Here is a 920,227-nt window from a genome sequence, read left to right on the forward strand (position 1 = left end):
CACGGAATTCGTTGTCGCGAAAGAGCGAGTTCTGGATCAGGACGGCGCCGCGCGAGTCGGCTCTGAAGCTCATCGCGCCGCCCGAGTAACCAGCGCCGTTGGTTCCGACGTTCTCAAGCACACTGATTCGATTCATCGTGGTTTGAGCGTCTGCATTGTTGCGACCGAACGACAGCGCCGCGCCCGTACTTGCCGAGTTTCTCGCTATCGTCATGTCTTCGAGTAGCAGCTGCCCCGATCCGGATCCGCCGAGCACGACTGCGCTCGCGCCGAGGTCAGCGACTGTGATGCCGCTGAGCTCGACTGCGGCGCTGTCATTCTGAGTGACCTGGAGACCGCCGTTGGTCCCGTCAGCCCGAGGCGCGAGTTCAAGGTTTCGCAATGCAACGGAGCCGGCCCCGCCCACGGTGAGCTGAATGTGGCGGCCCACTGCTGGAGCGCTCAGAGAGTGATTGGTGCCGTCGATTTCGATTGCTATACCCGCACTATTTGTCAGAGACAGCGTGCCGGGGAGCTCATCGGGGAATGCAGCGCTCAGCTCGATCGCGGTATCGACGGAGGCGTCATTGAACGCGTCACGTAATTCGTCAGCTGTGTCGACCGAGACAGACTCGGCCGCATGTGCCGGGGCGGTGAGCAGCAGTGAGCCGAACACCATCGCCGCAACCGTCGAGAGGGCAGCCAGAGGCCGCAGCCGCGGCCGCGAGGGGCGATGGATTGCAGAATGACGTGTGTGTCGCACCATATTTGCAACCCTAAGAGTTCTCTGTCTAAAGTCAATGCACAGCGCAGAATCCTCACAATTGCAGCCAATCTGATGCTGCAATAGCGAAATCAAGTGCAGCTTGGCTGCACACATGCATATCATTCGTGCACAAAGCAGTTTGTCCTGGCCTCGCTGTCTCTCGTTGCCCAGCATCACCTGCTCTCAGACGAGGCACCTCGTGCCCGAGGCCTGCCCGCAGTGCAACTCATACCGGTATGACCCGAATCGCAGAGCGATCAGTCTTGGACAGACTGGTCGCCCGCGGCGACGATTGAACTTCATCCAGGGCAACGTCGCCTTCTCCCCCACACAGGCGTGCGGCACAGGCCAGACGCTCCCGTCGGCACGGCTGCCTTGAGCGCCGCCTCAGGCTTCTTACGCCCACGGCCCGCCACGTCATGCAGCCCACGAACAGACGCTTCGAGAACGGAGAACCGACATGACTCACGTAGCAGCACGCACGAGAGCACTTCGTGCAGCCGCCCTATGCTCCGCGGCTGGGCTTGCCCTCTCTCTGAGCGCCTGCGACTCGTCGATCGCAGACGAAGCGGGAGAAACGTACACCATCCGGCTCGCAGATTATATGCCCCCCACTCACTTCCTCGCGACTGATCTCATTGTGCCGTGGCAGGAGGAGGTTACCGAGCGAACGGGTGGGCGGGTGACATTTGACTACTATCCGGGCGGTCAGCTCGTTGAGACCTCAGAGCTCTACGCGGCGGTGCAGGGAGGGGTTGTCGACGCTGCCATCTTCCCTCCCACTGTCGCCGCACCCGTTGACCTGCCACTCTCTGGCGTCGTCGCGCTCCCGGGCATCCAAGCTCCGGCGGGGCTGCCCGAGGCATCAGCTGCGTACACGGGGCTCCTGCTTGGTTCACTTGCCGAACTGGAGTGGGAACCCAAGGGAGTGACGCCGATGTTGGGGCTCATCGTGGGCCAGAACCAGCTAGTCAACCGTGGTGCACCTGTGAGGGGCATCGATGATTGGCGCGGCCTGACTGTGCGTGGCTCGGGTGGAATGCTCGATATTGTCATCGTCGAGGCAGGTGGCGCCGCGGCGACTCTGGCCACGACCGAAATCTACGAGGCGCTCCAGCGGCGCACGATCGACACGTCGATCACGTCAGGCGAGACCGCCGCTCAGTACAAGCTTGAGGAAGTCGCTGAGTCAATTTCCGTGAACTCGCAGCTTGGCCTCGCCGCGGTCACACTCGCAATGTCGACGGCCACGTGGGACGGCTTTCCGCCAGACATCCAGCACGCAATCAGGGAGGCGTCTGCCGCCGCGCTTGAGCGCTTCGGCGAGGCGACGGCTGGTCTTTTCGATTCCATCAGGGAGCAACTCGGGGATCAGGTCGACTTCTACACGTTGACTGCTGAGGATGTCGAATCGCTCCACCCAGCCGTGACGGCGGCCCAGGCAGCGTGGATCTCGGAGCATGAGGCTCAGGGGCTTCCCGCCCAGGAAGTGTTCGACGAGTGGGTGCGGGCGGCGCGCGCTGCGGCGGGCGAGTAAGTTGCGCCCGCGGCCCGCTAGTTTCCGGCTTGGAGCGGCCCGGCAGTCGCAGGAGGCGGACCGATTTCGTCGACGTGGTGTCCGGTGCAGGCGTCGTTCGTTGTTCGCGCGCTGAGTACCCTGGACGTTCGAAACCAGCGGATTGCGCCGCGAAGCCGGCACCACCCGATCAGGTACCAGTGCCCACCTGTCGCCGCGAAAATCATGGGTTCGACATCGCGAGTGGTCTCCTCACCCTCCGCCGAGACGTATCTGATGCGCACGACCCGCTGGTCAGCGAGGCCCTGTTCCAAGGCAGAGCGAACGGTCCGGGGACCCGCTGCCTCGTTGTCTACCCAGATGCGTTGAGCGAGCTCGCCGGCGTGCACTCGGGTGGCAGGGTCGAGCACGTCGAGAATCTTCCGCACTCCGGCCGCCGCGAGGTCGGCAAACGGCGCATCCGCCGCTGCGGTCACCGCGGCGAGCAACGCAACGGCCTGCGCAGGGCTCAGGGTGATTGGCGGCAGGTTTCCCTGCACAAGCATTCCGTAGCCTCCACCGGGGCCAGGCCTCGCCCACACAGGTAGTCCGCTGTTCTCGAGCGCGTCGATGTCTCGCTTCACCGTGCGCAGCGACACGCCGAACTGCGCGGCCAGGCCGGCAGCGGTCACCCCTCGGGTTCCGCTCCGACGCAGCGCCTCAGACAGTGCGTGCAGCCGCTCCGAACGTTTCATCAAGCCCCCTTCAAGAGGTGTGTGGTGAAATCATGACAGAAATAGTGCCATCAAGTTGTCCGCCACCCGCGGGAAGATACGTTCATGACTTCACACGCACCCCACTCAGCATTCGTTCTCGTCCCCGGGCATTGGCTCGGCGCCTGGGCATGGGACGAGGTTGTCGCGCACCTGCAGGAAGCAGGTCACCGCGCCACCGCACTCACGCTGCCAGGCCGGGATCCAGCGGATCCGGATCGCGAACTGCGTAACCTCACCGACCAGGCGCGCGCGATTGAAGCCGCGATTCGCGAGCACCGCGGCGACGTCGTCCTCGTGGCACACAGCGGCGCGAACGGCCCGGTGACGGCGGTGCTCGACAGCTCCCCCGACATCGTCGCGCGCGTCGTGTGGGTCGACAGCGGGCCAGTCGGAGACGCCACTGCGTTCGCACCAGACTTCCCAGAGGACACAGCGAGCACAGCGGGCACAGCGAGCACAGCGGGCGAAGACGGTGCAGAGCACACAGACGCACTGCCACTGCCCGATTTCGCCGCGCTCGGGAAACAGGCGAGCCTTGCGGAGCTCAGCGAGGCATCCCTCGAGGAGTTCCGAGCGCGGGCCCTGCCAGAGCCGGCGGGCGTGCTCCGCGAGCGGGTGGCGCTTCGAAACAACGCACGCTACAACGTGCCAACGACGTTCGTGTGCTGTTCGCTCTCAAGTGCAGACGTAGCGGCCCTCGGCGCTGCGGGTCACCCCATGTTCGCAGAGGTGCCGCGATTCACGGACGTCACCTATGTCGACCTCCCGACAGGCCACTGGCCGATGTGGAGTCGACCGCGCGAGCTTGCATCGATCCTGATGGCCACGCTCGACCGATAGCCACCCACCGGAGCGCCGCACGCCATTGGCGAGCGCTGGCAGGCCGGGCGCCGCGGCGTGCAGGGCGAGCCCAAGCCGCGAACCATCGATGCGCTATACAGTGACCCCTGGCTGCGACTCCCGGCCACCTACCAGAGCCTCGCTCAGGAGGGCTCGGTGCGTGAGGTGCGGATGATGCCCGGCTCCGGGAATCGCGACGACGCCGATATTCGGGCGCGATGCAAGCTCGGCAACCAGCGCCGAGTCGAGCGGATCCTGTGCCCCGGTGATGATCGTGACCGGGCCTTCGAAACGTGCGAGGGCTACGCGAAGCTCGGCCCGCCACCGCAGCGATGCAGTCTGCCGCAGTTGCGCTGCGACGCGGCGAGAAGCCCCTCGGCGCAGGTCACTCACGCTGGATTCGAGCGCGTCGGCCTCCGCGTCCGTACCCGTCAGCAGCCGCGAGAGTCCGGTCCCGTTGAGCCCACGCATATAGGCGGCAATGAGCGGCCGCGGGAGATGCCTCGTGACTGAGCGCGACTGCAGAAAGAACGGAGATACGAGAGTCAGTGCGCTCACGCGCCCCGGGAACCTGTCCGCTGCAGTGACTGCGGCCGCGGCGCCGAGGGAGTGCCCGACGAGATGGACCGGGCTGGTCGGCAGAACCTCGGGAAGCCACCGCCCCCAGTCGGTGATGCCCGTTGCCCCGCTCAGCCCCAGCCCGGGAAGGTCAACAACCCGAGCGTCAATATCGCTCGCTACGTCGGCCCAGGTGTCTGCGTTGATCGGCAGTCCTGGCAGGATCAGACCCGACGCGTCGCCCGCACCAAGCGTGAATGTCCGAATGCCGCCCGCTTCCACGTAGCGACGATCATCGCCGGGCTGTGCCCCGAAACGATGCGCGGCAAGATAGTCGGCCCACCGTTCAAGCGAGACCCTGACGTCTGGCTGCAGTAGCCCGTGTCGCGCTGCAAGCTCGTTCGCGGCGTCGGTCGGATACCTGTCAGCGGACATGAACGTCAGCGTCTCGGGGTCGGCTTTGGTGATCCGCTGTGGCAGGCGTTTGATGACTGCGACGGGCACACGCACCCGCGGCACGGGCGCGCCGAGGTGCCTTCCGACGTGCGCAAGCATGTCGCCGAGCGGCGGCGTGCGGTCATCGAGCACCCAATATGCACGACCTGCTGCACCAGGATCGGTCGCGGCACGCTCCATGAATGCCGCAAAGTAGTCGACCGTGACGACGGGCAGGAAGACGTCGTCGCCGCCCGGGAGCGCGGCTGTCTCCCCGCGGTAGAGCTGCCCGACTGTTGTCGCAAGCCCAATGAGCTGGTCGGACTCGCCAGTGACGCTATCGCCGATCACGCTCGACGGGTTCACGACTGTCCAAGCCAGGCCGAGCTCGGTCGCCCGCGCTTGGAACACCGCGTCAGACTCCATCTTTGAGCCCTCGTAGGCGCCCGCTTCCCCGTACACCGCCGAGCGATGCGTATCGCTCCAGGGCACCAAGGACGGATCCTGTCCACCGACCCTGTAACCAGAGATGTGGAGCAGTCGCCCGAGTCTGGGAAGCTGCGACGCAAACTCAACCACCCGCTCGACGATCCCAACGTTTGCGTCCCGCGCCTCGTCGACAGACATCCCGAAGCGGTACAGTCCCGCACAATTGTGGATCTCGGTGACTGAGGCGAAGGCCGTTGGACCGCCAGCCAAGATCTCGGGCGCCGCGAAATCGACAACGGCTGTCTGTACCGATCCGAGGCCACCGTGCTCGCGTACCCACTGCACAACCTTCGCTCCGGACTCCTCTGACCGGACTGCCACGGTGACGTCTGCGCCGGCCCCGAGAAGCTTGAGCACCAGGTGCCTGCCGACAAGCCCGGACGCCCCGAACACAAGCGCGTGACGCGAATCCCCACCCGATGCGATCTCGCCCTCGGCCGTCAGGCCCCGGTTCCCACTCTCCCCCATCACGCGACGCTTCCGTGAGCGAGGCGAATCGCGATCAGCTCTGCCATTGCGTCAGCTGTCGCTTCAAGCGGCTGCGTGCTGCGCATCGCGCGAGACACAATCACCGAACCCTCAATCGCCGAGACGACTGCGGTTGCGAGGGACGCCGCGTCTGCGGCAGCGAGCCCCTCGGCTTCGAGCAGTCGCGCTGCCGGCGTAACCCAGGCGCGAAACGCCTGCTCACAGGCGCCGCGCAGGCGCTCACTTTCGGCCCCCATCTCGAGCGTGACAACAGACACCGGACAGCCCAGGCGGTAGTCGCTCTCGCCCACGATTGCCGCCACGGCCGCGATCACCGCCCGTACCGCGGCTGCCGCGCCACCCTCGCTGGCTGCTGCCTCGAGCACGAGAGTCTCGAACTGTTCCTGGGCAAGTTCGATGGCGGCGACACCAAGCCCTTCTTTCCCGTCTGGGAAGTGGAAGTACATTGAGCCCTTCGGCGCGTTCGCATGTTCGGTGACTGCGGCGAGTCCCGTTCCGCTGTACCCGTTCGACTGAATGAGTTCGAGCATGGCCGCCGCGAGGCGTGCCCGTGTCTGCGCACCCTTGGTGAGCGCGCCTGATGTCTGTGACCGCATACAGCAAGAATAGACCGGTCTACATATTTTGCGCAAGCCCGGGCTTTCCCCGCGATACCCAGCACTCATCGCCGGCACTCAGCGCCCAGCACCGACACTCAGCGCCCAACCCCCAGCCTGCGCGACCACCGCGATGTCGGTCGCACCACAATGGGCAAGGCCCGCCAGCCGAGGCCCTCAAGTGGCGCTGCAGTGGCGCTTCAGTCGCGCTTCAGTCGCGCTTCAGCTGAGTAGCGTGAACGCGGCCGACTGGGCCACCTGAGTGCGCACCGCCTGCGCGTTGAGCTCGTCGCACCAGTTCGGGTACACCCGAAATCCGCGCTTGCCGGGACTCCTATCAGTGCGCGTCACGCCCAAGTCCGTTAGGTGAGCAGGCGTGAACCTGAACACCCCAAAGCGCGTCCCATCGCGCACGAACACGAGCAGACCGTCGTGCACCTCGTCGGCCACAAACGGCCTCGTCACCCCGTCATCATCGCGCCGCCAGACGGCGACGAACGCCCCAGGCTTCGTAGGGGTGACCCGCGCCGTGCGAATCCGCCAGGTTTCTGCCCCGATGGCGACGAGGCCAGCCTCGTAGTCGGTGTTTTGTTCCTCAGCCCGCGGCGGCCCGAGCCGCTCGCCTGCGGCAGCGGGGAGGAGCTCGAAGTCGCGAAACGCAGTGAATGGCACATGTTCACCGTATCGCCCCACCTGCGCCGCCCCGCGAGCGATGGGCTAGCCGATCGCGTCCTCAAGTAACGTGAGCGGCCGCTTCCGAGTACCCGTGATCTCAACAACGCGTGCGCCCCGGTGAGATCCGGATCCTCCGCGAGTTCGAGAAGCGACACATCCATTGCCTGTTGCAGTTCGGGACCCTCGTCGGCGCCAATCCGGATCCCTGCCGCGGCGCTCAGCTGGAGCAGCACGAGCAGGTCTACGGCGAGCATCGCGCGCTGGGTTAGCGCCCAGCCTTCCTCCCACAGTGCGGGTGGCGTCTCGCCTCGCCCAAGTTCTTCGATGGCCTGAAGGTAGGCAAGGAAATCGAGCGACCCGCGCTCGGCAATCAAGTTACCAGCATGCGCATCCAACAGTCGTGCCGCAGCGAGCCGCAACTGCCAAGCAAACACTTCAGCCCCCGGCGCGGCCTCCGCGCCATCGAGGTACTCGTACGGGTCTGGCAGCGTCTCCCAGCCACTACGCGACGAAGCAAAGTCTGCAAGCAACGTGCTCTTTCCCGTCCCGTGGGTGCCAGAGATCACAACACGCAATGCGGCCTCCTCACCCCTCCAGACACCGGGAATGCTACCCCGAGGCGCAGGCGCGCACTACGCGGGGGCGGACAGAGACGCAGCGGCACGCAGAGGCAGGCTCAGCGGCACGCAGAGGCAGGCTCAGCGCCGAGTTACTTTCTCCGCTGGCAGCGCGGGCAGTAGTGGCTCGACCGCCCACCAAACGGAACCCGCTTGATCGCCGTGCCGCAGCGCGGGCAGGCCTCTCCCCCGCGCCCGTATGCATTGAGCGAGTGCGCAAAGTAACCCGCCTACCGCAGTTTCTAACGTTCATGTCCGCTATAGTCCGAGTATGACCGTTGCAGCTGTGTACCTCCGCGTCTCCAAGTCCGATGGGACCGACGACGAGTCTTTGAGTTTGGAGACCCAGCGGAGGCGGATCAGGGGCATGTGCACTGCGCGCGACTGGGAGTACGGCCCCGAGTACATCGACGAGGGAGTCTCCGCCACGAAGGCGCGCGACGGCAGCACCGAGTGGGCGCGGATGCTCTCACACCTCGACACCGGCAAGTTCGATGTCATTGCCGCCCGTGATCTCGACCGCCTGCTGCGCACGCTGCAGGACCTCGTGAAGCTGATCGACCTGGGCGCGAAGATCGCCACGGCCGACGGAGAGATCGACCTGACCTCGGCTGACGGCGAGTTCCGCGCGACGATGCTCGCGGCGGTCGCCCGGTTCGAGATACGCCGGAAGTCCGAGCGCGCCATCGGCGCGAACGAAACCCGGCGCAAGAAGGGCGTTCCGATCATGCGAGGCCGCATCCTCGGCTATGACGACGACGGCGTGACTCAGATCGACGACGAGGCAGCGGCGGTGAAGAAGGCGTTCGAAGACTTCCTTGCCGGAGTGAAGATCACGCACATCGCCCGCGATCTGACGGCGCAGGGGTTCACCACGACGAGGGGTCGCGAGTGGTCGAACGAGAACATCCGTTCGCTGCTGAGCAACACGCGTTACAAGGGCGTCATCACGAAGTGGGAGCCCGATTCCGAGAAGCGGAAAGTCTCGAAGATGTCGGCCGAGGAGTATCCCGGCGCGTTCGAGGCCATCGTGTCCGCCGATGTCTTCGACGCGGTGCAGGCGAAGCTGCACGCGCCTGAACGCCGCCGGAGCTGGGGCACCGAGCCGCGATACTTGCTGACCGGTCTCGCGCTGTGCGGCAGGTGTGACGACGGCCGGACGAAGGTGTACACCAACTACTACCAGCGCTCCCCCAGCACACTCAAGAACGGCGAGCGCCGCGAGTACGCACCGAAGCGTCTGTACGCCTGCCTCGCGCACAAACACCTCTCCCGCAACGCGGGGCCGGTGGAGGAGTTCGTCGAGGCTGCACTGCTGGAACGACTTATGCAGGACGACGCCCGAGATCTCTTCGCGCCGCCAGAGGAGCGAGGCATCGACCGTGACGCGCTGCGGATCGAGAGGATCGCGGCGCAGGAGCGCTTCAAGGGCCTGGCCAAACTGTACGCCGACGGCGTTCTCGACGCCGAGGCCGTGCGCGAGCAGTCCGCACGGCTCCAGGGCCGCCTGAACGAGCTCGACGGACTACTTGCCCCTGCGCCGTCGAACCCGGGCTTGCAGGTCGTGGATGCCCCCGATGTCGTGGCCGCATGGGGAGCGCTCGACATCCCGCGCCGTCGGCTGATCTTGGCCGAGGTGATGACGGTGACGCTGCTCCCATCCCGACGCGGCGCAAAGGGATTCGATCCGAGCCTCGTGAAGATCGAGATGAAAGGCTCGCAGACAAACCTGGACGCGATCGGATAGAATAGGCGGAGTAACAGAATAGAAATTGGCAGGGTGTCGTCCAGCCGGGGTTCGCAACTCGGTATCTTCGCCCATGACCGGATCGGCTCGCGGGCCGCTCAGTGCTCCGGGGAGATACGCACCTCGGGGACACCACATCATTCACACGTCCGGGATATCCGTCCCCCGGGCGGCTGAAGTCAGGACGGCGAACTTCTTCGGAAGGACGCCATCATGGCTACCCCTGTTTCTGACTTCACCATCCCACTGGCCGAGGCTTCGGCCAGCAGCGGCTACTCCGAGCGGCATCTGCGCCGCCTCGTAGAGACGAGCCGCCTCCCGGCCGCCAAGTTGCGCGGCAAGCTGCTGTTCGCGCCCGAGGATATCCGCGCGCTCACCGTGCCCCAGCCGGTCGAGCCCGACGCCGACAGGATCATCGCCGATCTCGTCGCCAACGCCCCGCGCTTCTCCGAGGCCCAGCGCTCTCGCATCGCCGCCGTGCTCGCCTCCGCTGACTCCGAGGAGGTGTCGGCATGAGCGCCGCCGAAAACCCCATCTCGGGAGATTCCGAAAAGGGGTCAGTCGATCGAGTCGTTTTAGTCGTTTCGCCGTCTGAAGCCTCCGAAAAACCGCATGATTCTGCGGCTGGGGCGGGGGACACTGGGCTTGTGTCCCCCGCCAGTAGCGCGAGTCGTTCCAGTCGTTTTTCGGGGGTGCAGCAGTCGTTTTCCGACTCCGAAGCACCTTCTGCGTCTTCGGATGACGACTCCGTGGCCCCTGTCTCGGGGAGCGAGCCGGAATCGCTGCGCCTGCTCGCTCTCGTCGGCACCGATGACGACCCCTACAAGGAGGGCGGCGATTGGCACTACGCGACAGACATGGGCGGTCGCGTGTTCTTCGTGACCCAGAACGAGACCTACACCAGTGGACGCCAGCTCATTTCGGAGTCGAAGATCGCTCAGGCGGTCGGCGCGAAGGGCATGACGCGCTGGGCGTGGATCAAGCATGACAAGGATGAGATCGGCACTGACGAAGTGAAGAAGAACCCGGCGCTGGTGCTGGGCGATCCGAAGGCCGATCACTTCCACATCGCCGTTGAGCGGAAGTCCTTTGCGAATCTCGACGTGATCGCCCGTGCTTTCGGCGTGCCGCCGAGCCAGGTCGAGGTGAAGCCGCAGAGCGCATTCCTCGATCTCGTCGAGTACCTGACGCACGAGCACCCGAACCAGGTCGCCAAGGGCAAGCACGTCTATGCCGACGACGAGGTGCACTCGAACATCGCCGACTGGCGGAGCGAGTTGGACGATCATAAGCTCGCCCGCTCGTTCAAGGCTGGTCAGCGTAAGAACACGAAGAAGCTCGAAGAGCTGATGCTCGCGGTCATGCACGGCGCGAAGTCGCTGCGCCAGGTGCGCGAGGAGGAGCCGGTGATCTACGGCCGGAACATCGACAGCTTCAAGAAGTGGCGCGCCGACTTCCTGCTGAGCCAGGAGCCGCCGCGCATGCGCACGAACCACTACATCGGCGGCAAGGTGGGCGAGATCGACCTCGGGCGCACGGGCAAGACCCAGCTCGCCCGCTTGCTCGCGCGGGCGCTGTATCCGCATCTGGATGCCGCCGAGTGCTACCACGAGGCCAAGGACAAGCGCGTGCCGCTGCAGAACTACCGCGGTCAGCCGGTCATCATCTGGGACGACTACGGCCCCGTAGACCTCATGGACGCGCTCGGTGGCCGCACGGGCGTCTGGCAGGTATTCGACGACCACCCCGGCAGCGATGACGTGAACATCAAGTACGGTTCCGTCCGGCTGGTGCACGAGGTGAACATCATCACCCGGGTCACGCCCTACCGGGAGTACCTGGACGGCTTGGCTGGTGAGTACACCGACCGCAGCGGCGTCTTCCATGCCGTCGAGGACAAGCGGCAGTCCTACGGCAGATTCCCGTTCGTCCACGAGGTCACCGCCGACGAGATCGGCGTCTACGTGAATCAGGGCTTCATCAGCGACACCCGGGAGTTCTACGAGTTCCAGAAGCTCGCCACGATGCGGGCCAGCATGGCGCAGATCGGCGCTGCTCTCGACCGTATCGAGAGCGACGAGGATCGCGAGGCCGCGCGCATCGAGATCGGCGACCGCCTGCTCGCGCCGGTGCTCCAGCAGCATCACGCGCTTCAGCCTGCCGCTGACCTCAGCAAGGAGGATGCCCTCGCGCTGGTCATGCCTGGGCTCGAAGTCCTCACCGGAGACGACCTCGCGGCGCACGAGACCGAGGTCGCTGTCGGTGCCGCCGAGCTCGCGGCAGCCGAGCGCACCGAGCGTGAGCTCGACCGGATCGCCCTGGCCGAAGCGCGCCAGCTCTGCAAGACGTTCTGCGGGCTCGACGGCAAGCCGCATGCCCCGTGGGGCGACCCTTGCCCGTACGGCGCGTGACCAGACCCCCGGCTCGCCGTCGGCGGGCCGATCCACAACAACGAGAGGAGCCACGCCGTGGCATCGAAAACCAGCAAGGATCTGTACGCCGAGGCCGCCTCGGTGCAGCAGGCCGCCAAGCTCGCAGAGGCTCGCGAGTATGAGGCCTTCGGGCGTGAGATCGCGAAGCGTTTCGCGCCCGGCGTGAAGGGTGCGACCGACGCTATTGCGGCGTCGCGGATCGCCCTGGACGGGGTGACCGTCCCCGACGATTCGGAGGAGACCGTCTCGAGCGATTCGCACGAGACGGTCTCCCCGGATTCGGACGACGAGACCGACGCCCGCGCGTCGTACGAGTCGGACGGCTGGGGTCGGCAGTGATGCTGCCGACCCACACGGAGAGCCCCCGACAGTCACCAGGCTGTCGGGGTGCTCGACGTGCCGAGCACGCCGCAGCGGGGAGCCCAGTGGGCCGCCCGCGTAGGGGTGCGTCGAGGCCCGCCAGGGCCGAGGAGCCCGCCGCAGGCGCCCCGTACAAATCGAGCGCAGCGAGATTTGTATTTACGGGGCTAAATACAACGCGGGCTCCTGAGGGCGAAGCCGAGGCTCAGGGGCACGGGTTGTATTGCGGCGGAGCGGCGTCGGGATGTACCCCGGCGACCGTGCAGACGCGGCGACAGCACGCACGACGAGGAGCGCAGCGGGAGGCTCGTTGCGCGGGATGGAGCAGGACATGAGCAACGCGACTGGCCGCACCGGCGGCAACATCCGCCACCTTCGGCACATGGGGTCGAAGGAGAAGGGGACGCCGGGAAACACGCGCGCGGATCGTCGCGATCTGCTGCGCGAGTCCATGCGCGATCTCGACCCGGCGGAGGCCGACTTCTTCGCGTCGAAGCCGGGGTCGAGCATCGTCCGCGACGACACGCATCTGAACGTCGCGATGGTCAACAACGGCGACGGCACGTTCCGTCGGCCAACGGGCATTCAGGAGGTCCTCGACTACGGCGACGCGCGCATCGGCCCCGGCCGCGACAGCGGCGTGCACAAGAGCAAGGAGGCCGCCGCCGATGAGGCGGAGGCCGACCGCGTCGGCGGCGACGGCCGCAAGTGGAACCCGAATAGCTTCGAGACCACGCTGATCGCCGCGCACCTGCCGAAGTCGATGTGCGTCGAGATCCCGAACTTCTACCCGATCATCGACGATAAGACGGGCGAGCCTGTTCTCGACGCCAACGACGAGCCGATGATGCGCTCGCGCTGGGTCGCCCGCGACCGTGACGAGGCGCTGCGCTACTTCGACGAGGTGGTGCGCTACTACGCCGAGGATGTCCTCAACGGGGGCGTCGATGCGATCCACGGGTACGACATCAACTTCGACGAGTCGACCCCGCACATCCAGATCATGGCGGACACGCTCGCGCCCGATCCGAAGCACGACGGCAAGCTCCGCTGCGAGTCCTCGCAGATGTGGGGATCGCACCGCGACGTCACCGAGCTGCGCGCCGACAAGGACGGCGTCGTGCGCGAGATGATGGAGCTGCCGCAGAACAAGATGAGCCGCTACCAGAAGGGTCTTCGCGACCGCATGGTGTCGCTCGGCTACCCCGTCGAGGCTGACTACGACCATGAGCGGCACCTCTCCGGCTCGGGCAAGGCCGAGTACGCCGCGACGATGGACGCGCGTCGGGTCGCCGACGAGATGGTCGACTACGTCGAGGAGCGGGGCGAGCAGCTCGACGCCCGAGAGGTAGATCTCGACGCCCAGGCCGCCGAGATCACCGCCGACCGCGCGCAGCTCGACCGCGACCTCGCAGACCTGCCGGGGCTGCGTCGTCGTGCCCGCGAGGAGGAGGTTGCCCGTGTGCGTGAGGAGACCGCCGAGGATCGCGCAGCAGCCGCTCGGGCGCGCCAGGAGGCCGAGCAGGCTGCCGAGGCCACCAAGGCCGCTCAGAGGGCCGCAGAGGGACGCATGGAGCAGGTCGACGACCTCGCCCGCGCGCTCGACAATGTGATCCCGAGGAGCGACACCAGGCTGCGGCCGATCCTCGACAAGGAGCTTGCTCGCCGGAAGACGCTGAAGGCGACGGTCGGAGCGGATCGCGAGCGCATCGCCGAAGAGCAGCGCGCCCCGCAGCCGCCCCGCCAGCAGACTCCCGCAGAGAGGTACGGGCTCGGATCGTGACCAGGCAGCCAGGGGCAACGGCACGCAGCACACACCCCGCGTCCACGAACGCGAGCACCTCACGGACGGACAACCCCTCGTCCTTCAGGTGCTCGCGTGAGATGGTTTCCGCTGGCACCGGGGGCAGAAGTGGCTTGACCGGTTGCCGAAGGCTATCCGTTTGATCGGGGTACCGCAGCGGTCGCACGGCTCCCCGGTTCGACCATATGAATGTAGATATCTGCTGAAGTAGCCAGCCTGCCCGTTCACGTTGACGTACTGCTCGTCGAAGCTGGTTCCGCCTTCTGAGAGCGCCTGCTCGAAGACTTCGCGGAGATGATGCAAAAGCGCAACGGCTCCACGCACCGACACCGCAGATCCGGGGGTGTCTGGGTGGATGCGCGCGCGCCAGAGCGTCTCGTCGGCGTAGATGTTTCCGACCCCGCTCACCATTCGCTGGTCGAGCAGGAGCTTCTTCGCGCCGACGCCACGCGACCTGAACTTCTCGACAAAGGCGGTGTCGTCGAAGTGGGGATCGAGCGGGTCGCGCGCAATGTGTGCTGCCTGCGCCGGAATAGAACCGATTGGCGCCGCTGGAGTCAGCGCGTCAAGTGCGAGGGAGCCAAAGAGCCGCTGGTCGGCGAAGTCGACCCTCAGTTCGCCGTGCTCGGGGTGTTCGATCCAGGTCCGGATCCGCACGTGCCGATCGTCCACCGCATCTGTCGCCCGCAGCAGCATCTGCCCGCTCATCCCGAGGTGGGCCAGAAGCGCAGTCTCGGGCTCCTCTGCCAGCTTCCCCGAGACGCTCGGCGCGGTCTCGACCGCGAGCGGGATCCACAGGAACTTCCCCCGCCGTTGAGGCGCCTGGAGCGTGCGCCCGGTGAGGCGGCGCTCGAAGTCAGCGGCGCGGCTACGCGCCGCCCCCTCAGGGAGGGTGCGGCCGTGCCCGCCAAGGCCGGGGTCCTCCCCCGCTGGCGTGTGGCGCTTGAGGGCGCGCGGATCCATCACCTCGACCGCGACAACTCGCGCACCGGTGACCGCAGGCGCGAGCCCGGCGCGCACAACTTCAACTTCGGGAAGCTCGGGCATTGCCTACCGGCCAGCGGCCTGCGCGCCGCCCTTGCTCCCGCGCCTCGCTTTGCGCCCCGCGCGTGCGGCGCGCAGCTGAGCAGCCGCGTCGCGGGCCGCCGCCAGTTCGGCAACCTTCTTACTCGTGCCCTCGCCCGTGCCGACGACATCGCCAAGTCGCACTGTCGAACTGAACACCCGAGCGTGGTCAGGGCCGGCGCCGATAGTGTCATACGTGGGGCCGGGGAGCCCGCGCGTCGACGCCTCCTTTTGGAGGGTAGTCTTCGGGTCGAGCACTTCCGTAAAGCGATCAGGGTCGTCGAGCAGCGGCTCGATGAGTCGCAGCACAAAACGTGCGGCTGTGTCAGCATCAGTCGAGAGGAACACCGCGCCGATCACGGCTTCGACGGTGTCGGCGAGGATCGAATCTTTGTCGCGACCGCCTGTTTGCTCCTCGCCCTTACCCAGGCGCAGCTCGTCGCCGAGGCGGAGCCCGCGAGCGACTTCCGCGAGTGCGAGCGTCGACACGAGCGCAGCACGGCGCTTCGCGAGCTCGCCTTCGGTGAGGTCTGGATGCTCACGGTAGAGCTTCACCGTGACAGCCTGGCCCAGAATTGAGTCGCCAAGAAACTCGAGTCGTTCGTTGTGCGGGGCCGCATCGTGCTCGTAGGCCCACGAGCGGTGGGTCAGTGCGAGTTCGAGAAGCTCCGGCTCAACCGCGACGTCGAACGCGTGAAGAAAGCCGCCTGGCACTCCCTGAGGGGTGCCCGACGGCTCTCCGTGTTCGTGTCGCGGGAGTGAGTGATCATTCCCCGTCACGGGTAAGTCTTACGCGTCAGCTACGCGGCGACCCTTGTACTCGAGGAACAGAGCGTTGCCCTGCGAGTCCTCGACCACGCGGGCGCGGTGCGGGAGGCTGTACACGGTCTTGCCGTTCTCGACAGTCTTGACGAGTGCGGGTACCGAAGCCTTCCACGCCGAACGGCGGTGACGGGTGTTCGAACGCGACATCTTGCGCTTGGGAACAGCCATGATGCTCTCTTTCCTAGTTACTCTCAGATTCGGGCACACCCGAACCTAATGATTCTACAGCCTTGAAGTCAGCCAGTGCCGCCCAACGCGGATCAATATCCACATTAGTCGCCATCACAGCCTCGGTATCGCGTGGCTCGCCGGACTCGGGATCGAGTCCCGGGCAGTCCGGGCGACACACAGGCTGGAACGGCAGTGCAAGCACTACCGCGTCTCGGAGCGGGGGTTCAAGATCCACGTGATCACCGTGAACCCCATACTCGTCGGCCTCCGTAGGAGTATACGCGAAAAGTTCCTGAAATTCGACTTCAAACGGCGCGGTGAAGTCGCGAAGGCAGCGACCGCACTCGGCGTGCATCGTCGAACGCGCCGTCGCCGACACCAGGATCCCTTCGTGCACCGACTCGAGACGCACGTCAAGCGAGAGCTTCTCGCCCTCAGGGATCCACGCGAGCGCCTCCCCAAAACGGTCGGGCACGACGATCTCAATCTCGCGCTCGCGCATCTCCCCTGGACGGTTGACGATGTCGCGGACGCTCTCCTCGTACAGCCGGGCCATTATGCTGGCCTCGTCGTCGCGAGAAAGCGCGCCACTGCCGCAGGCACGTACGGGCTGACGTCTCCCCCGAGGGAGGACACTTGGCGCACGAGCGTGCTCGACACGTGGGCGTGCGAGGGCTCAGGGAGCATGAATACGGTCTCGACATTCGCGAGGCTCCGATTCATCAACACCATCGGCGTTTCGTACGCAACGTCGAGCTGCGAACGGATGCCCTTCACAAGCACCGAGGCACCGACCTCCGTGCAGTAATCGACGAGCAGCCCGACCGACCACGATGCAACAATGACGTTGTCAGGCGTCTCTGGATCCTCGTCAAGCGACTGCTGGATCAGAGACATCCGCTCAGAGATCGGCAGCATCGCCGACTTTCCTGGATTGTGAACGACAAGTACGTGGACCTCGTCGAACACGGCAGCTGCGCGCCGGATCACGTCGAGGTGCCCGAGGGTGATCGGATCAAATGACCCGGGAACCACTGCGATTTTGCTCATACCTCTACAGTACGCGGTCGAGCCGCAAGATGCCCTAAAGCCCGTGCTGCTTTGCAAAGATTACGGCGTGAACGCGGTCACGAAGCTGAAGCTTCGACAGCACCCGCCCGACGTGCGTCTTCACCGTGGATTCAGACAGAAACAGCTCTGCTCCGATCTCCGAGTTGTTCTTGCCGTCTGAAATGAGCTTCAGAACGTCAAGCTCGCGCTCTGTCAGTTCGCTGAGTTCCGCAGCGACAGCGTCTCCCGCCCCAGGCGCGGGTGCTGCGAACAGGGCCGCTGGCGCTACGGCACCTGTGTCACGCATCCGCTCCATCATGCGTGCTGTCACTGCCGGGGCCATCGCGGCGTCACCGCTCGCGACGCGACGGATTGCATCGACGAGCTCAGTCGGGCGTGCATCCTTGAGGAGAAAACCGCTCGCACCCGCCTGAATCGCGCCGATCGCATACTCGTCAAGGTCGAAGGTCGTGAGCACGAGCACCCGTGTTGCTGGAAACTCAGCGACGATGCGCTTCGTCGCCTCGATGCCGTTCATTCCCGGCATACGTACGTCCATAAGCACGACGTCACAGCCGTTGCCCTCGCCCGACAACCGAGCGAGCTCTGCGAGCGCTTCGCCGCCATCACCAGCCTCGGCGACGACCTCCATGTCAGACTCAGACAGCAGCACGAGCCGAAACCCCGTGCGAATCAGCTCCTGGTCGTCGACAAGCATGATCCTGATGTGATGCGGATCGATCACACTCACCCTCTCTCACTCGGGTTCGTCCCCGCGCCCGCGGGGAAAAACGCACGTAACTGCCAGCCCTCGCCGAATGGCACCGGGCCCGAACTGATTGAGCCTCCGAACACGCGGACGCGCTCCGCGAGGCCCGCGAGGCCGCGGCCCGACCCGAGGCCAGTCGTCGGCCCAACTGTATTCGCGGGTCGTCCATGGTCACGCACAACAACCTCGAGGCCGTCCGCCGCGGCACGCAGCGTCACGTTGGCTTTGGCGCCAACGCCAGCGTAGCGGAGCACGTTCGTCAGGCCTTCCTGCACGATCCTGAATATTGCGAGGCCCTGCAGCCTGTCAGGCAGGGCCTCGACGTTCGTGTCGAGAGTCACGAAGAGGCCTGCGTCTTCGAAGCCTTGGACGAGTCCCGGGATGTCGTCAAGGCTCGGCTGCGGCGCCATGTCTGCGGCCTCGCTCATCTGCAGCGCGCCAAGGAGCCGCCGCATCTCTGTGAGGGCTGTGCGCCCGGTCTCAGCGCTGCGCTGCATCGCATTCGCTGCCTCGGTCGGCGCCTTCTCGACTGCGCGGGCCGCGCCCTCGGAGAGTGCGATCATGACCGACACTGAGTGGGCGACGATGTCATGGATTTCTCGGGCGATTCGAGAGCGTTCCTCTGCAACAGCGAGCTGCGCAAGCTGGTCACGCTCGCGGGCGAGCTGATGCGCCCTGTCAATAATGGCCTGGAGGTATCGCCGCCTGTTGCCAAGATTGATACCGATGAGCAGCACGGCGAGCGCCCAGATCGCGTCGAGCACGATCACACCGATCAGCCCTCGCCCCTGCGGATTCTCACCAAAAATCGTCGTCACGGTCGGGATCGACACTGCAAGGATGTTGCCGCCGACAGCGATAGCGTATGCGATCCATCCCGTCCGCACGTCGCGGTAGACAGGTACCGCGTAGAGCAGGAACCAGCCTGCGACGGCGTTCGCAATGACGAGCGGGCCGCCCTCACCGAAGAGCGCGACAATGACGATGATGAGGCCGATGAGTGGCGCACGACGACGGAGGATCAGCGCAATGGTGCCAGCTGCGAGCCGCAGCGACAGCACGAGCGTGTAGGCCGCGGTGGCGATAACGTTCTCGCCGGAGCGATCGTAGAACAGCGTGAAAATGTCGAGGAGCGCAAGCGGGATCGCCCCGATGAGATAACACACAAGGATCGCCATGTCGATCGCCCGCGGGTGCGCCGCCACCCACCGCCTGATCGCGCCAGGAGGGTTCGGCAGGAACGCCTCAGAGTTGGCTCGCGCGGCCTCACTCATCTGCGTCTCCCCCATCACACTCTTACCCTACTGGCGCGACCGGAAAACTCCCGGTGCTTCAGCCCCGCGACTACTTCGCATCGCGAGACTTCAGCACTGCCAGGCCGAGAGCCGATGGAACGGCCGCCCAGAGCGCAATCGCGAGCATCGCGACCCAGTACGTCGGGTCGGATCCCGTAGCAACGTCACCCATGCTGAGCGTGCTGCCGAGCGACATCGGCAGGTATTGGCTCACGGTGGGAACCCACTCCCAGCCCGTCATCGACAGGAACTGGAAACCGATGGGCAGCACGAAGATGAGGCCAGCGACGAGCGCGATCCCGCCAGCCGTTGAACGCAGCACCGCGGCGAAGCCGAAGCCAAGGAGCGCAACGGAGGCGAGATAGACGATGGCGCCGAGCGTTCCCGTCAGCACGGTGCCTGAGAAGACCTCGCCAGCTGCCGCCGGCAGGAAGGCGATACCGATCGCGAGACCCACGAGCACAAGGACGAGGGCGGTGACTGCGGCAATCGCGGCGAGCACGATGGCTTTTCCGAAGTACATGGGCGTCCGCCGGGGCACGGCCGCGAGACTCGACAGGATCATTCCGCTCGAATACTCGCTCGAGATGACGAATACCCCGAGCACGCCGAAAATGAGCGCGAGAAACGGCGAGGCAAACGTCGAGACAGTCAGCAGGTAGCTTTGGAGCGCGTCGACGGGCAACGCCGATACGTCGAGGCCCTCGTAGCTAAAGGAACTCTTCATCGCCCACGCGCTGAGCAGGCTGAGCCCAGCGCTCGCGAGCAGCGTGATGAGCAGGGTTGTGCGGATCGAGCGGAGCGAGCTCAGCTTGATCCGTTCAGATTTGAGCACGCCGCCGAAGCTGAGCTTGGGAGCACTGCCTGAGCCGGCGAAGGTCTGCCGCGTGGTAGGTGGAGTGTATGTTGAGGAAGTCATGAGTGGGTCCAGTTCGTCGAGAGTCGGTGGGGTCGCGTTCCGGGGCTCAGCCGGCAGCGTACTCGAGTTCGTCGCGAGTGAGCTGGAGGTAGGCGTCCTCGAGGCTGCCGGTCACCGGCGTGAGCTCGTGCAGCACGATGCTGTTCGACGCGGCAATCGTACCGATCTCGGCCGCGGTGAGGCCCGCCGCAGAAAACCCCTCGCCCTCGCCGCGGTCCAACGGCTGTAGGTCGATGTTGGGGCGCCCAGTCATCACGAGCGACGCAAGCTCGGCAGCCTGCGGGCTGCGGACCGTGACGCGAGCCGTGCCGTTGCCGACGAAGTCAGAGATCGGAGCGTCGGCGACAACGCGGCCGCGCCCGAGCACGATCACGTGGTCGGCCGTCTGCGCCATCTCACTCATCAAGTGGCTTGAGAGCAGCACCGTGCGGCCCTCGCTCGCCAGGTGGCGCAGCAGGTTTCGCACCCAGAGCACACCGTCAGGATCAAGGCCATTCACTGGCTCATCAAGGATCAGCACTTTGGGGTCTCCCAGGAGTGCGGCCGCGATCCCGAGACGCTGGCCCATTCCGAGCGAGAAGCCGCCGACCCGCTTGTTCGCGACTGACTCGAGCCCCGTGAGTTCGATGACTTCGTTCACTCGCTTGTCGGAGATGCTGTGCGTCGCTGCGAGAGCCCGCAGGTGACTCCGTGCGCTGCGGCCAGGGTGGACACCCTTCGCGTCGAGCAGGACGCCGATCTCGGCGAGCGGTGCGCGCAGCTCTGAGTAGCGCTCACCGTTCACAGTGACAGTACCGGCGCTTGGCTTGTCGAGACCGACCATGAGCCGCATGCTCGTCGACTTGCCTGCACCGTTCGGCCCCAGGAAGCCTGTCACCTGGCCAGGCTGGATCGTGAAGCTGACATTGTCGACAGCCTTCTTCGCACCGTAGTGCTTGGTGAGCCCGCGAGCCTCGATCATGATGTCTCCTATTCGAGAGAGGTTGAGCGTATAGCTTCAGCCTAGGAAAGGAGCCATTGGGCCGTATCCCACTTGAGTATCGGGGCCGTAGTACCCAGGTACCGTTTGCGTGTGCTTCCGGACTACTCAGGAAGTCGCATGGGCCGCAGTCGCGCGACGTGCGGCCTGCGCGTGCGCACGCATGCGCTTACGACTTCGCGAGGTTCTCGAGATGTTCTTCTTCGCGGGCGATCATCGCCGCGAGGCCCGGGTGTGTGATGAGTTCTGGATCGACGTCGAGCAGCGCGCCCGCAAGCTCCCGGGCGTGCGCGATGAGCTCCCCGTCGTGCGTGACGCGAAGCAGCTTCAACGTTGACTTGCCGCCCGACTGGGCAGTCCCGAGGATGTCCCCCTCGCGCCGCAGTTCGAGGTCAATCTCGGCGAGCGCGAACCCGTCGCTCGTCGCCGCAACTGCCTCAATGCGCTCGCGGGCTGTAGTGCCTTGCTCCGCGACACTCATGAGGAGGCAGAGCCCAGCATGGGCACCACGGCCGACGCGCCCGCGGAGCTGGTGCAACTGCGAGACACCGAAGCGATCGGCGTCGCGCACAATCATGATCGAAGCGTTCGGCACGTTCACACCGACCTCGATCACTGTTGTCGCGACGAGCACATCAATCGCACCAGCGGCGAACTCACTCATCACGCGGTCCTTCTCGGGGCCCGGCATGTCGCCGCTCAACGCCTCAACTCTGAGCGCGCTGAAATTCTCCATTGCCCGAATCTCCGCGACCGAGTCAATGACGTTCGCGAGCGGCCGCTTGGGCGGTTGGGCGCCAGGCCCTGCGACGCCGCCGCCCGTGGCCTCGTCGTCGGGCTCCCCTGCGAACTCGCCCTCTTCAAGATTCGGGGTCTTTCCACCTGAGATGGCCGGGCACACGACGTAGACCTGCCTGCCAGCGCGAATATCTTCTGCTGCGCGCTCCCACACGCGCGCGGCCCGGCGCGGCATCTCAAGTTCGGGGACGACGAACGTCTCGATCCCTTGCCTCCCTGGCGGCAACTCTCGAATCGTGAGTGTTTCAAGGTCGCCAAACGCGGTCAACGCGACAGTTCGCGGTATCGGGGTCGCGGTCATCGCGAGGACGTGCGGCTGGGCCCCCTTCTGCCGGAGCGCCTCGCGCTGTTCCACCCCGAAGCGGTGTTGTTCGTCAATCACAGTGAGGCCAAGGTCGTAAAACGTCACCCCCTCGCTCATGAGTGCGTGGGTACCGACAGCAACGAGCGCATTGCCCGAGGCGAGCGACAGCAGCGCGCGGCGCCGCTCGGCAGCGGGCATGCGCCCGGTAATGAGAACAGGATTCAGCGAGGCCGCGAGGTCAGGGCCGAGCGCCTCAACAACCGACCGGAAGTGTTGCGCCGCGAGCACCTCGGTCGGCGCGAGAAGGGCGCTCTGTCCGCCAGACTCGGCGACCTGCAGCATCGCCCGGAGCGCGACAAGCGTCTTACCGGAGCCAACCTCGCCCTGCAGCAGCCTGTGCATCGGGTGCGAGAGTGAGAGCTCGTCGGCAATGACAGCGCCAACCGCGACCTGGTCGCCGGTCAGCTCGAACTGCAGCGCTGAGTCGAAGCGCTCGAGCAACGCGCCGGGCGGCCGGGGTGTGCTCGCCTCGGCAGCATGCTGGCGGCGGCGATACAGCAGCGCCAACTGCAGGTCGAATGCCTCACGGAATTTCAGGCTGCGCTGCGCGGCCCGCCAGTCGCTGTCGTTGCGGGGCCTGTGCGCGCCTTCAAACGCGGCGCGAAGCGACAGGAGCCCCTCAGCACGAAGCATCTCGGTCGGCAATGGGTCTGGCACGTCGGCAAGAGCATCGAGCACCATCTCGACAGAGCGTTGGATCGTCCAGCTCGGCATCTGCGTCGTTGCCGGGTAGATCGGCACGGGCGTCTCAGCCCAGGCCTTCGCCGCGGCCTCCTCAAGCTGCGCACCCCCAGGAACCTCTGCGTCAGCATCAAAAAACTCGTAGTCGGGGTGTTGCAGCTGGTAGGCCCCTCGATACTCAGAGACCTTGCCCGCGAAAATGCCCTGACGGCCGGCACGAAGCTCGTTCGCCCGAAACGGCTGGTTGAAGAAGGTCAGCGTCAGCGTGCCGACGCCATCTGTGATCCGTGCCTCGACGATCTGGCCTGGGCGCCGCTGCATGCGCCGCACCCGCACATCAAGCACCTGCGCCACCACGGTGACCTGCTCACCCACCGGAAGGCCAACGAGCGGCGTCAGTTCACCACGCTTCGAGTACCGGCGCGGCAGGTGCTCGAGCAGGTCTTGCGCCGTGCGCATGCCGAACGCTTTCTCGAGAGCTTTCGCGCTCTTGCCACCGATGATCCCGCTCAGCGGAGACTCGAGGGTTACATGCGCCATACGCTAAGGCTAGCGTGGGGCCCCGACATTTTGCCTCGTGTGGCCACAGGAGTGGACAAGAAGGTGAACCGATTCTGGCCTCCCCCACGATCCCAACGGGTAGTGTGGAATTGTGACCGAATCAGTTGAACGCCGGATCCCGTTGGCAACAGTACCCAATCTGCGGACGCTCGGCGGGCTTCCCGTTGCAGGTGGCTCAGTCGCAGACGGCCTGATCTTTCGATCTGCGACGCTCGGTGCCGTTTCTGAGCCGGATGGGGAGGCGCTCGTCGGTCTCGGCATTCGGCGCGTCGTCGACTTCCGAACCGATGGCGAACGACGCAGCGCCCCAGACAAGCTTCCGCCCGGCGTCACAGGCGTGCACCTCGACGTGCTCGGCGACCACGCGCGAGACCTGTCGGCGAGCCTCGCCCACCTTGGCATGCCGGGGGCTGAAGGACGCGAAGTGAGCGCAGAACAGCTCGCCGCGATCAAGCAGCAGATGGCAGAGATGCTCGGCGACGGCAAGGGCGTGAAGATCCTCCAAGACTCGAACAGGCTGATCGTGTCGAGCCCCTCGGCGATCGCGGCGTTTAGGGAGTTTTACGAGGCCCTCACGGCGCCCGAGGTCTACGTCCCGACACTGTTTCATTGCACGACCGGTAAAGATCGCACCGGGTGGGCCGCCGCGTCTTTCCTGTTGCTCGTTGGCGCAGACGAGGAGACGGCAGTTGCTGATTATCTGCAAACGAACGTCGACATCCTTCCAATGATTGAGCCGATGCTTGAACGTGCCGAACGCAATGGCGTCGATTCATCGCTCATCAAGCCGGTGCTGACCGTGCACGAGAGCATGTTGCAGGCGGCCCTCGATGAAGTGCGCGAGCGCTTCGGTTCGATCGAGGGGTACTTCACCATGGGGCTCGGCTTGAGCGATGCGCAGCTCGAGACGCTCCACGATCGTTTCGTGACGGCTGGCTGAGTCGTGACACGTATCATCGCGGGCCGGGCAGGCTCGTTGCGGTTGGAGGTGCCGAAAGCGGGCACTCGCCCAACGAGCGACCGCGTTCGAGAGGCAATCTTCTCAGCACTCGAATCATGGGGCGTCGTCGCCGGGGCGAGGGTCGTCGACCTCTACGCGGGCTCAGGGGCTCTGGGGCTTGAAGCCGCGAGTCGTGGCGCTGCCTCGATCACCCTCGTCGAAAAGCACCCGCAGGCCGCGCAGGTGGCGAATCGCAACGCACAGACTGTCTTGCAGGCGTGGCAGCGCGGGGCAGCAAAGGCTGCAGGGACTGCAGGAACCGGTTCATCTGCTGGATTCGGGGCTCAGCCACCGACAATCGAGGTGGAGCGTCAGTCTGTTCAGGCGTTTCTCGACCGTGAGCTCGCACGCGGCATGAGCGCACGCTGGGACGTTGCGTTGATCGACCCGCCATACGACCTCGATGAGGAGTCGCTGACCGCGAACCTCACCGCCCTCCTGCCGCTACTCGCCCCTGAGGCTGTCGTCCTCGTCGAGCGGAGCAGCCGCTCCCCCGAGCCAACGCTACCCACAGGGCTCGAGCCGATCCGCAACCGCGCCTATGGTGAGACTGTGCTCTGGTGGTCTGAACCCGCCTAGCCTTGAACGCTTCGCCTGGCGTTGACTCACGCCTGCAGCGCCAACGCTGCGTGCAACGACTGGCACCGGCCAGCGATATCTCATGAGATCTGCACTCTGAATGCTAGGTGCTGTGCTGTCGGGGATATCTAGTGAAGATTCCAGTAGCCAACGCCGATAACAGGCTCGACAAGCCGACAACAGGCTCGACCAGCCGACATCAGGCTCAGCCAGCCGACAACAGGCTCAGCCAGCCGACAACAGGCTCAGCCAGCCGACAACAGCCTCAGCCAGCGACAACACGCTCGGCAAGCGGGGCAGCAGTACCGCCAGCCCCGCCATACGCAGACGGGGCCCGAGTCACTGACCCGAGCCCCGCAGCGTTTACCGCGTGTTAGCGCGGGATGAGGGTGTACTTCGTCGAGAGGAACTCGTGGATCCCCTCAAAACCGCCCTCGCGGCCGATGCCCGACTGCTTGAGGCCGCCGAAGGGAGCCGCAGCGTTTGATACGAGCCCGGTGTTCAGGCCCATCATGCCTGTCTCGAGCTTCTCGATCATACGGTGGCCACGTGCGACGTTCTCGGTGAACACGTAGCTCACGAGGCCGTACTCGGTGTTGTTTGCAAGCTCGACAGCCTCTTCCTCTGTCGAGAAGCGGATGATGCCGAGGACGGGTCCGAAGATTTCCTCGCGCATGATCGCCGACTGCGGGCTGAGCTTGTCGATGACTGTCGGCTGGAAGAAGTTGCCGGGTCCGTCGATAGCTTCGCCACCGGTGACGATTGTCGCGCCGGTCTCGACTGCGTCTGCGACGAGGCGAGCAGTGTTTGCAACTGCCTTCTCCTCGACGAGCGCGCCGATGTCGTTGCCTTCGTCCGCGCCGCGGCCGATTGTCATCGCGCTGACCTTCTCGCCAACGCGGCGGGCGAACTCGTCCGCGACCGATTCGTGCACGATGATGCGGTTCGCAGCGGTGCATGCCTGACCGATGTTGCGGAACTTGGCGAGCAGCACGCCTTCAACAGCCTTATCGAGGTCTGCGTCCTCGAATACGACGAACGGAGCGTTGCCGCCCAGCTCCATCGACGTCCGGAGCACGTTCTGGGCAGCAGCCTGCAGCAGCGTCACGCCGACCGGGGTAGAACCGGTGAACGAGAGCTTGCGGAGGCGAGTGTCGGAGAGCAGGGCGCTCGACTGAGCGCTCGACTTCGACGTCTGCACGACGTTCACGACGCCAGCTGGCAGGCCGGCATCCTCGAGCAGCTGCGCGAAGAACATCGTCGTGAGCGGTGTGAGGGCCGCCGGCTTGATGACGACGGTGCAACCAGCAGCGAGCGCCGGAGCGATCTTGCGGGTTGCCATGGCGAGCGGGAAGTTCCAGGGCGTGATGAAGTAGCACGGCCCGACGGGGATGTGTGAGACAACCATGTTGCCGGTTCCCTCGGGGTTCGGACGGTAGTCGCCGCGCACGCGCACAGCCTCCTCCGAGAACCAGCGGAGGAACTCGCCGCCGTAGTTCACCTCACCGCGAGCCTCAGCGATGGGCTTGCCCATCTCCATCGACATGAGCAGCGCGAACTCTTCCTTGCGCTCCATGAGCAGGTCGAACGCGCGGCGCAGGATGTTCGAGCGCTCGCGCGTCGAGGTTGCTGCCCACTCGTCCTGCACTGCGACTGCGGAGTCGAGTGCGCGCACGGCATCCTCGACCGTTGCGTCGGCGATCGTCTTAATGACGGCGCCAGTCGCGGGGTCCACAACATCAAACGTTGCGCCGGAGGTCGAGTCCTCCCACTTTCCACCGATCGCGAGCCCTGAAGGGACGCGGTCGAGGAGTTCTTGTTCGTTGGGCTTGAGAGCCATAACGGTTTCCTTTCAGCCTAATGGTGCTGCGAGAGCGTGGGTGCAGCGAGAACTAGTTTGCTGCCAGCGCGTCGGCGACGATCTGGAGGGCCTCACGGAGCAGCTCGTCGGAGATCGAGAGCGGCGGGAGGAAGCGGACAACGTTGCCGTAAGTTCCGCAGGTGAGGAGGATAACACCCTCATTCGCAGCGTGCTTTGCGATTGCGCCTGTCAGCGCAGCTGCGGGGGTCTTCGAGCCTGACTCGACGAACTCCACAGCCATCATCGCGCCGCGGCCACGGATGTCTCCGATGCGGTCGTCGCTCTTCTGGAGCTCCGCGAAGAACTCCGAGATGATTGCGCCGATCTCGCCTGCGCGGGCCGCGAGGTTTTCCTTCTCGTAGGTGTCGATCGTTGCGAGTGCTGCTGCACATGCGATCGGGCTGCCTGCGTAGGTGCCGCCGAGTCCGCCTGCGTGGGCCGAGTCCATGATGTCGGCGCGGCCTGTCACTGCCGACAGCGGGAGGCCGCCAGCGATGCCCTTCGCAGTAGTGACGAGATCAGGGACAACACCCTCGTGGTCTGCCGCGAAGAGGTTGCCGGTGCGGGCGAAGCCTGTCTGCACCTCGTCGAGGATGAAGACGACCTTGTTCGCGGTTGCCCAGGCCTGGAGCGCCGGGAGGAAGCCCTCGGCGGGAGCAATGAAGCCGCCCTCGCCCTGGATGGGCTCGATGATCATCGCGGCGAGGTTGTCAGCGCCGACCTGCTTCTCAATCTGAGTGATGGCAACCTGTGCAGCCTCTGCGCCGGTGAGGCCGTCGCGGTACGGGTACGAGGTCGGTACGCGGTAGACCTCTGGGGCGAACGGGCCGAAGCCGTCCTTGTAGGGCATGTTCTTTGCGGTCATGCCCATGGTGAGGTTCGTGCGGCCGTGGTAGGCGTGATCGAACACGACGACGCCGTTCTTCTTGGTGAAGTGACGCGCGATCTTGATTGCGTTCTCGACTGCTTCGGCGCCCGAGTTGAAGAGCGCTGAGCGCTTCTCGTGGTCGCCCGGGGTGAGCTCGTTGAGCTTCTCGGCGACGGCGATGTAGCCCTCGTACGGCGTGACAGTGAAGCAAGTGTGGGTGAACTGGTTTACCTGGTTGGTGACAGCTTCAACGACTGCGGGTGCCGAGTTGCCGACGCCTGTGACGGCGATACCTGAGCCCAGGTCGATGAGCGAGTTGCCGTCAACGTCGACCATGACGCCGCCGCCTGCGGCAACGATGGAGACGGGGAGCGCGACGCCAACACCGGCCGCGACGGCTGCGTTCTTGCGTGCGAGGATCTCCTGCGACTTCGGGCCGGGGATGCTGGTGACGAGCTTACGCTCCTGCGGAAGTGAAGGGCCGCCGGTGAGAGTCATGGATGTCTCCTTACGTTGTGTGGGGTGAGCGCCGCGGCGGTTCTGCACCACAGCGCCGGACACATCCAAGGATATGGCTGCACCCCCACAGCCCGAGGTGCCATAATGGCGATTGATGATGCAATTATTCGCCGAACCGGCAATCCACTCGTGGATCGACCTCGAGACACTGTTGCGCGATTACGAACTTGGCCTCGTCGTCGTCGCTGGCGGCGATGACACGACTGGGTCTCGCTCGGTCCAATGGGTCCACTCAACTGATCTCACCGACCCCACGCCATTCCTCACTCCCCGCACAGTGCTGTTGACGACTGGCGCCCAATTTAAGGGGACGCTTGGCATCCGGGCCGCAGAAGCGTATGTCTCACGCCTCGTCGCGGCGGGCACGACGGCGCTCGGCGTCGGGGTTGGCATTCGGTGGGACAGGATCCCGCCGACGCTCGTCGAGGCGTGCGAGCACTTGGGCCTCCCCCTCATTCGGGTGCCCTACGATACCCCGTTCATCGCGATCACACGAGCCGCCGCCCGCCTCATCGACGCAGCCGTGCACGCCCAGAACCTCGACAGGCTAAGCCAGGGGCACGGCCGGGGCAAGGGGGCACGGACTTCGAGCATCGCTCGCTCGGAGTCGGCGCTCGCAACTGCGACGCTGCGGCTACTCATGGCTGGTCGTAGAGATCTCGCCGATGAGGTTGCGGGGCCCCTTTTTCCGCGACTTCCCCGAGGCCAGGTTTCTGTCGTTGCACTTCCCGGCGTTCAGCCTGGCCTCGACCTCAGCGAGCTCGGCGACGGCACCGCGGCGGGTGTCGTCGACGGCAGGCTGCTCATCGTGTGTGAACCGTCCCAGATCCCCTCGGTCAAACGACTCGCCAGGGGCGTCCCTGGTGGGCTGTCTGAGCGCGGTTCGCTCGACGACCTGCTCGAACTTGTCGCGCAGGCAGACAGAGCGCTCGAGCACGCGATCGCCCAGGATCGGTCGGCGGAGCCGAGCGGCCGGGCAACACACACTGCCCCGGGCACCTCACAGGGCCGCCCCACAGCTGGCCCGGCAGCGGGCACGTTAGCAAGCGCTGCAGCGAGCTCCTCAGCGAGCACCCCGACAAGTACGGCAAACAGGATCGTCGAGTACCGTCCCGCCATGCATGCAGGGCTGCTGCAGCTCATCGGCGAGAGTCAAGACGCGCGGCGCCGGGCGTCGGGCTTCCTCTCCCCCGTCAGATCACACGACCGGAAGCACGGCGATGAGATCGAGCGGAGCCTAGAGGCATGGCTGCGCCACAACGGACAGCTGTCCCCGGCGGCCGGTGAGCTGGCAATCCACAGGCACACTTTGCGTGCACGGATCCGGACCGCGGCGAGCCTGCTGCAGCGCGACATCGATTCGCCCGACACACGCTCTGAATTGTGGACTGCGCTTCGTATTGCCGCCAACGCGCCGGGAGCGCAGCGGCCATAGCTTACTCAGCGTCGAACGTTGCCTCGACCTGCACGTTGACTGAGATCTGCCCGACAGTCACCTCGGGCGGCGCCGCCGCGGCCATCGCGAATCTGGCGTCACCGAGCGGCGAGGCACCGCCGCCTGAGCGGCCGTCTCGCAGCGTGAGGAGCGTGAGTGTCGGCGCGCCGATCGCCGCTGAGAAGTCCTCGGCCGCTGTTCGCGCGTCTTGCACCGCCGCGCTTCGCAAATTTCGGGTCCACTCGTCACGCAGGGCCGAGCTGAGCTCCCACTGCACTCGAACGTCTGCGCCGCTCTCGGTGAGCTCGGCTGCAACCTCTCCGACGCGATCGAGCGCACTCAAGACGATCTGCACGCTCGCGTGCGCCTGGTGCTCGACGACGTTGTTGCCGTGCTCGTCGCGCCACGAGTTCGAATAGGTCGAGACGGGGTCGGCAACGTACTGAATTGCGGAGCCCGCTGACACGAGCTCTTTGGCTCGTTCGACGAGCTTTGCATGCGCGGCGTTGGCGCCCTGGAGTGCGATCTCGCGGGACGCGTCGCGGCTTGAGACTGACGCGAAGATGTCGGCCTGATCGGCCGGAACGCGTGCCTCCGCGGCACCCATCACCGTAATGTTCGTCATCTCAGATCCTCCTCAACTGGCGCACTGTGCGTCGGGGCAGCCCACCGAGCTAGCTGCTCAGCGTCGTGAGCTTATTGTATGGATCCCACCCACCTGGCGCATAGGGTTCGCCGTTCACGCTCAGCGAACCCTGCGAGGGCTCACCGCGCGAGTCTCCAACCTCCGCGACCACGCCAATCGGTAAGAACCCCGCGGGCAACGCGACACCGGGTGGGAACGTCGCGAGCAGGCCGTGATCCTCACCGCCCTCAAGCATTGCGCGCAACGGCACGGTGACGCCCTGCTGCACACCGTACGCGGCGCTCAGTGACTCACCGCTGAGCCTCACCTCAACCTGCGAGGCGCGCGCCAGCCGCGCCGCGTCGAGCGCCAGACCGTCTGAAACGTCCATCATTGCCGTCGCGCCTGACTCGCTCGCGACACGCCCGGTCAGGATCGGCGCTCGCGGCGCGAACTGCGCGCGCAGCTCGGCGCTGTGCGCCTCCCGCAGCTCAGCGAGCCCCTCAGAGTGCGCAACACCCGAGCCGTCTGCGCATCTGTCGAAGAGCAACGCGAGGCCCAAGCCTGCGAGGCCGAGCGCCCCCGAGTACGCGACGGTGTCGCCGGGCCGCGCGTCCGAGCGCAGCACAGGCTCGCGCCCCTCAAGGTCCCCGAGCGCAGTCACCGCAGCGGTGAGCACAGGCGCTTGGCCGAGATCCCCACCTACAACTCCGCACCCCGGCGCGAGCTCGGCGCAGGCGGCGCTCAGCCCACGTGCGATCTCCGCGAGCAGCGAGACAGGCGTCGACTTCGGGCACGCGAGCGCAACGGTGAGTCCGGTCGGGGTCGCGCCCATCGCCGCGACGTCAGAGAGGTTGGTTGCGGCGAGCTTCCAGCCAAGATCGAATCCCGTGTGCCAGGCCAGGCGAAAATCTGGGCCCTCGATCATCGTGTCAGTTGTGACGACGATGTCACCCGAGGCTCTGAGCACCGCGCAGTCGTCGCCAGGACCAACCGATGCCGCCGCCGCCGGCTCGAGCCCGTCAAGAATTCGCGCGAGCACGCCCGCTTCTCCAAGATCTCCAACTGTCTGCACACCACAACGGTACCGCGCGCCGCCACGAGGCGCGCCCCACTCAGCCCGTTCCCCGACTCCCGCTTCCACCACCGGATATGGTTACAGTGTGAAAGCTCGCACCGTTCATACAACAGCCCTCGTCCTAGCCGCAGGAGCCGTTGCGACGGTACTCACTGGCTGTTCGGGAGACGTGCCGATGGTGCCCGCTGACGATGCGAACAACCCGGCGTGCGCCGACGTGATCGTGAGGCTCCCCGCAACTGTCGACGGCCTCGAGCGGCGCTACACGAACGCGCAATCAACGGGCGCTTGGGGTGACCCCGCGAGTGTGTTGCTTTACTGCGGCATTGAGCCAAGCGGCCCGACGACAGACAGCTGCGTCTCGGTGAACGGCGTGGATTGGATCATCGACGACTCACGCGCACCGATGTTCAGGTTCGAGGCTTACGGCCGCAGCCCGGGCCTCGAGGTCGTGGTGAACTTCGACAACGACGTATCGGGAACGAACGTCATCACCGAGCTGAGCGCCTCAGTGAAGAAGCTCCCCCAAGAACGCAAGTGCACGGCGATTGCCGACACGATCGACGATTCACAGTTTGGCGACGCGCCGCAGACGGACGCACCTGTTGACGATAAGTTGCCTGACGCCAGGTCGCCCGAGGCCGAGGCACCAGAGGCCGAGTCACCCTAGGCTGAGGCACCCGAGGCCGCGACACAAGACGCCGAATAACCCCCGCCTGATTCGCGGGGGCCGCGCCGATCCTGCGGCTAGTAGGCCGGGCGCTTTTCGAGCGCGAGCTCAATCAGTTCGGTGATGAGCTCCGAATAGCTCAGGCCCGAGGCCTCCCACAGCATCGGATACATCGACGCGGGCGTAAAGCCAGGAAGCGTGTTGAGCTCGTTGAGCACAGGCCCGTCTTCTGTGAGGAAGAAGTCGATGCGTGAGAGCGTGCGCGCCTGCGTTCCCTCGAACGCCCGAACCGCTGCGTCTCGAATCGCCTCGAACTCAGCGTCGGTGACCTTCGCGGGCAGCACAAGCTGCACGCCTGACGCACCCAGGTACTTCGCCTCAAAGTCGTAGAAGTCGCGCCCGGTCACGACGATCTCCCCGATCACGCTACTCGTGCGAGTCGGCTGCCCCTCGCGCCCCTCAAGCACGGCAATCTCGACCTCACGGCCGGTGATTCCGGATTCGATGAGTACGGTGCGATCCTCAGCAAACGCGATCTCAAGCGCGGCAGGAATCTCGCTCGCCTCGGTGACTCGGCTCACGCCAACCGACGACCCGGCGCGTGCGGGCTTCACGAACAGCGGGTAGGTGAGCCCCTCGTCGATCGTGCGAAGAAGTTCGGGGTTGCGGTCGAGGTCGCCCCGGGTGACCGTGCGCCACGGCGCGACAGGGATCCCCATGCTCTGCAGCACGACCTTCACAAGGTGCTTGTCCATGCACAGCGACGAGCCAAGCACGCCCGAACCGACGTAGGGCATGTCGATGAGGTCAAGCATCCCTTGGATGGTGCCGTCCTCTCCGTACGGGCCGTGCAGCATCGGCATCACAGCATCGATGTGCCCGAGCGAGCTCAGCGAGCCGTCACTCGATACGAGGGTGAGTGCGCGGGTGTCGACTGACGCGGGCCAGATCACTCGGGTGCCGTTGTCTCGCACCTCAGGAAGGGTGGGAGCGTCGAGGCGGTAGTCGGCGAGATCGTCTTCGCGCATGAGCACCATCGCACCGCGCTTGGTGATCCCGACGAGCGTCACGTCGAAGCGCTCGCGGTCGATCGCTTTGAGGATTCCTGCGGCGGTGACGCAGCTGATCCCGTGCTCGCTCGAACGCCCGCCGAAGACGAGAGCGACGCGGCGCTTCGCTCCTGCCTGAGTGACGTTTCCCTGTTCGTCGTGCGGTTCGGTCTGGACTACGCTCACTGTGTGCGCTCCTTCCGGCGCCCGAACAGGCGCCGCCAACTGGGCTTCGAGTCGCGCTTCAGCACGAGCTCTCGCCGCGGAATTCCATCTTCGGTTGCGAGATGGGGCCCGAGGTTTTTCGGTTCCATCTCACCGTCGAGCACCATCGACACCTGCTGCACAATCGGCATGACGATCCCGCGTGACTTCGCGAGCTCGAGCACTGGCGCGACCGAGGTGATTCCCTCGGCGACCTGCTGCATCTGCTCTCGGGTCTCCTCTTGCGAGTAGCCCTGTCCGATGAGCCTGCCTGCGGTGTTGTTTCGAGACAGGGGCGACTGACAGGTCGCGATGAGATCGCCGAGCCCTGCGAGCCCAGACAGGGTGATCGGGTCGCCGCCCTGCGACACAGCGAACTCGGTCATCTCCGCGAGCCCACGCGTAATAATCGAGGCCTTCGTGTTCTCGCCGTAGCCCACACCGTCGACGATACCGATCGCCAGAGCGATGAGGTTCTTCAGCACGCCACCGAGCTCAGTGCCGACAACGTCGTGATTCACGTAGGTGCGGAAGTATGGCGCGGAGCACGCCTGCGCGACTTCCTCGGCCACTGCGATCGACGCGCACGATGCGACCGCACCCGTCGGCTGTTCCTTCGCGATCTCGAGCGCGATGTTCGGCCCGGAGACTACGGCGATCCGATCTGGTTCGAGATCCAACGTGTCGTGGATGACCTCGCTCATTCGCATCGTCGTGCTGCGCTCGACGCCCTTCACGAGGCTGACGAGCACGCTCGTCGGGGCGAGGAACGGCTCGATGTCTTGCAGGTTTTGTCGCAGCGACTGGCTCGGAACCGCGAGGAATACGAGACGTGCCCCCCGCAGTGCATCTGCGAGGTTCGCCGTCGCTTTGAGGTTCTTCGGCAGGTTGATACCTGGCAGGTACTGGCTATTGCGCTTTGCGACTTGGATCTCGTCTGAGACCTCGCTGCGCCGTGCCCAGATCGTCACGTCCGAGCCTGCGTCACACAGCACCTTCGCGAAGGTCGTGCCCCAGCTCCCGGCGCCGATAACTGCGACCTTCGTGCCGCGATGTGCTCTCGTTGCTGCCGCGTTCAAAAACGCCCCGTCTCGTTCTGCTGGTGCTTTGCGGGATCCCAACGCTCTTCGGGCGCTTTTTCCTCGCGCAGGCCCTCAAGGAGCGCCGTGATCTCGTTCATGAGCTTCTTCGTCGCCTCGTTGATGAGCTTCTGGTCGATGTGCCGGCCCTCGAACTCGCTCATGTCGATCGGCTCGCCAATGGCAACCTCGATAGTCTTGCGCGGGAACGGCCGGATTGATTTTCCGTAGCGCGGCATCAGTTCTTGCGTGCCCCAGTGCGCAGCTGGAATGAGCGGAATTCCGCTCTCGAGCGCGAGCCGCACTGCCCCACTCTTGCCGCGCATCGGCCACAGATCAGGATCGCGGGTGAGCGTTCCCTCCGGGTACACGATGACGCCACCCTGGTTCTCAATAAGCTTGCTTGCCGAGCTCATCGGGTTGTCGAGGCCTGTCGATCGCGTCGCGCCCGCGCGCTCCACAGGAATTTGGCCGCTCTTGCGCATCATCCAGCCGAGAACGGGTACCTTAAACAGGCTCTCCTTCGCCATGAAGTGCGGCACGCGCCCAAGGTGCCAAATAGCCGCCCCCATCGCGATGGGATCGATCTCACTGAAGTGGTTCGGCGCGAGGATGAACGGGCCAGTCTTCGGAAGCTTCGATTGTGGCGTAAATCGGTAACGAACCATGAGCGACCACACAGGTAGGATGAGTCCCGCCAACAGCCAAAACATCGAGGGCCTGCGCTTCTCGGCCCCGGGCTGGCTGCGCAGCTTCACCGTTTTCGTCATGGTTCAATTATCCCCGAATCCCGCGCGCGCATCTGCATAAGCGCCAGTGCGGCGCGGGACTCACGAATTTTCGTACGCTTACGCCTCAAAGACGAAGTCAGCTCCGAGCAGGCGGAGCTTCTCGATGAAATTCTCGTACCCACGAGCAATGATGCCGATATTCGAGACCTTCGACTCTCCCTCAGCGATCATTGCGGCGATGAGGTGGCTGAAGCCACCGCGCAGGTCTGGCACGACGACGTCTGCGGCTGTCAGGTGTGTCGGGCCCGTGATGACCGCGGCCTGCTCGAACTCGCGACGCTTCACGCGGCGACCGACGTCACTGAGACCGTTCGGGTGCACGACGATGTTCGCGCCCATCGTGTTCAGAGCGTCGGTGAATCCGAACCGGTTCTCGTACACAGTCTCGTGGATCGTCGAGGTACCGGTCGCCTGTGTGAGCGCGACGACGAGTGGCTGCTGCCAGTCCGTCATGAATCCGGGGTGCACGTCGGTCTCGATTGTGACGGGTTTCAGGTCGCCACCCGGGTGCCAGAAACGGATCCCGTCGTCGTGCACGTCAAAATCGCCGCCGACCTTCCGGTAGGCGTTCAGGAAGGTCATCATCTCTTCCTGTCGCACTCCGCCAACGAAGATGTCGCCCTTGGTTGCGAGCGCGGCTGCCGCCCAGCTCGCGGCTTCGTTGCGATCGAAGATGGCCTTGTGATCGTAGCCACGAAGCTCGTCGACACCTTCGATGAGAATCACCCTGTTGGGCTCCATCGAAATGATCGCGCCCATCTTCTGCAGGATGCAGATGAGGTCAATGATCTCTGGCTCGATGGCTGCGTTGCGCAGCTCGGTCTGACCATCGGCGAGCACCGCCGTCAGCAGCACCTGCTCAGTCGCACCGACCGAGGGGTAGGGCAGCTCGATGTTCGCGCCCTTGAGGCCGTTCGGCGCGGTCAGGCTGATGCCGCTCGGGAGCTTCTCAACGACGGCGCCGAATTCGCGCAGCGCGTCGAGGTGAAAGTCGATCGGGCGATCGCCGATGCGGCAGCCGCCGAGATCGGGGATGAACGCCTCGCCAAGGCGGTGCAGCAGCGGCCCGCAGAACAGGATCGGGATACGCGACGAGCCCGCGTGCGCGTCGATGTCGGCTTTGTGAGCGACCTCCACGTTCGACGGGTCGAAGTGCCACTCGTCGGCGGCTTCACCCTTGGTGATGAGCACGCCGTGCAGCGCGAGCAGGCCCGCGACAACGCGAACGTCCGAGATATTGGGAACGTTGCGCAGCACGCTCGGCGTCTTGCCGAGGAGTGTCGCCACCATTGCCTTCGTCGCGAGGTTCTTCGCACCGCGGACCTCGATGCGCCCCTTCAGCGGCGTGCCGCCCTTGATGATGATCTCATCAGAGGTGAGGCCGACCTTCGCGCCCTGGTTTGCGGCGTCGTGTTGGAGAGCCTTGGATGCGGCCTCTTCCTCGTTCGGCTTCGTCAGACCCTCCGGGATCTCCGGTGCGTCCGTCTGCTCTGCGTTGCTCAACGTGGGTGCCTCCTAGGCGTTCGTGGCGGGCAGCGTCGTGGGCATCCAGCCCGGGCGACGCGCCTCAAACTCAGTAATCGCGGACTCGTTGCGAAGTGTCAGGGAGATGTCGTCAAGACCCTCCATGAGCCGCCACCGAGTGTAGTCGTCAATGTCGAATGAGACTGTCAGCTCCCCCGCAGTCACGGTGCGGTCGTCGAGGTTGACCGACACCTTGGTTGCGGGATCCGCCTCGATGATTGCCCACAGCTTCTCGACGTCTGTTTCGGCAACCTGGGCTGCGAGAAGCCCCTGCTTACCCGAGTTGCCGCGGAAGATATCGGCGAAGCGCGCCGAGATCACTACCTTGAATCCGTAATCGCGCAGCGCCCAAACGGCGTGCTCGCGGGACGAGCCAGTACCAAAGTCGGGGCCTGCGATCAGGATCTCGGCGCCCTTGTACACGGGCTGGTTGAGCACGAACTCGGAATCCTGACGCCAGTGGTAAAAGAGCGCGTCGTCAAAGCCTGTCTTCGTGACGCGCTTCAGAAACACCGCCGGGATGATCTGGTCGGTGTCGACGTTCGAGCGGCGCAGCGGGACTGCTGTCGCGTTCAACGTTGTGAACTTTTCCATGATTACGCCTCCACCTTCTCGTTCGCGCTGACTCCGGGCGCATCAGCCTGCAGGTCCCACGGGCTCGACAGCGTGCCGCGGATAGCTGTCGCCGCCGCAACGAGCGGCGAGACGAGGTGGGTCCGACCGCCCTTACCCTGGCGGCCCTCGAAGTTGCGGTTCGAGGTCGACGCGCAGCGCTCCCCCGGTTCAAGCTGGTCAGGGTTCATACCGAGACACATGGAGCAGCCTGCAAAGCGCCACTCGCCGCCAAACTCCTCGACGATCTTGTCGATTCCTTCGGCTTCAGCTTCGAGCCGTACGCGCGCCGAACCAGGCACGACCATCAACCTGACGCCCTCGGCCTTCTGCTTGCCCTTGATGATGCTCGCGAACTCGCGAAGGTCGTCGAGTCGGGCGTTCGTGCAGGAACCCATGAAGACCGCGTCAACCTTGATCTCCTTCATCGGGGTCCCGGCCTCGAGATCCATGTACTCGAGCGCACGCTCGGCGGCGGCGCGCTCGTTGGCGTCTGCGATATCTGCAGGGTTTGGTACAGTCTCGCTCAGGTGCACGCCCTGGCCGGGGTTGGTCCCCCAGGTCACGAACGGCTCCAGTGCGCCTGCGTCAATTGTGACTTCGGCGTCAAACACCGCGCCCTCGTCCGTCGGCAGGGTCTTCCAGTACTCAACGGCCGCGTCCCAGTCTGCGCCCGTCGGTGCGGCTTCGCGGCCCTTCACGTACTCGAAGGTCTTCTCGTCGGGCGCGATCATCCCCGCGCGGGCGCCGGCCTCGATCGACATGTTACAAATGGTCATGCGGCCGTCCATCGACAGGTTCCGGATCGCCGATCCCCGGTACTCGAGCACGTACCCCTGGCCACCGCCGGTACCGATCTTCGCAATCACCGCGAGAATGATGTCTTTCGCCGTAACGCCGGGCCGGAGCTCACCCTCGACGTTGATCGCCATGGTCTTGAACGGCTTCAGCGACAGCGTCTGCGTCGCCATGACGTGCTCGACCTCGCTCGTGCCGATCCCAAATGCGAGGGCACCAAACGCGCCGTGCGTAGAGGTGTGGCTGTCGCCGCACACTACCGTGATTCCTGGCATAGTCAGTCCGAGCTGCGGGCCGACGACGTGGACGATGCCCTGCTCCTTGTCACCGAGCGGGTGCGAACGCACACCGAACTCCTCGACGTTCTTGCGGAGCGTATCGATCTGCACGCGACTCGTCGGATCCTCGATCTGCCGGGTGATGTTCAGCGTCGGGGTGTTGTGATCCTCAGTCGCGATCATCAGGTCGACGCGACGCAACGGACGATTAGCGACGCGCAGGCCGTCAAACGCTTGCGGGCTCGTGACCTCGTGGATGAGGTGCAGGTCGATGTAGATGAGGTCGGGGTCCCCGGCCTCCCCCTTGACGACGACATGGTCGTCCCAGAGCTTTTCTGCAAGCGTACGGGGCTTCGAATCAGTCATTGCTTCTCTTCATTCTCTTGCTTTGCAACGCGCAAACAACGGTGGCGCGCGCTAGTGAATCGGCCGTGCAAGAACCCCGCGACGGGCGGCCGTTGGCTAGATCCCGTCGCGGCCACGAAGAAGAAGGTGCCGCTGACGCATGATGAAGAGTCTAACACTCGGCCGATGCAATCAATTCCCGCTGTCACATTCAGGTTTGTCGCCAGCGGCGATCACCGCATCTTATTCGTGTGACTGCATCACGAAGTGACCACACCACGAAGTGACCGCATCACGGAGTGACCGCACCACGAAGTGACCGCACCACGAAATGAAGCGAGAACTGCGAGGCCACCCGAGCCCCCATACTGGGGCTTCGAGCGGCCTCAATGCAGGCGTCACGGCTGCGGCGGCTACCGCACCCAATTCACTGAACTGCTTTGCTCTGAACAGCGCAGCTTTGCCCTGAACTGCTTTGCCCTGAACTGCTCTGCTCTGCTCTGCTCTGCTCTGCTCAGAACTGCCCTGAACTACTCTGAAGTGCTCTGCTTTATTCCGCTTTGCTCTGGCCGCCATCTGTTCCGGCGTCACGAGCCGAGCCCGCGCCCCCGTGAGGGTCGACGTGCGGCTCTGCCGCTCCGAGGTGAAGCGTTTCGCCGGTTGCCCGCGCGACCTGGCGTGCCTTCAGTACGCTGGCGACCGTCGAGATCACCATTGCGGCGAGGATGAAGAGGAGCGACATGCCTGTGCTGATCTCAGGCACCGGCACGTGATTGCCACCGTTGATAAACGGCAGCTCATTCTCGTGCAGCGCGTGAAGAATCAGCTTGACGCCGATGAACGCGAGGATCGCGGCGATGCCGTACTTGAGGTACGGAAGCTTCTCGAGGAGACCGCCGAGCAAGAAGTACAGCTGGCGCAGGCCCATCAGAGCGAACACGTTGGCAGTGAAGACGATGAACGGGCTCTGCGTAATGCCGAAGATCGCGGGGATCGAGTCAAGTGCGAACAGGAGGTCCGTCGCCCCGAGGGAAATAAGCACGAGCAGGAACGGCGTGAACATGCGCTTGCCGTCAACGGTTGTGCGGAGCTTGCCGCCGTCGTACTCGTCGCTGAATGGCATGACCTTTTTGACCTGGCGGATGAGCCAGCTGTCGCCTTGCTCCTCGTGCCCGCCGGGCTTCACTTGCTGCCACGCGGTCCAGATGAGCCACGCGCCGAAGATGAAGAAGACCGCGATGAAGCGCTCAATGATTGCGGCGCCAACGAGGATGAAGATTCCACGGAAGATGAGCGCAAGTACGATGCCGATCATGAGCGCCCGCTGCTGGTAGGCGCTCGGAACCTTGAATGCTCCAAGGATGAGCACGAACACGAACAGGTTGTCGATCGACAGACTGTACTCGGTAAGCCAACCTGCAACGAACTCCGTCGCGTGCTGGGCGTCGCCGAGCATATATATGGCGCCGGCGAAGAGTAGCGCGAGCAGCACATAAAAGCCGACCCAGAGGCTTGCCTCACGCATAGACGGCACGTGGGGTCGCTTGATGATCAGCAGCAGGTCGACGATCAGGATGGCGGTGAGCAACACCATCGATCCAATTTCGAACCAGAGAGGTAGGGCGGTTGTCACGGTAGAGACATTCTCCTTCGGGCTGGCGCAGGGTGCGCGAAACTCCGAAAGTCTCTTCCCGGCGCTGGCCCCAGCGGGCTGCTCCGCGCTCGCACCGGCCGCGCGGTCTTCGCGTGGCGTATTGACGATACGAGCGAGGTGGAATACTCCCCTTCGCAGTGATCAACTATAGCTCGCAACGACCGCGTCGCGCGCGCTTTCGCTTGGCGTGAGGAAAAGTCTCTGTTCCCCACAGGCTCACTTTCTGCTCCCCACAGGCTCACAGAGACGCCCTGGGATAACATATGACTCTATTTTTCTCTCTTCCAGCTTTTGCTCTGAGCCCCAATGGAGAACCACCGTGAACGATCGCTCGACGCCACCGATTCAGCGCAGCACTGCTCGTGGACCCGGCGCCGCATCGCGCACCCTCGCAGCGTTTATCTTTGCGAGCCGCTGGCTGCAGGCGCCGCTGTACCTGGGGCTTATCATCGCGCAGGGCGTCTACGTCGTACTGTTCTTCGTCGAGCTGTGGCATCTGTTCGAGAACGTGATCATTTCGGGGAAGATCACTGAGACCGACGTGATGCTCTCCGTACTCGCTCTCATCGACATCGTCATGATTGCGAACCTGCTCATCATGGTTATCATCGGCGGGTACGAAACGTTCGTGTCGAAGATCCGCGTGGAGGGCCACCACGACGAGCCCGAGTGGCTGTCCCACGTCAACACGAACCTCTTGAAGGTGAAGCTTGCCGTTTCGATCATTTCGATCTCGTCGATCCATCTACTGAAGACCTTTATCGAGGTCGGACGCATGGAGGATGGCCTCGTCATCGACGCCAAAGGCAAAGTCATCTATTCGAACGACGGCGTGTTCTGGGAGGTCGTGATCCACCTCGCCTTCATCGTGTCGGCCCTCGCGCTAGCTTGGATCGACAAGATGGCGCAGCACCACCCCGCAGTCCAGCGTGACGAAGTCACTGCCGGCGCGATTGAGGCGCAGCTCTCGGGGGCCGACCTCGCAACCCAGGCGCCCGATGGCGTTTCGGTTTCGGTTGCTGGGCAGGCTGCGACTCCAGCTGCAAGCTCGACTGCAGCCCAGACTGCAGCTCCGGCTCCCGTGGAGGCTTCGTTCGCGTCGGCCCATGAGGGCTTCGTGACTGTTCGCATCCCGGCTGGCACGGTGCTGCCTGCAGGCGCCGAGATCGTCGACGACAACCGCTCGTAGCCTCACTCTGGTACTTCAGCCCCGGCCGAAGAACGGTAGTAGCTCGACGCCAGTTGCAACGGGGAACTGGGGTGTGACTCCTCCCCGACCTGATGCCCGAGCACTACGCAGCGTCGGTGCCGCTTCGACGAAACCTCACCCGATTCGGGGGCCTATCCCGGTACTCCCGCCCGGTTGGACTCGTCCATCTGATCACGCCCTCCGGCTCCTGCTCCACCTTCCAGTCCGTATGGTGTTTGAGGGTGTGGTGCCCACGACAGAGGTGCGCAAGATTAGCGGTCGAGGTCGCGCCTCCAAGTGCCGCATCTACGGTGTGGTCTGTGTCACACCTGCTTGCGGGTACTCGGCAGCCCGGGGCTCGACAATGCAGATCGCGAGCTACCAGAAGTCGAGTCATTTCAGCGGACGGTCTATAGCGATCAACGGCGAGGACCCTGCCCGCGTCATCGACCGTTACGCGCTCCCAGGCTTTCGCACCAGCGGCGAGACTCGCCGCTGTCGCGCTGGCGATCGGCCCGTATCCGACGAGTTCAGGTACGCCGTGGGCAGGAATCACGACTTGCACGTGCGCTCGCACCTGATCCCACTCATGTAGGTTGGCGTCGCGCCCCGAACCTGATCCGCCCGCGTTGCCCTCTTCCAGGAGATCTAAGTCTCGCCCAAGCAAGAGGTCGCGTAGAACATCTGCTCGCACTTCATCGCACGACCGCCCCGACCTACCCGGCGCAGGGCCGTCCAGCCTCGGGCTATTTGCCGCGGGGAACACCCCTGCTGAGGTAAACGTCATGCCTGCAGGAGACAGTTCGGCCTCGCCTACGCCGGCTATCGCACGCTTCGCGATCGCCGCGATCCTATCTTTTATCGCGTATGCGTCTTCGGCCGACAGATGCGCGATCAGGTCAGCCATACCATCATCGAGCGCGACGACACGAATGCTTCGTCGCCTGAGCGCCGCCTCGTGCCGCTCCTCCAGCGAATCCTCGGAGTGAGCAGCGGCGAGTCGCCGCGCGATTGGACGCAGTCTGTTTGGCGTTTCCTCCTTCGCAAAGGAAAGGGCCTCGTCCTCATAGCGAAGCCTGCGCGCCTTGTCCCGTGACTCGTTTCCGGTCTCGAGCGGCGAGCCCTCTTCGGTGAGAACACGGAGATGTCCAAGCGATATTTCTCCGCTGCGCAACGCGTCGAGGGACATCGCGAAGTGTTCATGCGCAAGAAAGGCGGTTGAAAGCAATCGTTCTGCGTTGTGCTCGCTGTCGTTGAGCGCAGTCGCCACCTCAAGCCTGAGTGATCGGTACGCGAGCTCACGGTCAGGCGTCCCCTTCTTGGGATCTCCTCGCCCAAACACCTGCTGCAGGGCCCTCGCCAACGCGGCAAGTTGCTCCGCCTCGAGGCGGCGCTTCTCACCCTCGTGGGTTTCGAGCACCCGAACGGCGCTGTCGATGTCGGCGAGCTGCTGACTGGAGAACCGTCCACTTGAAGTCATGTGTACATTACTTCACACACCACCGACATTTAGTCGTCGCTGATCTCCCGCGGGGACTAACAATGCAAGGAAGGCGCACACAAAGTGGCAAATTCGCAGCGCGCGACCCGGTAGTCTAGACCGGTGCCGTTCTCGGCACCTGCGCGAGTGGCGGAATTGGCAGACGCGCTGGATTTAGGTTCCAGTGTCTTCGGACGTGGGGGTTCAAGTCCCCCCTCGCGCACAGATAGGGTTTTCCCGCGCCCGGCAACGCAAGGTCCGCGACCAAGCTACCTGACCGGGGCGCGCGGAAACCAATGAGCGACACCACGGCCGTGCAGCAAGGCTCCGGCGTCAACTCCACCCGAGCACTAGTTCCTGCAGCGAGAATGCCCTGAACGTGCGCTCGCTACAACACCGTTAAACCCCACGCCACGGCGGCAGCATACCGGGACGGCAGTACACCGGGACGGCAGTGCACCGGGACGGCAGCTCGCCGGGACAATAAGGCGCACCGGGACAATAAGGGCGCATCGCGACGGCAGCGCCCAGGATGACAGTTGACAACCGAGCAACACGGTGACTCACTGTAATACGGAGAGACACTACGTTTGATAGGCTATGCCCAGCCTTGCCTGAGGAGGAACAGTGGCCACAAAGGAACCCCTGCAGACGATCTCAGTCGCTGAAGCGGCTACAAATCGCCTGCGCGAAAGCCTCTTTGCCGGCGCCTACGAAGCCGGAGCCGAAGTCAAGGACACGCTCATCGCCGACGAATACGGCATTGCGCGCCCCACTGCGCGAATTGCCGTGCAGCAACTCATCGCCGAGGGAATGCTTGTCCGCGAGCCTGGCTACAGCGCCCGTGTCCGAACATTTGACCCCAACCAGGTTCGCGACATCTTTCGGGTGCGCAAGCTTATTGAAATCGATTCGGTGCGCGCTGCGAAGCGAACCAAAGCGCCGCTAGACAAGGTCGAACGAGCCCTCGAGCGCTTCTCAAACCTCGGCCCTTTGCCTGCATGGGCCGAAGTTGCGGAGGCAGATGCGGGGTTCCACCTGGCTGTCGTCGAAGCAGGCGGATCCGAACGCCTGTGCTCCTACTTTGCCGGAATCACCAACGAGATCAGACTCTTGCTCGCGCTCCCCGAGACGCACTTTGGGCGTGGCGGGTCACCTTACGAAGAGCACCAAGAGCTCTTCCAGCTCCTCGCGGGTGACGCAACGGTGGCCGAGGTAAAGCGCGCCTGGGTCTCCCATCTCGATGAGTCACGCGACTTCCTGATTCATCACCTGACGCGGGAGCTTAACACGACAAACTAAAATGCGATACTGTTATACAGATTTACGACAGTGTGTCGAATGTGTATTTGCAGACATCGAAGTTTGGGGCAGACGTGCACCGCAGCAGACAGAATCCAGTCGCTCTCATCACCGGGGCAACCTCGGGCATTGGGGCCGAGATAGCTAGAAAACTGCATCTCGACGGGTTCACAGTTGCGATCAGCGGCCGCTCGGAGGAACGCGGAAATGCCCTGGCGCGCGATCTCGGCGCCGGCGCAACCTTCTTCAACTGCGATCTGCGCGCGCCCAACGCTCCACTCGCCCTTGTCAAGCAGGTCACACAGCTGCTTGGGCCACTTGACGTACTCGTGAACAACGCAGCCGTGGACCACACTAATGACCTCCTCGCAGTCACTGATGAGGAGATCCGCGAGACGTTTGAGTCCAACACGTTTGCGCCAATGAATCTCCTCATCGCCGCGGCGCGCAGCATGTCAGAGCACGGCACCGGAGGCGCGATCATCAACGTCACTTCGCGACTTGCGAGCATCGGCGTACCTACAATGGGCATTTACAGTGCGTCGAAAGGGGCAATGCTAGCGTTCACCAAAGCTGCGGCCGTCGAGCTCGCCCGCCACGACATTAGGGTCAACGCAGTTGCCCCGGGCATGACCCGCACCCCGCTCTACGATGAGTGGCTTGCCGCGCTTCCCTCCCCCGAGGCGGAAGCCGCGAAAGTGTCCGCCGCAATTCCGCTCGGAAGGATCGCTGAGACACAAGACGTCGCCTCGACCGTTGCGTTCCTCGCGAGTCCTGCCGCCGCATACCTCACCGGAGTGTCGATCCCGGTCGATGGCGGCTACCTCGCCCAATAGGGGCCACTCCCGCGCGCTCACTCGGTCACGACGCAAGCAGCGCCGCGACCACGTACCGCCAGACGCTTCCAAGTCGTCGGCCAGCGCACTGCCACGCATGGAACGCGTCCCCCTCTAGCCGGGTACTCGCGAGGCGGTGCGCCCCGGCGGTTACCGGGAAGGCCCTGGCGGGCGGGCTCCGCTTCGACACCGGAGCGGCCCTTGAACGCGGACTGGCGAGCTGCTCAGCGAAGTAGCCCATATCCACCCGAGCTCGCGCCCAGTAAGCCCCACTGGCAATGCGCATCGCGCGCAGCACGCCAGACCCCGCGGGGCAGCAGCACTCCCCCGGTACTGGTGAGACGCACAACAACGCTGCTCCCCAGCATCAGCCTGTCGGGCTGGCTCTGGGGAGCAGCGTGTCTCGGGAATACGCGTTACTTCATCAATTGCGGCAAGAAGGTGCTGATCTGTGGCACAAAAGTGATCACGACAAGTACGCCAATGAGGGCAATGACGTACGGCAGCGCGGCCAGGCTGACTTTCTCAATCGACAGCCCGCTAATAGCGGAGGCGACGTTGAGGTTGTCGCCAACCGGTGGGGTGGCAAACCCAATCATTGAGGCCATGATCATGACGATGCCGAAATGGACCGGGTCCATTCCGAAACCGGTAACCACCGGAACCAGGATCGGCGCCATCAGGATGATGCCAGCAAGCGTTTCCATGAACATGCCCATAAAGAGCAACAGGACGAGGATCACGAGGAGAATGATCCAGAACGGAACGGAAAGCGATCCAAGCCATCCTGACACAAGCGTCGGCACGCGCTCGACGGTCAAAATGCGCGCGTAGGTCGACGCAGTTGCAATGATAACGAGGATCATGCCCGAGATGAGTAGCGTTGATTTGAACATCTGAGGGATGTCCGAGCGCTTCGCCTCGCGGTAGACGAGCGCTAGCACCACGCTGTAAGCAACAGCGATACCGGCAGCCTCAGTGGGCGTAAAGACGCCACCATAGATGCCGCCCAGCACGACGATCGGCATGAGAAGCGTCCACTTGGCATCCCAGATTGCGCGACCCCGCTGCTTCCAGCTGGCCTTGGGTACCCCCGTACCAAAGCCACCCTTCTTTGCGTAGTAGCGGCTCACGAAGTAGAGCACAACGACAATGATGAGGCCCGGGATGAAGCCGGCCATGAAGAGATCGCCGATGGACGTGTTCGTGGTGATGCCGTAGATGACGAGCGGGATGCTTGGGGGAATGACGATACCAACGCCACCCGCGGTCGCGAGCACGCCGGCGCTGTAGCCACGGCTGTATCCCTCGCGAATCATCGAAGGGATCATGATTCCGCCGATTGCTGCGACCGTCGCGGGGCCCGACCCAGACAACATGGCGAACACGGTCGTCGCGAGCAGCGCCACCGCAGCGAGACCGCCGGTGATGTGCCCGACAAACGCCTTCGCGACGTCAATGAGCCTGCGCGACAGCCCGCCGTACTCCATGATCACGCCCGAGAGCACGAACAGCGGCACCGCGAGCAGCGGGTAGGAGTCAACGGCACCAAACATGGTCTGCGTGAGGTAGCTCACCGGGATAACGCCCGTAGCAAGCACGGCAAGCACCGAGGAGATACCAAGCGCAAACGCGATCGGCATGCCGATCACAAGCAGGAGCGCAAAAACGAGGAAGAGAATTGCGAGACCCATAATCAGTCGACCTCCACCTGTGACTTAGGGATGGGCTCGTTGGGGTGCTTCACGATGTCGACAAACGCGAGCACCGTGTGTTGCGCGACCCGGAACGACATGAGCAGCATGCCGAGCGTGAGCCCGAAGTAGACAAATGACATGGGAATCCGGGCGGCAGGCGACACTTGGCCGCTCGCGACCTGCTGGAGTACCTGCTGCCACGAGAGCACGAGCATGAGCAGCAGGAACGCGAGCCAGAGCACGAACACGACGATCCGGATCACGCGCTGCGCGATCGGGACTCTGGAGCCGATGAGATCAACGATGACGTTGAACCGAACGTGCCGCAGGTACTTCACCGCATAACTACCGGCAATCCAGACGAACCAGACGAGCGCGAATCGAGCAATCTCTTCTGACCAGACGAGCGGGGAGCCGAACAGGTAGCGCATGATGACCTGTGCAACCACGAGCACCGTGAAGATCACGAGCGCCGCGGATGCGAGATAGACCTCGACGTAGTCGTCGAGGTGACGCAGGATGCGTTTGAGCATGTGGATGGCTTTCTATAACAAACCGATGGGCGCTGGTAAGCCCGATGGGCCGGAGCCGGCATCGCACTCGATGCCGGCTCCGGAAGCGAATCGCTTACTTGATGGCGTCAAGGAAGGTGGTGTTGCCTGCCGCTTCGAGGATTGCCTTCAACTTCTCGGTGTCGACGTTTGCGGCGTTCGACGCATAGAACGGCACTGCCGCATCGATCCAAGCCTGGCGCTCGGCCTCATCAAGGTCGGCCACTGTGCCGCCATCTGCCTCGATCTTGCCGCGCACCTCACTGTTGATGCCAGCCTTCAACTCCCTGAGCTTGACGATCATGTCGTCCGCCGCCGTGGTGATGATCTCCTGATCTGCCTCGGGGAGTCCTTCCAGGAAGGACGAGCCGATGAGGATAACCTCCGGGTCGTAGATCCAGCGCAGCTCGGTGAGCTTCGCTGCAGGCTCAGTGAACTTCGCGGAGTAGAGCAACTCGTACGGGTTCTCAACGCCGTCAACGACTCCCTGCTGCAGGGCAGTGAAGACCTCCGGGAATGCCATCGGCGTCGGCGAGGCTCCGAGACTCTCCCAGAACGCGATGTGCATGGGAACCTGCATCGTGCGCAGCTTCTTGCCCTTGACCTGCTCTGGCGCCGTGATGGTTTCCTTGGTCATGGCGAGATTACGGAACCCGTTCTCTCCCCAACCGAGAGCGGTGAGCCCGCTCTCCTCGATGCCCTCGAGCATCGAGTCACCAATCTCACTATCGAGCACTTTGTACGCTGTCTCAGCGTCTTCGAAAATGAATGGGAAGTCGAAGACCTGGAGCGAGTCGTCAAAGTTTGCAAGCACGCCGACCGACGGGGCGGTCATCTCGAGGTTGCCTGCCTGCACAGCCTCGATCATCTCGCGCTCGCCACCCAGCTGGCTGTCGGGATACACCTCGACCGTGATGCGCCCGTCAGAGCGCTCGCTGACAAGTTCGGCGAAGTACTCGTATGCCTGGTTCTGCGTGTCCCCGGCAGAGATGACGTTGCCGAACTTGATTGTGTAGCTCTCACCCTCGGCTTTGCCTGCGCCGCTGTCACCAGCTGGCGCGCACGCGGCCAGGCTGAGCGCCGCAACAATCCCGAGTGCCACTGCACCCTTGCGGTAGAACATTGTGGGGAACCTCCATTGGTCTCTGTGGCCGACTATCGGCCATCAGCGTTCGGGGCTCACAACATCAGTGAAGCCGCCCCGCTCGCAAGTTATACTGTAATACAGTCTTGCGATCATCGTGACCGTTTCTTCAAACTTTCACGAATTGTTACCAAACTCGCCGCACGTCGACCACCTTGAGCACCCGGGCTCGATGCACCGCGAGCCAGCGACAACGGCACAAACTCGCGCATCACAGGCCATTCACCCAAAGGGCATGTCGCGAATCCGGCGCCCTGTGTTACTGTAATACAGTTAGAGAGTCGCGACACAGAGTTGTTTCTCCCGACTTCTCAACGTCACGAGCACTACGACAGTGAAAGGCGGCTCACAGCGTGACCACGCAAGATCGCACGGTAAGGCAGTACCGCATCGCTAGCATCCCTGGCGACGGTATAGGCCCCGAGGTAGTGGACGTCTCTCGAGTCGTCCTCGACGAGGTCTCCCGGCAAGAGGGATTCAGTATCGACTGGGAAGAGCACCCCTGGGGTTCCGCGTTCTACCGCACTACCGGAGAGATGATGCCTGGAGATGGCCTTGACCTCCTCGGCGGCACCGACGCGATCTTCTTTGGAGCGGTTGGCGACCCGGGGCTCTCAGATGCGCTCACGTTGTGGGGCCTACTCATTCCGATTCGACGCGAGTTCGATCAGTACATCAATCTCCGGCCAGTGCGGTACGTACCCGGACTCCGCACTCCCCTGCACAACGCGGCCGGCATCGACCTGATGATTGTTCGTGAGAACTCAGAAGGAGAATACTCAGAGATCGGTGGCCGCTTCGCAGCCGGCACTCCCTTTGAATTCGCCACACAGGAGGCTATTTTTAGCCGCCGGGGCGTCTCACGGGTCGTTGAGTACGCAGCCGATCTCGCACACCGTAGAAGCGGAAAAGTCACCAGCGCGACCAAGTCCAACGGCATCATTCACACAATGACGTTTTGGGACGAGATCGCAGGCGAGGTCGCCGAACAGCACACGAATCTGGAGTGGCGCAGCGTGCTCATCGACGCGCTGTCAGCAGAGCTCGTGCTCCGACCGCAGTCACACGACGTGATCGTCTGCTCGAACCTATTCGGGGACATCCTGTCAGACCTGGCATCAGCAACGATCGGATCGCTCGGAATTGCGGCCTCGGGCAACATCAACCCCGCGGGAGATACGCCGTCGATGTTCGAGTCAGTGCACGGCTCGGCCCCCGACATCGCTGGTAAGGGTATTGCGAATCCGTTCGCCCAACTCGGCTCCGGCGTCATGATGCTTGAACACTTGGGCGAACACCACGCTGCCGAGCGCATTCGGACGGCCATGGACGCGCTCGTCGCATCTGGCGAAACCACGCCCGACATCGGCGGTTCGCTTCGCACCGGCGAGGTGCAGGACGCACTTCTCCGCGAACTCGGCATCTAACCACTTCACGCCACGACTCCCCCGTTTCACAAAGGAAGAACCAATGACACGCACCCCATCGCTGTGGAGCGCTCAAGCCCACATCCCCTCGATTGTCGGCAACCAGATTGTCGTGACTCACGCCGAGGGCTCGTATCTCACGACTGCCACCGGTCAGCGACTCTTCGACGGCACCGCAGGGCTGTGGCACACAAACATCGGCCACAGTCGCGAGGAGATGGCGCAGGTCGCCTACGACCAGATGCGCAAGCTCGAGACCTATCACGTCTTCGGCCGGTACGTGAACGACCGCGCGGTTGAACTCGCAGAAAAGCTCGTTGAGATCGGACCAATCGCCGATTCAAAGGTCATTCTCAACAGCGGCGGATCCGATTCGATCGATGTTGCGTGCAAGCTGGCGCGCCGATACTGGACGCTGACGGGCAAGCCCGAGAAGCGGGTCATCATTAGCCGCGAGCACGCATACCACGGCCTCCATGCCTACGGCACGAGCGTCGCAGGTCTCGATTTCAATCGGGATGGTTTCGGAGTTGATTCTCTCGTCCCGGACACCGTTCGTGTGCCGAAGCATGACATTGCTGCGCTCCAGGCAGAGATTGAGCGCATTGGCGCGAAAAACATCGCAGCGTACATCGCCGAGCCGGTAATGGGCACAGGCGGAGTCCACCCACCCCAGGATGGCTACTTCGAGGAAGTGGCTCGGCTCTGCAAGGCGCACGACATTCTCTTCATCGCAGACGAAGTCATCACCGGTTTCGGCCGAACTGGGTCGATGTTTGCGACTACTCGGTACGGCCTCGAACCCGACATCGTCACGTTCGCAAAGGGCGTGACCTCGGGCTACGCGGCACTCGGCGGCATCTACGTAGCACCTCGCTTGTGGGCCCCGTTCTTTGAGCGCGGTTCGGACAGCCCTATCTACAGGCACGGCACCACGTACTCCGGTCACGCTACCGCGTCTGCCATCGCGCTGAAGAACATCGAGATCCTGGAACGCGAGGAGCTCGTCGAGGCTGCGGGCTCGCTCGAAAGCACCCTGGAAACACTGCTCGCCGATCTCAACTCGCACGAGCTCGTCACCGAGACCCGCGTCGGCGGGTTCCTCGGAGGGGTCTCACTTGCAGAGTCGGTGAGCGCCGAAGCCGTGACCAACGCAGTTCTCGACCTGGGGTTCATCACCCGACCGCTCAACGGCAACACGATCCAGATTAGCCCGCCATTTATCGCGACACCGCAGGAGCTCACCGACCTCGTCGGCGCGATTCGCACAGTCCTCGACCGCAACTAACCCTCAGCACCACACCCCAAGGAGTCACCATGACCGTGCTACGCGCATCCGCAGAGCGCCTCGCAGCTTCAACCGCCGCACTCGAAACCCTCCCCGGTTTCGCAAACCATGAGCCCAGCGCAGATGAGTTTGCCGTGCTCGACCCGTCTACAGAGCAGCGAATTGCGACCCTCCCGAGCTACTCCGCCGAATACGCGGTCGAGCAGGTCGCGATCGCCGACGAGGCCGGGCGCGCATGGGCGGCAACCACGCCTCGCTACCGGTCCGACGTACTGCACAGCGTCTACGCTCATCTCATGGCCAACCGCGACAGGCTCGCATTCGTCATCAGTCGCGAGATGGGCAAGACGCTTGCCGAGGCGCAGGGCGAAGTCCAGTACGCATCTGACTACGTTCGCTGGTACGCAGACGAGTTGCTCCGACCCGCAGGCGGGTACCGCGAGAACCCGGCTGGCGGTTCGACGATCCTCACCAAGCGTGCTCCCGTCGGTCTCGCCTTGCTCATCGCCCCGTGGAACTTCCCCATGGCCATGATTACTCGCAAGATCGCCCCCGCGCTCGCTGCGGGCTGCGGGTCTGTGATCAAGCCTGCCGGACTCACCCCGCTCACCACGCTTCTCACCGTCGAGCTCATGGCGGAGGCTGGCGTGCCGCGAGAGCTCATGCGGATCGTCACAACGACGAACCCCGGGCCGTTCAGCGAGGCCGTTCTCGGTGACCCGCGAGTTCGCAAAATCTCATTCACTGGTTCCACCGAGGTCGGTTCGACGCTTATGGGCCTCGCCGCCAAGAACATCGTCAAGAGTTCGATGGAGCTCGGCGGCAACGCACCGGTGCTCGTGTTCGACGATGCCGACCTGGAGCGGGCTGTCGAGGGCGTGTTCCTCGCAAAGATGCGAAACGGTGGCCAGTCATGCGTAGCGGCGAACCGGATCTTCGTGCAGGACGGGATCGCCGACGCGTTCGCCGAAGCATTGGCTGAGAAGATGGCAAGCGTTCAGCTCGGAGACGCCGTCTCAGAAGGAGCCGACCTGGGACCTGTCATCGACCGCCGCGCAGTCGACCGTCTGACCGCGCTCGTCGCAGACGCGACCGATCGCGGCGCCGAGCTTCGCGCAGGTGGCGCAGCGCCCGACGAGCCGGGCTACTTCTTCGAGGCGACACTGCTTGACAGGGTGCCCGGCGACTCAGACATCGCGAACACTGAGATTTTCGGACCGGTCGCGGCAATGAGCCGCTTTGGCTCGGAGGACGAGGCAATCGCGCTCGCCAACGGAACGCCTTTCGGGCTTGCCGGATACGTCTTCACCGAAAGCCTCGACCGGGCTCTCAACGTCGCCGACAGGCTCGAGACCGGGCTTGTCGGCATCAACAACGGCGTGCCGTCAAACGTCGCCGCGCCCTTCGGCGGCATGAAGCAGTCGGGACTTGGCCGCGAGGGCAGCCACGAGGGGCTCGAAGAGTACCAGGAGATCCGTTTCTACAACATCGCACGCCGAGACACCGCTTAGTTCGGCAACGAAGCCATCTCAACACATCTCAGAACAGGAGAACCCACTATGTCCAACAGCTATCCCAATCGCGTGACGACGGCGGTCCCCGGGCCTCGGTCGCAGAGTGCTCACGCAGCGCGTCAGCAGCATGTCTCGGCCTCCGTCGGGTCGTACATGCCGATCTACATTGAACGGGCCGACGGATCGATCCTGACCGATCTCGACGGAAACGAGTTCATCGACTTCGGGTGCGGCATTGGTGTCACGTCGCTCGGCCACGCAAATGAGGCGGCAGTCGGCGCGATGCGCGAGCAGCTCGAGGCATTCACGCACACGCTGTTCACTGTCACCCCGTACGAGCTCTACACGGAGGTCGCGCGCCTCCTCGGCGAGATCACGCCGGGAGATTTCGCGAAGAAGTCGGTGCTCAGCACGACCGGCGCCGAGGCGATCGAGAACGCAGTAAAGATCGCGCGATCCTTCACCCGCCGCAACGGTATCGCGGTTGTCGAGCACGGCTACCACGGCCGCACAAATCTCACACTTGGCATGAACTACAAGGCACAGCCGTATTCGACCGGAGTCGGCCCGCGCGCCGGCGAGATCTACCGTGTACCGAACTCCTACCCGTTCCGCGATGGTGAACAGGACGGGTCGGTCATCGCGCGGAAGGCCATCAAGACGCTCGAGAAGATCTCAGGCGCAGACAACCTCGCCTGCCTCGTGATCGAGCCGATCCAGGGCGAGGGCGGCATCGTCGTACCCGCTCCTGGCTACCTCGAGACGCTGCAGGCGTGGTGCGCCGAAAACGGCATTGTTGTGATCGCCGACGAGATCCAGACCGGGCTCGGGCGCACAGGCAAGCTGTTTGCGAGCGAGCACTTCGGGTTTGTCCCCGACCTCGTCGTCACCGCAAAGGCGATTGGCGCTGGCATTCCGCTGTCGGCCGTGACCGGCCGGGCGGATGTCATGGACGCGATTCCCGCAGGCGGCCTGAGTGGTACCTACAGCGGCAACCCTGTCGCCTGCGCGGCCGCGATCGAGGTACTCTCGCAGCTCACCGCCCCGGGCGCAATGGACCGCACAACCGAGATCGGCGAGCGGCTGCGCGCGGGTCTCGCTCAGCTCCAGGAGAAGTACCCGGTGATCGGAGACGTCCGCGGCCACGGCGCCCTGTTTGGCATCGAGCTTGTCGACGCCGATGGCGAGCCCAACGTCCCGGCGTTTGCCACTGTCAGCCAGGCCGCGCTCGCGAACGGCCTGCTGGTGATGGCGGGTGGCAGCGACGGTCACGTCCTGCGCCTGCTCCCGCAGGTGAACATCAGCGACGAGCTCATCGACGAGGCTCTGAGCATTCTCGATACTGCGTTCTCTGCCCTGTAGCACCGCAATCACACGTTGGGGCGTTCACCGGGATCCCGGTGAACGCCCCAACGCGTTCGCAAGAGCATGGCGAGACACGCGTCGCGTCAGCTAGCTTCTCCCGGTGACGACGTCCGCGATCGTTGCGATGGGCGATGTAGTGCGTCGTCCGCGATCCTCCGCCGCGTCAGCGACCCCGTATGCCGCGTAGAGCCCCTTGGTGGCGATCCAGCGCAGCGGCTCAGGCTCCCACTTGCGCACCCGGTGCCCAACCCACGGCAGGTCTGTGAGCTCCGAGTCGTTGCCGAGGATGAGATCCGCGAGGGTCCGACCGGCGAGGTTGGTAGTCGTCACACCCGTTCCCACGTACCCTCCTCCCCAGGCGAGACCCGTCGCGCGATCGAGCCCGACTGTCGCTGCCCAGTCCCGAGGCACCCCGAGCACGCCAGACCAGAGGTGCTCGATCTCCGCCCCTGCAGTCGCGGGAAAGAACCGCTGCATGATCGCCGCCAGCGTCCGCGCAGTTTCGGGCGGCGTCTCACCATCAAGGTCAACGCCCGATCCCCACTTGTAGGGCACACCGCGACCTCCGATCGCGATGCGGTCGTCAGCGGTGCGCTGCGCATACATGTAGACGTGTGCGAAGTCGCCGAGCACCTCACCGTTGTCCCAGCCGAGCTCATCCCAGATGGCTGCGTCCAGCGGCTCGGTCGCGATGAGCGACGAGTTCATTGGCAGCCACAGGCGCTTGAGCCCCTTCAATCCTGCAGTGAACCCTTCGGTCGCGCGCACCACAATCTCGGCGGTGACCACTCCGTGAGTCGTACGCACGTTGCCCGGGGTGATCTCGACAGCGCGCGTGTTCTCGTAGATTTCGACGCCGAGCCGCTCAACCGCGTCAGCAAGGCCTTTCACGAGTTTCGCGGGCTGTATCCGTGCCGAGTGGGGATGCCAGACCGCCGCGCGAGTGTTCGCTACGTTGATCTTCGCCATGGCCTCGGGCGCTTCGAGTAGCTGCAAATCCGTCGAGCGCCACGTCTGCTCGGACGCTGCAAACGCACGGATCCTGGCTTCTTGCGCCGGGGTGTAGGCGACGTTGAACTCGCCACCCTTCTGAATGTCGGCGTCGATGCCTTCGTGCGCGGCGACGCGGATCACCTCGTCAACCGTCGCGTTCATCGCGAGCTGAAAGCGCTCGGCCGCATCACGCCCGTGGTCGGCGACGTACTGCTCGCGTCCACCGGTGATGGCGTTCGTGAGCCAGCCCCCGTTTCGGCCAGAGGCGCCGTAGCCAACGTGGCGCTGCTCAACGATGACGACCCGAAGGTCAGGGCGCTGCTGTTTGAGGTAGTACGCGGTCCACAGTCCGGTGTAGCCCGCTCCAACGATGGCGACGTCTGCGGCGAGCGCGCCGGGCAGTTCCGGCCGGGCCGCCGGCACCCCAACCTGCTGCCACCAGTGAGAAACCTTGCCGTTGATCATATGCTGTCCTGCTCGATTCGTTCCCCGCACGCCACTGTGCGACAGGCAACAGCGTAGCCTGGGGGTATGCCTACCCGCTACGAAGCCGCGATCCATCTTGATATTCCTTTGGAAATGGCAAAGCGCCACGGGATTCCCTCGCAGATCAGCAAGGTCGAGCTCGAGAAGATCGCCGCCGACCCGCCGGCCTGGCTCGTTCAGTCGCGGGCAAACCGCACCGGGAAGAAGCCGGTCTGGCAGACGCTCACGTGTGCCGTCTGCGGCGTGGAGGAGATCACCCGCCCGAAGAAGTGGTGGCCCGTCTTCTCGCTCCTCGCGTGCGACACCCACGAGGCAGGTGAACTGCCCCAGCCAGTCGTGGGAGCAGAGCGCTCATTCGTCTATGGTGTTGGTACTAGCTTCTTCGGTGTCGTTGACGCCGCCCCATCGGCAGGGAGCCATTCGGGAACGTGACACTCGCGAAGGACGCGCCCTAGGGTGTGGTCATGTACCCAGACATTATGTTCTTCGCCCGCACGTTGTTCGTGCAGCTCTTCATTTTTGCTCTCATCGGCGCCGCCCTCTGGGTGATTATCAGGACTGCCGTGCTTTCGGCCCTTCGAAAGCACGCAGCTGAGCAACACGCTCTACATGGCCCGACTCCTGGGCCGACTCCTGGACAGGAGCGTTCGAGCGCATAGCGCCGCTCACAGCAGCGCTGCCTCCAGCAGAATCGCTCGACCGTTGCTGCGGAGGGAGCGAGGCTTGAGGCATGAGCGAATCATCTCAGCCACCACTCTTCACCGACCCGTACCGACGCGAACTGTTCGAGCGCCGCGTGCTCGTACTCGACGGCGAACTCAACGATGACAACGGCGTGCTGCTCGCGACCCAGCTTGTCGCGCTCGCGGCCGCAGACCATTCCGCGGACATCGCGCTGTGGATTCACTCGCCGGGCGGCTCGGTGCCTGCGATGCTTGCGATCCGTGATCTGATCCGGATCATTCCAAACGACGTCTCTACCCTCGCGCTCGGGATCGCCTACAGCGCGGGTCAGTTCCTGCTCACGGCAGGCACCCGCGGAAAGCGCTTGGCGCTCCCCCATTCCCGCATTCTCATGCACCAGGGTTCGGCGGGAATCGGCGGCACCACTGTCGATGTCGAGCTTCAGGCTGCGCACCTTCGGCACACCCGCGACACAGTCCTCGGTCTCACGAGCGCCGACACCGGCCAGCCGCTTGACAGGATCTTCGAGGATTCCCTTCACGACCACTGGTACACGGCTGCGGAGGGAGTTGAGTATGGCTTCATCGACGGCATTGTTGCGTCGTTCGACGAGGTGATGCCGAGCACGACGGCGCATGCTGGATTCTCACCTGACAGAAGTGCACGCGCACACGAGACCCCGGAGGGCACACGATGAGCGAGAGCTACACGATTCCAAACGTTGTCTCGCAGAGCCCGCGTGGAGATCGCATAATGGACGTCTACTCGCACCTGCTCGGAGAACGAATCATCTACCTCGGCACCCCCATCGACGCCGGTGTGGCGAACGCAGTCATCGCCCAGCTCCTCTATCTTGACGCCGGTGGCGCCGAGTCAGACATCAACATCTACATCAATTGCGCGGGCGGTGACCCGAGCGCCATGCTCGCGATCTACGACACCATGCGTTACGTGCGGGCGCCCATCGCCACGACCTGCGTCGGCCAGGCGGTCGGGGTCGGAGCGGTACTGCTCGCTGCGGGAGCTGCCGGGAGGCGCATGGCGCTGCCTCACACCCGCGTGATCCTCCATCAGCCCAGTAATGAGGGCAGGCGCGGGACGATCCCTGACCTCATTTTGCACGCTGACGAGGCGGTGCGCCTGCGCGCAGACCTTGAGAGTGTGCTCGCGGCACACTCCGGGCAGTCGGCTGAAAGGCTGCGGCGCGACACCGACCATGACCGTGTCTTCACGGCGACCGAGGCGCTTGAGTATGGCCTCCTCGATCGGATCATCGTCGAGAGATAGTCTCAGCGCACGGGCACTGCGGGCACTGCGGGCACTGCGGGCACGACTGCGGCCTATGCGGCGAGCGCGAGCACGGAGCCCCGTGACGCTCCCGGGGCAGCATGCGCGACCGAACGTGGAGCGAGCGACCCACCGCTTGCAGGTGCGGCCGCAACTGATCCGGATCGGGATTCGCCGCCACGCAACGCTTCCGTGACGGCGAGCGTCAGATCGAGGAGGGTAACCTCGAGCGCGCCGGCGACGGCCTCGATCATCTCGCTCGAGGGATCCTTGCTCCCCCGCTCCATCTCTGAAAGATACTGGGGCGATACGCCGGCTCGCTTCGCAGTGTCGCTCAGCGTCTCTCCGCGACCGTGGCGGAGCCTGCGCATCTCCGCCCCAAGCATATGGCGCCACAAGGGCAGTGGACTCTTGGCGCCAGTAGCGGGGGCATCCCTCCCATGAACTGGGCGTCCGGTCACCAGCCGGCGCGGACTATGCCGCACCGTCTCGCGAGGCCCGCCAGACTCTCGAAGCTCGGCAGCCCTACGAAGCCCGGCAGCCCCTCGGTTCCAGGCCGTCTCTCGATGTCCGGCCATGTCTCGATGTCCGGCCATATCTCGATGCCCGGCCATATCTCGATGCCCGGCCATGTCTGTGGGAGCGCTCTCGGTCATACCTGATCGTAGTCACGGGCGCCGCTCGCACCGAGGCGTCTCCGCCCAGAGCAGAATCCTCGCGAGCCCGGGCTCGTTGCGCGCCGGGCGGCGCAACATGCCGCAAGCCGCCCAGTTGGGGCGGGCAGACTGGCAGACTGAAGCCATGGTGCAGACATTTACGGTCACAACGCGCGCCCGGGTCCCCCTCGAAGACCTCTTTGACGCCGCGCTCAGCGTCGACTCCCACGTTGCGTCGATGGCGGCGACAGGCGAGCGGGCGATCGCTGGGGTCACATCGGGTGTCATGCGGCTCGGCGACAGCGTCACCTGGCGAGGCCGCCACTTTGGGATCTGGTTCACAATGACCTCACGCATCACCCATCTCGACCGCCCGAACGTCTTCGTCGACGAGCAGCAGCGCGGGCCATTCAAACACTTCCGACACGTGCACCGGTTCGAGCGCGAAGGTGAGCTCGTAGTCATGCACGACACCATCACGGTCGCGTCGCCGGTGTTCGGGGCGTTCGCCGAGCGCCTCGTGCTCGTGCCGCACCTGCGCAGGCTTATTCGCGACCGGGGCGAGCATCTCGCAGGCTCGCTCACGATACGCCCATAGCCTCTCCCACGTCGCGTTACTCTATGAGGCATGGTGCACGCAGATCACACGTTCACGCACGGCGACTACACGATGAAGTTCTCGAGCTACCCTGGCCCGACTTCGCGTACGTTCGTACTGATCCACGGAATCGGCATGGGGCGCATCGTGTTCGACGAGGTGGCTGAGGTTCTGAGCGTTCAGGGCGGGGTGCTGGTGCCCGACTTGCCAGGATTTGGTGACTCGCCCGAGCCCGGGACTGAGGCAACGATCCAGGACAACGCCGAACTCATTGAGCGCTTCATCGCGAGCCAGGCGACTGGCGACGTCACGCTCGTCGGCCACTCAATGGGAACGCAGATCGTGGCCGAGGTCGCGAAGCAATTCCCTGAGAGCATCGACACGCTCGCGCTCATCGCCCCAACAATCAACAGGCACGAGCGAAGCGCCACCAAGCAGGCCGCACGCATGGTCCAAGACCTCTACGGAGAGTCGCCGAAGGTGCTCGTGGAGGGCGTTGTCGAGTACGCGAAAACGAGCCCACTTTGGTTCGCAAACAAGTTGCGGCTCATGCTCGACCACGAGATCGAGAACGTGTGCCCGGATATCGCCACGCCGACGCTCGTCATGCGCGGCGAAACTGATCACGTGTGTCCACGGGACTGGGTGCAGGAGGTAGCCGCCGCACTCCCCGATTCCGAGTACGAGGAGATTCCGGATCGCGGGCATGAGGCAGTCATCAAAAGCCCGGAACCCGTGGCGTCCATGATCCTCGAGTTTGTCGCGCGCCGCGCGCACCGCAGCCACCACACTAGTTAACCACCTAATAGTATGGTCCTTAATGAATGCCCTCATGGACCACAAGCACTCCCTCCTCCTTGAACATGCCGGCCTCGGCAGGCCTGGCGGCGACGACTCAGACGACGGCCCAGGCACCAACCCGGGCACCGGCTCAGGCGATAACAGCCCCGACGGCAACGGCCCCATCGACAAGGCCGCCCAGAACGCTGCACTCGTCATGTCGCTGCTGCACACAGCCGCCCGGATTGACAAGGCCTGCGCGGCCGAACTCGCATCGTTTGATCTCACGGAGGCGCGCCTCAGCGTGATGCTCGTCGTCGCGCGCGAGCCGAAAGCCACACCAGCTTTCATCGCCTCCTCCCTCGGAGTCACGCGGGCCGCAGTCACGGGTCTACTCGACGGCCTCGAACGCCAGGAGTACATCACGCGGCGCGACAGCGCGAACGATCGCCGCTCTTCCGCAATCACACTTACCTCGGCGGGGTCAGCCGCCCTCGATGACCTCGCCCCGCGCTACGGCGATTGGTTGACCGCGCTGTCGGCAGGGATCACGCAGGCAGACGCCCGGGCGACCTTCACGGCACTCGGCATCCTTCAGCAGAACCTTCAGGCGCTCGACGTTGAGGGCACACGATGACACGGGCAGGCGCTCAGCGCGGAGCGAGCCGCATGGCCGACGTCGCTGAGGAACATCTCGCGGCCCTCAATGCAGGCGAGGCCGAGGCCCGCACCCTCACGGAGGCGCTCGCAATCGACCACACAGCCCTCCTCGCCGTGACCCTCCCTGCTGCGAGCGAGGCGCTGCGAACAGCCATCGCGGAGGCGCAGCACCTCGGCATTCTCAGGCGCATGGCGACAATCGGGTCCGCGCTCGCTGCGCACCTTCCGGCGGATGAGCTTGCAGAACTCAGCGAACACCGCTCTGACACCGTGCGCGGCTGGTGGTGCTTTGCTATCGCCTCCCGCCGCGACGCCTCTCCCGCCGAGCTTGTCACCGCAGCGATCCCCCGCATCGACGACACGCGCTTCACCGTGCGCGAATGGGTGTGGATGGCACTGCGACCGCGACTGATCGAAGACCTCGCCGGCGCGATCGATCTCCTCGCCCCGCTCACGGCGGACGCCCGGCCGAACGTGCGGAGGTTCGCGAGCGAGGCACTCCGACCCCGAGGCGTATGGGCGACACACATCGCCGAGCTGAAACAACATCCCGAGCTCGGGGAACCCCTGTTGGAGCCACTCCGGGCAGATCCTGAGAAGTACGTCCAGGATTCTGTCGCGAACTGGATCAACGACGCTTCAAAGACCTCGCCCGACTGGGCGAAGAGCCGCTGCGCTCGGTGGCTCGCTGAGAGCGACACCCCAGAGACGAGGCGGATCGTTGCCCGGGCCCTCCGCAGCGTTCAGGCGCCCTCGACGGGCGGAGGCGCAAAACGGTAGCGTCGCGGTAAGCTTGGATCGCTCGAGCGCAAATGGGAGGTGCGACACATGCTGCTTTCACTGTGGATGATGACGCAGTTCGCACTCCTCACGGCTGCCGTCGCATTTGGCGCAGCCGGGCCGCAGTCCCCCGTGCAGCTCGCGCTCGTTGGCGCGGCTGGCATTCTTGCGCTCGCACCAATCGTCACGGTGTTCTTGCGGGGGCGCCGACCGACAGCCGTCTGCCCAGCCCAAGCTTCTCGCAGGCGCTCCCGGGCTGCTTCCTTTCGCACGTTCCGTGTGGCTGCCGACCCTGGCACGCCAGGCTCAGCGCTCGCCCGCGCACCCTCGTTGTTTGTCCACTCCTCGGTCGAACGACGCGCACGCCACACCCACGCCGCCTAGCGCGGCACAGACGTGGCGCCGTCTCGCGGCACGTTCGTCGCCGAGGGGTCTTGCCCGCACGCACGACGAATTGAAACGAGCTTTCCATGACCCCCTCACACACGCATACCCAAATCCAGGCGCGGCCTGACGACTTCGACCCCGCACGTCGCTCCGACAAGCATGGCGCTCGCGTCAGCGCTGCCCTCCTCCTGGTTGGAGGCGCGCGATGAACATCTATGAGTTCCTCCCAATCAAGCTACTCATCCGGGGCGCGTACTGGCTCGTAACGACCCTGAGCGACCTCATCGAGCCGCTCGCCGGGGCACAGAGCGCCGCCATCGCTATCATCCTGCTCACGCTCGCCGTGAGGCTCGCCCTTATACCAGTCGGCCGATCGCAGGTGAAGGCGACAGTTGCGCGCCAACACATCGCGCCGAAACTGGCCGAGCTGCAGCGCAAGTACAAGAACCCCGAGGTACTGCAGCGCAAGACAATGGAACTCTACGCGAGCGAGAAGGCGTCGCCTTTCGCCGGCTGCTTCCCCGTGCTCGCACAGATGCCGGTGCTCATGGCTGTATACGGGCTGTTCATTCTGCCGGAGGTTGACGGGCATCCAAATGAGCTGCTGACCAAAACGTTTCTCGGCATCCCGCTTGACGCGGGTCTCGCCGCGCAGGTGGCCGGCGGAACTGTCACCCCAACACACATCATCGTTGGCCTGGTGATCGTCGCACTCATTGGCGCCGTCACGCAGACTTCGAGGAAGCTCCTCACCCCGCCGATGCCCGAGCCGGCACCCAAACCCGCGAACCTCCCGGCAGGCATGCCAGACCTCAGCGGCATGACAAAGATGATGAGCTTCGTGCCGTTCATCACCGTCGTGATCGCGGCGATCGTGCCGCTAGCAGCCGCCCTATACTTGGCAACGACCACCACCTGGACACTTTGCGAGCGGCTCATCCTCGGCAAGATCTACGGCACCTTGCCGAGCGCACAGCGCGGCGCCACGGACGGCCGCGAGACAGGCGGGGCGCGGGGCCAGGAAGCCTAGCCCGGCCCGATCTGCCCTCGCCTGACGCGGGCAACCCACGCAGGTGCCCCACGCAGGTGCCCCACGCAGGTGCCCCACGCAGGTGGCACTTCTTGTCGCCTGAGGTAACGAGAAGCGACCACAAGTGCCAACTGCGCCTGGCCGGGTGACATGGCGGTCCAGCCGCGGACGTCGCTACAGTGCCGTTGCTGGTACTCGCATTTCCCGGCCCCAGGCCGCCCGCGTCGGTTTCAGGTTCGGCACGCTGAGCCCTGCAGGGGCCGCGCCGTGCACCGCACGGAACGCCCTCGAGAACGCCGGAAGATGCGCATACCCAAGCCCGCGCGAAATCTCAGAGGGGGTCTCGCCGTCGCCCAACTGGTTGCGCGCCCGCGTCATGCGCAACAGCCGCAACCAGGCCGAGAATTGAACACCTGCGCGCCGCTGCACGGCGGCTCCAAGCTCGCGTTCGTCGACACCGAGCCGTGCCGCAGCACCGGTCATGCGCAGGTATGGCTCTCGCGCGTAGAGGTTCGCGACCCGGCCGAGCAGTACGTCGTCCTTCGTCGTCGGCGCGCGAACCGAGCCTGAGAGCGCGGCGTGAAATCCACCGTCTGGGTCAACGTCGATAACGCCGACCTGGGTGTAGCTCGCGAGCACCGCTTCAAGCAGCCCTGCGGTTCCCAACGGCCCAATCGACGCCGGGCGCAGGGGCGCACCGATCTCGCCAGTGTGTGCGGAGCGAAACCCGAGCGGCAGAAGCATCGAGCCGCTCGGAATTCTGAACTCGTTCGGGGTTCCGGCCGGAACCACGACGGCGTCGCCCTCGGAGAGGTGAACATTCCTGCCTCCGACGACGAGATTTGCACTTCCGAGCGCTGCCCACACTGCGACGTGCGCACCGTTCACTCGGGTCCACGTGCGGCGCTCAGCCGCCTCCCACAGGTGCCCGAGCCCGATCTCTGCGGGGACGACACCCGCAGTCGCCGCAGCCGAACTGTGCCGCCACTGCCCCGGGGAGAGCCCCGTCGACTCTGAGAATGCCCGACTAAACGCTGGAACGCCGCTGTAGCCGACGGTGTGTGCGACCCATTGGAGGTCGCGGCCCTCGGCGAGCAGCTTGGCGGCCGCGCGGACGCGCTGCCGCCGCACCCAGGCTGCGACGCTCCAGCCGGTCTCGGCGAGGAAGCGGCGCTGCACGGTGCGCACGCTCCACCCGGGCACGGCTTCAGCCACCGCGTCGGCGAGACGCATCTCGGGGTGCTCAGTGAGCAGTTTTGCGAGCACCCCGAGAGCTTCGGAGGCGGGTGCAGGAGGGGGTGCGAGCCGCTCGGGGCCCCCGCCGGAGAGTTCGAGCTGAGCTGGGCCCGTAGCGCCGTCGACGTGTCCGAGCACGTTGGCGAATGCGTGCAGCAGGCTCGTGTGAGCGTGCTTTGGGACTGCAACCCTCGTCGCAAGAGCTCTGCCACCGCCTGCCACTGGGATCGGCAGCACAACCGCTCCGAGCGCCGGCCGAACGGCGACGACGTCGCCGGCGGGAACCCAGATTCCCGTGCAGGATTCGAGGCGCAGGGTCTCGCCGCCAGTTTCGACCTCGGCGGCCCCTCGCAGCACGGCGTAGAGCATCGACTCTGAGAGGCGAACCCCCGGCAGCTGAACAGCTGGTAACACGATGTCATTTCCAATCAACAGATGAAAGTAAGGCTTAGCTAACTTTGAGGATAGCGCGCACCGCTGTGCCGCCACACAACACCAGGAACACTCGGAGGTTTCCCGCATGGCTAGACGCCTGCCCGCCCTCGCTGCCCTCGCAGCAGCCGCACTGCTGCTCGCTGGCTGCAGCCCAGCCGCTTCTGGCTCGCAAACGCCCGCGACGGAAGCCGCCGACACCGGCGGCGACTGGCCCCGCACCATTGAGCACGCCGCGGGCTCCACCACGATCGACGCTCTTCCCCTCCGCATCGTGTCAGTCGCACCATCTATCACGGGCGGCCTGCTCTCGCTCGAGGCTCCGATCGTGGCGACCGGAGCAGCTCCGGTCACACCGCTCTCCGACGAGCACGGGTTCTTCACCCAGTGGGCAGACGTCGCGGTCGAGCGCGGCGTCGAAGTCGCGTACAAGGATCTCGAGCTCGATATCGATGCCGTCGATCAGTTCGAGCCCGACCTCATCATCGGCTCGGCGAACGGCGGCGACAGCACGTCAGACGCATACGATCAACTTTCGGAAATTGCCCCGACGGTGCTCCTCGATTATGGCGACGCGACGTGGCAGGAGCTCACCGAGCAGATCGCCGAGATCACGGGGCTCGAGTCGAAGGCGAAGGAGGTGCTCGCGGAGTATGACGAGTGGGTTGCGGGTCAGGCAACGAAGATCACGCTTCCACCGCAACCGACGACAGCGCTCGTCTACATGGGCCCTGAGGGGTCGTGGCCGTTTGACCCGGCGAGCCCGCAGGCGATGCTGCTTGAATCGCTCGGCTTCGACTACCAGCCGCCGCGCGAAGAATTCCTCACCGAGGGTCAGGGCGGCCGCGTGGGGATCCTCACGAGCGAGAACGCCCCAGACGGCCTCGCGGACGCTGAAACCATCATGATCGTTGCGATGCTCGGCGGCGACCCGGTCGCTGAGTTCGCGAAGGATCCGCTGCTGAAAAACCTTCCCGCGCTCACAAGCGACAACGTCTACACGATGGGCACGCAGGCCTTTCGTCTCGACTACTACAGCGCGAAGCTCACTGTAGATCTCATCGTCGACACCTTCTCGGGCTAACGCGTGGCCGCGCCCGTGACGGAGCTGAGCGCCGTGGACTCACCGCGGCGCTCAGCGGCGAGCCGCACCGCTGCTCTGGTTGCGGCGAGCGCACTCGCGCTCGCCGCAACCGCGATCCTCGGTATCGGTCTCGGTTCGAATCCGATCCCGCCGGCACGGGTCGTTGAGGCGCTCGTGGCTTACGACCCGACGCACAACGACCACCTCGTCGTCGTACTCTCGCGACTGCCGAGAATCGCGCTCGGCGTGATCGTTGGCGCCGCGCTTGGGCTTGCGGGCACGCTCATGCAGTCGGTCACACGAAACCCGCTCGCGGACCCGGGCATTCTGGGGGTGAACGCTGGCGCCTCGTTCGCTGTCGTCATCGCGATCGCGTTTCTCGGCATCACTGACGTGAGTGGGTACATCTGGTTCTCGTTCGTCGGCGCGGCGGCTGCAGCCGCTCTCGTGTATCTCCTCGGCAGTTCACGCGGCAACGTCGGTACCCCCGTTCGGATCGCCCTTGGGGGCACCGCGGTGAGCATTGTCATCGGCGCGCTCACTCAGATGGTGCTGCTGAGCAACGATGCTGCCTTCAATAGTTTCAGGTTCTGGGCGATCGGTTCGCTGCAGGGCCGCGACTTTGGTGTCGCGTTCACTGTGCTGCCGTTCGTCGCCGTCGGAATTGTGCTCAGTCTCGCCTTGATCTCCCCGCTCAACGCGATCACGCTCGGCGATGACGTCGCGACGGGGCTCGGGACGAGCGCTCTTGGCGCCAGGATCGGTGCGGCCGTCGCGGTCGTGCTTCTCGCTGGGGCTGCGACGGCCGCGGCTGGGCCGATCGGCTTCATCGGGCTCGGCTCCGCGCACGTCGCGAGGTTCTTTACCGGAAACGAGCATCGCCGTCTGCTCCCGACGGCGATGCTGCTCGGCGCGACCCTGCTCGTCATTGCTGACACGCTCGGCCGTGTCGTCGTCGCACCGGCCGAATTGCAGACAGGCGTCGCCGCCGCGCTCTTTGGCGGACCGTTGTTCGTCGCCCTCGTTCGTTCACGAAAGGTTGCTGCACTGTGACTGTAGTCTCGGGCCGCACGCTCCGAGTCGGCGACTTCTCGATCCGGATCCGGCCGCGCATTGTCACCGTCGGCCTCATCGCGGCCGCGGTGCTTGGTGCCGGGATCATTGCCTCTCTCATGATCGGAACGATTCCGCTCGACGCCGGCGACCTCGTCGCCGTCCTGTCAGGCGAGGCGAAGCCGTCGCTCACCCGCTCGGTGCTCGGCAGGCGCCTGCCTCGCGCGCTCACGGCGGCCGCTGTTGGCGCACTGCTCGGCATGAGCGGCGCCGTGTTCCAGTCGCTGTCTCGAAACCCGCTCGGTTCTCCCGACATCATCGGTTTCACGTCTGGTGCTGCCACAGGCGCGGTACTTCAAATCGTCGTGTTCGGCGGTGGCATGCTCGCGACGGCAGCGGCTGCGATCATCGGCGGGGTTATCACCGCCTTCGCTGTCTATTTCCTGGCCCGCCGCGACGGCGTGACCGGCGGGCTCAGGCTCGTACTTGTTGGCATCGGCGTTGGCGCTGTCGTGAGCGCGTTCTCGTCGCTGCTGATCGCGCGCGCAGACATCAACGACGCGATGGTCGCGCAGCTCTGGAGCGCCGGTTCACTGCTGGGCCGGGGTTGGCTTCATGCCGCTGTCGCGATCGCGGCGCTCGCGCTCGTCGCTCCCCTCCTGCTCACACTCGGGCGAAGCCTCGCCCTCATGGAGATGGGCGATGACGCTGCGCACAGCGTCGGCGTACGCGTCGAGCGAATCCGGTTCGTTGCCCTCATCGTCGGGGTCGTCGCCGCAGCCGCTGCCGTCGCCGTCGCCGGCCCGATCGCATTTATCGCGTTTGCGGCCGCCCACATCGCGCGTCACCTCGCGCCGGTGCCTGGCGTGCTTGTCGGACTCTCCGCGGTCGTTGGCGCGGTGCTTCTCACCGGCGCTGACCTGCTCGCGCAGAATCTCGACGTCGGCATGCGCACACCTGTCGGCCTCGTCACGAGCCTGCTCGGCGGCCTCTACCTGCTGTGGCTGCTTGCCCGGCGCATCTGAACGGAACCTCACTATGTCACGTAATCCCACTTCATCGTCCACCGCTCACGGCCTCGCTGCCACAGATCTCGAGCTCGGATACGGTCGCCACACCATCGTCAGGGGGCTCTCCCTCGAAGTGCCGCCCGAAGGCTTCACAGTCATCATCGGACCGAATGGCTGCGGCAAGTCGACGCTGCTTCGCGCCCTATCGCGGATGCTGAAGCCCCGAGGCGGGGCGGTCACCCTCGATGGTGCAGACCTCGCTGGAGTCCGCACCAAGCATGTCGCGCGGCGCATCAGCACCCTGGCGCAGGCCCCAGCATCCCCGACCGCGATCACTGTCTCAGACCTCGTCGCCCGCGGCCGAAATCCTTACCAGAGCATCCTTCGACAGTGGAGCACGGCCGACGACGATGCCGTCACGCGGGCACTCGCAGAGGTCGAGATGACAGCGCACGCTGAGCGTCTCGTCGAGGAGCTCAGCGGTGGCCAACGGCAGCGCGCTTGGCTCGCGATGGCACTCGCGCAGGAGACGCCGATCCTGCTGCTCGACGAGCCGACAACGTATCTTGACATCTCTCACCAGGTCGACGTGCTCGATCTCTGTTCGCGGCTGCATGCTGCGGGCCGCACGCTCGTCGCCGTGCTGCACGACCTGAACCTTGCCGCGCGCTACGCGACCCACATCGTCGCGATGCGCGCAGGCGAGATCGTCGCGCAGGGGCCGCCCGATTCACTCATCACGCCTGCACTTCTCAGGGATGTATTTGAGCTTGAGGCACTCGTCATCGAAGACCCAGAGACGGGCCGACCGCTCGTCGTGCCACGCGACACCCGCACGCACGCTCCTCGACCACAGACTTCCCGACCACAGACCTCCCGGCAACACACTTACCCACCACGCACTTTTCGACAATCACCACGCCGCGAGCCAATCGCGGCAGAACAGGAGCCAGCATGACCGACACCCATGACACGAGGGCCGCGACAGGCACGTCGCAGCTCGTCACCTCCCCAGCGACGCAGTCAGAGGACCACAACCGCGGCCTCCAGCTCGGCACAGCGACGATCGAATCGTTCGCCGACGTCACCCCCGAGCTTGCGCGAGTCGTCGTCAGTATCCCTGACCTAGCCGCCGAGCCGAACTGGGTACGCCCCAACGTCGCAATCCGCTTCTATCTCGACGAGCGCTTCGAGAGCGCAACGCGGGTCTACACGGTCCGCTCCGCCAATGTGGTGGCGGGCACCATTGAAGTCGATGTCGTGCGCCACGGCGCCACGAGCCCGATGATGCTGTGGCTCGACACGCTCAAGGTTGGTGACACCGTGAAGTTTGGCGGGCCGCGTCCGCACTTCGATATCCCAGAAACTGGCGGCCGCGATGTCGTCATCTTCGCCGACGCAACCTCGATCCCAGCGCTGTTCGCGATTCTGGATCAGGCCGACCAAGGGCTCACCGGGCGCGGGTGGGTCGCCACGAGCGATGAGCACGCGTTCTCCGAGCTCCCGGCGCTCCCGGGCCTCACCCTCACGCGGGTTGCGCCGGGTACGGGCTTCGCCGACGAGCTTGCGACGCTGCCACACCCAGACAAGGTCGTTGTCTGGGGCGCCGGTGAGCGTGACGAGATGAGAGCTGTCAGATCGTTCTTCCGCAACGACAACGGCCTCGCGAAAGATGATGTCGCGGTCTTTGGGTATTGGAGGCGTGGGACCACAAACACGCAGATTGATATGCAACGTCTGCAGGCATACGAGGCCGCGCTCGCCGAGGGGAGGTCTGTGCACGACCTCGACGATCTCGCGCTCGCAATCTAGCGCGGGCAGGCGGGCCCAACGGGATTCCAGTTCAGCGGGCTCAACGACGCGGGCCACCCGATGCTGCCGAGCTGCATTTGGGTGGCCCGCCGCTGCCCCAGCACCTCGGGACAGCCGCGACAAGCATCATCCTTTTGGATGACACAGAGTTCAGCCTCGCCCCCGATGCCTGAACCCGCGCGCACTGGTGAAGTTGGGGGTATGGATGACAGCTCACCTCGCAGACGGTTTTCAGACGCCCTCACCTCACGCCGTGGGGCGTGGATCTCGCTCAGTGTGGTGCTGCTCGTTCTCGTAGCACTTTTCGGCGTGTTCGGGAGCGCGAAGGCCCCCGCGCGAAACGCGCAGGCCCCAGACGACTCGGAATCGACTCGCGTGAGCGAACTGCTCGCCGAGTTCCCGGGCGCCGATCAGCAGTCAGTGCTCGTCGTCGCGGAACGTGGCGACGGCGGCGCACTCACGGCAGCCGACACTCAAGCGCTGTCAGCGCTGTTGCCTGTGCTGCAGATTCATGCCTCCGCCGAACCGACAGGGCCGATGGTGAGCGATGACGGCAAGGCGGCTCTACTCGTCACGCCCATCACCGTCGGTGAGACGAATACCGACACCGCCAAGGTGATCAGCGATATTCGGGCCGAGCTCGCAGGCAACGCGATCTCCGGCGTCACGCTGCAGGTCACCGGGGGCCCGGCCTTCGGCGCCGACATCGCCGCCGCGTTCGAGGGTGCCGACTTCACGCTCCTGCTCGTCACGATCCTGATCGTCGCGGTGCTGCTCATCGTGACATATCGCTCTCCAGTGCTGTGGCTCGTGCCGCTCATCGTCGTCGCGCTCGCCGACGGACTTGCCGGTCGCGTTACCGCAGCCGCAGGCGCCGCGTGGAACTTGCAGTTTGATGCTGGCATCATCAGTGTGCTTGTCTTCGGCGCAGGCACGAACTACGCCCTACTGCTCATCTCGCGCTACCGTGAGGAGCTGCTGCGAATCGACGATCACCGGGCCGCCCTCAGCACTGCGTGGCGGAAGACGCTGCCCGCGATCCTCGCCTCGAACGTCACAGTCGTTGCTGCGCTCGCGACCCTCATTCTCGCCGTCATTCCTGGCAACCACGGCCTCGGGGTGTCCTCGGCTATCGGACTCGTTATCGCACTCGGCGCCGTCCTCTTCCTGTTGCCGCCGCTCCTCGCAATCTTCGGACCGAAGGTGTTCTGGCCGTTCGTTCCCCGGCCCGCAGCTCCCGGCAGCGAGACCCGTCAGGCCCGCCAGGGCGTGTGGCGCGGGATCGCGACGAGGGTCTCCCGGCGCCCGATCGCGAGTTTGCTTGCTGGCCTTGCTCTTCTCGCGGTGATGGCCGCCGGTCTCTTCGGCACCACCGTCGGACTCGACCAGGTCGACAAGTTCCGAGGTGGCTCAGAATCCGCGAGCGGCCTCGAAACGCTCTCAGCGCACTTCCCCGCAGGCGAGGCGCAACCGATCTTCATCGTGACGCATACGGCGACAGCCCCAGAAACCGTTGCGGCAGTAAGCGCCGTTGATGGTGTGGTGCGCGCCCACCCGATCGGCGGAAGTACCGACGGCACGCTCTCGAAGATCATGGTGACAAGCGAGTACACGCCAAGCAGCGAAGAGAGCCTCGCCCAGATCGTCGACCTTCGCGAAGCGGTGTCTGACATTCCAGACACGCTCGTCGGCGGAGCCGTTGCCACCGACGTCGATGCACGCGCAGGCGGCCAGCAGGATCTCCTGCTCGTCGCACCACTCGTCCTTGCAATCAGCTTCCTCGTGCTCGCGTTCCTCCTGCGTTCGCTCGTGGCGCCCGCGATCCTGCTCGTCGTGAATCTCGCGAGCGCGCTCGCCGCAATCGGTGCCGGCGCGTGGCTGAGCCGGGTCGTGTTCGGCCAGCAGGCGCTCGACCTGCAGGTGCCGCTGCTTGCCTTCCTATTCCTTGTCGCGCTTGGGATCGACTACACGATCTTCCTTGTGCACCGTGCCCGATCAGAAGCGAAGGTTCATGGCACCCGCGACGGCATGATCGAGGCAGTCGCGCACACAGGAAGCGTCATCACGAGCGCCGGCATCGTGCTCGCGGCCGTCTTCGCGGCGCTCGGAGTGCTGCCGCTCGTGACGCTCGGGCAGCTCGGGCTCATCGTCGGCGTCGGCGTGCTCGTCGACACCCTCGTCGTGCGTACAGTCATCGTGCCGGCGCTCTTCACCCTCGTCGGCGATCGGATCTGGTTGCCCGGAAAACCAGCGACACGCGAGACAATGAAGCCATGAGTCTCGTAGACGCACCGCTACCCCGTGGGCACGCGCCGAGCGGCCGACCGTCCGAGCCGACGGTGCGGGCGATGGAGGTTGGCCAGCACCTCATTGCCCTCGCGCTCACGATCATCGGCGCGATCCGCGCAGTCGGAGACGGTGTCCCGGCCGCGGCGGCGATCACCGCCGGGCTCGCGATACTCGCCTGGCACACCGCCGGCACGTTCTTGCCGCGCAAGACGCTGAGCCCAAACGCCGTCGTGTGGTGGCTCGTCGGGTTCGCAGCGGTCTGGATCGCCGCCGTCGCGGTCTCCCCCGAATTTGTCTGGCTCGCATTCCTGCTGTGGCTCCTCGCCGGGCATCTGCTTCCGCTGCGTTGGGGCGTCGCATTCTCAGTGTTCGTGTTCGCGGTTGTCGCGATCGCGCCGATCCTGCACCACGGAACAACGAGCTATGCGAACCTGTTCGGTCCACTGATCGGCGGCATCTTCGCCTTTGGGATCTCGCGAGGCTATCTCCAGCTGCTGCACGAGGCGGCCGAGCGGGAGCGGCTCGTGACGTCGCTGAAACTCGCTCAGGCCGAGATGTCTGAGCTGCAAGACGAGCTCGCCGTCGCCCAGCGGGAGGCCGGGGCGATCGCCGAACGGACGCGTATCTCCAGGGACATCCACGACACTATCGCGCAGGCACTCTCGTCGATCCGCCTCATCGCTCACGCCGCAAACAGCCGCACCGAAGATCCCGCCGCTGCGCTCTCCCTCAGACAGGTCGAGAGCCTCGCGGGCGATAGTCTCGCCGATGTTCGCAGGATCGTCGCAGAGTTGCTGCCAGCAGAGCTCGAAGACGGCGCGCTCGCGGCTGCACTCGAACGCATCCTCGACAGGGCCCGCGATGAGGCCGGCATAGCGGTTGAACTCCACGTGGACGAGACGCTGCCACTGCTACCAACGGAAGTCGAGGTCGGCCTGTTGCGTAGCGCGCAGTCCGCCCTCGCCAATGTGCGGCTCCACGCGGCCGCCACCCGCGTCGTGGTGAGCCTCATTGACGCCGGCGATACGGTCCGCATGGATATCATCGACGACGGCCGCGGCTTCGACGTCGCTGAATGGGATCAGAGTTCCACCATCGGGGCATCGAGCTACGGGCTGCGCTTCATGCGCAATCGGCTTCGCGAGCTCGGCGGCGGCCTCGACGTCGAAAGCGGCCCGGGCGAGGGCACGGCACTTTCGGCCTACCTCCCAATCCGCGCCGCCGATACAGGCGCCACCGCAGGCACTCACCCAGGAGACGAGGAACCCGCATGACCATCACAGTGCTTCTTGTCGACGACCACCCAGTCGTTCGCAGCGGGCTGCGCGCTGTACTCGACAGCAGCGTCACAACAGCTGGCGTCACAACAGCTGGCGTCACGACAGCTGGCGTCACGACAGCTGGCGTCACGACAACCGGCGGCGGCGTCGTGGTCGTCGGAGAGGCGGCGACAGGCGAGGCAGCGGTGGCGCTCGCTTCCCAGCTTCGCCCCCAGGTCGTGCTTTGCGACCTGCGGCTTGGCGACGGGATCGACGGGATCCAGACCACGGCGGCGCTCCGCGCGCTGGACCCCGCACCCGCGGTGCTGATGCTCACCACGTTCGACCGCGACGCCGAAATTCTCGGAGCCATCGAAGCTGGCGCTGCAGGGTACCTACTGAAAGACGTCGCACCCGAGGTCATCGTCGAAGGAATCGAACGCGCCGCGGCCGGCGACATGTTCCTCACCCCAGACATCGCCTCGCGCGTGATCAAAGGCATGCGAGATCCGCTTCCGAAGCTCACCGACCGCGAGGTCGAGGTGCTGCGGCTGCTCGCGACAGGCGCCGCAAACAAGGAAATCGCGCGGGCGCTGTTCGTGACCGAGGCGACAGTCAAAAGTCACGTCGCCCACATCTTCACGAAGCTCGACGTCGATAGCAGAGCCCGCGCAATTCACCTCGCGCAAGAAACCGGCCTGATCTAGCCGCGATATCCCTCGCCCTCCCTGGTGCACGGGAGGGATGTGCGAGCGCGCCCGAAACCGTCCGCACCAACTCTTTTCCCAGCCAATCGATCACCAACAGTTGAAAGGTCACCACCATGAAGAAACTCCTCAATGCTGCGTTCATCTACATGCTTATCGGAGTCACCTCCGGCCTGTTTTACCGCGAGTTCACCAAGTTGAATGACTTCCCAGAGGGGCAGTTCACTCAGCTTGGACTCGCGCACACCCACCTGCTCACGCTCGGGTTCATCGTGCTGCTCATCGCGCTAGCTCTCGAGAAGACTTTCGCGCTCAGCGCGACACCAAAGCTGTTCGCCTGGTTCTTCTGGCTCTACAACGCTGGCGTCGTGCTCACGTCAGCAATGCTCATCTGGCATGGCAGCCTCACCGTGCTCGGTGAGGAGTCCTCGAAGATGATCTCCGGTATCGCGGGTCTTGGCCACATGCTCCTCACCGCCGGCATGATCGTGTTCTTCGTTGCGCTTCACAAGGCCGTCGCGCGCTCGCACGCGGGCGCCGGAGCGGCGGGGGTCGCGGCATAGGTAGCACGCGATCGCGGCCGTATCGACACCGCCCCACCCCGACAGTCGTCGCGGCGGGGCGCTGTCGCTTCCGCAGCCCAGGGCAGCTACGCTTGACAGCACCACGACGTTACGGAGGCCACCGTGAACTCACCCGAGGCTAACGGGCCAGAGGCGGACCCGGCCGGTCCAGAGCTCGCCGCGCCATGGTTCGCACACCTACAGGGGAAACAGGGGAAGCAATGAGCGCCACATCTCGAATCGTTGTCACAGGGTCGTCGGGTCTCGTGGGCTCCGCACTCGTCGACGCGCTGCGCGCCGACGGCGTCGCCGTCACGCGGCTCGTCCGGCGTGAGCCCGCACACGCTGGAGAGGTGCAGTGGCACCCCGGTGAGCGCCAGCTTGATCCCGCGGTCCTCGCCGGTGCCGGAGCAGTGGTGAACCTCAACGGCGCAAGCATCGGGCGGTTGCCCTGGGGGCGCCGCTACCGCGAGGTACTGCGCAGCTCACGACTCACTCCGACGGCCACAATTGCCGCCGCAGTCGCGCAGCTTGGCGCCGACGCGCCGCTCTTCGTCTCGGCTTCGGCGGTCGGGTTCTACGGAGATAGGCCCCGCGAAGTGCTCACCGAGCATGCTGAACGCGGCGACACGTTTCTCGCCGACCTCAGTGCCGAATGGGAGTCGGCTGCCCTGGAGGCTGGCCCCGGCGCACGGGTGGCGCTGCTCCGCACCGCCCCAATCATCCACCGGAAAGGTGTCCTGAAACCGCTCGTGCTCCTCACTCGGCTCGGTCTCAGTGGGCCGCTCGGTGGCGGCGGGCAGATTTGGCCATGGATATCGCTCGCCGACGAAGTGCGCGCGATCCGCCACATCATCGACAACCAGCTGACGGGCCCTGTTAACCTCACCGGCCCCACGCCCGCGAGCGCGAACGTTATCGGAGAGGCGATCGCTGCCGAGTTGCGCCGCCCCTACGTGCTCCCCGCGCCCGCCTGGGCTTTGCGGCTTGGTCTCGGGCGTGACGCCGCAGACTCGCTGCTGCTTAGTGACGCAGACGTTCGGCCGGAGGCACTGCTCAGCTCAGGATTCGAGTTCACGCACGCACACGCAGCGGACGCCGTCCGCGCCGCGCTTGCGGACTGACGGGCTAACGGGCTGACGCCCTGACACCCTGACGATCAGCTCACCGCTCCCGCGACGCACCCCGTATCGACTCGTATGCCGCGAGCGCGCGCAGTCTGGTCTCGCGCAGGTCGACGAGTTCGGGCAGCATAATACTTTCAGGCGCCCAGCGATCCACGTACTCCCCCGAGGCGTCAAACTTCTTCTGCTGCGTCGCGGGGTTGAAAATGCGAAAGTACGGCGCAGCGTCGACACCACAGCCCGCAACCCACTGCCAGTTGAATGGGTTGCTCGCTGCGTCTGCGTCGACAAGTGTGTCCCAGAACCAGGCTTCTCCAACTCGCCAGTCCGTGAGGAGATTCTTCGTGAGAAACGAGGCCGCCACCATTCGAACCCGGTTGTGCATGAACCCCGTCTGCCACAGTTCACGCATCCCGGCGTCGACGAGCCCGAACCCGGTCTCGCCGCGCCGCCACGCCCCCACTGCATGTGAGTCGTATGCACGCCACGGGAAACCGTCGTACTGCGCATTGAGTCCGCGCTCGTGCAGCCGCCCGTTGTGAAAGGCAGTGTACGAGGCGAACTCTCGCCACCCGAGCTCCGACAAGAAACCGCCGGCGCTGACGCCCGATTCAAGCGTCCGATGCCAGACCGTGCGGGGGCTGATCTCGCCCCAGCGGAGGTGCGGTGAGAGCTCGGACCCGACGTCGAGGGCAGGGGTGTCACGACCCGCCTCGTACCCGGCAGCTCGTTCAGTGAGAAATCGATCGAGCTTAGCGAGTGCGGCCTCTTCCCCCGGTTCCCAACGCTCCGCGAGGCCACCAGCCCAGTCTGGAGAGGTTGGCTGGAGCTCCCAATGCTCAAGTACATCGCTGACCAGTGTCGCGTCGCTCGCGCGAAGGCGTTCGGGCGCAGGCTCGGGCGGCGCCGGGGAGGGCGCCGCAAGGCAGGCCCGCCAGAACGGCGTGTACACGCGGTATGGGCCGCCACTTCCGGTGAGCACTGTCCATGGTTCAAACAGGATCCCACCTTGGAACGACTGAGCTGCGACCCCGCGTTCCCGGAGGGCAGTTTTAAGCCGAGCGTCGAGGGCTCGCTCGTCACCGTAGCGCCGGTTCCAGTAGACACGATCGGCCTGTGCCTGCTCGACGACTTCCTGGACGACACGCTCGGCCGGGCCTCGCCTGAGCACAAGCGGCACACCGTGCACCGCGAGACTCTCTCGCAGTCTGCTCAACGACTCGTGCAGCCACCACCGTGCGGCGCCCCCAAGCGGCCGCATCTCGGGGCTCTCCTCGTCAAGCACGTACAGGGCGACGATTCCACCCGAATCGGCGCTGCCTGCCCGCAACGCGGCGTTGTCGGTGAGCCGAAGATCGTCGCGAAACCAGATGAGTGCCGTCACGGAACCAGGATAGCGGCGGCCAAGCCGATCCTGTGCGGGACGTTCCCAAAGCACTGCGCACGGCTGTGCATACCGCACGCATCGACGCGAGCCGAGCCACGCTCACGCGTGTGCTCAGGCACAAACATCCACCGCATCCGACGAAATTCGTGTTGGCTAGAGGAAACCGCCCAGGTGGCGCAATCACAGACGAAGGAGTCACAATGAGCCGCATAGATCTCAACGGCCAGAACGCAGCAGCGCACCGCGAGGGGTTCAACAGCTGGCCGACGCTCAAGACGCAGGGTGTCACTGTCGTTGAGCTCGCCGATGATTTCACCCGCGCGGAGCTCAGAATGGACGTCACCGAAGAGAACGCCAACTACATGGGCACGGCTTTCGGCGGCTCGCTGTTCTCGATGCTCGACCCGTTTCTCGTCATCATGACGATCAATCAGCTCGGCCCTGGGTACGTGGTGTGGGACAAGGCTGCCGAGATCGAGTTCGTCTCCCCCGGGCGTGGCTCAGTCTACGCAACAGTCGAGATGCCAGCGGCCACGGTCACTGAGCTGCGAGAGGCCGCCGCTGGGGGCGCGAAGGTGTTGCGCTGGTTCGAGATTCCAATCATTGGCGAGGATGGCGCGCTTGTCGCATCCGTGCGCCGTCAGCTCTACGTGCGCGAGAGGCGCACTGACGCGTAGCTGACAGAACTTCAGCGACGCCAGCATCTCGCCTTGTGGACGGGGCCGTCCGCTGATAGGGTTCGTGCGGGCAGCCTCAAGCTCCCCACATGAAGTCTTCGACCGAAGTGAGGTGATATTCCGTGACAAGTGACAGTTGCAGTCCTCGGCCGGATATCGCGTTCGCTCGCTTCGCGCTTCTTACTGCGTAGCTGCATTCTCGCCGTCCGGCTCCATCACGGGTGCCGCCACAGTGTACGGCGCCCGCATTCTCATTCGCGCGCGCTGAGTTGGCGCGCGTGCGCTCGCAGCCAAGGAGCTACGCCATGACGACCACACAGCAGACCCCACAGCAGACCCCGCAGCCCAAGACGCAGGACGAGCTCGTCGACAGCATCACCCAGCTGTACGCGGCACGCGATCTCAGCGCGATTACTCGCGAGCTCGAACCGCTGCACGCCCAAGACATCATTCCGGTGTTCGAGCGACTGAGCGACAAACAGCGTGCCGTCGTGTACCGCCTGCTACCGAAGGACAAGGCGGCTGAGGTCTTCGAGATCCTCGATCCGGCGCTGCAGAGCGACCTGCTACACGGACTCCAAGACGCCGAGGTCGCCCAGCTCTTCGTCGACCTCGACCACGACGACAGGCTGTGGCTACTGGACGAGGTACCTGCTGCCCTCGCGACGAGGCTTCTGCGTGGCCTCCCCGAGGAAGAACGCGTGCTCACCTCTGCGCTCCTGGGCTACCCGCAAGGCAGCGTCGGTCGGCGCATGTCGCTCGAATACGTGTCGACGCGCGCGTCGTTCACCGTGGCCGAGACGCTTGAGCGCGTGCGTGGACGCCTTGACGACGCAGAGACTGTCTACACAATTCCTGTGCTCGACGACTCGCGGCACGTCGTTGGAGTCGTGAGCCTGCGGGAGTTGCTCGCCGCAGACGGTCCGACTGTTGTCTCTGACATGATGAGCCAGGTACACACCGCCGAAGCGGTTGAGAAAGCCGAGCAGGCCGCGAGGCGCTGCGCCGACCGCGGGCTGCTCGCCCTGCCGATCGTCGACCTCGAGAATCGTCTCGTCGGAATGCTGACAATCGATGATGCGATCCGGATCCTCGAACTCGAGGAGAGCGAGGACGCCGCGCGCCAGGGCGGCACCGAACCACTGCGTCGCCCCTATCTCTCAACCCCTGTCGGCGCGCTCGTGCGGTCACGCGTTATTTGGCTGCTTGTGCTCGCGGTCGGCGCGACGCTCACCGTGCAAGTACTGTCGGTGTTTGAGGCGACGATTGAGCAGGTGACAGTGCTCGCGCTGTTCGTCCCCCTGCTCATCGGGACAGGCGGCAACACAGGCAACCAGGCCGCCACCACAGTCACCCGTGCGCTCGCGCTTGGCGACGTCGGGTCGCGCGACTTCTGGCGGGTACTCACCCGCGAGCTGCGCACTGGTGCGATGCTTGGCCTGCTGCTTGGAGCGCTCGGCTTTGCCATTGCCGCGGTCGCCTTCTCGCCCCAGATCGGGCTCGTTATCGGCCTCACCCTGCTCGCGGTCTGCACGCTCGCGGCCGCCGTCGGCGGGTGCATGCCGCTCCTCGCCCGCGCGGTGAAGGTCGACCCAGCTGTGTTCTCCAACCCGTTCATTTCGACGTTTGTTGACGCACTCGGCCTCATCATCTACTTCCTCATCGCACGCACTGTGCTCGGGCTGTAGCCGCCGCTGTCGGCGAGGTTTGCCATGACAGACTCTCCCTCCTCGCTCCCGATGGGGCCGTTTGATCGCGTGCTCATCGCTGGCCTCACTGGCTCCGGCAAGACGACACTCGCCAGGCGTCTTGCCGGAGCATGGGACCTCACCCACGTCGAGCTCGATAGCCTCTACCACGGCCCCGATTGGGTGCCGAGAGAGACGTTTCTCGACGACGTCGCCAAGTTTGCTTCGACCGAGCGGTGGGTCACCGAGTGGCAATACACGAGCAAAGGAGCAGGCGGCATTCTTGAACCGCGCGCGCAGCTCGCCGTGTGGCTCGACTATCCATGGCGGGTGGCGCGCAGGAGGCTCATTCGGCGCACCGTCTCACGGAGCGTCACGCGCGCGGAACTGTGGAACGGCAACCGCGAGGGATCTCTTCTCCGCCTTTTCGACCGCGACCCCGAAAAGAACATCCTCGCCTGGCAGCGCAAGACGCGCAACAACTGGCGTGAGCGAATGCCCGCTGCACTGGAGCGAAACCCTCACTTGACCCTCGTGAGGCTTAAGTCGCCGGCACAGACTGACGCCTGGGTCGAAGGGCTGCGCGGCCGCTCCCCTACCAGCCCTCGGTGAGCACCCTGTCGAGCTGCGCAACCATGAAGTCCGCACTCTCCGTGCTGAGGGTCAAAGGCGGCTTCACCTTCAACACATTTGATCGTTCAGACGTCGTGAGCACGACGACGCCGAGTTCCCTCAGGCGCTCGCAAATGGCCGCGGCCTCAGCGGTCGCGGGCTCCATCGTGGCGCGGTCGCGCACAAGCTCGACGCCAAGGTACAGGCCCTCTCCGTGAACCGGGCCGACGATGTCATGGCGGTCGGCAAGCTCGCGGAAGCCGGATGCGAGCCGTTCGCCGACAGTCGCCGCGTTCTGCTGCAGCTGCTCGTCGCGCATTGCGTCGAGCACTGCGATGCCGACGCGGCACGACAGCGGGTTGCCGCCAGCCGACGAGAAGAACTGCCCCTGACTCGCAAGCGCGTCGGCGATCTTCTTTGAGGTGATGACGCCACCGATCGGGAAGCCGTTGCCCATGGGCTTGGCGATCGTCACAATGTCTGGGGTGACGCCTGACTGCTCGAAGCCCCAGAACGATGAGCCCATTCGGCCAAAGCCAACCTGCACTTCATCCGCAATGCAGAGCCCGCCCGCCGCACGCACTCGCGCGTACGCGTCGCGCAGGTAACCGTCTGGCAGCAGCACGCCGCCGGCATTGCCAAGCACTGACTCGCAGATGAAGGCTGCGACCTCTCGCCCGTCACGCGCGAGCTCGTCGAGGTCGTTCCCGAGGTCAGCGGCGTACCGAGCCCCGACCGTAGCGTCCCCGGCCTCGCCGCGGTACGTGCCGCGGAAACGATTCGGCACGTCGGCGACGTGCACCCAGTCAGGGCGGTTTTCAAGCGCGTATGGGTTGTCGTAGGCGCTCGTGGTGACCGCGTCGCTCGCCATAGTCCAGCCGTGGTAGGCCTCGCGCAGCGCAACAACGGTCTTGCGGCCTGTCGCGGCTTGGGCGAGGCGGAGCGCCAGGTCGACCGCCTCGGAGCCGCTGTTCACGAGCAGCACAGTGTCGAGTTCCGAGTCCGCTGGGAGGAGCGCAAGGAGTCGCTCGCTGTACTCGGCGAGCTCGCGGTACAGGAAGCGGGAGTTCGTGTTCAGGATCCTGATTTGACGGCTCATCGCGTCGGCCACGCCCGGGTGGCCGTGGCCGAGACCGGTCACGTTGTTCACCATGTCGACGTATGTGCGCCCGGTCGTGTCGACAAGGTGATGCCGCCAACCGCGCTCGATCTGCATCGGGCTCTCGTAGTAGCGCTCCTGCGCGCTCGCGAAGATCTGCGCCCGGCGAGCCAGTTCGTCGCCTGCCTCATCGCGCTGCGAAAGGGGCGCGAGCGAGAGCAGCGGGGCAGGATCCTGCGTGAGGCGCCGCCAAGCAGCGACACGCTCCGGCGCGACGAACTGTGCGCGGCCAGGCGCTGGCCCGTCAATATCGAGGATCGCGGGGGCGAGCCCCGACACCGCGTCTGCACGGCACAGCATCACCGCGATGGCACGCGGGTCGTCAGATGCGCCGAGCTCGCCAACGGTGTCGCCCGTGCCGACCTTCGAACCCGCAGCAACCGTCGGAACCGCGCCGTCGATAGAGAGGAACCAGCCATCGCCGGCGTCGATGAGGAGCCCGCGAGTGGTCGCCGTCACGACGGTGCCTGCGACAGGTGCGGCAACTGTCGTTGCGACGCCCGGTGCAATCCACGCCTCGGTGCCGATCGGCCAAGTCGGAGCGCCATCGACGGCGTCGATCGCTGCCCGGGTGAGCCTGTAGACACCGTATGGAAACACAGCGGCTGCCGCCCCGGTGACGAACGCATCGTCAACGAGATCTTGCTCAATCTCAGTGGCGAGCCACTTCCCGGCGTCGAGGGCGTCGGATTCCACACCGGGGTCGAGCACGACGACCTCGCCTGACAGGTCAGGCAACAGCGCACGCAGCGGTGGCTGTGGTTCGCCCGCCGCCGGAGGCGCTACCGCGACGGCCGCCTGCAGCTGGAGGCCGCCGCCGCCAGGCTGTCCGATAAAGCCGAGAAGCGCGAGCACCTGCTCAGTCATCTCGGTCTGCGGAAAGCGGGTCGCAGCGTCGAAGATCGCCTGCTCGCCCGCGATACGATCCCGGGCGTAATCGTTGTCTCCGTCGATCTCAAGCTGGCGCCAGCCGCTCGCGACGAGCAGCGCCGAGCGAAGCACAACGAGCGGCCAGAGGGCGCGCGCCTCGGGCTCGGCGATCGGCGCCGATTCGTTGAAAACGCTCACGGCATCGAGCACACGGACTGGGCGGGCGGCGTCGTGGTGCAACAGCGACGAGAGTGTGACTGCAAGCTCTGCGATGCGCCAGCCGTACGAGAGGTCGCCAAGATCGAGCACTGTCTCGGGGTGAACGCGTGAGTCGTCGCCCACCACACCGACGACGTTGTCGTCGGTAAGGTCCCCGTGGATCGCCTGCACAGGGAGTTCGGCTGCGACGAGATCAAGCGATGCCTGCGCCTCGGTGGCTGCTGCGAGCACTCGCTCGCGGAGCCCCTCGTCAGTGATTGCCGTCGCGAGCTTCAACGTGTGCTCGTGAGCTACACGCATGTCCCACATGTGCGAACGCTCAAGCCCTTCGTGCGAGAGCCCAGCGAGGGCGTTCACCGATGCAGCGGCGAGCGCCCCGAACTCGCGGATCACTACTGGCGCGAGGTACCCGCAGTCGACAAGCGACCCGCCCGCGACAAACTCGCTGCGGCGCACGGCAAACTCGCCCCAGCGCTGGACGAGGTCGCCGTTGAGGCCTGGGAGCACGCTGGGAACGGCAACACCAGCTGCACGGTATGCGTCGAGCGCGAGGTGCTGAGCCTCACGTGCCGACTCCTCGAATACTGGGTGGTCGACACGCAGCACAGTGCGCGATCCGTCCGCTGCCTCGAGAACGAAGTTTCGGTCTTGGTTACTCCCGAGCTCACGAGCCACGACGTCAACGCCGTAGTGATCGCTCGCTATCGCGGTTGCGTCAGCCTCGGAAACGTCAGGCCGAACGAGGCCACCACTCGGTTGCACCACAGGAAACCACCTTTGCACTTGCGCTTGGCGCGCTCAAACGATTCTGAGCAGAGTGTATCGCTTGGCTAGGGCCTCAGTCATACTGCGCCCCGATTGCGGTGTGAGAACCTCAGCCGTCAGCGACGAATTACTCGGTGTCAGCGAAAAGCGCAGCAATTGCAGGCGCAAGCTGCGTAAACGCTCGAGTTCGATGCGACACGAGGTTCTTCTCCTCGGGCCGCATCTCTGCTGCCGAGCGGCGCTCTCCCTCCGGCATGAAGATCGGATCGTAGCCAAAGCCGTTCTCACCGACCGGCGCGGTGAGCAGCGACCCCTGCCAGACGCCAAGCTCGCACACCTCTGACCCGTCAGGGGTCACCAGTGCTGCGGCACACACGAAGCCGGCTCCGCGGTGCTCCTCTGCGATATCGGAGAGTTGCTCGAGCAGCAGGGTGACGTTCGCCTTGTCGTTTCGGGCGTGCCCGCCCCAACGCGCGGAAAAGATTCCGGGGCTGCCGCCGAGCACCTCGACAGCGATGCCAGAATCGTCCGCGAGCGCGGGCAAGCCCGTGTGCGCTGCCGCGGCACGGGCTTTCAATAGTGCGTTCGCCTCGAAACTCAGCCCGTCCTCAACTGGCTCGGGTCCGTCGTAGCCGACGAGCTCGATCCCTGGGATCAGTGGCTCAAGGACCGCCCGCAGCTCGATGAGCTTGTTGGCGTTGTGTGATGCGAGAACAAGGGTACGTGACATTGGTAGCTCCAAACATTACTTCCGCGCGCTGTTCCCCGGCAGCGCACGGCCATCAAAATGGTTCGCCGTACGACGAGACCTACTCGGCGAGCGCGCCCTGCTGCAGTGCGGCGAGCTCAGACGTGCTCAGGAGTGCGAGGTCGAGCAGCGAATTCAGCTCGGCCCGGTTAAAGGGCGAACCCTCTGCCGTGCCCTGGACCTCGACGAAGTCCCCTGCGCCCGTGACAACAACGTTCATGTCGGTCTCGGCCCCCGAGTCTTCGATGTAGTTCAGGTCGCTCACAGGTACGCCGTCGACGATGCCGACGGAGACTGCCGCGACTGTGTCGATGAGCGGCTTCGCGTTGCGGGCGATGTGCCCGTTCGCGCGAGCCCACTCAACGGCGTCGGCGAGGGCGACGTATGCGCCCGTAATCGATGCGGTCCGGGTACCACCGTCAGCCTGCAGCACGTCGCAGTCGATGACGACTGTGTTCTCGCCGAGCGCCTTCGTGTCGATGATCGCGCGCAGGCTCCTCCCGATGAGACGGGAGATCTCGTGCGTGCGCCCGCCGATCTTGCCACGGACAGACTCGCGCTGCATGCGCTCGTTTGTCGACCGTGGCAGCATCGAGTACTCGGCTGTGACCCAGCCGGTGCCCTTGCCCATGAGCCAACGTGGAACGCCCGGTGTAAACGAGGCGGTGCAGAGTACCTTCGTGTTTCCGAAAGAAATCAACGCGGATCCCTCGGCCTGCGCGCTCCAGCCGCGCTCAATCGAGACTGGGCGCATCTGGCCCGGGGTGCGTCCATCAACGCGGGTAATCTCGGTCATGTTTCCTCCGAACAGTTGGTTCTATCGTGGCGAGTGGCGACCACATGGCAACGTGGCTGCCTGTCGAGGCATGTCATGCGCGGCCGGTGCGCCGCAGCAGCGCTCATCGGTTAGGGCGAATCGTCCACCTGCGGTCGCTGGGCAACGACAGGAGCCGTGCCGTGAACGATCGGGCCAAGCGAGTCACCGCCGATGCCAAGCATCCGCTTCGCGAGCCGAACGAACTCGCTCGTGTCGCCGCCAGTCGTCTCGTACCGAATAGTAGGCGGCCCGCCCTTCGGATCCCGCAGCAGGTGGTGCTCGGTAAGCTTCTCGAAGACAAGATTCGCGGTCTCGATGTCGCTCGACACGAGTGCAACTCCCGGCCCAACCACCTGCCGAAGCGCTCCGCGCAAGAACGGGTAGTGAGTGCATCCAAGCACGAGGGTATCGATATTGTTCGCAATCAGTGGCGCAAGGTACTGCTCGGCGACGCGCAGGGTCTCCGGGCCACTCGTCTGCCCGGCTTCCACGAGCTCGACGAAACGGGGGCACGCCTGCGAGCTGAGCGTCACCTCGGGGCTCGCCGCAAAATGCTCGTTGTAGGCGCCCGACTCGATCGTCGCAGTCGTGCCGATCAATCCAATCTTGCCGTTGCGGGTAATCGAGAGCGCACTCCGCGCTGTCGGCCCGATGACCTCAACGACTGGTACGTCGTACCTTTCGTATGCGTCGCGAAGCACGGCGGCGGAGGCCGTATTGCACGCGATCACAAGCATCTTCACCCCCGACTCAACGAGACCGTCGAGGATGCCGAGCGCGAGCTCGCGAACCTCGGCAATGGGCCGCGGCCCGTAGGGGGTGTGCGCGGTGTCGGCTGCGTACAGGATCGACTCGTTCGGCAGCTGATCTCGAATCGCTCGTGCGACCGTGAGGCCCCCAACGCCCGAGTCGAATACGCCGATGGGAGCATCAGCCGAAATGGTGCGTGTACTCACGGGTTCAAGCTTACCCGCTGGCCGCGGGCAACAATGCTCCGACGGGGCGAGCGGTGCAGTCGAGACGCGCTACTTGATCCATGTCTTGCGGTGAAAGCCTGTGAGCCCGTGCTCAGCTATCCCTGCGTAGTGCGCTGCAGCGCCATAGCCCTTGTTCGAAGCCCACCCGTAGTGCGGGTGATCCTCGTGTGCGGCGCGCATCACCGCATCGCGGGCCACTTTTGCACGTACCGACGCCGCGGCGACGCTCGCACACGCGCGGTCCGCACCGACCCGGGTGACGACATTCAGCGGGGCACGCAGTACCGGGCTCAGCCAATCATGTGATCCATCAAGCACGATGAGGGCTCGGTCGACTGACACCCCAGCCGTATGCAATTCAAGCAGCGCACGGCGGGCCGATTCACCGAGCATCGCGGTGATCCCGTGCTCGTCAATCTCGTCGGCGGTCGCGAAGCCGACAGCCCCGGGCCCCCACTCGCTCACGAGCGGAGCAATCGCCTCGCGCTTCTTTTCGCTGAGCAGCTTCGAATCCCGGAGCCCCTCGGGAAACGCCTCGACACCCAGGGGCACGGCGTGCGCCCCCACTGCGACAGGCCCCGCGATCGCGCCACGGCCAACCTCGTCGAGTCCGATGACGAGTTCGGCCCCCGCCGCAAAGGCGGCGAGTTCGACCTCGAGCGTCGGATCCTTACTGGGCGAGGCAGCGCTACTCGGCACGGGCCTCGTCAACCCCGGTGAACGTTGCATCCGGTCGCGTCATCCAGCTAAACCTGTCGAGCGGCCAGTTCAACAGAAACGCCCGACCAACGATCTCCGACTCAGAGACGAAGCCCTTCCCTGGCTGATCCTGGTTGTAGCGTGAGTCCTTGCTCGCGTAACGGTTATCGCCGAGCACCCACACCGACCCTTCAGGCACCGTCACATCAAAATCAATGTCTGACGCGCGCGTCTTTCCCTCAGGGATCACAATGTACGGTTCATCCAGAGGCACACCGTTGACCTCGACGCGGCCGTTCGCGTCACAGCAGGTCACGCGGTCCCCGCCGACGCCAATCACTCGCTTCACGACATAGTCGTGGGACGTGTCGGCAGCGAGCCCGACTGCCTGCAGCAGCTGCTCGAACGGGCTCGGCGTCGTCGCCATAGCCTTCGGATACAGCCAACCGCCCGGATCCTGGAAGACGACAACATCGCCCCGTTGCACGTCGACGACATTGGGAACGAGCTGGTTCACAAGGATCCGGTCGTTCACCTGCAGCGTCTGTTCCATCGAACCCGACGGAATGTAGAAGCTTCGCACGAGGAAGGTCTTCAGCAGGAAGGAGATCAAGAACGCGACAATCAAAATGATGACAAGATCTCGGAGGAAGCCGAGCAGGCCTCCCCGCCGTCGTTCCGCAGTCTCACTCATACGTGCTCACATTCTTCGTCGCAGACCGCATGCGGAACGCGCACGGCAAAATCAACAGTACCGACAGTTCAGGCCCCCAGCCTGTGAAGGGGCGGAGGGCCTGAACCAAAAAAGCGTTGCGCTTACGCGTCGCGCTTCTCCTTGATCTTCGCCTTCTTGCCGGTGAGGCCACGGAGGTAGTAGAGCTTCGCACGGCGAACATCACCGCGCGAAACAACCTCGATCTGCTCAATCGTCGGCGAGTGCACGGGGAACTTACGCTCAACGCCCACCTGGAAGCTGATCTTACGAACAGTGAAGGTCTCACGAACGCCCTCACCGTGGCGCGAGATAACGACGCCCTGGAACACCTGAACACGCGAGCGGTTACCCTCGATAATGTTCACGTGAACCTTGACGGTGTCACCCGCGCGGAACTCGGGGATGTCGCTCTTGAGCGACGGGGCATCGACGTGGTCGAGCTTCTGCATGATGATCTCTCTCTGCGCCCGCCGCAAGTCGGTACGCGGAATAAATGTTCAAAGAATTTGCGTGCGTTCACGGTGAGTGCGAAACCCTTGCGGCAGAGTCGCACCGTGGCACAAGGATCTATTATGCCACATCATCGGCAGACGAGGCATTACCTGCTGCGCGAAGAGTCCCCTCTGCGCCGCACGCTGTGGCGGGCCGTAAGAAAGGCTCCGTTCGTGCCATGCTCGATGAGATCGAGGTCGAGGCGGCGCGGAAGCAACGGTCGCCCGCTTCCGAGCGTCACAGGTGCGATTGAAATATGAACCTCGTCGAGGAGGCCAGCGTCCGAGAATTGACCCGCAAGGTCGCCGCCACCCACCACCCAGAGATCTTTGCCGCCGGCGGCGTCTCGCATCGCGTCGTGGACCTCCCGAACATCCCCGCGAGCAAAACGCACGTCCGCGGCACCACCTGCGCCTGGCGATGCCGGCGCGGTGAGGCCGCGTGTTGTGAGCACCCAGGCCGGCATGTCGTACGACCACCCGCCATGCGCGAGCACCCATTCGTAGGTGGTTGACCCCATTGCGATCGCGCCGACGTTCGCAATGAACGCTTCGTAGTCGTTTCCCCCACCAGGCGTCTGTTCTTGCGACAGCAGCCAGTCGAGCGAATCGTGCTCGTCGGCGATGAAACCGTCGAGCGAAGAGGCGACGTAGTAGATCAGGCGAGACATATGTGTTCCCTTCGAGGTGGTGACTGGGTCTAGGCTTCGCCGCGCCGGGCGCGCAGCCAGAGGATCGGATCACCGGCGTCGCGTTCGAGACCGTGTTCGGCGAGCATGCCGCGCGCGAGCTCCCGTCGGTGTGCTGCGTAGTGCAAGACGTGGGCGACGACGCCGCTGAGCTGAAAGCTCTCCGGCGGGACGCACAGCGCGTCGATCACCCTGGCTTGCCAGTCCCCTGTGCGGCTGATCTGGCGCACCCTTGCGATCCATGCCTCCGACGCGACGTCGTGCCGAGCGACAAGCTCAGCGAGCACGCGCGGCGAATCGAGCTCAACAGGTGCCGGAGCAGTGCGCCCGTCGAGCACTGCAAGCCACGTCTCCTTCGCGAAGACAAGCCCGGCGAGCACCGCCGCGATGCTCGTTTCGTCGCCTGCCCAGTCGAGCACACGCTGGCCCGGGCGTTGCGGCCGAGTCGTGACTTCTGGGGGCAGTGCGGCCGCGAAGGCGAGGAGCGCGGCCGAGTCGTCGACGTCATGCAGCAGTTGCTGTTCAAGGAGCGGATTTGTCTGGCCTCCGTGCCCCTCGATCCAGATCGCCATCGGCGGGTGGAAATGGATCCCGTTCGCGCTTGGGAGCCAGTGGCCAGCCCCCTGCGCGCTCGGCGGGTGGCCGAAGGCTTTGGAGTACGCGCGACTGAAGCCCTCGGCTGAGTCGTATCCTGCGGTGATCGCCGCGTCGATCACGCTCGCTCCACCCCGCAACTGCCAGGCTGCCCGTTCGAGAAGCACGCGCCGGCGAAGTGCCGCGGGCGACTCACCGGCGGCCTCAGAAACCGTTCGGGCGAAGTGAAACCGGGATGCGTGTGCGGCGCCGGCCATGTCGTCGAGTGTCGGGTTCGACTCATCGAGGACGGCGTCGAGGAGCTCGCGGAGGCGGTCGGGCTCGGAAGTCGTCATGCCTCTAGTCTGACTCCCGCTGGGCCACTGCGCATGACCGATCTTGCGCAACGCTACGCGGCAGGCCCCGGTCAGGTTGTGCACTGACCGCCCGTGCGTGGGTGCGGGCGCCTGCTGCGGGCGTCGGCTCCGAGTGTCTGCTGCGAGTGTCTGTGGCGCCTGAGAGGATCGAGGTATGGCACATCTCGACAACACCACCCTGGCCAGGGCGCTCACGGTGCTGCGACAGCTCACGGGCGCCGTCGACGCCGAGTTTCATCCCGGCCAGTTCGAGGCGATCAGCGCCCTCGTTGATGACGGTCGACGCGCCCTTGTCGTGCAGCGAACGGGGTGGGGAAAGTCCGCGGTGTACTTCGTCGCGACAGCGCTACTCCGCGCTCGCGGAGCCGGGCCGACACTGCTCGTCTCACCGCTCCTCGCACTCATGCGCGACCAGGTCGAGGCTGCGGAGCGAGCGGGGGTGCGGGCAGCCGCAATCAACTCAGCGACGTCAGAGGAGTGGGAGGATATTGAAGATCGCCTCGCACGCGACGAAATCGACGTGCTGCTTGTCTCGCCGGAGCGACTCAATAACCCCCGATTCCGCGAAACTCAGTTGCCCAAAATACTCACTCGCATGGGTCTCATGGTGATCGACGAGGCGCACTGCATCTCAGACTGGGGCCATGATTTCCGCCCGGACTACCGGCGAATCGCAACGCTGCTGGCTGGCCTTGAGCACCACGTGCCTGTACTCGCAACCACAGCGACGGCCAACGCCCGCGTCGTCGCCGATGTATCCGAGCAGCTCGGCACCGACGTGCTCACCCTGCGCGGCACGCTCGCGCGAGACTCATTGCGGCTTGGCTGCCTGCGCCTGCCTTCGGCGGAGGCTCGGCTCGCTTGGCTCGTGCAGCATCTCGGAGGCTTCTCGGGCAGCGGGATCGTCTACGCGCTCACCGTGTCTGCCGCTGAAGACACCGCTCTCCTGCTGCGCGACGCAGGGTACGAGGTCGCAGCGTATACGGGCCGCACTGACCCTGAGGAACGGGCGCGGCTTGAATCCGCCCTCAAGAACAACGAGGTGAAAGCGCTCATCGCTACGAGTGCACTCGGCATGGGGTTCGACAAGCCAGACCTCGGTTTCGTACTCCACCTTGGCGCCCCTTCCTCCCCCGTCGCCTACTACCAGCAGGTCGGGCGCGCAGGTCGTGGCACGGCGCACGCTGACGTGCTCCTCCTGCCGGGCGCGGAAGACGCCGCAATCTGGCGGTACTTCGCGACGGCTTCGATGCCTGATCCTGAGCGTGCGCGGGCAGTCATCGAGGCGCTCGGTGCCCCTGACTCGCCACCGCTCTCGACACCGGCTCTTGAGGCCAGGGTTGACCTGCGACGCACACAGCTCGACCTTCTGTTGAAGGTGCTCGATGTTGATGGCTCCGTGAACCGGGTCTCCGGTGGGTGGACGGCGACAGGCGCCGAATGGACGTACGACGCCGAACGCTACGCGCGCATCGCGGCGGCTCGAGACGCCGAACAGTCGGCAATGCTCCGCTACGAGCGCGGCGAGACGTGTCGCATGGCCGAACTGCAGCGCGAACTCGACGACCCGACGGCGACTGACTGCGGGCGCTGCGACGTCTGCGCTGGCCCCTGGTATCCGACCGAGGTGACGGGCGACGCGGCGGCGCGAGCGACGACTCGACTCCGACAGGCCGGCGTGCCAATCGAGCCGCGCGGCCAGTGGCCGACTGGAGCGGACCGTCGCGGAGTCAACGTGCGCGGGCGCATCGCGCAGAACGAGCGCGCAGAGCCCGGACGTGTGGTCGCGCGCCTCACCGATCTCGGCTGGGGTGGCGCGCTGCGGGAGCTCTTCGCGGCCGGAGCCGCCGACCAGGCAATTCCGGAGCCGCTGCTTGGCGCGGTGCTCACGACTCTTCGTGACTGGCCGCGGGAGACGCGCCCAGTCGGAGTCGTCGCGATGCCGTCCCTCACTCGCCCGACGCTCATCAGCAGCACCGCTGCAGCGATCGCAGAGCGTGGCAAGCTACCGTTTCTCGGCACCCTCGACTTCGCAGACGACCGCCCCGTGACAGCTCCCGGCGGCAACAGCGCATTTCGATTGGCCTCGGTGTGGGGCCGGTGGTCGCTGGGCCCCGAACTCGCAAGTGTCGTCGCACGTGCTCCCGGCCCGCTTTTACTCGTCGACGACCTCGTTGACAGCCGCTGGTCGTTCACCGTCGCTGCGCGCGAGCTCCGACTTGCCGGTGCTCCGCAAGTGTTGCCGTTCGCCCTCGCATCGGTGGGATAGCGCCGACCCAGGGTCGTCGCGCGGGCCCACGCATGGCCGTGGAGTGTGCCTGCCTGGGGTCGCCGGGCGGGCCCACCCAGGGCCGTCGCGCGGGCCCACCCGGGGTCATCGGGCGGGCCTACCCAGTGATCGCCGGGCGGGCACTTCACGGATCGCTTCGTGAGTCGCGCGATTGCCTGGCTCAAATCTGCCAGGCGACTATTGGTCGCGATCGCCGCCGAGCCGAATCAGTCCGTGACTTGCCCGGGGCACAGGCGTTATGCTGCAGCCATGGACAGCACAGCTGCACAGAGTTTCACCGATCCAGGTTTGCACGAGCTCGGGATCGACGTTCCGCTCGCCGGTGACACCGACCCCGTGGAAGGGCGCACGAAGCTCGCCGCGTGGGGGCTTGGCGTCGCAGGCACCCTCGCGTTCGCGACACTCGTCGTCGGCGCGATCGCGGTGGTGAACTGGGCGCTCCCCTACGTGCACTACATCTACCTTGCGCTCGTCGGCGGGGGCCAAAGCCTGTAACGCTGGCGTGTCGCTCCCGGGCGGCCCGGGGCTTTCCCGGGAGTGAGCCGGGCACGCCGCGAGAGGTGACCCCGGCTCGAACCTCGCGCGGATGTACACGGTTCCTGCAAGTGCACACGATTCTGACCCGAAGCAAGCGTGTACACCCGCGGGTTTCGTGTGCAGTCGCGGGGCCGGCAGTCGATCTGAGGTCAGGGCCGGCAGTCGAGCAGAGGTCGCGGGCCCGGCAGTCAGCCAGAGGTCAGGCCTGGCAGTCGGCCTGAGGTCGGGCCCGGCAGTCAGCCAGAGGTCAGGCCTGGCAGTCGGCCTGAGGTCGGGCCCGGCGGTCAGCCAGGGGTCAGGTCTGGCAGCCAGGGCACCAGTACAGCTTGCGGTTGCCCATTTCCTCAAGTTTGATATTCGCACCGCAGCGTTTGCACGGCGTCCCCTCAAGCTTGTACACCCAGTGCCGCTCGTCGCGGTCGACAAGCGCCTTCTGGTACGCGGCACCGGCAAGCCCGTCAATGGTGATCATCTGGCCAACAGTGATGCCGATCTCGAGCAGGTGAGCCCAGTCGTCCCAGAGCTCCTCGAGTACTGCACGGTCAAGAGTGTTCGCTGGGGTGTGCGGATCAAGCTCAGCACGGAACAACATCTCGGCGCGGTACACGTTCCCGATGCCCGCGACCACCGATTGATCCATGAGGACGAGCCCGATCGCGGTCTTCTTCTTACCCGCACGCTCCACAAACCGTTGACGCTCAGCCGGCCCGTCAGCGTTCGCCGGGTCTGGCCCGAGCCGCTGGATCACCCTCTCGACCTCCGCTGGACTCAGCACCTCGCAGGCGGTCGGCCCGCGGAGGTCAGCGCAGACAGTGTCGTTGAGTAGCCGAACCCTCACAGCGCCGACAGGCTCCGGCGGAAACGATTCGAGCAGGTCGCCCTCTTTGTCTGCCTCGGCCATGCGAACCCGCGTGCGCCGGGGCGCACCGATTGACGTCACCGAATCCTCGCCGAGGCTGTCAACAGGCGTGTCTCCCACGGTCCGCTCGGCGGCGCGCAACGCATCGCTTCCTCTGGTGCCGCTGCCGACGTGCTCACCGGTTTGGCCAAGCTTCGAATGGCCCGGCGTCTGGCCATGAATCTGAATCGACGGATCGACCTTTACTTCACCCGAGAAGTCCCACGCGCCGTAGATACCGAGGTGGATCCGTAGCCACAGGTCGCCCTCGAACTCGAGGAACATCTGTTTGCCGACCGCTCGGGCGTCAAGCATCTTGCGCCCGTCAAGCTCGGCTGCACCCTCGACGAAACGCCCTTGTGGGCTCGACACCTCGGGCGTCGTGCCCACAAAGTTCGCCGAAAACTGCCGCGCGATTCGGTGTACGGAGTGACCCTCAGGCATCGTTAGAGGCTGTCAACCTGCTTGCCGGCGATCGCCCCGGTCTGCTCGTACTCGCCGAGCTGACCGATGCGACGCACGTGGCGCTCGTCCCCCGGGAACGGGGTGTCGATAAACAGGTCGATGAACTTGATCGCATCGGCGACGTCGTGCTGGCGCGCACCGATAGAGATCACGTTCGCGTTATTGTGCTCGCGCGCGAGCGTCGCAGTTGACTCGTTCCACACGAGGGCTGCGCGGATGCCCTGAACCTTGTTCGCCGCCATCTGCTCACCGTTGCCAGAACCGCCGAACACGACACCGAGCGCCGCAACACCGTCGCGCTCATCCCGCGCGACCCCAAGGGCGGCGTTGATGCAGAACGACGGGTAGTCGTCGAGCGCGTCATATTCTGCGGGCCCGTGGTCGATCACCTCAAATCCGCGATCGCGCAGGTGCTGCTGCAGCTGCTGACTGAACTCGAGGCCGGCATGGTCCGTGGCAACGTGAATACGCATAAGGCTAAGCCTAGCCAAACTGCGGGCCGACGGTGCGCCCACGCTTGAGCTCGTAGAACCCGGGCACGCTGGCGGCCGCCGCAATCCCGTCCCAGAGCCGCAACGCCATCTCGCCCGTCGGGGCAGGTGAGACAACCGGCCCGAAGAAGGCGACTCCGTCAATCGAGATAATCGGCACCCCAACGTCGGGGCCCGCGATGTCGAGCGCATGCGTCGTATTTGCGCGCAGTTTCTCGTCACTTGCCTCCGAGTCGGCGGCGGCTGCGAGGCTCACGTCGAGCCCAACTGCTTCGAGAGCCTCGGCAAGAATTGCGTCGGAATCCGTGCGTCCCCCTGGGTGCACACGAGTACCGATCTCGGTGTAGAGCCTGCCGACAACGGCGTCGCCCTCGGCCCCTTCCCCCACCGCAACGCGGGCCGCCTCGACGACGCGGCCGAACCGATGCCCCGTCGCGTGATGCTCAGCGTGCGAGTCATTGGCCTTGCCTTCGTTGATAATCTTCAGGCTGATCGGGTTCCAGACAATGTTGAAGCCGCGGGCCTCTGAGACTTCATGTGCCCAGCGGCTGGTCATCCAGCACCAGGGGCAGATCGGATCGAAGTAGAACTCAATTCTCGGCGAATTTCCCATGTCCTGATTCTAGGCTGTCTGGAGGAGCTAGCACTCCAATCACTATCCGAACAGCCAGAGGGGGCCGTGTGGAAATTTGGGACTGGGTGACGAACGCTATCGAGGCCTTCGCGCTCGCCACCGTGGAGTCCCCATGGGTTCTGCTCGTCGTTTTGGCGCTGTGCATAATCGACGCAATATTCCCTCCGGTTCCCTCGGAATCGGTGATCATCGCTGTCGCAACCGTCGTTGTCACGGATCATCCGCAGACGCTCTGGCTGCTCGGCGTCATTGCAGCGGTCGGGGCGTTCGCTGGCGACCAGATGGTGTATTGGATTGGGCGGAAGGTTGGAGCACGAAACCCGAAGTGGCTGAGCGGTAAGCGTGCACAACGCACTCTCGGCTGGGCGCGGCGCGCGATCCGCCGCAGCGGACCGATCCTCATCATGACGGGCCGATTTATTCCCGTCGGGCGCACAGCGGTCAACTTGGCGGCAGGCACGACAAGGTACCCGGCGTGGAAGTTCACGATCGCGGCGGCGTTTGCCGCGGTCTTCTGGGCGGCCTATTCGATCGCGATCGGCGCCATCTTCGGAAACATTTTCGGAAGCCACCCGATCCTCGCGCTGCTGCTCGGGCTCGTCACCGCGTTCGTCATTGGGCTGCTCGTTGAATTCATCTCGACACGGATCGGGCGCCGGATCCAAACCCGGCGCATGGCGGCCTTCCGTGCGTCGTGGGCCGAGAACAGGGAGTCGGCACACACAGGAGGCTAGCCGTGGCGTCTCGGGTGCGGCTCGGGGCTACGGTGCCTCCCCGAGGTGGCAGTTGTGGTCGCCTCAGCCAGCGCCAACCGACCACAACTGCCAACTCAAGCGGGAGTGCAGGCGTCGACCAGGGCCCAGCTTGAGGTCCGGTTCGGGGCAGCGATTCCTCAGCTGCCTGGCCTCCTGACCGGTGCTAAAGCTAGGCGCCCGCTGCGGGCGCTGGGAAGAGCGCCTCGATCTGCGCGATCTGCTCGGGAGTCGGCCTGAACGCCTCCCCCGCGGCAGCGTTCTGTCGCACCTGATCCGGCGTCGTCGCCCCAGCGATGACACTCGAGATTGGCTCGTGAGTGAGCAGCCAGCCAAAGGTTGCCTCGAGCATTGACACATTCCATTCGTCGCAGAGCGCACGGTAGGCGTCGAGCGCATCCCAATTGGCGCCCTCAGCAACATGTGCCCGCTGGCGCATAATTCGGGAGTCTGCCGGGAAGTGGTCGCGTGTGAACTTGCCAGTGAGCAGGCCGTTCGCGAGCGGGAAGAACGGGAGCAGCCCGAGGCCCAGCCTGCGGGCCGCCGGCGTGACCGAAATGTCGGCATCCCGGTTCACGAGGCTGAGCTCGTTCTGAGCGGTGACAAACGCTGTCACCCCGAGCTCGGCCGCGACCCGCGCGGCCTCGTCCATCTGCTCGGCAGAAAAGTTCGAGTGTCCGATAGCGAGCACCTTACCTTTGCGCACGAGTTCGTCGAGAGCGCTCAGTGTCTCAGCGATGGGCGTGGATTCGTCGGGCATATGCAGCTGGTACAGGTCGATCCGATCGGTCTGCAAGCGCGACAGCGAACCCTCGATTGACGCCCGAATAAACTCCCGCGAGCCCCGCGATCCGGCATACGGCGCGCCCGACTCCGGGTACCCGAACTTCGTCGCGAGCACAATCTCGTCGCGGCGACCTGCGAGCGCGTGCCCCATCATCTCCTCGCTCCTACCAAACGAATAGCCGTAGAGGTCGGCCGTGTCGAACAGCGTGATTCCTGCGTCGATGGCGGCGTGAATGACGGCGTCGGTGCCCTCCTGATGTTCGGTCTGGGAGCCGGGGCGACCAAAGTTGTTGCAGCCGAGGCCTGTCGCAGAGACGACTATTGACGAGCTTCCGAGTTCACGAGTCATGGACCCACCATATTTCGTCAGCTGTCTCATTGGCTACGGGATTAGGCTTAAGCCATTCACTGATAGTTCTTACTTTGCACAAGGAGTACCGTGCCAGGAACAAACCTCACCCGCGTCGAAGCTCAGGAGCGGGCAAGCATTGTCACGAGCCACAGCTACGAGGTCGCGCTCGACCTCACGACGGGCCCCGAGACCTTCGCAGCCGACACCACCGTACGCTTCGATGCGACCGCTGGAGCAGCGACCTTCATCGACGTCATCGCTGACTCGGTCGAGTCGATCGAGCTGAACGGGGCCGCGCTTGACCCGGCCGAGCTGTTCGCCGACTCACGCATTCAGCTGCCCGGCCTCGCGGCGGAGAATACGCTGCGCATCCGCTCGACGATGCGCTACATGAACACTGGCGAGGGCCTGCACCGCTTCGAGGATCCGGCTGACGGCGAGGTCTACCTGTACTCGCAGTTCGAGGTGCCCGACTCGCGCCGCATGTTCCCGGTCTTCGAGCAGCCTGACCTCAAGGCAACGTTCCAGTTCACGATCACCGCGCCAGCGCGCTGGAAGGTCGTCTCGAACCAGCCGACGCCCGAGCCCACCCCTGCGGGCACGAAAGCGCAGGCGCAGGGCGCCGACTGGGTCGAGCAGGACATCGCGACCTGGACGTTCGGCAAGACCCCGGTCATGTCGAGCTACATCACGGCGCTCATCGCGGGCCCGTACCGCGAGGTCCGCGGCGAGCTTACGAGCACCGATGGCCGCATCATTCCCCTCGGCGTGTTCTGCCGCGAGTCGCTCGCACCGTACCTCGACGCGGAGTACATCTTCGACAAGACCCGCGAGGGCTTCAAGTTCTTCGAGACCGAGTTCGACTACCCGTACCCGTTCGACAAGTACGACCAGCTCTTCGTGCCCGAGTACAACATGGGCGCGATGGAGAACATTGGCGCGGTGACCTTCACCGAGGCGTATGTCTTCCGCAGCCAGGTGACCGACGCGATGCGTGAGCGCCGCGTCGTCACGATCCTGCACGAGCTCGCCCACATGTGGTTCGGTGACCTCGTGACGATGCGCTGGTGGAACGACCTGTGGCTCAACGAGTCCTTCGCCGAGTACATGTCTGTGCTCGCGACCGCGGAGGCGACCGAGTGGACAGGGAGCTGGACGACGTTCGTTGGTTCCGAGAAGTCGTGGGCGTACCGTCAGGATCAGCTCCCGTCGACGCACCCGATCGTCGCCCCCATTCGTGACCTCGAAGATGTGCTCGTGAACTTCGACGGCATCACCTACGCGAAGGGTGCCTCGGTGCTCAAGCAGCTCGTCGCTTGGGTTGGCCGCGAGCCGTTCATGCAGGGCGTGCACGACTACTTCGTGAAGCACAACCACTCGAACACCGAGCTGCCCGACCTCATGGTTGAGCTTGAGGCGCGCAGCGGCCGCGACCTGAGCGACTGGACGAAGAAGTGGCTCGAGACCGCGGGCGTGAACACGCTCACCCCTGAGTTCACTGTTGACGCGGACGGAAAGTTCGCTTCGTTTGCGATCAAGCAGACCGCAGCCGCCGATTACCCGACGATCCGCCCGCACCGCATCGCCGTGGGCCTCTACGCGGAGCAGAGCGGCAAGCTCGTGCGCGTCAAGCGTCTGGAGCTCGACGTCGACGGCCCCGCGACCGAGGTGCCCGAGCTCGTGGGCACACAGCAGCCAGCGCTCGTGCTGCTGAACGACGAGGATCTCTCATACGCGAAGATCCGCTTCGACGAACGCTCACTCGAGACTGTCAGCACGCAGCTTGGCCAGATCGAGGATTCGCTCGCGCGCTCGCTCGTCTGGGGATCGCTCTGGGATGCTACCCGCGACGGCGAGTTCCCCGCGAGCCGCTTCGTCGACATCGTGCTCGAGCATGTCGCAGGTGAGACAAACTCGACAGTGCTGCGCACAGTGATCCAGCAGCTCGTGCTCTCGGCGTCGAGCTACGTCGCTCCAGCGAAGCGGGAGGCAACCCTCACGAAGGTTGCCGATGCCCTCTGGCAGCTCGCGCTCGAAGCCGAAGCCGGCTCTGACAACCAGTTCCAGTTTGTGAAGGCGTTCGCGAGCCTCGCTGGCACCGACGCACAGCTGGATCAGGTGCTCGCCCTACTCGAGGAGCGCACCCCGCTCACCGGGCTCGACATCGACACTGACCTCGGCTGGGAACTCCTCATCTCGCTCGCTGCAGGAGGTCGCGCGACAGGCGCGGAGATCGACGCAGCGCTCGCTGACGACCGGACGGCGACTGGCAACCAGTCGGCAGCACACGCGCGCGCCGCGCTTCCGACAGCCGACGACAAGGCCGCAGCTTGGGCGTCGGTGTGGACAGAAGCTGGCAAGCCGAACGCGATCGTCCGCGCGACGGGCCTCGGGTTCCTGCGCGCGCAGGATCGTGGGCTGCTCGCACCGTACGTCGAGCGCTTCTTCGCAGAGCTTCTTCCCGTGTGGGAATCACGCAGCTACGCGATCGCCGAGGAGCTCATCGACGGCTTCTACCCCTCGCCCCTCGCGAACGAGGAGTTGCGCGCAGCGACTGCGGCCTGGCTTGAGGCAAACCCAGAAGCACCCGCAGCGCTTCGCCGCCTCATTGTCGAGCACCTTGCAGGCGTCGAGCGGGCACTCGTTGCCCAGGCGGCCGACGCGAGGGCCTAATGTTCGCTCTGACGACGGATGGCGGAGACGTCACCGAGGAAGTCACGGAGGCCGTTAGCTCGGCCTTCGTGACCTTCCTGGAGACGTGGCAGACGCCACTCTGGATCGCCCTCATAGTCGTGCTCGCGGTTCTCGCGAACTGGCTGCTACGGCGTCTCCTGAACCGGACTGTCACGCAGATCGTCCGCGGCGTCAAACGCTCGCAAAACGTCGATACAACGTCTGAGATGCGCGCAGCGCCCTACATTCATGCGAGGGCAGTGCAGCGCACCAGGACGCTCGGATCCGTCGGGCGCGCGATCCTGACGTGGACGATCTCCGTCATCGCTATCATCCTGATCCTTGGCCGGCTCGGCGTCGATCTCGGCGCCGTGCTCACCTCGGCTGGTATCGTCGCCGCTGGTTTGGCGTTTGGTGCGCAAAACGTCGTCAAAGACGTGCTCAACGGCATCTTCATGGTGTTCGAGGACCAGCTTGGTGTTGGCGACCTCATCACCGTCGGGGAGATCACCGGCACCGTTGAGGAAGTTGGAATCCGTGTAACGCAGGTGCGCGCACTCGACGGAACGCTCTGGTTCATTCGCAATGGCGAAGTACTCACCCTCGGCAACTCATCGCAGGGCTGGGGGCGCGCCCTCATCGATGTCACCGTCGATGCGAACCAGGATCTCGCGCACGTCTCAGACGTGGCCCTCGACGCTGCACGAGAGCTCCTCACATCGGAGCGGTTCGCTCGTAAGGTGACCGGGGATCCTGAAGTATGGGGTCTCGAGAGCGTGTTCGGGGATCGCGCGACGCTCCGCATGGCGGTGCGCACTCGCCCGGAGGCGCAGTGGGAAGTTCAGCGCGGTATTCGCGCTGCTCTCCGCCGGAAGTTCGCAGACGAGGGAATTAAGCTGGCTGACGAACTGCCACGCCTACAGCAGGGAGAGATGTGACACACGACAACTCGGCCTCAGACTCGACGCCGACAGGCGCTGCCGGATCCGGCAGCGAGCCGCCGGCACCGCGGCTGACGCTCCGCGCTGGCGAGACTGGCCACGCGGTCACCGACACCGTGTGGGCGCAGGTCGGCGGAACCGAGACGTTTGAGCGCATCGCCACCGCCTTTTACCGGGGCATTCGTGAGGACGAGGTGCTCGCGCCAATGTACCCGCAGGACGACTGGGAGGGAGCGACCTGGCGCATTCAGGCGTTCCTGGAACAGTATTGGGGCGGGCCATCCGCGTACCAAGAGGAGCGCGGGCACCCTCGCCTGCGCATGCGGCACGCGCCATTTCCCGTCACTCCTGACGCGAAGGAGCGCTGGCTCACGCACATGCACGCTGCGCTCGACGAGGTCCAGCTCCCACCGATGCATGACGCGGCGTTCCGCGACTACATTGAGCGCGCCGCGCTCGCCATGGTAAACCGCTTCGAGTAGCGGCGGCCGCCCTACGCGCCCTCTGCTCCCCTAGGCGCCCGCCGCTATCTCCCGCAGCGCGGCGACGTGATCTGCGAATGCTTTCGTGCCCTTCTTGCTCGCGGCAACCCACGTCCGGGGGCGGTTCGCGACGTATCCCTTCGTGACGCGGAGGTACCCCTCGCCATCGAGGTGGGCGATCGCTTTACTGAGCTGCGAGTCTCCAACGTCGAGCAGCGCGCTGAGGGTCGAGAAATCAGCTTCAGTCGTTGAGCCCAGGGCGGCCATAAGGGAGAACCGCACCGGGGTCTGAAACGCCGGATTCAACCGGTGCAGGGGGTGCGTCATCGCCGAGTGCTCGTCGGCAGGAACGCGGCAATCCCCATGACGAGCACCACGGAAGCAGCTGCAGCAATGGCCAACGGCCAACCCCAACTTGTTCCGCCGACGACTGCCACGCTGGAGCAGTATGCAACTGCGATCGCGCCAATGAAGCACCCCCACTGCCCGGTGCCCCATTCGAGCCCGACTGCGGGGAGGCCGAAGCGCGTGCGCCAAGCGATCAGCATCGGGACGAACGCGGCAAAGACGATAAGGCCGATGACGGCAGCAGCGAATTCCAGCGAGCTCGAGAGGAGCAGCGCGGCGAGCACGACGCCGATCAACACAGTGGTGACTCGAGCTGGGGCACCAAGCCGCGCCGGTTGCCAGTCCTCGTTGGTCCTGGTTCCACCGAAGAGCAGCTGCCGAAGCGAGCGCAGCCCCATCAGCAGGAAGACGCAGATCGGCATGACGATGTTCAGCCAGTCTGGGTAACCAACACCGGCGGCCTTCAGCACCCCGATTGTCAGAAATCCGGCAAAGAACAGGCCCCAGAGGCCGACAGCTGTCCGTGACTCCCGGACACGCACGCCGAAACGTTCCCGCGCGCCGTTGGACAGGCCCGCCATACACATCACGGGCACAAGCAGCAACATGCTCGCTAGGTACGTGTTGTTGACGACCCCAGGCTCAAACCCAGCAGACGCAAACAGGAATAGCGCGACGTAGGCCGCCATGACAGTCGCGATCACGAGCATGAGCGCGGAGTAGCCGCGGCTCGGGGCTAACCCCGTCTCTGATCGCCGCAGGCGATTGAGCTGATTCAGTTGCTCTGCAGCCTCAGGCGCCAGAGCTGCACGCTCGCCGCCCACGGTTGGACTGCCCGAGGAGCTGCCCCCGGCGGGAGCGTAGCGAATCCCATCGATTTCACTTTCCATATGGAAAGTATGTGCCGCATCGATACCTAAAGTCAACCGGAAGTGGCAGCCGCTGGGGCGGCACTACTCGAATGGACATTCCCTCGGACACGCCCCGACAACCGCGAACTGACCTTGCGGCTTCGCAGCTTTGGCGCTCGCCCCCGCCCGCAGTGTACGATTTCATGAGTCGCCTCCTTAGCTCAGTGGATAGAGCAACAGCCTTCTAATCTGTCGGTCGCTGGTTCGAGTCCAGCAGGGGGCACCAAACACACAAAGGGCAGTCGGGCCGACCGATTGCCCTCGCGGGCGCGTCGTGCAGCGTATTGTGCAGCTACGCATCTGACAGGCAGAGCGCTCTGCCTTGGTCCGCGGAAAGTGCCTCGCAGGCAAGGTCACCGAGATCGGCGAAGCACGCAGAGGCACGCTCGAGAGCCGTTTTCGCTTCGTCGCGAGTCATCACCCCAAGCGAGTTGTCACCGTGCGAAAAAATGCGCTGCACGAACCTCATCGGCATCGCGAACCTTGAACTACCCCGCCATACTCGGCGGGACGGGCTGCTCTTGCTTATTGACTCACTCCCGGCGGGAATACGGGACCTATCCTGACGCAATGGAGATCCAGGCTGCTGTGCTCAGGGTGCGGGAGACACTAGCTCCTCATCTGTCCGACTTCTCACTTGAGGTGTTGGATGTCGCAATGATGGACAACGTATGGTACGTCGCGCACGCCATGTGCCTTGAACCCGCCGGCTATCACAACATCGAATTTGACGACACGCTTACAGTCGGCGACTAGCCCCGACTGCCGCTCACCATCCTGCGAATGACACGTGCGGCGCATAGCGTTTTTCGAAGAGCATCTTCGCGTTGAAACCCGAGCGACCCTCAGCTGCCGCCAGGGTTCAAGTCTTCCTTGCTCGACCTATTGCCAAGCATTGCCGCGGCGCCCAGGATTGCTCCAGCGATGACAGTGCTTCCGACAACGACCGCGCCAAAGATAGTGCGTCCCAGACGCGCTGGTTCACACAGATCGGTTGACACGATATCTCCGGCACACACTCGGTAGCTATATGGAAGATCCGCAAGCAACAGTCCAACAGCTACAACTAGCAACAGCCCTAGAGCAGAAAAGACAATTGCCGCCTGACGAGTGACCATAGTTCTCCTCCATCGATATTGGACAACACTACTGGTACAGGCGCCTGCTCATGAGGCTAGAGTCGCCGCTAACCAGCCTCCCGGGCAGCCAACCTCGATCCCCAGGTACTACGCTCACGGCACCCTGGTGCGACGCCAGCCAGGCGCGCCGCTGCAAGAGTAGAAGGCATGAAGCATACGACCCCACTCTCACTCCGCATCTCAGCAGCCCTCGCCGCCACCGCGCTACTCGGCATCACATTGACAGGATGCGGCGCGATCGACAAGCTTCAGAAGTCCACTGCCGATGCCTGGGCGGTCACCTACGAGCTGTCCGTAGCCGGCAGCGACGACGCCGAGAACGCGACGCTCACCGACGTCTCCTACCTCGATCAGCCTTCGCGAACTGAGGAGCGCACAACGGTTGATGCCGGCACTGTCACCACCGCGGGCACCAATGGTGGCCGCGCGACGTGGTCGGTCGATTCAATCGTTGTCGTCGGGGATACGGCAGAGCTCACAGCGACCGCGGCCGAGGGGCAGCGCGCGACGTGCAGGATCCTGCTCGACGGCGAGAGAGAACTCGCCAGCGAGACCGGCGAACCTGGCGGAGCGGTGACATGCAGCGCAACCGCTCCCCCGTTTGACAGCTGACCCGCAGCCGCGAACCTCTAGTTTGCGTCGATCGTCGGGAACGTCCAGGTGCCGTCAAGAACTTCGGGCCGCGGCCGGTACAGCCGCACAAGGTAGTTCCAACCTTCTGGGAGCGGCAGGTAGTTCGGCGCGCTCGAGTCGCCCCCGAAGTGCACAGTGATAACCCCGTCGGCATCTCGCACACCAGTGACACTGTTCACCGAATATGCGCCGAGCTCGTTCGGTTCGAAGAAGCCCTCGGCGTTGTAGAGCGAGATCGACCAGAACCCGTCGACAGGGACATCGGCCACTCGCAGCGTGTACGCGCCGACCGGCAGCCGCGGTTCAACGTTCGCGTAACTCGCTTCTGCCGCGGGCAGGCCGCCCCACCCCGCGACTGTTCCCAACAGGTGGTGGACAGGATCGACGTCCTCGCGGCGTCCGAAGCACTTCTCAAGGCTTCCCAGCCCACGAGATAGCGTGAGCAGCGCCTCACGAGTCTCGGTGAAAGTAGTCTCGTCGATGGGGGCCGGCGCAAACTGGCGTCCTCCGTTTGACGTGAGGGCCAGTCCGTCCTGGAGCCGGTTCACCTCGGCGACATCTGCTGCGTTCTCCGGGTCCACAAGGATTCGTCCCGCAGCACACACGAAATCAGTGCCGAGCTCCTCCGCCGTGAGCTCGTAGGTCCCCGGATCGTGCAGCACACGGTTGATGTAGTGATCCTGGTTAACGAGCATCACCGAGATGTACCTGCCGCCAGCCTCGGGGATGGTGATCGTGGCACCGTCAGACACGTCGATGATCGCCGCGCTATAGAGCGTGTCGCGATTCATGCGAATCACAGTCTGCTGATCGATCGGGGTGGGAACCCTGAAGTGATTCCAGACGTTTGACGAGCCGGCTGACGCAGCGATACCGGCGAACATTCGCTCGCTTTCGGCTCGCGCAAAGTTCTCGAAAGTGACGATTGCAGGAGTAGAGACCATACGGCAATCCTCTCGCTTGAACAGTGCGCTCCGCATCATCCATTATTGATGAACCGCGCTTGCGTTGGCGAGAATTCATGGGCACGCTTGTGCGCCGGAGAGGGAAACATGACTGCACTACAGATTGGCGAGGTGTCTGGCATCCCGGGCACCCCAGCACTACTTGACGCGAGCAAGTTCAACCGCCACACATTCTGGTGCGGTCAGAGCGGGAGTGGTAAGACATACGCGCTCGGCGTTGTTCTCGAGCAACTGCTCCTCGAAACGGAACTCCCGACACTCATTCTTGATCCAAACGCAGATTTTGTCCGCCTTCACGAATCGCGAGCAAGCGTGGCACCGGACGCAGCCCAGCGCTGGCGAGAGATCGACACCCGGGTCTTCCGGTCCGGTGCCAGCAGCGACGCGCCGCTGCATGTGCGCTACCTTGACCTGTCGCCCGCGGCCAAGGCGGCGGTGCTCAGGATCGACCCTATCGCGGACGCTGAAGAATACAACGCGCTGTTGCACTTTGAGGGTGACGCTGGAACCTTCGATGGCGCACGAATGGTCGCTGCGCTCAGGTCGAGCGGAGATGCGGCGCGTATGCGGCTCGCGAACCGGATCGAGAACCTGCAGGTCCTTGAGTGGGATCTATGGTCGCGCGGGGACGCTTCTGTCACGGATGTGATCGCTGAACGCCCGCGTGCCACCGTCCTCGACATCGGCGGCTTTGATCATCCCGACGAGTCTCGCGTAGCAGCTCTGGCGGTGATCGAGCGGCTCTGGGCAGAACGTGAGTCGCGACGGCCGCTCCTTATCGTGATCGACGAGGCTCACAATCTCGCCTCGCCAGAACCGCGAACCGCGGTGGAGCGGGAGCTGCTTGCTAGACTCACGCAGATCGCCGCTGAGGGTCGAAAGTTTGGGCTGTGGTTGTTCCTCTCAACGCAGCGGCCCACAAAGATCCACCCGAACATTCTGTCGCAGTGCGACAACCTCGGGCTCATGCGTGTCAACGCTCCGCGAGACCTCGCCGAGATTGCCGCCGTGTTTGGATTCGCGCCAGAGGAACTCGTCGCGAGAGCGCAAGAGTTCCGTCAGGGGCAGGCTCTGTTTGCCGGAGGGTTCATCGACCAGGCAACGATCGTCCAGATGGGTGAGCGGCTTTCAGAGGAGGCGGGCGGAGACGTCAGGGTTCCGCTGAAAGCTTCCGCTTAGGAACGTTGCCCTGAGTCTGCTGCGGTGGACCGGGGCCGCGAATCGGGCGCAGTTTTCTCGCACTCATCTCGCTCAAGCACCCGGGCAGCCTCAAGCGCTTCCTTGGCGACCCTCAGATCTTGTTCGGCGAACACGACCTTGCGCTTCTTGAACGTCGTTACCTGACCTCCCCGTTCAGGCCCTTCCTCCGCTTCTTCGATGGTCATTACGATATATGCGCACGCGACAAGGGTGACCTGAGCCGAAAGGTTGAACCAGAGCAGCAGCGCGACGAGTGACGAGAACGTCGCAAGCAGTGGGTTGTTGTCGACGCCTCCGAGGAAGAGGCCAGAGAGCTGTTGCAGCACGACAAGCCCTGCACCGCCGAGCAGCGCGCCGGGTGCGATCTGGGAGACTGCAGCTTTGCGGCCCGAGAGCAGCCAAAACAGCCACGCGATGATCACTGCGTCGAGCAGGAACGTGACGGCGACGGTGCCCAGTCGGGTGAGAATCTCTGCGCTACCTCCTGCCGAAGTGCCGAACCAACCGAGCACGGAGTCCACAAAGGTCGACCCAAGAAATGAGACGACTGCCGACACCAGGATCAGCACCCCGAGCGAGAGAGCGAACAGTAGGTCGACGGCACGCGTCAGAGCCACATTCGAACGCTCGTGACGGGTACCGGCTATCGACCGGATCGACATCCGTACGTTCGCAACGCCCCCGAGCAGTGCCCACAGCAGCACGGCGGTCGAGAGTATCGGCGCGGCAAAACTCGATCGAATGTCAGGCAGGTGAGACACGTCGACGAGCGCGCTGCCGTCCATGGCCACAAGCCCGGGGATGACTGCGTCCACGGTCTCTACGAGGACCACCCAGAAGTCGTCTCTCGACAAGACGTAGTTTGAGACGAACGAGAACCCGAGATAGACGCCCGCGAAGACCGCGAACAGCATACGAAAGGTAATCGCGGCTGACAGGAGTCCGCCTCGATGGTGGCTGTACGCAAGAAACGCGCGCACAATGCGAAACCGCAGGAGGGTCGATTCGGTTCGCCTGCGCGCCAGCGCGAGCCTCGAGGTGAGTGCCATCCGGCTGCCGTGTCCTCGCCTAGGCTGCGCCCTTCTTGCCCTGCTCGTGCTTCTGGAGAGTCCGCTTGAACACGAGGCCCATGAGGATCCAGCCGCCGAGCGCTGTCACAATCCATACGACGAGAGGAGCGAGCACCCAGCCAAGCCCGGTGATTGTCAGCCCGTCTGGGAACAGGGTTGCGACCCACAACGCCACGAGAGTTGAGACGAGCCCGATCCCGCCGAGAATGGCCGAGGCGTACTGCCTGGCGAGATTAAAGATGAACGGGCTCAGCACAGACTGCGCCAACGCGAAGACAAGCACCGCAACGACGAACCCCGCCGCATGAACTGTCACCTGCGGCAGGATCCAGTTCGCAATGAGGAGCGCCGCGGCGGCGCTAATCACATGCGAGACGAGGTTCAGCAGAAATCTAATCACAGCGCGGCCAATCCCTTTCCAATCACGGAGAAGCCCATGACAAGCAACAGTACCGCCATGATAGTTGAGTTGTTGTGCACGAGCCAGACTCGCAGGCTCTCGAGTGGCGCCGCGAGCTGTTTCGAGGCCACGAGGAATGCCACGACAGGAGCAACAACCGTTGAGGCCGCGATCACCACGAATACCGCCACGCCGGCGATCTGGGTTGCTGGCGTGGCGCCAGCCCCAATGATGAGCCCGGCAGACACCGCAAGCAGGAGGTTCTTCGGGTTCACCGCGGCGAGCGCGAACGCGAGGAGGCCCGCGCGAACTGGGGACATCGAATCAAGTGCAGACATCCACTTTGGCAGTTCAGGTTCGGAACCGTCTTTGGGGCGTCCCCGCCACTGCTTGACGGCGAGGAGCACGAGCAGCGCTCCAACGATCATTTTTACGATCGCTGCAACGGTTCCGCCGCCGCCCTCGCCACCGGCCGGAATAACTGAGCTCAGCAACGTAAAGGCGACGACTGCAACAACGATGCCCGCGAGCCAGCCCGTCATGAATCCGACGCTCGAAGCGCGCGCGTTCGGCGCGAGTAGCATCAGAATCGTCGCGATTATCGGCAGCGGACTAATTGCGATACCCAGTGCGAGCGGGAGGATGTCGCCGATCACCTGCCCCATAGGTTAGCCCTGCAGAGCGCGCTGCTTGAGCGCTTCGAAGTCGTCGGCGCTGATGGTGCCGTCGTCGAGCAGGGCCTTCGCCCGAGCGATCTCTTCGGCTGGGCTTGGCACGGCAACGCTGCGGATGTACTCGTCGGCAGCGTTCTTTGCGCCTTCCATCTCCTTGGCAGAGCGTTCAGCCATCCCCGAGCCACGCGCGATGATGTAGATGAGTGTGGTCAGGACCGGAACAAAGACGAGGAACACGAGCCACAGCGCCTTCCACCAGCCGCTGAGCTGCTTATCGCGGAAGAGGTCGCTGATCACGACAAAGAGGGCCCAGATCGAGGCGACGAAGACGAAGCCCCAGAAGAAGATGCGGACGATGTCCCACAGAGAGTCGAGAAGTTCCATCAGTCACTGTTCCTTTTGGCAAGCAGAGGGCGAAAGCCGTTGACGCATCACCCGCGACAAGCGGCGCAGCGCGAACGGGGGTGTCGCGACGTGCACCTGAAATCATCCTGCCTCGGGGCTACGATAACCAGCCAGACGCTGGCGTAGCGGCGAGAATTCATCAATCATTGGTGAACCTGCCGTGGAGCCCCTGCGCGTGCACACGGAGCTACTCGGATCCCTCCTGCTGTGTGGCCTGCCACTCTGAGGCGTAGCGTAGTGCGCGCTTGAGCGATTCGCCGAGCTGTTGGCTCTCAGTAAAGACGCGCTCGGCCCGCAATTGCTCTAGGACCTTCGTGTCACGTAGCTGTCTGTGGACTCGTTGATTCACCCCGGCGAGCACGAGCATTCCTCCGGCGCTTCGAAGTTCAGCCGCGTACTTCTCGAGCACCTTGATCACCGTGCTTCCCAGCTCGTCTTTCCCGCGCAACCGAAGAATCACGACGGTGCCTGTGCAGTCGCCCCTCGCTTCCGGGAGCTGCGAGCTAAAGACGGGCGCCGATGCGAAAAACAGGCTGCCGTAGGTCACGAGCACCACGACTTCCGACTTGGCCAGCACACGTGGTGGCTCAGACTCAAGCGGGAGCTGCGCATGCGGGCCGAACTCCCAACGTTTCACCACGACTCGATTGGATTGTCTGGCGACGTGCAGCACGATCGCAAGGCCAACCCCAACGATCACCGCGTACTGCAGCGGGATGATGAGGGTGAGCACAAACGTCACGGTGAGCACGGTGAGCTGGATCGGACCAGTGCGCATGACCATGGCGATGTCGCGTGGTTTCACGGTGCGAATACCGACGAGGATGAGCAGCCCGGCGAGCGCGGGCATCGCGATGAACCCGATGACTTGGCCAAGCAGGAGGATAACGAGCGCCATGACAATCGCAGCAACGAGGTTTGCGAGGGCAGAGCGGCCACCGGCGGACCGCACGAGGGCGGTGGCCGACATCGAGCCGCCGACAGGCATGCCCTGGAACAGTCCTGTGGCCAGATTCGCGAGGCCCTGCCCGCGGAAGTCTGCGGACGGGTCAGCGTACCTGCCGTCTGGGTTGGGAATCGAGCTGCTGATTGCGGCACCTTGGACGAGGCCGACGAGGGCAAGCGAGAGCGCGGGCACGACGAGCTCGAGGGTGAGCGAGAGGTCGGGAAGCGCGAGCCCAGGCAGGGTATTCGGTATCTCGGCGACGTCTGAGACGAGCGCGATGCGCCCGGGACCGAGAAGCGCCGCAGCCCCCGACCCCACCGCAACTGCGACGACCATCCCGAGCGCTCCGAGCGGGGTTCGCTCAAGCACAAGCACAAGCGCTATCGTGACAAGGCCGACAAGTACGGTGAGCCAGTCGAATTCGAAAAGGTGAAGCGCGGTGTCAAGCGCCCGAGCGACCCGGTTGTCCCCCGAACTCGTGTAGCCCGTGACAGTGTCCAGTTGCCCAAGCACAATACTTACCGCGACCGCGTTGATGAAACCGACGAGCACCGCTGTCGGGATGAACCGAACGAGTTTCCCCGCGCCGGCAAGCCCCAGCCCGAACATCGTGAGGCCCGTCAGAAACGCGAGCGTCGCGAGGGCGATGCCGGCCCCGTCTCCTGACTGCGTCTGGGGTACGTCCGAGATGATGACGGCCATGGCGCCGGTTGCCTGCACGGTCATCAACACGGAACCCGCGGCCAGCGCGCCGCCGATCGTACCGATCAGGTACCCATAGAGGCCGAAGACTGGGTTGACTCCAGCGAGAAGCCCTGCCGCAAGCCCGTCGGGCACGCTTTCGACACCGAGCACGAGCCCAGCCTTCACGTCGGAGGCGACAGTCGTCTTGTTCCCGAACCGTCGCAAGTAGCTTCGCACTGCCCGCCACGCGGCGCTGTTTACCCCGCGCATTCGGTGTCCGTACGCAACGTGTCGACGGCTTCGCGGTTTGTCGCGAACATCGCGGTTCGTTCGGTCAGCCCGAAGTGTGCAAGCCTGCCCCTCAGCTCGGAGCGAGCTCTCGAGTAGCTGAGAGAGAGGCCGCGACGCTCAAGCCACTCTCGAACTCCTGCCAGGGCTTCAGCGCCAGTGACGTCGATGTCGCTGACGCCTTCAAGGTCGAGTACGACGGCGGATACCTCAACGGGGGCCAGACGTACCCGATCTTTCACGCCCTCGGCGATCTCTACCCCATTTGCGAAGAACACGGGAGCTGCAAAACGCAGGATGACCACGCCCGGAGCCGTCTCACCAAGGTCGCTCCGCGCGGCGAACACAGTCTCAGCTCCCTCCGGCGAGCCGTCCGCTGGCCCCAACAGGTCGATGCGCGGGTGCGCGGCTCGACGCGCGAGGTTCACGAGTGAGAGCACAAACGCGAGCCCCAGCCCACCGAGCGGTCCCAGTACCAGAACACCGACGAAGCAGGACGCTCCGACGAGGCACTCGGACCGCGACTGCGCCCACAGTGCCTTCAGTTCTCCGAGACCGAGGAGCCGGACGACGGCAACCGCGACAACTGCCCCAATTGCGGGCGCGGGTATCGTTGCCAGGATCGACGTCCCAAAGAGCAAAAGCAGTAGCGCCCCCACGGCCGTCACAAGTGTCGGAAGCTGGGTGCGCGACGACGCGGCATCCATCGCCGCGGTGCGGGACGTTGATGATCCCACGGCGAAAGACGAAAACAGGCCAGCAAGGACGTTCGCGGTGCCGAATGCGAACAGGTCGCGATTGGGCTTCGTTCGATACACGTTCTTCTCAGCATACGAGCGTGACACGAGCAGCCCCTCGGCGATGGTCACCATCGTGAGAGCGAGCGCAGAGGGGATCAGGCTGAGCCATTCCGCAACGCTGATATGCGGCACCGCAAAAGTTGGTGGTCCGGCGGTAACCTCACCAAGCACTGCGACGCCGCGTGATTCAAGGTTGAGCCACCATGTTGCGAGGCTTCCCAGCACGAGCACGACGAGGGCCCACGGCGCTATTGGCGCCAAGCGCCTGCCGCCAAGCAGGATCGCGATCGCGAGCACGCTCATTCCGAGCGACCACGGGTTGACCTCTGCGAGCGAACCGAGGAGCTCTCCCGTCTTTTCAACGAACTCACCGCCGCGAGCAACGCTGATTCCCAGCATCTTGGCCGTTTGACTCACAAGGATGTCGAGCGCCAGACCACCGACGAAGCCGATCAAGATCGGCTTCGAGAGAAAGCCCAATTTGAGAAGCGAGGCGGCAATGAACATCGCTCCGCTCAAGATGGCCTGTGCTGCGGCCATCACGGCAAAGTTCTCTCCGGCCACCCCCAGCGCGGTGAGCGATGAGAAGACGAGTGCCGCCGCCGCCGCGTCGGGCGAGACGACGACCTGCCGGGAAGACACTACGAACGTGTACGCGATGGCCGGAAACACGAGTGCATAGAGCCCCGCAGTTGCAGGCAGCCCGGCCGTTTGGGCATAGCCGATGTTCAGCGGAATTGCGATCGCAAGAAGCGTCACTCCCGCGAGCATCTCTCGGCCGATATTCTCTCGGGTCACGCCGCGCAGGGGGCCGCGCCATCTGCTCATCGTGGGATCACTCACTTCACCGTCTGTCGTCAAGTCACCATTGGCGTCCGCCAAAGGTTCACACTGCTACGAGTCAACTCTGCCAAGTGGACCGCACCGGGCACACGAATCTGGCTGCGATTCACCTGAAATTGAGGATCTGTGCCTCTCCTCACGGTCGGCTGCAAGCTCTCATCAATTGCTAATGACGTTTCGTTCAAGAGGTGGCCGCCGGCGTCAGTCCAACGGACGATAGACGGGAGAAACCCCTCATTGTGTGATTAGAAAGTGACTTCAATGGCCACAACGTTCTCCCGTTCCGTCTCACTTCTCGCGTGTGGTGCGCTCGCACTCACCCTCGCCGCGTGCAGTTCCCCCGCCCCAGAGGAGAACGAGAGCGCGGCATGCGACGCATACACCGCATTCGTGACGACCGTTGATGATGCACGTGCGTCGCTTTCCGCCTCGTCCACGATCGAAGAGATCAATGTTGCCCGCGATGACGTTCGCGGGTCGTACGAGTCGCTGCAGAAGGCACTGGTTGAGGTGAACAAGGACAGGGACTCGGCGCTCGAGAGCGCTTGGGCCGACTTCGACAAGGCGGTCACAAACATCGATCCCAACATGACAATCCCTGATGCTGTTGCCTCGCTCCAGGAAGAAGTCGCTGGCATCGAGACAGCCAAGCAGGGGCTCGACAAGTCACTCGCCTGCAGCTAACCGCGACGCAATCGCCGAGGAGACGTAATGTTGAATGAAATGACGAGCGCGGAGATCTCTGCACGCGCCACAGACGCGGTCCGTTTTGGCTACGCGATGGTCGAAAGCTACAGGACCATGTACGCGCAGGCAATCGATGCGACCGATCCACGTTTCCTCGGCGGGTTCGGCGTGTACCGCCACTACCGTGAGCCCTCCACTCCGGAAAGTCGCGATGTCATTACCCCGAACAACGACACGCCGTACTCCTGGATCTGGCTCGACCTCCGGGCGGAGCCAGTCGTCGTGACTGTCCCCGAGATCGACAGGTACTACATCATCCCGATCGCCGACCTGTACACGATTTACTCGGGCTACATCGGCACGCGGCTGACCGGCTCGGGCGCCGGCTCATATCTCGTCGCCGGCCCGAACTGGCGCGGCGAAGTTCCAGCCGGCATTTCGGGAGTAATCAGAGTCACGACCGACTTTGCAATGTCAGCGACCCGCACGGAGCTCACGAACGACGGCATAGATAGCCTCGCCGCTGTTCAGTCGTCGTACGAGGTTCAACCGCTGAGCGCCTTCCTCGGCGAGCCGGCCCCGCCCGCAGCTCAGCAGCTTGAGTGGCCGGTCTGGGACGAGGAGGGCGCGGCCGGGCTGTGGTTCTTCGATACCCTTGACTTCCTGCTCGGGCTCTCGCCTGTGCTTCCAGAAGACGCCGAGATCCGCGCACGGATGGCGGAGATAGGTCTCGACGGTACTGGCACTTTTGCGGCGAAGCAACTCACCGCAGAAGCCGCGGCGGCATTCACCGCGGGCCAGGCACAGGCGCTCGCGGAGATGTCGGCGCGCGAGAAGACGATGCAGTCAAATCTTGGGCTCTTCGGCACTCGCGAGGAAATGTCTGGCAAGTATGACGACCGCAACCAGGGGGCAAAGATTGGGCTCTACGGGCTGCCGCCTGAGGAATCATGGTATGGCGGCTGGCTTGTCGAACCGACGGGAGAGTTCCTTCAGGGGTCGCCCGGATACACCGTGCGGTTTGATGCCGATGAGCTCCCGAAGGCGCGGTTCTTCTGGTCGGCGACGATGTACACGCTGCCAATCCGTTACTTGAGCCAGAACCCGATCTCGCGCTACTCGATCGGCGATCGAACCGACGGCCTCGTGTACGGCGAAGACGGAAGCCTGACGCTCGCTTTCACCCATTCCGAGCCCATTGATCCTGCGCTTCGCGCGAACTGGCTGCCTGCACCGGAGGGCCCGTTCACTGTGATCCTGCGGGCCTACGGTGCTGACGAGACGATGGTCCGCGGCGAGTACAGGGTCCCGCCCGTCGTGAAGTACGCCGGCTAGCGCCGGACGTCGCGCGCAGGGGCACTCCCCACGCGCGAGACTCCGGCGGGTTGCTCTCCCCCACCCCCAGCAACCCGCCGGATCCTGTGTCGTGACTGTGCACAGGCCGAGGTCTGTATAGAATTCCCAGCATGGGGGGTTCAGAGTCACAGGGGCGTTCGGCGACGGCCTGGTTTTTGGCGACGCCCCCGGACACCCGCAACGGGTGGATGATGCGCGAGCGTCTAAGCCTCACTCTCTCGCGCGACATTGCCGCGCATGCGGCGGTTATCGTCGAGGCTCCGTCTGGATATGGCAAGACAGTCGCACTGTCGCTGTGGGCGCGCACTCAAACCTCACCAACCGCGTGGTTGACTGTGTCTTCCCACGACACCGAGGCGGCGCAATTGCTATCTGGCGTGCTCACGGCGCTCGCGAGGGTGTCGCCAGAGGTACCGCCGCTGAGCACGCTGCTTCGCAGGCTGCAAGACGGTGACATCCTCGCACAGCCAGCGGTTGTGGAACTCCTCGAACTCGTGTTGAGCGATTTCCCCGACACCGTGCTCGTCATTGACGATGCGCACCTCACCTCCGCAACAGCTTTCGAAGCCGTGATCCTGCCGCTGATCGCGCACGGGAGAGGCCGCCTCCGGCTGATCGTCGCTGCCTCACGAGACATTCGTACCTGGTGTGCACGCGAACTCGCGCACGGTTCCGCTACCATCATTGACGCGCAGCGCCTCTCGTTTACAGCCGACGAACTCGAGGAGCTCGCGACTCAATTCGCGGGGCCCCAGGGAGAGAGCCTCCAGGCCGCAGATCTGTGGGACGAGACACAGGGGTGGCCAGTCGCAGTCCAGTTCGCGCTGCAGAGCGGGATCGCCTACCCGAAGCACGAATCGGCTGAAACCGAGACGATCACCCGCTACGTCGAGTCAGCAGTGCTCGGCGGGCTCGACGAGTCGCTGCGTGACTTCATTGTCGCGGCGACAACGTGCGGCCGGCTCACGGGCGACCTCGCGCAGCACCTCACTGGCCGCTCAGACGCCGCCGCGCTGCTTGAGGAATGCCACAGTCTCGGGCTCTTCCTCGACAGGTTCCAGCACGCCACATCCACCACCGTCTACCGATGGCACTCGGCTTTCGCACGCCACTGTCAAGCGATTCAGGCACGCAACAACCCGAGTGGGTATTCCAAGCTGCACCGACGTGCTGCCGAGTGGCTCTCAACTCGCTATCCGGCAGAGGCCGTCAACCACGCACTCGCATCTCACGATCCTGAGTATGGGCTTCAGATCGTCGAGCAAAACTGGCTGCAACTCATCACTGGCGGGCAGGCCGGCACGCTGAACTCCGCATGCGCACAGTTCCCCGCCCCGTGGGACAGCGTTCCTTCGTTACAGCTCATCCGCGCCTGCGTGCTGGACGTGTTCGGAGACCGGCACAGCGCCGAGATGCTTGCGGCCCAGGCCAGAAGTGCGCTCCGGCAAAACCCTCCCGACCCGCAAGCGCTCGCCCACTCAACAGCGGCCTTCGCAGACCTCTTCCTCATCCACGAGCAGACCGGACTGCAGACCGCGGTTGAACACGCGCACGCGCTCCTGACGAGCGCGCCAATGACAACAAGCCAGTATCTTCACGGAGTATTTCTCGTTGGCTGGTCGTCGATGCGGCTCCGCAGCAACCCCTCGCGGGCGATTAGCCTGCTCGCTTCGGCCGCGTCTGGCGCACGAGACGCGGGGCATGCGGTGCTCGCCGACCGCGCGACCGCGAACCTGTCGCTCGCACTCGCCGTTGGCGGGCGACTCGCCGAAGCACAGTCGACGTTAGAACAGTTGTTGAGCGTGCAGAACCTCATCGAATGGGAGTACTACGACGGCGGCATCGACGTGATGGCGGCGGTGCTCATCGCGTTCTGGAGAAATGATCTCGATGCTGTCGTGAGACTCGGGCGAGAACTCCACGCTCACGGCGGCCATGACAGCTCGTACGCCGCGCTCGCGCGCGTGCACTTTGCGTTCGCCGCTGCACGGCTACACGACAACAGCCTGATCGACGAGGCGGCCAAGATGCTGCGAGAGATCTCAAGCAGCGAGAAGCATGGGGTGCCGTGGCCTGCCTATCGTCGGATCGGTGCGGCCCACCTCGCTATGGCCCGCGGCGACGAGGAGGGCGCGCTCAGGGAACTCGAGAGCATCGTCGATTGGCAGAGCATTCCCACGACACTCGTGCTCGCGGCTGAGCTGTACCGGCGACTAGGGAAACACGATCAGGTGATGGCCATGCTCGGGGGCATCACCAAACAGGAAGTCGTCTCCTACACCTACGCAAGCGCGCAGTTCACCCAAGCTGCCGTCGCGTGGTCACGCCGTGACCGCGCGACTGCGCACCAACGTCTCGAGCGCAGTCTTGCTGTCGCCGCGCGAGAAGGGATCATTGCCCCGTTCGTTGACCTCGATGACATCGGGCGCGAGCTGCTGACAGAGCATTCTTCGTGGGGAACTGAGTTCGAGTCTTTCATCGCGGCCAGGCTCGCCTACCGCCCCTCGGGCGGGACGCAGGACTCCCCTGCACCCTCGCAGCTATCGCTTCGCGAACGAGAGATTTTCAGTTATCTGGCGACAACGATGACTGCGGAGGAGATCGCTGCAGAGCTGCATGTCTCAGTGAACACGGTTCGCTCGCATCAACGTTCGATCTATCGAAAGCTCGGGGTCAATACTCGACGTGAGGCCGTCCGGGCACACAAGCTGAACCGATAGCCGCTTTTGGCGGCTAGTGGTGCAGCAGGGCCTTTGCCAAAATGATCACGATCCCGAATGCCGCAGTTGACGCCGCACCGATCAAGCGAACATGAATCGCCGCGCCCTTCCGTGAGTAGGCAAGGTAGCCCAGGATGGCGAGCACTCCAACGATCGCCCACAGTGCGAGCCAATCCGCTGTACGCGCCTCGAACACGCCAAGCGCGCTGAGTACCAGCGGAATCGCGGGAGGTATGACAGCAGTGAGAAGCCCGCGGGAGCGGGTCAGGGAGTGCCTGAATGCGACCCCCAGTGACACGTGCGCAGCCGCGTTGCCGCTGTGCGCAGCAACTGTTCCAGCGTAGACGTGAGCCGCCCAGAAGACCCCGACAGTAATCGCGATGAACGCGAGCGTCTGGACTGGCCCTTGGCCAGTCGAACCTGCCACCGCGATGAGTCCCGCGACGAGAATGAGGCCGTACACCCCCTCCTCGGTCGACAGATGGACCTGCTGCAGGAGGTCAGGTTGCTCCGCCTCCTCGCGAGAGGGTTCCGACATGTCGCTCGCTTCCTTGTTCATGCTCAACACAATGATATCCGACAGACGTCGCGCCTCGAATTAGGCGGCGGTCGCCGCGACGCGGAGCCGCCACAGCGAAGTAACCTCGCGGGATCGCGCCGCATGCAGTACGTCAGTGGCGTCAGACGCGCGGCCGTGGGCAGGCGTCGTGTCGAGACGGTCGATCACTTCGAGCCCGGCGCGGGCAATTGCGTCTAGCAGCATCTCCCGCGTGCGCAATCCAAGGAGCTCTGCGAGATCGGAGATGACGAGCCAGCCCTCGCCCCCTTCCGACAGGTGATTCGGCAGGCCGGCAAGAAAGCTCAGCAGCATCTGGCTTCCGGGATCGTAGATCGCCGCGTCGAGCGAGGTGGCCGCGCTGCCCGGCAGCCACGGCGGGTTGCAGACGATGAGCGAGGACCGACCGTCGGGGAACATGTCGCACATTCGTGCCTCCGCGACCTCCTCGATACCGAGACGCTCGAAGTTCTCAGTCGCGCAGTGAACCGCCCGCTGCTGCACATCGGTGCCGATGACGCGACCGATCCCACGCTTCGCGAGTACTGCCGAGAGCACGCCAGTACCGGTACCAATGTCGAAGGCGAGATCGTGTGCCGGAAGTGGCGCGGTAGCAACGAGGTCGACATACTCGTGGCGCGTCGGCATGAACGTGCCATAGTGGGGGTGGATCTTCGCTCCGAGGCTCGGCACGTCGACCCCGTTCACGTACCACTGATGCGCGCTCAGCACGCCGACGAGTTCCTGGAGGCTGACAACTGCGCGATCCTGCTCGCCTAAGGCAAGCTCCCCGTAGGCGAACCGGATAGCCGCATCGACCTCGGGCGCGCGCGGCAGCGGGATGCTCACGACGCCACACTGCAGTTCAAGGGGAATCAGGATCAGTGACAGCACCCGAGAGCGCTGAGCACGCGTCTGCCGGATCCGGTAGAACTGCTCCGCCGCGGTCGCGGGCGCTGCGCCGCGCTTACCTGCCCTCGCGCCCTGCTTCGTGAGGCGACGGCCGATAGCGCTAAGAATCTGCTTTGCGCCCTGAAAGTCGCCCTTCCAGAGCATGGCCGTTCCCTGCGAGGCAAACCCGATGGCGCGGTCAGCAGTGAGCCTGTCGTCGACCAACACGACGTGCTTCGGCGCTGGCCGCTCGCTCGCGCTCAACCACTTCGCCGACGATTGCGCTCCACGCTCTTCCCAGGTCACTGCCGTTCGAGCGGGATGCTGTTGCATGATCGGGCGCCGCCTTCCGGTCGGATCTCTGTGGGGCCGTGAGCCGCGCAGGCGCGACACGACGAAAGACATCACCCAGTCTACCGGCGGACTGCCTCGGCCGGACCGCGGGCCCGAGGGGCTATCGATAAGATGGGGCGCACGCTGCGAGCCACCGCGGCTTTCGCCCGCGAGACGATATTGAGGTACAAATGCGTGCAACGACACAGGTCCCGCAACGCGCATTTCCTTCAACGGTTGGCGACCCGATCGACCTCAGCGCACTACCTGGCAGGAGCGTGCTCTTCGTCTACCCGCGCACCAGCCCACCCGAGGGAGCGCCATCAGGATGGGAGATGCTCCCCGGTGCGCGCGGCTGCACTGCCGAGACCTGCTCGTTCCGAGACCTGGCCAGCGAATTCGCTGCGCAGGAGACAGCGATCCTCGGCCTGTCGACGCAAGATCGCGCCTATCAGGCCGAGGCCGCTGCGCGCCTGCATCTTCCATACCCGCTCCTCTCCGACTCTGCGCTCGCGCTCGCGTCTCCACTGGGGCTCGCGACATTCTCGTTCCAGGGCGCACGGCTCTACCGCAGGGCCACCCTGGTACTCGAAGCCGGGGCAATCGTGCATCGCTTCACAGAGATCTCGGATCCGGGCGGGCACCCCGCCGAGGTGCTGAGCTGGCTCGCTGCGGCGGATTCATAGACCGTCGCGCGCAGCGTCCGGCGGTGCTACATTCAGAGCATGGCAGAGCAGCTTGGTTCACAGGGCGCAGCTGGCAGCGCCGTCGCACGGCGAATGGTGCGCGACGACTGGGAGTGGATTCACCAGTGGTTCGAGGACGAGACGCTCAACACCGAGCTCGGCCCGCTCGACGACGAGTGGCTCGAACACGTGCTCACTGAGAACGATGGCGTCGAGCTCGTCATCGAAGCCGCGCACCCCGCCACCGGCAAGCTCGCGCCCATTGCACTCGTCGGCGTCGTCTGGGGCGCGCCCGAAGCCGACCCGAGAGCCAGAGGAGGCGCCGAGGACGCGGTAACGGGCTACAGAGCGGACGAGACCGGCCACGCGATCACCGACCTCGCGATCGACCCCGCGCGGCGGGGCTTCGGACTCGGGCGTACAGCCATCGACGCGACAATGGCCTGGCCCGATCATCCCGCGACAGACTCATGGATCGCGTTCGTTGACCAGGAAAACGAGGGTGCGAGACGCTTCTTCGAAGCGATCGGATGGACGTACGAAGGCCTCGACGGCGAGGGTGATGACGCGATGCACCGCTTCGCGACCCACGCCCCGTAGCGGGCAGCAGCGAGCCAGCTGGTCAAGCCTCAAGCCTATCCCCCGCCCCTGAGAACGGATTGATCCGGCCTTCATAGTCTGGAGGTGTTCACACGACGCACCGCTCAGGAGGCATGGAATGCAAGCTGCACGCTACTACGGCAAGAATGACGTCCGCATTGAGGAGATCGAAGAGCCGGCGCTGCGCCCAGGCACCGTGAAGATCGCGCCTGCGTACAACGGGATCTGCGGCAGCGATCTGCACCTCTACCATGACGGCCCGATGCCGCCCGCCCCGACCGACACCGCCGCACACCCAATTTCAGGCGAGACCCTCCCAGTCGTGTTCGGCCACGAATTCTCGGGCGTCGTCGAAGAGGTCGGCGAGGGCGTCACCGGAATCGCAATCGGCGATCGCGTCGCCGTCGAACCGCTCATGGTGTGCGGCGTCTGCCACGCCTGCAAGGCTGGAAAGTACAACCTGTGCGAGAAGATGGGGTTCATCGGCATCTCGGGCCTTGGCGGTGGGCTGTCCGAGCACATCGTCGTTGAGAAACGCTGGGTACACAAGGTTGGCGATATGCCGCTCGACCAGGCCGCGCTGCTCGAGCCGCTCGCTGTAGCGCTGCACGCTGTCCGCCATGCCGGTGCCGACAACGCCGCGGGAAAGACAGCCGTCGTCGGCGGGGCGGGCCCGATCGGGCTGCTCACCGCAGCTGTGCTCCGTGCGTACGGCGTGAAGACAATTGTCAGCGAGGTCTCCCCTGAGCGGCGCGCGAAGGCGAAAGACACCGGTGTTGCCGACGTTGTCGTTGACCCCTCAGTTGAGGGGCTTGGCGATGTCGTGCGCGAACAGACAGGCGGCGCGATGGCTGACTTCGCGTTCGACGCTGCCGGTGTCGGCGTGGTACTCGATCAGTTGTTCGACGCTCTCGGGGCGGGCGGCCGACTTGAGGTGATCGCTCTGCACACGCGACCCTACGAGCTGGACGTCACAGGCAAGCTCACCATGCAGGATCGGGTGCTCGGCTCCGCAATCGGCTACGCGAACGACCACGCCGAGGCGATCAGGCTCGTCAACACGGGACTCGTCGACCTCGCCCCGTTCATCACGAGCAAGATCACCATCGACAACATCGTGAAGGACGGCTATGAGAAGCTGCTGCACGACCGCAGCGAAGTCAAGATCCTCGTATCGATGAGCTAGCGAGCTCCGGTCGTGCGGTGAACTCGGCGTTCTCCGCCGGGCCAACCGCACGACCACCGCAAGTAGGGGATCTACTAGAGCTGAGCGACGATCGCGCTCGCGCGATCCTGCTGTCCGGTTTCTTTAAGTAGCGCGATGAGTTCACCGGCCGCAAGCAACCGTTCCTTGCGTTTCTTCGCGGCACTGAACCCCTCGAACGCAGACTCGAGCCCCCAGACCGCTGCCTCGGTGTCGCCCCTGTCACGGTGGATTTTGCCTGCCAGCCAGAATGCGTGGGATGCGTCGGCGAGCATGCCGAGCTGCGCAAATTCTTCGCCGGCGCGGAGCGCCTCCGAGGCGGCCCGTTCGCTGTCGAGACCGTCACCGAACGAGCGGCCGCGGGTCGCTGCAAGCGACCGAGCGAGCGTGTCTCGAAGTGTCGCCCGTTCGACGCCCCACTCCTGTGCGCGCTTCTCAGCGAGTTCCTCGGTGAGCCCCGCCCTGTCGAGCTCTGGGTGCGCAGCAAGCGCGGCCGCAGTCGCGCGAATCTGCGCTTCGGCGTCGTTCATGCGATCAGCGACAGGAGCCCAGGCGGCGAGTATCGCAGCGAGGGTCCCCGCGTCGGCACCGCCCGAGCGGAGCAGCGGGAGTGCGCGGCCGAAAAGCGCGTGGGCGCGTTCCTCGTTCCGGTCGAGAGTCGCACACTGCGCCGCCTCCGCCGCGGCGAGTCCAGCTCGTTCGAGCCAGCCTGCCGTCTCAAGTGGGGTGATCGCCTCTGCATAATCGCGAGTGGCTGCCGAGTAGTCTTTTCGCGCTGCGGCTTCCTCTGCCCGGGCAAGCAGCGAGTCGGGGCCGATCGCTGCGTCCGGCGCCGCTTCCGGTTCGTGAACCGACGTGCCGCTATCTGTGAGCTTGCTCCACAGCCGAGCGAGCCCGGAGCGCTGTGGCGGCGCGTCGGGCGTTGCCACAGGAGCGACAGAGTTTGTCGGCACGGCCTGGACAGCGGGTTCGCCCGCACCCCCATATGCCGGGCCAAAGTCGAGCGGTGATGTGGCACGCTCCGCCGTAAGCGCCCGCTCAACGAGGTCAGCGTAATATGTTGTGCCTGAGCGTGCGTCAAACGCCGACGCGTATCCGCTCGACTTGCCGACTGCCCACGCGTGCAGCTCGGCAACTGTCATGTCGCGTCCCTGCTGCCCGACACCAGGCAACGAGATTCCTGTCGACTGCTCGCCGCTGTCGAGGTTCGCTGAGAGCCCGGCCAGCAGCCCGAGCAGAAACCGCAGGTGCTGCAGCGGTGATGGCGGGTCAGTCAGCATGTCCCTGTAGTCGCCCCGCAACTCCCTGAGCGCGCGTTCGAAGTGCCCGCCACGCGCGAGCAGTTCAAAGCTCTGACCGCGCGAGGAGGCGAGGTCGCGATTCGCTCGGGTATCACTCGCTGTCGCGCGATTGTAAAAGTTCAGCGACTCGGCTGGCTGCCCGAGGTTCAGTGCCGCAAGCGCGGTCGCGTGAAAGGTCTTCGCCGGCTCGATATTGCACTTGCCGTCCTGAGTCCTACCGAGTTCGAAGGCCTCGGCGAACCGCCCCTGCTCCATGAAGAAGTCGGTCTGCCTGCCAATCACGCACGCATGGCAGTCGTCGAAATCGTCGCGCGGGCTCGAGATCCAGGCGAGGCGCCGTTGCTCGGCATCGGTGGCGCCCGACTGCCACGCCCAGCCAAAGCGCGCGGCGAGCACCGCAGAGATCCCGCTGCCCTGCAGTTCGAAGCGCCGCTGCATGTCGTCGAGGAACGCCTCCGCTTGAGCCGCAGTAATCTGCGGGAAGTCGGGGAGGTCGCTTGCGACCCACTTGAACTCCCAGAACAGGTTGTGCTCGTCACTCGCGTCAAAGAGCTCAGGGCTCGCATCCCAGTGCCGCAGGGCTCGCGCGAACACGACGAAAGATTTCGCTCCTTCGCCGCCAAACGTGTACGCCTCAACGAGATCGAGAAGCGCCTCGGCGAGGTGTTCTTGTGGTCCGTCTGCCTCGATCTTGCGGGCTGCGGCCTCGGCTGCCGCGGTCCTGGCAGTACCGTAGGGCATGTGGCGGATGTTGTGCAGCTCTTGTGCGGCGTTCATTTCGCTCCTCAGGAGTTGGAGTCGGAGTTCGAGTCGGGGCCCGCGGTGGGGCCTTGAGCCGCGTCTGTGGCGGAGCTTGGAGCGGAAAGCGCTGCATCGAGGAGCACCCCGAGCGAATCAGACAGCGCCGCAGACTCAGCTGAGCGCAGCCCCTCGCCAGCAAGCATCACAGCTGACAGGTACAGCGAGCGCAACCCGGCGTCGAACACGTCGCCGCCAGAGGACGCAAGCAACCGGCGTGCGACAGGCGAGCGATCGTTGAGCACGAGAGTGCGCGTGCGCGCCTGGCTCTCCCCTGCGAACGAGTCGAGTAGGCCGTCCCACAGGTCGGGAGATTCGCCGCGTTCGCGATCCAGATCTCGCTGGTGTTCGCCCTCAGAGTCGCGCAGCAGCATCGCAGGCACGGTGTCTGGTTCGAATGCCCGAAGGATCGCGTCGCAGTCCTCATCGGCGAGCACGCCGCGAGCGAGGCTGAGCGCGCCCGCGACGGCCATCTCGCGTTCGACCCCGGGCATACCGAGCACCTGCACGAGGTCAGACGACGTGAGCTCTCGCACATTCCAGCCTGGCTTTGCCGCAAGTTTCGCGAGCAGATCAGAGTCGTAGACGTACCCGGCGTTGACGACGACGAGCCCCTGCGCGCGGGCGACGGCGGCAACGCGCTGAAATGCCTCTGTCGTCGACGTGTACACGAGTTCGCCCTGTGCGGCGACTGCCGCGAGCGTCATGGGGCCGTCGCTTGTTTCAAACGGCAACACCTCAGAGACGAGACTCAGCATGTCGCTGTCGGTAAGTGCGATCGCACGGAGTGCGAGATGGTGGGTCCGCAACACCTGCTGTGTGAGCTGGCTCGGAGTGCGCAGCGTGTCGAGCGCCCAGCGCTTCACCTGTTCGCCGAGCGCATCGCGCACGCCAAGCAGGATCTCGTCGTCATGCAGCTGCTCACGCGAAGCCGTCGGCGAGAGCGTGTCGCTGTCGATCACCGCGCGGATGAAGAACGCCCACTCCGGGAGCACGCGATCGGTTCGGGCACTGAGGAGCATTCTCTTCATGTAGACCCGGTGCTGGCCTGAACCAGGCGTCACCGCCTGCGGCAGGATGAAGGCGACGCCAGTCACGCCCGCGACAGGGAGGTCGAGGTCGATGTGGCCGAGCGGCGTGAACCCGAAGGTGCGCTCACAGTACTCGGTGAGCGCACGGGAGCGGGCGGAGCCGCTCGGGTGCTCGACGCGCCACGGCAGTTCGGGCTCCGTGACCCGCCTCCACACCGTCTCGGGTGTCTCGCTCTTCCCAACATCCTCGAACGGCACGCGGACGGCAACGTCGAAGGGAAGCAGCGACGCGTACTCGCGGGCGAGCCCGAGCACAGTTTCATTCGCAAGCCAGTGGCTGGTGTCGCGGCGGGCGGTGAGTCGCACAGTCGTGCCGATCTCGATCTCGGGGCCGGCGTCAGGCAGTTCGGTCACGTCGAAAGTGCCATCGGCGCGGCCCTGCCAGCGGATTGGCACCGTGCCAGGTTTCGCCGAACGCGAGGTGAACTCGATCTGTTCGGCGACCATGAACGCGGCGAGCATGCCGATCCCGAACTGGCCGATGAACTCTGCCCGGCCAGTGCCGAGAGCCGCATCGCGTTTCGACGAACGACCGATCGTGGCGAGCAGCTCAGTCGCCTCATCGGCTGTCAGGCCAATGCCCGTGTCTGACACTTCAAGCGTCGCGTTGCCGCCCGCATCGACGTCCGTTTGGAGCCGGATCCGCAGTAGCGCGGCCGGATCCATCGCCGCTCGCGCGGTCACCGCGTCAACCGCGTTCTGGATGAGTTCGCGGAGATACACCTGTGGCCCGGAATAGAGGTGCCTGGAGAGCAGGTCAACCATTCCGGAGAGGTCGACTTGAAAGCGTTCGGACACAGTATTCCTAGAGTTGGCGAGGTGGGGCGAAAACGGCGAGGGCGAGGGCGCTTAGTCCTGCGGCTTCGCTTTCTCCCACGCCTCGGGGAAGACCTCGTTCATGCGCTCGAACGCAGACATGCTCGTGTTGATGACGCAGAGCAGGTGCTGTGAGAGCTGCTCGTCGGTGAGGCCGTGCTCGTAGTCGACGTTCAGCTCAGTGTTCACGCGCACGTTGCCGGCGTCGTCACGCGCGATGTAGACCTTCGGCCACAGCTTCTCGCGGTTCCAGTCGTTCGCTGTCTCGAGTGCTTTCAGGTAGTCGGACTCGGCGAGTTCGCCGCGCCAGAAACCGCGCACGCAGAGTAGTTCGTCGTTGTCGCCGTTCACGAAGAAATAGAACGAGCCGTACTCCCAGCCGCCCCCGATGTCGCCGTCCGAGTCAACGTTGTAGGACCACCCTGCCTGCTCGAGCGAGTGCTTGATGCGGTCCTTCGACAGTGGCTTAAGCGCGCCACCTGCGGCGGGGACTGGAGCGTCCTTCGTAAAAAAACCCATGATTGGCGTTCCTTTCGGGTCGGTTTCTCCAGTTTAGGCAGTTTCAATGACAAACACGTCGAGCCTCCGGGTGGTGGCCGAAGATTCTTCAGCGCACTCCCGGAAGCGTCACCGAGCCAGCAGCCGCAAGCGTGTCGCGGGCGAGCGCTACTGGAACACCGTGAGCCCGTACAGCACGAACACAAAGAGGTGCGCGGCACCGTGCAACGCGGTCACCCGCTTGCCGAAGAACGTTGTCATCGTCAGCAGCAGCGACACCGCAAGCAACACAAGGTTCGTGGGCCCCTCGCCGAGCGTCACTGTCTGGCCGGTGAGGAGGCCGATAGTGAGCACCGCGGGGATTGTGAGCCCGACAGTCGAGACGAGGGCGCCGTGGCAGAGGTTGCTCACGCGCTGAATCTCCCCGGCGAGCGCCGCACGAATCGCGGTGATCGTTTCGGGGAGGAATACGATCATCGCGATCAGGATCCCGGAGAGCGCGACTGGCGCCCCGAGCCTGTCGAGCCCCTCGTCCAGAAGCGACGCCATGTCGTGCGAGAGCAGCACGATCGGAACGACCATCATGACGAGCAGGATCGCGCGTGCGACGAGCTCGGGCCGGTGTTTCGCGAGCGCTCCCGCGAGCTTGCTCTGGGCGCCGGCGTTGTCTGTCCGTGCGGCGCCCACGCCCTCGGCAGAAATCGTCTCCGCATGTTCGACGAGCACGACCTCTTGGAAGTCGGCGCGCTGCGCACCCATCTGGCGCACAAGGAAGAAGGCATAGAGCATCACGGTCAGCCCGATGATCGGGATCTCCTGGCCCGCGGTGTAAGAGCCGTTCACGCCGATGATTGCTGGAAGCGCGAACGCGACGGTGACGAGCACGACAAGCAACGAGAGGTATGCGGAGACACCGGACCTGTTAGGTCGCAAGTTGCTGTGTCGGAGCCCGCCGACAAGCAACGACACACCGATGACGAGGTTCAGAATGATCATCGACACCGCCATCACCGAGTCGCGAGCGATCGTTGCGTGCTCGCCGGGGCCGAGCATCACGGCGGAGATGAGGATCACCTCGATCAACACAATCGACAGCGTAAGCACAAGGGTTCCGTAGGGGTCGCCAAGTTTTTCAGCGAGGTGCTCAGCCTCGGTGACAACACCAGACGCTGCAACGAGGATGACGGCGACGATGAGTCCGAGGATCGTGAACAGGACGGGCGTCGGTAGGTCCCCGTCGAGCAACTTCCCGCCAAGCACAAGGGCGAGCACGCTCCCCCAGCCAAGCGCGAGCTTCGTTAGCGCCGCTGGAGTGAGCACTGCCCGAAAGACTGAAGGTGTAACTGTGGTGGTTGACATCGCGAGGCCTTCCCCGGTTCTGCGGGGCCGTCCCCATACAACACAGAACCGCCGGGTCGTCCCGACGGCATTGTACGTCCAAGTCTAGCCGCCGCAGGCGAGTTTGGCACGGCCGTCGCCACCATGCGCAGCCGGTGCACAGGGACGGCGATCGATAGACTCGTTCAATGCCCAAATCGCCCGCGAACACGCCGCCGAAAGTCCGGCTCCCCTTCGAGGTGTGGGCGCTCGTCGCCGGCGGGTTCACCGTCGCGCTGGGCTACGGCGTCGTTGCACCAGCGATCCCACAGTTCGCGCTCGAGTTCGGCGTGAGCACGTTCGCAGCATCCGCGATCGTGAGCGCCTTCGCGCTCATGCGTCTTGTGGGAGCGCCCCTCGGCGGCTGGTTCGTGAGCAGGTTCGGTGAGCGGGCGACGTACACGACCGGGATCCTGATCGTCGCCGCTTCCACGGGCGCCGCGGCGTTCGCAATGAACTATCCTCAGTTTCTCGTCTTGCGCGGCCTCGGCGGCCTCGGGTCAGCGATGTTCACCATCGCCGCGACAGCCCTCCTCGTCGAGGCGAGTCCACCGCAGGGCAGAGCCCGCGTGGCGAGCGTCAACGCGGCGGGCTTCCTCCTCGGAGGCCTGCTCGGCCCCGTGCTCGGCGGCGTCGTCGCAGGCTTCGGCATCCGCGCGCCATTCATCTTCTACTTCTTCACGCTCCTCGCTGCCGCGATCGTCGTCACCATCGCGCTTCGCAGCAAGCACGCGCTGCCGCGTACTGCCGACGGCCCCCGCCAAGCTGGCGAGGAGCTGCAATTGCGAGATGCCCTTGCCCTGCCGACGTACCGCTCACTCCTGCTCTCGGTATTTGCGTTCGGCTGGACTTCGTTCGGTGTTCGGGTGTCACTGATCCCGATCTTCGTCGCCGTTGTGTTCGCTGGCGACGCGACGACGGCGGCCTGGGTACTCGCGGCGTATGCAGCGGGCAACGCGATCTTCATCTTCCCCGCCGGTCGGTGGAGCGACTCGATCGGCCGCACGCCGCTCCTGTCGTTGGGGCTCGCCGTGCTCGCCGCGGCCTTCCTCGCGTTCCCGTCCGCGGGATCGCTCTGGGTCGCGATGGCGATCATGGTCGTCGCCGGCGCGGGCTCGGCGCTCGCGAACCCTGGCCACCAGGCGGTCCTCGCCGACATAATCGGGCAGCGCCGCGGTGGCATGGTTGTCTCGACGTTCTCCATGTCGAGCGACCTCGGCGGGGTCCTCGGGCCGCTCATCGCGGGGGCGATCGTCGACGTCGCCGGCTTCGACTGGGCATTCGGGCTCACCGCCGCGCTGCTCGCAGCGGCTGCCATCGGGTGGCTCGCCACGGCGAAGCACACCGCCGCGCTGACAAAGGGCTAGCCGGGCGGCGCGAACCGCGCCCGGCTACTCGCCTTCGCTACCCGCCTACTCGCCTTCGAGGTCGTCGAGCCCAGGCATCCAGGTCAAGCCGGGGACTCCCCAACCACGCTTGCGCTGGATCTTCTGCGCCGCACGATTCTCCGGGTGAACGAGCCTGTCGACATAGAGCAGGCCGTTCAGGTGATCGAACTCGTGCTGCATGATGCGCGCGAACCAGCCGCTCGCCTCGACCTCAAAAGGCTTCCCGTCGATGTCCTGCGCACGAAGCAGGGCACGCGAGGAGCGCCGCAGCGCGAACCGTTCGCCCGGGAACGAGAGGCACCCTTCAACCTCATCTTCTTCGGGGAGCCCCGGCTCGAGCGGCGCGATCCACAGCTCAGGGTTGATCGCGACGCCCTCGGCGGGCGCCTCGTCCTGATCCTCGTACATCCAGACAAAGATCCGCTGCCCCACGCCAACCTGCGGCGCCGCGAGGCCGACACCCGGCGCCGCGACAGTCGTTTCAAACATGTTGTCAACGAGGGTGCGCAGCTCGGCGTCGAACTCGGTCACGGGGGCCGCCGGGCGGTGCAGAACGGGCTCGCCGCAGATGGTGATTGGGAGAATAGCCATGAACTCAAGCCTACCGGCGCGGATAGACTGGAGACGACCGCATCCCCCGTTATTAGGAGTCACCTTGTCGAACGCCCCCGCAGAACAGATCGTCTGGATCGACTGCGAAATGACAGGGCTCGACACCGACAACGACGGACTGTGCGAAATCGCCGTCATCGTGACCGACTTCGAGCTCACGCCGCTCGACCCCGGCTTCGACATCGTTATCAACCCGGGCGAGGCCGCGCTCGCTCACATGAACGACTTCGTACGCAACATGCACGAGACGTCGGGGCTGCTCCCCCGCATCGAGGCTGGCGTGACGCCAGCCGAAGCGGAGAAGCAGGTCATCGAATACATCAACAGGTTCATTCCCGAGGGCAGGCGGCCACTCGTCGCTGGCAACACCATCGGCATGGACCGCCGGTTCGTCGCGAAGTACATGCCGACGCTCGAGGAGCGCTTGCACTACCGCTCGATCGACGTGTCGACGATCAAGGAACTGTCGCGCCGCTGGTACACGAGCGCCTATTACGCGGCCCCGGAGAAGCGTGGCGGCCACCGCGCACTCGCAGACATCGCGGAGTCAATCCAAGAACTCGCCTACTTCCGCGGAGCCGTCCTCGTTCCCGGCAGCGGTCCCGATTCGAAATCCGCGAAAAAGCTCGCGGGCGCCGTTTCACAGCAGTACGCCGCGCTCGTTGACGGCACCCCGGAGCAGCCGGAGGAGCCAGTCGAGCCCACCGCTTCACCCGCGAAGTAAGGGCTGGCGTTCCGCACCCTCACCGCCAGTGGCACCCGGGCACTCTGCCTCCACGCCTCCCCGGCGCTCTAGCGCGCGCTACCCGTCTGTCGACTCGGCGCTTGTTGGTTCGGGATCGTCGGCGCGGCCCGCGACGATCAGGATCAGTCTGCGCAGCACCCCCAGGTCGATGTCCTCGAGCTTGCGCACATACACGCACCCCGCACCCTCGGTGTACTTCCCGAGCGCGGGCAGGAGCGCAGCGCCCGCTGGCAGATCTTTCAGGCCGTAAAGCGACAGCTGCTGCGCCTTTCGCGGCGCTTTGCTGGCGCGACAGCATCAAGAAAGTCGGCGACATCGGCGTCGGTCGGCTTCGTTTTGAAATCAGACACGCCCCAAGTATCGCACCCGTTTTGGCAACGCACTATCCCCTGGGCTATGCTGGTCAGGTTGCCAAGTGAGCTCGCTCACTCGGACACATGGTGGCTATAGCTCAGTTGGTAGAGCACCGGCTTGTGGTGCCGGTGGTCGCGGGTTCAAGTCCCGTTAGCCACCCCACGCAGTATTGAGGCCCGTAGCTTGAGAAATCCTCTCAGGCTACGGGCCTCAGTCGTTTTCGTGGAGCTGTCGACGCCACCGCGCGCTGCGGCCGAGGTTCATCGGTCGCGCCCCAGACTGGCGGGGTAGGCTCAGGCCATGACTACCCTCGAGCGTTTCGACCCAACCGGCATTCAGCGCGTCCTCTGCATCGTCGCGCACCCCGACGATATGGAGTACGGCGGGTCCGCCGCCATCGCCGAATGGACGTCGCAGGGCATCGAGGTCTCCTACCTCCTCCTCACCGCCGGCGAGGCAGGGATGCGGGGCGTCTCCCCCGAGATCGCCGGCCCGCTGCGCGCCGCAGAACAGCGAGCCGCCTGCGACGTGGTCGGCGTAACCGACCTCACGATCTTGGACCTCCCGGACGGCCTCGTCGAACACTCGATCGAGACGCGCCGCCGCATCGCGCACGCGATCCGGAAGGCTAGGCCCGATGCGGTCTTCACGATGACCTGGGATCTTGAGGCAGGCTGGGGCCTCAACCACGCAGACCATCGCGCGACGGGCCTCGCCGTCGTTGACGCCATTCGCGACGCCGACAATCCGTGGCTCTTCCGCGAACAGCTGACCGGCGGCCTTACCGAGTGGAAGACGACCTGGCTCATCGCAACCGCGCACCGGCCAACTCACGCGATCGAGGTCTCAGAGCAAGCGCTTGAGCTCGGGATCGCGTCGCTCGCTGCGCATCGCGAGTACCTCGCAGCATTGCCGGATCACCCGACGCCACACGACCTTGTCACAGGCGTCCTCACTGGAGGCGGCGAGCAATCCGGCTTGCGCTACGCGCTCCCGGTGCACGCATACCGAATGGGATAGGCGCAGGCTTGCGTTCGTTCACCTCAAAGCGCCATGACGAATCCATATCTTGTTGAGGCGCAGTTCGAACTGAGCCGCTAGGGTGAGAATATGCTCGATGTGTCACGCGATGAGTTTGAGGCGCTAGTCTCAGACGGCCTTGACACGCTTCCTGACGAGATGCTCGACCATCTCGATAACGTCATTTTCTTGGTCGAGGATAAGCCCGAGGACGGAGCGGACACGCTGGGCGTCTACGAAGGGTTCTCGCTCGCAGAGCGCGAGGCATACGGCTTCGGCGAGGAACCCGATCGCATCACACTCTTCCGGCTAAACCTTCTCGCCCACTGCGAGGACCATGACCATCTCGTCAAGGAGATCAGAGTCACACTCGTCCACGAGGTCGCTCATTTCCTTGGTCTCTCCGAGGAGCGAATTCACGAGTTGGGGTGGGGATGATGACTGACCACGTGCCCGGAGCCAGGCAGAGCCCGCTCGACGAGGGCGCGGTCGCGGTCGCCCCGGCAAAGCCGTGGCGAACAGTCGTCTGGGACGACCCAGTGAATCTGATGTCGTACGTGAGTTTCGTCTTCCGATCCTACTTTGGGTTCACGCCGGAGCGAGCAGATGAACTCATGCTTCGCGTGCACAGCGTCGGGCGCGCAGTCGTTGCTGAGGGGTCGCGCGAAGCGATGGAGCTCCACGTTGAGGCCATGCACGGCTACGGCCTGTGGGCGACAGCGGAGCCGGAGGATCAGTCTTGAGGCTGCAGCCGGGCGACGGCGGCGTCGCGATCCTGTTCGCGCCAGAGGAGGCAGGCGTACTCAAGCAGCTCGTCACCCAGCTCATCATGCTGCTCCAGAGTCACAGTGGGACGCCGCTCGATCCTGACCCGCTGTTCGCGAGCCTCGAGATCGGCGGCTCCGATGAGCGGCCAACGGACCCGGCCCTCGCGCGCCTGTTCCCGAACGCGTTCGCAGATGAGGATGACGCGGCGCAGTTCCGCCAAGTCACCGAGCAGGGGCTCATTAACCGCAAGCTCCAGGACGCCCAGCTCGTCATCGGCGACCTGGATGACGGCTCCGGCGAAGCGGACAGCGGCCACAACACCGATCCGTTCGACGAACTCGTGGATGACGTCGACATCGACGGTGGCAACCCGATCTCTGTGAACATCACGCCAGACTCGTTTCTCGCGTGGGCGCGCACCATCACGGCGCTTCGTCTCGCCATGGCAGCGCGCATCGGACTCGAGCGCGAGGAAGACTACGATCGTCTCATCGACGAAGACGCGACGCGTGGCACCGTGCTGGTCTACGACTGGCTGGCAGCGCTGCTCGAGGCAGTGCTTGCGGTGTCAGCCGCGCAGAGTGAGGACTGAGCCGGCTCTGAGCAGGGGCTGGGTCAACGCTTGCGAAACCGGGCCAGTCTTCGAGCCGCGGCCTCCCCTACCCAGGGTCTTGGAGTGACCGGTGATCGACAACCTCTCCGCGACCTCCAAGGAGCCGCGCCGACGTGAGTCCCGCCGCCCCGAACTTCCCTCGAACTTCGTCGACCGCCGAGTCAAGCGCGCGCCACTGCTCATCATCGTCCCAGAGCGCTTGCCCCTCGCTACCTGCGGGGATCAGCTGCTCGGCGCGCACTCCGATGAGCCTGACAGCCCGAGGCAGCCTCCCCTCGGGTGAGAGCGCGGCGAACAGCTCCCGAGCGGTGCGATAGACCCGCTGCGTCGCGTTCGTCGGCTCCTGCAGCGTGCGCGAGCGGGTCACAGTTTCGAAGGTGTCCCACCGAACCTTAATCGCGATCGTGCGCGCTTCGAGACCGGCGTCTCGGAGACGCTCCGAGGTTCGCGTCGAGAGACGCAGCAGCTCTCGCTCAAGTTCACCTACATCAGCCACGTCCACCGCGAAGGTTTCTTCATGCCCGATACTCTTTTCGACTCGTGTCGTTTCGACGTCTCGGGCGTCGCGACCGTTTGCCAAATCGTGCAGGCGCTCAGCACTTGCGTTGCCAACGATCTGCCGGAGCGAGGCAAGGGGCTCCCGCGCGAGATCGCCAACTGAGTGAATCGCGCGCGTCTTCAATGCCCGCTCGGTTGCCGCTCCGACTCCCCACATCGCTTTGATCGGGAGCGGATGCAAAAACTCGAGGGTGCGCGCTGGCGGTATCTCGAGCATCCCTTCGGGCTTTGCGCGTTGCGACGCGAGCTTCGCGACGAACTTGGTGCCGGCGAGGCCGACTGAGAGCGGCAACTTCGTCTCTGCGAAGACGCGCTCCTTGATCTGCCTGGCGATCTCAATCGGCGGACCGAACAGGCCGACGGAGCCGGCGACGTCGAGGAATGCCTCGTCAATGCTCAACGGCTCAACGAGCGGGGTAAACTCCCTGAAAATCCCCATCACGGTGCGTGACGCGAGGCGGTACTTCTCGAACACCGGGGTCACGAACACGATCTGTGGGCAGAGCTGCCTGGCCCGCGCGATGGGCATTGCCGAGCGCACACCGAACTTCCGCGCCTCGTAGCTCGCGCTCGACACAACTGATCGCGAGGTGTCGTGAGCGGCGGCGACGGGAAGCCCGCGCAGCTCCGGGCGATCAAGCAGCTCGACTGACACGAAGAACGCGTCCATGTCGACGTGCAGAATCGAGGCCGTCTCCCTCAGTACTTCACTCACCCGTCCATCTCACCACACACCGCTGACATGCGACGCACCGCACCGCCCGCGGGTCGCGCTCCCCGTGTCGCGAGCTACGAGGCGCTGAGCACGAGCCGCGCGAGTGTCTCGTCGACGACAACATCGGTCAGTAGCCCCGCTGCGAGCGCGCCTCTCAGCGAATCACGCTTCGTTGTGCCGGAGACGACACAGATGCGCTGCGGCGCACGCCTGACAACCTCGAATGACGGCCCGCTCGATCTGTCGTTAATCGGGATGCCGTCGGTGCTGCCATCGAGCCTGTAGAACCGGCTCGCACAGTCACCGACAACGCCCTCGGCCGCGAGCTGATTCAGGTCTTCTGCCCCCAGGTATCCGCCCGAGTAAATGTGGGAGCGCGGGTCTCCGATGCGCGAGCCAAGCCCGAAGACGAAAAGGTTGGCTGCGGCTTGCATGTCAAGCACCCGCGACACCGAGCGTTCGCGCCACAGGGCTTCGCGCGTCAGCGGGTCGTCAAAGATTGCGGGCACCGGGAGTTGGAAGACTTCCGCGGAAAGCCGCTCGGCGAAGCCGCCGAGAAGTTCGGCGGTGTATTGAACGCCAGTCGAGTAGACGTTGGCTGCACCGTTCATCTGCACGAGCTGCACGCCGGGTTTCGCGCTCGCCGGGAGAAACCGTGCAACCTCACTCATCGTGGATCCCCAGGCAAGGCCGACGATTGAGCGGGGCTTCACGCGTGCGGAGATGATGTGGGCCGCGGCTTGCGCGGTGCGCTCAAGCTGTTCAGCTTCCGAGAGCTTCGCCGACACCGGTACGACGTGCGCGGCGACCCCGAACTCGTCCGAGAAGCGCTGCTCGACGCGTGATCGTGCTTCCTGGGGTGAGTGGATCCTGATCTCGACGAGCCCTGTCTCTTTCGCGTAAGAGAGCAGGCGCGATACCGAGGAGCGGGAGACACCGAGCTCGGTTGCGATCGCGCCCATCGTATAGTCCTGCCTGTAATACAGGTGCGCTGCTGCGAGCGCCTCGCGCATTTTCACAGCTTTTCGGTCTCCGGGCACGAGGATCCTTCCGTTCAGGCTCCAGTTTTGCACATATGTGCAGCAGCTTTGCAATTCAGTTCATCAGACGAGCATGCTGATGGGACACCCACAGAAAGGTCTCAGCCATGGACGCCAGCCAGGACTCGATCCGACCCGACGTAGCCCGTCTTCGCGACCGGCCACGCGCGGACGTCCTCATCATTGGCGCAGGCATCAACGGCATCGCGACATTCCGTGATCTCGCACTGCAGGGCGTCGACGTCGCGATCGTCGAGCGTGGAGACTTCGTCTCAGGCGCATCGTCGGCATCGAGCCACATGATCCACGGTGGGATCCGCTACCTCGAGAACGGCGAGTTTCGGCTCGTTCAGGAATCAGTCACCGAGCGCAATCGGCTCCTCAGGACCGCGCCGCACTACGTGCGCCCACTCGAAACCACGATCCCGATCTTCTCGACGTTCTCCGGAATCCTGTCAGCGCCGTTCAGGCTGCTCGTCACCCACGGGCGCGGGAAGCCGCGGGAACGCGGCGCCGCGCTCATCAAGATGGGCCTCATGATGTACGACACGTTCTCGCGCGACGGCGGGCAGGTGCCGAGGCACCGCTTCCACGGCAAGAAGAAGTCGCTCTCGGAGCTCCCGGCGATGAACCCAGACATCAAGTACACGGCGACCTACTACGACGCCTCAATGCACGACCCAGAGCGGCTCGCGCTCGACGTGCTCCGCGACGGCGAGCTCGCCGGCGGCGCCCATGCCCGCTCGGCGAACTACCTTAGCGCTACCGGCATGGGCGCATCCGGCGTCACCCTTCGCGACGAGACGACCGGCGACGAATTCGAGTTCTCCGCGAAGGTCGTGCTCAACACAAGCGGCCCCTGGACCGACCTCACGAACAGCGCACTCGGCGAGCGCACCCAGTTCATGGGTGGCACCAAGGGATCGCACGTCGTGCTCGACCACCCAGAACTCCTCGCTGCGACAGGTGGCAGGGAGATCTTCTTCGAGCACTCGGACGGTCGGATCGTGCTCATCTACCCGCTCAAGGGCCGCGTGCTCGTCGGGACAACAGACATCGACGCCGACCCGGCACAGCCCGTCGTCTGCACCGACGATGAGGTCGACTACTTCTTCGACCTCATCGGCCAGGTATTCCCCACCCTCACGGTCGACCGCTCCCATATCGTCTACTCATTCTCTGGCATTCGCCCCCTTCCGCACCACGACGACACCGCGCCAGGCTTTGTCTCCCGCGACTACAGGATCGTGCGTTCAGACGCACTCGGAGTACCGGTGCTCAGCCTGGTCGGCGGCAAGTGGACAACGTTCAGGGCCCTCGCCGAGCATCTCGCGAACGACACCCTCGAGGTGCTCGGTCGCGCGCGATCAGTGAGCACCACCTCACTCACAATCGGCGGCGGATCCGGGTTCCCGTCCGACGCAAACGCTCGCGTGCGGTGGATTACGGAGCACGCCGACGGACGCGACTCAGGTCGCGTCGAGCGCCTGCTCGAGCGCTACGGCACCCGCGCAACCCAGGTGCTCGAGGCGACGCCCGAGCACGAGGAAGACCTGTCGGGCCTCGCCGGCTACACCGCAGCCGAACTCGCACACCTCGCAGCTACCGAGCAGGTCGTGCACCTCGACGACCTGCTGCTGCGCCGCACGTCGATCGCGTTCACCGGCGCGCTCACGCTCGACAGCGTCACGGCGGCCGCCGACGCCATCGCACCGGCGCTCGGTTGGAGCGAGGCCCACACAGCTACGGAAGTAGAACGGTTCGTTGCGCTCATGCGTGACGCTCACCGGATCGATATCGCAAAGGGGGGAACCTTTACCGCCGGCTAACACGCAGCCGGATGCGCGGAACGCCCCACACGTGGCGTATCCGCACACCTTGTCACCGTCGGCGCGCACCCATGCGCGCTCTCGCGCTGGCGACACCCGCACCCGCGGGCCGCCAGCCTTTCGAAAGGTCAAAGAAGACAAATGAATGAGATCAATCTCGGGCTGTATTTCCTCTCCGAGTTCGTCGGTACGGGCCTACTCGTACTCCTCGGCTGCGGCGTTGTCGCAAACGTTGCGCTCGCCAAAACCAAGGGAAACGCTGGCGGATTCCTGATGGTGAACTGGGGCTGGGGCCTCGCAGTATTCATGGGGGTGCTTGTGTCGGCATACTCCGGCGCGATCCTGAACCCCGCCGTCGGCATCGGCCTGCTCGTCGCAGGCACGATCACCGCCCCGATGTTCTTCGTCGCGTTCGCCGCCGAAATGCTTGGCGCCATTGTCGGCGCGATCCTCTGCTGGGTGAGCTACAAGCAGCACTTCGACGATGAGCCCGAGCCCGCAAACAAGCTTGGTGTGTTCTCGACCGGCCCGGCGATGCGATCGTACGGCTGGAACTTCGCTACCGAGGTCATTGCGACCTTCGTGCTCGTGTTCGTCATCTTCGCATTCGCGGACTACGGCGACATCGAGGTCGGTGTGCCAGGAGGCCTTGGCCCGCTGGCAGCACTCCCAGTCGCCCTTGTCGTCGTCGGTATTGGCGCGTCGCTCGGTGGCCCAACGGGCTACGCCATCAACCCTGCCCGTGACCTTGGTCCGCGCATCGCACACGCAATTCTCCCGATCAAGGGCAAGGGATCGAGCGACTGGGGCTACGCTTGGGTTCCAGTCCTCGGCCCGCTCGTCGGCGGCGCCATTGCAGCTGTCGCAGCTCCCGCACTTCTCGGCCTCGCAGCGTAAGCTCACACGCGAAAGGAAGACACCATGTCACAGTACGTAGTCGCAATCGATCAGGGAACTACCTCGACTCGCGCGATCATCTTCGACAAGGCGGGGTCGATCATCTCCGTCGGGCAGAAGGAACACGAGCAGATCATGCCGCAGGCAGGCTGGGTCGAACACGACGCCGCCGAGATCTGGCAGAACACCCAGGAAGTCATCGGCATCGCGCTTGGCCGCGCCGACCTCACCCGGCACGACATTGCGTCAATCGGCATTACGAATCAGCGCGAGACGACTGTCGTGTGGAACAGGCACACAGGCGAGCCCGTCTACAACGCGATTGTTTGGCAGGACACGCGCACGCAAGACATCGTCGACCGCCTCGCGGCAGACGGTGGAACCGATAGGTTCAAGGACGTCGTTGGCCTCCCCCTCGCGACCTACTTCTCGGGCACGAAGATCGCGTGGATCCTCGAGAACGTCGAGGGCGCCCGCGAGGCGGCGGACGCAGGCGACCTGCTCTTCGGCACGACAGACTGCTGGGTCCTTTGGAACCTCACCGGCGGGCCCGAGGGTGGCGTGCACGCAACTGACGTCACGAACGCCTCGCGCACCCTGTTCATGGACCTCGCAACGCTCGAGTGGCGCGAGGACATCCTCGACGCGTTCGGCGTTCCGAAGTCGATGATGCCTGCAATCAAGTCATCCTCTGAGGTGTACGGCGTTGCCGAAGACTCGTCGCTGCTGCGCGAGACCCCCATCTCGGGCATCCTCGGCGACCAGCAGGCGGCAACCTTCGGCCAAGCCGCATTCGAGGCCGGCGAGTCAAAGAACACCTACGGCACAGGCTGCTTCCTCATCTTCAACACCGGGGAAGACATCGTCCACTCGAAGAACGGCCTGCTAACCACCGTCGGCTACAAGCTCGGCGACCGCCCGACACACTACGCACTCGAGGGCTCGATCGCTGTCACCGGATCGCTCATCCAGTGGCTCCGCGACCAGCTCGGCATCATCGAGTCAGCTCCCGACGTCGAGGAACTGTCTGCGAGCGTCCCCGACAATGGGGGCGTCTACATCGTCCCCGCCTTCTCAGGGCTGTACGCCCCGTATTGGCGCCCTGACGCGCGCGGCGCGATCGTCGGACTCACCCGCTACGCGAACAAGGGCCACATCGCCCGTGCGGCGCTTGAGGCAGTCGCGTTCCAGACCCGCGATGTGCTCGACGCGGTGAACGCCGACGCGGGCGTCGATCTCACCGAGCTGAAGGTCGACGGCGGCATGGTTGCGAACAACGCCCTCATGCAGTTCCAGGCCGACGTGCTCGGAGTGCCTGTCGTTCGCCCTGTCGTCGCTGAGACGACTGCGCTCGGCGCCGCATACGCTGCGGGGCTTGCAGTCGGGTTCTGGAGCGGCCTCGGCGAGCTCTCGGCAAACTGGCAGGAGGATCGCCGGTGGGAGCCGTCAATGGATCAGGCTGAGCAGGAGCGCCAGCTGCGCCTCTGGCGCAAGGCTGTCACCAAGTCGATGGACTGGGTGGACGACGACGTGCGCTAGCACCAGTTACAGCGAACGGGCGGGGTGAGGATCATATGATCCTCACCCCGCCCGTTCGTGTATAGCGGCTAGGCCTGAGCCCGCTCGAGCACGAGCTCGCGGACGCGGGCAGCGTCAGCCTGGCCCTTCATCGCTTTCATGACGGACCCGATGATCGCGCCGGCGGCCTGCACCTTCCCGCCTCGAATCTTCTCGAGGACGTCGGGCTGCTCGGCAAGCGCAGCGTCGACAGCCTCGATCAGGGCGCCATCGTCAGAAACGATCGCAAGCCCGCGGGCATCGACGATCTCCTGCGCGGTCCCCTCGCCATCAATGATGCCAGCGAGCACCTGGCGCGCAAGCTTGTCGTTGAGCGTTCCAGAGTCGACGAGCGCGACGACCGAGGCGATCTGCTCGGGGGTGATGAGGTCTGCGGGCACGGCCGAGCGCTCGTTCGCGATACGCGCGATCTCGCCTGTCCACCACTTGCGCGCGGTCTGGGCAGGGACCCCGGCCGCGACAGTCGCCTCGATGTCGTTCACGAGGCCGCCGTTGACGACGTCGCGGAACTCGAGCGGCGAGAAGCCCCACTCGGCGCGCAGCCGGCGGCGTCGCAGCGTCGGGTGCTCAGGCTGCATGGCCCGCAGCTCCTCAACGAGCTCGCGCGACGGCGTGAGCGGTGAGAGATCTGGCTCTGGGAAGTACCGGTAGTCATCGGCATCGCTCTTTGGGCGGCCGGGCGAGGTCTCACCCGTGTCTTCGTGCCAGTGGCGGGTCTCCTGGGTGATCGCGGTGCCCTCGGAGAGCAGCTGCGCCTGACGCTGAATCTCGAACCTCACGGCGCGTTCGATCGAGCGCAACGAGTTCACGTTCTTCGTCTCAGTGCGAGTGCCGAGCACGCTCATGCCTGCATCCTCATTGCCGCGGGGACGAAGCGACACGTTCGCATCGCAGCGGATGTTGCCGCGCTCCATGCGCGCGTCCGAAATGCCGAGTGACACGACGATGTCGCGGATCGTCGACACGTATGCCGCCGCGATCTCAGGGGTGTCTGCTTCGCCGCCGAAGATCGGACGGGTCACGATCTCGACGAGCGGTACGCCTGCGCGGTTGTAGTCAACGAGAGAGTACTCGGCGCCCTGGATTCGCCCGGTCGAGCCACCGACGTGGTTGAGCTTGCCTGCGTCTTCCTCCATGTGGGCGCGCTCGATCGGCACGTGGATCACGCGGCCCGACTCGAGCCCAATCTCGACCGAGCCGTCGTGCGCGATCGGATCGTCGTACTGCGAGATCTGGTAGTTCTTGCCCATGTCGGGGTAGAAGTAGTTCTTGCGCGCGAACCCTGACACCTCGGCGATTTCACAGCCGAGCGCAAGCCCCAGGCGAATCGAGTACTTGACTGCTTCCTCGTTCACGACGGGCAGCGAGCCCGGGAGGCCGAGGCAGACAGGTGCGAGGTTCGTGTTCGGCTCTGAGCCGAACACGTTCGGTGCAGACGAGAACATCTTCGTCTTGGTGTTGAGCTCGACGTGTACCTCGAGACCGATAACCGGTTCGAAGAGTTCGAGCGCCTTGTCGAAGTCCATGAGTTTTGTCTTCGCCATTACGCTGCTGCCTTTCCGGTCGATGCTGCCGCAAGGGAGGGTGCCTGCGCCCAGAAGGGCTTGCCGTCGCGGGCGGTGATGAGGCCCTCGATCGCAGACGCCGCGCGGTACAGGCGCGCGTCTTCAAATGCTGGCGCCATGAGCTGCAGGCCGACTGGCAGCCCGTCCTCACTCGCGGTACCAATCGGCAGGCTGAGCCCCGGGATGCCGGCAAGGTTCGCCGGGATCGTGGTCGCGTCGTTCAGGTAGTCCTGCATGGGGTCTTCGTTCACGTGGCCGATGTTCCAGGCAGTCGTCGGCGCCGTCGGCGAGGCGATGACGTCGACCTTGTCAAAGGCCGCTGCGAAGTCGCGCTGGATGAGCGTGCGAACCTTCTGCGCACTGCCGTAGTAGGCATCGTAGTATCCAGCCGAAAGCGCGTACGTGCCGAGGATGATGCGGCGCTTTACCTCGGGCCCGAAGCCTGCACCGCGTGTCGCGCTCATGACGCCCTCGATCGTTCCGCCGCCTTCTGGCTCGACCCGGAGACCGAAGCGCACGGAATCGTACTTTGCGAGGTTTGACGACGCTTCAGAGGGCAGGATCAGGTAGTAAGCGGCAACTGCGTACTCGAAGTGCGGCGCGTCGATCTCGACGACCTCTGCACCCTGAGCGGTGAGCAGCGCGACCGTCTCGTCGAAGCGTGCCTTCACACCAGCCTGCATCCCGGGGAGGGAGAGCTGCTTCACGACGCCGACGCGGAGTCCCTTGAGTGAGGCAGGATCGACACCGTCACGTGCCGCCGCGGCCATCGACGGCCACGCATGGTTCAGGGAGGTCGCGTCGTGCCGGTCATGCCCCGCAACGACGTCGTGCAGCAGCGCCGTGTCGAGCACGGTTCGCGCGCACGGCCCGACCTGATCAAGCGAGGAAGCAAGCGCGATCGCGCCGTAGCGGCTCACACCGCCATAGGTCGGCTTTGCGCCGACCGTGCCGGTGAGGGCGGCCGGCTGACGGATCGAGCCACCGGTGTCGCTGCCGAGCGCGAGCGGCGCCTCGAACGCGCTGACGGCAGCAGCGGAACCGCCGCCCGAACCGCCAGGAACGCGGTCGAGCGCCCACGGGTTGAACGTCGGGCCGTAGGCCGAGTTCTCAGTAGCGGAGCCCATGGCGAACTCGTCCATGTTTGTCTTGCCGATGTTGATGAGTCCCGCGGCGCGCGCCTTCGCGACGACAGTCGCGTCGAACGGCGAACGGTAGCCCTCAAGAATCTTCGAGCCAGAGGTAGACGGCATATCGGTCGTGACGAGCACGTCCTTGATCGCGAGCGGGACACCCGCGAGTTCTCCGAGTTCTTCGCCAGCGGCGCGACGCTCGTCAACTGCGCGCGCAGCGGCGAGTGATGCCTCGCTGTCTGTTGCGAGGAACGCGTGGATGTCGCCGTCGACAGCGGCGATCCTGTCGAGGTGAGCTTGGGTTGCTTCAACCGCCGAGACTTCGCCGGCGACGAGCTGTGCAGAGAGCTCTGCAGCGGTCAACGTAGTGATCTCGCTCATTACTGTTCCTCCCCCAAGATCGACGAAACGCGGAACATGCCGTCTGCGGTAGCAGGCGCGTTCGAAAGCGCCTGCTCGCGGGTGAGCACGTCGGAGACCTCGTCGACGCGGGTGACGTTGCTCAGCGGGATCGGGTGGCTCGTCGCGGGCACGTCTTCAGTCGCGACCTCGCTCACCTTGGCGATGTTCGCGAGGATCGAATCGAGCTCAGAAGTGAGCCCCTCGACCTCGGCGTCGGTTAGCGCGATGCGGGCGAGGCCGGCGAGGTGTTTCACGGTGTCAGCCGTGATCTCGGTGCCGGGCGCGGCGCTACTGGCCGCAGAAGTTTCAGGCATGCTGCTCCATCATAGATTGGGAGTTGATCTCAACCTGTCCAGTCTAGCGAGCGGCAGCTCGTCTGGCAGCCACGTTCGGAGCCGTGCACCACGAGTCGAGCACGTGGTGTCGGGGGCGAGGCTCGTCCGAGCCTGGTTCGGCCGCTGCCGCTAGGCTGCGGCGAACTCTTCGTTCACGAGCCCACTGGCAGCCATGGTTGCCTGCGGGTCGAACCTGAGTTCGGGCCCCTCCGAGAGGTCGACTTTGTCGAGCTTTACCCAGACCACGTTTGGACTGCTCGTCGACTCGAAGAAGAACCGGCTCGCGGTCATGTCGGCGACAGTGCGCCAGCGCGTCGTTGACACGTTCGGTCGCACAGGATCGGCAGTGCCAAACGGCGCTGATGCGTTTCGGATGACGCTGAACACGTATGCGGAGGCCTCCCGCTCATCTTCGGTGTTCGGCAGCCTGGCCGAATAGAACGCTGCGCGAGCGAAGCGGTCTGGTGAGTCGGTACCACCCGGAAGTGGCTCATTCCCACCGAGGCCCGCGAACCGCCGCTCGAGTTCAAGCTGCTCGGCGTAGACCGGCGAGTTCGCCATGACAGTGTAGGCGCTACCGTGGTGCACGGTGGTCTCGCCGTCAATGAACTCGATGATGGCTGAGTCCCCGCTGCGATCTGCAAGCGCGATGTGGCCGGTGCCGGGCTTGCCGCCAATGTCGAGCGGAATGATCTGCACATTGCTCTCGGTGAGCCACGTCATTGCAGTCGCGACGTCAGCGAAGCGGTCGAGCATGGACTGTATCGCGTGGGCAAGAGCGAGACCAGGTCGCGACGTGTCACGCTCGCCATAGTCGGACTCTGCGAGGTAGAGCCCACTCACCTGAAAGCCTGCCTCGTTGAGGCCGTCAACCGCGATCTCGCCGTACATTAGGCAGACGACACTGCCGTACTCTGACGTCCACTCAAACGAACCGGGATCGCCCGGCGCGCTCTCGCGAGTCGCCCCTCGCGGACGGATAGCGAGTATCGTTCGAGTGTCCTCGAACCAATCCATGCTGCGCCCGACGAGCACGTTACCGGCGCCAGGTGTACCTGCCGAGGACCACAGAAAGCGTGTGCACATGGTCACACACTAGCGCTGGACTTCACTGGAGTGCCATCGATATTCCACAATCCCGAGCAACCGCGCCTGTGACTTGATACCAGGTGCACATCGACGACACCAATCGCGCTCATCAGGGCGTACATCGTTGTCGGGCCGACGAAACGAAATCCCCGCTTCTTCAATGCCTTTGCAAGCGCCTCTGATTCAGGTGACGTCGTTGGCACCTCGGCGTCGGTCTCGGGAACAGGCGAGAGCGCTGGGGTGTGGCTCCACACGAGTTCACTCAGCGATTCACCCGCCGCATTCAGCGCGAGCACGGCTTTGGCGTTTGAGATCGTTGCTTCGATCTTTGCCCGGTTGCGAATGATGCCCTCATCGGCGAGCAGACGCTCAATATCTGCGTCGGAGTACTCGGCGATCGTCGCGAGGTCAAAGCCCTGAAAGGCCGCCCGGAAGTTCTCGCGCTTGCGCAGGATAGTCAGCCAGGAAAGCCCTGACTGGAACGCTTCGAGCGTGAGCCGCTCAAAGACTCCCCGTTCGTCGCGCACGGGCATCCCCCACTCGGTGTCGTAGTACTCGGTGAGCACGGGGGCCTGCAACGCCCAGGCAGCGCGACTAGGTGCGGCCTCGGTGTCTGTCATGTGTGTTCCTCTCTGTTCGGGACGCGCCGTTGTTGGGTGCACCAAGCGTAACCGCGCTGGGGTGATCAATTCGGGCCAGGGTCAAATATGTGGATAACTCGCCTGGGCGACCGCCACATCGCTGCCGATTCCCCCCGGGATTTGCAAAAGACATGCCTCTCACGCGTGTACACGTCATACGAATCGCAGATCCCATGGCTTGGTGCGAAATGCCTGCGGCGCAGGAGGGCGGCGGCGCCGTGCCGGGTGAAGTGGGCGCGCGGAGCAACCAGACAGCCAGCCCACCAGCGCCAGCCAGCCAGCCCACCAGCCCAGCCCAGCCCCGACGCCAGAGCACGCGCGCATCTTCCCAGCCCGCGCGGTCAATGATTCAGCAGGCCAAGCCCCACCCAGAAATGCGGCTTCGACCTACTCCGCGGTCTCGGGCAGCCCCGCGGGGCCCTGGGTCACGAGGATTGCGAAGCCTGCCGCGTCGAGCACCGGAATGCCGAGCTCCTCCGCTTTTGCGAGCTTCGAACCGGCGCCGGGCCCAGCTGCGACATAGTCTGTCTTCTTCGAAACGCTCGAGGCTGCCTTGCCCCCCGCCTGGATGATTGCTTCTTTCGCACCATCTCGGGTGAACCCGTCGAGCGAACCGGTCGCCACAACAGTCAGCCCTGAGAGCACGCCCTCCGCGCTCTGAGCGGCGCCGGGACCAGCGTGGCCTGGCGTCGACCACTGCACGCCCGCGGCGGCCCATCGATCGACGATGTCAACATGCCAGTCGACCTCGAACCAGGCGAGCAGTGACTCTGCGATGATCCCACCGACACCGTCAACCTCAGCGAGTTCCTCGGCGGAGGCTGCGCGGATTGCGTCGAGCGAGCCGAACCAGTCCGCAAGGGCGCGAGCAGCGACAGGGCCAACATGGCGAATGTTCAGCGACACGATTAGGCGCCAGAGAGGTTTCGTCTTTGCGCGCTCGAGCTCGGCGAGGAATGTCTCGGCGTCTTTCGACGGCAGGGTACGGTCGAAGTCCTTACGAATCCCAGCGGCACGCCGTTCTGCGGGGGTCTTGTCTTCCCAGCCGGGCGGGTACGTACGTTCGACCCTTTGGAAGGGCCTGCGGCGACGCGGCTCCCCTGTCTCGTCTTCAAGAACGGGCTCGCCAGTCTCTGCGTCTCGCACGATCACGACGATCGGCACGAGCTCCTCAAGGGTGAGATCAAAGAGGCCGGCCTCGGTTTCGAGTGGCGGCTCGGCGGGAATCTCCGGCTGCGTGAGAGCAGCTGCGGTGATCTCCCCGAGTACTTCAACATCGAGCGCGCCGCGTGATCCGATGTGTTCGACTCTGCCTCGCACCTGAGCTGGGCAGGCGCGGGCGTTCGGGCACCGCAAGTCAATGTCGCCCTCTTTCATCGCCCGCAACGTGGTGCCGCACTCCGGGCACGCTGTCGGCATCTGCCATTCGACCTCGCTGCCGTCGCGGCGTTCAATGACGGCCCCGAGGATCTCTGGGATCACGTCGCCCGCTTTTCGCAGGATGACCGTGTCGCCGATCAGCACACCTTTCGCGCGCACGACATCCTGGTTGTGAAGTGTCGCCTGGCTGACTGTCGAGCCCGCGACTTTCACGGGCTCCATCACCGCGTACGGCGTGGCTCGGCCTGTGCGGCCGACCCCGACCCGGATGTCGAGCAACTTCGTGTGCACCTCTTCCGGCGGGTACTTGTACGCGATTGCCCACCGCGGCGCCCGGCTCGTCTCCCCGAGCTCTGCGTGGAGCGCGAACTCGTCAATCTTCACGACGATGCCGTCAATCTCGTGATCGATGTCGTGGCGATGCACGCCGCGGTCCTCAATGAATTCCGCGACTTCGTCGACTGTTTCAAAGACACGCGAGTGCGGAGAGACTGGCAGCCCCCAACCAGCAAGGAGCGCGTACGCGTCAGACTGGCTTTCGAACGAGGGGTGCGCCCAGGCACCGATTCCGTGTACGTACAGGGAAAGCCGCCCCAGTCGCTCGCGCATGAGGTCGAGTTCGGCCGCTGTTTTCTTGTCGGCACGTTGTCTGAGGCTACCCGCCGCGGTGTTCCGGGCGTTCGCAAACTCGGGGTAGCGGATCGTGATCCGGTCTTCAGCGACGCCGCGGGCCCGCTGCTCGTCGGCGAAGGCGGCCTGCAACTGGTGCTGTCGTTCATTCAGCCACTCGAAGTCTTCCCGACGCAGGAATACTTCGCCGCGGGCCTCGAAGAACTCGGGGATGCCCTCGCCCGAAAGGGTTCGCGGAATCGCGGGGATGAAATCAACGTTTTCGGTGATGTTCTCGCCTACCCGGCCGTCGCCGCGCGTCGTCGCGGTCTCGAGCACACCATCCCGATAAGCGAGGCTGATCGCGAGCCCGTCAATCTTCAGCTCGGAGAGCCAGCGTATTTCGCGGCCTGCAGCCGCTCGCGCCTTCCCTGCCCACTCGCGAAATTCCTCGAGAGAGAACACATTGTCAAGGCTCAGCAACCGCTCGGCATGCTCGTGCTCGGGGAACCCGGCAGACACGAGCGCCGCGCCGACCTCTTGCGTTGGGCTGTCTTGCCCGGCGAGCTCAGGAAACGCGCGTTCAATGGCCTCAAGCCGACGAAACAGCACGTCGTACTCCGCGTCGGACACGAGGCTCACGCCCTGCGAATGGTACGCGGTGCGGTATCGCTCAATGTCGGCGGTGAGAGCCTCGCTCTCGGCGCGCGCGGCTTCAAAATCGCTCGGGATGGCAGGTGATTCAGTCACGCATCCAGTCTACGATTCACCGCAGACATTCACCGGAGCAATCGCACGGGCGAGCCGTCACGGAGCGCCCGCGCGCATGCTCGTGGGAGCGCCGCTCAGGATCGACTACGCCGCGACGTGCTGCCGCGCCGATACCGCTCGATCGACAGTGAACTGGCCGAGCACCCGAGTGCCGCGGTACAGCACCGCAGTCTGACCAGGGGCAACGCCAGAGAGCGGCTCGGTCTGCTCAAGGTTGATGTCGACGACGACCTCGTGGGTCGCGTCTGCGCGGTGATGTTCCGTCCGCTCCTCTTCAGCGATCGGCACGACGCGAGCCCTCGCGGGCACCGGATCAGCGTGGGCGCGGATCTGCACGTCGCAGTCAAACGTCTCAGTGAGGTCGAGACCTGGGTCGCCGGCCCACGTGAAGCGCCCGCCTGCGATCCGAGAGATGTCGAGCATCTCCTTCGGACCAACAACGACCTGGTTGGAGACCGGGCGGATCGACAGCACGTACCGCGGGTTTCCATCCGCCGCAGGCGCCCCGAGCTGGAGCCCCCTGCGCTGGCCAATCGTGTAGCCGTGTGCGCCATCGTGGGTGCCGACAACCGCACCCGATTCGTCAAGGATCTCGCCGGGTTCACGCTTGAGGTGCTCCGACAGCCACCCGCGAGTGTCGCCGTCCGGAATGAAGCAGATGTCGTGACTGTCAGGCTTCTGCGCGATCTGGATGCCTCGGTCTGCGGCTTCCTCGCGGATGAGCGCCTTCGACGGCGTGTCCCCGAGCGGGAAGTAGCACTTCTCGAGCTGCGGTCCGGTGAGCACGCCGAGCACGTAGGACTGATCCTTCGCCCAGGCGCTCGCGCGGTGCAGCTCGGGCCCGTCAGCGCCCGTGATCAGGGTCGCGTAGTGCCCTGTCGCGACTGCGTCGAATCCGAGCGCGATCGCCTTGTCGAGCAGCGCAGCAAACTTGATCTTCTCGTTGCAGCGCATGCACGGGTTCGGGGTGCGCCCCGCCGCATACTCAGCAACGAAATCGTCGACGACGTCGGCCTTAAAGCGTTCGCTGAAGTCCCACACGTAAAACGGAATATCAAGCAGGTTTGCGACGCGACGCGCGTCCATCGCGTCCTCGATCGTGCAGCACCCGCGCGAGCCAGTGCGCAGCGTTCCGGGCATCCTGCTCAGCGCCAGGTGCACACCAACGACCTCGTGCCCGGCATCCACCGCGCGCGCAGCGGCGACGGCGGAGTCGACCCCACCACTCATAGCTGCCAAAATCTTCACCAGAGCAGCTTAATCGTTTCTCGCCGCGCTCGCAGGTCGGCTGGAGGATTCACCCAACGCGGGGTCAGCTCAGACCCGCGGCGCGAGCCCGTTCGAGCGCCGCGGGCAGCGCCTCGAGGAGCGCGTCAATCTCGGCCTCGGTACTCGCGGCACCAAGGGTGAACCTGAGGGCTCCCGCGGCATCCGTCTCCGGCAGTCCAATCGCGAGCAGCACGTGCGATGTTTCTGCCACGCCAGCTCGACACGCAGACCCGACGGACACTGAGATTCCGGCAGCATCGAGCAGGAACACGAGAGAGTCACCCTGGCAACCTGGGAAGGTGAAATGCGCGTTCCCTGGGAGGCGCTCTGCCACCCCCTGCGCGCCACGGTACACAGCCGTCGGGTCAGCCGCAACAATGCCCGTGACGAGCTTGTCGCGCAAGCCTACGAGGTGCGCGACGTGATCCGGATCCGGTACGTTGCCGCCTGCCTCAAGTACCTCGTCGAGCGCCGCCGCGAACCCCACCGCCCCCGCGACGTCCTGAGTGCCGGAGCGGCTTCGCTGCTGCGAGCCGCCATGAAATAGCGGCTCGAGCGTCGAGCGCCTACCGACGACGAGTGCACCAACACCAACCGGGCCACCGATCTTGTGCGCAGAGACACTGAGGAAATCGGCGCCTACCGCAGAAAAGTCAAGTGCAACCTGGCCGAGAGCGGCGACGGCATCAACGTGAACCGGGACACCAGCCTCGCTCGCAACCGCGCACAGGGCAGCGACGTCCTGCACCGTGCCAATCTCGTTGTTCGCCCACAGGAAGGAGATGAGCGCGACTCGTTCCGCGCCGACAGCGCCGAGCGCGTCCCGGAGGGTTGCAGGGGCAAGCTTGCCTGAGGGATCGAGTGGGAGCCAACGCAGCTCGGCTCCCTGCGTGTCGCGCAGCCATTCCGCAGCCTCGATCGTCGCGTGATGCTCGCCGTCAGCGACGAGGATCACCGGCCGTGAACCGCCGCGCTGCCTGGCCCAGTAGGCCCCCTTCAGCGCGAGGTTGATCGACTCGGTTCCGCCGCCCGTCAGCACGAGCTCGGCAGTGTCGCAGCCGACCGCGGCAGCGATCCGCTCACGCGCGCCCTCGAGCACCTCGAGCGCCCGCTGCCCGTGGCCGTGCGTCGAAGCAGGGTTGCCGACCTCCCGCAGGGCGCGGGTGTAGGCGTCGAGCACGCTGACGCTCATCGGCGACGTCGCGGCGTGGTCGAGGTAGGCCAGACCAGTCACCACGTCGCCTAGTACAGCAGGTTGGCGAGACGGCCCCGCGCTGCGATGACGCGCGGGTCAGCAACCCCAACGACCTCAAAAAGCTCGAGCAGGCGGCCGCGGATGAGCGTGCGCGCATCGTCGTCTGCAGAGGAGAAGAGGTCGAGCAGTCTGAGGAACGAATCCTCGATGTGTCCGCCAGAAAGGTCAAGATCTGCGACGAGCATCTGCGCGTCGAGATCCCCAGGCTTTGCAGCCGCCTCTGCACGGATGTCTTCAAGCGTGTGCCCCTGCAAACGCTGCAGCAGCTTCGACTGCGCGAGCGCGGCCTTCGCGTCGGAGTCGGCTGGTGACTTCTGTAGCACCGCTTCCCACTCGCGAACAGCGGTGTCGAAGTCCCCGCGCTCCGCGGCCTCGAACGCAGCGAGGTGCGCCTCGGGAACCTGCGGCTCGGCAGGTCCCTCAGGCTGCTCACCCTCACTATCTGGGGCGTTCACGCGTCCGGCAACGCCGTTCTCCTCGGCGAGCTGAATCAAACGCACAAAGAACTCACGAACTTCCTGCTCGGGCACTGGTCCCTGAAACAGCGGCACCGGCCGCTCGGCAATCATCGCGACAACTGTCGGGATCGACTGCGCCTGGAATGCTTGCGCGAGGCCGGGATTCGCGTCGACGTCAACGCGAGCGAGCAGCACGCGGCCGTCAAGCTCGCGGGTCACCTTCTCGAGGATCGGGCTCAGCGCCTTGCTCGGTTCGCTCCACTCGGCCCACAGGTCAAAGACAATCGGTACGACGGCCGAGAGCGGCGCGACCTGCCCAAAGGCTGCATCGGTGACGTCGAGCACGAGCGCTGGCACGTCGACGGTTTGCGCCCCGCCTGGCTGGGCAGGCCCGCCAGGTACGGGTGCCTGAGCAGCAGCCTGAGCTGCTCCACGCTGTGCGAGGTGGCTGAGGTCGACTCCCCCGGCGGGGATCCGCTGTGGCATTTCGCTGGCCATGAGTTACTTCCCTGCTCCCACAAGCTCACTCGTCACGCCGAGGAGCTTGATCTGTGATCCGTCTTCCTTGCTCGGGACAAAGAAGAGTAGCTGGTGTGCGACACGACGCACGATCTTGTCCTGCTGCCCCTTCAGCCCAGAGAGAGCGCTCACGGCGCCCTCGGCCTGCGGCTTGTAGCGGCCACCGTCAGAATCAACAACTTGCGACTCGATGACTGTCGTCGCGATAAGCGCACCGCCGGCGCCTGTCGAGAAGCTGACGATCGGTTCCTCCCCCTGAGCGACGCTCACGGAGTACTTCTGAGTCTTGTCCTCCGCGTCGGACTTCGCCTTCGCGTCGTCGACCCATGCCTTGCCGTAGTGGCCGAGCAGCGGATCATCCGTGAGGTCGAACGGGGCGGCCTCGGCAACTTCGGCTCCGCCCTGCAGAATGGCCGCGTATGCGGTTCCGACATCGGCAGGCTTCAATACGAGACTCTCGATGTCATCTGACAGCAGCGCAGTGCCTTCTTCCGCGGGGGCGGCCTTCGGCATATCGATACCGCCTCGAAGCGAGATCACCCTCGAAACCCTGAAGTCGGCCTGCGGCACACGCTGGGTAAGGATGAGCGCGAGCGACGGCGCGTCGGTCACGTTGCCGTCTGCGTCGGTGCCGGCCTCAGAGGCAACGGTGACGAACATCGTGCGCGGCCACACCTCGGTGCTCTGCACGAGCCTGTAGCCGAGCATCTCGTTGGTGATCGTCGCCGGAACCGAGCCGTAGTCGCTCACCTCGCTGCGGATCTTGTAGTTCGCGGTGCGCTGGGCAAGCGCGTCGCCCTTGAACCGTGCCGCAATATCGTCAGGGTTCAGGCTCGCGTCGCCCTTCTCCGCGGCGCTCGCGACCCTGTCGATAATCTTCTGCGTCTGGGCTTCAGAGACCGGAACCGGCGCAAGACCGTTCTGCTCAGGGGTGTCGCTCTCCGCGGTCGCCTCGGGCGTTGGCTGAAAATCCGGCCAGTAGTTGGCTGAACATCCAGACACCGCCAGCGCTGCGGTCAGTCCGAGCCCGGCAAGCAGCACCCGAGTTGAGGCATGGCGTCGTGTCCTATTCCGCATCAGCGTCCCCCTTCAGTGCAGCGTCGTCTCCCCCGACGCTGTCGCCGCCCGTCCCCGTGTCTGCAAGTTCGTCGGCAGCGGCCTCGTCCGAATCGCTCACGTCGGCAGCGGCCTCGTCCGAACCGCTCACGTCGGCAGCGGGCTCGTCCGTGTCACTCGCGTCTCCGTCGAGATCGTCGGCATCGACCACATCGGCATCGACCACGTCAGCGTCGACCACGTCAGCGTCGATCACGTCCTCCTCGACGGCATCGGAGACATCGGCAGGCTCGGCGTCCTCGTTTGGCGCCTGATCCTGATCCTGATCCTCCGCGATGACCTCTGCCGTCACGATCTCCTCTGAATCCGTTGCGACGCCACCAGCGTCGAGGCTCTCGGTAGCCACAGTCGCGGCGTCGGCAGTCTCGTCGGCGCCAGCACCGGCTGCAACTACACCCGCAGCAACACCAGCTGCAGCGCCGGCAGCAAGCTCAGGAGTGTTCTCGTTGCTCCCGCGGCGCGGCGCGGCCTCAACCTCGCCCTTACCGCGCTTGCCTGAACCCGTAAACACATTGCGGACTCCGAGCAGCGGGCCCGAACGGCCACGGCGAGGGCCAAGCGCGCGCTTGTCGCGGTCAAACGCAATGAGGTACAGCACCGCACCAATGATTGCAAAGAGGCCGCCGGCAGCGAGCAGCGGGCCGGCCCACGGGGTCGCGCGATCCTGAACCCACACGAGCGCCGTTCCCTTCGGAAGCGGTTCTGCGCCCGAGCCGGCGATAATAATCGACTGCTGTCCGCCTGGCTCGACAGCCATACGCGAGACGCCTTCCTCGCCCGAACGCTCCTGCAGCCACAGGTCGCTGCCGCGCGGGTCGATTGGAACAGCGTTGCCCTCATCATCGACTGCGAGTGCGTCACCAGTCGGCGCCTTGCCAGCAACCGGGCTGCTGACGATCGCCTTCGTGGCTGGATCAACGGTGAGTTCCACGTGGTCGAACGGCTCGAGCCAGGCGTCTGCATCCCGCGTATTCGCGAGCGCGGAGAAGGCAGCGCTGCCTCGCATGACGACGTTCGCCTGGCCTTCGACCTTCGCAAGCTCAGAAACATCGAGCACCGCGTATGGCGCGTCGGTCTCGGCGGTGATCGGGTAGACGATCTCGGAAGGGCCCGCAAGGAACGTACGTTGGCCTATTCCAAGCAGCAACAACACCCCCGAAATCGCCAACGCCACGATGGCTAGGACATATCTCACCGAGTTCCTCCAGAGGTCTGTTCGGTTGCCGCGCAGGTTCGCGGCATGTATCAACCGTATAACGGTACCCGAGCTTCCGGGGTGAGCGCTGGGCAGGTCGCAAATAATGCACCACACGTGTGAGCGACTATCATGGAGATATCCGCTTACAGCCGGGCAGCGCCGACGCACAGTGGCGCTCGCCAGATCATCTCACCGGAGGCTTCGTGACCGACTCAGCTCAGCAGTTTACTCCTGCATTCCGCGGCTATAAGCGCGAGGAGGTCGACGAGCGTGTCCGGGCACTGAGCGGCCACATCGGCACGCTCCAGTCGCACCTTGAATCGCTGCAGGCCGCGCACCAGCAGTCGGTTCGCGCCGAGCAGGAGCAGCGTCAGCTCATCGCAGATCTCCAGGGCCAAGTCGCAGAGCTCGGGGCCTCCGGCTATTCAGGCCTCGGCCTCCGGGTGGAGAAGAGCCTGCAGTACGCCGAGCAGCACGCGCAGCGCCTCATGGCTCAGGCCGACCTTGACGCGGACAAGCTTCGCAAGTCGAGCGAAGCTGAGAGTTCGCGGTTGCTCGCCCAGGCACAGACCCGCGCAGATGAGCTGCTGAGCTCAGCCAACGAGCAGGCTGAGATCATGATCCAGAGCGCGCGCACCGACGCCGCGCGTCAGGGCCACGACCTTAACGCTGAGCGCGAACGCCTCATTACCGAGGCGCGCACCTCCGCCGAACAAACGCTCACAAACGCGAAGCTCCAGGTCGAGGCGCTCCTCGAAAGCTCAGACCGTGACGCTCGCGCCCGGATCGCGCAGGGCGAGGCCGAAGCGACGCGTCTCCTCACCGAAGCTCGTGAGGCCGCCGCCGCCCTCCGCGCTGAGACCGAGACTGCCGCCGCGAGCTTCGCGCGTCAGAAGGAGGAGTACGAGCGGGAGGCGCAGGCTGAGCGCGCGCGGCTCGAGCATGAAACAACCCGCAACCGCACCGAGTTCGAGGCGAAGCGCCAGGCCGACGAGGCGGCACTCGAATCAAACTACACAGAACTCGAACGCAAGCTCACGAGCGAGATCGACGCCCAGCGGCGGGCACACGCAACCGAGGTCGAGTCGCTCCGAGAGCGCATCGCCCAGGAGCGCGCCACCCACGACGCTGAGCTGCAAGAGGAACGCGAGCAGCACGAGCGGGCGATCGCCGGTGAACGCGCGCAGCACGACGCCCGCATCGCGCAGGAACGCGAAGAACTCGCCCAGCGTGTTGCACGCGAGCTCGAAGAACACCACGCCGAGATTTCCACGCTTGCCGCGCAGGCCGAACGAGAGCGCGAGCGTGCAGCCGCCCAGTTCGCGACGCTCCAAGGCCGTGAGCGCGAAACGTTCGATGCGCAGCTCGTAGCAGAGCGCGCCGACCACGACCAGAGCATCACCGAAGAGCGTTCGGCCCACGAGGAACGCATCGCACGCGAACGCGTCGAGCACGACACCCAGCTCGCCCGCGAGCTCGAGCAGCACACCGACGCACTCGCCGCAGAGCGCGCCACGCACGACGAGCGCATCACCTCCGAGGCACAGGCTCACGAGGAGCGCATTGCGACCGAGAGCACCGCGCACGCGGAGCGAATCAACGCTGAGAGCACCGCGCACGCGGAGCGAATCAACGCTGAGAGCGCGGCCCATGCCGAGCGACTCGAGGCCGAGCTGTCGGCACACGACGCGCGCATCGCGGAGGAGCAGGAGGCCCACGCCTCACAGCTCGCTGGCGAGCGCGAGGCCCACGACACCACCCTTGCCGCCGAGCGAGAGGCTCACGACAGGCAGCTGGCCGCCGAACGCGAGGCACAGCGCAGCGCGCTCGAGCAGGAGCTCGCTCAGCACACTGCCCAGATCACCAAAGAGCGAGAAAGCCACGACGCACGAATCCGTGCGGAGCGTGCAGCGCACGAGGAGCGAATCCAAAATGAGCTTGGCTCCCACCAGGATCGACTGATCGCCGAGTGGGAACAGCACCGCGCGCGGGTGGAAGCTGAGTCCCTCGAGCAGCAGGAACTGCTCGCTGCCGCACGCGCAGCCCACGACGACGAGCTTGCCGCGCTCCGTGCAGCCCACGAGCTCGCGCTGTCGGACGAGCGCGCAGCGCACGACGCGACCCTCGCAGACGAGGTGACTGTGCAGCAGGAACGCCTCCGTGCACAGCTCGCCGCACACGAGCAGCGGATCGCTGATGAGACTGCCGCCTTCGAGACGAAGCTGCAGATCAACCGTGACGACTCAGCCGAGAAGCTTGCAATCGAGCGCGAAGCGCTTGGCATGCGCATCGACCGCGAGCGCCAGGCACTCGACGCTGAGCTGCAGGCAGCACGCGATGAGCAGGCTCGTCAACTCGCGACCGCCGCGGAGCAACACGCAATCGACCTGCAGACCGAGCGCGAGGCGGCCGAGGCTGCGATCGCTCGTGAAGTTGCGGCCGAGCGCGCTGCAGTCGCTGAGGAGACAGCCCTTCTTCGCGCCGACACAATCGCTGAACTCGCCGAGCTTCGGGCTACGGAGACTGCAGAGCTCGCGAAGCTTCGCTCGGAGACCGATGACGAGGTTCGCGCCAAGCGTGAAGCGCTCGAAGCTGAAGTACTCGAAACGACAACGCTACTCGCGAACCAGCGCGAAACCACCGAGACCGAGCTGTCGACCAGACAGCGCGAGGCAGCCGAAACGACCCGCCAGCAGCTCGATGCAGCACGATCAGAGCTCTCCGCGCTGCAGTCCCAGCTCACCGATGCCCGCGAAGAGCACCAGCGGCTCGTCAGCGAGGCGAAGCAGGAAGCCGCGCAGATTCGCGCCGACGCCGAGAGCAAAGCCGGCCAGATTGTTGTCGAGGCCGAGCAGCGCGCCCAGACGACCTGGGTCGAGGCCGAGAACCGGGCAACGAAGGTACTCGCTGCCGCCGAGGATCGTATGACCCAGCTCAAGGTCGAGCGCGGTGCCGTCGCTCGCTACTTCGAGAGCCTCGGCGAGGTGCTCGGAAACGCGCAGAAGATGAACAACGTCGCAGAAAACTTCGTCGAGCGCCCAGTTACATCGGCAGGCGCTGACGAGCAGGGGCAGCAGCCAAGCGCGAACTAGCTCGCACTGAAACAGGTGAGTCCGATTGCTCGGGCTCACCTGTTTTGCATTGGGACAGGTGCGGCTTGCCTGCGGCTAGAACGTCTGCCAATCCGACCGCATGGGATCGGCACACGAAACGCTCGGCACACTGCAGGAGCGGCATCGATACTGCAGATCCCATTGGGTTGAAGTGCGATCTGGACCTGGGGCTGGGAGCCGAAAAACTACTCGTCCACGGCTCTCACCACTTCGGGCCGCCCCTCATTCACAACATCTGGCATCGGCAGATGCAACGCCACGCACGCAGCATTCCAGCCATAGCTACTGCAGATCCCATGGCTATGAGCCTGGCGTCAGGAGAGCTCCCCCGCCGACAAGCAAGGGTCTGGCGGGCATCACCCACCGTTCCCGCTAGCGCGAACCGCTCCTAACTCAAGCCCACCGCTCTCAGTTTGAGCCCACCACTCTCACCTCAAGCCCACCGCTCCCGCCGGCGCAAACCGCGCTCACGTCAAGCCCGCCCCCGCTCAAGCCCACAGCTCCAAACTCAAGCACTGCGTATGGGATCGGCCGAACATCTGCCGAAACCTTAACTTCTTGACAGTGCTACTGCCGATCGCATGGCTTGTGTAACGAAGGACTACGCCTCGCGGGCGTGCCGCACCTCTCCTGCGATCACAGTAAGGGTGCACGATCCTTCGCCGCGGGTCACCAGCGCAGCCCGGGGGTCTTCGCCCTCGGAGACGCGTACGTCAAACACAGCGAGGTCGGCCCGCATGCCCTCCCGAAGTGCGCCGACGTCGCTCCGGTCGAGCACCGCGGCACCGCCCGCGGTTGCAGCGTAGAGCACGCGCTCATAGAGGTCGGCGTCGGCGTAGCCCTGTGCAGTTGCGAGCTCGGCGAGGGCGGCGACATCCGCAAGCAGGTCAAGCGAGGGCGAAGACGACAGCGAGTCGGTTCCGACTGCAACCTCGTGCCCCTCGCGAAGGTAGTCGGCGACGGGCGCCGCGGCGAGGCCAATAACGCGGTTCGAGCGCGGGCAAAGCGCGACACGGGTGCCAGAATCACGCAGCAGGTCGCGATCGGCTCGGTCAAGGTAGATCCCATGGGCGAGGTGCGAGTCAGGGCCGAGCAGGTCGATGCTCGCCGCGTAGCTCGCCGTCGACAGCCCAGTACCACCGTTGCGGATCAGTGCGAACTCATCGCGCATGTCGCCGTAGATCTCGAGCACGTCACGGTTTCCGAAGTCGTAGAGGCTCGCCTCGACTGCTGATTCCCCGACGTGCGAGTGGATACGCATGCCGCGGGACCTGGCGAGCGCGGTGAGCTCACGGATCACTTCGCCGTCGAGGCTGTAGGGCGCGTGCGGTGAGACTCCGACGACGCCGGCGCTCGGTTGATCGAGCCAGGCGCTGAACGCCTCGCGCCCTCCAGCGTTCCAGCGGGTCTCGGTCTCGCCGATCGCCTCAAGGAACTCGATTCCCTGGAGCCCGAACTCAGCAAGGACACCACGGGCGGGCTCGTCAGTGACGATCTCGGCGAAAGCTGTCGTTCCGCTCGCGAGTGCGAGGGCCGCACCTTCCCTGGCAGCGCGCCCCCACTCGGCCGGATCCTTCACCGCGTCGTAGAAGACCTCGAACTCCTCAGACCAGTGCTCGAAGCTCGTGTACGAGCCGCGTCCAAGATCGGCGAAGCCTGTGTACTGCAGGTGCGTGTGGCCGTTCACGAGCCCCGGGGTGAGCACGCCCTGGTGCGTGTGTACGGGCCAGGCTGAGAACTCGTCTGGAAGCTTATCGATACTGCCAACCCAAGCGATCTTGCCGTCCTTGACCGCGACAGCTCCGTGGCGAATCGCGGCGCCTGCAATCGGCAGTACCCACTCCGCCCCAACGATCGAGTCGTTCACCGTCGGATTACTTTTCACTACCGCCCCCAAAACCCTGCTTCAGCGCCTTCTGCGCGACTGCGAATACGATCAGGGTCGGAAGCAGTGAGACGAGCGCCGCGGCTGCTTGACCCTGGAGATTGATATCTTCACGGGTCGTCAGCGTCGTTGCTGCGAGAGTCAGGGTGTAAGAATCGGTGTTGCTTTGCAAGAGCGTCGACGCGATCAGTAGGTCGCCAAAGCTCCAGACGAATGTCAGCGCGAGCACCGCTGAGAGTGCGGGCATCGCCATCGGAATTCCGACGTAGAAGAATGCGCGGAATACTCCAGCACCGTCGAGCGTCGTTGCCTCGATGACCTCGTCAGATAGCGACTGCTGCAGGAAGGTGTGTACGAAGTAGAACCCGAACGGTAGCGATGAGACGCCGCTGATGACGCCCGCGACGAACAGGTTCCCTGTCCAGCCAGCCTGCGCAGCGATGACGAACACTGGGATCAGCCATGCGACCATCGGGATCGCGTAGCCAGCCCCCAGCAGAAGCCTGAGCGGCCCGGTCCAGCGCTGCCGCGCTACGCGGAAGAAGTACCCGCCTGCGAGCGACGTCGTGCCGCAGACGATGCAGGCAACGATGCACATGATGAGGGTGTTGATGAGCGCACGTCCGAGGTCCGCTTCCTGCCAGGACTCGACGATGTGGTCGAGGGTGAAGCTCTTCGGCAGCCCGCCGGGAGAGCTGACATAGTCGCTCCGCTCGCGCACGGCGGTCGAGATGAGGAACACAAATGGGACGATGAACGGCACGGTGATGAGCGCCGCGACCGTCGTGCGGAAGCCTACTCCGCGATTGACTCGGCTACTCATGCCGCCACCTTTTTTCCACCGCGCGAACGGTCTCGGCCGAGCAGCCGCATTACAAGCGCGCCGGCACCGGCGCACGCAAGAATCAACAGGACAAGTACGACCGACTGCGCTGCGGCAGTGCCGAAGAACCCGAAGCGCATGAACTCCTGGTAGATCGCGAAGTCCATCGTCGCGCTTGACAACCCGGGGCCGCCACGCGTCAGCACGTACACCCACGAGAACATGAACAGGAAGATCGAGATCACCTGGAAAATCATCCACAATACGACGGCGTTGCGAATGCTGGGGACTGCGATGTGCCAGAACTCACCCCAGAAACCCACGCCGTCGAGGCGGGCGGCCTCAAACAGGTGCTTCGGGATCGCGCTGAGCGCAGACGAGAAGATGAGCACGCCGGTGCCGAATCCTGCCCACAGCACGAGCAGGATGATGACAGGTTTCACCATCGCTTCATCGCTCAGCCAGGGGCGCGCGAGCGAGTCAAGACCGACAGTGCGAAGCAGCGCGTTCACTGGCCCATCGACAGACAGGAGCGCGCGGAAGACGAGCGCGACAACTGCGGGCGACATGACCGCCGGCAGGAAGTAGACGGACCGGAAGAAGCCGGACCCCTTCACCTTCTCGCGGAGCATGAAGGCGACGAGCAGCGGCGCGATCACCCACAGTGGCAGCCCAAGCAAGTAGAAGAATTGGTTGCCGACGACCTGCCAGAAGGCTGGGTCTGAGAAGAGTTCAACGTAGTTGTCGACCCCGTTGAACTCGGAGACACCGCCTGGCTGCCAATTGAAGAACGATCGGTAGGCGATGTAGAGGAGAGGCGCGAAGAGGATCGCGGCTTCCAGCACAATCACGGGGAGCAGCAGCAGGAGCGCTGAGCGCCCGCCGCCGAGCCCCGCTTGTACGCGGGAGTGTTTCTTGGAGCGCCCGCGCCCCTTCGGGGCCGTGCTGGCCGTCGCAGTCATTCTCGCCTCTCCCCCGGTGAGCTTAGGCGCTCTTGTCGAAGGCGCGGATCGCCTGCTCAAGGAATTCGTCGCGGCTCAACTTGCCGCTGACCAGGGGGCCAGCGTTGCGCTCGATGACCGCGAGCACCTCAAGCGGGTACGAGGAGAAACCTGTGTGGTTCTCGTCGTTCACGATGAGCGGCACGAAGGCCTCCTGCATCGGGGTCTTGGCCTCAGCCTGTACTGCGTTGTTGTTCGGCACGACGTTCGCGACGTCCCAGAGGATCTGCTGCGCGGTCGCACCACCCATGAAGTTCACGAAGGCGTTCGCAGCTTCTGGGGACTTCGTCCACTTGGTCACTGACCAGCCCGCCTCGGCACCAGCGTCGATGAGCGAGTCGTACTTGGACTCGGGCACCTGCGGGAGCGGCATGACTGTCGTGCTCGGCTGATCGTTGTAGCCGGTCTCGGCGGTCGCGAGGCCACCAGTGGTGAACATTGCCGCGTCGCCAGCGTAGTACTGGTTGAAGGCGTCGTCGTACATTGCGCGACCGAGGCCTTCCTCGCCGCCGAAGCAGCCTGCCTCATTCATCTCGAGGATGCGGTCAACGGCCTGCCCGAACAGCGGGTCGTCCATCTTCAGCTCGCCCTGAGTCCACTTCACGAGAGTGTCAGCGTCCATCTGCTGGCTCGTGATCATGTACATGAGGGTCTCCATCAGGATCCCGTCCTGCCAACCCGTCGCGAACGGCAGAATGCCCTTCGAGTCGAGCGTCTTGCACGCGCCGATCAGGCCGTCCCAGGTCGCAATGCTCTGGGGGTCGACGCCACCCTTCGCGAACAGATCCTGGTTGACAAGCAAGGCATAGCCGTACGCGCCTGTCGGAAGAATGTAGAGGTTGCCGTCGCTCGAGTAGTTGTCCTCGAGGTAGCGAAGATCGCCCTCAATCTCGGGGTCGATCGCGTCTTGCAGCGGGAAGAGCGAATTACGGTAGCTGTACGCCTGCGCGCCGCCGTACATCGTCACGACGTCGGGGCCGCTCTTTGAGACGCCCGAGTTGCGCAGCTGATCCCAGTAGGTGCCATAGGGCATCGTGGTGAGCTCGATCTCCACCTGGGGGTACTGCTCATTGAACGCGTCAATGATCTGGTCGTAGGCCTTGTCGCCGTTCTCGTAGTTGTCGGGAAGGAACGTCCAAACCTTGAGGGTGGTATCGTCCTTCGGTACCTCCGAGAAGGTGAGGGTGTTTGCAGTGTCCGCGCCCCCGGTAGAGCAGCCGGTGAGCGCAATTGCCGCTGCAGCGAGGGCAGCGGCCCCGCCGAGCACGCGTGAACGAGTCGATGTCATGAGTGTGTGGTCCTTTGTCTTACCAGGCACGCGCGGCTTCGCGCTGCCGATCTGTGAGGGATTCGAGGCTGCCGCCTGCAGCCTCGAGACGAATACGGGCGACTTCCTGCTCGATGTCGGTTGGCAGGTCGTAGACTCCCGGTTTCCAGTCCTTCGCGCCGGCGGCGAGCCGCTCGACTGCGAGAGCCTGGAGCGAGAGCGAGAGATCCATCACTTCGATGGGGTTTCCCTCGGCGTCGGCGCAGTTCAGGCAGTCTCCTTCGGAGATGAGATTGACTGTCCGGCCCGCGCGCGACGTGTAGGCAGTGACCGCGTGGCGCACGTGACGTGCGTCCCCGAGGCCACGAAGGTAGTCCATCGGCATCTCGAAGTCGCCTCCGCCGGCGGTGCAGAGGAAGGCACCCTCTGGCAACGCTTCGACGTGTTCGGCTGTGACGGCGTCTGCGAGACCGGTGCAGCTGAACACCACCTCGGCCGTCACTGCTGCCTCACGGAAGGCTGTGACCTCATAGCCGTCGTGAAGTGCACGCAGAGCCCGGATTGGATCAATCTCGGAGACAATCACACGGGCTCCAAGCGCCGCAGCATACTTCGCAACTCCCATGCCAACCCAGCCGTAGCCAACAACCACGACTCGGCGGCCCGCGAGCTGCAGGTTCGTAATGTCAACGAACGCCATCACGCACGACTGACCAGTGCCGTAGATGTTGTCGAAGAGATATTTCGCTGCAGAGTCGTTGACGGCGATAACGGGGAGCTTCAGCTCGCCCTCCTCGTTCATCACGCGGAGGGGGCGAACCCCACTCGTGGTCTCCTCAGCTGCGCCGATCATCTTCGCAACAAGCTCTGGGTATTCGCGGTGCGCGAGTCGTGTCACTGAGGCGCCATCGTCGATAAGAATGTCGAGGCCAGTCTCGAGGAACTCCCGTGCAAGCTGGAGCTCCTCAGCTTCAGTTGCGCGGCTATCTGCGAAGACCTGGAAGCCCTGCTCACGCAAGGCCTCAACAACCTGCTGATCCGTCGATGACGCGTTGCAGTACACCACGACGTCGGCGCCGGCATCCCGGAGCGCGAGCGCAAGGTTCGCTGTCTTTGGCTCGAGCACGAGGCTCACACCAACGCGGACGCCCGCGAGCGTCCCGGCGCGCTTCACACGCTCCGCGATTGCGCGCAGCACCGGCATGCTGCGAGCCGCCCAAATAATGCGCTCTGCGCCAGACCCGGTGATGTCGATCATGCTGCGCCCCCCTCTTCCATGCGTGCGGTGTGATCGTCGCGCTGATCGGCGCGGAGCTCGTCCAGGGTGATCCCGTACGACGCGAGCTTTGCCGTTGCGATCGAATCGTCGAGTTCCTTCGGCAGGATGTGCACGCCCGGCTCGAGATCAGTCGATGCAAGGTGGTGCACGCCGAGGCCCTGCACCGCGAACGTCAGGTCCATGACCTCGACCGGGTGGCCACTGCCACCGGCAATATTGACGAGCGCGCCACCGGCGAGCACGTGAAGATCCCGATCCCCGACGGTGTAGCTTGTGATGCCCGGGCGCGATTCGAAGACGTGAGAAGATGCAGCTTCGAGGGCCTCGGTATCGACTTCAAGGTCGTGATGCCCTGCGTTGCCAAGCACGACGTCGTGCGCGAGGTACTGAATGTCTGCCTCGCCGATCGCGCGCATCCCGCCTGTGGCTGTGATGATGACTTCGGCCTCTGGGAACACCTCCGCGCGGGATCCGACTGTATGCCCATCGGTGTGAGCCTCAAGCGCGCGGACGGGGTCAACCTCCGTCACAAACGTTCGCGCACCCATTGCCTTGGCGTAGAGCGCGAGTCCCTTGCCGACGTAGCCGTAACCAACGACCGCGATGCGCGAGCCTGCAATCTGGCGGTTCGTGAGGCGCAGGAGCGCCTGCAGTGTCGTCTGGCCTGTCGCGTAGCGGTTATCGAACAGGTGCTTGCAGCGTGCGTCGTTCGCGGTGAGCGCCGGGAATGGAAGGTTGCCGGCGGCCGCCATTGCCTGCAGCCTCGCCGTACCGGTGGTTGTCTCTTCCGAAACGCCTTTGAGCTTCGCAAACACGTCGGGGCGATGCTCCGCGGTGCGCATCGTGAGCTCGGCCCCATCGTCGATGATGTAATCCGGTTCGCAGTCTGCTGCGGCCTTGAGCTCGAGCTCCCAGCTGTCGTAGTCTCCCCCGGCGTCTGCGACTACAGTCATGCCGCGTGCGCGGAGCGCAGCAACGACGGATGCGTCCGTCGTGCGCGGGTTGCTTCCGGCCGCGATGACCTCGGCACCCGCGTCAGCGAGCACCGTCGCGAGGAACGCAGTCTTCGCTTCGAGGTGTACAACGACAGCGACACGCTTGCCGCGCAGCGACCCGTCGTTCACCGCCTCGCGCACGTAGCCATCGAGAACGGGCGAGTGTGTGCGCACCCACTCAATCCGGGCGGCACCGTCGCGTGCGAGCGCAGCGGTCCTGTCCTCTGCGGCAGCTGTCTGATTCGCCTCTTGCGCCATACGTCCCCCAACCCTCCGGCCACCCGAAGTTCGTCAACGGAAATTATCTTAGCGCTTAGATCGGCGTCGTCAAAGGCAAGTGACGCCGCGTGACATGTGCTAGTCGGCGCTCCACGCAAGCGGCAAGCGGCAGAATCCCAAGGGCTACGGGCCCTCAGAGATCGCAAATAGGCAGCACTCAGGCTTCGCCGATAGCGGTCCCAGAAGTTGGGCAGCCGCACGTCTCCCCAACCACAAGTTCGCCGGCGAACACGAGATGCGCAGCCAGCGGGCCCGGCGAGTCACCGCCACTCTGCGCGGCCGCACCGATCTCTTCAAGCATGTCAAAGGCGCGCTCAGCAAGCTGCTCCATCGGCACCCGGACAGTGGTGAGCCGCACCCTGCCGAGGAGGGCCTCGCGGATTCCGTCAAAGCCCACAAGGGCAAGATCCTCAGGGATGCGAGCGCCGACAGCCGCTGCGGCCCGCAACACCGCGAGCGCCTGTTCATCGGTCGTCGCAAAGATCGCCTCAGGCCATTCTCCGCCCTCGAGAATCTCGCGCACGTCAGCCTCGACCTGCACCCTGTCGAAGGAGCTACGATACACGCGCCCCTCGGTCGGCAGGCCAGCCTCCGCCATTGCCTGTTCCCACCCCTGCACGCGGAGGCTCGCCGGGTCTCCGGCGTGCGTGCCTGCCAGACACAGGATGTCTGTGAAGCCGTGACCGATCAGGTGTTCCACCGCGAGTTTGGCTCCAGCGTGATCGTCAAATCGCACACTCGGAGCCGTGACGCCCTCGGGAACCGAATGGATGAAGACGAACGGCACGTCGGATGGGATCTCATCCCCCTGCGCAACACTCATCGTAAAGATTCCGCGCGCCCGCAGATCAGAGAAGCCCGAGATGTAGTGGGCAGAGATCTCACCGTCGTACCCCGTGTTGCCGAGCATCGTGAGGAAACCGCGCTTTCGTCCCTCAGCCTCGAAGCAACGCGACAGCTCACCAAAGAACCCATTCGCCGTGTCAGGCACAATCAGCCCAACAAGGTTAGACCGGCCAGCGCTCAACGCCCCAGCGATCGGGTTTCGCCGGTACCCCAGCTCCCCGATCGCCTTCTCAACGCGCTCACGCGTCGCCGGCGCCACCGCCCGTGGCCCGTTGTTCACGACATAGCTCACGACGGCAGTCGAAGTGCCAGCCTTCGCTGCAACATCGGCGAGCGTCGGGCGGCGTGAAGATGAACCCATGGTCATTCATTGTAGGGGTGGAGGCCGCCGCCACGCCCGCCTGCCCGGACACGCGGGCAGCGACCCGAATCTGCGGCAACCCCTGGCAAGATATTACGCATGACACTTACCGCGGCAGCAGATGGTTCGGCACTCGGCAACCCAGGCCCCGCAGGGTGGGCCTGGGTCATCGACGAAGACCGCTGGCGGGCAGGTGGTTGGCCGCGCGCAACAAACAACCAAGGCGAACTCATGGCCGTGCTCGATCTGCTGCATGCGACAGCCGACCTCGCTGAGCCCCTTCTCGTGCAGTGCGACAGCCAATACGTCATCAACTCAGTCACACAGTGGATGCCCGGCTGGAAACGCCGCGGTTGGCGTAAGGCAGACGGGAAGCCCGTGCTGAACCGGGAGCTGCTCGAAGCACTCGACAAGGCACTCGTCGGGCGCGACGTGAAATTCGAATGGGTGAAGGGGCACGCAGGGCACCCGCTCAACGAGGCCGCTGACGACCGAGCTCGCTGGGCAGCGGAGGCCTACCAGCGCGGAGTCGAGCCAAACCGTGGTCCCGGATTCGCCGGTGCGGGCCCCACTCCCGAGATGCAGGCGAACGGAGCTCACACGCAGCAGGCTCCCCCAACCTTGTTCTAGCGCGGTGACGCGGCTCGAGCCGGTCGCACCCTATGGGCCACTCCCTGGTGCAGCACGAACCTCTTCACATCCTCGCGTGCTCCCCAAGTACCCGGAGAATTGGGGTGCCACAGGAGAATTGCGGCCGCAAGGATGCCCGAGTAGTCAACGGACGAGCGAGCAGCGACCTGCAAGCTAGCGGCCGCGCCAGCAGTGCGCGTGGATGTGACGCCTGTCGCGCACAGCGGCCTCATCGCCAAACAGATGATCGGCGGGCCATGCGACAACGTGAGCCTGACCAGCGGGCACGTCCGTGCCACATTCCGGGCAGCGATACGCTTTCTCAGCCCGGTGTGCAGGGATATCCCGCACGAACCACTCGCGCCCACCAACGAATTCTTTACGGGCGCCGCCGTAGGCAAGCCGGGTCACATCGCGCTGAGGCGATTGGGCGGCTCGCTGGTACTTATTCGGTCCGCGACTGCGCGCCACCGGTTACCACCAGTGGTTCGCGGTCCAGAACTCGTACGCGCCTGCCCAGCTGCCATAGCGGTCAGTCGCGTAGCCGTTCGCCCAGCGGAGGTTGTCGACTGGGTTGTAGCCGCTTCCCGGGACCTTGCTGCAGGGCAGCGCCTGGATCAGGCCGCACGCGCCCGACGACGGGTTCGTGGCGTTCGGGTTCCAGCCGCTCTCCTTCTGCGCGATGAAATCGACATAGCTCCAGTCACTCTCGGCGATGCCAGCCGCAGCCATCCATTCCGCCGGCGACCCGCCACCCTCAAAGCGTGGAAGTGCGGCCGGAGCCTGCACTGCGTCCTGAGTTGCTTCGGTCCCGGTCTCTGTCTTCGCGGGTTCAGGCTTTGGCTCAGGCTTCGGGTCGGGAAGCTTCTCGATCGGAACCTCGGGCAGGACGAAATCGTCGGCCGGGTTCTCGTTCGGCACGAACTCCTGATACAGCCGCTCGTTGAGCGCGGCCGGAATCACATCGGCGTTCGCGTCAGTCAGAGTCATCGGCGCAACAGCGGCGCCGCCGAGGAGTACAGCGACGGCAGCGACCGCAAGCGGCGCTCGCATGCGCATCCAGGGACGGGTGGGACGTGTTGTCTGAGTACTCACAATGTAACGATCTTATATCAGGGCCGCTGGGAAGCCAAGGGCGAACAAATCAGGGATCAGCGTGTGGACAGAATGATGTCGACAAGCGAGTCGAGCAACGCGTCAACCTGCGCCTCGTCGTACCCGCGCCACTCGGGGTGGAACACGACCTCGCGCACCTCGCCAGGGGTCACCGAGATCTCGCGGTTCGCGAACATCGCACCGATCCGATCGAGGAAGGCGTCGACCTGCGAGCGCCGGTAGCCGAGAGCGAATACTCCACGCCGCCTGAACCGCTTGCCACGCGGCCGACCGATTCGACCACGAACGTCAGAGAGCAAGCCACGAGCTTCGCGCCACCACTCGTCCTCGCCCTGCTCTCGAACCACGGCCCGCCGTTCGCGCTCGAAGAAAACATCCTCGAGGCGGTCCAGAGCCGCGTCGACATGCCTGGGCGAATACCCCTTGCGCTGCATCTTAAACGCGAGGCTGCGCACGTCATCTGCGGTGAGACTCGGCGCACCCCCCTCCTCGTACGCAGACCGCGCGCGATCGAGGAACTCGTCGACCTGCTGCGGCTTGTAGCCGCGCTCGCGGCCAGAGGTCAGCGGGAACGGGCTTTCGTTTTCTGCACCGTGACTCACGACAAAACTCCCAACGCCAGTGCAAGGCCAAAGGCAACGACAGTGGATGGAAGCAACGAATCCAGCCTGTCAAGCAATCCGCCGTGGCCCGGGATCCAGTTGCTCATATCTTTCACGTTCAGGTCACGCTTGATGAGGGACTCAGTGAGGTCTCCCCCGGTCGCGGTCAGGAGCACGAGCGCGCCGAAGATCAACCCAACCCACCAGGGTTGGTCAAGCGCCGCAACAGTTATTCCGACGCCTGCAACCATGGCGGCGACTGCTGCTCCGGCAAAGCCCTCCCATGTCTTGTTGGGGCTGATGCGCGGCGTCATCTTGTGCTTGCCGAGTGTGACACCAGCAGCGTATGCGCCGATGTCGACCGAAACCGCGACGAGTACGAGCGCGAAGACCCACCACTGCCCGTTCGGCACTGCAAGCAAGAGCACCGCAAAGCTTCCGAGGAATGGCACGTAAACGAGTGTGAACAGCCCCGAGAAGATGTCGCGGATGAGTGTCTTCGGCTCGACAGGCGTGCGGGCTGCAAGGCCTTCAACGACACGCCAGATTGTGAGGAGAGCGGATGCGGCGAACAAGCTCAGCAAGAGCCCCTCAGCGCCGTAGAAGTACGCCGAGGCAACCATGCTGAGGCCGCTGACAACAACGCCAATTCGCGGAACGCGACGACCGGCTACGCGGAACGCAGTCGCGAGCTCGACGACGGCGACGCCAACGAGCAGCGCGATGAACCACACGAACAGGATGCCGTCAAAGAACAGCAGGCTCCCCAGGAACACCCCGGCGAGCAAGAGGCCGACGCCGATGGCGAGAAAGAGATTCCTGCCGGCTTTCTTCTCGATTCTCGCGTTCGTCGCCTCGAGCTGGGCCCGTGTCGCCTCGAGCTGGGCGCGAGTCGAGTCGAGATGTGCTCGAATCTCCTCGCGCCGCCCTCCCCCTGACATACGGATCAGACTTCCAGAAGCTCAGCTTCTTTACGCTTGAAGGCCTCATCCACCTGATCGGTGAACTGCTTGGTGAGCACTTCAAGCTCCTTTTCCGCGCGTGCGACGTCGTCCTCGCCGATCTCGCTCTTCAGGGCGTCGAGGTCATCCTTGGCGCTGCGGCGCACGTTGCGAACTGCCACGCGTGCGTCCTCTGCGCGGGTCTTCACGATCTTCACGAACTCCTTGCGGCGCTCCTGTGTCAGCTCGGGAAGCGTCACGCGGATCACGTTGCCGTCGTTCGTTGGGTTCGCTCCGAGGTTGTGCATGTCGCGGATACCCTGCTCGATCGCTTTCATCGCGCCCTTGTCGTAGGGCGTGATGATGAGGCTGCGCGCATCCTGGTTGGCGACAGACGCCAACTGCGGCAGCGGCGTTGGCGTCCCGTAGTAGTCGACCATCAGGTTCTGGAGCAGCGCGGGATTTGCACGCCCAGTACGCACGGTCGCGAACGACTCCTTTGCGGCTTCAACCGCCTTGGTCATTCGTTCCTTTGCGTCTGCAAAGACTTCTTCAATCACGCTGCATCTCCTCCACGACTCCTCACTGACCCGTACGGCCAGCAATCGGTTTTCTGCAATAGTTCGAGTTTAGCGGTGTACCAGCGTGCCGAGCTTCTCGCCACGGAGAGCGGCGGTGACATTCCCCGCTGGCTCCATGCCAAAAACGCGCATCGGCATGCCGTTATCCATGCACAGGCTAAAGGCTGTCGAGTCGACGACCTTGAGGCCCTTCACGAGCGCCTCGTTGTACGTAATGTCGGTGATGAGCGTCGCCTCGGGGTCCACTGCAGGATCCGCCGTGTAGACGCCGTCGACACCATTCTTCGCGACGAGTACCTCGTCCGCTTCAATTTCGAGCGCGCGCTGTGCCGAGACAGTGTCGGTGGAGAAGTATGGAAGGCCGGCGCCGGCGCCGAAGATCACGACGCGCCCCTTCTCCATGTGACGGATCGCGCGAAGCGGAATGTAGGTCTCTGCGACCTGCGTCATCGTGATCGCCGACTGCACTCGGGTCTCAACGCCTGCCTGCTCGAGGAAGTCCTGGAGCGCGAGCGCGTTCATGACGGTGCCAAGCATGCCCATGTAGTCGGCGCGGGCGCGATCCATACCGCGCTGCGACAGCTCCGCACCGCGGAAGAAGTTGCCTCCGCCGACGACAATCGCGACCTCGGTCTGGTCCATCGACGCAGCGATCTCGCGCGCGATCTGGCTGACGACGTCAGGATTCACGCCAAGCGTTCCCCCACCGAACGCCTCGCCCGACAGCTTCAGCAGTACCCTGCGCTTACGATTGCTCTGATCGGACATGCGTCTCCTTCATTAAATCTCTCGCCGGTCTCCCGGCACTCTCTTCCGGATCCATGATCCAGATTCGCGGCGCCAGCCTGCTCAACTCAACAGCCTACCGTCCGCACAGCACAAAACCCGGGCCTAAACGGCCCGGGTTTTGTGTTGATGATGCTAGGCGCCTACCTTGCAGCGGCTGAAGCCTGTCACCTTGATGCCGGCTGCCTCAGCAACCTTTGCGACGTCGCGCTTCTCAGCGTCGAGTGCGTGCACCTGCTCGTTGAGAACGACCTGCTTGAAGAACGCGTTCAGGCGGCCTTCAATGATCTTCGGGAGCGCGGCCTCGGGCTTGCCCTCGTTCTTCGAGATCTCAGTGACGATGTCGCGCTCCTTGTCGACGTCGGCCGCGGGGACCTCGTCACGGTTCACGAACAGCGGCTCTGCGAACGAGATGTGCTGAGCAATGCTGAGCGCAGCCTTCTCGTCGTCACCCTCGAAACCGACGACAACGCCAATCTGCGGGGGCAGATCCTTCGAGGTGCGGTGGAGGTACACGGCGGTGCCGGGAGCCTCGATACGCTCGACACGGCGAAGCTCGATGCGCTCGCCGATGATTGCGGCCTCATCGGTGATGAGGTCAGCAACGGTCTTGTCGCCTGCGGGGGCTGCGAGGCCCTCCTCGGCGTTCTTCGCGCCTGCGGCGACGAGCGCGTCAAGCACCTGCTCCGAGAGTGCGAGGAACTTCTCGTTCTTCGCGACGAAGTCGGTCTCGCAGACGAGCTCGATCATCGTTGCAGCGCCTTCGCTCTGCTTTGCAGCAACGAGGCCTTCGCTCGCCTCACGGTCGCCGCGCTTCGCGACGCCCTTGAGGCCCTTGAGACGAAGAATCTCGATCGCCTTCTCGATGTCGCCCTCGGCTTCAACGAGAGCGTTCTTGCTGTCGACCATGCCAGCGCCGAGGCGCTCGCGCAGCTCCTTCACAGCGGCCATGCTTACTGCAGCCATGTGTGACTCCTTGGGGTTTGGATCCGGGCCGGTGCTTCAGGCCCGACCCAGATCAATGACTATGAGAGAAAAATTACTCGGCTGCGGGAGCCTCAGCTGCGTCAGCAGCCGGGGTCTCGGTTGCCTCAGCTGCGGGAGCCTCGGTCGCCTCGGTCGCCTCGGCTGCGGGAGCCTCTGCCTTGTCAGCGTTGAGGAGCTCAACTTCCCACTCAGCGAGCGGCTCAGCAGCAGCCTCGCCCTCAGCTGGCTTCTGGTGGCGCTCCATGAGGCCCTCAGCAGCTGCGTCAGCGATCACGCGGGTGAGCAGTGCTACCGAGCGGATTGCGTCGTCGTTACCCGGGATCGGGTAGGTAACCTCGTCGGGGTCGCAGTTGGTGTCGAGGATGCCGATGACGGGGATGCCCAGCTTCTTCGCCTCGTCGATCGCGAGGTGCTCCTTCTTGGTGTCAACAACCCAGAGCGCCGACGGCGTCTTGGTCATGTTGCGGATACCACCGAGAGTCTTCTGCAGCTTCTCGAGCTCGCGCTTCTTGAGGAGGAGCTCCTTCTTGGTGAAACCGCTGGTGCCACCCTCGAAGTCGAGCTGCTCGAGCTCCTTCATGCGCTCCAGACGACCGGTGACGGTCTGGAAGTTAGTGAGGAGGCCACCGAGCCAGCGCTGGTTCACGTACGGCTGGTTCACGCGAGTCGACTGCTCAGCAATCGCCTCCTGTGCCTGCTTCTTGGTGCCAACGAAGAGGATGGTGCCGCCACGAGCAACAGTGTTCTTCACGAACTCGTACGCCGAGTCGATGTAGGTCAGCGACTGCTGGAGGTCGATGATGTAGATGCCCGAGCGCTCGGTGAAGATGAAGCGCTTCATCTTCGGGTTCCAGCGGCGGGTCTGGTGTCCGAAGTGGACGCCGCTGTCGAGCAGCTGGCGCATGGTTACAACGGCCATTGCCGTCTCCTGTTCTCGCGCGTAGCGCGCGATTGTTTGGTTTGTTCGGCCGCGGCTGCGACCTAGTCCTAGTGCCCCCGAGTTTCACCACCCCTTGCGGGGACCAATGGCAAACCTCCGGTGAGTGGGCACGCGAAGTCACCTCTTGCGAGGCGCAATAGAAGAGTCTAGCACTGGATCGGGTCCCATGTACGCCATCGCCAGCGTGTTTTCTGCTTCGCCCACACCCGGCGATTCGCCCGCCTCACGTGGGGTTCTTTCCACAGTTCCTGCCGGGGTCACCTCCCCCACGTTCCGACCAAGAAGACTGGAGCCCCAGCGACACGAACGGAGCAGCCAAATGGCACGCCAGCACTCCCCGAAACCCTTGCCAGACCCCTCTGACAGCGAACATGACCGCGCTACTACAATCGCGACCACCACCAGGCGCGATCTCGGTGCACGCGGCGAACTCATCGCAGCCGACTATCTTGTTTCCCGCGGCTTCACCCTCATCGCGCGCAACTGGCGATGCCGCTATGGCGAGCTTGATCTTGTGATGAGCGACGGCGACGTGTTCGTCGCCGTCGAGGTGAAGACGCGAAGCGGAACCGGCTACGGTGCACCGCTCGAGTCAATCACCGCGCGCAAGGCAGCGCGGCTTCGAAGGTTACTACTCGAATGGGGCCTCGCCACCGGAAACCGCGGCGCCCGCCTGCGCGTCGACGCTGTCGGGATCACACTCAGGCCTGGCGACGCTGCACCACAGATTGAGCACCTGCGGGCCGTCGCATGAGCCGCGGGGTGCGCCGGGCGGCCGCGATCGCGCTCACCGGCCTCGAAGGGACGCCGGTGATGGTTGAAGCTGCGGTCTCGCACCAGCTTCCAGGGATGACGATCATTGGTCTCCCCGATACTGCGCTCGCCGAGTCTAAGCAGCGCGTCCGCACGGCGTCGGCGCAGGTGGGGTTACCAATCTCTGACCGATTCGTCACAGTCAACCTTGCGCCCGCTTCCCTCCCCAAACAGGGTTCCGGGTTCGACCTCGCGATCGCCCTCGCAGTGCTCTCGGCGTCCAAGCACGTTCCGACGGCGAAGCTCGCAGAGACCGCGCACATTGGTGAACTCGGACTCGACGGAAGCCTGCGCCGCCCGGTGGGTCTACTCAGTGCTGTGATCGCCGCGCGCGAGCTCGGTTTTTCACGCGTCATGGTGCCGTTCGAAGCAGGCGCAGAGGCGAGGCTTGTGCCGGGCATCGAGGTGGTGACGGCCGACACGCTTCTCGACGCGATTGCTTGGCACAAGGGCGAAGCACCCGCACCAGATATTGATCGGGATGCCTCACGGCCCGCGCGACCGCCGACTCTGCAGCCACTCGAAACCGCAGACATGTCAGACGTGTTGGGACAGGAGGAGGCGGTCGAGGCAATGGTTGTCGCCGCCGCCGGGAGGCATCACGTGTCGCTCACGGGTCCGCCCGGTTCAGGCAAGACACTCCTCGCGACGCGACTCGCGGGCATCCTCCCGGACCTTTCGCCGCCTGAGTCGCTCGTCGCCAGCAGCATCGCCTCGCTGAGCGGCGTCTCACTTGACACGCTCGTCACCCGGCCGCCATTCGAGAGCCCGCACCACACTGCCTCGTCCGCTGCAATCATCGGCACGGGAGACTCGCGCGGCATCCGCCCCGGTTCCATCTCGCGGGCGAGCTACGGGGTGCTGTTCATGGACGAGGCCCCAGAGTTTGGGCGAGTCATTCTCGATGATCTCCGAGAACCGCTCGAGTCTGGAACCGTCACAATCTCACGAGCGCGCATCCACGCGAGCCTCCCCGCCAAACTCCAGCTCGTCCTCGCCGCGAATCCATGCCCCTGCGGCAACGCCGGTTCCCCCGAGACGGCGCTCTCATGTACGTGCACACCAAACACGCGCATGCGCTATCTTGGCAGGTTATCTGGGCCCCTTATCGATCGCATCGATCTCCGCCTCAACGTGCGCCGGGTGAGCAGCCTGAGCTCACCGCTTTCCGGAAGGGCACCGACAAGCAACGACATCCGCGGGCGGGTCATCGCGGCTCGAGCGCGAGCACAACGACGGCTCCGTGGCACCCCCTGGACTCTCAACGGAGAGGTGCCAGGCGAATGGCTACGTGGTGAGTCGATGCGACTCCCCAGCGCTGCCACCACGACAATCGACCGAGCGCTCGCCCTCGGCGCGCTCACAGTGCGAGGCTACGACCGAATCCTTCGGGTTCACAGGACAACGAAATAGCATAGGTGCATGAGCGGAGCACTGAAGGCGGGAGCGAAGGCCGGCCTGTACTGGCGGCAGAGCGTCGACGAGAAGGACGGCATCGAGCGCCAGCGAAAGAAGACCCGCATGATGGCGAAGGCCCGCGAGTACGTCGTCGTGGCGACTTACGAGGACAACGCGACCAGCGCGAGCAAGGGCCGCGGCACCGCGAAGTGGGCGCAGCTGCTCGACGACGCGGCCGCGAATCGGATCGACGTGGTGATCGCCGTGGACGTGGATCGGCTGCTGCGCTCGATCACCGACCTCGCCGACCTGATGCGCACCGGCGTGCGCGTGCTCACCGTCGACGGCGAGATCGACCTGACCAGCGCCGACGGCGAGCTGCGGGCGACGATGCTGGCGGCCGTGGCCCGGTTCGAGGTGCGCCGGAAGTCCGAACGCCAGAAGCGCGCGAATGAGCAGCGCGCGGCGAAGGGGCTGCGCGTCGGGGGCCGCAGGCCCTTCGGCTACGAGAAGGACGGTGTGACGGTGCGCCAGGCCGAGGCCGACGCGATCGTGCTGGGGTACCGCATGATCGCCAGGGGCGAGTCCCTCGGCGCCGTGGCACGGGCTTGGAACGACGCGGGCTTCACGACCGGCCAGAGCAAGCGCCTGAGCAAGACCGAGAAGGAGGCCGGGAAGACTCCCTCGCCCTCCGCTTGGACCCGCAGCGGCGTCCGCGACGTGATGCTGAACCGCCGCAACATCGGGCAGCTCGTCTACCTCGGCGAGGTGCAGAGCGCGCCGGCCCAGTGGGAGCCGATCCTGCAGGGCGACGACGCCGACCTCTTCGAGCAGGTGCAGTCGATACTGCTGGACCCGGGGCGGCGCAGGCCTGGTCGCAACCCTGTGGGGCTTCTCACCGGGGTCGCGCTGTGCGGCGTCTGCGGCGCGACGGCGCACGCCGGCGGCAGCGCGCGCAGGGGCGTGCGCGGGTACCGGTGTTCTGGGAGCACGGGGCACTTCTCTCGCATGGCCGAGCCCGTCGAGGACTTCGTGTCGCGCATCGTGGTGCGGCGCCTGGCCAGGAAGGACGCCATCCGCCTGCTGAGCCCCTCGAAGTCCATCGACGCCCGCAAGCTGCGTGCCGAGGAGCGCCGCCTGCGGGAGCGGCTCGACGCGCTCGCCGCCGAGTTCGCGAAGCCCGATTCGGCCCTGACCGCGTCGCAGCTCGGCATCGCGTCGAAGGGCATCAAGGACCAGCTCGCCGCCATCCAGGCGGAGCTGTCGGACGCGGGCCGGGTCGAGCTGCTCGGCGAGCTGGTCGGGCTCGGTGGGGACTCGGAGCAGTCGCGCGAGGCGGCCGTGCGCGCCGTGTGGGAGGCCCTCAGCGTCGAGCGCCAGCGCGAGGTCGTGCGGGAGCTGCTCACGGTGACCCTCCACCCGGTGGGCCGCGGCGTGCGCACGTTCAGGCCGGACACGGTCGGCATCGAGTGGGTCGAGGCGAAATAGCCTGCGCGCCGATTTGCGATCATATGATATAGTTGTAAGTGCGTAAGATATGCGCACCGACAATTCAATAGTGGCTGAAAGAACATGCACCACGTGCTGCCCAGGCAGGCGTGCGGTCGGGAGAGAGTGACGCGGGCTCCCGGCTGAACGAAGCGTCCCACAGACTCAACCTCAGCATCTCTCCATATCTCGGCACAAGCACGAAGCAGAACCACAACCCCTTGTCGGTGACAGCGACACGGGCAGCCCCGTCCGTCGGCAGACGGCCGAACCAGGCAGCACCAACTACGCCGGTGCCCTGGTTCGTCGTGTTCTCCGAAGGAGAGCTGCCGTGGGGAACCCCGCAATCATCGCTGAGCGATACAGCCACTATCTCGACATCCACCAGGCGATCGCCCTGGGCTACGGCACGGTGGCGACGATCCGTCGCCGCATCGCCTCAGGCGAGCTGCCGCGCGTCAAGATCATCCGTGACGGGAAGCGCAAGAACGTCTTCGACCCCGCCGACCTCGACCGCGTCCTCGGGGCGCGGCCGGAGCCCGTCGGCCCGGCCGCCGCGGAGGCGGCGCTCGACGCCGCCGTCGACGAGGTCGTCGCCAAGGCCCCCCGGCTGAGCGCCGCGCAGCTGGCGCGCCTCGGCTCGATCCTGGACGGGGGTGCTCGCTGATGGCATCCGAGACGGATCAGGCCCCGCCGCCAAATGAAGAAGCCCCCGACCGGGATCGAGGGGCTACCGAAGCGTTTGGCGGCGCTGAGATCAATACTACAGGAACCGAGGCGTTCCTGCCAGTGGAAGCTTCCGAGAATGACTCGTCTACGAGCGCATCCGGCGGCGCCCCCGCGAAGCTCAAGCCGAAGAGGGTCCATGACCCGAGCTTCAAGGCGACCTCCAAGGAGACGATCGTCGCGGAGCGGACCGCGACCTACCTCACGATGATCGCGGCCAACCCGGTGCTGACTCCCACTGCGATCCGCGACGGGCTGCTGCGCTTCATCAACGACGGTCTCTCGGCCGAGGCGCGCCTCCGGCACAAGGCCGTGGCGAAGGCCCCGGCCATCGGCAACATCGACACGCTCGACGAGGCGACGGTCGCGACCGTGGTGCTCGCGCGGAACCGCATTGTGCGCCTCGACTTCACCCGGGGCAGCGACAGCAAGGCCGCCCAGGTCGTCGCCATGTACCACGAGGCCGGCGACCACGCGGGGCTCTACGTGGAGGACGACAAGGCGATCGGGCTGCTTATCGGCGCGCTCGCGCCTTCGATGAGGCATCATGCGATCGAGTCCGCGTTCAAGCGGCTCGCGGACATGGCACCCGTGGTGCTGCCGACGCAGGAGAAGCACCTGGTGCCCGTGCGCAACGGGGTCTTCGACACCGCGCGCATGGAGCTGCGGCCCTTCTCCCCGGAGTGGGTGTTCCTCTCCAAGTGCGCGGTCGATTACGACCCGAATGCCGAGAGCCCTGTCATCACTCATCCTGTCGACGGTAGCGTCTGGGAGATCGAGCAGTGGATGACCGAGCTGAGCGACGACGAGGGTGTATCTGAGCTTCTCTGGGAGATCATCGGCGCCTCGCTCAGGCCGCACGAGAACTGGGACCGGGTGCCCTACCTCGTGGGGCCGAACGGCAACGGCGGTAAGGGCTCTGTCCTGGAGCTCATGCACAACATGGTCGGCCGCGAGGCGTACGTGTCGATCCCGCTCGCGCGGTTCGGCAAGCCCTTCGCCCTCACGGGCCTCCTGAGGTCGTCTCGCGTGCTGACCGACGAGAACGCCGTCGGCGCTCTCGCCCAGGACCTCGACGACTTCAAGGCTGTTGTCACCGGTGACCCCGTGATGGTCGACCGCAAGTACAAGGACCCCGTCATGCTGCATTGGAGCGGCTTCATGGTCCAGTGCATGAACACGATGGCGCCCAAGGTCAAGGACAAGTCGGCGTCGTTCATGAGGCGAGCACTCGTCGTCCCGATGACGAAGCGCTTCACCGGGATCGAGCGCAAGTACATCAAGAAGCAGTACCTCGCCCGCGAGGATGTGCTGCGGTATGCGCTCAAGCGCGCCCTCCACATGGACCACGTCGAGCTCTCGGAGCCCCTGGTGTGCCGTGTGGCGTGGGGGTCGTGGTTCAGCGCCAACAACTCCGTGCGCGGCTTCTGGGAGGAGTTCGAGCAGCAGTTCGCGTGGGACCTGCTTCCCTTGTCGTTCCTGTACGACCTCTACAAGGCGTGGTTCGCCGAGGTCGAGCCTGGCGGGCGGGCCGAGAGCTACAAGGACTTCCTGGAGGCGATCAGGTCGCATCTCGACGGCTCCGCCGATTGGCAGTGCCCGGCGGGTCCGGAGCGCATCAAGAAGCTGATGGCCGCGCCGGAGCCGCTGATCGCCGAGTACGACCTCGTCAAGTGGAAGAACTCGCTGGCCAATAGCTACGACCCGATCTCCGTCGGCTCGTTCGACAAGCCGAAGGCGAGCTACCGCTGCGTCTTGCGCACGGTTCCTGCTGTTGCTCAGGCTGCGTCCACGGATGACGAGGGCGCCGACGGCTGAGCGCCGGCACAGATCACGAGATCAGAGAGCAAGCGAAAGAGAGAAACACCATGAGTAACGCCTACAGCAACTTTGACGTCGTCGAGGCCGTCAACTCCCTCGAGAGCTACGCGGAGGACGCGCTTGAGACTTTGCCTTCTGAGGCGCAGCTCATGATGCAGCACGCGCAGTTCTGAGCATTGGGGTGACTGACCCCCGCATTCCAAGTCTTGATGAGCACCCGGGCTGCCCGTGAGTGGCGGCTATTGCGAATGTCCGACCGGCCGTTCGCAAGCAGAATATAGAAAAGGAGTTCCTTATGTTTAGGGACAACAAGTACAGCATCCCGCAGGCGTACCGCGACGGTGCTGCTGCCGTTCGTAAGCGCATTAACAGCGCTCGTCGTCGTCTTGAGCGGATCACGGTGTCTGATGGCCATAAGGAGCTGGCTGACGCCGCCATTGCTCATGCGGCCATCGCTCAGGCGGAGGCTACCTTGCTGCTCGCTGAGCAGCAGCAGGAGGCGAACGACCTCACTCGGGTCATCAATATGATCCGCATCTCTGTGTGGGTTACTGAGTACCAGGACAGCTTGAGGCTGCTGCTTGGTGACGCCACGATCATGAATCTGGTCCCGGAGGGTGATCTCACTCTCGAGCGCTGGGTCAGCGGGCTGCGGCCTGGTGTTCGTGAGCTGTTTGAGCGCACGCTCTTTCCCGAGGCGGGGTCTCCTGGCACCATGAACGTCCAGGATCCGCCTTCCCCCTGGGACGTTGAGCCGAAGTAGGGCTCACGCTTGAAGTTGAGGCCCTGCACGTCCGTGTGACGTGCAGGGCCTTTACTATGGTCAGTGCCAGAGAAGCAACACAGCTTTAGCTGTGGATAACCTCGCACTGTCTGTTACACGAGCGTAGCGAGAGTACGGCAGTGTGAGCACGGCTGCGCGGAGGGCAGGAGCACCCCCAGACAGCCCAGTGGGCTGTCGCAGGGGCGAGGGAGCGCAGCGACCGAAGTAAGGGCCCGGCGAGCGCAGCGAGACCGGGTGAGGAGACGGGGAGGGAGGAGCGAAGCGAGTCCCGAGACGTCGACGAAGGCGTGTTGGCTATGCCAACTCCGAAGCAAGTTTAGACAGGAGCGCAGCGAATGGATAAACGCAGCGAAGGACCACGCCCCCTTATGCTCTTTTCGTTACTTACCTCGTTTCGCCGCCTTAGCGGTGAAACAGGTATGGAATCTGCTGGAGAATCAACGAAGTTGCGGGGGGCCTCGGCCCTAGGCGCCTAGGGTAGCCCCGGAGGGGCCTCGGTAGAGCCTAGGCGCCTGACCCCCGCTACTTCGTTGGAAAGACGCGGAAGCACGGGCGCCTCACTTTTCGGGACCTCTGGTCCCGGGGCGCCTGTGTAGCGCGGAGCGCTGAGAAGCGGTGGTGCCCCCGGGGCGCCTCCGCTCATTCTTCCGTGTCGACCGCAGCCCCGAAGGCTGCGGCCATCGCTTCTCTCCAGCGCGAGACCGGGCTCTGCACGGTCTCCTCGTCGCACGCTTCATCGTCGCAACGCACCCGTCGCAGACGGGTCTCCTGGCACGCAACAGGCCTGCCTCCGGGGACGTCGCCGCCTCTGTCGCGGGGATGTCCCCGGGCCTGCAGCGGGACTGTCGCACGGCCTCTGCGACCCTGTCGCTGAGCCTGTGGATAACTCGGTGACGCATTGGCAATGTCTTGGACGTGTGTTGTGTTGGTACTGACCGGCGCGGTGAAAACGAATACCCCCGAGGCGTTAGCCTCGGGGGTATTCGTGTGGTGAAAAGATGAGCCCCTGCAGCGCTGTGCTGCAGGGGCTCTCTCGATGGGTAATTAGTAGTGATCCAGAATCGGTTGCGTGTGCATCTTTCCGTCGCGGATGGTGACCATCAGCTCTCGTGTTGCTTCTCGTGCGAGTGCGGGAAGCAGTTCACGCTCGATGTTGCTCTGGAGGTGGCGTGCACCGAGTGCGGGGTTTCTGCGGTGGCTGGCGAGCCACGGCGGGACCTCTGGCGCGTACTCGAGTCGCCATCCGCTGCCGGTGAGGCGGCCGCTCAGGCGTGCGAGCTCATCGTGCGCGAGTTGCTGCATAGCGTTCTCGTCGAGGGGGTCGAAGCAGATCGTCTCGGTGACCCTTCCGAGCAGCTCCGGTGGGAACACTCGTTCGATTTCTTGGAGTTGTCGGCTGCTGTCGAACGTGTGCGTGGAGCCGAACCCGGTGCCCGGTTTTGCTCCTTCCCTGACGCCGAGGTTTGACGTCATGATGATGATGGTCTCGGCGAACGAGGCGGTGTTTCCCCAGCCGTCGGTGAGGCGGCCTTCATCGAAGATCTGAAGGAATAGTGGCCAGATCATGGGGTTGGATTTCTCGAACTCGTCGAGCAGGAGGACGGTGCGGGGTTGCTGGATGATCCTCGTGGTGAGGAGCCCTTCAGTGCTGCTCTTCTTCCAGATCCGGTGCCCACCGATGAGTTTCATGACCGAGTCTTCGTGCGTACTGTACTCGCTCATGTCGAGGCGGATGAGGGCCTCGTCGGTGCCGTACACGGTTCGTGCGAGCTGTTTCGCAGCCTCGGTCTTGCCGACTCCGGATGGGCCAGCGAACAGGAACACCCCGTGGGGGCGCTCTGGCCGTAGAGTGAGACCGGACAGTGCGGGGGCGAGCCTATCGGCGACAGTGTGGATTGCTGCATCTTGCCCTCTGACGACTCCGGTGAGCCTGTCACGCAGCTCGGTCGCGGTTTTCGCGGCGGGGAGAGCCGCGAGCGCGAGGTGGTCTGGTGTCAGCTGCACTCGGGTGGTTCGCTGCTCGATCTGTGCGCGTGCGATCGCGGTGTCAATCCGCTCTAACGCGAGCCGCGGGTGCACGTAGGCATCTGTCGGCGTTGGCGGTGTGAGCGCGTGCTCGATGACGGCGGGGGTGATGTCCGTGTTGACGTGGGCGAGCTGTGGCAGCGCGAGTGATTCGGTGGCAACGATCCTTTTCAGCGCCTCGCTTGGGAGGGGCTCGAGTTGTACGCGATGCAGTTTGGAGATGCGCACGGGTTCAGCTTCGGCCAGTTCGGCGTATTTGCGTTCGTCGTACACCAGGATGCTGCGGAGGCCGTACTCTTTCGCGTAGCTGGTGAGTAGGCTGATGACCCCTAAATGTTTCGCGTCCGTGTGCATGTCGGGACGGAGGTCGATGTTATCGACCACGAGCACCGTCGAGTCGGAGAGGCCTTCCGCATGCAACACGTCGATCATGTCGGCGAGCTCGGTCCCAGAATCACCACCGGGCAGTTCCGCGACGCGCAAGCGAAGGGTGGAGTGTGCTGCGTGCACGACTGCAGCGACTTCAGCAAGAAATGCGGTGCGCCCAACACCGGGTCTTCCAGTGACTGCGACGATCTGGGGTTTTGTGCGGAGCAGTTGAGCAGCGGTTTCGTGAGCGAGGTCTGGGCGATGGAGCTGGTAGCTGGGTGCGAGCAGACGTGCGTTCGATGCTGACTCCACGGCACGCTCGTTGCGCACGGCTTCGTAGCCGATAGGCCGGGCGTGTGTGGTGTTGTCAAAGAGTTCGAACTCTTCGACGCTCGTGTTCATTGCATTAGTTATTGTGGTGGGCATGAGACCTCCAGAAACGGTGTATCCCGAACCACGCATGCAGCCTCACGTCCAGAGAGCTACAGGGAAGGCACTGATATCGAGGGTGGTCAGAATACAGGCGGAAGACGGGCCGAGAGCTACAGATAACGAGATACCTGCCAAGTGCGCGGGAAGCTAGGGTCCCAAGCAAAATCACATCGTGGAGCCGGATGTGAAGTCGGTGCGCGGGAGCCCAACAACCGTGTCAAATCAGCGCAATTCGTTTCCGGGCTATCGACGTGTCTCGGTAAGGGAAGATACCGGTTGGCATCCTCATGTTCCTCCCGTGACGCCTGTGGCGTCACAGTCTTTCGCGACTGTTTGTCGCGTGAGACAGCGCCGGCAGCGCGCGAAGCGACTTCTCGCACCGGGTGCAACGACGACCCCGAGGGATCTCTCCCTCGGGGGTCGTCATCGCTGTTGCGGGATGTTCTGGGTTTAGGAGCAGCCTTGTCCGTTCGGAGACTGGGACATGCCCGGAGGGCATCCGCCGCCACCGTTCGGGGGCACGATGATGGTCCCGCCCCCACCGCCGCCTCCGACTCCGCCACCGCCGGAGTTTCCGCCGCCGCCACCGTAGTAGTCCTCGTCGTAGCTGTTGTCCCAGCTGCTCTGCTCGGCTTCGCGAGCGGCTTCTTCCGCCGCCGCTTGCTCTGCCGCGATGCGTGCGGCTTCCGCTGCTGCAGCCTCTTCGGCAGCCTTCTTCTCCGCGGCGAGGCGAGCAGCCTCGTCAGCCTGGAAGAGGGCGAAGTCCTCGGTGAGCGCAGTGGACGCAGCGTCGAGCGTCTTCACGGCGTCGGCCACGGCCTTAGCCTGAGCGGTGACCTGCTCAGCGTCCTCGCGGGTGTCGCAGGTGTCTGCGAGGGCCTTCTCGGCCTTGGCGAGCTCCGCCTTGGCGTCGGTGACGTCCTTCACGAAGTCCGCGCCGCTCTGGCGAGCGGGCACCGCCTTGACCTCTTCGACGGCCTTGCGGTCGGCGTACTTGGTGCTGGTGCCAGCGCTCTCGGGGAGCGTGGTGCCCTCGGACGCGGCGAGCGCCGCGTCCGCGCCCTGCTGAGCGGTCTGTGCCGTCTTACGGGCTTGAGCCGCGCCCTCGGCAGCCGCCACGCAGAGAGCCTGCGTCTCGGTGTTGTAGTTGCTCAATGCAACGGCGGATGCGACTCCACCGCCGAGCACGAGCGCAATTGCTGCGGCGATCGCGATGATTGCTTTCTTATTCTTCTTTGCACCGGCACTCTTTTGTGTGTCGACTGCATTGATGTTCTTCTCAGACATGGCTGCCACCTCCTTCTTTGTCTGTGATGTTCTTGTGTCTTGCCGGGCTACTCAGCCCAGCAAGTCGCCCAGAGTCCGGAACCGGCCTGCTGAGCAATGGTCTGGTCTTCGGCGTACTGGCCGCCGGTGTCCTTGGCCCAGCCCGCGCGCACGAGCACGGGGCCGTAGCCCCAGTCACCCATCGCGATCTTCGCGACGTGCTGGCCCTCGGCGTTGACGGTGTCGGCGCCCTCCACGTAGGAGACGCGCCACTCGTCGACCTGCGGGGCGAGCTCCCGGATCTTCGCGGCCGCGCCTGCGCGGGCCTCGTCGAAGCCACACTCACCGGCCGCGGGGCCCTCGACGCCCCAGGGGACGACGACGACGCCGTCGTTGGCGGGGTGACCGCCAGCCCATGCGATGAGGTTCAGTCCGATGGACGTGCCTTCGGCGATCGGGTCGGCGGGGTCGGTCAGCTCCGCGGTCCAGTCGTCTGCAGGACCCTCGGGGATCCACGCCTCGGGGGCGGGCTCCTGGGTCTGCGTCTGCGTCTGCTCGGGCGCGACGGTCTCGTTGGGGGTCTTGGTGTTCTCGGTGGCGCAGCCGGTGAGCGCTGCGATCAGGGCGATCGCCGCGGCGACGGGCGCGATGGTCTTTTTCTTCGTTGGCACCAACATGGTGTGGCCTCTTTTCTGTTCTTGTGTGAAGTCGCCTGCAGTGCGGGCCGTTCGGGGCTGGAGTCTTCCGGCGCGGGCGAGACGCTCGGGCGGGGGCTCCCGTCTCTGCTGACGGGCGTCGTTCCCGCTCGTCTATCAGCAGATCCTATTGGAAACAGGAACGTATCCGTACCTGGCACGGTCACGTTCCTGTCGAAAATGTTGAAGGGTGGGAAAAACACTGAGGGGCCGGCTTGGCGAGGGGCTCCGTGCGCAACGGAACCATTGGGGCCTTACGCAGGAGCAGCTTGCCGAAAGGATCGGCGTGACCCCCCGTTATCTCGCGGCACTTGAGCGGGGCGAGCGGAATGTGACGCTAGACACCTTCGACGAGTACGCCGGCTTCTTGGGGCTCGACGCGGGCGCTCTGCTCTCTGGAGAGGTCCATGACGAGCTACCCGCTGTGCGAGTCAGGCCTGACGATGCAAACCCGAAGGGCCGGCGCGGCAGTAGACAGTAGAGGTTGCAGCCATCGCACCTGCTGTGATGACTGCAAGCAGAGCCCCCTGTGGCTAGCCTCGGGGTCTCTGCTTGTCTGCTTCTATGCCGCGGGGAACCGCGACACGAAGTCATTGACGTGGATCTTCAACATCCGCGCTACCTCCCTGTCGCTGTGACCCGTCGCGCGGGCTTCGCTCACTACCGCCTTTCTACAGGCGTGCACCTGGGCCTGGACGGCCCCCAGGAGGCGCAGCAGGTCCTCGACGGACACAGACAGCAGCGCAGCCCTCTCGGCCGCGGAGAGGAGCTCCTGGAGCTCGTGCTGCCTTTGGGAGGCGCACCTCTCCTGCACGATGAGCTCGTGTTCAAGCAGCGCGGTCATCGTTGCGCTGCCTCTGAGGTGCTGACCACGGTCTCCATGGCGCAGGCGCCGTGCTCGGGGCAGACCCTCACCCTGTACGCGCCGAGGTCCGGGAAGAACAGCAGTTCCCTCGCGCAGAGCCGGGGCGGGTGGCAGTCGAGGCAGAAGCGCTGCCACTTCTCATCGGCGATCTCACTGGCAGACATGGCTCAGCAGCTCCTGAACACGTACACGCCGGAGGCCGGAGCCTGAGCATCGAGCACAGCGTAGTCGTGCGCCAGCTCGCGGGCGTGGCTCCTCCAGTCGAAGTGCTGCGCCACCTCCTCAGGAACCCCGTTCAGCATCCCCGTACTGTCTACGAGATCAGCCGCGTACTCCTCGAAAGAGTCCCAGTGACCGCGGTATCGGTCCTCGAAGTCAGACAGCGACGGCACGTCGCTCCTGCCGTCGCCCTCGGCGACGTAGTCGCCGCTCGCGACCCAGGCCCGCAGGGCCGGGCGCAGGTGCTCGTCCACCGACAGCAGAGCCTCGGCCTGCTGCTGGGCCTCGTGAGGGCTCATCTCGCGGTCGACGAGCATGTATTCAGTGTCGTACGCCCAGATCTCCTCGCAGCCGGCAGGGCTCAGGCCCGTACCGCGGTGCAGCTCGGCGACGGTGACTGTGCCGGCCTCCGCAGCGTCGTACCAGTCGCCGACCAGGTAGCCGGCGTTGAAATGGGAGACACAGCCCAGCCAGACGCTCGGAGTCTGCGCTGTGTTGCTGGGTGTAGCGGCAGTAGGGGTAGAAGAAGAAACAGTAGTAACCATGGGAGCGTCCTCCGGTCTCGTGCGCGAGCAGCGGCGGAAGTGCCCTGCTCATCAGCAGAGAACCCGGCCCCGCGTTAGCGGGGCGGCCCCGCGTGATGTGCTGCTCCGCAGAGGAACAGAAGCGGTAACGATCCAGTAACGATAGAGGTCAGCTACGGAGTGTTCACATCTCTGTCACATTTTTGCTTACTAGACTTTAGCTTCACTATTCGATACCCGGGACGGGCATCATGACGATTCACGAGCTGTTTTTGCAGAGGTTACTCCGGCTCGTGTGTGGCAGTGCAGAGCACTGCCCGGGGGAAAATCTGAGAAGGGAATCCCGCTGAGGCAGAGGAGCTAAAGTCTAGTTCCTTCAGAAGCTGTCATTGGTGGTCGCCGGAAGCGGCCAGCTGAAGCCCTACCCCGACGCCGCAAGCGTCGGATCGGGTGGACGAGTCGCCGCGCAGTATGCGCGAGCGCGAGGAGCGCGGCCCGGGTGCCGCGCGAGATGCACAGAGCGCGGCACGGATGCCGCGCGGGAGGTACAGCACGCGCACACGCGTGCGACAGGCCCCTGACTGTGGTGATCGCAGCCAGGTAGCAGCGCAGAGAGCGTGGGTCGGCAACACTGCCGCCCCGAGAAGCTGGTGAGACAGGTGAGAAGCGCCTGCCTCTGCGAGCCCGGCGCCCCTGGCGGAGCCTGCGAAGCGAGCGCTGTGACGAACACAGCGGCCAGCAGAGCTTGGCGCGGCATGACGCCGCGCCCGGAAAAGCATGTGAGACGGGTGATACGCACTCGTCCAGACGAGCGCGCTGCGATGAGTGCTGCGCGCGGCAAATCGAGAAGAGGAAATGAACATGACTATTACGAACAAGCAGCTGAACCTCGCATTCGACAAGATGAAGATTCGCAAGGATCCGACGGGCAAGATGCCGCTGATCGTTGTCGTGCCTCGCGACGCGATCCCGATGGACACGCCCGGAACGATCACGATCGCGGAGGGCGGGACAAAGGCCATGCGCCTCGGCATGGAGGACCACTTCGCCGAGTTAGCGGCGGCCGAGGCCGGTGGCGACGCCCACGAGATCGACGAAGCGATGCGTGCTGCCTCCGAGATGCTGGAGATGTGGCTGGCGATCGAGCTCTCCTTTGCCGGAGTGCTGCTGAAGCACGGCAAGAAACTCAAGGGCCGCTCCATGATCGCGGTGAAGTAGCCCTCGCGTCGGAGAGCAAAGACAACCGGGGGCGGCACAGGACGCCGCCCTCGGTGAGAGAACACAGCCTCGGCGAAAGTCGCCGAGGCCCTCGCGCAAGAGCGCAAAGAACCAGAACGGAGCAAGACCATGACGAAGACAGCAGCGATGACACAGGCCGAGCAGATGCAGCTCGACGCAGTATTGCGCGCAATCCAGACGATGAGCGACAAGCACCGCGAGTTCGAGGCGGCGATGCACGCCGGCGACGAGCAGGCAGTGCGCGCAGCGCTGCAGGCCTGCTCCGAGGCGTCGCACGCCTGGATACGGACCCCGTCCTACTTCGAGGACGGCTCACCCGCTGATGTGGCGAGGTACGCAGCTCTTGACGAGCTCGACGCACTTCTGAGCACGCCGATCCCGTGGAACCCCGAGGACCGCGGCGCGACGGTGCTGGCGGCCGAGGTCGCCGAGATCGCTGCCGCGAGCGATGCCATGGGGGCAGCGTACGGGCTGGTCGCGGAAATTGATGAAGAACTGGAGTATCTGGACGGCGAGATCGAGTTGCTTCAAGACATGCTCGGACTCCTCGCAGATGAGGACGAGGACTGCGAGGACTACATGCGCGAACCCTACGAGCTGGACGAGGAAACGCGTGCCGAGTACGAGGAACGACTCTCTCGCGACAAGCGCCGGTTCGTGGAGCTGAACATGGAACGCGCAACGAAGCTAGGAGCAGGAGGCGAGGATCCGCTGAACTACTGGGGTGTGCTCGCGAAGCACGGGCTGATGATCCCTGAGTGGCACGCGATCCACAGCTACCAGCAGCGGATGCAGCAGGCGCCGGCATCGGTCTGAGCGACGACGGGCAAGTTGGCGGTGTCTGGCAACGCAGGTAGCCAGACACCACTGCTCCGGTTTGGTCGTCGTTGGTCACGCAAGTGCTAAGCCTGAGGAGCATTAGCCACCTCTGAGAGTTCTCCTATACACCTGGGGCCGGCGCGAGAGCTCGCCCCATCGTAAATCCTCGTGCTGGCGCCGTCGTGACGTGCCCTAACATGCCCGGAGCGGAATGCCCTTCGCGCTCTTGCTCGTGAATCAGTAGGATCGGAAAGAGTCCGTGTTGCGCACGCGCAATGTTGGGCTTCTTTGTTTTGCCAGAAAGGGGTGCCGATGTCGCGCTTGTCGGACCTGCTGCGCACGTTGGAACAGCTCGATCCAAAACTCGCGAAGGATCTCGATGAGGAGATCCGGCCGCTTCAGAAGCGGCTGCCGTTCGGTCTGAACTTCGAGCGCCATGCGCCCGAGGCCGTCGAGCTGGCGGGCCACCGCATCCGCAAGGGCAACAAGGTCCGGGTGCTCCCTGCCAGGGGCTCGACGGAACGGGGCGACCAGCGCCTCTGGCACGTCGACTCGATCAGCGGCGGCACCGCCGAGGTCTCGACGCCGAACGGCGAGGAACGTGAGACGCAGTCCGTGCCAGTTGAGGATCTGGTGCTCGTCGCGGAGTTCCGCGACCGCATCTACCCTGGCCTCAGGCCCGACGGCACTGTGGAACGAGGCGGCGACAAGCCGTTCCACACGGTGATCAACGGTGAGAACTTCCACGTGCTTGAGCTGCTCACGTTCACGCACGAGCACTCCGTCGACGCGATCTACATCGACCCGCCATACAACACGGGCTCCCGAGACTGGAAGTACAACAACGACTACGTCGAGGGGGACGACCTCTACCGGCACTCGAAGTGGCTGGCATTCATGGAGCGTCGCCTGAAGCTTGCGAAGCGGCTGCTGAAGCCCGAGGACTCCGTCCTGATCGTCACGATCGACGAGAAGGAGTATCTGCGGCTCGGTCTGCTGCTGGAGCAGACGTTTCCGGAGGCCCGCATCCAGATGGTATCCGCGGTCATCAATCCCGCAGGGGTTACTCGCCCCGGTAGCTTTTCAAGAACTGACGAGTACATCTACTTCGTGCAGCTTGGTGGATCCCGGGCGTCATCGCTTCCCTTAGCCGATGAATGGCGACTCAACCCCGACGATAAACGAACGACGAGAATGCTTTGGTCGATGCTCATACGCACCGGAACAAACGCTCGCCGGGTGGACAGGCCGAACCTCTTCTATCCAATCTTTGTTTCGACAGACGGAATGCAGTTGGTTGATACCGGTGCAGCACCCGCTGTCGAGGTAGACCGACACGCCGTGGCAGCCCCGCCTGGCACAGTCGCGGTGTGGCCAGTCCGTCGCGACGGCACTGAAGGCAATTGGCAGGTCTCTCAAGCCTCATTACTTGAGGCGTACTCGAAAGGGTATGTCCGTCTCGGCAAGTTTACGGAGCGCGGTATGACTCTGTCGTACTTGAAATCTGGAGAACAGCGGAAGGTGGAGAACGGAACGTACGAGGTTTCGGGACGGCGTGAAGACGGATCAATCATCTCTGAGACCGAGTTCCGGTCGTTTCTTCCTGGTTCGGCATGGAGAATCCCCGCACACGACTCGTCAAGGAATGGGTCGAATCTTTTGAAGTCCATGATGCCGGACCGCAAGTTCCCGTTCCCCAAGTCCCTCTATGCAGTGGAAGATGCGCTCCGCTTCTTTGTGTCGGACAAGCCAAACGCGGTCGTGCTCGATTTCTTCTCTGGTTCAGGCACTACAGCTCACGCGGTGATGCGCCTGAACAAGCAGGACGGCGGCAACCGCCAGTGCATCTCAGTGACGAACAACGAGGTCTCGGCAGAGGAACAGACGAAGCTGCGCAAGCAGGGACACCGTCCCGGCGACCCCGAGTGGGAGCAGTGGGGCATTTGCGACTACATCACGAAGCCGCGCATCCGCGCGGCACTCACGGGTCTCACGCCCGGCGGCGAGCCGATCAAGGGCGACTACAAGTTCGTCGACGAGTTCCCGATGGCCGACGGCTTCGATGAGAACGCTGCGTTCTTCACCCTGAGCTACGAGTCGCCGTGGATGATCGAGGCCGACAAGGCGTTCGCCGCCATCGCGCCGATGCTCTGGCTACGAGCCGGCGCCGTCGGAGAGCGGATCGACTCGATCGAGGGCGGCTGGGCCGTTGCCGACAGCTACGGCATACTCAAAGACCTCGATCTCGCCAGCGAGTTCGTCGCCGAGATCCAGCGCCGCGAGGGCATCCGTATCGCCTACGTTGTGACCGACGACGAAGGGCGTTACCAACAGGTCGCGAGCGAGATCCCCGGCATCGAGACCGTACGCCTCTACGAGGACTACCTGCGCAACTGCGAGAGCACAGGTGACATCTGATGCGCTTCACTCTGAAGGATTACCAGGCCGACGCCGTCGGCGACACCCTGCGCGAGCTGTCCGATGCGAGAGACATCTATCGAAGCGCGAGCAAGCGCGTCTCTTCCGTGGCCCTGACCGCGACGACCGGCGCGGGCAAGACCGTCATGGCCGCCGCCGTGATCGAGGCGATGTTCTGGGGCAGCGACGATTTCGACGTCGTGCCCGACGAGGGCGCCGTGGTGCTGTGGTTCAGCGACGACCCCGCGCTGAACCAGCAGACGCGCCACCGTCTTGAGCAGGCGTCGGACCGCCTGCGGAACAAGCTCGTGACCGTGGAGCACCCGTTCCGCTACCCGAAGCTGCTGCCGGGGCACGTGTACTTCCTGAACACGTCGAAGCTCTCGCGCAACAGCCTCCTGGTGCGCGGTCACGATGACTCGAACACGCTCGACGGCATACAGTCGCACCCCGACACTGTGCCGTTCACGTTCTGGGACACGCTGCGGAGCACGATCGAGGACGACGACCTCACGCTCTACATGGTCCTGGACGAGGCGCACCGGGGCATGGGCAAGCGCCCGTCGGACACGCCGACCATTGTGAAGCGCCTCATCAACGGCCACAGCGGCGTGCCGCCGGTGCCGATTGTGTGGGGCATCTCGGCGACGGTGCAGCGCTTCGAGGCGGCGATGACAGAGGCCGAGGTCCAGTCGAACCGCGTGCACCTCGGCACGGTCCAGGTCGACCCCGTGCGCATACAGGAGTCGGGCCTCCTGAAGGACGACATCGTTCTCGACTTCCCGGCGGAGACCGGCGACTTCAACACAGTGTTGCTGCGCCGCGGCGTGCGCAAAGTGAAGGCTCTCTCCGACGCATGGGCCGCCTATGCAGCCGAGCAGGGCACGGAGCCGATCAAGCCGCTGATGGTTCTCCAAGTGCCGAACAAGCCCGCTGCCGACGAGGTGGCCTCGGCCATCGACGTGATCCGCGACGAGTGGCCGGAGCTTGAGTCTGACGCGATCGCCCATGTGTTCGGCGATCACACTGCTCAGACGTTCGGCATGCACAGCGTGCCCTACATCTCGCCGGAGCGGGTGCAGGACGCCTCTTACATCCGCGTGCTGCTCGCCAAGGACGCGATCAGCACGGGCTGGGACTGCCCGCGCGCGGAGGTCATGGTGTCGTTCCGTCCTGCCAAGGACGAGACGCACATCACTCAGCTGCTCGGCCGCATGATCCGCACGCCCCTGGCGAGACGCGTCGAGGGCGACGACCTGCTCAACAGCGTCGAGTGCATACTGCCGAAGTTCAGCAAGGCCACGGCCAGCCTCGTGCTGGAGAAGATCATGGGCAACGACCTCACGGGAGGCGGCGACACGGGCCAGCGCGTGCTCGTCGACCCGCAGCTCATGACGCCGAACGACGCCGTGCCCGACGAGGTCTGGGAGCTGTTCCAGTCGCTGCCCGCAGAGACGCTGCCGCGCAAGCACGCGAACCCCATCAAGCGGGTCACGTCGCTCGCCCACGCCCTCGCCGCGGACGGGCTCGTGCAGGACGCCGGCAAGATCGCCCACGAGCGCCTGCATGGGGTGCTCAATGGGCTTGCGGCCCAGTACGCGAAGGACCTCGCGAAGGCGCGTGAGGACGTGCTCACGGTCGCTGGCGGAACCATGAGGGGTCAGGCCCGCCATGGCATGCGGCGCGACGACTCTTGGACCGAGGCCGCGGATGACCGCGCGATCCAGGACTCTTACCGCAGCGGCGCACGAACGATCACACCCGATGTGGCGCGCAGCTACATCGAGCACCTCACGGCGGACGCCGACGACGAGGACGATTATCGCGACGCGTACGTCCGGGTCGCCGCCCTCGCGATGCTGACGCAGACGCGCGCGAAGCTCGACGAGGAGGCGGACGCGATCTCGAAGGAGTGGCTCGACGAGCACCGCGTCGCGATCAAGGGCCTGCCCGAGTCGCGGCAGAGCCTCTACGCGGAGATCACCGCCATGAGCACTGACCCGCAGCTGATCTCGATGGCGTTGCCGAAGAACCGCCAGGAGGAGACCAAGCGCGCCGTCGGCGACAGCGAGCAGCTCCTCGAACGGCGATCCCTTCATCTGCTCTCCGACGAGGAGGGCATGTTCCCGGTCGGCAAGCTGAACCCCGACGAGATCGAGGTGCTCGACGCCGAGATGGCGCGCCCCGGGGCCCTCGCCTGGTACAGGAACCCGACGGGCGGGCGAGATTCGATGAGTATCGCCTACCGCGACTCGCACGGCGAGTGGCGCACCCTGCGGCCGGACTTCCTGTTCTTCGTCGACACCGAGGACGGCGTGCGCGCGAGCATCGTGGACCCGCACGGGCACTGGCTCCCGGATGCGGCCTGGAAGCTGCACGGCATGGCCCGGTTCGCCGAGGTCTACGGCGATCGGTTCCACAGGATCGAGGCGATCAGCCGGATCGACGGGAAGCTGCGAGTGCTCGACTTCAAGCTCGCCGAGGTGCGCGCGAAGGTGCTGGATCACTCGGACGCGCGGTTCGCGTATGACGATGCTGCTGTGGGGTATTAACCATGGGTAAGGCGAGAAGACTGAAAGCCGAACGGTTCGCTGCCCTTAAAGGGCATCGCGCAAACCAGCCAGTGCTCGCCCCAGAGTACCCCTCGCTGACAGCGGCAGAGACCACGGAGAGCGCATCAATGCGATTGGCGAAATCGAAGCGACGATTTGATAACTCTTCAGCTTGCACCCCCATACTCACGGACGACCTAGCCCATGTTCTGGGCGATCTAGACGGGCACGCGCACTCCTCATCGTCAGCCCTCAACCAATGGTTGCGCGGCTGGCGTATGCCGACGGACGCGTCTCGGCCAGAAATCGAAACGTCGAAGAGTATCTACGTGGGCATCGCAGAATCAGCTGAGATGCCTCACGTGAGCCCGTTGCACAAAGGCGCACCGTTTGTAACTTTGACGTCTAGCTTTATTGACCTCTGCTGGCGTCTAAGTGAGGTCTTCCCCGCGTTCTCGGTCATGGCAAAAGGAAACACTAATGAGCATGTTGGTGACGCTTCGCGGGCATGGCTCTTCGATCACTTGGGGTTTAGCGAGTCGCCGAGCCCTCTCTCAGCAGAGATGATTCAGACGACTAGAGACCGGGTTTTTTCGGAGCGCTCGACTGCCGCAGCCATTCGGTGGGCTCTAGGTCACGAGATGGCTCACGCCGTAGGGACGAAACAACAACGCACAGATGCATTCAAGCGAGCTGAACTTCTACTCCCAGATATTGTGGACACGCAGTGGTTGCCGAAGAATCGTCGAGGTGAAATTAAGGACCTTCGCGCCTCAGTACATCGTTACAAGGATGAGATCGCTTGCGATCTTCTTGCGAGCCAGTATGTCCTCGAATCTTCCTTCGCTACCGACGACCTTGTTACACAGATTTCCGGTTCTCTGCTGGCCCTGGAAGCGTTAATCTTCGATGGCTTCCGGCAGGACGGGTCCGCTGTCTCCCAGACACATCCATCACCGTCTCTTCGATTTCAGATTGTATTTATGGACTGGATGGAGACTATCCTCAACCAGTCGACATGGCATGACCGCGAACATCCGGGACTGTTTGGTCTGCAGGACATTGCATACTGGATGGCTTTTGAACGCTGGGCTGCCGGTCACTATCGCCCACATCGCTCCGGAGCACGTTGGCAACACGACATCGACCTAGCGATGGATGTAATGCTCGGGAAGATCCCGATTAGCGGTGTGGAACAAATTTATGTGCGCCAGTGTGGAGGCTTAGCGCGCGCACCACGACCCTCTTGATTTGAGCCGCCGTCCATCAGGGTCTACCTGGACAGACGTCGCAAAGCACGGGTCTCCGTGCGTCCAACGGACGCAGACCCCGCCTCAACGGACACAACTGTCGGATGGTCTTAGGTCAGGCCACCATGAAGTCGCGCGAACGCTAACCGCTTACTCGAAGTAGTCCTCGTCGACCTCGACAGCGCTGAACCGCTGCTTCTCCTGCACACCGACGCGGTAGGCGATCATCAGGTCCACGAGCTTCGCGCCGTCGATGAGGATGATGCGCGACTGCACCTTCTTGGCGTAGTCGATCGCGCCTGAGGTGAACGCGCTCGTCGTGAGGAAGACGCCGCGCGAGGCTCCGAAGCCGTGCAGTGCCCCGACGAAGGCCTGGATCGGCTCGCGGCCGACGTTGTTGCCTTCCTTGTAGCGCTTGGCCTGGATGTAGACCTGGTCGAGCCCGAGGGCGTCCTGGTCGATGAGCCCGTCGATGCCCTCGTCATTTGAGCCGCCGATGCGTCGGCCTCGCTGTGCTGCGCCACCGTATCCCATCTTGAGGAGCAGATCAACGACCGCCTGCTCGAAGAAGTCGGGGTGGCTGTTGCGAAGCCGGTCAAGCAGATCCTCACCGACGCTCGCCTCAATACGGGAGACGGCGTCCTCGATGACCTCGATCGGGTCGGAGATCTCATCGGATGGTGGCACAGGCACCGAAGCCGGCACGGCGCTCTTGGTTTTCTCCGGCCAGAACGGGGCGAAGACCTCGCGAGCGAGCGCGTAGTCGAAGCCCTGAGGATACTGCGCGAGGGCAGCCCTACCTGCGTCGGTGATCACGTAGTAGCCGCGCTCCGGCCGGTCGACCCACTTCGCCTTTCCGAGGTGGCTCAGCACCCAGCCCATGCGCTGCTCGTAGCGGGTGCCACCGGACTTGAGTGTCTCGGCACGTGCATCGTCGCTGACACCTGCGCGGTCGGCTACGGCGTCGAAGACTTCGCGCCGCTGGCGGCTTTGTCCGTCAGCGAGTACTTGGAGCGTGGGGATGACGTACTCGGGCCAGATTAAGACGAGTGAGGCTTCTTCGGGCATGGAGATCATTATCTCAGGTCACCTAGTACCTCTTCGATAGCGTTGGGGACATGGTCAGAACCGTGATTACACAGCTGGCTCTGCTCGGCGCGCTCATCCTGGGTGTAATTTTGGCGGGAGATCTTGATGAGATCTTTTCGTCAGCGCTGAATACAGGGCTGATACTTGGAACCCTTGCGCTCGCGATTGTCGCAGCTATATGGGAAATTGTGGGTGCGACACGAGGGCGTCCGCACAAGTACAAGGGCCGACGACGTGATGAGAAGATTCTCAAGTACATGACACGGCTACTGAGCTCGGAGGAACAATGTGTCATGTCGTCGAATGACCTGAGCTGGGTAAAGGGCAAAGCGCGTACTGCACTCTTCACCAAAGCGAAAAAAGAGTCACTAACGCTCCTTATGCCGAAGCCGACCCAGCTAAGCCAGGAACTGGAAAAGCAAGGGGCGACGGCCTTTTATTATGGCGACGATGACTATAAGTTCCGAAGTAGGTTCACCTTGGTGAATCCCGATAGATCAGACGCCCGCGTCGCAATTGGATACGGGACCTCCGACGCGCATGTAATTCGGGTCATCCAGACGAAAGACGATCCTGCCATACATCTCGTCGAAGACCTCTTCAGTCTCCTGAAGCGGTCTTCGCGATCAGAGGCCGCAAAATGAGCAATACAATCAGATTCCTCGCGCAGAAGAGCCAGAGCGAGATCACCCGTGAGTGGGATCAGATAGCTCCTATCCGAGACTCGCAGATAGGAGCCCATGCGGACCCTTCTTTCAGTGAGGTGCTCGAACCTTGGATCTTGAGGCATCTCGGGTCGGCTAGGTCAATTCTCGATGTTGGTTGCGGCACCGGTCGACTCACTGCGAGGCTTCGCGAAAGAGCATCGACAGTTGTGGGTATCGACCCAAGCTCTGCGAGTGTGGAGATCGCTCGGCGACACGATTCGTCTGGCAGCTATGAAGTATCGACAGTAGAGGAATGGGCGGCTTCCAAATCGGATTCACGCTTTGACATAGTGGTCGCGAACATGGTCCTGATGGACACTCTTCACCTTGACGACGTGTGTGCGTCAATTGCTAGGATCGCGCAGAAAGGACGCGTAGTTGCAACGATCACACACCCGGCGTTTTGGCCGATCTACTGGGGATACTCACAGGCTGCCGGCTTCAACTATTCGGAGGAGCTTGTAGTGGAGGCCCCGTTCAAGACGAGCGCGTTGGAGTACACACTGAACGCCACCCACATTCACAGACCGTTGGATATGTATCTCGAAACCTTCAGGCGGAACGGAATCCGAATCACACGACTTGAGGAACTCCGTGGACCAGAGCCAGCAGCTTCATTTCCATTCCCCCGTTTCATTGGGATAGTGGCAGAAGTGGATGAGGCTCAGTAGCTATATCCGTTCAATAAACGGCCGTTAGTCGAATCTGAACAGGAGTTGCGACGAGCTTCGCGACACGAGCAAGATTCGTTCAGAAACCCGTTCAAATACCTGTAGCGTGGAGTGCGGAGACTGAACAGGTTTGTTGAACGGAAGGAGTCGTCATGGCGCTCGTCGGGCTCGTGCGGGTCAGCACGAAGGGCCAGGAGACCGCGCGACAGCACGACGTGCTCGACCCGATCTGCGTGAAGGTATTCGAGGAGAAGGTCAGCGGCAAGCTCGCGGTGAAGGACCGCCCCGGGCTCACGGCGGCGCTGGACTACCTGCGCGACGGCGACATGCTCACCGTCCAGGAGGTCGACCGACTCGGCCGGAACCTGCTTGAAGGGCTGATCGTGCTCAACGACCTCTTCGAGCGCAGCATCGCGGTGAAAGTACTCGATGGCATCGCCGCGGGCGAGCACACCGAGCGGTCGCTGATCCTCGACCTGGCGCTCGCACTGGCGGAGGATCGCCGGCGCGACATCAGCCGCAAGACCAAGAACGGACTCGAAGCCGCGCGCAAGCGTGGCAAGGTCGGCGGGCGGCCTCGGGTGATCGACGACGACAAGCGCGCGATCATCCTCGCCAGACGCGCGAAGGGCGAGTCGATTAGGGTCATCGCCCGGGTGCTCGACGTCTCCGTGGGCAGCGTGCACGCCGTGCTCGCTGAGGAGTCCGCTGACTAGCACTACTGCAAATTGCTACTCCGAGCACCGGCCGGTGTTCGGTCGGAGATTTCGATGTCGTCGGGCTCTACTAAAGTGAAGGTAATTGGTGCATCTCGGCGTTCCTGGATGGGCCTATGAGTACACAGGAATCGAGGGTGATCAGTGGCGGGGAAGCGAGCGACGCTGGATGCGTTGAAAGTGTGGCGAGAGAGTCTGGTGGGTCTCGATCGCCGTAGTCGGTTGATCAGGTTCAATCCCCCGAAGAGGTCGTCACTCACCTTCGACACTCCGGGCCTGGACGAGCTGCAGGGCCTCGTTGCCTCCGGAAAACCGCTCGTGTTACAGGGCGACCAACTCGAAGTTGACGAGGACGGAGAGGAGCGACTCGTCAGACCTCCGCTCGGTCGCAATGCGCTCCATATCCCCAGACCGGACAGCGACATCGGAACTATTGCGCGCACTCTGATGCGCAAGGCGAATCAGGAGTTCCTCGACCGCGGACTTTCGGTTCTCTACATCGCATTCGGTATGCTCCGCTGGAAGGACGTCGACGGCTCGGACATGGCGAGCCCACTGTACCTGGTCCCTGTTGAGCTCATACCCGAGGGTCCGCGTGCGACTCCGAAGCTCGTGGGCAGCGATGACGATGCCGTTCTCAACTCGGCGCTGCCGTTGAGGCTAGCCGAGTTCGGGGTGGTCTGGCCTTTGCTCGAGGAAGTAGAGGATCTTCGAGTTTCGGAGATCCTCGAGTTGTTCAGGAAGCGTCTGTCAGCGGCTCCGGATCTCAAAGGCTGGGAGCTCCGTCCAGAGGCTCACCTCGCAACCTTTTCTTTCACTAAGGAGGCGATGTACAAAGACCTGCTTGACAATCAGGATGTCATCTCAGACCACCCGGTCGTGCAGGCACTCGCCAATGGTGACCCAACAAGCCAGACTGACGAGTTCCAGTTCGATCCGATCGATCCCGCGGACATCGACGAGAGCGCTCCACCGGAGAAGACGCCGTTCGTGCTCGACGCGGACTCTTCGCAGCGCGCAGCGGTGGCCGCGGCTCTCGCCGGGCGCAGCTTCGTCATGGACGGTCCTCCGGGCACGGGAAAGTCACAGACGATCGCGAACATGATCGGCGCGCTGATGCACTCGGGGAAGTCCGTGCTGTTCGTATCGGAGAAGATCGCCGCGCTCGACGTCGTGCGGAACAGGTTGAAAGATGCCGGGCTCGGAAGCTACCTTCTGGAGCTACACTCGCACAAGGCCAACAGGCGCGAGGTCGCGGTCGAACTGCTTCAGACGCTGGAGAACGTGGCGCAGCCGCCGAGCGGGATGTCGGCGCCGTCGCGGGCCTCGCTGGTCGACAAGCGAAAGCGGCTGAACGCTTACGCGTCAGCGATGAACGAGAACCGGTCGCCACTTGAACTGTCGTTGCACGACGTCCTTGGGCTACTTGCGGGTCTCGTCGATGTGCCTGCTGCTCCGGTCCCGGAGCGCTCGCCGCTGGGGCTCGACCAGGCCGGGCTTTCTGACCTCTACGATGCGCTCCGCAGGTTAGAACGAAACTGGAGGCCCGCAGCCCAGGGCAGGTCGTTCCTTTGGAGAGATATCGTCGACGAGACCTCGCTCGAGGCACGCCTGTGGGCCGCCGAACGGGCGCTACAGGAGCTCCGCGGCACGATGCAGGTCAACTTCGGGCTGGTTAGGTCCTTTGATCTGGACCGGCCGGACCGGGCTAGACAGCTGATTGAGTTGCTGGATTTGCAGCATTCCGAGCGCCCGGCATCGGCCGATGACCGTTGGCTGATTGCCGCCGACCTCGCCCCCATTGAGGCGAGCCGAGCCGAGCTTGGTTCCCTGCTCGACGATTACCGGGCAAAAACCACCGCGGTGAAGGCACTGAGTGGGGTTCCATACAGCTCTTTTCCTCAGAACGCGCCCTCCGAGGTTGTCCAGCCCGCTGTTGCAGGCAGCATCGTGCTCGGATCCCAGAATGCTGAGCAGCTACGTGCCTTCGGCAAATACTTGTCACACCATGCTGCGGGTCTGGCCTCGGCCATAACGTCGCTACGAGGGCTCGCACAGATAGCTGGCCTCCCTGAGCCGAGCTCGTACTCCGAGGCAGACCGCGTGGTGCGGATGATCGATCTGAGGGCTAATGGAGCTTTGCTGGAGACTACCTGGCTGACGCCTGCAGGCCTCCAAGCCGCGAGAAGCGCCGCTGCAGAGATTCGACTGAAGGCGATGGAGCTCGACAGGGCCGAAGGGCGCGCGCATTCGTTGTACAGGGCTGAGGCACTTGGTGCCCCGCTGCGGGAGCTTCAGGACAGATTCAGCAATCTGCATACTGGGCTGCGGAAGCTCTCAGGGGCATATCGCACCGACAAGAAGGCTGTGGCAGCTCTCCTGGCGGATGCTTCCCAAGTGAAGTCGGGTATCTCACGGCTCTCCGAGGCCATCGCGTGGTCGGAAGCGACTGAAGCATTTGAGAGCGTTGGCGTAGTGCACTCGCAGGCACTTGGCAGACACTGGCAAGGCCGCGACACCGATTGGGAAGGCCTGGACCGGTTGTTTGGTGTCGCCGACGAGGTGATCGCGTTGTCGGGCGGTACCGTGCAGCCGCAGACCGTGGAGTACTTCACTGCTGGGGTTCCTGAGCCCGCTCACCAGCAGATGGCCGCGACCGCTTCCGCGGCGCTCGGTTCCTGGCGGAGCTCTCTCGGACCTGCTCCGGCTCTCACGGGTCGGCAGGAGCTGCTTATGTTGCCGATGCAGGCATCGCTGGACTGGATCGAGGCGCACCAGGAACCCATCGCGGACGCGCTCTCGGTGGTCGAAGCGGTGAACGCGGTGACCGGCCGCGACCACACAGTCGACCACTCGGTCACGATCCTCCGCTCTTGCGAGGACGCCCGCGACGTCGCGGCGGGCCTGGACGCCTCCAGATTGGAGTACGAAGAACGCTTCGGGGCGCTGTTCCAGGGATCCGCGACGGACCTTGACCGCATCGATTCGGTGATCTCGTGGGCCAAGCGCATCCGGAGCGCGGCTCCGACGGGTGCACTGACGCCGGAGCAGCTGACCGCTTTAGTCTCGTCCACCCCTGTCTCAGCTCTGCCTGGGTCACTCGCGAAGTGGGAAGGCGATCGCGACGCAGTGATCGGAGCTTTCGCGCCCTCGCGCAGGGAGGAACTTCTCGAAGAGTTCGCTGAGTTCGACGGCGCCGCGGGTCTCATAGAGGAGCTCGGCTCTGACACGGTCGGGCAGCAGGAATGGTTCGACTACATGGAGATCCGCGAGTACCTGAGGATGCACGACCTGGACTCGACCATCGAGTTCTGCATCGAGATGCGGGTCCCGGCATCGGACGTGCCGCGGGTTGTGGAGCGGGCGCTCCTCAGGGCATGGGCCGACGCACAGATCCGGGACGACGAGCGGCTGCACCCGCTCCTGGCGACGGACAGGGAGGCGCTCGTCGACGAGTTCAAGGCACTGGACCTCGAGGTCATAGCTGCCGCCACCGGCGACATTGTCCGGGCGGCGAATGCGCGCCGTCCATCGAACACGTCGCTGGGAGAACCAGCTCTCCTCCGGAGGGAAGGGATGAAGCAGCGTCGGCACATGTCAGTGAAGTCCCTGATCTCGCAGGCCAGAAACGCTGTCCAGGCGATAAAGCCCGTATTCATGATGTCGCCGCTCGCTGTGTCTCAGTATCTGCCGTCCGACATGAAGTTTGACGTGGTGATCTTCGACGAAGCCTCGCAGGTTACCCCCGGGGACTCGATCAACTGCATCTACCGTGGACGCGCATTCATACTTGCAGGCGACGACAAGCAGCTGCCTCCGACGTCGTTCTTTGATCGTGCAACGGAGACAGACGAGGATGTGGAGCTCGACTCCGACGTGCAGGACTTCCAGTCCATCCTGGAGCTGGCGAAGTCGGCCGGTGCGTTCCGCAACCTCGGTCTGCGATGGCACTACAGGTCCCGCCACGAGGCGCTGATCGCATTCTCGAACTACCGTTTCTACGAGGGTAAGCTGGTAACTTACCCCTCGGCGCAAGAGGATGGCCCGGACCTCGGTGTGGAGTTCTTCCTGGCGGACGGCCTGTACAGGCGAGGCGGCGGCGCAGACAACCCGCGTGAGGCCAAAGTCGTCGCCGAGCGAGTAATCCATCACTATCGGACGAGGCCCGGAGCCTCGCTCGGGGTGGTCACGTTCTCTGTGGCGCAGGCCTCGGCGGTGACCGCGGCCGTCGACGAGCTCAGGGAGTCGCACCGCGACCTCGACGAGCACTTCGACAAGAGCGACCGCCTCGACGGCTTCTTCGTCCGGTCGCTTGAGTCAGTGCAAGGCGACGAGCGTGACGTGATCATTTTCTCGGTGGGCTACGGCCCCGACGAGGCAGGAAAGGTCTCGACAAACTTCGGCGTACTCAACAAGGAGAAAGGATGGCGGCGACTGAACGTCGGCATCACGCGAGCGAGGCAGCGCATCGAGGTCGTGTCTTCGATGGAGGCGCACGACATCCCCGCCTCGCAGAACGAGAACGTCGAGGCGCTGCGGGCCTACCTCGACTTTGCGAAGCGCGGCATCGAGGTGCTTGGGACCCAGTCCTCAGCGACGGGGCTCATGCCGGAGTCGCCGTTCGAAGAGTCGGTGATCCGCACGATCGAATCGTGGGGGTACAAAGTGGAGCCCCAGGTCGGCGCTGCGGGCTTCCGTATCGACCTCGCCGTTCGGCACCCCGCGAAGTCCGGCGTATTCGCGATCGGGGTCGAGTGCGACGGCTACCAGTACCACTCTTCGCCCACAGCGCGCGACCGTGACCGCCTGCGCGACCAAGTACTCGAGGGGCTCGGATGGACCTTACACCGGATCTGGGGCACATCCTGGTATCGGGATAGGGCCTCGGAGGAGCAGCGTCTCCGGACCGCGATCGAGGACGCCATCGTAGGCAGGACCTCAGCAATGAGGCGGAGCCGTCCCGAGCTGGTGCGCCCGGACGTCGAGACTGTGCCCGCGCAGTCGGAGGCGTCCCAGGACTGGGCCGTGAGTTACAAGAAGGTTGCGGAACAGGACCTGCCGCTATGGGCCGACGCGGGCGAGCCCGGCAGCCACGTGTACCTGATCGAGCCGCTGTCCAACCTCGCGAGGACCGAAGGGCCGGTCCACATGGCGCTGGTCCTTGAGCGGATCAGAGATTGGTGGTACATCGGCAGGATCTCCCAGAGGATGAAGGAGAACATCGACCTGGCGATCGAGATGGCCGATGTCGTACGCGAGGGCGACTTCATCGACCTCCCGGGCCGACCGGTCACGAAGGTCCGGAGCAACGGCAATCAGCGCAAGCCGGAGCAAGTCCATATCGACGAGTTCGCGAGGGCCGTCGAGCTCCTCGTCCAAGACGTCGGCGGGGCCTCCCGCTCGGAGGTCGCGGTGCAGATCGCGAGGCTTTACGGCTGGAACAGGAACGGCTCGATTCTCGATGCGCGCCTGAACCAGGCGATCGACCGAGCTGTCAAGAATGGTCGGGTGGTAGACCAGGACGGGAGGCTCACTCGGCACTTGGGTTAGACCGTGAGCCACTCGGATGCATCGGGCGTGGGCAGCTCCTGTCGGAAACGGCGAAGGTTTGCCGGCTTCGATGCGATGGTCGTGGCCTTCCTCGTGCTGGGGCGCGGTTCATACCTACGGATGCAGCACGCTCAGATGCTCGGTTGCCCACACCCGGGAGGAAGCAGCGCCATTCGTTTAGTGATTTCTCACCAGCGGGAGATACGAGTTTCCCGATGACCCGGTATCTTCCACCTGGGCAGCATCACCGATGCAGCAGGTGATGCCCTCAGCGGAGGACACTCTCCGCGAGGTGTGGAACGATGCTTAAAGCAAAGACCCCGAGGCGTCACGCCTTGGGGTCTTTGCTTTCGCGTGTGCGCCTGCTGGGGCTCAGACGATCACCCTCATCCTCACCACGCGCGAGCCGAATGGCCCGATGCTGATTTCCTCGACTTCCTCGCAGATGCCAGCGGCCACGAGAGCCGCCGGCAGGCCGAAGTGCTCGCTGTAGTCGCGGACGAATATCTCGCCGGGGAACGCGACATAGCCGTCCCGGAGCAAGCTCACTGTGAGGACTTCATCCTCGCCAGTTTCGGGGTCTACCAAACACAGGCTGCTCTTTACCGAGTCGTAGTGGAGCTCTCCCTCCAGCTCGATCTCGCTGAGCCGGAGAGATACCGCTTCGCGGTGCATTGCCCATGTCATCGTCGGTTCACTTCTTTCTCTAGTCGGTACACGGCGTGCCCAAGCTGGTTGAACCCGGCGAAGCGAACTGCGCCGCCGAGAGCGAGCTCAGCTGCCCTCGTCGCGAGGTCAGGAGCCGTGTGGAGCGGGATCACGACCAAGTTCCCACGGTCGATCACCAGGCTGCGCGCCCTGACGTGGACGGCGAGGCTGTCATCCTGGGACCTCATGCTGTGTCCTGCTTCTTTGCGCCTCGTCCAAGTAACCCCAGTACGTCAGCACCGTCTGCCACGAGCCGCGCTGTGCCCTGCTGCACGAGCATGTGGCAGCCCGCACTCGCCGCGCTTGTGACAGGCCCCGGCACTGCACCAACAGGCCGAGCCATGCCGTGCGCGAGCTGCGCGACCGAGAGCGCGCCGGAGCGCACTCCGGCTTCAGGGATGACCACTGCGCTCGCGAGCGCGGCGATGATCCTGCCGCGCATGATGAAGCGCCATCGGGTCGGCGCCGTGCCCGGGAGCGTCTCGCTGACTACACAGCCGTCGACGGCGATCCGCTCGATGAGCTCTCGGTGGCCTGCGGGATAGGCTCTGTCCACTCCGCTCGCGAGCACCGCGACGGTCTTGCCGCCGGCCGTCAGGGCAGCCCTGTGGGCTGCCCCATCAACACCGTAGGAGGCGCCAGCGAGCACAGCGAACTCTTGGCCGGCCAGCTCTGCTGCGATCTCGGTGGTTATGCGCTCGCCATAGGCTGTGCTCGCTCGTGCGCCGGTGATAGCAACGCTCTGCGCGCTCAGCAGAGACACGTCCCCGCGCGCCCACAGCATGAGGGGCTGAGACGGCGCGAGCGGGTCTGCACTCTCGATGTCCGCGAGCTGTGCTGGCCAGGCTGTGTCACCGGGAATGATCGGGGTGATGCCCGCAGCGAGGGCCTGATCCAGCACACGAGAGGCGCTGCTTGCCGTCATGTAGCGGTGCAGCTCGTTCTCGAATAACCAGGTCTCCGGGCGCTCAATGAGCTCAGCAGCCGAGGTCTCCGCGAGGAGCGCCGCGAGCCGGCGATCGCCAGGCTCCACTGCCCGGGAGATCGCGATGCGGGCCAGGAGGTCTTCGTGTCTGACATTCATGCTCTGTTCTCCTTACTGCCGGCGGCGCGCATCTGCGCAGTCATGCCGGCGATTTCTTCGGGGTCCTCGGTGGTCCGTCCGGGGTGCTGAGCGCGCCACTCGTCGACCGTGAGCAGCTCGTGCTCTGGATCGTGCAGGGTGCTGCCGGTGATCTCGTCGAGGCTGTGCAGCTCCGGGAAGCTCGTGCCGACGAAGCTCGCCCAGCCGTTCGAGGCAACGACGAGCGCGTCGCGCACAGAGCAGCCTGCTGCGCGTAGCGAGTTGGCCAGGGCGCCGGTGAGCGCTCCATAGGTGCTCGACATAGGGCTCTCCGGCAGCGCAACATCTGTCTGCACTACGACGGCTACCGCGTCGCTCTTTTGAGCGATCTCGATGACAGTGCGAACCCAAGCTGAGATCTCCGGGCCGGGGTCGACCATCTGCTCTGCTGGCGGTAGGTCGATGCGGGCTGAGCCCAGTGTCCTGGAGCCGTCGAACAGCACGAGGAACAGGCTCTCAGAGGCACGCATGCCCGCAAGCCGGGGCAGCGCGGCGAGGAAGTCGGCGCTGCTCTTGGCTTTGAGGACGGTGGGCTGTGCGTTCATGGTCGGGCTCCTTGAATCTTCTTGATGGTTCTTTGAACGAGGCGCCAGGCGTCGGCGTCGACGGCAGTACCCTGCTCGGCGAGCTCGACGAGAGTGTTGAGGCCCGCGAGGGTGTCCTCGTCGAGAACGAGGACTCTGTCTCCGTCGATCTCGACGGCTGAATCGTCGCCGTAGGTGCTGATGCTCAGCAGGTACCCCGGCGAGCCGTCGGCTGTGTTGTCGGGGCGCTTGCCGACGATCGTGAACACAGTGGCGCTCTCATCGTTGTCGAGATCGACGTAGCCGTAGTGGTCGCGGTCGATTGCGCTGCCGCCGGGCTCGGTGTGGACGATTGGCCAGGGGTGCGGCTCCAGACGGTCGCCGGTGTCGTAGGGAGTGAGCCGGGTAGTCATGGTGTTGTCTTCTCTCTCTGCTCTCTTCTCTGGGCGTCCCGGACGCGGCCGATCGCCAGGAGCGCTGCGCCGATCGCGGCGAACAGACCAGCGCGCCCCACGAGGCTCGTGCCGTCGGCGATCACGAGGCCGTTGAAGGCGAGGCCGATGATGCTGCTCACGACGACGGTGACGCCGAGGATCGTGAGCGTGGACGTGGCGGGCTTTGAAGCAGTCATTTCGGGTCCCTTCGTGCTCATGCCTGAGCCTTGTCTGTGCTTTCCTCTGCGTTCTCCGTGCCGCGCGTGAACTCGCTGGTGCCCCAGAACAGGTCGTGTCCCATGCGCTCGGCGTTGATGGTGTGCTTCGCGATGGAGCCGCCCCGGTTCCAGAGCAGCACCTCCTTAGCGGTGCCGGTCACGAGCAGACGGTCGCCCGGCTTGATGCTCTGCGATGCGTTCACGGCGAGCTGCCGGAACGCGTTCACTGTGTAGTACACGGTGCGCTTCGCGCCGCGACGTGGCCCCTCCTGGACCGCCATCTCGAATGAGACGTAGGGCTGGCCCAGCTTCGTGGTGCTGTACTTGACCGTGTCCCCGACGACGCCGGACACTGTGATCTGCTTCTGTGCTTGCTTTTGCTCAGACATGGCTGTGCTCATTTCTGTTGTTCCGTGATGCCAACAGAGCCACAGCCCGCAGGGCTGCACCTCTCAAAGTTCTTCCCGGGACGGGCTATGCCCGGCCCCAACACTCGCTTCCTCGCTCGCGCAGGCGAGCGGAATAGACGCAAGAACCCCGAGGCATCACGCCTCGGGGTTCTTGCTTTTCACGCAGTGTCCGCCATTGACAGCAGATAGCTCAGTGCGCGTAGAGTCGCAGGATGAGCGACGACGGTGTTGAAGTCCCCGACGACCTGGAGATCCGTGTCGGTGACGGCACGGGTAACGAGCAGTACCGCATGTGCCAGGAGTGCGGCCGCGACTGCGTGCCGGAGCCCTTCGACGCCGGCACGGGCGACGGCATTAGGGTGGCGTTCTCGTGCCCTGAGCACGGCGTGCACGCTGTGGTTGACCCGTTCGAGCACTTGCGTTAACGGGGACATGAAAAGCAAGAACCGCCACGGTCGCCCGTGACGGCTCCAGGTGCGGTCTGTGCGCGTGGCACAGCCGCTATTGTCGTGCCTCAGCCGGAATCCAACCGGCCTCGTCTGCAGACTGTCCACTCGTCCTCGTGGGCGCACGCGCTCACTGCGAGGAATCGAACCTCGCGTCCCTTAGGGCGACTCAGAGTACCGAGCCACGACTCGCAGCAGAGTGCTCCCGCTCTATAGCGGAAGAGAACTCCTGTCACTCACTCACCCGGGCGCGGCTGTGCCGCGCCCCAGCGCCTGACGTCGTCAGGCGCATCATGACTTGTTCAGACCCGTCCGCCGCTCATCTGGCGGTCGTACGTGCTCAGCATGAGCTCGGCGACGTGGACGGCCTCCCGGACGACGTAGATCGCCGTCTCCTCGCGCAGCGCGGTCGGCAGCGTCCTTCCGTGGCCGGTGCCGTGGTCGTTGCGGAGATCGTTCACGGACTCGATGACCGTCTTGGCCGACTGGTAGATCGCCCTCACGGCCGTCGCTCCGGGGACCGAGTCGTCGACGACCTTGAACTCGAAGTTGAGGCGGTCGAACGACAGGTGGATGAGCATCGGCCACTTGGGGTTCTTGGGCAGCGGCATCCCGCTGCCCTCGATCACGAACTTCATGACCGCTTCGAGGAGTTCCTTGGCGAAGCCGAGCGCCGCGGCAGGATCGTCGATGTTCCTGCGCAGCCGTGCGAGCTGCTCGTCGAGTGCGGCGCGACCGCCAGTCTCCAGGTCGATCGCGCCGAGCCGCTCCAGTCGACCCTCCTCGGTGAGCGACCAGCCGACGTGAGCGAAAGCCGACCGGAGAGTCGCGATGTCAGCCGCGTTGTCGTCGTCGTTGAACGAGCCTTTGCGGCGAAGCGCGTCGAGGATGCCGTCTGCGAGCTTCTTCGCATTATCAGGCTTCTTCTCAGCCACCCGGCAGATCGTGATGACGCGCTGCTGCTTGCTCGGGCCCTGTACGTTCGGGTCGTACTTGTAGTCGTCGAAGGAGCCGAGGCCGGCGGCGCCGAACGCGCGTGAAAGCTCTCCGTGCGAGGGGCCGGCCCCGCCGAAGAAGAACTGCGCGAGCGCGGCGCCGGTCTCGCCGTTGATCGGGTTGTTGCTCATGCCTCACCATTCTGCCGCAACCTGGGAGACGCGAGTGCTCGCCCTGCCGAAGCGAGCAAGATGAGCAGTGGGCTCAGCCCCTGTACGTCGACTCCGGCCCGTACGCGCTCCACCCGCCCATGAACGGCTGCAGTGCTTTCTCCGTGGCTTTCGGCGTCTCCGGCAGGCGCAGCCGCTGCCGGAGCGGGTCGACGCGGTCGGCGTATTCGCGGGCCCACTGGGCCCATTCGAGGGCCTCGCGGCGCGCGTCGTCGTCAGGCTCGGCGAGGGCGCGCTGCTCGACAGCGTCGGCGTACTCGCGGATGTCGGCTGCCCTCTTCCACCTCTTCGCCTGCTCGGCGAGCTCCTTGGCCCGGTGGCTGTCCGTGAGCTCCTGCACGGCCTGCTCGCGGGCGATCTCCCACCTACGCTGGCGCTCGATGCGGGCGCGCTCCGCAGCCTCCCTGCTGCGCTCTTCGGCCTCGTGCCGGAGCTCCAGCTCCTGCAGCACCTGCGCGAGGGAGTCCTCAAGGGGGCGGTCGGCGGTGTCCTTCCACTCCGAGCCCCAGAAGCTGACGCCGTGGGTCTCGACGCGGATGCCCAGCCTCTCTGTCGGCACGACGTCCCACTTCTGGACCCAGTGACCCTGCTCGGCGCGCTTGGCCTCGGTCTTCGAGAGGACGTGCTCGACGTTCTTGCTGATCTGGAAGAGGCTCAGCCGGTATTCATCGGGCCCGAGCACAAGCATGAGGTGCCCCTGATTCCGGTCGTGCTTCTGCACGTAACCCCAGCGATCCTTCGGCGGAGGCTTGATGAACTTCGCCTTGTGGCCTCGCAGCTCCGCCTCGGCGACGAGCGCCTGCGCGAGGCGAAGGGCACGGTTCTTCTCACTGGCGCTGATCTCGAAGTCCTCCCGGTCGCGGAGATTCTTGACCACTTCGGAGGCCCCGCGAAGGGACGCCGGCACGGGCACCGGGTCGAGCACGCGCATGCGCCACTCGGGCAGCGGGTGCAGCCGCACGCAGACGGTCCTCTTGCGCCAGTCACTCTCAACCGTGACCTGCATGCCCTCCGGGACCTTCTTGAAGCGCTCGGCGGTCTTCGCGAGCTGCTCGTACCGGTGATGCTCGTCGTAGTCGATCTCGATCCGGTTGTCCGGGGCCGCGAGCAGCGCTGTCATCATTGCTGCGGTGGGGCCCTGCTTGCGGACTGCCGGCTTGCGGGGAGCCGGAGCAGGGGCCGAGTCGCGGCTGGGTCGTTCCGCCGGTGACGGGGCCTTCTCGTCTGCGGCGGGTCGCTCGCTGTCTTCTTGGGGCGGGTAGTCGCCATGATCGGCGTAGTAGGCGCCGTCTTCCGTGATGGACGCCTGCCATTGCTTGCCGTGCCCCTTCACCTCGACCAGGCCGCGGTTGTGCAGCGCGCGGGCGACGATCCGGTGCTCGTAGCCCTCGTACACCCCGTCCGGCGCGCCGTCCCGCACCCAGGTCAGGACTTCGAGCTGCGCGGTGTTGAGCGGGAGGCGAGGCATGCTGCCATTCTCCTCCTGGGTCAGGCTGGGCCCAGGGAACTGCCGGAGGCGGAAGAAAAGGCGAAGGCCGCTCCGTGGAGTCCGAGTTCTTGGAGCGGCCTTCTGAAAAGGTAGTCGCAGTATGAGTCCCAACGACTGCCCCTCACGTTAGACGAGTCGATCTACATCGCGAAGCGACGGCCGGCACGGCGTGTCGCGCATCGTGCCGAGCGCCCGGAGGGGCCTCGGGTCGCAGCCATTCCGCTCCCGCTGCGTGGCCGCTGCGTCTCAGGGGGCCTCGGCTCCGCTCCCGCTGCGCCCCGGAGAGGCCGTCGAGGGGGTCTGCAACGCCTCGTGGCCCGCGGCTGCGCTCCCGCTGCGCCTCGGCCGGGCTGGGGAGGGAGAGCCCCTCGGGCATGAGGTTGCTCGGGCAGACGGGCTGCATTGGGCGTGCTGCCGGGCGGCTGCGTAACGCTGCTTCCGGCCGTGTAACGCTGGCCCCGCGGCTCGTGAGGTGTGCGTTTCTGCTCGTTTACCAGGGGTTTCTTCGTGCAGGGAGTCTGCTCGCCGGGGCGGGGAAGCCGGTTTTGTAACGCCGGGCCTCCTGGCGTTACAGCAGAGTTACAATAGAACCCGTCTCTGACCAGGGTTTTCTCTTGAGTGTAACGGTGTAACGCTCTTTCTGAGGAATTGGTATAGAGAAGAAGTTAAATATCAAGACCAACCACCATGCCATGTGTGTACTTACGTGCTCTGTATATAATAGGTTTCGCCTTTTCAGCGTTACAGCGTTACGCACCCCGTTCTGCCGCATGATTCCGCGGATCTCGCCGTTTCGCGGCCGTGACGCTACTATCCGGCCGCACCGCCGCTCGCGTGCTCCGACGCCCTGTTTTGCCGCATGATTCCGCGGTTTCTCGACGCGTCGGGAAGCGTAACGCTCGTTCCGTTACGCTCGGCGGCTTCCGCCCGCTCCGCCGAGCGCAGCCGCGGACGCCTTCCCGCTCACGCCGAGCACCTCCTGGAGGAGGGGAGCCCTCCCTGCCCGGCAGTAGCCGAGCATCTGCGAGCGGCAGGAACCACGCGCTGAACTGGGGTTTCCCCGCCGTTGCTCACATACGCAAAAATGTCGTATTGTGCCTGGTGTGCTGGTGGTCATGCCGGGGCTCGCTGTCCTCTGGGCGCGGGCAGGCCGGATCGCCTGTCCTGTCAGAGGAACCCCCGCACCGGCTGTGCCGGTGCTATGCGCGCTTCAGCACCCGAGCTACTCCTCGTGCCTTGGTATCGTCGAGTAGTTTTCGAGCGCCGCCTGCACCCGCTCCAGTGCGAGATCGTCGATGCCGTCCGATGGAGCCACCTGCTGCCATGCGGTGAGCACGACGTCTCCGTAGTTGTGGCCATAGGAGGCGGGTACGGCTTCACCGACCAGCATGTCCACCGTCACCTGTAGTCCGGTGACGATCGGGATCCAGCGCATCGCCGTGCTGATGTCCGGGCTGCGCTGCCCTGCGTCGAGCCACTCCGGTGAACTCCACAGCAGTTCTGATGAGAGCCAGGTGACGGGATCGGTCGCGTGCTGCAGATACAAGACCCGTGGATTCTCCCACGGACCGGAAAGCTGCTCCTCGTCACCGGCGCGTGAGATCCAGCGCACTTCGCGCCCGTCATCGAGTACCGGCTGCCATTCTGGGCTGCCGTCATCACGTGCCGCTTGCAGGGTACGCCACAAGGAGGATCCGTTCGGGCTCCCCACGAATAGTGCGCCGTCGGTGCGCTCCCGAAGGTCGGTGATGTCCGCGAACACAGCTTGGCTGCCGTGCGCGCCGAGGCTGAGGCCATATGAGATGAGCTGTGGCCTCTTGTCAGCGGGGAGAGTGTCCACCTTGGCCTCGATCGCATCGAAGAGGGCTCGCGCAGCCTCGACGGGGGCATCCGGGTCGAAGATGAACGACACCCAGCTTGGGGTGTATGCGTACTGCATCGCGGCGATGGCAGTGTCACCGCCGTGGAGGTACTCGACGGCGTCCACGGTCTGTGGTTCCAGCCAACCGGAACCTGTGGTCGTCGCAACAACCAATACCTCGCGGTCGAACGCGCCGGTGCGTTCAAGTTCGTCGACGACGAGCGCCGTGCGCTCTGCGAGCGTGGGTGCGGATTTGAGTCCGGCATAAACGCGGATCGGTTCGATCGCCTCAACACCGGTGACCTCAGTGATCTCAGCCGCGCTCGGGCCGCCACCGACGAACTCCGCCCCATGCCTGCCGAGCGATTCCCAGGCGATGGCTGATTCGGGTCCGGCGGAGCGGAACTCTGAGTCGGGCTCTTCCACACTCTCTTCTGGCAGATGGTTGCGATCAAAGTAGATGCGATCCACGGTCGCGAGTGCAGCGAACACTAGTCCGGCCGCGACACCACCGACGATGATCGCCGTCGCGGCGGTCGCGAGCACCGTGTGCATGCGTCGACGGAGGCGCGTGCGCATCAAGCGAACTGTTTTCCCGAGCAGAAGAAGCAGAACCGCCACAGGGATGAATGCGATCGCGAAACCTGCAATGTCTGCTCTGTCGAGGGGCGGCATGCTCACGAGGCTTCGCACTTCGTTCTGCCACACCGTCGACAGCACTGAAAGCGCGACCACCGCCAGGATCCAGGCTCCCGCATATACGAACCACCAGATCCTCCGGAAGTGCGGAACCGCACCGTCCTTCCATAGAAGCTTCCGGATGATCGCCCAGATCACGGCACCTAACAGGTACCCGATACCGAAGGCAAGGGCCGCGAGAACGCCCTGCAGGATCGCGGGACGCGGCAGTAGCGATGGGGTGACGGAGAGGATCGCGAACACGAACCCGACCACAGACCCGATCGAGTCAAGCGTCCACCATGCCGTCCGGCGCGTGGTGCGGCGAGCATGATCGTCTCCGGAGTTCTGATGGTACATGGGCAGGTGCGTCTCTTCTTTCAGTATCGGGTGCGGTCCGGTCAGTGGATGAGGGCTTTGAGAGCGATGATAAGACCACCGAACCCGGCAGTGATCAGCGCTCCGCCAAGCCTTGCCCAGGTGCTGTGGATGCGGGCCGCAGTGATGGCCCATCCGAGGAAGCCGAGCAGGAGCACGTCGATCAGGAGCGCCAACCAGACAGCATCGGCGGGCCGCAACAAGCCGGTCACGCCGAGGAGCAGCACGAGCACCGGGATGAGACCGATCAACAGCATGCCGAGCGACTCAGCGATACCAGCGCGCAGTGCCGCGGCGAAGGCGATCCGGTTGTGGCTCATCTCCGCCAATGTCGCCGCGTAGGCGTGCGCGGCGAAGAACACGAGCAGAGTACCCACGACTGCGAGCAGCGCCTCCCAGGAGCTGCCGGTGAGGTTGCGGGTCACGACGATGACGCCGGACACCACGATCAGCCCGTAGATCCCGCCAGCGGAGGAGACGAGTTCGAGGAAGCGCGAGCCTGCGCGAGGCCCAGAAGACTCCGTAAGGTCGGGTGTCGTCACTGCCGGGCGGTCTTTGCGAGCGACCCGATCTCCGCGCCGGACGCATCGCTGACGAGCAGCGCGTCGCCGTCGATGCGTGCAGTGTCGAGATCCATCAGCCAGGTGTCGACGTCGGGGCACGCCATCAGGGTCATCGCGACCTCCCCGAAGATGATCACCTCGCCGTCCTGCTCCCATCCGCCGCTGAGCCGGTTGCACCCGTCCGTGCCGGAGAGCTTGCCGCCCTCTTCCAGCACGAGGTGGGGCTGCCCGTCGGCTTCCTCGCCCCAAGTTCCGGTCGCGTCCGCGGATGACGCCGAGCACGAGGTCAGTGCGAAGAGGGCGATGCCCGCAACGACCAAGGCCTTGATTCGGTGGTTCGTGAAGATCATGTCGGCACTCCTGCGTGTTCGGCGTTCGAGATCTGCTGCCCATCTTATCGGCGCCCGTTTCTTGTCATATAAGGCGACCGAGCTCATGATCCACGACACGCCGCCGATATGATCGCTCATAGACGAACCTGTCGCATGCGAATACGAGCGAGAACACGAGGAACCCGATGACCACAACAACCACCACAGCACCTGCGAAGGGGGCACGCCTCGCGCTCCTGATCGGCGGCCTTGCCGCCGTCGGCTTCGGCATCGCCGTGCTCGCCTGGCCCACCAAGGCCGCTGTCGCGCTGACCGGCGTCATCGCGCTCTATGCGATCATTGCGGGCATCGTCTACGCAGCGCTCGGCATCTTCTCCAAGGGCCTCGGCGCAGGTGGCAGGATCGGGCATGTGCTCCTCGGCGTGCTCTACGTCGTCGCAGGCGTGTACGCGTTCTCGTCGCTGCAGCAGTCCGCTGCGTTCCTGGCACTGTTCCTGACGATCATGGTCGGCGTCATGTGGGTCATCGAGGGTTTCACCGCGCTGTTCACGCTCGGCCAGTCCGGTTCCAAGGTCCTCACGATCGTGTTCGCGATCCTCTCCGTCATTGCCGGGTTCACGCTCTTGAGCAGCCCGCTCTGGGGGGCCATGTTCCTGTGGTGGTTCCTCGCCATCGCCCTCATCGTGCTCGGCGGTCTGAACGTGATCCGCGCGATCGCGGGGAAGAAGGCCTGACCATGGCGACTGAGCAGTTCGCAGGCCCCGTTGACTACCTCGTGTTCGCCTTCGACGAGCACGCCGACCTCGGCCCCGGCCTCTCCGCGGTGCTGGACCGCGTCGAGCAGGGCATCGTCGAGATCCTCGACATAGAGCTTATCGGCCGCGACGAGACGGGTGCGCCCGTCAAGCGCGTCCTCGCCGACCTCGACGGCGTGACCGGCATCGACCTCGCAGCGTTCGACGGAGCGGAGAGCGCCATCCTCGATGCCGATGACCTCACCGGCATCGCCGCAGAGCTCGGCGAGGGCCAGATGGCGCTCGCCGTCGTCTACGAGGACCGCTCGTTCGCGGCCGCTGCAGGCGCTTGGTCGACAGCAGGCGGCGTGGAGCTGTTCTCCGGCGGAGTCGACATCGCAGAGCTTGATCAGATGCTCAACGAAGGGAACCAGTCATGAGCCTCCTCCGCACCGCCGTACGGGCATCAGTCGCGACCCGCGTGATCGGGAGCACCCACCGCCGCCAGCAGCAGCGCTGGGCCACGCAGGACGCGGCTGCTGCTCCCGCAGCTCCCGTCGCACCGCCTGTGCCCGAGGCCGCACCCGCCGCGGGCGGAGCCTCGGTCCTCGATCAGCTCGCGCAGCTCGGGCAGCTCCGAGACGCGGGCGTGCTCACGGAAGCCGAGTTCGAGGCGCAGAAGCAGCGCATCCTCTCCGGTTCCTAGGCGGGTCGTCGCGTCCGACAGGGTGCTCGATCTATCGATCGGGCACCCTGTCCGCGTTCGTGAGCAACTCATGGCGGGACTGCAAAGCACCCGCCCGCAAGCCGACGGGCCGGTGGGAGCAGTGGTCGCGGAGGGGTGCTTGACAGCGTTCAGTGCGGTGCGCGTAGGGTCGTCAGGATGAGCGACGAGGACGTGCCCGAGTCCAGCTGGGAAGACGCAGAGATCCCCGGCGACGTGCCGGTGCGCTTCGGCGACGGGTCCGGGGACGAGCAGTACCGCACGTGCAGCGAGTGAGGCGGCGACTGCGCGTCGGAGCCGGTGGTCGGGGGCAGCGCCGAGGGGCTCGGTATTAGGATCGTGTTCGTCTGCCCGGAGCGCGGCGTGCACTCCGTCGTCGACCTCTTCGAGGGCTCGCGCTAGAGCGCTGCGGCTCCGCTCCCACTGCGCCTCGCGGCGGGGTCCGCGGGCTGCGTCCAGACTGATCATCAGCCCCGGCAGTGCAGCACAGCCCCGGCGGCGCGCCGACGCGGTCAGGACGGCCAGAACGAGCAAGAAGCGACGTCTGACCAGGGGTTCTTCCGAAGCCGATCAGGTACGAGAAAATGTAGCCCTGCGCCTGGCATGGTCGATCTCCGACCTCGCCGGCGAGTCGCGGCCGGGACGTAGCGAGGTTGCGCAGGCGCTCGCGCTGCGAGGCGGTTCGACATGAGTGACTCTGACGACTGGTTGGCTGCGAGAGAACCGCGACCGCGCAGGGGCAGCACCAGTTCGCACCAGCAAGGCATCATCCGTCCCGACGCAGAGACAGCTCCGCTGCTCGCTGCGGTCTGCACCCTCGACTCAGGCTCGGAAACCGACGCAGAGGATCTTCTCGCGCGCGTTGTGTGGTCCCGGGTCACGGAGCCAGGCGATGCCACCGCCGGAGCGCTGATCGCTGCGCTCGGTCCCCTCGCCGCTCTCGATCTGCTCACAGATCGCGACCCCGCCCGTGCATGTGCCCGAATGCTGCGAGATGCACGCCAGAGCGACATGTTAGGCGGAGGCGGCGCCCACTGGAGTGACACCGATGCCGTCTCTTCACGACGCCTTCGAGCCGGCGTGAAAAGATGGCTGCCACGGCTCAGCCGGGCCGACTCCCTCAGAGACTTGTCCACTGCCGTCGCACTGCATATGAAGGTTGTCACACCCGAATCGCGCGCATGGCCATCACAACTCAACGACCTCGGCGTACACACTCCGCACGCGCTCTGGGTACGTGGCGATCCCGCTGTGCTCGCTGCACCGTCGTTGGCAGTGGTGGGTGCCCGAGCGAGCACAACCTACGGCAGCCAGGCAACAGTAGATCTCGCCGGTGAGGCCTGCGAGGCCGGCTACTCAATCGTCTCCGGCGCAGCGTACGGGATCGACGCGGTCGCCCATCGCACCGCCCTCGCTGCGGGAACCCCCACGGTGGCAGTGCTCGCGGGCGGTGCCGACCGCCCCTATCCCGCAGCCCATGACAGGTTATTGAGCCGCATCGCAGACAACGGCGCCATCTGTGCAGAGCTACCCCCGGGAGCTGCCCCCACGCGGTGGCGGTTCTTACAGCGCAACCGAATCATTGCTGCGCTCTCACAAGGCGTCCTTGTTACAGAGGCCGGGGTGCGGTCGGGCACTCTCAACACTGCGGGCCACGCTGCCGAGCTCGGGCGCGCGCTCGGCGCAGTTCCAGGCCCAATCACTTCCCCGGCCTCTGCTGGGTGCCACAGACTGGTTCGCGAATACGGCGCGCTGCTCGTCACCACCCGAGCCGAGGTGCGAGAGCTACTCGGAACACCGGAGGCTGCGGCGAGCGCCGACCGCGATACGGCCTCCGTTTCGCCGTCGCCCGCTGAAACTGTCGGGGATCAGGCAGACCACGACGGTCCGCCCTCGGGTGCCGGAGGAAGTTGGCGGGAGCCCCCGCTTCACAGGCGAGTCCTCGACGCGCTGCCCCTCTCAGGGGGTCGGTCGGCTGCAGACGCTGCACGGGCAGCCGGGCTGAGCTTTGAAGAAGCCCGTGATGCGCTTGCCGAGCTCGAACTGCTTGGCAGGGTCTCAACCGTTCCCAGCTCCGACGGCAGTCAACGACTCTGGCGGCTCGTGAGAAGCGGCCGCCAGGCAACGCGGTGAAAGCACTTCATCACAGACATTTGCGCGAATCACCGCCGAACACATCTCTCTTCGGGCCTACTCGGCCAAGATAGGTGTCATGAAGCTCGAGGCCGCCACATCAGCATTCCTCGATGCGGCGCGCCTCGAATTCGGCTATTCCGAGCACACGATCCGGTCGTACAAACGGGACCTGTTGAGCTTCACCGAGTTCGCGGCAGAGCAGGGCGTGACGGCTCTCATCGATGCTGACCTCGAGCTCATGCGTTCGTGGTTGTGGGAGCGGCAACAGGCCGGTCTTGCCGCGTCAACAATCGCGCGAAACGTCGCCACGCTCAAGTCGTTCGGTTCTTGGCTTGAGACCCGCAACTTACTTCCGGGCAACCCTGCTTCTCGCCTGAGAACGCCGCGCGCTCCGAAGGCGCTCCCGAGAGTGCTCACGCAGGAGCAGATGGCCCGAGTGCTCGCGCGGGCCGAGGACAGGGCTGCGAGCGGTGATCCCGAAGCGGTGCGCAATAGCGCGATCCTAGAACTTCTGTACTCCTCCGCTTTGCGAGTCTCCGAACTCGTGTCGCTCTCAGTTGACGGATTCGATAGACGAGAGCGCAGCGTCCGAGTCATCGGCAAGGGCGACAAAGAACGCGTTGTTCCGCTTGGCGTCCCGGCCGCCCGCGCGCTCGAACGCTACCTCGCCACCGCTCGACATGCGTTGCTGGCGCGCGGCGCCGACGGTCACCCCAACGGAGTACCGGCGCGGCTCGCTGAGCACGCACTGTTTATCGGCAACCGGCGCGGCGAGCCGATCAACACAGGGGCCATCTACAGGCTGGTCTCGCGAGAGCTTGAACAGGAGCCGGGCGGTGGCCCAAGCGGTCCGCACACCTTCAGGCACACTGCCGCGACCCATCTACTGGATGGCGGTGCTGATCTCCGAGTGGTGCAGGAGATGCTTGGCCATTCAAGCCTGTCGAGCACGCAGGTCTACACTCACGTGTCGATGGAGCGGCTAGCTGCAACGTACAGGCAGGCCCACCCGCGAGCGTAGTGCAACTTACCAGGGCAACAGCACTGGTTTGGCGAGAAAGTACTGCAACGGATTCACGTATTCGTCGTGCACTCGCACACCAATGTGCAGGCACTCGTCTAGACAGTGTCCCCCGTCGGCGACGACCCCAATCTGCTGCTTCGGGAGCACCTGCGCGCCTTCGGTGAGCCCTTCCCCGGCTTGCTCGATGGGCTCGAACGACACCACCGTACTATCATCGACGCGCACGGAGAGTACGTGCCTGTCGGCGACCTTTCCGACGAAACTCACGACCCCACCGACTGGTGCATACACGTTCGCCCCAGGCCGGGCTGGCAAGTCGATACCTCGGTGTCCTGAAGCGTATGGCGTGGGCGGCGGCCGGTACGGGCCCGAGACCTGGAGCGTATCTCCGAGCGGCGGCAACCAGTACTGGGAGTTCAGGGCAGCGCTGGGCGCGTGCGCCACAGACGCCCCGAACGCCCCTGAAGACTCGAACGCCGCAGACGGCGGGTGTATCATCTGAGCGGTTCGGCTCCCAGGAAGCCAACTGCTAGCTGGGCTGCAGAGAAGTGCTCCCCAGAGCACGACACTGACAGCTTGCAGGCGTCGGGCTCGACGGGCACAAAAGATCACGATTGTCGACTGCGCTGAGCAAAGGGTCATGCCTCCAGCTTCTGCGACCTCAGAGCTGGCCGGAACAGCATCGCGATGCGTAGTGGATAAGCTCCTCAGTTCAGAGCAGGATCAGCGTGTGGGGACAACGCGAGCTGTGACAGGCACGACTCTACGTTCCGATCAAGTCAAGATCTGCTTCAATATCGCGAGCGGTCTGCAGCAAGTGCGGCAGGTGGTGGTCAATGAGCGCCTCGACGGGACCGGCGCTCGCGCTCGTCGACACATTCACAGCGGCCGCGACCCGGCCGTCCCGGCCGCGAACGCGGGCTGCGATCGAGCGTAACCCGATTTCGAGCTCCCCATCGACAAGGGCCCAGCCTTGATCGCGCACTCTGTCGAGTTCAGCGTTCAGCTCAGTCGGTGAAGTAAGCGTTCGTTCTGTGAGGCGTGCAAGGTCTGCGCCCGCGAGCAGCCGGTCCCTCTCGGCGGACGACAAGTCGCTGAGGAGGACACGCCCCATACTCGTCGCGTGAGCCGGGAAACGTGTGCCGATCGTAATACCAACTGTCATGATCCGTCGCGTCGGGACGCGGGCAACGTAGACAATATCGGCATCGGCCAGCACCGCAGCAGACACTGATTCTTCGAGTGCGTGCGACAGTTTCTCAAGGTGTGGCTGCATCATTTCGGGCAGCGAGAGCGCAGACAGGTAGCTGAAGCCGAGTTCGAGCACGCGTGGAGTGAGCGCGAACAGCCGCCCGTCTGTGCGGACGTAGCCGAGGGTCTGCAGTGTTCTGAGGAAACGCCGAGATGCAGCCGCTGGGATTCCGACTCTCTTCGAGACCTCGGTGAGCGTCAGCTCGGGGTTCTCGGCATCGAACGCGCGAATGACGGCCAGGCCACGCGCAAAGGACTGAACGTAGTCGCTGCCCTCGGCCGAGTCTTCGTTACTCATACCCCCATTCTGCCGGTCTGCCGCGAAGATGTCAGCGTTCGAGCACAACAGCGAGTCCTTGACCAACCCCGATGCAGATCGCCACAACTGCAACCCCGCTGCCACGGCGCGCGAGTTCGTGTGCCGCACGTGCAACGATACGGCCACCTGACGCGCCAAGCGGGTGTCCGATTGCGAGCGCACCGCCGTGTACGTTGAGGCGCGCCGGATCGAGGTCAGGCCAGCCCACGAGACACGCGAGTGCTTGTGATGCAAACGCCTCATTGAGCTCAACGAAGTCGACATCTGCCCACGACCGGCCCGCGCGGGCGAGCGCCCGGTTCGCCGCTTCGATGGGGGCGGTCGGGAATTCCTGCGGGTCGACACCGTGCACCGCCCTCGCAGCAATCCGCGCGAGTGGTTCAGCCTCGAGCGCGCCCTCGCGTCCGAGCAGCACGGCAGCGGCACCGTCGTTGATCGACGACGAATTCCCAGCGGTCACGCTGCCGTCGGATGCGAAGAGCGGGCGGAGCGCCGCAAGCTTCTCGACTGAGGTGTCGTCGCGGATCCCCTCATCACGAATGAGCTCGTGGCCCGGCACCTGGACGATCTCGCGTTCGAACGCACCGCTGGCCCAGCCCACCGCGGCAAGGGCGTGCGACCGGGCGGCGAACGCATCTTGCGCTTCCCTGCTGATCCCCCACTCCCGCGCTGTCCGTTCTGCGGCTTCACCGTTCGAGATCGTCCACTCGTGAGGGAGCTTCGGGTTCACCATCCGCCAGCCGATGCTCGTGTTCCAAACCGTCTGGTTCCCAACGGCGGGCCAGGCCTTCGCTGACTTCTCAATGACGAATGGTGCCCGACTCATCGATTCGACTCCGCCGGTGAGCACGAGTTCAGCGTCGCCGCATTCGATTGCGCGCGATCCTTGAATCACGGCTTCAAGCGAGGATGCGCAGAGCCTGTTCACGGTGACGCCGGCGACAGACGTTGGAAACCCCGCGAGCAGCGCGCCGAAGCGCGCGACATTGCGGTTGTCCTCCCCCGCCTGATTCGCGTCGCCGAAGACGACGTCAGCGATACGGGCGGGGTCGACACCAGCTCTGTCAACGGACGCACGCATCACGACCGCAGCGAGGTCATCGGGCCGGACCCCAGAGAGGCCGCCGCCTGCGCGACCAAACGGGGTGCGTACGGCGTCAAAAATGTGAGTCGTTTCCATCTTGCTGCGTTCCTGTCAGTGGTGGGAGGGTGAGTCACTGCGTGGCGGGTGGTGCGGCTACGCTTCAGTAAGCGTCAGCCCGGTGAGCTCAGCGAGCCCGTCAACGGTGTTGTTGCCGAACAACTCACGCACAGCGAAACCGGTCTCGGTCACATCGAACACGGCATGGTCGGTGTAGACACGCGTGACGCACCCGACCCCGGTCAGAGGGTAATCGCAACTCTCAACCAGTTTCGGCGCGCCCTGCTTCGTCAGCAGGTCAGTCATCACGTAGACGGACTTCGCTCCGATCGCGAGATCCATCGCGCCGCCTATTGCAGGGATTGCGTCGGGCGCCCCCGTCGACCAGTTTGCGAGGTCACCGTTCTCGGCAACCTGAAACGCGCCGAGCACACACACGTCTAGGTGGCCGCCCCGCATCATCGCGAATGAGTCGGCGTGATGGAAGTACGAGGCACCCGGCACCGCGGTAACGGGCTGCTTGCCCGCGTTGATGAGGTCAGGATCGATACGTGCGGGCTCTGGCGCCCCACCCATCCCGAGCATCCCGTTCTCAGTGTGCAGGATGATCTCGCGGTCCTTCGGGAGGTAGTTCGCAACGAGCGTTGGTGCGCCGATCCCGAGGTTCACGTATGCGCCGTCGGGAATGTCAAGGGCAATCTTTGCGGCGAGGTCTTGCCGACTAATTCGCGAGTACATTTGCGAACTCCTTCGTGTCGTGTCCGGGCGCTCGAAGCGGGACCCCGTCGATGTCAACACCGCCAGCGAACTCGCCGCCGCGCAGCCACTCGCGTTCGCCGAGTGCGACGACCCTGTCGACGAAGATCCCCGGCGTCACAATCGCTTCCGGGTCGAGCGCACCCAGGGGCACAATCTCATCAACCTGAGCGATCGACACGGTCGCAGCAGCAGCCATGATAGGGCCGAAGTTTCGTGCGGTCTCACGGTAGACAACATTGCCCCAGCGGTCAGCCGAAAGGCCACTGATGAGCGCGAAATCAGCCCGGATCGGGTACTCAAGCAGGTACGTTCGCCCTCCGATCTCACGGGTTTCTCGCCCCTCTGCGAGCTCGGTCCCAACCGCCGTTGGGGTGTAGAACGCTCCCACCCCCGCGCCAGCCGCACGGATGCGCTCAGCAAGATTGCCCTGCGGCACGAGTTCGAGCTCGAGCTCACCTGACCGGTAGAGCCTGTCAAAGACCCACGAGTCGTGCTGCCGCGGGAACGAGCAGACGATCTTCCGTACCCGCCCCGTTGCGAGAAGCGCGGCGAGCCCGACATCGCCGTTCCCGGCGTTGTTGTTCACAACGGTGAGGTCTTTCGCCCCCTGTTCAATGAGGGCGTCGATAAGCTCCACAGGCTGCCCAGCGCGTCCGAAGCCGCCGATCATCACCGTTGCACCGTCAAAGATGCCCGCGACCGCGTCGGCAATCGTAGGTACTGTCTTGTTAATCATCGCGCACCCCTCACCACTCGAATGTCATCAACCCGACTCTCATCGTCGGGGCGGCGGTCGTCAGTCGGTTCGAAGCCGACCTTCCTGTAGAACTCAAACGCCCGCGCGTTTCCGTCGACGACCCAGGCAAACGCGGGCTCATCACCGAGCAACCGGTCGATGAGTGCTGCCGCGAGCCCGGTGCCGCGCGCCTCCGGAGTGAGGTTGAGCGTGTGCAGCTCGAGGCCGAGGGGCCCCGCGTCGTCGTGCCGGTGTGCCGACCCGAATCCAAGAAACACTCCTGATGCGGAGTGCGCGACCAGGATTTGGTAGCCGGGTGCTCGCTCAAGCGCGTTTTCCCACTCCGGGAGCCGCCGTTCGGGGGTGAGAGCCCGCAGGAAGTCAGAGTCCATGAGCCCCGCGTACGCTTCTTGCCAGACCGCGACGTGAAACTCGGCAATGTCTGGCAGGTCTTCGTGAGTCGCCGGGCGAATCGTAAACGGCCGCACGGCTCCGATGCAGGGCTCGTGACAAGTGAGGGTGCCGAGTACACGGTCGTCTTCAAACGGCCAGGCCGCGGTGTCGGTGTGACGAAACCTCAGCGCGGTGAAGTCGGTTTGCGCGGGCCCGGGAGCATCAACAGGAATGATACGTCCAACGATAGGCTCGAAGGCCGCACGGAAGTGGTTCTTCACCTTCCATGCGAGCACGTCGTACGCCGTCGGATCGACACCAAGGTGACGGTACAGCGCCGGGTCGTTCGCGGTGATCGGGCGGCCCGTGACAACAACGTCGGCAGTAGCCGAGACAGGGTGGCCGTCGACGCTGCGCAGCCGCAGCCACGCAGCGCCACCTGTGTCGACAGAGAGCCCCGCGTTGAACGGCCCATCGTTCACGTAGACGCCATCGGTCGCCGCAAGCACCTCCGCCGTGACTGTGAGCGACGCGCCAAACTCCGTGGAGGCTTTCCCGGCGAGTTGCGTCTCGAGCACAGCCCCGATACCCGCCGAACGAGCAGCTCGAACCACGTCATCGTCGCAGATCGCCGACATGAGCACGGTGCCGAGATCTGCGGCGAACACCTCACGGAGGAGCCCCGTTGTGTCTGCGCTGCCGCCCGACTGGGGGTTGTCGGCGACATCGGCAAGCACGACGGGGGTTTCACCCGAGGCGATCGCGTCGCGCGCCGCCGCGAGCGCCTGAGGGATCGCCGCGACGTCGACCTGGTAGCGATCGCGCTGCGCCCAGAAGTACTCGGCCACTTCTTGGGCAACTCGCTCTGCCTCGGATGGGTCAGCCGCAACGACGCTCACAGCAGCGCCCGAGCAGCGTGTGTCTGCGTAGGGAAAGCCTGCGTGCGGGCTGACCGCACGCACGCCGCCGGTCTCACGAGCCTGTGCGAACCGTACGACGTCGGCCATGGGCCCTTCGTCCGTTCGCATGTTGATGCTCCGCAGCAGCATCGGAAGTCGCACGGTGCGCACTGTGAGCGGCTCCCCTGCAAGCGCGTCAAGCAGGGCACTCGCGGCCCGCACGCCCTGATCGTACATGTCGATGTGTGGGTAGGTGTGGTACCCGAAGATGAGCGCCCCGCACTCCGCCGGCGTGCCGCTGACGTTCGCGTGAAGATCAAAGGTGACCGCGATCTGTGCGTCAGCGCCGACGATAGCGCGGGCGAGTTCGACGATCGCGCCCTCTGGATCTTGCTCAGTCTCAGACACCATGGAGCCGTGCAGCGCGAGCAACAGGCCATCGAGCGGGCTGTCGGCGACCGCTCGCCGAAGTGCGAGTTCAAACTCTCGCAGCAGCGTCGCGTATGCCCCAGCCGTGACGGTGCCAGCGGGCATCGCTGCTGCTGCAATGAGCGGCACCGGAGTCGCCCCGTGGGCGCCGAGCACGTCGAGGAATCCGCCGAGTTCTGTCTGCGTCCCCGAGTAGACGTCGATGAGGCGGTCGCCCTCGTGATGATCCTCAGCTTCGAACGCCGCGAGGTCAGTCGTGATCGGGCTAAACGAGTGTGACTCGTGATAGAAGAAGGCGACCCCAATGCGCGGGGCGCTCGCGGGCTGCTGCCCACTGCCTGGTGCTGTCATCTGTTCCATGATCTGCGTCACTCTGCCGGTTCAGCGAAGCGCTGTTACGGCAGAGGTGCCTCCTGTCGCTGGGTGAAAAGGGCCGCAATCTCGTCGTGGCCCTGCTGGATAGCGGGCTCGAAGGTGAATTCACTCTCGGCGCGCAGCTGGCGCAGTTCGCCGAGCTCCGTTTCCCGCGTCTCGAACGGGGAATTCCCGAGGGTTGCGAGAATCTCACCCGCAACGATCTCTCCCTGCTTCAGTGAGACTTTCGCGCTTTCGACGCCGACCGTGTTTCCCGCCAGGAAGAGGCCCGGCAGCGCGGTTGCGCCCGTCGCCGAGTGCACAGCGACCTTCGCCCCAACGGAGTCGCTCGTGACGAATTCGAGGCCCAGGGAGGCGCTGAGGTCATTGAGTGGCACGAGTCCGTTTGAGAGGCAAACCGAGTCCGTGCTGATGATGCGCCGACTCCCGGGCACAGCATCGCCGTTTGCGCGCACCGTCTCCACCTCAGCACCGGTGACCCTGTCGTCGCCGACGATACGGACAAGTCGGGTGGTGAGGCGCAACGGGATCCCCCATAACGAAAGCGAGCGCGGGAGCACCCTCGCGGCGATAGCGGCGAGGCCGGGGATCGCCATGAGCGCGCCGCCGAGGCGCATGTAGAAGTACGGCGCGAGTTTACTCAGCCCGCCGAGCCGCTTCAGGGTGCTCTGCGGGTCACTATCGGGCACCTCCACGGGTGGGAGGACGATTGAGTCGACATCGACCCCGCCAAGCTTCATTGCGCGCGCAATCGTGAGGGAGAGCGGGTCGACTCCGACGACGACGCTTCGCGCGCCGGGCCGCACTCTGTGCGTGTTGGTCAGGATCTGCGCGCCGCCGATCGTGAACACACCGGGCAGCGTCCACCCCTCGACTGGCATCGGCTTCTCGACCGCACCGGTCGCGATCAGCACCGCGCGGGTGCGAATCTCGGCGGCGTCGCCGCCGCGTGACGAGGTCGCGCGAACCACCCACCCGGGTTCAATGGCCCAGGCAACGGTGTCGGTGAGGATCCGCACACCTGCGCGCTCGACGCGAGCGAGTAGGTCGTTCGCGAGGGTCCAGCCGATCCACCACTCGCCGTCGTTCTCCTGGTGAAGCTGGCCGCGCAGCTTGCCACCGGTCTGGTGGTTCTCTTCGATAAGAACGACAGCCAGCCCTCCTTCGGCAGCGCGCGCTGCCGCGGAGAGCCCCGCGGGACCACCACCGACAACAACGAGGTCGACGCTGTCAAAGTTTTCGATGACTCCCCCATTCACGAGTCGTACCCCCGCGTCGAACGGTAGGTGTCACCGTCGCTGAGCGGCGCCTGGCACCCACGCACTCGCTCCGCCGTCTCCTCGTCAGGTCCGAGCCAGAGACGGCATTCGTAGCAGTGCCCAATCCCGCAATAGAGCCCTCGAGGCTCACCCGCGACGGGTGACGTACGCAGCTCGCGCACGCCCGCTGCGAGCAATGCCGCTGCGACCGGTTCGCCTGTGCGCCCCACGTATGACTCGCCGTTGAAGGTAAATTTCGCGTCGTCCGCCGCGGGCGGCTCTGGGAGTACGGGATGATTCTCAATCCGTTCGGTCATGCTGCACCCTCTTCCCGGGCCGCCGACTCCGCCAGGTCCCCGAGCGCGGTAGGGCGCACTGGCAGGCGGACCGTCATCGAACTGCCTCCGACCTCGGGCGCGATGCCTGCCTGGCCGAGAAGCTCCTCGACCGCGGTGCGGCAGACGCGGCCCTGACAGAACCCCATGCCCGCGCGGGTCTGAAACTTCACTTCCTGAGCGGTGCAGACGCCCGACTCCACAGCGTCAGCGATGTCTTGCGCGGTGACGTCTTCGCACCGGCACACAGTGTGGTTCATGCTGCTCTCCTTCAATTCTTCGCAAAGCGCCCAGGCGCGTAGTCAGTGAGGGCGTCCAGTAGGGCCGCCGGAGTTTCGGTGCCGCGCACCTCGTGTTTGAGGAGCTCGGCAAACATGCGGCCAGCGGCAGCTGACAGACCGAAGCCGTGGCCGTTGTAGCCGGCGCTCACCCAGAGACCGGGCACCCCTGGGACTTTGCCGAGGAGCGGGTAGTGGTCGGGGGTGAGCTCAACAGTCCCGGCGAAAGCACGGATGATCGGAACGCGCGAAAGCCCCGGGAACATCTCTGTCATATACGTGCCATAGACGTCGAGCGCCTGCCTGGTTGTGGTCGTGTGGTATCCGTTCTCTTCCCAAGGCCCGCCACCCCCGATCAGGATGTTGTCTGCGTGGGTCTGCCTGGCATACACCCGGTTTCCAGAGACGAATGGGAAATCACCCTTCACCGGCAGTCGTTCAGTCGCGGTGAGTTGTGAGCGGCGCGGCCGCACAGGCAGCTCGGCCCCGACCTGCCACCCAAGCTCTGTCGTCCACGGGCCCGCGGCGATGAGCACGACATCCGCTTCGTATGAGGCGTTCGCGGTCGACACACCAGTGACCCTCCCCTGACGCTCGATGAGCCGCTCCACGGGCGCGAACGTCTCGACCGTTCCGCCTCGGCTGACGACAGCCTCGCGCAGCGACGTGGTCGCGGTGAACGGGTATCCCTGCCCGTCGTACGGGGAGAACAGAGCGCCCGCGATACCGGGGTTGACGAGTGGCAGCTCTGCGACGGCTTCACTCCCCTCGCGCAGCTCGATCGGCACGCCCGCTCGCTCGTAGATGTCGCGCGCTCGCTGCAACAGAGACAGCTCGGTGCCGTTCATCGCGACGATCGTGTGACCCTTTCGCCGGAACTTCACATCGAGTCCGCGCTCACCGAGTTCCTCCCAGAGGTCCATCGAGACCCTGGCGAGGGCGACCTCGCCGATGTCGCGGCCGTTGGCGTAGATGCCGCCAGCGTTACGGCCCGAGGCGGCGCCCCCGAGGGCGCGTGATTCGAGCACAGTGACATCGGCTCCGGCCTCGCTCGCGTAGTACGCGGACATGAGGCCGACGATCCCCCCGCCAATAATCAAGACGCGGAGCCCGTCGAGCCCCTCAATCGGGGCACCGCGAAGGGCCTCGCTCACGGCTTCGTAATCGTGTAGCGCGCGGTCACCTTGCTCGAGGTCGGCGTTCAGAGGGTCGAGGGTGAGCAGCGTCATGCGGTTTTCTTCAGTCATCACTGCTCCATGGTCTGCGGGTCGATGTAGACGGACACGAGCTCGGTCATGAATTCAAAGCCGTGCTCAGAGACCTCGCGGTGCCCGTTGCCCGACATCCCGGTGCCACCGAAGGGCACGCCGAGCTCGGCCGAGCTCGTGCCGCGATTCACATAGATAAGGCCGCTATCAATGTCGTCGAGCGCGGTAAAAGTCGCACCAAGGCTGCGCGTGAACACCGATGTCGAGAGACCGTAGTCGGTGTCGTTCGCAACGGCGAAAGCCTCTGTGGCATCAGCGACCCTGATCACCGCGATCACCGGGCCGAAGACTTCCCTTCGCGCGATCGCGTGCTCGCGGGTTACGCCGTCGAGCAGCGTCGGCAGGTAGAAGAAACCTTCTGCGGGCAGGCCGTCAGGCCTTGCGCCTCCGACGACGACGCTCGCCCCGTCCGAGACAGCGCCCCTCACGGCGCTCTCCACGCCCGCGAGTTGCGCGGCAGTGGCAACGGGGCCCATATCGACGTCCGCGTCGGCGCCGTCGCCCAGGGTGAGCGCACGGATTCCGTCGGCAACGCGCGCAATCAGCTCGTCAGCGACCTCAGCGACGACAACGATCCTGCTCGTCGCGGTGCAGCGCTGGCCGCTCGTAAGGAACCCGCTGCGCACGATCTCGCGCGCTGCGAGGTCTAGATCCGCGTCTGCAAGCACCACGGCCGCGTTCTTCCCGCCGAGTTCGAGTGAGCACGGGGTGAGCGTCGATGCGACGCGCTGCGAAATCTGCGTGCCAACCTCGGTGGAACCGGTGAAGGAGACCGCATCAACGCGCTCGTCCCCAATCGCCTCCGAGGCGAGCTCCCCGGTGCAGGCGCCGAGCAGCGCGAAGGCGTCCCCGATGCCGGCCCGCTCGAAAGCCTCGGTCACGAGTACCGCCGTGCCGTTCACCTGCTGCGCGGGTTTCCAGAGCACAACGTTACCGACGGCGAGCGCCGCGAAGATCTTGTAGCCTGCGAGCGCGATCGGGAAGTTCCAGGGGGTGATACACGCGACAACGCCGACAGGCTTTCTCCTCGTGTGGATGAAGCGCGTACCATCGGCCGACGGGAGCACTTGCCCGAGCGCACGGCCAGCCTCGTGCGCGAACCACCTGCAGGTGCTCGCGAACACTCCGACCTCACCGCGGGACTCAGCGAGTGTTTTCCCCATCTCGAGTGTCATCTGCCGCGCGATCCGCTCGCCGTCGCGCTCGATCTCAGCTGCGACCTGCTCCAGGACCCGTTGGCGCTCCGTGAGCGGAAGGCGCTGCCACGGGGCCACCGCGTCACGGAGGGCGTCGAGCGCGAGCCCAAGATCCTCCCTGCCCGCTTGTTTGTACACCGCGAGCTGCATGCCCGTCGCAGGGTTTACGGTCTCGGTCGTGCCCTCACCGGTTCCCGGATGCCAGGCGCCGCCTCTGAACTGGGTGTTCACGATGCCCCCGCTCATGCGACGTGCCTGAGGAAGGACTGCAGCTTGCTACTCTTCGGGCGATCGAAGAGCTCGGAGGGAACGCCCTCTTCCTCGACAACTCCATCGGCCATGAAGACCACACGGTCGGCGACGTCGCGGGCAAACGACATCTCGTGCGTGACGATGAGCATCGTCATCCCCGCGCTCGCGAGGTCCTTCATGACCTTCAACACCTCGCCGCGCAGCTCGGGGTCGAGCGCGCTCGTGGGCTCGTCGAACAGCATCGCCTGCGGGTTCATCGCGAGCGCCCGCGCGATCGCGACGCGCTGCTGCTGCCCGCCTGAGAGCTTGTGCGGATAGACGCCCGCCTTCTCGGCAAGCCCGACACGTTCCAGGAGCACAAGTGCCTGCTCCGTTGCCGCTGCCTTCTTAACGCCGAGCACCTGCATCGGCGCTTCAATGACATTTTCAAGCACCGTCTTGTGGGGAAACAGGTTGAACTGCTGGAACACCATGCCGACGGTGCGGCGCACCCTGAGAATGTTCTCGTTCTTCCCGTCAACGGGCTGGCCGAGCACCGAGATGACTCCGGATGTGGGCTCCTCGAGGTGGTTGGTGCACCGCAGGAGCGTGCTCTTGCCCGAGCCGGATGCCCCAATGAGCGCGACGACCTCTCCGCGCCGTACCTGCAGGCTCACGCCCTTCAGCACTTCGAGATCGCCAAAGCACTTGTGAATATCTTGCATGTCGATCATGCAGTCGGTTGTTGCTGTCGTGGTCATCGGTCTGACACCGCCATTCGCTTCTCGAGCCGGGTGAGGAACATTGACATCACTGTCGTGAGAATCAGGTAGATCGCAGCCACAGTGAGATAGAACTCCATGAACGCGAAGTTCGATGCTGCGAAGCGCTGCGCAACCATCATGAGCTCGCTCACGGTCACGAGTGAGGCGAGTGACGAGTCCTTAATCATCGACACCGCCTGGTTGCCGAGCGCGGGTACACTGATGCGGAACGCTTGCGGGAGCACGATCCGCCAGAGCACCTTTCGCCGTGTCATTCCGAGCGACGATGCCGCCTCAAGCTGCCCCTTCGGCACGGCCTGCAGGCCACCGCGGAGGATCTCGGCAATGTAGGCACCAGCGTTGATACCAAGGCCAAGGATCGAGGAGAGGAACGCCCCAAGCTCAATGCCGAGCTGAGGCAGACCAAAGTAGATCAGGAAGAGCTGCACCAGCACCGGTGTGCCCCGGAACACCCAGACGTACAGGTCGACAAGCCAGACAAGCGGTTTGATACCGCTGAGTTTCATCACCGCAGCCACGAGGCCGAGGATCAAGCCAAGCGCGAGCGACAGGATCGAGATAAGGATCGTGATCCATGCTGCCTGCGCGAGGAACCCCAGGTACGGGGCGACAAGCGTGAAGTCCATTCTTCGTTTGCTCTCTGTTCGTGACTAGCGTGATGGGGTTAGCGAATGTCCGCGCCGAACCACTTCGTGCTGATCTCCTCGTAGGTACCGTCTTGCTGCATGTCAGCGAGCGCATCGTTGACTGCCTTGAGCAGATTCTCTTGGTTCTTGTCGACAGCGATACCAGCGGCGGGGTTGCTGATTCGATCACCGACAGTGACGATGTTGTAGCCGCGAGCTGAGACGATTGCGAGCCCGACCGGACCATCGGTGATGACGCCGTCGATACGACCGTTCGACAGATCCTCCATCGCGAGCTGATCAGACTTGTAGGTCGTGACCTGTGCGCCACGCTCGAGCGCCATGTCTTCGAACGTAGTGCCGAGGGTCACTCCGATATTGAGCCCGGCGAGGTCGTCGGTACTCGCGATAGTGTTCCCCTCTGGCGCGAAGACCTGCGTGCCCGTGTGGTAGTACGGGTCGCTGAAGTCGACCTTCTGTGCGCGCTCGTCCGTAATGGTGAGACTTGAAATCACGATCTCGTACTTGCCAGCGTTGAGGCCGCCGATGATGCTGTCCCATGGGGTCGGCACGAACTCGGCTTTCGCGTCAAGCCGCCCAGCGATCGCGTTGCTGATGTCAACATCGAATCCAACGAGTTCGTTACTTGAATCGAACGAGTTAAACGGTGGGTAGGCGCCTTCAATGCCGACCCGCAGCGTGCCACTGGATTCGACCCGGTCAAGGGCATCTTTGCTGCCGCCGGAGCTGCAGCCCGCGAGCAGTGCCGCAGCAGAGATCATGCCGACGAGGCCGAGGATCTTGGTTTTCTTGTTCAGGAACATACTTCGTTTCTCCTTTGATGCGTCTGTAGGTTCAGGCGGTGTGCGGTAAAAGTGGCGCGCCACATGACCGGGCACGGGTAGCCCCGCGCACGAATGGCGGCTGGTTGTGATGGCTAGTCGGTGTGAGCTCGCAGCGCTCTGTCGAGCCGAGAGAGCAGCTCTGCGATCTCCTCGGGTGTGGCAGTGAGCGGCGGGGCAACGAGCAGGTGCGGCACGACGGTAGTGTTTCCTTTACTGTCCGCACGCGTTGAAGCACCGGGGTAGAGCACGAGCCCCCGCGCCATCGCTTCTCGGTTGAGTGCGTTCGCCCCGCCACAGGAGGTGAGTGCGGGCGAGAGTTCGAGCGCGAGCAATAGCCCCGCTCCTCGGACCTCGGTAACAACCTCTGGGTAACGCGCCGCGGTTTCCTCGAGCCCCGAACGCAGCTCCGCACCCCGCAGGGCGACGTTTGCGAGCACGTCATGTTCCGAGTAGAACCGCAGTGCGGCTGCGGCAGCAGCGGCGGCAACAGGGTGACCACTGTAGGTGTACCCGTGGTGGAATACACCACCCGAGTCGCGTATTTCCTGCACGATGGGCTCGGAAACGATCACCCCCGAGAGGGGCGCGTAGCCTCCAGTGACACCTTTGCCGAAGGTCATGAGGTCGGGAACGATTCCCGAGCGCTCAACGGCGAAATTCGTGCCACAGCGCCCGAAGCCCGTCATCACTTCATCGGCGATCAGCACGATACCGTGTGCGCGGCAGGTCTCTGCGATCCTGCGCAGCGCCTCATGCTCGGGTTCGAACGCGCCGAGCTGACTTCCAACGAATGGCTCAAGGATGAGCGCTGAGATGTTCTCTGCGCCTTCGCTACGTACGAGCTTCTCGAGCGCAATGGCCGGTGCCATCGGGTCCACACTGTCACGCCAACTCGGCAGCCTCAGACTGCGCGGGAGCATGGGGGCGTAATGCTGCCGCCGCGAAGCGTCTCCTCCAACCGCGAGCGCCCCGAGTGTATTGCCGTGGTAGTTATCCCACATACCGATGACCAGGTGGCGGCTGCCCTCGCCACGACTCAGGTGGTACTGGCGCGCGAGCTTAAACGCTGATTCGTTTGCCTCGGATCCCCCGCTAGCAAAGAACACGCGAGTCAATCCTTCTGGCGCGAGGCTTTGGATACGTGCCGCAGCGTCACGGAGTGCTGCGGTCTCGAACCGGAGCGTGTGCGCGAATCCCACCCGCAACGCCTGCTCATGCATGGCGTCAGCGATCTCGGTAATCCCATGGCCGAGATTTGCGGCCACGGCGCCCGAGCTTCCGTCGAGGTATTCCGTACCGTCTTCAGCGTAGAGGTAGCTTCCCTGAGCGCTCGCAATCAGCGGGTAGTCTGCGCCGAAGTCACGGTGAAAGACTGCGCTATCGCTCATGCGAAAGCCGCCTGGAGCGACGCGGTGGCTCCGCGATAGTCGTCGCTGTGGGTCATCTTCAACAACACTCCCTTGTGTTCGTTCTGAGAAACATTTTTCTCTCTGCGAACATTTTGCAACGCGCGTGAGCGATTGTCAACCCAGACGCACCCCGCGGGACAGCACACGCGACGCGGCGCAACACATTCCGGGAACACAAAACCCCGGCACCCACAAGGGGTTCCGGGGCTTTAGTGGGTAAACGTCGGCGACAGCTAGTCGACAGCCAAAGACGGCACCCAGCAGCTACCTAGTCGTCGATCGACAGCTCCTGCGGCAACTTCAGCTCGCGGGTTGAGAGCTCTTCAACGTTGACATCCTTGAACGTGAGCACGCGCACCGACTTCACGAAGCGGTCAGAACGGTACACGTCCCACACCCACACGTCACCCATGGTGAGCTCGAAGTAGAAATCGTTGCCCGCGTCGTTCCGCTTGAGGTCCACCTCGTTTGCGAGGTAGAAGCGGCGCTCGGTCTCGACTACGTATCGGAACTGACTCGCAATGTCGCGATATTCGCGAAACAGCGCCAGCTCTGCATCGCGTTCGTATTCCTCAAGATCGTCCTCATTCATCCCCTCCATCTTAGGCTGGTTCGCCGACACGCGGGCACCACAAACCTCAGCTTGACCTATTCGAACATATGTTCGAATATGGTCGCATGAGTTCCGCGGCGTCACTCCCAGATCTGCGGCAGCGCATCAGCGAGATGCAGCCGCTGCGGATCGACGAGCGCGCCCTCCCCACCGCGCACGGGTTGCGGTCGTTGCTGCCAGGTGGTGCGTTGCGCGCCGGGTCCGCCTATTCGGTGCAGGGGTCGTGGCAGCTCGCACTTTCATTCCTCGCGGAGGCGTCTCAGGGTGGAGCGTGGTGCGGCGTGCTCGGCTGCCCAGCGTTCGGCGCCGAGGCAGCAGTCTCTCTCGGCGTCGCGCTCGACCGGTGCGTCCTCATCCCTGATCCGGGCAGGCACGCACTCACCCTCGCAGGCACGCTCAGCGAGACGCTCTCAATCGTCGTCGCGCGCTTCGACAGCCGTGTCTCCCCCGCCGATATCGAGCGGCTCGGCGCCAGACTTCGCGAGCATGGTTCAGCACTCGTGGTGCTTGGCGATTGGGCGCGAAGCGAGTCTCGCCTGACTGTGCTCTCCTCGCGCTGGTCGGGGCTCGGCGCTGGGTACGGCGCGCTTACGACTCGGGAGCTAACTGTGCAGTCCGAGGATCGCCGGGGCACCAGACGCCACGCTGTCAGGTTTGAACGGGGGTGCCTGGCGAGCGACCGCGTTCCCGCGCAGCTTTCCACCCCTCATAGCCGAGCGCTCAGGGCGGTGTGACATGCCCCCCGAACGCGTCATCACGCTGCACTTCGTCGAGTGGCCGCGCGAGGACACCAAATCTGGCCGTTCGTCCGCGGCAGCTGAGACCACCGAAGCGCCGCCTGACTTCGCGCCGGTCTTCGCGAAGCTCACCGAGCTTGTGCCCGCGATCGAGGAGCTTCGCCCGGGGCTCGTAGCGATGCGGGCGCGTGGCCCTGTGCGCTATTACGGCGGTGAGCGCGCGGTAGCGAACGCGCTACTCGAGTTCGCGCGCGCGGAGGGACTCGGGCGGGCGCGAGTCGGTATCGCCGATGGCAGGTTCGCGGCGGAGTTAGCGGCGAGCGCGGATCCGGATCCGGCTGACTGCATTCGAATCGTCGAGCCTGGCGGCGCGGCCGCGTTTCTCAGCGACCTGCCTGTGGGGTGCGCGACTGATGAGAAGCTCGGGCAGCTGCTGCCAGGCCTCGGCATCTACACGCTCGGCGCGTTCGCCGCGCTCCCAGAGGACGCGGTACGTGCGCGATTTGGCCCAGGCGGTGTGCTTGCGCACAGGCACGCGCGCGGTGAGGACGGCGAGCGTGGCGAGCCTGTCCGGGCGCAGCAGGCGGCTCGAGATTTCGCGCTCTCACTCGACTTCGAGCCGCCCATCGCCGGCACGGAGCAGCTCACGTTCGCCTGCAGCTCGCTCGTTGAACGCTTCATCGGCGCGCTCACCGAGGAGCGGCTCGTGTGTACCTCGCTGCGGGTGACGCTCACCGACGACATCGGGATCCGGCACGAGCGCGACTGGGCGCACCCGAGGTTCTTCTCCCCGCAGGACGCGCTGGCGAGGCTGCGCTGGCAGTCTGAGAGCCTCGTGGCGGGGTTCAGCGGATCCGATGAGCGCGGCGCGGGCGCAGGGATCGCGACGGTGAGGATCGCCCCCGTACGAACCGACAGGATCGCCTCGCACGAACCCGGGCTCTGGACGAGCGGGCCGGACGAGCGCGTGCACCACCATTTGAGCCGGGCGCAGGGACTCCTCGGCCCCGGCGGGGTCGGCACGGTGTCGCTCGACGGCGGCAGGCTGCTGCTCGAGCGGCAGCAGTTTACGCACTGGGGTTCCGCGCCGAAACGCGACCGAGCGCCCGGGCCGTGGCCGGGCGCCCTTTCCGCGCCGCACCCGACGCTCGTGTTCTCCCCGCCGTTGCGGGCCCGGCTGCTCGACGAGGCAGGCACCGTTGTCGGCGTCGACGCTGAGGACCTGCTCGCGGCCACGCCGTACGCGCTGCGCGTTGAAGGGCACCGGTCGCCGGGGGCTGTGCGAGGCTGGTCGAAGCCGTGGCCGATCCGCGAGCACTGGTGGGATGGGAGGCCGGAGCGGTTCAGGCTGCAGCTCGAGCTCGATACGGGCGACAGCTGGCTGCTGCTCGCCCGCGTACGCCCTGGCGAGTCAGACGGGGAGACGACGACCTGGTTCGCGGAGGGCAAGTATGACTAGCCCCACCCGCGCGTCCGACGCCCCACAGTACGCGGAGCTCCACGCGCACTCGCACTACAGCTTCCTCGACGGCGCTTCGTCTCCCGAGCAGCTTGTCACCGAGGCGCAGCGCCTCGGCCTTGTGGGGCTCGCGATCACCGATCACGATGGCTTCTACGGGGCGCCAAGGTTCGCCGAGGCTGCGCTGCAGACCCCCGATTTCCTCACGGTGTACGGGGCGGAGCTCACGCTCGGGCTGGAGGCCCCGCAGCTCGGCGCGGCCGACCCGGCGGGAGATCATCTTCTCGTGCTCGCGCGCGGCACCGCCGGCTATCACAGGCTCGCCTCCGCGATCACGGAGGGCCAGCTCGCTGGGGGCGAGAAGGGGCGTCCCGTCTACAACATCGAGGAGCTCGCGGCCGCCGGCGAGGGCGAGTGGGTGGTGCTCACCGGGTGCCGCAAAGGCGAAGTTCGGCGCGCGCTTGAGCGCAACGGTCGAGCGGCGGCGGGAGTGGCGCTCGAGCGGCTCACGTCGCTGTTCGGGCGCGACAACGTCTACGTCGAGCTCACGCACCACGGGCATCCCGGCGACGACGCCCGCAACGCTGCGCTCGCCGAACTCGCCGCTCTTGCAGGCGTTCCGACGCTCGCGACTGGTGCCGTGCACGCCGCGACCAGGCCGGCGACACGCACCGCGGAGGCGATGGCTGCGGTGCGGGCCAGGCGCAGCCTCGCGGAGCTCGATCCGCACCTGCCCGCTGCTGGCGTCGCGCACCTTCGGAGCGCCGAGGCCATGCTCCGCCACTTCCCCAACCATCCTGACGCCGTCACTCGAACTGTGCCGCTTGCGAGGGAGCTCGCGTTCTCGCTCAGGGAGGCGACGCCGCGGCTCCCGAAACTCGACCTCCCCGAGGGACACACCCAGATGAGCTGGCTGCGGGAGCTCGTCTGGCAGGGATCCGTCGAGCGTTACGGCGCTGACCAGGACACCCTCGACGCCCCGCGGCGCGAACGCATCGAACGCGAGCTCGACGTGATCGAACAACTCGACTTTCCCGGCTACTTCCTCATCGTGCACGACATTGTGCGGGAGGCGCGCTCCCGCGGGATCCTGTGCCAGGGGCGCGGGTCCGCGGCGAACTCGGCGATCTGTTACCTACTGAAGGTCACCTCGGTCGATTCGATCTTCTACGGCCTTCCCTTCGAGCGTTTCCTCTCGAGCCTGCGTGAGGAAGAGCCAGACATCGACGTCGACTTCGACTCCGAGCGGCGCGAGGAGATGATCCAGTACGTCTACGAGAAATACGGGAGGCGCAACGCTGCACAGGTCGCGAACGTCATCACCTACCGCCCAAAGGCGGCGATCCGAGACGCCGCGAAGGCGCTCGGATACAGCGTCGCCGAGCAGCGTGCGTGGACGCGCAGCATCAGCCACCACGACGCGTTCCCCGCCGAGCAGTCGAGCGCTGATGCGGGGGCGGGAGCAGAGGATCCTCCGGCGAACGCCCGCGAGCGTTCCCGCCGGAGACCCCGCGCGGCCGCGGTTGACGACGCGCACTCGCCGTACGCCGCGATCCCAGAGCCGGTGCTGCGGCTCGCGAACGAGTTCAAGGGCGCGCCGAGGCACCTCGGCATCCACTCGGGCGGCATGGTGCTCACCGAGCGTCCCGTCGGCGAGGTCTGCCCGATCGAGCACGCGCGCATGGAGAAGCGCACCGTGCTGCAGTGGGACAAAGACGACTGCGCGGCGATGCGGCTCGTGAAGTTCGACCTGCTCGGCCTCGGCATGCTGAGCGCGATCGACAAGACGCTACGCATGGTCGCGGCGGCGACTGGCGAGGAATGGACGTTCGATTCAATCCCGAAAGAAGAGGCAGCGGTCTACGACATGCTGTGCCGGGGCGATGCGATCGGCGTGTTCCAGGTCGAGAGCCGCGCGCAGCTGAACACGCTCCCCCGGCTGCGCCCGCGAAGCTTCTACGATCTCGTGATCGAGATCGCGCTCATTCGTCCCGGTCCCATCCAGGGGGGCGCCGTGCACCCGTATCTGCGCAGGCGAGCCGGCAAGGAGGAGATCACCTATTCGCATCCGAGCCTCGAGCCTGTGCTCGCTCGGACGCTCGGGATACCGCTCTTTCAGGAGCAGCTCATGCAGATCGCCACGACAGTCGGCGGGTGCACCGGCGAGGACGCCGACCTGCTCAGGCGCTCGATGGGGTCCAAGCGAGGCAAGGAACGAATGGATTCGCTCCGCGAGAAGATCTTCGCCGGGATGCGCGCAAACGGGATCGACGGCGAACAGGCGCAGCTCGTGTACACGCAGCTCGAATCGTTCGCCGACTTCGGGTTCGCGGAAAGCCACTCGATCAGCTTTGCGCTCATCGTCTACGTCAGCTCGTGGATCAAGCTGCACTACCCCGCGGTGTTCCTCGCCGGGCTGCTGCAGTCGCAGCCGATGGGCTTCTACTCGCCGCGCAGCCTCGCCGAAGATGCGAAACGGCACGGCGTTGTGGTGCGCCCGCCTGACGTGCAGTTCTCCGCTGTGCACGCGGGCGTCGAGCCGATCCCGTTGGACGCCAGGGCGGGGTCCAGGCCGGGCCCTGAATCCGTCGCTGGCGTCGCCCCCTCGCGGCTCGCGCCCACCGGGCTGCCTGAGTGCGCGGCGGGCGATCACCCGCCCGTCGGGCCGTTCGACGAGACCGCCCCTGACACGAGCGGCAAGCACCGCAGGGACGGGCGGTTCGCGGCCAGGCTCGGGCTCTCCGAGGTGCGCGGGATCGGCGTAAAGATCGCCGAGCGGATCGTGGCGGCGCGCGCCGCCGGGCCGTTCGCGGACCTCGCGGATCTCGCCAGGCGTGCGGACCTCGACCGCGAGCAGCTCGAGGCGCTCGCGTCGTCGGGGGCATGCGCAGGGCTTGGGCTCTCACGACGCGACGCGCTGTGGGGCGCCGGGCCTGCCGCCGACAACCGGGATCGGTATCTGCCGGGCATCGCCGTTCACGTACAGCCGCCGCTGCTTCCCGTGCTGACCGAGGCCGAGCAGACCTCGCTCGACCTGTGGACGACGGGGGTGGCGACCGGAACGCACCCGCTCGCGCTACTGCGAGGCTCACTCGATGCGCGCGGCATCATCCGCTCCGACCTCGCCCGGGGGTCGCAAAACGGCTCAACTGTCGAGGTCGCCGGCCTCGTCACCCACAGGCAGCGGCCGGGCACAGCCGCCGGCGTGACCTTTCTCACGCTTGAAGATGAGAGCGGCACCGTCAACATCGTCGTGTGGGCGAAGGTGTGGCAGGCACATCGGCTCGTCGCGCAGTCGGCGCCCGCGATGATCGTTCGCGGCGTCGCCGACAGATCGCCCGAGGGTGTCTTCAACGTCATCGCGCACGGATTCGAGCCGCTTCCGGCCCCGCAGGCTATCGCGTCACGCGACTTCCGGTAGCGCTCGCGGCGGGCCCTGCCTTGGCCGCGAGCGCTCCCCGAGAGTCGCCCGTTAGCCGTTCCGTCTGCGGATACGGATGTGACGCTGCTGCATCATGCCCTGCAGCCCCTCGGGCCCGAGCTCACGCCCGAAGCCCGACATCTTCCAGCCCCCGAAGGGGGCTTGGAGCTCGGAAACATCGTTGACGTTCACTCCGACGCCACCAGCGTGCAGCCCCTCGGCAACGCCCCAGGCGCGGTCGAGGTCATCGCCGAAGACGTAGGCGGCGAGACCGTAATCTCCGCGGTTCGCGAGTTCGACGACGTCGTCCGATGCGCCGAAGCGGTGCACGGCGACAAGCGGACCGAAGCTCTCCTCGTGCATCACAAGCGCGTCGACCGGTACACGATCGAGCACCGTCGGCTCAAAGAACATCGAGGCGTCGAGCCCGTCGCGCACCACAGCGTTCTTGCCGCCAGCACCGAGCACAGCGCCCCGAGCAACTGCCTCGTCAATGTGCTTGCGGGTCTTCTCAATTACTGCGGGCGTCGTGACTGGGCCACCGGTCACCCCTGCGTCGACGCCGTGGCCAAGCGTGATCGCGCGTGCTTCGGCAGCGACCGCCTCAGCGAACTCGTCGGCGATGCTGTCGGCAACGTAGATGCGGTTCACGGCGATGCAGATCTGGCCGGCGTTCGAGAACGAGCGGCGCGCGGCACCCGCCGCTGCCTCGGCAATGTTCGCGTCGTCGAGCACGATGAACGGAGAGTGGCCGCCGAGTTCGAGGGTGACGCGCTTCATCGTGGCCGCGGCCGAGCGCATGATGGCCTGGCCGGTCGCCGTGGATGCGGTCGCGGTGATCGCGGCGACGTCGGGGTGCTCCGACAGCCGCGATCCCGCCTCGAGCGCTCCGGGCAGGTCCGAGAGCACGCCCTCGGGGAGGCCCGCGTCGAGGAAGCACCGCACGAACTCCGCGATCGCGAGCGGCGCCTCGACGGGCGGCTTCACGACCACCGAGTTGCCGGCGGCGAGCGCCGGGCCGATCTTCCACGCGTAGAGGTCGACCGGGTAGTTCCAGGGCACGATCGCGGCGACGACGCCGAGCGGCTCCCAGGTGACGAGCGAGCGAATGTCCTTCCGCGCGGTCGGGCGCATCGATCCCCACACTCGTCGCCCCTGCTCCGCGTAGTAGCGGATCACCTGGGCGCCGAAGGAGATCTCCTTGACGCTGTCGGGGACGGGTTTGCCCTGCTCGCGGGTGAGCAGTTCGGCGATCGTCGGGGTGCGTTCGTCGACGAGTGCGGCGGCGCGGATGAGGATCTCGGCGCGCTCGTCGGCGGTGAGCAGGTTCCAGCGGGTGAACCCCTCCTGCGCGGCGACGACCGCCCGGTCGACGTCGGCGGCGTTCGCGACCGCGCTCGTTCCGACAAGCTCGCCGGTGGCGGGGTCGCGCACCTCAATGCGGTCGCCGCTCAGGGATGGCGTCCAGTCCCCGCCGATGCAGAGATCGCGGTCGAGACTCGCCACGGTCACTTCACCTCCGGCGCGGAGAACTCGCGCGAGCGGAGACGGCGCCACAGCTCCGCGTAGTTGCGGTCGTTCTGCTGGTGCGCGAGCTTCGTGCGGTTCGAGTTCGTGTTCACCATGATCATCGGGGTCTCGCCGCGCGCGACGAGCGCCGCCGAGGTGGACGCGTTGATCGCGTGGCCGACGGCGACCGCGATCGATGTCGACGTTGGTCCAACGGGGAACTCAAGACCGTCGATGTACTGTGAGGCGTCCTCGAGCGGGATGCCCGTGTCGATGACGACGTCTGCGATCTCGAAGAGCCGGTGCCCGCTCGAGTGGCGACTCTCGACCTGTGAGGAGTGCGGCACCGAGGTGACTGCAATCACCTTCAGTCCGCGCTCCTTGAATTCGACGGCCATGTCGAGGATCACGGCGTTGATGCCCGAGTGCGAGAACAGGATGAGCGAGTCGCCCTCCTTGATCTGGTGCGAGCGGAGGATCGCGTTGCCGTACCCCTCGCGCGTGTGCAGGAAGCGGTACTGGGCGGTGCCCTGGTCGCCGAGTACGTGATGCATCAGCGCAATCGAGCTTTCAACAATCGGACGGAAGCCTGTCACGCCGCCGGTGCGTGGGAACATTTCGAGGGCTGCAAAGCCACCGTGGCCGGTGCCGAAGGTGAATACGAGGCCGTCGTTCTGGATGGTGTCGGCGCAGATCTCTGCGGCCTGCTTGATCGCCTCGTCCTGCGTGTCACGAACGCCGGCAAGCTTGGCGATGACGTCGTCGAAGTATCCGCGTGCAATACTCATGTGTTTTCCTCTTTCGTGTGTGGTTCTTGTAGCGGCGATCACTCGGCGACGAGCGCTTCGAGGCCAGCCTGCAGCAGGTCGAGCTCGGCCTGGCGCCGATCCTCGCCGTCGAGCTTTGCGAAGTTGTCGCCTGCGACGCTCGCAAGGCAGAGCGACGCGGCCGCGATGCCGCGGGCGCGGGCGACGACGAACACCGCGCTCGTCTCCATGTCGGTGCCGACGATGTGTTGCGCGCGGCGTCGCTCGACGAGCTCCGCCTGGCCTGCGGGGTTGTCGCGCCGCATGAGCTCCGTGTAGAAGCCGTCGGCGGACTCGTAGATCCCGGTGACGACGGTGCGCCCGGTCGCTCGGGCCGCCTGCTCCGCTTTCGCGGTGAGCTCGAAGTCGGGCACCGCTGGGTACTCGAGCGGAAGGTAACCTGCGGAGGTGCCCTCGCCGCGGGTGGCGCCGTGCGCGACGACGAGCGACCCGAGCTGGGTGTCGCTGGCGGTCATCACGGTGCCGAGCCGCAGCACGCGCTTCACGCCGATGTAGGAGAGTTCCTCGACGACGACCGCGGCGATCGGCGCGCCCATTCCGAACGCGCTGATCGTGATCCGGCGCCCCTTGTACGTGCCCGTCGCGGTCGTGAGTCCGCGATCCTCGTTCAGCAGGACGGCGTCTTCGAGCAGTTCAGTCGCGAGGAGCACGCGGCCCCGGTCCCCGACGATGATGGCGTCTTCGCCGACCTGGTCGGGTGTGCAGTGGATGTACCAGGCTTCTCGTGTTGCAGTCATTGCTTCTCTCATTCGTGTTGTGGTCTGTGTGGTGAGCGCGGTGTCGCGCGCTCAACGCCCCAGGTCGGTGGCGCGGGCTCTGAGCATGGCCGCGGTCGCTGCTGCGGCCGCGGCGATGTGCTCGAGCATGGGGTGCGGGTCGGTGTCGTGAGCGCGGTCGCGAGCGCGAATGGGGTCGGCTGCGATGCGGGCGGCGAGCGTCCCTGAGAACGTGTCCCCCGCGCCGGTCGTGTCGACGCCGGCCACCGGCTCGGCGGGTACGGACCCGATGGGCTCGATCGTCGCGTTCGCGGTCACTCGGCGCAGTTCGGCGCCACGCGAGCCCCGTGTCACGATGATGTCGGTGCCGGGCCTGGCCGCTGCCGCGATTCCCGCGAGGTAGCCACTCTCGCCCTCGCTCAGCGTGATGACGTCGGCGCGGGCGGCGAGCGCTGTTGCGAGGTCGCCGCTGAGCGAGTCGGGATCCTGCTTGAGGATCCAGCAGAGCGTCGCGTCGGGGCGGATCGCGTCGAGCAGTTCCCGCGTGGCATGCTCCGGGCCGATCGTGACGACGACCGCATCGGCTGCGGCCGCGAGCCGCCGTTGCTCGCTCGTCAATGCGCCGTCGTGGCAGTCTCCCGGGTCGAACAGGCAGATCGTGCCGTCGCCCTCGGGGTAGAGGAGGAACGATGTCGGGCTGCGCGTCCCACGCGTGGCGATGCCACCGCATCCGGCGCCGCCGCGTTCGACGGCGTCGATCCACGCGGCTCCGTCAGGGTCCTGTCCGACCCAGGACAGCGCTTCGACGCGCACGCTCGACCCGACGACGGCCGTGCCCTTGCCGCTCGGGTCGGGCGCTCGCGGTGCGGCCGCTGCGCGGGTGACGTGCGCGACGCCGCCGTATCGCGGCCATTCGTCAGCGCGGCCAAGCACCGTCGTTGTCGCGTCTGTCCCACGAAACGGCGCGAGCTGCATGGCGAAGTCGACACTGGCATAGCCGGTGACGAGCAGGAGCGGGGCGACGGCCGTCACAGCAGATCCTTCGCCTCGGCGAGGGAGCCGACCCGCCCGAAGTACCGGTCGATATCCTCGAGGCTTGCTTCCGCGAGATGAGGTCGGTTCGAGTTCGTTGCCTCGCGTGGCACGAACACGTCGAAGCCGCCGGCGAACGCGTCCTGTACCGTCGCGCGGATGCACACGTTCGTCTTCACGCCCGCGACGATGACGCGTTCGATTCCCTGCTCGCGCAGGACGAGGTCAAGGTCCGTCGCGTAGAACCCGGAGTAGCGCCGCTTCGGCACGACGATCTCGTTCGCGCGCTCCACGGGCTCGAACCCCGAGAAGTACGCGGCGTCGTGCTCCCCGTCTTGGTGGTGTCGCGGCAACTTCGCGAACTCGAAGTCGGCGAGCCCACGGTAGTGGCGTTCGACCGAGTGGACGAGCAGCGCGTCGCGCTCGCGAGCGGTGTCGCGCAGCTCAGCGAGCGCGGGCAGCGTGTCCTCGACATCGGGGTAGTAGTTCGGTTGCCCCGCCTCGTAGAACGAGTTGATGACGTCGACGAGCAGCAGTGCTGTCTTCGGGTGGTGTGTGTTCACTAGAGTTCCTGTCGGTGGATCAGACGGCGACACGGCTGCTGCGACGAAGCGTCGTGAAACCGGTCCAAGCGAGCACCGCAACGACGGCGATGTACGGCAGGGTCTGGATAAGGTCGGTCGGGAATTCGCTGTTCGTCTGCAGCCGCACCTGGAGGGCGTCGAAGAACGAGAACAGCAGGCATGCGAGCGCCGTCGGGAGCGGGCGCGAACGGCCGAAATAGAAAGCCGCGAGTGCAACGAATCCGCGCCCGGCAATCATGTTCTCGTTGAACAGGCCGCTCACGCCGAGTGCGAGCGCCACTCCTCCGAGGCCCGCGAGGAGGCCCGCAATCGAGCCGGCGAGGTCGCGGATGCCGAGCGTTCTGACCCCGAGCGAGGCCGTCGCGAATTCGTTCGCCCCGGTCGCGCGCGTCCGGATCCCCCACCGCGTGTTCGCAAATACCCAGGCGAGCACCGGCACGAGCACGACGGCGAGCCAGAACAGCACGTCCTTTCCGCTCAGGATCGCGCCGAGCACGGGAACGTCAGCGAGCCCGGGAATCGTGATGCGCGGGATGCGGGGCTGCTCGGGGAACCGCAGCGTCCCCGAGACGCCGTACACGCTCCGCAAGACGAACCCGACGATGCCGAGCACAACAATGTTGAAGCCAAGCCCGACGATGATCTCGTTCGCGGCGAGCCGCGTGATGACCAGGCTCATGATCAGGCCGGCGACGGCGCCAGCCGCGCCCCCGACGAGTACGCCGACGACCCAGTTACCGGTCGCGGCGCTCGACAGGATGCCGGCGAAAGCGCCAACGAGCATCTGGCCTTCGAGACCGATGTTCACGACGCCGGCGCGCCGGTGTACTGCGCCGCCGAGCGCGGCAAGCACGATCGGAACTGCGAGCAGCAGCGTCGAGTTGATGATGCTGTCGATCATGCCGACACCTCCGTCTGGTTCCGTTTCGCCTTTCGACCGCGCAAGAGCCGCGGAATCGCGAACTGCGCAACGGCGAGCATCATGATCGTGCCCTGCAGGATGCTAATGAGTTGGATCGGAATGTTCACGAAGAGCTGGACGGTCGCCCCGGCAGCCGCGAGTGCGCCGAACGCAACGGCGCCGATGACCACGCCAACGGGGTTGAATCGGGCAAGCAGGGCAATCGCGATGCCGGTGAAGCCGAAGCTTGCTGAGAACCCGACCGAGAACCGGTGCACGACGCCAAGCGCGTGCACTGCGCCGCCGAGACCGCCGATCGCACCCGAGATGAGCATCGCGCTCATCAGCACCGTGCGCACCCGCAGCCCCTGCGCCAGCGAGAACCGCGCGGTCTTCCCGACCGCGTCGAACTCGAAGCCGAGCTGACTGCGCTTGATCCAGAAGCCGTAGAAGACGACGAGCGCGATCGCGAGCACGAACCCTGCGTTGAGCTGTCCGGGAGGAGCGAGCAGGGGAAGCTCCGCCGACCCTGCGACGTACTCCGTAGCCGAGTTCGCCTGCCCCGGCGCCAAGAAGTATGACTGCACGAGCCAGGCCGTGACTCCGGTGACAATGAAGTTGAACATAAGCGTCGAGACGACTTCGTCAACGCCGAGCCAGGTACGCAGGATCGCAGGAACCAACGCAACGGCGATTCCCGCAAGCATGCCAGCAACGAGGCAGGCGGTTATGGCGAGCATTGGCGGGAGGGCTCCGACGCTCACTCCGACGACGGCCGCGGCGAGCCCGGCGAACCCGAAGCTCCCCTCGACTCCGACGTTGAAGACGCCGCCCCGGAACGCGATCGCTGCCGCCAGCCCAGTGAAGAGCAGCGGCGTCGCCGCGGTCAGCGTCGCGTTGATCCTCGCGGCATCGCCGAACGCCTCTTGCACGAGCATGCCGTAGATCTCGAGCGGGTTTGCGCCGCCCAGGATGAGGGCGACCGCTCCAACCGCGAGCGCGATCACGACGGGGACTGCGATCCGCCAAGCGGATTCTCCCGCGGCCCGCCACGAGAAACGCTTCGGGACGGGGACAGGAACGTAGCTGGTGTGCGCGCCGGTCTCAGGCGCCTGCTGGTGTGTCACGCGGTCTCCCCGTCCTCGTGCTGCCCGCCGGAGCGAGCATCGTTCTCTTCCGCCATGCCGAGCATGAGCTTGCCGAGCACGACGCGGTCAGCGTCTCGCCCGAGCTCGCCGACGACGCGCCCCTGGTGCAGCACCAGGATGCGGTCGGCGAGCGCCTGAATCTCGTCGAGCTCCTCGCTGAACAGCACGACAGCGCTGCCCGCATCGCGTGCCTGACGCAACTGCTCGTGGATGAACGCGATACCGCGAATGTCGACGCCACGCGTCGGCTGGCTCGCGACGAGCACCTCCGGCCGGTCGCGAAGCTCGCGCGCGATCACGACGCGCTGTTGGTTGCCGCCTGACAAACTCGAGATCGGATCATTCTCGGAACCGTAGCGCACAGCACCCGTCGTGAGCACCGAGCTGATGGCCGCCTTCACGCGTGCGGGCGAGAACCAGCCGCCGCGAGTGAGCGCGGTGAGTGACGGCGACGCGATCGCGTTATCGGCGATCGACAGATCGAGCGCGAGGCCCTCGTGCTTGCGGTCGGCGCTCACATACCCGAACCCCGCCTTGCGCCGGGCCCGCACGGACGTCCGGGTCACGTTCGTTCCGCGAAGCGCGACGGAGCCCGCAGCGAGCCGCCGCAGGCCGATGAGCACCTCGGCGAGCTCGTCCTGGCCATTGCCGGACACGGCGGCCACGCCGAGAATCTCGCCCGCGCGGACCTCGAGGTCGACCCCGGAAAGTCGCTCGATCCCGCGGTCGTCTGTCGCCTTCAGTCCGCTGCATGCGAGGACGACCTCGCGCGGCGTCCCTGGGGTCCCGGCGTCCGAGGGCGCGGCTTCGCCGCCCATGATGAGCGTGGCGAGGCCCTCGATCGTCGCATCGGCCCGCGAGATCGCGGGCTCGGTGATCCCGGCGCGCAGCACCGTTATCTCGTCCGCGACGCGCAGCACCTCGCCGAGCTTGTGGCTGATGAAGATGACAGTCTTGCCATCGGCAACGAGCCGCCTGAGCAGATCAAGCAGCTGCGCCGCCTGGACCGGCGCGAGCACTGCCGTCGGCTCGTCGAGGATGAGCAGGTCGGCCCCACGCCCAATAAGCCGCAGAATCTCGACCTGCTGCTGAATGGCGATCGGAGCGTGGGCGGCTTGCAGATCCCAGTTGATGTCGGTGCCGACGGACTCAGCGAGCACCTCTGCCTCGCGGCGAGCGCGCGCCCAATCGATGCGCCCGGCCGACATCGGCTCGCTGCCGAGCACGAGATTCTCGAGGAGCGTCAGGTCGGGGACGATCGCGAGTTCCTGCTGCACGAGTCCAATGCCGCGTCGAATGGCGTCCCGCGCACTCGAAAGCCGCACTGGTTCGCCGTCGATGAGGATCGTGCCCTCATCGGGCCTGTCGAGGCCATAGAGCATTTTCATGAGGGTGCTCTTGCCCGCGCCGTTCTCGCCGATGACGGCGAGCACCTGCCCCCTGTGCGCGGCGAGCGAGACGTTTCGATTCGCTCGGACCGGGCCGAAGGATCGTGCGATCCCCCGCGCCTCGATCCGGGGTGGCGGAGCGGCGTCGCTGCCCGCCACCCGGATGTCGTGTTCCATCAGTTCCAGACTTCCCTGTCGGATGCGTGTTGGTTAGTTCCCCTGGAAGTAGTCGGGGTAGCCGTCGGTGACGACGTTCCAGACCTGAATATCTCCAGCAATGATGCCGGCCTTGAGTTCCTCGACCTTCGCGATTGCTTCGGGAGCGATCGCGTCCTTCGTGAACTCGAAATCGGTCAGGCCGACGGCATCCTCCTTCAGACCGAATGTGATGGTTTTGCCGCCAGGGAACGATCCCTTCGCGTAGTCCTTCACCACGCTCTCGACGGCGAGGTCCGCACGCTTGAGCACGCTCGTAAGCACAAAGCCTGGCGCCTGATCGTCCTGGTTGTCATCGACGCCGATCGCGTAGTGGTTCGCGTCCTGTGCCGCCTGAATGACGCCGGCGCCCGTGCCGCCCGCGACGGCGTACACGATGTCAGCGCCCTGCTCGAACATTGCCTGTGCGAGCTGCTGCCCCTTCGCCGGGTCGGCGAAGTCGTTGGAGTATGCAGTGAGCACCTCAACCTCGGGGTCCACTGCCTTCGCTCCCTCGATGAAGCCGACAAGGAACTTGTCGATGCCGACGCTTGATGCGCCACCGATCACGCCGAGCTTCTTATCTGCGTTGATCTTCGGGTCGCTCGTGTTCGTCGTCTGCATCGCGGCGAGCGCGCCAGCGAGATACGAGCCTTCTTGCTCTTGGAAGAGCACCGAGGCGACGTTGTCGCCGGCGGACTCTGCGTTGAAGATCACCCAGTCGCTCTCAGGGAAGTCCGCGGCGACTTTGCCGATCATCTCGTTGTGTGAAAACTCGAGGTCGACAACCAGGTTGATCCCTGCCTGTCCGGCGCGGCGCAGCAACTGCTCGCCCTGGCCGACGATGTCGTCTGACTCGATCGTGCTCGGGGTGAGACCCGTATCTGCCACCGCCCGCTTGAACCCCTCGTTTGCGAGGTCGTTGTAGGACTGGTCGCCGAGGCCGCCCTGCGCGACAACGAGGGCAACCTTGTCCCCGCTGCCTCCCGTCGCGGGTCCTCCGTTACTCGGCGCGCACGCCGTCAGGGCGATGAGCGTAGCCGCCGCCGGTGCGAAGAGCAGTGCTCGAGTTCGATTCATGAGATCCTCCATTGGATGGGTTGTTGAGTGTGACGCGGTAGAGATAGTGGGTACCGAGGTAGCGTGCACGCACGTGCTCGAGGAGTTGCCCCGAGGTGCCGCGCGAGTGGCGATCCACCTCGATGAGCGCGATGCCAGGCTCGACGCCGAGCTGCTCGGCTTCAGCGGCGTCCGCGTTGATTGCGCGGAGCGTTTCCTCCCCCGCCGAGAGCTCGAGACCGGCCGTGCGAAGCGTGCCGTAGAACGAGAAGCCGGGCTGCGCCGCGACCGACTCGGTGATGCCAACCTTGTGCGCGACGTGCGCGGGAATGATGAGGCGCTGCAACCCGACCGGGGTTCCCCCGACGCTTCTGGCGCGCTCGATGACGACGATGTCGACGTCGTCGGGGAACGCCGAGGCGGGTCGACCCGGGGCGTTCGCCGCGTACTCCGCGTAGTCGAGCAGGGTGCTGCCGGGCCGCAGCCCGAGGCTGTCGACGTGCTCACTGAAGCTCGTGAGCTCAGGAAGGCTGCGCTCCATCGGCCGCGACCGCACGAAGGTGCCCTTACCCTGGTGGCGGGAAACGAGGCCACGGTCGACGAGCATCTCAAAGGCCTTGAGGATTGTGGCACGCGACAGGTTGTTTTCCGCCGCAAGCGTCGGTTCGCTTGGCAGCTTGGTGCCCGGTTCGAGCTTGTCGTTGATGATGTGAGCTTCAAGCGCATTCGCAAGTTGCACGTACAGCGGGAGCGCGCCGCGCGCACTGTCGAGTTCAAACAGCATCATTGCCTCCTCGTCGTCTTCGTCGTGAATCGGAAGTTATCCGGTTGTCCGGTCAAGTATATGGTTTGCGAGCCGCGGCGCAAATAGCGCGCGAAAACTCCCAGGTTTGGGCACCGGTTTCTCGCGATTGTCGGGGTCGGCGCTCACAAACCTCGCTAAGCTGGCGAAGTGGACACCTCTACTGCTTTGCTCACCGATCACTACGAGCTGACTATGGTCGACGCCGCACTGAAGGCTGGTACCGCGAACCGAAACAGCGTCTTCGAACTCTTCGCGCGCAGGCTCTCGGGCGCACGGCGATACGGGGTTGTCGCCGGAACCGGCAGGCTCCTCGAAGCGATCACGAACTTCCGCTTCGGTGACGCCGAACTCGACTTCCTCCGCGCAAACAACGTCGTGAGCGCCGAGACCATCGACTGGCTAGCGAACTACCGCTTCACCGGAGACATCTGGGGCTACCCGGAGGGCGAGGTGTTCTTCCCTGGCTCCCCGCTCATCACGGTCGAGGCAAGCTTCGCTGAGGGCGTCATCCTTGAGACGCTCGCGCTCAGCATCATGAACTACGACTCAGCTGTCGCAACCGCGGCATCCCGCATGGTCTACGCGGCGAACGGAAAGCCGCTCGCCGAGATGGGCTCGCGCCGCACCAGCGAGCGGAGCGCCGTCGCCGCTGCACGCGCCGCCTACATTGCGGGCTTCAGCGCCACCTCGAACCTTGAGGCTGGCCGCAGCTACGGGATCCCAACGATGGGCACCGCAGCACACTCGTTCACGCTGCTCCACGATTCCGAGCGCGAAGCTTTTGAGGCACAGATCGCGGCGTTCGGCCCCGACACCACACTGCTCGTCGACACCTACGACACCGAGCAGGGTGTCCGCACTGCCGTTGAGGTTGCCGGGACCGGTCTCGGCGCTGTGCGCATCGACTCGGGAGACCTGCCTGTCGTTGTCGTCGAGGTTCGAGAACTGCTCGACTCGCTCGGCGCCACGAACACGCGCATCACCGTCACGAACGACCTCGACGAGCACACAGTCGCGGCACTCGCGGCCTCACCAGTGGACTCGTTCGGCGTCGGCACCTCGGTCGTTGTCGGCTCGGGCAGCCCCACCATGGGCATGGTCTACAAGCTCGTCGCACGCGAGGACGACAACGGCGAGTGGGTCTCGGTCGCGAAGAAGAGCACCGACAAGGCCTCGGTCGGGGGCCGCAAGAGCGTGCGCCGGCTGCACAACGCACGCGGCGCGGCGCGCGCAGAACTCATCTACCTCGGCGACGGCCCGGGTGGCGAACCCGAGGGCGCAGAGGTCGCGGACTCGAGTCGTGAGGTGCTCGAGCATCTCGTGATCGGCGGCGAGATCCAGCCCCAGTACATCGGCACCGACGGCATTGAACTTGCGAGGGAGCGGCACCGCACCAGCGTGGCAGAGCTCCCCCGCGTCGCGATGAGCCTCACCCGCGGCGACCCAGCGATCCCCACTGAGTACCGCTAGACACGGCACCTCAGATCAGGCCCTGGCTGGGTATCGCCCTGGCCAGGGCCTGGGCGCGCCCGGCTAGCTACAGCCAGCCAACAGCCAGTAGACCTTGGATCTGGGTTACAAATGCCCCAGACCTCCCAGACACGCATATGCACTGCAGATCACAGGGCGCGGGAGCGACCAAACCACAGAGGGTGGGAGTGAGACCAGATCACAAAGCCTGTGGGTGACCAGACACAGGAGCCGGAGTGATCAGACACACCGCATCCGAATCACGGACACAGCGAAGCGTCGCGGCAGGTACGCCTATTTCTTCATCCGTTCGTAGACCTTCTTGCAATCGGGGCAGACTGGAAAACGCTCGGGGTCGCGCGACGGCGTCCACTTCTTGCCGCACAGCGCGCGGACAGGCTTGCCCGTAACCGCAGACTCGACGATCTTGTCTTTCGGAACGTAGTGCGAGAACCGCTCGTGATCGCCGTCCTCGATCTGCGAATCCTCGAGCAGCTTTTCAAGCTCGCGGTCCATAACGTCGAGGCCGCCGCCGGTGTCAGGAGTGTCGCGCGTGAAGATACCCATACGTGCATTCTACCCGCTGGCAGCGTCAGCGAGCTGACGAGTTCGCTAATCGAAGATCTGGGTGACGGCGAGGATCTCTGGGCCCTGCCTATCGAAAATGCGTCCGCCGATTGAGACACCAGCGAGCAGCACGATGAACCCGAACCCGACGCCGAAGAGCAGCGCGAAGATATTTCCCGTAAATGACGGGTCGGAGATCGCCGCCGCAGAGATCCAGACCGGCGCGACAGACAGGACAAGCGCGACGACCATTGACACTGTCTGGGAGGTGCCCGATCCTGAGCCCGACCACTGCGGCTGCACGAACGGGCTGTCGCCTGGACGCGTCGCCGGGTACGGCATGAGCGCAGAGAAAACGCTCGCGACGCCGGTCGCGATCAGGAGAACCCCAACGTTCATGCCGATCACGGCAGGAAGCACTCGCCAGTCCCCCATGAAGGTGACAGTGAGGCTCGAGCCGATCACCGCAACGGGCACGCCAAACATGAGTGCAGGGGCAAGCCTGCCCGCACGGTCGGCCCAGCCCCTGATGCCGCTTGCGACGTGTTCCCAAATCGCTGTGGAATCCATCGCGATGTCGTTGTGCTGCGACCATCCGAGCAGCAGCATAAAGATTGGCAGCGGCAGCGCCGCGGCCAGCGCGACGTCGGCGCCTGCGATGAGGAACGCGGCGACAACGGCGATCGGGGCGATCGGCAGGGCAATAAGTGCAATGCGGTAGCGCGGATCACGCTGCCAGTAGGTCAGTTGCCGCGCGGCAATCACTGAAGCCGGCTTCGCCGGGAAGCGCTCGAACCAACCGAGGCCTCGGCGGGCGCTCAGGATGTCGCGGGGGCGCTCAATCGAGGTGAGCGACTTCGCCACGATGCCAAACCATGCGATCGCGAGCACGATGATCGTGCCTGCAAGCACGCCGAGGCGAAGTGTCGCTGTCGCGTCGTCACCGCCAACGGTGTCGCCAATCGCCGCAAACGCGGCGCCGAAGGGCGTCCAGCCGAGCACGCCAGCAGCGTCGACGAGCACCTGATTTGTGTCCGAGCGCAGGCTCTCCGCGATGACGAAGACAAGCAGCGGCAGCACGGCAATGCACAGGATCCCGCCAGTGAGGCGCAGGCCCCCGGCATACCGGTCACCAATCACGAGCTGCGAGAGGCCCGATCCGAAGCGCACCGCGACAATCGCGAGCAGCGCGGCGAGCACGAGGGCGACGGGGCCGATCCAGCCCGCGGCGTGCCACTCGGGGCGCGCAAACCAGAGCGCGACAAGCCAGACGAGCATCACCAATGCCGGCCACGACACGATCGTTGTGACAAGCATCGACAGCGCGACCGACCCCGACTTCGCGGGGAACTGGCCAAACTGCCGTGGTACGAGGTTTCGTCGGCTGTCGAACAGTGGCACGAGCAGTGCGAGTGCAAGTACGACCGCACCGATTGTCACGTCAAGAACGTCGCGGATCCCACCTGGTTCGGTGAGCCAAGCGATCACAAAGGGGGCGACCGCAGAAGCGCCGAGGCAGAGGGCGAGCAGCAGTGCGACGCGTGCGGCGCGAACAAATGAGCCGCGGAACAGGCCCCCGGCGAGCGCTACTCGGAGTCGGAAGAGCCGTGCAACCACTGCAGCCCCTTCTTCGACTCGTCGATGCCAGTGAGCGCCCGGAATCGATCCTCGAGGCTCACGCCGTCACGCACCGCGTCGACCGTGCCCTGCGCGATGACAGAGCCGTCGACGATGATGACGACGTGGTCACAAACTCGCTGAATCAGTTCGAGACTGTGGCTTGACATCACGACGCTACCGCCACCAGCGACGTACTTCTCGAGGATGTCTGTCACGTTGGCTGCCGAGACGGGATCGATCGCTTCGAACGGCTCGTCAAGCACGAGCACTTCGGGTGCATGAATCATGGAGCAGGCGAGCGCGATCTTCTTCTGCATGCCTGCCGAGTAGTCAGAGACGAGCCTGTCGAGCGCTGACTCGAGGCCGAAAGCCTCGGCAAGCTCGGCGCTCCGCTTCGCAACCTCAGCCTCGGCGACTCCGTGCAGGACGCCCGAGTAGTACAGCAGCTGGCCACCAGTCAGGCGGTCAAACAGTCGCAGGCGGTCGGGCAGCGTTCCGATGAGGCGCTTCGCCGCCGCTCCGTCTGCCCACACGTCGACGTCGCCGACGGAGACACGGCCGGAGCTCGGCCGCAGCAGGCCACTGATCATTGACAGCGTCGTCGTCTTACCGGCGCCGTTCGGGCCAACAACACCCGTGAGTGAGCCGGCATGCACCTCGAACGAGACCTCGTTCGCGGCGACAGTCGAGCCGTACACCTTTGTCAGCATCTCGGTGCGCAGCACGACCGGGTTCTGCTCGGCGACGCGGCCGCGCTCTCGCGCACGGACTACCGAGGGCGTCGGCACTTCAATGCGGTTGCGCGCGGGCGCCTCGGCTGTCGCGCTCGGGTCAGCTGAACGGGTCCGCCGGGCGCGAGGCGCGGCGGCGGACGGCTCTGCCCCGACCGCGCTGCCTGCTGAGGCGGCAGCGGCAGCCTTGTCGACAGCGGAAGCCTCATCGACAGCGGGAACCGGTCGCACAGACACAGGCGCCGGGGCAGCCGACTCCTCAGCACCAGCACTCGGCACGTCTGCGCCAGCACTCGGCATGTCTGCGAACGATGGCAGCGCGTCAGCCTGGGTCTTGGCGGGGGTTTCTGCAGCGCCGACCCCTACGTCCGGCAGTGCATCAGACGACGAAGGCGGGGTTTCTGGCAGCACCCAACTAACCTACCAAACGAATCAGGCTCTGTGAGCCCGTTGCCACACTACTTTGAGGTTTCGGAGGCCCGCAGGCGTTCCGCGTCCGCGCGGGACAGCAGCGTTTCGATCGCCTCACCAAATCGTCGCGTCGGCGAGCCTGGCGTCGTGTCACCAAAGTAGCGCGTCGACCACTCTCCGAGCCGCTCGCGGGCGCCCTCGTCACTGATTACCCGATCGAGCACTGCCACAATGTTGTCGGCGTCGGCGGCGTCGAGCCATTCGCAGACGCTCAAATAGCCCCCCTCGTCGACCTCGGCTTCCTCGGACACCGGGCGCGTCACCATGAGCGGTCGGCCAGTCGCGAGCCTGTCGTAGACCATTGCCGAGATATCGCAGATCGCGACGTCGGGGGCGCGCAGCTGCCAGCCGAGTACTGGCGACTCGTCGTAGACATGTTGAGCGGAAGGATCAGCGGCGTTCGCCTCAGCAAGCATCGCGATGATCCGCTCGTTTGCGGCTCCGAATTCGGGGCTCACAACGCCTGAGCGGGGGTGCGGGCGGTAGACGACTCGGTGGCGTCCTGTGGCGAGCAGCTGCGTGACGAGCCTCTCACCGTGCGTGACAACGGAGCCGTAGCTAGCCGCCGGCCGGTCCCCTTCCCACGTCGGTGCGTAGAACACGACGGTTCGATCGTCTGGCGTGTAGGCGGGCTCACCGCCAAGGTGGTCTGCCTGGGGACGGCCGATCGGCACAGTCCGCGCCTCGACGTCGTACTGCCAGAGCGCCTTGGACAGGCGGGCGCGCGCAGCGTCACCAGCAACAAAGGCGTAGTCGTACGTCTTGTACTGGTTGCTCGTCATGTACATCTTGTCGCTCTCACCGTGGTTGATGAAAACGTGCCAGCGTTCGCCGTATCGCATCATCTGGAAGTTGCGAGTGTTCTGGTTGACGTACAACACGACGTCGAGCTGCTGGGTCGCGATGAAGTTCTCAATGCTCGTGACCTTTGGCACGTATGCCACGTCGAGGCCACTTTCGCGCATGAGCTGGAGCGCACCTGCCGCGTTGCGCGCGAGAATTACGACGGGTCTGGTCTTCGACAGCTCCTGTAGTGGCGCGTACCACTGCCGCATCTGGTAGATGTTGACGTCGCTGTCGGCGAAGTAGACGCCAACACGGTAGCGCTGTTCGGGCAGCGGGCCGCGCTCGTCGAGAAGCCCCTTGAGTTCGAAGTAGGCGCGGCGTCCCTTCAGGACACGCTTGGCGAGCTTCACGGCGCGTTTGCTGTCCTTCATAATCTGCATCCCACCAGAATAGCCCGCCCCGACTCAGGCCGAGCCGCAGCCCGCTGTGGGAAGATCGACGGGTGGTTGATTCCCCCGGTCTACTCCTCCCTCCCCTGCCAGACGTGCCAGCGGTGAGCTACGTGATGCCTGTGCTGAACGAGGAAGGATTTCTCGAGCGCGCGGTGCACACGATCCTGAACCAGGATTACGCTGGCGACAAGGAGATCGTGCTCGCGCTCGGCCCATCTCGTGACGCAAGCGACGAGATCGCGTCGCGGATCGCGGCAGCGGATCCTCGCGTCCGCCTCGTCGCGAACCCCGAACGTGATATCCCGGCCGGGCTCAACCACGCGATCCGCGCGAGCTCCCATCCAGTCGTGATCCGGGTCGACGCGCACTCTGAGCTCACGCCCGACTACACGCGCCGCGGGGTCGCGGCCCTTCAGGAGACTGGCGCAGCGAACGTGGGTGGGATCATGCGAGCGGCAGGAACGTCCGCCGTGCAGCGCGCGATCGCGCGCGGCTACAACAGCCCGTTCGGTCTCGGCGGCGGGGCATACCACGGCGACGGCACCCCGGGGCCTGCGGAGTCCGCGTACCTCGGCATTTTCCGACGCGAGGCAATTGACGCCGTCGGCGGCTACGACCCCGGGATCCTACGCGGCGAGGATTGGGAGCTGAATCTCCGCATCCGGCGTGCGGGTTTCACTGTGTGGTTCGAACCCGCGCTCGGCGTGACCTACTGGCCGCGCGCCAGTTTCGGTGATCTCGCCAAGCAGTTCTTCGCGACGGGTACGTGGCGGGCGGTGCTCGTGCGCAAGTATGGACGTGCGAACCCGTGGAGATTCTTCGCGCCCGGGGTGCTCGTGATCTCGCTCGCCGTGTCACTCGTCGTGCTCGCGCTCCAGCTCGCCGGCGCACTGCCGTGGGGCTGGTGGTCGCTCGGCTGGGCACCGCTCGCTTTCTACGCGCTCGCCATCTGCTTCGCGGTGTGGCGCATCCCGGATCAGCGGGGTGTGCGCGACCGACTGCTCACCGGCGCCACGCTCGTGACGATGCACACGAGCTGGGGAACCGGGTTTTTGCGCGGCGTCGTGTTCGGGGGCGGCCGCGTCGTCGACCGCTCGCGCGCGTAGCCGCGAATCGCGGTGGCGTGCGAGCGATCGACGATCAGGATCAGGATCAGCCGCCGGGCCTCACCCTCTGAGAAACGGCAGTGGGTCGATCGGCTGCCCAGCGAGCGTGAGCGCGAGGTGCAGGTGAGCACCGAACGACATGCCAGTGTTGCCGACCCTGCCAACCTGCGAACCGATCTCGACGGTCTGGCCAATGGAAAGGTCATGCGACGCATCCTCCATATGGCAGTAACGACTCGTTAGCTCTTGTCCGTCGACGCTGTGCTGTAGCTTTGCCGAGAAGCCGCAGCCGTCACTTGCCCAGCCCGCCTCGACGACGACTCCAGTAGCGACGGCGAGCACTGGCGTGCCACCGGGCGCCGCGATGTCTTGCGCGTCGTGGAACCCCTCGACCGGCGCACTCCGATACCCGAAGCCATCAGTGAGGGGCCACTCGCGGTCAAACGGGAGCCTCACCCCGGAGCTGGGGAGGCCTCCGGCCGCGAGCTGCCCGACTGCGATCTGCCCGACGCTTGGCCGCGCACCGACCCCGGGCGCTGCGGCCTCTCTCGGCTCCGGTTGCGGTTCCTCTTCAATACGCACGCTGCCAACCGCGTCAAGCACCGATTTCGCTTCGGGCACGTCGGCACCTGGCAGCAGTTGAGCGGTGGCGGCTGGCGCGTTCGTGCCCTCGTCGCTCGGTAGCCGGCTGACCGTTGGAACGAGCGCGGGGAACATCGCTGCCCCAAACATTAGCGTGGCGCTTGCGAGCGCGACGCTCGCGGCGAGCGTCCGCCGAACCGTTCGTCGCCGCCGCCCCGGGCGCGGAACTGGCGCCGCCGCGCGGGGCCGTGGCGTGAGGTAGGCAGTCGGACCCCGCTCGGGCAATCGCGCAGGCTGCATTATGCTCGCACCTCCCGTCGCGCTCGTGTGTTCACTGTCGTGACCGGTAGCTGTACCATCAGCGAGCCAGCAACTGCTGCATCGCGGTGATTTCGTCGGTCTGATCGGCGACGACCTGTTCTGCAAGTTCGCGCACCCTCGGGTCGCTGCCGCCGGAGAGCGCCTCCTTCGCCATGTCGACGGCGCCCTCGTGGTGGGCGATCATCTGCTCAAGAAACAGCCTGCCGACCTCGTCCCCGCTCGCGCGCCCCAGCGCCTCGAGGTCTTCGGCAGAGAGCATGCCATCCATGCCGCCGTGCGTCATGTGCGACGCGGAGCCCTCCGGATCATAGGCGACTCCCCACTCGCTCAGCCACGACAGCATTTTGTCGATCTCGGGTTGTTGCGCAGCCTTGACCTGCTCGGCGATCTCGGCGACGGCCGGGTCGACGCCGTCGGCCGCGAGCACGATGTCGGACATTTCGATAGCTTGCTCGTGGTGCGGGATCATCATCGTGACGAACATTTCGTCGGCGGCATTCGCCTGGCTCTGCGGTGCCGCTGATTCGGCGGGCGGGCGGGCGCCGCTGCCAGTGCTGGCGCAACCTGCGAGCGTTGCCGAGGCTGCGAGTGCGAGCGCGCCAAAAAACAGGGTCTTCTTCATGGGAGTGTCCTTCAAGTCTGTGTGAATCGGTGTGAGTGGAGCGGCGCGTGGCACCGCGTGCCCGCGAACGGGCCACGCACGGATTCAGGTTCGACTGATTGAGAGGACGATGAGGGACGGCGTCGGGGCGGGCAGCGCAGCGCGCACGCTTGCGGCCGCCGCCGTTGCGCGGTCTCGGAGCGTGCGCGTTGCGGTTTCCGACCTGGGGATGACGAGCAGCAGCATGCCGACGATGAGCGCCAACGCGCATGCAGCAGCCATCGCCTCGTGGCCAGGCGCAGTGTCGCCCGCGGGCGGAGGGTCGTGCAGCGCGTCCGCGTGCGCCGTGTCGGCGATCTGGTGCGCGGCGAGGTTCTCACCGCCGGCAATCGTGGCCCCCGTCGGGCCGTGCTGCCCGCCGTGTGCAGCGCTACTCGCCGAGAGCGCCGCTACCCCGCTCGTTGTGTGCGACGCGTCTGCTGACGCGCCGCTGAGGGTATGCATGCCGAGCAGCCCGACGATGACGAGGAGCACACCGGTGAGCACGACGAGGACCGCGCGGACCGGACGCCGGGTCCGGGGTGCGCGCAGCGCGATCCTGTCGTTCATGTGCATTGCTCGGAACAGTAGCAAACCTCGCTGACAGGCCGCCTAGCCTTCAGCCGCCCTGTCCGGATCTATGCGTTCCGATCCAGAGCGGGACCGAACGCACCGCGTTCCGCAAGCCTATCGACGACGCGCACCGAGGCGGCTCCGTCGTCGTGTGGCGTGAACCTTGCCTGCCACGCCGCATAGGCTGGCCGAAAGTCGACAATCCACTGGGCCGAGCGCCCATGCTCGCGCACCTCTTCGGCAAGCATCACAAGCTCGTCGCGTGACTGAAGCAGCGGTCCGGGAGCGCTCGCCTCGAAGTCAAACGTGAACCCGCGCTCGGCGTCTCGGTACTGCGGGAGGTCTGGAACATAGAACGCCAACGGTGTCCCTGCGACCGCAGCATCGAACATCACCGATGAGTAGTCGGTCACCAAGAGGTCTGCGGCGAGGATCACGTCGTTGATGTCTGGGTGCGCGGTGGCGTCGATGACGCGGGGATTCAGTCGGAGATAGCTGCCAAGCTCGTGCGTGCGAGTGTGCCCCCTGGCCACGACAGTCCAGTTCTCGCCGAGCGCATCTGCGAGCGCGTTCACGTCGAGCGAGTCGACAACCGTCGTGCCGCGGTCGCGCCAGGTCGGCGCGTACACGACGACCGAGTTCCCCTCGGGAATGCCGAGTGTCTGGCGCGCCGTCGCCTGGGCCACGGGGTTCATCTCGCCGACAATGTCAGCGAGCGCGAGCCTGTCGTCGCGCGGATACCCAGTTTCGAGAATCTCCCCCGCAAACGCGTAGCTGCCACGGAACTGGTCGGTCGAGTGTGCGTTCTGCGAGAGCATCATGCTCCAGCGGCGACTCTCACGTTTGATCGCGAGCTTCGTGCGCAGTGAGACGTTCGGGCGACCGAGCGCGAGGTGTTTCAGCATCGTGCCGTGCCACGTCTGGAGCACTGTTTGTTCCGGCCCACGCTTGAACCCGAACCGAAGCCAGTCGTTGACGATGAGCAACCGGGCCATCCGCCTCGCGGCGAACCATTCGACGCCGCCGACGAGCACGGGCGTCGCTCCCGCTGGCACCGCCTGACGCTCGCTCGTCACGCTCCAGTAGCGGGGCAGCTCAGGATAGCGAGCGGCGATCTCGCGGTCGAGCGCGAGCGGATTGCAGCTGACTTGCCGACCATAAAAACTCTCGAAAAAGACACCATCCGGTGCGACAAGCTCGGCGGCCGGAAGCCGCAGGCGCTCGACAGCCGCGAGGACACGGCTGGCCGACTTGCCATCGCGATACGGGTGGAACCGCGACGCGAGGGCTGCGGCTGCACGCGATGCCTCGCGGCGAGCGGCGGTGCCAGTGGTCAGAATCTCACTGAGCGAGGCGGTGACCTCGCCCCAGGAGCGCGCGATGTTCGCACCTGCGGTGACCTCGAGCGCCTCGTACAGGCCGCGCTTCGCGGTGTACGCGTCGAGGTCGGGGGCGAACCACTGGATTGGGCGTTCGAGGAGCGAGAAGTCGACGGCGATTGACGAGAAATCTGTGATGACGGCGTCGAAGGCACCGAGTAGCGGGGTGATGTCGCGGGCGATGTCGCTCCCCAGCAGGTGGATCCGCTCGCCGACAGCCGCACCATACTCCCCTTCTCCGAGCGGGTGGGAACGAATGACGAGGTGCGCGTCGACGCTGGCGAGGGCTGCAACGATTTCCGTCACCTCAGCGTGTGTAGGGATGGCGGGATCAACGTCGCCGTCTCGCCATGTCGGCGCGTACAGCACGAGCGGGCCCGTCGCGCGCCCACCCTGAATCCGCTGCGAGAGGATGTCGAGTACGTGCTCACGGGCCGCGGCCGCCATGGCAGGGTCCGCTGCCTGCGCCGCGAGCTCGTCGTCTCGCGGATCGCCGAGCACGGCGACCTTGCCCGGAGCGACTCGGAACGCCGATCGGAGACGCTCGGCCGCAGTCACGGAACCCGCAACGTACAGACTGACCTGCTTGGTGCCGCGCTCGTACATACGCTGCAGCACCCCGCGGAGCGGGGCGGGCCCGCGTACGGCTGTCGTCACCGGGGAATCGAGGTGAATGCGCTTGAGCGGGGCCCCGTGCCAAAGCTGCACGATGGTTCCGCCAAACACGCCGAATCGGTTCACGTCACCGAGGCCGTGCGTCACGACGAGCGTCTCTGCTCGAAGCGTCGCCCAGAACCCGTGCCTGCCGCGCCTGAGCACTGGAACGAATCCTTCGGCCTCCGCGAGTGCGCGTTCGGCCTCCTCGGCGACGAGCCAGACGATGCGGGCGTCAGGCCTGCTGTCGCGCAGCTCGCGGGCGAGCGCAAGCGCACCTTCTCCAACGCCGATCCCGCTGCCGAACGCCCAGGTTCCTGGCACCCGGGGAACGAAGAACGCGAAGACCCAGGACAGGAGGTATTTCGGGATCGCGAGAAGCTTCGAGAGGTTGCCGCTCGCGAACTGGAATTGACGTGCACTCATTTGTCTCCACTGTAGAACACGAAAGCGGGCACCGTTTCGAGTGCCCGCTTTCGTGAGAGAGGAGTGGTGACTACCAGTCCAGCGTTCCGAGGGTTGTAGTGGTCTGACCGGCGACTCCACGGCGGGTGTAGTCGATTGTCACTTCACTGTCTCCCGCGTGCATGCGAATCAGAGCCGAGACTGATGTGCCGTCAGCGGCTGGCACGCCGTCAACCGCGGTGATAACGTCGCCAACTTTGAGACCAGCCTTTGCGGCAGCGCCGTCGCGGACTACCTCCTTAATGAGGCCTCCCGCGTGGTTCGCGTCTTCATCGTCGTCAAGGCTCGAATCCACGACGCTCGCACCGAGGAGGCCGTGGGTCGGCTTCTCACCGGCGATAATCTCGTCGGCGACGCGCGTGGCGAGGTCCGACGGGATCGCGAATCCGAGGCCAGCGCTTGACGCGTTGCCTTCTGTCGCGCCCGGCGACGCGATCGCGACGTTGATGCCGATGAGTTCGCCCTTGGCGTTGAGCAACGCGCCGCCGGAGTTGCCTGGGTTGATCGATGCATCGGTCTGCACGACGGGCAGCGTGACCTGTCCGCCTGTCTGCTGCGAGTTCTCCTGCTCACCGGGGGTGTCAAACCGGAAATCCCACGGGAAGCTGCGACCGTTGTCCGGTGCGCCTTCCCCGTTGTGATCCTCCTGCCCCTCCTGGCTCGGATCCTGCGGAATCAATGCGCTGCCAACTGAGATTCCGCGGTTGAGCGCGCTCACGACGCCGCTTGTTACCGTGTTGGAGAGACTCATCGGGGCGCCGATAGCCACGGCGAGGTCGCCGACGTTCACGTCTGCTGAGCTCGCGACGGCAACCGGGGTGAGGCCTTCTGCCTCAACCTTCACTACTGCAATGTCTGAGTATGGGGCGACGCCGACAAGCTTGCCGTCGAAGACGCGCCCGTCGCTGTGCTTCACCCGAATGCGCGGATCGGTCGCCGCGCCATCGAGCGTGACAACGTGGGCGTTGGTGATGATGTAGCCGTCCTCGCTGTAGATGACACCAGAACCGGAGCCAGAGGCGTTCTGCGAATCGACAGTCAACGTCACAACGCTCGGTGTTGCAACCATCGCGACACCCGATATATCGGTCGCGGTTTCGGGGTTATTGAGCTTGACAGTGCCGCCCTGCTGCGAGACAGCGTTGCTCTTCGGAATAGCGTTCGCAACGACGAGCGAGGAGACGCCCCCGCCGACAATTCCGCCGATGAGCGCTGCCACTGCGAGACCAGCGAGGAACGTGCCTGTCGAATGGGTTCGCTTCTGGGCAGCCACACCGGCCCCCTGCTGCGGAGCCCCCGGGGCTGCAAGCGTCTCGTGGAGCGCCTGCGTGGGGTACTCCTGTGTCAGCTGGGGCTGCTGCTCGGCGTTCGGGGCGGAGTATGCACCCTGCTGCGCCGCCGGGTACGCACCCTGCTGCGCGGTCGGGTAGCCGCCTGGCTGCACGCCGAACGCTGCGCCGGCACCCTGAGTTTCGGGGCTGCTGCTGGGCGCAGCGCTCGGAATGCCCGACCCGTGCGAGAACTCCGGCGGGGTCACACCACCGGGCTGCGGCGGCGTGACTCCCCCGAGGTGGGGCGCTGGTGCCGCGGCCGGCGGCGTGGCCGGAGCGGACTGCTCATGGGGTGTCGGCGCGCCGGCCAATCCCTCGCTCGGCCGCTGCGATTCTTCAGGTTCGACGGGCTGGCCCGGGGTGTCGTTTTTCTCAGCCATCGTGGCTCCTCTCTCGATGACCCCAGCATTCCGTCTATTCCTATGAATTTGATTTGGAAAGGCTCCAGAATGACTGCAGATCGCTAAGAATGGTCGCCCGACACCTCAGCCCGGAGCTTTCTACGAAGCGCCACGATCCCACCGAGGAGCCCGCCCGCTCCAACCATTCCCGCGGCGAAGAGCGCCGGGAGTTCTCCGGCGGAAGCGCCAGTTGCCGCGACCTTCTCGGAGGGCGTGCTCGGCGCATCGGGCTCGATGATTTCCGCAGTCTCGGCGGGAATTCCATAGTCGTCGCACCACGGCACAAACAGTTCACCGGAGTCATCATCCTGATCCTCCGGAGCGAGGCAGGCCTGAACGGTCACCCATCCACGTACGTGCTCTGGAAGCTCGAATGGCTCTGCAGTGACCCAGCTGTCGGGCCCGGCAAGCGACACTGTCAGGCTGCCAAGTTCAGTCGCGTTCTCGGGAGCCTCAGGTTGCTGCGTCGGGCGCCCATCAGACTGGAAGAACGTGAGGCGCACGACTGCGGGAATGAACGCGTGCTCCTCATCCCGAAGCCAGGTCCCGCTCCCGACGACTCCGCGCACAGTGTCAATGAGGCTGCGGTCACCTGGCTCCAGCCGGTTGGCGACGAGTGCGGTCTCGAGTCTCAACTCTGTCGGCACAATGTGGCGCTCTGCGACAACCCCGAATCGGTCTGAGTACACTGCTCCGGCTGCGAAAAACCCAGAGTCGCGAACCGCCTGGGTCTGGCGCTCCTCCCTGATCTCCCACACCCAGTAGTAGTAGCCAGTTGCGGCGTCCTGCACGGTGAGCTCGACAGCGTAGTCCCCCGGCCCCGAGTCGACCGCGAGCTCCGCGGCGCCCGCTACTGGCGCGCCGTCGGGTGCCACCACGTCCTCGACCTGCGGCGCCTCGAAGGGGCCGTACAGTGTGCCGTCAGCAACGATGGGCATGAAAGCTGCGACGCCAGCGCTCGGCCAACCGCCGGATCCGGCGCTCACGGTCACGACGTCACGAAAGACAGGGTCTGCTCGCTGCACGAACTCAGCCGGCACCTGCGTAGTGATCGCGGGCGCGAAGTCATGGGAGAACGAGACCGCCGTTCCCGCGAACTCGCCAGTGTTTGTGCCGACGACAGGCTTCACACCAGTGCCAATTCGCTGCTCAGTGTCTCGCGTTGCCGGGTGCAGAATCAGCTCAGCCGGCCAGTACTTCTCGTCGACAGACCACGTGCCAGTCACCGTGACCTCGGTGGTACTGTTCCAACTTGGCTCGTGCGGCGACGCAGTCCAGTCAGCGCTGCCAGCGCTGGCGCCTTCGACCCGCAGTTGGGTCGCGCCGTCGTCGAACACGCCGCCAGCAATGCTGAGTCCGCTTGTTCCCGCCGGGTACTGCACCGAGCCTCCCAAGGCCTCTTCGTCGGTTGTCACGACAAGCTCACCTTTCGGCGAAGCGTGCCCTGGCGCGAGCGCGGCAGTCCTGGCCTCAGCCGCGAGGCGTTTGCCGGCCTCAACGTTTGCAGTGCCGCCGTTCGCACGAAACAGCCCGTACTTCCCGTCGATCCAGGCAGCGTTTCCTGGTTCTCGCCGAATTTCCCACAGCGCGACCTGAACGGCAACAGCCCTGTCGGCATCGGCGGTATCGCCGTGTTCGGCGAGAACCCAGTTCATCTGCCGCATCTGCGTTTCGCTAGCCGCCTGCGTGTTCACTGTCCCGCGCCACCCCCACGCGTCATTGACCTCGACCGAATATCCGGGGAGCTTGGTGACCCGCGTTGGCTTCAGCTGGGCACTCACCGGGGCGTCGACACCTGGCTCGAGGCAGTACGCGCGCGATCCGTCGGCCGTCGTAAACGCGCCGACGTGATACCCCGCGTAAGAAATCATGCCGTCAAAGCTTGCGGCATGTGCGCTCGGCACAATCCCGAGCAGGAAGAGCGGCACGGCGAGCATCGCCGAATAGACGGCACGGCCCGGCGAGCGCCTTCGATCTTTGGATATGTGCATTCGGAAACCCTTTCGCTCGAGAACTGCTGAGCGACAAGGTTGCCTGCCCTCATGTCTCGACGCGATCCGTTCTCCACAAGCGTCGCGGCCGCTCGATTCGCGTGAACAGCGAATGCCTGGTAGAGTAATGTCTTGTGCCGCGGGGTGGAGCAGTTCGGTAGCTCGCCGGGCTCATAACCCGGAGGTCGTAGGTTCAAATCCTGCCCCCGCAACCGTGAGAAAGGCCCCTGACTAGGAATTCATTCCAGTCAGGGGCCTTTCGCTTTGCTTGCTTCACGATAGGCTCGCTCCCCCGCATCGCCTCCAATGTGGCCGCGCGGGCGCTCAAGAACGTGCCGGCTGAACGCGTTCGCCCGCACCCTCAGGACGCGAAAACCTGCGTCGTCAGCTCACCTGTGGGCGGAGCAACACGCCCACGCTACAGCTCAGTTCGAGAACCGAGCGGTGCACCCGATATGGTTATTGACGTGCCGCGGGGTGGAGCAGTTCGGTAGCTCGCCGGGCTCATAACCCGGAGGTCGTAGGTTCAAATCCTGCCCCCGCAACGAAAAACAGCCCCTGATCAGGTGAAAACCAGATCAGGGGCTGTTGGCTTTTCGGTTGAAAGTACCGAACTACGCTAAGGACTACGCTAAAGCGATTCCGCCGTGATACTGCGTGATACTCCCGAGATCACGCGGATGTCGTGGCTCATGGGCCTGTCCGAAGCGGAGCGGCGGACGGGCCTGCCCGCTGCTCGGAGCGGAGCGGAGAGCACGGCCTACCTCATCCCCTCGAACGGGTCTGTGACGCCGTGCAGGCCGTGCTCAGGGCACGAGAACGCGACCCGAATGCCAACGCCCTCGCCGCCCTCGAATATCTCAGGCTCGCAGTCACGGCCGCAGACGGCGCAGGTGCGGTAGTTCTCGTTGCTCGAGCCGTCGCCGATGCGAATCATTGGCAGGTCGCTCATGAAAGACTCCCCTCGCCAGAATCGCCGGCTTCTTTAGAGACGATGGACATGAACTCGACCTGCTAATCGCTAGAACGTCCAGAGCCTTCGCCTTTTGGCGAACGGGATCGTCGTTCGAGACCACGACCGGCTTGCGGAACGGACGGTCGGCTGCCGGTAGAGGCCGACGAACGCGAAGAGGGTGCCCAGTCGAGACAATCGAGCACCCTCTTCGGAACGGCGCGCGTCTACGCGCCGGAGAGGACGCGCTGCTTCTGCGCCTCGAACTCAGTTTCAGTGAGCACGCCCGCGTCCCGGAGCTGGCCGAGCTGCGCGAGCTGGTCGAGAACCGAAGTGCTGCCCCCAGCGGGTGCCGGTGCGGGCGGTGCGACGGGCTCCGGAGGAGCAGCCGCTGCAGCGGGAGCGGCGGCAGCTGTGTCCTGCGCGGCCCAGCGTTGTTGCTGGCGGCGGTGGGTGCTCCCGATGACCCGTGTTGCGACGGATGCGCGCGCTGCGGTGCGGAGGAGACTCATGACTGATTCCCTTCGTTGAGTGCTCGTTCGAGATCCTCGATGGCGATTCCGCCCGAGAATAGTTCTACGCCGCCTGCCGCCGCCCATGCTCCTGCAGCGACAGCGAGCGAGCGATCCTCATACACCACCGCAAGCGCTACCTGCCCGCGTTGAAGTTCGGCGGCGATGCTCGCGAGGTCATCTGCGTCGAGAAGACTGCTCGCTGCCCCATCGAACGTCGAGAGGTTGATGCCGGTGACACCGCCGAGGTCCGTGAGCTCGAGCCGGCCGGGAGCGCCTGTCTCGTCGACACCAATGAGCTCGATATCTAAGATCTCAATGATCCCCTGCTCGACACGGTCTAGCATTGCGGATAGGCCGGGGCCAAGGTCGGCGTGCTCGTCGAACACGAACACGAGGTAGTCGACGGGGCCCGCGAATTGCTCTGTTGCCATGGTTAGGCCTTCTTCCTGGTGATGGCGCGGACCGCGTTCAGACCACCAAGCACGATGAGCGCGACACCGAGGAACCACCACAGGAATACTGCACCCCACAATGGGCTGCTTAGGAGTGTGAAACCGGCGATGACGGAGAGGATCGCGAACACGATTGTGAGGCCACTCGAACCGGACTGGCCGAGAGAGAAAAGCGCAGTGAAGCCCTCGACGATCCACATGACGCCAACCATGATGGTGAGGAAAAGCGCCAGGAACGCAGCGGACTGCTGGAGCGAGGAAAAGGCATATACGCCGGCGATCACGTAGAGGATGCCGAGGAGGATGTGGCCGATCCGACCGCCTGCACCGAGCTCTTTGGAGAAGACCCCGAGTGCCGCGTAGACGATACCCGAGATGATTGCGTAGGAGGCAATGACACCGGTCAGCGCGACTGCTGCCTTCGTGGGCCAGGCGAGTACGGCGATGCCGAAGCCAACGGCGGCGATCCCACCAATTAGCAGTGCGAGGCGTGCTCCCTTTGTAGGCGCGGCGGGGGACAGGGTGGCAGTCGTCATGAAGCGCCTCAGATTTTCTCTTATGCATGTTTGTGACAGGTTCGTCTACGAGCGATCCTATCTGCAACTCCAGCTAGACAGTGGGCTTTCACGTCCAACATGACGAAGCTTGTATGCAGGTAGAGGTATGGGTGCCACCAGAACAGCCAGCCTATAGTCGTACTGACCTCTAGGGCGACCGCATTTCCAAGTACTCTGGAGAGCTTCCCTGTGGCAACCTCGTCGAAGAACAGCCAGCAACGGCTGCTCCGTACACCTTCGAGCCCCACCGTGGGCAGCTGACCGCCCCTAGTGCGGAAAGGTACGCTTGGGCAGCACTCCTGCAGGAGCTCGCAAAAATGCCCCGAGAGCCTGAGCGAAAGCTTCCGGTGCCTGGAGGTGTGACTGGTGCCCAGCTCCGGCAAGGACACGAAGCTCAGCGTTCGCGATGGCTTCTGCAAGCGCTCGCGAGCCGGGGAGACCCAGTCGATCCTTGGAGCCACAGAGGACGAGCGTCGGCGCGACAACGGCTGCCAGTTCCCTCGAGAAGTCCGTTGTTCTCGCCGATTTGAGTGCCGCGATCATCTGGGGCTTGTCGACACCGTTGCGCACGTATTGCTTCGCGGGGATCAGGGACATGAATACCTGCTGCGCGATCGCCAGTGTCTTCGGCAGGCGAATCTGCCCCGCAGCAAGCGTCAACGAGAGGACTCGGTCTGGATAGTCGACTGCGAATCGCAAGGCGATCATCGCACCAAGTGAAAGACCGCAAAGATGAATTGCAGCGACACCGATCCTATCGATCTCAGCAGCAATGCTCGCGGCCGACCTGCTCAGAGAAAAACTCTTGTTCGGTGCTGGCCCAAACACGTCGATCACGAGTGGGGCGAAGCCATCTGGAAGCGCGCCAGCTTGGGCGCGCCACACCTCAGGTACTTCACCCAGGCCATGGACGAAGACAACGAGCTCGTCACTACTCATGGTTTCTACCTTCGCACAACCTTCGCCGCCGACAGCGAAGCACGATCCGCCGTATGCCTGCGAGCGCACACCCCAATACCTAATTTCACTGATATCTCTACGTGCTTGTCTAAAAGCTGCACCCCAACCGCTTCACTACTCGCTGCAGGTCCGGTATTTAGTTGGATCATGTCACTCATCAAATCCATATCCTCCGTCGCTGTGGCGGGTATCGCGCTCTCCACGGCCTTCCTGGCTTCGACCGCCGCGACCGCTGATATGCGGACTGAACCAGTGAAGCAGTTCGCCGGCCAAGAGCAACGGGGGCTGGGCCTTGGATCTGAGACGTCGTTCACCATCGAAGCGTCAGCACACAACTCGGACACGAGCGTAGTCGACACCTGGAAGATTACCGACGAGCTCGACTCACGTATTAGTGACGTACAGGCGGTGACTATGGAAGTGATCAACCCAGCAGACCCTTTGCACCCAACACCTCTTCCATTCGTTGACGAAGAAAGTAACGCGGGGTATCGATGGGAACGCACAGGAAACACGATTTCGGCTTGGATCACCCCAACCGGGCTTCGAGACTTTGTGAATCTTCCTGGCATGATGCCGCGAGACATGCAGGTAATCCGAGTCACGGTTGATGCATCTGTGAGTGCAGTGGGAGACGGAATCATAAAGAACACCAGCACACTGGAGTACGCAACCACCGCGTGGGCCAACGATACTGCTTGCGCAGTCAAACACGATGTTTGTTCTCCATCCGGATAACCCAAGCATAGGCGCCTGCTTCGGAGATCCGGAACACCCGTATCTGCCCCCTTGGATCCCCACAGGCTGGGACGAGTTGCCTCCCATACCACATTCGCGGCAGGCACCCTCGGAGATTTCGAACATCGCGACTACCCGGTGGGGCTGGTATGAAGCGTATAAGGTCGACGGTGTGACCGGCGCAGGGCTGGCTGGCGCGAAATTCGAAGTGTACCCCGCAGCAGACCCCTACGGGGAGAGGTGTGTAGCGACCCCCTTGGCCGGGTCTGGCCCAATCGAAGTTGTCGAGAACGGAGCCACGGTTACGGAATTCACATCTGACACAAACGGCCGCGTGTTCATTCCAGGCTTGTTCATCGATCAGGACCCAATCCACCCTTTCAGCGCGTACCGCTGCTACGTACTGAAAGAAACTCTGGCTCCGGTGGGATACGATCTGCCTTATGGCAGCGCCGCATACACCCCGTTCAGCGTGACCCCCGGTGCCCCAGGTACTGGCACCACATATGTTCCAAAACGCATCCCAAACACACGACTACCCTGGGCGATGTCCCTTCCCACACCCATCGTCGTCCAGGCCACCTGTCCCGTACCTGGCCAGCCGACCGTCCCCAGTGTGATGTTCCCACCTACTGCCAACATTCGCACTGTCACGATGGTCGGTGAGGTCAAGGCCGGCTCAACTGTCACCGTGCGAGTGCTTGGCGATGAGGAGTACGTATTTGTCCAGTCCGCAGGCTGGACTATCACGAAAGTCGGCGCCAGTTTCATGGGGGAATACACCGTGAAGTTTGATGCTATCGATTGCGAGAAGCCGCCCGTAAAGGAGTCAAAGCCACACGAAACAAGCCTTGCCGTTACCGGTGGCAGTGACATGGTCCCGCTCCTGCGGATGGGAGTTGGAGCCATCCTGCTCCTCGGCGCCGCAGTTTTCACCGCAGCTCAGGTTACTAAACGACGTAGGCGCGCAATGGAACAAGCATGAATCCCTCAAACGAATCCTTGATGCGTCGGCGGCTGAGGCTGCAGCGGTCAACTTTGTCGTCGTGATTTCAGTCCCAGCAACCGCCGCTCCTCACTAAGGTAGAGCGCACAAGCAAGCGACCCTGAAGCATCAGCTTCGGGGTCGCTTGCTTGTGCATGCGTCTCAGCCGTCTTCAGTACACGGGGCTCAGCAGTGAAGCCGCTCCCTATCGGCAGGACAATTCTCCGTGGACAGAGATTTGCGGCGCATGCCGCTTTTGCCGTTGGAGGGATGCGGCCTCACATTCCGGGGTGTCCAGCATTCACAGTTCCACAGCCTGCCTCAGGCCGGTTCTCGTTGACGCGTCTGATGCGCTGAGCTTCTGCGGTGGCCTCAGGCTGCCTGTCAGCCGTGCAGTGAAACTCGCGAGCTGCTCGTCGTGCTCGAGGAGGTGCTGGCGCCCCTCCTGGTACTTGCGAGATGTGCTGTTCACGGCTGCACGGTCCCTCTTGATCGCTGCCCTGGTCATCCGGGGAAGAGCGAAGCGCAATGAGTCTGTCGTATGACAGCCAACAGCTTCCCCGTTCTCCAACAGCAGAGCTGTCACTCTTTGGTACTCATCTCAATGATTCTCAGGGTTTTGAACATGGGGAACGGTGTTCGCATCCGACCCAAAGTGACGAGCCGATAGCGGCCGAGCCCGCAATGCTGGCTGTATGGATGATTGGACTGAGTTGCCGAGCAGCCGCAGTCTGTACTGCCGTGAAGGCTCGCTTTGCAAATAGAAATGGTGGCAGAGATGCACAAAATTTGACAGAGGTTCGTTAGAGATCTCGCCAACGCAAGCAACCATGATGTGTTCATGTCCATTCGTCCACCCAAATGGATACTCCCTCGGCGCCGCCATACGTGCCGCCTTCTCGCGCTTCAAATTCATGGTGTTGCCCGGCAAGGTCTACTCGGCACATCCCGCATCCCTCTGAAAGCGCTAAGAAGATTCCAGCATCAAGACCTACGCATCTGATTGAACAGCGGAACGGATAGCGGCGCAATAGTACCTAATCCAGCGCACAGCACTACCTATTTACGTGTCCTCGGCAACGTATTTCACAGGTTAGCGATGGTGATTGGGCTCGTGACAGGCGAGAGTTCTTCAGGGGCAAACATGGAGAAACTAGTTGTCCTTTGGAACGAGCAGAATCAGCCGTTATCGCAATCTGGGCTGAAATGAGGGGTGCAGGGAACATATGCGAAGTGGGGCTTCCTTCTCGTCGAAGTATCACAGTTTGGTGCGAGTAGCCGCGGTAGGTGCGGCTGCAGCACTACTTCTGGGGAGCTTCGGCTTTACCCCAGGCGACACGGCAGCACACGCCGCAGAAGAGCCGGTGCCGTCGAGTACCGACAACATTGCTCAAATCTCGCCAGAGGCGAGTGCAACGAGCGACCAGGATCCATCGGACACAGAGATGGAAAGCGAGTCGCCCGATTCGCCCGTTCCCACAGACATTGCGCAGCAAGTTCCTGAGATCACCACAGAGGAACTAGCAGAAGTAGGTATTGCGCCTGCCTCGGTACCGGTGGCACCCGCAGGCAGCGTCGTCATCAGCGTGCGCGTCGGTGGCGATAGAGCAGCCGACACCGGCACCCAGGCCGTCAACATGAACAACGCTCAGGCTACCGGAGTGGCCGGTGTGACGCTCTACCTCGGTGCCCCGGGACGCAAGTACTCCGCAGACGATGGGACCGTCACCGACGCCATATTCACACCGTTCCCTTACAGTTGGGCAAAGTGCGTCTCCGACGCGGACGGTGACTGCAACTTCATCGTCCCGGTCAAGGCTGCCGGCACGACACCGGCGGTCGATGAATCTGGCATGGTGGTCAACCGCAAGCCTTGGGTTGGAATGTCTCCCTCCGCGCAGCCGGCGATCACCACGCCCGGATGGCACATGCCGGCCACGTCGGTGTTCAGCAATAACGTCAACGTGAGCACCCCGATTGCTGCTGCTTCGTTTACTTACCTATTTCAGGTGAACACCGTGGTGGTGGCGGGGTCGACCTACAAATCCCTGGACAACACCTTCCCGTTCCTGAAGGACGGCAACGGGGATGCCACGAATTTCGATCCCCTGATGCCGTACGCAACCCAGCCGGGGACGACGGTGTCAGGTGGCCGTTTTATGGTAGTGCGCGACAACCCATCACTCAAGTACACGCCGAACTGTGCTCTAAAAGTGGCGGTTGTGCTCGATCTCTCCAGTTCTATGGCACCGGGAGAGGTCACCCAGGCGAAGGCCGCAATCGATGGCATGGTGAACAACTTGACCGGCAAGAACACACAACTTGGTGTGTTCAGCTTCAATAGGGTGAGCCCCGCCGTTCAGGCGAACGGCAGCTACGCAACGAATTACCCCGGCCCCTATTCAGTGACCACTCCCGCGCAGGCCGCGACGTTCAAGAACCTCTATAGCACTTGGACTGCACCGCTAAGCGCAACTGCGAACTACAATGCCTCCACGAACTGGGATCACGCGCTGACCACGGTTGCCAACTCGGGGGTGACCTACGACGTGGTGGTTCTTATCACCGACGGGGCACCGACCACCCTGACCGCAAATCCGGTGGGCACTTGGGGCCTGGCACTCTCGGGCTACCTTCCCAACACTCGCGCGCTAGAAGCTGGCGTGTTCTCGGCGAACCTCGTGAAATCGAAGGGTACGCGCATCGTGCCCTTCTACGTAGACGATCTGACCGCCTCGAATGCTGCAGTCAAATTCTCAGTGACAAATAACATTCGCAACGTCTCGGGCCCAACACAGAATTCCGACTTCTATAACGTCAGTGACTTTAGTGGCCTCTCGACATATCTCAACAACTTTGCGCAGACCTGCGCTTTCAGTACGCTGAACGCGCAGATCAATGTGAACAAGCGCATTCAGGATGCTGATGGCTCCAATGAGCGGGTTGCATCCGGCTGGGTACTGGGAGCAGCCACCACCGCGACCGCTGGCACGGTAACCACAACCCCAACCGCCACCACGCAAGTGACGCCCGCAAGCGGCAAGGTGACCTGGACTGCAGCGTTCGGGACGAGCGCGTCCCGTGCCAGCGTGGCTATCTCGGAGACGCAACAGCCAGGCTACGAGTTCGTGAGTGGATCATGCACGATTACTCCCGTGAGCGGTGCCGTGCGAACCGTACCTATTTCGGGCGCAGCGGGTGTCACCTTGACCGGCATTGCGCCCCAGGACACGGTGGACTGTACCTTCGTGAACAAACCACCCACACCTGCGAAGATCAATGTCACCAAGCGCATTCAGGACACGGACGGAACGAATGAGCGGGTCGCTTCTGGGTGGACACTCGGCGCAGCAACAACAGCCACTACCGGTACGGTTACAGCAAGTCCGACCGCCACTACGCAGGTGACGCCCGCGACCGGCAAGGTGACCTGGACTGCAGCGTTTGGAACCCCAGCCTCCCGTGCGAGTGTAGCTATCTCCGAGACGCAGCAAGCGGGGTGGGTATTCGTGAGCGGCACGTGCACCATTACGCCTGTCACTGGATCTCCTCGCACCGTCACACTGCCCAACGCCGCCGGTGCAACACTGACTGCGATCGCCCCCGGGGACACGGTCGACTGCATATTCGTGAACAAGCCCGCTGCACCGGTCACCGGCAGTGTGCTCTGGGAAAAAGTCAATGGAAGTAAACATCTGGCGGGCTCAAGCTGGAAGCTCACCGGTCCAGGCGCATCAGGAACCGTCAGAACAATCGACGACTGCACCAACGCGCCTTGCTCAGGTCCGGACACAGACTCGAGGGCAGGCTACTTCGATGTGACCGGACTCACTCAAGGGAGCTACACCCTCGTCGAAGTAAAGGCACCCGCTGGTTACGTATTGGATACGACACCCCATTCCTTCACGATTGGAACCACGCCGCCGGCGGTGCTCAACTGGGATCTCGGCCCGATTCAGAACGAGCAGCAGCTCGTACCAGGTATCCCCTTGACAGGTGGAATCGGGCGAGACCACCTGCTCATCGCAGGCGGCGGGTTCCTACTTGCCGCACTTGCTCTTGCAGCCGTGTTCTGGCGCCGTGCACGGAACACGTCGGGGCTAGGCAGGAGGTCGCCCCAAGACTGACCTCACCACTTTCCGACCAATCGAGATTCACCTAGCACAGAAAGCACAACACCCATGGCTACGTATAAGAAGACACGCGGCATGATCGCCGCAGCTGGAGCCGTCGCGCTCGGATTCGGCGGACTGATGTTCGCGACGATCCCCGCGAACGCAGTCCCGGTCGACGGGCCTGTCGATGCCACAAAGACCGGCTCGCTCACAATTCACAAGTTTGAGTACCCCGCAGACGGAAACCAGAACCCCTCAGGAACGGGTACCAACCCGACCGGCCCGATCGGCGATGTGGTTTTCACGGTTTGCAAGATCGACAACATCACTTCCCTCGGCGATACCTCGAACGCTGGCTGGGCTCAAGTGAAGGGCCTGAACGCCCTCTCAACTCCGCCGTTGACCGGTACGGTCGCAGGCGTTGATTCGAGTACAACGTTCCCAGTGAGCGGTTGCCAGACCGTGACCAGCGCGGCGAGTGGCAGCACCCCAACGTTGAGCGGCCTCGCTGTTGGTGCCTACCTCGTCACTGAGACCAGTGCTCCCGCTGGCGTGGTGAAGGGTGATCCCTTTATCGTTACCTTGCCGACCCCGGCCGACACCGCCGCAGGCGCTACCAACACCGGCCGCTGGGAGTATGACGTGAACGTCTACCCCAAGAACCTCAAATCCACCGCTCCGACGAAGACCATCCACGATCAGCCGAACAACGGTGTCGTGCTCGGTCAGGATATCGACTACACGATCAGCCAGGTGGTTCCCGCACTACCCAGCGGGCAGAGCTATACCAAGTTCGTCGTCACCGACGCGCTCGACGCGAAGCTGGATCTCAAGTCCGGCTCGGTGGTAGTCACATATGACGGTGGGACGCTCACCGAAGGCACTGATTACACGCTCGACACCACCGGTGATGTGATTGTGGTTACGCTTCTCGCAACAGTGCCGGGCACCCCTCCTGCCCCGAATTCCATTCCGATCGAGGCCGGCAAAACCCTCACGGTCGACTTCACCGCCACCGCAAACGCGACCGGCGAGATCCCCAACACCGCTGTCGTTAATATCAACGACCTTGACTTCGACGGGGACGGCACTCCCGGCACACCCACAACCGAGGTAAAGACTCGCTGGGGCAACCTTCTGGGCGAGAAGATCAACGCTGACGACACAATGAAGCTCGGCGGCGCGAAATTCGAGGTCTACATGACCGCTGACACCGATGGCACCTGTGCCGCGGCGACCACCGCTGATCTTGCGGGACTTTCCTCGGTGACCACGGTTACCTCCGCTGCAAATGGCAGCATCGCAATCCCCGGCCTTTGGGTTGGCGATACGAACGACAATGTCACCAACCGCTGCTACATCCTGAAGGAGATCGAGGCTCCTGCAGGCTACGTGCTCCCAACCGGAGACGCCGCACTGCACTCTGTGAACGTCACTGTAGGCACGGTTTCTACCGCAACCTTCGACGTGAGAAACGATCAGCAGCTCGTCCCCGGCCTGCCTCTGACTGGTGGCGATGGGGAGCGCATGCTCCTGGTGGTTGGTGGGGCACTTCTCATCCTGGGCGCGGTTGGGGTTGCTTTGCGACTTAACAGACGACGCGAAATCACCGCATCGGCCTAGCCACCTAGTAGGTTCCCCACAGCGCGAGAATCTCCCAGATCGCTTGACACTCCCCCCTCAAGCGCGCGTTGTGGGTTCCTTCCTGACCCCTACCCCCATAGTGGGCCAGGAAGCTCCGCGCGGTGCCGGAAAGAAACTTTCCGGCACCGCGTTCTCTTCTGTCACAAACTGAGAGGCGCACCCACATTGTCATACAGCCGCACGAAGGACGAAGAGGCGCCTCGAATGACTGTGCCCGCTCGAAAATGGCGTGCCTCAGCATCATTGATCCTCACGGTTCTCGTGGCTGTTGCTGGCGTCACTACTCTCACCTATTCCACTGCGGCGAGCTGGGTTTCCGCGATTAACCAGAGCCAGGTCGTTAATCGATACGAAACATCAGTCAACCATGCTGAACCGTCAGCCTCAGAGCAACTCAGAGCAGCGCATATTTACAATTCGGCGCTCTCATCCGGTGCACTTCTCGAGGCGAATTCGACGGTGCCGCAGGGGAACGGCGAGTACGCGGACACCTCTTTTGACTACCGCAGCATGCTCGCTACCTCGACTGGAGTGATGGCACGACTTCAAATTCCCAAGATCGATGTAGACCTTCCCGTTTACCACGGCACCAGCGAAGAAACACTTGAGATCGGGGTGGGGCATCTCAAAGGCACCTCGCTACCGGTTGGAGGTGAGAGTACTCACAGCGTGCTCACCGCACACCGAGGCCTCCCCTCCGCCACTCTCTTCACGAACCTGGATCAGGTGAAAGTGGGTGACACATTCACCATCACGACGTTCGGGGAAGTTCTGAACTACCGCGTCGTCTCCAGACAGGTTGTCGCGCCCGAGGACACCGAGACATTGCGGCAGATTGAGGGTGAAGACCTGGTCACGCTCGTCACCTGCACACCACTTGGCGTGAACAGCCATCGAATTCTCGTGACCGGAGAGCGTATCAACCCCACCCCGCCAGAAGCGATTGAGGAGGCTAGGTCGTCCGCGAGAGAGCCGGGATTCCCCTGGTGGGCGGTCGCCTACATCAGCGCTCTCGCCGTAATCGGCTGGTATGCTTGGTGGGCTGGAAAACCACCTCGCCGACTACCACAGCATGCCAGCACGGAGTGCAGTTCCAACGCGCAACAATAGTACTTGGGTGCGGAGAGCTACCGGTTTTCGAGAACCAAATAGTGGACTTCGAGTTGGAGGATAAGTGGAACTGGAGACTTTGCAATGCAGTTTGTGGCTTTAGAAATCAGCGGTGACAGCTTGCGACAAGGGGCAATAGGCTTGCGATGAGCGGGATCTGCTAGAGCGGGGCGGGGGCTTCATGGATATTCAGCACGGCGACACGCTTGCCCTCGCGGCAGAGACGGTTCGAGCCGGCGGTCGCGTGGAAGTAGTCGGCAGTCATGGTAGTGGCAAGAGTACTTTTCTGAAGAATCTGAACGATATCCTGCGTGACGGCGGGTGGAGTACTCTTTTTATTCGTGGGATCGCCTCTCTCAAGCAGTTTCCGCTCGCAGCCCTCAACTTTCCAGGGGTGTTAGATGCTGGGGATGAGGTCCGTGGTATCGCCTCAATTCACCAGGTAACTTTTGCCCTGCAAGCGAAAGTATCTGGCCCTAACTCGGTGATCTTTATTGACGACTGGAATGAACTTGATGAGGCTTCATGGGGAATCATCGATTCCGTCCATCGTGCGCTTTCGGTACCAGTCGTGTTCTCCCACTTGCGGGGTGCTCGGGCGAGCAGTATTTCGGATGAATCTTACCTCTCACGAGTGCCCACGGGATACGTCGTGGAAATGCGGTCGTTGCGAATTGATGAGCTAGGAGCAGTACTCAAAACGCACCTGAATTCACCGATTGAGAGAGGTGCACTAAGTCGTGTCTATGCGATGACAGGCGGGCACATAGGTTTAGCACTTGCCTTAGTGAAGGCAGCACGGCGTGAGAACCAGTTGGTTCAAGACTCTTACGGAGTATGGACAAGCACGGACGACCTGTGGAGCTCTGGTCTCACGTCAATGCTCGAGACTTACGTCAGCGACCTCCCCACCCATGTCCGAGATTCCCTGGAAGTTCTTGCCTCCGTGGGGACAGTTGACCTGGACACTGCACGGAAGCTTGTTGAGGTTGAGGTACTCGAACTGCTGGAGGAGCGTGGACTCACAACAATCCTCTCGGGTTCAGTGCATGACTGGGTGATGGTTATTCCCCCTCTCTTAGTCGAATATTTTCGGCGCGCACCCGCCTCTACCCGGAAGGATCGCCTCAATAGGCACATCCTTGAGCGAATCGGTGAGGTGGAACCCGCCGCAGTCGTCCTAGCAGGGAATTCTCCCCTGGCTCCAATAGTCGATGGCAGAGAGGCATTGTTTGCTGCCTTGGCTCGGGAACAGGTACGAACGCGGATCACAGTTGCGTCGGCAGATTGGGTGGTATCACAGACACCACGAAATGCGGTGGGCTACATCACCGCGCTCATGCAGTCACCTCAGGCAGACAGTGAAGTACTTGTTGAGCAGGTTTTCCGTGACACGGATTTCTCTACCGGTGAAATCGAAAGTCATGCAGAGCTCATCGTTCTTCACGCCAACTGGCTTGCGCATGTTCAGGGGAAGGTCGATGACGCGCTGGAACTGCTTCGCACCGAGCGGAACTCTTTTGGTGACTTCGGGCGGCTACTTGATGCGGCTGAAGTCACTATTCTCACCAACCTAGTCAGGGCCCCCAGCGATTCCTTGAAGAAGCTCAAGGTAACCCACGACCTCCCAGTAAAAGTGCAACTCGCCCTTCTAGAAGCGCAAATGTTGATCTTCGTGACATCGTGCCGGTTTAATGAAGCCCACCAAGCGTTCGAGCGCATCCGTGTATTAGACCCTCTGCAAGAGCAGATCAAACCACGAGTTCTTTACGGATTTATGTTACTCGGGGAGGGGCGCCATGCTGAAGCGCTGCACCTCCTTACTCATTGGTTAGAGGAAGCGAGGAAACAGGTCGATATCCAGGGCGTTCGCTCTCTCGCGTGCGCGCTTGCGTTGTGCCACAGCCAGTCAGGAGACCATTTTGCCCTTGACCGCTTAGCTGAAGTTGTCGCTGCGGTTGGAGGCCACACCTCGTTCCCTTCGAATCCACAGGTGGCCACGGTCTCCGTGACCACTAGTGTGGTCGCCGCCCGTCGCGGAGACACACTCCTCACTGAACGGTTTGTACGTGAGGCGCAGCGACAGGGTATTGCTGATGGGCCGCTGCCGGCACAGTCGCTTGCCTGGCCAATTGCGCAACTGATGATCCTGCAAGGAGAACTAGAACACGCTGCAGAAGAGCTCTGGAGATCAGGTGAGAAGTTATGGGCTCGGGAAGCGCGCTATGCAGGGATGCTGGAAATGTTCGTTTCGATCGAGATTCACCCCAATGCAGAACGACTCGACAAAGTGAATCAGCTCCTGAAGCTCGTTCCCGAAAATGTCTCCCTGCAAGCCCAGGGAGTTTACGTGACGGCACTCGTGAAGAAGGACCCGGAAAGCATGTTGAGGGGTGCCGAAGCGCTAGTGGACACGGGGCGCTTTGGTTTAGCTGCGTCAGCCTATGCCATGGCCGAAGCATGGTTTGAGAACGCGGGAAATGCTGCACGCGCTACGGATGCGCATGAAGCCGGGAACCGGGCGCGATCGCGGATCGGTAGTTCTGCACTTGACGTTTCCCGGTTTAGTGCATTGCCTGCAGTTCTTTCCCGCCGAGAAGAGCAGGTCGCGAGGCTGGTTGCTTACGGTCTCACCAACCGTGAGATTGCAACGGAACTCTACCTGAGCGCTCGGACCGTCGAGGGGCACGTGAGACGAATCTTTCGGAAGCTGAAGCTCAAAAACCGACGCGCTCTGGAGGAATACTTCACTGACCAGTCTGGAATTTGAGAGTTTGATCTTGGGACAGTTCGAAGGCGAGCCTGTTGAGCCCTGGATTTTTGGCAGAAGCAATCAGTGATATGAAGGTGAAGCGCCCCGGGTTTCGTGGAGGCTCGGTTATCTGGAACCGGCTCCGATGGGAACCTGTTCTCCAACGTAGCTGACGGGCTCGTGGGATGCCCAGTGGGCGGCCTCGAACTCGGCGGGTGGGATGTGTCCGATCTCGCCGTGCAGGCGCCGGTGGTTGTACCAGTCGACGTATTCGGCGACTGCGATCTCGACGTCGCGGATCGACGCCCACCCGCCCTTGGGGCGCATCATCGGGTTGCGGATACACTCGGCCTTGAACAACGAGTTCAGCGCCTCGGCCATCGCGTTGATGCTCCTATATTTGTCAACTCACAATCTCACCTGTCCTCGGATTGACTTTGACGAGGTGGTAGAGCTCGCGAATCACATAGCGTTTCAAGCATCGGATGATGTCTCGTTTGCTTTTCCCCTCGGCGGTTCTGCGGGCGACGTAGTCGATGGTGGGCTGGTGGAATCTCATCCGCACGATCACGGTCCGATAGATCGCCGCGTTGAGTTGCCGGTGCCCGCCATGGTTGATGCGATGCTTCCCGCTGGTCATGCCTGATCCGGTGGGGACCGGGCTGATACCCGCGAGTTTCGCGAACGCGGCCTCGGACTTGATGCGCTCGGGGTTGTCTCCTGCGACGATGAGGATTTCGGCTGCAGTATCCACACCAATACCAAACTCGTCCAGCAGATGTGGTGCGCGTCCGAGAACGAGCTCCTCGATCATGCTGGTGAGTTCCTTGATCTCCTCGTCGAGCAAGAGCCAACGCTTCGCAAGCGACCGCAGCGTATGCCGGTTCGCATCCTCTGGGGAGTCGAGGCCGCGCGGCCGGAATGCTGCGCAGTAACGCGCGAGAGTGCGTTGCGTCTTCCGCGCGGTCTCGGCACGGAGCTGTTCTTGCGCGTGCACGAGCAGGGCTTTGAGCGTCACCATCGTCGCGGCTTTCTGCTTCACCGCAGTGTCATGGGCAACTTTGAGCTGCCGGATCATCTCGACCGCGCCATCCATTGTTTTCGGGGTCGCGGTCGCGAACCCCGCAAGTACCGCTCGCGCGGCGTTCTCCGCATCGAGAGTGTCGGACTTACCGTTGAGCCGGCGGAGTCTGCGGTCAGGGCGTGAGACCTCGACGACCTTGTACCCGTGCCGCCGCAGGAACGAGGTGAGGCCTGCCCCGTAGGAGCCGGTTCCCTCGATCCCGAAAGAGATGATCTTTCCGAACCCTTGAGCCCAGGCGAGCAGCTGCCTATACCCGGCGGTGTCGGTTGCGATCGTGAGGGTCGCGAGTACCCCGTCGATGGTGTCCATCACTGCTGCGACGTGAATGTGTTTATGCGTGTCGACGCCGATCACGATATGCCCTGAACGGGTGGGTTCTGTCTGGGTCATAGCGGGGGTCCTCTCGGCCGGTTATCGTGGGTTTCACGCTGTCACCGGCGAGGGGACAGGACTGTCACGGGGACGCTGTTTGAGAGTAGGCTCCAGGCTCCTATTAGGTCACGCCTCGTCCGGTGGCAGCGCTTCATGCGCTGCCCGGGCGGAGGGTCGACAGATCAACGCAAAGGCACCCTGCGGGCCATTCGTAACAAGAGTCAGACCGCTCCGACCGGGACTCCCCAATCCTTGCGAGATCGGGTGCAAACAGACTGACAGTCGTAGCTGTCGCCGACCGTTCCGACGGACGCGACGGCGTCGGCTTCGGCGAGGCGCTCGGTGTAGCGAATGGCTCGATACTGCACTCCGGCATCGCTGTGATGGATCAGCCCGGCGATGTCCTGCCCTGCTCTGCGGCGCTCCCAGAGGCCCATGTCGAGCGCGTCGACGGCGAGATCGGTGCGCAGCGACGTGGACACCTGCCAGCCGACGATACGGCGAGAGAACACGTCGAGGACGAACGCGGCGTAGGTCCACCCGGCGTGGGTACGGATGTAGGTCAGGTCCGCAACCCAGAGCTGGTTCGGTGCCGTCGCGGTGAACGCGCGCTTCACGAGGTCGGCGGGCCGGTCGGTCTCCGCGCCGTCCCCGAAGGTGGTCTTGCGGGTCTTGTCGCGCCGGATGCCCTGGATGCCCGCGGCGCGCATCAGCCGCTCGACGGTGCAGCGGGCGACCTCGACGCCCTCCCGGTTCAGGGCAGCGTGGATCTTCCGGGCGCCGTAGACACCGAGGTTGGGTCTGCTGAGGGTTTGGTTGAGTCCAAGACTGCTTCGCTCATGAGGGTCGGAGCTGGAAGGATGATGACCATGCCAATGAAGTACAGCGAGGAGTTCAAGCGTGACGCTGTCGCGCTCGTGGAGTCCGGCATCGCACAGAAAACCGTGTGCCGTGATCTTGGTATCTCGAAATCAGCACTCGGTGCGTGGGTACAAGACGCCAGGTTCAAAACGTATGGGATGACCCCCTCGAAGGACCCTGAGGAGCAGCGCGAAATGCGAGCTGCTCTGAAACGTATTCGTGAACTCGAGATGGAAAACGAAGTGCTCCGGCGTGCGGCAGCGTATCTCTCGCAGGCGCATATCACGCCCCCAAAATGATTTACCCGCTCGTCCGTGAGATGGCTGCGCCAGGTGCCCGTGTCAGGGTGCCGGTCGCGGTGGCGTGCCGGGTACTGGAGTTCAGTGAGCAGGCCTACTACCGATGGCTCACATCTCCGCAGTCTGCCCGTGAGGCCGAGGAGGAGCAGTTGATCGGGGTGCTGCGTGAGCTGCACGAAGAGGATCCCGAGGGTGGCTACCGTGTGCTTGCTGATGATCTCCATGATCTCGGCTACGACATCAGCGAGCGGCGCGTGTGGCGGCTGTGCAAGGTCGCGGGTATTCAGTCGGCCATCACCAAGCGTAAGCGCCGTTACCAGCGAGCTGGAGAGCCGGTGGGTGATGATCTCGTGGAGCGCGACTTCACCGCAGATGCACTTGACGAGAAGTGGCTCACGGATATCACCGAGCATTGGACAGGAGAGGGCAAGCTCTACTTGTGCGCGATCAAGGACGTGTGCTCGAACCGGATCGTGGGGTACGCGATCGATAAGCGGATGAAGGCATCGCTTGCGGTTCGGGCGCTGGGAAACGCGCTGCAGCAGCGTGGCTATCCGGCGGGCGTGATCGTTCACAGCGACAGGGGCAGTCAATTTCGTAGCCGGAAGTTCCAGCAGGCTTTGAAGCGGCACCAGTTGAAGGGTTCGATGGGAAGAGTGGGCGCGTGTGGTGATAACGCTGCCATGGAGTCGTTCTTCTCGCTGTTACAGAAGAACGTGCTTGACCGGCAGTCGTGGCGCACCCGGCAAGAGTTGCGCCTCGCGATCGTGGCCTGGATCGAGGGGAAGTATCACCGGAAACGACGTCAGCGCAGGCTCGGGAAGCTGACACGGGTCGAGTTCGAGGCCATAATGATGGATGTCGTCGCTTTGGCGGCATAAACCCCGGACTCAACCAAAGCATCAGCAGACCCGAGGGAGCACGCGGACCTTGTTGCCCTTGCGGATGCGGTGGCCCGCCAGCTCGACTGCCTCGGGCGCATGGCGCTCGAAGTTCAGACCGAACGGCAGCCGCTTCTGAAGCGGACGGATCTCGTCATCGAGATCCTTCGCAAGCTGCGGATCGAGCTGTTCCAGCGTGCGCAGCAGGTCCGACAAGCGCGACATCGGCACCCCTTTCTGGCAAGACTAAAGAGTCCGTCATTGCGCGTGCGCAACACGGACTCTTTCCGATTCTAGTGATTCGTGTGTAGGAGCGCGAAGAGCATTCCGTTCCGGGCATGTCAGTCTCGCCCGGCAGCCGCCGGGCCGGGATCTCCTCCGGGAGCAGCGCACGGCGGCGTAACCGCGTCATTTCAATAGAGCCTGACTGCCTGCCGTCGGCGCTGCCCCGCATCACTGCCCGGAGGAGGAGGACGCTCCAATGACCACCATGACTACTACCGACACCACACCCCGAGTCTGGATCGGATGCCTTGCCTGCTACAACGCAGGCCGACTCGTCGGCGACTGGCACGACGCCATAGGCGCTGCCGACGTCACCACAGCCGACGTCCACGGCCGCCCGAGCTCGCACGACGAGCTCTGGTGCTTCGACATCGAGAACATCCCCGTGCGCCGCGAGATGAGCCCTAGCGAGGCCGCGGAGTGGGGGCGCGTGTTCGACGAGATCGACGAGCACCAGCGAGCTGCGCTTTACGCGTGGGTCGCGAGCGGAGACTACGTCGCCGAGGGCACCGGCGACCTGCCCAGCACCTCTGACTTCGAGGACCGCTACTGCGGCCACTGGGAGTCATTCGACGACTACGCGAGCAGCTACGCGGATGACACGGGGTTGCTGACCGGCATCCCCGAGGAGATCCAGCGCCACTTCGACTGGAAGTCCTGGACTGCCGAGCTGGCCTATGACTACACCACGTGCGACGCCGACAGCGGCGTCTACGTGTTCCGCAGCTACTGAGAAAAGAGCCCACTATGAACCAGGAGATCGACGACGAGCTGCGAGCAATCCTCGCGAGAAACCTCGAACGCTGCGGGCCGATCCAGGCGCACGCCGACACCGACGGAAAGGAACCAGAATGAGCGTGCACAGCAACGCCCGCGCGCACGCCGCCGACTTCAGGTGGCACCAGGGCCGCGACGACATCACCGAGCACACCGCACGAACGCTCGACCTCGAAGCGCTCTACGACGCTACCGGCGAAATGCTTGCCGAGCATCTCAGAGCCGCACGCGATGACGAGCCGGTAGAGCCAGACGAGAGCGAGGTCGCGCTACCCAGCATCGACGACATCACGGTGTGGAAGCCACCGCCTCGGCCGCTCGACCTCACGTTATCGCTCAGATCAGCCGTAATCGGGCAGGACCGCGCCGTGGGTGCTGTCGCCGAGCGCGTCGCGATGTCACTCTCCGGGCTGAAGCTCAAGCCAGAGCGACCGCACGGGGTGATTATGCTGAACGGCCCGAGCGGCACCGGGAAGACCACCCTGGCACACCAGCTCGCCACCGCCGCGTACGGCGACGCAGAAGCCATCATCCGGCTCGACATGTCCGAGTACGCCGACGCAGCAGACGCACGCATGAAGCTCATCGGGGCATCACGCATCTGGAAGAACTCGACCCGTGAAGGGCTGCTCACCACCCGTGTCGCCGAGAAGCCGCGCAGCGTCGTGCTGCTCGACGAGTTCGAGAAAGCGCACCCCGACCTGTGGCAGCTGTTCTTGCAGGTGTTCGACGATGGGCGCCTTACCGACGGCTGGGGAACCGAGGCGAGCTTCGCGGAGACGATCATCGTGATGACCACGAACCTTGGAGCCACTGCCGAGTCGCGCACGCCCGAGGACGTGTTCCCCGGGGAACTGCTCGGCAGGCTCGACGTGAACGTCGCGTTCGACCAGCTCTCGCCTGAGACGGCGAGGCAGATCGCTGAGAAGGCCGTCAGCGAGGCCGTGACGCGTGTCACGCAGCAGGGCTGGTACGTCGAGGTCGGTGAGGATGTCGCCCAGTGGCTCGCCGGTCGGCACCGCGACACTCGTCTCGGCGTACGCGGGCTGCACCGCGAGATCGAGCGGCTGCTTCTCGCACCGCTCATCGCGTTCGACGATCACAGGGTGCGAGTACAGGTTCGCTCAGATGGTGCAGCGCTCACGTTCGAGCCGCTGCGGGGGCATGACGACCCCCTCGAACCGTAGCCGCACGTACGCGCAGGAGATCACTTCTCCCGGGAGCACACCCGCTCTCGGGTGACATCTTCCATGGGAGTCAGCTCGACCAGAAGGCTTCATCGCCGCCGCAGGCGTGCTCGGTGCCCTACAGCAGCACTACAGGTCAGCTTTCGCGAGAAGCTCCGACATGCTCATGCCGAGCGCGTCGGCGATTCCCGCGAGGGTCTCCATGCGAGGGTTCGAGGCTCCCGCTGTAGCGATGGGGCCGGAGCCCCTGCCGCGCTCAAGCAGACTCATCTGGTTCTTGGTGAGGCCGGACGCGTGCGCGAGGTCCTCCTGCGACATCCCGCGATCGTTGCGCAGCTCGCGCAGCGTCTTGCCCAGACGCCTCGCGTCACTACTCCTCCAACCCATACCTCAATGGTGTTGAGAGGGACAACAATAGTACACCCACTAACGTAGTACCACTATAATATGAGTCTGCTCGTAGGCCAGGCGAAATTGCGGGTCTGAACACAGCGAAAGAGGCCATTAGATGACCAAGAAGACGATCAAGACCACGACCGCACTGCTGGCGGCCGGGGCGATGCTCCTGCTCGCGGGATGCTCCTCCGATGCCCCACCCGCTGGCGACGGCGCGCCCACGGAATCCGCGGAGCAAGGCGTATTCGAGTTCCAGACCCCGCGCTACGGCTCCGACAGCGGCGAGGTGCTGATCCGCCTGCCCGAGGGCCTGCTCGACGTGGTCACCGATCGTGAGATGCTCTCGACCGAGGCTGTGCTGACGCCTCGCGAACTGGGCGGTGCGAAATACTGCGCGATCGACGTCGAGCCCCGGTATCTTGACGGCTCGCAGGACGTGCTCAAGGCACCGTCCGAGAGCGCAGGCGACCATGCCGCGGAGGCATCCGAGCGATACGAGTCGCTGGAGACCTGGGAGCCTGTCGAGCCCGAGGTGGTCGCGCTGTTCATGGACGGCACCATCGGCACTGTGGAAAAGGCCCAGCAGTACATCGCAGGCGGGGGTCAGTACGCCGACTGGGTCCAGGGAGTGCTGGACGAGGTCGGTGTCGGGTACTACTCCGACGCGCCCGCGTGGGGCCTCCTCCGAGACGCGGAGACGATCTCTGAGCTCGACGACGCTGATCCCGTAGCGGGCACTTATTACTCGGACGACCTGAGCGTCATCACGCTCGTCGCCAACTGCGCCGCATCGCCCGCAGACGACGGGGACATGGAGTTCAGCTTCCCCGCGAAGGTGAAGGAAGACGGCCAGATAGCTTGGCTCGGAACCGTCGAGCTGTCCGTCATGAAGTCCGGCACGATCACTGTGACCGAGGCCCGGGTCGCAGGCTTCGTCCGCGACACCGACGGCAACTGGATCGCCGACTGATGGTTGCGAAGCAGCCCTACGTTCCCCGCCGCCCAGGCACCACCGCCGGCCAGCAGCCCGCATCTCCAACGCAGGCACAGCGCCCCGGCCCGCGCGCCACGGTCGAGTACCGGCAGATGACGGCCCCCGCAGCCGACGGGAAGTTTGAGTGGCTCCTCAACGCCCACGCGGCCGAAGGCTGGGAGGTTCAGTCGATCAACCTGTTCGAGGGCACCTACCTGGTGACGTTCGTGCGGAGGCTTGCGGTGCGCAAGAGGGTCACCACCACGGAGACCACCCGTCACGAGGACATCCGTTGACCGTCTCCGCACCGCGCCGCAGCCGCAAGAGGCTCGTCGCCCTGATCGCCACAGGCGTGCTCGTCGTCGGCGCGGGCATCACCGGCACAGTCTTCGCCGTTGCTTCCCACAACGCCGAGACCGAGCGCCTCTGCGCGGATGCCCTCGACGGGGCCGCTGCCGCCCGCGAGGCGCTCGCAGCGTCCACGGAGGCGGGCGAGGACGCCCTGACCGCCGTCGAGAGCACTGCGCTCGCTGACGGCGGCACGAGCGCGCCGTACGCCGGGCGCGAGGGCGCGACCGATCTCGTAGCCGACGTGGCGCACAAGCTCGACGGGGCCGAGGGCACAGAACTCTCGGATTCCTGTGAGACGCGCGACGATGCCGAGGAGATCCAGTCGTCGATAGCGCCCGCCACCCGGGCTGCAGCCGATCTCGACGACGCCGTGGAAGCGCTGCTCGCCGACTTCGAGCAGCACAAGGTGGACGAGACCGCGCGCATCGCGGCCGAGAAGAGCGCAGCCGAGGAAGCTGCTGCTCAGGCCGAGGCAGAGCGTCTCGCCGCCGAGGAGGCCGAGCGCCAGGCCGCTGAGCAGGACTCCTGGAGCGGCTACGACCCCGGGTACTCCGGCGGCGGAGGAAGCAGCAGTGGGGACACAGGCGGCAGCAGCAATAACGGCGGCGGCACGATCATCGCCCCGCACCAGGGCGGCGGAGGATGCCCGCCGAACCAGCCCGTCTGCTATGGCTGAGCAGCACCCCAAGCAACAAGACCCTGCAGCCTCGCGCTGCGGGGTCTTCGCTTTACGCAGCGCGCGCACGCAGAAGAACACCCACCCACGGGAGCTTGCGCTCTCGGGGGGACCTCCTTTTAGGGAGAGAGCTCAGGCAAGAAGGGCTGCATGACTGAGTGATACAAGTGTCATTGTGCTGAGTGTGCTCACTTGTTCCATAGCTTTCTGTAGAGACTATCTGTCATTTCTCACGCGTGTAAAAAGATAGGTATAAGTCAGCACAGTCAGCACACTTCCGCATGATTACGCGGTTTTTGCCTCTCAACGCATGCGCCCGTTGGCCCGAGCAGCCTCCCCAAAGAGGGGTCTCCCGAACCACTACCTAAAGAAGAAGTATTACTACTTACTACGAGCGCCGCGCCGAAGGCGTGCTCGATGCCCTGCGGGTGTCGCACCAGTCACCGTCACGAGAGGTCACGCGACGTGAATAATCCGCGCTCCGGCAGTATGTATTTACTCACTGTTCGTGGGCATGTCCGAAGCGGAACGGAGGACGTGCCCGAAGCGGAGCGGCGGGCGCGCCTATGCGAGCCCCGAGATCTCCTCGGTCGAATCACGAGATTTCGACCGAGAAACGACCGAAGTTGACACGAGGCAAAAGACGTCACCGAGAGTGACACGAGTTTCGACGGAGCCACGACCGGCGACAGACCGAGGTTTCACCGGGGCTGAAAGCGCCCACGGAAAAGTAACCGATGTTTCACCGAGCTACGACGGAGCTTCAACCGGCAACAGCCCGAGTTTCGACCGAGGCAAAACGGCGTCCGAAACGCGACCGAGAGTGACACGAGTTTCGACCTGCTACTGACTGAGCTTCGACTGAGAAGTGACCGAGCTTTACCAATAATCGCTAAAACCGAGGTTGGCACGAGGTTTTCAGGCTCTCAGAAGTGGCACGAGTTTCAACTGAGGCTTCGCTCCTGACCGATTCATCTTCCACAACGCCCGCCAGGATGCCCCCTCGCCGTCACGGCTGCGGGGGCATCCTGCGTGCTGTCAGGGCTGCCGCCGTGCTGCGCACCGTTGCCCTCTGCTGCGGGTCATTCGTTGTACGGGATTCCGGTGCGGGAGCCGGTTTGCTGCTGGGTGCCTCCGTCGATGAGAGCAGCTCGCGCGGCGTCCTTCTGGTCGCGGTCGCGCTTTGCTGCGGCTGCGTGACGGTTCTCGGCCTGCGGCGCGGGTACGGGCGTCGGCGGCGTGAGCGCGGCGTCGAGGCTCTCGCGGAGCGGCTGGCGCTTCACCTCGTCGTCGATCTTGTCGAGAGCCTTGTTGCCGAGGTCGCCAACCTGCTGCGCGAAATCAGCGGCCCACTTGATGCGTGCCGATGCGATGCGCTCGCGGAGCCCGGCCACGTAGTGCGCTTCTGCCAGTTCTTCATCAGCGGCCGCGCGGGCGGCCAGGATGTCCGCGTCAGCGTCGCTGCGATGCCAGCTGAGCGCCTCGGCATCGTCGATAGCGACCTCGCGCAGCTCGGCACGGTCTGCGGCGTTCTGGGCGGCGTCTGCGGCGTTTCTCGCCTTGGTGCGGGCGACCAGCGCCAGGTCGTCGCTCACCTCTTTTCGCGCGGCGATGACATCCTCACGAATGGAGGCGACAATTGCCCTGTCGCGATCCAGCTCCAGGCGATCGCGAGCGTTGCGGGCCTCGCCTCGCGTGGCTGCGTTGCGCAGCGATGCCGCCTCTGCCTTCTCGTCCTGCACCTCCTCGTAGACCTCCTTCGGCAGCTCACGGCCGTGGTGCTCGCCGGGCTCTGACTCGACCGGGTAGCCCTCGGCGATCATCCGCTCGCGCAACTGGGCCTGGTACTCGCGGATGCGCTCGCCCTTGCCGTACATCTTGCCGTTCGCCTTCCGCACCTCGGCATGACTGGTGTAGGCGCGCGAGGCCTCCGTCCGCAGCGCGCCTGGCACCTTCGGGTCGGGCGCGAACGGGTCGGCCATGACCTGGATATGCGGCGTGCTCTCGTCGAAGTTCGTCGCCCACCCGTGGATGGAGTCCATGCCGCCGGGGCTGACCTTCAGACCGAGGAACGCGACCGCCGTGACGAAGTACCGCATCGCCTCGTCGTGGTCGCGTGCGACCCAGCGCGAGCGGCTCATCGGCTCGCCGGTCTCGGGGTCGAGCCGCTCGGAGCCGTCGGGGTTGTAGCGCGGGTAGTAGTCCTTGATCTCGACGCACATCGTCTTCGGCAGATGCACGACGAAGAGATCGACGGTGCGCGACCCTGCGGCGATCTTCCGGTGCACGCGCTTCTCGCGAGCATCGCCGTAGTCGAGCACCTGCTTGATGCTTGTCGCGACCTCGAACCCGCTGTTGCCGTCGTTCACGTACGCAGTGTTCAGGTGCGCGTCGGCGGGCGCGATGCTGCCGTTCTTGTGCGCCTGACGCGCGACCTCCTTCGGGTCGAGATGCCGCATCGACTCCTTCAGCAGCTTGCGCCGCTCACCACGCGTTCCCACCCTCGTCCCGGTGTGCCTCGGCGCGTCCTTGTGCTTGTGGAAAGCGGCGTGTCCCTTGACCTCGCTCATCGTCGTTCCTCCTCTTCTCTCGGCGCTCCATCAGCGCCACTCGTAACCACTCGTGTCGCCGCTGTCGCTGCGTCGTCACATCGTCCGGGGCCCCTCGCTGCGCTACCCCGAACGCTGCGCCGCCGCGATGACGATTCCCGCCTCGTGCTGCCCTCTCCCATCGCCCCGTACAGGGGTCGCTGTGAGCCTCTGGGCATCCCGAGACGGAAATCGTCATAGCCCCGTATGACGATTGCTGCGCAATCGTCCGGGGCCCTGCGGGGCACCTCGGCCCTGGCGGGCCTCGACGCGCAACTGCGACGACGCCCCACTGGGGCCTCGTCTGCGGCGCGCGTGGCGCGTCGAGCACCGGACAGCCCGCTCGCTGATCCGGTGCCCTCCGACATGGTCACGACGCTACGCATCGCGACCGCCGTACGCCTCATGCTGAGCGCCCGAAGTGTCCGGCGATTCCGGGCGGTCAGCGTCGTCACCCTGCGCGGAAGTGTCCGGCGATTCTGCCGACACCTTGCTCGCGAGATGCGCCCGCACCTCGTCGGTGTCGAGCGCTGCATGGAGGCGCTCCACGGCCTCGGTGGTGTCCGCGCCAACGGACTCCGTGAGCCAGACGCCGAGCGCCTGACGAGCGGACAGCAACGCCTGCTTGGCAGCCGCAGCCTCCGCCCGCTTCGCGGACCTGATCTCACGGTCGAGCTTGCGGCGCTGTGCCTCCATGTCGGCGATCTTCTTCGCCGTGATCGTTGCCACGATGTGGCTCCTCTCTGTCGATGTACTAGCCGCCTCACAGGGCAGCTCGGGTCTGAATCTTGTTCACGATCTGGTGCGCGTACCTGGAGCAGTGCTGCGGGCGCGCGGCCGAGGGTTGCCCCGACCGCGCGGCCCGCTGTTGCTACGGCTTACTGACGGCGACGAGCCCGTGCGCGGTCCCGTGGCGGGACTTCACACCGGGATACCCCAGACGCTCCAACGACTGGCTGAACTTGGTCTTGCCGAGGATGTGAGCCGGGTGAATGTTCTCGCCCTGCGCCCACTCGGTGTAGGCACTGTGCAGCCCCGTAGTAACGAACGAAGTAGCAAGAGGGGCAGGGTTGCAGCACTCATCGATGAAGCGGCGCACGTCGTCCTGGCTCTCGGCGTACTCCTGCGTGGCGACCTGCACCGCGGCCGGCGTCACCAGGCCATTCGCCTGGTAGTCAGTCCACCCTCGCGCCGCCCACGCCAGCACGGCGTCAGCATGAGCCTTGAGCTTCTCAGGCAGGAGGACGTCCTGCTGCGCGTCCGGGATGACCACGCTGAACGGCACCACGCGCACGCGGGCCCAGACGGCGGCGTCGTTGGCAGGGAGCTTCGGCAGGAAGTTCGTCACCATGAACGCCGTGAACGCGGGATCGAACTCGAACGGCTTGGCCCAGAGATCGCGGGCAGACAGCTTGTCGCCGCCCGTGAGGCGCTTGGTGAGCGCCGCGTCGAGCCGGGCCTTCTCGTCGAGCTCCGAAGAGACCAGGAAGCGTGCCCCGCGCAGCTTCGCGATCGCGGGCGAAGCGCTGTTCGCGTTGCGGCCGTGCGTGGCCTCGAAGAGCCCGTCGTCGGCCACCGTCGCGTAGTCGCCCAGCGCGTGCATGACGGCGTTGTAGAACACGCCCTTGCCGTTGCGGCCCGTACCGATCAGGATCAGCAGAACATGCAGCAGCACCGCGCCCCACAGCGAGAGGCCCACGGCCTGCTGGAGGTAACGGAGCACCTCGGCGTCAGGCAGCACGGTCGCGAGGAACTCGTCCCACAGAACGGACTGCGCCGGGGCCTGCGGGTCGTAGTCGCCGACGGTGACCTTGGTGAGCATGTCGTGCGGATCGTGAGGATGCCGCATGCCGGTATTCAGATCGAGGGTCCCGCTCGGCATGTTGAGCAGGTGCGGCTTGGCGTCGAAGTCGCTCACCTGTGCGGCGATGCCCGAAAGCCTCCCCGCGATCTTCAGGATCGAGTCGAGACCGCTGCTCGTCTGCGCGTTCGCAGCCATACCGGTCTTCGCTTCTGCAGCCTTCCTCTCGTCCGACTTATCCAACGCAGCGGCAGCCTCAGCCACACCCTCCGCCTTGAGCGCCCGGAGCGTATCCAGGAGCAGACGGGTGACCACGGCCTCGTTCTCGTCCGCCTTGTACCGCGTGCCGTCGAAGACGAACCACTTGAGACCGGCCGTGTACTTCACCCGGTGCCCATGATCGGCCGCGAAATGGTACGCGAGCTTGGCCTGATTGTCGGAGGCGTCAGCCAGCGCGAGATTCAGCTTGCGCTGGATAACATCGACATGCGACAGCTGCGCAGCAGCGTCGAGACTGGTAGACTTGTGCGTAGCGTCAGCAGCTACTTCGACGGCCTCGGTGTTACCAGTACCGGGGCTGTTCTCGTTCTGGTGCATGGTCTCACGCACCCCCGTTCGAGGCCGCGACCCGCTCTTCGAGCCAGGCGTCGAGATCCTTGACGAGGTAGTAGACGCGCGAGTTCAGACCACCCGCACGGAAGAAGCGAGGGCCACGGCCCTGAGCGCGCATATTCGCGAGCGTGCGGTTGTTCAGACCGACGTACTGAGCAGCGTTCGGCGACGAGAGCGCGCCAGGCGTGAGCTCGATCACAGGCGGGGCCTCGACGACGAGACTCTCAGCCTTCGAGACGCGGCCGGTGCGGGGGTTTGCGGGGGGCTTCTTGGTCTTGCTGATGGCGGCCATAAGGCACACTCCTCTCAAAGAGGAGTGCTCGGGGGTTTACCTCCCCCTAGTACCTTTACCTCCGAAGAGGTGGCCCAGGCTCGTCCTGGTGCCGGTCCGTCATCTGTCGTGCAACCACACTCGTGTTCATTTGTCTTGTAGCTCGGGAGTTCCTTTCGGATCGCCTAAGCTGCTGCGATCCTAGCAAGTGATGCAAGCATCACGCAACTTCAAGCCTGCGCGAGGCGCTGAATCGCCGCCTCGGCAACGGAAAGTGGCATGGCCGTATCTGTGTAGTGCGACCGGTTCACGTCGGCCGTGTGGCCGAACTGCGCTTCGAGCATCACATCCGGCACGGTGCCCTTGAGCAGCGTGTTCAGGGTCGCGCGCCAGATGTGGGAGCGCTCCTTCTCGAACGCGGCGATCTTCAGGTCCTCCGCAAGCTCCAGATAGAGGGACCGGTTCACTGACGTGAGGTTCGACAGGTCCCAGACGGCGCTCTCCGCGTACGGAGAGCCCACCAGCGGGTCAGAGCCTACCCCGGGCTGCGAAAGGCGCTCACGCACGCGCACAGCGATGTCCTCGTTCAGCACGTACGCGACGCGCGGGGTGCCACCCTTGGCGATCTCCTTCACGACGTTGACCCGCAGGCCGTCGGCGTCATCGAGCATCAGGTCCCGCCACACCTGCCGCGCCTCATTGACGCGCAACCCGGTGGCGGCCTGCAGCAGGGTCAGGTCAATAGCGTTGCGGCGCTGAGCGATCCGGTCAGCCAAAGTCCAGCGACCGCGCTTCGGCTTCTCAACACCCTCGGCAGGGTCGATCGCCAGCAGATGCTCCACCACGCGTCGGTAGTCCGCCTCTGAGAGAGCCACGCCGCCCGTGCGCCCGTCGTGCGGGCGCGCATTGGCCTTCAGATCGAGCCTCTCGCCACGGATAGGGTTCCCCTGGATCAGGTTCCGGCGCTTCAGTGCTTTCATCACATAGCCGCTCAGCACCGTGCGCGACTGGCGGGCAATCTCCGCGCCGTGCAGCTCGGCGATCTCCAGTAGGCAGTCCTCCAGGACGTCGTACTTCACCGCAGCAGCGATCGTGCGACGACCGAGCGCCCGCGCATGTCCATGCCGTTCGCAGTCGCCGATCAGCAGCCGCAGCGCGCCGCGGTACTGATCCTTCGTGCGAGCAGCCACGCCAGCCTTGTCAATGTCGGCCGTCACCACTTCCCGAGCAAACTCCCCGAGGGAGGAGCTCGGCTTCCAATCGGCCTTCTTCCCACCAGAGCGCAGCATCTCTTCTGCCGTGGACTTGGCTTTGGCCTTCACCTCGGCGTTCGACGAGCCCTTCGGCATCTGCGTGCGCCTCGCCACGGGCTCCGCGTCGCCGTGGAGGCGGATGCGCCAATCGAGGAGCTTCTTGTCGCCGACGACGCGCACGTTCGCGCGGTCGATGCTGTGCTCGCCCTCGGCGAGGCGGCTCTTCGCCGCGGGGGCCTTCTTCGCCGACTTCGCGGGCATCTTCACTACTGCGGTTGCTGTGCTCATGCCTTCTAGCGTAGTCGGAAACTACGCTAAACACTACGCTAAAGAATCCGTGATACTGCGGGTGGACTGAATGATACTGCGGGACACTTTACGTAGATAACGCCTGGTCAGAGTTATATTTTTCAACAGTCGCCGCAAGGTGTCAAATATGAACATTTACTACCCCGGAGGTCGTAGGTTCAAATCCTGCCCCCGCAACCAAGAGTCGCACTGCGGCACAGAACCCCCTGATCGTTGATCAGGGGGTTCTGACGTTTCTGCTCGTATGCCTGCGATTGTTAGCGCGCGGCTGCGTCAGACGATGCGACGCCCAACCAGGTGTGACGGTTCCCCGCCCAACACCACCCAACCTTGGGTGCTCCGCGTCGCTCGCGTCCGTCGCGGCCGGTGCCGCCACTGATCCAGATCGCCGGGGTGCGCGCGTCGAGCCCCTTGCCGCGCCGCTTTCGCGAGCCAACGGTCATGAAGCATGCGCCGGGTTCGAGGGCGTCTGGCTGCTGCAGGAGCCAGGAGATTCCCTCGTTCACTGTCAATGGCCGCCTGCCCCGCCGCACAATTTCTGGGAGCGCCTCGTCTGGGCTCCAGTTCGAGTACTCATCGCCGCGCTCGACACCCGTGATGTCGTAGAGCTGGCGCTCGCGCACCCGCGCCGCCGGGATGGACTCGAAGGCGTCGAGGTCTGTCATGTCTTCGACGACAAAGCCTGGCTTATCGACGCGGCGGAGCAACGGTGCGAGCCGTGACGCGGGAACAAGCCCGGGTGCGACAACGAGCAGGGCGCCGGGCGCCGTCTGCAGGTCGCCTGCCAGGGCGCGGAAGTCTCCCACAGAGAGTCCTGCGAGGGCGTGCACGCCGAGCTCGACGAGCCTGTCGAGCTGCGAGGTGATTGATGGAAGCTGGGCGTCGAGAAGCTGGGGAATACTGGCGCCTTTCAATCGGAAACGAGGGCACCGGGCGAAACGCCCTGTGCCCTCGCACTATTCCCTGCGCCAGTTCCCGGCGATACGGCGCGCGTCGCGCCGCCCCTACTTCTTTCCGGCGCGAAGCGTCTTGTAGAGCATCTGTCCGAGCACGAACGCGAGCAGCAGCGAGAACGCGACGTTCGACGCGAACGGCGTGATCTTCGTCGCAAAGACCGACCCGAGCGGCGACAGCACACTCGCAGCAATGCCGAGCACGAGGGCGCTGCGCAGGTCGACGTTGTTGCGCTTGAAGTTGCCGATGGTGCCCGAGATTGATCCGGGAATGAGCATGAAGAGCGAGGTGCCCTTCGCGACGAGGTCGTTCGAGCCGAAGAAGAACATGAGCGCGGGAACGACGATCACGCCGCCGCCGACGCCGAGGAGGCCCGACAGCACGCCCGTCACGAGGCCCAGCCCGACCAGCCCGGCGCCGACGAGCACGGTGATGTCGATCTCCGCTTCGCGCTGCGGAACCACGAACCACAGGCTCACGACGACGGCGAGCAGGAACACCATGAAGAGCCACCGGAGGAAGCCCGTGGGCACCTTCGCGAGGAGGTAACTGCCGATCTGCGCGCCGACGATGATGCCCACGGCGAGCAGGATCGCGGCGATCCAGTCGACGTTGCCCTGCACCGCGTAGCCGATACCACCAACCACTGCCGCCGGGAGGATCGCCGCCACCGACGTTCCTGCCGCAAGCCGCTGCTGGTAGCCCAGGAAGATCGTCAGGAGTGGCACGAGCACGACTCCGCCGCCGATGCCGAAGAGGCCGGAGAGGATGCCGGTGATCGCGCCGAACATAGCAAGCAGCAGGATCGAGGGGCGGGGGGTATCAAAGTCGGTCGAAGTCATCGGAGCCTTTCAATGCGTAAATCAAGCGCGGCTGTCGCGGGGGCGGGCGGGGATCCTCGGATCCGGATCAGCTACCCCGCGCCCAGAACGACGATTGCGGAGCCGTCCGAGCGGGGGTCGCTCGCGGCCGTATAGGTGGGCTCCCCCGAGGTGCCTGGATCGATGCGCACGACGTTGGAGTGGCCGAGCGATTCGTCGCGCGACGGTACAGTGACGAGCGCGAAGCCCGCTGCCTCGATCGCCTCCTTCGCGACGTCGGATACGTCCGCCTCAACAACGACGCTCACCTGCGTGTCGCCGGTGATCTCTTCGACCATCCAGCGAGGCGCGTGGGTCGCGCTCGCGGGGTCCTCCCCCGCGAGCATCCGCTGCAGCAGGTGGGTGTGAACCTGGGGCTGCGCGGCGCCGCCCATGGTCGCGGGCACGTAGCGAAGCTCGTCGCCATCGAGCACCATCACGGGCATGAGTGTGTGCCGCGGGCGTTTTCCCGGCGCAAACGCGTTCGGCGATTCAGGATCGAGCGAGAACGAGGTGCCGCGGTTCTGAAAGATGATGCCGCTGTCTGGCTCGAGAATGTATGAGCCGAAGTCCCAGTACACCGAGTTGATGAACGACACGGCCCAGCCGTCCGCGCTCACCGCAGAAAACCCGACGGTGTCTCCGCTCGCCTTCGCGTCGCCACGGATCGGGCGCTCCGGTGCGGTAGCGGCCACGAGCTGAGCTCCCGTAGCACCGTCGAACGTCGGGTCTGACAGCAGCTGGGTGCGCACGAGGTTGCTCTCGTAGAACGCGCGGGCGAGCTCGCCGGCGCCGGCGCCGAGCGGGTCCTCGATACCTGCGGTGATCGCGTTGAGCGCGCGGAGAAACATGAACCCCGAGGTGTTCGGTGGGCCCGTCAGTACCCGCATGCCACGGAAGTCAGTTTCGATCGGGGTGTCCCAGAATGGGCGATACGCAGCCGTATCTTCCAGGGTGATCTTCGAGCCACGCCGCGCGAGCCCGGCAATCCAGGTGCGGGCGAGTTCGCCCGAGTAGAAGGCCTCTGGCCCTTCGCTCGCAAGCTGCTCGAGCGAGGCAGCGAGGGCTGGCTGCACGACAGTGTCCCCCTCCGCGAGCGGCGTGCCGTCTGGGTAGAAGATAGCGCTCGCCCCGGGATCCTTCGAGAACTCTGGCTGCGCGGCGCGCAACTCACGGGCGACTGACCGCGAGTTTGGGAACCCGTCGCGCGCGAAGCCGATTGCGGGGGCAAGGTGATCGGCCCAAGCGCGGGTCGCGCCGAGCTCGTGCAGCGCCTCCCATCCGCGAATACCGCCAGGCACCGTGATGGTGTCAACGCCGCGCAGCGGGAGGGCTTCGCCGTGTGCGTCTCGCAGCGCTTCAAGCGTCTGGCCGGACGGCGCCGTACCCGTGGCGTTCAGAAACCTGATCTCGCCGTCAGGGCTCCTGACAATAGCGACGAGGTCGCCGCCAAGAGCGACGTTGTTCGGGTAGACGACGCAGAGCGTCGCAGCTGCGGTGATCGCTGCGTCGATCGCGTTGCCCCCAGCGCGAAGCACTTCCGCACCTGCTTCGGTCGCCAAGTGGTGTGATGTCGAGATTGCGCCAAGCTGTGCTGCGGTCATGCGCGTGGCCCCCTATCTTGCGTGTCGTCGGTATCGGGTGCGGCGGAGATTCGTTGCGACCTGTCCTCGCCCTCGCCTGCGAGCGCGATCTGCTCGGCGATGTCGAGCACGTGGGCGCGGGCCTCTGCCTCCGCGAGGTCACCGTCCCCTGCGGCAATGGCTTCGAAGATGCGTCGGTGCGCCGCGCTCGACACCTGGCGTCTCGCCCGGGTTTGATAGCGGGTGCCACGGCTCGGTGCAATCTGCTGCGCGATCTGCTCGTTGATGAGTTCCAGCAGCGGGTTGTGTGTGTACTGCGCGATCGACTGGTGGAAGGCGCGGTCAAGCTCCGCATACCTGTCTTTCGCGGTGTCGCTCTCCATCGCTTCGACAAGCTCGCGAAGCTGCGCAATGTCGCGCGGCCTTGCCCGACCCGCCGTGATGCGGGCGATCGGGGGCTCAACGATCGCGCGAAGCTCCATGATGTCACGCATCTCGGCGGCTGCGGCGTTCACCGCTTCGCCCATCTGGTCAACGATACCCGAGCGCTCCCCCGGGCTGAGCACGACTGTGCCCCGACCGGGCTTGCGGTCGATGAGGCCTCGATTCTCGAGCTCGCGAAGTGCTTCTCGGATCGAGACGCGTGATACCCCGAGGTGCTCCGCGAGGGCGCGCTCCGGCGGCAATCGGTCCCCCGGCGCAAGCTCACCGTCGAGAATGAGTCGTTCGAGGTCGACTGAGAGGCGGTCCGGCAGCGACAGCGTCGTCGCGGGCTTCAGGGAGGTCCAATCCATCGCCACTCCTTTCGTGCGCATGGGTGATGTTCGGGGTCGGTTCGTGTGCCTTGCGTGGTTCTGGCCCCCTCGAAACTACCGCGATCCTGCGGCGCTCCGGCGCAATTGACGGAGCGGTTCGAAGCAGGGTATATTTGCGTCTCGTTCGAGAAGTTGGTCAGACCAACAGTTCATTAACCATACACCGAACGCCACATCAATCGATACCCGCAGAGCCGGATCTCCGCACCACAAGCGCGACCCAGGCGAGGCATCTGCCCGTATGCCCTCATGGAGAATCAATGACGAAACCCCGCCCCTCCACCGCCGCCTCGCCCGGCGCGCCGGAGCACACCACTCAACCCGGAACCGGTGTCACGACAGCCCTTGGCATCGTGGTCGATGATGCCAAGCCGAGTGGCCTCCTCACTCTCTCAGGCGTCGAAATGTGGGAGCGCTTCAGCTTCTACGGCCTGCAAGTGCTGCTCGCCTACTACCTCTACTACTCACTCGGCGAAGGTGGGCTTGGTCTCCCCCAGCCTGTCGCGCTCGGGATCGCCGGAGCTTACGGCGGCCTCGTCTACATCGCCCAGATCGTTGGCGCCTGGGTCGCAGACCGAGTTCTCGCCCCCAAGTACGTCGTGCTCGTTGGCGGCTCGGCGATCCTCGCGGGCCACATCATGCTCGCAATCGTCCCCGGGCTCACCGGCCTCATCATCGGCCTCGCGCTCATCGTGATCGGCACCGGCGGCCTCAAGGTGAACACCACAATGATGGTGGGCGAGCTGTACCCGAACGGTGGCCCACGCCGCGACGCCGGCTACTCCATCTACTACATGGGCATCACCATCGGCGCGTTCGCAGGGCCGCTCGTCACCGGCTGGCTGAACCAGTCCTGGGGCTTCCACGTCGCCTTCGGCGCAGCCGCCGCGGGCATGGCCCTCGGTCTCGGCCAGTACATCTTCGGAATGCGCCGATTGCCCGCAAGCACCGGGATGGTGCCAAACCCCCTTCCCGCAGCCCAGCGGGTGCGGTGGATCTGGATCACCGCGATCCTGATCGCCGCAATCGCCCTCGCGGTCGCCTTCGGTCTCGTGCGCCCCGACAACATCAGTAACGTCGTCGCGCTCGTCGTACTGATCGCAACGCTCGGCCTGTTCACGATGCTGCTCACCAACAGAAAAGTCAGCAAGCAGGAACGCCGTGCGGTCGTGCGCTACATCCCCGTGTTCCTCATGAGCCTCGTGTTCTGGACACTCCTGTTCCAGCTCTTCACCGCTTTCGCAGTGTTCGCCGACACGAAAATTCACCTCACAGTCGGGTCCCTCACGATGCCGCCTTCACTCATCGTGACGCTTGAAAGCCTCGCAGTCGCGGCGATCACCGCGCTCCTCGCCGTACTCTGGACCCGCAGCCGCGCGTCACGCATGCAGCCAATCACCAAGCTCGTCGTTGGCGTCATCGCGATGTCTGCTGGCGCGGCGATCATCGTGCCGTTCGGACTCGCTGCAGGCGTGACAATGCCACTGCTTATCGCGCTCCTCGTCATGGTGTTCTTCGCCTTCGGCGAATCGCTCTTCGCGCCGTCAGCCCTGTCGTTCACCGCCGAGCTCGCACCGAAGGCCGCAACGTCACAGATGACCGCACTGTACTTCCTCACCATGGCCGGCGGGTCGACCTTCGCCGGATGGATCTCACAGTCCTACCGCGAAGGCTCGGAGGCACAGTACTTCGCGATGGTCGCCATCGTCTCGCTCGCCCTCATCGTCGTGCTCGGGATCGCCTACAAGCTCGTGGACCGGGCGATGTCTAGCCGCTAGCTAAGGTGCTGACTGGGCGCTGGCCAGCCGATGGACGTGCACTGGACGTGCGCTAGCTCTCGTCGGCCGTGCGCTGGACGAACGCTGGCTGTGCGCTGGACGAACGCTGGTTCTCGTCGGTCGCGGCCGATCCAAGGGCGTCTGTTGGTCGGGGGTGCGCCACCTTTCGAGGTGGTGCGCCCCCGCTCTGTTGTCCCCGGGCCGGTGCCGTGAGGTCTGCTCGCTCACCGGGCTGATCCTCCTGTTCCCATGGGTGACCCTCCTCCTCCCATGGGTGACCCTCCTCTTCCCTGGGTGACCCTCCCCCTGTGTACCCCCGCCCCTGGTTGCCCCTCCCCTAGGTGACACTCCCTTCCTGCGCTGGAGAGCCCCTTTCTTGCAGGACAGCCACTTGCCAGCGGTAGGTGAATGCCTCGTTGGCGAGAAACATACTCTTCGGCGGGCGGGGAGGGACCACAAGGCACGACAAACGGGTGTGGCCCGGAGGAAAATCCTCCGGGCCACACCCGTCTTGCGGTGAGACTTGCTAGTTGCCAGCCTCGAGCGCTCGCGTGAGCGCATCCTCAAGCCGCTCGTCGGCCTCTGCGAACTTCTTCAGATCGCCATCCTTCATTGCCGCCGTGCGGTCATCGATGGCCTTCTTCATGTCCTGCAGCGCCTGCTTCAGCGCCGGAGAGGTCTGCGAACCTGAGCCGTCGCTCGGTTCCACGGTCTCACCGTCGGTATCGGGATCCGGGTCAGCAGGAACTTCACTATCCCCGTCTCCCGCGTTCGCGCCTGAGTTTCCGCCGAACAGCTCGTCGAGCGCCTTATCAAGCGTGTCCTCGAACGCGATGTCGTCACCGAAGGAGACAAGCACCTTCTGTAGCAGCGGGAACTTCGTGCCAGTCGACGCCTCAAGGTAGACAGGCTGCACGTAGAGCAGACCGCCACCCACAGGGAGCGTGAGCAGGTTACCGCTGATCACGCGAGTACCGCCCTGGCGCAGCAGGTTCAGCTCGGTCGACACCTTCGGATCGGTATTGAAGCTGTTCTGCACCTGGCCCGGCGCCGGGATCGTGTTGCTCTTTGGCAGCGTGAGAAGTTTCAGCGTGCCGTAGTCCTCAGACACCTTTCCGGCTTCAGAGCCTGCGTTCGAGTTCGCCGCAAGGTAGCCGGTCAGGATGTCTCGGGCGGTCTCACCGCGCGCGTCAGGAATGTACGTCGAATAGATCGAGTAGGTTGGCTCCGCGCCCTTACCCGCTGACAGGGTGAGGTAGTACGGCGGCTGCGCAGGGTTGCGCTCATTCTCGTTCGCGCTCGCTACCGGATCATCAGGCGTACGCCACGCGTCCTCAGCCGAGTAGAACGCACCGGCATCGGTCACGTGGTACTTGCTCAGCACCTCGCGCTGCACCTTGAACATGTCAGTCGGGTATCGCACGTGGCTGAGCAGCTCGCCACTCATATCGTCGACGCTCTTGAGCGTTCCGGGGAAGATCTTGCTCCACGACTTGAGGAGTGGATCCTCGCTGTCCCATGCGTACAGGTCAACGCTGCCGTCGTAGGCGTCGACAGTTGCCTTCACCGAGTTGCGAATGTAGTTCACAGGCTTCGCGAGCATGCTCGCGCGCTGGTTGTCAGCGTCAACTGTCAGCGCGTTCATGTCGGTGACCTCGGAGTACGGGTACTGCGCCGAAGTTGTGTAGCCGTCGATGATCCACTTGAGCTTGCCGTCCACGACCGACGCGTACGGAGCAGCGTCGATGGTGAGGTACGGAGCTACCTTCTGCACTCGCTCAACCGGGTTGCGATCGAACAGGATCTGTGAGCCGTCAACGACAGCACCTGAGAGCAGGATCTCGACGTCCTGGAACTTCAGCGCGAACATGATCTTCGAGAAGATGTTGCTCAGCGTCGGCCCACCCTCGCCCTTAAAGGTCGTGAGGTTTGCGCGGCCACCTGCAGCGGCCTCGACGTCGCCCTCAGCCGCGTCACCTGCGTCTGCTGGAGCGTCTTCCTCCGCGGGCGCCTCAGTTGCCGGGGCTTCTTCGTCAGTGGTAGCCGCTTCGTCGCCAGCGGTGGCGTCTGCAGTGGTCTCGCCTTCGGCGTTCTCCTCAGCAGGTGTTGCACCCTCGGCGTCAGCTGCCGGAGCCTCAGGGGTGCTCTCGATGTCTGACGGGAAGTCGAGCTCGATCGACTTGTCGCGTTCGCCACCGACGATCGAGTACTCGGGCGAATCCATGCCGAAGTACACGCGCGGCTCAAACTCACCGAGACGGCCACTCGTCGGAATACCGCTCTCAAGGAAGACGGGTTCGCCACCGGGTGAGCGCTGGTTGCCGTACGCGGCGACGAGCCCGTACCCGTGCGTGAACACGAGGGTGCGGTTGTACCAGCTCGACTGGCCCGAGATATCGATGTCACGGATTGCCGAGACGGTGTCTTCGATCTGCCCGTCGAGCTCGTAGCGGTCGACGTTCAGCGACTTCGGGAACTTATAGTACTGCTTCGACTGTTCGAGCTGCGCGAAGGTTCGCGAGATGACCTCGGGGTCCATGATACGAATGTTCGAGGTCGCAACAGCGTCGTTACGCAGTGCGCCCGGCTCTGCGTCGGTGACAGCGTCGTAGCGTTCGACCTTCACCTCGTCGAGGCCGTACGCCTTGCGCGTCGCGTCGATGTTTCGGCCAATGTACTCAGACTCCATGCTCTGCTCGTCGGGGACGACGCGGAACTGCTGGATTGCCCAGGGGTATCCGACGCCGAGCACAAGACTCGACACGATCAGCAGAGCCGTGCCGATCACGGGGATGCGCCACTTGCCAGTCACCGCGGTCACAATGAACAGCACAGCCACAATCGCTGCGATGCCAGCGAGGATCTGCTTGCCGGGGATCGTCGCGTGGACGCTCGAGTACATCGCACCGGTCGCGTAGCCCTCAGTGCTTGTGACGGTTGCGTACTGATCAAGCCACAGGCTCACGGCCTGAATCGCGAGGTACAGGGTCGCGAGGATCGCGGTCTGAATGCGGGTCGACTTCGACACGCGAAGCTCCCGCTCGTTGAACGAGATGCCGCCGTACAGGTAGCTCGTGGCCGCTCCGACGAGCAGCGAGATGAGCACGACTGCCGAGGCGAATGCGGTCACCGACTGCCAGAGGGGCAGATCGAAGAGGAAGAACGAGATATCGAAACCGAACTGGGCGTCTTTCTCACCTGAGGGCTCAGAGTTCCACCAGAGCAGCACAGTGCGCCAGCTCGATGCCGCAGCGATGCCCGCGAAAATGCCAAGCATTGCGGGCAGGAGCCACTTGACGAGCCGCCGCAGGGGTTCGATCACCTCCTGGTAGCGGTCAAGCTGTGCGGTGAGGCGGGCATATACCGGCCGCTTCCGGTAAGCAATGTCAATGGCGAGGAACACCGGGATCGACATCGCGAGGAAGCCGACGATGAACATGGCGCCTGCCGCAATCCACTGCGTCGCAAACACGGGAAGGTACCCGAGTTGGTTGAACCACAGGACCTCAGTCATCACTGACGAGACCGCGAGGAACGCGATAATCAGCGCAACCACGAGGATGATTGTGATTGCGAGCGGGGAAAGTCGGCGCGATCGGGGGGCAGAAGTAGTCTGTTCGGTCACCCTCCAAGCGTAGCGTTTGGCCGCTGAAATTCCTGTGCGAGTCGAAACACCGCGACACCTGTTCGCAGTCGGCGCAATGAAATCGCGCGACTCTCGGCACCGTCTCACCATGCGTGCCGTAGCGTTAGCAGTGTACGAGGCATGAGGAGAACGCCGTGAATAACGACGATATGCAGCCAGGCGGACCGGACGACTCGTCGGGCCCGAACTTCGAAGAACTGCAGCGCCTGCTGCAGAACATGTTGAGCGGCCAGCAAGACGGCGAACTCGACCCGAGTGTGCTCGCGAAGGCAGCGGGAATCTCAGCAGATCCCGCGGTGCTCGGCGCCCTGTTTTCGACGCTGCGTGGCGCGATGTCGAACCCGAGCGACAAGATCGACTGGTCGGTCGCGCGCCGAACCGCGCTCGATGCCGCGGGTGGAGATGCGGGCGCTGACAGCGGCCCAGCGAATCGCGCGTTCCCGCTCGCATCGCTATGGCTCGATGAGGCGACTGAACTTGGGCCGGTATCCGATTCCCCCCGAACAGTGAACCGCATCGAGTGGGTCCAGCGGTCGATCGATACCTGGATCAGCCTCGCCGAGCCAGTCGCCGAGTCGGTCTCGCAGGCACTCATGAACTCAATGAGCACGCAGATGCCTGAGGAAATGGCGGCTGCGCTCCAGCAGGCCACTCCCATGCTTCGCAGCGTTGGCGGCGCGCTCTTCGCTGTGCAGCTTGGCTCGATCGTTGGTCAACTCTCTGGCGAGGTCGTGTCGGCGGGCGATATTGGAATCCCGTTGTTTGAGGGGGCAGGTTTCGAGGGCGGCGCGCTCCTGCCGAGCGGCATCGCGAAGTTTGCTGAGGGCCTCGATCAGGATCTTGAGGCTGTCACGCTGTACCTCGCCGTGCGCGAACTCGCGCACGCTCGCCTGTTCCGCCACACAAAGTGGCTCCGGCTCCATCTCCTCACCGCAATCACTGATTACGCTCGCGGCATCCACATCGACACGGATCGCATCGAGGAGTTTTCTCGGGAGCTCGACCCATCGCAGCCCGAGCAGATCCAGGAGATCCTCGCGAGTGGGGCGCTCTTTCCGCCGAAAACTCCCGCTCAGGAGGCGGCGCACGAACGGCTCGAGACAATGCTTGCCCTCATCGAGGGCTGGGTAGACATCGTGACCGAGGACGCGACAAGCAGGCTCCCCGGAGCTGGCGCCATCGCCGAAATGGTGCGCCGCCGTCGCGCGACAGGCGGCCCAGGCGAGCGCGCGTTCGCCGCGCTCGCTGGGCTCGAGCTTCGCCCCCGTCGGCTGCGTGAGGCTGCCGCGATGTGGCGTGCTGTCGTTGATCGCGGGGGCATTGCCACCCGAGACGGTCTCTGGTCGCACCCCGACATCATGCCGACCGCAGAAGAGATCGACGCGCCTGATCTACTTCTCACCAGGATCGGGCTGATCGGCGACGGCGCTCCCAAGAGCGACCCGTTCGACGATGAGCTGCGCAAGCTCCTGAGCGGGGAGCGCTCGGGGGACGCTGATACGGGGACGGGGTACGAGAGCGGCGACTCCCCGGCGAACTAGCCGAGCGGGCCGGCCAGGCGCGACCGGGCCTTGCGAACCTAACGTTGCCCACAGGGGTCCATTTCCCGCACGGAGTGCTCGGGCCTGTGGATGCCGGCCAGAAGGGCGCCTGCGGAGCGCAGACTACTTGACATGACCCCGCAGATATCTCTCACCCAGATCGACCCTGACCTCCCCGTGGTCTGGGAAGACCCAACAACAATTCGGGTCGGATTCGACCGAGCACTTGCCAGGCTCCCCGCAGAGGAGCCAGGCGCCCAGGCTGTGGTCGCCCGTCTCATCCGCGGGGCGAGCGACACCGAGCTCGCGCGCAGCGATTCCCAGGTCGTTGAGCACGCGCTCAGTTCGCTCACCCACGTGCTCGTTCACCGGACGGCACCAGCGGGGACAGTTGCCGCTGAGGAGACAGGTGATTCCTCGGCGGCAGCTTCGGCGGCGTCTTCTGCGTCACTGCAGCCAGCACCGCGGAACCCGGCACCGGCGACGATACGTCGAGCAGCAGCCAAGCGTCGGTGGGGAGATCGGCATGTTCAGGCGCCCCAATTCGGCGGCGCGTCTGCAGTGATGCCCGAGTCCGCGCGACGCCCGCCCACTGCCCGCCTGTTCGACGACGGCATCGACGTCCCATGGCTGCGGGAAACCCTTGGGTCAAGCTCCGAGTGTGTGCTGCGCCGCGAAGCAAAACCTCCCGACCTCGCTGTCCAGGTTCTCAGGTTTCTCGAACCCCTCGGCCGAACAGCCCGCTGGTTGAGAGCTGGGGTGCCGCAACTCATCATCAGGTTTAGTGACGGCGCGGCTCGCGTTGGCCCGCTCGTGACGCCAGACGGCGCGCCATGTCACGGGTGTGAGATGCTCCATCTCACCGACGCCGACCCGGCGCTGCCAGCTGTCGCCTCCCAGTTATACGGCGTGCGCCCGAGCAGCGAGACTGGCGAAGTGTCGCAGGTTGCCGCTACAGCTGCGGTGCACTTCGTGCGTGCGTGGCGGCGCGGTGAGCCATGGGTACATGACCGGCAGCTTGAATTGCCAGTCGCGCACGGCAAACTTCAGGCGTTCCCCAGGCTCCGACAACTGCGCACCCACCCTGAGTGCGGGTGCGCTCTCAGCGACCCACCCCAGCCTCGTGCACAAACCTCGACGGCTGGCGCGCGACACGAGCCGCGCTCGCGAACCCCGACAGCAACAGCACGTCGCGAGCGCGCGTGAACGCCACGTACGCGAGTCGTCGTTCCTCCTCAATAGCCTGCTCGGTCTGGGCATGGGAGATGGGAAAGATTCCTTCGCTCAGGCCGACGACATGCACGAGCGGCCATTCGAGACCCTTTGCAGCGTGGACCGCGCTCAGCGTCACGGCCTCCATCTTTGGTTCGTGCTGAGAACGCTGGCGGGCCAGGAGTTCCTCACTGAACCGAATGATTGTTGTGCCTGCGGGCATGTCGTCGGCCAGGGACAAGATCGAGTTCAACGCTTCCCAACGTTCACGCTCCGCGGACCCCTCGGGAGGCTTCGCGGTCCACCCCACCTCGCGCAGCATGTCGCTGACGATCTGAAACAGCGGACGATCGTCACCAGCCTTCGCTTGGCCTCGGATCAGCAGGATTGCGCGCCGCACGTCAGCCCTGTCGTAAAACCGTTGCGCGCCGTGCACGCGAACCGGGATGCCCTCGCTCGCAAGTGCTTCTTCGATCCGCGCTGACTGCGCGTTTGTTCGATACAGCACGGCAATGTCGGAGGCCGGCGTGCCAGCTTGCCTCGCCTGCGCGATCGCCTGGGCGACCGCTCGCGCTTCGTCCTGCTCCGTCTGGAACCACGAGAACTGTGGAGCCGTATCGGCGGCGGGACGCATCGGGCTGAGCTGGAGCGCGCCAGGTTTGTCACGCATGAGCCTGTTCGCGCCGCCAACGATGGGCGGCGTTGAACGGTAGTTGCGCTCAAGCTTAAACTCCCGCGCGTTCGGATACTCGGTGCCGAAGCGAAGCAGGAACGAGCTCGAAGCGCCGGCGAACGAGTAGATCGTCTGACTTGCATCCCCGACGACGCACAGGTCATCGCGAGCGCCAAGCCACAGGCGAAGCAGGTGGTGCTGCAGCGGCGAGACGTCTTGAAACTCGTCCACCGTAAAGAACCTGTATTGTTCGCGCACCTGCAGTGCGGCGCGCGGCTCGACCTCGAGCATGCCAGACAGCAGCACAAGAACGTCCTCGAAGTCGATTTGCCGACGCTCTTCGAGGAGCTTGGTGTAGCCCTCGTGGATGTCCAGAAGTTTGTCGCTCTCGACACCGGCGAGGACCGGCCGCTGCGGGAGCTGTTGTGCGTATGCCTCCATGCTCAACATCGACACTTTTCGCCACTCAATCTCGGCGGCGATGTCGCGAAGGGTCTCACCACCAAGCCGAAGCCCCATCGACTCAACGGTCTGCGAGATCGCCGCAACTTTACCTGGGAGCACCTGAGGTGCGTCGCCTCCAACGAACTGCGGCCAGAAGTGGCTGAGCTGAGCGAGCGCGGCACCATGGAACGTGCGGGCGCGGACCCCATCGGCGCCGAGCTCCCGCAGGCGACCCTGGAGCTCCCCCGCGGCCTTTCGCGTGAAGGTCACTGCGAGAACACGCTGCGGGTCGTACACCCCGGTCCGCACACCATAGGCGATGCGGTGCGTGATAGCGCGGGTCTTTCCCGTGCCTGCACCAGCCAGCACCGCGACCGGGCCGCGAAGCGCCTCGGCAATCTGCCGCTGGTCGGGGTCGAGGGCTTCGAGGATGCGTGCTGCTTCGCTCGTCACAGAGCCCCATCCTGGGCCCACGTGTCGAGCATCCAGCCTGCGATCGAGAGCGCTCCGGGCAGCAGCAGGCCGGCCCCTGGCGACCGGATTTCTTCGCGCGTGAACCACCGCAGCTCCGAGATTTCAGTCGGGTCGGCGACGAAAGCTGCGGGGTCTTGCCCAGGAGCGAGGCTCGCCTGAAAGCCGAGCATCAGCGATCGTGGGAACGGCCACGGCTGCGACGCGACGTAACGCACCTCAGCTACCCGAACGCCTGCCTCTTCGAACACCTCCCGCGCGACAGCGTTCTCGAGTGTTTCGCCAGCTTCGACGAACCCGGCGAGCAGCGAGAAGCGACCAGTCTCCCAGAGCACGTTCGAGCCGAGCAGTACACGATCCTCGTGCGTGATCAACACAATCACTGCCGGGTCTGTGCGCGGAAACAGCTCGCCGCCACTCTGGGTGCGCCTTGACCAGCCGCCGTCAGCGACCGTCGATGGTTCTCCGTCGCGCGGAGAGTACCCTGCCGCTTCGTGCCAGCGGATCACGGCGAGCGCCATCGTGACAAGCTCCCGCTCAGCATGGTCGAGCTTCATCACCGCCTGGAACGGATGCCTCCAAGTGATCCCAGGCTCACCGTCCGACTCCTCGGTAGCGATCGCAAACATCGGCGCACCGTCACGACGGCCCAGGTAGACACGCTCATCCGCTGGCGCAGTAACCCTCGCCGTTGGCACGAGAGCGAGACTCAAGTCAGTCTCGCGGACAGGCACCTTCGGCCCGGCAATGCGAAGCACGCGGGCGTCAGGCGCAGCCCACGCGGCCTCGAGTGCCTCGAGCGATCCGCGCGTCGGCGCGTCTCGGTCGATGATTCCTCCGGCAAGCGGCACTCGTTCCACACTCATATAACGATCTTCTCAGACTTCGCACCCGCCATTGCGCGCCGAAACCTTAGAGACTGCAGCACAGTGCGCGTGGCGCACCACCCGAGACCCGGCTGATGCATACCCTAAATGACATGGCGACACTCCCTCTCACCCTCGCAGCGCTCGCGACCTCAGCGGTGCCCGGTCTGGTCGCGGTAGCTGTGCGACCCCACCACGGAGCCGGTGAAGAATACGCAGCGGCTGTGCTCACCACCCCAGACGATGAGGTCATCGTCAGTGTCCCTCGCACACAACAGGCAGAAACTACGCAATCCGCGTCGTTGCTTGGTCTCGCAGCGCTGACTGAGGGGGCGCGCGCTGAACTCCCATTCGACGCCCCACGCCCACTCGGAATGACCCGCGCGGGCGACACTCGCGCGGTCGCAACCACGTACCTCCCCGGCTCACGATTCGATGTACAAGATCTCAGCTCGGACGCGATCCTGATCGGCTCAATCGCAGAGACGCTTGCCGCGATCCACGCGCTCCCCCGAAGCGTCGCCCAGCAGGGCGGTCTCGTCGAACGAACCACGCGCGATCAGCGACTGCTCGTGACTCGCGTCGTCGACCGTGCGCACGCGACCCGTTACCTGCCGCAGACTGTGCATGCCAGGTGGAACGAGGTGCTTGAGGCTGCTGAACTCTGGGACTTCGAACCACGAATGGTGCACGGCACGTTCACCGCCGACGCGCTCCTCGTCGATAACGATCGAGTTGTCGGCGTACTCGATTGGTCTGGGCTCTCGATTGGTGACCCGGCAAGCGACGTCGCGTGGCTCTACGGGGCTGGCGACGGTGTCTTCGACGCGGTGCTCTCGCGCTACGCGAAGCTGTCGGGTGTGAGTGATTCTGCAGCACTCCGCAGCCGGGCGACGCTTTACCACGAGCTCGAAATTGCGAAGTGGCTGCTGCACGGCATTGACGTTCACGATTCTGAGATCATCGATGACGCAGTCGGGATGCTCGACAGGCTCGTCGATAGGCTCAGCATTCTGACCGCTGCTGTGCCTGGCCGCGATCCCCTGGACGAGGCCGCCGCGCTCGAGCTCCTCGAGCAGACCCCCGTCGTCTCTGACCGCCTCTCGGAGACCGCGGCGTTCGAAGCGCTCGACGAAGACAGAATGTTTGGGTTTGACACCGACTTCATCGATCCACTTCCCGATGATGATTCCACAGGCGCGTCTGGCGCCACGGACGCCGCAGACGGGACCGTCGACGACCCGGACGTCCAGCTCACCGAGCCAGTCGACGACATGCTCACTGAGCCGATCAGCGACGATGACCTGCCCGGGGCGCGCCGCGACTGACTGCGGCTACTCGGCGAGCTTCGCCGCCGCTGCAAGCCACGCCGCCTCGAGTTCGGCAAGGCTACGGACTTCGACGCCGCGAATCTCGACGTTTTCTGCGACGTAGAAGAGCGAAACATCGATGCGCTCAGGGGCGATTCCTGCCCACTGCGCATATGCGTGCCTGTAGAGGTCGAGCTGAAAGAACCGGCTCTCGCGTTCGGCGTCCGTGGTTGGCGCACGCCCCGACTTCCAGTCGACGACTTCGAAACGCGGCTCTTGCGCGTCGGACCCGTCGGCCGCCGGTTCGAGCTCATACACAGCGTCGAGTTTGCAGACAAGCGTGCGGCCCGCGAATGGCAGCGCGACCTCGAGTTCGACAGCGATCGGCTGCCTTGACGCCCAGCGCGACTGCTGGTAGACGTCAATGAGCGGCTCGAGTTCGGCCTCCACGTCAAACTCGGTGCGCCCCGGATCCCATTCATCCGGGTCGAGTCCGAGGAGCGGCAGTGCGGTTCCGCCGGGGGTCGTTGCCCGCCGCTCGACCCACTCGTGAAATCGGTTGCCGACGCGGGTGCGCCGGTAGGGTCGCTGTGGTATGGGCCGCAGTCTGCGTCGCTCTGCGGCGACGGGATCTTCAACAAACTCGTGGAAAGTTGACGCGGTAATGCGCTCAGGCAGTGGTGCGTCGGCGGCGCTCGTCGAAGTGGCGAGCGCATCCGCCGCCGCGCGCTCGGCGAGCAGCAGTCTGACCGTCTCGTCGACTCCGGACTGCGCGAGCGTGTCGTCCGCAGGTGCCACGACAGCAGGCTCGAGAGCGGCGGCGGGCGCCCCTGCCTCGCTGAGCGATTCGAGAACGGCGTTCGCCGCCCGAAACACGTTCGGGGCGCGGTGTCCGAGCGGGTCGAGCGGCCAACTCGCGGTGAGTTCGGCGATCTCGCTCGGGTCTGACTCGTGCACGGACTCGGCAGGCAGCTCCGGGAAGAACTGCCCCTGCAGTTCCTGGAGGTAGACCGATGGCACCCGTGCCCGAGTCTGACCACCCCAGAACGAGCCCGACAGCAGCAGTCGACCGGCTGACCGGGTGATCGCGACGTAGGCGAGGCGCCGTTCTTCCTCGGCGTGGCGTTCCTTCAGCTCTGCTCGATAGTCGTCGAGCCGCTCACACAGCTCTTTCTGCGTCGTGGCGATCCGCCAGTTCAAGTGCGGCCGCGCCCCTCGATCGCCGCGGAGTTCGTCAGGGAGCTCGCCGGTTCGGAGCCAACCAGTGCCGCTTCTCGCGCTGCCAGGGAACTCGTCTGTCACGACGCGAGGCACCGCCACGATGTCCCACTGCAGCCCTTTCGAACCGTGCGCGGTAATGAGCTGGACGGTGCCAGGCAGCGGCGCGGCAACGTGTTCAGCGACGTCGTCGTCTTCAAGCGCTCGTTCCACCCACTCGAGCAGCGATGCAAGCGTGCCTCGTGTGTCGATTGCGAGGAAGCCTTCGGCGAGGTCAGTGAAGGCTTCGATGTTCGCGAGCGCTCCAGCTGCCGCTCCTCTTGCCTCGTTCGCTTCGAGTTCAATGTCGAGGCGAAGTGCGTGCATCACGGCGCCGATGAGGTCGGCGGTGTTCCCACCGACTCCGCGTCGCAAATCACGCAGCATCTGCCCGGCCTCGCGCAACCGTTCTCTCCCGCTCGTGGACACTCCTCGCAGTGCGCCATGGTCGAGGTTCTTCATCGTCGAGATGGCGTCGAGGGCATCGATGAGCGTGAACTCACGGTCGGGGTCTGGCAACACGCTGTCAGCCGCACGATCTTCGTCGGCGAGCGGTTGCAGACCGACGTCCCGCTGAGCAAACCACTTCGCTGCGTCGCGCAGGCCGGCGAGGTCTGCGACTCCGATTCGAAAGCGCGGGCCCGCCAACAGTCGAATAAGGTCTCCCCCGGCGTCTGCGTACCACAGGCATCGCAGGCAGCTCACGATGTCAGTGATTTCCGGGGTGCTGAGCAGCCCACCGAGACCAACGATGCGATTGGGAACGCCGGCCTCCGTGAGCGCTGCAGCAAATGACGGCATTGCGGCACGTTTCCTGAAGATGACCGCGGCCGTCGGGGGCTCCCCGTTTTTCCCTGGCGTCGTATCGCGGGCGCGCGCGATCCACGCTGCGAGCAGCTCGCGCTCCTCGTGCACTGTCTCTGGGTAGATGACCTCGACCTCGCCGTCGTCTGCCCCGGGCCTGGGCTGTAGTTCGGGCACGTCGACTGCTGCGTTCATGCGCAGTTCAGCTGCGACGGTGTTCGCCGCGGCGAGCACGAGCTTCGGGTTTCGCCAGCTCACCGAGAGCGTGAGGGTGGCTGCGGATTCCCCGCCGCGGAAATCACGGTGGAACGATTTCAGCCCCTCAGCGGACGCCCCTCGCCAGCCGTAGATCGACTGGTGCGGATCGCCGACGGCCATTACTGGCATGCCGCCGAACAGCTGCGCGAGGAGTCTCGTCTGCCCCACCGACGTGTCCTGCACTTCGTCGAGCAGCACCGCGCGATACCTGGATCGGAGCACCCCAAGAGCCTCGGGGGCTGCGTCCAGCGTCTGCGTCGCGAGCGCGAGCTGGTCTGAGAAATCGATGAGGCCGCGCCGCTGTTTCTCTTCTCGGTACGCGCGCGCGAGGCGAGTAATGAGCGGCGTTTCAGCGATCGCTTTCACAGCGTCGCGGACCTTCGCGTAGACCTTCCCGCTCGGCTTATCCGGGTCCTCTTTCTCGTTGTACGGCAGCCGAGTGACGCCGCTGAACTCGGCGACCATCTGGTCGACACTGTCAAAGCTCGTCAGGTTGTCGGCGACCGCCCTGTCCATCGCGATGACGTGCCGAATCAGCGTCGGCGTACGCAGCTCGCTCGTGACGAGGTCTGGGTCATCGCTCGCGAGCAGCGTCTCGCGAGCAACTCGCCATGCCGTCGCCTCGTCGATGACGACAGCGCCAGGTGCCAGCCCGGCTGACGCCCCGAACTCCTGCAGCACTCCGGCAGCAAACGAGTTGTAGGTGCTGACGTCGGGAAGGGCAAGGCCGTCTGCGAGCTGCTCGTTCAGCTCGCGGGAGCGTTCGAGTTCTTGCTCGTTCAACTCCCCGAGCTCGGCGAGATCGCTGAGGCGCGTGACAAACACCCCAAGGCTCCCAACGATGCGTTCGCGTAGCTCCCCCGCCGCCTTGCGCGTGAAGGTAAGCCCCAGCACCGAATCAGCCTCGGCAAGCCCGTTGGCGACGAGCCACACGACCCTGTTCGCCATGGTTTCGGTCTTACCGCTGCCTGCGCCGGCGATCACGAGCGTGCTCCCAGCGAGCGGGTGCTCGATCACCGCCCGTTGCTCGTCGGTTGGGAGCAACGGCTGCTCACCCGGGATCGCAAGGATCTCGGCCACTCTGGCCGCAGAGAAAACAGGAACGCTCACGCGTGGCTCACCGCCTGGATGATGTGCAGCCGGCAGTTGCCCGGCTTGTGCGGATCTGAACAGTGGTGCTCAACCCTGGCGGTGAACTCCCCCGCCGCCATGGTCTCGGCCACGCCTGCAACACGGGAAATGAGCTCCTCTCGGGCTTCATCGCTCAGGCCAGATTGCTCGCGCACCACGAATCCTTTCCCTCGAGCGGCATCCGGGTGCACATACAGCAGCTTGGCTGCGGTGCGCACGTCGCCTCCGACCTCAACGTCTCCGGTGTCGAACGCGCCAAGCATCACACCGAGCTGATATGCCTGCAGCTGCACATGCTCCTCAGCCTCGGGTTTCGTCGCGGGCGTGCGCCCAGTCTTCAGATCAACAACGGTAACCTCTGCGGCCCCGCCACCACGCTGCACTTCGAGTCTGTCGGCGATACCGCGGAGCTCTGCACGCCCGATCGCGAGGCTGAAGCCTGACTCCTGCCCGAGAAGCTCTTTCCCAGACGCTTCGAACTCTCGCAGGTAGTCGGAGAGGCCCTCGGCCATGTGAGCCGCCGTGCGCCGCGCGCGCTCAGATTCCCACTCAGCGTCAAACGGCAGCTTCTGCCACTCTGCGAGGATCACTTCGAGCATCTCTTGGGGGTCGTGACCGTCAACGGTTTCGAGGGCGTGGTGCACGAGCGTTCCGAGGCTTGCCTGGACGCTGCCGATGCCCCCGCCAAGCGCCCCGATTACCCAGTCGAGGGCGCACGTCTCAGCTTTCTCGAGCTGCGACGGGCTCACAGGCACGGGCCGCTCCTCTTCGCCTTCGGCAGGAGCGTACAGCGGAAGCGTGGTCGACGGTTCGAGTACACCATACCAATCGCGTGGGTGCGCCCCGCTGACGTCTGCACGCGCGAGTGCGCCAAGCGAGACCACCGCAGTCTCGTCAGTCACATCTTCGACGACGCGGCGGCGCATCGACGCGGTGATCCCGCGAAGCGTCAGCCTCGAGCTCGGCAGCCCTTCTACCCGGAAATCGCTCCCCAGGCCGAAGAACGGGCTTGGGTGACTGTTCTCGTCGGCGACCGCGACGACGAGCAGCTCCTCGCGTGCACGCGAACACGCCTGCAGGAAGAGTCGCAATTCGTCGTGCGTCGTGTCTCGACGTGACGGCATGAGCGCTTCGCCACCGCGCAGCCAGCGCTCCAGTGCCGAAGTGCCGAGGAGCGAGCCTCGAGCCCGGAGGTTTGGCCATGAGCCGTCTTGCACCCCGATGATGGCGACGAGAGCGAACTCGCGCCCAATCATTCCCTGCGGCGTCGTGACTGTCACCATTTGCCGTTCGCTCCGTTGCGCGAGCGAATCCTCGGGCACCGTGTTTCGCAGGATTTCGTCGAGAAGCTCGGCAATGGGCTGCTCGCTGTCTTGCTCCTCGTGGCGCTGCAGCGCGAAGAACAGGCCGACAACGGCGTCGAGTGACCTGTTCGCCTCGTCTGCACGCAGGCCTCGGCCCGCAATCGCTTCTTGCTGCCAGCGATCGGCGAGCTTCGCCCTGTCCCACAGCGCCCAGAGCACCTCTCGCGGGGTACCACCGCCCTCACGCACCTGCACTCCCGAGGCAGCCATGAGGCCGAGCTTGCGAATCGCTCGTCCACCGGCGCTGTCAATTGCCGGGCTCGGGCCCGGAAACTCGAACGCGTCGAACACCAGCTCGTCGACAGTGAGCGGGACGCGCTCCTCCTCGCGGGCGGCACGTCGCTCGTCTAGGAGCAGCCCGCCGCGGAGCCTGCGCACCGCGACAGCGTCAAGCCCTCCGATGACGCCGCCGGCGAGCCGCAGCACTCCTGCGGCGTCGAGCGAAGCAATTCCGAGCGCGTGCTGCAACAGCGTCACGAGCTCACGCACCACCTGATGCTCCCGCAGCACAATGCCGCCGGCGGCGACGCCCGTTGGCACCTGATGGCCGGCGAGTAGCCTGGCCACCCGGGTGACTTCGGCGCGAGTACGACAGACGACAGCCATCTCACCCCAGTCGAGGGCGCGATCACTGTCGAGGCCGAGCTTCCTCGCGCGCATGCGGTGCGCGATCGCGCCGAGCTGTTCAGCAGGAGTCGCCACGCGCGCGAACTCGACGCTGTCACGGACGGCGGCCGCTCTCTCGGAGGCAGGCTTCGAAGGGCCCTCGGGATCCTGATGGGGGCCCGTCTCCGTCACCGGCGCACCCGAGGCATGACTCTCCGCGGCCCGCTGCGGCGCGGCACTCTGCGCACCGATGCGCGCGCTCATCCCGCGCACGAACCCCCGAATCGTGGCGCCGTGCCTGTACACGGTGTCAAGCACCACGAGCTGCTCGGCGGCTCCGGGAGGCGGTGTCCAACCGCGGCGGACGAGCTCCGCCGTGAGCCCGGCGAGCACCCGCGTGTGCTCGCCTTGGAACGCGCTCGTCGCAAGATCAGGATCGCCGAACACCCACACAGCGCTCCCTACCGCAGCGCATGCGGCGACAAGCGCGAGTTGGCCCTCGCCGAGCTCCTGCGCGTCGTCAATGAGGAGCAATTTCGGAGCTTGCACCTGCCCGTCTCGAATCGCCTGCGCGGCGAGCCGCAGCACTCCGCTTGAGCTCACCTCCTGCGCACGCGCAGCTTCCATGCGCTGCTTGACCTCCTGCAGCAGGTCGAGCGCCTCGCCCCAGCGGGCTGCAAGTGCCGGTTCTGGGCCAGCAGAGTACGGAACGCTTCGCGCGTGTTCGAGGGCCCCCGACAGCGCACCCGCGAGCTCGGCAGGCTCGTAGCCGAAGTCGTCAAGCACACGCCAGAGCTCGCGCAGCTCGGCGCGAAACGGCGCCGATAACACCACCTCGGTAGCGAGACCGGCCTCCCCACGCGCCCGGCCGGAGTCGATACGGGCCTGCACTGTCTCCGCGATCGCCTCGTCTTGAACGGTGCCCGTCAGCAGGCGCGGCGCCGCTTCACCAGCTGTTGCTGCCGCCCGCCCGAGCACTGAGAACGCGAACGATGAGGCCGTGCGTACTGGCGCTCCCCCAACCGCGCGGTCGAGCCGCCTGTGCACGCGCTCCCGCAGGCGCGTCGCGACGAGCCTGCCCGGGGCGAGCACGAGTACGTCGCCCTCTTCCCACCCCTCGCGCGCCATCGCGCGAGCGTAGCTCTCTATGAGCAACTCAGTCTTGCCTGTGCCAGGAGCTCCAAGCACCCTCGCATGCGATCGCGGATCAAGCGCGAGCACGCGCTCCTGCGAAGTGTCGAATGCGATCATGCTTTTAGCCTAGTGAGCACCGCAGACATTGGCGGCGGGCCATGTGCAATACTCGAAGCTGTTTCAGTGTGTACGCACGCACCTCAGAGTGGAGGACCGATGACCCAGGTAGCCGACGCACCCCAGACAATCCCAGGCTCAGAGACGCCGAAGAAGAAACGTCGGGCCCTGCGAGTGATCGGCTGGATTGTCGCGGCCCTGCTACTCATTGCGCTTATCGCAGCGGGGCTGGGCGTCTGGACGGTACAGCGTTCGTTCCCAACAGTATCCGGAACCGTCACGGCGACGGGCCTCACCAGCGAGGTCACTGTGCAACGAGACGAGCGCGGGATCGCGACGATCACGGCGGATTCCACCGACGACCTGTTCTTCTCCCAGGGCTATGTGCACGCGCAGGATCGTTTCTGGGAGATGGACTTCCGCCGCCACCTCACGAGCGCGCGGCTGTCTGAACTCTTCGGCGAATCCCAGGTCGGCACCGACTCGTTCCTGCGGACCCTTGGCTGGCAGCGCATCGCGGAGGAGGAGTTCGCGGCGCTGAGCGATGAGGCCCGTTCGTACTACGAGGCGTACGCCGCGGGCGTGAACGCGTACCTTGACGATCACAGCGGCAGCAAGCTTTCGCTTGAGTACGCAGTGCTCGGGCTGCAAAACTCAGGTTACGAGCCAGAGCCGTGGAAACCTGCAGACTCGATCGCCTGGCTCAAAGCAATGGCGTGGGATCTTCGCACCAACATCGAAGACGAGACGGCCCGAGCGCTTCAGGCACAGTTCCTCGAAGCCGACGAGCTCGCCGAACTGTACCCTGGCTACCCGTTCGAGGAGCACCCAGTGATCCTCGCGGACGACCCCTCGGGGAAGCGGGTCGTCGCAGTTGGAAAGCTCGAGCAGGGGGCCGCGTTCGTTCAGGATCAGTTCACGGACCTCGTCGAGTCCCTCAACCTCGAGCCCCTTGAGGAGCTCCTCGGCAAGGTTGACTCCCTCATCACGCAGCAGGGCGAGGGTATCGGCTCTAATTCGTGGGTTGTCTCCGGCGAACACACGACGACCGGTGCCCCGCTGCTTGCAAACGACCCCCACCTCGGCGCGGCGCTGCCGTCAGTCTGGACACAGATGCAACTGCGTTGCTCGACAGTATCCGAGGAATGCCCGTTTGACGTCGCCGGTTTCAGCTTCTCAGGTCTGCCCGGCATCGTCATCGGACACAACCAGAATGTTGCATGGGGATTCACAAACCTCACGACTGACGTCGCAGACCTATTCGTCGAGAGCGTCGACGGCGACAAGTACTGGTACGACAACGAGTGGCGCGACATGACCACGCGCGAGGAAACCATTAAAGTTGCCGGCGGCGACGACGTCACCCTGACTGTCCGAGAGACTGGACACGGCCCGATCGTCTCAGGGCTCACAGGGGATTTCACGGCGATCGCTGACGCCCCTCACGCTGAGACGCCCGAGGGCAAGATCCTGCCCGTCGGACCTGGTGACATCGGGGGCACGATGCCGTACACGGACGCCGCCCTGGCTCTCAGGTGGACCGCACTCGATGCCGGATCGACTCCCGAGGCAATCTTTATGCTCAACCGCGCCGAGAATTTCACAGACTTCCGCGAGGCTGCAAGCAAGTTCGACGTGCCCGGCCAGAACCTCATCTACGCTGACCCTGAAGGCAACATTGGTTACCAGGCCCCGGGCAAGCTCCCGATTCGCGCGGCCGGGCAGGAGGGCTACCTTCCAACGCCTGGTTGGTCGAGCGAGTACGACTGGCAAGGGTTCATTCCGTTCGAGGAACAGCCCTGGTCGTACAACCCGAAGTCGGGCTACATCGTCACAGCGAACAACGCGATCGTGAATGACGACTACGCCCACTTCCTCAGCCGCGACTGGGACTACGGATACCGTGCCGCGCGGATCGTCGAGCTGCTCGAGGAAAAGATCGCAGCTGGCCCAGTGAGCGCCGCCGACCTTGCCGAGATTCACATGGACAACCAGATGCCAGCAGCGGAGGCGCTCACGGCGGCGTATGCGGGTGTCACGGCGGACGACAATGGCGTGCAGGCAGCACTCGATCTCCTCGCGACGTGGGACGGACAGAACTCAATCGACTCGGCCCCCGCTGCCTACGCGAACGTGCTGTGGGAACACCTCACGAAGCGAATGGTTTCGGGCAGGGATGGCGACATTCCGCGCGATGACCAGTCCCGCTTCGCGAGGGTGCTGTCGCTGCAGCTCGCGAACCCCGAGTCTGAGTGGCTGACTGCGGGCGGCACGGAGACACGTGAGGAGCTCCTGTCTGGGGCGGCGAGCGACGCATACGAAGAACTCACGAAGCTGCAGGGCACGAACCCGGAGAAGTGGAACTGGGGGAAGCTTCACGCGATCACACTGACACACGGAACATTTGGGGAAAGCGGCATCGCTCCAATCGAAGCGCTGTTCAACCGAGGCCCCTACGACACATCTGGCGGCTCAGGCGTCGTCAACGCCACCGGGTGGGCGCTTGGCGAGGGCTACCAGACGTCGACTGTGCCGTCGATGCGCATGGTCATCGACGTCTCAGACTGGGACGCATCAACCTGGCAGAACCTCACGGGACAGAGCGGCCACGCGTTCCACAAGAACTACACGGATCAGGTGGCGGGCTGGGCAGCTGGCGAGCAGTACGCCTGGGCGTACAGCGCTCAGGCTGTTGAAGCCGCGACGACGGACACGCTGACACTGACCCCGGCGGCTTAGCCCCGTCGCGCGTCAGCCCGTCCGCGCACCGGACCTGCCCAACGCCAGGCCACTCACACGCCAGAGCGCTCACACGCCAGGCCGCTCACACGCCAGGCCACTCACAGTAACCATGGGATCTGGGGTTCCTATGCCGAATGCAGACACTTTGGACATAGCAACCGCAGATCCCAAGGCGTGGCGCTGCGACTGAAGGTTTGAGATCCGGCTGAAGGTTTGAGCTCCGGCTGAAGGTTTGAGCTCCGGCTGAAGGTTTGAGCTCCGGCTGAAGACCGGCGCTGCGAGCGAAAGCCTGCTGTGTAGCGGGAGGGCGAGCATCCCAGTACCCGCATCACAGGTGGTGCGCTGACGGCGAACGGGCCCACAAATCGTGCGGCCTGGCAAGGCAAGCGGCATACACTCAAAGGAGAACAGGGTTGCGCCGCAGGCAGCAACCGCATCATGACTTGTCCAGGAGGCAGCTGTGGAAGTACGGATCGGCATCAATCAGTCGGCGCGCGAGCTCTCATTCGAGACCGACTCGTCGGCAGAAGAACTCAGCACCCTCATCCAGGCAGCCCCCACCGGCCTCGTCTCGCTGACTGACAGTAAGGGGCGCACCTTCCTCGTGAACCGCGAGCTGATCTCCTATGTTGAGCTCGGCAGCGACACCTCACGCAAGGTCGGCTTCGTGAGCTAACCCACTACTCGGGCCGGCCAGATGGTCAGGCCCCAGGGCGGAGCGCCGGTTCGGCTACTCCCCCAACCGAAACGAATGGCGGTATCCCAGTTGGGGTGCCGCCATTCGTGCGTCTCGCGCTTTCCCCTTCTCCCCTGGGTCCGGAGCTCAACCGTCGGTGCCGGCCCGGCGACCACCCTCAAACGCGTTAGCGCCGGTGAGCAAGCGGGCCGAGGCCGCACTGATTGCCGCGCCTCAGTGCCTAGACGTCCAGGTGAGCTCGGCAATTCTCGATCCTAATCACGCGGTCAGCTGCCGCAACGTCCGCTGCGTCATGGGTGACGACAGCGACCGCAACGCCGCGGTTCGCCTCAGCCGCAAGGATCTCCCGCGTGCGCGCGCGGCTAACCTCGTCAAGCCCCGCCGCCGGCTCATCGAGCAGCAGCACGCCCGCGCCAACCGCGAGCCCCTGCGCGATGAGGACCCGTTGGCGTTGCCCGCCAGAGAGCTGCGAAAAGGGCGCGTCGGCAAACTCGGCCGCACCGACGCGTTCAAGCGCCTCCGCGACTTGGCCAGCCTGTGATCTGCGGCCAGGCCGGATGCCTCTCGCCGGAGCCGCGACCCCGAGAGAAACGACCTGGCGACCGGTGATCGGTAGCTCCGACGGCGCGTCGGGTCGCTGCACGACGAGTGCGATTGGGGTGTCTCGCGTGACCTGACCCGACGTTGGCCGGCGCACCCCGGCGAGCACCTCGACAAGCGTCGTTTTGCCGGCGCCGTTTGGCCCGACGAGTGCCGTGACACGCCCGGCGGGTATGTCGACGCAGACCCCTGATAGGACGGGTTTTGAGTCGTGGGCATAGAAGAGCGCGCGGGCTCGCACGGGGGCCAAATCAGTCATGGCCACAAACCTAGCATGTTGATAATGGTTTTCATTATCTGTAGTGTCTGTGTCCATGTTCTGGTTCTTCGATGCGCTCGGCTCCGCGTTCTTCGCCCGTGCCGTTGTTGGTGGCGCCGTTGTCGCCATCGTTTGCGGCGTCGTCGGCACGTGGGTCGTGATTCGCGGGATGGCATTCTTCGGCGAGGCGATCGGGCACGGCATGTTGCCGGGCGTCGCCATCGCGACCCTCGCAGGAATTCCCCCGGTGATCGGGGGCGGACTCTCGGCCGCGGTCATGAGCGCGCTTGTTGCCGCGCTCCAGCGCCGCGGCAAGCTCTCATACGACACGAGCATCGGTCTCCTGTTCGTCGCAATGCTCGCAACCGGCGTGATCATCGTCTCGGGCTCAGGGAGCTTCGCGACCGACCTGACGGCGGTGCTGTTCGGCGACATCCTCGCGATCTCCTGGACCGACATCGCATTGCTGGCCGCTGCCTCGTCGGTCGTGCTCACCGTCGCCGCAGCCAGACACCGCGCGTTCGTTGCACTGGCATTTGACAGGCGTCTTGCGTTGACGCTCGGGTACCGCCCCCACCTCACGCAAGGACTGCTCGTCGGGCTCGTCACGCTCGCAGTCGTGGCCTCGGCTCAGGCCGTGGGAACGCTCCTCGTCGTCGCACTGCTACTCGGCCCGGCCGTCGCGGCACAGCCGTGGCACCAGAGCATCCAGGGTCGCATGGTGATCGCGGCGGTGATCGGGGTCCTCGCCGTCACGGTCGGGCTCGCGATCTCGTGGGCTATCGGCTCCGCCGCCGGCTCGACCATCGCCGCCAGCGGCGTAGCCGCCGCCGGGATATCGCACAGCTCCAAGCTCGCCGCGGCACGCATCTGGAATTCAAGCGCCCCCATCGCCTCACGAGAAAGCACCATATGAATCGCCTATCACTCCCCCTCGTCCTCGCCTGCGGAGCAACACTGTCGCTCGCGCTCGTCGCGTGCAGCATCACGCCCCAACCAGCCACATCACCCTTGCCAGAAGGTACCGATACGGCACGCCCCACGGACGGCAGCGGGCATGGCGCGGTGGCAGGCGCGGTCGAAGTCGCCGAGGCCCAGCTACAACTGGCAACCGTCTCCGCGGACGGCGAGACCAGCCTGCTCGACCTCATCGACGGCGGCGAGCGCGCGCTCGGGTCAGTACCCGCGCCCGAGCGAGTGACGACTGACGGTCGGTACGTGTTCTCCGACTCTGGTTCGGGGGTCGCCATCACCGATGGCGGGGCTTGGACCTGGGACCATGGCGACCACTTCCACTTCTACCGCGCAGAACCGACGCAGATTGGCATCCTGCCGGGAGAAGGTCCAGCTGCGATCGCTGGTGATGCCCTCCCGACCACCGGCTCGACGGGCGTGTTCTTCGAGGGCTCGGGCGAGGCTGTCTTGCTCGACAACGCCGCACTGAGCACGGGCTCGCTCGTGGAGAGGTTTCGTGTCTCCGAAGCCCCGCACGCGGGCATCGCGGCGCCGCTCGGCGACGGCGCACTCGTGTCTCATGTGAACACGGACAACGGCGCGACAGAACTGCGCGTTGTCGACGCGAGCGGCACCCCCACCGGCCAGACCGCCGCGTGCGAGTCACCTCGCAGCGCCACCACGACCCGGGCAGGCCTCGTCGTGCTGTGCGAGGCAGGCGCCATCGTCGCGGAGGCTGGCGCCCCAGGCGGCAGCGACAGCCACACGAGCGAAGGCGAGGGCGCCAAGGGCACTGACATCGGTTCGACCACCAAGGACGCGGACACCGAGCACGCGTCACTCACCCTCGTTCCGTTCCCCGACGCACCTGGGGGCACCCCTGAGCACCTCGCCGGCCGCAAAGGCAGGCCAATGCTCGCCGGCATCGGTCACGGGTCTGACGGGCAGCCCGGCATCTGGCAGCTTGATGCGCGCGCGCATACCTGGGCATGGAGCCCAAGCTCCGCAGAACTTCTTCGCGCGGTAGCAGTCGGCGACGAAGCCGAACACGTCGTCGCGCTCGATGCGCGCGGAAGTGTGCGGGTGCTGCGTTCCGGTGAGGAGCTCGCCGCGACCCCACCGCTACTCGAGACCGCTGATCTCGCCTCAGACCATTTCGACACCCTCACCCTCACCGTTGACTCGCAGCGGGCCTACATCAATTCGCCGAGCAGGGGCCTCGTCTACGAGATCGACTACGTTGACAGCGCCCGGATCGCCCGTGAGCTGGCGCCAACGGTGCGACCCGACTTCCTCGCGGAGGTCGGGCAGTGAGCCACGGTCAGGGCGCCCGCGTCACGAGGAGGGGCACTCGCCGGAGTCTCGCCATCGCGGCGGTTCTCCTGCTCTCCCTCGCGGCGTGTAGCCCGGGACCGAGCGGGGACGACGGCCAGGACGCTCAGGCGAACGTCGTCGTCACGACGAATATCCTCGGAGACGTTGTTTCGCAGATCGTCGGCGACGCCGCCACTGTCACGACGCTCATGCAGCCGGGCGCGGATCCGCACTCGTTTGAGATCTCAGCGCAGCAGGCCGCAGCGATGGACGAGGCGGACCTGCTGGTCTCCAACGGCCTCGGGCTTGAGGAGGGCCTGGAGCGGCACCTCGACAGGGTCGCGGCGGCTGGCGGCAGCCAGTTCATCGCTGGCGACCACGTCAACGTGTTGCGATATGCCGCAGGCGACGCGCAAGGTGTCGCTCATGCCGCGGGTCCCGATCCTCACTTCTGGACGGATCCGCTGCAGATGGTCGCCGTCGCCGGAGCCCTCACCGACGCGCTCGCTGCGCTCGACGCGCTCGACGACGACACTCGCGCCGCCATCATGCAACGTGGCACCGCGTACGCCGAGGAGCTTGCCGAAGTCGACGCGAGCATGAGTGAACGCTTTGCCGCGATCCCGCGCAAGCAACGGGTGCTGGTCACCAACCATCACGTCTTCGGATACTTCGCGGAGCGCTACGGCTTCGAAATCCTGGGAACCGCGATCCCCGGTGGCACGACGCTCGCGGCGCCAAGCGCGAAGGATCTCGACGCGCTCGTGTCCGCAATCACCGAGGCGCGGGTGCCGACAATCTTCGCTGAGTCTTCGTCGCCTGACAAGCTCATGCGGGTTCTCGCTGATGAGGCCGGAATCACCGTCGACGTCGTGCCCCTTTTCACCGAGTCACTGTCTGAGCCAGGAGCCGGGGCAGACACGTACGTCGCCATGTTGCAGACCAACACTGAGCGCATCGTCGCCGGCCTCGCTACCGAGGGCGGCAGCTGACAGGTAGCCGCCGCCCTCGGAGCGGAACCGGTACGCGGCACAGGGCGCCATCGCAGTTGGCCGGGCTCGCCTGGGCTCGTCCGGCTGGGTCGTGGCGGGGACCCACTGCGCAAGGGCGGTCCGGTCTGACACACATCAACTCACAGCTCACACACAACACAACCAACACGAAGGAGAATCATGCACACACGAGCACACACCCCGGCGAAGGGGCGCGCACATACACGCCGGTGGGTCGCCGCAGCCGCGGCAGGGGTCAGCCTCGTCGCCGTCACGGCGTGCGCACCCGGCACGGCAGCCGGAGAAGACCACGCCGGTCACGACCACGGCGAGGACTCCTCAGTCGCCCACACTGCTCTCGCGGTCACGACCCCGGGCGGCGTCACCGTTCTCACGAGCGACGCTGCGACAGGCGGCGGGATCGAGGCCGTCGAGTCGTTCGATACCGAGGAATTCACCCGCCTGAACGCATTTGGCGACGGCAAGCATCTGCTGCTCACCACGTCGCGCGGATTCGAGGTGCTCGATGCCGACGCCGCGAAACTCACCGGGCTCGTGTTCCCGGCCGAGGCAGCCGGCCACGCGGTACGCCACGAGGGCACGACCGCGCTGTACGACGACGGGACTGGCATCACCACGCTCGTACCGACCAACGCACTACTGAGCAACGACACTGATCGGCCCGACACGCGGAGTTTCGAAGCCGATGCGCCGCATCACGGAGTTTCCATTGAGCTTGGCGACGGCACCCTCCTTACGACCGTTGGTACTGCAGACGGCCGATCGGGGGCGACAGCGCTCGAACCCCACGACGACCACTGGCACGACGTCACCACGTCCGCGGACTGCCCAGGCATTCACGGTGAGGGCACCGCGCGCAACGAGGTCGTCGTGTTCGGCTGCGAAGACGGCGCCCTGCTCTACAAAGACGACGAGTTCACGAAGCTCGACGCGCCCGACGCGTTCGGCCGCATGGGCAACGCGTTCACTGCACCAGACAGTCCCATCGTCGTGGGCGACTACAAGAGCGATCCAGACGCCGAAGGCTACCTGCTGGGCGCCGTAACGCTCATCGACACGGAGCACGAGACGCTCGACGTTGTGGCACTCCCCGAGAACGTGCGGTACACGTTCCGCGGCGTCACGCGCGGCCCAGAAGGCAATGCCTACGTGCTCTCGACGGATGGTTCGATTCACGTTCTCGACCCGAAGACCGGAACAATTGTTGCCTCGCACCCGGTCATCACCCCCTGGGAGGGGCCTGCAAACTGGCAGGATGCCCACCCGGCAATCGTCGCCGATGGCGACATCGCCTACGTCACGGAGCCAGCGACGAAGTCAGTCCACGCTATCGATCTGGCGACTGGCGAGAAGATCTCGTCTATCACGCTCGACGCACCACCAAACGAGATCGCCGTGGCGCTCAGCCACTAGCGCAGGCGGATGACCATGCCGGTCGGGGCTCACACACGCCCGACCGGCATGGTCGTGAGCCTGCTAGTTCACCAGCGGGCTCTCGGCGAAGTCGAGTTCATCGCGAACCGCGTCGAGCAGCGCATCCGCAACCTCTCGCTTCGAGCCAGCGATAGCGGCAACGACATCGCCGTCCATGTCAAGCACCCGGACGTCGTTCTCCTCGGCTTCGAAGCCCTCTTTCCAGCCGACGGCGTTCACGGCGAGCAGGTCGACGCCCTTCCGCGCGAGCTTGCGCCGCCCGCGCTCGAGCAATTCGTCTTCGCTTTCGACGGTCTCGGCGGCGAACCCGACGATAACCTGATCGCCCTGGCGCTCGCGCACCAGGCTCACGAGAATGTCAGGGTTCTCGACAAGCGCGAGCGTTGGCGCGCCACCACCCGAGTCCTCTTTGCGAATCTTGTGATCGGCGATGTCGGCGACCCGATAGTCGGCGACCGCCGCCGCCATGATCACGACGCGTGCTCCCTTCGCTGCGGCGTGCGCGGTCGAATCGAGCTCAGCCGTTGTGCCAACTGGTACGACGCGAACCGCGGGGTCGCTCGCGACCTCGGCGAGCACGCTCGTGTCGATGTTCGCGGCGAGCAGCACAACTTCAGCACCCCGATCGGCCGCCGCTGCAGCAATAGCTATCCCCTGCTTGCCGCTCGACCGGTTGCCGAGATAGCGCACTGGGTCGATCGGTTCGCGTGTGCCTCCTGCTGTTACGAGGACCCGCACCCCGGCAAGGTCACCGCGCTCCCGAGCGACAGAGTCCACGGCACCCGTTGCTGTCCGCTCGTCGTCACGCTCTACCGCAGGCATCGCCTCAGTCACCTGTGCTGCCCAGCTCGGAGGCGCGGGTGGGCTCACGCGATCCTGATCTGTGGGCTCAGGCACCGCGGCAGGCTCGTCGGCGGGCGACGCCAGCTCGCCCGCCCCGCCGTCGCCGAGCAGCCGCTGGACGTGTTCGAAAATGTCGGCGGGCTCGCTCATACGGCCGGGGCCGCTGTCGTTGCCAGTGAGTCTGCCGTTCTCAGGACCGACGAAGGAAACACCGCGTGCCCGCAGAATCGCAACGTTGTCTTGCGTGGCTGGGTGCTGCCACATCTCCGTGTGCATCGCGGGCGCAACGACAACCGGTGCCCGCGTCGCGAGCAGCGTAGTTCCCAGCAGGTCGTCGGCGAGGCCCGCCGTCATTCGTGCCAGCGTGTTCGCGGTTGCAGGCGCGACAACAATGAGGTCGGCGTTCTGCCCGAGCGCGACGTGCCGCACCTCGGGGACGTCTTCGTGGACTGACGTCGTCACTGGGTTCCTGCTGATCGCTTCCCAGGTGGGCTGGCCGACAAAGCGCAGCGCGTCCACCGTCGGCACGACATGCACCTCGTGGCCAGCTTCGACGAGTAGCCGGGCGAGGGCGACGGCCTTGTACGCGGCGATCCCGCCGCTGACTCCAAGCACAATGTTCACGCCTCAATACTTGCACTGATTGCTCGGTTTCCGCAGAGACGCTGCGTCGCTCGTCCGCGGGACCTCGCTGCCAGCGTGCAGCTGCGAGGCGCCACTACACTCGAGAACATGTGTACCGTCGTGATCGAGGTCCCCGCAGACGAGTCCGCGCCGACGAGGGTGCTTGCCGTGCGTGATGAGGATCCGAACCGCCCGTGGGATCCCCCAGGCGAATGGTGGCCAGCCAAACACCCCGGGACACTCGGTGTGCGCGACCGCCGGGCCAACGGCGCGTGGCTCGCTGTCGCGCCCGACCGGGGCAGGCTCGCCGTGATGGTCAACCGCGCTGCAGAGATGGCAGAGCCAGCAGGCGGCTTCACCTCGCGGGGCGGCCTCGTACTTGACTCGGTCGCCGGCGGCGCGCTCGTCGACCCGCCAACCGCCGCCCCGTTCTCACTCGTCGAGGTCGCCGGGTCGGCATCGTTCGTGTCGGCGTGGGACGGCCTCACGCTGCGACGCAATCGCCTCACCCCCGGCATACATATGCTCGCGCACCATGACGTTGACGATCCCCGCTCCGAGCGGATCGCTCGCTGGCTGCCGGAGTTCCGGGCTCTGGCAGGGGCCCCCGAGGCCGAGTGGCGCGAGTTGTGGCTTGGGCTGCTCGCCCGCACAGCAGAGCTGTCACCGAGCGACGATGAGGCGATCGTGCGCGACAACCGGCCGCTCGGTTACCCGACGCTATCCCTGCTGGCGTGCATCGCTGAGGTGTCGCCGGGTGTTGATCGCGGTGGTGTTGGTTCCCGGGGGGCTGGGGACACTGGTGCTGGGGACGCTGGTGCTCTCGTGGATCTCCGCTGGGCGCCATTCACCGAGCCGGGCAGCTGGGGCACCCCAGAGTTCGCGACAGCGTAACCACTCGGCGCGCCGCCGAGACCCGTTGCGCACATCGTTCCCTCCTGCACACACAAAGCTGCGCGGTGGTTGGGTGTGCGCTCACCAGAAAGATGTGCCGGGCACACCGAGCGGGCACTCCTGGCTATACGTCAGACCCACCAAAGAGTAGGTTCCCCGCAAGAGGATCCCTATCCACGCGCAGATAACGGGTCGTCTCGCGAGAAACCTACTCTGTCGAGGGGCTGGGGCTGGGGCTGGGCCGAGCCAGCGCGGGGCGGGCCCAGGGCGGGCAGGGGCCGAGCGGGCCCAGGGCGGGCAGGCGCCCAGGGGACCTACGGGCGGCGCTCGAGCAGCACCGCGACTTCAAGGTGGCCTGTGTGCGGGAACATGTCGAACAGGCGCGCCTCGCGCACTGCGTATGACTGCATGCGCTCGAGGTCTTTCGCGAGAGTTTCCGGGTTGCAGCTCGAGTAGATAACGCCCGGGATCCCAGACCTTTCGAGCCAGTCGGCAAGGGTGTCACCGATCCCGCGGCGGGGCGGGTTCACCACGACGAGCTCGGGCAACTCTGCGGGGTCTGCGGCGAGCGCGAATTCGGTCGCGTCACCGGCGAGGAACGTGGCGGGGATGCCGGCTTCGGTCGCGCTGCGCTCGGCAGAGCGAATCGCCTGCTCGCTGAGTTCGACGCCGAGCACGTCACGCCGGGTGCCCGACGCTGAGCGCGCCGTGAACAAGGTGAAGCCGCCGACACCGCAGTACAGGTCCCAGAGCGACGCGGGCTCGATCGCATCGACCCATGCAGCTGCCTGCTCGTACAGTGCGAGCGCGACGCGAGTGTTCGTCTGAAAGAAGCTTTGCGGCCGGAGGTACAGCGTCACGGGCGTCAGCCCCTCGCCAAGCTCCATTGCGAGCGCGGAGCCGACGAGCGGCTCCTCCCGCTCCCCCTCAAGCACGGCCTTGTGCTCGGGCAACAGGTTGACTGAGATCACCGCTGCCTGGGGCAGCAGCTCTCGCAGCCAGTCAACGCGGGAGCGAATCACCCCGAGGCCGTGCTCACTTCGCACGACGAAACGAACCATCAGCTCACCAGCGGGGCTCACCGTGACGTGCACGTACTTCAGCTCTCCTCGCCGACGCGGCACCGAGTACGGCTCGATGCCCGAGGCGTTCACGAAGTCGGCGAGGAAAGGGATCACAGCCTGAATGTCGGGCTCGTGAATCAGACACTCAGTGAGGTCAACGCCGGCGCCGCCGCGGTCGAGGATCCCGAGGGTCACGGCGCCTGAGACCCCACCTACGGCGAGCTTCGCGCGGTTGCGGAAGCCCGCGACCCCGCCAGAGACGGGTGCGAGCCAGGCGGCAGCGGGAACCGCGGGAAGCAGCTCGGCGCAGCGCTCCTGTTTCGTGCGCAGCTGGGCGTCAATCGGGGTTTCGATGAAGGTGCACGAACGACACACCCCAGCCTCGAAGTAGCGGCAGTGGGGCGGCGCGGCGAGGTCTTGCACTGGCAGCACCATGGGCTAGGCGGTGAGGCCGAGCCCGTCCATGCGGCGAATGTGGTCGGCGATGAGCTCGGTGAACACGGGCTCCACCTCGCTCTCGACGAACTCGCGCTTCTCGCTGAGGTTCAGCACGGCACGCGATACGAGGAGGGTGTCACCGACGAGTCGTCGTCCCCAGAGCGCGAGCCAGCTTGACAGCTTCGGGTCGTCTTCGAGCGCCTGCTCAAGCAAGCCTTTCAGCGCCGCGCGGCCCTCGCCGCCCGTGAGCACGGCGATCGCCTCGGTGCGGTAGGAGTCTTTGAGACCAGTCGCGAGGCTCGCGAAAAAGTCATCAAATAGACCGCCGACGAGGTACAGCGACAGCACGTGCTGATGCCAGTCGTCGGTGTCGATGCGCTCAACATAGTCGTCGATGACCTTCGTGAAGGGGCGCATGACGACGTGGGGCTCGGAACCGCGGCGGCGAATCTCGTCGGCGAGACGCTGCTGTTTCGACAGCGTCTCCCCCGCAACCCTCGCAAGCGTTTCTTTCGCTTCGAGTGTCGCGGCGCCTGAGACGCCGCGGGTCGCTGCTTCGTACAGCTCGAGCTGCAGGTAGGCGGTGAGGCCAAGAAAGGGCATGATTCCGGGCGCAAACTCGGCAAGGTCGACGCGCTCGGCTGCCGATTCGCTTGCGTGCGAGAGCGCCGTCTTAGAGGGCGCCTGCTTCTTGCGCAATCCCCGGATCCAGTCAAACACGGTGCCTAGCTTACCTCCGCTACGGAGCGACGCGGGAATACCGTGCATAGAAATAGCACAGTCTGAATCACGCAGATGTCGCATTGCCCCATAGACTGATGGGACACGTATTTTTCTCCGTCGCCGCTGGAGTGTCGGAGGCTGCGCCCTGTCTCACGCGCAGCAATGCACAATCGAACACAGAACAGGACACAGGCGTGACCACATTTGTAGAACTCGGAATCGACCAAGACATTGTCGATGCGCTCACCGAAAAGGGCATCTCGCAGGCCTTCCCCATTCAGGAGCAGACGATTCCCCTCGCCATCACTGGCCAGGACATCATCGGCCAGGCGAAGACTGGAACGGGCAAGACCTTCGGCTTCGGCCCTCCCGCTGCTGCAGCGGCTCGGCGCGAACCCAGAGCCCGGAGTGCAGGCGCTCGTCGTCGTGCCGACTCGCGAGCTCGCGATGCAGGTCTTCGAGGACCTCGAGCTCGCCACGAAGAACCGTGCGACTACTGTCGTGCCGATCTACGGCGGCAAGGCGTACGAGGGGCAGATCGAGCAGCTGAAGGCGGGCGCCCAGGTCGTTGTCGGTACCCCGGCCCGCCTCCTCGACCTCGCGAGCCAGCGCGTGCTCGATCTCGGCAAGGTCCGCGAGATGGTGCTCCGATGAGGCAGACAAGATGCTCGACCTCGGCTTCCTCGCCGACATCGAGAAGCTGTTCTCGAAGACTCCGGCGAACCGCCACACAATGCTGTTCTCCGGCGACCATGCCAGGCATCATCGTGTCGCTCGCGCGCCGCTTCATGTCGAACCCGATCCACATCCGCGCGACTGACCCCGACGAGGGCGCAGCGCAGGCGAACATTCAACACATCATCTACCGCGCGCACTCGCTCGACAAGGATGAGGTCATCGGCCGCATCCTGCAGGCGGAGGACCGCGGCAAGACTGTCATCTTCATGCGCACGAAGCGCGCGGCTGCCCGCCTGCAGGAGGAGCTCACGGACCGCGGCTTCAGCGCCGCAGCCGTGCACGGCGACCTCAATCAGGATCAGCGCGAGCGCGCGATGGCCGCGTTCAAGTCGGGCAAGAAGGATGTGCTCATCGCGACCGAGGTCGCGGCTCGCGGCATCGATGTTGACGACGTGACACACGTCATCAACCACACGGTACCCGACGACGAGAAGGCGTACCTGCACCGCGTCGGGCGCACAGGCCGCGCGGGCCGCACAGGCATCGCCGTGACGTTTGTCGACTGGGACGACATGCACAAGTGGGCGCTCATCAACAAGGCGCTCGAGTTCGGCATCGCCGAGCCCGTCGAGACCTACTCGTCCTCGCCGCACCTGTTCACTGACCTGAACATTCCCGAGGGCTCGAAGGGTCGCCTCAAGGCGACGCCCGTGAAGGAGACCGCTCCCCGCGGCGAGCGCACCCGCTCGCGCACGTCGGGTGCTCGTTCGGCGGGATCAGGATCAGGATCGCGCTCGGAGTCGGACGCCGCAGGCGAGGGCGGCTCTAAGCGAACACGCCGCCGCACACGCAGCGCGAACCCGCAGGGTCCAGGCCGACACGAGTCGCACGGTCACGAGCAGCACGGTCATGACGCCGACGGCGGCAGCGAGCCCGGCGCCCCGGCGCCCGAGAGCACCGGCACTGACGGGGAGGGCGCACCGCGTCGCCGCCGCCGTCGGGGCGGTCGTGGCCGCGGCAACGGGGCCGGCGCCTCCACAGAGGGTGCGCGGACCGAGGGGACGCAGGCAGCCGACAGCGGCGCTTCGGCTCCCGCGGAGGCTCCCGCCGCGTAGTCCGCCCGACGGCTGAGACGTCACGGTTCGAAACATCCATTGGTGCTCATGCCCGCAACGTTTACGCTTGCGGGCATGAGCATTGATTTTCCCGCCCTGCCCGATACCGTTTCAGTCGACCGCGTCAAGGTTGCGCCCGAGGTCGAGCTGCGCGTACTCCGGGCCGGCTCAGGTTCGCCAGTCGTCTTCGTCCCCGGGTGGAACTTCTCAGCCGAGGTGTTCGTGCACCAGCTCACTGGGCTCGCAGGCGCCCACGAGGTCATCGCTGTCGACCCGCGAGGGCACGGTGAGTCGAGTAAGCCGCTCACGGGCAACAGCTTCCCGCAGCGCGGCCGTGACCTCGCCGCCCTGCTCACAGCACTAGATCTCAGGGGCGTCACCCTCGCGGGCTGGTCGTTCGGCGTACTCGACGTGCTCTCGGCGCTCGAGGTCGACGGGGTGAACGACCGCGTCGCTCGACTCATCCTCATTGACGAGCCGCCGCGCGTCCCCTTCGACCCCGCGAATGCCGCCGAGTGGGGCGAGGCCGCGCTCAACCACGACGGGCTCCCTGCCTACGTGAAGTTCCTCTCAACAGATCGTCAGGGCTTCCTTGAGTACATCGCGGCAGACGCGCTTGGCGTCGCGGCGGAAGATGCAGCGGCCGAGCCCGCTGTCGGGAAGCTCATCGCCGACGGCGCCCGGACGCCGAGCACATCGCGATCATCACCGGCGTCGAGGGGCTCGCAACCGACCTGTCGGCCCCAGCTGCCGCGTTTGACAGTTCAGGCAAGCCGCTGCTGTTTCTCGCGCAGGATGCCTGGGCCGACGACGCGCGCCGGTGGGTGAACGCGAACCTCCCGCACGCCGAGTTCGCAAACGATCCAGTGCACGCGGGCTTTCTGACGGAGCCCGACGCGTTCAACGCGCGGGTGCGGGAGTTCTTGGCGGGCTAGCTGGACTGCGAGGGCCCCAGCAGGCGGGAGCCCGATCCTGATCCTTATCCGCTAACGCGGCGTATGCACAACGGCGCGGATGAGCTCAACAGTCTCGGCAGGGGTCGTACGCTCCCCGAGGCGGTTCGGTTTGCCGGTGCCGTGGTAGTCACTCGCCCCCGGTGACGGTGAGCCCGAGTTCGTCGGCGGCTTCCCGCAGCGGCGGGAGCCAGTCCTCCCGGTTCTCGGGGTGGTTTGAGTTCGATCCCCTTGAGGCCTGCGCGCTCGAATTGCCCGCACCGCGTCGGGAGGTGTCGGCGTGCGCTGCCGCTCGGCGACGGGATGCGCGAGCACCGGAAAAACCGCCCGCCGAGCGTACGAGCCTGATCGCGTCAAGCGTGTCGAGCGCGTACGTCGGCACGTAATACTTCGAGCGGGGGTGGAGCACGTCAGCGAACGCCGCGCGGCGGTCGACAAAATAGCCTGCGGCGACGAGGGCGTCGGCGATGTGCGGGCGACCAACTGTCGTCGCTTCGAACTCGCCGAGGACGTCGTCCCAGGTGAGCCTGTAGTCCATTGGCGATAAGCTCGACCATCTCTCGCGCCCGGCCGAGCCTCGCTTCTCGCACCGTGGCGAGGGCTGCGAAGAGCTCCCCCGCAGCCGGGTCGATGCCGTACCCGAGCAGGTGGCGCGACTTCCACTCATACTTCGTGGTGACCTCGATGCCTGGCAGGAAGTCGATTCCGGCAGCGGTTGCTGCCGCGCGCGCTTCGTCCCACCCGTCAATCGTGTCGTGGTCGGTGAGCGAGAACCCTGCGAGCCCGAGGGCAGCGGCCTCGGCGGCGATCTCAGCGGGCCTCGTTGTGCCGTCGGAGATGAGGGAGTGCGTGTGCAGGTCGTAGCCCGCGCTACCAGTCCATTCCCTCAGTCTACGAGTCTGGGGCGAGGTCAGCGAACGGAGGGCGGCCACGCGCTACCTCGGCGCCAGAAATGACCTGCGGCCGCGCCCTCGGAACGGCGAGCACGACCCGCCCCGGAGGGCGGACGGGAGATCCGGCGCGGCCCCAGTCGTTCCCGCGCCGGATCCAGATCCCGTTACGGCGCCGTGTAGCCGCCGTCGACGAGGTGGTAACTGCCAGTCACGAACGAGGCAGCGTCGCTCGCGAGGAACGCGACCATGTGCGCGATCTCCTCTGCGCGGCCGAGCCTGCCCATCGGATGCTTCGCGATGAGCGCCGCGCGGGCGTCGGCGTCGGCGTTCTTCAACAGCGGGGTATCGACGTAGCCCGGTCCGACCGAGTTCACGCGGACGCCCAGCGCCGCGTTCTCAAGCGCCGCGGTCTTCGTGAGCCCGACAACTGCGTGCTTGCTCGCGACGTACGCCGGCGATCCAGCACTGCCGACGCTGCCGAGGATCGAGGCGATGTTCACGACTGCCCCGCCGCCGTGCTGCGCCATGTGCGCGACCTGCGCGCGCGTGCCGCGGAACACCGCTGACAGGTTGATGTCGATCACGCGCTGCCAGTCGGCGTCGCTGTAGGTCGACGTCGGGCCCACCGCGCCACCGATGCCCGCATTGTTCACGCCGATCTTCAACGGGGCGAGCGCCTCCGCCGCGCGCACGGTCTCGTCGATCACGTCGACGGCGCCGGCATCGCCGACAACAGCGACGGCCTCGCCGCCCGCACCAGTGATCTCGGCGACAACGGCCTCGGCGGCGGTCGCATCGAGATCCTGCACGACGACCTTCGCGCCGTTCGCGGCGAGCAGCAGCGCGACGGCGCGGCCGATCCCTGATCCTGCTCCGGTAACAATCGCCGAGCGATCGGCGACTTCGTACTGTGCCATGTGTGTGGTCCTTTCCACGCGGGAACCGCCCGGCCGGATGCCAGGGCCCTCGTCCCAACCGTACGCCTCGATTCGATGCGCACGCACCCAGCTGGAAGTGGGAGGATGGGAGGATGACCGAGAATACGACCGCCACGCACGAGGCGGAGATCGACAACAGCAACCGGAGCACGACGCCCCAGTCGGAAACGTTCCTCAACTACATCTCGTCGAGCTGGGCCGACCGCGTCGACGAGCTCCCCGCCGAGCTTGCAGTCGCGAAGTTCGCGGCGGATCGCCGCAAGGCCCTCGCCGCCGAGTTCCCCGGCAAGCGCCTCGTCATCGCGGCCGGCGCCCTCAAGCAGCGCTCGAACGACACCTTCTACCCGTACCGCCCGCACAGTGCATTCGCGCACCTCACCGGGTGGGGTTCGGAGTCTGAGCCTGGTGCGATCCTCGTGATCGACGCGTCGGGCGAGACCACCCTCTACTTCCAGGAGCGCGCTGGCCGCGACTCAGATGAGTTCTTCGCGAACCCAGAGATCGGCGAGTTCTGGATCGGGCCGCGCCCGTCACTCGCGCAGGTCGCAGCGCTGCTCGGCGTGCAGACCGCACACCTCGCGGAGTTCCAGGCAGCCGACGGCGACGTCACTCTCGACGACGCCGAGCTCGGCCGCGCGACGAGCGAACTGCGCCTCGTGAAGGACTCGTACGAGCTCGCCGAGATGCAGGCCGCCGTCGACTCGACGCAGCGCGGCTTCAACGAGGTCCTCGCGGCACTCGGCGACGCAAGCGCGCATCCCCGCGGCGAACGCGTCATCGAGGGCGTGTTCAACCATCGTGCGCGCCTCGACGGCAACGAGGTCGGGTACGAGACGATCGCAGCGGCGGGCGCGCACGCGTGCACGCTGCACTGGATCCGCAACGACGGCGCCGTGCGCGAGGGCGACCTGCTCCTCCTTGACGCCGGCGTCGAACTCGACAGCCTGTACACGGCAGACATCACCCGCACTATCCCGATCTCGGGTACCTTCACCGAGCCGCAGCGGCGCGTCTACGAGGCAGTCCTCGAGGCTGCCGACGCCGCACGGGCGATCGTGAAGCCTGGCATCCGTTTCGGCGACGTGCACGACGCGGCGATGGCTGTCATTGAGCGTGTCACCCGCGAGTGGGGTCTCCTCCCCGAGGCTGACGGCACGCCATACCACCGCCGCTACATGGTGCACGGCACAAGCCACCACCTCGGTCTCGACGTGCACGACTGCGCACAGGCAAAGCGAGAGATGTACCTCGACGGCGTGCTCGAGCCAGGCATGGTCTTCACGATCGAGCCTGGCCTGTACTTCCAGCCTGATGACCTCACCGTGCCAGAGGAGCTCCGTGGGATCGGCATCCGTATCGAGGACGACATCGTTGTCACCGAGGACGGCTGCGTGAACCTTTCGGCGAACATCCCGCGCACGGCTGACGACGTCGAGGCGTGGGTGCAGGGCGCGCGCACGGCCTAGCACCTCCGTCGAGTACCGAGAACGGGCCCCCGGGTCCTGAGAGGATTCGGGGGCCCGTTCCTGCTGTAACGCGAATCGCGCTTCCCCGCAAGGGGGTGGTCGGCCTCGGGGCCCATGCGTAGCGTGAGAACACGTCGTGGACACACGCCGTCGGACTCACGAAGGGAAGCCATCATGACCGAAAAGATTCACATTCTCATCCTCAACGGCACGCTCAAGGCCGGCAGCGAGACTTCCAGCACCGAGGCGCTCGCACAAGAGCTCAGCAAGGAGTTCCCGAGCGAGACGAGCACCGTCGAAACGGTCCGCCTCGTCGATCTGTCAATCCTTCCGGGCATCTCCGACGATCTCGGAGACGGCGACGCCTGGCCGGCGCTCCGACAGCGCATCCTTGAAGCCGATGTCGTCGTGTTCGCGACGCCGACGTGGCTCGGCCAGATGACGAGCGTCATGCGCCGGGCGCTCGAGCGGCTGAACGCCGACATTTCGACGCGCGACGACCACGGGAGGCCGCTCTTCGCCGGCAAGGTCGCCGCCGCGCTCGTCGTCGGCAACGAGGATGGCGCACACCGCATCGTGGCGGATCTGCTGCAGGCCGCGAACGACCTGGCGTTCTCGGTACCGGCGAACGCGTGCACGTACTGGAACGGGCGCGCAATGGAGCAGGTGAACTTCGTCGACCTCACGGAGACGCCGGAGCCCGTCGCGGCAGCCAATCGGGGGCTTGCCGCGAACGCGCTCCACCTGGCGCGGCTGTTGCGGGCGCACCCCTACCCGGCGGCGGAGTAGCGCGCAGGCTGCGGCGCGCAGGTTCGGCGGTTGAGCTAGCGGCTACTCGCCTCCGAGCACGCGGCGCGCCTCGTGGAGCAGCTCTGGCTCAGTCACCAGGTCGTACCGGGTCGCAACCATCTGCATGATCGACGAGAAGTCTCTGCGGTTGCGGTTCATGGCATAGGAGAGCAGACCGAACAGCATGCCGAATCCCGCGCCGATGACGATCGCCGAGAGGAATACTCCCCCGATGCCAGCGTTGTCTGGCTGGAAGATGAAGAGCAGCAGGCCGAGGAACAGGCCGAGGTAGGCGCCAGACAGCGCACCCATCCAGGCCACCTTGCCGTAGCTCAGGCGGCCAGTGACGCGCTCGACGCTCCGTAGATCGTTCCCGAGGATCGACACCCGCTGCACGGGGAAGCCGCTTCGAGCAAGCACGTCAACAGCGTGCTTCGCGTCCTCGTACCGGTCGTAGGTCGAGACGATCTCGCCCTTCGGGATCTCGGGCTGGATTGGTGCGCGCGAATTGGGGAAACCGGGGCTGCTCATAGCTCGATTCTGACACAGCAATCGCAAAGACGCGTGCTTTCTTTCCGCGGCATCCCACGGGCGTGTCTCGCGATTCCTCCAGGTGAAAGTGCCCGCCGACCGGTACCGTAGTGGTGTGAGTAGTTCGCGGGTGTTTGTCGGCCGCCTTGCCGGTCGGGGCGTGTTTGATCCCGTCGGTGACCAGATCGGCAAAGTTCGCGATGTCCTCGTCGTGTACCGCGCTCAAGCGGCGCCGCGAGTGGTGGGACTGATCGTCGAGATTCCGGGCAAGCGCCGGGTGTTCGTGCCGATCAGTCGGGTAACTTCCATCGCGTCTGGGCAGGTCATCACGACCGGGCTCATCAACATCCGCCGATTCGAGCAGCGGCGAGGCGAAACGCGCATGATCGCGGAGATGATCGGCATGCGTGTCGACCTTGCTGCGTCAGAGGGCGGCGCTCCTGCACGGGCGACAGTCGAAGACGCGGCCATCGAGCGCACCAGAGCAGGCGAATGGATCGTCTCCGAGCTCTTCGTTCGGCTGCCCAAGGCCGGTGCAGGCTTCGGCCGTGGGCCAGCCCGCACCGTGCACTGGTCGCAGGTCGAGCGGCCGAGCGAAGACACCGGACCGCAGTCGGCAGAGCTCCTGGTTCAGACGCTCGTCGACCTCAAGCCAGCAGACCTCGCCGCAACCCTGCTCGAGCTCCCCAAGGCGCGCATGGTGCCCGTGCTTGACGAGCTCGCTGACGACCGCGTCGCCGACGCGCTCGAGGAAATGAGCGAGACGGACCAGATCGAGATCCTCGCCCTCATCCCTGCGGCGCGCACCGCTGACGTGCTCGACCGCATGGAACCAGACGATGCTGCAGACCTCATCTCGGCCCTGCCTGCGGCGCAGGGCGAAGAGCTCCTTGACCTCATGGAGCCTGAAGAGGCAGAGGACGTGCGACGGCTTCTCGAGTACGAGTTCGATACGGCTGGTGGCCTCATGAGCCCCACCCCGATCGTGCTCGCGGCGGAAGCGAGCGTTGCCGAGGGCCTCGCGATGATCCGGCGCGCGGAGATTCCGCCGGCCATGGCCTCCGCGGTTTATGTGACCCACCCACCGTACGAGACGCCGAGCGGCGAATACCTCGGCATGGTGCATTTCCAGCGCATGCTTCGGTTCCCGCCGCACGAGCGGCTCAGCGCGCTGCTCGACGCCGAGATTGAGGCTGTGCCCGTGACTGCGAGCGCGGCCGAGGTCTCCCGTCGTCTCGCGAGCTACGACCTCGTCGCGCTCCCTGTCGTCGACGATCAGGATCGGCTTGTCGGCGTCGTCACCGTCGACGACGTGCTCGATCACCTCCTGCCTGACGACTGGCGCCACGCGGACTCCGAGGAGGGTCGCGCATGAGCCCCTTTAAGCGCCGCTCTGATCTCGCGGCACCACGCACTGGCCGAGCAGCCCGAGGCCCCGCCGGCAACCGCATCGACGGCAACGAACGCTTCGGCAGGTGGACCGAAGGCATCGCCCGCGGAATGGGAACGCCCTGGTTTCTCCTTGCGCTCACCTTGTTCTGCGTGCTCTGGCTCGCATGGAACTCGTTGGGCCCCGAGCACCTCCGGTTCGACTCCCCCTCGCTCGGCTTTACAGCCCTCACCCTCATTCTGTCGCTGCAGGCGTCGTACGCGGCTCCGATGATCCTGCTCGCGCAGAACCGACAGGACGACCGCGACAGGGTGCAAATCGAGCAGGATCGCAAGCAGGCCGAACGCAACCTCGCCGACACCGAGTTCCTCGCCCGAGAGGTTGTCGCACTGCGGTTGTCAATCAAAGACCTGCCAGACCGCGAGTTTCTCAGGCAAGAGCTTCGCGCACTGCTCGCCGAGCTCGAGAGTGAGCCTGACACCCCGCACACGCCCGAGGCCGACGACACTGAGAACGAGTCACGCAGTGAGTGAGCATAACCGCACCGAGGTCGAACAACGTCTCTGGGACTCGCTCTCCCGCGTCAACGATCCCGAGATTCATCGCCCGATCACCGAGCTTGGGATGGTCGGTGAGCTTCGCGTCGACGAGGCCGGCACCGCAGACGTGCCGCTCAAGCTGACGATCGCCGGCTGCCCAGCGGCCCAGCGGATTGAGCGAGACGTTCGTGAGGCAACGCTCGGGACTTCTGGAGTCACCGACGCACGAGTCGATGTGAGCGTCATGAATCCCGCCGAGCGACAGGCATTCGTCGAGACGGTTCGTGGCCCAGCTCGGCCAGTGCAGTTCGGGCCGGACTCACTCACCCGAGTCATCGCCGTCACAAGCGGGAAGGGCGGCGTGGGCAAGTCGTCGCTAACCGCATCTCTCGCGGTCGCGCTCGCCAGGCAAGGCCTCTCGGTCGGACTCATCGACGCTGACGTGTTCGGCTTCTCGATTCCTGGGATCCTCGGACTCAGCCGCGACGGCGTCACCGAGCAGCCAACCCGCGTTGGCGAGATGATCCTGCCGCCCGAAGCGCACGGGGTAAAGGTGATCTCCATCGGAATGTTCCTCGGAGACGCCGACCCGCGATCGACGGCGGTCTCCTGGCGCGGCCCCATGTTGCATCGCACGATCGAACAGTTCCTGCGCGACGTCTGGTTTGGCGACCTCGACGTGCTCCTGCTCGACCTTCCCCCGGGCACCGGTGACGTCGCGATCAGCGTCGGTCAGCTCCTACCGCAAGCCGAAGTACTCGTCGTGACGACCCCACAAGAAGCCGCGGCCGACGTTGCCGTACGCAGCGCGCTCGTGGCGAGGCAAACCGGCCAGCGAGTCATCGGCGTTATCGAGAACATGTCCGGCCTCGCCCAGCCCGACGGCACCGTGCTCGAGCTGTTCGGCACCGGCGGCGGGGCGGCGGTCGTCGACAGGCTCAACACCTCTGAGAGCGCTGCGGGCCAGCAGCCAGTCAAGCTGCTCGGAAGCGTGCCGCTCAGCCCGGACTTCCGCGAGGGCGGCGACACCGGCTTGCCCGCAGTGCTGCAACGCCCCGAGGACCCGGCCGCCGCCGCAGTCATCGCGATTGCCGAGCAGCTCGCGGCGCAGGGTCGTGGACTTGCGGGCAGGTCACTCGGAGTGACGCCGCGTTAGTCTCGGCTCAGGTCGCTTCGTCATCAAAGCGGACAGTGACGGGGCCTTCCGCTGAGATCCCCTGGCGCGCACGCCTGGCGGCAGCGAGCTCGTCAAGTCGCTCCCGCCGCTCGGCCTGCCGCGCCTCGCGTTCGTCTTCAACAAGCGCGTCGCGGATGATCCTGCGGGGGTCGTATTGGCGAGGATCGAGCTGCTTCCAGTCGACATCCTCGAATTCGGGCCCCATCTCGTCCTTCAGCCGATCCTTTGCCCCGTCTGCCGCCCGCTTCACAGCGCGAACAAAGTCGCTGAACTTTTTTGCGTACTCGGGCAGCCGCGTCGGGCCAATTACGAACAGCGCGATCACCAAGATGATGAGGATCTTCGAAAAGCTCAGGCTGTCCATTCCCATATCGTAGCGAGAACACGGCGGCAATCTCGACTTGCCAGCTGCGTGCCTCAGCCCCACCAGAACTCTCACAGCCGGAACACGAACGAGAACGGCGAGCCAGCGCCGAAATCTCGCCGGGCAGCCCTATCCTGAACAGGCAGAACGACGGAGGACAGAGGAACACGTGAGCAAGCTCGAGCGCAACTGGCAGTACACGGAGCAGTATCCCAGTGAAACTGACACACTCGTGCGCGCCCGGCGGGTATCACTCGAACTCGGCATCGAGCCCGTCTCGCGCGCCGTCTCGGCCGAACTCTCCGCCCTTGCGGTGCTCTCGGGCGCCAAGGCAATTTGCGAGATCGGCACTGGAGTCGGGGTGAGCGGGCTGTCGCTGCTGCGGCACCGGCCAGACGCGATCCTCACATCGATTGAGATTGAGCCCGAGCACCTTCGCGAAGCGCGTTCGCTCTTCACGGAGGCAGGCATTCCCGCATCCCGCGCCCGCCTCGTCGAGGGAGACGCGCGCCACGTCATGCCCCGGCTGAACCTTGCCGCGTACGACATCGTGCTACTCGACGCCGAGCAGTCCCAGCTCCTTGATTACTTCGAACACGCACTGGGCATCGTCCGCCCCGGTGGCGCCATTGTTGTGCCGAGCGCGCTCGCACACGGCCGCGTTGCTGACCCTGCGGCGCGCGATGAGTCCACGCAGGCGCTGCGTGACCTGCTCGCGGTTGTCGCAGAGTCTGACGCCATCGCTGCGTCGCTCGCCCCCACAGGCGACGGCTTGCTCACAGTCGTGCGCCTCGACGGCTAGTTCGTTACCTACGCCCTGCGTGCCACTGACTGGTTGTGTGCACTTCTGAGTGCAGGCCCCAGACAATGAACCCTGCTAACTGTGCCTGACCCGGCGCCACAACTCATGGGATCTGCGGAATCAATGCCCGACCCACGCCGCAGACACATACCAACTGCAGATCCCAGAGATACTGACGGCAGCCGGGACGAAGCCGCAGCCCCTGGTGGCCGGACACAGCGCCACAACCCATGGAATCTGCGGAATCAATGCCCGGCCCACGCCGCTGACACATACCAACTGCAGATCCCAGAGATACTGACAGCAACCGGACTACTGAAACCACGGAGAGGTTTAAGCTCGGCGCACAAAAAATGAGGGCCCCGAGGGGCCCTCATTCTGCGTGTGCGAACGGCGGTTAGTCGCCGAGCACTCCCGCAAGTACATCGCGAAGCTCGGCGGCCTCTTCGTCATTGACTGACACCACCAGACGGCCACCGCCTTCAAGGGGAACACGCACCACGATGACGCGGCTTTCGCGCACCGCTTCCATGGGCCCGTCTCCGGTCCTTGGTTTCATTGCCGCCATGACGCCTCCTCGCATGTTTGGTCTTTCCCCTCTATTATCTCTCGCGAAGCCGGGTCGCGGAAATCCTTTGAGGCTTTTATGCAAAGGAGTGTCACAATACGGCTGTGGAATGCGTACAATATTGGCCCCATTGTCACGAACGAACCACTAGCTTGCGTAGGCGCTGTTCCCGCGCACGTAGTCAACAGTGAGATCGTTTGTGCGAATCCGCGCGCTTGAGTCGCCCGCGTGAAGCTCTATGAGCACCTCGGTGCGCTTCGGCGAGAGGTCGCACTCCGAGACTGGCCGGTCTGGCCCTCCTGCGCTGCACAATCGAACACCGTTGAAGCTCACATCAACGACGTACGGATCGAAGCTCGCCTGCGTGACGCCGATTGCCGCAAGCACCCGCCCCCAGTTGGGATCATCCCCCGCAATCGCCGCTTTGAAGAGGTTGTTTCGAGCAAGCGCTCGCCCGACCTCCTCGGCGTCTGATTCGCTCTCGGCGCCCTCCACAAAGATGTGAATGTTGTGGCCCGCCCCCTCCGCATCGACCTGCAACTGTTCGGCGATGTCATCGCAGACTGCGAGCAGCCCGGCGGAGAACTCGGCCTCGCTCGGCGACACCCCACTTGCACCCGAGGCAAACGCCGTGACCTGATCGTTCGTCGACATGCAGCCATCTGAATCAAGTCTGTTGAACGTCGCAGAGACTGCAGCGCGCAGTGCGCGATCGAGCACGGCGTTCGAGACACAGGCATCGGTCGTAATCACCACGAGCATCGTCGCGAGTCCCGGTGCGAGCATACCTGCGCCTTTGCCCATGGCCCCAATGCGCCAGCCCGCGCCTGTGTGGGTCGCCGTCTTGGATACCGAGTCGGTGGTGAGGATCGCCGTCGGTGCCGACTCATCCGTGGCCGCGAGAGCTTCACACGCGAGCGGCACACCGCCGAGCACACTCGACCTGAATTCTTCGCCGCCCGAACCGATGAGCCCTGTCGAACACACAAGTACATCGGTGGCATTGATGCCGGATATCTCGGCGGCAACCGCGGCGGCAGAGAGCTCTACGGTCTCGTATCCGTATTCGCCGGTGAAGCAGTTTGCTCCGCCGGAGTTGAGGAGCACCGCGCGGGGTGTGCCGCCTGCGGCAATCACACTTCTGCTCCACCGAATCGGATGCGCCTGCGCGCGGTTCCGCGTGAACACGACGGCGCAGCCGGGCTGGGGCCCATCGTTCACGACAAGAGCGAGATCAGGCTTTCCGGAGGACTTGATGCCGGCTGTAACGCCCGCAGAGCGAAACCCGAGCGGGTATGTGACCGACATGAGCGGCCCCTTTCGTGGTTGTGCCTAGCCGAGCAGCGTGGTCGCGGGCGAGTCGAGATTGAATTGTTTGAGCGTCTGGAAATCCTGCATACCCTCGACGCCACCCTCCTTGCCGTAACCGGAGTAGCCAATTCCGCCGAACGGACTCGAAGCATCTGCGACGAGACCCTTGTTGATCCCGAGCACGCCGACCTCGAGCGCGTGGGCAACGCCAAACGCCCGATCGATATCCTGGGAAAAAACGTAACCGGCGAGCCCGAATGGAGTGTTGTTCGCCTTGACGATTGCTTCCGCGTCGGTGCCGAAGGTGTCGACAACTGCGATCGGTGCGAAAATCTCTGCCGAGGCGATCTTCGCCGCCTCAGGCACGTTCGTGAGCACTGCTGGGTTCATAAAGAAGCCGTCGCCCAAGGGCTGTGGCGCCGCACACGCGTCATCTGCCCCGAGCTCGAGCGCTCCAGCAACGAGCCCAAGTACCTGCTCGCGCGCTTGGCCGCTGATGAGCGGGCCGAGGTCGACGCCTTCTGCGAACCCCGAGCCGACGGTGAGGGCGTTCAGTCGCTTCGAGAGCTCGGCGGTGAACTCCCCCGCGATCCCTTCCTGCACGAGGAATCGGTTTGCCGCGACGCAGGCCTGGCCACCGTTACGAATCTTCGACATCACAGCGCTGTTCACCGCGCGCTCGAGGTCTGCGTCGTTGAACACGAGGAACGGCGCATCGCCGCCAAGCTCAAGCGACAGCTTCTGCACGTGCTGCGCCGACTGCTCGATGAGCATCGAGCCGACGCGGGTCGAACCTGTGAAGGACACCTTCTTCAAGCGGGCATCGCTCATGAGCTTGCGCGACCAACCCGACGAGTCTGAGGTTGTCACGACCTGGAACGCCTCAGGTGGCACGCCCGCCTCGAGCAGCACGTCTCCGAGCAGCAGCGAGCTCAGCGGGGTTGCCTCGGCTGGCTTCAGGATCACCGAACAGCCTGCGGCGAGCGCCGCGGCTGCTTTGCGGGCGCCCATTGCGAGCGGGAAGTTCCAGGGGGTGATGAGTAGCGCGATCCCAACAGGCTGACGGGTGACTATGAGTCGCGCTCCCCCGGCCGGCGCCTCGCGATATCCGCCGTAGGAACGTACGGCCTCCTCCGAGTACCACCGCAAGTAGTCCGCTGAGAAGCGCACCTCCGCGCGAGACTCGTCGATTGGCTTTCCCATTTCACGGGTCATCGTGGCTGCGATTGTTTCGATGCGCTCAACAAGGATTTCGGCGGCGCGCAAGAGCACGTTTGACCGTGCACGGGCGCTTCGGCCGCTCCAGGCTGTCAGCCCGCGACCGGCGACCTCAAGACAGTGGCCTGCCAGCTCCGTCGGGACATTTGCAACCTGGGTGAAGGCCGCTCCAGTCGCAGGGTCAACCACGTCGAAGCGTTCGAGGCTCGTGCCGTCGACCCCGGGGATGCGCGGGCCGCTCTCAAAGGATGCAAGGAACGCGTCGTGGGCTTGGAGGATTGTCTGCATTGGATTCTCGGTTCTCTGGTGAAGCTGTCGGTGGCGGTGTCGCGAGGCGCCCAATCCGCCGGGCGCCTCGCACAGTGAGCGGGGCCCGCTCAGTCGCCGAGTGGGAGGATGTCGCCTGGCGCGCTCGCCGGCGAAACGTCAGCAGCGCCCTCGCGCACGGAGCGAAGGAATGATTTGGTGCGCTCATGCTGCGGGTTGCCGAACACAGCCTCGGGAGCGCCAGTCTCGACGATGTACCCGTCTGCCATGAAGACGACGCGGTCTGCCACCTCGCGGGCGAAGGTCATCTCGTGCGTCACGACAACCATCGTCATGCCTTCGGCGGCAAGCTGCTTCATCACATCGAGTACCTCGCCAACGAGCTCAGGATCGAGCGCGCTTGTCGGCTCGTCAAACAGCATGATGCTCGGCCGCATCGCGAGCGCGCGGGCGATGGCGACGCGCTGCTGCTGGCCGCCCGACAGCTGCGACGGGTAGGCGTCAGCCTTTTCGGGAAGCCCGACCCGGGCGAGAAGTTCGCGGGCGTGTGCCTCGCTCGCAGTCCGGTCGGCCCGCTTGACCTTGAGTGGGGCCAGCATGATGTTCTCAAGTACGGTCTTGTGCGGAAACAGGTTGAAGCGCTGGAACACCATGCCAACCTGCTCACGGTGCTTCGCGATTTGCTTCTCGCTGAGCTCATACAGCGTGTTCCCGTCGCGGCGGTAGCCAGAGAGTTCGTCGTTAACTGTCAGGAGCCCGTCGTCGATACGCTCAAGGTTGTTGATGCAGCGCAGAAACGTCGATTTGCCAGAGCCCGACGGCCCGAGAAGCACAACAACCTCCCCTTTGCCGACCGACATATTGATGTGTTTGAGCACGTGGTTGTCGCCGAAGCGCTTGCTGACGCCCTCGGCCTGGATCACAGTTTCGATGCTCATCGTGTTACTCCAAAGGTGTTCTTCAGCCAGCGTTTCTTCATGCTGGGTGCTGCCTGCGCCGCGTAGCCGCGGTTCATGCGACGCTCAAGCCAGCTCTGCAGGAACGTCAGCACGGTCGTCATAAACAGGTACCAAATCGAGGCGGTGAACAGCAGCTCGATAACTTTGTAGTTCAGTGTGTAGATGCGGAAGGCACCGTTCAGCAGTTCGGAGACCGAAATCGTGTACGCGAGCGCGGACGTCTTGAGCATCGCAATCAACTGGTTGCCTGCGGGCGGGAGGATAACCCTCAGCGCCTGAGGCAAGACGACCGAGAGCATCACGCGACGCTTGCGCATGCCGAGCGCGAGTGCGGCCTCGGCCTGACCTTTATCAACTGCGAGCAGGCCAGCCCGGACAATCTCGGACATGTACGAGCCTTCGTTGATGCCGAGGGCGAGGATCGCGGCGAGAAACGGCGTCATGATCGTGTTCGTGCTCACGGACCAGAGCCCAAAGAATGAGACCGTCGGGATGACGAGTGCAATGTTGAACCAGATCAGCAACTGCACGAGCACGGGGGTGCCGCGGAACAGCCAGGTGTAAAAGCCCGCCGCGCCAGAGAGCACGCGGTTGTTTGATTCGCGCAGGAGCGCGGTGACCACTCCGAGCACCAGCCCAACAAGCATCGAGATGACAGTAAGCTCAAGCGTCGTCACGACGCCGCTCAAGATCTGAGGGTCGAAGAGATACTTCGCGGTGACTGTGTAGTCGATGTCAGCAAAGATGAACGCTGCGACAACGCCGGCAGCGACGAGCAGCACGATGACTGCTGCAATCGCGGAGCCGACGCTCTTATGCCCCACGACCTTGAAGAGCTGCTCCCCCTCTCCGGGGAGCGAGATCGTCATTGTGTTCGGAGTGGCCATGGTGACGCCTATCGTGCGTTGTTGATGAGTGACTCGTCGAGCGCGAGGTCGCTGACGCCCCACTCTTCGAGGATCTTCTCGTAGCTGCCGTCGGCAATGATCGCGTTCATTGCTTCAAGGAGCACGTCGCGGAGTTCAGCGTCTGCTTTGTTGAGCATGATGCCGTAGACGCTGTCACCGACGGTGAGGCCTGGAATAAGCTCGACGGCTCCCTCGGCCTGCGAGACGGCGTAGCTGCCGACTGCGCCGAGGATGACGCTCGCGTCGACTCCGCCCTGGCGGATCTGGAGGATGCCTGCCTGATCGCTGTCGAGCATCTGGATGTTGATGGCCTGGTCGCCGTTTGCAACGCAGTCGGCGCTGAGTTCCTCGACCTGAGTGACCTGGATCGTGCCCCGGGTACCTGCGACCTTCTTGCCGCACAGGTCGTCAAGCGACGTGAACTCGCCCACGCGATCGGGTGAGGTGATGAACCCCGACGCTGCCTTGAGGTAAGTGACGTAGTCGTACACCTCTGCACGCTCGTCGGTGTAGGTCATTGACGCGAGCAGCGCGTCGTAGCGCTTCGACTGAATACCGCTGAGTGCAGCCTCAGTCTTCACGTCCTGCCAGTCAAACGGCACGCCAATCTGTTCGCTCAATGCGCTCGCAATGTCGACGTCGATGCCTTTGACTGTCTTACCGTCTTCCTGCAGCCATTCGAAGGGCGCGTAGGTGAGGTCACCCGCGTTGACGATCTTGCCCGCGTCTTTGATGCGGTCGGGCAGCTTGGCGTACAGGGGCGCGTCGGTGTTCACCTCGGCCGCGTCCTCGGCGCCGCTCGCGGCGTCGCTCCCCTGCGCGCAACCGGTAAGCATCAGGACTGCACTTCCCACGAGCCAAGCGGCGAGCGCTCCACGCTTGAGGTTCATATAACCCTCCTTTGGGTATTAGAAAAACTAGGGTCTTGGCGAGCTGGGGTCGGCGCACAACCGGGCCTTGGCAGCCGCTCGGGAATCACAATACACAGGTTGCACGTTGCATGCAACTTACCTTAAGCTTCGATTGCTCACCCCATTGAGCGCCCCCTTGGGCCACCAAACTCGCCGTCAGGAGACAGCATGAACACGCACCAGCGGAGCCCCCGCCCCGCGTGCTTCACGCGACCCGTTCGACCCCTCTCCCTCGGTTTCGGGGCGCTAGGCCTCCCGAAGAACTACAGCCAGGCCAGCTGCTCAGCGACCCACTCGGGGCCGTGCTCGGGGTCTCCCCCGGCCTCCTGGGCGATGAGCAACTGCGCGGTGTTCTTAATGTGGCGCCGCATTTCCGCAGAGGCTGTCTCCGCGTCCTGCCGCTCGATAGCGTCAACGAGCCCCGCGTGGTCATCGACAAGCTCACGCCCCGTTCGAGCAGTCGACGTCGTTCCCACGCCGCGGGTCAGCACGAGGTTTCGCAGGTCGAGCAGCAATCCCTGTAGCCGCCCGTTCCCGGAGGCCGCAGCGATCGAGATGTGGAGGTCGCGGTCAAGCACAAGCAGCTCCTCGGCATCGTCGGTCGCCTCCCCCATTGCCTCGAAGCAAGCCAGAATCCCGCGCAACTGCTCATCGGTGCGAGTGCGGGCAGCCTGCCCAGCAGCCGGCACCTCCAGCATGAGGCGTAGCTGGAACACCTCAAGGAGATCCTCGAGCGTGGTCGCGAGAATCGTCGCACCGCGGTTCTTCTCGATCCTGACCATGCCCGCCTGCTCAAGCTGCAGCAGCGCGTCGCGGATGGGCGTGCGTGAGACGCCGATGCGCTCGGCGAGCTGTACGGCAGACACCATAGTCCCGGGCTCCAGTCGGCCGCTCGTGATCTCAGAGCGGATCTGCTCCATCGCCCGGCGAGCCAAACTGTCTTGTTTCGAGAGCTTTTCCACACCCCCACTATGACACTTCTGAAAGAGGAACGTATGCACACACGACGCATTGCAGTCATCGGAGGCGGCATCATCGGCGCCTCCGTCGCCGCCCAGTTGACGACACGCAATGACGCAAACTCCGTTGTCTTGTATGAGAAGGAGTCGGCCCCCGGCACCCACCAGACCGGACACAACAGTGGCGTCGTACACGCCGGCCTCTACTACCAGCCGGGAAGCCTGAAGGCCCGTCTCACTCGGCGCGGCGTTGAGCTGCTCCACGCGTACAGCGAGTCGCGCGGAATCCGCTACGACGAGTGCGGCAAACTCGTCGTGGCGCACACCGAGAAGCAACTCGGTCAGCTCGACGCGATCCTCGACAAAGCACGGGCGAACGGCGTGCCTAGGATTGCGATCATCGGCGAAGACGCGATGCACGAGATCGAGCCGCACTGCGTCGGTCGGGCCGCGATCCATTCCCCGCACACCGCGATCGTCGATTATCCGGGGGTCACGCGCGCGCTCCTCGAAGACGTGCGTGCCGCTGGCGGCGAAGTTCGCCTCGGCACATCGGTCTCGCGCATCACACAGCAGGGCTCCGAGCAAATCGTGCACACCTCGGGCGGCAGCCAGGCGTTCGACTACGTGATCGCCTGCAACGGCCTGCAGTCAGACAGGCTCGCGAAGCGCTCCGGGGCGGGCAAGTACCCGGCGATCGTGCCCTTCTCGGGCGACTACTACAAGCTCAGGCCCGAGAGCGCGAAGCTCGTGAACGGGCTGCTCTACCCAGTGCCAGACCCTGACTATCCGTTTCTTGGTGTGCACCTCACCCGCACTGTCGACGATGAGGTCACCGTCGGCCCCAACGCGTTCCTCTCGTTCGCGCGAGAGCATTACCACCGCTTCGGTTTCAACGTCCGTGACGCAATCCAGATCGCGTCCTCTGGAGCATTTTGGCGGTTCGCGGGCGGCAACTTCGCGGAGGCGATCAACCAACTCCGCACCGCGAACAAGCGGTCATTCCTCGCAGGAGCCCAGGAGTTTATCCCCGAACTCGCTTCCGAGGATCTCACCCCCGGGCTGCGAGGCGTCCGAGCGCAGGCCATGAACGAAGACGGCACGCTTGAAGACGACTTCGTGATCCAGCGCGTCAACAATGCGGTGTTCGTGCGAAACGCGCCTTCCCCCGCCGCGACCTCAGCGATGGCAATTGCCGAGCACATCATCGAGGAGATTCTCGCAGAGGATCGCCTAGTAGAGCCCCTGCGCGGCGCCTAACTGGTGCCACCGTCAACACTTTCCCGAACCACCAGACTCGAAGGAGAACCCGAATGACCGAAACCACTCCCCAGACTGCGACCGAGGTCGCCATCGCCCAGACCGAGCGCGCCGCAGCCTCGAACTATGCACCTGTGCCGCTCGTGCTCACTGAGGGTGATGGGGCGACAGTCACCGACATCGAGGGCACTACCTATCTCGACTTCCTCGGCGGATTCTCGACGATGCTCTTCGGTCACCGACCGCCGCGCATCACTGCGGCAGCTCACGCACAGCTCGACAGGCTGACGCTCACCGCCCGTGCTTTCTATAACGATGAGCTCGCCGCATGCGTCACGGAACTCACCGAGCTCGCCGGCTTCGAGCGGGTACTCCTCATGAACACTGGGGCCGAAGCAATCGAGACCGCTCTGAAGTGCGCCCGCAAGTGGGCGCACGAAACCCGCGATCTCGCGGCGGACGAGGGCGTCGTCATCACGTTCTCGCGCAACTTCCATGGCCGCACCACGACGATCATCTCGGGCTCCGACGATCCTGTCGCACGCGAGGGCTATGGGCCGTACACTCCTGGCTTCGTGACGGTTCCGTTCGGCGACATGGCCGCGGTGCGCGAGGTTGCGGCGTCGTCTCCAGTCGTCGCCGTACTCATCGAGCCGGTACAGGGCGAGGCTGGCGTGATCCTCCCTCCCGAGGGCTTCCTCGCAGAGCTTCGCGCTTTCACTGCCGAGAATGACATCGTGTTCATCGCCGACGAGGTGCAGTCGGGCATGGGGCGCACGGGCAAGCTGTTCGCCACGGAACACTTCGGTGTGCGACCTGACCTCATCGCTGTCGGCAAGGTGCTGAGCGGCGGCATCCTGCCGGTCTCGGCCGTGCTTGGCGACAGCAAGTTTCTTGGTGTGTTCACTCCGGGCAGCCATGGCTCGACCTTTGGCGGCAGCCCGTTTGCGTGCGCAGTGACTCGCAGTGTCGTCGCAGAGCTACGCGATCCCGACTTTCTCCCCGGTGTCGTCGCGCTCGGCGCAGTCCTCTCGGCCGCATTGGCGGAGCTCTCGGAGTTGCCGGAGGTGACCGCGGTGCGCTCGATCGGCTTGTGGGCGGGCGTCGACATCGACCCCGAGTTTGCGCCCGCGAAGGCAGTCGCCGAGGCGCTCCGCGACCGTGGCGTGCTGGTGAAGGACACGCAGAGCAAGACACTTCGCATGGCGCCGCCCGCGGTCGCGACCGAGGCTGAGATTCGGGGGGCCATCCGGCTGCTCGGCGACGCGATCGTCTCTCTCCGCTAACCCAAGATTTCTTGTGGGCACAAAATCCCGCGGGAATTTGGTGCCCACAAGAATAATCAGGGTGGAATTGACGGGCAGCGCACCCGGCAGCCAGGCACGCAGGCCGCAGGCCGCAGGCCGCAGGCCGCAGGCCGCAGGCCGCAGGCCGCAGGCACGCACAAGCCCCCGGAGCGATTCGCTCCGGGGGCTTGTGCGCTATCGGCTAGCGGCCGAGGTGACGCTCGGGCGAACCCAAGTACAACTGCTGCGGGCGACCGATCTTCGTCTGGGGGTCGAGGCGGGCCTCGCGCCACTGCGCGATCCAGCCGGGCAGTCGACCGATCGCGAAGAGCACGGTGAACATGCGAGTCGGGAAGCCCATCGCTTTGTAGATCACGCCTGTGTAGAAGTCGACGTTCGGGTAGAGCTTGCGCTCCTTGAAGTAGTCGTCCTCAAGCGCGATCTGCTCGAGCTCCTGTGCGAGCGCGAGCAGCGGATCGTTCACGCCGAGCTCTTCGAGCACCTTCGCTGCCGAGTCCTTCACGATACGCGCACGCGGGTCGTAGTTCTTGTAGACGCGGTGTCCGAAGCCCATGAGCTTCACGCCGTCTTCCTTATTCTTGACCTTCTCGACGAACGTCTTGACGCTCTGACCTGAGTCGCGGATCTGCGCGAGCATGTCGAGCACTGCCTCGTTTGCGCCACCGTGCAGCGGGCCAGAGAGGGCGTTGATGCCAGCCGAAACTGAGGAGAACATGTTTGCCCCGGTCGAACCGACAAGGCGAACTGTTGAGGTCGAGGCGTTCTGCTCGTGATCAGCGTGGAGAATGAGCAGCTTGTCGAGCGCGTCGACAAGCACCGGGTTCATCTCGTACGATTCGGCCTTGTTGCCGAAGTTGAGCCGCAGGAAGTTCTCCACGAAGCTCAGGTTGTTCTTCGGGTAGAGGAATGCCTGACCGATCGACTTCTTGTGCGAGTATGCAGCAAGAACCGGCAGTTTTGCGAGAAGGCGGATCGTGTTGACCTCAACGAACTCTGGAACCGCTGTGTCGAGCGAGTCTTCGTAGTAGGTGGACATCGTCTGCAGCCCGCCGGAAAGCATCGCCATCGGGTGTGCGGTGTGCGGGACAGCCTCGAAGTAGTACCGCATGTCTTCGTGCAGCAGGGTGTGGTGACGAATCTCATTGTCGAACCGCGCGAGTTCATCAGCGCTGGGCAGCACGCCGTAGATCAGCAGGTAGGCGACCTCCAGGAAGGTCGACGCCTGCGCGAGCTCGTCGATTGGGTAGCCGCGGTATCGCAGGATCCCGGCCTCGCCATCGATGTAGGTAATCTCGGACTTCGTTGACGCAGTGTTCACGAAGCCGTAGTCGAGCGCCGTGTAGCCGCTCTGCTTAGTCAGCGTGCTGACGTCGATTGCGTCTGGCCCGTCTACTGACTTCACGATTGGGAGCTCGGCGGTTCCTCCAGGAAAGCTCAGCTTGGCGGTGGCCTGAGCCGCAGGTGTTTCAGTCACGTCATCTCCTCGTGAGGTCCGTTTGAGCACGCTCCAGGGTCTGGGCAGCGATCATTTTCACCTTACCCGCAAAGTAGGCGTTCACACACCAAATGGCGCGTTCATGCCGGTTTCTGACAGAAAGTATTTTGACATCAAACAAAATGCCAGCGATTTGGTGACTTTCTCGCTGCGAGCGCCCACGATTAACCGCGAGCTCGCAGGGAGCTCGAATCGCCCGTGAGAGCGGCTACTGCTCTTGCGGTGGAAGGGCCGCCACGATCGGGTGGTCGAAGTCGTAGACTCCCACCTTTGCTGCCCCACCGGGCGAGCCGATCTCGTCGAAGAACTCGACGTTTGCCTTGTAATACTCGGCCCATTCACCGGGCAGGTCATCTTCGTAGTAGATCGCTTCAACCGGGCACACCGGCTCGCACGCACCGCAGTCGACACACTCGTCGGGGTGGATGTAGAGCATCCGATCGCCCTCGTAAATGCAATCGACGGGGCACTCATCCACACAGGCGCGATCCTTCAAATCGACGCAGGGAAGAGCAATTACGTATGTCACTGTGCCCGCCTTTCACTCGGTCAAACCACTCCCTCCATCCTACCGGCGTCAGTGCGCGATTCCCCGCACGTGTGGACGTTGCCGCGTGGCGACCACTTGCCCGCGCGCCCGGCACGACATAGAGTGCGGTTGTAGACATTTGTCTGAAAAAAACACGACGAACCCCGTGGTGCGCGGCATCAGTCGCACACCATAACGATCCGGCGACGATGGAGTCCTCGATGAGCATCAACACACAAGTTTCTTCACCGCCCTCGGCCCTGCCACGCACGCTCCCCGCAGCGTGGCAGGGCCGGGTTGCGCGTTCCCCTGAGAGTCTCTGCATCACGTACTTCGACGGGACACTCACCACCTCCGAGGTCAACGATCTCAGCCTCGCTCTCGCAGCGTCGCTGCAAAGCCACGGTGTCGAGGCTGGTGATCGCGTCGCGATTTCCCTGCAAAACATCCCGCACTTCCCCATCGCCATGCTCGCGATCTGGCACATTGGCGGCATCGTCGTTCCGATCAATCCCATGTACCGAGAGCGAGAGCTGCACACGGTGCTCGCCTCGTCAGGCGCCGTCGGCCTGATCTGTGCGCCCGAGACGATCAGGATCGCGGCGGCGGCCGCCATTGAGACGGACCTAGCCTGGGTACTCAGCGCCAACGACACCCAGTTCCAGCACGAGAACGACCCGCGGGTGTTCCCCACACAACCTGATGATGCTGAGCTCGGCGCTGTCCCGTTCACAACCGATACGCTCGCGAACGCGTTCGCAGAGTTCGCCGGCTCAAGTCCCGATCCTGCGGAGCGTGAGCCCGAAGACATCGCAATGTTGAGCTACACGTCGGGCACGACGGGGCCGCCCAAGGGGGCGATGGCCACGCATCGGTCGCTCCTTGTCGCCGCGCTGAACTTCGGCGAGTGGGCCGTCGTTGATCACGACGACCGAATGCTCGCCCTCGCTCCGCTGTTCCACATCACTGGCTCGGTCAGCATCTGTCTCGGCATGCTGCTCTCCCCCGGGAGCCTCATTTTTCTCAATCGACCGCGGCCCGACGTCGCGCTCGAGGCGTTTTCCCGGCATGCGGCCACCCTCGCTGTGGCGCCCATCACGATGTACACGGCGCTCTTTGAGCTACCTGACGCCAGCGCACGGGACTTCTTGAGCGTGCGCCAGCTATTCACCGGGGGCGCGCCAGTTCCTCCAGCAAAGGTCACCACGTTCGAGCGCCGGTTTGGTCAGTACATCCTCAACGCCTACGGTCTCACCGAATCGAACGCGGGGATTATCGGGGTGCCTCTTGGCGAACGCGCCCCCGTTCACAAGCCGACGGGTACGCTCTCAATCGGCAAGCCGATGCAGGGCGTGTCGCTGCGCGTACTCGATGAGGAGGGAGCCGCAGTGCCTGCAGGGTCGCCGGGCGAGCTGGAACTTGCCGCGGATCAGCTCGCGGTCGGGTATTGGAGAAACGCCGAGGCCACCGAGTCCACGTTCCCGGGAGGTCGGCTGCTCACCGGTGACGTCGCGATCATCGACGAGAAGGGCTGGGTGTATCTCGTTGACCGCATCAAGGATCAGATCAATTCGTCAGGCTACAAGGTGTGGCCGCGCGAGGTCGAGGATGCGCTCTATGAGCACCCTGCAGTGCGCGAGGTCGCCGTCGTCGGCGCGCCCGACGAGTACCGCGGCGAGACGGTGGTCGCGTTCGTGTCGAAGCGTGAGGGATCTACCGTCAGCCAGGACGAACTCGTCGCCTTCGCCCGCGAGCGTCTCGCGGCGTACAAAATCCCGCGGCGAGTCGAGTTCGTCGATGAGCTTCCGAAGACTCTGACAGGCAAGATCAGGCGACGAGACCTCCGCAGCGAATAGTGCAATGACGTGCTGCTTACGGCGGGCCCACGTCCAGCGCGGTCGCCGAGATCAGTCAGACGGCGAGCACCGGAGCTAGGGCCACCCCGCCTATTGCGGCACAGAAGATCGCTGGGCCGGCCGCAAACTCTCGTCTCCGTCGGATGAGCGCGACGAGGCCTGCCAGCCCGAACGCGCCCGCCAGGAGCATCAGAAACAGTCCGACCGAGAGCGGAACCGCGCCAGCCCCCGCCGCCCAGACTGTGGCGAACACCGCGATCGGGAGCAGCTTGGCGTCTCCCCCACCGAGCGCGCCTGCGGTAGCCCACCAGCACACAAATGCAACAGCCAAGGTCGCGATTGCGGCGCCCCACGCCGCACCGAGCGCTGCCCATTCTCCGAGCGCGACGCTCGCGATCGACAGGGCACCCGCCGTCCACAACGCGACCGCGGCCACGGTCTGGTTGGGGAGCGTGTGCGTGAGCAAGTCGGCGCGTATCAGCGCGATCCCGCCGACCACGAACCCGGCGTAGCCGAGCAGCGTGAGGAGCCACGCTGCGACCTCGCGGCTGCTCGCGGGGGCCGCGAGGCCGGAGCCGACACTGGTTGCACATACAAAGCCGCCGGCCGTGGCGACTGCCAGGCCGGCGGCGATGTCGCTCGAGCGTAGGCCCGAGCGAAGGCGTGGGTGGCTAGCCCTCGATAACTTCCGTGCCAATGCCCTGCTCCGTGAAGATCTCGAGCAGCACTGAATGCGGTTCGCGGCCGTCAATGATGGCAGCTTTGGGCACCCCGCCCTTGACGGCATCGAGGCAGGCCCGCATTTTCGGGATCATGCCTGACTCGAGCGAGGGCAGGAGCGCCTCGAGCTCGGCCACCGTGATCGAGGAGACGAGGGAGTCGCGATCGGGCCAGTCGGAGTAAAGACCGGCAACGTCGGTGAGGATCACGAGCTTCTCGGCGCCGAGCGCTGATGCGAGCGCCGACGCTGCCGCGTCAGCGTTCACGTTGAGCGACTCGCCGGGGTTGTCGACGTCCGGGGCAATCGACGAGACCACGGGAATCAGCCCGGCGTCGAGTGCTGCAAGCACCGATTCGGGGCGCACCCCAACGATGTCGCCAACGCGCCCGAGGTCGACGAGCTTGCCGTCGACCTCTATGGGTGGGCGGCGGCGGCCGATGAACAGCCCCGCGTCCTCTCCAGTGGTTCCCGAAGCGAGCGGTCCGTGCGCGTTGATCTCGTCGACAAGCTCGGGGTTCACCTTGCCCGTGAGAACCATGCGCACGACGTCCATTGTTTCGGGCGTGGTGACGCGATAGCCGCCCTCGAAGGTGCTCTCGATGCCGAGCCTGTCGAGCATGCGGTTGATCTGCGGCCCACCCCCGTGGACAATAACGGGCCGAATGCCAGTGTGCCTGAGGTAGACGACATCTTCGGCGAACGCCGTCATCAGTGCATCATCGATCATGGCGTTGCCGCCGAACTTGATGACCATGATGCGGTCACGGAACTTCTTCAACCAAGGCAGCGACTCAATGAGCACCGCGGCCTTCTCGGCCGCCCGTTCGCGGTCAAGTGGAATGGTGACGTCGGTCATTGCTCCCCTAGCTCGAGTACGCCGAGTTCTCGTGCACGTAGTCGTGCGTGAGGTCGTTCGTGCGCACAGTCGCGGCGAATGTGCCGGCGAACAGGTCGATCTCGACGTGCGTCTTCCGCGGCGTCAGGTCGCACTCTTCAACCGGACGGTCTGGCGCGCCGGCGTGGCAGAGTCGCACGCCGTTGAAACTGACGTCGACCGCATACGGGTCGAATGCGGCCTCGGTGGTGCCGATCGCGGCGAGCACGCGGCCCCAGTTCGGGTCGTTGCCGAAGATCGCTGCCTTGAACAGGTTGTTGCGCGCGACCGACCGCCCGACCTCTACCGCGTCCTCGACGCTCGCGGCGCCGCGCACCTCGATGTCGATGTCGTGGCTCGCTCCCTCGGCGTCGGCCTGCAGTTGCGCGGCGAGCGAGTCACACACACCCGCGAGCGCTGCCGCGAACTCTGTGGCGTCGGGAGTCACGTCGGATGCGCCGCTTGCGAGCAGCGTGACCTGGTCGTTCGTGGACATGCAGCCGTCGGAGTCGAGCCTGTCGAAGCTTACGCCTGTCGCGCGGCGAAGCGCAGCGTCGAGCGCTTCGGCGTCGAGCTTGGCGTCGGTCGTGATGACGACGAGCATTGTCGCGAGCCCTGGCGCAAGCATTCCGGCGCCTTTGGCCATCGCGCCGATCGTCCAACCGTCGCCCTCGTGCACCGCGGTCTTCTCGACAGAGTCGGTGGTGAGGATCGCGGCGGGCGCGGTGACATCGTCGGCGGCGAGCGCTGCGACGAGGCCCGGAACGCCGTCAACGATCTTGTCTCGGAAGGCTTGGTCACCAGTTCCGATGAGCCCGGTGGAGCAGACGAGCACGCGCTCTGCTCCATCAGCAAGCACCTCGGCTGGCACGACGCCCTGCGGCTCGGCTGCGAGTTCGCGCGCAACTGCCTCGGCGGTCAGCCTGGTTGTTTCGTAGCCGAAGTCTCCGGTGAAGCAGTTCGCACCGCCCGAGTTAAGGATCACGGCGCGAGCCGCGCCGTTCTGCGCAACCTTGCGGCTCCACAGGATTGGATTTGCTTGCGCGCGGTTCGATGTGAACACGACTGCGCTGGCAGGGGCAGGGCCGTCATTCACGACGAGGGCGAGGTCGGGCTTGCCTGACATTTTCAGGCCGACAGTGATGCCTGCCGAACGGAATCCTGCTGGGATAGTTACGGTCACGGGGCGACTCCATTCACGCTCAGGCCGGTGGCTTCGGGAATGCCAAGGGCGATGTTTGCCGACTGGATCGCGGCGCCAGCCGTGCCCTTGGCAAGATTGTCGACGGCGGCGACGACGACGACGCGGCCAGCTGCTTCATCGATTGCGACGCCCATGAGGCAGGTGTTGGCGCCGATCGTGTCTGCGGTGCGGGGGAAGACGCCCTCGGGGAGCACATGCACGAACGTCTCGTCTGCGTAGGCAGTCTCCCACGCCGCGCGAACGTCGGCGGCGGTCGTCCCCGGGGTGATGCGCGCGGTCGAAGTCGCGAGGATCCCGCGGCTCATTGGCACGAGCACGGGGGTGAAACTCAACGTCGGGTTCGCTGCGGCCCCGGCGCCGCGGAGGGCCTGCTGAATCTCAGGAATGTGGCGGTGTGTGCCGCCGACAGCATACGGGTTTGCCGTGCCCATGAGCTCGGCTCCGAGGAGGTGGGTGTGTGCTGCTTTGCCCGCACCCGAGGGGCCAACGGCGAGCACTGTCACGATGTCCTGCGGCTCGATCACGCCTGCGGCGATGCCCGGGGCGAGCGAGAGCGAGACAGTTGAGGCGTTGCAGCCTGGGGCCGCGATCCTTGTCGCGCTGGCGAGCCGTGCACGCTGGCGGGTCGCGGCCTCGCCCGGCCCACCAGCCACGATGAGTTCGGGCACGCCGTACGTCCACGCCTCGTTGTACTCGCCCCCGTAGAACGCTGCCCAGTCTGACTCGCTGATGAGTCGGTGGTCGGCGCCGCAGTCGATCGCGAGCCGCACGTCGGTGAGCTGCGCGGTGAGGGCGCCAGACGCGCCGTGAGGGAGCGCAAAGAACACGACATCGTGCCCGTCGAGAACCTCAGGTGTTGTCTCCTGCAGAGTGAGGTGCGCGAGCGAGCGCAGGTGTGGCTGCGACGAAATGAGCGGCTTGCCCGCATTCGAGTGCCCAGTCACCGTTCGGATCTCAAACTCCGGATGCTCTGCAAGCAGACGAAGCAGCTCGCCTCCCGCATACCCACTCGCTCCGGCGACCGCCACACTGTACGTCATTTGCACCCTTTCTCGCGCACCTCTATTCTGGCACCTCGAACGTCGAAGCCAGACCGCTCGCGTTACCGGTGCTTGAAGTTCGCTTCGCGCTTCTCAGCGAACGCGCGCATTCCCTCTTTCTGGTCTTCCGTTGCAAACAGCGCGGCGAACGCGGTCCGCTCGAGGCGGAGGCCCTCGGCGAGCGACGATTCTTCGGCTGCCTGCAGGGTGCTCTTGGCGGCCTGCACCGCGGGGCGCGACTTCGACGCGATCAACTCGGCGGCCTGCGCCGCGGTCTCGAGAAGCTCGGCTGCTGGAACGACCCGAGAGACGAGCCCCGAGCGCTCCGCTTCTTCAGCCCCCATCATGCGGCCGGTGAGCACGAGGTCTGCGGCCTTGTACTTCCCGATCGCGCGCGGCAGTCGCTGCGTGCCACCGAAGCCTGGGATGACGCCGAGGTTGATCTCGGGCTGGCCGAACTTCGCGTTGTCGGCCGCGATGATGATGTCGCACATCATTGCAAGCTCGCAGCCGCCGCCGAGCGCAAAACCAGACACCGCTGCGATTGTCGGAGTGAGCATCTGCTCGAAGCCGTTCCATGTCGAGGTGAGCCCACCAGCGAGCACATCGGAGTACTCGAGCTCGAGCATCGCCTTGATGTCTGCGCCAGCGGCGAAAGCGCGCTCGGAGCCGGTGATGACGATAGCGCCAATGTTCGGGTCGGCATCAAACTTCGTCGCTGCATCGACGAGCTCGGAGATGAGCGTGTTGCTGAGCGCGTTCAGCGCTTCGGGGCGGTTCAGCGTGATTGTCGCAACTCGCCCGTGGGTCTCGGCGATGATTGCGGTGTACTGCGTCTGCTCTGACATTCTGACTCCATCCGTGTCCGTGACTAGTTCCCCAACGCTATCGCGTGCGAGCGCCCACTCGCGCGTTCTCCACAACACGCGGCAGCACCCCTCTCGGTCACATCGGCCGGAGTGAGACGGTGACGACGCAGGCTCAGAGCTCGGCGATCACGATCTTCTTCATCTGCATGAGCCGTTCATACGCGCCCTCCCGTTCCATCAGTTCGCCAAGGTTCGCGGGAACAATCTGCCAGCTCACTCCGAACTTGTCGACGAGCCACCCGCACTGCTCGGCCTCAGGCACCGCCGAGAGCCCCTCCCACAGCGCATCGATCACGGCCTGATCGGCGCAGTTCACCTGGAGCGAGACGCCGGCCGTAAAGCCGTGGTCGACTCCAGAGCCGTTGTCTGAGCCCATGAACCACTGGTCACCGATCCTGAACTCACCAAACGCGAGCGCTTCGGCAGTCGCGTTTCCTGTGGGGGCACCGTAGGGCCACTGGGCGCCGACCTCGCTGCCGCCAGGCAGGCCCGCGAACAGCGACACGTAGTGCGCCGCCGCTTCTGCGGCACGGTTCTGCGCGGGCCCGTCAAACATCAGCGCGGGGATGATGAGCGGACGCGGCTCTCCCTCTGCTCGCGTGAGCATGAGCTGCCAGCTCACCCCATACCGGTCTTGCACCCAGCCGTACCGGGCGGCAAAGGGATACTCGTCAACAGGCATCATCGTTGTACCGCCGTCGCTGAGCTTCGCCCACAGGGTGTCGAGTCCGCGCCTCGCGGCGTCGACATCGCCGCCGAAGAACAGCGGATCGAAGTTCACCATGAACGAGATCGAGGGGTTCGGTGAGAACTCGGGCCCGGCGTTCACGAGCGCGAGCTGGGTGCCCGCAATGAGAAGGTCTACGACGAGCGCCTCCCCCGCGAGGTCACGTTGGAAGTCGAGCAGCCCCTCGGCCGGATAGCGGGCAGTGACTGCCGAACTCGCCTGAAACCCCGTGGTTTCAAACGCGGTGGCGTAGAACGCGCCGGCTTCCTCTGCGGTGCGATTGCACCAGATGTTCGGAACGATCTGCTGGGTCATCTCTCCACCTGACTTTCTGGGGGCGTGAGTCGTGGTGCGGGAGACTCTACTCCTCTTCGTTGGAACTTCACAGCAAAAGATGAGCCATCGCGGCTCCGCCGCAAAGTTGCAAGAGGCTGTCGCGACGAACTCCGCAGGCAGCGCTATACTCGAACCCGATACCGAACATTCATTTTGTGCAAACGAGTGGCCGCACACTGCAGGAAAAGATGCGCCTACATGCGGAACACTCCGTCGGCGCTGCACGCCGAGAGGCGAGCACCGACACATCCCTTTGCATGCGATCGACGGACAGGTGAACCGACCCGTGATGAGAGATTTTGGCCCCGAGCCCCTGAAATTCGACTTCGCGAGTGCGAACGACCTCGTGACCCAACTCAGCTCAGCCGCGGTGCTCGTCGAGTCCGATCGTGCGGCGTTCGTGTCGCAGGCAGGGCAGGCACAGGTGGACTTCTCGGGAGTGTTTGCGCAGGTGTTCCGCGACCACGTGAGTTGGGCCAGCACCGACGGCCACAACATCACGACGTGTCTGAAGCAGATGCGGCAGCAGGTGAAGACGCTCGTCGAGAGCGCGAAAGAGGAGAACGCCAGGCGGGCAAAGGTTCGGGCAGACCGGGCCGAGAAGTGCGCGGAGCTTGAGCAGCAGTATCGTGAGGAGCAGCAGGCTTTCGGAACCATGTTCCCACGCCAGCCGAGTGCGACTGAAGTTCAATCACTCGTCCCGTTCACCCCGGGCAGCGCCCCGGCGACGTCATCGGCCGACGTGTCGTTGAAGCAGCGCGACCCCGGGTCTGCCGGCTCGCATCGCGCGGGCGGCTCGACGTCGGCGCGACCCGGCAACCTCCGCAAATTCTCAGCAGGGCAGGACTCTCCGTCCCCCGGCCCCGCGCTCCAACGCGCGTGGTCGGCGTTCAATTCGGGCACGCACGGGTGGGGCCACATTGCAGACGGAAATCTGTTCTCGAGCATCAAGCGCTGGTACGAGGCGAACACGACCGACCGGCTGTGGCTGGGACGACTCGCGACCGAGTTCGAGCGGGCCGGCGGATCCGGTGGAATGCACCGGCTCGCCGATAGCGCGATCGCTGCCGCACTGTCGGGCGCGGGCCTGTTCCCGACCAGGTCGGGGCTTGACATGCAACTGCCGCAGACCTTTGGAACGATGCCAGGCACCGGCTACGCCGCCGACCCGGTGAATACGGCGACAGGCAACTTCATCGAGCCCGAGACCGACTGCGCAGGCACCGGTATCGCCGCGAACCTCGTGTTCACGCGCATGTACAACTCGCAAGATCCAGACGGCGGCGCGTTCGGTCGCGGCTGGTCTTCCACCCTCGACGTGCGGCTCGAGCTCGGCGACGAGCGGGCGGAGTTCGTGCTTGCAGACGGGCGCAGGCTGTTCTTTCCTCGCGAGGGTGCCGGGTGGGGTCGGGCGCTCCACGCGAACTATTGGCTTGCTGAGGAGCACGGCGCTCCTGCTGGAGACGGTTCGGGCAGCGACGCTGCGGCAGCGGAGCCAGCATCGCCCTGGCTCGTCGTTCGCGACAACGCCGGCGGGTGGTGGGCGTTCACCCGTGCGGGTGTGTGGCTCGGCACCGGCAATGGGCCCGGCACCTCGGTGCGGGTCGAGCGCGATGGCGCCGGCCGGGTGTCGGCGCTCGCGCACGCGTTCGGGCGCAGGATCGCGGTGGCGTACGACGCTTCAGCGGGCCGCCCGGCGCGGGTCACAGGGCCCGACGAGCGGCACACCGAGTTCCGATACGACGATGCGGGCAGGCTCGTAGAGGCTATCTCCCCCAACGGCAGCCGGTCGTACGGCTGGAACGAGGACGGCCTCGTCGATGAGGTCACCGGTGCGGGCGGCGTCATCGAGTGCGTGAACACGTACGACGCGAAGAAGCGCGTCGTCACACAGCGCACTCCGCATGGCCGCGACATGCTGTTTTCGTACCTGTCAGGCAGGGTTACTGTGGTCGCCGACAGCGACGGCGAACAGTCGAACTCGTGGGTCGCCGACAGGCTCGGTCGCCTGGTCGGGGTGACTGACACCGACGGGCACCGGCAGTCGATGAGCTACGACGCGCACGGCAACCTCGTGTCGGTGACCGAGCGCGACGGTGCCACCACCGTGCACGTCGTCGACGCGCGCGGCCGCCGCACGCGCACGGTCACGCCCGAGGGCGGCGATACGGCGTATGAGTGGGACGATCAGGATCGCCTCACCAAGACCGTCGCGACGAGCTTTGCCGCGCCCGCCGCTCGGGAGCACGCGCCGGCAGACGCCGACGAGCACGCCGGGGCGCAGGCTCCCGCGGTCACGGAGTTCGCGTACGCATCCCCCGCCGATCGGCACCCCTGCCAGGTCACCGACCCACTGGGCGGCGTCACGCGCCTGACATGGGAGCGGGGGCTCCTCACTCGCATCGTCGACGCCGTTGGCGTGTCCCTGACGCTCAGGTACGACGAGCGCGGCGATCTCTCCCCAAGCGTTGACGCTGCTGGCAATGAGACACGGTTCACCCGAGACCATGCGGGTCGATTAACGAAGGTCGTGTCCCCCTCCGGGGCGACGACAACGTGGCAGTACGACGCCGCGGGGAATGTGACGCGGCGGGTGGATCCTGACGGGGCGGTGTGGCGCTACGAATACTCGCGCGGCGGGCAGCTGCACGCGGAGATCGACCCTGTCGGCGCCCGCACCGAGTACGAGTACGGTGAGCACGGCGACCTCGCGCGGGTGCGCGACCCCCTCGGCCGGGTCGTGGAGCAGCGGTTTGACGCCTTCGGCAACCCGTCTGAACTGACGCTGCCCGACGGTGCGAGCTGGCTGCTTCGGCACGACGGTCTCTCGAGACTGCGCGAGGTCGTCGACCCGTATGGCGGCTCGTGGCGGCACGAGTATTCCCCAACGGGTGAGCTCGCCGCGACAATGGACCCGGCAGGAGTGACGAAGCGGTTCAGCCGTGACCGTGGCGCTCGCACCGAGACCGCAGCGTCGGCCTTTACCCGGGCCGTCACCGAGTTCGACGAGTTCGGCCGCCCGGTGCGACGCTCGGGCACAGACGATGCCGCCTCGATCACCGTGTACGACCTGTGCGGCCGCGTGATCGAGGAACTTGATGCTGACGGCGGGCTCACTCGCTTCGTGCGCGACGCCGCGGGTCGCGTGGTGTTGCAGGTATCGCCAGCTGGCCGCGAGACACGATTCGAATACGACGAGTGCGGCCGCCCCGCTGCGATGGTCGACGGTATTGGGGCACGCACCGAGATCGAGTACGACGCGGATTCGCGCGTGGTGCGCCGGCGCCTGCCGGACGGCGACGTCGCAGACGTGAAGTATGACGCGTGCGGCAGGGTGACCGCCGAGCGTCTGCCGGGAGTGGGCGTCGGCAGGTACCGCTACGACCTCGCGGGCAGGCTCGTCGCTGCGCAGGACACGAGGTTCGGGCAGCGAAAGTTCGCGTACGACGCAGCGGGCCAGCTCGTCACCGCCGTGAACGGTGCGGGCGGCAAGACGCACTACGACTACGACACACTCGGGCGGCTCATCGCGATCACCGATCCGGCTGGCGGCGTCACCCGCCGCTCCTACACGGCACTCAGCCGGGTTGCGACGCTCACCGACCCGCTCGGTCGCGTCACCACTGGCACCTACGACGCTGCCGGCAAGCCCGTCACTCAGACAGACCCCGACGGGCGCGTGCTGGCTTGGGAGTACGACGCCGACGGGCAGCCGTGCGGGCTTCTCGCGGAGGGCGCGCGCCTCACCTCGGCGCAGACCGACCACCGCACCCGCACGGTGACCGCGACCGATCACACGGGCCAGGGCCCTGCGCCCGCCTCGCACAGGATCGTGCGGGATCGCCTCGGCCGCTTGATCGAGCGCACCCGCGACGGCGACACCACCAGGTGGGAGTACGACGGCGACGGGCTGAGAACACGCATGGTCACCCCGGCTGGCAACGAGGTGCAGTACGAACATGACGGGGCTGGCAGGCTCACCAGGGTCGAGCACTCCGCGTTCGGGGTGATCAGCTACGACTACGATCCGAGCGGCAACCTCGTCGCAGCGGTCGCCGGCGACACCGCGCAAACCTGGCAGTACGAGAACCGCTACCCCGTCGCGCACACAGTCACCTCGCCAGACGGAGTCGAGACGACCCAGATCGGCCGCGACAGCGACGGCCGCATCACGACGATCGCTGAACCTGCCGGGTCAACCGTGTACGGGTACGACGGGGCCGACCAGCTCGTGCGCGCCGAGCGCGTCGACGTGGCCGACGCCAAAACGCTCCACGAGTGGGAGTATGACCTCGCAGGGCGCATGGTGCGAGAGCGCGGTGCCACTGGCGAGGCTCGGTACGAGTACGACGTTGCCGGCCAGCTCAGCATGCGCACCGCTGCCGACGGCGCAGCCACACGCTACACCTATGACGGCGCGGGCAGGCGCATCCGCGAGGCCGGGCCCGACGGCGAGAGGTGCTACGAGTGGGATTCGCGCGGCTGGCTCTCCGCGATCACCGACGGCACGACCACGCACAAGCTCTGGATCGACGGCTACGGTGAGCTCGCGGAAGTCGACGGCGCCCCGGTCTCCTGGGACAGCGCCGCGCACCTCCCCGCTCTGACCCGCCTAGGCGGCGACCCCGTCTACGCTGCGGCCGGCGGCTACGCCGGCCTCGGGAAGGACCTCTCCCCTGCCGGGTGGCGGCAGGCACGCCACACCGACCCGGTAAATCCGTGGGGCATCAGCGGCGCCCTGCCGGTCAGCACTCCGAGCACTCCCGGCATCGGTGTGACAGGCCACGGTGTGCCCACGATCGGGGGCCTCGAATGGATGGGCGCCCGCGCATACGACCCCGTCTCCCGAGGCTTCCTCAGCATTGACCCCCTCGTACCCGTGACAGGTGCCGGCTGGGCGGGCAACCCATACGCGTACGCGGGCAACGACCCACTCCACGCACTCGATCCGCTCGGGTTGTCGCCGGTGACCGACAAAGACCTCAAGCCCGCGAAAGAGCCCGGTTTCTGGGAGAAGCTCGGCAACGGCATCAGCGACGGCTGGAGCAGCGTCACGAAGGCAGCCGGAGATGTCTGGTCAGGGTTCGGAGAATGGGCGCGGTCGGACGCCGGCCGAACAACCAAGGTTTGGTTGGACGGTGTCTCGGCGGTGACTGGGTTTCTGGCGATGGCGACTGCACCCTTCGCTCCAATCGCCGCTGGGTTTGCTGCAATTTCGTTGGGCACAGGCCTCGCGTCAACCGCTATGGACCTTGCAGCAGACCCGTCATCGTTCTCTTCCGTCTCTGGAGTCGCGCTGGCCGCCCTTACCCTCACACCTCTAGGCAAGATCACCCGTGTATCCACGGCTTTCGCTTCCAATTACAAGACCGTCGTCGGTGTCGTCGACTACAAAGTGAGCGCAGTCTCGGCAATCGTCGGGGCCGGGCAGCTAGCAGAGGACCTCAGACATGCAAGATGAAAACGTCACACACGGCAAGAACGAGCCCCTATGGAAGAAGAGGATCTGGTGGATCTCAGTGGGCGGCATGGCAGTGCTCTCCAGCACCCGCCTCATCATCGGGGCATTCGAAGCACCCGAGGGGTCCCAGCTCAGGTACAGTCTGTTCGGGCTTCTCGGAGGGCTGACGGCCCTGGTGTTCGGAGTTCTCATGTCATTTGCTTTCTGGCTTGCGGGGCATTCACGTTCCAAGCGGATCCGCGCCGACACGCATGATGCCCCTGTCGTGTATGTTGCTGGGCTCGCCGAGGATGGTGATGAAGTTCTCTCAAAGCTCGGCGCTACCTACTCCTTCCCTCGCCCCAAGTACGCGGTAGTCTCTTTCGGCGCTTCACCCCAGGGGCTCTTGGTCTATCGCCGGTTCAGCCATCGCATTGCATTCTTCAGAGCCGACCGCGTCGCTGATGTCCTCTACGAACGTCGTGTGCTTGCTTCCGGACCCGAGCACGAAGTGATGACGTTTCTTGTTGAAGATGAGACAGGGAGCGTACATCGACTGAGCTTCTCCATCTTCAGTCCGGGCAAGATGTTTGTAGTTGCGTACTCGCGGAATTACAAAGAGAAACTTCTCCATGATTTCCGGGAGGTGCTGGGTGTCAAGGATCGAGCAGCAGAAAGCGGCGAACTACCGCAAACTCAGTCGGTCCCACGCGGTCAGGAGCCCAGAACTTGGACCGCAACGGCACGCGCTAGACCACGAGGCTTTCCCCTGGATGAAGCGGGTGAATAGGTTTTCGTACGGGAACTTGTGACGGAAACGTGAGTGTCAAGAATTCGAAGGGAAGCTACTCGGTAGCAAAAGTTGGGATCTTTCCCACAGCGGCAGTCGGGAGCGCGCTCGAGCCTCTCGAGACGGAGGTCAAACCAGAAAAGCGGGGGCATACCGTTCCCGACGCAATCATGAAAATGATTCGCCCCATGCACCCTTCTCGCACCAAGAAGAGCTGCGTCTATACGTACGATTCCCCGGATCATGGAACGGGCAAAATCGTGGTGACGATATCTGGCTGGCTTGACCGAGAACGAATGGACGAGAAAATTCAGATGCTTGAGATTGAACGGGTACTTGGACGAAGCGAACCTGGAAAAGTTTCAGACACAGCGGGAAGGATGTACAGCATCCGACTCCAAGTACGAAACCCCTACATACAAGTCCTCTTCGGATCCCTCGCCGTGTTCGTAGGCGGCATGCCGCTATACAGCATTCTCTTTGTTCAAAGCATGGATATGGCCAGTACCATCGGGTTCTTCGCACTTGGGGCAATCTTGATCTTGTTGGGATTCTTTGGTCTGGTGTGTCGGGGGGCTTACCGGCTGCGATGGTGGCACCGGGCTCGGGCAGAGGTGAAACGTCGTGGGGACACCATGCCATTCGATCTGAAAGTGCTCGGCTGACCGTGACCAGCACGACTGTGCGTTCCCGCAGCAATGTCAGCCCCGAAAAGAGGTTGACCTCAGCCAGCCTCGCCATATCGCCAGCGACAGACAACAAGCCTCGTCGGCAATCGTCGAGGCTAGGGCGACTCGCAGAGGGGCGCAGACATGAAGAATAAGAGCGCCGCACAAAACAAAAACGAGTCGCTTTGGAAGAGGCGGATCTGGTGGGTCTTTGTAGGCGGCATGGCCACGCTTTCCACAGTCAGGGTATTCATCAGCGCATTCGAAGCGCCCGCGGGTTCCCAGCTCCGTTACAGCCTGTTCGGAGTTCTCGGGCTTCTTACCGGCATGCTCGTAGTTCTCATAACGTTCTGTCTCTTATCCGCACCTGGAAAAAGCAGGCTCAGAAAAGCGCAGGTCGAGTTTCCAGGAGCGCTTTTCATAGTTCACGCGGATCTCGCCGAGGGCAGCTATGACACTATTCACACGCTTGGCGCCACCCCATTCAAGAATCACGCAGTTGTCAACCAAACACTGTGTTTCACCTCGGATGGCCTTACGGTGTATCGCGGTCTAGGGAAGAAGATATTCTTCCTACCCTCGACAAACATCCTCGCGGCAAGACTCGTTCGCGGAACGCTGTCAACGGGGGCAAGCAGCTGGGTATTCCAGTTCCGCACCCTCCAGGACGCTGCAGAACACAATCTCGAGTTTGCTTTCAACGACAAGAAGGCTCTGTTCTCTTTTTTCCCTCCCCCTTCCCATCGAAAATACGCCGGGATCCTCACTGAAATCCAGGAGACACTGAACCTCACGTCTCCACGAACAGGAGGTCAAGACAGTTAATGGCTCACCGAAGTCAGGTGGAAGCGCCTGGTTCGGGTTCAGAATCTCGACTTGGTCGGGCGCTGGGGAAGCTACTCGGTCAATACTGGACGCCACATCTACACGTACCTGCTTCCTCGCTTCTGCGACCTCGACGCAGATCCGCCATCGTCCTCGTCGGTGTCCTCGACTACAAAGTGAGCGCCGTCTCGGTAATCGTCGGGGCAGGGCAGCTGGCAGAGGAGCAGAGCAATGCAAGAGCAGAGAGATAGGCCAGGAGTGGACAAACCCTTTCATCGACGCCCAGTATGGTGGATAGCTGTGGCGGGCGCGACAGGGTTATCCCTGTTTCGCCTCATCACCACTGCCTTTGCGGCACCAGCCGGTTCACAGCTCCGCTACTTCCTGTTTGGCGTACTTGGCGTACTCACCGCTCTCGTGCTAGTCATCATCGTGGTCTTCGTGGTTTGGCTTGCCGGTCTTTCTCGCGTCCGAAAAATCCGAGCTGAGGATCCGAATGCACCTGTTGCACACCTAGTTGGACTCGCAGTGGACGGAAACGAGGTTCTCTGCGCGCGCGGAGCAAGTCATTCATTCGCGAAGCCCAGTCATGCGTCGTTGTCTTTCGGCGCTACCAAAACAGGGCTCCACGTGTACCGGCGCTTCAGCGAACGCATCGCACTCCTCCCCGCGGACCGAATCGACGACATCCGACTCGAACGGCGCACGCTCGCCTCAGGCCCAGACCGCGAGGTGATGTCATTCACGATCCGAGACGAGACAAAATACGCCTCACCGACTCAGCTTCACAATATTCAGCCCCGCCAAACTGTGCATGATCCCCTACTCCCAGAAATACATGCAGAATCTTCTTACCGGGTTCCGCGAGACGCTCGGTCTCGAAGGTCGTGTGAGTTGATGCGTACAGCACAGGCGCAGCGCCCCGAGCACTCTCCGGGTGAACGGGAGCAGCCCCTCACGCTCACGGAGGCAACAGCATGAGGCTCGTTCGACTGCTGCTGGCCGCGATCGCAATCCCGGTGGTGCTCTCGCTCACAAGTTGCGAGGGTTATTCTTTGAAGTCGTTTTCTGACAGAAGCCTCCTCGTCGGAACCTGGATTGCCGGAGACTTACCAGGGCAACCAACGGTGACGTTCGTTGACGCACCCTTCTACGCAGACGATACGCAGGAGCACCGCTACGACGGCAGAGTCACTCTGACTGGCTGGCCCGCCGAGATATTCCAGCCAAAGAGGCAGTCCTCCGGTGAGGGCCCGAGTTGGGGTGCTCCAAAAGACTGGACCGGCGAGTGGGAGTTCACGGGCCCCATACTGAAGCTCTCGCTCTCCGAGGCTGGCGAGACCAATCGCCCCGACAGGCTGAGCCGGGCATACCCAAAGGTCATCCTCTACCTTGCGCCGTTGTCCGTCAACTGCGTCAACGCGTACAACGCCCTCTCTCCGTGGGAGGAAGGCGGCGACTCAGTACGGCTCTGTAAGACATGGTGAGCGCCGCGCCAATGGCGGCGGCAGTGGCCTCACCGCGCCCCGTCGACGAGCCAATCTTCGTAGCTCACGCTGTCGATCATGGCGTCTGCGCCCGGTAGGCATGCACCGCTGCGGACCGCCCTGCCAAACTTTCCAGGGAGCGGGAGCTCAATGACTGTCTGGCCGATCCCGTGCGTCTCGAACACCATCCTGCCGAGGTCTGCGAGCCACAGCTCGTCGGGCCCGGCGAGGTCGCGCGCGAACCCTTGCGGCTCGCCAACGGCAAGCTCGAGCAGCCGCCGCGCCACAGACGCTGCGGCGACGGGCCTGGTGCGCATCTTCACGATCGCGCTCCATCTGCCGACGCTGAACGCGCTCTGCTCGGCGAACTCGAAGAACTGCGTCGCACGAAGCACAGTCCACGGCACCTGGCCCTCGCTCACGAGCCGTTCTTGCAGCGCCTTGCCTGCATAGTATCCATACGGGTGCTGGGCGGCCCCAACAATCGACAGCGCGACGTAGTGGTTCACCTCAGCGGCGGTGGCGGCTCGCAGCAGGTTCTCCGTCACGGCGCCGAAGAATGCTTCGGCCCCAGAGAGCTTTCCGCTGGCCGACACATCGATCAGGGCGTCGACACCGTCGAGCCGCGGCGCGGTTTGCCCGGTGAGGTCGGCTGCGAGTGTGGTGAGCGCCCCGGGCGAGGTGGCCGGCGAAGACGCCGCCTCCCCCTGCGCGCTGCCGGCCCCGTTGTCCAGCGAGTCTGCGCCTGAGGGTACGCCCGGGTTTCGCGAGATGGCGAGAACGTCGTGCCCGGCGGCGAGCGCCTGGCGCACGACATGCGCGCCGACTGTGCCAGTGCTGCCTGCTACTGCGATCCGCATGAGCCCTCCTCAGCTGCCTCGGCAGCTCGCCTTGTGCGTGCAGGCGAGCGTCGTCCGTTGGGCCCAGAATACGCCCGGTCTCCCCGCCGCGCTACGTCCCGCGTTACCGCCACAACGCACTGTGGGCGGGCCTGGCAGTGAATGCCTGGCCCGCCCACAGCGGGTGCGCACCGACGCGATGTCGGCGCCGCAGCGCTTAGTCGCGGAGCTTCGCGCCGAACGCCTGCTCGGCGGCAGCGACTCCAGCGAGCTTCGCCTCGCTCGCTTCCTCTGCCTTCAGCGTGCGGTCGGGCGCGCGGAAGCGCAGCGCGAAGGTCAGCGCGCGCTGGCCCTCCTCGATGCCCTGGCCGCGGTAGTCGGCAACGACGTGCGCGTGCTCAAGCAGCTCGCCCGCCCCTGCAACGACAGTGTCGAGCACGTCGCCCGCTGGCACCTCGGTGGAGACGACGAGCGTGAGATCCTGCGTCGCCGCAGGGTAGCCCGACAGGTTTGAGGTCTCGGGCTCGCGCGGAGCAAGCTCCATCACACGCTCAAGGTTCAGCTCGAACGCCGCGACCCTGCCAGGCAGGTGGTACGCGGCGACGAGCTCTGGAAGGAGCTCCCCAGCAACACCAACGACCTCGCCTGCGACGACGAGCTCGGCCGTGCGACCGGGGTGGAAGGCGCGGTGAGCGCCCTGTCGTACCGTGAGAGACGCCGACACGGCGCCAACGGTGATGCGTGCCGCGTCGATCGCGTCTGCCCAGTCGTACTCGCGGCCGGGTTCGCCCGGCTGCTTCTCGATGGCGTCGCCAAGCAGCAGCGCGGCGGCGCAGTGCGGCTGGACAGGGATCGAGGCGTTGAGCGCCGCGAGCAGCTTATCCGTGGGCTTTAGCGCGAGCGGCGGAACCTCTGCGGTGCCAAGCTCGCCGGCGGGGGTCGCCGGGTCGAAGACCCGACCGAACTCGACGAGCGCGAGGTCAGTAAGGCCGCGCGATACGTTACGCTGCGCCGCAGTCACGAGCCCCGCGAGGAGCGAGCGCCGCATGAACGGGGTCTCACCGTCAAGGGCGTTCGCGAGGCGGATCGCGTCGACGGGAGCAGCCTGCTCCCCTGCGCTTTCGGGCCCCTGCCCGAAGTTATCGAGCTGGTTGCGTGAGACGAACGGGTAGCTCTGCACCTCATCGAAGCCCGCCGCGGTCACGACGTTCGCCGCGCGACGGCGAAGGCGCTGCGTGCGGGTGAGCCCGCGGCCCGCCGGAGCGACTGGCAGCTCAGACGGAATGCGATCGTAGCCGACGATCCGCGCAACTTCTTCGACGAGATCAGCTGGGCGGGTGAGGTCAGCTCGCCAGCTCGGAGCCGAGACCCGCAGCCTCGCCGCGTCCACGTCTTCGACCGAGCAGCCGATCATTGTGAGCGCGCCACGCACTTCGTCGTCGGTGTAGTCGGTGCCAAGCAGGCCGTTCACACGGGCGATCGGAAGGAGCACCGGGGCTGGCTCCCAGGCTGCGACGATGTCGCTGCCGAGGGTGTCAGCGGTGCCGCCTGCGAGCTCGACGAGCAGGTCGACCATGCGCTGGGCAGCGGCGCGCGCAACGAGCGGATCGACGCCACGCTCGAAGCGCTTGGACGCCTCGCTCGGCAGCTTGTGACGGCGCTGGCTGCGCGCAATCGACACCGGGTCGAATGTCGCGGCCTCGATGAGAATGTCTGTCGTCGAGTCGTCTGTCTTCGTGGACTCGCCGCCCATCACGCCCGCGAGCCCGATGGGGCCCGACTCGTCAGTGATGAGCAGGTCTTCTTCGTGCAGCTTGCGCTGCTGGCCGTCGAGCGTCTCAAGCGTCTCTCCCGCGCGGGCTCGGCGCACGGTGATGCCGCCGGTGAGCTTCGCGAGGTCGTAGGAGTGCAGCGGGTTGCCGAGCTCGAGCATCACGTAGTTCGAGATATCGACTGGCAGCGACAGCGAGCGGATGCCCGCGAGCTGCAGGCGCGCGACCATCCAGGCGGGCGTCGGCCTGGTCGCGTCGATGCCGCGTACCACGCGCGTCACGAACCCGGTTGCGCCCACGCGCCCGCGGATCGGCGCCTCGTCGGCGATCTGTACTTCGAAGCCGCTCGCGGGAGCGACCTCGCGAAGCCCGGGATCGGTGAACGCTGCGCCTGTCGCGTGCGAGTACTCGCGGGCGACGCCGCGCACCGAAAACGCGTAGCCGCGATCAGGTGTGACGTTGATCTCCACAGCGGTGTCGTCGAGTCCGAGCAGCGCGAGTGCGTTCGTGCCGACCTCGGGGTCGAGTCCGAGCCGCGAGAGCACGATGATGCCCTCGTGATCGTCGCCGAGCGTGAGCTCGCGCGCCGAAGCAATCATGCCGTCAGACACGTGGCCGTAGGTCTTACGCGCGGCGATCTTGAAGTCGCCAGGAAGCACTGCACCCGGAAGGGTCACCACGACCTTGTCGCCGGGGCCGAAGTTGTGGGCACCGCACACGATGCCACGCACATCCTCGCCGCCATCAGCCGCCTGCTGCCCCTCGGGGGCAACGCGCACCTGGCACCAGTTGATCGTCTTGCCGTTTGACTGCGGCTCGGGCTCTTGCGAGAGCACCTCGCCGACGACGATTGGGCCAGAAACGTCGAAGCGGCGCACCGATTCTTCTTCGAAGCCAACGCTCACGAGCTGTGCGTGGACATCCTCTGGCGTGGTGTCTGCGGCGAGCGAAACGAATTCGCCGAGCCAGCTGAGTGGGATCCGCATTAGACGAGGCCTCCGAACTGTGCGTTGAAACGAATGTCGCCCTCAACCATGTCGCGCATGTCGTTGAGGTCGTTGCGGAACTGGAGCGTGCGCTCAATTCCCATGCCGAAGGCGAAGCCCTGGTACTCGTCGGGGTCGATTCCCGCGGCGAGAAGTACGTTCGAGTCGACCATGCCGCAGCCGCCCCACTCGACCCAGCGGGCGCCGCCCTTCGCGTTCGGCTGCCACACGTCCATCTCTGCCGAGGGCTCGGTGAACGGGAAGAAGTTGGGGCGCAGGCGAATCTTCGCCTCGGCGCCGAACATCTGGCGCGCGAAGTGCTCGAGGGTGCCGCGCAGGTGAGCCATCGTGAGGCCCTTGTCGATTGCGATGCCCTCGATCTGGTTGAAGACCGGGGTGTGCGTCGCGTCGAGCTCATCGGTGCGGAAGGTGCGACCGGGGGCGACGACGTAGACGGGCAGTTCGCGGTCGAGGAGCGACCGCACCTGCACTGGCGACGTGTGGGTGCGCAGCAGCAGGTGCCTGTCAGCTGGCTCAACGAAGAACGTGTCCATGAGCGTGCGCGCCGGGTGATCGGGATCGAATCCGAGCGCGTCGAAGTTGAACCACTCGTGCTCGATCTCGGGCCCCTCGGCGACCTCCCAGCCCATGCCGATGAAGATGTCGCTCGCTTCGTCCTTGAGCTGCTCAAGCGGGTGCCTGGTACCTGCGCGACGGCGCACGGGCGCCTGCGTCACGTCAACCGTCTCCGCGACGAGCCGCGCCTCTGCCTCAGCGGCAGCAAGCTCGGCCTCGCGGCCCTTAAACGCGCCCTCAAGCCGGCCGCGAGCCGCTCCCATGAGCTTGCCTGTGGCGGCCTTCTCATCCTTCGGGACCTCACGCATCAGCGCGTTGAGCTTCGCGATGGCTGAATCGTCGCCAACGTGCTCGGTCCTCGCGGTTTTCAGGGCCGCTACTGACTCGGCGGCGGTAAACGCGGCGAGGGCTTCAGCTACGGCGGCGTCGACCGCTTCCTGCGAAATCGGATTGGGGTTCGTGGTGTTGTCTGACACAAGGAAACATCCTACCGTGCGCGGGTGCGAGCAGGCCGATCCTCCCCCGCTGCCGCACCCGCTCAGGGTCCGCGGGTTACACTTGCAGCATGGCCAAGCGACGTGAGCCCATGAGCCGCCAGGCGCGCACCGCGCGCGGCGCGATGGGCGCTGCACTCGCGACGGTTCTTGCCGCAGCATCGCACTCACTCGCGGGCGGGGAGGTCTCCGGTTTCGCTGTCGTCGTGACCGCGATCATCGCGCTGCCCGTGTGCGTCTTGCTCGCCGGCAGGGTCGGCTCGCTCTGGCGAGTGGGGCTCGCGGTGGGAGCGAGCCAGTTCCTCTATCACTGGGCGTTCGCTGGCATCGGCGCCTCGGCGTCGTTCTCGCTCGGCGCCTCGTTCCCGATGGGCTCGCACGCCGCGCACCTCTCGTCGCTGCAGCTTTTCGTTCCCGACGTTGTCGAGGCGGGCTCAGCAGACACGCTCATGTGGGCGCTGCACGCGGTGGCAGCGGGGGTTTCGACGATCCTGATCTCGCGTGGCGAGCGTGCCGTGCTCGCGCTCGGCCGGTCGCTCAGGCGCGTGTTGCCGCAGCAGTTGACTCCCGCGGCGTTCGAGCGCCCAGTCGCAGGGCCGGTCTGCATCGAAGCCCACGTGCTCCGCGATCAGATTGCACGGTTCTCAGCGTGGTCACTGCGCGGGCCTCCGGTCGCGCAGGCGTCGCCTCAACTCCAGCTCTCATTCTGATCGATTTCCCGGCGATCCCGGGAAGAAACGGGACCAGTTATGCACTCGCATACCCACATTCAGGCTGCTCGCATTGGCCGCCAGACGAAGACAGCGCGCACACTCGCGCTCGCGGCAGCAGCGGGCGTCGCGCTCGCGGCCTTCTTTGCGCCGAGCGCCGCGCAGGCGCACGACCAGCTCATCGATGTCGCGATCGACACGACTGACACAGGTGAGGCGTCGGGCCTTCGGCTGACATTCAGTGACACCGTGCTCGAGGTCGGTACCGAGATCCACGTTTCTACTGCAGAGGGCGGCGACGCAACGGGCGGCGACCCGACGTTCAGCGACCGCGATGTCGTGCAACCACTCGCAACCCCGCTTGCCGATGGCACCTACACCTCGGCTTGGCGGGTCGTGTCGAGCGACGGCCACCCCATCGAGGGCGGCTTCACGTTCGACATCGCCGACGGAGCGCCTGGCGAGATTCGCCCATACTCGGGAGAGACCGAGACACCCGCCGAGCCCGAGGCTCTCCCCGAGACGCCGTCGACCGACGACGGCGCGACGGATTCGAACGGCTCGCCGATCCCTCTCCCACTCGCGATCGGAGCCGCGGCAGTCGTCGCCGTGGCCGTCGCAATTCCACTGATTGTTCGCATGCGTAGGAACGCATCGTCCGCGGAGGGCCACGACCCCCGCACTCACGAGGAGTAACTCATGTTCACCACCCACCGCACCCAGCGTTCGCGCCGTGCGGCGGTAGGCTTTGCCTCCGCCGCCGCAGTCTTCGCGCTCGCACTCACTGGCTGCTCACCGGCTGCCGACGCGCAGACCGACACGTCGAGCTCAGCAGCACAGAACCACGAGGCCACGGTCACCGCAACAGACACCTGGGTCAAGGCCACGGCCGACGATGCAAAGCCTGGCGAGGCGATGAGCGGCGTCTTCGGCGTGATCGAGAATCACGGCGATCAGGATCTCACGATCACCGGACTCACGAGTGACGTCGCAGGCATCACCGAGCTGCACGAGGTCGTCGACGGCAAGATGCGCAAGATCGAGGGGGACGTGACAGTCCCTGCAGGCGGATCGCTGCTGCTCGAGCCAGGGGCGAACCACATCATGCTCATGGACATCACCGAGCCGCTCGCCCCGGGCGACGACGTCACTGTGACGCTGACCTTCTCAGACGGCACGACCCTCGATGTCGTCGCACTCGTGAAGGACACGTCGGGCGCGAACGAGAGCTACGAGGATATGGACCACGGCGACATGGACATGTCGGGCGACACTGACGCGATGGACCATGGGTAAGGATCGTCCCGCAGACGTCGACCAGCAGTCCCGCCGGCTGAGCCGCCGCGCCCTCCTCACCGGGGGCGCGGTTGGCGCGGGCCTCGGCGCGCTGCTCGGTGGCGCCGGCGGCATCGCGGGTGGCTACGCCCTCGCCGAGCGGCAGCGCGCCGATGAACCGGGCTTCGACCCTGAGGCGACACCAGCGCTGAATTCGCTTGCCGACGGCCCCGGCTTCGGCGGCGAAGCGCTCCCCTGCCACGGCGCCCACCAGGCGGGGATCACGACGGTGCCTGCAACGCATGTACGCCACATCGCATACACGCTAAGACCGGAGACGGACCGCGATGCAATCACGCGCATGTTCCGGATCCTGACAGGTGACATCGAAGCGCTCACCGCGGGCGTCGCCCCATTGGCAGACCCCGAGCCCGAGCTCGCCGAGCGCCCCGCGCGGCTGACGATCACCGTGGGCGTCGGCCCCGATCTCGTCGACCGCGTCGACCCGGCAAAGCGCCCTCAGTGGCTGGCACCGCTCCCCGCGTTCTCGCTCGACAAGCTCGGCGGCGGCTTCGACGGGGGCGACCTGCTCATCACTGTCCAGGCCGACGACCAGCTGCCCGTCGCGCACGCGGCGCGAATGCTGCACCGAGACCTCGACCGCTTCGGCGAGGTCGCCTGGGTGCAGCAGGGGTTTCGGCAGGCGCGCGGAGCGGAAGCCGCGGGATCGACGATGCGAAATCTCATGGGGCAGGTCGACGGCACCGTCAACCCGAAACCCGAAGACGCCGACTTCGACCCGCTCATCTGGGTCGACGCTGCCGACGGCCAGCCTTGGCTCGCCGGGGGCTCGGCGTTCGTGTTGCGTCGGATTCGTATGGAGCTCGACACCTGGGACCGCGTCGACCGGCCAGGCCGCGAGCAGACGATCGGGCGAACCCTGTCTGATGGCGCGGCGCTGTCCGATCCGCACGGCGGCGAGCACGCCCCCGCGGATTTCGATGCGAAGAATGCGCTCGGCCTGCCGATCATCTCGTCGGCCGCGCATATCCGTCGCGCCACGTCGACCGACCCGAATGAGCGCATCGTGCGCCGTGCCGTGAACTACGATGACGGCCACGAGGCCGGGCTGCTGTTCGGCTGTTTCCAGCGCGATCCGCTTACGCAGTTCGTGCCCATTCAGCAGCGCCTCGACGAGGCAGACCTGCTCAACGAGTGGGTGACGCACACAGGCTCCGCGGTCTTCGCGATCCTGCCTGGGTTCACGAGCGGCGAGACGCTCGGCGCCGGCCTCACTGCCTGACGCGCACCGCGCACACCACGAGGGGCCCTGCCTCGGTTGCAACCGAGGCAGGGCCCCTCGCGTGTCGCCAGGCGTCGCCTCGCATCGGCGGGTGCCAGAGCACTCGGCCCGGGCCACCAGAATTTGAGTCCTGATAAGGTGTGAAGGTTGCTAGCCGACGGATGGTTGAGAAGTCAGTTTTCCCTACCGCGCTGGGAATCTCAGCGGCCGACTGAAATGTCTGCCAGCGATCACACTCGCACGCGACTCCCTCGTTGCCCTGTTCCCCGCGCGAACGGCTAGGAGCAACAAGAGAGTGAGGAAGAGTAGTTAAGTGAGTGGTAATAAACGAGTAGCAATCATTGGCGCGGGCCCGAGCGGTATGGCTCAGCTTCGCGCCTTCGAAGCAGCGGAGAAGCAGGGACACGAGGTTCCCGAGCTCGTCTGCTTCGAGAAACAGGCCGACTGGGGCGGCCAATGGAATTACACCTGGCGGACAGGGCTCGACGAATATGGCGAGCCAGTGCATTCGAGCATGTACCGCAATCTCTGGTCAAACGGCCCAAAGGAGGGCCTCGAGTTCGCGGACTACTCGTTCGACGAGCACTTCGGCCGACCAATCTCGTCCTACCCACCACGTGAGGTGCTGTGGGACTACATCGCCGGCAGGCTGAAGCAGAGCGACGTGCGAAAGCACATCCGGTTCACGACGGTGGTGCGCCTCGTCGCATTCGACGAAACGACACAGCTGTTCACCGTGACGAGTGAGCACCTGCCAACAGGTGACACTACGACCGAGACGTTCGACAACGTCGTGGTCGCGAGCGGGCACTTCTCGTTCCCGTTCACGCCATCTGTCGACGGTATCGAGACATTCCCCGGGTTCGTCACCCACGCGCACGACTTCCGAGGCGCTGAGGCGCTCGCGGGCAAGGACGTGCTCGTGATGGGGTCGAGCTATTCGGCTGAGGACATCGGCAGCCAGGCCTACAAGATGGGCGCGAAGTCGGTGACCGCGAGCTACCGCACCACCCCCATGGGGTACGACTGGCCCGAGCGCTTCGAAGAGCGCCACGGACTTCAGCGGTTCGAGGGGAGCACCGCGTTCTTCGCCGACGGCTCGTCGAAAGACGTCGACGCGCTCATCTTCTGCACGGGCTACATGCACAAGTACCCGTTCCTGCCGCGCGAACTCGCGGTCACGGGCGCGAACACCCTCTACCCCGAGCGGCTCTACCGCGGCGTAGTCTGGCACGACAACCCGGCGCTCTTCTACGTCGGTGCGCAAGATCAGTGGTTCACGTTCAACATGTTCGATACACAGGCCTGGTACGTGCGTGACTTGATCCTCGGCACCGCGGAGATGCCAGGCAGGGCCGAGCGCGAGCGTTCAATGCTCGAGTGGCAGCGACGCTACCAGTCGACACCGACGAACGGCGCTGATCAGATTCGGTTCCAGGCCGACTACGTGCGCGATCTCATGGAGGAGACCGACTACCCGTCGTTCGACATCGACGAGGTCGCCGAGATCTTCGTCGACTGGAAGAACCACAAGCAGCAGGACATCATGGGATACCGCGACTACTGCTACCGCTCAGTGATGACAGGCACGATCGCCACGAAGCATCACACCCCGTGGATCGAGGAACTTGACGACTCGCTCGAGCGCTACCTCTCCCCCGGTTCAGCGAACCGCGAGCCGAGCGGCGCACGGGCGTAACCATTTGTGAGGCGCGACCCCGTGCTACCGCACGGGTCGCGCCTCACCCTGTTCGCTGCGGCAGGTGTGGCGAAACAGGCTCCCCGCCGCGTCCGCAACCGCCATCTTGGTGGCGGCGCTCAAGTCGTGTGACGTTAGGCCCCGTCGAATTGCTCTGCCAGGTCGACTTTCTGTGCGACGTGGGCGTGCGCGCCGGCCTCACCGAGGAGGCGCGCGACGTCGACGGCGGAGAAGCTGCCAGCAAAGATCGTGGACCCAGGCTCGACAGCGGCGCTGCGCGAAAGCGGCCCCGCGGCGATCACGTCGAATCCGAGACTCGCAACGAATTCGGCGACCTCGTTCGCTGCCACCGCGTCGTCTGACACGGCTACGAGCCCGCGACGGTCGTCGGCGCCGAACCCGCGAGCATCTGCTTCCATCCCGTGGTAGCCGATGTGGTTCAGTGCCTTCACAACCCGCGCGCCAACGAGGTGTGCAGCCACCGCCTCGCTCGTCGTGGCGTGGCCGTCGAAGAGTGCGGGCAGTGCGCCGTCAGTCGGTTCCCAGTGGTTCATTGCGTCGACAACGATCCGGCCCGCAAGCATCTCGGGGTCGAGGCTCGCAAGCTTTGGGAGCGGGATCGAGAGGACGACAATGTCGCTCCCTTCGACCGCGTCGTGCGCCGTCGCAACGCCCACACCGGGCGCCATGATCTCAGTGATGAATCGCACGGGCTCGGCGTCACCGGAGCCCGCGACCGTCACCTCGTGACCGGCAGCGAGAGCCGCACGCGCGATTGCAGTGCCAACCTTACCAACGCCGAGCACCGCGACCCGCGTCATGATGCGGCTCCCGTCTCCACTGGAGCGGGTCCGCCGTCGAGCGGGTTCGGCACGACCTCGGGCTCGGGCCCCAGCTCAGCGTCGACGAGCGGCTTCACCTTCGTGCCAAGCAGCTCGATCGAGCGCAACAGTTCGCGCTGCGGCAGCCCGAGGAAGTCCATCTGCAGGAACTGCCGGGAGTGGCCCATGGCGCCGTGGAGCCTGATGATGCGATTCGCGATCTGCTCGGGCTCGCCGACAAAGAGCGCTCCGCCCTCGGCTTCGATCTCGAAGTGCTCTCGAACAGGTGGCGCAAATCCACGGCGGCGGCCGATATCTGCCATCCCGCGGTACCAGGTCGGCCAGAACGTGTCTCGCGCTTCGCGATTGGTCTCACCAATGAAGCCCGGGTTTCCGACTGAGATGAGAGGCTGCCGCGTCGTCTCCGGCCCGGTCGCCCACGCGCGGCGGTAGAGGTCGGCGAGCGCTTTGAACCGTGCAGGGTCGCCGCCGATAATCCCGTACGACACAGGTAGCTGCAGCTGCCCTGCGCGCACGGTCGAGTTGGGGCTTCCGCCAGTACCAAGCCAGATCGGAAGCGACCCTCGGTCTGGGCGCGGCACAACAAGCTCGTCGTCCAGCGCTGCGCGCACCGTGCCGCTCCAGGTGACCGTCGCGTGCTCGTTCACCCTGAGCAGGAGCTCGAGCTTCTCGGCGTAGAGCCTGTCGTAGTCTTCAAGCTTGTACCCGAACAGCGGGTATGACTCGACCGAAGAGCCGCGACCCGCCGTGATCTCGGCACGCCCATTCGACAGGGCGTCGAGGGTCGCGAACTGCTGAAAGACGCGCACAGGGTCATCCGTACTCAGCACCGTCACCGCGCTCGCGAGCCTGATTCGCTTGGTCTGGCCTGCGGCGGCGCCAAGGATCACCGAGGCAGCCGAAGCTGGCATCTCCTCGGTGTGGTGCTCCCCGATACCGAAGAACTCGAGCCCGACCTGATCGGCGAGCACGATCGCTTCGAGCAGGTCGCGCTGCGCCTGAGCCGTGCTGACGAGTTCACCGGTCACGGGATCCGTCGCCTGATTTCCGAAACTGTAGACTCCGAGCTGCATGCCGCTCCCCTTCAACGTGTGGTGATGTCCTTCTACTGTGAAGCGTTGGGCCACAGGGAACAACTCACAGGTTAGTCACTTACTATTGGTAAGCGTGAAGACAGTTTCCGCACCACACAGCGCCCAGCAACTGCACGCGATCGACGACGACGAATGCAGGCTCTTTCGCGAGGCAGCAGAACTCGCCGGCCGAAAATGGACCGCCGCGATCCTGCTCTCGCTCGCTCGCGGCGCCGAGCGATTCTCGGAGATCCACGCGAGCATCGAAGGCATCTCAGACAGGCTGCTCGCGGCGCGCCTGCGCGAACTCGAAACCCAGGGACTCGTCACGCGCACCGTCGTACCGAGCACCCCAGTGCAGATCCGCTACGGCCTTACGCCATCGGGCGGCGAACTCATCACGATCCTGCAGCCACTCGTGCGCTGGGCGAAACGGTCAGGCGCCCGCGAGGCCGCCAGCGAGCAAGAGCCAGCCGACTAGGCTCGCTGCGCGAACGCTGTCTCATACAGCAGCACGCTCGCGGCGGTCGCAAGGTTCAGTGACTCCGCGGCGCCGTAGATGGGGAGGCGAATTGAGCGCCCAATGACCTCACGTTCGGTCTCGCCAAGCCCGCGTGCCTCGTTGCCAAACACCCACGCGATGCCGCCGCCAAGCTGCGATCGAACATCGGTGATCTCGTCGCCTCGCACGTCTGCAGCGATGGTCTCAAGGCCAGCCTCACGGGCGGCCGCGACAACCGCATCGAGCGAGCCCTCAGTCACGACGGGAAGATGAAACAGTGACCCTGTCGTTGAGCGAACAACCTTCGGATGCCACGGGTCGATTGACTCCCCAGAAAACACGACAGCATCAGCGCCGGCGGCATCAGCCGCGCGCAGCACCGCGCCAGCGTTACCAGGATCGCGCACCTCGTGCATCACGGCGACGAGCTTCGCCCCGGCGAGAGCATCTTCAAGCGTCGCCTCAGGAATGCGCGCGACGGCGATGACTCCCTGTGGCTGCACAGTCTCGGCCATCGCCTGAATGACCTGCGGCGTCGCGCGCTCAACGTCGATTCCAGCACCAGAGGCAAGGCGGTCAAGTTCGAGCTGCCAGGCCTCCGTGCCAGTCGTCGCGTAGACAACTTCGGCGAGCCCGGGGCGGTACGTGAGCAGCTCGCGAACAGCCTGCGGCCCCTCAACAAGGAAGCGGCCGGTCGCGTTTCGCTCCTTCTTCCGAGCGAGCGCTGCGACGCGCTTCACGCGCGGGGCCTTCGGGTTCTCGATGAGTTCAGTCACCAGACAAGACTACCGGCCAGCGCGCCCGCCGCCCGCCGGAACGCAAAAGCCCCGCCCCGCAGAAAGCGGGACGGGGCGTAAGCTCAGGCTACTTAGGCAGCAACCTTGGGAGCCGAAGTGTCCTCGGGGAGAGCCTTCTTGGCAACCTCAACGAGAGTCGCGAATGCTGCGGGCTCGTTGGTCGCGAGCTCCGAGAGCATACGACGGTCAACCTCAACACCGGCGAGCGCGAGGCCCTGGATGAAGCGGTTGTAGGTGAGGCCGTTGGCACGCGCACCAGCGTTGATGCGCTGGATCCACAGGCGACGGAAGTCACCCTTCTTCTTGCGACGGTCGTTGTACGCGTAGACGAGCGAGTGGGTAACCTGCTCCTTGGCCTTGCGGTACAGGCGCGAACGCTGACCGCGGTAGCCCTCGGCGCGCTCAAGAATTACGCGACGCTTCTTGTGGGCATTGACGGCCCTTTTTACTCTTGCCATTTCAGTCTTTCCTTAACGAGATAAGTTGGGGCCGGCTTAGTGGCCGAGGAGCTTCATCGCCTGCTTGGCGTCACCCTTGGACAGCACCTGCTCTGCGTTCAGGCGGCGCTTACGACGCGAGGACTTGACCTCAAGGTTGTGGCGCATGCCGGCCTGCTGCTTCATCAGCTTGCCGGAGCCGGTTACCTTGAAGCGCTTCTTGGCCCCCGAGTGGGTCTTCTGCTTTGGCATCGGTTTTCTCCTTGTTGTGGTGCACCGCCGAAGCGGCTGCGTCATGGGCGCTCGGTGGATCCGATCCACCGAGCAGCCACGGGTCTTATTCGGCGGCGGGTTCCGCTGCCTTGGCGGCGGATTCTGCGGCAGGCTTCTCAGCGCGACGCGACGCCTTCTCCTCAGCGCGGCGAGCGTTCTGCTCAGCCTTCGCCTCGGACTTGTTCTTGAGCGGAGCAATGACCATCACCATGTTGCGGCCATCAATCCGGGGGTTCGACTCGACAGTGCCGTACTCGGCAATGTGCTCAGCGAACTGCTGCAGGAGGCGTACGCCCTGCTCCGGACGCGACTGCTCGCGGCCACGGAACAAAATCATTGCCTTCACCTTGTCGCCCTGCTCGAGGAAGCCGACAGCACGCTTGACCTTGGTCTCGTAGTCGTGCTTGTCAATCTTCAGGCGGAAGCGAACCTCCTTGAGAACGGTGTTCGCCTGGTTGCGGCGCGCTTCCTTGGCCTTCTGAGCTGCCTCGTACTTGAACTTGCCAAAGTCCATGATCTTGGCAACGGGAGGCTTCGAGTTCGGCGCAACCTCAACGAGATCGAGATCCGCCTCTGCTGCAAGGCGCAGTGCAGTATCGATCGGCACGACTCCGACCTGCTCGCCACTGGGTCCTACCAGTCGCACCTCGGAAACGCGGATTCGGTCATTCGTACGGGGATCGCTGATCGCCTGCTCCTCTGATCTCAATGTGATAAGTCTGCTCGACGGTGTCGAGGCTCACGGAAATGAGATCGGGAACGCACGCGTACCCACACCCTTAAGCTGCCGCATGAAATGCGACGGAGTGCCAACTACCCGGTAACCTTGTAGAGGTCTCGGGTGGGAGAATCTCCTCTTCCGTAGCACCGGCAAGATTGCCGATAACCTCCAGAAGCTTAGCACACTGAGCGAAGATAAAGACAGGGGCGCTTTTTCATGAGCGAGCAGAACGCCGACTCGGCGGCACAGACCACCAACCACGACGCGGTGTACCCGGAAGGCGACGAGGCCGCGCAGGCGGTTCGCGACATCGCTGACGTCGCCGCGGTTGAGGTCATCACTACCGCTGCAGTCCACCTGCTGAGCGCGGCCGCCGTGAAGGTGGGCCTCGCCGACGACCCAGACAGCCAGATCGATCTCGATGAGGCTCGCAAGCTCATCAATGCCCTGGCTGGGCTCATCACCGCAGGCGCGCCCGAGGTGAGCGATATGCACGCCCGCAGCCTGCGTGACGGCCTGCGCTCCGTCCAGCTCGCGTTCCGCGAGGCGTCGCCGATCCCTGACGCAATCGGCAAGGGTCCCGGCGAGAAGTACACCGGTCCGGTCAACTAGTCCGGCTCGCTCGAGGGGCGCATCCGGGTTTCGGCCTGGGCGCGCCCCTTTTTGTCGCCTCCTCTGCCGCGCCCATCGGGCCCATCAGCCCCATGGATCCCATCGATCCCATCGATCCCAAGCAATGTGATCTGCGAAGTACCTGCCTAGTTTGGCCAAGCAGGGCATTGACATTGCAGATCCCAGATCTTGCGCGACAAGGACAGGCCCGCGCTGTGCACGCTCAGCCGCTCAACCTCTCATCGCCACACGCGCACTCCCGAGGAACGCTACGCCCGCTCACCGGTTCGCTACCCAGTGCGACAGAATAGGAAGTATGTCTTTAGCCGCGCAGCCCGAAAGCGGGGAGCCTTGGCGCGCCCAGGTCGCGCAGGGAGTCAGAGATTCCCTCGGCGTCGGGATCGGCATCTTCCCACTCGGAGTTGCACTCGGCATCCTCGTCGTCCAGGCAGGCCTCCCGCTCTGGGTAGCACCCGCGCTCTCTATCGTCATCTTCGCCGGCTCGGTTGAACTGCTGCTCGTAAGCATGCTCGCGGCCGGCGCACCGCTGCTCACAATCGCAGTGACGGTGTTTGCAGTGAACTTCAGGCACGTCTTCTATGCGCTGTCGTTCCCGCTGTCGCGAGTGAAGCCGGGCCTCCCCCGTGCATACTCCGTGTACGCGCTCATCGACGAGGCGTACGCAACCTACGTACTCATGCCCGCTCGTCAACTCACGAGTGCCCGCATTCTCAGCGGCCAGGTCATGATGCAGTTGTACTGGGTGGGCGGCGGACTCATCGGCCTCGCAATCGCTCGAGCACTGCCTGCGCCGATCGAAGGCTTCGAGTTTGCACTCGCCGCAACGTTTACTGTGATGACAGTCGACGCCGTCCGCTCGAAGCGGCAAGTCCCGTCAGCGCTGCTCGCAGCCCTGGCTTCGGCGGTCGCGATCGCGGCCTTCCCTGGCAACACTATGCTCGCGGCTCTCGTGATCTTCGCCGCGCTCCTCGCGGTCAGGTACGCGGTTGAGGCACGTCTTGACCGCGAGGCCCACGGACCGGAGGCAACGGAAGGAGCCCCCGAGTGACCTGGTATCTCATCTCTGCGATCGCCATTGGCGGTCTCATCACGTTCGGGCTCCGCGTCCTGCCGTTCGCGATGCTCAAACCCCTCCGCAAGTCGAAGTTCGTGCGCGCACTCGGTGAGTGGATGCCAGCGGGAATCGTGCTGATCCTCGCCGTCGTCGTGCTGCGCGACGAGATCGTCGCTCTCGGGGATCACTGGTGGATGGCCCTGGCAGCCACCGCGGTGACGGTGGCGGTGCATCTCACCTGCGGCAGGCGCATCCTCTTGAGCATCGCCGCCGGCACGGGCGCCTACATCGCGCTCGTCAACCTGCTCTGACGGTGGCTCGGCCGCTCACCGCTTCAGCTATTCCTCGATTCGTTCACCGGCGAGATCTTCGCCGCCCTCGGGGTAGGCTGCAACCTCCGAGCGGCGTCCAAGGAAGACCGTGCTCGCGATGAGTCCGCCCCAGATGATCGTCAGCGCAAGCACCAGAAACGTAACCGCAATGGGGGTCATCGGTCGGCTCCGTTCGTCATTGCCTGAGTATTATCAGTGACATCAGCCACCTTCGCGGCTTTCGCTGCCGCCCTCGCAGACTTCTGCGCGACGGGCGGCCAGGGCGTGAAGTTGGTGGGGTCGTAGCGCCACGGGCTAAGCGTCAGCGCGATCGAACCGGCAATCATTACGACGACGGAGCCCCACCCGACGATCGCGAGGTAGCCAGTGTCGTAGCCCGAGTAGGGCTCCTGGATGAGCCCGATGATCGTCGTCACGAGCATGTAGCCGAGCACGACCGGACCGAGCACTGACACAAAGAACAGCCAGGTACGGCCGACTTTGAATGTCGAGAGCGCGCTCAGGTGCCCGCTCAGCTCGGTTCCTGCCCGCCGGATCCAGAGCACGGTGATCGTCATCACGACCGCCGAGGCGACGATGCCGATGTTGTTCGCCCAGTTGTCGATGGTGTCGAGCGCGGTGAGCCCCGATGTCGTGCCGAAGAGCGCGAGCGAGACGAGCGCGAGTACCCCGCCGATGCCGTACACGGCGCCGCGGCGGCTCAGACCGAACTTGTCCATGACGCCGGCGAGGATGACCTCCATGATCGAGATCATCGACGTGAGGCCCGCGAGCGTCAGCGCCCCAAAGAACAGCGCGCCAAAAATCTCGCCTCCAGGCATCTGCGCCGCGATCGCTGGGAAGGTCATGAAGGCGAGACCGACACCCTTCAGCCCATCGAGGTCGGCAACGGCGACACCCTGCTGGTGGGCGAAGAACCCGAGCGTCGCGAAGACGCCGATGCCCGCGAGGATCTCGAACGACGAGTTCCCGAACGCAACCACGAGCCCCGGAGAAGTCATGTTTGAGCGCCTGCGGCGGTACGAGGCGTAGGTCATCATGATGCCGAACGCGACCGAGAGCGAGAAGAAGATCTGGCTGTAGGCGGCGACCCAGACGGACGGGTCGAGCAGCGCGGCGAAGTCGGGAGTGAAGAGAGCGTTCAGACCATCGGCGGCGCCAGGGAGGAAGAGCGCGCGCACGACAAGGATCAAGAACCCGACGACGAGCAGCGGAATCGCGATCATGTTCAGACGCTGCACACCACGCACGACGCCGGCGCCGAGCACGACAAGCGCGACCACCCACATGAGCACGAGCGGAATAAGCACGCTCGGCACGAACTGCATCGTGAACGGCGCTTCCGCGGTCTGCAGGTAGTCACCGGTGAAGAATCCGGCCGCATCGCTGCCCCAGCGCAGGTCGAAGGAGAACACGAAGTAGCTCGATGCCCACGCGAGCACCGCCGTGTAATAGATCGCGATAAACACGCAGATCATCACCTGGAACCAGCCGATGCCCTCGCCGAGCTTGCCCGCGAGCCTGCGAAGCGCAAGCGGCGCCGAGCCGCGGAACCGGTGGCCGATCGCGTAGTCAAGAAACAGGATCGGGATGCCAGCCGTCAGCAGCGCAACGATGTAGGGGATGAGAAACGCCCCGCCACCGTTCTCGTACGCGACCCCGGGGAATCGCCAGATGTTGCCGAGCCCAACGGCAGATCCGATCGCCGAGATGATAAACCCGAACTGCCCCGTCCACTCTGCTCTGGGCGGGGCGGCTGTGGTGTCGCGCTGCGTCATAGTGATGTCACGTCCCTGCTGTGATCGTCGTGAAAGTCAGCTGCGAGCGTATCAGAGGCGGTGCTAGCGGTGCGGGATGCCCGCGATCATTCCACCGTCTACGACGAACTCTGCGCCACTCGTGAACGACGATGCGTCACTCGCGAGAAACACGATTGTTCCCGCGAGATCCTCCGGGGTTCCGGGGCGTCCGAGCGGGATATCAAGCCGATCAGGATCGATCCTTGCCGACATCTGCGTCTCAATGAATCCAGGGTGAACCGAGTTCACCCTGATCCCTGCAGGCCCGAGCTCGACCGCGAGCGAGGCAGAGAGACCACGCACCCCATACTTCGATGCCGTGTAGCCGTGCAGGCCGGGACTGCCGCGCATTCCTTCGACCGATGAAATGTTGATAATCGAGCCGCCGCCCTGGCGCTTCATTGTGGGCACGACCGCCTTGCAACCGAGGAAGACGCCGGTGAGGTTCACCCCGATCACTGCGTCCCACTTCTCGAGGGTGAAGTGCTCAATGGGGGCCGCGTTCGCGACCCCAGCGTTGTTAACGAGCACGTCGATCGCGCCGAAGACCGCGACGGTAGTGGCTACTGCGCTGCCCCACTGCGCCTCGTCGCGCACGTCGAGCTCGACAAAGTGGGCGCCGTCGCCGAGCTCTGCGGCGAGCGCGGCGCCCTCGTCCACGAGTACATCTGCGAGCACAACGCGGGCGCCTGCTGCGTGAAGGGCCCGCGCGTAGGCCTCGCCGATTCCGCGCGCTCCCCCAGTGACGAGCGCGACTTTTCCAGCGAGGTCGGTCACGACGCCACCTCGATGATGACGCGGCCGACAGTATTCGCCGTTGCAAGCGCCGTCAGCGCTGACGGGGCGTCCTCGAACGAGACAGTGTGGTCGATGATTGGCGCAATCGCTCCGGCTTCGAACAGCCGCACGAGCTCTGCGTGGGCCTCACTGACGAGGTGCGGAGCTTTCTCTTGGTAGAGCCCCCAGTAGAGGCCGAGTACTGCATAGTTCTTGATGAGCGGCCGATTCATGGCGAGCTCGGGAATGGTTCCGCTCGCGAAACCGATGACGACGATGCGGCCTTCGAATGCGATCGATTTCGTTGAGACAATGAAGGCGTCTCCCCCGACCGGGTCGAAGACAACGTCTGCCCCGTGCCCGCCGGTGATCCGTTTCACTTCGGCCGCAACGTCGTCGCCGCGCAGAATGACGTGCTCGGCGCCCGCCTCGCGCGCCACGGCGGCTTTCGCCTCGGTTCCAACGACACCGATGACTCGGGCCCCTGCCGCGGCTCCGAGCTGCACCGCTGCCGCACCGACCCCGCCGGCTGCGGCGTGCACGAGCAGCCATTCTCCTGAGCCGAGGCGTGCTCGCCTGTGCAGCGCGAACCACGCAGTTTGGTAGGCGATCGTCAGTCCCGCGGCCCGCGCATCGTCGAGCGAGTCCGGGATCAGTTGCACTGCATCCGCGGGAACGACAGCGTACTCCGCGAGCAGTCCGATGCTGTAGGCGACGACTCTGTCGCCCACGCTGACGTTAGTCACCCCGTCACCGACCGCGACTACGCTGCCGCTGCACTCCACTCCGGGCACAAACGGGAGCTCTGGCTTGACCTGATACTCGCCTCTCGCGAGCAGCACATCTGGGAAGTTTGCCGCGACGGCGCCGACGCGGATGAGGACCTCGCCGGCTTTTGGTACCGGCGTTGTGACCGTTGAGAGTGTAAGCGCGTCGGCTGGCTCACCGAGCGTCGTGACGCGCCAAGCGCGCATCGTCTCCGGAATCTGCGGGGTAGGCATCTGGTCTCCTTAGACTCGACATAAACAGGTCTGTGATCTGCACTGCCGCGAGCGTCCGGTCCTCTGGTGTCTCCTCTGAGTACCAGTATGAGAGGTAGTGGACGTCGCTGAAAAAGTGGGCGATGAGTACTGGGACAGGAATATCGTCCCTGTATTTCCCCTCGAGCTGTCCTCGCTTCACGAGGGTTGCAAACTCATCGTTGTACGCGCGTCGGCGCCGCACAACCTCCTTGCGTCGGGGTTCAGAAAGCATGTCCATGCTTCTAAAAAACACAGTCCCCTCCGCGAGGTATTCGATCGAGGTTTCAAGGACGTCAACGCACACGGCCCGCAGCACATCGTCAACCTCTCCACCAGCGTTCATGATCTCGTCTAGGTGTGTCTGTTGCAGCGACAGGACCCTGTCATAGATTCCGAACAGCAGGTCGTCTTTCGACTCGAAATAGTGGTACATCGCCCCTTTGGTCACTCCCGCTGCGTCGACAATGTCTTGCACGCTCGTGTTCGCGTATCCTCGCTGGGCGAAGAGCTCAACAGCGGCGCGAATCACGTCGCTGACTACCTGTGATTGCTTCATTCGAGCCATTCTTCCCTATTGCTCGGATTTCGCTCGGTTTCACGATGGGTCCCGCTTTACAGGATCGGCCGGATACTCCCACCGCCATCGATCGGCACTGTCTGCCCGGTGATCCACCCTGCGTCTTCCGAGAGCAGGAAGGCTACCGGCCCCGCAATGTCTTCGGGCTCACCAAGCCTCCCCAGGGGGTAGGCCTCGGAGACCTCGCTCTCCTGCCCCTCATAGAGCGCCCGCGCAAACGCTGTCTTCACGACGGCGGGCGCTACCGCGTTGACACGAATCTTTGGGGCGAACTCGTAGGCGAGCTGCACGGTGAGGTTCATCAGTGCCGCCTTTGAGATCCCGTAGAAGGCGATGCCTGGGCTCGCACCGAGCCCAGCCGCCGAGGCGATGTTAACGACGCTTTGCCGCAGACCTGCGGCGACAGCGTCGCGGGTCCAGTCGAGAGACGCCAGTACGTTCACGTCAAGAATCTTGCGTGCTGCGGCGGCCTCAACCTCGGCGATCGGCCCGTAGACAGGGTTGATGCCTGCGTTATTCACGAGGTGGTCGAGGCGGCCATAGCGTTCAGCGACATGCGCGAAGACTTCTGCCCGGTGCGCTGGATCGTCAGCGCGCCCCGCGACTCCTGATGCGTTCGGCCCGAGCGCATCCACTGCCTCGTCGAGCGCCTCCTGGTTGCGCCCGGTGATGACGACGGAACCGCCCTCAAGGGCGATCCTATCGGCGATCGCGAGGCCGATTCCGCGGCTCGCCCCCGTAACGATAGTCACAGTCTCAGCGAAACGTGGTGTGAGCATGGCGCCTCCTTGCGTCGTACATACCGCCCAGTCGGTTTGACCACGATAGCACCCCTGCGCAGAGACTGCACCTGGCGAAAGATCGATTATTACGAAATGCCAACACAACAAACCGTCCGGTCGGTTTATCACGTACGGTGGGGCCACCACGACACGAAGAGGTGCCGATGAACGCACAAGCAACACAACTGACAACCGCAGCCCCACGGCTCGAGGTCGATCAACTCACCGTCAGATTTGGTGGGCTCACCGCGGTCGATAACGTCTCATTTGATGTGAGACCGAGCGAGGTGGTCGCGCTCATCGGCCCCAACGGGGCGGGCAAGACCACGGTGTTCAACGCAGTATGCAGCCTGTTGCGCTGCTCGGGAACGATCAAAATCGACGGCAGCGTCATTCCCCGGCAGACGCCGAAGCTCGGCGGCCTTGGCCTGTCGCGAACGCTCCAGGGCCTCGGACTATTTTCGAGCATGACTGCGTTCGAAAACGTCAAGCTGCCGCTCGGCGGAGCCACCGACGCCCACGCCACTGCGACTGATCAACTCGCGGAGCTCAACCTCACCGAGCTTGCAAACCGCCGAGTATCCGAGCTGTCTTACCCTGACCGGAAACGTGTGGCGCTCGCCAGGGCCCTCGTGACAGATCCGAAACTCCTGCTGCTCGATGAACCAGCTGGGGGCCTCGGCCACGACGACATCGCCGCACTCTCGCAGACAGTTCGAAAAATCGCAGCTCGCGGTCGGTCAGTGCTCCTCGTCGAGCACCACGTCGACTTCGTCATGGACCTCGCCGACCGGATCGTCGTACTCGATTTCGGGAGCGTCATAGCTCGCGGGACCCCCGACGAAATCCGCGCGAACCCCCGCGTCGAGGAGGCGTACCTCGGCGTCGCCGCTCACGGCGCGAGCCCATCGCCAACGAGACAAGGAGAGCCACGGTGAGCCTCAGCACCCGCGCAACCGCGCAGCCCCAGACGGGCGCCGCACTTTCCATCTCGCACCTCACTGTCGGCTACGGCGGCAGCCCCGTACTCCACGACGTGAGTATCGACCTGAGACCCGGCGAGGTCGTTGCACTCCTTGGCGCCAACGGCGCGGGCAAATCCACGCTGCTCGGAGCGCTGACCGGCAGGGTGCGCACCACGACCGGCACGTTGCGCCTCGACAGCCTCGACCTTCACGGCATGCGCACCGAGGAAAGGGCACGGAACGGGATCGCACTCGTACCCGATGGCCAGAGCATCGTCGGTGAGCTGACAGTTGACGAAAACCTGCGCCTTGGCGCGCTCTGGCGGCATCGGGGCACCGCTCGCGAACGCGCGATCCGCGAGATTTACGAGATGTTCGAGCCGCTCGAACGGCGAAAGAACGCAGACGGCCACCAGCTCTCAGGCGGCGAACGGCAAATGCTCGCGCTCGGCCGGGCGCTCATCGCCGAGCCACGGCTACTCGCCCTCGATGAACCCTCCCTTGGGCTCGCCCCACTTGTCGTCGCGCAGATCATGCTCACGCTCCGTGAGACCGCCAGAGAGCGTGGCCTCACCGTCTTACTCGCTGAGCAAAACGTCACAGGCGCCCTCTCCATCGCCGATCGCGGCGTCGTTCTCAACCTCGGCAGGGTCGTCGTCGATGCTGACGCAGCGACTCTCGCTGAAGATTCCACCCTTCGACACGCATACCTGGGGTTCTAATGGATAGGTTTACGTTTCTTTTCGCAACTGGGCTCGCACGGGGCGCGATCTTCGCGCTATTCGCGCTCTCGCTGGTGCTCATCTGGCGGGCCACACGGATCATCAATTTCGCGCAGGCAGCCATGGCCCTCGTTGCTACGTACGTTGCGTTTGCGGTCACGGGCGCAACAGGCAGCTACTTTGCTGGGCTCGCAGCAGGGATCCTCGCAGGGGCGCTTATCGGTCTTATCGTTGAGCGCGGCGTGATGCGCTTCGCGCCGCAGTCGTCCCACCTCACAGGTGTGCTCGCCGCGATCGGCCTCGTGATGGTTCTGCAGTCACTCCTCGGAATCTTCTTCGGTTCCCAGTATCGCGCGATGCCCGCGCCCTTCGACCGCAGCGCGATCGTGATCGGAGGGGTGCCGCTGCTGTCGCCGAACGACATGTTCACGATCGGCATCACAATCGCCGTGATGATTGCCCTCGCGATCGTGTTCGCCCGAACCTCACTCGGGCTCCAGCTTCGAGCCTCGGCGTTCGCCCCCGAGGTGTCGCGGCTGCTCGGCGTTCGCGTGAAGCGCATGGTGACAATCGGCTGGATGCTGGCGAGCGCAGTTGCGGCGCTCGCCGCGATCCTGCTCGTACCCACCGAGCTTGGCCTCAACCCGCACGCAACCGACATGCTCTTCGTCTACGCATTCGCCGTTGCGGTGATCGGCGGCCTCGACTCCCCCGTTGGCGCACTCGTCGGCGGGCTCATCGTTGGCGTCACCATGAGCCTTTTGACGGGCTACTTCGGTGCGACAGTCGCACCGATCGGTGTGCTCGCGATTCTCGTTCTCGTCCTGCTCGTGAAACCGGGCGGGGTCTTCTCGACCCGGAAGGAGCGAAGCGCATGACCCGCATTCTGCCCTCGCTGCGCGGCCGCAACCGCATCATCATCTTCGGAGTGATCCTGACCATCCTCGCGATCGCGCTGACGTTTCTGCTCGACCCGTACCGAAACTTCCAGTTCGCGACCATCGCCGCGTACTTCACGGTGACGGCGGGTCTCACGTTGCTCGTCGGGCAGAGCGGCCAGCTTTCGCTCGGACATGCGGCTCTCATGGCGGCAGGCGGGTACGGGTACGCACTCACGGCGAACGCTCTCGCAGAAGCCGGCGTCGGGGGTATCGGCCGCTTCCTGATGTCGTTCGCCGTCGCAGTAGTCGTTGCAGGCCTCCTCGGGCTCCTCCTCGGGCTCGCGGCGGCGCGGCTTCACGGACCGTACCTGGCGGGTGTGACCCTCGCGCTCATCGTCTCAGTTCCGGCCGTTGCCGCAACGTTCAAGATACTGGGCGGCGATCAGGGGCTCCCCAGCCCGTACCAGGGTGTGCCGACAGCACTCCAATCGCTCATCGCGGTCGAGCAGTGGCATGCCTGGGTCGCGATCCTGATCGCCGGGGCGCTCGTCACCTGGCTCACCCTGTTGCGGAACGGCTCGTTCGGCCTGCGCATGCGCGCAGTTCGCGACGACGAGACCGCAGCACGCCTCAACGGCGTACCCGCCGGGCGCGTCAAAGTCTCGGCGTTCACCGTGAGTGCGGTTGCTGCAGGAGCAGGCGGGGCCACGCTCTGCTTCATCACGCAGTCAGTGAGCCCCGGAGCCTACACGCTCTCGTTCTCGCTGCTGCTCGTAGTCGCCGTCGTGCTCGGTGGGCTCGGCAGCATCGGCGGTGCAGCGCTCGGATCGGTGCTTGTTGTCATGCTCCCCTGGCTCATCACCACGGCCACCGCCCAACTGCCGCTCTCGGCTGATATGGCGCAGCGGCTGACAGGCAACCTGCCAGTGCTCGTTTTCGGCGCGCTCCTCACCGTGACAATCCTTGTCAGGCCGGGCGGGCTCGTTGACCTAGTCCCCACACGCGCGAACCAGGCACCCCAGCCCGCGCCCACCCCCACAACCTAACCGCTGACCAGACCGAAGGCTCACACTCATGACACGACTCACCCGAAACACTGCCGCTGTGTCTCTGGCAGGCGCTGCCACTCTCAGCCTCGTGCTCGCCGCGTGTAGCACCCCAGCCAGCCCTGGCAACGGAGCAACGCCAGGCGTCACAGACGACACCGTCACCATCGGCACGCACACTCCCCTGACCGGGCCAGCCGCCCCCGGGTACGCCGACGTCTCCGCTGCCGCACTTGCTTACTTCTCGTACCTCAACGACGAAGGCGGCGTGAACGGTCGCACGATTAACTACATCATTAAGGATGACGCGTACAATCCCGCGAACACCCAAATGGTCGTCCGCGAACTTGTCCAGGACGACCAGGTATTCGCAATCTTCAATGGCATCGGCACCGCCCCGCATACGTCGGTGCTCGAGTACCTCAACGAGAAGCAGGTACCAGACCTGTTCGTTGCCACCGGTTCCAAGAGCTGGAATCAGCCAGAGAAATACCCCTACACCTTCCCATTCAACGCTGACTACGCAGTCGAGGGTGCCGCTCTTGCCCAGTACGCGACCGACGAGTACCCAAGGCAAAAAGTATGCGTGCTTGGCCAAGACGACGACCTCGGCGGGTTCATACTTGAAGGCGTCAAAGCAAACCTCGGCGCCGACGGCGTGACACACACTGAACAGTATTCGACCTCAAACCCAGACCTCACCGCTCAAATTGGCGCGATGCAGGCGGCAGGGTGTGAAGTGAACATTCTCGGCAGCATTCCTGCGTTCACAGCCCTCGCGATGAGCACAGCCGCAAGGATCGGCTGGGACACCCAGTGGTTCGCGACCTCAGTGGGGCTCGACTATGCGACGCTGATCGAGATCCTAGGCGAAGACACGGGTCCAAAACTCCTCGAGAACCTGAGCGGCGTGAACTACCTCCCCGGAGCCTATGGCGACGGCGAATGGGTCGATCTGTTCCGAGAAGTCAACGAGAAGTACAACAGCGGGGCACCATTCAACGGCAACACTGTATTCGGAATGAGCGCCGCCTACCTCTTCGCAGAGGCCCTCGAGAAAACAGGCAAGAACCCGACCCGCGAGGGCATTCTTGAGGTGATTCGTTCGGGCAGCCTGGCAGGCAACGGTGTTGCGCCGCTCGCGTTTTCGGGCGACAACCACGGCTCATACTTCACTGTCGGCATCGTGACGATGCACGACGGTGTGCAGAACTTCAATGACGTTGCCTACACCGTCGACGGCGGTGAGGCGACTCGGGTAGTAATGGAACCAGTTCCGTTCGTTGAGAGCGGCATTCCCGGTTCCTAACACTGCACGCCCAACCCCGGGGCGTGCGTTCGGTGCCACGCCCCGGGAACACACTCGCAGGAAGAGGGTCATATGTTCTTCAGTTCCCGTGCTCTACGTACCGCGATCACCGCCGCGATGGTGGTCACCGCGCTCGCGCTCACCGCGTGCAGCACCCCACAGTCAAGCGGCGGCTCCGCCGCCACACCAGGCGTCACAGACGACACAATCACCATCGGCACACACACTCCCTTGACGGGCCCGGCCGCCCCCGGCTACGCCTCAGTCTCAGCCGGCGCACTCGCGTACTTCGCCTACGTGAACGACAACGGCGGCATCCACGGCCGAAACATCAACTACATCGTCAAAGACGACGCCTACAACCCAGCAAACACCCAAATGGTCGTCCGCGAACTCGTCCAAGACGACCAAGTATTCGCAATCTTCAACGGCCTCGGCACCCCACCACACACCTCCGTCGTCGACTACCTCAACGACAACGGCGTCCCAGACCTCTTCGTCGCCTCGGGCTCCACGACATGGAACCAGCCGGAGAAGTACCCCTACACCTTCGCGTTCAACGCAGACTACGTCGTCGAGGGGGCTGCCCTGGCGAAGTACGCGAGTGACGAATACCCTGGTCAGACGGTCTGCGTGTATGGGCAAGACGACGACCTGGGGCGCGACACCATCGAGGGCGTCGAACTGGCTCTCGGAGCCGATGGCATCGCTGATACCCAGCTCTACACGACGTCAAACGCTGATGTGACTGCGCAGATCGGCGCCATGCGCGATGCAGGGTGCGAGATCAACATTCTAGGCGCGATCCCAGGCTACGCAGCGCTCGCGATCGGCACAGCTGCGCGGCTCGGGTGGTCGCCGCAGTGGTTCGTTGCGTCGATCGGCGCCAACCCGTCAGTGCTCCGGCAGCTCTTGGGTGAAGAAACCGACAAAGATCTCTTGGAGGGCATGGTCGGGGCGAGCTTTCTTCCCGCCGCAGAGGGCGACAGCGACTGGGTCACGTTTTTCCGCGAGATCAACGACGAATACAACCCGACTGAGCCGTTCGATCGCACCGTGTTGAACGGAATGAGCGCCGCGTACCTCTTCGCTGAGGCCCTGCATGCTGCGGGCGAGAATCCAACGAGAGAGGCAGTCGTCAACGCAATCACCTCCGGGGAGCTTCGGGGAACCGGCATCCTCCCGCTTGCGTTCAGTGCTGACAGCCATGCCTCGTATATGGGCGTCGAGATCAGCCGCGTAGAAAAGGGCACCCAGCAATCCGTTGGCCGAGCATACCTGGTCGAGGGTGGCTCTGTCACAGCGGTCGATCCAGAACCGGCACCGTTTGTCCCGGACGGTATCCCTGGGATATAAGGTGAGGTGGGGCGGTGCTGCGGCACCGCCCCACACGCACTACGAGGCTTTTGCGGGGTCGAACATGCGCTGCAGTTCTCGTTTCAGAATCTTCCCGCTCGCTCCCAGCGGGAGCTCGTCAACGATGTGCACCACGCGGGGATACTTGTACGATGCCACGTGTTCCCTCGCAAACTCGATGATCTCTGCCGGGTCGATCTCTGTGCCCTCGCGCGGGAGCACGGCCGCGTGAATCTCCTGGCCGCGAATATCGTCGGCGACACCAAACACGGCCGATGCGGCGACTTTGGGGTGCCGCGCGAGCGCTGCCTCCACCTCCGTCGGGTAGACGTTGTAGCCGGAGCGCAGGATCATGTCTTTCTTCCGATCCACGATCGTGAGGATGCCATCGCGATAGGTGCCGAGGTCGCCCGTACGGAACCAGCCGTCGACGATCGCCTCCTTCGTCGCCTCTTCCCGGCCAACATACCCTTTGAATACGTTGTGGCCGCGAACGACAATCTCGCCGAGTCCGTCCTCCTCATCAATGAACTCGATTCGGTCCTCAACGTCAGGGTCTGCGATTGCGACGTCGACGCCCCACAGCGTCTCACCCACCGATCCCGGTATCGTCGGCTTGCCGACCGAGTTCACACTCACGGTCGGTGCGGTCTCGGTGAGGCCGTAGCCCTCATGCGGCGGGACTCCGTAGGCTTCCTCGAACGCCTCAAGCAACGCAACAGGGAGGGCGGCGCCACCCGAGTTCGCGAATCGCAGCGGCGGTCGCGCATCTGTACGTCGTGCCGCTTCGACGAGCCCGACATACATCGTCGGCACGCCGACGAACACTGTCGCCCGGTGCTTCACCATGAGCTCCAGCGCTTGGTCGCCGTCGAATCGGGGCATCAGAATGACCGCGCTGCCCGCTCGGAACGCCATGTTGAGCACCGACGTCTGCCCGAACGTATGGAAGAGCGGAAGCCCTCCGAAGGTCACGTCCCCACTCTGCACCTGCAGGCCATCAATGAGGCCAGAATGCACCTGCTCGATGATCGAAAAATGACTTCCGACAGCCCCTTTTGGAGTGCCAGTAGTACCACTCGTAAACAAGATCGTCGCTGCGTCCAGTGGGCCGGTCGGTTCGATCCGTTTGATTGGCTCGGCTGCAGATGCTTCGACCTCGAGCCTGGCGAAGTCGCCGTGAGCATCGGGCGGCAGCAGAACCGTCAACAGCGGCACGCCCGCCTCGGCCGCAGCTGGTGCAGCTTCGCCAAGGGAAGTCGCCGAAGCAATCAGCAGATCGGCACCGGCGTCGCGCAGCGTGCGACTGATCTCCTCTGATTTCAGGAGCAGATGGATTGGCACAACGATCGCGCCAAGCGCGAGCACCGCATAGTAGGCCCGAGGAAAGTCGGGCACATTCGGGATCATGATCGCCACACGGTCACCGCGCCCGATTCCTCGAGCGCGCAGCGCACCAGCGTAGGCCCGAGTCTGGTCCCACAGCTCTCGGTAGGTGATTGCGTCGCCGTTGAAATACACGGCCGGATTGTCGCTATGCCGAACCGCTGATTCGCTGAGGATGCTCGCGACGGAAAGCGTTGTGTGCCCTCGACCGTCTACGGCTGGATCGTGCGGGTGTGCCATCGTTGTGTCTCCTTTGACTGGTAGATAGGCGCTCGTTGGTTACAGCTTGAGCTGAGCCCGGCCCAAACTGTTGAGGTGGACTTCGTCGGGCCCGTCAGCGATCCGCAGGGTGCGTACGCCAGCGTAGAGCGCGGCGAGCGGCGTATCATCGCTCACTCCAGCGCCGCCAAAGATTTGGATCGCGCGGTCGATGATTTCCTGTACCGCTCTGGGCACCGCGATCTTGATCGACTGGATCTCAGTCATCGCGGCGCGGTTGCCGACCGTGTCCATCATCCACGCTGTCTTCAACACCAGGAGCCGAAGCGCCTCGAGCTGTATCCGGGACTCGGCGATCCACTCTCGAATCACTCCCTGTTCCGACAGCGGACGCCCGAAGGCGTGCCGGGAGTTCGCACGCTCAATTGCCAGCGACAGTGCACGCTCCCCCATGCCGAGCGCCCGCATGCAGTGGTGAATGCGGCCGGGGCCAAGCCGGGCCTGCGCAATCGCGAAGCCGTCGCCCTCTGCGCCAATGAGGTTCGTCGCGGGAACCCGCACGTCTTCAAACAGCACTTCAGCGTGGCCCCCGTGGTCGCGGTCGTTGTAGCCAAACACCGTGAGCGGCCGCACGACGGTGACCCCCGGAGTGTCACGGGGTACGAGGATCATCGACTGCTGCCTGTGCCGCTCGGCGTCTGGCTCAGTCTTTCCCATCACGATGAAGATCTCAGCTTCGGGATTCATCGCCCCGGTCGACCACCACTTGCGGCCCGAGATCACATAGTCGTCGCCATCGCGCCGGATCAGCGTTCCGATGTTCGTCGCGTCGCTCGATGCCACGTCGGGTTCGGTCATGCAGAATGCCGAGCGGATCTCGGAGTTGAGGAGCGGCTTCAGCCAGCGCTCCTTCTGCTCCGGGGTACCGAAGTCGTTGAGCACCTCCATGTTGCCCGTATCTGGCGCTGCGCAGTTGAGCGCCTCGGGTGCGAGTCGCGGGCTCCAACCCGTGATCTCGGCGACGGCGGCGTACTGCAGGTTCGTCAGCCCGGCAGCCCCGGTCACGGCAGGATCGCCTGGGAGAAACAGGTTCCACAGCCCAAGCTCGCGCGCCTGCGCTTGGAGTTCTCGGACGACGGGCTGCGTGCCCCAATTGTCAGGATCGGCCGCAAGCTGTTCGTCGAGTCTCGGTTCTGCGGGAATGACAACCTCATCGACAAACTTCCGCACTTTTGCGGTGAGGTCGACGGTTACTTGGTCGTGAGCGAAATCCATCAGAGCACCTTCAATCCATTCTCGGCAAGTGGCCTCACGAGGTCACCTATCCTGTCGAATCCTTCGCCGACGGTGTCGCCGGCCTGGTATCGGTAGTGGATCCCTTCGAGGATCACTGCGAGCTTGTACGCTGCGAACGCGCGGTACCACCGGAGGTCGGGCAGCGTGATCCCGGCCTGCGCCGCGTAGTATTCAGCCAGTTCTTCAAAATCTGGGTATCCAGCAGCTGGATCGACAGCGCTTGCGATGACTCCACTGCCGGCGAGGCTTCCTATCTCCCAGTACAGGGCAAAAATCCCAAGATCGACGAGCGGGTCACCCAGGGTCGCCATCTCCCAGTCAAGGATCGCCGAGACGCGGGGCGGCCTGCCGTCGATCAACGCGTTGTCAAGGCGATAATCACCGTGCACGATCCCAGTACGCGCCGTTTCGGGTACTCCGCCCTCAAGTGTGGTCTGCAGACGCTCGAGGTCGGGTAGCTCCCGCGAACGCGAGGCGTCAAGCTGCCGCCGCCACGTCGAAAGCTGGCGCGCGAGGTAACCGTCAGGCTTACCGAACGACGCGAGCCCAACTGCTTTCACGTCAACAGCATGCAATGCGGCGAGGTGGTGGACGAGTTCAAAGCTCATGCCCCGAATCTCCTCGCGCGTGTACTCAGCGTTCTGAGTGCGGTTTGCTATGACAGCGCCAGGGGCTTTCTCCATGAGAAAAAACGGCGTACCAGTGATCGGCCCAGCAGTGTCATCGACGAGATCTACAACGGCAGGAACTGGGATCGCGGTGCCAGCGAGCGCGGAGATGACGCGATGCTCACGCGCCATGTCGTGCGCGCTCGAGAGAACGTGTCCAAGAGGCGGTCGCCGCAGCACGAGGGGCCGCCGCGCGCCCGTGATCGCGTACGTCAGGTTCGAACGCCCGCCGGCGATAACCTCGGCGCGCAGCGGACCGGTCGCGAGCTCGGGGTGCGCCACGCTGAACCATTTGGACAGCGCGACAATGTCTAGGCCTGGGATCTCAGGCATCTGCACCTGTCTTCCTGCGACTCTGCTTTGGGCCGCATCCACAGCATACCGGATGGTCGGTATGTTCGCGACCAATGCAACTAGGGCCCCGACTGCGCACGCACCATACGTCTGGGATCAACGCACCCAATGCCCACATCCACCCAAACCGTCATGCATTCCGCAGATCACGTTGGCATCGAGGGCGCCTGGCAGACACGGCACGACCGCTGAGACTAGAGCCCCGACTGCGCACGCACCATACGTCTGGGATCAACGCACCCAATGCCCACATCCACCCAAACCGTCATGCATTCCGCACATCACATTGATATCGAGCGCGCCTGAGGCAGGTCACACCGGGCAGGCCGCACGCCAAACAGGCAGCACACCGAACAGGGGCACGCCCGACAAGCTGCGCGTGCGGCGGAAGGGCACTGGCGTTCCCGGAGGCACTAGCCGTCGACGCGGAGCAAGAGCCGGAAAGCGGCCCCAGCCCGCTCAACGCTGGGCTCGTCGCCAGAGATCAGGTCAGCGTAGGAGAACGACTCAGACACACGCGACAGCAGGTAGGCGAGACCGGCAGGGTCAATCGCGCCACCGAGTGGCTCATCCCCGAGCTCCCGGCGAACCAGCCACTCGACCGTCGCGAGGAACCGCCGCTGGATTGGGCTCTCCTTGGTCGTGAGGAGCCGCAGGGCGCGAGCGGGTTCACGCCGCAGGAAAGTTCGGAAGTAGGTTGAGTTGATCAGGCCATCAACAAACTCGGTGAGCATCGCAGCCACTCGGGGAGCCCCGGAGAGGTGCTCGGCTGCGTGCTCGGCTTGCACGAACGTGGGAACAGCAAGCGACCACAGCACCTCACTCAGCAGCGCGTCACGGTTCCCCACCCACCGAAACAGCGAGGTTCGGTCTACCCCGAGGTCCGCCGCAAGCTCACCCATGCTGATTCGATTACCCGCAATGAATGCCTCCCGGGCACCTTCGAACGCGCGCAGCGCGTCGTCTCGAGTGTCAATCCGGTCAGACAAAAGCGATGGTGCGGCTGCAAGCCCGATATCAGCAATGGACGATCCAACTGTGCTCTGCATTCGAATACTCTATCCGGCACGTGCGTTCCCAATGCAACATTTCCAATAACAGTGTCCACATTCTGAGAAATGATGCATACTGGTCACGATCACCGATGATCGGAGAGCCAATGACACAGCCCAACGAAGCGCCCTGGCCTGCGAGCCAGTTGCCGCGCCGATCGATGCTGTGCACACGCCCTGTTCCTCTTCCGAGTACCCGACGCACGTCGCCAACGCTGCCGTGCTTACGGAGCTCCGCCACGTTTCGCGGCCACAATCTCGCTCCCTCACTCCGGTCTGGGCCCCTCAGCGACCACTTGCTTTCCCCCACCCAATCCACTCTCGAGGAGATATAGATGCCAGAGGCATACATCGTTTCAACCGCCCGTTCGCCGATCGGGCGCGCCCGCAAGGGCTCGCTTGCATCGTTACGAGGTGACGACCTCGCTGCCCGCATGGTGCAGGCAGCTCTCGACAAGGTGCCAGGACTCGACCCGACACGGGTCGAAGACATCATTCTCGGGACGGGGCAGCCGGCCGGCGAGCAGGGGTTCAACCTGGCCCGAATCGTCTCGGTGCTCCTCGGTCTTGACACCGTGCCAGGCACGACCGTAAACCGCTACTGCTCGTCGTCCCTGCAGAGCACGCGGATGGCATTCCATGCGATCAAAGCCGGCGAGGGCGACATCTTCGTGTCCGCAGGTGTCGAGATGGTGAGCCGGTTTACCCAGGGCATGGCAGACGCAACTCCGGGTGCGGTGATTGAAAACCCCGTCTTCGCCGATGCGATGGCGCGCACGGAGTCGCGCACCGCCGAGGGCACCCCGACCTGGGAGGATCCGCGTGCGTCCGGGCTACTCCCCGACCCGTACATCGCGATGGGCCAGACCGCGGAAAACGTCGCGCAGTTGCACGGCATCACGCGTGACGAGCAGGATGCGTTCGCCGCGCGCTCCCAGCAGCGCGCCGAAGCAGCGATCGCTTCGGGCTTCTGGACCCGCGACATCACCCCGGTCACTCTCGCAGACGGCACTGTTGTCGCCGCGGATGATGGCCCTCGTCCCGGCGTCACCCTCGAGGCCCTCGCCGGCCTCGATCCTGTTTTCCGCCCCGACGGCACTGTCACCGCGGGGAACTGCTGCCCGCTTAACGACGGCGCTGCAGCCGTCGTTGTCGTATCCGAGAGGGTCGTGAACGAGCTCGGCCTGCAGCCGCTCGCACGGATCGTGTCGACCGGAGTCAGCGGCCTCTCCCCCGAGATCATGGGGCTCGGCCCGGTCGAAGCATCGAAGCGTGCGCTCTCGCAGGCTGGCCTCGCGATCGGCGACATTGACCTCGTAGAGATCAATGAGGCGTTCGCAGCTCAGGTCATCCCATCCGCCCGAGAGCTTGGCATCGATGAAGATCGACTCAACGTCCACGGAGGCGCGATTGCTGTCGGCCACCCGTTCGGCATGACGGGTGCGCGCATCACCTCAACACTCATCAACGGCTTGCGGGAGACCGGCGGTCGCTACGGCCTCGAAACCATGTGCGTCGGCGGTGGTCAAGGAATGGCCATGGTGCTCGAGCGCCTGTAGCCCGACCCTCCCATCCGCGGGAACATCTTCACCTCATTCGAAAGGAATCCAACATGAATCGCATTGCCATCGTGACAGGAGCGGCGCGGGGTATCGGCGCGGCTACCGCGCTTCGGCTCGCCAAGGATGGCCACGCCGTCGCCGTGCTCGATCTCGACGAGTCGTCGTGCGCCGACACAGTGACAGCCATCACAGACGCAGGCGGGCGGGCTATCGCCGTGGGTGCAAACGTCGCAGACAGTGCCGCGGTCGATGCAGCCGTCGCGCGGGTCACCGAGGAGCTCGGCGCGCCGACGATCCTCATCAACAACGCGGGCATCATCCGCGACAACATGCTCTTCAAGATGACCGAAGATGACTGGGACGCGGTGCTCGGCGTGCACCTGCGTGGCGCCTTCCTCATGAGCCGCGCGGTGCAAAAGCACCAGGTCGAGGCGGGGTGGGGTCGCATCGTGAACCTGTCGAGCACTTCGGCGCTCGGTAACCGCGGCCAGGCGAATTACTCGGCCGCGAAGGCAGGAATGCAAGGCTTCACGAAGACGCTCGCAATCGAGCTTGGCCGATACGGCGTCACGGCGAACTCGATCGCGCCGGGCTTCATTGTCTCGGACATGACGCGGGCCACGGCGGATCGGATGGGCGTGCAGTTCGACGACTTCGTCGGCCACATGGTCTCCGAGATTCCCGTCGCACGCGCAGGCAAACCTGAAGACATTGCGAACGCGGCAGCCTTCTTCTGCTCAGAAGAGGCCAGCTTCGTCTCGGGCCAGGTGCTGTACGTGGCCGGAGGGCCGAAGGCATGACTATCTCGGTGTCGAATCCCGCGGCACTACCCGACGCGATCGGGCAGTCAGCAGTGAGCGACTGGCTGCTCGTCGATCAGGATCGGATTCAGGCGTTTGCCGATGCCACTGGCGACCACCAGTGGATCCACCTCGATGTCGAACGCGCAGCCGCCGGCCCTTTCGGCTCAACGATTGCGCACGGCTACCTCACCCTGTCACTGATCCCTCACCTGAGTGGCGGCCTAATCGATATCGGCAACGTCGCAATGGCGGTGAACTACGGCCTAGATCGCGTTCGCTTCCTGCAGCCAGTAAAAGCTGGGTCGCGGGTGCGAGCACGGGTCGAGATTGTCTCGGCAGAGGAGAGCAAGCAGGGCTGGCGGGTCGGGTCGAAGACAACGGTTGAGATCGATGGCGAGGATACGCCCGCGCTCGTCGCGGAAACAATCGCGCTCTACGTCGCCGGCTAACGCCACCACGAGAGCGGGCGGGTGACGAGCAGGCATCCACCCGCCCGTTCTCGCGTGGCCTCCGTCAGGAAGCCCTCGGAACGAAGCGCATCGAATCGACGCGCTCGGCGATGAGTTCAATCCTTGCCCAGCGTTCCTGCAGCGCCCCGAGCAGCGCAGTGAGGCCGTCTCGGTCGAGTCCATCGTCAAGCAGGAGGTGCACTTCGGTCTCGGGCGCGGTGAGGTCACCCACAGGGTCGCCTGGGAGGAGTGCGAGCGCGCGTAGCGATGGCTCGCCTGCTGCACCTTCGAGAAACGCCTGGCGCACGGCGGGGTCTGCCCATGCGGGGAGCTGCGGCGTGCCGAGCGCCATCGACTCAAGCTCAGGTCGCCGAACCCCAAACTGTACGTCAAGCGATCCTGGATCGACAATGATGAGGTCGGTTCCCTCTTGAGCCGCGGCGATCGCCGCCTGCGGTCCCGGGACCGGGATCGGCCTGGAGCCGGGATTCCAGCGCTGCATCGCCTCGACGGAGGAGAATACTGGCATCACCCGCCTGCCGTCAGGGCTCGCCACAGTCACGATCGAGAGCTCCTGCGTCTTCTCCACAATCCTGCCGTCGGGGGTCTCCCCGAGCTCGCCAGCCTCCGCGAGCAACGGCACGAGCACCCGGCTCTTCGAGAGCTCGATGAGCACGGCCTGTCGCAGCGCGGCAAGCTCCTCGATGACCGCAGGCGCGGCACCGTCAACGCGGTAGCGCTCCCCTGCCGCGCGCATCGCCGCGACAGCCGCCGCTAGCGCCGGGGGCGTGGCACCGTCGTCGTCGGCGAAGGCTGTTTCGTGATGGTCGAACGTTCGGCCAGCCCACGGAAACCCCGCCGAGTCGGCAGCGCCGCCAGCAACGAGGCTCTCGGGAACCCCGGTCGACCGCGGGGTGTCACCCGTCGACGGAAGCTTCTTGATCGCCATGCTGAGGCCCGCCGCTACCTGCCGGCGACGTCGAGGGCTGCCGGCAGCGTGAACGCGCCATCGTAGAGCGCCTTGCCGATAATGGCGCCCTCAACCCCGTGAGGCACGGCCTCGCGAAGCGTCGCGATGTCGTCAAGGGTGGAGATTCCGCCTGACGCGACCACCGGGCGGTCTGTGCGCGAACAGACCTTCTTAAGTAGCTCAACGTTTGGGCCGGCCATCATGCCGTCCTTCGTCACATCAGTGACGACGTACCGCGGGCACTCAGCATCCTCGAGACGCTCAAGCACGTCCCACAGATTGCCGCCGTCCTCAGTCCAGCCGCGCGTCGCAAGAGTCTCTCCACGCACGTCAAGTCCAACCGCAATCTGCTCTCCATAGTGCGCGATCACCGCGCGAGTCCACTCAGGGTTCTCAAGCGCTGCCGTGCCGAGGTTGACGCGCGCTGCGCCCATCTCGAGCGCCGCCTCAAGGCTCTTGTCGTCGCGGATACCACCAGAGAACTCAATCTTCACTCGGCTTCCCGCACGGGCGATAATCTTGCGGGCCACACCGACGTTGGTGCCGCGCCCGAAGGCCGCGTCGAGGTCGACAAGGTGGATCCATTCGGCGCCCTGTTCGATCCAGTCCATCGCCGCGTCGACCGGGCTGCCGTAGTTCGTCTCGGTTCCTGCCGCGCCCTGCGTGAGCCGCACGGCCTTGCCATCGACCATGTCGATCGCGGGCAGTAGTTGCAGCTTCGGGCTCGTCGCGAGCTCGGTCATCAGTTCTCCTTGGTGGTGCGGGTGGGGGCCAGAGAATTGATCCAGTTGCGCAGCAGCTGGATCCCGGCCTCGCCGGACTTCTCTGGGTGAAACTGTGTGGCGCTCAGTGGGCCGTTCTCGACCGCCGCGATGAATGGCTCGCCGTACTCAGACCACGTCACTTTCGGAGCTGTCGCTGCAGAGCGGCCCTCAAGTGTCCAGTCGGTCGCCGCATTCGAATGCACGAAGTAGAAGCGTTCGTCTCCGAGGCCACGCAGTAGTACTGAGTCCTTGGGCACCGAAACGGTATTCCAGCCCATGTGCGGCAGCGTCTGAGCTTCGAGCTGACGGACGGTCCCCGGCCACTCGCCGAGCCCCTCTGTCTCGACGCCACGCTCGATTCCGCGCTCGAACATCACCTGCAGTCCGACGCAGACGCCGAGCACCGGCCGACCGCCTGCGAGCCGCCGACCGATAAGCTCGTGACCCTGGATCGCGCGCAGCTGCGCCATCACTGCATCGAACGCACCGACGCCGGGCACGAAAAGCCCGTCAACTTCCATGACCGTCTGCGGGTCGGCCGTGAGCTCGACGTCGGCGCCAGCACGAATCAACGCTTTCACCGCGGAGTGCACGTTGCCCGACCCGTAATCGAGTACGGCTACGCGCGGTGCACCGCCTGCGCTCACAGGGCGCCCTTTGTGGACGGAATGCCGGTCACAAGCGGATCCTTCGCCTTCGCGGTGCGGAACGCACGCGCGAACGCCTTAAATTCAGCCTCAGCGATGTGGTGTGGGTCACGACCCTCGATGAGTCGGAGGTGCACAGACAGTCGGGCGTTCAGTGTGATCGCCTCGAAGAAGTGGCGCACCATTGAGCCGGTGAAGTGGCCGCCGATAAGGTGAAACTCGAAGCCAGCGGGCTCGCCGGAGTGGACAAGGTATGGCCGGCCCGAGATGTCGACGACGGCCTGCGCGAGCGCTTCATCGAGCGGCACAAATGCGTCGCCGTAGCGAGAGATGCCGCTCTTGTCACCGAGCGCCTCGAGGATCGCCTGCCCGAGCAGGATGCCGGTGTCCTCGACGGTGTGGTGCACATCGATATGGACGTCGCCCTCGGCCCGCACCGTGAGGTCGGTGAGCGAGTGCCGCGCGAATGCCGTGAGCATGTGATCGAAGAACGGCACCCCAGTCTCGATGTCGGCTTCGCCGGTACCGTCAAGGTTCAGGCTTAGTCGAATAGCGGACTCACTGGTGGCGCGTTCAAGCGTCGCGATGCGTGCAGCTGCGGTCATGTTCTCGATCCTACCGCGCGGCGTCGGTTGCTCGCTGCCTCGCGCGCCAACGCATCGCGGCCCAAACGGCAAGCGCGAGCCCCGCCCCGATCGCGAGCACGAGCAGGTTCGAGACCCCCGAGGTTGCTCGCATGACGTCGGCCTCGAGACCCGCCTGCGTGCTCGCGTCGAGTACCCCCGTGAACTTCTGCGCGCCGTCGGTAACAAGCATGAATACACCGACAGCGATCGTCAGGAGTCCGCCGATGATGTTCGACCAGGCGTTCCGCCAACGTCCGATCACGAGTTCACGCGGTCGCATGAGTGCGCGCACACCAGGGATTCGCGTCCACACGAGCGCGAGCAGCAGCAGTGGAACTGTCATTCCGGCGGCGTAGAGCAGCATCGTGAACCCGCCCATGAGCGCATTGCCGCCGAACGCTGCCATCGCGAGAACCGCGCCGAAGATCGGCCCGGCGCATCCGCCGGCAAGACCGTACACCGCGCCAAGCGCGTACACCGATGCGACCGAAGTCCCCTTCGCACTCTGCTGACGGGTGAGGGCCGGAAGCGGAACTCCAAGCAGCATCACCGCCCCCAACACGATCACGAGCACGAGCACCCAGGTCATGATGCCGTTCCGGTGCGCGACCACCCACGCGCCGAGGGTGCCCGCCAGCAGACCGAGTGGCACGAGCGCAGTCGCGAGCCCGAGAAAGAAGCCGCCTGTACGTGAGAACAGTTCTCGCGGACTGTGGAACGCGTAGGCGAAGAACGCCGGCAGCACCATCACCGAGCAGGGGCTGAGAAGCGCGAGAGTTCCGCCAAGTAACGCGCCGAGCAGGCTCAGATCCATGCGGAGCCGTTACTTCTTGGCGGCTTCGATGGCAGCGTCAAGCTGTGCCCGGAACGTCTCTACCGGCTGCGCGCCAGACATGACCTGGCCGCAGCCAGTGGTCGCGAAGAACGGCACCCCGGTCACACCGATCGACTGCGCTTCCGCGGTGTCCTTGCGCACGGCATCTTCGAACTTTCCACTCTCGACGTCAGCAGTGAACGCTGGGATGTCTTTCACGCCGACATCCTTCGCGAACGAGACAAGCGTGTCGACTGTGAGCTCACCGTTGGCGTCATGCGCGCTCTCGGGCGCGTGGTAGACGGCATCGTAGAACTCAAAATACTTGCCCTGCTCCCCCGCCGCGCGCGAGGCGGCCGCGATGAGGATCGAGTTCTCGCCGCCGACGAGCGCCGCGTCGTGGATCTCGAGCCGGACCTTGCCGGTCTCGACGTACTCTTCGATCAGCACGGGCAGCGTGTCTCGCGAGAAGGAGCCGCAATACGGGCAGCGGAAGTCTGTCCACTCGTGCAACACGACCGGCGCATCGATGTCGCCGAGCGCTCTCGGGTCGTTGGGATCGAGGCGATCGACAACCGGGCAGGTATCGGCCGTCTGCTCTCCGTCGTTTCCGGCGCCCTCTGCCCCAGCACCTTGACCGGTGGTTGAGCCGCTCGCCCCGGAGCCCCCGGTCGTTCCTTGCAGCCCCTGAGCACCGAGGGCTGCAACAAGCAGCAATGCGACGGCAGCGAGGATGACTGTCGCCAAGCGCATGCGACGGTAGCGGCGTTCAAGGGAAGGGCGGTCGAGCGACTCGATGGGCTGAGGCATGCAACCGAGCCTAACTGGCTTTCCCGATAGTTTTGCCGTTAAACCTTTGGTGCCCGCAGCATCCGACCGCATTCGCTGCCAGCCTGGATCACCTAGACAGCGCCTGCCGGGCCAAACTCTGTGATCGCCGCGATAACAGCGGACGTTTCTTCAGCTGTACCAGCAGTGATGCGGACGTGGCCGGCTATCCCGAGGTCGCGAACGAGAATGCCTTGGGCGCGAAGGCGTTCAAATACCTCGCTTGGATCGGCGAATCCACCGACGAGCAAGAAGTTCGAGCCCGACTCGTGGACAACGTATCCGAGGCCGGTGAGCGCACCTGCCAGCCGGTCTCGCTGGGCGCGAATTTCGTCGACGGTGGCGAGCATCGCGTCGGCGTGCTTCACAGCAGTAGTCGCAGCGGCCTGTGTCAGGCCGGAGAGGTGGTACGGGAGCCGAACAAGGCGGAGCGCGTCAACGATGGCGCTGTCTGCAGCAAGATAGCCAAGTCGGACCCCCGCGAAGGCGAAGGCCTTGCTCATCGTCCTGCTGACAATCAGACGGTGGCGGCCTTCGAGCAGCGAGATTGCGGTCTCGTTCTCGGTGTCGAACTCCTTGTAGGCCTCGTCGACGATGAGGATGCCATTGAACGCGTCGTATGCCGAGAGGATCGTCTCAAGCGCCATCGGGGTGCCTGTGGGGTTGTTTGGAGCGCAGAGCACGACGATGTCGGGTTTGTGCTCGGCAATCGCCGAGACAACGAGCTCGGGGGTCACGGTGTAGTCAGCATTGCGGGGAACTCCGATCCACCCGGTGTCGGTACCGTCGGCAAGCAACGGGTACATCGAGTAGGTGGGAGTGAAGCTCATCAGTGTGCGACCGGGACCACCGAACGCCTGCAGGATCTGCTGGAGCACTTCGTTCGAGCCGTTCGCCGCCCACACCTGTTCGGGGGTGAGGCGGTGGCCGAGGTAGTCGGCGAGTGCCTCGCGCAGCCCGATGAACTCGCGGTCTGGGTAGCGGTTGACGTTGCGCAGCGCGGCAGCAAGCGCCTCCGTCGCTTCCGCGATGAAGGCCTCGGGAAGCGGGTGCGTATTCTCGTTCACGTTGAGACTCACAGGGACCGCAGCCTGCGGTGCACCGTACGGGGTCTTACCGACGAGATTGTCACGGAGAGGGAGATCGCTCAATTCAGCCACCTCTTTAGTCTACTCAGCGGCCACCGACGATTCCTCGGCCACGAAAGAAAGAGCACCAACTGCGCCGGGCAACTGCCAGCTACGAGAGGTCGGACGCCGGGAAGGTCGCCTCGTCGCCCGCGAAGCGCAGAGGAACAGCAATCGCATCGCCGGCTTGCAGGTCTGCTGCCTGCATCTGATTCAGACGCTGAATTTCTGCCACCACGTCGCGGGGGTCTGCGGTCGGCTCCAGCGCGGAAGCAATACTCCACAGCGAGTCGCCGGACTGCGCCACAACGTATGGAAACTCCTGCGAGCTTGCCGCGCCGTTGGCGACCGCGCCCGGGGCCGCGAACGACGCCGCGACGCCAAGCGCCCCAGCAATAAGAATGGTGGCAAGACCCCCAAAGACCACGCGCCCGCGGCGAGTCAGCTTGAGCCGGGTCTTGGGCGCGGCTGCGGTCGGGGAAAAGACAGCGCGCACGCCGGCCCGGTCTGCATCGATGCGGGGGCCCATTGCGGTGACAGTTGCTGTAGCAGTCATGAGGGGTTCCTCTCTTGAGAGTGTTCGAACAAATACCGTTCGGTCGAACATCTATTTCGAATATATCTTCGAATGAACGATTTCGCAAGGCAAGAATTCGAAGAAGTTTGACGCGAATCCGCGCGACACTCGAACAAATGTTTGCCTCGCCTCGAACATCCGAGCTAGGGTTCGAACAGTGCCCTCACCTAACCAGTGACCACCGACATTCACCGTTTCTCCGTGAATAGCAGCCCGACTCCAGCGGCCAATCGGCCGCGATCCCAGACTCGAGAGGACGAGCCATGAGCGATCTGGCCTCACCCCCACAAAAGCCGTTGACCGAAAAGCAGCAGGCGATCCTCGAGTTCATCGCGCGCTCCGTTGAGTCACGGGGCTACCCGCCGAGCATGCGCGAGATCGGCGACGCCGTCGGACTCTCGTCACTGTCGAGCGTCACACACCAGCTCAGCCGCCTCGAGCTCGGGGGCTACATCCGGCGCGACCCTAACCGCCCACGCGCGCTCGAGATCCTCGTCGAGCTCGCGGTCACGAGCAGCGCCATCGCAGACGCGCCGGCCACGGAGACCCAGGAGACCGCATACGTTCCGCTGGTGGGTCAGATCGCCGCAGGCGTTCCGATCACCGCCGACCAGCAGGTCGAGGAGGTCGTACCGCTCCCCCGCCAGCTCGTGGGCGACGGCCAGCTATTCATGCTGAAGGTTGTCGGAGACTCGATGATTGACGCTGCGATCTGCGACGGCGACTTCGTCGTCGTTCGCCAGCAGCGCGAGGCCGACAACGGAGACATCGTCGCCGCCATGCTCGATGGCGAAGCAACCGTGAAGGTATTCAGGCGGCGCGACGGCCACACATGGCTACTGCCCCGAAATAGCGCTTTCGAGCCGATTCTTGGCGACCATGCCGAGGTACTCGGGAAGGTCGTCGCGGTCTTCCGCTCCGTCTAACTCGCACGCCCAAGGTGATCGCGTCGACGATGTAGCTTTCGGGTCGACGAGGCCACCCGCAGTGACCCTGCCCAGTCTCGGACCGCTCCGATCCCGATGGTCTCGAGCACCCCAACCTTCACGCACCACAGCACGCAATCCTGCCGCTGCTCGGTGTAACCGCTAGAGTTCGGGGGCCTCACCGCCAGGGCTGAAGAAGCATTCAGAAGCCGACGACAACCGGATCTGGTCCGGAGCAAACCCTGTAGCGACACGAACTGTTGTGCCTGTTTCTGGATCGGTGATCCCTAACCTGTGTTGCCGGAACACGTCAGGATCTGAATGCGTTTCGTAGCCGGCCTTTGTGAAGTGGTCTTCAAAGTCCTGGATGATTGCGTCGGTATCAGTGCCTGCAGCGACGGTGATCACTGCGTCACCATGCCACCGATACCAGCTCCTCTGACATACAGATAACTCACCCGTTCCGGCCTGCGCAAACTTCACAAAGACACCTTCAGGCGTCGCGCCTGCGAGCTCACGCTCCATTGATTGAGTCGCGGCCTTCACCTCCGCAAAAGACGGACGCTCCGCGGGTTGCGCACACCCTGCGAGGGCGAGCAACCCGACGAGGAGACCGATGACGCTTTGCGGTTTCATTGGCGTTAGATGCTTAGAAGTCGCCGCCGCGGTAGACGCCTTCGGGGAGCACGAAGCACTCAGACGCTGAATCAATGTCAATATGGGTCGGCTCAAGGCCTTCCCCAACGATGATGCGTATCGTGGTTTCCGGGTCTTTCACCGCTATTTTGTAGTGCCCATTGAGGCTCAACCGGTTACTCGTAGCGTACTCCGTACTTTCATAATGGGTTTCGATGTCGCGAACGATCGCTTCGATGTCGGTGCCCTTAGCAACGGTGACGGTCATGCCGCCGAACCAGCTGTCCGCCCCGTCTCCGCAAGACATGAGCGTCCCTGTGTCTACTTGGTAGACGTTGACGATGACGTCTTTGGGTATCAGTTCAGCGATTTCACGTTCCATTTCCTGGGTAGCCGCTTTTGCTTCCTGCCACGTCAGTTTTGTGTCCACTTTTGGCTCCTTCTGTGAGGCCGCCGTGAGCGATGAGCACCCGGTCAGGCTCAGTACCCCCGCAACGAGCATCAAACCAAATACACGTTTCATGTTCATCGTTCGAGGGCCTCCTTCAACGTATCAAGCACGTCTTGGTTATCATCTTTGGCAGTGGCGATGAGGTTGTGGTTGTCCATGAGTTCACCCAGGCTGGGGTCGAATTCGCCGTAGCCTGGGTACACCAGGCTCGTGAACGCGGGGTCCCTTCGTGGATATCTTCCCTCACCGACGTAGCCTTCTCGCTGCGCACGCGTCAAAATGTCTTCGTAGGAAACGTCAAGGTATCCGGTTGTAGCCGTGGGTTCCCAATCAGGGAGCATCCAGGCTCCTGCGAGCGAGATCACGGTGTTGTAGCGGGCACCCGCGACCTCAGAACTCGTGAGGTTCGCGAGTCCCCAACTGTGGCCGGCCCCCATCTGTTTCACCCCAGACAGGTACGGGTCTGCCCTCATTCCGGCCTGGAAGCGCGCGAGCTGCTCACCTGCCAACCGACCGAATTCGAGGTCGTTTGCTTCGGTGATTCGAAGCATGTTCGCATTCCCGGTCTGCCCGTTTTCTCCGGGGAATAGGCCGTCCTTGTACACGAACGCGACACTTCCCGAAAGTCCGTCCTTGCCTGTCAGGAACTTGGCGATTTCTTGAACAGATCCGTTGTAGAACGAGTTGAGGCTGGTGAAGGTGCCTGGCACGTAGGTGATTGCTCGGATGGTGTCTGGGCCGGGGGTGCCGAGCATCTCTACGATGCGAGAGGCCGCGTGGTCGTAGAGGTACAGCTGGACTTCCCCGCTCACTACCTGTGTTAGGTAGTCGATCTGCTTTTGCAGGTAGGGCGCGTTCTTGTCGCCAGGCTTCAACGCAGCGAGCTCTGCTTCGACGGTCTTCAGGATCTGTTCCGCGTTGTACTTGTTCGCGGTGACGCGTGCGAGGGCGGGCATCCCATCGAGAGCTCCGAGTACGTGCGCGTACTTCTTCAGGATCTTTTCTGCATCAAACCCTGGGGTCGCGGTGAGGAGTTCCCAGACCGAAGCGACCTGCTTGACCGAGAGCGTTCCTCCGAGGAGAAGCCGTCGGAGCGTGTCTGGGTCGTCGGCTGCGACAGCCAAAGTGATCCGGAAGTCGCTGAGGGCCCAGGCCCCCGTTTTTTCGAACGCGTCAGCGACAGCTGCTATCCAGACCTCATCGCGTCGGTTCTCGTCGATCAGTTTCGAGAACCCGTTCAGCATGGGGGCGATAGCGATCGACGTCCAAGAACACGAGCCCTGGAACGATGCGGTGGCGGACTGCACAGCGGTATGAGCTGTTTCCATTTGGCGGGTGAGTCCCTATGAGGTGGTGACAAAGTGCCGTAGCCGTTCCGGATCTGCTGAACTTGTCCCTTTCGCCCCACCGTTGGTGACGTGTCTGGTGCGTGCGCTGGGACTGAACGACGCGGTGATGTGCGGGGAGGCTACGGGTATCGAGTCTGGTTCCGGTTCCGGGAAACCAGCGGGCGCTGGAAGCCCCTGTACCGACGCAACGTACTCCTCTTCGCGCCTCGCGTCCTCACGCAGTTTCCAAGCGTCGTGGGCGGCTTGGCGTTCGCGTTCTTTTGTGGCCGCGGCCTTCGCATCTTGCACCTGCAGTCGCGCATCATTCAACAGCCCTGCCAGGCGTCCCCGCTCCTGACTCTCGGTCTGGGCCGCAGTGACGAATAGTCGCGAGTAGCCACCCTTGAAATCGGTGACGGCGGCAGTGACTGCGTTGGAGCGAATGTAGCCGATGCCACGGAGTGTGTCGTCGGCTGCCTCGAGCGCTTGGGCGAGTGCGTCTGCGACGCCGTCGTCAAATTGGATAGCCAAGCCACACTCCTTCCGACACGCCTCACAAAAAAAGGGGGCCTGCAACTTGCAGGCCCCCCAACGGTCAACAATCTACCTCACCACCCACCACCGAATCAAGCGACGAACGTATTCCAATTGCCGAGATGTTATGTACTCCATGAATTCAAGGCTTGATTGGCATTCTCCGCGCACGTGCGGGCACAGCCGGCAGGCTATGAGAGCAGGTCGAGCTCGCTGAGCACAGCGAGCACCTGCTCGTGCCTGTTGAAGGTGTACAGGTGAATCGACGGGGCGCCGCCGGCGAGCAGCTCGCGGGCAAGGTTGATCGTATGCTCGACACCGAGTTCAGGGGCGTATCCCCCGGCTTCCTCCATCGCGCGTTCGAGGCTAGTGGGCGCGGGCCGTCCCGCGAGTGATGCCACCTTGCGCAGCTGACCGCTTGTCGAGACCGGCATGAGCCCAGGAAGCAGTGGCATCTGCAGCCCCGCGTCACGTGCCGCGTCAGCGAAGCTCAAGTACTCGTCGGCGTGAAAGAACAGCTGCGTGATCGCGAACTGGGCGCCTGCAGCCTCCTTCGCGAGCAGCCAGTCAATGTCAGCCGCCTGGCCCCGAGAGAGCGGGTGGCCGTTCGGGTACGCCGCGACCGCGGTGCGGCCGACGCTCGTGAACGCCGGGCGCTCAGCCCGTGCCTCAGCGATGAGCTCGGTGAGCTCCAGCGCGCTCAGCGATCCGGCTACCTCGGGGCTCGACTCATCGAGTCCGCGCGGCGGGTCTCCACGCAGGGCGAGAAAGTCGTGTATCCCTGCGTCCATAATGCGGTGGATAGTCTCACGGATGGTCTCACGAGACTCTCTCACTGTCGTCAGGTGCGCGAGCGGCAGCGCGTCCGTGTGCTCCCGGAGATAGGCGAGCAGGTCGAGTGACGCGTCGCGGTGTGACCCATTCGCGCCGTACGTGACTGAGATGAAGTCGGGTCCGACCGCTGACAGGTGCTGCACCGAGTTGCCAAGCGCGAGCGCAGCAGCGCCCGACCGTGCGGGGAACACTTCGAACGAGAACCGCGCGCGGGTCGGCGCACTCCCCGTGAGCAGGGTCGCGTTCACCGTGCACCCCCAATGACCTGCGCCGGGCCGGCAAGTTCCGCCGCCGCGAGCTCGGTGCCGCGGACGCGTGCTGCGATCTTCGCGAACGCCACGTCCCGCGCGTAGTCAGGTGAGCCGTGGCGGGGCTTCTCGTCGATGAGGTACGGCGAGAACCCACAGTCGTCGGTCGAGCCCAGGAGCTCGGGAGGCACGAATCGGGCCGCACGAACGAGCTGATCGCGCACCTGTTCAGCTGTCTCAAGCTTCGGGTTCGTCGGGTTGGTGACGCCAAGCAGTACACGCGGGGCGGGGCGCCCGGCCGCGCGCAACGCGCCGATCTCCCTGCCGACAAGCCGGGCGACGCGATCCGGATCCTTCTCGCCTGCCGCCTGCACCAGAAAGTAGCCCGCCTCGATCTGAAACAGTTCGGGCAGCAGCTCTGCGTAGTCGACGTCGGCACTATGTGCCGAGTCGTTGTCGTTGCCGGGGCACGTGTGCACCCCGACCGCGCTCCGCTCGGCGTCGCCGAGTTCGTCAAGCACCCGGTTGAGTAGCTCGATAAACCCGGCGAGCGCCTGCGGCCCGGCCCAGGGGGCGCGAACGTCGCGGCGCAGCGCCAGCCGGCCCTCGGTAAAGTCAATCGAGACGCGGCTCGCTCCCTCCGCGAAACAGCGCCTGATGTCCTCGGCGCAGCCAGCAACAACGTCGTCGAGGAAGGCTTCGCGCGAGTAGTCACCGAGCCCCTCGTCGGGAATCGTGAGCGAGAGCATCGACGGTGAGATCACCGCCTGCTTCAACGGAAGATCGGTGTGGGCGCGGGCCGCCGCAACGTCGTCGGCCGCCCAGCTCTGGAACCGGAACGGCGCGGACGCGAGCCTCGGCACGACGCGGTGATGCCCGTCGGCGAACACTGCGAACACCGGCCCCGCTTCGACATCAGCTCCGGCGAGCGGGTAGCTCGCGAAGCTCTCGCGTCGCTGTTCACCGTCACTGACGATCGGCGACCCTGTCTCTGCGAGGCGTGCGAGCGTCTCCCGCACGGCAAGATCCTGCTCAGCTGCGAGTTCTTCGCCGGACGCCACACCGATCTCGGCGTCGAGCACCGCGCGCTGGAGGCGCGTGGGGCGCGGGAGGGAGCCGACCTGTTCGGTCGGCAGCCCCTCCGCAGGCCACGCAGGCACCCCGGCCGCGCCAAAGGCGGTGGCAGCCGCTGGGGCGGCCACTACGCCTCCGCGCGAACGGCCTTCGCGGCCAACACGAGGTTCGTGAGGCTTGCGACGGTCTCGTCATAGCCGCGCGTCTTCAGGCCGCAGTCGGGGTTCACCCAGAGCTGCTCGCCGGGGATGCGCTCAGCTGCGATCCTGATGAGCTCCGTCTGCTCTTCGACTCCCGGTACACGAGGCGAGTGAATGTCGTAGACGCCGGGGCCGATGCCGCGCGAGTAGCCGTGGTCACCAAGCGGCTGGACGACGTCCATGCGGCTGCGGGCAGCCTCAATCGACGTGACGTCAGCGTCGAGGCCGTCGACAGCGTCGATGATCTCGCCGAACTCGGAGTAACAGAGGTGCGTGTGGATCTGCACGCCGGCCTGAGCCCCGCCCGTCGCGAGCCTGAACGCACCGACTGACCAGTCGAGGTAGGCGGCCTGCCTGTCGCGGTCCAGCGGCAGCAGCTCCCGCAGCGCTGGCTCGTCGACCTGCACAATGTTGATTCCTGCCTCGACGAGGTCATCGATCTCGTCGCGAAGCGCGAGCGCGACCTGCGAGGCGGTGTCTCCCAGGGGCTGGTCATCGCGCACGAATGACCACGCGAGGATCGTGACGGGCCCAGTGAGCATGCCCTTCACCGGGCGGTCGGTGAGCGACTGCGCGAACTCCGACCAGCGCACAGTCATCGGGGCCGGGCGCGAAACGTCACCCCACAGGATCGACGGGCGCGTCGCACGGCTACCGTACGACTGCACCCAGCCGTGCTCGGTGACCGCGAAACCGTCGAGCAGCTCGGCGAAGTACTGGACCATGTCGTTGCGTTCAGCCTCACCGTGCACGAGCACGTCGAGCCCGATCTCCTCCTGCAACCGGATCACGCTCGTGATCTCGTCACGCAGGAAGCCTTCGTATGCGGCTTCGTCGATCTCACCGCGCACGAACGAGGCGCGTGCCTTGCGAATCTCGGGGGTCTGCGGGAACGAGCCGATGGTGGTTGTCGCGAGGTGCGGGATCCCGAGATCCTGCTGGGCTGTACGCCGATCTTCCTCAGTGACGCGGTTGCGGTCCGCGTCACCTGCCGCGGCCACTCGCGCGCGGATCGCGTCAATGCGCACACCCGGGGCGGCGTCGCGGTCCGCGAGCACCCTGTCGACCTCCGCGAGTTCGGCCTCGATCGCCTCGGCGCCATCGGACAGCCCGCGGGCGAGGATCGCGACCTGCTCGACCTTTTGGTCGGCAAACGCGAGCCACGACTGCAGCCGAGCATCAAGCTTCGTCTCGTCGCGCACGTCGTGTGGCACGTGCTGCAGGTTGTTCGAGGTGCCGACGACAGTGTCAATGCCTGCGTCGGTCAGCTGAGTCAGTTGCGCGAATGCGCTGCGAAGGTCGGTGCGCCAGATGTTTCGGCCGTCGACGACACCGGCAACCAGCTGCGTCCCGGCGAACGCCTTGGCGAGCGAGCCGTCCGCGAGCGCAGCTGCGGGGAGCGAGCCGCGCACGAGGTCTGTGTGCACAGCCTCAACCGGGAGCGCAGCGAGCCTCGTGAGCGCCGCGGCCGAATCGCCGTACGGCGCAGCGATCAGGATCCGGGGGCGTTGTGCAGCCCCACCCAGTGTCGCGTATGCGTGCTCGACAAGGCCCAGGGCTTCTTCCCGCGTCACGCGCAGCGAGTCGGAGACGAGGGCGGGCTCGTCGAGCTGCACCCACGCGACGCCCGCTGCGGCGAGCGCCGCAAGAAGTTCTGCATACACACCGACAAGGTCGTCGAGCCTGTCCGCGGGGTCAAACCCTTCAGCCGCCTCATCAGACGCCTTCGCGAGCAGCAGGTAGGTGACGGGGCCGACGAGCACGGGACGGGTCTCGATTCCCTGCGCCTGCGCCTCCTTAAACTGTTCGACGAGCGCAGCCGGGTTCGCTGCAAACTTGGTGTCTGCGTCGATCTCGGGCACGCTGTAGTGGTAGTTCGTGTCGAACCACTTCGTCATCTCGAGCGGCTGGTGCTCGGCGTCTCCACGTGCGAGCCTGAAGTAGGTGTCGAGATCTGATCCAGTCTGGGCGCCGAAGCGCTGAGGAATCGCGCCGACGGCGAGCGTCGCGTCAAGCACCTGGTCGTAGAAGCTGAAGCTCTCCGGGACCGCGCCGCCAGTTGCCGGGAGGCCAAGCTCCACAAGCCGGGCGCGGGTCGCCGCGCGCAGTTCCGCAGCTGTCTGCCGCAGCTCGGACTCCGAGATTCGCCCAGCCCAAAACGACTCGACGGCACGCTTGAGCTCACGGCGCCTGCCGATCCGCGGGTATCCGAGAATGGTCGCCTGTGGAAGTGGTGCAGCGGTCATGTTGGTCCTCCGTCGGGTACAGTGCGGTGCAGTTTACGGACGCCAGTTCGGGTCCGTCTGCTGCAAAAGTACCCGGCGGAATGACCCCAACCGGCCTGAATTTCACACTGTTACCGTGTGCGACGAAGTGTTACGTCACGGGTGCCGTGCCCGCGACTTTGAGCTATACGAGGTAGTCGTCGAGCTTGGCAAACATCTCTGGGGTGACGAGCGCGCGCACTCTCGTCCCAGCCTCGTCGTAGTCGAGCTCGAGCACACGGTTGCGTTCGTGCAGCTCGGCGACGAGGTCTCCCCTGTCGTAGGGGACGACGACTGTCACCTCGCGGTCAGGCGTCGGGATCGCCGCGTCGATGCGCGCCTTTAACTCTTCGAGGCCCTCGCCCGAGCGCGCAGAGACGAACACACCGTCGGGCACGAGACCGTGTAGCAACATGCGTCGGGACTCGTCGATCAGGTCAGCCTTGTTGAACGCGACGACCTCGGGGATGCCCTGCGCCTCGACCTCGGCGACAACGTCGCGGACTGTCGCGAGCTGTGCCTCGGGGTCTGGGTGAGATGCGTCGACAACGTGCAGGATCACGTCTGACTCCCCCACTTCCTCGAACGTCGAGCGGAATGCCTCGACGAGCTGGTGCGGAAGGTTTCTCACAAAGCCGACAGTGTCCACGTAGGTGAAGTCGCGGCCGTCTTGCGTTTCGGCGTGCCGCACAGCGGTGTCGAGCGTCGCAAACAGCTGGTTCTGCACGAGCTCTTGCGTGCCCGTGAGACGGTTCAACAGGCTCGACTTGCCGGCGTTCGTGTAGCCGGCGATCGCGACAGACGGCACCTCTCCGCGTTTGCGGTTCGCGCGCTTGGCGGCGCGAGCGGGCGCAAAGCCTGCGATCTGCTTGCGCAGCCGCGCCATCCGCGTGTTGATGCGGCGACGGTCGAGCTCGATCTTCGTCTCACCGGGCCCACGCGATCCCATTCCGGCACCTGCCGCGCCCACCTGGCCGCCTGCCTGACGCGACATCGACTCGCCCCAGCCGCGCAGTCGCGGAAGCAGGTATTCAAGCTGGGCCAGCTCGACCTGCGCCTTGCCCTCACGACTCTTCGCGTGTTGGCTGAAGATATCGAGAATGACAGTCGTCCGGTCAATCACCTTCGCGTTCACCACGTCTTCAAGGGCACGCCGCTGGCTCGGGCCGAGCTCGTCATCCGCGATGACAGTGTCGGCGCCGAGTGCGCGCAAGAGTTCGGCGAGCTCCTGGGCCTTACCCTTGCCAAAGTAGGTCGCCGGGTCAGGGTTCACGCGGCGTTGCAGGACGCCGTCGAGCACGGTTGCGCCCGCCGTTTCGGCGAGCGCGGCCAGCTCACGGAGCGAGTTCTCCGCGTCCTCGAGCGCGGCCTGAGCTGAATGCCCGCGGCCCGAGTTGTAGATGCCAATGAGCACGACGTTCTCGAGTCGGAGCTGCCTGTATTCAACTTCGGTGACGTCTTCGAGCTCGGTTGAGAGCCCTGCTACACGGGTCAGCGAGGCTCGGTCCTCGCGCTCCATCTGAATCCCGTGGTCATCGTCGGCGAGCGTGTCGTGGTCGGCACTGCCCAGCGCCTGCGCGTCAGAGAGGTCGCGGATCACCGAAGCGCCCGCACCGGCGGCACGCCGGAGCACCCGCTCGAGCGGGTCAGTGACATCCTCGGCAGCCGCATCCAGGCGGTCGCCTTCTGCCTCGCCCTGCACTGCGTCCGTCACGGGTGCTGTGGTCTTGTCGTTCGTGAAATCACTCATGTGACTCCCAAGTGTACGTCGATCTTGTCCCCGCGGCACGGATGTTCGCTTCGGGCACGTGAAGCGCGTTCTGACTGGGATACTTGACAGCGTGAATCAGCACTATTTCTCAGAGGCTCCGGCCGGCGACTTCACGCCGCGCGAGATCCAGGTCGAGCTTGCGGGGGCTTCCCGAACCGTGCTCACCGCAGGCGGGGTGTTCAGCCCTGAACATCTCGACCAGGGCACCGCTACGCTGCTCGCTGCCCTCCCCGACCTCACAGAGCTGGACACAGTTCGCGAGCCTGTGGAGTCCCACGTCGACACCCGCCCGATTCTCGATATCGGCTGCGGGTGGGGTCCGATCGCACTCGCGGCCGCACTTGATCACCGTGACCGCGAAGTGTGGGCGATCGACGTCAACGAGCGCTCGCGCGAGCTCACGCGCCGCAACGCCGAGCGCTTGGGCCTGACGAACGTCAGGGTCGCGGCTCCTGACGAAGTCCCGGCTGATCTCGCGTTCGCGGAGATCCGTTCAAACCCGCCGATCCGTGTCGGCAAGGAGGTACTGCACAGCATCCTCAAGGAGTGGCTGCCGCGCCTCATCCCCGGTGGCGCTGCCTATCTCGTTGTCGCGAAGCACCTCGGCGCTGACTCGCTGCAGAAGTGGATCGCGACGTCGTTCGAGGACTTCGATGTCGACCGCGCCGCACGCAAGAAGGGATTCCACGTGCTGCGCGCAGTGCGCGGCTAGGGCCAAACAGGCACGCGCTCGGCTCTGGCACTGCAAATTGCTAACAAAGCGCCCCGATGCGGCGTATGATGCATGGCACATCATCCGGCAGGTTGAGGGGAGCCATCATGACCCCACAGTCGCTCAGAGGGGCACCACTTGCCACGTTGCGCAGTGCAGAGCTGTCAGAGGCCGAGCGATCGATCAGCCGCCCGGGCGCCCTCCTGCTACTCGTAGGCGAACCCGGGGCGGGGAAACACGTACTCGCCAGGCAGTTGCTCGCGTCGATCCCCGAGCCACGACCCGCAGTCGTGGTGCTCAACGCATCGCCCACCATCCAGCCAATCCCGTTTGCACTCATCAGGACAGTGCTACCGCACCAAGAGCAAACCGAAGCGCTCGACGCGGCTGCGGGCTACTCGGCGGTCGTTGCGGCCTGGCCTCAGCAGCACCCCGGCACCGTCATCCTCGTCGACGACGCAGACAGTGCGGATGATCTGAGCCTGCAGGTCATCGCGGCGCTGTGCGGTACCCCCGGGTACCGCGTGATCATCACGGCACGAGACCTCTCGGCGCTGCCGCTCCCAGTTCTGCAACTGCTCCGAGAACAACCGGCATCAATCGTTGAGCTCACCCCCCTCACGCTCCCGCAATCGACCGCGCTCATCAACCATTTGCTGTCCCCAGGCATGGTCGAGGCCGAGACTGGAACTCGCATCCATCGCGCGACGCTCGGCAACCCGCTCCACATCACTGAGCTCGTCGCCAGTTTGCTGCGCTCGGGAGCGCTCATGCATTTCGATGGCTTGTTCAGCTGGTCGGGCGGCGACGAGGCCACGATGTCGCTGCCCGACTTTCTGATCAATGAGCTCTCGCGGGCCACCCCCGAGATCCGATCCGCTCTCCTCACCGTAGCGCTCGCGGAGCCGATTCCGCTCTCGGCCCTGGCACGGCTCGGCGACATCGCGTCGCCAGCGGCGATCGACGAGCTCCTCGCACACCGCGTGCTGCGGTCAGATACGGCGGCTGATGGAACCCCGCTTGTGTGCACGAGCAACCAGCTCATTGGCGAGACCGTCCGCCAGGCAACGCCGCCGGGCGAGCGCATCACGTTGCTGCAGCGTATCGCCGACACGCTTCCCGGCGACCTTGAGCTCTCTCCAGCTGAAACGCTGCTGCGGAGCACGAGTGTCCTCCTCGATGCCGGGCGTATTCCGTCACCGGAGATCCTCTGGAGCGCACTGACGGCAGCCCGGGCGACAAACAGCTACCGGCTGACTGCGAGAATTGGGCGCATCCTCGGCAGCGACGCAACGCAGAGCGAACAGCAGCGCATCGTCGCGACAACCGCTCGGTTGACCGCCGCCAGACTCTCTGGGCTCCCGACGCTCCTTGACGAGGCTGATCTCCTTCGCGCGCCGGTCCCTCGAGACAGGCCCTCCCAGCCTCACTCATTGGGCGACCCCATGATTTCCCTCGTTCCCACCCCGGGAGACTCACCCGACACCCTTCTGTCGCGAATCGACCTCGGCTTCGCCCGCGCAGATGTCCTGTTGTATCGGGACGACGACGTTTCTGGGGCAACCAAGATCCTTGACGGGCTACTCGACGCATACCCCGACCCTGATTCTCCTGCGCATCTGCATGTCGTTGCTGGGAGCTACATTCGTTTGGCCTACGCCGGGAAATTCGCCGCAGCACGCGGCCTCCGGCTCGCACCGGGCGCGCCAGCCAGAGCCCCCGAAGTGATACCCGTCGCTGGAGCCGACATCCTGATCGCGGGACAGGCGGGCCGGCTGCGGGAGCTGCGAGCGGTCGCACGTCACGCGTTACCCGCCGCGCTCTCCCGTTCAGGGACATACCCGACAGCGGGCGGGGAAATCTTCGGGGCATTATTCATGAGCGAGATCCTCAACGGCCAGGTGAAGAGCGCCGAGCGGCTACACCGGGCACTCCTCCGAGCGGTCGCTCACCCGACGGCGGCCTACCGCGAGGGGACCGGGCTCGTTGGCGTTGTGACAGGCACGCTCGCACTCGCCCAAGGGCGCTGGGGGGACGCCGCCGCTGAGTTTGCGGCTTCGGCAGATGCGCTCAGCCGCAATGACGGCTCAGGGTTTCTCCCAGTATCACTCGCCGGAAGTGCGTTGGCGCTCGCGGCAAGTGGCCGCGCAGAGCACGCCTGGGAGGCAATCGCGCTGCTTGAGCAGACGCCGTTGCGCGCGAGCAGGATCGTCGAGGGCCCGATCCGGCTCGCAGCGGTCGCCGCACGATTCTGGCTCAACGATCCTGGCGCCAGAGACGCCGCGGACGCGCTCGCACGGTGGGCGCGGGAGCGCGCGCTCCATCTTGTTGAGCTGCGCGCGATTCACCTCGCAGGCGCGGCTCTCGTCCCACTGCCGAGCGGGGCTTGCGAACGCGCAGAGGCCCTCCACCAGGCGATCGGAACACAGTTCTCGGGTTCCTTGTGTTCGGCGATCCTCGAGCGACGCGGCGGCGGCCCAGTACAGGATTCCGCCGCCGGGCGACAGTTAGCGCGCCACGGAGTGCTCTCGCCACTTCGCTGGCGAGAGCCGCTCACGCCTCGAGAACGCGAGGTAGGTGGCCTCGCCGTACTCGGGTACTCGACGAAACTCATCGCGGCGACCCTGCGAATCTCCACCCGCACCGTCGAAACGCATCTCGCGCGCATTTTCACGAAGCTCGGAATCAACGACCGCGAGGGACTCGCCATCTCCCTTGAGCAACGCAGCGGTCTCTGGGAACCAACACAGTCGTCCGTGCTTCCAGAAAACACGGCACTCGCCGACAAGTAGGACACGCCACGCACAGGCAGAGGCGAACTGTGGCGCTCAACCCAGCATGCGGCCGGGCCCCGGTGGTGAACCGGGTCCCGGCCGCGTTCCTTCCAATGCCGCGCGACGTTACTTCACTCCTTTCCTCATTCCAGGCCGCCGATGCAGCAGGGACAGGCCAGCGCCGGCCGCGAACAGTCCGATCGCGATCGCCCCGAGCGTGCCCAGGCCCGTACTGCCGGTCTCAGCGATCAGCACCGGTCGGGCCGCAGGCGCTGCTGGGGCCGCACCAGGAGCAACAGGCTTCGCGCCCGGCTGGACCGCGGGCACAACGCTCGGTGGCTCGGTGATCGGCGGCCGCGCGTTGCAGTCAGGCGTTGCGGGAGGATAGACCGTCGTTGCGGCAGCCGTCGGATTGATCCGGATCTCGACCACCGTTTCACCGCGGAGGTTGTAGAACGGCGCCGCCGGATCTTCGAACCAGGTGCCGTCCGCCCGCTGGCTCCAGCCCGGCCAGCCGGTCGGGTTGCCCGCCGCGTCGACAGAAGCACCCGGCCACAGGACCTCGCCGCTCAGCGTGTCTCCGCTCTGCCAGCCTGCTGGGTACGCCAGCGTGTCAACCTGTGCGGCCCCGTCGGCGAGTATCGCAGCGTGGTCGGCGGCTGGAATGGAGGCGTCACGTGCCGCGTATGCCTCAGGGCTCCACCAGATAATCGAGATCGGCAGGCTGCCTGGGTCGCTGATCCCGGCCGGTGTCACCGAGTAGGTAAACCACGGTGTGTCGTTCACACAGGCCGCAGCCCCAGTCACACCGACGCTGCGCACCGGGGTCTCAGCTTGGCCGCAGTCATTTCCAGGGTTGGTGTCGGAGGTGCTGTCACCGTCTGGCTCCTCCTCGCCGACGGTCTCGAACGTGCCTACATCACCGACGCCAGCCAATTGGAGGCCGGGTTCGACCTCGGGCGCAGCACCGTCGCTTGAGACACACGCCGTGTTGACGACCTCACCGCTTGCGGGAGCGACCGTGACCATCGCGTCAAACTCGATACTTGCTTCACCGGTGAATGCGCCTGCAAAGCTCGCCGTCACCGTTTCGGCACCGCTCACCTCCCAGCCGTCGGAAGCAGATACTCCGCCAGCGAACACCAGCCCAGCAGGCAGCGTATCCGTCACAGTCGGATTCAGGGCACTATTGCTTCCGCTCCCGGTGACTGTGAGGGTGTACCTGATCAGGTCGCCGACCTCGGCCGCCCCATCAGCCGTCGTCGCGCTCTTCGCGAGGGCGAGGTCGAAATCGGCTTCTGGGCAGGGCTCCACCTCGACAGTGGCCTGCGCCGATGTCTCTCCGTAGCTCAGCGTCACCTGGTACTCGCCGGGGCCCGCAGTGTCGATCAGCACAGATCCCTCATCTCCGGTCCCCAATACTGTGCGAACCGGCCAGGAGATGCCATCTTTGCTCACCTGAAGGGAGTAGTTCTCTCCTGCGAGAGTGTCGTCGAAGAAGACCTCGAACTGCTCGGGAACGGTTCCGCCTGCCGCGAGGCACTGATCGACGACGATGCGAATCTCGGGTGCGGGCGGGTCGGGGCATGGCGTCACCGTCACCGATTCACTGCCAACCCCCTCATCCTCCTCAGCACCGACACGCGACACCGTCACCACGTACTCACCCTCGCCAGACAACGGAATCTCGACAACCGCAGTCGCCGCCGTCGCCTCGACAAGCGGCAACAGCGTCGGCACGCCACCGTCCATCGAGACGCTCACCCGATACGACTCCCCCGCAGTCAACGCGCCCAGGTTCGCCGTCATCACCGCAGGCACCTCGCCATCAGCAGCAACACACTGCTCGACCGCAAGCTCGACCGTCGGAGTCAGAAACTCGGTATCGGGAGTGCCAGGCGATTTACAGCCGTTGTTGTAGACCGCCTGACCCGCCTCATCCCAGTTCTGGCCCGGGAACTCGACCATCTGCCCATCTTCCTCATACGAGAACGGCGGGATGATGTCACGACCATCCTGATGACCAACATGACCATTGAGGTCACCGCTCTTCGCTGGCTCGTTCGTCACCCACTTGCCGTCGGCACCGGTTGCGTGACAGATCACGACAGCGTCCTTCACATTGCGCGCCTGCGGCGAAGACTCGCTTCGCTCGGCCGGTGGAGTTGCAGCCGAAGTTCGTTGATCCTGCGCACCGGGTGTTCTCGGTGCCGCAGCACCAGACTCATCCGCGGCACTGGGCGTTGGAGCTGGGGCCTCGGCCACCGCCGCTTCAGGGGCGGGCGGCGCAGGTTGTGCCGGCGCTGCCTCGGCAACTGGCTCGGGCGCCGGAGCCGGGACTGGCGCGACCACCGGTTCAGGCGCTGGCGCGGGGGCCGCGCTTTGCTCAACCGGAGGGGCCGGCGCGGGGGCCGGCTGCTCTGGCGGTGGCGCCGCGGGAGCCGCTGCCGGCGTCGCTGGAGTTGAGACAGCGGCGGTGCTGTCCGGAGCATCAGCGGGAGCTGTCGCGTCGTCCGCGAATGCCGCCAGCGGTGCTGGGCCGAGGGTGAGTGCCACGGCAGAAAGGAGAACAAGCCAGAACCGGCCTGTTCCTGGATTCGCGCTATACCCACCGGGTTCTCGGCGAGTTTTCTGGAACATAATCGGGACCCGATTCACTCACGGGAGCGCGCCCGGCGCCCCCGATGCCAAGCGGGGTAAGCGGTTGAGACGCGTGCCCCGGCGCGGGGCCCGACGGGCCTCTCGCCACCACCCGTCGATGGATCGCATCATTGCGGCACCGCTGGGAAGATATGAGCAGATTAGGTTTTGGGCGCGCTGAAGCACATCCGTAGAAACTACGTACCGGGTCGAGACGTTTAGGCTTCCGTAGCGCTGAGACTCGGATGTGGTCGGGGCGACTCAGCGCGGCGCGCACTCGGTTGACCCCGAGGTGCCCCGAGGGAGGTGCATTCGCGAGCGCAGTGCAGGTCGCGAATGCACCGCAGTGAGCTCTTCGGCTATGGCAGTTCGACGGTCCCGCTGTAGACGAGCTCGGCAGGGCCTGAGAGCGACACGTGCTCGCCCTCTTCTGTCGCAAACATGCGTATGCCGAGCTTGCCCCCGGGGACCTCGACGCTCCAGCTGTTCGGCATCTGCTCGCCGCCCCAGTGGCGGAACGCGAGGGCTGCCGCAGCCGCGCCAGTGCCGCACGACAGCGTTTCGCCGACGCCCCGCTCAAAGACGCGCATGCGGATATGCGCGACCCCGTTCTTCAGGAGTGGTTCGGAGGGCACGACGAATTCGACGTTTGCGCCACCAGCAGGGGCCGGATCAAGCGCCGGCTCGCTCACCAGCCCGAGCCCATCAAGTTCAGCATCGTCGGCGAGCACTGCCACGACGTGCGGGTTGCCAACGTCGATGCCGAGGCCAGGGCGCGGCACTGCGAGGCCCGTCGCCGCGACAAGGCGTTCGGGAGCGAGCCGCCACCGCCCAAGGTCGACGGTGTAGCCCGACGCGCCGATGAGCACGTCGCGAACTCCCGCACGCGTGCCGAGCGGGAGCGTGTCGCTTCGTTCCGGCGAGACGAGCCCCTCAGAGATCAGGTAGTGCGTGTAGACGCGCACACCGTTGCCGCACATCTCTGCGACGGTGCCATCGGCGTTCCAGTAGTCCATGAACCACTCAGCCTCGGGCTCCACCGCAAGAATGTCGGCCCCCTCAGGGATCGCACGGGAGCGGACCGCACGGATCACACCGTCGGCGCCGATTCCGAATCGACGGTCACAGAGGAACTTGACCCGCTCGGGTGTGAGGTCAACCTCGCCATCAGGATCAGTGAAGAGCACAAAGTCGTTCCCCGTTCCGTGGCCCTTGGTAAATGTGAGTGCGGTCATGGGTGACTCCTTCAGGGCGCTAGCAGAGGTTGTGAGGAATACGCTACCGCATACTCTCCCACGCAACGCTTGACGTACTACGCGTCACGTAGTACGTTCGATGGCATACGGCGCCTGCACACGCGCCATCGACAGGGAAAGGAGGCGCGCATGATCGGTGCCGATGCAATCCGCGGCTACGTCGACCTCATGGTGCTCTCCCTGCTGCGGACGCGCCCGTCGTATGCATACGACCTCGCGCAACAGATCGCCACGGTCGCAGGCAACGACTACTCGATCAAGCAGACAACCCTGTATTCAGCGGTGAAGCGCCTTGAGGTCGCGGAACTCGTCACCTCGTTCGCTGGCTCCTCGGACTCCGGAAAGCCCCGCACCTACTATCAGATCACCCAGGCCGGACTGTCTCACCTCGAGGAGAAACTCGCGGAGTGGGAGATCACGAAGTCCGTCGTCGACCGTTTTGCCAAAGGAGCGTCCTCGTGAACGTCATCATCTCGTACCTGGACACTATGTTCGCCGGATATCCAGCAAGCCCCCGGCTCGTCGAAGCCCGCGCCGAGCTGCAGGCGATGATGGAGGACGCCTACGCCGCCGCGAAGGCCGACGGGATGTCTGAGAACGAGGCCGTCGGAAAGGTCATCACCGAGTTCGGCAACCTCGACGAACTCGCACCCGTTCTAGGCATCACGCGCGAGCTCGCACCCCCTGTCTCATCAAGCCCCCAGGGCACAACCACCGCCGCGCACCCTGCGCTACCAGGTTCAGGGCCACAGACACGACCCCCAGGGCAGCCCGCCGACGGGCAGACTGGCCCTGCCTATGCGCAGCAGCATGGGGACGCCCAACTCCCCGCGCAGGCCGCTTCGCAGCCAAGACCGCCGCGCGAGCACGCCCCGCTCGGGCTTGCCGAGACACAGGCCTACACGACGCTGCGCGAGACCGTCGACGAGAAGCTCGGTCTTGGCGTCTCCCTGCTCGTCTTCGCGATGGCCCCGCTCATTGCAGTCACGACGACAGCCGAGGCACTATGGAGCGGCGGCGCCTACAACGTTGCCGTGTTCGTCGGCATCATGGCGACCGTCGCCCTCATCGCGTGCGGCGTGCTCGTGCTCGTCGGTAGGGCACAGCGCCTGTCACAGTTCGCCCGCATCGAGCGTGGACACTTCTCGCCGCAACCCGACTCAATCAAGTTCGCAACTGACCTTGCAGCCGCACAATCGCAGGCGCGGACAGGCAAGTTGCAGATCGCCATTGGGCTGTGGATCTTCGCGTTCGCGCCGATCTTGGCCGTCACGATCCTCCCCGACGGCTGGAGCGGAGTCGCGGTGAGCGGCGCCCTCACACTCGTCGCCCTCGGCCTCCTCATTTTTCTCCCCGCAAACTGGGCAGCGAGCGCTGCCGACCGGATCACCCGCGAGGGCAGTATTACTGCCGACGGCACCCCAGTCGACGACGAGGAGCACAGCATCGTTGGCGTGATCGCGAGCTTCTACTGGCCACTCGTCACCCTGGGATACCTCGCATGGAGTTTCATCGGCAACGCCTGGGGGACGTCGTGGATCGTCTGGCCGATTGCTGGTGTGCTCTTCGGCGCGATTGCTGCAGGCTTCGGGTCGTGGGAGTCGTACCGCGCCTCGAAGCGTTAAGCAGCGTTACTCCGCCCGCAGGCTTCCTGAGACGATCTCGTCGAGGGCACTCAGATCGCGTCCAGCTGTCTGATCGATCCAGGCCGCATTCGGGTAGCGCTTGAACCAGCTGACCTGCCTTCTCGCGTAGCGCCGCGTGAGTGCCTGCGTCTCTGCGATCGCCTCACCCTCGGTGAGGTCTCCCGCAAGTTGCGCGAGCGCCTGCGCGTAGCCAATCGCCCGGCTCGCAGTCTTCCCCTCGGCGAGGCCCTGCGGCAGTAGCCCTCGAACCTCGTCGAGCATGCCACTCGCCCACATCCCCCGCACCCGCGCGTCGAGGCGCTCGGTCAGCACACCGCGCTCGCAAGCGATGCCGAGAATATGGGTGCGATCGTGGCCCGCCCCTGCGTGCCAGAGCACCGGATCGCTGGGGAGCGTGACCATCGCATCGCCACCGAGCAAAGCAACCTCGAGAGCGCGAATGACGCGCCTCGGATTTCGGCGATCGACGGCAGCGGCGACAGCAGGATCGAGGTCGCTCAGCCTTGCAACGAGCGGCTCGATGCCGGCTGACTCGTACTCCCGCTCAAGCGCAGCGCGCGTCGCGGCGTCACGCGGAGGAAACTGAAAGTCGAAAACCACGCTCGATACGTAGAGCCCAGATCCACCGACAAGGATGGCGTCTCCCCCCTGCTTGAGGATCGCGCTGATCGCAGCCCGCGCATCGGGCTGATACCGCGCGACCGTCGCCTCCTCACGGGGTTCGAACACGTCGAACATGTGGTGCGGGATCCCGCGCCGCTCGGACGCCGGAAGCTTCGCCGTGCCAATATCCATGCCGGCGTACAGCTGCATTGCGTCAGAGTTCACAATCTGCGCGGGCACCCCGCGAGCTGCACCGAGTCGCTCGGCAAGATCGAGCGCGGCTTCAGACTTCCCGGTGCCTGTCGCTCCGACGATCGCCCAGAGCGCTCCCACCTCAGGTTCCGATGCGAAGTGTCGGGAGCCCCAGGTTCACGGCGCGGCCAGCCCCCTGGGTTGCGTTGCCAGTTGCGGGAGCACCACAGCTCTCTGCCTGCCTGCGATCCCATGCGTCGCCCGCGCGGGTCCGGCGCACCGAGAACCCTACGGTTTCGTCGGCGATGATGAAGTGCGGAGCGGCCGAGGTCACCGTTGTCGTCACCATGTCGCCGGGACGCGGCTCCTCAGCCCCCTCCGGGACGACAAAGTGAACAAGACGGTTGTCGGCTGCACGGCCCGACATGCGCCTCGTGGAACCGTCCTTGCGGCCCTCGTTCGCCGAGACCAACACCTCGACCGTTTTCCCGATCTGCGCCTGATTCTCTTCAAGCGAGAGTCGCTCTTGCAACGCTTGAAGCCGCTCGTAGCGCTCCTGCACGACCGCCTTCGGGATCTGATCCTGCATCGTTGCCGCGGGGGTGCCGGGCCTGATCGAGTATTGAAAAGTGAACGCGCTCGAGAACCGCGACTGCTCAACAACGCGCAACGTATCCTCGAAGTCCTCGTCGGTTTCCCCGGGGAACCCGACGATGATGTCGGTCGTGATGGCCGCGTTCGGGATCCGCTCACGCACCGCATCGAGGATGCCGAGGAAGCGCTTGGACCGGTACGAGCGACGCATGGCCTTGAGCACGGTGTCTGAGCCCGACTGCAGCGGCATGTGCAGCGACGGCATGACATTGGGTGTCTCGGCCATTGCCGCGATCACGTCGTCAGTGAACGCTGCCGGGTGTGGGCTCGTGAACCGAACTCGCTCGAGCCCCTCGATGTCACCCATCGCACGCAGCAGCTTGCCGAACGCCTGCCTATCGCCAAACTCGACCCCGTAGGTGTTGACGTTCTGGCCAAGGAGCGTGACCTCCACCGCGCCGTCATCAACAAGCGCCCGCACTTCAGCAAGAATCTCGCCGGGTCGCCTGTCCTTCTCCTTGCCGCGGAGCGACGGGACGATGCAGAACGTACAAGTGTTGTTGCACCCGACCGAGATCGATACCCAACCGCTCGACGCCGAGTCGCGTTTCGTCGGCAACGTCGACGGAAACACCTCGAGCGCCTCGAGGATCTCGACCTGCGCCTCGGAGTTGTGCCGGGCACGCTCGAGGAGCGTTGGCAGCGACCCCATGTTGTGTGTACCAAATACCACATCAACCCAGGGCGCCTTCTCGACGATCTCGCCCTGATCCTTCTGCGCAAGGCAACCACCAACGGCGATCTGCATTCCTTCGCGCTCTCGCTTCACACTGGCGAGCATCCCGAGGTTGCCGTAGAGCTTGTTGGCGGCATTCTCGCGGACCGCGCAGGTATTGATCACAATAACGTCGGCGTCTTCAGCGTCGACCGCAGGAACGTACCCCGCAGCCTCGAGCGACCCAGACATCCGCTCGGAGTCGTGCACATTCATCTGGCATCCGAGGGTGCGCACAGTGTAGCTCCGGGCCGACCCATCGGGGCGGACCGCTGCTGGCGACGGCTCGATCTTCACTGCTTCGACGGTAGGCATAGCAACGATTCTACCCGCGCCGGCCACCGAGCAAGAATCCACTGGATCAGCGGAACCTGACCGAGCCCCGGCCTCCGCTAGCGCCGCGCGCGACGCCGTCGAGGGCATCTTTCGCTGCGCGGGTCGCTCGTTCGCCCGACCAACCACGACGGGCGAGAAAGCCGAGCAGGCGGCGCTCGGCGGTTTGACGATCAAGCCCGACCATTCGCCTGGCGCGATCGCTCGCGGTCTGGCGCAGCAGTTCCATTTCTTCGTCGTCGTCGAGGTCGGCAAGCGCGCTCTCGATTGCGGCGTCCGGGAGGTGCCGCTCGCGCAGTTTCTGTCTGATACGCGCTTTGCTTTCGCCCTTGGCGTCGCGCAGCTTGGTCGCGACCGCGGACGCGAGATCAGTGTCGTCGAGGTAGAGCGACTCCGTGCACTTCGCCACTGCCTCTTCGGCGTCGATCTCGGGGTGGCCAGCCGAGACAAGGGCGCGGTGCAGCTCACCCGTCGAGAGTGGCTTGCGCGCAAGGAGCTTCACTGCGGTCTCGTACGCAGTGGGACCATCGGCAGAGTCGTCACTTCGGGCGGCGTCTACCCCGCCCCTATGCTCGCCAAGCTCGGCGTCCGGGGCTTCGCCATTCGCCGTCACCAAGGCGCGGCTGGCAGCATCGAGGCGAATCAGCCCCGGTCCCGTCCAGCCGGCACCATCCGACTCGCCCGAGTCGATCTGACCTGAATCACCAGGGCCCGAGCCAGAGCGACCCGGATCGGCATGGACGCCCAGCCGAGCTGCGCCTCGCGGCACAGTCGTATCACTCGCCGGGAGACTCGGTTCAGCTTCTGCCCCAGCAGGCTCCGGCCGCCGGAGCCTGCTGCGGAACTCGATCACCTCGGCGAGGTCGCCCCGATCCTCCCGCTGCGGCGTTGGCCGCTCCTCGGGAGGAGGAAGAAACCTGACAGCCATTGTTAGGCGCTCGCAGCGAGCTGCTCGCCCTTGTCATCAGCTGCCTTCGTCTCGGGAGCCGGAGCCTCCTCCTCAGAACGGCCGTTCACGCCGAGCTTGGTGAGGATCTTCTCCTCGATCTCCAGAGCAATGTCTGGATTCGCGATAAGGAAGCGGCGCGCATTCTCCATGCCCTGCCCCAGCTGGTCTCCGTCGTAGGTGTACCAGGCGCCGCTCTTCTTCACGAGGCCGTGTTCCACGCCGTAGTCGATAAGCGAGCCCTCACGCGAGATGCCCGTACCGTAAAGAATGTCGAACTCTGCCTGCTTGAAAGGCGGGGCCATCTTGTTCTTGACGACCTTCACTCGGGTACGGTTGCCCACTGCATCCTGGCCGTCTTTCAGGGTCTGAATGCGTCGAATGTCGAGACGAACTGACGCATAGAACTTGAGCGCCTTGCCGCCAGAGGTCGTCTCTGGGCTCCCGAAGAAGACGCCAATCTTCTCACGCAGCTGGTTGATGAAGATCGCGGTTGTTTTCGTCGAGTTCAGGCTGCCGGTGATCTTGCGCAGCGCCTGAGACATCAGTCGCGCCTGCAGGCCGACATGGCTGTCTCCCATGTCGCCGTCGATCTCAGCCTTCGGCACGAGCGCCGCCACCGAGTCGACAACAACAAGGTCGACTGAGCCCGAGCGAATCAGCATGTCGGCAATCTCGAGCGCCTGCTCGCCGGTGTCTGGCTGCGCGACGAGGAGGGCGTCGATGTCGACGCCGAGCTTCTGCGCGTAATCGGGATCGAGCGCGTGCTCCGCGTCGATGAAGGCCGCAATGCCGCCCGCGCGCTGTGCGTTCGCGATTGCATGCAGTGTCAGCGTTGTCTTACCCGAAGACTCGGGGCCGTAGATCTCAATAATGCGGCCGCGAGGCAGTCCGCCAATGCCGAGCGCAACGTCAAGTGCAACCGAACCTGTCGGGATAACCTCAACCGCCTGACGTTCCTGGCTACCCATCCGCATGATCGCGCCCTTGCCGAACTGGCGATCAATGAGGGCAAGGGCCGACTCGAGTGCCTTTTCGCGATCTTTTGCTGCTGCCATGATGACTTCCTTCGTATTCGCGCGGACAAAACCGCTGAGTTACTGCCTACCGACTGTCACGACACCGGGACGGTGTTGACAAGGCTGGGTAATTCCCTAACTCAGACCCTAGATCGGGCCTCCGACATTGAAGCTCGGAGGCACCAATCAGCGGGGACTGCGTTGCAGTTCACTACCTGTGGACGAAGATAACACTCTTCGAACACATATTCGAATACGGCGCGACGGCGTGTCGCGCAACAGCTCAATTACTCCCTCGGGTCGGCAAGTCCGCGGCCATGCCGCCGAGGCTCGGGCACCTCGAATTCGACGCAGAGCGCATCCCAGACGACGCGTGGCTCAACCCCCCGGTCCAGCGCCTCATCCGGCGTGGACCCAAGCGCGGCGAGCCAATAGTCGCGCAGGAGCACTCCTGAATGAGCCTCCCCGAACTCCTCGGCAACGGCAGCGCGAAAGGCGCGGTGACGCATAACCTACTATCGCGAAACGAGTTCCGAGCCGTAGCCAGAAACCAGCTCGACAGGAACGGTATCCGGCACGCTGCTCTGCATTGGCAGCGACAACCCCTCAACGATTGCGAGACGCTCGCTCACCTCGCCGAGAATGACGGAAAGTGGAGTGTCTAGCGCATCTGCAACCGCGGCGAGAATCTCACTCGACGCTTCCTTCTGCCCGCGCTCAACCTCACTGAGGTATCCGAGCGCAACACTTGCGTCACCCGCAACCTGCCGGAGGGTGCGCCCCTTCTGCAGACGGAAGTCGCGAAGCACATCACCAATTTCTTGACGTACTAGCAGCATGTGCAACCTCCTCGAATCTGCACGACCCTACGGTCGTGCATGTAACCTTACCCGGCAAACGCCGATTCGGCACTTGCCGTCACATGTTGTGACACTGTGAACAACCAAGAGACTATCTGTTCTATTCCCTGAATTCCCTGAACCTGAGTCGACCTAACTCAGGTTTTTGGAAATTCTCAGGTTGTTCCATGAAACCTGAACCTGATTTCTAGTCGAGAGAACGCAGATACTCGAGCACAAGCAAGAGCGCCGCCACCAGCGCAGCGCCTCGAACTTCTTCACGGGTCTCTCCCGGGGCTGCTACGAGTTCAGCCTTGGTGCCGCCCTCCGTACTGATCGCGACCCACACTGTACCGGCAGGCTGCCCTGTCTGCGGGTCTGGATCTGGGCCTGCGACCCCCGTCGTGGCGACACCGATCGACGCCGGCACCGGTCCAGCCACCCCGTCAGCCGAGGAAATTGCGCACGCAGACCGGACACCGATCGCCATCTGCCGAGCGACTTCGGCATCAACAGGACCGCGATCCCGCAGGAGTGCCTCATCGACGCCCAGGATCGCAGCTTTCAGCCTCGTGTCATAGGCAACGACTCCCCCACTGAAGGCCTGTGATGCGCCAGGGATCGCTACGAGTGCTGCGGCAAGCAGTCCGCCCGTCAATGACTCTGCCGTAGCAATACGCTCCCCCGAGCTCGTCGCGCGTGCAACGATCTCCTCGGCGAGTGCGAAAGTGTCAGACATTGCGAGCGGCGGCCCCCCTGCCGCGCACGTAGGCAACGACGTAGTCTATTCCGCTCACCACGGTGAGGATCACGGCGATCGTCATGGTGACGATGTTCACCCAGGTGAACACCGCTCCGGCCGCGCCTTCAAGGTGCGCGAGCGGTGTGAGCGCGAGCGCGATCGCGACGGACTGCGCGACGGTCTTGAGCTTGCCCATCCAGGCTGCAGCGACGACAACGTCGCTCACGATCATGAGGCGGTGAATCGTCACACCAATCTCTCGGACAAGAACGACGATAACTACCCACCAGGGCAGCTCGAGCAAGACCGCGAGACCGACGAGCGCTGCACCAGTGAGCGCCTTGTCTGCGATCGGGTCGAGCAGTTTGCCGAGGTCAGTGATGAGACCGCGCGAACGCGCAAGGTAGCCGTCGAGGGCGTCAGTCGCTATCGCAATCACGAAGAAAGCCGCGGCGCCCCAGCGCATGGCTACGCTGTCCCCTGAGGCAAGCAGGAGCCAGAGAAAGAATGGCGTCGCAACGATTCGCGCAGCCGTGATGATGTTCGGCGCGTTCCAGTTGCTCGGCTTCACGTCGCCAGCCTGCTGATTGCTCATACGCCCACTCTACCGGGGGCGCGGTCCGCGAAGCGGGACGCAGCCTTCCTAATCGCGGCCCGTCAGCTGCCAGGCGTCTTCCGAGCCCCCATCGTCGTCGTTGTCTCCGTAGTCATACGCCTCGGGCGCAGCGGCCTCGCGCTGCGCGAGCGGGTCGTCGTATCGGGTGTCGGCCTCATACTCGCCGGCCCCGCCGCCCGCTGGGACGATTACGTCGGTGACGGCATCTCCCGGAGCCGGAGCGACGGGTGGTGGTGACACCGCTGGCATCTGGGCCGGGGCTGCGGGCGGAGTGGCTGGCTGAGCAAAGCTCGGCGCGGCTCCGCCACCCTGGATACGCGCGAGCACCTCAGCGAGCTGTTCGGGGGCGACGAGCACGTCACGCGCCTTCGACCCTTCGGAGGGGCCAACGATATCGCGAGACTCCATGAGGTCCATGAGCCTGCCAGCTTTCGCGAAGCCAACACGGAGCTTGCGCTGCAGCATCGACGTCGACCCGAACTGCGAGGTCACCACGAGCTCAATGGCCGCGACGAGCACCTCGAGATCGTCGCCGATGTCGGCGTCGATCTCCTTCTTCTCCGTAGCCTGCGCGACGTCTGCCCGGTACTCGGGCGTCGCCTGCTCCTTCACGTGCTTCACAACCCGGGCGATCTCGGCCTCGTCGACCCACGCACCCTGGACGCGCATCGGGCTCGACTCGCCATTCAACAGCAGTAGGCCGTCGCCCTGGCCAATGAGTCGCTCAGCGCCGACCTCGTCGAGAATGACTCGCGAGTCGGTTCCTGAGGCGACGGCGAAGGCGTACCGACTCGGCACATTCGACTTGATCACGCCGGTGACGACGTTTACAGAGGGGCGCTGGGTTGCCAGCACGAGGTGAATACCGGCCGCTCGCGCGAGCTGGGTGATGCGCTGAATCGAGTCTTCAACGTCGCGGGGCGCAACGAGCATGAGGTCGGCGAGCTCGTCCACGACGACCAGTAGGTAGGGGTAGGGCTTCAGCTGGCGCTGGCTCCCCTCGGGAAGCACGATCGTGCCCTCACGAACGGCAACGTTGAAGTCGTCAATGTGCCTGAACCCGAACGACGCAAGGTCGTCGTAGCGCATGTCCATCTCTTTCACGACCCATTGCAACGCTTCCGCAGCCTTCTTCGGAGCGGTGATGATCGGAGTGATGAGGTGAGGGACACCCTGATAGACAGTGAGCTCAACACGCTTCGGATCAACGAGGACCATGCGTACCTCGGAGGGAGTCGCGCGCATGAGCAGGCTCGTGATCATGGAGTTGATAAAGCTTGACTTACCCGATCCCGTCGCACCAGCGACGAGCAGGTGTGGCATCTTCGCAAGGTTCGCGAGGACGAACTCGCCCTTCACATCCTTGCCGACACCGATTGTCATCGGGTGGGTGTTTCGCTGCGCCTTGGCCGACCGAAGGACGTCGCCAAGAGCGACGTTCTCGCGATCCTTATTCGGGATCTCAATGCCGATAGCGCTCTTGCCCGGAATTGGCGAGAGGATACGGACCTCGTTCGACGCGACAGCGTACGAGAGGTTCCGTGAGAGAGCCGTGACTTTCTCGACTTTAACGCCAGGGCCAAGCTCGACCTCGTACTGAGTGACCGTCGGACCACGCGAGAACCCTGTGACAACAGCGTCGACCTTGAACTCTTCGAAGACCCGAGCGACGGCCGCCATGATCTGCTCGTTCGCCTCGCTGTGAGTTTTCGGCGGTGCGCCCGCAGACAGGAGTGCCTGCTCGGGCAGCGAGTAGTCGGCGTTGGCCGCGGGATCGTGCGGCGGAGCTACCGCGAATTCGCGACTCTCGGAGACAGGCTCGGGCTCGTCGACCGGATCCGAGAAGCTATCGAACGAGTCGTCTCCAAGCCCCGACCCGCGACCTGGCCGGCTTGCCGCCTGGTCGACGCCTTCGAGCCCTGCAAACACGTCGGCGTCGAAGACGTCCGTCGGCGCCTCATCAGCAAACGCCGACTCGAACGCACCAACCTGCTCAGCCTCGCTTGCGGCCAGTACTTCCTCGATCGCAGAGGGATCTGGCAGGTAATTTGGATCCTCTTCGCGGCCCGTCGCGTTGCGCCGCCACCACGGAAGTGCGTCGTCAGACTCGTCTGAATGGTCAAAGAGCTCACCAGTCTTGTCCGAAGACTTCCCTGACTTCTTCGACCTCTTCTCGGATGGCTCGACCTCACGTTCTGCGGGCGCGGGCGCACCAAAGAGATACGCGTACCCTTCGCGTATGCGCGAGCCAATCTTGCTCGGTGGGGTCTTTGTGATGATGAGGAGCGAGAACGCGAGCAGCAGGCTCAGCACCGGAACCGCGACCCAGACCGTCGCGAGATTCAGCGGCGCCCCAATCAGCCACCCGAGCAGCCCACCAGCCTCGGCGAGACCAGGCATGCCGTCGCGCGGCTTAGGCGTGCCGCCGAGCACGTGAGCAAGGCCGGAGGCGCTTGCGAGCGCAAGGAAGAGCCCGATGGCGATACGCCTGTTGTCGTTGACTGTCGACGGGTTGTTAAAGAGCCAGAGCGCAAAGCCGCCCATGATGATCGGCAGGCCGAACGCGATCCTGCCGAACAGCGCACCAAACGTCCAGGTGTCAAGCTGCGTAGCGACGGTGTTGCCAATGAGGAACCACTCGATGACCGCGCCGACGACCGCGAGGAGCACGAGCAGCATCGGAAACCCGTCGCGTCTCGCCTCGGGCTCAAGTGGCTCGGACCTGAACGCTCGGGCCCCTGCTCCGACCGCGTTCGCGAGGCCACCCCAGGCGCGAACGAAAAAACTCTCGCGCTCTTCCTCGGCCATGATGACTTTCGTCGTCGCCGAAGTACGGGTACTCCCCCTCGAAGATCCGGTGCGCGTCTGGGCACCCTTCGAACGGGTGCCCTGCGACGCGGTGGATCGGGTAGAGCCCCCGCCTGACGAAGCGTTTTTGGCCATGTGACTACGGTACAAGCCACCGCTGACAATGGCTGCACGGGAAACGGCGTGCCCCGAGACTCGTCAAAACGCGCCGCTATGCGTAAAACGACTCGCTAGAGGCCGACACCGCGGGCCGACATGAACGGCCGGGGGTTCTGAGGCACGCCGCCCACTTTGGTCTCAAAATGGAGGTGCGGCCCGGTCGAGTTGCCGGTGCTGCCGACGTACCCGATGATCTGGCCAGCGCCGACCGACTGACCGTAACTGACTGACGGGGTGAACTGCATGTGCCCGTAGAGCGTCGAGACGCCGCCGCCGTGGTTGATCTCGGCCATGTTTCCGTAGCTGTACTCACCGGCCCACCCCGAGAACGATACGGTTCCCGCTGCGGCCGCTCGGATCGGCGCGCCCTGACCAATTGCCATGTCCATGCCTGTGTGGCCGTAGTAGCCCCACCACTCGGTCGAGATCCAGTATCCGCCCGCGAGCGGGTTCACCCAGCCTGTCGTGTTCCCGCCGCCGGTGTTGCCACCACCGGTGTTGCCGCCGCCGGTGTTTCCCCCACCGGTGTTCCCACCGCCAGTGTTGCCGCCGCCACCGCCGCCGTTGTTCGCATTATTGGCGGCCTCCTCGGCCGCCCGCCGCTCGGCTTCGCGTCGCTGCTCCTCAAGGATGCGCTGACGCTCCTGCTCCTCAAGCACAAGGCGCTGTTCGTAACCCTTGGTTGTTGAGGTCGTCTTATCCTCGAGCGCCGCGAGCTGCTGCTGCAACACCTTCTGCTGCTGCTCTTGTTCGATCTGCTCGGTTCGGGCGGCGTCAGCGATCTCGGCGGCGCGCTGCTGGTTGGCCTCCGCCTCCTTCGCAAGCTTGTCGCGCTCTTCCCGGGCCGAATCGGCCTGATCGCTGAGCGTCTGCGCCGAGTTCATCGCACGCTCGGCATTTTGCCAAATGTTCGTGTTGCGCTCGGTCGCCTTCTCGGTTTGCGCGAGCCGGTCGAGCAGCGCGTCAGCGGTGCTGCCGTCTGACTCAAGGAAGAGGCTGAGGTTGCGGTCTACACCACCAGAGCGGTAAATCTGCGAAACCAGCGCGGCTGCCTGCTCTGAGGCCTGCTTCGCTTCAGCTTCGCTCGCCTTCGCTTGTGTGTCGAGTGCCTCGACGCGAGCCTGCGCGTCGCGGAGTTGGCTTGCGGCCTGGTCGAACTTGACCGAGGCTGCCTCGGACTCTGCGCGGGTGCGCTCGACTTCCTTCTGCACCTTGACGAGCAGATCCTTGATCTCTGACACCTTTGCCGCGGCTGCGGCCTCGTTCTGCTTCGCTTTCTCGACGTCTTGCCACGTTGGCAGATCAGAGACGATTGCGTATGCGGGAGCAACTGGGCCGATTCCGACTCCGCTGACGAGCACTGCGCCTACGGCAGCGAGTCCGAGTGCGAATCCCGCCTTGCGGCGCAGACGTGACTGTGGATTGCTCGTCATCGCGGAAATTCACTCCTTATTCGTATTGGTATCACAACCAGTTGGGTCGAAATAACCATCCACCGTAACTTACCAGCTGAGCTTGAAGGTTTCTAGGTGTATGCGCCGGTCGGCACCGCTACCGCCTGATCACACGCCGAACAATGGTTTGCACCTCGGGGACGCGAAGCGCTAGCAGCATTCCCCCATAGACAACGCCCATCGCTGCGGTGACTGCAAGCGCAAACACGATTGCAAGCAGCATGCCAAAGTCCGGGCTCGCGGCAATGCACAACTGTGCGAGCACAAGCCCAACGGCCAAAGCCGGCACCGCGGCGATCAGGTACTTCGCGAAGCTTCCGAGCAGTGATGCACCGCCAAAGCCGTCAAGGCGGCGGCGCAGCAGCCACAGCGCGAAGGCGGCCTGCGCGACTGTCGTCACCGACCAGACGCCGGCATACACAGCACCAATCTGCGCTTTCTCGACGAACGTGACGGCGATCAAGACGCCGATGATGAGCGCAACGAGCTGCGCCGTGATGAATACAAACGGCGTGCGAGCGTCACTCAAGGCGAAGAAGGCGCGCTGCGCTGCAAACATCAGGCTGTAAGCCGCGAGACCCACTGAATAGATGCGGATCACCTGTGCGATGGCCAAGAGCTCGTCTGCGTCGGCTGCGGGCCAAATCACCCTGGTCACGAATGGCGCAGCCATAAACATAATCGCGGCCGCGAACACCATGAGCATCGACACCTGCCGCGCTGCTGCAACAAACGTTTCTCGGAAGCCATCGAGGTCCCCGGCGTGGCCGAGCTCTGACAGTCGGGTGAAGTACGCGGTGACGAGCGAGACTGCGAGCACCGAGTGGGGCAGCATGAATACGAGCCAGATGTACTGCATTGCGGCGAGCGACGGGCCCTCCCCCGACGCGTAATTCATCACCGGGGTGGTGACGAGGCCACCAACCGTCATGACGATGACCGCAGCAAGGCCCCACGAGGCCGTCTTGCCGGTCTGGCGCAGCCCGACGCCACGCCACTTGAAATCCGGTCGGAAGCCGAGGCCGGCACGCCGCCACGGCACGAGCAGGATCAACGCCTGCGCGACAATCCCGAGCGTCGCCGAACCTGCGAGCAGCGCGATCGCGCCGGTGGTCCAGCCGTCGACTGGCGGATTCTTGTCGGCGCCGAAGATGACGATGTAGGCGACCGTGCCGGCAATAGCGACAACATTCGCGATCGCGGGCGCCCAGGTGAATGGGCCAAAGATCTTCTTCGCGTTGAGCGCCTCGCCGAGCACCGTATACCACCCGTAGAAAATGATCTGCGGAATGCACCAGTACGAAAACGCGGTGGCCAACGCCCGCGCGTTCTCGGGCCAACCGGGGGTGAGTAACTGCACGAGCAGCGGTGCGGCGAGCATCGCAAGCACCGTAATGACAAGCAGGGCGACGGACACGAGCGTGAGCACCTTGTTCAGGTACGCACGCCCCCCATCGGGCTGCCGCATCGACTTCACGATCTGAGGTACGAGCACGGCATTGAGCATGCCCCCTGCGAGAAGCATGTACAGCGTGTTCGGCAGAATGTTGCCGTTCGTGAACGCGTCAGCGGAGCGCGACAACGCGCCAATCGCGTAGACAAGCAGCATCGTCTTGACGAGCCCGAGCACTCGAGAGACCATCGTGCCCGAGGCCATGATTGCGCTCGCGCGCTGGAGCGCGGATGCCATTAGTAGAACACGTCCCCTCGGGTGGCGAGAGTGAACCGACGTGCGATCCTGTCGCCGACGGTGTTCCAAATCTTGACTTTGCCTGCGCTCAACGGGAGATCGAGCGTGCCGACATAGTCGGTCACGTTCTTCGACAACCGCAGCTTGTACTGGCCCACGCCGTAGAGCCTGTGGCTCTTGTCGTCGAGCTTGTCGCTCGGAGGGGTACCGATGAGGTCGTGCCGGGTCGCGCCCTGCTCCTTTCCCCACCTGATGATCTCGAGTTGCATGCGGTACATCGCGCCTGTCGGCAGCTTGGCCTTCGCCGATGCGCCGTCCTTGTACCCGCTCGTCTGGCCGAGCGCCGTCGCGAACATGCCTGCCACAGGCACCTCACCGTCGTAGCCGAGAACGAGCTGGCCCCGCCCTGCAGCCTGGAATCCCTGCCAGAAATCACGGAAGTACTCGTAGGGGCGCAGCTCGAACTTCTCCTCGGCAGTGCCGGTGAGCAGGTCGAACATGATCCTGCAGTTCTCCTCGGTGGCCTCGACACGGCGGACGTCGAAGCCCTCCTTGTCGGCCTTACGAATCTTCGTCCGCGTGCTCGATGAGAACGCCGCCATGATCGCGTCCTCGTCACCCGAGATGTCAAGAATGATCGTCGAGACGTTGGGAAGCACGTGCGCTGTCGGTACGTATCCTGCGGCGCGAAGCGTCGAGAAAGCCTCGTCGCTCGCAAGCAGGCGCGGCTCGACCTTCAGGAGGAATACGCCCTCGCTCCGAGCGAACTCGGCGAGCCGCGCCCCGCGGTCGACATACTCGGACGCCGACATCGGAGTTCCGAGCGCGTCGATAGAGACGTCGGGGCCAGCGGGTACGTACCAGAACCTCCCAAGAAGCGGGATCTTCTTCTCAAGCACGAGCGTGGCGGGGAACCCATCGCCCACAATGTAGCGGGCGGTGTAGCGCTGATGGCGCTTGATCTCAGCGTACTCGCGGCTCTGCCAGATCTCGCCGCCGCCAGGAGCGAGCTCGACGAGCTCGTCCCAGCGGCCAACTTCCTCTGCAGTCGCAAAGCGGAGTGAAGCCACCGCTATACCACCACCACAACTGGAACGATCATTGCCTTGCGGCGCAGCTTCGTACCTACCCAGCGGCCGACAGTGCGGCGCACAACCTGCTGCAGCGCGTGCTGGTCAGTCACGCCCTCCTTCATCGCCTTCTCGATTGCGTCAGCAACCTGCGGCTTGATCTTGTCGAAGACGTGATCGGACTCGGCGACGCCCTTCGCGTGGATCTCGGGGCCCGAGACGATCTGCCCGAGGGTCGTCTCAACGACAGTGATCACGGAGATGAACCCCTCCTCTGCGAGGGTACGACGGTCACGGAGGTCATCGTCCGTCACCTTGCCGACGCTCTTGCCATCGACGTAGATGAAGTCGATCGCGAGCTGTCCAACCTCGCGCGCGACACCGTCGTGCAGGTCGACGATCGTGCCGTTCTCAGCGATAATCGTGCGGTTCTGCGGCACACCGGTCTCGATCGCTACGCCCGCGTTCGCGATGAGGTGGCGGTACTCGCCGTGAATCGGCATAACGTTCTTCGGGCGCACGATGTTGTAGCAGTACATGAGCTCGCCAGCCGACGCGTGGCCCGACACGTGGACCTTCGCGTTGCCCTTATGCACGACGTTCGCGCCAAGCTTCATGAGCCCGTTAATGATGCGGTATACCGAGTTCTCGTTGCCCGGAATGAGGCTCGAGGCGAGGATAACGGTATCGCCAGCGCCAACCTCAACCTGGTGTTCCTTGTTCACCATCCGGCTGAGCACGGCCATCGGCTCGCCCTGCGAACCGGTGGACATGTAGACGATGCGGTGATCCGGAATATCGCCGCTCTTCTTGAGATCTACGAGCACACCCTCGGGGACGTCGAGGAACCCGAGATCGGCAGCAATCTTCATGTTGCGAACCATCGAGCGGCCAAGCAACACGACCCGGCGGCCGTTCTTCGAGGCCGCATCGAGCACCTGCTGCACTCGGTGTACGTGGCTCGAGAAGCTCGCGACAACAACCTTGCCGCTCGCTTTCTCGATGACGCGCTCAAGCACCGGTCCGATGTCTTTTTCGAGGGCTGTAAAGCCAGGAACCTCGGCGTTCGTCGAGTCTGTCATGAAGAGGTCAACGCCCTCTTCGCCGAGACGAGCAAACGCGCGCAGGTCGGTGATGCGGCCGTCAAGTGGCAGCTGATCCATCTTGAAGTCGCCCGTGCCGATGACCATGCCGGCCTCAGTGCGGATCGCAACCGCGAGCGCGTCAGGGATCGAGTGGTTGACCGCAATGAACTCAAGGTCGAACGGCCCGAACTTCACGCGATCGCCCTCAGCCACAAGGTGGCTCTTCGGGCGAATCCGGTGCTCCTTCAGCTTCGCCTCAACGAACGCGAGGGTCAGCTTCGAGCCGACAAGGGGAATATCCTCGCGGCGCTTGAGCAGGTATGGCACGCCACCGATGTGGTCCTCGTGGCCGTGCGTGAGCACGACAGCGACGATGTCCTGGAGGCGATCCTCAATCTGGGTGATGTCGGGAAGGATGAGGTCGACACCTGGCTGGTGCTCCTCAGGGAAGAGTACGCCACAGTCCACCACGAGCAACTTGCCGTTGATCTCGTAGACTGTCATGTTTCGGCCGACCTCGCCGAGGCCGCCGAGCGGCGTAATCCGTAGGGTGCCCTTTTTGAGCTTGGGCGGTGCGTAAGGGGGGTTGGGCACTGGGCCTCCTGTTATTAGCGGGTGGTGCCTGCAATCTTGGGCAGAGCACCGCCGGCAGCCGCGTTGCGGTCCGGCCTGAAGTTTGAAAAGTCGACGCCGGGCAGGTCGCGAACAAGTGACAACTCGTCCTCAATGAGCGCGGCCTCCCACTCCTCGGGCCCGACAAGCGGGAGCCGAACGCGGGGGCTCGAAATGCGGCCGAGGCCGTGAAGGATGTACTTTACTGCGACTGTACCGGGCACGTGCGTCATTGCGGCGCGAACGAGCGGTTCGAGCTGCTGATGCGCGGCACGGGCCGTGTGGAGGTCGCCAGCGTTCACCGCGTCAACCATCACCCGGTACGGCGCCGCCGCAATGTTCGCAGTCACTCCGATGAGGCCAGTCGCCCCGATCGACAGGTGCGGGAGCACGTTCGGGTCATCGCCCGAGAAGTACATCAGGTCGGTCTGATTCAGCACGCGGCTGACCTCGCTGAGGTCGCCCTTTGCGTCCTTCACGGCGAGGATGTTTGGGTGCTTCGCGAGCCGCAGGATCGTCTCGTACTTGATCGGGATACCAGCGCGTCCCGGAATGTCGTACAGGATCACGGGCAGGTCGGTTGCGTCAGCGACCATGCGGAAGTGGGTGAGCAGACCAGCCTGCGTCGGCTTGTTGTAGTACGGGGTCACGATCATGACGCCATCGGCGCCGGCACGCTCACTCGCCTTGTACATCTCGATCGCGTGCGCGGTCTCGTTCGAGCCGCCGCCGGTGATGATCTTCGCTCGTCCGCTGCTGACCGACTTGGCCACCTCGACGAGCTTGAGCTTTTCTGGGTCCGTAAGAGTCGAGGTCTCGCCCGTGGTGCCGGTGACGACGATGCCGTCTGCGCCACTCACGATGCAATCTTCAATGTGCTGTTCGGTCGCAGCCCAATCAACCTCACCATCGGAATCGAAGGGGGTGATGAGAGCGACGAGCACCTGCCCGAAAGGATTCTCTACGTTTGCCACCTCACTAGGCTACCGGATCGGCCACCGCGATACCGCCAGCATTACTCAAAACTGCACCGCACGTCACCGCGGCTGCCCGAACGCGCAACGAAACCGGGCGCGGCGAGGGAGCCCCACGCCGAGGCGTTCCAGATCGATTACGCTGCGCGCCTGCGCTCGTAACGTTCGAAGCGGTACCCGAGACCGCTCGCCGCGACGAGGGGCTCTCCCCCGTCGACGAGCGCCCAGTCATCGCCGATCTCAGGTGCGAACGTGTCGGCGCCCTCCACATCCATGTCGATACGGGTGACAACGAGTTCGTGCGCAACAGGCATTGCCTCGCGGTACAGTTGGCCGCCGCCCATGATCCAGGCGCGATCGCCACCGGCGAGGCGAATCGCTTGGTCAAGCGTTGTCGCGGTCTGCGCGTCGTCGATCACCAGATCAGGATCGCGCGACACCACGACATTCTCGCGCCCCGGCAGCGGACGGAAGCGCTCGGGCAGTGATTCCCATGTGCGCCGTCCCATGATGACGGGCGCGCCGAGCGTGATCCGCTTGAAGTGTGCAAGGTCCTCGGGAAGGTGCCACGGCATCGTGCCATCGCGGCCGATCGCACCGCCTCGGGCCTCAGCCCAAATCATTCCGAGCGTAGTCACACAGCCACCGGCGCCTTAATTCCCGGATGGTGCTGGTAGCCCACGACCTCAAAATCCTCGTACTCGTAGTCGAAGATCGAATCGCGGTCGGCGATCTTCATCTGCGGGTACGGGAACGGGTCGCGGGCCAGCTGCGTGGTCACCTGCTCAACGTGGTTGTCGTAGATGTGGCAATCACCGCCAGTCCACACGAACTCACCCGGCTCAAGACCTGTCTGCTTCGCCACCATGAGCGTGAGCAGCGCATACGAGGCGATGTTGAACGGAACCCCCAAGAACATGTCTGCCGAACGCTGGTAAAGCTGGCATGACAGCTTGCCGTCTGCGACGTAGAACTGGAAGAACGCGTGGCACGGCGCGAGGGCCATATCGGGGATGTCAGCAACGTTCCACGCAGACACGATGAGACGCCTCGAGTCGTGGTTCGTGCGGATCTGCTCAATGATCTCGGAGATCTGGTCGATGTGCCCGCCCCCCGGGGTCGGCCAGGAGCGCCACTGCACACCGTAGACAGGCCCAAGCTCGCCCTGTTCGTCAGCCCACTCGTCCCAGATACTCACACCGTTCTCGGAGAGATAGCCGATGTTGCTGTCGCCCCGGAGAAACCACAAGAGCTCGATCGCGATCGACTTGAAGTGGACGCGCTTCGTCGTGATGAGCGGGAACGACTCTGACAAATCGAATCGGAGCTGCTTGCCGAACAGGCTTCGGGTGCCAGTGCCCGTGCGATCCGATTTCTGTGTGCCGTGCTCAAGCACTTCCCTGAGAAGGTCCTCGTACGGTGTCGGAATCACGGCTGCACTCATGCAATCAATCGTACAGCGCTTGCGTGTGGGCTGCCCGGGCTGCGGTCGAACGCCGCACCCGGGATCTGCAGAACATCTGCCCTCCCAAAGCCCAGACTGCATAGCTACTGCAGATCCCAGGGATACGTGCCGAGGCTTGGCCCCGGAGGGGCAGAGGCGGGGGCTGGGACGCGGGCTCCGCCCAGGCATCCACCGAACGCTACACCTGAGATCTGCAGAACATCTGCCCTCCCAAAGCCCAGACTGCATAGCTACTGCAGATCCCAGGGATACGTGCCGAGGCCGGGGCCGAGCACCAGTGCAGCCCCCCGAACACACCTCAGGCCCGCGCCGAATCAGCGCGGGCCTGAGTCTCGAGACAAACCTAGCCGTCGAGGCCGTCGTCGAAGAGCTCCAGCGCCGACGTGTCGTTCGTCGCGTCAGTGGTGCTCAGCACCTGGCCCTTGAAGAATCGGGGCGAGACGCGCGACTGAATGACCATGAGCACGACGCCGAGGCCGAGCATCACGATGCCGATCAGGCCGACGAGCCCGATGCCAGCGATGTTGCTGCCCGAACCGGCTGCCGGGTCAAGGCTGTCGATGGTCGTCTGCACGAAGACAACGAGCAGCAGGAGTCCGCCGAGGCCTGGAAGGATGACCTTCGAGAGCAGCGACCCGAGGCCCTCGCGCGGCGCCAGCTTACGGAAGTACCAGGTGCTCGCGAGCGCCGTAATGCCGTAGTAGAAGCAGACCATCATGCCGAGCGCGGTGATGGTGTCCCAGAGCACGTCCTCGCTGATGAAGCGCATGATCGCGTAGAAGACCGACGCAACGATCGAGGAGAGGAAAAGCGCGACGTAGGGCGACTTGTGCTTCGGGTGAATCTTCTTGATTGACGCGGGGATCGCGCCGTAGTGCGACATGGCGAGGAGCGTCCGTGCGGGCGAGATTGCTGTCGAGTTAATCGAGGCCATCGCCGAGACGAGGATCGCGAGCGACAGGAAGATCGCGGCGGGGCCCATCACCGGGTGTGCGAGCGCGGCGAAGACGTTCTCTGCAATGTCGGTGTTTCCGAGGCCCGTGGGGCCGTCACCGATTCCGGCGTATGCGACTGTCGCCGCGGCGGTGCCGACGTACATGACGACAAGGATCAGCACGAGGATCATCGCAGCCTTGCTCTCGGTCGACATGCGCCCCTTGGACTTCTTGGTTTCTTCACCCATGGTGAGCACAGTGTCCCAGCCCCAGTAGACAAAGATTGAGACAGCGATGCCGGCGGCAAATGCGCTGAAGGATGAGACCTCGAGCGGGTTGAACCACGAGAGTTCGGGCAGCTTGCCCTCCGTGTTCGCGGGATCAGCGGCGCCAATGAACATGGCTGTCGCGAACCACAGCATGACCGCTACCTGGAAGAAGACGGTGATGTACTGGAAGATCTTCGTCGAGGTCATGCCCCGGTACGAGATGAACGTTGCGATCGCCATAAAGCCGAGGCAGACGGCAATGTTGATGAACTTGTTGTCCGACAAGAGCGCGATGTCAGGATTGTCAGCAATGATCGCGATGGATTGGAACAGGAATTCAACCGCGATGCCGGCGAGGTTTGAGAGCACGAGCACGGTGGCAGCAATGAGGCCCCAGCCGGCCATCCAGCCGATCCAGGGCCCGAATGCGCGGGTCGCCCACGTAAACGATGTGCCCGAGTCTGGCATCGCAGTGTTCAGCGCGCGGTAGCCGATTGCGACGAGCAGCATGGGCAGGAAGCCCATGAGGAAGATCGCGGGAGTCTGGTAACCGACCTCACTTGCTGCCGGGCCGATGGCCGACGTCAGCGTGTACGCGGGTGCACAGACCGAAAGACCGATGACGAGCGCGCCCATCACACCCACGGTGCCGGATTCGAGACCCTTTTTGCTGATACCCGAAACTGAATCGAGTGTTCGGGTAGCCGGGTCGGCGTCGCCGAGGTCGTATTTACTCATCGCGTTCTATCGTCCTCCATCGGATTTCAATGACCTGGTGCCTTGTGGGCAGGCCATCTTGTACGCGGAAGATTGTAAGCAGACTCGGGCGATATGCCCTAATTTACCGTCGATATTGAACGAAATCAGCCACGCTTCAACGAAATCGCTTGTCGAATCGCACTTCTGGCGCGTTTTCGGTCGCCGGCCGCGTCGTATACGAGCCCGAGTCGCAGAAACTCCGGCCAGCCCGCGCCAGGCGCCTCCGCCGCCTCTCGGTACTTCGGGAATGCAGCGTCGGCGACCTGGCGCACCTCGGCGCGGGTCACCTCGACGTCGACCAACTCCTCCGGAAGCTCACCCGCCTCCGCGAGCGCATCAACGAGCTTCGTCGACGCGAATCCGAACATGATCTCCCGCACAAGCGCCCAGGCACCGAGAATCGGGAACACGAGCAGTGCGACGCCCATCAGCACCGCAATCGCATCGCCAGTGCCCAAGAGCGCCAATGCCTTCAAACCGGCGAACGCAAAGTAGAGCACGAGGAGCGCGCTCATGAGCGAGACGCCAAGGATCGCGCGCGTGCGCGCGTTCACAGGCCAGCTCCGAGGCCGAGGACTCGGTTGAGCCCAACGGTGAGACCCGCCGCGTCGCGCACGGCCTCGAGCCCAGCCCGAATCCCGGCGACGTAGCTCTCGCCTGAGTAGGTATCGTGCTGCACGGTGAGTACTTCTCCGGCTCCTCCAAACCGAACTTCCTGCCGCGCAACGACGCCTGCGAGCCGCAGGCTGTGTACTGGAATTCCAGCGACGAGTTCCCCGCGTGCGCGCTGATCGGCAAATGGCGCGTCGATGGGTTCCCGGCCCGCGTGCGCTCGGGCGCCAGCCATGAGCTCGGCGGTGCGCACGGCCGTTCCCGACGGTGAGTCGATCTTTCCCTGGTGGTGGGCCTCAATGACCTCGATTGAATCGAAGTAGGGTGCTGCGATCTGCGCGAGCGCCGTCCCGAGCACTGAGCCAAGCGAGAAGTTCGGAACGACAATGACTCCGGCGCCGTCGACCTCGGCTACGAGCTCTTCGAGGTCGCTCAGCCGTTCGGCCGACCACCCACTCGTCCCGACGAGAACCCGCTGTCCACGCCTGACCGCACGCTCGACGAGGGCAGGCGACGACTCGGGCGTCGTGACGTCGATGAAGATCTGGGCGTCAGCGCCGTCGTCGGCCCCACTCCGGCTCGAGAGCCGAGCTGACAGCTCAAAGTCGGGGTGGTTCTCGACCACATCACAGATCAACGCACCGAGCCGCCCTGACGCCCCAGCAACCGCAACACTCGTCACACTCGCACTCATGTTTCGAGTCTAGCGAGGCGAGGCTGCGGTAGCCTCGAAGTATGACTGCTGCTCAGCGCCCCCAGGCGACGCTCCGCACTCTCGACGAGATCAAGACATACCTCGCAGAGTCCCCGCAACCGATCTTCTATCTCAGCCGAAGCGCGACGAACCTCCTTGGCGTCGACCGTGCCGTGAAGGGTTTCAGCTACATCACGCTGAGCGACAGCTGGGACGGCAAGAACCCGCGTTGCTTCTCCCCAAGCAACGTGCCAAAGCTCGAACCGCGCGGCAACATCAACGTTGTGAACTGGCTGCTCCAGAACGACCAGGTTCAGGCGCACATCCGTACGCACACGCCGGCCGGCTTTACGCCGCAGATCGCGATCGCGATGTTCGATGAGGAATCAGAGCGACTGTGCGCTGAGCTCGGGTACGAGCTCATCATGCCGTCGATCAAGTTGCGAAAGCACCTTGACTCGAAAATTGTCACAACCGAGCTCGGAAATGAGGCCGAGACGTATAGCGTGCCGAACATCCTCACGACTGTCTCTGGTTGGGACGACCTCCGCGCGCAGGCAGAGAAGCACGACCTGGGCGAGAACCTCGTGATCCAGCTTCCCTACGGTGACTCTGGCCGCACGACGTACTTTGTCTCATCGCGCGCTGACTTCGATCGCATCGCCAGCGAAATCTCGGGTTCGGGCGCCTCGGCGCCGACGATCAAGGTGATGCGCTACATCAACCACCAACCGCTCGCGACCGAGGCCGTGATCACGAGCGCGGGAACCGTCGTCGGCCCTGTCCTCCGTGAGATCACCGGGCACCCAGAGCTCACGCGCTACAAGGGCGGTTGGGCAGGCAGCGAAATGTATCCGTCACTTGTGAGCGACGAGACGCGCGCTCGGGTCTCGGGCGTCGTTCAGCGCTTCTGCGACAGGCTGGCGCAGGAGGGCTACCGCGGCATTCTCGAAGTGAGCACGCTGCTTGATACCGATACTGGCGAGGTGTACCTCGGCGAGCTCAATCCGCGCATTAGCGGATCCTCTTCACATTCGAATCTGCAGGGCCTCTCGACTGCGCCAGGAAACGCCGAAACTCATCCGGCGCTGCCGTTGTTCGCGTTCCACGTGCTTGAGTATTCGGGGACTGACTTCACGCTTGACCTCGACGCGATCCACGCTGAAAGCAGCGCGGCCGTCGCGGGCCAAACCTGGAGCACGCTCGTGATTCAGCACCAGCGCCCTCAAACAGAGCGCACGACTGTCGCCCCACGCACCGGCAGGTACAGGATCGGCGCTGGGGGCTCCCTCGAGTTCGTGTCTCCTGACATTGACTGGCAGGAGATCGACGAGCCAAACGAGGCCTTCTGGTTCCGCAGCAGCGGCCCGGGTGAGATCGTCTCGCAGGGCGTCGACATCGGCATGCTGATTACACGTCGCCGTTCGCAGGAGGACCACTACGCCCTCACCGAGGGCACGAAGGAGCTGATCCCTTCGATTCTCGGTAAGTACGAAGGCAAGAAGGTTCCAACGATCCAGCGCTACTGGCGTGCGGGACTTCGCCGCCTCCGCGGCGAGTAGCCAGAACGAACGACGCCTCGGCGCCGCGACAACCCAATTGGGTTGTCGCGGCGCCGAAATCGTTACCGAGGCATCTTGCCAGTGTCGCCGACAGCGACGACGGTGAGCGGCGCGTGTGCGAAGTGGGTGGCGACCGACTTAATTTCGTCTGCCGTGACCGTTTCGAACCGTTCGAGGGAAGTGTCGAGGTCGTAGAACTCGCCGGCGCCGAGCTCAGCGCGGGCAAGGCGCCCCATGCGGGTCTCGGTGTCTTCGAGCGCGAGCGCCGACGATCCAGCGATCTGCCCGAGCGACCGCTCAAACTCTTCCTCGGTGATGCCGTCTGCGGCGATCTTCGCGAGCTCCTGCTTACTGAGCTCGATCACCTGCGCGGTCTTTTCAGGCGCGCTGCCCGCAAAGATCCCGAACAGTCCGGCGTCTGAATAGCTCGCGCCGAACGAGTACGTTGTGTAGGCGAGTCCACGCTTCTCGCGAATCTCCTGGAACAGTCGGCTCGACATGCCCCCGCCAAGCACCGAGTTCATCATGCCGAAGGCGAACCGGCGCGGGTCCCCTGCCACAAAGCCTGGGGCGCCGAGCAGCAGGTTGATCTGTTCGCTCGGGCGCTCGACGGTCACGAACCCCTCCCCCGCCGCACGGGTATCGACGGGCTCAAGGCCGCCGCGCTCCCGGCGCTCGGGAACTCCGGCGCGGTCGGTGTGCCAGCGCTCTTCGTGCGAGGCGTTCAGAGCGGCGAGCACCATCTCGACGAGCCTGTCGTGGTCTACCGCTCCGGCAGCAGTGACGACGAGGGTCGACGGGTCGTAACGGTCACGGTAGTGACGATCCACGTCGTCGCGATTGGCTGCCCGGATCGTGTCTGGGTTGCCGCCGATCGGGCGCCCAAGCGGGTGGTCTTTGAGTACTTCCTCGAAGAATCGCTCGCTCGCGACGTCGCCGAGATCGTCGGCGGCCATCGCGAGCTCCTCGAGAATCACGCCCCGCTCCATCTCGAATTCGTCGGCATCGAGGAGCGAGTTCGTGACCATGTCGGCGAGCGAGCCGACGGCGTGCTCGAAGTCGGCGTCGCGCACCTTCGCGTAATAGCATGTGTATTCCTTGGCGGTGAGCGCGTTGTGCTCGGCACCGATGCGATCGAAGCTCGTGGCGATCTGGTAGGCGTCCTGAGCCGGCGTGCCCTTGAAAAGCAGGTGCTCAAGGAAGTGGGTCGACCCCAGGCTGCCGGGTGCGTCTGTTCGCTCGGCTTGTTCGTCGCGTGAGCCGACTCCGATCCAGAATCCAACTGTCGCTGAGCGCGCTGCCGGCATGTGTTCGGTCAGGATCCGCAGCCCGCTTGGATGCACCGTGCGTCGGATCGTTCCGCCGCCCAGCTCAACTGAGAGTTCGGGTAGGTCGAGAGGAAACAGAATGGGTTCGCGCATCACTCCAGACTAGTCCGCCGCGCCGGTGAATCTGGTCAGTGAGGCGCGGCGTCACGCGGAACGCTGGCGCACGCCGAGCAGCATCAGTTCCCCGAGACCAACTCATCGACCGTGCCAGCACGCTTTGCGGCTTCGACGAGTCGCAGCATCGACTCGTGGATTCCGGTGAGCTCCTCGACAGTCATCCCGAGGCGGCGTGCCATCTCCGCAGGGACTGCAGTGGCCCGTTCACGCAGCGCCTCCCCCACGTCAGTAAGGGTGATCTCAAGCTTGCGCTCGTCGCTCGTGCTGCGCACGCGGGCGACGAACCCCTCGCGCTCGAGACGTTTGACGAGTGGTGACAGCGTCGATGGCTCTTGACTCAGCAGTTGCGCGAGTCCGTTGAGCGAGAGCTGCTTATGTTCCCAGAGCGCGAGCATGACGAGGTACTGCGGGTGCGTGATGCCGAGCGGGTCAAGAACGGGCTTGTACGCACCAATCACACTTCGCGATGCGACAGAGAGTGCGAAGCACACCTGACGCTCCAGTAGCAGCGGGTCCACGTCATTCATGTTCTCATTGTCGCGCATTTCCCTGGGCTCGCCTATACTTGATTCGCATCGCATTCATTAGCGCACAAATCATTAGTGAGGTAAGTTATGTCTCTCGGCGAATCCGCCCCCGAGAAGCCGGCACAGGAACGTCTGTTCGAGCCGAGCCCGACGCCCCGCATGCCCTTCTCTGAAGTGCTGCTCGTCGTACTCGCCATGGTGCTCGTCTTCGGCGGGTTCTACATGATGGCCCTCGCGTTCAGCATGCACGAGTGGGCGTTCTGGCTGTTCGGCGGCGGCATCGTCGTCGACGCAATCGGGTTCTGGATCGCGTTCGGGCTCATCCCCAGCCGCGACAAGTAGCAACACCCCGGCGCCGCAACCCCTTGTGGCGCCTCCCAACAACAGCACGGCGCCCGCCGCTTCCCTCTCGGGAGCGACGGGCGCCGTGCTCGTGTAGCGAGAACTACTCGGCGTCAGCCTCAGCTGCTGCCTCAGCAGGAGCGTCAGCGGCTGCCTCCTCGATGACGGGCTCGAGCGAGAGCTTGCCGCGATCGTCGACCTTCGTGATCTTCACGAGGATCTTCTGACCGATCGAGAGCACCTCGTCGACCGACTCGATGCGCTTGCCGCCGACGAGCTTGCGCACCTCGGAGATGTGCAGCAGGCCGTCCTTGCCCGGGAGCAGGGAGACGAACGCGCCGAAAGCTGCGTTCTTCACGACAGTACCGAGGTACTGTTCGCCAACCTCAGGGTTCTGGGGGTTCGCGATCGCATTCACCTGCAGGCGAGCAGCCTCGGCCGACGGGCCATCGACTGCGCCGATGTAGACGGTGCCGTCGTCATCGATCGAGATGTCGGCGCCGGTCTCGTCCTGGATGCCGTTGATCGTCTTGCCCTTGGGCCCGATGAGCTCACCGATCTTGTCGACCGGGATCTGCACGCTGATGACGCGAGGCGCGGTGGGCGCCATCTCGTCAGGAGTGTCGATCGCCTGATCCATGACGTCGAGGATCGCGGTACGGGCTTCCTTCGCCTGCGCGAGAGCGCCGACAAGAACGTCCGACGGGATTCCGTCGAGCTTCGTGTCGAGCTGCAGCGCGGTGATGAACTCCGAGGTGCCTGCGACCTTGAAGTCCATGTCGCCGAGCGCGTCCTCCGCACCGAGAATGTCGGTGAGGGTCGCGTACTGCGTCTCGCCGTTCACGGTGTCGGACACGAGGCCCATCGCGATGCCCGCGACGGCCGCGCGGAGCGGCACGCCAGCGTTGAGCAGCGACAGGGTCGATGCGCAGACCGAACCCATCGAGGTCGAGCCGTTCGAACCGAGCGCCTCGGATACCTGGCGGATCGCGTAGGGGAACTCATCGCGTGCGGGCAGCACGGGAACGAGCGCACGCTCAGCAAGGAAGCCGTGGCCGATCTCGCGTCGCTTCGGGCTGCCAACGCGGCCGGTCTCACCGGTCGAGTACGGCGGGAAGTTGTAGTGGTGCATGTAGCGCTTAGACGTGATGGGCGAGAGCGAGTCGATCTGCTGCTCCATCTTGAGCATGTTCAGCGTGGTGACGCCCATGATCTGGGTCTCGCCGCGCTGGAAGATCGCCGAGCCGTGCACGCGCGGGATGACCTGCACCTCTGCGTCGAGCGCGCGGATGTCGCGAAGTCCACGGCCGTCGATGCGAGCACCGTCGGTGAGGATCCGGCCGCGAACGATCTTCTTCGTGACCGACTTGTAGGCGGCCGATACCTGGCCGTCTGCCTCGGCGGGGAGTTCCCCTGCCTCGACCTTGGCCGCGATCTGCTCCTTGACGCGCGCCTTCAGTGCGTCGTCGGCGTCCTGGCGCTCCTGCTTGTCAGCGATCTGGTAGATGCCAGCGAGCTCGGTCTCAGCGAGTGCCGCGACCGCTGCGTAGACCTCGTCGGTGTACGGCAGGAAGACCGGGTACTCCTGGACTTCCTTGGCCGACTGCGCGGCGAGCTGCTCCTGCGCCTTGACGAGCTGGGTGAGGAACGGCTTTGCCGCCTCGAGGCCCTGCGCGACGATCGCCTCGTCCGGGCGGGTTGCGCCGCCCTTGATGAGGTTCCAGGAATCCTCGGTCGCTTCAGCCTCGACCATCATGATCGCTACGTCCTCGGTGCCGTCAGCCTTGGTGACAACGCGGCCGGCGACCATGAGGTCGAAAACGGCGTCCTTCAGCTGCTCGACGTTCGGGAACGCGACCCACTGGTCACCGATGAGCGCGAGGCGGACGCCCGCAATCGGGCCCGAGAACGGCAGGCCCGAGATCTGGGTCGACATCGACGCGGCGTTGATCGCGAGCGCGTCGTAGAACTCGCCCGGTGCGATCGACAGCACGGTCACGACGATCTGCACCTCGTTGCGGAGGCCGTCAACGAACGACGGGCGCAGCGGGCGGTCGATGAGACGGCAGACGAGGATCGCCTCGGTCGAGGGACGGCCCTCGCGACGGAAGAACGAGCCGGGGATCTTGCCTGCAGCGTACGAGCGCTCCTCGACGTCCACGGTAAGCGGGAAAAAGTCGAAGTGATCCTTCGGCTGCTTCGAGGCGCTCGTTGCCGAGAGGAGCATTGTCTCCTCGTCGAGGTACGCGGCGACCGCGCCCTGCGCCTGCTGTGCGAGGCGGCCTGCCTCGAAGCGGATGGTGCGCTTGCCGAACTTACCGTTGTCGAGAACGGCCTCGGCGAACTTGATTTCAGGACCCTCCACGGGTACTCCTTACATACGTGAGCACGCGGGGGCAGTCCGGAAGCGCTGCTGCGCTAACGCGGTGCGATCCGGAGCTGATGTTCAGTAGACGACCGCCCTGGAGTTTACTCAGAGAGATCCACCACCGAAGACCAGCCCACCACCGACGGGCTCGATTCAACATTGACGCGGGGTGATACCCGCATGGCCAGGATAGCATCGGCCCCCTCAGAACGGGCGGAGGATCCCTCGCCGATACACTCGCCGTATGCCTCGATCACGTACTCGGTTCCGGGCGCTCATGCTCCCCCTCTGCGTCGCGGTTCCGGTCGGCGTCGCCATCGTACTCAACGCGATCGTCCGCCCATGGCTCGCCGAGTCTCTTGACGGAGCGCGCCGAACGAGCTTCACGAACGCCAAGAGCGCAGACGGCTGGTGGGAGTTTTCCGATCAGGTTCGCACCGCGCATCCGGCCGCAACGAGCTTTCTCGAGACGTCCGATGGCGCGATCGCGACAGCTGGGATTGCGCTGGCAGCACTCGTATGCGGGGCACTGCTCGCGGGCGACAGCCTCCGAAGGTCAGAGGAACGCAAAAGGGGCTAGACCGCAATCATTCGGCCTAGCCCCTCAGCAGGATTGGGTTACGCGTCGACGACGATAGCGCGCGCCGCCTCCGCACCGATCGACTCGGCGAGCGAATCGACGAGATCCTCAGCGAGCGGCGAATCGATCGTCAGCACCGAGAGCGCCATGCCGCGCTTCTCGTCGCGCGCGATCTGCATGCTCGCGATATTGATGCCCGCGTCACCGAGCTTCCCGCCGAGCGTCGCGACGATGCCAGGGCGGTCTGTGTAGCTGAGCACGAGCAGGTGCTCAGTGAGCGGCAGCTCGACGTCGTAGCCATTGACCTCGATCAGCTTCTCAATCTGCTTCGGGCCAGTGAGCGTGCCCGAGACCGACAGCTGAGTGCCGTCAGTGAGCGAACCACGAATCGTGATGATGTTGCGGAAACTCTCGGCAACTGCATCGGTCGAGAAACGGACCTCGACATTGCGCTGCTCCGCGAGGAGTGGGGCATTCACGTATGACACCGGGTCCGAGACAATCTTCGAAAAGATGCCCTTGAGCGCCGCCAGGCGGAGCGCCTCAACGCGGTGCTCGGCGAGCTCGCCGTGCACTTCGATGTCGATCGAGGCGAGCGCGCCTGCAGCGAGGCCTGCAAACACCTGGCCGAGCTTCTCGGTGAGCGGCAGGCCCGGGCGGACGTATTCGTCGATGCCAGCGCCGGCAACGTTGACAGCGTCGGGTACGAGGTCGCCAGCGAGCGCAAGGCGCACGGACTTCGCAACCGCGACGCCAGCCTTCTCCTGCGCCTCAGCAGTCGAAGCGCCGAGGTGCGGGGTGACGTTTACGTTCGGCAGGCCGGTGAGCGAGTTATCGGCGGGCGGCTCCTGCACGAACACGTCAAGCGCGGCGCCAGCAATCTCGCCTGCGGCGAGCGCTTCAGCGAGCGCGGCCTCATCGATCAGCCCGCCGCGAGCGACGTTCACCACGTACGCGGTCGACTTCATTGCCTTCAGCTGCTCTGCACCGATCATGCCGAGCGTCTCGGGCGTGCGGGGCATGTGGATTGTGAGGAAGTCCGAGCGCTCCACGAGCTCCTCGAGCGACACGAGCTGGACTCCGAGCTGCTGGGCGCGTGGGGCAGTCACGTACGGGTCGAACGCGATGAGCTCAACACCGAAGGGGCGCAGCCGCTCGGCGACGAGCGCACCAATCCGGCCGAGACCAATAATGCCGATCGTCTTCTCGTAGAGTTCGGTACCCGTGTACGAGGAGCGCTTCCACTCACCCGCAGACAGCGAGCCGTGGGCCCGAGGCAGGTGGCGCGCGAGGCCGAGAATATGCGCGACAGTCAGCTCAGCCGCGCTAATGATGTTCGACGTCGGCGCGTTCACGACCATGACGCCAGCCTGCGTCGCAGCCTTGATGTCGACGTTGTCGAGACCCACGCCCGCGCGGGCGATGACCTTGAGGTTCGGCCCCCAAGCAATCGCCTCGCTATCGAGCTGCGTGGCCGATCGCACGAGCACAGCGTCGGCGGTTGCGAGCGCCGATCGGAGTGCGTCGCGGTCGGTACCGTCGACGTTCTGCACGTCAAAGTCGGGGCCGAGCGCGGCGATAGTGGCGGACGAAAGTTCTTCGGCGATCAGCACGACCGGCTTTGTCACGAGTGGTTCCTTCGGCATAGTTGAAGCGTCACATGTTGAGGCGCAGGAGCGCGGATCCCCAGTCTACTGCTCGAATATGCGCGCGCTTTCACGCGTGACGCAGCGTGACTGCCCGTTCAGGCCTCTCGCCGGTGAAGTTGCGTGCGATTTCTCGGCGCGATGGCGCCGCTGCCACTTACGATGGTGTCGTGTCCCTCAGCCTTCGCAAGCTTCTCCAGAACCCGTCGCTCCACCTCAACCTGATCGTTGGCGGCGAGGAGGGCACGACCGATGAGCAAGCGCTCGACCGCGACTTCGAGTGGCTGCATGCCACGGACATGGTCGACCCGACGCCGTTCCTCGGCCCTGCTGAGGTGATTCTCACCCTCGGCTGGCAGTTTCCAGTCACTGAGGCCGCCGATCCCGCAATCCCAGAGGTCCGCGTCTCCCCAGCTCGCCTTGAGCGCGTGTACGAGGACTACGTTGCGCTCGTCGCCGCGCACGGTGTAATCGGAATCGGGTTTGGCAGCGACGTGCTGCACCGCGGGGTGCCTCACCCGCTCGCCCAAGCGTGTAGGCGCCATGGCCTCATCCTATTCGAAGTGCCATACGAGATCTCATTCATGGACATCCTGCAGGAGGCGTCCCGCGTATTGCAGCGCGACCAGACGGAGCGGTACGGGCGCTCGCTGCGGGCGCAGAAAGCGATCGCGAATGCCGCGACGCGGCGCGACGGACTCAGCGCGACGCTGCGGGAGACCGCACGGCAGCTCGGCTGTGGTGTTGCCCTGTATGACCCGCTCGGTCACCCCGTGATCGTGATTGACGCGCCAGACGGGAGACGCCTCTCTGAGCCAAAGCTCACCGCGATTGTGCAAGAAACACTCGCGGGCGGCCAGCGGTTCCGTTCAGCACAGGTCACCGCCGACGTTGAAGCGATCCTCCAGCTGCTCGGGGAGCCAGGCGAGCCGAGCGGGATGCTCGTGTTGACGCTAAGCCAGGCGTTCGATGACGTCTCGCGCAACGTGCTGTCGAGCGTGCTTGCGCTCGTGAGTGTCTCGCTCGAGCAGAACCAGGCGCTTGAGCGGCTACACTCGACGCTGCGCGACGCACTCCTGCAGCTCGTGCTGTCTGGAAATGTTGGCGTGACCTCCCACATCGTCGAGAGCGTGTGGCGACCACTCCCCCAGGTACCGCTTGTGACGATCGTTGGGGTGCCGCGCGACGTCGAGACGGTTCGGGTGCTGCCTGCACTGGAGGCGCTGCAGCTTCAAGAGGACCTCGGAATCTTCTTTGCGGAGTATCGTGGCGACCTCGCAGTTCTCGCACACGAGCGCGACGCCGATAGGGTCATCGCTCATCTTGAGACGTTCCCGCTCACGCTCGGTAGATCACGCTGCGACCGCTGGGAGGGGCTCGCACTGGCCCTGGACGAGGCGAAGAAGGCGGCGGAGTTCGGCCTCCGGCGAGAGGCCGCGACCGTCACCGCCTTCCCCGACATTTGGCGAGAGGGAGTGTCGGACCTCATCGACTCCTCGGAGGCCGCTCACGTCGCACGCAGATTGCTTGGCCCAGTGACCACCTACGACGTCGAGCACGGCACCGAACTACTCACGACGCTGCGTGTGTGGCTCAGCCACCACGGCCGGCCGTTGCCAGCTGCGCGAGACCTCGGCATCCACAGGCACACTCTTGGGGCGAGGTTGCAGCAGATTTCGGTGCTGACTGGCACAGACCTTGAGGATTTCCAGGCGCGTGCGGAGCTCGCGCTCGCGCTGAGATATCTACAGAACTAAGGCCTCTCCAACAAAATGTCGATGAGGCCATAGCCTTATCGACAATTAGCCACACGCCACGTATCCGCCCACCCGACAAACCGTCGGCACAGCACCGATATTTGTGCAAACTGGCGAATGCGCCAACGCTCTGGATTCCGCATGCTTGAGTGTGGCCCCACCGGCCCCCACCGCAAAGGAGCGATGTATGACAAAACTCAAGCGAAGTCTCGGCTTCGGCGCCGCCTACGCGGCATCAACAGGACTCGTGGTCTCGGGAACCGCGATGGTTTCCCTCGGCAACGGGTTTGGCACTGGCGGACTCGCGTTCGCGATTCCTGCGTTCATTGGCCTCATCATCATCACGATGGTCGCGATCTCGTACGGCGAGCTCGCGTCGATGCTGCCAGGCGGCGGAATGGTCGGCGAGTACACCCTCCCCGCGCTCGGCAGACTCCCAGCGATCCTCGCGGTGCTCGGTGGCTACCTCGTGCTCGTCTCGGCAGACGGCGGCACCCAGCTGATGGTCGCCGGCGACTCATTCGAAAGCCTCACGGGCTTCCCTGCCGCGGCGTTCTCGTTCCTCCTGCTCGCGATCCTGCTCGTCTTGAACATCGCGGGCGTCGACATCTTCGCTCGCGTGCAAATCCCGGTCGTGTTCGGCCTCATGGGCATCCTCGCGATCATGGGCCTGGCCGGAGTCTTTGGCTTCACCAGCCAGACGCCCGTCGACAACCCGGCACTCAACACTGACTGGGGCACCCTCGCGTCAATGGGCGCCGTCGCGATCTGGCTCTACATCGGCATGGAGTTCGTTGCTCCCCTCGCCGAAGAGGTCAAGAAGCCGTGGAAGACGATCCCGGCCGCGATGATCGTCGGTGTCTGCACGATCTTTGTCGTCGACGTGCTGTTCGGCTGGGGCGCGACCCGCTTCGCCGACCTTGGCGAGATGGCGAGCTCCTCGATCCCGCACGTCGTCGGCGCGACAGCAATCTTTGGCGCCGCCGGCGGCGTCATCATGACCGTCGTCACGATCCTCGCGTCGTTCTCGACCGGCAACTCATACCTCGCGGCGATCCCGCGGATGCTCTACGGCCTCGCAAACGAGGGCCTCCTGCCGAAGTGGCTCGCAAAGGTCAGCCGCCGCACTCGCGTACCGTGGGCAGGCATGCTCGTGACAGCCGCGTGCATGGCCTCGGTGCTGCTCTACTCGACTTTCGCCGAGGGCGGCATCGAACTGATCTTGAACCTCATCAGCATCGCATGTACGACCTGGCTGTTCAGCTACATCATCGCCCAGATCGACGTCATCGTGCTTCGCAAGCGCTACCCGAACGCGCGCCGTCCGTTCAAGACGCCGTTCTACCCGCTGCCCCAGATTCTCGGCATTGCGTCGTGCGTCTACCTCATCGTGTTCATCGTCCCCGAGATGAGCCAGCGCATCGTCATCTGGTCGAGCGCTGCAATCATCCTCGGCGCGATCGCACTGTTCGGCGTGATCTGGCTGAAGCGCAACCGACTCCCGCTCTTCACCCCGACAGACCTCACGCACACACAGAACAACATCGTCGTGCGTTCTGAGAGTCTGGGCGATGACGAGCTCGGCTCGCCGCTCGCGGCTCCGTCGGTCCTGCAGCGCGAGACAGACGGCGAAGTTCGATGACACACGCACGCGTGCGCAAGCACCCGCTCGCGGGTTCGGGACCGATCGTCGATCGTGCCCGCGCCGCGCTACTGCGAACCGCTACCGAATTTGGCGAGGTCGTGGCGAGCGACATGACCTCGGTCACGGCACGCACCCGGGACGGCATCGACGTCACCCTGAGCTACGCGGGCGGCAACTTCGTGTTCTCGCGGGTCTACAACCTCACGCTCTCGGTCGCCCTTCCGGCCGAGTCCGACGTGCCGACCGGGCTGAAGCTCTCGCACCGCGCCCGCAGCGGCCCGCAGTTCGTGCGGGCGGGCTCTGGGGCTGGCGGCGCGGGACTCCCCGCGGCTCGCCCCGCTGCAGCCAGTTCCTCTGGCGGTGGCGGGGCGCTCGCCGCGCTCCACCGTTCCGTGGGCGACTTGCTGCGCGGCGTAGACCTTGTCACCGCAACAGTGTCGGGCCCGCGCACCTCGCGTACGCTCACGCTCACCCCGATGGGCGGATCTTACGTGTGGGTGCTCATCCCGCCCGTGTTCAAAGCCACAGCGTTCCCCGCTGGCGAGCCCGAGCGGCTACTCGAGATCGTCCGCGCGCTCCGCACCTGGTCCCCACTCTCAGTTTGACTCATTCGAAAGGATCATCATGATCACCATGAACGCGGCCGTCTTCGTCGGCCCGAACGAACCCCTCGAGCTCCGCGAACTCACGATCTCGTCTGAGCCGGGACCCCAGGAGGTACTCGTTCGTCTTGTCGCTTCTGGCGTCTGCCATTCCGACCTGCACGCGCTCGACGGCGATTGGGAGACCCCTGCCCCACTCGTGCTCGGTCACGAGGGCGCCGGTGTCGTCGTCGCCGTCGGCTCCGAGGTGACGGGACTCGAGGCCGACGACCACGTGATCCTCTCGTGGACGCCCTCATGCCAGAAGTGCGAGTTCTGCGTTGCGGGACGCCCCGTGCTCTGCCAACTGGCGAACGAAACCGCATACCAGCATGTCTTCTTCGACGGAAAGCCGCGCCTGCGCGACGGCGATGAAGACGTGCGAAGCTTCCTCGCAGTCGGCTCGTTCGGCGAGTACGCCATGGTTCCGGCCTCGGCCGCGATCAAGATTCGGCGCGACGCCCCGCTCGCGCAGGCAGCCCTCGTTGGGTGCGCAGTGACAACCGGCATCGGCGCTGTCACAAACACCGCGGGGGTTGAGCCGGGCAGCACCGTGCTCGTTGTCGGCTGCGGCGGCGTCGGCCTGAACGTCGTGCAGGGTGCGCGCCTCGCCGGCGCAAAGCAGATCATCGTCGCAGATGTGAGCGCCGAGAAGCTCGAACTTGGTCGAACCTTCGGCGCGACTCACACAATCAACAGCCGCGAGGTCGACCTCGTCGAGACAGTCATGGCTCTCACCGATGGACGAGGCGTCGACTACGCGTTCGAAGCAATCGGGCTGCCCTTCACGATCGAGGCATGCTACGAGGCGATCCGGCGCGGTGGCACTGCCGTTGTGGTCGGCCAGGTCGCAGACGGCGTGAAGATCTCGATCGACCCGTTTGTCATGAGCGACCAAGAGAAGCGCCTCATTGGCTCGAACTACGGCTCGAGCCGGCAGTCGATCGATTTCCCGAAGATCATCGATCTCTACATGGAGGGCCGTGTTGACCTCGACTCCATGGTGACCGACCGAATCCCCCTCAGCGGCGTGAACGAGGCGTTCGCGGAGATGCGCAAGGGGCGCGGTATTCGCACTGTCATCGAGTACAGCGGCTAACAGCCTCCTGCCGGCCTGGCTCGGCTCGGCCCCGACCTGGGCCGGGCCCGGCCCCGGCTCTCGCCCCGACCCCGACCTCCAGCCGAGACCGCGGCCGAGACCGCACGCGCTCTCCGAGACCGCCTGTTTCTTAAGTGAAAGACAGGCGGTGTCGGAGGGCGCGTGCGGTCTCGGCGGGTCGGCGGGCTCGGCGGGCTCGGCGGGCTCGGCGGGCCGGCGGGCTCGGCGGGCCGGCGGGCTCGGCGGGCCGGCGGCGAGCCAGCGGCACAGCAGCTACGAGATGAGGTGCATGATCTCGAGCTGCACCGCTGCGGCGACGCAAAGCCCTGTCGCGAGGAGCAATACTCGCACCCAAGCCGTGCGTCCCCTGGCAACGAGGAGCGAGACGAGCAGCGCACCAATTGGCACGAAGATCGCGAGCCCAAGCAGCGTCCAGGGCAGCGGCCCGAGAGCTTCGCCGAGGAAGGTCGACATCCCCATGAGGTTTCCGATGCCGGCGACAACTGCGTAGGCGTACAGCGCGATGATCACCACAGCGGCGCCCCACGCAGAGATCAACTTCACGTTCACAGTGCAGCTCCGCTCAGAAACACCATTGGCAGGGGGAAGGTAACGATGAGCCCGGCAACAAGCGCGAACACGAGCTTTCGCGTGTGCGCGCGTGCAAGCACGAGTGCCGAAATGAACCAGAAGACGGGTGCGAGAGGGGCGATCCAGAAGACGATCTGCTGGAGCACACCACCGATCGAGCCGCTCCCCGCAGCAGCCGCAGCGTTGACGTCAGCGTAATACTGCGCCCAGCTCATCCATACCCAGGCGTAGAGCATGAACAAGCCGCCTGAGAGCCCGAGCAGCACGACCGTCAGATTGCTCATCTGCTGTGGCTGCGCTTCTCGCTCGCCAGCGCCTGCCTCATCGGCGGACTCAGCAGCGGCCTCCGCGGTTGCTCCCACAGGGGTTGCCGCTACTGCCGGGTCTTCGATAGTCGGGGTGGCCTCCACGGTCCACCCACTGTGCAGGGCGCTCTCACGCTCATCGCCACTTCCCGTTCGCATGCTCACAATGCTATCGAGCTTCCGCGCGAGGGTTCTGAGAATGCGATCCCGAGCGATCCCCTTCGGCTCCGCCCCGCACCGCCCCTCCCGCTGCTGTGTAGTGCCATTAACTTTGCGACGTAAATCCGTTGCAGATTCGTCACCGGAGAACCGCTATCGCCGGGCTACACTTAAAGCGACTTCATAGAAATGTCGACAAAGGAATAGCACCACCGTGGTTGAACCCAAAAAGAATGAGTCCGGCAAGGCCGCGGCATCAGCAGAGTCCGCAGCCGACGCGTCATGGACGCCGACCGCAACAGCAAAGTCGAAGGCGACGAAGTTCAGGTGGATCGCCGCGATCCTCTGGGCAGTCGCTATCGCGCTTGAGGCAGTCTCGATCTTCTGGCTGCTTCGCCAGCGGGAGTTCGTTGGCGAAGACGGCACCCTTGTCCGCAACCAAGACACGGGCCTCATCGAGCAGCAGAACGCGACCGCCGTGTTCCCGCAGTGGGCGTTCGTTACCCTCATCGTCGCCCTCGTCGTGATTGCTGCACTTGCGATCACTGGCTCGATGCTCTGGAAGAAGGCGAACCGTCTCGACCCCGCGCGTCAGTCCGAGACCGTGAAGTTCTTCGTGCAGAACCAGCTCGGTGCGATCATCGCGATCATCGCGTTCCTTCCGCTCATCGTGCTGATTTTCACGAACAAAGACATGGATGGCAAGCAGAAGGGCATCGCAGGCGCTATCGGTATCGTTCTCGCTCTCGCCGCGACCGCCCTCGGCATCGATTACAACCCGGCATCCGTCGAGAAGTACGACGCTGACCAGTCCACGGTCATCCAGCTGCTCGGCCAGGACGAGGTCGTCTGGGTCGACGGCGGCACGGTCTACCACGTATGCGAGAACGTCTCAGATATTCAGACGGGCTCTGACAAGCGCGTCGGCACGACTGCTGAGGCTGTCGAGGCAGGCAAGCAGCGCCTCACGCTGAAGTTCGCGAGCGAGCTACAGAAGTGCGGCCTGAACGTTCCCGAGAACGCGTCCGAGATCGAGGCCGCGCTCAAGGAGATTCAGGGCGGCGCGACCGACGTCACGCTTCCGGCTCCAGAGTGGGCGAACCCGAGCGACGCTCCGATCGTCATCGAGAACGCTCCCGCAGCGTAGGTTCGAACACGTTGACGCCGCGTGGCCCCGGGGATTCCCGGGGCCACGCGGCATTTTAGGATGGATAGATGAGTGCCCACCGTTTCGACCTCTCCGCGATCGGAGCGGGCCTGCCTGTCGCACGCGCTGAAGCAGAAATTGAAGCGGCGATTGCCACAGGTGCTGCAGTGATCGCCGCACCACCGGGCACCGGCAAGACGACGTTCGTCCCTGCGCTCACAGCAAACTTCGTCACGAGGCTCGCCCGCGCCTCAGCTGGCTCACAGACGACGCTCCTCAGCCAGCCTCGCCGCGTTGCGGTCCGCGCTGCGGCGAGGCGTCTCGCCAGTCTCGATGGGAGCCAGATCGGCGGCCCAGTTGGGTTCACCGTGCGCGGCGAACGCAGCGTGGGGCCCGACACGGTGCTGGAGGCGCTCACTCCGGGCGTGCTGCTCAGGCGCCTACTGTCAGACCCTTCGCTCGAGGGCGTCGGCGCGGTGATCTTGGACGAGATTCACGAACGTTCAGTTGACAGTGACATCCTGCTCGGGATGCTCGCCGAGGTTCGCGAGCTCCGACCCGACCTCACAGTCGTCGCAATGTCGGCTACCCTCGACTCAGCCGCGACCTCCGAGCTGCTCGACGCCAAGGTTGTCGACGTGCCGTCGCCGCTGCACCCGCTATCCATTGAGTACGCCCCGGCACCGGGCCAGCGCCTCGACGACCGTGGTGTGAGTCGCGATTTCCTTGCGCACGTCGCCGAGCTCGCTGTCACGGAACAGGCCGCCTCCGGCAGCGACGCACTCGTGTTCCTCCCCGGCGCACGCGAGGTCGACGAGGTCGCACGGATCGCCCGCGACCTCGTGAGCCGGAACGGGGCCTCCCCCGTCGATATCCTCCCGCTACACGGTAGGCTCTCCTCACGCGAGCAGGATCGCGCGGTCTCAGGACGCCACGCGCACGACGCCCCGCGGATCATCGTGAGCACCGCGCTCGCTGAGAGCTCGCTCACCGTTCCCGGAGTCAGACTTGTCATTGATGCTGGGCTCTCTCGCGAGACACGGCGAGACCAGGCGCGAGACATGACTGGCCTCGTGACCGTTGGCGCGTCGCGCGCGAGCGCCGAGCAGCGTGCTGGCCGCGCCGCCCGTGAGGGGGCCGGCCGAGCTATCCGCGCATTCTCGGAGACCGATTTCGCCCGGATGCCCGCCGCTGTCACACCCGAGATCCTCTCGGCAGACCTCACCGATGCCGCGCTGCTGCTCGCTGCTTGGGGCACGCCTGGGGCTGCGGGGCTGCGCCTCGCTACGCCTGCGCCACCCGCAGCGCTCGCCAGGGCACTTGCAACCCTTCGATCCCTCGAGCTCACTGACGCGAACGACAGAGTGACAGCGCTCGGAAGTCGGGTTGCGGGCCTCCCCTTCGGCGTCCGCGAGGCACGCGCACTGCTCCAGGGGGTGCGCGATTCCGGCGATCCTGATCGGGTCGGCGAGATTGTCGCCGCGTTCTCCGGGGACTACCGGGCGAGCGACGCCGATCTCGCGACGCTGCTCCGCGCGCTCCGGACCGGACGGCAGCCGGGCGCGGACCGCTGGCGCGGGGAGGCGAAGCGACTCGCAAAGATCGCAAGCGATGAGCTGCGGGGAGCCCCGGAGACGCACGGCGACGCAGCGCGCGACAGCTCGAGCGGCGGGCGCGTCACAGCTCTCGCCCGCCCCGAGTGGATCGCCAGGCGGACCGCCGAGCATTCCCGAAGCTACCTCTTCGCGAGTGGTACCCGTGCAGCGCTCCCCGAAGGCAGCCCACTCGCAGCTTCGGAGTGGATAGCTGTCCGCGAGGTCCAGCGCGCCGAGGGCCGCGCCGCAGACGGCACCGGGGCGGTCATCCGGCTCGCCGCAAGCATAACCGCCGAGGACGCAGTGGAGATCGGTGGATCGCTCCGGTCACGCTCACGCATCGCCAAGATCGACAGCGGAAAAGTGCGGGTGCGCGAAGAGGATCGCCTTGGAGCAATCTTGCTCTCCTCCAGCCCAGCCGAGCCGCGCCCGGACGACGCAGGCCCGGCGTTCGCTGCGCACCTGCGGGAGACGGGCCTCACCGCGCTCAACTGGACGACAGCGGCCGGGACCCTACGGGCAAGGCTCGCGCTCCTGCATCGCGAGCTTCACGACCCCTGGCCCGACGTCTCGGACCTGGCGCTTCTTGACACCATCCCTGAATGGCTCGGCCCCGACCTCTCCGGGATGAACCCAAAGGCCTCCCTCGCAGCCCTCGATGTGACGAGCGCACTGCGCAGGCTCCTCCCCTGGCCAGAAGCAGCGAGACTCGACGACCTCGTGCCCGAGCGGCTGCCCGTGCCGTCGGGCTCAACCGTCGCCATCGACTACGCGCCGGCGCTCGATGCAAGCGGGCGCCCCATCGTCGCAGTGAAACTGCAGGAGGTGTTCGGGCTGGCAGAGACGCCGAGACTCGTGAGCGGCAAAGTTCCGGTGCTATTCCACTTGCTCTCCCCCGCGCGCCGACCGCTCGCAGTGACCGACGACCTTGCGTCATTCTGGGACGGGCCGTACCAAGACGTGCGTCGCGAGATGCGGGGCAAATACCCGAAGCATCCGTGGCCCGAGGACCCGTGGGCAGCCGAGGCAACCGCCAAAACAAAACGAGCCGCTGGACGAGGCGGTTAGGCGGGCTCAGGGAGGGTGAGCGTCATCGGCAGACACACGTCTGCCGCCGACTTCCGTGGGGCACAGCCGCGCCTCAGCGGGCAGCGAGCACCGCGTCCCGCTGCGCGATGCTGAGGTGTCGCACCGCCTCGCGGATCGTAACGCCCGAGGCCCGCTGCGCCCGCGGGAGCAGCCACTCGTATACGTCGTCTGGCCGCTTCCGCGACATGTCTCGCAGCACCCACCCGATCGCTTTGCGGATGAAGAACTCCCGTTCGTCGAGCAGGGAGTCAGCGGCTCGCGAAAACCGATCCCAGTCGCCGCGCCCCTCGCGCAGTGGCACCAGGTGCGCGAGCAGGGCCGCGCGCCGGAGCCAAAAGTCATCGTCGACGAGCCACCTGTCAAGCACGGCGCCGAACCGCTCCTCGCGCTCGGCGACAGGCCCAACAACGTTTGCCGCGATGTTGTCGACAAGTGCCCATGTCCCTGCCTCGCGGAGCAGCCGTTCGAGCAATTCGGCGTCGGCGATCTCAAGCACCGAGTGATGACGCTCGAGCAGCTCAACAGCCGCTGCCCGGCGCTCATGGACTGGAGTGCCGGAAGCTCCCGGCGACCACAGGTCGGTGACCACTGCACGCAGGGCTGGCCGGTCGAGCTGCACGCCCTGAAGTGCGGCCCGCACAGCCTGCCGCATCTGCGGCACCGTGACACCGTAGTGTACGTTTTCACTCTTGAGGTATGCTCGCTCGCGCTCGGCGCGCTCCGGGGTCGCGCGTGCACGAAGCTCCGCGTCGATCCTGTCTGCCAACTCAGCTGCACACATACCGTAAGCATACGGGCCCCGGGGAGAAACTCCCCGGGGCCCGTATGCTGACGTCTCGTCAGGCGTGACCGCCCGCGAGCATTGCGCAGCCGTTAGCGCGCAGCGCTGCCGTCGACGTAATCCGAATCCTGCTGCTGCCATGCGAACAGCTTGCGGAGCTCGACACCGGTCTTCTCGATCGGGTGCGACTCTTCCTTCTCGCGGAGGGCAGTGAACTCGGGCGCGCCCGCATCCTGATCCTCGATGAAGCGCTTGGCGAAGGTGCCGTCCTGAATGTCCTTGAGCACACCCTGCATGCGCTCCTTGACACCAGCGTCGATGACGCGGGGGCCCGAGACGTAGTCGCCGTACTCAGCGGTGTCGGAGATCGACCAGCGCTGCTTCGCAATGCCGCCCTCCCACATGAGGTCGACGATGAGCTTGAGCTCGTGAAGTACCTCGAAGTAGGCGATCTCTGGCTGGTAGCCAGCCTCGGTGAGCGTCTCGAAGCCTGCCTGCACGAGGTGGCTCATACCACCGCAGAGCACCGCCTGCTCGCCAAAGAGATCAGTCTCGGTCTCCTCGGTAAAGGTCGTCTTGATGACGCCAGCGCGGGTGCCACCGATAGCCTTCGCGTACGACTTCGCGGTCTCCCAAGCGGTGCCCGATGCGTCAACCTCGACTGCAATGATGTCGGGGATACCGCGGCCAGCCTCGAACTCGCGGCGCACGGTGTGGCCGGGAGCCTTCGGAGCGACGAGGATCACGTCAACGCCAGCAGGAGCCTCGATGTAGCCGTAACGGATGTTGAAGCCGTGAGCGAATGCAAGAGTCTTGCCCTCGGTCATGTGCTGCGCGACATGGTCGTTGTAGATGCCGCGCTGGTGCTGATCCGGCGCGAGCAGCATAATGACGTCGGCCCACTCTGCCGCGTCCGCCACGTTCTTCACGGTGAAGCCGGCCTCTTCGGCCTTCTGGATCGACTTCGACCCGTCCTTCAGTGCAATGACGACCTCGACGCCCGAGTCGCGGAGGTTCATCGCATGCGCGTGTCCCTGCGAGCCGTATCCGACGATGGCAACCTTCTTGCCCTGAATGATCGACAGGTCTGCATCGCTGTCGTAGTACATTTCAGCCACTGGCCGTTCTCCTTTGTTGTGTGGTGTGTGATGCTGTGAAATCTTGTGGCAGCCCGAACACGGGGCCGGGCCGCACGGTTAAACCTTGAAGACCCGCTCAGAGATCGACTTCGAGCCGCGCCCCATCGCAATGAGGCCTGACTGCGCGATCTCCTTGATCCCGTATGGCTCGAGCACCCGAAGGAACGCCTCGATCTTCCCGGAGTCGCCTGTCACCTCGATTGTGAGTGCCTCCGGCACAACGTCGACGACGCGTGCGCGGAACAGGCTCACGGCCTCAAGCACGTGCGACCGGGTCTGGTTGTCCGCGCGCACCTTGATGAGCACGTGTTCGCGCTGCACCGAGTTGCTCGCGTCGAGCTCGACGATCTTGATGACGTTGACGAGCTTGTTGAGCTGCTTGGTGACCTGCTCAAGCAGCACCTCGTCTTCGTCAACGACGACAGTGATGCGCGACAGACCGTCCATCTCCGTCGGGCCGACGGCGAGCGACTCAATGTTGAAACCGCGACGAGCGAACAGGCCGGCGACGCGAGTCAACAGGCCAGGCTTATCCTCAACGAGGAGGCTGAGTACGTGACGAGCCATGATTACTCTTCCTCCCACTCAGGGGCTTGCTCAAGTGCATACTGTACGTCGCTGTTCGACGTGCCCTGGCGGACCATCGGCCACACCATCGCGTCGGCGCTCACGACAAAGTCGATCACGACAGGGCGGTCGTTTGTCTCAAGCGCGAGCTTGATAGCCGCGTCGATCTCGTCTTCCCGCTCCACGCGGATAGCGAGACACCCATACGCCTCACCGAGTTTCACGAAGTCGGGAACGCGCTGCGAACCGTGTCCGGTGTTGAGCTCAGTGTTCGAGTAGCGACCATCGTAGATGAGGGTCTGCCACTGGCGCACCATGCCGAGCGACGAGTTGTTGATGACTGCGACCTTGATCGGAATGTTGTTCACGACACAGGTCGCGAGCTCCTGGTTCGTCATCTGGAAGCAACCATCGCCGTCGATCGCCCAGACCGTGCGCTCCGGCTCTGCGACCTTAGCGCCCATGGCTGCAGGAACCGCGTAGCCCATGGTGCCAGCGCCGCCGGAGTTCAGCCAGGCGTTCGGGCGCTCGTACTTGATGAACTGCGCTGCCCACATCTGGTGCTGGCCGACGCCCGCGGCGTAGATCGCCTCGGGGCCGGTCAGCTCGCCGATGCGCTGGATCACGTGCTGAGGCGACAGCAGCCCATCGCTCGTCTCGGCGTAGCCGAGCGGGTACGTCTCCTGCAGGCCGCGCAGCCGCTCCCACCAGGCAGTGGTGTCCGCGAAATCCCGGGCGAGCTTCGCCGTCGACACCGCAGCAATCAGGTCGGAGATGACGTCGGCAGCGTCGCCCACGATCGGGACATCTGCCGCGCGGATCTTGCCGATCTCGGCGGGATCGATGTCGGCGTGGATGACCTTCGCGTCCGGGGCAAACAGCGCCGCCTTGCCAGTCACCCGGTCGTCAAAGCGAGCGCCAAGCGTGATGAGGAGGTCTGCCTCCTGCAGCGCGAGCACCGCGGGAACTGTTCCGTGCATGCCGGGCATACCGAGATGTTGAGGGTGCGAGTCTGGGAAGACGCCACGAGCCATCAGTGTGGTGACGACGGGAGCGCCGACGAGCTCGGCGAGCTGCTTGAGCTCTTCGGATGCTCCGGCCCGACCAACGCCGCCGCCTACATAGAAGACCGGACGCTGCGCTTCGGCGATGAGCTCGGCAGCAGCCTGGATCTGCTTACTGTTCGCCTTCGTGATGGGGCGATAGCCAGGCAGCTCGACGCGCGGATCCCAGACGAAGTCGAGCTCCCCTTCCTGTGCGTCCTTGGTGATGTCAACCAGCACTGGACCGGGCCGGCCAGTCGACGCAAGGTGGTACGCGGCCGCGATCGCGGCAGGTACTTCCTCGGCAGTCTTCACGAGGAACGAATGCTTGGTGATGGGCATCGTAATGCCCATAATGTCGGCCTCCTGGAACGCATCCGTCCCCATGAGGTGCGAGAACACCTGACCGGTGATCGCGAGCAGCGGCACCGAATCCATGTACGCATCGGCAATTGCCGTGACAAGGTTCGTGGCGCCTGGGCCCGAGGTCGCAATCGCGACGCCGACCTTGCCTGATGCGGCTGCATACCCCTCGGCAGCGTGGCCGCCGCCCTGCTCGTGACGCACAAGCACGTGACGGAGGTGTTCATCGCCCATGAGCGTGTCGTAGAGCGGCAGAACAGCGCCGCCGGGAAGACCGAAGACATCGGTTACACCGAGCGCATCAAGGCTGCGGACAACAGCCATGGCGCCGGTCATGCGTTCGCCGCGGGCTGGCGGCTCCCCTGTTTGACGTTGAATAGCGTTCGACTCGAGGGTCATTCTTTGCTTTCTTACGGTGGTGGATGAGCGCAGGGCATTGGCGGCCCAGCGCAAGACAGGTGTGGAAACTAGCCGGTGATGGCACCCTCAGATGCCGAATGCACGAGCTTCGCGTACTTTGCGAGCACTCCTCGCGTATAGCGCGGGGGAAGCGGGGCCCAGTTCGCACGTCGGGCCTCAAGCTCAGCGGGGTCTACCAGCAGATCGAGCGTCTGTGCCGCGATGTCAACCCGAATCAGGTCACCGTCGTGCACGAGCGCTACTGGGCCTCCATCCGAGGCCTCAGGCGCGATGTGGCCGATACACAGGCCGGTTGTGCCGCCCGAGAATCTGCCGTCCGTCAATAGTAGTACATCTTTCCCAAGGCCCGCGCCCTTGATCGCGCCAGTGATCGCAAGCATCTCGCGCATACCCGGGCCGCCCTTCGGGCCCTCGTAGCGGATGACAACAATATCGCCCTTGCCGATCTTGCCCTCGGTGAGCGCATCCATCGCGGCGCGCTCGCGTTCGAAGACGCGCGCGGGCCCCTCGAACACCTCAGCATCGAAGCCGGCGGTCTTCACAACCGCTCCCTCAGGTGCGAGCGTGCCGTGCAGGATAGTCAGGCCGCCAGTCGCATGGATCGGGTCATCGAGGTGATGAATGACCTTGCCGTCAATGGGGTCAGGGTTCAGCTCCGCGAGGTTCTCGGCCATCGTCTTGCCAGTGACAGTAAGCGCATCGCCATGCAGCAGCCCAGCGTCGAGCAGTGCCTTCAACACGACCGGAACGCCGCCCTGACGGTCAATGTCAGCCATCACGTACTTGCCGAACGGCTTCATGTCTGCAAGGTGGGGCACCTTCGCGCCGATGCGATTGAAATCCGCGAGCGTGAGGTCAACCTCGGCCTCACGCGCGATCGCGAGGAGGTGCAGCACCGCGTTCGTTGACCCGCCGTAGGCCATGAGCAGCGTGATCGCGTTCTCGAACGCCTTCTTGGTGAGAATGTCGCGCGCGGTGATGCCCTTCGCGATCATGTTCACAACTGCCTCACCTGAGCGGTGCGCGAAGTAGTCGCGGCGGCGATCATACGAGGGCGGAGCTGCCGAGCCCGGAAGGCTCATACCGAGCGCCTCCGCGATCGACGCCATCGTGTTCGCGGTGTACATACCACCGCACGCACCCTCGCCCGGAACGATCGCGCACTCGATGCGCTTCAGATCTTCTTCGCTCATCGTGCCGGCCTTGCAGGCGCCAACGGCCTCGAAGGCGTCGATGATCGTGACTTCCTTTTCCGTGCCGTCGGTGAGCTTCACCCAACCAGGCGCAACGGATCCCGCGTAGAGGAAGACCGACGCGAGATCGAGCCTGGCGGCAGCCATGAGCATGCCCGGCAGCGACTTGTCACAACCGGCGAGCAGCACTGACCCATCGAGGCGTTCAGCCATCATCACAGTCTCTACGGAGTCAGCGATGACCTCACGCGAAACGAGCGAGAAATGCATCCCCTCGTGCCCCATCGAGATGCCGTCAGACACCGACACCGTGCCAAACTGCAGCGGGTATCCCCCGCCTGAGTGCACGCCCTCTTTCGCGCCCTGCGCGAGCCGGTCAAGGCTGAGGTTGCACGGGGTGATCTCGTTCCACGAGCTGGCGATCCCGATCTGGGGCTTGTCCCAATCTTCGTCACCCATGCCGACAGCGCGAAGCATGCCGCGCGCCGCGGCCTTTTCAATACCGTCGGTAACGTCGCGACTGCGCGGCTTCATATCGATATTTGACTTCTCTGCCATGAACTCATCCTACGCCCTGGCAGATTCCAGTAGCGGGACGTACAGCTGAGGCGGGCGCCTGGAGAAACTCCGGACGCCCGCCTCAGTGGCGATTCTGCTCGGCTACTTCCCGAGCGCAGGCAGGACCGTAAACGGAAGTGCAAAGCCCACCGTTGTGAGCACAAGGCCGCCAACGAAGAGGAACAATTCATTGCTTGCACCGATCGCCGGGTTAAAGCCGTAGCTCGCGAGAACAATGCCACCCATTGCGAGCACAAACGAAAGAATAAAGACGATTGCGGTGACAGCACTCACCGAGCCCTGTGAGCTCTCCTCGAACAGACCCTCGCTCTGCTTAGCCATGTCTTCTCAATTCCTCCGTGGTGTGTTGGTTGAGCGCATTTGCGCACGCTGCCTCAAGCGTAGCCTAGACGCGCGGCGAAACCCACAGCCAAGCAGGTACACGTTAGGGTGGGATCGAAAACGCCCCCGCGGCGATTCAGTTGGTTTCACCAACCCATTGATAGGAGGTGCCGCATGGCCCGGCAGCGTATTGAGGTCGGCAAGTACCTCACGAACATCGGCGTACTCGGCGCGGCGGCAGGCGTCGTCTCCACGGCTCGCCGTACAAGCACCATGCCGCGTGACTGGCGCAGACTCATCGTTTGGGGGGTCTGGATCGCCGGGCTCGTCCTCGCAATCGCAGGTGTCGCGATGCAGGAGCGAGACGAGGAGTACGGCGCGGAGTAGTCGCACCGCGTCACACGCATCCCTTGCCATTGACGGGCAAGATGCGATAGTTTTCAGCGGTTAGGTGTGTCGGGAAGTCTGGTCGACGTGATGTTCGAGCAACCCCACATACGAGGAGTCTTCAATGGCGAGCCCCACCCCTGAAACCCCAATTCAGCACTCTCCCTCTGCACGCAGCCAGCGACGCCCGCGCAGAAGACTCTTCGCCTACCTCAGCAGGCGAGAGATCGTCCGGATCAATCGTCTGCTACGCCGCGAATTCGTTGGCGGCCTCATCATCATGGTTGCCGCGCTGGTCGGCTTCATCGCCGCGAACAGCCCGATCGCCGAGTGGTTCCTGACGCTTCGTGAGTTCAAGATCGGCCCGGAGGCGCTCGGCCTGCATATGAGCGTGGGCCACTGGGCCTCCGACGGTCTGCTTGCAATCTTCTTCTTCATGGTCGGGCTTGAACTCAAGCGAGAGTTCGTCGAGGGCGACCTCCGATCACCTCGCACGGCAATCGTGCCCGTGGCTGCGGCGTTCGGCGGCGTCATGTTCCCAGCGGCGATCTACCTCGCGGTCAACGCAGGGACTGACACCGCGCACGGGTGGGCGATCCCGACAGCGACCGATATTGCTTTCGCCGTCGCGGTGCTCGGCCTCATCGCGCCAAGAATCAACCCAGCCCTCCGCATGTTCCTCTTGACGCTCGCAGTCGTCGACGATTTCATCGCTATCGCGATCATTGCGGTGTTCTACACCGACGGCGTGAACCTCACACCGCTACTCATCGCTGTAGTGCCAGCCCTCGTATTCGCGTTCCTCATGCGGTGGAAGGGCGAGTGGTTCGCGCGGTCGAAGTGGGGCGCCTGGTTGATCCTGCTCCCCCTCGGCATCGTCACCTGGGCGCTGTTCTACAACTCGGGCATTCACGCGACCATCGCTGGCGTCGTCCTCGCGTTCCTCGTGCCTGTTCGCGGCAAAACAGGCGGCGAGGTCGCAGAGACCCTCAACAGCCGTTTCCACCCGCTGTCGGCGTTCATCGCGGTGCCGATCTTTGCGCTCTTCGCGGCTGGAGTGTCGCTCGGCGGGGCCTCTCGATTCCCCTTCGATCCGATCGCGATCGGCATCATGCTTGGCCTCGTGATCGGCAAGCCGCTCGGCATCACACTCACCACCTGGCTCCTCACCCGCTTCACCCGCGCGACGCTCGGCTCCTCAGTGCTCTGGCGTGAGGTCATTGGTGTCGGCGCACTCGCAGGCGTCGGTTTCACCGTCGCGATGCTTGTCTCGGAGCTCAGCTTCAGCAACGAAAGCGACATCGACACCGGCCGCCTCTCGGTCATGGTGGCCTCGCTCATCGCGGTCGCTGTGGCAGCCGCCGTGCTCATGCCGGGCCAACGCAAGCGGGCGAACCGGCCGATCACCCAGGCAAACCTCGTTGTGGACTGAGCAGACCTGTTTCGTTGGCCCCGCATCGCGGCGTGTCGCGCCCAGAACGGCCCCGCATCAGGGGCGCGGCACACGCGGGATACACAGTTTTCGAAGCCGATTTGATTAGTAGAAAATTTGCGTGCTATCGTATATCCCGTTGCACACCGCAGCAAGCGCCTTTAGCTCAGTTGGTAGAGCAGCTGACTCTTAATCAGCGGGTCCACGGTTCGAGCCCGTGAGGGCGCACAGATTAGCCCCGAGATCATCACGATCTCGGGGCTTTTTGGTTTCTCGGGAGTAGACAGTGCACACCAATAGCGACACCGCCAGAAACCAGCACCCACCCCGCGACATGCCTCTCGCGATCTATCGCTGCTACGAGACAACTTTCCTGGCGCTCATCATCCACCAGATTGACGCAGCGTACTGGCAGGAAGGGGATATGTTCGGGGTGCCAGGTGGCGTCCAAGGCTTTCTCGTATTTAACGCGCTGGCAGTCGGGGCAATCCTGCTTGGATACCGCGAGCTACTTATGGGCGGCCGATGGGAACTCCACGCAGCGGTCTTGTGCGGCTCGCTTGGCCTCGCAACTGCCGGGATTCACATCTGGTTCGCGGCCATCGGACGTGAAGAGTTCCATCTTCCACTCTCCATTGCCGCGATCATTGCCTGTGGGGCGTCGGGCATTGCACTACTGGAACTCACAAGAAGACTGTCACGTAGGCGGCGTGCCGCTCAGGTTTCCTAGGAACCACCGTCCGATCGAGGACTCGAGCACCAGTCGGGTTACTCCCCCGACGCCGCAGGCTCTAGAGTGTCGACACGACGGATCGAGGCACGCAATACGACCCTGAGGGTATTGCACACTCTCAGGTATGGTTTCGCTATGACTGATTTGAACGCAATGATGGTGGCAGTGTGGGCCATCTACCTCGGCGGGTTTCTGCTGGGCTTACTCATCCTGTGGGCAGTGATCCGTGGCGCTGTTTTGTCGGCCTTGCGCAAGCATGCCGAGGAGCAAAGGCCTGGCAGGCTCGATCCCTATTGAAGGCTCACCGCTCTGCTACCCGCCATGGAAGGGAGATCAGCGTGGCCAGAGAGCGCGTCCCGCCGCAGCTAGTGACAACCGCGAGTAGCCCGAGGCGAGCATAGTCCCCTGGCTGCTGAGGCCGGTGGTGTCGGCCTCTTCTGGCCGCCGTATTCGAGACCACGGGCTGAACGCCGACCCCAGAGGCCACACCGAGCCGGCACCAGAAGCGACACCCAAACCCACTGAATGCCTCACTTTGGATGACGGCTGGACAATCGCGCCTGACGAGTTCGGCATTTCCACCACGATCAGTGGGCATGTTTCGAACGATGGTGACAAGGCAATCACCAACTATGTGCAGATCACGTTCAATGCACTCGAGGCCGCGGGGGCAAATCTCGGCACTTGCCTAGCGAATACCAACACGACCGACACGAACGGCAAGTGGAAGGTCGGGGCCTTGCAGGCCTTGCCCTCCACATGAAATAGGCTCGCACCGGGCTGGCAAGAAGCTCCCCAGATTGTGAACCATGATTCACACAGCGGGTTATCCCCGCTACAGTAGCGTCATGAGCACAGATCGGTTACAGGACGCCGAAGTCATGGAAGCACTTGGCGTAATGAGCGGCACAGATCTACCTTGGTCGATCACGTTACTCCTGGATGACCTATACAAACGAGTAGCCTCCCTTGAGCAGCAGACCGAACTGCTGCAGGAGCAGCACCCCTCAGTAGCTGTTGCACGGACCAATTCGCGCTAGCCGAGACGACAAACCAGTGATGACGGAACTCCAGCCAGGTCTTGCCGCCCCCTGCCCGAGGTTCTGAACGCCCGCAACATCCGGGCGCGAACGCCCATGTCAACCCCCTGTACCCTCGCCGCGCTCAATTGGTACTGTGTGGGCCAAAGATGAGGACGGTGACACATGACCCAGCATCCCCCAGTTCAGCGTCAGGCGGCTACCAGCATTGCATTGCTCGCCGTTGTCGCCCTCGTAGCCTTCCTCGGGTCACAAGCGACCATCCCCAACACCGAGGGTTGGTACGCGGAGGCGACGAAGGTCCCGTGGAACCCGCCGAACAGTGTCTTCGGCCCGGCATGGTCCGTCCTCTACGTGCTCATCGCCGCAGCGGGGTGGCTCGTCTGGCGCAGCGGGTGGCGCGCCAGCGCGCCGAACGCCGCACGCACATCACTCACGCTCTTCACCGTCCAGCTCGTGCTGAACGCCGCCTGGACCCCGGTGTTCTTTGCCGGGTATCCAGTGGTCGGCGAGGCGGCCTGGTGGGTTGCGCTCGCCATCATGGTCGCGCTCGTCGGGTTCGTCATCGCCTTTGCATTTTCGGCCGCACAGTGGTCGAAGGTGGCGGCCTGGCTCATGGTGCCCTACCTGCTGTGGCTGCTCTTCGCGACGTCGTTGAACATTGGGATCATCGCACTCAACTGACCCCGAGTGCCGCGCTAGCGGACGTCCAACGCGTTCAGTAGGCTCTGCCGATATGGACAATTCTTCGACGACGGCACCGGGCCGGCTCTCGTTCAGGACAGTGTTTGGGGGCACCACTCTCCAGGAGGCCTACTACGGTGAGCCAAAGCGAATCACCAGGAACCTCGCCGACGCGGAGTTCGCCTACGGCATTGATCTGTTTCTGCATATTGGGGGCGAGGTCACGCCGGGCGACGGCGCAACGGGCCTGCGCAACCCGCGGGTCTCGATCGCGAAGCGCGTCGCGACCGCGCAACTGATCGTCACCGCCGACGATGCCGAAGCGGCGCCCGACGCGAGTCGGTACCTGCGCGAACTCGTCCACAAATCCGCGGCTGAACTCATCGCGCGAATTGCGGCGAAGGATCGCACAGCCGATGAGGCGGCCGAGCTTGCCAAGCTCCGCCCCCTACTTCTCGAGCGCTAGGCTGGGGAGAGGCACACATGCCGCACGGCCCCCGAACAACGACGGAGTCTCATGCCACAGCAGCCCTCATCCCCGTCCGCCGATCTCGAGTTCGCGCTCGAGCTCGCAGATCTTGCGGACTCGATCTCACTCCCCCGGTTCCGGGCGGCAGACCTACGTATCGATACCAAGCCTGATCGCACGTTCGTGACCGACGCCGACAAGGCAGTCGAGGATGCTCTCCGGGCGCGAATCGAAGCAGAGCGGCCCGAGGACGGGTTCTTCGGCGAGGAGTCCGGTCGCGAAGACAAAGGCACACGCCGGTGGATCCTCGACCCGATCGACGGCACCTCCAACTTCCTGCGCGGCGTGCCAAACTGGGCGACGCTCATCGCCCTCGAGGTCGACGGCACACAGACAGTCGGCGTGGTCTCGGCACCCGGCTTCGGCATGCGCTGGTGGGCAGAGATCGGCGGTGGCGCCTGGGGCCAGGAGGTCGGGAAGGATTCTCGCCAGCTGCACGTCTCCGGGGTGAGCGACCTTGAACACGCCTCGCTGAGCTTCCAGTCAATCGAACAGTGGCGGCTCGCCGGCTACCTTGACTCGCTTCTCGCGCTCGAACAGGCGACCTGGCGCGACCGCGCGTACGGCGACATGTGGTCGTACATGCTGCTCGCAGAAGGGCTCGTCGACATTGTCGCCGAGTTCGACGTCAAACCCTACGACCTCGCGGCCCTCGTGCCCATCGTCACCGAGGCGGGCGGGCGCTTCACCGATATCGAGGGGAACGAGACCGCCTGGAACGGCAGCTCGCTCGCCACGAACGGCCATCTTCACGATGCGGTAATCACGACCGTTGCTGCGGCCAGGAAGTAACGGCCCTCACGGCCAGAACCGAATCGAGTTGAACAGACTGTGACAACCCCAGACTCAGCCCCAGTTGCACGACCCGCGTCCGCCGCTATGGTTGCCGGCGCGTTCGCGCTCGACGCGATCCTCATCGTCGTGTTCGCCGCGATCGGACGTGAGAGCCACGCCCGCGAGGCGACGCTGTTCGGCCCGCTCGAGACCGCCTGGCCATTTCTCGCGGGGCTCACGATCAGCTGGCTTCTCGCGGCAGCATGGCGGCGCCCAGCCGCGATCCTGCGCACCGGGCTTCCCATCTGGATCGGCACGGTCGCCCTCGGAATGCTGTTCCGCGCGCTCACAGGCCAAGGAACGGCGTTGCCGTTTGTGATCGTCGCGACCCTGACAGTGTCAGCCTTCCTGCTCGGCTGGCGGCTCATCGCGCTCCTCATCTCGCGGGCGCGGTCACGCGGCAGATCGCCAAGCTAAGCAGACCGAAAGACCCGGCTCACGCCTCCAACGATCTTCGTCGCCTGCAGCCACAACAGCATGCGCGTCACAGGCCGCAACGCCCATCCTTGCAGCGACCGCCGCGCGACGCTACGTTCCCAGGCGATGCGTGCCCGAATTGCCGTTCCGCCGGCCGCGTGTTCAAGCTGAATTTCGAGCAGCCGCGTATTGGCGTTTGGTTCGTCAGGAAAGCTAAGGCGCCAGGCAACGCGGGCCGGCTCGGAGGCCTCGACGAGCTCGAAAGCGATCCGGTTCAGCGATGCTCGCGTGCGGAGGGGCTTGCCGTCAGGCGCGTGCGTTCGCCCCCTCCCCTCCCACGTTGCGCCGATCTCGGGCATGGCACCGGGGCTGGGCTGCGGGCTGATAGACGCCGGGTCGACAGACTCGAGCATCTCCTCCCACTCGGGCATTCGGCCGGGGTTAGCCAGTAGCTCCCACACTGCGTTCGGCGGTGCCGGGACGAAGCCGGTGACCGCCCGGGCGAGCGCCTTCGGAGTGGCCTGGCCATGCGGTCTGACCCCGGGACTTCGGCCCAGCGGGGCCTCCCCCGGTGCAGCGGTGCGGCGAGGAGAACCGGCCTGCCCGATGCCAGCCCAGTCAACAGTCTCAGCGCCATCGGCACCCCCGCCGAAGTCAGGGATGCGCGCCGCGGCTTCGAGGCGTTCTCGGACCTCCAGTGGGTCTACGCCAAGCCTCATCAGGACCCCGGAGATGAAGCCACTCGGCTCGTCAATGAGGGCACGCAGGACGGCGGTTGCGCTACCGTCTGAGTTCTTCTCGGACACGCTGTTCAGCACCTTGCCCGCTCGCGAGGTCCACTCGTAGCCACCGGTTTCGTTGAAGACAATAGGCCCGGGCTGTGGGGGCGCCATGTCGATGCCGAAGGCGCGCAGGTCTTCTGCGTGCTGGTCGGCGATCGCCTGCCGCGCTCCGTGAAGCGTCACTCCGAGTGCGCGCAACACCTGCCCGGCCGCCTGCTCGCTCGCAACGAGTGCGACGAACAAGTGGTCGATGTCAGTGTCGCGGGCGCCAAGCCTGGAAGCCTCCTCCATCGCTGTCATCGAGAGGGTGTGCATCGTCGCGGCGGCCGCGCTCAACTTCCCCATCACGCGCCTCGACCTGCGCGGAGCGTCGCATGCACACGCTTCGAGTACTTCTTATGAACGGCCTGCCTGGTGACACCGAGCGCCTCGGCTATAGCCTGCCAGTTCATTCCCGAGGCGAGCGCGGCCTCGACCTGCTTAAGTTCGAGTGTGTCGGCGAGGGTTCTCAGCGCGGTCACAGCGCGGAGCCCCGCACGCGGGTCGGTCGTATCTGCCGCGACGTCGGTAAGCTGAAGGGTCATGCTGTCAACCTACGTTGCTCGGAACAAGTTTGTCAACCTAGGTTGCTCCGATGGGAGCGGTTTTGGGCGTGGTACTGGCAACGGGGTCGTGCCAGAGCCAAGGCCCGGGGCCTTCCCTCCCAGGGACCCCGCCTACATTCAATGGGATCGACACTTCCAATGCCGGCGCCCAACTCTGCAGGACTTTATTCTGCAGATCACATGCGAGACGTTGAGACCAGGAGGGCGCCTAGGGTCGGCAAGCCGCCCCAGCACAGCCGTAACTCATGGGATCTGCACTTCATATGCCCCCACAAAGGGCGCACGACATATATTCAGCCGATCACATACGAAGTGAGGGGCCAGGAGCGGCGCGAGGGCTGGGCCGCCAGAGGCCAGCGCCCAGACGAGACAGGAATGGGCCCGGAGCCGGCACGCCGCCCCCGGCCGCCTAGACCTGCTCGAGCGCTATCGCCTGTGTGAAGCTCATGCGATCTTGCACGACCCGCTCCGGGTCCCAGCCGGGGCCAGGCGTAGACGAGATGAGCAGCTTCGTGTAAGCGTGCTCGGGTGCCCCAAGCACCTCGGCTGTCGTCCCTTCTTCGACCACGGTCCCGCGGTAGAGCACGAGCACCCGGTCACAGACCTCCTGGATGACCGCGAGGTCGTGGCTCACAAAGAGGTACCCAACGCCAGTGTCATGCCGAATGCCCGAGAGCAGGTCGAGCACCTGCGCTTGGACCGACACGTCGAGTGCAGACACCGCTTCGTCGAGCACGAGCAGGTCGGGCTCGACGGCGAGTGCACGCGCAATCGCGACGCGCTGCCGCTGCCCTCCAGAGAGCTCGTGTGGCTTCGCATCCGCGTGGCGCTCGGACAGGCCAACACGATCGAGCAGCGCGAGAGTACGAGTGCGCGCGTCAGCGCGAGACACCGCAATCCCGTGCAGGCGCATCGCCCGTCCGAGGGTCTCGGCCACGGTGAGCCGCCGGTCGAGTGAGCCGTTCGGATCCTGAAAGACCATCTGCACCGCACGGGCGCGCGCGAGCCGCGCCTCGCGACCCCGCGCTGGCGCGAGCCTATCGACACCGCCAAGCCGGACCTCGCCGGAGTCCGGCCGTTCGAGGCCCACAAGGATGCGGGCGATCGTTGACTTACCTGATCCTGATTCGCCGACGAGCCCCACTGATTCTTCCCGGTCGATCGAGAAGCTCACGCGGTTCACCGCGGTCACGTCGGCGGCAGAGGCCCGCCCCCTGCTGCCGAGCCTGAACACCCGGTGCAGTTCGGATACTTCGACAAGACTCATGCGGCGCTCCCTCGCGTCATCGTTGGCGCCGCGGCAATGAGCGAGCGCGTGTACGGGTGTGTTGCGTCGGCGAAGAGACGGTCGCCAGCGAGCGATTCAACGATTTCGCCGTGCTTGAGCACGTGCACCCGGTCGCAGATTGCCGCGGCAAGGTGCAGATCGTGAGTGATAAACAGCACCCCGAGGCCGCGCTCGCGAATCTGGCGTTGCACGATCGCGATGACCTCGGCCTGGGTCGTCACGTCGAGCGCACTCGTGGCTTCGTCGGCGAAGATAAGCGAGGGGTGCGTGCTCAGCGCACCGGCAATGACGACGCGCTGCAGCATGCCGCCTGACATCTCGTGCGGATACTGCCGCATTCGGCGTTCGGGGTGGGTGAGCCCGACCGCGGTGAGCAGCTCTCGCACGGTGTCGTGAGCTTCGGCGCGGGGTCGTCCGTGCACGCGGATGAGTCGCTCGGCGAGCGAATCCCCCACGCGGCGCACGGGGTTCAGCGCGGCACGGGGATCCTGCTGCACGAGCGCGGTGTCGTCGGCGCGCACGCGCCTGAGCGTCGCTGGGTCGGCGCCGAGCATCTCCTGGCCGTCGATCCGCACGCTTCCGCCCAGCTCGGCTTCATCCCCGTACAGGCGGAGCGCGGCACGAACGGTTGTTGATTTCCCGGAGCCGGACTCGCCGACGAGGCCGACGAGTTCGCCGCGGTCGACGTTGAGGCTCACCCCGCGTAGCACGCGGATCGGGCCGTCGTCGCCCGCGAAGCTCAATGATAGGTTTTCGATCTGCAGCAGCATGGTCCCTACTTTCTTGCCAGCAGCCGGTCTGCGATGCGAACACCGACAACGTTCACCGCGATCACGACGAGGGCGATCGCGGCACCTGGGATGAGCGTCGGCAGGAAGTGTCCCTGCACGATTCCGGCCTGTCCTTCCTGCACCATCAGACCCCATTCGGAGCTCGGCGGCTGCGCGCCGAAGCCGAGGAAGCTCAGGGTCGCGATGCTCATGAGCGCCTCCCCGAACAGCACGACGAGGTAGCCGACGAGCGGCGGCAGCAGGTTCGGAACGACCCCGCGGACGCAGATCGCGAGCCCGCCCATTCCCTGGGTGCGGTAGGCGTCGATGTACGCCTTCGAGATCTCACTCAACGCGAGGGATCTCGTGAACTTCGCGATCACCGGCGTGTACGCGAGGGCGAGCGCGACCACCGCCGTGACCGGGCCTTTGCCGAAGACAGCGATCACGAGAACGACGAAGAGCAGCCCAGGAAACGCGAACATCACGTCGGTGATGCGGGCGAGCACCGTGTCGACCCAGCCGCCGCGCCACGCGGCCAGCATGCCGATCGTGACGCCGAGCACGGTCGCGATCGCGAGCAGCACAATCGGCCCAACGAGCGTATCTGCGGTGCCCGTCATGATGCGCGACAGCAGATCTCGTCCCATCTGGTCGGTGCCGAGCAGGTGGGCCGCGGACGGTGAGCCCCAGAGTGCGGCAAAATCAATCTCCTCGGGCGCGTAGGGCGCGAGGAATCGGCCAAGCACCGCGACGAGGGCGACAACCGCGAGAAAGCCCGCCGACAGCCAGAACGAGAACGGGCTGCTCTGCCGCGCGGTGCGCTTGCGGAGCCGTGGAGGGAGGAGCGCGGTCATCGCGTGGCCACCTTCGCTGAGATTCGGGGATCGAGCACTGGAAGCAGCAGGTCAACCACGGTGGTCACGATCATGTATGCCACCACCATGAACAGGAGCACTGCTTGCACGACTGGGAAGTCGTGGGTGTTAATCGCGTCGACGAGCAGGGACCCAACGCCAGAGAGGCCAAACACCGTCTCGACGGCGACGGTTCCGGCGATCATCGATGCGATGACCAGGGCGACCATGGTAATGATCGGACCCCAGGCATTGCGCAGCACGTGGTCGCGCACGATGAACCGCTCGCGCAAGCCTGTCGCGCGCGCCGCCTCGACATGCTCGGACGTGAACTGTTCGATCATCGTCTGTCGCGTGACACGGCTGACGATCGCGAGGGCCGTGATCGCGAGGGTGAGCGCCGGCAGTGTGAGGTGATAGAGCTGCGCCCCGACGCCGCCGCTGCCGATGCCAGCCACCGGGAACCAGCGGAGCTGCACCGAGAACAGCGCGACGAGGGCGATGCCGAGCACAAACGATGGGATGCTCGCGGCGAGTGTCGTGCCACTGACGATGAGCGAGTCGACGGCGGTCCGGCGGCGGACCGCCGCGACGACGCCCAGGCCAATCCCGAAGATGACAAGCAGCACCGCGGCGTATGCGACGAGCGACAGCGTGGTCGGGATCCGGGCCGCCATGATGTCGGCGACGGGCTGGTGGTACTTGAACGATTCACCGAAGTTTCCGGTGAGGGCGCCCGAGGCCCAGTGCCAGTACTGCGCCAGCATCGGCTGGTCCAGGTGGTACTGGGCCCGGACGCTCGCAATCCGCTCCGGGGTCATGTTTTCGGGGTTCCCGATCAGGAATGTGACGGGGTCACCCGGCGCCGCAAACATCGCAGCGAAGATGATGAAGGAAGCGATCACCAGCGTGACAAGCATGCCGGCGAGCTTACGGATTGCGTGGGGCATTGCGCTTAGCCCTCCGTGCTGCCGAGGTCGGCTGCCCAGGGGTAGTAGATGAACGCCGCCGACGAGGGAACGCCGGTGACATCGTTCGACATGACGAGCGTCGCGGGGGTCGCGACGACCGGCAGCCACACTGCGTGGTCGACCCACTTCTGCTGGAGCTTGATCGCGATCTCGGCGCGCTCGGCGTCATCAGTTGCCGCGTAGCCTTCGGCGACGAGGGCGTCGTATTCGGTGTCAGTGAAGCCGACGAAGTTCACGCCCGCGTCGCTCTTGCCGTTCTTGTAAAACCCGATCGGGTCGTTCTTCGAGATGTAGTACTCATCGGGCCAGAGGTCGGCCTGATTTCGGAGCGCCTCGTCACTGTAGAGGTCGCCGTACTGCACGGCGGGGACGGTGAGGATCTCGGCGCTCAGGCCGATCTTGCTCGCCGCGTCGACGAGCGCGTTGGCGATGACGTTGTGCGCGGAGGAGCCGTTCGAGGCGACGACGATCGGGTCGGCGGGTGCACCGGCCTCGTCGACGAGCGCCTTCGCGGCTGCGATGTCGTCGTCACTGGGCTCAGCGGGCGCACCCTCGAGGGCTTCATATGCGGCCTGGAACGCGTCCTGCTCGTAGCCCCAGGCACCCGCGCCAACGGGGGTCTTCCACGGCTCGGCGAGCCCGCCGAATGCCGACTGTGCGATGCCCTCGCGGTTGAGCGACAGCGACAGCGCCTGGCGGAGCCGCTCGTCGGTGAGCGCACCCTTTGCGGTCGACTCGAGTACCCACGCGTTCGTGGATGGGCCCTGGAAGACGCCGACCGAGTCGCTCGCGAGGAACGCCTTCGCGCCGGCGGCGTTCTCGAGGAACGCGCCCTGGGCTTCACCTGTCGTGAGCGAGTTCACGATTGCAGATTCGTCGGCCCACCGGAACACGATCTCGTCGACGAGCCCGGCACGGTCGGGGTTCCAGTAGTTCGCGGCCTTGGTGATGGTGAGCTGCGCGCCAGCGTCCCAGCTCGTCACCTCGTACGGCCCGCTGCATGCGGAGGCGCTGCCCGGCTTACCGAACTTGTCGCCTTCCGCCTCGATGACGCGCGGGTTCCACACGATGCCGCCGTCGCCGGCCATCGCCTGCACGAAGATCGCGTCGGGCTGACTCGTCGTGACGGTGATCTCGTTGTCTCCGGTCTTCTGCATGTCGACGACGTTGCCGTACTCGTCGGACTCGGCGGCGCCTTCGGCCGCGTGGCGCTGCATGCTCCAGAGGACATCGTCGGTTGTGAGGGGGCTGCCGTCATGGAACTCCGCGCCCTGGCGGATCGTGAAGACGACGTGGGTGTCGTCGACCCACTCCGCCGATTCGGCGATGCCCTCGCCGAGCGACAGGTCGGGCTGCACCTGCATCAGCCTGTCGCAGACGTTGGCGAGCACGGTGTCGTCGGCCGTCGTCGCGTCGATGTCCGCGTCGAGGGTCGTCGGCTCACCGCCGAGCATCCATGTCACCGAGGCGAGCGGCCCTGCCGCCGCCGGGGTACTCGGGCCGAACGGCACGTCCGCCGCCGGATCGTCCGAGGTCGCTGAGCTTGGGCCGCTCGCGGAACAGCCTGTCAGTGCGAGCGCCGTCAGTGTGACGGCACTCACTGCGAGTGTGAGAGTGCGGGCTTGGTGCCGTTTCGCGCTCATAGGGTACGCCTCCTTGCGTGGGTGGATGGTTAGTGAGAACGAGTTGTGGGGCGGGCGGTGCCGGGTCCGGCATCGTCGAATCGGGGGCCGTCGTAGAGGTTCCACGGCAGCGCGACATACGGGGTCTCGCACGGGAAGCCCGCGGCGATAAGGTACTCCCCCGTCGTGAGGTTCACGCAGCTCGAGAGCAGCGTCGACCATTGCTTCAGCGGCGGCGCCTCGGGGTTCGGATGGGTGCAGACACCCTCGGGGAACCCGAGGTGATCCGACATCGCCGCCCGGACGAGCTCTGCGCTCTCTGCTGGCGTCGTCGCTGCGGCGACAGCGGCGAGACCCGCGGTCACCCGCGGTAGCCGCAGGAGCGAGTCCGCCGACACTGGCCGGTACTTGCCTGCGAGTTGGGGCGGCACGGACGCTTGGAAGTGATTCGTGTGCGCGATGCGGCCGTCCTCGGGGAAGATCCAGTCGACGCCCTCCGGGGTCGTCTCGAGGTCGATCCCGTACCCGCTGCGGTGCGCGAGCAGCGCGTTGCTGGCAATGTGCGGCCGCACCTTCACGAGGATCTTGAGCGCGGCGGCGAGCTCGGAGCTGTCGAGCACGAGCCTGCGAATGAGTGTCTGCGGCAGGCCGATATCGTTGCCGAAGCTACCGCCGAGACCATTCGCGTTCAGGGCGATGCCCGCGGAGTTCGCGCCGTGCCGACCGACCTGCCCGGCTTCGACCTGCATGATGACGGTCGGAAGTGGATCCTGCACAATGCGCACGATGAGGGTGGTGTCGGCGGTGAGGGTGCGCCAGTCCCAATTTTGCCCAACGAGGGTGTGCCCGGTGCCCGACGCTGCGCCGGTGAGGAAGAACGAAGTGCAGCCGTCCGCCTGATCGCGCTCGTCGTCGGTCGGATCGGCCGTGGGCACCTGCGCGGCCCGGCCGGACTGGTGGTTGTAGACGAACTCTCCGCGCACGTTCAGCGTCAGGATCTCCTCGAAGCTGCGGCCAGAGCCGTCCGCGATGCCCTGCATCTCCTCGACGAGGTGTGGCGCATGCTGCTCGCACACTGGCAGCCACCGCTTCACCGAGTCGGTGATTGCCGCCCAGCTCATCCCGGTCTGCTGGGTGAGCGCCGCCTCGTAGTAGCCGATCGCGCCTTCGATGAGATCGGCAGCGGCCTTCCCGTATTGGCGTCCGCGCTCACGCGGCGTGCCGCTGATTTCAATCGTGCGGATGGGCATTGCGCTCACTCGGGGACTCCTTTGGCAGATACTGCGGTGCGGGGCGTTGGTCTTGCGCCGGAGCGCTCCAACAGGGGAGGATAACTGGAACAAGCATTACAAGAACACCTCATTCCAGAATAGATGATACATACATGGAAGCCTTTGTAACAACCGATACGGAAAATCCGGGCCTCACTCGGCTGCGCGCGCGCATCGCCGAACGCTGGGACAGCCTCTCTCGCGCGGAACGAGCAGTGTGCGCGACGCTCACCGGATCCTCGTCGGAACACCTGCTCTACGCGAGCGCCGCCGATCTCGGCACGGAGTCGCGCACATCGAACGCGACGGTCATCCGCACGTTGCAGTCACTCGGCTACGCGGGCCTCTCCGAGCTCAAGCAGGAGGTTGCGGCACCGTTCACCACCGCCGTCGCGCCCGAGGTGCGGCTCAAACAGCGCATCGAATACCTCGGCCAGAATCTCGCCACGATCCAGCAGGAGGTGTGGAAAGAGGCAGAGTCGCTCCTCTCCCTCGCCGCGCAGGGGAACACTGACGCCGACTACTCAGCCGCGATCGACGTGCTCATCCACGCGCGCGCGGTGTATTGCTACGGTCTCGGCGCGTCGGGTATCGCCGCCGAGCATCTTGCGCTGCGGCTCCGCCGTACCGGCGTCTCGACGAGGCGGCTGACAGTCGACGGTTTCCGCCTTGCCGACGAGTTGCTTGGCCTCGGAGCGCACGACGCCATCGCGGTGTTCGCGCCGGGACGCGTCACCCGGGACATCGAGGCAATCCTCGACCGGGCCAACCAGGTCGGGGCCAAGACGCTTCTCGTGACCGACGAGCTCAGACAAACCCTGGCGGATCGGGTTACCGCAACCCTCGCGGCGCCCCATACCCCGACCGGGATCACCGCGGAGGGCCTCATCGGCATCCTCATCGCTGACGTCCTCGTCCAGGGAATCGTCGCAGTGGGACCAGACAAGGCCCTCGTGGCGTCCCAGGAGCTCAACGAGCTCCGCGCACAACTCGGGTACTAGCCAGCCGCACCTCAGAGCACGCACAAAGGCCGCCCCTCGGGGCGGCCTTTGTGTTGAGATCCACGTGTGTGATGGTTTTGTTCGTGGAGCCGCGGGGAATTGAACCCCGGTCCACTTCGACGATTCCATGCCTTCTACGAGCGTAGTTCGTGAAAACGTTCTACTCGGCCCCATTCTTTGTCACGAACACCTAGGATGACAGGCCCAGTCTCAGCAAAAGTCCCGGTGCGCCCTGAGACGCAACGCACCAGCAAGCCCCCTAGATGACGCCAGGAAACCGGGGCGGAGGCACACCCGGCCTGACGGACTCGGTCTCGTGCTTAGGCAGCGAGAGCGAAGTCGGTGCGCTTAGAAGTGGCACCTATTGGTTGCGAAGGGCGTTTACGAGATAACTCCGCGTCCTCGGCCCGCTTCTCACAGTCTCAAATCGACGTGTCGAAACCGATCGGCCCCGTCTGTGCGGGTGAGTACACCACCCGCGAACAATCGCATCACACACTGTTGAATTCTCAAGGTTCCTGGACGAGCCAGGCCTTACAGGATAGCACGGGGACAAGACGAGCTACAGTCACCCCGGTTGCGCTGCGGGCGAATGCGCCCGAAAGCACACAGCGGGTGGGCCGTGTCCGGCCCACCCGCCTGCCAGCCAGCCAGCGCGCGCTAGCGCGTGAGGAACTCCAGCGTCTCAGCAACGCGGTTCGAGAAGCCCCACTCGTTGTCGTACCATGCCGATACCTTCACGAGCTTGCCCTCAACACGAGCGAGCTCTGAGTCGAAGATCGAGGAGTGCGGGTCGCCGACGATGTCGCTCGACACGAGCGGATCCTCGGAATACGCGAGCACTCCCTGCAGGCGGCCTTCCGCTGCCTCCTTGAAGGCCGCGAGCAGCTCATCTCGGGTGATGTCGCGCTTCACGATTGCAGTGAGCTCGACGATCGAGCCGACTGGCACGGGAACGCGCAGCGAGTCACCCTGGAGCTTGCCGTCAAGCTCGGGGAGCACGAGGCCGATTGCCTTGGCAGCTCCGGTCGAGGAGGGCACGATGTTCAGTGCGGCAGCGCGTGCGCGGCGCGGATCCTTGTGCGGGCCATCGACGAGACTCTGGTCACCCGTGTAGGCGTGGGCGGTCATCATGAAGCCCTGCTCGATGCCTGCGAGGTCGTTCAGCACCTGCGCGACGGGAGCGAGCGCGTTCGTGGTGCACGAGGCGTTCGAGATGATGCGGTGGCTCTCGGGGTCGTATGCCTCTTGGTTGACGCCGCGAGCGATCGTCACGTCGGCTCCCTTCGAGGGCGCGCTCACGAGCACGCGCTTGGCGCCTGCTTCGAGGTGGAGCGCCGCGTCCTTCGCGTTCGTGAAGCGACCCGTTGATTCCACGACGACGTCGATGTTCAGCTCTCCCCAGGGGAGCTTCGCGGGCTCGCGCTCTGCAATGATCTGGATCTTGCGATCGCCGACGATGAGGTGGCCGTCTTCGAAGCGCATCCGATCTTTCGCCCGCCCGTAGACGGAGTCGAAGTTGAAGAGCTGTGCGAGCGCGTCGCCGTCGCCGAGGTCGTTCACTGCTACGAGGTCGAGATCGCTGCCCTGTTCGAGGATCGCGCGGAGCAGGCCGCGGCCAATCCTGCCAAAACCGTTGATAGCAATACGAGCTGTCATTTATCCATCTTTCTCGGACTTCTTGGGGTACTAAGACCATTCTCAAGAGAAAGCGAAAGCGCATCAAGTGGCATTAACGCCCACTCGCGCAAGGATCACGCCACCGGCAGTGTCAGCGGGCTTTCCCGCCAGAGCGATCGTCGAGGCAGTTACTCCCCCGCGGTAAACGTGCGCCTGTACTCACTCGGCGTCGTGCCGAGTACCCGGCGAAAAAACTGCCGCAGGTTCGCGCCTGACCCGAGGCCGACAGAGAGGGCGATCTCATCGATCCCGAAATCAGTATTCTCAAGCAGTTCACGCGCGAGATCGATCCGGGCACGCATCACCCACTGCATAGGGGTATAGCCCGTCTCCTCGCGAAAACGCCGCGAGAACGTTCGCGGCGACACGTTCGCGTGCCGAGACAGCGACTCGATGGTGAGTTGCTCGTCGAGGTGCGTGAGCGCCCACTCGCGCGTCGCCGAAAACCGTTCCCCGATCGTCGGCGGCACGCTCCTGCGCACGTACTGCGCTTGCCCGCCGGAGCGATACGGAGCCGCGACGAGGCGCCTTGCCGCGTGGTTCGCACTCGCCATGCCGAGGTCGCCCCGCAAGATGTGCAGGCACAGGTCAATGCCTGACGCGGCCCCGGCCGACGTAAGCACCGAACCCTCGTCAACAAAGAGCACGCTCTCGTTGACCTGGATACGCGGAAAGCGCTCAGCGAAGATGCGCGAGTAGTGCCAGTGCGTCGTCGCGCGCTTGCCGTCGAGCAGCCCCGTCGCCGCGAGCGCGAACGCGCCAGTCGAGATCGCTGCGAGGCGCGCGCCCCTGTCGTGGGCAGCACGCAGGGCGTCGACGAGGGCCGCCGGCGGCTCCTCACGGTCTGGGTGCCGGTACCCGGGGATGAAGATCAGCTCGGCTTCCGCAAGAGCTTCAAGCCCCTGTTCAACGGCGTACGACAGCCCGTCGCCGCCCGAAACGAGCCCCGGTTCCACGCCGCAGACGCGCACCTCGTACGGCATGCTCGGCCTCGTCGTGAAGACCTGCGCGGGGATTCCAACGTCCAGTGGCTTCGCGCCGTCCAAGATGACGACGGCGACCTTGCGAAGGTGATCCCCCATACTCTGCGACCTACTCAGCACCGCGGTTGCGCTGCCGCATTGCCCGCTCAGCCTCGCGCTTATCCTGCTGCTCACGCAGGGTCTGACGCTTGTCGAACTCACGCTTGCCCTTCGCGAGCGCGATCTCGACCTTCACGCGGCCGTCGAGGAAGTACAGCCGCAGCGGCACGATCGTCATGCCGCCCTCGCGAGTCTTCTCGTGTAGCTTGTCGATCTGCTTGCGGTGAAGCAGGAGCTTGCGCTTGCGGCGCGGCGCGTGGTTCGTCCACGATCCGTTGAGGTACTCAGGGATGTAGGCGGCGTCGAGCCACGCCTCTCCCCTGTCAATGAACACGTAGCCGTCGACGAGCGAGGCGCGCCCCATACGAAGCGACTTCACCTCACTACCAGTGAGCACCAGACCAGCCTCGTACGTGTCGAGGATGAGGTAGTCGTGGCGCGCCTTCTTGTTCGAAGCGATGAGCTTCTCACCGGTCTCCTTGGGCATCTTCACTCCCTCTCTGCGTCTGGTGCGCTTGCATACGCAAGGATCCAGCCTACCGGAGCCACCCCGAGCGGCGCGAACCCAAGTCGGGGCAATCAGTGCCGCCCCGCTCACACAGGCACAGTGCCATGCAGGCGGGGCGGTACCGGTCAGCCGTCGCGCTAGACGCGCAGGTAGCGGGTGATCGCGATCTTGGCGGCGATCGCCGAAAGGATCACGCCAAGCGCGATGAGGATCGGGGGCACGATCAACGACTGCTCGACAGTGATGTAGCTCGTGAACGGAACTTCCTTCACGAGGAAGCCCTGGACGAAGAACTTCACGATGGCGACGGAGGCGGCGCCCGCCAAGACCGCGCCGATGAGGGCGGCAATGATTCCCTCGAGTATGAACGGCGTCTGGATGAATCGGTTCGAGGCGCCGACAAGTCGCATGATCCCGATCTCGCGCCTACGAGAGAATGCGGAGAGCCTGATCGTCGTGGAGATAAGCAGCATTGCCGCAATGAGCATGAGGCCCGCGATTGCGATCGCGGTATAGCTCGCTACCCCGAGGAACAGGAAGATTCGATCGAGCAGGCTTTGTTGGTCTTTCACGCTCTGGACCCCGGGGATGCCAGTGAACGTCTCGAGGATGATCTGCGACTTCGCCGCGTCTTTGAGCTTCACCCAGTACGTCTGGTTGAGCTGATCGGGGCTCGTGACGTCAAGGATCGGGTTGCCCTCAAACTGCTTGGCGAACTCTTCGTACGCCTGGTCGTGGTCGAGGAAGAAGTAGTCATCAATGTAGGGCGCAAGCATCTCCGACTGCAGGGCAGCTTCGACAGCCGCGATCTCGTCTTCTCCAGCATCGCTGCCGTCACACGTCGCGCTGCGGTCGTGCGAGGTGCAGAGGTAGACCGCGACCTGGGCGCGGTCGTACCAGAACGACTTCATCTGCTGCACTTGCTGCTGCATGAGAATCGCAGCGCCGACAAACGTCAGCGACACGAAGGTGACGAGGATCACTGAAATAACGACGGAGAGGTTGCGGCGCAGGCCGCTCCAGACCTCTCCCACTACGAGCCTGAATCTCATCGGGTCGGCCCCACATTCCCTTGATCGTCGTCGCTGAGGCCGAGCCGCTCGGCGAATCCGCCGGCCTCTGCCACCTGCACTGTGCTCTCAACGTCGGGCTCGAGGAACGACGGTATGCGTTTGCCGGGCACCGCCTCGTCCGGTGGTGGTGGAACGTTCAAGTCTGCGCCTTCTTCGAGCCGCGTCGCGAGCGGCTCTGCCTCGTCCTCCATAATCGGGTCGAGTGTCTGTTCAGCGGCGGCCGAGGGCATGGCGTCGGGGAGCTGAATCTCGACGTCACCGGGTGTCACCTCTGCCGCCGCATCCTGCGCGCGTAGCCGCTCGATGTCGGGGGCGAGCGCCTGGCGCACGACCTCTTCCGAGGTGCGGAGCACGCGGGCACCGGTGTCTGTGAGCTCGGCGATCGGGATCGATGCCGTGTGACCGTAGCCGCCCTCGACATCGTCGCGGACAACGACTCCCTGCGAGAGCTCGACAACGCGCTGCTGCATGATGTCGACAAAGGTCGCCTCGTGGGTCGCCATCACCACCGTCGTGCCCGAGGCGTTGATCGCCTTGAGCAGCTGCATGATACCGAGGCTCGTCGCCGGGTCAAGGTTGCCTGTCGGCTCGTCGGCGAGCAGGATCGCCGGCTTGTTCACAATTGCCCGGGCAATCGCAACGCGCTGCTGCTCACCGCCAGAGAGCTCGTGCGGAAACCGCTTTGCTTTGCCAGTAAGCCCCACCATCTCGAGGGTGTCAGGCACGGCTTCTTGGATGTAGCCGCGTGACTTGCCAATGACCTGCAGGGTGAACGCGACATTGTCGAACACTGTCTTGTTCGCGAGCAGTCTGAAGTCCTGGAAGACCGTGCCGAGGCCGCGGCGGAAGTACGGAACCTTGCGCGATGAGATCTTGCTGAGATCCTGACCGGCGACGTGAATCTGCCCCGAGGTCGGGCGATCCTCACGCAAAATGAGCCGCAGGCAACTCGATTTACCGGAGCCCGACGCGCCGACGATGAAGACGAACTCGCCGCGGTCGATCTTGAGATCCACCGAATCGAGCGCGGGTTTTTGCGTGCCGCGGTACTTCTTGGTGACGTTTTCAAAGAGGATCATAACGCCACAGAGACTACGCGGCGTTTGGTGAATACCTGCTGAGGCGCGCGCGAATTCCGAGCATTCTCGGAAACCTTTGTGCAAGCCCGGAAGCGGCTATGACGCCAGCAACGCACCCGCTACTTGTTCAGTGATCGCCAACGGATACCGGCCGCAATAAACCCATCGAGATCGCCGTCGAACACCGCGTCAGGCTGGGTCGACTCATGCCCCGTCCGCAGGTCCTTCACGAGCTGCTGCCCGTACAGGAAGTATGAGCGAATCTGATCGCCCCAGCTCGCCGTAATATTGCCAGCGAGCTCCTTCTTCTTCGCAGCTTCTTCCTCGCGCTGCAGAATGAGCAGCCGGGCCTGCAGCAGGCGCATCGCAGCCGCGCGGTTCTGGATCTGACTCTTCTCGTTCTGCATCGAGATGACGATGCCAGTGGGGATGTGCGTGATGCGCACCGCGGAGTCGGTCGTGTTCACTGACTGACCGCCTGGGCCGCTCGAACGATACACATCCACACGGATGTCGGTCTCGGGGATCTCGACCTCGGTCGCCTCGGCGAGCAGCGGAATCACCTCGACTGCGGCGAAGCTCGTCTGGCGCTTGTCGGCCGAGCCGAACGGGCTGATCCGCGCGAGGCGGTGCGTGCCGGCCTCGACCGAGAGCGTGCCGAACGCGTAGGGTGCGTCGATCTCGATCGTCGCCGACTTGATGCCGGCACCCTCTGCGTACGAGGTGTCGAGCACCTTCGTCGGGTAGCCGCGATCCTCCGCCCACCGCAGGTACATCCGCAGCAACATCTCCGCAAAGTCGGTTGCGTCGTCGCCGCCCGCACCCGATCGGATCGTCATTACCGCGGACTCGGCGTCGTACTCCCCCGACAGCAGTGTCTGGACCTCGAGATCCTGAATGAGCGTCTCGATGGCGGCGAGCTCAGCGAGCACCTCGGCCTCGGTGTCTGCGTCTCCGGCTTCTTCGGCGAGCTCAGCGAGTACCTCGACGTCATCGATGCGCGACTCGACGCCGCGCACCTTTCGCACACGCGCCTGCCTGTGCGAAAGCCCGCTCGTCACGACCTGCGCGGCCTCCGGATCGTCCCACAGATCGGGTGCTGCCGCCTGCTCCTCAAGCTCAGCAATCTCGCGGTCGAGCTTCGGCAGGTCGGTGACCTCCGCGATGTCTGCGTACGTCGATCGGAGCGAGCGGATCCTTGCGGCGAAGTCCTGTTCAAGCATGATCGTCAAGTCTACTCCGCTCAGAGCTAGATCACTGCGGCGAGCGCATCACCACCGAACATTCCCCCCGCAGTGCGACCGCCGGCTGTGTCGTGTGATGCAGTCGCCGACCCCACCCCGCTGTCCCAGGCGAGACGGAGCCGAGCGACGGCCTCGGTGAGAACGGCCGGCTCGGCAGTAAACGGAACCCGTGCGAATCGTTCGAACACCCCGGGGCTCCCGAACCGCGATCCAGGCGGAAGCCATACCCCGAGCTGCGCGGCATCTCGACTGAGGCGGGTTGACGCAGGCCCGCCGAGGTCAACCCACGTGCAGGCTCCACCGACGACGGGAGACATCGTCCATTCGGGCAGGTGCGCACCGAGTTGTTCACTGAGCACACGATGGCGCTCGGTGAGCTCAATCGAGCGATCGGCGAGAATCTCGTCGTACCTGTCGAGCGCGAGCTCTGCGAGCAGTTGCTCCCAGCTGCCGGTGCCAAGATCACCGACCCGGCGCGACGTCTCAAGCCGGGCGATGAGCTCCGGCGTCGCACGTATCCACCCGATCCTGAGCCCACCCCACACGGTTTTGCCAAGGGATCCGACGGTGATTACGAAGTCCTGCTGGTGTGCCTGAGATGCTGCTGCCGCGAACGGCAGAGCCATTCGGGTGCCGCCGAGCGCGAGCTCGGCGGTGGTCTCATCGGCGATGATGTGAGTGCCCTGGGCAGTGAGCGTCGCGATGAGCTCAGCTCGGAGTTCGCCGGGCATGCTCTGGCCAGTCGGGTTGTGATGGTCGGGGATGAGATACGCGAGCCTCGGCGACGTCCGTCGAGCGATGTCGAGGATGCTCGCGGCGTTGTATGCGGAGGCCTCAGCTCGCTCCCCTGCCCTGGCGTTCTGCCAGACAGGCAGCTCGGCCACGAGCGCTCCTGTCGCCGTAAGGGCCTCCCGCGCATGCGGGTAACTCGGCGATTCGATGAGCGTACGATCGCCGCGACGCAGCAGTGTGCGTGCGATGAGAAACACGGCGTGCTGAGCGCCCAGAGTGACCATGATCTGATCCGCCGTCGTGTGTAGCCCACGCTCCGTGTAGCGGGCGGCAATCCGCTCCCGAAGCGACTGCCTTCCGATCGTGTCAAACCCGATCTCGCGAAACAACTCCGGCTGTCTGGCGACCGCTGCGTTGGCGAGCCCTTCCAGTCCATGCCAGGGCGACGGGCATGCCGCCGACAGGTCAATTTCTGCGTCGTCGGCGGATTCCGCTGCACCGGCTTGTCTCCGTTGCGCTCGCACGACAGTCCCTGACCCCTGCTTCGACTGTGCCACGCCTTGTTCGCGGAGGCGCTGGTACGCCGCGGACACGGTGGTGCGGCTCACCGCGAGTGCCTCGGCTAGCTGGCGCTCGGCCGGCAGTGCGGTCCCGAGCGGCACGCCGCCGTCACGAACGAGCAGCCAGATGCTGTCTGCAAGCTCGACGTAGCTGTGGCCTGAGCCACGCCAGTCGCCAAGCATGCCAACGAGGCGCCGCGCAGAGAGTCGTTGGGCGATCATGGGGCCACTCTACTCAGATTGGCCCCTTGATGACCAGGCCAAAAAGGAGTGGACTGGTTCTATGCTCCTTCGACTCGCTCGCCTCATCCCCGGCCTCATCCTCTACGGCATCGCCGACGCCTTCATGATCAAGGCTGCCGTGGGCGTCGACTCATGGACCGTCTTCGCCCAGGGAGTTGCGGCGCACACCGGGCTCAGCATCGGCATCCTCACAAACATCATCGGGCTCGCGGTTCTACTGCTGTGGATTCCGCTCCGGCAACGCCCTGGCCTCGGAACGGTGCTCAACATTCTGCTCGTCGGCCCCGGAATCGATCTCGGCCTCTGGCTCCTGCCGACACCTGGACCACTCTGGCTGCGCATCGTGTTCTTCGCAACGGGGCTCCTTCTCCTCGCCGTCGCGAGTGGCATCTACATCGGCGCAAGGCTCGGGCCCGGGCCGCGCGACGGCCTCATGACAGGCATTCACAACAGGTTTGGCACGCCGATCTGGATCGCGCGGACAGCAGTCGAGCTCTCCGTGCTCCTTGTGGGGTGGCTGCTCGGAGGAAACGTTGGGCTCGGTACTGTCGCATTCGCGCTGCTCATCGGCCCCCTCTGCGGTGTGACGCTGCCACTGCTTGACCCCGTGACCCGCCGCGAAGCTCGCGATGCACGGGCGGTCCAAGCCAAGCAGGCAGCCGCTGATCCCTCCCCGATCCACACCCGCTAGCAGCGCGAAGGGGCCGCGCAGGATCTCCCCTGCGCGGCCCCTCGTGTCACCGAGAACTGCCATGCGGCCAGCTCTCGCGTCGACTACTCGGCGTCTTCCGGCACCTTGTTGTATCCGGTCACCGGCTGGCTCTCGTCGAAGGCAGTGACCTTCTTCCGGAAGCCCTTCGTGAGGAATACGAGGTAGATCAGGCCGAGAACCGTCCATGCGACGCCACCGACGAGGGCATCGAAATGGAGGTTCGCCCAGAGCACGCCGGTGAGGATCATGCCGATGCCAGGCATCACAACATACGAGAAGAAATCCTTCGGTGTCTTGTAGCGCTTCTGCTTGATCGCGAACCACGCAATCACCGAGACGTTCACAGCGGTAAACGCGATGAGCGCACCGTAGTTGATGAACGCAGAGATGATCTCGAGCGTGAACGCCATTGCGAGGAGGCTCACCGCACCCGTCAGCACAATGTTGAAGGTCGGGGTGTGCGTCTTGGGGTTGATGTAGCCAAAGAACTTCTTCGGGAGCACGTTGTTTCGGCCCATCACGAGCAGCATGCGCGACACCGAGGCGTGCGAAGCCAAACCTGAGGCGAGCGTCGCCGCGAAGCCAGCGGCGGTGAGCACTGCCTGCAGCACCGGGCCGCCAACGAACTGGCCGATGAGCGGCAGCGTCGAATCCTCAACGAACTGCATGTCGCCGCCCGGTGCGAACTCCTCCCAGTTCGGGAAGCGCTGCTGCGTGAAGTAGCCTGCGATCAGGAAGATCGCGCCGCCGAGCACAACCGTGAGCAGGATCGCACGCGGCATAACCTTGGGGCTCTTCGCCTCCTCGACGTACATGGTGACAGCGTCAAACCCAATGAACGAGAAGCACACGATAGTTGCGCCAGTGAGCACGGCGCTCATCTGGACGCCCTCGTGGAAGAAAGGCTGCGTTGAGGCGATGGATCCGGTGCCTGCGCCGTCCTGCAACTGTGCCCAGACCATCACCACAAAGACGACCATGACAACGATCGAGAACACGAGAAGGATCATGTTGAGGTTCGATGTGCCGCGCATCGTGAGATAGATGACGCTGGTCACAAGGATGCAATACAGCACTACCCAGATCCAGCCCGGTGTGCCCGGGAACACTGCCTCAAGGTAACTGCGGATGATGAGGCAGTTCACCATCGGCAGCAACAGGTAGTCAATGAGCGAGGTCCATCCGACCATGAAGCCCACGTTCGGGTGGATCGACTCGCGCACGTACGTGTACGCCGAGCCCGCGCTCGGGATAGCACCGGCCATCTTGCCGTAGCTCACTGCGGTAAACATCATCACGACGAGCGCGACGAGGTATGCAAGCGGCACAACGTTGTCGGTGTCGCGGGCGACAAGGCCGAACGTGTCGAAGACGACCGTCGGAGTCATGTAGCCAAGGCCAAGGCCAACAATGGCCCACAAACCAAGGTTTCGTTTGAGCGACCCGCCACGCTTTGCAGCGGGCGTGAACGTCTTTGTCATGTGCTCTCCTAAACACCGAGAGTCGCACAGGCTTCTTCGCTCCAATGCGACAACTGCTGGGGGCGGAATTGTCTTCCGCCAGGAGATCATCTTGCACCCATCGGGCACGCCACGCAAAAGCCCGCCCGACACGCCGAATTATCTTCGGACATCGAGCGGGCTTTCACGTGGATAGCTCAAGAACCGCTGAACGTTTGGTTACCGTGTTGCTAGCTTTTTCTGCCTGCTGATATTGACCGACTGCACAATAATCACAAGCAGGAGGGCACCAATAAACACGATCGACGCGAGCACGTTGGCCTGCGCCGGCACGCCCTTGAGCGCCGACACGTAGATGAACTTCGGGAATGTCGTTGCGGTGCCCGAGTTGAAGTTCGTGATGATGAAGTCATCGAACGACAGCGCGAAACTGAGCAGCGCCGCCCCGATGATGCCAGGCATGAGCATCGGCAGGGTGATCCGCCAAAACACCTGTCCAGGCGAAGCGTAGAGGTCACGGCCCGCTTCCTCAATCGCAGGGTTCAGCGACGCAACACGGGCCTTCACCGCGACAACGACGTACGAGATGCAGAACATCACGTGGGCGAGGATCACGGTTCCAAGGCCCTTCTCCACCCCAGCGAGCAGGAACTGCGCTGCCAGTCCAGCTCCGAGCACCACCTCGGGGGTCGCCATCGGCGTGAATAGCAGCAGGCTGATTGTCGAGCGGAACTTGAAACGGTACCGCACGAGCGCGATCGCGATCATCGTGCCGAGCACCGTCGCGATGACAGTCGACACCAAACCGACCATGATCGAGTTGCCAAAAGCTGTGCACACCTGCGGGGCTCCACACGGATTTTGCCAGTTCTCGAGCGTGAAGCCGTTCCAAATAATGTTGTTTCGGCCACGCTTCTCGTTGAACGAGAACATGATGACGTGTGCGATAGGCAGGAGCAGGTAGATGAGGCCGATCGCGCCGACGACCGGAACGAACGCCTTGCCAAGACTGAACTTCTTCACAGCAGATCCTCCGCCCCGCTCTTTCGCACGTACGTTGCGATCATGATGAGGATGATCACCATGAGCATGATCGACAGCGCTGCCGCCATCGGGTAGTTCTGCGTTTGCAAGAAGTTCGACTCGATAACGTTGCCGATCATCGCCGTACTCGTGCCGCCCAAGAACTCACGCGACGCGACAACGTAATCACCGGACATCGGAATGAAGCTCAGCAGCGTGCCCGACACGATGCCTGGCATCGAGAGCGGCAGCGTGACGCGCCGAAACGTTGTCACTGGCGACGCGTACAGGTCAGATCCTGCCTCGAGGAGCCGCAGATCGAGCGCCTGCAGTGACGCGAACATCGGCAGCACCATAAACGGAATGAAGTTGTAGACAAGGCCAAAGATCACCGAGAAGTGCGTGCCGATCAGCTCGCTCGGCAAGATTGACTTCCACGCGAGCGTGCGGAGCAACATGCTAATGAAGAACGGCGCGACGACGAGGATCAGCAGGATCCCCTGCAGCATCGGCTTCGAACGAACCTTCACGCCGATGAGGTACGCCAGCGGGTAGCTGATGAGCAGCCCGATGATCGTCGCCGACAGCGCGTAGATAAATGAGCGCACAAGGTGCGGCCAGTACTCGCTGAGCGCGGTCCAGTAGTTGCCGAACTCGAGTGCGGCGACGTATTGCCCGATCCCGCCCGATGCTGCGGGGGCCTGGAGCGCGGTGAGCGCGAGCTGAATGAAGGGAGCGACGAAGAACAGCAGCATGTACGCGATGCCGGGCGCGAGCAGGAGGAGGACAACCCACCCCTGCCTGCGCGGGTGCTGCTCAACCGCTTTCGTGTTTCCGGAGAATGCCGTAAACGCCATGGCGGTGACCCCCTACTCGGCTCTGGCTGCCTGCGCGGCAATCGCCTGCGTCGAGAACTCGGCAGTGATAGAGCCGGTGTCGGTCTCGTCGTCGGCGAGGCCGAACGTGTGTTCGACGAGCCAGCTCAGCCACACCTCGTCGCCGAGTCGCGCGGCGGGGCCAGCCTCGACGTTCTGTGCGAAGACCTGCACCTGACCGAACTCCGGCGCCTCGACAGTGTACTGCGTGCTGACGCCGCTGAACGAGACATCGGTGATCCTGCCGGGGCCGATCACGTTGACGCCGGCAGACTCCGTCGGCGCGCTACTGTGCAGCCGAATCTTCTCAGGCCGCACACCGACGGTGATGGTGCCCGTCGTGCGCTCAGTGCGCGCGAGCGGAACCGTGATCCTGTCGCCGTTCAGCGAAGCGTGAATCGCGTCGCCGCTCTCCGCCGTCACCTGCACAACGAACAGATTCGACTGGCCGAGGAAGTTGGCAACAAACACTGTCTTCGGCAGCTCGTACAGTACCTCCGGGGCGCCCATCTGCTCGATTCTGCCCTTGTTCATCACGGCGACGGTGTCGGCCATAGTCATGGCCTCCTCCTGGTCGTGCGTGACGTGGAGGAAGGTGAGGCCGACCTCCTGCTGGATCTCCTTGAGCTCGTGCTGCATCTGCCGCCGAAGCTTCAGATCGAGCGCGCCCAGCGGCTCGTCGAGGAGCAGCAGGGCCGGTCGGTTCACGACCGCGCGTGCGAGTGCGACGCGCTGTTGCTGACCGCCCGAGAGCTGTGCAGGCTTTCGATCAGCGACGTGGTCAAGCTCGACAAGGCGGAGCGCCTCGTGAGCCTTCCCCACCGGGTCGCCGATTCTCCGGCGGCGCAATCCGAACGCGACGTTCTCAAGGATCGACATGTGCGGGAACAGCGCATACGACTGGAACACGGTGTTCACCGGGCGCTTGTGGGGTTTCAGCGCGGTGACGTCTGTGCCGCCGATCCTGATCTGCCCCTCACTCGGCTCCTCGAGCCCAGCCACGAGCCGCAACGTCGTTGTCTTGCCGCAGCCAGACGGGCCGAGCAGCGCGAAGAAGGAGCCGGCCGGGATCGTGAGGTCGAGGTTCTCGATCGCGGTGAACCCTGGGAACCGCTTCTGGATTCCGACGAGTTCGAGGTCAGCTCCGGACTCGGCAAATGAGTTGCTCGCAGCCATCGGTTACAGCCCCAGCACCTTCTGGAATTCGGCGGAGTACTTCTTATCTTCCTCGGGTGAGAGGGAGCGGAAGCTGTGCAGGCGAGTCCAGTCTTCCTCTGACGGGAAGATGAGCGGGTTGTCTGCGTTATCAGGGTTCAGCTTGCGCATCGCCTCCTGGGTGCCCTTCACAGGCGGCACGAACGTCACGTAGTCTGCGACCGCCGCCATCACCTCGGGGTCGTAGTAGAAGTTGATCATCTCCTCTGCGAGCTTCTTCTTCGCCGCCTCGGTGCCGTTCGGAACTGTGAAGGAGTCGGCTGCGATCATGCCGCCCGACTCGGGCACCTCGATTGTCCAGCGCGGTCCGTCGGGCGACTCGGCGTTCATCATCACGACGTCGCCGGTCCACACCATCGCCGCGAGGGTGTCGCCGCGCTCCAGATCCTGGGTGTACGAGTTGCCCTTCACGTTCTTGATCTGGCCGCTCTGGATGCCATCGTCAAGCCACTGGATCGCCTCGCCCCACTCCTTGTCACCCCAGGTACCTGCAGGGTCGTAGCCGAGGCCAGCGAGGATGATTCCCATCGTGTCGCGCATCTCCGTGAGCACGCCAACCTTGCCCTTGAGGGAGGGCTGCATAAAGTCGTCGAGCGTCTTGATGCCGCCGGGAACGGCCTCGGTGTCCCACATGAGGCAGGAGGCGGGCAGCTGCCAGGGGATCGTGAACTTTCGGCCCTGGTCAGCGTCGAGCGCATTGAGCTGCGCGTCAACGAGGTTCGCAGTGACGTTCGGCAGGTTGGCGTAATCAAACTCCTGCACCTGCTGAGCCTGGATCAGACGGGCGTTCATCCAGTCCGTGAACGTGATCACGTCGTAGCCGGTGTGCTGGCCAAGCTCGAGCTGGTCCTTGATCTTGCCATAGAACGTGTTGTTGTCGTCGATGTCCTCGATGTACTCGACGGCGATACCTGTCTCCTCGGTGAAGAGGTCGAGGGAGTCGTAACTCCCAGTCTCCTCGTTGAAGTCGAGGTAGTAGGTCCAGTTGCCCCAGACAAGCTTCTTCTTGCTGTCGCCGCCTCCTCCACCGCCTCCAGGGGCGCACGACGCGAGCGTGAGCGCACCGAGTCCAGCGGCTCCGACTGCTGCGCCTTTAAGCATCTGGCGGCGATCGAACTGCGCGCTTCGCACCATGTTCACGATGCTGGCGATCATGGGGTCTTCGGGGATACGGCGTGCCATAAAAGTCTCCTTTGACTCATATTTAGCTACGTTGGGCTCTTTCGTTGAGCCCAACGTGTCGTAGTCACGAATATCCCATACGAGGGGCACCGATGCCAATCGAATGGACGCAGATTCACGGACATCTTCACGAAACAGTTACATTTCAGATGATTTGCCGTCGATCCGCACAGTAAATACGTAATAGATGGACGGAATCCACCGGAAAAACCAAGAATTCATATGGACTGCAGGCTCTCGTTGGTACAGTTTGCAGTGAACACTCATGCGACCCGCCGCCGCACCGACGCGCCGCAGATCAATTGCGTCCAGCTGGGCAAATACGCACATTTTTGGTCCCGAAACAACTGATTCCTTTGCTATTTCCAGGTTGAACTGTCAGAATCAGAAGCGTGAGCAGCAAACGAACTAGTCCTGCCCTCGATTCGACGTCGAAGGCGATCATTGAGCAACTTCAGCTCGACGGTCGCCGCTCGTACGCCGAGATCGGGAAGGCTGTTGGCCTCAGCGAGGCCGCCGTCAGGCAGCGTGTTCAGAAGCTCACGGATGCTGGGGTCATGCAGATTGTTGCAGTGACAGACCCGATGCGACTCGGCTTTCACCGACAAGCAATGCTCGGCATTCGCGTTTCAGGCGATACAAGGGTCGTCGCCGACCGCCTCGCGGAACTACCCGAAGTGAGCTACGTCGTTTTGAGCGCTGGCTCCTTCGACATCCTCGCAGAGGTTGTCTGTGAGGACGACGACGGTCTCATCGAGCTCCTGAACGACAAGATCAGGGACATCGATGGGGTCTCAGCTACTGAGACGTTCGTCTACCTCCAACTCAACAAACAAAAATACGACTGGGGAACGAGATAACCATGTCTTTCGATCCGACTGCTGCGGTCGACACTGCTGCGCTCCAGGCTTCGGCCAAGCGCCACATGTGGCCGCACTTCACTAACCGCAAGGTGCTCAACGACGGTATCCCCGTCATCACGCGCGCCGAGGGCCACCACATTTACGACGCCGCAGGCAAGGAATACATCGACGGCCTCGCAGGCCTGTTCGTTGTCAACGCCGGCCACGGCCGCCAGCGTATCGTCGACGCAGCTGCGAAGCAGATGAAGCAGCTCGACTTCATGCCTCTCTGGTCGTACGCTCACCCCGCCGCAATCGAGCTGTCGGAGCGCCTCGCTTCGTACGCTCCCGGCGAGATGAACAAGGTCTTCTTCACCACCGGTGGTGGCGAGGCTGTTGAGTCAGCGTTCAAGCTGGCGAAGCACTTCTGGAAGATCAAGGGCCAGCCGATGAAGCACAAGGTCATCTCGCGGTCGGTTGCCTACCACGGCACCCCGCAGGGCGCCCTTGCGATCACCGGCATCCCCGACATGAAGAAGTTCTACGAGCCGCTGACCCCCGGTGGTCACCGCGTGCCGAACACCAACTTCTACCGCGCTGAGGAGATGGGCGCGCCCTCGGACGACATCGAGGCATTCGGCCAGTGGGCTGCAAACCGCATCGAAGAGGCAATCCTCTTCGAAGGCCCCGAGACCGTTGCTGCAGTGTTCCTTGAGCCCGTGCAGAACTCGGGTGGCTGCTTCCCGCCTCCCCCCGGCTACTTCAAGCGCGTTCGCGAGATCTGCGATCAGTACGACGTGCTCCTCGTCTCGGATGAGGTCATCTGTGCGTACGGCCGCGTCGGCGATTTCTTCGCTTCGAAGGCACTCGGCTACGAGCCCGACATCATCACCTCGGCAAAGGGCATCACCTCGGGCTACGTCCCGCTCGGTGCGATGATCGTCTCGGACAAGGTGTCGGAGCCCTTCAACTCGGAGGACAACACCTTCTACCACGGCTTCACCTTCGCTGGTCACCCCGCTGCTGCTGCTGCTGCGCTCGAGAACCTCGACATCTTCGAGGAAGAGGACCTTAACGGCCGCGTCCGCGAGAACAGCCCGCTGTTCCGCGCCGAGCTCGAGAAGCTCCTCGACATCGACATCGTCGGCGACGTCCGCGGTGAGGGCTACTTCTTCGGCATCGAGCTTGTCAAGGACAAGTCGACCAAGGAGACCTTCAACGAGGCAGAGTCGAACCGCCTGCTGCGCGACTACCTGTCGCCCGCACTGTGGGACGCAGGCCTGTACTGCCGCGCAGACGATCGTGGAGACCCCGTCATCCAGCTCGCTCCGCCGCTGACAATTGGTCCGGCTGAGTTCGCTGAGATCGGCGGAATCCTCCGCAGCGTTCTGAAGGACGCTTCGTCGAAGATCTAATGATCTGACACGCTCAGCATGGTGGCCCCTCTCGCACTCGCGGGAGGGGCCACTTGCGTGTGTGCCGCCCCGCCCCATGCCCCGGCTAGCCCCGGCCAGCCAGCCCGGGCCGGCCCCGCCCAGCCCAGCCCGGGCCAGCCCCGCCCGGGCCAGCCCCGCCCGCCACGAGACCGGTCTGTCAATCCGAGACCGCCCCGTCCCCCGCACCACCGGGGCCTGTCTCGGAGGTCTGGAACGTTCTCGACCATACCCATCCTCACGGGGGCGGCACGCTGAACGCGCGAAGTCGCGCTCCGAGCAATCGGGCTGAGCGACTCTCTGAGAAGCCCCACCGCACCAGTCCGCAGCCCGTCGCGCCTCGAATCCAGTCTTCGCGCCGTTTCTCTGCAAGCACAACTTCCTCGGGGGTCCGTCTGCCTCGCAGCCGATCGTCAGTGTACTTCGCGTTGCCGTCGACTTCCCCCAGCGTCCGTTTGCCGACGAGCGCAAAATCGACGCGATACATGGAGCCCGAAGGCGCCGGAACTCCGACTTGCAGCTCCACCTCGTATCCGAGTCGGCGAAGCTGCAAGCGGCTCAGGCTTTCGGCGACGGATTCAGATCGGCTATCAGCGAAAGCCAGTCGTCTCCGCGCCCAGGCGACGCCCCGCTCACCCGGCATTGCCGCGAGCTCTTCCCGCAGCACCGCTTGCCATTGCGACTCCGCTTCAGCTGCGTCTCGCCGGGGTGCCAGCGCAACTGCACGGCGAACACCAGCGTCGAGCGTCACGACGCTTTGCTCAGCGCTTGCAAGGCGTGCAACATCGCGCAGTGTCCGCGAGAGGGACGTACACAGCAAACCGCCAATCTCAACAACCACGGATGGCACGATGGCGGCCTGGTGCCTGACGATGTCGCGCGAACTATGGGTGTGCCTTGCCCCCATAAGCGTCACGTGCACGCGTTCGCGATGCATCCCGTAGCCGGGGAGGCCGAGCAGAATTGCGGCGGTCATATGGGAGAACACTGGCCGCACAGACGTCGCGCTGATATTCACGGCGAGCGCTCTGGCTAGGTGCTGCTCATCAGGCGTCCAACTACCGAACCTGGACGCCTCGACGTATACGCCTCGAGCAAGCCGGCGCCAGGTTTCATTTCTCAGCGCGGCCGCGATGACTCGATCATGCACGCCATCATCTCGGAGCCGCACCCGTTGGAAGAGGCAGGACTGCACGTCAAGTATTCTCGCCACTGGATCCATCCGCCGATACTGCCAGCCCTGGGCTTGGAGTGAGTAGGGTGCCGCCGCGCTGTGCGCAACCTTGTCTGCTCCCCCGGGCTCCACCCAGCTGTGGACGAAGTAAGGCCCGACACCGACGCCTCAAGAAAGGTGCCCCAACACTGGACCCAGGAAGTGAGCGAGAACGCGTCATCCTTCCGAGACAGCACCCCGCTGGCGGTGCTGCGGTGCGGTCCGGGAGGGTTGAGGCGGTCTCGGGCAGGAACGGGAGGCGGCCTAAGAGGGTGGGGGCGGTCTCCGGCAGGAACGGGAGGCTGCCTCGGCAGGGATGAGGCCCAGGCCGTGGACCCTTGCTCAGGCCAGCCTTACAGACACGGTCGCTGAGAGAACTACAAGACCTCGCGACTAAATGCGCCACGGTATTCGAGCACCGTGCCGAGCACCGGGTTTCGCACCTCGGCTCGCACCGTGTTTCGTTGGGCATCGTCGTCGAACCCGTCAATCACTTCTGCACGCACTGATGCAAAGGCTGGCAGTCGTATCCGCAGCGGCCCAAACAGCAACCACGCCCGCTCCGAGGACAACCGGAGGAAACCCGACTCGGTTACCGAGCACCTGAGTTCAAGCTCGACGCGGCGCGACGCCCCCACTCGATTTCTGAGCCGGCCCGGACGAGGGCTCGGAAGCAGCACATCGGCAAAGCGCTGGGGCCCGGGCCGAAACATGAAGATTCGTTCAGACTTGAGGCCGAGGCCGGCAGCATCTTCCACCGCAATCGTGTTCTCAACGCGGAACGGCACGTTCCGTTCGTAACGGGTGACGAAAAGGTCGGGTCCAACGAACGGCCGGGCCAACAGATTCAGCCGACCGTAGCGGCTGCCAGCCACAGTGAACTCGCCCTCGACAACGACCGTTGAACCGATGGTTCCCCCTCCAGCGACGTACTTCAGCACTTCAGGGTGAAGCTTACGAGCTTCGTCGCCTAGGGCCTGCAGGAAGACAGAGCCGCCGGGCACGGGGTCGCCGGCGTGGAGTAGTTCGCCTCGCCCCCTGGTCACCGTGATCGCCTCATCGTCCGCATAGCTCCAGGCTAATACCTCTGCGCCCCCGCCCTCCACACGCAAAGAAGCCCCTCTCCCGAAGGAGAGGGGCTTCCCAGAGTCATAGGCGATCAGCCAAGCCGATCACAGACCGAACTTAGCGGCGCAGACCGAGGCGCTCGATGAGCGCACGGTAACGGGCAATGTCCGTCTTCTGGAGGTAAGCCAGGAGGCGGCGACGCTGACCCACGAGGAGGAGCAGACCACGACGCGAGTGGTGATCGTGCTTGTGCTCCTTGAGGTGCTCGGTCAGATCCTTGATACGACGCGACAGCAGCGCTACCTGGACCTCGGGGGATCCGGTGTCGCCAGCAGTAGTCGCGTACTCTTCGATGATCGCCTTCTTGACATCTGTGGGCAATGACATAGGTGATCCCCTTTCTCCAGTTGCGCGGCGCCTTCAGCAGGATGCTTGGGCTCTCTGTATCCGCGGCCGATCGAACGGCAACCTCACAAGCTTAGCACCGATTGCCGGCGGCGGCCACACGTGTTGAGTCGGCAGCGGCGGGTCTCCCCCGAAACACCTGGGAAACAAAGAAGTGACTGAACCGTCGCATACGAGAAACGGTTGCGAAACCGGAGGCGCGCAGACTTGGCAGCACCCAGCCGCACCGGCGCGCGGGGCGACTTTCGGCCAGTGGCGGCCGAGCAGAGGAGAGAACCATGGAAGCAACAGATGTGTGGACGCTCGCGAGCTCCGCGCTCGTACTCATCATGACGCCAGGCCTTGCGCTGTTCTACGGCGGCCTCGTCCGGGTGCGATCGGTCGTGAACATGATGCTGTTCAGCGTGAGCGCGATGGGAGTTGTGGGAGTCCTCTGGATCCTGTTCGGGTACAGCATGAGCGTCTTCGGCGAGGGCGACGGATGGTTCGCCGGGAACCCGCTTCGAGACTTCGGACTCATGAACTCCGACCCTGGCGAGTTCATCGGGGTCGGCTTTGGCGCGGTGTTCGCGATGATCACTACGGCACTCATCTCGGGCGCCATCGCCGACCGTGTCGGCCTCGGCTCATGGGTGCTCTTCGCCGGCGTGTGGGCGACGCTCGTCTACTTCCCAGTCGCGGCGTGGGTGTGGGGCGGCGGCTGGATTGCTCAGCTCGGAACCTGGCTCGGCACTCCCGACGTCATTGATCTTGCTGGTGGCACGGCGATCCACATCAACGCTGGCGCGGCCGCACTCGCGCTTGCGCTCATCGTGGGCAAGCGTCACGACTTCGCGCCCGGCGCCCACAGGCCGCACTCGATCCCGCTCGTGACGATCGGGGCGGCGCTGCTGTGGTTCGGTTGGATCGGCTTCAATGCGGGCCTCGCGGGCGATGCCGCAACCGCCGGCCTCATCCTCGTGAACACACTCGGCGCTCCCGCCGCCGCGATCCTCGGTTGGCTGGCAACTGACGCTCTGCGCGGCCGCAAGCCTGGGGTCATTGGCGCAGCGTCGGGTGCGGTCGCTGGCCTCGTCGCGATCACACCGGCCGCGGCGAACCTCGCCCCGGGGTTCGCGCTGCTCCTCGGTTTGCTCGCGGGCGCGGCCTGCGCATTCGCGATCGAGTGGAAGTTTCGCCTCGGGTTCGACGACTCCCTTGACGTTGTCGGCCTGCACCTCGTCGCGGGTGTGCTGGGAACCGTGTACCTCGGTTTCTTCGCGTTCGACGACGGCCTATTCACTGGTGGAGACGCTGGCCTCCTACTCGTACAGGTGATTTCGGTGCTCGGAGTGGTGATCTACTCATTCGGGGCGTCGCTGCTCATCGCATTGGCGGTCAAGCTCACGACCGGCCTCAGGGTGCCAGCTGAGGTCGAGGAGCGTGGTATCGACGCCGCCATCCACGGCGAGGAAGCGTACGCGTTCGATCAGGATCAGCGCGCCTAGCGCGCAGCGCACGCGGTACGTAGCCAGACTGCACCGTGCGGGAGAGTCAGCGTCGCGCTCTCCCGCACGGGCTTCTGCCGGGGCCGCTAGGCTCTGAATCATGACTGATTCGGTTGATGTTGCAGCTCTGGCCGAGATCGCGGGCTCGCTCGCTCGCGAGGTTGGCGAGGGCGTTCGTGCACAGCGCGCCGTGGGCGTCACGGTCGCGCAGACCAAGTCGAGCCTCACTGACGTCGTGACTGCGGCCGACCAGGAGGCCGAGCGTCTCTTGGCGGCCGGCCTGCGGCGGCTGCGGCCTCACGATGGGCTGCTCGGCGAAGAAGGAGCGAGCACCGCCGGTACCACTGGCGTGACCTGGGTCGTTGACCCGATCGACGGCACGGTGAACTATCTCTACGATCTGCCCGCCTACGCCGTGAGCGTTGCAGCGACTGTCGAAGACGGCGCGCCTGGGACGATGTCTGACGGCCGCCGAGCTGTCGCCGGCGCCGTGTACGTGCCGTCGTCTGGTGAGCTGTTCACGGCGTGGGACGGCGGCGGCGCGTATCTTGACGGCGAGCGACTGTCGGGCCCCACTGACACCGAGCTCGGCAGCACACTGCTCGCGACTGGCTTCGGGTACACCGTCGAGCGCCGCACGGAGCAGGCTGAAGTGCTCCGTCATGTCCTCCCGAGGGTTCGTGACATCCGCCGCATGGGTTCTGCCGCTGTTGACCTGTGCATGCTTGCAGCTGGCAGGCTCGATGCCTACTACGAGCGGGGCCTGCAGCCGTGGGACTACGCGGCTGCGGCGCTCATCGCGCGCGAGGCCGGCGTAGTCGTTCGCGGGCTCGGCGACAACCGTGCGGGTGAGGAACTCCTCATTGCTGGCGCCCGGGGAGTTTCTGCGGAACTCGCGACACTCATCGCGGAGGCCTACCGCCGCCTGTAGCCGTCTGAGATGATGTGGATGAGTTGACCCCATGCATTTCAAAGGAGAAAGTCATGCGCAACGCCCCAACCGATCCCGTGATCGCGGAGCTTGTTCGTCGGGCCAGGAGCACGCAGCTCACTCGGCGCCGCCTGCTTCAAGGCCTCGGCCTCGGTGCGGCTGCGGCCGGCACCGCCTCACTCGCGGCTTGCGCGCCAAGTGGGCCTGCCCACGGCGACGGTTCGGCGGGCAAGTTGCGTTGGGCGAGCTGGACGTACTACCTCGACTTTGATGAGGAGACGCAAGACTTCACGAGCCTGAGCGAGTTCATGGAGCAGTCGAACATCGACGTCGAGTACTTCGAGGACATTGACGACAACAAGATGTTCATGGCGAAGGTCAAGGACCAGTTGAAGCTCGACCAAGACACGGGCTACGACCTGTTCACGCTCACAGACTCATCGCTCATTCGCCTCTGGGAGCAAGAGCAGCTCACTGCCTTCGACCGCGCGCTCATGCCGAATGTTGACGCACAGATGATCGACATGGTGAAGCACTCGTCGTTCGATCCGAGGCGGGAGTGGTCGATCCCCTACCAGGCGGGTATGACCGGCCTCGTCTATAACGCCGAGCTCTACCCGAAAGGTGTCGCCTCGGTGAGCGACCTGTGGAGCGCCGATCTCAAGGGGAAGGTGAGCCTGCTCAGCGAGCAGGACGACACGCTTGGGCTCATCATGCTCGAGCAGGGGGTTGACATCACTGGCGACGCGTGGGGTGACGATGAGTTCTTCGCCGCTCTCGAGGTCGCCGAAGCGCACATTAAGAACGGCGACGTTTACACAGTCAAGGGCAACTCATACACGCAAGACCTACAGAGCGGCGCCGTGCTCGCAGGCATGGCCTGGTCTGGCGACGTGGCGATGCTCAACGAGGAAGAGGGCGAGGAAGTCTGGAAGTTTGTGGTGCCCGAGGCTGGGGCCACACTCTTCATTGACTCGTTCTGCCTCCCAGAAAGCACGGCGGCGTTTGAGCAGTCTCACACTTTGATCGACTACTACTACGAGCCAGAGGTTGCCGCCCAGGTCGCCGAGTACGTGCAGTACGTCACCCCAGTAGCCGGTGCACGCGACGCGATGGCGAAGCTCAACCCAGAAATGGCCGAGAACACACTCGTCTTCCCTGACGACGAGATGTCCGCGCGCATTCACGATATGCGTACCCCGACCGCGCAGGAGGACAACAGGTACGCGCAGGCCTACCAGAAGATCCTCGGGAACTAGCAGGGCAGAGGGCGCAAGCACGAGCGGCGGTGCGGATCAGCTCAAGCTGATCCGCACCGCCGCTTCGCGTGCAGGAGTGAACTACACGCCGAGCAGGGCCTCGATCGGGCCACGCGCGAAGAAGATCACGAACCCAAGGGAGACGATCCAGAGCAGCCAGTGGACCTGCTTCGCACGCCCGGTGAACGCGTGGATAAGCACCCACGAAATGAAGCCGGCGCCGATGCCGTTCGCGATCGAGTAGCTGAGCGGCATGACAGCTGCGGTGAGGAACACAGGCAGCAGCACGCGGAAGTCGCCGAGATCGATGTTCGAGATCTGCGACATCATCATTGCGCCCACGATAACGAGCGCTGCCGCGGCGACCTCTGTCGGGACGATCTGCGTGAGCGGCGTGAAGAACATCGCGAGGAGGAATACGCCGCCGGTGACGATGTTGGCGAGACCCGTACGAGCGCCCTCACCGATACCGGCACCCGACTCGATGAACACAGTTGTCGAAGACGACGAGGTGCCGCCGCCGACAACGGCGCCAACGCCCTCGACGACGAGCGCCGACTTGATGCGTGGGAAGTTGCCTTTTTCGTCGGCGAGCTGAGCCTCGCGCGACAGACCTGTCATCGTGCCCATAGCGTCAAAGAAGTTCGTGAAGAGGAGCGTGAAGACAAGCATGATGACAGTGACAACGCCAACCTTGCCGAAGTCGAAGCTCACGGCCCCAACGAGGCCGAGGTCGGGGACCGCGAACGGGTTGCCCTGCAGCACTGGCTCGGTGAGGCTCCAACCGCCGGGGTTGAGCGAACCGTCAGCACCAAACTTCGGGCCGATCTTCCAGATCGCCTCAACGATCACGGCAATGACGGTGCCGCTGACGAGGCCGATCAGAATGCCGCCCTTCACCTTCTTCGCGACGAGGATGCCAGTCAGCACGAGGGTGACGACGAAGATCACTGTCGGAATTGTCGCGATGAACCCAACGCCCGACGGGCCGAGGCCAACAGGAGGCGACGACTGGCCAGTCGAATCAACGAAGCCCGAGTTCACAAACCCGATAAACGCGATGAAGAAGCCGATACCAACGGTAATAGCGAGCTTCAGCTGTACGGGAACGGCGTCGAAGATCATCCGACGCAGACCAGTTGCCGCGAGCAGCACAATGAGCAGACCGTTGATGATGACGATCGCCATCGCCTCGGGCCACGTGACCTCTTGGACGACGGAGAACGCGAGGAATGCGTTGATGCCGAGGCCTGCTGCAAACGCAAATGGCAGGCGCGACACGATTCCGAAGAGAATTGTCATGACGCCGGCAGCGAGTGCGGTCGCGGCGCTCACCTGACCGAAGTCGAGGATGTTGCCTGCGACGTCTTCCTTGCCCGACAGGATAATCGGGTTGAGGATCACGATGTAGGCCATCGTCACGAAGGTTACGAGTCCACCGCGAACCTCGGTCCCGATCGTTGAACCGCGCTTAGTGATCTCGAAGTAGCGGTCAAGAAAGCCCCGCTCCTTCACCTGCTGTTGTGTGGCGTCTGACACGCACCGCTCCTGTTCCTGAGTGTTGGCTGAACAGGAAAACGGTACCACCTTGCGCCGGGGCTTGGGGCCCGGGCGCAAAGCGGTACCGCTTTGTGAAGGGACGAGAGGGGCTAGCTGACGCCCTTGAGGTCGATGATAAAGATCAGCGTCTTGCCCGAAAGCGGGTGTCCGCCGCTTTCGCCGTAGGCCTGCGCCGGCGGCACGACAAGCTTGCGGCGTCCGCCGACCTTCATTCCGGGAATGCCGACCTGCCAGCCGGGAATCAGGGCCTTGAGCGGGAAGTTCACGGACTCACCGCGGCTCCAGGAGGAGTCGAACTCTTCGCCGGAATCGTACTCAACGCCGAGGTAGTGGACGTCGACTGTGGAACTTGCGGCAGCCTCCGCGCCGTCGCCAACGACGATATCGACGATCTCAAGTTCTGCGGGAGCGGGCCCCTCGGGTGCATCAATCTCTGGCTTAGTAAGCGGTGCATCAGTCATGGGCCCATTCTGACCGATTGCCGACAGCGGCACCATGAGGTTCGCTGAGAGGGGAACTTCTTCTCAGGATCTCCGCCGCGACCTCCCAGACTCAATCGCGACAGGTGAACTGCGCGAACTTAGGCGGTGCGCGACAACGGCTCCAACACGAAAGCCCGGTAATCTAGTTGTGTGAGATTTGCGCATCTAACCCCCGAATCCGGTCCGACCCCCGAACTCTTCATCGAGCGGGGTGACCGGTTTGTCGCACTCCGCGACCTCGGGGAGACCTTCTCCAATTTGCAGGAACTGATCGAGGCGGGCCCCGATGCCCTCGCCCGTATCACCACCGCGTTGGCTGACCTTCCCGACGGTGCGGGAATCCCGAGTGACGGCGTCAGCTACGCCCCCGCGGTCATCAACCCACCCGTCGTTCTCGCGGTGGGGCTCAACTATGACGAGCACGCGAGCGAGCTCGCGCTCGACAACGATTCAGGGCCCGTGCTCTTCACGCTGTTCCCCAACTCCCTGAACGGGCATCAGGGCACTGTCGAGCTGCCGACGCGCATCAGCGAGGAAGTTGACTACGAGGGCGAGCTCGGGGTCATCATTGGCAAGCCTGCAAAGAACGTCACTCCCGAAGAAGCACTCGACTACGTCTTTGGGTACACAGCCATCAATGACATCACCGCGCGCAACGTCCAGTTCGCCGAACCGCAGTGGTCGCGCTGCAAGTCGTTCGACGGTTTCACACCGATCGGCCCAGTCGTTGTGACCGCAGACGAGATCCCTGACCCTCAGGCCCTCGCGATCACCACCGATGTCGACGACCTGCGGGTGCAGGACTCGACGACCGAGTTCATGATCCGCACAGTCGCAGAGCTCATCTCGTCGATCTCGCAGTCGCTCACGATCATGCCCGGAACCGTCATCTCGACGGGCTCCCCCGGCGGCGCCGGTAGGTCACGCAAGCCACCGCTGTATCTCACCGATGGCACCGTCGTGACCGTCACCATCGAGAAGATCGGCGCTGTCACTGCACACTGCGTCTCGATCTAGTCAACGGCAGCCAAACGCGCCCTGCAGCTCGGGGCGCCAGGAGAACCTACGCGGTTGACGCGAGCGAGGCAGCCGAGGCGGCTCGCAACAGAGAATGGCCCTCCAGGAATTCCTGGAGGGCCATTCTCGTGCAATTCGCTTGGCGCTCGGGCGCCGAGACGCTACGCTTCCGGGTTCGGATCGCCCGCGTCGCCAGACGCGGCGTCGTGCTCAATCACCGGGATGGCGCCGGTCTCAGGCGCGAGACCAGCGAGCTTCGATGGCTGCAGGATGTCGTCGAGCTGCGCCTGATCGAGCAGCCCGCGAGACACGACGAGGTCTGATACCTTCGCGTTTGTGGAGAGGGCCTCCTTTGCAAGCTTCGCGGCCTCGGCGTAGCCGATGACAGGCGCAAGCGCGGTGATGACCGTGACCGAACGAGCAACCATGTCCTCAAGGCGATCCTCGTTGGCGGTGATCCCGTCGACGCAGTTCACGCGGAGCGTCTGGCAGGCGCGCTCAAGCCACGTGATCGACTGGAACAGCGAGTGCGCAATGATGGGCTCGAACGCGTTGAGCTGAAGCTGGCCAGCCTCGACGGCCATCGAGACAGTGACATCTGAGCCGGCAACGGCGTAGGCGACCTGCGAGACGGCTTCAGGGATCACCGGGTTCACCTTGCCCGGCATGATCGACGAGCCAGCCTGGCGAGCGGGCAGGTTGATCTCACCGAGGCCGGCCTGCGGGCCAGAGGAGAGCAGGCGAAGGTCGTTCGAGATCTTCGAGAGCTTCAGCGCCGAACGCTTGAGGGCACCGGAGAAGGTCACGAAGACCCCAGTGTCGCTCGTCGACTCAACGAGGTCACCAGCAGTGACAAGGTTGAGCTCCGTGATATCGCGCAGGTGGCGAATCACCGACTCCTTGTACCCCTTCGGCGCGTTGATGCCGGTACCGATAGCGGTCGCACCCATGTTCACCTCGCCGAGCAGCGACACTGCCTCCTGCAGGCGCTCGATGTCCTCGCGGAGCGTCACCGCGAACGCGTTGAACTCCTGGCCGAGGGTCATCGGAACCGCGTCCTGCAGCTGGGTACGCCCAACCTTGATGATGTGCGAGAACTCGCGCCCCTTGGCGGCGAACGACTCAGAGAGCAGGCGCAGCTCCTCGAGCAGGCTACCGAGCGAGAATGCGAGCGCAATCTTGATCGCAGTCGGGTAGGTGTCGTTCGTCGACTGGCTGTGGTTCGTGTGGTCGTTCGGGTTGATGTACGAGTAGTCACCCTTGGCGTGGCCCGCGAGCTCGAGCGCGCGGTTCGTGATGACCTCGTTCGCGTTCATGTTCGACGACGTACCCGCGCCACCCTGCACGACACCGACGACGAACTGATCGTGCAGCATACCGGTCTTGATCTCTTCGCACGCGCGGTCAATGAGGGTCGCACGCTGCTCATCGAGCGCGCCAATCTCAAGGTTTGCGCGCGCGGCGGCCTGCTTCACACATGCGAATGCACGGATGAAGTCGGGGTAGACCGAGATCGGCCTACGCGCGATTGGGAAGTTCTCGTGGGCGCGCGCCGTATGCACGCCCCAGTATGCCGATGCGGGTATTTCGACGCTGCCGAGTGAATCCGTTTCGGTACGGGTTTGGGCAGACATGAAGTCACTCACGAGTATCTCGCTCCAGTGGTTTAAGGGGTTACGCGGGCTGGCCCGCACAGCCCCTCTAGCCTACCCTCCGTTGCCCTCAGGATCGTCTTCCGCGCGCGGATTCTTCGGCTTCGGAAGTGGAATGATCCCTGTCGTCGGAGGCGCCTCCTGCGGCGCCGAATCCCAGTTCGCTTCGAGCGGGTCAACGATCTCTGGCTCGCGCCGCAGCACGTCGAGCGGGGCCGTGAGAGTTTCGACCTGACCGCGCCTACTGTCGTCGAGGTTTGGGCGGCCTGCGTGAGTGATCCTCGGGCCGCCATCCCACCGCAGCCGCAGTTTGCGTTCGCTCATCAGCCATGCCATGCCAATTGCGAAAGCGATGAGCGCGGCGATCCCGCTGATCACGAACGTCGACCGCGGACCAAGCACGTCGGCCGCGGCGCCAACGAGTGGCGCGCCGATCGGCGTTCCCCCCATCAGGATCGCCATATAGAGCGCCAGCACGCGGCCTCTGACGGCGGGATCGGACGTGGTCTGGACGAAGCCGTTCGCGGTCGTGAGCATCGTCGAGGTCGCGAGGCCGAAGAACACAAGCGTCGCCGCGAAGAGCCAGAACGTCGGCATCGTCGCGCCGAGGAGACTCACGACGCCGAGGCCTCCGAAGGAGATGACAACGACGCGCATCCGGGCTGCCGGGCGCCTGGCTGCGAGAAGCGCCCCCGTCAGCGATCCAATCGCGAGGATTGACGACAGTAAGCCGTAGTCCCCCGCCCCTCGCCCAAACTCGACCGCCATGGTTGACGACATCACCGGGAAGTTCATACTGAACGCGCCAACGAGGAACACCATCACAAAGATAACGAAAATGTCGTGGCGCCCCATGACGTACCGAAAGCCTGCAGAGAGCTGCCGCAGCTGCGACTCCCGCTTCGCACCGCCAGCGGGCCGCTCATGCCTCGTCGTGATGAGTAGTAGCGCACCAAGCATGGCAAGAAATGAGGCCGCGTTGATCAGAAAGACCCAGCCCGAGCCGATCGCTGCGATGAGCACGCCAGCAACCGCCGGGCCGACGAGACGGGCCGAGTTGAACGACGCCGAGTTGAGCGCAACCGCGTTCGAGAGCTGGTCGTTTCCGACGAGGTCCGAGACGAACGCCTGGCGCGACGTCGCGTCGAACGCGTTCACAATGCCGAGCCCAAGCGCGAATCCGTACAGGTGCCAGATTTCGGCAGCGCCAGTCACGAGCAGCAGCCCGAGGCCGAGCGCAAGCAGCATGAGCAGCGACTGCGTGACGAGCAGTACCTTGCGCCTGTCGAACCTGTCAGCGACCGCCCCGCTGAACGGAACGAGCAGCAGCTGTGGGCCGAACTGCAACGCCATCGTGATGCCCACTGCCGAGGCATTGTTGTCGGTCAGCTCGGTGAGGACGACCCAGTTCTGCGTGGTTGCCTGCATCCAGGCTCCCACATTCGAGATGAACGCTCCGAAGAACCAGATCCGATAGTTGCGGATGGAGAGTGATCGGAACGTACCTGACACTGAGTAGACAACCCCCTTATTAGCTGTCCCCTACCCTACGCCTATTACGGCTGAGTTACATCTTCCCGCCCATATCGAGCAGCCTGCGGATCCTGTCGGGAATCGGCGGGTGCGTCGCGAAGAGGCGCTGCATCACGCCCGGCTTCAGCGGATCCGCGATCCACAGGTGCGCCATGCTCGACTGCTGCTTCTGTAGCGGCCTGCCGTACTCTGACAGCTTGTGCAGTGCGCTCGCAAGCGCCTCGGGGTGGCGAGTCGTGAGCGCCCCTGTGGCGTCGGCGAGGTACTCGCGCTGCCTCGACACGGCGAGCTGCACCATGCTCGCAACGAGTGGCGCAACGAGCATCGCGACGAGCCCAAAGATCAAAACGACCGGGTTGTTATTGTTGTTATTTCGGCCAAAGAACGCCATGCGCACGAGCATGTCGGCGATCATGCCAACCGCCACGGTGAGCCCATACACGATCATCGATACGCGAATGTCGTAGTTGCGCACGTGCCCGAGCTCGTGCGCCATGACGCCCTCAAGCTCTGCGTCAGTCATGATGTCGAGCAGACCCGTCGTCGCGGCGACGATCGCGTGATCGGGGTCGCGGCCGGTTGCAAACGCGTTTGGTGCAGGGTCGTTGACAATGTAGACCTCTGGCATCGGCATACCAGTGGTGATCGCCAGGTTCTCGACGACGCGATAAAGCCGCGGGTTGTCATGCGGGCCGATCTGTACAGCCCCGCTCATCGAGACGGCCTGCTTGCCAGCCATGAAGTACTGGATGAGCGCGTACACGAGGGCGAACCCCATGACAGCTATAACGATCCCAGGTGACTGGTAGATCGCCGATGCGAGCCAGCCCAGACCACCAACGATGCCGAGGAACAGCACGATGATGAGGGCGCTATTGATCTTGTTCCGGCGAATGGCGCTATACACGCTGGCTCCTCCTGGGAGTCGCTTGGGTTAGAACTGGATGCGCGGGGGCTCAGCGATTGCCGCCGCGTCGTCGACCTCGAAGAAGTCGCGCTGCGTAAAGCCGAACGGACCGGCGAGAAGGTTGTTCGGGAACACCTGAATCTTCGTGTTCAGCTCGCGCACTCCGCCGTTGTAGAAGCGGCGCGATGCCTGCACCTTGTTCTCGGTGTCGACGAGCTCCGCCTGCAGCTGGAGGAAGTTCTGGCTCGCCTGCAACTGCGGGTAGGCCTCTGCGACAGCGAAGATGCTCTTCAGCGCCGACTGCATGTGGTTCTCAGCGATTGAGGCCTCGACAGGCCCCTGTGCCGAGATTGTCTCGGCACGCGCCTTCGTGACGGAGTCGAACACACCCTGTTCGTGTGCGGCGTAGCCCTTCACCGTCTCGACGAGAGCCGGGATCAGGTCTGCTCGGCGCTTCAGCTGGACAGTAATGTCGCTCCACGCCTCTTCAACGCGCACGCGGAGCGTGACGAGTGAGTTGTAGGTAGCCCAGAGGTAGATGCCTGCGATGAGCACGAGGGCGACGACGACGAGCGTGATGACCAATCCGGTTGACATAGCTGAATACTAGCGCGGGACCTCATGAATCTGCTGTGAGAGTGCGGGCGCGTGTCACTCCCCCAGCACGCGGTCGAGGTAGGGGTTTGTGAACAGCCGTTCCGGATCCAGCTGGTCGCGAATCGCGACAAACTCGCCGAACTTTGGATAGCGCTCACTCAGGTCTCGGGCGCCGAGCGTATGCATCTTGCCCCAGTGCGGGCGCCCCGCGTGCGCGGCGAGCACGGCCTCCGCCTCACGGAAGTAGTTGTCCTCGCGATCCTTCCAATACCTGTGCACTGCAACGTATCCGCTCTCACGTCCGTGCGCCGTCGAAAGCAGCAGATCGTCGGCGGCTGCGGCGCGCACCTCGATGGGGAACGAGACACGGAACTTTCGCCGCTCAATCAGCGCTTTCAGCTCGCGCAGCGCAGAAGGCACAGCCTCGAGGGGCACCGAGTACTCCATTTCGCGGAAGTGCACGCGCCTGTTCGTCACATAGACCCGGTGTGATTCATCGATGTAGTCGCGTTCGCTCGACACCGTCTGAATGGCGCGATTCACTGACGGGGTGGAGGCGGGGACCCAGCGTTCGAACCCAACCACTGCCCCGAGCATCGTGTTGTTCACGACTTCTTCGTCGATGTAGCGAGAGACGCGACCGAGCGGCCGTGCGCCGCTCCCTTCCGGCCCCAGCGCCGGATCGATAGGCATTCGAGTGTTCGTCTTCGTCCGGGCGCCAGTCGTGTGTGGGAACCAGTAGAACTCGAAGTGGTCGACCGAACGGTTCCGGTCGACGTACTCGTCGAGCACTGCGTCAAGAGATTCAGGGGCCTCAACCGCGCGGAGCAGGTAGCGAGGAACGCACTGGATCGTCACTGTCACCAGCACCCCAAGCGCACCGAGACCGAGCGCGACAGCCGGGAGGAGTTCTGGGTTCTCCGTTTCGGAGACGGTCAACAGCTCGCCTGTTCCGGTCACGAGGGTCGCACCGACCACACCCGTCGAGATGCCGCCAAGGCCAAGACCTGTGCCGTGCGTTCCGGTCTGGGTCGCACCGGTGATCGTTTGCTTATCGATGTCGCCCATGTTCGCGAGCGCCAGTCCGAGCGGGCCGAGGATCGCGGGGAGTTCCCAGAGGTGGGTTCCCGCCCACAGCGTCACTCGGCCAGCAGCCGGATCAGCCGACACGAGCCCGCGCATGCGATTCATCCCAAGCCGAATGCCGTCTGTTGCTCCGATCGCGGTGAAGCTGTGCGACGCCCCGATCGGCTTCACCGTGTGCCCGGTGTCGCGAGCGCGTTCGACGGTGGCGATAATCTGTTCGGCTGACCGGGGAAAAACCTCAGTGGCGGGCGTCGACGACTCAGTTCGCGCCCAGTTGTGCCAGCGCTTGCTCATAGGAAGCATTTCCCTTCTCCGCGGTACGTGGGGAGCGGATCGCCGGCAACGTCGCCCGCGACGGGCACGACCGTGTTCGTGTGCTCCATTGGCTCCCCAGACTTTGTGTGCCGCAGCCAGACGCGATCGCCAACGCGCAGCTCTCGCGCGGCGGCCCCGCTCACGGGCGTCTGCACTTCGCCCGCAGCCTCGCGTGGCGCGTACCGCAGCCCTTCGGGCCAGGTGAGCTGCGGCAGCCGATCCTCACCCGCCGGCCCCGAGGCGATCCAGCCGCCCCCGAGCAGCGTCGCAGTGTCGGCGTTCGGCCGCCGAACGACGTCGAGCGCGAATGCGACTGCCGGCGCTGGCGTGAACGACCTGTAGTTGTCGAACAGGTGCGGCCCAAACAGACCGCTCCCTGCCGCGACCTCGGTAATGCCTCCCTCGGCGACGGTGCTCTCGATCGAGCCTGTGCCCCCGCCATTCACGAACTCGAGGTCGACGATATCGCGCACGCGCTGCAGCGCTTCGGCCCGCCTGTCGACGAGCTCGGCCCGGCTCGCTCGCTGCATCGCGCGCATCACAAGGCCGGACGCAGGTTTGCCGACGGGCTCGTCGCCGACACCGGCGATCTGAGCCTCGTACGACATGATGCCAGCGATTGTGAATCCCTTGCGGCCGAGGATGTGCTCGGCGAACTCGCGGAGTCCCTCCGCCGTGAAGATCGGGCTACGAAAGACGCCGATATGTCCGAGCACTCGGCTGCGCCAGGAAGCATCGAAATCAAGGCAGAGCCTGATGTCTGGGCGTTTGTCTGGCGCGACGACTGAATCGATGAGGTCAAGCTGTGCTGGGCTGTCGACCATCAGGGTGACGCGTTCGGCGGCCCGGGGGTCTGCGGCGAGCGCGGCGATCGCGGCGCGGTCGGCGGTTGGATAGGCGACGACGATATCGTCGATCGTTTCACTCAGCCAGTTCGCCTCGGCGAGCGAGTAGCCGAGCACGCCCGCATATCCAGGGAGTGCGAGCACCGCATCGAGCACTTCTCGCACGCGGACTGATTTGGATGCGACCCTGATAGGGAGTCCCCCTGCACGACGGAGCATGTCGTGGGCGTTGTAGCTCAACGCCTCCGTGTTGACTGCGACGACGGGGGCCGAATGCTCCCGTGTTGCCGTGGTCATGCCTGCCCAGTAGTTATCAGGAGAGAGCCATGGGGAGCGGTCGGCTGACGCGCGCAGCTCCGATGCCGCGAGATCGAGGGTCATGGCTGCATTCTAGTCCCGCTGCTGGGGCGCTCCGCGAGGCCTTGTCGTTATTCTCCAGCGTCGCGCTTGCGCCCGCGCTTGATGCGGAACTGCGTGTAGATGCCGGCGACAATTGCCGCGAGTAACAGGATGACGAGCAGTGCTTTCGCGAAGGCCATAGAGCCAGGGTAGCCGCCCGCGACGGATCTACTTGACCTTGACACAGTGTCAAGGTGTTGGGTATTGATGAAAGGAGTTCATCATGCACACCACCCCACACGCCCAGCCACAGCCTTCCGCACGCCGCCCCGAGGAGGCGCTCGCTGTTGCTCTCACCTCTCCGAACAGCTCGGCGCGGCTCCAAGCAGCAATGACGGCCGGAAGCCGCCCCCGCGCCGAGTACGTCGAAGTCCTCGTGGCGCGCTCAGGCGTCGAGCCAGACTTTTCAGTCAGGGAGACGCTGACCTGGGCGCTCACCCAGCACCCTGTCGACGACGTCCTCCCCCGCGTGCTCGAAGAGCTTCGCAGCGCAGTACCTCGCGCCGTGGCGCAGGCGCTGCACACAGTCTCAAAGCTCGGCGACGAACGAGCCTGGCCTGCGATCACGCATGCCCACCTTCACTCGCCGGACGATGAGATAGCCCGCACGGCGTGGCGTGCAGCGGCAGCAGTGGCCCCGGAGAGCGCGCACCACGCCCTCGCCGTTGAACTCGCTCGCGAGCTTGGCCGCGGCGACATTGACACGATGCGCAGCCTCAGCAGGGCGCTCGCGACACTCGGCGAGGCTGCGGCCGGGCCGGTCTCCGCCGCAGCTGCGCTTCGGGGAGGCGACGCGGCAGTTGCCTCCCACGCAGGTGCGACCGAACGACTCATCGCTGATCCTGACGCAGCGTTCGCGTTCGACCCCGCCGACGCAGCCCGCTACGCCCGGGCGTTCTCAGCAACCTCGGGGAACTAGCGTGCGCATCGGCGAAGCCTCCGAGCGTTCGGGTGTCAGCGCCCGAATGCTCAGGCACTACGAGCGGCTGGGGCTCATCACTCCAGCCGCTCGCACCCCAAACGGGTACCGAGATTACAGTGCGACAGATCTCATGCGACTCACGCAGATCGAAGGCCTCCGAGCACTCGGTATGAGCCTCAGCCAAGTTGCCGACGCGCTCGCAGACGCGACAACGACCCCAGACGCCCTCATCGCAGACCTGGCCGCGCAGGCGCAGGAGCGCATCGACCGAGACACGGCGCTGCTCGCCAGACTGCACACGCTCGCTTCAGTGTCCCCTGGCGATTGGGAAGCCGCGCTCACCGCAGTTCGACTCGCACGCGGCCTCGAATCCCCCATCGCAGGCGAACGGCAGCGCGCGGCGCTCGAACTTGGCGCCAGCTCTCAGGCGACATCGGCTGCCCATCTCGTCGAGGCGCTCCTCTCAGAGAAGACCACGAACGCTGCCGGTGCGCTGAGGTGGGCGATCGCGCAGTCAGGGGGCGGCCCCGAGCAGTTGCGGCAGGCGCTCGGCGACCCGGATCCTGACAGGCGTCTCCGCGCTCTCACAGCGGTCGCCGACTTTCCTGGCGATGCAGCGACGGAGTTGCTGCTTGAACTCCTCGCTGACCCAGTTGCTCGAGTACGCCAGCATGCGGCCCTCGCAGCGGGAGCGCGCGGACATGCGGCGGCGGTTCCCGAGCTCATGGCGCTCTTGACGCACGGCCCGCGCGACGTCGAAGCGGCGGAGGCCCTCGCCGTGATCGCGCACGCACAACACCGCGAGACAGAGATTCTTGCTGGTCTCACCGCTGCGCTTGACGCCGCGGACACGACGAGCGCCGCCCGCGGCAGGCTCACGCAGGCGCTCGGGGAGTTTGAGTCGACGGCAGCCACCGCGATCCTCACAGGGCTCGCAGCAGATAAGGACCGCGCTGTCGCCCGGATCGCCACATACTTGCTGGGGCGGGAGTGATAGTCGGGCTGCTCGCCGCCGGCCGTATCCGCGGGATCGACGCACCCTATCCCCCAGACCCTCAGAAAGCTACATAGATACTGCAGATTCCAGGGGTTGGGGTTGGGGTTGACGCGCTCCGGCCTGGAGTAGACCCGTGTCAGCTCACGCCCCTGACAGACAGCACCAGCCGTATCCATGGGATCGACGCACCCAATCCCCCAGGCCCTCAAAACCTACATAGATACTGCAGATTCCAAGAGTTGAGGTTGACGCCTGCAGACCCCGAGCCAAGCGGCACCAGCCGTGTCCATGGGATCGACGCACCCAATGCCCCAGACTCTAGGAACCTACATAGTTACTGCAGATTCCAAGAGTTGGGACAGTGGCGCTGGGGCAGTGAAGTTGAGACCGTGAGATCGGGGCAGTGAGGTTGGGGCAGAGGAGGTCGTGAGCGCGACGGGTCCTAGCCCTCGAGGTCGACCGCGAACTCCGCGCCTGTCTTCTCGCGCACTTCCGCCTCGGAGTGGCCGGGGGCGATCCGCCTGAGGGTCAGTGCCCCATCGGCGATGTCAAAGACTGCAAGGTCGGAGATGATGCGGTCGACGACGCCGACGCCCGTGAGCGGTAGGTCGCACTCAGTGACGATCTTTGGTGAGCCGTCTTTCGCGACGTGCTCGGTAATCACGATCACCCGCGGAGTCCCAGCGACGAGGTCCATCGCCCCGCCCATACCTTTCACGAGCTTGCCCGGGATCGTCCAGTTCGCGAGGTCGCCGTTGCCTGCAACTTGCAGAGCGCCAAGGATCGCGGTCTGCACATGTCCCCCACGAATCATGCCGAACGAGGTCGCAGAGTCGAAGATCGAGGCCCCGGGGACAAGCGTCACAGTCTGCTTGCCCGCATTGATGAGGTCTGCGTCTTCCTCCCCCTCGTAGGGGAACGGCCCCATGCCCAGGATGCCGTTCTCGCTCTGAAGCATGACGCTGACACCGGCGGGCAGATGATTTGCAACAAGCGTCGGAATGCCGATGCCAAGGTTCACGTACTGGCCGTCTTCAAGCTCTGCCGCGGCGATCGCGGCCATCTCATCACGAGTCCACATGGTTATGCCGCCTCTCGGGTGCGCACGGTTCGCTGTTCGATGTCTTTCACGGGGTCTTCTGCGACGACAAGCCGCTGCACGAAGACGCCCTGAGTGTCGATGCGCTCAGGATCAAGGTATTCCTCACTCAGGTGTTCGACCTCCGCGAGTGTCACCCGCCCCGACATTGCGACAAGCGGGTTGAAGTTCTTTGCAGTGAACCGGTACCGCAGGTTTCCTTCACTGTCGCCCGTGTGAGCGCGCACAAGCGCGAGGTCGGCAACGATACCGCGCTCAAGAATGGCGCGTTTGCCGTCGAACTCGGCTTCCTCTTTGCCCTCGGCGATAGGGGTCCCGACGCCTGTCGGCGTATAGAACGCAGGGATGCCTGAGCCGCCCGCACGGAGGCGCTCGGCGAGGGTGCCCTGGGGCACGAACTCGACCTCGAGCGCACCGCTCAAGTACTGCTCGGCGAAGAGTTTGTTCTCGCCGACGTACGACCCGAGCACTTTCGACACCTGCCTGTTCTCAAGGAGCAGCCCGAGGCCCTTGCCGTCGACGCCCATATTGTTCGAGACGATCGTGAGGTCTTTCACTCCTGTATCTCGCAACGCGACGATGAGGTTGTGCGGGATGCCAGACAACCCGAACCCTCCGACAGCGATTGTCATTCCGTCGCGCGCAACGTCTGCGATTGCCTCCGCGGCGGTGCTCCAGGTCTTTGATGCCACCTTTGCCACCTTTCGTTCACAATGCGGTCACGCGGACCGCCTTGCTGCGAGCGTAGAAGATTGTTTCGTCGTAACGCAACCACCACGCTGACGCGTGATTTGAACTGCTCATACCCTGAGTGCATCGCGTGCTATCGTTCACAATATGGACAGAACTCCGCTACCGGGCGCACAAGTCGTCGGCCGCGTGGCGGCGCTGCTGCGCGAGCTCAGCACAACGATGCCCGACGGAATCGGTACCACCGCGCTCGCTACTGCCACGTCAATCTCACGCCCAACCGCGCACAGGCTGCTCTCTGCCCTCGCAGAACAGGGTTTCGTCGATCGCGACACCCGAACCGGCAACTGGCTCCTCGGGCCGGAGCTATTTCTCATGGGAACCGTCGCAGCCGAACGCTACGACGTCACCGAAATCGCACGGGAACACGTCTCAGCGCTCGCCGCCGCAACAGGCGAGAGCGCGTTCTTCTCGGTCAGGCGAGGCAACGAGACAGTGTGCCTCGTTCGGCAGGATGGCAGCTTCCCGATCCGCTCCTTCGTGCTCCACGAGGGGAAGCGATTCCCACTCGGAGTGGCCTCCGCGGGCCTGGCGATCCTGTCTTACCTGCCTGCATCCGCCGCGGAACGTTACCTCTCGGACACCGACCTCACTGTCGAGTACGGTGCATCCCATGCGCCAGACGCGCTCCGCGGCCGGATCGCCGCAACGCGCAACACTGGCTATGCCGTGAACCCGGCGCTCATCGTGCCTGGCAGCTGGGGCATGGGGGCAGCAGTGTTTACAGCAAGCGGTCAGCCGGCCTGGGCCCTGAGCCTCACCGGCACAGAGCACAGATTCGCCCCGGAGCGGCAGCCCGAGCTCGGTCGCCTCCTGCTCGACCACGCGCACCGGCTCACGGAGCGGCTCGCACGCGACTGAGGGCTGGTGTCTGGGTTGGGTGGCGGCGCCGCCACCCAACGCACGGCCCTGACCACGGCGCGGCCCCGGCTGCGGCTGCGGCTGCGGCACCGATTGCGGCGCGGCGCATCGCCCCAGTGTGGGAGGATTACAGCACCCCCTATAGCCCAACTGGCAGAGGCAGAAGACTTAAAATCTTTTCAGTCAGGGTTCGAATCCCTGTGGGGGGACGAATGCACGGAGCCCCCGGCGAGATGCCGGGGGCTCCGTTCTCGTTCGGCGACGGTCACACCGAACGGGGGCAGGCAGGAGCCTGTCAGACCTGTGCGCGTGCACTGCGGTCGCGCGGCACGAAATCCAGGATCGCGATGAGCGCCGACAGCCCGACGAGGATGTAGACGACCTTGGACAGGACAGAACCAACGCCAAAGATCGCATCAACGAGGTTGAAGTCGAAGAGCCCGACGAGCCCCCAATTCAATCCCCCGACGATGATCAGAACCTTCGCGATGTTGAGCACGATATTCATGATGCTTCCTCTCGTTGAATACGCCTCGGCGATACCCCGAAACGCTTGCCGAAGATATTACATGCCTAGCTAACTAATTGTCGAGGACTTAGCCCCGAACCCCTACTCTTTTTGACCCCCGTCGCTGCTCTCTCTCCCCGACTTGCGCATGAAGATGACTTCCACCGAGAGCACAAAAGCAGCGACGATCGCGAGCGAGGCCGGAACGAAGTACACGAGAACGTGGATCATCTCGTTGTCCTCTGGCAAGAACAAATTCCACCCACACCACCGCGAGAGCCGTGACCGCCGCAAGTCCACCGACGATGCTCGAGACGCGAAACAGCACCTTCTGCGACGAATCACGCCTGCGGAACCTGAACTTCGCGTCAATGCTGAAGAAGATGAGCAACGTAACAAGCAAGCCGGCAAACTCGGACAACTGGTCGCGCGAGAGCTCAGCAATCATCATCATTTCCTCCCCATTTCACAGGCATATCAATTCCACCGACAGCACAACCCCTGGCTTCCAGCCACAAACCACCGGGGCGATAAAACTAAGTCGCTAGACAACTTCACATCAACCCCCTTGACCCCCCGCCACTTGTGATCTACCTTTGGGACTTGCAACCTGAATCAGGTTTCATAAACCCACCTTCCAAGGACGAAAGGTACGCGCATGCGCATCGGAAAGAAACTCGCGTTTGGCGCCCTCGTGGCCTCAACTGCACTTGTCCTGTCGGCGTGCGCGCCGGCAGCTTCGGCTCCTGAGGCAGGCGGCGACTCCGAAGGCCCCGCCTCGGTCACCGTCGGCATCATCACGAGCGAAACCGGCCCTCTCGCCGGCTACGGAGCCCAGTACCTCGACGGCTTCAAGGCCGGCCTCGACTTCGCGACAGACGGCACGGGTGAGGTCGCTGGCACCAAGCTCGACATCACATACGTCGACGACGCAGGCGACCCAGACAAGGCTGTCACCGCGGCGAAGGACCTCATCGGGCAGGGAGTCAACCTGCTTGCGGGCAGCGCTTCATCAGGCGTCGCCGCTGTCGTCGCCGAGCAAGCCGCACAGAACAAGGTGCTCTTCATCTCGGGCCCGGCAGCAGCCGACGCAATCACAGGCATCAACGACTACACGTTCAGGTCTGGCCGCCAGAGCGCGCAAGACGTCGCGACGGCTGGCACCTTCCTCGACGACATCAGCGGCAAGACAGTCGCGGTGCTCGCCCAGAACAACGCGTTCGGCCAGGGCAACGTCACCGCGGTCGAGGCCATCCTGGGCGCGAAGGGAGCCTCGATCACTCCCGTGCTCGTCGCCGAAGACGTCACCGAGTTCACGCCGTTCGCAACCCAGGTGCTCGACACGAAGGCGGACCTTGTGTTCGTCGCGTGGGCAGGGGCGACGACGGGCGCGATGTGGCAGGCGATGAGCCAGCAGGGCGTATTTGATGCAATGCCCGTCGTTACGGGACTCGGCGACGCCGCAACATTTGGGGCATACGGAGAGGCCTCAGAAAAGATCAGCTTCTTGAACCACTACTTCGCAGGCGCTCCAGATAACGAGGTGAACGCCGCGATGGTGAAGGCTGTCGAAGAAGCTGGTGGCACGCCAGACCTGTTCACTCCTGACGGATTCAATGCCGCACTCATGGTCGTGCAGGCAGTCAAGGAAGGCAAGGGCGACGTCGACGCCATGATCGACTCGCTGAACGACTTCTCGTTCGATGGCCCGAAGGGCAAGACAACCGTTCGCGGGAGCGACCACGCCCTCATCCAAGAGATGTACCAGGTGAAGCTCGTCGCACAGGGCGGCAGCTTCGTCCCAGAGCTTGTCGCCACAGTCGCCGCAGACGACGTCGCCCCCGCAGAAGCGAAGTAGGAACACACGTGCACACCCAGCCCCCGTCCGCCCTCACTGTCTCGGGCCTTGGCCTGAAGATCGGCGGCGCTACCATCCTCGACAGCGTTGACCTCGATGTCCCACAGGGATCTATCGTCGGTGTCATCGGCCCGAACGGTGCGGGCAAGACGACGCTCTTTAATGTCGTGTCAGGTCTCATTCCCCCGACGAGCGGCACTGTGTCGCTCCACGGCGAGACAATCACGAAGAGCTCCGTCGCCGCCCGCGCGCGGGCGGGGCTGGGTCGCACATTCCAGACCTCCAGCTACTTCCCGGGCCTCAGCGTGCTTGAGAACGTCAGGCTCGCCGCCCAGGCGACTGCAGGCGGCAGCATGTCGCTGCTTCGCTTCCCCAAACGCAGCGACGAGGCCACGCAGCTCGCCTTTGACACGCTTGCGACAGTCGGGCTCACTCACCAGGCGGCGACGCTCGCAGGCGATATCTCGCACGGCGACAAGCGCAAGCTCGAGATTGCCGTGCTGCTCGTCACTGACTCGAGTGTCGTATTGCTCGATGAGCCCATGGCGGGCGTTGCCTCCGGCGACGTCGCGGGGCTCGTGAAAAACATCAGGGACATGCAGGCCGAAAAACAGTGCACTGTGCTGATGGTCGAACACCACATCGACGTGCTCCTCGGATTCGTCGACCGCGTCGCCGTCATGTATTTCGGCAACATCATCGCCTACGACACTCCCCAGAACATCATGGAGAATCCCACCGTGCAGAGCGCATATCTCGGACGTGCAGTATGAGCGCGCCAATCCTGACAGTCTCCAACCTCGAATGCTCAATCGCAGGGCAGCAGGTTGTCGAAGATGTCTCGTTCGAAGTACCTTCGACTGGAATCACAGCGGTGCTTGGGCGCAACGGCGCCGGCAAGACGTCAACGCTGCGCGGCATCATGGGGCTCATCACCCGCTCGGGTGAGGTCCGCCTCGCGGGCGAGCGAATCGACGCCATGCCAACCCACAAGCTTGTGCAGCGCGGGATCGGCTATGTCCCCGAGGATCGCGAGGTGTTCGGCTCTTTGAGCGTCGCCGAGAACCTCGCGCTCGCAGAGCGCGGCCCGAACCCGCGGCGCGAGTTCGTCGCCGAGCTTTTCCCCGACCTTGTCGCGCGCCGCGATCAGGCGGCGGGAACCCTCTCGGGAGGCCAGCAACAGATGGTCTCGGTCGCCCGCGCCCTCATCAACGACAACAAGTTGTTACTCGTTGACGAACCGACAAAGGGCCTCGCCCCCAAGATCGTGCAGGAGGTCGCCGATGCACTCGCGGAGGCCGCGACAACAGTCCCCGTGCTCCTCGTCGAGCAGAACCTCGAGGTCGTCAGGCAGCTCGCCGACGACGCGATCGTGATCTCTTCAGGCCGCGTCGCCTACGCGGGCAAGGCAGCCGACATTCTCGACGACGAGCAGCTCACCACGCAGCTGCTCGGCGTCCACGCAGAGGGAGGGATCCAACTGTGAGCGCACTCGTTCTCACCCTCATCACCGGCGTCGGCCTCGGCGCCCTCTACTTCCTCGTCGCTTCAGGGCTGAGCCTCATCTATGGGCTCATGCACGTGCTCAACTTCGCGCACGGTGCCTTCCTCACGCTCGCTGCCTTCATCGGCTGGCGAACGGCGCAGGCGCTCGGCACGGACAGCTGGTTCGCGCTCGTGGTGTCCGTGCTGGTTGGGGCCCTCGTGGGCGCCGTCTTCGCGACGCTCACCGAGCTGCTGCTCATTCGGCCACTCTATGAACGTCACATCGAGCAGGTGCTTGTGACTGTCGGTCTCTCCTTCGCAGCCGTCGCGCTCTTTGAGGGCATCTGGGGTTCCGACCCGATCACTGTCGCGGGCCCTGCCTGGCTCAAACAGACAACGTTCGTGCTCGGCGCGAAGATCCCGAACGTGTACTGGATTCTGATTCTCACCGCAGGCCTCGTACTCACCGCGCTCATCCTGTTCCTCAAGAAGACTCGCTACGGCATGATCATTCGCGCGGGCGTCGAGAACCGAGCAATGGTTACGGCGCTCGGTATCGACGTACGCAGGGCGTTCACGCTCGTCTTCGCGATTGGCGGCGCCGCAGCCGGCATCGGCGGCGTTCTCGCGATGCACTACATGACGTTCGTGTCGGCGCATCTCGGCCAGACGCTGCTCATCTTCGCGTTCATCGTGACTGTCGTCGGCGGCCTCGGGTCGCTCGCGGGTGCGGCGGTCGCGTCGGTTCTGGTGGCGGTGTTGCAGCAATTCGCAAACTTCTATTTGGGCGGCACCGGCGATTTCATCGTCGTTATTTTGCTCGCCGTGGTGCTGCTCGTGCGGCCTCGCGGTCTCATGGGACGAAAGGTGGCGCAGTAATGTCAACCCCCACGACGCAGCCGGAACAGTCGATGCAAACTGGCGCGTCTCGCCGGCCGATCCTTCCCGTCGCCGCCTCCGTGGCGCTCGTCGCGGTCGCGGCTGCGCTCCCGCTCCTCAACCTCCAGATTCCTGGGATCCTGCCGACGCCGACGTACATGCCTGGCAGTCTCGCGCTGCTGTCTCTGTGCATGGTGTTCGCCGCGCTCGCGCTCTCGTACAACATGCTGCTCGGTACCGCTGGCATGCTGTCGTTTGGGCACGCGCTGTCATTCGGCGGCGGCGCGTATCTCCTCGGGATTGCACTCGCGCAGTTCGAGCTGCCGCTCGTACCGGCAGTCCTCCTCGCGCTCATCGGCGGCCTCGTCATCGCACTCATCACCGGCTCGGTCGCGAACCGCGTTTCGGGTATCCCGTTCGCGATGGTGACGCTCGCATTCGCGCAGGCAGGATCAGTGCTCGTTCGCCGCAACGCTCAGGTGACTGGCGGGGAGGAGGGGCTCAGCCTCGCGACAGCCCAGGTGCCAGACTGGCTCGTCGGGGTCGTGAATACGCGAAACCTGTACTGGGTGATCCTGGCGATCTTGGTGTTCGTCTACCTTGTTGCGCTCTGGGTCGACCGCAGCCGTCTCGGGCATCTGGCGCGTGCGTCTCGCGAGAACCCCGAGCGGGTGAAGGTGCTTGGCCTCAGCCCGTACGCCGCGAAGCTCACAATCTTCGTCATCGCTGCGGTCCTCGCGAGCCTCGCTGGCGTCGGCTACATGCTGCTCCAGTCAGGGACGGTGCCGCGGGCGGTCTCTGCTGACCTCACAATTACAGTGCTCGTGATGGTGGTACTCGGTGGCGTCGGCTACCGGTGGGGCGCAATCGCGGGCGGCTTCATCTACACGATCCTTGATCAGCGCCTCACTGTGCTTGCCAAGGCCGAGGTGATCCAGGGACTACCTGACGTGCTCAGGATCCCGCTCTCTGAGCCGCTCTTCCTGCTCGGTACGCTGTTCATTCTCGTCGTCATGTTCCTTCCCGGCGGAATCGCTGGCACGCTTGATACAGCATGGAAGAAACGCACGCGGAAGAGCCGCGCATGAGCGACTACACAATCGGCAGTTGGCTGGCGGATCGCGCCGCGATCGACGGGTCACATATCGCGATTGACGACCGCGGCGTGCTCACCTCGTACCGGGCACTCAACGAGCGCGCCCGTGCGCTCGCATCCCGCCTCGGCGAGGCCGGGTACGGCGCGGGCGGGCGTATCGCGACTGTCTCGGGAAACTCGACAGACCACGTCGTCGCGTTCTTCGCCTGCGCGATCCTCGGCATCGCGTTCATCCCGCTCTCGTGGCGTCTCACCGCTGGTGAGCTTGGTGAGCTCATCGGACGCTCTCGTGCAGACCTGCTCCTCGTGGAAGACGAGTACGCCGGGCTCGGCGAGCAGGCGCTCACGGTGCTTCGAGAGTCGGGCGGCGTCGCTCCCCCGTGCGCGGAGCCGGGCCCGGCTGGGATCGAGCAGTGGGCGCCGCCGGCGGTTCGCCCGCGAGAGCGTAGGGACGCCTCGGCGAGTGACCCGCTGCTTGTTGTCTTCACGTCGGGCAGCGAGGCGGCGCCGAAGGGTGTCGTGCTCACTCACCGGTCTTGCTTCTGGACGAACCTCGCGCTCTCGCGCGCAATGCCAATGAGCTCTGCAGACGTTGTGCTGTCGATTCTGCCGCAGCATCATGTCGCCGCCTGGAACGTGCAGCCGTTGCTCGCATGGTGGGTCGGCGCGACAGTCGTGCTCGAGCGCTCCTTTCAACCAGGCCGCGTCCTGCAGCTCATCCGCGACCGGAAGGTCACGACGATGATGGGGGTGCCGACCCAGTATCAGATGCTGTTTGCGCAGCCCGGTATCGACGGGGCCGATCTGGGGTCGCTCTCGCGCGTGCTCGTTGGCGGTTCCACAATTCCCGAGGAGCTCGCCGTCGAAGCCGCGAGGCTCGGACTGCCCCTCACCCAGGGGTACGGGCTCACGGAGGCCGGCCCGAACGTGCTGCAGTTGCAGTCTGCCGAGCTTGCGAAGTTCCCCGGAGCCGTCGGGCGCCCCTACCCCACTGTTGAGACAGCCATCGTCGATACTGCGAGCGGGTTACCACTCACTGGTGCCGCTACCGGCGAACTGTGGGTGCGTGGTCCGAGCTTGTTCGCTGGTTACCTCGACGACGACGCTGGAACCGAGCGTGCGATGGCAGGCAGCTGGCTGCGCACCGGCGACATTGTCTCGCGTGACACCGGCGGAATCCACAGGGTCGTCGACAGGGTCAAGAACATCTACGTTTCGGGCGGCGAGAACGTCGCACCCGCCGAGGTTGAGACGGCGCTCTGTGCCCACCCGCTCGTGATTGACGCCGCCGTTGTTGGCGTCGCTGATGCGGTGTGGGGCGAGCGAGGCTACGCATTCGTCGTGACAGCTTCGCCGCTGTCGCGCGACGAACTGCTCGCCCATGCCCGCACAGTCCTCGCTCCGTTTAAGCTCCCGGCTCACGTCGAGTTCGTCGACGAGCTGCCCCGTTCCACAATCGAGAAGGTCGCCCGCGGGGCGCTTGCGGACAGAGCCCGCACCGCCTTGGCCGCGCACGACAAGACAGGCATCGCATGATCTCCCCCACCGAATCAGCATCCCCCACCGGTGACCATATCCCGGTTGACGCCGGTGATCCAGTCTCACCAGCGACCGGTCGCCCGCTCACGAAACGCGGCCTCGCGACCAGGCGTCGCATCCTCGAGGCCGCGGAAGACGTGTTCGCGGAGCTTGGCTATCACGAGGCATCGATCGTGAAGGTCACCGAGCGCGCTGGGGTCGCTCTCGGTACGTTCTACCTGTACTTCGACAGTAAGCAGAGCATCTTCGAGGCGCTCGTGATCGACCTGAACGACCGCGTTCGGCAGTCAATGACTGAGTCGATGGCTGGCGCAGCGAACCGCATCGAGGCTGAGCGCGGCGGGTTCGAAGGGTTCTTCAGGTTTACCGCGAAGCACCCGGCACTGTATCGGGTTGTCAGGGAGGCCGAGTTTGTATCGCCGGAGACGATGAGGTTGCACTACGAGCGCATTGTCGCGGGGTACACGGCAGGCCTGCAAGCGGCGCAGTCGGCGGGCGACATCGATCCGACTCTCGACCCTGAGATTGCCGCGTGGGCGCTCATGGGCCTTGGCGAGCTCATCGGTATGCGTTACATCCTGTGGGAGCGCGACGCCGACGGGACGGCGCCAGATCGCATCGCACCGCATGTCCTCGACAGCATGATGCAATTCATCAATGGCGCGCTTGGCGGGTCACACACACAGGAAGGGTCACAGTCATGACAGATCAGGATCTCGCGGGCCGCAGCGCCCTCATCACGGGAGGCGGCTCGGGCATCGGGCTCGCGTGCGCACACGAGTTCGCGGCGCGCGGCGCACACATCACCATCGCCGACATCACGGCAGACGCAGCAGACAACGCTGTCGCGCGCATCGTGGCGGCCGGCGGCTCGGCCGAGTCCTGGGTCGTGGATCTCGCCGATACTAGAGCGCTCGACGAACTCGAGCTCGACGTTGACATCATCGTGAATAACGCTGGCGTGCAACGCGTGAGCCCGATTGAGGAGTTCGACCCGGAGGCCTTTCGCCTCATCCAGCGGCTTATGCTCGAGGCGCCCTTCCTGCTCATCCGCGCCGCGCTTCCTGGAATGTACAGTCGCGGGTGGGGCCGCATCATCAATCTGTCGAGTGTGCACGGCCTGCGGGCGAGCGCGTTCAAGTCTGCGTACGTCGCGGCCAAGCATGGCCTCGAGGGGCTGTCGAAGGTGACCGCGCTCGAGGGCGGACCGCACGGCGTGACGAGCAACTGCGTCAATCCGGGCTATGTGCGCACTCCGCTCGTTGAACGGCAGATCGCCGATCAGGCGAAGGCGCACGGTATCCCCGAGAGCGAAGTCGTCGAGCGGATCATGCTCACCGAGAGCTCCGTGAAGCGGCTCGTCGAACCGGCGGAGGTCGCCTCGCTCGCCGGCTGGCTCGCTTCAGACATGTCTGGCATGGTGACGGGGGCCTCCTACACCATGGATGGCGGCTGGAGCGCTCGATGAAGTCGCACAGCTACCGCACCGTCGACGTTCCCGTCAGCGGTGGGCTGCTGAGGGTCGGCGTCTGGGATCCGGTGTCTCCCGCGGAAGGCGCGCCCACAGTGCTCGCCATTCACGGCGTCACTGCGTCTCATCTCGCCTGGCCATTTGTCGTTGGGGAGCTCCCAGGGGTCAGGATCATCGCCCCCGACCTGCGAGGGCGCGGAGCGAGCAACACCGTCGACGGGCCCGCGGGAATGCACGCGCATGCAGCCGACCTCGTCGCCGTGCTCGACAACTTCGGGGAGCGCTCGGTACCGGTGTTCGGGCATTCGATGGGGGCGTTCGTCGCGGTCACCCTTGCCCATCTCGCACCCGAGCGGGTCTCTCGCCTCGTGCTCATCGACGGCGGTCTCCCGCTCGATACTCCAGCAGGGGTCAGCGCCGAGGCGCTCGTCCAGGCGATCCTCGGGCCGACGGCTGACCGCCTCTCGCGGCGATTCGCCGATGTTCCCGCATACCTCGACTTCTGGCGGGCGCACCCGGCGTTCGCACGCGACTGGAGCGGCGAACTCGAGGCGTATTTCGCCTACGACCTCGTACCGGCTGGCGACGGGCTTCGACCCGCGACAAGTCTCGCGACGACGACCGACGACACCGTCGACATGAACACGGGCTCGACGCTCGCCGACGCCCTCGCGGCACTGCCTGCGTTTTCTGGCCCTGTCGAGCTCATCACCGTGCCACGTGGGCTCCTCGACGAGCCACCTGGGCTCTACCCGCCTGCCCACCTCGCTACGCTGCTCAGCGCGCTACCTAACGTGAGGCACGTCGAACTCGAAGACCTCAACCACTACACGGTTGTCATGAGCGAGCGGGGGGCGCGGGCGCTCGCCCCGATCCTGCACGGCGAACTCTCCGCGCGCTGAGCGCGTGAATGGCCGGGCACATACGACGAGAGGGCGGTGTGACGGGAACTATCCCTGTCACACCGCCCTCTCGCGTTGCGTTGGCCTGCTACGGGCGGGGTGCTACTTCCCGAGGCGCTCGCGCAGTGCGTTGAGCTCGGCAGTCAGCTCAGCGGGAAGGCGATCACCAAACTGGGCGAAGTACTCCTCAGTGAGGTCTGCCTCTGCGAGCCATGAGGTCGGGTCGATCGCGAAGATCTTGTCGAGATCCTTCTCGACATCTTCGATACCTGTCAGGTTCAGCTCGCCCGGTGCGGGGATGGTTCCAACCGCGGTCTCGACGCCTGTGTGCTCGCCCTCAACGCGGCGAATCACCCAGTCAATGACACGGGAGTTGTCGCCGAAGCCAGGCCACATGAACTTGCCGTCTTCGTCCTTGCGGAACCAGTTGACCTGGAACATCTTCGGCGCGTTCTCGCCGAGCTGTTCCCCCATCTCGAGCCAGTGGCCCCAGTAGTCGGCCATGTTGTAGCCGCAGAACGGAAGCATCGCGAAGGGGTCGCGGCGGAGCTCACCGACGGTGCCCTCCTGCGCGGCGGTCTTCTCCGACGAGATCGTCGCACCGACAAAGACGCCGTGGTTCCACGAGCGCGACTGCGCGACGAGCGGCACGTTTGTCGCGCGGCGGCCGCCGAACAGGATCGCGTCAAGCGGGACGCCGTCTTGCTCGTACCAGTCACGCGCGAGCGACGGGGTCTGCTGGATCGGCACGGTGAAGCGCGAGTTCGGGTGCGCTGCGGGGCGGCCGGACTCGGGTGTCCAGTCGTTACCCTGCCAGTCGATGAGGTGTTCGGGGACCGAATCGGTCATGCCCTCCCACCACACGTCGCCGTTGTCGGTGAGCGCAACGTTCGTGAAGATCGTGTTTCCCCAGAGGGTTTCCATTGCGACGGGGTTCGTCGACTCGCCGGTGCCTGGAGCGACACCGAAGAAGCCAGCCTCGGGGTTGATCGCGTACAGGCGGCCGTCCTTACCCGGGCGGAGCCAGGCGATGTCGTCACCGATCGTCTCGACCTTCCAGCCGGGAATCGTCGGCTGGAGCATCGCGAGGTTGGTCTTGCCGCAGGCGGAGGGGAACGCAGCCGAGAGGTGGTAGTCCTTGCCGGTCTCGGTGTTCGTCAGCTTCAAGAGGAGCATGTGCTCGGCGAGCCAGCCCTCGTTCTTGCCCATGACGCTCGCAATGCGAAGCGCGAAGCACTTCTTCGAGAGCAGCGCGTTGCCGCCGTAGCCTGAGCCGTACGACCAGACCTCGAGCGTGTCAGGGAAGTGGGTGATGTACTTCGTATCGTTGCACGGCCACGCTGAATCCTCAGCGCCGTCCACGAGGGGCGCGCCGACCGAGTGCACCGTGCGCACCCACTCGCTACCGGGGGTAATGCCGTCGAGAGCCTGCTGGCCCATACGGGTCATGATGCGCATGTTGAGCACAGCGTATGGCGAGTCGGTGATCTCGATACCGAGCTGCGTGATGGCGCCACCAACGGGGCCCATGGAGAACGGCACGACGTACATCGTGCGGCCGCGCATGGAGCCTGCAAAGAGGGGCATGAGCTCTGCGCGCATAGCGTCGGGAGCAACCCAGTTGTTCGTGGGCCCTGCGTCTGCCTCGTTCTCCGAGCAGATGAAGGTGCGGTCTTCAACGCGGGCGACGTCTGCGGGGTGCGAACGGGCGAGGAAGCTGCCCGGGCGGAGGTTCTTGTCGAGCGGAATCAGCGATCCCGCCTCAACCATCTCGCTGGTGATGCGGTTCCATTCGTCCTGCGAACCGTCGCACCAGAGAATCGAGTCAGGCTGCGTGAGCTCCGCAACCTCAGTGACCCACTGCAGAACCTCTGCGTTGTCGGTCGTGGCGGTCTCGCGAACGAGATCAGTGATCGAAGCGAGAGTAGCGTTACTCATACCGTCGAGTCTCCTTGGGGTTTCGTCGAACCGGGCTGTATTTCTATTCTCGTGGGCTCCGTAACCTCTCGTTCACCAAAACGGCTGTCAAATTTTCAGCTTTTTGACATATAGTCAACTTATGAGCCCACAACTCACTCCTTCGTTGAGCGCAGCCACAGTCGACCGCCTCGTCCTCGGCAAGCGCCTCAGGCACTACCGCAACCAGGCAGGTCTCACCCTCGAGCAACTCGGCAGCCGCGTCGGCGTCGTCCCCAGCCAGCTCTCACTCGTCGAAAACGGCAAGCGAGAGCCAAAGCTCACACTCATCCAGGCAATCGCGCGCGAGCTCGCGATCGATCCTGGCGAACTCCTCAGCGAGGAGGCGCCAGACAAGCGCAGCGAGCTCGAGATCGAGCTCGAACGAGCCCAAAGCACGCTTGGCTACGAGCAGCTCGGGCTCCCCCGGATCCGGACCCCGCGCTCACTGAGCGACGACACCCTCGAGGCACTCATCGGCCTCCATCGAGAGCTGGCCAGGAGAACCCGCGCCGCAGAGACAACCTCAGAAGAGGCGCGGCGAGCGAACACCATGATTCGATTGCAAATGCAGGCGCGCGACAATTACCTGCCCGACATCGAGCTCATCGCGTCAGACCTGATGCGCCGCATCGGACACACTGTCGGCGCCGTCACCCACCGCGACGTCGCGATGCTTGCTGAGATGCTCGGCTTCACCCTCATCTTCGTCGACGACCTTCCCCCCAACACCCGGAGCATCACCGACCTCGAGAACGGGCGCATCTATCTGCCGCCCACGTCGATCCCTGGCGGCCACGGCCTGCGCTCGCTCGCTCTCCAAGCGATGGGACACCGCGTGCTCGGGCACTCCGAGCCCAAGAGCTACGCGCAGTTCCTCGAGCAGCGACTCCAAATCAACTACTTTGCCGCAGCCTGCCTCCTCCCCGAGGCGCGCGCCGTTGACTACCTGCAGCAAGCGAAACGCAACCGCAACCTCGCAATCGAAGACTTTCGCGACGCGTTCGGCGTCACGCACGAGGCGGCAGCGCACAGGTTCACCAACCTTGCGACGCGGCACCTCGACCTCCGGGTGCATCACTACCGCACCGACGGCGCCGGCGCTCTCGTACGCGGGTACGAAAACGACGGCAAGCCCTTCCCCACCGACGAGGGCGGCGCAATTGAAGGCGAGCTTTTGTGTGCGAAGTGGGGCGGGCGCACCGCGTTTCATCGCCAGAACCGCACGAGCGAGTTCTACCAGTTCACCGACACCCCGAACGGCACCTACTGGACAAGCGTGCAGACAGGCGACGCAGAGCAGGGTCCGTTCGCAATCGCCTGTGGCGTCCAGTTCGACGACGCCCGCTGGTTCCGCGGCCGCGACACGCAGGTGCGCAAGCGCTCAACATGCCCCGACACCGCATGCTGCCGCACAGCTTCCCCGACGCTCCGAGAGCGCTGGGAGGGCAAAGCGTGGCCGAGCGCGCGCATGCACCAACACGTGCTGACGCCCCTGCCAACCGGCACGTTCCCAGGCGTCGATGACACTTCCATGTACGAGTTCTTGTCGAAGCACGCACCCGAGATCTAGGGGCCTCGCGCAGCCGCGCTCGGCGACGTCGCAGGACGTGAATGCCGGAGGAGTTCCGGCCTCCTACAACGTGAAAGGCCACAAACCCCGAGGGGTTCGTGGCCTTTCGCGTAGTTTGCTACTCAGTAGCGTCTCAGGCTAGTCCGCGGCGGGACGTGGGCGCGACGCGAACTCTTCGAAGATCGCACGCGGCTCGGTCACAGCCTCGATGTTGACGATGTCACGACCGAGGAAGAAGTGCCCAACCCAGCCGCCGAACACGCGCCACTTACGCTCCCATGTGGGGATCGCAAGGCCGTGGTAGAAACGGTGCGCCAGCCACGCAATGTAGCCCTTGAGCGTGAAGTTGCCCGAGCGGAACACGCCGGTGTTCATGCCGAGGCCAGCAACCGCGCCCTGGTTCTTGTGGTTGTACTCGACGACGCCCTCGCCACGCAGCGACGCGACGATGTTCTTCGCGAGCAGACGGCCCTGGCGCACGGCGTGCTGTGCGTTGGGAACGCAGAAGCCGCCAGGGCCGGGGGTCGAGGAAATGTCGGGAACCTGCGAGGTGTCGCCCGCGGTCCAGGCGCCCTCGACGATCTCGCCCTCTTCGGTTGCGACGCGCAGCGACGGCGTACCGACGACGTGGCCACGTGCACCAATCGGGAGGTCGGTTCCGCGGAGGAACGGACGGGGCATAACGCCAGCGGTCCAGACGATGAGGTCTGACTCGTACTTCTCGCCGGTCGACAGCTCGATGTTGCCGCCCTCTGCAGAGGAAAGCTGCGTGTCGAGGTGGATGTTCACGCCGCGACGGGTCTGGTCCTTGACCACCCAGTCAGCGAGGCCCTCGGTGACCTCGGGCATGATGCGGCCCATGGCCTCAACGAGGTGGAACTTCGTCTCGTCGAACGTGATCTCAGGGTAGCGGCGAAGCAGCGCGGTCGCGAACGAGCGCAGCTCGGCCACCGACTCGATGCCAGCGAAGCCACCACCGACGACGGTGACGGTGAGCAGGCGGGCGCGCTCAGCCGAGTCCTTCGGCAGCGACGCGGCGCGCTCGAAGTTACCAACCATGCGGTCGCGGATCGCGACTGCTTCTTCGATCGTCTTCATGCCGATGGCGCGGTCAGCGATGCCCGGAATCGGGAACGTGCGCGATACCGAACCGGTGGTGATGACGATCTGGTCGTACTCGAAGTCGTACGCCTCGCCGGTGTTCGGCGTGATCGTTGCGGTCTTAGTAGCGTGCGAGATGCCTGTGACCTTGCCCGCGACGTTCACGGTCTTCTTGAGGTGACGGCGACGCGCCACAACCGCGTGGCGGGGCTCGATCGAGCCGGCAGCAACCTCGGGAAGGAACGGCAGGTATGCCATGTACGGAAGCGGGTCAACGATGGTGACCTCGGCTTCGCCAGCACGAAGAAGCTTCTCGAGCTTCCATGCGGTGTAGAAGCCGGCGTAGCCGCCGCCAACGATCAGAATCTTCTTCGCCACGAAGCGATCTCCTTGATGATCAAATTTGCACAAAATGCAGGCTGCAAGGTGCGCCCGCTTGTTTGCGCGGGAAGCCAGCTGGGCAAGATTCACCCAACCCGAACCACTTTACCTGCAAATTTGCTGCAGATCGTCACAAACAGCGAGACGGCGCAATCAAACCGATGATTATTCGCTACCTGGGCCAGAATTCCGCATCAAATGCGCGGCTAGGCGCTCCAGCCTGAACGCTCAAGCGCCAAGTCGCCAATCGGGTTCACCCCGGGCCCGGCTGCGAGCGAGTGACCGATCAGCGCGTGCAGGCACTTGACCCGGGTCGGCATTCCGCCAGCACTGATCCCTGCAAGCTCCGGGACCTCGCCAATCGCATCGCGATCCGCAATGTACTGCATGTGAGCCCGCTCGTAGGCGGCACGCAACTCTTCGTCATCGGCGAGCATCTCGTTGAACTCAACCATCATGCCGGCGGCCTCGAGCCGCGACGCGGCGGCCACGACCTCGGGATGCGACAGGTAGTAGAAGGTTGGGAACGGCGAGCCGTCTGGCAGGCGCGGCGATGTCGCCACGACGGTCGGGCTCCCGTCAGCGGCGCGGGCAGCGATACCGACAACGCCACGAGCCTCGCGTCCAAGCTGTTCACTCACCGCCGCGATGTCTGCTGCTGTCGGTTCGGGGAATGGGGGCCGGCTCACTTGCTACTCCTTGCGACTTCTTCTTCAGATGGGGTGTCGGGCACCGCGGTACCCGAGGCGATAACCGAGCCAAGAAGATCCTTCGCCCAGTTCCGCTCGACCTGCGTGAGGTCGGCGCTCGTTTCTTCGTCTGACTCGACGGGCAGCACGACATCGGAAATGATACTGAGCTGCGTCTCGCCTGGAAGCACGTACGACAGCCTGTCACGGGCTTGGGCCCGCACGTACGACGGATCCTTCCAGCGTGTGCGCTCGGCATCGATCGCTTCCACGGCTTCGCGGTGCTGCCGCACGCTCTCTCGCAGCTGCGCGATCTCGCGTTGCTGCTGCACGTACGTCGAAATATTTGGGCTGAGGATCAGCGCCCCGGCAATCACCGAGACAACAACGACAACGGTGAAGACGCTGAAGCGCAGACTTGCGACCCACGCCGCAATGTCTGCGCCCCAGTTCTTCACCGTGTGCTCCCCGGATTAGACGAGAAATTACGCCTGGAAACGCGGGAACGCGCCGCGGCCTGCGTAGCGAGCCGCATCGCCGAGCTCTTCCTCGATGCGAAGAAGCTGGTTGTACTTCGCGACGCGGTCCGAGCGTGCGGGCGCGCCCGTCTTGATCTGGCCGCAGTCGGTAGCGACTGCGAGATCGGCAATCGTGATGTCTTCGGTCTCGCCGGAACGGTGCGACATGACTGCCGTGTAGCCCGAACGCTGCGCGAGCTGCACTGCGTCAAACGTCTCAGTCAGCGTGCCGATCTGGTTGACCTTGACGAGCAGCGAGTTCGCGACACCCTTGGCGATGCCGTCGGCGAGGCGCTCGGGGTTCGTCACGAACAGGTCGTCACCAACAAGCTGGACACGCTCGCCGACGCGGTCGGTGAGTTCCTGCCAGCCGTCCCAGTCTGCCTCGTCGAGGGGATCCTCAATCGAGACGAGCGGGTACCTGTCGAGCAGGTCCGCGTAGTAGTCGGTCATCTCGGCGGCCGTGCGATCCTTACCTTCGAACTTGTAGACACCGTTCTCGTAGAACTCCGACGAAGCGACGTCGAGGGCCACGGCAACGTCCTTGCCTGGCTCGAGGCCGGCACGCTTGATCGCCTCGACAATCAGGTCGAGCGCAGCCGCGTTGTTCTCGAGGTTCGGAGCGAAGCCGCCCTCATCGCCGAGACCCGTCGAGAGCCCCTTCTCGTTGAGCAGCGACTTGAGCGCGTGGTACACCTCGACGCCCCACCGGAGGCCCTCAGAGAAGCTCTCGGCGCCAAGCGGCACCGCCATGAACTCCTGGATGTCGACATCGGTGTCGGCGTGCGCGCCGCCGTTGATGATGTTCATGAGCGGCACTGGAAGCGTGCATGCCGTCGGGCCGCCGAGGTAACGGTAGAGCGGCAGCTCAGCTGACGCAGCAGCGGCGTGCGCGACGGCGAGGCTGACGCCGAGGATCGAGTTCGCTCCGAGCCGGGACTTGTTGTCGGTACCGTCGATCTCGCGCAGCACAGTGTCAATGATGCGCTGATCGTCTGCGGCGAACCCCTCGATCGCGGGCGCAAGCTCGTCAAACACAGCGTCGACTGCCTTCAGCACGCCCTTGCCGAGGTAACGATCCTTGTCACCGTCGCGCAGTTCGTACGCTTCGAATGCGCCGGTCGAGGCGCCCGAGGGCACTGCCGCGCGCCCGACCGAGTCGTCGGTCAGGCCGATCTCGACCTCAACGGTCGGGTTTCCGCGCGAATCAAGAATCTCGCGTGCGATCACCGCGTCGATAAATGCCACAGTCTGCTCCTTGTGGTGGAAGTCATGAGACGCGTGTTCCGCGCCTCTTCTCAGTGTAGAGGGTGAGGGGCCCGCGACCCCTGGAGATCAGGCCATTACTCGCCGAGTTCGCGCCACGACAGGGACGCCGCGTCGCGATCGCCCGGGCGCACGTTGGCGAATCGGGTGAAGCCCTCGGCCTCGAGTCGTGCAAGCAGCGTCTTCATGTTCTTCTGGCGCTTCTCGAGTCGCACGCGCAACCCGTCGGCGACGAGGGCGCGCTTGAGCACCATGAGATCGTCGAGCGGTGTTTCTTGGTCTGCGACGAGCGCGACCGCTGCCGGCCCCGCGTTCGCGTCGAGCTCGATGAGGTCGACAACGCGTTCGAACCCGATAGAGAAACCGACGGCCGGCACGTCCTGTCCAAGGAAACGACCGATCATGCCGTCGTAGCGGCCACCGCCGCCAACCGACGACCCGGATCCAGGATGCGCGATCTCGAAGATTGTGCCCGTGTAATACCCCATGCCGCGCACGAGGGTCGGATCGAAACGAATCTCGACGCCTTCGGGGAGTCCCCCTGCAAGCGCCTCACCGAGAGTGACGAGGCTCGCAACGCCGTCCTCCGCGGCTCCAGTAGGCAGCACCGCCGCGATCGCCTCGCGTGTGACAGGGATGCCCGCGGCGAGCGCCTCGTCGACGCCTGCGAGGATTCCGCGCATCGCCTCGGCCGCAGCTTCGTTCGTCTCAGCAAGCTCAGCGGTGACGCCTTCGACGCCGATCTTGTCGAGCTTGTCGACGGTGATGAGCGCCCCAGCCTGCTCCTCAGGAGCGAAACCGCAGTGGTCGAGCAGGCCGAAGAGGATCCGTCTGTCGTTCACGCGAATCACACAGTCCTTGAGCCCGAGCTGCGCGAGCACCTGCGACGTCGCAGTGATGAGCTCAATCTCGGCAATCACCCCCGACTCTCCGATGATGTCGATGTCTGCCTGAACGAACTGGCGATAGCGCCCCTTCTGTGGGCGCTCTGCACGCCACACGGGGGCGATCTGGATCGATCTGAACACCGGCGGCAGCTCTGCTCTATGCGAGGCGTAGAAGCGCGCGAGCGGCACGGTGAGGTCGAAGCGCAGCCCGAGGTCAGCGAGCTGTTCTGGGTCGCCCGCCTCGGCCGCTGCGGCGAGCGCCTCGGGCTTGATCCCACGTTTCAGGATCGAGAAACTCAGCTTTTCGTTGTCGCCGCCAAGCCCCGAGTGGAGTCGCGCGTGGTCTTCGACAACGGGTGTCTCGATCTCGTCAAAGCCGTGCGAGCGGTAGACGCCGCGGATGATGCCGAGGGCGTGCTCCCGGCGGGCTTTGTCGGCTGGCAGAAAGTCGCGCATGCCGCGCGGCGGGTTCACTGGGTTAGCCATGGGTCCCATTCTTCCATGTCGGAGAGCAACACCGGACCGTCGGGGGCGCGGGAAGCTGGCGCGCACACACGCTAGTTGCGTTTGGCGAGAAGCTGCCCGATGGACCGCGCGGCCCGAGCGACATGGTCGACAAGCACTGCTGTCGCCGGCAGGGTCTCGCGCGTCGACACCGAGACTGACCCGAGCGGGTCATTGCCGAGCTTCACCGGCATCGCGAGCGCCGAGACCTGCTCGTCATACTCCCCGCGGGTGACGCAGTAGCCGAGGCCCCGAATTCGAGCGAACTCTCCCTCGAGCTCTTGGGGGTTCATGCTCGTTTCCGCGGTGTAGCGAGCGAGTGGTCGTTGGCTTGTGTAATGGTCACGTTTTGCGCGAGGGAGATGCGCGAAGTATGCCTTCGAGATTGCGCCGACGTGAGCCGGGAACAGTTCGCCTGCCATCGGGTAGTCGCGCAGCGGCCCCTCTGGCCCATCTACTGAGATGACCGCGCGCATGTGCGCGTGATCCGCGATTGCGAAGGTCGCTGTGAGACCTGTCGTTTCGGCGAGCAGTGTCACTGCTGGCCTTGCGATGCTCGCAAGCGAGGCTGTGCTCTGCCAGGCGCGCGAGAGATGCAGCACGCCAGTTCCAAGCCTGTAGACGCGGCGGTGATCGTCTCTGCGCAGGAACTGCATCTTCGTCAGTGTGTGAATCGTGCGCTGGGCGCTCGACGTCGAGCAGCCGAGCAGGCCGGCGAGTTCGGTGACTCCGATCTCTCGCCTGTCCGCGTCGAAAAGGAGTAGCGCGGTGAGCGCCCGTTCGACGCTGTCGAGTGTTTCAGCCATGCACAGATTATCCCGCATAGCGGCATAACCCTTGCCGGGCTCGTTCTGATGGCGAATTCTAAGTGAGCGTCTCCGGGAGAGGCGCGACACAGGAAAGAGGCGTTCCAATGACGGACTGGCAGGCGCACCAGGATGCGAACCGCGCGGGCACGGAGCTCGACGGCAAGTACATGTACTTTGACACGGCCGCAGCGGCTCCCCCGGTGATCGGCGCGGTGGAAGCCGCAACCAACTACCTTGAGCAGACCGCCAAGACCGGCCCCTACCTTCCGAGTCTGCGCGCTCGTGTCTACAGTCAGCTCGACGAGATCCGTGCGGATGTCGCGGGCTTCGTTGGCGCGACCCCTGATGAGGTTGCATTCACCCGCAACGGAACCGAGTCAATCAGCCTCGTCGCTCGCGGCCTGAGCTGGAACAAGGGCGACGAGATACTCGTCCCAGACACCGAGATGCTCTCAAACATCGCCATCTGGCGCATGGTCGCTCAGGAGACCGGCGCAAAAATCGTGACAGTCGAGGGAGGCATCACCGGACTTCTCGACCCCGAGGTCGTGCGCGCGGCGATCACTGACCGCACGAGACTCATCACGTTCGCGGCGATGTCAAACGTAACGGGCGCGGTCCAGCCGGTCCGCGAGATCTGCGAGGTCGCCAGAGCACGCGGCGTGCTCACCCATGTAAACGCGGCGCAGGCGCTCGGCATGATGCCCGTCGGTCTCGACATCTGGCCGTGCGACTTCATCTCGGCGTGCACCCGCAAGGGGCTCCGCGCGATCGAGGGCTCCGGGGTGCTCGTTGTCAGACAGCACCACATCGAGGGTATGACGCCCGCACTCGCCGGCTGGTGGAACGCGAGCTTTGACGACACGGGCAGTGTCCAGTTCCCCGCCACCGCACGGAAGTTCGAGGCAGGCTCGCCAAACATCCCCGCGATCCTCGCGCTCGGCGCCGCAGTTGAGACCGCTACGGGGCTCGGGATCGAGCGTATCCACGCCCGCGTCCGCGAGCTCACCGCGTACGCCGCGGCTCGTCTTCGCGCGATCGCGGGCACCCAGATCTATGGCCCTGAGCGAGATGAGGATCGCCTGGGGATCCTGCCTTTCAACATAGACGGCGCCGACCCAACAAAGCTCACCCTCGCCCTCGAGGCGCGCGGCATCATCATCGAAGCCGGCCACTTCATGGCAACCCCGATCCTCGCCGCGTACGGCGTCGAGCGGATGGCGCGCGTGTCGCTCCACTACTTCAACACGACAGCAGAGATCGACGCCCTCGCCAGGGCGATTGAATCCGAGAGAGGAATCACCGCATGACCAACGCACTTCTCATGAGCAGCTCCCGCATGGGCAGCCTCGGCTATCTCGAGCACGCCGCGAGCCAGCTCACCACGATCCTTGAGGGGACAAGCCGCAAGGTCCTGTTCGTTCCGTTCGCGGCCGTCTCATTCTCGTACGACGCCTACGAGGATCTCGCCGCTCCCCCGTTCGCCGCGGTCGACGCTGAGCTCACCGCGATCCACAGGTTTGACGACCCCGTGCATGCAGTTCGCGAAGCCGACGTCATCGCAGTCGGCGGTGGCAACAGTTTCGCGCTACTGAACAGGCTCTATGGTGCCGGAATCGTGTCTGAAATCCGCGAGCGCGTCACTCAGCACGGTGCGCGCTACATCGGCTGGAGCGCAGGCACCAACGTCGCGACTCCGTCGATCCGCACGACGAACGACATGCCGATTGTGGAGCCGCCGTCGTTCAATGCGATCGGGCTCGTGCCGTTCCAGATCAACCCACACTTCATTCCAGGCAAGCCCGCGGGCCACAACGGCGAGAGCCGCGAAGAGCGCCTCGCAGAGTTCACCGCGATCAACCCGGGCGAGGAGGTGCTCGGCCTCATCGAGGGCAGCGCGCTCCACGTCACCGGTTCGACAGGCACGATCCTCGGCGACAGCGACGCCCTCGTGTTTGCGCAGGATGCGCCGGCGCGCACGATCGCCGCGGGCTCGTCGTTCGAGCTCGCCGAGATCTCGGGCCCGGTGGCGTAATGTCACTTCGCGAAATCCTTGAGGTCTCTGACCAGATGGACGATCCCCGACTCTCGGGCGAGCGGATCGTCGATCTCCTCCGCAGCGCTGGTGCGCCAGGATGCGAGATCACCGTCACGAGCGTGCCGTACGAGGCACCGGAAGACACGAGCCAACTGTGCGACTTCGTGAGGGTGGTCATTCCCGGGGAGCAGGGCAAGATCGCGGGCGGCCAGGCCCCGACTCTGGGCCTTATTGGCAGGCTCGGCGCCCAGCAGGCCCAGCCCGAGCGTATCGGCTACGTCTCAGACGCCGACGGCTCGATCGTCGCGATCGCGGCGGCCCTCAGGTTGCTCCGTCTCGTGGCGGCAGGGGCGACGCTGCGGGGCGACATCATCGTGACAACGCACATCGCGACGCACGTGAGTATCACTCCGCGCGAACCCGTCGACTTCATGGGCACACCGGTCTCATCCGAGCGGATGAACGAATTCGAGGTTGACGACCGGATGGACGCGATCCTCTCGTTCGACACGTCAAAGGGCAACAGGCTCATTAACCACCGCGGCGTGGCCATCTCGCCGACCGCTAAGGCGGGCTACCTCCTTCCCGTCTCCCCCGACCTCATCACAGTGCTCGAGTACGCGACCGGCGAGCCGGCCCGCACGTTCCCGCTTGCGCAGCAAGACATCACGCCGTACGGCAACGGGTACCGTCACTTCAACTCGATCATGCAGCCGACGATCGCGACAGCTGCCCCCGTCGTCGGCGTCGCGCTCACCGCGCGCGCTGTAGTCCCGGGATCCTCAACAGGCGCGAGCTACGAGGGAGCGTTGCTCGACGCGACGAGGTTCGCCGTCGAAGTCGCGAAGAGCTATACCCGCGGTGAGATCGCGTTCTACGACAGCGAGGAGCATGCCGCACTCACTGCCCAGTACGGCGAACTTGCCTCCTTCCAGCAGTAACCCTGCCTCCCATCGCGCGCCGCACCTGACGCGCGATGGGAGAATCCCCCTAATGAGAAAAGACAGATCATGAAATCACGCACAGGTGCGCAGCTCGGCGACGTTGCCGCGGCGCATCCCAGAGCATTCGAGCTCGGCACTCTCCTCGTCTCGGCGCTCCTCAGCTTGCTCGGCGCCGTCATCGGCGTCCACCTCATCACTACCCTCGGCATCTCGGCGAACACGAGTGTTATTGGCGCAGTCATCGCGATGCTCATCGGCCGCTTCTCGTTCCTTGGGCTGAGCAAGTTCCGAGACCCACACCGGCAAAACATCGTGCAATCGGCGATCTCCAGTGCAACCTTTGCGGCCGCGAACGGACTGCTCGCGCCCATCGCGATCCCCTACGCGCTCGGGATGCCGGAGCTCGTGTGGCCCATGCTCATCGGCTGCGCGCTCGGGATCCTGATCGACGTCTTTATCCTGTACCGTGCGTTCGGCTCGCGGTTCATGCCGGCGTCGGCGCCGTGGCCTCCGGGAGTTGCGGCCGCCGAGACAATCAAGGCTGGCGCCGAGGGCGGCAAGCGTGCACTCGTGCTCGTTGGCGGCGCTGCCGTTGGCGTCGTTGGCTCACTCTTCTCGCTCCCGATGGCAGCCGCGGGAGTCGCGCTCATTGGGAATTTCTGGGCACTCCTGATGTTCGGCATCGGCCTCCTGCTCTCGCAGTACGCTCCGGCGCTCTGGAACGTAAACCTCGGCGAGATGTACGTCGCCCACGGCGTCATGATCGGAGCGGGCGTCGTCGCGCTGCTGCAGGTCGTGTGGCTCATCGTCGGGTCGCGTACGAAGAGGGCAAAGCTTACCGAGACCGCACGCATCCAGGCGGTTGCTGAGGATGAGACGCTGCAGTACACAATCGACGGCACGAAGCTCGGCCGGTCGCTCGGGCTCGGCTACGTGCTCTTCGTGCTCGGTGCCCTGCTCATCGCACTCATCGGCGGCGCGATGAACGACCTCACCATCTGGGGCCTCATCGGGTTCGTGCTCTTCGCTGGCATCGCGGCAATTGTTCACGAGCTCATAGTGGGCCTCGCTGCAATGCATGCAGGCTGGTTCCCGGCGTTCGCAGTCACGCTCATCTTCCTGATTTTCGGTCTCGTCCTCGGGCTTCCAACCGTGCCCCTCGTGATGCTCGTCGCCTATTGCTCGGCCACCGGCCCGGCATTTGCTGACATGGGTTACGACTACAAGACCGGCTGGATCTTGCGTCGCGAGCTGAAGCCGTGGAAAGCCTCGGAGCTCGCGGGCCGTCGGGAACAGCTCAAGGCCTCCATCGTCGCGATTGCCGTTGCCATCGGCGTCGTCGCAGTGTCGTGGGAGGGACTGTTCTCCGAGGGCAAGCTGCCCCCGTCGTCACAGGTCTTCGCCGACACAATCATGGCTGGCCTCACTGATCCGAAGATCATGGTCACGATGGCGTTATGGGCGATTCCTGGAGCCCTCATTCAGTTCTTTGGCGGTTCGAAGCGGCAGATGGGCGTGCTCTTCGCGACTGGCCTCCTCGTTGCGACCCCGAACGCAGGCTGGCTCGTACTCGTTGCGCTCGTCACCCGAATCGTGTGGACGAAGTACCGAGGCGAAAAGGGCGAGCAGGAGCTCTCCCTCGTGGGTGCCGGTGTTATCGCCGCCGATTCGATCATGAACGTGGGCAAGGTCATCAAGTTCTAGCACCCGTTCGGATCATGCAGCGAGGAGGGGCCCCGACACACTGTGTCGGGGCCCCTCTTTTCTGCGGCCGGCCACCGGCTGCACATGTGACCGCGAGTGAACTGTCGGTGACCGCAGAGCCTAGTGATTCACTGGCGGCTCTGCGCCGTAGCCTGTAAGTGCACGCACCTCCATCTCAGCGGCGAGCTTCTTCGACTCGGCAGTCTTGTCGGTGACAGTGCCAAGCCATGCGAGGAAGAAACCGACAGGGATCGACACGATTCCTGGGTTCGCGAGCGGGAAGATCGCGAAATCAATGTTCTCGCCGAGCATCGACGTCGGCGACCCCGACATCACTGGTGACAGGATGATCAGGCCGATCGCCGTGACAAGCCCGCCAATCATCGACCAGACCGCGCCACGGGTTGTGAACCGCTTCCAGAACAACGAGAACAGGATCGTTGGGAGGTTTGCCGACGCGGCAACTGCGAACGCGAGCGCCACGAGGAACGCGACGTTCTGGCCCTGCACCCCGATGCCTCCCGCAATGGCGACGACGCCGATCACGAGGGTCGTGATCCGTGCAACCTTTACTTCCTGTTTCGCGGTGACGTTTCCCTTCTTGATCACGCTCGAGTAAATGTCGTGCGCGAACGATGCCGATGCGGTGATGGTGAGGCCAGCGACGACAGCGAGAATCGTCGCGAATGCGACTGCCGAGATGAATCCGAGCAGCAGCGGGCCGCCGAGTTCTGCGGCAAGCAGTGGGGCCGCCGAGTTGACGCCGCCGGGCGCAGACTTGATCGTCTCCGGGCCAACGAATGCTGCAGCGCCGTAGCCGAGCACGAGAGTGAACAGGTAGAAGATGCCGATGAGCCAGATCGCCCACACGACCGATCGGCGCGCCTCACGCGCCGTCGGCACCGTGTAGAACCGCATGAGCACGTGCGGCAGGCCCGCCGTTCCGAGGACGAGCGCGAGTGCGAGCGACACGAAGTCGAGCGGCATCGCGCCGTACTGGATTCCCGGGGCGAGGATCGCGTCGCCGTTCGTGTTCTCGGGGTTGTTCACGGCGGCTTCGAGTACCGCACCGAAGTTGAATCCCTTGAGCGCGAGCACCCAGATCGTCATGGCACCTGCGCCGAGGATCAGGAGCGCGGCTTTGATGATCTGCACCCAGGTAGTGCCCTTCATGCCGCCGATGAGCACGTACAGGATCATCACGATGCCGACGACTGCGACAACGACTGACTGGCCGATCTTGTCGTCGATGCCGAGTAGCAGCGACACGAGGCCGCCGGCACCCGCCATCTGCGCGAGCAGATAGAAGAACGTCACTGCAAGTGTCGTGAGGGCTGCCGCCATACGTACCGGGCGCTGCTTCAGCCTGAACGACAGGACGTCGGCCATCGTGAACTTCGCCGTGTTGCGCATGAGTTCGGCGACGAGTAGTAGTGCGACGAGCCACGCAACAAGGAAGCCGATCGAGTAGAGAAACCCGTCGTACCCGTTGATCGCGATCGCACCACAGATGCCGAGAAACGACGCCGCCGAAAGGTAGTCGCCAGCGATCGCGAGCCCGTTCTGACGCCCAGTGAATGAGCGGCCGCCTGCGTAGAAGTCTGCTGCGGTTTTCGTGTTACGGCTCGCCCGAATCACGATCACCATCGTCACCGCGACGAAGGCGCCGAAGATCGAGATGTTGAGGATCGGGTTCTGAGCTGCCGAGGTTTCAAACTTGAAGAGTTGGGCCGCGACCGGCCCTACTGTGGCGAGTCCGTTCATTGTGCGGCTCCTTCGGCATCACGGGCGAGATCTTCGAGTTCGGCGCGGAGCGCTTCGGTGCGCGGGTCGATGCGCCTGTTCGCGAACATCACGTATGCGGTGGTGATCGCAAATGTTGAAACGAATTGCAGTAGCCCCAGCCAGATGGCGACGTTCAAGCCGAGGAACGGCTGCGCCATGAAGTCATGGGCGAACGCGCCGAGCATCACGTACAGCAGGAACCACGCGAGGAACGCCGCTGTGAGCGGGAAGATAAAGCTTCGCAGCCTGCGCTTCAACTCCTGAAATTCTGGGCTAGCTTGAAACTTTTCGTAATCAATCGGAGGAGCGTGTGTCTCCGCCTGTGCGGGGATATCTTCGGACATTTGGGCCTCCTTGCCCTGTCTCGTTGGAATCAGGAGCAGTGCGACCCTGCCGCCACATGTGGCCAGCGTGACTCTCCTGATCAACCGCGACGCTGCGGTCTGTCACCGATGCTAGAAATCATGGTAAGCATGTAGTACCCCCGAAAGTTGGGAGTGCCAATGGTGCCACCTGTAACCGTGACGAAGCAGCGTATCCTCCAGGACGCCGTGACGGAGTTCTCTCGAGCAACCGGTTTTGCTCTCGCCTTCGGAGGGTATGAGGCCGATGGCGTGACGACAGTGTCTGCGCTCTCAGGCACTGAGGGCGACAGCTTGCAGGGTCTTCGAGTTGCGAACTGGCGCGGCCTCGGCGGCAAGGCAATGATCGAGCTTCGCCCACGGTTCACGCGCGACTACATGTCGTCGCAGACGATCAGCCATGACTACGACGTCGAGATCGGCGCCGAGCGAATCGTGATGCTCGTCGCCGTACCGGTCATCGTCGACGGCGTCACGCGCGCCGTGCTGTACGGCGGCACTCGGGGCGATTCCTCACCCGACGCGACCTTCATGCAGGCGGCCGCCGGTGTGAGCGAGGAGCTTGCCCGGGTCATTAGCGCTGAGGATCGCGCGCAGACCCAGTTACGCTTCCCGCCAGACCCGACGGACCTGCCTGGGAGCGTGCTCGAAGAGCTGCGAAGCAGCCATGCTGAGATTCGCAGGATCGCGGCTGAGACGACCGATCCCGTCGCGCGCGAGCGCCTCGCCGCGATCGAGCAAAAGCTCGCAGGGATTGGCAAGCCGCACACTGCAGCGCCCGAAATACATCTCACGTCGCGCGAGATCGACGTGCTCTGCCAGGCTGCGCTCGGCGGTACGAACGCGAGTATCGGGCAGGCCCTTGGAATCGCTGAGAGCACGGTGAAGAGCTATCTCAAGACGGCGATGGGCAAGCTCGAAGCGCCCACGCGGCACGCGGCGGTCACTGCCGCTCGGGGGTACGGACTTATTCCGTAGCTGTCACTGGCTGCTTGGCACGTCAGTCGGCGGTCACGCGCGCCGCTAGCCTGTCGCTGGCGAGCCTGAGTGCGCGATCGGGGTCGACGCCCGCGGCGTTCGCCCTGATCACGAGCGCGAGCATTGCGTCACCAATGCCGACCTCGGCCATCGCGGCCTCCTGCGGACCGATCGCCGCCGACAGCGGGTCCTCTGCGGAGCGCTCTGCCGCAGCCGGGTCAACGAGGCCCGCCCGCTTGAGCCGTTCAACAACTTTCGCTGCACGTGCGAGGGTCGGCATACCCGCTGGCACGCCGTCGAGTGGGGCGCGCGACCCGCGCTCTTCCCCAGCAGCGTCCTCCTTCAGGCGCTCCCACTCAGCGTTGAGTTCTTCGACTGTCATGTAGCCGCGGTCACCGAACACGTGAGGGTGGCGAGCTATGAGTTTCTCGTTGAGCGTCCGGGCGACAGATTCGAGGTTGTAGCCCTCACCGTCGCGCTCCGCGATTGCCGCGTGGAAGAGCACTTGGTAGAGCACGTCGCCGAGTTCGCCTCGTACCTCGTCAGCTTCGAGATCGCGTTCAACGGCGTCGATGAACTCGAATGTCTCCTCGATGAGAAATGGGACGAGCGTCTCGTGAGTCTGAACTGCGTGCCAGGCGCACCCGCCCCCGGCAACGAGGCGGCGCACCGTGTCAAGCACCTCCTGCACTGCGTCGTCTGTGGGGGTGGGTTTGGGTCTGTCAGCGCCAGCATCCATACGACGAGCCTAACGGCTGCGCCACAAAGGTTCCGCAGAGAGTGCGGCGCTTCGCCACCCTCGCGCTGAATCTCAGGTGCGCTCCCGGCACCGCCGTTAGGCTCTCGGTATGAACACTGTGACTCCGAAGCTTCTCGCTGCCGCCGGTGCCACGGCGCTCGCCCTCGCCCTCTCTGGGTGCGTCACGTTCTCGGCTGCGCTCCCAGGTACGTCTCCAAGCGCGGGGGCACCGAACCGGATCGGCCCCGAAGGCTGTGGGGTGAGCGCCGACAAGGTTTCGACGCTCGTCGATGACGTGCTCGCAGAGCTCGGCACGGTGCAGGAGTCGGCGCTTGCCGGCGACATCCCTGACCTCTCGAAACTGCTCACGCCGTTTCAGGACGATGTTGCAACACTCACCGAAGGCGTGACCGACCCGGAACTGCTCGCGGCGCTCACCGAGGTGCAGGCCGGTTTCACTGGGTTCGCTGAGATTCCCGCGCCGCAGAACGTGCTCGAGGGCGCCGGCTGGGTCCAGGAGTTCACAGCCCAGCTCCAGGAGCTTCGCGACAGCGGTGCAGCGCTCAAGGAGCTCTGCACCGCCCCGTAAGCACTGTCGCTAGCGGGTCGCTGCCGGATCAGGATCGGGTTCGAGCAGCGTCGCAACCACGGTCGATGTCCACTTCACGATGTCGCCGTCGTCTGGCGTTGCGCGCTGCCCGACGCCCGCGAGTGGGCTCCGCGCGCTTGCGGTGCCTCCCGGGAGCGGGATCTGTAGCGTTTTCGTCGATTCTGTGTACTTGCCTCCCGGGTACATGCGAGTCATGCGCATGCGCCTGGAGTCGAGCAGCGTGACTGGTTCGAGCTTCAGCGTCGGCCCGAGCGCGACAACCTTCGTAAGTCCGAGGATCGATGCACGTCGCCGCAGCGCCGAGACCGCGGCGAGGCGCTGCACTTCCGCGGGCGGCTCACCGTACCGGTCGGTGAGTTCTTCAAGCACCAGCTCGACGTTCTCAGCTGGCGCCTGCGGGTGTGAAGCGGCAGAGAACTTCTGATAGGCCTCAAGTCTGAGCCGTTCGCTCTCGACATAGTCCTCGGGAATGTGTGCGTCCACTGGAAGCTCAAGAATGAGCTCAGTGTTCGTCTGGACGTCCTCGCCCTTGAACGTATTCACTGCTTCGCCGATCATACGCAGGTATAGGTCGAACCCAACGCCCGCGATGTGGCCAGACTGCTCGCCCCCGAGCAGGTTGCCCGCGCCGCGCAACTCGAGGTCCTTCAGCGCGACCTGCATACCCGAGCCGAGCTCGTTGTTCGCGGCGAGGGTCTCAAGTCGCTCATTCGCGTGCTCGGTGAGGGGCTTGTCTGGGTCGTACAGGAAGTAGGCGTATGCCCGCTCGCGGCTGCGGCCGACGCGACCGCGCAGCTGGTGGAGCTGGCTGAGCCCATACTTGTCTGCCTGATCGATGATGATCGTGTTCGCGTTCGCGATGTCGAGCCCCGTCTCGATGATGGTCGTCGACACGAGCACATCGAACTTTCGCTCCCAGAAGTCCTGCACGACTTGCTCGAGCTGATGCTCGGAGAGCTTTCCGTGGGCCACTGCGACGCGCGCCTCGGGCACGAGCTCGGCAATCTTTGCGGCAGTTCGTCCAATCGAGCTCACCCGGTTGTGCACGAAGAACACCTGTCCCTCGCGGAGCAGCTCGCGGCGAATCGCCGCCGAAATCTGCCGATCGCTGCGTGGCCCAACGAAGGTGAGGATCGGGTGTCGATCTTCCGGCGGAGTCGCGAGCGTCGACATCTCTCGAATGCCGGTGACCGCCATCTCGAGGGTGCGCGGGATCGGGGTCGCGCTCATCGCGAGGATGTCGACGCCAGTTTTCAGCGCCTTGAGTTTGTCCTTGTGCTCGACGCCGAAGCGCTGCTCCTCGTCGATGATGAGGAGGCCGAGATCCTTATAGATCACGCCGTCGGCGAGCAGTCGATGAGTGCCAATGACGACGTCGACGGTTCCCGCTGCGAGCCCCTCGATGGTCTCCTTCGCCTCTTTGTCGGTCTGGAACCGGCTGAGCGCGCGGAGCTGCACGGGAAACCCTGCGAAGCGGTTCTGGAACGTCTCGAAGTGCTGGTTCGCGAGGAGCGTTGTTGGCACGAGCATCGCGACCTGCTTGCCGTCTTGCACTGCTTTGAATGCTGCACGAACCGCGACCTCGGTCTTGCCAAACCCGACGTCGCCAGCAAGCAGCCTGTCCATCGGTACCGGACGCTCCATGTCACGCTTCACCTCGTCGATCGTGGTGAGTTGGTCGAGCGTCTCGGCGTACGGGAATGCCTCTTCGAGTTCGCGCTGCCATGGCGTATCAATTGAGAATGCGTGGCCAGGCGACGCCATGCGGGCTGAGTACAGCTTGACGAGTTCAACAGCGATGTCGCGGACAGCCTTGCGGGCCTTCTTCTTCGCGTTCGACCAGTCACTGCCGCCCATTTTCGAAAGTGCTGGAGCCTCGCCGCCAACGTACCGCGACAGCTGGTCAAGCTGGTCCGTCGGCACATAGAGCTTGTCCTTGGGCATGCCGCGCTTCGTCGAGGCGTACTCGATGACGAGGTATTCGCGTAGCGCTTTGCCTGCGTCCCTCCCGATACCCGTGGGCACCATACGCTGGGTCAGCTCGACGAACTGGCCAATGCCGTGCGTCTCGTGCACGACGTGGTCGCCAGCAACAAGTTTCAGCGGATCGACAACGTTCTTGCCGCGCCGCCGCGCGAGCTTCTGGCCACTCTGCCCCTGGGAGGTAACAGTTCGCCCGAAGAACTCTGCCTCGGTTTCAAGCAGCAGTTTCGCTTCTTCGCTCTCGAACCCCTGCCAGGCAATACCTGTGACGAGGTAGATGACTCCGGCTTCGAGCGCCGACGGGAGCTCGTCGACGATACGTGCGGCCGCACCAGTCTCGGTGAGGAGGTCGCGGGCGCGCTCGACAAGCCCCGCCCCCTGCGCGGTGACGATCGCGCGCCAGCCTTCGGCGAGCCTGCGGCTCAGGTGCACGAGCGCTTGAGCAGTCGCGTCGTTGTCTGTCGCTGACCGACGCACGGGTCCACCAGCAACAGTGATGATCGCATCGTCGACTCCGTCGATCACGGTGAGCCCGCGTGACTCGTCGCTCGCAGGCGGCTCTCCCCCGCCCGCGTCATCGGCATCGCGTACGAACCCGGTCATGCTCCACCAGGGGCGGTCGTGCGAGGCACGACGAAGCTCAGCGACAGTCAGCATGCCGCTGTCGCCCGTCGGCACCGGCGTCTCCGCCCCGACGGTCGCAGCGTGCCAGGCGGCCTCGAGAAACTCTCGGTTGGTGTCGGCGAGGCTCACGGCGCGACCCGCGACGCGTTCTGGCGACACCACGAGCACGGCGCCGCCATCGGGCAGCAACGAGGTCAGTGGCGCGAGCCCGGGCAGGAGCTGCGGCAGCAGGCTCTCCATGCCCTCAACCGAGATCCCCTCAGACATCTTCTCGAGCATCGTCGAAAGCGCCGGGAACTTCGGCAGCAGGTCGGCTGCGCGGGCGCGAACCTCGTCGGTGAGGAGCAGCTCGCGCGCTGGCCACAGCTCGAGAAGCTCTACGGGGTCGCCGGCGCTTCGCTGGTCTGACACCGAGAATCTGCGGATCTGATCGACCTCGTCGCCGAAGAAATCGACGCGCATCGCTTGCTCAGCCGCTGGCGGGAAGACGTCGAGGATCCCGCCACGCACGGCGAACTCGCCGCGCCGCGTCACCATGTCGACGCGAGTGTACGCAAAGTCAACAAGCTTTCGAGCGAGCGCGTCGAGACCCGCACCTTCGCCCCCCATGCGCGGTTCCTTGCCAGCGCGCAACACGACAGGCTCGGCGAGCGCGGCGTGTGGCGACACGGGCTGCAGCGCAGCGCGGACGGAGGCGACCATGACAAGCGGGCCGGCCTTGGACTGCTCGGGGTTATCGCGGTAGTCCCGGAGCATACGGAGCGCCTCAGCTCGGCGCCCAACGGTCTCCGCGCTTGGGCTCAATCGTTCGTGCGGCAGCGTTTCCCAGGCCGGAAACTCGGTAGTCCTCGCTTCTGGGATGAGGGATGCGACTGCTTGCCGGACTGAGTCCGCCTCACGGCTCGTCGCGGCGATCAATAGGTATGCGCCGCGGTCGCCTGAGGCACGACGCCGACGGATGAGGCCAGCGATCAGCGGCGCCCGCAGTCCGTCTGCGACCGAGAATTCTGCGTCGATACCAGCGGCATCGAGCGCGCGCGCAAACGACGGCGCGCCCTCGAGCAGCCCGTCAAGTCCGCGGAGACTCATCGCGCGCCCCCGTGGAATCGCTGTTGGGTGGCGGTGAGCCCGTCAGTGACGAGCATCTCCGTGGCGTCAGCAGCGTCTTCAAGCAGCACGGCGAGCGTGTCACGCTCGCCGGACGCGAACGGCTTCAGCACAAAGTCCGCCGGGTCTTGCTGCCCTGGCGGGCGCCCGATCCCGATCCTCACCCGCAGAAATTCTGGTGTGCCGAGCGCCTTCGCAATGTCGCGGAGTCCGTTGTGGCCGCCGTGGCCACCCCCCTGCTTCAGTTTCAGCGAGTCGAACGGCAGGTCGAGCTCATCGTGGAGCACGATGACGCGTTCGGCATCGACACCGAAGTACTTCGCAAGCGCCGATACGGGACCGCCAGATGTGTTCATGAACCCGTTCGACTTCGCAAGAATAAGCTTCGGCCCACCAGGCACGAGCCGGCCTTCGGCGACCCGCGAGTTCGTTTTGTGAGGAGAAAACTTCGACCCCATGCGCGCAGCGAGCACGTCGAGCGCCATCTGGCCAACATTGTGCCGTGTCGCCTCGTACTTCGGCCCGGGGTTTCCGAGGCCGACGACCAGCCAACTATCACTCGCCACGGTCTCAACGTCCTTTTTCTTTCGCAGGCCAAACACCCTCTAAGCCTATGCGGCGTTGGGCGGCCGGGAGTGCGAAATTGCTCTCGGCTGAACTGTTTGCTTGGACACACAAAACCCGCCGGGCGGTGCGGCACCGCCCGGCGGGTTGTGTGAAGCGTGCGAGGGTTACTCTGCGGCTGCCTCTTCGGCGCCCTCAGCGTCCTCCTCGTCCGCAGCTGCGCCGCGGGGAACAACGACCTGCACAACGAGGTGCTCAGTGTCGTCGAGGAGCTCAGCGCCCTTGGGAAGCTCGAGGTCGCCCGCGAGAATCTGGGTGCCCTCTTCGGCGCCTTCGATGCTGACCTCGACCGAGTCGGGGATCGAAGTTGCGGGGACGAGCAGCCGGACCGTGTTGAGATCCTGCAGCGAGGTGGTGCCCGAGAACGAGGTGCCGGTCACGTGGATCGGAACCTCGACCTCGACCTTCTCGCCCTTCTTGACGATAAGCATGTCGACGTGCTCGATGATCTGGCGTACGGGATCCTTCTGCACGTCCTTGACGAGCACGAGCTCCTTCTTGCCCTCGATGTCGAGTTCGATGAGCGCGTTAGCCTGGCGCACGATCAGGCTCAGCGGGTGCGTCTCAACGGTGATGTGCTTGGGATCGGTGCCGTGACCGTAGACGACTACGGGGGTCTTGCCAGCAGCACGGAGCTTGCGGGCCGCGCCCTTGCCAAAGTTGTCGCGTGCAGCTGCGTCGAGCTTGTTCTCTACGCTCATAATGATTCTCCTTGCGGGCTCTCGCCCCGTGTCGGGTGGGTATCCCCACCGGCGTGGTTTCTCGCACTTGTAACGTGCGACGCAGCGATGCCCCGATGTGGGGAGTTCGTTCCGCGTCGATAACGGGCGCTCGCGCGCCCCTCGCCGAAGTACAGCCACTAATCTTACACGACTTGAACCTCTGCTACGACCCGAGGTTCGCGACAGCCCGCTCGATCTCAGTATCACCGTCGAGGATGTCAACGGTTAGGCCCCTGAGCTTAGGGCGTGCGACGATTTCAGCGAGCACCCGAGCGACGTTGTCGCGGCTCACCGGACCGCGATCGAGTCGCGCACCGACAGTCACTCGGCCGGTCCCCGCGTCGTTCGTCAGCGTTCCCGGCCGCACGATGACCCAGTCAAGCCCGCTTGCCTCGAGCGCGAGGTCTGCTGCGTACTTTGCCCGCTGGTAGGCGGCAAAGTCGACACCCATCGTCTCTGGCGGAGTAGTGGCGACCCCGATGTAGGAGATCTGCACGACCCGCGCACCGAGCTGCGCTGCGGCGGTCATCGTTGCGAGCGCCCCCTGATGGTCGACGGTCTCCTTGCGCTCTGGCCCAGAACCGGGGCCAGCGCCAGCGGCAAACACCAGCGTGTCGGCGGCTCCGAGCGCACGCGCAAGCTCGTCGCCATTCGTTCGTTCAAGGTCGAGCAGCACTGGCTCACCGCCCGCGAGTTCGACGTCGGCAGCGTGCTCAGGGTTTCGAATCACGCTCAATACTCGATGCCCCGCCGCGCTCAGCAGCCTGGTTGCTCTGAGCGCGATCTGGCCGTGACCGCCGATCATACCGACGACGGTTGGAGAAGAATCGTTCATGCTGAACTCCTATTCAGTTCCGGCGCCGGTCAGCTGCACCAGGTCGGCATCATACGCCTGGGCAAGCTCGTCAGTGCGCACGAGCGCACCAATTCCCGGGCTGCCAGCGCCGACGACCACTGTCTGACCGCTCAGGCTCTCGTCAATGATGACCGGCCAAGCTGTGCTCGACCCGAGTGGTGTGATGGTGCCGCGTTTGTAACCTGTAGCGGCGTAGGCCGCGTCGGCGTCAGGCAGCGACAGCCTGTTCACGCCGAGGTGGGCGCGCAGTTTCGCCCAGCTGAACTGGCCGTCGAGCGGGGTGAGCACGAAGACAAATCCCTCCCCGCGCTGCACGACGACGCTCTTCACGATCTGCGCCCCGCCGAAGTCTGCGCGCGTCGGGCGGCCGGTGCCGTCACGCACCACGAACTCGACTGCAAGGCCACGCGCTGCGGCGTCGGACGCGGCCCTGTAGACCTCGGAGGGCACGTCAGTCTCGGTTCCTGCCGCGTGTGTCATTGCCGCCTCGTTTCTTCCGGGAGCGTTTCCCAGTGGGTGAAACGCTCCCGGGAAAGAAACTATTTCACTGGATGAGGGTGGGGCAGGCTAGTCGTTCCACGACCAGATATCGTCGCCGCGGAGCGTCGCATCTGCGCCACCGTCGCAGTAGATGACCTGACCGGCCATGTGGGTGTTTTGCTCGTCGGTCAGCCACACCAGCACGTCAGCGATCGACTGCGCGGGCTGGTGCGAGTTGAGCGGCATCGGCACGGCGGAGTCAACCATCGCGCGCCCTTCTGCCGTCGCGAGGAGTTCCTCGGTCATGGGGGTGATAACTGTGCCCGGCGCGACGGCGTTGAGGGCGATGCCTGCGCCGGCCCACGTCGGGGTGACTGCCTCACGGCGTACCCAGCGAGCGATCGCCCGCTTGGAAGACGGGTAGACGAGGTAGCCGACCTCGGGGCCCTGGGCGACGACGGCGTCAGCAACGGCGAGGGTCTTCGCCTCGTCGCCTGAGAGCGCGGCCTCGACCATCTCCTTCGAGTTGGGCTGCAGCGATGCCATCGACGAGACGACCGCAGCGCGGGGCGCCTCAGCTGCGGCGAGCGCCGGCTGAAGGGCCTCGAGGAGCTCCGTCACACCGAAGTAGTTGATCGAGATTGTCTTCGAGATCGGCGCCGAGATGCCGGCGCAGGCGATAACGCCGTCGATCACGCCGCCGGCGAGCTCGGTCGCACGCGCGGCCGCATCGATTCGGCCTTCGTGGCTCGACAGGTCCGCTTCAACCTCTGCGTTCTTCAGGTCGATGCCGATCACGCGGTCTCCCCTGTCGCGCAGGGTCTTCGCGGTTGTGGCTCCAATGCCTGAAGCCGAACCTGTCACTACGTACGTGCGGGTCATGATGTTTCTCCTTCGGTTGCATGCGCAGCCCCGATCGGAGCGGCGCTGTGGCGGCGACGTGGCCGCCAGCTTCTAGCCGTGGGTTTCCGGCCGAAGCAGCCTCATAGCGACGCCTGTCACCGTGCGGATCTCGGCGGTTGACAATTGCGCCGTTGCTTCTTCGACGATGCGCACACCGGCCCCGACGAGCCTCGCGTAGGCGGCTTCACCCTCGTCCGTGAGTGACAGCGTTATCGATCGGGCGTCGGTCGCGCTTTGCGATTTCATGACGAGTCCGGCTGCGGTGAGCCGCGCGAGCGCCTTACTCATGGTCGGCCTGCTCAACCGCAGCTCGTCCGCGAGCTCCGCTGGCCGCACGCCCATGCCAGAGCCACGTTGCCCGATGAGGTACAGCGCGCGCACGTCACCCTCAGCGATGTCGACACCGACCTCGGCGGCGATGCTGCCTTGCGTCACCGAGGCCGTCCAGTTTGACACGAGGCCAACGATCGCTGCGAGCAGCTCTGCAGCGGCATTCTCAGGGTTGTTGGCTGGCATATGCCCAGCTTACTCTTTTAGTTGCCATTGGCAACTACTTCTCCCCTGCCTAGCGCTCCGGGCGCAACTTCACAGCGGATTCAACCGCCAGCAGTAACAAGCCCCGACTCGTACGCTGCGATGACGAGCTGGGTTCGGTCACGGAGCCCGAGCTTGCTCAGCAAGCGCGAGACGTGCGTCTTCACAGTCTGCTCTGAAAGGAACAGGTGCCCCGCGATCTCCGCGTTCGTGTTGCCTGCCGCGACGAGTCGCATCACGTCGAGCTCACGCTCGGTCACCTGAGATAGGCTCGCCGACGGCTTTCGTTCGGGGCGCGCAGCGTAGTCAGCAATGAGCCGACGGGTCACTGACGGAGACAGCAGCGCCTCGCCGGCGGCGACGATCCTGACCGCCCCGATGAGATCCTCAGCGCTCGCGTCCTTCAGCAAGAACCCACTCGCTCCCGCCCGAAGCGCCGAGAACACGTACTCGTCGGCATCAAACGTCGTCAGCATGATAACGCGCGGGTGCTCGTCGCGCGGCGCACTAAGAACCGCACGCGTCGCGTCAAGCCCATTCATTCGCGGCATGCGAATATCCATCAGGATCACGTCGGGTCGCGTCCGGCGAACAAGCTCAGTGACCTCGTCACCGTCAGCCGCGTCCCCAACGACAGTGATGTCGGGCTGAGCGCCAAGCAGCGCACCAAACCCCTGACGTACCATGGCCTGGTCATCGACAATCGCGACACGGATTGACGAGCGATCGGATTCGGAAGTGGGCATGTGTCGATCCTATGCTCGAGCGCCCCTCACGGCCGCGCCCAGCAGGGCAAGCTCGCGAACTTCACTCTCGCGGGTGACCCCTTCACGCGATCGGATTCACTCGCCAGGGTGACGCGCACCAGTAGATGCGCCCTCTACAGTTGGCATCACCGGCACCACCAATGCCGGCAGATTGGCCTCACCGGCCGCTGGCCGGACGAGAGACAGGGATTGAACCATGGTGAAGACAACAACTCAGCCAGCGCCGCGCCTATCGCGTGCCGGCGCCTGGTCGGGACTCTACAACCCGGCCCTCGTGATGCGCGACATCGGCTACGTCCTTCCGGGGTTCTTCATCTCACTCATCGCCTTCTCGCTCCTCGTCCCGCTCGCATCTCTCGGCGTCGCTACTCTCATCGTCTGGCTGGGGGCCCTGCTCCTGCCAGCGACACTCCTCCTCGCGACAAAGTTCGCTGAGCTCTCACGGACCCGAGCGGCCTGGTGGGGTGCGGCGGTTCCCGCTCCCGCGTACCGGGCTCCCGGCCCCGGCCTCGGCGGGTTCATGCGCATCATGGCTGACGGCCGTCGCTGGCTCGATCTCGCATTCGAGACGCTGGTCGCATTCCCGGTCCGCGCGGTCACATTCTCAATTGGGATCGCCTGGCTCGCGGCAGCACTTGGCGGCACCACGTGGTTCATCTGGTCTCCATTCCTGCCCGAAAACGACAGCGTCTTTCCGGGCAACATGCTCCGTGCGATCTTCGGCGATGCCCTCACCCACGAGGCCGCCTACTCCCGCGCAGCCGAGAGCCTGACGTACACACTCTTCGGCGCTACCGCACTCGCGCTGACCCCCGTCGTCATGCGTGCGCTCGCCGCGTTCGATATCTCGCTGACCCGGGCAGGGCTCGGCGGAAGCGCCTCCTCGACGCAGGGCAACGGGGCCACGAAAACCCCCGCCGCAGACGGGCTCTCGACTTCCCAGCCACCACTCGCATCGTTCACGGGCTGGTCATGGATCCTGATCGGATTTGCAGCAGTCGCGACGATCGCCGTCTCCTGGCCGCTCCTCGCCACGCTCTACGACGTACATCCCGCGATCGCCATGGTGCTCGCAGCAGCCGAAGCAACAGCCGTGGCGCTCGCGCTGCGCCTCCCCGCCATCGCGATTGCCCTCGGCACCATCGCGCCGGCCGCAACCGCACTCATCACCGCTGCGCCAGTCGAGACGCCGTGGCCGTGGCCCGTGACAGCGCTCATCGTGCAGGCGCTCCTCGCGTTCATCATCGGACTGCGTCATCATTGGCGTTGGGTACTGGCGGCACTCGCGCTGCCACAACTCGCGGTTATCGCCGCCGTGGGGTTGTCGGGGGCCGGTTTTACAGCCGGCACGATCAGCAGCCTCGTCATCAGCAGCTCCGTGGCGCTCGGGCTCGGACTCGTCGGGATCGTGCTGCAGGGAATCCTTGAGAACCGCGGGGCGCTTCGCGCCGAGCGCCAACACAGCGCAGAGCTTGACGCGAAACAGCGCGAACTCTCGGAGCGCAACCTCGTCGCCCGAGAACTCCACGACGTTGTCGCACACAGCATGTCTGTCGTGAGTATCCAAGCAAACACGGCAAAGTACCGCATTCCCGGGCTCGGCGACGAGGCAGAGGCAGAGTTTGCGGCAATCGCGCAGTCCTCACGTCAGGCGCTCTCGGAGATGCGGGGGCTCCTCGCAACCCTCCGCGACAGCGACGGCACGGCCCCGCTCGCGCCGCAGCCGACGCTTTCAGACCTGCCAGCACTCATCGAAGGCAGCCGCAACTCGGGCGCCGAGATCACGTTCACCCAAAGCGGCGGCGTCACCACCGAACCCGTGCTCTCCGCGACGGGCCTCACCGTCTATCGGGTCGTCCAAGAAAGCCTCGCGAACGCCATGCGTCACGCCCCCGGCGCGGCGATCGACGTGACAGTCACACTTGGTGACGACGAGATCACTGTCGCCGTCGTGAACAGTCACGCGCCCGTCGAAGCGCCGCCCGCGCCCGGGTCAGGCCTCGGCCTCACCGGTCTGCGCGAACGTGTAGCGGCGCTCGGCGGCACAGTCACTGCTGGCCCAACAGGCGAAACCGGCGCGGGCGAAGGATTCGCCGTCCACGCGACGTTGCCACGCTAAGCCTGCGAAACGCGAGTGCCCCGCACCCCCGAGAGTCGGTGGGTGCGGGGCACTCGCGAGTTGTAGGGGCGGACCGCCTAGGCGACGCCATTGAAGCGGTCGAGTCGCATCTGCGCTGTGGCCTCATGGGCCGTCATCCCCTCAGACGCCGAGATGGTGATCGTCGCAGGCGCAACAGTCGGCGTTGCCTCCCGCTCGACGCGCTGGTACGTCAGCGGCTTGAGGTAGCGCGACACCGAGAGTCCCGCGCTGTGCTTCGCGCCGCCAGCGGTCGGCAGCGTATGGTTCGTGCCCGCCATCCCCTTGTCGGAATAGGCAACCGTGCTCCACTCGCCAACGAAGATCGAACCGTAGTTGCGAAGGTTCTCGTGATACCACTCGTCGTCACCGGTGATGACCTCAAGGTGCTCCGGGGCCAGATCGTCCATGAGCGCCGCAGCAACTTCGCGGTTCTCTGCAACAGTGACCGAACCGTAGTCGCGCCATGCTGGGCCACAGATCTCGGCTGTCGACAGTGTCTGCAGCTGGCGCTCGACCGCCTCCATGACCGCCAGTCCGTGAGCCTCATCGGTGGTGACAAGGGCGGCCGGGGAGTTCGGGCCGTGCTCTGCCTGACCAAGCAGGTCTGCTGCCACGATCTCTGGGTCGGCAGTCTCGTCAGAGATCACCGCAACCTCAGATGGGCCAGCAAGCAGGTCAATCGCGACCCTGCCAAAGAGTTGACGCTTCGCCTCGGCGACAAATGCATTGCCTGCGCCAACGAGCATGTCTGCCGGCAGTTCGTCGATCAGTCCAAACGCCATCGCGGCGAGCGCCTGAACTCCCCCGAGCATGAAGACCCGGTCCACACCCGACACGTGGGCCGTGTAGAGCACGGCGTCGTTTGCCTGCCCGTTGGGCTGCGGCGGGGTGCACGCAACGACGTGGGGCACGCCGGCTGCTTTGGCAACGCCGACGGTCATGAAGGCGCTCGCTGTGAGCGGGAATCGCCCTGCGGGCATGTACGCGCCGACGCGGCCAACGGGAATGTAGCGCACTCCGGTGTGCAGGCCCGGCGCGAGCTCGACGTCGAAGTCAACGTGCCCCTCGCGCTGGCGGCGAGCGAACGCCTGGGTCCGCTCAGCTCCGAGCTCGATTGCTGCACGCAGGTCAGGGGCGATGCGATCTCCACTGCTCGCGATTGTCTCCCGAGAGATTTCGAAATCGCCACCATCCCAGCGGTCAAGCTTGCGGGCGTAGTCGCGAACGGCGTCGAGGCCTCGCTTCTCGATATCGAGGAGCATCGCGGACACTGTCTCAACGACCTGGGGATCGCGCTGCGCTGCGGGAACGTCGAGTGGGGTCTTCAGCCGAGTGAACCGGCCGTCGTACTTTGTCAGAATTGGGGTGGTGAACTTCATAGTTCTGATCGTAAAAACGCGAGAGCAACAATACAACGGGGCAGTGAACTAGAGATCACATAGGGTTAGGCTATGACAATCACTCAGCTCCGGGCATTTGTGTACGCCGCCGAGCATGGCTCCTTCACAAGTGCAGCGAGCCGCCTCGGCGTTTCGCAGCCGACGATCTCGGCGCTCATCAGAAAACTTGAGGAGCACCACGAGTTGCCGCTCTTCATACGCACTGGTCGCAGGCTCGCGCTGACTGCGGCGGGCAACGAGCTGCTGGGCTGGGCGCGCCAGATCGTCGAGACGTCCGAGCTCGCTGACGAGGCACTCATCGAGCTTCGGGGAATACAGCGCGGATCAATCTCGCTCGGGGTGCTGCGCAACGCAAACTTCTACTTCCTCCCCGACATGGTCGAGAGGTTTCATAGGCGCCGCCCGAACGTCAACCTTCGCCTCTTCGGCCAGAACTCCTTCGAAGTCGTCGAGGGCGTTCGAAACGGTCAACTCGAAGCGGGCATCGTGGTCCTCCCGGTGCCTGACGAGGAGCTTGAGGTGTTCCCGCTTGTGCAGGACGAGGTCCTCTGGGCCTCAATCCATCCTGAGCGAGTGGCGACGGCAGTGAGCATCGATCAGATCGTCGCACACCCTGTCGTGCTGTACGACGCAAGCTACAGCTGGAATGACCCCACGCGGCGACAGCTTAGCGAGCGCGCGCAGGAGCGCGGTTTGCGCCTCCAGCCACGCTTCGAGGTGGAATACCTGGAGGCCGCACTCGAACTCGTCAAGCGCGGCCTCGGCGACACAATGGTGTCGCGAGCCGTGACTCAGAACGTCAGCTTTCCACCAGAGATCCACGTGGCCCCGTTTGAGACGCCACTCTACGACACGATCGCAGTGATTCGTCGCCGGAACAGCGTGTACTCCCCCGCGATTCGCGAACTCATTGACATCGTGAACGACATCCTCAAGGAGCGCGCGTACGGCAACGGCCGTCCTGGCCGGACGAATCCAGCGCAGAACGGCCGTAATAGCGAGAACCCTCGCGCTTAGTCTTCGTCGAACTCCGGGAAGACTGTGACAGCCTCGGTCTCAGGCGTGTCCAAGATTCCCGAGCGGCGAAGCAGCGCCCGCGTGCGCGAGTGCTGCGGGTCCCCAAAGACGTCCTCGGGAGGGCCCTGCTCGACGATCTGGCCACCGTCCATCACCACGATGCGGTCGCCGATCTCGCGAGCGAACTGCATTTCGTGGGTCACGATAACCATTGTTGTCCCCGACGCAGCGATGTTCTTGATGACTGCGAGAACTTCGCCGACGAGCTCTGGGTCGAGCGCCGAGGTCGGCTCGTCGAACAGCATGACGTTTGGTTCCATGGCCATCGCACGTGCGATCGCAACGCGCTGTTTCTGGCCGCCCGAAAGCCTGGACGGGTAGTTCGCCATGCGGTCAGCCAGGCCGACCCTCGCAAGCGCCGGCTCGGCGAGGGCACGCGCCTGCTGCTGTGACAGCTTCTTCACGTGCATGAGCGGCGCCATGACGTTCTCAAGCGCCGTCTTGTTCATGAAAAGGTTGAAGTGCTGGAACACCATTCCGATGTCCGTGCGCTTGCGAGCAGTCTCTCTCGCCGATTCCGCGACAAGCCCCCCGGCGCTCTCGCGGTACCCCACCAGGTGATCGTTCACGAGAATCTTGCCGCTGTCGATCACCTCAAGCTTGTTGATGCAGCGCAGCAGTGTTGACTTCCCTGAGCCGCTCGATCCGATCAACACGACGGTCTCGCCTGGCAGCACGTCGAGATCAACGCCCTTGAGAACCTCGAGGGTTCTGCGGGTGTCCTTGCCCCCGACGAGCCGCTTCCAAAAGCTTGGCTTCTCCCCGATAAGGAAGCTCTTATGCACATCCTGAATCTGAATCACTGGGTTAGGCACGGCTTCTCACCTTCTTCTCGAGTACGATCACGAGCCGCGAGAGCGGCAGCGACAACGCAAGGTACAGGACCGCTGCTGCGGTGTAAATCTCGACTGTCTGGAATGTCTGGGAATTCAGCGTGTTTGCGGTCTTCAAGATCTCAGAGACTGCGATGACGGAAGTCAGTGCCGTGTCCTTGACCATTGCAATGAAGTAGTTGCCGATCGGACCAAGCGCAACCTTGAATGACTGCGGGATCACGATACGCCAGAGCGCCTTCGTGGGTGTGTACCCGAGCGACAGCGCAGCCTCGGTTTGACCGCTGTCGATTGCAAGAATCGAGGTCCGGTAGACCTCGGACAGGTACGCGGCATAGTTCAGCCCGAGACCGATAATGCCGGCTGCGATTGGGTCGAGCTGCACACCAACGACTGGGAGCACGAAGTAAATGTAGACGAGCTGCACGAGCAGCGGGGTGCCGCGGAGCACTTCGACATAGACCACAGCGATGCCGCGCAGAATGCGGCTCGATGAGAGGCGGGCAAGGGCGATGAGCAGGCCAAGCACCAGGGCAAGGATCATCGCCCCGAGCGCGAGCTGCGCGACGACAGGCACGCCCTTGATGAGCTTCGGCATCACACCGATCACGTTTTCAATGAATTCCAAGACTTCTCCTCACACGGAGATAGTGGAGCACCTGCAGTGCTCCACTATCGACGCGTTCGTTACTCCGCGATGTTGTCTTCGCCGAGGCCGTACTTCTGCAAGATCTCGAGGTACTTCGGCGAAGCCTTGAGGTTCGCGAGCGCACCGTTGAGCTCTTCACGCATTGCGTCGCTGTCTGCGTCCTGTCGGAAGGCGGCCGCGATGGTTCCCGGGAAGTACGGATCGTAGGGCGAAACGAGCTTCACCTTGTCGTTCGGGTTCTGCACCAGACTCCACGCCACCACTGCCTGGTCGGTGAAGCCTGCGTCAACCTGACCGTTCGCGATCGCCTGGATGAGGTTTGCCTGCGAGTCGTACTGCTTGATGTTCGCCTCGTCGGTCAGCTCCTGGGCGATCTCGAGGTGCGTAGTCCCAGTCATCACGCCTACAGTCTTGCCGCGCGCATCATCGCGCGACGCGAACGTCGAGTTCGCGGGAACAAGCATTCCCTCGCCCTGGTAGTACCATGTGTCCGAGAACGCGAGCGTCTCCTTACGCGAGTCGGTCACGTACAGGCCGTCGGCAATGAAATCAGCCTTCTTCGAGAGCACGGTCTGCGGCATCGTCGCAAAGTCGGTGACGACGACTTCGATCTTCCAATTGAGCTCTTCTGCCATCGCACCGAGCATCTCACCGTCGATCCCCGTCAGTTCACCCGTCGCTTCGTCAACGAACGAGAAGGGGGCATCGTTTGATGTCACGATCTTCACGGTGCGCTCGGCATCGCCGCCCTCTGCTTCAGGAGCCGCCGAGCTGCAGGCACTCAGTGCGAGCGCACTCACCGCGAGAGCGGCAATGAGAGAAAACTTCTTCTTCATAGTCATGGGTGTGACTCTTCCTTATTCCAGGCTTGTGAGACTGCAGCGTTGCTGCCTCCGATTACACAGTCTTCGGAATCTCGGAGTATTGCACAAGAACTGTGGAATCTATATTCCACATAGCTCTTCACTATAGCTTCGCGTTGGGGCCCAAGTTTCTCGGGCGATCGCAGCACGCGGCACCGCACTGCATCACGCGGCATCGCGCAGCCGGAAGCCTGACGCCCGATACTAGAGCTCGGCGAGAAGGTGCTCGAAATCCTTGAGCACTGCGGCAACAGTCGCCTGCGGCGTCGATGCGCCACCGACGAGCGTGTACTCGCCGAAACCTTCGGCCGTCACCATCAGAGCCTTCGTGCTTCCCCTCGCCGCCGAGTAGGGGTGCGTTTGGTCGTAGGATCGCAGCTCGACCCGAGCAGCATAGCCAGTTCCCACGCGCTCGAGGACTCCAACAAGCGCGGCCTTGGCGCCTGTCTGCCGCCAGGCGCGCACCTGGTGGTCGGACACTTCGAACACGCTCTCACGCTCCACGCTCTCAAGCGGCAGCCACACACCGAGCGCAATACCGGCGATGACGACAAGCTTGGCAGCCGTATCCCGGCCGTCAAGGTCGAATGCGGGGTCGGGCTCCGCGATCCCGCGCGCTACCGCATCGGCGATTGCGGCCTCGAGCGTCGATCCTGATCTAACAACCTCGTCGAGCACGAACGAGCTCGTTCCAGTGAGCGCCGCCTCGACGCGAGTGATTTCTGCACCCGCGAGATTGTGTCGCAGAAAATCAACGGCGGGCAGCGCCGCCGAACTCGCCCCGCTCGCGTGCACTCGGCTTCCGCTTGCCTGCGCGGTCTCGAAAAGCCTCGCCCCGTGCAGCGCGAGCGCGCTCTTCGACACCATGATCGCGTGGATGCCACGCCGCGTCGCCCAGTCAAGGTGGTCGAGCCCCGGCCCACCCGACACGTAATCGTTCGGCCCAGCGTCAATCACGACGTCGGGGTTTGCCTGTTCAAGAAAGGTCGCGCCGACAAGCCGCGGCGCCCACCCATCCCGTTCGGCGATGTCTGCCGCGGTGAGACCACTGTCACGCACGATCCCAGACGCGCTCCCGCACACCGCGACAAGTCGCACGTCGACACCCCAGCGTGCAGACAAGCGAGCGCGCCGTTCGAGCAGCGCCACCGCGACGCGGGACCCGATCCCGCCGCACCCGGTGAGCGCCACTCGTACGACGCGCATGGCCACGCCGCGCCTGACTAGGCGGCGCCCTCAAACATCGACGTCACCGATCCATCTTCGAAGACCTCGTGAATCGCCTTCGCAAGCAGCGGGGCGATCGGCAGCACCGTGAGCTTCTCAAAGCGCTTCTCTTCGGGAACCGGCAGGGTATCCATGACGACGACCTGATCGATGAAGTCACGCGACAGGTGCTCAATCGCCTTACCCGAGAAAATGGCGTGCGTCGCGGCAATCGTTACCCCGCGGGCGCCGGCCTGCTTGAGCGCCTCGGCAGCCTTCGAGATAGTGCCGCCGGTGTCGATCATGTCGTCGACCATGAGGCACCAGCGATCCTTCACGTCGCCGACGATGCCGTGCACCGAGGCCTGGTTCGCGACAGACGGGTCGCGACGCTTGTGGATGATCGCAAGCGGAGCACCGAGGCGGTCGCTCCAAACGTCCGCGACGCGAACGCGCCCCATGTCGGGCGACACGACCGTCAGGTCGTCACGGTTCAGGTTCTTCTCGAAGTGCTCGAGCAGCACAGGCATCGCAAACAGGTGATCGAGTGGGCCGTCGAAGAAGCCCTGAATCTGCGGTGCGTGCAGGTCGACCGACATGATGCGGTTGGCCCCAGCCGTCTTAAACAGGTCTGCGATGAGGCGCGCCGAGATGGGCTCGCGGCCGCGGCCCTTCTTGTCCTGGCGCGAGTACGGGTAGAACGGCGCCACAACTGTGATGCGCTTCGCCGAGGCGCGCTTCAGGGCGTCGACCATGATGAGCTGCTCCATGAGCCACTCATTGATCGGGTCAGTGTGCGACTGAATGACAAACGCGTCCGATCCGCGGACACTCTCATCGAACCGAGCGTAGAGCTCGCCGTTCGCAAAGGTTCGGGCATCGGTGGGAACGAGTTCAGCGCCGAGTTCAGCGGCAACTTGTTCGGCGAGCTCAGGATACGCTCGGCCGGTAATGAGAACGAGCTTCTTCTGCCCGGTCATCTCGATTTTGCTCATCAGTGCTTTCCCACTTGCCCTTCAGTGATTACTTTGTATGAGATGTGTCGTTGAGTGAGTCTGAGGCGGCCTCGGGGCTCGCGGCCCGCTCGGCAGCGGCAGCGGAACTCGTTCCGGGGCGGTTCGCAGCGACCCAGCCCTCCAGATTCCGCTGAGGGGCAACCGTCATCGCGAGCGCACCAGCGGGCACGGGCTTACGCACGATTGTTCCCGCCGCGGTGTACGTTCCGTCTTCAATGGTAACCGGTGCGATGAGCACGTTCTTCGAACCGATTCGCACCGCATCCCCGACAACGGTCTGATGCTTGTTCACGCCGTCATAGTTCGCGACAATCGTGCCCGCACCGATATTCGAGCCGGTACCGATCGTGACATCACCGACGTAGCTCAGGTGTGGCACCTTCGAGCCCTCACCGATCTGCGCATTCTTCGCCTCGACGAACGCCCCGATCTTGCCGCCCTCGCCAAGCTCGGTGCCCGGACGGATGAACGCGAACGGGCCAACCTCTGCACCCGCGTGGAACGCCGCAAGCGTCGCCTCAGAACGGCGAACGCGCGCCCCCTCACCGACCTCGCAGTCAGTCAGGGTCGTGTCGGGGCCGATGATGGCTCCTGTCGCAATTGACGTCGCGCCATGCAGGAACGTTCCAGGCAGAATCTCGACATCCGACTCGATCGACACGTCAGCGTCGATCCACGTCGTCGCCGGGTCCATGATTGTCACGCCATTTCGCTGATGCTCGCGGATGATGCGAGCGTTCAGCTCACGGCCAGCATCGGCGAGCTGAGCGCGGTCGTTCACGCCCGCGACGACCCACGGATCGTTCGTCGCGACAGCCTCAACCCCGCCGCCTCTCGCGAGGATGCGCGCGGCCGCATCAGTCAGGTACTTCTCGCCCTGCGCGTTGTTCGTGTCGATCTCACCGAGCGCCTGCGCCAGAGCGCGGTGCGTGAAGACGTAGATGCCGCCGTTGATCTCACCGATCCTACGCTGCTCGTCCGTCGCGTCCTTTTCTTCGACGATGCCAGTCATGCCGCCATCCGCGTCGCGGAGGATGCGGCCAAGGCCTGTCGGGTTATCGAGAAGCGCGGACAGCAGCGTCATGTCGCGGTGCTCGGCGAAATGGCCATCGAGCAGGCTGCGAATAGACGGGCCATCGACAAGCGGAGCGTCGCCCGACAGCACGACGACCGAGCCGTCGAAGTCAGCGGGGAGCGCCGCAAGCGCGAGCTCGACCGCGCGGCCAGTGCCGGGCACCTCGTCCTGATCAACAATGATCGTGTCGGGGGCGTGGTTCAGGATCGCCTCGGCAACCCGTTCACGCTCATGCCGAACGACGGCGACGATTTTCTGCGGCGAGACAGCCGCCGCAGTGTCGAGCACATGCTCGATGAGTGAGCGTCCGCCGATGCGGTGCAGCACCTTGGGAAGCGTCGACTTCATCCGAGTGCCCTGGCCAGCGGCCAGAATGACGACAGCGAGAGAACGTTCTGTCATGTCGGGTGTCCCTTTCTCGTTCGCGAGTGCGTGAGCACTGCGCGGAACTGCGCCGATACCGACGCGCGGCGGTGGGTTCGCCCCAGCCGCCACCGCTCCGCCCCTAGGATTCGAACCTAGACTTAACAGCTCCAAAGGCTGTCGTGCTGCCATTACACCAAGGCGGATCGCACCGAAGCCGGTACAGATATAGTCTGCCAGACCTCGCGACTACTTTCGCACGTCTCGGGCAGAACGGGGCAAACTGCGGCGGGTTCACGGGGAAAAAACTTCAGCAACCCGAGATAATGAGCAGATGGAAGACCGCACGCCAGACTCGACCGACGAGGTTGACGGGATCATCGCGTCGTGGAGCGCAGCACGCCCAGACCTCGATTTCGCACCACTCACCGTGTTCTCGCGGCTCTCGCGAATCGCGAAGCATCTCGACCGGGCGCGCTCCCACGCGTTCGAGCGTTCAGGGCTCGCGTCATGGGAGTTTGACGTACTCGCTGTGCTGCGCCGCGGTGGCGCACCCTACCGACAAAGCCCGAAAGTGCTTGTGCAGCAGACAATGGTCTCAAGCGGCACCATGACGAACAGGATCGACAGGCTCGTCGAACGCGAGCTCGTGCGCCGCCTCACCGACCCCAACGACGGCAGGGGCGTGCTTGTCGAAATGACCCCCCTCGGCCAGACACTCGTCGATGCGGCGATGACACGACTCACTGATTCAGAGGAGCGCCTTCTCGGCGCAATGAGCAGGCCGGAACGCGAGCGCCTTGCCGTCCTGCTGCGAAAGCTTGCGCGAAGCGTTGACCGTTATGAGCCCGTCTCTGAGGCAGCCGACGACCCGGTGGTCTAGGAACCGGCCCCACGCGCCGGGCGCGAGCACCAGTCTCCTGCCCCACGGAACCCGTGCGGTGCGCATAGCGTGGCACGCACGCGGCGCTCTCAGAGGGCTGGCGTCGACTCAGGAGCGACACGGAGCGATCCGTCGCCGGCCGCCTCGAAAAGTGTGCCGAGACGCAGCAGCTCGGGGTCTGAATACGCGGCGCCGGCGAACGTGAGCCCAACAGGCATGCCAATATCGGCCATGACTCCCATCGCGACGGTGACCGTGGGAATCCCGAGGTGGCGCAGTGCGTAGTTCCCGTTCGAGAAGAAGACGCCGTTCGACCACGCGTGATCCGCAGCTGCCTTCTCACGCTCGGCCGATTCGCGCCCCACGTCGGCGTTTGCCGGGAACACGACGGCGTCGAACCCCTCGGTCTGCAGCCACGACTCGAACAGGTCCTCGCGCAACTGAACGAGCGCGCGCAGACCGGCAGCGAAGTCGGGGCGCTCACGCGGGTCTGGGATACCCGCCTTCGCGAAGGCGACAACTGCACGGTAGCGGTTCGCATAGTCTTCAACTTCTTCGTAACGGTCGGGCAGCGTGCCTGGGGGCTGCGGGAAGATCGTATCGGGGTCGACGTCCGCGAGCGTCGGGATCGCGGGGTCGCCGTTTGCGCGAAGGAAGTCGTCCCAGCCGTACGCGAGGAAGTGGTTGAACTCGGTGTCCATCCAGCCGTCGGGCAGCACCCCGAGCTCGCCGACGTTTTCCTGGCCGGGGCGATCGCCCTCGTAGCGTTCGATGAGGGGGAACCCAGTTTCGACGACCTCGGCGCCAAGCGCTTCGAGGCGGGCGCGCGCGGCCGCCCACAGGTCGAGCACTGTCGGGCGAACCGCAATGGGAAAGTCAGGATCGAGGCCGAGGTACATCTTCGGCACCGCGAAACGTTTGCCCGCAAGCAGCTGGGCATGCAGTTCGGGCCCGGCTTTCGACTCCCCCTCGAGTTCTGGCGCTTCCGCGAGGGCAAGGTATGACTCGGGCCTATGCTCGCTCGGCGCGGGCACAGGGACGGCGTTCTGGGCCCGCCAGAAGTCCCCGCGGGTGACCTTGTCGTCCTGCACGAGCACGTCGAGCAACCTGAGCATGTCTGGCATTGACCGCGTGTGCGGAACGACGACGTCGCGCGCCGGGAACAGCGGCCAGTTCCCGCGGATTGACAGCACGCCCCAGGAGGGGGTGTAGGCGCACAGGCCGTTGTTTGAGGCCGGGCTGCGGCCGCTTGAGACTGTCTCCTCGCCCATGCCGAAGACTGCAAGGTTTGCTGCCGTCGCGACGGCCGACCCGTTCGAAGACCCTGAGGCGTAGGCTGCTGCAAGGTAGTCGCGGTTGTAGGGCGACTCGGCTCGTCCGTAGACGCCACGCTGCATGCCGCCGTCGGCCATGGGCGGCATGTTTGTCTTGCCGATGAGCACCGCCCCCGCTTCCCGGAGCTTCTCGACTGAGAATGCATCCCACTGCGCGACGAGGTACTCGAACGCCGGCGAGCCTGAGGCGACGGTGAGGCCACGCACCATGTACGAATCTTTGACGGTGAAAGGCACGCCCTCGAGCGCGCGCTGCGTGCCAGCTTTCCAGCGGGCGTCGGACTCTGCCGCTTGAGCGAGCGCGTCTGGGGTGGGCACAACGACAGCGTGAAGTCCGTCATCGCCAAGGTCGTACGCTTCGATGCGAGCGAGGTAGCTTTCGGTCACGCTCGTCGGCGTGGCCGACCCTGTTTCGTAGGCTCCGAGCACGTCTGCGATGCTCGCTTCGATGAGTTGAAAAGACTCGCGCATGCCCCCATGCTAGTGGGGACATGCGCGAGTCTTGTGCGTTCTTTCGGCGCAGTGCCGACAGCGCTACTTTCGGCCGGTCACTGCGCGCGCAACGATCTCACGCATGACCTCGTTGGTGCCGCCGTAGATTCGGTGGACGCGCGCATCGAGGAATGCGCGCGCGATCGGGTACTCGGTGATGTAGCCGTAGCCACCGTGGAGCTGGACGCCCTGGTCGAGGATCTCCCACTCGCGCTCGGTGCACCAGAACTTGACCTTGGCAGCCTCGTCTGCGGTGAGCTTGCCCTCCATGAACAGCTTCATGGCACGGTCGATGTATGCCCACATAACGTCGACCGTTGTTGCCATGTCAGCGAGGCTGAAGCGCGAGTTCTGGAAGTCGGCGACGGGCTTTCCAAACGCCTCGCGGCTCTTCGTGTAGTCGAGCGTCCACTGGAACCCCGCATCAGCGATTGCCGTCGCAGCGACACCGATCGAGAGGCGCTCGAGCGGCAGGTTCTCCATGAGCTGCACGAATCCGTGCCCCTCGACACCCCCGATGAGGTTCTCGTCTGGAACGAACACGTCAACAAAGCTGAGCTCGGCGGTGTCGTGGCCGTGCGAACCCATCTTGTGAAGCTTGCGGCCGTGGTCGAAGCCGTCCATGCCGTCTTCGATAATGATGAGGCTGAAGGCGTCGGGGCGATTGCCCTCGCCGGTCTTCACGAAAGTCACGATGATGTCGGCTGTCTTGCCGCTCGAGATGAACGTCTTTGCTCCGTTGACGATGTAGCCGCCATCGGTCTTCTTCGCAGTCGTTGTGACGCCGCGCAGGTCGCTGCCGGCGCCTGGCTCAGTCATTGCGAGTGCTCCAAGCACCTCGCACGTCGCCATCTTCGGGAGCCACTTGGCCTTCTGCTCGTCAGTGCCGAAGCGCGCAATGTACGGAACTGCGAGGTCGTCCTGAATTCCGACTGCGCCTGCGAGCGCGGCGCCGGTGCCCGAGAGCGTGAGCTCCTCGAGCACGATTGACCTGAAACGGTAGTCCTCAAGCATGCCGGCTCCGCCGAACTCTTCGGGAACCGAGAGACCGACAATGCCGTGTTCAGCCGCCGCGAGCATCGTCGCGCGGTCAACCTCGCCTGCCTCTTCCCACTCGTTCATCTTCTCGGTGGTGACGTAGCGCTTGATGAATTGCTTGACCATCTCACGGAAGTCGTCGTGGATCTCTTCGTAAATTTCGCGTTCCATGTGCGTGTTCCCTTCGCGTCGTCGCGTTCGCAGGTTGTGATGGGCGGAGCCTGCTGGGCGTACCCACATGGGAACCCTCAGCGTCGGCTTTCGGTACACCCAGCATGAATGACCTTGCGATGCAACGTCAAGAGATTTGTTGCGTAGCTCCAGCTTTTTCGATCACTTCAGCCTGTGGTCTGCGCAACAGCTCCACCAGCAGGAGCGTCGCGAGGAACCAGCCAAGCGCTGCGAGCACGCTCGCAAGCGAAATCGGGCGGTTCAAGAACACTACGAGCACTATCGCCGCTACGGCGACGGACCAAATCATTGGGCGGATCCGATCGATCCAACTGCCGACGGCGCCGGTGTTGAGGTGCAGCCTGTCGAGGCCAGCCCGCGCACGGTCGAAGCCCCTGTTGGCTGCGCTTCTGATCGCACGCGCCTGTCGTGAAGAACCAAACAGCCACGCGGCGACAGCAATGAGCGCCGAGAGAACTGTGAGCGCGACAAGGATCGCGTGAATGTTCAACGTCACTTGCCCAAACAGCGCTTCGGCAGTAGCGACGGGTATGAACGCGGGACTCACTGTCGCAACGAAGAAGAGCTTACCCGTGCCGATCCCTGCGATCAGCAGCAGGAAGGAGGCAGCAAGTCCGATTCCCGCTGCCAGCGTCGCGCGGGCACGCTTGCGAGCTATCGCGATCGCTGCGACAAGAAGCCCGAGCACAAGCCAAGGGAGCCAGTATCCGACCGCCGTGGCGAACGTATACGCGGTGCGTACGGACGTGAGCGAGTCAGAGGTCACCAGCGGGATTGAGCGATCGATCTCCGGGATCAAGCTTGCGAGGTCGACGCCCTGAGCTTGGAGCATTGTTTTGGCCTCGGCGATGATCGTGCCGAGCTCGACAGTGACGGTCCCGTCGTCAGAAAGCTGGAGCGCACTGTTGGGGTCACCCTGGATCACAGCGATCGCGCGCGCGTGGGTTTGCCGCAGCGCGACCTCCCAGATCTGTGCAAACTGCGGCGACGTGACCATGCGGTCGACAGTGGTGCGCAGGATCGACTGGATGCCGTGCACTGCGGGGCCCTCAAGCATCGTGAACGCTGCCGCGGCCTGCGGCGGCAGGTCGAGCGCACTCAAACCGCTCACGGCGTCGTGCACGACTGCCTCGATATCGAGGCTCTCTTCGATCGCATCGACGACTTCGTCGGAGATGAACGACTGCACCGCCGGCTTCTCGGCGAGCGGCGCGAGCCCGGAAACGAAGCGATCTGTGTCGATAAGTTCGGCCCGCACCCACGTGCTCACGACCGCGGCGGGCGCAAGCAGCGCGGCGACGACGATCAGGATCGCGGCGAGCACCGAACGTGCGCGATTGCCAGCCCGGGTGCCGGTAGCGCGTTTCAGCTCGGTGTTCTCGCTCTCGAGGGCCTCGACACGGTCGCGCAGCTCCGCGAGCTCACCGCCTGGCCCGCTCATCGGGTCACGGCCTGTCGCGCCGAGTCATCCTGTGGACATCCAGAGAATCTGCTCATAGCTGGAGATTAGCGCACCAAGAGTTCGTGGTCATCAAGCTCTTTCGACGCTGCGTCGTGCGTTTCTCGTTAGGGAACACTGGTTGCCCGTATGGATTCCGTTAGGACGCATGATTTCGCTCGCGAGCGGGTATTCAATCAAGGCATGCGCCACCGCGGCGCCCGCCCCTGACAGCGTTCAGCGAGGCATATTTCGAACGGAGATCATCGTGCTCGATGTGGTCTACGCGCTTGGCGCGATCGCCCTCTTCGCGCTCATTGGCGTTGTTGCAAAGGCGGTGGAGAAGCTGTGATCGTTTTCGACATTCTCGCCGCACTCCTTGCGATCTCGGCCCTCGTGTTTCTTGGGGTTGCGCTCACCCGACCGGAGAAGTTCTGATGGGGTGGGTCGGTGCGCTCCTCGCGGTCGGCACTGTCGCGGTAATCATCGCCGTCCTGTACCGTCCCCTCGGCGACTACATCGCATGGGTGTACACGTCGCAGCGGGACTCGCGCGTTGAGCGCGGGATTTACCGTCTGATAGGGGTCGACGCGCGGGCCGAGCAAAGCTGGCAGGCGTACCTGCGGAGCGTGCTCACGTTCTCGGTCGTGGGGCTGCTGCTCGTCTACGGGATGCAGCGCCTCCAACATGTGCTGCCGCTCTCGCTCGGGCTCCCCGCACCGAGCGCGCCCCTGTCGTTCAACACCGCCGCCTCGTTTGTCGGGAATACAAACTGGCAGTCATACTCCCCCGAGGCAACGCTCGGCTATACGGCGCAGATGGCCGGCCTCGCCGTACAAAACTTCACGTCCGCAGCTGTCGGAATCGCTGTCGCCGTCGCGCTCGTTCGCGGCTTTGCTTACCGCCGTTCTGGCACGATCGGCAACTTCTGGGTTGACGTCACTCGCGGCATCCTCAGGCTCTTGCTGCCAGTTGCAGCTGTGAGCGCAGTTGTGCTCATCACCGCCGGCGTGATCCAGAACTTCAACGGGTTCACCGACGTGACAACGCTTGCCGGAGCATCTCAGTCGATCCCCGGTGGCCCCACTGCGTCGCAGGAAGCGATCAAGCTGCTCGGCACGAACGGCGGCGGGTTCTTCAATGCGAACTCATCGCATCCGTTTGAGAACCCAACGGGCTGGACGAACTTGTTCGAGATTGTTCTCATGCTCGCCATTCCGTTCGCGCTGCCGCGAGCCTTCGGCAGGATTGTTGGTGACAACCGTCAGGGGTACGCGATCCTCGGAGTGATGGGTGTGCTGTATCTCGGATCATTCGCCGCCCTCACCGCTGTCGAGCTCGCAGGCAACGGCACGGCACCGGAGCTCGCGGGAGCGGCGCTCGAAGGTAAGGAACAGCGTTTCGGGATCATTGGGTCGACGCTGTTCGCGACGACGAGCACCGGCACTTCAACGGGCGCGGTGAACTCGATGCACGACTCGTACACCGCGCTCGGCGGCTTCTTCCCAACGCTCAACATGATGCTCGGCGAGGTTTCGCCTGGCGGGGTCGGCTCGGGCCTCTACGCGCTGCTCGTGCTCGCCGTGATCACGGTGTTCATCGCCGGGCTCCTCATCGGGCGCACCCCCGAGTACCTCGGGAAGAAGATCGGGCCGAAAGAGGTCAAGCTTGCTGCGCTCTACATCCTCGTCATGCCGATGCTCGTGCTGACGGGAACCGCACTCAGCTTTGCTGTCCCGGGGGTACGCGAGAGCGTCACCGAAGACTCGATCCTCAACGACGGCGTCCACGGCATGTCCGAGGTGCTCTACGCGTTCACCTCAGCAGCGAACAACAACGGTTCAGCGTTCGCCGGGCTCACCGCGGACACCCCATGGTTGAACACGGCGCTTGGCGTCACGATCCTGCTCGGCCGGTTCCTCCCCATCATGCTCGTGCTCGCACTCGCGGGTTCCCTCGCGGCGCAGGACACAGTCCCCGCGACCTCGGGCACCCTTCCCACCCACCGCCCGCTGTTCGTCGGGCTGCTTGCAGCGGTCACCATCCTCCTCTCTGTGCTCGCGTTCCTCCCCGTTCTCGCGCTAGGCCCCCTAGCTGAAGGGCTCATGTAACCATGTCAACGCACACTCTCCCCACCCGCAGCGGGTTCTCGCTCGCCCAGCTCAGCCACGCACTCCCCGGGGCGCTGCGAAAGCTCGACCCGATTCAGCAGTGGCGCAACCCAGTGATGTTTATCGTCTGGGTCGGCGCCGCGCTCACGACCGCACTCGCGCTCGCCGAGCCATTCCTCGGGGGCCCCTCTGATTCGGGCGGTAGCTCGGTGCCAGCCTCGTTCACGGCGGCCATCGCCGTATGGCTGTGGTTGACAGTGTTCTTCGCGAACATCGCCGAGTCAGTCGCCGAGGGCCGCGGCAAGGCGCAAGCTGAATCCCTTCGCAAGACGCGGACGAGCACCACGGCGAACCGCGTCGACGCCTACAGCCCCGACTCCGACCCCGCTGCTGCCGAATCGGCAGTGACCCCAGTTGCCTCCTCTGAGCTGCGCATCGGCGACACAGTCGTGGTGGTCGCTGGCGAGCTGATCCCTGGCGACGGTGACATTGTTTGGGGCATCGCCTCCGTCGATGAGTCGGCGATCACCGGAGAATCTGCACCGGTCGTGCGCGAGTCGGGCGGCGACAGGTCCGCTGTCACAGGCGGCACCCGGGTGCTCTCTGACCGCATCGTCGTGCGTATCACCTCACAGCCTGGCGACACCTTCGTCGACAGGATGATCGCCCTCGTCGAGGGCGCCGCGCGACAGAAGACTCCGAACGAGATCGCCCTCAACATCCTGCTCGCGAGCCTGTCAATCGTGTTCGTGATCGTCGTGCTCACGCTCAACCCGATTGCGTCGTACGCCGCCGCACCTGTCAGCCTTGCAGTGCTCACCGCACTGCTTGTCTGCCTCATCCCCACAACAATCGGCGCGCTCCTCAGCGCCGTCGGCATCGCCGGCATGGACAGGCTCGTGCAGCGCAACGTGCTCGCCACATCGGGGCGCGCGGTTGAGGCGGCTGGCGACGTCACCACGCTGCTCCTCGACAAGACAGGCACCATCACATACGGCAACCGCCGAGCAAGCAATTTCATCCCCCTCCTCGGAATCGCAGACACCGAACTCATTGCCGCAGCAGCGCTGTCGTCGCTCGCAGACCCCACCCCTGAGGGAAGCTCGATCGTCGAACTCGCCAACACGCTCGGGGCGACGTACGACACGAACACCACGGGTGAGATCGTGCCGTTCACCGCGCAGACCCGAATGTCGGGGCTCAACCTCCCAGACGGCACAGAGATCCGTAAGGGCGCCGGCTCCGCAGTGCTCGCGTGGCTCGAAGATGGCGGCGCCCCGCTCCCCCCGCAACGGTCGGCCGAGCTCCAGCAACGCATCGCCGAGGTTTCTGAGAGCGGCGGCACGCCGCTCGTCGTCGCCACGCGTGCCGGTTCCGAGCGGAAGCTCCTCGGCGTTGTTCATCTCAAGGACGTCGTGAAGGAGGGGCTCCCGGAGAAGTTTCGCGAGCTGCGTGCAATGGGGATCCGAACAGTCATGATCACCGGCGACAACGCACTCACCGCGGCCGCGATCTCGCGCGAAGCTGGCGTCGACGACTTTCTCGCCGAGGCAACTCCCGAAGACAAGCTCGCCTACATTCGCGCAGAACAGGCGGGCGGCAACCTCGTCGCGATGACCGGAGACGGCACGAACGATGCCCCCGCACTCGCGCAGGCAGACGTCGGCGTCGCCATGAACTCGGGGACCTCGGCGGCCAAAGAGGCTGGCAACATGGTTGACCTAGACTCCGACCCGTCGAAGCTCATCGATATCGTCCGCATCGGCAAGCAGCTGCTCATCACCCGTGGCGCGCTCACAACGTTCTCGATCGCGAACGACATCGCGAAGTACTTCGCGATCATTCCCGCGATGTTCATGGGGATCTTCCCCGGCCTCGCCGCGCTGAACATCATGGGCCTGCACTCGGCGGCATCCGCCGTGCTCTCCGCAATCATCTTCAACGCCATCGTGATCGTGTTTCTCATTCCGCTCGCGCTGCGCGGGGTGAAGTACAGGCCAGGCACTGCCGCGAGCATTCTCGGCCGCAACCTCACGGTATACGGGCTCGGCGGTGTCGTCGCCCCCTTCGTCGGGATCTGGCTCATCGACCAACTCGTCCGACTCATCCCCGGGTTCTAACCCATCAGAAAGAGGCACACACAATGAATGCCGCACCACGCACCACCCGCCGCACACTGTGGGTCGCGATTCGCGCGATGGTGATCTTCACCCTCCTGCTCGGCATCGCCTACCCGCTCGCACTCACCGGCATCGGCCAGCTCGCGTTCCCGTGGCAGGCAAACGGCTCGCTGCGAGCCAACGCAACCGGCGAGGTTGTCGGCTCGGCCCACCTCGGGCAGCAGTTCCTCACTGAAAGCTGCGAACCCGATCCGCAGTTCTTCCAGCCCCGCCCATCCGCAGCAGGCTACGGCTACGACGGCGCCGCGTCCTCCGGTTCAAACCTTGGGCCCGAAAACCCCGACCTCGTCGCAGCAATCGCCGAACGGCGGGCTGCAGTTGCGAGGTTCAATGGGGTCACGGAGTCCGAGGTCCCGGCCGATGCCGTGACAGCGTCCTCCTCCGGCCTGGATCCTCATATCAGCGCCGACTACGCCGCCGTGCAGATCAGCCGAGTCGCGGACGCACGCGGACTCGATCGAAGCGAAGTTCAAAACATCGTACGCGCCCACACGCAGGCCCCAGACCTCGGCTTCCTTGGCGAGAGTAGGGTGAACGTACTCGAGTTGAATCTGGCGCTCGAACAGTTGCGGAGGTGAGCATGGACAAGCGAGGGCGGCTGCGGGTCTTTCTCGGCGCCGCCCCCGGCGTGGGAAAGACCTTCTCGATGCTCGAAGAGGGAAGACGTCTCCTCGCCGACGGGCGCGACGTCGTCGTCGCCATCGTCGAATCTCACGGACGCGCAGCGACCGCCGCACTCACCGAAGGCCTCCCCCACATTTCCCGAGCGCGTCTCAGCCACCGCGGCGTTTCCCTCGACGAGATGGACCTCGCCGCGGTACTCGAACGGCGGCCCGAGATCGCCCTCGTCGACGAACTCGCGCACACAAACGCTCCCGGGGCTGCCAACGAGAAGCGCTGGCAAGATGTCGCAGAACTCCTCGCGGCGGGCATCGACGTCATCTCAACGCTCAATGTGCAGCACATCGAGTCATTGAACGATGTTGTCGAACAGATCACCGGAGTTCCACAACAGGAGACGGTGCCAGACAGCTTCCTGCGGGGAGCGGACGAACTCGAGCTCGTCGACCTCGCGCCACAGTCGCTCCGTGACAGGTTGGCCGACGGCTACGTCTACCCGGCCGAACGTATCGACGCCGCGCTCTCGCACTACTTCAGGCTCGGCAACCTCACCGCGCTTCGCGAACTCGCGCTCGTGTGGCTCGCAGACGAGGTTGACCAGGCGCTCCGCGGCTACCGCGCCGAGCACGGGATTGACGGCACGTGGGAGGCGCGTGAGCGCGTTGTCGTCGCGCTGACTGGCGGCCCCGAGGGCGACACCCTCTTGCGTCGCGGTGCACGGATCGCCGCGAGGTCATCTGGCGGCGAGCTGCTCGCGGTACACGTCACGAGTCAAGACGGGCTCAGGAGTGCCGCGCCCGACGTGCTCGCGAACCAGCGCGCGCTCGTGGAGAAGCTCAACGGCAGCTACCATCAGGTCGTCGGCGAAGACGTGCCGACGGCGCTCGTCGAATTCGCCAGGTCCGTGAACGCGACACAGCTCGTGCTCGGAGCGAGCCGCCGCGGCAGGTTCGCCGCCGCCCTCACTGGTCCAGGGATCGGCGCGACGGTGGTGCGGGAGTCGGGTGAAATCGACGTCCACATGGTCAATCATTCGGCCGCGGCCCGCCGGTTCGCACTGCCGCCACTCACTGGCGCGCTCACGGCGCGTCGACGCATCCTCGGCTTCGTCGTCGCGCTCGTCGGCGGACCCGTTCTCACATACTTCCTCACGCTCTCACGCAGCCCCGATTCGATCACCGCAGACGTGCTGAGCTATCAGCTGCTGACTGTCATCGTTGCACTCGTCGGCGGGATCTGGCCTGCCCTCTTCGCCGCCGTGCTTTCGGGGCTCACCCTCGACTATTTCTTCATCGAACCGATCTTCACTGTGCACATTCACGAGCCGCTGCACTTGCTGTCGCTCGGCCTGTACGTGATTATTGCGAGCCTCGTCAGCTTCATCGTCGATCGCGCTGCCCGCCATACGAGGGCCGCCCGCCGATCGGCTGCAGAATCAGAACTGATCCAAACCATCGCGGGCAGTGTCCTCCGCGGTGACGACGCCGCACAGGCACTCGCCGATCGCACCCGCGAAGCGTTTCAGCTCGAGGCCGTGCGAGTCGTGCACGAGGGCACCGGGCGGATAGTTGCAGCCTCGGGCGCAGTCATCGACGGCGACAAACGCACCCGGGCGGCGCTCGGAGAGCACGCCTGGCTCGAACTCTACGGCCAGCCGCTCGCCGCTGGCGAGCAGCGTCTGCTCTCAGTCGTCGTCGCACAGCTCTCGGCGGCCCTCGCCCGCCAGGAGCTCGAGGAAACCGCCCGAGAGATCGGTCCGATTGCGGCATCCGACCGTGTACGCGGCGCGCTGCTCACCGCCCTCAGCCATGACCTCCGTCGCCCACTCGCTGCCGCGACTGCAGCCGTCGGCGGGCTCCGGGCTGCGGGCGCCAGGCTCACGTTCGAAGACCGCGCCGAGCTTCTCGACACCGCCGAGGAGAGCCTCGGAGCCCTCGGTACGCTGCTCACCGATCTCCTCGACGTGAGCCGTCTGCAGGGCGGCGTACTCAGCATCGCGAACCTCCCGACCGACCCAGCAGAAGCGATTGCCCCCGCACTAGACGAGCTTGGACTCGGCCCCAGTGAGGTTCGTCTCGCCCTCGGTCACGGCGAAGGCCGCGCGAATGCCGACCCTGTGCTGCTGCAGCGCGTGATCGTGAACCTCTTGGCGAACGCACTGCGGCACTCTCCCGCAGGCTCGAGCATCATCGTCAGCACGAGCGTCTTCGGCGATGTGCTCGAGATTCGTATTATCGATCACGGTCCAGGTGTACCCCGTGACCGGCTCGAAGACATCTTCGTCCCGTTCCAGCGCCTCGGGGACACAGACAACGAAACAGGGCTCGGCCTTGGGCTTGCGCTCTCGCGTGGCTTCGTCGAGGCGATGGGAGGTACTCTCACACCAGAAGAGACACCGGGAGGGGGCCTCACAATGGTCGTTGCACTCACACGCCCCGAAGGACACACTGCATGAAGATCCTCATCGCTGACGACGACCCACAGATCCTGCGCGCACTGCGAATCACGCTCACAGCGAAGGGCTACGAAGTTGTTACTGCGGCCGACGGGAAGGATGCGATTGCGGTGGCAATCGATCACGACCCGGATCTGTTGGTGCTCGACCTCGGCATGCCGCAGCTCGATGGGCTCGCAGTGATCCAAGCCTTTCGCGGGTGGTCACACGCCCCCATACTTGTCGTTTCGGGTCGGGCAGGAGCCGACGACAAGATCGAAGCGCTCGACGCTGGCGCCGACGACTACGTCACGAAACCATTCTCGGTTGGAGAACTGCTCGCGCGCATCAGGGCACTCACCAGGCGCAGCCCACAGGGCGAGGCCGCACCCACCGCGCGGCTCGGCGCGGTCACCGTCGACCTCGCGGCGCACAGCATCGTGCGCGAGACCCCAACGGGCGACAAACAGATCAAGCTCACGCCCACGGAGTGGCAGGTGATTGACATCCTCATCCGCAACATGGGGAAGCTCGTGACTCGACACACACTCCTCACCAGCATCTGGGGCACCGAACATGCCGAGGACACCGGGTATCTCAGGCTGTACGTCTCGCAGCTGCGCAAGAAGATAGAGGATGACCCAGCTCATCCCGTGCATATTCTCACCGAGCCCGGCATGGGATACCGGCTCTCGGAGTAACCCCTCGCCCGCGGGCCGAGGGCTGCAGTGAGAGAGCCGGCGACTACGCCTAGGCGGAAGCCACGACGAGGATCGGATCGCTCGTCGGCGCCCCGGTCGGGGAACCGCCCCGCGCTTCCACCGTCACGGCGACTGCATCGCCGGGCCGAAATCCCGTCGCGATCATGGCAGTGTCGCTGTCGCCGTCAGCATGCACGACGCCGAGCGAGATAGGGGTTTCCCCCCGCACGATCCACAGCTCAAAGTCCCGCTGGTCGTCGAGACTTGGCAGTCCCTCGGCCACGAACACCGCTGTTTGCGCAGAGTCCGACCAATGTACGCTCGCCTCGCCCGATTCCCCGAAGGTCGCAGTCGCGACGGCTGCGTCCGGGGCATCAGCGATCTGCTCAAGCGCGAGCGCAACTGGGTCGTTCGGGAGAAAAAGGTCTCGCGCAAACGGTGTGAGGCTCAACGTGGCCAGCACTGCAATTGACGCGGCGAGGGCAAACCAGCCTGCCCACCGTCGAGCTGGCCGAGGAGCGAACTCGTCGCGAACACGACGCTCAGGCTCAGGCAATGCCTCGGCCGTCCGCCCATCACGGTCGTCGTGTTCGCTTGCACGCCTATCGCCGTGGTTTTCTCCAGATGCGGGGTCTTGCGGAAGGCCCGCAATCGCAGCGAGGATAGCGTTCCGCGAGGCCTGCGACGGTTCGACCGTGCCAGCGCCAGCGTCTGCGGCCGCTTCACCGAGCGCCGCTGCAACCTCGCGGTCCGCATCAACGATCTCGCTCCAGCTTGGGTTCGCGGCGAGCGCGGCCGCAAAGGCCTGCTCCTCGTCGGGTGAGAGCGCGTGTAGCGCGCGCCCCGCGGAGAGCACTCGGAACTCTTGTTCGTTCATGGCGCCACCTCCAATACTGTTCTCAGTCTCGTCAGCCCGTCTCTCAACCGGGTCTTGATCGTTCCAAGCGGCGTGGCAAGCAGCACCGCGATCTCACTCTGGGTGTACCCACCAAAGTAAGCGAGCACGAGCGCCTGCCGTTGAGCCTCTGGCAATTCGGAAAGCCCAGCGACGGCCGCTGAACCGTCAATCAAGAGCTCGACCTCCTCCTCGACAGCCGGGCCCGAACTCGCTTGCTCCTTGGCGCCGGCAAGAAGATCTCGGCGACGCGACGCCTGCACCGCACGCACCCGGTCTACAGCCCGTCGATGCGCTATGGTCAGCACCCACGCGCGTGCATGCCCACGCTCAGGATCAAACGATGTCGCTCCCTGCCACACCTCAAGGAACACGTCTTGCAAGACTTCTTCGCTCATCGACCGGTCAACGAGCACGCGAAGTATCAGGCGGAAGACCCTCCCGGAGAGCATGTCGTACAGTGCAGCGAAGGCCTCTCCGTCGCCGGCTGCTGCCCGCACGAGCGCGTCATCGGCAGGATCGGCGCGCTCGCCGTCCTCCGATACTTCCACTCCGTCGATCACCATCTCCCCTAGCATGACGCATTCACCTCCGTTCGTCGTGCTGTGTGACCCTGCGAGTCGCCTCGCGAGCAACTGCTCCGCGTGTTCGTTGACGCAAGCGCTCGCACGAGCGCTACCCAAACGTGAATGAGTAGACCTCAATACCCGTCGGGACCTGCAGTTCAAGTGCCCCTTCCGAAGCATCGCCGGGTTCAACCAAGCGATAGGACTGCGGAGTACCACCAACAGCGACTGTCCGAACGCCACCACCTGGGAGCGTGACTGTGAGTTCGCCGTCCCCAGCCACAACCACCCTCACCTCTGACCCGCGGTAGTTGAGCCGCACGGCCGCGGGCTCACCCGCGTTCGATAGCGGTGTCGCGTATTGGGTCTGGATGTCCCATGCACCTGCAAGGGCGAACGTGTCCGGGCCCTGTTTGGCCGGAAAATCGAACGTTCCCTCGCCCGGCCCGTACCTGCCAGCCCCTGCGTAGTTGTGGTCTTTTGCAGAACCGAGGAATGTCTCGGGGGTGGTGCTCCCGTTCTTGGGCGTGACGTCGCTCGTGTTGGTGGTGGCCGGGAGATCGACATCGGAATCTGCTTCAAAGAGTAGCTCGCGGATTAAGCGTTCGGTGGTCTCGTAGTTTCCTTCACCAAACGAAATGTGGCGCACCGTACCCGTGGCGTCGATCAGGTAGTGGGCCGGCCAATAGCGGTTACGGTATTTGGTCCAGGTCGCAAGACTGTTGTCGAGGGCGACCGGGTACTCGATCTCAAATTTGTTCGCCCCAGCCTCAACGTTGCTGGCGTCCTTCTCGAACGCGTACTCGGGCGAGTGCACGCCAATCACCCGCAACCCAGCATCACGGTAGGCCCGATCCCACGCGACAACGTGCGGGATCGAGCGTTGGCAGTTGATGCACGAGTAGGCCCAGAAGTCGACGAGCACAACGTTACCCCGGAGGTCGTCGAGGTCGACCGGAGCCCCGCCCTCAGTGTTCAGCCACGCCTCGATGCCGAAGAGCGCTGGCGCGGTACCGCACGAGCGAAGCTCCTCGGCGTTGGCTGCACAGTTGTCAAGCTCCCGGTTCTCATCAGTGACCAAGCCACCCAGACTGAGCGTGCGCTCGGCGGCGTCGCTTCCGGCGAGCTGTTGTTGGAGCCCAGCCGTGTAGTCCGGCACGAGACGCTGGAGCGCCTGCGGCACATCGAACGCGAGACCAGCGGCAAGCGCGATCAGCGCGATCCCGCCGGCGATCCGGATGCCGCGTTCGCGTCGCCTGAAGCCCCGAATTCGCTGCGCGACGCTACTCCCCGCGAGCGCAAACACGAGTAACGGTACTGCGACGCCAATCGCAAACGACACCGTAAGAAGCACCGTGTCTGGGCCGATCGAACCTGTGGCTCCCGCGACGATGATCGCGGCAAGCACCGGCCCGGCGCACGGCACAAACACCGTGCCGAGGGCGAGCCCCATACCAAATCCGTTTCCGCCATCGCCGACCTTGCGACGCGGCAACCGCTGAAACGGCTTCTCAAGCAGTTGCTCGAACCCTGGAAACAGCATCCCTACTCCGATAACCAACAGCACCGCAACGCCCACCCACCGAATGGCGGTCGGCGGGATGTGGAGCAGGCCGAGCAGCAGGGAACCAATCAGGGTGACCACGGAAAAACTCAACACGAGTCCACCAATGATCCAGAATGGCCTGCTGCGTTTGGCGGGAATGACCACAGGCGCCTTGCCGGGACCTGCCTGCGTTGCGCCGGCTGTGAGGAAGATCACTGGGAGTACCGGGAGGATGCACGGTGATATTCCCGTGATGAGCCCGCCGAGTAGTCCAATAAGCACTGTGTCCATGAGCCGCTCCCCTTTCTGTCTCTGTGACGCGAGACGTCGCCGTGAAGTGAGTTGTCACAGAGGTGTTCGGAGCCACGGACTACGCGGATTGCTGCTAGCCCTTTCGCACCGACGAAAAAATTCTTTTCACAATTTCCAATCCGATGATCGGGCGACTCCGAACAACCCAATAAGCCGCGAAAATCCGCGGAACAACGTTCGAAGGAGCAACCCATGTTCACCAAGAAGAAGACTCTCGGCACTGCGTTCGCACTCACGCTCGTCGCGGCCGCAGCGCTCACCGGATGCTCGATGGATTCAGCGGAGCCAGAGAAGGCCCCGTCGACCGAACAGTCGGGGCCGAGTGAGACCGAGCAGCAAATGGATCCCGCTGCGAATCTCGTCGGAACCGGCTGCGCCGCATACGCCGAAGCAGTGCCGTCCGGCGCGGGCTCAATTGTCGGCATGTCTCAGGATCCAGTCGCCGTTGCGGCGTCGAATAATCCCTTGCTCACCACGCTCGTCGCCGCAGTGAGCGGCGGCCTGAACCCTGACGTCGACCTCGTCGACACGCTGAACAGCGACGAGTTCACGGTGTTCGCCCCCGTTGACGACGCTTTTGCCAAGGTCGATTCGGCAACGATCGACACGCTGAAGACCGACAGTGAGATGCTCTCGTCAATCCTCACCTACCACGTAGTGCCCGGCCAGATCGAGCCAGCCGACATCGCCGGCACGCACACAACAGTCAACGGTGCCGAACTCACGGTGACTGGTGAGGGCGACGCTTTGAAGGTGAACGACGCAAACGTGATCTGTGGCGGCGTACAGACCGCCAACGCTGTCGTCTATCTCGTTGACAGCGTTCTCCTGCCTCCGGCGACCGAGAAGTAGCGGGGAAGCCCTTCTCGACAGCCGTTGGGCGACGCCGGTGAGGCCACGACTTTCCGTGGCCTCACCGGCGTTTTCGGTTCGTCGTTTCGCCAGCCCAGCCAGTGGAAGTGAGCGTTGGCTGCGTGAGCGCGGGGCCAGCGAAGCACCAGCCATTCCCCTGAGCCCTCGGTTAGCGTCGATCGCCATGAGTGAGCATCAAACTGCTCAGTGACCCCGCATTGGGGCGCCGGATTCCAGGTTTGGACTACTCAAGCGACAGCCACAATGTCACAAATGTTGCCGAAAACTCCACCTGCTGTGCAGTGAGACGACGCACGAGATTTACGCTCTTCAAGCACCGCGTAGCCGTGCCGTCGTCGATTACAACCGACGCGAGACAACGAACTCGAAGGATCACGCATGCCACACTCCACCCGCCTCGGAGGCTTCCTCGCTGCGACGCTTGCAGCCTCCACACTCGCGATCGCACCCGGTGCCGCGCAGGCGGTGCAGGACCCGCTCCCCGACGGCAAGGCTGAGGCGAGCGGAGAGTACGGCCTCATCGGCGACAGCCTTGAAACCATCCCCAACATCTACGGCGTCACGATCGACGATGCCGGGAGCATCTGGTACGCAGTCACCGATGGCGCATCGCGCGGCATCACCGAGTACCGGCCGGGCACGCTCGACCCGAACGCAGGCGACTACCTCGGCAACGGCGAGTACGCGGACGGAACCGGCTACCTTGGCGCTGGCTGGAACGCCCCGCTGCACTACGCGAACCGAGATTCCGGCCGCGACAGTCCAGCTGGCGGCACCGAGCCATGGGCAGAGCCGCGCGGCATCGAGGCTCTCCCTGGCGGCGGCATCGCCGTCTCAGACACCAACGGCAACGTCTCGACGCCTACAGGCACGATCCTGTTCTACGACGAAGGCCACACGGTCATCGGCAACGCTGGCGTCGGCGGCGACCAGGGATGCACCCAGCTCGCCGAGGGTGAGCTGGCATGGGGACCCTACTTCACCGTGCTCGACGACAAGCTCTACGCCCCCTACGAAGGTTGCAACGTCGTCAGTGTCTTTTCAGTGCCAGACGGCGAACCGCTCCACCGGCTCACCGGCGAGGGCCAGACAGCAGGGGCATCCCCCAACCCCGCCGCGACCAACGGGCCAGGCGGGCTGAGCGACATCTACGGAGTGTCCACGGACGGCCTGTCAATCTACACAACCGACCTCGGGTACAACAGGAGTCCAGGCGCTGGCATGGTGCAGCGATGGACCCTCACCGACGACGGATCCGACTGGCAGCTCGACCACACGTTCGCGGAAGACGGCGCGCTGAGCTTCCCGGAGGTCATGATGTACAACACGGTCATCGGACCAGCGAATGGCCTGTACACGATTCCGCAGAGCGGCCCGGTGCAGCGGTTCACGCACGCCGGCGAGTACGTCGCAGACGTGCAGGTGCGTGACGTGCCGTATACCTCGGCGCGCGATCTCGCGATCACGGAGGAGGGCTGGATCGTGATGACAGCGAAAGGCGAACACAGCCTCCGCATTCTCGCGGAGAGCCCCTCGCCAGTGTCTGGGCTCGCCGGCACGACTGGTGCCGCCGCGGGAACCGTCGAGCTGTCATGGGATGCGGTTGAAACTACCTACGGTCAGGCGCCCGTACTCGACTACGTCATCGAGCGCTCTCACGACGGCGGGGCGACCTGGCAGGCAATCGAACGAGACGTCAGCCTCAGCACCACTGCGACGATCGACGGTCTCGCACCCGGCGCATACGACTTCCGCGTGAGCGCGTACAGCGAGGCCGGCAGGGGCGACAGTGCGATCGTTGACGCTGTTGTTGCGGCCGATGCAGCGCCCGCTGTCGCAACAACGCTCACCGGGACGGCTCCTGAGGTGACCGCACTCGGCGCGGGCGTGACGTGGGAAGCGACGATCACCAATCCAGGCAATACGCCGCTCGCTGACGTCGCCGCAGTGTTTGAGGGTGACACTGACGGCGTGGCTAAGACCGTCGCGGTCGGTGACCTTGAGGTGGGCGAGTCGACGCGGGTCGAGATCGTCACGCCATTGACCGAGGCACATCTCGCGGACCTCACGGCTGCGAACTCCGTCTCTGTGGTCGGGGTCGCACCCGACGGCACGGCAGTCACCGCCTTGGCGGCGGCGCAGGTTGAGCTCGCTGAGGTTCCGGATCCAGATCCCACCGATCCAGACCCCACCGATCCAGATCCCACGAACCCCGCCCCCACCGGCCCGACGGCCCCCGGCACTGGCGGCGACGGCTCGGGCACTCATCCGACCCCGAAAGGCGGCGCTAACGCGCTGGCACAGAGCGGCTCTAGCGTACCGGCCAGCCTGGCAGTTGGCGCGGCCCTCGTCGCCGCGGGCGCGATGTGGCTCCTCGCGCGGAAGCGCCGCACGACAGCCTAGATCGCAAGTGCGGGGCCGGCTGCAAACAGCTAGGCCCCGCACAACCCGAATGGGTCAGCCCGCCCCCACGACGGCCTGACCCATTCGAGAGTTCGGTGCGGCGACGCTACTCGGCGGCGCTCCCGAGCACACGAGCAAGCAGGACCTCGGGCTCGACACGCGGACCCGTGAAGAACGGCGTCTCCTCGATCACGTGGCGACGGGCCTCCGTCGCACGAAGCTCACGCATCAAGTCCACGATGCGCGTCAGATCGGCCGACTCGAACGCGAGCAGCCATTCATAGTCGCCGAGCGCGAACGACGCGACAGTGTTCGCGAGCACGTCTCCGTAGTCACGGGCGGCTGCACCGTGCTCCCGGAGCATCTTCGAGCGCTCCTCGTCTGGCAGGAGATACCATTCGCGGCTGCGCACGAACGGGTACACGCAGAGGTAATCGCCCGGGGTCTCACCCGCAAGAAAGGCGGGGATGTGTGCCCTGTTGAACTCGGCTGCGCGGTGCACACCGATGTTCGACCACACAGGTGCGAGTCTGCCGCCTGCGCCAGTGAGGATCGCACGGTAGCCCGCTTGTAGTGCCTCGGTCGAGGGGGCGTGGAGCCAGACGAGCACGTCGGCGTCCGCGCGGAAGCCGGCGACGTCGTACCATCCGCGGACGCTCAGTCCGTCGACCGCAGCCAGCGCCGCGACAGTCGCAGAGACCGCTGCCGCGGGATTCGCCACTGCGGCGGCGGCGCGCTCCTCGCGGAACACCGCGAACATTGTGTAGTTCACCGCCTCGTTGATGGACTCGGCAATTGCGCTGTGGTCAATGACAGGGCGAACAGTCTCGGTCACGATCTCTCCTTCGGTTAATCCTCGGCCCCGGCGAGCACAGGAATGCCTGTCACCTCGCCGTGGCGCATACGGCAGCTCCCGGGTGGGGCGACGTCTGGCAGCGCCGGGTACTCCCCGACGGTCACTGGCGTGGCGTCCTCGCCCCGCTCACGGGCGGCACGCTCGACGACGAGGTCGACGAGGCCGGACACGAACTTGTCTCGCACTCCGACCGTGTCGGCTCTGACGGCCTGAATCCCGAGTTCGCCAGCTGTCTCCATCGCCTCGGTGTCGAGGTCGAATGCGACCTCCATGTGGTCGGAGATGAAACCGATCGGGGCGATAACAACCTTGCGCACGCCCTGTTTTGCAAGCTCTTCGAGGTGATCGTTGACGTCAGGTTCGAGCCACGGGGTCCGCGGGTCGCCTGAACGCGAGCAGTACGCGAGCGAGGATTCGAATGCCGGCGCGACATCGCCAGCGAGAAGCGCGTTGATCGTCGCAAGCACATCCTCGTGCTGCTCACGGTACCCGGGTCCGGTCTCGGCCGACGCGTCCTGCATCGTGTCCGGGATCGAGTGGGTGACGTAGACGACGTGGGCGCCGGCGAGACCGCCGTCGAGCTTCACCGCGGCTTCCGCAATTGCGTCTGCGTTTGCGGCGACGAAGCCCGGGTCATTGAAGAACGGTCGAACGATATCAATCTCTGGGGCCGCGTCACCGAGATCGGCGACCGCCGCAGCGAGGTGCTCGCGGTACTGGCGGCTCCCCGAGTACGAGGCGTAGGCGCTGGTTACGATGGTGAGTACGCGCTTCGCGCCAAACGCAACAGCATCGCGAAGAGTGTCGACTGTGTACGGGTGCCAGTTTCGGTTGCCCCAGACGACCGGCAGTTCGATGCCGCGGCGTTCGAGCTCGACCTGCAGCGCCCGCAACAGGTCAAGGTTTTGCTCGTTGATCGGACTCTTGCCCTCGAAGTGCCCGTAGTGCTCACCCACTTCGACGAGTCGGTCCTCCGGGATGTTCTTGCCAACGGTGACATTGCGCAAGAACGGAAGCACGTCGTCGGGCCCGTTGGGGCCGCCAAAGGAGCAGAGGAGCAGGGCATCGTAAGGAGCCGCGAGTGCGGCGGGCGAATTCTCAGTCACGCTCCGTACGCTATTCGACCGAACCTGAACGTCTGATGTGAAAGATCTGACTTATTAGATCTGATCTATGGCTAGAGTGGACCAGGCGCCATTCGACGCCCGCACTCAATCGGCACCAGGAGATCCGTGAGCCGCACACGACACCCAGCGATGTGGACCGCAATTGTCGGAACACTCGCGCTCGGCGTATGCGCACTGTTCTCGCTCATGCTTGGCATCGTACGCCTCAGCCCTGGCGAGACGCTCGGCGCCCTCTTCGCGCCAGCCAACGCAGAAATGCAGGCGGCGACTGTCGTGTGGTCGATCAGACTCCCCCGGATTGCCGTGGCCGCACTCGTCGGCGCGGCGCTCGCCGTCGTCGGAACCGTCATGCAGGCCATCCTGCGAAACCCGCTCGCAGAGCCAGGCATCACCGGCGTGTCCGCAGGCGCTGCAGTCGGGGCTGTCGCCGGCATCACTCTCGGGTTCTCTGGCACGCATCAGTGGGGAGTCCCGGTCGCAGCATTCGCCGGAGCCGCCACAGTCGCCCTAATTCTGCTCAGCGTGCTGCGGAGCCGTCGCGACCTTGGACCGGGCACCATCATTCTCGTCGGCGTTTCAATCAGTGCCCTCGCCGGCGCGCTCATCAACGTTCTCATTGCGAACGCGAAAGACGACGCGCTGGTACGCAGCGCAATGTTCTGGCTCGCCGGAGACCTCGAACTGCGGAGCTGGGATCACGTCACTCTCGCCATTGCCCCGATCCTGATCGGCGTCGCCTACCTCGCGACGCGAGTGCGTGCGCTAGACGCGCTCTCGCTCGGCGAAGAGATCGCCGCGACCTCCGGGGTGAACGTCACGCGAGAGCGCACGGTACTTCTGCTCGTCGCCGCGCTCGTCACGGGAGCCGCAGTCGCGGTGAGCGGAATCATCAGCTTCGTCGGTCTCGTTGTACCCCACTTTCTTCGACTACTCGTCGGCGCGTCGCACGCGCGACTCCTGCCTCTCGCGGCACTCGGTGGGGCGCTCTTCCTCATCGCCGCCGACACCGTCGCGCGCACCGCATTCGGAGCAGTTGTCGTGCAGACAGGCGTCGTCGCCGCGCTCGTCGGCGCGCCCGTATTCCTCGCGCTCCTACTCCGAAAGGGCCGCTCGTGATCCCCGCCCCGAGCGTGCTGCAGCCGCTAGAGCTCACTGAGTTCGGTGCAATACGCGGCAGCGCTTCGCTGAGCGACCCGCTGTCGCTGCGGCTCGAGCCCGGCACGGTGCTGGGGATCGTCGGCCCGAACGGCGTCGGAAAATCCTCCCTGCTCGGCGCGATCGCGCACTCGGGCGTCACAAGCTACGGTCGGGCGGTGTTCGGAGGTGAGGATCTCGGCAGGCTCCGCCCGAAACGCCGTGCCCAGGTCGTCTCGCTCATGGCGCAGGATCATGGAGCGCCAGGCGAGCTGCGCGTCAACGAGCTTGTCGCGGTTGGCGCCTGGGCCTCGGGGCGGGAGGATCCGGCCGAAGCCGTCGCGGCGGCACTCACGCGCGCCGGGATATCGAACCTCGCAGACCGCCGGTACGGGACGCTCTCTGGAGGCCAGCGCCAGCTCGTTCAACTCGCGCGCGTGCTCGCACAGAACACCCCAATTGTGGTCATGGACGAACCGACAAGCGCGCTCGATCTCGCCCACCAACGCGCGGTCGAGCAAATCATGCGAGGCCTCGGCAATCAGGGCCGGATCGTGATCGCCGCAATTCACGATCTCAGCCTTGCCCTCAACACGTGTACACGAGTGCTCCTGCTCGATCCAGGCGGCGCGTCGCACAGCGGTCCGCCTCATGAGGTGCTCGGACCCGACCGCGTATTCGCAGCGTATGGAGTACGCACCACGATCCACACCACCCCGCAGGGCCGCCGCATTCTCGCAGCGGATGACTAATCGCGGAGCGCCAGCCGCCCCTCGCGAAAGGAAGACATGAAGACCACTCGCACGCTCACCACGGTTGCGTTCATCGCCCTCTCAGCGATGGCGTTCACAGGCTGCGCTGCAGCAGCACCTGCCGAGCAATCAGGATCGTCTGAGCACGACACGGGCGCGCACCGAGGACAGGGCTTTCCGCGCACCATCGAGATTCCCGCGGGTCGCGGCGGTGACGCACACAGCCTCACGATTGAGGCTCAGCCGAAGGCGATTGCTGCCCTCGACTACGAAAGCGCCGAGGTGCTTGCCGAGCTCGGGCTCGCCGACAATGTCGTGCTCATCCCCGAGGCTGTACTCAATCCGGCGCTCGGCGGTCACACTGAGGAGCTTGCCAACGTTCCCGCCACATTCCCCGTCGCGATGAACCTCGATACCGAGACTGTGATCGCTGCCGCGCCCGACCTCGTCGTCATGAGCCCTCGGCACGGAGCGGAATCGTCAATCGGTGCAGTGCTTGCAGAGGCCGGCCTCCCGACCTTACAGCTGCCAGACCCCTGGACGAGTCCGAGCATCCTCGCGAAAAACGTCTCCCTCATCGGCCAGGCGACGGGTACTGAGGCACACGCGGACGCGCTTGTTGCGGCGATCGACGACGGGCTCACCGAGAGCGCAGCGAAAGTCGCCGGGGCGAAAGCGTCTGACGCCCCGCGAGTGCTCGTACTCACCAACCAGGCCGGCAGACCGTTCGCGACAGGAGGCGACGCGTTCCCGCTGCACCTCCTCGATCTTGCGGGCGCCGTCAGCGTGTCTGATGAACTCGGAATGGAGACAACTGGGCCGATCAGCGCCGAACAGATTGTCGAGGCGAACCCCGACGGCATCGTACTCATCGACATGAATGGCACAGGCGACCGCATGTATGCGGAGCTGCTCGCGAACCCCGCAGTCGCCACCGTTCCTGCCGCAGCAGACGACATGCTCATGCGGGTCACGGGCCGAGAAGTGCAGGCGTTGGGCCTCGACTCGACCGTCGGCGGCCTCAAATCTCTCACCGACTGGGTGGCGACACTCGGGTAGCCCCGCACACTACCTGAGCGCGTGCCGCCCCCAATGCGGTGCGCGCTCGATACACTCAGTGCATGTCCTCCACACAGCTCGGTTCGCACAAGGTGCGCGAGGCTCATGATTTCCTCCGTTCGCGCATCAGCACGGGTGAGTGGCCAATCGGCCAGCTCATCCCGAAAGAGCCTGAGCTCATGGACCTCATCGGCGTTGGCAGGTCAACTGTGCGCGAAGCTGTCCGCTCGCTCACGACCCTCGGAATGCTCGAGCCAGTTCCCGGCGTCGGAACGTTCGTGCGCGCTCGGACCCCAGTGAGCTCACTGCTCACCGAGTTTCTCATCGAGCAAGACCTTGAAGAGGTGCTCATCTACCGCCGCTCACTCGAAATCGAGGCGGCACAGACTGCGGCGGTCAAGCGCAGTGACGCGCAGCTGGCTGCGCTGCGTGCGAGTTACGAGCGGAGTCTCACATTCGACGAGGCTCCCGAGGGTGCAGCGATGAACCCAGCAAACTGCGAGCGCTGCAACGATATCGCCCGGCCCGACTCTTTTCACAGGTTGATCGTAGAGGCGAGCGGCAGCAAACTCCTGCTCGACCTGTACACGGGAGTCATGACTGTCCTCGGCCGGGCCGTGGCGCGCGGGGTTGTATTTCTTGGCATCTCTTCAGACACGATGCACGTCGACCATGGGGCGCTGCTGAAGGCTATCGAGGAGCGTGATGTGCGCGACGCCGCACACACAATGGCGTTGCACGCTGACCGCGACCTCGGGGTGCACGCAGACATGCTCGATCTCAGCCCGAACACTGAGCGCGCAGAAAGCCTCATCGGGGCCGGCTACGACCCACAGGGCCTGGCCACAGAGACCCCCTAGGCGGCGCCTGTGTAGTGCGTTGGCGCCGCGACGCACTACGCGCTGCGCAGGCTCCCCGGGCTTTCTACTAGGCCTGGGATCTGCACTACACATGCCCAAACGCTGGGCGGAGCAGCAGATCTTCTGCAGATCACAGACCTACGCGCCGACGCCCCAGCCACGGGCACACCCCCGGGATGGCGCGCCTAGGCCCTGAGCGTCACCCGCCCGCGCATCTCTTGCACGCTGTCAACGCCGGTCAGTTGCATGGTGCGCACGGCTTCCGACCTCATGATCTCGAACATCCTGTCGACGCCACGCTCTCCCCCGGCCATAAGGCCATAGAGGTACGCCCGCCCAACCATGCAGGCGTCGGCGCCCAAGCCAACGGCAGCGAGCACGTCTGCGCCCGAGAGGATGCCGGTGTCGAGGAAGACTTGGGCCCTCCCGTTCACCGCCTCAGCCACCCGCGGTAGCAGCTCGAGCGGTGTTGGCGCGCGGTCGAGCTGACGCCCGCCGTGGTTCGATACCACGACCGCGTCGACACCCAGCTCGACGACTCGCTTCGCGTCTTCGACTGACTGGATGCCCTTCACAACGAGGGAACCCTCCCATTCGTCGCGGAGCCACTTCACGTCATCAAGGCTGAGGCTCGGGTCGAACATCTTGCCGACGAGCTCCGCGACTGTGCCGTCAAACGATTTCAGGCTGGCGAACTCGATCGGTTCTGTCGTGAGGATGTTTGCCCACCAATTCGGGTACAGGGCAAAGTCGACAAAGGTCTTCACGCTCAGCGACGGCGGGATCGTCAGGCCGTTTCGTGTGTCGCGCAGGCGGTTGCCCGCCACCGGAGTGTCTACAGTCAGTACGAGGGTGTCGTAGCCGGCTTCACGTACCTGGTCGATGAGCTGCTTCGTTGCTGCGCGGTCTTTCCAGAGGTACAGCTGGAACCAGTTGTCGCCGCTGGGCACGGCCGACTGCAGATCTCCAGGGGCCGTGGTACCCATCGTCGAAAGGGTGTACGGCACACCGGCGCGAGCCGCGGCCCGCGCAACGGCGACCTCGCCCTCATGCTGCATCATCCGGGTGAAGCCAGTGGGGGCAAGGATAAGCGGGAAGCTCGCTTCCTTGCCGAGGATGGTGGTTCGTGTGTCGACGTTCGCGACGTCGTGCAGCACGCGCGGCTCGAACTCGACTCGCGAGAACGCGTCGCGTGCACGCCAGATCGAGAGCTCTCCCTCTGCCGCGCCGTGTACGTAGTAGAACACCGATTTTGGGGTGCGCCTGCGCGCCGCCTCCGCAAGGTCCTTGACAGTCAGCGCACGTTGGAGTCGACGTTCGACGGGGTCGAGTTCGGGCTTCTTGAAGCCGAGGAATGGCGAGATTTCGCTCCACTTCGGCAGCTTGCGTGCAATCTTGCGAGTTCCGAGGGAGTCAGCGTTCTCGCTACTCACTTGTCTCCACCACCAGTTCCGAGGTATGCCTGAATGATTCCGTCGTCTGCGAGAAGCTCAGCTCCCGTGCCGGAGCGCACGATTTCACCGTTCTGGAGGATGTGGCCCTCGTCTGCTGCTTGGAGTGCCCTGCGTGCGTTCTGCTCGACGAGCACGACAGTGGTACCGCCTGAGCGGATCTCCTCGATGACTTTGAACACCTCGTCGACGATCTTCGGCGCGAGTCCCATCGATGGCTCGTCCATGAAGATCACGCGCGGCTCAGCGAGCATTGCTCGTCCGATCGCGAGCATCTGTTGTTCGCCGCCTGACAGGGATCCGGCGGGCAGCTGCCGCCGCTCGCCGAGCACGGGGAACCGCTCGTAGATACCGTCGATCGCGGCAGCTGCACCTCCGCGCAGTTTTCGCGCTCCGAGCTGCAGGTTCTCGCCGATCGTCAGCGTGCTGAGCACCTGGCGCCCTTCAGGAACCTGCACAAGGCCGCGGCCAACGAGCTTGTGCGCGCTTGTCTTCGTGATGTCTTGCCCCTCGAAGAAGATCTTTCCTCCGGTGGGCTTCACAATGCCAGAGATCGCATTAATGATCGACGATTTGCCGGCGCCGTTCGCGCCAACGAGCGTCACAAGTGACCCTTGCTGCACCTCAAACGAGATACCGCGCACAGCTTCGACCTTGCCATATGACACTGTGAGGTCGGTGACGCGAAGAATTGGCTCTGTCATGGTTAGGCCTTCCCGGTTGTCGAGTCGGAGCCCGAAGCTGCGTCTGCGTCTGGTTCCTGCACCGCGCCGAGGTACGCCTCGATGACTCGCTCGTCAGCCTCAATTTCTGCAGGCGTGCCGCTCGCGAGGAGCTGGCCGAAGTTGAGCACCGCGATGTGGTCACAGGTGCCCAGCACCATTCCGACGTTGTGCTCGATGAAGATGATTGTCAGCCCGTCGTTTGCGAGTGACCTGATGAGCTCGGAAAGTGCCTCGGCCTCGACGTGGTTCATACCTGCGGCTGGCTCGTCAAGGATCAGGACAGAGGGGTCGGCCGCGAGGGCCCGTGCGATCTCGAGTCGCCGCTGGTCGCCGTACGAAAGCCCCTTCGCTTCGACGTTCGCCTTGTCGACGAGACCAACTCTGTCGAGGCAGCGAGCGGCCTGAGCGAGCGCCACACGCTCGTCTCGGCGCGCCGACGGCAGCCACAGGAGGCGCCGCAGGAATGTCGGCTTCGCGACGAGGTGGGTGCCGATGAGAACGTTCTCGAGCGCCGTCAGCCTGTTGAAGAGCTTCGAGTGCTGGAACGTTCGAGTGACGCCTGCCGCTGCAATCTTGTGGACCGGGGTGCGCCCCACCTCGACGCCGAGCACTGTCGCCGACCCGCTCGAGGGCGGGATGAGTCCGCTGATCATGTTCACGAGCGTTGTCTTACCTGCGCCATTTGGCCCGATGAGGCCGACTACGTCGCCGCTTCGGATCGTGAGGTCGACGCCCTGCACCGCGTGTACTCCGCCGTACTCCTTAGCGAGCCCTTCGAGCTGCACGACGACCTCGCCCTTGGCTGGGTGCGAACGCATTGCTGCGGGGGCAGCGCCAGCCGCGGTGAGAGCCGCGACGTCAATCTTCTGCTTGCGGCGCGGCACGAGGCTCGCGATGCCGCCGGGGAGGTACAGGATCACGATGAGCAGGAGCAGCCCGGAGATGAAGGGGCGCAGCCACCCTGCTTCGATTCCGACCGCCCGCTGCAGCTCGGGCAGCATTGTCTGGAAGCCAGAGCCAAGAATCGGGCCGAAGAAGTTCGTTGAGCCACCGACGACAGCCGTGACGAGGCCATCGATGGCGGTGGAGAAGCTGAAGTCCTCGGGCGCGATGATACGCATGAAGTATGCCCACAGCACGCCGTACAGGCCAGCGATTGCACCAGCCGACACGAAGGCTGCGAGGCGGTGGCGGCCGACGTCGATCCCGATCGAGCGAGCGGCGAGCTCGTCCTCGCGGATCGCTTCGAGCGCGCGACCGTAGCGCGACCTGCCCTGACGCCAGAACCAGTACGCGACGACTACGAGCAGTACCCAGGCAAGCTCGGGGCCAACGATTTTCGGCACCGACATGCCCTGAGCGCCGCCGGTCCAAGACTGGTTGAGAATGAAGATTCGAATACCCTCGGCGAAACCGAGCGTCGCGATCGCGAGGAAGACGCCACGCAGTCGCATTGTCGGGATGCCGAGAATCACCGCTGCGAGCGAGCCAACGACCATGCCGATGAGGATCGCGACGATGAGTGTCGGCACTGGGCCCCACGACGCGGGGGTGGGTGCAAGGGTGGCGGCAACGAAGGCTGCAATACCTGCGAAGCCGGCCTGGCCGAGGCTGAGCTGGCCAGCGACGAGCACTGCGTAGAACGAGTAGGCGAAGATGCCGTTGAGGGCGATGAAGACGAGAACTGATTCTGTAAACATGTGTTTAGACCTCGCGCACCTTCCGCTTGCCGAAGATTCCCTGCGGCATGAGCAGCAGGATGACAAACAGCAGCGCGAACGCGATGAAGTCGCGCCAGCTCGATCCGATGTACTGGATCGCGAAGACTTCAGCGATTCCAAGCACGAGTCCGCCGACGAGTGCGCCCGGCAGCGACCCCATTCCGCCGACGATGATGACAGCGAGGCCCTTCAGCTCGATCGCGGTTCCCATGCCGAGCTGTGCACTGTTCACGTTGAGCGCGAACAGGACGCCTGCGACGGCACCGAGTGCCGACGATATTGAGAAGGTCATTGCAGTGACGCGGTCAACGTTGATTCCGAGTACGCGCGCCGCGGTCGGGTTCTCGGCGACTGCGCGCATCGAGCGGCCAAGCGACGAGCGCTTCACGAGCACGTTGAGTGCGATGACGAGGCCGATGCAGATCACGACGATTGCGAGCTGCACGTAGGTGGCGCTCGCGCCAAACAGCTCGACCTTCCCCTCGGGCGCTGTGCCCTCGGGGAATCGCCGCGTCTGCGGGCCGAAGAAGGCTTGCAGCACTGCGACGATCATTCCTGCCATCGCGATCGACGCGATCAGCCCCGCAAAGTGGGCGTCTGGCCGGTTCTTGAGCGGGCGGAAGGCCACCCGTTCAATCACCAAGCCAAGGAGCGCCCCGAATACAAACACGAGAACGAGGATCACCCAGATCGACAGTTCGAACGCTTCGGCGAGGCCGATGCCGACGAACGCCGAGGCCGCGAACACGGCTGGATGCGCCAAATTGAGGCGATCCAGAATGCCAAACACCAGCGTGAAGCCGATGGCGAATAGCGCGTAGATCGAGCCTATGAATAGGCCGTTAAGCAATTGCTGCATGGGTGATCCTCGTTCAGGGGTGGTGCGTGCTTAGCGCAGAACGGCGAACTTGCCGTCCTTGACGATCTGCACGACTGCCGGGTGCTCTGCGTCGCGGTTCTCGTTGATGCTGACCGCGCCGAGTGGCGTTGCGACATCCTTGAGCTGAGCGATCGAGTCGCGAAGGTCGGCACGCTCAGCCGAGCAGGTGCTACGGATCGCGTCGTCGATGAGGTAGAGCGCCGAGTACGCCTGGGCCGCGAACTGGTCGGGCTGCGCGCCGAACTTTTCTTCGTATGCTGCGAGGAACGCCTGGTTCTCAGCGTTGTCCGACGCCGAGTTCCACGCGGCACCGACGACGACGCCCTCTGCCGCATCACCCGCGTCTGCCATGAGCTTCGGGTTGTTGAACCCGTTGCCGCCGATGATCGGCTGATCGATGCCGAGCTCGCGCGCCTGCGTGACGAGCGGGATGGCTGCCTCGATCAGCGCCGAGACGACGATTGCGTCGGGGTTCTTGTCCTTTGCCGCTGTGAGGAGGCTGCGGAAGTCGGTGTCTGCCTTCGAGAATGTGAGAGTGTCGAGTACCTCGACGTCGGTGCCCTCGAGCGTCTCTGCCATAACTTCGTAGCCCGATTCCGTGAAGGCGTCGTCGTTCGAGTACATCACGACGACCTTCTTCAGCCCGAACTCGTCGATGACGGCGTCGATCGTCTGCGGGATCACCTGTGCTTCGGTGAGCGAGTCACGGAAAACGAACTCGCCGATGTCGGTGATGCCGCCTGCCGTCGTCGAGATGCCCATGACTGGCATGCCTGCCTCGTTGGCGATTGGCATTGCAGCGACCGCGGTGTTCGAGAGCGTCGGGCCGAGCACGATGCTTGTGCCGTCGCCTGCGAAGGTCTCCATCACGCTAATGCCCTGGCGCGGCTCGGACGCGTCGTCTTCAATGCTGAGCTTGTACTCGATGCCGTCGGCAGCGTTGAGCTCGGCGAGCGCAAGCTCGAGGCCCTGCTGCTGCGACGCGCCGTAGCTGCCAGCGCCGCCAGTGAGGCTCAGCGCCGCACCGATCTTGACGGGGCTGTCGATGACGCAGCTGTCGCCCGATCCGGTTCCGACGAGGCCGCCCGCCTCACCGCCGGATTCGTCTCCCCCACCGGTGCTGCAACCGGCGAGCAACAGGGCGGACGCTGACACAACTGCGGCGGCGCGAAGCTTCATCTTCATTGAGTTCTCCTAGCAGAATTGAGCACGCAAAAACGTGTGGAAATAGACGATAGTTATCCGACCACGCTGTCATAACACCCATTGGTTTTCAAAGACTCGCCGGAAAACTTGACCAGATGTGCCCAAATTGCAACATATGGAGACTGGGTGGCTACAACATTTCTGGGTGTGAATTCGTGCCCGGCGCTCAGGCCGCGTGTTGGCGCTGCTCGGAATCCACGCCTCGGGCAGTATCGAGTCTTCGGATGCTGCCGTCACCGCCCAACTGGACTTCCCCGTCGCAGCACCCACGGAGTCCGTCCGCGCTGCGGGCGAATACGAGAAGCGCAACCCCGTCGACGCTGCGCGCACGTGCGCAGGCTGCGAAGAGACCAGCCTCACGCTGAGCTTCGCCCCCATCGAGCACGAGCACACTCGGGTCGTGGGCGAGCGCGCGAGCAAGCGCGAGTCTGAGCTGCTCGGCTCGAGGCAGGTCACACACCCGCTCGAGCAGCAGCGTTGGGCTGAGCTCAGTGAGCGCGAGGATGGCAGAGACCCTGGATCCAACCGCACTCGAGGACGCGCCCGGCCGCGCGCGCCTGATTGCTCGCCGCAGTTGCGTGCGGACCGTGTGCGTCTCGGATGTCGCGCGGTCGGAGGAGTATGAAACAAGCTGGATCGCCCGGCGCTCTTCTGGCGTTCGCGCGGCTGCGCGCGGTTGCTGCTGAACTCCATGGATCAGGAGCCCACCCCCAATTCGCAGCGCCGAGCTCGGGCTCAGCCCGCCGACTATCGCGAGTGCGAGCATGCTCTTGCCGCTGCCGGTGGGGCCTGTCACCGCGAGCCCCTCCCCACGCCGAAGCGCTACCGACAGCGGAGCCGTCGACCCTGGCACAGCGGGCAGAGCGACTGCTAAGTCACGAAGTTCGAGCGAGTGACTCACCGAACGCGCCAGGTCCTCGCCGCCGCCGAGTTCGGCGCCCGAACGGCGAACGACGCCGCGCGCCGTGATCGCGTTCCCTGCAGAAGCCACCGACGTAGGCACGCAAAGGGGAAGACTGGCCGGTTGCGCGAGCGCGCGCCGCGGTGCCTGGGCATTCCGCCGCCCGAGAGCACTCTCTGGGCAGAACGTTTCGACTATCTGTCCGTTCTCAAGCACGGAGATCTCGTCGGCAAATCGCTGGGCGAGCTCGAGGTCTCGCGTGAGCACTATCACGGTCGTGCGGATTGCGCGACGCATCCCCGCGAGCGCCTCAATCACCTCGACTGCAACTGGGCGTTCCAGGCCAGCAAGCGGCTCGTCAAGAACGACAAGCTTGGGTGAGCCGACGCTGACCGGCCGGGCGAGCGCTTGTGCGAGCGCCACCCGGCGCCGGAGCCCCGACGGCAGCTGCTGGGGCTCGCGGTCAAGGACTCTCGGATCGTTGATACCGAGCCTGGCGAGTGCGGCGTAAAGCGTGAGGTCGTCGAAGGCGAGCCCTGGGAAGCGCGCCGAAAGCGACGAGGCGAGTGCGTCGCGCACCGTGGGCTCCCCGCGAAGTTCGCCCTCGGGGTCGTCCCCCAGCCAGGCGACGTGCGTTGGGGTCGCTGCAAGGCCTGCGTTATCGAGTGGATCAAACCCACCGACACGCACGCTTCCGGCCGTCCGTTGCAGGCCAGGACAGAGCGCACCCCTGAGTGCCCAGCCAAGTACAGTCTTGCCGGCGCCCTTGCCGCCCACGACAGCGCGAACTTTGCCGTGCTCGATGCGGGCCGAGATGCCTCGGAGCACGGGCTTGGCAGCGCCAGCAGCACCGCCGACGGTGAGGCGTTCGCACGTAATCATGTCTCCCCTAACGAGCGCGGCCGCGCCGAAGTGCTCAGTGTCGGTGCGAAACTTGCACAACGACTCAATTCATCTGATGATTGCTTTCACCAGATAGTAGCACCGAGTTAGGTAAACCTCACCCACGTCTGACGTGAAGAGTGGCTGTGACGTGCGGCGACTACCCGACTGCCGCGAGGCCAGCAGCTGCAGCCTCGTCGAGGAACCAATGCACGTTCGGGTGGGTTTGCAAGAGACTCGCTGGCAGCGCCTCGGTGACTTCGCCCTCGATCGCCGCTTGAACTGCCGCGGCCTTCGCCGGCCCTACTGCGATCACAAGCAGCTCCCGTGCCTCAAAGATCGTTCCGAGCCCCTGCGTGATCGCCGCCGTGGGAACGTCTTCCTGCCGTTCGAAGAATCGTGCATTGTCTGAGATCGTCGTCTCCGCGAGACTCACAACGCGCGTCCGCGATGTGGCAGACGAACCCGGCTCATTGAACCCAAGGTGCCCGTTGCGGCCAAGCCCGAGCACCTGGACATCGACGCCACCCGCCTCCATGATCGTTCGCTCGTACTCCTCGGCGGCATCGGGTCTGCCCGAACCATCAGGGATCCGCACGAGCTCGGCGTTGAGCCCAGCCCCAGCGACGGCGTCCCGCCGAATGACGGCGTGGTAGCTTCGCGGGTCAGACGGGTCAAGCCCGAGATACTCGTCGAGCGCGAAGCCTCGAACGCCCGACTGGTCAAGCCCGAGCTCGCGCGCTTGCCTGCCCCACTCCGCATATACCGCAACTGGAGACGAGCCGGTCGCAAGCCCGACGACAGCCGAGGCGTCTGCGCGCACGCGATCAACGATTCGTTTGGCCGCGGCCTGCGCGAGCTCAGCCTCGGTCGTGAAAACGTGAATGTGCACTGTAGTACTCACTTTCTGCGCTTTGCGGGCGCACTAGCGATCGACAACGCGCGAGTACACGCAGCCGTCGATATCGAGCGTCTGCGCGACGCCATCGATGAAGTTTCTGAACCTCGCCCGCTCGGGCGTGCCCGGCTCTGCTCCGACAGCGAACGTTGCCGGTTCTGGGAGCGCCACAAGCGGCGTATCTTCGGTTGGAGCCTCAACTCCGCTATACGCCCGGAGCACGAGGTGCCCAGCGGTGCCGGGCTCGGCTGAAACGCCGACCTCGTAGTGCGGACACCAGGGTGTGTAGCTCCGATAATGGCCACTCAACCCGGAGACCTCCGCACCCCCCGTTGAGAGCGGCCCCCGCGAGACGCGAATGGCCGCAACGGGATCGGTCGCACCAGGCGCGACCGCGCCGCCTGCGGCGTCCCCGCCATCCACACACGTTATGAGCTCGGCGTGGATTGCCCGTGCGAGCAGCTCGGCGTGCGGCCACTCCCCCGGTGTGCTGAGGGCGACGGCAACAGTGAGGTCGAGATCTGGGTGCGAAATCAGGAAGGCGCCGTAGCCGATCATGCCGCCGCCGTGAGTGAGCATCGAGCCGAGCGCCGTCGGTTCGACGTTCGCACCAAGCCCGTACCGCGCGCCCTGCACCTGCAGGTGTGGCCCTGCCGCAAGGATGTCTTCACCGCTGGGCGCCGTAGGCGTCGCAATCGCGGCGACGGCGGCGGGGAGCCACGCGCGCTCGCGCGGGAATGCGGCGGGCCGAGTGAGCGCGAGCCCAAACTGGAGGAGCTCTCGGGCGCTTGCTCCGACATTGCCGTCGGCGCCCGCGGGCTCGACCCAATTCTGTTGACTCAGCGGATCGCCGGGTGTCCAGTGCGCGTCATCGCGCGTCGGCACCGTTCCTGGGCACAGCCTGGCCCGCTCGGCACCCGTGATGCTCCCGAGCGCCCCAGGCAGCCCGAGGGGCTCAAAAATGCGCTCCCTGAGCAGTTGCGGAAAGCGTGTGCCCGCCGCCTCGGCGAGCGCGAGGCCGAGCACGACGTATCCCACATTCGAGTAGTGAAAGCGTTCACCCGGCGCGGTGATGGCGCGCGTACCCGGAAGCTCAAGCGCCTGCGCGATTTCTCCGGGCATGGCAGAGTTGCCTGCGATCCAGCCAGCCGTGTGCGAAAGCAACTCGCGCAGCGTCGGCTCCGAGGCGCCCTCCGGCAGCTCAAGCCACGGCAGGTACGAACGGACCCTGTCGTCGAGCCGCACGACGCCCTCCACCTCGAGCCGGGCGGCGGCGAGCGCGGTGATCGTCTTTGAGATCGAACCGATCTCGAATCTATCGTGCACTTCAACTGGGAGGCCCCCGGGGCCTCTCGTGCCAAACGCAAGCTGCTCGATGAAGTCGCCGCGGGCGAGCGCGACAGCGCCCCCTGTGACCGGCGCTTGGGCGAGCAACTGCCTGAGGAGACCGGTGACGGGATCGCTGCCAAGTACGTTGTGCATCGACGAGGCGCTCACAGCGTTCCCTCCCCTGCACGCCAGGCGGGATCGTCAGCACGCGCTACCGCGGCACGGGCCCGCTCGCGCTCGAGGTCGTTGTCGTGTCGCGCAGCAAGAGCCTCCCACACCGCCGCGCGGCCTGGATCCGGCGCGTAACGCGAAAGCGTGGCGGCACGCGTTGGAGGCTTCTTTCCGAGGCCGACGAGCAGTGTTGCGATCGCCCCAAGCGCCGAGTGGTCCGCGTCGCTCTCATCTGCGAGCACTTCCCTGCCGCACGCATCGGCGAGGTCTTGGAGCGCCAGCGGCGACGCGAGCGAGCTACCGGAGGCAATGATGCGCCCGTCGACGTCTGGCCCGATCGCAAAGATGCACCGTCGAAGCTCGAGAATCACGCCCGTGAGAAGCCCGCGCATGAGTGCGCCGCGCGTTGTGGCGAGTGTCAGTCCGTGGAACGCACCGAAGATACCTGGTTCCCAGAGCGCTCCCTGTTCTCCGGGCCCCACGTATGGAAGTACAGCAGGCGCAGCGAGCGGGTCGACAGTGCTCGCCTCCGCTATGAGGTCGGCAACGCTCGTTGCGCCTGTCAGGCCTGTCAACCATTGGAAGGCGGAGCCCGTCGCGACGAGGTCCATTTCGAGGCCGTAGCCCCCGAGCGCGAGCGGAGTGACGAGCGCCTGCCCCTCTGCTCGCAGTTCGAGTTCACGCCTGGTGCCGAGCACGACGGTGCTCGTCCCCGAGATGATTGCGACGTCGAGCCCTGGCCGCGTTCCGAGCGCCTCGGCGCCGAGCACCGAGTCGGCGCCTCCAAGAGCGACAGGAATTCCCGCGCGTACCCCGATGAGCCTGGCGACGCCAGCGTCGAGCCCGCGAGACTCGCTCGACTGCGCAATTGGTGGAAGCTCCGGCCACGGGCCAGCGGCGTACGCGCCAGTGGTGAGATCGTAGACGCCACTCCCCGCGGCCGTCGAGGGGTCCGTAAGCAGTTCGCCGGTGAGCTGTTCGAACAGGTAATCCTTTGCTCCCGCGAGGCGAACTGTTCGGGATGCGACCTCGGGATCGCTGTCACGCAGCCGGAGAAACATCGGCACGAGGTATCGGCCGTCGAATTGCTGGCCGGTTCGCTCATAGGCGACTGCGTCCGCGTGTTCGCGTCGCAGCCACTCGGCCTCTGTCTCGGCGCGTGTGTCTTCCCAGACGATTGCGCTCCCAACAGGTTCCCCGTCGGCGTCGAGACACACGAGCGTCGGCAGCATCGCCGAGAGCCCGATGCCCACCCAACGTTCGGCCCCGGTCGCGGCGGCGAGGCGCGCGAGCGCACCGATCGCCGCCGCCATCCAGTCTTGGGGCGCCTGTTCAGCTGCCCCGAGCTCTGGTCTGTGCGTCGGGTACGGCTGACGCTCCCTGAAAAGCACCCGACCGGATTCAACCCCAACAGCAATTGCTTTGAGGCTTGAAGTGCCAAGGTCGAGTCCGATCGCGATGCCCTCGGGAGGCGTCATGCCGCGCCCTTTCGTCGTTGAATCGCTTAGCGCGAGAATTCTTGCTTCAGCACCTTCATGGCGCCAGCAGCGGCCTCAAGCGTGTCGTCAATGTCGCGGTCGTCGTGAACGAGCGACACGAAGAGGTTCTCAAACTGTAGCGGGTGAAAGAGCACGCCGCGCACAAGCATTTCTTCGTACCAGCGCTTGAAAACGCCCTCGCGGGTGTGGGCTACGGCGTCGCGCCAGTTCTTAATCGGTCCGTCTGCGAACCAGAGCTGGAACACGGTGCCGAGGCCCGTCACGTACGCGTCGATCCCGTTCTCATTAGCGATCGACTCGAGCCCACGCGCGAGCCTGTCGCCGAGCGCGCGCTGCCGCTCGTAGAGCCCTGGCTCAGCGAGCAGGTCCATCGTTGCCGAGACAGCCGCGCACTGCACGACGTTCGCGTTGTAGGTACCCGAGTGGGAGTATGTACCGTCGGCGATGAGGCGCATCGCTTCGGTCGTGCCGCCAATTGCGGCAACCGGGAAGCCGCCGCCGACGCCCTTAGCGTAGGTGGTGAGGTCGGGGATGACGCCGTAGTACTCGTGCGCACCGCCGCGTGCGATCCTGAAACCGGTGATGACCTCATCAAAGATGAGCATCGCGCCGTACTTGGTCGTCTCGCTGCGGAGGAGCTCCAGGTAACCAGGCTCGGGGAGGATGCAGCCCGTGTTGAGCACCGCCGGCTCGGTGATAACGGCGGCAATCTCCTCGCCGCGCTCTTCCATGAGCTTGACGAAGCTCTCTGCATCGTTCCAGGTGAGCACGACAAGCGTCTCTTCGAGTTCCGCGGGCACCCCGAGCCCCATCGCGACGGGGCGGGGGCGATCTGCGGAACCCGCCTTGTCGAGGTCGACGTGATTCGACCAGTACACACTGTCCTGCCACCCGTGGTAGAGGCCTTCAAAGCGGACAATGATGCGGCGGCCAGTCGTTGCGCGAGCAATGCGTACGGCCTGGCCGACTGCCTCTGAGCCCGAGTTCGCAAAGCGAACCTGTTCGACGCCTGGAACTGCAGCGACAACCTTTTCCGAGGCCTCAATCTCGAGCTCGTATGGGAGGCCGAAGCTCGTGCCCTGTTCCTGCACTGCCTTCACTACGGCCTCGGTAACGACTGGGTGGCGGTGGCCGAGGATGTCGGGGCCGAGGCCGAGCAGATAGTCGACGTACTCGTTGCCGTCAACGTCGGTGATGCGCGAGCCCTGACCCTGCTCGATGAAGAGCGGGTAGGGGCTCCAGCCGTTGCGCGGGAGGCGGGCGGTACTGCCCGCGCCGCCGGGAATCGTGAGCTTTGCGCGCTCGAAGAGTTCGCGAGAGCGCGCGGTACGCGCGGGGAACGCCGAATCGAATGTGAGGTCCACGTTGAGCCTTTCAATTACCGCGGGGAGGATCTCCGCCGCTAGCTTGTCATACTAAGCATATACAGAGTGGTGACGGTGCGCAATACCTAGCGCAATGATCCGGCAGCCCACTCTCCAATTGCGGCGGCGACGGCGAGCGTTGCCGCACCGGTTGGCCCCTCTGGCCACCCGGCAATCGGCGCCTCAAGGTAGGCGACCCCACCGATGTCGAGGTGCGCCCACGGGACCTCACCGACAAACTCGGCGAGAAACCCCGCTGCGTGGCGACCAAGATCCGGGCGGTCAAGTGGCGCGTTCTTTGCGTCGGCGACGCGGCTCTCAAGCACCACTTCTTCGCCATACGGAAGCGGGATGGGCCAGAGCGGGTCTGCGACGCCGCCCCCGACTGCCTGCAGCCGCGACGCAAGAAGCGCATCGTTCGACCATAGCCCGGCGGCCCGGAGCCCCGCGCCGCCGTCAGTGAGCGTGCCCAGATCGAGCAGAGTCGCCGCCCCTTCCGCGCGCAGCCAGGCGAGTCCGTCGGCGATCACGAGCCTGCCCTCGCAGTCGGTATCCACAACCTCTGTGGTGCGGCCGTCGGGGTGCGTGACGACATCGCCCGGCCTGACAGAGCTCCCAGACACCGCGTTGTCACACAGCGGAAGAATCGCCTCGACTGGCGCGCCGGGCTTCCCCAAGCGAGACGCGAGCACAAGCGCGGCGGCGACAGTGGCGGCCGACGCCATGTCGCTCTTCATCCAGGCGAGCTCACCCGGGTCCTTCTTCACATTGAGCCCACCCGAGTCGAAGGTGACCCCTTTCCCGACAACGCCGAGTATTGGGCCCCCCTGGCCCGCAGCGGACCAGCGCAGCCGCACGACGATAGGCTGGCGACTCGAGCCGGCACCCACCGCGACGAGCGCGCCGAAACCCCGTTCGCTGGCGTCATCAGCCGACCAGAGTTCGACCGTCACGCCTTTGCCGTGAGCCTCGGCAAGCCTCGCGATCTCATCGCCAAGCTCCTGCGGTCCGAGCAGGTTCGCCGGCCGCTCAGTGAGCTCGCGCACCCACCCGCGGGCGCGCGCCCGAAACACCGCGGGAGACGACTGCGCCACGCCGTCCCCAAATACAGGCATGAGATCTTCGTCGAGGGCGGCAGCCGGCCGCTGGGTCGCAAGCCACGCACCGCTCCACAGTGCATCACGCAGCGGCCCCGGGAGCTCGCCGAGCGCGACACCGGCAGCTGCCCGGCCCGAGAACCACAGCTGCGCTCGCCCGCCACCTGCTGCCCCGAGCCGTAACCCCGCCTCGAAGAATCGCTCCTCGTCGCTCGGCGCTCCGGGGCCGCGGCGTGCGCCGGGGAGCCGGCACACAACCACGGTGACCGGCCCCGAGGCCAGTGGAATCACGATCCTGCTGGGTTCGCTCCCCGCACGCGCATCCACGGCCCCGGCGACCGTAGCGGCGAGTTCGGAGTCGGTAACGCCCAACTCGGCGGCGAGGCTGTGAAGCCCATCACCCTCAGGCGCGTGCCCACCAACGCGCCACCCGTCACCCAGCAGCAGCAGCAGTGATTCCTGCATCTGAACTCCTCGCTACTTCTCGGTCTTGTGCACACCCGTGAGGGTCTGCGTCGAGAGGTTATTGATCGATCCAACGAGCGGAGACAACACGAAGCCGTCCCAGGCGGGGTTGAACGCTTCGATCACATTCGGGTAGGCGTAGACGATGTACGGCCGGTCGTCAAAGATGATCTGCTGCATCTCGTTGATGATCTCCTGGCGCTTTGCGGCGTCAAGCTCGGTGCCCTGCGCCTTGTAGAGCTCGTCGTACTTCGGGTTGCAATAGCCGCTGTCTGAGTTTCCTCCGAGGGAGTCGCACGTCAGCGTACTGAGGATGAAGTCAGGCTCGTACGGTGGCGCCCAGTTCCACATTGCAATGTCAAAGTCGAGGTACTTGTTGTCTGGGGCTGTGATCGCGTCCCAGGCAGCGTCTGAGTCCATCTTGCGCTGCTCAACCTTGATGCCGAGCTTCTCCCAGCCGCGCTGCATCGTCTGGAACGCGCGGTCACCCGACCCTGACTCAGCCGTCGGGAACACAAGCTCGTACGCCATCTTCTCGCCGTCGGCGACGCGAATACCATCGGCACCAGGTAGGTAACCGAGATCATCGAGGATCTTGTTTCCAGCCTCAATGTCGTACGGGAGCCCTGGAAGAGATTCGTTCTTGAATCCCGAGATCGGGGTCAGCAGCGTCGACCCTGGCTCCGCGTTTCCGAGGTAGGTCTGCTCAACAATTTCATTCCTGTCGATGCCGTACTCAAGCGCCTTGCGCACCTCGGGGTTGAGCAGCTCGCGGTGCGCGGTCTTCTCGGGATTCGTGTTGATGATGACGTTCTTGATCGAGACGCTCTGCCCGGTCTGCACAGTCATGCCGTCTGCCTTCAGCTTCTCAACCGCTGTCGGCGGCGTTGTGAGCCCAACCATGTCGACCTGGCCGCTCTTGAGCGCAGACACCATGGCGTCGTCGTTCGCGAAGAACTGCAACCCCCATCCGTCTATCTCAGGAGCCTTGCCGTACCAGTTCGGGTTTGTCTTGTACATCATCATCTGGTCCTTTTTGTAGGACTCAAGCGTGAATGGCCCGCCGGAGACAATCGGCGGGGCGTTGTCGAAATTCGTGAGCTCGATGCCGTCACCTGTCGCCTTCGGCGCCCAAATGTGCTCCGGGAGAATATGGAGAGCCTGCACCTGCGTCAGCACGTTAGCGACTGGCGCGTCGTATGTGAAGACGACAGTGTTGGCGTCTGTCGCCTCCGCCTTATTCAAGTGCGCCACCCACCCCGACAGAATGCCAGTGGGCCCGTCTGCGTATTCAAGGATAAGGTTTGCGGTGAACGCGACATCCTCGGCGTCAAGCGCCTCACCGTCGCTCCACTTCGCGTCCTTCACTGTATTGAACGTCCACGTGGTGCCATCTGCGCTCGACTCCCACGACTCTGCGAATGACGGGACGATTTCGAGGTTCTCGTCGTACTCGGTGAGGTGCGGGTAGATGTACTGGTACATCACGCTCGAGTAGTCGGAGTCCGACACAAACGGGTTGAGCGAGTCGACAACCGCGGTCGCCCCGACCCGCAGGAAGTTGCTGCCCCCGCCTGCGCTTCCTGATCCGCCAGGAGAGCAGGCGGAGACTGATATGACAAGTGCGGCCGCGGCTGCGACAGCCAGGCCCGCGCGTACTGCGATCTTCATTGATCCTCCATCGACTGATCGGTGCGCGCGGCCCGCGCACCTCTCTCAGTAGACTTAGCATACTATATAGCGCTACTTCTCATATAGGCAGTAAAGTAGTTCCATCGCCCGAGGATATCTCGGGCCGCATGCACCGTCGCTGCACTGAAAGGACCCCCGATGCATCGAGGAAGATATATCTGGCGCAGGACTCTGTTCGCGCTCGTCACGGTCTTCGTAGCCGTCACAATTAACTTCCTGCTATTTCGCGTACTGCCAGGATCGGCGGCCAATCGTCTCTCACGCGTGCCAGGCGCCTCAGCCGAGATGAAGGCAACCCTTGAGCGGCAATTCGGCATCGACAAGCCGCTCTGGGAGCAATACCTGCTCTACCTCAAGGGACTGTTCACCGGAAACCTTGGCATCTCGTTCTCGAACAGGCAACCGGTCGCGGCAAATCTCGCGGAGGCCTTTCTCAACACGCTCCCCCTTGTGCTGAGCGGCACCATCATCGCGCTCGCCATCGGCATCACACTCGGCATCCTGAGCGCCGTGCGGCGCGGCACCATCTTCGACCACGCGATGACGAACATCTCGGTGGTCTTCTACGCGTTTCCGACCCAGTTCGTCGGGGCAATGCTGCTCATTTTCTTCGCCGGTGTCCTGCCCTCCGCCGGCATGGCAGATCCGTTCGCAATCGCGCTAAGTCCCGGCGAGCAGTTTGCAGACAGACTTCGACACCTCATACTCCCGGTCGCGACACTCGCCCTCACCCTCTACGCTGAGTACCTCCTCATTATGCGTTCGTCAGTTCTCGAGACACTCGGCGAGGATTACGTGCTGACTGCACGCGCGAAGGGGCTTCCGCGTGGCAGGATCATCCGTTCGTACTCGGTGCGCAACGCGATGCTCCCCACAGTCACGATGGTCGCGCTTGCGCTCGGGACAGTCGTGAGCGGCGCGATCCTGATCGAGGTCATCTACTCGTGGCCGGGTATCGGCCGCGAGCTCTACCAGGCGGTGCTGCAGCGCGACTACCCGATGCTCCAAGGCGGGTTCCTCGTCATCACAATCACCGTCGTCGTCTTCAACTACCTCGCCGACCTCGCATATGCGTGGCTTGATCCGCGGGTCTCCGATTGAGCAAGGAGCACACAATGGCAGCACCAGGCACCACACTTTTCTCGCTCCCCCGGAGGCGCAGGCCGAAGGACCGCCGCCGGGGCGCGTTCGCGACCGCGCTCAGGCAACCGAGCGCCATCATTGGGCTCGCGATCATCGCCTTCTTCCTCCTCGTCTCAATCTTCGCACCACTCCTCACCCCTTACGCGGGAAACGAGGTGAGCTGCGGAGTCTTCGAGGCACCCTCGCCAGCGCACTGGTTCGGCTGCGACGACGGTGGTATCGACGTGCTCACGCTGGTGCTCGAGGGCGGCAGAGTGTCAATGTGGGTGGGGTTCACGGCGGCGGCGATCGCGATCGTGATCGGCTCGGCGGTCGGCATCCTCTCCGGCTACTTCGGCGGCTGGGTCGACACCGTGCTCATGCGCATCACCGATTACTTCCTGGTAATCCCACAAATCGTGCTCATGATTGTCATTGCCGCGGTGTGGGGCCCAAGCCTCAACCACGTCATCATCGTGATCGGCGTACTCATGTGGACGGGCACCGCCCGCATCGTAAGGTCGCAGGTGAAGAGCCTGCGCGAGCGCGTGTACGTCAAGCGAGTTGAGGCGCTCGGCGGCAGCCACCTTCGCATCATCATGCGGCACATCCTGCCGCAGCTCGGGCCGCTCCTCGCGGCGAGCGGCGTGCTCGCCATCACCGTCGCGATCTTCAACGAGACGGCGCTTGCCTTCCTCGGCCTGTCTGACCCAAACACAGTTACGTGGGGCGTCATCATGGAGCACGCGTTTAGTCGCGCCGCGATCAGCACAGGCGCCTGGTGGGCGATCGTTCCAGCCGGCGTCGCAGTGGCGCTGCTCATCCTCGGCTGCTACCTCGTCGGCCGCGCCATCGAGGACGCGCTCAACCCGCGCCTGAAGATCTCTCACCTCGCATTGCGCACGTGGGCGATCCGCCCGCTCGGGTCGACCGAAGACGCGAAGGCCCGCGCGACGACGAAGCGACCCCCGACACACTCAGTTACTGCTACGAACGGAGCGGGCGAATGACCGCAGCACCTTCCCCCACCCCCGTGCTTGAAATCCGCGACCTGCGGGTCTGGTTCGCAAACGACCGCGGCGACGAGACCGAGACAGTCCACGGCATCTCCCTCGCGCTCGCGCCAGGCGAGCGGCTCGGCCTCGTCGGCGAGTCGGGCTGCGGCAAGACGACAACTGTTCTCGCCGCCCTCGGCCTGCTGCCAGCAAACGCAACAGTGGGCGGCCAGATTCTGCTCGACGGCGTCGACATCATTGCGGGCGGCGACGCGACCGTTCGCCCCCACCGCTGGAAAGACATCGCGATGGTGTTCCAGGGCGCGATGAGCGCGTTTAACCCGGTCAAGACGATCGGCTGGCAGATTGAGGAGGCGCTGCGCTTCCACGGCTTCCCCAAGGCAACAATGCAGGAACGGGTGCGTGAGCTGCTCGGCCTCGTCGGCCTTCCCGAGGGCACCGAAAAGCGATACCCGCACGAGCTATCTGGCGGCATGAAGCAGCGCGCTGTCATCGCGATGGCTCTCTCGTGTGAGCCCAAGGTGCTGCTCGCCGATGAGCCGACAACGGCGCTCGACGTCGTTGTGCAGGATCAGATCCTTGGGCTCCTCGTCGAGCTCTCGGAGCGGCTGGGGCTTGCGGTGATCCTCGTTACCCACGACCTCGGCGTCGTTGCGCAAAGCTGCTCGCGAGCCGCGGTGATGCGTGCGGGCGAGATCGTTGAGATCGGCGCAGTCGAGCAGCTCTACCGCGCCCCCGCGCACGAATACACACGCACGCTGTTCGAGTCGACGCCCGACATCGCTGCCGTTGCGAACGCGAGCCGCGCACACGCGCCCGCCGCCGAGCCACTACTCGCGGTGCGCGACCTCACCGTGCACTACGCCGGTCGCCGTGAGCATCGCGCCGTTGACGGGATCTCGTTTGATGTCGATCGGGGTGAACTCGTCGCGCTCGTCGGCCAGTCGGGGTGCGGCAAGACGACAACGATGCAGTCGATCATGGGACTCATTCCCGAGGCCGCTGGCAGCATCGAAGTTGCCGGGATCAGCGCGCTTGGGGCTCGGCGCGCGGCGCGCAAGCAGCTGCGGTCGCTCGTGCAGCCGATCTTTCAAGACCCGTACGAGTCTCTCGATGTGCGCTTCACTGTCGCGGACACGCTTGAGGAGCCCCTACTCATTCACAAGGTGTGCAAGACCCGCGAGGAGCGGATGGCACGGATTGTCTCCGCGCTCGAGTCGGTGGGCCTCACACCCGTGGAGCAGTACCTCGACCGCTATCCGCACCAGCTGTCAGGCGGGCAACGCCAGCGTGTCGCAATCGCGTCGGGGCTCGTGTTGACGCCGTCGCTGCTGCTCGCCGACGAGCCAGTGAGCATGCTCGACGTGTCGGTGCGCTCGGGAGTGTTGCAGCTGCTCGCCGAGCTGAAGGACTCTGCCGGCCTCGGGATCCTGATGATCACGCACGACCTGTCAACTGCCGCGGAGTACGCCGACCGCATCATGGTGATGCGCGAGGGCAGGATCATTGAATCGGGCACCCCAGACGACGTCGTGAATCGCCCGCAGGATCCTTACACCCAGCTGCTCATCAACAGCATCCCGAGCCCTGACCCAGCCCACAGTCGGGCGTGATAAGGCGCGCGCTCGGCTACTCGGTGCCGAGTGCGCGCACGCCCCAGGTGCCGGCGCTTTCGGGGCTCAGCAGCCGCGGTGTCGAGCGCGCGCCCTGGACGTAGAACAGAAACTCGTCTGCGCGGTACGACTGCTGGTATGAGTCGAACGCGATGTCGTCTTCGGTATAGCTCACGCCGCGGACGCGCATCACGGTGTCGTTCGGGCCGAGGCTAAGCTGCTCGCGCTCCCACTGGCTCGGGCGGTCAACTTGGAAGACCTGCTCGGCGTATGCCTCAGTGATGCCGTGCAACTCCTCGAGCAACTCGTAGAGTGAGCGCCCCTCGGCGAGCTCTGCCTCGTCAAGCGCTGGGACCAGGCTGAGCGGGAGGGTTGCGCGCTCTGCGACAGTCTCTCGCCCGTCGCGAAGCCGGACGCGGGAGATCTCCCACACCGGCTGACCTTCTTGAATGTCGAGCGCTCTCACATGGTTACGACTCGGCATGCCCACGGCGATGCGGAGCAGGCGGGTTGTGAATTGCACAGGCTGCTCATCCTGCGAGATCGTGCCGAGCAGCGCGCCCGCGCGCCCCGGCTGGCTGATGAGGCGGGGCTTTGCGACAAATGTTCCGAGGCCCTGGTGGCGCTCGATGACTCCGTCGTGGTCGAGCTCGTCGAGCGCGCGGCGGACGGAAATGACGCTCACATCAGCGAGCTTTGTGAGTTCGGCGGTGCTCGGGAGCTTGTCACCAGGCTCAAGGCCGTCCTCTTCAATGAGGCGAAGCACGAGGTCGTAGACCCGCTGGTAGCGAAGCTCGCGCCCAGCCGGTTGCTCGGCCGATACCGCCTGGCCCGTCTTTGTCGCCGTCAACGTACTACCTCCCGTGTACCGATATGAACTTATTATTCACAAGCTTGGGCCAGAAAGCTAATCTCACGCCATATACTGCTAGGTATAACAAGAATCGAGGAAGATGAGATGACCGCAGCGCACGCCACAGCCGCCCACGCCGCTCGACTGAGCGAGATGCTCCCTGAGCACAGCTCCATCACCGACGAAGGCACCCTGGCGATCGGCGGAGTGCCTGTCACCGAGCTTGTCGAAGAGTACGGCACTCCACTACACGTCTTCGACGAAGCCGGGCTTCGCGAGCAGGCGCGCCGCTTCGTCATTGGGCTTCGCGACAGGTGGCCAAACTCCGACGTCCTCTTCGCATCGAAGTCACTCCCCGCCGTTGGGATGTACCAGATCGCCAAGGAGGAGGGTCTCGCAGTTGACGTCGCGGGGGCAGGCGAACTGCATCTTGCGCTCGCCGCCGGCGTCGATCCCGCACGCATCTACTTTCACGGGAACGCAAAAACAACTGAGGAACTCGCGTTCGCGCTCGATCGCGGGGTCGGCACGATCATCGTCGACAACACCGATGAGCTCGACAGGCTCGAAACGCTGCTCACCACCCCGCAGGCGCTCTTGCTTCGCGTGATTCCAGGCGTCGAGGCCGAGACCCACGCCTCGCAGGCGACCGGCGGCGCGCGCTCGAAGTTCGGGCTCCCGATGGACCAGGCGCTCGCCGCGATCGAGCGCATGCGCACGCACCCGCTCATGCGTTTCGAAGGCGTGCACCTACACATCGGCTCGCAGATTCTCAACACCGCACAGTTCGCGGAGGCCGTCGAGAACATTTCGAGCGCGGGCCACTTCCCCACCTACGACATCGGCGGCGGCCTTGGCGTGAAGTACACGCACGCCGATGAGGCACCGACCGTCGAAGAGTACCTCGACGAGATCGTTGCCGCGGCGAAAGCGCACCTCCCCGAGGGGTCGCGACTGCTCATCGAGCCCGGCCGCTCACTCGTTGCCCGCGCCGGCGTCTCCGCCTATCGCGTCGTCTCAGTGAAGCGCACCGGGCAAGTCTTCGTTGCGGTCGACGGCGGGATGGCGGATCAGCTTGACGTCGCGCTCACGCTGCAGCGATACGAGGCCGTCATTGCAAACCGAGCGACTGAGCCCGCGACAGAGGCCGTGCAACTCGTGGGCCGCCAGTGCGAGTCGGGCGACCTCCTCATCGACGGCGCCGAGCTTCCGGCGGCTCGGATCGGCGACGTTGTCGTCATGGCAACGACAGGCGCGTACTCATACACAACGTCAAACAACTACAACGGCGCGCTCAAGCCTGCAATCGTCTTCGTCGCAGACGGAGAGGCGCGTCTCGTCACCCGGCGCGAGACCTACGCAGACCTACTCGCAACGCACGCGCCGGCGCTCGGGGGTTAGCTCAGCCTCGTCTTCGGTGAGACCGAGTAGGTGTCTTGCGGGTCGCTATACACAGCGTCGCCGAGCGCCTCGTCAATCGCCGCGAGCGTTGATGCGTCGAGCGTGACCCCCGAAGCCTTAACGGTGTCGGCAAGCTGCTCCGGGCGCGAGGCCCCGACGAGCGCAGCCGCAACGTTCGGGTTCTGCAGCACCCACGCGATTGCGAGTTGCGGCATCGTCAGCCCGGCTTGCTCGGCAATTGGCTTCAACCGCTGCACCGCGACGAGCAGCTCCTCACGCAGAAAGTCGTGAATGAACCTCGCACCACCGCGTTCATCCGTCGCGCGCGAGCCCGCCGGGAGCGGCTGGCCCGGAAGGTACTTCCCGGTGAGCACGCCCTGCGCCATCGGCGACCACACAATCTGCGAGATGCCGAGCTCCTCGGAGGCAGGCACTACCTTGCCCTCAATCACTCGCCAGAGCATCGAATACTGCGGCTGGTTCGAGATGAGCTGAATACCGAGCTGCTTCGCGAGCGCATGGCCCTCGCGAAGCTGCTCGGCTGTCCACTCAGACACACCGATGTAGAGCGCTTTACCCTGCCTGACGACGTCGGCGAAGGCCTGGAACGTCTCCTCAAGCGGGGCCTCGTAGTCAAACCTGTGCGCCTGGTACAGGTCGACATAATCGGTACCGAGCCTGGCGAGCGAGCCATTGATCGACTCGAAAATATGCTTGCGGCTCAGCCCAGTGTCGTTCGGCCCCTTTGCGCCGACAGGGAAATAGCACTTCGTGAAAATCTCGAGGCCCTCGCGGCGCTGACCAGCCAGGGCCTTGCCAAGCACAACCTCGGCGGCCTGGTTTGCGTAGGTGTCAGCAGTGTCGAAGGTCGTGATGCCGGCATCGAGCGCCGCATGCACAGTCTTCGTCGCGGCCTCGTCTGCGACCTGAGAGGCGTGAGTGATCCAGTTGCCGTAGGTGATCTCAGAGACCTTCAGGCCGCTGTTTCCGAGGTAGCGATAGTTGACCATGTGCCAACGCTAGTGCCGCTACCCCGGCGAGCGGAAGCCTAACCCAGGAAGATGTCAGGGTAGAGGGCGCCGTCTGGTGTTCCCGGTACCGCGGCGTACCCGGAGAAATCTGTGACGCCCTCACCACGAAGCACGTCCTCTGCAATCAGCGACTGGCCTGTGTACTCTCGGGCGGGCTTCGTGAGCACTGCGTACGCGGCATCGGCGTAGACCGCTGGCGTGCGGCTCGCGGCCATGACTTTGTCGCCACCGAGGAGGTTCTGCACTGCTGCGGTCGCGATAGTTGTGGCTGGCCACAGCGTGTTCGCCGCGACTCCCGCTTCCGCGAACTCGGCTGCCATACCAAGCGTCGACATCGTCATGCCGTACTTCGCGAGCGTGTAGCCTGTGTGCGCGCCAAGCCACTTCGGATCGAGGTTCAGCGGCGGCGAGAGCGACAAGATGTGTGGGTTCTCGGCAAGCTTGAGGAGCGGAAGTGCCGCACGGGAGAGCATAAAAGTGCCGCGCACGTTCACGTCCTGCATCAAGTCGTACTTCTTGGGGTTCAGATCGAGCGTGCCCGACAGGTCGATGACACTCGCGTTGTTCACGACAATATCGATCCCACCGAACTCGGCGCGCGTCTGTTCGACGGCGGCCGCAATGTCGTCATCGCTGCGCACGTCGCCGACGATGGCGAGCGCGTTGCCACCCGCGGCGCGAATCTCTTCCGCCGCCGTGTGCACTGTGCCCGCGAGCTTTGGGTGCGGGGTATCTGTCTTCGCAAGCATCGCGACGTTCGCCCCGTCGGCCGCGGCGCGCAGCGCGATCGCGAGTCCAATGCCCCTGCTGCCGCCAGACATGAGGATCGTCTTCCCGTGAAGTGTCATAGCTACTCCTTTGTGCTGTCGATTTCAGCGCAAGTCTGGCATGCACGAGACACATTCGCGAACGTTGCGTGGAGATCGTGCATCCTGGGCGCAGACGGCTGGCAGTATTGGTGCATGTCGCACGATGCAGGGTCGTGCCGTCCGCACTAACGCGCGCTCCTTGAGCAATTCGACCGGGCACGCACGCGCGGGTTCTGGCTGATTCTCCATCGCGTGCGCGACGGCTACACCGCTGGGAGCGCGGCACGGAAGACTCCACGGGGCAGCATCCGGGCTGTACACCGCGACGGATGCGAAAAGGTCTCGAGTGGCTTACCGAACCGGATGACACATGAGAATTCGATTACAAAGACGACTCCATTGCGCGCTTCGCGGGACCCACAAACCAGCGCGCTTTTCGAGGTGGGGGCAGGAATCGAACCTGCGTGCACAGCCTTGCGGACTGCTACCTCGCCATCGGTCACCCCACCGGGTTCGCGGAATATTTCCATCGACATAACCCATGTTATTGTTTGTCCTATGACAATGCAAATCTCGAGCAATATGCGCACAACTGTGGCGGCGAAGGAAGCACAAGCGCCCGTCGCCTACGTGGTACAACATGTCGCCTTCGAAGGGCCTGGCACGCTCCACAGCGTGCTCACTGAGCTTGGGTACGAGGTGAGGGTGCGTCTTGCGGGTCTCGACTCGCTTCACGTCAATTCGTTCTCCGACGGCGCCCTCCTTGCCGTGCTCGGCGGCCCAATCGGGGCGGCAGAAACCGCAGCGTACCCGTTTCTGCATGAAGAAAAGCGCCTGATCCGCAGGTGGCTCGAGCTTGAACGCCCTCTGCTCGGCATCTGTCTTGGCGCCCAGCTCATGGCTGAAGCGATGGGGGCCGAAATCCGTGCGCTCCCCTCCCCTGAAATCGGCTACGCACCGCTAACACTCACACAGGCGGGCGCACGCAGCGTGCTCGGCCCGCTCGCACACCTCTCTGTGCTGCACTGGCACGGTGAGCATGCGGGTCTTCCGCCAGGTGCGCGGCGGCTCGCGCAGACCTCGGCAACGCCCGTACAAGCTTTTGCGCGTGGCGAGCACGTACTCGGGTTGCAGTTCCACATTGAAGCCGATCACGCGGCTATCGAGGAGTGGCTCATTGGGCACGCTCTCGAACTCCGCACGGCGGGCATTGATCCCGGCGCGATCCGCGCACAAGCGTCCGAGTACGGGCCCGCGCTCGAATCAGCAGGCCGAGCAGTGCTGCGCGCGTGGCTCGGGCGTCTCCCGGGCCACGCGCGCACGCCCGCTCTCTGGCCGGCCACCGCTGCCGCGAACCGTGACAGATAACACGAGCGCGACCCGGCTCGCCCTTGTCGCCCGAGAAGCAGCCGCAGCGGGCGTATCACCGCGGCCGTCAGCGCTTTCCGAGGCTGAAACGGAACTCGCCGAGCGAGTGCGGGCGCTGCGGATAGGCACCCTTGGCCAAGGGCTGCAAACGACAGCGTCTGCGGAGCTCAGCGTGAGATTCTCCGAGACCCGCCTCGCCACGGAACTACTCGCGCGCGAGCTCAAGGTCACCGCTCCCCCTTTCGAGGAGTTCTTTGCCTTAGGCGCTGAGGCCCCTTCGCTCGAACAGGCGGCCGCGGGTGAACTTGTTCCCATCCTCGCGCCGCATGGACTCGGCGCGGCAGTCTGGCAGCGGGTAGCGGCAGCAAACGGTGTGCTTCCGCCGATTGAGTGCGCCACCGAAGTGCTTCGCTGGTTTGCCGCACTCGATCGGCCGGCACTCGAGTCAGCGGCGCCAACGGTACGAAACGCGAGCGTCCACGGCTCAGTTACTTGGACGCTCCGCTGGATCTCAGCATCCGCTGCCCCTTCGAGTGGGACTTCAGTAACGTCTCCGACGCCAGAGCTTACGGCCGGGCAGGCTTGGCCGTCACTCCCGGAGATGCTCGCACTGCAGGCCAGGCAGCGATCCCTTGCCGCTCCACTGGTCGACGGGCGCACCTTCACCTGGCTTGCCGGAGTTCTCCCAGACCGTACCCTCGCAGCGCGACACACTTTCGACGGCACCACAGGATCAATTCGAATCAGCACAAGGGTGAGATCTGACCACGGCAGCCACGTGGGCACCCGGAGGGCGTGCTAGGCCGAAGGGCGGCTACCTTATGCTCCCCAACGCCGGTGCTCGCTGAGCAGCTGCGCGAGCGCAGCGGGCAGCTCCCGCACAGACCCAATCGACGTGAGGTCGGGCCGGAAGAGTTCCATCCCACCAGTCGCACCGATTCCGACCCCGCACACCTCGATTCCTGCAGATCGCGCTCTTGCGAGCACGCCCGCTAGTGCACGACCCTCAGCGTCTTCCTGGCTAGCCTCGAACCCCCCGTCACTCACGAAGACAAGCACTCGACGCTGCGTCGCACCCCCAGTCCGCTGGACGGTCAGCAGGTCACGCATCGCGAGTTCGATCGCCGGGACCGGGTGTGTCTGCCCCTCCGCTGTCGCCAGTGCTTCGCGCAGGGAAATCCGGTGAAGGTCCGTGAGCTGTTCACCACAACGCTTGACCAAAGTCGCCACGCTATCAAATACGACGAGCCCGGAGCGCACGATACTCGGGGCCCGACTGGGGAACCGGGCTTCAAGCTCACGGAGCTCTCTCGCTGCGCCCGCGAGTGCCTCCAGAAAGACCATCGCAGCATCCGTCGAAAGCTGCGCCGCTTGGCCCCGCATAGACCCTGACCTGTCGAGCACAAGCACGGTGTCTGTCTGCCCGAGACCAGGGCCGCGCACTGTCAACGGCTTGCGAATACGGTAAGCGCTCGGCCTGGGGACGCCGCCGCGAGACTCCGCGACAGTTTCGGCCAGCCGACCTGTGTGGATCGATCCAGGCTCGGGCCCGGCAGCACCGGTCTCGGGCCGCACGACTCGCAGGCTCTCTCGCAGCAATCGCCGCCACACGTCACCGACAGCTCGCACCTCGTCACGGTGGGTAGCAAGCCGGTGCCGGTACTCAGCGAGCGCGGCCTCACGTCCGTGCCGCCAACCGTTCGTCGGCCCAGGTTCGGGAAAGCCGCGCCCCCCAACTCCGGCGTCCTCTGTCTGCGTCCCCAGGTCCCCGTGTGGTGGGGCGAGCGACGGTCGCAGAGAGGAGAGCGGTGTCTCACTCAGCACCAGTGGCGTGTCGCCCGAATCAATCTCAACGAGGGGGTCTTGAATGGCCGTGACGGATAGCAGCGGATCCGGAGGCACCAGTGGGGGGACCTCGCTCTCAGGTCCCCCTTCGTTTCCGGTTCCGCGTTCTCCTTCCTGGTCCATTGCGCCATCTGCGCCGATTTCCGCCGCTCCAGGGCTCCCCAGGTCGCCGATTCCTTCTCCTTCGACGCGCTCTCCTTGGCGATTGCCCGCGGCCCCATCCGCGGCATCACCTAGCCCGTTGCCTGCGGCGAGCGCCTCGTGCACGGGCACAGCAACAGCAAGCAATTGATCGAGCCCTTCCACGGGGTCGACCGCTGCCGCCCCCTCAAGCGCAGCGCGGACCACAGCGGTGAACTGTCGCCCGACCACTTCGTGAACGTGTGTTGGAAGCCCCAGCGATGCGCGCTGCAACAGCCCAAGCCACTGAGCGCTGGGTGGCCAACCCACAAGCGTCTGAGGAATATCGCGGCGAACTGCCCGAAATAGCTCCTTCCCAAACCCAGGTACGACATCGAGCAACGCACGCTGCGCCTGCACCCTGTCAAGAGTGACCATGAGGACGTGGAGATCGGGGCGAGCAACGAGCACTCGTGATCGCCTGTGCTCGCGGCCCATGGAGCGGCCCACACCCGAAACAAACCAGAGTTCGCGCACAGTCAACGCGACCGCTGCACCGACGTCATGCCCGCGCCGCGTGAAATACTCCCGGCCCACCGCAAGCTGCCCGCCGTCGACTCGCCATTCCTCTCCAGCAACAACGGTGACGCGCAGGCCGAGGAGCCGGCCAGTCGCGGCCAACTCGCCGTCGAACAGAGAAGTTTCGCCGGTCTGGCTTCGCTCAACCCAGCCTTCCTCGCTCATCTGAGCAGCCCTTGTCCGGCGAGTATCAGCCGGAGCACTGCCCGGTCCTCCGTGTGCATCACCCCGTCCACGAACCGCTCCATCGCGCCCGTGAGCGCAGACGCCCCACCCTGCAGCATCACTCCTTCGAGCACAGCAGCGAGCGTACGCGGGGCGATGACGGTCTCCGCAAGCCCTGGCTGCTCGTCGAACTCATGCTCGGTTCCACGGTAGCGGTCGAGGGCCTCATCGGGATTTCCCACGAACACCTGCTGACTGATAAAGGCCGCGCGCGCGAGTGGGGTCAGCTCCGCCAGGCCGAGCCCGGGCGGCATAGAGCCATCCGGGCCAGCAACGACGGCTGCCGCCAATAGGAGGTTCTCTGCTGGGACATCTTCGATGTTCGCTCCAGCGTCAGGGTAGTGCACCCGAAATGTGGCCGAACCGAATCGGTTGACGAGCTCAGTGCTCAACGGTTCAATGCCGCGGTATCTGTGAGGTGAGTATTCGTTTGCGGTCGCCAAGACGACGAAGCCGCTGGCAATTTCGATGGTAAGTCCCGGTTGCTCCTGCACCGCAAATCTCGAACCTGGGCGTAACTGTAGGACCCGGTTCAGGCGTTTGAGAAACTCGGGCGGCATGGCGTTTATCTCGTCGAGAATAATCGGCACGCCGCGCTGCATCGCACGCAGCAGGGGCCCCGGCGCAAACTCCGTTACCGTCGCATCGCCCTCTGCCCGAAGCTCGTGGGTGCCAACGATCTGGGCGCCGGTGATGTCGCCATAGCCTGACACGAACTCATGGGCTTCGCCTTCCAGACCAGCGAGGTACTCGGCAAGGGCGGTCTTGGCACCTCCGGTCTCACCGATCAGCAGGATCGGCGCTCCCGCCAGCACCGCGGGCGTTGCCGCGGCAACAAGCTCACGCATCTTTTCGTTGAGCACAAGCCCCGCGTCGAGCTCACGACGGGCCTGCCGAATGCGAATTTGGAGCACCGCGTCGAGCACCGCATGGTCTTCGCCCGCTTCCAGTTGCATGCCCGGCCTGCCCTCCCCGAGCCGGACCGCAGGGCTCTGCGATCCACGCGCTTGTGTCACGTGATTCGCTGCCGCTGCGATCGTCGCCTGTTCCTCCCTCGTGAGCGGCCGCGATCGCCGAGCGGCGTGCCGCACGAGGGCGTCGACGGGCCCCAGGCGAGTAGCCTGCGCATGAGGGGATGCGGAGCGACCCCTCATGCTCGCTTCGCCCTCAGCGCCGTCGACCGCTCGCACTAAAGCAATGGCCTGGCGCAGCACCCGAGCCCGCGCCGTGCTCGCGGAGGCAAGTAACTCTGCGACCTCGGGATCGGAGAGCAGCCGTTCCCACTGTTCTGACAGTTCGCGCATACAAGCTATTCCGTGCGCGATTGACGCTTGCGCGTCACGCTCTGCTTGCGTGCGCGGCGCGGCTTCGGCACGCGTGGGCGCTTGTTCGGGGAGGGTGGCGGCGAGATTCATTTCTTCGCCGTAGTGGCGCCGCCAGTCAGCCCGAAGCACGCGGATCGTTTCCCGCAGCGCCGAGCGCACGTCGAGAGCATTCGCCACAAGAGGCGATTCAAGCGTCGCCGCCTCGTACGGAGACGTGGCGCCACCAACATGCTGGCTTGCAATGGGGACCTGCGCCCCCGCGCCGATTACCGGGTGGGCTGTCACTGTGCCTAGTGCTGTCATAGTCCTCGTCCCTGCTCAGCGCACTCGCGCCGGTTCGTTCTATCAAGCCAATGTTACACTTTGTCATAGGACAAAAAGTTCGACGCAGATCTTCTGCCTGACAGACACGCGAAGGGTCATTCACCCATGAACCTCACCTACCCCAGCACGCTTCCCCGCTATCCACTGCGCGACGGACGGTTCGGAAGTGGCCCGGCAAAGATCAGGCCCACACAACTCCAAGACCTTGTAGCTGATCCCCTTCGACTGTTGGGCACCTCTCATCGACAACCACCCGTGCGCCGACTCGTAGGCCGCATCCAGGAACAGCTACACGAACTCTTCGACGCACCCGAGGGCTACGAGGTGGTGCTTGGCAACGGCGGCTCTACGGCATTCTGGGATATTGCCGCATTCTCGCTCGTCGATACGCGCGCCCAATGCCTTGACTTCGGCGTCTTCGGCAGCCGCTTCGCGCGGGCCGCGGCAGCGCCATGGCTGACGCCCCCGGATGTGCGCACAGCTCCTCATGGCGAACTCGTCCTCACCGAAGAACTGGAAGGGATTGACACCTACGCGTGGCCCCACAATGAGACTTCGACAGGCGTGCTTGCCCCCGTGCGCCGGGTGGGCGCGACTGAAACTGCCATTACACTCATCGACGGCACGAGCGCAGCGGGCGGCACGGAATTCGATGCCCGCAACGCCGACGTCTATTACTTCGCACCGCAGAAGAACTTTGGCTCTGACGCAGGAATATGGATCGCGCTCCTCTCCCCAGCCGCGATTGATCGCGCGAGCCGGATAGCGACGTCGGGGCGATACATTCCTGATTTCTTGAATCTTTACCTCGCGATCGAGCAGTCTCGCAAGCAGCAAACCCTGAACACTCCGGCGCTCGCGACACTCATGCTCCTTGAGAACCAGATCAGTTGGATTCTGGAGCACGGAGGCCTCGCATGGGCGGCCGGACGCACTCGTTCGCTGTCCACCGAGATCTACGATTGGGCGGAACGCAGCCGGTACGCAGCGCCCTTCGTTACGAACCCAGCGCTCCGTTCTCCAACAAACGTAACCCTCGAGATCGACCCCAGAGCAGACACTCGCACTCTTGCCGCCCTGCTCCGAAGCGCAGGGATCTTCGACACCGACGGATACGTCGGTGTCGGGCGCAATCAACTCAGGATCGGCACCTACGTCTCCATCGATCCCGCAGACGTCGGCCAGTTACTCCAGTACCTCGATGTGCTCATCCCGCACGCGATACAATCCGGCGAACGTCCGACCACCGAGGGCTAACCAGGTGGCCGCGTCCCGAGGGTGTTAGCCGAGCGTCTCGGAGAGCTCTAGCCAGCGCTCCTCGAGACCCTCGACCTCTGCCTCAAGAGCGGTGATCTTCGCCATCTCGGCGTTCAACAGCGCAAAGTCTGCCTGGTCAAGGTCAGCGAGTCCGTCACGCGACTTCACGATGTCGTCCTGCAGCTTCTCCATCTTGCGCTCCACCGACGACAGTTCCTTCTGAGCGTCGCGCAGCTCACGCCCCGATAGCTTTGGCTGCGCTGGCTGAGCGGCCTTCGTCCCGGATGCCTGGGAAACAGCCCGATCAGCCTGCGTCGACCCTCCGCCCACGGCAGCGGCTTCCTTCGCACGCTCCTCCGCCTGGCGCAGCTTTAGGTACTCGTCGACCCCACCCGGCAGGTGCCTCAGCTGATTGTCGAGAATCGCGTACTGCTGGTCGGTCACGCGCTCGAGGAAGTACCGATCGTGTGAAACGACGATGAGGGTGCCAGGCCAGGAATCGAGCAGATCCTCCATGGCCGCGAGCATGTCGGTGTCGAGGTCGTTCGTCGGCTCGTCGAGAATGAGCACGTTCGGCTGGTCGAGCAGGATCAAGAGCAGCTGCAGTCGGCGCTTCTGGCCGCCCGAGAGATCCTTCACGGGGGTCGACAGTTGCGCACTTGTGAAGCCCATGCGCTCGAGCAGCTGCCCGGGCGTGAGCTCCTGCGCCTTCGAACCCGACCCGACGGTGAAGCTCGTGCGCAGCCTGCCGATGACGACACGCACTGGCTCATTGAGGTGCGCCTCAAGCTCGTCGAGGCGCTGCGTGAGCTGCGCAACCTTCACTGTCTTGCCGGTCTTCACGGTGCCGCTCGTCGGTTCGACCGCACCCGAAATGAGGCCGAGCAGCGTCGACTTGCCCGCGCCGTTCACGCCGAGGATACCCGTGCGCTCGCCCGGAGCGATCCGCCACTCGACGTCGCGCAGCACCTCCCGGTCTTCGCCAGTCTTCGGGTCTGCGTAGGTGACACCGGCGTCGAGGATGTTCACGACCTCCTTGCCGAGGCGCGAGACAGCCATCGACTGCAGCGACACCTTGTCGCGGATCTCGGGGACGTCGGCAATGAGTTCGTTCGCAGCGTCGATCCTAAACTTCGGCTTCGCAGTGCGCGCTGGCGCGCCGCGCCTGAGCCACGCAAGCTCCTTTCGAGCGAGGTTCTGACGCTTCTGCTCAATCACCGCCGCCTGCCGATCGCGCTCCACGCGCTGCAGGATGTAGGCGGCGTAGCCGCCCTCGAACGGCTCGACGATACGGTCGTGGACCTCCCAGGTCGCGGTACACACTTCGTCGAGGAACCACCTGTCGTGCGTGACGACGAGAAGCGCGCCCTGGCCGTTCGGCCAGCGGCGCTTCAGGTGATCGGCGAGCCAGGCGACAGCCTCGACGTCGAGGTGGTTCGTTGGCTCGTCGAGAAACAGCACGTCCCAGTCGCCGACGAGAAGCCGGGCGAGCGCAACTCGGCGGCGCTGGCCGCCCGAGAGCGACTCGAGCTCGGCGTCCCACGGCAGGTCCGAAACGAGGCCCGCGATAACCTCGCGCACCTTCGGATCGCCCGCCCACTCGTACTCTGGGGTGTCGCCAACGATCGCATTACCGACAGTCTCACCGTCATCGAATTTGTCGGCCTGGTCGAGCACGCCGATGGTCGTGCCGCCCCGGTACGTCACGCGGCCGGAGTCTGGCTCCCGCCGCCCCGCAAGCATCATGAGCAGGGACGACTTGCCGTCGCCGTTGCGGCCGACGATCCCGATACGATCGCCCTCATCGACGCCGAGCGTCACTGAGTCGAACACCGTCTTCGTGGGCACCTCAAGTTGCAGGGCCTCAGCCCCGAGAATATGCGCCATACCTGCCTCATTAGTCGCGTGGATCCCCCGGCGCATGAGAGCGCCTGGGGCGTTGCCGCCCGATTCGCTGTGCGCGCCGGAAGGAGTACGTATCGAGAATAGTCGACTGGCCTGTGCGCCGACGCGCTGAGGCAGCTCGCCCGCCCGGACCGGGTCGATGCGCGACGCCCTAGGATGGTGCCGGTACGCTTACCGCATGACCGCATACCCCGACGTCACGCACCCCGCACTCGGTACGCTGCGCCGTTCCTCGTTCACGCTCACCGACGGCGAGACACAGTACATGGAGAGCTACGCCGGCGAGATCGACCTAGCGGGAACGGCAGTGGAGCTGCTCGTTGAAAGCAGCGACCCCGCGGTCGTGGAGAAGCTCTCCGAACGGCTCGCGGCCGCCCTCGCGCAGCTGCCGAGGCTCGTGCGGCGCGCCACCGATGCAATCGTCACCGAGTTCAGCGATCAGGATCCCACGGAGGCAGACCGCGACGAGGCAGCCAGGGATCTCGCGTTACAGACGCTTGCCGTGCTCCCCGACGGGCGGCTCGTGCTGCATCTCGACGACACGACAAGCGCACACTTCCCGGAGGGTCGTTGGCCCGCGGTCTACCTTGGGGGCGATAACGAGGTGCTCGACGTCACCGTGGAGGCGTGACAGCGAGGTAGTCTGAACGCGATATACCGCACGCATTGCCCGCTCGACCAAAGGGCGAAACCGAGCCAAGCGAGGGAGGCGGAGTGCCGCTGAAATCCACGATCACCGCCTCACTGTCGTCGTATGCGGGTCCGGTGCGTGCGCTCATCGGCATCGCCGGTGTCGCCCTTGGCGTGCTGCTCGTTCTTGCCCCACTGTCGACGCATCAGATCGCGGTGGTCACCGGCATCGGATTGGCGCTCGCGGGTGTTGCAGCTGCCCTGCTTCCAACGCTCGATGGGTTCACCAAGGTGTCAGCGCGCGTGTTCGGCGTCGTGCTGTTTCTGCTCGGCGCGATCATCGCGGTCTGGCCCGCAGGCGGCGCGCCCTGGATCGCATTTATCGTTGGAGCGTCACTCATCGGGCACGGGGTACTCCAGACAGTCCAGGTGATCCGGCACGGTGGCGATCAGCGCGCGACGAGCGTTGTGATTGCGCTCGCGAGCATCCTCTTCGGTGTCGTCGCGCTCGCCTGGCCAGTACTAACACTCACGTTCTTCAGGCTCGGCGTTGGTGCGTGGTTCGTCTTCTTCGGGCTGCAGCTCGTCATGGCAGCGCTGTACAGGCACAGCCCTGAGCAGCGCAGGCCTCGCGGCAAGTTCGCGCGCTGGTCTCGCACAATCGGCGCAAGCCTCGCTCTCGTGCTCGCCGTCGTCGTCGCGCTCGGCTCGAACTGGGCGCTCGGTGGCGTGCCGCTCCCGCAGCCTGGGGCCTTCTACAATGCGCCTGCCAGCGTGCCCGAAGAGCCCGGCAAACTCATTCGTTCCGAGCCGCTGCGCGAGGGAGTGCCGCGCGGCGCAGAAGCCTGGCGAATTCTCTACACGACCACACGCTCAGACGGCTCGCCCGCAATCTCGAGCGGCACGATCATCGCGCCGAAAACCCGAGGCGATGAGCCGCTTCGGCTCCTCTCCGTCGCTCACGGCACAACCGGTGTTGCAGCGAAATGCGCCCCATCGCTCAGCGCCACACCGTTCTCGGACGGCGCAGGCGCGGCGCTCGAGCAGCTTGTTATCGACAACGGCTGGGCCGCAGTCACGTCGGACTACATCGGACTCGGCACCACGGGTGCACACCCGTACCTCATCGGCGACGCCGAGGCACGGAACGTCCTCGACGCGGCGAGAGCAGCCCGAGAGTTCTCGGAAGTGTCGGTCACGAGCGAGACCGTCGTCTGGGGCCACTCGCAAGGCGGCCAGGGCTCGCTGTGGACGGGGCAGCTCGCAGAGAGCTACGCACCCGATATCACCGTGCAAGGGATCGCCGCCTTCGCGCCAGCGGCCGACCTCTTCGGGCTCGCCGAAGTCAACAAAAACGACGCAGCAGGCAAGACAGTCTCGGCCTACATCGCCGCGACCTGGGGTGAGCTGTACCCGCAGCTCGGCCTCGCCGCTCAGCTCACGCCCGGGTCTGCCCGCGGCGTTGAAAAGATCAAGGACCTGTGTTTCAACGGGCAGGACGTGCTCGCGGCGATCCTTCACGGCACCCAGGTGCCAAACCAGATCTTCCCAGATTCCCTGCTCGACGGCGAATTCGGCGACCTGCTGAGGGCCCAGACTCCCGTTGGTCCTTTCCCAGCCCCTGTGCTCGTAGCCCAGGGCCTCGCTGACCCGCTTGTGCGCCCCAAGCAGCAGCGGGAGTGGGTTGCCGCCCGGTGTGCCGCAGGCGCTGACCTCGACTACCGAGAGTTTGCGGGGCTCGATCATCTCTCGCTCGTCGCCGCGGAGTCGCCTCTGACACCGCAGCTCGTCGAATGGACACTTGCCCGGGCCGCGGGCGAGGCGACGACGCCAAACTGCGAGACGCTGCAGGGCTAGCACCTGCGAACTGGATTCCTCAATCACTACATCTGTGATCCGCAGGCCCCATGCCACTTTCGGCTTTTGGGGGCATTCCTATCGCAGATTACAGGCGCAAGTGCGACCCTCAGACGGAGCACGGGCACCCCTGGAACAACCTCCGCATACACACAAGCGGCGCACCCCGAAGAGTGCGCCGCCGAACTGCGTGAATCCTTAGCCCTCGCCAGGCATGCAGCAGCTTCCGCCACAGCAGGAGCCACCCGTAGCGCTATCACCGAGGAGATTCAGGATCTCCGCGGTCTCTGCACCCGCGAACGCCGCAGCTCCTGCGATGCTCGCGTCAGTGTTCAGCTCGACAATGTCGGCAGGGGTCTCGGTCTTCTCGGTTGTTGTATCGCTCATACTCGATCCTCTCTCGGGTGAATTGTAGTTCGGCTGACCGACGTACGGCCGCCCGCCCACTGTTCTCTCAGTGGAGGCTCAGTCTGCCGAGGCGGCCTCGGCTTCGAGGGTGAGCACCTGCTCGAATGCGCTCACAAACATTTCAGGCTGCTGGGCACCCGAGACGCCGTACTTCTCGTTGATGAGGTAGAACGGCACACCAGTTACCCCGAGCATCCGCGCACGCGTGATGTCGCTCTCGACAGCCTCGCCGTAGCTCTCATCTTCGAAGGCGTCGCGAACCTCGTCGGGGTCGAGCCCGACCTCGTCGACGACCTGTGCGATCTGCTCGGGGTCGCCAACATTCACGCCCTCCTCAAAGTAGGCCTTGAAGAGACGCGCGAGCACCTCGTCGTAGATGCCCTGCTCTTTGGCGAGGTGCAGCACTCGGTGCGCGGCAGCCGTATTCGAATGCGCGACCTTGTCAAAATCAAAGGTGATGCCCTCGGCAGCGGCCATGGCGGTCATCTGCCCGAGCATGTCTTCGACCTGCTCGCGGGGCATGCCTTTGTGCTTGACGAGAAAATCGATCTCGCTCCCCTCAAAGTTCAGCGGGGTGTCTGGGGCGAGCTCGTAGCTGTGCCCCTCGACCTCGAACTCAACTTCTGGGTTGTCGGCCTGAAACTGCGCGACGGCCTGGCGAAAGCGATGTGCCCCGATGTAGCACCAGGGGCAGGCGATGTCAGACCAAATGTCAATGCGGATCGTATTACTCACGTCCCGTTAAACCCTGCGTCGTCACGAAGTATTCCTCGGAAGAGCGACGAAGTTCTAGCCTTCGATGACGCGAGCGCCGTGCACCGGACCGGTAACAGTGAGGGCGCTGACTCCAGCGCGGGTCAGCACCGACTTCAGCTCCGACGCTTCTTGCGCGCTCTCGACCAGGAACGCGACGGTCGGCCCGGAGCCGGACACGATCCCGGCGAGCGCACCGCGCGACTCCCCGAGTTCGAGGAGCTTCGTGAGCTCTGGCGCGAGGCGCAGCGCCGCGGCCTGCAGGTCGTTGTGCATGGAGTCAGCGAGCGACTCGGCGTCACCGACTCGCACGGCTTGCAGCACTGCGGTCTCCACCTTCACGTATTCGGGCTGCTCGCCGAGCTCATTTGCGTGGTCGTCGCGGTGGCGATCCAGCATGTTATAGACCTCCGGCGTGCTGAGCCCGCCGTCGGACAGGGCGAGCACCCAGTGGAAGGTCCCCTTCGCGAGCGCCTGACTCAGTTCGTCGCCGCGACCGGTGCCGACGGCGGTGCCGCCCTCAAGCGCGAACGGCACGTCAGCGCCGAGCTCCGCAGCAAGCGAGGCGAGCCCGGATCGCCCAACCCCCGTGCACCACAGTTCGTCACACGCGAGCAGGGTCGCCGCTGCGTCGGCTGACCCGCCGCCCATGCCGCCCGCAATCGGTACGCGCTTGAGCACGGTGAGATCGACCCCGCCTTCGTAGCCAGTGTGAGCCGCAAGCAGCTTCGCCGCTCGAATCGCGAGGTTCGAGTCGTCTGTCGCGAGCCCAGTCGTGTCGATGGGGCCCCCGAAGCGCAGCGAGAACGTGTCGGACTCGGTCGCCGTCACTTCCTCAAACAGCGAGACCGCCTGGTAGAGCGAGGCAACCTCGTGGTAGCCGTCGTCTTGGAGCGCACCAACGCGAAAGTAGACGTTGATCTTACCGGGCGCTCGCACGGTGATCGATCTTCGCTGGTCGCTCCGCATGCTTCCTACGCTAGCGCAAGTCTGAGGCCGCTCGTGACCGTGCGATCGCGAGGAAGTCGGTGATGTGTAGCTGCTCTGCTCGCGCCGTGGGAGCAATGCCGGCGTGTTCGATGATCCCGACGGCGTGTTCTGCCCCGAGCACAGGTTGGAGCGCCTGACGAATCATCTTTCGACGCTGCGCGAAGGCCGCGTTCACGAGCTCGAACGTGAGGACACGTTCGGCCTCGGTTCCGAGATGCTCGGCGCGTCGCTCGTACGAAACGAGCACCGAGTCGACGCCGGGCACTGGCCAGAAGATTCGCCGGCTCACGGTGCCCGCGATCCCCCACTCCCCATACCAGGTGGCCTTCGCGCTCGGCGCGCCGTACTCCTTCGTTCCGGGCCCTGCAGCGATCCTGTACCCCACCTCGGCCTGCACCATCACCAGCCCGCGATCGAGCGTCGGAATGAGCTCGAGGAGGTGCATGAGGATCGGCACAGACACGTTGTACGGCAGGTTCGCGACGAGGGCCGTCGGCTGGCTTGGAAGGCCCGCGAGGTGCTCGGCCGAAAGGTCAAGCGCGTCTGTGTAGATCACGCGGAAGCGCTCGGCCGCCTCCGGCTGCATGGTGCGAATGGTGGCCGGCAGCTCGGCAGCGAGTCGAGAGTCGATCTCGATCGCGGTGACGTCGGCGCCGACCTCGGTGATGCCGAGCGTCAACGACCCGAGACCGGGTCCGATCTCGATGACTGCGGTATCCGCTCCGACGCCCGCGAGCCGCACAATCTTGCGCACGGTGTTCGGGTCGATCACGAAGTTCTGCCCGAGCTTCTTCGTCGGCGAGACGTCGAGCCGTTCCGCCAGTTCGCGGACCTCGACGGGGCCGAGCAGCGCGCTACTCATTGGTATCCATCTCCCACGTGCCATACACGCGCTCAGTGTTTGCCGCGAGCTGGCGGCACACGTCTTCCAGCGGCAGGTCCTGCACCTCGGCGAGGCGTCGAACAGTGTGCGGCATGAGGTAAGGCGCGTTTGGGCGGCCGCGCAGCGGCTCGGGTGTGAGGAAGGGCGCGTCGGTCTCGACGAGCACGAGTTCTGGCTTAGCTGTCGCGAGCGCCTCGCGCAGCGCCGGAGCGTTCTTGAACGTCATGGTTCCCGCGAACGACATGTACCAGCCACGCTCGTTGCAGATCTTCGCGAGCGCCGCGTCGCCCGAGAAGCAGTGGAACACCGTGCGCTCGGGGGCTCCCACGCGGGTGAGCGTCGCGACGACCTCGTCGTGCGCATCGCGGTCGTGAATCTGCAACGCGATGCCGTTCGCTTTCGCGATCTCAATGTGCGTCTCAAACGACTCGTACTGCGCCTCGCGCCCGTCTTCGCCCGTGCGGAAGAAGTCGAGGCCTGTCTCCCCCACCGCACGCACACGGGGCTGGGTGGCAAGCCGCGCAATCTCCGAGAGGTGTTCTGAGAGGGTTCCAGCTGCTGCGAGCCGCGGCGCTTCGTTCGGGTGCAGCGCGACCGCGGCGAGAACGCGCGCGTCGTTCGCGGCGAACTCAGCACTCCAACGGCTCGTCTCGAGATCGGTGCCGACCTGCACGACTCCGCGCACGCCGACAGCCTCGGCCCGCGCGAGCGATTCGAGCGGGTCGAGCTGCGTGACGCCATCCTCAAATTCGAGGTGCGTGTGGTTGTCATACAGCGGGAACGGCAGCGGCTCCGGGCTTGCAGGTCGCGTCAAGTCACGCGTCTGCTTCCCAGGCCCGTCGGGCGCTTCGCGGCGCTTGCGGATTCCGCCAGCAGGAGTCTGCGAAGGGGTCGCCCCCTCAGCTGCGGGGCTCACTTACTGTCGCCCTCGGTCTCGATCCGGGGGAAGAGAACGGGAAGCGGATGCTGGGTCGCGCCCGCGGGCAGGCGGCCCCAGGTCCCAGCGTCACGTAGCGACTGCGCGGCGAGCGCTCCGAGGCTCTCCTCCGCTCCGAGCGCAGCCCAGAGCTTGCCTGTCGATTCAGGGATCACGGGGTGCAAGAGCTCAGCGAGCACGCGCAGGCCCTCAGAGACGGTGTAGAGCACGGTGCCGAGGCGCTCACGCTTGGTTTCGTCCTTTGCGAGCACCCATGGCGTCTGCTCTGTGATGTAGCCGTTGAGCGCGTCGACGAGCTCCCAGATTGAGGTGAGCGCCTCATGGATAGCGAACGCCTCAATGTGGGCGTCAGCGTCGGCAGCTGCCTTCGCGGCGAGCTCGCGGATCGCGGCATCAGCTGGCTCCTCGGCCCCAGCGGCGGGAACAACACCGTCGAAGTACTTGACGTTCATCGCAAGCAGACGGCTCGCGAGGTTTCCGAAGCCGTTCGCGAGCTCTGCCTGGTAGCGCGCTGCGAGGTCCTCCCAGCTGAACGAGCCATCATGGCCGAACGATACTGCGCGCATGAAGTAGTAACGGAACGCATCGGCACCGAAGGTGTCAGTGATCTCGTTCGGCGCGATGCCAGTGAGCTTCGACTTTGACATCTTCTCGCCACCGACGAGCAACCAGCCGTGTGCGAACACATTTGACGGCACCTCGAGGCCTGCAGCCATGAGCATCGCGGGCCAAATCACGGCGTGGAAGCGCAGAATGTCCTTGCCGACGATCTGCACAGCCGGCCAATGCTTGAGATCGGCTGTCGGATCGGCGGGGTTCTGCCCGTAGCCGCGCGCGGTGATGTAGTTGAGCAGCGCGTCGAACCACACGTAAGTAACGTGTGCAGAGTCCCACGGGATCGGGATACCCCAGTCAAACGACGTGCGTGAGATTGAAAGGTCTTCAAGGCCCTGCTGCACGAAGGCGATTACCTCGTTGCGCGCACTCGCAGGCTGCACGAAGTCGGGGCGCTCCTCGTAGAGCGCGAGCAACCGATCCTGGAACGCGCTCATCTTGAAGAAGTAGTTCTTCTCCTGGAGCAGTTCAAGAGGCTTCGAGTGGATCGCGCAGACCTTCTCGCCCTCGAATGCACCCTCTCCGTCGACGATCTCGCTCTTCGGTTTGAACTCCTCACACCCGACGCAGTAGAGCGCTTCGAACTCGCCGGCATAGACGTGGCCGTCGTCGTGCAGCCGCTGCAAGAACGTCTCGACACCAACCTTGTGTCGCTCATCGGTCGTGCGAATGAAGTCATCGTTCGAGATGTTGATGGTGTCGAGCAGCGGGCGCCACGACGACTCAACCAGGCGGTCTGCCCACTCCTTCGGGTGCACGCCGTTCGCCGTCGCGGTGCGCAGGATCTTCTGCCCGTGCTCGTCCGTGCCGGTGAGGAAGAACGTCTCGTCGCCAGCCTGGCGGTGCCAGCGAGCAAGCACGTCGGCAGCCACCTCGGTGTAGGCATGCCCGATGTGCGGGGCATCGTTAACGTAGAAGATCGGCGTGGAGACGGAGAACGAAGAGGACTGGGCCATGAGTTCCATTCTATTGGGAGCGCGGGGCGCCTGGGGCCGTGTTACGCCGACAGCGCCACGCACCGAGGAAGCTGACTAGCCGACTGTAATTGTCGGCTCGTGCGTGACCGGGAAGTTCACCGACCTCGCAATGAAGCAGTTCTCGAACGCGTCACGGTGCGCGGCGCGTGCAGCATCGATCATGGATGCATCAGAGACAGTCACTTGCGGCCTGAGCGTCACCTCGGTGAACTCGCCCCCGAGCCCCTCCTGGCGCATCACGCCGACTGCGGCGTCACGGTACGAGGTCACGACGACACCCGCACGCACAGCCATGTGCAGATACGACAGCATGTGGCACTGGGCCAGTGCCGTAACGAGCAACTCCTCGGGGTTCCAGCGACCGCGATCACCCCGGAACGTCGGGTCAGCCGACCCCTGGAGTTCTTCTTTGCCTGCTGCGCGGATGACGAGCTCCCGACCATAGTCACGGTAGCCGCTCGTGCCGGTCCCACGGTTTCCCTGCCACTCGACTTCGATCTGGTATTCGTGCTCGTTTTGCATAGCCCTATCGTAGAGTCCTCGGATAGTCGGGAGTAAGCTTGCTCCATGACCTCAGACATGTTGGAAGCAGAAATTACTCAGGAGCGTAAGCTCGTCACCGAGATTCCAGGACCGCGTTCACGCGAGATCCACGAGCGTCGTCAGCGAGTCATCCCACCGGGCGTCCACACAGTCTTCCCCGTCTACATCGATCGTGCGCACGATTCGATCGTCGTTGACGTTGATGGCAACCAGCTCATCGACGTCTGCGGTGGTATTGGCGTCACCACGATCGGCCACACCGACGAGGCTGTCGTCGCTGCCGCTCGCGAGCAGGTCGGCAAAGTCACTCACACGCTGTTCACAATGAACGCCTACGAGCCCTACGTTCGAGTCGCTGAGCTGCTTGCCCAGCACGTTCCCGGCGACGGCGACTACAAGACGCTGCTCATGAACTCAGGCGCGGAGGCTGTCGAGAACGGCGTCAAGATCGCCCGCAAGTTCACCGGTCGTCCAGGTGTCGCGGTGCTCGAGCACGCCTACCACGGTCGCACGATGCTCACGAGCAGCATGAACCATAAGGGTGCACCGTACGCGCTCGGCTACGGCCCCCGCGCCGGCGACATCTACCGCGCACCGAACTCGCACCCCCTCCACGACGGTCTAACCGGCGAGGAGGCTGCGAAGCGCACAATCAAGTACCTCGAGAAGACCGCTGGCGCCTCTGACCTTGCGTGCCTCGTCGTCGAGCCGATCCAGGGCGAGGGCGGCTTCGTCGTCCCCGCCGATGGCTACCTGCCCGCGCTCGCCGCGTGGTGCAAGGAGAACGGGATCGTCTTCATCGCTGACGAGGTGCAGGCCGGCATGGCCCGCACAGGCACCATGTTCTCGATCGAGCAGTTTGGTGTGCAGCCCGACATCGTGCTCTCGGCGAAGGGCATTGCTGGCGGCCTTCCGCTCGCGGGCATCACCGGACGCGCGGAGATCATGGACAAGTCGATGCCCGGTGGCCTTGGCGGCACCTTCGGCGGCAACCCAGTCTCGTGCGCTGCCGCGGTCGCGGTGTTCGAGCGCGTCGAGAGCCTCGGCTTGCTTGCAGAGGCGAAGCGCATCGAGCAGACCTTCGGCGGGGCGCTGCGCGAGCTCCAGAGCGAGTTCGACGCAATTGCCGAGGTCCGCGGCAAGGGCGCCATGCTCGCGATCGAGATTGTGAAGCCGGGCACCCTTGAGCCCGACGCAGACCGCGTCAACGCGATCATTGACTACGCGGGCAAGCAGGGCGTCATCCTGCTGTCGGCTGGCCTGTACGGCGAGGCGATCCGCTTCCTTCCGTCGTTGAAGATGAGCGACGAGCTGCTGCTCGACGTTGTGAGCGTGCTGCGAGAGGCATTCGCGGCCACCGCGTAGCACCTCCACGCAACGCAGAAGGGGTCCGGGCCACGGTTGGCCTGGGCCCCTTCTGCGTTCTCGATCCCAGGCACCACCCCTCACGCCTCACGCACCACACCCCACCGAGGCTCCGCCGAAGAGCCACATCCCTGCAGCAGGGCCCCTTGCCAACCGTCTGGATGTGGCGGTCTTGCAAGAATGGGGCTCTCTGGCCGGGGTTGGCGGAGTGAGGGGTTGAGGGTCACAGCGCAGGCGACCCCTGCAATACTAGGCCGTTGAGGGCCCGCCCGCCCGTTCCTCTGGTGTCACCCCAAGCAACAGTGTCCGCAGCGCCAACTCCGCGACGGCAGACTCGTCTCGATCGAGCGCCCGAGACTGCGTGAGCCCCGCATCACCGAGCCTGCGCTCCGCGGCCGCAAGTGCCGCAATGAGTTCCGCGACAATGGTTCGGACCTCCTCTCGACGGTCGGGGGTACGCCGCCCGAACAGCATCGCCTCAAGAGTCAGCGTGACCGCCTGGGCAAGCCGCTGCGATTCGGGCTGCGCCGCGGCACCGGTCACGGTACCCGACACGGGCCCGCCTGCGGCCTGTGCTTCATCTGGCGCGCTCCCGCTCTCAGCCGCCCCCTGAAGGCCGAGGCCAGCGAGTTCCTCTGCAGCGGCGCGGAGTGCGGCGAGGAACGTCTGTTCCTTCGACCCGAAATGGCTGTAAACAGCACCCTTCGTGAACCCAGCTGCCTGTGCGATGTCCTCAAGCGAGACACCGGCGTAGCCACGTTCGGCGAAGAGCCGCACTGCCTGTTCGAGCAGTTTTTCCTTGGTAGTCAGCGGCTTTGCTCGCTGTTCAACCCAGGCGCTCGCCTGCGCGAGGGCCTGAGCCGCGGCGAGAAGCCCCTTCGTCACCCCGGTCTCTGCCTGCGCGCCGGCACTGCCGAGCGACTGCCCAAACTGGCCAGCGGCTTCAGCTAGCGCCCTGGCGGCGTCGCGCAGGCGCTGTTCGCCGCTCAGGTCTGGTCCCCCAGGAGGTTGTGTAGCCATGTCACAAGCGTACCCGAGATACCCGGAAAGATCCCCTTGCGTCATTGAGATACCTATGAGTATATTCATACCAATCAGTATCTGACTCGTTAGGAGCATCTCGATGTCCCCCATCCATTCGTCGCCTGCCAGCGACCCAGCACTGCTGCCAGCGGCGAGTGCGACAGGCGAGCCAGTGCTCTCAATCGAGCACCTCGTGAAGCAGTACGGCGGCAAAAAGGCCCCCGCGAACGACGACGTCTCACTCACCGCTCACGCCGGCCGGGTTCTCGGTGTGCTCGGGCACAATGGCGCAGGAAAGACGACGATGGTGAACCAGATCGTCGGGCTACTTCGCCCCACGTCGGGCACCATTCGCGTAAGCGGCGTCGACGCCGTCGCCCATGCCGCCCGAGCGCGCGAGATCGTCGCAGTACAGGCCCAGGCGAACGTGCCCATCACCGGGCTCACCCCGCGAAAGGCGGTCGAGCTCGTTGGCCGTATTCGTGGCGGGGCGCCAGAAGCCGTACGCCGCCGCACGAACAATCTCCTCGAAGCGCTCGATCTCGGCCCCTGGGCAGACACCCCGGCAGAGAAGATCTCTGGCGGGGTCGCGCGGCTCACCGCATTCTGCATGACCGTCGTTCAGCCAGCCGACCTCGTGATTCTTGACGAGCCAACAAACGACGTCGATCCGGCAAGGCGCCGTCTCCTCTGGGATGCGATTCGCGACACAGCCGCGGCCGGCGCGGCAGTGCTCCTTGTCACGCACAACGTCCGGGAGGCCGAGCGCACAGTCGATGACCTGGTGGTGCTCGACGGCGGTCGGGTGCTCGCGGCCGGCAGCCCCGCCGAGCTCACGGCGCACCTTCGCGGCGAGCTCTTTCTTGAGCTCGACGGCCGAGACCTTCCCACTCTTCCACCGGGGCTTCGCCCGAGCGTCACACGCCCAGCGCAGAGCATCGTCCCTGTCCCCGCCGCACGTGGAGCCGAGGTTGTGGCGTGGGCACAGACAGCGGTCGAGCGAGGCGAAGTCGAGCGGTTCTCACTCACACCGGCCTCGCTTGAGGACGCGTACCTTGAGCTCGTCGGCGCGGGGACGGAGGTCGCAGCATGACCTCCCTCACGACCGCTCCGACGCTCGTCAGCACGCCCGCACCGGGCGGGTCCCCCGCCGCCCGCACACTGCGCGGCCTCCGCGGAACGCTGCTTCTCATTCAGTGGCAGGTCAGACGCCAAGCACAGTTCCTCCCGCTCATGGCAGTCGTCCAGACGGCGCTCGCCGTGTCCACTGTGCTCGGCTACGGGCTACTCATTGGCGACGTCAACCATGAGGCTGCACTGTTCCTGGCGACTGGGGCCCCGACGATCACGCTTATCGTGATCGGCCTCGTGATGACTCCGCAGGCGATGGTGCAGGCACGCACCGAGGGGAGCGCCGATTGGTTGCGAACGCTCCCACTCCCCCGCGGCGCGTTTCTCGCCGCAGACCTCACGGTGTGGACGCTGCTCGCGCTCCCCGGCCTGATCCTGGGGACGATTGTTGGCGCGCTCCGCTACGACATCACCTACCAGTTGGCGCCGTGGGTGCTGCCCGTCGCGATTCTGATTTCGCTGACAGCCGCGTCGATCGGGTACGCGTTTGCGGCGCTGCTGCCACCAATGATCACTCAGCTCGTCTCGCAGATGCTTGTCTTTCTGCTGTTGCTGTTCTCGCCAGTCAGCTTCCCAGCCGCCAACCTGCCGGACTGGCTTCGCGCGGCGCACGAGATCCTTCCAATCGAGCCAATGGCGAACCTCATGCGCGCTGGCCTCGCCGGCCAGGCGTTCGACGCGACACCACGAGACCTCGTCACTGTGGTTGTCTGGTGCGCAGCTGCCGTCGCAGCTGCCGTGCTGGCGCTGCGCCGCCGCGGATAGCGAAACACCGGGCGCCCCATGCGGGCGCCCGGTGTCATCACGCAGCGATCAGGATCGGGTCTACTTGACTTCGGTGAATCCGCTGTCAGTCAGGGTCTTCACTGCTTCCTTGAGGCTCACGTCGCGCGCCTCCTCGGGGTTCTCCCCGGGGTCGCCGCCGGTGACAGACGCCAGCTTCTCGAGATCAAGATCCGCGTAGGTGAGTGTGACTGTCTCGGTGAGCTCATCGTCCCCGAAGTCGATCGAATGCTCGACACCCTTGATTCCCTTGTACTGCTCGGCGAGCGGAGCAACCGACTCCTCGGCAGCCGCGCGATCTGCGATACCGCTGGCCTCATAGTTGACGACGTTCTTGGTCGTCTGCTTGGTCACCTTGTCGCCGTCGGCGACGTAGGTCACCGTGAGCTCAGCGCCCTCGACCGAACGAGTGAGCGTCGTCTCGGTGGTCTCACCCGTGGTGTCATCACCACCGCTGCATCCCGTGAGGGCGAGCGCAGCGGCGACAATCACTGCCGCGACCTTGCCTGTTCGCTTGGTGGCCTGGGGGCTAAGCTTCGTCAGCACTCTTCTCCTCAACTGATGGAGCGTCGCCGCTCGGTTCCAACTCGACACCGCTCGAAGCAAGGCTTCCGGTGTCGATCACGTCACCAACTGCGTGAACGTCGATCACCACGACCGTAACATTGTCGCGGCCGGCGTTGTTGAGTGCTTGCTCAACGAGTGTGTTCGCTGCGTCTTCAGCACTGTGCTGAGTGGAGAGGAAGTACTGGATACCGACCTCTGTGAGCTCCTTGGTGAGCCCGTCTGAGCAGATCAGGATGCGCTGGCCCGGAATCAGGGCGAGCGTCGTGTAATCGGGCAGCGGCGCTTCGCCAAGCCCGACAGCCCTGGTGATTACGTTTGCGTGCGGGTGAACCTCGGCCTCTTCCTCGGTGATCGCACCGGTATCGAGGAGGTGTTGTACGACCGAATGATCGACAGTGATCTGGCTGAGCGCGCCCTTGAAGTACTGATAAACGCGGGAGTCTCCGATGTTGAAGACCTTCCACACGGGGGTGTCGCTCTGCTCACTCACAATGACGCCAGTCACTGTTGTGCCCGCACCAAGTTCGGTGTCGCCAGTGTCGATTTCGATGTCATCGACGGCCTGAGTGAGGATCTCGAGAATGTCGTCTTCCGTCACCGTGAGGTCGCCGGCGAGCTCGTTCAGCCGGCGCACCACCGCAGCCGACGCAACCTCGCCAGCCGAGTGACCGCCCATGCCGTCAGCGACGGCGAACACCGGCGGCACTGTAATGAAACTGTCCTGGTTCGTCTCTCGGCGGTTGCCGACGTGCGTGATAGCGTGCCAGGAGAGCTCAATGTCGGCCTCCCCGCCCTGACGGTACGCGAGGCGTCGCCTCACCGCGTTCTCACCGTGGGTGGTCACCAGCTCATCTCCTGCACTCATGTATTCTAGCGGCTCGCTGCCGGGACGCCCTGAAGCGTCACCAGTCGAAGCGTTGACGCGTCGGCGCCCACGCCAAGCTCAAGCCCAGTTGCGCGGGCCCACTCGAGCAACTCAGACCGAGACGAGATCGCAGGCGCACTTTCTGCGAGACGGCGAACGAGGTCGCCCTTTGCTGCCTTGTTGAAATGGTTCAGAGCGCGAACCTCACCATCGTCTGAGCGCGCCACCACTTCGAGGTAGTCAGCCTGTTCCGCTCCGAGCGCGCCGAGCGGAGCGAGTGCTGCGTAGTCCTTTGACCTCAAGTCGAGAACGTACGCAGATCCCTCGAGCGCGCCCTCGTGTGGCGCAGCCCACAGCTTTGCGAGCGGTGAGCCAAGCTCTGGGAGCCGAGAGGACGCCGAGACGCGGTACGCAGGTATGGCGTCTCCACCACGCACGAGACCAAAGAGCGCTGACTGCACGAACACATGATCGCGGAGCCAGTCGAGTGCCTCAGGCGCGAGGGTTTCGGTGTCGAGGGCGTCGTACAGCACGCCCGTGTAGCGCTCAATCGCCGGCATTGCGCCGCTCGCATCGAGTTCAAGATTTCGCAGCCGCTCGTCGCGGTTCTTCACGCCAAGCTTGAGCGCCTTCGTCGCCGCGCTCTCATCGCCGCTTACTGATTCAAGTGCCCGCTGGGCCGCGGCGCGCGGGGCGGCGAGCCGCTCCCCGAGGAAGAGCTCGCGGGGGGAAAACGGAAGCCGCCCTCCGAGACGTTTGGTCTCAGAGGGCGGCAACAGGATACGCATAGTGACTCTAGCCTAGCGCGGTGCGGGCAGCAGCCCGTCCGTTTCTGTGACAGCCAGCCTACGCGACGAGCACGGCGTCGCCGGCTACGACGGTGACGGTGTCGTGGTCGACAGACAGGAACCCGTCCTCAGCGTTCACGGTAACCTTCTCGCCCGCCGAAGTCGTCACGCGTACCTCACCCTTCGCGAGGAGAGCGAGGAACGGCTGGTGGCCGGTGAGGATACCAATCTCGCCTTCGACAGTGTTCGCGACAACCTGGCTGGCTGCGCCAGACCAGATCTCGCTCGTTGCCGAGACAACCTTGACGTTGAGCGCCATGATTAGGCCATATCCTTCTGCATCTGAGCCCACTTCTCTTCAACATCGGAGATTCCACCAACGTTGAAGAATGCCTGCTCAGCGACGTGGTCGAACTCGCCCTTGGTGATTGCATCGAACGACTCGATGGTCTCCTTGAGCGGAACCGTCGAGCCCTCAACACCGGTGAACTTCTTCGCCATGTAGGTGTTCTGCGAGAGGAACTGCTGGATGCGGCGTGCGCGCGAGACGGTGATCTTGTCGTCTTCCGAGAGCTCGTCGACACCAAGGATCGCGATGATCTCCTGGAGTTCCTTGTTCTTCTGCAGGATCTGCTTGACGGTGGTTGCCACGCGGTAGTGATCCTCGCCCAAGTAACGGGGATCCATGATGCGCGAGGACGAGGTCAGCGGATCGATTGCGGGGTACAGACCCTGCGACGCGATCTCACGCGAGAGCTCGGTTGTCGCGTCAAGGTGCGCGAAGGTGGTTGCCGGGGCCGGGTCGGTGTAGTCGTCTGCAGGAACGTAAATTGCCTGCAGCGAGGTGATCGAGTGGCCGCGGGTCGAGGTGATGCGCTCCTGGAGGATGCCCATCTCGTCCGCGAGGTTGGGCTGGTAGCCCACAGCCGACGGCATACGACCGAGAAGGGTCGACACCTCAGAACCGGCCTGCGTGAAGCGGAAGATGTTGTCGATGAAGAGGAGCACGTCCTGCTTCTGCACATCACGGAAGTACTCAGCCATGGTGAGCGCCGAAAGCGCAACGCGAAGACGCGTCCCCGGGGGCTCATCCATCTGGCCGAACACGAGTGCGGTCTTGTCGAAGACGCCTGCCTCATCCATCTCGTGGATGAGGTCGTTGCCCTCACGGGTACGCTCGCCGACGCCAGCGAACACCGACACGCCACCGTGATCCTGAGCAACACGCTGGATCATCTCCTGGATGAGGACGGTCTTACCGACGCCCGCACCACCGAAGAGACCAATCTTGCCGCCCTGCACGTATGGGGTGAGGAGGTCGATCGACTTGATGCCAGTCTCGAAGAGCTCAGTCTTCGACTCGAGCTGGTCGAATGCCGGCGGGGTGCGGTGGATGCCCCAGCGCTCGGTAACCTCGATCGTCTCACCCTCGGGGAGATTCAGAACGTTACCGGCAACGTCGAAGACCTTGCCCTTGGTGATGTCGCCGACGGGAACGGTGATCGAGTCGCCGGTGTCAACAACTTCCTGGCCACGGACGAGGCCGTCGGTGGGCTTCAGCGCAATTGCGCGGACGAGGTTGTCTCCGAGGTGCTGTGCGACCTCGAGGACGAGGGTGAAGGGCTCAGAGCCCTCGCCCATGTTGACAGTCGTCTCGAGTGCGTTGTACACGCCGGGGATCGCGTCGTGCGGGAACTCGATGTCGACGACGGGGCCGGTAACGCGGGCGATGCGCCCGGTGACCTTGGTGGTGGCCGTATCGGTCATGTCTCTTCTCTCTTCAGTCTGAACTTAGGACAGCGCGTCAGCGCCGCCCACGATCTCGGAAATCTGCTGGGTGATTTCCGCCTGGCGTGCGTTGTTGGCAAGGCGGGTGAAGTCGCGGATGAGTGTGTCAGCGTTGTCACTCGCGGACTTCATCGCCTTCTGGGTTGCCGCGTGCTTTGCAGCTGCGGACTCAAGCATCGCGTTAAAAATACGCGACTCGATGTAGTCGGGCAGCAGCTTGTCGAGCACGACGTCTGCCTCTGGCTCGAATTCGTACAGCGGGTTCAGGTCGTTCGCCTCTGCGACGCCCTCAACGATCTGCAGCGGCAGCAGGCGGGTAACCTGCGGCGCCTGCGTGACCATGCTGATGAAGCGGTTGTATACGAGGTGGATCTCCTGTACACCGCCCTCGTCGCTGTTGCGAAGGAACGCCGAGACGACAGCCTCTGCAACTTCCTTGGCGGTCTCGAACACCGGGTTCTCGGTGTCCCCAACCCACACGCGCTCAGCAGCGCGACGGCGGAAGGTGAAGTACCCCTGCGCCTTACGCCCGATGAGGTAGTACGAGATCTCCTTGCCCTCGGCACGAAGCAGCTCGCTGAGCTCCTCGGCCTCGCGCAGTACCTGCGAGTTGAACGCGCCTGCAAGGCCGCGATCGGAGGTGAAGATCACAACTGCTGCGCGCTCGACTGTGTCAGCCTCGGTCAGCAGCGGGTGGTCGGTCTTCGCGTGCGTCGCAACCGCCGATACAGCCCGGGTAATCGCCTGGGTGTAGGGGTTTGAGGCGTCAACGCGAGCCCGTGCCTTCTGAATGCGTGAGGCAGCGATGAGCTCCATCGCACGGGTGATCTTCTTGGTCGTCTGGGCAGAGCGAATGCGCTGCCTGTAGACCCGAAGTTGCGCTCCCATGTCTCTCCTGTGTTGTTCGGTGCTTGCAAGTTGTCAAGTGGCGAGGGGTGGGGGCGCTGGCGCCCCCACCGCCTCAGCTACTTCTTGACGACGAGCTGCTCCTGCTGGATCTCTGCCTCGTCGAGCGCGTCGAACTGCTCGTTGAGGGACTTGCCCTCAGCGGTCAGGAACTCGCTCTTGAACTTCTCGATCTGAGCGGTGAGCTCAGCAACGATGTCGTCGTCGAGAACATTCGTCTTCGCAAGCGTCGACAGCGCCTCGGAGTTGCGGCCGAGGTAGTCGAGGAACTCGCGCTCGAAACGGAGGATGTCTACGACGGGGACGTCATCAAGGAAGCCCTTGGTGCCTGCCCAGATCGAAACCGTCTGCTCCTCAACCGCGAACGGTGAGTACTGCGGCTGCTTGAGGAGCTCGGTGAGGCGTGCGCCACGCTCGAGCTGCTTACGGCTTGCCGCGTCGAGGTCGGATGCGAACATCGCGAATGCCTCGAGCGCACGGTACTGAGCGAGCTCAAGCTTGAGCGTGCCCGAGACCTTCTTGATCGACTTCACCTGCGCGTCGCCGCCAACGCGAGACACCGAGATACCCACGTCAACTGCGGGGCGCTGGTTCGCGTTGAACAGGTCCGACTGGAGGAAGATCTGGCCGTCGGTGATCGAGATCACGTTGGTCGGAATGTAGGCCGAAACGTCGTTCGCCTTCGTCTCGATGATCGGCAGACCGGTCATCGAGCCCGCGCCGAGCTCGTCCGAGAGCTTTGCGCAACGCTCGAGCAGACGCGAGTGGAGGTAGAACACGTCACCCGGGTATGCCTCGCGCCCCGGCGGGCGGCGGAGCAGCAGCGAAACGGCGCGGTATGCCTCAGCCTGCTTCGAAAGATCATCAAAGATGATGAGAACATGCTTGCTGTCGTACATCCAGTGCTGGCCGATAGCCGAGCCGGTGTACGGAGCGAGGTACTTGAAGCCTGCGGGATCAGATGCGGGCGAAGCAATGATGGTGGTGTACTCCATCGCACCTGCGTCCTCAAGGGCGCCCTTCACCGAAGCGATGGTCGAGCCCTTCTGGCCGATAGCAACATAGATGCAGCGAACCTGCTTGTTGGTGTCGCCCGACTCCCAGTTCGCCTTCTGGTTGATGATCGTGTCGATCGCAAGAGCGGTCTTGCCGGTCTGGCGGTCGCCAATGATGAGCTGGCGCTGGCCACGGCCAACCGGGATCATCGCGTCGATCGCCTTAATGCCAGTCTGCAGCGGCTCGTGAACCGACTTACGCTGCATGACGCCGGGAGCCTGAAGCTCGAGGGCGCGACGCGACTCGATGCCGGTGATCTCGCCGAGGCCGTCGATCGGGTTACCGAGCGGGTCGACCACGCGGCCGAGGTAGCCCTCGCCCACGGGAACCGAGAGAACCTCGCCGGTGCGGGTGACCTGCTGGCCCTCCTCAATACCGGTGAACTGGCCGAGCACGACAACGCCGATCTCGTCCTCTTCGAGGTTCTGTGCAAGGCCAAGCGTGCCGTCTGCGAAGCGAACGAGCTCGTTGGCCATCACTCCGGGAAGCCCGGAGACGTGTGCAATGCCGTCAGCCGCGTCGACGACAGTTCCGACCTCGGTCTTCCCTGCCTGAGCCGGCTCGTACGATGCTGCGAATTCATTCAGCGCGCTACGGATCTCGTCCGGGCTGATTGAGAGTTCTGCCATTTCGTTTCCTCTATCTGTTCCGGAGAGACTCTCCGGCAAGTAACTATGTTGTGCTCTACGCAGCGAGCCGCTGGCGGAGGTCTTCCAGGCGAGCCCGGACACTTCCGTCGATAACGTCGTCAGCCATGTGGATACGGACGCCGCCGATCAGGGCAGGGTCCACAACCGTGGTGACCTTGACCTTGCGGCCAGCGCTCTGCTCGAGCAGAGCAGCCAACTTCTCCTGCTGTGCGCTTGTCAGCGGAGCCGCAACGGTCACCGTCGCGAGCTCAAGCCCACCCTGGTCAGCGGCCACGCGAGCCGCTTCAGTGAGCGCTGCATTGACGCGACGACCGCGCGGGTTTGCGACCACGTGGGCCACGACACCGAGCGCGCCAGCTGAGAGCTTGCCAGAGAAGATTTTCGACGCGAGCTGCGCCTTCGCTGCGGGATCGCCGAGCTTGTTGCCCAGCTCGAGCTCGAGCTCATGGCTCGAGTTGATCGTCGCTGTCGCCGCGAGCAGCTCATCGGCAAGGCCGGGCTCTGCAAGCGCCTGCGCACGGAAGCCAAGCTCCTCGACGCCATCAACGAATTCAGCCGCGGTCGACCAGTTCTGCTCGACTGCTGCGGTGAGCACAGAGCGCGCGCCAGCCGACAGGCTGCCGAAGAGCTTGCCGACGACCTCTGCCTTCGCAGAAGCCGGGAGCGATGCATCAGCGAGAGCACTCACGAGGGCAGGTGAGCCCTCGATCTGCGCAGACGCCGAAAGAAGCTCTGAACCGACTGCCTTCCCGAGGCGGCCGCTGAGCGCGGACTTCGCCTTCGCGAGTGCCTCGCGTGACGCGCTGCCCATTACTTCGCCGCCCGTTCGGACGCTTCGAGGTCGACGAGGAAGCGGTCGACGAGAGCCGATGCCTTCTTGTCGTCGCTCAAGCTCTCACCGACCACGCCAGAAGCGAGATCGATTGCGAGTGAGCCAACATCCTTGCGCAGCGAAACGAGGGCGCTCTGGCGCTCTGCCTCGATCTGCACCTGAGCTGCCTGCGTGATGCGGGCCTGCTCGGTTGTGGCGTCTTCCTTTGCCTTCGACACGATCTTGGTCGCATCGAGACGTGCCGCCTCGCGGATCTCGCCAGCTTCCTGGCGAGCGCTTGCGAGCTGCGCGGTGTACTCCTGCAAGGCAGCCTCTGCCTTCGCCTGAGCCTCATCGGCCTTTGCGATGTTCCCCTCAATCGCTTCGGCGCGAGCGTCAAGCATGACCTGCACCTTCGGGAGGAAGACCTTCCAGAATGCGATGAGGATAATGAAGAACGCGATCGCCGACCAGACGATATCGTACGTTGCCGGAAGCAGCGGGTTCTGAGTAGCGCCCTCTGCAGCGGCGAACTGCACTGCGTGATTCATCTTGCCTCCCTTTCGAGACTAGTGAAAGGTTGCTTACTGGAAGATGAAGTAGGTTGCAACGCCGATGAGGGCGAGCATCTCGGTGAACGCGATGCCGATCCACATCATGCCCTGGAGCTTGCCGGCGAGCTCAGGCTGGCGTGCGGTGCTTTCGATGGTCTTGCCGACCACGATTGCCACACCGATGGCGGGTCCGATGGCAGCGAGGCCGTAGCCGACGGTTGCAATGTTGCCCGAAATTTCAGCGAGAACAGACACAGTATGTGTTTCCTTCCGTGTGTGAGCGCGGCGGTTGCCGAACCCAAGGTTTGATTTAGTGCTCGTCGGCCAGCGCGAGCTGGATGTAGAGCGCGGTGAGCAAGGTGAAGACGTAGGCCTGGAGGCCTGCGACGAAGATCTCGAACAGGGTGAACGCGAAACCAAATGTGAAGGTCACGGCACCGAGTGCGGGGAACAGGCCGCCTGCGTACAGGATGAAGAAGTTCGTTGCAGCCCACAGAAGCACGAGGATCATGTGGCCGACGAGCATGTTCATGAGCAGTCGAAGGGCGAGTGTCACCGGGCGAACGATGAACGTCGAGATGAACTCGATCGGGGTGACGAGGAGGTACATTGCCTTCGGCACGCCAGCCGGGAAGAGCGAGTTCTTGAAGAACTTGCCCGGGTGCTTCTTGATTCCCGCGTAGATGAACGTGACGTACGCGACGACAGCCATGAAGATCGGGAAGCCAACGACCGACGAGGCAGCGATGTTCAGCCCCGGAACCACACCAGTGATGTTGAACGCAAAGACGAGGAAGAAGATCGTCATGAGCAGCGGTGCGAAGCGGCGCCCCTCCTTCACGCCGAGCTGCGACTCGATCGTGTTCTTTCGCACGAAATCGAGGGCGAACTCAAGGACACCCTGCCCGCGGCCGGGGATCACGCGAAGCTTGCGCGTTCCGAGCCAGAACAGCACGAGAAGCACGACGACCATGAGCATACGGATCAACATGATCCGGTTCATCTCAAATGGTGTGCCTTCGAAGAGGACTGCCGGCGGGAAGAAGTCATTGAGAGTAGGACCGTGGAAGCCACCCTCCTCGGCACGAATAAGTCCGGGGGCAACGAGGTGCATAGCGTTAGCGAACAGGCCATTCTCCTGATTCGGGGCGCGGCGTCAGCCGCACGGCATCGAACGATGGTCGTGCGCCCTGCTCGCGGGCACTCAGAAATGGCGCCACGGGGCTGGGAACGAACTTATCCTAACAAGGTTTCACCCCGAGCGAAACTCGGGAGGGGCCCTCGCGGGTCAAGATTTTGCGGTGGCTGAGAATCTCCCCTCAAGCCCGCGCAGAATTACGGCAGATTTGCGCTGTATGGTACGCGTGCCTTGGCAACAATCACTGTGTCGATCACGATCGAGACAATTACTGTAGCCACGAGCGCGATGAACAGCATCTTCGGGTCAAGCCAGGGCTGATCTCGAAGGAGCAACGCGGCGACGACGAATGCAATGAGCTTCAGCACCCAGGTGCCCATGACGATCCCCATAAAGATCTGCAGGTAAACCGGACTCTGCACAAACCGGTTCGCGAACGCGATGCTTCCAACAGTGGCGAGCAACAGCGCTCCCCCAATTGCGGCCCCGATGAGCCCACCAACGAGGCCGTTCGTGCCACTCACCAGGAAACCGACGGCCGCAAACACGAGCATCGAGGCGACAGTCGCGATGATGCCCCAGCGCACACCGCGAAGCAGCATGGGCTGTGAAGATGGCATCGGGTACTCGCCGCTGCCATACGTGGAGGGTTCAAGCTCCGGCGACTGTGCGGGTTCGGGGTGCACAGGTGTGCTCACTCGGTGGTCCTTTCGTTGGGCGTCGCGCCGAGGTCTGCGCGTACGTCCGGGCCAGGTGCGGGGCCACCCCGCTCTTGTAACGCTACCAATCTGCGCTGCGCGAGTGCTGCGCGTACCCGGCTTGCCGGGAACCTGACGAGTAGTACGCCCGCCACGATGCCGACGACGAGCACGATCAGTGGCAGGGCGAAGCTCTGACTGGTGAAGACGAGCAAGCCCGCCACCGAGAGCACCGCGGTGCCGAGGTAGAAGATCGAAACCGCCTGGACCGGCGAGTGCCCCATATCTAGGAGGCGGTGGTGCAGGTGGAGGCGGTCTGCCTCGAACGGGCTCTTTCCGGCACGGAGGCGCCGAAGCACGGCGAGCACGAAGTCAGCCAACGGCATCGCGAGCACCGCGAATGGCAACAGGATGGGAATGTAGCTCGCAAGCACGAGCTTAAGATCGAGGGCCGCGGGATCGAGGTCGCCCGTGACCGAGACCGTCGACGTCGCCATGAGCAGGCCGACAAGCAGGGCTCCCGTATCGCCCATAAACATTCGTGCGTGATGCCAATTGAACGGGATGAAGCCCACGCAGATCCCGACGAGCACGAGGGCAATCAGGCTCGCGAATGTCACTGCCTGTGAGTTGCCAAGCTGCGAGTTGAGGATGAGCGTATAGACGAAGAATGTCCCGCTCGCGATGATCGCCACACCTGCAACGAGGCCATCAAGGCCATCGACGAAGTTGACAGCGTTCATCACAAGGGTAATGAGGAACACGGTGAGCACGAAGTTCACAGTTGACGAGCCGATGACAAGGGTGTCCCCGATAGGAATCGAGACGATCTGCACGCCGTTCCAGGCGAGCACGCCCGAGGCGAGGAGCTGGGCACCGAGCTTGATCATCCAGTCCAGGTCGAGCAAGTCATCGAGAAACCCGATCACTGCGATAAGCAGGCATGCCCCGATGAGCGCCCACATTTTCAAGCCGTCCCTGAAGAGCCCCTGGAACTCGGGAAACAGGGCTGCGGCGCCGAGCCCAGCAAGCAACCCAATGAACATCGCGACGCCGCCAAGGCGCGGAGTCGGGTTCTTGTGCACATCTCGCTCTCGCACTTCCGGCGCCAGCTTGAAGCGCCTGGCGAGCCGCAGCACGCCGAACGACGCCGCCGCGGTCACGACGACCGCCACCGCGAACACCGGAAGGTAGGGGAACATGACTAGTCGCTGACTCGCGGCGCCTCAGAATTCTCATCGCCCTTGGAAGCATCCTCGCCACCCGAGGGCGCGGGCTTCACCTCACGCACTGGCTCGGCCCCGCCCGCAGGCTCAGACTCGGCTTCAGTCTCAGCGAGCGGAGTCGCTGAAGGGGCTGGCTGCTCGAGGACTGTAGCGTCCGGGAGTACTCGTTGCAGGTCCGCAACAGTGATGCTGCCCTGCCGCAGTACCCGCACCGTTCCGGTGCCGTCACCACCGAGAAGCGTGGCGTCGATAATCGTGGAGGCTTCACCGCGGGCATCCCCGCCGTCGAGGTACACGGCGATCGAGTCGCCGAGCATGTCACGCGCCTCCTGTGCGGAACCAGCCGCTGGCAGACCAGTCTTGTTCGCCGAGGAAACCGCCAGCGGCCCAGTCTCCTGCAAAAGCTCGCGCGCGAATTCGTTTCCTGGGATCCTCAGCGCAACGGTTCCGCCAGTCTCGCCGAGATCCCAGCTGAGCGACGGATTCGCTTGCGTAATGATGGTGAGGGCGCCAGGCCAGAAAGCGTCAGCGAGGTCGTGGAGCGCCTCGGTCGCTTCGGCAGCAAGGGCCGCAAGGGTAACGACGTTTGGAATGAGCACCGGCGGGGGCGACTGCCTTCCGCGCCCCTTCGCATCAAGCAGTCGCTGCACGGCCTCGGGCGAGAACGCGTCAGCCGCAACGCCGTAGACGGTGTCTGTGGGCATGACGATGAGTTCGCCCCGGCCGAGCGACTGGCGAGCGAGTCTCGTCCCCTGCAGCAATTGGGCGCCGTCTGAACAGTCAAATACCTCGGACATAGTTCGCAATTCTACTTCAGTGCGGTTGTGGCGCGGTCGCGGCCCGTGAGATCTGGATGAGTGGCGGCAGCACGCCACCCATCGGCGGCGAGCAGCTCGCGAATCGCCGCCCCCTGCCCCTCGGCGTGTTCGAGCACAAGCGCGCCACCAGGGGCCAGCAGGTTCGCTGCGATACGGCTGATGATCCTGATCACATCGAGCCCGTCGTCGCCCCCATACAACGCGAGATCAGGATCGTGGTCGCGCACCTCAGGGTCCCGCGGCACCATTGCGGCGGGCACGTACGGCGGGTTCGACACAACCACGTTGACTCGCCCGGCGAGCCGCGCCGGGGCGAGCCTGCCCGGAACGAAGTCTGCGAGGTCTCCGTGAATGAGCTCGACCCGACCATCGCCAAGCGCTACGACGTTCTCGGCGGCCCAGGCGTGAGCGTCGGTACTCTTCTCGACCGCCCAGACACGCGCGGTTGGCACTTCTGCTGCGAGGGCGAGCGCAATGGCGCCTGAGCCTGTACACAGGTCGACGGCGAGCGGCTCCGGCGTCGGGGCGAGCGTAAGCGCGTCGATCGCGAACTGAGCGACAGTCTCAGTCTCTGGCCGAGGCACGAACACGCCAGGGCCGACACGTAGCTCGAGAGACCTGAACGGCGCCTTCCCTGTCAGATGCTGCAGCGGCAGTCGCGAGGCGCGGAGTTCAGCGAGGTCGCGCAGCCGGTCTCCCTCAGCCTCCGTCAGACGCTCACCCATGATCGCCAGCGCCTGTACCCTGCCGCGGCTCACATCAAGCACATGAGCGACGAGCAGCTCGGCGTCGACCTCTGGGTCGACGATCCCCGCCTCCGAGAACCTGTCGCGCATCACGCGAAGAACTTGGTCGACCTGGGGTCCGAATGCGTCAGTCACTTGCTCATTCTCTCGCACGGGGCCTCACCGCCACGCAGACTTCGCGACTTCGGGAATACCCATTCGCGTAAGGCGTTGTAACACAACGAGCATGAGCATAAGCATTCAGAAAGTTTCAGATAACCTGGTGGCATAACTCACCTACGCTGAACCACATCACGACACGGAGGTCATTCCGCATGGCTCGCATTCACGACAACATCACCCAGGCGTTTGGCAACACTCCCCTGGTCCGCCTCAACCGCGTGACCGACGGCGCTGAAGCCGAAGTGCTTGCAAAGCTCGAGTTCTACAACCCCGCCGGGAGCGTGAAGGACCGCATTGGTGTCGCGATCATCGATGCCGCTGAGCAGTCGGGAGAGCTGAAGCCTGGCGGCACAATCGTCGAGGGCACGAGCGGCAACACAGGCATCGCACTCGCATTCGTTGGCGCAGCGCGCGGCTACAAGGTCATTTTGACGATGCCCGAGACCATGAGCGTTGAACGCCGCAAGCTGCTCGCAGCTTACGGCGCAGAAATCGTTCTCACCGAGGGCCCCCTCGGCATGAAGGGCGCGGTCGCAAAGGCTGAAGAGATCGTCGCGAACACGCCTGGGGCGATCCTTGCGAAGCAGTTCGGCAACCCCGCGAACCCCGCAATTCACCGAGCAACCACCGGCCCCGAGATTTGGAACGACACCGACGGCACGGTCGACATCTTTGTTGCAGGCATCGGCACGGGTGGAACGATTACCGGCGCGGGCGGCTACCTCAAGGAACAGAACCCCGGCGTTCAGGTGATCGCCGTCGAGCCGATCGATTCGCCCCTGCTGACTGAGGGCACAGCTGGCCCCCACAAGATTCAGGGCCTTGGCGCGAACTTCGTCCCCGACATCCTCGACCGTGACGTCTATGACGAGGTCATCGACGTAGCCCTGCCCGACGCGATTGCGAAGGCACGCGCACTCGGCACCGACGAGGGCGTGCTCGCCGGCATCTCTGGCGGCGCAGCAGTGTGGGCCGCTGTCGAGGTCGCGAAGCGTCCCGAGAACGCAGGCAAGAAGATCGTCGTCATCGTCCCTGACTTTGGCGAGCGCTACTTCTCGACGGTGCTCTACGAGGATCTCGCAGTTTGAACCTGATTTCACGTATTCGTGAGGACATCTCGTCGGCCCGCGCGCACGATCCAGCTGCGCGCGGGCCGGTTGAGGTGTTCTTTCTGTACTCGGGCCTGCACGCGGTGTGGTGGCACCGCGTCTCGCATGCCCTCTGGAAGAAGGGGATGCGATTCTTGCCACGCGCAATCTCGCAGATCACTCGCTTCTTCACAGGAATTGAGATCCATCCGGGCGCGACAATCGGCCGCCGCCTCTTTATCGACCACGGCATGGGCATTGTCATCGGCGAAACTGCAGAGGTCGGCGACGACGTGCTGATCTACCACGGCGTCACGCTCGGCGGCACGGGCCACCAAAGCGGCAAACGTCACCCGACTGTCGGAGACAGAGTCGTCCTTGGCGCCGGAGCAAAGCTTCTCGGTGACATCGTCATCGGTTCGGATTCCGCGGTTGGGGCGAACGCCGTGGTCGTTCGCTCGGCCGAGCCGTGGACGACACTCACCGGAATTCCCGCTTCGGGCAGGCCCCGCCGGGGCGCCCCTGTCGCGGAGCACCCAAACACTGCCGGGTTCTACGTCATCTAGCAACACGTCTCTGGGGGAACGGACCGAGCCCCCGACGCAATCGTCCATGTCCTTAACCCATAAAGGAACCTGAATCCTCAGTTCGCGTACGTGAACGTACCGACATGGCTTACGCCGGTTACACGAACGGTGGCTTGGATAATGTCGCCCGTCCTTGATCTGTCGCTCACAGCGTCGACAGCATCTTCAGACCGATGAACTGGAAATGGATGCGCTCAACGATCCGCACGCTGAGCGCGAAGACGTAATCCAGTATCTCCGAGATGAGGTCGCCGCGGGGATGCCGCACATCGCCGTCGCCACAGCCGAGCCGTTCGCACACCTCGCAAGAGTGGGCAGTGCAGCGCGCACTGCCCACCCTTTTTTGTTGCCCGTACGCTGCCACCAACGGCAATGAAGCAGGAGGCACCATTGAGTTATCGAGTTGCAATGGATATCGGCGGCACGTTTACAGACATCGTCGTACACAACACTGAAACGGGCACTCTGCGCGCCTCAAAGGCAGACACGACCCCGGCTGATCTGACAGAGGGCGTGCTCACCGCTATCGCGCAGCTAGAGGTGCCACCCGCAGAGATCCTCTCGTTTGTTCACGGCACGACCCAAGGGCTCAATGCGCTGCTTGAGCGACGGGGGTCACGGACACTTCTCGTGACGACGAGCGGCATGGGCGACGTCTATCGGATTGCACGCGGCAACCGCACCCGGATGTTTGACATTCACTACCGCAAGCCAGAACCCCTTGTGAGCCGCGAGGACACCGTCGAGGTTGGCGGCAGGCTCCGCTACGACGGCAGCGAACTGCACCCGCTCGACGAGGAATCCGTCCGGGCGGCCGCAGCGGTGGCTCGAGCGGGCGGCTACGAGGCTGTCGCAGTCTGTCTGCTGTTCGCGTACGCAAACGAGGCGCACGAGCTAGCGGCCGAGGCGATTCTCCGCGAGGAGCTCGGCGACGAGGTCGCAGTCGTGCTCTCGCACCGCGTCGCCCGAGAGTGGCGCGAGTACGAGCGGACGTCATCGACGGTGCTCGAGGCGTACACGGGCCCCGTTGTTCGCCGCTACCTCGCGCGCATCGAGGACAGGTTCGCGGGCGAGGGGATCACGAGCGGCGTGCAGGTCATGCAGTCGTCTGGCGGCATCGTCGGGGCAGGTTTCGCAGCCGAGCACCCGTTGCAGACGCTGCTCTCGGGCCCTGTTGGCGGCACGGCGGGCGGAGTCGCACTCATGCAGCTCCTCGGACGCGAGAACGCGATCTGCGTCGACATGGGTGGCACCTCGTTTGACGCCTCGCTCGTGATCGATGGTCAGCCAGACATTTCGACCGACGGTGAGGCCGACGGGTTCCCCGTTCTCATGCCGCTCGTGAATCTGCACACGATCGGTGCAGGAGGCGGCTCAGTGGCATTTTCTGAGTCTGGCGCGCTGCGGGTTGGACCGCGCTCAGCCGGCGCCCAGCCGGGGCCAGCCTGCTATGGTCGTGGCGGCACCGAGCCGACTGTGACCGACGCGAACGCCGTGCTCGGCCGTGTTGATCCCGAGCATTTCGCTGGCGGCAGGTTCGCGCTCGATGTTGTCGCTTCGGAGCGCGCAATTTCGGGGCTCGCCGCTGAGTTCGAAATGACGACGCCCGATCTCGCCGAGGGAATCCTTGACATCGCGAACGCGAAGATGGCGCAGGCGATCCGCACGCTGACAGTCGACCACGGGCGTGAGCCCGGCGACTTCTCACTCGTCGCCTTCGGCGGCGCGGGCCCGATGCACGCCGAAGCGATCGCGCGGGAGCTCGGCGTACACGAGGTACTCATTCCCGAGTTTCCGGGTGCGTTCTCGGCATGGGGCATGCTCGGCTCAGATGTGCGTCGCGACCTGAGCACGCAGTACTACGTGCACGAGGATCAGCTTGACACCGTGCACCTCGGCGACGCGCTGCAGGGGCTCGTTGCCGCCGCCGATGCCGAGCTCGCCGAGCAGGGTGTGCGTGAGGAGCTCCGCCGGTTCGAGCGGGCGATCGATATGCGTTACGAAGGCCAGGACTACACGCTGACTGTGCCACTCGAAGACGGCGAAGAGCCGGGTCAGGCTGGGTTCACGGCAGTGATTTCAGCACGCTACAGCGACCAGCACAGGCGGCGCTACGGGCACTCGACGCCCGAGGCAAAGGTCGAGTGCGTCAGCCTCCGAGTCACGGGCCTCGGCACCAACGAGTTCGGTCACCTCACGGGCGAGCGCTACCGCGAGGACGCCATCGGGGAGCGAAGCGCTCAGGTCAGATTCGATGGCGCGGTTTGGGAGACCCCGATCCGGCGCCGCGATGCACTCCCTGTCGGCGAGACAATACCGGGCCCCATGCTCATCGTCGAAGACACGACCACAACGGTCGTATCACCCCGCGCGTCAATCCGACGCGAAACTCTCGGACATCTCACCATGGAGGTGCAGGCATGACACTCTCAATCGACCCCGTACGCACGGAGATCATTCGCAGCGCACTGCTGCAGGCCGCCGAAGACATGAACACGACCCTCATTCGGTCGGCCTACACTCCTACGATCTACGAGGCAAAAGACTGCGCTGTCGCGATTATGGACCGCAACCACCAGGTCCTCGGACAGTCGAGTGGCCTGCCGATCTTCCTTGGCAACCTCGAGGAGGTCACACGAGACACCGAGGAGCGCTTCGGCCGTAACGTGTGGGAGCCCGGCGACGTCTGGGTACTCAACGACGCATACATTGCCGGTGCTCACCTCAACGACGTCACGGTCTTCGGGCCCGTGTTCGAACGCGTCGACGGCGGTGAGCTCATCGGCTTCGCGGCCAGCCGCGCGCACTGGATTGATCTCGGATCGAAGGATCCCGGTGGGTCGATGGATTCGACATCCATCTATCAGGAGGGCCTCCGGCTCGGCGCGACCCGGATTTACGCCGGCGGGGAGCCCGTCGAAGAGGTACTGCGGCTCATCGCCACGAACTCACGATTCCCCGAGCCGCTGCTCGGCGACTTGCGCGCACAAACAGCGTGCATTCGCACAGGGGCAGATCGCATGCGCGAGATCGTGTCGCGGTGGGGGCTCGACCTTGTACACGCCGCGCGCGACGCGTTCTTCGCGCAGACTGAGCGGCTCGAAGCCGCAGCACTCGCCGGGCTCCCCGATGGCGAGTACATGGCTGAGGGCACACTCGACAACGACGGGATTGACTTCGAAACCCCGATCCTGATCCGCGTGCGCGTGCGCGTCTCGGCAGGTCGCATCGCCATCGACCTCACCGAATCTGCTGACCAGACACGCGGCCCGGTCAACTGCGGTGCCGCCCAGGCAGTCGCCGCGTGCCGTGTCGCCTACAAGGCCCTCCTCAGCCCCGACGTGGCGCTCAACGGCGGGTCGTTTCAGCATCTCGACGTCACCGTGCGCCAGGGGTCGGTGCTCGCCGCGGTCGAGCCGGCTCCCGTGCAGTACTACTACTCGCATTTGGGCTTGCTCATCGACCTCGTGACCCGTGCGCTCGCAGAGGCGATGCCTGACGCTGTCGCCGCCGCGAGCTACGGCGACTCCCTCATCGTGCAGATGATGGGCTTCGACCCCCGAACCGGCAGAGACTTCCTGTCCCAGGAAGCAACCGTTGGCGGGTGGGGTGCGTGGAGTGGAAGCGATGGCGAAACCGCGCTCATAAACAACGTCAACGGCTCGCTCCGAGATATGCCTGTAGAGGTACTCGAAACACTGTTCCCAGTGCGCGTCGATCGCTACGAGGTACGCGAGGGGTCTGGTGGCGCTGGCGAGTTCCGCGGCGGCGACGGCGTCATCCGCGAGTACACGTTCGAAGCTGACCAAGATCTGTCACTCTGGTGGGAGCGATCAGTAACGCCAGCCTGGGGGCTCTTCGGAGGTGAAGCAGGCGCCGCGCCACGCGTGACGCTCAACCCCGGCACGCCACAGGAACGCTCGCTCCTCAAAGCGAATGCCATGCGTGTTGCTGCTGGCGACGTGCTGCGCTGCGAGTCAGGCGGTGGCGGCGGCTTCGGAGCCGCCTAACCGCTACTCGCGCCGCACCCGGCTACCACGGCTGAGTGCGGCGCGAGCGGCGCGCCGCGTGGTTTCGCTACTCGTCGAGTACGCGCCGTGCCGCGATGTGGATCGCAAGCCTGTGGCCCGGGTTCGACGGGTCAATACCGAGACCGCGAACCCGTTCGAGTCGCGCCGTCACTGTATTTCTGTGAACTCCAAGCACCTGGGCTACCTGAGCGGGTCTGTCGTTGTGGTCGAGTGACACAACAAGGGTCTTCAGCAGTGCCCCGTCGCGATCGACCTCAAGAAGTGGCTTGAGCAACGCCCTCGCAGCGACCTCGGCGTCAGCGCCGAGCAGCGCTGGCAGCGCCGCCTCTGGGGTGAGGCCCTCTGAGAACATCACAAGGCTCGGCGTGCTCTGCGCGATATACGCGGCCCGGTCTGCCTCAGCTAGTGCGGGTTCGGGCGGCTCGGTCGATTCGCAGGCCGTCGAAACGCCGACGGCGATGCGAGCGACTCTCGGATCCGCTGCGACAAGCTGCGCGATAGTGGCCTGCGCGACTTTCTGTTCCCCCGTCAGGGGCACGGCGAAGAAGACCGCCCAGCCGTCACCGTGCGGTGACGCAAACGCTTGGGTAGCAAGCTCAGATACCCGTGCAAGCACGAGCTCGTCAAGGGCGGCGCTCCTGCCGCCGGATGCGAGCAGTTTCGCAGCGCGATACCTTGAGCCGAGCGGCCAGCCGCCGGCAGCAAGCCCGCCACGCAGCTTCTCGCTTGGCGCACCGTCTGCCGCCATGACGGCTGCCAACAGAGTTTCTGCCCGCGAAACGTCACGCCCGAAGGCGATGTGTCTGAGCGCTGCCCACGATGTGAGCGGAGCGATTGCGAGGCGCGCCACTGTCGCGGCAGTAGCGTTGCTTGCATCGCGCTCCCCCGGGCCGCGCCGAGGTCTTCCGACGAGTCGCGCTTGAAACCGCGGGTCTGGAAACGGGACGCGAACGTGAAGTTCGTGCGACCCTGCCTCGCTGACGCGTTGCTCACCGGCGACATGTGCGCCTGCGTGATCGGTCAGCGCAAACTCGTGGTCGGGAAGCAGCCGGTGGAGCGTTGCGAGAGCGCGGCGCGGGCTCATCTTGGCGACGCCAAATGCACGAGCCGCTTCCGCGAGAGTTCCGGCTTCAGAGGCTTCATCGGTTGCGATGATCGCCGCGAACCTCACAGTCGCGTCGAGGACACCAGTGTCGAGCGTGATGAGGGCGACCCCGAGCCTGGCTGCGAGCTCGGCGGGCTCTGGCCCCGTCACGTCGGCTGCGCTGATAACGACGCACGAGACTGCGCGTTCCCACGCGAGCCTGATCCCCCGTTCCAGCCGCCACGCTTCGCGCGTCGCATCCCCGGTGAGTACGAGCGCGCAGCCGGCGGCTACCGAGAGGATGTCTGCGTGGTTGTCAACGACCCGCACGCTGTCGACCCGGGTATCGACTGGGCCGTTGAGCGTGACGGGAGTGCCCAGACGAACCGCGAGTTCTCTGACAGTGAGACTATGTGGCATTTCCCTCAACTTTCATCGTGTCGTCGCTGAGCACAGACCACGCAGCGGGCAGCTCGACGGCGACAAGGTCGACGCGCATGCCCGGCAGGCAGCGCTCGGGATCGAGGACCTCGCCGCTCTCTGAAATAACAAAGAGCTCTTGTGTTGGTGACTGTAGCGGCACCCCGTCAGCGAGCGCGCCCAGGTATGCCTCGTCTGCGTCGACCCTGATGCGCCGGGCAGAACCTGATACGCGACGCTCAGTCATGAGAATGCTGATCCGCTCGCTGCCCGCGGGCCCGTGCTCGATGTTGGTGATCGTCGCCCGCAATAGCGTGCGGTGCGCGACCCCGGCAAGCTCATTGCCCGGTTCAGCGTCAAGGTAGCGCGCAATCGTGCCCGGGTTCGCGTGCTCGCGCAGCTCGCTACCCGTCACGGGGTAGCCTGCGAAGAACACCCAGCCGCCACTCGCGCCGACAAGCCGAGGCACAATCTCCGAGACCCTGCCCGTCGTGCCCTCGAGCACAGTGGTTTCGCCGAACGGCGACGCGACCGCGCACGGCCCCATCTCGACCCCGGCGAGGGTAAACAGCGTATCTTCGACTGTCGGGCGCACCCTGCCGCACCCGTCGGCATCCACGAGTTCGATCCCGAGGGCCGCCGCCGCAGCGAGGGCGAGTACGGCGTTCTCCCCCGCGGTATTGATAGGCAGCACACCCCGTACTCGGGTTCCGATGGTGCGCTCGAGTGCCCTGAGCGCCCGAACAGGCTCCGTTCCATTGGGGAGGTTCTCGGCGAGGGCCGTCGGCGAGCCGACAACCGTCACAACCGCATACATCGCGTCATCGGCGACCGCTGCCGGGGCAGTGAGCGTAACAGCCCGGGTATCGAGTTCTGCCTCGGCCCAGTCTCCAAGTACCTGCAGAGCAGCACTGTTCACTCCGCTCGCAAACGGCCGGGCACCGCGCACCAAGCGCGCAACATCGCCTCGCCGCAGCACCCCCGTCACGCTGGTGCCCCGCTCACGCGAACCCGTACTGTGTCGACGGGGTCTGAGACGTACGCCAACGGGCGGACGTCTGCAGAGCTTCTCGGCTCTGGCGATGGTGCGGCGCCAGCAAGCGTTGCGCGGGTGACGGCTTCTTCGACAAGCGCGAGCGTCTGCTCAGCAGCGGCGTGGGTTCCTAGACCGCGCCGCAGCACGCGCTCAATCAGCACAGTCACCCTTCCCTGGGTCGCACCGAACGCTATCGCCCACTGCAGAAAGCCTGAGAGGCCTGCGGGCTCGGCTCCGCTTGCTGCCGCGTCACCGATGGCCACGACGGGGTAGCCTGGCCGGCGCGCAAGCATACGTCGCACCAAAGGTGAGGTCGCAGGATCGGCGCCGGCGCCCAGCGGCAATTCGACGCTGTCGAGAGCAAGGTGGTTGTGCGTTACGCCCCACAGCTGCTCGACGTCGGCTCGATCGGGTTCGCCGCCTGTCACGCCGACAAGGGTTGTGCTGTCGTCGCGCGCACTCACCAGAATGAAGTCAGTGTGCCCGGTCACCCGGCTCACACCCAGCACCGCCGCACGAACAACCCCGTGAAACACGCCAAGCGGCTGTCGCACAAACTCTGCGGCTGAGCCGAAGCCTCCCATGCCGTGCGCGAATCCAAGGTCGCTGTCTGGGAACGCACGCCGGGCATCGGCCACAACGGCCTCGGCCCAAGACGTGAGCCCCAGGTTCAGGGCCGCCGCATGCTCACGCTCACGCACTCCCGTTCCCCCAAGCTCGTGTGCAACCTCAACGTGGAGCCCGAGCTCCGTGCGCAGCACGCCGGCTGCGGTGCGTTCAAGCCACGGCGCCGACGGCGCTCCCGCAGCACTGACGACGAGCCGTGACGCGCCAGCTGCCACGACCCCGGATGCAGCCTCGCAGAGCTGCGTCGGATCGGCTGGAAGCTTGTGGTTCCCGACGAAGTCGCTGCCTCCGGGCACCTCAGCGCTCCGCGCCCGCAGACTAGCGCCCGCTGTGCCGGGCCACGCGGCAAAGGGCCGAAGCGCGGCCATTGACCGCGGCGCGATCCTGAGCACGCCCACGTCTGTGAGCTGCAAATCGCGTTTGCCCGGAACGATTGCGATTCGAACCGCAGTGACTGCGCTGTCAAGCTCGGGCGGTAGGCAAGCCCGCGCGGCGGCGAGTGTCTCTACGAGGCCCACCTGAGGCTGCACCTCTGCAGTGAAGCGCAGCTGCTCGCCGTCAGCAACCGCCAGGCGGACAGTTGACGCTGTGAGATCGATACCGAGCTGCATACATCTATTGTCTCGCCTAGAGGGGCTCTCGTCAGTCGAGCGGCTTCCCCTCAGTTTCAGGAAGCGTCACCGCTGCGAGCACTGCGATAACAAGGAAGACGAGAATGAAGAGCACCGTCATTGTGAACGACACCGACGCGGCAAGCAGCGCGCCAACGGCGACGGGGGCGATAGCGTTCGAGATCAACTGAGCCGCAGTGGCCCACGAGTAGCCCGCGGCGCGTACCCGGGTCGGGTAGAACTCCCCATTCCACGTGTTCCAGACGCCCCAGCCACCGAGGATGAAGAACGACATCACAAAGTTTGCGACATACAGCGACGGCAGGTCCCACGACACCGCGAAGAGCACACCGCCGAGAATCGCCCCGACGAGGAAGGCAACGAAGGTGAGCTTGCGGCCGAACCGCTTAGTGCACCAGGCCGCGGCAAGGTAGCCGGGAATCATGATCACGGCGCTGAGCGCGACAAAGCCGAGCGAGTCTGCAAGTGTGAGCCCCCGCTCCTGCAGCAGTGTGGGCAGCCACACCTGCAGCCCCCAGTAGCCCCAGTTGAACGCAAAGTTCACGATGAGCATCAGCAGTGTGCGACGCCGCATGTCGCGACGCAGCAGCTGCAGAGGGTTCCCCGCTTGGTCAGCCTGCGCTTCGCGTACGAACTCGGTGCCTGGAGCGACATCAACGCCGAGACCACGAAGTACCTTTGCGGCCTTACCGTGTTCACCGCGGCTGACGAGGAAATAGGGCGACTCGGGCACCCAGAATGCAACGACGATCACCCAGAGGCACGCGACCGCTGCTGCAAAGGCTACAACCTGCCAGCCCGCGTCGTGGAAGAGCGAGGTGACACCGATCGCAACGAGAGTGCCGATGGGCCATCCGATCGACAGCAGCACAGCCGCTCGTCCGCGCTGCCGTGAGGGCATCAGTTCAAGGAAGTACGGAAACACGACCGTGTATGCGCCCGCAAGCGCAAAGCCCGAGAGCACCCGCAGCCCGACGAGCATCTCAAAGTTCGGCGCGAGCGGCACGATGGCGGCAACGATGCCATACGCGATGAAACTCACGATGGTGACGGGCCGCCGCCCGACACGGTCGGCAATCGGCCCCCAGATGAGTGCGCCGGGAATCATGCCGATTGCCACAGCTGAGAGCACGAGGCCGAGCTTTGTCTCGTCGAGGCCGAAGTGGTTCGAGACGTCGCCCGCGACGTAGACGAGCGCGAGTTGCTCCCACGATTCAATGACGAAGATCACAAACATGGCGATCACGATCCGCACGTGTGCGGGTGTGAACCGCATGTGCTCGTAGACGTCTTGAAGCGCGACAGGTCCGGTGGTCCGGGCCGCAGCAGCTGAAGTGGTTTCCAACGAGACTCCCTTGTCGATCGATACGGTTCGGAGCCAACTTAGGTCACTGCTTCACCCGCAGACTGGGCGGCAGGCACACTCTGAACCCCTCCAGCCGGGCGACAAGCACTGGGGCTGAGTCAGCGCAGGGTACGACCGTGCCGCTCCATCCAGGTTCCGGTGCGGCGACGCTCCACAAAAATCATTGCGAGCCCAATAAGCCACAACGGGATCTGTGCGGCAAACGCTACCTTGAAGGCAGTGAGCGAGTAAGTCTCGGGTGAGCCTGCGCCCTGAAGATCCAAGATGATGCCGATGAGCATCACCAGGAGTAGCGCAGCGGTGAATCCCCCGGTGTTCACGAGCCCAGTGCCAAAACCTGCGAAGCTGCGTGGGGTGTGGGACCTAGCGACCTCAAAGGCGATCATCGATGCAGGTCCGCCAAGCGGCAGGATGACGAGCAGCGCAATGATGAGCCAGCCCGGCGGCATGCCCGGCCACAGCAGCACCGCAAGCCACGTCACCATAATGAGCACGGTGATACCGATCACCAGCAAGACCCTACGCTCGATGAAGCGCGAACTGATCGGACCAAGTACCAGGCCCGCGACCATCGATGAGATCACCGTGAGGCTCAGCAGGCCGCTCGCCGCGGGCGCGCTCATCCCGAGACCGCCAGTCAAGAACGGCGTGCCCCATAGCAGCAGGAATGCCTGAGCAGAGAACGGTGTCACGAAGTGAATCCAGTACGCGAGTCTGACTCCAGGAATCGACAGGAGTCGCCGCACCCGGGAGAGGATCCCCTCTTTCCCGCCCGTGTTCTTTCGGCCCGCGCGGCCGCGCCCAACAACGGGAATCATGTTCGTCGCAGGCGGAGCCATCGTCACGGTCGTGATCGGGGCCGCAGCCAACGCTTCTGAGTTCTTCGTGATCTTGCCAGTTCGCCTGGTGAGGCGTTCGAACGCTGTGCGGCGCCCAGGGGCATCTCGCAGCACGACGAATCCGAGCAAGAACGAGAGCACGCCGACTGCAGCGATACCGAGGAAGCCTGTTGCCCACCCGAAGGTGTCGACGACGAAGGCGAGCGGCGCGACCGAAACGAGCTGTCCGACCTGACCGATCAGTCCGGTCACCTGGCCGAGCGTCGACAATTGGCGCGGCTTGAACCACTCGGGAAGGAGCCTCATAACTGCCGTGAATGTGCACGCGTCGCCCGCACCCACGAGGATGCGCGCGAGGATGGCGAACTCAACGTTTGCGACTGTCGCCATGACGATCTGTCCGGTGAGCATCAGCGCAGAACCCGCGAGGATCAGGATCGTGGATCCGTAGCGGTCGAGCAGGATCCCGACTGGTATCTGGCACGCCGCGTACACGAGGAGCTGGATCACCGGGAAGGCCGCGAGCGTCGACGCGTCGATCGAGAAGTGATCTTGTGTCGCGGGCCCGAGCGCCGAGAGGGATGAACGGTTCACGATCGCGATCGCGTAGAGCGTGACCGCCACTCCCCACACCACCCAGGGAAGGAATGGTTTCGAGGCTCGCATGAATTCAATGCTAGTCCTGTGTGAGGCCAATCCAGCGTAGGCACGGCTCTCGACCTCAGCTGAGGACTTCCCGACTATTCTAGGAATCTATGAGCTCGACTATTCACACCGAGGGTAGCGCCGCCGAGAGCGGGACGCCGCAGCCGCACGAATTGGTGTCCATCCTGCGCGACAGGATCCTGCACGGCGAGCTCGCGCCGGGGCAGCGGCTCGTCGAGCGTACGCTCGCGAGCGAGCTCGGAGTGTCACGGATTCCGGTGCGCGACGCCCTGAACATTCTTCGCGGCGAGGGATTCGTCTCCGCGCTCCCGAACCGTGGCATGACGGTGGCGGCGCTGTCGCCGCAGGACGTCGAGGAGCTGTTTGAGGTGCGCGAGTCGCTCGAGGTGCTCGCGGTACGCCGGGCTACGGAGCGCGCGACGCCCGACGAGATCGACAGGCTCGAGGAGTCAATCGCGGCCTCCGAAGTGGCTTGGGAACGCGCAGACACTGCTGCTGTCGGTCAATGCAATCAGGAATTCCACGACTTGCTCTGGAAGATGGCGCACAACTCCCTCCTGTCGTCGCTCATGGAGCCTCTGGAGGGCCGCATGCACTGGCTACTCAGGCAGAATGATGACCCGCGCCGTCTCCAGGCGGAGCACGTCGCTATTCTCGCCGCAATCCGAAGCGGCGACGCTGAGCTCGCCGCCCGGGCTGCTTTGGATCACGTGCAGACGAGCCGAGAGATCTGGCTTGATCTCTCGGCTCGCAGGCGCACCGCTTAGTCTCGCGGCGGCAGTGGCGGCCCGTCTGGGAAGTCGCTGCGGGTGAGATCGAGAAACATGGCGCCCTCGAGTGCGCCGTTCGGCCGCACCTGGTAGTCCCGCAAGACACCAATTCGTTTGAACCCGAGCCGCTCGTAGCTGCGGATTGCGCCATCATTGTTCTCGTTCGGGTCGAGTGTGATTCGAGTGATCCCGTTCGCGAACTCGTGCTTGATGGCGAGCGCGAGGGCCTCCTCGCCGACCCTGTTCCCTCTGAAGCGGGTGCCGATGAAGAGGTGCATCACCGTTGTCGGGTATTCGGGGTCTTCGCCGCGCAGCACGTAGAGCGCGCCTGCGCACTCCCCCGCGACCTCGATGATGCGCGTGGTCTCCGCGGCGTCGATGAACTCGGCCTGAACCCGCTCTCGCGTGTAACCAACCCACCAGAAGGCGACCTCGGGCTCGCACAGGATCTCGAACAGCGGTTCGAGATCTGCTTGCTTCGGCGCGCGGAGGGTGACGAGCGGCCCAACGATGGGCCCTGCGGGGAGTACGGGTGTAGACATGGACACAGCGTACTGCGTACGCCACATTGTGCGCCACGCAAAAACCCTGGCGGCCGGCAGGAAGACTTCCCACCGACCGCCAGGGTCCATAGCCCGAAGACTACTGTCCGAGCGCCTTCAGCCGCTCTTCCTCGTCCATGCGGATGCAGGACTCGATAAGCGGTTCCATCGAGCCGTTCATCACCTGGTCAAGGTTGTACGCCTTGTACCCTGTGCGGTGATCGGCGATGCGGTTCTCGGGGAAGTTGTACGTACGAATCCGCTCCGAGCGATCCATCGTACGGATCTGGCTCGACCGGTGAGCGCTTGCTTCGGCGGCAGCTTCCTCGGCGAGGCGAGCGAGCAGGCGTGCGCGAAGCACGCGCATGCCAGCCTCACGGTTCTGCAGCTGCGACTTCTCGTTCTGCATCGCAACCACAATGCCCGTCGGAAGGTGGGTGATGCGCACCGCCGAGTCTGTCGTGTTCACGGACTGACCACCGGGGCCACTCGAGCGGTACACGTCAATCTTGAGATCGTTCTGACTGATCTCGACCTCTTCGGCTTCGTCGGGCTCAGGGTACACGAGTACGCCTGTCGTCGAAGTGTGGATGCGCCCCTGCGACTCGGTGACTGGCACGCGCTGCACGCGATGCACACCGCCTTCGTACTTGAGGTGCGCCCAGACGCCCTGGGACGGATCACTTGCGTTGGCCTTGATCGCGACCTGCACGTTCTTGTAGCCGCCGAGATCGCTCTCGTCCTTCTCAAGAATCTCGGTCTTCCACCCCTTGGACTCCGCGTAGTGCATGTACATGCGCAGCAGGTCAGCGCCGAACAACGCCGACTCGGCTCCGCCCTCGCCGCCCTTAATCTCAAGAATGACGTCGCGAGCATCGTCGGGATCCCGCGGGATCAGCAGTCGGCGAACCTTCTCCTGAGCCTCGGCGAGCTGCGCCTCGAGGTCTGGGACCTCTTCGGCGAACGCCTCGTCTTCCTTCGCGAGCTCACGCGCGGCTTCGAGGTCGTCTGCCAGCTGCACCCAGTGCTCGTGGGCCGACTTGATCTTGCTGAGCTCAGCGTAGCGGCGGTTGACCTTCTTGGCCCGCGCTGCGTCAGCGTGCAGCGCGGGATCCGCGAGGTCCTCTTGCAGTGATGCATGCTCAGCGAGCAGCCCAGCAACCTGTTCAAACACGTACGGTTCCCCTTAGAACGAGAGGGTGTACGACTTCTCCGCGTTGACCTCAGGAGCCTGCCGGCTGCCCGAGACCTTCACGAAGCTGTTCACCGCTGGAACGAGCGCACGGAGCAGGTCCTTGTCGCTGTCGACACCCGTGTGCGTGCGCGCGGTGGCGAGGAGCGTGAGCGACCCACCGTTCTCAAGGTTCCGACCGGCGCCAAGCAGACGCTTCGCGTGAGCGATCGGCAGGGCCTGAGCTGCCTCAGGAGTCGTGCGGGTGCCCTGCAGGTTCTGCTGGGTCGCATGCACGAGGTCGGTGAGCGAATCGAGCAGCACAATGACGTCGTGCCCGAGCTCGACGAGTCGGCTCGCGCGATCAAGCGCAAGCTCAACGATCGTGGTCTGGTCTTCAGACGCCCGATCGAACGTAGCCGCAATGACCTCGCCGCTGACGGTTCGCTGCAGGTGCGTGACTTCCTCGGGGCGCGCGTTCGTCAGCACGAGCAGAAGGTGCGCGTCGGGAGCGTTCGCGGTGACTGCCGCGGCAAGTTCGGCAAAGACGCGCGCGGCTGGAACCTCGGCGGGCAGCGCAAGGAGCGCGCGCTGTCCGAGCCCCATCGGAGCTGCGGCATCAATCGCGGCGCCCAGACCCTTCTCGCCGTTTGCGAAGCGGAGGGGCTGCTCGGGGAAGATCGCGGGCATCTCTGCGATGTCTGCGCGCTTCTCGGTCTCTTCAACGGGCTTTCCATTGACTGAGTCGATCTTGACGATCGCGTTGTACTTCTGGCGGCCGCCGCCGTCACCCTCGCGGGGCTGGCGGATAGCGCCGACAATGGCGTCGCCACGACGGAGGCTGTACTTCTTCACCTGACCGAGTGCGACGTACACGTCTGACACGCCGGGGAGGTAGCCGCTCGTGCGCACGAAAGCGTAGTTGTCGAGCACGTCGAGGATACCGGCGACGGGAAGCAGCACGTCGTCTTCCGCGATCTCTGGCTCGAGGTCATCGCCGCCACGACGCTTACGGTCGCGCTGACGGGTGCGGCTCGAGCGCGAACCGTTCTCCTGCTTGTTGTCTGAGCGGTCGCCCTGGCCCTGCTTCTCCTGGCCCTGCTTGTCCTGGGCCTGCTTCTCGTTCTGGCCCTGCTTGTCAGCATCGCCCTTCGCTGCATCGCCCTTCGCGGCGTCTGACTTCGAGCCGTCTGACTTCGAGCCGTCTGACTTTGCAGCGTCGCCCTTAGCGCCGTTCTGGTTGCCGCGACCGCGGCCCTTCGGCTCGTCAGTCTGCGCCGGGCTTTCGCCCTCGGCCTGGTCGGCAGTCTGGCTCGAGCGGCGGCGCGAACGCTTTGCAGGAGCCGCCTCGGCGTCTTCAGCCGGTGTCTCTGCGGCCTTCGCCTCGGAAGCTGCGGCGGGCTGCTCTGCTGCCTCGGCGTCAGCTGGAACCTCGACGGCAGGAGCCTTGCGCGAGCGAGTTGCGCGCTTCTTCGGCGCCTCAACTGGCTTCTCGTCGGCGGTGTTCTCCGTGGCGACCTCTGCGGACACGGGCGCTTCGGCAGCCTCAGCCTTCGCCGAGGCGCGCGTCTTCTTCGGAGCGGCAACCGCATCGTCGGCCTCGGCAGCTGGAGCCTCGGGCTCCGCCTTCTTCCGAGCGCGGCTCGCACGCTTCGGCGCCGCCTTCTCGGCAGGAGTCTCGGCTGGCGCGTCAGCCTGCGCAGCTGCGGGTGCGGCCGCAGCTGCTGCGGGCTCTCCGGCTGCCACAGCTGCATCAGCTGCGACCTCGGGGGCCGCGCCAGCTGCTGCCGAGACGCGCCGCGATGCGCGGCGGCGAACTGGAGCGGCTTCAGCCGCCTCCGTGGCAGGCGTCTGGTCTTCAGTGTGTTGTTCCACGTGTATTCCTTCCGGAACCTATCGAGTCTGAGCACTCAGGCCAGAAACAGGCACGAGAGTGCGGGAAGCTCGGGGACAAATACCCCGGCTGGGAATTCGATCCGGGACACAAACTAGGAAGTGTCACACTCGCGAAGAGAACGCAGAGTCGACCGGGATCTCCTCTACTGTAGCACCCTTGATATCAACAGCGAGGGTAAGAATTCGCCATTCGGGCGCGATCTGCGCGACAAGATCCGCCGCCGCGAGGCGTTCGCGCGGCCCGTTCGAGAGCACGAGCACCGAGGGCCCGGCACCCGACACGACCGCAGGATGCCCGGCCTCGCGGAGCGCGCCGATGAGATCCCGCGTCGCTGGCATTGCAGCCCCACGGTAGTTCTGGTGCAGCCGATCCTCCGTCGCCTCAAGCATGAGTTCGGGGCTCTGCGTGAGTGCCGCGATGAGGAGCGCCGAACGTGAGACGTTAAAGACTGCATCCTCGTGCGGCACCTGCTTCGGTTGCAGGCTGCGTGCGTGCTCGGTCGACATCGTGAACGTCGGCACGAGAACGAGTGGCGCGACGCCACGGTGGACGAGGAGGCGCTTGAATCGCGGCCCCTGTTCGTTCGTCCAGGCGATCGTCAGCCCCCCGAAAAGTGCTGGCGCGACGTTGTCAGGGTGCCCCTCCAGTTCAGTCGCAAAGGCGAAGATCTGGGCCTCGCTCAGCTCGAACGGGTTGACGGGGTCGCTCGCGAGGAGTCCGGCCGCAATCATGACGCCAGAGACGATCGCGGAGCCCGATGAGCCCATGCCGCGACCGTGCGGGATACGGTTGTGCGCCTCGATGTTCAGCCCGGGCATGTCGCGCCCGAGTCGCTCGAACACAAATGCGGCCGACCGCACAACGAGGTTGCGCTCGTCGGTGTCAACCTCGCCCTCGCCGACGCCGATCACCGTGACAGTCGCGCCAGGCTCGGGGCGGGTCACGACGACGAGCTCGTCACCGTACGCAAGCGCGATGCCGAGGGTGTCAAAGCCGGGCCCGAGGTTCGCGCTCGTCGCTGGAACGTGGACGCGAAGCGCTCGCTCGACGCGGCTCATGCGCGGCCCTCCCGGCGGAGCACGCTCGCGACCTCGGCGACCGCGTCGTCAGCACGCAGCGCCTCGACTGTCGCTGCGAGGTCAGCTTCGCGCGCAGTGTGCGTGCCGATGACGAGCGTCGCGCGCCCTTCCTCCGAGGTGTTCTGCTCGACGCTCGCTGCCGAGACGCCGTGCGCGGCGAGAATTCCCGCTACCCGAGCGAGCACGCCCGGCTCGTCGCGTACTTCGAGCATGACCTGGTAGGCGGTGAGCACCTCGCCGACTGGCAGCACGGGGAACTCGGCGTGCGTTGATCCGGGGATGCCTGGGCCGCCGACGACGTGGCGTCGGGCCGCCGAGACGAGATCTCCGAGCACTGCTGAGGCGGTCTCGTTGCCGCCGGCGCCGGCGCCGTAGAACATGAGTTCGCCTGCGGCTTCAGCCTCAACGAACACCGCGTTCTTGCCCTCGTGCACGGCTGCGAGCGGGTGTTCCCGCGGGATGAGCGCCGGGTAGACCCGAACCGATACCCCGTCGGTGCCGTCGGACGCGGCAAGCCGCTCTGCGACAGCGAGGAGCTTGATAACGAACCCGGCGTGGCGAGCGGCAGTAATCTGCTCGAGCGTCACCGCGGTGATGCCCTCGCGGTACACCGCGCTTTCGGGCACTTCGGTGTGGAACGCGATGCTCGCAAGGATTGTCGCCTTCTGCGCAGCGTCAAACCCCTCGACGTCGAGCGTCGGGTCCGCCTCGAGGAAGCCAAGGTCGCTCGCGAGCTTCATCGCGTCTTCGGCCGACTCGCCAAACCTGTCCATGCGGTCCAGGATGTAGTTTGTCGACCCATTCACGATTCCCATCACGCGGGTGATGTGGTCGCCTGCGAGACTCTCGCGCAGCGGGCGAAGGATCGGGATCGCTGCGGCGACAGACGCCTCGTAGAGCAGCTGCGCGCCGACCTGGTCGGCGGCGTCGGAGAGCTCGCGGCCGTGCGCGGCGATGAGCGCCTTGTTCGCGGTGACGACGTCAGCGCCGCCGCCGAGGGCGAGCAGGATCAGTGAGCGCGCCGGCTCGATGCCACCCATGAGCTCGATGACGATGTCAGCGCCCTGTACGAGGCGCTCTGCGTCAGTCGTGAACAGTTCGCGTGGCAGTTCAACGTCGCGCTCAGCGTCGAGGGAGCGCACGGCAATGCCGTCGAGTACGAGATTCGCGCCAATACGGGCGGCGAGCTCGTCACCGTTCTCGAGAATCAGGCGGGCCACCTGGGCGCCCACCGACCCGCAGCCAAGCAGTGCAACTCGAAGGTCTCGATACGCGTTCAACCGTTGTTCTCCTGTTTTCTGTGAAGTCACGTTTTGATTGTCGCGGTTAGGCGACAACGCTCTGAGCGAGCAAGTCTTCTTCGGTCTGGCCGCGCACGATGACGCGGCTCTCGCCGCCGCGAATTGCGACTACTGGCGGCCGTGGGACAAAGTTGTAGTTGCTTGACAGCGCCCAGCAGTACGCGCCTGTCACGGCGACGGCGAGCGTGTCGCCGGGCTGGACGTCTGCGGGGAGCTCGTCGCGGTACACGACGATGTCGCCGGATTCGCAGTGCTTGCCGACGACGCGCACGAGTGCCGGAGCTGCCTCGCTCGCTCGGTTCGCGATCCGCACGTGGTAGTCCGAGCCGTACAGCGCTGGGCGCGCGTTGTCGCTCATACCTCCGTCGACGCTCACGTAGAGCCGCTCGGTGTAGCCGCGGTCGATCGGGTCTGCGGCGCCCGTTCCAGTGAGATCGACGCGCTTGGTTGTGCCAACCGTGTACAGCGTCACACCTGACTGGCCGACGACGGCGCGACCGGGCTCGAACGCGAGGTGCGGGATCGCGATCCCTGCTTCGGCGGACGCCTCTGCGACGATGTCGGCGAGCTGCCTCGCAATGTCGGCCACGTTCGGCGCCTCGCCTGCCTGTTCGGGCGTGTAGGCGATGCCGAAGCCACCGCCGAGGTTGAGCTCAGGGATCTGTCGCCCGGCGATCTCTGCGAGCTCGACGTAGACGCCAAGGAGGCGGCGCGCCGACTCACGGAACCCTTCCGTCGCAAAGATCTGCGAACCGATGTGGCAATGCAGGCCGACGAAGTCGAGGCCGTCATGCGACACGATCTCGCGAACGAGCGCGGGCGCGTCTGTGAGTGGCATGCCGAACTTCTGGTCTTCGTGCGCCGTCGCGAGGTAGTCGTGAGTCGACGCGTGCACGCCGCTGTTCACGCGGAGACGAACGCGCTGACGCTTCCCGGCGGCGGCAGTCGCGGCAGCGATGCGCGCGACCTCAATCTCACTATCGATGATGATTGTTCCGACGCCGGCCTCAACAGCGCGGGCGATCTCACCCTCAGACTTGTTGTTTCCGTGAAATCCGATCTTCGCGGGATCAACGCCTGCGGCGAGCGCGACCATGAGCTCCCCGCCGCTGGCGACGTCGATCGCGAGGCCCTCTTCGGCCATCCACTGCGCTGTCTGCACGCTCAAGAATGCCTTGCTTGCGTAGTACACGGTTGCGTCGGTGCCAACGCGCTGTGCCTCGCCGCGGAGCGCGTCACGGATCTCGCGCGCTGTCGCTCGCGTTGCGTCCTCGTCGATGACATAGAGCGGTGAACCAAACTGCTCGACGAGTTCCGTGGCTCGGACGCCACCAATCTTCAGTACGCCGCATTCGCTACCACGGCGGGCACCGCGGGGAAAGACACGGTCGTCGATCGCATTGACGTCGCGGGTTCGGTGATCGGTCATTTGACGCTCCTCGGCTCTGGGTGGGTGTCGCGTGGACGCTCGGACGCTCGGAGGGCTGCACACTTGCACCCCGTGGCGAGCGGACCCGGCTTGGCCCCTGAAGCCGCGCGAACGGATAACGAGTCCGAACGAACCTCTCTATCTTAATGGGCGTAGCGTTCCCGAACACGGATGTTACGAAACAGGGCTCCACTCAGGTTCGACGGCCGCGAGCACCTGCAGTCCCGGCTCCCCCGCAAGCGGTTTCGTGCCAGTCTCGTCGGCGATGGCGACGGTCATGCTCTGCACGAGCGGTGCACTCAGACCGATGAGGCGTATGTCACACACGAGCGCGCCCTGCGCGCAGTCGATCCGCCAGCGCAGATGGGCAGCATCGGAGGCACCGACGATCCGATTCGAGAACGCGGGCTGTGCCACGGGCGCCCCGACAGCCTGCGTCAGTTCCGCGATCCGGCTCGTGCGTACCGCGTCTGGTACATCGGCGAAGAAGTTACTTGAGGTGACGTGCGCCGCGCCGGCGAGCGGTTCTCCCTCGCGGATCAGTGTGTCGAGCAGGGCCCCGGCCTCGAAGGCGAGCCCCCATGGCCTCACCGTGCGGGGCGGGATCGCGTTCGCCTGCAGCACCCCCGCGTGCGCGGCCATCGCGAGGGTGTCGGCGCGAAACGCGTCTGAGTTACCGAACACGACAACCCCGACGCCCGAGTCAATGTGCCAGCGCATGTTCGAGGAGAACCCCGGAAGGCCGCCCGAATGATCAACAGTCGCGCCGAGTCGCCTATCGTGCGCAGGGAAGAGCCCAAGACCGTACCCGAGGCTCGTGAGGTCGCGAAACTCGGTGCTGTTGGGAACGGGGATGGGGGTATGCACGCGCTGCATCTCCACCCGCCCGCGGGCACTCAATAGCTCGGGCGCGACTGGCTCGTCGGTGTACCCGGAAGCAAGGAACCAAGACCACTTTGCAATGTCGTCGACTGTGCTGAATAGGCCACCAATACACGCGAGCGCCCCCTCGCCGATAAATGGCTCCTCGACAAACGTCGCGCCGGCGTCAAAAGATCGAAAGCCGGAGGCGACATCCGTGCCTGCGTCGTACTGATCGACCGCGAACCGCGTGCCCGTCAGCTTGAGCGGCTCAATGAACCGCTCTTTTACTTCTTCCTCGACGGGGCGGCCGACGACGGCCTCAACGACGCGCCCCACGAGCGACATTCCAAGGTTTGAGTATTGGTATCCGACGCCGGGCGCAGCGGTGAGCTCGATTCCCTCGGCGAACAGGCTCGCAATGTAGTCGCGGCTCGACCCCAGCTGCCTGTCGGCCCAAGCGTTGTCCTCGGGCATGCCAGATCGGTTCGATAGCAGCTCACCGACGGTAACCGGGTAGTCGGTGTCCCTGTACATGAACCGCATCCCTGGGAGATAGTGCGCAACTGGCGCGGCAAGGTTTAGGAGGCCGGCCTCGTCGAGTGCGAGCGCCGTTGCGGCGAGGAAGCTCTTCGACATCGAGGCGATCCTGAACACTGTCTCTCGGCTCACGGCCGAACCATCGAGCCGCGGCTCCCCCACCCCGTGCCAGGCGATGACGCCCGTCGCATCAAACGCCGCAATGGAGACAGCCGGCGCAAGCGTTCCAGCGTAGTCGACGACTGCGGCTTCGAGAACTGCGATGGTATTGGCGGTGTCGAGCGGGTGGTGCATGCGGGTTCCTTCGGTACATCGTTGAACAGGGTGCGCCTTGCCACCATATGCCCACGTTGCGGTTGCTGCCCAACCCCTCGCTGGTGGTAACTCCGCGGACACACCCGGGAAATGCATGCAAGCGAATACAAATCGACTCTAATTGGTTACACACGGTACACCCACGCAACCGCCAGTAGCACGCATGGTGCTCCATCGGTTGCCCATCGAAAGGACCCCATCATGGGAAGCTTCATCGAAGATTTCTTCAAAGGCCGAGATACCGGACTCGTCATCGACTGGACGCAGATGCCGACGTACAACACGATCATGGCAGTCGCCGCCGGTGCCGGCCTCATCTTCGTGTACATGCTCGGCCGCGCCCTCGTTCGTGACCGCGACTTCAAGGCCGAAGGGTGGGCACTCACAGCCGGCGTACTCGGCCTGATCCTCACCACAACCGGCCTGCACATGACGCTCGAGTGGCCGTTCGCGATGTACTTCCCGTTCGACAACATCGTCTTCGGCGAACCGAGCCTCGCGTTCGGTGTGCTGCTGCTCGCCGCATCACTGTACCTCTGGAAGCGCGGCGACCAAATCGTTGCAGCGGAGGACCGTGCAGCCGAAGCCGCCGCAGTGGCCCGCCCGATGAGCATCTTCGTGCTCGGCATGGGCCTCGCGCTCTTCGGCATCGCACTTGCCGGTCTCGTCTTCCAGCTGTTCGCGGCACCCGCGGAGGAGCCAATCTCGGGCATCGTCGCCGACTACCCGATGATCGAGGCGACCTTCATGTCGCTGCTGTTCGCGTTCGTCGGACTCGGCGCAGCACTGTTCCCCATCGCGCTACGCGGGTTCTCGTCGAAGCAGCCGCTGTCAGGCGTCGCGAAGCTCGTCGGCGTGTCATGGCTCGTCACCGGCATCATCTTCTTGCTCTTCGGCGCGATGAACTTCTTCACCCACATCGGGCTCATCGTCAACACGATGCAGTAACGCGCGGGCGCGGTGCCTGCGGCGGCTTTCGCGCTAGCCGCAGGTGCCGAGCTCCTGCTGCTGCGGGTTCGACAGGAAGTCAGGTGAGAGCGCGAACTCGACCCTGGCGCCGTTCTTCGTGATCCTAATATCGCTGAGCGTCGCGCCCGCCGGCAGCCACTCCTTCACGCAGAGCTGACGCTCCGACAGCAGCGGGTCGAGGAGGCCACCTGTCGCCGAGGCAAGCTGCTCAACAGACAGATCAAAACCCACAGCCGACAGGCCGCGCGGCTCGACGAGCACCTCACCGTCGACTGCCGTAAGGCCAAGCGTCGCCTCGATCGGCACGGTGAACCCGAGCGCGTCGAGCTGCCTGCCAACGACGAGCTCGCCGCTGCTTGTCTTGCCAGAATCAACGACGCCGTTCGTAAGCAGCGAAATCATCGGGCCGAGGTCGGCCGTCGGCACATAGATCGCCGCCGTCGCACCCGTCATGTCACCCTTCGACGGGTCGAACGGCGACCGGTCAGCCGAGAAAATGAGCGTCGCGCGCACTCCGTCAGCGACGGGTGCGTCGGGAATCTCCACGGTGATATCGCCGACGCCACCACCGATCGCGTGCAGCAGTGCCGAACCACCCATGTCGACCTCGACAGGATGGCTGCTCGGAATGCCGAGCTGCTCCTGCGCAATCGTCTTCACCACGCCGGGAATCGCGAGCCGGAGCCCCCACTCCCCGAGCCCAGCGAGCACTCCCAACGTCACGACGAGGGCGATGACAATCTTGAGCGCGCGCCGCATACGCTAGAGCCGCTCTGGCGCCGACACACCCAGCAGGTCGAGGCCGTTTCGGAGCACCTGTCCCGCGGCGTCGTTCAGCCACAGGCGCGTACGGTGCACGTCTTCGACTGGCTCCTCGCCGAGCGGAATCACGCGGCAGTTGTCGTACCAGCGGTGGTACACGGCGGCGAGCTCCTCAAGGAAACGGGCGATCCGGTGTGGCTCACGCAGCTCGGCAGCGCCAGCAACAATACCCGGGTACTGCTGCAGCTTACCGAGCAGATCGGTCTCGGTCTCGTGCGTGAGCAGCTCGGGCGCGAACACCTCGCGGGTGATCCCAGCTGCGGCCGCATTTCGATCAACTGCACATGTACGCGCGTGCGCATACTGCACGTAGAAGACAGGATTGTCGTTCGTGCGGCTGCGCACCTTCTCGCCGTCGAGCGAGAGCGGCGAATCAGCCGGGTAGCGTGCGAGCCAGTAGCGCAGCGCGTCTGAGCCGAGCCACTCAAGCAAATCGTCGAGCTCAATAATGTTGCCCGCGCGCTTCGACAGCTTCGCACCGTTAAGGTTCACGAGCTGACCGATGAGCACGGTGATGCTCTTCTCAACGTCGTCACCAGCTGCGCCCGCGATCGCGGTCAGACGACCGATGTAGCCGTGGTGATCCGCGCCGAGCAGGTAGATCTTCTCGGTGAAGCCCCGATCCATCTTGTCGAGGTAGTAGGCCGCGTCGGCGGCGAAGTAGGTGTAGATGCCGTTGCCGCGCGTGAACACGCGATCCTTATCGTCGCCGAATGCGGTCGTGCGCACCCAGATCGCGTCGTCCTCCTCGAAGACGTGGCCCTGCTCGCGCAGCCGATCCACAGCGAGCTCGATGGGGCTCGGCTCGCCGTTCTCGCCCTTCGCGTGCAGCGTGCGCTCCGAGAAGAACACGTCGAAGTGCACGTTGAAGCGCTCGAGCGAATCCTTGATCTCGGCGAGCTGCAGCTGGTACGCGAGCTCCTGCACCTGCTCGAGGGCAGCGTCGCGGTCGTTCGCCGCGAGCTCACCAACGGTAGGCAGCTGCTCGCGCACCTTCGCGCCGAGCGCCTGAATGTACTCGCCCGGGTACGCGTCCTCCGGAGCTTCCTCGCCGAGCACGGCCGCGAGCACCGAGCGCCCGAACTTGTTCATCTGCGAGCCGGCATCGTTGATGTAGTACTCGTTCGTCACCTCTGCGCCCGCGGCACGAAGCACGCGCGCGGTCGAGTCGCCCAGGGCAGCCCATCGGGTGTGGCCCATGTGCAGCGGACCCGTGGGGTTCGCGCTCACAAACTCGAGGTTGATGCGCTGTCCAGCGAGCGAATCATTGCGGCCGTACGCGGCGCCCTGCTCGACGACGCGCCGCGCGGTCTCGCCCGCGCTCGCGGCGTCGAGGGTGATGTTCATGAACCCGGGGCCCGCGATCTCAACCTTCGCGACGCCATCGATCTTCTCGATCTCGGCGGCGAGCTCCTGCGCGAGCTCGCGCGGATTCGTGCCAATCCGCTTTGCGAACTTCATCGCGACGTTCGACGCCCAGTCACCATGCTCTCGGCTCTTGGGTCGCTCCAGTTGCGTGTCCTGCTCGGACACGACAATCTCAGCTGCGTCCCCGCCGCGGGCGGCGAAGTTGGCTGCGAGGATCTGGGCAAGGGCCTGTGCAAGTTCTAGAGGCGTCACGAGGGTCAAGTCTACCGCCAGCCCAGCTCGCGCCCGACCCTGTGCAAAAAACGCCGCTGGAGGTGCGCTAGGCTTGGGGAGTTACATCTGCTCGCCTCCGTAGCTCAGGGGATAGAGCGCCGGTTTCCGGTACCGTAGGTCGGGGGTTCGAATCCCTCCGGGGGCACTTGTGACACGGCTTCAGCGCCCAGCGCTGGAGCCGTTTCTGTTTTACGGAGGTGGTTGTGGCGGCGGTCGTCGTTGGCTCGATCACGACGACCATAATCGCCTTCACGCTCCAAAACTCAAGATGACTACCTCAGAGCACGCTCAAAGCAGAACGGGAAACACCACCCCAGGGCCCACCCAGCAAGGCGATGTCGCGGCAATGCACGAGTTCTCGATCCAGGTACTGACAGCGGAACTAAAATGCTGGGCGTGGCCAGGCTCCTCACCCCTATGCTGCCGGATCGTCTTGACGGCGGCCGCCTCGGTGGCACTCCCCCGATGGCCCTTGATGGGCACCCGCTGCTCGACACTCATCGCTATCTGATGACGCTGCCCGCCGAAATCTCTCCCTGGACCGGAGGAGCCGAGGTGTCATTGCTCCTCCGCACGGGGTTCTCTGTTGGGGATGACGACCGCGAGTATCCGAACCTACCGGTGCGCGCGATTATGCATGCACCGTCGCCTCGCGGAAACAGGGAAGATGCGACCTGGCCTGGGCTGCGTGCCGCCGCGTTGGGGAATATGCCTGACTCCACTGCTACGCCAGCATTGGTCCGCGTTGGTGACGCGCCGGAGGTGGCACGGCGGGAGAACGCGCACGCTGACGCCGTTCGGGCAGACGGGCATTCTTTCCTGTTCCAGATCGACGAGGACGGCTGGCCAGTCGACGGAGACCTGGGGGACGTTATCGAGGAGTACCTGTGGGGGTACGGGGTCGCGTACTTTTTCGGTACGCCGGGCGCTGACGGAGTGGTCCGCGACATCCTCGCGGGCTTCATCGACCTCTGACCCACGCACACTCCGACTCTTGAGATTCCGCAAGGTCTGTCGGCAACAAGGTACAGCTGCAGTCGCTCGCATCAGTTTTCGAACCTGGCGACGTGGGTGCCGAAGCTCTTAGAGATCTGCGTGGGTGTCACGCTTGGGGCGCCGCCCAACAGGATGTTTACGTTGTCGTCGCAGAACTCTTTCTGGCAGCGAGCGGGATGGGTTCATCCTTCAAGACAAGCAGAATCTATCCATGTCGCATGCCAGCAAAAGTAACGCATCACACCTTTGCGATCGGACACTCACGACAGACCCAACCACCACAACAATTAGCTAGCTTGTCTAGTAATATTCCTGTATTGTCTATTCCGTGATCAATCGAGAGATTCCCCACACCCAGGCCGCAGACCATGCAGAGTCAATGGCGCCGACTGCCAATGAGCCGCACGCATTCACCCCACAAACTGTCGATATCGAGCAGACACGCAACGTCACTGAACTCCTCATGCAGCGCGTTCGCACGGCGCCAGCGCACATCGCTTTCGAGACCCGGCCGGCCGGAGAACCGCTCACGGCACCGTGGACACAGGTCAGCACCCAGGCCTTTGCCGACGCTGTCTCCGAGCTCGCGAAAGGACTCGTTGCCGCTGGCGTGAAGCCGGGCGACACGATAATGATCATGGCCCAGACGCAGTACCTCTGGGCTGTCGTCGACCACGCCGCGCTGTTCGCTGGGGCGGTTGTCGTTCCTGTCTACGACACGGCCTCAGCCACGCAACTGGAAGCGATCCTCGTCGATTCGCGGCCCGTACACGCGTTCGTGGGAACCGCCGCCGACGGCGAGCGCCTCGCGCAGGCGGCCTCAAACGCATCGAGCAGTTCTGAAGCACGCGCTCCGTGGATCTCAGTCATGTCATCTGAGCCGCTTTCTGCATCGGCAGAGCAAAGCGCGGTGGCACCCGCGACAGGTACCCTCTCAGATCTCGTGGCCCTCGGCGCCGACGTTGCCGACGCCGATCTCGAGGCCCGACGCCTCAGCGCCTCGCTCGATGACGTCGCCACTATCGTCTACACATCTGGCACCACCGGCGATCCGAAGGGCGCTCAAATCACGCATCGGAACCTCGTGGGCCAGGTGCTGAACACCGCAGCCGCCTACTCCGAGGTTGTGCAGGAGACCGGCAACACTGTGCTCTTCCTCCCGCTCACTCACGTGCTTGGCCGCGCGCTGCAGCTGATCTGCATCGCAAACGGCATGCGGGTCGCGCACCTGTCAGACCCTAAGGAGGTTGTGCAGTCGCTCGCGGTTCTGCGGCCCACGTTTCTCGTCGTGGTGCCCCGCGTACTCGAGAAGATTGAAGCGGCCGCTGCGGCCTCTGCTGCCGAGAAGAAGCTCCTCCCAATCTGGCGGTCTGCCCATCGCACCGCGATCGAGTGGGGAGCCTACCTGGAGGCCGCGGATCAACGGCCGACGCTGCGCGCACCAATCGGGTTGCGGCTGCGCCGAGCGCTGCACGACCGAGTCTTCTACAGCCGCCTTCGCGCGGTGATGGGCGGGCGGCTCGCCTATCTCCTCTCGGGCGCGGCCACTCTGCGCCCCTCGCTCGCGACGTTCTTCCGCGGTATCGGCGTTCCCGTGATCGAGGGGTACGGCCTGACTGAGACCACCGCGCCACTCACCGGGGGGCGCCCTGGGTCGCTGCGCGCGGGAAGAGTCGGCACGCCGCTGCCTGGCAACGAGGTCAGGATCGCGGACAACGGCGAGATCCTTGCGAAGGGCGTGGGCGTTTTCGCCGGCTACCGGAACGAGGCACACAACGCAGATGCGTTCGTCGACGGGTACTTTCGCACCGGCGACCTTGGCGCGCTCGCACCCGACGGTTCGCTCACATTGAGAGGCAGGCTCAAGCACGTGATCGTCACGTCGACAGGCAGAACTGTCTCCCCGGAACACTGGGAACACACTGTCGAGCAGCACCCGCTCGTGGCGCACGCCGCGCTCGTTGGCACGGATCGGCCCTACCTCACTGCGCTGGTGGTCATCGATACCGAGGGGGCCACCGCGTGGTTCAAGGATCGCGGCGATGCGCCGGCAAGCGCGCTCAGCGCGTCCGGGTTCGTGGTGTGCTCGGACGGCCGGATCCTCGAAGAGATCACCGCGGCAATCGACCGCGCGAACGACGCCGTATCGCCGGCGGAGCGCGTGCAGTCCTGGCGCGGGCTCGTCATCGGCGGTGATCGCCTCGACGAGTTCGTGACACCCACGATGAAACTGAAACGACAGGTACTCCTCACAGAGGCAGAGCCGATCATTTCCGAACTGTACCGCTAGCTCAGCCCCAAGCGAACCGCCGCATCACAGGTCCGCCCATTTTCCACGATTCGACTCCCTCGAAGGATTCACAATGTCTCAGGCGAACAGTCGCTCACTCATACTCACTGTCGCGGCCATCGTGCTCGGCGGATTGCTCGCCCTTGCCGGGAGCAACAACAGCTGGACCATCGGAGGCGGTGCCGATGGCGGCGGCTTCCCCGGGTTCGCGCTCGCGGTCATCGTCGCTTTCGCGGTGCAGTGGATCGCATACATCCCCGCGGCCATCGCACAGACCGATAGGTACTTCGATTTGACGGGCAGCCTCACCTACATCTCGGTGACGATCCTCCTCCTCGCAAGCTCGCCCGGGCTCGATCCGCGCAGCGTGATCCTGACCGCCCTCGTCGTAATTTGGGCAGCCCGCCTGGGTTCCTTTCTATTCGCAAGAAACCGGCGTTCAGGCACGGACGACCGCTTCGACGAGATCAAGACATCGAAGCTGCGGTTCCTCTCCGTCTGGACTGTGCAGGGCCTGTGGGTGAGCCTGACCGCGGCGGCCGCATGGATCGCGATCACCTCGGCAAACGACGCTCCCCTCGGCTGGACTACCTGGGCTGGTCTCGCGATTTGGCTCTTCGGTTTCGCCTTCGAGGTCGTCGCCGACAACCAGAAGCGGCTGTTCAAGGCCGACCAGGCCAACGCCGGGAAGTTCATTCAAACCGGGCTGTGGTCGGTGTCTCGCCACCCCAACTATTTCGGCGAGATCGTGCTCTGGATTGGCGTGCTCGTCATCGCGGCCCCCGCATTCCAAGGGTGGCAGTGGGTCGCGCTGCTTTCACCCGCGTTCGTCATCGTCTTGCTGACTCGAGTAAGCGGAATCCCACTGCTCGAAGCAAAGGCCGAGCGCAAGTGGGGCGACGATCCGGCATACCTTGCGTACAGGGCCCGCACCCCGCGGCTCATCCCCCGCTTTGGTGCTCGAAGCGCCGAACCCACACCAGACGCACGGGAGTGAGTCTGGCCGCGGCCACACGGGACGACGCCAACGGCGATGGCGGAGCTAGGCTGAACGCTGTGGCCAGCCCCAGACGCATTTCATCGCTCAAGTTCGTCGTCGTCACGCGCGCGCTCGCGGTCACCCTATTCGTTGCCGCTGTAGCCCTCGGGGCGAGCCAGCTCGTTCTCGAGTCGCCGCGCGTCGACCGCGCGCTCTACACGGTTGGTGGCGGACTCGTTGCGGCGAGCGCGCTGTGGTTTCTCGGCGTTGGGTACACGCCGCTCGTGCTCGATGCAGGCGACGCCCTGCTAGTCGGCAGAAAGCGGAGGCGCATCCCACTCGACCGGGTGACGAGCGTCGTCCACAAGGTGCCCGCGATGCGCGGCGGCAGGGTGTACACCGAGATCATCACGCCTGCCTACCCAGGCGGTTCCTTCGGCTATGTCCCTCGTGACGTTGTCACAGGCCTCACGTCGGTCCCCGAACCGAAGTCGACGACCGACCTCCGGGCCCGCGTCGAGCGTGCCCGCGCCAGCCGGCCGATCACCCCTGGAAGTGGGGAGCGTCACGACGCTCGCTGACGATAGAGTCGAATACGTCCCCTCGTCCAACCCGGCTCACCATGCGCAGCGATGCGCCCGCCCTCGGCCACTGCTTGAGCGCGCCCGTCGCCCCGTGACCGCAGCGCATCGTGTCCCGTCGAAAGGTAGTTTCCTGGCATGACAGCCTCGCACACAGCGTACTTCCGGCAGCACTCACCGACCCGGTTCGAGGCAACCCAGGCGACAGCCGGTGCTTGGAATACGGCTGAGCAGCACATCGCCCCGGTGATCGGCCTGCTCGCCCACCTCATCGAACAGGATCACGGAGGCCGCGGCGGCCGCCTGCGGCTGGCCTCTCTGTCGTGCGACATTCTTGGCGTGCTCCCAATTGGGGAGTTTGACGTGGAGGTCACTGTGCTTCGCCCCGGGCGCACGATCGAGCTCGTTGAAGCGGTGCTCACGAGCAACGGGCGCACGGGCGTGAGAGCGCGTGCGTGGATGCTACAGACCGCTGACACTTCGGCGATCGAAGGTACGTCGTTCCCCGAGATGCCAGACATCGAGGCGACACCGGCCTTCCCGTTTGGTGAGACGTGGAACGGCGCATGTGTCAAGACCATCGAAGCCCGACGCGAGTACGTTTGCCCGGGACGCGCGCGCAGCTGGATCCGCACCTCCACTCCGCTGATCGACGGCGTCGAGACGAGCACCCAGGCACGCATGATCGGCATGCTCGACTTCGCGAACGGGATGGTGCCCCGCGCGGATCCGTCAGAGGTCGGCTTCCCGAATGTCGACCTCAACGTATCGCTGTTTCGCGCGCCCTCAGGGAGCTGGCTCGGGCTCGACAGCACCGTCTCGTTCGGCTCCGACGCGATCGGCCAGACGGAGTCAGTCGTGCACGACGAGCACGGGCCCGTGGGAACACTCACTCAGACGCTCACCATTCGGTTGTAGGCGCCTACGAGCAGGGCGAGCTTCGGCTCAGCCCTTGTGGGGACCTGGGTTTGGCCTGAGTCGATGTCCGTCGGTCATTCCGCGCCGGCGCTGGGCAGCTCACTGCCCGCCGCCTCACGGAGCCTAACAACTTCGGCCCGAGCCCGCTCTACGGAGTCGGTGTGTGCGCCGTGCGCGCTCGCGAGCTCATGTGCAAGCCCCAGCACCGCGTGCCGAAGGTGTCTGTGCGCTCGCCGCTGCGCATGCCCGTGCGCCGATCGAATGAAGCGTCGTCGCGCGCGGCGATCTGCAACACTCGCTACCTCGGGAGCGGTCACGACCCCCGATTCGACCTCTGGCGCGAGAATATCCCGCAGAACTTGCGCTTCGACAGGGAGCGCAAGCCGGAAGGCGATCGAGAGCACGATCAGGGCCACAACAGTCGCGCCAAACAATACGAGCAACATGCTGAGCCCGTTTCCGCCCGCCAAACCAGCGGCATCGTCCCAGACGAAGTGAAGCGCCATGCCCGCGAGAACGAAGACGACGCCCCGAACGACTCGTCGGGGCTGCGCGACCGTGCCAATGAGGTAGATGACCCCGCTGCAGACAAGTGCGCTAAAGAGTGGGTGAGAGACGGCGCTCGTTGCAATACGGAGCACCGACACGTTGACTACGCTGGCATCCGGGTTCACCCCGAATGCATCGAAGGTTGCGTTCACTGCGTAGAGAAAGTCCTCGAAGACGGCGAACCCGAGCCCGATGAACGCGCCGATCAACAGACCATCGTTTGCCGTCCGTACGAGCTTGGGCGCGAGCCCCATGATGAGGAGGAACCCGCAGAGTTTCGCGGTCTCCTCAGTAAACGGCGCGATGAGACCAGCTGCCCAGCTAGCCGCCCATTCTTGCCCGAACAGTTTTGGATAGATGCTGAGAAGAGCAGAGTTTGCGGTCAGCGCAAAGCCGAAACTTGCGGGGACGGCGCCCCAGACAAGCGCGGTAGCCACAACGCCAAGCGGCTGCCGCTCCCACCTGTCGATGTGATGAAACCACAGCGCCCAGGCGATGCCGGCCAGCCCCACAACCACAGCGCCAAGAGTGAGACTCTCCGCGAAGAAGCCGGCTTTCGGCGCGACGTACTTCCAGAGGTTCACTGCCCCGACACCGGTGAGGATGAGGTACAACCAGAAGCACAGATTTCGAGGCTGCACGAACTCGAACGTAGCGCCCCACCCAGACCGGGAGATCGCTGCAGCCTGAATATCAAGAGCGTCGCGTGGCAGGGTATCGGTTGATGTGCCCGGTGTCTGTAGGTTCATTCTGCGCCTCCTGCAGGCATCGCGCGGACACTCGAGATCATCTTGTCGATCGTGGAACCCGACTGGTGAAGTTGCTGCGCTGCTCCGCGCACGGTGACTGTCACTCCTGTGTCCCCGAGCACCAACGCGACAACTTGACCGTCCCCGGATGAGCTCACAAACGACTGCCGAACACCCGCAACTCCGGCACTCGTGGACACGGTGTCGACCGTTCCACGTGCATGGAAGGTGTGGTCCTCGGCGCCCTGTGCGACGCGTGCCGACTGCGCGAGGAGCTCAGCAGGCGTGCCCGAGAAAGCGTCTGCGACGAACTCGATCGTGATGCCTGCAGATGCGAGGGTCGCCGGCCCGTTGGGCTCCCGAGTGTCGTCGGTGACGCGATACCCGGATTCCAGGTTCCATCCCGGTGCTGGCGTCACGATGACGTCGGAGGAAAGCGCAAGTTGATCCCCTGCCGCTATTGGGTCGTCCCACTCGATGCTCCGGTCGATTGCCGGAAGCGCGAACGTCATCACGAGAAAGAGCGCAAGCACAACGCTGGCGATCGGAATTGAGCGCTTATCGAACCCTGCAATGCGCCGGTCGACCGGAACCTGTGGTTCCAGGAGTCTGTGCGTCTGATCCATCGCTTTCCCCTCAGCGTTGAGATTCAAAGGACTACGTTGCTCTGGCAAAATACTTCACGATGTGCCCACGGGACAACTGTTTCGTGCGCGTGCGGAGCAGCCCTTCGAGCCGCGGCGAGACAGCCAAACCTGTGCTGGGCTCTCATCCCCGTACTGTCTGCTCCTCTGGCTTCGCTTCGGCGTAGTCTTCCTCCTCACCAGGGATCGCAGGACCCGTCGCTTCGTCTTCAACGGTCTCCGAACCTGCAGTATCTGGTTCGGTGTCGGTGGGGATTTCTTCACTGCCGGGCTCTGACGACGACTCAGTTTCCTCCTGAGCAGCCGGACGGTCATCTGTCGCCCCCGCAGCGCGCGGGGCCACGAGCTTGATGACAATTGGCGACCGCTGCTCAAGGTAGTTGGTGTTCCCTAAGCGTCCGCCCTGGCCACTTCCCCAGCCATACAGGCGACCGCTGGCGCTCAGCGCGAACGCGTGCGCGTCTCCAGCCGCGATGTCAACGATCCGCTCCCCCGATGGGATAAGAACGAGCACCGGAACCTCGCTCGTGCCACCGCGTCCGTTGCCCAGGGCTCGCCCGCCCCACGAGTACACCTGACCTGACTCTGCGAGACCGAGGCTGAACTGATCGCCGGCGGCGAGCTTCGTAAACCGGACGTTCTCGGGCTGCTGCAGCTCAGTTGGCTCGAAGTACACCCACGATGATTCGCCGTCCACCGGCACACCACTTTCCCCAGACGCGTTGACTCCCCACCCGATCATTTTCCCAGAGTCGGTGAGCGCGAGCACGTGGGTGTTGTTTGTCGTGCTTGCTGCGGAGACCTGAATCACAGGATCTGTCGTCGGCATGGGAATCTGGCGTGGCCGTGTAATCCCAGAGACGCTCTCGCCGAGACCGAGGAAGCCATACTCGTTCGAGCCGGTGCCCCACACTTCACCGTCTTCCGTCACGGCGAAAGTGATGTCGAACCCGGCCTCGACCGCAGCGAATGGCTTGTTCGGAAGCCCGGGCATGAGCATTGGGCGCTCGCTATACCCAGCGGAAGAGCCGTTACCGAGCACTCCCCGGTTGCCATCACCCCACACGTACACCTGCCCTGTGGTTGACAGCGCGACCGTGTGCCTCCAGCCCGCAGAAACCGACTGAAACTGCGTGTTCCCGTCAAGGGCAGTGACCTGCTTCGGTGTCGTCACAGGCACGAGGAACGACTCGCCTGTCCCGGTCTGGGCGAAAGAGTTGTCGCCCCACCCCCACAGCGTGCCGTCGTCTGCGATCGCCATCGAATGGTCCCAGCCAGCTACGACCTGGACAAACTGACGTCCGTCTGGAGACTTCGTGACGACAGGAACGTCAGAGCTCTTCTCAGTTCCCGAGCCGAGCTGCCCGACCTGGCCCGCACCCCACGCGAAAGTTGCGCCATCGGTGGTTGTGGCCATCGAATAGCCGTGTCCCGCCGCCACCTTGGAGGCCGGTGGTGGCCCAATCTTGCCTGTGACCGACAGCTCGGCTGTTGGTTGGGCACTCACGAACCTACCAGGCAGCTCCGCCGCTGCAGATACTGTGAATCCGTCGCTCAACGCCTGCTCGGCGACGACCACATCGAATGCTGAACGCGTGCTCGGGATCTGCTGGGTGTCACGCGAGATCGTCTCGGTGCGAGTAACGATTGTCGCTGCGTCTCGCGCGTGCGACTCCCATTCGATCGTCCGTCCTTGCACTGTCGACTTCGCAGGGAGGGCGCCTGCAGTCACCCCCGCGGGGAGGGTGATCGACGTGACAAGCGAATCGCCAGGCCTGAGGTGGAGGTTCTCCCCTGCCTCGGTGGGGAGGCTTGCGAACGAGATCTCCCCGCCGCCATTCTTTCCTCGCGTGAAAGCGAGGTCGTAGACTCCACTGCGAACCTCCCACTCGACAGGCACGCGCGTTGTGTCGCTTGCGTGCGTGCTTGTGAGTCGCTCAGGCAGGCCGATTTCGGCCCGCAGCTCGAGGTCCTCAGGCCCCACAATCTTGGGAAACGCGGCGGTGACGGCGAACTCGCTCGATGGCAGTTGCACCTTGGCTGCCGTCTCAGCGGCTAGCGTTGAGGTCACCGTCCAGATGCCGTGCTGCTCAGCCGCAGCCCACGTCCGCAGGTAGGTGGTGGTGCGCTCGGGTGCCGGCAGCTCTCCCGGCGCCATCCCAGCGGGGAGCACGACGGATGAGGTCACGAGGTCGCCTGGCTCGAGCGAGAGTGGGTCTGCACCGGCGGGGTGCATCTCGAACGAGACAGATCCAGCGGTCGGAGTGGACCCGAACTTTGCGCCATCGGTTGCGGTCACGCCAAGGTCGTATACACCGGCATCGACTCGAAGCGACTTTGCGAATTCGTTCGATCGGATTGTCGAGTTGCTCGTGGAGATGGCTCCGACGGCGCCAGCGCTCACTCCGACTGCAACCGCCAGCGCTGCAGCGATGGCTGCAACCACCTTCAGGCGCTTTCGCTGGGGGGCGATGTCGTTCGGTGTGTCCGTGCGGCGCTGTGTGCTCTGCTCCATAGTGAAGTCCCTCCGTCTCCACTAGCGAAGCAAACGTCCGCCGATTGCGCAGGAGTCCAGGCGGGAACTACGGGGGCCTAAGCGTCGATCTACGCGCGTATCTCACTACGTACGTAGTGGCGTGGACGCGCACCGACAGTCGGCAAGATGATGCGGGTGAATCGAGAGGCCCGCTCCACCAGGCTGGCCCGTTCCGCTCAGCTGGCTTTGACTGCCGCTGACTCCACCGTGTTCGGTTGCGGCCCCAGCAGCTCGGCCTGCTCCCGCCACGAGAGACCTGCGATGCTGAGTACAACCTTGATTGCGGTCTCTGCCGTGTGCCCGGCGGTGATCCGCTGATCGCGGAGCGTCGCCTTTGCCGCCTCCTCGATAAGCAGCGCGAGCACCTCCGCGCTCATGTCTCCACGAAGCGCTCCCGATTCGATGCCCTTGCGCGTGATCTCAGCCAGCCGTGTTCGCAACGGCTCGAATGCCTGAGCCGCCGCGTCGCGGTACGACTCAGTGGCGGCGACGTTCGCAGAGGCGCGCACACTTGTTGAGGCGCGCCAGAGTTCAGTTGCGAGGAAGACGAGGGCGAGCCGCGGATCCTTGGCTGTCGCGCGTGCGGCGATCTCACCGAACTCGCGTGCGCCGTCGGCGATCACCTCGCGGACGAGCGCGTCGCGATCCGGAAAGTGGCCGTAGACCGCGCGCCTTGTGAGGCCGGCTGCCTGCGCAATGGTGTCAAGCGAGGCGTTCGCCTGGTCAGCGATCGCCTCCCGCGCCGCCCCAACCAGCAGTTCACGGTTCTTCGTCGCATCTTTCCGGCGCACGTCAGGGCCTGGCTCAGTCGCGGGCATGGATGCTGTGTGGTCTAGAGACATGTTCGATCCTCACATCAGTTTCGTAGATTCGAGCGCGGCCATGAGCTTCCGATTGAACGGGATCATCGGGCGGCGCAGCACAAGTCCGAGCAGTAGCGCGGGGATCGCGAACAGCAGCAGCATCCCGAGCGCGATCCAGAAGTCGCCGCCGTAGACGCCCGCAACCGCGGCGCGCAGTGCCTGGATCGCGTAGGTCGCCGGCAGGAACGGACTGATGTTCTGGAACCACTGTGGCAGCAGCTCGAGCGGGTACGCGCCCCCCGAACCCGAGATTTGGATCACGAGCAGCAGCACGGCGAGCGCTTTGCCAGCGTTTCCGAAGGCAACAACGAACGTGTACACGATGAGTGTGAAGACGAGCGAGATCACCCACCCGGCGAGGATGAGCAGCAGCGGGTGGGCTGGTTCGATCTGCACGAAGAGCACGAGCCCCAGCGTCAGCAGGGTGCTCTGGGCGAGGCCAACGAGCGCGAAGACTCCGTAGCGGCCGAGGTACTTCTGGGTCGTGGTGAGCTCAGGCCTATCTGGCAGGGTCTCCTGATTCACGTCGACGCGAATCGTGACTGTCATGAGCAACGCACCGACCCAGAGGGCGAGCACGCTGTAGAGCGGCGCCATACCCGCGCCGAACCCGACGATCGGAAACACGGCAGTGCGGTCGACGCGTACGGGCTCAGCGAGTGACGTCGCGAGCACGGCAGGCCCGGCACCGATAATCTCGGAGATCTCGCTGAGGTCCCCAGTGTCGGCGGCCTTCGCGATCGCGCGCTGCAGCTCCCCGAATTTGTCGGCGGTTTCATTCAGCGAGGTTGCGAGCTTCGTGGTGGCCTCACCAGATTCAGTGAGCACCGTGCGCACGGAGCCGGCAGCGCCAGCGAGCCTCGAAGAGGATCCGGCGAGGCTATCCCGGATGCCCGCTATATCTCCGCTGATCGTGTCGAGCGTGCCCGCGAGCGCGTCGAGCTGCGGCTTCAGGCCCGAGGCGTACGCGTCTTTCGCGTCGGTCACCGCTTTCTTCGCTTCGGCCACCGCCGCGGCGATCGCGTCGTGCGATTCCCCCGCGGATCCCGCCCCGTTCGCAATGTCAGTCGCCGACTGGCGCATGCGATCGCGCACGCCCTCCTGCCTGGCGATCGACTCGTCGAGACTCGTCAGCACCCGGGCGAACGCGGCCTGGCCAGACTCGGGCACGAGCGGCTGCACCTCGTCGACAAGCTTTTGCTTGAGCGCGGTCGTCTGGTCTACCTGCACCTGGACGGCATCGGCGAGCGCGTTCAACGCTGCGGCCTGGCTACCGCCAACCTTGCCCGCTTCAGCGTAGAGATCGTCAATCCGCGCCGCGACAGCATCGTAGCTCCCAGCCGTCGCGCCAAGCGCGTCGACGAGTGACTGGGTCGCACCCGTGAGCGCCCCCTTCAGGTCGCCAACCGCGGCAGATCCGTTGCCGAGAGCCGTCGATGAGTCGTCAAACGCGGCTCCTGCGGCAGTCACGAGCGACTCAGCACTGTCGACGAGCGGCACGCTCGATTCAATGAGCGCGCCGAGGGTCTCGGCGGTGCGCGCCCCGCCGCGCAGCTGCGTCGCGATGTTCCCGATCCGAGACTCGACCCGGTTGAGCGCCGCCTGAGTGTTTTCGTCGGTGAGGTAGTCGGACACTGACGAGACGAGGCCGAGCGCGACCTCGCTCAGCGTCACGGTGAAGGCCTCGCTGATCTGGGACGAGACGCCCTCTGCCCCCTGCTCGGTGATCTTCGGCGCTAGCGCGTTCTTTTTCTCGTTCGTGTAGAACTTGATGCTCGTGCGCTCCGCGCCGTCGGCGTAGAACGTCAGCATGTCTGAGCTGAACGACGGCGGCAGCACGATCGCGGCGTAGTATGCGCCCGACTTTGTGCCGTCGATCGCGTCGTCTTTCGTCGTGATGACCCAGTCAAGCCCGTCGTTCGCGCGCAGCTCCGAGAGCACCTGCTCCCCCACGTTGATCGGGATGGGCATGAGGTCGCTCTGGAACCCGGCGTCTGTGCTCGCGACGGCGACCTTCAGATTGCTCGTGTTCGCGAACGGGTCCCAGCTCGCGATCACGTTGAACCAGGTGAAGAGCGACGGAATGATGATGAGACCGAAGAGCACGATCGACGCCATCACGTTGCGGGTGGCGTGGCGCAGGTCGCGCTTCACGAGACTCAGTACGTTGTTCATGCGCGCTGCCCTCCCTCGTTCGTGTCGGGTGTGTCGGTTGGGCCGGTTGGGCCGGTTGGGCCAGTTGGATCGGCCTTGTGCCCGGGCGGATCGCCGAAGAGTTCGGCAATCACGTCATCGATGTCGGCCACGTCGGCCGGTGGCTGCGCGCCGCCGCCAGGATCTGTCGTCCCGCTCGCGGAGAGCGGCACCGTCTCTGGCTGCGCGGTGGCCAGCGCCATTTCAGGATCGGTGTGCAGGCCTGTACGGTCAGTGAGTACCGCGTCGCGCAGCTCGTCGTCGTCAAGCGTGGCGACCTCTCGGGCGTGCAGGAAGCTCTGCTTGATGTACTCGATGACGACGAGGAACCCCATGATGATGAGGCACCAGAGCACCCACACCCCAAGCAGCGGAGCCTTCCCACCGGGCAACGCCCACGCGATAACGCCGATCACCACCATCCCGACGGCTCCAACGATGAGCGTGCCGCGCAGCATCGCCGGATAGTGCTGGGTGAACGGTTTCGCCCGCCGCTCAAGGTCTTCGCGGTACTCGCCCCGGTTCTGCAGCGCGTGGATCACGTCGCTCAGACGGTAGCCAGACCCGACGACCTGCACCTTTTCACCGATGAGGAGGTCGGTCGACGCAATCTGGCGATTGAACAGCAGGTTGAAGTTTGCGAGCCGCCGACGCAGCACGAGACCGAGCACGATCGCGAGCAGACCCATGAGTGCGAGCACCCCAATGAACCGCCAGTAGTGGCCACCGTAGAACCCGGCGATCGTCTCGCGCATCGCGTCAATTCCATACGAGAACGGCAGGAAGGGGTATATCGCACGGAAGAAGCCGGGCATCAGCTCGATCGGGTAGAGCCCCGAGGCACCGGGAATCTGCATAATGACGAGCAGCACACACAGTCCTCTGCCAACGTGGCCGAACGCAACCGACAGCGCGTAGATGATGCTCACGTAGACGAGTGCGGTGAACACACCAGTCGCGACGTAGGCGATGACACTCGCAGTCTGGATCCCGATCACGAGGTTGCCTATACACACGATGAGAGCCTGGAGCGCAGCGAGCGCCGCCAACAGGAAGAACCTGCCGAAGTAGGCCTGCCGCACGGTCACGTCGCGCAGCCCCTCCGTGTCGACCTCGATCTTGAAGATCACCATGAGCACGAACGCGCCGATCCACAGCGACAGGTTCGTAAACAGCGCAGCCATAGCCGAACCGTAGGCGTTAATCGGGAAGACGACGTGCTCGTCGACAGTCACTGGTGACGCAACGAACTCGGCGATCTGCGCAGGCTCGAGCCCAGTGAGCGTGTTGAGGGTGCCCCATTCAGACGCTGCACCCAGCGCGAGCACGTCGGCGCGCGCAGTCGTGATGCCTCCCCGGATACCGTTGAGGTCGGCCTTGAAACTGTCGAATGCATCCCCCGTCGAGCCGAGCTGGGTATCGATGCCACCAAGCAGCGAGTCAGCCTGTTCGAGCACAGCCTGCTGCGCGGTGAGGGCAGATGCGAACGCGCCCGCGCTTGCCGACAGCTGCGACATGGCCGCATTGAGCGTGGGCACCGTGCTGCTGAGCACCTGTCGCATCCCCGCGGCAGCGGCGCGCGTATCTTTCAGCGCCTGGCTCAGCGCGCTCGACGCGTCTGAGACTGCCTGCACCGCGCCAGACGCATCGGTGTTCGCCTGCTGGAGCGTCTTGAGCACCTCCCCATGAGCCGCATTCTGGGCCTCGAGCGAGTCAATGGCGCCCTTGAGCTGGCTCCCGACGGGCGAGCTCGGGTCGGCCTCGTCAAGGAGATCCTGCAACTGCGCGATCGCCCGCTTGTTCGCGTCGACCACGGCGGTGACCTCAGTGATCGACGCGTCGATGCGCACGTTTGCCTGCTTCAGCTGCTGCGTCAGCTCGGCTACCGACGCGTTCGCCGAGCCGGCCGCGTCTGCGAGCGCCGTGGTCCCCGTGAGGTAGGCGGAAGACGCGGCGTCTCCGAAGGCGACGACCTGCTGCTGGGTCTCGGCGACGATCGCCTGCGCCTGGCGTACGCCGACCTGCACGTCACCGAGCGTCGTTCCGACGTCGACAAGGGTAGCCCGCGTCGACGCGAGCGAGTCGCGCGAGGAGTCGAGGCCCGCGCGCATTCTGTCGATGTTCTTCTCAGCCTCATCGAGGGTCTTCGTCGTACGGTCGAAGGCGTTGAGCGTGTCGCCGCGTGCGTTGAGCAGCTTCAGCTCGACCGAGTCACCCGCATCTTTCACTGCCTCGGTCGCAGCCTTGGCGACTTGCTCCTTGAACGCGCTCGTGATCTGCTTGTCGAGCGTTGACGCACCGACGTCGGTAATCTTCGGTGCGATTGCGCTCGCCTTCTCGTTCACGAAGTACTGGAGTGCGGGCTGAGTAAAGTCGCCCGAGGTCATACTGAGAAGATCGCTGCTGAAGTCTTCAGGGATAACGATTGTGGCGTACACGTCGCCGCGTTTCACGGCGTCTTTGGCGTTCGCTTCGCTCATGAACTGCCAACCCAGCTGATCGTTTGCTTTGAGCTGGTCGACAACCTCGTCGCCGATGTTCACCTCACCCGTGAGCTCAGATTCGGCGCCGGAGTCGAGGTTCGCAACGGCGATGTTCACGTTTGCAGTGTTTGCGTACGGGTCCCAGAACGCGTTGATGTTGAACCACGCGTAGAGGGCAGGCGTGATGAGGATACCGATGACGATAACCCAGCTTTTTCGCTGTCGGGCGAGCCGCCCGACGTCTCTCCGAAAGATGTTCCAACTTTGCCGCACCGAAATAGTGTACCCGATACTTGCACATTGGTGTGCAAGTTATTTTGGCGGTGGGCGAACGCTCCCGTCTCAGTAGAATTCGACAGAGTATGAACATCACCGAACCCCGTCAGCCAGACCCGCTGTCGCTCTACGTCGACACGCACCTTGCCCGCGCGCGCGACTCGTTTCGCGCCGAGGAACTCGCTTGGTTCACCACGGGGGCGCCCCACGAAGAGCTCAACGGGGTGCTCTACGCGACCGCTGCGACCGTGGACGACGCGCTTCAGAGGCTGGCTGGCGTTCAGGCGCTCTGGCATTCCTGGCCCGAACGCCCTGAATTCGACGTCGAGGCGCAGCTTCGCGACCGTGGGTTTCGGTTCGTCGAAGAAGAGCCAGTGCTGACACAGCAACTCGACCCGCAACGTGAAGTAGCCGCTGCCCCGTACCAGGGCGCAGCCACTATCCGCCTAGTTGACACCGAACACGATCTCGCCACTTGGGAGGAGATCTGGACGGGAGGGGCATCACAGCCAGCGACGCATCGCGCGCTTGCATTGGCTGGGCTCGGCGCGAGCCGCTCGGCACACCACCTCCTTGCGGAGGTCGACGGAGTCGCCGTCGGGTGCGGCGCGGCCGTCGTCGCCGGCAGCACTCTGGCCGTCGAACACATCGTCACCGCAGCATCGCACCGCAGGCGCGGCATCGGCAGCCAGCTCACCGAGGCGGCTCTCACGCTCGGCCGCGAGTACGGAGCCAAGAACGCAATCCTCACTGCCTCACCCGACGGCGCAGGAATCTACGAACGTCTCGGATTCGAGCGGCGCGAACCCGTTCGCAGATTTATCACCCCTGCAGCGCACGAGTAGGCCGCCAGCGCCACGTCGTCACTGCTTGAACGTCAACCCGATCTCGGCGAGTGCCACCTCGAGGATTCGCACTGCTTTCGGCCCCACACCGTGCAACGACAGCACCTCCGCTCGCGACAGCTTGGCGACCTCCGCAAGCGACGCTATTCCCGCCAGCAGCAATGCCGATGTCGCCGGCCGACCAATCCGTGGCAGGTCCCCAATCTGCTCGGGCACATCGCGTGTAGACATTCGTGCAGTCTACGGTGCGGCCCACCGCCTCTGCCGCAGCCCGCTTACGACTTCACCAGGCGGGCGATCGCGTCGCTCGCCTCCTTGAGCTTTTCCTGCGCCTCTGGGCCATCCTTGCGTGCCGCGTCGACGACGCAGTGCGACAAATGGTCGTCAAGCAACCCAAGACCCACAGCCTGCAATGCGCTCGTGAGGGCGCTGATCTGGGTGAGGATATCGATGCAGTACTTCTCCTCATCAACCATGCGCGAGATGCCCCGCGCCTGACCCTCGATGCGCTTCAGGCGCTGCAGGTACTTCTCCTTGTCGGTGATGTACCCGTGCGGGCTCTCATGCGTGTCCGGTGTCGCCTCCACGATTCCCCTCCTCAACTGCGATAGCTCACATCCCCCACATGATACCCCCTCCGGGTATTCCGTAGGGGATGTTTCGCTCTGGGCTTCACGTTGCCGCGGATCGGCGACTACCCTCCCTTTCCACGGTCGGCCTCGAGCAGTCGCAGCCACACCTCGCTGATCGTCGGGTACGCAGGAACTGCGTGCCACAGACGGTCCATCGAAACCTCCCCGACGATCGCGATTGTCGCCGCGTGCACAAGATCGGCCACGTCTTGCCCCACGAATGTCGCGCCAACGACCACATCACGCGCCGCGTCGATCACGAGCTTTGCCCTGCCAACATAGCCGTCAGCGTGAAGCGCGGCGCCGGCTACCTTCCCCATGTCGTACTCGACAGTTCTGAGCTCGAGTCCAGCCCCGCGCGCCTCAGCCTCGGTGAGCCCAACTGCGGCGACCTCCGGGTCCGAGAACACCACCCGCGGCACCGCGACGTGGTCGGCCGTCGCAGCGTGGGCTCCCCACTGCCCGCCGTCCACCTCAGCGCCCGCAAGCCGCGCGGCGATCGCCGCACCGGCCGCGCGCGCCTGGTACTTGCCCTGATGCGTGAGCAGCGCGCGACCGTTCACGTCGCCGACGGCGTACAGCCAGTCGGTACCCGCAACCAGCATGGTGTCGTCGACAGGAAGTTCCGAGTCCACTCCAACAGTTTCGAGGCCGAGGCCCGAGGTCGCGGGGCGGCGTCCGGTCGCAACAAGAAGCTCGGCGGCCCGCACGGTCGCGCCACCAGCGAGCTCAACTGACACGTTGCCGTCTGCCCCGCGGTCGACGCGCACGGGCTCGTCGCCAATCCGAACGTCGACACCCTCGGCGGCGAGCGCGGCCGCAAGCATGGCGCCGACGAACGGCTCTTCGCGCCCGAGCAGCGCCCCGCGCGAGAGCAGCGTCACGCTGGCCCCGAGCGCGGCGAACGCGAACGCCATCTCGGTCCCGGCGACGCCGCCTCCGAGGATGATGAGACTCTGCGGCACCTCTTCGGTGGAGGTCACCTCACGCGTGCCCCAGGCGCGCGACTCCGGGAGGCCCGCGATCTTCGGCAACGACGGCACCGACCCTGTCGCGAGCACGACCGCCCGGGCCGTCAACGTGCGCTCCCCCACTCGCACGCGGCCCCTGCCGACGAGCTCGCCGAAGCCCCGAATGAGGTCGATTCCTGCTGCGGCAACCCACTCGACCTGGCCGGAATCGTCCCAGTTGCTTGTGAATGCGTCACGCCGCTGAAACACCTCCGTGGCCTGAAGGCTACCGGTGACCGCCTCGCGTGCCCCGGGGAGCCGCCCCGCCGCGCGGATGGCGTGGCCGCTCCGGAGTAGCGCTTTCGAGGGCATGCACGCCCAGTACGAGCACTCGCCGCCCACGAGTTCAGCCTCGACGATCGCGACGCGAACGTTCGGGCCGACGGCGTAGTCGGCGACGTTTTCGCCAACCGGCCCGGCGCCGATAACGATCAGGTCGTAGTCGGTTGAGGTGTGTGCTGCAGTTTCCATGCGGGTCCCCTTTCCCGTCGTCGCGGACCGGCTGCCAGCCGGGAATTGGGGCAAGTCTTCCGCACGACACGCAAAGGGGCCTGTGTGTCCACAGGCCCCTTTGGGGTGACTATCGAGGCTATCGGCTGTCGGCTGTCGGCTGTCGGCTGTCGGCTGTCGGCTGTCGGCTGTCGGCTACGCCATGTTCGCCGCGTACTTCGCGGGGTCAGCATCGAACGCGGGGCCACAACCGGCGCAGCAGAAGTAGTACCGCTCGCCCTCAAAGTCACGGTAGAGCCCAGCCTGAACAGCCTTCGCCTTGTTCACCGGGCTCCCGACCATCACAGGGCAGGTTGTCGTCTCTGCGTCGGAGCCCGCACCGCCAAGCATGTCGGTTCGGCCATCGGCGGAGACGGCGGGGGCCTTCGCGCCACCGCAGCAGCTCGCAGTCGGAATCGTTTGTTCGGTCATCGGGGTGTCCTTTCGAAGTGTTTCTCTGTGCGGTGCGGCCGCTACACAGCCGTGCTCTTGAAGCCGCGAAGCCGCAGGCTGTTGCCGACAACGAAGACGCTCGAGAGCGCCATCGCCGCACCGGCGAGCATCGGGTTGAGCATGCCGAGGGCCGCGACGGGAATCGCCGCGACGTTGTAGGCGAACGCCCAGAAGAGGTTCGTCTTGATGGTGCCGAGCGTCTTTCGGGAGAGCCTGATCGCGTCTGCCGCGCTGCGCAGGTCTCCCCGCACGAGGGTGATGTCTGAGGCCTCGATCGCAACGTCGGCTCCCGTCCCCATTGCGAGGCCGAGGTCAGCCTGAGCGAGGGCGGGGGCGTCGTTCACGCCGTCTCCGACCATCGCGACGACTTTGCCGTCTGCCTGCAACCGCTGAACGACATCAACTTTCTCTGCGGGCAGCACCTCGGCGATGACCTCATCTATGCCGACCTCGGCGGCGATGTGGCGCGCGACCGCGGCGTTGTCGCCGGTGAGGAGCACTGGTGAGAGGCCGAGCGCCTTCAGCTGACGAATCGCCTCGACGCTTGTGTCTTTCACGGTGTCGGCAACGATCAGGATCCCTCGCGCTTCGCCGTTCCAGCCGACGGCGACAACTGTCTTGCCTTCGCCCTCCGCGCGCGCCTTCGTCGTTGCGAGCTCGTCGCTCAGTGTGAGAGACCACTCAGCGAGCAGTGAGTCGCGCCCGACGAGCACCGCGTGGCCGTCGACGACGCCCTGGACGCCCTTGCCCTCGATGTTCGCGAAGCCCTCGACTGCGGGCAGCGTTCCGACCTCCTGCGTCGCACCCTTTGCGATGGCTTGCGCGATCGGGTGCTCCGACGCGTCTTCGAGCGCTCCAGCGAGCCGCAGCAGCTCTGCGCGGTCGGTGCCAGGCTCGGTCACCACGTCGACAAGGGTCATCTTGCCGGTCGTCACAGTGCCTGTCTTGTCGAGAACGACAGTGTCGACCTTGCGGGTGGATTCGAGCACCTCGGGCCCCTTGATGAGTACCCCCATTTGGGCGCCACGGCCAGTGCCAACGAGCAGCGCGGTGGGAGTCGCAAGCCCAAGCGCGCACGGGCATGCGATGACGAGCACCGCGACTGCCGCGGTGAAAGCTGCCGAGACTGGGAAGCCAGCGCCGAGCCAGCCGCCAAGCGTGACCGCTGCGACGACGATCACGATCGGAACGAAGACGCCCGAGATCCTGTCGGCGAGCCGCTGCACCTCGGCCTTGCCAGTCTGCGCGTCTTCGACGAGCTGCGCCATCTGCGCAAGCTGCGTGTCTGCCCCGATCCTTGTCGCGCGCACGACGAGTCGCCCGCCTACGTTGGTGGTGGCGCCGGTGACTGCATCGCCCTCGGCAACCTCGACTGGGACTGCTTCGCCGGTGAGCATGGAGGCGTCTACGGCCGAGGTACCGGAAACGACGACGCCGTCCGTCGCGATCTTCTCGCCAGGGCGTACGACGAATTCGTCGCCCACGACAAGGTTGTCGACAGGGATCTTGGTCTCGACGCCGCCACGGAGCACCGCGACCTCTTTCGCGCCGAGCTCGAGCAGAGCGCGAAGGGCTGCGCCTGCCTGCTTCTTGGATCGCTTCTCGAAGTAGCGGCCCGCGAGGATGAACATGGTGACGCCCGCGCCGACCTCAAGATAGATGTTCGCCGCGCCGTCAGAGGGAGCGAGCGTGAACTCGAAAGGATGTGTCATCCCGGGAACCCCTGCCGTGCCGAAGAACAGCGCGTACAGCGACCAGAGGAAAGCAGCCGAGGTGCCCATCGAGATGAGCGTGTCCATCGTCGCGGCGCCGTGCTTGAGGTTCACCCAGGCTGCCTTGTGGAACGGCCAGGCCCCCCACACGATTACGGGAGCTGCGAGCGTGAGCGAGGCCCACTGCCAATACGTGAACTGCAGCGCCGGGATCATCGCCATCGCGATCACCGGCACGGTGAGCACGATCGAGCCGATCAGGCGGTGGCGGAGCGAGGTCAGTTCGGCGTCCTCCTCGCCGACCCCGTCTTTCTTCCGGTCGTCACCCTTTACGCCCTGTGGCGCAGGCATCACCGCGGTATAGCCAGTCTTCTCGACTTCCGCGATGAGCAGCTCCGGGTCGTAGCCGTCGGGCACAGTGACTTTCGCCTTCTCTGTCGCGTAGTTGACTGTCGCGACGACACCGTCGAGTTTGTTGAGTTTCTTCTCGATGCGGTTCGCGCACGATGCGCACGTCATACCGCCGATCTCGAGTTCGACTCCGGAGTGTGCGCCGGGGAGCGCGGATGTACTCATTTCGAATTCCTTCATTCTCACCTGTGCCCACTGTGTGGATGAGCGGGAAGCATTGGTTAGTTCTGGTGCGCCTGCTGATCGGGCTCGTGCGCGTTACCGCTCGCGATCCAGTCGGCAACGAAATCTGCCGGGACAATCAGGCCCGCGAGCCCGTACGCAGCGCCGAACGCCACGACGAGGCCGGCACCGTAGATGGCGAGGCGTGCTGCGGGCTTCACGAGGAGCGCACCGCAGTGTAGCCAGCTTCTTCCACAGCGGCGAGCACCGCCGCATCGTCGAGCGTGCCGTCGGCGGACACTGCGAGTGTGCCGCTCGCGGCACTCACATCGATGTCAGAGACGCCGGCGATCTGCTCGACTTCCTCGCGGATCGACAGCTCGCAGTGGGAGCACGTCATTCCGGTGACCTGATACTCGGTTGTAGCCATAGCTTGTTCCTCCTTCATCAGGATACCCCATCCGGGTATCTCCACACCCAGAACAATATACCCCCCTAGGGTATCTTTGCAAGCCCGAGTTTTCCGCTGTAGCCGCCCGAAAGTTACGGCCCGTCATCGCGGAGGCGAACGCCACCTTGCCACAACTTGAAGGTTGTCAATACAACTGGCGATCCGCTTGTATGGACAACTTTCCCGCGGAAAACTCAGTCTCCGGGACGCGAGCCAGCGCCCATCCGACTTCCAGGAGACTGACTTGAAACACACTCACATCACCGCGGCGGCGGCCGCGCTCCTCCTCGGGGCGACAGGTATCGCGACGGCGGCGGCCCCGGCACTCGCCGAGGACACCGTTCAAGCGACGGCACAGACCCCCAAGACGCTCGTCATTGGCGTCGATGGCGCCTCCTTCGACGTCATGGCCGAGGGCATCACCCCGACAGTGAGCGCACTGCGCGCTGGCGGCCTCAGCGCGACGAGCAATCTCGCTGGCGCTCCCATGTCGCCGACAGTGTCGGGTCCCGGGTGGTCGACGATCGCGACGGGTGTCTGGGCACCCAAGCACGGCGTCACCGACAACAACTTCACGAGCCCGAACTACGGCGCGTTCCCCGACTATCTCACGCGCATCGAACAGCACCTTCCAGACAGAAACACGACCGTTGTCGGCACCTGGGGTCCCATCTCGACGACGATCTTCGGGGCGGCAGTCGACAGTCGCAGCAAGTTCGGCAACGACACGCTCACCACGCAGGCTGCTGTTTCGTCGCTCTCGGCGCCAGCCACCGACGACGTCTTCGTACACCTCGACGAGGTCGACGGCGCGGGCCACAGCTCCGGTTCAAGCTCGGAGGCGTACCGGAAGGCGCTGCAGAAGGCGGACGGTCAGATCGGCGAGATGGTGAACGCGATCACGCAGCGCCCGACCTACGGGTCCGAGGACTGGCTTGTCGTTGTCACCTCCGATCACGGCCACACGCCGACCGGCGGCCACGGCGGCTCGACGAAGCTCGAACGCAAGACGTTTGTCGCCGCAAACGGCTCGCCGTTCGCCCCCGGCACCGTCCGCCACGACGTCAAGGTCACCGACATCGCCCCGACAGTACTCGCTCACGTCGGCCTCGCGACCGATCCGGCCTGGGACCTCGACGGCTCAGTCGTGAACGAGCTCGTTCCCGACGACTTCGATACGCTGCGCCCGCAGCTGCAGCCTGCAGTGCAGGAGAAGGCGCCGGCCGACCTTCTCGGCTGGACCGCCGCGACGCCCGAGGGATGGAGCGTCGACAACTCGAAGATGCCCTCCGGCGGGGCCCCGGAGTTCAGCGGCTGGACGTTCATGACCGACGAGTTCTTCTCGAACGTCGAGCTTGGCCAGCTGCGCGAGAACAACGTCTACTCGCGCGACGTGTTCGCCGTCGCGGACTCCGACGAGTGGGCCGATGTGAGCCCCCGCGGCGGCAACATGTTCGACTCGACGCTGCAAAGCCCCGCCTACGAGCTGAACGGCGCGGCGGAGCTCGACATCTCGTTCGTGTCTGACTACGCTGTCGACGGCCCGCAAAAGGCAATCGTCAGGGTCGTGTTCGATGAGGCCTCAGGCATCGCCCCGCACACCCTCGTCACATACCCAGGCGACGGCACCCGCCTCAACCCTGTCAACCAGGTGGAACGCTTCACACTGGAACTGCCGCGGTCTGAGGCCGGCGATCTTCCGAGAACCGCGAGCCTGCACTTTGAATACGGCGGCAACAACTCTGCGTTCTGGGCCATCGATCAGGTCAGCGTCAGCCAGGACGAGGCGCCCGCGATGCCAGCGGAGCTGAGCATCTCAGCCGCTACAGTCGAGGCGGGCAAGACCGTCACGGCGTCGGGCACCGGGTTCGCGCCAGAGGAAGTCGTCGCGTTCGAGCTGCGCTCCGCGCCACAGGGCCTCGGCACTGCGACGGCCGACGCCACCGGCGCGCTCTCGCAGGAGCTCACGATCCCCGCCGCGACCCCCGCCGGCGAGCACACAGTCGTCGGGATCCGCGCGGACGGCACCGAGCTCAGCCAACCGGTCACAGTGACCGCGGCGTCAACCGAGGAAAAGCCGGACCCGGAGAATCCCGGGACGAAGCCAGACACCGACACGGAGTCCCCCGACACCAAGCCCGGCGCAGGCGCTGGCACCGGTACTGGTACCGGCCGCACGGGTGGCGTTCCCGGTAGCGGCGACGGTCAGGGCGAGGACCTCGCCGCGACCGGCGGCACGGTCGCAGGACTCGCGCTTGGCGCGGCCGCAATCGCCGGCGCAGGCGCGTACCTCGTCGTCCGCAGCCGCAGGCGTCTCGCCGAGTAAGCCACGGAATACCGCACTCGTGGGCCGGCCTTCGATCCTTCGGGATCGCGGGCCGGCCCGCGTCTGTCGCGCGGACCAGGCCGGAACAGCAGGGCCGTGCGGCCAGCGCCTCGCCCCGCCGCCCGCGACACCCACCCAGCTCTCAGTCGCCCAGGCTCCCTGAGCAGTAGCATGGTGGCGAACACCGGTTCGACCCAAAGGCGGGTCCGACAGAGGAGAGATAGTTGGAGATTCGTACCCTTGAGCCGAAAAGAGTGCGCGAAGCAGCGAAGGTCCTCGCCGAGGCGTTTACGGACGAACCGCTTGTCACCCAGCTCCTCCCCCTCGGAACTCTCCACCGCCAACGGAAGATAGCTGACTACTTCGTCTGGAGCATGCGCCGCACAGGGCTGCGCACTGTCGACGTCGCCATCGAAGCCGACAAGATCGTTGGTGTCGCGTTGTGGCGCGCCCCCGGGCACGTGTCGCGCTGGCTCCCCGTACTGCCCGCAAAGACTGGCGTGTTGCTTCGCGGTGTCGGCCGTCGAGGCTTACGTGTGCTCGGCGCGCATGACGCAGCATGCGCAGACAAGCACCCGAGCGAGCCCTACTGGCACCTCGTCGGTGTCGGTACTGCCCAGGCGCACGCACGCGGCACCAGGCCCGCCACGGTACCCGACATCGAGGCGGCACTCGTGTCCCACAGGCTCCGAGAAATCGACGAGGCCGGTTCGCTCGCATCCCTTGAGGCACGCACTCCGCAGCACGTGAGCCAGTACGAGGCCCTCGGCTTTTCGCACCAGTGCGAACTTGCGAGCCCGGCAGTGAGCACTGTCGTGATGTGGCGATCGCCCGGCGCGGGCCGATCCAGAATCGCCGCTTAGAACTGCGGCCCACCTCCCCACGCCCTCAGCTCCGACGGATGCGCTGCGCACAGGTTAGCATCGGCGCGCCCGCACAGTCTTCACACCCCTCACACGAAGGAATGCGCTCATGACGCTCACCCCATCGACAGGCTTCGCTCTCACTGGCGCGCGCCTCATCACGAACACGCCTGACCACGCTGGCGCGACAGCCCTGCTTGTCGAGCACGGCCGGATCACATCACTCGGTGACGACACAGAGATTGAGGCGCTCGCGATCGCCGCCGGGTACCCAGTTCGCGACGCGAACGGCGCGACAGTCACGGCCGGCCTCTTCGACTCGCACACCCATCCGCACTGGGCAGCCGACGTGACACGCGGCGTCGACCTCGGAGGGCTCGGAACCATCACGGAGATCCAGGCCGCCGTCGCATCCTACGCCGCGACACTTCCTGCCGATGCTTGGGTGCTCGGCTGGAACCTTGAATTCGAACCGTTCGAGGCGACTGGTGTGCGGGGCGACCTGTTCGACGCCGCCGTCACTGGCCGCCCGTTCGCCGCGATGTTCTACGACCTGCATTCGGGACTCGCGAACGCCGCCGCCCTTGCAGCAGCGGGGGTCACCGAGGCGCCGGTGTTCGAGGACATGTCTGAGGTTGTTGTCGACGAGGCGGGGACGCTCACTGGCGAGCTTCGTGAGCCGAGCGCGTACAAGCTCGTCTTCGACGCAGTGCCGGCGCTCTCACACGACGACGAGCGTGACTCGCTCCGCGACATGTTCCGCACACTCGCTGCGGCGGGCCTCACCGGCGGGGCGATCATGGACGGCAAGCCGCGCACAGTCGATCTCATCGAGGAACTCGATGAGCGCGGGGAACTCGACCATCGCCTCGTCGTACACCACTGGCACGCTGTCACCGACGACGACGAGGCGGTCGCGCGCGTGATCGCCTCAAAAGATCGCCGCGGCAATCTCTGGGAGTCAGACGGCATCAAGCTGTTCAGTGACGGCGTCATCGACACCGGCACTGCCTGGCTGCATCAGCCCGACGCCTGCGGCGACGGCACACACGCGTTCTGGCCAGACTGGGACCGCTACAGAAGTGTTGTACGGGCGTATCACGACGCGGGCATGATCATCGCGACGCACGCTGTCGGCGACTTCGCCGTGAATCGCGTGCTCGACGCCTACGCTGAGCTCCCCGCTCGCGGCGACGCGCGGCCGCACTCAATCGAGCACCTCGAGGTGCTCGCGGATGAGGACCTCGAGAAGCTCACGGGCTCGGGCGTCACGGCGTCAATGCAGCCGCTGCACATGCAGTGGCGAGAGGGCGACGACAGCGACAACTGGGCGGTACGGCTTGGCGAGCGCGCGGCGACAGGCTACCGGGTTCGCGACGTTCTCGAGACAGGCACACGCGTGACGCTCGGTTCAGACTGGCCCGTTGCTCACTACGACCCCCGCATTGGGATGGCATGGGCTCGCGGGCGCAGCACTCCAGGTGTCGCTGATGCACACGTGTTCGAGCCCGAGCAGCGACTGACCGGGGAGGAGGCGCTTCTCGCGTACACGCTGTGGCCAGCCCTGGCTCGCGGGTACGATGACCGCGGTGTGCTCGCCCCCGGCGCGCTCGCAGACCTCACGATCTGGGACGGCGACCCCGTTGCCGCGACTCCCGACGAACTCGTGTCACTCGCGATCGCTGCGACAGTCGTCGATGGTCGGTTCGTGCACGACGCGCTCTAGCATCGCGATCCGGTGCCGCCGAACGGCACCTCTGCGGGCCTACCTCGCCTGCAAATACGTCAAGATCGCGCGCACTCGCCGATTCTCGTCGCTCGGCTGCAGGCCTAAGCGCGCGAAGATGTTGCCGATGTGTTTCCGCACGGCAGCATCGCTCACGTACAGTTGCGCCGCGATTTCGGCGTTTGACTCGCCCTTCGCCATGAGCTCGAGCACCTCGCGTTCGCGCGCCGTGAGAACGGCGAGCGGCCCGGGCTGGTCCTGCCGCAAGAGGTGTCGCGTGACCTCCGGATCAATCACCGTGCCGCCAGCGGCGACAGCTGCGAGCGCTTGGTCGAAGTCGGCGACCCTGTTGACGCGCTCCTTGAGCAGGTAGCCGACGCCGCCCTCGGGCAGCGTCAGAAGAACTCGAGCGTACCTGTCGGCGACGTACTGCGAGAGGGCGAGCACTGGCTGTGCGGGGGCGAGTTCGCGGATCTGAAGCGCTGCACGTAACCCGTCATCGGTGCGGGTAGGTGGCATACGCACGTCGGTCACGACGAGGTCGGGCGCGACTGTCAGGCTCCCGTAGACGGCGACGAGCTCCGTGGCGTCACTGGCGGAGGCAACGACCTCGTGCCCGAGCCGTTCGAGCAGGGCCTGGAGCGCCTCTCGGAGTAAGGCCGCGTCATCGGCGAGCAGAATCCGCACGGATGCCCCTCCCGTCTTTAGGCGCCGGGCTGACGACCGCACGCACGCGTCCCGGCAGCGAGTGCTGAGCCTCGACAAGTGGGAATGACAGCGTCAACCGAGTGGGCCCGCCAACCGGGCTCTCAATCGTGAGGGTACCGTCGAGCGCGTCCGCACGCTCACGCAGCCCTCTGAGCCCCGTCCCGCCGTCTATGTCTACGCCACCGTGGCCGGAATCACTCGCCACGACGTACGCGCGTTCTTCGTCTGCGGCGAGCGCAACCCGAACGACGGAGGCGGACGTGTGCTTTGCGGCGTTCGTGAGCGCCTCGGCGACGACGAAGTAGGCGGCTGCCTCTCGCTCGGGGCTCAGCCTGGGAAACCCGCGATCCTCAAGGCGCAGCGGCATCGCGCTTCGCGAACCGAGTTCAGTGAGCGCGGCGGCGAGGCCATGGTCCGAGAGCACAGCTGGGTGAATGCCCCGCACGGTGTTTCGCAGCGATTCGAGCGCGCGCTCGGTCTGCCGCTGGGCTGCTTCGAGCGCTGTTCTGCGTGCGGCATCATCCCCGTGGTTCAGCTCGAGTTCGAGAATGCCGAGCCGTGCTGCAATAGCGACGAGTTCCTGTTGAACGCCGTCGTGCAGATCACGCTCGAGGCGGCGGCGCTCGGCTTCGTTCGCTGCGACGATCGTGGCCCGGGACCTCGTGAGCCGGGCAACACGCTCGTCAATCTCCGCAATCCGAGGCGCAAGCAGCCACCGGAGGCAACCGCCCTGCAGCGCCGCGAGAAGCCCGGTCACGTAGCCGAACACCGGCAACGAAAGCAGCACGACGACGATCGGTTGCCACCAGTTTTCGGGCCCGAGCTCGATGACGATGTCGCTGAACAGGTTCGCCGACACGGCGCCCTGCAGCGCCATGACGACAAGAGCAACGCCCGCACCGATAACAAGTCCTTGCAGACAGACAACAGCAACCGACACCGCCCCGAACCCGATACCTGTCAGAAGCGACAGCATCTCGCGCCAGGTCGCGGGCTCGGTGAGGCGCACACCGAGCCAGTTCTGGCGCTCGCCGCGCGGCACTGGCACGTGCCCGCTCGGCGGGCGCGGCAGTCCGAGGAGTGTGAGCCTCCGACGGTCGAGCCACCCGAGCGCGATCCCCCACAGAGGCAACAGCAGAATCGTCGGCACGAAGACCGCGATGAGGATCGGGGTGAGTACCGCGCTCGACACGACAAACGCGAACGATCGCCACGGCCAGCCTGACGAGAGATAGCTCCATGGCGACAGCATGAGCGCCTGCCACACTGTCTGAGCTTTCATGCTCCTAGGCTACGTGCACGGTTGCTGCCGCGTAGCCCTCGCCCGAGCTTCCGGCAAAAAGGTATCGCCAGGTCTACCGTCTGCGGGTGGCGGACACGGCCTGAAGCCTTACCTGTGCATCGAATACTCGCCGATCTCCTCGCGCTCGAGCGCGCCAGACTTGCGGCGGATGTTTCGCAGGTGTGTCTCGACAGTTCGCACCGACAGGTTCAATGCGGCGGCGATGCCAGGATTGTTCATACCTTCCGCGACGAGGTCAATGATCTCGCGCTCGCGTTGGGTGAAACCGAGGCTCGACTCAACCTGGGTGAGGGCAACCTCGGTCGCCGGGTCCTCCGACGTCATGAGCGCAGCGACCTCTTCCCGCACTTCAGCGGCGCGGTCCTCATCCCCCGCCTCGCGGTACAGCCGAGCTGCAGCAAGGAAGTACTTCAGCGCCGAATCGTTCGCGTGCTCGCGTCGTAGCCATCTCGCGGCTTCCACGAGACCGGGCGCATCGCGCTTGTGGTGCGCGATACGCGCGTCGAGGTACGCGAGGAATACTGTCCCGCCGAGATACTCAAGTCGGGCCCGCTCGGCGATGGCGGCGTCGACGTCGAAGTCGAGCAGCATTGCGAGCATCGATGACCCCGCAGCGGAGAACTCGTAGCCCCGCTCACGCAGCTCGCCCGCGAGCGCCTGATAGCTCGCACTTGTCTCTTCGGGGGTCCCATCGATCTCAGTGACGAGCGCCGCCGGGAATCCGACCGCGCCCATGGGTACGGCCTCGCTCCGCCCCGCATACGATGCGCCTCGCTCGATGAGCGTACCGACCGAGCTAATCCGCCCGCTTCGGCGGGCGGCGATCGCGAGCGCATTCATGAGCGCGCGATCGGGCCCGAAGAGCAAGTTCGCCGCCTGGAACTGGCCGCTCGCAGCGATGCTGCCTGCCGCGGTCGCGTCGGCATAGCGGCTCATCGTGAGCAGCGCCATGACCGCGACGTACGCCTGAGCGACGATCGCCGAACGATCGAAACGCTCGCGGGCGACTGTCAACTGCGATGAGGCCCACTCGAGTGCTTCCTGGGGTCGCCCGGCGGTCACGAGCGCGAGGCCACGCAACGGCGCGGCAAAGCGTGGCACCCAGCCGGTGTTCGGGAGCTTCGCGAATTGCTCGAGCGCAGTCGCTGGGCGCCCGCCAAGGGCGTGCATGGCGATCAGGATCAGCCCGCCAACGTCGCCCTCCACTCCCGGCAGCTCCGAGATCTCCTCGATACGTGCAAGCATCGGCTCGGTGATCTCCGTCTTTTCAGCGTGGAAGCCGATCGTCAGCGCTTCGATTGCCGCAGGGTAGCCAAGGTCACCCGTCCCGGTGAGTGCCTCCTCAACGACCTCACGCGGCTGCAGCTGCGTGACGAGCCACCTCGCGTGGAGGTACCTGAAGTAGAGCGCTTCGACCGGCGCGGCATCATCGAGTTGCGTCTCCGAGACGATCGCCTCGATCTGGCCGGCTGGTGCGTCACCAGTCAGGCGAAGCTCAAGCGCAGCGATGCCGTTGCCGACTGTCGGCCGTTCAGACCAGTTGTTCCAGGTGCGGCTGAGGTCCGCGTCAAAGGCGTCTCGAAACGCACGGGCGAGCAGCGGGATGTCTGGTTGCGGGATGACGTCTGCAAACTGCCGCGGAACCTGCGGCTGCTCAGCGATCTCGATGCCGAACTCCGCCCCTAGCACTTCCTCGATCTGCTGCCTGAGCCGGATCCCCCGCACCGAAGGGGCCCGATGCCTGAAGTAGTCGCTGACGCCCGGCGGGTTCACGGTGACCCGTGGGCCAGCGCCCGCGGTGAAGAGTCGCACAAGCCCGCGGCCCTCGAGGCGCTCAAGCTCCTCCTGACCCACGAGCGTCGTCGCTTGGTCGACCGCGAGCGGGCCGGTCACGACGAGCATCTCGAGCGCCTCGCGAATCTCCTCCGGGTAGCGGTACAAGAGCGACTCGAAGGCGCCCTCGAGCTCGTCAGACCAGAGGTCTGCGCCGTCGTGCCACACGCCCCCCTGCTTGCGAATCTTGGCGCGTCGTTTCGCACTGTCTGCGAATGCGATAGCGTAACCGGGCAGCCCACCGGACTTCATGTGAACCCTGCCGCTCAGCGACGGGGCGACCTGGTCGCCGAGGCGTTCTTCAAGCAGGTCATGGATCGCGTCGAGCCGCAGTTCCTCGAGCGTCAGCTTCACCACCGGCTGTGCCATTCTGATGAGCAGTCGCTCGTCAGGGTCGATATCGCCGCGCGACTCCGCAGTCGCGACGATTGGCACGCCAGTTGCCTTATGGATCTGTTCGAGCAGCACCCACGACGCATCGTCGAGCAGGTCGATGTCGTCGACGAGCACGACTGCCGGCCCCTCCGTGAGCAGCTCGGTGACGGCGCGCGGCAGTTCGACCGATAGGTCAGCGTCAGGGCGGCGGCTCGCTGGCAGATTCGGCAGCGCGGTTTTGAAGGCCTCGAGCGGTCTGGCGTGCTCGATGCCGCGCAACTGCACGAGCGCGAGCCCGATCCCGCGGAGAGCATCGCCGACCCGCCCCAGCAACTCAGTTCTCCCAGACCAGTGCTGTCCGATCACAGACACTGAAGTGCCGTCGATCACGTAGCGCACGATCCGCTGAACGTCTGTGTTGCGAGCGTACACAGGCTCCCCCTCCTGCTGCCAGGGAGGCAGCCCGCGCTGCAGTAGCGACATGGGCCGTCCGTCCCGTTCATTCAGTACAGGCAGGATACCGCGCATCAGTTCTCCTTCGCAGGGTTGGGGCGCCGGGTGTGACGCATGAGCGAGGCCGCTCCCGCTGTCACCAGACCCGCAGCCCCAAACAGCAGTGCGCTCTGTGGCGTGCCGCCAGTTCCAGAGAGGCCCCCGTCGGGAGAAGTGGCACGCTCGACGCCGGTGAAGGCGAGGTCGACGATTGAGACGGCGGCGCCGGCGGCACCTTGGGCTTCCGGGTAGCGCACCTGTACGCAGAGATCAATCGTTTCCCCGGAGGCGATCGTGCCCTGCGGTAACGGCATGGCCGCAGCCAGCGTGACTTCGTCGGCACCGGCCATGGCAGCCGCGGAGCACTCCACCGTACGCTCCGACGCGAGCACGAGCGCGTCGGCGCCCGCTCCGTCTCCGGATTCGCGGGTGAGGATCGGGGTGAGCGCGAGTTCGAGATCCTGAGCCGCGTCGTTTCGCACGGTGGCAACTGCGCGCGCGTCTTCGCCTGGATGCAGGGTCACGTTGAAGAGCTGCCTGGCGGGTGACACTGTGAGTGACGCCGACCGGGCCGCGGCCTGCGCAGGAGCGGCAATCAGCACCGTGGCGGCTGCAACACCGAAGCCCGCGGTGAGGAGCGCCGCGAGTGCCCGCTGTCTCATCACCGGGCGTGGCCCGTCATGGAAAGCTCGGCACGTGTTCCGCCCGAGGAGCCGCCTCGCTGCGCGGCGCTGTCTCGGGGCGCAACAGTGTCTCGGTGCCCGGCGCTGTCTCGCTGCGCGGCATGGGTCACTGAATCGTCGCCTGCGGAGAGTGCCTCGCGGTCGCGTCGCCTGCTCGGCACGAACAGCGCGATCAGAAAGACAGCGCCGACGATCAGCCGCACCGCCCACAGCTCGGACACGCGAAACAGCGTTGCCCAGGCTCCCTGGAGCGCAAACCGTGGCGTGCCGAGCACCTGCTCCGCCGTAACCGGCAGTGGGTCGCTGATGTCGTTGCCGTCGCCTTTCAAGATTGCGCCGCCGTCGATCACGGTCTCCACCCGATGCACGTACTGGTCCGACGTATCGCCGGCAGCAAACGAGACAACCACGGGCTGGCCAGGGGTCTCGAGCTCGTCACCAGTCGGCTTCTGCACAACGAGGACATCGCCGACCTCATAGGTGGGCTGCATAGAGACCCCGGTGACAGTCATGTAGTAGTCGCCACTCACTGTCGACCAGAGAAACGGAACCGCAAGGGCCACGAGCGCGATGCTCGAGAGCGTTCGCAGGGTCAAGATGATGCTTCGCATGTCGTCCTCCAGGGTGGGTGGTGATCTTGTCGGTGTCGGTACGTTTCGTTTGGTGTGCGCTACGGGCGATACGCGTCGGCGCCGAGCAGAATCGGGGGGCTGCTCGGCGCCGCCTCTAGTCACTTATCCGTTGCTAGTTGCTCTTTGCGATGCTGTTGAAGAGGTAGTCAGCAGTCACCTTCGACTCGTCGAGGTTTGCGGCATTGAACGCCGCTGCATCCTCAACGAACACGTCGACGCGTACCTTTGCGCTCTGGCCCGGGGCGAGCTCGAACGAGTCGGCGCCGTCGAGTCGCATGTCGGCGAGCTTTCCGGTGCTGACGACCGCTCCACCGTCGATTGCGACGCGGGTGTCAAGGGCACCGGCGAGTTGAGCGCCGTTCACACCGCCCGGCTGCAGCTGCGAGGCGAGGGTCACGGTGAGGGTGGCGTTCGTCGAGGTGTTCGTAGCCGTGTAGTAGCCGGTCACGGCTTCGCCGTCCATCCCGCCAGTGAATGTGTTCGTCATCGGGGCACCGGTAACCTTGAGCTCGCCGTCGGCGGAGGTGTCCGAGATCTTGGTGTCAAACACGTTGTCGAAAATCGTGCTGTTTGCGGTGACAAGCGCGCCGCCGACCGTGACGCCGGCAATCAGCAGGAGCGAGCCGCCAGCGATCGCGAGCTTCTTCTTGGTGGATGTCTGCGTAGCCATGGGGATACCTTTCTCAGGGGGTGTGTGAGCGGGCCGTGCGAGTGACTGTGCGATTCGCGCTGGCCTCGAATACGAGTCAACAGGCCGCGCAGGATGCCCCCACGGGTTACGTGTCAATCTGCGGGGTCTCTCGCCGAGATCTACGCGTGATCGAATTCCATCTACGTCCAGCGCGCCTGGGTGCATACTTGAGCCCATGAGTCTCACTGTCACCCTCACCCTCGAACCTGTCGGCCCGGCAACGGCGATCACACTCACTGAGGAGCAGGTCGTGCTACTCGGCGCGGGCAAGCGCGCCCCAGTCGTCGTCGACATCGGAGGCCGAACCGCCCGCATGCGAATCGCGAGCATGGGTGGCGATTACGTCATCGGTATCTCGAAAGCGAACCGGGTCGCTCTCGGCGTTGAGATCGGCGACACAGTGACAGCGACGATCTCTGTCGACGCTGTCGAGCGCACTGTCGAGGTGCCTCCCGAGTTGGCCTCAGCCCTCGCCGACCGCGTCGGGGCGCGTGACGCGTTCGACGCGCTGTCGTACACGCAACGCAAGGAGCACGTGGCAGCGGTCAACGGCGCCAAGCGATCCGACACCCGGGAACGCAGAATCGCCGGGATCCTTCACTCCCTGGCTTCCGCCCCCGAGAGTTAGGCTTCGTCGAGTGACTTGCCCCTGAATTCAACGAGCGCCCACGCTGCGGCCGCCGCGACAAGGAAGAACACAGCGAAGACTGTAAACGTCAGGCCTGCACCGCCGGCCGCGAGTATCACGGGTACGAGAAGTGGCGCCGCGATCGAGGCGATTCGCCCGAACCCCGCGGCCCAGCCAGCGCCCGTGCCGCGGAGCGACGTTGGATAGATCTCGGGGGTGACCGCGTACAGCGCACCCCAGGCACCCAGGTTGAAGAACGAGAGCGCCATGCCCGCGGCGACGATCGCTGTCTCGGTCTCCGCCGTGCCGAACGCAATCGCAGACCCCGCTGAGCCGACGAGGAACACCGACAGGGTGAGTCGGCGCCCCCACTTCTCGATGAGCCAAGCTGCCACGGCGTAGCCCGGGAGCTGCGCAAGGGTGATGAGCAGCGTGAAGCCGAACGAGCGCACCAGGCCAAACCCAGCGTCGACAAGGATCGACGGAATCCAGATGAACGCACCGTAGTACGCGAAGTTCACACAGAACCACACAGCCCAGATCGCGGCCGTGCGGGTGCGATACGCGGGCGCCCAGATCGCCGCGAGTCTGTTGCGCGCAGGCTGAACTACCGCTGCATCGGCTCGGACAGATGCGGCAGGCTCAGCGAGCTCCTCGCGGCGCGACGCAGTTGCAGTCTCAGCGCCGACCGCGCCACCGTGCGCGGCGGTGGCGCGGAGAGGCGCTGAGGCTTCAAACTCGGCGACGACACTCTCGGCTTCGGCAGTGCGGCCCCGAGAGGCGAGCCAGCGCGGGGACTCGGGGAGGCCAAGACGTACGACGAGCGCATAGACCGCCGGCACCGCACCGATTGCGAAGGCCCACCGCCAGCCGTTCTCCGAGGCCGGTACCACGAAGTAGCCGATGACCGCCGACGCTGTCCAACCGACAGCCCAGAACGCCTCGAGGATGACGATGATGCGGCCGCGGATACGGGCAGGTGCGAACTCCGAGACATACGTGGAGGCGACAGGAAGCTCAGCGCCGAGGCCAAGACCAACGAGGAAGCGGAAGATGAGCAGGAGCGCAAGCCCGCCCACGAGCGCGCTCGCGCCGGTCGCGAGGCCGTAGACGAGTAGCGTGAGCGCAAAGACCTGCCTGCGCCCGATTCGGTCGGCGAGAAGACCACCGAGGCTCGCGCCGATAGCCATTCCGAGAAAGCCGACCGAGGCGATGAGCCCGCCCTCACCCTTCGTCAACCCCCAGTGCTGGGTGAGCGCGGCGATGATGAATGAGATCAGCCCGACGTCCATGGCGTCGAGCGCCCAGCCGAGCCCCGAGCCCGAGAGCACGCGAAGGTGCTTCCGGGTAAATGACAGCGCATCAAGGCGCTCTGAAACGGTTCGGGTTGTCTCACTCACAGGGTTCATCCTATGAGTCAGCTGGACTATGCGGGAAACTTGTTCGCGAGTAGCCGCGGCATGAGCTGGTACGCCACAACGAGCGCGAGCCCGAGCGCGAGCAGCACGAGCCACCAGATCGGCTCCACGAAGAACGAGGCAAGTCCGAGAGCCGAAGCCGCGAGGGTGAACCCGGCGTTGATGCCGGAAGCCGCTAGGTGCGGCATGCCAAGCTGCTGCAGGCGTTGGTACGCGTGCTCCTTGTGCGGCTCGTCCCACTTGTGGCCGGCGCGCACTCGCTTCACGAGCGTCGTACCGACATCACCGAAGTAGATGACCATCGGGCCGATCGTCGCGAGAACGGGAACACCGGTGAGGAGGGCCGCAAAGCTCGTCACAGCGACTGCGCCGCCGAGCATGTAGCTGCCGACATCACCAGGAAACGCTCCCGGCTTTGTGAGGTTCCACGGAAGAAAGCCCGCCCAGCCGGCGGCAAGTACGAGCCCAGCGATAACGAGCCAGTGCTGGCCGCTCAGCCATCCAGCGGCAGCAAACGCGAGGCCAGCGATGAGCCCGTGGAGCCCGCTGATCCCGTTCAGCCCATCCATGAAGTTCGCGACGTTGATGTAGCTCGAGATGAACAGCACGGCGTAGACGAAGAGAGCTGCGAGCGCCCACACGGGGAGGGTCGCCGCGTCGATCCCCTGTACGGCTCCGCGATCCGTCGCTCGGGCGAGCACGAGCAGCGCGAGCGCTGAGCCAGCTGCAATCGCGAGCAGCACAGCGCTTCGAATCGGCACGCTCAGCCCCCGGATATCCTCGCTCAGGCCGAGCAGCCCCGCGGCGAGCGTCGCAAGCGTGACTGTGAGCAGAAAGCGCCAGTCGGCACCAGCTGGCTCAAGCGAAAACGCGAGCCAGGTGAAGCAGGCTTCAACGGCCACAACCGCGATGAGCACTGCGAGTCCGAGACCGCGGAGCACAGGCCGCTCGTGCGACGACCGGTGATTCGGCACGTCGACGATTCCAAGCTTCACGAGCAGCGGCCTGACCGCGAACGGCAACAGGACGCTCAACGTGAATGCGGCGCCGAAAGCGAGACCCGAGATGTTCACTGGACCCGCCCCTCTGCTTCGTCGGTGAGGTCGAGGCGCGCAACCCAGCCATCGTGGTCAAGAATGTCGGGGCTAATCACACCGATGTGCGCGTGCGAGATCTTCGGGTGGAATGGCCGCTCGTTGCCCTCGCCGTCGCCGGTGAGCACTTCGTGCAACTTCTCGCCGTGGCGGAGACCGGTGTAGACGATGTCAATCTCCTTACCCGACTGCGCGATCATGCGCTTCGCGACATCCAGAATGCGCACGGGCTCCCCCATGTCGAGAATGAGCACTTCCCCCGGGCGGCCGATGCCGCCTGCCTGGATCACGAGCTGGGATGCTTCCGGGATCGTCATGAAGAAGCGTGTCGCCTCGGGGTGTGTTACCGTCACCGGCCCACCCTTCTCAATGAGATTGCGGAACGTGGGGAGCATAGACCCCCGGCTGCCAATGACATTGCCGAACCGTACCGAGAGGTAGCGGCCGCCGGTCTGCTCCGCCATCCATCCCGTGAGCTTCTCTGCGACCCGCTTCGAGTGGCCGAGCACACTCGTCGGGTTCGCAGCCTTGTCCGTAGAAATGTTCACGAACGTGCCGACGTTCACCGAGCGGGCGGCGTTCAGCACATTGAGCGTGCCGACGACGTTCGTCTTCCACGCCTCATCCGGGTACTGTTCAAGCATCGGGAGGTGCTTGAGCGCAGCAGCGTGGAACACGACCTCGGGCTGGCGCTCCTGGAAGATCTCACGGACTGCCTCGGCGTCACGGATGTCGGCGAGCACAACATCGTTCGTGTCGAGCAGGCCGTGCCCAGCGATCGAAATCTGCACCTCTTGCAGCGCAGTCTCGTCGCGGTCGAGCATGATGAGCTCTTTCGGCGCAAAGTTGATGAGCTGCCTGCACAGCTCCGATCCGATCGAGCCGCCTGCGCCAGTCACGAGTACACGCTTGCCCTGCAGGTAGTCCGCGATCGACTCGGTGCTGAGTCGAACCGGATGGCGTCCGATAATGTCTTCAATCGATAGCTCACGCACGTTCGAGATAGACGCAGAATTGTCAAGCAGCTGGTTGAGTGGCGGAAGCACCATCACGTTCACGCCGAGCTTGTCCGCGTCCTCGTCGAGTCTGCGGAGCATGCCCGCATCGGCGTCGCCGATGCACACAAGAATCGCCGTCGCACCAGTCGCGCGCACCGCCTGCTCAAGATCCTGGATCCCGCCAAGGACCTTCACCCCGCGAACCTCCTGGTTGCTCTTAGCGGGGTCATCGTCGAGAAAGCCGACGGGCAGATACTCCGACTTCGCATCGGTCAGGAGGCGTTTCGCGGTCTGCACGCCCAGATAGCCAGAGCCATACAGCAGCACCCGCTCAGCCTTCGCCGGCTTCAGGTTACGCTCTTTCAAGATTCGAATGATGTAGCGCGCGACGCCCATCACCGAGAAGGTGATCGGAGCGGCAATGACGAGCGTGCTGCGCGGAATACCGTTGCCGTACCCGACAAGGAAAGCGAACACCCAGGTGACCGCAGTGACCGCAGTGACGTTAAACACCACTGCTCGCACTTCATCGAAGCTGCCGATCTGGTACCGGCTGCGATACACCCAGAAGACCCAGCCGAACACAAGCTGCAACGCGGCCGCAACACCGATGACAGCGAGCGTCCACCCCCAGTGAATGCGCGTGAACGCGAAGTCAAAGCGAAGCACGAGCGCGATGATGATGCCAAGCGCCCACGCCATCACGTCGAGCAGGTACAGGCCACCGTAGGTCTCAACGAAGTGTGCAAACCGACCGCTCGCAGTCTTCCGCACGCGCCCTCCTCGTCTCCGTGGGCACTCGGCCCCAAACGCTCGGCGTAACCCGAACGTTATGAATGAATAGGTTCAAGGATAGCGCGGTGGAGCCTGTGCACGGGACGCACTCCCCGGGAGACGCAAAGAACCCCGGAGGTTTCCCTCCGGGGCTCTTCTACAGTTCAGAGACTGTCGGCTGTGACTTAGGAAATAACCTTGGTCACGGTGCCGGCGCCAACGGTGCGGCCACCCTCACGGATAGCGAAGCCGAGGCCCTCTTCCATAGCGATCGGCTGGATCAGCTCGACCGTCATGTCGGTGGTGTCGCCGGGCATAACCATCGGCTTGTCCTCGGGCAGCGTGATAACACCGGTCACGTCAGTCGTACGGAAGTAGAACTGCGGACGGTAGTTCGTCTCGAACGGGTTGTGGCGGCCGCCCTCTTCCTTCTTCAGGATGTAGGCAGTGCCCTCGAAGTTGGTGTGCGGGGTGATCGAGCCGGGCTCGACGATAACCTGACCGCGCTCAACTTCCTCGCGCTTGGTGCCGCGAAGCAGGAGGCCACAGTTCTCGCCTGCCCATGCCTCGTCGAGCTGCTTGTGGAACATCTCGATACCGGTCACGGTGGTCTTCTGCGTGGGACGCAGGCCAACGATCTCGATTTCCGAGTTGATCTTCAGCGTGCCACGCTCGGCGCGACCCGTAACAACGGTGCCACGACCGGTGATCGTGAAGACGTCCTCAACAGGCATGAGGAACGGCTTGTCACGGTCACGTACGGGGTCGGGAACGCTGTTGTCGACAGCTTCCATGAGCTCGAGAACGGAGTTAACCCACTTCTCTTCGCCCTGGAGGGCCTGGTAGCCCGAAACGCGGACGACGGGGACGTCGTCTCCCGGGTAACCCTGCTTCGAGAGCTCCTCACGGACCTCCATCTCGACGAGCTCGAGGATTTCCTCGTCGTCGACCTGGTCGCACTTGTTGAGCGCAACGAGGAGGTAAGGAACGCCGACCTGCTTCGCAAGGAGGATGTGCTCCTTGGTCTGAGCCATCATGCCGTCAGTAGCAGCAACCACGAGGATCGCGCCGTCCATCTGAGCAGCACCGGTGATCATGTTCTTGATGTAGTCAGCGTGGCCGGGTGCATCAACGTGAGCGTAGTGACGCTTCGGGGTCTCGTACTCAACGTGCGAGATGTTGATGGTAATGCCGCGCTGGCGCTCCTCGGGAGCGGAGTCAATCGTCGCGAAGTCACGCTGGACGTTCGTGTCCGACGGGTACTTGTCGGCGAGCGTCTTCGAGATTGCTGCGGTAAGGGTGGTCTTACCGTGGTCAACGTGACCGATCGTTCCGATGTTTACGTGCGGCTTGGTCCGCTCGAACTTGGCCTTCGCCACTATGGTCCTCCTCAGGACAGTCATGTGCCGTTTTCCCTCTTGACGGTTTCGAGAGGGCACGATCACAGGGTGTGTACTTATGTTACAAGCTCTGGCCTATCTGCGCGACCTGAGCCGGGTGATCAGGGGCGAGACACGCCCGCCCCCGATCGATGGGGCAATGTTACTCGCCCTTAGCCTTCTGAACGATCTCATCGGCCACGGCCTTCGGCACCTCAGCATAGGAGTCGAAGGTCATCGAGAACACTGCACGACCGCTGGTCTTCGACCGGAGGTCGCCAATGTACCCGAACATTTCTGAAAGCGGAACCAGCGCCCGGACGACCTTGACGCCCGAAGCGTCTTCCATCGACTGGATCTGGCCACGGCGGGAGTTGAGGTCGCCGATCACGTCGCCCATGTACTCCTCAGGAGTACGGACCTCAACGGCCATCATGGGCTCGAGCAGCACGGGCTGAGCCATGCGTGCGGCCTCCTTGAAGGCCATCGAGCCGGCGATCTTGAACGCCATCTCAGACGAGTCAACATCGTGGTATTGGCCGTCGAGCAGCTGCGCCTTGATGCCCACGACGGGGAAGCCAGCGAGGATGCCGTACTGCATTGCATCCTGGATACCGGCGTCGACCGACGGGATGTACTCGCGAGGAACGCGACCACCGGTCACCTTGTCCTCGAACTCGTAGATCTTGTCCGACTCGACCTCGAGCGGTGCGAGCGAGATCTGCACCTTTGCGAACTGACCGGAACCACCGGTCTGCTTCTTGTGGGTGTAGTCGTACTTGGGAACAGCCTTGCGGATGGTCTCGCGGTACGCGACCTGCGGCTTACCAACGTTCGCCTCAACCTTGAATTCACGCTTCATGCGATCGACAAGGATGTCGAGGTGGAGCTCGCCCATACCCGCGATAACGGTCTGGCCGGTCTCGGCGTTGAGGCTCACGCGGAACGTGGGGTCCTCTTCAGCGAGCTTCTGGATCGCGGTGCCGAGCTTCTCCTGGTCGCCCTTGGTCTTCGGCTCGATTGCAACCTCGATGACGGGTTCGGGGAAGGTCATCGACTCGAGCACAACCTGGTTGTTCGGATCCGAGAGGGTGTCACCGGTGGTGGTGTCCTTCAGACCAATAACAGCGTAGATGTTGCCCGCGGTGAGCTCGTCAACAGGGTTCTCCTTGTTGGCGTGCATCTGGAAGATCTTGCCGATGCGCTCCTTCTTGCCCTTGGTCGAGTTCACGACCTGCGCGCCCGACTCAACCTGACCCGAGTACACGCGAACGTAGGTGAGGCGACCGAAGAACGGGTGCACTGCAACCTTGAACGCGAGCGCCGAGAACGGCTGGTCCGACTTCGGGAGGCGCTCGATGACAATCGACTCGTCACGCGGGTCGTGCGCCTCGATAGCGCCGACGTCGAGCGGGTTCGGGAGGAAGTCAACAACCGCGTCGAGCATCGGCTGGATGCCACGGTTCTTGAAGGCCGAGCCGCAGTAGACGGGGTAGATCTCGTTGTTGACGACGAGCTTGCGGATGCCAGCCTTGATCTCGTCAACGCTGATCTCCTCGCCGCCGAAGAACTTCTCGAGGAGCGCGTCGTCGGTCTCGGCGACGGTCTCGACGAGCTTCTCGCGGTACTCCTTCGCCTTCTCGACGAGGTCAGCGGGGATCTCCTGGGTCTCGTAGTTCGCCCCGAGAGTAACGTCACCCTTCGAGTCGCCCTCCCAGACGAACGCCTTCATCGAGAGCAGGTCGACGACGCCAATGAAGTCAGACTCCGAACCGATCGGGAGCTGCATGACGAGCGGCTTCGCGCCCAGGCGGTTGATGATGGTATCTACGGTGAAGTAGAAGTCGGCACCCATCTTGTCCATCTTGTTGACGAAGCAGATGCGCGGAACGCCGTACTTGTCAGCCTGACGCCAGACGGTCTCCGACTGGGGCTCAACGCCCTCCTTGCCGTCGAACACTGCGACAGCACCGTCGAGAACGCGGAGCGAGCGCTCCACCTCGACGGTGAAGTCAACGTGGCCGGGGGTGTCGATGATGTTGATCTGGTTCTTGTTCCAGAAGCAGGTCACGGCGGCAGACGTGATCGTGATGCCGCGCTCCTTCTCCTGCTCCATCCAGTCAGTCGTCGCGCCACCGTCGTGGGTCTCGCCCAGCTTGTGGTTCACACCCGTGTAAAACAGGATGCGCTCGGTGGTGGTGGTCTTGCCGGCATCGATGTGGGCCATGATGCCGATGTTACGGACCTTACTCAGGTCGGTGAGCACGTCTTGTGCCACGGGGGTCTCCTCCGGGGTGGGGATTTAAGAGTGTGGGTTGCGGGCGAACCCGCAAGCGGGAGGCGGTTCGGATAGCGAGCCACCTCCCACTTCAGATGACTACCAGCGGTAGTGAGCGAACGCGCGGTTCGACTCTGCCATCTTGTGCGTGTCCTCGCGGCGCTTCACAGCGGCACCCAGGCCGTTGGATGCGTCGAGAATCTCGTTGGTGAGGCGATCCGTCATCGAGTTCTCGCGACGGGCCTTTGCGTAGCTCGTGAGCCAGCGCAGTGCGAGCGTGTTCGCACGGTGCGGCTTGACCTCAACGGGCACCTGGTAGGTCGAGCCACCGACACGGCGCGAACGTACCTCAAGGGTGGGGCGCACGTTGTCGAGCGCCTTCTTGAGTACGACCACGGCATCCTGGCCGCTCTTCTCAGCAACGACCTCGAGCGCGTTGTACACAATGCGCTCTGCGAGGCCCTTCTTGCCGTCAATAAGAATCTTGTTGACGAGCTGGCTGACGATGGGTGCGCCGTAAACCGGATCGGCGACTACGGGACGCTTGGGAGCAGGTCCTTTACGGGGCATTACTTCACCTTCTTTGCACCGTAGCGGCTACGAGCTTGCTTGCGGTCCTTGACCGCCTGCGTGTCGAGTGCGCCGCGCACGATCTTGTAACGAACACCGGGGAGGTCCTTCACACGACCACCGCGCACGAGCACCATCGAGTGCTCCTGCAGGTTGTGGCCCTCACCTGGGATGTAGGCCGTGACCTCGGTACCGTTCGAAAGCTTCACACGAGCGACCTTACGCATCGCCGAGTTCGGCTTCTTGGGGGTGGTGGTGTACACACGGGTGCACACACCGCGCTGCTGAGGGTTCGCCTTCAGTGCGGGAGCCTTGGTCTTGGTGACCTTCGGCGTCCGCCCCTTGCGAACCAGCTGCTGAATAGTAGGCACTGATTCTCCTAGTAGGTCCTGCACGGTGACAGGAATGCTTCAAATGGGCGAGCATTTGCACGAGCTTGCACTCACGCGGAGCTGCTGGACCTCCGGCCGAAACCGAAGAACCGAGTGCAGCTATGCCGTGGGGGTTTCAGCTCTGGGAGCGAGTGACCCTTGGAGTCCTCCGCCCGCGTCCGCGCACGCGCGAAGCAGGTGGAGTGCACCAAGGAACAACTTTACGCGTTGTTAGGTCTCGGCGCAAGGGTGCGTACGCGGACTACGTCGGCGGCTCGAGCTGCCGCGACAAGTCGTCAAGCATCGCCTGCACCTGCGGCTCGACAAACCTGTTAATCGCTGCCGCGATCCTGGGACGGTGGGCCATGAGCGCAAAGCACACATCATTCCCCGCATTGGTTGCCTGCAGGTCGGCGAGGTGAATCTCCCGGCGCAGCTGTTCCTTCTCCTCATGGCTCAGCGGGGGCCGCGGTAGCGGCGGCTCCGGCTGGACCTCGGCGGCGAGGCCAGCGAGCGTGAAGAGGAAGGGCTGCCCGCTTTCAGTTGGTTCGGGATCAGGGTCGAGACCGTCGTATTCTGGGTCAAGGCCAGCTGCGGGATCGTATCCGCCAACGCGCCACATGTCGGCACCGCTCAGCTCGGCGTGAAGCACCGGCAGGTGCTCGGCCGTGTATTCGTCAACGACGCGGTCAATGATCCGCTGAACTCGAGACACGAGGGCGTGTTTCACCTGGTGTGGCGTTCCGTCTGGGATCCCTGAGGCGACAAGCACTGGAGAGCCAGTGCACCGACGGCAGATCCGGCTGCGCGCCCGATACCCGGCGGGTTCCCATCTCGGAACCCACTCGAGCCACGCGTCAACCGCACTGTCTACGCGCTCATCAATCGCACCCACCGAAGCTACTCCTGGCCCTCACGCCGCTCCCACGGCCACTGCGGCGTGGGACGGTCAGTGTAGATCCGTCGCGCAAGCACGAGCCAGAACAACGTCACGGCGATGACCCAAATCGGGATCAGCACGATCGCAAACGGGCTGAACCATGTCTCGCCAGTGCTCAGCCCGGCCGCAATGCCGCAGAGGCCCCACACGAGATAGACACCGAACCCAGCCCCCACCATGATTCCGCCAACCGGGGTCTTACGGCCGCGCAGCAGCGAGAGCGCCTGCTGCCACAACAGCGCTCCAAGGAGCGCCAGCCCGAGCCCAATACTGACGATGCCGAACCAGAGGGGCACGTCCTCAGTCTCGATAGGCTCGCGCCCGAGCGCCATTCCGAGAAGCCCCCACACGGCGACAACGATCGCCGCAGCAACCACGAGGGTCGCGCCAAGCAGCCCGAGGACATACCCTCGGGTCACTCCCCGCTTGGCGCCCTCGGTCATTACTGCTTCGCCCGCACCTCGGCAAGGGCAGCCTCGTACTCCTCGAGCAGGGCCGCGTTCTTCGCGGTCATGCGGCGGCCGCGCGAACCGATCCAGGCTCCAAACCACACTGCGACCTCGCGAGCGAGAATCGCGGCTCCGAGCGTCGGCACCGTGAACGCGAGCTGCCGTGCTGTCTCCACAAACCCTTTAGCCCCATCGACAGCCTCGTACGGGCCGCCTGTCAGCGCGAATGTCGCGGTCGTCGCGACCCACACGATAATGCCAACGAACAGGCTGAAGATCACGTAGGCCCACCAGCCCGCACGACCAAAGATGAGCACCAGAATCGCGAGCCCGACGAAGAACGCGACAACGCCCGCGATGAATCCCCACGAAGTGACCCACGGCAAAAGCCCCTCGGTCAGGAACGTCGAGGGCGGGAAGTCTCGCGCGATCATCGCCGAAACGATGCCCGCGTACAGCACGGCGAAGGCGACGGCCCCGAGCAGTGCGATCAGCACACCCGCAGCGCGGTTGCCCCTGAGGTCTGGCGGCATCGGCGACTGCATGTAGAGCGCAGCCATCGGATGATCAGCGCTGATCCTGATCTCGCCATCACGGGCAGGGTCTGCGAACTGCACTCCTGGCGCGGCGACAGGTACCTCAGGGGCGGCCGCGGCCGACGGCAGATCCTCGACGGGCGGGATGCGCGACGGCTGCTCCCCCGGCGTCTCAATATCGAGCTGCGTATCCACGCTTGCAGCCTGCTCACGGTGCGCCTGCTCAGCGAAAGCCTCAGCGCCAGCGGCCACGGCCGTCTGCGCGTCGCCTACTGACGAGTCGACCACTGCGCCCGATGCATCAACGACGATGACCTCTTTTGCCGGGTCCTCGACGGCTCCCGTCGCGCGGTCGACCGCGTCCTGCACAGCCGTATCGCTGGCCGCCTGTTCTTCGACCGGCGCACCGGGATCGACGGGTGTCTCGCGCTCATCGCTCATCGCTCTACCTCTCGCGTGCCTTACTTTCTGCCGCCACGATACAAGCTCCGCAGTGAAAATGGGCGATCCCGCGCGGGAATGGGGTGCGAAACAGTGTTTCTCGCGAATAAGCCGGTGGCGCTGCAACTCATCTCAGGGGCGGTGGCCTCACCCTGCTTCCGGCCCCAGCCCGTGCCCGGCAGATCTGCGATTCCAATGTCGATCCGGCACCGAACAGGAATTGTTACTGCAGATCCCAGTGCATGTGAGGGCAGTCTCCAAAGCCGCTCCAGCCACCACCGCCAACCGCCGGCCCGCAAACCCCAGCTGCCAGCCAGTGCCCGGCAGATCTGCAATTCCAATGTCGATCCGGCACCAAACAGGCATTGTTACTGCAGATCCCAGTGCGTGTGAGGGCAGTCTCCAAAGCCGCTCCAGCCACCACCGCCAACCGCCGGCCCGCAAACCCCAGCTGCCAGCCAGTGCCCGGCAGATCTGCAATTCCAATGTCGATCCGGCACCAAACAGGCATTGTTACCGCAGATTCCAGTGCATGTGAGGGCAGTCTCCAAAGCCGCTCCAGCCACCACCGGCAGACAGCCCGCGAGCCGCCAGCCGCCAGCCCGCGAGCCGCCGGCTTCCGGCCCTCGGCCAGTGCCCGGCAGATCTGCACACCATATGTCGATTCCGCGCCGAAGCTACATCACAATTGCAGATCCCATACCGTTTGTTGGACGCCCCGGGCTGCAAGGCCGGCAGCAAGTGAACCTGGTCGACTTGGCCGGGAGTCCCCACGCGGGAGCACCCAACGAACACAAAAGCGGGCCCCCACCCGAAGGTGGAGGCCCGCTTTTCGTTCTGACCGGCTCCCCGCGAGGCGGGCAGCCGAACCCGCTAGCTGTAGTTGCCGGGGTTGAACTCGTCAGAGGTGAAGGTGTCGAAATCAACGAACGAGAAGTCGTTCTCGTCAAACGTGCCCTCGCCCGCGTACATGCGGTTCGGGTAACGCTCGGCGCGAGCCTCTTCCGTAGCCGAAACCTCGACGTCGGTGTAGGTGCTCAGGCCCGTACCAGCCGGGATGAGCTTACCGATGATGACGTTCTCCTTGAGGCCGACGAGCGGATCCTTCGATCCCTCCATCGCAGCCTGCGTGAGCACGCGGGTGGTCTCCTGGAAGGAGGCCGCCGAGAGCCACGACTCGGTCGCGAGCGATGCCTTGGTGATACCCATGACCTCGGGACGCGCGGTCGCCGCACGCTTGCCGTCAACGAGTGCCTCGCGGTTGATGCGCTGGTAGCGCGACCGGTCGACGAGCTCACCCGGAAGCAGCTCTGTCTCGCCGTGGTCGACAACGGTGACCTTGCGGAGCATCTGGCGAACGATGACCTCGATGTGCTTATCGTGGATCGGCACGCCCTGCGAACGGTAGACGCCCTGCACGCCCTCAACGAGGTACTTCTGCACTGCGCGCTCACCTGGGATGTGCTTGCCGCCCTCGGTCGAGCCGACCTGAAGGATGTCCTTCGGGTCGAGCGTTCCCTGGATGAACGGCTGGCCGAGCTCAACGTGCTGACCGTCCTCGACGATGAGCGTCGAACGCTTCAGTACGGGGTACTGCTTCTCCTCGGTGCCATCGTCAGGTGTGAGGATCAGGCGGCGGCTCTTCTCGGTGTCTTCGATCGTGATGCGGCCTGCGGCCTCAGCGATCGGCGACGCACCCTTCGGGGTACGAGCCTCGAAGAGCTCCTGCACGCGGGGAAGACCCTGCGTGATGTCGTCAGCCGAAGCCGAACCACCGGTGTGGAAGGTACGCATGGTCAGCTGGGTACCCGGCTCACCAATCGACTGTGCCGCGATGATGCCGACGGCCTCGCCGATGTCAACGCGCTGGCCGGTCGCGAGCGAACGGCCGTAGCAGGTCGCGCAGACGCCAACCGCAGACTCACAGGTGAGCACGGAGCGCACCTTGATCTCAGTCACGCCAGCGCCGACGAGCATGTCGATCGCAACGTCGCCCACGTCGGAGCCCGCAGCAGCGACAATGTCACCTGCAGCGTTCACCGCGTCAGCAGCGAGGGTACGAGCGTAGACCGAGTTCTCGACGTTCTCGTCGCGAACGATCTGGCCGTCAACCTCAGCCGCGATCGGCAGGTCGAGGCCGCGGCGCGTGCCGCAGTCTTCCTCGCGGATGATGACATCCTGCGAGACGTCGACCAGACGACGCGTCAGGTAACCCGAGTCGGCGGTACGAAGCGCGGTATCGGCAAGACCCTTACGTGCACCGTGGGTCGCGATGAAGTACTCCGCCACCGACAGGCCCTCGCGGTACGAGTTAATGATCGGGCGCGGGATAATCTCGCCCTTCGGGTCGGACACGAGGCCACGCATACCGGCGATGTTACGGATCTGCAGCCAGTTACCACGAGCACCCGACGACACCATGCGGAAGATGGTGTTGTCTGCGGGGAATGCGTCGCGCATGGCCTCGGCGACCTCGTCGGTTGCCTGGGTCCAGATCTTCACGAGATCTGCGTGACGCTCCTGCTCGGTGATGAGACCGCGGTCGAAGCGCTTCTGCACTGCGGCTGCCTCGGTCTCGTGGGCGGCAAGGATCTCGGCCTTGTTCGACGGGGTCACGATGTCAGACAGCGCAACGGTCACGCCCGAACGGGTTGCCCAGTGGAAACCGGCATCCTTGATGCGGTCGAGGGTCGCAGCGACCTCCACCTTCGGGTAGCGCTCGGCGAGGTCGTTGACCAGCGTCGACAGCGTGCCCTTGTCGGCAACCTGCTCGAAGTACACGTAGTCAGCGGGCAGCGCCTCGTTGAAGATCGCGCGGCCGAGAGTGGTCTCGACGAGCACGGGCTTCTCCGAGGTCACACCCGAAGCGTCGGTGTATCCGGTGAGGCGGATCTTCGCGAGTGCGCCGAGGTCGAGCGTGTGCTCGTCCATCGCGAGGATCGCCTCTGCGATCGAGCCGAACGCACGGCCTTCGCCGACAGCACCAGGCTTCACCGTGGTGAGGTGGTGCAGACCGATGATCATATCCTGCGAGGGCAGGGTGACCGGGCGGCCGTCAGACGGCTTCAGGATGTTGTTCGATGCGAGCATGAGCACGCGTGCCTCAGCCTGCGCCTCAACCGACAGCGGCAGGTGAACTGCCATCTGGTCGCCGTCGAAGTCAGCGTTGAACGCTGCACATACGAGCGGGTGCAGCTGGATAGCCTTGCCCTCAACGAGCTGCGGCTCGAACGCCTGGATGCCGAGGCGGTGCAGGGTAGGTGCACGGTTCAGCATGACTGGGCGCTCGCGGATGATCTCCTCGAGTACGTCCCAGACCTCTGAGCGCGAACGCTCGACCATGCGCTTCGCGGCCTTCACGTTCTGTGCGTGCGAGAGGTCCATCAGGCGCTTGATGACGAACGGCTTGAACAGCTCGAGCGCCATCTGCTTCGGCAGACCACACTGGTGCAGCTTGAGCTGCGGGCCGACGACGATGACCGAACGGCCCGAGTAGTCAACACGCTTACCCAGCAGGTTCTGACGGAAACGACCCTGCTTGCCCTTGAGCATGTCAGAGAGCGACTTGAGCGCACGGTTGCCGGTGCCCGTCACGGGGCGGCCGCGGCGGCCGTTGTCGAACAGCGCGTCGACAGCTTCCTGGAGCATGCGCTTCTCGTTGTTCACGATGATCTCGGGGGCACCGAGATCGAGCAGGCGGCGCAGACGGTTGTTGCGGTTGATCACACGACGGTAGAGGTCGTTGAGATCCGAGGTCGCGAAGCGGCCACCGTCGAGCTGCACCATCGGGCGCAGCTCGGGCGGGATCACGGGAACGACGTCGAGCACCATAGCGGCCGGGCTTGCACCGGTCTGCAGGAATGCGCTGACGACCTTCAGGCGCTTGATCGCACGGATCTTCTTCTGGCCCTTGCCCTCGGCGATCTGGAGGTGCAGCGTCTCAGCCTCTGCCTCAAGGTCGAAGGCCTCAAGGCGCTTCTTGATCGCCTCGGCGCCCATGTAGGCCTCGAAGTAATCACCGTAGCGGTCCATGAGGTCTGCGAAGACAGCGTCCTCGGGCTTGAGGTCGCCAACCTTGAGGTTGCGGAAGTCGTCCCAGACGCGCTCGAGACGAGCGATGTCGTCGTCGAAGCCGCGGCGGATCAGGGTCATGTCCTTCTCAGCCGAGGCCTCTGCGCGGCGGCGCTGGTCAGCCTTGGCGCCCTCAGCCTCAAGGGCTGCGAGATCGGTCTCAGCCTGCTGCTGACGCTGAGCAACAGCGATGTCACGCTGATCGGACAGCGCCTTCAGCTCGAGCCGCAGCTCGGCCTCAAGCTCTGCCATGTCTTCGTGGCGGCCCTCTTCATCGATGTCGATGATCATGTAGGCGGCGAAGTAGATGACCTTCTCGAGGTCCTTCGGCGCCATGTCGAGCAGGTAGCCGAGGCGTGACGGCACGCCCTTGAAGTACCAGATGTGGGTCACGGGAGCTGCGAGCTCGATGTGGCCCATGCGCTCACGACGAACGCTCGACTTGGTGACCTCTACGCCACAACGCTCACAAACGATGCCCTTGTAACGCACACGCTTGTACTTGCCACACGCGCACTCCCAGTCGCGGCTAGGACCGAAGATCTGCTCGCCGAACAGACCATCCTTCTCAGGCTTCAGCGTGCGGTAGTTGATTGTCTCCGGCTTCTTGACCTCGCCGAACGACCAGCCACGGATATCGTCGGCGGTCGCCAGACGAATCTGCAGCTCATTGAAACTCGTACCCTCGAGCAAAATGTTCTCCTTGGTGAAAACTTAAAATTTCTGAAGCGGCGGCGGCCCCGCCCGTAGGCGGGGCGCAGCCTACTTAGATCTCGTCAGCCGAAGCTGCCTCGAAGCGAGTGGACAGGTTAATACCGAGCTCTTCCGCTGTGCGGTGCGCCTCGTCGTCGTTGTCGCGCAGACTGACGGCGTTGCCGTCGGCTCCGAGCACCTCAACGTTCAGGCAGAGCGACTGCATTTCCTTCATGAGCACTCGGAACGACTCGGGCACGCCCGGCTCCGGAATGTTCTCGCCACGGACGATGGCCTCGTAGACCTTCACGCGGCCGAGGATGTCGTCGGACTTGACCGTGAGCAGCTCCTGGAGCGCGTACGCGGCACCGTAGGCCTCGAGGGCCCACACTTCCATCTCACCGAAGCGCTGTCCACCGAACTGCGCCTTACCACCGAGGGGCTGCTGGGTGATCATCGAGTACGGGCCAGTCGAACGCGCGTGGATCTTGTCGTCGACGAGGTGGTGCAGCTTCAGGATGTACATGTAGCCGACCGAGATCGGGTACGGGTACGGCTCGCCCGAGCGACCGTCAAACAGACGGGTCTTTCCGCTCGAGTCGATGAGGCGCTCACCGTCACGGTTCGGAGTCGTCGAGTCGAGGAGACCCGCGATTTCGAGCTCCGAGGCGCCGTCGAACACGGGGGTCGCAACCTTCGTGTTCGGCTCAGCCTGGAGCGCCGACTCAGCAAGCTTCGCAGCCCACTCAGGCGAACCGTCGACCTTCCAGCCCTGCTTCGCGATCCAGCCGAGGTGGATCTCGAGGACCTGACCGAAGTTCATTCGGCCCGGGATACCGAGCGGGTTGAGGATCACGTCGACAGGCGTTCCGTCTTCGAGGAACGGCATGTCCTCGACAGGCAGGATCTTCGAGATGACGCCCTTGTTGCCGTGACGGCCAGCAAGCTTGTCGCCCTCGGTGATCTTACGCTTCTGCGCAATGTAGACCACTACGCGCTGGTTGACGCCCGACCCGAGGTCATCGTCGTTGTCGTTCTCAGCGTCGAACACCTTCACGGAGGTGACGGTGCCTGCAACGCCGTGCGGCACCTTCAGCGAGGTGTCGCGAACCTCGCGGCTCTTCTCGTTGAAGATTGCACGGAGCAGGCGCTCCTCGGCCGAGAGCTCGGTCTCGCCCTTCGGGGTAACCTTACCGACGAGGATGTCGCCCGGGTTGACCTCTGCGCCGATCCGGATGATGCCGCGCTCGTCGAGATCCTTCAGCGCTTCCATGCTCGCGTTGGGGAGATCGCGAGTGATCTCTTCCTTACCGAGCTTGGTGTCGCGCGCGTCGACGTCGTACTCCTCGATGTGGATGGACGACAGCGTGTCGTCCTTCACGAGGTTCTGGCTGAGGATGATCGCGTCCTCGAAGTTGTGACCCTCCCACGGCATGAACGCTACGAGGAGGTTCTTGCCGAGCGCGAGCTCACCGTTCTCGGTTGCGGGGCCGTCGGCGATAACCTCGCCGGCCTCGATCCGCTCGCCAGCCTTGACGATGACGCGGTGGTTGTAGTTCGTGCCCTGGTTCGAGCGGTCGAACTTGCGCATGTAGTACTTCTTCGTGCCGCCCTCATCGAGCATCACTGTGACGACGTCAGCCGACACGTCCTGGATCACGCCAGCCTGCTCAGCGACGATAACGTCGCCGGCGTCGATGGCTGCGTAGCCCTCCATACCGGTGCCGACAAGCGGCGACTCGGAGCGAACGAGCGGAACAGCCTGACGCTGCATGTTCGCACCCATGAGCGCGCGGTTCGCATCGTCGTGCTCGAGGAACGGAATCAGCGAAGTCGCAACCGACACCATCTGGCGGGCCGAGACGTCCATGTACTGAACCTGGTCTGCGTCGACGAGCTGCACCTCGGAGCCACGGGGGCGAGCGAGGACCTGCTTCTCGGCGAACTTGCCGTCCTTGTCGACGGGAGCACCGGCCTGCGCGATGAGGAACTCGTCCTCTTCGTGGGCGGTGAGGTAGTCGACCTGGTCGGTGACGGTGCCGTCGACGATGCGACGGTACGGGGTCTCGATGAAGCCAAAGGCGTTGATGCGTGCGAACGTTGCGAGCGCACCAATCAGACCAATGTTCGGGCCTTCAGGGGTCTCAATCGGGCACATGCGGCCGTAGTGCGACGGGTGAACGTCTCGCACCTCGACGCCTGCGCGGTCACGGGAGAGACCACCGGGGCCGAGCGCCGACAGACGACGCTTGTTGGTGAGGCCCGCGAGCGGGTTGTTCTGGTCCATGAACTGCGACAGCTGCGAGGTTCCGAAGAACTCCTTGATCGCTGCGAGCACGGGACGCGTGTTGATCAGCGTGTTCGGCGTGATCGCTTCGATGTCCTGCGTGGTCATGCGCTCGCGGACGACGCGCTCCATGCGGCTGAGGCCCGTGCGGACCTGGTTCTGGATCAGCTCGCCAACGGCGCGGATACGACGGTTGCCGAAGTGGTCAATGTCGTCGGTGTCCAGGCGGTTGTCGAATGCCTTGCCGTCGCGGGTGCCGGGGAGTGTCTCGGTTCCTGCGTGCAGGCCGACGAGGTACTTGATCGTCGCAACGATGTCTTCGAGCGAGAGCACCGAGTCGGTGATCGGAGCCTCGAGGCCGAGCTTGCGGTTGATCTTGTAGCGGCCGACCTTCGCGAGGTCGTAGCGCTTCGGGTTGAAGTAGCTGTTGTCGAGGAGCGCGCGCGCAGCCTCGATCGCAACCTGCTCGCCCGGGCGCTGCTTGCGGTAGATGTCCTTGAGGGCTTCCTCTTGAAGGCTGACGCCTTCCTTCTCGACGATGCCGTCCTTCTCGAGGGTGAGGGCGATCGACTCGTATCCTGCGAACTCCTCGAGGATCTCGCCGGTTGTCATGCCGAGCGCCTTCAGGAACACGGTGACAGACTGCTTGCGCTTGCGGTCGATACGGACGCCGACCTGGTCACGCTTGTCGATCTCGAACTCGAGCCATGCACCGCGGCTCGGGATGACGCGTGCCGAGAACACGTCCTTATCGGAGGTCTTCTCCTGCTGACGTTCGAAGTAGACGCCGGGCGAACGGACGAGCTGCGACACGATGACGCGCTCGGTGCCGTTGATGATGAAGGTGCCCTTGTCTGTCATGAGCGGGAAGTCGCCCATGTAGACAGTCTGGCTCTTCAGCACCTGGGTCTCAGTGTTGTAGAACGCCGCCTCAACGTAGAGGGGAGCCGAGTAGGTCTTGCCACGCTCCTTGCACTCGTCGATCGAGAACTTCTGCTCGTCGAGGATCGGGTTCTCGAACGAGAGCTGCATGGTGCCAGCGTTGTCCTCGATCGGGGACATCTCCTCGAAGATCTCCTCGAGGCCGCTCTTCAGCGCGATGTCATCGCGCCCCTGAGCCTGTGCCTCTTCGACGCGTGCAGACCACGCGTCGTTGCCGACGAGCCAGTCGAAGCTCTCGAGCTGTAGTGCCAGCAGGTTCGGCACCGACAGCGTGTCGGAAATCTTGGCGAATGAGAGTCGCGAGTGGTTGCGACCGTTCTTCGGATTATTGGTGGACGATGCGTTGCGCGCAGCAGCCAAGGAAGTACCTCCGTGGGCCCCGTCGGGCCGATTGACTTGGTCTTGCGAAGAAATGCTCTGCGGTCACACGGGGTTCATATGCGCTTTCGCGCCAACTCCCGGGGCCTTCCGCTATATGAAGGCAGACTCGTGTCCATAGTGCAGCTTTCTACTGTAACACCATCGTTACCTGCTGACAAGGACTTCTTTGCTCCCGGTTGCGAGGGTCTCCCGCAAGCGTGCAAGACTGTACAACGTGTGTGGGGGCACGGACCAAACATTCCGGCACCCCAGGAGCAGTGAAGCGAGTGACTTCTCACGCATCAGCGCACAACCCCCGCCCGGTAGGCACGCCCGTCCCACCCCTGTTGCCCGGGCCACTCTCAGTCGGCACGATCCTCTCGCGAGGATTCACCGCGGTTACCCAGAACCCGAAACCCCTCGTGGTGTGGGCGATGCTCCTGCCCCTTGCGGTTCACCTTGTGTTTGCAGTGCCGACAGCAGTGTTCGATGCTGCTGGCATAGGGGACCCAGGTGGCCCCCGCGCAGACGCAAGCACTATCGGCATCGCCCTGCTGACATTCTTCACGTCGATCATCTATCTCGTGATCTCGATGCTTGGCGGAGCGGTCTTGCAGGGCTACGTAGCGAACGGCGTACGGTTTGAGGCACTCGGGCACCGCGCAACCGCAGGCGAGTTGTGGGCGGCGACTCGTGCGCAGCTTGGCAGGCTCATGGGGTACGGCGGCCTTCTCTTGGCGTTCGGGATCGCCTTGGCCATCGTCATGGGTATCGTCGTGTTCGTTGTTGCATTCGTGGTCGCTACGGTCGCCGCCGCGACTTCGGCCGTAGGCCCTGCCCTACTGCTGTTCGCGCTCCTGGGCCTCGGAATCGCGGTCCCGCTCTCGTGGCTGTCGGTGCGCATCACCCTCGCCCCCGCCATCATCGTCTGCGAGCATGTCACCGCGTGGGCTGCACTTCGGCGTTCGTGGGAGCTCACTCGCGGGCGAGGCTGGCGCCTGCTGGGCCTGTATGTCCTCCTTGGGCTCGCGTACATCGCCTTCGTCGGCGTGCTCACGCTCATCGTCGTGGTACTTATCGCCGCGCTTTTGCCGAACGCTGTCTTAGAGACAGGGATCACCGGCCCGCGCGTACTCGCCACCTACCTCGGGAGCCTCCCCGTGTTCATCGGCAGCGCCGGGCTTCTGCCGGTGTCGGCCGTTGTGGCCGCGAACGCCTACCTTGACGCTCGCACGCGAAGCGATGCGCTGGCGTTCTCGCTGTACAACTATCACTCAGCGCGGGCGGCCGGGTACGCGCCAACACAGCTTGCAGATCCGTTTGTCGCCGCGCCGCCAGCTCCGCCAACACCGACGGCCGGCCCCTACTCTCCACCGGCTGGCCCGGTTCCGACTGATCCGCCGGGGCCCTACCCCGGCTGATCCTCGCGGGGTTCAGCTTCCCCGAAGCTCCCTACCAGCCACACGGCAGGCACGGCCGTTACTGTGAAGGAATGCATTCCAAGCCCGTGCTCCCAGTTCTCTGGGCGTCTCTCGCGATCCTCGCGGTGGCCGGGCTCGGTGCGTACTTCCATTTCGTCCAGAGCGGACCACTCCCCCTCGACAATTCGTGGCGCGAGGCAGCACGGCTTTCGCCGGGGTCGGTCTCCTTCACTGTCGCAGCGTTCATGGCAGAGATCGGCTCGGGTGTCGGCGTCGCTGCGTGCGGTGCCGTCGCTTGCGCGCTACTGCTCACCCGCCGGTTTCTGCGCGAGGCCGCCGCGCTCGCGACCGCTCTGCTCCTCGGCGTCGCACTCTCAGAGACCCTGAAGTACCTGGTTGCGCGACCGCGTCCAATGGAGGCACTGTATCCGTGGGATGGGTCTTCCTTCCCGTCTGGGCATTCGATGGGGGCGGCCGCGCTCGCGGTATCGCTTGCCTACGCGGTCTCTTCCGTGTACGAGAGCGGGGCGACATTTGTCACAAAGTCGTCGGTGGCCTGGATCTGGATCGCTGCGGTCGCCTGGACACTTGCGATGATGTGGAGCCGGACCGCACTCGGCGTGCACTATCTGAGCGACACTGTCGCTGGCGCACTTGTCGGCGTTTCCGCGGCTGTCATCGCTCGCAGGGTATGGCACAGACCACCGGCGAGGTAATCCACAGGTGCGCGAAGCCCGCCCCACGTCTATGGTGAAGAACGTAAGATTAGCGGCATGAGCGAGAACGAGCAGACCGAGACCCCCAGCATCCGCATCTTCGGCGCTGATTGGTGCGGCGACTGCCGACGCGCGAAGCGTGTGTTCGGCGAAGCACAGGTCGCCTACGAGTGGATTGACCTTGTCGAGGCCCCGGCGGCGGCGGACGTTGCTGCCGACATCAGCGGTCGCAAGAATATCCCTGTCATCACGTATCCAGATGGCACCCATCAGGTCGAGCCGAGCGATGCAGATATGCGCTCGAAGCTCGCCGAGCTTGGGCTGGTGTGATCCTCTCCGAGCCCGTCACACTCGCCTCTGGGCGCACGGCATCAATTGAGGCCGATAAGTGGGTCGACGGCGCCATCGAGCTCGTGATCGACGGGACCCCACAGTCACACGTGAACCTGCGTGACCCGTCCGATCTCTTCTTTGAGTACATGCGGCGCATCGGCCACGTCATCGATCTGTTTCGGCCCCCAGGCGAACCCATTTCGGCGCTCCACCTAGGTGGCGGGGCGTTCTCACTTCCCCGCTACGTCGAGGCGACGAGGCCTGGGAGCCGCCAGCAGGTCGTTGAGCTTGAAAGCGCGCTCGTTGATCTCGTACGCAAGGCCGCCCCGCTTCCAAAGCGAGCAAGTATCCGGGTGCGCCACGGCGACGCGCGCGCCGTACTCGGCAAACTCCCCGCGGGAATGCATGGCGCAATGGACCTCGTTGTTGTTGACATCTTCTCGGGCTCCCAAACTCCAGCCCACGTCTCGAGTGTGGAGTTCTATGAGCTCGTGCGCCCGCTCCTCGCTCCGAACGGTCTGGTGGTTGTCAACGCGGCTGACGGAACCGGACTTCCATTCGTGCGCGGCCAGCTTGCGACGCTCAAAGCGCTGTTCTCTGAGGTCGTCGCCGTCGCCGAACCCCAGGTGCTGAAGGGCCGCCGGTTTGGCAATGTCGTCATCATCGCCTCAAACGCGGCTCCAGGCTCCCCCGTTGGCGAGCTCGACTGGCTCCCGCGGCTCCTCGCAGGCGGACCTCACCCGGCGCGGCTGCTGGAGGGCCGAGAGCTCACAGAGCTTGTAGGTTCGACCCGAGCCGTCACTGATGCGACGGCCGTCGACTCTCCCGCGCCTTCGCCAGGCATCTTCGGCGCCTAGCAATGAGTGAACTCGACCGCGTCAGGCACTGGGCCAACGCGCTGATCAGGCATCACCTAGACCCGCTATTCGGGTCCGGCGAATGGACGTTCGCATTCGACAATGCGAAGCGGCGTGCGGGGCTCTGTAACTACACGGATCGCCGCATCAGCGTCTCGAAATATCTTGCCGAGAAGTTTGACGACGACGAGGTCCACCAAATCCTGCTCCACGAGGTCGCACATGCGATCGCGGGGCCTGCAGCCGCTCACGGACCGAAGTGGGCGCGCATCGCCCGCGACCTCGGATACGTTGGCGGGCGCACACATCAGGGCGAGATCGCCCACGAGCGCGCGCCTTGGGTGGGACGCTGCCCAGGCGGGCACGAGCACTACCGGTTCCGCAAGCCCGTGCGCGAAGCGTCGTGCGCGAAGTGCTCAAGGGGGTTCTCACGGGCGCATCTCATCGTGTGGGCGCGCAGGGCCGCGTAGGTATCTGCGAGCCGCCGACCAGCAGCCCGCAGCACCTCAGCACCTCAGCACCTCAGCACCTCAGCACCTCAGCAGCCGACAGTGCTCAAAACTTGGCGCAGCAGCTCGCCGCGCCCGCCTGGAAGCTCTGTAAGGGTGTCAGCAGCAAGCGCGTCCTCCGGGGTCATCCAGGTCACCTCAAGCGCGTCTTGGCGGGGGTCGCAGCTGCCCGTCACTGGCACAACGTATACGAGCGAGACGGCATGTTGACGCTCGTCGACGTACTGCGAGATGCCAGGCATCGGGAAGTACTCGGCGACCTGTGCGGGCATCAGTGTCGTCGGCATCTGTGGAAACGCCATCGGCCCGAGATCGTTCTCGAGGTGGCGAAAGAGCGCCTCACGCAACGGCTCCCCGAACCGCACTCGACCGGAGACGAATGCCCGCGTCAGGTGTCCCTCCGGTGTGCTGCGGAGCAGCAACCCGACCTCGATGACTTTGCCGAGGCCGTCGAGCCTCACTGGCACAGCCTCGACGTACAGCACAGGAATCCGGCCGCGCACGAAGAGCAGTTCTTCCTCGTTGAGCCAGCCCGGATTCCCCGCGGGCGCGGGGCGATCCTCCGGGCCGTCGGGGTCTGGAAGGTCTGCGGTTCCTATCGCCATGCTCTTATTCTGCCAGTGAAAGATCCGTTTCAGGCGCGTCCGCCGGTTATCGCTCCACGACCCGCACGTCCGGGCCAAGAATGTTCGTTGTTGCTGCAAGCTGAGCGGCTGCGGTGACTCCGAAGCGTGTGTGTTTCAGGAGATCGTCTGAGTCGGCGAGCGGAGTGAGTGAAAGATTGTGGCGTGCAGCGAGTTCACCGGCAGCCTCCTGCTCCGCGCTCCAGTCGTAGTGCATGTAGGTGGGAATCGCTGTCGGATTCTCAATCGTCACGCTTCCATCATCGCCTCGCACGACGTCGAACCCGGCGATGACCCCAGTGCGCTGATCGAGCTCGAGCTGCGTACTCAGCATGTTGCCGATCGAGTACCAAACGAGAGTCTTTCCGCCCCCCGCCTTGTCGAGCCATGTCACTGGCTGCAGCACGTGAGGCCCAGTGCCCACGACCACATCAGCGCCAAGCCCTGCGAGTTTCGCTGCAAAGCTCCGCTGCGCATCGTTGACCTCATGCGAGTCTTCGGTGCCCCAGTGGGCGGAAACGATGACGACGTCGGCCTGCTCGCGAGCCTGCGCCATCAGCCTGTCGACGAGCGCGTCGTCGTCCATGAAGTTCATGGAGACCTTGTCGACAGGCGCGTTTGAGAACTCTGCAAACGAAACGAGGGCAATGCTCGTCCCATCCATGTCGAGAATGTCGACGGTTCCTTGCTCTTCGGCGTTACGATTTGCGCCGCTCACAATTGCGGGCGAAAGCGCATCCCACGCTGCGCGCGTCGCAGCTATTCCCTCGATCCCTTTGTCCGCGTTATGGTTTGTCGCGAGGTTAATCAGGTCGCACCCTCCCGCTTCGCGCAAGTCGCGCGCAAACTCTGTCGGGGCGTTAAAAGTCGGGTAGCCGCTGATGCCGAAGTCGACGCCGGCACTTGGCACCTCCTGATTACAGAAGGTGACATCTGCAGCGTCGAGCTGCGTCCTGATCCCGTCGAAGAACTGTGCGTAGTTGTAGCTTCCGTCGGGCTGCTTGGCATTCTCATTCACGGAGTCGTGCGGCAGCATGTCGCCCATGGCAATCACGTGGATTGGGGCCGGAGCGGCGGGCTCCTCAGCCACGTCGGCCGTCGGCGACGGGCTGGGCGCGGGCTTCGGCGCGGGGTCAGGATCGCTCGATCCTCCCAACAGCAGCACCGCAGCGACCGCCGCCCCGCCGAGCAGCAGCGCTGCAGCGATGATGACGGCGATGAGCGCGGTGCGCTTCGGGCGAGCGGAATCGCTACGGCGGGGGTCAAGTTGCGTGTTGTCAGCCACAGGTTCAGCTTAAAGGCTTCGTTAGGCTGAGCCTATGAAGCTCGTCTCGCTCGGCAACGTCCCGGTCACGGCCGCCTCCACAGGCGCTGTGCGCCGCTCAGGCGTGCGTCGCAATGCTGCCTCGGCCGGCGCGGCCGCGCTCGTCTGCCTGACCCTCTTCACAGGGTGTGCCTCAGGCGGGCCAGCAGCGCCGGATACCCAAGGGTCCACGCCCTCGCCAAAGCCTGAGACCTCGCAGACACCAGGTCCTTCACCGGTGGAACCAGGGTTCGACAAGAGTGCGCAGTCGATCGATGACCCGGGATCGCTCTGGGTCGTAACAAACAAGACACGGCCGTTGCAGCCGGTTGACTGGGCACCGAGCGATCTCGTTGCAACATCTGGCGTCGAGAACGAGTTCGCCCAGCCACTGCGGGAACCAGCTGCCCGAGCAGTTGAGGCACTCATCGGCGCTGCCTCCGATGCGGGCCACACCGTGTGGATCATCAGCGCCTACCGCGACTACGGCACCCAGGTCGCCCTCTACGACGGCTACGTCGACCGCGACGGCGCCGAGGCTGCAGACCGGTACTCGGCACGGCCGGGGCACTCGGAACACCAGACTGGGCTCGTCGTCGATCTCGATGACCATGGCGACTGCTACCTCGACGGCTGCTTCGGGGATACGCCCGCGGGCTCCTGGCTTGCCCAGCACGCGGCGGACTACGGGTTCGTCATCAGGTATCCAGACGGCAAGGAGCAGGTCACTGGGTTTATGCCGGAGCCCTGGCATTTCAGGTTTGTCGGCACTGAGCTCGCGCTCGAGATGCGCGAGCAGGGGGTTGCGACGCTCGAGGAGTTCTTCGGACTGCCTGCGGCGCCGGATTATTCGTAGCTCGCGCAGCGCGGTGTCCAGGAGCGCTCACGGGCACGCGCACCCGGCCGCGGCATACCAGTGCCGCTACACTCGTGCGGTGACTACCCCCGCGAAACCGGCGCGCACAGGCCCCATTTTCTTTATCGGGCGCGCCATCTTGAAGCCCGTGCTGTGGGTGCTCTACCGCCCGCGTATCACCGGCCGCGAGCACGTCCCCCACACGGGCCCGCTCCTCCTGGTGAGCAATCACGAGTCGATGCTCGACACGATCCTGATCCCGTCGTTCACTCCGCGCCGGGTGCAGTTTCTCGCGAAGGCATCGCTCTTCGGCAGTCGGCTCGGCCGCTGGTTCTTCACTGGCATTGGCGCGGTTGCTGTGCACCGCGGCTCAAGCTCGACCGCGCAGGCCGCACTCGACGCGGGCCGGGAGGTGCTCGACGCGGGGAGCGCCTTCGTCGTGTTCCCAGAGGGCAGCCGGTCGAAGGACGGCAGGCTCTACCGCGGGCGCAGCGGTGCGGCTTGGCTCGCCAACGAGACCGGGGCGGTTGTCGTGCCCGTTGGGCTCCGCGGCACGAATCGGAAGTTACGCGACCCACGCACTGGGCGGCGAACGCGGGTGTCGATCGAGTTCGGTGCCCCGCTCGATCTCCGCGACCTCGGCGGCCTCTCCGCTGGCCGCGCGAGGCGAGAAGCGACTGAGCGGATTATGGGGGCGATTCACGAGCTCACCGGTCAGGATCGCGCCGAAAAGTTCGCCGAAGGCAGCACCTCCGCGTAGCATTGCGGCATGGACGCTGATGTCATTGTCGTAGGTGCTGGACTCTCCGGGCTTGTCGCCGCGCGGGAGGCGTACGCTGCCGGGCTGCGCACGATCATCGTTGATCAGGAAGGCCCGCAGAACGTCGGCGGCCAGGCATGGTGGTCGTTTGGTGGGCTCTTCCTCGTCGACTCCCCTGAGCAGCGCCGGCTCGGAGTCAAGGACTCGTTCGAGCTCGCCTGGCAGGACTGGCAGGGCAGCGCCAAGTGGGACAGGATCCCCGACGCTGCCGACAGTCCGAGCGGGACCGAAGGCCCACCGGCTGAGGATCACTGGGCGGCGCGGTGGGGTCGCGCCTACGTCGAATGGGCGGCGGGCGAGAAGCGCGCGTGGCTGCGCGAGGTCGGGATTGATCTCACCCCAATGGTCGGCTGGGCCGAGCGTGGCGATCTCACTGCGACGGGTCACGGAAACTCGGTGCCACGTTTTCACGTGTCATGGGGAACAGGGACCGGGGTCGTGCGGCCGTTCGTAGAGTCGGCTTCGGAGGCTGTCGCGGCGGGCCGTACCCAGTTCAAGCACAGGCACCGGGTCGACGAACTCATCGTCGAGAGCGGCGCGGTCGTCGGCGTGCGGGGTGCGGTGCTCGCGCCAGACAACAGTGACCGCGGTGCCGCGTCGAACCGCGACGAGGTCGATACGTTCGAGTTGCGGGCGCCGAACGTCATCGTCGCGAGCGGCGGCATCGGCGGCAACCACGATCTCGTTCGCGAGCACTGGCCCGAACGCCTCGGCACTCCCCCGCGGGAAATGGTGACAGGCGTCCCTGCATATGTCGATGGGCGTATGCTCGCGATCACGGGCGATGCGGGAGCGAGACTCGTCAACCAGGATCGCATGTGGCATTACACCGAAGGCATCAAGAACTGGTATCCCGTCTGGCCGAAGCATGCGATTCGAATCCTGCCCGGTCCGTCGCCGCTCTGGCTCGACGCACTCGGCCGCCGCCTACCAGCTCCGGGCCTGCCTGGCCATGACACTCTTGGCACGCTGAAGCTGCTGCGCACGCTCCCTGGTCTTTCCGAGCACGACCACTCCTGGTTCATCGTGACGAGCCGCATTGCCGCGAAGGAGTTCGCCCTCTCTGGCTCGGAGCAAAACCCTGACCTCACAAACCGCGACAAGAAACTGCTCATGAAGACCCGCCTCGGGAAGGGGGCACCGGGGCCTGTGCAGGCCTTCATTGACAGAGGCGTGGACTTTGTCACGGCCGAGTCCGTTGCCGAGCTCGTCGCGAAGATGAACGACCTCACGGACGAGCCGCTGCTCGATGCGGCGGCTGTCGAGCGGGTTATTCGCGCCCGCGACGCCGAGTTCGAGAACCCTTTCTCGAAAGACGCGCAGGCGATGAGCGTGCATAACTCGCGCCGCTACCTCGGCGACAGGCTGACCCGTACGACAAAGCCGCACAAGCTTCTCGACGAGTCAGCTGGCCCGCTCGTCGGCATCAAGCTGCACGTGCTCACCCGTAAGTCGCTCGGTGGAGTGCAAACTGACCTGTCGTCGCGGGCGCTCGATGCGAACGGTTCCCCGATTCCGGGGCTCTACGCCGTTGGCGAGGCGGCCGGCTTTGGTGGCGGCGGTGTACACGGCTACAACGCGCTCGAAGGGACATTCCTCGGCGGCTGCCTGTTCTCTGGGCGCGCTGCCGGGCGCGCAATCGCAGGTCGATAGCCCGTGGAGCGCTACGACACGATCGTTGTCGGGGCTGGCGTCGCGGGCCTGACCGCGGCTCGGCTGCTCGCGCACGCTGGTCAACGGGTCGCCGTGCTCGAAGCACGCGACAGGATTGGCGGCAGGCTACACTCCGAGCGCGTCGGTGGGAATGTCACCGACGTTGGCGGCTCCTGGATCCACGGGATCACCGACAGCTCAGTTCGGGCCGTCGCGCTGGGGCTCGGCCTTGACATGGTCGAGTTCACGGTCGGCAGCTACCAAGCAGGCGGGCGACCCATCGCCTACTACGCCCCATCGGGAGAACCGCTGAGTGCCGCTGCCCGGGACGCGTTTGTCACTGACGTCGCCGAGGTCGATCGACGCCTGTCGACGGTCATCGCCTCGTTACCCGCGGGCCACACGTACGCGGAGGCAGCGGCCACCGCGGTCGACGCTGTCTCGCGTGCCGGTGGCTGGGACGGCGAGCGGGCGACCCGCGTCGTTGAGCATCTTCGACACCGCGCGGAGGAGCAATACGGCGTCGACGCATCTCGACTAGATGCGCACGGGCTCGACGACGACGAGGTTGAGGGTGACGAGGTCGTTTTCCCTGGCGGCTACGACGCCCTCGCGAGCGGGATCGCGCACGGGACCGACATCAGGCTCGGACACGCTGTGCGCCAGGTCAGATGGGCTGCCCCGGCATCCTCCGGTTCAACTGTCGCGCCCGTTACTGTCTCAACCGACGGCGCAGATTTCCATGCCGACCGGGTGGTCGTGACGGCCCCGGTCGGGGTACTCAGGTCAGGCGCGATCTCGTTCGACCCGCCGCTGCCAGAGGACGTCAGCGAGCCGCTGTCTCGCCTCACGATGAACGCGTTCGAGAAGGTCTTCTTGCACTTCGACGAGCAGTTCTGGGAACCCAACGTGTACGCGATCAGAAGGCAGGGTGAGCGCGCAGCGTGGTGGCACTCCTGGTACGACCTCACGCGGCTGAGTGGCGAGCCCACACTGTTGACCTTTGCCGCAGGTGACTGTGCACTCGCAACACGCGGCTGGAGCGACGAACGCATCGTCGACTCGGTGATGAGCGCACTCCGAGACATCTACGGCGCAAGCATCCCCGAACCCACACGCGTGCGTGTCACTAGGTGGCAGGACGACGAGTTCTCGCGCGGCTCCTACGCGTACATGACTGTTGGTTCGTCGCCTGCCGACCACGACCGGATCGCGGCCCCGCTTGGCGGTCCGTCCAAGCCACAGGGAGTCGCGCGCGAGTGGTCGTCAGCGACGCTCCACTTCGCGGGCGAGGCCACGTGGCAGGAGGATCCGGCTACGGTCACCGCCGCCCTCGAATCCGGTCGTCGCGTTGCGGCGCGAATCCTTGGCGCCCAGCAGCCATTGTCGGTGCTGTGGAGCGGCTAATCACCTGTCACGCCTGTGGTTAGCGCCCGCTCGAGCCCTCGCTCATGCAGACCTCGGCGAGCTGTGAGCTGGATTCCGCCCACTGCTGCTGAGCATCAGCGCGCTCCTTCAACTGTTCCGCAGTCAGCTGACCGTCCATCTCGGCGAACGTCAACATGTCAGAAACGACCTGCGAGAACTCGGCGTCGTCAGACACCGCGAGCAGCTCACCGTAGTAGGTCGCGGGGTCATCAAAGACCGAGACCTCGGGCGCGAGGAGCGCGGTGCAGACTGCCTCATTCTCGGAGCCGATCCACGGCATGTCGGTGAAGCGCGGATCCCATTCCTCAATCATGCCGTCGCCTGGGCCGGCCTCGCCGTTGTGAAATTCGCTGTCTCCGTGGTCATAGGTGCCGGAGTCGTACGATGAGTTGTACGCCGAACCGAACGCACCAAACACGCCCATGAAGACGAAGAACAGAATCGTGCCGAGGATGCTCAGCCCAATGCGCACGTAGCCAATGATCGTCGCCGCGAGCGCGAGCCCGCGCCCGCCCTCTCCGGTGCGCTTGATCTTGCTCAGCGCGATGTGGCCGAGGATGACGCCGACGATTCCCGAGAAGAATACGGCGATGAACCCGACGATCGCGAAGACGTTCGTTGGCGGCGCGGCGGGCGCATACTGCTGCCCGACAGGGTATCCCTGCTGGCCGTATCCTGGCTGCGCGTAGCTCGGCTGTTGGTAGCTCGGCTGTGCGCCGCCCGGCTGTTCAGACGTCGGCTGACCGGTCGGCTGTTCCCACGCTTGTGCGGGCCGCTGCGGAAACGACTGGACGGCAGGCGCGCTGGGGTCGGTCGTACCGTCCTCGGGCTTCTGGTTCGGGTCGTTGTCAGGAGGCAGCTGTGTCATATCGCAAGTCTACGCGGGCGCTGCTATCGAAACCCAGTGAAGCATGGGCGCCTCGCCTCTGTCCGGGGCATGCAGGTCGTCAGTACAGCAGAAACTGAGCCGTCTCCTCGCTCTCAGCCCCACCAGCACCGGCGCTCAGGTGATACGAGGCGCCACCCGCAACGACAGGATCACGAGTGATCTCGCAAGTCTCAGTGCTCGACCTCGTGCGGTCCCACGAGACAGGCTCACTCTCCAAGGTCTCCCCGGCCTTCAGCACCACGGGAAGCGACTCAGCATTCGTCTGGCAGTCAGTCGAACGCCACACGTCGTCGCTGCCGCTCGACACGGTGAAGCTCATGCCCGCTGTGCCGAGGTCGGCGATGCAGGAGTCCTTGCCAGTGTTCTTCACAGTGAGCGACAACTGAGGAAACTCGCCCTCGCCGTACGAGCCCAGATCTGTCACCGGCGTCACCTCGAGCGCCGCCTTCGCGCACGCGACTGGCTCACCGGCCTTCGCGGTGTCAGCCTTCGGGGTCTCAGCGACATCAGACGGAATCTTGACATCCTGTGCATCGTCTGGTGCCGCAGCCCCGGGTCGCACCACGATCAACACGATCGCGACAATGACTGCGACAAGGCCGAGCAAGACGATGAGTCTGCGCTTGACGTAGACGCTTCGATCCTCCGGTCCCACCGGGTCACGCAGGGCCGACCGCGCTCCGTGCTGCTCCGACGGATCTTGAACTGGTCGCCTGGCCATGGCCTCAGCGTACCCCCGACCCCTGACTACAGGCGCTTCAACATGCGGGTGTTGCCAAGCGTGTTCGGCTTCACTCGGGCAAGATCAAGAAACTCGGCAATGCCCTCGTCATGCGACCGGAGCAGCTCGGCATAGACCTCGGCGGCGACGAGCTCGGTATCCTCACCGACTTCCTCGAACCCATTGCGCCCAAAGAACTCAGTCTCAAACGTCAAACAGAACAGCTGCTGCAGCCCGAGCCCACGCGCGCGCTCTTCGAGCGCGAGGAGCACGGCCCGGCCAACGCCCTTACCGAGATACTCCTCGGAAACGCCGAGAGTGCGAACCTCCCCGAGATGCTCCCACATCACGTGAAGCGCACCGTACCCGATGACGTTGCCGTCGGCGTCCTCCGCGACCATGAAACCTGGCACTGCACCGTAGAGCTCAACAAGGTCCTTGCCGAGCAAGATTCGCCTCGCGACAAGCGGTTCCATAAGGTTCACGATCCCCACGACGTCGTGGGTCGTCGCGGGCCGAACACGGATGGCGCTAATGTCGCTGACACTCATGCACAAAGTCTAGTCCGCACACAGACTCCCACCGTCGTGTCCGTTTTCCGCGTGCCCATCTCGGCCGCTCCCGGCAGAATGAATCCGTGTCCACTCAACTCGCAGCTCTGCCCCTTAGCTTCGACGCCTGCTATCGCGCCGCGTCAGGCCGCGATCGGCGCTGGGACGGCAGGTTCTACCTTGGAGTGACGAGCACAGGTATCTACTGCCGTCCGTCGTGCCCCGCACGCAAACCCAAGCCAGAGAACTGCAGATTCTTTCCGAGTGCCGCTGCCTGCGTTGCTGCCGGGTTTCGCGCGTGCAAGCGATGCCGCCCTGACGCTCTCCCAGGCAGTCGAGACTGGGATCACCGAAGTGACCTCGTCGCACGTGCGGTGCGCGGTATCCGAGACGGCGCCGTCGACGCTGGCGGCGTCTCAGGCCTCGCGCAGTCGCTGGCGGTGAGCGAGCGCCACCTCCGCCGTATGCTGCTTGACGAGATCGGAGCAACCCCCCTCCAGCTCGCGCGGACTCGGCGTGCACACGCCGCACGGATCCTCATCGAACAGACAGACCTGTCACTCACCGACGTCGCGTTCGCGGCCGGGTTCGGAAGCGTGCGGCAGTTCGGCGATACGATGCGCGAGGAGTTCGGCATGCCGCCCTCGGCGATCACCCGCCGCACCGGGCAGAGTGCCCCCGGGCAGGGCATCGCGAAACCAGACGGCGCTGCTTCCCCTGGGCAGCACTCACCTCCGGGTCCCGAGTCGAAGGAGTGTCCAAGGGTGACGCTCAGGCTCCAGACGCGAGCACCATTCGATGGACGCGCGACTCGGTCGTTCCTCGCCGCGCACGCGATCCCAGGCAGGGATTTCATTGGGACTGACACAGGCACAGGGGCGCCCGCGCAGACCTCGCACGCGATCGACGTGCCTGGCGGCACGGCCCACGCGACAATCTCGTGGTCCGACGTTCCCGAGGTCGCCAACCAACGACCAGGCATGCTCGGCATCCCAGTCGTGCTCGCCCTCCCGAGCCTCGCAGACACTATGCCTGCGATCCAGATCGTCAGGCGCATGCTCGACCTCGACGCAGACCCGGCGCAGCTCGCGGAGGCGTTCTCCGCCGACCCCGTCCTCGGTCCACTCGTCGCAGCCCGCCCGGGGCTCCGCCTGCCAGGCGCACGCGACCCACACGAGTTCGCGCTCGCGACTGTGCTCGGGCAGCAGGTTTCGCTTGCAGCTGCCCGCACACTGCAGGGCCGCCTGGTCGCCGAGTACGCCGAGCCGAACAGACGCGCCGAACGGGGCTTTTCGGGCCGTGTCGACGTATCTCGGATCGCCGGTGAATCCCCCGAGGCGCTGCAATCGACGCTCCGAATCACACATGCCCGCGCTGCGACGCTGCAGGGCCTCGCTCTCGCGCTCGAGGAAGGCCTCGACATCACCCCCGGCGCAGACCGCGAGCGGGCACGAGCCGAACTCATCGCGCTGCGGGGCATCGGACCGTGGACCGTCGAGCTGATCGCGATGCGCGCCCTCGGTGACCCTGACGCGTACCCGTCGGGCGACCTGATCTTACGCCGGGCACTCGGCGTCGCCGGGGCGAAGGAGGCCGAGCGTGCCGCTGACGCGTGGCGCCCGTTCCGCGGATACGCCACCCAGTTTCTGTGGGCGGATTTCCTCGCCAGCGCAACACCAGGCGCAACTGCACCCGCACCCCCACACTCTCAGAAGGAAGAGCAATGAGCACTCCCCTGTCATACACAATCGTCGACATTGTCGGCAGTCCGTTTCTTGCGGTGTGGCGCCCAGAAGATGACGCGGTGTGCGCTGCCGGGTTCCTGGCGGTCCCCGATCAGACGCGAGACGAGCCCCACCCAGACGTCGCCGCTGACCCGCTCTGGGACCGACTCATCGCAAGCGATCCAGGCCTCGCTGCGCGGGGGCTTGCCCAACTGCCCGAGACAGCTGGCGCCGTGCCAGACGCGCTTCGGGCATACGCCGACGGCGACCTCACGGCGCTCGATGCGATCACCGTCTCACAGCGTGAGACCCCCTTCCGCGGGGAGGTGTGGCGGGCACTGCGAAAGGTACAAGCAGGCGATGCGGTGACCTACACGAAGCTCGCCGCGCTTGCGGGCAGACCCGCTGCAATCAGGGCCGCGGCGTCTGGCTGCGCCACGAATCTTGTCGCGGTCATCGTTCCGTGTCATCGCATCGTGCGCGCCGATGGCGGTGTCGGCAAGTACCTGTTCGGCTCGGCGATAAAGCAGCGGCTTCTCGACCATGAGGGCGCCATCGCCTAGCTGGCCCGGTGCGCAAGGGCGCTCGACACTCGAATGCATCGTATGGGATCTGCAGCAGAAAGCCCTGTCCCGAGTAAGAGCGGCATACCCTCTACAGATCCCAGGCATACGGCGGATACGTCGGATACGACCCCAGCAATGCAAGAGGGGGCCCGGCTGAATGCCGGACCCCCTCTTGGGTGTGGACGAACTCGGGCTACTCGGCCTGACCGGGCGTGAGCCCCGTCGAGGCTGCGGCAGCCGCTGCCGAAGCCGAAGCCTCGCCGTGCGACTTCTGCTGGTCACGCTTCGTGTCGAAGGTGAACTTGCCCTCCTTGACGTCAACCATCACTGTGTCACCAGCGAGCAGCTCGGCCCCGAGGATCTTCTCTGAGAGCTGATCCTCGATCTCCCGCTGCATCGCGCGGCGCAGCGGGCGAGCGCCGAGCGTCGGGTCGTATCCGATCTCTGCGAGTCGCTCGCGCGCAGGCGTGGTGATCTCGATGTACATGTCGCGGTCGAGCAGCCGGTCCTTCAGCTGCTTCACAAACAGGTCGACGATCTGCAGCAGCTCGGGCTTCGAGAGCTGCGGGAACACGATCGTGTCGTCGACACGGTTCAGGAACTCGGGCTTGAAGTGCTTCTTAAGCTCCTCGTTCACCTTGCCCTTCATCGTCTCGTACCCGACCTGAGAGTCGCCCTCGAGCTGGAAGCCGACCGGGCCGCCAGCAATCGCTGTCGATCCGAGGTTCGTCGTCATGATGATGACTGTGTTCTTGAAGTCGACAACGCGGCCCTGGCCGTCGGTGAGACGCCCCTCTTCAAGCACCTGCAGCAGCGAGTTGAAGATGTCGGGGTGTGCCTTCTCGATCTCGTCGAAGAGCACGACCGAGAACGGCTTGCGGCGCACCTTCTCGGTGAGCTGGCCGCCCTCTTCGAACCCGACGAACCCGGGAGGGGCACCGAACAGGCGTGAGACCGTGTGCTTCTCGCCGTACTCGGACATGTCGAGCGAGATGAGCGCGTCCTCGTCGTCGAACAGGAACTCGGCGAGTGCCTTGGCGAGCTCGGTCTTACCGACGCCCGTGGGGCCTGCGAAGATGAACGAGCCCGAGGGGCGCTTCGGATCCTTGAGCCCTGCACGCTGGCGGCGGATCGTCTTCGCGAGTGCCGAGATCGCCTCGTTCTGGCCGATGACCCGCTGGTGCAGGGCATCTTCCATGAAGCGCAGACGCGAGGTCTCTTCCTCGGTGAGCTTGAAGACGGGAATGCCTGTCGCCTGTGCGAGCACCTCGGCGATGAGTCCCTCATCAACCTCGGCGTTCGTCGCGACATCGCCTGCGCGCCACTGCTTCTCAAGGCGGAGGCGTTCAGCGATGAGCTTCTTCTCTTCGTCGCGCTTGTTCGCCGCCTTCTCGAAGTCCTGCGCCTCAATTGCCTGCTCCTTGTCGGCGCGGACAACGGCGATCTTCTCGTCGAATTCGCGAAGCTCGGGCGGGCTCGACAGGATCGAGAGGCGCAGGCGAGCGCCAGCTTCGTCGATCAGGTCGATTGCCTTGTCGGGCAGGAAGCGATCCTGCACGTACCTGTCCGCGAGATTCACGGCGGCGACGATCGCACCGTCAGTGATCGAGACCTTGTGGTGCGCCTCGTAGCGGTCGCGCAGGCCCTTCAGAATGTTGATCGTGTGCGGCAGCGACGGCTCGTTCACCATGATCGACTGGAAACGCCGCTCAAGCGCTGCGTCCTTCTCGAAGTGCTTGCGGAACTCGTCAAGCGTTGTCGCACCGATCGTCTGCAGCTCGCCGCGCGAGAGCATCGGCTTCAGAATGTTCGCCGCGTCAATCGCGCCCTCGGCAGCACCGGCGCCGACGAGCGTGTGGATCTCGTCGATGAAGATGATGATGTCGCCGCGGTTGCGGATCTCCTTGGTGACCTTCTTCAGGCGCTCCTCGAAGTCGCCACGGTAGCGGCTACCGGCGATCATCGACGACAGGTCGAGCACGTAGACCTGCTTGTCCTTCAGCGTCTCAGGGACCTCGCCCTTAACAATTGCCTGCGCAAGGCCCTCGACGACGGCGGTCTTACCGACGCCCGGTTCACCGATGAGCACGGGGTTGTTCTTGGAGCGGCGCGAGAGGATCTGCATGACCCGCTCGACCTCTTTCTCGCGCCCGATAACGGGGTCGAGCTTGCCCTCGCGGGCGGCCTGCGTGAGGTTGCGGCCGAACTGGTCGAGCACCTGCGAGCCCTTGGGGGCGTCGCCCGCCTCGGGAGCGCCGACAGTCGCGTTCTCCTTGCCGGCCTGGTAGCCGGAGAGAAGCTGGATGACTGCCTGGCGCACGCGGTTCAGGTCGGCGCCGAGCTTCACGAGCACCTGGGCTGCGACACCCTCGCCCTCGCGAATGAGGCCGAGCAGAATGTGCTCTGTGCCGATGTAGTTGTGGCCAAGCTGCAGCGACTCGCGCAGGCTCAGCTCAAGCATCTTCTTCGCACGCGGTGTGAACGGAATATGACCCGACGGCGGCTGCTGACCCGTTCCAATAATCTCGGTGACCTGCGCGCGCACAGCGTCAAGTGAGATGTCGAGCTGCTCGAGAGCTTTCGCCGCGACACCCTCGCCCTCGTGAATGAGGCCGAGCAGGATGTGCTCAGTACCAATGTAGTTGTGGTTGAGCAGCTTCGCCTCTTCCTGGGCGAGCACGATCACGCGGCGAGCGCGGTCAGTGAATCTCTCAAACATCTATACCCTCCTTGACGGTCCACGGGGTATGGAACCGCCGATGGTTAAAGGCTACGCGCACCGGGGGCTTTGTGGGGCCGTGTTCGCCAGAGGCGTTACGGCGCCCGATTGCGCGTTCCCGGAGCACACCTTCGCTGGCGGCAGGCTTGACGCCGCGCCGCGGATTCACGTATGTTATCGATTAGCGATAACAACGATTATCGATAAGGATCGCCGGGCCTCATCGCGAGGCTCGGCCCGACAGCGGAGGCCGCTTGTGCAACAGACACACCACACCCCAGAGGTATCGCGGGGCGACAGAGTCGCGATTTGGGCATTCGTCGTCGCGGGCGCGGCAATAGTTGTGTTCACCGCCGTCCAGGCTGTCGCGCGAGTCATGGCGGTACTCAGCCAGGGCCCGCACGAGGTGTTCGTGGCACTCCCCCCGGAGGCAACCGTCTCAGTAGAGGTGGGAACCGGCAAGATGCTCGCACTCACCGAAGCGAGCGGCACGATCCGGGTTGACACGCTCCCCACCCCTGCACTCATCCCGGGCGTCGCCGGCCCAATCCTCGCCGCGGTGACAACGATCGTTGTGACGGCGTGCCTCCTCGCGCTCGCAGCCTCGATCCTTCGCGGGAGCATCTTCTCGCGGCGCAACACGGCGCTCGTCGTCACCGCAGGCATCACCGGCCTGATCGGTTACTCACTCGCGAATCTCGCCAGCACGATGCTTGCAAACGAAGCCGTCAGGTCCGCCGCCGGCGAGAACCTCGCGACGACAGTGTTCGCAGCCGACCCTCTCGTCTATCTCCTCACTGCCTTCACAGTCGCCGTCGTTGCGACAGCCTTCGCTGTCGGCGCTCGCCTCCAGCGCGAAACAGAGGGGCTCGTATGACCCCGGCCGAGCCCGAAGACGGGCACTCAATCCACTGCAGACTCGACGAGCTCCTTACGGAGCGCGGCATGACGCTCACCGAGCTCGCTGATCGCGTCGGCGTGAGCATCGTGAACCTCTCGGTACTCAAGAACGATCGAGCAAAGGCGATTCGATTCACGACGCTCACCGCGATCTGTCGCGCCCTCGAGTGCGAGGTAGGAGACCTGCTCGTCGTCACTGAGTAAGAACCAGGCTCATCACATACCTCCCGGCACCCGGCAAGGTTACCGTGCGATAACCGACGAGTCGCGGCATCCTGCGGAAGTCGTGACCCTGGGATACGATGAGGCCATGGCAAGTTCACCGAGGGAGGCCGCCAAGGCAGAGCGTCGCGAGCGCTACCTCGAGGCGGCGGCGGCCCTCATCGCCGAACGGGGTTTCAGCGGCGTCTCGATCGATCTGCTCGGCTCAGCTGTCGGAGTCAGCGGCCCAGCGCTCTACAGGCATTTCTCGAGCAAGGAAGACATTCTCACGCAGCTGCTCGTCGGCGCGAGTGAGCGGCTCCTCGCAGGCTACGAGGCGATCATCGCGGAGAAGCTCGGTGACGAGGAAACCCTGCGCAGACTCGTTCGCTTCCACCTCGATTTTGCGACGAACGAGCGAGACGTGATCCTCGCGCAGGAGCGCGAACTCGTGAACCTCCCGGAAGAGCCCCGCCGCCGAGTGCGCAGCCTCCAGCGCCGTTACGTGAACGGATGGGTGCAGATCACCGAACGTCTCATGCCGGACGCGAGCAGGGCGGATCTCACGGTCAGGCTGCACGCCGTCTTCGGCCTGCTCAATTCGACCCCGTACAGCGGCTCGCTCGCATCACCGTCCAGGGTGCGAGACATCTTGGCCGACCTCGCGCTCAGCGCGCTCTTCACTGCCGATTCTCCCTAGCCTTCCTGGGTCTGCGTCGGGGTGGAGCCGGACCAGTACCTGAGTTCCTATCGTTCGAATTGGAAGTGCCCTGGGTCTTTCGGGTGAAACTCGGTAATGCCGTAGCCCGCATCTGCGGGGATTCGCACGACAGGATTGCCCGCTCCGTCAAACCCCACGGTCGGCATGACCGCAACGCGGGGCAAACCGGGTGCCGCGTCAACGGCTTCGGCGACAGAGCGAAATGAGCCGAGCCGCCTGAGGTTCATGCGCGTCGGCAATAACAGCATCTCGCTCGTCAACGAGGGCACCTCTGCTGGTTCGACCCAGCGCAGCGCGACAGCCTCAACCCCATCAGCGGTCGGCTCCTGCCCCTCGGGGGCACGGGCAATGAAGAAATCGGTGTCGAACCGGCGCTTGCCGCCGAGCGGGGTAATCCACCGCCCAAACGGTACGACCTCGTCAAGGGCGAGCCGAGCCGCGGTTGCCCCGAGCACGCCGCCGAGCCCCGCGGCACCCGCCGCAATGGGGGTGGGGACCTGCGGCGCTGTCAGCAGTCGGCCGTTTGGGTCGCGGGCAAGCAACACGCCAACTTCTTCCCAGGTCTCACGGATCGCCGTCGCCCGCAACGCGGCCGACTCGTCGTCGTGGGCGTGTCCGTGGGCGACCGCAGTAGCGCCGTCAGCCGCTTCGAGCACGCCCCCGGGAAACACCAGCGCCGATGGAAACGCACCCCTCGTGCTCCCCCGCCTGAGCATGAGCACTCTCAGCGGGTCATCACGCACGAGAAGGAGCGACGCCGACCGTCGCGGCACAACCGGCGAGGGCGACTGTTCAGCCGCTCCTTGCCCGCCCGCTTCGAACACCATGCGTCAGCCTCAGCCCTCCGGGACTCCCCCGGCGTCGGGGCGACGAGCAGATGCCGCGACTTCTGCAATGCGGCGCGCCTGGCGCATGAGCGGTTCGTCGATCATTTGGCCATTGTATGCAAAGACACCGCTCGCCGCGGAGGCCGCGGCGTCGAGCACCCCTGTCGCCCACGCGATCGCCGTCGCGTCTGGCGAGTAGGCCTCGCGCAGAATCGGAACCTGGCGCGGGTGGAGGCACATCGCGCCGCGAAACCCGGAGGCAGCCGCCTCAGAGGCTTCCGAGCGAAGCCCCTCATCATTCGCAAGATCTGTATGCACTGTGTCGTAGGCGGGCTTACCCGCGGCCGACGCCGCGATTAACACGCGCGAACGGGAGTACTGTGCGAGCTGCCCGAGCTGACCGTCTGGCGTGCGGCTCTTGAAGCCCCCGATCCCGGCAACGAGGTCTTCAGCACCCCAGGTGAGCGCCGCCACCCGCGGGTCTACGGCGAGCGCGTCGACGTCGCGAATGCCGATTGGGGTCTCACAGAGGGCGATCACCTCGTACCCCTCGAGCCCGTCAAGGTCGCTCGACTGCTCGGCTTTGGGGAGCATGACCGCACGGTACGCCGTCTGCGCAAGGGCGGCGAGGTCGGCTGCAAAGAATTCGGAGGTCCGTGGGTTCACGCGCACGATGACCCGTTCAGGATCGAGTGGCGTCGCCACAAGCGCAGCTCGCGCGGTCTCCTTGTCACCAGGGGCGACTGCGTCTTCAAGGTCGATGATGACGCTGTCGGCTCGTTCGAACGCCTTCGCGTATCGGTCTGGGCGATCCCCTGGGCAGAACAGCAGTGCAGGGCCTGTAATCACGCGTCCCCCTCAGTACGATGTGCCGAGGACTCGGCGGAGCCAGTCGCGTCGACGCTTGCAGTTCCCTCCGGGCGGCAGCGCATGAGAGTGGATCGTTTGGCGACTGCCACGACGTTGCCTCGCTGGTCGCGCGCAGTGTGCTCGAACTCGACGACTCCCTGGCCCGGTCGCGATTTCGAGAGGCGCTTGCCAAGGATGCGGGTCTCGGCGGTCATCGTGTCGCCAGCGCGCATCGGCGACGGGAAACGGATGTCAGTCATGCCGAGGTTCGCGACGATGGTGCCCTGTGTGAGCTGCGCGACCGACAGGCCAACCATTGTTGACAGGGTAAACATGCTGTTGACGAGCCGCTCACCGAACTCTGTCGACGCAGACCATTCGGCGTCGAGGTGCAGCGACTGCGGGTTCATCGTGAGTGTGGTGAAGAGCACGTTGTCGGCCTCGGTGACTGTGCGGGCTGGCGCGTGCACGTAGACGTCGCCCTCCTCGAACTCTTCGAAGTATCGACCACGTTGTTCAAAAATGCGTCCCGTCATCGTGCTACGCCCTCCTTGGCTGCCTCGCTCGGCGTGTCTTCCGCCGATCCTAGTTCACTCGTCTCCGCCCCGGCGGCGTCTGCGTCAGGAGTGACCTCGGCGAGCACCTCATTCGCGCCAACCTGCTGCCCCGCGGCGACGCGGAGCACGAGCGTGCCTGCGACTGGAGCGCGAAGGACGTGCTCCATCTTCATCGCTTCAACGCTGAGCACCGGTTGGCCAGCAGCCACCGCTGCGCCGTCCTCGGCGTGCACCGCGACGACTGCGCCAGGCATCGGCGACAGGAGTTCGGGGGCTGCAGCGTCAGAGCGGGTCACGCGCTCGAGCACGACGTCCTCGAATCTCCAGGCGGCACCGCCGCTCGCAAGTCGCAGCGCCCCATCAATCGCCCCTGGTTTTGCGCTCACGGCGCGGGGGTCGAAGACGAAGTGGATGTGCTCGGTCCGCCCATCGATCCTGACCTGTGCGGTTCCGCTCGGACGCTGGGTGCTGTCTGCCCGCTCGGCTACGCGGACTCCCGCAGCGCGCCACTCGCCCCCCTCGACGCGCACGCGCGCAACGCCTGGCTCACCCGCGACGTGCACGGTGCGCACAGTCTCAGTCTGACCTGCGACTCGCAGGCGGAAGCGCGCCGCCGCGTGTTCGCCGACGCGCCAGCCGAGCCCAGCGGCTCTGGGTGTCGAGGCTGCGGCTTCACGCGAGTAGAGCACGAGGGCAGCCGCGGCGAACACAGTATCGTCTGGGTCACGGAACGCGAGCTCGGGTGTGACCCGCTCGATGAGCGCGGTGTCGAGCAAGCCAGCGCGGACGTCGGCATTGTCGAGCAGCAGCCGCAGGAACTCGACGTTTGTGTCGACGCCGAGGGTCACGGTGTCTGTGAGTGCGCCGCGCAACAGCCGGATCGCGCCGTCCCTGTCAGGTGCCCAGGTGATGACTTTCGCGAGCATCGGATCGTAGTCAGACGTGATCTTTGATCCCTCGGTCAGGGCCGCATCGACTCGAATGCCCTCGCCCTGCGGCAGCGAGACTGCCTCGAGCACGCCGCCCGTCGGCAGGAAGCCTGAGCGCGGGTCCTCAGCGTAAATGCGCGCCTCGATTGAGTGTCCGTCGAGGCGCACGTCTGCCTGTTCGATGCCGAGCGGCTCGCCAGCGGCGACGCGCAGCTGCGCTGCGACGAGATCGACGCCAGTGACCTCCTCAGTGACTGGGTGCTCGACCTGCAGTCGCGTGTTCATCTCCATGAATGCGAAGTCGTTCGGGTCGTCTGCCGACACGATGAACTCGACGGTGCCAGCGCCGCGGTAGTCGATGCTACGGGCAGTCTCGACAGCCGCCTCCGCGAGCTTGGCGCGCAACTCGTCGCTGAGGTTCGGCGCTGGCGCCTCCTCGATGACTTTCTGGTGGCGGCGCTGCAGCGAGCACTCGCGCTCGCCGAGGTGGATCACAGTACCGTGGCTGTCTGCGACGACCTGCACCTCGATGTGGCGAGGGCGCGTGATGAGTCGCTCAAGAAAGAGCGTGTCGTCGCCGAAGGATGCCTTCGCTTCCCGCCGCGCAGTCGCGAGCGCATCGGCGAGGTCCTCGGGCTTCGCGACTGCGTGCATGCCTTTGCCGCCGCCACCAGCGGCAGGCTTCACGAGCACTGGGAAAGCGAGCTCGGCAGAGCGCGAGAGGAGCTCATCGTTTGAAAGCCCGGGCTCCGAAACGCCGGGTACGACAGGGACGCCACGCTTCGAGACCCGTTCGCGGGCGCGAATCTTGTCGCCCATCACTTCGAGGGCTTCGACCGAGGGTCCAACGAACACGATCCCTGCTTCGGCGCACGCGAGTGCGAGTGCAGGCTGCTCCGAGAGGAAGCCGTAGCCCGGGTGGATCGCCTCGGCCCCCGTGGCCTTCGCGGCGGCGACGATCTGCGTGACGCTGAGGTAGCCGCCAGCACTCCCCGCCTCTGAGCCGTCAAGCGCGACTGCCTCGTCCGCGAGCCGCACGTGCGGCGCTTCCGCGTCGACCTCGCTGTATACGGCGACCGAGCGGACGCCGAGCTCGCGCAGGGTTTTGATAATCCGGCAGGCGATCTCGCCGCGGTTTGCAATAAGTACTGAAGAGAACATCGCCATCACATCCGAAAGATTCCGTAGCCCTGATCCGCGAGCGGCGCCCGCGAAACTGTATCGAGCGCGAGGCCAAGCACCGCGCGAGTGTCGAGTGGATCGATGATCCCGTCGTCCCACAGCCTGGCGCTCGCGTAGCGTGCGTCGCTTTGCTCGGCGAAGCGTTCAAGGGTTGGGCGCGAAAACTCGGCTTCCTCTTCTGCGCTCCACGTGCCGCCCTTTGCCTCAATCTGATCCCGCTTCACTGTCGCGAGCACGGATGCAGCCTGCGGGCCGCCCATCACGCCGATACGCGACGTCGGCCACATCCAGAGAAAGCGCGGGGAGTAGGCGCGGCCGCTCATTGCATAGTTGCCCGCCCCGAAGGATCCGCCGACGATGACAGTGAGCTTCGGCACGCGGGCGCAGGCAACGGCTGTCACCATCTTCGCGCCGTGCTTCGCGATGCCGCCGCGCTCATATTCACGGCCGACCATGAAGCCCGAGAGATTCTGGAGGAACACGAGCGGGATCTTGCGGGTGTCGCACAGTTGCACGAAGTGCGCGCCCTTCTGGGCCGACTCGGCGAACAGCACGCCATTGTTCGCGATGATGCCGACTGGGTGCCCCTCGATGCGGGCGAAACCAGTGACGAGCGTCGAGCCGAAGTCGCGCTTGAACTCATGGAAGCGGCTACCGTCGACGATTCGCGCGATGATCTCACGCGCATCGTAGGGCGACTGCGGCTCGGGCGGCACGACGCCGTAGAGCTGGCTCGGGTCGACCGCCGGCTCCTCCGGCTCGGTGACATCCCAGGCGCGCGGCGGGGGGGCCGGTAGCTGCGCAATGATGTCGCGCACGATCTCGAGCGCGTGCTCGTCGTTCTCCGCGGGGTGATCTGCGACCCCTGAGTCGCGGGTGTGCGTGACGCCACCGCCGAGTTCCTCTGCGCTCACGACCTCACCCGTCGCGGCTTTCACGAGCGGCGGGCCACCAAGGAAGATGGTGCCCTGCTCACGCACGATGACGACCTCGTCGCTCATCGCGGGAACGTAGGCGCCGCCGGCGGTGCTCGACCCCATCACGGCGGCGATCTGCGCAATGCCGCGCGCCGACATGCGGGCCTGGTTGTAGAAGATGCGGCCGAAGTGCTCGCGGTCTGGAAAGACGTCGTCCTGCAGCGGCAGGAAGGCGCCGCCCGAGTCGACGAGGCTCACGCACGGCAGCTCGTTCTCGGCCGCGATCTCCTGCGCACGAAGGTGTTTCTTCACCGTGAGCGGCATGTAGGTGCCGCCCTTCACTGTCGGATCATTCGCGATGATCATGACCTTGCGGCCGTGGATTTCGCCGACAGCGGTGATGAGCCCTGCGGCCGGGATGTCGTCGTCGTAGACACCGTCGGCAGCCAGGGCTCCGACTTCGAGCAGCGGGCTCCCCCTATCGACGAGGCGCTCGACTCGATCTCGCGGGAGCAACTTGCCACGCCCGACGTGGCGTTCGCGCGACGCCTCGCTGCCGCCGAGCGCGATCTCAGCGAGGCGCTCGCGCAGCGCATTCACTGCCGCCCTGTGTGCGTCCTCGTTCGCGCGGTACTCGGCACTTGCAGGTCTCGCCTGGCTCGCGAGAGTCTCCATCGACGTCCCCTTCCGGTTCACGGTCGGGTGCGTCCGTGCACCCGTTCGCAATTAGGTTAGCGGTCACTAACTGAATTGTCTAGCGGCACGCTTCTCAGGACGGGCGCCTGCGCCACCGACTACCGTTGAGGTATGACTGCCACCGATACGCCCGTGCTCGCCCTCGTCCGCCACGGCGAGACTGAGTGGAACCGGGCCAGGCGCATTCAGGGCCGCACAGAGGTGCCGCTGAACGACACTGGCAGGGCGCAGGCTCGCGCCGCGGCCGCGGCCCTCGCGGCACACACCTGGACGTCAGTGCACGCCTCTCCCCTCGGCCGCGCAATCGAGACCGCAGACATCATTGGGGCCGCCCTTGGCCTCGGCTCCCCCGCGATCAACGCTGGGCTGTGGGAGCGCGATTTCGGCGAAGCCGAGGGACTCTCAGTTCCTGACATTGAGGCACGCTGGCCAGGCCTCAGCGGCATCCCAGGCGCGGAGCCGCTCAGGGACGTCGCCGAGCGCTCCGCGACAGCGATCGCCAGCCTCTACGACACCTCGCCCGGCGGCATTGTTGTTGCGCACGGGGCAATGCTGCGCGCCGGCATCCAGCGGCTCACTGGCGTCGACGTGCCGCGGATCCTGAACGGCGAAATCTGGCTGCTCCGGCGCGAGGCGACAGGCTACGCAGCGACGCCACTGGAAGCGGCCGCAGCGAAGCCGCTACTGCAGGGCTGAGGTCAGTCGGGCGAGGCCGTCGAGCAACTGCGACCGAACGGGTTGCTTCGCCCATTCGGCGGGAAGCAGCTCCCGCGAGTTCGCCCGATAGTAGTCGGTGACCTCGTCGAGGTCACGCACGAAACTCGCCCCGCGTACGACCATCGAGATCTCCATGTTCAGACCGAACGAACGCGGGTCCATGTTCGAGGATCCCACCACCGCAACGTCGTCGTCGATCGTGAAGTGCTTCGAGTGCAGAATGAAGGGCGGGCGGTACATCCAGATACGCACCCCGGCGTTCAAAAGCTCCTCGTAGTACGAGCGCTGCGCGTGATACACAAGCGCCTGGTCGCCGATCTCTGAGACGAAAAGCTCGACCTCAACCCCTCTGGCGGTCGCGGCCCGAAGCGCGTTCATGATCGAGCCGTCAGGCACGAAATAGGGGCTCGTGATGCTGATCCGGCGGCGCGCGGTGTAGAGCAGCGACACGAAGACCTGCAGGTTGTTCTCTGCCGCGTAGCCGGGGCCGCTCGGTACGATCTGGCAGTCGAGGTCGCCCGGAAACTCAGTCTCGAACGAATCAATATCGAGCTGCTCGAGGTACGTGTCAGTCTCGAGGTACCAATCGGCCTGGAATACTGCCTCGAGGCCGAGCACGATCGGCCCCTCGACCCGAACCATGATGTCTCGCCAGTGCAGGCCCCGTCGAATATTGCCGCGCTTGTTGTAGCTCGAGTCGACAAGGTTCTGTGAGCCCGTGAACCCGACCTTGCCATCAACGACAACGAGCTTGCGGTGGTTGCGAAGGTCTGGGCGCTGGTACTCGCCACGCCACGGGCGCACAGGGAGCATGTATGTCCACTCCGCCCCCATGTCTTCGAGACTCTGCGCGGTTCGTCGGCGGCCCGGGTTACGTACAGCCGAGATATGGTCGAGCATCACGCGAACCTTCACGCCGCGCCCGACTGCGTTTCGCATCGCCTCAAAGACAACGTCAGTCGTCTCGTCATGCACGAGAATGTAGAACTGCACGTGCACGTACTCTGTTGCCCTGTCGATTGCGGCAGCGATCTGATGGAACGACAGTTCGTAGTCAATCGTCATGGTCGCGAGGTTGCCGCGCAGCATCGGCTGCGCACCGAGGGTCTGGCCGAGCCTGACGGCACTCTCGAGCCCGGGCGACATCGCGTCGATATCGGAGATCAGGCCCTGGTTCTCGCGCTCCGCGAGGCTTGAAACGAGCTCGTTGATTGCGTCTTGCTTCGCTTCGCGATGCTTGGGGAGCCGGTTCGAGCCGATGATGAGAAAGACGATCAGGCCAGGCACAGGAAGCAGGAAGATCGCGAGCAACCAGGCCATGCCTGAGGTTGGACGCCTGTTGCGCGGCACGACAAACAGCGCGGTGATGCGGATCGCGTTGTCGATAATCAGGGCGACGACGGCGCCAATGTAGGCCCAGTTCCAGCCGGAAAAGAACTCCATATCGGCCCTTTCCCTGAGAATGCAATGATTGCGCGAAGCCTCGCGCTTGCATTAACTGTAGCGAAAAAGCGGGAGCTACTCCTCGCGGGCCGGGAGACCAGCCTTCTGGCGTTCCTCGTTCTCGATCTCGCGGTAGATGCGTCGCTCGGTGCGATCGGCCCGGAGAATGAGCCTCATAACCATCCAGAAGAAGAGCCCGATGAGCACGGTCGGCGTGAGCGACCAGACTGCATTCATCCACCAGTTATCCATAATTGCCAACTTTACCCCCAGCGCCCCTGGGATTACCTGGGCGCGACACGATTGTTCCCTGCCAATCCGACACCGCGGCCGCGCACAGGAAAGCGCAGGCCGGGCATACGAAGGGCCCCGCGCGGGCGGGGCCCTTCGGTGCCGTGCTCCGCGGCCGCTACTTGACGAGCGGGAAGAGGATCGTCTCGCGGATTCCCAGGCCTGTGAGCGCCATCAGCAGACGATCCATGCCCATGCCCATGCCGCCGGTCGGAGGCATAGCGTGCTCGAGCGCGCGGAGGAACTCCTCGTCAACCTTCATCGCCTCGACATCGCCACGCGCACCCTCGGCGGCCTGCTGCACGAAGCGCTCGCGCTGCACCACTGGGTCGATGAGCTCGGAGTACCCTGTCGCGAGCTCGAAGCCTCGAATGTAGAGGTCCCACTTCTCGACGACGCCCGGGATCGAACGGTGGTGGCGGGTGAGCGGGCTCGTCTCGACCGGGAAGTCCATGACGAACGTCGGGGCCGTGAGGGAGTCAATCACGAAGTGCTCCCACAGCTCTTCGACAAGCTTGCCGTGGTTCGCGAGTGGCACCTCGACGCCTTCGGCGTCCGCGAGGGCCTGCAGCTCAGCGACAGTCGTCTCGGGCGTGATCTGCTTGCCTGCGGCCTCCGAGAGGGAGTCGTACATCGAGATGCGATTCCACTCGCCCCCGAGATCGAAGAGCGTACCGTCGGCCCACTTCACGACGTGAGTGCCCTCACGCTCGGAGCCGACGTTTGCAGCGAGCGCCGCATTCTGCACGAGCTCTTGCGTGAGGTCGGCGATACCGTTGTAGTCGGTGTATGCCTGGTACGACTCAAGCATGGCGAACTCGGGGCTGTGGGTCGAATCGGCGCCCTCATTGCGGAAGTTGCGGTTGATCTCGAAGACACGCTCAAGCCCGCCAACCGCTGCGCGCTTCAAGAACAGCTCAGGCGCGATGCGCAAGTAGAGTTCCATGTCGAACGCGTTTGAGTGCGTCACGAATGGACGTGCCGAAGCTCCACCGTGCATCGTCTGGAGCATCGGCGTCTCGACCTCAATGAAGCCGCGCTTCGCGAACGTGTCGCGGAGGCTCGCCATTGTGCGCGCGCGGGTGATCACGTTGACACGTGCCTGCTCGCGGGCGATGAGGTCGAGGTAGCGCTGGCGCACCCGCGTTTCCTCGTTGAGCTCGGCGTGCAGGTTCGGAAGTGGCGCGATGGCCTTCGCGGCGACCTGCCACTCGGTGACCATCACCGAGAGTTCGCCGCGGCGGCTCGAGACGACCTCCCCCTTCACGAAGAGGTGGTCACCGAGGTCGGTGAGCTCCTTGTATTCGGCGAGCGATTCCTCACCAACCTCGGCGAGCGACAGCATGGCCTGGATGCGAGTGCCGTCGCCTGCCTGGATCGAAGCAAAGCAGAGCTTGCCAGTGTTGCGCTGGAAGACGATACGACCAGCGATCCCGACGATCTCGCCCGACGCCGAGTCGGGGTTCTCTTCCAGGTGCCCCCACGTAGCCCGAACGGCCGGGATCGTGGTGGTCACAGGCACGGCAACCGGGTACGCGCCGCCTGCGAGGTCACCCGCGGCGTTCAGCCGCTCCCGCTTCTCGAGACGGATGCGCTTCTGCTCGAAGATTTCCTCTTCGCTCTGAACTTCTTCAGTGGCGGGGTTCGGCGCAGTCTGCTCGCTCATTTGGCGGGTTCCTCCGTAGTGTAGACGTAGACATCCATCCTACGCGAGGCGCAGAGTGTTCCCACATTTCGGGCGAACGGATGGGCGATACTTGATGGGTGGCGTGAACGTCAATCACTGGCTCAAGGAGGCTCATGCCTGACTCATCGCGATTCACGCGCAGGGGTGTGCTTGCTGCGGCAGCGGCGGGCGCGGTGACCGCGTCGATCGTCGCGCTCGGAGGCTGGCGGGTGACGAGGCGCCCGGTTCTCTCGCCCGAGACGGGGTCAGGATCGGGAGCACAAGCCGGAGACGCTCTCGACCGCAGAGACCTCGCCATTCCCCGGCTTGACACCGGCACGGTTGGCGCTGACGGCGTGCGCGCCTTCGAGCTTGTCGCGGGCGCCGGCACGAGTTCGTTCGTTGCGGGCACACAGACGCCAACGTGGGGATACAACGGTGCATTCGGCGGCCCGACGCTCCGCGCGGCACAGGGCGAACGGGTGCGCGTCGTCGTGCGAAACGAGCTCGCCGAGGTGACGACGACCCACTGGCACGGCATGAAGGTTCCCGCAGCGGCCGACGGCGGCCCACACCAGCCGATAGTCCCCGGCGACAGTTGGACAGCGGAGTGGACAGTCGAACAGCCCGCCGCGACGCTCTGGTACCACCCGCACAACCACGGGACAACCGAGGCACACGTGTATCGCGGACTCGCCGGGCTTTTCCTCATCGAGGATGAGAAGCCTCCGGCCGACCTTCCGCTGCCGCGCGACTACGGCGTCGACGACGTCCCAGTCGTCGTGACAGATCGAAGCTTCACGGCCGACGGCGCGTTCGACGAGCGCAGGCGAGACGCCTCGGGAATGCTCGGCGACACGCTCCTCGTCAACGGCACCGTGTCGCCGCGCTTCAGCGCTACGAGGGAACTCACGCGACTGCGCATTCTCAATGGCTCCACCGCGCGAAGCTATCGCTTCCAGCTCGATACAGGCCCGCTAGTGCTCGTCGCGACCGACTCCGGGCTGCTGCCGAAACCGGTATCGGTCGCCGGACTCACGTTGACCCCCGGAGAACGCGCCGAGGTTATCGTTGCGCTCGAACCTGGCCAGACCGCAATGCTGCGCTCCGTGCCGCACACGCTTGGCCTGCTGAGCACCACTGAACGCGCGAGCGGTACCCGCGACACGTTCGACGTGCTCGAACTCAGCCGAGCCAACGCGGACGACAGCGCGCCACCGGGGACGGCGTCGACAGCCCCCGCGACGCTCACGGAAATGAACGCCTGGGTTGCGGCGGGCGGGGCATTCGCCGCGCCACTCACAGATCCGCCCGAGCCCGACGTGCGGCGCACTGTCACTTTGCAAGACAACAAGATCAACCATCGCCGGATGAATATGGCACGGATCGACGAGGTCGTCACAGTCGGCAGTCGCGAACGCTGGCTGATCACGAACGAGCATTTCCTCCCCCACAATCTGCACATCCATAACGCGCGCTTCAGGGTGTACTCGATCGATGGCCGAAAGCCCACGGCTGAGCTGCGCGGCTGGAAGGACACCGTGTACGCGCCGCCGAGCCGCACAGTCATCATTGATGTTGAGTTCGGCACGTCGACAGACCCGCACATGCCCTACATGTTCCACTGCCATCTGCTCCAGTACGAAGATCAGGGCATGATGGCCCAGTTCGTCGTCGTGCGCCCGGGCGAAACCGCCGGGCCGCTCGACACACAAGCAATCGGCGATGGAGGTTCACATGCCGGCCACTGATCGAATCCCGGCGGGCCGCGCGGTTGCGGCGGTCGCCCGCTGGACTCTGATCCTGCACGCGGCGTTGCTCGCCGCGCAGCCGTTTCTCGCGGGGGCGATGCTTGATGCGATGAGCCCGAGCCCGCAGACGATGCACCGGATTGTCGCGATGACGGTCGTCGCCATCGCCATCGTGCAGGTGTTCGTCACGCTTGCAGCGTGGAAGGGCCGGGCAGGGTGGCCGCGCGACGCGTTCCACTTGTCACTCATGCTACTCGGGCTCGAGCTCGTGCAGTTCACGCTTGGGCATCTGAGCCTCGGAATGGCGCTGCACATTCCGCTCGGGATTGCCTCGCTTGCCGCGGGCGTCTACATTGCCGTGCGGTTCGCGAGGCGACCTGTGACTAACCGGGTCTAGCTCGCCTCGATCTGGATCTCGTCTTCGTCATCACGACGCCGCTTCGCTGCGAACAGCATGAAACCGATGAGCAGTAGCGCGAGTGCGATGCAGATCAGGGCGAGCATGCCAGTGCCGCCTGTCACACTGATCTCGGGGGTCGACGTTTCGCCCGTGAGGTTCACACCAACATCAAAGCTCAGCTCGGTCGACGGAGCACCAGACGCGTTCGACGTCTCAACGCCCGCGTCCATCGCGAACCCGAATGTGACTGGCACCGTTGCGCCCTTCGCAACCGCGACCTCGGCAACTGAAACGCGGTCACCGGCCTTCAACGCCTCGAACGTTTCCTCGCCAGTCACGCCAGCGACATCCCAGAACAGCGTGACGTCCTTCGCAAGCTCAGGGTTCAACGCTCCCTCAGGGATGAGCTCGGTCACGTCAAGCGTCACGGCGGCAACGCCCTCACCGGGGCCTGCGTTCACGACGTTCAGGGTGCGGGTCACACGGTCACCGGGTGACGCCTTCCGGTCGCCGATGAATGTGGTCTCCGCCCGCGCGTACTCGGCTCCGGTCCAATCCAGGTGAACGGCCGGGCCGTCCCATTCCGCCTGAATCGTCGCCGCGGGAAGCGTTGTCGCGCCCTGTACAGTCGTCCCGCTACCCAACCGCTCAGGCGCTTGCGGCGTCCCGCCAGCGGCGACAGTGTTCGTACGGCCACCAAACATCGGCAGCGAGTCGGCCATCGCGAGCGCGACACCGGCTCCGAGGAGCAGCAACACAGTGAGAATACCGGCGATGAACTTGCCTCGCGCGCTCATCCCATGGCCGGCGTCGACGGTGAGCACCGTACTGGCAGCGCGCGTCGCGTGGTCGTCTGTGGAGATACGCAAGGTCATCCCTCGTTTCGGTGGTTCGGCGTAACGTGTGAGTGCTTCGCGTCTGCAGCTGACGCTTCGGGCTCGGTTGACTTCAGGAGGGCTTCTGCCTCTGTGACTGCGTCTCGCCCGCCCATTGCGAACGCAAGTTCGCGTTCCCTGAGCTCGATCTCCCGCTCACGCAGCGCGAGTTCTCGCTCTCGAAGCTCTTGCTCTCGCGGCTCCGCAGGCGGGGCGAGATATCCCGCGACAGGCGCGGCTCCTGAGGCGCCAGGCGCTCCGGGCCCAGTTCCCTGAGGCCGCGGCACCGAGACGACAGTCGTGCGGGGCTTGCGGAAGCTACTCAGCGCTCCCCAGCCGATCAGCACTGCCGCAGCTATGGCTGCAACGATCATCGGGTTTTGCGATACCCACTGGCGGGCCCAGCCGAGCCCGGGAACGCCGTACATGAATACGCCGCGGACCTGCGCTGGCGAAACTGGCTCGTCGACAGCGGAGTTTGCGTCGCCCTGCGTGATGAGACGGCAGGAGGTCCCATCCTCAAAAGTGCCAATCGTCTTACCGATCACGCGGTGTGTGATGAGTGTCGGGTCATTCGGTTCTGGAAAGTAGGTGACAATCTGCCCAACCGACACGTCGTTGCAGACCTTCGCCTCGTCAGTTCCCTTGACGACAACAACGTCGCCCGGGGAGAACGTCGGCTCCATAGAGCCAGAGAGCACGGTCAGCGAGTCTCCGCCGAGCACCCGCGGCACAACAAGCAGTGCCGCGAGAGCCGCGATGACAAGAATGGCGAAGGCGGACCCGATCGCGCGGGCAGCAATCTGCCAGGGCGAGTCATACCAGCCGCGGGTCTCCCTGCGGACTACCGAGCGCGTAGGCTTCCTGCGTGCGTTCGTAGCGGTACTCATCGGATCCTCCTCTCAAGGACTGTGGGTGTTGTGCGGGGTTGAAGTGTGAGGGGGGAACCCCGCAGGCCCTGCCGGTGGCCTGGCCTGCGGGGGTCCCGGTGCTCGCGCGATGCGCGAGCTGGGGCACTTAGTTGAACTGTGCGCCGGTGTCGCGGACCTGGTTCAGCGAAACTGTCAGCTCGCCGAGGGTGTCAACAGCGGTCACGTCGATGCGATCCTCAACTGTCACATCGGTGTCCTGGTAACGGAAGTCGCCGTTCTGATCCTCGTAGAACGAAGCGTAGATGACAACGGTGAGGTCCTCCGAAGTTGTCGGCATACCGAACACTGCCGACTGCGCTGCTGCGCCGCCTACTGCGGTTGCTGCACCCAGGATGCCGTTCGTAGCATCCTCGGCGCCTGCGTCCTGGCCGGTTGCAGGAGCCGAGAGGTACAGGAGGGGTGCGTCAGCGGTCTTCGGCAGCGCGGTCTCAGTGACGAGCAGCTTGCCGTCGTAGTAGACCTCGTAGCTGTAGTTGATGCCCGAGACGTTCTCCTGCAGCTTGTCAAGACCGTCGATCCCTACGCGAGCGACGAGGTTGTCGCCGTCAAGCGTGGCCGTAGCGCTGAAGGATGCAGCGAGCTTGTCGCCCGGAGCAATCCGCCAGGTCGCAACGTCGGTGATCTCGTGGCCCGGCTGCTGGGTGCCGTCGGTGCCGGTTACCGGGTCAGTTGCGTCCTTACGGTCGTTCGACACATCCCAGAACGAGGTGTCGGCCGACTGAACGAGGTTCAGATCACCGGCGGTGATGTCGCCGCCCGAGAACGTGTCGGATGCTGACCAGAGGGCGAAGGTCGAGCCGCCGATGAGGAGCGCAGCGGTACCTGCAGCTACCCACATGAAGCCCTTGCGGCGCTTGTTCTGCTCGGTGACAACGATGACCTGGTCGTGGTTCGTGTTCGACATGATGGTGTTTCTCCTAGTTGGTTGAGCGCAGGGGGATGCAGACCTCGGTCGGCGCTCAGCGCCAAGGCCACGTTTTATGGGGGGGGGGATTAGTCGCGAGGTGAAAAAGCGGGGTTCACGTTCGTGACGATCGGGTCAAGCGAGATGACGAGGTCTGGCTCGCCTGACGGGTCTGGGTAAATATCGGCGTCCCACTCGGCGGAGGCTTTCGCCTTCGTCGTGTCTTCTGCCGTCGCCTCGACGTTCGCAAGGTTGCGGTACACGCCGAGAAGTTCGAGTGCCGGCGGGAAGCCGACCTGGGAGTGCCAGCGGGCGATGGCGCCGTTCGCGCTGCCATCCTCCGCGACGCTGGTGACCCGTACGTCGTTGATGTACGTGCCGTCAGCGATCGAGTTCCAGCTGATCGCCGCACACCACTCCTGGCTCGTCTCGGTGCCGTCGAGTGCGGTGCCGGGAGCCTGAAGTTCGACATCAGCATTGCCAAAGAGATAGATGTTCTTTGGTTCCTCACCCTCTGGCGTCTCGGGAGTCGCGGGAACTGCAGAGCAGTCACCGCCGTCACCAGCGCGGAACACCTTGAGTGTCGACTTTTCGAGCACCGTGACAGGCTTCGCCACGCCAGAGGCCACGCTGTGAGGCTCCTCGCCATCCTTCACCTGTTCAGTGACGGCGACGTCGTAGTTCAGCCCTGCAATACCGAGCGCGTTCCCACTCGCGGTGAACCGCCAGATAACCGGGTCCGCGTCGATGGTGGTCTGATCGAGCACCTCGATGATCTTCTTGCCTGGCAGAGTGACAGTCACCGGAGCGCCACCGGCCGAGTAGCCAGGCTCAGTCACTGTCTCAGAGGCAGCGCCAAACCGGACTGCGCCGAGCGATACGTCGGGGACAGTTGCACCGACCCGAGCGCTCCAGAGAGCTGCGGCCGCGAGGCCGCCAGCGAGGAGCACGACAACCGCGCCGGCGGTGACTACGTTACGGGTACTGCGCTTCATGGATCAGCCCTCCCCGTTCTTGTAGCCATCGCCTGAGCGGATTTGCTCGAGCGTCACATTGATGCCGTCAACCGACCACTTGTCGAGGTCGTCGAGTGGCGCCTTGTCTGTCCAGCGGTAGTCACCGAGCACCTCGATCGTCACTACGACGGTCCAGTTCGCGGTCACTCCGTCGTTGCTGCCGGTGAGGCCAGCAACGCGTACCGGCTCGCCGAGCTCTGCTTCCTCGGAGGCGGGCTCTGACTGCGCATTCTCGACAACGTAGGTTGCCGCGAGTGTGCCGTCCGCGATGCTCTGCTCCGCGCCCGACCCCATCTCAACGTTCATGCGAGCGTTGAGGTTGTCACCCTGAAGCACAGTGGTGAGCGGGACTCGGATCTCGACGATGTCGCCAGGCATCGAGTGGAAGCCGGCGGTGCCGCCTGCCAGTGTGCCCGCGGCGGGGGCAGCCACCTCAGGGGTGATCTGCGCCCACGTACCCTCGCCGTAGCTCAGGTTCAGGTCACCGGCCGCGACCTTTCCGCCTGCGAAGTTGTCCTGCGCATTCCAGAGGGCGTATGCGGCTCCACCTGTCGCGAGCAAGCCAACCGCTGCGATCGTCGCACCCGCAATGAGCTGTGTTCTATAGCTCATTCCTTGGACCCGTTTTCGGGCCGCGCCGAAGGCGCTTCTGGGTTTCACCTGGAACCACCGACAGTCGTATCCTCAGGGATCAGGCTGCCGCAGGCGGAGAGCAGGGTGCTCTTGCCAACCGCGAGCGACGGAACCGTACCGATGACACCGTTCTCACCCAGCCGGGTGTCAGTGTCTGTGACAGTGATATCCGTCAGCTCTGTTGCCCAGTCGTCAGCTGAGATGTTCGACACCTCGTAGACGAAGCAGACAGCCTGGCCGTCAGTGAGTCGTGCCCCTGCAAGAGCCTCTGTCCCGGTTGCCATGATCTGCGCCGGCGACGACGCGTCCGTGACGTCAGTGAAGGCACGCTTGGTGATCTTCACCGAGGGATCCGTCGAGAACAGCTTCACAAGAAGGTCGTTCACGACAAGCCCATCGAAGTTGGTGTCGTCAGACGACACCGTGTGGCTGAAGCGCACCGGCGTATTCGCGGGGACGTCGCCAGCTGCAGCGGTCACCTTGATCTTGCCCGAGCTTGTCGCGCCAGCTGCGATGACCGCGTTGACGTTCGAGAGTTCGACGCTGTTTTCTGTCGCAGCCTGGTCAGGCGTCGCAACGAAGTTCAGATCAGATGCGGGCTTCGGGGCGCCAGACGAGACCGTGAACTCGTACTGTTTGCCAGACGGCTCACCCGTTACCAGCGTGAACGAGCCAGGCTTCGCCTGCACGGGGTTGATGAACGTGATGTCAGGGTCGGTGCTCGTCGCAGCGTCACGGTTCGTGAGCCCACCCGAGCTCGTCACCTTCTCAGCCGCGATACCAGCGGTCACCTTCGCCGAGTCATCAACCCGTGCTATCACGGTGAACTCGCGGTTCGCGCTTCCCGAAACTGGCTTCACCGACACTGAACGAGGGTTCAGGCGGCCCGCATCGATGGTCTCGGAGACCGCAGCAGCGGTCACGTCGACGACACCAGCGGTCACACTCGCGGGGTTCAGCGGCAGCGACGACTTGACTGTGTAGTGCAGGTCGCGTGCCATTGTCGAATCGTTCTGCGTCGCCGACTGATCGATTGAGATCTCCGGGCGGCAGTTACCACTGAAGCCGACCATTCGCGAGTACTGCGATGACTGACCAGTGGTCGCGCCAACGGTCTGAACTCGAACATAGCCCTGGCCAGCACCAGTGTTCGCATCAACAATTGTCGCCTCGTCGAACTCGCCGACGACCGTCGACGGGAACTTCTGCGGGCCGACAGGAAGGTCAAGCAGCAGCTTGGCGCTTGCGCCTGTGAGGCCCTCGACGCGGCCGAGGTATACCTCTGCGGTACGGTCCGCGGTCCAGTACAGGTCGAGATCGACCGTGCTCTCAGGGAGCGGGAGGTCGCTCGGCGCCGATACGTCAAGCGTCGCAACACATGCGGGCACGTCTTCAGCGAGCGGCGATTCGACCTGGATCGAACCTGCAGGTGCATCATTGGTGAGCACCGCGGCGGTACCTGTCGGGTACCACGTCATTACGCGGCCGTTCGCATTCGTGTTGTTGTCAACGAGCGCAGTCACTCCGTCGCGGCCTTCCTCAGCCGTTCCCGGCCGGTTCTGGCTCGCGCTCCGAGCACCAAAGGTGTTCTTCTCCACGTTCACATTGCCCGTGTTTTGCAGGTAGACCGAGTTGCCGGTGTATCCGTTGAAGTAGTTGTTTGCGATGCGCATGTCACCGGCGTTGCCAGTGGTCGTGTTGCCGTTCCAGGCAATCGCGTGGCTCTGCCCACTCGTCGCACGCACGAATTGGTTCCCAGTGATCTGGTTCTTTCCACCAATCTGCCCATAGGGCAGCGTGATGAACGCGTTGTACACTCCGGTGCCGTAGCCCTGAACGTTAATAAACTCGTTGTCAGTGATGTTGATGTTCGAGGCCTTAACGCTGTAGCCGGCGGCTGCGTTGGTCGTGAACGGGAATGCGACCTGGTTCGTGAGGTTCGACACGAACGAGTTCTTAAACGTAAACCCATCAAGCACGACGTTCTGATTGCGGGGCAGGAACTGCATGAGGCTCGTGCGGCAACCAGAGCCATCGCTAGCTGTGCACCGTCCGCCAACCGTATAGGTGACGCGCACGTTGTCGATCGTCACATTCTCGATCGGGGTGTTGTTTTGCGCATTGAAGTAGAACAGACCCGTCGCGGTGCCAGCGTCGTAGAACCCCTGCACACGGTAGTTCTTCAGGGTGATGTTCTTGGAGCCCTCGCGGAACACGATGAAGCGCTCGGGGCCGTAGTGGGCCTGAGTCACCGAAGAGCCGCCGTCAATGGTGACACCATCGGCCTTCGGCCCCATCACAAATGACGACTCAGCAGAAAGCATCTGCGTGACGTTCTTAAACACGATGTCCTTGCCGTTCACGTGGAACAGTGCACCGCCAACGTCACGTGACGCCTCAACTGTGACCTCATTCTTGAGGTCGATCGTCACCGGGCTGGTCACAAGGAAGTGGACCCCGGAGTCTTGGTTAGACACAAGCCCGGTCTGCATGTACTGATAGCTCGTACCAACAGGGTCGATGTTGCCAGTGAAGCCGGGAGCCGGAGTGATGAGCACCGCGCCAGGCGCGAGGTTCAACGCGTTCGATTCCTCAAGCGCAGCCCGCAGGGTACACGTACCTGCCGCGGTCGCGCAGACTCCGTCGCCGGGGTTCGCGTCCTTTGCATTGGCGCTCACATCGGCCGAGTTCAGCTCGAATGTGTGGGTGACAGCCTGAGCGGACGACGCCGGCAGGAACGGGCTCGCGATCAGCGCTACCGCGAGAGCGGCGGCAGCAAACGCACCTCCGCGCCGCCTGTGTAGACGTCCGGCCGCGTGGCGTGATGCTGCGGCCGCTCCGCCTGTGCTCGCTCGATGTCGCATGTCGAGGTGTCCCCTTCCAATCGCTGTTCTTCCCTTACAAGAACAGCCTGACCGAAGGAATGTGGGGTGAGTATTGCGAATGACAACGCTGACGAGCCGCTGAGTAGCAATCCATACGCAACTGAGTATCTGCAACGACCTACCCAGCAGGGTCCCTAAGTAGGAGATTGCATTTATGCCCCACAGCCAAGGCACTGGTAGTACGTAGTCGAAGCCAACTACCTACAGCACGTCCCCGGCCCCCTCAGGCCGCGCGGGCCCGCTCAGTTGAACACTCTTACGAGAGCAGTCCAGGGTCGCTCGAGTGCCGGGTCAGCTCCTCTTCGAGCGCCGCGCGCATGGTCCCACCGATGACCCGATCGGCGCCGGCGACACCGATGCCCTCAAGCGCTGCAATCGCCTCCCCCGCCGACGCCCGCGCTGCCTCACTCGCCATGATGACTGCGCGCGCGTACTCGGCCCGATCCGCTTCGGCAACGAGCACCGGCTCCGCACCCATCTCGACGACGAGCGCCTGCCCGATCGGCTGCACAACTGCTGGGGCAGTCACGGCGACAGTCGCCCCCGAGAGCCGTGTGAGGTCGAGGCTTGTGCCGGTGAACACGATGCCAGGGTGCAGCGCGATGGGAATGACCCCTGGGGCGTCACTGAACACCGCTGTGCCGTATTCAGGCGCCGTATGAATGACAAGCTGGCCTGGCTGCCAAGCGCCAAGCTTTGCGAGCCCGGAGACCAGGCCAGGAAGTTCGCTGCCCGGCACAGCGAGCAACACCATCTCAGCCCGCCTGACGACTTCCTGCACGTCGAGGATGGGAACGCCTGGCAACATCGCCTCGGCGCGTTCCCGGCTCTCTTCGCTCAGCGCACTGATACCGACAATTGCGTGACCAGCGCCAGCGAGCGCGCGTCCCAGTACTGGGCCAACCTTGCCGGCGCCGACAATACCGATTCCGAGTCGGCTAGATTGCAGGCCGCTCATCGGTCTCGTTTCGCTTCATCGTTGTCGGGTGGCCGTCAGACTCCGCGCGCTGCACCGCCAGCACCGCGGCCGACAGGCGATCGAAGACGATGCGAGCATCGTCGAGTGCGAGCCCACGCACGGAGACACGCACCGGCCCGAGCACGGTGTGAGCCTGCAGCGAGGCGAGCTTGAAGACGTAGTGCCAGAGCGGCCGGCTCAGCTGCACGGACTGCGCCCGAACGATCGGCATGATCGCAAACGAGCGGGTCAAAGCGCCCCGCCTGATGCGAAGCGTCGCGTCGGTGAGGGCTGCCGGATCCGCTGGAACGTCGATACGAACTCCCGCGCGACGCTTGCCAAACCACAGCAGCCAACCTGCGCGCTTGCCAGCGCCAACGTAGTCCTCACCTGTCCCGATAAGTCCCTCAGTGATGCCAGTCGCCGCCCCCGGCACGAGCGTCTCAATCACCCTGACGACGTCATCGTGTCTGCCAACTGGCAGCACGACGTTCTGGGTGACGCTCTGGCCGGCCTCAGAGACTGAGTGACCGGCGAGCGTCACACGAACCCGCCACCATCCGAACGGGCGCCAGAACAGCGGTTGCCGAGCCTCGATCGCGTGGATCCTGCCGAACGGGATCGAATCGGTGACAGTCGAGGTGAGGCCCGAGCCGACCCGAATAGACTCCCGCCCCCTCGAAAGGGTGAAGTTGAAGCCCTTGTTGAACTGGGCAAACATCATGCCGAGAGTCACAAGAATGAGCGGGATGACTGTGAGTAGCGAGATCCCACCGGCAGCCAGGAAGCCGCTGTTGCCGGTCACTGCGCCAATCGCCGAGCTGATCAGCCCCCAGAACACGGCGACGAGCAGGAGGATCACCGTGATGACAGCTTCCCACCCCAAGAGGATCGAACCGAGGAGCCGGCCGAGCGGCACCCGCACGAGGGCCTGGGCCGCGGCGGCCTCAGGGTCGACGTCGAAATCTGCGAAGTCCTGCACGCGTCCTGTGAGCGCGTCTGACGGTTCCGCGTAACGTGTGCCGTCGTACGAGACCGCAGCCGCGGGAGCAATCACACCGGGATCTGCTTCTGGGGCGGCGCCGGAACGCCGGGCGGAGGCAAGCTGCAGGATACGCTCTCTGACAGCTTTCGCATCGCGGTGGCCGAGATACGCGAGCTCAACCTTGCCGCCCTGGCCGCCAGTCAGCACCTCGATCTTTGTGAGACCAAGAAGCCGCGCTAGGAGCGGCCGCTGCAGGTTGACACTCTGCACGCGGTCAAGCGGCGCACGACGGTGCTGCCGAAAGAGCACGCCAGAGCGCGACTCCACTGCCTCACCCGAGACCCGATAGGTGTGAAAACGCCACGCCACCCAGGAGGCTCCAACGATGACGAGCAGGAGCAACACCACACCACCGAGGACAAGCAGCAGAGTCTGACCGTTCGACAGCATCCCCAGAATCGCAGTGAACTCGTCGTCCTCGACTGGCTCATGGGTCGAAGCCGCGACGAACATTCGCACGAACAGATCGCGGAAGTTCGCGATGAAGACACCGATGAGCACGAGCAGCACGAGCCCGCCGCGCAAGAGCGGCGAGATCGGGTGCAGCCGCCGCCAGCCGTCGGAGTCTGCAGTGCCTGGCATCGCGTCGGCGCCGGCTGGTTCGACGGACGCGGCGGGCTGCTCCCCGTGGCGCGCCGACGGATCCTGATCGGGGAAACCTGGGGACGTCACAGCCCCGACCGCCGGGACTCGGCGAGCTCAACCAGGCGGTCACGCAGCTGTTCTGCGTCGCTTGCGGTCAGGCCCGGCAGCTGCACACCCGTTGCCGCGGACGCCGTTACGAACTTCAGGGTCGAAAGACCGAGAGCGCGAAGCAGCGGTCCACGCGTAATGTCGACGAGCTGAAGCCTGCCGTACGGGACAGCCACAACCCGCTCAAACATGATGCCACGCCTGAACAGCAGATCGTCTTCGCGCAGAATGTAGCCGATCGCTTTCACTCGACGAAACGCGAAGAGCGAATTCACGAGGAAGAACACGACGAGGCCCCAGAGGCCGAGCGTCAGCCAGAGCGGAACGTCGCCGTGGTTCGTGAGCGACACGATGATGACTCCGACGAGCGGAAAGAACGACATCACCACATTGATGATGAGATCAGAGACAGCGTACTTTGGCGAAACTCTGTGCCACGTGGGCTCGAGCGCGGGAAAAGTCTGGTGGGTCACGTCTCAAGTGTAGCCAGGCCCGCGTCGCCTTCGCCCTCGGGGTCGTCGCTTGGCGGCACGCGGCACAGTCGCTCGGTGACGAGCGCGCACACAAGAAGCACGACGCCGGCAAGTGCAGTGACAAGCATCGGAAGCCAGGTTGGGGTGGGTGCAGGCACGCTCCGGCCGAGCAGGGACAACAGTAGTCCGCCGCCAAAGCCCGCAAAGACCGCCCCGACAAGCTGGCCTGCGCGCGCCGTCGCGAGCAGCCGCACGGCCTGGAACGGGTTCACTGCGCCAGTGCCCTTCGCAACGTGCTTGCGCAGCCTCAACCCGAGCACGACGAGCACTACGGCGAGTGCGATGAGTGTGATCGCCATTGAATAGGGCAGCAGAATCGAGGGGCGACCCCGCGAAGAGAGCCATGCCTGGATGAGGAGCGCCAACGCGGCCCCGACGGCCCCCGTCCCGAGAAGATGCAGCGGGTTTAGCCCACGAAGCTTCTGCTGTCCGCTCACTCTGGCCTGCCCTCACATGGCGTGGCGAGTGGCTCGAGCGGGTCCGCCGCAGAGTGAGCGAGCGGCACTGTCGTGTCGCCGATTCTGTCGAGCAACTCGCTGACGCGTCCGTGCCCCATGAGCACCGCGTCCGGGTCAAGCGCGAGCCACGGCGAGAGCACAAAGTCGCGTTCGTGCGCCCGCGGGTGGGGCACAGTCAGCCTGTCGTCAGCGATTACTCTACCGCCGAAGAGAATGAGGTCAATGTCGAGCGTCCGGTCGCCCCATCTGGCGTCTCGGACCCTGCCGTGCGCAGTCTCTACCCGCTGCAGAGCATCGAGCAGCTCGTGTGGGGCGAGGGTCGTCTGAAGTGACGCGACGCCGTTGATGTACTTCGGAGCGGTCGGGTCCGGCCCATCAAGCGTGAGTGCCACTGTTTCGTGCAGCGGGGAGGCAACAAACTCGGCGATGCCGTCGAGCCCGGCGAGCTCTCGCTGCGCCGCACGAATTGTCTCGCCGCGGTCGCCGAGGTTCGCACCGAACGCAAGGAGCACTGGAACGACCTGGGCAATCATTTGGCCCCCCGAACTCGATCAACGGTGACAGCGACGTCGGCGAACGGCGCCTGGATCGGTGCGTCGGGCTTGTGGACGGTGACGCGCGCTCTATTCACCCCAGGGTATTCAAGCGCGAGCTGGGCGACGCGCTCAGCAACGGTCTCGATGAGGTCGACCGGGTCAGCGGCGACCGCTGCGACGACAGCATCTGCGAACTCTCCGTAGTGCACGGTGCTCGCCAGATCGTCGCCCGCCGCCGCTGCGCTGAGATCCACGTGCAGCGTCGCGTCGATGAAGAACCGCTGCCCGGCGTCACGTTCGAAGTCAAACACGCCGTGGTGGGCATACACTTCGAGGCCAGTGAGCGTGATGCTGTCGCCGATTGCTGGCCCTGACCACGCACGTTCGACGGCGATCGCCGCCGCCGTGCTGGCGACGTCGTGTACTCGCACCCCCCACGCGCCGGCTCGCGCCAAGAGGGCGCTCACGACAGCTGTCGCGCCGTCGCGCCCAGCGGGACCCGCAGGCGCACTGGGTAGCTCGCTGAGCACCTCACCAAGCATCCGCTTCCGGGAGGCACCAACGAGCACCGGGTACCCCAGATCTTGGAGTTCGCCGAGCCTGCGCAACAGCTCCCAGCATTGCTCTCCAGTCTTGTCGAACCCGAGCCCTGGGTCGAGCACGATGAGTTCGGCCGCCACTCCAGCAGCGATCGCTTCAGATGCCCGCTGTGCAAGCTCGTCGCGCACCTCGCGAACAACGTCGCCATACACAGACCGCTCGTTCGCGGGATCGGGGATGCCTCGCCAGTGCCCGAGGATAAGCCTCGTGCCCGACGATGCAGCCGCGCGCGCAGCCACCTTGAGCATGTCTGCGTCGTTCAAGCCGCCCGAGACATCGTTGATGTAGCTTGCGCCTGCGGCGACGGCTGCTTCGGCTGTCTCTGCGTGAATCGTATCGATCGACACGACGATCCCTGCTGCGGTCAGCTCGCGAATCACCGGGAGAACTCGGGCGAGCTCTTCGGCGCGCGGCACAGGGGTCGCCCCTGGCCGCGTAGATTCGCCGCCGACGTCGATCACGTCAGCGCCATTCGCGACGAGCTCACGGGCGCGGGCGACCGCGCGTTCAGGATCGAGGTACTCTCCCCCGTCACTGAACGAATCAGGGGTGGTGTTGAGAACGCCAAGGATGAGCGGGGCGGGGCGCACTCGGGTCTCTGTCACAACGGGTTCCTTGGTCCGCCAGGCGCAATAAGCGCGATGATTTCTGACCGCGCGGCGGCCTCTGCCAGGTTGCCGCGCGAGGCGATTGTGACGGCCTCGGCCTCAGTCTCACGCACTCCTCGGTCTGCCACGCAGCCGTGGCTCGCCTCGAGCACGACGAGCACTCCCATCGGATCGAGGCCATCGACAATCGCCTGAACGATCTGCTCGCCCAGGCGCTCTTGCACCTGCGGCCGCGCGGCGAGGGCGTCGACGACTCGAGGCAACGCACTGAGCCCGACAACACGGTCGCGCGGCTGGTAGGCGATGTGCGCCCTCCCCCGAAACGGGAGCAGGTGATGTTCGCAGATCGAGCGCAGGGCGATATCGCGCATGAGCACGAGCTCGCCGGTCTCACCGTCAACGGGTACCGCGTCGCGCAAAAACTGCTGTGGGTCAACCCCGACTCCGGCAAAGAACTCCGCGTACGAGTCAGCCACGCGTCCGGGTGTTGCCCGCAACTCGTCACTTTCAGGGTCGGCACCGATTGCGCTGAGCAGCTCGCGAACTGCCCTCGCGACCCGGTCCCGATCCACTCCTGCGCTCACGTCGCCTACTCGCCGGGTGTGTCTGGCTGCGTGGCGTCGGCTGGGGCTGGTGAGTCGCCCTCGCTCTGGGCAACCTTCTCGGCTGTCGGTCCGTCGGTTCGCACCGCGGCAGGCACCTCGATCGGAGGCCGATCGGAGACGGGACGGTCTCCGTGGGAAAGCCACGTCGCACGCGGCCCAAGCTTCTGCACATCGCGGAAGATCTCAGCGAGCTGCAGGTGGTCGAGTGTCTCCTTCTCGAGCAGCTCCCGCGCGAGCTTGTCGAGCACGTCGCGGTTTGCCACAAGCACCTCGTAAGCCTCGTTATGCGCCTGTTCAAGGAGCGCGCGCACCTCGGCATCAATCTGCACAGCGAGACCCTCCGAGTAATCGCGGGACTGGCCGAAGTCACCCATGAACGCGCCAGGCTGCGCCTGTCCGAGCTTCACGGGCCCGACCGCGGTCGTCATGCCGTACTCAGTCACCATCTTGCGCGCAGTTGACGTCGCTTTCTCGATGTCGTTGCCTGCGCCCGTGGTCGGGTCGTGGAAGACGAGTTCTTCAGCAACGCGGCCTCCAAGGGCGTACGCGAGCTGATCTTGCAGCTCGTTTCGAGTCACCGAGTACTTGTCCTCGAGCGGGATAACCATCGTGTAGCCGAGGGCTCTGCCGCGTGGCAGGATCGTCACCTTGGTCACGGGATCCGTGTGGTTCAGCGACGCCGCGACGAGGGCGTGGCCACCCTCGTGATAGGCGGTGATGAGCTTTTCCTGGTCTTTCATGACACGCGTGCGGCGCTGCGGCCCAGCAATAACGCGATCGATCGCCTCGTCAAGCGCGCGATTGTCGATGAGCTGAGCGTTCGAGCGCGCGGTAAGCAGAGCCGCCTCGTTCAGCACGTTCGCGAGGTCAGCGCCAGAGAACCCCGGGGTCTTTCGCGCAACGACCTCAAGGTCGACGTTCTTCGAAAGCGGCTTGCCCTTCGCATGCACCTGCAGAATCATGAGCCTGCCGCGCATGTCAGGCGCGTCGACTCCGACCTGGCGGTCGAATCGGCCCGGACGCAACAGCGCAGGGTCAAGCATGTCTGGGCGGTTCGTGGCCGCGATCATGATGACATTCGCCTTCGGGTCGAAGCCGTCCATCTCGACGAGGAGCTGGTTCAGGGTCTGCTCACGCTCGTCGTGACCGCCGCCCATGCCCTGGCCACGGCGCTGGCCGACAGCGTCGATCTCATCGATGAAGATGATCGCTGGGGCGTTCGCCTTGGCTTCCTTGAACAGGTCGCGGACGCGGCTCGCGCCGACCCCGACGAACATTTCAACGAAGTCAGAACCCGAGATCGAGTAGAACGGCACACCGGCCTCGCCTGCGACCGCGCGTGCAAGCAGGGTCTTGCCGGTTCCCGGAGGGCCGTACAGCAGCACACCCTTCGGAATGCGAGCACCGACAGCCTGGAAGCGAGAGGCGTCTTGCAGAAAGTCCTTGATTTCTTCGAGCTCTTCGACGGCCTCATCGGCGCCAGCGACGTCGGCGAACGTCACGACAGGTGTCTCCTTCGAGACAAGCTTGGCCTTCGACTTACCAAACTGCATGACGCCGCGGCCGCCGCCCTGCATGGAGGACATCATCCACCACAGCAACACACCAATGAGTAGGAGCGGGAGCAGGAATCCAAGGAGCGACCAGAATGGATTCGGCTTCGGAACGACGTCGTTGAATCCGTCCTTTGGCTGTGCCTCGTCGATCGCCGAGATCACCTCTGCACCGCGCTGGTTGACGTAGTAGAAGAAGACGTTGTCGCTGCCCGCCTTCTTATCTGCCTTCGCCAGCTCAAGGTTCACGCGCTGATCACCGTCGATGATCTCAGCTTGCTTGACCTTGCCCTCGGCGATGAGCTCGAGGCCTCGTTCGGTACTCACCTCCCGTGTGTTGCTCCCTGAGAGGAATGACCACCCGAGCAGCAGGAATACGACCGCGATCGCGATATACACGAACGGGCCCTTGAGCAGGCGCCGACCCTTTGTCGGCGTCTCGGACGATTTTTCAGCCAAGTCTGGGCCTTTCGATCGGCAGATTACAGCGAGCTAAGCGTATCCGAGGCGTCTGACACTTCTGCCGCCACAGTGCGCTTGTCCGCTCAGGGCGGAGAACCTAACGTTACTTGCCCGAGTACACGTGCGGGGCGAGGATCGCGACGTCGCGCAGGTTCCTGTAGTCCTCTGCGTAGTCGAGACCGTAGCCGACAACGAACTCCACAGGGATGTCGAAGCCAACATAGGCGACGTCGACCTCAACCTTCAATGCCTCAGGCTTTCGCAGCATCGTGCAGATACGAACCGATTTCGCCCCCCGGCTCTCGAGGTTCTCTTTCAGCCAGGAGAGCGTGAGGCCCGAGTCGATAATGTCTTCGACGATCAGCACGTCGCGCCCAGTGATGTCTGCGTCCAGATCCTTCAGAATCTTGACAACGCCGCTCGACTTGGTGCCGACGCCGTACGACGAGACCGCCATCCAGTCCATCTGGGCGTGGAAGTTGAGCTCGCGAGCGAGATCAGCCATCACCATGACGGCGCCTTTCAGCACACCGACAAGGAGCGGCGGCTCTTCGGCGTAGTCGCGCTCAATTTCGCGCGCCAGTTCAGCGAGGCGCACGCGAAGTTCTTCTTCGGTGTGCAGTACAACAGTGAGGTCATCGCCAAGATGTTTCGCGTCCATGCGTCCATCGTAGTGCGCTCAGAAGGAGTGTCCGATCAGCTTTCTGCGAGCATGCTGTGCGTGTCTCGAGGCGAGCCGTTCTGTGGGTCGCACACCAGTTCACCTGCAACCCGGGTGACCCTGATTCCGGGAACGAACACAGGGCCCTGCCCCTTCCAATGTGTGATGAGTGCAGCGATGCTCAACGTGTGCTCGCGCGTCAGGGCCGCCCCGAAGTACTCCCTCGCCATTTGGTGAATCGCCCGCTGCCGAACCGCGGCAGGGAGGCCCTCTAGCACGCTCACTCCCCCGGCGTCGATGACCTGTCGTTCGGGGGCGGGCCCAGGGTGTGCGGGGCCCTCCGCCGCCCGCCGCTGCGCTGCTTCCCCACCCTCGGGCAGGGGCCGTACGGTCGGCAACAGTGCCGCGACGACCCTGCCCGCCCAATCGTCAAGCGCGTCGGCATCCTCGCGGGCGAGGTCTGCGCTTCGTGCGAGCCCCGCGACGACGCCGGGCCCGAGCTCGCGGGCGAGCGTCGGCAGCGCTGTCTCGCGGACGCGCACTCGCGCATACGAGGCGTCAAGGTTGTGCGGGTCATTCCACGGCGTGAGCCCCAGCTCGGCGCACGCGGCTTCGGTGGTGGCACGCGTGATCTTCCAGGTCTCACCGAGCAGCGGCCGCAGCAGGTCCACGCCGTCGGAAAGCGGACGACTGCTCGGAATGCCAGCAACGCTCCTCGTTCCTGAACCGCGCGCCAACGCGAGCAACACCTGCTCGGCTTGGTCATCTCGAGTGTGGGCAGTCAGTACCGCTGCGGCGCCGAGCTCCGCGGCCACAGTCACGAACGCGCCATACCGCGCGTCGCGGGCGGCGGCCTCTGGCCCACCCGCTGCCGCGACTTCAACCCGCCGAATCACCACCGGCGCGAGCCCGAGCCCGCGTGCCTGCGCTGCAGCGCTGTCCGCGACGCGCTTCGATCCTGATTGGAGTGCATGATCGACAATGACCGCGCCAGCGCGCACTCCGGCTTGACCGGCCTCCGCGGCGACTGCCGCAGCGAGCGCGAGCGAGTCGGCCCCGCCAGACAGCCCGACGAGTGCGAGCGCGTCATCTTTCCCGACGCCCCCGAGCGCAGCAAGGGTGGGGCGCACGGCCCGCCGAATCTGCATAAACCTCGGATGCTCCACGGCTCCACGCTACCCGAGCATCTCATCGGGTAGCCTTAGCTTCGGCAATAATTCGCAACCAGGTCGACACGTGTCGACCACAAGCACGAAGGAGCGCGCATGACCGCCGCATTTGATGCCGTCATCGAGATCCCCAAGGGAAGCCGCAACAAGTACGAGATCGATCATGAGACCGGGCGCGTCTACCTCGACCGTGTGCTCTACACGAACTTCGTATACCCCGCCGACTATGGGTTCTTTGAGGAGACCCTCGGCGAGGACAACGATCCGCTCGACGTACTCGTGCTGCTCGACTACCCAGTATTTCCCGGTGTTGGCGTCAAGGTTCGCCCCGTCGGCGTGCTGAAGATGAGCGATGAGGCGGGTGGCGACGACAAGGTCATCGCTGTGCAGTACAAGGATCCGCGCTGGGCACACATTCAGGACGTCGACGACATCCCTGAGTACACCCGCAAGGAGATCGCGCACTTCTTCGAGCGCTACAAGGATCTCGAAGAGGGCAAGTGGGTCAAGGTTGACGCCTGGGGCTCCGCGGCAGAGGCTGAGCGACTGATCGTCGAGGCGCAGGAGCGCCTCGCAGCACAGGGACACTGAGGCTCGCCCCGGTGGAGGTACGCGTATTCGATGACGCGGTCTTACTCGGTCGCTTCGCAGCGGAGCAGGTACTCGAGGCGATAGAGACGAGGGCTGACGCTGTGATCGGTCTCGCAACCGGCTCGTCACCGCTGTCGCTCTACGCGGCCTGGGCCGAGCTCGCACGCGAGCGCGGTACGGACCTCTCGGCGGTACGCGGGTTTGCTCTCGACGAGTACGCCGGCATCGCTCCGGCGCACCCCGAGAGCTACCACTCGGTTATCTCAAACGAGGTCGTTATACCTGTCGGGCTCACCCCGGAGCAGGTCTTCGTGCCGTCCGCTGAGGCAACGGAGGCAGCTGCGGCGGACTACGAGCAGGCGATCGCGGCGGCTGGCGGCGTTGACGTGCAGATCCTCGGGATCGGTCGGAACGGCCATCTTGGCTTTAACGAACCAGGATCGGCGCTCGATTCGCGGACACGGCGCGTGGCGCTCAGCGCCGAGACGATCGAGGACAACGCGCGCTTCTTTGACAGCGCGGCGGATGTTCCCACGGAGGCCATCACGCAGGGACTCGGCACGATCATGGAGGCCCGCAAGCTCGTGATCCTCGCTGTTGGCGAGGCCAAGGCCGCGGCGGTCGCGGCGGCGATCGAGGGGCCAGTCACCGAGGCGATGCCCGCGAGCGTCGCGCAGCGGCACCCGAACGTGGTGTACGTCCTCGACCGGGCTGCAGCGTCTCGGCTCTCATAGCCATCGAACACACAACGACTCCCCGGGGTATACCCCGGGGAGTCGTTTCGTTGTTCGGTGGACTAGGCGTGTAGCTGCATTGTGGTCAGGCAGGTCGGATCGGTGTCGCCTGTCGTCACGCGTTGTTCGGCTACCCCCTGCTCGCCGACGACGCGAACATCGAATTCGCCGTGACGGGGCAACCAGACGCCGACAAAGCCGTTGTCTGCGGTTGCCGTGATCTCACTCACCACGACCTCGCCCGTCTGCGCGTCGGTGACAGTGAGTTCGATAGGGGTGTTCTGCAACTCGCCGAGGCACGTCGTCAGGCTGTGGAAGTCGCACGGGTGCGTTTGGTTCACGTACGGCGCGATCGACAGGTAGAACCCTGCGTCCTCCAGCGGGAGGGTCACGTCTCCCGGCTGCAGGACGAGCTCGGTCGGACGGACTGACGCAATGAGAGCGTCGGGGCTCGGCCGCTTATCGACAGGCAACCTGTCGAGGCCCTCCACGATTGCCTGTGCATCGTTGGTGGCGAGGCCAAGCGCGGCAACCTGTTCGAGAGCGGCGGCCGGAGCCTCCGTCTCGGGCTCGGCGGCAGCAGTGCAGCCGGTGAGCAGGAGCGCGCCTGCGAGGAGCGTGAGAACAGCAGTACGGATACCCATAGTGGGTATTCTTTCAGAGGGAGCCGTGCAATTGCTGCGTCGACGCCGGATCGCTCAGACCGAACCCCGCGGAGACGCAAAAGGGGCGCCACCCGCGAGCAACGCGGATGACACCCCCATGAAGACGTCGCTTAGGACAGCTTGCGGATGTTCACGGCCTGCGGGCCGCGAGCGCCATCCTCGGTGTCGAACTCGACCTGCTGGTTCTCTTCCAGGTCACGACGGCCGGTGCCCTCAATAGCGCTGAAGTGCGCGAAGAGATCTGCCGAGCCATCGTCGGGTGCAATGAACCCGTAGCCCTTTTCACTGTTAAACCACTTGACGGTGCCGGTTGCCATAAGAGCATTCCTTTGTGATGCGGAGCCGCCGGGGCGGCTCATAATGGTCGCGCCGAGGCGCGGATTGAACTTATCAGCGGGACAGCCCGGGGAAACACACCAGCGGCTGTGAGACACTGAGGCGAAGCGATCGGAAAGAAGGCGCCGATACGTGCAACCATACCGCACGCCCGCCCAAAACACGGCTGACGCAAGTTTCGTGATAAATCCTTAACTTTTGCGTTGTCGATGCGCTAACCCTGCAGCGGGTCCGGCACGATTGCAAAACGGTCACTGTCAGGGTCGACTCACGACACCCACCGGAACCCACTAACGTTAGAACATGCGTTCGAATAGCTCCGCCACTGCTGTGCGCTGGTGCGCCCTTGGCCGCACGAGGCAGGGCGATTTTGAAGCACTCTTGCACCACGATGACGGGACCGAGTCGGGACCCGTTGAAGTCGCCGCCAGTGAGCTTCCCGGCTTCATCCGAGAGCTCGAGCTCGCCCACTCCCCGCGCTGGATCTGGCAGAGCGCAGCGGCAATCTATCCTCGGCTCCTCGCCGCAGGCATCAGCATTGCACGCTGCCACGACCTCTGGCTGTGCCACCAGATCCTCCGCAATTCTCGCTATGTGCGCGATCGCTCGCCGCTCCTCGCCGCGCGGCAGTGGCACGTCGACCTGGAATCCGAACCCCCGGCCCCGGCCGCCTCAGGCCCAGCACTCTTCGACCTTGACGTCGCGCAAGGTGGGCACGGTCAACTGGCCACGCTTGCAGAGGTCCTTGCCGAGTATTCCAGACAGCGAACTGCAGTTACCGAATCGAGTCACCCGGGCAGGCTCTCGTTGTTACTGGCAGCAGAATCTGCGGGCTCGCTCATCGCGGCGGAACTCGCGGAGGCTGGCATCCCGTGGGACGCGGCAGAGCACGACAGAATCCTCACCGCTGCCCTCGGTCCCCGACCCGCAAGCTACGCAGAGAAGCCTGCGTTGCTCGCCGCGGCAGCAGCACGAGTTCGCGAGGCACTCGACGATCCCCTTCTATCACTGGATTCGCCACCCAAATTGCTCCGCGCTCTGCGCGCAGCCGGAGTGGACACATCCTCAACATCTCAGTGGGAGCTGGCGGAGCACAGCCACCCAGCACTCGAACCACTGCTTGAGTACAAGAAGCTGTCGCGACTCTTGACTGCCAACGGCTGGGCGTGGCTCGACGAATGGGTGCAGTGTGGTCGGTACCGCCCCGTCTATGTCCCCGGAGGCGTTGTCACGGGTCGGTGGGCATCCAACGGCGGAGGAGCTCTCCAGCTGCCCCGCGCGTTGCGCCCAGCGCTGCGCGCAGATCCCGGCTGGAAACTCGTTATTGCAGACGTATCGCAGCTCGAGCCGCGCGTGCTCGCCGCGATGTCACAAGACACCGGCATGGCGGCGGCTGGGCGCGATACCGACCTGTACGCCGGCATCGTCGCAACGAGCTCCATCGAGAACCGTGACGACGCAAAGCTGGCAATGCTCGGGGCAATGTATGGGGCGACGTCGGGCGACAGCGGCAGACTCGTGCCGCAGCTCAGGCGGGTTTTTCCTCAAGCAATGGGCCTCGTCGACCGTGCCGCAGAGCTTGGAGAGCGAGGTGGAATCGTCACCACTTGGCTCGGGCGGTCGTCGCCGGAAGCCGACGCGGAATGGCATGAGGCTCAGTCACGTGCAAGCGCTCCCGGAGCAACTCGGAAGGATGAGGACCTCGCCAGGCGGAGCGCTCGCGAGCGCGGCAGATTCACGCGAAACTTCGTCGTTCAGGGCACTGCCGCCGAGTGGGCGCTCGCGTGGCTCGCTGAGATCCGGAAGCAACTCTCCGAGTTCCCAGAGTGCGCCGAGTCCGAATCGGCCAAGGGCTCCGGCACGGTGTTTTCACGGCGCCCCCACCTCGCATTCTTCCTGCACGACGAGATCATCGTGCACACACCTGAAGGACAGGCAGCACAGGTTGCGGAAGTTGTGCGTACAGCCGCGACCCGAGCCGGAAATCTCCTCTTTCCCACTGGGGTAGTTGATTTCAGACTCGATCTTCACATAACCGACCGGGCCACCAAGCACTAATAGCCCCACACGCGGCTTGAATTATCCAAGCAAGCGAAATTCATGATCATACGCGCGCGGTAGAATTGCATCACAATCGCAACTTAGGTTCGGGCTCCAGCATCACCAGGCTGCGACGCCTGGCCTAAAGAAAGGGGCCGGACTTTGCGCGCCAAAGAACTTGACACGCTACTCGCCCATGTACGCGCCAGAGAGACCGTTCGGCTCGTCGGCGGGCAGGAGCTTGGCAAGACGTCGCTACTCAACGACCTCGAGGCTTCCCTGGGCGCGCTCGGTTTCAACGTTCTGCGTATCGCAGCAGACCCGGCGCTCGCCTCTGTGAAGTACGGCGCGCTCAGGGAGTCGTGGTTCTCGTCAGATCGGTTCCACCAGACCAGCTCACCGGTTGAGGTCACTGCGTCCCTTACTGCAGAGCTCACTCGCACGACAAATTCCGTGCTTCTCCTCGACGACGCTGAGTGGCTCGACCTGGCCTCCACGCAAGCAATCGCCCCACTCATGAATCGTGGCGCCGTCGCGGGGGTGCTAGCGTCAGCGCCCTTCAGACAGCTGAGCACTGAGCAACGCACTGCATCTCGTCTTATCAGGGCAGACGCCCGAGTAGAGCTACATTCGCTCAGTTTTGAGCAGGTCGGGGTGCTTGCTGAGAGCATTCTCGGGTCAGCTGTCAGCCCCGAGATTATTTCCGAGATCTTCTCAATGTCATCTGGCATCACCGGGATTGCTGCTGACATTATTCGCGCCTCTCATGCGGCAAACCTCATCGACCCAGGGGCTGAAAAGTGGTCCTCACCACAGAGCCGCTTGTGGAGCGTTCACCTCGAGGAAAGCGTCGAGCGAGTGATCGCTGAGCTCTCTGACGAGGCATTCAGACTGCTCCACGCTTTGGCGCTCGCGGGCAGTCTCCCCGCAGAACGCGTGCACGCTTACGACCCCGCTTCAGCCATCATGCTCACCCACCGCGGACTTGTGACGATGTTCCGGGACCCACAGGGCGAGTCACGGATCTCGCCGCGCCCCGCGCTCATCACCGATTTTTTTAGACAGCGGCGGGCTGATGTGCTGCACCTTTCGGCATCAGACCTCTTGGAGGAACTCTCGCAGCTCCCGCCGGGAGGCCAATCGCCGCCTTCAGCGACCGGCAAGCACACAGGAGCCCGCACACCACACACGACGGCGCAAGAGACCCACAACGCGGGGCTCGCGCGTTACATTCGTGAAGAAGCAGAACAGCGGCTCGCGGTTGCAGCCCAAGACTGGCGACGACTCCCCAATCCGCCGCATGCAATCTCGTACCTCGACGCGCTGGTCCAGGCGGGGGGCTACCCTGGCACCGCAGCAGAGGTCATCGAGCACACCCCCGATTCCTCCGAGAACGCCGTCGAGATGCTCCAGCTCGCACTGCACGAACAGGCGTTAGCCACCCCCGGGCACCGCTCGAGCTCGCGCCACACTTCTGCCCTTCGCGCGCGTCACGCAGACTTCGCAGCGGCGCTTGACGCTTTCGACATGTACACCGAATTCTCGAATGACGGCCTCACCGAACGTGTTCAAACGTGGCTCGCCAACCCCGGCGTCGACCCCGTTGGGTTCAGCCAGACCATCGCTGAGTATGTCGACGCGTCGGCCGGCCGCATTTTCCCCATGGCTGAGGCACCCGACACCCCGGCAAGGATTCCGCTGCAGCGACTCATCGCGGAGCAGACACACCTCATGACAGTCGTTCGACACAGCGCGGTGGACGACTCTCTCGAGCGCCTGCTCGCCGATCCGATCAGCTTGCTCCCTGGCGACGATCCAGTGCCGTTTCTTGTCGACTCATACGTCAGGTCACAGATTCTCCTCGGCCTCGGCAGGCTCTCTGATGCGCGGTCGACGCTCAGCCAGGCACTTTCGGTTGGCAGTCTCGATCTTCGCTTCGCGGTGCTGTACGCGGCGATGCTGCGATGGTCTGCGTTTTTGCACTATCGCGACGGTCGCACCGACATCGCTCAGTCCCTCCTGAAAGAGAGTCGCACCTACCCAGAGCTGCGCGGCCCGATGCCCGGGATGCGACCTGAATTTGGCGACGCGCTCGAGGTGCTCTTTGAAGATGGGCCACGCACAGCCAGCGAGGCGTTTCTCGCCGAGGCACGTGCCTGCTACGACCGGTCATTCGTCGACGCCAGCTGGTCGATGGCAAGGTTCGCGTTTCAGCTCAACCCGAACGACGCCGCGTTAGATTTCCTCGACGAGCTCGCCGCGCTCCCTGCGTACGCCTGGTCGACCCGGTTGTCAACGTTCGCCAGAGCCGCGCTCAGACAGGATCCCCAGATCTTTCTTTTCATCTCCCGCCTCACGACACTGTCTGAGATTGCCACTGCGGCGGACTTTCTCGACGATATCGAACAATCGCATCGAGACAACGGCGCACCTATCGACCCTGACTATGTGGAGGCCGTCGCGGAGGCGAGACAGGCCTTCCACATGTTCAAGGAGCCGCTGCCGCAAGGTCCGCGCCCGGAACGGCGGCCGGCGGTGGAGTCGCTCACACCCCGGGAGCTCGAGATAGCGCCGCTTACTGCCACGCTCAGCAATCGCGAGATTGCTGATCGACTCACCCTCAGCATCCGCACCGTTGAGAACCACATCGCCCGATCGATGAAGAAGCTCGGCCTGTCATCCCGGCGAGAGCTGAGTACTGCACTCCCGTCATCCGCTATTGCGGCGGCGGGTACGGCTAACGACTGAGGGCCGTTACCCCTATTCGCGTGAGATTTGCACCTAAATACTCATAATTGACAGCTGTGCGGAGTGATTTCACTACTTAAGAGTCGGTTTTCGACACCCAATATCACTCAAAGCACTCCCGAAGCCGCCGGAACTCAAGTACTGTTTCATTAGTCCCGGTGATTCTCACTGTAGGACTTCTCACCCACATCAATGATGACGGTACCTTCCCCCAATGTGGTATCAGGTGAGATAGGTCTGGTGTGTGGGGAGTGGGCTTCCCCCCATCGCTTCCCCCAAATATTGCGACTCTCCACACACCACACCATTCCCCCTCGACGTTCCGGCCGTAACTGCCACGGGCCCGCATGAAGGCTAGCTGTCAACGGCCACGGCTGCCGGTTGCTTCAACGTGCTGCGATCGTCACGCGTGAGCATCTGGAATGTCTAGCCGCCGAAAGCGAGCGATGGCACATCGAGTCCATACTCACGGCGCAGCGCCGACTTCGCCGCATACCAGCCAGCGAGGCCGTGTACGCCAGGTCCCGGCGCCGTCGATGACGAGCACAGGTACACGCCCTTCGTTGGCGTACGCCATGGCTCACTGCCAAGGACAGGCCGCGCGACAAGCTGACGGAGTGACACCTGCCCCGCACTAAAGTCACCACCGACGTAGTTTCGGTTCTCGCGCCCGAGTTCCGCGGCAGTCGTCATCCGAACCGCTGAGACACGATCACGCACCCCCGGCGCAAAGCGCTCGAGTTGCGACAGCACTGTCTCGGTCACGTCGGCAGTTGAGCCACTTGGCACGTGGGTGTAGGTCGTCACCGCGTGCACGCCACCGGGATTCCGCCCGGGATCACAGCCCGCCGGCTGCGCAACGAGCACGTATGGACGTGCGGCGTGGCGTCCGCGCGCGACCTCCGCTTCGGCGGCGACGATCTCAGCCCGAGTGCCGCCGAGGTGCACGGTCGGCGCCTGTTCGACGCGCGCGTCGCGCCACGGGATCGGGCCGTCAAGCACAAGGTCAAGTTTGGCTGCGGCGTTGCCGTACCTGAACCCCATCAATCGCTTCCGATACCCACTCGGCAACGCGTCACCGGCGATCTCCACAAGCCCTCGAGCTGACGTGTCGAAAAGTTTGACTTCGAAGCCTGCCAACTCGTCGAGATGTGCAATCCGCCTGCCGAGTTCAATACGGCCACCGTGCATCAAAAGATCTGCGGCGAGCGCGTCGGTGATGGCCTGCGAGCCTCCGACGGGCACCGGCCAGCCCGAAGCGTGACCGAGCGCACCGAGCACGAACGCTACGCCCGCGTGTGTGAGCGCGGGCAATCTGCCAATACTGTGCGCTGCGACTCCAGTGACAAGCGCCGGGGCGTGCTCTTCGCGGAACCGCAAGTCCCAGAGCGGGGTGCCCTGTTCAAGCGTTCGCACGCCAAACGCAGCAGCAGCGAGGAGATCGCTTGGCCACCGAAGCACAGGCCCGCCAAGAGCAACGTCAAGCACACCGTCGAGGCGTTCAAGGAGGGGCTTGTAGAGCCGCGCGTATGCGGCGCCGTCGCGGCCAAGCTCGCTCGCCGTGCGCTCGATGTCACGGTATGCGACGGCGGCGGTACTCCCAGCAGTGCCGTCGAGGGGATGCGCGTAGGAGGCGTCGGGTACGACGAAGTTCATCCGTCTGGTCAGCTCGAACTCTCGGAAGAAACCGGTTGCGAGCGCCATTGGGTGGATCGCCGAGCACACGTCGTGCACAACTCCAAGGGTGACGTGTGAAAGCGTTCGGGCGCCTCCACCCAGGCTCTCCATTGCTTCGAAGAGCGTAACGGGGATCCCTGCACGCGCAAGCGTCACCGCGGCTGCCAGGCCGTTCGGCCCTGAGCCGACGACCGCTGCTCCGAGTGAGGGTTGCATGCTCCCGAGTGTAGTGCGGGAGGCTTACCTGGTCAGGCTTTCCGGTAGGTCGCCGTAATCGGGCACTCGAATGGGTCACGCGCGGCAAGTCCGACGCGGTTCAAGTACTGAATCACGATCGCGTAGGAGCGGAGCAACGAGGTTTCGGTGTAGGGAACGCCAAGCTTCTCGCAGTGCTCCCGCACAAGCACGCGTACCTTTGAGAGATTCGGTCGCGCCATACTGGGGAACAGGTGGTGCTCGACCTGGTAGTTCAAGCCCCCCATGAGTGAGGTCGCCCACCAGCCGCCGCGAATGTTCCGCGACGTGCGCACCTGCTTCGAGAAGAAATCGAGCTTCGCGTCGTGAGCGATGACAGGCATGCCTTTGTGGTTCGGAGCGAACGACGCACCCATGTAGACGCCGAACACTGCGAGCTGCACGCCGATGAACGCGAATGCCATCCCGATGGGCAGAAACATAAACACTGGCACGAGGATCAGCGCGAAGCGGGCGACGATGATTGAAAGCTCAATCCACCGACCCTTCACGGGCCCTCGCTGCAGCAGGTAGACGATGGAGTGACGGTGCAGGTTCAGCCCTTCGAGCGTGAGCAGCGGGAAGAACAGCCAGCCCTGGCGTTGCGTCAGAAACCGAATGAATCCGCGCGCCTTCACCGCGTCTTCTTCAATGAACGAGATCGTGTCGATCTCGATGTCTGGGTCCTTACCCACCCGGTTCGGGTTGGCGTGATGCCGTGTGTGCTTGGAGTCCCACCACGCATAACTCATGCCGATGCTCGCTGCGAGAACGCGCGCAAGCCTGTCGTTGGAGGGCCCGCTCGAGAGGATCTGCCTGTGAGCTGCCTCGTGAGTCAGAAATGCGACCTGGGTGAAGAGCAGGGCATAGGCCGCAGCCATCAGCAACTGGAACCAGGAGTCTCCAAGCAGGATCGATCCGGCGGTCGTCGCGACGAGACCGACCAGAATTGCAACTCCTACAAGCGCATAAAACCAGGGGGTACGCGCAAAGAGGCCGGACTCCCGCGCGATCTGCGAGAGCGTCGTGTATGCCTTCGCGACAGGTGGGAAGTCCTCCGCTCGCGCTCTCGTGTAGCGGAGCGGGCCGAGGCCCTCGAGCGTGGGGGTAACGGTCATCGTCAAGATCAGCACCCATTCGGTTGCGAGTTGCCGGGAAGCCACTCTGGTCAAGCCACGGGCAGTTGCCGATCGCTTCGCTCACACTATCCGGCCAACCATGCGAAGTGCCGTACATGCCGTGCTTCCTGGGCGGATACGGAGGAAGCAGGAAAAGTTCGAACCGCTACACTTACATTCGTGTCAGACGATTCCGCACCTCAGCCTGCGTTCCGAAGCCTCGACTGGCCGCTACAGACTGAGCGCTTGTCGCTGCGGCCTGCCGAGCTCTCAGACGCCGAAGCTCTCTGGGCACACAGGCAGCTCCCTGAGGTCGGCAAGTGGCTAGGGTGGCATCCTGTCGACCACGCAGACTGGATTGCGACATACCCGGAGAAATACCTCAACTGCCTCGTCGTCGAGCTCGACGGACGGATTATCGGCGACGTCATGCTCGCCGCCGGAGACGGCTGGGGCCAGCGTGAGGTGCGCGACCAAGCGACGGGCGTGCAGGCCGAGCTTGGCTGGACGTTCTCCCCCGATGTCGTCGGTCAGGGGTTCGCCACTGAGGCCGTTCGTGCGGTGATCGAAGTCTGCTTTACGCAGCTCGGGCTGCGCCGCGTCGAGGCTGGGGCCTTCGCAGACAACGCGCCGTCATGGCGCCTCATGGAGCGCGTTGGAATGCGCCGTGAGTCGTACTCAGTTCGCGAGTCGCTGCACCGCGATCTTGGATGGATCGACGGTGTCCTGTACGCGCTCCTCGCTGACGAGTGGGCAGTTCAGAACCAACGACCGTAACTGGAGACGTCGCTGTGGCGGCTCCCGCTTCACAGACCGTTGCACCGTGTCTTGAGAGGACCCGATAGCTATGCCCGCCGCACAACCCATCGCCTCTCCGACGACACTGCAGGCGCTGCGCTCGCCCCGCCTACTCCTCCGCGAGGCCCTCGCCGGCCTAGTTGTCGCGCTCGCGCTGATCCCTGAGGCAATCGCTTTCTCGGTCATTGCCGGCGTCGACCCAAAGGTCGGTCTGTTCTCCTCCTTTGTCATGGCGGTCTCGATCGCGTTTCTTGGCGGCAGGCCCGCCATGATCACCGCCGCGACGGGAGCAGTCGCCCTCGTGATCGCCCCGGTGATGCGCGACCACGGGTTTGACTATTTCATCGCCACTGTTCTGCTTGCGGGCATTTTGCAGATTGGGCTCGCAGCCCTCGGAGTCGCGAAGCTCATGCGGTTCATCCCACGTAGCGTCATGGTTGGCTTCGTGAATGCGCTCGCGCTGCTCGTGTTCGGCGCGCAGCTTCCCGAGCTCATCGGAGTTCCCTGGGCCGTGTACCCGCTCGTGGCCGCGGGAATCGTCATCATGGTGCTCATGCCGAAGATCACGAAGGCGGTCCCTGCACCACTCGTATCGGTGATCATCATCACCGCCGCGGCCGCCGTTCTCGCGATCAACGTACCAACGGTCGGTGACAAAGGCGACCTGCCCGATAGCCTCCCCGAGTTCTTCTTCCCGCACGTTCCCCTGACATGGGAGACGCTCAGCATCATCGGTCCTTTCGCGCTCGGCATGGCGCTCGTTGGGCTTATGGAGTCGCTCCTCACGGCGAAGCTCGTCGATGACATCACCGACACCCCCTCAAACAAGACGCGCGAGACCTGGGCGCAGGGCGTCGCGAACCTGCTCGCCGGGATGTTTGGCGGGATGGGCGGCTGCGCGGTCGTCGGGCAGACCATGATCAACGTGAAGGTGTCTGGTGCCCGCACCCGCGTCTCTACCTTCCTCGCGGGCGCGTTCCTCCTGATCCTGATCCTCGTGCTCGGCGACCTCGTCTCCCTCATCCCGATGGCTGCGCTCGTCGCTGTGATGATCATGGTGTCCGTTGCCGCGTTCGATTGGCACTCGATCGCCCCGAGCACGCTCCGCAGGCTTCCAAAGAGTGAGACGTTTGTAATGGTGGCGACAGTCGCCGTCGTGCTCGCAACCCACAACCTTGCGATCGGCGTGATCGCCGGGGTCGTCGTTGCAGCGGTGCTCTTCGTCCGCCGCGTCGCGCACGTCGTCGCTGTCGAGCGTGAACCCGGTGACGAGTCCGTCACCTACCGTGTCACGGGAGAGCTGTTCTTCGCTTCGAGCAACGACCTCACGACGATGTTCAACTACACGGGTGACCCGCCGCGCGTCATCATCGATATGAGCGCGGCACACGTCTGGGACGCCTCCTCGGTCGCCGCGCTCGACGCGATCACGACGAAGTACGCGCGGCGCGGCGCGACGGTCGAGCTTGTCGGCATGAACGCGGCGACGCGCACCCTGCACGAGCGCCTGTCGGGCGGCCTCGGGGTCGAGTAGAACCGTGGTCCGGCCGCATCTGGCGGCTCCCCCGGTTCGGGGCGTGCAGAGAACTGCGAGGCCGTGCTGCTGCGGGAGTCAGCGGGCGAGTTCCGTGGCCGCGCCTCGCGCTCTCACTTCCCGCTTCGTCGGCATCGGGCACGCAACCTGACCGCTCAGACGCCAGACGAGCGCGACCGCGGTGAGGATCAGCGCCGCGACGGCGAGCACCGGTTGGAGCGGCGCGAACCAGCTCATCGCGCCAGAGTAGCCGAGCGCGATGAGGGCGATCTTGTTGCACACCGGGCACCCAACCGCGAACCAGGTAAGTACACCGCCGGCGAGGCCCATGCGCGTGCTCCTGCGCTCTGTCGGGATCTCGGTGACTCCGCCCGTCCCCGCGGGCCGCATGTAGGTCGCGGTGAGCAGGCCAACTCCGATCGCGGTCAGGATCCACACCGGGTAGTTCCACCACACTGTCTCAATCTCCCGAGCAAACCACGGATTCGGGATCAGCACAGTCGCGACCCCGACAAGCACGGCGAATGCGATGGCGACCCCGGCCGCGACGAACACCTGCCGCGGCCCCCAGGCGCGCAGCGCCCGCAGCGCGAGCTCACCCCGCTGACGCATTGCGCTAACGTTCCTGCCCCTACTCACCTGACCGATCCTTCCCCGCCGGTTGCCGCGACGGACTCACCGAGCCGCGGGACGGCCCGAGCGCTCGACAGCGTTGCTGAGTAATGTACGCGGGCCGAGCTTGAATACTCCTGTGCGGGGCGAGCGCGCACGGTTTAGCCGTCCGAGAACACCGCTCCCCAGCGCGGCCGGCTGCCGCGTACGCTGGAAGGAACAGAGAGGGGACCGGCGAGATTCCTCGCCGCCAAGCACTATGACTACAGTCGAAATCACCAAAGACAACCTCGAGCAGACCATCGGCACGGACGGGATCGTTCTCCTTGATTTCTGGGCTGCCTGGTGCGGGCCGTGCCGGTCGTTCGCCCCGGTCTTCGAGACCGCGTCCGAGGCGAACTCAGACATCGTATTCGGCAAGATCGACACCGAAGCCGAGCAGGAGCTCGCGGGCATGTTCGGCATCACCTCGATTCCGACGATCATGGCGTTCCGCGACGGTATCAACGTGTTCGCGCAGGCCGGAGCGTTGCCCGCGCCAACGCTCGACCAGCTCATCGATGCCGTTCGCGGCCTCGATATGGACGACGTTCGGGCGCAGCTCGCGAAGCAGACCGAGGGCGAACCTACCGTCGTGCCCGAAACCGACGCGCATTAATCCAGCCGCGCAGGTCGGGTCGGCGAACCGCCACGACCTGCGCGTGCGCCCCGTCACCGACAGGTTCGGCGGGTGCGCTACGAGTGGGCTTCCTGCAGCTCGCCCGCCCGGCCCGCCGCAGCCCGCCGCCTCCGCCGTCGGGCGAGCAGCCGCGTCCCGATGAGTCCGTGCCGCGGGCTGAACAGGTAGACGAACGCGAAGACGGTGCCCTGCGCGAGGACGACCATGCCGCCGGAGGCTGTGTCGAGATAGTAACTGCAGTACAGCCCGGCGATCGCGCAAACGGCGGAGATCGCCGGAGCGATCACGAGCATCCGCGAGAACCGATCGGTAAGGAGGTACGCGGTCGCACCCGGAATGATGAGCATCGCGACGACGAGCACCACGCCGACCGCTTGCAGGGCCACGACTGAGGTGAGCGCGAGGAGCCCGAGCAGCGCGGCCCCGAGCAGCCGCGGGTTCAGCCCGATCGCGTGCGCGTGGGTCGGGTCGAACGCGAACAGAGTGAAGTCGCGCCGCTTTGCGACAAGCACCACGAGCGTGATGGCGCCGAGCACGACAATCTGGAGCAGGTCACCCTCGGAGACGCCGAGCAGGTTGCCGAAGATGATGTGGTTGAGGTCGGTCTGCGACGGCGTCACCGAGATGAGCACGAGACCAAGGGCGAAGAGCGTGGTAAACACGATCCCGATCGCCGCGTCCTCCTTCACCCGACTCGTATCCCTGACCGCGCCAATGAGTGCGACCGCGAGGAACCCGAAGAGCACCGCCCCGAGCGCAAATGGCGCACCAACGATGTAGGCGAGCACGACTCCGGGGAGCACGGCGTGCGAGACGGCGTCGCCCATCAGCGACCATCCAATGAGTACCAGCCAACACGACAGCACCGCGCACACCACCGCCGCGATGAGCGTCGTCGCAAGCGCGCGCACCATGAAGTCGTAGCTCAAAGGTTCGAGGACAAGATCGATGAGGGTCACTGGTCAGCACTCCTGTCGAGCACGTCGAGCCCGAAAGCGAGAGCGAGGTTCTCAGGGCGCAACACGTCGTCGGGCGGGCCGTGCATGAGCACACGGCGCATAAGCAGGATTGCCTCATCCGCGAGGCTCGGCAGCGCGTGCAGATCGTGCGTCGAGACGAGTATCGTCGCCCCCTCGCCAGCAAGCTCGCGCAGCAGCCGGGTGATTGTCGCCTCCGAGCGCTTGTCGACGCCGGCGAATGGCTCGTCGAGCAGGAGGGTCGTCGCCCCCTGGGCGATCCCGCGCGCGACGAACGTTCGCTTCTTCTGCCCGCCCGATAGCTGGCCGATCTGCCGATCGGCGTAGTCAGTGAGCTCGACGCGTTCGAGGGCGTGGTCGACGGCGCGCTGGTCCACTGCCTTCGGCCGGCGAGTCAGCCCCATCTTGCCGTAGCGGCCGGTCATGACGACGTCGCGCACCGAGAGTGGGAAGCCCCAATCCACGTCTTCGCTCTGTGGCACGTAGCCGACCGCGCCCGTCTTGCGCACCCGCGCCGGGCTCTGCCCATCGATCCGCACCGAACCGCGGTCGGGTCGGACCATGCCCATGATTGTCTTGAACAGTGTCGACTTGCCGGAGCCGTTCATGCCGACGAGCCCGCAGACGCGGCCGCGTTCGAGCGTGAGCGATGCGCCGTCAAGCGCGAGCACCTCGCCGTAGTGCACCGTCACGTCGTCGACGACGATCGCCGGGGCGCTCACTGCTTTCCACCCGAGAGCGCAGCGACGATCGCGTCGGCGTCGTGCCGGATGAGATCCAGATAGGTCGGCACGGGCCCGTTCGCCTCCGAGAGCGAATCGACGTACAGCACGTCGCCGAGCACGGCATCGGTCGCCTCCACCACCTGGCGCATCGGAGCGTCTGACACCGTCGACTCGCAGAAGACCGCGGGGACATCGTTCTCGCGCACGAATTCGATCGCCGAGGCAATCTGCTTTGGCGTCGCCTGCTGTTCCGCGTTCACCGCCCAGATGTATTTCTCGGTGAGCCGCGCGTCGCGGGCCAGGTACGAGAAGGCGCCCTCGCAGGTGACGAGTGCCCGCTGCTGTCTCGGCAGGGCTTCGAGGGACAGCACGAGCTCGTCCTGCACCTCCTGCAGTTCGGCCTTGTACGCCTGGGCGTTTGCCACGTAGGCTCCCGCGTTCTCTGGGTCGATGCGCGCGAATGCCTCGGCCATGTTGTCGACGTAGACCTGCACGTTGAGCGGGCTCATCCACGCGTGGGGATTCGGCATGCCGCTGTAGGCGTCCTCGCGGATGTCGATCGGTTCGATCCCGTCGCTCACGACAGCGTGCGGCACGTCGAGGCCGCTCACGAACTGTTCGAACCAGGCTTCAAGCCCCATCCCGTTGTCGAGGATGAGGTCGGCCTCGCTCGCCCGGCGGATGTCGCCCGGCGTGGGCTCGTAACCGTGAATCTCGGCGCCCACCTTGGTGATGGATTCGACACGCAGGTGGCCGCCGGCGACGTTCTCGGCGATATCCGCGAGCACGGTGAACGTCGTGAGCACGACGGGCCGGTCGTCGGCGCCGCTGCCGCGCGCCCCGCCTTCGCCGGCGCCGGTCTGGCTGCCTGCGCCCGGGCTCGCGCAGCCGGCAAGGAGGAACGCCGCGGCCGCGACGGTGGCCGCAAGAAGCGGCGCGCGGCGCCGGTGATGAGTGTGGGACGTGTTGGGCAACGGGACCTCCAGGTGAGTCGGCGCGCGGCGGCCTCAATCGCGACCGCCGCTAAGTATCGGCGGTCACAACTATAGACTTCGGCGTGCCGAACTTTCAAGTCACACACTCCTAACTCGTGTCGCCAGAGTCTACCCAGGCACACAGCAACGGCCGCGGCCCACCTGGTGTGGTCCGCGGCCGTTGCGCGCTCGCGCTAGTTCGCGATGAGTTCGGGCGCGGGCGGCGCGCCCGCCGCCGCGGGTGTAGCGAGCCCCGCCTGCTTCGGCTCAGGCTCTGCCGCCTCCCGCTGCGCGGTGTGCAGCGGCGACTTCCCAAACCTGGCTTTCAGCCAGTCTGCGAGGCGCCGCCAGGTGCGGTCACGGACGAAGATCATGTCACCGAGAATCATCATCAGCGAGAACCAGGGCAGTGCGAGCAGAATCGCGATCGACGCGTGCATGCCCGTCACCAGCACGAGGCCAACGATGCGGCTCCACCGGTTGAGCAGCAATACCGGGAACAGCAGCTGGCCGTACACACTGAGCCACGACGCGATGAACACCGCCGGCGTCACCTGCCAGGCGAGGTGATTCAGCCACGGCACGAGCGTCAGCTCCTCGACCTGCAGCGGATAGTACGACGCGACGCCCGTCACCCATGTCGAGCCTTGCAGCTTCCACAGTGCGCTGGTGACGTAGATGACGCAGAGCTGGTAGCCGATGAGCACCACCGCAACGTTGCTACTCAGCACTGGGAACCACTGCGGCACCCGCCACTTCCCAACCCCCAACCGCTGCGGATCGAGGCCCCGACGACCGACACGCTTCGCGCGCCGCCGCGCGTCGAGCGACCAGCGGTACGAAGTGTCGGCGAACAGCAGGAAGATGATGAAGAGCCGGAACGTCTGATAGTGCCCGGTGTTAGTCACCACGGGGTCGAGCGTGGTGAACCCCAGCCAGAGCGCAACAAAGAGCGGCGACACGACCCGCATGCGCCACCCCAGCGTGTACGCCACCGCGACCGCCATGAGAACGAGAATCTTGGCGAGGATCAGCGGGTCGGGGTCGGCTCGGGAGAACAACGCCGAGATGGGCCAGATGTAGGAGTGTACCGACGAGTCGCGGAACATCGCCGAACCCCACTGCGAGCCATGTCCGAACGTGTATGAGAAGTTCGGGAGATACATGGCGAGGATCACGACCGTTGAGGCGCCGAGCCCGATGCGCAGCAGCGCCAGACCGTAGGTCGCGTGCCTGGCTTCGAGGAACCAGTTCATGAGCCGATCCCAGGTGTTCGATATCGCACGTGCCATGATCACTCCCCCTGCTCTTCTTCGACCACACCCGCGGGCTCGAGCCCGGCTTCCACACCGGCCTTGTCGGCCCAACTCCGGAAGCTTCGAGCGAAGGCCTCACGGTCTTGTCCTGGCCACTCCATCGCTGGCACCCAGCCAAGGTCCGTGTACTTGGCGGGAGGCCGTTCTGCGTCAGGATCATGACGGTCGGCCCACCGAATCACCGGGTCGTACACCGCCCGGACCTGCACGGCCTGTACGTCGCCGGCGTCACCCCACATCGCGTGGGCGACCTGGGTCGCGTACGAGGCCGTGTAGTTTGTTGCTCGGATGAACGCGCGCACCTCTGCTCTGTTCGAATCGTCGGCAGCCACCAGCGCGTCTCGCAGTCCGTAGAGTTCGTCACCGTCGAGGTGATTCTTGGAGGCAACCTGTTGCTGCTCCTCGCTCAGCGCCCGATAGGTTGCCATCAGGCGTTCCGCGCCGACGACGGAGAGCTGCTTGCGGAGCGTGCGCCGGTAGGGCTCGGCGAGCTCCACAGCAGACGCGTTCACCCATTCGGAACGAGTCCGCTCGCCGCCGGGGGTTTCGACCCAGGCGCGCACCCAGAGCTGCCTGTCTGTGTCGACCGGGTCAGGGGCGAAGATCTTGTAGTCCTGAACGAGGTAGGGGCGCACGTACTGATCCGCGGCAGCACCCGGCAGCACCTGATATTTGAGGTCTGTGTATGGGGTGTTGTAGACCCCCGTGAAAAACATGTGCACCGCGAGTAACGCGATGGCGCCGGCGGCCACGCCGCGAGCGGCTTTGGGGACGCGCTTCCCCGAGCTTGTTTTCACAGCCCCCGAGGAGCGTTCTCGTGGAGTATCTGAAGTAGCCAAATTGCCCGCTCTTTCTTCTCTGAAAGTCCGCCTGAATTCACCGTAGCGCAAAAGCGCAACGCGGCGACCCAGTATTTCTCACCGGATCGCCGCGCTGCGCTGCGCTATGGCTTAGCTCTCACTCTGCGTCGCTCGTGCTCGGGCTCGCACCCGGGTAGTAGCTACCAGAGCGCCGCCCGCCACGAGGAGTGCGGCGGTGAGGATGCCGAGGCCACCAAGGTCCACTCCACCTGTCGCGGACAGCGGATGTCCCTTCCCGTTACCCTTCGAGCCCACTCCTGGCTTGCCGCCCGGCTGGCTGCCGGGATCAGAGCTGGGGTCAGCGGCAGGATCAGAGCCAGGCTCTGACGCGGGATCTGCACCTGGGTCGGTACCCGGATCGGTGCCGGGATCAGTACCCGGATCCGTACCAGGGTCGGTGCCGGGATCAGTACCCGGGTCCGTACCAGGCTCAGCACCCGGATCAGTACCGGGATCAGTGCCTGGCTCGGTGCCCGGATCCGTACCGGGGTCCGTACCCGGGTCGGTTCCTGGATCAGTACCCGGATCGGTGCCAGGATCAGCACCCGGTTCAGTGCCCGGGTCTACTCGCGGGTCCTCGCCGGGATCGGTGCCCGGGTCAGCTCCAGGATCGGCACCCGGATCGGTGCCGGGATCAGTACCCGGGTCCGTACCAGGCTCAGCACCCGGATCAGTACCGGGATCAGTGCCTGGCTCGGCGCCGGGGTCCGTACCAGGCTCAGCACCCGGATCAGTACCGGGATCAGTGCCTGGCTCGGCGCCGGGGTCCGTGCCCGGGTCCGTACCAGGCTCAGCACCCGGATCAGTACCGGGATCCGCGCCTGGGTCAGCACCAGGGTCGGTTCCTGGATCAGCACCGGGATCGGTGCCAGGATCAGTGCCGGGGTCCGTACCAGGATCAGTGCCGGGGTCCGTACCAGGATCAGTGCCGGGGTCCGTACCAGGATCAGTACCCGGATCGGTTCCTGGATCAGTACCCGGATCGGTGCCAGGGTCAGTACCCGGATCGGTTCCTGGATCAGCACCCGGATCGGTACCCGGATCAGTGCCAGGGTCGGTACCAGGATCAGTACCCGGGTCAGTACCCGGCTCCGTGCCCGGATCAGTACCCGGATCGGCGCCCGGGTCAGCGCCGGGATCGGTGCCAGGGTCCGTACCCGGATCAGTTCCAGGATCGGTACCAGGGTCAGCGCCAGGCTCCGCACCAGGGTCTACACCCGGCTCAACACCTGGGTCAGAGCCAGGATCGGTGCCGGGGTCCGTGCCCGGATCAGTACCCGGGTCAGTGCCAGGGTCCGTACCCGGGTCAGTGCCAGGGTCCGTACCCGGATCAGTACCTGGGTCCGTGCCAGGGTCAGTACCCGGATCGGTTCCTGGATCAGCACCCGGATCGGTTCCTGGATCAGCACCCGGATCAGCACCCGGGTCAGTGCCAGGGTCCGTACCCGGATCAGCGCCAGGGTCCGTACCTGGATCGGTACCCGGCTCCGCACCAGGATCCGTACCCGGATCGGTACCCGGCTCCGCACCAGGATCCGTACCCGGATCGGTACCCGGCTCCGCACCAGGATCCGTACCCGGATCGGTACCCGGCTCCGCACCAGGATCCGTACCCGGATCGGTACCCGGCTCCGCACCAGGATCCGTACCCGGATCGGTACCCGGCTCCGCACCAGGATCCGTACCCGGATCGGTACCCGGCTCAGCACCAGGATCCGTACCCGGATCGGTACCCGGCTCAGCACCAGGATCTACACCCGGCTCAACACCTGGGTCAGAGCCAGGATCGGTGCCGGGGTCCGTGCCCGGATCAGTACCCGGGTCCGTACCTGGATCAGTACCGGGGTCCGTGCCCGGATCAGTACCCGGGTCTGTACCTGGATCAGTACCGGGGTCAGTACCCGGATCAGTGCCCGGGTCCGTACCCGGATCGGTGCCGGGGTCAGTACCCGGATCAGCGCCCGGATCAGTACCGGGGTCAGTACCAGGATCAGTACCTGGGTCCGTACCAGGGTCCGCACCCGGATCCGTGCCCGGATCGGCGCCCGGATCCGTACCAGGGTCCGTGCCCGGATCCTCAGCGAGCGCCTTCACTGTTGAGGAACCGAGTTGCAGTGCGACAGCACCGTTGGCGCCGACATTCGGGAGGACGCTGACGTTCAGCGCACGAACCGTGAACGATTCGGCTCCGAGGTCGCCGCCAGGCTCGTTAAACGGCGCTTCGGTGGGCTGCTGGTTGATCGTAATATTTGCGACATTGCGGAGTACCGGAACGAGACCGTCCGTCAAGAGGCCCGACACGACCGGAGAAACCGCGCCCATTACGAGTGGCTGCAGGTTGTCAACCACTCCGTCGATGACGCCGCCAAGAACGCCACCGATGCTCGTCACTGCGCCGTTGAGGGCGTTGATGATCGGCTGAAGGACCGTCCCGACGGGGATCCCAGCGACATTGATCTGGCTGGTGTCGACGATGGGAGCCGCGTGGCCAGGCTGCTGTACGAACCCGCCGAGTGAACCGCTGATGGTCACGGGCGCGTCTACCAACGCACCAACGATCGGCAGGCTAATATCCGCCTGGATCGAGACGTTGAGTGCGAGATCGTAGACGCCCTCTCTCACGGTATCTACGATCTTCGAGATAGCAGATTCGGGACCGTTGCCCGTGAGCGCATCCGTCACGCCGTCGAGGATCGCGTTGACAGTGTCGCCGTGCAGCACCTCAGTGTTGGTCGGGAGCGAGCTCAGGCTTGCGCCGCCACTCCTATCGATCACGAGCGAGGCGAGGTCAACGCGAATTGATCCCGTGCTGAGATCTACGACGACGCTGTTGTCGGTGTTCGCCAACGGCTCCGCAAGGAGTTCAGTGCGTACGCGGTCAAGTAGCGGCGCGATGTCGATCGAAGCACTGTTCAGGCTCGCATTCGTGAGCGGCAGTGCGTCGATGGTGTTCACCACACCGCTCAAAATCGTCTCGATGCCGCCACCGGCACCAAGCAGATCTTGGATGGGCTTAAGCGCGACTCCGAGGGTCGTGTTAACTGAGTCAACGAGACCTTCAACCGCCGGGCTGTGTACGTCGAGCTTGAGGTCCGTCAGCATGTACTCGCTGCCGACAGTGCCAGCGTTCGAGCTTGCTCGCGATCCCAGCGCTCCGATTTGGATCGAGGCCTCATCAAGCAGCGCGTTGACGGCGTCGGCGCCGATGATTTGGGTCAGAAGCTGGCTTGCGTCAAGTTTTGCGAACCCGTACCCGCCGTTAGCCGCGGCGTCGACGTTGAGTGAGCCATCGGAATTGATGAGGCCTGAAGAAGCCACTGACTCCGTGACGGAGGGTGAAGCACTATAGCTCGAGATCGCTCCCAGGTTGCCAAGCTCGAGCAGGCCGAGGCCGCCCGGCGCGGGCTTGATGAGCGGGAGTGAGAGGGTACCGAGTTGGATACTCCCAAGCCCGTTCAGCACGCTGAGGTTTAGCGGGTCGGCGACCGGGCCGACCGTGTCGGGGAAGGACGACTGAGTGTATGCCGCCCCAACGACATCCAGTCCGAGTCCTTCAAGCGCGATCCAGTGCCCGTGAGCTGCCGAATCCTCCGTGGCCTCCCGTGTGTCTGCGAATGCAGCCGAGCTGCTAAAGAGCACCGGCCCGGCGACCATGGCCGCGGCGGTGATGAGAGCTAACGGTCTCGCGCGCGACGGACCTCTCCCAACGACTTGTGGTGGTTTCATGCTTGGCGCCCCTTCTTTCTTCTTCAACGAAGGAGGTCGATGGCACATACATGACGCTGCGCTGTGTCACGCACCGCCAACAACCTCAGGTGTCGCGAGCCTATGACGCCGCAGGGTGCGTCTCCACGAATCTCCGCAGTACTGAGGTTTTGTGCACGAACTACTGAGGTGTGAGTTCTGGAACGCACATTGGGGGTGTTGCGGACACCCACTCATTGGATAGTGTCAGCACAAGTCGCGCTGCGTCTCTTGATAAGTAGTTCTGAGCTCAACTGGGAGTTTTCTAGGACATGCACCATAAGACCGTGTTCCACTCGGAACAGCTCGAGATTGCCTCCGAGCTGTTGAACCGCGGTGAGCTCGTTATCATCTCGGCTCCAACAGGCAGCGGGCGAACTCATTTCCTTGCCGGCCTCCAATCCCGCATCGCCTCGCAGCAGTCCTTCATCGTAAGCACGACACTCCCCCACGCTGCCGAGCAGCTACGCGCAGTCCCTCCGTCGGCGACGATCCTCATCGATGCACTCGAACACGCGGACGCAGACTTCCTCGAAGCGTGGGGCGAGCGCGTCCAATCCGCAGAGTCCAGCGCCGCGGTGATCGACCCTACTGGTTTTGACAGCTCGTTCCGTGGTCTGCTCTCTGGGTCAGCCAAGCTCTTCGACACTGTCGATACGGTGATGGACGGCGCAACGAGCATTGGTCTCCCCCGTCTTGCCGATGACGCACTCGCCAGACTGCTTCACGAACACAGCACCGACGTACTCGATTCCGGCATGCTGCACGCAATTACGCGGCTTGCAGACGGCCGCCCGAAGTGGGCGCTCGCCTTGCTCGAGCTCGCAAAGGTCGGCGGAGTCGCTGCGTTTCCTCGGCCCGAGATCCTGACCTCCCAACCCACCGGTCTAGCAGCTTCTGCGCTCAGGAGCGTCGCACGAACAGTGAGAGATCTCCCGCCCGAGTCCGTCACGGCCGCGGTCCTACTGTCGCGGTTTGACCCACTGGATCTGAAGGGTATCGAGGATCTGGTCGGTAGTCACCACACCGAGCTCTTGCTTCGGCAAGGCATTCTCGCGTCAGTCGGCACGCGTTCGCTCTATTACGTGCCACCGTTCGTAGCATCCGCGATTCGCGACCTAGCACCGACAGATGCCCTCACCGTCTTCGAAGACACGGCGCAAGAACGGCTGCTTGCAAAGTACTCGCTCGGATTTCCACTCTCGGTGAGCGACGCCGTGTTTTGTAGCCGCCCGTTTACCGCAGCAAGACCGCAGGTGGCCGAGAAGTACTCGTCGCTACGAAGCTCACTGATCGAGAAGACAATTGTCGAGCTCATTGACTTCGGCGAGGAACAGCTCGCAAGATCGCTACTGCTCCGCAGCACCGACACGCAAGTGCTGTTGAGCCCAACGCTCCGCGCCGCTGTCATCGGGGCACTTGTCGGCCCCGAAGCGGGCCTCTCCCACATTGGGCCGCCGCCAGAGCACGATTCAAACGCCTTTGTCGGCTGGCTGGGCGTGCACTCGAGGCTGAGCGAGCTCGCCCTCACCCCGTCGGCACCTGAAGACATCTTCCCAGCTGACCGAGCAGAACATGATCTCGAACGGGTCGTGTGGCTCTTCAACCGCTCAGCAATGCTCACCTCCGAACAAGTCGCGTTCCTTGAGCAATGTGGCCGCAGCCACGCTGACACGACCACGGGGATGCTTGCAGACACACTTGTGAATCTCGACGCAGCTACAAAAGGGGAGCTCTCCCCCGGTTCGTGGATCGAGCGCGCGGGCCCCGTCCCTCGCACATCGTCACAAACGCTCACCGAACTCCCGCATACATCTGGAATGGTGCTGCTTTCCCAGGCGCTCACCTGTTTTGTGCTCGGCAAAGGACCCGTGTTCGCTCCCGAGTTCGTCGACATTGCCCGCCGAAGCCCACTCTATGAATTCCACGCACGATGGCTTCGCCACTACGAAGCGTCGGCTACGGCGCTCGCCTGCGGAGACCTCATCCGGGCACACCGCGAATGGGGACTCCTGATTGGCACCGCCCCTCACCTCATCCCGTTGCGAGTCGAGGCGCAGCTGAACTCGATCCATTCGGGTCTTGGTCACGCCGCTTCGCCTGTCGCAGCCCTCGACACACCCGACGTGGCGGCTAATGATTCAGAAGCACAGCTGAGGCTCTTCATGTATTTTGCGGGCAAGCACGCAACTCTTGCGCAGCATCACTCGATCCCGTTGGCCGGCGACCGAACCGCACCACTCATGTCTCTCATGCGCGCACATCTCACCGCTGCCGCAGCCGAGAATCCCCGCGAGTTGGCCCGTATCGCGGAGGTGTTGCGGCAGCGTCGAGCATGGGCCCCAGCCCTCTACGCTTTGGGCCAAGCGCGGGAGATTTTCCTAAGCCGGAGATCTGGCGTTGCCGCAACCGAGTGCGCAGAACAAATTGATGAGCTGGAGCGGGAGATTGCGCACACCGTGCCAAGCTACCTGCGACGTAGCACCCTCACAAGCGACTATTTGCACCTCACCGCGCGCGAGCGTGAGGTTGCGGCGCTCGCCGCTGAGGGACTCGCGAACAAAGCGATTGCGGCCCGGCTGCACTGCAGCATTCGTACCGTGGAGTCACATATTGCCCAGGCACGCGCGAAGCTCGGGGCTGCGTCGAGAAAAGACCTCGCGAACTATCGGTCGCTGTTCGAAGCCTAACGCACCTTCGTGAGGCGCCCGGATTGACCAGCGGGACGAGGGCTGTACGCGCCTCTACGCCGCCCCTGCGAAACCCTGCTGGCGCCACGCCTCGTAGCTCGCGATGGCCGCACAGTTTGCGAGGTTCATCGAGCGCGGGCCAGGGAGCATCGGAATCCGGAGGCGGTCAGTAATCGCCGGGTGGTCCAGGATTTCCTGGGGCAGCCCGGTGGGTTCTGGCCCGAAGAGCAGCACGTCGGTCGGCTCATACGCAACGTCAGTGTACGGCCGAGTTGTTCGAGCTGTGAACGCGAAGACCCGTGCGGGCGCGAGCGCTTCAAGCGCTGCCTCGAACGAATCGTGCAGGTGAACGACGGCGAGATCGTGGTAGTCGAGCCCTGCGCGCTTCAGTTTCGAATCCTCGAAATCAAAGAGCGGGTTCACGATGTGGAGCTCAGCCCCAGTGCCTGCCGCGAGGCGAATCGTGTTGCCGGTGTTGCCAGCAATGCGGGGCTCAAAGAAGAGGATACGAGTCACCCAGACAGAATACTCCTCGTGCGCGAAACAGCATCCCGCCGCGCAGCCCGAGATAGACACAGCACTAGAATCTGATCATGAGTCGCAGCACCGCAGAGACTGTCCGAGGGTTCCTCACCGAGGTGCGTAGCGGGGCGTCACCCGAACGCGCCGCGCACTACATGGCAACTACCGTGCTCGCCCATCAGGTGCGCGCCGGGGCGCGCACGACGCTTGAGCGCGGCGCCGCCAACTACACCGAGCACGTCGAAGAAATGCTCGAGATGTTTGGCCCATTCGAACTCGTCGTCGACGAACTGCTTGTCGACGGCGACCGCGCCTACGCAAGGTGGATCCAACGGGGCCATCACGTTGGCGACATCGACGGCCACGCGCCGACAGGCAGGCCGATCGAGACTATCGGGAGCGCCGTGTATCGCGTCGAGGGCGGCTACATCGTCGAGTACTGGATTCAACAGGACGCCGCGGGGCTCGCCGCCCAGCTTGCAGCTGCCGGGGCCTAAAGGGCCATCCAGCAGTACAGCCCAGCGCCCTCCTCGGCTGCCCGCCGCGCCAGATCGCGCCAGTCCCGCAGCATCGGAAGCAGCTGTTCAGGATCGCCGCTCCCCCAGAATTCCTCGGTCTGCGACCAGGGACCGACAACCTGAGCAAGCTCGTCGTCTGATGCGGAGGCGAGCGCTTCGGTGAAAGCATCAGGCATAGAGACGACCCACGCGCTCTCGTCATCGGGGTCGCTGACGAGTCTTGCCCAGGACTTCTCGGCCACGATCTCGTCGTAGTCTCGCCCGGTGAGGAGGGCCAGCAGCGTTCCAGCCTGCACCGTGGCATCGACTGCGTCGACGGCGGGGAGCCCAGCTGGTCCCTCGCCAACGGCCGCAGCCGCGGCCTCGTGTGAGTCGGCGATGAAGTACGTGTTGATCACTCCCATGAGAAGCCTCTCGTCAAATATTGTCCGCGACAACTGCGCCGTCGGGTGATTCGATACGCCAGATCAGGCCGTCGTCCTGAGCGGGGAGGAGCGGCCGCAGCCAGGTGGCTACGGCCGCTACCAGTGCATCTTCGAGGTCATCGCGCGACCACCCGGCTGGTCGGCCTGGCACCTCGGGCTCCCAGCCAAGTTCTCCCCAGAGGACTCCAAACAGCTGGCGTTCGTCGTCGAAGCGGCGATCGAGAGCGAACCCGTCGCGCCCCTCGAAGCGTGCCCACACGTCAAAGGGCCCTTCGCCGTCTTGATCGACGAAGACATTAATGACGATTGCATCGGCGCTGGCCGTTCCGCCTGCGCCGTCACCTGCTGAGGAGGTTGCGGCGCTGGCGAAGCGTTCGAGCCTTGCTCTCACAGTGTCAGAGCGTACTTCGAGCAGCGGGTACAGAGCAGTCTCGTAGTCGCGCTGGTCCATGCTGCCAGCGTAGCGCGGCGGCTACCTGCCCGCCACGAGCATGTCGGCGAAGCCCGCGACCTTCAACCGCAGCGTGTCGATGCGCTGCGCCCGAGCCCTAGCGACGTCAAAGCCCTCGTATGCGGGCGGCGGATCGTTGCGCACGTTTCGGGAGCATTGGAACTCTCGGCACAGCAGGATTCCCACAGTGCTGCCCTTTCGGCCGGCCTCGCCCGCTCGCTTCGCGGCCCAGAACACGACTTCGTTCGGTAGCCGAACGTCTTGGCACCAGTTGCACATGGCCCGCGAGCGCGGTGTCGCCTCTGCCTGGGTGAAGGTCACGCCAACAGGGTCCCCGCCGAATGTCGGCAGCACTGCGTAGGCGCGGCGCACATACTTCGGGTCGCGCCAGCCGTAGAAGTCGAGCTCGGCCCAGTCGGCGTCCGTCAGCGTTTCGAAACCCGCCGGCAATGAGAGTTCCTTCGTCTCTCTGCGCGACGCGTTGACGAACGATGAACGAATGAATGATTCTGTGAGGGGTTGCATGAGTCAGCCTTTCGGGTACCAACCGCACGAGCGCGGAAAAGTCCCCAGAGTAATGAGAAATGGGTGCACTAAACCCGCGGCGGGTGAGCGCTCAGCGCTCCCGCCGCGGGGGCAGTGTAGTCACTCACCGTCAGCAAGGGCTTCGCTGACGACCTCCTGACGCTGCGAATACAGCTCTCGGTAGCTCATGAGTTCGAGTGTACTCTCGCGGGCTACTCCACGCTCTCAGCTTCCTGCTCGTTTGCCTTTGCTGCACGGACGCGAGCGAGACGCCGGCGCACTGCCGGCCAGAACACCGCGAGTACCGCGACCGATACGAGGCTTGTCCAGACCTGCGTTCGGGTACCGTCGCCACTCACGACCATGATGACGACAATGCCGATTACGGCAAGGATGACGAGGATCCCCAGCCACGGGTGAAGCCACATTTTCAGTTCTAGGCCCGCGACCTCCTCTTTTGACATTCGCTGCCGCATGCGAATCTGAGTCGCCGCGATGAAGGCATACACGAACAGTGCAACCAGACCGGCCGAGTTCATGATGAAGTCGAAAATGCCAGACTCGGGTGCGGCGAAGTTCACGATGACCGCCGCATAGCCTCCGAGCGTCGACGCGATGACTGCTGCGATCGGCACGCCATTGCGCGAGCGCTTTGCAACAATCGCAGGTGCATAGCCCTGCTCTGCGAGCGCTGCAAACATGCGCGCTGCCGAGTAGAGGCCCGAATTCAGCACCGAGCAGACAGCCGTTAGTGTGACTGCGCTCATGATCGCGCCAGCAGCCGGGATGCCGTAGAGGGTGAAGACGTGCACGAAGGGGCCTTCGACCTGCGGGTCGGGCAACTCGTTCCACGGGACGATGACGACGATTAGGAACACCGCGCCGACAAAAAACAGCAGAATTCGCCACACGACAGTCGTCGTTGCTTGCCGCACGCCCTTCGCTGGGTTCTCTGATTCAGCTGCCGCCATCACAGCGATCTCAGTGCCGAAGTACGAGAAGATCACGATCGCGACGCCAGCGATGACTGGCCAGATTCCGTTCGGCGCAAAGCCACCGTGCTCCCACAGGTTCGGCAGCGAAAAAGACCCACCAGGCCAGAGCCCAAAGGCGAAGAGTACGCCGACTCCAAGGAAGACGACGATTGCGACGACCTTGATGCTCGCAAGCCAGAACTCCACCTCGCCGAACGATCGAACGGAGACAACGTTTGTCACCGTGAAGATGAGCATCATCGTGATCGAGAACACCCACTCGGGAATTCCGGGCATCCAGCTATGGAGGATCGCCCCGCTCACAACCGCTTCGAACGCGATGACGCCGACCCAGAAGTACCAGTACAGCCAGCCGACGAAGTAGGCCGCCCAGTCGCCGAGGCCAACCCTGGCGTACTCCATGAAAGACCCTGTGGTTGGGCGCGCCGCCGCCATCTCGCCGAGCATGCGCATCGCTAAGAAGACAAGCACCCCGCCGATAAGGTAGGAGACGAGTGCCGCAGGGCCCACCGATCGGATGACGTTGCCCGAGCCGACGAACAAGCTCGCGCCGATGATTCCGCCAAGCGTGATCATCGTAATGTGGCGCGAAGCCAGCTTCTTGGACTTAGCGGTGCCCTTGCCAGGCACCACCTGTGCTACTGAGGTCGCTGGTGAAACCGGCTTGTCGTAATTCGCTCGCATACCTGCCCTATCGTCGCGTCTCTGCGGATGCACACAGGCTACGCAGCGCACCGATTCGAGCTAAACGAACTTCTGCACAGTCCTGCGGTCAATATCGTGCAAACCCATCTTCGCTGCGATTTCCCTTGCCTGCTGCTTCGCTCCCAACCGAATCCGGTATGCCATGGCACAAGAACGGCGGTTTCCGGGCCCGAGATTTCCCCTATTCTGGGGGGGGTCAGGCCCGTGAACTGCGGAGCGGGCCCCGCCCAGCCGGTGTTGGCCGCGCGGAGCCCGCCCCTCAGATCGCAGGTCTCCTACTGAGTGCGCCGCATGCGCATCAGCAATAGCGCACCGCCCGCGAGGAGGGCGAGCATGGCCGCGCCAGCGCTCAATCCCAAGGTCAGTGGGCTCGCACCTGAGTGAACGAGTGGGTCGCCGGGCTTCTGGTCCGGGGTCTCAGTGGAACCGTCGCCGGGGCCTGGCTTGGGGTTGGGACCACCGTCAACACCGGGCTCGGTCTCCTTTTCGTAGGTCACAGTTCCGACTGCTGATCCTCGATCACCAATTACTGCGTGCGCAGTCGGCTCTGAAAGTGTGAGGGTCAACGATCGTTCCCGGACATCAGATGTCATCTTTGTCGTCGAGATGGTGACTACCTTGTTCGTGGCATCTCCCGCAGACCACGTCACCACCTCATCGACCGCCTCAAAGTGTTCGCCAGCAACCGCCGTACCATCAACGGACCTAACCCGAACGCTCGCTTCGCCCGTCCACGGGTCCAACTCCGCGTCGGTGCGCGACAGCGTAAAGGTGAGCGCATCACCCGAGGCGACGCGGGCGTCGCCTCCAAACGCAACCACCGTAGTATTCGGAACCGCCGATTCGAGCGTGACCGTGGCCGAACTCCGATCGGCGACCACGTTGAATGCGCTCGGCTCTGGCTGCAAGAGCTCAACCTCGAAGATTCGCTCTGGGTCGCCCGCCGGCACCGCGAATGACTCGATCGTCACAGTTTTCGGTGCCGCATCGCCAGTGGCCCAGGTGAGCCGTTCTGAGTAAGCAGCGTAGTGGGTCCCCGCGAGCGCCGAGCCATCCTTCGTCGCAACAAGCACGCTCGCCTCCCCTGTCCATGGGTTCACCGCGGCGTCGTTCCGGCTGACCTCGAACGAGAAGTCAGTGCCTGCGCGCCCACGCTGATCCGCGCCGATTGTAAAGGACGTCGCGTCTGGCTGGGGATAGGTGATCGTCAAGCCGCTCACAGCGCGTGGGGCAGGCTTCGCATATGGCTCAGGCGGGTCCGCGGCTACCACCCGAAGTGCCAGGACGCGGTTCGAGTCGCCAGCGCTGCCAGGAGTCACCGTAATTGTGAACTCCTTTGCCGCAGCGTCACCCCGTTTCCACGTGAGGGGCACAGTCGCCGAGTAGTCGTCGCCATCCGTCGCCATCGGGTCGTAGATCTTCACCGCAACCTTGGCGTCGCCCGTCCATGGGTGGTGCATGCTGTCGGTCCTGGTAACTGTGAAGGTGACGTCCTGCTCGCCGTCGCCCGGAACGTGCCCGGGCTGCTTGGCTGCCGCCCGAACAAGCTGTGGCTTGCTGATAGAGAACTCTGAGGGCTCAGGCTGCGGATAGCTGATCGTCAGATCAGTGGTGAAGCCCCCGCCCAGTTCAGTCACGTTTGCGGGTGTGGGATCAGAGAGTTCGACTGAGAGCGCGGCCTCGTCGGTTCCAGCCTCACCGCCGAGAACTCTCACGCGCACGGATTTCTCCGTCGCAGTTTCACCCGGCGCCCAGGAGACCGTCGTATCGAGTGCCTCATAATGTGAGCCCGCCTTCGCGGTTCCGTCCACGGTCCGAACGCGGACACTTGCTTCACCCGTGTACGGGTTTTCTGCTGCGTCGGTGCGCGTGACTCTGAACTCAACTTCGACGTCGCCATCAGCGACAACGTCTTGGTCCTCGCTGATCTCAAAGAAACTCGTGTTCGGTTGCGGCACGGTGATGTCAAACCGCTGCGTCATGGCGTTTCCAAGCGCGTCCGCGACCCGAATTTCGAAGGTCCAATCTCCCGACACGTCGGGCGTTCCAGTCAGCGTGACGCCATCTACGGTCAGCCACGCGGGAACGTCGCCGGAAAGCGTCATCTCGGCCATTGGGAAGCCATCAGTAAACGTTACGTCGCGATACCACGCCTCGCCGAGCGGAACCGTCGCACTGTCCTCGCTCGTGATCGAGCTCCACACAATCGGCATCGCAACCGTACCGGTGAAGCGATCATTCTTCTTGCTTTCCTCAGCGAACGTGTACTCGAGGTCGGGCCAGGCCTTGATCACCTCGATCTGCATGAGCGGTAGTTCAGGGTCAGGGATCGGCGCGAGGTTACCCCCGGGGGCAGGGAATGAGCCATCGCGCTTCGCAAGCTGTCCGGTTGCATCGTGACGGAACATCTTTGCGCCCCTCGGCACATACTTCGCTTCGCCCGTGACCTGCTGCGCGGTCACCGCGAACGCTCCCGTCGCGGCCGCCTCGGGAGCCTCTTGGAATCCTTCGAGCGACGAGATCGCATTGCCCAGAGCCTGCAGACTTGTGAGGCCGGTGAGGCCGAAGAGCGGTTCAAGTGACGTCGCACCGATCGCATTCATGTGAAGCCGCGTGAGCTCGGGTTTGTTTCCCAATGCACCGAGGTCGTCACCAATATCGGAGTTGTAGTTCACCTCAAGGGTGCGCAGGCTTGCCATCCCTTCGATTCCGTCGAGACTCTGCAGCTTTGCGTAGTCGAAGCTCAGGTTGCGCATCTGAGTAAGTTTCGAGATGGGCTCAAGCGTCGTGATATTCGTATACCCGGCACTGATGTTCGTGATCTTCACCAGGTCTGACAGCGGCTCAAGCGTCTCGACGGCAGTTTTGTAGACGCTGACTGACGTCAGTGACGTGAGCTCGCGAAGGGGTGAGAGATCGACGAGCAGCGGGTTCTGCGACGCCGTGAAGTCGCGCAGTGTCGTGAGACCGCGAAGCGGTGACAGGTCAGCGAGCGTTACGTTTCGTGAGACGTCGAGTTTGTTCAGTTTGGCAAGCGCGCCAAGCGGTGCGAGATCAGAGAGCTCTGGGTTCCCGGTGAGGCTCAACGTCGTGAGTCCCGTGATGTCCCCAACGTCGGCGAGTGAGGCGTTCGTGACATGCGCGTCTGTAAGTGTCAGGTTGTTTAGTTTCGGCATCGCTGCCGCAGCCGCGAGCGAGCCAGCCGCAGAGAAGTCGTGCGCTCCGCCAGCAAAGAACATATTGGTGATCTTCTGGGCGTGCTCAATGCCGCCAAGTGATGTCACCGCAAACTTGCTGCTACATGAAAGCCCAAAGATCGTGTTGAGCTCCTCATAGCTGACGGGCTCACTCGGAGTTCGACCGCCTCCGAGTTTCTCGTTGACACAGGCGAGCAGTTGGTCGTCCGCAAACTGCACGAAGTCACTTTGGGTACCCCCGTCGTCGGCGAGCGCGGGCGATGCGCCCAGAACTGCGACGCCGCCAACCATAGCGAACGCCGAAATACCTGCGAGCAGTCTCAGACCCCTCGCTCGACGTTTCATTGGTCCTGGATCTGCCAGCGCGCGCACTATCGCTCCCCCTTGCTGTCTGTTCACTACGTCATGAATGCGTCGGCCAGCAGCGCGATCGAAAGAGCCCTCGCAAACGCTGGGTTTCGACGACACAGGAGGCCAAATACAGGCGCCAGCCTATCCACAAAAAATGTAGGGGTCTAGTGTTTTGTGTGCCAAAATTAAGTGCTTCCAGGGAATTCACTATGCACATTCCCCGCACCCCGACCGCCATAACCACGGCAGGCTCGCGGCAACGGCGCCCAGACACTCGAAGAGTCGTGCGCTCCTTCTCGCAGACCGTACAGCTAGGCGAAAATCGCCTCGTAGGACGCACGAAGCCCCGGCTCAGCACCCTCAATGATTTTTGCGCCGGCGCGGCCGTCGGCTCCCCTCGTCTCAGCTGCGCTGCCCCATATGGCACAGAGCGCGTGGCGCCACGCATAGTCATCCGATGGCTCGCCCCGCAGGGTCGCGGCGAGCGCCGGGACGCCACTCGGGCCACTCGCCACGCCAACTCCGCGGAGGGTGAGAAGCGCGGTCAGGCTGCGCTCATTCGCGACAAGCGCTGGGTAGATCTTGCGGTGCTGCAGCTCTTGGATGTTCCCGGCGCAGGCGAGTAGATAGTCGACCCCGGTTTCGTCGAAGCCGTGTGCCTCGATGTACCCGGCCAGAAAGTGCCCGTCAAGCGACTGGTGCTCACCGTCGACCTCGCCAAGGTAGTCGAGCACGAGCGGCGTGAATTCAGTACCGCCAGTTGCGGCCTCGGCGATCCCGAGCGCGAACACAGCGAGCGTTCCCGGCATCGCGCAATTCTCGCCCTCGAGGTTCGTGTACCAGTCGTACTCACTCATCGCAGCCCGCGCGTAGGCCGCAATCGCTGGCCAGAGTTCGGGGTAGCCGACGGCGCAGGCGAACAGCTGGTTCACTGACTTTCTCGGCAGCTTGTTCACCGGCAGGTATTGCTTTGTCGGTCCGCGGAACTCGAGAGCGTAGGAGCGTGGGAAGTCCGTCGTGTCGAGGAGCCTCGTGAGGTAGCCGAGCACCGCCGCGTAACTTGCAGCGTTCTCATGTTTCACGGCGATCTTGATAGTCGCGAGTGCATCGTTCGCCTTCGCGGTGACGCCCTCGGCTTCGCCAGTCCCGAGGAACGCGGCGAGCTCCTTCGGCAGTTGGCCTGTGCCCTCCTTCTTCAAGCGTGCGGGCAGGCTGCTGCCGAGCTTTGTCACCCAATCGAAGATGCGGTTCGCACTCACAGACGCGTAGCTCGGGCCGTGCTTCAGTTCACCAACAGCGACGTAGCATGCGAACTCGAAGAACGACTCTGGCAGGTGACTCACATCGACGTCGTCGCGCAGCTGCCAGTCAGGGCTCCAGTCGTTGCCACGATCCTCGAAGTAGGGCGCACAGAGCCGCTGTTCAACCCACTGGGTCAGTGCGAAGGTGATGTCGTGCCATCCGAAGATTCTCCGCATGCGCTCAGCGAAGGCCCTCGCAGCGGTCGCATCAAACTCGTCGGCGGGTACGAGACCGAGCGCGTACTCAAGCACCGCGCTGCCAAGGATCTTCTCGCCGTCAGTTTCGAACCCGTGCCCCCCTGCTGAGCACCACCCGCCTCGCGGTGCCATCGTTGACGGCCTGAACCGTGCGCTCAAACACCGCCCGCGCATGCTCATCGCGGAGAGCATCCTCGAAGACCAGGTACTCGATGCCAGTCATATGCACCGCCGCCTTCTTTCATGTGGCGCTCGATGTTTATCTCTCGGGGAGCGCGAGGTGAATGAGTGGGTAGGGACGCCCGTCACCGTCGAGCTCACTGCGTCCAACCTCGGCGAAGCCGCGGCTCACATAGAACCCGTGAGCGCCTGGGTTCTGCTCGTTGACGTCAACGCGGGTCACACCGAGCCGCTCGATCGCATGGGCGAGCAGCGCGCTCCCCACCCCGGTGCCTCGTGCTGCGTCGTCGACGAATAGCATCTCAAGGCTGCCCTCGGCTACTCCCGCGAAACCGACTGGCACACCGTCACGCTCGGCAACAGCGAGCGTCACAGCAGGGAAGTAGGCATCCGCAAGGTTTCCCTCGATCCTTGCAAAGTCTTCCTCAGCAAGGAAATCGTGGGTTGCCCGCACGGCGCTTCGCCAGATGCTGACTAGCGCCGAGTACTCCTCGGGCCCGCGCGTGGTGCGAATCACCTGACGCGCTTCGCCGTCGTGCACGGTGAGTTCAAGTTCAACGAACGCTGCGATGAGAGCACGGTAGGCGCTCTCGACAACGTCGGGCGACGCTCCGTGCTCGGCTGCCAGCCCGCGGACCTTGTGGATGACCTGTTCGACACGGTCCGGCGCCCGCACCGCCTGCTCATCGGTCTTCATCAGCCCCGCCGCTTCAACCCAGCGTTGTCGCCGCGCAATGAGCTCGACGATTTCGCCGTCAAGCTCGTCGATGGCTGCGCGCACTTCTGCGAGCGTCGGGGTCTCTTGAGTGCTCATCGATCCAGAATATCGCGGCTACTCTGCCGGGGTAGCGCTGACGCTACCCCGAAGCTCGCGCGGGGGCCATCGTCCTGCCGGCAGATTCGGGAGTGAATGGAGGGGTGACGATTTCCCCGCCTCCGGCCGAACTGCACAACCCGACAGTCTCAGTCGTGATCCCTATGCACAACGAGGCCAGAATCATCGCCCGCTGTCTCCGGGCGCTCGCCGGGCAGAGCGAACCAGCCGACGAAATCATCGTTGTCGACAACGCATGCACCGATGGGAGTGACAGGATCGCGGCGCGATTCCCCGGGGTGCGCGTCGTGACTGAGCCCAGGCAGGGAGTGACGTTTGCGCGAACCGCCGGATTCGACGCTGCGCGCTCAGAGGTCATCGCCCGGATCGACGCCGACACCGTCGTGCCGCCAACATGGATCGCGCGCATCCGCGACGACTTTCGCGATCCCACACTCGATGGGCAGGGCGGTGGCGCCGCTATCGCGGAGCTCTCCCCCGGACCACGGCTCTGGTTCGCGTGGTGGTATCGGGGATTTCGGTTGTGGCACCAGCGCAGCATCGGGGTGCGCCCCATGCTGTATGGATTCAACAGCGCGTTTCGTCGGCGGGCCTGGCTCGAGGCCCGCCAGCTCGTCGGGCACGGTGACGACCTGGTGAGCGAAGACGTTGATGTGACGATCGCGTTGCTGCGCACCGGGCACCGGCTGCGGTACGCTCCTGACCTCATCGTGCAGGCGCGCCTGTTTCGCTCGATCGATGGGAAAAAGCTGAGTCGGTACTACGAAACAGACAGCATGACGCTCGCACGGCACCGCTACGGGAACCAGAGGAGATGGGCGGGCCGCGCAACGTGAGTGCGGGCTGGGTGCGCTCCCCCAGGTTCTGGGTCAGCGCGGTCACTGTGCTGCTCGTGGCGATGATCGTCGCAGCTGCTTGGCCGACGCTTGTCGACGCCGCCCGCAGTCTTCCGCTCGTGAACCCTGGAGTAATGGCGCTTCTCGTCCCTGTGCAGCTCGCGAGCTTCGCACTCACCGGCGAGGCACTGTTCTCGTACCTTCGCGCTCGAGGCGAGCTCCACGGGTTGCGCCCGCTTACCGCGATGAGAATGTCACTCGAGTTCAACTTCGCGAATCACATGCTGCCATCGGGCGGCGCTGCCGGCATCACTTACACGAGCTGGAAGCTCGCGAGCCTGGGGGTTCCTGCAGCAAAGGGCACGCTCGCGCAGCTTGCACGCTTCGCAGTGACGTTCCTGTCGTTCTGCATCTTGTTGCTTGCCGCAGCGGCGTGGCTACTCGCCAGCGGCACTGGAACCGCGGCAGTACTCTGGTCGGCCGCGGGCGTCGGCGCACTCGCACTTGGCGCAACGATTGGTGGCGCACTGCTGCTGCAACGGAGGCGCGCACTGCACAGGTTCGCTGGCGTCGTTGTGAAGGTCGCGAACTGGGGCGCAAACATCGTCGGTAGGCCCGCCGGCGTGCAGACGGGAAATGTTGTGCGTTTCTTCGACGGGCTGCATGTCGAACTGCGGGAGACCCTTCGTGCCCCGCGCGCGCTCCGCACCCCGTTCACCTTGTCATTTCTCGTGCATGCATGCGATGCCGGGCTGTTCTGGATCGCCCTCGCCGCCTTCGGCATGCACGCCGACCCGGCGCTCGTGTTTGTCGCCTACGGGCTCGCGACAGTGACGAGCATGGTGGTGACGACCCCCAACGGCGTCGGTGTGTACGAGGTCGTGATGATCGGCATGCTCGTTTCAGGAGGACTCCCCGACGCGCTCGTGGTTGCGGCGGTCACGCTTGCACGGGCGATCCTCTTGCTCGGCACGATCATGTTCGGGTGGGCGTTCTACCAGCACAGCGTGGCACGGAGTGGACGGCGAGGGCCCTGACGGGCAAGTCCTCGTGGTTCCCGAGCCTCGCGCCGGGCACGGTGCTCAGCTCGACCACTACCGAAGCGAGCGTCGTGAAGGGCTAAAGCCTCCAGGCGGCAAGAAGCCCCTCCGAGGAGGGGCTTCTTGTTGTAGTGCGCGATTGCGGCGGCGCCGAGCCGTATGGCGCGGCGTTAGCGTACGAGCGCCTCCGCTGGCTGCGCACGCCGCACGTCCTTCGCGAAGCTCGGGAAGCAAAGGTTGAGCAGCGCTGTCGCGACAACCATCCCGACGAAGCCGAGAACGTAGTCGCCGGTTGAATCCTTCACGAGTCCCATCACATACGGGTAGACGAATCCGCCAACGATGAAGCCGATTCCGAGCACGAAGCCATTGACTGCGCCAGCCATGCGCGCGGGCACCGACTCGGTTGCGAGCGCCAGGGCGAGAGGCATTCCGGTGTAGACCCCGAGGCCGACGAGCGGGAGGCAGATCGCTGCGAACACGTAGTTGCCTGAGGCAATGCTGACGGTGAGGGCACCCATGAAGAGCGTCATGGCGAGGCCCGCGAGCAGGATCAGGTTCTTTCGCTTGCCGAGGCGGTCCGAGATGAGACCAAAGATGATCGACGTTGCGACACCGGCGAGCACGTAGCAGGAGGCGAAGAAGCCGGCCGCCGTTGTCGACCAGCCTGCGTCCTCGATCAGGATCGTCGGCATCCAGACGGCCACTACTGCGAAGATTCCCCACTCGCCGATAAAGAAGGCAGCTGCGACCAAGACGTTGCGGCTGAACAGCCAGCTGACAGCCGACCGGCCGCTGGCGTCTGCTTCCTGCGCGGCCTCTTCGGCCGGGGCTGGCGGAACGTCCTTCAGGAAGAGCGCGGCGATGACAAGGACAACGATGAGGAAGACGCCGCCGATTGTCGAGCCGGTGCGCCAACCGAACGCGACGAGCACGATCGCGAACAGATAGAGCGCGAAAACCGACCCGATGCCATCGGTCGTGAACATGACGCCGAGCGCAATTCCGCTCTTGCGCTCGCGCTCGAACCAGTTAATTGCCATCGTGTACGGCCCGACGAACAACAGCCCAACTCCGAGGCCGCTGATTGCGCGGCCGAGCATGAGCATGCCGTAGTCAGGCGCAAGCGCGAAGACGAACTGCCCGACGATCGCGGCGACAAGGCCAACGAGGATGATCTTCTTGATTCCGATCCTGTCGCCGATCACTCCGGCGAATGGCAGGATGATGCCGCCAACGAGGGCGGTAATCGAGGCGAGCAGGCCGGCCTGGCTCGCGCTGAGCGACAGCTCTTCGGAGATCTCGAGCAGGCTCGGGGTCCATCCGATGTAGGGGATGAAGCAGGCGATGAGAACCAGGTAGGACAGGCTCAGCATCACCCACTTGGTTGTGGGGCTCGTCTTAGTCATGAAGGCGCACTTTCCATCTCGGCATTGAGAACAAATTCAACAACGAATTTGCATAGAGAACAGCAACCAAACCACTAGTTTGCTGCCAGAGCAAAACAATATAGCTAATCTTGCTCATTCACAAGCCCAAGGTCGCGAACACTGGCGCTGGGACCAAAACCGCAGCCCAAACTCCGCGCCAACAGCGCCCATCGCGCAGGTGAACTCGCCCAAATCGCAATGAAGCCCCTCCGCAGAGGGGCTTCATCCAATGGCGACCCTGACGGGACTTGAACCCGCGACCTCCGCCGTGACAGGGCGGCGCGCTAACCAACTGCGCTACAGGGCCATACATGTTTTTCAATTGCGCCTTGCTCGCCGCACCCCTCGCCCACAAAGTGGACAGGGAACGGGTCTGCAAGAAAAGAACCCCCACGAGTAGAAGCCTCATGAGGGTTCAGCAGCGGTGTAATACTCCGCTACGTGGCTCCGACCGGCATCGATCCGGTGACCTTTCGATTTTCAGTCGAACGCTCTACCAACTGAGCTACAGAGCCAGACGATCGTTCGAACTGGGTGACCAACTCTGGCAATCGCCGTTGGAATGAAGAAACCCTTCCTTAGAAGGGCTCCTCAATCCAGCGACCCTGACGGGACTTGAACCCGCGACCTCCGCCGTGACAGGGCGGCGCGCTAACCAACTGCGCTACAGGGCCATTCATATTCAATTGTGTTCGGTATAGTGACCCCAACGGGATTCGAACCCGTGCTGCCGCCGTGAAAGGGCGGTGTCCTAGGCCGCTAAACGATGGGGCCGAAGCAATTTCTTGCCGTGCTACCGAGATATGAGCTTAGGGCACGAATGCCGCGAGACGCAAATCCCGGCGAGCAACCGGTATCCCTGGCGTGTCGCAGTTGCGCTCCCGCCACCCGGAAAATCTCGCGTCTACCCGCCGAGGGCGCGCTGCACCCGGTTGAGTGAGATGTTCTCGAGTAATTGCACACCGTCACCGGTGCGCTGCTCAAAGTGGTACCCCATCTTGCCCTGGCTGAGCATGCCAATGAGGTACGGCTCGTTCGCATTCCACATGATCCATGTGGGCTGCCCCTGCATGTTCGGGCCGAGGAAAGTGAACTCAATCGCCTGCTGCCCGAACCGCTGAATGTGCGGCATCAACCGATCCGTAGGGAGCGCTAGGACCTTTTCACCTTGCCGTTGCACCTCACTCATGGCCTGATCCTATCGAACAGACATAAGAATTTCGATGAAGAAACGCTCAGCCGCGCACTCGCGTGCGCGGCTGAGCGTCGTTTCGTGAACTCGCGACTAGGCGCCGGCGTAGAACGCACCGATCGCTCGGGCGAGCCCATGCAGGTCATCGACGTGCGCAAGTTCGCGTGCTGAGTGCATCGACAGCAGCGGAACGCCGACGTCGACGGTACGGATCCCGATCCGTGTCGCCGTGATCGGACCGATCGTCGAGCCGCACGGAACCGTATTGTTCGACACGAATTCCTGAGTTGGTACTCCAGCCGCCTCGCAGGCGCGCTGCCAGAGCGCGGCGCCGTGCGCGTCACTCGCATAGCGTTGATTCGCGTTGATCTTCAGCATCGGCCCCTTGCCCGCGAGCGGGCGCACGTTCGGGTCGTGCTTTTCCTGGTAGTTCGGGTGCACCGAGTGCCCGGCATCTGCGGACACACACCACGACGCTGCGAGCGCGCGTGCGGCCTCATCCGGCGTCGCACCGAGTCCAGCGCGCAACCTGACGAGAACGTCCTCCAGGAAGGGTCCTGCGGCACCAGAGCGTGTCTCGGAGCCGAGCTCCTCGTGGTCAAACGAGGCGAACACTGAGATCGTGCCGGGCGCTGGCTCAGTTTCGATGAGCGCGACAAGGCCCGCGAACGTTGAACTCAGATTGTCGAGCCGTGGTGATGCGAGAAACTCCGCTTTCACTCCGATCCTGCTCGCCGCTTGCGTGTCATATAGCCGCACGTCGGTGCCCGCAATATCGTCTTCCCCGAGACGGCCCGAATCGAGAGCCAGTTCAGCCGCGCTTGCGCGGTCGAAGGGTTCCCCTGGCTGCGGCAGATTCGCCGCGGCCGCGAGCAACTCCATCACCGAGGTGTCGGGCGCGGAAACCGCAAGGATCGGCTGCGTGTGGCGCTGCCGATCGAGCGTCAGGCCCGAGTTCGCGTCGCGGTCGAGGTGAATCGCGAGCTGCGGGATGCGAGCGACGGCCTGCGTGCAGACGAGCCGCTCCTCCCCCGAGCGGGTGACGATGCGCCCCGCGAAGCCGAGGTCTCGGTCGAGCCAGGAGTTGATGAGCGGGCCCCCGTACACCTCGACGCCCGCCTGCGACCAGCCTGCGGCCGTGAAGTCAGGCTGCGGCTTCAACACGAAGCCGGGCGAATCAGTGTGCGCTCCGAGCACGCGCACGGGGCTCGTCGCGGAGACGCCCTCACCCGCGCGCCAGGCGATGATCGCCCCGTCGCGCACGACGACGCCGCGGGCGCCGGATGAGACCGGCCCCCACGCGTCGTCTTCGGCGAACTCGGTGAACCCCTGGCTCGCGAGCATCGCTGCCGAGAATCGCGCCGCGTGGTACGAGCTCGGCGATGATCCTACGAAATCGATGAACTCACTGATGTATCCGTCGCGACTCTCAAGCAGCGTCTCGGCCATTGCGCTAGTTCATCTCGCTTGACTGCGGAGCATCGGTCGCTGCGGGCGCAGTGAATGCTGCAGCGAGCTCGGTGAGCAGGCGCGCGCCGAAGCCTGTCGAGCCGGTCGATCGCCACAGGTCGTCGCTCGCGACCTCCATCGTCGGCGCGATGTCGATGTGACCCCACGGCACGTCGGCGACGAACTCATTGAGGAACAGAGCAGCGAGGATCGCGCCACCGTACGGGCCGCCGATATTCGACAGATCGGCAACGTTCGACTTCATCTGGTCTGCGTAGCGGTGATCAAGCGGCATCTGCCAGACGCGCTCGTCGGTGAGGTCCGCCGCGGCCGCGAGCTGAGCCGCAACCTCGTCGTTGTTCGCGAATGTCGCCGCGGTGCGGAGCCCGAGAGCCGCCATCGCGTTGCCGGTCAGCGTCGCAATGTCGACGATCGCGTCCGGACGATCAGTCTCCTCGGTTGCGAGCACGAGGCCGTCTGCCATGACGATGCGGCCCTCGGCGTCGGAGTTCTTCACCTCGATGGTCTTGCCGCCGCGGATCGTGAGCACGTCGCCGATCTTCGTCGCGGTGCCAGAGAGCATGTTGTCGGTGCACATGAGCCACCCGGTGACCTTGTTCGTCACCCCGAGCTCGCGCAGGCCGAGCATCGCCGAGAAGACGGCGCCCGCGCCCATCATGTCCATCTTCATGTCGCCCATCGACGTCGGCGGCTTCAGGCTCACGCCGCCCGAGTCAAACATGATGCCCTTGCCGACGAGGCCAAGGTGCGGGGTGTTCGTGGTAGCGCCCTCCGGTGTGTAACGCAGCTTGATCATGCGCGGCTCGTCAACCGAGCCGGCGTTCACGCCGAGCAGGCCGCCGGTGCCGAGCTCGACGAGCGCGTCGCGGTCAAAGATCTCGACCTCCAGGCCGAACTCGGGGCCGAGCTTCGCAGCAATGTCGGCGAACTTCTCGGCTGTAAGGTGCCGCGGCGGCGTGTTGCCGAGGTCACGCGAGAGCGAAGCTGCGCGTGCGAGCACGAGCCCGCGATCTGCACCCTCCCGGGCTGCAGCCTGATCCGCATCGGAAACGCCGAGGGTCAGCGTACTGAGTGCAACATTCTTCGCCTCGCCCTTCAGCGCCTCAAAGCGGTAGCGAGCGAGCACGGCACCCTCAGTGGCGGCGAGCGCGGCGTCGCGCGCGCTCAGCGTGTCAGAGGTCACGCTGGTGAGGTCGAGGGCGAGCGCCGCGGACTCACTCGCAGCACGGGTGAAGGAAGCGACGGCGTTGCGAAGCTCAGCCGCCGAGGTGATGCCCTTACCTGTGCCGACGAGCACGCAGAGCGTCTTGCCGGGGAGGCGAAGCGTCTGGCCTGCCTTCCCGGTGAATCCGGCGGCCGCAAGTGACTCGCGGGTCTGGCCGTCGAGGTGATCGCATGATGGCAGATCCCCCTCGGCGGCGATCAGGCACGCGCGGACTGGCGCTGCGATGACATCGGCGACGGAGCCGATGACAACGTCAGTTGTCTGCGCGAGCGAAGGAACAGGATCGAAGGATGGGTCAATCACTACACTCATGACCCCAACCCTACTCTCTTGGGCTTAGCCCGCAGGAGGGCCCCATGAGTCGCTCATGGGGCCCTCCTGTGAACATCAGGTGCCAGTTCGGGCTACGCGACCGAGAGCGCGGTCACCGGTGACACCCGCACCGCGCGCCGCGCGGGGGCGGCAGCCGCGACAAGTGCGAGCGCGACCCCGAAGAGCACGACGCCGGCGATCACCAGCCACGGCACGCTCGGTGCGGCAAACCCGATCTCGGAGCCGATGAGCGACTGCGCAGCCACCCAGCCGTAGAACACGCCAAGCAGGATCCCGAAGCCGAGCGCCGCTACTGTCATCTGCGCACTCTCCGCGATGACCATGCGTCGCACCTGTGCCCCTGTGAAGCCGAGTGCGCGGAGCAGCCCGAGTTCACGAGTGCGCTGCAGCACGCTGAGCGACAGCGTGTTCACGAGGCCGACCGCAGCAATGATCGCCGAGAAGCCGACGAGGCCTGTGAAGATCGCTGTCGTGATCGACAGTGTCTCGGTGAGCATCGCCGCCATGGCCGGGTCGTTGTCGAATGCGATAAGCGTCATCGAGCGGTAGCTGTCGAGCGCGACTGCGAACATGATGACAAGCGTCACGCCGATCACGAGACCGATCGTTGAGCGCGCGCTGCGCTCGGGGAAGCGCACGGCGTTCGCAGCGGCAAGCGACCCCGTCGGGCCGCGGTCGATGAGCTTGCCTGTGAGCTTCAGCACTGGCGGCATGATGAAGTGTGCGCCGACGGCGATGCCTGTGAACGAGAATAGGCCACCGAAGAACGACACCATGAGGGCCATCGGGGAGAGCACGCTGAGCGCGATGCCTCCCGCGAGTAGTGCGGCACCGATCACAATCAGGATCCAGGCCCACACAGTGCGGGCGCGCCTCCCGCGCGACTCCTCGGGACGCAACTCGACCGACGCACCAGTCGCGGCAATCGGCGACACCGATCCGACGCGACGCGACCCTGCCCACGCGGCCGCCCACGTCGTGAGAACGACGACGGCGACAGCGAGAATCGTGAGCGGGTCAAACAACGGATAGTTGGGCCCCTCTGGCAGCCATCCCCACCCCGGACCGAAGAACACCACACCAGCGATGAGCGCCTCAGCGACAACGAAGCCAATGACCGCGCCAATCGCGCCCATGACGAGGCCCTCGACTGCGACGCGGGAACGGATCCGCTTCGACGTCGACCCGATGAGGCGGTACAGCGCGATTGTGCGCGTGCGGCCAGCGATGATCGTCGCGAACGTATTCGCTGTCACGATCGCGCCGACATACAGGGCGATGATGATGAAGATCGCCGAGACCATGAGCAACGTCATGCGGAACGTGTCAGACCCCTCGACGAGGTCTGGGTTCAGTGCGGCGCCCATCACGCCAGTGGTGAGAATCAGGGCGACCGCAAACAGCGTACTCAGCCCAGAAACAACGACTGTCGCTGCGTGTTCACGCAGCGCCGATCCCTGTGCGGCGCTCATGCGGTGTGCCCCTCAAGGTTCAGCATTGTCGCCGAGATCTCCTCAGCGGTCATTGGGCCACGATCGGCGACGATGCGACCGTCACCGAGAAACACAATGCGGTCTGCGTAGCTCGCCGCGATCGGATCGTGCGTGACCATGACGATGCTCTGGCCCGAGTTCGTGACGGCGGAGCGCAGCAGCTTCAGCACCTCGCGCCCTGTGCGGGAGTCGAGGGCGCCCGTCGGCTCGTCAGCGAAAATAACGTCAGGCTTCGTCGCGAGGGCGCGAGCGATCGCCACACGCTGCTGCTGCCCACCGGACAACTCATGCGGGCGATGGTCGAGGCGGCTCGAGAGGCCAAGCTGGTTCAGCAGGGCGTCGATCCAGGCCATCTCCTGCAGGCTCGGCTTCTTCCCATCGAGCTGGAAGGGAAGCATGATGTTGCCGCGCACATCGAGTGTCGGAACGAGGTTGAATGCCTGGAAGATGAAGCCGATGCGGCGGCGACGCAGCTTCGTGAGCTCGGCATCACCGAGGCCTGAGATTTCGTCGCCGCCGAGCCACACCTTGCCCTCGCTTGGGGTATCGAGGCCGGCCATGACGTGCATGAGCGTCGACTTACCTGAGCCAGACGGGCCCATGATTGCGGTGAACTGGCCGCGGCCGACTGCGACAGAGACGTCGTGGAGCGCGACGACCCGCTGCTCCCCCGCCCCGTAGTACTTGCCGAGGTTCGCGACCCCGGCGACGGCTTCGATTGTTGCTGCTTGTGCGTTCATACCTCGAAGGTACGTCGGCCGACGGTACCGGCGGATCGCCCTGCGGTGCCGCTCGGGTGGTACCCCGGTACCGGATCGCGATACACGCGGCCCCCGCAGCTGACAGCCTCATCTGCCGGCCCCGCCGCCCACAGTCAGACCTAGTGCTCCGCTCCAACTTGCTGCTGCTTCGGCACGAAGAACGCGAGCACAATCGCGAGCACCGAGCTCGCGGCGGCGACCACGAACGCCACGTGGATTCCCTGACTGGTCGCGGCCACCGCGTCGTCTCCAGCAGTCACCGCGTTCGAGGTTCCGACGGCCATGAGCGTCACGAACATCGCCGTTCCGACAGCGCCTGCGAGCTGCTGCACAGTTGAGAAGATGGCGCTGCCGTGGCTGTAGAGTTCGGGCGCGAGTGAGCCGAGTGACGATGTCATCAGCGGCGTCATCATGAACGCGATGCCAAGGTTCAGCACAAGCATCGCGACGACCACGAGCCAGACCGGGCTCGCTGCTCCGAGCTGCATGAACAGCACGAGCGCGATCGAGACGACGAAGGCGCCTGGGACCACGAGCGGCCGCGCCCCAACCTTGTCAAAGAGCGCCCCGACAAACGGCGCCGCGAGGCCCATCAGAAGTCCGCCGGGGAGCACGGCGAGTCCGGTGGCGAGCGGTGTGAGCCCGAGGACGTTCTGCATGTAGATCGGGAGCAAAATCAGCGACCCGAACATTGAAAGCATCACCACGGAGATGAGCACGATGCCGATCCAGAAAGGCCGGTTCGTGAACGGGCGAAGGTCGAGAAACGCGGTTCCCCTGCGCTGCAGCACGAGTTGGCGCCAGATGAAGAACGCGAGTCCGACCGCTCCCGCCGCGATCGGGATCGCTGGGGAGAGTGGCGCGTTGCCGTCGACTGCCTGGCCGATGCTTCCAAGACCGTATACAAGACCGCCGAACGCGACGACTGACAGCAGTGCCGATGGCACGTCGAATTTGCCGGCCGAGCCCTTCTCGCCTGGCCCGATGAGGAGTCCACCGATCACGAGCACGAGTACCGCGATCGGGAGGACTGCGATGAAGACCGCCCGCCACCCGATCGCCGTGATGAGGAGCCCAGAGAATGTTGGGCCGAGCGCGGGCGCAGCAGACATCACGATCGCGATGAGCCCCATCATCCGCCCCCGCCGCTCGGCCGGGATACGCGTCAGGATGGTCGTGGTGAGCAGTGGCATCATGACGGCGGTGCCTGCGGCCTGCGCGATGCGCGCGACGACAAGGATCGCGAACGCCGGGGCGAATGCGGCTGCCGCGGTTCCGAGGGTGAAGAGGCCGAGCGCCGCCACAAAGATTGCGCGCGGTGTGAAGCGCTGCAGGAGGAATCCTGACATCGGGATCAGTACTGCCATGACGAGCATGTACGCGGTCGTCAGCCACTGCCCAGCGGATGCAGTGACCCCGAATTCGCGCATGAGCGGGGGCAGGGCGACGCCCATCACCGTCTCGTTGAGCACCATCACGAAGGCTCCTGCGAGCAGGATCCAGATGAGCGCTGTGCCGCGCCCGCCTGGTGTTTCTGGCGGGCTGACCTGTGTCGGCGCAGTTGGGGAGCTTTGGCTCACGTTTCCTCCGGGAATCACAAAATGACATTGACTGACAGAAATGTCAGCCTATGACATTTTCGCGCTGTTAACCTGTGAGCATGCCGAAGCCAACGCTCCGCGAGCTCTCCAGACAGGCCTCCCGCCAGCGCATCGCCGACGTCGCGCTCGAGCTGTTCACGCAGCACGGCTACGACGCCACAACTGTCGAGGAGATCGCCGCGGCCGCCGGCATCTCGGAGCGAACGTTCTTCAGATACTTCGCAACGAAAGACGAGGCATTCTTCGCAAACACCGCAGAAGAGACAGCGGCTGTCGTTGCCCTCGTCGAGTCCCGTCCGCCGGGCGAAGCTCCCTGGGATGCACTGCAGCACGCTGTCGAGCACACGCTGTCAAAGCTCGACCAACAAGCCGAATACGAGCGCGGTCGCAAGTTCCAGCAGATCCTCGCGGGGTCAGCGGACCTCAGCGCTCACCAATACGCCCGCATGTCTGAGTCCCAAGACCTCATTGGCGAGGTGCTCTGGCGCAGGTGGGCAGCCGCACAGCAACGAGCCATCCCCGAGTCAGAGGAGGCCGACATGCGCCTGGTGCTTCGCGCCCTTGTCGGCTCAATGCTCGGCGTACTCTCCGAGATCCTGATGCGCGCGGAAGACCGCACTCCCGAGGCCCGCATGGCCCTCGTTCGCGCCACACTTGACGCGATCAGGCCCGGGCGCGGGGACATTGGCGGCGCGCGCGACTAGCAGCGTCCACACCACCCCGGCATAGCGGGGCCCTGAGCCTACCTCCCACCGCTCCTGAGCGCCGACGGCGGCTCACCGAACGCGCGCGCGAACGCGAATGAGAACGCGGCCGGCGATGCATACCCGAGCACCCCCGAGACCTCAGCGACAGTCTGGTGCTGCAACAGCGGGATGGCGGCGAGCAGCCGGGCGCGCGCCCGCCACGCCCCGGGACTCATTCCCGTCGCCGCGCGGAACTCGCGGTTCAGGGTGCGCTCGGCGACGTTGGCGGCCGCCGCCCAGTCGGCGTTCGTGAGAGCAACATCGGGCGCCGAGATGTACGCGCGACAGATCCCAGCGAGCGGCGGCCCGGCGGGCAACGGGAGATTCAGCGGCGCCTCGCGCACCTGTTCGAGCTCGATCAAGATCAGCGCGAGCAGCGCCTCGGCTCGCTCCTCGCCGCGCTCCGCTTCCCAACGGTGCTCACCCTCCGAGCGGTGCTCACCCTCCGAGCGCCCGAGATCTGCCGCGGCTCTGAGGAGCTCACGGAGGAGTGGGGGCACGTCGACGGCGCGACAGGTCACCGGCCACCACGGAACCACACCCGGCTCAATATAGAGACTGTTCGTCTGGACGTCGAGCATGCGCACCCTGTGCGGAGTGAGCGGCGGAATGAGTACGGCGCGCTCCCCCGGAATCGTCCAGGCTCCGTCCGCCGTCTCAACAAGCATCGTGCCTGTCGCTGCGTAGAGCAGTTGCGCCCGCCGATGCTCGTGCCAGTCAAGGAGGTGCCCCGGCGGATAGTCGGTCGCAATTGGCAGTATGGTTCGGGCCGAGCCGTCGAGCGCCGCTAGAGAGACATTGCGCATGGACCCAGCATAGGCCGAAACTCGAAGGCAGTCGGCCAATCTTCGATTGTCCGCCACCGCTAGAGGCGCTGGGATTGATCGAGTGAGCATTCTTCTTCTCGTTTTCATTGGTGTCATCACTGGCACAACAACTGTCCTTTTCGGCTTTGGCGGCGGGTTCGTGACGGTGCCAGTCCTTCTCTGGGTCGGCGCATCCGCCGGGGCTGACGCCGCCGTGACCGCGGTCGCAACGTCAGCGGTGGTGATGGCAGTGAACGCTGCGGTCGCAACGGCCGCCACGCCTCCTGCGATCCTTGCGGAACTGCGCGGCACGAGCCGGCTTCTCGGACTCCTCGGACTCGGCGGCGCATTCGGCGCGATCGCGGCGGCGAACGCTCCGGCCGCGCTCATCATGTGGGGGTTCGTCGCCTACCTCGCCGTCACGATCCTCGACACCGTGGCGCGGCCGGGCTTTCTGCGCCCCCGGCGCACGCCGGCGAACCGAAGCGGCAGTGACGCCGACGCCCAGCGTTTCGCGATCCCGGCAACGCTCGGGGCGCCGATCGGCGCGCTCGCGTCGTTCCTCGGCGTCGGCGGCAGCGTCATGACAGTGCCACTGCTGCGGCGCGCCGGCATGCCGATGATGACCGCGGCGGCCCTCGCAAATCCCCTCACCCTGTGCGTCTCAGTGCCCGCGCTCGCGGTGTTCTTGCTCACGCCGCACGCGGCGGGCAGCGGCGGGGTGCTCACCTTCGGCGCCGTAGATGTTGGAGCCGCGGCGCTCATGCTCGCCGGGTCGATCCCCGTCGTCGTGATTTGGCGGAGGCGGCCACCGCGGCTTCCCGACCGCCTGCATGCGTGGGGGTACGTCGGCCTCCTTGGGCTCGTCCTTGCCGCCGTATTGACCCGGGCGGTATGACCCTCGGCGATCCTGAACACCGCATTGGCCCACATCGCCGCCTTCCGCGCGACATACGAACTATATGCGCGGGAATGTAAATTGCGGGCGCGCGTTACACCGAGCATGAGATCATTCGGATTCCTCTCTTTCGGCCACTACGGCCCCGTCCCCGGGTCGCGCGTGCGCACCGCCGGCGACATGCTCAAGCAGACGATCGAGCTAGCCGAGGGCGCCGACGAGATCGGCGTCAACGGCGCCTACGTGCGAGTGCATCACTTCGCACGCCAGGCTGCATCACCGATCCCGCTCCTCACCGCGATGGCGGCTCGCACGAGCCGCATCGAGGTCGGCACCGGCGTCATCGACCTGCGCTACGAAAACCCGCTCTATCTTGCTGAGGAGGCCGCGGCACTCGACCTCATCTCCGACGGCAGACTCGCGCTCGGCGTGAGCCGGGGATCCCCCGAGACAGCGCTCCGTGGCTACGAGGCGTTCGGGTACACGGGCTCGCAGGATCCACGCGGGGCCGACCTCGCGCGACCGAAGTTCGACCTGTTCCTCCGCGCGATCGAGGGCGAGGCGCTTGTCGAGGCCGACCCGAAGATGTCGCCTCCTGGCAGACTCGCCCTCGAGCCCCACTCGCCGGGCCTGCGGGAGCGCGTCTGGTGGGGCGCCGGCTCGACCGACACTGCAATCAACGCAGGCAAGATGGGCGTGAACCTGATGAGCTCGACCCTTGTCACCGAGGCAACGGGCGAACCCCTCGGGATTCTGCAACGCAAGCAGATCGACGCGTTCCGTGAGGCCTACCGGGAAGCCGGCCACACCGGGAAACCGCGCGTCTCTGTGAGCCGAAGCGTGTTCCCGATCGTTACCGAGCAAGACGAACTCTATTTCGGGCTCCGTGGGGGCGGACCCGGGTCGGAGTCGCAGGACCAGATCGGTGTCATCGACGGGTTCCGCTCGACATTCGGCAAGACCTATGCCGATACGCCAGATCGGCTCATCGAGCAGCTCAAGGCAGACGAGGCCGTGATGGCAGCTGACACGCTCATGCTGACAATTCCGAACCAGCTCGGGCCCGAGTACAACCTGCACATTCTCGACTCGTTCGCGAAGCATGTTGCGCCAGCGCTCGGCTGGAAGCCGAACACCGAGGGGCGCGCGGAGGGCGACGCGGTCTAGCAACTAGAGTCGCGCGAGGGAACGTCCTCGCGCGACTCTGGCTGTATGCCCTCGCATTCCCCGATCTACAAGCACCGCGGCCCGCGGTAGGCTCGCTGCGGGTCAACGGGAGAGGCTGAGGGGGCGCAATGAGCGACGTACGCACGGGCGGACTGGGCTTTCAGTTCTACGCAGATGCGGCCGATGTAGCCAAAGCTGCAGGTGCCGCCCAACGACTCAGGCGCCCGCTTCGCGTGATCGGGCATCTTCATAGCCCCGAAGAGTTCCTCGTTGCCGAGGATGCAGCCGATGGCTCAGTCTGGGTGCTCGCGGCCGACCACTCAGCCGAATGGCCGCTCAACGTATCCCGTTCCGCTCTCGACGCATGCCTCACAGCGTTCGGGCGCTACCTCGACTCTGGATCCAAGGCTTCCGGCCCTGCTGTCTACTCTGCCGACGAGATGCGGGAACGACTGGAGCGCTTCGCGAGAGGCGAGGTGGTCTCCCGAGCTCCGCAGAAGCCGCCGGCACCCCACCGGGCTCGGCTCAAGCGACTCCATCGCGAGCTGAAAGCGGCCGACCGGTCCGTGTTCGCCCGCAATTCCTGGTGGTCAGGCGTGTTGGAGGACGCGAAGAACAACCTGCTCTAAAGTGCACCGTCGACGAGTTATCGCCGGGCTCACACCGGACTGTGGCCGCCCGCAATGACATCGCGGATCATCGATCTCGCGGCTTCAGCATTCGCAACTGACAGGTAGAGCCTGTCGAACGGGCTCCCGCCTCGAATGTGAACAACGAGCGCGGCACCAGGCCCAGAGACGTTCCAATACGTGCGCTCGCTAGGCGGGTGGAAGGTGCCGCTCAGCTTCGTACCGGTGTCGAGCCCCGGGCCGCGCCAGCCCGTTGCGACACGGTGCGGGTGCTCTTCAACCTCGACACCGGCGATGTCTGCAAGCCGAACCACAATCCTCCGCCGGAAGCCCCAGACTTTATCCAGTCCCCTCGGAACAATCACAAGCTCATCGCCGATGATGTCAACGTCATTGCGGCTAGCCATCTCACCTCCGGCGCGTCATGTTCAGAAAAGGCACGCAGCCCCGAAAGCAGATTACCGCCTGCTCCACCAGGTCGCCGCTGCACCTCTGGGACAATACGCATATGGCAGCCCGACTCACCGCAATCCCGCCGCACGACTTCCCGGCCTGGCTGAGCGCATCGCGGGCCGAGTACGAAGCCGACCTCGTCGCTACAGGCTCGACTCCCGAGACCGCAGCGCGGCAGGCTGCGAAGAGTCTGGCCTCCGCGTTCCCCGACGGTGAGCCCTCACCGACCAACGCCGTGTTCAACATCGTCGACGAGGCCGACAGGACGGTTGGATACCTGTGGGTGGGGCGTGACAACTCAGACGATCCGACAGCGTGGTGGGTCTGGGACATTGTTGTCGATCCAGTGTTCCGCGGTCGCGGACTCGGCCGCGAGGGCATGCGTCTGGCTGAGGAGTACGCACGTTCGCAGGGCGCTGCGACCCTCGGCCTCAACGTCTTTGGGTTTAACACGACCGCCCGGGGCCTCTACGAGTCGTTGGGCTACGAGACGACGAGCGTCAAGATGCGCAAGAAACTCACCGAAGGCTGAGGACCACCTTCGGTGTTGCCTGTGTTTCACACGCGCACACGGGATCACGCGCGCCAGCTTCCGTTCGCGTAAGGACACTGGCTGGTGCACGAGCCGGATGGGTAGCCTGGAGCAATGACCCCCGTACCCACCGATTGGATTGAGCACCGTCGCGGCGACAACGAACTGATCGGATGGATCGTTCCCGAAGGCGAGGACTTCGCGACGATCGATCTACTCGGACGCCGCTCAGAGCCCGTCGACTGGCTCAGCGCGGAGGAGCGGCTCGAGGAGCTCGGAATCGGTTACCTCGCCGAGCGCTACGCCTACTGGAAGACACCAGACGTATGGACGCGGGTGAAAATCATCGAAGTCTCCCCCGACGGAATCACCGTGCAGGAGGATGACTACGGTGACGCCATCGGCGGGGTACCGCTCCCCTCGCACCGGCTCGACTGGCCGATGCCGAAAGAACTCGTGCTGCTCGCCGATGTCGCGGGATAGGAGCCGTACTGTACGAGCAGAGATGCGGCGAGCGCTTTTCAGGGTCATACGCATACGCTCCGTGGAATATGCGCATGTACACCCCGAATGCCCTGCAGGTGCGTGACTACACCGAGGCCGAACGTCGAGCCCGCGAGGCGGGGGCGCGAGAGCTCACTGCCAATGTGAACATCACGGCGCGGCCGGTGTTCGAGCGCTGCGGCTTCGTAGCGACGCACACACAGCAGGTTGCTCGGGGCGACGTCACGCTCGCAAACTTCCGCACGGGCAAGGTAGTCGATACTAGGTCGCGCACCGCCTGAAGGTGCAAGTCCTAGCGGCACAGACGCCAGGGACCAGTAGCCCTACGCAATACACTCTGAGCATGGAATTCAACCCGCAGCAGCATCGCGTCAACCTCCCCGACGGTCGGGTACTCGCGGGAACGAGTTTCGGCCCGGTCGACGGGCGGCCCGTGTTGTTCGTCGCGGGCGCCGCGACGGGCAAGTCGATGGTGTTTGGTGAGGATGCGCTCGGAGACACCGGCGTCCGGCTGATCACGATGGACCGGCCCGGCATTGGTAGTTCGTCGCCCACCGACGCACGTACGATCGAGTCGACTGCGTCCGACTACCGCGCGTTCTTGGCCGGGGTGCTTGGTGCCGGTGCCACCTCGATCCCCATCGTCGCGAACTCGCAGGGAGTAATCTTTGGGCTCGCCCTGGCGCTCGCTGGCGGCGCCGAGCGGCTCCTGCTCGTCTCTCCGGCAGACGAGCTCCAGCACCGTGGCGTCCACGCGCTCCTGCCCGCAGAAGCGACCGCACTCTCCGATCTTGCTGAAACGAGTCCTGGGGAGGCTGCCGCCATACTCGCTGGTTTCAGCGCGCAGGCGATGGAGGAAATGGTGCTTAGCGGGTCCCACGAAAGCGACAGAGAGTTCTATACCTCACCCACGTTTCTGCCGCGATACCGCGCAGCTCTCGCGGAGGGGTTCGCGAACGCAGGCGCTGGCTACGTACAAGACACAATGCTCGCGATGCGCTCTTGGGGCCTCGATCTCGAACGGATCGCATGCCCCGTGCAGGTGTGGTTTGGGAGCCACGACCGCAGCCACTCCCCCGACCACGGCGAGATCCTGACCGCGCGCATCCCAGGTGCGACGCGTGAAATTCGCGACGACGCGGGCGGAGCGCTGCTCTGGACGCACGCGCGCGAAGTGCTCGCGGCCGCGCTCCCCCGCTAGCGGACCGGCGAGATCAGGATCGCCGCAGCTTGAATGGCTTCCTGAGCTCTGCCGCACGAGCCGCCGAGGTGGCTAGGCTTTTAGGGTGATTGCAGAGACCCGCGGAGACGGAATACCACTGGTTGCGGTGCACGGCTTTGGGGTCGACCACCGCATCATGCTGCCTGTCGACGAGATGATCGACACCGAGGGCTGGCGGCGCGTCTACATCGACTTGCCGTGGGCCGAAGGCGCGACCGACACGGGGGCCAAGACGCCGAAGGAGGTCGCCGACGCCGTGCTCGCCGAGGTGCGCGAGCTTGCTGGCGGCGGCCCGTTTGCGATCATAGGGAACTCGTTTGGCGCGATGGTCGCCCGCCACGTCGCGCACGCACTCGCGCCACAGTGCCTGGGCCTCGCGACGCTCGCGGGCGCATTCGAACTTGATCGCGCCCTGCGCGAGCTTCCCCCGCGCGAGGTCATGATTCACGATCACAGGATCCTCGAACTCGCGGGGGCAGCCCGTTCGGACTTTGAGGAGATGGCTGTGATCCACACCGAGCAAGCCCTTCGCGGGTTCGAACGCTACGTGTTGCCTGGCATTCGCGGCGCACAACTGCGGGTGCTCGCGCGACTCAACGCGACCTACACCGACGCATACGCGCCAGAGACTGAGCACCATGAGCCGTTCACTGCGCCAGCGCTGCACGTCTTCGGTAGGCAGGACCACGTCGTCGGGTTCGCCGACGGGCTCGCCGCAGCACGTCACTACCCGCGCGGCACGTTCACTGTGCTCGACGGCGCAGGTCACAACGTGCACATCGAGCAGCCTGAGGTCGTCGGTGCGCTCGTACGCGACTGGCTGTCGCGCGCGGGCAGACACAAGCTACGCTGAAACGCACACTCACTGGGGCAGGAGAACCCAACATGTTTGACAAGGTGCTTTCTCGCGATGAAGCCCCGGCTGTGCTGGCCTACGTTCGGTCGCTGCTCGCTGCCGAGCGCTTTCACGGGCGGGTCCTCTACCAGTCGCTCGATCGGGTCAAGCAGTGGCACCTCGAGGTCGACAGAACAGTGCCAGCATGGTTCGCGGTGTCCGAAGATGGCGACTCGATTGAACTTCGTGATGGCGCTCTCCTCTTCGACGGAGAAGCCATGCCCCACGGCACGGAGGATCGGGTGCCCATCGTCGAACCGGCGTCACTCGGGTTCCCTGAGAGCCGCTACCTGTGGGGCGGATCCGCAGACGTCGACTGGCCAGTACTGCTGCAGCGGGTTGGGAAACGGTCGGTGCTCATCACGTTCGAACACGGCCGTGACCCATCGATGCGAAGCACAATGGTGATCGACACCGAGCTCGGCGTTGTCACGAGAATCCTGAACGTCTGCGAGCCTTTTCTGCTGCTCGTCGACATCGAGATCGGGCGGGGCATCGAACGGCTACGCCCGGAAGCGTACCCAGAGCTTGAGGTCATCTACCCGGAATTCTGATCGTACGGGACGTCCCTCGCCGGCTAGGTCAAGTGAGGACCCCCGAAAGGAGGTCTTCTCCCCCGTAGTTCGCGTCGCTCAACTGGAAATCGCGCGATCATCCCGTACGGTTAAGTGAAGGCGCCGGGCGCCCGCCTGGCGGTTGGGGTAGCGACATGAGACGCATACGCGCGAACGCAGCGATCACTAGAGTGCTCGCTGGCGTGATGCTCGCGAGCGCGGCGGCGCTCACCGCGTGCACCGCGGCGTCGCCGCAACCGACGAGCACTGCGGAGGTCACGCCCACCCAGCCAGGCGACGTCGAATCAGGATCGGCTCCCGCAGTCATCCCCGAGTGCGACTCGGTCAATCCGGCAGCCCAGGCCGAGCAGACAAAGTTCCTCACGTCCTTCGGCAGGGAGCGAATCACTGCTCAGTTCGGTGAGACAGACCGGGCGCTCTTCAACGAGTTCGCGAGCCCGAGCGCGCTCACTGCAGTGAAATCTGTCACGCAGGAGCGCAACTGCAACTGGGTCATTTACCTCGACAGCGTCTACCTCTACCAGCTCACTGCCGAACTTCCGCAGAGCGCAATGAAGCCGCTCATCGCCGACCTGCGCACATCGGATTTCACGGAGTCAACGAGGGGGCCTGCGACGGTGTTCACGCAGGCGATCCAAACCGGCGACATGCGCGGCACGATCGGCATCTCGCACTCGTTCATCGGCGACGTCTGGATAGTACTGATCGAGAATTCGACAGCATTCTACGAGCAGTCTGCAATTGATGCGATCCTCACCGCGAATCCATCGCTCAAGCGCGCTACGACGACGTCGTGCGTTGAGCACCTGCCGGGGCCCGCGGTTACGCGTGCCGTTGCAGATCTCGCGTCGCGCACCGCCGAGGCGGACGGGTGGGACCTGGAGCGCGCGATCGATCTGGCAGGCGAAACATTCGACGCATGCATGCCCCTCTCCTGGGCAGTTTTGCCGTCTGCCGGATCGGGAACCTCTTCCCCCACCCCCATCATGTTCTTCCACTACGGCGACTTCGTCGGCACTGATGCAGACAGTGGAATCGGGGTATCCCCGCGGGTATCCCGAGTATCGAAATACTCGCTCGGCGTCGAGTACCGCTGGCAGCAGGACGGCGAACTCACGGCGTCGGGTAGCGCGGTCTCGACGTACACATGGGATGTTCCGACGAAGTCGATCATTCGAGACGGCCAGTTGCCGCCCGACTCGTAGCCAAGTCAATCGCCGTGTGGGAGGTTCGGCCGGCGGTCCCTGCGGTGGCACTCGCGAGCAGGCTACGAGCCGTAGACGAGCCGGAATCGCTCGCACAGTACCGGCATGTCGGGTTCGTACCCCTTCGGGCTCTCCGAGTGAAGCCGCCAATAGCGTTCGTGGATGGTTCGCCACGACGCGAGGGTGCGGTCGTCCTCCCCCTCCGCCCGGGCGTGCTCCTCGGTCACCTCGTCGAAGGGCACGATCTCCACGCTCGTGGTGACAATGACCGCTCTCGGCTCACCGGCACCGTCGAGAATGATGCTGTATTCGCCAACCTGCGGCAGCGACTCTCCGGTGAACTCGTAGTCCCATACCGACGAGGCCGTACCTGTCTTCGTCCCATCAAGCACGAGTTGGAGCAGGCTATCCGCGTGCTCCTTCGTCGCTCCAAACGCCCAGGCTTCCGGGATCTCCGCGGGCAGCGTGGAGTCACTCGCTCGACGTGTCTCCCAGAACTCGCCAACTGTGGTCGCTGCCGTCATACGGTGCGCCCCTCAGACGGGTCAGTCTTCGTCGTCCGCATCTTCCGAGTCATCGGCGGCGGCGTGAGCGTCGTCTGTATCGTTTTCATCGTCGTCGTCATCATCTTCGTCGTTGTCGAGGTCGTCGCCATCCTCGTCGCCGTCATCGTCATCAACGTCGTCGTCAGCGTCGTCGTCAGCGTCGTCGTGGCCGTCCTCGTCGTCGCCCTCGCCGAGGTCGACGCCGTCAAGATCGTCTTCGTAGTCGGCGTAGTCGTTCTCGAGCGCGTCCTCGTCGGCGTCATCGAGGTCGGCAAGTTCCGCTGCTGCCTGCTCCGCCGCGGCGTGCTCGGCTGCTGCCTCCTTCGACTGGCGCGACTGCGCGTCTCGATATTGCGCGAGCCGTTCAGACCACGGCACCCATTCGGGGGCGAGCATCGACCCCTCGCCCGGCAGCAGCTCCACCTCAAGGACAGTCACCGGCGCGTCCTCGTCGACTCGGGCAATCGCCGCAGCCCACCGCCATCCGGGGTAACCGGCGAGCAAGCTCTCGAAGAACACCGTGACCGTGCGCTCGTCGTTCACCTCGTAACCAGCGTCACCGCCAATCGACTTGGCGTCGGTGATCTCTTCAAGCGCGGCGCGCGCCTGCGCACGCGACTCTCGGGTGAGGAGCACCGCGTCTGGTTCGATTGGTGTGCGCGCCTCGGTCGTCTCATCAGGCTGGGCTGACCCGTCGATGGCGGACTGTTCGGCGTTCTGCTCAGACATCGAAATCATCCGCCACTCGTCGCAGCATCGTGGCGACCTGGCGCGAAGCCTGCCGCTCTGGATACTGCCCGCCCTTGAGCTTGCCACCAACAGCGTCGAGCAGCTTGACGAGGTCTTCAATGATCACTGCCATCTCGTCGGCCGATTTACGGCTCCTCTTCGCGAGCAGTGGCGTGTCGATCACTCGCACTGACAGTGCTTGGGGGCCGCGACGCCCCTCGCCGACGCTGTACTCGAGCCGACTTCCGGCACGCACCTCGACGCCATCCGGGATCACCGACGCGTGCAGGTAGACCTGCTGTCCGTCTTCGCCCTGGATGAAGCCAAAGCCCTTGTCCTCGTCGTAGAACCTGACCTTGCCGTTCGGCATGTCTCGCCCTTCCCTTCGCGGCATCTGCCGCAGTGGCCTCTCGGCCAAACGTTTTCGTGCCCGGCCGTATGTCCGTGCGTTGACTAGCAGTCTAGCCGTTCGGCCGTTTAGAACTGTGCGAAACCACAGCTCAGAGGGACTGTGCACAAGCGCGCGCTAAACTCGGTGGAATGAGCACCGAAGAAACCAGCACCCCGTCGCTGTTCGAGCGGATTCTCGCCTACGCGACGGTCTCGATCATTGTCGTCGCACTCGGGTCGTTCTTTGCGACGCTCATCGTTGGTATGAGTAACCGCCAGGCTGTCGCCGAAGGCTTCTGGCCGGTGGTCTACGGGATCTCGCTGTTCGCGCTTCCGATCGGGTTTGCGTTGCTCGTCGTCCTGCTGATCGTCGCGCAACGCCGCCGCAGCCGGGATGCCCGCCGCGGAACCGTCTAGCGAGGTTCGCCCGTTGAGTGGCACTCTCGCGCTCTCGTCCCTGATCGCCTCGCTCGACAGGGCAAGCCTGGATGCGCTCGTGCGCTCGCGCCGCGTGGCCGTCCCAGCTTCGGTCAACGACTCGCTCGATCTCGCAAGCGAGCTACTGAAGCCCGAGTCGATCTCCCAGGCGCTCACGCTGCTTCCTAGGAACCAGCTCACACGTCTCGCGCAAGCCGCCGACAGTGAAGGTGCTGGCGCGCCGAAGTCGATACAGATCGACGACCCTGTTGACGATGATGCAGCTAGGCAGCTTCGGGCGCGGGGATTGCTCGGTGCTGGCAACGCGGAGCTGCCTGAAGTCACCGCCGCCCTCGAGGCGTTGCTCGCCCTCCGTGGGCTGAGCGCCGCAGCGCTGCTCGAAGGCCAGTCACACGCATCCCCACGCGCTGACGTCGAAGCGGCAGACACATCATCCTGGTTCGCCGCCGCGCTCACGTCCACGGGACAGGCCGCATGGCTGCTGCGGGAGCTCGGGCGCGCACCAGCGAAGCTCAACAGAAACGGCGACGTCGCCTCCGCCTGGCTGCGCACGGTTGAAGATCGGCTCGCGATTCCCCATGCCGGCGAACTCGTCGTCTTGTTGCGCGCTGCGGATCTCGCGTACGCGTCTGACGGCCTGTGCACCTCGAACGGGGAACACTGGCTCGGCGCGAGCCACGACGACAGGTGGATCGCTCTCGCAAAGGCCGCGGTTGAGCTTATGCCGAGCGAGCTGCGCGGCCTCCTCACGAGAGCAACTGTGGGGTCGCAGCTTCGTCCGGTCGTCGAGCATTTCCCCGAGCAGTTCCCGCTCGTGACTGACTCAACGTTTACCGCGATCGACAGGGCCGCAGGCCTCTGGGAGCGCATCGGTCTGACAGTGTCGGGCAGCTTCAGCGAGCCCGGAATTGCCGTGCTTCGCGGCGAGCTGGGTCTCGACCGCAAGGCACGGCCACTCGGTTTTCCCGAGCATGCCCCCGGCATCTACATTCAGCCCGACCTTTCAGTGATCGTCCCGGGCCCGCTTGGCGCAACAGAGGAGGAGGCGCTCGCGGCACTCGCACTGCCCGAGCAGCTGGGGGTCGCGTCAACCCTGCGAATCTCTGAGGCCACGCTCTCCGAGGCCTTCCACCGCGGCTTCGATGGCTCCGAGATTCGCGAGCTGCTCGAGAACCTCGCGCTCACCGGCATCCCGCAACCCGTTGACTACCTCATCACGACGCTGAGCGAGCGCGCCGGGAGTATCGTCGTGAGCCCCTTTCTCGGGGAGCAGTGGCGGAGTCGGATCGAGTTTGCGCGCCCCGAGCTTCGCTCCACGGTGCTCGTCGACCGTCGGCTTGCCCACCTGCAACTTCACGAACCTGAGCCCGAGGCGTTAGACCCGCTTGATGCGTTCACGGTCGCCGCACCAGTGCTCTACTCGCGGCTTCGAGCCGATCACGTGCTTGCCGCACTATTGGATGCCCGCTACCCAGCACGCGGCGCCGACGGTCTCGTTGCGGCAAAGGAAGGCCGAGAGCGCACAGTATCTCCCAAGGCTTCCGCCCCAACGGTCGCTACCGACGCTTCCGAGCGCCGAGGATCTGCCGCTGAGGCACTCGTCGAACGGGTACTCGAGTCGGCGAGCGATGGGCCCACAGACACGAGCAGGCTCATCACGCTCGCGATCCGCGACCGCACTCGACTGAGCGTCAGTGTCGAGATCCGGGGCGAAGCACGAACATTCGCGATCGTGCCTGTGTCACTCGCTGGTGGCCGCATGCGCGCACTGGACGAGACCGCCGGCGTCGAGCGGACGTTGCCACTCGAGGCGATAACCGAGATTACGCAGCTCAATTAGCAAGAGCGATGCGCCGTTCGTGCGCCCCTGTCGCAGTGTTTGTCGTCACACCCCTCCGGGCTACACTGGCAAAGTCTATGTAGTTTGATGGGGGTTTCAATGTTGAGAATAACTGGCGCGCTCCTCGCCTCCGCTCTTGTCTTTGGCGCGACAGTTTCGGCAGACGCGCCCGCCGCGATCGCCGCTACTCAAGCGCTCCCCCAGACAACGTCGACCCCGGCGCAGCAGCTCGAGCCAGAGTCTCCTGGCAGCGTCGAAGGCCCCGAGCTAACTGAGGCCCCCGCTCCCGTCGGAGCCCCGACAACGCCCCCAGAGATCGTCGGGGGTAGCGCAGTTGTCGGCACCGCTGTGGCGGCAAGCCTCGGCGTCTGGCCGGATGCCGAGCTCGAGTTCGAACTGAGCTGGCAGCGTGACGGTGTCGACATTGGCGGCGCGCTCGGCGCGAGCTACACGCCGCAGCCAGACGACCTCGGCGCCGCCCTTCGCGCCGCGATCACCGCGACCGCGCGAAACGGCGAGTCCCTCACTGTCTTCACCGAGCCAGTCATTGTCGGGCCAGGTTCGATGAGTCTCGCGGCTGTGAGCCTCACAGGCACCCCAGCCGTCGGAAGCACGTTGCAGGCATCGCTCGCAGAGCCAGCACCCGGCGACGCCATGCTCACGTTCCGCTGGAACCGCAACGGCGTAACGATTCCGGGTGCAACCGCGGCCAGCTACACGCTCACCGCCGCCGACCTTGGCAAGGCGATCACTGCAACTGTTGAAGCTTCGCGCTACGGTTACAGCGGGGCCGTCCGGTCCTCGGCGCCAACGCGCGCAGTCGTTGCCGGTGCACTCGCGTCGAAGAAGCCCACGATCTCGGGCACCGCCGCCGTCGGCTACACGCTGACTGGCGCTCCCGGCGCCTGGGGTCCCAAGCCCGTAAAGCTGCAGTACCAGTGGCTGCGAAACGGTGCCGCCATTCCCAAGGCGACGGGTACGACCTACAAGCTCGCCGCTGCCGATATCGGCAAACGAATCACCTTCCGTGTCACCGGAACACTGGGCGGGTACGGGACAGTGTCGCAGACCTCCGGCGCTAGCGCGGCCGTCCTGCGATCGCTCGCCACTGCTCCCGCCCCGGCCGTTTCGGGCACCGTGAAGGTCGGGCAGACCCTCTCCGCGAAGCCGGGAGCTTGGAAGCCTGCCCCGGTCTCCCTGTCGTACCAGTGGCTTCGCAACGGATCGGCCATCAAGGGCGCGACGAAGAGCACCTTCAAGCTGACCTCCGCCGACGGTGGCGCGAAGATCAGCGTCAGGGTGACCGGGAAGAAATCGGGCTACCTCACGGTCGCCAAGACCTCAGCGGCCAAAGCTGTGCCCCGCGTCCTTGGCACAGCGAAACCAGCGATCTCGGGCACGAAACTCGTCGGCTCGAAGCTCACCGTGAATCGCGGCAAGTGGACCGCAGGGGCCTTGCTCAAAACTCAGTGGCTCCGCAACGGGGCAGCTATCACGGGCGCGACGGGCACCACGTACTCGCTCACCGCGGCGGACGCGGGCAAACGAATCTCGGTTCGCGTTACCGGGAGTAAGTCGGGGTACACCGCCGCGTCGCAGACCTCGGCAGCGACCGGAAACATTGGCTACCCATCGCGCACCAAGCCCGCGAGCTCCTGGAACTGCCCGGCCTGGGCTCCGATCAAGGGTAATGCGAACTCGATGATTTACCACGTCAAGGGCGGCCAGTACTATTCCAGGACCAAACCTGAGGAGTGCTTCACAACGGCTGCCGCTGCGCAGCGCGCCGGATACCGCGCGTCGAAGCGCTAGCAGGCGACAGGTGAGGCAGACTTTTCTCGCCTGCCTCACCCTTCTCTGGTCGCGCGTCTAGATGACCCTGTCGTTGCCACCGTCGACGCTCAGGTGCGCGCCTGTCGTAGCGGGGAACTGCTCGCAGAAGGCGACGACTGCCTCAGCTACCGTGACGCTTCGCACCTCCGTTCGGAGCAGGTTGCGGGTGCGGTATTCCTCCACGCTCAGTCCGTAGTTCGCCGCGCGAGCAGCGAGGAGCTCCGGCGTCCAGATCGCAGTGTCAAAGACGGCGTCTGGCTCAACCTGGTTGACCCGGATACCGTCGGCGGCCCATTCGAGCGCAGCGACCCTGGCGAGCTGTGCCGCAGCGGTCTTGCTCGCCGAGTAGGCAGCGACGCCCGGCCCAGGCGCTGCAACATTTTTTGTCGAGACGAGCACAACGCGTCCGCCGTTTGGCGCGAGCGAGAGCACCGGGTGCACTGCGCGGAACAGCCGCGCCACGGCCGTGACGTTGACGCGAAATGCGCGGTCCCACACCTCATCGTCGAGCTCCGCGAGCACCTGGCTCGGCGGGAAAATGCCTGCCGCGACCACGACAATGTCGACGCCACCGAACTCGCGGACCGCAGTCTCCATCGCTGCGTCGATAATCTCGGGCGCGCTCACATCCCCTGTCACACCGCGCCACGAGTCACTGTCGCTCAGCGTTGCGACCTCGGGGTTCAGATCAATCCCCACGACAGCTGCGCCCTGCGCCAAGAGTAGTTCGGCGATGGCCTTGCCAATGCCCGACGCCGCACCCGTGACGATCGCCACCTCGCCACCGAGGGGCTTCGTCTTCTTCCCTGAGAGCTTCGCCTGCTCAAGCGACCAGTACTCGATATCGAACGATTCTGCTTCCGAGATCGATCCGTACGTGCCGACAGCGTCGGCAGCGTCGATGACGTCGAGTGTGTGAAGCGCGACATCTCCCGCCACTTTCAGGTCCTTGGTCGTCGCGCCTGTCACAAGCAACCCGAGCTCCGGATCGAGCACGACGCGCGGGGCCGGGTGCAGCTCAGAGACGTCCGCAGTCGCGCGGGCGGCGTTTCGGGCGAAGTATTCGCGGTAGGTGGCCGCATAGGCCTCGACGTCACGGCCAACCATCGGCGTGCGCTTCGTGTGGATCACGTGCTCGGGTGTCGCAGTGCCGCGGCTCGTGAGCTCGGCTGCCTCGGGCCGGGCGGCGAACTCCGCCCCGCGCGCGGAGCGCGTCTGCCGAACAAGCATCGGAGCCCCAGCCGCGCGCGACACGTCTCTGCGGAGCGTCGCGAGCTCAACCGCAGTGCCAGACGCAGGCGTGAGCTCGCCCGGCTCGCCCCACGAGTCGACTCCAAGGTGGGCCTCCGCGAGCGCCACGAGCTCGCGGTGTCGCGCGAGCGCCGCGTCGGCGTCGTCGGCGAACGTGAAGAGGCCGTGGTTTCGCAACACCACGGCGTCAACCCCCGAGACATCGCTGTCGGCGACGAGCCGCGCGAGTGGGAAGCCTGGCATGACGTAGGGCAATACGAGCACTCGCTCGCCGAGCACGGCGACAAGATCGGCGTCTGAGAACCCACTGTTTGTGAGCGTGACAATTGCGTTGGCGTGGGAGTGCAGCACGGCTTTGCCTGGCAGATACGCGTGGAGCAGCGCCTCGATCGATGCCGTCGGTGCCGCGGCATCGAGCGACGCCTGGCGCAGCTCGTTCACCATTGTGACGTCGTCGAGCTCGGCGAGAGTGAGGAGCTCAGCGAGCCTGTCGCGCCGCAGCGGGGCAAAGCCAGGCGCCTCAATTGTGCCGAGGTCCCACCCGCTCCCCTTCACGAGCACAAGGTCGACAGGGGCGCCCGTGACGTCGACGCCGACGGTCTTGATCGACGTGTTGCCACCGCCGTGGAGCACGAGCGACGGGTCGCCACCGAGCTCTCGACTGACCCGGACGATGTCTTCGAGGTCACGCTGCAGATCGGTTGTCACTTGTATTCCTCCCAGACGGGTCCCATTGCGATGATGATGCGGTCGAACATCGCCGCCTGTGCGGCGTACTGCGTTTGCTCGGGCCCCGGCTCCACGACGAGGTCAGGATCGGGTTCGACCCGCCACGCAGCCATGTCGCAGCCGATGCCCGTCGCTGCGAGCGAGGCCACACCGCGGGCTCCGAGCTCTGTACCAAGCTGCCTACGCATGGGGTGCCCGACGACGTCTGAGAACATCTGCGCCCACTGCGGGTTCTTCGCGCCGCCGCCCGCGAGGGTCCACGGCGCCTCGCTGAGTTTGGCCTCGCTACTCGTCACCTTCTCGATCTGCACGCGGTGGTACTGCGTGATACCTTCGGCCACCGCCCTGGCAACGTGGGCGTACCCGTGGCTGCCCTTGATACCAAGAAGCGTGCCCGAAGCCCCCAGGTGCTCTGGGGCACCGTGGATGAACGGGAGGAAGATGAGCCCATCGGCGAGCGGTGGTACATCCCCCGCAGCTTCAAGTAGCTCCCGGGGAGAGACAGGGTGCTCGGCGCGGTCACCGAGCACGTTCGCCGCCCACTCGATGCTCGCCGCCGATGTGGGGGCGACCTCCATGGCGAGCATGAAGCGCGGATCCGGGAGGAGCGCATTGATCGTGACTCGCGGCGGCTCAGCGTCTGCTGGCACGACAACGCTGTTGATCGCCCAGGTGCCAACGATGACTGTGACGTCGCCGCTCTCTGTCGATCCTGCTCCGAGCGGGCTCGCCACGCAGTCCATGCAGCCCGCGACAACGGGCACGCCAACGGGCAGGCCCGTCAGCGCGGCGGCTTCAGCTGTCACCGCCCCGACTACCTCGTCAGACGGGTGCAGCTTGGGCAACAACCGCATGAGGTCTCGAGGCACTCCGAGCATGTCGAAGACCGCCGGCTCGTACTCGCGCGAGCGGAGGTTCACGAGCCCGCAGCCCGACGAGTCTGACAAGTCAGCGCTCGGCGCGCCCGTGAGGCAGACGGTAATCCAGTCTTTGCAGGTGAGCGCCCAGGCTGCCGCGTCGAGGGTCTCCGGCTCGTTGTCGTGCAGCCAGCGCAACAGCACACCGGGCTGCGCGGCCCACGGCATCGAGCCGCTGACGCGACGCACCGATTCAACAGTCTCTGGGTCCAGACTCGCAACGACCCGCTCCGCGCGGCTATCCGTCGAGGCGATCGCAGTGCGCACTGGCGCAAGCGCTTCGTCGACAAGGTACAGCCCGTTGCCGTGGCCAGTCGCACCAATTCCGCGCACGGTCCAGCCGTCGCGCACGAGCCCGTCGTGGAGCTCGCGCAGCACTCCCGCGACGACGTCCCAGAGCGCACGCATGTCGATCTCCTGGCGTTCGCGCGAGACTGCGACGCGGGGGTTCGGGGCCGAGACAGTCGCGATCTCGTAACCGGCCTCGTCAAACGCCGCAGCTTTCGCGCTCGTGAGCCCCACATCGATTCCGATGACACACGTCTTCATCGTCTTCCCTACCCCTGTTCTGTCTGCAGCGCGCGCGGCGCAAACCGCCGCACGGCCTGCCTGTAGCGCGCGAGTTCCTCAGCCGCGAGGTCGTGCGTCCAGCCAACGTGTTCGGTGAGCACTGCGGCGGCCCGTGGCGCCGCAGTGAGCCCGACATCGCTATTCAACGCGATAGTCGTGCGGCGAAGCAATACGTCCTCAAGCGTGACGGCGCCCTCCTCGCGCACGGCGTAGACGAGTTCAGCGGCAATCGCTCCAGTCTCGTCATCAACGACCTCAGTCAGCGCAGGATCGCCTGCGGCGAGCGCCGCGATCTCCCAGGCAAGCTCGCCGTAGACCGTTGCGAGTCGCTCCGCGGTGCGCGGCGGGAGGGAACTCGCGGCCACGAACCTGGAGCTGAACTCGTCGATGTCGACCGCGGGTGCGCCGGGGAACGGCAGCTTGTCGGTCTGTGAGCGACGGTGCGGCACACCGAGCGCCTTCTCGATCACCTTCAGCGCCTGCACGCCGAGCGCGCGGTGCGTCGTGTACTTGCCGCCGATGAGCGTGAAGAGCCCCTGCGACTCCCCAGTATGCGCGACAATCTCGCTATCGCGCGTCACCGACGACGGGTCGGTGAGGTCCGCGACGTACGGGAGCGGGCGAACACCGGAGTACGACCACAGCACATCGGCGCTCGTGAGCTGCGCGCCAGGCAGGATCGTGTTCACAGCCCGCAACAGGTACTCTGTCTCGTCGCCGTCAGCAATGATTTCGTCGATCGAGTCGTCGTACGGCAAATCTGTCGTGCCAAGCATGTACTTGCCGTTGTGCCACGGCAACACGAACATCGGTCGGTTGTCGTCGGGAGACTCGAAGAAGATGCACTTGTCGGGCGCGGTCGGGAAGGCATCGACGACGAGGTGGCTGCCCTTCGTCGGCCCGATCCTGCGCTCGTGTGCGCCGTCGAGGTCAAGCACTGAATCCACCCACGGGCCCGCGGCGTTGATCACCACTGGAGCGCGCAGCGACCGCTGCTCGCCAGTCTCGCGATCCCGATACACCACCCCGGCGACCCGACCGCCCTCGTGGATGAGCGACAGCACCGGCGTGTGAGTAAGGATCGTCGCGCCATTGCGCGCAGCGTCGATCGCGATCTCCACCGCGAACCGCTCGGTGACGGGCACATGTGCGTCTTGGAACAGCCCGCCCCACTTCACGCCGCCGGCCGCGATGCCCGGGAAGTCGCGCTTCAGGCCGCGCGAGAACACGATGCGGTTGAACGGCAGCTTCTTGCCGAGCGAGAGCACGTCGTGGAAGATGAGGCCGCACGAGAGCAGCCAGCCGGGCCGCGACCCCGTCTTCGTGAAGGGAATAAGCATCGGGTACGGGTGCACGAGGTGCGGCGCCGTGCGCAGCAGGATATTGCGTTCCCGGATCGATTCGAAGACAAGCGGAATCTCGAACCGCTCAAGGTACTTCAGGCCACCATGGATCAGTCGTGAGGAGATCGCCGAGGTGCGAGCGGCGATGTCGTCCTGATCAATCATCACGACGTTCAGGCCGCGCCGAGCCGCCTCGCGAGTAATCGCGAGACCGTTAATTCCAGCGCCGATGACGACGACATCAGCTGCGCTCGGTTCGGCGTAGGTACGGAGGGTAGGCAATGCAGGGGTCCCTTCAAACCGATGGGCGCCCGGTGGGCGCCCATCGAGGTGGTATCAGTTCGCGAGTGTCTGGTAGAGGTCGAATGCCTCTTCTGGGGTGAGCCCGTCATGGACGACGCCACGAACGGCCGAGAGCATGGCTGCCGGGTGCTCTGACTGGAACACGTTGCGCCCCATGTCAACGCCTGCAGCGCCCTCCTGCATCGCACGGTAGGCGACGCGGAGCGCCTCCGGCTCGGAGACCTTCTTGCCGCCAGCGATAACAATCGGAACGGGGCACGCACTCGTGATTGTTTCGAAGCCCTCTTCGACGTAGTAGGTCTTCACGAAGGCAGCGCCAAGCTCTGCGCTCATGCGGGTCGCTAGCCTGAAGTAGCGTGCGTCGCGAACCATGTCCTTGCCGACTGCGGTCACGGCGAGCACGGGGATCCCCGCTGCCTGGCCCTTGTCGACGAGCGTCGTCATGTTCTTGATTGACTTTGTCTCGTTCTCGGCGCCGACAAAGACTTGCACCGCGAGTGCGGCCGCGTCGAGGCGAACGGCGTCATCGATCGAAACGGCGATCTCCTCGTTCGATAGGTCGGTGAGCACGCTCGGGCCGCCAGAGGCGCGGAGCACGATGCCCTTGCCGTTGTCGGCGGGGATCGTCGTGCGCAGCGCACCCCGAGTGCACATGAGCGCGTCGGCCTGCGGCACGAGCGGAACGATCGAGCGGTCGAGCCGCTCGAGACCCGAGGTGGGGCCCTGGAAGTAGCCGTGATCGAAGGCAAGCATCACTGTGTTGCCGTCGCGGGGGTCAAAGATACGCGAGAGACGCGCCTTCATTCCCCAGTCCTGGCCAGCCTGGCCCTTGAGGTGGAAGCCCTCACGCGCGGCGGTGCCGCCGGTGAAGTCGGTACCTTCGCGGAGGTCGTCGAGGTCAGCCATTGGTGTTCTCCTTTTGTTGTGAAACGGAAGCTGTGGGCTCAGTCTCAGCGGCAGGCGCACGCGAGACTGATGCCTTGAATCGTGAGAGGGTCGAGCGGCCTGTCCCTGTCGCGAGCGACGCAACGATGACGACGAGCACGACGAGCACACCCTTGAGCACGTTCTGCGCGCCGACAGACCAACCGACGAGGTTCAAGAGGCCAGAGAGCAGCACGAAGAAGAGTGCTCCAGTCCAGGCGCCGATAGGTACCGGGCGACCGCCCGAGATGAGGGTGCCGCCGATCACCACGACCGCGATCGAGTCGAGCATGTACGAGGTGCCAAGTACCGTGCTCGGCGAGATGAAGGCCGCGAGCAGGGCGCCAACGAGGCCTGCGAAGCCTGCGCAGAGAATGTAGGCGGATGCGGTGACGAGCGTGACGGGGAGACCCGCGCGCTCAGCCGCCTTCGCGCTCTGGCCGACAGCGATCACCGAGTGCCCGAAGCGGGTGCGGCGCAGCACGAACCAGATGACGATCGTCACGGCGAGCACGAACACCGCGATCAGCGGGACGCCGAGGAGTTTCGCGGTGACGAGCTCGCGCAGTGACTGGGGAGCGCTACCGCGAGCCGATCCTGCAAGCAGCAGGGTCGCGCTCGTGACGATGAGGCTCGTGGCGAGCGTCGCGATGATGGGAGGAACGCGCAGGAGCAGGATCGCTGCGGTACTCACGAGGCCAGCTGCGAGGCCAGCGACGACGCCAGCAAGCACGCCCGCGAGCGCGCCAGCCGAGGATGCGACAAGCACTGACACGTACGACGACATCGAGATGATCGTGCCGACCGATACATCAATGTTGCCTGGTCCGAGGGTGATGACGAGCATCTGACCGAGCGCGACGAGTACGAGGAACGGTGCGAGGGACAGCGCTTGCGTGAGCGGGTCAAGGGGAGATCCAGGACGGACGGAGATGATGATTCCCCAGACGACGAGCACTCCGATAAGCGACCAGCCCCAGGCGGGCCAGACAAAACCCCGGTGCGGGGTGCGATCAGGATGTAGCTGCGTGTTCATCGCGCGATCCTCTCCGTGATGATTCGACCCGCGAGCACAGCGAGCACAATGATTCCCTGCGCTGCAGACTGCAGACTTGAAGGCAGGTTAATGAGGCTGAGGAGGACCGTGATGAGGCCAAGCGTGACGGCGCCGATCGTGACGCCGATGGGCAAGGCACGACCGCCAGAGAACGTTCCGCCGCCAAGAATCACCGCTGCAATCGTCATGAGCGTGAACTCACTTGCCGAGTTGATGTCGCCCGACCAAGTCTGGGAAGCGAGCAGCAGGCCCGCGAGCACAAGCATTCCGGCGGCAATCACGTAGGCGCTGACGCGCGTACCGATGAGCGAGATGCCTGCCTTCTCGAGCGTTGGCGCCTGCGAGCCCAGCGCGCGGATGCGCATGCCGACCTTCGCTCGACGCGAGATGAACCAGCCGAGCAGCGTGGCGAGCGCGATGAGCACGATCGGCGCCGGGAACGCTGTCGGCCGCCACTGCGAGATCGCGGAGAGCCAGGCAGGCGTCTCACCGCCGGGCGTCGGGCTAATCTGCAGGCCGATACCGAGCCAGACAAACGACATGCCGAGGGTGACAATGATCGAGGGCACCCCGTGCCGCTGCACGACGTAGGCGAGCACCGCGTACACCGCGAGGATGCCAGCGATGAGGAGCACTGCGATGCCCGGCGATCCCGCGAGCAGCCGCGCAGCGATCACAGTGACGAGCCCAACAAGGTAGCCGACACTCAGGTCGATGTCGCCGACGCTCATCATGATCATCTGGGCCTGCGCAGCAAGCACAAGCGGCACCGACGACATGAGCATGAGGGTGAGGCCCGGAACGCTGAGAATTCCAGGTTGCAAGAACGCGGTGATCGCAAAGATCACGGCGAGCGCGACGAACGAGAGCAGCGCTGGCGATCCGTTCTGGGCCCCGGCGCGCAAGCGCTCGCGGGCGCTCGGCGCAGACGAAATGGTTGTGCTCATCAGTTCTCCTCCGTCAGCCGGGGGTCTACTCCGAAGGAGTCGGCGATGATCCGATCCTCGGAAATCTCTTCGTTCGCGAGCTCACTCACGATTCGGCCCGAGCGGAACACGTAGACGCGGTCGCAGTGGGCCATCTCGCCGTTCTCAGTCGAATACCAGACGATCGATCGCCCGCGGGAAGCCTCAATACGCATGAGCGCGTAGAGCTCGTTCTTCGTTTTCACGTCGACGCCGCGGAAGGGGTCGTCGAGGAGCACGAGGGGCGCATCCGTCGCGAAGGCTCGCGCGACGAGCACCTTCTGCTGGTTTCCACCTGAGAGCGACGTGATCGGGGCCTTCGCACCGCCCTTCACGTTGAGTCGCTGCACCCACTCGGCAGCGAGCACGCGCTCACGTGCTGCGGAAATCACACCGCCGACGGAGAGCTGGCGGGCGGCTGAGACCGTGAGGTTCTCCGCGACAGACCAGAGCGGGAAGATTCCGCTTGTCTGGCGGTCGCCAGGCACGTATGCCCTGCGGCCTCGCACGTCCACGCCGCGCGATCCAGACCACAGGCGCTGCAGCAGCTGCTCCTGGCCGTGCCCCGCAAGGCCCGCAAGGCCGATGATCTCGCCGCTGCGCACGGCGAACGTTTCGTCGCCGGCGGCGATCTGGGCGACAGTCTCACCCACTGCGGCGACGGGAGAATCGTCGATCGCTTCGACGTTCTGCATCACCGCAGTGTCGGCGTGGACGCCGCCGCCCATGATTGAGAGAAGTTGGTCTTCGTCGGTCTCGGTCGCGGGCAAGATCTCGACAACTTTGCCGTCTTTCATCACCGCGATGCGGTCGGCGTTCGCGAGCACCTCCTGCATGCGGTGGGAGATGAGGACCATGCCGACGCCACGCTCCGCGAGCTCACCGAGCGCCGCGTACATCTGCCGCGTCGCATCCATGCTGAGCGACTCGGTTGGCTCGTCAAGGATCAGCATCGTGAGCTTCGGGGTGCACATCGCCCTGGCGATCTCAACCATCTGTCGTTGGGGCATCGAGAGCGAACTCGTGCGCCGCACAATGCTGATCCCGTGGCCGGGGAACACCCTGTCGAGCGTCTCAGTGACCTGGCGCTCTGCACGCTTCTTCCAGCTCCAGCCACTGGCGGAGTCACTTGACAACGCGATGTTCTCGGCGACCGTGAGGTCAGGGCACAGCGCGAGCTCCTGGTAGATCATCCGAACACCGGCCCGAGCGGCGGCGCGCTGATCCCACGCGCCGCCCTCGTGCCACTGCACCGTTCCGGTGTCGGTTGATTCGCGGCCGGCAAGCACGCGCATGAGCGTGCTCTTGCCTGCGCCGTTGTGGCCGACAAGCCCGAGGATCTCCCCCGCTGCGACAGTGATATCGATTCCCGCGAGTGCGAGCGTGTTCCCGTATCGCTTCGACACCGCCGTCGCTTGCAGCAGGTCGTGCCCGGGCTTCGCCCCCGCCACGCGGGTGCTCTCCGTCTGGGTCGTCATCGGGTTCTCCTTGTGAGCTTGTCGGCCGGGGGTTACTTCTGGGCCGGAGCCTGGACTGCTTCGCCTGCGAGGAGTGCCTTGATCGCGGCGTCAGTCGACTCCTCGTCCCACTGGTTCGCGGCGTACTCATCGGCGCCGAGGGTCTCTACCCAGTAGTCGAGGCTGTCCTTGGTGACCTGGACGAGCGGCAACACGACCTGCTCGGGCACCTCTTCGCCGCGCTCCTTCGCGAGTGCGACGTACATCGCGGCGATAACCTGGCCCGGATCGGTGAGGGCAGCGAATGAACCGTTGTCAATACCCTTGTCTTTCCAGAAGCTCAGCGACTTGCCGTCGGTGTCGAACACAACAACGGGAGCCTCGCGGTTGGCCGACTCGAAGGCCTGCACAACGCCCATTCCGCCGATACACCCTGGAACTGCAGCAATCTCAGGCATCGAGCCGAGGATCGCGACGATCTCCTTCTGCGCGGTCGCCGCATCGCAGAAGCCGTTGACCTCAGCCGCGACCTTCACGTCGGGATGCTCGGCGAGGATCTCCTGCTGACGCGCGTTGAACTCTTCCTCCGGCTGCGAGCCGATCACGCCGCGGTTGACGATCACGTTGCCCTTGCCGCCGATGGCCTCGAGCGCGGGCTCGAGGGAGTCGGCGCCCCACTGACCGTAGTCGTTGCGCACGACAGTGCCGCAGCTCGTGTCCATATCGGCGTCGAGGATGACGACGTTGATGCCAGCGGTGCAGGCCTCTTCAACGACGGGCACGAGGGCTGTCGAGGAAGCAGGGATCACCATGAGTACGTCAGGGTTCTGCAGCATGAGGCTGCGGATTTGCGAGGCCTGCTCTGTTGCGCTGTTCTCGCCGGGCGCATTCACCACTGAGTAGTCGGAGACGATTCCCTCGCCCTTGAGCTTCTCGGCCTCCTGTTCAAACTTGTCGATGAGGGTGAGCCTCCACCCGTTGACGAACCCGTTCGACAGCGCGACCTTCAGGCCCTTCGGGTCGCCGCCAGCCTGGCTCTCGTCCGCAGGCTGTGCCGCGCCGGAGCAGCCGGCGAGCAGCAGCGCTGCCGCACTCGCGGCAGCGATTCCGCCGATCAGGCGGCGGTTGATCTTGAACTTCATTGTTGTCTCCTGGTCGCTCCGTTGCGCGGCTCGGATTTCATCTCCGTGCCACAAGATCTTCATCATCCTGTAATAACCAACTAGTAATGACGAGTTGGTCGTGACTAGATTAAAGTGAAGTCATACCGCTGTCAATTCCGAAGCGTGCACCACCCGCAAACCGTTATGCTCGGGCGAGACCATCGCTCAGTCAGGAAGGCAAGCAATGCAGAGTCCAGTCGCACCAGGGTCACTCGACCGCTTCGCGGACGCGCCCCTGTGGCAGCAGCTCTCAAGCGCTCTCAGGGAGGAAATTGACGCAGGGCGCCTCCTCCCCGACCAAGCGCTGCCCTCGGAATCAGAGCTCATCAATCGCTACGGCGTGTCTCGCACCGTCGTGAGAGAGGCACTCGCGGACCTCGTGCGTGCCGGCCTCATCTACAAAGTTCGGGCCCGGGGTTCGTTCGTCTCACCACGCCGCCCAGAACTGAAGTTTGTGGGGTCGATGATGGGATCCTCAGCCGACCTCGAAGCGACCGGACGCATCATCACCACCAAGGTCATTCACTTCGAGACCGATATCGCCGACGCGAAGCTCGCGGAAGAGCTCCAGATCGGCGTCGGCGATCCTGTCATTCGGCTCCGCCGACTCCGCTTCGTCGACACCGCCCCCTGGCTCCTCGTTGACACCGTGCTGCCCGAGCAGCGGTTTCCCAACCTCGCTCGCGCAAACCTCGAGAACCAGTCGCTCTACGATCACCTTCGCAGGCACTACGGCGTGCACCCAAGCGGCGCCGACAGGTGGATAAGTGCAGTTAACCCCTCAGGTGAGGATGCCAAGCTGCTGCAGCTGCGCCCCGAGGACCCCATCCTCGCGATCGATTCCATCGCCTGGGACGCGCAGGGAGTTCCCTTTGAGCGCTATCACGCCCTGCACCGAAGCGACGGCAATAGGTTCTACCTGGGCATTCGGTAGCGCCGTCACACACGCCCAATGCGCAGCGAACCGGGGTAGAATGGCCAGTTATGACTCTCGGCCCCCTCATCGTTCAGAGCGACCACACCGTGCTGCTCGAGGTAGCACACCCCGACGCTGAAGACGCGCGGCACGAACTCGCCGTCTTCGCGGAACTTGAGCGCGCCCCCGAGCACATCCACACGTACAGGGTGACACGTCTCGGGCTGTGGAATGCTCGTGCGGCAGGGCACACCGCCGAGGAGATTCTCGACACACTCAACCGTCACGCGAAGTTCCCCGTGCCGAGCGGTGTCGCATCGGAGATCGCCGACACGATGCGTCGCTACGGCAGACTCACAATCGAGCGCGACGCCGAGGGCCAGCTCATCCTCCGCTCCGACGACGCCGCAATCATGCGGGAAGTGTCGTCGGCGAAGAAAATCGCGCCCCTGCTTGGCAACAAGATCGACGACCTCACCGCCCCCGTCGAAGCCTGGGCCCGCGGTGAGCTCAAGCAGCAGCTCGTCGCCCGGGGCTGGCCGGCAGAAGACCTCGCGGGATACAGGCCAGGCGAGCCCTACGACATTTCGCTCGAGGAGGGCGACTGGGAGCTCCGCGACTACCAGGCGAAGGCAGTTGAGGCATTCCAGCGTGGCGGCTCTGGCGTTGTCGTGCTCCCCTGTGGCGCAGGCAAGACCTTGGTTGGCGCCGCATCGATGGCAGCTGTCGGCGCGAAAACACTGATCCTTGTCACCAACGCGGTGTCCGCGCGTCAGTGGCGCGACGAGCTGCTCAAGCGCACAAACCTCACCGAGGACGAGATCGGCGAGTACTCAGGCCAGGTCAAAGAGGTAAAGCCCGTTACGATCGCGACCTACCAGATCCTCACGAGCAAGCGAAAGGGCGAGTACGCGCACCTCTCGCTTCTCGATGCCCAGGATTGGGGGGTCATTGTCTACGACGAGGTGCATTTGCTCCCCGCACCCGTGTTCAAGCTGACAGCAGAGTTGCAGGCTCGCCGCCGTCTCGGCCTCACCGCGACGCTCGTGCGCGAGGACGGCCGCGAGGGCGACGTCTTCAGCCTCATCGGCCCCAAGCGCTACGACGCTGCGTGGAAAGACATCGAGGCGCAGGGCTTCATCGCGCCCGCCGAATGCTTCGAGATTCGCATCGATCTCCCCGAGAGCGAGCGGCTCGAGTACGCGATCGCTGAAGATCAGGATCGCTACCGCATCGCCTCCTCCACCGCCCAGAAGGAGCGCGTCGCCCGCGAGATCATCGACAGGCACGAGGGCGAGAGCATCCTCGTCATCGGGCAGTACATCGACCAGCTCGAGTCGATGGCTGAAGCGCTCGACGCTCCGCTCATCACCGGGCAAACCCCAGTGAATGAACGTGAGGACCTCTTTAACGCGTTCCGTTCGGGCGAGGAGAAGATTCTTGTCGTGTCAAAGGTCGCGAACTTCTCGGTCGATCTCCCCGACGCGTCGGTCGCGATCCAGATTTCCGGTTCGTTCGGCTCGCGTCAGGAGGAGGCGCAGCGCCTCGGTCGCTTGCTTCGGCCGAAGCAGACTGACGTCAAGGCGTCGTTCTACACACTCATCGCCCGCGATACTGTCGACCAGGACTTTGCGCAGAACCGACAGCGCTTTCTCGCTGAACAGGGGTATGCGTACACGATCCTCGACGCCGAGGACCTGGCGGCGGTGCGCTAGCCGGGACGGGTTCGGCCGTCTCGCCTGACCCCCATCGCCCGGCCCCGCCCAGCCCAGCTCCGGCTCACCCAGCCCGCTCCGGCTCGCCCAGCCCGGCCCCGCCCAGCCCGGCTCAGCCCCGCCCAGTGTCGCCGGACCCCACCTTCCCTTCCGAAGTGCCCCCTAGCTACTGCCGGCAAGGGCCTCTCCTGCAGCATTGGTCCTCTCTGGCCGGCCGGGAGGAGGCCGCACGAGGTGAGGCGAACCGACGACACGGTGCGCGAGCTTCCAGCCAGTTCATAGCAAATCATCAGAGACTGAGATCATGAACATTGAACGAAAAGGCCCCAGGATCCTCATCGTCGATGATGAGCCCAACATTCGCGAGCTTCTCAGCACCAGCCTCCGCTTCGCCGGCTTCGGCGTGCGGTCGGTAGGCAACGGCGCGCAGACAATCTCAGCAGTCCTCGAGGAAGAGCCAGATCTCATCATCCTCGATGTGATGCTCCCTGACATGAACGGCTTCAGCGTAACCAAGCGGCTGCGCTCGGCAGGGTACACGGCGCCGATCATTTTCCTCACGGCGAAAGACGACACTGAGGACAAGGTCGAGGGTCTGAACGTTGGTGGCGACGACTACGTCACCAAGCCCTTCAGCCTCGATGAGATCATCGCCCGGATCAATGCCGTGCTTCGCCGCACGATCCAAGAGGACGAGGAGACGATGCTCGAGGTCGGGCCCATTAGCCTCGATCAAGACACACACGAAGTCACAGTCTCTGGCACATCTGTTGAGCTCTCACCGACCGAGTTCAAGCTGCTGCGCTACCTCATGCAAAACGCAAACCGCGTACTGTCGAAGGCGCAGATCCTTGACCACGTCTGGGAGTACGACTTCAACGGCGACGCAGGCATCGTTGAGTCCTACATCTCGTACCTCCGTCGCAAGCTCGACCCGCTGACCGACGAGTCCCTCATCCAGACGAAGCGTGGTTTCGGATACATGCTGAAGGCTGACACGATCTAGTGACACAGCTGCGCGACTTCGGGAACCATTGGGCGGACGTCTCACTCCGGACGAAAATCACCATCGTCACGGTGTTCATCCTCTTCCTTGGACTCATCGTCGCGGGGGTGGGCACCTTCTCGGTGCTCCGCCCCATTCTCATCAACCAGCAGAGCGCCGAGCTTGCCCAAATCAGGAACGACCCCTCGGTGGTGCTTGCGCCCGGGGCAGACACCCAGCAGCTCACGCAAGACGACGTCACTGCGGCAAACGGGCGCTACTACGTTGCCGTCCTCGACCCGAACGGCGAGGTACGCTTCGACAACTCGCGGGACCGCCGACCCGGGTCACTCCCCGACGTCGAGCGACTAGGCTTCTCACTCAAGGTCGCTGCCGCACACGAGGCGTCCTCGGCAACGCCTGAGGACATTCTGAGCGCCGACGGTACAAGGTGGCGCGCGGTCGTGACGATGCTGTACGTCGAAGACGCATCCGGCCAGAAGCACGCCTCCGGCGCCCTTCTCATCGCCGACTCGACGACAATCATCAACCAGCTCGTTGCGCAGTACGTGATCGTGTTCACTGGGTTTGGTATCGCGGTGATCCTGCTCGGCGCCGCGCTCACGCGCATCCTCATCACGACGACGCTGCTCCCGCTCGCAGAAGTCGAGCAGACAGCCCTCGAGATCTCGCGCGGCGACTTCTCGAAGCGGATCCTTGTCGCGAGCCCGCACACGGAAGTCGGCCACCTTGGTGATTCTCTCAACGTCATGCTCGACAGGCTCGACGGCTCCCTTGAGGACCGTGAGCGAACTATCGAGCGCATGCGCCGATTCGTTGGGGACGCAAGCCACGAGCTGCGCACGCCGCTCGTGTCCGTCCGCGGCTACGCCGAGCTGTACCGCATGGGGGCTCTGCAGACGCCCGAGCAGGTGAGCCAGGCAATGGAGCGGATCGAGAAAGAAGCGATCCGGATGACGTCTCTCGTTGAAGACCTCCTCGCGCTCGCTCGACTCGACGAACGCCGGCCGCTCGAGCTCGCTCCCCTGCCCCTCAATCAGCTTGCCAAAGACGCGGCCCTCGACGCGCGCGCAGGGGCGCCCGACCGCGAGATCAGCGTCGTCGAAGATCCACACAATCCGCAGGCACTTGGCGACGAGAACAAGATTCGCCAGCTCATCACGAACCTCATCGGCAACGCAAAACAGCACACGCCGGAAGGCAGCCCGATCGAGATTATCGTGAGCGCGCTCCCCGCCCCGGAGCAACCGGTTGAAGTTGCCCCCGTGGATCAGTCACCGTCGAAGCGAAACGGTGGGTCCTCGCCCGCGACAGGTAGCACCGGCGTGATCAAGGCAGTGCAGCCGCAGGCGATGACGCGCTTCGAAATCGTTGACCACGGCGAGGGTATCCCCGAGCAGGTTCGCGAGAAGATCTTCGGAAGATTCTGGCGCGCTGACAGCTCGCGAAACCGCGAGACTGGCGGCTCGGGCCTCGGCCTCGCGATCGTGAAGTCGATCGTCGAGGCGCACAAGGGAACTGTGTCGGTGCACGACACCCCAGGCGGCGGCGCGACATTCAGGGTCGACCTGCCTGCGGCAACTCCCGCAGATTCACCCGCCGTCCAGAAGACTGACGCGGAGGCCTAGTCGCGGGTGGACCCCGACTGCGCGCGTCACGCCTGGGCCGCCTTCAGCGTGCGTGCCACGCCGGGGCCCGCGCCAGCCGACTGGCCCCAAGTGCCACAGCACATATATCTGGGATCTGCAGAAGACCTGACCAGGGGTAGCTCCTCGGGCATTTTGCCCGCTGATCTCATGGCCTAGCGTCGAAGACTACAGGCGCCGACGCACGGGGCTCCAGGACCCCGAGGCACCAGCCCACTGCCCGAGGTAGGTAGTTAGCCCGCATTGCGACGGCGGCGCAGCACCTGATCAAGGTCAGGCATGCCATCCGCCGTGTCGCCGACCACGCCGAGCTGGCTCAGCCTGGAGTTAGCGGCCGAACGGCTCTGCGCCTGTCCGCCGGTGCTTACGCCAGGCGCCGTAGCAGCCGCCCGATCCTTCGCCGCAGGCGTTGCTTGGTTCCCTGTGGCAGGCTGCTCAGAGCCCGCCTCAATGCGCCGCTGCCTGGCGACCTGCTCCCGCACCTCGCGGAGCAGGATCGAATCCGGCTGGTTCTCTCGGGGTGCGTACGCCCGCGCTTCGCGAGCCCGAGCGAGTGTCCGTGCCCGCTCGATCCGGTCCGCAGCCGCGCGCTGAGCGGCGGCGTGAGCAGCCGCCGAGTCACGGGTTTCGCCCGTCGCCGACACCTTTTCGAAGACGGGTTCGTCGACGGTCTTCGCGACTGCCTCCTGCTCCGCAGCGATCGGTGCAAGCTTCGCGCGCCCCGGAGCGAGTAGGACGAGCGTGCCGAGTCCGACGGTAAAAGCAAGCAGCGACCACAGCAGCACGGCGGGCCCAATCCCGGCGATGAGCATACCGAGGCCGACGAGCGAACCAACGAGGCCGAGTAGGCCGGCCAGCGCGGCGATTGAACGCACTCGACGCACAATCGGCTTCCGAAGCTTCGCCGCCCGGTTCATCGCTACCTGCTTTCTTTGCATCTGCTGTGCTCGAATCTCCGCGCGGACTTGTTCTGCCCTCGCATTTGCTAGTTCGGCTTCCCGCTCGGCTTCCTGCCGCTTCTGAGCGGTTTTGAGGAGCCGCTCGTGCGCGAGCGCTTCACGCGCAGTGGCTTCAACTCGCACCTCATGCGGCACCTCTGCCGTCTCGGCAAGTACACGGAGTGTGCGCTGGAGCCGCAGCGCGTTCCGCTCGGCAGCGTTGAACTCACGGCGCCGAAACCATGCTGGAACGAGAACGACGGCCCAGAGGAGCGCGATGATGAGAAACATCACCCCGCCGCCAAGCCCGCCTGTACCCATGGGGCAACTGTAGCTAGCGCTTCTGCGGCCCGCACTCTCGGCGCGCCGCAAACAGCAGGGTTCCCAGCGTCAACCGTGCCCTCACTGAGCGAAAGTAGCCCACTACCCGGGGGGTCAGCCGGCTGGCTCGCGTTCAGATCCCGTTCGTCCGCCCTGACGCTGATGCGTCGAGCCGCGAAAGCATTGACCCGTGAACCTCTTCACGGGTGACAGCGAAGCTGTCATGATCCCGCCAGGCGCCGTCAATGTGGATGTAGCGCAGTCGGCGCCCCTCGTATCGAAATCCGAGCTTCTCGGGTATGCGCAGCGACGCCGCGTTCTCCGGCCGAATACACATCTCGACCCTGTGCAATCCGACTGTCGCGAAGAGGTAGTCGACGGCGAGTGCCACCGCTGTCGGCGTGATGTTTCGCCCTGCGTGGCCGCCGTCAATCCAGTATCCAATGCTTGCCGACCACAGAGCGCCCCGTGAAATGTCGGAGGCCGATAGCTGGCCGACCACCGCCCCATCGTAGGTGATCACGAAGGGCACGCCTCGCCCGTCCCGGTGCTGCTCGAGCATCCGCTTAATTGAGGGCTTCAGTGAGACCGTGCCGGGCACAGGCCCCACCCCGCCAGGGTGCGTCGCTTCCCAGGGGGTCAACCAGTTTCTGTTGTCTCGGAGCAAGGCTTCAAGCACGCGGGCATCGCGGCGGCGGATCAGCCTGATGCCGACCCGCCCCGCGTTCAAAGAGCTCGGCAGCTCTCCCCCGTCAGCGCCAAACATGTCCGCAAGAGTCGGCTATTCGCCGCGCAGCTTGTCAGCGAAGCCGATCACCCAGTCGCGGATCTCGTCACCGAGTTCGGCGTGGTCGACTCCGAGGAGCACATTCGCCTTGATCCAGTCAGCTCGGTCTCCGGTGTCATAGCGACGTCCCTTGAAGATCACACCGTACACGGGTGCATCGCCGTCACCAGCGGCGAGCACATTGAGCGCGTCCGTGAGCTGGTACTCGCCGCCACGGCCGGGCTCGAGGTCGTCGATGATGTCGAAGATCTCTGGGCGCAGCACATACCGGCCGATGATGGCGAGGTTCGACGGCGCTTCCTCACGGCTGGGCTTCTCGACGAGCTCCGTGATGCGCACAACGTCGGCGTCTTCGGTCGCCTCGACCTGGGCGCAGCCGTAGAGGTGGATGGACTCCATCGGAACTTCCATGAGAGCGACGACAGTCGCCTGCCGGGTGTTGTGCACGTCGACCATGCGGTCAAGGAGCGGGTCACGAGCGTCAATCAGGTCGTCGCCGAGCAGCACAGCGAACGACTCGTTGCCTACGTGCATGCGCGCCCGTCCGACTGCGTGGCCGAGACCCAATGGCTGCCCCTGTCGCAGGAAGTGGACCTCGGCAAGCTCGCTCGCCTCGTGGACCTTGCCAAGCTTGTTGTCGTCGCCCTTGTTCTGCAGCGTGTACTCGAGCTCGGGAACTCCATCGAAGTGGTTCACGAGGTTGTCTTTGTTGCGCCCGGTGATGATAAGGACATCGTTCAGGCCTGCGCTCGCTGCCTCTTCGACGACGTATTGAATCGCCGGCTTATCAACGATCGGCAGCATTTCCTTCGGCATTGCTTTGGTCGCGGGGAGGAAGCGGGTGCCAAGGCCAGCCGCCGGGATCACCGCTTTCACGACGCTCGCTCGGTTTTCAGTCATGAGGGTAAGCCTATCCCGCGGCCTCAAATATCGGCGTATCCGTGGGACGTGCGGTCCAGCCTTCGAAGCTAGGCTGGCTGTGTGGATGAGAAGCAACAGCTACGCAATGTAGTTCGAGCAGCCCGACTCACGCGTGCCCATTCACAGGCAGACTCTGGTTCGGCCGCAGACGCAGCGCTCACCGAGAATCTTGCTGCGGTCGCAACAGAGTTCGGCGCGACCCGAATCGCGTGCTTCATCGGGGTGCGAGGTGAGCCTGACACCGCTGCGTTTCTTGCGTGGGCGCTCGCGGCGAACATCGAAGTACTCCTTCCACGTTCCCGCGCCGACGGCGCGCTCGAGTGGGCAACGTATGTGCCAGACGGGCTCGCACCGGGCGCGTTCGGGATCCTTGAGCCCCAGGGTCCACCTGTTCCAGACGGCGCTGCGACCGCGGGTGTGCTGTTTGTGCCTGCTGCCGCGGTCGACGAAACCGGCGGCAGACTCGGCTGGGGCCGCGGCTTTTACGATAGGGAGCTCGCACGGATTAGGGCGGCCCGCACCCGCCCGCCTTCCGCGTTTGCTGTTGTGTGGGAGTCCGAAGTTCTCCCGGCTGTGCCGCGGGAGCTTCACGACGTCCCAGTCGATGGGGCGGTCACCGAGGCAACTGTGCACTACTTCGGGTAGGCTCGGAGATTGTGCCTACTTATGCTTACCGCTGCGCCGATTGCGGGCACAGCTTTGACATCTACCAGAGCTTCTCAGACTCCACGCTGACCGAGTGCCCAGAGTGCGGCGGCGACCTTCGCAAGGTGTTCGGGTCGCTCGGCGTCACATTCAATGGTTCGGGGTTTTACCGGACCGATTCACGGAGCTCTACGAACGGCGCCTCCGGGGCGAGCAACTCCTCGGGCTCGGCTTCGTCCTCTTCGTAGGTTCGGCGCGCTGTCAGTCACCAGGCCCAAACTTGGCCTTCAGGGCCCACTTTCGTTCCATCGCAGTATGCGAATCCGATGAGGCCGTTCGCGTAGTCCACGGCAGCGATCTTTGCGATGGCTGTCCCATCAGCGCCGAGCATGATGCTGCCCCTGGTTCTCCCATCAGACAGCAGGCATACACGCTGACCGGACACACCAGCAACATGAAGCTCGGCACGCGGTCCCTCTGAGCCGGACTCTTGTGAGACAACCGTCACCTGTGGCAGCGTCAGATCGAAGTTCAACACGGCGCTCGAGCGCTCAATCGCGTCAACGTATTGCACGGCGCGAGCAGAGTGCATGCCGAGGCCGAGGCCGAGGCTTGCGAGATCCACCGCCCAGCGGCCATCGCCACCGACGGCAACTCGAAGATCGCCCCCAGAAACGAGCACATGCAGCTCGGCCCCAGGCTCACCTGTGCCCACGAGCAGCGGGGGCAGCGTCCGCGCAAAATCGCCGCCAAAGCCAATTGTGGGCGAGGCGATTTGGCGTTCGGGTTCTTGAGCTTGCCCGTCCCCCGTTGGGCTCACCACGGTCGGACCAGTAACGCCTGGCTGCGGTGCGTCTGAGGTCGCGGAGTTCTCCGCGCTCGCAGAAGGCGTCACCGGCGCTGCTGCAGGTTGCCCAGCTGGCTGACTGTGTGTAGACGTGTCACCCTCCTCCGCTGTCGGGGGTTGAGGGGGGCCAGTTGGCGCATCTGGTGCAGGCGACGAAGGGGCCAACAGAGCCACGGCGCCCATGATGAGAGCGACAACGGCCGTACCCGCGATCGTTGCGACACGGACGTATCCCCAATGAACGAGAGTTCGTGACCATTCGCTCAGCTCCGCCAACCGCCCCTGGACGGCCGCCATCGGGCCGCTCACCAGCACTGAGCTCTGGCGCGCGACCCAGGCTGCGCCGCCAACAAGTGGCAGTAGTGCGACAGCGCTGGCAAGGAAAGCGTCCTCTCGGCGAAGCTGGCTTTCTTTCGCACGACAGCTATCGCAGTCCGCGAGGTGGGCCTGCAGCTTCGTTCGTCTGGTCTGTGGCAACCCGCGGCGCACGTACCGTGGAAGGTCTTTGATATATGTGTAGTGCTCGTCGTCGGGGCTGTGCACGAAGCGCTCATTGAGCCATGCCACACGCAGGGCCTCCTTCGCCCGTCGCAGGAGTTGGCTCGTTGAGTTCGGGCTGAGCGACAGATCCTTCGCGACCTGCGCTCGAGGCAGCAGCTCGACCTCCGACTTCCAAATCACTTTCTTCCACCGCGGCGGGAGGGCGTCGAATGCGACCTGGACGTCGCGGACGAGTTCTTCGCGTTCGATGGCTTCCGTGTCGTCTTCGACTGGCTCGAGTTCGAGCTCATGTTCGATCCCAGTGAGCACTCGCCCGGTTCGGCGATAGGTCCGATGCGAGAGATTTCGAACCGTCGCGAGAAGGTAGCCGCGAATAGCCTCGGCCGGGCCCTCCCCGCTACGAATCTTGTCCCACAGCACGGTAAAGGCCTCGGATACGACATCCTCTGCGTCAGAAGTTGTCAGTGAAGCAGCCACAGACATCGCAAGCGAACGATAGCGCTCCCAGAGCTGGCCAAACGCAATTGCATCCCCGTCGCGCGATCGGCGGAGCAATTCTGCATCACTCTGGGTCTCGAGGGACTCCACTGGTTCCTCGGTCTTATCTTGTTCCGTCATACCAACCCCCGGTCGCATATGCCTGTTGAACTACTCGCGGGCCGAGCTCTCGGGGTGCACCGCGCCAAGTATGTCGATGACAAAGATCATCGTGTCGTCTGCCTCAAACCCCATTTGTACGAGCGCATCGCTGCCGTATCCTGCGGATGCGGGCACGACAGCGACGATCTGCGAACCGACGGTTTGACCGACCACGGCATCCGAAAGGCCGGGGATCACACCCGTGGTCACGAACTCCTTGGGCTCGCCTCCCCACGTCGACTCGAACTCCGTCCCATCGCGCCAGATCACGCCAACTGAGTGCGCATATACGCGGTCTCCCACGGCGATCGTCTCGCCGTCGCCGATGATCAGAGGAGCCGCCTGAGCCTCGCCCGGTGCCTCCAAGTTCTCCGGCACCGACACCGTGAGCTTGCCATCGCCATCGCGGATGACTGAGGGCATCCCCTCAACCGCGGGTTGTGCCTCGCCTTCTGCGGCAGCAAGCAGGTCTTTCTTGTCGAGCAGACCCGGCAGGCCTGGAACTACTTCGCGCACGTCGACGACAATGACAAGTGAACTCTTCTCGGTCAGACCAGACACACCGGCCGCCGCGACTCTGCCCTCGCCGTAGACGTCGGGCGCGGGGACGACGGCGGCGATCCTGTCACCTTGGGCGCCGCACCTGAGCACTTGGCTGGCCCAATCGCTTGCGCCAGCCGAATTCGTGAGGCGAGCGGACTGGCTAGAGATCCGCTTGCCGTCTTCTCCGTTGAACACCGTCACTGTTGCCTGCACAGATTGATCAGGTTCCAGAGCTTTGCCGTCGCCCGCTTCGAGAGTTGACCGTTCAAGTTCAGCTGCTCGGACCGGGGTTGACGAGGCCAACTCAAGGTCCGTCGCCCCAATCTCGCCCGATACTCTGACCGACTTACTCGCACCACCAGCAGGCGCGCATGCAGCGCCTGAAGCATCTGTCGCAGGGGTGCAACCCGCCAGCGACAGGGTGAGAAGACCGGCAATTGAAATTCCGATAAGTGAACGGTTCACGGCGTGTTATTCCTTGATGATGGTGAAGAGGTAGCGCTGGACAGCGCCCACCGTATAGATAGAAGGATCGGGCGTCGCGTTTGCGTCGCCCTGCAGAGTAAGTTCGCGCTGATCAGGGGCAGCTCCGAGGGTGATGTGAATCACCCTGTGGGTGACCGTGCGGCTTCCCGCCGATCGCTGCACAGTCACGATGTCACCAACTGCGATGTCAGCTGCGGGAACCCGCTTGGTGACGATGAGCGCCCCCTCAGAAATCGTTGGGTCCATCGATCCACTCGTGATCCCGTACAGCTTGATGCCAGCGACCTGCGCCGACAGGAGGGCGATCAACACGACTCCAGCGGCGAGGAGGAACCCGGTCATGGCGCGGGAGCGCGCCCGCACCTCGGAAACATCCGAGGTGCGGGCGCTGGCAGAACCACTGGTTAGGGTGCGTTGCAAGAGTCGCAGTTCTCCAGATCGTTCGGGTTCGTCGTTGTCACGTGAACGACTGAGTCCTTGTCGCTGTTGCTGCTGCCCGCAACGCTCATCGTGGCGTCGGCGCGGAGGTTGGCGCCACCTGGGGTGCCGTCCTTCACCACAACGTCAAACTTGACGACAACCTGACTTCGCTCAGGGACCGTGCCAGTCCACGTGAGCTTGCCATTGGTGAAGGTTCCCTTGACTGCAGTTGCATCGCCGACGGTAACGAGGACGCTCTCCGGATCGACGTCGACGTCACCAATGAATGCACTGATGTCGAGGCCAACCGTGTAGTCAGCCGGGTCTGCGAAGGAGTTTCGTGCGATCGCCTGATAGCTGATCGTGCTGCCAGACATCACGGCGCTTCCCGTGAACGGGATTGAGTTCAGCGAGATCGTCTGGTATCGCCCAACGTTCTGAATGCCCTCGATTACCGCTGGCGCCCACACATAGAGCCCGTTCGGGGACCCAGTCGCGGTGACTGACGCAACGTTGCCATTCTTGTCGAGGCATCGCGCGTAGTCGTAACCACCGCAGGCTGCCCCGCCGCCGTTCTCGCCCCAGGAGAGAATCGTCCCGTCTTCAAGGACCAACGAGGCCGAGTCTTTATTTCCGCCGATGAGCACGGCCTTTCGGCCATCCTCCTGCGCAGGGTCCCAAATCTTGCCTGTCAGGTGATCACGGTTCACCGGGGTCCGATTACCGTAGTTGAGGCTGAATGCGCCGCCCCACTGGTTGTTCCCGTACGCCCAGGCTGTGCCGTCTTCGGTGATGTACTGGGTCGACCCGTAGCGCGCCGACGAGGCAACAACGTTCTTCTCTTTGAGTTTGGGGAGGGTGCCGTTTGAGCTGGAATCGTTCAGCTCATCGTTTCCAGAGAAGTTGTTTTCCTCGCTGCCCCAGGAGTAGAGGTTTCCCTTCTCCGTGACCATATGGCCGTGCGCATAGCCGCCGCCGAGCGAAGAGATTCCCTCGGCTTTCGCAAGCGCCGTGATCTCGGGGATCAGGGCGGGGGTCTCGCACCGGAAATCGTGGTAGACGCCGCTCACGGTGCGGCAACCGGCAGCCTTGAGGTTCTCATCCGAGGCACCCGCTCCGAAGCGGAACGACCGACCCCAGAAGTAAACGTTGTTCTCGTCATCGACGGCGTAGTAGCCCTCGTATCCAGAGAACACGTTCACAATGTTCGGCTGTTTTCCTCCCGGCCACTGAGTGACCTGTGTCGCTACGCGAAGCGCCGCGGCACCGTTCGCTGAGGTTCCCTGACCACGCTGAGCAAGTGCGTTATCTCCGACTGTCCAAATTGTGCCGTCGGTCTTCGTGTAGGCCGCACCGTACTCAACCGATGCAACACCTGCCACATCGGTGTCGATGATCGCGTCTGCCCAGTTTGTGGTCACATTCTCCGGCGTGGTGCCCGCCGGCACCACGCGGCCGGTACCGTTGAAATTGTTGCCGAACATGTACAGACCGCCGTTGTTTTGACCCCAGCCGAAAAGATTCCCCTCGGAGTCAACCGCGTAGTTGGCGTAAGCGGATGACGCCATCGACTTGATGTCGGCCAAGGCCTTGAACTGGTTTGGCTTGTGCAGGTTGAAAGCAGTTCCCGTGGAGTAATCGATGCCGTTCGTTCCACCGCCCTGTCCCGCGGACGATGTACTCGGGCCACTGTTTCCGTAGTAGCCCCAGATCCACAGGTTGCCTGCGGCGTCGAGCACCTGCATCGTGTCGAGGGCGAACGATGGGACGACAGCCGCGAGCGCGTTCGTCGGTGGCACCGAGACCCCGTCTGCCCGGGTGAAGACGGAGTCAGTGTACCCTGCCGAGCTCTCGCCGATCAGCGGGGAAGCCGTTACTCCAATGGCGGCGATACCAAGCATCGCCGCTCCCCCGAGCAGGGCTCGTTTGAGCCCTGCTCGGGGCCGTGGCCGGTCGGCCCGGCCGTTCTGCTGTGCAGAGGTGCGCATTAGAAGCTCTCTCCTTCAATACGAATACCGAAATCGGTGTCGACGCCGTTGTATGCGGCAAGTTTGGTTCTCGTCAGGTCGTTTGCGTCGAAGTCAAAAGCTGCTTTGACCGTAAACGTCGCCTCGCCGCCGCCTGCCTCGAGCACCCGGGTGATGGCCCCGCGGAGAGTGCCATCACCGTTCGGCTCGTTGTCTGCGTCAGCGCCCAGGCTCACATCGTCGATGACAACGTTGCCCTGCTCATCAGAGACCGTGAATTTCAACTGAGTGAAGAGGTCTGGGTAGATCTCGTCCTTTCCCGGGGCGATGCGGTACTTGACCTTTGCCGAGGACGGGTCACAGATCACGAAGAACAGTTCTCCGGTGGAGGTGCCGTTGTTTCGAACGACGACCTGCCATGTCATGCCCTCCCGAATAAGGTCGCCCGCACTGCTCGCCGAGGTCAGCATCAGGGGCTCCTCGCGCGTGGAGTCGACGAAGTCGCCGACACCGTCAGAAACTTGCAGGTCGTACTTCGTGAGCCCCGAGGACACACCGTGGCTCTCCCCACTGGCGAAGAGCCCGGTGGCCCACGCAGCGAGGCCACCGGCGGCGAGCAGCGTCGCCGCCGCTACCGATCCCGCGATCCACCGGTTACGGCGGCCCCCGCGGGGGGCCGCGGCGCCCTGGGGCGCCGCGGCAGAGTCAGTCGTTTCCAAAAGACCCTCTCCTTCTGAGTAGTTATGCATGCTTTGCTTCCTCCTTCCGCGTGCGACGCACAACGAGCGCGCTGCCTGCGGCGAGGGCGAGCAGTCCGAAGATCACGAACGGCATGATGTCGCCGCCTGTCATCGGGATCTGTTCGCCAGGTTTCGGCGGGGTGACTGGGTTCTCGGTGCTCGGCCCATCCGGTGAGTGCGGGCTCATGACGAGGTTGCGCAGCGTGGCCGGGGCCACCACATTCTCGTTGACCTGCACCGTGTACCGAATCTCGGTGCTGCTGAGCGCCGGGACGGTGCCTGTCCAGGTGAGCTGCTTGCCGGTGATTGCGACGGTCGTCCCGGCGGGAGCGATGGGGTCGCCCACGAGGGTCGCATCGTCAAGCACGTCGCTGAGGTCGTCATTCACGACCACACCGGTGATCTCGTGCGGTGTCTCGTTGGTGATCTTCACGGTGTACGTGACCTTGTCACCGCGCGAGACCTTGGTACCGCTACCGGGGTCAGAGATCTTCTCGAGCTTCACCGTACCGACGGGGTTCACCGTTTCAGGCACATCGGGTGAGTGGGGGCTCGTCACCAGGTTCCGCAGTGTGGCCGGGGCCACCGCGGTCTCAGAAACGAGTACCGAGTACGTGATCGTCACGGTTTCACCCGCAGGGACGGATCCGGTCCAGCTCAGGGACTGCCCATTGAGCCGCGCCTTGGACCCGTCTGAGACCTTGGGCTGCCCGATGAGCGATGCGTCGTCGAGGATATCCGAGAGGTTGTCCTCCACATATACCCCGTCGATTTGCACAGCACCCGGGTTGGTGACGGTGATCGTGTAGTCGACCGTGTCACCAGGCTTGACCGCGATACCCGAGCTCGGGTTGCTGCTCTTGTTCAGCTGCACCGTTGCGACGGGGTTCTCGGTTTCCGGGATGTTCGGCGAGTCCGGGCTGGAGACGACGTTCCCGAGCACTGCCGGGGCTGTGGCGTTGTCGTTCACACGCACGGAGTACGTGAGCACGATCGACTCGCCAGCTGGCACATCACCGGTCCACACGAGGTCACTGCCGTCGATACGCACGTCGCCCGCTGTCGCGGTCGGCGAGCCGATGAGCGTTGCGTCGTCAAGAACGTCGCTGAGATCATCGGTGACCGTAGTTCCCGCTACCGCAGCCTTCGCATCATTCGCAATCTCGACGGTGTAGGTCACGGTGTCGCCGGGCTTCACCGAGGATCCGCTGCCGGGCAGCGACGTCTTCGAGAGACGAAGCGTTCCGACAGGGTTCTCGACTTCCGGCTCGTCTGGCGAATCCGGGCTGGTAACCAGGTTCCGCAGCACCTGCGGCGCCGTCGCGTCCTTCTTCACAACGACGCTGTAGGTGATCACGATGTCGGTGTTCGCCGGAACGGTGCCGTTCCAACTCAGCCGGCCATCGGCGATCGTCGCGGTTGAACCGTCGGATACTGAGACGCTGTCCTTTACGAGATCTGCGTTGTCGACGACATCGGAGAGGTCGTCAGTCACGCTCACACCTGAGATGGGCGCCTCGGTAGAGTTACGCACAGTCACCGAGTACTCAACGGTTTCACCTGGGCGGACAGCCGTGCCGGCGGCAGGCACGCTCTGCTTCAGCAGCGTGACGGTGCCAACAGGGTTTTCCGTCTCAGGAACATCCGGCGAGTTCGGGCTCGTCACCAGGTTGCGAAGCACCGCGGGGGCGAACGCATCGGCTGCGACTCGAACTGAGTAGGTGAGCGTCACGCTGCTATCTGCAGCGACATCGCCCTCCCACCGCAGGATGTTGTCCGCACCGATTGTTGCGGTCGAGCCGTCGGACACCTCAACATCACCTACTAGGGCTGCGTTGTCGAGCACGTCGGTGAGGTCATCGGTGATAACCGCTCCGGCGATCGCGACATCGCTCCCATTGAGCGCGGTGACCGTGTAGGTCACGAGCTCACCGGGTTTAACCGCGGTGCCAGCGGCCGGATTCACGCTCTTGGTGAGCGCGAGCTTACCGACTGGGTTCTCGGTGCCCGGGCCTTCTTCACCGTCGACCTCAAGCGTATTGCTCAAGACCTGGGTGCCGTCAGCCTTCGGATCTGTCTTCACCGTATAGGTGATGGTGACTGTCGCGCCGGCAGGCAGCTCGTGGTCCCACGTGACGACGGAGCCGTCCATGGTAACCACGGGAACTTCCTCAACCGCAGTCCAGCTTGCGACTGGAGGCGTGACCAGCGCTGCGTCGTCAAGGACGTCGCCAAGGTCGTCGCGCAACTCTACTCGCTGCGCCTCGGTGAGCCCGTTGGTTGCGGTGAGCTCGTAGGTGAGCGTCTGGCCCGGCGCGACGGTCGTGCCCGAGGTAATCGGGTTTCCGTCGTCGTCAAGCAGTCGTTTCGAGGTCACGAGCTCCCCAACTGGGTTCTCGGTCTCCGGCTCGGTGGGCGAATCAGGGCTAACCACACGGTTGCGAAGTACATCGCCCTGCTTTGCGCTGTCATTGACAGTCACCGAGTAGGTGATCCTGACAACCTGCTTTGCAGCGAGGTCGCCAGCCCACACGATTGCCTGGTTGGCAGCGTCGAAGCTGACGTCGCCGCTGTCCGCGGTCGGGTCGCCAGTGATCGTCGCCGATCCGAGCACTCCGGAAAGGTCGTCAGTCACCCGAACAGCGTTGACTGGCGCGTCCACCGGGTTCGCAACTGTCACAGTGTATGTGACCGTCTCACCGGGCTTGACTCCGGTACCGCTCCCTGGATCCGCCACCTTGTCAAGCACAACGGTGCCAACTGGGTTCTCGGTCTCGGGCTCGTCCTCGGAATCCGGGCTAGTGACAAGGTTACGCAGCACCGCTGGCGCGGTTGCGTCGTCCTTCACTCGGACCTCGTAGGTGATCGTCACGGACCCATCGGCCGGCACAGTGCCGACCCACTTCAGGGTCTGTGCATCGATCTGCACGGTCGAACCGTCGGATACCTTCGGCGAACCGATGATCTCCGCAGCGCCCAGGACTTCAGAGAGGTTGTCAGTCACCTCGACGTTGCTCTGGTCTACGTCGGACGGGTTTGTCACCTTCACTGAGTAGGTAACAGTCTCGCCGGGCTTGACCACAGTTCCGCTCTCGGGCACCGAACTCTTCTCGAGCCCGACTGTACCGACAGGGTTCTTGATTTCCGGGGTTGTTGGCGAATCAGGGCTTGTGACCGCATTTCGGATAGCTGCCGGAGCCTTCGCAGACTCCTTGACAGTGACGGAGTAGGTGACAGTGACAACACCGTTGCCTGGGACTGAACCGGTCCAGCGCATCGTCTCGCCGTCAAGCTCGACAGAACCGCTCGATGCCTCCGCATCGTCGTTCCATGTCGCGTTGTTCAGCACGTCAGCCAGGCTGTCGGAGACTGTCACGTCGTCAAGCGCAGCTGCGCTCGGGTTCGTGATCGTCACCGTGTACTTCACACGCTCGCCTGGCTTCACAACCGTGCCGTCGCCCTTGTCGTTGACTTTGGCAAGCATCAGGGTGCCAACCGGATTCTCCGTGTCAGGAGTGTCGGGCGAGTGCGGGCTTGTCACAAGGTTGCGCAGCGTTGCCGGGGCAGTCGCGTCATCCGAGACCTTCACCGAGTAGGTGATGGTGATGGAGTCACGTGCCGGCACCGTTCCGGTCCAGGTGATCGCGCTTCCCGTCAGGGTTGCAACAGACCCGTCGGAGACACTGATCGTCGCCTCGTCGAGAGCTGCATCGTCCAGGATGTCCGAGAGGTCATCCGAGACGCTGACATTGGTTGCATCGACGTCGTTCGGGTTGCTTGCGGTGACCGTGTAGGTCACCGTGTCCCCGGGGCGAACAGTCGAGCCGGAGGCCGGATCGGCTGTCTTCTTGAGTGCGACCGTCGTCACAGGGTGCTCAGTCTCAGGAACCTCTGGCGAGTCCTTGCTGACCACGACGTTACGGAGGACGTCTCCGCTCTCCGCGGTCGTGTTGACCTTGACTGTGTAGCGAATGACTGCGTCCTGCGACGCTGCGATGTCACCGGTCCAGGTGAGCGTTTGAGCATCAGCGTCAATGACCGCGTTGCCGCCGCCAGAGATAACCTCAGGCTCGCCCACAAGTGTTGCGAATGGCAGTACAGACGAAAGGTCGTCGGTGGCCGTCACATCGCTCATGTCCACACCGGAGGTGTTGCGCACTGTCACGGTGTAGGTGACTGTTTCACCGGGTTTCACACCTGACCCGGCCGCAGGCTGTGACGCCTTCGACAGGGAGACGGTGCCGATCGGGTTCTCCGTTTCGGGAACCGTGGGTGAGTCCGGGCTCGTGACGACGTTGCGAAGCGACTCCTCGCCACTAATGTCGTCATTTACCTTGACCGTGTAACGGATCTCAACGACTCCGTCGGCCTCGACATCGCCCGACCAGGTCAGGGTGTTCTGCTTGAGCTCAAGCGCACCCCCACCGGCCACGATCTCGGGATCACCGACCAGCGTCGCGTTGTCCAACACATCACTCAGATCGTCAGCAACGGTGACGCCTTCGATCGCGACACCGCTACCGTTTGTGACGGTCACGGTGTAGGTGACGTTGTCACCCATCCGCACGACCGAGCCCGCAGGCACGTCAGTCGTTTTTGCGAGTTCGAGCGACCCAATCGGGTCCTCGGTCGAAGGCTCATCTGGCGAGTCAGGGCTCGTCACGATGTTCCGCAGTGCAGCTGGTGGCGTCACCGAGTCGTTGATCTTCACGACGTAGGTGATGGTGATCTCCTCCCCTGCAGGGACGTCACCGGTCCACGTCAGCTGACCAGCGTCACGCGTTACAGTGCCGGCAGTTGCGGTCGGCTCCGTGGTGACAACGGCGTGCTGCAGCACATCATTGAGGTTGTCATGCACCTCAACGCCATTGACTGCCACGTCGCTCGGGTTCTTGATTGTCACTGTGTAGGTGACCTCACTACCCGGCTTTGCCGGCCCGGCAGGGCTCACCGCAGACGCCTTCGCGAGTTCGACGACACCGACAGGTGTCTCTGTCGACGGCTCGTCTGGCGATTCTGGGCTCACTACTGCGTTGCGGAGGGATTCTCCGGCGCCGGCATCGGCGTTGACCGTCACCGTGTAGGTGATGGTCACCGACGCGCCTGCCTGAACGTCACCGTTCCAGGTGAGGATCGAACCAGAGATTGTCGCGCTGCCGCCGCCCACTGTCTGGAGAGAGCCTTGGACAAGCGTTGCGTTGTCGAGCACGTCCGAAAGGTCGTCGGTGATCGAAGCGCCAGCCACGTCAACACCAGACCCGTTCGCAATTGTCACCGTATAGGTAACGTCTTCACCGCGATTCGCGGCGACCCCGTCAGCGACGGAGGTTGACTTTGCGAGCGACAGTGAACCGATTGGGTTCTTGGTGTCTGGGGTATCTGGCGAATCCGGGCTCGTCACCGCGTTCCGAAGCGTACCCGTAAACGCGTCGGCATTCACCTGCACGACATAGTTCACGGTGACGGTTTCGTGAGCGGCAAGGTTGCCCGTCCAGGTCAGCACGCCCTTGTCGATTGTCGCCCCGTTGTCGGGGCCCGATACGAGAGTCGCCTTGTCCAGCACATCTGCCAGGTCGTCGGTAACTACCACGCCATTGATCGGCGCGTTCGCGGGGTTGTGGATCGTCACTGTGTAGGCGACGGTGTCGCCTGGCTTGACAGGCGCACCGGTGGTCGGGACGGCTGTCTTGGACAGCGCAACGGTTCCGATCGGGTGGACCGTCGTCGGCGGCTCCTCCGGATCATTCGTCATGTCCGTGCTGGTCACGACGTTCTTAATGACCGCGGGCGCCGTCGCATTCGCAGCGATGGTTGCCGAGTAGGCCAGGGTAACGGTCTTGTTGCCCGGTACATCGCCGATCCAGACGAGCTCGGTTCCGTTGAGAGCCATGCCCTCGGGGAGCGAGTCAGTGTCAATCTTCGCGTTCGCGAGCACACCCGAAACATCATCGACCACACGAACATCACGGATAACGCGCTGCGTATCGTTCGTGACAGTCACCGAGTAGGTCACAGTATCGCCCGGGCGGACAGTCGAACCGGAAGCCGGATCCGACGTCTTCGCAAGCGTCACCTGACCACGCGGAGTGTCAGTCGGGTGCTCGGTCTCCGGGCTCGTCGGCGAGTCAGGACTCGACACGACGTTCCGCAGAACAGCGTCCTCAGGATCAAGCACATCATTCACACGCACCTGATAACTCACCGACTTCGAGTCACCTGCTGAGATGTCACCCGTCCAGGAGAACTGCATCGTCAGCGGGTCGTAGGCGCCTTCGACAAGCGGCTCGATGAGCGTCGCGTTGTCCAGCACGCCACTGAGATCATCAGTGAGCGTCACGTCAGCGAAATCAACCGCCGACGGGTTCGTCGCCGTCACCGTGTACGTAATCGTGTCGCCGGGCTTCACAGCTGAACCCGTAACCGGTTCCGAGCTCTTCGCCAGCTCAATCGTACGAACCGGGTGGACCGTCGTCGGCGGCTCCTCCGGATCATTCGTCATGTCATCACTCGTCACGACATTCTTCACGACAGCAGGCGCGACCGCGTCGGCGTTCACCGTCACCTCGTAACTGATGGTGACAGAGTCGTTCGCGGGTACGTCGCCAGTCCAGGTGATGACGTTTCCGTTCAACGTCGCGCCCACCGGCAATGACGATTCAACGACCGTCACGGGGCCCGAGATTTCGTCCGTGATGACGACGTCAGGGATACTCTGCGCGGTGTCGTTCGTCGCGGTGATCGAGTACGTGATTGTCGAGCCAGGGCGGACCGGGGTGCCCGATGCTGGATCGGCATGCTTTGCGAGCTCAACCGAGCCGCGCGGATTGTCGACCTCATGCTCGGTACCAGGCGGATCCTCACGAACCTGAGCACTGCCTGCATGGTTGCCGATCTTCGTGCCGTCAGGTGCCGAGTCAAGCACACGTACCGTGTAGCTAATTGTCAGAGTCTCCCCTGCCGCAACGTCGCCGACCCAGCTCAGGGTCGTGCCGTCAACGGTTGCCCCGGCAGTCGGATCACCAATGAGTTCGGCGTAGGGAAGCACTGCCGAGAGATCGTCGGTGACAGTGACACCGGTCTTTGCGACCTCGGCGTCCTTGTTCGCGAGCGTCAGCGTGTAGGTGATCTCGTCGCCTGGCTTCACAACGGACCCCGAGTCAGGGGAGGCTGTCTTTGCGAGCGTGAGCTCATCCTCAACAGGAACTGTCGTCGTCGGCCCCTCAGGGTCGACGTTCCACGGGGACTCAACACCGTTCACAAGCGATTCGCCGCCTTCAAGCGGGTACAGCTCTTCCGCTGTCTTTGTCGTCACCTCGTAGCTCAGCTTGAGAACTGCTCCGGCCGGAACATCGCCCTCCCAACTCAGCATCGGCTCGGCAAAGGTTGCTGCCGCAGCGGCAAGGTCGGCGCCGTCGCGGTCGACGAGGGACACCTTGATGTTCTCAGGCCCGTTCGCGTATTTCAGCACGTTTGCGAGATTGTCGCTCACTGTCGCGCCCTCGATCGGCAGACCGCCAACGTTCGTCGCGGTGACGAGGTACGAGACCTTCTCGCCCGGGGCCGCGTGCCCGTTCCCGTCGGCATCGGTGGCGGTCTTCTCGAGTTTCAGCGCGCCATCGATCGGAGTCGTTACTGTGACGCCGTTCGTCCACTTAGCGCGATCACCAGCGTCTGATTCGCTGCGCACGCTTGGCACAGCAGTCACGACACCGTCGGCCTCGCGCGTCGTCGACACTGTGTTGACGAGCGCCGCGACAGGCTCAGTGAAGTTTTGCACGTTCTCGTCATCTGCGACAACGGCCTCGGCGACTGTGGCCCGATAGGTGATTGTGAGGGTCTCGTTGGCTGCGAGATCGCCAGTCCACGTGATCTCCGAGCCCGCGAGCGTTGCTGTTCCGGTGCTTGCGTTGACCCTGCTCACGTCTGCGTCGTCGAGAACATTCGTGAGGTCGTCAGTCACTGTCAGAGCGGAGAGCGCACTGCCAGTCGTGTTCTTCACCGTGACGGTGTAGTCCGCGATGTTGCGGCCCTCGTTCGCGCTTGGTGAAGCATTGCCGGGCTCGAGAGAGGTCGTCTTGGTCAGGGTGAGGGCGCTGAGGCTCTCGAACACGTAGACGTTTCCGCTCGCCGATACAATCGCGCGGTGGTGGGCAGTGCCATCATCGTCAACTGTCGTGGCGGCCTGCACAGAACCGCCGAGGATGCCGAACGTACCGAACTGTGACTCATTTCCTGCGAGGGTTGCGAGTGGCTTCGCTGCCGTAGCGGTCGCAGGAGCGACTACATCGAACACCTGTACCTTGCCCTGGTCTGCCGTCCCGTCAAGATTCAGCGAACCGACAAAGAGCTCGTCGGTGGTGTCGTTCAGGTCAAGGCTCGCACCAAAGTAGTACTGATGTGGGAGGTCGGAGACCGTTTTCCCGGCGAGAGTGCCATCAGCGTTATAGACGTAGACGGCGCCCTGCGTTGTGGTGTCGTCTGTCGCGACATCGCCGGGAGCGGAGCCAGTGAAGTTCAGCTCTGAGGGCGAACCGGCGATGATCGCGCCGGTTTCGGTTATCGCGATGGCGCGGCCGAGGCCCGCCCACGACCCGCCTTCGAGCGAGGCTGGAAATGCAACGTTCGCCTGGTTCACGTCGGGAGTGACAGTGAAGCTAGGCGTACGATCATTGAGGTTCCACGCGCTGATCTGGCCGACCTGGTAGCTGTTCGAGTCTCCAGCGACGGCCTGATGCTGTGGTGCTGCGACGACCGCTGTGGGACCGCGTGCGGTGACCACCTGGCCGTACACATCCGATACGTGTACCTGGGCCTCGGGCAGAAGCAGCGCGGCCGCGACGGCGTCCGAGCCGAGATCGGCGACGGGAACGGCGAACGCAGCGCCCGCATCGCTCTTGCCATCCACACGAGAGTTCGGGGCTCCAACGACGAGGTGGGACTCCGAGAGGCTCACTGATTCACCGAAAGACGCGACCGCAGTGAGGCGTGCGTCAGTGCCTGGGGTCACGCGCGTCGGCGCGGCCGACCATGCATCACCGGCGCGCGCATACACGTAGACCTCGTTTGAGTAGCGGGCGCCCACGACTGCAATCCCTGCGGCCTCGTCAAGGTCAACCGAGTACCCGAATCCCTTTGCCTCGGCGGGTGCGGGAAGCGTCGTCTCCGAGAAGTCGCCCCGTTCGGGGCCAACCCAGGAGCGAATCTGCACACTGCCGGTGCCGGCCTTGGTCGAACCGCGCTCAGCGGTGAAGATCACCGAGCTTCCGTCGAGCGCGACATCGTAGCCGGTTCGCTTCGAGTCGCTGCCGCCAGCGTCGCTGCCGAACTGGGCGACCTCGACGTACCGTTCTACATTCGCGAGATCAAACGGCACGACGTCTTGTGTCGTCGTCGTTGCCGTCGCCGCGCTTGGCGCGACGATCAACATTCCGGCGGCCAGCGCTGCAGTGGCTGTGGTGGCCAGTGCAGATCTCAGCCTCCTCCACAGCCGCGGGCTGGAGTGCTCCAGCTGTGGCTCTCGTAGGTATTCCACGTTTCTCCTCATAACTTGGCCGAATAGTTCGACAGAGGGGTGAAAAGACCGCGCCTGAATAGCGCGAGGTCTCAGCGCCCTCGAATATAGGTGCCAGTTACGAGAGGAAAGTGACGCGGCCTGAAAAAGAATTTCGTACGCAACACGCAAATAGATCGAGTTGCCGGCAAAGCGCTATCGTCTACTGGAAGCCAGAGGGCAAAAGTAGTTCAACAACTCGATACTGAGTACGAGGCTCACAAAATTGAGTATGTATCGGGAAGGTTTGGGCGCAGAAATTGAGTAAGAAGCCGCCAGCTGAGTACCGTTAGGCCCAGTGCGGCGGCTTGTCCGCCTGCAATCGCCTATCGTTCTCTCCAACGCTCGTCGAGCGTCGCTCAGACTGACCGCCCCACCCTTGGGGCGTGTCTTCCGCGGCCTTCGCTGTCAAGGCGTGATCCGAGGGTCGCGGGTCGACGCCCTGAGGCGCTTGTCGCTGCGCACGCCGCGCACCGCGAACCTTCCGGATGGGTTGCTCGGCCGCGTCTCGGCCCGCATCCGCGGCCGGCGCATCGTTCACGACGTGCCTACGATTCTGAGCCAGTCAGCGCGCCCTCGGTGACGCCGAGCACACGTGCGATACGTGCTGCCGCGCCCTCGGGATCCGCGAAGAGGTCAAAGCTCTGGACCCTGTGGTAATGCCAGCCGAGACGGCGGAGCACCGCCGGACGCAGCCGGAGCGCCTCCCGAAGGCTGACGTCGCCGTCGTTCGCGGTTCCGAGGTCGATGTCGATCGCGATCGCACGGTCACCGAACGATGCCGCGATCGGGATCTCGCCTCGGTAGTCCAGCACAACTGTGATTCCGTGCCCCTCGAGCCTGTCAGCGAACTCCCTGATGAGCGGATCCGTCTCCGCTGGTAGCGAGACCGGCTCCGGTTCTGGGTGTTCAAAGGCAAGGAGCTCCGCGAGCTCGACCACGCCGTGCTTAAGGCGCGAGGAATCGAGGTCCTCGGGCCTAAAGCACGACACGATTGTCATCGCGCGGCGAGCGCGCGTCATCGCCACTGCGAGAAGGTGCTCACCGCCGGGCCGACCGAGCGCACCAAAGTTTGACAGCACCCTGCCGTGGGGCGTGCGACCGTACCCGATCGAGAAGATCACCCGGTCGCGGCTCTGCGCGGTTGCCTGCTCAAGCGTGAGCACAGCGAACGGCTCGGCGCGCTCACCGAGCAAGAAATCACGGTACTGCGGGAACTTCGAGAACGCCTGCAACACCTCGCGATACACGCGCACAGCGTGCTTCTCGCTCGCCGTGATGACCATGAGTGATTCGTTCGGGCGCTCGTCTGCGTGCTGCAGCACCATCTGCACGACCCTGTCGACCTCTGCCTCGGTGCTCTCGACAGCGCCAGTCTGCTGGTCGGGCAGCCCCTGCCCTGCCGGAACGAAATCATAGGTGAGGCTCGAGTGCCCGAGAAAGCTTCCAGCCCACGGCAGCGAGTTGATCTCGCCGTCGTAGAAGCGGTCGTTCACGAGGTTCGTGAGATCTTCGCCGCCGGCTCGATAGCTGCGGGTGAGCTTCAGCGTGGGAAGCACCTCGGCGAGCTCGTCGAGCGCTGAGCGCAGCCCCGTGGTGTCCTCGCCCTGGTCAACGTCGGGGCTGTGCACACCAATCTCGAACGAGCTCGGGCTTTGCGTGGTGCTGTCACCGAACACAACAACCTGGTCGGCGCGGCGGATCGCTCCGATGTTCTCTGCGAGTGTCGTTGCGCCAGCGTCGACGAGCAGCACTGCGTCGAAGCGTGCCGTTTCTGGGAGCTGTGAAACCTCGTACGGTGACATCGCGAGAACCGGGGCAAGTGTTGAGAACAGCACGGGCGCGTCCTGCGCAAGCGCCGCAATCGTCGCGTAGCCGCTTCGCAAGAGGCCCCGAAGCGCGAGCGCCTCCTGCTTGTTGTCGAGCACTGCGACGCGCCAAGAGTCGGCGAGTTTCGACGCGAGCAGCGACCCGTTCGCCCCGGCGTGCGCGTCGTCGACGAGGCGGAAGTCTGCCTCGAGCCGCTCGATGACTCCCGTGTTCGCGCTGAGCAGCGCCGGATTCGTCTGGAGCATCCGTTCGAGTACGGACTGCCACCAGGCGAGCTCGAGTTCGGCGCCAACCTCGTCGGCCGGCACGTGACGCGCAGAGAGGTCGTCGAGCAACGGCCCCAGCCTGGCGCTCCGGAGCCGCTCCACAATCGTCGTGCGCTCCTGAATGTTCTGCAGCACCTCAGACTCTTTCGCGAGCTCCGATACGCGCGCGGCGAGCTCGTGCAGGTCGAGGTTCTTCAGGCGATCAGGTTCGACGGTCGTGCCAAGTACCGCGTCGAGCTTGTCGAGATCCTGATAGGCGGCCTGGAAAGCGACTACAACGTCCGCGATTCCGAGCGGCACCTCGGGGCGCGTTCCAACAACAGTCGTGTAACGCTGCCAGAGCACGCGCTGCTGCTGGATCTGCACGAGTCGCGCGTACATGTCAGTGATGCTCACGCCCGGCCGCACATACTCCTGGGCAAGCTTCTTCAGACGGCGCTTGTTCGACGCCGACATGTCTTCGTCGCTGCCACGGGGGGCATGCGCCGCAATAACTTCTGCGAGTGAGCGATCGTACACCTCAGGGGTGAACCGATCGAGTGTGTCGCGGATCCCCATGAGCAGCCGCAGGTACACGCCAAGCTCGGAAATCGATTCGAATGGCCGCATCGACGTCTGCTCGACGACCTCATTCGCCATCGAGATGAGGCGCGGCAGCTGCGACTCGGCGAGGTCGACAGCGACACCGTATGCAGCGCGCGCCTCTTCGGTCGTCGAGAAGTCGACGCCGTACCACGGCGAATCCTCTGGCCCGTACTGGAACTGGCCGAGGCGGGCGACCTCCGTGAGATCATCAGCGACTGATGAGCGGTCAATCGTGAGCTGGCCGAGCGCCTGATCGTCGAGCCGCACAGTCGTCGACGGCGGGTTGTCGCCGAGCGAAAGCTTCGTCAGCTGCCGAAGCGCCTGCAGCGGCGTGACCGAGTAACGCTCGTCAGGCTTTGACAGAGCGTCACGGTAGTCGAGGAGCACGCCCCTGAGGCGGACGAGCGCCTCGTCGACGTCGCGCATCTGCTCGGACGCCGCGTTCTCGTTGCGGCTGATTGACTCGACAAGGTTGCGCCGCAGCCTCCGCGGGGTCACCGCGAGGCCGGGGAGTCCTGCGCGAGTCAGGCGGTGCGTGATCCCGTCGATCGTGGAACGGCGGGGCGTCACGACGAGCACGTGCTTGCCGTCGCGCACGAGGTTGCCGATTGCGTTCACCACAGTCTGGGTGCCGCCGGTGCCCGGAAGCTGCCGCACGACAATCGACTGGCCGGCGTCGATCTGCGCGAGCACGTCATCTTGCTCAGGGTCGGAGTCGTAGAGGCACCTGTCAGTTTCGGGCGCCATATGATCCGGCGAGACTGGGTTCACTGGGCGGTAGTTGTCGGCGAGCGCCTGCTTCGCTGGCTCGCTCCCGCAGATCGCTTGCAGGATCGGCGTGTCGAGTCGCACCGCGTCGGCGGCCATGCCCTGCGACACGTTGTGGAACGACGAGACGACGAGCCTGGGTTGCACGAGAAACTCGGGGACGCCCGCAACCATCTGGCGGAGCCTGTCGATCACGGGCTGAGGCTTGAACACGCCCTCGGACTGCGAGAGTTCAATGAGCGAGCGCGCGTCGATGGTGATCCCGAACTGATCGCGGAGCGCTCGGATCAGCTCCGAGTTCACGACGGGGAAGTTCTTCAGTTTGAGCTCGAAGTCGCGGCCGTAGCGGCGAATCGCGAGCGGGCGCAGCAACACCGGCGCCGAGAACTCGTCACCCTCGAACGTCCACTTCGCGAGTCCGACCGCAAGATTCACAGTCTCGAGCCCACGCATTGTGCGCATCTCGACGGCCTTATCGGTTACACGCGCGGCGGCGGCGCGTGCGTGACGCAGCGCGAGGTCGTCGCGGATCAGCGCCGAGAGCAGGATCTTGTTCCCCGAGATGAACTGGGGCAACCCGCCGGGGTGGGTCGAGCTGAGCTCGATCCGATTCGCTGGGTGGTCGTCGAAGTGGAGTAGCGGGTTGCGGCCACCGATACCTGCGAGCTCGCGAAGCCAGGCTGCATGTTCCTCGGAGAACGGATCGACAACGCCAAGCGGGCCACCGAGGTCCTGGCGGTCAGTGTCGTTGTCGTTCACTCCTGCGAGCGCTGCGTTCGACACCGGCTCCGTCGCCTCAGCGACATCCGGTGCTTCTGCGGCGTTGCCCTTTGATTCGGGTCGCCTAAGTCGATCCACACTCCACACACCGCCACCCTAAGGCGTCTGCCTTTGAAAACGCGGCATTATCGCGGTGTTTCTTCGCTCGCCGATGACTGTGACTTCGCCACGCGCTCACGCGGGGGCCGAAGTCACAGTCAATCAGCGGTCTTGCTAGCGGATGATCGCGGTGTCCGTCGCGGTGCCGCGCGCGCGTGCCACGAGCCGCATGAGGTGGTAGACCACAACCGCGGCGATCGTGCCGAGCGCGATCCCGTTGAACATGACGTCGCCGAGCTGCATGCTGAAATCGGCGATGCCGACGATGAGTGCGATTGCGGCGGTGAACTGGTTGATGGGCTTCGAGAAGTCAACCTTGTTGTCGATCCAGATCTTCACGCCGATGAGGCCGATGAGGCCATACAGTGCGACAGTCACGCCGCCAAGCACGCCCGCCGGAACGGAGAAGATCAGTGCGCCGACCTTCGGCGAGAAGCTCAGCAGCATCGCGATCACGCCAGCAACCCAGTACGCGGCCGTCGAGTACACGCGGGTCGCAGCCATCACGCCGATGTTCTCGCCGTACGTCGTCGTTGCCGAGCCGCCGCCAAACCCGGCGAGGATCGTCGAGACGCCGTCGGCGAGCAGCGCGCGCCCGGTCACCGGATCGAGATCGCGGTCGATCATGAGGCCGACGCTCTTCACATGGCCGACGTTCTCGGCGATGAGCACGAGCACGACTGGCAGGAACGCTGGCAAGAGACCCCAAAGTGATGGGTCGGCAAACGGGTTGGCCGGAAGGTGGAACTCGGGGAGCCCCACCCAGGCAGCAGACTTCACAGCCTCGAAATCGACGATGCCCATGAGCGCTGCCGCGATGTACCCAACAACCATGCCAAGCACGATCGAGAGCCTGCCGATAAGCCCCCGAAACAGCACGGTAATGAGCAGGATCGAGCCGATAGTAATAAGTGCTGCAGTCGAGTGCAGGCCCTGGTTCACGTCGGGGTTCGCCGCGGGGTTACCGAACCAATTGTTCTTGACCGCGGGTGCGAGGTTGAAGCCGATGAGCGCGACGACCGATCCCATGACGACCGGCGGCATGAGCGCATTCACCCATCCGATGCCGAAGCGCTGCACGATGACGCCAACAAGTGCGACGAGCACGCCCATGGCGATGATCGCGAACGACGCGCGCGCGAGGCCGGCGACATCGCCGTGGTCGTAACCCGAGGTCGCGACCGCGATCGGTGCGAGGAACGCGAACGAGGATCCGAGGTAGCTCGGCAGACGGTTGCCGGTGATGAGCAAGAACAGCATCGTGCCAAGGCCCGAGAAGAACAGCGTCGCCGTGGGCGGGAAGCCCGTGATGAGCGGCACGAGGAAAGTGGCGCCGAACATCGCCACAACGTGCTGCATGCCAAAGCCGATAGTCCGAGCCCAGCCCAGCCGCTCCTCGGGTAGAACGATCGCGTCTTGGGCAACTGATTTACCATCGCCGTGCAGCTTCCAGGGCAGCGCCATAGGTGGCTCCTTCGGGGCGATCGGTACGTGCGTGCCGTGCGTCCACCCCTCCAGGCGCTCGACCAAAAGTCAAGCATACAGCGAACACTCAGGAATGCGCGTTTGCTGTCACACTACGAGTCGAACCCAAGTCCCAACGCGTCGAGGGTCTTCAGCAGCACATTGCGTTTGCCGCCGTTGTGATCGGCCCGATCGAGCGACCAGCGCGTGAGGTTGATGCCAATCGATGCGGCAGGCTCTGGCGGAAACGGCAGCGGCACGTTCTGCACCATCTCGAGCTCGGTGCGCTCGGTGACGCGCCCCTCGAGCCTGTCGACGATAACGTCGGCGGCGAAATGGGTGGCGCCCACTCCGAGCCCGGTGAAGCCAGCCACATACTGGACCCGCCCGCCGTGGGCCTGCCCGAAGAAGGCGCAGAATCGTGTCGAGGTGTCGATCACCCCCGCCCAGCGGTGCGTGAATTTCACCCCTGCGAGCTGCGGGAATGTGGTGAAGAAATGGCTTGCGAGCCTGCGGTGGCTTTCAATCCGATCCTCATACTCGCGTTTGATCCGCCCGCCAGCGTGGTACACGGCATCGTAGCCGCCCCACAGGATCCGGTTGTCGGCGGTGAGCCGGGAGTAATGGAACTGGTTCGCCATGTCAGCGAGCCCCTCGCGCCCCTCCCACCCGATCGCTGCAAGCTGCGCGTCGGTGAGGGGCTCCGTCATCAGCACGTAGTCGTAGACGGGCACTGTGTGAAAGCGGTACCGCTTGAGCAAAGACGGGAACACGTTCGTGCAGAGCGCGACGCGCGAGGCCGAAACGGTGCCGCGCTTCGTCTCGAGCTCGATCGGTTCATCATCGCGACCGCCGAGCCTATCGACTGGCGTACCTTCGTAGATCTCGACGCCGATGCTCGTCGCAAACCTCGCGAGCTCATGCGCGAGCTTCGCCGGGTGCAGGTTCGCGTTCTCATTTGGTGAGAACTCACCAGCGAGAAACGTCGGGGAGTTGATGCGTGCCCGCACCTCTTGCTCGTTCAGCGCGACAACATGCGGGTCCGGGCTCTCCCCTACCCAGTCAACCTGGTAGGGGTTGTTCGCGACCGAGAGCTGGCCCGTGCGCTCCCAGTCGACATCGAGCTTGTTCTCGGCAATGAAGCGCTCCATCGCGTCCAGGTTCTCGTAGCCGATGCGTCGAAGCGTGCCAGTCTCATCCGGCCACCGGGACTCGGCGTTTGGCTCACCATGAGTGATGCTCGCCTCGCAGAAACCGCCGTTGCGGCCCGAGGCTGCCCACCCCACTCTGACGGCTTCGAGGAGCACGACCCTGCGGTCAGGATGCTCCTGCTTGAGCTTGATCGCAGTCCAGAGGCCCGCATAGCCGCCGCCGACGATCGCATCGTCAGCCACGATGTCGCTATCGAGCCGCGGGTAGGTGACCGCGCGATCTGCGACGTCATCGATCCAGAACACTCCCAGTCGCGTCTCTGCAAGCGCTTCATCTACGATCCGCGCCGCGGGGCGATGTGTCTCAAAAACAGTCTGGTGCATTGTCGTTCTCAGTCCTCGTCGTCGGGGGCGTACGGCGAGTGTATCGCGGTCGAAACGGGAATGAATAGGGGCCGCTCGGCTGCGCAGGATGCGCAGGATGCGCAGGATGCGCTCCCCAGTCTCTCGAGTTTCATTGCTATGGTGGGGCCATGCCTCGCCGGGTCGAAGATTTCCGTGGCCTCACGCGTGTCAGCCGACTACGGATCCTCCACTCCGTCCATCGACAGCCCGGCAGACGGCTCGCTGAGATTGCCTCCGAGGTGAACCTCCACCTCAACACCACGCGCGAGCACCTCGCGGTGCTTGAGGCCGAGGGCCTCGTGCACAGTTTGCGGCTCGTCACCGGCGTGCGCGGCCGCCCGCCTGTGGTGTTTCACCCGGTCACTGACGCACACGAAAATGACGCGGCGCACGGGCGCGCTACTGCGGCCGCTGCGCGCGGCAACCTGCTTCGACGCCTAGAGCCTGAGCTCGACAGAAGTGCTGAGCTCGGCGTGGAAGCGATGGCGCAGCTCGATGCCCTCTACGAACATCTCGAAGACATTGGCCTCGAGCCGCAGCCCGATGACTCGCAGCTTCGTATCAATGTCGCACCGTGTCGGTATGCGTTCGCGATCACGACGGAGCGCGCGTTGGTGTGCTCCGTCCACATCCAGCTTTTGAAGCATCAGCTCCAGCAGGTTCCGGGTCCAGTCCGGTTGCGAAGCGTCAAGCCGTTCGTGACGCCAACCCGGTGCGAGATCGCACTTGAGGTGAGAGACGGACCCTCCCTCGCAGAGCGTGAAGCCCAGGGCGCGGCGGCAACGTCGTAGCCGCCGCTCCCTGCCACTCCGTCGGAGCGTCAGGAGGGGTTCTGCGCCCACATGTCGGGTCCAAACACCTCGTACTGGATGTTCGCAGCGGGAACGCCGCGGTCCATCAGCGTGCGCCGCGCCGACTGCATGAACGGGAGCGGCCCGCACATGAAGACGCGCGCGCCTGCCGGTATATCCTCGCCCGTCAAATCCATGTACCCGCTCTTCGCGGGCACGAGCGTCGGTGCCGACTCGGCTCCTTCCTCGTACCAGTTCTGAGCCTTGGCGTCGCTCAGGGCCAGCACTTGGCGCCGCAGACTCGTGTAGAGCGCATGGGTGTCATGGGAACGGTCTGCGTGGAACAGCCGCACCTGTCGTTCCGGCTGTCGCCGAGAGACATCCTCGAGGATCGCCGCAACGGGAGTGATCCCGATCCCTGCCGACACGAGCACAAGCGGCGAGTCTGCAGTGTCGAGCACCACGTCTCCGGCAGGCTGCGACACGTCGAGAAGTGCGCCAGGCACGGCATGCTCGTGGAGCCAGCCTGAGACCCGCCCGTCAGGGGTTCCGCCCTCGCCGCGCACTCGCTTGATCGTGACACGCAACGAGTCACCGCGCGGCCCCGACGAGATCGTGTACTGGCGTGGCTGCCGGTCGCCGTCAGGCAGATCAACGGCAATAGCCACGTACTGCCCCGTGCGGTACTCGGGAACATCTCCAGTCACAGGCGCGAGAAGCAGCGAGAACACGTCTGCGCTCTCGTCGAACCGTTCCACGACTCGGTACTGACGCCAGGGCTCCTCGGGGTCAGTACCGCCGAGGGCGTAGAGCTTCGCCTCCTCCGCGATGAGCGCGGTCGCGAACAGCCAATACACCTCGTCCCACGCAGCGGCCACCTCCGGTGTCACTGCGTCGCCGAGCACCGTGCCGACCGCCGACAACAGGTGGTGCCCGACGATCGTGTACTCGCGGGCTTTGATCCCAAGCGAGACATGCTTGTGGGCGATCCGCTGCATGACGGGGGTGAAGTCCGGCGCGTCAGGATCGATCAGCTGCACCGCAAACGCAACGACCGATGCGGCGAGCGCTTTAGGTTGCTCTCCGATCGCCTGATTTGCGGCGTTGAACACGTTCTTCAGTTCGGGATGCGCCGCGAACATCGCCGGATAGAACGTGCGGGTGATCTCATCCGCGTGCGCGGCGACGACCGCCGCTGTCGCTGCGACCGTAGCTTCCGAAGTGGGGGACAATTTCATCGACACTGCTGCCTCCTGGTTACGTGGAATATCCACTCACCAGATCCTCCCGCCGTACGCGTTTTCGCGCTCCGGGTTTCGCCGTGATTATTCACGGCTGGGGGCGGCAGCTTAGTTTGCGGGAGGCTTCATGATTGCCCCGGTCGCGAGCCCGACAGCGAGGCCCGCTGGCAGCCACAGCCAAAACTGGGTGAAGAATCCAAGCACGAGACCCATGACCGCGCCGACAGCGAGGCCGAGGAAGATCTGCTTGCGACGCTGCTCTGGCGTCGGCTCCTCCCCTTTGCCCTTCGGTCGGTTGCCTGGGCGCGATGACTTACTCATGCGCCCAGCCTACGCGCGCTCTCGCGGTCAAGTCTGTCCATCTCCTGCAACTGCGCGACAGTCTCGGGCGACGCGCCGCGAGAGCGGGCGACCTCGACGAGGGCGCCCATTGCCCGCGCGATCTTCGCGGAGCTCAGTGAGGGGGTTGCGCCGGCTGCCTCGAGCACCTGTCCGGTAGCGTCAAGCCAACGCTCGTCCGCGCCGGGCAGCAATTCGGCCTCCCACTCGCGCCAGGCACGCTTGACTGGCTCGGCGCCTCGGAGTTCTGTCGCCAGCACTCTGTCGTCGGCGAGCTCAACGACCTCCACACCCGCTCCGTCAGTGAGTCGCAGCGTGCGTCGTTCGGTCCGCAGCTCCGCAATCGGTCGCACTTGCTCGGCGACGTCGCCGATTCGCTCGACGAGCTCGGCTTTGAGCCCCGCCGGAAGTGTCTCGGCGAGCGGCCAGTGCAGCTCCCGCGTCCCACCCGACGTCTTCGCTTTCAGGTGCCACCCTTCGTCGCTGCCGCCCTCACGCACGCGCATCGCCAGTCCTTTGGAGGCGAGCGCCCCGTCATCGGTGTCGAAGTAGCGTGCGTGCATCTCATGTACTTCGGCAGTTCCGACCCCGAGACCCGCAGCAGCGAACGCTGTCTCCCCCGGCACCTCCGTCGCCGCGGGTACCTCGTACTTGCGCTCGATCTCAAGGGACTCGGTTGCGGCAACCGCCGCAACCTCTTCGTCCGTCGCCCGGCGCTGGCCAGCAGACCAGACGATGCCGGCGCCGGCCAACACGATCAGCAGGATTCCCACGAGAGCCGTCGGCGTGAGCACGTCGCCGAGGAACAGCACTCCGACGAGCGTGCCCATTACCGGGTCGAACGCGAAGAACACGCCGAGGATTCGCGCAGAGGTCAGACGTCCAGCAATGGTGTCGACCGAGAACGCGAGCGCGGTCCCAACGAGCGCCGACAGCGCGAGCAGGCCCCACTGCGCAGGCTGAACCTGCGCGACAATCGGCATCGAGAACGGCAGGGTCAGGATCGCAGCGACCAAGATCGATAGCGCGACCGACTGGAGGCCGCCGTCCGACTTTCCGATGCGCGGCGCGAGCATCGTGTACCCGGCGAAGCTCACGCCCGCGAGCGCGCCCCATAAGAGGCCCACAGTGTCGAATGGGCCACCGAACCCGGCGAGCAGCACGACGCCGGCGAACGCAGCGATGGCGAGCAGCCCCTCGCGAAGCCGCCGGGATGCAAGAAACGCGACCATGCACGGCCCGAGGAAGTCAAGCGTCGTCGCGACGCCGAGCGGGATGCGCTCGATCGCCTGGTAGAGGAACATGTTCATCGCCGCCATCGCGACGCCATACAGCACGATGCCGAGCCATTCCTCGCGCGTGCGACCCCGCAAGCTCGGCCTAAAGATTGCCAGCATGATGGCTGCAGCAAGCAGCATCCGCAGCCCGCTCGTACCGGCGGCCCCGAGGTCGGTAAACAGGGACAGCGAGATGGCGGCGCCGATCTGCATACCGATCGACCCCGCGAGCACGAGGAACATGGCACGAATCGTCGCTGACCTGTTGGGCTGTGTGTGCATCCTCCCAAGCCTAAACCCAGCAAGGTGCCTACACTTAGCTTCGTGAGTGAGCTCGTCGAAACAGTGGTGCAGGCCGTCCGCGAGGCAGGCGCGAAACTGCGCGATTCAGGGGTGGCGCCGGAGGCGCTCGCGGTCTTCGTCCCGGAGCGACGAAAACTTCTCATCCGGCGAAAGCCGACGATGCTGCCGCTCGGGCACGTCTGGCGGCTCGGAACGTTGATGATCGGTGCCGACGAGGGCGCCCCTCCAGCGCTCTATGTCGTCGGCAAGGCGACGCGATCGGCTCCGAGACTGCATCCTGGCAACCAGTCGATATCGCGCGAGGAGCGCCGAGATGTCGCGGCGGCAGCGCTGAACGGCGGGTACGCCGAGGGCACCCCTGTGAACTACGACGCTGTACAGATCAATCTCGCAGAGACGGCCCTGACCGCACTTGCACCGGAGCTCCCGCTCGGCCTCGTCGACGGCCAGCTTCGGGTGCGGTGGCGTGCAGGCGCTCCGCTCGACGGCGCGCAGACGTTTGAGGCGTACCTGAGGGAGCGCTCAGACCTGCTCGCCAATCCTCCGCAGGGCGCGAGCTAAGCGAGCCCGAGCCGCGGCCCGGTGAGCCCCTGGGATCTGCTGCCGATTCACCGGTCTTTGGTCCTGCTGCCACGCAAAGACCCTGGGATCTGCTGCCGATTCACGAGTTCTTGGTCCTGGTGCCACGCAAAGACCTTGGGATCTGCAGTACATCTGCCGGGAGCGACGAACTTTGGCAGAGATACTGCCGATCACATACAGAACGAGCGAAACTCAGCGCGACGAGGGCTACTCCTCGTCCTCCTCGTCATCATCGTCCTCCTCCTCGTCCTCCTCGTCGTCCTCACCAGCAAGCCTGGCTTCGAGTGCGGCAATCTCGGCCTGAACGGCCTCCAAAACGCCGGGTTCGTCTTCCCATAGCTCGAGAAACTCAGAGTCGGGCTCGGCCATCTCGGTGAGCAGTTCGATGGCGCGTTCGAGGTGATTGTCCAGCCGCTCAAGGTCGCCTGGCCACACCGTGCTGTGCCCAAGCACGGTGAGCAGATAGCCGGCAGCGCGAATCCGGTCGAAGTCATCGTCGTATTTCAGCGCCTGGTCAATATGGGCGTCGATATCGATGCCCTGAAACACCTCAGCAAACCAATCTGCTGCGCCGTCGTTGTGCCACGGTGCGCTTCCCCAAGCTCCCATAGGTTCCACCCTTCCTTCCCCCGGATTCTCCGAGTGTCGCACCATTCTGGCGCATTGGGTGCGCCTGCCGCGACAGCCAGGCGGTGAACTCTCCGCGAAACTTCAAGGACTACTGGGGAGCGCAGCACCCGCACCCGCTGAGGACTCCCCTCGCCCGCGAGGCTCGGCTGGCTTCGCGAGCCGGTGTATCGTCTCAACGATACCCGGCTGCGACTTCCCACCGATCAGCGCAAGGATTAGCAGCAGCCGCGCCTTCGTGGGAGCGAGGTCGCCGATCGCGATCTCCCAGCCCAGCTTCGCGACGGCGCTCCCCGCTCCGGTTCGCGAGACGCATACGACAGGAAGCCCGTTACGAGCGGCCTCACCCGCTGCACCCGCCAGGTCGTTCGAAATCGCTCCGAATCCCATGCCGGCGATGACAAGCCCACGCACGCCGGCGTCAACATAAGCGGCAACGGCCTCGCCGCCTCCACCCGGATACGAGACGAGGATCTCGACCCTCGGAAGTTCTTCCCCATCAGCACGGTGCGTCAGATCAACAAGCGGCTCTGCTGGGTTCCCGGGCGGGCGGACGACGTGGCGGTGCAGCACCACGGAACCGCCGAAGACGTATCCGATGGGGCCTGCGGAGGGGCTCTCGAACGGATCGGGAAGGGTCGAGTGACGTTTCACCACGTCGCGTGCGGCATGCAGCAGGTCGCCGAACACGACGACAACTCCCTGTCCGGCAGTCACACCGCTCGCGGCGACCCTGACCGCGGAAAGCAGGTTCGCTGGACCGTCTGTCCCGTGCACGAGGCGAGTCGGCGGCGTTGGTCGTTCAGGATCGCGAACTGCAAACGGCCGCATCGACCCCGTGACGATGACGGGGCGGTCCGCGGGGACAGTGAGGTCGAGCCAGTACGCGATCTCCTCGAGCGCGTCACTTCCGCTCGTCACCACGACGGCGTCGGCAGTCGCGAGGGCGTCGTTGACGGCTTCCGAAACTCGAACAAGGTCTGCGACGCTGAGCGCGCTCGATCCGCTCGCGAGCACCTGCTCGCCGTCGAGCTCGGCAACGCTCAGCAGCTCCGGGCGAAGGTACTCGAGCAACTCATCGACATGGAAGCCGGGGGCGCCATAGTTGATGAAGTCGTCTGGCGCGAGTGTGGAACTCGCAATGGTCCCACCGAGCCCGACGACAGCCACGTGCGGCAGCTTGGTTTCACGCGTCATCCGTTCGCCTCGTCTTTCGTTTCGTTTGCTGCAAGCAGCACCCGGTCAATTGCATCGATGTTAGGCGACTCCGCAAGCCGCAGAATCGCGTCGTAGTGCGAGTCGTCGAGTCCCGTCAGCGCGGAGAACTTACGACGTTTCTCCCATGGCGCGAACGGCTCGCTCACCGCCCCTCGGGCTACCTCGCGCTGGCGGTCGAGCTTTCGCCCGTCCGCAAGCGTCACCTCCACCCGGTGTGGGGTTCGACCCTGGTCGAGCATGATGCGCTCGGCCTCCTCCGACCATGTCCGAACCGAAATTTTGTCGAGCAGTGGATGGCTACGCCGCTCGCGCACCACCTCCTGTTCGAAGTCTGTCATCGAGACCGTGCCGCCCTCGAGCGCCGCGGTCAGGGCGTACTGCATTGAAAACTTCGCCTGAGTCGGGTTCTCGGGGTGTGTGTACGGCAAGTTTGCGGCGTTGGGGCGCAGCACCGTCACGACGATCTCAGCGACGTCTGCGGCAGCGAAGCTGTGCTCGCGGATCAGGTCGAGCACCGCGTCAATCGCCAGGTGGGTTGATCCACAGCACGGATAGAGTTTCGGAAATAGGCCAGGCTGCTCGATCGCGTGCACCGCAGACGTGTCAACGGGCTCCGTCGGCCAGTCAGCCAGCGGCGCCCCGTACAGGGCGGCGAACCCGCGCTCCCCCTCTAGGATGTCTGAGCGACCGGCTACCCCCGCCTCCGCGAAGAGTGCCGCCTCAACCGAGCTGCGCGCGGCGAAGCCTGCGTGAACAGGCTTCACTGGCGTACCGAACTGCAGTTTCAGACCGCTCGCCGTACTTACCGCGACACTCATCGCCGCGGCGGTCCGGCGGGCGTCGAGCTCGAGCAGATGCGCGACGGCTGCGGCTCCCCCGATCGGCCCGATTGTGGACGTCGCGTGCCACCCAGCGGTGTAGTGCTTCGCGGCGAGTTCACGCCCGATCTCGCGCTGCACCTGCAGACCAACGAGGTAGGCGTCAAGGAGCCCCGCACCGTCTGCCCCCGCAATGCGTGCTGCGGCAAGCAGCGCAGGAACGAGCACGGCACTCGCGTGGGTTGCGGCCCCAATGAAGTTGTCGTCGAGGTCGAGTGCGTGCGCCGCCGTGCCGTTAATCAGTGCTGCGGCTCCCGGGGAGCGAAGCTTGCCGTCGACACACATCGCAGACTCACGCGGATCCGGTTGTGATGCGGCGGCGAGCGCGCCCCGGGTCGACACGTCAGCTGCCCCGGCGATCATGCAGGCAAGCGTGTCGGCAAACGCGTCTGTCGCCGCACTCCGTCGCGCGTCGGTGACTTCAGGGCTTGACGTGACCCACTGGGCAATGCGTCCAAGCGCGGTCACTCCTGAGCCTCCGCAGACGCTCCGTGCGTGCGCCATCCCCTGGCGAGCCAGCCCTCGGCAAGCGCCGCGAGCGCGGCGGCCTGGTCGTCGAGAACTGCGTCGTCGAACACGACGCGAGGCGAGTGGTTCGGCGCCGCCGTCGCCGGGTCGACGCCGTCTGGGGACGCCCCGAGCATGAATATCGTGCTCGGCACAAGTTCTGCCACGTACGCGAAGTCCTCGGAGCCCATGACCGGTTGTGGCAGCTCGGCGATTCGGTTGTCGCCGAGGAGCCCAGCGAGCTCCAACATGGCCCAGTCTGTCGCAGCCTTGTCGTTGACAGTCACCGGGTAGTCGACGTTCAGCACTACCTCAGCGGTCATGCCGTGTGCGCGAGCCAGCCCCTCAAGCTCCTCGACGAGATCGGATCCTACGCGCGAGAGGGTCTGCGCCGAGAAGTTCCGGACAGTCGCCGCGAGCTCAACGCTTTCGGGAATAACGTTCAGCGCCTCACCCCCGCGGATCACCGTCGGCGTGATGATCGCCGGGTCGAACGGGTCGAGCCTTCGCGCTGTGAACGACTGCATCAGGCCAACAGCCTCAGCTGCAACCGGAATCGGGTTTCGCGCGGTGTGCGGCTGGGAGCCGTGGCCTCCTCTACCGACGATCCTCACTCGCAGTTCGTTGCTCCCCGCGAGCGTGGGGCCCGAGCGGGTGAGGAACATCCCGCGCTGCCCCGGGCTCACATGTACGGCAAACGCCGCCCCCACCCGGGATCCGGCGGCGTCGAGCACGCCCTCGGAAAGCATGATCCGCGCGCCTCCGAGCCGCTCCTCACCCGGCTGAAACATGAAGACGACGTCGCCGTCGAGTTCACCGCGTCGCGCCGCAAGCTGCCGCGCCGCGCCGACAAGTCCAGCCATATGCAAGTCGTGTCCGCAGGCGTGCATTGCACCCGCCCGCTCCGACGCGTAGTCGAGCCCGCCAGGCTCCGGCACTGGCAGCGCGTCCATGTCAGCGCGGAGCAGCACCGCCCGCCCAGTCGGTCGGCCGCGAAGCACTCCAACGATTGAGCTCAGGTTCTCGGAGAACGTCAGCTCGATGCCCAGCGGGGTGAGCTCTCGCTCAATCCGCTCGCGAGTGTCTGGGAGATGCAGACCAACCTCAGGATGCCTGTGGAGGTCTCGCCTGAGTTCCTGCAGAGTTACAGCGGAGGTCACTGACGCGCCTCCTCACCGACGAGCTTGGTTCGCTGCGCGAACGCGTCAACCGACTGGGGCGCGAGGATCGCCATCACGATGGCGAGCACCGCACCAACGCCGAGGAAGAGGAATGCCGACGTGTAGCCGTAACTGTCGAGCAGGATACCCATCGCGAGGGGAGCGACAATTCCAGCGAGCTGCCCGCCGAAGTTCACTATCGAAAATGCGCTGCCCGAGAGCTGCGTTGAGAGGGCTTTGAGCGGCACCGAGACGACGGGCACGTTGCAGAGGCCACACCCGAATATCGCGATGCATTCGAAGATGATAAACATCGTGAGCGACTCAGATGTCGCCATGAGGATGATCGCGACGAGGCTCACTGCCATCGCTGGGGCGACGATCTTCGCGCTCGCGCCACCGAGTTTGTCAGTGAGCCGACCACCAACGTAGATGCCGATCGCGATGCACAGCGCGGGCAGCGCGAGCAGCAGACTCGAACCGCCGACCTCGATGCCACGCACCTGTTGGAGGTACGAGGGCATCCACGTGACGACGCCCCACGTAATCAGGTTGCTGCCGAAGAACATGGCGGCGAAGATCATCATCGTCGGGTTGCGCACGAGCGCGCGCACCTGGCGCCACTGTTCTGCGCGTGCCGCGGCGCTTTCGGCTGACGGCTTCGGCACGTCGATCTTGAGCTTCGGAAGCAGGAACAGCATGAAGAAGCTGAGCACGCCAAGCCCCGCCATCGCGATGAACGTTCCTCGCCACCCAAGCAGCACGACAACGGGCGGGATCACTAGGTAGCCAACGAGCGAGCCGATACCGTTGGATGCCGAGACGATTCCCTGCGCAGTCATTCGTTGGCCTGGCGTCGTGCGCTCGGCCAGGATCTTTGCCGCTGCGCTTGGGAACGGCGCCTGCGCGGCGCCGAACAGCACACGGATTGTGAACAGCACGCCGAAGCTGCTGACGAGACCGGACAGCGCGGTAAACGCCGACCACGTGAGCATCGCGATACCCGCGATCGGTCGGCCCCCGAAGCGATCGGTGAGCATGCCTCCCGGCACCTGCGCGAAAGCGTAGGCAAAGAAGAACCCGGAAGCGAGAAGGCCGAGCTGCGTGTTATTCAGCTCGAGGTCCGCTCCGATGAGTGGCAGCACAATGGTGATGACAAGGCGGTCGATGTAGTCAACGATCCAGGCGGCGAAGAGGATCGCGACCGTGAATTTCACGGAGCGCGGCAGCGGTGCACGCTTCTCCTTCACCGCCGCTGTTGTGCGTTCAGCTGTGTCCCCTGACATGTTTTCTCCTTCGAAAATGTTGCGGTTCCCGCACGAGGGTGATGAGCAGAACACAGCATAGAAACCGCTCGACGACATGGCGCGCATCGCAGGATTTATGCATATTATGGTGCAATGACGCCAGAAAACTCCCTTGACGATCTGGATCTGCGTCTTATTCACGCCGTCAAACTCGCGCCGCGCGCAGCCTGGAGTGCGCTGGCACCGGTTATCGGGGTCGACGCTGCAACGCTCGCGCGGCGCTGGGCGAAGCTCACCGAGCGTGGCCAGGTCTACGTGACGGGCTACGGTACCCTCGGCACGCCGTTCACGGTCGCCGTGGCTGAGGTGCAGTGCACACCAGGGCGCGCGCACGAAGTCGCGCGCCAACTCGCGCAGGATCGTGAGGCGCTCACGATCAACCTCACCGCTGGCGCTCGCGACATTCTCGTGACAGTGGCAGTACCGGACCTCGAGGCTCTCTCGACATACGTACTGCGCGACATGGGCGGGCTCGGCGACGCGACCTCTGTACGCACGACGGTGGTGACCTCAATGATGACCGACGCGCGCCCATGGACCCCGCGAGCCCTCTCACCCGCAGAGCAGGCCCAGGTTGCCGCGTTGCAGCCCGCGCCCCCGACGAACGCGAGGCGCCAACCGCTCGACGTGGAGCGCGCTGTCATCGCGGAGCTGAACCACGACGGCAGGGCGGCGGTCGCGTCGATCGCGCGGCGCACCGGGCTCAGCCAAAAGCGGGTTCATGACGCAATCGCAGGGCTGCACAGTGCCGGCCTGCTGTCTGTCAGAGTTGACGTCGCTCGCACTCTGACGGCCTGGCCGCACTACGTCTGGTATTCCTTCCGCGTCCCGGCGGAGCGCGCTAGTGCGATCGCAGAAGCACTCACCAAGGTCGAGGAGGTACGCTCCGTGCTCCTCACGCTCGGAGAGAGCAACATCATGATCTCTGCATGGTTGCGCACTCTTGCCGATTCCCAGCGGTTCGAAGTGATGGTGTCGACCCGAATCCCGGATCTTGTCGTGCTCGACCGCTCACTCGTCATCGGGTCCGTGAAACACTACGGCCATATTCTCACCGGCACGGGCTTTGCGACGGGAGAGACGATCGCCCACCGCCTTCCTGAGCCGCTGGAAACTTGAGAAGCTGAACGGAGCGCTTGAGTTGGGCGCGGTGCAATGGGCCCGGTACGGCGTTTGGTCGCCGGCCGGGCCCATACTGGCGCCCATTACACCGCGTCTACTGCCCCATGTACAGGCGCTGGCTCGCCCTGTCAGCGAGCCAGGTCCACCGACGAATGGCCTCGCCGGCGACACCGCGCGCCGCGTCGAGCGCCTCGTCGCGAATCAACCGCAGCCGTTCCACAGGAAGCACCTGGTTTGCATCTAGCTCAGTCATCCTCGACACAAACGTCTCGGCCTCGGCTTCGCCGCCAAGGCGAGGGGCCACGTCTCCCCTCATAAAGTCTGCCCACGTGAGGGTTGGGTCAAACCCAAACCGCCCGAAGGCGAGATAGCTCAGCTCGGCTGACACATGGTAGGGCGAGGGCTCACCCCAGACTGTGAGCCCCTGCATACCAACCTCGGCTGACTTCTTGGCGAGGTCTGCAAACACCGGAGCGTTAAACGCGTATCGCTCGGTGCGCTCATCACCGTTCCACTGGCAGGCGAACTGGCTGCGGATCACATTCTGCTGGGTTGGTAGGTCGCGCACATGCTGCTCAGTGAGCTCGCCCCGCGCTCGTTCCCAATAGGCACGGTTAAATGTGTGCTGGTAGATCCCACCATCAGGCAAGGTCTCGAGTGGTGCATGCGCGGCAGGGTCGAGCAGATTGTCCCACTGCAGCTCGCAGTACAACCAGAGATCGTCACCTCGCGAGCGAGCCGCATCAAACAGCTTTGGGAAATTGTCGGCCATATCCGCGTGCGACCAGAACTCAGCGTCGTTGTCGCGGCGGCTCGCCGCTTCACGTTCGCCCCGTCGGCTGACACACCGCGGGCAGCCGCAGACGCCGTAGTCGCCGCCCTCAATATTGATCCCCCCGGGCTCGACGGCCTCAACGAGCCATTCAAGCGCGTCAGCCATCCATTGGATGTTCGCTGGCTCAGACGGACAAGCGGTCCGGGTGTAGTCGCTCTGCGGAAAGTTCAGTGGGAAACTGAGGTCAGCTAGCTGGAACCCCACTCCTCGTTCCATATCCGCTGCCATCCCGGGGTTGTCTCGCAGATACGTCGCGAGGTTGTAGCGATGGTCACCCTCCCAATACACGCCGCCGTATGCCCCGATGGCGACTCCTGGCAGGATCCGCACCCCACGCTCACGCGCGTAGCGGGTCAGCTCCTTGGCCGCGTCAACTCCCCCATGCGAGTCACGGAAGAACCCGTAGATCACAATCGCGGCGATCTGGTGGCGACTGCAGAAGTCAACCATTCTCTTGTAGTCCTGCAAGAAGCCCCCCGGGGGCTTACCGTATGGGTTGAACACGCCGATTTCCTGGTGCCCCACCTGGCTGAGCTCCCAGTTCGTCGAGTGGTCCCACGTCCAGAACGTACGGTAAGCGAGCTTGGGCGTGCGCTCAACAACGACCGCGGGCACGCTGATCCCTGTGGGCTCGACCGTGGCGATGCGCTGCACGAGTTCCTCGACGCCATAGATCACACCTGAGTACGGGCCGCCCGTCACTCGAATGACTGGCGCGCTGCCCGCATGTTCAACGTCAACGCGCAGCGACCCTTCAGGCATATCGGCACGCTCCGACAGCACCACGAGAGGCATCGTGTCTGGGACGGCGGCAAGTTCGGGCGCCTGGTGCCAGTCAAGGTCAGGCCATTCTTCGGCCAGACGTCGCGCCGCGTGTGGGTGTACATCACCCCCGTGAACTGCGATTCTTCCGCTCAGCGTGGCAAGACGGTGCTGTGACATCGTTCAACTTCTCCTCGTACTGTGTGTGCGTCATTGCGTCGATCGGTAGAGCGAACGATTGATGGTTATGTACCATAATGCACATTATGAAAGAAAGCCAGCAGTCATCCCCCCTCGCCGCAAACCTCCGAAAGTGGCGGGAGCGACGCGGGATGAGCGCATCCGCACTCGCGCGCGAAGCGGGCATCTCGAAGTCAACAATCTCGGAGCTCGAGCGGGGAAACGGCAACCCGTCACTAGACACCCTCTGGTCAATCGCCAAAACCCTCAATGTTTCCCTCGGCAGCCTCCTCGCCGACCCCGGCTCCATTGGCGACTCCGAGATTCGTCGCCTAGCAGACGCCCCCGTCATCGCTCGTGATGGCGACGACTTCGTTGCACAGCTGATGTCTGGCTGGCACGGCGATGGTGAGGTTGAGTTATCTGTCGTCTCGCTCGCACCGAACGCCCTCCGCAGCTCACGCGGCAACGCCGCCGGGGTGATCGAGCGGGTGCTCTGCGCAAACGGTCTCGTGGAAGTCGGGCCAGACGGAGCGGGCCACCTTCTCGAGCCGGGCGACATGCTCACATTCAGGGCAGACCAGCCCCACTTCTACCGCGCCAGAGAGGCTGGCGGTCAGCTATTTGTTGTCCAGCAGTACCCCGCCGGGAACTAACCAAACAGCACGTTTGGAAACTTTCTAGAAGGGCTTGCGCAGCTAAAGGGCGTCCAATATAGTGATGATCGTTCGGTAGAGCGAACGATTGAACTCTCACTAAACTTCCTGTTGTCATTGGAGACACAAATGGATGCGGAACCCACCCCAACGACGAGGCAGCCGCAGGCGCCCGTCATCGAAACCCGCGGGATCACGAAAAGCTTCGGCCACGTCCGAGCGCTTCAGGGAGCCTCGCTACAGGCCTATGCAGGAGAAGTCCTCGCGCTCATCGGCGACAACGGAGCTGGCAAGTCCACGCTCTCGAACGTCATTGCCGGAGTGCATGCTCCCGACGAAGGCGAGATCATCCTCAACGGAAAAGAGATCTCAGTCACGTCGGTCCGTGGGGCACGCGAGGTAGGAATCGAGATCGTGTATCAAGATCTCGCACAGGCACCCGACCTCACCGTCGTTCAGAACTTCTTCTTTGGCCGCGAACTCCTGAAACCAGGCCTCGGCCGCCTCATTGGCCACGTCGATGAGGCAGCGATGCGCGATCGCACCAAAGTGGCAATGAGCCTCCTCGGAGCACGTGTACCCTCGTTGACTGCGCCCGTGAGCGCACTCTCCGGTGGACAGCGTCAGGCCATCGCCGTCGCCCGTGCAGTCATGTGGGCCAAAGCAGCAATCCTCATGGACGAGCCGACAGCCGCACTCGGCCCGAAGCAAACGGCAATGGTCTATGACGCGGTGCGCGCAGCCGCAGACCGCGACCTCGCGGTCATTCTCGTGTCGCACGACATCCCGAAGATGCTCGAGTTCGCCGACAGGATCGCCATTATGCGGCACGGCCGCGTCGTCGCGCAGATGCCGACCGCGGGCCTCGAACTCGTCGACGTTCTCACAACCATGCTGTCAGCCAAGGAGGAAGCCGCGTGAACCAGTCAACTGCCGTGCGCACACCGAGCACTGAATCGGTCACCACGCCCCCAACGTTCGACAGCAGCGAACCAAGCGCGGCACGACGCCTCTTCACCTCGACAGCCTTCCTCATCGCGGTCGTTGTCGTCGCGCTGATCCTGCTCTTCGGGGTTCTCTCACCCAACGGCGTCTTTCTCGGCCCCGCGAACTTCCGAAACCTCGCCCTCGACTCCGCTCAGCTGATCCTCCTTGCCGTCGGCATGACCTTCCTCGTGGGAGCGGGCGAGCTCGACCTTTCGATCGGCGCGAACGTCATCCTCTCCTCGGTAGTCGCAGCGAAAGTCATCACCTGGCTTGGGGGTTCCCCCGAGGCAGTGCTGGCCGGTGAATACACGAACGCCCTCTTCGCGATTCTCGCGGGCGTCGCGGCAGCGATCGGCACAGGCCTACTCTTCGGCTTCATCAACGCGCTGCTCGTGAACGTACTTCGCGTGAACTCGTTCATCGTGACTCTCGCCATGATGAGCGTCGGAAGTGGCCTGGCGTACATCGTCACGAATGGCGTCAACGTGAGCTCCTTGCCCCGCGAAATGCAGAAGGGTTTCGGGTCCGCAGACTTTTTCGGCATCATCCCCATCCCCGCATTGCTCGCGCTCCTCATCGGCGCGCTCGCATGGTACACAATGACCAAACTGCGCTTCGGCACTCACACGCTGGGGATGGGCTCGTCGCTTCGCGCGGCTGAACGGGCGGGAGTGAACGTGCGCCGCCAGCGCATCAAACTGTTCCTCATTATGGGCGGAATCTGTGGCCTTGTCGGCTTCATCGATATCGCAAGATTTCTCACCACCAACATTCAGGGCCACCAGGGCGATGCCCTCGCCGCCATTGCCGCGGTCGTTATCGGCGGCACGAGCCTGTTCGGTGGCCGCGCCTCCGTACCAGGTTCCATGATCGCCGCGATCATCCCTGCAGTACTGATCAACGGCCTCGTCATTCTGCGGGTCGGCTCGTTCTACCAACTCGTCGTCACCGGCGCGATCCTGCTCATCGCTGTTGGGATCGATCAGCGTCGCCGCGCACAACAGAAATAGAAACGTCCCGAGGCGCGGGGCTGGCAAGCCATCTCCCCGCTCGTTCGGCACCCCCAAAGTAGTACCCGCAGAAACCCTGCACCCTCACTCATCACACACTGATCCAATGGAGGAACCGTGTCTAGATTTACACGCCGATTCGGCACAACTGGCGCCGTTGCTGGAGCTGCGGCACTCGCTCTGATTCTGAGCTCCTGCTCCTCAACTCCCTCAGCGGGCGATGACGCCCCCGCGGGCGATGAACCGACAATCGCGTTCGTCGCCGCGCAAATGACCGCGACGTACTTCCAGGTCATGCAGTGCGGCGCAAAGGCCGCCGCAGATGAAAATGGCGTCAAGCTCGATTGGCAGGGTGACCCGAACTGGGATCTGAAGACCCAGACCCCGCTGATTAACGCGGCAGTTCAAACGAAACCAGCAGGTCTCGTACTCGTCCCGACCGATCCGGTAGGCCTGATCGAAACCGTTGAGAACATCTCCGCGGACGACATTCCCGTGCTCACAGTCGACGGCAGCCTCGACGAGCCTGTGGAATTGCAGAACATCCGCACCGATAACCTCAGCGCTGGAGCTCTCGCAGCAGATGCACTCGCAAAAGCTGTGGGCGGAAAGGGAACCGTGCTCGTCATCGCATCATTCCCTGGCGTCGCCGCAAATGCCGAGCGTGTCGACGGATTCACCGAGCGCATGGCAGCGGAATACCCAGACATCACCGTGCTGCCGACCGAGTATTCCGATGCAGACCAGAGCAAAGCCGCGCAGAAGGCCGCCGCTGCAATCGCCAATCCTGATCTGAAGGGCATCTACACGACGCTCGCGCCTGCGTCGGCCGGCGCCTCGGCGGCGATCCAGGCCGCGAACAAGACTGGCGAGGTCAAGCTTGTGGCGTACGACGCTGATCCCGCACAGGTCGCCGACCTCAAGGCGGGAGTGTACGACGCGTTGGTAGCGCAGGATCCCTACGGCCTCGGCTACGACTCGGTCGACAGGCTCGCGAAGATCGCGAAGGGCGAGCTGGATCCGTCGTCGCTTGAGTACCAGGAGTACGTCAGCGCGTTCATCATCGACCGCGACAACGCTGACACCGAAGAGGCGCAGCGCTTTATCTACAAGCCGAGCTGCTAGCTTGCCTGTCCGGCGCCGCCAGTCGGCGCCGGACAGTTCCTCCGCATACATCACGAACGGACACCTCGCAATGACGCCCACCTCACGCCCTCAGCGGGGTAACCTGATCGCCAACGAAACCCGGCAAGGCCGCATTCGCATCGCCGTCGTCGGCTCGGGCCCGTTTGGGGCGCTCCACGCGGAAACGCTCGGGCGAAACCCAGACGTCGAACTCGTCGCGATCGTCAACCACGATGGTGTTCGCGCCCGTGCGCTCGCGGACAGGCTCGGCGTCAACGCCGCATATGAGTCAGTGCAGGAGCTGCTCGATTCCGAGCCAGTGGACGGGATCACAGTCGCCACGGCAAACGCGCACCACGTCGCGCCGAGCATTGCAGCGCTCGAGGCCGGGGTGAGCGTGCTGCTTGAGAAGCCAGTTGCGCTCACCCTCGATGAGGCAGAGCGTCTGCTCGCCGCCGAGCGCGCGAGCACCGGATTCGTGTTCCCTGCCCATCTCCTCCGCTTCGCAGCTCCCTACCAAGAGCTCAGGTATCGCCTGCAAGTTGGCGACATCGGTGCGCCACGGGCGCTCTCGTTTCGACGGCACCGCGGCATCGACCACGACACGAGGTTCTCCGATACGCACCCGGCTCTCATGACAATGATCCACGACATCGATCTCGCGCTCTGGTACGACGGGTCACGCCCGGTCAGCGTGACCGCTCGAGAAGTTCGGGTTGCCGGTCGCTCACAACCGACTGCCGTGTGGGCTGAGGTGCTAACCGACGCCGGTTCACTGTGGTCGTTTCAGGTGTCGTGGTCTCTTGGCGGGCGTCAGGGCGACCCCTCACTGGCGGATGCGCTCGAGATCATCGGCGATGAGGGCGCGCTCTCCCTGAGGCTCGATCCTCGGGTCCGCTCTCATTCCGAGGCCGATGAAACGGTTGATGACGTGCTGACCCCTGCAGCGGCTCACGGAGCCATGGAACAGGAGATGCGTGACTTTGCCGACGCGGTTCGAAGAGGGTTGCCGCCCACAGTCGTAACGCTTGAAGAGGCCGTGGTCGGCATCCGTCTCGCCGAACAGATCGTCTCGTCGGCTGCGGCCCGCCAAGATAGTGGGCCGCGATAGTGCCCGGGAAACTTTCGCCACGAGCAGACGCGCATATCCACCTGTTCCAGCACGGGTTCTCTGGAACCAAGGCTGCGGGGGCGGAACTCACAACCTACATCGAACTGCGAGAACGATACGCGATCGACGAGGCACTCGTTGTCGGTTACGAAGGCGATACTCGGTTCGCAGGAAACAACGACTATGTGCTCGAGCTCGCCGCGACCCATCCATGGATTCGCCCAACTCTGTTTCTTGATCCGATGCGCCCGCCTTCGCCCGAGCAAATTGAATCAGACCGCGCACAGGGCGCCGTTGGCTACTCCATCTACCTGGGCTCCGATCCTGAACTCGCTGGTCTCATTCCAACGAAGACATGGGACGCGCTCTCGCGCGCCCGGTGCATCCTCAGCGTGAATGCGGCGCCAGAAGCGGTCGCGGGAGCCGACACACACCTGCGCGACGCGAGCGGGGCTTTCATACTGCTCAGCCATCTGGGTCTTCCTGGCAACCTCGCAGGTGCGCCCGTGCTCGAGACCCAGCGCCGCATAGCCCCGATCGTGCGACTCGCGGACGCCCCGCACGTGTCGGTCAAGCTGTCTGGTCTCTACGCCACAGATCCTGACTTCCCGCACACCGCCGCGATTCAGGCAGCCCAGGTTCTCATCGAAGCATACGGCCCCGCGCGCATGCTCTGGGGCTCAGACTATGCCCCGGGCCTCAGCGCTGTCTCCGACTCAGAACTCTTTGCCCTCCCCGACATCATTCGAGACGAACTGAGCGAGAGCGATTGCGCGCTCGTCCTCGGAGGCTCCCTCCGATCCATTCTGCAGGAGACACTCGCATGAATCGATTCTGCTACGTCTTCGAGCTGGTCCCTGGAAGCGAAGAACGCTACGACGCGGAGCATGCCGAGCTCTGGGAGGGAGTCGTCGAAGCCATGCGCGACGCGGGAGTCACCGACTTCACGTTGTTCCGACGCGGCACACTCGTTGTCGCAGTCGGCACTTGCCTTGGGTCGGTCGCAGAAACATTCGAGCGGCTCGAGCACGACCCTGTCAACGCGGCCTGGAGCGCGCACATCCGGACACTCATGCTTGACCCAACCGACGAGAGTGGAAACCTCCTTTTCGCCCCGGAAGTGTGGCGGTTGCCAGCTACCTCGCAAACCTCAATCAGCTCGTAAGATTCCCGACCGAAAGCAGGATCCACATGCACGCTCCTGGACAACAGCCCCTCATCGAGAGGGATGCCTTCGTCAATCTGGACGCAGACGCATACCTCTACACAGGGGCGCACTCCCCCGCACTACGACGCGTCGAAGAGGCAATCGTCTGTTCATACAGGGCAAAGAGCCTCGGCGAAGGCGGGCGAGACGTGCTGTACGCCGCGGAGGCTGCAACCCGCGCGAGCATTGCCAGGCTCACAGACCGCCCCGTAGAAGAGGTCGGGCTGCTTGGCGATGCCTCGAGCGCCTGGAGTGCGATCGCGAATGGCTGGCAGTGGTCGCCCGGCGACAACGTTGTCGTGAATGAATACGAGCACCCTGCCGTGTTCGCTCCCTGGCTCAGGCTCAGGGAAGCCGGGCTCGAGGTGCGAGTCGTGCCACGGCGCGCAGATTGGTCGCTCCCAGTTGAGGATCTCGTCGCTGCATGCGACGACCGCACTGTCGCGCTCTGTGTGAGTCACGTGGGGTACATTACTGGGCTGCGGTACGATCTCGAGGAGCTCGGTATGGCTGCAGAGAATGCCCGCGTGCCCCTACTTCTTGATATCTCGCATTCGCTCGGCGTCGTGCCCACTGATCTGAGCCGTGCAGCGCTCACTGTCAGCGCATCATACAAGTGGACGCTCGGCCCGTACGGCGTCGGCATCGTCTTCTGGAATCGAGACATCCTGCCAGATTTCAAGCCTGGCGCGGTCGGCTGGCGCTCACTCAGCAATATCTTCACCGAAGACAGGTTTGAGACGCTCAACTGGAATCCCGGAGCGTCGAGGTTTCAGGTCGGAGCCCCCGCGCTCGCAGAAATCGCCGGCCTCGGCGCCGCGATCGACGAGATCCTCGAACTTGGAATTGATCGCGTCGAAGCACACGCCGTAAGCCTTGCTGCGGCAGCTGCCGCCGGGCTGCGCGAACAGGGCTTCACTGTCATAACCCCCGCCGACCCAGCGGCACACGCAGGCAATGTGTCGTTTCTCTGGCCAAATGGGGAACAGCTTGCAGCCGCACTCGCAGAGCAGGGCGTCTACGTCTGGGGCGGAGACGGGCGCGTCCGCGCGTCGTTCCACGTCATGAACGACACTGGCGACGTCGAACGTTTTCTCAGTGCGGTACGAGCTGCGACTGTGCAGTCAGACCGATCCCATGGACTACCCACACCTTTGGAAGGAAGCACCCGATGACCCAGCATCCCTTGGAAGGTGCGGCATACGCCCTCACAAGCGACCAAACTGCCGCAATTGATTCGTTTCTGGCGGAGCGCGAGGATGAGCTCATCACGCTCGTCTCAGACCTCATCGCCATCGACTCGCAGATCCCACCGTACGCTGACGAGCGAGAGATCGTCGCGTTTCTCGTCTCGGTGCTTGACCGGGCAGGCCTCGCAGACGACGTCTCGATCATCGGCCCGACACCAGAACGGCCGAGCCTCATCGCTCGTGTCTCGGGGAGCGGCGGCGGTCGCTCGCTCATGCTCAACGGGCACACCGATACCAAGCCAATCGGAGAGGCCGCCGACCTCTGGCGTACGGACCCGCACACCGCGACAATCGTTGATGGGAAGCTCGTGGGCCTTGGCGCGACAGACATGAAAGCCGCTGTTGCCTGCATGATCCTCGCCGCACGAGCGGTGCTCGAGACCGGAGTCAAGCTGCGCGGCGACATCGTGTTCGGCTTTGTCGCCGACGAAGAGGCCGGCGCACAGCTCGGGTCCAAGTTCGTGGCGCCGAGGGTCGAGAACGTTGACGCTGTGCTCATCGGCGAGCCCAGCGGCTGGGAACACGACTGGCAGGGCATCCATCTTGTCTCCCGCGGGGTGTGCGGATTTCGGATCCGAGTAACGGGTACCCAGATGCATTCGAGCCTGTCCGACCGGATGCCGTCGGTGAACGCCTCTCTGAAGCTCGCTGATCTCATGCTCCGTATCGGGTCTGAGCTTGACCTCCCATTCACCCCGCACCCGCTCGGCGGTGTCGGGCCCACTCTCAATACTGGCGTCATGATTCAGGGAGGCACCTACTTCGGCGTCGTTCCAGGCCAGGCCGAGTTCGCCTGCGACCTTCGCACCGTTCCGGGGCAGACCCGCGAACAGGTTGCAGCGGGCATCGAGGCGTGGCTCGAGGCGTGCCGTGCCAAAGACCCAGACTTGCAAGTGGACTATGAGTTCGAGCCTGGTCTCGATTGGATCCCGTGGAGCGAACTCGAAGCAGATCACCCGCTGGTGTCTGCCGTGTCAGGTGCTGCGCGCGACGTGCTTGGCGAGGCGCCTCAGCTCGGGGTCTTCCCCGGCGGGACCGACGCCCCCTGGTTCTCCCAGCAGGGTATCCCGACGCTGCCATCCTTCGGCCCGGGCACACTCACCTGCGCACACGGCCCGAATGAGTTTGTCAGTGTGCAGAGCATTCACGAGGCAGCGCGCATCTACGCGCGAGTCATCGCAGAGTTTTGCGCCTAGCGCGCACGCCGTCGTCCAGAGGCGGTGACGGCACTGATCACCCACACCACAGACAAGGAAACGCAATGTCGCTCTCATTCATCAGCACCCCGAACGCCCCTGCACCCGGAGGACACTACTCGCAGGCCGCAGTGACCGACGGCCTCGTATTCACGGCAGGGCAAGTCGGGCTCGACCCAGAAACTGGAACCACGTCCACAGACTTCAGGGAAGAGACTCGTCAGGCTCTGGCAAACCTTCGGGCTGTTCTCGAAGCCGACGGCCTCGGATTCGGCGACGTCGTTCGCACGATGTGCCTGCTGACTGACATTGCCGACTTCGCGGTGTTCAATGAAGAGTACGCCGCCGCGTTCGGCAATGACCGCCCGGCTCGGAGCACGTTCGGAATTGCACTCGCCGGAGGGTTCCGGGTCGAGATCGAAGCAATCGCGGTTCGCCAGGGCGCCTAGTTCGTCATTCTCACCTTTCGAGGCCAGCCCGCAGTACCGTCTGCGGGCTGGCCTATTCGGCATGGAACGGGCTGAGTTGACCACGCGCCGAGATCAGTACAGCTGCGGTTGCCGGACCAGCCTGTGAGCCGAGGCCGCCCGGCACCAGGCTCGTCCAGTGGGCACAACCACCAGGCACAACCACCAGGCACAACCACCAGGCTCAGCCACCAGGCTCAGCCACCAGGCCCAGCCACCGCGATGGTACACGGTCCCTGCAAGTGCACACGAAACCCCGCCGTAGAAATCGTGTGCATTTGCAGGAACCGTGTACAGCGGATGGCGGCACAGAGCGCGCGACGGGGTGGTACGGGGCACGCGAGGCGCACGAAGCGAGCGGACTGCCCTCAGAGCGCGCGGGCGGCCCACAAACCCAGCAAGCGGGCCTCTAGCGCCACCGAGCCGCCGCCAGCCGCAGCCGCAGCCGCAGCCGCAGAGGATGTTCGCAGCGGCCGAGCGCGCCCCGCAGCGGCACAACCCCGGAATCGGATGAACAGCAGAGCCTGCATGCCCCACGGGGGGCATGCAGGCTCTAAAAGTGCCCTGGAGAGGAATCGAACCTCCGACACCTTCTTTAGGAGAGAAGTGCTCTATCCACTGAGCTACCAAGGCCGGCGATGCGCTACGGCACCAAGTATCGATTCTAGCGCACTGAACACGCCAGCCGACAAACAGAAACGGGGCGCAGCCCGAAAGCTACGCCCCGTTTGAGTGATGAGCTACTAGCTCATGCGAACAACCTGAGTCGGCAGACCAGCGTAGGTGCTGAGGCCAGCGACGACGGTGGTGCCACCGGTCCAGCCGCCGTGCACTGCCTGGCCGCCACCGATGTACACGGCGACGTGAGGAGCGCCCGGCCACATGAGCAGGTCGCCCGGCGCGAGGGCCGTCGAACCGTGTACGTAGTCGACCGACGCGCCGTAGCGGAAGAAGTCGTTCACGCCATGGTCGTAGCCGCCCTGGTCGCGGCGCTCGGTCAGACCGATTGCAGCGAGTGCGTTCTGCGCGAGATCAGTGCAGTCCTGTGAGACGCCAACCTGTGCGAGCGCTGCAGCGACGAGGCCGCTCGCGCCCGAACCGGCAGGAATCTCTGCGGCCTTCGGAGCCTCTGCAGCAGCAGCTGTTCCGGTCTTCGTCTCCTTGGCGGCTTCAAGCTCAGCGGCACGCTTCTCAGCCTCCGCGACGAGCTTCTCACGCTGCTCCTGCTCGGCAACAGTCGTGTCGACCTCGAGCGGGATGTCGTCAATCTTAGTGAGCGCGGGGCCTGCAGTGACCTTAATCGTCTGCGATTCGGCGACAGCTGCCACCGGCTCTTCCTTGTCGTTGAACGCGTATGCGGGCAGCGCGAGCGTGCCAAACATAGCGAAAGTGAAAACGGCGGCGCCGCCCACTCGTGCGATCTTCTTGACCTTCGCCTTGGACGAAGCTGCGGGTTCGGTCGCAGCTACGACCTCAGTGCTGGGCTGTGAATTCACGAAATATCTACCTTACGTTGGTGCTTATTGGCGGTCAGCATGTGACCGTTGAAGCCAAGACTCGACCAAGCCTAACCGAACATCACGAAATTGTCACGCTTAGATTACGGACCGGAACTCGGGCTTAAATGACGCCCTGTTCGAGCATCGCCTGAGCCACTGTCACGAACCCTGCGGAGTTGGCACCGAGCACGTAATCACCGGGCTTTCCGTAGCGCTCTGAGGCCGAGTAGCAGAGCTCGTGAACGTCGCGCATGATCTCGTGCAGCCGGTTCTCGCTCTTGTCGAAGTCCCAGCGCGAGCGTGCAGCGTTCTGGCTCATCTCAAGCGCAGACGTTGCAACGCCGCCAGCGTTTGCGGCCTTGCCGGGAGCGAAGAGCACTCCCGCGCCCTGCAGCAGCTCAATCGCCTCAGGTGTGGTTGGCATATTTGCACCCTCGGCGACCGCACGAACGCCGTTCTTCAGCAGGGCGCGCGCGGCGCTCTCTCCGAGCTCATTCTGCGTCGCGCACGGGAACGCAAGTTCGCCGCGCACGTCCCAGACGCTTCCACCCTCGACGTAGTGCGAGCCGGGCCGGCGTTCAGCGTACTCGGAGATTCGTGCGCGCTCGGTCTCCTTGATTTGCTTGAGCAGCTCGACGTCGATGCCAGCCTCGTCAACGATGTAGCCGCTGGAGTCAGACGCTGTGACAGCGCGGCCGCCGAGCTGCTGGATCTTTTCGATGACGTAGATCGCGACGTTTCCCGATCCTGACACGATGGCGCGGCGGCCTGTCACGCCGTCGCCCGAGCGCGCGAGCATTTCTTCTGCGAAGAACACGGCACCGTAGCCCGTGGCCTCTGTACGGACCTCGGCGCCTCCCCAGCCTTTACCCTTACCCGTGAGCACGCCCGATTCGTAACGGTGTGTCAGGCGCCTGTACTGGCCAAAGAGGTAGCCGATCTCGCGAGCGCCCACGCCGATGTCGCCCGCGGGAACGTCGGTGTGCTCGCCGATGTAGTGCACGAGCTCAGTCATGTACGCCTGGCAGAAGCGCATCACCTCAGCGTCGCTCTTGCCTGCCGGGTCAAAATCTGACCCGCCTTTGCCGCCGCCAATGCGCTGCGACGTCAGGGCGTTCTTGAAGACCTGCTCAAAACCGAGAAATTTCACGACCGAGAGGTTCACGCTCGGGTGGAAGCGCAGGCCGCCCTTGTAGGGCCCGAGCGCGGCGTTAAACTGCACGCGGTACCCGCGGTTCACCTGCACTTTGCCTGCGTCGTCAACCCACGGCACCCGGAAGGCGAGCTGCCGCTCGGGCTCGACAAGGCGCTCAAGGATGCCTGTCTCAATATATTCAGGGTGCTCATTGAGCACCGGAGCCAGTGTTTCGAGCACTTCGCGAACGGCCTGGAGAAACTCTGGCTCTCCGTGGTTCCGACCTTCAACAGCTTCTAGAACAGCGCTAAGGTGCGCCTCCGACGTTGGAAGTGACAATGCTGTCTCCTCGGGGTATCAGCTCCATTGTTCATGGGCTCGCCAAAACAGGCGATATCGAACGTCCACGAAACTCCATGTA

At 64.6% G+C, this 920,227-nt stretch carries 813 protein-coding genes, 15 tRNA genes, 1 other RNA gene and 6 pseudogenes (1 of these 835 cut by a window edge); 316 read left to right on the top strand and 519 right to left on the bottom strand.

Features of this window, described 5'->3' with window-relative positions; genetic code table 11:
- Window positions 1-658: the start of an InlB B-repeat-containing protein gene (locus tag KI794_RS08970; protein ID WP_255807834.1), read on the bottom strand. 2,546 nt of this gene lie to the left of the window's left edge; 658 of the gene's 3,204 nt are visible here — the first part of the coding sequence; the start codon lies at window positions 656-658; its stop codon lies off the left edge, out of view.
- A gap of 691 nt (window positions 659-1,349) precedes the next feature.
- Here KI794_RS08970 and dctP point away from each other — a divergent pair.
- Complete coding sequence (gene dctP / locus KI794_RS08975; RefSeq protein ID WP_255807836.1) at window positions 1,350-2,282, top strand: TRAP transporter substrate-binding protein DctP; 933 nt, start codon at window positions 1,350-1,352, stop codon at window positions 2,280-2,282.
- A 17-nt stretch (window positions 2,283-2,299) separates the two neighbouring features.
- Here dctP and KI794_RS08980 read toward each other — a convergent pair whose 3' ends face one another.
- Window positions 2,300-2,995, bottom strand: coding sequence for a helix-turn-helix transcriptional regulator (locus tag KI794_RS08980; protein ID WP_255807837.1), 696 nt, complete (start codon window positions 2,993-2,995; stop codon window positions 2,300-2,302).
- Between the two features lie 84 nt (window positions 2,996-3,079).
- Between KI794_RS08980 and KI794_RS08985 the strand changes: the two genes are divergently transcribed.
- The gene (locus KI794_RS08985) at window positions 3,080-3,856 is read left to right on the top strand and encodes an alpha/beta fold hydrolase (RefSeq protein WP_255807838.1); all 777 of its coding nucleotides are present in this window, start codon (window positions 3,080-3,082) and stop codon (window positions 3,854-3,856) included.
- Between the two features lie 93 nt (window positions 3,857-3,949).
- On the opposite strand, the gene KI794_RS08990 is transcribed toward KI794_RS08985, so the two are convergent.
- From KI794_RS08990 to KI794_RS09005, 5 genes and pseudogenes are all read right to left on the bottom strand, one after another.
- Window positions 3,950-5,806, bottom strand: a complete 1,857-nt coding sequence (locus KI794_RS08990; protein WP_255807839.1) for an alpha/beta fold hydrolase — start codon at window positions 5,804-5,806, stop codon at window positions 3,950-3,952.
- Window positions 5,806-6,423: a TetR/AcrR family transcriptional regulator gene (locus KI794_RS08995; protein WP_255807840.1), complete on the bottom strand. Its 618-nt coding sequence runs from the start codon at window positions 6,421-6,423 to the stop codon at window positions 5,806-5,808. The genes KI794_RS08990 and KI794_RS08995 overlap by 1 nt, the downstream gene beginning before the upstream one ends.
- Window positions 6,424-6,645: 222 nt before the next feature.
- Window positions 6,646-7,095 (bottom strand): MepB family protein, encoded by a 450-nt coding sequence (locus KI794_RS09000; RefSeq protein ID WP_255807841.1) that lies wholly within the window; start codon window positions 7,093-7,095, stop codon window positions 6,646-6,648.
- A 332-nt stretch (window positions 7,096-7,427) separates the two neighbouring features.
- A pseudogene (locus KI794_RS16310) lies at window positions 7,428-7,664 on the bottom strand (AAA family ATPase); the annotation flags it as partial.
- Window positions 7,665-7,807: 143 nt separating this feature from the next.
- Window positions 7,808-7,945: pseudogene (locus KI794_RS09005) on the bottom strand (zinc finger domain-containing protein); the annotation flags it as partial.
- 41 nt (window positions 7,946-7,986) lie between these two features.
- On the opposite strand from KI794_RS09005, the gene KI794_RS09010 reads away from it, so the two are divergent.
- The 5 genes from KI794_RS09010 to KI794_RS09030 all read left to right on the top strand — a co-directional run bounded on the left by KI794_RS09010 (window position 7,987) and on the right by KI794_RS09030 (window position 14,037).
- Window positions 7,987-9,462 carry a recombinase family protein gene (locus KI794_RS09010; RefSeq protein WP_255807842.1) on the top strand — a complete coding sequence of 492 codons (1,476 nt, stop codon included), beginning with the start codon at window positions 7,987-7,989 and terminating at the stop codon, window positions 9,460-9,462.
- Between the two features lie 213 nt (window positions 9,463-9,675).
- Window positions 9,676-9,978 (top strand): helix-turn-helix domain-containing protein, encoded by a 303-nt coding sequence (locus tag KI794_RS09015; RefSeq protein WP_255807843.1) that lies wholly within the window; start codon window positions 9,676-9,678, stop codon window positions 9,976-9,978.
- A complete protein-coding gene (locus KI794_RS09020) occupies window positions 9,975-11,873 on the top strand; it encodes a hypothetical protein (RefSeq protein WP_255807844.1) in 1,899 nt (632 codons plus the stop codon). The genes KI794_RS09015 and KI794_RS09020 overlap by 4 nt, the downstream gene beginning before the upstream one ends.
- Before the next feature lie 57 nt (window positions 11,874-11,930).
- The gene (locus KI794_RS09025) at window positions 11,931-12,233 is read left to right on the top strand and encodes a hypothetical protein (protein ID WP_255807845.1); all 303 of its coding nucleotides are present in this window, start codon (window positions 11,931-11,933) and stop codon (window positions 12,231-12,233) included.
- Window positions 12,234-12,585: 352 nt separating this feature from the next.
- Entirely contained in the window at window positions 12,586-14,037 is a 1,452-nt protein-coding gene (locus KI794_RS09030) for a hypothetical protein (RefSeq protein ID WP_255807846.1), read from the top strand.
- An 84-nt stretch (window positions 14,038-14,121) separates the two neighbouring features.
- Here KI794_RS09030 and mutM read toward each other — a convergent pair whose 3' ends face one another.
- The 10 genes from mutM to KI794_RS09080 all read right to left on the bottom strand — a co-directional run bounded on the left by mutM (window position 14,122) and on the right by KI794_RS09080 (window position 23,514).
- Complete coding sequence (gene mutM, locus KI794_RS09035) at window positions 14,122-15,105, bottom strand: bifunctional DNA-formamidopyrimidine glycosylase/DNA-(apurinic or apyrimidinic site) lyase (protein WP_255807848.1); 984 nt, start codon at window positions 15,103-15,105, stop codon at window positions 14,122-14,124.
- A 3-nt stretch (window positions 15,106-15,108) separates the two neighbouring features.
- Window positions 15,109-15,837 carry a ribonuclease III gene (gene rnc / locus KI794_RS09040; protein WP_255809755.1) on the bottom strand — a complete coding sequence of 243 codons (729 nt, stop codon included), beginning with the start codon at window positions 15,835-15,837 and terminating at the stop codon, window positions 15,109-15,111.
- A gap of 75 nt (window positions 15,838-15,912) precedes the next feature.
- The gene (gene rpmF, locus KI794_RS09045) at window positions 15,913-16,116 is read right to left on the bottom strand and encodes a 50S ribosomal protein L32 (RefSeq protein WP_119283991.1); all 204 of its coding nucleotides are present in this window, start codon (window positions 16,114-16,116) and stop codon (window positions 15,913-15,915) included.
- Window positions 16,117-16,129: 13 nt separating this feature from the next.
- The gene (locus KI794_RS09050) at window positions 16,130-16,675 is read right to left on the bottom strand and encodes a YceD family protein (protein WP_255807849.1); all 546 of its coding nucleotides are present in this window, start codon (window positions 16,673-16,675) and stop codon (window positions 16,130-16,132) included.
- Window positions 16,675-17,169 carry a pantetheine-phosphate adenylyltransferase gene (gene coaD, locus KI794_RS09055; protein ID WP_119283993.1) on the bottom strand — a complete coding sequence of 165 codons (495 nt, stop codon included), beginning with the start codon at window positions 17,167-17,169 and terminating at the stop codon, window positions 16,675-16,677. Before coaD ends, KI794_RS09050 begins: the two co-directional genes overlap by 1 nt.
- 34 nt (window positions 17,170-17,203) lie before the next feature.
- A complete protein-coding gene (locus KI794_RS09060) occupies window positions 17,204-17,887 on the bottom strand; it encodes a response regulator transcription factor (protein ID WP_119284306.1) in 684 nt (227 codons plus the stop codon).
- A 29-nt stretch (window positions 17,888-17,916) separates the two neighbouring features.
- The gene (locus KI794_RS09065) at window positions 17,917-19,227 is read right to left on the bottom strand and encodes a sensor histidine kinase (protein ID WP_255809756.1); all 1,311 of its coding nucleotides are present in this window, start codon (window positions 19,225-19,227) and stop codon (window positions 17,917-17,919) included.
- Window positions 19,228-19,282: 55 nt separating this feature from the next.
- Window positions 19,283-20,152: an ABC transporter permease subunit gene (locus tag KI794_RS09070; protein ID WP_255807851.1), complete on the bottom strand. Its 870-nt coding sequence runs from the start codon at window positions 20,150-20,152 to the stop codon at window positions 19,283-19,285.
- Between the two features lie 46 nt (window positions 20,153-20,198).
- A complete protein-coding gene (locus tag KI794_RS09075) occupies window positions 20,199-21,113 on the bottom strand; it encodes an ABC transporter ATP-binding protein (RefSeq protein ID WP_255807852.1) in 915 nt (304 codons plus the stop codon).
- A 187-nt stretch (window positions 21,114-21,300) separates the two neighbouring features.
- On the bottom strand, window positions 21,301-23,514 hold the full coding sequence (locus KI794_RS09080; protein ID WP_119283997.1) for an ATP-dependent DNA helicase RecG: 2,214 nt from the start codon (window positions 23,512-23,514) through the stop codon (window positions 21,301-21,303).
- A 112-nt stretch (window positions 23,515-23,626) separates the two neighbouring features.
- On the opposite strand from KI794_RS09080, the gene KI794_RS09085 reads away from it, so the two are divergent.
- Entirely contained in the window at window positions 23,627-24,475 is an 849-nt protein-coding gene (locus KI794_RS09085) for a tyrosine-protein phosphatase (RefSeq protein WP_255807853.1), read from the top strand.
- Between the two features lie 3 nt (window positions 24,476-24,478).
- Window positions 24,479-25,114, top strand: a complete 636-nt coding sequence (locus KI794_RS09090) for an RsmD family RNA methyltransferase (protein WP_119283999.1) — start codon at window positions 24,479-24,481, stop codon at window positions 25,112-25,114.
- A gap of 373 nt (window positions 25,115-25,487) precedes the next feature.
- Here KI794_RS09090 and KI794_RS09095 read toward each other — a convergent pair whose 3' ends face one another.
- Entirely contained in the window at window positions 25,488-26,954 is a 1,467-nt protein-coding gene (locus KI794_RS09095) for an NAD-dependent succinate-semialdehyde dehydrogenase (RefSeq protein WP_119284000.1), read from the bottom strand.
- 52 nt (window positions 26,955-27,006) lie between these two features.
- A complete protein-coding gene (gene gabT, locus KI794_RS09100) occupies window positions 27,007-28,341 on the bottom strand; it encodes a 4-aminobutyrate--2-oxoglutarate transaminase (RefSeq protein WP_119284001.1) in 1,335 nt (444 codons plus the stop codon).
- 115 nt (window positions 28,342-28,456) lie between these two features.
- Here gabT and KI794_RS09105 point away from each other — a divergent pair, with 115 nt between their 5' ends.
- Entirely contained in the window at window positions 28,457-29,797 is a 1,341-nt protein-coding gene (locus tag KI794_RS09105; RefSeq protein ID WP_255807855.1) for a PucR family transcriptional regulator, read from the top strand.
- 1 nt (window position 29,798) lies between these two features.
- Here the strand turns inward: KI794_RS09105 and KI794_RS09110 are convergent, their stop codons facing one another.
- A complete protein-coding gene (locus KI794_RS09110; protein WP_119284003.1) occupies window positions 29,799-30,422 on the bottom strand; it encodes an SIMPL domain-containing protein in 624 nt (207 codons plus the stop codon).
- Window positions 30,423-30,471: 49 nt separating this feature from the next.
- Window positions 30,472-31,497, bottom strand: a complete 1,026-nt coding sequence (gene thiL / locus KI794_RS09115) for a thiamine-phosphate kinase (RefSeq protein WP_255807856.1) — start codon at window positions 31,495-31,497, stop codon at window positions 30,472-30,474.
- Between the two features lie 88 nt (window positions 31,498-31,585).
- On the opposite strand from thiL, the gene KI794_RS09120 reads away from it, so the two are divergent.
- Window positions 31,586-32,170, top strand: a complete 585-nt coding sequence (locus KI794_RS09120; protein ID WP_255807857.1) for a DUF3515 family protein — start codon at window positions 31,586-31,588, stop codon at window positions 32,168-32,170.
- Between the two features lie 77 nt (window positions 32,171-32,247).
- Here the strand turns inward: KI794_RS09120 and KI794_RS09125 are convergent, their stop codons facing one another.
- The 7 genes from KI794_RS09125 to KI794_RS09155 form a co-directional block, all read right to left on the bottom strand.
- Entirely contained in the window at window positions 32,248-33,405 is a 1,158-nt protein-coding gene (locus tag KI794_RS09125) for a D-alanine--D-alanine ligase family protein (RefSeq protein ID WP_255807858.1), read from the bottom strand.
- Window positions 33,402-34,502 (bottom strand): NAD(P)H-dependent glycerol-3-phosphate dehydrogenase, encoded by a 1,101-nt coding sequence (locus tag KI794_RS09130; protein ID WP_119284007.1) that lies wholly within the window; start codon window positions 34,500-34,502, stop codon window positions 33,402-33,404. The genes KI794_RS09125 and KI794_RS09130 overlap by 4 nt, the downstream gene beginning before the upstream one ends.
- Window positions 34,499-35,272, bottom strand: coding sequence for a lysophospholipid acyltransferase family protein (locus KI794_RS09135; RefSeq protein WP_255807859.1), 774 nt, complete (start codon window positions 35,270-35,272; stop codon window positions 34,499-34,501). The genes KI794_RS09130 and KI794_RS09135 overlap by 4 nt, the downstream gene beginning before the upstream one ends.
- Before the next feature lie 78 nt (window positions 35,273-35,350).
- Complete coding sequence (murA, locus tag KI794_RS09140; protein ID WP_255809757.1) at window positions 35,351-36,658, bottom strand: UDP-N-acetylglucosamine 1-carboxyvinyltransferase; 1,308 nt, start codon at window positions 36,656-36,658, stop codon at window positions 35,351-35,353.
- Window positions 36,659-36,808: 150 nt separating this feature from the next.
- Window positions 36,809-37,411 (bottom strand): 3-isopropylmalate dehydratase small subunit, encoded by a 603-nt coding sequence (gene leuD / locus KI794_RS09145; RefSeq protein WP_255807860.1) that lies wholly within the window; start codon window positions 37,409-37,411, stop codon window positions 36,809-36,811.
- A gap of 2 nt (window positions 37,412-37,413) precedes the next feature.
- Window positions 37,414-38,871: a 3-isopropylmalate dehydratase large subunit gene (gene leuC, locus KI794_RS09150; protein WP_255807861.1), complete on the bottom strand. Its 1,458-nt coding sequence runs from the start codon at window positions 38,869-38,871 to the stop codon at window positions 37,414-37,416.
- Between the two features lie 529 nt (window positions 38,872-39,400).
- Complete coding sequence (locus tag KI794_RS09155; RefSeq protein WP_119284011.1) at window positions 39,401-40,483, bottom strand: TerC family protein; 1,083 nt, start codon at window positions 40,481-40,483, stop codon at window positions 39,401-39,403.
- Between the two features lie 340 nt (window positions 40,484-40,823).
- Here KI794_RS09155 and KI794_RS09160 point away from each other — a divergent pair, with 340 nt between their 5' ends.
- Complete coding sequence (locus KI794_RS09160; protein ID WP_255807862.1) at window positions 40,824-41,693, top strand: TIGR00645 family protein; 870 nt, start codon at window positions 40,824-40,826, stop codon at window positions 41,691-41,693.
- 103 nt (window positions 41,694-41,796) lie between these two features.
- Here KI794_RS09160 and KI794_RS09165 read toward each other — a convergent pair whose 3' ends face one another.
- Window positions 41,797-43,173 (bottom strand): HNH endonuclease signature motif containing protein, encoded by a 1,377-nt coding sequence (locus KI794_RS09165; RefSeq protein ID WP_255807863.1) that lies wholly within the window; start codon window positions 43,171-43,173, stop codon window positions 41,797-41,799.
- A 141-nt stretch (window positions 43,174-43,314) separates the two neighbouring features.
- Between KI794_RS09165 and KI794_RS09170 the strand changes: the two genes are divergently transcribed.
- From KI794_RS09170 to KI794_RS09180, 3 genes are all read left to right on the top strand, one after another.
- A tRNA-Leu gene (locus tag KI794_RS09170) sits at window positions 43,315-43,396 on the top strand.
- A 404-nt stretch (window positions 43,397-43,800) separates the two neighbouring features.
- Window positions 43,801-44,475 (top strand): GntR family transcriptional regulator, encoded by a 675-nt coding sequence (locus KI794_RS09175; RefSeq protein ID WP_255807864.1) that lies wholly within the window; start codon window positions 43,801-43,803, stop codon window positions 44,473-44,475.
- Between the two features lie 47 nt (window positions 44,476-44,522).
- Window positions 44,523-45,311, top strand: a complete 789-nt coding sequence (locus KI794_RS09180; RefSeq protein WP_255807865.1) for an SDR family NAD(P)-dependent oxidoreductase — start codon at window positions 44,523-44,525, stop codon at window positions 45,309-45,311.
- Between the two features lie 416 nt (window positions 45,312-45,727).
- Here the strand turns inward: KI794_RS09180 and KI794_RS09185 are convergent, their stop codons facing one another.
- The 3 genes from KI794_RS09185 to KI794_RS09195 all read right to left on the bottom strand — a co-directional run bounded on the left by KI794_RS09185 (window position 45,728) and on the right by KI794_RS09195 (window position 48,682).
- Complete coding sequence (locus tag KI794_RS09185; RefSeq protein ID WP_255807866.1) at window positions 45,728-47,005, bottom strand: TRAP transporter large permease; 1,278 nt, start codon at window positions 47,003-47,005, stop codon at window positions 45,728-45,730.
- 2 nt (window positions 47,006-47,007) lie between these two features.
- Complete coding sequence (locus KI794_RS09190; RefSeq protein ID WP_119284015.1) at window positions 47,008-47,541, bottom strand: TRAP transporter small permease; 534 nt, start codon at window positions 47,539-47,541, stop codon at window positions 47,008-47,010.
- Window positions 47,542-47,635: 94 nt separating this feature from the next.
- Window positions 47,636-48,682, bottom strand: a complete 1,047-nt coding sequence (locus tag KI794_RS09195) for a TRAP transporter substrate-binding protein (RefSeq protein WP_255807869.1) — start codon at window positions 48,680-48,682, stop codon at window positions 47,636-47,638.
- Window positions 48,683-49,056: 374 nt separating this feature from the next.
- Between KI794_RS09195 and KI794_RS09200 the strand changes: the two genes are divergently transcribed.
- The 4 genes from KI794_RS09200 to KI794_RS09215 are packed head-to-tail and all read left to right on the top strand — an operon-like array spanning window position 49,057 to window position 54,294.
- Window positions 49,057-50,130 (top strand): isocitrate/isopropylmalate dehydrogenase family protein, encoded by a 1,074-nt coding sequence (locus KI794_RS09200; protein WP_255807871.1) that lies wholly within the window; start codon window positions 49,057-49,059, stop codon window positions 50,128-50,130.
- Between the two features lie 43 nt (window positions 50,131-50,173).
- Entirely contained in the window at window positions 50,174-51,418 is a 1,245-nt protein-coding gene (locus KI794_RS09205; RefSeq protein ID WP_255807872.1) for an aminotransferase family protein, read from the top strand.
- 29 nt (window positions 51,419-51,447) lie between these two features.
- On the top strand, window positions 51,448-52,929 hold the full coding sequence (locus KI794_RS09210) for an NAD-dependent succinate-semialdehyde dehydrogenase (RefSeq protein ID WP_255807874.1): 1,482 nt from the start codon (window positions 51,448-51,450) through the stop codon (window positions 52,927-52,929).
- 48 nt (window positions 52,930-52,977) lie between these two features.
- Entirely contained in the window at window positions 52,978-54,294 is a 1,317-nt protein-coding gene (locus KI794_RS09215) for an aminotransferase class III-fold pyridoxal phosphate-dependent enzyme (RefSeq protein ID WP_255807875.1), read from the top strand.
- A 90-nt stretch (window positions 54,295-54,384) separates the two neighbouring features.
- Here KI794_RS09215 and KI794_RS09220 read toward each other — a convergent pair whose 3' ends face one another.
- Complete coding sequence (locus KI794_RS09220) at window positions 54,385-55,755, bottom strand: NAD(P)/FAD-dependent oxidoreductase (protein WP_255807876.1); 1,371 nt, start codon at window positions 55,753-55,755, stop codon at window positions 54,385-54,387.
- A 66-nt stretch (window positions 55,756-55,821) separates the two neighbouring features.
- Between KI794_RS09220 and KI794_RS09225 the strand changes: the two genes are divergently transcribed.
- From KI794_RS09225 to KI794_RS09240, 4 genes are all read left to right on the top strand, one after another.
- Window positions 55,822-56,208, top strand: a complete 387-nt coding sequence (locus KI794_RS09225; RefSeq protein ID WP_119284022.1) for a hypothetical protein — start codon at window positions 55,822-55,824, stop codon at window positions 56,206-56,208.
- A gap of 32 nt (window positions 56,209-56,240) precedes the next feature.
- Window positions 56,241-56,435 carry a hypothetical protein gene (locus KI794_RS09230; protein ID WP_255807877.1) on the top strand — a complete coding sequence of 65 codons (195 nt, stop codon included), beginning with the start codon at window positions 56,241-56,243 and terminating at the stop codon, window positions 56,433-56,435.
- Window positions 56,436-56,506: 71 nt separating this feature from the next.
- Window positions 56,507-57,157 carry a ClpP family protease gene (locus KI794_RS09235; RefSeq protein ID WP_255807878.1) on the top strand — a complete coding sequence of 217 codons (651 nt, stop codon included), beginning with the start codon at window positions 56,507-56,509 and terminating at the stop codon, window positions 57,155-57,157.
- On the top strand, window positions 57,154-57,747 hold the full coding sequence (locus tag KI794_RS09240; RefSeq protein WP_255807879.1) for a ClpP family protease: 594 nt from the start codon (window positions 57,154-57,156) through the stop codon (window positions 57,745-57,747). Before KI794_RS09235 ends, KI794_RS09240 begins: the two co-directional genes overlap by 4 nt.
- A gap of 53 nt (window positions 57,748-57,800) precedes the next feature.
- Here the strand turns inward: KI794_RS09240 and KI794_RS09245 are convergent, their stop codons facing one another.
- A complete protein-coding gene (locus tag KI794_RS09245) occupies window positions 57,801-58,118 on the bottom strand; it encodes a helix-turn-helix domain-containing protein (protein ID WP_255807880.1) in 318 nt (105 codons plus the stop codon).
- 430 nt (window positions 58,119-58,548) lie between these two features.
- On the opposite strand from KI794_RS09245, the gene KI794_RS09250 reads away from it, so the two are divergent.
- The 6 genes from KI794_RS09250 to KI794_RS09275 all read left to right on the top strand — a co-directional run bounded on the left by KI794_RS09250 (window position 58,549) and on the right by KI794_RS09275 (window position 62,638).
- Window positions 58,549-59,001, top strand: coding sequence for an SRPBCC family protein (locus KI794_RS09250; RefSeq protein WP_255807881.1), 453 nt, complete (start codon window positions 58,549-58,551; stop codon window positions 58,999-59,001).
- A 30-nt stretch (window positions 59,002-59,031) separates the two neighbouring features.
- A complete protein-coding gene (locus tag KI794_RS09255; RefSeq protein ID WP_255807882.1) occupies window positions 59,032-59,799 on the top strand; it encodes an alpha/beta fold hydrolase in 768 nt (255 codons plus the stop codon).
- Between the two features lie 34 nt (window positions 59,800-59,833).
- The gene (locus tag KI794_RS09260; RefSeq protein ID WP_255807884.1) at window positions 59,834-60,418 is read left to right on the top strand and encodes a MarR family winged helix-turn-helix transcriptional regulator; all 585 of its coding nucleotides are present in this window, start codon (window positions 59,834-59,836) and stop codon (window positions 60,416-60,418) included.
- The gene (locus KI794_RS09265) at window positions 60,415-61,221 is read left to right on the top strand and encodes a DNA alkylation repair protein (protein ID WP_255807885.1); all 807 of its coding nucleotides are present in this window, start codon (window positions 60,415-60,417) and stop codon (window positions 61,219-61,221) included. The genes KI794_RS09260 and KI794_RS09265 overlap by 4 nt, the downstream gene beginning before the upstream one ends.
- Window positions 61,222-61,269: 48 nt before the next feature.
- Window positions 61,270-61,605 carry a hypothetical protein gene (locus tag KI794_RS09270; protein ID WP_255807887.1) on the top strand — a complete coding sequence of 112 codons (336 nt, stop codon included), beginning with the start codon at window positions 61,270-61,272 and terminating at the stop codon, window positions 61,603-61,605.
- A 208-nt stretch (window positions 61,606-61,813) separates the two neighbouring features.
- Window positions 61,814-62,638: a YidC/Oxa1 family membrane protein insertase gene (locus tag KI794_RS09275; protein ID WP_255807888.1), complete on the top strand. Its 825-nt coding sequence runs from the start codon at window positions 61,814-61,816 to the stop codon at window positions 62,636-62,638.
- 174 nt (window positions 62,639-62,812) lie between these two features.
- Here the strand turns inward: KI794_RS09275 and KI794_RS09280 are convergent, their stop codons facing one another.
- Entirely contained in the window at window positions 62,813-64,306 is a 1,494-nt protein-coding gene (locus KI794_RS09280; protein ID WP_255807889.1) for a helix-turn-helix domain-containing protein, read from the bottom strand.
- Between the two features lie 88 nt (window positions 64,307-64,394).
- Between KI794_RS09280 and fepB the strand changes: the two genes are divergently transcribed.
- From fepB to KI794_RS09330, 10 genes are all read left to right on the top strand, one after another.
- The gene (gene fepB / locus KI794_RS09285) at window positions 64,395-65,390 is read left to right on the top strand and encodes a Fe2+-enterobactin ABC transporter substrate-binding protein (RefSeq protein ID WP_119284034.1); all 996 of its coding nucleotides are present in this window, start codon (window positions 64,395-64,397) and stop codon (window positions 65,388-65,390) included.
- 33 nt (window positions 65,391-65,423) lie between these two features.
- Window positions 65,424-66,443, top strand: coding sequence for a FecCD family ABC transporter permease (locus tag KI794_RS09290; RefSeq protein ID WP_255807890.1), 1,020 nt, complete (start codon window positions 65,424-65,426; stop codon window positions 66,441-66,443).
- Window positions 66,440-67,468: a FecCD family ABC transporter permease gene (locus KI794_RS09295; RefSeq protein WP_255807891.1), complete on the top strand. Its 1,029-nt coding sequence runs from the start codon at window positions 66,440-66,442 to the stop codon at window positions 67,466-67,468. The genes KI794_RS09290 and KI794_RS09295 overlap by 4 nt, the downstream gene beginning before the upstream one ends.
- A gap of 13 nt (window positions 67,469-67,481) precedes the next feature.
- Window positions 67,482-68,411, top strand: coding sequence for an ABC transporter ATP-binding protein (locus KI794_RS09300; RefSeq protein ID WP_255807892.1), 930 nt, complete (start codon window positions 67,482-67,484; stop codon window positions 68,409-68,411).
- Entirely contained in the window at window positions 68,408-69,265 is an 858-nt protein-coding gene (locus KI794_RS09305; RefSeq protein WP_119284037.1) for a siderophore-interacting protein, read from the top strand. The genes KI794_RS09300 and KI794_RS09305 overlap by 4 nt, the downstream gene beginning before the upstream one ends.
- A gap of 201 nt (window positions 69,266-69,466) precedes the next feature.
- Window positions 69,467-71,542, top strand: coding sequence for an MMPL family transporter (locus tag KI794_RS09310; protein ID WP_255807893.1), 2,076 nt, complete (start codon window positions 69,467-69,469; stop codon window positions 71,540-71,542).
- The gene (locus tag KI794_RS09315) at window positions 71,539-72,828 is read left to right on the top strand and encodes a sensor histidine kinase (protein WP_255807895.1); all 1,290 of its coding nucleotides are present in this window, start codon (window positions 71,539-71,541) and stop codon (window positions 72,826-72,828) included. Before KI794_RS09310 ends, KI794_RS09315 begins: the two co-directional genes overlap by 4 nt.
- Window positions 72,825-73,520, top strand: coding sequence for a response regulator (locus KI794_RS09320; protein ID WP_255807896.1), 696 nt, complete (start codon window positions 72,825-72,827; stop codon window positions 73,518-73,520). Before KI794_RS09315 ends, KI794_RS09320 begins: the two co-directional genes overlap by 4 nt.
- 116 nt (window positions 73,521-73,636) lie before the next feature.
- Complete coding sequence (locus KI794_RS09325; RefSeq protein WP_255807897.1) at window positions 73,637-74,083, top strand: DUF2871 domain-containing protein; 447 nt, start codon at window positions 73,637-73,639, stop codon at window positions 74,081-74,083.
- Window positions 74,084-74,304: 221 nt separating this feature from the next.
- Window positions 74,305-75,207 (top strand): TIGR01777 family oxidoreductase, encoded by a 903-nt coding sequence (locus KI794_RS09330; RefSeq protein WP_255807898.1) that lies wholly within the window; start codon window positions 74,305-74,307, stop codon window positions 75,205-75,207.
- Window positions 75,208-75,247: 40 nt separating this feature from the next.
- Here KI794_RS09330 and KI794_RS09335 read toward each other — a convergent pair whose 3' ends face one another.
- Window positions 75,248-76,591 carry a cryptochrome/photolyase family protein gene (locus KI794_RS09335; RefSeq protein ID WP_255807899.1) on the bottom strand — a complete coding sequence of 448 codons (1,344 nt, stop codon included), beginning with the start codon at window positions 76,589-76,591 and terminating at the stop codon, window positions 75,248-75,250.
- Window positions 76,592-76,794: 203 nt separating this feature from the next.
- On the opposite strand from KI794_RS09335, the gene KI794_RS09340 reads away from it, so the two are divergent.
- From KI794_RS09340 to KI794_RS09350, 3 genes are all read left to right on the top strand, one after another.
- Window positions 76,795-77,271, top strand: a complete 477-nt coding sequence (locus KI794_RS09340; RefSeq protein WP_119284045.1) for a PaaI family thioesterase — start codon at window positions 76,795-76,797, stop codon at window positions 77,269-77,271.
- 305 nt (window positions 77,272-77,576) lie between these two features.
- Window positions 77,577-78,959: a magnesium transporter gene (gene mgtE, locus KI794_RS09345; protein ID WP_255807900.1), complete on the top strand. Its 1,383-nt coding sequence runs from the start codon at window positions 77,577-77,579 to the stop codon at window positions 78,957-78,959.
- Window positions 78,960-78,983: 24 nt separating this feature from the next.
- Complete coding sequence (locus tag KI794_RS09350) at window positions 78,984-79,571, top strand: AAA family ATPase (RefSeq protein WP_255807901.1); 588 nt, start codon at window positions 78,984-78,986, stop codon at window positions 79,569-79,571.
- Here the strand turns inward: KI794_RS09350 and KI794_RS09355 are convergent.
- The 9 genes from KI794_RS09355 to KI794_RS09395 all read right to left on the bottom strand — a co-directional run bounded on the left by KI794_RS09355 (window position 79,555) and on the right by KI794_RS09395 (window position 88,649).
- Window positions 79,555-82,584, bottom strand: a complete 3,030-nt coding sequence (locus tag KI794_RS09355; protein WP_255807902.1) for an aminotransferase — start codon at window positions 82,582-82,584, stop codon at window positions 79,555-79,557. The genes KI794_RS09350 and KI794_RS09355 overlap by 17 nt on opposite strands.
- Before the next feature lie 127 nt (window positions 82,585-82,711).
- Entirely contained in the window at window positions 82,712-83,314 is a 603-nt protein-coding gene (gene rdgB, locus KI794_RS09360) for an RdgB/HAM1 family non-canonical purine NTP pyrophosphatase (RefSeq protein WP_119284049.1), read from the bottom strand.
- 79 nt (window positions 83,315-83,393) lie between these two features.
- Window positions 83,394-84,128, bottom strand: coding sequence for a ribonuclease PH (gene rph / locus KI794_RS09365; protein WP_119284050.1), 735 nt, complete (start codon window positions 84,126-84,128; stop codon window positions 83,394-83,396).
- 110 nt (window positions 84,129-84,238) lie between these two features.
- Entirely contained in the window at window positions 84,239-85,105 is an 867-nt protein-coding gene (gene murI, locus KI794_RS09370) for a glutamate racemase (protein WP_255807904.1), read from the bottom strand.
- 69 nt (window positions 85,106-85,174) lie between these two features.
- Window positions 85,175-85,825: a ribonuclease HII gene (locus KI794_RS09375; RefSeq protein WP_255807905.1), complete on the bottom strand. Its 651-nt coding sequence runs from the start codon at window positions 85,823-85,825 to the stop codon at window positions 85,175-85,177.
- On the bottom strand, window positions 85,815-86,519 hold the full coding sequence (lepB, locus tag KI794_RS09380) for a signal peptidase I (protein WP_119284053.1): 705 nt from the start codon (window positions 86,517-86,519) through the stop codon (window positions 85,815-85,817). Before lepB ends, KI794_RS09375 begins: the two co-directional genes overlap by 11 nt.
- Window positions 86,520-86,641: 122 nt before the next feature.
- Window positions 86,642-86,989, bottom strand: a complete 348-nt coding sequence (gene rplS / locus KI794_RS09385) for a 50S ribosomal protein L19 (RefSeq protein ID WP_119284312.1) — start codon at window positions 86,987-86,989, stop codon at window positions 86,642-86,644.
- Window positions 86,990-87,138: 149 nt separating this feature from the next.
- A complete protein-coding gene (locus tag KI794_RS09390) occupies window positions 87,139-87,702 on the bottom strand; it encodes a dihydrofolate reductase family protein (protein WP_119284054.1) in 564 nt (187 codons plus the stop codon).
- A 29-nt stretch (window positions 87,703-87,731) separates the two neighbouring features.
- On the bottom strand, window positions 87,732-88,649 hold the full coding sequence (locus KI794_RS09395) for a helix-turn-helix transcriptional regulator (protein WP_119284055.1): 918 nt from the start codon (window positions 88,647-88,649) through the stop codon (window positions 87,732-87,734).
- A gap of 175 nt (window positions 88,650-88,824) precedes the next feature.
- Between KI794_RS09395 and KI794_RS09400 the strand changes: the two genes are divergently transcribed.
- Both KI794_RS09400 and KI794_RS09405 read left to right on the top strand, forming a co-directional pair.
- Complete coding sequence (locus tag KI794_RS09400; protein WP_255807907.1) at window positions 88,825-90,939, top strand: RecQ family ATP-dependent DNA helicase; 2,115 nt, start codon at window positions 88,825-88,827, stop codon at window positions 90,937-90,939.
- A gap of 270 nt (window positions 90,940-91,209) precedes the next feature.
- The gene (locus KI794_RS09405) at window positions 91,210-91,455 is read left to right on the top strand and encodes a hypothetical protein (RefSeq protein WP_162921259.1); all 246 of its coding nucleotides are present in this window, start codon (window positions 91,210-91,212) and stop codon (window positions 91,453-91,455) included.
- A 337-nt stretch (window positions 91,456-91,792) separates the two neighbouring features.
- Here the strand turns inward: KI794_RS09405 and KI794_RS09410 are convergent, their stop codons facing one another.
- Genes KI794_RS09410 through KI794_RS09420 form a run of 3 tightly spaced genes read right to left on the bottom strand, consistent with a single transcriptional unit; the run spans window position 91,793 to window position 93,964 of the window.
- Window positions 91,793-92,839, bottom strand: a complete 1,047-nt coding sequence (locus KI794_RS09410; RefSeq protein WP_255807908.1) for an Fpg/Nei family DNA glycosylase — start codon at window positions 92,837-92,839, stop codon at window positions 91,793-91,795.
- Window positions 92,840-92,841: 2 nt separating this feature from the next.
- Window positions 92,842-93,333 carry a ribose-5-phosphate isomerase gene (locus KI794_RS09415; protein WP_119284058.1) on the bottom strand — a complete coding sequence of 164 codons (492 nt, stop codon included), beginning with the start codon at window positions 93,331-93,333 and terminating at the stop codon, window positions 92,842-92,844.
- 10 nt (window positions 93,334-93,343) lie between these two features.
- A complete protein-coding gene (locus KI794_RS09420) occupies window positions 93,344-93,964 on the bottom strand; it encodes a mycothiol-dependent nitroreductase Rv2466c family protein (RefSeq protein ID WP_119284059.1) in 621 nt (206 codons plus the stop codon).
- A gap of 68 nt (window positions 93,965-94,032) precedes the next feature.
- Here KI794_RS09420 and KI794_RS09425 point away from each other — a divergent pair, with 68 nt between their 5' ends.
- Window positions 94,033-94,719, top strand: a complete 687-nt coding sequence (locus tag KI794_RS09425; RefSeq protein WP_162921260.1) for a DedA family protein — start codon at window positions 94,033-94,035, stop codon at window positions 94,717-94,719.
- 190 nt (window positions 94,720-94,909) lie between these two features.
- Here KI794_RS09425 and KI794_RS09430 read toward each other — a convergent pair whose 3' ends face one another.
- A complete protein-coding gene (locus KI794_RS09430) occupies window positions 94,910-95,872 on the bottom strand; it encodes an aldo/keto reductase (RefSeq protein ID WP_255807910.1) in 963 nt (320 codons plus the stop codon).
- 90 nt (window positions 95,873-95,962) lie between these two features.
- Between KI794_RS09430 and pepN the strand changes: the two genes are divergently transcribed.
- From pepN to KI794_RS09445, 3 genes are all read left to right on the top strand, one after another.
- Entirely contained in the window at window positions 95,963-98,548 is a 2,586-nt protein-coding gene (pepN, locus tag KI794_RS09435; RefSeq protein WP_119284061.1) for an aminopeptidase N, read from the top strand.
- Window positions 98,548-99,486: a mechanosensitive ion channel family protein gene (locus tag KI794_RS09440; protein WP_255807911.1), complete on the top strand. Its 939-nt coding sequence runs from the start codon at window positions 98,548-98,550 to the stop codon at window positions 99,484-99,486. The genes pepN and KI794_RS09440 overlap by 1 nt, the downstream gene beginning before the upstream one ends.
- A 74-nt stretch (window positions 99,487-99,560) precedes the next feature.
- Window positions 99,561-99,971: a globin gene (locus KI794_RS09445; RefSeq protein ID WP_119284314.1), complete on the top strand. Its 411-nt coding sequence runs from the start codon at window positions 99,561-99,563 to the stop codon at window positions 99,969-99,971.
- A 30-nt stretch (window positions 99,972-100,001) separates the two neighbouring features.
- On the opposite strand, the gene KI794_RS09450 is transcribed toward KI794_RS09445, so the two are convergent.
- The gene (locus tag KI794_RS09450; protein WP_119284063.1) at window positions 100,002-100,298 is read right to left on the bottom strand and encodes a transcriptional regulator; all 297 of its coding nucleotides are present in this window, start codon (window positions 100,296-100,298) and stop codon (window positions 100,002-100,004) included.
- The gene (locus tag KI794_RS09455; protein WP_255807913.1) at window positions 100,295-101,209 is read right to left on the bottom strand and encodes a hypothetical protein; all 915 of its coding nucleotides are present in this window, start codon (window positions 101,207-101,209) and stop codon (window positions 100,295-100,297) included. Before KI794_RS09455 ends, KI794_RS09450 begins: the two co-directional genes overlap by 4 nt.
- A 171-nt stretch (window positions 101,210-101,380) precedes the next feature.
- Between KI794_RS09455 and KI794_RS09460 the strand changes: the two genes are divergently transcribed.
- The 3 genes from KI794_RS09460 (at window position 101,381) to KI794_RS09470 (ending at window position 102,981) form a co-directional block, all read left to right on the top strand.
- Window positions 101,381-101,456: transfer RNA gene (locus KI794_RS09460), tRNA-Arg, on the top strand.
- Window positions 101,457-101,800: 344 nt separating this feature from the next.
- Window positions 101,801-101,986 carry a hypothetical protein gene (locus KI794_RS09465; protein ID WP_255807914.1) on the top strand — a complete coding sequence of 62 codons (186 nt, stop codon included), beginning with the start codon at window positions 101,801-101,803 and terminating at the stop codon, window positions 101,984-101,986.
- 530 nt (window positions 101,987-102,516) lie between these two features.
- A complete protein-coding gene (locus KI794_RS09470; protein WP_119284066.1) occupies window positions 102,517-102,981 on the top strand; it encodes a hypothetical protein in 465 nt (154 codons plus the stop codon).
- A 17-nt stretch (window positions 102,982-102,998) separates the two neighbouring features.
- On the opposite strand, the gene KI794_RS09475 is transcribed toward KI794_RS09470, so the two are convergent.
- Window positions 102,999-103,946 carry a DUF1214 domain-containing protein gene (locus KI794_RS09475; protein WP_255807919.1) on the bottom strand — a complete coding sequence of 316 codons (948 nt, stop codon included), beginning with the start codon at window positions 103,944-103,946 and terminating at the stop codon, window positions 102,999-103,001.
- Window positions 103,947-104,054: 108 nt separating this feature from the next.
- Between KI794_RS09475 and KI794_RS09480 the strand changes: the two genes are divergently transcribed.
- Window positions 104,055-105,146 carry an ATP-binding protein gene (locus KI794_RS09480; RefSeq protein WP_255807920.1) on the top strand — a complete coding sequence of 364 codons (1,092 nt, stop codon included), beginning with the start codon at window positions 104,055-104,057 and terminating at the stop codon, window positions 105,144-105,146.
- On the opposite strand, the gene KI794_RS09485 is transcribed toward KI794_RS09480, so the two are convergent.
- The 6 genes from KI794_RS09485 to KI794_RS09510 all read right to left on the bottom strand — a co-directional run bounded on the left by KI794_RS09485 (window position 105,143) and on the right by KI794_RS09510 (window position 111,262).
- Window positions 105,143-106,216: a YihY/virulence factor BrkB family protein gene (locus tag KI794_RS09485; protein WP_119284068.1), complete on the bottom strand. Its 1,074-nt coding sequence runs from the start codon at window positions 106,214-106,216 to the stop codon at window positions 105,143-105,145. The two genes, KI794_RS09480 and KI794_RS09485, sit on opposite strands and share 4 nt — an antisense overlap.
- A 19-nt stretch (window positions 106,217-106,235) precedes the next feature.
- Window positions 106,236-106,637, bottom strand: a complete 402-nt coding sequence (locus KI794_RS09490; protein WP_119284069.1) for a phage holin family protein — start codon at window positions 106,635-106,637, stop codon at window positions 106,236-106,238.
- Window positions 106,634-107,302 carry a GAP family protein gene (locus KI794_RS09495; RefSeq protein WP_119284070.1) on the bottom strand — a complete coding sequence of 223 codons (669 nt, stop codon included), beginning with the start codon at window positions 107,300-107,302 and terminating at the stop codon, window positions 106,634-106,636. Before KI794_RS09495 ends, KI794_RS09490 begins: the two co-directional genes overlap by 4 nt.
- Window positions 107,303-107,305: 3 nt before the next feature.
- Window positions 107,306-107,695 (bottom strand): PLDc N-terminal domain-containing protein, encoded by a 390-nt coding sequence (locus KI794_RS09500; RefSeq protein ID WP_119284071.1) that lies wholly within the window; start codon window positions 107,693-107,695, stop codon window positions 107,306-107,308.
- Window positions 107,696-107,903: 208 nt separating this feature from the next.
- Window positions 107,904-109,616 carry a SulP family inorganic anion transporter gene (locus KI794_RS09505; protein WP_119284072.1) on the bottom strand — a complete coding sequence of 571 codons (1,713 nt, stop codon included), beginning with the start codon at window positions 109,614-109,616 and terminating at the stop codon, window positions 107,904-107,906.
- Window positions 109,604-111,262: a SulP family inorganic anion transporter gene (locus KI794_RS09510; RefSeq protein WP_255807923.1), complete on the bottom strand. Its 1,659-nt coding sequence runs from the start codon at window positions 111,260-111,262 to the stop codon at window positions 109,604-109,606. The genes KI794_RS09505 and KI794_RS09510 overlap by 13 nt, the downstream gene beginning before the upstream one ends.
- A gap of 276 nt (window positions 111,263-111,538) precedes the next feature.
- On the opposite strand from KI794_RS09510, the gene KI794_RS09515 reads away from it, so the two are divergent.
- The 3 genes from KI794_RS09515 (at window position 111,539) to KI794_RS09525 (ending at window position 116,040) form a co-directional block, all read left to right on the top strand.
- Window positions 111,539-111,961, top strand: a complete 423-nt coding sequence (locus KI794_RS09515; RefSeq protein ID WP_119284074.1) for a hypothetical protein — start codon at window positions 111,539-111,541, stop codon at window positions 111,959-111,961.
- Window positions 111,962-111,988: 27 nt separating this feature from the next.
- Window positions 111,989-113,299 carry a DUF1254 domain-containing protein gene (locus KI794_RS09520; RefSeq protein WP_255807924.1) on the top strand — a complete coding sequence of 437 codons (1,311 nt, stop codon included), beginning with the start codon at window positions 111,989-111,991 and terminating at the stop codon, window positions 113,297-113,299.
- 131 nt (window positions 113,300-113,430) lie between these two features.
- A complete protein-coding gene (locus KI794_RS09525; RefSeq protein ID WP_119284075.1) occupies window positions 113,431-116,040 on the top strand; it encodes a LuxR C-terminal-related transcriptional regulator in 2,610 nt (869 codons plus the stop codon).
- A gap of 13 nt (window positions 116,041-116,053) precedes the next feature.
- Here the strand turns inward: KI794_RS09525 and KI794_RS09530 are convergent, their stop codons facing one another.
- Both KI794_RS09530 and KI794_RS09535 read right to left on the bottom strand, forming a co-directional pair.
- Complete coding sequence (locus KI794_RS09530) at window positions 116,054-116,578, bottom strand: hypothetical protein (protein ID WP_255807926.1); 525 nt, start codon at window positions 116,576-116,578, stop codon at window positions 116,054-116,056.
- Window positions 116,579-116,638: 60 nt separating this feature from the next.
- Window positions 116,639-117,820, bottom strand: coding sequence for a methyltransferase (locus KI794_RS09535; protein WP_255807928.1), 1,182 nt, complete (start codon window positions 117,818-117,820; stop codon window positions 116,639-116,641).
- Between the two features lie 191 nt (window positions 117,821-118,011).
- Between KI794_RS09535 and KI794_RS09540 the strand changes: the two genes are divergently transcribed.
- The 3 genes from KI794_RS09540 (at window position 118,012) to KI794_RS09550 (ending at window position 120,292) form a co-directional block, all read left to right on the top strand.
- On the top strand, window positions 118,012-118,506 hold the full coding sequence (locus tag KI794_RS09540; RefSeq protein WP_255807930.1) for a peroxiredoxin: 495 nt from the start codon (window positions 118,012-118,014) through the stop codon (window positions 118,504-118,506).
- A gap of 39 nt (window positions 118,507-118,545) precedes the next feature.
- Window positions 118,546-119,106, top strand: coding sequence for a GNAT family N-acetyltransferase (locus KI794_RS09545; protein ID WP_255807932.1), 561 nt, complete (start codon window positions 118,546-118,548; stop codon window positions 119,104-119,106).
- 118 nt (window positions 119,107-119,224) lie between these two features.
- A complete protein-coding gene (locus KI794_RS09550; RefSeq protein WP_255807933.1) occupies window positions 119,225-120,292 on the top strand; it encodes an alcohol dehydrogenase catalytic domain-containing protein in 1,068 nt (355 codons plus the stop codon).
- Between the two features lie 74 nt (window positions 120,293-120,366).
- Here the strand turns inward: KI794_RS09550 and KI794_RS09555 are convergent, their stop codons facing one another.
- From KI794_RS09555 to KI794_RS09570, 4 genes are all read right to left on the bottom strand, one after another.
- Complete coding sequence (locus tag KI794_RS09555; protein ID WP_255807935.1) at window positions 120,367-122,388, bottom strand: hypothetical protein; 2,022 nt, start codon at window positions 122,386-122,388, stop codon at window positions 120,367-120,369.
- An 8-nt stretch (window positions 122,389-122,396) separates the two neighbouring features.
- On the bottom strand, window positions 122,397-124,298 hold the full coding sequence (locus KI794_RS09560) for an HSP90 family protein (protein WP_255807936.1): 1,902 nt from the start codon (window positions 124,296-124,298) through the stop codon (window positions 122,397-122,399).
- Between the two features lie 51 nt (window positions 124,299-124,349).
- The gene (locus tag KI794_RS09565) at window positions 124,350-124,835 is read right to left on the bottom strand and encodes a YbjN domain-containing protein (RefSeq protein ID WP_119284095.1); all 486 of its coding nucleotides are present in this window, start codon (window positions 124,833-124,835) and stop codon (window positions 124,350-124,352) included.
- 147 nt (window positions 124,836-124,982) lie between these two features.
- Window positions 124,983-126,173: a calcium:proton antiporter gene (locus tag KI794_RS09570; RefSeq protein WP_255807937.1), complete on the bottom strand. Its 1,191-nt coding sequence runs from the start codon at window positions 126,171-126,173 to the stop codon at window positions 124,983-124,985.
- A 167-nt stretch (window positions 126,174-126,340) separates the two neighbouring features.
- Here KI794_RS09570 and KI794_RS09575 point away from each other — a divergent pair, with 167 nt between their 5' ends.
- Complete coding sequence (locus KI794_RS09575; protein WP_255807938.1) at window positions 126,341-127,558, top strand: MFS transporter; 1,218 nt, start codon at window positions 126,341-126,343, stop codon at window positions 127,556-127,558.
- 45 nt (window positions 127,559-127,603) lie between these two features.
- Here the strand turns inward: KI794_RS09575 and def are convergent, their stop codons facing one another.
- A complete protein-coding gene (gene def, locus KI794_RS09580; protein WP_119284098.1) occupies window positions 127,604-128,170 on the bottom strand; it encodes a peptide deformylase in 567 nt (188 codons plus the stop codon).
- A 64-nt stretch (window positions 128,171-128,234) separates the two neighbouring features.
- Between def and orn the strand changes: the two genes are divergently transcribed.
- The 6 genes from orn (at window position 128,235) to KI794_RS09610 (ending at window position 131,670) form a co-directional block, all read left to right on the top strand.
- On the top strand, window positions 128,235-128,915 hold the full coding sequence (orn, locus tag KI794_RS09585) for an oligoribonuclease (RefSeq protein WP_255807941.1): 681 nt from the start codon (window positions 128,235-128,237) through the stop codon (window positions 128,913-128,915).
- A 461-nt stretch (window positions 128,916-129,376) separates the two neighbouring features.
- Window positions 129,377-129,452: transfer RNA gene (locus KI794_RS09590), tRNA-His, on the top strand.
- Between the two features lie 138 nt (window positions 129,453-129,590).
- The gene (locus tag KI794_RS09595; protein ID WP_119284100.1) at window positions 129,591-130,310 is read left to right on the top strand and encodes a PIG-L deacetylase family protein; all 720 of its coding nucleotides are present in this window, start codon (window positions 129,591-129,593) and stop codon (window positions 130,308-130,310) included.
- Between the two features lie 90 nt (window positions 130,311-130,400).
- Window positions 130,401-130,748, top strand: a complete 348-nt coding sequence (locus tag KI794_RS09600; protein ID WP_119284101.1) for a metallopeptidase family protein — start codon at window positions 130,401-130,403, stop codon at window positions 130,746-130,748.
- The gene (gene clpS, locus KI794_RS09605) at window positions 130,745-131,053 is read left to right on the top strand and encodes an ATP-dependent Clp protease adapter ClpS (RefSeq protein ID WP_183075231.1); all 309 of its coding nucleotides are present in this window, start codon (window positions 130,745-130,747) and stop codon (window positions 131,051-131,053) included. The genes KI794_RS09600 and clpS overlap by 4 nt, the downstream gene beginning before the upstream one ends.
- Window positions 131,050-131,670 (top strand): DUF2017 family protein, encoded by a 621-nt coding sequence (locus tag KI794_RS09610; RefSeq protein WP_119284103.1) that lies wholly within the window; start codon window positions 131,050-131,052, stop codon window positions 131,668-131,670. The genes clpS and KI794_RS09610 overlap by 4 nt, the downstream gene beginning before the upstream one ends.
- A 67-nt stretch (window positions 131,671-131,737) precedes the next feature.
- Here KI794_RS09610 and dinB read toward each other — a convergent pair whose 3' ends face one another.
- Together dinB and KI794_RS09620 are read right to left on the bottom strand one after the other, a co-directional pair.
- A complete protein-coding gene (dinB, locus tag KI794_RS09615) occupies window positions 131,738-132,964 on the bottom strand; it encodes a DNA polymerase IV (RefSeq protein WP_255807945.1) in 1,227 nt (408 codons plus the stop codon).
- 74 nt (window positions 132,965-133,038) lie between these two features.
- Window positions 133,039-134,004, bottom strand: coding sequence for a sugar-binding transcriptional regulator (locus KI794_RS09620; RefSeq protein ID WP_370647803.1), 966 nt, complete (start codon window positions 134,002-134,004; stop codon window positions 133,039-133,041).
- Window positions 134,005-134,111: 107 nt separating this feature from the next.
- Here KI794_RS09620 and KI794_RS09625 point away from each other — a divergent pair, with 107 nt between their 5' ends.
- The 3 genes from KI794_RS09625 to glpK all read left to right on the top strand — a co-directional run bounded on the left by KI794_RS09625 (window position 134,112) and on the right by glpK (window position 138,269).
- A complete protein-coding gene (locus KI794_RS09625; protein WP_119284106.1) occupies window positions 134,112-135,833 on the top strand; it encodes a glycerol-3-phosphate dehydrogenase/oxidase in 1,722 nt (573 codons plus the stop codon).
- 141 nt (window positions 135,834-135,974) lie between these two features.
- Complete coding sequence (locus KI794_RS09630) at window positions 135,975-136,730, top strand: MIP/aquaporin family protein (RefSeq protein WP_119284107.1); 756 nt, start codon at window positions 135,975-135,977, stop codon at window positions 136,728-136,730.
- A gap of 24 nt (window positions 136,731-136,754) precedes the next feature.
- Window positions 136,755-138,269, top strand: coding sequence for a glycerol kinase GlpK (glpK, locus tag KI794_RS09635; protein ID WP_119284108.1), 1,515 nt, complete (start codon window positions 136,755-136,757; stop codon window positions 138,267-138,269).
- Between the two features lie 68 nt (window positions 138,270-138,337).
- Here glpK and gatB read toward each other — a convergent pair whose 3' ends face one another.
- The 11 genes from gatB to KI794_RS09690 all read right to left on the bottom strand — a co-directional run bounded on the left by gatB (window position 138,338) and on the right by KI794_RS09690 (window position 152,045).
- Window positions 138,338-139,852 carry an Asp-tRNA(Asn)/Glu-tRNA(Gln) amidotransferase subunit GatB gene (gene gatB, locus KI794_RS09640; protein WP_255807947.1) on the bottom strand — a complete coding sequence of 505 codons (1,515 nt, stop codon included), beginning with the start codon at window positions 139,850-139,852 and terminating at the stop codon, window positions 138,338-138,340.
- The gene (gene gatA, locus KI794_RS09645) at window positions 139,852-141,387 is read right to left on the bottom strand and encodes an Asp-tRNA(Asn)/Glu-tRNA(Gln) amidotransferase subunit GatA (RefSeq protein ID WP_255807948.1); all 1,536 of its coding nucleotides are present in this window, start codon (window positions 141,385-141,387) and stop codon (window positions 139,852-139,854) included. The genes gatB and gatA overlap by 1 nt, the downstream gene beginning before the upstream one ends.
- Window positions 141,387-141,722 carry an Asp-tRNA(Asn)/Glu-tRNA(Gln) amidotransferase subunit GatC gene (gene gatC / locus KI794_RS09650; RefSeq protein ID WP_119284111.1) on the bottom strand — a complete coding sequence of 112 codons (336 nt, stop codon included), beginning with the start codon at window positions 141,720-141,722 and terminating at the stop codon, window positions 141,387-141,389. Before gatC ends, gatA begins: the two co-directional genes overlap by 1 nt.
- A gap of 150 nt (window positions 141,723-141,872) precedes the next feature.
- A complete protein-coding gene (locus tag KI794_RS09655) occupies window positions 141,873-142,829 on the bottom strand; it encodes a linear amide C-N hydrolase (protein ID WP_255807949.1) in 957 nt (318 codons plus the stop codon).
- Window positions 142,830-142,831: 2 nt separating this feature from the next.
- Window positions 142,832-143,452 carry a DNA-3-methyladenine glycosylase I gene (locus KI794_RS09660; protein WP_255807950.1) on the bottom strand — a complete coding sequence of 207 codons (621 nt, stop codon included), beginning with the start codon at window positions 143,450-143,452 and terminating at the stop codon, window positions 142,832-142,834.
- Between the two features lie 408 nt (window positions 143,453-143,860).
- Window positions 143,861-146,212, bottom strand: a complete 2,352-nt coding sequence (ligA, locus tag KI794_RS09665; protein WP_255807952.1) for an NAD-dependent DNA ligase LigA — start codon at window positions 146,210-146,212, stop codon at window positions 143,861-143,863.
- A gap of 105 nt (window positions 146,213-146,317) precedes the next feature.
- Window positions 146,318-147,481, bottom strand: coding sequence for a tRNA 2-thiouridine(34) synthase MnmA (mnmA, locus tag KI794_RS09670; RefSeq protein ID WP_255807954.1), 1,164 nt, complete (start codon window positions 147,479-147,481; stop codon window positions 146,318-146,320).
- A 64-nt stretch (window positions 147,482-147,545) separates the two neighbouring features.
- Window positions 147,546-148,736, bottom strand: coding sequence for a cysteine desulfurase family protein (locus KI794_RS09675; protein WP_255807955.1), 1,191 nt, complete (start codon window positions 148,734-148,736; stop codon window positions 147,546-147,548).
- An 8-nt stretch (window positions 148,737-148,744) separates the two neighbouring features.
- The gene (locus tag KI794_RS09680; protein ID WP_119284116.1) at window positions 148,745-149,713 is read right to left on the bottom strand and encodes a tetratricopeptide repeat protein; all 969 of its coding nucleotides are present in this window, start codon (window positions 149,711-149,713) and stop codon (window positions 148,745-148,747) included.
- A 3-nt stretch (window positions 149,714-149,716) separates the two neighbouring features.
- Window positions 149,717-150,811, bottom strand: coding sequence for a hypothetical protein (locus KI794_RS09685; RefSeq protein ID WP_162921267.1), 1,095 nt, complete (start codon window positions 150,809-150,811; stop codon window positions 149,717-149,719).
- Window positions 150,801-152,045, bottom strand: a complete 1,245-nt coding sequence (locus tag KI794_RS09690) for a hypothetical protein (protein WP_255807956.1) — start codon at window positions 152,043-152,045, stop codon at window positions 150,801-150,803. Before KI794_RS09690 ends, KI794_RS09685 begins: the two co-directional genes overlap by 11 nt.
- 206 nt (window positions 152,046-152,251) lie before the next feature.
- Between KI794_RS09690 and KI794_RS09695 the strand changes: the two genes are divergently transcribed.
- Window positions 152,252-155,140, top strand: coding sequence for a hypothetical protein (locus KI794_RS09695; RefSeq protein ID WP_255807957.1), 2,889 nt, complete (start codon window positions 152,252-152,254; stop codon window positions 155,138-155,140).
- 622 nt (window positions 155,141-155,762) lie between these two features.
- On the opposite strand, the gene KI794_RS09700 is transcribed toward KI794_RS09695, so the two are convergent.
- The 7 genes from KI794_RS09700 to KI794_RS09730 form a co-directional block, all read right to left on the bottom strand.
- Window positions 155,763-157,028 (bottom strand): amidohydrolase family protein, encoded by a 1,266-nt coding sequence (locus KI794_RS09700; RefSeq protein ID WP_255807958.1) that lies wholly within the window; start codon window positions 157,026-157,028, stop codon window positions 155,763-155,765.
- Window positions 157,029-157,035: 7 nt separating this feature from the next.
- On the bottom strand, window positions 157,036-157,869 hold the full coding sequence (locus tag KI794_RS09705; RefSeq protein ID WP_119284120.1) for a carbohydrate ABC transporter permease: 834 nt from the start codon (window positions 157,867-157,869) through the stop codon (window positions 157,036-157,038).
- Window positions 157,866-158,831: a carbohydrate ABC transporter permease gene (locus KI794_RS09710; protein ID WP_119284121.1), complete on the bottom strand. Its 966-nt coding sequence runs from the start codon at window positions 158,829-158,831 to the stop codon at window positions 157,866-157,868. The genes KI794_RS09705 and KI794_RS09710 overlap by 4 nt, the downstream gene beginning before the upstream one ends.
- A gap of 22 nt (window positions 158,832-158,853) precedes the next feature.
- Window positions 158,854-160,158: an extracellular solute-binding protein gene (locus KI794_RS09715; protein ID WP_119284122.1), complete on the bottom strand. Its 1,305-nt coding sequence runs from the start codon at window positions 160,156-160,158 to the stop codon at window positions 158,854-158,856.
- Between the two features lie 19 nt (window positions 160,159-160,177).
- On the bottom strand, window positions 160,178-161,395 hold the full coding sequence (locus KI794_RS09720) for an adenosylhomocysteinase (RefSeq protein ID WP_255807959.1): 1,218 nt from the start codon (window positions 161,393-161,395) through the stop codon (window positions 160,178-160,180).
- Window positions 161,392-162,669: an adenosylhomocysteinase gene (locus KI794_RS09725; protein WP_255807960.1), complete on the bottom strand. Its 1,278-nt coding sequence runs from the start codon at window positions 162,667-162,669 to the stop codon at window positions 161,392-161,394. The genes KI794_RS09720 and KI794_RS09725 overlap by 4 nt, the downstream gene beginning before the upstream one ends.
- 178 nt (window positions 162,670-162,847) lie before the next feature.
- The gene (locus tag KI794_RS09730) at window positions 162,848-163,897 is read right to left on the bottom strand and encodes a LacI family DNA-binding transcriptional regulator (protein WP_119284125.1); all 1,050 of its coding nucleotides are present in this window, start codon (window positions 163,895-163,897) and stop codon (window positions 162,848-162,850) included.
- Window positions 163,898-163,996: 99 nt separating this feature from the next.
- Here KI794_RS09730 and KI794_RS09735 point away from each other — a divergent pair, with 99 nt between their 5' ends.
- Window positions 163,997-164,527, top strand: a complete 531-nt coding sequence (locus KI794_RS09735) for a ribonuclease H family protein (protein ID WP_119284126.1) — start codon at window positions 163,997-163,999, stop codon at window positions 164,525-164,527.
- Between the two features lie 474 nt (window positions 164,528-165,001).
- Here KI794_RS09735 and KI794_RS09740 read toward each other — a convergent pair whose 3' ends face one another.
- The 7 genes from KI794_RS09740 to rpsB form a co-directional block, all read right to left on the bottom strand.
- A complete protein-coding gene (locus tag KI794_RS09740; protein ID WP_255807961.1) occupies window positions 165,002-165,622 on the bottom strand; it encodes a transglycosylase SLT domain-containing protein in 621 nt (206 codons plus the stop codon).
- A 56-nt stretch (window positions 165,623-165,678) separates the two neighbouring features.
- On the bottom strand, window positions 165,679-166,245 hold the full coding sequence (locus KI794_RS09745) for a DivIVA domain-containing protein (protein WP_119284129.1): 567 nt from the start codon (window positions 166,243-166,245) through the stop codon (window positions 165,679-165,681).
- Complete coding sequence (locus KI794_RS09750) at window positions 166,242-167,186, bottom strand: phosphatidate cytidylyltransferase (RefSeq protein ID WP_119284130.1); 945 nt, start codon at window positions 167,184-167,186, stop codon at window positions 166,242-166,244. Before KI794_RS09750 ends, KI794_RS09745 begins: the two co-directional genes overlap by 4 nt.
- A gap of 5 nt (window positions 167,187-167,191) precedes the next feature.
- The gene (frr, locus tag KI794_RS09755) at window positions 167,192-167,746 is read right to left on the bottom strand and encodes a ribosome recycling factor (RefSeq protein ID WP_119284131.1); all 555 of its coding nucleotides are present in this window, start codon (window positions 167,744-167,746) and stop codon (window positions 167,192-167,194) included.
- Window positions 167,747-167,815: 69 nt separating this feature from the next.
- Window positions 167,816-168,535, bottom strand: a complete 720-nt coding sequence (pyrH, locus tag KI794_RS09760; protein ID WP_119284132.1) for a UMP kinase — start codon at window positions 168,533-168,535, stop codon at window positions 167,816-167,818.
- A gap of 153 nt (window positions 168,536-168,688) precedes the next feature.
- Window positions 168,689-169,519 carry a translation elongation factor Ts gene (tsf, locus tag KI794_RS09765; protein ID WP_119284133.1) on the bottom strand — a complete coding sequence of 277 codons (831 nt, stop codon included), beginning with the start codon at window positions 169,517-169,519 and terminating at the stop codon, window positions 168,689-168,691.
- A 73-nt stretch (window positions 169,520-169,592) separates the two neighbouring features.
- Window positions 169,593-170,459 (bottom strand): 30S ribosomal protein S2, encoded by an 867-nt coding sequence (gene rpsB / locus KI794_RS09770; RefSeq protein WP_255807962.1) that lies wholly within the window; start codon window positions 170,457-170,459, stop codon window positions 169,593-169,595.
- 340 nt (window positions 170,460-170,799) lie between these two features.
- Between rpsB and KI794_RS09775 the strand changes: the two genes are divergently transcribed.
- The 7 genes from KI794_RS09775 (at window position 170,800) to KI794_RS09805 (ending at window position 177,489) form a co-directional block, all read left to right on the top strand.
- Window positions 170,800-171,234, top strand: a complete 435-nt coding sequence (locus KI794_RS09775; protein ID WP_255807963.1) for a YraN family protein — start codon at window positions 170,800-170,802, stop codon at window positions 171,232-171,234.
- Window positions 171,231-172,706 (top strand): YifB family Mg chelatase-like AAA ATPase, encoded by a 1,476-nt coding sequence (locus tag KI794_RS09780; RefSeq protein ID WP_255807964.1) that lies wholly within the window; start codon window positions 171,231-171,233, stop codon window positions 172,704-172,706. The genes KI794_RS09775 and KI794_RS09780 overlap by 4 nt, the downstream gene beginning before the upstream one ends.
- Before the next feature lie 9 nt (window positions 172,707-172,715).
- Window positions 172,716-174,179: a recombinase family protein gene (locus tag KI794_RS09785; protein ID WP_255807965.1), complete on the top strand. Its 1,464-nt coding sequence runs from the start codon at window positions 172,716-172,718 to the stop codon at window positions 174,177-174,179.
- A 331-nt stretch (window positions 174,180-174,510) separates the two neighbouring features.
- Window positions 174,511-174,846 (top strand): hypothetical protein, encoded by a 336-nt coding sequence (locus KI794_RS09790; RefSeq protein WP_255807966.1) that lies wholly within the window; start codon window positions 174,511-174,513, stop codon window positions 174,844-174,846.
- Window positions 174,846-176,723, top strand: coding sequence for a DNA primase family protein (locus KI794_RS09795; protein WP_255807967.1), 1,878 nt, complete (start codon window positions 174,846-174,848; stop codon window positions 176,721-176,723). Before KI794_RS09790 ends, KI794_RS09795 begins: the two co-directional genes overlap by 1 nt.
- 50 nt (window positions 176,724-176,773) lie before the next feature.
- Window positions 176,774-176,899 carry a hypothetical protein gene (locus KI794_RS09800; protein WP_255807968.1) on the top strand — a complete coding sequence of 42 codons (126 nt, stop codon included), beginning with the start codon at window positions 176,774-176,776 and terminating at the stop codon, window positions 176,897-176,899.
- A 122-nt stretch (window positions 176,900-177,021) separates the two neighbouring features.
- Window positions 177,022-177,489 (top strand): hypothetical protein, encoded by a 468-nt coding sequence (locus tag KI794_RS09805; protein ID WP_255807969.1) that lies wholly within the window; start codon window positions 177,022-177,024, stop codon window positions 177,487-177,489.
- 1,065 nt (window positions 177,490-178,554) lie between these two features.
- Here the strand turns inward: KI794_RS09805 and KI794_RS09810 are convergent.
- The 3 genes from KI794_RS09810 to KI794_RS09820 form a co-directional block, all read right to left on the bottom strand.
- Window positions 178,555-180,330 carry an AAA family ATPase gene (locus tag KI794_RS09810; protein ID WP_255807970.1) on the bottom strand — a complete coding sequence of 592 codons (1,776 nt, stop codon included), beginning with the start codon at window positions 180,328-180,330 and terminating at the stop codon, window positions 178,555-178,557.
- Between the two features lie 456 nt (window positions 180,331-180,786).
- Window positions 180,787-181,623 (bottom strand): hypothetical protein, encoded by an 837-nt coding sequence (locus KI794_RS09815; protein WP_255807971.1) that lies wholly within the window; start codon window positions 181,621-181,623, stop codon window positions 180,787-180,789.
- Window positions 181,624-181,670: 47 nt separating this feature from the next.
- Window positions 181,671-182,273: a hypothetical protein gene (locus tag KI794_RS09820; RefSeq protein WP_255807972.1), complete on the bottom strand. Its 603-nt coding sequence runs from the start codon at window positions 182,271-182,273 to the stop codon at window positions 181,671-181,673.
- A 214-nt stretch (window positions 182,274-182,487) separates the two neighbouring features.
- Between KI794_RS09820 and KI794_RS09825 the strand changes: the two genes are divergently transcribed.
- Window positions 182,488-182,778, top strand: a complete 291-nt coding sequence (locus KI794_RS09825; protein ID WP_141886131.1) for a helix-turn-helix domain-containing protein — start codon at window positions 182,488-182,490, stop codon at window positions 182,776-182,778.
- Between the two features lie 81 nt (window positions 182,779-182,859).
- On the opposite strand, the gene KI794_RS09830 is transcribed toward KI794_RS09825, so the two are convergent.
- The 3 genes from KI794_RS09830 to KI794_RS09840 are packed head-to-tail and all read right to left on the bottom strand — an operon-like array spanning window position 182,860 to window position 183,926.
- On the bottom strand, window positions 182,860-183,141 hold the full coding sequence (locus KI794_RS09830; RefSeq protein WP_255807973.1) for a hypothetical protein: 282 nt from the start codon (window positions 183,139-183,141) through the stop codon (window positions 182,860-182,862).
- Complete coding sequence (locus KI794_RS09835) at window positions 183,138-183,326, bottom strand: hypothetical protein (RefSeq protein ID WP_255807974.1); 189 nt, start codon at window positions 183,324-183,326, stop codon at window positions 183,138-183,140. Before KI794_RS09835 ends, KI794_RS09830 begins: the two co-directional genes overlap by 4 nt.
- A gap of 3 nt (window positions 183,327-183,329) precedes the next feature.
- Window positions 183,330-183,926 (bottom strand): antirestriction protein ArdA, encoded by a 597-nt coding sequence (locus KI794_RS09840; protein ID WP_255807975.1) that lies wholly within the window; start codon window positions 183,924-183,926, stop codon window positions 183,330-183,332.
- Between the two features lie 840 nt (window positions 183,927-184,766).
- Here KI794_RS09840 and KI794_RS09845 point away from each other — a divergent pair.
- The 5 genes from KI794_RS09845 (at window position 184,767) to KI794_RS09865 (ending at window position 192,183) form a co-directional block, all read left to right on the top strand.
- Complete coding sequence (locus KI794_RS09845; RefSeq protein WP_255807976.1) at window positions 184,767-185,123, top strand: hypothetical protein; 357 nt, start codon at window positions 184,767-184,769, stop codon at window positions 185,121-185,123.
- A 129-nt stretch (window positions 185,124-185,252) separates the two neighbouring features.
- On the top strand, window positions 185,253-185,960 hold the full coding sequence (locus tag KI794_RS09850; protein ID WP_255807977.1) for a hypothetical protein: 708 nt from the start codon (window positions 185,253-185,255) through the stop codon (window positions 185,958-185,960).
- A 315-nt stretch (window positions 185,961-186,275) separates the two neighbouring features.
- Window positions 186,276-188,381: a site-specific DNA-methyltransferase gene (locus KI794_RS09855; RefSeq protein ID WP_255807978.1), complete on the top strand. Its 2,106-nt coding sequence runs from the start codon at window positions 186,276-186,278 to the stop codon at window positions 188,379-188,381.
- Entirely contained in the window at window positions 188,381-190,933 is a 2,553-nt protein-coding gene (locus KI794_RS09860; protein ID WP_255807979.1) for a DEAD/DEAH box helicase, read from the top strand. The genes KI794_RS09855 and KI794_RS09860 overlap by 1 nt, the downstream gene beginning before the upstream one ends.
- Window positions 190,934-191,574: 641 nt before the next feature.
- Window positions 191,575-192,183 (top strand): hypothetical protein, encoded by a 609-nt coding sequence (locus tag KI794_RS09865; RefSeq protein WP_255807980.1) that lies wholly within the window; start codon window positions 191,575-191,577, stop codon window positions 192,181-192,183.
- A 150-nt stretch (window positions 192,184-192,333) separates the two neighbouring features.
- Here the strand turns inward: KI794_RS09865 and KI794_RS09870 are convergent, their stop codons facing one another.
- Window positions 192,334-193,251: a restriction endonuclease gene (locus KI794_RS09870; protein ID WP_255807981.1), complete on the bottom strand. Its 918-nt coding sequence runs from the start codon at window positions 193,249-193,251 to the stop codon at window positions 192,334-192,336.
- Window positions 193,252-193,313: 62 nt separating this feature from the next.
- On the opposite strand from KI794_RS09870, the gene KI794_RS09875 reads away from it, so the two are divergent.
- The 4 genes from KI794_RS09875 to KI794_RS09890 all read left to right on the top strand — a co-directional run bounded on the left by KI794_RS09875 (window position 193,314) and on the right by KI794_RS09890 (window position 200,916).
- Window positions 193,314-193,916: a hypothetical protein gene (locus KI794_RS09875; RefSeq protein ID WP_255807982.1), complete on the top strand. Its 603-nt coding sequence runs from the start codon at window positions 193,314-193,316 to the stop codon at window positions 193,914-193,916.
- Window positions 193,913-194,650: a class I SAM-dependent methyltransferase gene (locus tag KI794_RS09880; protein ID WP_255807983.1), complete on the top strand. Its 738-nt coding sequence runs from the start codon at window positions 193,913-193,915 to the stop codon at window positions 194,648-194,650. Before KI794_RS09875 ends, KI794_RS09880 begins: the two co-directional genes overlap by 4 nt.
- 152 nt (window positions 194,651-194,802) lie before the next feature.
- Complete coding sequence (locus KI794_RS09885; RefSeq protein ID WP_255807984.1) at window positions 194,803-195,366, top strand: recombinase family protein; 564 nt, start codon at window positions 194,803-194,805, stop codon at window positions 195,364-195,366.
- Window positions 195,367-195,510: 144 nt separating this feature from the next.
- Entirely contained in the window at window positions 195,511-200,916 is a 5,406-nt protein-coding gene (locus KI794_RS09890; protein ID WP_255807985.1) for a DUF4011 domain-containing protein, read from the top strand.
- 372 nt (window positions 200,917-201,288) lie between these two features.
- On the opposite strand, the gene KI794_RS09895 is transcribed toward KI794_RS09890, so the two are convergent.
- Genes KI794_RS09895 through KI794_RS09925 form a run of 7 tightly spaced genes read right to left on the bottom strand, consistent with a single transcriptional unit; the run spans window position 201,289 to window position 204,312 of the window.
- A complete protein-coding gene (locus KI794_RS09895) occupies window positions 201,289-201,603 on the bottom strand; it encodes a hypothetical protein (RefSeq protein WP_255807986.1) in 315 nt (104 codons plus the stop codon).
- A complete protein-coding gene (locus tag KI794_RS09900; protein ID WP_255807987.1) occupies window positions 201,600-201,812 on the bottom strand; it encodes a hypothetical protein in 213 nt (70 codons plus the stop codon). Before KI794_RS09900 ends, KI794_RS09895 begins: the two co-directional genes overlap by 4 nt.
- A complete protein-coding gene (dprA, locus tag KI794_RS09905) occupies window positions 201,809-202,708 on the bottom strand; it encodes a DNA-processing protein DprA (protein WP_255807988.1) in 900 nt (299 codons plus the stop codon). The genes KI794_RS09900 and dprA (KI794_RS09905) overlap by 4 nt, the downstream gene beginning before the upstream one ends.
- Window positions 202,705-203,292: a DUF4192 family protein gene (locus tag KI794_RS09910; protein ID WP_255807989.1), complete on the bottom strand. Its 588-nt coding sequence runs from the start codon at window positions 203,290-203,292 to the stop codon at window positions 202,705-202,707. Before KI794_RS09910 ends, dprA (KI794_RS09905) begins: the two co-directional genes overlap by 4 nt.
- Window positions 203,289-203,684, bottom strand: coding sequence for a hypothetical protein (locus KI794_RS09915; protein ID WP_255807990.1), 396 nt, complete (start codon window positions 203,682-203,684; stop codon window positions 203,289-203,291). The genes KI794_RS09910 and KI794_RS09915 overlap by 4 nt, the downstream gene beginning before the upstream one ends.
- Window positions 203,681-203,902, bottom strand: a complete 222-nt coding sequence (locus tag KI794_RS09920) for a hypothetical protein (RefSeq protein ID WP_255807991.1) — start codon at window positions 203,900-203,902, stop codon at window positions 203,681-203,683. Before KI794_RS09920 ends, KI794_RS09915 begins: the two co-directional genes overlap by 4 nt.
- Window positions 203,903-203,919: 17 nt before the next feature.
- Window positions 203,920-204,312 (bottom strand): single-stranded DNA-binding protein, encoded by a 393-nt coding sequence (locus KI794_RS09925; protein ID WP_255807992.1) that lies wholly within the window; start codon window positions 204,310-204,312, stop codon window positions 203,920-203,922.
- 233 nt (window positions 204,313-204,545) lie between these two features.
- Between KI794_RS09925 and KI794_RS09930 the strand changes: the two genes are divergently transcribed.
- Complete coding sequence (locus KI794_RS09930) at window positions 204,546-204,758, top strand: hypothetical protein (protein WP_255807993.1); 213 nt, start codon at window positions 204,546-204,548, stop codon at window positions 204,756-204,758.
- Between the two features lie 323 nt (window positions 204,759-205,081).
- Here the strand turns inward: KI794_RS09930 and KI794_RS09935 are convergent, their stop codons facing one another.
- The 5 genes from KI794_RS09935 to KI794_RS09955 form a co-directional block, all read right to left on the bottom strand.
- Entirely contained in the window at window positions 205,082-205,906 is an 825-nt protein-coding gene (locus KI794_RS09935; protein ID WP_042542574.1) for an abortive infection family protein, read from the bottom strand.
- 73 nt (window positions 205,907-205,979) lie between these two features.
- Window positions 205,980-207,413, bottom strand: coding sequence for a hypothetical protein (locus KI794_RS09940; RefSeq protein WP_255807994.1), 1,434 nt, complete (start codon window positions 207,411-207,413; stop codon window positions 205,980-205,982).
- A gap of 1,243 nt (window positions 207,414-208,656) precedes the next feature.
- Window positions 208,657-210,333, bottom strand: a complete 1,677-nt coding sequence (locus KI794_RS09945; RefSeq protein ID WP_255807996.1) for an alpha/beta hydrolase — start codon at window positions 210,331-210,333, stop codon at window positions 208,657-208,659.
- Between the two features lie 41 nt (window positions 210,334-210,374).
- Window positions 210,375-210,893 (bottom strand): hypothetical protein, encoded by a 519-nt coding sequence (locus KI794_RS09950; protein ID WP_255807997.1) that lies wholly within the window; start codon window positions 210,891-210,893, stop codon window positions 210,375-210,377.
- Window positions 210,890-211,264: an META domain-containing protein gene (locus tag KI794_RS09955; protein WP_255807998.1), complete on the bottom strand. Its 375-nt coding sequence runs from the start codon at window positions 211,262-211,264 to the stop codon at window positions 210,890-210,892. Before KI794_RS09955 ends, KI794_RS09950 begins: the two co-directional genes overlap by 4 nt.
- A gap of 167 nt (window positions 211,265-211,431) precedes the next feature.
- Here KI794_RS09955 and KI794_RS09960 point away from each other — a divergent pair, with 167 nt between their 5' ends.
- The 5 genes from KI794_RS09960 to KI794_RS09980 all read left to right on the top strand — a co-directional run bounded on the left by KI794_RS09960 (window position 211,432) and on the right by KI794_RS09980 (window position 215,861).
- Window positions 211,432-211,980, top strand: a complete 549-nt coding sequence (locus tag KI794_RS09960) for an HdeD family acid-resistance protein (RefSeq protein WP_255807999.1) — start codon at window positions 211,432-211,434, stop codon at window positions 211,978-211,980.
- A 2-nt stretch (window positions 211,981-211,982) separates the two neighbouring features.
- Entirely contained in the window at window positions 211,983-212,420 is a 438-nt protein-coding gene (locus KI794_RS09965; RefSeq protein ID WP_255808001.1) for a DUF6325 family protein, read from the top strand.
- A complete protein-coding gene (locus tag KI794_RS09970; RefSeq protein ID WP_255808003.1) occupies window positions 212,417-212,686 on the top strand; it encodes an SHOCT domain-containing protein in 270 nt (89 codons plus the stop codon). The genes KI794_RS09965 and KI794_RS09970 overlap by 4 nt, the downstream gene beginning before the upstream one ends.
- 705 nt (window positions 212,687-213,391) lie before the next feature.
- On the top strand, window positions 213,392-214,837 hold the full coding sequence (dprA, locus tag KI794_RS09975; RefSeq protein ID WP_255808004.1) for a DNA-processing protein DprA: 1,446 nt from the start codon (window positions 213,392-213,394) through the stop codon (window positions 214,835-214,837).
- A gap of 79 nt (window positions 214,838-214,916) precedes the next feature.
- Window positions 214,917-215,861: a tyrosine recombinase XerC gene (locus KI794_RS09980; protein WP_255808005.1), complete on the top strand. Its 945-nt coding sequence runs from the start codon at window positions 214,917-214,919 to the stop codon at window positions 215,859-215,861.
- A gap of 6 nt (window positions 215,862-215,867) precedes the next feature.
- On the opposite strand, the gene KI794_RS09985 is transcribed toward KI794_RS09980, so the two are convergent.
- The 16 genes from KI794_RS09985 to KI794_RS10060 all read right to left on the bottom strand — a co-directional run bounded on the left by KI794_RS09985 (window position 215,868) and on the right by KI794_RS10060 (window position 230,990).
- A complete protein-coding gene (locus tag KI794_RS09985) occupies window positions 215,868-216,506 on the bottom strand; it encodes a M23 family metallopeptidase (protein WP_370647805.1) in 639 nt (212 codons plus the stop codon).
- Window positions 216,507-216,627: 121 nt separating this feature from the next.
- Window positions 216,628-217,413 carry an IclR family transcriptional regulator domain-containing protein gene (locus tag KI794_RS09990; protein WP_119284320.1) on the bottom strand — a complete coding sequence of 262 codons (786 nt, stop codon included), beginning with the start codon at window positions 217,411-217,413 and terminating at the stop codon, window positions 216,628-216,630.
- Between the two features lie 31 nt (window positions 217,414-217,444).
- Window positions 217,445-218,614 (bottom strand): thiolase family protein, encoded by a 1,170-nt coding sequence (locus KI794_RS09995; RefSeq protein ID WP_255808007.1) that lies wholly within the window; start codon window positions 218,612-218,614, stop codon window positions 217,445-217,447.
- Between the two features lie 57 nt (window positions 218,615-218,671).
- Window positions 218,672-219,313: a 3-oxoacid CoA-transferase subunit B gene (locus tag KI794_RS10000; RefSeq protein WP_119284141.1), complete on the bottom strand. Its 642-nt coding sequence runs from the start codon at window positions 219,311-219,313 to the stop codon at window positions 218,672-218,674.
- Window positions 219,297-220,070, bottom strand: a complete 774-nt coding sequence (locus tag KI794_RS10005) for a 3-oxoacid CoA-transferase subunit A (RefSeq protein ID WP_255808008.1) — start codon at window positions 220,068-220,070, stop codon at window positions 219,297-219,299. The genes KI794_RS10000 and KI794_RS10005 overlap by 17 nt, the downstream gene beginning before the upstream one ends.
- Window positions 220,067-222,151, bottom strand: a complete 2,085-nt coding sequence (locus KI794_RS10010) for a GNAT family N-acetyltransferase (RefSeq protein ID WP_255808009.1) — start codon at window positions 222,149-222,151, stop codon at window positions 220,067-220,069. The genes KI794_RS10005 and KI794_RS10010 overlap by 4 nt, the downstream gene beginning before the upstream one ends.
- Before the next feature lie 35 nt (window positions 222,152-222,186).
- Window positions 222,187-223,425, bottom strand: coding sequence for an NAD(P)/FAD-dependent oxidoreductase (locus KI794_RS10015; RefSeq protein WP_119284144.1), 1,239 nt, complete (start codon window positions 223,423-223,425; stop codon window positions 222,187-222,189).
- The gene (locus KI794_RS10020) at window positions 223,422-223,742 is read right to left on the bottom strand and encodes a 2Fe-2S iron-sulfur cluster-binding protein (protein ID WP_119284145.1); all 321 of its coding nucleotides are present in this window, start codon (window positions 223,740-223,742) and stop codon (window positions 223,422-223,424) included. Before KI794_RS10020 ends, KI794_RS10015 begins: the two co-directional genes overlap by 4 nt.
- Window positions 223,739-224,020, bottom strand: coding sequence for a (2Fe-2S)-binding protein (locus KI794_RS10025; protein ID WP_119284146.1), 282 nt, complete (start codon window positions 224,018-224,020; stop codon window positions 223,739-223,741). Before KI794_RS10025 ends, KI794_RS10020 begins: the two co-directional genes overlap by 4 nt.
- An 11-nt stretch (window positions 224,021-224,031) precedes the next feature.
- Window positions 224,032-225,285, bottom strand: a complete 1,254-nt coding sequence (locus tag KI794_RS10030) for an NAD(P)/FAD-dependent oxidoreductase (RefSeq protein WP_119284147.1) — start codon at window positions 225,283-225,285, stop codon at window positions 224,032-224,034.
- Window positions 225,285-226,748: an aldehyde dehydrogenase family protein gene (locus KI794_RS10035; RefSeq protein ID WP_119284148.1), complete on the bottom strand. Its 1,464-nt coding sequence runs from the start codon at window positions 226,746-226,748 to the stop codon at window positions 225,285-225,287. Before KI794_RS10035 ends, KI794_RS10030 begins: the two co-directional genes overlap by 1 nt.
- Window positions 226,745-227,494, bottom strand: a complete 750-nt coding sequence (locus tag KI794_RS10040) for an amino acid ABC transporter ATP-binding protein (protein ID WP_304941389.1) — start codon at window positions 227,492-227,494, stop codon at window positions 226,745-226,747. Before KI794_RS10040 ends, KI794_RS10035 begins: the two co-directional genes overlap by 4 nt.
- Window positions 227,491-228,144, bottom strand: coding sequence for an amino acid ABC transporter permease (locus tag KI794_RS10045; RefSeq protein ID WP_119284149.1), 654 nt, complete (start codon window positions 228,142-228,144; stop codon window positions 227,491-227,493). The genes KI794_RS10040 and KI794_RS10045 overlap by 4 nt, the downstream gene beginning before the upstream one ends.
- A gap of 38 nt (window positions 228,145-228,182) precedes the next feature.
- Window positions 228,183-228,968: a transporter substrate-binding domain-containing protein gene (locus KI794_RS10050; RefSeq protein ID WP_119284150.1), complete on the bottom strand. Its 786-nt coding sequence runs from the start codon at window positions 228,966-228,968 to the stop codon at window positions 228,183-228,185.
- 113 nt (window positions 228,969-229,081) lie between these two features.
- A complete protein-coding gene (locus KI794_RS10055; protein WP_119284151.1) occupies window positions 229,082-230,377 on the bottom strand; it encodes an aminotransferase family protein in 1,296 nt (431 codons plus the stop codon).
- A 289-nt stretch (window positions 230,378-230,666) separates the two neighbouring features.
- Complete coding sequence (locus tag KI794_RS10060; RefSeq protein WP_119284152.1) at window positions 230,667-230,990, bottom strand: DUF2469 domain-containing protein; 324 nt, start codon at window positions 230,988-230,990, stop codon at window positions 230,667-230,669.
- Window positions 230,991-231,076: 86 nt separating this feature from the next.
- Between KI794_RS10060 and KI794_RS10065 the strand changes: the two genes are divergently transcribed.
- Genes KI794_RS10065 through KI794_RS10075 form a run of 3 tightly spaced genes read left to right on the top strand, consistent with a single transcriptional unit; the run spans window position 231,077 to window position 236,628 of the window.
- Window positions 231,077-231,745 carry a hypothetical protein gene (locus KI794_RS10065; RefSeq protein WP_255808010.1) on the top strand — a complete coding sequence of 223 codons (669 nt, stop codon included), beginning with the start codon at window positions 231,077-231,079 and terminating at the stop codon, window positions 231,743-231,745.
- Window position 231,746: 1 nt separating this feature from the next.
- A complete protein-coding gene (locus KI794_RS10070; protein WP_255808011.1) occupies window positions 231,747-233,207 on the top strand; it encodes a DNA polymerase Y family protein in 1,461 nt (486 codons plus the stop codon).
- Window positions 233,200-236,628: an error-prone DNA polymerase gene (locus KI794_RS10075; RefSeq protein WP_255808012.1), complete on the top strand. Its 3,429-nt coding sequence runs from the start codon at window positions 233,200-233,202 to the stop codon at window positions 236,626-236,628. The genes KI794_RS10070 and KI794_RS10075 overlap by 8 nt, the downstream gene beginning before the upstream one ends.
- A gap of 51 nt (window positions 236,629-236,679) precedes the next feature.
- Here the strand turns inward: KI794_RS10075 and KI794_RS10080 are convergent, their stop codons facing one another.
- The 10 genes from KI794_RS10080 to KI794_RS10125 are packed head-to-tail and all read right to left on the bottom strand — an operon-like array spanning window position 236,680 to window position 246,774.
- Entirely contained in the window at window positions 236,680-238,134 is a 1,455-nt protein-coding gene (locus tag KI794_RS10080) for an aldehyde dehydrogenase family protein (RefSeq protein ID WP_119284322.1), read from the bottom strand.
- Window positions 238,135-238,136: 2 nt separating this feature from the next.
- The gene (locus KI794_RS10085; protein ID WP_119284155.1) at window positions 238,137-238,925 is read right to left on the bottom strand and encodes a sugar isomerase domain-containing protein; all 789 of its coding nucleotides are present in this window, start codon (window positions 238,923-238,925) and stop codon (window positions 238,137-238,139) included.
- Between the two features lie 38 nt (window positions 238,926-238,963).
- Complete coding sequence (locus KI794_RS10090; RefSeq protein ID WP_119284156.1) at window positions 238,964-239,701, bottom strand: nucleoside phosphorylase; 738 nt, start codon at window positions 239,699-239,701, stop codon at window positions 238,964-238,966.
- Between the two features lie 51 nt (window positions 239,702-239,752).
- Window positions 239,753-240,712, bottom strand: a complete 960-nt coding sequence (locus KI794_RS10095; RefSeq protein ID WP_119284157.1) for a carbohydrate kinase family protein — start codon at window positions 240,710-240,712, stop codon at window positions 239,753-239,755.
- A complete protein-coding gene (locus KI794_RS10100; protein ID WP_255808013.1) occupies window positions 240,709-241,275 on the bottom strand; it encodes a cysteine hydrolase family protein in 567 nt (188 codons plus the stop codon). The genes KI794_RS10095 and KI794_RS10100 overlap by 4 nt, the downstream gene beginning before the upstream one ends.
- A 19-nt stretch (window positions 241,276-241,294) precedes the next feature.
- Entirely contained in the window at window positions 241,295-242,197 is a 903-nt protein-coding gene (locus KI794_RS10105; protein ID WP_119284159.1) for an ABC transporter permease, read from the bottom strand.
- Window positions 242,194-243,324 (bottom strand): ABC transporter permease, encoded by a 1,131-nt coding sequence (locus KI794_RS10110; protein ID WP_255808014.1) that lies wholly within the window; start codon window positions 243,322-243,324, stop codon window positions 242,194-242,196. Before KI794_RS10110 ends, KI794_RS10105 begins: the two co-directional genes overlap by 4 nt.
- A complete protein-coding gene (locus KI794_RS10115; RefSeq protein WP_255808015.1) occupies window positions 243,321-244,910 on the bottom strand; it encodes an ABC transporter ATP-binding protein in 1,590 nt (529 codons plus the stop codon). Before KI794_RS10115 ends, KI794_RS10110 begins: the two co-directional genes overlap by 4 nt.
- Before the next feature lie 33 nt (window positions 244,911-244,943).
- The gene (locus KI794_RS10120; RefSeq protein ID WP_119284161.1) at window positions 244,944-246,008 is read right to left on the bottom strand and encodes a BMP family lipoprotein; all 1,065 of its coding nucleotides are present in this window, start codon (window positions 246,006-246,008) and stop codon (window positions 244,944-244,946) included.
- Window positions 245,932-246,774: a GntR family transcriptional regulator gene (locus tag KI794_RS10125; protein WP_119284162.1), complete on the bottom strand. Its 843-nt coding sequence runs from the start codon at window positions 246,772-246,774 to the stop codon at window positions 245,932-245,934. The genes KI794_RS10120 and KI794_RS10125 overlap by 77 nt, the downstream gene beginning before the upstream one ends.
- Before the next feature lie 165 nt (window positions 246,775-246,939).
- Between KI794_RS10125 and KI794_RS10130 the strand changes: the two genes are divergently transcribed.
- Entirely contained in the window at window positions 246,940-248,262 is a 1,323-nt protein-coding gene (locus KI794_RS10130) for a nicotinate phosphoribosyltransferase (protein ID WP_119284163.1), read from the top strand.
- Between the two features lie 294 nt (window positions 248,263-248,556).
- On the opposite strand, the gene KI794_RS10135 is transcribed toward KI794_RS10130, so the two are convergent.
- Genes KI794_RS10135 through KI794_RS10150 form a run of 4 tightly spaced genes read right to left on the bottom strand, consistent with a single transcriptional unit; the run spans window position 248,557 to window position 252,877 of the window.
- The gene (locus tag KI794_RS10135; RefSeq protein ID WP_119284164.1) at window positions 248,557-248,829 is read right to left on the bottom strand and encodes a DUF3039 domain-containing protein; all 273 of its coding nucleotides are present in this window, start codon (window positions 248,827-248,829) and stop codon (window positions 248,557-248,559) included.
- A gap of 45 nt (window positions 248,830-248,874) precedes the next feature.
- Window positions 248,875-250,446, bottom strand: coding sequence for a hypothetical protein (locus KI794_RS10140; RefSeq protein WP_255808016.1), 1,572 nt, complete (start codon window positions 250,444-250,446; stop codon window positions 248,875-248,877).
- Window positions 250,416-251,591: an ABC transporter ATP-binding protein gene (locus tag KI794_RS10145; RefSeq protein WP_255808017.1), complete on the bottom strand. Its 1,176-nt coding sequence runs from the start codon at window positions 251,589-251,591 to the stop codon at window positions 250,416-250,418. Before KI794_RS10145 ends, KI794_RS10140 begins: the two co-directional genes overlap by 31 nt.
- Before the next feature lie 47 nt (window positions 251,592-251,638).
- Entirely contained in the window at window positions 251,639-252,877 is a 1,239-nt protein-coding gene (locus KI794_RS10150; RefSeq protein ID WP_119284167.1) for a CDP-glycerol glycerophosphotransferase family protein, read from the bottom strand.
- Window positions 252,878-252,939: 62 nt separating this feature from the next.
- Between KI794_RS10150 and KI794_RS10155 the strand changes: the two genes are divergently transcribed.
- Window positions 252,940-253,995 (top strand): glycosyltransferase family 2 protein, encoded by a 1,056-nt coding sequence (locus KI794_RS10155; protein WP_255808018.1) that lies wholly within the window; start codon window positions 252,940-252,942, stop codon window positions 253,993-253,995.
- A gap of 60 nt (window positions 253,996-254,055) precedes the next feature.
- Here KI794_RS10155 and KI794_RS10160 read toward each other — a convergent pair whose 3' ends face one another.
- From KI794_RS10160 to KI794_RS10185, 6 genes are all read right to left on the bottom strand, one after another.
- Window positions 254,056-254,877, bottom strand: a complete 822-nt coding sequence (locus KI794_RS10160) for a M23 family metallopeptidase (protein ID WP_255808019.1) — start codon at window positions 254,875-254,877, stop codon at window positions 254,056-254,058.
- Window positions 254,878-254,935: 58 nt separating this feature from the next.
- Window positions 254,936-255,520 (bottom strand): DUF305 domain-containing protein, encoded by a 585-nt coding sequence (locus tag KI794_RS10165; protein ID WP_119284168.1) that lies wholly within the window; start codon window positions 255,518-255,520, stop codon window positions 254,936-254,938.
- Window positions 255,521-255,604: 84 nt separating this feature from the next.
- Window positions 255,605-256,108 carry a DUF6153 family protein gene (locus KI794_RS10170; protein ID WP_119284169.1) on the bottom strand — a complete coding sequence of 168 codons (504 nt, stop codon included), beginning with the start codon at window positions 256,106-256,108 and terminating at the stop codon, window positions 255,605-255,607.
- Window positions 256,109-256,176: 68 nt separating this feature from the next.
- A complete protein-coding gene (locus KI794_RS10175) occupies window positions 256,177-258,570 on the bottom strand; it encodes a CDP-glycerol glycerophosphotransferase family protein (RefSeq protein WP_119284170.1) in 2,394 nt (797 codons plus the stop codon).
- 70 nt (window positions 258,571-258,640) lie between these two features.
- Window positions 258,641-260,320 (bottom strand): S1C family serine protease, encoded by a 1,680-nt coding sequence (locus tag KI794_RS10180; RefSeq protein WP_255808020.1) that lies wholly within the window; start codon window positions 260,318-260,320, stop codon window positions 258,641-258,643.
- Between the two features lie 83 nt (window positions 260,321-260,403).
- Window positions 260,404-262,332 (bottom strand): hypothetical protein, encoded by a 1,929-nt coding sequence (locus KI794_RS10185; protein ID WP_255808021.1) that lies wholly within the window; start codon window positions 262,330-262,332, stop codon window positions 260,404-260,406.
- Between the two features lie 138 nt (window positions 262,333-262,470).
- Between KI794_RS10185 and KI794_RS10190 the strand changes: the two genes are divergently transcribed.
- Both KI794_RS10190 and KI794_RS10195 read left to right on the top strand, forming a co-directional pair.
- A tRNA-Met gene (locus KI794_RS10190) sits at window positions 262,471-262,544 on the top strand.
- A gap of 259 nt (window positions 262,545-262,803) precedes the next feature.
- Window positions 262,804-262,877 (top strand) — tRNA-Met (locus KI794_RS10195).
- A 215-nt stretch (window positions 262,878-263,092) separates the two neighbouring features.
- On the opposite strand, the gene KI794_RS10200 is transcribed toward KI794_RS10195, so the two are convergent.
- From KI794_RS10200 to KI794_RS10220, 5 genes are all read right to left on the bottom strand, one after another.
- The gene (locus KI794_RS10200) at window positions 263,093-263,284 is read right to left on the bottom strand and encodes a hypothetical protein (protein WP_130454216.1); all 192 of its coding nucleotides are present in this window, start codon (window positions 263,282-263,284) and stop codon (window positions 263,093-263,095) included.
- Between the two features lie 227 nt (window positions 263,285-263,511).
- On the bottom strand, window positions 263,512-263,796 hold the full coding sequence (locus tag KI794_RS10205) for an SHOCT domain-containing protein (protein ID WP_130454215.1): 285 nt from the start codon (window positions 263,794-263,796) through the stop codon (window positions 263,512-263,514).
- Window positions 263,793-264,230 (bottom strand): DUF6325 family protein, encoded by a 438-nt coding sequence (locus KI794_RS10210; RefSeq protein ID WP_130454214.1) that lies wholly within the window; start codon window positions 264,228-264,230, stop codon window positions 263,793-263,795. Before KI794_RS10210 ends, KI794_RS10205 begins: the two co-directional genes overlap by 4 nt.
- 2 nt (window positions 264,231-264,232) lie before the next feature.
- Window positions 264,233-264,787: an HdeD family acid-resistance protein gene (locus tag KI794_RS10215; protein WP_255808022.1), complete on the bottom strand. Its 555-nt coding sequence runs from the start codon at window positions 264,785-264,787 to the stop codon at window positions 264,233-264,235.
- A 288-nt stretch (window positions 264,788-265,075) separates the two neighbouring features.
- The gene (locus tag KI794_RS10220) at window positions 265,076-265,747 is read right to left on the bottom strand and encodes an alpha/beta fold hydrolase (RefSeq protein WP_130454212.1); all 672 of its coding nucleotides are present in this window, start codon (window positions 265,745-265,747) and stop codon (window positions 265,076-265,078) included.
- A gap of 168 nt (window positions 265,748-265,915) precedes the next feature.
- Here KI794_RS10220 and KI794_RS10225 point away from each other — a divergent pair, with 168 nt between their 5' ends.
- The 3 genes and pseudogenes from KI794_RS10225 to KI794_RS10230 all read left to right on the top strand — a co-directional run bounded on the left by KI794_RS10225 (window position 265,916) and on the right by KI794_RS10230 (window position 267,491).
- Window positions 265,916-266,506: a hypothetical protein gene (locus KI794_RS10225; RefSeq protein ID WP_130454211.1), complete on the top strand. Its 591-nt coding sequence runs from the start codon at window positions 265,916-265,918 to the stop codon at window positions 266,504-266,506.
- Window positions 266,484-266,933 (top strand): annotated as a pseudogene (locus tag KI794_RS16315) (hypothetical protein); the annotation flags it as partial. The gene KI794_RS10225 and the pseudogene KI794_RS16315, both read left to right, overlap by 23 nt.
- 189 nt (window positions 266,934-267,122) lie before the next feature.
- On the top strand, window positions 267,123-267,491 hold the full coding sequence (locus KI794_RS10230) for a hypothetical protein (RefSeq protein ID WP_255808023.1): 369 nt from the start codon (window positions 267,123-267,125) through the stop codon (window positions 267,489-267,491).
- 301 nt (window positions 267,492-267,792) lie between these two features.
- Here the strand turns inward: KI794_RS10230 and KI794_RS10235 are convergent, their stop codons facing one another.
- The gene (locus tag KI794_RS10235; RefSeq protein ID WP_255808024.1) at window positions 267,793-267,963 is read right to left on the bottom strand and encodes a hypothetical protein; all 171 of its coding nucleotides are present in this window, start codon (window positions 267,961-267,963) and stop codon (window positions 267,793-267,795) included.
- Between the two features lie 796 nt (window positions 267,964-268,759).
- Between KI794_RS10235 and KI794_RS10240 the strand changes: the two genes are divergently transcribed.
- The 4 genes from KI794_RS10240 (at window position 268,760) to KI794_RS10255 (ending at window position 277,130) form a co-directional block, all read left to right on the top strand.
- Window positions 268,760-271,618 (top strand): SpaA isopeptide-forming pilin-related protein, encoded by a 2,859-nt coding sequence (locus tag KI794_RS10240; protein WP_255809760.1) that lies wholly within the window; start codon window positions 268,760-268,762, stop codon window positions 271,616-271,618.
- Between the two features lie 54 nt (window positions 271,619-271,672).
- Window positions 271,673-273,229, top strand: a complete 1,557-nt coding sequence (locus KI794_RS10245) for a SpaH/EbpB family LPXTG-anchored major pilin (protein ID WP_255808025.1) — start codon at window positions 271,673-271,675, stop codon at window positions 273,227-273,229.
- A 225-nt stretch (window positions 273,230-273,454) separates the two neighbouring features.
- The gene (locus tag KI794_RS10250; RefSeq protein WP_255808026.1) at window positions 273,455-274,360 is read left to right on the top strand and encodes a class C sortase; all 906 of its coding nucleotides are present in this window, start codon (window positions 273,455-273,457) and stop codon (window positions 274,358-274,360) included.
- Between the two features lie 181 nt (window positions 274,361-274,541).
- Window positions 274,542-277,130, top strand: coding sequence for a helix-turn-helix transcriptional regulator (locus KI794_RS10255; protein ID WP_255808027.1), 2,589 nt, complete (start codon window positions 274,542-274,544; stop codon window positions 277,128-277,130).
- 108 nt (window positions 277,131-277,238) lie between these two features.
- On the opposite strand, the gene KI794_RS10260 is transcribed toward KI794_RS10255, so the two are convergent.
- The 3 genes and pseudogenes from KI794_RS10260 to KI794_RS10270 form a co-directional block, all read right to left on the bottom strand.
- Window positions 277,239-277,493, bottom strand: coding sequence for an integrase core domain-containing protein (locus KI794_RS10260; RefSeq protein ID WP_130454205.1), 255 nt, complete (start codon window positions 277,491-277,493; stop codon window positions 277,239-277,241).
- Between the two features lie 22 nt (window positions 277,494-277,515).
- Window positions 277,516-278,586: an IS110 family transposase gene (locus KI794_RS10265; protein WP_255808028.1), complete on the bottom strand. Its 1,071-nt coding sequence runs from the start codon at window positions 278,584-278,586 to the stop codon at window positions 277,516-277,518.
- A gap of 263 nt (window positions 278,587-278,849) precedes the next feature.
- Window positions 278,850-279,365: pseudogene (locus tag KI794_RS10270) on the bottom strand (IS3 family transposase); the annotation flags it as partial.
- Between the two features lie 72 nt (window positions 279,366-279,437).
- Here KI794_RS10270 and KI794_RS10275 point away from each other — a divergent pair.
- Window positions 279,438-280,609, top strand: a protein-coding gene (locus KI794_RS10275; RefSeq protein ID WP_255808029.1) for an IS3 family transposase whose coding sequence is annotated in 2 segments (ribosomal slippage) — window positions 279,438-279,714 and window positions 279,714-280,609 — 1,173 coding nt in all. Because the reading frame shifts where the segments join, the coding sequence is not laid out codon by codon here.
- A gap of 21 nt (window positions 280,610-280,630) precedes the next feature.
- Here the strand turns inward: KI794_RS10275 and KI794_RS10280 are convergent.
- A complete protein-coding gene (locus KI794_RS10280) occupies window positions 280,631-280,834 on the bottom strand; it encodes a hypothetical protein (RefSeq protein WP_198677531.1) in 204 nt (67 codons plus the stop codon).
- Between the two features lie 256 nt (window positions 280,835-281,090).
- Between KI794_RS10280 and KI794_RS10285 the strand changes: the two genes are divergently transcribed.
- Together KI794_RS10285 and KI794_RS10290 are read left to right on the top strand one after the other, a co-directional pair.
- Window positions 281,091-281,627, top strand: coding sequence for an antirestriction protein ArdA (locus tag KI794_RS10285; protein ID WP_130454201.1), 537 nt, complete (start codon window positions 281,091-281,093; stop codon window positions 281,625-281,627).
- A gap of 118 nt (window positions 281,628-281,745) precedes the next feature.
- Window positions 281,746-282,858, top strand: coding sequence for an AAA family ATPase (locus KI794_RS10290; protein WP_255808030.1), 1,113 nt, complete (start codon window positions 281,746-281,748; stop codon window positions 282,856-282,858).
- A 129-nt stretch (window positions 282,859-282,987) separates the two neighbouring features.
- On the opposite strand, the gene KI794_RS10295 is transcribed toward KI794_RS10290, so the two are convergent.
- Window positions 282,988-283,245, bottom strand: coding sequence for a helix-turn-helix domain-containing protein (locus KI794_RS10295; protein WP_130454199.1), 258 nt, complete (start codon window positions 283,243-283,245; stop codon window positions 282,988-282,990).
- A gap of 121 nt (window positions 283,246-283,366) precedes the next feature.
- Here KI794_RS10295 and KI794_RS10300 point away from each other — a divergent pair, with 121 nt between their 5' ends.
- From KI794_RS10300 to KI794_RS10310, 3 genes are read left to right on the top strand one after another with little or no spacing between them, the layout of a single operon-like run.
- Entirely contained in the window at window positions 283,367-284,224 is an 858-nt protein-coding gene (locus tag KI794_RS10300) for a hypothetical protein (protein ID WP_130454198.1), read from the top strand.
- Window positions 284,224-284,523, top strand: a complete 300-nt coding sequence (locus tag KI794_RS10305; RefSeq protein ID WP_255808031.1) for a hypothetical protein — start codon at window positions 284,224-284,226, stop codon at window positions 284,521-284,523. Before KI794_RS10300 ends, KI794_RS10305 begins: the two co-directional genes overlap by 1 nt.
- Window positions 284,520-285,254, top strand: coding sequence for a hypothetical protein (locus tag KI794_RS10310; protein ID WP_255808032.1), 735 nt, complete (start codon window positions 284,520-284,522; stop codon window positions 285,252-285,254). The genes KI794_RS10305 and KI794_RS10310 overlap by 4 nt, the downstream gene beginning before the upstream one ends.
- A gap of 1,082 nt (window positions 285,255-286,336) precedes the next feature.
- On the opposite strand, the gene KI794_RS10315 is transcribed toward KI794_RS10310, so the two are convergent.
- The 9 genes from KI794_RS10315 to KI794_RS10355 all read right to left on the bottom strand — a co-directional run bounded on the left by KI794_RS10315 (window position 286,337) and on the right by KI794_RS10355 (window position 296,279).
- On the bottom strand, window positions 286,337-287,824 hold the full coding sequence (locus KI794_RS10315; RefSeq protein WP_255808033.1) for a hypothetical protein: 1,488 nt from the start codon (window positions 287,822-287,824) through the stop codon (window positions 286,337-286,339).
- A 396-nt stretch (window positions 287,825-288,220) separates the two neighbouring features.
- Window positions 288,221-288,571: a hypothetical protein gene (locus tag KI794_RS10320; RefSeq protein WP_130454194.1), complete on the bottom strand. Its 351-nt coding sequence runs from the start codon at window positions 288,569-288,571 to the stop codon at window positions 288,221-288,223.
- A gap of 142 nt (window positions 288,572-288,713) precedes the next feature.
- The gene (locus tag KI794_RS10325) at window positions 288,714-290,240 is read right to left on the bottom strand and encodes a DNA primase family protein (RefSeq protein WP_130454193.1); all 1,527 of its coding nucleotides are present in this window, start codon (window positions 290,238-290,240) and stop codon (window positions 288,714-288,716) included.
- A gap of 4 nt (window positions 290,241-290,244) precedes the next feature.
- The gene (locus KI794_RS10330; RefSeq protein WP_255808034.1) at window positions 290,245-290,547 is read right to left on the bottom strand and encodes a helix-turn-helix domain-containing protein; all 303 of its coding nucleotides are present in this window, start codon (window positions 290,545-290,547) and stop codon (window positions 290,245-290,247) included.
- Between the two features lie 209 nt (window positions 290,548-290,756).
- Complete coding sequence (locus tag KI794_RS10335; protein WP_130454191.1) at window positions 290,757-292,067, bottom strand: site-specific integrase; 1,311 nt, start codon at window positions 292,065-292,067, stop codon at window positions 290,757-290,759.
- A 278-nt stretch (window positions 292,068-292,345) separates the two neighbouring features.
- Window positions 292,346-293,002 carry a DUF5701 family protein gene (locus tag KI794_RS10340; RefSeq protein WP_255808035.1) on the bottom strand — a complete coding sequence of 219 codons (657 nt, stop codon included), beginning with the start codon at window positions 293,000-293,002 and terminating at the stop codon, window positions 292,346-292,348.
- Window positions 293,003-293,092: 90 nt separating this feature from the next.
- Window positions 293,093-293,884: a sulfite exporter TauE/SafE family protein gene (locus KI794_RS10345; RefSeq protein ID WP_119284173.1), complete on the bottom strand. Its 792-nt coding sequence runs from the start codon at window positions 293,882-293,884 to the stop codon at window positions 293,093-293,095.
- Window positions 293,885-293,955: 71 nt separating this feature from the next.
- Window positions 293,956-295,506, bottom strand: coding sequence for a gamma-glutamyltransferase family protein (locus tag KI794_RS10350; protein WP_255808036.1), 1,551 nt, complete (start codon window positions 295,504-295,506; stop codon window positions 293,956-293,958).
- Entirely contained in the window at window positions 295,503-296,279 is a 777-nt protein-coding gene (locus KI794_RS10355; RefSeq protein WP_119284175.1) for a FadR/GntR family transcriptional regulator, read from the bottom strand. Before KI794_RS10355 ends, KI794_RS10350 begins: the two co-directional genes overlap by 4 nt.
- Before the next feature lie 281 nt (window positions 296,280-296,560).
- On the opposite strand from KI794_RS10355, the gene KI794_RS10360 reads away from it, so the two are divergent.
- Window positions 296,561-298,078 (top strand): peptide MFS transporter, encoded by a 1,518-nt coding sequence (locus KI794_RS10360; RefSeq protein ID WP_255808037.1) that lies wholly within the window; start codon window positions 296,561-296,563, stop codon window positions 298,076-298,078.
- Window positions 298,079-298,604: 526 nt separating this feature from the next.
- Here the strand turns inward: KI794_RS10360 and KI794_RS10365 are convergent.
- Window positions 298,605-301,703 carry a UPF0182 family protein gene (locus KI794_RS10365; RefSeq protein WP_255808038.1) on the bottom strand — a complete coding sequence of 1,033 codons (3,099 nt, stop codon included), beginning with the start codon at window positions 301,701-301,703 and terminating at the stop codon, window positions 298,605-298,607.
- A gap of 155 nt (window positions 301,704-301,858) precedes the next feature.
- Here KI794_RS10365 and KI794_RS10370 point away from each other — a divergent pair, with 155 nt between their 5' ends.
- Both KI794_RS10370 and KI794_RS10375 read left to right on the top strand, forming a co-directional pair.
- On the top strand, window positions 301,859-303,265 hold the full coding sequence (locus tag KI794_RS10370) for a zinc-dependent metalloprotease (protein WP_255808039.1): 1,407 nt from the start codon (window positions 301,859-301,861) through the stop codon (window positions 303,263-303,265).
- A gap of 132 nt (window positions 303,266-303,397) precedes the next feature.
- Window positions 303,398-304,471: a hypothetical protein gene (locus KI794_RS10375; protein WP_255808040.1), complete on the top strand. Its 1,074-nt coding sequence runs from the start codon at window positions 303,398-303,400 to the stop codon at window positions 304,469-304,471.
- Here KI794_RS10375 and KI794_RS10380 read toward each other — a convergent pair.
- Window positions 304,368-306,047 carry an ATP-dependent helicase gene (locus KI794_RS10380; protein ID WP_255808041.1) on the bottom strand — a complete coding sequence of 560 codons (1,680 nt, stop codon included), beginning with the start codon at window positions 306,045-306,047 and terminating at the stop codon, window positions 304,368-304,370. The two genes, KI794_RS10375 and KI794_RS10380, sit on opposite strands and share 104 nt — an antisense overlap.
- On the bottom strand, window positions 306,044-306,931 hold the full coding sequence (gene nudC / locus KI794_RS10385; RefSeq protein WP_255808042.1) for an NAD(+) diphosphatase: 888 nt from the start codon (window positions 306,929-306,931) through the stop codon (window positions 306,044-306,046). Before nudC ends, KI794_RS10380 begins: the two co-directional genes overlap by 4 nt.
- A gap of 113 nt (window positions 306,932-307,044) precedes the next feature.
- Here nudC and KI794_RS10390 point away from each other — a divergent pair, with 113 nt between their 5' ends.
- Window positions 307,045-308,259: a phosphotransferase gene (locus KI794_RS10390; protein WP_255808043.1), complete on the top strand. Its 1,215-nt coding sequence runs from the start codon at window positions 307,045-307,047 to the stop codon at window positions 308,257-308,259.
- A gap of 6 nt (window positions 308,260-308,265) precedes the next feature.
- Here the strand turns inward: KI794_RS10390 and KI794_RS10395 are convergent, their stop codons facing one another.
- Both KI794_RS10395 and KI794_RS10400 read right to left on the bottom strand, forming a co-directional pair.
- Complete coding sequence (locus KI794_RS10395) at window positions 308,266-311,670, bottom strand: ATP-dependent DNA helicase (RefSeq protein WP_255808044.1); 3,405 nt, start codon at window positions 311,668-311,670, stop codon at window positions 308,266-308,268.
- Complete coding sequence (locus tag KI794_RS10400; protein WP_255808045.1) at window positions 311,667-314,912, bottom strand: UrvD/REP family ATP-dependent DNA helicase; 3,246 nt, start codon at window positions 314,910-314,912, stop codon at window positions 311,667-311,669. The genes KI794_RS10395 and KI794_RS10400 overlap by 4 nt, the downstream gene beginning before the upstream one ends.
- 99 nt (window positions 314,913-315,011) lie before the next feature.
- On the opposite strand from KI794_RS10400, the gene KI794_RS10405 reads away from it, so the two are divergent.
- Together KI794_RS10405 and KI794_RS10410 are read left to right on the top strand one after the other, a co-directional pair.
- Window positions 315,012-317,651: a penicillin acylase family protein gene (locus KI794_RS10405; RefSeq protein ID WP_255808046.1), complete on the top strand. Its 2,640-nt coding sequence runs from the start codon at window positions 315,012-315,014 to the stop codon at window positions 317,649-317,651.
- A gap of 463 nt (window positions 317,652-318,114) precedes the next feature.
- Window positions 318,115-318,330, top strand: a complete 216-nt coding sequence (locus KI794_RS10410; protein WP_119284185.1) for a DUF3107 domain-containing protein — start codon at window positions 318,115-318,117, stop codon at window positions 318,328-318,330.
- 241 nt (window positions 318,331-318,571) lie between these two features.
- On the opposite strand, the gene KI794_RS10415 is transcribed toward KI794_RS10410, so the two are convergent.
- Complete coding sequence (locus KI794_RS10415; protein WP_119284186.1) at window positions 318,572-319,210, bottom strand: metal ABC transporter ATP-binding protein; 639 nt, start codon at window positions 319,208-319,210, stop codon at window positions 318,572-318,574.
- A gap of 43 nt (window positions 319,211-319,253) precedes the next feature.
- Between KI794_RS10415 and aztB the strand changes: the two genes are divergently transcribed.
- The 4 genes from aztB (at window position 319,254) to aztD (ending at window position 323,904) form a co-directional block, all read left to right on the top strand.
- Window positions 319,254-320,126, top strand: coding sequence for a zinc ABC transporter permease AztB (gene aztB, locus KI794_RS10420; protein ID WP_370647806.1), 873 nt, complete (start codon window positions 319,254-319,256; stop codon window positions 320,124-320,126).
- Window positions 320,123-321,478 carry an ABC transporter gene (locus KI794_RS10425; protein ID WP_255808047.1) on the top strand — a complete coding sequence of 452 codons (1,356 nt, stop codon included), beginning with the start codon at window positions 320,123-320,125 and terminating at the stop codon, window positions 321,476-321,478. The genes aztB and KI794_RS10425 overlap by 4 nt, the downstream gene beginning before the upstream one ends.
- Window positions 321,475-322,470 carry a metal ABC transporter substrate-binding protein gene (locus tag KI794_RS10430; RefSeq protein ID WP_255808048.1) on the top strand — a complete coding sequence of 332 codons (996 nt, stop codon included), beginning with the start codon at window positions 321,475-321,477 and terminating at the stop codon, window positions 322,468-322,470. The genes KI794_RS10425 and KI794_RS10430 overlap by 4 nt, the downstream gene beginning before the upstream one ends.
- A 180-nt stretch (window positions 322,471-322,650) precedes the next feature.
- Window positions 322,651-323,904, top strand: coding sequence for a zinc metallochaperone AztD (gene aztD, locus KI794_RS10435; protein ID WP_255808049.1), 1,254 nt, complete (start codon window positions 322,651-322,653; stop codon window positions 323,902-323,904).
- A gap of 63 nt (window positions 323,905-323,967) precedes the next feature.
- On the opposite strand, the gene KI794_RS10440 is transcribed toward aztD, so the two are convergent.
- On the bottom strand, window positions 323,968-325,392 hold the full coding sequence (locus KI794_RS10440; protein ID WP_255808050.1) for a bifunctional phosphopantothenoylcysteine decarboxylase/phosphopantothenate synthase: 1,425 nt from the start codon (window positions 325,390-325,392) through the stop codon (window positions 323,968-323,970).
- A 108-nt stretch (window positions 325,393-325,500) separates the two neighbouring features.
- Here KI794_RS10440 and KI794_RS10445 point away from each other — a divergent pair, with 108 nt between their 5' ends.
- Window positions 325,501-326,286 (top strand): NRDE family protein, encoded by a 786-nt coding sequence (locus tag KI794_RS10445; RefSeq protein WP_255808051.1) that lies wholly within the window; start codon window positions 325,501-325,503, stop codon window positions 326,284-326,286.
- A gap of 314 nt (window positions 326,287-326,600) precedes the next feature.
- Here the strand turns inward: KI794_RS10445 and KI794_RS10450 are convergent, their stop codons facing one another.
- Both KI794_RS10450 and KI794_RS10455 read right to left on the bottom strand, forming a co-directional pair.
- Window positions 326,601-327,773 carry a methyltransferase domain-containing protein gene (locus KI794_RS10450; protein WP_255808052.1) on the bottom strand — a complete coding sequence of 391 codons (1,173 nt, stop codon included), beginning with the start codon at window positions 327,771-327,773 and terminating at the stop codon, window positions 326,601-326,603.
- A 15-nt stretch (window positions 327,774-327,788) separates the two neighbouring features.
- Complete coding sequence (locus tag KI794_RS10455; RefSeq protein WP_119284194.1) at window positions 327,789-328,508, bottom strand: ferritin-like fold-containing protein; 720 nt, start codon at window positions 328,506-328,508, stop codon at window positions 327,789-327,791.
- Between the two features lie 197 nt (window positions 328,509-328,705).
- On the opposite strand from KI794_RS10455, the pseudogene KI794_RS10460 reads away from it, so the two are divergent.
- Window positions 328,706-330,304: pseudogene (locus tag KI794_RS10460) on the top strand (DEAD/DEAH box helicase).
- Window positions 330,305-330,379: 75 nt separating this feature from the next.
- Window positions 330,380-331,132: an alpha/beta fold hydrolase gene (locus KI794_RS10465; protein ID WP_255808053.1), complete on the top strand. Its 753-nt coding sequence runs from the start codon at window positions 330,380-330,382 to the stop codon at window positions 331,130-331,132.
- A 255-nt stretch (window positions 331,133-331,387) separates the two neighbouring features.
- Here KI794_RS10465 and KI794_RS10470 read toward each other — a convergent pair whose 3' ends face one another.
- From KI794_RS10470 to KI794_RS10480, 3 genes and pseudogenes are all read right to left on the bottom strand, one after another.
- The gene (locus tag KI794_RS10470) at window positions 331,388-331,795 is read right to left on the bottom strand and encodes a hypothetical protein (protein ID WP_255809805.1); all 408 of its coding nucleotides are present in this window, start codon (window positions 331,793-331,795) and stop codon (window positions 331,388-331,390) included.
- Window positions 331,796-331,973: 178 nt separating this feature from the next.
- Window positions 331,974-332,189, bottom strand: a pseudogene (locus KI794_RS10475) (PHP domain-containing protein); the annotation flags it as partial.
- A 125-nt stretch (window positions 332,190-332,314) separates the two neighbouring features.
- Window positions 332,315-333,067: an SDR family NAD(P)-dependent oxidoreductase gene (locus KI794_RS10480; RefSeq protein ID WP_255808054.1), complete on the bottom strand. Its 753-nt coding sequence runs from the start codon at window positions 333,065-333,067 to the stop codon at window positions 332,315-332,317.
- Between the two features lie 113 nt (window positions 333,068-333,180).
- Between KI794_RS10480 and KI794_RS10485 the strand changes: the two genes are divergently transcribed.
- On the top strand, window positions 333,181-334,554 hold the full coding sequence (locus KI794_RS10485) for an aminopeptidase P family protein (protein WP_255808055.1): 1,374 nt from the start codon (window positions 333,181-333,183) through the stop codon (window positions 334,552-334,554).
- A 174-nt stretch (window positions 334,555-334,728) separates the two neighbouring features.
- On the top strand, window positions 334,729-335,343 hold the full coding sequence (locus tag KI794_RS10490) for a flavodoxin family protein (protein WP_255808056.1): 615 nt from the start codon (window positions 334,729-334,731) through the stop codon (window positions 335,341-335,343).
- Window positions 335,344-335,385: 42 nt separating this feature from the next.
- Here KI794_RS10490 and KI794_RS10495 read toward each other — a convergent pair whose 3' ends face one another.
- Window positions 335,386-335,874, bottom strand: a complete 489-nt coding sequence (locus tag KI794_RS10495) for a general stress protein (RefSeq protein ID WP_119284201.1) — start codon at window positions 335,872-335,874, stop codon at window positions 335,386-335,388.
- 115 nt (window positions 335,875-335,989) lie between these two features.
- On the opposite strand from KI794_RS10495, the gene KI794_RS10500 reads away from it, so the two are divergent.
- From KI794_RS10500 to KI794_RS10510, 3 genes are read left to right on the top strand one after another with little or no spacing between them, the layout of a single operon-like run.
- Window positions 335,990-337,249, top strand: a complete 1,260-nt coding sequence (locus KI794_RS10500) for a magnesium transporter MgtE N-terminal domain-containing protein (RefSeq protein ID WP_255808057.1) — start codon at window positions 335,990-335,992, stop codon at window positions 337,247-337,249.
- Window positions 337,246-337,797 carry a DUF1003 domain-containing protein gene (locus KI794_RS10505; protein ID WP_119284203.1) on the top strand — a complete coding sequence of 184 codons (552 nt, stop codon included), beginning with the start codon at window positions 337,246-337,248 and terminating at the stop codon, window positions 337,795-337,797. Before KI794_RS10500 ends, KI794_RS10505 begins: the two co-directional genes overlap by 4 nt.
- Window positions 337,790-338,959: an Mrp/NBP35 family ATP-binding protein gene (locus tag KI794_RS10510; protein WP_255808058.1), complete on the top strand. Its 1,170-nt coding sequence runs from the start codon at window positions 337,790-337,792 to the stop codon at window positions 338,957-338,959. Before KI794_RS10505 ends, KI794_RS10510 begins: the two co-directional genes overlap by 8 nt.
- A gap of 7 nt (window positions 338,960-338,966) precedes the next feature.
- On the opposite strand, the gene KI794_RS10515 is transcribed toward KI794_RS10510, so the two are convergent.
- Window positions 338,967-339,344 (bottom strand): twin-arginine translocase TatA/TatE family subunit, encoded by a 378-nt coding sequence (locus KI794_RS10515; RefSeq protein ID WP_119284204.1) that lies wholly within the window; start codon window positions 339,342-339,344, stop codon window positions 338,967-338,969.
- A gap of 169 nt (window positions 339,345-339,513) precedes the next feature.
- On the opposite strand from KI794_RS10515, the gene KI794_RS10520 reads away from it, so the two are divergent.
- A complete protein-coding gene (locus tag KI794_RS10520; protein ID WP_255808059.1) occupies window positions 339,514-340,146 on the top strand; it encodes an O-methyltransferase in 633 nt (210 codons plus the stop codon).
- Between the two features lie 397 nt (window positions 340,147-340,543).
- Here the strand turns inward: KI794_RS10520 and KI794_RS10525 are convergent, their stop codons facing one another.
- The 7 genes from KI794_RS10525 to KI794_RS10555 form a co-directional block, all read right to left on the bottom strand.
- The gene (locus KI794_RS10525) at window positions 340,544-340,714 is read right to left on the bottom strand and encodes a DUF3117 domain-containing protein (RefSeq protein WP_083506522.1); all 171 of its coding nucleotides are present in this window, start codon (window positions 340,712-340,714) and stop codon (window positions 340,544-340,546) included.
- 147 nt (window positions 340,715-340,861) lie between these two features.
- Window positions 340,862-342,022, bottom strand: coding sequence for a bifunctional glutamate N-acetyltransferase/amino-acid acetyltransferase ArgJ (gene argJ / locus KI794_RS10530; protein ID WP_255808060.1), 1,161 nt, complete (start codon window positions 342,020-342,022; stop codon window positions 340,862-340,864).
- 24 nt (window positions 342,023-342,046) lie between these two features.
- Window positions 342,047-343,531 (bottom strand): NAD-dependent succinate-semialdehyde dehydrogenase, encoded by a 1,485-nt coding sequence (locus tag KI794_RS10535; RefSeq protein WP_255808061.1) that lies wholly within the window; start codon window positions 343,529-343,531, stop codon window positions 342,047-342,049.
- Window positions 343,532-343,620: 89 nt separating this feature from the next.
- Complete coding sequence (locus KI794_RS10540; protein ID WP_304941390.1) at window positions 343,621-344,448, bottom strand: amino acid ABC transporter ATP-binding protein; 828 nt, start codon at window positions 344,446-344,448, stop codon at window positions 343,621-343,623.
- Window positions 344,445-345,356 carry an amino acid ABC transporter permease gene (locus KI794_RS10545; protein ID WP_119284209.1) on the bottom strand — a complete coding sequence of 304 codons (912 nt, stop codon included), beginning with the start codon at window positions 345,354-345,356 and terminating at the stop codon, window positions 344,445-344,447. Before KI794_RS10545 ends, KI794_RS10540 begins: the two co-directional genes overlap by 4 nt.
- 8 nt (window positions 345,357-345,364) lie before the next feature.
- Window positions 345,365-346,267, bottom strand: coding sequence for an ABC transporter substrate-binding protein (locus tag KI794_RS10550; protein WP_255808062.1), 903 nt, complete (start codon window positions 346,265-346,267; stop codon window positions 345,365-345,367).
- Between the two features lie 284 nt (window positions 346,268-346,551).
- Window positions 346,552-347,250, bottom strand: coding sequence for a GntR family transcriptional regulator (locus KI794_RS10555; RefSeq protein WP_255808063.1), 699 nt, complete (start codon window positions 347,248-347,250; stop codon window positions 346,552-346,554).
- Window positions 347,251-347,283: 33 nt separating this feature from the next.
- Here KI794_RS10555 and lhgO point away from each other — a divergent pair, with 33 nt between their 5' ends.
- Together lhgO and rocD are read left to right on the top strand one after the other, a co-directional pair.
- Window positions 347,284-348,507 carry an L-2-hydroxyglutarate oxidase gene (lhgO, locus tag KI794_RS10560; RefSeq protein WP_255808064.1) on the top strand — a complete coding sequence of 408 codons (1,224 nt, stop codon included), beginning with the start codon at window positions 347,284-347,286 and terminating at the stop codon, window positions 348,505-348,507.
- A gap of 53 nt (window positions 348,508-348,560) precedes the next feature.
- Entirely contained in the window at window positions 348,561-349,793 is a 1,233-nt protein-coding gene (rocD, locus tag KI794_RS10565) for an ornithine--oxo-acid transaminase (RefSeq protein ID WP_119284213.1), read from the top strand.
- A gap of 202 nt (window positions 349,794-349,995) precedes the next feature.
- Here the strand turns inward: rocD and KI794_RS10570 are convergent, their stop codons facing one another.
- Both KI794_RS10570 and fdxA read right to left on the bottom strand, forming a co-directional pair.
- A complete protein-coding gene (locus tag KI794_RS10570) occupies window positions 349,996-351,288 on the bottom strand; it encodes a citrate synthase (RefSeq protein ID WP_119284214.1) in 1,293 nt (430 codons plus the stop codon).
- 229 nt (window positions 351,289-351,517) lie between these two features.
- Window positions 351,518-351,838 (bottom strand): ferredoxin, encoded by a 321-nt coding sequence (gene fdxA / locus KI794_RS10575; RefSeq protein ID WP_119284215.1) that lies wholly within the window; start codon window positions 351,836-351,838, stop codon window positions 351,518-351,520.
- A 221-nt stretch (window positions 351,839-352,059) separates the two neighbouring features.
- Between fdxA and KI794_RS10580 the strand changes: the two genes are divergently transcribed.
- Window positions 352,060-353,694: a class I adenylate-forming enzyme family protein gene (locus KI794_RS10580; protein WP_255808065.1), complete on the top strand. Its 1,635-nt coding sequence runs from the start codon at window positions 352,060-352,062 to the stop codon at window positions 353,692-353,694.
- A 55-nt stretch (window positions 353,695-353,749) separates the two neighbouring features.
- On the opposite strand, the gene KI794_RS10585 is transcribed toward KI794_RS10580, so the two are convergent.
- The 6 genes from KI794_RS10585 to KI794_RS10610 form a co-directional block, all read right to left on the bottom strand.
- Window positions 353,750-354,391, bottom strand: coding sequence for a hypothetical protein (locus KI794_RS10585; protein ID WP_119284217.1), 642 nt, complete (start codon window positions 354,389-354,391; stop codon window positions 353,750-353,752).
- Window positions 354,366-355,271 (bottom strand): acetylglutamate kinase, encoded by a 906-nt coding sequence (gene argB / locus KI794_RS10590; protein ID WP_119284218.1) that lies wholly within the window; start codon window positions 355,269-355,271, stop codon window positions 354,366-354,368. The genes KI794_RS10585 and argB overlap by 26 nt, the downstream gene beginning before the upstream one ends.
- Before the next feature lie 7 nt (window positions 355,272-355,278).
- On the bottom strand, window positions 355,279-356,472 hold the full coding sequence (argJ, locus tag KI794_RS10595; RefSeq protein ID WP_255808066.1) for a bifunctional glutamate N-acetyltransferase/amino-acid acetyltransferase ArgJ: 1,194 nt from the start codon (window positions 356,470-356,472) through the stop codon (window positions 355,279-355,281).
- A complete protein-coding gene (argC, locus tag KI794_RS10600) occupies window positions 356,469-357,533 on the bottom strand; it encodes an N-acetyl-gamma-glutamyl-phosphate reductase (protein WP_255808067.1) in 1,065 nt (354 codons plus the stop codon). Before argC ends, argJ (KI794_RS10595) begins: the two co-directional genes overlap by 4 nt.
- Window positions 357,534-357,595: 62 nt before the next feature.
- On the bottom strand, window positions 357,596-358,381 hold the full coding sequence (locus KI794_RS10605) for an enoyl-CoA hydratase-related protein (RefSeq protein WP_255808068.1): 786 nt from the start codon (window positions 358,379-358,381) through the stop codon (window positions 357,596-357,598).
- A gap of 133 nt (window positions 358,382-358,514) precedes the next feature.
- Window positions 358,515-359,444: a VOC family protein gene (locus KI794_RS10610; protein WP_255808069.1), complete on the bottom strand. Its 930-nt coding sequence runs from the start codon at window positions 359,442-359,444 to the stop codon at window positions 358,515-358,517.
- Between the two features lie 310 nt (window positions 359,445-359,754).
- Between KI794_RS10610 and KI794_RS10615 the strand changes: the two genes are divergently transcribed.
- From KI794_RS10615 to KI794_RS10635, 5 genes are all read left to right on the top strand, one after another.
- The gene (locus tag KI794_RS10615) at window positions 359,755-364,926 is read left to right on the top strand and encodes a DUF6531 domain-containing protein (RefSeq protein WP_255808070.1); all 5,172 of its coding nucleotides are present in this window, start codon (window positions 359,755-359,757) and stop codon (window positions 364,924-364,926) included.
- Complete coding sequence (locus tag KI794_RS10620) at window positions 364,916-365,695, top strand: hypothetical protein (protein ID WP_255808071.1); 780 nt, start codon at window positions 364,916-364,918, stop codon at window positions 365,693-365,695. Before KI794_RS10615 ends, KI794_RS10620 begins: the two co-directional genes overlap by 11 nt.
- Before the next feature lie 29 nt (window positions 365,696-365,724).
- Window positions 365,725-366,360, top strand: a complete 636-nt coding sequence (locus KI794_RS10625; protein ID WP_255808072.1) for a tetraspanin family protein — start codon at window positions 365,725-365,727, stop codon at window positions 366,358-366,360.
- A gap of 147 nt (window positions 366,361-366,507) precedes the next feature.
- Window positions 366,508-367,188 (top strand): hypothetical protein, encoded by a 681-nt coding sequence (locus tag KI794_RS10630; protein ID WP_255808073.1) that lies wholly within the window; start codon window positions 366,508-366,510, stop codon window positions 367,186-367,188.
- A gap of 977 nt (window positions 367,189-368,165) precedes the next feature.
- Window positions 368,166-368,675 carry a hypothetical protein gene (locus KI794_RS10635; RefSeq protein WP_255808074.1) on the top strand — a complete coding sequence of 170 codons (510 nt, stop codon included), beginning with the start codon at window positions 368,166-368,168 and terminating at the stop codon, window positions 368,673-368,675.
- A gap of 29 nt (window positions 368,676-368,704) precedes the next feature.
- Here KI794_RS10635 and KI794_RS10640 read toward each other — a convergent pair whose 3' ends face one another.
- From KI794_RS10640 to pheS, 3 genes are all read right to left on the bottom strand, one after another.
- On the bottom strand, window positions 368,705-369,535 hold the full coding sequence (locus tag KI794_RS10640) for an SDR family oxidoreductase (protein ID WP_255808075.1): 831 nt from the start codon (window positions 369,533-369,535) through the stop codon (window positions 368,705-368,707).
- Window positions 369,536-369,731: 196 nt separating this feature from the next.
- A complete protein-coding gene (gene pheT, locus KI794_RS10645; RefSeq protein WP_255808076.1) occupies window positions 369,732-372,272 on the bottom strand; it encodes a phenylalanine--tRNA ligase subunit beta in 2,541 nt (846 codons plus the stop codon).
- Entirely contained in the window at window positions 372,272-373,324 is a 1,053-nt protein-coding gene (gene pheS, locus KI794_RS10650; RefSeq protein WP_119284230.1) for a phenylalanine--tRNA ligase subunit alpha, read from the bottom strand. The genes pheT and pheS overlap by 1 nt, the downstream gene beginning before the upstream one ends.
- An 89-nt stretch (window positions 373,325-373,413) precedes the next feature.
- Between pheS and KI794_RS10655 the strand changes: the two genes are divergently transcribed.
- The 5 genes from KI794_RS10655 (at window position 373,414) to KI794_RS10675 (ending at window position 378,329) form a co-directional block, all read left to right on the top strand.
- The gene (locus tag KI794_RS10655) at window positions 373,414-374,052 is read left to right on the top strand and encodes a hypothetical protein (protein WP_255808077.1); all 639 of its coding nucleotides are present in this window, start codon (window positions 373,414-373,416) and stop codon (window positions 374,050-374,052) included.
- A 39-nt stretch (window positions 374,053-374,091) separates the two neighbouring features.
- Window positions 374,092-374,748, top strand: coding sequence for a copper resistance CopC family protein (locus KI794_RS10660; RefSeq protein WP_255808078.1), 657 nt, complete (start codon window positions 374,092-374,094; stop codon window positions 374,746-374,748).
- 3 nt (window positions 374,749-374,751) lie between these two features.
- Complete coding sequence (locus KI794_RS10665) at window positions 374,752-375,348, top strand: copper chaperone PCu(A)C (RefSeq protein WP_119284233.1); 597 nt, start codon at window positions 374,752-374,754, stop codon at window positions 375,346-375,348.
- Complete coding sequence (locus KI794_RS10670; protein WP_255808079.1) at window positions 375,341-376,630, top strand: Dyp-type peroxidase; 1,290 nt, start codon at window positions 375,341-375,343, stop codon at window positions 376,628-376,630. The genes KI794_RS10665 and KI794_RS10670 overlap by 8 nt, the downstream gene beginning before the upstream one ends.
- Before the next feature lie 361 nt (window positions 376,631-376,991).
- The gene (locus KI794_RS10675) at window positions 376,992-378,329 is read left to right on the top strand and encodes an NAD(P)-binding domain-containing protein (RefSeq protein ID WP_370647887.1); all 1,338 of its coding nucleotides are present in this window, start codon (window positions 376,992-376,994) and stop codon (window positions 378,327-378,329) included.
- A gap of 134 nt (window positions 378,330-378,463) precedes the next feature.
- Here KI794_RS10675 and KI794_RS10680 read toward each other — a convergent pair whose 3' ends face one another.
- Both KI794_RS10680 and KI794_RS10685 read right to left on the bottom strand, forming a co-directional pair.
- Entirely contained in the window at window positions 378,464-379,150 is a 687-nt protein-coding gene (locus KI794_RS10680) for an NADPH-dependent F420 reductase (protein WP_255808081.1), read from the bottom strand.
- The gene (locus KI794_RS10685) at window positions 379,147-380,244 is read right to left on the bottom strand and encodes an LLM class flavin-dependent oxidoreductase (RefSeq protein WP_255808082.1); all 1,098 of its coding nucleotides are present in this window, start codon (window positions 380,242-380,244) and stop codon (window positions 379,147-379,149) included. The genes KI794_RS10680 and KI794_RS10685 overlap by 4 nt, the downstream gene beginning before the upstream one ends.
- Before the next feature lie 94 nt (window positions 380,245-380,338).
- On the opposite strand from KI794_RS10685, the gene KI794_RS10690 reads away from it, so the two are divergent.
- On the top strand, window positions 380,339-380,725 hold the full coding sequence (locus KI794_RS10690) for a winged helix-turn-helix transcriptional regulator (protein WP_255808083.1): 387 nt from the start codon (window positions 380,339-380,341) through the stop codon (window positions 380,723-380,725).
- On the opposite strand, the gene KI794_RS10695 is transcribed toward KI794_RS10690, so the two are convergent.
- From KI794_RS10695 to infC, 4 genes are all read right to left on the bottom strand, one after another.
- Window positions 380,722-381,525 (bottom strand): TrmH family RNA methyltransferase, encoded by an 804-nt coding sequence (locus KI794_RS10695; RefSeq protein WP_255809762.1) that lies wholly within the window; start codon window positions 381,523-381,525, stop codon window positions 380,722-380,724. The two genes, KI794_RS10690 and KI794_RS10695, sit on opposite strands and share 4 nt — an antisense overlap.
- Before the next feature lie 89 nt (window positions 381,526-381,614).
- Complete coding sequence (rplT, locus tag KI794_RS10700) at window positions 381,615-382,001, bottom strand: 50S ribosomal protein L20 (protein ID WP_119284240.1); 387 nt, start codon at window positions 381,999-382,001, stop codon at window positions 381,615-381,617.
- Window positions 382,002-382,037: 36 nt separating this feature from the next.
- Window positions 382,038-382,232, bottom strand: a complete 195-nt coding sequence (rpmI, locus tag KI794_RS10705; protein WP_119284241.1) for a 50S ribosomal protein L35 — start codon at window positions 382,230-382,232, stop codon at window positions 382,038-382,040.
- 85 nt (window positions 382,233-382,317) lie between these two features.
- Window positions 382,318-382,962, bottom strand: a complete 645-nt coding sequence (gene infC / locus KI794_RS10710) for a translation initiation factor IF-3 (protein ID WP_255808084.1) — start codon at window positions 382,960-382,962, stop codon at window positions 382,318-382,320.
- A 228-nt stretch (window positions 382,963-383,190) separates the two neighbouring features.
- On the opposite strand from infC, the gene KI794_RS10715 reads away from it, so the two are divergent.
- The 3 genes from KI794_RS10715 (at window position 383,191) to KI794_RS10725 (ending at window position 384,972) form a co-directional block, all read left to right on the top strand.
- Complete coding sequence (locus tag KI794_RS10715) at window positions 383,191-383,586, top strand: DUF1844 domain-containing protein (protein WP_119284242.1); 396 nt, start codon at window positions 383,191-383,193, stop codon at window positions 383,584-383,586.
- A gap of 316 nt (window positions 383,587-383,902) precedes the next feature.
- The gene (locus KI794_RS10720) at window positions 383,903-384,655 is read left to right on the top strand and encodes an AzlC family ABC transporter permease (protein WP_255808085.1); all 753 of its coding nucleotides are present in this window, start codon (window positions 383,903-383,905) and stop codon (window positions 384,653-384,655) included.
- Window positions 384,652-384,972 carry a branched-chain amino acid transporter permease gene (locus KI794_RS10725; RefSeq protein ID WP_119284244.1) on the top strand — a complete coding sequence of 107 codons (321 nt, stop codon included), beginning with the start codon at window positions 384,652-384,654 and terminating at the stop codon, window positions 384,970-384,972. Before KI794_RS10720 ends, KI794_RS10725 begins: the two co-directional genes overlap by 4 nt.
- Window positions 384,973-384,999: 27 nt before the next feature.
- On the opposite strand, the gene KI794_RS10730 is transcribed toward KI794_RS10725, so the two are convergent.
- The 6 genes from KI794_RS10730 to KI794_RS10755 form a co-directional block, all read right to left on the bottom strand.
- The gene (locus KI794_RS10730; RefSeq protein ID WP_255808086.1) at window positions 385,000-385,152 is read right to left on the bottom strand and encodes a MetS family NSS transporter small subunit; all 153 of its coding nucleotides are present in this window, start codon (window positions 385,150-385,152) and stop codon (window positions 385,000-385,002) included.
- Window positions 385,149-386,771: a sodium-dependent transporter gene (locus KI794_RS10735; RefSeq protein ID WP_119284246.1), complete on the bottom strand. Its 1,623-nt coding sequence runs from the start codon at window positions 386,769-386,771 to the stop codon at window positions 385,149-385,151. Before KI794_RS10735 ends, KI794_RS10730 begins: the two co-directional genes overlap by 4 nt.
- Window positions 386,772-386,834: 63 nt before the next feature.
- Entirely contained in the window at window positions 386,835-387,569 is a 735-nt protein-coding gene (locus tag KI794_RS10740) for an SDR family NAD(P)-dependent oxidoreductase (protein WP_119284247.1), read from the bottom strand.
- Complete coding sequence (locus KI794_RS10745) at window positions 387,566-388,570, bottom strand: NADPH:quinone oxidoreductase family protein (protein WP_255808087.1); 1,005 nt, start codon at window positions 388,568-388,570, stop codon at window positions 387,566-387,568. The genes KI794_RS10740 and KI794_RS10745 overlap by 4 nt, the downstream gene beginning before the upstream one ends.
- On the bottom strand, window positions 388,512-389,147 hold the full coding sequence (locus KI794_RS10750) for a TetR/AcrR family transcriptional regulator (RefSeq protein WP_119284249.1): 636 nt from the start codon (window positions 389,145-389,147) through the stop codon (window positions 388,512-388,514). The genes KI794_RS10745 and KI794_RS10750 overlap by 59 nt, the downstream gene beginning before the upstream one ends.
- Window positions 389,148-389,203: 56 nt before the next feature.
- Window positions 389,204-389,947: an SDR family oxidoreductase gene (locus tag KI794_RS10755; RefSeq protein WP_119284250.1), complete on the bottom strand. Its 744-nt coding sequence runs from the start codon at window positions 389,945-389,947 to the stop codon at window positions 389,204-389,206.
- 167 nt (window positions 389,948-390,114) lie between these two features.
- Here KI794_RS10755 and KI794_RS10760 point away from each other — a divergent pair, with 167 nt between their 5' ends.
- From KI794_RS10760 to KI794_RS10785, 6 genes are all read left to right on the top strand, one after another.
- Window positions 390,115-390,888, top strand: coding sequence for an ABC transporter ATP-binding protein (locus tag KI794_RS10760; protein WP_255808088.1), 774 nt, complete (start codon window positions 390,115-390,117; stop codon window positions 390,886-390,888).
- Window positions 390,885-391,637 carry an ABC transporter ATP-binding protein gene (locus KI794_RS10765; protein WP_255808090.1) on the top strand — a complete coding sequence of 251 codons (753 nt, stop codon included), beginning with the start codon at window positions 390,885-390,887 and terminating at the stop codon, window positions 391,635-391,637. Before KI794_RS10760 ends, KI794_RS10765 begins: the two co-directional genes overlap by 4 nt.
- Entirely contained in the window at window positions 391,637-392,515 is an 879-nt protein-coding gene (locus tag KI794_RS10770) for a branched-chain amino acid ABC transporter permease (protein ID WP_119284252.1), read from the top strand. Before KI794_RS10765 ends, KI794_RS10770 begins: the two co-directional genes overlap by 1 nt.
- Window positions 392,512-393,564: a branched-chain amino acid ABC transporter permease gene (locus KI794_RS10775; RefSeq protein ID WP_255808091.1), complete on the top strand. Its 1,053-nt coding sequence runs from the start codon at window positions 392,512-392,514 to the stop codon at window positions 393,562-393,564. Before KI794_RS10770 ends, KI794_RS10775 begins: the two co-directional genes overlap by 4 nt.
- A 28-nt stretch (window positions 393,565-393,592) precedes the next feature.
- Window positions 393,593-394,873: an ABC transporter substrate-binding protein gene (locus KI794_RS10780; RefSeq protein ID WP_255808092.1), complete on the top strand. Its 1,281-nt coding sequence runs from the start codon at window positions 393,593-393,595 to the stop codon at window positions 394,871-394,873.
- Between the two features lie 72 nt (window positions 394,874-394,945).
- Complete coding sequence (locus tag KI794_RS10785; RefSeq protein ID WP_255808093.1) at window positions 394,946-396,229, top strand: ABC transporter substrate-binding protein; 1,284 nt, start codon at window positions 394,946-394,948, stop codon at window positions 396,227-396,229.
- 39 nt (window positions 396,230-396,268) lie between these two features.
- Here KI794_RS10785 and KI794_RS10790 read toward each other — a convergent pair whose 3' ends face one another.
- The 4 genes from KI794_RS10790 to KI794_RS10805 all read right to left on the bottom strand — a co-directional run bounded on the left by KI794_RS10790 (window position 396,269) and on the right by KI794_RS10805 (window position 401,201).
- Window positions 396,269-397,855, bottom strand: coding sequence for an AMP-binding protein (locus KI794_RS10790; protein ID WP_255808094.1), 1,587 nt, complete (start codon window positions 397,853-397,855; stop codon window positions 396,269-396,271).
- Window positions 397,856-397,894: 39 nt separating this feature from the next.
- Window positions 397,895-399,109, bottom strand: a complete 1,215-nt coding sequence (locus KI794_RS10795) for an acyl-CoA dehydrogenase family protein (RefSeq protein ID WP_255808096.1) — start codon at window positions 399,107-399,109, stop codon at window positions 397,895-397,897.
- Window positions 399,109-400,131: a phosphotransferase family protein gene (locus tag KI794_RS10800; protein WP_255808097.1), complete on the bottom strand. Its 1,023-nt coding sequence runs from the start codon at window positions 400,129-400,131 to the stop codon at window positions 399,109-399,111. The genes KI794_RS10795 and KI794_RS10800 overlap by 1 nt, the downstream gene beginning before the upstream one ends.
- Window positions 400,132-400,565: 434 nt before the next feature.
- Entirely contained in the window at window positions 400,566-401,201 is a 636-nt protein-coding gene (locus KI794_RS10805; RefSeq protein ID WP_119284260.1) for a QsdR family transcriptional regulator, read from the bottom strand.
- 338 nt (window positions 401,202-401,539) lie between these two features.
- Here KI794_RS10805 and KI794_RS10810 point away from each other — a divergent pair, with 338 nt between their 5' ends.
- Genes KI794_RS10810 through KI794_RS10820 form a run of 3 tightly spaced genes read left to right on the top strand, consistent with a single transcriptional unit; the run spans window position 401,540 to window position 404,018 of the window.
- Window positions 401,540-402,763, top strand: coding sequence for an acetyl-CoA C-acetyltransferase (locus KI794_RS10810; RefSeq protein ID WP_119284261.1), 1,224 nt, complete (start codon window positions 401,540-401,542; stop codon window positions 402,761-402,763).
- A 53-nt stretch (window positions 402,764-402,816) separates the two neighbouring features.
- Window positions 402,817-403,566, top strand: a complete 750-nt coding sequence (locus KI794_RS10815; protein ID WP_255808098.1) for an SDR family oxidoreductase — start codon at window positions 402,817-402,819, stop codon at window positions 403,564-403,566.
- Entirely contained in the window at window positions 403,563-404,018 is a 456-nt protein-coding gene (locus KI794_RS10820; protein WP_255808099.1) for a MaoC family dehydratase, read from the top strand. The genes KI794_RS10815 and KI794_RS10820 overlap by 4 nt, the downstream gene beginning before the upstream one ends.
- 64 nt (window positions 404,019-404,082) lie before the next feature.
- Here the strand turns inward: KI794_RS10820 and KI794_RS10825 are convergent, their stop codons facing one another.
- From KI794_RS10825 to KI794_RS10860, 8 genes are all read right to left on the bottom strand, one after another.
- On the bottom strand, window positions 404,083-404,967 hold the full coding sequence (locus KI794_RS10825; protein ID WP_119284264.1) for an SseB family protein: 885 nt from the start codon (window positions 404,965-404,967) through the stop codon (window positions 404,083-404,085).
- A 14-nt stretch (window positions 404,968-404,981) separates the two neighbouring features.
- Window positions 404,982-405,731, bottom strand: a complete 750-nt coding sequence (priA, locus tag KI794_RS10830) for a bifunctional 1-(5-phosphoribosyl)-5-((5-phosphoribosylamino)methylideneamino)imidazole-4-carboxamide isomerase/phosphoribosylanthranilate isomerase PriA (RefSeq protein WP_119284265.1) — start codon at window positions 405,729-405,731, stop codon at window positions 404,982-404,984.
- The gene (gene hisH, locus KI794_RS10835; protein WP_255808100.1) at window positions 405,731-406,399 is read right to left on the bottom strand and encodes an imidazole glycerol phosphate synthase subunit HisH; all 669 of its coding nucleotides are present in this window, start codon (window positions 406,397-406,399) and stop codon (window positions 405,731-405,733) included. The genes priA and hisH overlap by 1 nt, the downstream gene beginning before the upstream one ends.
- The gene (gene hisB / locus KI794_RS10840) at window positions 406,396-407,004 is read right to left on the bottom strand and encodes an imidazoleglycerol-phosphate dehydratase HisB (protein ID WP_119284267.1); all 609 of its coding nucleotides are present in this window, start codon (window positions 407,002-407,004) and stop codon (window positions 406,396-406,398) included. Before hisB ends, hisH begins: the two co-directional genes overlap by 4 nt.
- A 10-nt stretch (window positions 407,005-407,014) precedes the next feature.
- A complete protein-coding gene (locus KI794_RS10845; protein WP_255808101.1) occupies window positions 407,015-407,839 on the bottom strand; it encodes a cytochrome c biogenesis CcdA family protein in 825 nt (274 codons plus the stop codon).
- A gap of 9 nt (window positions 407,840-407,848) precedes the next feature.
- Window positions 407,849-408,649, bottom strand: coding sequence for a DsbA family protein (locus KI794_RS10850; RefSeq protein WP_162921279.1), 801 nt, complete (start codon window positions 408,647-408,649; stop codon window positions 407,849-407,851).
- Window positions 408,650-408,741: 92 nt separating this feature from the next.
- A complete protein-coding gene (locus KI794_RS10855; protein WP_255808102.1) occupies window positions 408,742-409,827 on the bottom strand; it encodes a histidinol-phosphate transaminase in 1,086 nt (361 codons plus the stop codon).
- 79 nt (window positions 409,828-409,906) lie between these two features.
- Window positions 409,907-410,350: a LysM peptidoglycan-binding domain-containing protein gene (locus KI794_RS10860; RefSeq protein ID WP_255808103.1), complete on the bottom strand. Its 444-nt coding sequence runs from the start codon at window positions 410,348-410,350 to the stop codon at window positions 409,907-409,909.
- Between the two features lie 284 nt (window positions 410,351-410,634).
- On the opposite strand from KI794_RS10860, the gene lexA reads away from it, so the two are divergent.
- Window positions 410,635-411,297, top strand: coding sequence for a transcriptional repressor LexA (gene lexA / locus KI794_RS10865; protein ID WP_119284272.1), 663 nt, complete (start codon window positions 410,635-410,637; stop codon window positions 411,295-411,297).
- 162 nt (window positions 411,298-411,459) lie between these two features.
- Here lexA and KI794_RS10870 read toward each other — a convergent pair whose 3' ends face one another.
- The 8 genes from KI794_RS10870 to hflX all read right to left on the bottom strand — a co-directional run bounded on the left by KI794_RS10870 (window position 411,460) and on the right by hflX (window position 420,616).
- Window positions 411,460-411,933, bottom strand: a complete 474-nt coding sequence (locus tag KI794_RS10870) for a hypothetical protein (RefSeq protein WP_255808104.1) — start codon at window positions 411,931-411,933, stop codon at window positions 411,460-411,462.
- A gap of 13 nt (window positions 411,934-411,946) precedes the next feature.
- A complete protein-coding gene (locus KI794_RS10875) occupies window positions 411,947-412,462 on the bottom strand; it encodes a hypothetical protein (protein ID WP_119284274.1) in 516 nt (171 codons plus the stop codon).
- Window positions 412,459-413,712: a hypothetical protein gene (locus KI794_RS10880; protein ID WP_255808105.1), complete on the bottom strand. Its 1,254-nt coding sequence runs from the start codon at window positions 413,710-413,712 to the stop codon at window positions 412,459-412,461. The genes KI794_RS10875 and KI794_RS10880 overlap by 4 nt, the downstream gene beginning before the upstream one ends.
- A 15-nt stretch (window positions 413,713-413,727) precedes the next feature.
- Window positions 413,728-414,243, bottom strand: a complete 516-nt coding sequence (locus tag KI794_RS10885) for a hypothetical protein (RefSeq protein ID WP_255808106.1) — start codon at window positions 414,241-414,243, stop codon at window positions 413,728-413,730.
- A gap of 194 nt (window positions 414,244-414,437) precedes the next feature.
- Window positions 414,438-415,328, bottom strand: a complete 891-nt coding sequence (locus KI794_RS10890) for a methylenetetrahydrofolate reductase (protein ID WP_119284276.1) — start codon at window positions 415,326-415,328, stop codon at window positions 414,438-414,440.
- Window positions 415,325-416,530: a hypothetical protein gene (locus KI794_RS10895; protein WP_255808107.1), complete on the bottom strand. Its 1,206-nt coding sequence runs from the start codon at window positions 416,528-416,530 to the stop codon at window positions 415,325-415,327. The genes KI794_RS10890 and KI794_RS10895 overlap by 4 nt, the downstream gene beginning before the upstream one ends.
- Window positions 416,530-418,848, bottom strand: coding sequence for a 5-methyltetrahydropteroyltriglutamate--homocysteine S-methyltransferase (metE, locus tag KI794_RS10900; RefSeq protein ID WP_119284277.1), 2,319 nt, complete (start codon window positions 418,846-418,848; stop codon window positions 416,530-416,532). The genes KI794_RS10895 and metE overlap by 1 nt, the downstream gene beginning before the upstream one ends.
- A gap of 163 nt (window positions 418,849-419,011) precedes the next feature.
- Window positions 419,012-420,616 carry a GTPase HflX gene (gene hflX / locus KI794_RS10905; RefSeq protein ID WP_255808108.1) on the bottom strand — a complete coding sequence of 535 codons (1,605 nt, stop codon included), beginning with the start codon at window positions 420,614-420,616 and terminating at the stop codon, window positions 419,012-419,014.
- A 91-nt stretch (window positions 420,617-420,707) separates the two neighbouring features.
- Here hflX and KI794_RS10910 point away from each other — a divergent pair, with 91 nt between their 5' ends.
- Both KI794_RS10910 and KI794_RS10915 read left to right on the top strand, forming a co-directional pair.
- Window positions 420,708-421,349 (top strand): class I SAM-dependent methyltransferase, encoded by a 642-nt coding sequence (locus tag KI794_RS10910; protein WP_119284332.1) that lies wholly within the window; start codon window positions 420,708-420,710, stop codon window positions 421,347-421,349.
- Window positions 421,350-421,456: 107 nt separating this feature from the next.
- The gene (locus KI794_RS10915) at window positions 421,457-424,141 is read left to right on the top strand and encodes a helix-turn-helix transcriptional regulator (protein ID WP_255808109.1); all 2,685 of its coding nucleotides are present in this window, start codon (window positions 421,457-421,459) and stop codon (window positions 424,139-424,141) included.
- Between the two features lie 108 nt (window positions 424,142-424,249).
- Here KI794_RS10915 and KI794_RS10920 read toward each other — a convergent pair whose 3' ends face one another.
- Both KI794_RS10920 and dapF read right to left on the bottom strand, forming a co-directional pair.
- Entirely contained in the window at window positions 424,250-426,229 is a 1,980-nt protein-coding gene (locus KI794_RS10920) for a DUF11 domain-containing protein (protein WP_255808110.1), read from the bottom strand.
- Between the two features lie 893 nt (window positions 426,230-427,122).
- Entirely contained in the window at window positions 427,123-427,998 is an 876-nt protein-coding gene (gene dapF, locus KI794_RS10925; RefSeq protein WP_255808111.1) for a diaminopimelate epimerase, read from the bottom strand.
- A 150-nt stretch (window positions 427,999-428,148) separates the two neighbouring features.
- On the opposite strand from dapF, the gene KI794_RS10930 reads away from it, so the two are divergent.
- Both KI794_RS10930 and KI794_RS10935 read left to right on the top strand, forming a co-directional pair.
- Window positions 428,149-428,481 (top strand): PadR family transcriptional regulator, encoded by a 333-nt coding sequence (locus KI794_RS10930; RefSeq protein WP_119279009.1) that lies wholly within the window; start codon window positions 428,149-428,151, stop codon window positions 428,479-428,481.
- Window positions 428,478-429,644, top strand: coding sequence for a permease prefix domain 1-containing protein (locus KI794_RS10935; protein ID WP_255808112.1), 1,167 nt, complete (start codon window positions 428,478-428,480; stop codon window positions 429,642-429,644). Before KI794_RS10930 ends, KI794_RS10935 begins: the two co-directional genes overlap by 4 nt.
- A gap of 6 nt (window positions 429,645-429,650) precedes the next feature.
- On the opposite strand, the gene miaA is transcribed toward KI794_RS10935, so the two are convergent.
- From miaA to dapB, 19 genes are all read right to left on the bottom strand, one after another.
- Window positions 429,651-430,601: a tRNA (adenosine(37)-N6)-dimethylallyltransferase MiaA gene (miaA, locus tag KI794_RS10940; RefSeq protein WP_255808113.1), complete on the bottom strand. Its 951-nt coding sequence runs from the start codon at window positions 430,599-430,601 to the stop codon at window positions 429,651-429,653.
- 1 nt (window position 430,602) lies between these two features.
- Complete coding sequence (gene miaB / locus KI794_RS10945; protein WP_255808114.1) at window positions 430,603-432,144, bottom strand: tRNA (N6-isopentenyl adenosine(37)-C2)-methylthiotransferase MiaB; 1,542 nt, start codon at window positions 432,142-432,144, stop codon at window positions 430,603-430,605.
- Window positions 432,145-432,190: 46 nt separating this feature from the next.
- Complete coding sequence (locus KI794_RS10950) at window positions 432,191-433,090, bottom strand: regulatory protein RecX (RefSeq protein WP_255808115.1); 900 nt, start codon at window positions 433,088-433,090, stop codon at window positions 432,191-432,193.
- A gap of 2 nt (window positions 433,091-433,092) precedes the next feature.
- Window positions 433,093-434,166: a recombinase RecA gene (gene recA / locus KI794_RS10955; RefSeq protein ID WP_119279020.1), complete on the bottom strand. Its 1,074-nt coding sequence runs from the start codon at window positions 434,164-434,166 to the stop codon at window positions 433,093-433,095.
- A gap of 248 nt (window positions 434,167-434,414) precedes the next feature.
- Window positions 434,415-434,636: a DUF3046 domain-containing protein gene (locus tag KI794_RS10960; RefSeq protein WP_119279023.1), complete on the bottom strand. Its 222-nt coding sequence runs from the start codon at window positions 434,634-434,636 to the stop codon at window positions 434,415-434,417.
- 6 nt (window positions 434,637-434,642) lie between these two features.
- A complete protein-coding gene (locus tag KI794_RS10965; protein WP_119279025.1) occupies window positions 434,643-434,966 on the bottom strand; it encodes a helix-turn-helix domain-containing protein in 324 nt (107 codons plus the stop codon).
- Between the two features lie 208 nt (window positions 434,967-435,174).
- Complete coding sequence (locus tag KI794_RS10970) at window positions 435,175-435,705, bottom strand: CinA family protein (protein ID WP_119279027.1); 531 nt, start codon at window positions 435,703-435,705, stop codon at window positions 435,175-435,177.
- Window positions 435,698-436,303 (bottom strand): CDP-diacylglycerol--glycerol-3-phosphate 3-phosphatidyltransferase, encoded by a 606-nt coding sequence (gene pgsA / locus KI794_RS10975; protein ID WP_119279029.1) that lies wholly within the window; start codon window positions 436,301-436,303, stop codon window positions 435,698-435,700. Before pgsA ends, KI794_RS10970 begins: the two co-directional genes overlap by 8 nt.
- 48 nt (window positions 436,304-436,351) lie before the next feature.
- On the bottom strand, window positions 436,352-439,267 hold the full coding sequence (locus KI794_RS10980; RefSeq protein ID WP_119279031.1) for an FtsK/SpoIIIE family DNA translocase: 2,916 nt from the start codon (window positions 439,265-439,267) through the stop codon (window positions 436,352-436,354).
- A gap of 95 nt (window positions 439,268-439,362) precedes the next feature.
- Complete coding sequence (locus KI794_RS10985; RefSeq protein ID WP_255808117.1) at window positions 439,363-440,724, bottom strand: M23 family metallopeptidase; 1,362 nt, start codon at window positions 440,722-440,724, stop codon at window positions 439,363-439,365.
- A 118-nt stretch (window positions 440,725-440,842) separates the two neighbouring features.
- Entirely contained in the window at window positions 440,843-442,435 is a 1,593-nt protein-coding gene (gene murJ / locus KI794_RS10990; RefSeq protein WP_255808118.1) for a murein biosynthesis integral membrane protein MurJ, read from the bottom strand.
- Window positions 442,435-443,505 carry a lipid II:glycine glycyltransferase FemX gene (locus KI794_RS10995; protein ID WP_255808119.1) on the bottom strand — a complete coding sequence of 357 codons (1,071 nt, stop codon included), beginning with the start codon at window positions 443,503-443,505 and terminating at the stop codon, window positions 442,435-442,437. Before KI794_RS10995 ends, murJ begins: the two co-directional genes overlap by 1 nt.
- Window positions 443,506-443,507: 2 nt before the next feature.
- The gene (locus KI794_RS11000) at window positions 443,508-445,184 is read right to left on the bottom strand and encodes a ribonuclease J (protein ID WP_119279039.1); all 1,677 of its coding nucleotides are present in this window, start codon (window positions 445,182-445,184) and stop codon (window positions 443,508-443,510) included.
- Window positions 445,185-445,198: 14 nt separating this feature from the next.
- Window positions 445,199-446,176, bottom strand: coding sequence for a 4-hydroxy-tetrahydrodipicolinate synthase (dapA, locus tag KI794_RS11005; protein WP_119279041.1), 978 nt, complete (start codon window positions 446,174-446,176; stop codon window positions 445,199-445,201).
- Between the two features lie 137 nt (window positions 446,177-446,313).
- Entirely contained in the window at window positions 446,314-446,799 is a 486-nt protein-coding gene (locus KI794_RS11010; protein ID WP_370647888.1) for a dihydrofolate reductase, read from the bottom strand.
- Between the two features lie 11 nt (window positions 446,800-446,810).
- Complete coding sequence (locus KI794_RS11015; RefSeq protein ID WP_255808121.1) at window positions 446,811-447,620, bottom strand: thymidylate synthase; 810 nt, start codon at window positions 447,618-447,620, stop codon at window positions 446,811-446,813.
- A gap of 364 nt (window positions 447,621-447,984) precedes the next feature.
- Window positions 447,985-449,583, bottom strand: coding sequence for an APC family permease (locus KI794_RS11020; RefSeq protein WP_119279047.1), 1,599 nt, complete (start codon window positions 449,581-449,583; stop codon window positions 447,985-447,987).
- A 125-nt stretch (window positions 449,584-449,708) separates the two neighbouring features.
- Window positions 449,709-450,158 (bottom strand): hypothetical protein, encoded by a 450-nt coding sequence (locus KI794_RS11025; protein ID WP_119279049.1) that lies wholly within the window; start codon window positions 450,156-450,158, stop codon window positions 449,709-449,711.
- Entirely contained in the window at window positions 450,155-450,910 is a 756-nt protein-coding gene (dapB, locus tag KI794_RS11030) for a 4-hydroxy-tetrahydrodipicolinate reductase (protein ID WP_119279052.1), read from the bottom strand. Before dapB ends, KI794_RS11025 begins: the two co-directional genes overlap by 4 nt.
- A 41-nt stretch (window positions 450,911-450,951) precedes the next feature.
- Between dapB and KI794_RS11035 the strand changes: the two genes are divergently transcribed.
- Complete coding sequence (locus tag KI794_RS11035) at window positions 450,952-452,472, top strand: biotin carboxylase (RefSeq protein WP_119279054.1); 1,521 nt, start codon at window positions 450,952-450,954, stop codon at window positions 452,470-452,472.
- Window positions 452,473-452,534: 62 nt separating this feature from the next.
- On the opposite strand, the gene KI794_RS11040 is transcribed toward KI794_RS11035, so the two are convergent.
- Together KI794_RS11040 and KI794_RS11045 are read right to left on the bottom strand one after the other, a co-directional pair.
- The gene (locus tag KI794_RS11040) at window positions 452,535-453,893 is read right to left on the bottom strand and encodes a M16 family metallopeptidase (protein WP_255808122.1); all 1,359 of its coding nucleotides are present in this window, start codon (window positions 453,891-453,893) and stop codon (window positions 452,535-452,537) included.
- A gap of 83 nt (window positions 453,894-453,976) precedes the next feature.
- Window positions 453,977-454,444, bottom strand: a complete 468-nt coding sequence (locus tag KI794_RS11045; RefSeq protein ID WP_119279074.1) for a MarR family winged helix-turn-helix transcriptional regulator — start codon at window positions 454,442-454,444, stop codon at window positions 453,977-453,979.
- Between the two features lie 87 nt (window positions 454,445-454,531).
- On the opposite strand from KI794_RS11045, the gene KI794_RS11050 reads away from it, so the two are divergent.
- Window positions 454,532-454,786: a hypothetical protein gene (locus KI794_RS11050; protein WP_119279058.1), complete on the top strand. Its 255-nt coding sequence runs from the start codon at window positions 454,532-454,534 to the stop codon at window positions 454,784-454,786.
- 103 nt (window positions 454,787-454,889) lie between these two features.
- Here KI794_RS11050 and KI794_RS11055 read toward each other — a convergent pair whose 3' ends face one another.
- Window positions 454,890-457,151 (bottom strand): polyribonucleotide nucleotidyltransferase, encoded by a 2,262-nt coding sequence (locus tag KI794_RS11055; protein WP_119279060.1) that lies wholly within the window; start codon window positions 457,149-457,151, stop codon window positions 454,890-454,892.
- 247 nt (window positions 457,152-457,398) lie between these two features.
- Here KI794_RS11055 and KI794_RS11060 point away from each other — a divergent pair, with 247 nt between their 5' ends.
- Window positions 457,399-457,734, top strand: coding sequence for a hypothetical protein (locus KI794_RS11060; RefSeq protein ID WP_255808123.1), 336 nt, complete (start codon window positions 457,399-457,401; stop codon window positions 457,732-457,734).
- 38 nt (window positions 457,735-457,772) lie between these two features.
- On the opposite strand, the gene serA is transcribed toward KI794_RS11060, so the two are convergent.
- Complete coding sequence (gene serA, locus KI794_RS11065; RefSeq protein WP_119279064.1) at window positions 457,773-459,362, bottom strand: phosphoglycerate dehydrogenase; 1,590 nt, start codon at window positions 459,360-459,362, stop codon at window positions 457,773-457,775.
- Window positions 459,363-459,550: 188 nt separating this feature from the next.
- Between serA and KI794_RS11070 the strand changes: the two genes are divergently transcribed.
- The 4 genes from KI794_RS11070 (at window position 459,551) to KI794_RS11085 (ending at window position 464,522) form a co-directional block, all read left to right on the top strand.
- Window positions 459,551-461,137 carry a PucR family transcriptional regulator gene (locus KI794_RS11070; RefSeq protein ID WP_255808124.1) on the top strand — a complete coding sequence of 529 codons (1,587 nt, stop codon included), beginning with the start codon at window positions 459,551-459,553 and terminating at the stop codon, window positions 461,135-461,137.
- Window positions 461,138-461,324: 187 nt separating this feature from the next.
- Window positions 461,325-462,779, top strand: coding sequence for an APC family permease (locus tag KI794_RS11075; protein ID WP_255808125.1), 1,455 nt, complete (start codon window positions 461,325-461,327; stop codon window positions 462,777-462,779).
- Window positions 462,776-463,387, top strand: a complete 612-nt coding sequence (locus KI794_RS11080) for a hypothetical protein (protein ID WP_255808126.1) — start codon at window positions 462,776-462,778, stop codon at window positions 463,385-463,387. Before KI794_RS11075 ends, KI794_RS11080 begins: the two co-directional genes overlap by 4 nt.
- A 19-nt stretch (window positions 463,388-463,406) precedes the next feature.
- Window positions 463,407-464,522, top strand: coding sequence for a Zn-dependent alcohol dehydrogenase (locus KI794_RS11085; RefSeq protein ID WP_255808127.1), 1,116 nt, complete (start codon window positions 463,407-463,409; stop codon window positions 464,520-464,522).
- Window positions 464,523-464,795: 273 nt separating this feature from the next.
- Here the strand turns inward: KI794_RS11085 and KI794_RS11090 are convergent, their stop codons facing one another.
- Both KI794_RS11090 and KI794_RS11095 read right to left on the bottom strand, forming a co-directional pair.
- A complete protein-coding gene (locus KI794_RS11090; protein ID WP_255808128.1) occupies window positions 464,796-465,092 on the bottom strand; it encodes a hypothetical protein in 297 nt (98 codons plus the stop codon).
- Window positions 465,089-465,577: a hypothetical protein gene (locus KI794_RS11095; RefSeq protein WP_255808129.1), complete on the bottom strand. Its 489-nt coding sequence runs from the start codon at window positions 465,575-465,577 to the stop codon at window positions 465,089-465,091. Before KI794_RS11095 ends, KI794_RS11090 begins: the two co-directional genes overlap by 4 nt.
- A 214-nt stretch (window positions 465,578-465,791) precedes the next feature.
- Here KI794_RS11095 and KI794_RS11100 point away from each other — a divergent pair, with 214 nt between their 5' ends.
- The gene (locus KI794_RS11100) at window positions 465,792-466,724 is read left to right on the top strand and encodes a hypothetical protein (RefSeq protein ID WP_119278885.1); all 933 of its coding nucleotides are present in this window, start codon (window positions 465,792-465,794) and stop codon (window positions 466,722-466,724) included.
- A gap of 68 nt (window positions 466,725-466,792) precedes the next feature.
- Window positions 466,793-469,387 (top strand): ATP-dependent helicase HrpB, encoded by a 2,595-nt coding sequence (hrpB, locus tag KI794_RS11105; RefSeq protein ID WP_255808130.1) that lies wholly within the window; start codon window positions 466,793-466,795, stop codon window positions 469,385-469,387.
- Between the two features lie 73 nt (window positions 469,388-469,460).
- On the opposite strand, the gene KI794_RS11110 is transcribed toward hrpB, so the two are convergent.
- From KI794_RS11110 to KI794_RS11135, 6 genes are all read right to left on the bottom strand, one after another.
- Window positions 469,461-470,189 (bottom strand): DNA alkylation repair protein, encoded by a 729-nt coding sequence (locus KI794_RS11110; RefSeq protein WP_255808132.1) that lies wholly within the window; start codon window positions 470,187-470,189, stop codon window positions 469,461-469,463.
- Window positions 470,190-470,281: 92 nt separating this feature from the next.
- Entirely contained in the window at window positions 470,282-471,298 is a 1,017-nt protein-coding gene (ilvC, locus tag KI794_RS11115; protein ID WP_370647889.1) for a ketol-acid reductoisomerase, read from the bottom strand.
- Window positions 471,299-471,385: 87 nt separating this feature from the next.
- Complete coding sequence (ilvN, locus tag KI794_RS11120) at window positions 471,386-471,895, bottom strand: acetolactate synthase small subunit (RefSeq protein ID WP_119278899.1); 510 nt, start codon at window positions 471,893-471,895, stop codon at window positions 471,386-471,388.
- A 2-nt stretch (window positions 471,896-471,897) separates the two neighbouring features.
- Window positions 471,898-473,733 carry an acetolactate synthase large subunit gene (locus tag KI794_RS11125; RefSeq protein ID WP_370647890.1) on the bottom strand — a complete coding sequence of 612 codons (1,836 nt, stop codon included), beginning with the start codon at window positions 473,731-473,733 and terminating at the stop codon, window positions 471,898-471,900.
- A 35-nt stretch (window positions 473,734-473,768) separates the two neighbouring features.
- Entirely contained in the window at window positions 473,769-475,472 is a 1,704-nt protein-coding gene (gene ilvD, locus KI794_RS11130) for a dihydroxy-acid dehydratase (protein WP_119278903.1), read from the bottom strand.
- A gap of 102 nt (window positions 475,473-475,574) precedes the next feature.
- On the bottom strand, window positions 475,575-475,814 hold the full coding sequence (locus KI794_RS11135) for a hypothetical protein (RefSeq protein WP_119278906.1): 240 nt from the start codon (window positions 475,812-475,814) through the stop codon (window positions 475,575-475,577).
- 174 nt (window positions 475,815-475,988) lie between these two features.
- Here KI794_RS11135 and KI794_RS11140 point away from each other — a divergent pair, with 174 nt between their 5' ends.
- From KI794_RS11140 to KI794_RS11185, 10 genes are all read left to right on the top strand, one after another.
- The gene (locus KI794_RS11140) at window positions 475,989-476,201 is read left to right on the top strand and encodes a hypothetical protein (protein WP_255808134.1); all 213 of its coding nucleotides are present in this window, start codon (window positions 475,989-475,991) and stop codon (window positions 476,199-476,201) included.
- A 124-nt stretch (window positions 476,202-476,325) separates the two neighbouring features.
- Window positions 476,326-477,633: a Na+/H+ antiporter NhaA gene (gene nhaA, locus KI794_RS11145; protein WP_255808136.1), complete on the top strand. Its 1,308-nt coding sequence runs from the start codon at window positions 476,326-476,328 to the stop codon at window positions 477,631-477,633.
- Window positions 477,634-477,788: 155 nt separating this feature from the next.
- Window positions 477,789-477,861: transfer RNA gene (locus KI794_RS11150), tRNA-Lys, on the top strand.
- Window positions 477,862-477,919: 58 nt separating this feature from the next.
- A complete protein-coding gene (locus KI794_RS11155) occupies window positions 477,920-478,363 on the top strand; it encodes a DUF6713 family protein (protein ID WP_255808137.1) in 444 nt (147 codons plus the stop codon).
- 138 nt (window positions 478,364-478,501) lie between these two features.
- Window positions 478,502-478,663: a hypothetical protein gene (locus KI794_RS11160; RefSeq protein ID WP_162920759.1), complete on the top strand. Its 162-nt coding sequence runs from the start codon at window positions 478,502-478,504 to the stop codon at window positions 478,661-478,663.
- 124 nt (window positions 478,664-478,787) lie between these two features.
- Window positions 478,788-479,129, top strand: a complete 342-nt coding sequence (locus KI794_RS11165; protein WP_255808138.1) for an FxLYD domain-containing protein — start codon at window positions 478,788-478,790, stop codon at window positions 479,127-479,129.
- 442 nt (window positions 479,130-479,571) lie between these two features.
- Window positions 479,572-480,090 carry a TspO/MBR family protein gene (locus KI794_RS11170; RefSeq protein WP_119278941.1) on the top strand — a complete coding sequence of 173 codons (519 nt, stop codon included), beginning with the start codon at window positions 479,572-479,574 and terminating at the stop codon, window positions 480,088-480,090.
- Between the two features lie 52 nt (window positions 480,091-480,142).
- Window positions 480,143-480,556, top strand: coding sequence for a hypothetical protein (locus KI794_RS11175; protein ID WP_255808139.1), 414 nt, complete (start codon window positions 480,143-480,145; stop codon window positions 480,554-480,556).
- Window positions 480,557-480,607: 51 nt separating this feature from the next.
- A complete protein-coding gene (locus KI794_RS11180; RefSeq protein ID WP_119278945.1) occupies window positions 480,608-481,411 on the top strand; it encodes an inositol monophosphatase family protein in 804 nt (267 codons plus the stop codon).
- 39 nt (window positions 481,412-481,450) lie between these two features.
- Complete coding sequence (locus KI794_RS11185; protein WP_370647808.1) at window positions 481,451-481,870, top strand: DUF3054 domain-containing protein; 420 nt, start codon at window positions 481,451-481,453, stop codon at window positions 481,868-481,870.
- Here the strand turns inward: KI794_RS11185 and KI794_RS11190 are convergent.
- The 8 genes from KI794_RS11190 to KI794_RS11225 all read right to left on the bottom strand — a co-directional run bounded on the left by KI794_RS11190 (window position 481,867) and on the right by KI794_RS11225 (window position 490,015).
- Window positions 481,867-482,997, bottom strand: coding sequence for an SRPBCC family protein (locus KI794_RS11190; protein WP_255808140.1), 1,131 nt, complete (start codon window positions 482,995-482,997; stop codon window positions 481,867-481,869). The two genes, KI794_RS11185 and KI794_RS11190, sit on opposite strands and share 4 nt — an antisense overlap.
- Window positions 482,997-483,236, bottom strand: coding sequence for a hypothetical protein (locus tag KI794_RS11195; RefSeq protein ID WP_119278951.1), 240 nt, complete (start codon window positions 483,234-483,236; stop codon window positions 482,997-482,999). The genes KI794_RS11190 and KI794_RS11195 overlap by 1 nt, the downstream gene beginning before the upstream one ends.
- A gap of 430 nt (window positions 483,237-483,666) precedes the next feature.
- On the bottom strand, window positions 483,667-484,524 hold the full coding sequence (locus KI794_RS11200; protein WP_119278953.1) for an ABC transporter ATP-binding protein: 858 nt from the start codon (window positions 484,522-484,524) through the stop codon (window positions 483,667-483,669).
- Complete coding sequence (locus tag KI794_RS11205) at window positions 484,521-485,315, bottom strand: ABC transporter ATP-binding protein (protein ID WP_255808142.1); 795 nt, start codon at window positions 485,313-485,315, stop codon at window positions 484,521-484,523. The genes KI794_RS11200 and KI794_RS11205 overlap by 4 nt, the downstream gene beginning before the upstream one ends.
- Before the next feature lie 5 nt (window positions 485,316-485,320).
- On the bottom strand, window positions 485,321-486,172 hold the full coding sequence (locus KI794_RS11210) for an ABC transporter permease (RefSeq protein WP_119278957.1): 852 nt from the start codon (window positions 486,170-486,172) through the stop codon (window positions 485,321-485,323).
- Entirely contained in the window at window positions 486,169-487,122 is a 954-nt protein-coding gene (locus KI794_RS11215; RefSeq protein ID WP_119278959.1) for an ABC transporter permease, read from the bottom strand. Before KI794_RS11215 ends, KI794_RS11210 begins: the two co-directional genes overlap by 4 nt.
- Window positions 487,123-487,127: 5 nt before the next feature.
- A complete protein-coding gene (locus KI794_RS11220; protein WP_119278961.1) occupies window positions 487,128-488,786 on the bottom strand; it encodes an ABC transporter substrate-binding protein in 1,659 nt (552 codons plus the stop codon).
- Window positions 488,787-488,815: 29 nt separating this feature from the next.
- On the bottom strand, window positions 488,816-490,015 hold the full coding sequence (locus KI794_RS11225) for a C45 family autoproteolytic acyltransferase/hydolase (protein ID WP_255809763.1): 1,200 nt from the start codon (window positions 490,013-490,015) through the stop codon (window positions 488,816-488,818).
- Between the two features lie 134 nt (window positions 490,016-490,149).
- On the opposite strand from KI794_RS11225, the gene KI794_RS11230 reads away from it, so the two are divergent.
- Window positions 490,150-491,037 carry a MurR/RpiR family transcriptional regulator gene (locus KI794_RS11230; RefSeq protein ID WP_119278963.1) on the top strand — a complete coding sequence of 296 codons (888 nt, stop codon included), beginning with the start codon at window positions 490,150-490,152 and terminating at the stop codon, window positions 491,035-491,037.
- An 81-nt stretch (window positions 491,038-491,118) separates the two neighbouring features.
- Here KI794_RS11230 and ssrA read toward each other — a convergent pair.
- From ssrA to yczR, 8 genes are all read right to left on the bottom strand, one after another.
- Window positions 491,119-491,490: a transfer-messenger RNA gene (gene ssrA, locus KI794_RS11235) on the bottom strand.
- Window positions 491,491-491,697: 207 nt separating this feature from the next.
- Window positions 491,698-492,696, bottom strand: a complete 999-nt coding sequence (gap, locus tag KI794_RS11240; protein ID WP_119278965.1) for a type I glyceraldehyde-3-phosphate dehydrogenase — start codon at window positions 492,694-492,696, stop codon at window positions 491,698-491,700.
- Window positions 492,697-492,845: 149 nt separating this feature from the next.
- Entirely contained in the window at window positions 492,846-493,799 is a 954-nt protein-coding gene (locus KI794_RS11245) for a GlxA family transcriptional regulator (RefSeq protein ID WP_119278967.1), read from the bottom strand.
- Window positions 493,800-493,809: 10 nt separating this feature from the next.
- Complete coding sequence (smpB, locus tag KI794_RS11250; RefSeq protein WP_119278969.1) at window positions 493,810-494,286, bottom strand: SsrA-binding protein SmpB; 477 nt, start codon at window positions 494,284-494,286, stop codon at window positions 493,810-493,812.
- 158 nt (window positions 494,287-494,444) lie between these two features.
- Window positions 494,445-495,359: a permease-like cell division protein FtsX gene (ftsX, locus tag KI794_RS11255; protein ID WP_119278971.1), complete on the bottom strand. Its 915-nt coding sequence runs from the start codon at window positions 495,357-495,359 to the stop codon at window positions 494,445-494,447.
- Window positions 495,356-496,459 carry a cell division ATP-binding protein FtsE gene (gene ftsE / locus KI794_RS11260; RefSeq protein WP_255808144.1) on the bottom strand — a complete coding sequence of 368 codons (1,104 nt, stop codon included), beginning with the start codon at window positions 496,457-496,459 and terminating at the stop codon, window positions 495,356-495,358. Before ftsE ends, ftsX begins: the two co-directional genes overlap by 4 nt.
- 119 nt (window positions 496,460-496,578) lie before the next feature.
- Window positions 496,579-497,682, bottom strand: coding sequence for a peptide chain release factor 2 (prfB, locus tag KI794_RS11265; RefSeq protein WP_119279001.1), 1,104 nt, complete (start codon window positions 497,680-497,682; stop codon window positions 496,579-496,581).
- 26 nt (window positions 497,683-497,708) lie between these two features.
- Window positions 497,709-499,217, bottom strand: coding sequence for a MocR-like transcription factor YczR (gene yczR, locus KI794_RS11270; protein WP_119278976.1), 1,509 nt, complete (start codon window positions 499,215-499,217; stop codon window positions 497,709-497,711).
- A gap of 61 nt (window positions 499,218-499,278) precedes the next feature.
- Here yczR and yczE point away from each other — a divergent pair, with 61 nt between their 5' ends.
- Window positions 499,279-499,929 carry a membrane protein YczE gene (gene yczE / locus KI794_RS11275; RefSeq protein WP_119278978.1) on the top strand — a complete coding sequence of 217 codons (651 nt, stop codon included), beginning with the start codon at window positions 499,279-499,281 and terminating at the stop codon, window positions 499,927-499,929.
- Between the two features lie 83 nt (window positions 499,930-500,012).
- Here the strand turns inward: yczE and KI794_RS11280 are convergent, their stop codons facing one another.
- From KI794_RS11280 to KI794_RS11300, 5 genes are all read right to left on the bottom strand, one after another.
- Window positions 500,013-501,431, bottom strand: coding sequence for an APC family permease (locus KI794_RS11280; RefSeq protein WP_255808145.1), 1,419 nt, complete (start codon window positions 501,429-501,431; stop codon window positions 500,013-500,015).
- 198 nt (window positions 501,432-501,629) lie between these two features.
- The gene (locus KI794_RS11285) at window positions 501,630-502,433 is read right to left on the bottom strand and encodes an ABC transporter permease (RefSeq protein ID WP_255808146.1); all 804 of its coding nucleotides are present in this window, start codon (window positions 502,431-502,433) and stop codon (window positions 501,630-501,632) included.
- The gene (locus KI794_RS11290; RefSeq protein WP_255808147.1) at window positions 502,430-503,290 is read right to left on the bottom strand and encodes an ABC transporter permease; all 861 of its coding nucleotides are present in this window, start codon (window positions 503,288-503,290) and stop codon (window positions 502,430-502,432) included. The genes KI794_RS11285 and KI794_RS11290 overlap by 4 nt, the downstream gene beginning before the upstream one ends.
- 12 nt (window positions 503,291-503,302) lie before the next feature.
- The gene (locus tag KI794_RS11295) at window positions 503,303-504,484 is read right to left on the bottom strand and encodes an ABC transporter ATP-binding protein (protein WP_119278982.1); all 1,182 of its coding nucleotides are present in this window, start codon (window positions 504,482-504,484) and stop codon (window positions 503,303-503,305) included.
- Window positions 504,485-504,487: 3 nt separating this feature from the next.
- Window positions 504,488-505,705 (bottom strand): ABC transporter substrate-binding protein, encoded by a 1,218-nt coding sequence (locus KI794_RS11300; protein ID WP_255808148.1) that lies wholly within the window; start codon window positions 505,703-505,705, stop codon window positions 504,488-504,490.
- A gap of 392 nt (window positions 505,706-506,097) precedes the next feature.
- Between KI794_RS11300 and KI794_RS11305 the strand changes: the two genes are divergently transcribed.
- Window positions 506,098-506,565 (top strand): Lrp/AsnC family transcriptional regulator, encoded by a 468-nt coding sequence (locus KI794_RS11305; protein ID WP_119278986.1) that lies wholly within the window; start codon window positions 506,098-506,100, stop codon window positions 506,563-506,565.
- Between the two features lie 2 nt (window positions 506,566-506,567).
- Window positions 506,568-507,962 carry an aspartate aminotransferase family protein gene (locus KI794_RS11310; RefSeq protein ID WP_119278989.1) on the top strand — a complete coding sequence of 465 codons (1,395 nt, stop codon included), beginning with the start codon at window positions 506,568-506,570 and terminating at the stop codon, window positions 507,960-507,962.
- 256 nt (window positions 507,963-508,218) lie between these two features.
- On the opposite strand, the gene KI794_RS11315 is transcribed toward KI794_RS11310, so the two are convergent.
- The 3 genes from KI794_RS11315 to rpsO all read right to left on the bottom strand — a co-directional run bounded on the left by KI794_RS11315 (window position 508,219) and on the right by rpsO (window position 510,648).
- Entirely contained in the window at window positions 508,219-509,193 is a 975-nt protein-coding gene (locus KI794_RS11315) for a hypothetical protein (RefSeq protein ID WP_255808149.1), read from the bottom strand.
- Window positions 509,194-509,570: 377 nt separating this feature from the next.
- Window positions 509,571-510,239 carry a DUF4166 domain-containing protein gene (locus KI794_RS11320; protein WP_255808150.1) on the bottom strand — a complete coding sequence of 223 codons (669 nt, stop codon included), beginning with the start codon at window positions 510,237-510,239 and terminating at the stop codon, window positions 509,571-509,573.
- A gap of 139 nt (window positions 510,240-510,378) precedes the next feature.
- Window positions 510,379-510,648: a 30S ribosomal protein S15 gene (gene rpsO / locus KI794_RS11325; RefSeq protein ID WP_119284600.1), complete on the bottom strand. Its 270-nt coding sequence runs from the start codon at window positions 510,646-510,648 to the stop codon at window positions 510,379-510,381.
- A 296-nt stretch (window positions 510,649-510,944) separates the two neighbouring features.
- Here rpsO and KI794_RS11330 point away from each other — a divergent pair, with 296 nt between their 5' ends.
- The 3 genes from KI794_RS11330 (at window position 510,945) to KI794_RS11340 (ending at window position 514,343) form a co-directional block, all read left to right on the top strand.
- Entirely contained in the window at window positions 510,945-512,153 is a 1,209-nt protein-coding gene (locus KI794_RS11330; protein WP_255808151.1) for an ammonium transporter, read from the top strand.
- A gap of 100 nt (window positions 512,154-512,253) precedes the next feature.
- On the top strand, window positions 512,254-513,084 hold the full coding sequence (locus KI794_RS11335; RefSeq protein ID WP_119284602.1) for an inositol monophosphatase family protein: 831 nt from the start codon (window positions 512,254-512,256) through the stop codon (window positions 513,082-513,084).
- A gap of 53 nt (window positions 513,085-513,137) precedes the next feature.
- Complete coding sequence (locus KI794_RS11340; protein ID WP_255808152.1) at window positions 513,138-514,343, top strand: ABC transporter substrate-binding protein; 1,206 nt, start codon at window positions 513,138-513,140, stop codon at window positions 514,341-514,343.
- Between the two features lie 81 nt (window positions 514,344-514,424).
- Here KI794_RS11340 and KI794_RS11345 read toward each other — a convergent pair whose 3' ends face one another.
- Complete coding sequence (locus KI794_RS11345) at window positions 514,425-515,882, bottom strand: NCS2 family permease (RefSeq protein ID WP_119284604.1); 1,458 nt, start codon at window positions 515,880-515,882, stop codon at window positions 514,425-514,427.
- 110 nt (window positions 515,883-515,992) lie between these two features.
- Complete coding sequence (locus tag KI794_RS11350; RefSeq protein WP_119285027.1) at window positions 515,993-516,364, bottom strand: FKBP-type peptidyl-prolyl cis-trans isomerase; 372 nt, start codon at window positions 516,362-516,364, stop codon at window positions 515,993-515,995.
- A gap of 171 nt (window positions 516,365-516,535) precedes the next feature.
- Between KI794_RS11350 and KI794_RS11355 the strand changes: the two genes are divergently transcribed.
- On the top strand, window positions 516,536-517,402 hold the full coding sequence (locus KI794_RS11355) for a fumarylacetoacetate hydrolase family protein (protein WP_255808153.1): 867 nt from the start codon (window positions 516,536-516,538) through the stop codon (window positions 517,400-517,402).
- Between the two features lie 161 nt (window positions 517,403-517,563).
- Here KI794_RS11355 and KI794_RS11360 read toward each other — a convergent pair whose 3' ends face one another.
- The 6 genes from KI794_RS11360 to KI794_RS11385 all read right to left on the bottom strand — a co-directional run bounded on the left by KI794_RS11360 (window position 517,564) and on the right by KI794_RS11385 (window position 524,718).
- Window positions 517,564-519,036: an aspartate ammonia-lyase gene (locus KI794_RS11360; protein WP_119284606.1), complete on the bottom strand. Its 1,473-nt coding sequence runs from the start codon at window positions 519,034-519,036 to the stop codon at window positions 517,564-517,566.
- Between the two features lie 72 nt (window positions 519,037-519,108).
- Window positions 519,109-520,566, bottom strand: coding sequence for an MFS transporter (locus KI794_RS11365; RefSeq protein ID WP_255808154.1), 1,458 nt, complete (start codon window positions 520,564-520,566; stop codon window positions 519,109-519,111).
- Window positions 520,567-520,621: 55 nt separating this feature from the next.
- Window positions 520,622-521,494, bottom strand: a complete 873-nt coding sequence (locus KI794_RS11370; protein WP_119284608.1) for a M48 family metalloprotease — start codon at window positions 521,492-521,494, stop codon at window positions 520,622-520,624.
- A gap of 27 nt (window positions 521,495-521,521) precedes the next feature.
- Window positions 521,522-522,091, bottom strand: a complete 570-nt coding sequence (locus tag KI794_RS11375) for a LemA family protein (RefSeq protein WP_119284609.1) — start codon at window positions 522,089-522,091, stop codon at window positions 521,522-521,524.
- Window positions 522,092-522,145: 54 nt separating this feature from the next.
- Window positions 522,146-523,480: a D-arabinono-1,4-lactone oxidase gene (locus KI794_RS11380; protein ID WP_441776120.1), complete on the bottom strand. Its 1,335-nt coding sequence runs from the start codon at window positions 523,478-523,480 to the stop codon at window positions 522,146-522,148.
- Entirely contained in the window at window positions 523,468-524,718 is a 1,251-nt protein-coding gene (locus KI794_RS11385; RefSeq protein WP_255808159.1) for an alanine racemase, read from the bottom strand. The genes KI794_RS11380 and KI794_RS11385 overlap by 13 nt, the downstream gene beginning before the upstream one ends.
- 241 nt (window positions 524,719-524,959) lie before the next feature.
- On the opposite strand from KI794_RS11385, the gene KI794_RS11390 reads away from it, so the two are divergent.
- Together KI794_RS11390 and KI794_RS11395 are read left to right on the top strand one after the other, a co-directional pair.
- Complete coding sequence (locus KI794_RS11390; RefSeq protein WP_255808160.1) at window positions 524,960-525,655, top strand: HEAT repeat domain-containing protein; 696 nt, start codon at window positions 524,960-524,962, stop codon at window positions 525,653-525,655.
- Window position 525,656: 1 nt separating this feature from the next.
- Window positions 525,657-526,652 (top strand): MerR family transcriptional regulator, encoded by a 996-nt coding sequence (locus KI794_RS11395; RefSeq protein WP_255808161.1) that lies wholly within the window; start codon window positions 525,657-525,659, stop codon window positions 526,650-526,652.
- Between the two features lie 445 nt (window positions 526,653-527,097).
- Here KI794_RS11395 and KI794_RS11400 read toward each other — a convergent pair whose 3' ends face one another.
- A complete protein-coding gene (locus tag KI794_RS11400; RefSeq protein ID WP_119284614.1) occupies window positions 527,098-527,736 on the bottom strand; it encodes a CoA transferase subunit B in 639 nt (212 codons plus the stop codon).
- Window positions 527,737-527,738: 2 nt separating this feature from the next.
- Window positions 527,739-528,446: a CoA transferase subunit A gene (locus KI794_RS11405; protein ID WP_119285029.1), complete on the bottom strand. Its 708-nt coding sequence runs from the start codon at window positions 528,444-528,446 to the stop codon at window positions 527,739-527,741.
- A gap of 145 nt (window positions 528,447-528,591) precedes the next feature.
- Between KI794_RS11405 and KI794_RS11410 the strand changes: the two genes are divergently transcribed.
- Both KI794_RS11410 and KI794_RS11415 read left to right on the top strand, forming a co-directional pair.
- Window positions 528,592-529,365: an IclR family transcriptional regulator gene (locus KI794_RS11410; protein ID WP_119284615.1), complete on the top strand. Its 774-nt coding sequence runs from the start codon at window positions 528,592-528,594 to the stop codon at window positions 529,363-529,365.
- 135 nt (window positions 529,366-529,500) lie between these two features.
- Window positions 529,501-529,574: transfer RNA gene (locus tag KI794_RS11415), tRNA-Leu, on the top strand.
- An 86-nt stretch (window positions 529,575-529,660) separates the two neighbouring features.
- Here the strand turns inward: KI794_RS11415 and KI794_RS11420 are convergent.
- Together KI794_RS11420 and KI794_RS11425 are read right to left on the bottom strand one after the other, a co-directional pair.
- On the bottom strand, window positions 529,661-529,873 hold the full coding sequence (locus tag KI794_RS11420; RefSeq protein ID WP_119284616.1) for a DUF378 domain-containing protein: 213 nt from the start codon (window positions 529,871-529,873) through the stop codon (window positions 529,661-529,663).
- Window positions 529,874-529,975: 102 nt separating this feature from the next.
- Window positions 529,976-530,122, bottom strand: coding sequence for a hypothetical protein (locus KI794_RS11425; protein ID WP_255808162.1), 147 nt, complete (start codon window positions 530,120-530,122; stop codon window positions 529,976-529,978).
- 409 nt (window positions 530,123-530,531) lie between these two features.
- Here KI794_RS11425 and KI794_RS11430 point away from each other — a divergent pair, with 409 nt between their 5' ends.
- From KI794_RS11430 to KI794_RS11470, 9 genes are read left to right on the top strand one after another with little or no spacing between them, the layout of a single operon-like run.
- On the top strand, window positions 530,532-531,731 hold the full coding sequence (locus KI794_RS11430; RefSeq protein ID WP_119284618.1) for a substrate-binding domain-containing protein: 1,200 nt from the start codon (window positions 530,532-530,534) through the stop codon (window positions 531,729-531,731).
- An 8-nt stretch (window positions 531,732-531,739) separates the two neighbouring features.
- Window positions 531,740-532,504: an ABC transporter ATP-binding protein gene (locus tag KI794_RS11435; protein WP_119284619.1), complete on the top strand. Its 765-nt coding sequence runs from the start codon at window positions 531,740-531,742 to the stop codon at window positions 532,502-532,504.
- A complete protein-coding gene (locus KI794_RS11440) occupies window positions 532,501-533,217 on the top strand; it encodes an ABC transporter ATP-binding protein (RefSeq protein WP_119284620.1) in 717 nt (238 codons plus the stop codon). The genes KI794_RS11435 and KI794_RS11440 overlap by 4 nt, the downstream gene beginning before the upstream one ends.
- Window positions 533,214-534,095 (top strand): branched-chain amino acid ABC transporter permease, encoded by an 882-nt coding sequence (locus KI794_RS11445; protein ID WP_119284621.1) that lies wholly within the window; start codon window positions 533,214-533,216, stop codon window positions 534,093-534,095. Before KI794_RS11440 ends, KI794_RS11445 begins: the two co-directional genes overlap by 4 nt.
- Window positions 534,096-534,127: 32 nt before the next feature.
- Entirely contained in the window at window positions 534,128-535,183 is a 1,056-nt protein-coding gene (locus KI794_RS11450) for a branched-chain amino acid ABC transporter permease (protein ID WP_255809764.1), read from the top strand.
- On the top strand, window positions 535,180-536,727 hold the full coding sequence (locus KI794_RS11455) for a class I adenylate-forming enzyme family protein (protein WP_255808163.1): 1,548 nt from the start codon (window positions 535,180-535,182) through the stop codon (window positions 536,725-536,727). The genes KI794_RS11450 and KI794_RS11455 overlap by 4 nt, the downstream gene beginning before the upstream one ends.
- Window positions 536,724-537,434: a TetR/AcrR family transcriptional regulator gene (locus tag KI794_RS11460; RefSeq protein WP_255808164.1), complete on the top strand. Its 711-nt coding sequence runs from the start codon at window positions 536,724-536,726 to the stop codon at window positions 537,432-537,434. Before KI794_RS11455 ends, KI794_RS11460 begins: the two co-directional genes overlap by 4 nt.
- Window positions 537,431-538,198 carry a 3-hydroxybutyrate dehydrogenase gene (locus tag KI794_RS11465; protein ID WP_119284624.1) on the top strand — a complete coding sequence of 256 codons (768 nt, stop codon included), beginning with the start codon at window positions 537,431-537,433 and terminating at the stop codon, window positions 538,196-538,198. The genes KI794_RS11460 and KI794_RS11465 overlap by 4 nt, the downstream gene beginning before the upstream one ends.
- Window positions 538,195-539,103: an alpha/beta fold hydrolase gene (locus KI794_RS11470; RefSeq protein ID WP_119284625.1), complete on the top strand. Its 909-nt coding sequence runs from the start codon at window positions 538,195-538,197 to the stop codon at window positions 539,101-539,103. The genes KI794_RS11465 and KI794_RS11470 overlap by 4 nt, the downstream gene beginning before the upstream one ends.
- A 102-nt stretch (window positions 539,104-539,205) precedes the next feature.
- On the opposite strand, the gene KI794_RS11475 is transcribed toward KI794_RS11470, so the two are convergent.
- Window positions 539,206-541,041 carry a phosphoenolpyruvate carboxykinase (GTP) gene (locus tag KI794_RS11475; protein WP_119284626.1) on the bottom strand — a complete coding sequence of 612 codons (1,836 nt, stop codon included), beginning with the start codon at window positions 541,039-541,041 and terminating at the stop codon, window positions 539,206-539,208.
- A gap of 121 nt (window positions 541,042-541,162) precedes the next feature.
- On the opposite strand from KI794_RS11475, the gene KI794_RS11480 reads away from it, so the two are divergent.
- Window positions 541,163-542,632 carry an XRE family transcriptional regulator gene (locus tag KI794_RS11480; RefSeq protein ID WP_255808165.1) on the top strand — a complete coding sequence of 490 codons (1,470 nt, stop codon included), beginning with the start codon at window positions 541,163-541,165 and terminating at the stop codon, window positions 542,630-542,632.
- A 138-nt stretch (window positions 542,633-542,770) separates the two neighbouring features.
- Here the strand turns inward: KI794_RS11480 and KI794_RS11485 are convergent, their stop codons facing one another.
- The 6 genes from KI794_RS11485 to KI794_RS11510 form a co-directional block, all read right to left on the bottom strand.
- Complete coding sequence (locus tag KI794_RS11485) at window positions 542,771-544,111, bottom strand: NAD(P)/FAD-dependent oxidoreductase (RefSeq protein ID WP_119284628.1); 1,341 nt, start codon at window positions 544,109-544,111, stop codon at window positions 542,771-542,773.
- Between the two features lie 209 nt (window positions 544,112-544,320).
- Complete coding sequence (locus KI794_RS11490) at window positions 544,321-544,803, bottom strand: DUF501 domain-containing protein (RefSeq protein ID WP_119284629.1); 483 nt, start codon at window positions 544,801-544,803, stop codon at window positions 544,321-544,323.
- Window positions 544,800-545,261, bottom strand: a complete 462-nt coding sequence (locus KI794_RS11495; protein WP_119284630.1) for an FtsB family cell division protein — start codon at window positions 545,259-545,261, stop codon at window positions 544,800-544,802. Before KI794_RS11495 ends, KI794_RS11490 begins: the two co-directional genes overlap by 4 nt.
- Before the next feature lie 27 nt (window positions 545,262-545,288).
- Window positions 545,289-546,569 carry a phosphopyruvate hydratase gene (gene eno, locus KI794_RS11500; protein ID WP_255808167.1) on the bottom strand — a complete coding sequence of 427 codons (1,281 nt, stop codon included), beginning with the start codon at window positions 546,567-546,569 and terminating at the stop codon, window positions 545,289-545,291.
- Between the two features lie 95 nt (window positions 546,570-546,664).
- Window positions 546,665-547,960 (bottom strand): histidine--tRNA ligase, encoded by a 1,296-nt coding sequence (gene hisS / locus KI794_RS11505; protein ID WP_119284632.1) that lies wholly within the window; start codon window positions 547,958-547,960, stop codon window positions 546,665-546,667.
- Between the two features lie 71 nt (window positions 547,961-548,031).
- Entirely contained in the window at window positions 548,032-548,784 is a 753-nt protein-coding gene (locus tag KI794_RS11510; protein ID WP_162921333.1) for an IclR family transcriptional regulator, read from the bottom strand.
- Between the two features lie 107 nt (window positions 548,785-548,891).
- Between KI794_RS11510 and KI794_RS11515 the strand changes: the two genes are divergently transcribed.
- From KI794_RS11515 to KI794_RS11530, 4 genes are all read left to right on the top strand, one after another.
- Window positions 548,892-550,097: an aminotransferase class V-fold PLP-dependent enzyme gene (locus KI794_RS11515; RefSeq protein ID WP_119284634.1), complete on the top strand. Its 1,206-nt coding sequence runs from the start codon at window positions 548,892-548,894 to the stop codon at window positions 550,095-550,097.
- Entirely contained in the window at window positions 550,094-550,822 is a 729-nt protein-coding gene (gene pepE / locus KI794_RS11520; RefSeq protein WP_119284635.1) for a dipeptidase PepE, read from the top strand. The genes KI794_RS11515 and pepE overlap by 4 nt, the downstream gene beginning before the upstream one ends.
- The gene (locus KI794_RS11525; protein WP_119284636.1) at window positions 550,822-551,766 is read left to right on the top strand and encodes a DUF1177 domain-containing protein; all 945 of its coding nucleotides are present in this window, start codon (window positions 550,822-550,824) and stop codon (window positions 551,764-551,766) included. Before pepE ends, KI794_RS11525 begins: the two co-directional genes overlap by 1 nt.
- Before the next feature lie 69 nt (window positions 551,767-551,835).
- Window positions 551,836-553,473 carry an OPT/YSL family transporter gene (locus KI794_RS11530; RefSeq protein ID WP_119284637.1) on the top strand — a complete coding sequence of 546 codons (1,638 nt, stop codon included), beginning with the start codon at window positions 551,836-551,838 and terminating at the stop codon, window positions 553,471-553,473.
- Window positions 553,474-553,593: 120 nt separating this feature from the next.
- Here the strand turns inward: KI794_RS11530 and KI794_RS11535 are convergent, their stop codons facing one another.
- Both KI794_RS11535 and KI794_RS11540 read right to left on the bottom strand, forming a co-directional pair.
- A complete protein-coding gene (locus KI794_RS11535; protein WP_119284638.1) occupies window positions 553,594-555,237 on the bottom strand; it encodes a solute symporter family protein in 1,644 nt (547 codons plus the stop codon).
- A complete protein-coding gene (locus KI794_RS11540; RefSeq protein WP_119284639.1) occupies window positions 555,234-555,602 on the bottom strand; it encodes a DUF485 domain-containing protein in 369 nt (122 codons plus the stop codon). Before KI794_RS11540 ends, KI794_RS11535 begins: the two co-directional genes overlap by 4 nt.
- Window positions 555,603-555,761: 159 nt before the next feature.
- Between KI794_RS11540 and KI794_RS11545 the strand changes: the two genes are divergently transcribed.
- The gene (locus tag KI794_RS11545) at window positions 555,762-556,598 is read left to right on the top strand and encodes a LuxR C-terminal-related transcriptional regulator (RefSeq protein ID WP_255808169.1); all 837 of its coding nucleotides are present in this window, start codon (window positions 555,762-555,764) and stop codon (window positions 556,596-556,598) included.
- Between the two features lie 22 nt (window positions 556,599-556,620).
- Here the strand turns inward: KI794_RS11545 and KI794_RS11550 are convergent, their stop codons facing one another.
- Complete coding sequence (locus KI794_RS11550; RefSeq protein ID WP_255808170.1) at window positions 556,621-557,337, bottom strand: MazG nucleotide pyrophosphohydrolase domain-containing protein; 717 nt, start codon at window positions 557,335-557,337, stop codon at window positions 556,621-556,623.
- A 109-nt stretch (window positions 557,338-557,446) separates the two neighbouring features.
- On the opposite strand from KI794_RS11550, the gene KI794_RS11555 reads away from it, so the two are divergent.
- Window positions 557,447-557,926, top strand: a complete 480-nt coding sequence (locus KI794_RS11555) for a hypothetical protein (protein WP_119284642.1) — start codon at window positions 557,447-557,449, stop codon at window positions 557,924-557,926.
- A gap of 9 nt (window positions 557,927-557,935) precedes the next feature.
- On the opposite strand, the gene mfd is transcribed toward KI794_RS11555, so the two are convergent.
- The 8 genes from mfd to KI794_RS11595 all read right to left on the bottom strand — a co-directional run bounded on the left by mfd (window position 557,936) and on the right by KI794_RS11595 (window position 566,526).
- Complete coding sequence (gene mfd / locus KI794_RS11560; RefSeq protein WP_255808171.1) at window positions 557,936-561,643, bottom strand: transcription-repair coupling factor; 3,708 nt, start codon at window positions 561,641-561,643, stop codon at window positions 557,936-557,938.
- Complete coding sequence (gene pth, locus KI794_RS11565) at window positions 561,640-562,227, bottom strand: aminoacyl-tRNA hydrolase (RefSeq protein WP_119285033.1); 588 nt, start codon at window positions 562,225-562,227, stop codon at window positions 561,640-561,642. The genes mfd and pth overlap by 4 nt, the downstream gene beginning before the upstream one ends.
- A 165-nt stretch (window positions 562,228-562,392) precedes the next feature.
- Window positions 562,393-562,986: a 50S ribosomal protein L25/general stress protein Ctc gene (locus tag KI794_RS11570; RefSeq protein WP_119284644.1), complete on the bottom strand. Its 594-nt coding sequence runs from the start codon at window positions 562,984-562,986 to the stop codon at window positions 562,393-562,395.
- Window positions 562,987-563,170: 184 nt separating this feature from the next.
- Window positions 563,171-563,842: an SDR family oxidoreductase gene (locus KI794_RS11575; protein WP_255808172.1), complete on the bottom strand. Its 672-nt coding sequence runs from the start codon at window positions 563,840-563,842 to the stop codon at window positions 563,171-563,173.
- Window positions 563,843-563,851: 9 nt separating this feature from the next.
- Window positions 563,852-564,343: an aminoacyl-tRNA deacylase gene (locus tag KI794_RS11580; protein WP_119284646.1), complete on the bottom strand. Its 492-nt coding sequence runs from the start codon at window positions 564,341-564,343 to the stop codon at window positions 563,852-563,854.
- Window positions 564,344-564,430: 87 nt separating this feature from the next.
- On the bottom strand, window positions 564,431-565,225 hold the full coding sequence (locus tag KI794_RS11585) for an SDR family oxidoreductase (RefSeq protein WP_119284647.1): 795 nt from the start codon (window positions 565,223-565,225) through the stop codon (window positions 564,431-564,433).
- Window positions 565,226-565,297: 72 nt separating this feature from the next.
- Window positions 565,298-565,762, bottom strand: coding sequence for a MarR family winged helix-turn-helix transcriptional regulator (locus tag KI794_RS11590; protein WP_255808173.1), 465 nt, complete (start codon window positions 565,760-565,762; stop codon window positions 565,298-565,300).
- 80 nt (window positions 565,763-565,842) lie between these two features.
- The gene (locus KI794_RS11595) at window positions 565,843-566,526 is read right to left on the bottom strand and encodes a response regulator (protein ID WP_119284649.1); all 684 of its coding nucleotides are present in this window, start codon (window positions 566,524-566,526) and stop codon (window positions 565,843-565,845) included.
- A gap of 217 nt (window positions 566,527-566,743) precedes the next feature.
- On the opposite strand from KI794_RS11595, the gene KI794_RS11600 reads away from it, so the two are divergent.
- Window positions 566,744-568,666: a sensor histidine kinase gene (locus KI794_RS11600; RefSeq protein ID WP_119284650.1), complete on the top strand. Its 1,923-nt coding sequence runs from the start codon at window positions 566,744-566,746 to the stop codon at window positions 568,664-568,666.
- A gap of 77 nt (window positions 568,667-568,743) precedes the next feature.
- Here the strand turns inward: KI794_RS11600 and hisD are convergent, their stop codons facing one another.
- Window positions 568,744-570,066: a histidinol dehydrogenase gene (gene hisD / locus KI794_RS11605; protein ID WP_119284651.1), complete on the bottom strand. Its 1,323-nt coding sequence runs from the start codon at window positions 570,064-570,066 to the stop codon at window positions 568,744-568,746.
- A gap of 72 nt (window positions 570,067-570,138) precedes the next feature.
- Here hisD and KI794_RS11610 point away from each other — a divergent pair, with 72 nt between their 5' ends.
- A complete protein-coding gene (locus KI794_RS11610; protein ID WP_119284652.1) occupies window positions 570,139-571,104 on the top strand; it encodes a LysR family transcriptional regulator in 966 nt (321 codons plus the stop codon).
- Here the strand turns inward: KI794_RS11610 and KI794_RS11615 are convergent.
- From KI794_RS11615 to KI794_RS11645, 7 genes are all read right to left on the bottom strand, one after another.
- A complete protein-coding gene (locus KI794_RS11615; protein WP_441776121.1) occupies window positions 571,101-571,979 on the bottom strand; it encodes an amino acid ABC transporter ATP-binding protein in 879 nt (292 codons plus the stop codon). The two genes, KI794_RS11610 and KI794_RS11615, sit on opposite strands and share 4 nt — an antisense overlap.
- Window positions 571,972-572,625 carry an amino acid ABC transporter permease gene (locus tag KI794_RS11620; protein ID WP_119284653.1) on the bottom strand — a complete coding sequence of 218 codons (654 nt, stop codon included), beginning with the start codon at window positions 572,623-572,625 and terminating at the stop codon, window positions 571,972-571,974. The genes KI794_RS11615 and KI794_RS11620 overlap by 8 nt, the downstream gene beginning before the upstream one ends.
- A gap of 59 nt (window positions 572,626-572,684) precedes the next feature.
- A complete protein-coding gene (locus KI794_RS11625; protein ID WP_119284654.1) occupies window positions 572,685-573,488 on the bottom strand; it encodes a substrate-binding periplasmic protein in 804 nt (267 codons plus the stop codon).
- 225 nt (window positions 573,489-573,713) lie between these two features.
- A complete protein-coding gene (locus KI794_RS11630; RefSeq protein WP_119284655.1) occupies window positions 573,714-574,715 on the bottom strand; it encodes a homoserine dehydrogenase in 1,002 nt (333 codons plus the stop codon).
- Window positions 574,716-574,732: 17 nt separating this feature from the next.
- Window positions 574,733-575,710 (bottom strand): ribose-phosphate diphosphokinase, encoded by a 978-nt coding sequence (locus KI794_RS11635; protein ID WP_119284656.1) that lies wholly within the window; start codon window positions 575,708-575,710, stop codon window positions 574,733-574,735.
- A gap of 28 nt (window positions 575,711-575,738) precedes the next feature.
- Window positions 575,739-577,208 carry a bifunctional UDP-N-acetylglucosamine diphosphorylase/glucosamine-1-phosphate N-acetyltransferase GlmU gene (glmU, locus tag KI794_RS11640; protein WP_119284657.1) on the bottom strand — a complete coding sequence of 490 codons (1,470 nt, stop codon included), beginning with the start codon at window positions 577,206-577,208 and terminating at the stop codon, window positions 575,739-575,741.
- A 95-nt stretch (window positions 577,209-577,303) separates the two neighbouring features.
- Window positions 577,304-577,375, bottom strand: a tRNA-Gln gene (locus tag KI794_RS11645).
- A 128-nt stretch (window positions 577,376-577,503) separates the two neighbouring features.
- On the opposite strand from KI794_RS11645, the gene KI794_RS11650 reads away from it, so the two are divergent.
- Entirely contained in the window at window positions 577,504-578,052 is a 549-nt protein-coding gene (locus KI794_RS11650; RefSeq protein WP_119284658.1) for a MarR family winged helix-turn-helix transcriptional regulator, read from the top strand.
- Window positions 578,053-578,141: 89 nt separating this feature from the next.
- Here KI794_RS11650 and KI794_RS11655 read toward each other — a convergent pair whose 3' ends face one another.
- The 3 genes from KI794_RS11655 to KI794_RS11665 all read right to left on the bottom strand — a co-directional run bounded on the left by KI794_RS11655 (window position 578,142) and on the right by KI794_RS11665 (window position 582,549).
- A complete protein-coding gene (locus KI794_RS11655; RefSeq protein WP_255808174.1) occupies window positions 578,142-579,857 on the bottom strand; it encodes an amidase in 1,716 nt (571 codons plus the stop codon).
- Between the two features lie 63 nt (window positions 579,858-579,920).
- Window positions 579,921-581,087, bottom strand: coding sequence for an acyl-CoA dehydrogenase family protein (locus tag KI794_RS11660; protein ID WP_119284660.1), 1,167 nt, complete (start codon window positions 581,085-581,087; stop codon window positions 579,921-579,923).
- Between the two features lie 127 nt (window positions 581,088-581,214).
- On the bottom strand, window positions 581,215-582,549 hold the full coding sequence (locus tag KI794_RS11665; protein ID WP_255808175.1) for a hypothetical protein: 1,335 nt from the start codon (window positions 582,547-582,549) through the stop codon (window positions 581,215-581,217).
- A gap of 166 nt (window positions 582,550-582,715) precedes the next feature.
- Between KI794_RS11665 and KI794_RS11670 the strand changes: the two genes are divergently transcribed.
- The 7 genes from KI794_RS11670 to KI794_RS11700 are packed head-to-tail and all read left to right on the top strand — an operon-like array spanning window position 582,716 to window position 590,593.
- On the top strand, window positions 582,716-582,898 hold the full coding sequence (locus tag KI794_RS11670) for a hypothetical protein (protein ID WP_119284662.1): 183 nt from the start codon (window positions 582,716-582,718) through the stop codon (window positions 582,896-582,898).
- Window positions 582,895-582,984, top strand: a complete 90-nt coding sequence (locus KI794_RS11675; RefSeq protein WP_119284663.1) for a potassium-transporting ATPase subunit F — start codon at window positions 582,895-582,897, stop codon at window positions 582,982-582,984. Before KI794_RS11670 ends, KI794_RS11675 begins: the two co-directional genes overlap by 4 nt.
- Window positions 582,984-584,657, top strand: a complete 1,674-nt coding sequence (kdpA, locus tag KI794_RS11680) for a potassium-transporting ATPase subunit KdpA (protein ID WP_255808176.1) — start codon at window positions 582,984-582,986, stop codon at window positions 584,655-584,657. The genes KI794_RS11675 and kdpA overlap by 1 nt, the downstream gene beginning before the upstream one ends.
- 2 nt (window positions 584,658-584,659) lie before the next feature.
- Window positions 584,660-586,777: a potassium-transporting ATPase subunit KdpB gene (kdpB, locus tag KI794_RS11685; protein WP_119284665.1), complete on the top strand. Its 2,118-nt coding sequence runs from the start codon at window positions 584,660-584,662 to the stop codon at window positions 586,775-586,777.
- Window positions 586,778-586,800: 23 nt separating this feature from the next.
- Window positions 586,801-587,415, top strand: coding sequence for a K(+)-transporting ATPase subunit C (gene kdpC / locus KI794_RS11690; RefSeq protein WP_255808177.1), 615 nt, complete (start codon window positions 586,801-586,803; stop codon window positions 587,413-587,415).
- A 2-nt stretch (window positions 587,416-587,417) separates the two neighbouring features.
- Window positions 587,418-589,913 (top strand): ATP-binding protein, encoded by a 2,496-nt coding sequence (locus KI794_RS11695; protein WP_255808178.1) that lies wholly within the window; start codon window positions 587,418-587,420, stop codon window positions 589,911-589,913.
- Complete coding sequence (locus tag KI794_RS11700; RefSeq protein ID WP_119284668.1) at window positions 589,910-590,593, top strand: response regulator; 684 nt, start codon at window positions 589,910-589,912, stop codon at window positions 590,591-590,593. The genes KI794_RS11695 and KI794_RS11700 overlap by 4 nt, the downstream gene beginning before the upstream one ends.
- A gap of 49 nt (window positions 590,594-590,642) precedes the next feature.
- On the opposite strand, the gene KI794_RS11705 is transcribed toward KI794_RS11700, so the two are convergent.
- From KI794_RS11705 to KI794_RS11715, 3 genes are all read right to left on the bottom strand, one after another.
- On the bottom strand, window positions 590,643-591,470 hold the full coding sequence (locus KI794_RS11705) for an anti-sigma factor (protein ID WP_119284669.1): 828 nt from the start codon (window positions 591,468-591,470) through the stop codon (window positions 590,643-590,645).
- On the bottom strand, window positions 591,467-592,066 hold the full coding sequence (locus KI794_RS11710; protein ID WP_255808179.1) for a sigma-70 family RNA polymerase sigma factor: 600 nt from the start codon (window positions 592,064-592,066) through the stop codon (window positions 591,467-591,469). The genes KI794_RS11705 and KI794_RS11710 overlap by 4 nt, the downstream gene beginning before the upstream one ends.
- A gap of 97 nt (window positions 592,067-592,163) precedes the next feature.
- The gene (locus tag KI794_RS11715; RefSeq protein ID WP_255808180.1) at window positions 592,164-593,891 is read right to left on the bottom strand and encodes a cytochrome c biogenesis protein DipZ; all 1,728 of its coding nucleotides are present in this window, start codon (window positions 593,889-593,891) and stop codon (window positions 592,164-592,166) included.
- 213 nt (window positions 593,892-594,104) lie between these two features.
- On the opposite strand from KI794_RS11715, the gene KI794_RS11720 reads away from it, so the two are divergent.
- A complete protein-coding gene (locus tag KI794_RS11720; protein ID WP_119284671.1) occupies window positions 594,105-594,764 on the top strand; it encodes a fasciclin domain-containing protein in 660 nt (219 codons plus the stop codon).
- Between the two features lie 399 nt (window positions 594,765-595,163).
- On the top strand, window positions 595,164-597,188 hold the full coding sequence (locus KI794_RS11725) for a fibronectin type III domain-containing protein (protein ID WP_255808181.1): 2,025 nt from the start codon (window positions 595,164-595,166) through the stop codon (window positions 597,186-597,188).
- Window positions 597,189-597,294: 106 nt separating this feature from the next.
- Here the strand turns inward: KI794_RS11725 and hemQ are convergent, their stop codons facing one another.
- Window positions 597,295-598,023, bottom strand: coding sequence for a hydrogen peroxide-dependent heme synthase (gene hemQ, locus KI794_RS11730; RefSeq protein WP_255808182.1), 729 nt, complete (start codon window positions 598,021-598,023; stop codon window positions 597,295-597,297).
- 14 nt (window positions 598,024-598,037) lie between these two features.
- Window positions 598,038-599,150, bottom strand: coding sequence for a ferrochelatase (locus KI794_RS11735; protein ID WP_119284673.1), 1,113 nt, complete (start codon window positions 599,148-599,150; stop codon window positions 598,038-598,040).
- A gap of 126 nt (window positions 599,151-599,276) precedes the next feature.
- Between KI794_RS11735 and KI794_RS11740 the strand changes: the two genes are divergently transcribed.
- From KI794_RS11740 to KI794_RS11755, 4 genes are all read left to right on the top strand, one after another.
- The gene (locus tag KI794_RS11740) at window positions 599,277-600,287 is read left to right on the top strand and encodes a FecCD family ABC transporter permease (RefSeq protein WP_255808183.1); all 1,011 of its coding nucleotides are present in this window, start codon (window positions 599,277-599,279) and stop codon (window positions 600,285-600,287) included.
- Window positions 600,284-601,057 (top strand): ABC transporter ATP-binding protein, encoded by a 774-nt coding sequence (locus KI794_RS11745; RefSeq protein WP_255808184.1) that lies wholly within the window; start codon window positions 600,284-600,286, stop codon window positions 601,055-601,057. The genes KI794_RS11740 and KI794_RS11745 overlap by 4 nt, the downstream gene beginning before the upstream one ends.
- A gap of 36 nt (window positions 601,058-601,093) precedes the next feature.
- Window positions 601,094-602,116, top strand: a complete 1,023-nt coding sequence (locus KI794_RS11750; protein ID WP_255808185.1) for an ABC transporter substrate-binding protein — start codon at window positions 601,094-601,096, stop codon at window positions 602,114-602,116.
- A 62-nt stretch (window positions 602,117-602,178) separates the two neighbouring features.
- Window positions 602,179-602,976 (top strand): FadR/GntR family transcriptional regulator, encoded by a 798-nt coding sequence (locus KI794_RS11755; RefSeq protein WP_119284676.1) that lies wholly within the window; start codon window positions 602,179-602,181, stop codon window positions 602,974-602,976.
- Between the two features lie 185 nt (window positions 602,977-603,161).
- Here KI794_RS11755 and KI794_RS11760 read toward each other — a convergent pair whose 3' ends face one another.
- The 12 genes from KI794_RS11760 to KI794_RS11815 form a co-directional block, all read right to left on the bottom strand.
- On the bottom strand, window positions 603,162-604,409 hold the full coding sequence (locus KI794_RS11760) for an alpha-hydroxy acid oxidase (RefSeq protein ID WP_255808186.1): 1,248 nt from the start codon (window positions 604,407-604,409) through the stop codon (window positions 603,162-603,164).
- A complete protein-coding gene (locus KI794_RS11765; protein WP_255808187.1) occupies window positions 604,406-605,131 on the bottom strand; it encodes an ABC transporter ATP-binding protein in 726 nt (241 codons plus the stop codon). The genes KI794_RS11760 and KI794_RS11765 overlap by 4 nt, the downstream gene beginning before the upstream one ends.
- Before the next feature lie 2 nt (window positions 605,132-605,133).
- Complete coding sequence (locus KI794_RS11770) at window positions 605,134-606,852, bottom strand: branched-chain amino acid ABC transporter ATP-binding protein/permease (RefSeq protein WP_255808188.1); 1,719 nt, start codon at window positions 606,850-606,852, stop codon at window positions 605,134-605,136.
- A gap of 4 nt (window positions 606,853-606,856) precedes the next feature.
- Entirely contained in the window at window positions 606,857-607,732 is an 876-nt protein-coding gene (locus KI794_RS11775; RefSeq protein ID WP_119284679.1) for a branched-chain amino acid ABC transporter permease, read from the bottom strand.
- 30 nt (window positions 607,733-607,762) lie between these two features.
- Entirely contained in the window at window positions 607,763-608,938 is a 1,176-nt protein-coding gene (locus KI794_RS11780; protein ID WP_119284680.1) for an ABC transporter substrate-binding protein, read from the bottom strand.
- 187 nt (window positions 608,939-609,125) lie between these two features.
- Window positions 609,126-610,742 carry an ATP-binding cassette domain-containing protein gene (locus tag KI794_RS11785; protein WP_255808189.1) on the bottom strand — a complete coding sequence of 539 codons (1,617 nt, stop codon included), beginning with the start codon at window positions 610,740-610,742 and terminating at the stop codon, window positions 609,126-609,128.
- A 160-nt stretch (window positions 610,743-610,902) separates the two neighbouring features.
- A complete protein-coding gene (locus KI794_RS11790; RefSeq protein WP_255808190.1) occupies window positions 610,903-611,646 on the bottom strand; it encodes a glucosamine-6-phosphate deaminase in 744 nt (247 codons plus the stop codon).
- Window positions 611,647-611,667: 21 nt separating this feature from the next.
- Window positions 611,668-613,137: a serine hydrolase domain-containing protein gene (locus tag KI794_RS11795; RefSeq protein WP_255808191.1), complete on the bottom strand. Its 1,470-nt coding sequence runs from the start codon at window positions 613,135-613,137 to the stop codon at window positions 611,668-611,670.
- Window positions 613,134-614,618 carry a xylulokinase gene (locus tag KI794_RS11800; RefSeq protein WP_255808192.1) on the bottom strand — a complete coding sequence of 495 codons (1,485 nt, stop codon included), beginning with the start codon at window positions 614,616-614,618 and terminating at the stop codon, window positions 613,134-613,136. The genes KI794_RS11795 and KI794_RS11800 overlap by 4 nt, the downstream gene beginning before the upstream one ends.
- A gap of 26 nt (window positions 614,619-614,644) precedes the next feature.
- A complete protein-coding gene (locus KI794_RS11805; RefSeq protein WP_119284685.1) occupies window positions 614,645-616,003 on the bottom strand; it encodes an aspartate aminotransferase family protein in 1,359 nt (452 codons plus the stop codon).
- 86 nt (window positions 616,004-616,089) lie between these two features.
- Window positions 616,090-617,565, bottom strand: a complete 1,476-nt coding sequence (locus KI794_RS11810; protein ID WP_255808193.1) for a M17 family metallopeptidase — start codon at window positions 617,563-617,565, stop codon at window positions 616,090-616,092.
- Between the two features lie 12 nt (window positions 617,566-617,577).
- Window positions 617,578-619,236, bottom strand: a complete 1,659-nt coding sequence (locus KI794_RS11815) for an ABC transporter substrate-binding protein (protein WP_119284687.1) — start codon at window positions 619,234-619,236, stop codon at window positions 617,578-617,580.
- A 159-nt stretch (window positions 619,237-619,395) separates the two neighbouring features.
- Between KI794_RS11815 and KI794_RS11820 the strand changes: the two genes are divergently transcribed.
- The 3 genes from KI794_RS11820 to KI794_RS11830 are packed head-to-tail and all read left to right on the top strand — an operon-like array spanning window position 619,396 to window position 623,008.
- Window positions 619,396-620,358 carry an ABC transporter permease gene (locus tag KI794_RS11820; protein WP_119284688.1) on the top strand — a complete coding sequence of 321 codons (963 nt, stop codon included), beginning with the start codon at window positions 619,396-619,398 and terminating at the stop codon, window positions 620,356-620,358.
- A gap of 14 nt (window positions 620,359-620,372) precedes the next feature.
- The gene (locus KI794_RS11825) at window positions 620,373-621,389 is read left to right on the top strand and encodes an ABC transporter permease (protein ID WP_255808194.1); all 1,017 of its coding nucleotides are present in this window, start codon (window positions 620,373-620,375) and stop codon (window positions 621,387-621,389) included.
- Complete coding sequence (locus tag KI794_RS11830; RefSeq protein WP_255808195.1) at window positions 621,386-623,008, top strand: dipeptide ABC transporter ATP-binding protein; 1,623 nt, start codon at window positions 621,386-621,388, stop codon at window positions 623,006-623,008. Before KI794_RS11825 ends, KI794_RS11830 begins: the two co-directional genes overlap by 4 nt.
- A 16-nt stretch (window positions 623,009-623,024) precedes the next feature.
- Here the strand turns inward: KI794_RS11830 and KI794_RS11835 are convergent, their stop codons facing one another.
- Window positions 623,025-623,858 (bottom strand): GntR family transcriptional regulator, encoded by an 834-nt coding sequence (locus KI794_RS11835; protein ID WP_255808196.1) that lies wholly within the window; start codon window positions 623,856-623,858, stop codon window positions 623,025-623,027.
- A gap of 108 nt (window positions 623,859-623,966) precedes the next feature.
- Between KI794_RS11835 and lysA (KI794_RS11840) the strand changes: the two genes are divergently transcribed.
- The gene (gene lysA / locus KI794_RS11840; RefSeq protein ID WP_119284692.1) at window positions 623,967-625,262 is read left to right on the top strand and encodes a diaminopimelate decarboxylase; all 1,296 of its coding nucleotides are present in this window, start codon (window positions 623,967-623,969) and stop codon (window positions 625,260-625,262) included.
- On the opposite strand, the gene KI794_RS11845 is transcribed toward lysA (KI794_RS11840), so the two are convergent.
- The 3 genes from KI794_RS11845 to KI794_RS11855 form a co-directional block, all read right to left on the bottom strand.
- Window positions 625,259-626,272 carry an aldo/keto reductase family protein gene (locus tag KI794_RS11845; RefSeq protein WP_255808197.1) on the bottom strand — a complete coding sequence of 338 codons (1,014 nt, stop codon included), beginning with the start codon at window positions 626,270-626,272 and terminating at the stop codon, window positions 625,259-625,261. The genes lysA (KI794_RS11840) and KI794_RS11845 overlap by 4 nt on opposite strands.
- 38 nt (window positions 626,273-626,310) lie before the next feature.
- A complete protein-coding gene (locus KI794_RS11850) occupies window positions 626,311-627,141 on the bottom strand; it encodes an SDR family oxidoreductase (RefSeq protein WP_119284694.1) in 831 nt (276 codons plus the stop codon).
- A gap of 400 nt (window positions 627,142-627,541) precedes the next feature.
- Window positions 627,542-627,611, bottom strand: a tRNA-Cys gene (locus KI794_RS11855).
- A gap of 49 nt (window positions 627,612-627,660) precedes the next feature.
- Between KI794_RS11855 and KI794_RS11860 the strand changes: the two genes are divergently transcribed.
- Both KI794_RS11860 and KI794_RS11865 read left to right on the top strand, forming a co-directional pair.
- On the top strand, window positions 627,661-628,470 hold the full coding sequence (locus KI794_RS11860) for a glutamine amidotransferase (protein WP_255808198.1): 810 nt from the start codon (window positions 627,661-627,663) through the stop codon (window positions 628,468-628,470).
- Window positions 628,460-629,272 (top strand): hypothetical protein, encoded by an 813-nt coding sequence (locus KI794_RS11865; protein WP_255808200.1) that lies wholly within the window; start codon window positions 628,460-628,462, stop codon window positions 629,270-629,272. The genes KI794_RS11860 and KI794_RS11865 overlap by 11 nt, the downstream gene beginning before the upstream one ends.
- A gap of 17 nt (window positions 629,273-629,289) precedes the next feature.
- On the opposite strand, the gene KI794_RS11870 is transcribed toward KI794_RS11865, so the two are convergent.
- Both KI794_RS11870 and KI794_RS11875 read right to left on the bottom strand, forming a co-directional pair.
- Window positions 629,290-631,179 carry a vWA domain-containing protein gene (locus tag KI794_RS11870; RefSeq protein ID WP_255808201.1) on the bottom strand — a complete coding sequence of 630 codons (1,890 nt, stop codon included), beginning with the start codon at window positions 631,177-631,179 and terminating at the stop codon, window positions 629,290-629,292.
- Window positions 631,176-632,867, bottom strand: a complete 1,692-nt coding sequence (locus KI794_RS11875; protein WP_119284697.1) for an AAA family ATPase — start codon at window positions 632,865-632,867, stop codon at window positions 631,176-631,178. The genes KI794_RS11870 and KI794_RS11875 overlap by 4 nt, the downstream gene beginning before the upstream one ends.
- Window positions 632,868-632,993: 126 nt before the next feature.
- Between KI794_RS11875 and serC the strand changes: the two genes are divergently transcribed.
- Window positions 632,994-634,145: a phosphoserine transaminase gene (gene serC / locus KI794_RS11880; protein WP_255808202.1), complete on the top strand. Its 1,152-nt coding sequence runs from the start codon at window positions 632,994-632,996 to the stop codon at window positions 634,143-634,145.
- Window positions 634,146-634,169: 24 nt separating this feature from the next.
- Here serC and KI794_RS11885 read toward each other — a convergent pair whose 3' ends face one another.
- On the bottom strand, window positions 634,170-636,032 hold the full coding sequence (locus KI794_RS11885; RefSeq protein WP_119284699.1) for an ABC-F family ATP-binding cassette domain-containing protein: 1,863 nt from the start codon (window positions 636,030-636,032) through the stop codon (window positions 634,170-634,172).
- Window positions 636,033-636,228: 196 nt separating this feature from the next.
- Here KI794_RS11885 and KI794_RS11890 point away from each other — a divergent pair, with 196 nt between their 5' ends.
- Both KI794_RS11890 and KI794_RS11895 read left to right on the top strand, forming a co-directional pair.
- Entirely contained in the window at window positions 636,229-636,681 is a 453-nt protein-coding gene (locus tag KI794_RS11890) for a hypothetical protein (protein WP_255808204.1), read from the top strand.
- A 35-nt stretch (window positions 636,682-636,716) separates the two neighbouring features.
- Window positions 636,717-638,537 (top strand): lipase family protein, encoded by a 1,821-nt coding sequence (locus KI794_RS11895; RefSeq protein WP_255808205.1) that lies wholly within the window; start codon window positions 636,717-636,719, stop codon window positions 638,535-638,537.
- A 198-nt stretch (window positions 638,538-638,735) separates the two neighbouring features.
- On the opposite strand, the gene KI794_RS11900 is transcribed toward KI794_RS11895, so the two are convergent.
- The 7 genes from KI794_RS11900 to KI794_RS11930 all read right to left on the bottom strand — a co-directional run bounded on the left by KI794_RS11900 (window position 638,736) and on the right by KI794_RS11930 (window position 644,622).
- A complete protein-coding gene (locus KI794_RS11900) occupies window positions 638,736-638,924 on the bottom strand; it encodes a hypothetical protein (RefSeq protein WP_255808206.1) in 189 nt (62 codons plus the stop codon).
- A gap of 78 nt (window positions 638,925-639,002) precedes the next feature.
- Complete coding sequence (locus KI794_RS11905) at window positions 639,003-639,680, bottom strand: DsbA family oxidoreductase (protein WP_119284702.1); 678 nt, start codon at window positions 639,678-639,680, stop codon at window positions 639,003-639,005.
- A gap of 54 nt (window positions 639,681-639,734) precedes the next feature.
- A complete protein-coding gene (locus KI794_RS11910; RefSeq protein ID WP_119284703.1) occupies window positions 639,735-640,667 on the bottom strand; it encodes a 4-(cytidine 5'-diphospho)-2-C-methyl-D-erythritol kinase in 933 nt (310 codons plus the stop codon).
- A gap of 10 nt (window positions 640,668-640,677) precedes the next feature.
- Window positions 640,678-641,550: a 16S rRNA (adenine(1518)-N(6)/adenine(1519)-N(6))-dimethyltransferase RsmA gene (gene rsmA / locus KI794_RS11915; protein WP_255808207.1), complete on the bottom strand. Its 873-nt coding sequence runs from the start codon at window positions 641,548-641,550 to the stop codon at window positions 640,678-640,680.
- Entirely contained in the window at window positions 641,543-642,487 is a 945-nt protein-coding gene (locus tag KI794_RS11920; protein ID WP_370647812.1) for a TatD family hydrolase, read from the bottom strand. The genes rsmA and KI794_RS11920 overlap by 8 nt, the downstream gene beginning before the upstream one ends.
- Window positions 642,484-644,079: a methionine--tRNA ligase gene (gene metG / locus KI794_RS11925; protein ID WP_255808208.1), complete on the bottom strand. Its 1,596-nt coding sequence runs from the start codon at window positions 644,077-644,079 to the stop codon at window positions 642,484-642,486. Before metG ends, KI794_RS11920 begins: the two co-directional genes overlap by 4 nt.
- 75 nt (window positions 644,080-644,154) lie before the next feature.
- Complete coding sequence (locus KI794_RS11930; RefSeq protein WP_119284706.1) at window positions 644,155-644,622, bottom strand: OsmC family protein; 468 nt, start codon at window positions 644,620-644,622, stop codon at window positions 644,155-644,157.
- Between the two features lie 45 nt (window positions 644,623-644,667).
- On the opposite strand from KI794_RS11930, the gene KI794_RS11935 reads away from it, so the two are divergent.
- Window positions 644,668-646,008: an aminotransferase class III-fold pyridoxal phosphate-dependent enzyme gene (locus KI794_RS11935; protein ID WP_255808210.1), complete on the top strand. Its 1,341-nt coding sequence runs from the start codon at window positions 644,668-644,670 to the stop codon at window positions 646,006-646,008.
- A gap of 249 nt (window positions 646,009-646,257) precedes the next feature.
- Here the strand turns inward: KI794_RS11935 and KI794_RS11940 are convergent, their stop codons facing one another.
- Complete coding sequence (locus KI794_RS11940; RefSeq protein WP_255808211.1) at window positions 646,258-647,028, bottom strand: TetR/AcrR family transcriptional regulator; 771 nt, start codon at window positions 647,026-647,028, stop codon at window positions 646,258-646,260.
- A 103-nt stretch (window positions 647,029-647,131) separates the two neighbouring features.
- On the opposite strand from KI794_RS11940, the gene KI794_RS11945 reads away from it, so the two are divergent.
- On the top strand, window positions 647,132-648,124 hold the full coding sequence (locus KI794_RS11945; protein ID WP_255808212.1) for an ABC transporter ATP-binding protein: 993 nt from the start codon (window positions 647,132-647,134) through the stop codon (window positions 648,122-648,124).
- Window positions 648,121-648,927, top strand: coding sequence for an ABC transporter permease (locus KI794_RS11950; RefSeq protein WP_255808214.1), 807 nt, complete (start codon window positions 648,121-648,123; stop codon window positions 648,925-648,927). The genes KI794_RS11945 and KI794_RS11950 overlap by 4 nt, the downstream gene beginning before the upstream one ends.
- A 60-nt stretch (window positions 648,928-648,987) precedes the next feature.
- Here the strand turns inward: KI794_RS11950 and KI794_RS11955 are convergent, their stop codons facing one another.
- From KI794_RS11955 to prmC, 15 genes are all read right to left on the bottom strand, one after another.
- Entirely contained in the window at window positions 648,988-649,491 is a 504-nt protein-coding gene (locus KI794_RS11955) for a DUF1307 domain-containing protein (protein WP_162921337.1), read from the bottom strand.
- Window positions 649,475-650,377 carry a PP2C family protein-serine/threonine phosphatase gene (locus KI794_RS11960; RefSeq protein WP_255808216.1) on the bottom strand — a complete coding sequence of 301 codons (903 nt, stop codon included), beginning with the start codon at window positions 650,375-650,377 and terminating at the stop codon, window positions 649,475-649,477. The genes KI794_RS11955 and KI794_RS11960 overlap by 17 nt, the downstream gene beginning before the upstream one ends.
- A 5-nt stretch (window positions 650,378-650,382) precedes the next feature.
- Window positions 650,383-651,165: a YaaA family protein gene (locus tag KI794_RS11965; RefSeq protein WP_255808217.1), complete on the bottom strand. Its 783-nt coding sequence runs from the start codon at window positions 651,163-651,165 to the stop codon at window positions 650,383-650,385.
- A 58-nt stretch (window positions 651,166-651,223) separates the two neighbouring features.
- Window positions 651,224-651,484: a F0F1 ATP synthase subunit epsilon gene (locus KI794_RS11970; protein WP_162921338.1), complete on the bottom strand. Its 261-nt coding sequence runs from the start codon at window positions 651,482-651,484 to the stop codon at window positions 651,224-651,226.
- Window positions 651,485-651,486: 2 nt separating this feature from the next.
- The gene (gene atpD, locus KI794_RS11975) at window positions 651,487-652,932 is read right to left on the bottom strand and encodes a F0F1 ATP synthase subunit beta (protein ID WP_119284713.1); all 1,446 of its coding nucleotides are present in this window, start codon (window positions 652,930-652,932) and stop codon (window positions 651,487-651,489) included.
- Window positions 652,933-652,956: 24 nt separating this feature from the next.
- Window positions 652,957-653,841 carry a F0F1 ATP synthase subunit gamma gene (locus KI794_RS11980; RefSeq protein WP_119284714.1) on the bottom strand — a complete coding sequence of 295 codons (885 nt, stop codon included), beginning with the start codon at window positions 653,839-653,841 and terminating at the stop codon, window positions 652,957-652,959.
- Window positions 653,842-653,918: 77 nt separating this feature from the next.
- On the bottom strand, window positions 653,919-655,544 hold the full coding sequence (gene atpA, locus KI794_RS11985) for a F0F1 ATP synthase subunit alpha (protein ID WP_119284715.1): 1,626 nt from the start codon (window positions 655,542-655,544) through the stop codon (window positions 653,919-653,921).
- Window positions 655,545-655,599: 55 nt separating this feature from the next.
- Window positions 655,600-656,376, bottom strand: a complete 777-nt coding sequence (atpH, locus tag KI794_RS11990; protein ID WP_119284716.1) for an ATP synthase F1 subunit delta — start codon at window positions 656,374-656,376, stop codon at window positions 655,600-655,602.
- A complete protein-coding gene (locus KI794_RS11995; protein ID WP_119284717.1) occupies window positions 656,376-656,927 on the bottom strand; it encodes a F0F1 ATP synthase subunit B in 552 nt (183 codons plus the stop codon). The genes atpH and KI794_RS11995 overlap by 1 nt, the downstream gene beginning before the upstream one ends.
- 33 nt (window positions 656,928-656,960) lie before the next feature.
- A complete protein-coding gene (atpE, locus tag KI794_RS12000; protein ID WP_119284718.1) occupies window positions 656,961-657,185 on the bottom strand; it encodes an ATP synthase F0 subunit C in 225 nt (74 codons plus the stop codon).
- Window positions 657,186-657,240: 55 nt separating this feature from the next.
- On the bottom strand, window positions 657,241-658,044 hold the full coding sequence (gene atpB / locus KI794_RS12005; protein ID WP_119284719.1) for a F0F1 ATP synthase subunit A: 804 nt from the start codon (window positions 658,042-658,044) through the stop codon (window positions 657,241-657,243).
- A 221-nt stretch (window positions 658,045-658,265) separates the two neighbouring features.
- Window positions 658,266-658,766: a 3-oxoacyl-ACP reductase gene (locus KI794_RS12010; protein WP_255808219.1), complete on the bottom strand. Its 501-nt coding sequence runs from the start codon at window positions 658,764-658,766 to the stop codon at window positions 658,266-658,268.
- Window positions 658,763-659,968, bottom strand: a complete 1,206-nt coding sequence (locus tag KI794_RS12015; protein WP_255808220.1) for an MraY family glycosyltransferase — start codon at window positions 659,966-659,968, stop codon at window positions 658,763-658,765. Before KI794_RS12015 ends, KI794_RS12010 begins: the two co-directional genes overlap by 4 nt.
- A gap of 2 nt (window positions 659,969-659,970) precedes the next feature.
- Window positions 659,971-660,789 (bottom strand): L-threonylcarbamoyladenylate synthase, encoded by an 819-nt coding sequence (locus KI794_RS12020; protein ID WP_255808221.1) that lies wholly within the window; start codon window positions 660,787-660,789, stop codon window positions 659,971-659,973.
- 11 nt (window positions 660,790-660,800) lie between these two features.
- Entirely contained in the window at window positions 660,801-661,646 is an 846-nt protein-coding gene (gene prmC / locus KI794_RS12025) for a peptide chain release factor N(5)-glutamine methyltransferase (RefSeq protein ID WP_119285053.1), read from the bottom strand.
- Window positions 661,647-661,870: 224 nt separating this feature from the next.
- Between prmC and cysK the strand changes: the two genes are divergently transcribed.
- Together cysK and epsC are read left to right on the top strand one after the other, a co-directional pair.
- Entirely contained in the window at window positions 661,871-662,806 is a 936-nt protein-coding gene (gene cysK, locus KI794_RS12030; RefSeq protein WP_119284722.1) for a cysteine synthase A, read from the top strand.
- On the top strand, window positions 662,803-663,372 hold the full coding sequence (gene epsC / locus KI794_RS12035) for a serine O-acetyltransferase EpsC (RefSeq protein WP_119284723.1): 570 nt from the start codon (window positions 662,803-662,805) through the stop codon (window positions 663,370-663,372). The genes cysK and epsC overlap by 4 nt, the downstream gene beginning before the upstream one ends.
- A gap of 166 nt (window positions 663,373-663,538) precedes the next feature.
- On the opposite strand, the gene KI794_RS12040 is transcribed toward epsC, so the two are convergent.
- The gene (locus KI794_RS12040) at window positions 663,539-663,694 is read right to left on the bottom strand and encodes a hypothetical protein (protein ID WP_255808223.1); all 156 of its coding nucleotides are present in this window, start codon (window positions 663,692-663,694) and stop codon (window positions 663,539-663,541) included.
- Window positions 663,695-663,765: 71 nt separating this feature from the next.
- Here KI794_RS12040 and KI794_RS12045 point away from each other — a divergent pair, with 71 nt between their 5' ends.
- Both KI794_RS12045 and KI794_RS12050 read left to right on the top strand, forming a co-directional pair.
- The gene (locus KI794_RS12045) at window positions 663,766-665,817 is read left to right on the top strand and encodes a hydantoinase/oxoprolinase family protein (protein WP_255808224.1); all 2,052 of its coding nucleotides are present in this window, start codon (window positions 663,766-663,768) and stop codon (window positions 665,815-665,817) included.
- Window positions 665,814-667,403, top strand: a complete 1,590-nt coding sequence (locus tag KI794_RS12050; protein ID WP_255808225.1) for a hydantoinase B/oxoprolinase family protein — start codon at window positions 665,814-665,816, stop codon at window positions 667,401-667,403. Before KI794_RS12045 ends, KI794_RS12050 begins: the two co-directional genes overlap by 4 nt.
- A 67-nt stretch (window positions 667,404-667,470) precedes the next feature.
- Here the strand turns inward: KI794_RS12050 and KI794_RS12055 are convergent, their stop codons facing one another.
- The 5 genes from KI794_RS12055 to KI794_RS12075 all read right to left on the bottom strand — a co-directional run bounded on the left by KI794_RS12055 (window position 667,471) and on the right by KI794_RS12075 (window position 674,094).
- A complete protein-coding gene (locus tag KI794_RS12055; protein WP_255808226.1) occupies window positions 667,471-668,928 on the bottom strand; it encodes a PucR family transcriptional regulator in 1,458 nt (485 codons plus the stop codon).
- Window positions 668,918-669,916, bottom strand: coding sequence for an S-methyl thiohydantoin desulfurase domain-containing protein (locus tag KI794_RS12060; protein ID WP_255808227.1), 999 nt, complete (start codon window positions 669,914-669,916; stop codon window positions 668,918-668,920). Before KI794_RS12060 ends, KI794_RS12055 begins: the two co-directional genes overlap by 11 nt.
- A complete protein-coding gene (locus KI794_RS12065) occupies window positions 669,913-671,202 on the bottom strand; it encodes a hypothetical protein (protein ID WP_255808228.1) in 1,290 nt (429 codons plus the stop codon). Before KI794_RS12065 ends, KI794_RS12060 begins: the two co-directional genes overlap by 4 nt.
- A gap of 31 nt (window positions 671,203-671,233) precedes the next feature.
- Entirely contained in the window at window positions 671,234-672,568 is a 1,335-nt protein-coding gene (locus tag KI794_RS12070; RefSeq protein ID WP_255808230.1) for an MFS transporter, read from the bottom strand.
- Between the two features lie 119 nt (window positions 672,569-672,687).
- Window positions 672,688-674,094, bottom strand: a complete 1,407-nt coding sequence (locus KI794_RS12075) for an MFS transporter (RefSeq protein ID WP_255808231.1) — start codon at window positions 674,092-674,094, stop codon at window positions 672,688-672,690.
- Between the two features lie 89 nt (window positions 674,095-674,183).
- On the opposite strand from KI794_RS12075, the gene KI794_RS12080 reads away from it, so the two are divergent.
- Window positions 674,184-674,861 (top strand): GntR family transcriptional regulator, encoded by a 678-nt coding sequence (locus KI794_RS12080; RefSeq protein ID WP_119284731.1) that lies wholly within the window; start codon window positions 674,184-674,186, stop codon window positions 674,859-674,861.
- Here KI794_RS12080 and KI794_RS12085 read toward each other — a convergent pair.
- The 7 genes from KI794_RS12085 to KI794_RS12115 form a co-directional block, all read right to left on the bottom strand.
- Window positions 674,858-675,406 (bottom strand): GNAT family N-acetyltransferase, encoded by a 549-nt coding sequence (locus KI794_RS12085; protein ID WP_255808232.1) that lies wholly within the window; start codon window positions 675,404-675,406, stop codon window positions 674,858-674,860. The two genes, KI794_RS12080 and KI794_RS12085, sit on opposite strands and share 4 nt — an antisense overlap.
- A gap of 100 nt (window positions 675,407-675,506) precedes the next feature.
- On the bottom strand, window positions 675,507-676,580 hold the full coding sequence (prfA, locus tag KI794_RS12090) for a peptide chain release factor 1 (protein ID WP_119284733.1): 1,074 nt from the start codon (window positions 676,578-676,580) through the stop codon (window positions 675,507-675,509).
- 12 nt (window positions 676,581-676,592) lie between these two features.
- On the bottom strand, window positions 676,593-678,452 hold the full coding sequence (locus KI794_RS12095) for a hypothetical protein (RefSeq protein ID WP_255808233.1): 1,860 nt from the start codon (window positions 678,450-678,452) through the stop codon (window positions 676,593-676,595).
- A 123-nt stretch (window positions 678,453-678,575) separates the two neighbouring features.
- The gene (thrB, locus tag KI794_RS12100; protein WP_255808234.1) at window positions 678,576-679,532 is read right to left on the bottom strand and encodes a homoserine kinase; all 957 of its coding nucleotides are present in this window, start codon (window positions 679,530-679,532) and stop codon (window positions 678,576-678,578) included.
- Window positions 679,529-680,833 carry a homoserine dehydrogenase gene (locus KI794_RS12105; protein ID WP_255809765.1) on the bottom strand — a complete coding sequence of 435 codons (1,305 nt, stop codon included), beginning with the start codon at window positions 680,831-680,833 and terminating at the stop codon, window positions 679,529-679,531. The genes thrB and KI794_RS12105 overlap by 4 nt, the downstream gene beginning before the upstream one ends.
- Before the next feature lie 46 nt (window positions 680,834-680,879).
- Entirely contained in the window at window positions 680,880-682,283 is a 1,404-nt protein-coding gene (lysA, locus tag KI794_RS12110) for a diaminopimelate decarboxylase (RefSeq protein ID WP_255808235.1), read from the bottom strand.
- A 174-nt stretch (window positions 682,284-682,457) separates the two neighbouring features.
- Window positions 682,458-683,978 carry a serine hydrolase domain-containing protein gene (locus KI794_RS12115; protein ID WP_255808236.1) on the bottom strand — a complete coding sequence of 507 codons (1,521 nt, stop codon included), beginning with the start codon at window positions 683,976-683,978 and terminating at the stop codon, window positions 682,458-682,460.
- A gap of 222 nt (window positions 683,979-684,200) precedes the next feature.
- Between KI794_RS12115 and KI794_RS12120 the strand changes: the two genes are divergently transcribed.
- Window positions 684,201-684,947, top strand: coding sequence for a DUF981 domain-containing protein (locus tag KI794_RS12120; protein WP_255808237.1), 747 nt, complete (start codon window positions 684,201-684,203; stop codon window positions 684,945-684,947).
- A gap of 33 nt (window positions 684,948-684,980) precedes the next feature.
- On the opposite strand, the gene KI794_RS12125 is transcribed toward KI794_RS12120, so the two are convergent.
- Window positions 684,981-685,727 carry an LmeA family phospholipid-binding protein gene (locus KI794_RS12125; protein WP_255808238.1) on the bottom strand — a complete coding sequence of 249 codons (747 nt, stop codon included), beginning with the start codon at window positions 685,725-685,727 and terminating at the stop codon, window positions 684,981-684,983.
- A 3-nt stretch (window positions 685,728-685,730) separates the two neighbouring features.
- The gene (argS, locus tag KI794_RS12130; RefSeq protein ID WP_255808239.1) at window positions 685,731-687,410 is read right to left on the bottom strand and encodes an arginine--tRNA ligase; all 1,680 of its coding nucleotides are present in this window, start codon (window positions 687,408-687,410) and stop codon (window positions 685,731-685,733) included.
- 93 nt (window positions 687,411-687,503) lie between these two features.
- Here argS and KI794_RS12135 point away from each other — a divergent pair.
- The 6 genes from KI794_RS12135 (at window position 687,504) to KI794_RS12160 (ending at window position 693,195) form a co-directional block, all read left to right on the top strand.
- Window positions 687,504-687,576 (top strand) — tRNA-Arg (locus KI794_RS12135).
- A gap of 251 nt (window positions 687,577-687,827) precedes the next feature.
- Window positions 687,828-688,406, top strand: coding sequence for a hypothetical protein (locus KI794_RS12140; RefSeq protein ID WP_255808240.1), 579 nt, complete (start codon window positions 687,828-687,830; stop codon window positions 688,404-688,406).
- 349 nt (window positions 688,407-688,755) lie between these two features.
- The gene (locus tag KI794_RS12145) at window positions 688,756-690,717 is read left to right on the top strand and encodes an AMP-dependent synthetase/ligase (protein ID WP_370647813.1); all 1,962 of its coding nucleotides are present in this window, start codon (window positions 688,756-688,758) and stop codon (window positions 690,715-690,717) included.
- A 73-nt stretch (window positions 690,718-690,790) separates the two neighbouring features.
- Window positions 690,791-691,714 carry a DUF1295 domain-containing protein gene (locus KI794_RS12150; protein ID WP_255808241.1) on the top strand — a complete coding sequence of 308 codons (924 nt, stop codon included), beginning with the start codon at window positions 690,791-690,793 and terminating at the stop codon, window positions 691,712-691,714.
- A gap of 59 nt (window positions 691,715-691,773) precedes the next feature.
- A complete protein-coding gene (locus KI794_RS12155; protein WP_255808242.1) occupies window positions 691,774-692,277 on the top strand; it encodes a hypothetical protein in 504 nt (167 codons plus the stop codon).
- A gap of 138 nt (window positions 692,278-692,415) precedes the next feature.
- Window positions 692,416-693,195 (top strand): thioesterase family protein, encoded by a 780-nt coding sequence (locus KI794_RS12160; RefSeq protein WP_119284746.1) that lies wholly within the window; start codon window positions 692,416-692,418, stop codon window positions 693,193-693,195.
- A 74-nt stretch (window positions 693,196-693,269) separates the two neighbouring features.
- Here the strand turns inward: KI794_RS12160 and KI794_RS12165 are convergent, their stop codons facing one another.
- The 6 genes from KI794_RS12165 to KI794_RS12190 all read right to left on the bottom strand — a co-directional run bounded on the left by KI794_RS12165 (window position 693,270) and on the right by KI794_RS12190 (window position 703,485).
- On the bottom strand, window positions 693,270-694,493 hold the full coding sequence (locus KI794_RS12165) for a PrsW family intramembrane metalloprotease (protein ID WP_255808243.1): 1,224 nt from the start codon (window positions 694,491-694,493) through the stop codon (window positions 693,270-693,272).
- A complete protein-coding gene (locus tag KI794_RS12170) occupies window positions 694,490-695,119 on the bottom strand; it encodes a hypothetical protein (protein WP_255808244.1) in 630 nt (209 codons plus the stop codon). Before KI794_RS12170 ends, KI794_RS12165 begins: the two co-directional genes overlap by 4 nt.
- Before the next feature lie 142 nt (window positions 695,120-695,261).
- Window positions 695,262-697,652: an RCC1 domain-containing protein gene (locus KI794_RS12175; protein WP_255808245.1), complete on the bottom strand. Its 2,391-nt coding sequence runs from the start codon at window positions 697,650-697,652 to the stop codon at window positions 695,262-695,264.
- Between the two features lie 197 nt (window positions 697,653-697,849).
- Window positions 697,850-698,515: a TetR/AcrR family transcriptional regulator gene (locus KI794_RS12180; RefSeq protein WP_255808246.1), complete on the bottom strand. Its 666-nt coding sequence runs from the start codon at window positions 698,513-698,515 to the stop codon at window positions 697,850-697,852.
- A 9-nt stretch (window positions 698,516-698,524) separates the two neighbouring features.
- Window positions 698,525-700,711: a YhgE/Pip domain-containing protein gene (locus KI794_RS12185; protein ID WP_255808247.1), complete on the bottom strand. Its 2,187-nt coding sequence runs from the start codon at window positions 700,709-700,711 to the stop codon at window positions 698,525-698,527.
- A complete protein-coding gene (locus tag KI794_RS12190) occupies window positions 700,708-703,485 on the bottom strand; it encodes a YhgE/Pip domain-containing protein (protein WP_255808248.1) in 2,778 nt (925 codons plus the stop codon). The genes KI794_RS12185 and KI794_RS12190 overlap by 4 nt, the downstream gene beginning before the upstream one ends.
- A gap of 89 nt (window positions 703,486-703,574) precedes the next feature.
- Here KI794_RS12190 and KI794_RS12195 point away from each other — a divergent pair, with 89 nt between their 5' ends.
- Window positions 703,575-704,333: a GNAT family N-acetyltransferase gene (locus tag KI794_RS12195; RefSeq protein ID WP_255808249.1), complete on the top strand. Its 759-nt coding sequence runs from the start codon at window positions 703,575-703,577 to the stop codon at window positions 704,331-704,333.
- 18 nt (window positions 704,334-704,351) lie between these two features.
- On the opposite strand, the gene KI794_RS12200 is transcribed toward KI794_RS12195, so the two are convergent.
- The 7 genes from KI794_RS12200 to KI794_RS12230 form a co-directional block, all read right to left on the bottom strand.
- The gene (locus tag KI794_RS12200) at window positions 704,352-704,564 is read right to left on the bottom strand and encodes a hypothetical protein (protein ID WP_119284754.1); all 213 of its coding nucleotides are present in this window, start codon (window positions 704,562-704,564) and stop codon (window positions 704,352-704,354) included.
- Window positions 704,565-704,608: 44 nt separating this feature from the next.
- On the bottom strand, window positions 704,609-704,920 hold the full coding sequence (locus KI794_RS12205) for a metal-sensitive transcriptional regulator (RefSeq protein ID WP_162921342.1): 312 nt from the start codon (window positions 704,918-704,920) through the stop codon (window positions 704,609-704,611).
- Between the two features lie 107 nt (window positions 704,921-705,027).
- Window positions 705,028-706,446: a dihydrolipoyl dehydrogenase family protein gene (locus tag KI794_RS12210; RefSeq protein WP_255808250.1), complete on the bottom strand. Its 1,419-nt coding sequence runs from the start codon at window positions 706,444-706,446 to the stop codon at window positions 705,028-705,030.
- 174 nt (window positions 706,447-706,620) lie between these two features.
- Window positions 706,621-706,896, bottom strand: a complete 276-nt coding sequence (locus KI794_RS12215) for a YHS domain-containing protein (RefSeq protein ID WP_119284757.1) — start codon at window positions 706,894-706,896, stop codon at window positions 706,621-706,623.
- Between the two features lie 41 nt (window positions 706,897-706,937).
- Window positions 706,938-709,205: a heavy metal translocating P-type ATPase gene (locus tag KI794_RS12220; protein WP_255808251.1), complete on the bottom strand. Its 2,268-nt coding sequence runs from the start codon at window positions 709,203-709,205 to the stop codon at window positions 706,938-706,940.
- Window positions 709,206-709,261: 56 nt separating this feature from the next.
- The gene (locus tag KI794_RS12225; protein WP_162921327.1) at window positions 709,262-709,423 is read right to left on the bottom strand and encodes a hypothetical protein; all 162 of its coding nucleotides are present in this window, start codon (window positions 709,421-709,423) and stop codon (window positions 709,262-709,264) included.
- Complete coding sequence (locus tag KI794_RS12230; RefSeq protein ID WP_119284759.1) at window positions 709,420-709,632, bottom strand: heavy-metal-associated domain-containing protein; 213 nt, start codon at window positions 709,630-709,632, stop codon at window positions 709,420-709,422. The genes KI794_RS12225 and KI794_RS12230 overlap by 4 nt, the downstream gene beginning before the upstream one ends.
- 265 nt (window positions 709,633-709,897) lie before the next feature.
- Between KI794_RS12230 and KI794_RS12235 the strand changes: the two genes are divergently transcribed.
- The 3 genes from KI794_RS12235 to KI794_RS12245 all read left to right on the top strand — a co-directional run bounded on the left by KI794_RS12235 (window position 709,898) and on the right by KI794_RS12245 (window position 714,568).
- Entirely contained in the window at window positions 709,898-711,979 is a 2,082-nt protein-coding gene (locus tag KI794_RS12235) for an alkaline phosphatase family protein (RefSeq protein ID WP_255808252.1), read from the top strand.
- A gap of 224 nt (window positions 711,980-712,203) precedes the next feature.
- Window positions 712,204-712,842, top strand: coding sequence for a hypothetical protein (locus tag KI794_RS12240; RefSeq protein WP_162921343.1), 639 nt, complete (start codon window positions 712,204-712,206; stop codon window positions 712,840-712,842).
- A 109-nt stretch (window positions 712,843-712,951) separates the two neighbouring features.
- Entirely contained in the window at window positions 712,952-714,568 is a 1,617-nt protein-coding gene (locus KI794_RS12245; protein WP_119284761.1) for an amidohydrolase, read from the top strand.
- A gap of 39 nt (window positions 714,569-714,607) precedes the next feature.
- Here KI794_RS12245 and KI794_RS12250 read toward each other — a convergent pair whose 3' ends face one another.
- From KI794_RS12250 to KI794_RS12275, 6 genes are all read right to left on the bottom strand, one after another.
- Window positions 714,608-715,255 (bottom strand): response regulator, encoded by a 648-nt coding sequence (locus KI794_RS12250; RefSeq protein ID WP_255808253.1) that lies wholly within the window; start codon window positions 715,253-715,255, stop codon window positions 714,608-714,610.
- Window positions 715,233-716,558, bottom strand: coding sequence for a sensor histidine kinase (locus KI794_RS12255; protein ID WP_255808254.1), 1,326 nt, complete (start codon window positions 716,556-716,558; stop codon window positions 715,233-715,235). Before KI794_RS12255 ends, KI794_RS12250 begins: the two co-directional genes overlap by 23 nt.
- A 108-nt stretch (window positions 716,559-716,666) precedes the next feature.
- Window positions 716,667-719,315, bottom strand: coding sequence for a LuxR family transcriptional regulator (locus KI794_RS12260; RefSeq protein WP_119284764.1), 2,649 nt, complete (start codon window positions 719,313-719,315; stop codon window positions 716,667-716,669).
- Window positions 719,315-719,941: a hypothetical protein gene (locus KI794_RS12265; RefSeq protein ID WP_119284765.1), complete on the bottom strand. Its 627-nt coding sequence runs from the start codon at window positions 719,939-719,941 to the stop codon at window positions 719,315-719,317. The genes KI794_RS12260 and KI794_RS12265 overlap by 1 nt, the downstream gene beginning before the upstream one ends.
- On the bottom strand, window positions 719,941-720,573 hold the full coding sequence (locus KI794_RS12270) for a S24 family peptidase (protein WP_255808255.1): 633 nt from the start codon (window positions 720,571-720,573) through the stop codon (window positions 719,941-719,943). Before KI794_RS12270 ends, KI794_RS12265 begins: the two co-directional genes overlap by 1 nt.
- Window positions 720,574-720,706: 133 nt before the next feature.
- Window positions 720,707-721,264: a hypothetical protein gene (locus KI794_RS12275; RefSeq protein WP_119284767.1), complete on the bottom strand. Its 558-nt coding sequence runs from the start codon at window positions 721,262-721,264 to the stop codon at window positions 720,707-720,709.
- Window positions 721,265-721,460: 196 nt separating this feature from the next.
- Between KI794_RS12275 and KI794_RS12280 the strand changes: the two genes are divergently transcribed.
- Complete coding sequence (locus KI794_RS12280) at window positions 721,461-721,913, top strand: YdeI/OmpD-associated family protein (RefSeq protein WP_255808256.1); 453 nt, start codon at window positions 721,461-721,463, stop codon at window positions 721,911-721,913.
- Here the strand turns inward: KI794_RS12280 and KI794_RS12285 are convergent.
- The 12 genes from KI794_RS12285 to rpoB form a co-directional block, all read right to left on the bottom strand.
- Window positions 721,910-723,322: an MFS transporter gene (locus KI794_RS12285; protein WP_119284769.1), complete on the bottom strand. Its 1,413-nt coding sequence runs from the start codon at window positions 723,320-723,322 to the stop codon at window positions 721,910-721,912. The genes KI794_RS12280 and KI794_RS12285 overlap by 4 nt on opposite strands.
- 17 nt (window positions 723,323-723,339) lie before the next feature.
- The gene (locus tag KI794_RS12290) at window positions 723,340-724,404 is read right to left on the bottom strand and encodes a UDP-phosphate alpha-N-acetyl-D-fucosaminephosphotransferase (RefSeq protein ID WP_255808258.1); all 1,065 of its coding nucleotides are present in this window, start codon (window positions 724,402-724,404) and stop codon (window positions 723,340-723,342) included.
- Entirely contained in the window at window positions 724,401-726,197 is a 1,797-nt protein-coding gene (locus KI794_RS12295) for a polysaccharide biosynthesis protein (protein ID WP_119284770.1), read from the bottom strand. Before KI794_RS12295 ends, KI794_RS12290 begins: the two co-directional genes overlap by 4 nt.
- 185 nt (window positions 726,198-726,382) lie before the next feature.
- On the bottom strand, window positions 726,383-727,576 hold the full coding sequence (gene tuf, locus KI794_RS12300; RefSeq protein ID WP_119284771.1) for an elongation factor Tu: 1,194 nt from the start codon (window positions 727,574-727,576) through the stop codon (window positions 726,383-726,385).
- Between the two features lie 163 nt (window positions 727,577-727,739).
- Window positions 727,740-729,854 carry an elongation factor G gene (gene fusA / locus KI794_RS12305; RefSeq protein WP_304941393.1) on the bottom strand — a complete coding sequence of 705 codons (2,115 nt, stop codon included), beginning with the start codon at window positions 729,852-729,854 and terminating at the stop codon, window positions 727,740-727,742.
- Between the two features lie 99 nt (window positions 729,855-729,953).
- The gene (gene rpsG, locus KI794_RS12310) at window positions 729,954-730,424 is read right to left on the bottom strand and encodes a 30S ribosomal protein S7 (RefSeq protein WP_255808259.1); all 471 of its coding nucleotides are present in this window, start codon (window positions 730,422-730,424) and stop codon (window positions 729,954-729,956) included.
- A complete protein-coding gene (gene rpsL, locus KI794_RS12315; RefSeq protein WP_119284773.1) occupies window positions 730,424-730,795 on the bottom strand; it encodes a 30S ribosomal protein S12 in 372 nt (123 codons plus the stop codon). The genes rpsG and rpsL overlap by 1 nt, the downstream gene beginning before the upstream one ends.
- Before the next feature lie 262 nt (window positions 730,796-731,057).
- Window positions 731,058-731,690: a spermidine/putrescine ABC transporter substrate-binding protein gene (locus KI794_RS12320; RefSeq protein WP_255808260.1), complete on the bottom strand. Its 633-nt coding sequence runs from the start codon at window positions 731,688-731,690 to the stop codon at window positions 731,058-731,060.
- A gap of 5 nt (window positions 731,691-731,695) precedes the next feature.
- On the bottom strand, window positions 731,696-732,178 hold the full coding sequence (locus KI794_RS12325; RefSeq protein ID WP_119284774.1) for a hypothetical protein: 483 nt from the start codon (window positions 732,176-732,178) through the stop codon (window positions 731,696-731,698).
- Window positions 732,178-733,161 (bottom strand): phage holin family protein, encoded by a 984-nt coding sequence (locus KI794_RS12330; RefSeq protein ID WP_119284775.1) that lies wholly within the window; start codon window positions 733,159-733,161, stop codon window positions 732,178-732,180. Before KI794_RS12330 ends, KI794_RS12325 begins: the two co-directional genes overlap by 1 nt.
- Window positions 733,162-734,034: 873 nt before the next feature.
- Window positions 734,035-737,925, bottom strand: a complete 3,891-nt coding sequence (locus tag KI794_RS12335; RefSeq protein ID WP_119284776.1) for a DNA-directed RNA polymerase subunit beta' — start codon at window positions 737,923-737,925, stop codon at window positions 734,035-734,037.
- A 73-nt stretch (window positions 737,926-737,998) separates the two neighbouring features.
- The gene (gene rpoB, locus KI794_RS12340; protein WP_119284777.1) at window positions 737,999-741,514 is read right to left on the bottom strand and encodes a DNA-directed RNA polymerase subunit beta; all 3,516 of its coding nucleotides are present in this window, start codon (window positions 741,512-741,514) and stop codon (window positions 737,999-738,001) included.
- A gap of 287 nt (window positions 741,515-741,801) precedes the next feature.
- Here rpoB and KI794_RS12345 point away from each other — a divergent pair, with 287 nt between their 5' ends.
- The 5 genes from KI794_RS12345 (at window position 741,802) to KI794_RS12365 (ending at window position 745,311) form a co-directional block, all read left to right on the top strand.
- A complete protein-coding gene (locus KI794_RS12345; protein ID WP_255808262.1) occupies window positions 741,802-742,935 on the top strand; it encodes a hypothetical protein in 1,134 nt (377 codons plus the stop codon).
- Between the two features lie 71 nt (window positions 742,936-743,006).
- A complete protein-coding gene (locus tag KI794_RS12350) occupies window positions 743,007-743,651 on the top strand; it encodes a phosphatase PAP2 family protein (RefSeq protein WP_119284779.1) in 645 nt (214 codons plus the stop codon).
- Window positions 743,652-743,708: 57 nt separating this feature from the next.
- Window positions 743,709-743,981, top strand: a complete 273-nt coding sequence (locus KI794_RS12355) for a glutaredoxin domain-containing protein (protein ID WP_255808263.1) — start codon at window positions 743,709-743,711, stop codon at window positions 743,979-743,981.
- On the top strand, window positions 743,978-744,841 hold the full coding sequence (locus KI794_RS12360) for a spermidine synthase (protein ID WP_255808264.1): 864 nt from the start codon (window positions 743,978-743,980) through the stop codon (window positions 744,839-744,841). The genes KI794_RS12355 and KI794_RS12360 overlap by 4 nt, the downstream gene beginning before the upstream one ends.
- 2 nt (window positions 744,842-744,843) lie before the next feature.
- Window positions 744,844-745,311, top strand: a complete 468-nt coding sequence (locus KI794_RS12365) for a SprT-like domain-containing protein (RefSeq protein ID WP_255808265.1) — start codon at window positions 744,844-744,846, stop codon at window positions 745,309-745,311.
- A gap of 68 nt (window positions 745,312-745,379) precedes the next feature.
- On the opposite strand, the gene KI794_RS12370 is transcribed toward KI794_RS12365, so the two are convergent.
- Together KI794_RS12370 and KI794_RS12375 are read right to left on the bottom strand one after the other, a co-directional pair.
- Window positions 745,380-745,955, bottom strand: coding sequence for a DUF4916 domain-containing protein (locus tag KI794_RS12370; RefSeq protein ID WP_119284783.1), 576 nt, complete (start codon window positions 745,953-745,955; stop codon window positions 745,380-745,382).
- Between the two features lie 46 nt (window positions 745,956-746,001).
- The gene (locus KI794_RS12375) at window positions 746,002-747,258 is read right to left on the bottom strand and encodes a CapA family protein (RefSeq protein WP_255808266.1); all 1,257 of its coding nucleotides are present in this window, start codon (window positions 747,256-747,258) and stop codon (window positions 746,002-746,004) included.
- 34 nt (window positions 747,259-747,292) lie between these two features.
- Here KI794_RS12375 and KI794_RS12380 point away from each other — a divergent pair, with 34 nt between their 5' ends.
- The 4 genes from KI794_RS12380 to KI794_RS12395 all read left to right on the top strand — a co-directional run bounded on the left by KI794_RS12380 (window position 747,293) and on the right by KI794_RS12395 (window position 752,012).
- The gene (locus tag KI794_RS12380) at window positions 747,293-748,132 is read left to right on the top strand and encodes a M15 family metallopeptidase (RefSeq protein WP_255808267.1); all 840 of its coding nucleotides are present in this window, start codon (window positions 747,293-747,295) and stop codon (window positions 748,130-748,132) included.
- Window positions 748,133-748,211: 79 nt separating this feature from the next.
- A complete protein-coding gene (locus KI794_RS12385) occupies window positions 748,212-748,892 on the top strand; it encodes a lysophospholipid acyltransferase family protein (protein ID WP_255808268.1) in 681 nt (226 codons plus the stop codon).
- A gap of 9 nt (window positions 748,893-748,901) precedes the next feature.
- Window positions 748,902-750,605 carry an FAD-binding dehydrogenase gene (locus tag KI794_RS12390; protein WP_255808269.1) on the top strand — a complete coding sequence of 568 codons (1,704 nt, stop codon included), beginning with the start codon at window positions 748,902-748,904 and terminating at the stop codon, window positions 750,603-750,605.
- A gap of 3 nt (window positions 750,606-750,608) precedes the next feature.
- On the top strand, window positions 750,609-752,012 hold the full coding sequence (locus tag KI794_RS12395) for a flavin monoamine oxidase family protein (protein WP_255808270.1): 1,404 nt from the start codon (window positions 750,609-750,611) through the stop codon (window positions 752,010-752,012).
- Window positions 752,013-752,031: 19 nt separating this feature from the next.
- Here the strand turns inward: KI794_RS12395 and KI794_RS12400 are convergent, their stop codons facing one another.
- From KI794_RS12400 to KI794_RS12410, 3 genes are all read right to left on the bottom strand, one after another.
- Complete coding sequence (locus KI794_RS12400; RefSeq protein ID WP_255808271.1) at window positions 752,032-752,901, bottom strand: DUF4190 domain-containing protein; 870 nt, start codon at window positions 752,899-752,901, stop codon at window positions 752,032-752,034.
- Window positions 752,902-752,980: 79 nt separating this feature from the next.
- The gene (locus KI794_RS12405) at window positions 752,981-753,643 is read right to left on the bottom strand and encodes a hypothetical protein (RefSeq protein ID WP_255808272.1); all 663 of its coding nucleotides are present in this window, start codon (window positions 753,641-753,643) and stop codon (window positions 752,981-752,983) included.
- A 26-nt stretch (window positions 753,644-753,669) separates the two neighbouring features.
- Window positions 753,670-754,194 (bottom strand): amino-acid N-acetyltransferase, encoded by a 525-nt coding sequence (locus tag KI794_RS12410; protein ID WP_255808273.1) that lies wholly within the window; start codon window positions 754,192-754,194, stop codon window positions 753,670-753,672.
- An 86-nt stretch (window positions 754,195-754,280) separates the two neighbouring features.
- Here KI794_RS12410 and KI794_RS12415 point away from each other — a divergent pair, with 86 nt between their 5' ends.
- Window positions 754,281-755,921: a DNA-3-methyladenine glycosylase 2 family protein gene (locus KI794_RS12415; protein ID WP_255808274.1), complete on the top strand. Its 1,641-nt coding sequence runs from the start codon at window positions 754,281-754,283 to the stop codon at window positions 755,919-755,921.
- Window positions 755,918-756,481, top strand: a complete 564-nt coding sequence (locus KI794_RS12420; RefSeq protein WP_255808275.1) for a methylated-DNA--[protein]-cysteine S-methyltransferase — start codon at window positions 755,918-755,920, stop codon at window positions 756,479-756,481. Before KI794_RS12415 ends, KI794_RS12420 begins: the two co-directional genes overlap by 4 nt.
- A 196-nt stretch (window positions 756,482-756,677) precedes the next feature.
- Here the strand turns inward: KI794_RS12420 and KI794_RS12425 are convergent, their stop codons facing one another.
- Window positions 756,678-759,203 (bottom strand): ATP-dependent Clp protease ATP-binding subunit, encoded by a 2,526-nt coding sequence (locus KI794_RS12425; RefSeq protein ID WP_119284792.1) that lies wholly within the window; start codon window positions 759,201-759,203, stop codon window positions 756,678-756,680.
- A 256-nt stretch (window positions 759,204-759,459) separates the two neighbouring features.
- Here KI794_RS12425 and KI794_RS12430 point away from each other — a divergent pair, with 256 nt between their 5' ends.
- From KI794_RS12430 to KI794_RS12440, 3 genes are all read left to right on the top strand, one after another.
- Window positions 759,460-760,080 carry a DUF2975 domain-containing protein gene (locus tag KI794_RS12430; protein WP_255808276.1) on the top strand — a complete coding sequence of 207 codons (621 nt, stop codon included), beginning with the start codon at window positions 759,460-759,462 and terminating at the stop codon, window positions 760,078-760,080.
- The gene (locus KI794_RS12435) at window positions 760,077-760,307 is read left to right on the top strand and encodes a helix-turn-helix domain-containing protein (RefSeq protein WP_119284793.1); all 231 of its coding nucleotides are present in this window, start codon (window positions 760,077-760,079) and stop codon (window positions 760,305-760,307) included. The genes KI794_RS12430 and KI794_RS12435 overlap by 4 nt, the downstream gene beginning before the upstream one ends.
- A 106-nt stretch (window positions 760,308-760,413) precedes the next feature.
- Complete coding sequence (locus KI794_RS12440) at window positions 760,414-761,004, top strand: TetR/AcrR family transcriptional regulator (RefSeq protein ID WP_119284794.1); 591 nt, start codon at window positions 760,414-760,416, stop codon at window positions 761,002-761,004.
- Window positions 761,005-761,051: 47 nt separating this feature from the next.
- On the opposite strand, the gene KI794_RS12445 is transcribed toward KI794_RS12440, so the two are convergent.
- Genes KI794_RS12445 through KI794_RS12465 form a run of 5 tightly spaced genes read right to left on the bottom strand, consistent with a single transcriptional unit; the run spans window position 761,052 to window position 766,961 of the window.
- Window positions 761,052-761,852: an NUDIX hydrolase gene (locus KI794_RS12445; protein ID WP_119284795.1), complete on the bottom strand. Its 801-nt coding sequence runs from the start codon at window positions 761,850-761,852 to the stop codon at window positions 761,052-761,054.
- A gap of 9 nt (window positions 761,853-761,861) precedes the next feature.
- Entirely contained in the window at window positions 761,862-762,701 is an 840-nt protein-coding gene (locus KI794_RS12450; protein ID WP_255808278.1) for an HpcH/HpaI aldolase/citrate lyase family protein, read from the bottom strand.
- Complete coding sequence (locus KI794_RS12455; protein WP_119284797.1) at window positions 762,698-763,237, bottom strand: MaoC family dehydratase; 540 nt, start codon at window positions 763,235-763,237, stop codon at window positions 762,698-762,700. Before KI794_RS12455 ends, KI794_RS12450 begins: the two co-directional genes overlap by 4 nt.
- Complete coding sequence (locus tag KI794_RS12460; protein ID WP_255808279.1) at window positions 763,234-765,354, bottom strand: ATP-binding protein; 2,121 nt, start codon at window positions 765,352-765,354, stop codon at window positions 763,234-763,236. Before KI794_RS12460 ends, KI794_RS12455 begins: the two co-directional genes overlap by 4 nt.
- Window positions 765,354-766,961 carry a carboxyl transferase domain-containing protein gene (locus KI794_RS12465; RefSeq protein ID WP_255808280.1) on the bottom strand — a complete coding sequence of 536 codons (1,608 nt, stop codon included), beginning with the start codon at window positions 766,959-766,961 and terminating at the stop codon, window positions 765,354-765,356. The genes KI794_RS12460 and KI794_RS12465 overlap by 1 nt, the downstream gene beginning before the upstream one ends.
- A 132-nt stretch (window positions 766,962-767,093) precedes the next feature.
- On the opposite strand from KI794_RS12465, the gene KI794_RS12470 reads away from it, so the two are divergent.
- Entirely contained in the window at window positions 767,094-767,678 is a 585-nt protein-coding gene (locus KI794_RS12470; protein ID WP_255808281.1) for a histidine phosphatase family protein, read from the top strand.
- On the opposite strand, the gene cls is transcribed toward KI794_RS12470, so the two are convergent.
- The 3 genes from cls to lysS form a co-directional block, all read right to left on the bottom strand.
- The gene (gene cls, locus KI794_RS12475) at window positions 767,664-769,142 is read right to left on the bottom strand and encodes a cardiolipin synthase (protein ID WP_119284801.1); all 1,479 of its coding nucleotides are present in this window, start codon (window positions 769,140-769,142) and stop codon (window positions 767,664-767,666) included. The two genes, KI794_RS12470 and cls, sit on opposite strands and share 15 nt — an antisense overlap.
- Before the next feature lie 75 nt (window positions 769,143-769,217).
- Window positions 769,218-769,394 (bottom strand): hypothetical protein, encoded by a 177-nt coding sequence (locus KI794_RS12480; protein ID WP_170219657.1) that lies wholly within the window; start codon window positions 769,392-769,394, stop codon window positions 769,218-769,220.
- A 157-nt stretch (window positions 769,395-769,551) separates the two neighbouring features.
- Window positions 769,552-771,099, bottom strand: coding sequence for a lysine--tRNA ligase (gene lysS, locus KI794_RS12485; protein ID WP_255808282.1), 1,548 nt, complete (start codon window positions 771,097-771,099; stop codon window positions 769,552-769,554).
- A gap of 134 nt (window positions 771,100-771,233) precedes the next feature.
- Here lysS and KI794_RS12490 point away from each other — a divergent pair, with 134 nt between their 5' ends.
- A complete protein-coding gene (locus KI794_RS12490; protein WP_255808283.1) occupies window positions 771,234-772,850 on the top strand; it encodes a multicopper oxidase family protein in 1,617 nt (538 codons plus the stop codon).
- A complete protein-coding gene (locus tag KI794_RS12495; protein ID WP_119284804.1) occupies window positions 772,837-773,247 on the top strand; it encodes a hypothetical protein in 411 nt (136 codons plus the stop codon). The genes KI794_RS12490 and KI794_RS12495 overlap by 14 nt, the downstream gene beginning before the upstream one ends.
- Here the strand turns inward: KI794_RS12495 and KI794_RS12500 are convergent.
- From KI794_RS12500 to tilS, 16 genes are all read right to left on the bottom strand, one after another.
- On the bottom strand, window positions 773,244-774,119 hold the full coding sequence (locus KI794_RS12500; RefSeq protein ID WP_255808284.1) for a hypothetical protein: 876 nt from the start codon (window positions 774,117-774,119) through the stop codon (window positions 773,244-773,246). The two genes, KI794_RS12495 and KI794_RS12500, sit on opposite strands and share 4 nt — an antisense overlap.
- A gap of 2 nt (window positions 774,120-774,121) precedes the next feature.
- Window positions 774,122-775,015 carry a signal peptidase I gene (locus tag KI794_RS12505; protein WP_255808285.1) on the bottom strand — a complete coding sequence of 298 codons (894 nt, stop codon included), beginning with the start codon at window positions 775,013-775,015 and terminating at the stop codon, window positions 774,122-774,124.
- A gap of 127 nt (window positions 775,016-775,142) precedes the next feature.
- Window positions 775,143-775,961 carry an alternate-type signal peptide domain-containing protein gene (locus KI794_RS12510; protein WP_119284807.1) on the bottom strand — a complete coding sequence of 273 codons (819 nt, stop codon included), beginning with the start codon at window positions 775,959-775,961 and terminating at the stop codon, window positions 775,143-775,145.
- A gap of 89 nt (window positions 775,962-776,050) precedes the next feature.
- Complete coding sequence (locus KI794_RS12515; RefSeq protein ID WP_255808286.1) at window positions 776,051-776,956, bottom strand: hypothetical protein; 906 nt, start codon at window positions 776,954-776,956, stop codon at window positions 776,051-776,053.
- Between the two features lie 3 nt (window positions 776,957-776,959).
- On the bottom strand, window positions 776,960-777,589 hold the full coding sequence (locus tag KI794_RS12520; protein ID WP_119284809.1) for a hypothetical protein: 630 nt from the start codon (window positions 777,587-777,589) through the stop codon (window positions 776,960-776,962).
- A 44-nt stretch (window positions 777,590-777,633) separates the two neighbouring features.
- Window positions 777,634-780,474 (bottom strand): right-handed parallel beta-helix repeat-containing protein, encoded by a 2,841-nt coding sequence (locus tag KI794_RS12525; protein WP_255808287.1) that lies wholly within the window; start codon window positions 780,472-780,474, stop codon window positions 777,634-777,636.
- A gap of 277 nt (window positions 780,475-780,751) precedes the next feature.
- The gene (locus KI794_RS12530) at window positions 780,752-781,453 is read right to left on the bottom strand and encodes an NAD(P)-binding domain-containing protein (RefSeq protein WP_119284811.1); all 702 of its coding nucleotides are present in this window, start codon (window positions 781,451-781,453) and stop codon (window positions 780,752-780,754) included.
- A complete protein-coding gene (locus KI794_RS12535; protein ID WP_255808288.1) occupies window positions 781,434-783,170 on the bottom strand; it encodes a PH domain-containing protein in 1,737 nt (578 codons plus the stop codon). Before KI794_RS12535 ends, KI794_RS12530 begins: the two co-directional genes overlap by 20 nt.
- Window positions 783,167-783,664 carry a PH domain-containing protein gene (locus tag KI794_RS12540; protein ID WP_255808289.1) on the bottom strand — a complete coding sequence of 166 codons (498 nt, stop codon included), beginning with the start codon at window positions 783,662-783,664 and terminating at the stop codon, window positions 783,167-783,169. Before KI794_RS12540 ends, KI794_RS12535 begins: the two co-directional genes overlap by 4 nt.
- A complete protein-coding gene (locus tag KI794_RS12545; protein ID WP_255808290.1) occupies window positions 783,661-784,161 on the bottom strand; it encodes a DUF3180 family protein in 501 nt (166 codons plus the stop codon). Before KI794_RS12545 ends, KI794_RS12540 begins: the two co-directional genes overlap by 4 nt.
- Complete coding sequence (gene folK, locus KI794_RS12550) at window positions 784,158-784,715, bottom strand: 2-amino-4-hydroxy-6-hydroxymethyldihydropteridine diphosphokinase (protein WP_255808292.1); 558 nt, start codon at window positions 784,713-784,715, stop codon at window positions 784,158-784,160. Before folK ends, KI794_RS12545 begins: the two co-directional genes overlap by 4 nt.
- A complete protein-coding gene (gene folP / locus KI794_RS12555; RefSeq protein WP_119284813.1) occupies window positions 784,712-785,923 on the bottom strand; it encodes a dihydropteroate synthase in 1,212 nt (403 codons plus the stop codon). The genes folK and folP overlap by 4 nt, the downstream gene beginning before the upstream one ends.
- On the bottom strand, window positions 785,920-786,510 hold the full coding sequence (folE, locus tag KI794_RS12560) for a GTP cyclohydrolase I FolE (protein ID WP_119284814.1): 591 nt from the start codon (window positions 786,508-786,510) through the stop codon (window positions 785,920-785,922). The genes folP and folE overlap by 4 nt, the downstream gene beginning before the upstream one ends.
- Window positions 786,511-786,515: 5 nt before the next feature.
- A complete protein-coding gene (gene ftsH, locus KI794_RS12565) occupies window positions 786,516-788,543 on the bottom strand; it encodes an ATP-dependent zinc metalloprotease FtsH (RefSeq protein WP_255808293.1) in 2,028 nt (675 codons plus the stop codon).
- 106 nt (window positions 788,544-788,649) lie between these two features.
- The gene (gene hpt / locus KI794_RS12570; RefSeq protein WP_119284816.1) at window positions 788,650-789,207 is read right to left on the bottom strand and encodes a hypoxanthine phosphoribosyltransferase; all 558 of its coding nucleotides are present in this window, start codon (window positions 789,205-789,207) and stop codon (window positions 788,650-788,652) included.
- Window positions 789,208-789,242: 35 nt separating this feature from the next.
- Window positions 789,243-790,355 (bottom strand): tRNA lysidine(34) synthetase TilS, encoded by a 1,113-nt coding sequence (gene tilS, locus KI794_RS12575; RefSeq protein WP_119284817.1) that lies wholly within the window; start codon window positions 790,353-790,355, stop codon window positions 789,243-789,245.
- 117 nt (window positions 790,356-790,472) lie between these two features.
- On the opposite strand from tilS, the gene KI794_RS12580 reads away from it, so the two are divergent.
- The gene (locus KI794_RS12580; protein WP_119284818.1) at window positions 790,473-790,967 is read left to right on the top strand and encodes an inorganic diphosphatase; all 495 of its coding nucleotides are present in this window, start codon (window positions 790,473-790,475) and stop codon (window positions 790,965-790,967) included.
- Window positions 790,968-790,978: 11 nt separating this feature from the next.
- Window positions 790,979-791,701: a glucosamine-6-phosphate deaminase gene (locus tag KI794_RS12585; protein WP_255808295.1), complete on the top strand. Its 723-nt coding sequence runs from the start codon at window positions 790,979-790,981 to the stop codon at window positions 791,699-791,701.
- 62 nt (window positions 791,702-791,763) lie between these two features.
- On the opposite strand, the gene KI794_RS12590 is transcribed toward KI794_RS12585, so the two are convergent.
- Window positions 791,764-792,345: a CueP family metal-binding protein gene (locus tag KI794_RS12590; protein WP_119284820.1), complete on the bottom strand. Its 582-nt coding sequence runs from the start codon at window positions 792,343-792,345 to the stop codon at window positions 791,764-791,766.
- A 131-nt stretch (window positions 792,346-792,476) separates the two neighbouring features.
- Window positions 792,477-792,683, bottom strand: a complete 207-nt coding sequence (locus KI794_RS12595; protein WP_119284821.1) for a cold-shock protein — start codon at window positions 792,681-792,683, stop codon at window positions 792,477-792,479.
- Window positions 792,684-793,005: 322 nt separating this feature from the next.
- Between KI794_RS12595 and KI794_RS12600 the strand changes: the two genes are divergently transcribed.
- Window positions 793,006-794,760: a bifunctional 3'-5' exonuclease/DNA polymerase gene (locus KI794_RS12600; RefSeq protein WP_255808296.1), complete on the top strand. Its 1,755-nt coding sequence runs from the start codon at window positions 793,006-793,008 to the stop codon at window positions 794,758-794,760.
- A gap of 144 nt (window positions 794,761-794,904) precedes the next feature.
- Entirely contained in the window at window positions 794,905-797,490 is a 2,586-nt protein-coding gene (locus KI794_RS12605; protein ID WP_119284823.1) for a LuxR family transcriptional regulator, read from the top strand.
- 426 nt (window positions 797,491-797,916) lie between these two features.
- Here the strand turns inward: KI794_RS12605 and KI794_RS12610 are convergent, their stop codons facing one another.
- Window positions 797,917-799,383, bottom strand: coding sequence for a phytoene desaturase family protein (locus KI794_RS12610; RefSeq protein WP_119284824.1), 1,467 nt, complete (start codon window positions 799,381-799,383; stop codon window positions 797,917-797,919).
- Window positions 799,384-799,415: 32 nt separating this feature from the next.
- Complete coding sequence (locus KI794_RS12615) at window positions 799,416-800,519, bottom strand: fatty acid desaturase family protein (protein WP_255808297.1); 1,104 nt, start codon at window positions 800,517-800,519, stop codon at window positions 799,416-799,418.
- Window positions 800,520-800,699: 180 nt separating this feature from the next.
- On the opposite strand from KI794_RS12615, the gene KI794_RS12620 reads away from it, so the two are divergent.
- A complete protein-coding gene (locus tag KI794_RS12620) occupies window positions 800,700-801,296 on the top strand; it encodes a GNAT family N-acetyltransferase (RefSeq protein WP_255808298.1) in 597 nt (198 codons plus the stop codon).
- A 70-nt stretch (window positions 801,297-801,366) separates the two neighbouring features.
- Complete coding sequence (locus KI794_RS12625) at window positions 801,367-802,851, top strand: SulP family inorganic anion transporter (RefSeq protein ID WP_255808299.1); 1,485 nt, start codon at window positions 801,367-801,369, stop codon at window positions 802,849-802,851.
- Window positions 802,852-802,929: 78 nt separating this feature from the next.
- Here KI794_RS12625 and KI794_RS12630 read toward each other — a convergent pair whose 3' ends face one another.
- A complete protein-coding gene (locus KI794_RS12630) occupies window positions 802,930-803,490 on the bottom strand; it encodes a hypothetical protein (RefSeq protein ID WP_255808300.1) in 561 nt (186 codons plus the stop codon).
- A gap of 232 nt (window positions 803,491-803,722) precedes the next feature.
- Between KI794_RS12630 and trxA the strand changes: the two genes are divergently transcribed.
- Entirely contained in the window at window positions 803,723-804,121 is a 399-nt protein-coding gene (trxA, locus tag KI794_RS12635) for a thioredoxin (RefSeq protein WP_119284828.1), read from the top strand.
- Window positions 804,122-804,198: 77 nt separating this feature from the next.
- Here the strand turns inward: trxA and KI794_RS12640 are convergent, their stop codons facing one another.
- The 6 genes from KI794_RS12640 to KI794_RS16235 form a co-directional block, all read right to left on the bottom strand.
- Window positions 804,199-805,092: a metal ABC transporter permease gene (locus tag KI794_RS12640; protein WP_370647891.1), complete on the bottom strand. Its 894-nt coding sequence runs from the start codon at window positions 805,090-805,092 to the stop codon at window positions 804,199-804,201.
- A 5-nt stretch (window positions 805,093-805,097) separates the two neighbouring features.
- Window positions 805,098-805,841 (bottom strand): metal ABC transporter ATP-binding protein, encoded by a 744-nt coding sequence (locus tag KI794_RS12645; RefSeq protein ID WP_255808301.1) that lies wholly within the window; start codon window positions 805,839-805,841, stop codon window positions 805,098-805,100.
- Complete coding sequence (locus KI794_RS12650; RefSeq protein ID WP_255808302.1) at window positions 805,838-806,818, bottom strand: metal ABC transporter substrate-binding protein; 981 nt, start codon at window positions 806,816-806,818, stop codon at window positions 805,838-805,840. The genes KI794_RS12645 and KI794_RS12650 overlap by 4 nt, the downstream gene beginning before the upstream one ends.
- A gap of 194 nt (window positions 806,819-807,012) precedes the next feature.
- Entirely contained in the window at window positions 807,013-808,110 is a 1,098-nt protein-coding gene (locus tag KI794_RS12655; RefSeq protein WP_119284832.1) for an HTTM domain-containing protein, read from the bottom strand.
- 2 nt (window positions 808,111-808,112) lie between these two features.
- Window positions 808,113-808,931 carry a DUF5819 family protein gene (locus KI794_RS12660; protein ID WP_255808303.1) on the bottom strand — a complete coding sequence of 273 codons (819 nt, stop codon included), beginning with the start codon at window positions 808,929-808,931 and terminating at the stop codon, window positions 808,113-808,115.
- Window positions 808,932-809,084: 153 nt separating this feature from the next.
- A complete protein-coding gene (locus KI794_RS16235) occupies window positions 809,085-812,720 on the bottom strand; it encodes a choice-of-anchor G family protein (RefSeq protein ID WP_304941394.1) in 3,636 nt (1,211 codons plus the stop codon).
- A 290-nt stretch (window positions 812,721-813,010) separates the two neighbouring features.
- Between KI794_RS16235 and KI794_RS12675 the strand changes: the two genes are divergently transcribed.
- Window positions 813,011-815,428, top strand: coding sequence for a helix-turn-helix transcriptional regulator (locus KI794_RS12675; protein WP_255808304.1), 2,418 nt, complete (start codon window positions 813,011-813,013; stop codon window positions 815,426-815,428).
- A 54-nt stretch (window positions 815,429-815,482) separates the two neighbouring features.
- Here KI794_RS12675 and KI794_RS12680 read toward each other — a convergent pair whose 3' ends face one another.
- Window positions 815,483-815,944, bottom strand: coding sequence for a tRNA (cytidine(34)-2'-O)-methyltransferase (locus KI794_RS12680; protein ID WP_119284835.1), 462 nt, complete (start codon window positions 815,942-815,944; stop codon window positions 815,483-815,485).
- A gap of 77 nt (window positions 815,945-816,021) precedes the next feature.
- On the opposite strand from KI794_RS12680, the gene KI794_RS12685 reads away from it, so the two are divergent.
- A complete protein-coding gene (locus KI794_RS12685; protein WP_255808306.1) occupies window positions 816,022-816,447 on the top strand; it encodes an ester cyclase in 426 nt (141 codons plus the stop codon).
- Here the strand turns inward: KI794_RS12685 and KI794_RS12690 are convergent.
- The 7 genes from KI794_RS12690 to KI794_RS16290 all read right to left on the bottom strand — a co-directional run bounded on the left by KI794_RS12690 (window position 816,444) and on the right by KI794_RS16290 (window position 825,610).
- Window positions 816,444-816,872, bottom strand: a complete 429-nt coding sequence (locus KI794_RS12690) for a hypothetical protein (protein WP_119284837.1) — start codon at window positions 816,870-816,872, stop codon at window positions 816,444-816,446. The genes KI794_RS12685 and KI794_RS12690 overlap by 4 nt on opposite strands.
- 13 nt (window positions 816,873-816,885) lie before the next feature.
- Entirely contained in the window at window positions 816,886-817,344 is a 459-nt protein-coding gene (locus KI794_RS12695; protein WP_255808307.1) for a DUF6389 family protein, read from the bottom strand.
- Window positions 817,345-817,365: 21 nt separating this feature from the next.
- Window positions 817,366-817,869 (bottom strand): FBP domain-containing protein, encoded by a 504-nt coding sequence (locus KI794_RS12700; protein WP_255808308.1) that lies wholly within the window; start codon window positions 817,867-817,869, stop codon window positions 817,366-817,368.
- A 212-nt stretch (window positions 817,870-818,081) separates the two neighbouring features.
- On the bottom strand, window positions 818,082-819,548 hold the full coding sequence (locus tag KI794_RS12705; RefSeq protein ID WP_255808309.1) for an amino acid permease: 1,467 nt from the start codon (window positions 819,546-819,548) through the stop codon (window positions 818,082-818,084).
- A 296-nt stretch (window positions 819,549-819,844) separates the two neighbouring features.
- A complete protein-coding gene (locus KI794_RS12710) occupies window positions 819,845-823,111 on the bottom strand; it encodes a Calx-beta domain-containing protein (protein ID WP_255808310.1) in 3,267 nt (1,088 codons plus the stop codon).
- Window positions 823,112-823,428: 317 nt separating this feature from the next.
- A complete protein-coding gene (locus KI794_RS12715) occupies window positions 823,429-824,748 on the bottom strand; it encodes a DUF6138 family protein (RefSeq protein WP_255808311.1) in 1,320 nt (439 codons plus the stop codon).
- 127 nt (window positions 824,749-824,875) lie between these two features.
- Entirely contained in the window at window positions 824,876-825,610 is a 735-nt protein-coding gene (locus tag KI794_RS16290) for a GNAT family N-acetyltransferase (protein ID WP_370647815.1), read from the bottom strand.
- Between the two features lie 104 nt (window positions 825,611-825,714).
- Here KI794_RS16290 and KI794_RS12730 point away from each other — a divergent pair, with 104 nt between their 5' ends.
- Window positions 825,715-826,467 carry a glycosyltransferase gene (locus KI794_RS12730; RefSeq protein ID WP_255808312.1) on the top strand — a complete coding sequence of 251 codons (753 nt, stop codon included), beginning with the start codon at window positions 825,715-825,717 and terminating at the stop codon, window positions 826,465-826,467.
- Window positions 826,446-827,504 carry a lysylphosphatidylglycerol synthase transmembrane domain-containing protein gene (locus KI794_RS12735; RefSeq protein ID WP_119284845.1) on the top strand — a complete coding sequence of 353 codons (1,059 nt, stop codon included), beginning with the start codon at window positions 826,446-826,448 and terminating at the stop codon, window positions 827,502-827,504. Before KI794_RS12730 ends, KI794_RS12735 begins: the two co-directional genes overlap by 22 nt.
- A 173-nt stretch (window positions 827,505-827,677) precedes the next feature.
- On the opposite strand, the gene KI794_RS12740 is transcribed toward KI794_RS12735, so the two are convergent.
- From KI794_RS12740 to KI794_RS12790, 11 genes are all read right to left on the bottom strand, one after another.
- Window positions 827,678-828,916 (bottom strand): MFS transporter, encoded by a 1,239-nt coding sequence (locus KI794_RS12740; RefSeq protein WP_255808313.1) that lies wholly within the window; start codon window positions 828,914-828,916, stop codon window positions 827,678-827,680.
- A gap of 251 nt (window positions 828,917-829,167) precedes the next feature.
- Window positions 829,168-829,244 (bottom strand) — tRNA-Asp (locus KI794_RS12745).
- A gap of 135 nt (window positions 829,245-829,379) precedes the next feature.
- A tRNA-Phe gene (locus KI794_RS12750) sits at window positions 829,380-829,452 on the bottom strand.
- Window positions 829,453-829,537: 85 nt separating this feature from the next.
- A tRNA-Asp gene (locus tag KI794_RS12755) sits at window positions 829,538-829,611 on the bottom strand.
- Between the two features lie 27 nt (window positions 829,612-829,638).
- Window positions 829,639-829,711, bottom strand: a tRNA-Glu gene (locus KI794_RS12760).
- A 130-nt stretch (window positions 829,712-829,841) separates the two neighbouring features.
- Window positions 829,842-830,126 (bottom strand): hypothetical protein, encoded by a 285-nt coding sequence (locus KI794_RS12765; RefSeq protein ID WP_119284861.1) that lies wholly within the window; start codon window positions 830,124-830,126, stop codon window positions 829,842-829,844.
- A gap of 96 nt (window positions 830,127-830,222) precedes the next feature.
- Window positions 830,223-831,578, bottom strand: coding sequence for a M18 family aminopeptidase (locus KI794_RS12770; protein WP_255808314.1), 1,356 nt, complete (start codon window positions 831,576-831,578; stop codon window positions 830,223-830,225).
- Between the two features lie 4 nt (window positions 831,579-831,582).
- Window positions 831,583-833,136 (bottom strand): leucyl aminopeptidase family protein, encoded by a 1,554-nt coding sequence (locus tag KI794_RS12775; protein WP_255808315.1) that lies wholly within the window; start codon window positions 833,134-833,136, stop codon window positions 831,583-831,585.
- Window positions 833,137-833,228: 92 nt separating this feature from the next.
- Window positions 833,229-834,629, bottom strand: coding sequence for an ABC transporter permease (locus KI794_RS12780; RefSeq protein ID WP_119284867.1), 1,401 nt, complete (start codon window positions 834,627-834,629; stop codon window positions 833,229-833,231).
- Window positions 834,626-835,390 carry an ABC transporter ATP-binding protein gene (locus KI794_RS12785; protein WP_119284868.1) on the bottom strand — a complete coding sequence of 255 codons (765 nt, stop codon included), beginning with the start codon at window positions 835,388-835,390 and terminating at the stop codon, window positions 834,626-834,628. The genes KI794_RS12780 and KI794_RS12785 overlap by 4 nt, the downstream gene beginning before the upstream one ends.
- A gap of 140 nt (window positions 835,391-835,530) precedes the next feature.
- Window positions 835,531-836,991 (bottom strand): MDR family MFS transporter, encoded by a 1,461-nt coding sequence (locus tag KI794_RS12790; RefSeq protein ID WP_119284869.1) that lies wholly within the window; start codon window positions 836,989-836,991, stop codon window positions 835,531-835,533.
- Between the two features lie 80 nt (window positions 836,992-837,071).
- Here KI794_RS12790 and KI794_RS12795 point away from each other — a divergent pair, with 80 nt between their 5' ends.
- Entirely contained in the window at window positions 837,072-837,716 is a 645-nt protein-coding gene (locus tag KI794_RS12795) for a TetR/AcrR family transcriptional regulator (protein ID WP_119284870.1), read from the top strand.
- 38 nt (window positions 837,717-837,754) lie between these two features.
- On the opposite strand, the gene KI794_RS12800 is transcribed toward KI794_RS12795, so the two are convergent.
- Window positions 837,755-838,564, bottom strand: a complete 810-nt coding sequence (locus tag KI794_RS12800; RefSeq protein WP_255808316.1) for an AraC family transcriptional regulator — start codon at window positions 838,562-838,564, stop codon at window positions 837,755-837,757.
- 82 nt (window positions 838,565-838,646) lie between these two features.
- On the opposite strand from KI794_RS12800, the gene KI794_RS12805 reads away from it, so the two are divergent.
- The 3 genes from KI794_RS12805 (at window position 838,647) to KI794_RS12815 (ending at window position 841,258) form a co-directional block, all read left to right on the top strand.
- On the top strand, window positions 838,647-839,462 hold the full coding sequence (locus tag KI794_RS12805) for a TSUP family transporter (protein WP_255808317.1): 816 nt from the start codon (window positions 838,647-838,649) through the stop codon (window positions 839,460-839,462).
- Between the two features lie 105 nt (window positions 839,463-839,567).
- Window positions 839,568-840,629, top strand: coding sequence for an LLM class flavin-dependent oxidoreductase (locus KI794_RS12810; protein ID WP_255808318.1), 1,062 nt, complete (start codon window positions 839,568-839,570; stop codon window positions 840,627-840,629).
- 128 nt (window positions 840,630-840,757) lie between these two features.
- On the top strand, window positions 840,758-841,258 hold the full coding sequence (locus tag KI794_RS12815) for an SUKH-4 family immunity protein (protein WP_119284873.1): 501 nt from the start codon (window positions 840,758-840,760) through the stop codon (window positions 841,256-841,258).
- A 29-nt stretch (window positions 841,259-841,287) separates the two neighbouring features.
- Here KI794_RS12815 and KI794_RS12820 read toward each other — a convergent pair whose 3' ends face one another.
- Window positions 841,288-841,665 (bottom strand): hypothetical protein, encoded by a 378-nt coding sequence (locus KI794_RS12820; RefSeq protein WP_255808319.1) that lies wholly within the window; start codon window positions 841,663-841,665, stop codon window positions 841,288-841,290.
- Window positions 841,666-841,766: 101 nt separating this feature from the next.
- On the opposite strand from KI794_RS12820, the gene KI794_RS12825 reads away from it, so the two are divergent.
- The 7 genes from KI794_RS12825 to KI794_RS12855 all read left to right on the top strand — a co-directional run bounded on the left by KI794_RS12825 (window position 841,767) and on the right by KI794_RS12855 (window position 846,644).
- Window positions 841,767-842,243, top strand: a complete 477-nt coding sequence (locus KI794_RS12825; RefSeq protein WP_119284875.1) for a GNAT family N-acetyltransferase — start codon at window positions 841,767-841,769, stop codon at window positions 842,241-842,243.
- A gap of 114 nt (window positions 842,244-842,357) precedes the next feature.
- Entirely contained in the window at window positions 842,358-842,726 is a 369-nt protein-coding gene (locus tag KI794_RS12830) for a hypothetical protein (protein WP_255808320.1), read from the top strand.
- 74 nt (window positions 842,727-842,800) lie between these two features.
- Window positions 842,801-843,028 (top strand): GNAT family N-acetyltransferase, encoded by a 228-nt coding sequence (locus KI794_RS12835; RefSeq protein ID WP_255808321.1) that lies wholly within the window; start codon window positions 842,801-842,803, stop codon window positions 843,026-843,028.
- Window positions 843,029-843,090: 62 nt separating this feature from the next.
- Entirely contained in the window at window positions 843,091-843,948 is an 858-nt protein-coding gene (locus tag KI794_RS12840; protein WP_255808322.1) for an alpha/beta fold hydrolase, read from the top strand.
- Between the two features lie 85 nt (window positions 843,949-844,033).
- Window positions 844,034-844,822, top strand: coding sequence for an alpha/beta fold hydrolase (locus KI794_RS12845; RefSeq protein ID WP_255808323.1), 789 nt, complete (start codon window positions 844,034-844,036; stop codon window positions 844,820-844,822).
- A gap of 32 nt (window positions 844,823-844,854) precedes the next feature.
- Entirely contained in the window at window positions 844,855-845,418 is a 564-nt protein-coding gene (locus tag KI794_RS12850; RefSeq protein ID WP_119284880.1) for a hypothetical protein, read from the top strand.
- A gap of 155 nt (window positions 845,419-845,573) precedes the next feature.
- Entirely contained in the window at window positions 845,574-846,644 is a 1,071-nt protein-coding gene (locus KI794_RS12855) for an LppP/LprE family lipoprotein (RefSeq protein WP_255808324.1), read from the top strand.
- 62 nt (window positions 846,645-846,706) lie between these two features.
- On the opposite strand, the gene KI794_RS12860 is transcribed toward KI794_RS12855, so the two are convergent.
- From KI794_RS12860 to KI794_RS12870, 3 genes are read right to left on the bottom strand one after another with little or no spacing between them, the layout of a single operon-like run.
- Window positions 846,707-847,168 carry an ASCH domain-containing protein gene (locus tag KI794_RS12860; protein WP_119284882.1) on the bottom strand — a complete coding sequence of 154 codons (462 nt, stop codon included), beginning with the start codon at window positions 847,166-847,168 and terminating at the stop codon, window positions 846,707-846,709.
- A gap of 21 nt (window positions 847,169-847,189) precedes the next feature.
- Complete coding sequence (locus KI794_RS12865; protein ID WP_255808325.1) at window positions 847,190-847,918, bottom strand: DUF3027 domain-containing protein; 729 nt, start codon at window positions 847,916-847,918, stop codon at window positions 847,190-847,192.
- On the bottom strand, window positions 847,911-848,288 hold the full coding sequence (locus KI794_RS12870; RefSeq protein WP_119284884.1) for a cold-shock protein: 378 nt from the start codon (window positions 848,286-848,288) through the stop codon (window positions 847,911-847,913). Before KI794_RS12870 ends, KI794_RS12865 begins: the two co-directional genes overlap by 8 nt.
- Window positions 848,289-848,458: 170 nt before the next feature.
- On the opposite strand from KI794_RS12870, the gene KI794_RS12875 reads away from it, so the two are divergent.
- The 3 genes from KI794_RS12875 (at window position 848,459) to KI794_RS12885 (ending at window position 852,398) form a co-directional block, all read left to right on the top strand.
- Window positions 848,459-848,725 (top strand): hypothetical protein, encoded by a 267-nt coding sequence (locus KI794_RS12875; RefSeq protein WP_119284885.1) that lies wholly within the window; start codon window positions 848,459-848,461, stop codon window positions 848,723-848,725.
- A gap of 13 nt (window positions 848,726-848,738) precedes the next feature.
- Entirely contained in the window at window positions 848,739-850,586 is a 1,848-nt protein-coding gene (locus KI794_RS12880) for a helicase-associated domain-containing protein (protein ID WP_255808326.1), read from the top strand.
- A 99-nt stretch (window positions 850,587-850,685) separates the two neighbouring features.
- Window positions 850,686-852,398 (top strand): sunset domain-containing protein, encoded by a 1,713-nt coding sequence (locus KI794_RS12885; RefSeq protein ID WP_255808327.1) that lies wholly within the window; start codon window positions 850,686-850,688, stop codon window positions 852,396-852,398.
- A gap of 57 nt (window positions 852,399-852,455) precedes the next feature.
- On the opposite strand, the gene KI794_RS12890 is transcribed toward KI794_RS12885, so the two are convergent.
- The 8 genes from KI794_RS12890 to KI794_RS12925 are packed head-to-tail and all read right to left on the bottom strand — an operon-like array spanning window position 852,456 to window position 863,077.
- Entirely contained in the window at window positions 852,456-854,378 is a 1,923-nt protein-coding gene (locus tag KI794_RS12890) for an SDR family NAD(P)-dependent oxidoreductase (protein ID WP_255808328.1), read from the bottom strand.
- Complete coding sequence (locus tag KI794_RS12895) at window positions 854,375-855,865, bottom strand: FGGY-family carbohydrate kinase (RefSeq protein WP_255808329.1); 1,491 nt, start codon at window positions 855,863-855,865, stop codon at window positions 854,375-854,377. Before KI794_RS12895 ends, KI794_RS12890 begins: the two co-directional genes overlap by 4 nt.
- Window positions 855,866-855,873: 8 nt before the next feature.
- Window positions 855,874-857,511 carry a glycerol-3-phosphate dehydrogenase/oxidase gene (locus KI794_RS12900; protein WP_255808330.1) on the bottom strand — a complete coding sequence of 546 codons (1,638 nt, stop codon included), beginning with the start codon at window positions 857,509-857,511 and terminating at the stop codon, window positions 855,874-855,876.
- Between the two features lie 54 nt (window positions 857,512-857,565).
- A complete protein-coding gene (lsrF, locus tag KI794_RS12905) occupies window positions 857,566-858,438 on the bottom strand; it encodes a 3-hydroxy-5-phosphonooxypentane-2,4-dione thiolase (RefSeq protein ID WP_119284890.1) in 873 nt (290 codons plus the stop codon).
- Window positions 858,431-859,492 (bottom strand): ABC transporter permease, encoded by a 1,062-nt coding sequence (locus KI794_RS12910; RefSeq protein WP_119284891.1) that lies wholly within the window; start codon window positions 859,490-859,492, stop codon window positions 858,431-858,433. Before KI794_RS12910 ends, lsrF begins: the two co-directional genes overlap by 8 nt.
- A complete protein-coding gene (locus KI794_RS12915; protein ID WP_255808331.1) occupies window positions 859,489-860,460 on the bottom strand; it encodes an ABC transporter permease in 972 nt (323 codons plus the stop codon). The genes KI794_RS12910 and KI794_RS12915 overlap by 4 nt, the downstream gene beginning before the upstream one ends.
- On the bottom strand, window positions 860,460-861,956 hold the full coding sequence (locus KI794_RS12920; RefSeq protein WP_119284893.1) for a sugar ABC transporter ATP-binding protein: 1,497 nt from the start codon (window positions 861,954-861,956) through the stop codon (window positions 860,460-860,462). Before KI794_RS12920 ends, KI794_RS12915 begins: the two co-directional genes overlap by 1 nt.
- Before the next feature lie 32 nt (window positions 861,957-861,988).
- Window positions 861,989-863,077, bottom strand: a complete 1,089-nt coding sequence (locus tag KI794_RS12925; RefSeq protein ID WP_255808334.1) for a substrate-binding domain-containing protein — start codon at window positions 863,075-863,077, stop codon at window positions 861,989-861,991.
- Between the two features lie 205 nt (window positions 863,078-863,282).
- Between KI794_RS12925 and KI794_RS12930 the strand changes: the two genes are divergently transcribed.
- The 4 genes from KI794_RS12930 to KI794_RS12945 all read left to right on the top strand — a co-directional run bounded on the left by KI794_RS12930 (window position 863,283) and on the right by KI794_RS12945 (window position 868,363).
- Window positions 863,283-864,032: a GntR family transcriptional regulator gene (locus KI794_RS12930; RefSeq protein WP_119284895.1), complete on the top strand. Its 750-nt coding sequence runs from the start codon at window positions 863,283-863,285 to the stop codon at window positions 864,030-864,032.
- Window positions 864,033-864,082: 50 nt separating this feature from the next.
- Window positions 864,083-865,729: a DNA repair helicase XPB gene (locus tag KI794_RS12935; RefSeq protein ID WP_255808335.1), complete on the top strand. Its 1,647-nt coding sequence runs from the start codon at window positions 864,083-864,085 to the stop codon at window positions 865,727-865,729.
- A gap of 304 nt (window positions 865,730-866,033) precedes the next feature.
- Window positions 866,034-866,735 (top strand): response regulator transcription factor, encoded by a 702-nt coding sequence (locus KI794_RS12940; RefSeq protein WP_119284897.1) that lies wholly within the window; start codon window positions 866,034-866,036, stop codon window positions 866,733-866,735.
- The gene (locus tag KI794_RS12945) at window positions 866,735-868,363 is read left to right on the top strand and encodes a sensor histidine kinase (RefSeq protein ID WP_370647817.1); all 1,629 of its coding nucleotides are present in this window, start codon (window positions 866,735-866,737) and stop codon (window positions 868,361-868,363) included. The genes KI794_RS12940 and KI794_RS12945 overlap by 1 nt, the downstream gene beginning before the upstream one ends.
- A 251-nt stretch (window positions 868,364-868,614) precedes the next feature.
- On the opposite strand, the gene KI794_RS12950 is transcribed toward KI794_RS12945, so the two are convergent.
- The 3 genes from KI794_RS12950 to galU form a co-directional block, all read right to left on the bottom strand.
- The gene (locus KI794_RS12950) at window positions 868,615-869,640 is read right to left on the bottom strand and encodes a hypothetical protein (protein ID WP_255808337.1); all 1,026 of its coding nucleotides are present in this window, start codon (window positions 869,638-869,640) and stop codon (window positions 868,615-868,617) included.
- A gap of 133 nt (window positions 869,641-869,773) precedes the next feature.
- Window positions 869,774-870,406 carry a GNAT family N-acetyltransferase gene (locus KI794_RS12955; RefSeq protein WP_255808339.1) on the bottom strand — a complete coding sequence of 211 codons (633 nt, stop codon included), beginning with the start codon at window positions 870,404-870,406 and terminating at the stop codon, window positions 869,774-869,776.
- Window positions 870,407-870,421: 15 nt separating this feature from the next.
- Window positions 870,422-871,327 carry a UTP--glucose-1-phosphate uridylyltransferase GalU gene (gene galU, locus KI794_RS12960; RefSeq protein WP_255808341.1) on the bottom strand — a complete coding sequence of 302 codons (906 nt, stop codon included), beginning with the start codon at window positions 871,325-871,327 and terminating at the stop codon, window positions 870,422-870,424.
- Window positions 871,328-871,408: 81 nt separating this feature from the next.
- Here galU and KI794_RS12965 point away from each other — a divergent pair, with 81 nt between their 5' ends.
- Window positions 871,409-871,993 carry a 5-formyltetrahydrofolate cyclo-ligase gene (locus KI794_RS12965; protein ID WP_255808342.1) on the top strand — a complete coding sequence of 195 codons (585 nt, stop codon included), beginning with the start codon at window positions 871,409-871,411 and terminating at the stop codon, window positions 871,991-871,993.
- A gap of 11 nt (window positions 871,994-872,004) precedes the next feature.
- A complete protein-coding gene (locus KI794_RS12970; protein ID WP_255808343.1) occupies window positions 872,005-872,241 on the top strand; it encodes an FmdB family zinc ribbon protein in 237 nt (78 codons plus the stop codon).
- 17 nt (window positions 872,242-872,258) lie between these two features.
- On the opposite strand, the gene KI794_RS12975 is transcribed toward KI794_RS12970, so the two are convergent.
- From KI794_RS12975 to KI794_RS13015, 9 genes are all read right to left on the bottom strand, one after another.
- Window positions 872,259-873,959 (bottom strand): sigma-70 family RNA polymerase sigma factor, encoded by a 1,701-nt coding sequence (locus tag KI794_RS12975; RefSeq protein WP_255808344.1) that lies wholly within the window; start codon window positions 873,957-873,959, stop codon window positions 872,259-872,261.
- 30 nt (window positions 873,960-873,989) lie between these two features.
- On the bottom strand, window positions 873,990-874,988 hold the full coding sequence (locus tag KI794_RS12980; protein WP_255808345.1) for an FKBP-type peptidyl-prolyl cis-trans isomerase: 999 nt from the start codon (window positions 874,986-874,988) through the stop codon (window positions 873,990-873,992).
- A 6-nt stretch (window positions 874,989-874,994) separates the two neighbouring features.
- Window positions 874,995-875,372, bottom strand: a complete 378-nt coding sequence (locus KI794_RS12985; protein WP_255808346.1) for a signal peptidase I — start codon at window positions 875,370-875,372, stop codon at window positions 874,995-874,997.
- 41 nt (window positions 875,373-875,413) lie between these two features.
- Complete coding sequence (locus KI794_RS12990) at window positions 875,414-877,417, bottom strand: DUF7927 domain-containing protein (RefSeq protein ID WP_255808347.1); 2,004 nt, start codon at window positions 877,415-877,417, stop codon at window positions 875,414-875,416.
- Entirely contained in the window at window positions 877,417-878,115 is a 699-nt protein-coding gene (locus tag KI794_RS12995; RefSeq protein ID WP_255808348.1) for a hypothetical protein, read from the bottom strand. The genes KI794_RS12990 and KI794_RS12995 overlap by 1 nt, the downstream gene beginning before the upstream one ends.
- A gap of 22 nt (window positions 878,116-878,137) precedes the next feature.
- Window positions 878,138-887,563, bottom strand: coding sequence for a DUF7927 domain-containing protein (locus tag KI794_RS13000; RefSeq protein ID WP_255808349.1), 9,426 nt, complete (start codon window positions 887,561-887,563; stop codon window positions 878,138-878,140).
- Window positions 887,564-888,234: 671 nt separating this feature from the next.
- On the bottom strand, window positions 888,235-892,002 hold the full coding sequence (locus KI794_RS13005) for an AAA family ATPase (RefSeq protein ID WP_441776122.1): 3,768 nt from the start codon (window positions 892,000-892,002) through the stop codon (window positions 888,235-888,237).
- Between the two features lie 126 nt (window positions 892,003-892,128).
- Entirely contained in the window at window positions 892,129-893,478 is a 1,350-nt protein-coding gene (locus tag KI794_RS13010) for a uracil-xanthine permease family protein (protein ID WP_119284910.1), read from the bottom strand.
- Window positions 893,479-893,591: 113 nt separating this feature from the next.
- On the bottom strand, window positions 893,592-895,013 hold the full coding sequence (locus tag KI794_RS13015) for an NAD(P)/FAD-dependent oxidoreductase (RefSeq protein ID WP_119284911.1): 1,422 nt from the start codon (window positions 895,011-895,013) through the stop codon (window positions 893,592-893,594).
- A 149-nt stretch (window positions 895,014-895,162) separates the two neighbouring features.
- Here KI794_RS13015 and KI794_RS13020 point away from each other — a divergent pair, with 149 nt between their 5' ends.
- Window positions 895,163-895,825 (top strand): ArsR family transcriptional regulator, encoded by a 663-nt coding sequence (locus KI794_RS13020; protein WP_119284912.1) that lies wholly within the window; start codon window positions 895,163-895,165, stop codon window positions 895,823-895,825.
- A 29-nt stretch (window positions 895,826-895,854) separates the two neighbouring features.
- On the opposite strand, the gene KI794_RS13025 is transcribed toward KI794_RS13020, so the two are convergent.
- The 3 genes from KI794_RS13025 to KI794_RS13035 all read right to left on the bottom strand — a co-directional run bounded on the left by KI794_RS13025 (window position 895,855) and on the right by KI794_RS13035 (window position 898,964).
- On the bottom strand, window positions 895,855-897,099 hold the full coding sequence (locus tag KI794_RS13025) for a globin domain-containing protein (RefSeq protein ID WP_370647818.1): 1,245 nt from the start codon (window positions 897,097-897,099) through the stop codon (window positions 895,855-895,857).
- Between the two features lie 75 nt (window positions 897,100-897,174).
- Window positions 897,175-897,387 (bottom strand): HPP family protein, encoded by a 213-nt coding sequence (locus KI794_RS13030; RefSeq protein WP_119284913.1) that lies wholly within the window; start codon window positions 897,385-897,387, stop codon window positions 897,175-897,177.
- Complete coding sequence (locus tag KI794_RS13035; RefSeq protein WP_255808350.1) at window positions 897,384-898,964, bottom strand: EamA family transporter; 1,581 nt, start codon at window positions 898,962-898,964, stop codon at window positions 897,384-897,386. Before KI794_RS13035 ends, KI794_RS13030 begins: the two co-directional genes overlap by 4 nt.
- Window positions 898,965-899,006: 42 nt before the next feature.
- Between KI794_RS13035 and KI794_RS13040 the strand changes: the two genes are divergently transcribed.
- Window positions 899,007-899,546 (top strand): hypothetical protein, encoded by a 540-nt coding sequence (locus KI794_RS13040; protein ID WP_255808351.1) that lies wholly within the window; start codon window positions 899,007-899,009, stop codon window positions 899,544-899,546.
- Window positions 899,547-899,774: 228 nt separating this feature from the next.
- Here KI794_RS13040 and KI794_RS13045 read toward each other — a convergent pair whose 3' ends face one another.
- The 5 genes from KI794_RS13045 to KI794_RS13065 form a co-directional block, all read right to left on the bottom strand.
- Window positions 899,775-900,176: a DUF4259 domain-containing protein gene (locus KI794_RS13045; RefSeq protein ID WP_162921365.1), complete on the bottom strand. Its 402-nt coding sequence runs from the start codon at window positions 900,174-900,176 to the stop codon at window positions 899,775-899,777.
- A gap of 102 nt (window positions 900,177-900,278) precedes the next feature.
- Window positions 900,279-901,391: an asparaginase gene (locus tag KI794_RS13050; RefSeq protein ID WP_255808352.1), complete on the bottom strand. Its 1,113-nt coding sequence runs from the start codon at window positions 901,389-901,391 to the stop codon at window positions 900,279-900,281.
- Window positions 901,388-902,758 carry an MmgE/PrpD family protein gene (locus tag KI794_RS13055; protein WP_162921366.1) on the bottom strand — a complete coding sequence of 457 codons (1,371 nt, stop codon included), beginning with the start codon at window positions 902,756-902,758 and terminating at the stop codon, window positions 901,388-901,390. The genes KI794_RS13050 and KI794_RS13055 overlap by 4 nt, the downstream gene beginning before the upstream one ends.
- Window positions 902,755-903,957: a M20 metallopeptidase family protein gene (locus KI794_RS13060; protein ID WP_119284918.1), complete on the bottom strand. Its 1,203-nt coding sequence runs from the start codon at window positions 903,955-903,957 to the stop codon at window positions 902,755-902,757. Before KI794_RS13060 ends, KI794_RS13055 begins: the two co-directional genes overlap by 4 nt.
- On the bottom strand, window positions 903,954-905,243 hold the full coding sequence (locus KI794_RS13065; RefSeq protein WP_162921367.1) for an MFS transporter: 1,290 nt from the start codon (window positions 905,241-905,243) through the stop codon (window positions 903,954-903,956). The genes KI794_RS13060 and KI794_RS13065 overlap by 4 nt, the downstream gene beginning before the upstream one ends.
- A 114-nt stretch (window positions 905,244-905,357) precedes the next feature.
- On the opposite strand from KI794_RS13065, the gene KI794_RS13070 reads away from it, so the two are divergent.
- Entirely contained in the window at window positions 905,358-906,383 is a 1,026-nt protein-coding gene (locus KI794_RS13070) for an Lrp/AsnC family transcriptional regulator (RefSeq protein WP_119284920.1), read from the top strand.
- A 97-nt stretch (window positions 906,384-906,480) separates the two neighbouring features.
- Here KI794_RS13070 and KI794_RS13075 read toward each other — a convergent pair whose 3' ends face one another.
- Window positions 906,481-908,163, bottom strand: a complete 1,683-nt coding sequence (locus KI794_RS13075) for a hypothetical protein (RefSeq protein ID WP_162921368.1) — start codon at window positions 908,161-908,163, stop codon at window positions 906,481-906,483.
- Between the two features lie 86 nt (window positions 908,164-908,249).
- On the opposite strand from KI794_RS13075, the gene KI794_RS13080 reads away from it, so the two are divergent.
- From KI794_RS13080 to KI794_RS13125, 10 genes are all read left to right on the top strand, one after another.
- Window positions 908,250-908,819 carry a helix-turn-helix domain-containing protein gene (locus tag KI794_RS13080; RefSeq protein WP_255808353.1) on the top strand — a complete coding sequence of 190 codons (570 nt, stop codon included), beginning with the start codon at window positions 908,250-908,252 and terminating at the stop codon, window positions 908,817-908,819.
- A 129-nt stretch (window positions 908,820-908,948) separates the two neighbouring features.
- Entirely contained in the window at window positions 908,949-909,740 is a 792-nt protein-coding gene (locus tag KI794_RS13085) for an ATP-binding cassette domain-containing protein (RefSeq protein WP_119284924.1), read from the top strand.
- The gene (locus KI794_RS13090) at window positions 909,737-910,816 is read left to right on the top strand and encodes an ABC transporter permease (RefSeq protein WP_119284925.1); all 1,080 of its coding nucleotides are present in this window, start codon (window positions 909,737-909,739) and stop codon (window positions 910,814-910,816) included. The genes KI794_RS13085 and KI794_RS13090 overlap by 4 nt, the downstream gene beginning before the upstream one ends.
- Before the next feature lie 117 nt (window positions 910,817-910,933).
- Complete coding sequence (locus KI794_RS13095; RefSeq protein WP_162921370.1) at window positions 910,934-911,941, top strand: ABC transporter substrate-binding protein; 1,008 nt, start codon at window positions 910,934-910,936, stop codon at window positions 911,939-911,941.
- 70 nt (window positions 911,942-912,011) lie between these two features.
- Complete coding sequence (locus KI794_RS13100) at window positions 912,012-913,052, top strand: Gfo/Idh/MocA family protein (RefSeq protein ID WP_255808354.1); 1,041 nt, start codon at window positions 912,012-912,014, stop codon at window positions 913,050-913,052.
- The gene (locus KI794_RS13105; RefSeq protein ID WP_255808355.1) at window positions 913,052-913,879 is read left to right on the top strand and encodes an amidohydrolase family protein; all 828 of its coding nucleotides are present in this window, start codon (window positions 913,052-913,054) and stop codon (window positions 913,877-913,879) included. The genes KI794_RS13100 and KI794_RS13105 overlap by 1 nt, the downstream gene beginning before the upstream one ends.
- Window positions 913,876-914,217, top strand: coding sequence for an L-rhamnose mutarotase (locus KI794_RS13110; RefSeq protein ID WP_255808356.1), 342 nt, complete (start codon window positions 913,876-913,878; stop codon window positions 914,215-914,217). Before KI794_RS13105 ends, KI794_RS13110 begins: the two co-directional genes overlap by 4 nt.
- Window positions 914,218-914,243: 26 nt before the next feature.
- The gene (locus KI794_RS13115; protein WP_119284930.1) at window positions 914,244-915,434 is read left to right on the top strand and encodes an aminotransferase class V-fold PLP-dependent enzyme; all 1,191 of its coding nucleotides are present in this window, start codon (window positions 914,244-914,246) and stop codon (window positions 915,432-915,434) included.
- The gene (locus KI794_RS13120) at window positions 915,431-916,705 is read left to right on the top strand and encodes a M20 family metallopeptidase (protein WP_255808357.1); all 1,275 of its coding nucleotides are present in this window, start codon (window positions 915,431-915,433) and stop codon (window positions 916,703-916,705) included. The genes KI794_RS13115 and KI794_RS13120 overlap by 4 nt, the downstream gene beginning before the upstream one ends.
- A 65-nt stretch (window positions 916,706-916,770) precedes the next feature.
- The gene (locus KI794_RS13125) at window positions 916,771-917,154 is read left to right on the top strand and encodes a RidA family protein (RefSeq protein ID WP_119284932.1); all 384 of its coding nucleotides are present in this window, start codon (window positions 916,771-916,773) and stop codon (window positions 917,152-917,154) included.
- 578 nt (window positions 917,155-917,732) lie between these two features.
- Here KI794_RS13125 and KI794_RS13130 read toward each other — a convergent pair.
- From KI794_RS13130 to gdhA, 3 genes are all read right to left on the bottom strand, one after another.
- Window positions 917,733-917,805 (bottom strand) — tRNA-Arg (locus tag KI794_RS13130).
- 110 nt (window positions 917,806-917,915) lie between these two features.
- Complete coding sequence (locus KI794_RS13135; protein ID WP_255808358.1) at window positions 917,916-918,668, bottom strand: NlpC/P60 family protein; 753 nt, start codon at window positions 918,666-918,668, stop codon at window positions 917,916-917,918.
- A 124-nt stretch (window positions 918,669-918,792) separates the two neighbouring features.
- Window positions 918,793-920,145 (bottom strand): NADP-specific glutamate dehydrogenase, encoded by a 1,353-nt coding sequence (gene gdhA, locus KI794_RS13140; protein WP_119284944.1) that lies wholly within the window; start codon window positions 920,143-920,145, stop codon window positions 918,793-918,795.
- Window positions 920,146-920,227: the final 82 nt, after the last annotated feature.

It is taken from the genome of Leucobacter aridicollis, from assembly GCF_024399335.1.
Classification (GTDB): Bacteria; Actinomycetota; Actinomycetes; order Actinomycetales; family Microbacteriaceae; genus Leucobacter; species Leucobacter aridicollis_A.

Excerpts from the sequence above, each read along its gene's own strand:
- KI794_RS10785 (WP_255808093.1), top strand. The coding sequence starts at position 394,946 with ATGTTCTTCAGTTCCCGTGCTCTACGTACCGCGATCACCGCCGCGATG.
- KI794_RS08990 (WP_255807839.1), bottom strand. The coding sequence starts at position 5,806 with ATGGGGGAGAGTGGGAACCGGGGCCTGACGGCCGAGGGCGAGATCGCA.
- yczR (WP_119278976.1), bottom strand. The coding sequence starts at position 499,217 with ATGATCGCCCAACGACTCTCTGCGCGGCGCCTCGTTGGCATGCTTGGC.
- KI794_RS11380 (WP_441776120.1), bottom strand. The coding sequence starts at position 523,480 with ATGCTTCCTATGAGCAAGCGCTGGCACAACTGGGCGCGAACTGAGTCG.
- glmU (WP_119284657.1), bottom strand. The coding sequence starts at position 577,208 with ATGACAGAACGTTCTCTCGCTGTCGTCATTCTGGCCGCTGGCCAGGGC.
- KI794_RS12210 (WP_255808250.1), bottom strand. The coding sequence starts at position 706,446 with ATGGAAACTGCAGCACACACCTCAACCGACTACGACCTGATCGTTATC.
- KI794_RS09205 (WP_255807872.1), top strand. The coding sequence starts at position 50,174 with ATGACACGCACCCCATCGCTGTGGAGCGCTCAAGCCCACATCCCCTCG.
- mgtE (WP_255807900.1), top strand. The coding sequence starts at position 77,577 with ATGACGACCACACAGCAGACCCCACAGCAGACCCCGCAGCCCAAGACG.
- KI794_RS12260 (WP_119284764.1), bottom strand. The coding sequence starts at position 719,315 with ATGCGCGGTATCCTGCCTGTACTGAATGAACGGGACGGACGGCCCATG.
- rpmF (WP_119283991.1), bottom strand. The coding sequence starts at position 16,116 with ATGGCTGTTCCCAAGCGCAAGATGTCGCGTTCGAACACCCGTCACCGC.
- KI794_RS09235 (WP_255807878.1), top strand. The coding sequence starts at position 56,507 with ATGAGCGAATCATCTCAGCCACCACTCTTCACCGACCCGTACCGACGC.
- KI794_RS09480 (WP_255807920.1), top strand. The coding sequence starts at position 104,055 with ATGACTGCACTACAGATTGGCGAGGTGTCTGGCATCCCGGGCACCCCA.
- KI794_RS12085 (WP_255808232.1), bottom strand. The coding sequence starts at position 675,406 with ATGTCTACACCCGTACTCCCCGCAGGGCCCATCGTTGGGCCGCTCGTC.
- KI794_RS10485 (WP_255808055.1), top strand. The coding sequence starts at position 333,181 with ATGACCGAGAATACGACCGCCACGCACGAGGCGGAGATCGACAACAGC.
- KI794_RS09845 (WP_255807976.1), top strand. The coding sequence starts at position 184,767 with ATGACTATTACGAACAAGCAGCTGAACCTCGCATTCGACAAGATGAAG.
- KI794_RS11375 (WP_119284609.1), bottom strand. The coding sequence starts at position 522,091 with ATGTCAACCGGATTGGTCATCACGCTCGTCGTCGTCGCCCTCGTGCTC.
- KI794_RS11310 (WP_119278989.1), top strand. The coding sequence starts at position 506,568 with ATGTCTTTCGATCCGACTGCTGCGGTCGACACTGCTGCGCTCCAGGCT.
- KI794_RS10825 (WP_119284264.1), bottom strand. The coding sequence starts at position 404,967 with ATGGCGATCAAGAAGCTTCCGTCGACGGGTGACACCCCGCGGTCGACC.
- KI794_RS09715 (WP_119284122.1), bottom strand. The coding sequence starts at position 160,158 with ATGACATCGACTCGTTCACGCGTGCTCGGCGGGGCCGCTGCCCTCGCT.
- KI794_RS09815 (WP_255807971.1), bottom strand. The coding sequence starts at position 181,623 with ATGTCTGAGAAGAACATCAATGCAGTCGACACACAAAAGAGTGCCGGT.
- KI794_RS11210 (WP_119278957.1), bottom strand. The coding sequence starts at position 486,172 with ATGACCGCGCTCCTCCCTCCACGGCTCCGCAAGCGCACCGCGCGGCAG.
- KI794_RS12160 (WP_119284746.1), top strand. The coding sequence starts at position 692,416 with ATGACAGCCTCGCACACAGCGTACTTCCGGCAGCACTCACCGACCCGG.
- KI794_RS10160 (WP_255808019.1), bottom strand. The coding sequence starts at position 254,877 with ATGCAGCCTGCGCGATTGCCCGAGCGGGGTCCGACTGCCTACCTCACG.
- KI794_RS10060 (WP_119284152.1), bottom strand. The coding sequence starts at position 230,990 with ATGAATGAGGACGATCTTGAGGAATACGAACGCGATGCAGAGCTGGCG.
- KI794_RS10055 (WP_119284151.1), bottom strand. The coding sequence starts at position 230,377 with ATGAGCGATAGCGCAGTCTTTCACCGTGACTTCGGCGCAGACTACCCG.
- KI794_RS09855 (WP_255807978.1), top strand. The coding sequence starts at position 186,276 with ATGTCGCGCTTGTCGGACCTGCTGCGCACGTTGGAACAGCTCGATCCA.
- KI794_RS10985 (WP_255808117.1), bottom strand. The coding sequence starts at position 440,724 with ATGACGAGCAATCCACAGTCACGTCTGCGCCGCAAGGCGGGATTCGCA.
- KI794_RS11335 (WP_119284602.1), top strand. The coding sequence starts at position 512,254 with ATGACTGATTCGGTTGATGTTGCAGCTCTGGCCGAGATCGCGGGCTCG.
- KI794_RS09255 (WP_255807882.1), top strand. The coding sequence starts at position 59,032 with ATGGTGCACGCAGATCACACGTTCACGCACGGCGACTACACGATGAAG.
- KI794_RS16235 (WP_304941394.1), bottom strand. The coding sequence starts at position 812,720 with ATGAAACCACCACAAGTCGTTGGGAGAGGTCCGTCGCGCGCGAGACCG.
- KI794_RS12610 (WP_119284824.1), bottom strand. The coding sequence starts at position 799,383 with ATGCAACCCTCACTCGGAGCAGCGGTCGTCGGCTCAGGGCCGAACGGC.
- KI794_RS09440 (WP_255807911.1), top strand. The coding sequence starts at position 98,548 with ATGTTCGCTCTGACGACGGATGGCGGAGACGTCACCGAGGAAGTCACG.
- KI794_RS09860 (WP_255807979.1), top strand. The coding sequence starts at position 188,381 with ATGCGCTTCACTCTGAAGGATTACCAGGCCGACGCCGTCGGCGACACC.
- KI794_RS10980 (WP_119279031.1), bottom strand. The coding sequence starts at position 439,267 with ATGGCCAAAAACGCTTCGTCAGGCGGGGGCTCTACCCGATCCACCGCG.
- KI794_RS10730 (WP_255808086.1), bottom strand. The coding sequence starts at position 385,152 with ATGACCCCCATTGCGGTTACGTTTCTGGTGCTTGCGCTGACGATCATC.
- KI794_RS12975 (WP_255808344.1), bottom strand. The coding sequence starts at position 873,959 with ATGACGGAACAAGATAAGACCGAGGAACCAGTGGAGTCCCTCGAGACC.
- KI794_RS10680 (WP_255808081.1), bottom strand. The coding sequence starts at position 379,150 with ATGACGCGGGTCGCGGTGCTCGGCGTTGGTAAGGTTGGCACTGCAATC.
- KI794_RS11650 (WP_119284658.1), top strand. The coding sequence starts at position 577,504 with ATGGAAGACCGCACGCCAGACTCGACCGACGAGGTTGACGGGATCATC.
- KI794_RS12710 (WP_255808310.1), bottom strand. The coding sequence starts at position 823,111 with ATGAAACGTCGAGCGAGGGGTCTGAGACTGCTCGCAGGTATTTCGGCG.
- KI794_RS13020 (WP_119284912.1), top strand. The coding sequence starts at position 895,163 with ATGCCTCGCCGGGTCGAAGATTTCCGTGGCCTCACGCGTGTCAGCCGA.
- KI794_RS12875 (WP_119284885.1), top strand. The coding sequence starts at position 848,459 with ATGAGCACCGAAGAAACCAGCACCCCGTCGCTGTTCGAGCGGATTCTC.
- KI794_RS10045 (WP_119284149.1), bottom strand. The coding sequence starts at position 228,144 with ATGGACTTCACGCTTGTCGCCCCGTACCTGGGGTTCCTCGCGCAGGCA.
- lepB (WP_119284053.1), bottom strand. The coding sequence starts at position 86,519 with ATGAGTGAGACTGCGGAACGACGGCGGGGAGGCCTGCTCGGCTTCCTC.
- KI794_RS11780 (WP_119284680.1), bottom strand. The coding sequence starts at position 608,938 with ATGAAGATGAAGCTTCGCGCCGCCGCAGTTGTGTCAGCGTCCGCCCTG.
- KI794_RS10000 (WP_119284141.1), bottom strand. The coding sequence starts at position 219,313 with ATGTACTCGCGAATTAGTCGGCAAGACCTCGCCGCAAAGATTGCCCTT.
- KI794_RS10005 (WP_255808008.1), bottom strand. The coding sequence starts at position 220,070 with ATGATTAACAAGACAGTACCTACGATTGCCGACGCGGTCGCGGGCATC.
- KI794_RS10525 (WP_083506522.1), bottom strand. The coding sequence starts at position 340,714 with ATGGCGGCAATGAAACCAAGGACCGGAGACGGGCCCATGGAAGCGGTG.
- KI794_RS10620 (WP_255808071.1), top strand. The coding sequence starts at position 364,916 with ATGCAAGATGAAAACGTCACACACGGCAAGAACGAGCCCCTATGGAAG.
- KI794_RS10350 (WP_255808036.1), bottom strand. The coding sequence starts at position 295,506 with ATGACCGCAGCACAGCTTGGCGCAATCTCGACATCACACCACTTGGCG.
- KI794_RS10070 (WP_255808011.1), top strand. The coding sequence starts at position 231,747 with ATGCCCCCCGAACGCGTCATCACGCTGCACTTCGTCGAGTGGCCGCGC.
- KI794_RS09535 (WP_255807928.1), bottom strand. The coding sequence starts at position 117,820 with ATGCAACAGCATCCCGCTCGAACGGCAGTGACCTGGGAAGAGCGTGGA.
- hrpB (WP_255808130.1), top strand. The coding sequence starts at position 466,793 with ATGAGTGCCCACCGTTTCGACCTCTCCGCGATCGGAGCGGGCCTGCCT.
- KI794_RS12470 (WP_255808281.1), top strand. The coding sequence starts at position 767,094 with ATGACTGCCACCGATACGCCCGTGCTCGCCCTCGTCCGCCACGGCGAG.
- KI794_RS11420 (WP_119284616.1), bottom strand. The coding sequence starts at position 529,873 with ATGAATATCGTGCTCAACATCGCGAAGGTTCTGATCATCGTCGGGGGA.
- KI794_RS12700 (WP_255808308.1), bottom strand. The coding sequence starts at position 817,869 with ATGCAACCCCTCACAGAATCATTCATTCGTTCATCGTTCGTCAACGCG.
- KI794_RS10640 (WP_255808075.1), bottom strand. The coding sequence starts at position 369,535 with ATGCGGATCGCAGTAGCAGGCAGCACTGGCACAGTCGGCGCGCATGTC.
- yczE (WP_119278978.1), top strand. The coding sequence starts at position 499,279 with ATGCTCCTTCGACTCGCTCGCCTCATCCCCGGCCTCATCCTCTACGGC.
- KI794_RS10610 (WP_255808069.1), bottom strand. The coding sequence starts at position 359,444 with ATGACCCAGCAGATCGTTCCGAACATCTGGTGCAATCGCACCGCAGAG.
- KI794_RS09565 (WP_119284095.1), bottom strand. The coding sequence starts at position 124,835 with ATGGGTTTTTTTACGAAGGACGCTCCAGTCCCCGCCGCAGGTGGCGCG.
- KI794_RS09880 (WP_255807983.1), top strand. The coding sequence starts at position 193,913 with ATGAGCAATACAATCAGATTCCTCGCGCAGAAGAGCCAGAGCGAGATC.
- KI794_RS10125 (WP_119284162.1), bottom strand. The coding sequence starts at position 246,774 with ATGATGCTGTTTGAACTCGACAGTGCGCGCGGCGCGCTCCCGCTGTAC.
- KI794_RS09885 (WP_255807984.1), top strand. The coding sequence starts at position 194,803 with ATGGCGCTCGTCGGGCTCGTGCGGGTCAGCACGAAGGGCCAGGAGACC.
- KI794_RS09275 (WP_255807888.1), top strand. The coding sequence starts at position 61,814 with ATGAACATCTATGAGTTCCTCCCAATCAAGCTACTCATCCGGGGCGCG.
- KI794_RS12895 (WP_255808329.1), bottom strand. The coding sequence starts at position 855,865 with ATGAAGACGTGTGTCATCGGAATCGATGTGGGGCTCACGAGCGCGAAA.
- KI794_RS12455 (WP_119284797.1), bottom strand. The coding sequence starts at position 763,237 with ATGACGGGACGCATTTTTGAACAACGTGGTCGATACTTCGAAGAGTTC.
- KI794_RS12815 (WP_119284873.1), top strand. The coding sequence starts at position 840,758 with ATGAGCGACGTACGCACGGGCGGACTGGGCTTTCAGTTCTACGCAGAT.
- KI794_RS13125 (WP_119284932.1), top strand. The coding sequence starts at position 916,771 with ATGTCGCTCTCATTCATCAGCACCCCGAACGCCCCTGCACCCGGAGGA.
- KI794_RS09065 (WP_255809756.1), bottom strand. The coding sequence starts at position 19,227 with ATGGGGGAGACGCAGATGAGTGAGGCCGCGCGAGCCAACTCTGAGGCG.
- KI794_RS09340 (WP_119284045.1), top strand. The coding sequence starts at position 76,795 with ATGAGCCGCATAGATCTCAACGGCCAGAACGCAGCAGCGCACCGCGAG.
- KI794_RS09525 (WP_119284075.1), top strand. The coding sequence starts at position 113,431 with ATGGGGGGTTCAGAGTCACAGGGGCGTTCGGCGACGGCCTGGTTTTTG.
- KI794_RS12495 (WP_119284804.1), top strand. The coding sequence starts at position 772,837 with ATGCCGGCCACTGATCGAATCCCGGCGGGCCGCGCGGTTGCGGCGGTC.
- ilvN (WP_119278899.1), bottom strand. The coding sequence starts at position 471,895 with ATGGCTCGTCACGTACTCAGCCTCCTCGTTGAGGATAAGCCTGGCCTG.
- KI794_RS10930 (WP_119279009.1), top strand. The coding sequence starts at position 428,149 with ATGATCGGTGCCGATGCAATCCGCGGCTACGTCGACCTCATGGTGCTC.
- KI794_RS12675 (WP_255808304.1), top strand. The coding sequence starts at position 813,011 with ATGCACCATAAGACCGTGTTCCACTCGGAACAGCTCGAGATTGCCTCC.
- ilvC (WP_370647889.1), bottom strand. The coding sequence starts at position 471,298 with ATGTACTACGACAGCGATGCAGACCTGTCGATCATTCAGGGCAAGAAG.
- KI794_RS11635 (WP_119284656.1), bottom strand. The coding sequence starts at position 575,710 with ATGAGCAAAATCGAGATGACCGGGCAGAAGAAGCTCGTTCTCATTACC.
- KI794_RS10090 (WP_119284156.1), bottom strand. The coding sequence starts at position 239,701 with ATGACTGCAACACGAGAAGCCTGGTACATCCACTGCACACCCGACCAG.
- KI794_RS12595 (WP_119284821.1), bottom strand. The coding sequence starts at position 792,683 with ATGGCAACCGGCACCGTCAAGTGGTTTAACAGTGAAAAGGGCTACGGG.
- serC (WP_255808202.1), top strand. The coding sequence starts at position 632,994 with ATGAACCTCACCTACCCCAGCACGCTTCCCCGCTATCCACTGCGCGAC.
- KI794_RS09910 (WP_255807989.1), bottom strand. The coding sequence starts at position 203,292 with ATGAACGCACAGCCCACCGTCCTCAAAGCCAAGAGCAGCGCCGACTTC.
- KI794_RS10400 (WP_255808045.1), bottom strand. The coding sequence starts at position 314,912 with ATGATCGCATTCGACACTTCGCAGGAGCGCGTGCTCGCGCTTGATCCG.
- KI794_RS11575 (WP_255808172.1), bottom strand. The coding sequence starts at position 563,842 with ATGAACGATTCTTCTCCAACCGTCGTCGGTATGATCGGCGGTCACGGC.
- KI794_RS12195 (WP_255808249.1), top strand. The coding sequence starts at position 703,575 with ATGAACATCACCGAACCCCGTCAGCCAGACCCGCTGTCGCTCTACGTC.
- KI794_RS10845 (WP_255808101.1), bottom strand. The coding sequence starts at position 407,839 with ATGGATCTGAGCCTGCTCGGCGCGTTACTTGGCGGAACTCTCGCGCTT.
- KI794_RS10630 (WP_255808073.1), top strand. The coding sequence starts at position 366,508 with ATGAAGAATAAGAGCGCCGCACAAAACAAAAACGAGTCGCTTTGGAAG.
- KI794_RS12490 (WP_255808283.1), top strand. The coding sequence starts at position 771,234 with ATGCCTGACTCATCGCGATTCACGCGCAGGGGTGTGCTTGCTGCGGCA.
- KI794_RS12045 (WP_255808224.1), top strand. The coding sequence starts at position 663,766 with ATGAAGCAGGAGGCACCATTGAGTTATCGAGTTGCAATGGATATCGGC.
- KI794_RS10415 (WP_119284186.1), bottom strand. The coding sequence starts at position 319,210 with ATGACTGATTTGGCCCCCGTGCGAGCCCGCGCGCTCTTCTATGCCCAC.
- KI794_RS10495 (WP_119284201.1), bottom strand. The coding sequence starts at position 335,874 with ATGAGCAGCCCCGGTTTCCCCAATTCGCGCGCACCAATCCAGCCCGAG.
- KI794_RS11400 (WP_119284614.1), bottom strand. The coding sequence starts at position 527,736 with ATGTGGACTCGTGATGAGATGGCCGCGATCGCCGCGGCAGAGCTTGAA.
- KI794_RS12850 (WP_119284880.1), top strand. The coding sequence starts at position 844,855 with ATGTTTGACAAGGTGCTTTCTCGCGATGAAGCCCCGGCTGTGCTGGCC.
- KI794_RS12200 (WP_119284754.1), bottom strand. The coding sequence starts at position 704,564 with ATGTCTACACGCGATGTGCCCGAGCAGATTGGGGACCTGCCACGGATT.
- KI794_RS11015 (WP_255808121.1), bottom strand. The coding sequence starts at position 447,620 with ATGAGTGCAGCCGTGATTCCGACACCGTACGAGGACCTTCTCAGGGAA.
- KI794_RS09455 (WP_255807913.1), bottom strand. The coding sequence starts at position 101,209 with ATGGAAAGTGAAATCGATGGGATTCGCTACGCTCCCGCCGGGGGCAGC.
- KI794_RS09630 (WP_119284107.1), top strand. The coding sequence starts at position 135,975 with ATGAATGAGATCAATCTCGGGCTGTATTTCCTCTCCGAGTTCGTCGGT.
- KI794_RS09165 (WP_255807863.1), bottom strand. The coding sequence starts at position 43,173 with ATGACTTCAAGTGGACGGTTCTCCAGTCAGCAGCTCGCCGACATCGAC.
- KI794_RS10480 (WP_255808054.1), bottom strand. The coding sequence starts at position 333,067 with ATGGCACAGTACGAAGTCGCCGATCGCTCGGCGATTGTTACCGGAGCA.
- KI794_RS13115 (WP_119284930.1), top strand. The coding sequence starts at position 914,244 with ATGCACGCTCCTGGACAACAGCCCCTCATCGAGAGGGATGCCTTCGTC.
- KI794_RS12460 (WP_255808279.1), bottom strand. The coding sequence starts at position 765,354 with ATGGCGATGTTCTCTTCAGTACTTATTGCAAACCGCGGCGAGATCGCC.
- argC (WP_255808067.1), bottom strand. The coding sequence starts at position 357,533 with ATGACGTACAGTGTGGCGGTCGCCGGAGCGAGTGGGTATGCGGGAGGC.
- KI794_RS09895 (WP_255807986.1), bottom strand. The coding sequence starts at position 201,603 with ATGACATGGGCAATGCACCGCGAAGCGGTATCTCTCCGGCTCAGCGAG.
- KI794_RS10405 (WP_255808046.1), top strand. The coding sequence starts at position 315,012 with ATGACCCAGGTAGCCGACGCACCCCAGACAATCCCAGGCTCAGAGACG.
- KI794_RS10200 (WP_130454216.1), bottom strand. The coding sequence starts at position 263,284 with ATGAGCGACCTGCCAATGATTCGCATCGGCGACGGCTCGAGCAACGAG.
- KI794_RS11660 (WP_119284660.1), bottom strand. The coding sequence starts at position 581,087 with ATGGAACGCGAAATTTACGAAGAGATCCACGACGACTTCCGTGAGATG.
- KI794_RS12885 (WP_255808327.1), top strand. The coding sequence starts at position 850,686 with ATGTTGAGAATAACTGGCGCGCTCCTCGCCTCCGCTCTTGTCTTTGGC.
- KI794_RS11720 (WP_119284671.1), top strand. The coding sequence starts at position 594,105 with ATGTTCACCAAGAAGAAGACTCTCGGCACTGCGTTCGCACTCACGCTC.
- KI794_RS11460 (WP_255808164.1), top strand. The coding sequence starts at position 536,724 with ATGATCTCCCCCACCGAATCAGCATCCCCCACCGGTGACCATATCCCG.
- KI794_RS12625 (WP_255808299.1), top strand. The coding sequence starts at position 801,367 with ATGCCCGCCGCACAACCCATCGCCTCTCCGACGACACTGCAGGCGCTG.
- KI794_RS11755 (WP_119284676.1), top strand. The coding sequence starts at position 602,179 with ATGTCCTCCACACAGCTCGGTTCGCACAAGGTGCGCGAGGCTCATGAT.
- KI794_RS10540 (WP_304941390.1), bottom strand. The coding sequence starts at position 344,448 with ATGAGCATCGAAACTGTGATCCAGGCCGAGGGCGTCAGCAAGCGCTTC.
- KI794_RS09325 (WP_255807897.1), top strand. The coding sequence starts at position 73,637 with ATGAAGAAACTCCTCAATGCTGCGTTCATCTACATGCTTATCGGAGTC.
- KI794_RS10635 (WP_255808074.1), top strand. The coding sequence starts at position 368,166 with ATGAGGCTCGTTCGACTGCTGCTGGCCGCGATCGCAATCCCGGTGGTG.
- KI794_RS10050 (WP_119284150.1), bottom strand. The coding sequence starts at position 228,968 with ATGTTCCTGAACAAGAAAACCAAGATCCTCGGCCTCGTCGGCATGATC.
- KI794_RS10065 (WP_255808010.1), top strand. The coding sequence starts at position 231,077 with ATGAGTTCCGCGGCGTCACTCCCAGATCTGCGGCAGCGCATCAGCGAG.
- KI794_RS12220 (WP_255808251.1), bottom strand. The coding sequence starts at position 709,205 with ATGAGTACATCCGCGCTCCCCGGCGCACACTCCGGAGTCGAACTCGAG.
- KI794_RS09395 (WP_119284055.1), bottom strand. The coding sequence starts at position 88,649 with ATGACGACTTCCGAGCCCGACCGCCTCCGCGAGCTCCTCGACGCCGTC.
- rpsO (WP_119284600.1), bottom strand. The coding sequence starts at position 510,648 with ATGTCATTGCCCACAGATGTCAAGAAGGCGATCATCGAAGAGTACGCG.
- KI794_RS12740 (WP_255808313.1), bottom strand. The coding sequence starts at position 828,916 with ATGACTAAGACGAGCCCCACAACCAAGTGGGTGATGCTGAGCCTGTCC.
- KI794_RS12175 (WP_255808245.1), bottom strand. The coding sequence starts at position 697,652 with ATGGAGCAGAGCACACAGCGCCGCACGGACACACCGAACGACATCGCC.
- KI794_RS09850 (WP_255807977.1), top strand. The coding sequence starts at position 185,253 with ATGACGAAGACAGCAGCGATGACACAGGCCGAGCAGATGCAGCTCGAC.
- KI794_RS09785 (WP_255807965.1), top strand. The coding sequence starts at position 172,716 with ATGAGCGGAGCACTGAAGGCGGGAGCGAAGGCCGGCCTGTACTGGCGG.
- kdpB (WP_119284665.1), top strand. The coding sequence starts at position 584,660 with ATGTCAACGCACACTCTCCCCACCCGCAGCGGGTTCTCGCTCGCCCAG.
- KI794_RS12715 (WP_255808311.1), bottom strand. The coding sequence starts at position 824,748 with ATGGCACCGCGAGGCGGGTGGTGCTCAGCAGGGGGGCACGGGTTCGAA.
- KI794_RS09945 (WP_255807996.1), bottom strand. The coding sequence starts at position 210,333 with ATGTACCATCAGAACTCCGGAGACGATCATGCTCGCCGCACCACGCGC.
- leuC (WP_255807861.1), bottom strand. The coding sequence starts at position 38,871 with ATGACTGATTCGAAGCCCCGTACGCTTGCAGAAAAGCTCTGGGACGAC.
- KI794_RS09530 (WP_255807926.1), bottom strand. The coding sequence starts at position 116,578 with ATGTCGGAACCCTCTCGCGAGGAGGCGGAGCAACCTGACCTCCTGCAG.
- KI794_RS11470 (WP_119284625.1), top strand. The coding sequence starts at position 538,195 with ATGAAGTCGCACAGCTACCGCACCGTCGACGTTCCCGTCAGCGGTGGG.
- KI794_RS09415 (WP_119284058.1), bottom strand. The coding sequence starts at position 93,333 with ATGCGTATTCACGTTGCCACGGACCATGCCGGCCTCGAGTTCAGTCAG.
- rocD (WP_119284213.1), top strand. The coding sequence starts at position 348,561 with ATGACCGAAACCACTCCCCAGACTGCGACCGAGGTCGCCATCGCCCAG.
- KI794_RS12505 (WP_255808285.1), bottom strand. The coding sequence starts at position 775,015 with ATGAGTACCGCTACGAACGCACGCAGGAAGCCTACGCGCTCGGTAGTC.
- KI794_RS11665 (WP_255808175.1), bottom strand. The coding sequence starts at position 582,549 with ATGAGCGGGCCAGGCGGTGAGCTCGCGGAGCTGCGCGACCGTGTCGAG.
- KI794_RS10175 (WP_119284170.1), bottom strand. The coding sequence starts at position 258,570 with ATGAGTGCACGTCAATTCCAGTTCGCGAGCGGCAACCTCTCGAAGCTT.
- galU (WP_255808341.1), bottom strand. The coding sequence starts at position 871,327 with ATGACTGAAAACCGAGCGAGCGTCGTGAAAGCGGTGATCCCGGCGGCT.
- KI794_RS11245 (WP_119278967.1), bottom strand. The coding sequence starts at position 493,799 with ATGGGGGATCACCTTCGCAAGGTCGCCGTCGTCATCTTGGACGGCGCG.
- KI794_RS11600 (WP_119284650.1), top strand. The coding sequence starts at position 566,744 with ATGGTGAAGACAACAACTCAGCCAGCGCCGCGCCTATCGCGTGCCGGC.
- KI794_RS09930 (WP_255807993.1), top strand. The coding sequence starts at position 204,546 with ATGAGCGACGACGGTGTTGAAGTCCCCGACGACCTGGAGATCCGTGTC.
- KI794_RS11845 (WP_255808197.1), bottom strand. The coding sequence starts at position 626,272 with ATGGTCAACTATCGCTACCTCGGAAACAGCGGCCTGAAGGTCTCTGAG.
- KI794_RS16290 (WP_370647815.1), bottom strand. The coding sequence starts at position 825,610 with ATGAGCACTCAAGAGACCCCGACGCTCGCAGAAGTGCGCGCAGCCATC.
- KI794_RS12465 (WP_255808280.1), bottom strand. The coding sequence starts at position 766,961 with ATGGAGACTCTCGCGAGCCAGGCGAGACCTGCAAGTGCCGAGTACCGC.
- KI794_RS10515 (WP_119284204.1), bottom strand. The coding sequence starts at position 339,344 with ATGGACAGCCTGAGCTTTTCGAAGATCCTCATCATCTTGGTGATCGCG.
- KI794_RS10030 (WP_119284147.1), bottom strand. The coding sequence starts at position 225,285 with ATGACTGAAGAAAACCGCATGACGCTGCTCACCCTCGACCCTCTGAAC.
- KI794_RS10315 (WP_255808033.1), bottom strand. The coding sequence starts at position 287,824 with ATGAGCGAGGTCAAGGGACACGCCGCTTTCCACAAGCACAAGGACGCG.
- rpmI (WP_119284241.1), bottom strand. The coding sequence starts at position 382,232 with ATGCCAAAGCAGAAGACCCACTCGGGGGCCAAGAAGCGCTTCAAGGTA.
- ilvD (WP_119278903.1), bottom strand. The coding sequence starts at position 475,472 with ATGGCAGAGAAGTCAAATATCGATATGAAGCCGCGCAGTCGCGACGTT.
- KI794_RS09955 (WP_255807998.1), bottom strand. The coding sequence starts at position 211,264 with ATGATCTTCACGAACCACCGAATCAAGGCCTTGGTCGTTGCGGGCATC.
- gabT (WP_119284001.1), bottom strand. The coding sequence starts at position 28,341 with ATGACTCTCACCGGCGGCCCTTCACTTCCGCAGGAGCGTAAGCTCGTC.
- mutM (WP_255807848.1), bottom strand. The coding sequence starts at position 15,105 with ATGCCCGAGCTTCCCGAAGTTGAAGTTGTGCGCGCCGGGCTCGCGCCT.
- KI794_RS09105 (WP_255807855.1), top strand. The coding sequence starts at position 28,457 with ATGATGCAATTATTCGCCGAACCGGCAATCCACTCGTGGATCGACCTC.
- prmC (WP_119285053.1), bottom strand. The coding sequence starts at position 661,646 with ATGCGCGACAGGTTCTCGGAGGCGGGGATCGTCGACCCAGAGGTCGAC.
- KI794_RS09750 (WP_119284130.1), bottom strand. The coding sequence starts at position 167,186 with ATGTCAGGGGGAGGGCGGCGCGAGGAGATTCGAGCACATCTCGACTCG.
- KI794_RS11550 (WP_255808170.1), bottom strand. The coding sequence starts at position 557,337 with ATGGATGCTGGCGCTGACAGACCCAAACCCACCCCCACAGACGACGCA.
- KI794_RS11935 (WP_255808210.1), top strand. The coding sequence starts at position 644,668 with ATGACCTCAGACATGTTGGAAGCAGAAATTACTCAGGAGCGTAAGCTC.
- KI794_RS10280 (WP_198677531.1), bottom strand. The coding sequence starts at position 280,834 with ATGTCGCGCTTGTCGGACCTGCTGCGCACGCTGGAACAGCTCGATCCG.
- KI794_RS11410 (WP_119284615.1), top strand. The coding sequence starts at position 528,592 with ATGGACAGAACTCCGCTACCGGGCGCACAAGTCGTCGGCCGCGTGGCG.
- hisS (WP_119284632.1), bottom strand. The coding sequence starts at position 547,960 with ATGGCTAACCCAGTGAACCCGCCGCGCGGCATGCGCGACTTTCTGCCA.
- argB (WP_119284218.1), bottom strand. The coding sequence starts at position 355,271 with ATGACCGACGTCACCATTCCACTTGACCGCGAACGGGCGGCCGAGAAG.
- KI794_RS10735 (WP_119284246.1), bottom strand. The coding sequence starts at position 386,771 with ATGACGCAGCGCGACACCACAGCCGCCCCGCCCAGAGCAGAGTGGACG.
- pheT (WP_255808076.1), bottom strand. The coding sequence starts at position 372,272 with ATGCGGATCCCACTCAGCTGGCTCGGCGAATTCGTTTCGCTCGCCGCA.
- KI794_RS12285 (WP_119284769.1), bottom strand. The coding sequence starts at position 723,322 with ATGAACCCTGTGAGTGAGACAACCCGAACCGTTTCAGAGCGCCTTGAT.
- hisB (WP_119284267.1), bottom strand. The coding sequence starts at position 407,004 with ATGACCGCAGCTGCACGCATCGCGACGCTTGAACGCGCCACCAGTGAG.
- KI794_RS11530 (WP_119284637.1), top strand. The coding sequence starts at position 551,836 with ATGAAATCACGCACAGGTGCGCAGCTCGGCGACGTTGCCGCGGCGCAT.
- KI794_RS10290 (WP_255808030.1), top strand. The coding sequence starts at position 281,746 with ATGAGCGTGCACAGCAACGCCCGCGCGCACGCCGCCGACTTCAGGTGG.
- KI794_RS12525 (WP_255808287.1), bottom strand. The coding sequence starts at position 780,474 with ATGCGACATCGAGCGAGCACAGGCGGAGCGGCCGCAGCATCACGCCAC.
- KI794_RS12580 (WP_119284818.1), top strand. The coding sequence starts at position 790,473 with ATGACCGCCGCATTTGATGCCGTCATCGAGATCCCCAAGGGAAGCCGC.
- KI794_RS11060 (WP_255808123.1), top strand. The coding sequence starts at position 457,399 with ATGCCTCGATCACGTACTCGGTTCCGGGCGCTCATGCTCCCCCTCTGC.
- KI794_RS09300 (WP_255807892.1), top strand. The coding sequence starts at position 67,482 with ATGTCACGTAATCCCACTTCATCGTCCACCGCTCACGGCCTCGCTGCC.
- KI794_RS10285 (WP_130454201.1), top strand. The coding sequence starts at position 281,091 with ATGACCACCATGACTACTACCGACACCACACCCCGAGTCTGGATCGGA.
- KI794_RS09710 (WP_119284121.1), bottom strand. The coding sequence starts at position 158,831 with ATGACTGCGACGGCCAGCACGGCCCCGAAGGGGCGCGGGCGCTCCAAG.
- KI794_RS12695 (WP_255808307.1), bottom strand. The coding sequence starts at position 817,344 with ATGGACCAGCGCGACTACGAGACTGCTCTGTACCCGCTGCTCGAAGTA.
- KI794_RS10850 (WP_162921279.1), bottom strand. The coding sequence starts at position 408,649 with ATGCCTCAGCCCATCGAGTCGCTCGACCGCCCTTCCCTTGAACGCCGC.
- KI794_RS11045 (WP_119279074.1), bottom strand. The coding sequence starts at position 454,444 with ATGAATGACGTGGACCCGCTGCTACTGGAGCGTCAGGTGTGCTTCGCA.
- KI794_RS11170 (WP_119278941.1), top strand. The coding sequence starts at position 479,572 with ATGACCCAGCATCCCCCAGTTCAGCGTCAGGCGGCTACCAGCATTGCA.
- KI794_RS10550 (WP_255808062.1), bottom strand. The coding sequence starts at position 346,267 with ATGAACCTCAAGCGTGGAGCGCTCGCCGCTTGGCTCGTGGGAAGTGCA.
- KI794_RS12830 (WP_255808320.1), top strand. The coding sequence starts at position 842,358 with ATGACCCCCGTACCCACCGATTGGATTGAGCACCGTCGCGGCGACAAC.
- def (WP_119284098.1), bottom strand. The coding sequence starts at position 128,170 with ATGGCTATTCTCCCAATCACCATCTGCGGCGAGCCCGTTCTGCACCGC.
- KI794_RS13085 (WP_119284924.1), top strand. The coding sequence starts at position 908,949 with ATGGATGCGGAACCCACCCCAACGACGAGGCAGCCGCAGGCGCCCGTC.
- KI794_RS11580 (WP_119284646.1), bottom strand. The coding sequence starts at position 564,343 with ATGACACACGCGGCAGGAACCGAGACTGACGTGCCCTCCGAGGTCTAC.
- KI794_RS10445 (WP_255808051.1), top strand. The coding sequence starts at position 325,501 with ATGTGTACCGTCGTGATCGAGGTCCCCGCAGACGAGTCCGCGCCGACG.
- miaB (WP_255808114.1), bottom strand. The coding sequence starts at position 432,144 with ATGCCTACCGTCGAAGCAGTGAAGATCGAGCCGTCGCCAGCAGCGGTC.
- KI794_RS09870 (WP_255807981.1), bottom strand. The coding sequence starts at position 193,251 with ATGCCCGAAGAAGCCTCACTCGTCTTAATCTGGCCCGAGTACGTCATC.
- KI794_RS12840 (WP_255808322.1), top strand. The coding sequence starts at position 843,091 with ATGGAATTCAACCCGCAGCAGCATCGCGTCAACCTCCCCGACGGTCGG.
- kdpA (WP_255808176.1), top strand. The coding sequence starts at position 582,984 with ATGGGGTGGGTCGGTGCGCTCCTCGCGGTCGGCACTGTCGCGGTAATC.
- KI794_RS11475 (WP_119284626.1), bottom strand. The coding sequence starts at position 541,041 with ATGAGTAACGCTACTCTCGCTTCGATCACTGATCTCGTTCGCGAGACC.
- KI794_RS10880 (WP_255808105.1), bottom strand. The coding sequence starts at position 413,712 with ATGGAAACAGCTCATACCGCTGTGCAGTCCGCCACCGCATCGTTCCAG.
- KI794_RS13075 (WP_162921368.1), bottom strand. The coding sequence starts at position 908,163 with ATGTCACAGCACCGTCTTGCCACGCTGAGCGGAAGAATCGCAGTTCAC.
- lhgO (WP_255808064.1), top strand. The coding sequence starts at position 347,284 with ATGCACACACGACGCATTGCAGTCATCGGAGGCGGCATCATCGGCGCC.
- KI794_RS12600 (WP_255808296.1), top strand. The coding sequence starts at position 793,006 with ATGCGTTCGAATAGCTCCGCCACTGCTGTGCGCTGGTGCGCCCTTGGC.
- KI794_RS12075 (WP_255808231.1), bottom strand. The coding sequence starts at position 674,094 with ATGCGAGCCTCGAAACCATTCCTTCCCTGGGTGGTGTGGGGAGTGGCG.
- KI794_RS11610 (WP_119284652.1), top strand. The coding sequence starts at position 570,139 with ATGACAATCACTCAGCTCCGGGCATTTGTGTACGCCGCCGAGCATGGC.
- KI794_RS11295 (WP_119278982.1), bottom strand. The coding sequence starts at position 504,484 with ATGGCTGCGAGCAACTCATTTGCCGAGTCCGGAGCTGACCTCGAACTC.
- KI794_RS12825 (WP_119284875.1), top strand. The coding sequence starts at position 841,767 with ATGGCAGCCCGACTCACCGCAATCCCGCCGCACGACTTCCCGGCCTGG.
- KI794_RS10170 (WP_119284169.1), bottom strand. The coding sequence starts at position 256,108 with ATGAACGACAGGATCGCGCTGCGCGCACCCCGGACCCGGCGTCCGGTC.
- KI794_RS11515 (WP_119284634.1), top strand. The coding sequence starts at position 548,892 with ATGACGGACTGGCAGGCGCACCAGGATGCGAACCGCGCGGGCACGGAG.
- KI794_RS09265 (WP_255807885.1), top strand. The coding sequence starts at position 60,415 with ATGACACGGGCAGGCGCTCAGCGCGGAGCGAGCCGCATGGCCGACGTC.
- KI794_RS12215 (WP_119284757.1), bottom strand. The coding sequence starts at position 706,896 with ATGACCGAACAAACGATTCCGACTGCGAGCTGCTGCGGTGGCGCGAAG.
- KI794_RS10535 (WP_255808061.1), bottom strand. The coding sequence starts at position 343,531 with ATGCAGACAATCCTCCAAGCCCACGACGCGTTCCTTGCATCCTTTGAG.
- KI794_RS11135 (WP_119278906.1), bottom strand. The coding sequence starts at position 475,814 with ATGGCTAAGCAGAGCGAGGGTCTGTTCGAGGAGAGCTCACAGGGCTCG.
- KI794_RS10205 (WP_130454215.1), bottom strand. The coding sequence starts at position 263,796 with ATGAGTCTCCTCCGCACCGCAGCGCGCGCATCCGTCGCAACACGGGTC.
- clpS (WP_183075231.1), top strand. The coding sequence starts at position 130,745 with ATGATGACTGACCACGTGCCCGGAGCCAGGCAGAGCCCGCTCGACGAG.
- KI794_RS11350 (WP_119285027.1), bottom strand. The coding sequence starts at position 516,364 with ATGACTGATGCACCGCTTACTAAGCCAGAGATTGATGCACCCGAGGGG.
- KI794_RS09390 (WP_119284054.1), bottom strand. The coding sequence starts at position 87,702 with ATGTCTCGCCTGATCTACTACGTCGCCTCTTCGCTCGACGGTTTCATC.
- KI794_RS10225 (WP_130454211.1), top strand. The coding sequence starts at position 265,916 with ATGTCACTCATCAAATCCATATCCTCCGTCGCTGTGGCGGGTATCGCG.
- KI794_RS09775 (WP_255807963.1), top strand. The coding sequence starts at position 170,800 with ATGGCACGCCAGCACTCCCCGAAACCCTTGCCAGACCCCTCTGACAGC.
- KI794_RS09830 (WP_255807973.1), bottom strand. The coding sequence starts at position 183,141 with ATGACCGCGCTGCTTGAACACGAGCTCATCGTGCAGGAGAGGTGCGCC.
- KI794_RS12170 (WP_255808244.1), bottom strand. The coding sequence starts at position 695,119 with ATGGATCAGACGCACAGACTCCTGGAACCACAGGTTCCGGTCGACCGG.
- atpH (WP_119284716.1), bottom strand. The coding sequence starts at position 656,376 with ATGGGCAGCGCGTCACGCGAGGCACTCGCGAAGGCGAAGTCCGCGCTC.
- KI794_RS10760 (WP_255808088.1), top strand. The coding sequence starts at position 390,115 with ATGAACGCACAAGCAACACAACTGACAACCGCAGCCCCACGGCTCGAG.
- prfB (WP_119279001.1), bottom strand. The coding sequence starts at position 497,682 with ATGCTTGAACAGGACTTCGCCGCAAGGATCCGCTCGCTCCGATCGACG.
- KI794_RS11225 (WP_255809763.1), bottom strand. The coding sequence starts at position 490,015 with ATGCCCATCCGCACGATTGAAATCAGCGGCACGCCGCGTGAGCGCGGA.
- KI794_RS09570 (WP_255807937.1), bottom strand. The coding sequence starts at position 126,173 with ATGTCAACCACCACAGTTACACCTTCAGTCTTTCGGGCAGTGCTCACT.
- KI794_RS10815 (WP_255808098.1), top strand. The coding sequence starts at position 402,817 with ATGAATCGCATTGCCATCGTGACAGGAGCGGCGCGGGGTATCGGCGCG.
- tilS (WP_119284817.1), bottom strand. The coding sequence starts at position 790,355 with ATGCAGATTCGGCGGGCCGTGCGCCCCACCCTTGCTGCGCTCGGGGGC.
- KI794_RS11995 (WP_119284717.1), bottom strand. The coding sequence starts at position 656,927 with ATGAATCACGCAGTGCAGTTCGCCGCTGCAGAGGGCGCTACTCAGAAC.
- KI794_RS09190 (WP_119284015.1), bottom strand. The coding sequence starts at position 47,541 with ATGCTCAAACGCATCCTGCGTCACCTCGACGACTACGTCGAGGTCTAT.
- KI794_RS08980 (WP_255807837.1), bottom strand. The coding sequence starts at position 2,995 with ATGAAACGTTCGGAGCGGCTGCACGCACTGTCTGAGGCGCTGCGTCGG.
- KI794_RS12325 (WP_119284774.1), bottom strand. The coding sequence starts at position 732,178 with ATGACCGAGGGCGCCAAGCGGGGAGTGACCCGAGGGTATGTCCTCGGG.
- KI794_RS12245 (WP_119284761.1), top strand. The coding sequence starts at position 712,952 with ATGACGCTCACCCCATCGACAGGCTTCGCTCTCACTGGCGCGCGCCTC.
- KI794_RS11510 (WP_162921333.1), bottom strand. The coding sequence starts at position 548,784 with ATGGCTGAAACACTCGACAGCGTCGAACGGGCGCTCACCGCGCTACTC.
- KI794_RS10670 (WP_255808079.1), top strand. The coding sequence starts at position 375,341 with ATGGGTAAGGATCGTCCCGCAGACGTCGACCAGCAGTCCCGCCGGCTG.
- pepE (WP_119284635.1), top strand. The coding sequence starts at position 550,094 with ATGACCAACGCACTTCTCATGAGCAGCTCCCGCATGGGCAGCCTCGGC.
- lsrF (WP_119284890.1), bottom strand. The coding sequence starts at position 858,438 with ATGGCTGACCTCGACGACCTCCGCGAAGGTACCGACTTCACCGGCGGC.
- KI794_RS09430 (WP_255807910.1), bottom strand. The coding sequence starts at position 95,872 with ATGACTCGTGAACTCGGAAGCTCGTCAATAGTCGTCTCTGCGACAGGC.
- KI794_RS12520 (WP_119284809.1), bottom strand. The coding sequence starts at position 777,589 with ATGAGCTATAGAACACAGCTCATTGCGGGTGCGACGATCGCAGCGGTT.
- KI794_RS11570 (WP_119284644.1), bottom strand. The coding sequence starts at position 562,986 with ATGAGCGTAGAGAACAAGCTCGACGCAGCTGCACGCGACAACTTTGGC.
- KI794_RS12685 (WP_255808306.1), top strand. The coding sequence starts at position 816,022 with ATGAGTCGCAGCACCGCAGAGACTGTCCGAGGGTTCCTCACCGAGGTG.
- KI794_RS09680 (WP_119284116.1), bottom strand. The coding sequence starts at position 149,713 with ATGGCCAGCGAAATGCCACAGCGGATCCCCGCCGGGGGAGTCGACCTC.
- KI794_RS12930 (WP_119284895.1), top strand. The coding sequence starts at position 863,283 with ATGCAGAGTCCAGTCGCACCAGGGTCACTCGACCGCTTCGCGGACGCG.
- KI794_RS11850 (WP_119284694.1), bottom strand. The coding sequence starts at position 627,141 with ATGACACTTCACGGGAAGACGATCCTCATGTCTGGCGGCAGCAGGGGC.
- KI794_RS12510 (WP_119284807.1), bottom strand. The coding sequence starts at position 775,961 with ATGTCGAACACGAACCACGACCAGGTCATCGTTGTCACCGAGCAGAAC.
- KI794_RS10795 (WP_255808096.1), bottom strand. The coding sequence starts at position 399,109 with ATGGATTTCGCTCACGACCAAGTAACCGTCGACCTCACCGCAAAAGTG.
- KI794_RS10490 (WP_255808056.1), top strand. The coding sequence starts at position 334,729 with ATGACCGAAAAGATTCACATTCTCATCCTCAACGGCACGCTCAAGGCC.
- KI794_RS11080 (WP_255808126.1), top strand. The coding sequence starts at position 462,776 with ATGACACACGCACGCGTGCGCAAGCACCCGCTCGCGGGTTCGGGACCG.
- KI794_RS11230 (WP_119278963.1), top strand. The coding sequence starts at position 490,150 with ATGGAAGCCTTTGTAACAACCGATACGGAAAATCCGGGCCTCACTCGG.
- KI794_RS09920 (WP_255807991.1), bottom strand. The coding sequence starts at position 203,902 with ATGACTGCTTCAAAGCCCGCCACGTCCACGCTCACGATCCTCGGCGTC.
- KI794_RS09835 (WP_255807974.1), bottom strand. The coding sequence starts at position 183,326 with ATGTCTGCCAGTGAGATCGCCGATGAGAAGTGGCAGCGCTTCTGCCTC.
- KI794_RS12255 (WP_255808254.1), bottom strand. The coding sequence starts at position 716,558 with ATGAAAGCTCAGACAGTGTGGCAGGCGCTCATGCTGTCGCCATGGAGC.
- KI794_RS10655 (WP_255808077.1), top strand. The coding sequence starts at position 373,414 with ATGGCCAAGCGACGTGAGCCCATGAGCCGCCAGGCGCGCACCGCGCGC.
- metG (WP_255808208.1), bottom strand. The coding sequence starts at position 644,079 with ATGGCCCAGTCCTCTTCGTTCTCCGTCTCCACGCCGATCTTCTACGTT.
- KI794_RS12365 (WP_255808265.1), top strand. The coding sequence starts at position 744,844 with ATGAGTGAACTCGACCGCGTCAGGCACTGGGCCAACGCGCTGATCAGG.
- KI794_RS12770 (WP_255808314.1), bottom strand. The coding sequence starts at position 831,578 with ATGGCCGAGACGCTGCTTGAGAGTCGCGACGGATACATCAGTGAGTTC.
- KI794_RS11900 (WP_255808206.1), bottom strand. The coding sequence starts at position 638,924 with ATGAGCGATACAACAACCGAGAAGACCGAGACCCCTGCCGACATTGTC.
- pgsA (WP_119279029.1), bottom strand. The coding sequence starts at position 436,303 with ATGAGCAATCAGCAGGCTGGCGACGTGAAGCCGAGCAACTGGAACGCG.
- KI794_RS09550 (WP_255807933.1), top strand. The coding sequence starts at position 119,225 with ATGCAAGCTGCACGCTACTACGGCAAGAATGACGTCCGCATTGAGGAG.
- KI794_RS09010 (WP_255807842.1), top strand. The coding sequence starts at position 7,987 with ATGACCGTTGCAGCTGTGTACCTCCGCGTCTCCAAGTCCGATGGGACC.
- KI794_RS10035 (WP_119284148.1), bottom strand. The coding sequence starts at position 226,748 with ATGAGCGGGGGCATCGTGAACACCCAGTTCAGAGGCGGCGCCTGGCAT.
- KI794_RS11775 (WP_119284679.1), bottom strand. The coding sequence starts at position 607,732 with ATGCAGCAATTGCTTAACGGCCTATTCATAGGCTCGATCTACGCGCTA.
- KI794_RS11595 (WP_119284649.1), bottom strand. The coding sequence starts at position 566,526 with ATGCCCACTTCCGAATCCGATCGCTCGTCAATCCGTGTCGCGATTGTC.
- recA (WP_119279020.1), bottom strand. The coding sequence starts at position 434,166 with ATGGCAGCAGCAAAAGATCGCGAAAAGGCACTCGAGTCGGCCCTTGCC.
- KI794_RS10330 (WP_255808034.1), bottom strand. The coding sequence starts at position 290,547 with ATGGCCGCCATCAGCAAGACCAAGAAGCCCCCCGCAAACCCCCGCACC.
- KI794_RS11175 (WP_255808139.1), top strand. The coding sequence starts at position 480,143 with ATGGACAATTCTTCGACGACGGCACCGGGCCGGCTCTCGTTCAGGACA.
- KI794_RS11535 (WP_119284638.1), bottom strand. The coding sequence starts at position 555,237 with ATGAACGGACTCGCCACAGTAGGGCCGGTCGCGGCCCAACTCTTCAAG.
- KI794_RS12165 (WP_255808243.1), bottom strand. The coding sequence starts at position 694,493 with ATGAACCTACAGACACCGGGCACATCAACCGATACCCTGCCACGCGAC.
- KI794_RS10780 (WP_255808092.1), top strand. The coding sequence starts at position 393,593 with ATGACACGACTCACCCGAAACACTGCCGCTGTGTCTCTGGCAGGCGCT.
- KI794_RS12775 (WP_255808315.1), bottom strand. The coding sequence starts at position 833,136 with ATGAGTGTAGTGATTGACCCATCCTTCGATCCTGTTCCTTCGCTCGCG.
- KI794_RS09805 (WP_255807969.1), top strand. The coding sequence starts at position 177,022 with ATGTTTAGGGACAACAAGTACAGCATCCCGCAGGCGTACCGCGACGGT.
- KI794_RS10505 (WP_119284203.1), top strand. The coding sequence starts at position 337,246 with ATGAGCCCCTTTAAGCGCCGCTCTGATCTCGCGGCACCACGCACTGGC.
- dapB (WP_119279052.1), bottom strand. The coding sequence starts at position 450,910 with ATGAGTGCGAGTGTGACGAGTGTTGCGGTTGCTGGGGCGTCAGGGCGG.
- KI794_RS10220 (WP_130454212.1), bottom strand. The coding sequence starts at position 265,747 with ATGAGTAGTGACGAGCTCGTTGTCTTCGTCCATGGCCTGGGTGAAGTA.
- KI794_RS09960 (WP_255807999.1), top strand. The coding sequence starts at position 211,432 with ATGACCACAACAACCACCACAGCACCTGCGAAGGGGGCACGCCTCGCG.
- KI794_RS09865 (WP_255807980.1), top strand. The coding sequence starts at position 191,575 with ATGGCTCACGCCGTAGGGACGAAACAACAACGCACAGATGCATTCAAG.
- KI794_RS11910 (WP_119284703.1), bottom strand. The coding sequence starts at position 640,667 with ATGCGGAGCGACCAGCGAAGATCGATCACCGTGCGAGCGCCCGGTAAG.
- KI794_RS10010 (WP_255808009.1), bottom strand. The coding sequence starts at position 222,151 with ATGGAACAGATGACAGCACCAGGCAGTGGGCAGCAGCCCGCGAGCGCC.
- KI794_RS09410 (WP_255807908.1), bottom strand. The coding sequence starts at position 92,839 with ATGCCTGAGGGTCACTCCGTACACCGAATCGCGCGGCAGTTTTCGGCG.
- KI794_RS10390 (WP_255808043.1), top strand. The coding sequence starts at position 307,045 with ATGGCGACACTCCCTCTCACCCTCGCAGCGCTCGCGACCTCAGCGGTG.
- KI794_RS10250 (WP_255808026.1), top strand. The coding sequence starts at position 273,455 with ATGACTGTGCCCGCTCGAAAATGGCGTGCCTCAGCATCATTGATCCTC.
- KI794_RS09230 (WP_255807877.1), top strand. The coding sequence starts at position 56,241 with ATGTACCCAGACATTATGTTCTTCGCCCGCACGTTGTTCGTGCAGCTC.
- KI794_RS11930 (WP_119284706.1), bottom strand. The coding sequence starts at position 644,622 with ATGCAAAACGAGCACGAATACCAGATCGAAGTCGAGTGGCAGGGAAAC.
- KI794_RS10465 (WP_255808053.1), top strand. The coding sequence starts at position 330,380 with ATGAGCATTGATTTTCCCGCCCTGCCCGATACCGTTTCAGTCGACCGC.
- KI794_RS11765 (WP_255808187.1), bottom strand. The coding sequence starts at position 605,131 with ATGACAGAGCCAATTCTTCGCGTCACCGACCTCACAGTGTCATATGGC.
- rph (WP_119284050.1), bottom strand. The coding sequence starts at position 84,128 with ATGACCGAGATTACCCGCGTTGATGGACGCACCCCGGGCCAGATGCGC.
- KI794_RS10335 (WP_130454191.1), bottom strand. The coding sequence starts at position 292,067 with ATGAGCACAGCAACCGCAGTAGTGAAGATGCCCGCGAAGTCGGCGAAG.
- lysA (WP_119284692.1), top strand. The coding sequence starts at position 623,967 with ATGACCGCAGCGCACGCCACAGCCGCCCACGCCGCTCGACTGAGCGAG.
- KI794_RS11585 (WP_119284647.1), bottom strand. The coding sequence starts at position 565,225 with ATGACCCGCACGTACGTAGTGACAGGTTCGGCTTCAGGCATTGGAGCC.
- KI794_RS11340 (WP_255808152.1), top strand. The coding sequence starts at position 513,138 with ATGCGCAACGCCCCAACCGATCCCGTGATCGCGGAGCTTGTTCGTCGG.
- KI794_RS11480 (WP_255808165.1), top strand. The coding sequence starts at position 541,163 with ATGAGCCCACAACTCACTCCTTCGTTGAGCGCAGCCACAGTCGACCGC.
- KI794_RS11450 (WP_255809764.1), top strand. The coding sequence starts at position 534,128 with ATGCAAACTGGCGCGTCTCGCCGGCCGATCCTTCCCGTCGCCGCCTCC.
- KI794_RS10545 (WP_119284209.1), bottom strand. The coding sequence starts at position 345,356 with ATGGCCACTCCGAACACAATGACGATCTCGCTCCCCGGAGAGGGGGAG.
- KI794_RS11200 (WP_119278953.1), bottom strand. The coding sequence starts at position 484,524 with ATGAGTCTTGTCGAAGTATCCGAACTGCACCGGGTGTTCAGGCTCGGC.
- KI794_RS12865 (WP_255808325.1), bottom strand. The coding sequence starts at position 847,918 with ATGTCTGAGCAGAACGCCGAACAGTCCGCCATCGACGGGTCAGCCCAG.
- KI794_RS11670 (WP_119284662.1), top strand. The coding sequence starts at position 582,716 with ATGATTTCGCTCGCGAGCGGGTATTCAATCAAGGCATGCGCCACCGCG.
- KI794_RS12050 (WP_255808225.1), top strand. The coding sequence starts at position 665,814 with ATGACACTCTCAATCGACCCCGTACGCACGGAGATCATTCGCAGCGCA.
- KI794_RS11085 (WP_255808127.1), top strand. The coding sequence starts at position 463,407 with ATGATCACCATGAACGCGGCCGTCTTCGTCGGCCCGAACGAACCCCTC.
- KI794_RS11810 (WP_255808193.1), bottom strand. The coding sequence starts at position 617,565 with ATGCAGGAATCACTGCTGCTGCTGCTGGGTGACGGGTGGCGCGTTGGT.
- KI794_RS11700 (WP_119284668.1), top strand. The coding sequence starts at position 589,910 with ATGAAGATCCTCATCGCTGACGACGACCCACAGATCCTGCGCGCACTG.
- KI794_RS12835 (WP_255808321.1), top strand. The coding sequence starts at position 842,801 with ATGTACACCCCGAATGCCCTGCAGGTGCGTGACTACACCGAGGCCGAA.
- KI794_RS10580 (WP_255808065.1), top strand. The coding sequence starts at position 352,060 with ATGAGCATCAACACACAAGTTTCTTCACCGCCCTCGGCCCTGCCACGC.
- KI794_RS11965 (WP_255808217.1), bottom strand. The coding sequence starts at position 651,165 with ATGCGTATCCTGTTGCCGCCCTCTGAGACCAAACGTCTCGGAGGGCGG.
- KI794_RS12990 (WP_255808347.1), bottom strand. The coding sequence starts at position 877,417 with ATGCGCACCTCTGCACAGCAGAACGGCCGGGCCGACCGGCCACGGCCC.
- KI794_RS09685 (WP_162921267.1), bottom strand. The coding sequence starts at position 150,811 with ATGCGGAATAGGACACGACGCCATGCCTCAACTCGGGTGCTGCTTGCC.
- KI794_RS12515 (WP_255808286.1), bottom strand. The coding sequence starts at position 776,956 with ATGAAGCGCAGTACCCGTAACGTAGTCACCGCCGGCGCGGTTGTCGTG.
- KI794_RS10215 (WP_255808022.1), bottom strand. The coding sequence starts at position 264,787 with ATGACGACTGCCACCCTGTCCCCCGCCGCGCCTACAAAGGGAGCACGC.
- KI794_RS11590 (WP_255808173.1), bottom strand. The coding sequence starts at position 565,762 with ATGCCAGCCAACAACCCTGAGAATGCCGCTGCAGAGCTGCTCGCAGCG.
- KI794_RS11195 (WP_119278951.1), bottom strand. The coding sequence starts at position 483,236 with ATGACCCTTCAGCTTACCGACGTCGCGGCAGATACGACCGACCCGCGT.
- KI794_RS11050 (WP_119279058.1), top strand. The coding sequence starts at position 454,532 with ATGTCTCTCGGCGAATCCGCCCCCGAGAAGCCGGCACAGGAACGTCTG.
- KI794_RS09245 (WP_255807880.1), bottom strand. The coding sequence starts at position 58,118 with ATGCGCAGGCTCCGCCACGGTCGCGGAGAGACGCTGAGCGACACTGCG.
- KI794_RS13030 (WP_119284913.1), bottom strand. The coding sequence starts at position 897,387 with ATGAGTAAGTCATCGCGCCCAGGCAACCGACCGAAGGGCAAAGGGGAG.
- metE (WP_119284277.1), bottom strand. The coding sequence starts at position 418,848 with ATGACCGCTGCACCACTTCCACAGGCGACCATTCTCGGATACCCGCGG.
- KI794_RS09795 (WP_255807967.1), top strand. The coding sequence starts at position 174,846 with ATGGCATCCGAGACGGATCAGGCCCCGCCGCCAAATGAAGAAGCCCCC.
- rdgB (WP_119284049.1), bottom strand. The coding sequence starts at position 83,314 with ATGTCACGTACCCTTGTTCTCGCATCACACAACGCCAACAAGCTCATC.
- KI794_RS09540 (WP_255807930.1), top strand. The coding sequence starts at position 118,012 with ATGCGTGCAACGACACAGGTCCCGCAACGCGCATTTCCTTCAACGGTT.
- KI794_RS12955 (WP_255808339.1), bottom strand. The coding sequence starts at position 870,406 with ATGTTTGGCGCTGACGGGGGAGAGCTGCCGAGCTCTTTGAACGCGGGG.
- KI794_RS13050 (WP_255808352.1), bottom strand. The coding sequence starts at position 901,391 with ATGACGCGTGAAACCAAGCTGCCGCACGTGGCTGTCGTCGGGCTCGGT.
- KI794_RS12275 (WP_119284767.1), bottom strand. The coding sequence starts at position 721,264 with ATGGCTACGCAGACATCCACCAAGAAGAAGCTCGCGATCGCTGGCGGC.
- KI794_RS10025 (WP_119284146.1), bottom strand. The coding sequence starts at position 224,020 with ATGAACCACACTGTGTGCCGGTGCGAAGACGTCACCGCGCAAGACATC.
- KI794_RS12185 (WP_255808247.1), bottom strand. The coding sequence starts at position 700,711 with ATGAACAACGTACTGAGTCTCGTGAAGCGCGACCTGCGCCACGCCACC.
- KI794_RS12765 (WP_119284861.1), bottom strand. The coding sequence starts at position 830,126 with ATGAGTGAGGTGCAACGGCAAGGTGAAAAGGTCCTAGCGCTCCCTACG.
- KI794_RS10300 (WP_130454198.1), top strand. The coding sequence starts at position 283,367 with ATGACCAAGAAGACGATCAAGACCACGACCGCACTGCTGGCGGCCGGG.
- KI794_RS12410 (WP_255808273.1), bottom strand. The coding sequence starts at position 754,194 with ATGAGTGTCAGCGACATTAGCGCCATCCGTGTTCGGCCCGCGACGACC.
- KI794_RS11160 (WP_162920759.1), top strand. The coding sequence starts at position 478,502 with ATGACTGATTTGAACGCAATGATGGTGGCAGTGTGGGCCATCTACCTC.
- KI794_RS12380 (WP_255808267.1), top strand. The coding sequence starts at position 747,293 with ATGAAGCTCGTCTCGCTCGGCAACGTCCCGGTCACGGCCGCCTCCACA.
- KI794_RS09215 (WP_255807875.1), top strand. The coding sequence starts at position 52,978 with ATGTCCAACAGCTATCCCAATCGCGTGACGACGGCGGTCCCCGGGCCT.
- KI794_RS11725 (WP_255808181.1), top strand. The coding sequence starts at position 595,164 with ATGCCACACTCCACCCGCCTCGGAGGCTTCCTCGCTGCGACGCTTGCA.
- KI794_RS11360 (WP_119284606.1), bottom strand. The coding sequence starts at position 519,036 with ATGTCTGCCCAAACCCGTACCGAAACGGATTCACTCGGCAGCGTCGAA.
- KI794_RS11215 (WP_119278959.1), bottom strand. The coding sequence starts at position 487,122 with ATGCCCCACGCAATCCGTAAGCTCGCCGGCATGCTTGTCACGCTGGTG.
- KI794_RS12705 (WP_255808309.1), bottom strand. The coding sequence starts at position 819,548 with ATGCGAGCGAATTACGACAAGCCGGTTTCACCAGCGACCTCAGTAGCA.
- KI794_RS12020 (WP_255808221.1), bottom strand. The coding sequence starts at position 660,789 with ATGTCCGAGGTATTTGACTGTTCAGACGGCGCCCAATTGCTGCAGGGG.
- KI794_RS11705 (WP_119284669.1), bottom strand. The coding sequence starts at position 591,470 with ATGAACGAACAAGAGTTCCGAGTGCTCTCCGCGGGGCGCGCGCTACAC.
- KI794_RS09185 (WP_255807866.1), bottom strand. The coding sequence starts at position 47,005 with ATGGGTCTCGCAATTCTCTTCCTCGTTTTTGCGCTCCTGCTTGTGATC.
- KI794_RS09110 (WP_119284003.1), bottom strand. The coding sequence starts at position 30,422 with ATGACGAACATTACGGTGATGGGTGCCGCGGAGGCACGCGTTCCGGCC.
- KI794_RS10210 (WP_130454214.1), bottom strand. The coding sequence starts at position 264,230 with ATGGCAACAGAGCAATTCGCGGGCCCCGTCGACTACCTCGTGTTCGTG.
- KI794_RS12355 (WP_255808263.1), top strand. The coding sequence starts at position 743,709 with ATGAGCGAGAACGAGCAGACCGAGACCCCCAGCATCCGCATCTTCGGC.
- KI794_RS13035 (WP_255808350.1), bottom strand. The coding sequence starts at position 898,964 with ATGCACACACAGCCCAACAGGTCAGCGACGATTCGTGCCATGTTCCTC.
- gap (WP_119278965.1), bottom strand. The coding sequence starts at position 492,696 with ATGACAGCTCGTATTGCTATCAACGGTTTTGGCAGGATTGGCCGCGGC.
- KI794_RS11040 (WP_255808122.1), bottom strand. The coding sequence starts at position 453,893 with ATGCGCGAACCCATTCTGTTTCCTCTCGACCTACCCGAACTCTCAGTT.
- KI794_RS09515 (WP_119284074.1), top strand. The coding sequence starts at position 111,539 with ATGGCCACAACGTTCTCCCGTTCCGTCTCACTTCTCGCGTGTGGTGCG.
- KI794_RS12180 (WP_255808246.1), bottom strand. The coding sequence starts at position 698,515 with ATGTCTCTAGACCACACAGCATCCATGCCCGCGACTGAGCCAGGCCCT.
- KI794_RS13110 (WP_255808356.1), top strand. The coding sequence starts at position 913,876 with ATGAATCGATTCTGCTACGTCTTCGAGCTGGTCCCTGGAAGCGAAGAA.
- pyrH (WP_119284132.1), bottom strand. The coding sequence starts at position 168,535 with ATGTCCGATCAGAGCAATCGTAAGCGCAGGGTACTGCTGAAGCTGTCG.
- dprA (WP_255807988.1), bottom strand. The coding sequence starts at position 202,708 with ATGAATGTCAGACACGAAGACCTCCTGGCCCGCATCGCGATCTCCCGG.
- KI794_RS09800 (WP_255807968.1), top strand. The coding sequence starts at position 176,774 with ATGAGTAACGCCTACAGCAACTTTGACGTCGTCGAGGCCGTCAACTCC.
- KI794_RS13045 (WP_162921365.1), bottom strand. The coding sequence starts at position 900,176 with ATGGGAGCTTGGGGAAGCGCACCGTGGCACAACGACGGCGCAGCAGAT.
- KI794_RS09400 (WP_255807907.1), top strand. The coding sequence starts at position 88,825 with ATGGCACATCTCGACAACACCACCCTGGCCAGGGCGCTCACGGTGCTG.
- KI794_RS11525 (WP_119284636.1), top strand. The coding sequence starts at position 550,822 with ATGTCACTTCGCGAAATCCTTGAGGTCTCTGACCAGATGGACGATCCC.
- KI794_RS12390 (WP_255808269.1), top strand. The coding sequence starts at position 748,902 with ATGGACGCTGATGTCATTGTCGTAGGTGCTGGACTCTCCGGGCTTGTC.
- dprA (WP_255808004.1), top strand. The coding sequence starts at position 213,392 with ATGAGTGACTCTGACGACTGGTTGGCTGCGAGAGAACCGCGACCGCGC.
- KI794_RS11940 (WP_255808211.1), bottom strand. The coding sequence starts at position 647,028 with ATGGCTACACAACCTCCTGGGGGACCAGACCTGAGCGGCGAACAGCGC.
- lexA (WP_119284272.1), top strand. The coding sequence starts at position 410,635 with ATGAGCGATCTGGCCTCACCCCCACAAAAGCCGTTGACCGAAAAGCAG.
- KI794_RS10325 (WP_130454193.1), bottom strand. The coding sequence starts at position 290,240 with ATGCACCAGAACGAGAACAGCCCCGGTACTGGTAACACCGAGGCCGTC.
- KI794_RS12055 (WP_255808226.1), bottom strand. The coding sequence starts at position 668,928 with ATGCCACATAGTCTCACTGTCAGAGAACTCGCGGTTCGTCTGGGCACT.
- KI794_RS12150 (WP_255808241.1), top strand. The coding sequence starts at position 690,791 with ATGTCTCAGGCGAACAGTCGCTCACTCATACTCACTGTCGCGGCCATC.
- KI794_RS11885 (WP_119284699.1), bottom strand. The coding sequence starts at position 636,032 with ATGGCGCATATTCTCGGGGCTGAGGCCCTGCAACTTGAGGTGCCCACG.
- hisD (WP_119284651.1), bottom strand. The coding sequence starts at position 570,066 with ATGAAGTTCACCACCCCAATTCTGACAAAGTACGACGGCCGGTTCACT.
- KI794_RS10115 (WP_255808015.1), bottom strand. The coding sequence starts at position 244,910 with ATGGAACACGACATCCGGGTGGCGGGCAGCGACGCCGCTCCGCCACCC.
- smpB (WP_119278969.1), bottom strand. The coding sequence starts at position 494,286 with ATGCCCAAGGAGACCGGTGAGAAGCTCATCGCTTCGAACAAGAAGGCG.
- KI794_RS09465 (WP_255807914.1), top strand. The coding sequence starts at position 101,801 with ATGGAGATCCAGGCTGCTGTGCTCAGGGTGCGGGAGACACTAGCTCCT.
- KI794_RS09935 (WP_042542574.1), bottom strand. The coding sequence starts at position 205,906 with ATGAGCAACAACCCGATCAACGGCGAGACCGGCGCCGCGCTCGCGCAG.
- KI794_RS11980 (WP_119284714.1), bottom strand. The coding sequence starts at position 653,841 with ATGGGAGCGCAACTTCGGGTCTACAGGCAGCGCATTCGCTCTGCCCAG.
- KI794_RS11205 (WP_255808142.1), bottom strand. The coding sequence starts at position 485,315 with ATGCTGCTGCAGATCGAAAACCTATCATTGAGCTTCGCGGGCGACGAC.
- hflX (WP_255808108.1), bottom strand. The coding sequence starts at position 420,616 with ATGAGTGATTTCACGAACGACAAGACCACAGCACCCGTGACGGACGCA.
- KI794_RS12950 (WP_255808337.1), bottom strand. The coding sequence starts at position 869,640 with ATGGGTACAGGCGGGCTTGGCGGCGGGGTGATGTTTCTCATCATCGCG.
- KI794_RS10085 (WP_119284155.1), bottom strand. The coding sequence starts at position 238,925 with ATGAGTATTGCACGCGGATACTTCGACGACGTCATCGCCAAGCTTGCC.
- KI794_RS13080 (WP_255808353.1), top strand. The coding sequence starts at position 908,250 with ATGAAAGAAAGCCAGCAGTCATCCCCCCTCGCCGCAAACCTCCGAAAG.
- KI794_RS11290 (WP_255808147.1), bottom strand. The coding sequence starts at position 503,290 with ATGGCGTTTACGGCATTCTCCGGAAACACGAAAGCGGTTGAGCAGCAC.
- KI794_RS12265 (WP_119284765.1), bottom strand. The coding sequence starts at position 719,941 with ATGAGACAGCGGGCACTCGCGGCGCTCCTCACCGCGGGCTTCGGTGTT.
- KI794_RS09985 (WP_370647805.1), bottom strand. The coding sequence starts at position 216,506 with ATGACCCTTTGCTCAGCGCAGTCGACAATCGTGATCTTTTGTGCCCGT.
- cls (WP_119284801.1), bottom strand. The coding sequence starts at position 769,142 with ATGGAGTTCTTTTCCGGCTGGAACTGGGCCTACATTGGCGCCGTCGTC.
- KI794_RS09735 (WP_119284126.1), top strand. The coding sequence starts at position 163,997 with ATGACACTTACCGCGGCAGCAGATGGTTCGGCACTCGGCAACCCAGGC.
- KI794_RS12115 (WP_255808236.1), bottom strand. The coding sequence starts at position 683,978 with ATGCACCACCCGCTCGACACCGCCAATACCATCGCAGTTCTCGAAGCC.
- KI794_RS11825 (WP_255808194.1), top strand. The coding sequence starts at position 620,373 with ATGGCAGCACCAGGCACCACACTTTTCTCGCTCCCCCGGAGGCGCAGG.
- KI794_RS12735 (WP_119284845.1), top strand. The coding sequence starts at position 826,446 with ATGGGCGGGCCGCGCAACGTGAGTGCGGGCTGGGTGCGCTCCCCCAGG.
- KI794_RS09655 (WP_255807949.1), bottom strand. The coding sequence starts at position 142,829 with ATGTGCACACGCTTTCTGTGGTCCTCGGCAGGTACACCTGGCGCCGGT.
- KI794_RS09060 (WP_119284306.1), bottom strand. The coding sequence starts at position 17,887 with ATGCTTGTCGACGACCAGGAGCTGATTCGCACGGGGTTTCGGCTCGTG.
- KI794_RS09260 (WP_255807884.1), top strand. The coding sequence starts at position 59,834 with ATGGACCACAAGCACTCCCTCCTCCTTGAACATGCCGGCCTCGGCAGG.
- KI794_RS10675 (WP_370647887.1), top strand. The coding sequence starts at position 376,992 with ATGGCTCAGCTTCGCGCCTTCGAAGCAGCGGAGAAGCAGGGACACGAG.
- KI794_RS11540 (WP_119284639.1), bottom strand. The coding sequence starts at position 555,602 with ATGTCCGAAGATATCCCCGCACAGGCGGAGACACACGCTCCTCCGATT.
- KI794_RS09220 (WP_255807876.1), bottom strand. The coding sequence starts at position 55,755 with ATGATCAACGGCAAGGTTTCTCACTGGTGGCAGCAGGTTGGGGTGCCG.
- rplS (WP_119284312.1), bottom strand. The coding sequence starts at position 86,989 with ATGCAGAAGCTCGACCACGTCGATGCCCCGTCGCTCAAGAGCGACATC.
- KI794_RS11800 (WP_255808192.1), bottom strand. The coding sequence starts at position 614,618 with ATGACGCCTCCCGAGGGCATCGCGATCGGACTCGACCTTGGCACTTCA.
- KI794_RS09475 (WP_255807919.1), bottom strand. The coding sequence starts at position 103,946 with ATGGTCTCTACTCCTGCAATCGTCACTTTCGAGAACTTTGCGCGAGCC.
- thrB (WP_255808234.1), bottom strand. The coding sequence starts at position 679,532 with ATGAGCCGCGTCGAGCGAGCGCTTCGCGTCCACGTTCCAGCGACGAGC.
- KI794_RS10185 (WP_255808021.1), bottom strand. The coding sequence starts at position 262,332 with ATGCACATATCCAAAGATCGAAGGCGCTCGCCGGGCCGTGCCGTCTAT.
- aztD (WP_255808049.1), top strand. The coding sequence starts at position 322,651 with ATGCACACACGAGCACACACCCCGGCGAAGGGGCGCGCACATACACGC.
- KI794_RS12270 (WP_255808255.1), bottom strand. The coding sequence starts at position 720,573 with ATGCGAAGCATCATCTTGACCCTGCGAACGCTCTCGAGCATCGCGCTC.
- KI794_RS09730 (WP_119284125.1), bottom strand. The coding sequence starts at position 163,897 with ATGGGTTCATCTTCACGCCGCCCGACGCTCGCCGATGTTGCAGCGAAG.
- KI794_RS12080 (WP_119284731.1), top strand. The coding sequence starts at position 674,184 with ATGAGCTCGACTATTCACACCGAGGGTAGCGCCGCCGAGAGCGGGACG.
- KI794_RS11870 (WP_255808201.1), bottom strand. The coding sequence starts at position 631,179 with ATGAGCGAGGAAGGCTGGGTTGAGCGAAGCCAGACCGGCGAAACTTCT.
- KI794_RS10745 (WP_255808087.1), bottom strand. The coding sequence starts at position 388,570 with ATGCCTACCCCGCAGATTCCGGAGACGATGCGCGCTTGGCGCGTCACG.
- KI794_RS11465 (WP_119284624.1), top strand. The coding sequence starts at position 537,431 with ATGACAGATCAGGATCTCGCGGGCCGCAGCGCCCTCATCACGGGAGGC.
- KI794_RS13100 (WP_255808354.1), top strand. The coding sequence starts at position 912,012 with ATGACGCCCACCTCACGCCCTCAGCGGGGTAACCTGATCGCCAACGAA.
- KI794_RS10775 (WP_255808091.1), top strand. The coding sequence starts at position 392,512 with ATGACCCGCATTCTGCCCTCGCTGCGCGGCCGCAACCGCATCATCATC.
- KI794_RS09660 (WP_255807950.1), bottom strand. The coding sequence starts at position 143,452 with ATGACAGACACCGAGGCCGCACCTAGTCGCGCTGCCTGGGCGTTGCAG.
- trxA (WP_119284828.1), top strand. The coding sequence starts at position 803,723 with ATGACTACAGTCGAAATCACCAAAGACAACCTCGAGCAGACCATCGGC.
- KI794_RS09210 (WP_255807874.1), top strand. The coding sequence starts at position 51,448 with ATGACCGTGCTACGCGCATCCGCAGAGCGCCTCGCAGCTTCAACCGCC.
- KI794_RS10875 (WP_119284274.1), bottom strand. The coding sequence starts at position 412,462 with ATGAACATGAAACGTGTATTTGGTTTGATGCTCGTTGCGGGGGTACTG.
- KI794_RS12855 (WP_255808324.1), top strand. The coding sequence starts at position 845,574 with ATGAGACGCATACGCGCGAACGCAGCGATCACTAGAGTGCTCGCTGGC.
- KI794_RS12370 (WP_119284783.1), bottom strand. The coding sequence starts at position 745,955 with ATGGCGATAGGAACCGCAGACCTTCCAGACCCCGACGGCCCGGAGGAT.
- KI794_RS09095 (WP_119284000.1), bottom strand. The coding sequence starts at position 26,954 with ATGGCTCTCAAGCCCAACGAACAAGAACTCCTCGACCGCGTCCCTTCA.
- KI794_RS08985 (WP_255807838.1), top strand. The coding sequence starts at position 3,080 with ATGACTTCACACGCACCCCACTCAGCATTCGTTCTCGTCCCCGGGCAT.
- KI794_RS09970 (WP_255808003.1), top strand. The coding sequence starts at position 212,417 with ATGAGCCTCCTCCGCACCGCCGTACGGGCATCAGTCGCGACCCGCGTG.
- KI794_RS10605 (WP_255808068.1), bottom strand. The coding sequence starts at position 358,381 with ATGTCAGAGCAGACGCAGTACACCGCAATCATCGCCGAGACCCACGGG.
- KI794_RS10355 (WP_119284175.1), bottom strand. The coding sequence starts at position 296,279 with ATGGATTGGACCTCCCTGAAGCCCGCGACGACGCTGTCGCTGCCGGAC.
- KI794_RS09600 (WP_119284101.1), top strand. The coding sequence starts at position 130,401 with ATGCTCGATGTGTCACGCGATGAGTTTGAGGCGCTAGTCTCAGACGGC.
- KI794_RS10150 (WP_119284167.1), bottom strand. The coding sequence starts at position 252,877 with ATGCAGATTATGAAGGACAGCAAACGCGCCGTGAAGCTCGCCAAGCGT.
- KI794_RS10075 (WP_255808012.1), top strand. The coding sequence starts at position 233,200 with ATGACTAGCCCCACCCGCGCGTCCGACGCCCCACAGTACGCGGAGCTC.
- KI794_RS12915 (WP_255808331.1), bottom strand. The coding sequence starts at position 860,460 with ATGAGCACAACCATTTCGTCTGCGCCGAGCGCCCGCGAGCGCTTGCGC.
- KI794_RS09705 (WP_119284120.1), bottom strand. The coding sequence starts at position 157,869 with ATGAGTAGCCGAGTCAATCGCGGAGTAGGCTTCCGCACGACGGTCGCG.
- KI794_RS10295 (WP_130454199.1), bottom strand. The coding sequence starts at position 283,245 with ATGGGTTGGAGGAGTAGTGACGCGAGGCGTCTGGGCAAGACGCTGCGC.
- KI794_RS10950 (WP_255808115.1), bottom strand. The coding sequence starts at position 433,090 with ATGGCTGTCAGGTTTCTTCCTCCTCCCGAGGAGCGGCCAACGCCGCAG.
- KI794_RS11970 (WP_162921338.1), bottom strand. The coding sequence starts at position 651,484 with ATGGCGCTCAACGTCAAGGTTGTCTCGGCAACGAGCGAGATCTGGTCT.
- KI794_RS10960 (WP_119279023.1), bottom strand. The coding sequence starts at position 434,636 with ATGCGTCACCGCGCCTTTCGCGCTGCCGTTGCCGAGGAGTTCGGGGAG.
- KI794_RS09240 (WP_255807879.1), top strand. The coding sequence starts at position 57,154 with ATGAGCGAGAGCTACACGATTCCAAACGTTGTCTCGCAGAGCCCGCGT.
- KI794_RS09270 (WP_255807887.1), top strand. The coding sequence starts at position 61,270 with ATGCTGCTTTCACTGTGGATGATGACGCAGTTCGCACTCCTCACGGCT.
- KI794_RS10800 (WP_255808097.1), bottom strand. The coding sequence starts at position 400,131 with ATGCCTGAGATCCCAGGCCTAGACATTGTCGCGCTGTCCAAATGGTTC.
- dctP (WP_255807836.1), top strand. The coding sequence starts at position 1,350 with ATGCCCCCCACTCACTTCCTCGCGACTGATCTCATTGTGCCGTGGCAG.
- KI794_RS12615 (WP_255808297.1), bottom strand. The coding sequence starts at position 800,519 with ATGACCGTTACCCCCACGCTCGAGGGCCTCGGCCCGCTCCGCTACACG.
- KI794_RS09925 (WP_255807992.1), bottom strand. The coding sequence starts at position 204,312 with ATGTCTGAGCAAAAGCAAGCACAGAAGCAGATCACAGTGTCCGGCGTC.
- nhaA (WP_255808136.1), top strand. The coding sequence starts at position 476,326 with ATGGCGAGCCCCACCCCTGAAACCCCAATTCAGCACTCTCCCTCTGCA.
- KI794_RS12350 (WP_119284779.1), top strand. The coding sequence starts at position 743,007 with ATGCATTCCAAGCCCGTGCTCCCAGTTCTCTGGGCGTCTCTCGCGATC.
- KI794_RS10970 (WP_119279027.1), bottom strand. The coding sequence starts at position 435,705 with ATGTCTGACACTTTCGCACTCGCCGAGGAGATCGTTGCACGCGCGACG.
- KI794_RS12795 (WP_119284870.1), top strand. The coding sequence starts at position 837,072 with ATGCCGAAGCCAACGCTCCGCGAGCTCTCCAGACAGGCCTCCCGCCAG.
- KI794_RS12590 (WP_119284820.1), bottom strand. The coding sequence starts at position 792,345 with ATGGGTATCCGTACTGCTGTTCTCACGCTCCTCGCAGGCGCGCTCCTG.
- KI794_RS11010 (WP_370647888.1), bottom strand. The coding sequence starts at position 446,799 with ATGATTTGGGCTGAGGCCCGAGGCGGTGCGATCGGCCGCGATGGCACG.
- KI794_RS09330 (WP_255807898.1), top strand. The coding sequence starts at position 74,305 with ATGAGCGCCACATCTCGAATCGTTGTCACAGGGTCGTCGGGTCTCGTG.
- KI794_RS10255 (WP_255808027.1), top strand. The coding sequence starts at position 274,542 with ATGGATATTCAGCACGGCGACACGCTTGCCCTCGCGGCAGAGACGGTT.
- KI794_RS10040 (WP_304941389.1), bottom strand. The coding sequence starts at position 227,494 with ATGACCACGACAGCAACAACCGACTGCATGATCGACATGCAAGATATT.
- atpB (WP_119284719.1), bottom strand. The coding sequence starts at position 658,044 with ATGCACCTCGTTGCCCCCGGACTTATTCGTGCCGAGGAGGGTGGCTTC.
- KI794_RS11075 (WP_255808125.1), top strand. The coding sequence starts at position 461,325 with ATGACAAAACTCAAGCGAAGTCTCGGCTTCGGCGCCGCCTACGCGGCA.
- KI794_RS09310 (WP_255807893.1), top strand. The coding sequence starts at position 69,467 with ATGGATGACAGCTCACCTCGCAGACGGTTTTCAGACGCCCTCACCTCA.
- KI794_RS12280 (WP_255808256.1), top strand. The coding sequence starts at position 721,461 with ATGAGTCTCACTGTCACCCTCACCCTCGAACCTGTCGGCCCGGCAACG.
- KI794_RS12910 (WP_119284891.1), bottom strand. The coding sequence starts at position 859,492 with ATGAACACGCAGCTACATCCTGATCGCACCCCGCACCGGGGTTTTGTC.
- KI794_RS12440 (WP_119284794.1), top strand. The coding sequence starts at position 760,414 with ATGGCAAGTTCACCGAGGGAGGCCGCCAAGGCAGAGCGTCGCGAGCGC.
- KI794_RS10750 (WP_119284249.1), bottom strand. The coding sequence starts at position 389,147 with ATGAAGCAATCACAGGTAGTCAGCGACGTGATTCGCGCCGCTGTTGAG.
- KI794_RS12405 (WP_255808272.1), bottom strand. The coding sequence starts at position 753,643 with ATGGCCAGGCGACCAGTTCAAGATCCGTCGGAGCAGCACGGAGCGCGG.
- KI794_RS12935 (WP_255808335.1), top strand. The coding sequence starts at position 864,083 with ATGACTCTCGGCCCCCTCATCGTTCAGAGCGACCACACCGTGCTGCTC.
- KI794_RS09135 (WP_255807859.1), bottom strand. The coding sequence starts at position 35,272 with ATGACGAAAACGGTGAAGCTGCGCAGCCAGCCCGGGGCCGAGAAGCGC.
- KI794_RS11875 (WP_119284697.1), bottom strand. The coding sequence starts at position 632,867 with ATGACAGCACTAGGCACAGTGACAGCCCACCCGGTAATCGGCGCGGGG.
- KI794_RS09900 (WP_255807987.1), bottom strand. The coding sequence starts at position 201,812 with ATGAGGTCCCAGGATGACAGCCTCGCCGTCCACGTCAGGGCGCGCAGC.
- KI794_RS10685 (WP_255808082.1), bottom strand. The coding sequence starts at position 380,244 with ATGCAGCTCGGAGTCTACAGTTTCGGAAATCAGGCGACGGATCCCGTG.
- rpsG (WP_255808259.1), bottom strand. The coding sequence starts at position 730,424 with ATGCCCCGTAAAGGACCTGCTCCCAAGCGTCCCGTAGTCGCCGATCCG.
- KI794_RS09420 (WP_119284059.1), bottom strand. The coding sequence starts at position 93,964 with ATGGGAAATTCGCCGAGAATTGAGTTCTACTTCGATCCGATCTGCCCC.
- folK (WP_255808292.1), bottom strand. The coding sequence starts at position 784,715 with ATGATTGCCCAGGTCGTTCCAGTGCTCCTTGCGTTCGGTGCGAACCTC.
- KI794_RS10965 (WP_119279025.1), bottom strand. The coding sequence starts at position 434,966 with ATGCTGCTAGTACGTCAAGAAATTGGTGATGTGCTTCGCGACTTCCGT.
- KI794_RS09320 (WP_255807896.1), top strand. The coding sequence starts at position 72,825 with ATGACCATCACAGTGCTTCTTGTCGACGACCACCCAGTCGTTCGCAGC.
- rsmA (WP_255808207.1), bottom strand. The coding sequence starts at position 641,550 with ATGAGTAGCGCGCTGCTCGGCCCCGTCGAGGTCCGCGAACTGGCGGAA.
- KI794_RS09555 (WP_255807935.1), bottom strand. The coding sequence starts at position 122,388 with ATGAACGCCGCACAAGAGCTGCACAACATCCGCCACATGCCCTACGGT.
- KI794_RS13065 (WP_162921367.1), bottom strand. The coding sequence starts at position 905,243 with ATGTCAGGGGACACAGCTGAACGCACAACAGCGGCGGTGAAGGAGAAG.
- KI794_RS09520 (WP_255807924.1), top strand. The coding sequence starts at position 111,989 with ATGTTGAATGAAATGACGAGCGCGGAGATCTCTGCACGCGCCACAGAC.
- KI794_RS12065 (WP_255808228.1), bottom strand. The coding sequence starts at position 671,202 with ATGCAGCTCGGTATCGATCTCACAGCGTCAACTGTCCGCCTGGCGGTT.
- KI794_RS11330 (WP_255808151.1), top strand. The coding sequence starts at position 510,945 with ATGGAAGCAACAGATGTGTGGACGCTCGCGAGCTCCGCGCTCGTACTC.
- KI794_RS11220 (WP_119278961.1), bottom strand. The coding sequence starts at position 488,786 with ATGAGCGCGAAACGGCACCAAGCCCGCACTCTCACACTCGCAGTGAGT.
- KI794_RS12690 (WP_119284837.1), bottom strand. The coding sequence starts at position 816,872 with ATGGGAGTGATCAACACGTACTTCATCGCCGACTCACACGAGGCCGCG.
- KI794_RS09485 (WP_119284068.1), bottom strand. The coding sequence starts at position 106,216 with ATGGCACTCACCTCGAGGCTCGCGCTGGCGCGCAGGCGAACCGAATCG.
- KI794_RS12400 (WP_255808271.1), bottom strand. The coding sequence starts at position 752,901 with ATGACACAGCTGCCTCCTGACAACGACCCGAACCAGAAGCCCGAGGAC.
- KI794_RS10665 (WP_119284233.1), top strand. The coding sequence starts at position 374,752 with ATGTTCACCACCCACCGCACCCAGCGTTCGCGCCGTGCGGCGGTAGGC.
- KI794_RS09625 (WP_119284106.1), top strand. The coding sequence starts at position 134,112 with ATGGACGCCAGCCAGGACTCGATCCGACCCGACGTAGCCCGTCTTCGC.
- lysA (WP_255808235.1), bottom strand. The coding sequence starts at position 682,283 with ATGACCGATCACCGAACCCGCGACGTCAATGCGATCGACGACCGTGTC.
- KI794_RS12445 (WP_119284795.1), bottom strand. The coding sequence starts at position 761,852 with ATGGTGTTCGAAGCGGGCGGGCAAGGAGCGGCTGAACAGTCGCCCTCG.
- KI794_RS10375 (WP_255808040.1), top strand. The coding sequence starts at position 303,398 with ATGACCCCGCAGATATCTCTCACCCAGATCGACCCTGACCTCCCCGTG.
- KI794_RS09495 (WP_119284070.1), bottom strand. The coding sequence starts at position 107,302 with ATGGGGCAGGTGATCGGCGACATCCTCCCGCTCGCACTGGGTATCGCA.
- KI794_RS10615 (WP_255808070.1), top strand. The coding sequence starts at position 359,755 with ATGAGAGATTTTGGCCCCGAGCCCCTGAAATTCGACTTCGCGAGTGCG.
- tsf (WP_119284133.1), bottom strand. The coding sequence starts at position 169,519 with ATGGCTGCAGTAAGCATGGCCGCTGTGAAGGAGCTGCGCGAGCGCCTC.
- KI794_RS09505 (WP_119284072.1), bottom strand. The coding sequence starts at position 109,616 with ATGCGCGGGGTAAACAGCGCCGCGTGGCGGGCAGTGCGAAGCTACTTG.
- KI794_RS12125 (WP_255808238.1), bottom strand. The coding sequence starts at position 685,727 with ATGCGGCGCGCGCTCAAGATTGTCATCGCCCTCGTCGTGACGTTGGGA.
- KI794_RS11455 (WP_255808163.1), top strand. The coding sequence starts at position 535,180 with ATGAGCGACTACACAATCGGCAGTTGGCTGGCGGATCGCGCCGCGATC.
- KI794_RS09350 (WP_255807901.1), top strand. The coding sequence starts at position 78,984 with ATGACAGACTCTCCCTCCTCGCTCCCGATGGGGCCGTTTGATCGCGTG.
- KI794_RS12920 (WP_119284893.1), bottom strand. The coding sequence starts at position 861,956 with ATGACGACCCAGACGGAGAGCACCCGCGTGGCGGGGGCGAAGCCCGGG.
- cysK (WP_119284722.1), top strand. The coding sequence starts at position 661,871 with ATGGCTCGCATTCACGACAACATCACCCAGGCGTTTGGCAACACTCCC.
- KI794_RS12015 (WP_255808220.1), bottom strand. The coding sequence starts at position 659,968 with ATGTTCCCCTACCTTCCGGTGTTCGCGGTGGCGGTCGTCGTGACCGCG.
- KI794_RS09575 (WP_255807938.1), top strand. The coding sequence starts at position 126,341 with ATGCCCAAATCGCCCGCGAACACGCCGCCGAAAGTCCGGCTCCCCTTC.
- KI794_RS09075 (WP_255807852.1), bottom strand. The coding sequence starts at position 21,113 with ATGATCGAGGCTCGCGGGCTCACCAAGCACTACGGTGCGAAGAAGGCT.
- KI794_RS11110 (WP_255808132.1), bottom strand. The coding sequence starts at position 470,189 with ATGTGTGCAGCTGAGTTGGCAGACAGGATCGACGCGGAGCTTCGTGCA.
- KI794_RS11095 (WP_255808129.1), bottom strand. The coding sequence starts at position 465,577 with ATGCGAACGGGAAGTGGCGATGAGCGTGAGAGCGCCCTGCACAGTGGG.
- glpK (WP_119284108.1), top strand. The coding sequence starts at position 136,755 with ATGTCACAGTACGTAGTCGCAATCGATCAGGGAACTACCTCGACTCGC.
- KI794_RS13015 (WP_119284911.1), bottom strand. The coding sequence starts at position 895,013 with ATGCACCAGACTGTTTTTGAGACACATCGCCCCGCGGCGCGGATCGTA.
- KI794_RS09545 (WP_255807932.1), top strand. The coding sequence starts at position 118,546 with ATGGCAGAGCAGCTTGGTTCACAGGGCGCAGCTGGCAGCGCCGTCGCA.
- KI794_RS09225 (WP_119284022.1), top strand. The coding sequence starts at position 55,822 with ATGCCTACCCGCTACGAAGCCGCGATCCATCTTGATATTCCTTTGGAA.
- KI794_RS12800 (WP_255808316.1), bottom strand. The coding sequence starts at position 838,564 with ATGCGCAATGTCTCTCTAGCGGCGCTCGACGGCTCGGCCCGAACCATA.
- KI794_RS13070 (WP_119284920.1), top strand. The coding sequence starts at position 905,358 with ATGACGCCAGAAAACTCCCTTGACGATCTGGATCTGCGTCTTATTCAC.
- KI794_RS09810 (WP_255807970.1), bottom strand. The coding sequence starts at position 180,330 with ATGCCCACCACAATAACTAATGCAATGAACACGAGCGTCGAAGAGTTC.
- KI794_RS10245 (WP_255808025.1), top strand. The coding sequence starts at position 271,673 with ATGGCTACGTATAAGAAGACACGCGGCATGATCGCCGCAGCTGGAGCC.
- fepB (WP_119284034.1), top strand. The coding sequence starts at position 64,395 with ATGGCTAGACGCCTGCCCGCCCTCGCTGCCCTCGCAGCAGCCGCACTG.
- KI794_RS11020 (WP_119279047.1), bottom strand. The coding sequence starts at position 449,583 with ATGAGTAAATACGACCTCGGCGACGCCGACCCGGCTACCCGAACACTC.
- KI794_RS12860 (WP_119284882.1), bottom strand. The coding sequence starts at position 847,168 with ATGACGGCAGCGACCACAGTTGGCGAGTTCTGGGAGACACGTCGAGCG.
- KI794_RS12330 (WP_119284775.1), bottom strand. The coding sequence starts at position 733,161 with ATGAGCGATGAGCGCGAGACACCCGTCGATCCCGGTGCGCCGGTCGAA.
- KI794_RS09470 (WP_119284066.1), top strand. The coding sequence starts at position 102,517 with ATGAAGCATACGACCCCACTCTCACTCCGCATCTCAGCAGCCCTCGCC.
- kdpC (WP_255808177.1), top strand. The coding sequence starts at position 586,801 with ATGAATGCCGCACCACGCACCACCCGCCGCACACTGTGGGTCGCGATT.
- KI794_RS11555 (WP_119284642.1), top strand. The coding sequence starts at position 557,447 with ATGAACACTGTGACTCCGAAGCTTCTCGCTGCCGCCGGTGCCACGGCG.
- KI794_RS12810 (WP_255808318.1), top strand. The coding sequence starts at position 839,568 with ATGAGATCATTCGGATTCCTCTCTTTCGGCCACTACGGCCCCGTCCCC.
- KI794_RS11960 (WP_255808216.1), bottom strand. The coding sequence starts at position 650,377 with ATGAGTGCAGGAGATGAGCTGGTGACCACCCACGGTGAGAACGCGGTG.
- KI794_RS09915 (WP_255807990.1), bottom strand. The coding sequence starts at position 203,684 with ATGACTACCCGGCTCACTCCCTACGACACCGGCGACCGTCTGGAGCCG.
- KI794_RS12120 (WP_255808237.1), top strand. The coding sequence starts at position 684,201 with ATGGGAAGCTTCATCGAAGATTTCTTCAAAGGCCGAGATACCGGACTC.
- KI794_RS10860 (WP_255808103.1), bottom strand. The coding sequence starts at position 410,350 with ATGACTGCTACAGCAACTGTCACCGCAATGGGCCCCCGCATCGATGCA.
- KI794_RS11180 (WP_119278945.1), top strand. The coding sequence starts at position 480,608 with ATGCCACAGCAGCCCTCATCCCCGTCCGCCGATCTCGAGTTCGCGCTC.
- KI794_RS10425 (WP_255808047.1), top strand. The coding sequence starts at position 320,123 with ATGAATCGCCTATCACTCCCCCTCGTCCTCGCCTGCGGAGCAACACTG.
- ftsX (WP_119278971.1), bottom strand. The coding sequence starts at position 495,359 with ATGAGATTCAGGCTCGTAGTGGGAGAGGTCTGGAGCGGCCTGCGCCGC.
- KI794_RS11815 (WP_119284687.1), bottom strand. The coding sequence starts at position 619,236 with ATGAAGATCGCAGTACGCGCGGGCCTGGCTGTCGCAGCCGCGGCCGCA.
- KI794_RS10810 (WP_119284261.1), top strand. The coding sequence starts at position 401,540 with ATGCCAGAGGCATACATCGTTTCAACCGCCCGTTCGCCGATCGGGCGC.
- KI794_RS09450 (WP_119284063.1), bottom strand. The coding sequence starts at position 100,298 with ATGACGCACCCCCTGCACCGGTTGAATCCGGCGTTTCAGACCCCGGTG.
- KI794_RS10755 (WP_119284250.1), bottom strand. The coding sequence starts at position 389,947 with ATGCTCACACCACGTTTCGCTGAGACTGTGACTATCGTTACGGGGGCG.
- KI794_RS09195 (WP_255807869.1), bottom strand. The coding sequence starts at position 48,682 with ATGTTCTACCGCAAGGGTGCAGTGGCACTCGGGATTGTTGCGGCGCTC.
- KI794_RS11695 (WP_255808178.1), top strand. The coding sequence starts at position 587,418 with ATGGACAAGCGAGGGCGGCTGCGGGTCTTTCTCGGCGCCGCCCCCGGC.
- KI794_RS12230 (WP_119284759.1), bottom strand. The coding sequence starts at position 709,632 with ATGGCTACAACCGAGTATCAGGTCACCGGAATGACGTGCTCCCACTGC.
- KI794_RS09780 (WP_255807964.1), top strand. The coding sequence starts at position 171,231 with ATGAGCCGCGGGGTGCGCCGGGCGGCCGCGATCGCGCTCACCGGCCTC.
- KI794_RS11140 (WP_255808134.1), top strand. The coding sequence starts at position 475,989 with ATGGCCCGGCAGCGTATTGAGGTCGGCAAGTACCTCACGAACATCGGC.
- KI794_RS10105 (WP_119284159.1), bottom strand. The coding sequence starts at position 242,197 with ATGATCGACAGCATCATCAACTCGACGCTGCTGCTCGCAGTTCCGATC.
- KI794_RS12480 (WP_170219657.1), bottom strand. The coding sequence starts at position 769,394 with ATGGATAACTGGTGGATGAATGCAGTCTGGTCGCTCACGCCGACCGTG.
- KI794_RS10305 (WP_255808031.1), top strand. The coding sequence starts at position 284,224 with ATGGTTGCGAAGCAGCCCTACGTTCCCCGCCGCCCAGGCACCACCGCC.
- KI794_RS11860 (WP_255808198.1), top strand. The coding sequence starts at position 627,661 with ATGACAATGCAAATCTCGAGCAATATGCGCACAACTGTGGCGGCGAAG.
- KI794_RS09725 (WP_255807960.1), bottom strand. The coding sequence starts at position 162,669 with ATGGCGCAAGAGGCGAATCAGACAGCTGCCGCAGAGGACAGGACCGCT.
- KI794_RS09995 (WP_255808007.1), bottom strand. The coding sequence starts at position 218,614 with ATGGAAACGACTCACATTTTTGACGCCGTACGCACCCCGTTTGGTCGC.
- KI794_RS11545 (WP_255808169.1), top strand. The coding sequence starts at position 555,762 with ATGGTGCCACCTGTAACCGTGACGAAGCAGCGTATCCTCCAGGACGCC.
- KI794_RS11390 (WP_255808160.1), top strand. The coding sequence starts at position 524,960 with ATGCACACCACCCCACACGCCCAGCCACAGCCTTCCGCACGCCGCCCC.
- KI794_RS09940 (WP_255807994.1), bottom strand. The coding sequence starts at position 207,413 with ATGCCTCGCCTCCCGCTCAACACCGCGCAGCTCGAAGTCCTGACCTGG.
- atpA (WP_119284715.1), bottom strand. The coding sequence starts at position 655,544 with ATGGCAGAACTCTCAATCAGCCCGGACGAGATCCGTAGCGCGCTGAAT.
- KI794_RS09020 (WP_255807844.1), top strand. The coding sequence starts at position 9,975 with ATGAGCGCCGCCGAAAACCCCATCTCGGGAGATTCCGAAAAGGGGTCA.
- KI794_RS10345 (WP_119284173.1), bottom strand. The coding sequence starts at position 293,884 with ATGACTTCGACCGACTTTGATACCCCCCGCCCCTCGATCCTGCTGCTT.
- coaD (WP_119283993.1), bottom strand. The coding sequence starts at position 17,169 with ATGAGCAAAATCGCAGTGGTTCCCGGGTCATTTGATCCGATCACCCTC.
- gatA (WP_255807948.1), bottom strand. The coding sequence starts at position 141,387 with ATGAGCGAGATCACTACGTTGACCGCTGCAGAGCTCTCTGCACAGCTC.
- KI794_RS10135 (WP_119284164.1), bottom strand. The coding sequence starts at position 248,829 with ATGGGTATCTTCACGCGCGACACTCCTGACACCGGCGGCGGCCTCGAC.
- KI794_RS10720 (WP_255808085.1), top strand. The coding sequence starts at position 383,903 with ATGTCTTTAGCCGCGCAGCCCGAAAGCGGGGAGCCTTGGCGCGCCCAG.
- KI794_RS13000 (WP_255808349.1), bottom strand. The coding sequence starts at position 887,563 with ATGTTGATCGTCGCGCCAAGCGCGGCGACGGCAACGACGACGACACAA.
- KI794_RS10470 (WP_255809805.1), bottom strand. The coding sequence starts at position 331,795 with ATGGACTACAGGCTCACCTGGGACGACGTCCTCGGCGAGTTCGAAGCG.
- KI794_RS11430 (WP_119284618.1), top strand. The coding sequence starts at position 530,532 with ATGCGCATCGGAAAGAAACTCGCGTTTGGCGCCCTCGTGGCCTCAACT.
- KI794_RS10180 (WP_255808020.1), bottom strand. The coding sequence starts at position 260,320 with ATGGCTGAGAAAAACGACACCCCGGGCCAGCCCGTCGAACCTGAAGAA.
- KI794_RS08995 (WP_255807840.1), bottom strand. The coding sequence starts at position 6,423 with ATGCGGTCACAGACATCAGGCGCGCTCACCAAGGGTGCGCAGACACGG.
- KI794_RS12780 (WP_119284867.1), bottom strand. The coding sequence starts at position 834,629 with ATGAGCGCCGCACAGGGATCGGCGCTGCGTGAACACGCAGCGACAGTC.
- KI794_RS12530 (WP_119284811.1), bottom strand. The coding sequence starts at position 781,453 with ATGAGCGGCCTGCAATCTAGCCGACTCGGAATCGGTATTGTCGGCGCC.
- gatC (WP_119284111.1), bottom strand. The coding sequence starts at position 141,722 with ATGCCTGAAACTTCTGCGGCCAGTAGCGCCGCGCCCGGCACCGAGATC.
- KI794_RS11945 (WP_255808212.1), top strand. The coding sequence starts at position 647,132 with ATGTCCCCCATCCATTCGTCGCCTGCCAGCGACCCAGCACTGCTGCCA.
- KI794_RS09070 (WP_255807851.1), bottom strand. The coding sequence starts at position 20,152 with ATGACTTCCTCAACATACACTCCACCTACCACGCGGCAGACCTTCGCC.
- KI794_RS09595 (WP_119284100.1), top strand. The coding sequence starts at position 129,591 with ATGACTACCCTCGAGCGTTTCGACCCAACCGGCATTCAGCGCGTCCTC.
- KI794_RS09980 (WP_255808005.1), top strand. The coding sequence starts at position 214,917 with ATGAAGCTCGAGGCCGCCACATCAGCATTCCTCGATGCGGCGCGCCTC.
- KI794_RS11655 (WP_255808174.1), bottom strand. The coding sequence starts at position 579,857 with ATGCGCGAGTCTTTTCAACTCATCGAAGCGAGCATCGCAGACGTGCTC.
- KI794_RS11440 (WP_119284620.1), top strand. The coding sequence starts at position 532,501 with ATGAGCGCGCCAATCCTGACAGTCTCCAACCTCGAATGCTCAATCGCA.
- mfd (WP_255808171.1), bottom strand. The coding sequence starts at position 561,643 with ATGAGTCTCCGCGGACTTGACGGGCTGCTCGAGGGCGCGCCGTCGTTT.
- KI794_RS11710 (WP_255808179.1), bottom strand. The coding sequence starts at position 592,066 with ATGCTAGGGGAGATGGTGATCGACGGAGTGGAAGTATCGGAGGACGGC.
- KI794_RS11035 (WP_119279054.1), top strand. The coding sequence starts at position 450,952 with ATGACTGCTGCTCAGCGCCCCCAGGCGACGCTCCGCACTCTCGACGAG.
- leuD (WP_255807860.1), bottom strand. The coding sequence starts at position 37,411 with ATGGAAAAGTTCACAACGTTGAACGCGACAGCAGTCCCGCTGCGCCGC.
- KI794_RS09500 (WP_119284071.1), bottom strand. The coding sequence starts at position 107,695 with ATGGAACTTCTCGACTCTCTGTGGGACATCGTCCGCATCTTCTTCTGG.
- hpt (WP_119284816.1), bottom strand. The coding sequence starts at position 789,207 with ATGGACGCGAAACATCTTGGCGATGACCTCACTGTTGTACTGCACACC.
- KI794_RS09080 (WP_119283997.1), bottom strand. The coding sequence starts at position 23,514 with ATGGCGCATGTAACCCTCGAGTCTCCGCTGAGCGGGATCATCGGTGGC.
- KI794_RS12655 (WP_119284832.1), bottom strand. The coding sequence starts at position 808,110 with ATGGCACGTGCGATATCGAACACCTGGGATCGGCTCATGAACTGGTTC.
- priA (WP_119284265.1), bottom strand. The coding sequence starts at position 405,731 with ATGACCGAGCTCGCGACGAGCCCGAAGCTGCAACTACTGCCCGCGATC.
- KI794_RS10260 (WP_130454205.1), bottom strand. The coding sequence starts at position 277,493 with ATGGCCGAGGCGCTGAACTCGTTGTTCAAGGCCGAGTGTATCCGCAAC.
- KI794_RS09510 (WP_255807923.1), bottom strand. The coding sequence starts at position 111,262 with ATGAGCAGATGGCGCGGCCCCCTGCGCGGCGTGACCCGAGAGAATATC.
- KI794_RS09050 (WP_255807849.1), bottom strand. The coding sequence starts at position 16,675 with ATGGCCCGGCTGTACGAGGAGAGCGTCCGCGACATCGTCAACCGTCCA.
- KI794_RS12425 (WP_119284792.1), bottom strand. The coding sequence starts at position 759,203 with ATGTTTGAGAGATTCACTGACCGCGCTCGCCGCGTGATCGTGCTCGCC.
- KI794_RS09720 (WP_255807959.1), bottom strand. The coding sequence starts at position 161,395 with ATGATCGACATCACCGGGTCTGGCGCAGAGCGCATTATTTGGGCGGCT.
- KI794_RS10660 (WP_255808078.1), top strand. The coding sequence starts at position 374,092 with ATGCACTCGCATACCCACATTCAGGCTGCTCGCATTGGCCGCCAGACG.
- KI794_RS13120 (WP_255808357.1), top strand. The coding sequence starts at position 915,431 with ATGACCCAGCATCCCTTGGAAGGTGCGGCATACGCCCTCACAAGCGAC.
- KI794_RS09315 (WP_255807895.1), top strand. The coding sequence starts at position 71,539 with ATGAGTCTCGTAGACGCACCGCTACCCCGTGGGCACGCGCCGAGCGGC.
- lysS (WP_255808282.1), bottom strand. The coding sequence starts at position 771,099 with ATGAGCGAGCAGACTGCGCCGAACCCCGCCACTGAAGAAGTTCAGAGC.
- KI794_RS10790 (WP_255808094.1), bottom strand. The coding sequence starts at position 397,855 with ATGGCACACCCGCACGATCCAGCCGTAGACGGTCGAGGGCACACAACG.
- KI794_RS11785 (WP_255808189.1), bottom strand. The coding sequence starts at position 610,742 with ATGATTACGTGCGAACGCCTCACCGTCGGCGGTGCTGCTGGCGCTGCC.
- KI794_RS11820 (WP_119284688.1), top strand. The coding sequence starts at position 619,396 with ATGCATCGAGGAAGATATATCTGGCGCAGGACTCTGTTCGCGCTCGTC.
- KI794_RS10770 (WP_119284252.1), top strand. The coding sequence starts at position 391,637 with ATGGATAGGTTTACGTTTCTTTTCGCAACTGGGCTCGCACGGGGCGCG.
- KI794_RS12820 (WP_255808319.1), bottom strand. The coding sequence starts at position 841,665 with ATGGCTAGCCGCAATGACGTTGACATCATCGGCGATGAGCTTGTGATT.
- argJ (WP_255808060.1), bottom strand. The coding sequence starts at position 342,022 with ATGTCGGTCACATACCCGCTCGGGTTTCGCTCTGCGGGCGTTACAGCC.
- nudC (WP_255808042.1), bottom strand. The coding sequence starts at position 306,931 with ATGAGTGTGGAACGAGTGCCGCTTGCCGGAGGAATCATCGACCGAGAC.
- KI794_RS11950 (WP_255808214.1), top strand. The coding sequence starts at position 648,121 with ATGACCTCCCTCACGACCGCTCCGACGCTCGTCAGCACGCCCGCACCG.
- KI794_RS11630 (WP_119284655.1), bottom strand. The coding sequence starts at position 574,715 with ATGCGCGTCGTACGAGTGGCGCTCACCGGGTGCGGCGGGATCGGGTCC.
- KI794_RS12785 (WP_119284868.1), bottom strand. The coding sequence starts at position 835,390 with ATGAACGCACAAGCAGCAACAATCGAAGCCGTCGCCGGGGTCGCGAAC.
- rpsB (WP_255807962.1), bottom strand. The coding sequence starts at position 170,459 with ATGGCCGTTGTAACCATGCGCCAGCTGCTCGACAGCGGCGTCCACTTC.
- KI794_RS11715 (WP_255808180.1), bottom strand. The coding sequence starts at position 593,891 with ATGGACACAGTGCTTATTGGACTACTCGGCGGGCTCATCACGGGAATA.
- atpD (WP_119284713.1), bottom strand. The coding sequence starts at position 652,932 with ATGACCGATACGGCCACCACCAAGGTCACCGGGCGCATCGCCCGCGTT.
- KI794_RS09965 (WP_255808001.1), top strand. The coding sequence starts at position 211,983 with ATGGCGACTGAGCAGTTCGCAGGCCCCGTTGACTACCTCGTGTTCGCC.
- KI794_RS09015 (WP_255807843.1), top strand. The coding sequence starts at position 9,676 with ATGGCTACCCCTGTTTCTGACTTCACCATCCCACTGGCCGAGGCTTCG.
- KI794_RS11280 (WP_255808145.1), bottom strand. The coding sequence starts at position 501,431 with ATGACAAAGACGTTCACGCCCGCTGCAAAGCGTGGCGGGTCGCTCAAA.
- KI794_RS11190 (WP_255808140.1), bottom strand. The coding sequence starts at position 482,997 with ATGGGGAAGTTGAGCGCGGCCGCCGCGACGATGCACACCCTCTCGATG.
- KI794_RS12940 (WP_119284897.1), top strand. The coding sequence starts at position 866,034 with ATGAACATTGAACGAAAAGGCCCCAGGATCCTCATCGTCGATGATGAG.
- KI794_RS09305 (WP_119284037.1), top strand. The coding sequence starts at position 68,408 with ATGACCGACACCCATGACACGAGGGCCGCGACAGGCACGTCGCAGCTC.
- KI794_RS11385 (WP_255808159.1), bottom strand. The coding sequence starts at position 524,718 with ATGACCCTCGATCTCGCGGCATCGGAGCTGCGCGCGTCAGCCGACCGC.
- KI794_RS10165 (WP_119284168.1), bottom strand. The coding sequence starts at position 255,520 with ATGAAGAAGACCCTGTTTTTTGGCGCGCTCGCACTCGCAGCCTCGGCA.
- KI794_RS10715 (WP_119284242.1), top strand. The coding sequence starts at position 383,191 with ATGAGCGAGCAGAACGCCGACTCGGCGGCACAGACCACCAACCACGAC.
- KI794_RS11300 (WP_255808148.1), bottom strand. The coding sequence starts at position 505,705 with ATGGCACGCCGTATCCCCGAAGACCCCATGATCGCCAGCATCGTGAAC.
- KI794_RS10360 (WP_255808037.1), top strand. The coding sequence starts at position 296,561 with ATGACGAAACCCCGCCCCTCCACCGCCGCCTCGCCCGGCGCGCCGGAG.
- KI794_RS11750 (WP_255808185.1), top strand. The coding sequence starts at position 601,094 with ATGAAGACCACTCGCACGCTCACCACGGTTGCGTTCATCGCCCTCTCA.
- KI794_RS10120 (WP_119284161.1), bottom strand. The coding sequence starts at position 246,008 with ATGAATCGAACTCGAGCACTGCTCTTCGCACCGGCGGCGGCTACGCTC.
- KI794_RS09990 (WP_119284320.1), bottom strand. The coding sequence starts at position 217,413 with ATGAGTAACGAAGACTCGGCCGAGGGCAGCGACTACGTTCAGTCCTTT.
- KI794_RS12435 (WP_119284793.1), top strand. The coding sequence starts at position 760,077 with ATGACCCCGGCCGAGCCCGAAGACGGGCACTCAATCCACTGCAGACTC.
- KI794_RS12925 (WP_255808334.1), bottom strand. The coding sequence starts at position 863,077 with ATGAAGTTCAAGATCAACCGCCGCCTGATCGGCGGAATCGCTGCCGCG.
- KI794_RS10820 (WP_255808099.1), top strand. The coding sequence starts at position 403,563 with ATGACTATCTCGGTGTCGAATCCCGCGGCACTACCCGACGCGATCGGG.
- KI794_RS10805 (WP_119284260.1), bottom strand. The coding sequence starts at position 401,201 with ATGCAGAGCACAGTTGGATCGTCCATTGCTGATATCGGGCTTGCAGCC.
- murJ (WP_255808118.1), bottom strand. The coding sequence starts at position 442,435 with ATGGCATCCGCGCTCCAGCGCGCGAGCGCAATCATGGCCTCGGGCACG.
- KI794_RS11830 (WP_255808195.1), top strand. The coding sequence starts at position 621,386 with ATGACCGCAGCACCTTCCCCCACCCCCGTGCTTGAAATCCGCGACCTG.
- KI794_RS09405 (WP_162921259.1), top strand. The coding sequence starts at position 91,210 with ATGGACAGCACAGCTGCACAGAGTTTCACCGATCCAGGTTTGCACGAG.
- KI794_RS11770 (WP_255808188.1), bottom strand. The coding sequence starts at position 606,852 with ATGTTTACAGAATCAGTTCTCGTCTTCATCGCCCTCAACGGCATCTTC.
- KI794_RS09840 (WP_255807975.1), bottom strand. The coding sequence starts at position 183,926 with ATGGTTACTACTGTTTCTTCTTCTACCCCTACTGCCGCTACACCCAGC.
- KI794_RS12420 (WP_255808275.1), top strand. The coding sequence starts at position 755,918 with ATGAGCACTCCCCTGTCATACACAATCGTCGACATTGTCGGCAGTCCG.
- KI794_RS11890 (WP_255808204.1), top strand. The coding sequence starts at position 636,229 with ATGACCGCATACCCCGACGTCACGCACCCCGCACTCGGTACGCTGCGC.
- KI794_RS10870 (WP_255808104.1), bottom strand. The coding sequence starts at position 411,933 with ATGAAACCGCAAAGCGTCATCGGTCTCCTCGTCGGGTTGCTCGCCCTC.
- dapF (WP_255808111.1), bottom strand. The coding sequence starts at position 427,998 with ATGACCGCACTCACATTTACCAAGGGCCACGGAACGGGGAACGACTTT.
- KI794_RS09250 (WP_255807881.1), top strand. The coding sequence starts at position 58,549 with ATGGTGCAGACATTTACGGTCACAACGCGCGCCCGGGTCCCCCTCGAA.
- KI794_RS09030 (WP_255807846.1), top strand. The coding sequence starts at position 12,586 with ATGAGCAACGCGACTGGCCGCACCGGCGGCAACATCCGCCACCTTCGG.
- rplT (WP_119284240.1), bottom strand. The coding sequence starts at position 382,001 with ATGGCAAGAGTAAAAAGGGCCGTCAATGCCCACAAGAAGCGTCGCGTA.
- gatB (WP_255807947.1), bottom strand. The coding sequence starts at position 139,852 with ATGGCGAAGACAAAACTCATGGACTTCGACAAGGCGCTCGAACTCTTC.
- KI794_RS10915 (WP_255808109.1), top strand. The coding sequence starts at position 421,457 with ATGACCCCACAGTCGCTCAGAGGGGCACCACTTGCCACGTTGCGCAGT.
- ftsE (WP_255808144.1), bottom strand. The coding sequence starts at position 496,459 with ATGATCCTCTTTGAAAACGTCACCAAGAAGTACCGCGGCACGCAAAAA.
- KI794_RS10265 (WP_255808028.1), bottom strand. The coding sequence starts at position 278,586 with ATGACCCAGACAGAACCCACCCGTTCAGGGCATATCGTGATCGGCGTC.
- KI794_RS11625 (WP_119284654.1), bottom strand. The coding sequence starts at position 573,488 with ATGACTATGAAGAAGAAGTTTTCTCTCATTGCCGCTCTCGCGGTGAGT.
- KI794_RS13010 (WP_119284910.1), bottom strand. The coding sequence starts at position 893,478 with ATGGCGCTGCCCTGGAAGCTGCACGGCGATGGTAAATCAGTTGCCCAA.
- KI794_RS12870 (WP_119284884.1), bottom strand. The coding sequence starts at position 848,288 with ATGCCGAACGGCAAGGTCAGGTTCTACGACGAGGACAAGGGCTTTGGC.
- KI794_RS10020 (WP_119284145.1), bottom strand. The coding sequence starts at position 223,742 with ATGACCGAACGGATTGAGAATCATCCCGTACTCCCAGAGCCGCCCGCG.